This window comes from Sporosarcina sp. QA0331 (genome assembly GCF_055808055.1).
In genome coordinates this window covers 1,553,331-2,476,076 of sequence record NZ_CM147850.1, presented here as the reverse complement: position 1 = coordinate 2,476,076, position 922,746 = coordinate 1,553,331, and the positions used below count along the sequence as shown (strand labels likewise).

963 protein-coding genes, 2 tRNA genes, 2 other RNA genes, 15 pseudogenes, 5 riboswitches and 1 other annotated feature (2 of these 988 running past the window's edge) are annotated in these 922,746 nt (G+C 41.9%); of the genes and pseudogenes, 663 read left to right on the top strand and 319 right to left on the bottom strand.

Annotated features, from left to right (window positions below; all coding sequences use genetic code 11):
• The 18 genes and pseudogenes from AC0L13_RS12420 to AC0L13_RS12335 all read left to right on the top strand — a co-directional run.
• A protein-coding gene (locus AC0L13_RS12420) for a Rossmann-fold NAD(P)-binding domain-containing protein (RefSeq protein ID WP_473640019.1) crosses the window boundary here: on the top strand, window positions 1-471 show its 3' portion. 72 nt of this gene lie to the left of the window's left edge; the window shows 471 of its 543 coding nt (coding positions 73-543); its start codon lies beyond the left edge, outside the window; the stop codon is at window positions 469-471.
• Window positions 472-490: 19 nt separating this feature from the next.
• Entirely contained in the window at window positions 491-1,045 is a 555-nt protein-coding gene (locus AC0L13_RS12415) for a ribonuclease FAU-1 family protein (RefSeq protein ID WP_473640017.1), read from the top strand.
• Window positions 1,046-1,048: 3 nt separating this feature from the next.
• Window positions 1,049-1,417, top strand: coding sequence for a hypothetical protein (locus AC0L13_RS12410; protein ID WP_473640015.1), 369 nt, complete (start codon window positions 1,049-1,051; stop codon window positions 1,415-1,417).
• A 12-nt stretch (window positions 1,418-1,429) separates the two neighbouring features.
• Window positions 1,430-1,912: a tetratricopeptide repeat protein gene (locus tag AC0L13_RS12405; RefSeq protein WP_473640013.1), complete on the top strand. Its 483-nt coding sequence runs from the start codon at window positions 1,430-1,432 to the stop codon at window positions 1,910-1,912.
• A 53-nt stretch (window positions 1,913-1,965) separates the two neighbouring features.
• Window positions 1,966-2,262 (top strand): DUF2087 domain-containing protein, encoded by a 297-nt coding sequence (locus AC0L13_RS12400; RefSeq protein WP_473640011.1) that lies wholly within the window; start codon window positions 1,966-1,968, stop codon window positions 2,260-2,262.
• Window positions 2,249-3,127 carry a hypothetical protein gene (locus tag AC0L13_RS12395; protein WP_473640009.1) on the top strand — a complete coding sequence of 293 codons (879 nt, stop codon included), beginning with the start codon at window positions 2,249-2,251 and terminating at the stop codon, window positions 3,125-3,127. Before AC0L13_RS12400 ends, AC0L13_RS12395 begins: the two co-directional genes overlap by 14 nt.
• 10 nt (window positions 3,128-3,137) lie before the next feature.
• On the top strand, window positions 3,138-4,031 hold the full coding sequence (locus AC0L13_RS12390) for a GNAT family N-acetyltransferase (protein WP_473640007.1): 894 nt from the start codon (window positions 3,138-3,140) through the stop codon (window positions 4,029-4,031).
• Complete coding sequence (locus tag AC0L13_RS12385) at window positions 4,025-4,603, top strand: nucleotidyltransferase family protein (protein WP_473646989.1); 579 nt, start codon at window positions 4,025-4,027, stop codon at window positions 4,601-4,603. The genes AC0L13_RS12390 and AC0L13_RS12385 overlap by 7 nt, the downstream gene beginning before the upstream one ends.
• A 13-nt stretch (window positions 4,604-4,616) precedes the next feature.
• Window positions 4,617-5,747, top strand: a complete 1,131-nt coding sequence (gene dnaN / locus AC0L13_RS12380) for a DNA polymerase III subunit beta (RefSeq protein ID WP_473640005.1) — start codon at window positions 4,617-4,619, stop codon at window positions 5,745-5,747.
• 16 nt (window positions 5,748-5,763) lie between these two features.
• Window positions 5,764-6,240: an NUDIX hydrolase gene (locus tag AC0L13_RS12375; protein ID WP_473640003.1), complete on the top strand. Its 477-nt coding sequence runs from the start codon at window positions 5,764-5,766 to the stop codon at window positions 6,238-6,240.
• A gap of 24 nt (window positions 6,241-6,264) precedes the next feature.
• The gene (locus tag AC0L13_RS12370) at window positions 6,265-6,720 is read left to right on the top strand and encodes an SRPBCC family protein (RefSeq protein WP_473640001.1); all 456 of its coding nucleotides are present in this window, start codon (window positions 6,265-6,267) and stop codon (window positions 6,718-6,720) included.
• A pseudogene (locus AC0L13_RS12365) lies at window positions 6,720-7,166 on the top strand (ASCH domain-containing protein); the annotation flags it as partial. The gene AC0L13_RS12370 and the pseudogene AC0L13_RS12365, both read left to right, overlap by 1 nt.
• A gap of 3 nt (window positions 7,167-7,169) precedes the next feature.
• Window positions 7,170-7,577, top strand: coding sequence for a VOC family protein (locus AC0L13_RS12360; RefSeq protein WP_473646986.1), 408 nt, complete (start codon window positions 7,170-7,172; stop codon window positions 7,575-7,577).
• 5 nt (window positions 7,578-7,582) lie between these two features.
• Window positions 7,583-8,065, top strand: coding sequence for an NUDIX hydrolase (locus AC0L13_RS12355; RefSeq protein ID WP_473639999.1), 483 nt, complete (start codon window positions 7,583-7,585; stop codon window positions 8,063-8,065).
• Window positions 8,043-8,393 carry a cupin domain-containing protein gene (locus AC0L13_RS12350; protein WP_473639996.1) on the top strand — a complete coding sequence of 117 codons (351 nt, stop codon included), beginning with the start codon at window positions 8,043-8,045 and terminating at the stop codon, window positions 8,391-8,393. The genes AC0L13_RS12355 and AC0L13_RS12350 overlap by 23 nt, the downstream gene beginning before the upstream one ends.
• A gap of 49 nt (window positions 8,394-8,442) precedes the next feature.
• A complete protein-coding gene (locus AC0L13_RS12345) occupies window positions 8,443-9,474 on the top strand; it encodes a serine hydrolase domain-containing protein (protein WP_473639994.1) in 1,032 nt (343 codons plus the stop codon).
• Between the two features lie 52 nt (window positions 9,475-9,526).
• Complete coding sequence (locus AC0L13_RS12340; RefSeq protein WP_473639992.1) at window positions 9,527-9,976, top strand: HIT family protein; 450 nt, start codon at window positions 9,527-9,529, stop codon at window positions 9,974-9,976.
• Window positions 9,966-10,763 carry a PP2C family serine/threonine-protein phosphatase gene (locus tag AC0L13_RS12335; RefSeq protein WP_473639989.1) on the top strand — a complete coding sequence of 266 codons (798 nt, stop codon included), beginning with the start codon at window positions 9,966-9,968 and terminating at the stop codon, window positions 10,761-10,763. The genes AC0L13_RS12340 and AC0L13_RS12335 overlap by 11 nt, the downstream gene beginning before the upstream one ends.
• Window positions 10,764-10,830: 67 nt before the next feature.
• Here AC0L13_RS12335 and AC0L13_RS12330 read toward each other — a convergent pair whose 3' ends face one another.
• Both AC0L13_RS12330 and AC0L13_RS12325 read right to left on the bottom strand, forming a co-directional pair.
• Window positions 10,831-11,145 (bottom strand): DMT family transporter, encoded by a 315-nt coding sequence (locus AC0L13_RS12330; protein WP_473639987.1) that lies wholly within the window; start codon window positions 11,143-11,145, stop codon window positions 10,831-10,833.
• A complete protein-coding gene (locus AC0L13_RS12325) occupies window positions 11,145-11,486 on the bottom strand; it encodes a DMT family transporter (RefSeq protein ID WP_473639985.1) in 342 nt (113 codons plus the stop codon). Before AC0L13_RS12325 ends, AC0L13_RS12330 begins: the two co-directional genes overlap by 1 nt.
• Window positions 11,487-11,556: 70 nt before the next feature.
• A riboswitch (guanidine-I (ykkC/yxkD leader) is annotated at window positions 11,557-11,653 on the bottom strand.
• Between the two features lie 377 nt (window positions 11,654-12,030).
• Here AC0L13_RS12325 and AC0L13_RS12320 point away from each other — a divergent pair.
• From AC0L13_RS12320 to AC0L13_RS12305, 4 genes and pseudogenes are all read left to right on the top strand, one after another.
• Window positions 12,031-12,359: pseudogene (locus AC0L13_RS12320) on the top strand (ArsR/SmtB family transcription factor).
• Window positions 12,356-12,754 carry an SRPBCC family protein gene (locus tag AC0L13_RS12315; protein ID WP_473639983.1) on the top strand — a complete coding sequence of 133 codons (399 nt, stop codon included), beginning with the start codon at window positions 12,356-12,358 and terminating at the stop codon, window positions 12,752-12,754. The pseudogene AC0L13_RS12320 and the gene AC0L13_RS12315 overlap by 4 nt, the downstream one beginning before the upstream one ends.
• A 178-nt stretch (window positions 12,755-12,932) precedes the next feature.
• Window positions 12,933-16,103 carry an ATP-binding cassette domain-containing protein gene (locus AC0L13_RS12310; RefSeq protein ID WP_473639980.1) on the top strand — a complete coding sequence of 1,057 codons (3,171 nt, stop codon included), beginning with the start codon at window positions 12,933-12,935 and terminating at the stop codon, window positions 16,101-16,103.
• 119 nt (window positions 16,104-16,222) lie between these two features.
• Window positions 16,223-16,858: a cupin domain-containing protein gene (locus AC0L13_RS12305; protein WP_473639978.1), complete on the top strand. Its 636-nt coding sequence runs from the start codon at window positions 16,223-16,225 to the stop codon at window positions 16,856-16,858.
• A 50-nt stretch (window positions 16,859-16,908) separates the two neighbouring features.
• On the opposite strand, the gene AC0L13_RS12300 is transcribed toward AC0L13_RS12305, so the two are convergent.
• The gene (locus AC0L13_RS12300; RefSeq protein WP_473639976.1) at window positions 16,909-17,076 is read right to left on the bottom strand and encodes a YfhD family protein; all 168 of its coding nucleotides are present in this window, start codon (window positions 17,074-17,076) and stop codon (window positions 16,909-16,911) included.
• Window positions 17,077-17,213: 137 nt separating this feature from the next.
• On the opposite strand from AC0L13_RS12300, the gene AC0L13_RS12295 reads away from it, so the two are divergent.
• The 5 genes from AC0L13_RS12295 (at window position 17,214) to AC0L13_RS12275 (ending at window position 21,586) form a co-directional block, all read left to right on the top strand.
• Window positions 17,214-17,459, top strand: coding sequence for a PepSY domain-containing protein (locus AC0L13_RS12295; protein ID WP_473639974.1), 246 nt, complete (start codon window positions 17,214-17,216; stop codon window positions 17,457-17,459).
• A gap of 91 nt (window positions 17,460-17,550) precedes the next feature.
• Complete coding sequence (locus AC0L13_RS12290) at window positions 17,551-18,345, top strand: VLRF1 family aeRF1-type release factor (RefSeq protein WP_473639972.1); 795 nt, start codon at window positions 17,551-17,553, stop codon at window positions 18,343-18,345.
• Between the two features lie 596 nt (window positions 18,346-18,941).
• On the top strand, window positions 18,942-20,204 hold the full coding sequence (gene ltrA / locus AC0L13_RS12285; protein WP_473639970.1) for a group II intron reverse transcriptase/maturase: 1,263 nt from the start codon (window positions 18,942-18,944) through the stop codon (window positions 20,202-20,204).
• Window positions 20,205-20,338: 134 nt separating this feature from the next.
• Entirely contained in the window at window positions 20,339-21,049 is a 711-nt protein-coding gene (locus AC0L13_RS12280; RefSeq protein WP_473639968.1) for a hypothetical protein, read from the top strand.
• A 135-nt stretch (window positions 21,050-21,184) separates the two neighbouring features.
• On the top strand, window positions 21,185-21,586 hold the full coding sequence (locus AC0L13_RS12275; protein ID WP_473639966.1) for a DUF4870 domain-containing protein: 402 nt from the start codon (window positions 21,185-21,187) through the stop codon (window positions 21,584-21,586).
• Between the two features lie 48 nt (window positions 21,587-21,634).
• Here AC0L13_RS12275 and AC0L13_RS12270 read toward each other — a convergent pair whose 3' ends face one another.
• The gene (locus AC0L13_RS12270) at window positions 21,635-21,892 is read right to left on the bottom strand and encodes a DUF4190 domain-containing protein (RefSeq protein ID WP_473639964.1); all 258 of its coding nucleotides are present in this window, start codon (window positions 21,890-21,892) and stop codon (window positions 21,635-21,637) included.
• A 163-nt stretch (window positions 21,893-22,055) separates the two neighbouring features.
• Between AC0L13_RS12270 and AC0L13_RS12265 the strand changes: the two genes are divergently transcribed.
• Window positions 22,056-23,846 carry a S9 family peptidase gene (locus AC0L13_RS12265; RefSeq protein WP_473639962.1) on the top strand — a complete coding sequence of 597 codons (1,791 nt, stop codon included), beginning with the start codon at window positions 22,056-22,058 and terminating at the stop codon, window positions 23,844-23,846.
• Between the two features lie 238 nt (window positions 23,847-24,084).
• Here AC0L13_RS12265 and AC0L13_RS12260 read toward each other — a convergent pair whose 3' ends face one another.
• The 3 genes from AC0L13_RS12260 to AC0L13_RS12250 all read right to left on the bottom strand — a co-directional run bounded on the left by AC0L13_RS12260 (window position 24,085) and on the right by AC0L13_RS12250 (window position 27,121).
• Window positions 24,085-24,642 (bottom strand): SLOG family protein, encoded by a 558-nt coding sequence (locus AC0L13_RS12260; protein WP_473639959.1) that lies wholly within the window; start codon window positions 24,640-24,642, stop codon window positions 24,085-24,087.
• Window positions 24,639-25,799, bottom strand: coding sequence for an acyl-CoA dehydrogenase family protein (locus AC0L13_RS12255; RefSeq protein ID WP_473639957.1), 1,161 nt, complete (start codon window positions 25,797-25,799; stop codon window positions 24,639-24,641). Before AC0L13_RS12255 ends, AC0L13_RS12260 begins: the two co-directional genes overlap by 4 nt.
• 107 nt (window positions 25,800-25,906) lie before the next feature.
• Window positions 25,907-27,121, bottom strand: a complete 1,215-nt coding sequence (locus AC0L13_RS12250; RefSeq protein WP_473639954.1) for an MFS transporter — start codon at window positions 27,119-27,121, stop codon at window positions 25,907-25,909.
• Window positions 27,122-27,251: 130 nt separating this feature from the next.
• Here AC0L13_RS12250 and AC0L13_RS12245 point away from each other — a divergent pair, with 130 nt between their 5' ends.
• From AC0L13_RS12245 to AC0L13_RS12230, 4 genes are all read left to right on the top strand, one after another.
• Window positions 27,252-28,979 carry an ABC transporter substrate-binding protein gene (locus AC0L13_RS12245; RefSeq protein ID WP_473639952.1) on the top strand — a complete coding sequence of 576 codons (1,728 nt, stop codon included), beginning with the start codon at window positions 27,252-27,254 and terminating at the stop codon, window positions 28,977-28,979.
• An 11-nt stretch (window positions 28,980-28,990) separates the two neighbouring features.
• Complete coding sequence (locus AC0L13_RS12240; RefSeq protein WP_473639950.1) at window positions 28,991-29,218, top strand: hypothetical protein; 228 nt, start codon at window positions 28,991-28,993, stop codon at window positions 29,216-29,218.
• 47 nt (window positions 29,219-29,265) lie between these two features.
• On the top strand, window positions 29,266-29,499 hold the full coding sequence (locus tag AC0L13_RS12235; protein WP_473639948.1) for a GNAT family N-acetyltransferase: 234 nt from the start codon (window positions 29,266-29,268) through the stop codon (window positions 29,497-29,499).
• A 106-nt stretch (window positions 29,500-29,605) separates the two neighbouring features.
• Window positions 29,606-30,019, top strand: a complete 414-nt coding sequence (locus AC0L13_RS12230) for a pyridoxamine 5'-phosphate oxidase family protein (RefSeq protein WP_473639946.1) — start codon at window positions 29,606-29,608, stop codon at window positions 30,017-30,019.
• A gap of 43 nt (window positions 30,020-30,062) precedes the next feature.
• On the opposite strand, the gene AC0L13_RS12225 is transcribed toward AC0L13_RS12230, so the two are convergent.
• Window positions 30,063-30,560, bottom strand: coding sequence for a TspO/MBR family protein (locus AC0L13_RS12225; RefSeq protein ID WP_473639944.1), 498 nt, complete (start codon window positions 30,558-30,560; stop codon window positions 30,063-30,065).
• Between the two features lie 160 nt (window positions 30,561-30,720).
• Here AC0L13_RS12225 and AC0L13_RS12220 point away from each other — a divergent pair, with 160 nt between their 5' ends.
• Window positions 30,721-32,040: a sodium-dependent transporter gene (locus AC0L13_RS12220; protein WP_473639942.1), complete on the top strand. Its 1,320-nt coding sequence runs from the start codon at window positions 30,721-30,723 to the stop codon at window positions 32,038-32,040.
• 125 nt (window positions 32,041-32,165) lie between these two features.
• On the top strand, window positions 32,166-33,971 hold the full coding sequence (locus AC0L13_RS12215) for a S9 family peptidase (protein ID WP_473639940.1): 1,806 nt from the start codon (window positions 32,166-32,168) through the stop codon (window positions 33,969-33,971).
• Window positions 33,972-34,478: 507 nt separating this feature from the next.
• On the opposite strand, the gene AC0L13_RS12210 is transcribed toward AC0L13_RS12215, so the two are convergent.
• Window positions 34,479-34,934: a GNAT family N-acetyltransferase gene (locus tag AC0L13_RS12210; protein WP_473639937.1), complete on the bottom strand. Its 456-nt coding sequence runs from the start codon at window positions 34,932-34,934 to the stop codon at window positions 34,479-34,481.
• A gap of 94 nt (window positions 34,935-35,028) precedes the next feature.
• Between AC0L13_RS12210 and AC0L13_RS12205 the strand changes: the two genes are divergently transcribed.
• The 4 genes from AC0L13_RS12205 (at window position 35,029) to arsC (AC0L13_RS12190) (ending at window position 37,699) form a co-directional block, all read left to right on the top strand.
• A complete protein-coding gene (locus AC0L13_RS12205; RefSeq protein WP_473639934.1) occupies window positions 35,029-35,502 on the top strand; it encodes a GyrI-like domain-containing protein in 474 nt (157 codons plus the stop codon).
• A 94-nt stretch (window positions 35,503-35,596) separates the two neighbouring features.
• Window positions 35,597-35,944 (top strand): ArsR/SmtB family transcription factor, encoded by a 348-nt coding sequence (locus AC0L13_RS12200; protein WP_473639932.1) that lies wholly within the window; start codon window positions 35,597-35,599, stop codon window positions 35,942-35,944.
• A 14-nt stretch (window positions 35,945-35,958) separates the two neighbouring features.
• Window positions 35,959-37,254: an arsenic transporter gene (locus tag AC0L13_RS12195; protein ID WP_473639930.1), complete on the top strand. Its 1,296-nt coding sequence runs from the start codon at window positions 35,959-35,961 to the stop codon at window positions 37,252-37,254.
• Window positions 37,255-37,279: 25 nt separating this feature from the next.
• Window positions 37,280-37,699 carry an arsenate reductase (thioredoxin) gene (gene arsC / locus AC0L13_RS12190; protein ID WP_473639928.1) on the top strand — a complete coding sequence of 140 codons (420 nt, stop codon included), beginning with the start codon at window positions 37,280-37,282 and terminating at the stop codon, window positions 37,697-37,699.
• A gap of 185 nt (window positions 37,700-37,884) precedes the next feature.
• Here arsC (AC0L13_RS12190) and AC0L13_RS12185 read toward each other — a convergent pair whose 3' ends face one another.
• Both AC0L13_RS12185 and AC0L13_RS12180 read right to left on the bottom strand, forming a co-directional pair.
• Entirely contained in the window at window positions 37,885-38,169 is a 285-nt protein-coding gene (locus tag AC0L13_RS12185; protein WP_473639926.1) for a phospholipase, read from the bottom strand.
• 336 nt (window positions 38,170-38,505) lie between these two features.
• On the bottom strand, window positions 38,506-38,622 hold the full coding sequence (locus tag AC0L13_RS12180; RefSeq protein ID WP_440501173.1) for a YjcZ family sporulation protein: 117 nt from the start codon (window positions 38,620-38,622) through the stop codon (window positions 38,506-38,508).
• 621 nt (window positions 38,623-39,243) lie between these two features.
• On the opposite strand from AC0L13_RS12180, the gene qoxA reads away from it, so the two are divergent.
• From qoxA to qoxD, 4 genes are all read left to right on the top strand, one after another.
• On the top strand, window positions 39,244-40,158 hold the full coding sequence (gene qoxA, locus AC0L13_RS12175; RefSeq protein ID WP_473639924.1) for a cytochrome aa3 quinol oxidase subunit II: 915 nt from the start codon (window positions 39,244-39,246) through the stop codon (window positions 40,156-40,158).
• A gap of 69 nt (window positions 40,159-40,227) precedes the next feature.
• Window positions 40,228-42,186, top strand: coding sequence for a cytochrome aa3 quinol oxidase subunit I (gene qoxB / locus AC0L13_RS12170; RefSeq protein WP_473639922.1), 1,959 nt, complete (start codon window positions 40,228-40,230; stop codon window positions 42,184-42,186).
• Window positions 42,173-42,769 carry a cytochrome aa3 quinol oxidase subunit III gene (gene qoxC / locus AC0L13_RS12165; protein WP_473639919.1) on the top strand — a complete coding sequence of 199 codons (597 nt, stop codon included), beginning with the start codon at window positions 42,173-42,175 and terminating at the stop codon, window positions 42,767-42,769. Before qoxB ends, qoxC begins: the two co-directional genes overlap by 14 nt.
• Before the next feature lies 1 nt (window position 42,770).
• Window positions 42,771-43,052, top strand: a complete 282-nt coding sequence (qoxD, locus tag AC0L13_RS12160) for a cytochrome aa3 quinol oxidase subunit IV (protein WP_473639917.1) — start codon at window positions 42,771-42,773, stop codon at window positions 43,050-43,052.
• 169 nt (window positions 43,053-43,221) lie between these two features.
• Here qoxD and AC0L13_RS12155 read toward each other — a convergent pair whose 3' ends face one another.
• Together AC0L13_RS12155 and AC0L13_RS12150 are read right to left on the bottom strand one after the other, a co-directional pair.
• Window positions 43,222-43,455 (bottom strand): hypothetical protein, encoded by a 234-nt coding sequence (locus AC0L13_RS12155; protein WP_473639914.1) that lies wholly within the window; start codon window positions 43,453-43,455, stop codon window positions 43,222-43,224.
• 398 nt (window positions 43,456-43,853) lie between these two features.
• Window positions 43,854-45,914, bottom strand: coding sequence for a catalase (locus AC0L13_RS12150; protein WP_473639912.1), 2,061 nt, complete (start codon window positions 45,912-45,914; stop codon window positions 43,854-43,856).
• 190 nt (window positions 45,915-46,104) lie between these two features.
• Here AC0L13_RS12150 and AC0L13_RS12145 point away from each other — a divergent pair, with 190 nt between their 5' ends.
• Complete coding sequence (locus AC0L13_RS12145; protein ID WP_473639909.1) at window positions 46,105-46,347, top strand: hypothetical protein; 243 nt, start codon at window positions 46,105-46,107, stop codon at window positions 46,345-46,347.
• Window positions 46,348-46,611: 264 nt separating this feature from the next.
• Here the strand turns inward: AC0L13_RS12145 and AC0L13_RS12140 are convergent.
• Window positions 46,612-46,684 (bottom strand) — tRNA-Val (locus tag AC0L13_RS12140).
• 133 nt (window positions 46,685-46,817) lie between these two features.
• Between AC0L13_RS12140 and AC0L13_RS12135 the strand changes: the two genes are divergently transcribed.
• Window positions 46,818-47,663 (top strand): DNA-3-methyladenine glycosylase family protein, encoded by an 846-nt coding sequence (locus AC0L13_RS12135; protein WP_473639907.1) that lies wholly within the window; start codon window positions 46,818-46,820, stop codon window positions 47,661-47,663.
• Between the two features lie 37 nt (window positions 47,664-47,700).
• Here the strand turns inward: AC0L13_RS12135 and AC0L13_RS12130 are convergent, their stop codons facing one another.
• Window positions 47,701-47,859, bottom strand: coding sequence for a hypothetical protein (locus tag AC0L13_RS12130; RefSeq protein ID WP_473639904.1), 159 nt, complete (start codon window positions 47,857-47,859; stop codon window positions 47,701-47,703).
• Window positions 47,860-48,178: 319 nt separating this feature from the next.
• Between AC0L13_RS12130 and AC0L13_RS12125 the strand changes: the two genes are divergently transcribed.
• Complete coding sequence (locus tag AC0L13_RS12125) at window positions 48,179-49,564, top strand: aldehyde dehydrogenase (protein WP_473639902.1); 1,386 nt, start codon at window positions 48,179-48,181, stop codon at window positions 49,562-49,564.
• Window positions 49,565-49,623: 59 nt separating this feature from the next.
• On the opposite strand, the gene AC0L13_RS12120 is transcribed toward AC0L13_RS12125, so the two are convergent.
• Window positions 49,624-51,234, bottom strand: a complete 1,611-nt coding sequence (locus tag AC0L13_RS12120; RefSeq protein WP_473639900.1) for a two-component system sensor histidine kinase NtrB — start codon at window positions 51,232-51,234, stop codon at window positions 49,624-49,626.
• Window positions 51,235-51,332: 98 nt separating this feature from the next.
• Between AC0L13_RS12120 and AC0L13_RS12115 the strand changes: the two genes are divergently transcribed.
• From AC0L13_RS12115 to AC0L13_RS12085, 7 genes are all read left to right on the top strand, one after another.
• Window positions 51,333-52,382 (top strand): M42 family metallopeptidase, encoded by a 1,050-nt coding sequence (locus AC0L13_RS12115; RefSeq protein WP_473639898.1) that lies wholly within the window; start codon window positions 51,333-51,335, stop codon window positions 52,380-52,382.
• 13 nt (window positions 52,383-52,395) lie between these two features.
• The gene (locus AC0L13_RS12110; protein WP_473639896.1) at window positions 52,396-53,886 is read left to right on the top strand and encodes a UDP-N-acetylmuramoyl-L-alanyl-D-glutamate--2,6-diaminopimelate ligase; all 1,491 of its coding nucleotides are present in this window, start codon (window positions 52,396-52,398) and stop codon (window positions 53,884-53,886) included.
• Between the two features lie 137 nt (window positions 53,887-54,023).
• A complete protein-coding gene (locus AC0L13_RS12105) occupies window positions 54,024-55,598 on the top strand; it encodes a peptide chain release factor 3 (RefSeq protein ID WP_473639895.1) in 1,575 nt (524 codons plus the stop codon).
• Between the two features lie 438 nt (window positions 55,599-56,036).
• Window positions 56,037-59,102: an efflux RND transporter permease subunit gene (locus tag AC0L13_RS12100; protein WP_473639893.1), complete on the top strand. Its 3,066-nt coding sequence runs from the start codon at window positions 56,037-56,039 to the stop codon at window positions 59,100-59,102.
• A 125-nt stretch (window positions 59,103-59,227) separates the two neighbouring features.
• Window positions 59,228-60,319: an SDR family oxidoreductase gene (locus AC0L13_RS12095; protein WP_473639891.1), complete on the top strand. Its 1,092-nt coding sequence runs from the start codon at window positions 59,228-59,230 to the stop codon at window positions 60,317-60,319.
• Window positions 60,320-60,560: 241 nt separating this feature from the next.
• Complete coding sequence (locus tag AC0L13_RS12090) at window positions 60,561-61,313, top strand: TerC family protein (protein WP_473639889.1); 753 nt, start codon at window positions 60,561-60,563, stop codon at window positions 61,311-61,313.
• 124 nt (window positions 61,314-61,437) lie between these two features.
• A complete protein-coding gene (locus AC0L13_RS12085) occupies window positions 61,438-62,787 on the top strand; it encodes a TrkH family potassium uptake protein (RefSeq protein WP_473639887.1) in 1,350 nt (449 codons plus the stop codon).
• Window positions 62,788-62,837: 50 nt separating this feature from the next.
• Here AC0L13_RS12085 and AC0L13_RS12080 read toward each other — a convergent pair whose 3' ends face one another.
• Window positions 62,838-64,589, bottom strand: a complete 1,752-nt coding sequence (locus AC0L13_RS12080) for a B12-binding domain-containing radical SAM protein (protein WP_473639885.1) — start codon at window positions 64,587-64,589, stop codon at window positions 62,838-62,840.
• A 205-nt stretch (window positions 64,590-64,794) separates the two neighbouring features.
• On the opposite strand from AC0L13_RS12080, the gene AC0L13_RS12075 reads away from it, so the two are divergent.
• Together AC0L13_RS12075 and AC0L13_RS12070 are read left to right on the top strand one after the other, a co-directional pair.
• The gene (locus AC0L13_RS12075; RefSeq protein WP_473639883.1) at window positions 64,795-66,216 is read left to right on the top strand and encodes an ATP-binding protein; all 1,422 of its coding nucleotides are present in this window, start codon (window positions 64,795-64,797) and stop codon (window positions 66,214-66,216) included.
• A gap of 88 nt (window positions 66,217-66,304) precedes the next feature.
• On the top strand, window positions 66,305-66,745 hold the full coding sequence (locus AC0L13_RS12070; protein ID WP_473639881.1) for a MarR family winged helix-turn-helix transcriptional regulator: 441 nt from the start codon (window positions 66,305-66,307) through the stop codon (window positions 66,743-66,745).
• A gap of 88 nt (window positions 66,746-66,833) precedes the next feature.
• On the opposite strand, the gene AC0L13_RS12065 is transcribed toward AC0L13_RS12070, so the two are convergent.
• Window positions 66,834-67,484 (bottom strand): hypothetical protein, encoded by a 651-nt coding sequence (locus tag AC0L13_RS12065; RefSeq protein ID WP_473639879.1) that lies wholly within the window; start codon window positions 67,482-67,484, stop codon window positions 66,834-66,836.
• Window positions 67,485-67,608: 124 nt separating this feature from the next.
• Window positions 67,609-67,797 carry a YkvS family protein gene (locus AC0L13_RS12060; protein WP_060210187.1) on the bottom strand — a complete coding sequence of 63 codons (189 nt, stop codon included), beginning with the start codon at window positions 67,795-67,797 and terminating at the stop codon, window positions 67,609-67,611.
• 185 nt (window positions 67,798-67,982) lie between these two features.
• Here AC0L13_RS12060 and AC0L13_RS12055 point away from each other — a divergent pair, with 185 nt between their 5' ends.
• The 5 genes from AC0L13_RS12055 to AC0L13_RS12035 all read left to right on the top strand — a co-directional run bounded on the left by AC0L13_RS12055 (window position 67,983) and on the right by AC0L13_RS12035 (window position 72,519).
• A complete protein-coding gene (locus AC0L13_RS12055; protein WP_473639877.1) occupies window positions 67,983-68,192 on the top strand; it encodes an aspartyl-phosphate phosphatase Spo0E family protein in 210 nt (69 codons plus the stop codon).
• On the top strand, window positions 68,179-69,114 hold the full coding sequence (locus AC0L13_RS12050; protein ID WP_473639875.1) for an AAA family ATPase: 936 nt from the start codon (window positions 68,179-68,181) through the stop codon (window positions 69,112-69,114). The genes AC0L13_RS12055 and AC0L13_RS12050 overlap by 14 nt, the downstream gene beginning before the upstream one ends.
• Complete coding sequence (locus AC0L13_RS12045; RefSeq protein ID WP_473639873.1) at window positions 69,114-70,322, top strand: DUF58 domain-containing protein; 1,209 nt, start codon at window positions 69,114-69,116, stop codon at window positions 70,320-70,322. The genes AC0L13_RS12050 and AC0L13_RS12045 overlap by 1 nt, the downstream gene beginning before the upstream one ends.
• Window positions 70,265-71,506 carry a hypothetical protein gene (locus AC0L13_RS12040; protein ID WP_473639871.1) on the top strand — a complete coding sequence of 414 codons (1,242 nt, stop codon included), beginning with the start codon at window positions 70,265-70,267 and terminating at the stop codon, window positions 71,504-71,506. Before AC0L13_RS12045 ends, AC0L13_RS12040 begins: the two co-directional genes overlap by 58 nt.
• A 140-nt stretch (window positions 71,507-71,646) precedes the next feature.
• The gene (locus tag AC0L13_RS12035) at window positions 71,647-72,519 is read left to right on the top strand and encodes an NAD(P)-dependent oxidoreductase (protein WP_473639869.1); all 873 of its coding nucleotides are present in this window, start codon (window positions 71,647-71,649) and stop codon (window positions 72,517-72,519) included.
• 67 nt (window positions 72,520-72,586) lie between these two features.
• Here AC0L13_RS12035 and AC0L13_RS12030 read toward each other — a convergent pair whose 3' ends face one another.
• Window positions 72,587-73,048, bottom strand: coding sequence for a YkyB family protein (locus tag AC0L13_RS12030; RefSeq protein WP_473639867.1), 462 nt, complete (start codon window positions 73,046-73,048; stop codon window positions 72,587-72,589).
• A gap of 221 nt (window positions 73,049-73,269) precedes the next feature.
• On the opposite strand from AC0L13_RS12030, the gene AC0L13_RS12025 reads away from it, so the two are divergent.
• From AC0L13_RS12025 to AC0L13_RS11960, 14 genes are all read left to right on the top strand, one after another.
• Window positions 73,270-74,979, top strand: a complete 1,710-nt coding sequence (locus tag AC0L13_RS12025; protein ID WP_473639865.1) for a putative bifunctional diguanylate cyclase/phosphodiesterase — start codon at window positions 73,270-73,272, stop codon at window positions 74,977-74,979.
• A 129-nt stretch (window positions 74,980-75,108) separates the two neighbouring features.
• Window positions 75,109-75,867: a 2,4-dienoyl-CoA reductase gene (gene fadH / locus AC0L13_RS12020; protein ID WP_473639863.1), complete on the top strand. Its 759-nt coding sequence runs from the start codon at window positions 75,109-75,111 to the stop codon at window positions 75,865-75,867.
• A 279-nt stretch (window positions 75,868-76,146) separates the two neighbouring features.
• Window positions 76,147-76,383 (top strand): hypothetical protein, encoded by a 237-nt coding sequence (locus AC0L13_RS12015; protein WP_473639861.1) that lies wholly within the window; start codon window positions 76,147-76,149, stop codon window positions 76,381-76,383.
• Between the two features lie 441 nt (window positions 76,384-76,824).
• A complete protein-coding gene (cbpB, locus tag AC0L13_RS12010) occupies window positions 76,825-77,262 on the top strand; it encodes a cyclic-di-AMP-binding protein CbpB (RefSeq protein WP_473639859.1) in 438 nt (145 codons plus the stop codon).
• 90 nt (window positions 77,263-77,352) lie between these two features.
• On the top strand, window positions 77,353-78,840 hold the full coding sequence (locus AC0L13_RS12005; protein WP_473639857.1) for an MDR family MFS transporter: 1,488 nt from the start codon (window positions 77,353-77,355) through the stop codon (window positions 78,838-78,840).
• Window positions 78,827-79,717, top strand: a complete 891-nt coding sequence (locus tag AC0L13_RS12000) for a LysR family transcriptional regulator (protein WP_473639855.1) — start codon at window positions 78,827-78,829, stop codon at window positions 79,715-79,717. Before AC0L13_RS12005 ends, AC0L13_RS12000 begins: the two co-directional genes overlap by 14 nt.
• Before the next feature lie 79 nt (window positions 79,718-79,796).
• Entirely contained in the window at window positions 79,797-82,211 is a 2,415-nt protein-coding gene (locus AC0L13_RS11995) for a hypothetical protein (protein ID WP_473639853.1), read from the top strand.
• A complete protein-coding gene (locus AC0L13_RS11990; RefSeq protein WP_473639851.1) occupies window positions 82,208-83,137 on the top strand; it encodes an ABC transporter ATP-binding protein in 930 nt (309 codons plus the stop codon). Before AC0L13_RS11995 ends, AC0L13_RS11990 begins: the two co-directional genes overlap by 4 nt.
• Complete coding sequence (locus AC0L13_RS11985) at window positions 83,134-83,985, top strand: ABC transporter permease (RefSeq protein ID WP_473646984.1); 852 nt, start codon at window positions 83,134-83,136, stop codon at window positions 83,983-83,985. The genes AC0L13_RS11990 and AC0L13_RS11985 overlap by 4 nt, the downstream gene beginning before the upstream one ends.
• A 13-nt stretch (window positions 83,986-83,998) precedes the next feature.
• Window positions 83,999-85,435, top strand: a complete 1,437-nt coding sequence (locus AC0L13_RS11980) for a hypothetical protein (protein ID WP_473639848.1) — start codon at window positions 83,999-84,001, stop codon at window positions 85,433-85,435.
• Between the two features lie 22 nt (window positions 85,436-85,457).
• Window positions 85,458-86,450, top strand: a complete 993-nt coding sequence (locus tag AC0L13_RS11975) for an AAA family ATPase (protein ID WP_473639846.1) — start codon at window positions 85,458-85,460, stop codon at window positions 86,448-86,450.
• Entirely contained in the window at window positions 86,450-87,322 is an 873-nt protein-coding gene (locus tag AC0L13_RS11970; RefSeq protein ID WP_473639844.1) for a DUF58 domain-containing protein, read from the top strand. Before AC0L13_RS11975 ends, AC0L13_RS11970 begins: the two co-directional genes overlap by 1 nt.
• Before the next feature lie 14 nt (window positions 87,323-87,336).
• A complete protein-coding gene (locus AC0L13_RS11965) occupies window positions 87,337-89,103 on the top strand; it encodes a vWA domain-containing protein (RefSeq protein WP_473639842.1) in 1,767 nt (588 codons plus the stop codon).
• The gene (locus AC0L13_RS11960; protein WP_473639840.1) at window positions 89,087-91,684 is read left to right on the top strand and encodes a VWA domain-containing protein; all 2,598 of its coding nucleotides are present in this window, start codon (window positions 89,087-89,089) and stop codon (window positions 91,682-91,684) included. The genes AC0L13_RS11965 and AC0L13_RS11960 overlap by 17 nt, the downstream gene beginning before the upstream one ends.
• A gap of 41 nt (window positions 91,685-91,725) precedes the next feature.
• Here the strand turns inward: AC0L13_RS11960 and AC0L13_RS11955 are convergent, their stop codons facing one another.
• The 7 genes and pseudogenes from AC0L13_RS11955 to AC0L13_RS11925 all read right to left on the bottom strand — a co-directional run bounded on the left by AC0L13_RS11955 (window position 91,726) and on the right by AC0L13_RS11925 (window position 98,978).
• On the bottom strand, window positions 91,726-92,883 hold the full coding sequence (locus AC0L13_RS11955) for an MFS transporter (RefSeq protein ID WP_473646981.1): 1,158 nt from the start codon (window positions 92,881-92,883) through the stop codon (window positions 91,726-91,728).
• 178 nt (window positions 92,884-93,061) lie between these two features.
• Window positions 93,062-94,104: pseudogene (locus AC0L13_RS11950) on the bottom strand (ABC transporter substrate-binding protein).
• Window positions 94,101-94,901 carry an ABC transporter permease gene (locus AC0L13_RS11945; RefSeq protein ID WP_473639838.1) on the bottom strand — a complete coding sequence of 267 codons (801 nt, stop codon included), beginning with the start codon at window positions 94,899-94,901 and terminating at the stop codon, window positions 94,101-94,103. Before AC0L13_RS11945 ends, AC0L13_RS11950 begins: the two are co-directional and overlap by 4 nt.
• Window positions 94,885-95,709 (bottom strand): ABC transporter permease, encoded by an 825-nt coding sequence (locus AC0L13_RS11940; RefSeq protein WP_473639837.1) that lies wholly within the window; start codon window positions 95,707-95,709, stop codon window positions 94,885-94,887. Before AC0L13_RS11940 ends, AC0L13_RS11945 begins: the two co-directional genes overlap by 17 nt.
• A complete protein-coding gene (locus AC0L13_RS11935) occupies window positions 95,699-96,805 on the bottom strand; it encodes an ABC transporter ATP-binding protein (protein ID WP_473639835.1) in 1,107 nt (368 codons plus the stop codon). Before AC0L13_RS11935 ends, AC0L13_RS11940 begins: the two co-directional genes overlap by 11 nt.
• A 16-nt stretch (window positions 96,806-96,821) precedes the next feature.
• The gene (locus AC0L13_RS11930; protein ID WP_473639833.1) at window positions 96,822-97,364 is read right to left on the bottom strand and encodes a helix-turn-helix domain-containing protein; all 543 of its coding nucleotides are present in this window, start codon (window positions 97,362-97,364) and stop codon (window positions 96,822-96,824) included.
• Window positions 97,365-97,517: 153 nt separating this feature from the next.
• Window positions 97,518-98,978, bottom strand: a complete 1,461-nt coding sequence (locus AC0L13_RS11925; protein ID WP_473639831.1) for a hypothetical protein — start codon at window positions 98,976-98,978, stop codon at window positions 97,518-97,520.
• 159 nt (window positions 98,979-99,137) lie between these two features.
• Here AC0L13_RS11925 and AC0L13_RS11920 point away from each other — a divergent pair, with 159 nt between their 5' ends.
• Entirely contained in the window at window positions 99,138-99,587 is a 450-nt protein-coding gene (locus AC0L13_RS11920; protein WP_473639830.1) for a TlpA family protein disulfide reductase, read from the top strand.
• 103 nt (window positions 99,588-99,690) lie between these two features.
• Entirely contained in the window at window positions 99,691-100,350 is a 660-nt protein-coding gene (locus AC0L13_RS11915) for a potassium channel family protein (protein ID WP_440501236.1), read from the top strand.
• Between the two features lie 778 nt (window positions 100,351-101,128).
• On the opposite strand, the gene rnjA is transcribed toward AC0L13_RS11915, so the two are convergent.
• The 3 genes from rnjA to def (AC0L13_RS11900) all read right to left on the bottom strand — a co-directional run bounded on the left by rnjA (window position 101,129) and on the right by def (AC0L13_RS11900) (window position 103,958).
• Window positions 101,129-102,796, bottom strand: a complete 1,668-nt coding sequence (rnjA, locus tag AC0L13_RS11910) for a ribonuclease J1 (protein WP_473639827.1) — start codon at window positions 102,794-102,796, stop codon at window positions 101,129-101,131.
• 5 nt (window positions 102,797-102,801) lie between these two features.
• Entirely contained in the window at window positions 102,802-103,011 is a 210-nt protein-coding gene (locus AC0L13_RS11905; protein ID WP_473639825.1) for a DNA-dependent RNA polymerase subunit epsilon, read from the bottom strand.
• A 389-nt stretch (window positions 103,012-103,400) separates the two neighbouring features.
• Window positions 103,401-103,958 carry a peptide deformylase gene (def, locus tag AC0L13_RS11900; RefSeq protein WP_473639823.1) on the bottom strand — a complete coding sequence of 186 codons (558 nt, stop codon included), beginning with the start codon at window positions 103,956-103,958 and terminating at the stop codon, window positions 103,401-103,403.
• Between the two features lie 135 nt (window positions 103,959-104,093).
• On the opposite strand from def (AC0L13_RS11900), the gene AC0L13_RS11895 reads away from it, so the two are divergent.
• The 8 genes from AC0L13_RS11895 to AC0L13_RS11860 all read left to right on the top strand — a co-directional run bounded on the left by AC0L13_RS11895 (window position 104,094) and on the right by AC0L13_RS11860 (window position 112,155).
• Complete coding sequence (locus tag AC0L13_RS11895; RefSeq protein WP_473639821.1) at window positions 104,094-104,735, top strand: YkyA family protein; 642 nt, start codon at window positions 104,094-104,096, stop codon at window positions 104,733-104,735.
• Window positions 104,736-104,988: 253 nt separating this feature from the next.
• Window positions 104,989-106,104, top strand: a complete 1,116-nt coding sequence (pdhA, locus tag AC0L13_RS11890) for a pyruvate dehydrogenase (acetyl-transferring) E1 component subunit alpha (protein ID WP_473639820.1) — start codon at window positions 104,989-104,991, stop codon at window positions 106,102-106,104.
• 3 nt (window positions 106,105-106,107) lie between these two features.
• Window positions 106,108-107,085: an alpha-ketoacid dehydrogenase subunit beta gene (locus AC0L13_RS11885; protein ID WP_473639818.1), complete on the top strand. Its 978-nt coding sequence runs from the start codon at window positions 106,108-106,110 to the stop codon at window positions 107,083-107,085.
• A gap of 39 nt (window positions 107,086-107,124) precedes the next feature.
• Complete coding sequence (locus tag AC0L13_RS11880) at window positions 107,125-108,468, top strand: dihydrolipoamide acetyltransferase family protein (RefSeq protein ID WP_473639816.1); 1,344 nt, start codon at window positions 107,125-107,127, stop codon at window positions 108,466-108,468.
• Window positions 108,469-108,472: 4 nt separating this feature from the next.
• Window positions 108,473-109,885: a dihydrolipoyl dehydrogenase gene (lpdA, locus tag AC0L13_RS11875; protein ID WP_473639814.1), complete on the top strand. Its 1,413-nt coding sequence runs from the start codon at window positions 108,473-108,475 to the stop codon at window positions 109,883-109,885.
• Between the two features lie 145 nt (window positions 109,886-110,030).
• A complete protein-coding gene (locus AC0L13_RS11870; RefSeq protein WP_473639812.1) occupies window positions 110,031-110,894 on the top strand; it encodes a polysaccharide deacetylase family protein in 864 nt (287 codons plus the stop codon).
• A 13-nt stretch (window positions 110,895-110,907) separates the two neighbouring features.
• The gene (locus AC0L13_RS11865) at window positions 110,908-111,864 is read left to right on the top strand and encodes an NAD(P)H-dependent flavin oxidoreductase (protein WP_473639810.1); all 957 of its coding nucleotides are present in this window, start codon (window positions 110,908-110,910) and stop codon (window positions 111,862-111,864) included.
• 18 nt (window positions 111,865-111,882) lie between these two features.
• On the top strand, window positions 111,883-112,155 hold the full coding sequence (locus tag AC0L13_RS11860; protein WP_473639808.1) for a UPF0223 family protein: 273 nt from the start codon (window positions 111,883-111,885) through the stop codon (window positions 112,153-112,155).
• A gap of 39 nt (window positions 112,156-112,194) precedes the next feature.
• Here AC0L13_RS11860 and AC0L13_RS11855 read toward each other — a convergent pair whose 3' ends face one another.
• Entirely contained in the window at window positions 112,195-112,821 is a 627-nt protein-coding gene (locus AC0L13_RS11855) for a YktB family protein (protein WP_473639806.1), read from the bottom strand.
• 159 nt (window positions 112,822-112,980) lie between these two features.
• Here AC0L13_RS11855 and AC0L13_RS11850 point away from each other — a divergent pair, with 159 nt between their 5' ends.
• Window positions 112,981-113,178 (top strand): hypothetical protein, encoded by a 198-nt coding sequence (locus AC0L13_RS11850; protein ID WP_252503724.1) that lies wholly within the window; start codon window positions 112,981-112,983, stop codon window positions 113,176-113,178.
• 138 nt (window positions 113,179-113,316) lie between these two features.
• Window positions 113,317-114,108, top strand: a complete 792-nt coding sequence (locus AC0L13_RS11845) for an inositol monophosphatase family protein (RefSeq protein ID WP_473639804.1) — start codon at window positions 113,317-113,319, stop codon at window positions 114,106-114,108.
• 41 nt (window positions 114,109-114,149) lie between these two features.
• Here AC0L13_RS11845 and AC0L13_RS11840 read toward each other — a convergent pair whose 3' ends face one another.
• Window positions 114,150-114,335: a YlaF family protein gene (locus AC0L13_RS11840; protein WP_473639802.1), complete on the bottom strand. Its 186-nt coding sequence runs from the start codon at window positions 114,333-114,335 to the stop codon at window positions 114,150-114,152.
• Between the two features lie 96 nt (window positions 114,336-114,431).
• On the opposite strand from AC0L13_RS11840, the gene typA reads away from it, so the two are divergent.
• The 4 genes from typA to AC0L13_RS11820 all read left to right on the top strand — a co-directional run bounded on the left by typA (window position 114,432) and on the right by AC0L13_RS11820 (window position 117,091).
• The gene (typA, locus tag AC0L13_RS11835) at window positions 114,432-116,273 is read left to right on the top strand and encodes a translational GTPase TypA (RefSeq protein WP_473639800.1); all 1,842 of its coding nucleotides are present in this window, start codon (window positions 114,432-114,434) and stop codon (window positions 116,271-116,273) included.
• A 67-nt stretch (window positions 116,274-116,340) separates the two neighbouring features.
• Window positions 116,341-116,673, top strand: coding sequence for a YlaH-like family protein (locus AC0L13_RS11830; protein WP_473639799.1), 333 nt, complete (start codon window positions 116,341-116,343; stop codon window positions 116,671-116,673).
• 16 nt (window positions 116,674-116,689) lie between these two features.
• Window positions 116,690-116,845: a hypothetical protein gene (locus tag AC0L13_RS11825; protein WP_473639797.1), complete on the top strand. Its 156-nt coding sequence runs from the start codon at window positions 116,690-116,692 to the stop codon at window positions 116,843-116,845.
• Window positions 116,846-116,971: 126 nt separating this feature from the next.
• Window positions 116,972-117,091: a CPBP family glutamic-type intramembrane protease gene (locus AC0L13_RS11820; RefSeq protein ID WP_473639795.1), complete on the top strand. Its 120-nt coding sequence runs from the start codon at window positions 116,972-116,974 to the stop codon at window positions 117,089-117,091.
• 121 nt (window positions 117,092-117,212) lie between these two features.
• On the opposite strand, the gene AC0L13_RS11815 is transcribed toward AC0L13_RS11820, so the two are convergent.
• Both AC0L13_RS11815 and AC0L13_RS11810 read right to left on the bottom strand, forming a co-directional pair.
• A complete protein-coding gene (locus AC0L13_RS11815) occupies window positions 117,213-117,416 on the bottom strand; it encodes a YlaI family protein (RefSeq protein WP_473639793.1) in 204 nt (67 codons plus the stop codon).
• Window positions 117,417-117,450: 34 nt separating this feature from the next.
• Complete coding sequence (locus AC0L13_RS11810; RefSeq protein WP_473639791.1) at window positions 117,451-117,951, bottom strand: peptidyl-prolyl cis-trans isomerase; 501 nt, start codon at window positions 117,949-117,951, stop codon at window positions 117,451-117,453.
• 191 nt (window positions 117,952-118,142) lie between these two features.
• Between AC0L13_RS11810 and AC0L13_RS11805 the strand changes: the two genes are divergently transcribed.
• The 3 genes from AC0L13_RS11805 to pyc are packed head-to-tail and all read left to right on the top strand — an operon-like array spanning window position 118,143 to window position 123,112.
• Window positions 118,143-118,424 carry an Fpa/YlaN family protein gene (locus tag AC0L13_RS11805; RefSeq protein ID WP_473639789.1) on the top strand — a complete coding sequence of 94 codons (282 nt, stop codon included), beginning with the start codon at window positions 118,143-118,145 and terminating at the stop codon, window positions 118,422-118,424.
• Between the two features lie 58 nt (window positions 118,425-118,482).
• Window positions 118,483-119,649: an FtsW/RodA/SpoVE family cell cycle protein gene (locus tag AC0L13_RS11800; protein ID WP_473639787.1), complete on the top strand. Its 1,167-nt coding sequence runs from the start codon at window positions 118,483-118,485 to the stop codon at window positions 119,647-119,649.
• Window positions 119,650-119,674: 25 nt separating this feature from the next.
• Window positions 119,675-123,112, top strand: a complete 3,438-nt coding sequence (gene pyc / locus AC0L13_RS11795) for a pyruvate carboxylase (RefSeq protein ID WP_473646979.1) — start codon at window positions 119,675-119,677, stop codon at window positions 123,110-123,112.
• Window positions 123,113-123,160: 48 nt separating this feature from the next.
• Here pyc and AC0L13_RS11790 read toward each other — a convergent pair whose 3' ends face one another.
• Window positions 123,161-124,066 (bottom strand): COX15/CtaA family protein, encoded by a 906-nt coding sequence (locus tag AC0L13_RS11790; protein WP_473639785.1) that lies wholly within the window; start codon window positions 124,064-124,066, stop codon window positions 123,161-123,163.
• A gap of 322 nt (window positions 124,067-124,388) precedes the next feature.
• On the opposite strand from AC0L13_RS11790, the gene cyoE reads away from it, so the two are divergent.
• The 7 genes from cyoE (at window position 124,389) to AC0L13_RS11755 (ending at window position 130,889) form a co-directional block, all read left to right on the top strand.
• Window positions 124,389-125,306, top strand: coding sequence for a heme o synthase (cyoE, locus tag AC0L13_RS11785; protein ID WP_473639784.1), 918 nt, complete (start codon window positions 124,389-124,391; stop codon window positions 125,304-125,306).
• A gap of 99 nt (window positions 125,307-125,405) precedes the next feature.
• Window positions 125,406-126,470, top strand: a complete 1,065-nt coding sequence (coxB, locus tag AC0L13_RS11780; protein ID WP_473639782.1) for a cytochrome c oxidase subunit II — start codon at window positions 125,406-125,408, stop codon at window positions 126,468-126,470.
• 31 nt (window positions 126,471-126,501) lie between these two features.
• Window positions 126,502-128,376, top strand: a complete 1,875-nt coding sequence (locus tag AC0L13_RS11775) for a cytochrome c oxidase subunit I (protein ID WP_473639780.1) — start codon at window positions 126,502-126,504, stop codon at window positions 128,374-128,376.
• Entirely contained in the window at window positions 128,376-129,002 is a 627-nt protein-coding gene (locus AC0L13_RS11770; protein WP_473639778.1) for a cytochrome (ubi)quinol oxidase subunit III, read from the top strand. Before AC0L13_RS11775 ends, AC0L13_RS11770 begins: the two co-directional genes overlap by 1 nt.
• Window position 129,003: 1 nt before the next feature.
• Window positions 129,004-129,351, top strand: coding sequence for a cytochrome C oxidase subunit IV family protein (locus AC0L13_RS11765; RefSeq protein WP_473639776.1), 348 nt, complete (start codon window positions 129,004-129,006; stop codon window positions 129,349-129,351).
• 129 nt (window positions 129,352-129,480) lie between these two features.
• Window positions 129,481-130,398 (top strand): cytochrome c oxidase assembly factor CtaG, encoded by a 918-nt coding sequence (ctaG, locus tag AC0L13_RS11760; RefSeq protein ID WP_473639774.1) that lies wholly within the window; start codon window positions 129,481-129,483, stop codon window positions 130,396-130,398.
• A gap of 29 nt (window positions 130,399-130,427) precedes the next feature.
• Window positions 130,428-130,889: a DUF420 domain-containing protein gene (locus AC0L13_RS11755; RefSeq protein ID WP_473639772.1), complete on the top strand. Its 462-nt coding sequence runs from the start codon at window positions 130,428-130,430 to the stop codon at window positions 130,887-130,889.
• Window positions 130,890-130,936: 47 nt separating this feature from the next.
• On the opposite strand, the gene ytvI is transcribed toward AC0L13_RS11755, so the two are convergent.
• Both ytvI and AC0L13_RS11745 read right to left on the bottom strand, forming a co-directional pair.
• Window positions 130,937-131,995: a sporulation integral membrane protein YtvI gene (gene ytvI / locus AC0L13_RS11750; protein WP_473639770.1), complete on the bottom strand. Its 1,059-nt coding sequence runs from the start codon at window positions 131,993-131,995 to the stop codon at window positions 130,937-130,939.
• A 110-nt stretch (window positions 131,996-132,105) separates the two neighbouring features.
• On the bottom strand, window positions 132,106-132,471 hold the full coding sequence (locus AC0L13_RS11745) for a YugN family protein (protein ID WP_440499622.1): 366 nt from the start codon (window positions 132,469-132,471) through the stop codon (window positions 132,106-132,108).
• A gap of 331 nt (window positions 132,472-132,802) precedes the next feature.
• On the opposite strand from AC0L13_RS11745, the gene AC0L13_RS11740 reads away from it, so the two are divergent.
• A complete protein-coding gene (locus AC0L13_RS11740; protein WP_473639768.1) occupies window positions 132,803-133,888 on the top strand; it encodes a CAP domain-containing protein in 1,086 nt (361 codons plus the stop codon).
• Window position 133,889: 1 nt separating this feature from the next.
• On the opposite strand, the gene AC0L13_RS11735 is transcribed toward AC0L13_RS11740, so the two are convergent.
• Window positions 133,890-134,621 (bottom strand): amino acid kinase family protein, encoded by a 732-nt coding sequence (locus AC0L13_RS11735; RefSeq protein ID WP_473639766.1) that lies wholly within the window; start codon window positions 134,619-134,621, stop codon window positions 133,890-133,892.
• A gap of 208 nt (window positions 134,622-134,829) precedes the next feature.
• Between AC0L13_RS11735 and AC0L13_RS11730 the strand changes: the two genes are divergently transcribed.
• Complete coding sequence (locus tag AC0L13_RS11730; RefSeq protein ID WP_473639764.1) at window positions 134,830-136,149, top strand: Mur ligase family protein; 1,320 nt, start codon at window positions 134,830-134,832, stop codon at window positions 136,147-136,149.
• 69 nt (window positions 136,150-136,218) lie between these two features.
• Window positions 136,219-136,662, top strand: a complete 444-nt coding sequence (locus AC0L13_RS11725; protein WP_473639762.1) for a YlbF/YmcA family competence regulator — start codon at window positions 136,219-136,221, stop codon at window positions 136,660-136,662.
• A 69-nt stretch (window positions 136,663-136,731) separates the two neighbouring features.
• On the opposite strand, the gene AC0L13_RS11720 is transcribed toward AC0L13_RS11725, so the two are convergent.
• The gene (locus AC0L13_RS11720) at window positions 136,732-137,637 is read right to left on the bottom strand and encodes a glycerophosphodiester phosphodiesterase family protein (protein ID WP_473639760.1); all 906 of its coding nucleotides are present in this window, start codon (window positions 137,635-137,637) and stop codon (window positions 136,732-136,734) included.
• Between the two features lie 171 nt (window positions 137,638-137,808).
• Between AC0L13_RS11720 and AC0L13_RS11715 the strand changes: the two genes are divergently transcribed.
• A complete protein-coding gene (locus AC0L13_RS11715) occupies window positions 137,809-138,081 on the top strand; it encodes a YlbG family protein (protein WP_381443215.1) in 273 nt (90 codons plus the stop codon).
• A gap of 11 nt (window positions 138,082-138,092) precedes the next feature.
• On the opposite strand, the gene AC0L13_RS11710 is transcribed toward AC0L13_RS11715, so the two are convergent.
• Complete coding sequence (locus tag AC0L13_RS11710; RefSeq protein ID WP_473639758.1) at window positions 138,093-138,485, bottom strand: DUF7147 family protein; 393 nt, start codon at window positions 138,483-138,485, stop codon at window positions 138,093-138,095.
• 84 nt (window positions 138,486-138,569) lie between these two features.
• Here AC0L13_RS11710 and AC0L13_RS11705 point away from each other — a divergent pair, with 84 nt between their 5' ends.
• Genes AC0L13_RS11705 through coaD form a run of 3 tightly spaced genes read left to right on the top strand, consistent with a single transcriptional unit; the run spans window position 138,570 to window position 141,032 of the window.
• A complete protein-coding gene (locus tag AC0L13_RS11705; protein ID WP_473639756.1) occupies window positions 138,570-139,988 on the top strand; it encodes a hypothetical protein in 1,419 nt (472 codons plus the stop codon).
• Window positions 139,985-140,530 (top strand): 16S rRNA (guanine(966)-N(2))-methyltransferase RsmD, encoded by a 546-nt coding sequence (rsmD, locus tag AC0L13_RS11700; protein WP_473639754.1) that lies wholly within the window; start codon window positions 139,985-139,987, stop codon window positions 140,528-140,530. The genes AC0L13_RS11705 and rsmD overlap by 4 nt, the downstream gene beginning before the upstream one ends.
• A gap of 10 nt (window positions 140,531-140,540) precedes the next feature.
• The gene (gene coaD / locus AC0L13_RS11695) at window positions 140,541-141,032 is read left to right on the top strand and encodes a pantetheine-phosphate adenylyltransferase (protein WP_473639752.1); all 492 of its coding nucleotides are present in this window, start codon (window positions 140,541-140,543) and stop codon (window positions 141,030-141,032) included.
• Between the two features lie 44 nt (window positions 141,033-141,076).
• Here the strand turns inward: coaD and AC0L13_RS11690 are convergent, their stop codons facing one another.
• Window positions 141,077-141,940 carry a hypothetical protein gene (locus AC0L13_RS11690; protein ID WP_473639750.1) on the bottom strand — a complete coding sequence of 288 codons (864 nt, stop codon included), beginning with the start codon at window positions 141,938-141,940 and terminating at the stop codon, window positions 141,077-141,079.
• Window positions 141,941-142,559: 619 nt separating this feature from the next.
• Here AC0L13_RS11690 and AC0L13_RS11685 point away from each other — a divergent pair.
• Entirely contained in the window at window positions 142,560-143,606 is a 1,047-nt protein-coding gene (locus tag AC0L13_RS11685; RefSeq protein ID WP_473639748.1) for a SepM family pheromone-processing serine protease, read from the top strand.
• Here the strand turns inward: AC0L13_RS11685 and AC0L13_RS11680 are convergent.
• Window positions 143,579-144,820, bottom strand: a complete 1,242-nt coding sequence (locus AC0L13_RS11680) for a nucleotidyltransferase (RefSeq protein ID WP_473639746.1) — start codon at window positions 144,818-144,820, stop codon at window positions 143,579-143,581. The two genes, AC0L13_RS11685 and AC0L13_RS11680, sit on opposite strands and share 28 nt — an antisense overlap.
• Window positions 144,821-144,948: 128 nt before the next feature.
• Between AC0L13_RS11680 and AC0L13_RS11675 the strand changes: the two genes are divergently transcribed.
• The 45 genes from AC0L13_RS11675 (at window position 144,949) to AC0L13_RS11455 (ending at window position 192,070) form a co-directional block, all read left to right on the top strand.
• Window positions 144,949-145,482, top strand: a complete 534-nt coding sequence (locus AC0L13_RS11675) for a YceD family protein (protein ID WP_473639744.1) — start codon at window positions 144,949-144,951, stop codon at window positions 145,480-145,482.
• Between the two features lie 28 nt (window positions 145,483-145,510).
• Window positions 145,511-145,684, top strand: coding sequence for a 50S ribosomal protein L32 (gene rpmF, locus AC0L13_RS11670; protein ID WP_252503694.1), 174 nt, complete (start codon window positions 145,511-145,513; stop codon window positions 145,682-145,684).
• A 205-nt stretch (window positions 145,685-145,889) separates the two neighbouring features.
• A complete protein-coding gene (locus tag AC0L13_RS11665; RefSeq protein WP_473639741.1) occupies window positions 145,890-146,648 on the top strand; it encodes an enoyl-CoA hydratase/isomerase family protein in 759 nt (252 codons plus the stop codon).
• Between the two features lie 137 nt (window positions 146,649-146,785).
• On the top strand, window positions 146,786-148,147 hold the full coding sequence (locus AC0L13_RS11660) for an acetyl-CoA carboxylase biotin carboxylase subunit (RefSeq protein ID WP_473639739.1): 1,362 nt from the start codon (window positions 146,786-146,788) through the stop codon (window positions 148,145-148,147).
• Window positions 148,144-148,359: a biotin/lipoyl-binding carrier protein gene (locus tag AC0L13_RS11655; protein ID WP_473639737.1), complete on the top strand. Its 216-nt coding sequence runs from the start codon at window positions 148,144-148,146 to the stop codon at window positions 148,357-148,359. The genes AC0L13_RS11660 and AC0L13_RS11655 overlap by 4 nt, the downstream gene beginning before the upstream one ends.
• Before the next feature lie 67 nt (window positions 148,360-148,426).
• Window positions 148,427-149,968 (top strand): acyl-CoA carboxylase subunit beta, encoded by a 1,542-nt coding sequence (locus AC0L13_RS11650; protein WP_473646977.1) that lies wholly within the window; start codon window positions 148,427-148,429, stop codon window positions 149,966-149,968.
• A 65-nt stretch (window positions 149,969-150,033) separates the two neighbouring features.
• Window positions 150,034-150,924 carry a ketopantoate reductase family protein gene (locus AC0L13_RS11645; RefSeq protein WP_473639735.1) on the top strand — a complete coding sequence of 297 codons (891 nt, stop codon included), beginning with the start codon at window positions 150,034-150,036 and terminating at the stop codon, window positions 150,922-150,924.
• A gap of 5 nt (window positions 150,925-150,929) precedes the next feature.
• The gene (locus AC0L13_RS11640) at window positions 150,930-151,322 is read left to right on the top strand and encodes a DUF3397 domain-containing protein (protein WP_473639733.1); all 393 of its coding nucleotides are present in this window, start codon (window positions 150,930-150,932) and stop codon (window positions 151,320-151,322) included.
• A 94-nt stretch (window positions 151,323-151,416) separates the two neighbouring features.
• The gene (gene bshC / locus AC0L13_RS11635) at window positions 151,417-153,024 is read left to right on the top strand and encodes a bacillithiol biosynthesis cysteine-adding enzyme BshC (RefSeq protein WP_473639731.1); all 1,608 of its coding nucleotides are present in this window, start codon (window positions 151,417-151,419) and stop codon (window positions 153,022-153,024) included.
• A 257-nt stretch (window positions 153,025-153,281) separates the two neighbouring features.
• Window positions 153,282-153,713: a division/cell wall cluster transcriptional repressor MraZ gene (gene mraZ / locus AC0L13_RS11630; RefSeq protein ID WP_060209308.1), complete on the top strand. Its 432-nt coding sequence runs from the start codon at window positions 153,282-153,284 to the stop codon at window positions 153,711-153,713.
• Window positions 153,714-153,749: 36 nt separating this feature from the next.
• The gene (gene rsmH / locus AC0L13_RS11625) at window positions 153,750-154,682 is read left to right on the top strand and encodes a 16S rRNA (cytosine(1402)-N(4))-methyltransferase RsmH (RefSeq protein ID WP_473639728.1); all 933 of its coding nucleotides are present in this window, start codon (window positions 153,750-153,752) and stop codon (window positions 154,680-154,682) included.
• A gap of 16 nt (window positions 154,683-154,698) precedes the next feature.
• Window positions 154,699-155,079 carry a cell division protein FtsL gene (gene ftsL, locus AC0L13_RS11620; RefSeq protein ID WP_473639726.1) on the top strand — a complete coding sequence of 127 codons (381 nt, stop codon included), beginning with the start codon at window positions 154,699-154,701 and terminating at the stop codon, window positions 155,077-155,079.
• A gap of 35 nt (window positions 155,080-155,114) precedes the next feature.
• Complete coding sequence (locus AC0L13_RS11615; protein WP_473639724.1) at window positions 155,115-157,310, top strand: penicillin-binding protein; 2,196 nt, start codon at window positions 155,115-155,117, stop codon at window positions 157,308-157,310.
• Between the two features lie 131 nt (window positions 157,311-157,441).
• Window positions 157,442-159,283, top strand: coding sequence for a penicillin-binding transpeptidase domain-containing protein (locus AC0L13_RS11610; protein WP_473646975.1), 1,842 nt, complete (start codon window positions 157,442-157,444; stop codon window positions 159,281-159,283).
• 103 nt (window positions 159,284-159,386) lie between these two features.
• Entirely contained in the window at window positions 159,387-160,361 is a 975-nt protein-coding gene (gene mraY, locus AC0L13_RS11605) for a phospho-N-acetylmuramoyl-pentapeptide-transferase (protein ID WP_473639722.1), read from the top strand.
• Window positions 160,362-161,711 (top strand): UDP-N-acetylmuramoyl-L-alanine--D-glutamate ligase, encoded by a 1,350-nt coding sequence (gene murD, locus AC0L13_RS11600; RefSeq protein WP_473639720.1) that lies wholly within the window; start codon window positions 160,362-160,364, stop codon window positions 161,709-161,711.
• Window positions 161,712-161,747: 36 nt separating this feature from the next.
• Window positions 161,748-162,839 (top strand): putative lipid II flippase FtsW, encoded by a 1,092-nt coding sequence (ftsW, locus tag AC0L13_RS11595; protein WP_473639718.1) that lies wholly within the window; start codon window positions 161,748-161,750, stop codon window positions 162,837-162,839.
• Window positions 162,840-162,853: 14 nt separating this feature from the next.
• Complete coding sequence (locus AC0L13_RS11590) at window positions 162,854-163,648, top strand: cell division protein FtsQ/DivIB (protein WP_473639715.1); 795 nt, start codon at window positions 162,854-162,856, stop codon at window positions 163,646-163,648.
• Complete coding sequence (locus tag AC0L13_RS11585) at window positions 163,623-164,348, top strand: DUF881 domain-containing protein (RefSeq protein ID WP_473646973.1); 726 nt, start codon at window positions 163,623-163,625, stop codon at window positions 164,346-164,348. The genes AC0L13_RS11590 and AC0L13_RS11585 overlap by 26 nt, the downstream gene beginning before the upstream one ends.
• A 26-nt stretch (window positions 164,349-164,374) precedes the next feature.
• Window positions 164,375-165,094: a DUF881 domain-containing protein gene (locus tag AC0L13_RS11580; RefSeq protein ID WP_473639713.1), complete on the top strand. Its 720-nt coding sequence runs from the start codon at window positions 164,375-164,377 to the stop codon at window positions 165,092-165,094.
• A 2-nt stretch (window positions 165,095-165,096) separates the two neighbouring features.
• The gene (locus tag AC0L13_RS11575) at window positions 165,097-165,468 is read left to right on the top strand and encodes a small basic family protein (RefSeq protein ID WP_473639711.1); all 372 of its coding nucleotides are present in this window, start codon (window positions 165,097-165,099) and stop codon (window positions 165,466-165,468) included.
• Between the two features lie 94 nt (window positions 165,469-165,562).
• Window positions 165,563-166,843, top strand: coding sequence for a cell division protein FtsA (gene ftsA / locus AC0L13_RS11570; RefSeq protein ID WP_473639709.1), 1,281 nt, complete (start codon window positions 165,563-165,565; stop codon window positions 166,841-166,843).
• Between the two features lie 40 nt (window positions 166,844-166,883).
• Window positions 166,884-168,056 carry a cell division protein FtsZ gene (gene ftsZ / locus AC0L13_RS11565; RefSeq protein ID WP_473639707.1) on the top strand — a complete coding sequence of 391 codons (1,173 nt, stop codon included), beginning with the start codon at window positions 166,884-166,886 and terminating at the stop codon, window positions 168,054-168,056.
• A 212-nt stretch (window positions 168,057-168,268) separates the two neighbouring features.
• Entirely contained in the window at window positions 168,269-169,129 is an 861-nt protein-coding gene (locus AC0L13_RS11560; RefSeq protein WP_473639705.1) for a sigma-E processing peptidase SpoIIGA, read from the top strand.
• Window positions 169,113-169,826 (top strand): RNA polymerase sporulation sigma factor SigE, encoded by a 714-nt coding sequence (gene sigE / locus AC0L13_RS11555; RefSeq protein WP_440499588.1) that lies wholly within the window; start codon window positions 169,113-169,115, stop codon window positions 169,824-169,826. The genes AC0L13_RS11560 and sigE overlap by 17 nt, the downstream gene beginning before the upstream one ends.
• A gap of 96 nt (window positions 169,827-169,922) precedes the next feature.
• Window positions 169,923-170,702 (top strand): RNA polymerase sporulation sigma factor SigG, encoded by a 780-nt coding sequence (gene sigG, locus AC0L13_RS11550; protein WP_440499663.1) that lies wholly within the window; start codon window positions 169,923-169,925, stop codon window positions 170,700-170,702.
• A gap of 513 nt (window positions 170,703-171,215) precedes the next feature.
• On the top strand, window positions 171,216-171,458 hold the full coding sequence (locus tag AC0L13_RS11545) for a PRC-barrel domain-containing protein (RefSeq protein WP_473639703.1): 243 nt from the start codon (window positions 171,216-171,218) through the stop codon (window positions 171,456-171,458).
• Between the two features lie 71 nt (window positions 171,459-171,529).
• Entirely contained in the window at window positions 171,530-172,225 is a 696-nt protein-coding gene (locus AC0L13_RS11540; protein ID WP_473639701.1) for a YggS family pyridoxal phosphate-dependent enzyme, read from the top strand.
• Window positions 172,222-172,677 (top strand): cell division protein SepF, encoded by a 456-nt coding sequence (locus AC0L13_RS11535; protein WP_473639699.1) that lies wholly within the window; start codon window positions 172,222-172,224, stop codon window positions 172,675-172,677. The genes AC0L13_RS11540 and AC0L13_RS11535 overlap by 4 nt, the downstream gene beginning before the upstream one ends.
• A 19-nt stretch (window positions 172,678-172,696) precedes the next feature.
• Window positions 172,697-172,993, top strand: a complete 297-nt coding sequence (locus AC0L13_RS11530) for a YggT family protein (RefSeq protein WP_473639697.1) — start codon at window positions 172,697-172,699, stop codon at window positions 172,991-172,993.
• A 56-nt stretch (window positions 172,994-173,049) separates the two neighbouring features.
• Window positions 173,050-173,826 carry a YlmH family RNA-binding protein gene (locus AC0L13_RS11525; RefSeq protein WP_473639695.1) on the top strand — a complete coding sequence of 259 codons (777 nt, stop codon included), beginning with the start codon at window positions 173,050-173,052 and terminating at the stop codon, window positions 173,824-173,826.
• A 94-nt stretch (window positions 173,827-173,920) separates the two neighbouring features.
• Entirely contained in the window at window positions 173,921-174,427 is a 507-nt protein-coding gene (locus tag AC0L13_RS11520) for a DivIVA domain-containing protein (protein ID WP_473639693.1), read from the top strand.
• Between the two features lie 57 nt (window positions 174,428-174,484).
• Window positions 174,485-174,698 (top strand) — a binding site (T-box leader).
• A gap of 41 nt (window positions 174,699-174,739) precedes the next feature.
• Window positions 174,740-177,502 (top strand): isoleucine--tRNA ligase, encoded by a 2,763-nt coding sequence (ileS, locus tag AC0L13_RS11515; RefSeq protein ID WP_473639691.1) that lies wholly within the window; start codon window positions 174,740-174,742, stop codon window positions 177,500-177,502.
• A gap of 139 nt (window positions 177,503-177,641) precedes the next feature.
• Window positions 177,642-178,118, top strand: a complete 477-nt coding sequence (gene lspA / locus AC0L13_RS11510) for a signal peptidase II (RefSeq protein WP_473639689.1) — start codon at window positions 177,642-177,644, stop codon at window positions 178,116-178,118.
• On the top strand, window positions 178,118-179,023 hold the full coding sequence (locus AC0L13_RS11505; protein ID WP_473639687.1) for an RluA family pseudouridine synthase: 906 nt from the start codon (window positions 178,118-178,120) through the stop codon (window positions 179,021-179,023). Before lspA ends, AC0L13_RS11505 begins: the two co-directional genes overlap by 1 nt.
• Window positions 179,024-179,228: 205 nt before the next feature.
• Window positions 179,229-179,771 (top strand): bifunctional pyr operon transcriptional regulator/uracil phosphoribosyltransferase PyrR, encoded by a 543-nt coding sequence (gene pyrR, locus AC0L13_RS11500; protein WP_473639685.1) that lies wholly within the window; start codon window positions 179,229-179,231, stop codon window positions 179,769-179,771.
• 19 nt (window positions 179,772-179,790) lie between these two features.
• A complete protein-coding gene (locus AC0L13_RS11495; protein ID WP_473639683.1) occupies window positions 179,791-181,086 on the top strand; it encodes a uracil-xanthine permease family protein in 1,296 nt (431 codons plus the stop codon).
• A 152-nt stretch (window positions 181,087-181,238) separates the two neighbouring features.
• Entirely contained in the window at window positions 181,239-182,153 is a 915-nt protein-coding gene (locus AC0L13_RS11490; protein ID WP_473639681.1) for an aspartate carbamoyltransferase catalytic subunit, read from the top strand.
• Window positions 182,120-183,418 (top strand): dihydroorotase, encoded by a 1,299-nt coding sequence (locus AC0L13_RS11485; RefSeq protein ID WP_473639679.1) that lies wholly within the window; start codon window positions 182,120-182,122, stop codon window positions 183,416-183,418. The genes AC0L13_RS11490 and AC0L13_RS11485 overlap by 34 nt, the downstream gene beginning before the upstream one ends.
• A gap of 52 nt (window positions 183,419-183,470) precedes the next feature.
• A complete protein-coding gene (gene carB, locus AC0L13_RS11480) occupies window positions 183,471-186,668 on the top strand; it encodes a carbamoyl-phosphate synthase large subunit (RefSeq protein WP_473639676.1) in 3,198 nt (1,065 codons plus the stop codon).
• Window positions 186,665-187,441: a dihydroorotate dehydrogenase electron transfer subunit gene (locus tag AC0L13_RS11475; protein ID WP_473639674.1), complete on the top strand. Its 777-nt coding sequence runs from the start codon at window positions 186,665-186,667 to the stop codon at window positions 187,439-187,441. Before carB ends, AC0L13_RS11475 begins: the two co-directional genes overlap by 4 nt.
• Window positions 187,438-188,352 carry a dihydroorotate dehydrogenase gene (locus tag AC0L13_RS11470; protein ID WP_473639672.1) on the top strand — a complete coding sequence of 305 codons (915 nt, stop codon included), beginning with the start codon at window positions 187,438-187,440 and terminating at the stop codon, window positions 188,350-188,352. The genes AC0L13_RS11475 and AC0L13_RS11470 overlap by 4 nt, the downstream gene beginning before the upstream one ends.
• On the top strand, window positions 188,349-189,068 hold the full coding sequence (gene pyrF / locus AC0L13_RS11465) for an orotidine-5'-phosphate decarboxylase (RefSeq protein WP_473639670.1): 720 nt from the start codon (window positions 188,349-188,351) through the stop codon (window positions 189,066-189,068). Before AC0L13_RS11470 ends, pyrF begins: the two co-directional genes overlap by 4 nt.
• Window positions 189,061-189,687, top strand: a complete 627-nt coding sequence (pyrE, locus tag AC0L13_RS11460) for an orotate phosphoribosyltransferase (protein ID WP_473639668.1) — start codon at window positions 189,061-189,063, stop codon at window positions 189,685-189,687. The genes pyrF and pyrE overlap by 8 nt, the downstream gene beginning before the upstream one ends.
• A 130-nt stretch (window positions 189,688-189,817) precedes the next feature.
• Window positions 189,818-192,070, top strand: coding sequence for an S-layer homology domain-containing protein (locus AC0L13_RS11455; RefSeq protein ID WP_473639666.1), 2,253 nt, complete (start codon window positions 189,818-189,820; stop codon window positions 192,068-192,070).
• Between the two features lie 40 nt (window positions 192,071-192,110).
• On the opposite strand, the gene AC0L13_RS11450 is transcribed toward AC0L13_RS11455, so the two are convergent.
• Entirely contained in the window at window positions 192,111-193,802 is a 1,692-nt protein-coding gene (locus AC0L13_RS11450; protein WP_473639664.1) for an Rqc2 family fibronectin-binding protein, read from the bottom strand.
• 131 nt (window positions 193,803-193,933) lie between these two features.
• Here AC0L13_RS11450 and gmk point away from each other — a divergent pair, with 131 nt between their 5' ends.
• From gmk to spoVM, 13 genes are all read left to right on the top strand, one after another.
• The gene (gmk, locus tag AC0L13_RS11445) at window positions 193,934-194,551 is read left to right on the top strand and encodes a guanylate kinase (protein ID WP_440499567.1); all 618 of its coding nucleotides are present in this window, start codon (window positions 193,934-193,936) and stop codon (window positions 194,549-194,551) included.
• A gap of 3 nt (window positions 194,552-194,554) precedes the next feature.
• Complete coding sequence (gene rpoZ, locus AC0L13_RS11440) at window positions 194,555-194,779, top strand: DNA-directed RNA polymerase subunit omega (protein ID WP_381443280.1); 225 nt, start codon at window positions 194,555-194,557, stop codon at window positions 194,777-194,779.
• A 161-nt stretch (window positions 194,780-194,940) separates the two neighbouring features.
• Window positions 194,941-196,146 carry a bifunctional phosphopantothenoylcysteine decarboxylase/phosphopantothenate--cysteine ligase CoaBC gene (gene coaBC, locus AC0L13_RS11435; protein WP_473646970.1) on the top strand — a complete coding sequence of 402 codons (1,206 nt, stop codon included), beginning with the start codon at window positions 194,941-194,943 and terminating at the stop codon, window positions 196,144-196,146.
• Window positions 196,143-198,554 carry a primosomal protein N' gene (gene priA, locus AC0L13_RS11430; RefSeq protein WP_473639661.1) on the top strand — a complete coding sequence of 804 codons (2,412 nt, stop codon included), beginning with the start codon at window positions 196,143-196,145 and terminating at the stop codon, window positions 198,552-198,554. Before coaBC ends, priA begins: the two co-directional genes overlap by 4 nt.
• Before the next feature lie 33 nt (window positions 198,555-198,587).
• Window positions 198,588-199,085, top strand: coding sequence for a peptide deformylase (def, locus tag AC0L13_RS11425; protein ID WP_473639659.1), 498 nt, complete (start codon window positions 198,588-198,590; stop codon window positions 199,083-199,085).
• The gene (gene fmt, locus AC0L13_RS11420) at window positions 199,082-200,023 is read left to right on the top strand and encodes a methionyl-tRNA formyltransferase (RefSeq protein WP_473639657.1); all 942 of its coding nucleotides are present in this window, start codon (window positions 199,082-199,084) and stop codon (window positions 200,021-200,023) included. Before def (AC0L13_RS11425) ends, fmt begins: the two co-directional genes overlap by 4 nt.
• Window positions 200,020-201,375 carry a 16S rRNA (cytosine(967)-C(5))-methyltransferase RsmB gene (gene rsmB, locus AC0L13_RS11415; protein ID WP_473639655.1) on the top strand — a complete coding sequence of 452 codons (1,356 nt, stop codon included), beginning with the start codon at window positions 200,020-200,022 and terminating at the stop codon, window positions 201,373-201,375. Before fmt ends, rsmB begins: the two co-directional genes overlap by 4 nt.
• A gap of 69 nt (window positions 201,376-201,444) precedes the next feature.
• A complete protein-coding gene (locus AC0L13_RS11410) occupies window positions 201,445-202,206 on the top strand; it encodes a Stp1/IreP family PP2C-type Ser/Thr phosphatase (protein ID WP_473639653.1) in 762 nt (253 codons plus the stop codon).
• Window positions 202,203-204,167 (top strand): Stk1 family PASTA domain-containing Ser/Thr kinase, encoded by a 1,965-nt coding sequence (gene pknB, locus AC0L13_RS11405; RefSeq protein ID WP_473639651.1) that lies wholly within the window; start codon window positions 202,203-202,205, stop codon window positions 204,165-204,167. The genes AC0L13_RS11410 and pknB overlap by 4 nt, the downstream gene beginning before the upstream one ends.
• Window positions 204,168-204,181: 14 nt before the next feature.
• Window positions 204,182-205,069, top strand: a complete 888-nt coding sequence (gene rsgA, locus AC0L13_RS11400; protein ID WP_473639649.1) for a ribosome small subunit-dependent GTPase A — start codon at window positions 204,182-204,184, stop codon at window positions 205,067-205,069.
• Window positions 205,069-205,734 (top strand): ribulose-phosphate 3-epimerase, encoded by a 666-nt coding sequence (gene rpe, locus AC0L13_RS11395; protein ID WP_473639647.1) that lies wholly within the window; start codon window positions 205,069-205,071, stop codon window positions 205,732-205,734. The genes rsgA and rpe overlap by 1 nt, the downstream gene beginning before the upstream one ends.
• A complete protein-coding gene (locus AC0L13_RS11390; RefSeq protein ID WP_473646967.1) occupies window positions 205,734-206,387 on the top strand; it encodes a thiamine diphosphokinase in 654 nt (217 codons plus the stop codon). The genes rpe and AC0L13_RS11390 overlap by 1 nt, the downstream gene beginning before the upstream one ends.
• 13 nt (window positions 206,388-206,400) lie before the next feature.
• The gene (gene spoVM, locus AC0L13_RS11385; RefSeq protein WP_153010010.1) at window positions 206,401-206,550 is read left to right on the top strand and encodes a stage V sporulation protein SpoVM; all 150 of its coding nucleotides are present in this window, start codon (window positions 206,401-206,403) and stop codon (window positions 206,548-206,550) included.
• A gap of 56 nt (window positions 206,551-206,606) precedes the next feature.
• On the opposite strand, the gene rpmB is transcribed toward spoVM, so the two are convergent.
• Window positions 206,607-206,795, bottom strand: coding sequence for a 50S ribosomal protein L28 (gene rpmB / locus AC0L13_RS11380; RefSeq protein ID WP_060209036.1), 189 nt, complete (start codon window positions 206,793-206,795; stop codon window positions 206,607-206,609).
• A gap of 401 nt (window positions 206,796-207,196) precedes the next feature.
• Here rpmB and AC0L13_RS11375 point away from each other — a divergent pair, with 401 nt between their 5' ends.
• The 115 genes from AC0L13_RS11375 (at window position 207,197) to AC0L13_RS10805 (ending at window position 324,724) form a co-directional block, all read left to right on the top strand.
• A complete protein-coding gene (locus AC0L13_RS11375; protein WP_440499557.1) occupies window positions 207,197-207,556 on the top strand; it encodes an Asp23/Gls24 family envelope stress response protein in 360 nt (119 codons plus the stop codon).
• Window positions 207,557-207,577: 21 nt separating this feature from the next.
• Window positions 207,578-209,236, top strand: coding sequence for a DAK2 domain-containing protein (locus AC0L13_RS11370; RefSeq protein WP_473639645.1), 1,659 nt, complete (start codon window positions 207,578-207,580; stop codon window positions 209,234-209,236).
• A 123-nt stretch (window positions 209,237-209,359) separates the two neighbouring features.
• On the top strand, window positions 209,360-210,022 hold the full coding sequence (gene sdaAB / locus AC0L13_RS11365; RefSeq protein WP_381443297.1) for an L-serine ammonia-lyase, iron-sulfur-dependent subunit beta: 663 nt from the start codon (window positions 209,360-209,362) through the stop codon (window positions 210,020-210,022).
• A 15-nt stretch (window positions 210,023-210,037) separates the two neighbouring features.
• Window positions 210,038-210,946 (top strand): L-serine ammonia-lyase, iron-sulfur-dependent, subunit alpha, encoded by a 909-nt coding sequence (sdaAA, locus tag AC0L13_RS11360; protein WP_473639643.1) that lies wholly within the window; start codon window positions 210,038-210,040, stop codon window positions 210,944-210,946.
• Window positions 210,927-212,975, top strand: coding sequence for an ATP-dependent DNA helicase RecG (gene recG / locus AC0L13_RS11355; protein WP_473639641.1), 2,049 nt, complete (start codon window positions 210,927-210,929; stop codon window positions 212,973-212,975). Before sdaAA ends, recG begins: the two co-directional genes overlap by 20 nt.
• Window positions 212,976-212,999: 24 nt before the next feature.
• A complete protein-coding gene (locus tag AC0L13_RS11350) occupies window positions 213,000-213,584 on the top strand; it encodes an NUDIX hydrolase (protein ID WP_473646965.1) in 585 nt (194 codons plus the stop codon).
• A gap of 515 nt (window positions 213,585-214,099) precedes the next feature.
• Window positions 214,100-214,681 (top strand): transcription factor FapR, encoded by a 582-nt coding sequence (gene fapR / locus AC0L13_RS11345; protein WP_473639639.1) that lies wholly within the window; start codon window positions 214,100-214,102, stop codon window positions 214,679-214,681.
• On the top strand, window positions 214,681-215,673 hold the full coding sequence (gene plsX, locus AC0L13_RS11340) for a phosphate acyltransferase PlsX (RefSeq protein ID WP_473639637.1): 993 nt from the start codon (window positions 214,681-214,683) through the stop codon (window positions 215,671-215,673). The genes fapR and plsX overlap by 1 nt, the downstream gene beginning before the upstream one ends.
• Complete coding sequence (gene fabD / locus AC0L13_RS11335; protein ID WP_473639635.1) at window positions 215,670-216,605, top strand: ACP S-malonyltransferase; 936 nt, start codon at window positions 215,670-215,672, stop codon at window positions 216,603-216,605. The genes plsX and fabD overlap by 4 nt, the downstream gene beginning before the upstream one ends.
• Window positions 216,605-217,351, top strand: a complete 747-nt coding sequence (gene fabG, locus AC0L13_RS11330) for a 3-oxoacyl-[acyl-carrier-protein] reductase (RefSeq protein ID WP_473639633.1) — start codon at window positions 216,605-216,607, stop codon at window positions 217,349-217,351. Before fabD ends, fabG begins: the two co-directional genes overlap by 1 nt.
• Before the next feature lie 154 nt (window positions 217,352-217,505).
• Window positions 217,506-217,742 (top strand): acyl carrier protein, encoded by a 237-nt coding sequence (locus AC0L13_RS11325; protein ID WP_060209057.1) that lies wholly within the window; start codon window positions 217,506-217,508, stop codon window positions 217,740-217,742.
• Window positions 217,743-217,913: 171 nt separating this feature from the next.
• Window positions 217,914-218,681, top strand: a complete 768-nt coding sequence (rnc, locus tag AC0L13_RS11320; RefSeq protein WP_473639631.1) for a ribonuclease III — start codon at window positions 217,914-217,916, stop codon at window positions 218,679-218,681.
• Between the two features lie 2 nt (window positions 218,682-218,683).
• A complete protein-coding gene (smc, locus tag AC0L13_RS11315) occupies window positions 218,684-222,241 on the top strand; it encodes a chromosome segregation protein SMC (protein WP_473639629.1) in 3,558 nt (1,185 codons plus the stop codon).
• Between the two features lie 34 nt (window positions 222,242-222,275).
• A complete protein-coding gene (gene ftsY, locus AC0L13_RS11310; protein WP_473639627.1) occupies window positions 222,276-223,265 on the top strand; it encodes a signal recognition particle-docking protein FtsY in 990 nt (329 codons plus the stop codon).
• Between the two features lie 201 nt (window positions 223,266-223,466).
• The gene (locus AC0L13_RS11305; protein ID WP_473639625.1) at window positions 223,467-223,799 is read left to right on the top strand and encodes a putative DNA-binding protein; all 333 of its coding nucleotides are present in this window, start codon (window positions 223,467-223,469) and stop codon (window positions 223,797-223,799) included.
• Between the two features lie 12 nt (window positions 223,800-223,811).
• Window positions 223,812-225,167: a signal recognition particle protein gene (gene ffh / locus AC0L13_RS11300; RefSeq protein ID WP_473639623.1), complete on the top strand. Its 1,356-nt coding sequence runs from the start codon at window positions 223,812-223,814 to the stop codon at window positions 225,165-225,167.
• Between the two features lie 112 nt (window positions 225,168-225,279).
• A complete protein-coding gene (gene rpsP / locus AC0L13_RS11295; protein ID WP_060209070.1) occupies window positions 225,280-225,552 on the top strand; it encodes a 30S ribosomal protein S16 in 273 nt (90 codons plus the stop codon).
• A gap of 15 nt (window positions 225,553-225,567) precedes the next feature.
• A complete protein-coding gene (locus AC0L13_RS11290) occupies window positions 225,568-225,801 on the top strand; it encodes a KH domain-containing protein (RefSeq protein WP_252503628.1) in 234 nt (77 codons plus the stop codon).
• 146 nt (window positions 225,802-225,947) lie between these two features.
• The gene (gene rimM, locus AC0L13_RS11285; protein ID WP_473639620.1) at window positions 225,948-226,463 is read left to right on the top strand and encodes a ribosome maturation factor RimM; all 516 of its coding nucleotides are present in this window, start codon (window positions 225,948-225,950) and stop codon (window positions 226,461-226,463) included.
• Window positions 226,463-227,203, top strand: coding sequence for a tRNA (guanosine(37)-N1)-methyltransferase TrmD (gene trmD, locus AC0L13_RS11280; RefSeq protein ID WP_473646962.1), 741 nt, complete (start codon window positions 226,463-226,465; stop codon window positions 227,201-227,203). Before rimM ends, trmD begins: the two co-directional genes overlap by 1 nt.
• 42 nt (window positions 227,204-227,245) lie before the next feature.
• Window positions 227,246-227,434, top strand: coding sequence for a hypothetical protein (locus tag AC0L13_RS11275; RefSeq protein ID WP_473639618.1), 189 nt, complete (start codon window positions 227,246-227,248; stop codon window positions 227,432-227,434).
• Between the two features lie 142 nt (window positions 227,435-227,576).
• Window positions 227,577-227,921 carry a 50S ribosomal protein L19 gene (gene rplS / locus AC0L13_RS11270; RefSeq protein WP_239429775.1) on the top strand — a complete coding sequence of 115 codons (345 nt, stop codon included), beginning with the start codon at window positions 227,577-227,579 and terminating at the stop codon, window positions 227,919-227,921.
• 329 nt (window positions 227,922-228,250) lie between these two features.
• On the top strand, window positions 228,251-228,808 hold the full coding sequence (lepB, locus tag AC0L13_RS11265) for a signal peptidase I (RefSeq protein ID WP_473639616.1): 558 nt from the start codon (window positions 228,251-228,253) through the stop codon (window positions 228,806-228,808).
• 17 nt (window positions 228,809-228,825) lie between these two features.
• A complete protein-coding gene (gene ylqF / locus AC0L13_RS11260; protein ID WP_473639613.1) occupies window positions 228,826-229,701 on the top strand; it encodes a ribosome biogenesis GTPase YlqF in 876 nt (291 codons plus the stop codon).
• 81 nt (window positions 229,702-229,782) lie between these two features.
• Window positions 229,783-230,553, top strand: a complete 771-nt coding sequence (locus tag AC0L13_RS11255; protein ID WP_473639611.1) for a ribonuclease HII — start codon at window positions 229,783-229,785, stop codon at window positions 230,551-230,553.
• An 8-nt stretch (window positions 230,554-230,561) separates the two neighbouring features.
• Entirely contained in the window at window positions 230,562-232,508 is a 1,947-nt protein-coding gene (locus AC0L13_RS11250) for a hypothetical protein (RefSeq protein WP_473639609.1), read from the top strand.
• A complete protein-coding gene (locus AC0L13_RS11245) occupies window positions 232,505-232,804 on the top strand; it encodes an EscU/YscU/HrcU family type III secretion system export apparatus switch protein (RefSeq protein WP_473639607.1) in 300 nt (99 codons plus the stop codon). Before AC0L13_RS11250 ends, AC0L13_RS11245 begins: the two co-directional genes overlap by 4 nt.
• A gap of 127 nt (window positions 232,805-232,931) precedes the next feature.
• Complete coding sequence (gene sucC / locus AC0L13_RS11240; protein ID WP_440499536.1) at window positions 232,932-234,092, top strand: ADP-forming succinate--CoA ligase subunit beta; 1,161 nt, start codon at window positions 232,932-232,934, stop codon at window positions 234,090-234,092.
• A gap of 18 nt (window positions 234,093-234,110) precedes the next feature.
• Window positions 234,111-235,013: a succinate--CoA ligase subunit alpha gene (gene sucD / locus AC0L13_RS11235; protein ID WP_473639604.1), complete on the top strand. Its 903-nt coding sequence runs from the start codon at window positions 234,111-234,113 to the stop codon at window positions 235,011-235,013.
• 71 nt (window positions 235,014-235,084) lie between these two features.
• Window positions 235,085-235,969 carry a DNA-processing protein DprA gene (dprA, locus tag AC0L13_RS11230; RefSeq protein WP_473639602.1) on the top strand — a complete coding sequence of 295 codons (885 nt, stop codon included), beginning with the start codon at window positions 235,085-235,087 and terminating at the stop codon, window positions 235,967-235,969.
• Between the two features lie 172 nt (window positions 235,970-236,141).
• A complete protein-coding gene (gene topA / locus AC0L13_RS11225) occupies window positions 236,142-238,217 on the top strand; it encodes a type I DNA topoisomerase (protein ID WP_473639600.1) in 2,076 nt (691 codons plus the stop codon).
• Between the two features lie 24 nt (window positions 238,218-238,241).
• A complete protein-coding gene (gene trmFO / locus AC0L13_RS11220) occupies window positions 238,242-239,561 on the top strand; it encodes an FADH(2)-oxidizing methylenetetrahydrofolate--tRNA-(uracil(54)-C(5))-methyltransferase TrmFO (RefSeq protein WP_473639598.1) in 1,320 nt (439 codons plus the stop codon).
• 313 nt (window positions 239,562-239,874) lie between these two features.
• The gene (gene xerC / locus AC0L13_RS11215) at window positions 239,875-240,768 is read left to right on the top strand and encodes a tyrosine recombinase XerC (protein ID WP_473646959.1); all 894 of its coding nucleotides are present in this window, start codon (window positions 239,875-239,877) and stop codon (window positions 240,766-240,768) included.
• Window positions 240,769-240,777: 9 nt separating this feature from the next.
• Window positions 240,778-241,323, top strand: coding sequence for an ATP-dependent protease subunit HslV (gene hslV / locus AC0L13_RS11210; protein ID WP_473646957.1), 546 nt, complete (start codon window positions 240,778-240,780; stop codon window positions 241,321-241,323).
• Window positions 241,320-242,723, top strand: coding sequence for an ATP-dependent protease ATPase subunit HslU (hslU, locus tag AC0L13_RS11205; protein WP_473639596.1), 1,404 nt, complete (start codon window positions 241,320-241,322; stop codon window positions 242,721-242,723). The genes hslV and hslU overlap by 4 nt, the downstream gene beginning before the upstream one ends.
• A gap of 81 nt (window positions 242,724-242,804) precedes the next feature.
• The gene (codY, locus tag AC0L13_RS11200; RefSeq protein ID WP_473639594.1) at window positions 242,805-243,581 is read left to right on the top strand and encodes a GTP-sensing pleiotropic transcriptional regulator CodY; all 777 of its coding nucleotides are present in this window, start codon (window positions 242,805-242,807) and stop codon (window positions 243,579-243,581) included.
• A gap of 299 nt (window positions 243,582-243,880) precedes the next feature.
• Window positions 243,881-244,273 carry a flagellar basal body rod protein FlgB gene (gene flgB, locus AC0L13_RS11195; RefSeq protein ID WP_473639592.1) on the top strand — a complete coding sequence of 131 codons (393 nt, stop codon included), beginning with the start codon at window positions 243,881-243,883 and terminating at the stop codon, window positions 244,271-244,273.
• 2 nt (window positions 244,274-244,275) lie between these two features.
• Window positions 244,276-244,737, top strand: coding sequence for a flagellar basal body rod protein FlgC (gene flgC / locus AC0L13_RS11190; RefSeq protein WP_473639590.1), 462 nt, complete (start codon window positions 244,276-244,278; stop codon window positions 244,735-244,737).
• Between the two features lie 70 nt (window positions 244,738-244,807).
• Window positions 244,808-245,071, top strand: a complete 264-nt coding sequence (gene fliE / locus AC0L13_RS11185) for a flagellar hook-basal body complex protein FliE (protein WP_440499657.1) — start codon at window positions 244,808-244,810, stop codon at window positions 245,069-245,071.
• Window positions 245,072-245,256: 185 nt separating this feature from the next.
• Window positions 245,257-246,852, top strand: a complete 1,596-nt coding sequence (fliF, locus tag AC0L13_RS11180; RefSeq protein WP_473639588.1) for a flagellar basal-body MS-ring/collar protein FliF — start codon at window positions 245,257-245,259, stop codon at window positions 246,850-246,852.
• Window positions 246,853-246,866: 14 nt separating this feature from the next.
• Entirely contained in the window at window positions 246,867-247,880 is a 1,014-nt protein-coding gene (gene fliG, locus AC0L13_RS11175; protein WP_473639586.1) for a flagellar motor switch protein FliG, read from the top strand.
• Window positions 247,864-248,643, top strand: coding sequence for a flagellar assembly protein FliH (gene fliH / locus AC0L13_RS11170; protein ID WP_473639584.1), 780 nt, complete (start codon window positions 247,864-247,866; stop codon window positions 248,641-248,643). The genes fliG and fliH overlap by 17 nt, the downstream gene beginning before the upstream one ends.
• Window positions 248,644-248,645: 2 nt before the next feature.
• Window positions 248,646-249,977: a flagellar protein export ATPase FliI gene (fliI, locus tag AC0L13_RS11165; protein WP_473639582.1), complete on the top strand. Its 1,332-nt coding sequence runs from the start codon at window positions 248,646-248,648 to the stop codon at window positions 249,975-249,977.
• On the top strand, window positions 249,974-250,426 hold the full coding sequence (gene fliJ, locus AC0L13_RS11160; protein ID WP_473639580.1) for a flagellar export protein FliJ: 453 nt from the start codon (window positions 249,974-249,976) through the stop codon (window positions 250,424-250,426). Before fliI ends, fliJ begins: the two co-directional genes overlap by 4 nt.
• Window position 250,427: 1 nt before the next feature.
• A complete protein-coding gene (locus AC0L13_RS11155) occupies window positions 250,428-251,033 on the top strand; it encodes a MotE family protein (protein WP_473639578.1) in 606 nt (201 codons plus the stop codon).
• Window positions 251,034-251,077: 44 nt separating this feature from the next.
• Entirely contained in the window at window positions 251,078-252,358 is a 1,281-nt protein-coding gene (locus AC0L13_RS11150) for a flagellar hook-length control protein FliK (RefSeq protein ID WP_473639576.1), read from the top strand.
• A gap of 3 nt (window positions 252,359-252,361) precedes the next feature.
• Window positions 252,362-253,009, top strand: coding sequence for a flagellar hook assembly protein FlgD (gene flgD, locus AC0L13_RS11145; RefSeq protein WP_473639574.1), 648 nt, complete (start codon window positions 252,362-252,364; stop codon window positions 253,007-253,009).
• Window positions 253,010-253,027: 18 nt separating this feature from the next.
• Window positions 253,028-253,408 (top strand): TIGR02530 family flagellar biosynthesis protein, encoded by a 381-nt coding sequence (locus AC0L13_RS11140; RefSeq protein ID WP_473639573.1) that lies wholly within the window; start codon window positions 253,028-253,030, stop codon window positions 253,406-253,408.
• Window positions 253,409-253,622: 214 nt separating this feature from the next.
• The gene (locus AC0L13_RS11135; protein ID WP_473639571.1) at window positions 253,623-254,801 is read left to right on the top strand and encodes a flagellar hook-basal body complex protein; all 1,179 of its coding nucleotides are present in this window, start codon (window positions 253,623-253,625) and stop codon (window positions 254,799-254,801) included.
• 437 nt (window positions 254,802-255,238) lie between these two features.
• Entirely contained in the window at window positions 255,239-255,460 is a 222-nt protein-coding gene (locus tag AC0L13_RS11130; protein WP_440499656.1) for a flagellar FlbD family protein, read from the top strand.
• The gene (fliL, locus tag AC0L13_RS11125; protein WP_473639569.1) at window positions 255,450-255,875 is read left to right on the top strand and encodes a flagellar basal body-associated protein FliL; all 426 of its coding nucleotides are present in this window, start codon (window positions 255,450-255,452) and stop codon (window positions 255,873-255,875) included. Before AC0L13_RS11130 ends, fliL begins: the two co-directional genes overlap by 11 nt.
• Before the next feature lie 38 nt (window positions 255,876-255,913).
• Entirely contained in the window at window positions 255,914-256,912 is a 999-nt protein-coding gene (fliM, locus tag AC0L13_RS11120; protein WP_473639567.1) for a flagellar motor switch protein FliM, read from the top strand.
• Window positions 256,905-258,131, top strand: a complete 1,227-nt coding sequence (gene fliY, locus AC0L13_RS11115; protein ID WP_473639565.1) for a flagellar motor switch phosphatase FliY — start codon at window positions 256,905-256,907, stop codon at window positions 258,129-258,131. Before fliM ends, fliY begins: the two co-directional genes overlap by 8 nt.
• Window positions 258,132-258,151: 20 nt before the next feature.
• Window positions 258,152-258,514: a response regulator gene (locus AC0L13_RS11110; RefSeq protein WP_473639563.1), complete on the top strand. Its 363-nt coding sequence runs from the start codon at window positions 258,152-258,154 to the stop codon at window positions 258,512-258,514.
• 3 nt (window positions 258,515-258,517) lie between these two features.
• Window positions 258,518-259,207, top strand: a complete 690-nt coding sequence (locus tag AC0L13_RS11105) for a flagellar biosynthetic protein FliO (RefSeq protein ID WP_473639561.1) — start codon at window positions 258,518-258,520, stop codon at window positions 259,205-259,207.
• The gene (gene fliP / locus AC0L13_RS11100; protein WP_473639558.1) at window positions 259,200-259,865 is read left to right on the top strand and encodes a flagellar type III secretion system pore protein FliP; all 666 of its coding nucleotides are present in this window, start codon (window positions 259,200-259,202) and stop codon (window positions 259,863-259,865) included. The genes AC0L13_RS11105 and fliP overlap by 8 nt, the downstream gene beginning before the upstream one ends.
• A 62-nt stretch (window positions 259,866-259,927) precedes the next feature.
• Window positions 259,928-260,197 carry a flagellar biosynthesis protein FliQ gene (gene fliQ / locus AC0L13_RS11095; protein ID WP_473639556.1) on the top strand — a complete coding sequence of 90 codons (270 nt, stop codon included), beginning with the start codon at window positions 259,928-259,930 and terminating at the stop codon, window positions 260,195-260,197.
• Between the two features lie 4 nt (window positions 260,198-260,201).
• Window positions 260,202-260,978 (top strand): flagellar biosynthetic protein FliR, encoded by a 777-nt coding sequence (gene fliR / locus AC0L13_RS11090; RefSeq protein WP_473639554.1) that lies wholly within the window; start codon window positions 260,202-260,204, stop codon window positions 260,976-260,978.
• Between the two features lie 3 nt (window positions 260,979-260,981).
• On the top strand, window positions 260,982-262,061 hold the full coding sequence (gene flhB, locus AC0L13_RS11085; RefSeq protein WP_473639552.1) for a flagellar biosynthesis protein FlhB: 1,080 nt from the start codon (window positions 260,982-260,984) through the stop codon (window positions 262,059-262,061).
• A 26-nt stretch (window positions 262,062-262,087) separates the two neighbouring features.
• Window positions 262,088-264,118 (top strand): flagellar biosynthesis protein FlhA, encoded by a 2,031-nt coding sequence (gene flhA / locus AC0L13_RS11080; RefSeq protein WP_473639550.1) that lies wholly within the window; start codon window positions 262,088-262,090, stop codon window positions 264,116-264,118.
• Window positions 264,118-265,230, top strand: coding sequence for a flagellar biosynthesis protein FlhF (gene flhF, locus AC0L13_RS11075; protein WP_473639548.1), 1,113 nt, complete (start codon window positions 264,118-264,120; stop codon window positions 265,228-265,230). Before flhA ends, flhF begins: the two co-directional genes overlap by 1 nt.
• Window positions 265,223-266,086 (top strand): MinD/ParA family protein, encoded by an 864-nt coding sequence (locus AC0L13_RS11070; protein ID WP_473639546.1) that lies wholly within the window; start codon window positions 265,223-265,225, stop codon window positions 266,084-266,086. The genes flhF and AC0L13_RS11070 overlap by 8 nt, the downstream gene beginning before the upstream one ends.
• Window positions 266,087-266,138: 52 nt before the next feature.
• Window positions 266,139-267,218, top strand: coding sequence for a protein-glutamate methylesterase/protein-glutamine glutaminase (locus tag AC0L13_RS11065; protein WP_473646954.1), 1,080 nt, complete (start codon window positions 266,139-266,141; stop codon window positions 267,216-267,218).
• Window positions 267,219-267,230: 12 nt separating this feature from the next.
• Window positions 267,231-269,279, top strand: coding sequence for a chemotaxis protein CheW (locus tag AC0L13_RS11060; RefSeq protein WP_473639544.1), 2,049 nt, complete (start codon window positions 267,231-267,233; stop codon window positions 269,277-269,279).
• Between the two features lie 16 nt (window positions 269,280-269,295).
• Window positions 269,296-269,766: a chemotaxis protein CheW gene (locus AC0L13_RS11055; RefSeq protein WP_473639542.1), complete on the top strand. Its 471-nt coding sequence runs from the start codon at window positions 269,296-269,298 to the stop codon at window positions 269,764-269,766.
• Window positions 269,756-270,388 carry a chemotaxis protein CheC gene (locus tag AC0L13_RS11050; protein WP_473639540.1) on the top strand — a complete coding sequence of 211 codons (633 nt, stop codon included), beginning with the start codon at window positions 269,756-269,758 and terminating at the stop codon, window positions 270,386-270,388. The genes AC0L13_RS11055 and AC0L13_RS11050 overlap by 11 nt, the downstream gene beginning before the upstream one ends.
• A 2-nt stretch (window positions 270,389-270,390) precedes the next feature.
• Complete coding sequence (locus AC0L13_RS11045; protein WP_473639538.1) at window positions 270,391-270,879, top strand: chemotaxis protein CheD; 489 nt, start codon at window positions 270,391-270,393, stop codon at window positions 270,877-270,879.
• A 132-nt stretch (window positions 270,880-271,011) separates the two neighbouring features.
• Window positions 271,012-271,794, top strand: a complete 783-nt coding sequence (locus AC0L13_RS11040) for a FliA/WhiG family RNA polymerase sigma factor (protein WP_473639536.1) — start codon at window positions 271,012-271,014, stop codon at window positions 271,792-271,794.
• Window positions 271,791-272,093 carry an RNA polymerase subunit sigma gene (locus AC0L13_RS11035; protein ID WP_473639534.1) on the top strand — a complete coding sequence of 101 codons (303 nt, stop codon included), beginning with the start codon at window positions 271,791-271,793 and terminating at the stop codon, window positions 272,091-272,093. The genes AC0L13_RS11040 and AC0L13_RS11035 overlap by 4 nt, the downstream gene beginning before the upstream one ends.
• A gap of 5 nt (window positions 272,094-272,098) precedes the next feature.
• The gene (locus tag AC0L13_RS11030; protein ID WP_473639532.1) at window positions 272,099-272,611 is read left to right on the top strand and encodes a hypothetical protein; all 513 of its coding nucleotides are present in this window, start codon (window positions 272,099-272,101) and stop codon (window positions 272,609-272,611) included.
• 144 nt (window positions 272,612-272,755) lie between these two features.
• On the top strand, window positions 272,756-273,487 hold the full coding sequence (gene rpsB / locus AC0L13_RS11025) for a 30S ribosomal protein S2 (protein ID WP_440499499.1): 732 nt from the start codon (window positions 272,756-272,758) through the stop codon (window positions 273,485-273,487).
• 235 nt (window positions 273,488-273,722) lie between these two features.
• Window positions 273,723-274,607 (top strand): translation elongation factor Ts, encoded by an 885-nt coding sequence (gene tsf / locus AC0L13_RS11020; RefSeq protein ID WP_473639530.1) that lies wholly within the window; start codon window positions 273,723-273,725, stop codon window positions 274,605-274,607.
• 78 nt (window positions 274,608-274,685) lie between these two features.
• The gene (gene pyrH / locus AC0L13_RS11015) at window positions 274,686-275,411 is read left to right on the top strand and encodes a UMP kinase (RefSeq protein WP_440499497.1); all 726 of its coding nucleotides are present in this window, start codon (window positions 274,686-274,688) and stop codon (window positions 275,409-275,411) included.
• Window positions 275,412-275,969, top strand: coding sequence for a ribosome recycling factor (frr, locus tag AC0L13_RS11010; protein ID WP_473639528.1), 558 nt, complete (start codon window positions 275,412-275,414; stop codon window positions 275,967-275,969). It begins immediately after the preceding gene.
• 496 nt (window positions 275,970-276,465) lie between these two features.
• Window positions 276,466-277,260 carry an isoprenyl transferase gene (locus tag AC0L13_RS11005; RefSeq protein WP_473639526.1) on the top strand — a complete coding sequence of 265 codons (795 nt, stop codon included), beginning with the start codon at window positions 276,466-276,468 and terminating at the stop codon, window positions 277,258-277,260.
• Entirely contained in the window at window positions 277,257-278,051 is a 795-nt protein-coding gene (locus tag AC0L13_RS11000) for a phosphatidate cytidylyltransferase (protein ID WP_473639524.1), read from the top strand. Before AC0L13_RS11005 ends, AC0L13_RS11000 begins: the two co-directional genes overlap by 4 nt.
• Window positions 278,052-278,073: 22 nt before the next feature.
• Entirely contained in the window at window positions 278,074-279,222 is a 1,149-nt protein-coding gene (gene dxr, locus AC0L13_RS10995) for a 1-deoxy-D-xylulose-5-phosphate reductoisomerase (protein WP_473639522.1), read from the top strand.
• Between the two features lie 44 nt (window positions 279,223-279,266).
• Entirely contained in the window at window positions 279,267-280,526 is a 1,260-nt protein-coding gene (gene rseP, locus AC0L13_RS10990) for an RIP metalloprotease RseP (RefSeq protein ID WP_473639520.1), read from the top strand.
• 209 nt (window positions 280,527-280,735) lie between these two features.
• Window positions 280,736-282,436, top strand: a complete 1,701-nt coding sequence (locus AC0L13_RS10985) for a proline--tRNA ligase (protein WP_473639518.1) — start codon at window positions 280,736-280,738, stop codon at window positions 282,434-282,436.
• A gap of 74 nt (window positions 282,437-282,510) precedes the next feature.
• On the top strand, window positions 282,511-286,827 hold the full coding sequence (locus AC0L13_RS10980) for a PolC-type DNA polymerase III (protein ID WP_473639516.1): 4,317 nt from the start codon (window positions 282,511-282,513) through the stop codon (window positions 286,825-286,827).
• Between the two features lie 334 nt (window positions 286,828-287,161).
• Window positions 287,162-287,638 carry a ribosome maturation factor RimP gene (rimP, locus tag AC0L13_RS10975; RefSeq protein ID WP_473639514.1) on the top strand — a complete coding sequence of 159 codons (477 nt, stop codon included), beginning with the start codon at window positions 287,162-287,164 and terminating at the stop codon, window positions 287,636-287,638.
• 22 nt (window positions 287,639-287,660) lie between these two features.
• Window positions 287,661-288,881, top strand: coding sequence for a transcription termination factor NusA (gene nusA / locus AC0L13_RS10970; protein WP_473639512.1), 1,221 nt, complete (start codon window positions 287,661-287,663; stop codon window positions 288,879-288,881).
• Between the two features lie 19 nt (window positions 288,882-288,900).
• Window positions 288,901-289,179: an RNase P modulator RnpM gene (gene rnpM / locus AC0L13_RS10965; RefSeq protein ID WP_440499487.1), complete on the top strand. Its 279-nt coding sequence runs from the start codon at window positions 288,901-288,903 to the stop codon at window positions 289,177-289,179.
• Window positions 289,176-289,553, top strand: a complete 378-nt coding sequence (locus AC0L13_RS10960; RefSeq protein ID WP_473639509.1) for a YlxQ family RNA-binding protein — start codon at window positions 289,176-289,178, stop codon at window positions 289,551-289,553. The genes rnpM and AC0L13_RS10960 overlap by 4 nt, the downstream gene beginning before the upstream one ends.
• Window positions 289,501-291,975, top strand: a complete 2,475-nt coding sequence (gene infB, locus AC0L13_RS10955) for a translation initiation factor IF-2 (protein WP_473639507.1) — start codon at window positions 289,501-289,503, stop codon at window positions 291,973-291,975. The genes AC0L13_RS10960 and infB overlap by 53 nt, the downstream gene beginning before the upstream one ends.
• Entirely contained in the window at window positions 291,972-292,250 is a 279-nt protein-coding gene (locus tag AC0L13_RS10950; RefSeq protein WP_473639505.1) for a DUF503 domain-containing protein, read from the top strand. Before infB ends, AC0L13_RS10950 begins: the two co-directional genes overlap by 4 nt.
• Before the next feature lie 22 nt (window positions 292,251-292,272).
• Complete coding sequence (gene rbfA / locus AC0L13_RS10945) at window positions 292,273-292,620, top strand: 30S ribosome-binding factor RbfA (RefSeq protein ID WP_473639503.1); 348 nt, start codon at window positions 292,273-292,275, stop codon at window positions 292,618-292,620.
• A gap of 81 nt (window positions 292,621-292,701) precedes the next feature.
• Window positions 292,702-293,613, top strand: coding sequence for a tRNA pseudouridine(55) synthase TruB (truB, locus tag AC0L13_RS10940; RefSeq protein WP_473639501.1), 912 nt, complete (start codon window positions 292,702-292,704; stop codon window positions 293,611-293,613).
• An 11-nt stretch (window positions 293,614-293,624) separates the two neighbouring features.
• Entirely contained in the window at window positions 293,625-294,572 is a 948-nt protein-coding gene (locus tag AC0L13_RS10935) for a bifunctional riboflavin kinase/FAD synthetase (protein WP_473639499.1), read from the top strand.
• 374 nt (window positions 294,573-294,946) lie between these two features.
• Window positions 294,947-295,216: a 30S ribosomal protein S15 gene (gene rpsO / locus AC0L13_RS10930; RefSeq protein ID WP_440499480.1), complete on the top strand. Its 270-nt coding sequence runs from the start codon at window positions 294,947-294,949 to the stop codon at window positions 295,214-295,216.
• Between the two features lie 155 nt (window positions 295,217-295,371).
• Complete coding sequence (pnp, locus tag AC0L13_RS10925; RefSeq protein ID WP_473639496.1) at window positions 295,372-297,495, top strand: polyribonucleotide nucleotidyltransferase; 2,124 nt, start codon at window positions 295,372-295,374, stop codon at window positions 297,493-297,495.
• An 89-nt stretch (window positions 297,496-297,584) separates the two neighbouring features.
• Window positions 297,585-298,829 carry a M16 family metallopeptidase gene (locus AC0L13_RS10920; protein ID WP_473639494.1) on the top strand — a complete coding sequence of 415 codons (1,245 nt, stop codon included), beginning with the start codon at window positions 297,585-297,587 and terminating at the stop codon, window positions 298,827-298,829.
• A gap of 65 nt (window positions 298,830-298,894) precedes the next feature.
• On the top strand, window positions 298,895-299,170 hold the full coding sequence (locus AC0L13_RS10915; protein ID WP_440499477.1) for a YlmC/YmxH family sporulation protein: 276 nt from the start codon (window positions 298,895-298,897) through the stop codon (window positions 299,168-299,170).
• The gene (locus AC0L13_RS10910) at window positions 299,157-299,936 is read left to right on the top strand and encodes a hypothetical protein (protein ID WP_473639492.1); all 780 of its coding nucleotides are present in this window, start codon (window positions 299,157-299,159) and stop codon (window positions 299,934-299,936) included. The genes AC0L13_RS10915 and AC0L13_RS10910 overlap by 14 nt, the downstream gene beginning before the upstream one ends.
• 12 nt (window positions 299,937-299,948) lie before the next feature.
• Complete coding sequence (locus AC0L13_RS10905; protein ID WP_473639490.1) at window positions 299,949-300,533, top strand: dipicolinate synthase subunit B; 585 nt, start codon at window positions 299,949-299,951, stop codon at window positions 300,531-300,533.
• 177 nt (window positions 300,534-300,710) lie between these two features.
• The gene (locus AC0L13_RS10900) at window positions 300,711-301,739 is read left to right on the top strand and encodes an aspartate-semialdehyde dehydrogenase (protein ID WP_473639488.1); all 1,029 of its coding nucleotides are present in this window, start codon (window positions 300,711-300,713) and stop codon (window positions 301,737-301,739) included.
• Window positions 301,740-301,831: 92 nt separating this feature from the next.
• Complete coding sequence (dapA, locus tag AC0L13_RS10895; protein ID WP_473639486.1) at window positions 301,832-302,725, top strand: 4-hydroxy-tetrahydrodipicolinate synthase; 894 nt, start codon at window positions 301,832-301,834, stop codon at window positions 302,723-302,725.
• 245 nt (window positions 302,726-302,970) lie between these two features.
• A complete protein-coding gene (locus AC0L13_RS10890) occupies window positions 302,971-304,638 on the top strand; it encodes a ribonuclease J (RefSeq protein WP_473639484.1) in 1,668 nt (555 codons plus the stop codon).
• A 105-nt stretch (window positions 304,639-304,743) separates the two neighbouring features.
• Window positions 304,744-307,083, top strand: coding sequence for a DNA translocase FtsK (locus tag AC0L13_RS10885; RefSeq protein WP_473639482.1), 2,340 nt, complete (start codon window positions 304,744-304,746; stop codon window positions 307,081-307,083).
• A gap of 170 nt (window positions 307,084-307,253) precedes the next feature.
• Complete coding sequence (locus tag AC0L13_RS10880) at window positions 307,254-307,982, top strand: GntR family transcriptional regulator (RefSeq protein ID WP_473639480.1); 729 nt, start codon at window positions 307,254-307,256, stop codon at window positions 307,980-307,982.
• A gap of 169 nt (window positions 307,983-308,151) precedes the next feature.
• Window positions 308,152-309,219, top strand: coding sequence for a BMP family lipoprotein (locus AC0L13_RS10875; protein ID WP_473639478.1), 1,068 nt, complete (start codon window positions 308,152-308,154; stop codon window positions 309,217-309,219).
• 159 nt (window positions 309,220-309,378) lie between these two features.
• Window positions 309,379-310,935, top strand: a complete 1,557-nt coding sequence (locus AC0L13_RS10870; protein WP_473639476.1) for an ABC transporter ATP-binding protein — start codon at window positions 309,379-309,381, stop codon at window positions 310,933-310,935.
• Window positions 310,928-311,974, top strand: a complete 1,047-nt coding sequence (locus AC0L13_RS10865; RefSeq protein ID WP_473639474.1) for an ABC transporter permease — start codon at window positions 310,928-310,930, stop codon at window positions 311,972-311,974. Before AC0L13_RS10870 ends, AC0L13_RS10865 begins: the two co-directional genes overlap by 8 nt.
• A gap of 1 nt (window position 311,975) precedes the next feature.
• The gene (locus tag AC0L13_RS10860) at window positions 311,976-312,935 is read left to right on the top strand and encodes an ABC transporter permease (protein ID WP_473639472.1); all 960 of its coding nucleotides are present in this window, start codon (window positions 311,976-311,978) and stop codon (window positions 312,933-312,935) included.
• Between the two features lie 267 nt (window positions 312,936-313,202).
• On the top strand, window positions 313,203-314,468 hold the full coding sequence (gene yfmF, locus AC0L13_RS10855) for an EF-P 5-aminopentanol modification-associated protein YfmF (protein WP_473639470.1): 1,266 nt from the start codon (window positions 313,203-313,205) through the stop codon (window positions 314,466-314,468).
• A gap of 2 nt (window positions 314,469-314,470) precedes the next feature.
• Entirely contained in the window at window positions 314,471-315,769 is a 1,299-nt protein-coding gene (yfmH, locus tag AC0L13_RS10850; protein ID WP_473639468.1) for an EF-P 5-aminopentanol modification-associated protein YfmH, read from the top strand.
• Window positions 315,770-315,771: 2 nt separating this feature from the next.
• Entirely contained in the window at window positions 315,772-316,500 is a 729-nt protein-coding gene (gene ymfI, locus AC0L13_RS10845) for an elongation factor P 5-aminopentanone reductase (RefSeq protein ID WP_473639466.1), read from the top strand.
• Between the two features lie 193 nt (window positions 316,501-316,693).
• Window positions 316,694-317,491: a YmfK family protein gene (locus AC0L13_RS10840; protein WP_473639464.1), complete on the top strand. Its 798-nt coding sequence runs from the start codon at window positions 316,694-316,696 to the stop codon at window positions 317,489-317,491.
• A gap of 17 nt (window positions 317,492-317,508) precedes the next feature.
• Window positions 317,509-318,378 carry a helix-turn-helix domain-containing protein gene (locus AC0L13_RS10835; protein WP_473639462.1) on the top strand — a complete coding sequence of 290 codons (870 nt, stop codon included), beginning with the start codon at window positions 317,509-317,511 and terminating at the stop codon, window positions 318,376-318,378.
• Window positions 318,379-318,432: 54 nt separating this feature from the next.
• A complete protein-coding gene (gene pgsA, locus AC0L13_RS10830; RefSeq protein WP_473639460.1) occupies window positions 318,433-319,011 on the top strand; it encodes a CDP-diacylglycerol--glycerol-3-phosphate 3-phosphatidyltransferase in 579 nt (192 codons plus the stop codon).
• A 12-nt stretch (window positions 319,012-319,023) separates the two neighbouring features.
• Window positions 319,024-320,277 (top strand): competence/damage-inducible protein A, encoded by a 1,254-nt coding sequence (locus tag AC0L13_RS10825; protein WP_473639458.1) that lies wholly within the window; start codon window positions 319,024-319,026, stop codon window positions 320,275-320,277.
• Between the two features lie 174 nt (window positions 320,278-320,451).
• Complete coding sequence (gene recA / locus AC0L13_RS10820) at window positions 320,452-321,513, top strand: recombinase RecA (RefSeq protein WP_473639456.1); 1,062 nt, start codon at window positions 320,452-320,454, stop codon at window positions 321,511-321,513.
• Between the two features lie 400 nt (window positions 321,514-321,913).
• On the top strand, window positions 321,914-323,482 hold the full coding sequence (rny, locus tag AC0L13_RS10815; RefSeq protein ID WP_473639454.1) for a ribonuclease Y: 1,569 nt from the start codon (window positions 321,914-321,916) through the stop codon (window positions 323,480-323,482).
• Window positions 323,483-323,569: 87 nt separating this feature from the next.
• Window positions 323,570-324,367: a TIGR00282 family metallophosphoesterase gene (locus AC0L13_RS10810; protein WP_473639451.1), complete on the top strand. Its 798-nt coding sequence runs from the start codon at window positions 323,570-323,572 to the stop codon at window positions 324,365-324,367.
• A gap of 87 nt (window positions 324,368-324,454) precedes the next feature.
• Entirely contained in the window at window positions 324,455-324,724 is a 270-nt protein-coding gene (locus tag AC0L13_RS10805; RefSeq protein ID WP_153010004.1) for a stage V sporulation protein S, read from the top strand.
• A gap of 79 nt (window positions 324,725-324,803) precedes the next feature.
• Here AC0L13_RS10805 and AC0L13_RS10800 read toward each other — a convergent pair whose 3' ends face one another.
• A complete protein-coding gene (locus tag AC0L13_RS10800) occupies window positions 324,804-325,049 on the bottom strand; it encodes a hypothetical protein (RefSeq protein ID WP_473639449.1) in 246 nt (81 codons plus the stop codon).
• A 169-nt stretch (window positions 325,050-325,218) separates the two neighbouring features.
• Here AC0L13_RS10800 and miaB point away from each other — a divergent pair, with 169 nt between their 5' ends.
• From miaB to hfq, 10 genes are all read left to right on the top strand, one after another.
• Window positions 325,219-326,769, top strand: a complete 1,551-nt coding sequence (gene miaB / locus AC0L13_RS10795) for a tRNA (N6-isopentenyl adenosine(37)-C2)-methylthiotransferase MiaB (protein ID WP_473639447.1) — start codon at window positions 325,219-325,221, stop codon at window positions 326,767-326,769.
• The gene (locus tag AC0L13_RS10790; protein WP_473639445.1) at window positions 326,769-327,203 is read left to right on the top strand and encodes a YlbF/YmcA family competence regulator; all 435 of its coding nucleotides are present in this window, start codon (window positions 326,769-326,771) and stop codon (window positions 327,201-327,203) included. The genes miaB and AC0L13_RS10790 overlap by 1 nt, the downstream gene beginning before the upstream one ends.
• A gap of 115 nt (window positions 327,204-327,318) precedes the next feature.
• On the top strand, window positions 327,319-327,870 hold the full coding sequence (cotE, locus tag AC0L13_RS10785) for an outer spore coat protein CotE (RefSeq protein WP_440499452.1): 552 nt from the start codon (window positions 327,319-327,321) through the stop codon (window positions 327,868-327,870).
• 109 nt (window positions 327,871-327,979) lie between these two features.
• Window positions 327,980-330,547 carry a DNA mismatch repair protein MutS gene (gene mutS, locus AC0L13_RS10780; protein WP_473639443.1) on the top strand — a complete coding sequence of 856 codons (2,568 nt, stop codon included), beginning with the start codon at window positions 327,980-327,982 and terminating at the stop codon, window positions 330,545-330,547.
• A gap of 65 nt (window positions 330,548-330,612) precedes the next feature.
• Window positions 330,613-332,517 (top strand): DNA mismatch repair endonuclease MutL, encoded by a 1,905-nt coding sequence (gene mutL / locus AC0L13_RS10775; protein ID WP_473639440.1) that lies wholly within the window; start codon window positions 330,613-330,615, stop codon window positions 332,515-332,517.
• A gap of 44 nt (window positions 332,518-332,561) precedes the next feature.
• On the top strand, window positions 332,562-334,055 hold the full coding sequence (gene glpK / locus AC0L13_RS10770; protein ID WP_473639438.1) for a glycerol kinase GlpK: 1,494 nt from the start codon (window positions 332,562-332,564) through the stop codon (window positions 334,053-334,055).
• Between the two features lie 14 nt (window positions 334,056-334,069).
• Complete coding sequence (locus AC0L13_RS10765) at window positions 334,070-335,719, top strand: glycerol-3-phosphate dehydrogenase/oxidase (protein WP_473639436.1); 1,650 nt, start codon at window positions 334,070-334,072, stop codon at window positions 335,717-335,719.
• A complete protein-coding gene (locus tag AC0L13_RS10760) occupies window positions 335,716-336,630 on the top strand; it encodes a lysophospholipase (RefSeq protein ID WP_473639434.1) in 915 nt (304 codons plus the stop codon). Before AC0L13_RS10765 ends, AC0L13_RS10760 begins: the two co-directional genes overlap by 4 nt.
• Window positions 336,627-337,577 carry a tRNA (adenosine(37)-N6)-dimethylallyltransferase MiaA gene (gene miaA / locus AC0L13_RS10755; RefSeq protein WP_473639432.1) on the top strand — a complete coding sequence of 317 codons (951 nt, stop codon included), beginning with the start codon at window positions 336,627-336,629 and terminating at the stop codon, window positions 337,575-337,577. The genes AC0L13_RS10760 and miaA overlap by 4 nt, the downstream gene beginning before the upstream one ends.
• A gap of 41 nt (window positions 337,578-337,618) precedes the next feature.
• Window positions 337,619-337,843 carry an RNA chaperone Hfq gene (hfq, locus tag AC0L13_RS10750; protein WP_251694746.1) on the top strand — a complete coding sequence of 75 codons (225 nt, stop codon included), beginning with the start codon at window positions 337,619-337,621 and terminating at the stop codon, window positions 337,841-337,843.
• Between the two features lie 62 nt (window positions 337,844-337,905).
• On the opposite strand, the gene AC0L13_RS10745 is transcribed toward hfq, so the two are convergent.
• On the bottom strand, window positions 337,906-338,502 hold the full coding sequence (locus AC0L13_RS10745) for a trimeric intracellular cation channel family protein (protein ID WP_473639429.1): 597 nt from the start codon (window positions 338,500-338,502) through the stop codon (window positions 337,906-337,908).
• Window positions 338,503-338,640: 138 nt separating this feature from the next.
• Here AC0L13_RS10745 and AC0L13_RS10740 point away from each other — a divergent pair, with 138 nt between their 5' ends.
• Entirely contained in the window at window positions 338,641-339,900 is a 1,260-nt protein-coding gene (locus AC0L13_RS10740; protein WP_473639427.1) for a methionine gamma-lyase family protein, read from the top strand.
• Window positions 339,901-340,110: 210 nt separating this feature from the next.
• Here the strand turns inward: AC0L13_RS10740 and lexA are convergent, their stop codons facing one another.
• Window positions 340,111-340,731, bottom strand: a complete 621-nt coding sequence (lexA, locus tag AC0L13_RS10735; RefSeq protein WP_440499443.1) for a transcriptional repressor LexA — start codon at window positions 340,729-340,731, stop codon at window positions 340,111-340,113.
• A 203-nt stretch (window positions 340,732-340,934) separates the two neighbouring features.
• Here lexA and yneA point away from each other — a divergent pair, with 203 nt between their 5' ends.
• From yneA to AC0L13_RS10635, 20 genes and pseudogenes are all read left to right on the top strand, one after another.
• A complete protein-coding gene (yneA, locus tag AC0L13_RS10730) occupies window positions 340,935-341,252 on the top strand; it encodes a cell division suppressor protein YneA (RefSeq protein WP_473639424.1) in 318 nt (105 codons plus the stop codon).
• Window positions 341,252-341,914, top strand: a complete 663-nt coding sequence (locus AC0L13_RS10725) for a YneB family resolvase-like protein (protein ID WP_473639421.1) — start codon at window positions 341,252-341,254, stop codon at window positions 341,912-341,914. Before yneA ends, AC0L13_RS10725 begins: the two co-directional genes overlap by 1 nt.
• A gap of 324 nt (window positions 341,915-342,238) precedes the next feature.
• Entirely contained in the window at window positions 342,239-342,472 is a 234-nt protein-coding gene (locus AC0L13_RS10720) for a DUF896 domain-containing protein (protein ID WP_440499440.1), read from the top strand.
• Window positions 342,473-342,576: 104 nt separating this feature from the next.
• Window positions 342,577-344,586: a transketolase gene (gene tkt / locus AC0L13_RS10715; protein WP_473639418.1), complete on the top strand. Its 2,010-nt coding sequence runs from the start codon at window positions 342,577-342,579 to the stop codon at window positions 344,584-344,586.
• Window positions 344,587-344,755: 169 nt separating this feature from the next.
• A complete protein-coding gene (sirA, locus tag AC0L13_RS10710; protein WP_473639417.1) occupies window positions 344,756-345,202 on the top strand; it encodes a sporulation inhibitor of replication protein SirA in 447 nt (148 codons plus the stop codon).
• Between the two features lie 121 nt (window positions 345,203-345,323).
• Window positions 345,324-345,560, top strand: a complete 237-nt coding sequence (locus AC0L13_RS10705; protein WP_060208743.1) for a YneF family protein — start codon at window positions 345,324-345,326, stop codon at window positions 345,558-345,560.
• 778 nt (window positions 345,561-346,338) lie between these two features.
• A pseudogene (gene ltrA, locus AC0L13_RS10700) lies at window positions 346,339-347,599 on the top strand (group II intron reverse transcriptase/maturase).
• Window positions 347,600-348,215: 616 nt separating this feature from the next.
• Window positions 348,216-348,845: a kinase gene (locus tag AC0L13_RS10695; RefSeq protein ID WP_473639414.1), complete on the top strand. Its 630-nt coding sequence runs from the start codon at window positions 348,216-348,218 to the stop codon at window positions 348,843-348,845.
• 15 nt (window positions 348,846-348,860) lie between these two features.
• Window positions 348,861-349,097 (top strand): DUF4190 domain-containing protein, encoded by a 237-nt coding sequence (locus tag AC0L13_RS10690; protein ID WP_473639411.1) that lies wholly within the window; start codon window positions 348,861-348,863, stop codon window positions 349,095-349,097.
• A 189-nt stretch (window positions 349,098-349,286) separates the two neighbouring features.
• On the top strand, window positions 349,287-349,781 hold the full coding sequence (locus AC0L13_RS10685; RefSeq protein WP_473639409.1) for a hypothetical protein: 495 nt from the start codon (window positions 349,287-349,289) through the stop codon (window positions 349,779-349,781).
• A gap of 72 nt (window positions 349,782-349,853) precedes the next feature.
• Window positions 349,854-350,510 carry a tetratricopeptide repeat protein gene (locus AC0L13_RS10680; protein WP_473639407.1) on the top strand — a complete coding sequence of 219 codons (657 nt, stop codon included), beginning with the start codon at window positions 349,854-349,856 and terminating at the stop codon, window positions 350,508-350,510.
• Window positions 350,511-351,076: 566 nt separating this feature from the next.
• A complete protein-coding gene (locus tag AC0L13_RS10675) occupies window positions 351,077-351,301 on the top strand; it encodes a hypothetical protein (protein WP_473639405.1) in 225 nt (74 codons plus the stop codon).
• 24 nt (window positions 351,302-351,325) lie between these two features.
• Window positions 351,326-351,667, top strand: coding sequence for a hypothetical protein (locus AC0L13_RS10670; RefSeq protein WP_473639403.1), 342 nt, complete (start codon window positions 351,326-351,328; stop codon window positions 351,665-351,667).
• 597 nt (window positions 351,668-352,264) lie between these two features.
• Window positions 352,265-352,453, top strand: coding sequence for a hypothetical protein (locus AC0L13_RS10665; RefSeq protein WP_473639401.1), 189 nt, complete (start codon window positions 352,265-352,267; stop codon window positions 352,451-352,453).
• Window positions 352,446-352,985, top strand: coding sequence for a GNAT family N-acetyltransferase (locus AC0L13_RS10660; RefSeq protein ID WP_473639399.1), 540 nt, complete (start codon window positions 352,446-352,448; stop codon window positions 352,983-352,985). The genes AC0L13_RS10665 and AC0L13_RS10660 overlap by 8 nt, the downstream gene beginning before the upstream one ends.
• Window positions 352,986-353,305: 320 nt before the next feature.
• Window positions 353,306-354,328, top strand: coding sequence for a serine hydrolase domain-containing protein (locus AC0L13_RS10655; protein ID WP_473639397.1), 1,023 nt, complete (start codon window positions 353,306-353,308; stop codon window positions 354,326-354,328).
• Between the two features lie 781 nt (window positions 354,329-355,109).
• Window positions 355,110-355,586, top strand: a complete 477-nt coding sequence (locus AC0L13_RS10650; RefSeq protein ID WP_473639394.1) for a GNAT family N-acetyltransferase — start codon at window positions 355,110-355,112, stop codon at window positions 355,584-355,586.
• Window positions 355,587-355,902: 316 nt separating this feature from the next.
• Window positions 355,903-356,436, top strand: a complete 534-nt coding sequence (locus tag AC0L13_RS10645) for a hypothetical protein (protein ID WP_473639392.1) — start codon at window positions 355,903-355,905, stop codon at window positions 356,434-356,436.
• A 198-nt stretch (window positions 356,437-356,634) separates the two neighbouring features.
• Window positions 356,635-357,261, top strand: coding sequence for a class I SAM-dependent methyltransferase (locus AC0L13_RS10640; RefSeq protein ID WP_473639389.1), 627 nt, complete (start codon window positions 356,635-356,637; stop codon window positions 357,259-357,261).
• 264 nt (window positions 357,262-357,525) lie between these two features.
• Entirely contained in the window at window positions 357,526-358,062 is a 537-nt protein-coding gene (locus AC0L13_RS10635) for a GNAT family N-acetyltransferase (RefSeq protein ID WP_473639386.1), read from the top strand.
• A gap of 146 nt (window positions 358,063-358,208) precedes the next feature.
• Here AC0L13_RS10635 and AC0L13_RS10630 read toward each other — a convergent pair whose 3' ends face one another.
• On the bottom strand, window positions 358,209-358,397 hold the full coding sequence (locus AC0L13_RS10630; RefSeq protein ID WP_473639384.1) for a hypothetical protein: 189 nt from the start codon (window positions 358,395-358,397) through the stop codon (window positions 358,209-358,211).
• 184 nt (window positions 358,398-358,581) lie between these two features.
• On the opposite strand from AC0L13_RS10630, the gene AC0L13_RS10625 reads away from it, so the two are divergent.
• Window positions 358,582-359,361 (top strand): SDR family oxidoreductase, encoded by a 780-nt coding sequence (locus AC0L13_RS10625; protein WP_473639382.1) that lies wholly within the window; start codon window positions 358,582-358,584, stop codon window positions 359,359-359,361.
• 195 nt (window positions 359,362-359,556) lie between these two features.
• Window positions 359,557-360,414, top strand: coding sequence for a DUF2785 domain-containing protein (locus tag AC0L13_RS10620; protein WP_473639380.1), 858 nt, complete (start codon window positions 359,557-359,559; stop codon window positions 360,412-360,414).
• A 318-nt stretch (window positions 360,415-360,732) separates the two neighbouring features.
• Here AC0L13_RS10620 and AC0L13_RS10615 read toward each other — a convergent pair whose 3' ends face one another.
• Entirely contained in the window at window positions 360,733-361,047 is a 315-nt protein-coding gene (locus tag AC0L13_RS10615; RefSeq protein WP_473639378.1) for a hypothetical protein, read from the bottom strand.
• Between the two features lie 203 nt (window positions 361,048-361,250).
• Here AC0L13_RS10615 and AC0L13_RS10610 point away from each other — a divergent pair, with 203 nt between their 5' ends.
• The gene (locus AC0L13_RS10610) at window positions 361,251-361,529 is read left to right on the top strand and encodes a hypothetical protein (protein WP_473639376.1); all 279 of its coding nucleotides are present in this window, start codon (window positions 361,251-361,253) and stop codon (window positions 361,527-361,529) included.
• Between the two features lie 738 nt (window positions 361,530-362,267).
• On the opposite strand, the gene AC0L13_RS10605 is transcribed toward AC0L13_RS10610, so the two are convergent.
• Window positions 362,268-362,525, bottom strand: coding sequence for a hypothetical protein (locus AC0L13_RS10605; protein WP_473639374.1), 258 nt, complete (start codon window positions 362,523-362,525; stop codon window positions 362,268-362,270).
• A 302-nt stretch (window positions 362,526-362,827) separates the two neighbouring features.
• On the opposite strand from AC0L13_RS10605, the gene AC0L13_RS10600 reads away from it, so the two are divergent.
• From AC0L13_RS10600 to AC0L13_RS10555, 10 genes are all read left to right on the top strand, one after another.
• Window positions 362,828-363,349 (top strand): sigma-70 family RNA polymerase sigma factor, encoded by a 522-nt coding sequence (locus tag AC0L13_RS10600; RefSeq protein ID WP_473639372.1) that lies wholly within the window; start codon window positions 362,828-362,830, stop codon window positions 363,347-363,349.
• Window positions 363,342-364,721: a DUF4179 domain-containing protein gene (locus tag AC0L13_RS10595; protein ID WP_473639370.1), complete on the top strand. Its 1,380-nt coding sequence runs from the start codon at window positions 363,342-363,344 to the stop codon at window positions 364,719-364,721. The genes AC0L13_RS10600 and AC0L13_RS10595 overlap by 8 nt, the downstream gene beginning before the upstream one ends.
• A 199-nt stretch (window positions 364,722-364,920) precedes the next feature.
• Complete coding sequence (locus AC0L13_RS10590; protein WP_473639368.1) at window positions 364,921-365,844, top strand: VOC family protein; 924 nt, start codon at window positions 364,921-364,923, stop codon at window positions 365,842-365,844.
• A 214-nt stretch (window positions 365,845-366,058) separates the two neighbouring features.
• Complete coding sequence (locus AC0L13_RS10585) at window positions 366,059-366,478, top strand: nucleoside 2-deoxyribosyltransferase (protein WP_473639366.1); 420 nt, start codon at window positions 366,059-366,061, stop codon at window positions 366,476-366,478.
• A 138-nt stretch (window positions 366,479-366,616) separates the two neighbouring features.
• Window positions 366,617-368,065 carry a WD40/YVTN/BNR-like repeat-containing protein gene (locus tag AC0L13_RS10580; RefSeq protein ID WP_473639364.1) on the top strand — a complete coding sequence of 483 codons (1,449 nt, stop codon included), beginning with the start codon at window positions 366,617-366,619 and terminating at the stop codon, window positions 368,063-368,065.
• A 108-nt stretch (window positions 368,066-368,173) separates the two neighbouring features.
• A complete protein-coding gene (locus tag AC0L13_RS10575; protein ID WP_473639362.1) occupies window positions 368,174-368,455 on the top strand; it encodes a DUF3888 domain-containing protein in 282 nt (93 codons plus the stop codon).
• 390 nt (window positions 368,456-368,845) lie between these two features.
• Entirely contained in the window at window positions 368,846-369,043 is a 198-nt protein-coding gene (locus AC0L13_RS10570) for a hypothetical protein (RefSeq protein ID WP_473639360.1), read from the top strand.
• A gap of 618 nt (window positions 369,044-369,661) precedes the next feature.
• Entirely contained in the window at window positions 369,662-369,949 is a 288-nt protein-coding gene (locus AC0L13_RS10565) for a hypothetical protein (protein WP_473639358.1), read from the top strand.
• Between the two features lie 1,292 nt (window positions 369,950-371,241).
• On the top strand, window positions 371,242-371,685 hold the full coding sequence (locus AC0L13_RS10560; protein ID WP_473639356.1) for a GNAT family N-acetyltransferase: 444 nt from the start codon (window positions 371,242-371,244) through the stop codon (window positions 371,683-371,685).
• Between the two features lie 155 nt (window positions 371,686-371,840).
• On the top strand, window positions 371,841-372,134 hold the full coding sequence (locus AC0L13_RS10555) for a hypothetical protein (RefSeq protein WP_473639354.1): 294 nt from the start codon (window positions 371,841-371,843) through the stop codon (window positions 372,132-372,134).
• A gap of 681 nt (window positions 372,135-372,815) precedes the next feature.
• Here AC0L13_RS10555 and AC0L13_RS10550 read toward each other — a convergent pair.
• Window positions 372,816-373,653, bottom strand: a pseudogene (locus tag AC0L13_RS10550) (tyrosine-type recombinase/integrase).
• Window positions 373,654-373,780: 127 nt separating this feature from the next.
• On the opposite strand from AC0L13_RS10550, the gene AC0L13_RS10545 reads away from it, so the two are divergent.
• From AC0L13_RS10545 to AC0L13_RS10500, 10 genes are all read left to right on the top strand, one after another.
• Window positions 373,781-374,260: a YjdJ family protein gene (locus tag AC0L13_RS10545; protein WP_473639352.1), complete on the top strand. Its 480-nt coding sequence runs from the start codon at window positions 373,781-373,783 to the stop codon at window positions 374,258-374,260.
• 83 nt (window positions 374,261-374,343) lie between these two features.
• On the top strand, window positions 374,344-374,685 hold the full coding sequence (locus AC0L13_RS10540) for a YobA family protein (RefSeq protein WP_473639350.1): 342 nt from the start codon (window positions 374,344-374,346) through the stop codon (window positions 374,683-374,685).
• A gap of 99 nt (window positions 374,686-374,784) precedes the next feature.
• The gene (locus AC0L13_RS10535) at window positions 374,785-375,180 is read left to right on the top strand and encodes a GNAT family N-acetyltransferase (protein WP_473639348.1); all 396 of its coding nucleotides are present in this window, start codon (window positions 374,785-374,787) and stop codon (window positions 375,178-375,180) included.
• A gap of 166 nt (window positions 375,181-375,346) precedes the next feature.
• Entirely contained in the window at window positions 375,347-375,607 is a 261-nt protein-coding gene (locus tag AC0L13_RS10530) for a hypothetical protein (protein WP_473639346.1), read from the top strand.
• Window positions 375,608-376,106: 499 nt separating this feature from the next.
• A complete protein-coding gene (locus AC0L13_RS10525) occupies window positions 376,107-376,619 on the top strand; it encodes a hypothetical protein (protein WP_473639344.1) in 513 nt (170 codons plus the stop codon).
• Between the two features lie 87 nt (window positions 376,620-376,706).
• On the top strand, window positions 376,707-376,949 hold the full coding sequence (locus AC0L13_RS10520; RefSeq protein WP_473639342.1) for an SDR family oxidoreductase: 243 nt from the start codon (window positions 376,707-376,709) through the stop codon (window positions 376,947-376,949).
• A 171-nt stretch (window positions 376,950-377,120) separates the two neighbouring features.
• A complete protein-coding gene (locus AC0L13_RS10515) occupies window positions 377,121-377,402 on the top strand; it encodes a hypothetical protein (protein ID WP_473639340.1) in 282 nt (93 codons plus the stop codon).
• 391 nt (window positions 377,403-377,793) lie between these two features.
• Window positions 377,794-378,591, top strand: a complete 798-nt coding sequence (locus AC0L13_RS10510; protein WP_473639337.1) for a hypothetical protein — start codon at window positions 377,794-377,796, stop codon at window positions 378,589-378,591.
• Between the two features lie 217 nt (window positions 378,592-378,808).
• On the top strand, window positions 378,809-379,126 hold the full coding sequence (locus AC0L13_RS10505; protein ID WP_473639335.1) for a hypothetical protein: 318 nt from the start codon (window positions 378,809-378,811) through the stop codon (window positions 379,124-379,126).
• 222 nt (window positions 379,127-379,348) lie between these two features.
• Complete coding sequence (locus AC0L13_RS10500; RefSeq protein ID WP_473639333.1) at window positions 379,349-379,774, top strand: hypothetical protein; 426 nt, start codon at window positions 379,349-379,351, stop codon at window positions 379,772-379,774.
• A gap of 150 nt (window positions 379,775-379,924) precedes the next feature.
• On the opposite strand, the gene AC0L13_RS10495 is transcribed toward AC0L13_RS10500, so the two are convergent.
• The 3 genes from AC0L13_RS10495 to AC0L13_RS10485 form a co-directional block, all read right to left on the bottom strand.
• Window positions 379,925-381,541: a thiamine pyrophosphate-binding protein gene (locus AC0L13_RS10495; RefSeq protein WP_473639331.1), complete on the bottom strand. Its 1,617-nt coding sequence runs from the start codon at window positions 381,539-381,541 to the stop codon at window positions 379,925-379,927.
• A gap of 225 nt (window positions 381,542-381,766) precedes the next feature.
• The gene (locus tag AC0L13_RS10490) at window positions 381,767-381,925 is read right to left on the bottom strand and encodes a hypothetical protein (protein ID WP_473639329.1); all 159 of its coding nucleotides are present in this window, start codon (window positions 381,923-381,925) and stop codon (window positions 381,767-381,769) included.
• A 263-nt stretch (window positions 381,926-382,188) separates the two neighbouring features.
• Window positions 382,189-383,436, bottom strand: coding sequence for an MFS transporter (locus AC0L13_RS10485; protein WP_473639327.1), 1,248 nt, complete (start codon window positions 383,434-383,436; stop codon window positions 382,189-382,191).
• 170 nt (window positions 383,437-383,606) lie between these two features.
• Here AC0L13_RS10485 and AC0L13_RS10480 point away from each other — a divergent pair, with 170 nt between their 5' ends.
• The 25 genes from AC0L13_RS10480 to ltrA (AC0L13_RS10360) all read left to right on the top strand — a co-directional run bounded on the left by AC0L13_RS10480 (window position 383,607) and on the right by ltrA (AC0L13_RS10360) (window position 404,258).
• Window positions 383,607-384,824, top strand: a complete 1,218-nt coding sequence (locus tag AC0L13_RS10480) for a helix-turn-helix domain-containing protein (RefSeq protein WP_473639325.1) — start codon at window positions 383,607-383,609, stop codon at window positions 384,822-384,824.
• 94 nt (window positions 384,825-384,918) lie between these two features.
• Window positions 384,919-385,437, top strand: a complete 519-nt coding sequence (locus AC0L13_RS10475) for a YfiT family bacillithiol transferase (RefSeq protein WP_473639322.1) — start codon at window positions 384,919-384,921, stop codon at window positions 385,435-385,437.
• A 195-nt stretch (window positions 385,438-385,632) separates the two neighbouring features.
• Window positions 385,633-386,388 (top strand): hypothetical protein, encoded by a 756-nt coding sequence (locus tag AC0L13_RS10470; RefSeq protein WP_473639320.1) that lies wholly within the window; start codon window positions 385,633-385,635, stop codon window positions 386,386-386,388.
• A 578-nt stretch (window positions 386,389-386,966) separates the two neighbouring features.
• Window positions 386,967-388,103: a DUF1835 domain-containing protein gene (locus AC0L13_RS10465; RefSeq protein WP_473639318.1), complete on the top strand. Its 1,137-nt coding sequence runs from the start codon at window positions 386,967-386,969 to the stop codon at window positions 388,101-388,103.
• A 42-nt stretch (window positions 388,104-388,145) separates the two neighbouring features.
• On the top strand, window positions 388,146-388,493 hold the full coding sequence (locus tag AC0L13_RS10460) for a cell division protein FtsK (RefSeq protein ID WP_473639316.1): 348 nt from the start codon (window positions 388,146-388,148) through the stop codon (window positions 388,491-388,493).
• A 68-nt stretch (window positions 388,494-388,561) separates the two neighbouring features.
• Window positions 388,562-389,299, top strand: a complete 738-nt coding sequence (locus tag AC0L13_RS10455; protein WP_473639314.1) for a hypothetical protein — start codon at window positions 388,562-388,564, stop codon at window positions 389,297-389,299.
• Between the two features lie 132 nt (window positions 389,300-389,431).
• Entirely contained in the window at window positions 389,432-389,854 is a 423-nt protein-coding gene (locus AC0L13_RS10450) for an NUDIX hydrolase (protein WP_473639312.1), read from the top strand.
• 7 nt (window positions 389,855-389,861) lie between these two features.
• Window positions 389,862-390,857: a S66 family peptidase gene (locus AC0L13_RS10445; protein WP_473639310.1), complete on the top strand. Its 996-nt coding sequence runs from the start codon at window positions 389,862-389,864 to the stop codon at window positions 390,855-390,857.
• A gap of 149 nt (window positions 390,858-391,006) precedes the next feature.
• Window positions 391,007-391,684 carry an RNA polymerase sigma factor gene (locus tag AC0L13_RS10440; protein ID WP_473639308.1) on the top strand — a complete coding sequence of 226 codons (678 nt, stop codon included), beginning with the start codon at window positions 391,007-391,009 and terminating at the stop codon, window positions 391,682-391,684.
• Window positions 391,681-392,715, top strand: a complete 1,035-nt coding sequence (locus tag AC0L13_RS10435; RefSeq protein ID WP_473639306.1) for a hypothetical protein — start codon at window positions 391,681-391,683, stop codon at window positions 392,713-392,715. Before AC0L13_RS10440 ends, AC0L13_RS10435 begins: the two co-directional genes overlap by 4 nt.
• Before the next feature lie 227 nt (window positions 392,716-392,942).
• On the top strand, window positions 392,943-393,458 hold the full coding sequence (locus AC0L13_RS10430) for a GNAT family N-acetyltransferase (protein ID WP_473646951.1): 516 nt from the start codon (window positions 392,943-392,945) through the stop codon (window positions 393,456-393,458).
• Between the two features lie 38 nt (window positions 393,459-393,496).
• Window positions 393,497-394,036: a helicase gene (locus AC0L13_RS10425; protein WP_473639304.1), complete on the top strand. Its 540-nt coding sequence runs from the start codon at window positions 393,497-393,499 to the stop codon at window positions 394,034-394,036.
• An 18-nt stretch (window positions 394,037-394,054) separates the two neighbouring features.
• Window positions 394,055-394,519: an NUDIX hydrolase gene (locus tag AC0L13_RS10420; protein ID WP_473639302.1), complete on the top strand. Its 465-nt coding sequence runs from the start codon at window positions 394,055-394,057 to the stop codon at window positions 394,517-394,519.
• Between the two features lie 486 nt (window positions 394,520-395,005).
• Window positions 395,006-395,458 carry a hypothetical protein gene (locus AC0L13_RS10415; protein ID WP_473639300.1) on the top strand — a complete coding sequence of 151 codons (453 nt, stop codon included), beginning with the start codon at window positions 395,006-395,008 and terminating at the stop codon, window positions 395,456-395,458.
• A gap of 287 nt (window positions 395,459-395,745) precedes the next feature.
• Window positions 395,746-396,105 carry a VanZ family protein gene (locus tag AC0L13_RS10410; protein ID WP_473639298.1) on the top strand — a complete coding sequence of 120 codons (360 nt, stop codon included), beginning with the start codon at window positions 395,746-395,748 and terminating at the stop codon, window positions 396,103-396,105.
• A gap of 159 nt (window positions 396,106-396,264) precedes the next feature.
• A complete protein-coding gene (locus AC0L13_RS10405; RefSeq protein WP_473639296.1) occupies window positions 396,265-396,726 on the top strand; it encodes an RDD family protein in 462 nt (153 codons plus the stop codon).
• A 530-nt stretch (window positions 396,727-397,256) separates the two neighbouring features.
• Window positions 397,257-397,565: a hypothetical protein gene (locus AC0L13_RS10400; protein WP_473639294.1), complete on the top strand. Its 309-nt coding sequence runs from the start codon at window positions 397,257-397,259 to the stop codon at window positions 397,563-397,565.
• 109 nt (window positions 397,566-397,674) lie between these two features.
• The gene (locus tag AC0L13_RS10395) at window positions 397,675-397,974 is read left to right on the top strand and encodes a hypothetical protein (RefSeq protein WP_473639292.1); all 300 of its coding nucleotides are present in this window, start codon (window positions 397,675-397,677) and stop codon (window positions 397,972-397,974) included.
• A 132-nt stretch (window positions 397,975-398,106) separates the two neighbouring features.
• Complete coding sequence (locus AC0L13_RS10390; RefSeq protein ID WP_473639289.1) at window positions 398,107-398,583, top strand: site-2 protease family protein; 477 nt, start codon at window positions 398,107-398,109, stop codon at window positions 398,581-398,583.
• A 313-nt stretch (window positions 398,584-398,896) separates the two neighbouring features.
• A complete protein-coding gene (locus AC0L13_RS10385) occupies window positions 398,897-399,376 on the top strand; it encodes a competence protein CoiA (RefSeq protein WP_473646948.1) in 480 nt (159 codons plus the stop codon).
• A gap of 144 nt (window positions 399,377-399,520) precedes the next feature.
• Window positions 399,521-400,231, top strand: a complete 711-nt coding sequence (locus AC0L13_RS10380; protein ID WP_473646768.1) for an SAM domain-containing protein — start codon at window positions 399,521-399,523, stop codon at window positions 400,229-400,231.
• A gap of 224 nt (window positions 400,232-400,455) precedes the next feature.
• Window positions 400,456-401,031, top strand: coding sequence for a histidine phosphatase family protein (locus AC0L13_RS10375; protein WP_473646766.1), 576 nt, complete (start codon window positions 400,456-400,458; stop codon window positions 401,029-401,031).
• A gap of 11 nt (window positions 401,032-401,042) precedes the next feature.
• A complete protein-coding gene (locus AC0L13_RS10370; RefSeq protein ID WP_473646764.1) occupies window positions 401,043-401,444 on the top strand; it encodes an NUDIX hydrolase in 402 nt (133 codons plus the stop codon).
• A 292-nt stretch (window positions 401,445-401,736) separates the two neighbouring features.
• A complete protein-coding gene (locus AC0L13_RS10365) occupies window positions 401,737-402,261 on the top strand; it encodes a GNAT family N-acetyltransferase (protein ID WP_473646762.1) in 525 nt (174 codons plus the stop codon).
• Between the two features lie 734 nt (window positions 402,262-402,995).
• Complete coding sequence (ltrA, locus tag AC0L13_RS10360; RefSeq protein ID WP_473646759.1) at window positions 402,996-404,258, top strand: group II intron reverse transcriptase/maturase; 1,263 nt, start codon at window positions 402,996-402,998, stop codon at window positions 404,256-404,258.
• Window positions 404,259-404,333: 75 nt separating this feature from the next.
• On the opposite strand, the pseudogene AC0L13_RS10355 reads toward ltrA (AC0L13_RS10360), so the two are convergent.
• Window positions 404,334-405,173: pseudogene (locus AC0L13_RS10355) on the bottom strand (tyrosine-type recombinase/integrase).
• 123 nt (window positions 405,174-405,296) lie between these two features.
• Between AC0L13_RS10355 and AC0L13_RS10350 the strand changes: the two are divergent.
• From AC0L13_RS10350 to AC0L13_RS10330, 5 genes are all read left to right on the top strand, one after another.
• Complete coding sequence (locus AC0L13_RS10350; RefSeq protein WP_473646757.1) at window positions 405,297-405,896, top strand: histidine phosphatase family protein; 600 nt, start codon at window positions 405,297-405,299, stop codon at window positions 405,894-405,896.
• An 87-nt stretch (window positions 405,897-405,983) separates the two neighbouring features.
• The gene (locus AC0L13_RS10345; RefSeq protein WP_473646754.1) at window positions 405,984-406,220 is read left to right on the top strand and encodes a hypothetical protein; all 237 of its coding nucleotides are present in this window, start codon (window positions 405,984-405,986) and stop codon (window positions 406,218-406,220) included.
• Window positions 406,221-406,370: 150 nt separating this feature from the next.
• A complete protein-coding gene (locus tag AC0L13_RS10340) occupies window positions 406,371-406,808 on the top strand; it encodes a hypothetical protein (RefSeq protein WP_473646752.1) in 438 nt (145 codons plus the stop codon).
• A gap of 313 nt (window positions 406,809-407,121) precedes the next feature.
• The gene (locus AC0L13_RS10335; RefSeq protein WP_473646749.1) at window positions 407,122-407,439 is read left to right on the top strand and encodes a hypothetical protein; all 318 of its coding nucleotides are present in this window, start codon (window positions 407,122-407,124) and stop codon (window positions 407,437-407,439) included.
• Between the two features lie 157 nt (window positions 407,440-407,596).
• Window positions 407,597-408,130, top strand: coding sequence for a dihydrofolate reductase family protein (locus AC0L13_RS10330; protein ID WP_473646747.1), 534 nt, complete (start codon window positions 407,597-407,599; stop codon window positions 408,128-408,130).
• Window positions 408,131-408,266: 136 nt separating this feature from the next.
• Here AC0L13_RS10330 and AC0L13_RS10325 read toward each other — a convergent pair whose 3' ends face one another.
• The 3 genes from AC0L13_RS10325 to AC0L13_RS10315 form a co-directional block, all read right to left on the bottom strand.
• On the bottom strand, window positions 408,267-408,608 hold the full coding sequence (locus tag AC0L13_RS10325) for a hypothetical protein (RefSeq protein WP_473646744.1): 342 nt from the start codon (window positions 408,606-408,608) through the stop codon (window positions 408,267-408,269).
• Between the two features lie 239 nt (window positions 408,609-408,847).
• Window positions 408,848-409,777 carry an alpha/beta hydrolase gene (locus AC0L13_RS10320; protein ID WP_473646742.1) on the bottom strand — a complete coding sequence of 310 codons (930 nt, stop codon included), beginning with the start codon at window positions 409,775-409,777 and terminating at the stop codon, window positions 408,848-408,850.
• Between the two features lie 15 nt (window positions 409,778-409,792).
• Entirely contained in the window at window positions 409,793-410,695 is a 903-nt protein-coding gene (locus AC0L13_RS10315) for a hydroxymethylglutaryl-CoA lyase (RefSeq protein ID WP_473646740.1), read from the bottom strand.
• Between the two features lie 108 nt (window positions 410,696-410,803).
• On the opposite strand from AC0L13_RS10315, the gene AC0L13_RS10310 reads away from it, so the two are divergent.
• The 4 genes from AC0L13_RS10310 to AC0L13_RS10295 all read left to right on the top strand — a co-directional run bounded on the left by AC0L13_RS10310 (window position 410,804) and on the right by AC0L13_RS10295 (window position 413,262).
• Window positions 410,804-411,988, top strand: a complete 1,185-nt coding sequence (locus AC0L13_RS10310) for an acetyl-CoA C-acetyltransferase (RefSeq protein ID WP_473646737.1) — start codon at window positions 410,804-410,806, stop codon at window positions 411,986-411,988.
• 20 nt (window positions 411,989-412,008) lie between these two features.
• On the top strand, window positions 412,009-412,257 hold the full coding sequence (locus AC0L13_RS10305; RefSeq protein ID WP_473646735.1) for a YqkE family protein: 249 nt from the start codon (window positions 412,009-412,011) through the stop codon (window positions 412,255-412,257).
• 119 nt (window positions 412,258-412,376) lie between these two features.
• Window positions 412,377-412,907 (top strand): YhcN/YlaJ family sporulation lipoprotein, encoded by a 531-nt coding sequence (locus tag AC0L13_RS10300; RefSeq protein ID WP_473646732.1) that lies wholly within the window; start codon window positions 412,377-412,379, stop codon window positions 412,905-412,907.
• Between the two features lie 157 nt (window positions 412,908-413,064).
• Window positions 413,065-413,262: an aspartyl-phosphate phosphatase Spo0E family protein gene (locus tag AC0L13_RS10295; RefSeq protein ID WP_473646730.1), complete on the top strand. Its 198-nt coding sequence runs from the start codon at window positions 413,065-413,067 to the stop codon at window positions 413,260-413,262.
• 36 nt (window positions 413,263-413,298) lie between these two features.
• Here AC0L13_RS10295 and AC0L13_RS10290 read toward each other — a convergent pair whose 3' ends face one another.
• Window positions 413,299-414,396: a branched-chain amino acid aminotransferase gene (locus tag AC0L13_RS10290; protein WP_473646728.1), complete on the bottom strand. Its 1,098-nt coding sequence runs from the start codon at window positions 414,394-414,396 to the stop codon at window positions 413,299-413,301.
• A 200-nt stretch (window positions 414,397-414,596) separates the two neighbouring features.
• On the opposite strand from AC0L13_RS10290, the gene AC0L13_RS10285 reads away from it, so the two are divergent.
• The 4 genes from AC0L13_RS10285 (at window position 414,597) to AC0L13_RS10270 (ending at window position 418,973) form a co-directional block, all read left to right on the top strand.
• A complete protein-coding gene (locus tag AC0L13_RS10285; protein WP_473646726.1) occupies window positions 414,597-415,715 on the top strand; it encodes an NAD(P)/FAD-dependent oxidoreductase in 1,119 nt (372 codons plus the stop codon).
• Window positions 415,716-415,804: 89 nt separating this feature from the next.
• On the top strand, window positions 415,805-416,902 hold the full coding sequence (locus tag AC0L13_RS10280; protein ID WP_473646724.1) for a carbohydrate kinase: 1,098 nt from the start codon (window positions 415,805-415,807) through the stop codon (window positions 416,900-416,902).
• Window positions 416,899-417,807 (top strand): pseudouridine-5'-phosphate glycosidase, encoded by a 909-nt coding sequence (locus AC0L13_RS10275; protein WP_473646722.1) that lies wholly within the window; start codon window positions 416,899-416,901, stop codon window positions 417,805-417,807. Before AC0L13_RS10280 ends, AC0L13_RS10275 begins: the two co-directional genes overlap by 4 nt.
• A 386-nt stretch (window positions 417,808-418,193) precedes the next feature.
• A complete protein-coding gene (locus AC0L13_RS10270) occupies window positions 418,194-418,973 on the top strand; it encodes an exodeoxyribonuclease III (protein WP_473646719.1) in 780 nt (259 codons plus the stop codon).
• Between the two features lie 56 nt (window positions 418,974-419,029).
• On the opposite strand, the gene AC0L13_RS10265 is transcribed toward AC0L13_RS10270, so the two are convergent.
• A complete protein-coding gene (locus AC0L13_RS10265; protein WP_473646716.1) occupies window positions 419,030-419,332 on the bottom strand; it encodes a KGG domain-containing protein in 303 nt (100 codons plus the stop codon).
• A gap of 305 nt (window positions 419,333-419,637) precedes the next feature.
• Window positions 419,638-419,739: riboswitch (purine riboswitch) on the top strand.
• A gap of 148 nt (window positions 419,740-419,887) precedes the next feature.
• On the opposite strand from AC0L13_RS10265, the gene AC0L13_RS10260 reads away from it, so the two are divergent.
• Window positions 419,888-420,475 (top strand): xanthine phosphoribosyltransferase, encoded by a 588-nt coding sequence (locus AC0L13_RS10260; RefSeq protein WP_473646712.1) that lies wholly within the window; start codon window positions 419,888-419,890, stop codon window positions 420,473-420,475.
• Window positions 420,472-421,770 (top strand): nucleobase:cation symporter-2 family protein, encoded by a 1,299-nt coding sequence (locus AC0L13_RS10255; protein ID WP_473646709.1) that lies wholly within the window; start codon window positions 420,472-420,474, stop codon window positions 421,768-421,770. The genes AC0L13_RS10260 and AC0L13_RS10255 overlap by 4 nt, the downstream gene beginning before the upstream one ends.
• A 61-nt stretch (window positions 421,771-421,831) precedes the next feature.
• Here the strand turns inward: AC0L13_RS10255 and AC0L13_RS10250 are convergent, their stop codons facing one another.
• Complete coding sequence (locus AC0L13_RS10250; protein WP_473646706.1) at window positions 421,832-422,071, bottom strand: hypothetical protein; 240 nt, start codon at window positions 422,069-422,071, stop codon at window positions 421,832-421,834.
• Window positions 422,072-422,174: 103 nt separating this feature from the next.
• Complete coding sequence (locus AC0L13_RS10245; RefSeq protein WP_473646703.1) at window positions 422,175-423,077, bottom strand: aldo/keto reductase; 903 nt, start codon at window positions 423,075-423,077, stop codon at window positions 422,175-422,177.
• A 106-nt stretch (window positions 423,078-423,183) separates the two neighbouring features.
• On the opposite strand from AC0L13_RS10245, the gene AC0L13_RS10240 reads away from it, so the two are divergent.
• The 6 genes from AC0L13_RS10240 to AC0L13_RS10215 all read left to right on the top strand — a co-directional run bounded on the left by AC0L13_RS10240 (window position 423,184) and on the right by AC0L13_RS10215 (window position 428,714).
• Entirely contained in the window at window positions 423,184-423,729 is a 546-nt protein-coding gene (locus AC0L13_RS10240; protein ID WP_473646700.1) for an NUDIX hydrolase, read from the top strand.
• Window positions 423,730-424,029: 300 nt separating this feature from the next.
• On the top strand, window positions 424,030-424,542 hold the full coding sequence (locus AC0L13_RS10235; protein WP_473646697.1) for a hypothetical protein: 513 nt from the start codon (window positions 424,030-424,032) through the stop codon (window positions 424,540-424,542).
• 86 nt (window positions 424,543-424,628) lie between these two features.
• Complete coding sequence (gene fur, locus AC0L13_RS10230) at window positions 424,629-425,087, top strand: ferric iron uptake transcriptional regulator (RefSeq protein WP_440499394.1); 459 nt, start codon at window positions 424,629-424,631, stop codon at window positions 425,085-425,087.
• A gap of 174 nt (window positions 425,088-425,261) precedes the next feature.
• A complete protein-coding gene (gene xerD, locus AC0L13_RS10225; RefSeq protein ID WP_473646693.1) occupies window positions 425,262-426,161 on the top strand; it encodes a site-specific tyrosine recombinase XerD in 900 nt (299 codons plus the stop codon).
• Window positions 426,162-426,207: 46 nt separating this feature from the next.
• Entirely contained in the window at window positions 426,208-427,401 is a 1,194-nt protein-coding gene (gene deoB, locus AC0L13_RS10220) for a phosphopentomutase (RefSeq protein WP_473646691.1), read from the top strand.
• A gap of 14 nt (window positions 427,402-427,415) precedes the next feature.
• Window positions 427,416-428,714, top strand: coding sequence for a pyrimidine-nucleoside phosphorylase (locus AC0L13_RS10215; RefSeq protein ID WP_473646946.1), 1,299 nt, complete (start codon window positions 427,416-427,418; stop codon window positions 428,712-428,714).
• Between the two features lie 6 nt (window positions 428,715-428,720).
• On the opposite strand, the gene AC0L13_RS10210 is transcribed toward AC0L13_RS10215, so the two are convergent.
• On the bottom strand, window positions 428,721-429,047 hold the full coding sequence (locus tag AC0L13_RS10210; protein WP_473646687.1) for a hypothetical protein: 327 nt from the start codon (window positions 429,045-429,047) through the stop codon (window positions 428,721-428,723).
• 150 nt (window positions 429,048-429,197) lie between these two features.
• Here AC0L13_RS10210 and AC0L13_RS10205 point away from each other — a divergent pair, with 150 nt between their 5' ends.
• The 6 genes from AC0L13_RS10205 (at window position 429,198) to AC0L13_RS10180 (ending at window position 434,334) form a co-directional block, all read left to right on the top strand.
• On the top strand, window positions 429,198-429,548 hold the full coding sequence (locus AC0L13_RS10205) for an anti-sigma factor antagonist (RefSeq protein ID WP_473646684.1): 351 nt from the start codon (window positions 429,198-429,200) through the stop codon (window positions 429,546-429,548).
• The gene (gene spoIIAB, locus AC0L13_RS10200; protein WP_473646680.1) at window positions 429,538-429,984 is read left to right on the top strand and encodes an anti-sigma F factor; all 447 of its coding nucleotides are present in this window, start codon (window positions 429,538-429,540) and stop codon (window positions 429,982-429,984) included. Before AC0L13_RS10205 ends, spoIIAB begins: the two co-directional genes overlap by 11 nt.
• Before the next feature lie 3 nt (window positions 429,985-429,987).
• A complete protein-coding gene (locus AC0L13_RS10195) occupies window positions 429,988-430,776 on the top strand; it encodes a SigF/SigG family RNA polymerase sporulation sigma factor (protein WP_473646677.1) in 789 nt (262 codons plus the stop codon).
• Between the two features lie 3 nt (window positions 430,777-430,779).
• Entirely contained in the window at window positions 430,780-432,228 is a 1,449-nt protein-coding gene (locus tag AC0L13_RS10190) for a spore germination protein (RefSeq protein ID WP_473646674.1), read from the top strand.
• Window positions 432,229-432,290: 62 nt separating this feature from the next.
• Window positions 432,291-433,619, top strand: coding sequence for a diaminopimelate decarboxylase (lysA, locus tag AC0L13_RS10185; protein WP_473646672.1), 1,329 nt, complete (start codon window positions 432,291-432,293; stop codon window positions 433,617-433,619).
• A gap of 343 nt (window positions 433,620-433,962) precedes the next feature.
• Window positions 433,963-434,334, top strand: coding sequence for a GNAT family N-acetyltransferase (locus AC0L13_RS10180; protein ID WP_473646669.1), 372 nt, complete (start codon window positions 433,963-433,965; stop codon window positions 434,332-434,334).
• Window positions 434,335-434,727: 393 nt separating this feature from the next.
• Here the strand turns inward: AC0L13_RS10180 and AC0L13_RS10175 are convergent, their stop codons facing one another.
• Window positions 434,728-435,273, bottom strand: a complete 546-nt coding sequence (locus AC0L13_RS10175) for a DUF309 domain-containing protein (protein ID WP_473646667.1) — start codon at window positions 435,271-435,273, stop codon at window positions 434,728-434,730.
• Between the two features lie 19 nt (window positions 435,274-435,292).
• Here AC0L13_RS10175 and AC0L13_RS10170 point away from each other — a divergent pair, with 19 nt between their 5' ends.
• From AC0L13_RS10170 to AC0L13_RS10090, 17 genes are all read left to right on the top strand, one after another.
• Complete coding sequence (locus tag AC0L13_RS10170) at window positions 435,293-436,036, top strand: segregation/condensation protein A (RefSeq protein WP_473646665.1); 744 nt, start codon at window positions 435,293-435,295, stop codon at window positions 436,034-436,036.
• A gap of 3 nt (window positions 436,037-436,039) precedes the next feature.
• Window positions 436,040-436,654 carry an SMC-Scp complex subunit ScpB gene (gene scpB, locus AC0L13_RS10165; RefSeq protein WP_473646663.1) on the top strand — a complete coding sequence of 205 codons (615 nt, stop codon included), beginning with the start codon at window positions 436,040-436,042 and terminating at the stop codon, window positions 436,652-436,654.
• On the top strand, window positions 436,651-437,652 hold the full coding sequence (locus AC0L13_RS10160) for a D-alanyl-D-alanine carboxypeptidase family protein (protein WP_473646660.1): 1,002 nt from the start codon (window positions 436,651-436,653) through the stop codon (window positions 437,650-437,652). The genes scpB and AC0L13_RS10160 overlap by 4 nt, the downstream gene beginning before the upstream one ends.
• Window positions 437,653-437,769: 117 nt before the next feature.
• Complete coding sequence (locus AC0L13_RS10155; protein ID WP_473646657.1) at window positions 437,770-438,501, top strand: pseudouridine synthase; 732 nt, start codon at window positions 437,770-437,772, stop codon at window positions 438,499-438,501.
• Window positions 438,502-438,720: 219 nt separating this feature from the next.
• On the top strand, window positions 438,721-439,251 hold the full coding sequence (resA, locus tag AC0L13_RS10150; protein ID WP_440499380.1) for a thiol-disulfide oxidoreductase ResA: 531 nt from the start codon (window positions 438,721-438,723) through the stop codon (window positions 439,249-439,251).
• Window positions 439,252-439,267: 16 nt separating this feature from the next.
• Window positions 439,268-440,920 (top strand): cytochrome c biogenesis protein ResB, encoded by a 1,653-nt coding sequence (gene resB / locus AC0L13_RS10145; RefSeq protein WP_473646655.1) that lies wholly within the window; start codon window positions 439,268-439,270, stop codon window positions 440,918-440,920.
• A 2-nt stretch (window positions 440,921-440,922) separates the two neighbouring features.
• On the top strand, window positions 440,923-442,107 hold the full coding sequence (gene ccsB / locus AC0L13_RS10140) for a c-type cytochrome biogenesis protein CcsB (protein WP_473646652.1): 1,185 nt from the start codon (window positions 440,923-440,925) through the stop codon (window positions 442,105-442,107).
• Window positions 442,108-442,212: 105 nt separating this feature from the next.
• On the top strand, window positions 442,213-442,932 hold the full coding sequence (locus tag AC0L13_RS10135; RefSeq protein ID WP_473646649.1) for a response regulator transcription factor: 720 nt from the start codon (window positions 442,213-442,215) through the stop codon (window positions 442,930-442,932).
• A complete protein-coding gene (locus tag AC0L13_RS10130; RefSeq protein ID WP_473646646.1) occupies window positions 442,925-444,724 on the top strand; it encodes an ATP-binding protein in 1,800 nt (599 codons plus the stop codon). Before AC0L13_RS10135 ends, AC0L13_RS10130 begins: the two co-directional genes overlap by 8 nt.
• An 88-nt stretch (window positions 444,725-444,812) precedes the next feature.
• A complete protein-coding gene (locus AC0L13_RS10125) occupies window positions 444,813-445,340 on the top strand; it encodes an RNA polymerase sigma factor SigX (RefSeq protein WP_473646643.1) in 528 nt (175 codons plus the stop codon).
• Window positions 445,341-446,546 carry a hypothetical protein gene (locus tag AC0L13_RS10120; RefSeq protein ID WP_473646640.1) on the top strand — a complete coding sequence of 402 codons (1,206 nt, stop codon included), beginning with the start codon at window positions 445,341-445,343 and terminating at the stop codon, window positions 446,544-446,546.
• An 80-nt stretch (window positions 446,547-446,626) separates the two neighbouring features.
• A riboswitch (FMN riboswitch) is annotated at window positions 446,627-446,758 on the top strand.
• 396 nt (window positions 446,759-447,154) lie between these two features.
• Window positions 447,155-447,736 carry an ECF transporter S component gene (locus AC0L13_RS10115; protein ID WP_473646637.1) on the top strand — a complete coding sequence of 194 codons (582 nt, stop codon included), beginning with the start codon at window positions 447,155-447,157 and terminating at the stop codon, window positions 447,734-447,736.
• Between the two features lie 194 nt (window positions 447,737-447,930).
• Window positions 447,931-448,998, top strand: coding sequence for a DUF4085 family protein (locus AC0L13_RS10110; protein WP_473646633.1), 1,068 nt, complete (start codon window positions 447,931-447,933; stop codon window positions 448,996-448,998).
• Window positions 448,999-449,035: 37 nt separating this feature from the next.
• Window positions 449,036-449,251: a hypothetical protein gene (locus tag AC0L13_RS10105; protein WP_473646630.1), complete on the top strand. Its 216-nt coding sequence runs from the start codon at window positions 449,036-449,038 to the stop codon at window positions 449,249-449,251.
• A 174-nt stretch (window positions 449,252-449,425) separates the two neighbouring features.
• A complete protein-coding gene (locus AC0L13_RS10100) occupies window positions 449,426-449,863 on the top strand; it encodes a GNAT family N-acetyltransferase (protein WP_473646628.1) in 438 nt (145 codons plus the stop codon).
• Between the two features lie 24 nt (window positions 449,864-449,887).
• On the top strand, window positions 449,888-450,088 hold the full coding sequence (locus AC0L13_RS10095) for a hypothetical protein (protein WP_473646625.1): 201 nt from the start codon (window positions 449,888-449,890) through the stop codon (window positions 450,086-450,088).
• A 92-nt stretch (window positions 450,089-450,180) separates the two neighbouring features.
• Entirely contained in the window at window positions 450,181-450,534 is a 354-nt protein-coding gene (locus tag AC0L13_RS10090; RefSeq protein WP_473646623.1) for a hypothetical protein, read from the top strand.
• A gap of 113 nt (window positions 450,535-450,647) precedes the next feature.
• On the opposite strand, the gene AC0L13_RS10085 is transcribed toward AC0L13_RS10090, so the two are convergent.
• Window positions 450,648-450,905, bottom strand: a complete 258-nt coding sequence (locus AC0L13_RS10085) for a ferredoxin (protein ID WP_060207861.1) — start codon at window positions 450,903-450,905, stop codon at window positions 450,648-450,650.
• 108 nt (window positions 450,906-451,013) lie between these two features.
• On the opposite strand from AC0L13_RS10085, the gene AC0L13_RS10080 reads away from it, so the two are divergent.
• The 40 genes from AC0L13_RS10080 (at window position 451,014) to AC0L13_RS09885 (ending at window position 486,232) form a co-directional block, all read left to right on the top strand.
• Window positions 451,014-452,057: a YpbB family protein gene (locus AC0L13_RS10080; protein ID WP_473646619.1), complete on the top strand. Its 1,044-nt coding sequence runs from the start codon at window positions 451,014-451,016 to the stop codon at window positions 452,055-452,057.
• On the top strand, window positions 452,057-453,493 hold the full coding sequence (locus tag AC0L13_RS10075) for a RecQ family ATP-dependent DNA helicase (protein WP_473646617.1): 1,437 nt from the start codon (window positions 452,057-452,059) through the stop codon (window positions 453,491-453,493). The genes AC0L13_RS10080 and AC0L13_RS10075 overlap by 1 nt, the downstream gene beginning before the upstream one ends.
• Window positions 453,494-453,573: 80 nt before the next feature.
• Complete coding sequence (locus AC0L13_RS10070) at window positions 453,574-454,254, top strand: LysM peptidoglycan-binding domain-containing protein (protein WP_473646614.1); 681 nt, start codon at window positions 453,574-453,576, stop codon at window positions 454,252-454,254.
• A gap of 67 nt (window positions 454,255-454,321) precedes the next feature.
• Window positions 454,322-455,095, top strand: a complete 774-nt coding sequence (locus AC0L13_RS10065) for a metallophosphoesterase (protein WP_473646611.1) — start codon at window positions 454,322-454,324, stop codon at window positions 455,093-455,095.
• Between the two features lie 43 nt (window positions 455,096-455,138).
• On the top strand, window positions 455,139-456,113 hold the full coding sequence (locus tag AC0L13_RS10060) for a YpdA family putative bacillithiol disulfide reductase (RefSeq protein WP_473646609.1): 975 nt from the start codon (window positions 455,139-455,141) through the stop codon (window positions 456,111-456,113).
• 39 nt (window positions 456,114-456,152) lie between these two features.
• On the top strand, window positions 456,153-456,836 hold the full coding sequence (gene prsW, locus AC0L13_RS10055) for a glutamic-type intramembrane protease PrsW (RefSeq protein ID WP_473646607.1): 684 nt from the start codon (window positions 456,153-456,155) through the stop codon (window positions 456,834-456,836).
• Window positions 456,837-456,983: 147 nt separating this feature from the next.
• Window positions 456,984-457,754 (top strand): spore cortex-lytic enzyme, encoded by a 771-nt coding sequence (gene sleB / locus AC0L13_RS10050; protein WP_473646943.1) that lies wholly within the window; start codon window positions 456,984-456,986, stop codon window positions 457,752-457,754.
• Window positions 457,755-457,811: 57 nt separating this feature from the next.
• Window positions 457,812-459,098, top strand: coding sequence for a PepSY1/2 domain-containing protein (locus tag AC0L13_RS10045; RefSeq protein ID WP_473646604.1), 1,287 nt, complete (start codon window positions 457,812-457,814; stop codon window positions 459,096-459,098).
• A gap of 93 nt (window positions 459,099-459,191) precedes the next feature.
• Window positions 459,192-459,830, top strand: a complete 639-nt coding sequence (locus AC0L13_RS10040; RefSeq protein ID WP_473646602.1) for a flagellar brake protein — start codon at window positions 459,192-459,194, stop codon at window positions 459,828-459,830.
• Between the two features lie 257 nt (window positions 459,831-460,087).
• Window positions 460,088-460,768 carry a (d)CMP kinase gene (gene cmk / locus AC0L13_RS10035; protein ID WP_473646599.1) on the top strand — a complete coding sequence of 227 codons (681 nt, stop codon included), beginning with the start codon at window positions 460,088-460,090 and terminating at the stop codon, window positions 460,766-460,768.
• On the top strand, window positions 460,765-461,346 hold the full coding sequence (locus tag AC0L13_RS10030) for a lysophospholipid acyltransferase family protein (protein ID WP_473646596.1): 582 nt from the start codon (window positions 460,765-460,767) through the stop codon (window positions 461,344-461,346). Before cmk ends, AC0L13_RS10030 begins: the two co-directional genes overlap by 4 nt.
• Before the next feature lie 80 nt (window positions 461,347-461,426).
• Window positions 461,427-462,566: a 30S ribosomal protein S1 gene (gene rpsA, locus AC0L13_RS10025; protein WP_473646593.1), complete on the top strand. Its 1,140-nt coding sequence runs from the start codon at window positions 461,427-461,429 to the stop codon at window positions 462,564-462,566.
• A 122-nt stretch (window positions 462,567-462,688) separates the two neighbouring features.
• A complete protein-coding gene (der, locus tag AC0L13_RS10020) occupies window positions 462,689-463,999 on the top strand; it encodes a ribosome biogenesis GTPase Der (protein WP_440499356.1) in 1,311 nt (436 codons plus the stop codon).
• A 14-nt stretch (window positions 464,000-464,013) separates the two neighbouring features.
• Window positions 464,014-465,033: an NAD(P)H-dependent glycerol-3-phosphate dehydrogenase gene (locus AC0L13_RS10015; protein ID WP_473646589.1), complete on the top strand. Its 1,020-nt coding sequence runs from the start codon at window positions 464,014-464,016 to the stop codon at window positions 465,031-465,033.
• A gap of 30 nt (window positions 465,034-465,063) precedes the next feature.
• Entirely contained in the window at window positions 465,064-465,270 is a 207-nt protein-coding gene (locus tag AC0L13_RS10010) for a DUF2768 domain-containing protein (RefSeq protein WP_473646586.1), read from the top strand.
• Complete coding sequence (locus AC0L13_RS10005; RefSeq protein ID WP_473646584.1) at window positions 465,267-465,989, top strand: hypothetical protein; 723 nt, start codon at window positions 465,267-465,269, stop codon at window positions 465,987-465,989. The genes AC0L13_RS10010 and AC0L13_RS10005 overlap by 4 nt, the downstream gene beginning before the upstream one ends.
• A 97-nt stretch (window positions 465,990-466,086) precedes the next feature.
• Entirely contained in the window at window positions 466,087-467,565 is a 1,479-nt protein-coding gene (spoIVA, locus tag AC0L13_RS10000) for a stage IV sporulation protein A (RefSeq protein WP_473646580.1), read from the top strand.
• Window positions 467,566-467,997: 432 nt separating this feature from the next.
• On the top strand, window positions 467,998-468,270 hold the full coding sequence (locus tag AC0L13_RS09995) for an HU family DNA-binding protein (RefSeq protein ID WP_037561579.1): 273 nt from the start codon (window positions 467,998-468,000) through the stop codon (window positions 468,268-468,270).
• Window positions 468,271-468,648: 378 nt separating this feature from the next.
• Entirely contained in the window at window positions 468,649-469,212 is a 564-nt protein-coding gene (gene folE / locus AC0L13_RS09990) for a GTP cyclohydrolase I FolE (RefSeq protein ID WP_473646574.1), read from the top strand.
• A gap of 71 nt (window positions 469,213-469,283) precedes the next feature.
• The gene (gene mtrB, locus AC0L13_RS09985) at window positions 469,284-469,505 is read left to right on the top strand and encodes a trp RNA-binding attenuation protein MtrB (RefSeq protein WP_440499350.1); all 222 of its coding nucleotides are present in this window, start codon (window positions 469,284-469,286) and stop codon (window positions 469,503-469,505) included.
• Between the two features lie 46 nt (window positions 469,506-469,551).
• Window positions 469,552-470,286, top strand: coding sequence for a heptaprenyl diphosphate synthase component 1 (locus tag AC0L13_RS09980; RefSeq protein ID WP_473646572.1), 735 nt, complete (start codon window positions 469,552-469,554; stop codon window positions 470,284-470,286).
• Window positions 470,287-470,304: 18 nt separating this feature from the next.
• Window positions 470,305-471,000: a demethylmenaquinone methyltransferase gene (locus AC0L13_RS09975; protein WP_473646569.1), complete on the top strand. Its 696-nt coding sequence runs from the start codon at window positions 470,305-470,307 to the stop codon at window positions 470,998-471,000.
• Window positions 471,001-471,025: 25 nt separating this feature from the next.
• Window positions 471,026-472,000, top strand: coding sequence for a polyprenyl synthetase family protein (locus AC0L13_RS09970; RefSeq protein ID WP_473646566.1), 975 nt, complete (start codon window positions 471,026-471,028; stop codon window positions 471,998-472,000).
• 88 nt (window positions 472,001-472,088) lie between these two features.
• Window positions 472,089-472,535 carry a nucleoside-diphosphate kinase gene (gene ndk, locus AC0L13_RS09965; RefSeq protein ID WP_440499346.1) on the top strand — a complete coding sequence of 149 codons (447 nt, stop codon included), beginning with the start codon at window positions 472,089-472,091 and terminating at the stop codon, window positions 472,533-472,535.
• Between the two features lie 52 nt (window positions 472,536-472,587).
• Window positions 472,588-472,998, top strand: a complete 411-nt coding sequence (locus AC0L13_RS09960; protein WP_473646560.1) for a hypothetical protein — start codon at window positions 472,588-472,590, stop codon at window positions 472,996-472,998.
• 31 nt (window positions 472,999-473,029) lie between these two features.
• Window positions 473,030-473,800 (top strand): CheR family methyltransferase, encoded by a 771-nt coding sequence (locus tag AC0L13_RS09955; protein WP_473646558.1) that lies wholly within the window; start codon window positions 473,030-473,032, stop codon window positions 473,798-473,800.
• 152 nt (window positions 473,801-473,952) lie between these two features.
• Complete coding sequence (aroC, locus tag AC0L13_RS09950; protein ID WP_473646555.1) at window positions 473,953-475,134, top strand: chorismate synthase; 1,182 nt, start codon at window positions 473,953-473,955, stop codon at window positions 475,132-475,134.
• A gap of 1 nt (window position 475,135) precedes the next feature.
• Window positions 475,136-476,242, top strand: a complete 1,107-nt coding sequence (gene aroB, locus AC0L13_RS09945) for a 3-dehydroquinate synthase (RefSeq protein WP_473646553.1) — start codon at window positions 475,136-475,138, stop codon at window positions 476,240-476,242.
• Window positions 476,239-476,604 carry a chorismate mutase gene (gene aroH / locus AC0L13_RS09940; RefSeq protein ID WP_473646551.1) on the top strand — a complete coding sequence of 122 codons (366 nt, stop codon included), beginning with the start codon at window positions 476,239-476,241 and terminating at the stop codon, window positions 476,602-476,604. The genes aroB and aroH overlap by 4 nt, the downstream gene beginning before the upstream one ends.
• 26 nt (window positions 476,605-476,630) lie before the next feature.
• Window positions 476,631-477,725 (top strand): histidinol-phosphate transaminase, encoded by a 1,095-nt coding sequence (gene hisC / locus AC0L13_RS09935; RefSeq protein WP_473646549.1) that lies wholly within the window; start codon window positions 476,631-476,633, stop codon window positions 477,723-477,725.
• Window positions 477,726-477,727: 2 nt separating this feature from the next.
• Complete coding sequence (locus tag AC0L13_RS09930) at window positions 477,728-478,843, top strand: prephenate dehydrogenase (RefSeq protein ID WP_473646547.1); 1,116 nt, start codon at window positions 477,728-477,730, stop codon at window positions 478,841-478,843.
• A 12-nt stretch (window positions 478,844-478,855) separates the two neighbouring features.
• Window positions 478,856-480,163, top strand: coding sequence for a 3-phosphoshikimate 1-carboxyvinyltransferase (aroA, locus tag AC0L13_RS09925; protein WP_473646545.1), 1,308 nt, complete (start codon window positions 478,856-478,858; stop codon window positions 480,161-480,163).
• A 42-nt stretch (window positions 480,164-480,205) separates the two neighbouring features.
• Complete coding sequence (locus AC0L13_RS09920; protein ID WP_473646542.1) at window positions 480,206-481,468, top strand: tetratricopeptide repeat protein; 1,263 nt, start codon at window positions 480,206-480,208, stop codon at window positions 481,466-481,468.
• 1 nt (window position 481,469) lies between these two features.
• Window positions 481,470-482,021: a ReoY family proteolytic degradation factor gene (locus AC0L13_RS09915; protein ID WP_473646540.1), complete on the top strand. Its 552-nt coding sequence runs from the start codon at window positions 481,470-481,472 to the stop codon at window positions 482,019-482,021.
• A 57-nt stretch (window positions 482,022-482,078) separates the two neighbouring features.
• Entirely contained in the window at window positions 482,079-482,528 is a 450-nt protein-coding gene (locus tag AC0L13_RS09910) for a DUF2487 family protein (protein WP_473646538.1), read from the top strand.
• A gap of 216 nt (window positions 482,529-482,744) precedes the next feature.
• Complete coding sequence (locus AC0L13_RS09905) at window positions 482,745-483,251, top strand: QcrA and Rieske domain-containing protein (RefSeq protein WP_473646941.1); 507 nt, start codon at window positions 482,745-482,747, stop codon at window positions 483,249-483,251.
• A gap of 22 nt (window positions 483,252-483,273) precedes the next feature.
• Entirely contained in the window at window positions 483,274-483,948 is a 675-nt protein-coding gene (gene qcrB / locus AC0L13_RS09900; protein WP_060208191.1) for a menaquinol-cytochrome c reductase cytochrome b subunit, read from the top strand.
• Between the two features lie 55 nt (window positions 483,949-484,003).
• Window positions 484,004-484,774 carry a c-type cytochrome gene (locus AC0L13_RS09895; protein WP_473646536.1) on the top strand — a complete coding sequence of 257 codons (771 nt, stop codon included), beginning with the start codon at window positions 484,004-484,006 and terminating at the stop codon, window positions 484,772-484,774.
• A 109-nt stretch (window positions 484,775-484,883) separates the two neighbouring features.
• Complete coding sequence (lhaT, locus tag AC0L13_RS09890) at window positions 484,884-485,489, top strand: lipoprotein heptaprenylglyceryl N-acetyltransferase LhaT (RefSeq protein WP_473646533.1); 606 nt, start codon at window positions 484,884-484,886, stop codon at window positions 485,487-485,489.
• Window positions 485,490-485,554: 65 nt separating this feature from the next.
• Complete coding sequence (locus AC0L13_RS09885; RefSeq protein WP_473646937.1) at window positions 485,555-486,232, top strand: zinc metallopeptidase; 678 nt, start codon at window positions 485,555-485,557, stop codon at window positions 486,230-486,232.
• Between the two features lie 265 nt (window positions 486,233-486,497).
• Here the strand turns inward: AC0L13_RS09885 and AC0L13_RS09880 are convergent, their stop codons facing one another.
• A complete protein-coding gene (locus tag AC0L13_RS09880; protein WP_473646531.1) occupies window positions 486,498-487,370 on the bottom strand; it encodes a YitT family protein in 873 nt (290 codons plus the stop codon).
• A 104-nt stretch (window positions 487,371-487,474) separates the two neighbouring features.
• On the opposite strand from AC0L13_RS09880, the gene AC0L13_RS09875 reads away from it, so the two are divergent.
• The 15 genes from AC0L13_RS09875 to AC0L13_RS09805 all read left to right on the top strand — a co-directional run bounded on the left by AC0L13_RS09875 (window position 487,475) and on the right by AC0L13_RS09805 (window position 502,041).
• Complete coding sequence (locus AC0L13_RS09875) at window positions 487,475-487,846, top strand: nucleotide pyrophosphohydrolase (protein ID WP_473646529.1); 372 nt, start codon at window positions 487,475-487,477, stop codon at window positions 487,844-487,846.
• A complete protein-coding gene (gene dapB / locus AC0L13_RS09870) occupies window positions 487,846-488,646 on the top strand; it encodes a 4-hydroxy-tetrahydrodipicolinate reductase (RefSeq protein ID WP_473646527.1) in 801 nt (266 codons plus the stop codon). The genes AC0L13_RS09875 and dapB overlap by 1 nt, the downstream gene beginning before the upstream one ends.
• Window positions 488,647-488,670: 24 nt before the next feature.
• Window positions 488,671-489,804, top strand: a complete 1,134-nt coding sequence (gene bshA / locus AC0L13_RS09865; protein WP_473646525.1) for an N-acetyl-alpha-D-glucosaminyl L-malate synthase BshA — start codon at window positions 488,671-488,673, stop codon at window positions 489,802-489,804.
• Entirely contained in the window at window positions 489,801-490,991 is a 1,191-nt protein-coding gene (locus AC0L13_RS09860) for a CCA tRNA nucleotidyltransferase (RefSeq protein WP_473646522.1), read from the top strand. The genes bshA and AC0L13_RS09860 overlap by 4 nt, the downstream gene beginning before the upstream one ends.
• Complete coding sequence (locus tag AC0L13_RS09855) at window positions 490,969-491,952, top strand: biotin--[acetyl-CoA-carboxylase] ligase (protein ID WP_473646519.1); 984 nt, start codon at window positions 490,969-490,971, stop codon at window positions 491,950-491,952. Before AC0L13_RS09860 ends, AC0L13_RS09855 begins: the two co-directional genes overlap by 23 nt.
• A 241-nt stretch (window positions 491,953-492,193) precedes the next feature.
• Entirely contained in the window at window positions 492,194-493,039 is an 846-nt protein-coding gene (gene panB, locus AC0L13_RS09850; protein ID WP_473646518.1) for a 3-methyl-2-oxobutanoate hydroxymethyltransferase, read from the top strand.
• Window positions 493,029-493,928, top strand: coding sequence for a pantoate--beta-alanine ligase (panC, locus tag AC0L13_RS09845; RefSeq protein ID WP_473646516.1), 900 nt, complete (start codon window positions 493,029-493,031; stop codon window positions 493,926-493,928). Before panB ends, panC begins: the two co-directional genes overlap by 11 nt.
• Window positions 493,903-494,283: an aspartate 1-decarboxylase gene (gene panD / locus AC0L13_RS09840; RefSeq protein WP_473646513.1), complete on the top strand. Its 381-nt coding sequence runs from the start codon at window positions 493,903-493,905 to the stop codon at window positions 494,281-494,283. Before panC ends, panD begins: the two co-directional genes overlap by 26 nt.
• A gap of 136 nt (window positions 494,284-494,419) precedes the next feature.
• Entirely contained in the window at window positions 494,420-497,197 is a 2,778-nt protein-coding gene (gene dinG / locus AC0L13_RS09835) for an ATP-dependent DNA helicase DinG (protein WP_473646511.1), read from the top strand.
• A 67-nt stretch (window positions 497,198-497,264) separates the two neighbouring features.
• Window positions 497,265-497,744, top strand: coding sequence for a cell wall elongation regulator TseB-like domain-containing protein (locus tag AC0L13_RS09830; protein WP_473646508.1), 480 nt, complete (start codon window positions 497,265-497,267; stop codon window positions 497,742-497,744).
• 44 nt (window positions 497,745-497,788) lie between these two features.
• Complete coding sequence (locus AC0L13_RS09825; protein WP_473646505.1) at window positions 497,789-498,982, top strand: pyridoxal phosphate-dependent aminotransferase; 1,194 nt, start codon at window positions 497,789-497,791, stop codon at window positions 498,980-498,982.
• Between the two features lie 24 nt (window positions 498,983-499,006).
• Window positions 499,007-500,302 (top strand): asparagine--tRNA ligase, encoded by a 1,296-nt coding sequence (asnS, locus tag AC0L13_RS09820; RefSeq protein WP_473646503.1) that lies wholly within the window; start codon window positions 499,007-499,009, stop codon window positions 500,300-500,302.
• Window positions 500,303-500,335: 33 nt separating this feature from the next.
• The gene (locus AC0L13_RS09815) at window positions 500,336-501,043 is read left to right on the top strand and encodes a DnaD domain protein (protein ID WP_473646500.1); all 708 of its coding nucleotides are present in this window, start codon (window positions 500,336-500,338) and stop codon (window positions 501,041-501,043) included.
• A 10-nt stretch (window positions 501,044-501,053) separates the two neighbouring features.
• Complete coding sequence (nth, locus tag AC0L13_RS09810) at window positions 501,054-501,704, top strand: endonuclease III (RefSeq protein WP_473646497.1); 651 nt, start codon at window positions 501,054-501,056, stop codon at window positions 501,702-501,704.
• Entirely contained in the window at window positions 501,697-502,041 is a 345-nt protein-coding gene (locus AC0L13_RS09805) for a YpoC family protein (RefSeq protein ID WP_473646494.1), read from the top strand. Before nth ends, AC0L13_RS09805 begins: the two co-directional genes overlap by 8 nt.
• A gap of 44 nt (window positions 502,042-502,085) precedes the next feature.
• Here AC0L13_RS09805 and AC0L13_RS09800 read toward each other — a convergent pair whose 3' ends face one another.
• Window positions 502,086-504,776 carry a PBP1A family penicillin-binding protein gene (locus tag AC0L13_RS09800; protein WP_473646492.1) on the bottom strand — a complete coding sequence of 897 codons (2,691 nt, stop codon included), beginning with the start codon at window positions 504,774-504,776 and terminating at the stop codon, window positions 502,086-502,088.
• Between the two features lie 26 nt (window positions 504,777-504,802).
• Window positions 504,803-505,411, bottom strand: a complete 609-nt coding sequence (recU, locus tag AC0L13_RS09795; RefSeq protein WP_473646489.1) for a Holliday junction resolvase RecU — start codon at window positions 505,409-505,411, stop codon at window positions 504,803-504,805.
• Window positions 505,412-505,583: 172 nt separating this feature from the next.
• Between recU and AC0L13_RS09790 the strand changes: the two genes are divergently transcribed.
• Entirely contained in the window at window positions 505,584-505,955 is a 372-nt protein-coding gene (locus AC0L13_RS09790) for a YppE family protein (RefSeq protein WP_473646486.1), read from the top strand.
• Window positions 505,952-508,219, top strand: a complete 2,268-nt coding sequence (locus tag AC0L13_RS09785) for a DEAD/DEAH box helicase (RefSeq protein ID WP_473646484.1) — start codon at window positions 505,952-505,954, stop codon at window positions 508,217-508,219. Before AC0L13_RS09790 ends, AC0L13_RS09785 begins: the two co-directional genes overlap by 4 nt.
• Window positions 508,220-508,242: 23 nt before the next feature.
• On the opposite strand, the gene AC0L13_RS09780 is transcribed toward AC0L13_RS09785, so the two are convergent.
• From AC0L13_RS09780 to AC0L13_RS09760, 5 genes are all read right to left on the bottom strand, one after another.
• On the bottom strand, window positions 508,243-510,075 hold the full coding sequence (locus AC0L13_RS09780) for a recombinase family protein (RefSeq protein ID WP_473646481.1): 1,833 nt from the start codon (window positions 510,073-510,075) through the stop codon (window positions 508,243-508,245).
• A 92-nt stretch (window positions 510,076-510,167) separates the two neighbouring features.
• A complete protein-coding gene (locus AC0L13_RS09775; protein WP_473646478.1) occupies window positions 510,168-510,926 on the bottom strand; it encodes a restriction endonuclease in 759 nt (252 codons plus the stop codon).
• Window positions 510,927-511,240: 314 nt separating this feature from the next.
• Complete coding sequence (locus AC0L13_RS09770; protein WP_473646475.1) at window positions 511,241-512,473, bottom strand: hypothetical protein; 1,233 nt, start codon at window positions 512,471-512,473, stop codon at window positions 511,241-511,243.
• Window positions 512,474-512,525: 52 nt separating this feature from the next.
• A complete protein-coding gene (locus AC0L13_RS09765; RefSeq protein WP_473646473.1) occupies window positions 512,526-513,110 on the bottom strand; it encodes an ImmA/IrrE family metallo-endopeptidase in 585 nt (194 codons plus the stop codon).
• 243 nt (window positions 513,111-513,353) lie between these two features.
• On the bottom strand, window positions 513,354-513,773 hold the full coding sequence (locus tag AC0L13_RS09760; RefSeq protein WP_473646471.1) for a helix-turn-helix domain-containing protein: 420 nt from the start codon (window positions 513,771-513,773) through the stop codon (window positions 513,354-513,356).
• Window positions 513,774-513,925: 152 nt separating this feature from the next.
• Here AC0L13_RS09760 and AC0L13_RS09755 point away from each other — a divergent pair, with 152 nt between their 5' ends.
• Entirely contained in the window at window positions 513,926-514,156 is a 231-nt protein-coding gene (locus AC0L13_RS09755; protein ID WP_473646468.1) for a helix-turn-helix transcriptional regulator, read from the top strand.
• Between the two features lie 12 nt (window positions 514,157-514,168).
• Window positions 514,169-514,372, top strand: a complete 204-nt coding sequence (locus AC0L13_RS09750) for a hypothetical protein (RefSeq protein WP_473646466.1) — start codon at window positions 514,169-514,171, stop codon at window positions 514,370-514,372.
• Here the strand turns inward: AC0L13_RS09750 and AC0L13_RS09745 are convergent.
• Window positions 514,353-514,583: a hypothetical protein gene (locus tag AC0L13_RS09745; protein ID WP_473646462.1), complete on the bottom strand. Its 231-nt coding sequence runs from the start codon at window positions 514,581-514,583 to the stop codon at window positions 514,353-514,355. The two genes, AC0L13_RS09750 and AC0L13_RS09745, sit on opposite strands and share 20 nt — an antisense overlap.
• A gap of 70 nt (window positions 514,584-514,653) precedes the next feature.
• Between AC0L13_RS09745 and AC0L13_RS09740 the strand changes: the two genes are divergently transcribed.
• The 52 genes from AC0L13_RS09740 to AC0L13_RS09485 all read left to right on the top strand — a co-directional run bounded on the left by AC0L13_RS09740 (window position 514,654) and on the right by AC0L13_RS09485 (window position 546,135).
• A complete protein-coding gene (locus AC0L13_RS09740) occupies window positions 514,654-514,842 on the top strand; it encodes a hypothetical protein (RefSeq protein ID WP_473646460.1) in 189 nt (62 codons plus the stop codon).
• A 22-nt stretch (window positions 514,843-514,864) separates the two neighbouring features.
• Window positions 514,865-515,059 (top strand): hypothetical protein, encoded by a 195-nt coding sequence (locus AC0L13_RS09735; RefSeq protein ID WP_473646458.1) that lies wholly within the window; start codon window positions 514,865-514,867, stop codon window positions 515,057-515,059.
• Window positions 515,060-515,175: 116 nt separating this feature from the next.
• Window positions 515,176-515,472, top strand: a complete 297-nt coding sequence (locus AC0L13_RS09730; protein ID WP_473646456.1) for a helix-turn-helix domain-containing protein — start codon at window positions 515,176-515,178, stop codon at window positions 515,470-515,472.
• Between the two features lie 252 nt (window positions 515,473-515,724).
• Entirely contained in the window at window positions 515,725-516,135 is a 411-nt protein-coding gene (locus AC0L13_RS09725) for a hypothetical protein (protein ID WP_473646453.1), read from the top strand.
• A gap of 76 nt (window positions 516,136-516,211) precedes the next feature.
• Window positions 516,212-516,889: an ORF6N domain-containing protein gene (locus AC0L13_RS09720; RefSeq protein WP_473646450.1), complete on the top strand. Its 678-nt coding sequence runs from the start codon at window positions 516,212-516,214 to the stop codon at window positions 516,887-516,889.
• Window positions 516,873-517,028 (top strand): DUF6906 family protein, encoded by a 156-nt coding sequence (locus tag AC0L13_RS09715; RefSeq protein WP_473646447.1) that lies wholly within the window; start codon window positions 516,873-516,875, stop codon window positions 517,026-517,028. The genes AC0L13_RS09720 and AC0L13_RS09715 overlap by 17 nt, the downstream gene beginning before the upstream one ends.
• Before the next feature lie 11 nt (window positions 517,029-517,039).
• Complete coding sequence (locus tag AC0L13_RS09710) at window positions 517,040-517,825, top strand: conserved phage C-terminal domain-containing protein (protein ID WP_473646445.1); 786 nt, start codon at window positions 517,040-517,042, stop codon at window positions 517,823-517,825.
• Window positions 517,822-519,099: a replicative DNA helicase gene (locus tag AC0L13_RS09705; RefSeq protein ID WP_473646442.1), complete on the top strand. Its 1,278-nt coding sequence runs from the start codon at window positions 517,822-517,824 to the stop codon at window positions 519,097-519,099. The genes AC0L13_RS09710 and AC0L13_RS09705 overlap by 4 nt, the downstream gene beginning before the upstream one ends.
• Window positions 519,096-519,572 carry a hypothetical protein gene (locus tag AC0L13_RS09700; protein WP_473646440.1) on the top strand — a complete coding sequence of 159 codons (477 nt, stop codon included), beginning with the start codon at window positions 519,096-519,098 and terminating at the stop codon, window positions 519,570-519,572. The genes AC0L13_RS09705 and AC0L13_RS09700 overlap by 4 nt, the downstream gene beginning before the upstream one ends.
• Complete coding sequence (locus AC0L13_RS09695; protein WP_473646436.1) at window positions 519,569-519,697, top strand: BH0509 family protein; 129 nt, start codon at window positions 519,569-519,571, stop codon at window positions 519,695-519,697. The genes AC0L13_RS09700 and AC0L13_RS09695 overlap by 4 nt, the downstream gene beginning before the upstream one ends.
• Before the next feature lie 22 nt (window positions 519,698-519,719).
• Window positions 519,720-519,860, top strand: coding sequence for a hypothetical protein (locus AC0L13_RS09690; RefSeq protein WP_473646432.1), 141 nt, complete (start codon window positions 519,720-519,722; stop codon window positions 519,858-519,860).
• Window positions 519,861-519,878: 18 nt separating this feature from the next.
• Window positions 519,879-520,283: a replication terminator protein gene (locus AC0L13_RS09685; RefSeq protein ID WP_473646429.1), complete on the top strand. Its 405-nt coding sequence runs from the start codon at window positions 519,879-519,881 to the stop codon at window positions 520,281-520,283.
• A 23-nt stretch (window positions 520,284-520,306) separates the two neighbouring features.
• Window positions 520,307-521,017: a hypothetical protein gene (locus AC0L13_RS09680; protein ID WP_473646427.1), complete on the top strand. Its 711-nt coding sequence runs from the start codon at window positions 520,307-520,309 to the stop codon at window positions 521,015-521,017.
• Between the two features lie 74 nt (window positions 521,018-521,091).
• Window positions 521,092-521,295: a hypothetical protein gene (locus AC0L13_RS09675; protein ID WP_473646425.1), complete on the top strand. Its 204-nt coding sequence runs from the start codon at window positions 521,092-521,094 to the stop codon at window positions 521,293-521,295.
• Between the two features lie 43 nt (window positions 521,296-521,338).
• Window positions 521,339-521,650: a hypothetical protein gene (locus tag AC0L13_RS09670; RefSeq protein WP_473646423.1), complete on the top strand. Its 312-nt coding sequence runs from the start codon at window positions 521,339-521,341 to the stop codon at window positions 521,648-521,650.
• Window positions 521,651-521,836: 186 nt separating this feature from the next.
• The gene (locus tag AC0L13_RS09665) at window positions 521,837-522,031 is read left to right on the top strand and encodes a helix-turn-helix domain-containing protein (protein WP_473646421.1); all 195 of its coding nucleotides are present in this window, start codon (window positions 521,837-521,839) and stop codon (window positions 522,029-522,031) included.
• Window positions 522,032-522,033: 2 nt separating this feature from the next.
• On the top strand, window positions 522,034-522,294 hold the full coding sequence (locus tag AC0L13_RS09660; protein WP_473646418.1) for a hypothetical protein: 261 nt from the start codon (window positions 522,034-522,036) through the stop codon (window positions 522,292-522,294).
• A complete protein-coding gene (locus AC0L13_RS09655; RefSeq protein ID WP_473646415.1) occupies window positions 522,291-522,440 on the top strand; it encodes a hypothetical protein in 150 nt (49 codons plus the stop codon). The genes AC0L13_RS09660 and AC0L13_RS09655 overlap by 4 nt, the downstream gene beginning before the upstream one ends.
• Before the next feature lie 57 nt (window positions 522,441-522,497).
• Window positions 522,498-522,659: a hypothetical protein gene (locus AC0L13_RS09650; protein ID WP_473646413.1), complete on the top strand. Its 162-nt coding sequence runs from the start codon at window positions 522,498-522,500 to the stop codon at window positions 522,657-522,659.
• Window positions 522,660-522,670: 11 nt separating this feature from the next.
• Window positions 522,671-522,967: a hypothetical protein gene (locus AC0L13_RS09645; protein ID WP_473646411.1), complete on the top strand. Its 297-nt coding sequence runs from the start codon at window positions 522,671-522,673 to the stop codon at window positions 522,965-522,967.
• Between the two features lie 82 nt (window positions 522,968-523,049).
• On the top strand, window positions 523,050-523,352 hold the full coding sequence (locus AC0L13_RS09640) for a hypothetical protein (RefSeq protein ID WP_473646409.1): 303 nt from the start codon (window positions 523,050-523,052) through the stop codon (window positions 523,350-523,352).
• 5 nt (window positions 523,353-523,357) lie between these two features.
• A complete protein-coding gene (locus AC0L13_RS09635; protein WP_473646407.1) occupies window positions 523,358-523,549 on the top strand; it encodes a hypothetical protein in 192 nt (63 codons plus the stop codon).
• A 38-nt stretch (window positions 523,550-523,587) separates the two neighbouring features.
• A complete protein-coding gene (locus AC0L13_RS09630; protein WP_473646405.1) occupies window positions 523,588-524,229 on the top strand; it encodes a sigma factor-like helix-turn-helix DNA-binding protein in 642 nt (213 codons plus the stop codon).
• Window positions 524,226-524,795: a tyrosine-type recombinase/integrase gene (locus AC0L13_RS09625; protein ID WP_473646403.1), complete on the top strand. Its 570-nt coding sequence runs from the start codon at window positions 524,226-524,228 to the stop codon at window positions 524,793-524,795. Before AC0L13_RS09630 ends, AC0L13_RS09625 begins: the two co-directional genes overlap by 4 nt.
• 624 nt (window positions 524,796-525,419) lie before the next feature.
• The gene (locus AC0L13_RS09620) at window positions 525,420-525,974 is read left to right on the top strand and encodes a hypothetical protein (RefSeq protein ID WP_473646400.1); all 555 of its coding nucleotides are present in this window, start codon (window positions 525,420-525,422) and stop codon (window positions 525,972-525,974) included.
• Window positions 525,961-527,733, top strand: a complete 1,773-nt coding sequence (locus AC0L13_RS09615) for a phage terminase large subunit family protein (protein ID WP_473646399.1) — start codon at window positions 525,961-525,963, stop codon at window positions 527,731-527,733. Before AC0L13_RS09620 ends, AC0L13_RS09615 begins: the two co-directional genes overlap by 14 nt.
• Window positions 527,730-527,972: a DUF6148 family protein gene (locus AC0L13_RS09610; protein WP_473646396.1), complete on the top strand. Its 243-nt coding sequence runs from the start codon at window positions 527,730-527,732 to the stop codon at window positions 527,970-527,972. Before AC0L13_RS09615 ends, AC0L13_RS09610 begins: the two co-directional genes overlap by 4 nt.
• A gap of 14 nt (window positions 527,973-527,986) precedes the next feature.
• Window positions 527,987-529,156 carry a phage portal protein gene (locus tag AC0L13_RS09605; protein WP_473646393.1) on the top strand — a complete coding sequence of 390 codons (1,170 nt, stop codon included), beginning with the start codon at window positions 527,987-527,989 and terminating at the stop codon, window positions 529,154-529,156.
• Window positions 529,157-529,165: 9 nt separating this feature from the next.
• Window positions 529,166-529,564: a hypothetical protein gene (locus tag AC0L13_RS09600; RefSeq protein WP_473646390.1), complete on the top strand. Its 399-nt coding sequence runs from the start codon at window positions 529,166-529,168 to the stop codon at window positions 529,562-529,564.
• Window positions 529,548-530,672 carry a head maturation protease, ClpP-related gene (locus tag AC0L13_RS09595; protein WP_473646385.1) on the top strand — a complete coding sequence of 375 codons (1,125 nt, stop codon included), beginning with the start codon at window positions 529,548-529,550 and terminating at the stop codon, window positions 530,670-530,672. Before AC0L13_RS09600 ends, AC0L13_RS09595 begins: the two co-directional genes overlap by 17 nt.
• Window positions 530,672-531,037 (top strand): hypothetical protein, encoded by a 366-nt coding sequence (locus AC0L13_RS09590; protein WP_473646382.1) that lies wholly within the window; start codon window positions 530,672-530,674, stop codon window positions 531,035-531,037. The genes AC0L13_RS09595 and AC0L13_RS09590 overlap by 1 nt, the downstream gene beginning before the upstream one ends.
• The gene (locus AC0L13_RS09585; RefSeq protein WP_473646379.1) at window positions 531,034-532,086 is read left to right on the top strand and encodes a major capsid protein; all 1,053 of its coding nucleotides are present in this window, start codon (window positions 531,034-531,036) and stop codon (window positions 532,084-532,086) included. The genes AC0L13_RS09590 and AC0L13_RS09585 overlap by 4 nt, the downstream gene beginning before the upstream one ends.
• 18 nt (window positions 532,087-532,104) lie before the next feature.
• The gene (locus AC0L13_RS09580) at window positions 532,105-532,500 is read left to right on the top strand and encodes a hypothetical protein (RefSeq protein WP_473646377.1); all 396 of its coding nucleotides are present in this window, start codon (window positions 532,105-532,107) and stop codon (window positions 532,498-532,500) included.
• Window positions 532,501-532,505: 5 nt separating this feature from the next.
• A complete protein-coding gene (locus tag AC0L13_RS09575; RefSeq protein ID WP_473646373.1) occupies window positions 532,506-532,823 on the top strand; it encodes a head-tail joining protein in 318 nt (105 codons plus the stop codon).
• Window positions 532,820-533,389 (top strand): phage tail protein, encoded by a 570-nt coding sequence (locus AC0L13_RS09570; RefSeq protein ID WP_473646371.1) that lies wholly within the window; start codon window positions 532,820-532,822, stop codon window positions 533,387-533,389. Before AC0L13_RS09575 ends, AC0L13_RS09570 begins: the two co-directional genes overlap by 4 nt.
• On the top strand, window positions 533,386-533,850 hold the full coding sequence (locus tag AC0L13_RS09565) for a hypothetical protein (RefSeq protein WP_473646368.1): 465 nt from the start codon (window positions 533,386-533,388) through the stop codon (window positions 533,848-533,850). Before AC0L13_RS09570 ends, AC0L13_RS09565 begins: the two co-directional genes overlap by 4 nt.
• Window positions 533,847-534,161 carry a hypothetical protein gene (locus AC0L13_RS09560; protein WP_473646366.1) on the top strand — a complete coding sequence of 105 codons (315 nt, stop codon included), beginning with the start codon at window positions 533,847-533,849 and terminating at the stop codon, window positions 534,159-534,161. Before AC0L13_RS09565 ends, AC0L13_RS09560 begins: the two co-directional genes overlap by 4 nt.
• A complete protein-coding gene (locus AC0L13_RS09555) occupies window positions 534,158-535,603 on the top strand; it encodes a phage tail sheath family protein (protein ID WP_473646363.1) in 1,446 nt (481 codons plus the stop codon). Before AC0L13_RS09560 ends, AC0L13_RS09555 begins: the two co-directional genes overlap by 4 nt.
• A 1-nt stretch (window position 535,604) precedes the next feature.
• Window positions 535,605-536,123: a phage major tail tube protein gene (locus tag AC0L13_RS09550; protein WP_473646361.1), complete on the top strand. Its 519-nt coding sequence runs from the start codon at window positions 535,605-535,607 to the stop codon at window positions 536,121-536,123.
• A gap of 14 nt (window positions 536,124-536,137) precedes the next feature.
• Window positions 536,138-536,434: a phage tail assembly protein gene (locus AC0L13_RS09545; protein ID WP_473646358.1), complete on the top strand. Its 297-nt coding sequence runs from the start codon at window positions 536,138-536,140 to the stop codon at window positions 536,432-536,434.
• Between the two features lie 174 nt (window positions 536,435-536,608).
• A complete protein-coding gene (locus AC0L13_RS09540) occupies window positions 536,609-539,269 on the top strand; it encodes a tape measure protein (protein WP_473646355.1) in 2,661 nt (886 codons plus the stop codon).
• 12 nt (window positions 539,270-539,281) lie between these two features.
• A complete protein-coding gene (locus AC0L13_RS09535) occupies window positions 539,282-539,491 on the top strand; it encodes a tail protein X (protein ID WP_473646352.1) in 210 nt (69 codons plus the stop codon).
• The gene (locus AC0L13_RS09530; protein ID WP_473646349.1) at window positions 539,488-540,510 is read left to right on the top strand and encodes a phage late control D family protein; all 1,023 of its coding nucleotides are present in this window, start codon (window positions 539,488-539,490) and stop codon (window positions 540,508-540,510) included. The genes AC0L13_RS09535 and AC0L13_RS09530 overlap by 4 nt, the downstream gene beginning before the upstream one ends.
• A complete protein-coding gene (locus tag AC0L13_RS09525) occupies window positions 540,511-540,906 on the top strand; it encodes a hypothetical protein (RefSeq protein ID WP_473646346.1) in 396 nt (131 codons plus the stop codon).
• Window positions 540,903-541,301, top strand: coding sequence for a phage tail protein (locus AC0L13_RS09520; protein WP_473646344.1), 399 nt, complete (start codon window positions 540,903-540,905; stop codon window positions 541,299-541,301). Before AC0L13_RS09525 ends, AC0L13_RS09520 begins: the two co-directional genes overlap by 4 nt.
• A 4-nt stretch (window positions 541,302-541,305) precedes the next feature.
• Entirely contained in the window at window positions 541,306-541,617 is a 312-nt protein-coding gene (locus AC0L13_RS09515; protein ID WP_473646340.1) for a GPW/gp25 family protein, read from the top strand.
• The gene (locus AC0L13_RS09510; RefSeq protein WP_473646335.1) at window positions 541,604-542,737 is read left to right on the top strand and encodes a baseplate assembly protein; all 1,134 of its coding nucleotides are present in this window, start codon (window positions 541,604-541,606) and stop codon (window positions 542,735-542,737) included. Before AC0L13_RS09515 ends, AC0L13_RS09510 begins: the two co-directional genes overlap by 14 nt.
• Entirely contained in the window at window positions 542,730-543,377 is a 648-nt protein-coding gene (locus AC0L13_RS09505) for a phage tail protein I (protein WP_473646333.1), read from the top strand. Before AC0L13_RS09510 ends, AC0L13_RS09505 begins: the two co-directional genes overlap by 8 nt.
• Window positions 543,378-543,379: 2 nt before the next feature.
• On the top strand, window positions 543,380-544,051 hold the full coding sequence (locus AC0L13_RS09500) for a phage tail-collar fiber domain-containing protein (protein WP_473646331.1): 672 nt from the start codon (window positions 543,380-543,382) through the stop codon (window positions 544,049-544,051).
• A gap of 334 nt (window positions 544,052-544,385) precedes the next feature.
• On the top strand, window positions 544,386-545,777 hold the full coding sequence (locus tag AC0L13_RS09495) for a hypothetical protein (RefSeq protein WP_473646329.1): 1,392 nt from the start codon (window positions 544,386-544,388) through the stop codon (window positions 545,775-545,777).
• Window positions 545,774-545,983, top strand: coding sequence for a hypothetical protein (locus AC0L13_RS09490; RefSeq protein WP_473646327.1), 210 nt, complete (start codon window positions 545,774-545,776; stop codon window positions 545,981-545,983). The genes AC0L13_RS09495 and AC0L13_RS09490 overlap by 4 nt, the downstream gene beginning before the upstream one ends.
• A complete protein-coding gene (locus tag AC0L13_RS09485) occupies window positions 545,983-546,135 on the top strand; it encodes an XkdX family protein (RefSeq protein ID WP_473646325.1) in 153 nt (50 codons plus the stop codon). Before AC0L13_RS09490 ends, AC0L13_RS09485 begins: the two co-directional genes overlap by 1 nt.
• Before the next feature lie 109 nt (window positions 546,136-546,244).
• Here the strand turns inward: AC0L13_RS09485 and AC0L13_RS09480 are convergent, their stop codons facing one another.
• Window positions 546,245-547,150 carry a hypothetical protein gene (locus AC0L13_RS09480; protein WP_473646323.1) on the bottom strand — a complete coding sequence of 302 codons (906 nt, stop codon included), beginning with the start codon at window positions 547,148-547,150 and terminating at the stop codon, window positions 546,245-546,247.
• A 55-nt stretch (window positions 547,151-547,205) separates the two neighbouring features.
• Here AC0L13_RS09480 and AC0L13_RS09475 point away from each other — a divergent pair, with 55 nt between their 5' ends.
• The 6 genes from AC0L13_RS09475 to AC0L13_RS09450 all read left to right on the top strand — a co-directional run bounded on the left by AC0L13_RS09475 (window position 547,206) and on the right by AC0L13_RS09450 (window position 549,850).
• A complete protein-coding gene (locus tag AC0L13_RS09475; RefSeq protein WP_473646321.1) occupies window positions 547,206-547,355 on the top strand; it encodes a hypothetical protein in 150 nt (49 codons plus the stop codon).
• An 84-nt stretch (window positions 547,356-547,439) separates the two neighbouring features.
• On the top strand, window positions 547,440-547,688 hold the full coding sequence (locus AC0L13_RS09470; protein ID WP_473646317.1) for a hypothetical protein: 249 nt from the start codon (window positions 547,440-547,442) through the stop codon (window positions 547,686-547,688).
• 102 nt (window positions 547,689-547,790) lie between these two features.
• Window positions 547,791-548,348 carry a phage holin family protein gene (locus tag AC0L13_RS09465; protein WP_473646935.1) on the top strand — a complete coding sequence of 186 codons (558 nt, stop codon included), beginning with the start codon at window positions 547,791-547,793 and terminating at the stop codon, window positions 548,346-548,348.
• Complete coding sequence (locus AC0L13_RS09460) at window positions 548,314-548,583, top strand: phage holin (protein WP_473646313.1); 270 nt, start codon at window positions 548,314-548,316, stop codon at window positions 548,581-548,583. The genes AC0L13_RS09465 and AC0L13_RS09460 overlap by 35 nt, the downstream gene beginning before the upstream one ends.
• Window positions 548,580-549,029 (top strand): glycoside hydrolase family 73 protein, encoded by a 450-nt coding sequence (locus AC0L13_RS09455; protein ID WP_473646310.1) that lies wholly within the window; start codon window positions 548,580-548,582, stop codon window positions 549,027-549,029. The genes AC0L13_RS09460 and AC0L13_RS09455 overlap by 4 nt, the downstream gene beginning before the upstream one ends.
• 26 nt (window positions 549,030-549,055) lie before the next feature.
• Window positions 549,056-549,850 carry an N-acetylmuramoyl-L-alanine amidase family protein gene (locus tag AC0L13_RS09450; RefSeq protein ID WP_473646307.1) on the top strand — a complete coding sequence of 265 codons (795 nt, stop codon included), beginning with the start codon at window positions 549,056-549,058 and terminating at the stop codon, window positions 549,848-549,850.
• Window positions 549,851-550,256: 406 nt separating this feature from the next.
• On the opposite strand, the gene AC0L13_RS09445 is transcribed toward AC0L13_RS09450, so the two are convergent.
• On the bottom strand, window positions 550,257-551,195 hold the full coding sequence (locus AC0L13_RS09445) for a hypothetical protein (protein WP_473646303.1): 939 nt from the start codon (window positions 551,193-551,195) through the stop codon (window positions 550,257-550,259).
• A 122-nt stretch (window positions 551,196-551,317) separates the two neighbouring features.
• On the opposite strand from AC0L13_RS09445, the gene AC0L13_RS09440 reads away from it, so the two are divergent.
• The 13 genes and pseudogenes from AC0L13_RS09440 to AC0L13_RS09380 all read left to right on the top strand — a co-directional run bounded on the left by AC0L13_RS09440 (window position 551,318) and on the right by AC0L13_RS09380 (window position 563,979).
• Complete coding sequence (locus tag AC0L13_RS09440; RefSeq protein ID WP_473646300.1) at window positions 551,318-551,539, top strand: transcriptional regulator; 222 nt, start codon at window positions 551,318-551,320, stop codon at window positions 551,537-551,539.
• Complete coding sequence (locus AC0L13_RS09435) at window positions 551,539-551,742, top strand: LexA family protein (RefSeq protein WP_473646298.1); 204 nt, start codon at window positions 551,539-551,541, stop codon at window positions 551,740-551,742. The genes AC0L13_RS09440 and AC0L13_RS09435 overlap by 1 nt, the downstream gene beginning before the upstream one ends.
• Window positions 551,739-552,110, top strand: coding sequence for a YhjD family protein (locus tag AC0L13_RS09430; RefSeq protein WP_473646294.1), 372 nt, complete (start codon window positions 551,739-551,741; stop codon window positions 552,108-552,110). The genes AC0L13_RS09435 and AC0L13_RS09430 overlap by 4 nt, the downstream gene beginning before the upstream one ends.
• On the top strand, window positions 552,111-552,437 hold the full coding sequence (locus tag AC0L13_RS09425; RefSeq protein ID WP_473646291.1) for a YolD-like family protein: 327 nt from the start codon (window positions 552,111-552,113) through the stop codon (window positions 552,435-552,437).
• A 200-nt stretch (window positions 552,438-552,637) separates the two neighbouring features.
• Window positions 552,638-553,114 (top strand): annotated as a pseudogene (locus AC0L13_RS09420) (Zn-binding domain-containing protein); the annotation flags it as partial.
• Window positions 553,104-554,369: a ribonuclease H-like domain-containing protein gene (locus AC0L13_RS09415; protein WP_473646287.1), complete on the top strand. Its 1,266-nt coding sequence runs from the start codon at window positions 553,104-553,106 to the stop codon at window positions 554,367-554,369. The pseudogene AC0L13_RS09420 and the gene AC0L13_RS09415, both read left to right, overlap by 11 nt.
• Window positions 554,370-554,467: 98 nt before the next feature.
• Window positions 554,468-554,764, top strand: coding sequence for a cell division regulator GpsB (gpsB, locus tag AC0L13_RS09410; protein ID WP_473646284.1), 297 nt, complete (start codon window positions 554,468-554,470; stop codon window positions 554,762-554,764).
• Window positions 554,765-554,839: 75 nt separating this feature from the next.
• Window positions 554,840-555,238: RNase P RNA component class B (gene rnpB, locus AC0L13_RS09405), an RNA gene on the top strand.
• A 420-nt stretch (window positions 555,239-555,658) separates the two neighbouring features.
• Window positions 555,659-556,786: a THUMP domain-containing class I SAM-dependent RNA methyltransferase gene (locus AC0L13_RS09400; RefSeq protein WP_473646281.1), complete on the top strand. Its 1,128-nt coding sequence runs from the start codon at window positions 555,659-555,661 to the stop codon at window positions 556,784-556,786.
• 68 nt (window positions 556,787-556,854) lie between these two features.
• On the top strand, window positions 556,855-558,771 hold the full coding sequence (locus AC0L13_RS09395) for an ATP-dependent DNA helicase (RefSeq protein WP_473646278.1): 1,917 nt from the start codon (window positions 556,855-556,857) through the stop codon (window positions 558,769-558,771).
• A 164-nt stretch (window positions 558,772-558,935) separates the two neighbouring features.
• The gene (locus tag AC0L13_RS09390; protein ID WP_473646274.1) at window positions 558,936-562,538 is read left to right on the top strand and encodes a dynamin family protein; all 3,603 of its coding nucleotides are present in this window, start codon (window positions 558,936-558,938) and stop codon (window positions 562,536-562,538) included.
• A 1-nt stretch (window position 562,539) separates the two neighbouring features.
• Window positions 562,540-563,361, top strand: a complete 822-nt coding sequence (locus AC0L13_RS09385; protein ID WP_473646272.1) for a sulfurtransferase — start codon at window positions 562,540-562,542, stop codon at window positions 563,359-563,361.
• 21 nt (window positions 563,362-563,382) lie between these two features.
• Window positions 563,383-563,979, top strand: coding sequence for a metallophosphoesterase family protein (locus tag AC0L13_RS09380; protein WP_473646269.1), 597 nt, complete (start codon window positions 563,383-563,385; stop codon window positions 563,977-563,979).
• A gap of 42 nt (window positions 563,980-564,021) precedes the next feature.
• Here the strand turns inward: AC0L13_RS09380 and AC0L13_RS09375 are convergent, their stop codons facing one another.
• Entirely contained in the window at window positions 564,022-564,420 is a 399-nt protein-coding gene (locus AC0L13_RS09375) for a ribonuclease HI family protein (RefSeq protein ID WP_473646266.1), read from the bottom strand.
• 79 nt (window positions 564,421-564,499) lie between these two features.
• On the opposite strand from AC0L13_RS09375, the gene AC0L13_RS09370 reads away from it, so the two are divergent.
• On the top strand, window positions 564,500-564,688 hold the full coding sequence (locus AC0L13_RS09370; RefSeq protein ID WP_473646264.1) for a zinc-finger domain-containing protein: 189 nt from the start codon (window positions 564,500-564,502) through the stop codon (window positions 564,686-564,688).
• Between the two features lie 51 nt (window positions 564,689-564,739).
• On the opposite strand, the gene AC0L13_RS09365 is transcribed toward AC0L13_RS09370, so the two are convergent.
• Entirely contained in the window at window positions 564,740-564,943 is a 204-nt protein-coding gene (locus tag AC0L13_RS09365; protein ID WP_473646262.1) for a cold-shock protein, read from the bottom strand.
• A 141-nt stretch (window positions 564,944-565,084) separates the two neighbouring features.
• Between AC0L13_RS09365 and AC0L13_RS09360 the strand changes: the two genes are divergently transcribed.
• Together AC0L13_RS09360 and AC0L13_RS09355 are read left to right on the top strand one after the other, a co-directional pair.
• A complete protein-coding gene (locus AC0L13_RS09360) occupies window positions 565,085-565,729 on the top strand; it encodes an HD domain-containing protein (protein WP_473646260.1) in 645 nt (214 codons plus the stop codon).
• A gap of 250 nt (window positions 565,730-565,979) precedes the next feature.
• Window positions 565,980-566,696, top strand: coding sequence for a Type 1 glutamine amidotransferase-like domain-containing protein (locus AC0L13_RS09355; protein WP_473646258.1), 717 nt, complete (start codon window positions 565,980-565,982; stop codon window positions 566,694-566,696).
• Between the two features lie 228 nt (window positions 566,697-566,924).
• On the opposite strand, the gene AC0L13_RS09350 is transcribed toward AC0L13_RS09355, so the two are convergent.
• Window positions 566,925-568,379 carry a PQQ-dependent sugar dehydrogenase gene (locus AC0L13_RS09350; RefSeq protein ID WP_473646255.1) on the bottom strand — a complete coding sequence of 485 codons (1,455 nt, stop codon included), beginning with the start codon at window positions 568,377-568,379 and terminating at the stop codon, window positions 566,925-566,927.
• Between the two features lie 221 nt (window positions 568,380-568,600).
• Entirely contained in the window at window positions 568,601-569,140 is a 540-nt protein-coding gene (locus tag AC0L13_RS09345; protein ID WP_473646252.1) for a 3H domain-containing protein, read from the bottom strand.
• An 89-nt stretch (window positions 569,141-569,229) separates the two neighbouring features.
• Here AC0L13_RS09345 and AC0L13_RS09340 point away from each other — a divergent pair, with 89 nt between their 5' ends.
• The 3 genes from AC0L13_RS09340 (at window position 569,230) to AC0L13_RS09330 (ending at window position 572,480) form a co-directional block, all read left to right on the top strand.
• The gene (locus AC0L13_RS09340) at window positions 569,230-570,315 is read left to right on the top strand and encodes a branched-chain amino acid aminotransferase (protein ID WP_473646250.1); all 1,086 of its coding nucleotides are present in this window, start codon (window positions 569,230-569,232) and stop codon (window positions 570,313-570,315) included.
• Between the two features lie 67 nt (window positions 570,316-570,382).
• A complete protein-coding gene (gene menC / locus AC0L13_RS09335) occupies window positions 570,383-571,504 on the top strand; it encodes an o-succinylbenzoate synthase (protein ID WP_473646247.1) in 1,122 nt (373 codons plus the stop codon).
• A 175-nt stretch (window positions 571,505-571,679) separates the two neighbouring features.
• The gene (locus AC0L13_RS09330) at window positions 571,680-572,480 is read left to right on the top strand and encodes a DUF6612 family protein (RefSeq protein ID WP_473646245.1); all 801 of its coding nucleotides are present in this window, start codon (window positions 571,680-571,682) and stop codon (window positions 572,478-572,480) included.
• Between the two features lie 91 nt (window positions 572,481-572,571).
• Here AC0L13_RS09330 and AC0L13_RS09325 read toward each other — a convergent pair.
• Both AC0L13_RS09325 and AC0L13_RS09320 read right to left on the bottom strand, forming a co-directional pair.
• Window positions 572,572-572,736 (bottom strand): annotated as a pseudogene (locus AC0L13_RS09325) (zinc-binding dehydrogenase); the annotation flags it as partial.
• Window positions 572,737-572,748: 12 nt separating this feature from the next.
• A complete protein-coding gene (locus AC0L13_RS09320) occupies window positions 572,749-573,060 on the bottom strand; it encodes an ArsR/SmtB family transcription factor (RefSeq protein WP_473646243.1) in 312 nt (103 codons plus the stop codon).
• 158 nt (window positions 573,061-573,218) lie between these two features.
• On the opposite strand from AC0L13_RS09320, the gene AC0L13_RS09315 reads away from it, so the two are divergent.
• Together AC0L13_RS09315 and plsY (AC0L13_RS09310) are read left to right on the top strand one after the other, a co-directional pair.
• A complete protein-coding gene (locus AC0L13_RS09315) occupies window positions 573,219-573,929 on the top strand; it encodes an SAM-dependent methyltransferase (RefSeq protein ID WP_473646240.1) in 711 nt (236 codons plus the stop codon).
• Window positions 573,930-574,158: 229 nt separating this feature from the next.
• Window positions 574,159-574,779 carry a glycerol-3-phosphate 1-O-acyltransferase PlsY gene (gene plsY / locus AC0L13_RS09310; protein ID WP_473646238.1) on the top strand — a complete coding sequence of 207 codons (621 nt, stop codon included), beginning with the start codon at window positions 574,159-574,161 and terminating at the stop codon, window positions 574,777-574,779.
• Between the two features lie 576 nt (window positions 574,780-575,355).
• On the opposite strand, the gene AC0L13_RS09305 is transcribed toward plsY (AC0L13_RS09310), so the two are convergent.
• Window positions 575,356-575,727, bottom strand: coding sequence for a hypothetical protein (locus tag AC0L13_RS09305; RefSeq protein ID WP_473646236.1), 372 nt, complete (start codon window positions 575,725-575,727; stop codon window positions 575,356-575,358).
• A 593-nt stretch (window positions 575,728-576,320) separates the two neighbouring features.
• Between AC0L13_RS09305 and AC0L13_RS09300 the strand changes: the two genes are divergently transcribed.
• The 4 genes and pseudogenes from AC0L13_RS09300 to AC0L13_RS09285 all read left to right on the top strand — a co-directional run.
• Window positions 576,321-577,355, top strand: a complete 1,035-nt coding sequence (locus tag AC0L13_RS09300; RefSeq protein WP_473646933.1) for an aminoglycoside phosphotransferase family protein — start codon at window positions 576,321-576,323, stop codon at window positions 577,353-577,355.
• A gap of 289 nt (window positions 577,356-577,644) precedes the next feature.
• Window positions 577,645-577,850, top strand: a pseudogene (locus tag AC0L13_RS09295) (Y-family DNA polymerase); the annotation flags it as partial.
• 319 nt (window positions 577,851-578,169) lie between these two features.
• Window positions 578,170-578,515: pseudogene (locus AC0L13_RS09290) on the top strand (disulfide bond formation protein B).
• A gap of 91 nt (window positions 578,516-578,606) precedes the next feature.
• Window positions 578,607-578,923 (top strand): annotated as a pseudogene (locus tag AC0L13_RS09285) (NAD(P)-binding domain-containing protein); the annotation flags it as partial.
• 59 nt (window positions 578,924-578,982) lie between these two features.
• On the opposite strand, the gene AC0L13_RS09280 reads toward AC0L13_RS09285, so the two are convergent.
• Entirely contained in the window at window positions 578,983-579,822 is an 840-nt protein-coding gene (locus tag AC0L13_RS09280) for a DUF2935 domain-containing protein (protein ID WP_473646234.1), read from the bottom strand.
• A 406-nt stretch (window positions 579,823-580,228) separates the two neighbouring features.
• Between AC0L13_RS09280 and AC0L13_RS09275 the strand changes: the two genes are divergently transcribed.
• The 3 genes and pseudogenes from AC0L13_RS09275 (at window position 580,229) to AC0L13_RS09265 (ending at window position 582,671) form a co-directional block, all read left to right on the top strand.
• On the top strand, window positions 580,229-580,705 hold the full coding sequence (locus AC0L13_RS09275; RefSeq protein ID WP_473646231.1) for a hypothetical protein: 477 nt from the start codon (window positions 580,229-580,231) through the stop codon (window positions 580,703-580,705).
• Window positions 580,706-580,786: 81 nt separating this feature from the next.
• Window positions 580,787-581,056, top strand: coding sequence for a hypothetical protein (locus AC0L13_RS09270; RefSeq protein WP_473646228.1), 270 nt, complete (start codon window positions 580,787-580,789; stop codon window positions 581,054-581,056).
• Between the two features lie 911 nt (window positions 581,057-581,967).
• Window positions 581,968-582,671, top strand: a pseudogene (locus AC0L13_RS09265) (class I SAM-dependent methyltransferase).
• Window positions 582,672-582,792: 121 nt separating this feature from the next.
• Here AC0L13_RS09265 and AC0L13_RS09260 read toward each other — a convergent pair.
• Together AC0L13_RS09260 and AC0L13_RS09255 are read right to left on the bottom strand one after the other, a co-directional pair.
• On the bottom strand, window positions 582,793-584,004 hold the full coding sequence (locus tag AC0L13_RS09260) for an MFS transporter (RefSeq protein WP_473646226.1): 1,212 nt from the start codon (window positions 584,002-584,004) through the stop codon (window positions 582,793-582,795).
• Window positions 584,001-585,047: an ArsR/SmtB family transcription factor gene (locus tag AC0L13_RS09255; protein ID WP_473646223.1), complete on the bottom strand. Its 1,047-nt coding sequence runs from the start codon at window positions 585,045-585,047 to the stop codon at window positions 584,001-584,003. The genes AC0L13_RS09260 and AC0L13_RS09255 overlap by 4 nt, the downstream gene beginning before the upstream one ends.
• A 525-nt stretch (window positions 585,048-585,572) precedes the next feature.
• Between AC0L13_RS09255 and AC0L13_RS09250 the strand changes: the two are divergent.
• The 4 genes and pseudogenes from AC0L13_RS09250 to AC0L13_RS09235 form a co-directional block, all read left to right on the top strand.
• Window positions 585,573-585,779: pseudogene (locus AC0L13_RS09250) on the top strand (Y-family DNA polymerase); the annotation flags it as partial.
• A gap of 312 nt (window positions 585,780-586,091) precedes the next feature.
• Window positions 586,092-586,874: an abortive infection family protein gene (locus tag AC0L13_RS09245; RefSeq protein WP_473646220.1), complete on the top strand. Its 783-nt coding sequence runs from the start codon at window positions 586,092-586,094 to the stop codon at window positions 586,872-586,874.
• Between the two features lie 534 nt (window positions 586,875-587,408).
• Window positions 587,409-589,817 carry an ATP-binding protein gene (locus AC0L13_RS09240; protein ID WP_473646218.1) on the top strand — a complete coding sequence of 803 codons (2,409 nt, stop codon included), beginning with the start codon at window positions 587,409-587,411 and terminating at the stop codon, window positions 589,815-589,817.
• Between the two features lie 20 nt (window positions 589,818-589,837).
• Complete coding sequence (locus AC0L13_RS09235; protein WP_473646215.1) at window positions 589,838-590,803, top strand: TIR domain-containing protein; 966 nt, start codon at window positions 589,838-589,840, stop codon at window positions 590,801-590,803.
• Window positions 590,804-590,919: 116 nt separating this feature from the next.
• On the opposite strand, the gene AC0L13_RS09230 is transcribed toward AC0L13_RS09235, so the two are convergent.
• Window positions 590,920-591,270 carry a helix-turn-helix domain-containing protein gene (locus tag AC0L13_RS09230; RefSeq protein WP_473646210.1) on the bottom strand — a complete coding sequence of 117 codons (351 nt, stop codon included), beginning with the start codon at window positions 591,268-591,270 and terminating at the stop codon, window positions 590,920-590,922.
• Between the two features lie 132 nt (window positions 591,271-591,402).
• Here AC0L13_RS09230 and AC0L13_RS09225 point away from each other — a divergent pair, with 132 nt between their 5' ends.
• Both AC0L13_RS09225 and AC0L13_RS09220 read left to right on the top strand, forming a co-directional pair.
• A complete protein-coding gene (locus tag AC0L13_RS09225) occupies window positions 591,403-592,398 on the top strand; it encodes a DGQHR domain-containing protein (RefSeq protein ID WP_473646207.1) in 996 nt (331 codons plus the stop codon).
• Window positions 592,399-592,618: 220 nt separating this feature from the next.
• Window positions 592,619-592,882: a hypothetical protein gene (locus tag AC0L13_RS09220; protein WP_473646204.1), complete on the top strand. Its 264-nt coding sequence runs from the start codon at window positions 592,619-592,621 to the stop codon at window positions 592,880-592,882.
• A gap of 158 nt (window positions 592,883-593,040) precedes the next feature.
• Here the strand turns inward: AC0L13_RS09220 and AC0L13_RS09215 are convergent, their stop codons facing one another.
• The 4 genes from AC0L13_RS09215 to AC0L13_RS09200 form a co-directional block, all read right to left on the bottom strand.
• Window positions 593,041-594,234: a chromate transporter gene (locus AC0L13_RS09215; RefSeq protein ID WP_473646202.1), complete on the bottom strand. Its 1,194-nt coding sequence runs from the start codon at window positions 594,232-594,234 to the stop codon at window positions 593,041-593,043.
• A gap of 16 nt (window positions 594,235-594,250) precedes the next feature.
• Complete coding sequence (locus tag AC0L13_RS09210; protein ID WP_473646200.1) at window positions 594,251-594,559, bottom strand: PadR family transcriptional regulator; 309 nt, start codon at window positions 594,557-594,559, stop codon at window positions 594,251-594,253.
• 303 nt (window positions 594,560-594,862) lie between these two features.
• Window positions 594,863-595,282, bottom strand: a complete 420-nt coding sequence (locus tag AC0L13_RS09205; RefSeq protein WP_473646198.1) for a universal stress protein — start codon at window positions 595,280-595,282, stop codon at window positions 594,863-594,865.
• A 20-nt stretch (window positions 595,283-595,302) separates the two neighbouring features.
• Window positions 595,303-596,766 (bottom strand): SulP family inorganic anion transporter, encoded by a 1,464-nt coding sequence (locus AC0L13_RS09200; protein WP_473646196.1) that lies wholly within the window; start codon window positions 596,764-596,766, stop codon window positions 595,303-595,305.
• A gap of 182 nt (window positions 596,767-596,948) precedes the next feature.
• Between AC0L13_RS09200 and AC0L13_RS09195 the strand changes: the two genes are divergently transcribed.
• The 9 genes from AC0L13_RS09195 to AC0L13_RS09155 all read left to right on the top strand — a co-directional run bounded on the left by AC0L13_RS09195 (window position 596,949) and on the right by AC0L13_RS09155 (window position 603,716).
• On the top strand, window positions 596,949-597,491 hold the full coding sequence (locus tag AC0L13_RS09195) for a recombinase family protein (protein ID WP_473646193.1): 543 nt from the start codon (window positions 596,949-596,951) through the stop codon (window positions 597,489-597,491).
• A gap of 168 nt (window positions 597,492-597,659) precedes the next feature.
• Window positions 597,660-598,007: an ArsR/SmtB family transcription factor gene (locus AC0L13_RS09190; RefSeq protein ID WP_473646192.1), complete on the top strand. Its 348-nt coding sequence runs from the start codon at window positions 597,660-597,662 to the stop codon at window positions 598,005-598,007.
• 15 nt (window positions 598,008-598,022) lie between these two features.
• Window positions 598,023-599,321 (top strand): arsenic transporter, encoded by a 1,299-nt coding sequence (locus AC0L13_RS09185; protein WP_473646190.1) that lies wholly within the window; start codon window positions 598,023-598,025, stop codon window positions 599,319-599,321.
• A gap of 23 nt (window positions 599,322-599,344) precedes the next feature.
• Window positions 599,345-599,764, top strand: coding sequence for an arsenate reductase (thioredoxin) (gene arsC / locus AC0L13_RS09180; RefSeq protein ID WP_473646188.1), 420 nt, complete (start codon window positions 599,345-599,347; stop codon window positions 599,762-599,764).
• Between the two features lie 88 nt (window positions 599,765-599,852).
• Window positions 599,853-600,212, top strand: coding sequence for an arsenite efflux transporter metallochaperone ArsD (arsD, locus tag AC0L13_RS09175; RefSeq protein ID WP_473646186.1), 360 nt, complete (start codon window positions 599,853-599,855; stop codon window positions 600,210-600,212).
• A gap of 12 nt (window positions 600,213-600,224) precedes the next feature.
• Complete coding sequence (arsA, locus tag AC0L13_RS09170) at window positions 600,225-601,997, top strand: arsenical pump-driving ATPase (protein ID WP_473646184.1); 1,773 nt, start codon at window positions 600,225-600,227, stop codon at window positions 601,995-601,997.
• Between the two features lie 19 nt (window positions 601,998-602,016).
• On the top strand, window positions 602,017-602,982 hold the full coding sequence (gene trxB / locus AC0L13_RS09165) for a thioredoxin-disulfide reductase (RefSeq protein ID WP_473646181.1): 966 nt from the start codon (window positions 602,017-602,019) through the stop codon (window positions 602,980-602,982).
• Window positions 602,979-603,407, top strand: coding sequence for a protein-tyrosine phosphatase family protein (locus tag AC0L13_RS09160; RefSeq protein ID WP_473646178.1), 429 nt, complete (start codon window positions 602,979-602,981; stop codon window positions 603,405-603,407). The genes trxB and AC0L13_RS09160 overlap by 4 nt, the downstream gene beginning before the upstream one ends.
• 30 nt (window positions 603,408-603,437) lie before the next feature.
• Window positions 603,438-603,716 carry an iron-sulfur cluster biosynthesis family protein gene (locus tag AC0L13_RS09155; RefSeq protein WP_473646175.1) on the top strand — a complete coding sequence of 93 codons (279 nt, stop codon included), beginning with the start codon at window positions 603,438-603,440 and terminating at the stop codon, window positions 603,714-603,716.
• 222 nt (window positions 603,717-603,938) lie between these two features.
• On the opposite strand, the gene AC0L13_RS09150 is transcribed toward AC0L13_RS09155, so the two are convergent.
• Window positions 603,939-605,243 carry a Y-family DNA polymerase gene (locus AC0L13_RS09150; RefSeq protein ID WP_473646172.1) on the bottom strand — a complete coding sequence of 435 codons (1,305 nt, stop codon included), beginning with the start codon at window positions 605,241-605,243 and terminating at the stop codon, window positions 603,939-603,941.
• A 16-nt stretch (window positions 605,244-605,259) separates the two neighbouring features.
• Window positions 605,260-605,598 (bottom strand): YolD-like family protein, encoded by a 339-nt coding sequence (locus AC0L13_RS09145; RefSeq protein ID WP_473646168.1) that lies wholly within the window; start codon window positions 605,596-605,598, stop codon window positions 605,260-605,262.
• Between the two features lie 362 nt (window positions 605,599-605,960).
• On the opposite strand from AC0L13_RS09145, the pseudogene AC0L13_RS09140 reads away from it, so the two are divergent.
• Window positions 605,961-606,041, top strand: a pseudogene (locus AC0L13_RS09140) (ArsB/NhaD family transporter); the annotation flags it as partial.
• A 207-nt stretch (window positions 606,042-606,248) separates the two neighbouring features.
• Here the strand turns inward: AC0L13_RS09140 and AC0L13_RS09135 are convergent.
• From AC0L13_RS09135 to AC0L13_RS09120, 4 genes are read right to left on the bottom strand one after another with little or no spacing between them, the layout of a single operon-like run.
• Window positions 606,249-606,995, bottom strand: a complete 747-nt coding sequence (locus AC0L13_RS09135) for a hypothetical protein (RefSeq protein WP_473646166.1) — start codon at window positions 606,993-606,995, stop codon at window positions 606,249-606,251.
• 14 nt (window positions 606,996-607,009) lie between these two features.
• The gene (locus AC0L13_RS09130) at window positions 607,010-608,737 is read right to left on the bottom strand and encodes a hypothetical protein (protein WP_473646164.1); all 1,728 of its coding nucleotides are present in this window, start codon (window positions 608,735-608,737) and stop codon (window positions 607,010-607,012) included.
• A gap of 6 nt (window positions 608,738-608,743) precedes the next feature.
• A complete protein-coding gene (locus AC0L13_RS09125) occupies window positions 608,744-611,716 on the bottom strand; it encodes a hypothetical protein (protein WP_473646162.1) in 2,973 nt (990 codons plus the stop codon).
• Window positions 611,709-613,073, bottom strand: a complete 1,365-nt coding sequence (locus tag AC0L13_RS09120) for a hypothetical protein (RefSeq protein WP_473646159.1) — start codon at window positions 613,071-613,073, stop codon at window positions 611,709-611,711. Before AC0L13_RS09120 ends, AC0L13_RS09125 begins: the two co-directional genes overlap by 8 nt.
• A gap of 198 nt (window positions 613,074-613,271) precedes the next feature.
• On the opposite strand from AC0L13_RS09120, the pseudogene AC0L13_RS09115 reads away from it, so the two are divergent.
• A pseudogene (locus AC0L13_RS09115) lies at window positions 613,272-614,327 on the top strand (DinB/UmuC family translesion DNA polymerase); the annotation flags it as partial.
• A 44-nt stretch (window positions 614,328-614,371) separates the two neighbouring features.
• Here the strand turns inward: AC0L13_RS09115 and AC0L13_RS09110 are convergent.
• Window positions 614,372-615,571, bottom strand: a complete 1,200-nt coding sequence (locus AC0L13_RS09110) for an MFS transporter (protein WP_473646157.1) — start codon at window positions 615,569-615,571, stop codon at window positions 614,372-614,374.
• 413 nt (window positions 615,572-615,984) lie between these two features.
• On the opposite strand from AC0L13_RS09110, the gene AC0L13_RS09105 reads away from it, so the two are divergent.
• The 6 genes from AC0L13_RS09105 (at window position 615,985) to AC0L13_RS09080 (ending at window position 621,874) form a co-directional block, all read left to right on the top strand.
• Entirely contained in the window at window positions 615,985-616,317 is a 333-nt protein-coding gene (locus AC0L13_RS09105; RefSeq protein ID WP_473646154.1) for a YolD-like family protein, read from the top strand.
• A 74-nt stretch (window positions 616,318-616,391) separates the two neighbouring features.
• Complete coding sequence (locus AC0L13_RS09100) at window positions 616,392-618,146, top strand: ABC transporter ATP-binding protein (protein ID WP_473646151.1); 1,755 nt, start codon at window positions 616,392-616,394, stop codon at window positions 618,144-618,146.
• A gap of 5 nt (window positions 618,147-618,151) precedes the next feature.
• Window positions 618,152-619,933, top strand: coding sequence for an ABC transporter ATP-binding protein (locus AC0L13_RS09095; protein ID WP_473646931.1), 1,782 nt, complete (start codon window positions 618,152-618,154; stop codon window positions 619,931-619,933).
• Between the two features lie 315 nt (window positions 619,934-620,248).
• Complete coding sequence (locus AC0L13_RS09090) at window positions 620,249-620,959, top strand: cytochrome c biogenesis CcdA family protein (protein WP_473646149.1); 711 nt, start codon at window positions 620,249-620,251, stop codon at window positions 620,957-620,959.
• Between the two features lie 68 nt (window positions 620,960-621,027).
• Window positions 621,028-621,357, top strand: coding sequence for a thioredoxin family protein (locus AC0L13_RS09085; RefSeq protein ID WP_473646147.1), 330 nt, complete (start codon window positions 621,028-621,030; stop codon window positions 621,355-621,357).
• The gene (locus AC0L13_RS09080; protein WP_473646145.1) at window positions 621,350-621,874 is read left to right on the top strand and encodes a CcdC family protein; all 525 of its coding nucleotides are present in this window, start codon (window positions 621,350-621,352) and stop codon (window positions 621,872-621,874) included. The genes AC0L13_RS09085 and AC0L13_RS09080 overlap by 8 nt, the downstream gene beginning before the upstream one ends.
• Before the next feature lie 216 nt (window positions 621,875-622,090).
• Here the strand turns inward: AC0L13_RS09080 and AC0L13_RS09075 are convergent, their stop codons facing one another.
• The 3 genes from AC0L13_RS09075 to AC0L13_RS09065 all read right to left on the bottom strand — a co-directional run bounded on the left by AC0L13_RS09075 (window position 622,091) and on the right by AC0L13_RS09065 (window position 624,552).
• Window positions 622,091-623,113: a DUF4179 domain-containing protein gene (locus tag AC0L13_RS09075; protein ID WP_473646142.1), complete on the bottom strand. Its 1,023-nt coding sequence runs from the start codon at window positions 623,111-623,113 to the stop codon at window positions 622,091-622,093.
• Window positions 623,110-623,673 (bottom strand): sigma-70 family RNA polymerase sigma factor, encoded by a 564-nt coding sequence (locus AC0L13_RS09070; protein ID WP_473646139.1) that lies wholly within the window; start codon window positions 623,671-623,673, stop codon window positions 623,110-623,112. The genes AC0L13_RS09075 and AC0L13_RS09070 overlap by 4 nt, the downstream gene beginning before the upstream one ends.
• A 453-nt stretch (window positions 623,674-624,126) precedes the next feature.
• Window positions 624,127-624,552 carry a DUF2621 domain-containing protein gene (locus tag AC0L13_RS09065; protein WP_473646137.1) on the bottom strand — a complete coding sequence of 142 codons (426 nt, stop codon included), beginning with the start codon at window positions 624,550-624,552 and terminating at the stop codon, window positions 624,127-624,129.
• A gap of 119 nt (window positions 624,553-624,671) precedes the next feature.
• Between AC0L13_RS09065 and AC0L13_RS09060 the strand changes: the two genes are divergently transcribed.
• From AC0L13_RS09060 to AC0L13_RS09040, 5 genes are all read left to right on the top strand, one after another.
• Window positions 624,672-624,890 (top strand): DUF1659 domain-containing protein, encoded by a 219-nt coding sequence (locus AC0L13_RS09060; RefSeq protein ID WP_473646135.1) that lies wholly within the window; start codon window positions 624,672-624,674, stop codon window positions 624,888-624,890.
• Window positions 624,891-624,910: 20 nt separating this feature from the next.
• Window positions 624,911-625,129 (top strand): DUF2922 domain-containing protein, encoded by a 219-nt coding sequence (locus AC0L13_RS09055; RefSeq protein WP_473646133.1) that lies wholly within the window; start codon window positions 624,911-624,913, stop codon window positions 625,127-625,129.
• A 213-nt stretch (window positions 625,130-625,342) separates the two neighbouring features.
• A complete protein-coding gene (locus tag AC0L13_RS09050; protein WP_440499282.1) occupies window positions 625,343-625,471 on the top strand; it encodes a YvrJ family protein in 129 nt (42 codons plus the stop codon).
• A gap of 110 nt (window positions 625,472-625,581) precedes the next feature.
• Window positions 625,582-626,181: an SCO family protein gene (locus AC0L13_RS09045; RefSeq protein ID WP_473646130.1), complete on the top strand. Its 600-nt coding sequence runs from the start codon at window positions 625,582-625,584 to the stop codon at window positions 626,179-626,181.
• A 26-nt stretch (window positions 626,182-626,207) separates the two neighbouring features.
• The gene (locus tag AC0L13_RS09040) at window positions 626,208-626,867 is read left to right on the top strand and encodes a lytic transglycosylase domain-containing protein (RefSeq protein WP_473646128.1); all 660 of its coding nucleotides are present in this window, start codon (window positions 626,208-626,210) and stop codon (window positions 626,865-626,867) included.
• 51 nt (window positions 626,868-626,918) lie between these two features.
• Here AC0L13_RS09040 and AC0L13_RS09035 read toward each other — a convergent pair whose 3' ends face one another.
• Window positions 626,919-627,173, bottom strand: coding sequence for a GlsB/YeaQ/YmgE family stress response membrane protein (locus AC0L13_RS09035; protein WP_473646126.1), 255 nt, complete (start codon window positions 627,171-627,173; stop codon window positions 626,919-626,921).
• 111 nt (window positions 627,174-627,284) lie between these two features.
• A complete protein-coding gene (locus AC0L13_RS09030; protein ID WP_473646928.1) occupies window positions 627,285-627,830 on the bottom strand; it encodes a cysteine hydrolase family protein in 546 nt (181 codons plus the stop codon).
• A gap of 276 nt (window positions 627,831-628,106) precedes the next feature.
• Here AC0L13_RS09030 and acnA point away from each other — a divergent pair, with 276 nt between their 5' ends.
• From acnA to AC0L13_RS08970, 12 genes are all read left to right on the top strand, one after another.
• On the top strand, window positions 628,107-630,821 hold the full coding sequence (gene acnA, locus AC0L13_RS09025; RefSeq protein WP_473646124.1) for an aconitate hydratase AcnA: 2,715 nt from the start codon (window positions 628,107-628,109) through the stop codon (window positions 630,819-630,821).
• A 175-nt stretch (window positions 630,822-630,996) separates the two neighbouring features.
• Window positions 630,997-633,231: a YcdB/YcdC domain-containing protein gene (locus AC0L13_RS09020; RefSeq protein WP_473646121.1), complete on the top strand. Its 2,235-nt coding sequence runs from the start codon at window positions 630,997-630,999 to the stop codon at window positions 633,229-633,231.
• Window positions 633,232-633,445: 214 nt separating this feature from the next.
• Window positions 633,446-635,674: a PepSY1/2 domain-containing protein gene (locus tag AC0L13_RS09015; protein ID WP_473646119.1), complete on the top strand. Its 2,229-nt coding sequence runs from the start codon at window positions 633,446-633,448 to the stop codon at window positions 635,672-635,674.
• A gap of 587 nt (window positions 635,675-636,261) precedes the next feature.
• Complete coding sequence (gene thrS / locus AC0L13_RS09010) at window positions 636,262-637,458, top strand: threonine--tRNA ligase (protein WP_473646116.1); 1,197 nt, start codon at window positions 636,262-636,264, stop codon at window positions 637,456-637,458.
• Window positions 637,459-637,583: 125 nt separating this feature from the next.
• Window positions 637,584-638,453 carry an alpha/beta fold hydrolase gene (locus AC0L13_RS09005; protein ID WP_473646114.1) on the top strand — a complete coding sequence of 290 codons (870 nt, stop codon included), beginning with the start codon at window positions 637,584-637,586 and terminating at the stop codon, window positions 638,451-638,453.
• Between the two features lie 111 nt (window positions 638,454-638,564).
• Window positions 638,565-638,987 carry a FosM family fosfomycin resistance protein gene (fosM, locus tag AC0L13_RS09000; protein ID WP_473646925.1) on the top strand — a complete coding sequence of 141 codons (423 nt, stop codon included), beginning with the start codon at window positions 638,565-638,567 and terminating at the stop codon, window positions 638,985-638,987.
• A gap of 86 nt (window positions 638,988-639,073) precedes the next feature.
• Window positions 639,074-639,637, top strand: a complete 564-nt coding sequence (locus AC0L13_RS08995; RefSeq protein ID WP_473646112.1) for a DUF2441 domain-containing protein — start codon at window positions 639,074-639,076, stop codon at window positions 639,635-639,637.
• A 222-nt stretch (window positions 639,638-639,859) separates the two neighbouring features.
• Complete coding sequence (locus AC0L13_RS08990; RefSeq protein WP_473646923.1) at window positions 639,860-640,285, top strand: acyl-CoA thioesterase; 426 nt, start codon at window positions 639,860-639,862, stop codon at window positions 640,283-640,285.
• A complete protein-coding gene (locus AC0L13_RS08985; protein WP_473646110.1) occupies window positions 640,285-640,602 on the top strand; it encodes a hypothetical protein in 318 nt (105 codons plus the stop codon). Before AC0L13_RS08990 ends, AC0L13_RS08985 begins: the two co-directional genes overlap by 1 nt.
• 294 nt (window positions 640,603-640,896) lie before the next feature.
• Entirely contained in the window at window positions 640,897-642,117 is a 1,221-nt protein-coding gene (locus tag AC0L13_RS08980) for an ATP-grasp domain-containing protein (protein WP_473646108.1), read from the top strand.
• Between the two features lie 26 nt (window positions 642,118-642,143).
• On the top strand, window positions 642,144-642,551 hold the full coding sequence (locus AC0L13_RS08975; RefSeq protein ID WP_473646105.1) for a CotY/CotZ family spore coat protein: 408 nt from the start codon (window positions 642,144-642,146) through the stop codon (window positions 642,549-642,551).
• A gap of 104 nt (window positions 642,552-642,655) precedes the next feature.
• Window positions 642,656-644,821, top strand: coding sequence for a YheC/YheD family protein (locus AC0L13_RS08970; RefSeq protein WP_473646103.1), 2,166 nt, complete (start codon window positions 642,656-642,658; stop codon window positions 644,819-644,821).
• 39 nt (window positions 644,822-644,860) lie between these two features.
• On the opposite strand, the gene AC0L13_RS08965 is transcribed toward AC0L13_RS08970, so the two are convergent.
• The gene (locus AC0L13_RS08965; protein ID WP_473646101.1) at window positions 644,861-646,078 is read right to left on the bottom strand and encodes an ATP-grasp domain-containing protein; all 1,218 of its coding nucleotides are present in this window, start codon (window positions 646,076-646,078) and stop codon (window positions 644,861-644,863) included.
• Window positions 646,079-646,253: 175 nt separating this feature from the next.
• On the opposite strand from AC0L13_RS08965, the gene AC0L13_RS08960 reads away from it, so the two are divergent.
• From AC0L13_RS08960 to AC0L13_RS08945, 4 genes are all read left to right on the top strand, one after another.
• On the top strand, window positions 646,254-647,669 hold the full coding sequence (locus AC0L13_RS08960; RefSeq protein ID WP_473646100.1) for a Mur ligase family protein: 1,416 nt from the start codon (window positions 646,254-646,256) through the stop codon (window positions 647,667-647,669).
• Window positions 647,670-647,781: 112 nt separating this feature from the next.
• On the top strand, window positions 647,782-648,225 hold the full coding sequence (locus AC0L13_RS08955) for a hypothetical protein (RefSeq protein WP_473646098.1): 444 nt from the start codon (window positions 647,782-647,784) through the stop codon (window positions 648,223-648,225).
• Window positions 648,226-648,295: 70 nt separating this feature from the next.
• The gene (locus AC0L13_RS08950; RefSeq protein ID WP_473646096.1) at window positions 648,296-649,588 is read left to right on the top strand and encodes a YheC/YheD family protein; all 1,293 of its coding nucleotides are present in this window, start codon (window positions 648,296-648,298) and stop codon (window positions 649,586-649,588) included.
• Between the two features lie 29 nt (window positions 649,589-649,617).
• Window positions 649,618-651,000 (top strand): UDP-N-acetylmuramoyl-tripeptide--D-alanyl-D-alanine ligase, encoded by a 1,383-nt coding sequence (locus tag AC0L13_RS08945; RefSeq protein WP_473646093.1) that lies wholly within the window; start codon window positions 649,618-649,620, stop codon window positions 650,998-651,000.
• 51 nt (window positions 651,001-651,051) lie between these two features.
• Here the strand turns inward: AC0L13_RS08945 and AC0L13_RS08940 are convergent, their stop codons facing one another.
• The 3 genes from AC0L13_RS08940 to plsY (AC0L13_RS08930) all read right to left on the bottom strand — a co-directional run bounded on the left by AC0L13_RS08940 (window position 651,052) and on the right by plsY (AC0L13_RS08930) (window position 653,582).
• The gene (locus tag AC0L13_RS08940; RefSeq protein WP_473646091.1) at window positions 651,052-652,446 is read right to left on the bottom strand and encodes a C40 family peptidase; all 1,395 of its coding nucleotides are present in this window, start codon (window positions 652,444-652,446) and stop codon (window positions 651,052-651,054) included.
• Between the two features lie 203 nt (window positions 652,447-652,649).
• The gene (locus AC0L13_RS08935) at window positions 652,650-652,943 is read right to left on the bottom strand and encodes a HesB/YadR/YfhF family protein (protein ID WP_473646088.1); all 294 of its coding nucleotides are present in this window, start codon (window positions 652,941-652,943) and stop codon (window positions 652,650-652,652) included.
• Window positions 652,944-652,979: 36 nt separating this feature from the next.
• Entirely contained in the window at window positions 652,980-653,582 is a 603-nt protein-coding gene (plsY, locus tag AC0L13_RS08930; RefSeq protein ID WP_473646085.1) for a glycerol-3-phosphate 1-O-acyltransferase PlsY, read from the bottom strand.
• 253 nt (window positions 653,583-653,835) lie between these two features.
• Here plsY (AC0L13_RS08930) and parE point away from each other — a divergent pair, with 253 nt between their 5' ends.
• The 3 genes from parE (at window position 653,836) to AC0L13_RS08915 (ending at window position 659,608) form a co-directional block, all read left to right on the top strand.
• Window positions 653,836-655,806 (top strand): DNA topoisomerase IV subunit B, encoded by a 1,971-nt coding sequence (gene parE, locus AC0L13_RS08925; RefSeq protein ID WP_473646083.1) that lies wholly within the window; start codon window positions 653,836-653,838, stop codon window positions 655,804-655,806.
• Window positions 655,803-658,229 (top strand): DNA topoisomerase IV subunit A, encoded by a 2,427-nt coding sequence (gene parC / locus AC0L13_RS08920; protein ID WP_473646080.1) that lies wholly within the window; start codon window positions 655,803-655,805, stop codon window positions 658,227-658,229. The genes parE and parC overlap by 4 nt, the downstream gene beginning before the upstream one ends.
• A 152-nt stretch (window positions 658,230-658,381) precedes the next feature.
• Window positions 658,382-659,608, top strand: coding sequence for an MFS transporter (locus AC0L13_RS08915; protein ID WP_473646077.1), 1,227 nt, complete (start codon window positions 658,382-658,384; stop codon window positions 659,606-659,608).
• Window positions 659,609-659,732: 124 nt separating this feature from the next.
• Here the strand turns inward: AC0L13_RS08915 and AC0L13_RS08910 are convergent, their stop codons facing one another.
• The 3 genes from AC0L13_RS08910 to fni form a co-directional block, all read right to left on the bottom strand.
• Window positions 659,733-660,110: an rRNA methyltransferase gene (locus AC0L13_RS08910; protein WP_473646074.1), complete on the bottom strand. Its 378-nt coding sequence runs from the start codon at window positions 660,108-660,110 to the stop codon at window positions 659,733-659,735.
• A gap of 5 nt (window positions 660,111-660,115) precedes the next feature.
• Window positions 660,116-660,931, bottom strand: coding sequence for an LAGLIDADG family homing endonuclease (locus AC0L13_RS08905; protein WP_473646072.1), 816 nt, complete (start codon window positions 660,929-660,931; stop codon window positions 660,116-660,118).
• A 120-nt stretch (window positions 660,932-661,051) separates the two neighbouring features.
• Window positions 661,052-662,086, bottom strand: coding sequence for a type 2 isopentenyl-diphosphate Delta-isomerase (gene fni, locus AC0L13_RS08900; RefSeq protein WP_473646070.1), 1,035 nt, complete (start codon window positions 662,084-662,086; stop codon window positions 661,052-661,054).
• A 172-nt stretch (window positions 662,087-662,258) separates the two neighbouring features.
• A riboswitch (FMN riboswitch) is annotated at window positions 662,259-662,406 on the top strand.
• 63 nt (window positions 662,407-662,469) lie between these two features.
• On the opposite strand from fni, the gene ribD reads away from it, so the two are divergent.
• The 4 genes from ribD to ribH are packed head-to-tail and all read left to right on the top strand — an operon-like array spanning window position 662,470 to window position 665,899.
• Window positions 662,470-663,555, top strand: coding sequence for a bifunctional diaminohydroxyphosphoribosylaminopyrimidine deaminase/5-amino-6-(5-phosphoribosylamino)uracil reductase RibD (gene ribD / locus AC0L13_RS08895; RefSeq protein WP_473646068.1), 1,086 nt, complete (start codon window positions 662,470-662,472; stop codon window positions 663,553-663,555).
• On the top strand, window positions 663,556-664,206 hold the full coding sequence (gene ribE / locus AC0L13_RS08890; protein WP_473646066.1) for a riboflavin synthase: 651 nt from the start codon (window positions 663,556-663,558) through the stop codon (window positions 664,204-664,206).
• A 12-nt stretch (window positions 664,207-664,218) separates the two neighbouring features.
• Window positions 664,219-665,421, top strand: coding sequence for a bifunctional 3,4-dihydroxy-2-butanone-4-phosphate synthase/GTP cyclohydrolase II (locus tag AC0L13_RS08885; RefSeq protein ID WP_473646064.1), 1,203 nt, complete (start codon window positions 664,219-664,221; stop codon window positions 665,419-665,421).
• A 13-nt stretch (window positions 665,422-665,434) separates the two neighbouring features.
• Window positions 665,435-665,899, top strand: a complete 465-nt coding sequence (ribH, locus tag AC0L13_RS08880; RefSeq protein ID WP_473646062.1) for a 6,7-dimethyl-8-ribityllumazine synthase — start codon at window positions 665,435-665,437, stop codon at window positions 665,897-665,899.
• 47 nt (window positions 665,900-665,946) lie between these two features.
• Here ribH and AC0L13_RS08875 read toward each other — a convergent pair whose 3' ends face one another.
• Together AC0L13_RS08875 and AC0L13_RS08870 are read right to left on the bottom strand one after the other, a co-directional pair.
• A complete protein-coding gene (locus AC0L13_RS08875) occupies window positions 665,947-666,138 on the bottom strand; it encodes a hypothetical protein (RefSeq protein WP_473646060.1) in 192 nt (63 codons plus the stop codon).
• 91 nt (window positions 666,139-666,229) lie between these two features.
• The gene (locus AC0L13_RS08870; RefSeq protein WP_473646058.1) at window positions 666,230-666,940 is read right to left on the bottom strand and encodes a YwaF family protein; all 711 of its coding nucleotides are present in this window, start codon (window positions 666,938-666,940) and stop codon (window positions 666,230-666,232) included.
• Between the two features lie 134 nt (window positions 666,941-667,074).
• On the opposite strand from AC0L13_RS08870, the gene AC0L13_RS08865 reads away from it, so the two are divergent.
• Complete coding sequence (locus AC0L13_RS08865) at window positions 667,075-667,410, top strand: hypothetical protein (RefSeq protein ID WP_473646056.1); 336 nt, start codon at window positions 667,075-667,077, stop codon at window positions 667,408-667,410.
• Window positions 667,411-667,446: 36 nt separating this feature from the next.
• On the opposite strand, the gene AC0L13_RS08860 is transcribed toward AC0L13_RS08865, so the two are convergent.
• From AC0L13_RS08860 to AC0L13_RS08850, 3 genes are read right to left on the bottom strand one after another with little or no spacing between them, the layout of a single operon-like run.
• A complete protein-coding gene (locus AC0L13_RS08860; RefSeq protein WP_473646054.1) occupies window positions 667,447-667,959 on the bottom strand; it encodes a (2Fe-2S)-binding protein in 513 nt (170 codons plus the stop codon).
• Entirely contained in the window at window positions 667,956-668,786 is an 831-nt protein-coding gene (locus AC0L13_RS08855; protein WP_473646051.1) for an FAD binding domain-containing protein, read from the bottom strand. Before AC0L13_RS08855 ends, AC0L13_RS08860 begins: the two co-directional genes overlap by 4 nt.
• Window positions 668,767-671,121: a xanthine dehydrogenase family protein molybdopterin-binding subunit gene (locus tag AC0L13_RS08850; RefSeq protein WP_473646048.1), complete on the bottom strand. Its 2,355-nt coding sequence runs from the start codon at window positions 671,119-671,121 to the stop codon at window positions 668,767-668,769. The genes AC0L13_RS08855 and AC0L13_RS08850 overlap by 20 nt, the downstream gene beginning before the upstream one ends.
• A gap of 148 nt (window positions 671,122-671,269) precedes the next feature.
• Here AC0L13_RS08850 and AC0L13_RS08845 point away from each other — a divergent pair, with 148 nt between their 5' ends.
• A complete protein-coding gene (locus tag AC0L13_RS08845) occupies window positions 671,270-672,280 on the top strand; it encodes an XdhC family protein (protein ID WP_473646045.1) in 1,011 nt (336 codons plus the stop codon).
• Window positions 672,256-672,864: a nucleotidyltransferase family protein gene (locus tag AC0L13_RS08840; RefSeq protein ID WP_473646043.1), complete on the top strand. Its 609-nt coding sequence runs from the start codon at window positions 672,256-672,258 to the stop codon at window positions 672,862-672,864. Before AC0L13_RS08845 ends, AC0L13_RS08840 begins: the two co-directional genes overlap by 25 nt.
• Window positions 672,865-672,909: 45 nt before the next feature.
• Here the strand turns inward: AC0L13_RS08840 and AC0L13_RS08835 are convergent, their stop codons facing one another.
• From AC0L13_RS08835 to modA, 3 genes are read right to left on the bottom strand one after another with little or no spacing between them, the layout of a single operon-like run.
• Window positions 672,910-673,548: an ATP-binding cassette domain-containing protein gene (locus tag AC0L13_RS08835; RefSeq protein ID WP_473646040.1), complete on the bottom strand. Its 639-nt coding sequence runs from the start codon at window positions 673,546-673,548 to the stop codon at window positions 672,910-672,912.
• A gap of 4 nt (window positions 673,549-673,552) precedes the next feature.
• Entirely contained in the window at window positions 673,553-674,248 is a 696-nt protein-coding gene (gene modB / locus AC0L13_RS08830) for a molybdate ABC transporter permease subunit (RefSeq protein ID WP_473646037.1), read from the bottom strand.
• A gap of 16 nt (window positions 674,249-674,264) precedes the next feature.
• Window positions 674,265-675,038 (bottom strand): molybdate ABC transporter substrate-binding protein, encoded by a 774-nt coding sequence (gene modA / locus AC0L13_RS08825; RefSeq protein WP_473646034.1) that lies wholly within the window; start codon window positions 675,036-675,038, stop codon window positions 674,265-674,267.
• Window positions 675,039-675,222: 184 nt separating this feature from the next.
• Between modA and AC0L13_RS08820 the strand changes: the two genes are divergently transcribed.
• Window positions 675,223-676,212: a substrate-binding domain-containing protein gene (locus AC0L13_RS08820; protein ID WP_473646030.1), complete on the top strand. Its 990-nt coding sequence runs from the start codon at window positions 675,223-675,225 to the stop codon at window positions 676,210-676,212.
• 116 nt (window positions 676,213-676,328) lie between these two features.
• Here the strand turns inward: AC0L13_RS08820 and AC0L13_RS08815 are convergent, their stop codons facing one another.
• Entirely contained in the window at window positions 676,329-677,543 is a 1,215-nt protein-coding gene (locus tag AC0L13_RS08815) for an AI-2E family transporter (protein WP_473646027.1), read from the bottom strand.
• Window positions 677,544-677,561: 18 nt separating this feature from the next.
• Entirely contained in the window at window positions 677,562-678,524 is a 963-nt protein-coding gene (locus AC0L13_RS08810) for an LCP family protein (protein ID WP_473646025.1), read from the bottom strand.
• A 175-nt stretch (window positions 678,525-678,699) separates the two neighbouring features.
• Here AC0L13_RS08810 and AC0L13_RS08805 point away from each other — a divergent pair, with 175 nt between their 5' ends.
• Both AC0L13_RS08805 and msrA (AC0L13_RS08800) read left to right on the top strand, forming a co-directional pair.
• Window positions 678,700-678,804 (top strand): YjcZ family sporulation protein, encoded by a 105-nt coding sequence (locus AC0L13_RS08805; protein ID WP_473646022.1) that lies wholly within the window; start codon window positions 678,700-678,702, stop codon window positions 678,802-678,804.
• A 128-nt stretch (window positions 678,805-678,932) separates the two neighbouring features.
• Window positions 678,933-679,463 (top strand): peptide-methionine (S)-S-oxide reductase MsrA, encoded by a 531-nt coding sequence (msrA, locus tag AC0L13_RS08800; protein ID WP_473646019.1) that lies wholly within the window; start codon window positions 678,933-678,935, stop codon window positions 679,461-679,463.
• A gap of 249 nt (window positions 679,464-679,712) precedes the next feature.
• On the opposite strand, the gene AC0L13_RS08795 is transcribed toward msrA (AC0L13_RS08800), so the two are convergent.
• On the bottom strand, window positions 679,713-680,912 hold the full coding sequence (locus AC0L13_RS08795) for an MFS transporter (RefSeq protein WP_473646015.1): 1,200 nt from the start codon (window positions 680,910-680,912) through the stop codon (window positions 679,713-679,715).
• A gap of 507 nt (window positions 680,913-681,419) precedes the next feature.
• On the opposite strand from AC0L13_RS08795, the gene AC0L13_RS08790 reads away from it, so the two are divergent.
• Window positions 681,420-683,027 (top strand): ABC-F family ATP-binding cassette domain-containing protein, encoded by a 1,608-nt coding sequence (locus tag AC0L13_RS08790; RefSeq protein ID WP_473646013.1) that lies wholly within the window; start codon window positions 681,420-681,422, stop codon window positions 683,025-683,027.
• Between the two features lie 125 nt (window positions 683,028-683,152).
• A complete protein-coding gene (locus AC0L13_RS08785) occupies window positions 683,153-683,845 on the top strand; it encodes a hypothetical protein (protein ID WP_473646009.1) in 693 nt (230 codons plus the stop codon).
• 415 nt (window positions 683,846-684,260) lie between these two features.
• On the opposite strand, the gene AC0L13_RS08780 is transcribed toward AC0L13_RS08785, so the two are convergent.
• Window positions 684,261-684,461, bottom strand: a complete 201-nt coding sequence (locus AC0L13_RS08780; protein WP_060210432.1) for a cold-shock protein — start codon at window positions 684,459-684,461, stop codon at window positions 684,261-684,263.
• A 178-nt stretch (window positions 684,462-684,639) separates the two neighbouring features.
• Window positions 684,640-684,960: a DUF1033 family protein gene (locus AC0L13_RS08775; protein WP_473646007.1), complete on the bottom strand. Its 321-nt coding sequence runs from the start codon at window positions 684,958-684,960 to the stop codon at window positions 684,640-684,642.
• Window positions 684,961-685,158: 198 nt separating this feature from the next.
• On the opposite strand from AC0L13_RS08775, the gene AC0L13_RS08770 reads away from it, so the two are divergent.
• Both AC0L13_RS08770 and AC0L13_RS08765 read left to right on the top strand, forming a co-directional pair.
• On the top strand, window positions 685,159-685,821 hold the full coding sequence (locus AC0L13_RS08770; RefSeq protein ID WP_473646005.1) for a 5-bromo-4-chloroindolyl phosphate hydrolysis family protein: 663 nt from the start codon (window positions 685,159-685,161) through the stop codon (window positions 685,819-685,821).
• Window positions 685,808-687,010 carry a toxic anion resistance protein gene (locus AC0L13_RS08765; RefSeq protein WP_473646003.1) on the top strand — a complete coding sequence of 401 codons (1,203 nt, stop codon included), beginning with the start codon at window positions 685,808-685,810 and terminating at the stop codon, window positions 687,008-687,010. Before AC0L13_RS08770 ends, AC0L13_RS08765 begins: the two co-directional genes overlap by 14 nt.
• 43 nt (window positions 687,011-687,053) lie before the next feature.
• On the opposite strand, the gene AC0L13_RS08760 is transcribed toward AC0L13_RS08765, so the two are convergent.
• The 6 genes from AC0L13_RS08760 to AC0L13_RS08735 all read right to left on the bottom strand — a co-directional run bounded on the left by AC0L13_RS08760 (window position 687,054) and on the right by AC0L13_RS08735 (window position 695,535).
• Complete coding sequence (locus AC0L13_RS08760; protein WP_473646000.1) at window positions 687,054-688,946, bottom strand: vWA domain-containing protein; 1,893 nt, start codon at window positions 688,944-688,946, stop codon at window positions 687,054-687,056.
• Window positions 688,947-688,956: 10 nt separating this feature from the next.
• Window positions 688,957-689,820, bottom strand: coding sequence for an AAA family ATPase (locus AC0L13_RS08755; protein ID WP_473645998.1), 864 nt, complete (start codon window positions 689,818-689,820; stop codon window positions 688,957-688,959).
• A 59-nt stretch (window positions 689,821-689,879) separates the two neighbouring features.
• On the bottom strand, window positions 689,880-690,077 hold the full coding sequence (locus AC0L13_RS08750; RefSeq protein WP_473645995.1) for a DUF6501 family protein: 198 nt from the start codon (window positions 690,075-690,077) through the stop codon (window positions 689,880-689,882).
• Between the two features lie 71 nt (window positions 690,078-690,148).
• Window positions 690,149-691,381 carry a 2-oxoglutarate dehydrogenase complex dihydrolipoyllysine-residue succinyltransferase gene (odhB, locus tag AC0L13_RS08745; protein WP_473645993.1) on the bottom strand — a complete coding sequence of 411 codons (1,233 nt, stop codon included), beginning with the start codon at window positions 691,379-691,381 and terminating at the stop codon, window positions 690,149-690,151.
• Window positions 691,382-691,445: 64 nt separating this feature from the next.
• Window positions 691,446-694,259, bottom strand: a complete 2,814-nt coding sequence (locus AC0L13_RS08740; protein ID WP_473645990.1) for a 2-oxoglutarate dehydrogenase E1 component — start codon at window positions 694,257-694,259, stop codon at window positions 691,446-691,448.
• 199 nt (window positions 694,260-694,458) lie between these two features.
• A complete protein-coding gene (locus AC0L13_RS08735) occupies window positions 694,459-695,535 on the bottom strand; it encodes an undecaprenyldiphospho-muramoylpentapeptide beta-N-acetylglucosaminyltransferase (RefSeq protein WP_473645988.1) in 1,077 nt (358 codons plus the stop codon).
• Between the two features lie 117 nt (window positions 695,536-695,652).
• Between AC0L13_RS08735 and AC0L13_RS08730 the strand changes: the two genes are divergently transcribed.
• Complete coding sequence (locus AC0L13_RS08730) at window positions 695,653-696,999, top strand: MATE family efflux transporter (protein ID WP_473645986.1); 1,347 nt, start codon at window positions 695,653-695,655, stop codon at window positions 696,997-696,999.
• A gap of 45 nt (window positions 697,000-697,044) precedes the next feature.
• Here AC0L13_RS08730 and AC0L13_RS08725 read toward each other — a convergent pair whose 3' ends face one another.
• From AC0L13_RS08725 to AC0L13_RS08665, 13 genes are all read right to left on the bottom strand, one after another.
• Entirely contained in the window at window positions 697,045-698,127 is a 1,083-nt protein-coding gene (locus AC0L13_RS08725) for a Ger(x)C family spore germination protein (protein ID WP_473645983.1), read from the bottom strand.
• Entirely contained in the window at window positions 698,124-699,143 is a 1,020-nt protein-coding gene (locus tag AC0L13_RS08720; RefSeq protein ID WP_473645980.1) for a GerAB/ArcD/ProY family transporter, read from the bottom strand. The genes AC0L13_RS08725 and AC0L13_RS08720 overlap by 4 nt, the downstream gene beginning before the upstream one ends.
• The gene (locus tag AC0L13_RS08715; RefSeq protein ID WP_473645977.1) at window positions 699,140-700,576 is read right to left on the bottom strand and encodes a spore germination protein; all 1,437 of its coding nucleotides are present in this window, start codon (window positions 700,574-700,576) and stop codon (window positions 699,140-699,142) included. The genes AC0L13_RS08720 and AC0L13_RS08715 overlap by 4 nt, the downstream gene beginning before the upstream one ends.
• 161 nt (window positions 700,577-700,737) lie before the next feature.
• The gene (locus tag AC0L13_RS08710) at window positions 700,738-701,667 is read right to left on the bottom strand and encodes a CAP domain-containing protein (RefSeq protein ID WP_473645974.1); all 930 of its coding nucleotides are present in this window, start codon (window positions 701,665-701,667) and stop codon (window positions 700,738-700,740) included.
• A 192-nt stretch (window positions 701,668-701,859) separates the two neighbouring features.
• Window positions 701,860-702,759 carry a CobW family GTP-binding protein gene (locus tag AC0L13_RS08705; protein ID WP_473645972.1) on the bottom strand — a complete coding sequence of 300 codons (900 nt, stop codon included), beginning with the start codon at window positions 702,757-702,759 and terminating at the stop codon, window positions 701,860-701,862.
• Between the two features lie 59 nt (window positions 702,760-702,818).
• Complete coding sequence (locus AC0L13_RS08700; RefSeq protein WP_473645969.1) at window positions 702,819-704,318, bottom strand: lmo1851 family serine protease; 1,500 nt, start codon at window positions 704,316-704,318, stop codon at window positions 702,819-702,821.
• A gap of 85 nt (window positions 704,319-704,403) precedes the next feature.
• Window positions 704,404-705,105, bottom strand: coding sequence for a purine-nucleoside phosphorylase (deoD, locus tag AC0L13_RS08695; protein WP_473645965.1), 702 nt, complete (start codon window positions 705,103-705,105; stop codon window positions 704,404-704,406).
• An 81-nt stretch (window positions 705,106-705,186) separates the two neighbouring features.
• Window positions 705,187-705,408, bottom strand: coding sequence for a YozE family protein (locus AC0L13_RS08690; protein WP_473645961.1), 222 nt, complete (start codon window positions 705,406-705,408; stop codon window positions 705,187-705,189).
• Window positions 705,409-705,421: 13 nt separating this feature from the next.
• Complete coding sequence (gene msrB, locus AC0L13_RS08685; RefSeq protein ID WP_473645958.1) at window positions 705,422-705,847, bottom strand: peptide-methionine (R)-S-oxide reductase MsrB; 426 nt, start codon at window positions 705,845-705,847, stop codon at window positions 705,422-705,424.
• Window positions 705,844-706,374 carry a peptide-methionine (S)-S-oxide reductase MsrA gene (msrA, locus tag AC0L13_RS08680; protein ID WP_473645955.1) on the bottom strand — a complete coding sequence of 177 codons (531 nt, stop codon included), beginning with the start codon at window positions 706,372-706,374 and terminating at the stop codon, window positions 705,844-705,846. Before msrA (AC0L13_RS08680) ends, msrB begins: the two co-directional genes overlap by 4 nt.
• Before the next feature lie 47 nt (window positions 706,375-706,421).
• Window positions 706,422-706,997 carry a YpmS family protein gene (locus AC0L13_RS08675; protein WP_473646921.1) on the bottom strand — a complete coding sequence of 192 codons (576 nt, stop codon included), beginning with the start codon at window positions 706,995-706,997 and terminating at the stop codon, window positions 706,422-706,424.
• Window positions 706,998-707,009: 12 nt separating this feature from the next.
• Entirely contained in the window at window positions 707,010-707,822 is an 813-nt protein-coding gene (locus tag AC0L13_RS08670) for a GDSL-type esterase/lipase family protein (protein WP_473645953.1), read from the bottom strand.
• 47 nt (window positions 707,823-707,869) lie between these two features.
• A complete protein-coding gene (locus AC0L13_RS08665) occupies window positions 707,870-708,709 on the bottom strand; it encodes a DegV family protein (RefSeq protein ID WP_473645951.1) in 840 nt (279 codons plus the stop codon).
• 72 nt (window positions 708,710-708,781) lie between these two features.
• Between AC0L13_RS08665 and trhA the strand changes: the two genes are divergently transcribed.
• Window positions 708,782-709,417: a PAQR family membrane homeostasis protein TrhA gene (gene trhA / locus AC0L13_RS08660; RefSeq protein WP_473645948.1), complete on the top strand. Its 636-nt coding sequence runs from the start codon at window positions 708,782-708,784 to the stop codon at window positions 709,415-709,417.
• Window positions 709,418-709,439: 22 nt separating this feature from the next.
• On the opposite strand, the gene AC0L13_RS08655 is transcribed toward trhA, so the two are convergent.
• The 4 genes from AC0L13_RS08655 to AC0L13_RS08640 form a co-directional block, all read right to left on the bottom strand.
• Complete coding sequence (locus tag AC0L13_RS08655) at window positions 709,440-709,928, bottom strand: dihydrofolate reductase (protein WP_473645945.1); 489 nt, start codon at window positions 709,926-709,928, stop codon at window positions 709,440-709,442.
• Between the two features lie 214 nt (window positions 709,929-710,142).
• Window positions 710,143-711,084: a thymidylate synthase gene (locus tag AC0L13_RS08650; protein ID WP_473645943.1), complete on the bottom strand. Its 942-nt coding sequence runs from the start codon at window positions 711,082-711,084 to the stop codon at window positions 710,143-710,145.
• Window positions 711,085-711,896: 812 nt separating this feature from the next.
• Window positions 711,897-712,340, bottom strand: coding sequence for a carboxymuconolactone decarboxylase family protein (locus AC0L13_RS08645; RefSeq protein WP_473645941.1), 444 nt, complete (start codon window positions 712,338-712,340; stop codon window positions 711,897-711,899).
• Window positions 712,341-712,424: 84 nt separating this feature from the next.
• Window positions 712,425-713,063 carry an FMN-dependent NADH-azoreductase gene (locus AC0L13_RS08640; protein WP_473645938.1) on the bottom strand — a complete coding sequence of 213 codons (639 nt, stop codon included), beginning with the start codon at window positions 713,061-713,063 and terminating at the stop codon, window positions 712,425-712,427.
• A gap of 219 nt (window positions 713,064-713,282) precedes the next feature.
• On the opposite strand from AC0L13_RS08640, the gene AC0L13_RS08635 reads away from it, so the two are divergent.
• Window positions 713,283-713,774: an Rrf2 family transcriptional regulator gene (locus tag AC0L13_RS08635; RefSeq protein ID WP_473645934.1), complete on the top strand. Its 492-nt coding sequence runs from the start codon at window positions 713,283-713,285 to the stop codon at window positions 713,772-713,774.
• Window positions 713,775-713,867: 93 nt separating this feature from the next.
• Here AC0L13_RS08635 and AC0L13_RS08630 read toward each other — a convergent pair whose 3' ends face one another.
• The 7 genes from AC0L13_RS08630 to AC0L13_RS08600 form a co-directional block, all read right to left on the bottom strand.
• Window positions 713,868-714,071 carry a hypothetical protein gene (locus AC0L13_RS08630; RefSeq protein WP_473645931.1) on the bottom strand — a complete coding sequence of 68 codons (204 nt, stop codon included), beginning with the start codon at window positions 714,069-714,071 and terminating at the stop codon, window positions 713,868-713,870.
• Window position 714,072: 1 nt separating this feature from the next.
• Window positions 714,073-714,222: a hypothetical protein gene (locus AC0L13_RS08625; RefSeq protein WP_473645929.1), complete on the bottom strand. Its 150-nt coding sequence runs from the start codon at window positions 714,220-714,222 to the stop codon at window positions 714,073-714,075.
• 210 nt (window positions 714,223-714,432) lie between these two features.
• A complete protein-coding gene (locus tag AC0L13_RS08620; RefSeq protein ID WP_473645927.1) occupies window positions 714,433-715,035 on the bottom strand; it encodes a YpjP family protein in 603 nt (200 codons plus the stop codon).
• Between the two features lie 303 nt (window positions 715,036-715,338).
• Window positions 715,339-716,136 (bottom strand): class I SAM-dependent methyltransferase, encoded by a 798-nt coding sequence (locus AC0L13_RS08615; protein WP_473645925.1) that lies wholly within the window; start codon window positions 716,134-716,136, stop codon window positions 715,339-715,341.
• Complete coding sequence (locus AC0L13_RS08610; RefSeq protein WP_473645923.1) at window positions 716,114-716,551, bottom strand: BrxA/BrxB family bacilliredoxin; 438 nt, start codon at window positions 716,549-716,551, stop codon at window positions 716,114-716,116. The genes AC0L13_RS08615 and AC0L13_RS08610 overlap by 23 nt, the downstream gene beginning before the upstream one ends.
• A 206-nt stretch (window positions 716,552-716,757) precedes the next feature.
• Window positions 716,758-717,891: a conserved virulence factor C family protein gene (locus AC0L13_RS08605; protein ID WP_473645921.1), complete on the bottom strand. Its 1,134-nt coding sequence runs from the start codon at window positions 717,889-717,891 to the stop codon at window positions 716,758-716,760.
• 17 nt (window positions 717,892-717,908) lie between these two features.
• Window positions 717,909-719,795, bottom strand: coding sequence for an ABC-F family ATP-binding cassette domain-containing protein (locus AC0L13_RS08600; protein WP_473645918.1), 1,887 nt, complete (start codon window positions 719,793-719,795; stop codon window positions 717,909-717,911).
• 351 nt (window positions 719,796-720,146) lie between these two features.
• On the opposite strand from AC0L13_RS08600, the gene AC0L13_RS08595 reads away from it, so the two are divergent.
• Both AC0L13_RS08595 and AC0L13_RS08590 read left to right on the top strand, forming a co-directional pair.
• Window positions 720,147-721,640: a peptide MFS transporter gene (locus AC0L13_RS08595; protein WP_473645916.1), complete on the top strand. Its 1,494-nt coding sequence runs from the start codon at window positions 720,147-720,149 to the stop codon at window positions 721,638-721,640.
• A gap of 132 nt (window positions 721,641-721,772) precedes the next feature.
• A complete protein-coding gene (locus tag AC0L13_RS08590; protein WP_473645913.1) occupies window positions 721,773-722,789 on the top strand; it encodes a DUF1646 family protein in 1,017 nt (338 codons plus the stop codon).
• A gap of 71 nt (window positions 722,790-722,860) precedes the next feature.
• Here the strand turns inward: AC0L13_RS08590 and AC0L13_RS08585 are convergent, their stop codons facing one another.
• The 3 genes from AC0L13_RS08585 to AC0L13_RS08575 all read right to left on the bottom strand — a co-directional run bounded on the left by AC0L13_RS08585 (window position 722,861) and on the right by AC0L13_RS08575 (window position 727,264).
• Window positions 722,861-723,829, bottom strand: coding sequence for a proline dehydrogenase family protein (locus tag AC0L13_RS08585; protein ID WP_473645911.1), 969 nt, complete (start codon window positions 723,827-723,829; stop codon window positions 722,861-722,863).
• A gap of 116 nt (window positions 723,830-723,945) precedes the next feature.
• Window positions 723,946-725,652 (bottom strand): methyl-accepting chemotaxis protein, encoded by a 1,707-nt coding sequence (locus AC0L13_RS08580; protein WP_473645909.1) that lies wholly within the window; start codon window positions 725,650-725,652, stop codon window positions 723,946-723,948.
• 187 nt (window positions 725,653-725,839) lie between these two features.
• Window positions 725,840-727,264 (bottom strand): amidase, encoded by a 1,425-nt coding sequence (locus tag AC0L13_RS08575; protein WP_473645907.1) that lies wholly within the window; start codon window positions 727,262-727,264, stop codon window positions 725,840-725,842.
• A 361-nt stretch (window positions 727,265-727,625) separates the two neighbouring features.
• Between AC0L13_RS08575 and AC0L13_RS08570 the strand changes: the two genes are divergently transcribed.
• Window positions 727,626-728,525, top strand: coding sequence for a diacylglycerol/lipid kinase family protein (locus AC0L13_RS08570; protein ID WP_473645905.1), 900 nt, complete (start codon window positions 727,626-727,628; stop codon window positions 728,523-728,525).
• 174 nt (window positions 728,526-728,699) lie between these two features.
• Window positions 728,700-729,962, top strand: coding sequence for a threonine ammonia-lyase IlvA (gene ilvA, locus AC0L13_RS08565; protein ID WP_473646919.1), 1,263 nt, complete (start codon window positions 728,700-728,702; stop codon window positions 729,960-729,962).
• Between the two features lie 44 nt (window positions 729,963-730,006).
• On the opposite strand, the gene dacB is transcribed toward ilvA, so the two are convergent.
• Window positions 730,007-731,494 carry a D-alanyl-D-alanine carboxypeptidase/D-alanyl-D-alanine endopeptidase gene (dacB, locus tag AC0L13_RS08560; RefSeq protein ID WP_473645903.1) on the bottom strand — a complete coding sequence of 496 codons (1,488 nt, stop codon included), beginning with the start codon at window positions 731,492-731,494 and terminating at the stop codon, window positions 730,007-730,009.
• A 190-nt stretch (window positions 731,495-731,684) separates the two neighbouring features.
• The gene (locus AC0L13_RS08555) at window positions 731,685-733,103 is read right to left on the bottom strand and encodes an NAD-dependent succinate-semialdehyde dehydrogenase (protein ID WP_473645901.1); all 1,419 of its coding nucleotides are present in this window, start codon (window positions 733,101-733,103) and stop codon (window positions 731,685-731,687) included.
• A gap of 164 nt (window positions 733,104-733,267) precedes the next feature.
• Between AC0L13_RS08555 and selD the strand changes: the two genes are divergently transcribed.
• Entirely contained in the window at window positions 733,268-734,317 is a 1,050-nt protein-coding gene (gene selD, locus AC0L13_RS08550; protein ID WP_473645899.1) for a selenide, water dikinase SelD, read from the top strand.
• A 25-nt stretch (window positions 734,318-734,342) separates the two neighbouring features.
• Window positions 734,343-735,416, top strand: coding sequence for a tRNA 2-selenouridine(34) synthase MnmH (gene mnmH / locus AC0L13_RS08545; RefSeq protein ID WP_473645897.1), 1,074 nt, complete (start codon window positions 734,343-734,345; stop codon window positions 735,414-735,416).
• 19 nt (window positions 735,417-735,435) lie between these two features.
• Here mnmH and AC0L13_RS08540 read toward each other — a convergent pair whose 3' ends face one another.
• Window positions 735,436-736,728, bottom strand: a complete 1,293-nt coding sequence (locus AC0L13_RS08540; RefSeq protein WP_473645895.1) for a purine/pyrimidine permease — start codon at window positions 736,726-736,728, stop codon at window positions 735,436-735,438.
• 58 nt (window positions 736,729-736,786) lie between these two features.
• Entirely contained in the window at window positions 736,787-737,497 is a 711-nt protein-coding gene (locus tag AC0L13_RS08535; RefSeq protein WP_473645893.1) for a DUF421 domain-containing protein, read from the bottom strand.
• Window positions 737,498-737,638: 141 nt separating this feature from the next.
• Between AC0L13_RS08535 and AC0L13_RS08530 the strand changes: the two genes are divergently transcribed.
• Window positions 737,639-738,115 (top strand): general stress protein, encoded by a 477-nt coding sequence (locus AC0L13_RS08530; protein WP_473645891.1) that lies wholly within the window; start codon window positions 737,639-737,641, stop codon window positions 738,113-738,115.
• Between the two features lie 332 nt (window positions 738,116-738,447).
• Here the strand turns inward: AC0L13_RS08530 and AC0L13_RS08525 are convergent, their stop codons facing one another.
• From AC0L13_RS08525 to AC0L13_RS08505, 5 genes are all read right to left on the bottom strand, one after another.
• Window positions 738,448-738,903: a GNAT family N-acetyltransferase gene (locus AC0L13_RS08525; protein ID WP_473645889.1), complete on the bottom strand. Its 456-nt coding sequence runs from the start codon at window positions 738,901-738,903 to the stop codon at window positions 738,448-738,450.
• A 652-nt stretch (window positions 738,904-739,555) separates the two neighbouring features.
• Complete coding sequence (locus AC0L13_RS08520) at window positions 739,556-740,113, bottom strand: DUF420 domain-containing protein (RefSeq protein ID WP_473645887.1); 558 nt, start codon at window positions 740,111-740,113, stop codon at window positions 739,556-739,558.
• A 151-nt stretch (window positions 740,114-740,264) separates the two neighbouring features.
• Window positions 740,265-741,014 (bottom strand): amino acid ABC transporter ATP-binding protein, encoded by a 750-nt coding sequence (locus AC0L13_RS08515; protein ID WP_473645885.1) that lies wholly within the window; start codon window positions 741,012-741,014, stop codon window positions 740,265-740,267.
• A 51-nt stretch (window positions 741,015-741,065) separates the two neighbouring features.
• Entirely contained in the window at window positions 741,066-741,725 is a 660-nt protein-coding gene (locus AC0L13_RS08510; RefSeq protein WP_473645882.1) for an amino acid ABC transporter permease, read from the bottom strand.
• A 64-nt stretch (window positions 741,726-741,789) separates the two neighbouring features.
• Window positions 741,790-742,572 (bottom strand): amino acid ABC transporter substrate-binding protein, encoded by a 783-nt coding sequence (locus AC0L13_RS08505; protein WP_473645880.1) that lies wholly within the window; start codon window positions 742,570-742,572, stop codon window positions 741,790-741,792.
• Between the two features lie 232 nt (window positions 742,573-742,804).
• Between AC0L13_RS08505 and AC0L13_RS08500 the strand changes: the two genes are divergently transcribed.
• On the top strand, window positions 742,805-743,041 hold the full coding sequence (locus AC0L13_RS08500) for a hypothetical protein (protein ID WP_473645878.1): 237 nt from the start codon (window positions 742,805-742,807) through the stop codon (window positions 743,039-743,041).
• Between the two features lie 573 nt (window positions 743,042-743,614).
• On the opposite strand, the gene AC0L13_RS08495 is transcribed toward AC0L13_RS08500, so the two are convergent.
• Entirely contained in the window at window positions 743,615-745,195 is a 1,581-nt protein-coding gene (locus tag AC0L13_RS08495; RefSeq protein WP_473645876.1) for an ATP-binding cassette domain-containing protein, read from the bottom strand.
• A gap of 1,738 nt (window positions 745,196-746,933) precedes the next feature.
• Between AC0L13_RS08495 and AC0L13_RS08490 the strand changes: the two genes are divergently transcribed.
• Complete coding sequence (locus tag AC0L13_RS08490) at window positions 746,934-747,389, top strand: Ltp family lipoprotein (RefSeq protein WP_473646916.1); 456 nt, start codon at window positions 746,934-746,936, stop codon at window positions 747,387-747,389.
• A gap of 258 nt (window positions 747,390-747,647) precedes the next feature.
• Here AC0L13_RS08490 and AC0L13_RS08485 read toward each other — a convergent pair whose 3' ends face one another.
• The 4 genes from AC0L13_RS08485 to AC0L13_RS08470 all read right to left on the bottom strand — a co-directional run bounded on the left by AC0L13_RS08485 (window position 747,648) and on the right by AC0L13_RS08470 (window position 749,303).
• Window positions 747,648-748,082 carry an N-acetylmuramoyl-L-alanine amidase gene (locus tag AC0L13_RS08485; RefSeq protein ID WP_473645874.1) on the bottom strand — a complete coding sequence of 145 codons (435 nt, stop codon included), beginning with the start codon at window positions 748,080-748,082 and terminating at the stop codon, window positions 747,648-747,650.
• A gap of 31 nt (window positions 748,083-748,113) precedes the next feature.
• Window positions 748,114-748,530 (bottom strand): tyrosine-type recombinase/integrase, encoded by a 417-nt coding sequence (locus AC0L13_RS08480; RefSeq protein WP_473645871.1) that lies wholly within the window; start codon window positions 748,528-748,530, stop codon window positions 748,114-748,116.
• A 204-nt stretch (window positions 748,531-748,734) separates the two neighbouring features.
• Window positions 748,735-749,106: a hypothetical protein gene (locus tag AC0L13_RS08475; protein WP_473645869.1), complete on the bottom strand. Its 372-nt coding sequence runs from the start codon at window positions 749,104-749,106 to the stop codon at window positions 748,735-748,737.
• Window positions 749,107-749,230: 124 nt separating this feature from the next.
• Window positions 749,231-749,303: transfer RNA gene (locus tag AC0L13_RS08470), tRNA-Arg, on the bottom strand.
• A 144-nt stretch (window positions 749,304-749,447) separates the two neighbouring features.
• On the opposite strand from AC0L13_RS08470, the gene AC0L13_RS08465 reads away from it, so the two are divergent.
• Window positions 749,448-750,296 carry an MBL fold metallo-hydrolase gene (locus AC0L13_RS08465; RefSeq protein WP_473645867.1) on the top strand — a complete coding sequence of 283 codons (849 nt, stop codon included), beginning with the start codon at window positions 749,448-749,450 and terminating at the stop codon, window positions 750,294-750,296.
• Window positions 750,297-750,398: 102 nt separating this feature from the next.
• Window positions 750,399-750,578 carry a hypothetical protein gene (locus tag AC0L13_RS08460; RefSeq protein WP_473645865.1) on the top strand — a complete coding sequence of 60 codons (180 nt, stop codon included), beginning with the start codon at window positions 750,399-750,401 and terminating at the stop codon, window positions 750,576-750,578.
• A 52-nt stretch (window positions 750,579-750,630) separates the two neighbouring features.
• Here AC0L13_RS08460 and AC0L13_RS08455 read toward each other — a convergent pair whose 3' ends face one another.
• The 3 genes from AC0L13_RS08455 to fdhF form a co-directional block, all read right to left on the bottom strand.
• The gene (locus AC0L13_RS08455) at window positions 750,631-751,272 is read right to left on the bottom strand and encodes a YIP1 family protein (RefSeq protein WP_473645863.1); all 642 of its coding nucleotides are present in this window, start codon (window positions 751,270-751,272) and stop codon (window positions 750,631-750,633) included.
• 92 nt (window positions 751,273-751,364) lie between these two features.
• The gene (locus tag AC0L13_RS08450; protein ID WP_473645861.1) at window positions 751,365-751,844 is read right to left on the bottom strand and encodes a helical membrane plugin domain-containing protein; all 480 of its coding nucleotides are present in this window, start codon (window positions 751,842-751,844) and stop codon (window positions 751,365-751,367) included.
• A 5-nt stretch (window positions 751,845-751,849) separates the two neighbouring features.
• The gene (fdhF, locus tag AC0L13_RS08445; protein ID WP_473645859.1) at window positions 751,850-754,786 is read right to left on the bottom strand and encodes a formate dehydrogenase subunit alpha; all 2,937 of its coding nucleotides are present in this window, start codon (window positions 754,784-754,786) and stop codon (window positions 751,850-751,852) included.
• A 263-nt stretch (window positions 754,787-755,049) separates the two neighbouring features.
• Between fdhF and AC0L13_RS08440 the strand changes: the two genes are divergently transcribed.
• The 3 genes from AC0L13_RS08440 (at window position 755,050) to AC0L13_RS08430 (ending at window position 757,707) form a co-directional block, all read left to right on the top strand.
• Window positions 755,050-755,397, top strand: a complete 348-nt coding sequence (locus tag AC0L13_RS08440) for a Na-translocating system protein MpsC family protein (protein ID WP_473645856.1) — start codon at window positions 755,050-755,052, stop codon at window positions 755,395-755,397.
• A gap of 14 nt (window positions 755,398-755,411) precedes the next feature.
• Window positions 755,412-756,197: a formate dehydrogenase accessory sulfurtransferase FdhD gene (gene fdhD / locus AC0L13_RS08435; protein WP_473645853.1), complete on the top strand. Its 786-nt coding sequence runs from the start codon at window positions 755,412-755,414 to the stop codon at window positions 756,195-756,197.
• Between the two features lie 214 nt (window positions 756,198-756,411).
• A complete protein-coding gene (locus tag AC0L13_RS08430; protein WP_473645851.1) occupies window positions 756,412-757,707 on the top strand; it encodes an L-lactate MFS transporter in 1,296 nt (431 codons plus the stop codon).
• Between the two features lie 59 nt (window positions 757,708-757,766).
• Here AC0L13_RS08430 and AC0L13_RS08425 read toward each other — a convergent pair whose 3' ends face one another.
• From AC0L13_RS08425 to AC0L13_RS08375, 11 genes are all read right to left on the bottom strand, one after another.
• Complete coding sequence (locus tag AC0L13_RS08425) at window positions 757,767-758,324, bottom strand: hypothetical protein (RefSeq protein WP_473645849.1); 558 nt, start codon at window positions 758,322-758,324, stop codon at window positions 757,767-757,769.
• Complete coding sequence (locus AC0L13_RS08420; RefSeq protein WP_473646913.1) at window positions 758,321-758,956, bottom strand: SCO family protein; 636 nt, start codon at window positions 758,954-758,956, stop codon at window positions 758,321-758,323. The genes AC0L13_RS08425 and AC0L13_RS08420 overlap by 4 nt, the downstream gene beginning before the upstream one ends.
• A gap of 57 nt (window positions 758,957-759,013) precedes the next feature.
• The gene (locus AC0L13_RS08415) at window positions 759,014-760,645 is read right to left on the bottom strand and encodes a cbb3-type cytochrome c oxidase subunit I (RefSeq protein WP_473646911.1); all 1,632 of its coding nucleotides are present in this window, start codon (window positions 760,643-760,645) and stop codon (window positions 759,014-759,016) included.
• Between the two features lie 89 nt (window positions 760,646-760,734).
• Entirely contained in the window at window positions 760,735-761,202 is a 468-nt protein-coding gene (locus AC0L13_RS08410; protein ID WP_473645847.1) for a cytochrome c oxidase subunit II, read from the bottom strand.
• Window positions 761,203-761,230: 28 nt separating this feature from the next.
• Window positions 761,231-761,380, bottom strand: coding sequence for a cytochrome c oxidase subunit 2A (locus tag AC0L13_RS08405; RefSeq protein ID WP_473645846.1), 150 nt, complete (start codon window positions 761,378-761,380; stop codon window positions 761,231-761,233).
• A gap of 179 nt (window positions 761,381-761,559) precedes the next feature.
• Window positions 761,560-762,258 carry a Crp/Fnr family transcriptional regulator gene (locus AC0L13_RS08400; protein WP_473645844.1) on the bottom strand — a complete coding sequence of 233 codons (699 nt, stop codon included), beginning with the start codon at window positions 762,256-762,258 and terminating at the stop codon, window positions 761,560-761,562.
• Window positions 762,259-762,398: 140 nt separating this feature from the next.
• Entirely contained in the window at window positions 762,399-763,331 is a 933-nt protein-coding gene (locus AC0L13_RS08395) for an ABC transporter ATP-binding protein (RefSeq protein ID WP_473645842.1), read from the bottom strand.
• Window positions 763,331-764,395 (bottom strand): ABC transporter ATP-binding protein, encoded by a 1,065-nt coding sequence (locus AC0L13_RS08390; RefSeq protein ID WP_473645840.1) that lies wholly within the window; start codon window positions 764,393-764,395, stop codon window positions 763,331-763,333. Before AC0L13_RS08390 ends, AC0L13_RS08395 begins: the two co-directional genes overlap by 1 nt.
• Window positions 764,396-764,411: 16 nt before the next feature.
• Window positions 764,412-765,434, bottom strand: coding sequence for an oligopeptide ABC transporter permease (opp3C, locus tag AC0L13_RS08385; RefSeq protein WP_473645838.1), 1,023 nt, complete (start codon window positions 765,432-765,434; stop codon window positions 764,412-764,414).
• Entirely contained in the window at window positions 765,434-766,366 is a 933-nt protein-coding gene (opp3b, locus tag AC0L13_RS08380; protein WP_473645836.1) for an oligopeptide ABC transporter permease, read from the bottom strand. Before opp3b ends, opp3C begins: the two co-directional genes overlap by 1 nt.
• A gap of 164 nt (window positions 766,367-766,530) precedes the next feature.
• Window positions 766,531-768,249, bottom strand: a complete 1,719-nt coding sequence (locus tag AC0L13_RS08375; protein WP_473645834.1) for a peptide ABC transporter substrate-binding protein — start codon at window positions 768,247-768,249, stop codon at window positions 766,531-766,533.
• Window positions 768,250-768,506: 257 nt separating this feature from the next.
• On the opposite strand from AC0L13_RS08375, the gene AC0L13_RS08370 reads away from it, so the two are divergent.
• From AC0L13_RS08370 to AC0L13_RS08360, 3 genes are all read left to right on the top strand, one after another.
• A complete protein-coding gene (locus AC0L13_RS08370) occupies window positions 768,507-768,851 on the top strand; it encodes a DUF3899 domain-containing protein (RefSeq protein ID WP_473645831.1) in 345 nt (114 codons plus the stop codon).
• 81 nt (window positions 768,852-768,932) lie between these two features.
• Window positions 768,933-769,406, top strand: coding sequence for a DUF948 domain-containing protein (locus tag AC0L13_RS08365; protein WP_473645829.1), 474 nt, complete (start codon window positions 768,933-768,935; stop codon window positions 769,404-769,406).
• 23 nt (window positions 769,407-769,429) lie between these two features.
• Window positions 769,430-769,849 carry a DUF948 domain-containing protein gene (locus AC0L13_RS08360; protein WP_473645827.1) on the top strand — a complete coding sequence of 140 codons (420 nt, stop codon included), beginning with the start codon at window positions 769,430-769,432 and terminating at the stop codon, window positions 769,847-769,849.
• A 60-nt stretch (window positions 769,850-769,909) separates the two neighbouring features.
• On the opposite strand, the gene AC0L13_RS08355 is transcribed toward AC0L13_RS08360, so the two are convergent.
• Genes AC0L13_RS08355 through cax form a run of 3 tightly spaced genes read right to left on the bottom strand, consistent with a single transcriptional unit; the run spans window position 769,910 to window position 771,999 of the window.
• Complete coding sequence (locus tag AC0L13_RS08355) at window positions 769,910-770,455, bottom strand: DUF948 domain-containing protein (RefSeq protein ID WP_473645825.1); 546 nt, start codon at window positions 770,453-770,455, stop codon at window positions 769,910-769,912.
• Window positions 770,456-770,470: 15 nt separating this feature from the next.
• The gene (locus tag AC0L13_RS08350; RefSeq protein ID WP_473645823.1) at window positions 770,471-770,893 is read right to left on the bottom strand and encodes a DUF948 domain-containing protein; all 423 of its coding nucleotides are present in this window, start codon (window positions 770,891-770,893) and stop codon (window positions 770,471-770,473) included.
• 53 nt (window positions 770,894-770,946) lie between these two features.
• Window positions 770,947-771,999 (bottom strand): calcium/proton exchanger, encoded by a 1,053-nt coding sequence (cax, locus tag AC0L13_RS08345; protein ID WP_473645820.1) that lies wholly within the window; start codon window positions 771,997-771,999, stop codon window positions 770,947-770,949.
• Between the two features lie 137 nt (window positions 772,000-772,136).
• On the opposite strand from cax, the gene ssrS reads away from it, so the two are divergent.
• Window positions 772,137-772,328, top strand: a non-coding RNA gene (ssrS, locus tag AC0L13_RS08340) — 6S RNA.
• Window positions 772,329-772,462: 134 nt separating this feature from the next.
• Here ssrS and AC0L13_RS08335 read toward each other — a convergent pair.
• Both AC0L13_RS08335 and AC0L13_RS08330 read right to left on the bottom strand, forming a co-directional pair.
• On the bottom strand, window positions 772,463-772,708 hold the full coding sequence (locus tag AC0L13_RS08335; RefSeq protein ID WP_473645818.1) for a hypothetical protein: 246 nt from the start codon (window positions 772,706-772,708) through the stop codon (window positions 772,463-772,465).
• Window positions 772,709-772,768: 60 nt separating this feature from the next.
• On the bottom strand, window positions 772,769-773,086 hold the full coding sequence (locus tag AC0L13_RS08330; RefSeq protein WP_473645816.1) for a YunC family protein: 318 nt from the start codon (window positions 773,084-773,086) through the stop codon (window positions 772,769-772,771).
• Window positions 773,087-773,210: 124 nt separating this feature from the next.
• Here AC0L13_RS08330 and AC0L13_RS08325 point away from each other — a divergent pair, with 124 nt between their 5' ends.
• The 4 genes from AC0L13_RS08325 to AC0L13_RS08310 all read left to right on the top strand — a co-directional run bounded on the left by AC0L13_RS08325 (window position 773,211) and on the right by AC0L13_RS08310 (window position 775,186).
• Complete coding sequence (locus tag AC0L13_RS08325) at window positions 773,211-774,026, top strand: S1C family serine protease (RefSeq protein ID WP_473645814.1); 816 nt, start codon at window positions 773,211-773,213, stop codon at window positions 774,024-774,026.
• 111 nt (window positions 774,027-774,137) lie between these two features.
• On the top strand, window positions 774,138-774,293 hold the full coding sequence (locus AC0L13_RS08320; protein WP_473645812.1) for a DUF1540 domain-containing protein: 156 nt from the start codon (window positions 774,138-774,140) through the stop codon (window positions 774,291-774,293).
• Window positions 774,294-774,464: 171 nt separating this feature from the next.
• Window positions 774,465-774,908, top strand: a complete 444-nt coding sequence (locus AC0L13_RS08315; RefSeq protein ID WP_473645810.1) for a hypothetical protein — start codon at window positions 774,465-774,467, stop codon at window positions 774,906-774,908.
• A complete protein-coding gene (locus AC0L13_RS08310) occupies window positions 774,896-775,186 on the top strand; it encodes a DUF2653 family protein (protein ID WP_473645808.1) in 291 nt (96 codons plus the stop codon). The genes AC0L13_RS08315 and AC0L13_RS08310 overlap by 13 nt, the downstream gene beginning before the upstream one ends.
• Window positions 775,187-775,256: 70 nt before the next feature.
• Here the strand turns inward: AC0L13_RS08310 and AC0L13_RS08305 are convergent, their stop codons facing one another.
• From AC0L13_RS08305 to AC0L13_RS08290, 4 genes are all read right to left on the bottom strand, one after another.
• Complete coding sequence (locus AC0L13_RS08305) at window positions 775,257-776,069, bottom strand: VanW family protein (RefSeq protein WP_473645806.1); 813 nt, start codon at window positions 776,067-776,069, stop codon at window positions 775,257-775,259.
• 161 nt (window positions 776,070-776,230) lie between these two features.
• Window positions 776,231-776,551 (bottom strand): hypothetical protein, encoded by a 321-nt coding sequence (locus AC0L13_RS08300; protein ID WP_473645804.1) that lies wholly within the window; start codon window positions 776,549-776,551, stop codon window positions 776,231-776,233.
• Window positions 776,552-776,609: 58 nt separating this feature from the next.
• Window positions 776,610-777,410 carry an EcsC family protein gene (locus tag AC0L13_RS08295; protein WP_473645802.1) on the bottom strand — a complete coding sequence of 267 codons (801 nt, stop codon included), beginning with the start codon at window positions 777,408-777,410 and terminating at the stop codon, window positions 776,610-776,612.
• A gap of 54 nt (window positions 777,411-777,464) precedes the next feature.
• Window positions 777,465-778,073, bottom strand: coding sequence for an AarF/UbiB family protein (locus tag AC0L13_RS08290; protein WP_473645800.1), 609 nt, complete (start codon window positions 778,071-778,073; stop codon window positions 777,465-777,467).
• A gap of 478 nt (window positions 778,074-778,551) precedes the next feature.
• Here AC0L13_RS08290 and AC0L13_RS08285 point away from each other — a divergent pair, with 478 nt between their 5' ends.
• Window positions 778,552-779,526: an LCP family protein gene (locus AC0L13_RS08285; RefSeq protein WP_473645797.1), complete on the top strand. Its 975-nt coding sequence runs from the start codon at window positions 778,552-778,554 to the stop codon at window positions 779,524-779,526.
• A gap of 33 nt (window positions 779,527-779,559) precedes the next feature.
• On the opposite strand, the gene AC0L13_RS08280 is transcribed toward AC0L13_RS08285, so the two are convergent.
• Both AC0L13_RS08280 and AC0L13_RS08275 read right to left on the bottom strand, forming a co-directional pair.
• Window positions 779,560-780,429, bottom strand: coding sequence for a YitT family protein (locus AC0L13_RS08280; RefSeq protein ID WP_473645796.1), 870 nt, complete (start codon window positions 780,427-780,429; stop codon window positions 779,560-779,562).
• Window positions 780,430-780,532: 103 nt separating this feature from the next.
• On the bottom strand, window positions 780,533-780,712 hold the full coding sequence (locus AC0L13_RS08275) for a hypothetical protein (RefSeq protein WP_473645794.1): 180 nt from the start codon (window positions 780,710-780,712) through the stop codon (window positions 780,533-780,535).
• 211 nt (window positions 780,713-780,923) lie between these two features.
• Here AC0L13_RS08275 and AC0L13_RS08270 point away from each other — a divergent pair, with 211 nt between their 5' ends.
• On the top strand, window positions 780,924-782,138 hold the full coding sequence (locus tag AC0L13_RS08270) for an MFS transporter (protein ID WP_473645792.1): 1,215 nt from the start codon (window positions 780,924-780,926) through the stop codon (window positions 782,136-782,138).
• 193 nt (window positions 782,139-782,331) lie between these two features.
• Here the strand turns inward: AC0L13_RS08270 and AC0L13_RS08265 are convergent, their stop codons facing one another.
• Window positions 782,332-783,129: a GNAT family N-acetyltransferase gene (locus AC0L13_RS08265; RefSeq protein WP_473645790.1), complete on the bottom strand. Its 798-nt coding sequence runs from the start codon at window positions 783,127-783,129 to the stop codon at window positions 782,332-782,334.
• Between the two features lie 121 nt (window positions 783,130-783,250).
• Between AC0L13_RS08265 and AC0L13_RS08260 the strand changes: the two genes are divergently transcribed.
• On the top strand, window positions 783,251-783,691 hold the full coding sequence (locus AC0L13_RS08260; protein WP_473645788.1) for an OsmC family protein: 441 nt from the start codon (window positions 783,251-783,253) through the stop codon (window positions 783,689-783,691).
• A 53-nt stretch (window positions 783,692-783,744) separates the two neighbouring features.
• Here AC0L13_RS08260 and AC0L13_RS08255 read toward each other — a convergent pair whose 3' ends face one another.
• The 3 genes from AC0L13_RS08255 to AC0L13_RS08245 all read right to left on the bottom strand — a co-directional run bounded on the left by AC0L13_RS08255 (window position 783,745) and on the right by AC0L13_RS08245 (window position 787,930).
• Window positions 783,745-784,257 (bottom strand): DUF2179 domain-containing protein, encoded by a 513-nt coding sequence (locus tag AC0L13_RS08255; RefSeq protein WP_473645786.1) that lies wholly within the window; start codon window positions 784,255-784,257, stop codon window positions 783,745-783,747.
• A 93-nt stretch (window positions 784,258-784,350) separates the two neighbouring features.
• Window positions 784,351-786,399, bottom strand: a complete 2,049-nt coding sequence (locus AC0L13_RS08250; RefSeq protein WP_473645784.1) for a CocE/NonD family hydrolase — start codon at window positions 786,397-786,399, stop codon at window positions 784,351-784,353.
• A gap of 28 nt (window positions 786,400-786,427) precedes the next feature.
• A complete protein-coding gene (locus AC0L13_RS08245; RefSeq protein WP_473645782.1) occupies window positions 786,428-787,930 on the bottom strand; it encodes a BCCT family transporter in 1,503 nt (500 codons plus the stop codon).
• Window positions 787,931-788,210: 280 nt separating this feature from the next.
• Here AC0L13_RS08245 and AC0L13_RS08240 point away from each other — a divergent pair, with 280 nt between their 5' ends.
• Window positions 788,211-788,879 carry a TetR/AcrR family transcriptional regulator gene (locus tag AC0L13_RS08240; RefSeq protein WP_473645780.1) on the top strand — a complete coding sequence of 223 codons (669 nt, stop codon included), beginning with the start codon at window positions 788,211-788,213 and terminating at the stop codon, window positions 788,877-788,879.
• Between the two features lie 34 nt (window positions 788,880-788,913).
• On the opposite strand, the gene AC0L13_RS08235 is transcribed toward AC0L13_RS08240, so the two are convergent.
• Window positions 788,914-789,744, bottom strand: coding sequence for a DUF2785 domain-containing protein (locus tag AC0L13_RS08235; RefSeq protein ID WP_473645778.1), 831 nt, complete (start codon window positions 789,742-789,744; stop codon window positions 788,914-788,916).
• Window positions 789,745-789,766: 22 nt separating this feature from the next.
• A complete protein-coding gene (gene hprK, locus AC0L13_RS08230; RefSeq protein WP_473645777.1) occupies window positions 789,767-790,684 on the bottom strand; it encodes an HPr(Ser) kinase/phosphatase in 918 nt (305 codons plus the stop codon).
• A gap of 187 nt (window positions 790,685-790,871) precedes the next feature.
• Here hprK and AC0L13_RS08225 point away from each other — a divergent pair, with 187 nt between their 5' ends.
• Both AC0L13_RS08225 and AC0L13_RS08220 read left to right on the top strand, forming a co-directional pair.
• Entirely contained in the window at window positions 790,872-791,099 is a 228-nt protein-coding gene (locus AC0L13_RS08225) for a hypothetical protein (protein WP_473645775.1), read from the top strand.
• 173 nt (window positions 791,100-791,272) lie between these two features.
• Complete coding sequence (locus AC0L13_RS08220) at window positions 791,273-791,974, top strand: hypothetical protein (RefSeq protein WP_473645773.1); 702 nt, start codon at window positions 791,273-791,275, stop codon at window positions 791,972-791,974.
• Between the two features lie 194 nt (window positions 791,975-792,168).
• On the opposite strand, the gene AC0L13_RS08215 is transcribed toward AC0L13_RS08220, so the two are convergent.
• The 4 genes from AC0L13_RS08215 to AC0L13_RS08200 are packed head-to-tail and all read right to left on the bottom strand — an operon-like array spanning window position 792,169 to window position 795,260.
• On the bottom strand, window positions 792,169-792,546 hold the full coding sequence (locus AC0L13_RS08215) for a hotdog family protein (protein WP_473645771.1): 378 nt from the start codon (window positions 792,544-792,546) through the stop codon (window positions 792,169-792,171).
• Window positions 792,547-792,566: 20 nt separating this feature from the next.
• Window positions 792,567-793,547 carry an MBL fold metallo-hydrolase gene (locus AC0L13_RS08210; protein WP_473645769.1) on the bottom strand — a complete coding sequence of 327 codons (981 nt, stop codon included), beginning with the start codon at window positions 793,545-793,547 and terminating at the stop codon, window positions 792,567-792,569.
• Between the two features lie 23 nt (window positions 793,548-793,570).
• Complete coding sequence (locus AC0L13_RS08205) at window positions 793,571-794,329, bottom strand: SDR family NAD(P)-dependent oxidoreductase (RefSeq protein ID WP_473645767.1); 759 nt, start codon at window positions 794,327-794,329, stop codon at window positions 793,571-793,573.
• Window positions 794,316-795,260 (bottom strand): MBL fold metallo-hydrolase, encoded by a 945-nt coding sequence (locus AC0L13_RS08200; RefSeq protein WP_473645765.1) that lies wholly within the window; start codon window positions 795,258-795,260, stop codon window positions 794,316-794,318. Before AC0L13_RS08200 ends, AC0L13_RS08205 begins: the two co-directional genes overlap by 14 nt.
• A 175-nt stretch (window positions 795,261-795,435) precedes the next feature.
• Here AC0L13_RS08200 and AC0L13_RS08195 point away from each other — a divergent pair, with 175 nt between their 5' ends.
• The 4 genes from AC0L13_RS08195 (at window position 795,436) to namA (ending at window position 799,155) form a co-directional block, all read left to right on the top strand.
• Entirely contained in the window at window positions 795,436-796,581 is a 1,146-nt protein-coding gene (locus AC0L13_RS08195; RefSeq protein WP_473645763.1) for an SPFH domain-containing protein, read from the top strand.
• A complete protein-coding gene (locus AC0L13_RS08190; protein WP_473645761.1) occupies window positions 796,545-796,991 on the top strand; it encodes a hypothetical protein in 447 nt (148 codons plus the stop codon). The genes AC0L13_RS08195 and AC0L13_RS08190 overlap by 37 nt, the downstream gene beginning before the upstream one ends.
• A gap of 308 nt (window positions 796,992-797,299) precedes the next feature.
• Entirely contained in the window at window positions 797,300-798,109 is an 810-nt protein-coding gene (gene proC / locus AC0L13_RS08185) for a pyrroline-5-carboxylate reductase (protein WP_473645759.1), read from the top strand.
• Window positions 798,110-798,135: 26 nt separating this feature from the next.
• Window positions 798,136-799,155 carry an NADPH dehydrogenase NamA gene (namA, locus tag AC0L13_RS08180; RefSeq protein ID WP_473645757.1) on the top strand — a complete coding sequence of 340 codons (1,020 nt, stop codon included), beginning with the start codon at window positions 798,136-798,138 and terminating at the stop codon, window positions 799,153-799,155.
• A 42-nt stretch (window positions 799,156-799,197) separates the two neighbouring features.
• On the opposite strand, the gene rnz is transcribed toward namA, so the two are convergent.
• The 6 genes from rnz to mce are packed head-to-tail and all read right to left on the bottom strand — an operon-like array spanning window position 799,198 to window position 804,977.
• Complete coding sequence (gene rnz / locus AC0L13_RS08175; RefSeq protein ID WP_473645755.1) at window positions 799,198-800,136, bottom strand: ribonuclease Z; 939 nt, start codon at window positions 800,134-800,136, stop codon at window positions 799,198-799,200.
• 9 nt (window positions 800,137-800,145) lie between these two features.
• The gene (locus AC0L13_RS08170; protein ID WP_473645753.1) at window positions 800,146-801,336 is read right to left on the bottom strand and encodes a DNA polymerase IV; all 1,191 of its coding nucleotides are present in this window, start codon (window positions 801,334-801,336) and stop codon (window positions 800,146-800,148) included.
• A 54-nt stretch (window positions 801,337-801,390) separates the two neighbouring features.
• A complete protein-coding gene (locus AC0L13_RS08165) occupies window positions 801,391-801,864 on the bottom strand; it encodes a chemotaxis protein CheW (protein ID WP_473645751.1) in 474 nt (157 codons plus the stop codon).
• Between the two features lie 3 nt (window positions 801,865-801,867).
• The gene (locus AC0L13_RS08160; RefSeq protein ID WP_473645749.1) at window positions 801,868-802,995 is read right to left on the bottom strand and encodes a M20/M25/M40 family metallo-hydrolase; all 1,128 of its coding nucleotides are present in this window, start codon (window positions 802,993-802,995) and stop codon (window positions 801,868-801,870) included.
• A gap of 28 nt (window positions 802,996-803,023) precedes the next feature.
• Entirely contained in the window at window positions 803,024-804,571 is a 1,548-nt protein-coding gene (locus AC0L13_RS08155; protein WP_473645747.1) for an acyl-CoA carboxylase subunit beta, read from the bottom strand.
• A gap of 1 nt (window position 804,572) precedes the next feature.
• Window positions 804,573-804,977 (bottom strand): methylmalonyl-CoA epimerase, encoded by a 405-nt coding sequence (gene mce, locus AC0L13_RS08150; protein ID WP_473645745.1) that lies wholly within the window; start codon window positions 804,975-804,977, stop codon window positions 804,573-804,575.
• 114 nt (window positions 804,978-805,091) lie between these two features.
• Between mce and prli42 the strand changes: the two genes are divergently transcribed.
• Window positions 805,092-805,187, top strand: coding sequence for a stressosome-associated protein Prli42 (prli42, locus tag AC0L13_RS08145; RefSeq protein ID WP_473645743.1), 96 nt, complete (start codon window positions 805,092-805,094; stop codon window positions 805,185-805,187).
• A gap of 31 nt (window positions 805,188-805,218) precedes the next feature.
• Here the strand turns inward: prli42 and AC0L13_RS08140 are convergent, their stop codons facing one another.
• The 12 genes from AC0L13_RS08140 to AC0L13_RS08085 all read right to left on the bottom strand — a co-directional run bounded on the left by AC0L13_RS08140 (window position 805,219) and on the right by AC0L13_RS08085 (window position 820,945).
• Window positions 805,219-805,659 carry a BrxA/BrxB family bacilliredoxin gene (locus tag AC0L13_RS08140; protein WP_473645741.1) on the bottom strand — a complete coding sequence of 147 codons (441 nt, stop codon included), beginning with the start codon at window positions 805,657-805,659 and terminating at the stop codon, window positions 805,219-805,221.
• Between the two features lie 116 nt (window positions 805,660-805,775).
• Window positions 805,776-806,825, bottom strand: coding sequence for a methylmalonyl Co-A mutase-associated GTPase MeaB (gene meaB, locus AC0L13_RS08135; RefSeq protein WP_473646908.1), 1,050 nt, complete (start codon window positions 806,823-806,825; stop codon window positions 805,776-805,778).
• A 32-nt stretch (window positions 806,826-806,857) separates the two neighbouring features.
• On the bottom strand, window positions 806,858-809,011 hold the full coding sequence (gene scpA, locus AC0L13_RS08130) for a methylmalonyl-CoA mutase (RefSeq protein WP_473645738.1): 2,154 nt from the start codon (window positions 809,009-809,011) through the stop codon (window positions 806,858-806,860).
• Complete coding sequence (locus AC0L13_RS08125; protein ID WP_473645735.1) at window positions 809,008-810,681, bottom strand: methylmalonyl-CoA mutase family protein; 1,674 nt, start codon at window positions 810,679-810,681, stop codon at window positions 809,008-809,010. The genes scpA and AC0L13_RS08125 overlap by 4 nt, the downstream gene beginning before the upstream one ends.
• A gap of 190 nt (window positions 810,682-810,871) precedes the next feature.
• Window positions 810,872-812,182 (bottom strand): dihydrolipoamide acetyltransferase family protein, encoded by a 1,311-nt coding sequence (locus AC0L13_RS08120; protein WP_473645732.1) that lies wholly within the window; start codon window positions 812,180-812,182, stop codon window positions 810,872-810,874.
• 20 nt (window positions 812,183-812,202) lie between these two features.
• Window positions 812,203-813,186: an alpha-ketoacid dehydrogenase subunit beta gene (locus tag AC0L13_RS08115; RefSeq protein WP_473645729.1), complete on the bottom strand. Its 984-nt coding sequence runs from the start codon at window positions 813,184-813,186 to the stop codon at window positions 812,203-812,205.
• Complete coding sequence (locus tag AC0L13_RS08110) at window positions 813,186-814,193, bottom strand: thiamine pyrophosphate-dependent dehydrogenase E1 component subunit alpha (RefSeq protein WP_473645726.1); 1,008 nt, start codon at window positions 814,191-814,193, stop codon at window positions 813,186-813,188. The genes AC0L13_RS08115 and AC0L13_RS08110 overlap by 1 nt, the downstream gene beginning before the upstream one ends.
• 77 nt (window positions 814,194-814,270) lie before the next feature.
• Entirely contained in the window at window positions 814,271-815,698 is a 1,428-nt protein-coding gene (lpdA, locus tag AC0L13_RS08105) for a dihydrolipoyl dehydrogenase (protein ID WP_473645723.1), read from the bottom strand.
• A 30-nt stretch (window positions 815,699-815,728) separates the two neighbouring features.
• Complete coding sequence (buk, locus tag AC0L13_RS08100) at window positions 815,729-816,811, bottom strand: butyrate kinase (protein WP_473645720.1); 1,083 nt, start codon at window positions 816,809-816,811, stop codon at window positions 815,729-815,731.
• A gap of 49 nt (window positions 816,812-816,860) precedes the next feature.
• Window positions 816,861-817,958 carry a branched-chain amino acid dehydrogenase gene (gene bcd, locus AC0L13_RS08095; protein WP_473645718.1) on the bottom strand — a complete coding sequence of 366 codons (1,098 nt, stop codon included), beginning with the start codon at window positions 817,956-817,958 and terminating at the stop codon, window positions 816,861-816,863.
• A 30-nt stretch (window positions 817,959-817,988) separates the two neighbouring features.
• Entirely contained in the window at window positions 817,989-818,897 is a 909-nt protein-coding gene (gene yqiS / locus AC0L13_RS08090) for a phosphate butyryltransferase (RefSeq protein WP_473645716.1), read from the bottom strand.
• 14 nt (window positions 818,898-818,911) lie between these two features.
• Window positions 818,912-820,945: a sigma 54-interacting transcriptional regulator gene (locus AC0L13_RS08085; protein ID WP_473645713.1), complete on the bottom strand. Its 2,034-nt coding sequence runs from the start codon at window positions 820,943-820,945 to the stop codon at window positions 818,912-818,914.
• 126 nt (window positions 820,946-821,071) lie between these two features.
• On the opposite strand from AC0L13_RS08085, the gene AC0L13_RS08080 reads away from it, so the two are divergent.
• The gene (locus AC0L13_RS08080; protein WP_440500512.1) at window positions 821,072-821,302 is read left to right on the top strand and encodes a DUF2627 domain-containing protein; all 231 of its coding nucleotides are present in this window, start codon (window positions 821,072-821,074) and stop codon (window positions 821,300-821,302) included.
• A 50-nt stretch (window positions 821,303-821,352) separates the two neighbouring features.
• Here AC0L13_RS08080 and AC0L13_RS08075 read toward each other — a convergent pair whose 3' ends face one another.
• From AC0L13_RS08075 to AC0L13_RS07950, 26 genes are all read right to left on the bottom strand, one after another.
• Window positions 821,353-822,075 (bottom strand): glycerophosphodiester phosphodiesterase, encoded by a 723-nt coding sequence (locus AC0L13_RS08075; protein ID WP_473645710.1) that lies wholly within the window; start codon window positions 822,073-822,075, stop codon window positions 821,353-821,355.
• Window positions 822,050-823,639 (bottom strand): DUF342 domain-containing protein, encoded by a 1,590-nt coding sequence (locus tag AC0L13_RS08070; RefSeq protein WP_473645708.1) that lies wholly within the window; start codon window positions 823,637-823,639, stop codon window positions 822,050-822,052. The genes AC0L13_RS08075 and AC0L13_RS08070 overlap by 26 nt, the downstream gene beginning before the upstream one ends.
• Before the next feature lie 109 nt (window positions 823,640-823,748).
• Window positions 823,749-824,537: a sporulation transcription factor Spo0A gene (gene spo0A, locus AC0L13_RS08065; protein WP_473645706.1), complete on the bottom strand. Its 789-nt coding sequence runs from the start codon at window positions 824,535-824,537 to the stop codon at window positions 823,749-823,751.
• Between the two features lie 209 nt (window positions 824,538-824,746).
• The gene (locus AC0L13_RS08060) at window positions 824,747-825,718 is read right to left on the bottom strand and encodes a SpoIVB peptidase S55 domain-containing protein (protein WP_473645703.1); all 972 of its coding nucleotides are present in this window, start codon (window positions 825,716-825,718) and stop codon (window positions 824,747-824,749) included.
• A 99-nt stretch (window positions 825,719-825,817) separates the two neighbouring features.
• Window positions 825,818-827,518, bottom strand: a complete 1,701-nt coding sequence (recN, locus tag AC0L13_RS08055) for a DNA repair protein RecN (protein WP_473645700.1) — start codon at window positions 827,516-827,518, stop codon at window positions 825,818-825,820.
• 32 nt (window positions 827,519-827,550) lie between these two features.
• Window positions 827,551-828,000 (bottom strand): transcriptional regulator AhrC/ArgR, encoded by a 450-nt coding sequence (ahrC, locus tag AC0L13_RS08050; protein ID WP_473646905.1) that lies wholly within the window; start codon window positions 827,998-828,000, stop codon window positions 827,551-827,553.
• 42 nt (window positions 828,001-828,042) lie between these two features.
• Window positions 828,043-828,864: a TlyA family RNA methyltransferase gene (locus tag AC0L13_RS08045; protein ID WP_473645698.1), complete on the bottom strand. Its 822-nt coding sequence runs from the start codon at window positions 828,862-828,864 to the stop codon at window positions 828,043-828,045.
• Complete coding sequence (gene dxs, locus AC0L13_RS08040) at window positions 828,861-830,762, bottom strand: 1-deoxy-D-xylulose-5-phosphate synthase (protein ID WP_473645696.1); 1,902 nt, start codon at window positions 830,760-830,762, stop codon at window positions 828,861-828,863. Before dxs ends, AC0L13_RS08045 begins: the two co-directional genes overlap by 4 nt.
• A gap of 128 nt (window positions 830,763-830,890) precedes the next feature.
• A complete protein-coding gene (locus AC0L13_RS08035) occupies window positions 830,891-831,775 on the bottom strand; it encodes a polyprenyl synthetase family protein (RefSeq protein WP_473645694.1) in 885 nt (294 codons plus the stop codon).
• Window positions 831,768-832,010: an exodeoxyribonuclease VII small subunit gene (locus AC0L13_RS08030; RefSeq protein ID WP_473645691.1), complete on the bottom strand. Its 243-nt coding sequence runs from the start codon at window positions 832,008-832,010 to the stop codon at window positions 831,768-831,770. The genes AC0L13_RS08035 and AC0L13_RS08030 overlap by 8 nt, the downstream gene beginning before the upstream one ends.
• Window positions 832,011-833,366 carry an exodeoxyribonuclease VII large subunit gene (gene xseA, locus AC0L13_RS08025; protein ID WP_473645688.1) on the bottom strand — a complete coding sequence of 452 codons (1,356 nt, stop codon included), beginning with the start codon at window positions 833,364-833,366 and terminating at the stop codon, window positions 832,011-832,013.
• Window positions 833,367-833,471: 105 nt separating this feature from the next.
• Entirely contained in the window at window positions 833,472-834,338 is an 867-nt protein-coding gene (gene folD / locus AC0L13_RS08020) for a bifunctional methylenetetrahydrofolate dehydrogenase/methenyltetrahydrofolate cyclohydrolase FolD (RefSeq protein WP_473645686.1), read from the bottom strand.
• Between the two features lie 19 nt (window positions 834,339-834,357).
• Complete coding sequence (nusB, locus tag AC0L13_RS08015) at window positions 834,358-834,738, bottom strand: transcription antitermination factor NusB (RefSeq protein ID WP_473645684.1); 381 nt, start codon at window positions 834,736-834,738, stop codon at window positions 834,358-834,360.
• A gap of 113 nt (window positions 834,739-834,851) precedes the next feature.
• A complete protein-coding gene (locus AC0L13_RS08010; protein WP_440500645.1) occupies window positions 834,852-835,253 on the bottom strand; it encodes an Asp23/Gls24 family envelope stress response protein in 402 nt (133 codons plus the stop codon).
• Between the two features lie 75 nt (window positions 835,254-835,328).
• Window positions 835,329-836,675 carry an acetyl-CoA carboxylase biotin carboxylase subunit gene (gene accC, locus AC0L13_RS08005; RefSeq protein WP_473645681.1) on the bottom strand — a complete coding sequence of 449 codons (1,347 nt, stop codon included), beginning with the start codon at window positions 836,673-836,675 and terminating at the stop codon, window positions 835,329-835,331.
• Window positions 836,676-836,689: 14 nt separating this feature from the next.
• The gene (gene accB, locus AC0L13_RS08000; protein WP_473645678.1) at window positions 836,690-837,208 is read right to left on the bottom strand and encodes an acetyl-CoA carboxylase biotin carboxyl carrier protein; all 519 of its coding nucleotides are present in this window, start codon (window positions 837,206-837,208) and stop codon (window positions 836,690-836,692) included.
• Between the two features lie 143 nt (window positions 837,209-837,351).
• A complete protein-coding gene (locus AC0L13_RS07995) occupies window positions 837,352-837,891 on the bottom strand; it encodes a SpoIIIAH-like family protein (RefSeq protein WP_473645675.1) in 540 nt (179 codons plus the stop codon).
• Window positions 837,878-838,300 (bottom strand): hypothetical protein, encoded by a 423-nt coding sequence (locus AC0L13_RS07990; protein WP_473645672.1) that lies wholly within the window; start codon window positions 838,298-838,300, stop codon window positions 837,878-837,880. The genes AC0L13_RS07995 and AC0L13_RS07990 overlap by 14 nt, the downstream gene beginning before the upstream one ends.
• Window positions 838,301-838,367: 67 nt before the next feature.
• Complete coding sequence (locus AC0L13_RS07985) at window positions 838,368-838,535, bottom strand: hypothetical protein (protein ID WP_473645671.1); 168 nt, start codon at window positions 838,533-838,535, stop codon at window positions 838,368-838,370.
• A gap of 8 nt (window positions 838,536-838,543) precedes the next feature.
• Window positions 838,544-839,443 carry a stage III sporulation protein AE gene (locus AC0L13_RS07980; RefSeq protein WP_473645668.1) on the bottom strand — a complete coding sequence of 300 codons (900 nt, stop codon included), beginning with the start codon at window positions 839,441-839,443 and terminating at the stop codon, window positions 838,544-838,546.
• Between the two features lie 15 nt (window positions 839,444-839,458).
• On the bottom strand, window positions 839,459-839,857 hold the full coding sequence (locus AC0L13_RS07975; protein WP_473645665.1) for a SpoIIIAC/SpoIIIAD family protein: 399 nt from the start codon (window positions 839,855-839,857) through the stop codon (window positions 839,459-839,461).
• Entirely contained in the window at window positions 839,836-840,045 is a 210-nt protein-coding gene (locus tag AC0L13_RS07970; protein ID WP_060209461.1) for a SpoIIIAC/SpoIIIAD family protein, read from the bottom strand. The genes AC0L13_RS07975 and AC0L13_RS07970 overlap by 22 nt, the downstream gene beginning before the upstream one ends.
• A 129-nt stretch (window positions 840,046-840,174) precedes the next feature.
• Entirely contained in the window at window positions 840,175-840,732 is a 558-nt protein-coding gene (efp, locus tag AC0L13_RS07965) for an elongation factor P (protein WP_473645662.1), read from the bottom strand.
• Window positions 840,733-840,754: 22 nt separating this feature from the next.
• A complete protein-coding gene (locus tag AC0L13_RS07960) occupies window positions 840,755-841,813 on the bottom strand; it encodes a M24 family metallopeptidase (protein ID WP_473645660.1) in 1,059 nt (352 codons plus the stop codon).
• Complete coding sequence (gene aroQ / locus AC0L13_RS07955; protein ID WP_473645658.1) at window positions 841,810-842,256, bottom strand: type II 3-dehydroquinate dehydratase; 447 nt, start codon at window positions 842,254-842,256, stop codon at window positions 841,810-841,812. The genes AC0L13_RS07960 and aroQ overlap by 4 nt, the downstream gene beginning before the upstream one ends.
• A gap of 75 nt (window positions 842,257-842,331) precedes the next feature.
• Window positions 842,332-842,748: a hypothetical protein gene (locus AC0L13_RS07950; protein WP_473645656.1), complete on the bottom strand. Its 417-nt coding sequence runs from the start codon at window positions 842,746-842,748 to the stop codon at window positions 842,332-842,334.
• Window positions 842,749-842,918: 170 nt separating this feature from the next.
• Between AC0L13_RS07950 and AC0L13_RS07945 the strand changes: the two genes are divergently transcribed.
• Window positions 842,919-843,902, top strand: a complete 984-nt coding sequence (locus AC0L13_RS07945; RefSeq protein WP_473645654.1) for a DUF1385 domain-containing protein — start codon at window positions 842,919-842,921, stop codon at window positions 843,900-843,902.
• 480 nt (window positions 843,903-844,382) lie between these two features.
• On the opposite strand, the gene AC0L13_RS07940 is transcribed toward AC0L13_RS07945, so the two are convergent.
• Window positions 844,383-846,944, bottom strand: coding sequence for a vitamin B12-dependent ribonucleotide reductase (locus AC0L13_RS07940; RefSeq protein ID WP_473645651.1), 2,562 nt, complete (start codon window positions 846,942-846,944; stop codon window positions 844,383-844,385).
• A 173-nt stretch (window positions 846,945-847,117) separates the two neighbouring features.
• A complete protein-coding gene (locus AC0L13_RS07935; protein WP_473645649.1) occupies window positions 847,118-847,987 on the bottom strand; it encodes a lipoate--protein ligase family protein in 870 nt (289 codons plus the stop codon).
• 133 nt (window positions 847,988-848,120) lie between these two features.
• Here AC0L13_RS07935 and AC0L13_RS07930 point away from each other — a divergent pair, with 133 nt between their 5' ends.
• Together AC0L13_RS07930 and AC0L13_RS07925 are read left to right on the top strand one after the other, a co-directional pair.
• On the top strand, window positions 848,121-848,438 hold the full coding sequence (locus AC0L13_RS07930; protein WP_440500705.1) for a rhodanese-like domain-containing protein: 318 nt from the start codon (window positions 848,121-848,123) through the stop codon (window positions 848,436-848,438).
• 69 nt (window positions 848,439-848,507) lie between these two features.
• Window positions 848,508-849,776 carry an AAA family ATPase gene (locus AC0L13_RS07925; RefSeq protein ID WP_473645646.1) on the top strand — a complete coding sequence of 423 codons (1,269 nt, stop codon included), beginning with the start codon at window positions 848,508-848,510 and terminating at the stop codon, window positions 849,774-849,776.
• A 51-nt stretch (window positions 849,777-849,827) separates the two neighbouring features.
• Here AC0L13_RS07925 and gcvPB read toward each other — a convergent pair whose 3' ends face one another.
• The 11 genes from gcvPB to comGA form a co-directional block, all read right to left on the bottom strand.
• Window positions 849,828-851,306, bottom strand: a complete 1,479-nt coding sequence (gene gcvPB / locus AC0L13_RS07920; protein WP_473645644.1) for an aminomethyl-transferring glycine dehydrogenase subunit GcvPB — start codon at window positions 851,304-851,306, stop codon at window positions 849,828-849,830.
• A complete protein-coding gene (gcvPA, locus tag AC0L13_RS07915; protein ID WP_473645641.1) occupies window positions 851,299-852,645 on the bottom strand; it encodes an aminomethyl-transferring glycine dehydrogenase subunit GcvPA in 1,347 nt (448 codons plus the stop codon). The genes gcvPB and gcvPA overlap by 8 nt, the downstream gene beginning before the upstream one ends.
• A 25-nt stretch (window positions 852,646-852,670) precedes the next feature.
• Complete coding sequence (gene gcvT, locus AC0L13_RS07910; protein WP_473645639.1) at window positions 852,671-853,768, bottom strand: glycine cleavage system aminomethyltransferase GcvT; 1,098 nt, start codon at window positions 853,766-853,768, stop codon at window positions 852,671-852,673.
• A 264-nt stretch (window positions 853,769-854,032) separates the two neighbouring features.
• Window positions 854,033-854,125: riboswitch (glycine riboswitch) on the bottom strand.
• 185 nt (window positions 854,126-854,310) lie between these two features.
• Window positions 854,311-854,823: a shikimate kinase gene (locus AC0L13_RS07905; protein ID WP_473645636.1), complete on the bottom strand. Its 513-nt coding sequence runs from the start codon at window positions 854,821-854,823 to the stop codon at window positions 854,311-854,313.
• Between the two features lie 3 nt (window positions 854,824-854,826).
• On the bottom strand, window positions 854,827-855,006 hold the full coding sequence (locus AC0L13_RS07900; RefSeq protein WP_473645634.1) for a hypothetical protein: 180 nt from the start codon (window positions 855,004-855,006) through the stop codon (window positions 854,827-854,829).
• Complete coding sequence (gene comGF, locus AC0L13_RS07895; RefSeq protein ID WP_473645632.1) at window positions 854,987-855,436, bottom strand: competence type IV pilus minor pilin ComGF; 450 nt, start codon at window positions 855,434-855,436, stop codon at window positions 854,987-854,989. The genes AC0L13_RS07900 and comGF overlap by 20 nt, the downstream gene beginning before the upstream one ends.
• On the bottom strand, window positions 855,421-855,723 hold the full coding sequence (locus AC0L13_RS07890) for a hypothetical protein (RefSeq protein ID WP_473645630.1): 303 nt from the start codon (window positions 855,721-855,723) through the stop codon (window positions 855,421-855,423). Before AC0L13_RS07890 ends, comGF begins: the two co-directional genes overlap by 16 nt.
• On the bottom strand, window positions 855,713-856,156 hold the full coding sequence (gene comGD, locus AC0L13_RS07885) for a competence type IV pilus minor pilin ComGD (protein WP_473645628.1): 444 nt from the start codon (window positions 856,154-856,156) through the stop codon (window positions 855,713-855,715). The genes AC0L13_RS07890 and comGD overlap by 11 nt, the downstream gene beginning before the upstream one ends.
• Window positions 856,143-856,463 (bottom strand): competence type IV pilus major pilin ComGC, encoded by a 321-nt coding sequence (gene comGC / locus AC0L13_RS07880; protein ID WP_473645625.1) that lies wholly within the window; start codon window positions 856,461-856,463, stop codon window positions 856,143-856,145. Before comGC ends, comGD begins: the two co-directional genes overlap by 14 nt.
• Window positions 856,464-856,477: 14 nt before the next feature.
• Window positions 856,478-857,533, bottom strand: coding sequence for a competence type IV pilus assembly protein ComGB (comGB, locus tag AC0L13_RS07875; RefSeq protein WP_473645623.1), 1,056 nt, complete (start codon window positions 857,531-857,533; stop codon window positions 856,478-856,480).
• Window positions 857,526-858,530 (bottom strand): competence type IV pilus ATPase ComGA, encoded by a 1,005-nt coding sequence (gene comGA / locus AC0L13_RS07870; RefSeq protein WP_473645621.1) that lies wholly within the window; start codon window positions 858,528-858,530, stop codon window positions 857,526-857,528. Before comGA ends, comGB begins: the two co-directional genes overlap by 8 nt.
• Window positions 858,531-858,826: 296 nt before the next feature.
• Here comGA and AC0L13_RS07865 point away from each other — a divergent pair, with 296 nt between their 5' ends.
• Window positions 858,827-859,069 carry a DUF2626 family protein gene (locus AC0L13_RS07865; RefSeq protein ID WP_440500681.1) on the top strand — a complete coding sequence of 81 codons (243 nt, stop codon included), beginning with the start codon at window positions 858,827-858,829 and terminating at the stop codon, window positions 859,067-859,069.
• A gap of 42 nt (window positions 859,070-859,111) precedes the next feature.
• On the opposite strand, the gene AC0L13_RS07860 is transcribed toward AC0L13_RS07865, so the two are convergent.
• On the bottom strand, window positions 859,112-859,750 hold the full coding sequence (locus tag AC0L13_RS07860; protein ID WP_473645618.1) for an MBL fold metallo-hydrolase: 639 nt from the start codon (window positions 859,748-859,750) through the stop codon (window positions 859,112-859,114).
• A 160-nt stretch (window positions 859,751-859,910) separates the two neighbouring features.
• On the opposite strand from AC0L13_RS07860, the gene AC0L13_RS07855 reads away from it, so the two are divergent.
• A complete protein-coding gene (locus tag AC0L13_RS07855) occupies window positions 859,911-860,090 on the top strand; it encodes a DUF2759 domain-containing protein (RefSeq protein WP_440500685.1) in 180 nt (59 codons plus the stop codon).
• Window positions 860,091-860,142: 52 nt separating this feature from the next.
• Here AC0L13_RS07855 and AC0L13_RS07850 read toward each other — a convergent pair whose 3' ends face one another.
• The 5 genes from AC0L13_RS07850 to rpmG all read right to left on the bottom strand — a co-directional run bounded on the left by AC0L13_RS07850 (window position 860,143) and on the right by rpmG (window position 864,332).
• The gene (locus AC0L13_RS07850) at window positions 860,143-861,243 is read right to left on the bottom strand and encodes a YqgU-like beta propeller domain-containing protein (protein ID WP_473645616.1); all 1,101 of its coding nucleotides are present in this window, start codon (window positions 861,241-861,243) and stop codon (window positions 860,143-860,145) included.
• Between the two features lie 91 nt (window positions 861,244-861,334).
• Window positions 861,335-863,203 carry an LTA synthase family protein gene (locus tag AC0L13_RS07845; RefSeq protein ID WP_473645614.1) on the bottom strand — a complete coding sequence of 623 codons (1,869 nt, stop codon included), beginning with the start codon at window positions 863,201-863,203 and terminating at the stop codon, window positions 861,335-861,337.
• A 144-nt stretch (window positions 863,204-863,347) separates the two neighbouring features.
• Window positions 863,348-863,542: a YqgQ family protein gene (locus tag AC0L13_RS07840; RefSeq protein WP_473645612.1), complete on the bottom strand. Its 195-nt coding sequence runs from the start codon at window positions 863,540-863,542 to the stop codon at window positions 863,348-863,350.
• Window positions 863,539-864,120 (bottom strand): 5-formyltetrahydrofolate cyclo-ligase, encoded by a 582-nt coding sequence (locus tag AC0L13_RS07835; protein WP_473645610.1) that lies wholly within the window; start codon window positions 864,118-864,120, stop codon window positions 863,539-863,541. The genes AC0L13_RS07840 and AC0L13_RS07835 overlap by 4 nt, the downstream gene beginning before the upstream one ends.
• 62 nt (window positions 864,121-864,182) lie before the next feature.
• The gene (gene rpmG / locus AC0L13_RS07830; protein ID WP_060210366.1) at window positions 864,183-864,332 is read right to left on the bottom strand and encodes a 50S ribosomal protein L33; all 150 of its coding nucleotides are present in this window, start codon (window positions 864,330-864,332) and stop codon (window positions 864,183-864,185) included.
• Window positions 864,333-864,503: 171 nt separating this feature from the next.
• Between rpmG and AC0L13_RS07825 the strand changes: the two genes are divergently transcribed.
• Window positions 864,504-864,860 carry a hypothetical protein gene (locus tag AC0L13_RS07825; RefSeq protein ID WP_473645607.1) on the top strand — a complete coding sequence of 119 codons (357 nt, stop codon included), beginning with the start codon at window positions 864,504-864,506 and terminating at the stop codon, window positions 864,858-864,860.
• A complete protein-coding gene (locus AC0L13_RS07820; RefSeq protein ID WP_473645605.1) occupies window positions 864,857-865,342 on the top strand; it encodes a hypothetical protein in 486 nt (161 codons plus the stop codon). Before AC0L13_RS07825 ends, AC0L13_RS07820 begins: the two co-directional genes overlap by 4 nt.
• A gap of 46 nt (window positions 865,343-865,388) precedes the next feature.
• Here the strand turns inward: AC0L13_RS07820 and AC0L13_RS07815 are convergent, their stop codons facing one another.
• The 4 genes from AC0L13_RS07815 to AC0L13_RS07800 form a co-directional block, all read right to left on the bottom strand.
• Complete coding sequence (locus AC0L13_RS07815) at window positions 865,389-867,605, bottom strand: peptidoglycan D,D-transpeptidase FtsI family protein (RefSeq protein WP_473645603.1); 2,217 nt, start codon at window positions 867,603-867,605, stop codon at window positions 865,389-865,391.
• Window positions 867,606-867,713: 108 nt separating this feature from the next.
• Window positions 867,714-868,313, bottom strand: coding sequence for a superoxide dismutase SodA (sodA, locus tag AC0L13_RS07810; RefSeq protein WP_473645601.1), 600 nt, complete (start codon window positions 868,311-868,313; stop codon window positions 867,714-867,716).
• A gap of 85 nt (window positions 868,314-868,398) precedes the next feature.
• Entirely contained in the window at window positions 868,399-868,884 is a 486-nt protein-coding gene (locus AC0L13_RS07805; RefSeq protein WP_473645599.1) for a DUF456 domain-containing protein, read from the bottom strand.
• A 24-nt stretch (window positions 868,885-868,908) separates the two neighbouring features.
• Window positions 868,909-870,540, bottom strand: a complete 1,632-nt coding sequence (locus AC0L13_RS07800; RefSeq protein ID WP_473645596.1) for a Na/Pi cotransporter family protein — start codon at window positions 870,538-870,540, stop codon at window positions 868,909-868,911.
• 201 nt (window positions 870,541-870,741) lie between these two features.
• Between AC0L13_RS07800 and AC0L13_RS07795 the strand changes: the two genes are divergently transcribed.
• From AC0L13_RS07795 to AC0L13_RS07780, 4 genes are all read left to right on the top strand, one after another.
• Window positions 870,742-871,245 (top strand): DUF1189 family protein, encoded by a 504-nt coding sequence (locus tag AC0L13_RS07795; protein ID WP_473645594.1) that lies wholly within the window; start codon window positions 870,742-870,744, stop codon window positions 871,243-871,245.
• A gap of 45 nt (window positions 871,246-871,290) precedes the next feature.
• On the top strand, window positions 871,291-871,617 hold the full coding sequence (locus AC0L13_RS07790) for a hypothetical protein (RefSeq protein ID WP_473645592.1): 327 nt from the start codon (window positions 871,291-871,293) through the stop codon (window positions 871,615-871,617).
• An 89-nt stretch (window positions 871,618-871,706) separates the two neighbouring features.
• Window positions 871,707-872,831: a flavodoxin-dependent (E)-4-hydroxy-3-methylbut-2-enyl-diphosphate synthase gene (ispG, locus tag AC0L13_RS07785; RefSeq protein ID WP_473645590.1), complete on the top strand. Its 1,125-nt coding sequence runs from the start codon at window positions 871,707-871,709 to the stop codon at window positions 872,829-872,831.
• The gene (locus AC0L13_RS07780; RefSeq protein ID WP_473645588.1) at window positions 872,828-873,412 is read left to right on the top strand and encodes a 5' nucleotidase, NT5C type; all 585 of its coding nucleotides are present in this window, start codon (window positions 872,828-872,830) and stop codon (window positions 873,410-873,412) included. Before ispG ends, AC0L13_RS07780 begins: the two co-directional genes overlap by 4 nt.
• Window positions 873,413-873,444: 32 nt before the next feature.
• Here the strand turns inward: AC0L13_RS07780 and AC0L13_RS07775 are convergent, their stop codons facing one another.
• Genes AC0L13_RS07775 through AC0L13_RS07765 form a run of 3 tightly spaced genes read right to left on the bottom strand, consistent with a single transcriptional unit; the run spans window position 873,445 to window position 875,491 of the window.
• Window positions 873,445-873,861, bottom strand: coding sequence for a Fur family transcriptional regulator (locus tag AC0L13_RS07775; RefSeq protein ID WP_473645586.1), 417 nt, complete (start codon window positions 873,859-873,861; stop codon window positions 873,445-873,447).
• Window positions 873,858-874,724 carry a metal ABC transporter permease gene (locus AC0L13_RS07770; protein WP_473645584.1) on the bottom strand — a complete coding sequence of 289 codons (867 nt, stop codon included), beginning with the start codon at window positions 874,722-874,724 and terminating at the stop codon, window positions 873,858-873,860. Before AC0L13_RS07770 ends, AC0L13_RS07775 begins: the two co-directional genes overlap by 4 nt.
• A 2-nt stretch (window positions 874,725-874,726) precedes the next feature.
• Window positions 874,727-875,491, bottom strand: coding sequence for a metal ABC transporter ATP-binding protein (locus AC0L13_RS07765; RefSeq protein WP_473645582.1), 765 nt, complete (start codon window positions 875,489-875,491; stop codon window positions 874,727-874,729).
• 113 nt (window positions 875,492-875,604) lie between these two features.
• Between AC0L13_RS07765 and AC0L13_RS07760 the strand changes: the two genes are divergently transcribed.
• Window positions 875,605-875,850 carry a hypothetical protein gene (locus AC0L13_RS07760; RefSeq protein WP_473645580.1) on the top strand — a complete coding sequence of 82 codons (246 nt, stop codon included), beginning with the start codon at window positions 875,605-875,607 and terminating at the stop codon, window positions 875,848-875,850.
• A 56-nt stretch (window positions 875,851-875,906) separates the two neighbouring features.
• Here AC0L13_RS07760 and AC0L13_RS07755 read toward each other — a convergent pair whose 3' ends face one another.
• Together AC0L13_RS07755 and AC0L13_RS07750 are read right to left on the bottom strand one after the other, a co-directional pair.
• On the bottom strand, window positions 875,907-876,794 hold the full coding sequence (locus AC0L13_RS07755) for a deoxyribonuclease IV (RefSeq protein WP_473646899.1): 888 nt from the start codon (window positions 876,792-876,794) through the stop codon (window positions 875,907-875,909).
• A gap of 7 nt (window positions 876,795-876,801) precedes the next feature.
• Entirely contained in the window at window positions 876,802-878,103 is a 1,302-nt protein-coding gene (locus AC0L13_RS07750; RefSeq protein WP_473645578.1) for a DEAD/DEAH box helicase, read from the bottom strand.
• 112 nt (window positions 878,104-878,215) lie between these two features.
• Between AC0L13_RS07750 and vrrA the strand changes: the two genes are divergently transcribed.
• Complete coding sequence (gene vrrA / locus AC0L13_RS07745) at window positions 878,216-878,647, top strand: VrrA/YqfQ family protein (protein ID WP_473645576.1); 432 nt, start codon at window positions 878,216-878,218, stop codon at window positions 878,645-878,647.
• Between the two features lie 64 nt (window positions 878,648-878,711).
• Window positions 878,712-879,692, top strand: coding sequence for a 4-hydroxy-3-methylbut-2-enyl diphosphate reductase (locus tag AC0L13_RS07740; RefSeq protein ID WP_440501743.1), 981 nt, complete (start codon window positions 878,712-878,714; stop codon window positions 879,690-879,692).
• A gap of 55 nt (window positions 879,693-879,747) precedes the next feature.
• On the opposite strand, the gene AC0L13_RS07735 is transcribed toward AC0L13_RS07740, so the two are convergent.
• From AC0L13_RS07735 to AC0L13_RS07690, 10 genes are all read right to left on the bottom strand, one after another.
• Complete coding sequence (locus AC0L13_RS07735) at window positions 879,748-880,866, bottom strand: Nif3-like dinuclear metal center hexameric protein (protein ID WP_473645574.1); 1,119 nt, start codon at window positions 880,864-880,866, stop codon at window positions 879,748-879,750.
• On the bottom strand, window positions 880,863-881,561 hold the full coding sequence (locus tag AC0L13_RS07730; protein WP_473645572.1) for a tRNA (adenine(22)-N(1))-methyltransferase: 699 nt from the start codon (window positions 881,559-881,561) through the stop codon (window positions 880,863-880,865). Before AC0L13_RS07730 ends, AC0L13_RS07735 begins: the two co-directional genes overlap by 4 nt.
• Before the next feature lie 108 nt (window positions 881,562-881,669).
• Complete coding sequence (locus tag AC0L13_RS07725; protein ID WP_473645570.1) at window positions 881,670-882,053, bottom strand: c-type cytochrome; 384 nt, start codon at window positions 882,051-882,053, stop codon at window positions 881,670-881,672.
• Window positions 882,054-882,189: 136 nt separating this feature from the next.
• On the bottom strand, window positions 882,190-883,332 hold the full coding sequence (locus AC0L13_RS07720; protein ID WP_473645567.1) for an acyl-CoA dehydrogenase: 1,143 nt from the start codon (window positions 883,330-883,332) through the stop codon (window positions 882,190-882,192).
• Window positions 883,333-883,559: 227 nt separating this feature from the next.
• Window positions 883,560-883,979, bottom strand: coding sequence for a hypothetical protein (locus AC0L13_RS07715; protein WP_473645565.1), 420 nt, complete (start codon window positions 883,977-883,979; stop codon window positions 883,560-883,562).
• Window positions 883,980-884,052: 73 nt separating this feature from the next.
• The gene (gene rpoD, locus AC0L13_RS07710) at window positions 884,053-885,225 is read right to left on the bottom strand and encodes an RNA polymerase sigma factor RpoD (RefSeq protein ID WP_473645563.1); all 1,173 of its coding nucleotides are present in this window, start codon (window positions 885,223-885,225) and stop codon (window positions 884,053-884,055) included.
• Window positions 885,226-885,260: 35 nt separating this feature from the next.
• Window positions 885,261-887,069, bottom strand: a complete 1,809-nt coding sequence (dnaG, locus tag AC0L13_RS07705; RefSeq protein ID WP_473645561.1) for a DNA primase — start codon at window positions 887,067-887,069, stop codon at window positions 885,261-885,263.
• Between the two features lie 190 nt (window positions 887,070-887,259).
• Complete coding sequence (locus tag AC0L13_RS07700) at window positions 887,260-888,075, bottom strand: pyruvate, water dikinase regulatory protein (RefSeq protein WP_473645559.1); 816 nt, start codon at window positions 888,073-888,075, stop codon at window positions 887,260-887,262.
• Between the two features lie 38 nt (window positions 888,076-888,113).
• The gene (locus AC0L13_RS07695) at window positions 888,114-888,743 is read right to left on the bottom strand and encodes a helix-turn-helix transcriptional regulator (RefSeq protein ID WP_473645557.1); all 630 of its coding nucleotides are present in this window, start codon (window positions 888,741-888,743) and stop codon (window positions 888,114-888,116) included.
• Window positions 888,744-888,756: 13 nt separating this feature from the next.
• The gene (locus AC0L13_RS07690) at window positions 888,757-889,029 is read right to left on the bottom strand and encodes a hypothetical protein (RefSeq protein WP_473645555.1); all 273 of its coding nucleotides are present in this window, start codon (window positions 889,027-889,029) and stop codon (window positions 888,757-888,759) included.
• 675 nt (window positions 889,030-889,704) lie between these two features.
• Between AC0L13_RS07690 and AC0L13_RS07685 the strand changes: the two genes are divergently transcribed.
• Window positions 889,705-891,084: a glycine--tRNA ligase gene (locus AC0L13_RS07685; protein WP_473645553.1), complete on the top strand. Its 1,380-nt coding sequence runs from the start codon at window positions 889,705-889,707 to the stop codon at window positions 891,082-891,084.
• A 23-nt stretch (window positions 891,085-891,107) separates the two neighbouring features.
• On the opposite strand, the gene recO is transcribed toward AC0L13_RS07685, so the two are convergent.
• From recO to gpr, 25 genes are all read right to left on the bottom strand, one after another.
• The gene (recO, locus tag AC0L13_RS07680) at window positions 891,108-891,893 is read right to left on the bottom strand and encodes a DNA repair protein RecO (protein ID WP_473645551.1); all 786 of its coding nucleotides are present in this window, start codon (window positions 891,891-891,893) and stop codon (window positions 891,108-891,110) included.
• Window positions 891,894-891,917: 24 nt separating this feature from the next.
• Complete coding sequence (gene era, locus AC0L13_RS07675; RefSeq protein WP_473645549.1) at window positions 891,918-892,832, bottom strand: GTPase Era; 915 nt, start codon at window positions 892,830-892,832, stop codon at window positions 891,918-891,920.
• The gene (locus tag AC0L13_RS07670; RefSeq protein ID WP_473645547.1) at window positions 892,813-893,226 is read right to left on the bottom strand and encodes a cytidine deaminase; all 414 of its coding nucleotides are present in this window, start codon (window positions 893,224-893,226) and stop codon (window positions 892,813-892,815) included. The genes era and AC0L13_RS07670 overlap by 20 nt, the downstream gene beginning before the upstream one ends.
• A gap of 24 nt (window positions 893,227-893,250) precedes the next feature.
• Entirely contained in the window at window positions 893,251-893,598 is a 348-nt protein-coding gene (locus tag AC0L13_RS07665) for a diacylglycerol kinase family protein (RefSeq protein ID WP_473645545.1), read from the bottom strand.
• Window positions 893,599-893,605: 7 nt separating this feature from the next.
• Window positions 893,606-894,076 carry an rRNA maturation RNase YbeY gene (gene ybeY / locus AC0L13_RS07660; protein ID WP_473645542.1) on the bottom strand — a complete coding sequence of 157 codons (471 nt, stop codon included), beginning with the start codon at window positions 894,074-894,076 and terminating at the stop codon, window positions 893,606-893,608.
• A gap of 19 nt (window positions 894,077-894,095) precedes the next feature.
• Window positions 894,096-896,222, bottom strand: coding sequence for an HD family phosphohydrolase (locus AC0L13_RS07655; protein ID WP_473645540.1), 2,127 nt, complete (start codon window positions 896,220-896,222; stop codon window positions 894,096-894,098).
• Window positions 896,223-896,287: 65 nt separating this feature from the next.
• Complete coding sequence (locus tag AC0L13_RS07650; protein WP_473645538.1) at window positions 896,288-897,247, bottom strand: PhoH family protein; 960 nt, start codon at window positions 897,245-897,247, stop codon at window positions 896,288-896,290.
• A gap of 5 nt (window positions 897,248-897,252) precedes the next feature.
• Window positions 897,253-898,341, bottom strand: a complete 1,089-nt coding sequence (locus AC0L13_RS07645; protein ID WP_473645536.1) for a sporulation protein YqfD — start codon at window positions 898,339-898,341, stop codon at window positions 897,253-897,255.
• Window positions 898,331-898,588 (bottom strand): hypothetical protein, encoded by a 258-nt coding sequence (locus AC0L13_RS07640; RefSeq protein WP_473645534.1) that lies wholly within the window; start codon window positions 898,586-898,588, stop codon window positions 898,331-898,333. Before AC0L13_RS07640 ends, AC0L13_RS07645 begins: the two co-directional genes overlap by 11 nt.
• Window positions 898,589-898,635: 47 nt before the next feature.
• Window positions 898,636-899,142, bottom strand: coding sequence for a hypothetical protein (locus AC0L13_RS07635; RefSeq protein WP_473645531.1), 507 nt, complete (start codon window positions 899,140-899,142; stop codon window positions 898,636-898,638).
• Between the two features lie 37 nt (window positions 899,143-899,179).
• Complete coding sequence (floA, locus tag AC0L13_RS07630; RefSeq protein WP_473646895.1) at window positions 899,180-900,166, bottom strand: flotillin-like protein FloA; 987 nt, start codon at window positions 900,164-900,166, stop codon at window positions 899,180-899,182.
• Between the two features lie 23 nt (window positions 900,167-900,189).
• The gene (locus tag AC0L13_RS07625; protein WP_473645529.1) at window positions 900,190-901,521 is read right to left on the bottom strand and encodes an NfeD family protein; all 1,332 of its coding nucleotides are present in this window, start codon (window positions 901,519-901,521) and stop codon (window positions 900,190-900,192) included.
• A gap of 158 nt (window positions 901,522-901,679) precedes the next feature.
• Window positions 901,680-901,853, bottom strand: a complete 174-nt coding sequence (gene rpsU / locus AC0L13_RS07620) for a 30S ribosomal protein S21 (RefSeq protein ID WP_009496905.1) — start codon at window positions 901,851-901,853, stop codon at window positions 901,680-901,682.
• Between the two features lie 152 nt (window positions 901,854-902,005).
• Window positions 902,006-902,713: a deoxyribose-phosphate aldolase gene (gene deoC, locus AC0L13_RS07615; RefSeq protein ID WP_473646892.1), complete on the bottom strand. Its 708-nt coding sequence runs from the start codon at window positions 902,711-902,713 to the stop codon at window positions 902,006-902,008.
• A 74-nt stretch (window positions 902,714-902,787) separates the two neighbouring features.
• Window positions 902,788-904,128, bottom strand: a complete 1,341-nt coding sequence (gene mtaB / locus AC0L13_RS07610) for a tRNA (N(6)-L-threonylcarbamoyladenosine(37)-C(2))-methylthiotransferase MtaB (RefSeq protein WP_473645525.1) — start codon at window positions 904,126-904,128, stop codon at window positions 902,788-902,790.
• 16 nt (window positions 904,129-904,144) lie between these two features.
• Window positions 904,145-904,885: a 16S rRNA (uracil(1498)-N(3))-methyltransferase gene (locus tag AC0L13_RS07605; RefSeq protein ID WP_473645523.1), complete on the bottom strand. Its 741-nt coding sequence runs from the start codon at window positions 904,883-904,885 to the stop codon at window positions 904,145-904,147.
• A gap of 3 nt (window positions 904,886-904,888) precedes the next feature.
• Window positions 904,889-905,833, bottom strand: coding sequence for a 50S ribosomal protein L11 methyltransferase (gene prmA, locus AC0L13_RS07600; protein ID WP_473645521.1), 945 nt, complete (start codon window positions 905,831-905,833; stop codon window positions 904,889-904,891).
• Between the two features lie 15 nt (window positions 905,834-905,848).
• Window positions 905,849-906,979 carry a molecular chaperone DnaJ gene (dnaJ, locus tag AC0L13_RS07595; protein WP_473645519.1) on the bottom strand — a complete coding sequence of 377 codons (1,131 nt, stop codon included), beginning with the start codon at window positions 906,977-906,979 and terminating at the stop codon, window positions 905,849-905,851.
• Window positions 906,980-907,186: 207 nt separating this feature from the next.
• Window positions 907,187-909,025, bottom strand: coding sequence for a molecular chaperone DnaK (gene dnaK / locus AC0L13_RS07590; RefSeq protein WP_473645517.1), 1,839 nt, complete (start codon window positions 909,023-909,025; stop codon window positions 907,187-907,189).
• Between the two features lie 44 nt (window positions 909,026-909,069).
• Window positions 909,070-909,678, bottom strand: coding sequence for a nucleotide exchange factor GrpE (gene grpE, locus AC0L13_RS07585; protein ID WP_473645515.1), 609 nt, complete (start codon window positions 909,676-909,678; stop codon window positions 909,070-909,072).
• A complete protein-coding gene (gene hrcA, locus AC0L13_RS07580; protein WP_473645512.1) occupies window positions 909,675-910,724 on the bottom strand; it encodes a heat-inducible transcriptional repressor HrcA in 1,050 nt (349 codons plus the stop codon). The genes grpE and hrcA overlap by 4 nt, the downstream gene beginning before the upstream one ends.
• A gap of 95 nt (window positions 910,725-910,819) precedes the next feature.
• Window positions 910,820-911,953, bottom strand: coding sequence for a radical SAM family heme chaperone HemW (gene hemW, locus AC0L13_RS07575; RefSeq protein ID WP_473645510.1), 1,134 nt, complete (start codon window positions 911,951-911,953; stop codon window positions 910,820-910,822).
• An 81-nt stretch (window positions 911,954-912,034) separates the two neighbouring features.
• Window positions 912,035-913,858, bottom strand: a complete 1,824-nt coding sequence (lepA, locus tag AC0L13_RS07570; RefSeq protein ID WP_473645508.1) for a translation elongation factor 4 — start codon at window positions 913,856-913,858, stop codon at window positions 912,035-912,037.
• A 203-nt stretch (window positions 913,859-914,061) separates the two neighbouring features.
• Window positions 914,062-914,892 (bottom strand): stage II sporulation protein P, encoded by an 831-nt coding sequence (spoIIP, locus tag AC0L13_RS07565; protein WP_473645506.1) that lies wholly within the window; start codon window positions 914,890-914,892, stop codon window positions 914,062-914,064.
• Between the two features lie 42 nt (window positions 914,893-914,934).
• Window positions 914,935-915,978 (bottom strand): GPR endopeptidase, encoded by a 1,044-nt coding sequence (gene gpr, locus AC0L13_RS07560; RefSeq protein ID WP_473645504.1) that lies wholly within the window; start codon window positions 915,976-915,978, stop codon window positions 914,935-914,937.
• Window positions 915,979-916,144: 166 nt separating this feature from the next.
• Between gpr and rpsT the strand changes: the two genes are divergently transcribed.
• Window positions 916,145-916,396 (top strand): 30S ribosomal protein S20, encoded by a 252-nt coding sequence (gene rpsT, locus AC0L13_RS07555; protein ID WP_473645501.1) that lies wholly within the window; start codon window positions 916,145-916,147, stop codon window positions 916,394-916,396.
• Between the two features lie 254 nt (window positions 916,397-916,650).
• On the opposite strand, the gene holA is transcribed toward rpsT, so the two are convergent.
• Entirely contained in the window at window positions 916,651-917,667 is a 1,017-nt protein-coding gene (gene holA / locus AC0L13_RS07550) for a DNA polymerase III subunit delta (RefSeq protein WP_473645499.1), read from the bottom strand.
• Window positions 917,668-917,826: 159 nt separating this feature from the next.
• Here holA and AC0L13_RS07545 point away from each other — a divergent pair, with 159 nt between their 5' ends.
• Window positions 917,827-917,961, top strand: coding sequence for a YqzM family protein (locus AC0L13_RS07545; protein ID WP_082713522.1), 135 nt, complete (start codon window positions 917,827-917,829; stop codon window positions 917,959-917,961).
• Between the two features lie 58 nt (window positions 917,962-918,019).
• Here AC0L13_RS07545 and AC0L13_RS07540 read toward each other — a convergent pair whose 3' ends face one another.
• The 6 genes from AC0L13_RS07540 to yqeK all read right to left on the bottom strand — a co-directional run.
• Window positions 918,020-920,314, bottom strand: a complete 2,295-nt coding sequence (locus AC0L13_RS07540; RefSeq protein ID WP_473645496.1) for a DNA internalization-related competence protein ComEC/Rec2 — start codon at window positions 920,312-920,314, stop codon at window positions 918,020-918,022.
• Window positions 920,311-920,874, bottom strand: a complete 564-nt coding sequence (locus AC0L13_RS07535; protein ID WP_473645494.1) for a ComE operon protein 2 — start codon at window positions 920,872-920,874, stop codon at window positions 920,311-920,313. The genes AC0L13_RS07540 and AC0L13_RS07535 overlap by 4 nt, the downstream gene beginning before the upstream one ends.
• 24 nt (window positions 920,875-920,898) lie before the next feature.
• Window positions 920,899-921,564 (bottom strand): helix-hairpin-helix domain-containing protein, encoded by a 666-nt coding sequence (locus tag AC0L13_RS07530; RefSeq protein ID WP_473645492.1) that lies wholly within the window; start codon window positions 921,562-921,564, stop codon window positions 920,899-920,901.
• Window positions 921,565-921,631: 67 nt separating this feature from the next.
• A complete protein-coding gene (locus AC0L13_RS07525) occupies window positions 921,632-922,378 on the bottom strand; it encodes a class I SAM-dependent DNA methyltransferase (RefSeq protein WP_473645490.1) in 747 nt (248 codons plus the stop codon).
• The gene (gene rsfS, locus AC0L13_RS07520) at window positions 922,368-922,712 is read right to left on the bottom strand and encodes a ribosome silencing factor (protein WP_473645488.1); all 345 of its coding nucleotides are present in this window, start codon (window positions 922,710-922,712) and stop codon (window positions 922,368-922,370) included. The genes AC0L13_RS07525 and rsfS overlap by 11 nt, the downstream gene beginning before the upstream one ends.
• Before the next feature lie 31 nt (window positions 922,713-922,743).
• A protein-coding gene (gene yqeK, locus AC0L13_RS07515; RefSeq protein WP_473645486.1) for a bis(5'-nucleosyl)-tetraphosphatase (symmetrical) YqeK crosses the window boundary here: on the bottom strand, window positions 922,744-922,746 show its end. The gene runs 558 nt beyond the window's last position; the window shows 3 of its 561 coding nt (coding positions 559-561); its start codon lies beyond the right edge, outside the window; it ends in the stop codon at window positions 922,744-922,746.

Sequence of the window (922,746 nt, the reverse complement as noted above, 5' to 3'; positions counted from 1 at the left end):
GCAAAGGAGGGGAATTCTGTTTCTGTCATCGGGCGAACAGCTGTGAAGTTTGAACGATTGAAAGCAGATAGTCCTCCCAATTCGATTTTTCCAATTCAAGTTGACTATCATTCAGAAGAGCTCTTGACAGAAATTGAGAAGGCTATTGCCGAACGGGGACCAATTGATTTAATCGTAAGCTGGACACCTAATTATCAGGCTCTACAACGGATTTGTGAAATGAACGAACAAGCAACATCGTTCCGCCTTATCCATGTAAAAGGAAGTCGACGATATTTTGAAGATAAAGAGATTATAATCCCTTCAAATTGTAAGTATGAAAAAGTGTTTTTAGGCTTTGTAATGGAAGGAGAAACTTCCAGATGGCTGACAAATGAAGAAATTTCAAATGGTGTCATCCAGCAAATTACGAGTATAGGAGATGAAAGAATCGTCGGCCAACTCATTCCCTATAGTGCAAGGCCGATGTAGAACGGAGAGTGAAGCAGCGATGCTAAAACGCAAATACGGCAGTCGATATGATTGGAAGCGGATAGTAGATAGGGGGTATGCAGAAAAATATATTTCCATACCAAAATTCACAGGATATGTAACCCTGCTTGAAATGAATGATGTAGCTGCGCCTCTTTACATGACATATTTGGGAAGGTCAGTTTGCATCGCGGATAAGGGATATAGCTGGCTGCAGCATTTTCCCGATGGAAAGCATTTTTCTGTGACAACGGTGTTTAATTCAACCGGTCAAATTGTCCAATGGTATATCGATATTTGCAGAGAGAATAGTTATTGTTCAATTAATGGACCATGGATGGATGATTTGTTTATAGATCTGATCGTGCTGCCTAGTGGGGAAATAATAGAGAAAGATATTGACGAAATTGAAGCTGCGCACAGCAGTCAAATCATATCAGATGATGAGTTTGCGCTTGCTTGGACAGAATTTAATCGAATTAAAACGATGGTAGCCGAAAACAACTTTGAGCTTCTTAAAATGTCAAAAGTTCATTTCGAGGAGATTTCTAAAAGCGATGCATTGGAGGGGTGAGCATTGAAACGACTTTTGCTCATAACCACAATTCTATTTCTTAGCCTAGCTGGCTGTTCCAGTATACAAGAAGCCTACAAGGGAAATCCGACACCGAAGGATTTTCTTTCTCATGAAAATGCCGATATTTTTATGTACGAAGGTATTGTTTATTCAAATGTTGAAGTAGACGAATGGGTACTTGAATTGGATTATACAATTGGTGAGCAAATATTGGAGATAAAAAAACAGAAAAAGAATGCTTTTGGATTCCGAAATGGAAATGCAAATAAGCTTCCTATCGGTACTGTTATATATGAGACAAATACTCCAGTCCTTATTACAGTTGTAGATGGTGAGGAAATTCCTTATTTAGCAATGCTTGAAGGATAAGAAAGGGAATGAATGATGGTGAATCTCAACAAAGCCATTTTATTAAGAAGTGAAGGAAAACTTACTGAATCGAATGAAATTCTAAAGGGATTGGCAAAAGATGATTCAGAAAATGCCGAAATCAATTACCAATGTGCATGGAGTTTTGATGTCCTAGGAAAGGAAGCGGAAGCAGTCCCATATTATGAAAAAGCGCTTCAATTAGGGTTAAATGATGAAGATACCGTTGGTGCGATTATTGGACTCGGTAGTACATATCGGACATTGGGAAACTATCAAAAGTCGAAATCTATCTTTGAAAGCGGACTTTGGCGTTTTCCTGAGAACAATGCATTGAAGACGTTCTATACCATGACACTTTATAACTTAGGAGAAAATGTAAAAGCAATGGAAATTCTCCTCACGTGTCTAGTGCAAACTACAAAAGATCCGGACATCATATCATATGAGAGAGCTATTACTTTCTATTCGGACAAGCTGGATAAGACATGGTAGAAGTATGAGGACATTAAGGAATCACCATAGATAAATACAAAGGAATGATAGAGATGCAAGAAAGATTTCAAGTTACTGAAATAGAAAGAGAGAAAGTGTTGAAAAGCTATTTTAGAAATGGCTTGGATGGACAACTTGATACGTTTCCAAGCAAAGACAAAAGGAAGTACATCATTGCCCAAGAAATAATTAAGCGGTTTGAAGTTGGAAAAGTGTATTTGGAAAAAGAAATAAACGAGATCCTTAAAGAGATCCATCCTGATTTTGCGACCATTCGACGTTTTTTCATCGATTATGGCTTCATGAGTCGCAGTGATGATGGAAAGGAGTATTGGATTGAAAATAAGTAAGCTGGATAAAGGCGATCAGAGTGAATTGAACAAACTATATACTTTCATCGAGGAAGTGTTTTTGAAGAATAGTGATTTGAAGGACCGTATGAACAGTAGCATTTCTACCAAACTCCATAAAGGTATTTATTCAGTACAAAAGGACGGCGAAGTACTTGCTGTAGCTTCCATCCATAAATCATCTTGGCATCCATATTGTATATATGTCCAACTTGCTTATAACTTGAATGGAATCGATGAACAAGCTCTTCAAATCCTGATTGCTGAGCTGGAAAACAAATATGATCAACCTTTGTTTTTCCTGCTGGACGACAGGTTTTATCAGTTAATAGAAGTGCTGACGAGAAATCAGTTCAAGATGATTAGAAAAACAGAGATTATACATATCGAGCCAACTTTGCTAAAAGGTGAAACAGTGCAGGATGAACAAGTTCTCACAATCCGAGAAATACGTAATAATGAAGCAAAAATGGATAGTTTTATTCAGCTTTGTAAAAAGACATATACAGAAACACATTCCGATAACCCTGTTGCTAATTTGTCAATCGAGAGTTGGAGGCATGCTGCGATGGATGGTTTGATGGAAGAGCATAGTTATGTTGTTGTGAACGGATTGGAAATTACAGCGTTTTGTCTTATGTATGAGTACGATGAGAATAGTTGGGAATTGGGATGGGTAGGTGTGGATGATATTTCAAAGATTACCGATTTAAATAAGTTAATTCATAAACAAATTGAAGATGCTGTAAAACTCGGCATTTCTCTCATTGAAAAAGAAGTGGATTCCACTTGTCTATATTCGCTCCATATTTGTAAATCCACCAAGAACGAAGTGGCAGAAACATTATATGCTTATGTGAAATGAGGAAAAAAGGATGAATATCGTAATAGAATCACCAAGAAATAATTATAGTTTGGCTGCGTTCCTTGCAAAAATTAATTCAATATCGAGCAGACATATCGGTTATTGCGGAGAATCGAAAGAGGAAATATATCACACGCTTACAAGCGATTTTTCGGACTTAGATTTGGCGAATTGCTTTATGGTCGCTTATGAGAAAGAAGAAATCATAGGTGCCATCGGACTAGATATCGATTTAGAAGATAGAAGCGCGGAAGTATGGGGACCCTTTGTGAGTGAGGAACTTATTCATACAGATCTTATCAATGAACTTTGGGAGAAAGTAACAGCTCTATCGGCCTCGCAAGTGGATCGGTATCACTTTTTCCTCAACCATGAAAACGAGTATGCAAAACAATTCTCCATTTCACATGGGGGGAAATCGACAGGGCGGCATACAGTTCTAGCTGCCAAGAAGCGTGAATGGGAACGAGTCGTTGAGGGAGGAGTAAAGGAATTCAACACTGCTTATAAAGATGGCTTTGAAGAATTGCATGAACTAGCTTTTCCTTCAACTTATTACAGTGCACAAACGATTATTGGACGATTAAGTGAAGAAAATCGATTGTTCATTGCCACAAGTGATGACCAATTGACTGGTTATGTCTATATCGAAGCTGATCCGCAACATGGGGAAGGCTCCATCGAATACATTGCTGTTTCGGATCGATTTCGTAGACAAGGGATTGGCAAAAAGCTGTTAACTTTTGCATTGGACAAATTGTTCGCATATGAGGATATTAAAGAAATTTCTTTATGTGTTGATAACGAAAATGAGAAAGCTATAAGACTTTATCAAGCTGCTGGATTTAAAGTAAAGTATGAATTGATTCATGTAAGAATCGACAAAAAGGCAGTCGTATTATGATTCATAATGAGGAGGATGTCATCCGCTTGGTTTCTGAAGATAAGTGGATGATGGATATCTTACGGAGTGCACAGTCATTGAAATTGCCTGATTGGTGGGTATGCGCGGGTTTCGTGCGATCGAAAATTTGGGATTTGCTCCATGAGTTTAATGAAAGGACACCTTTACCGGATATTGATGTGATTTACTTTGATTCGGCTAAGGTGAATGAAGAAATTGAAAAAAGTTATGAAAATCTACTAAAGCAACATCAGCCTACTATTCCATGGTCGGTAAAAAATCAAGCAAGAATGCATACATTGAACAATGTCCAACGCTATTCTTCTTCAGTTGACGCAATAGCCAAATTTCCCGAGACTGCTACAGCGTTAGGCGTGAAATTGGATGAACAAGGAAAAGTTATCTTGGCTGCCCCTCACGGAATAAAAGATGTGGTCAATTGCCATATAATACCAACCCCTTTCTTTCAAGCAACAGAAGGTCGAATGAATATTTATCACCAACGTGTTTGTGAGAAAAATTGGCAGTCGATATGGAACAAGGTTAAGGTTTTACAAACGGAAGAAATGTAAAGGGAGCATTTTCATGAAATTTACTATAAAGAATTCATTATTTACTGTAACAGTTTCGGAATTGCATAAAATTTGTTCGAATAAAAGTCTTCTTCCGATCCTTTCTGGGATAAAGATCGAAGCAAATAAAGATGGGCTCGTTTTAACTGGCGGCAATTCAGAGATGTTCATTGAAAAGAGAATTCCCATACGAAAAAATGAGGAAACATTCGTTGAGGTTCATGAAACTGGCAGTGTTGTTGTATTGTCAAAGCATTTTATGAATCTCCTAAAGAAATTGCCTGATGACATTGAGATTTCATCCGACAATATGCAGTCAGTCCTTATCAAATCTGGTGATATTGTAACGAGAATGAATGGTTTACAAGCAGCGGATTATCCGCAATTGCCGAAGATTGAAATTCTTCATTCTGTTAATCTCAATTTCACTTCATTAAGAGATGTAATCAAACAAACGATATTTGCTGTTTCCAAAAGTGACGCTAAACCGGTGTTAACAGGTGTGAAGATGGAGTTTGGCAACAATAAACTTATTTGTACCGCAACTGACTCCCACCGGTTATCACAAAAAGAGATAGAAATCAATTTTGCTAAAGCATTTCATTCTATCGTAGCCCCAAGTAAAAGCTTAACAGAACTTCTACAATTGAAAGAATCCAAACTTGCTACAGTACATATTTCGATTGGGCCTAATATGATCGTATTTTCCACAGAGAATACTATCTTGTATTCCGTATTAATTGAAGGGAATTATCCAAATACCCAATCATTAATTCCGACGGGTTTTGTGACGAAAATTACGATGGATACGAAAGAATTAATAGCGGGGATTGACCGGGCTTGCGTTTTCTCCGAGGAATGGAAGCATAATAATGTGCACTTGGCAGTGGTTGACAATAAATTTTTAAAAATCTCGACAAATTCAGTAGGAATCGGAACGATCGAAGAACAACAAAGAATAAGCAACGTGGATGGGGTGTCCTCTATTGACATGACCTTCGACGGTCGATTTTTGCTTGAAGCATTAAAAGGAATATCGGAAGAACAGGTGACGATCGGTTTTTATGGAGAGATGAGACCGGCTGTAATTATGCCAGAAAAAGATACATCATACGTGCAATTGATTTCACCGCTACGAACATAGTACGGGAGGTTTGGACATGGGATATATTGAAGAATTACGGAAATTAGTTGGACATCGACCATTAATATTCGTCGGCTCTGTTGTAGTCGTAGTTGATGAACAGGGGAGGATCTTGTTGCAACAGCGGAAGTTTCCTGAAGGTGCGTGGGGAATTCCAGGCGGGTTGATGGAATTAGGGGAATCTACGGAAGATGTGGCAAGGCGTGAACTATTTGAAGAAACACGGTTGCAAGTGGATGAATTGACATTGATCAACGTATACTCAGGTCCTGAACATTTCATTCGGGCGGCAAATGGTGATGAATTTTATGTCGTAACAACTGCCTATTATGCAGAAAATGCAATCGGAGATTTATTAGTCGATCAGGCTGAGTCGATTACATTTAATTATTTTCATCTCCATGAGTTGCCTGGGAATATCGTTAAAAGTCATAAGGATATATTGGATGAATTCCTTTCGAAGCATTATACGCTTTTAAGTACGGTTAAATAGTATCCGAGAAAAGGGGATTTATGAATGAAGCAGTGGACAAAGGAAATTGAGATTGATGCACCAATTGAACAAGTTTGGAAATATTTAGATGGATCTTTAGAGAACATGCAAAAGATCATGCCCCAAGTCGTCTCAAATGAGCCTGTTACCATTAAAGAAGGAATGGTGGGAAGTATATATTTACAGAAATATAGAGAAGGCAAGCGAGTCATGGAGTATGAGGTTGAAACACTCGACTATTTGAATTCTCCAAATGAAAAAAAGATGAAAGTCGGCTTTACACTCGGTGGTATGTTCGAGATAACAGCTGGTTATGAACTTGTTAATATTGGTGAAGGAAGAACTAAATTTATTTATACAACTACAAACAAACCGCTGAAATGGTTCGTAAAGTTATTTTTACTATTTGCAAATGATAAAGTCGTTGTTGATTTTGTGGAGCGAGTGAAAAGAGTTGCTGAAAATGGGGAGGACAAATAATGAATCAAGCTGCAAAGGAATATTGGAATCAATATTGGGGAGATAAAGAACGTCCTACATTAGTCACTGCGTGGATGTTCGGCGAAGCACAGGACGAGCTAGCGCAGGCTGTTATTGATGGAAGAAAGACGGCGACTTGTTCAGCGCAAATAATATATGAATTGGAAAATGAACCAGTCCCGGTAGTTGACGAGTACAGTATCATCCTAAATAGTTTGGAAGAGCCGGTTGCAATCATTAAAACGGTGGATGTATCTATAATACCGATGAATGAAGTGACGGAAGAGTTTGCTTTGGCGGAAGGTGATGGATCTTATCGGAATTGGAAGGAGATCCATGAACGCTATTTCAAGCGGGAACTAGGGAAAGTTGGATTAGAGTTCAGTGAAGATATACTGCTTGTCTGTGAACGATTTGAATTAGTTGATGTGAAAGATAAGGTGGAGCGAATGAATAATGGATTATTAAGGGTTGGTACTACGTATATTCCTGTGTCCAATGTTAACCTAGCAGCTGAGTGGTATGTTGAAAAATTGGATGCGCAATTGAATTATAAGGACGAAGACAAGGCGATCTTGAATTTGGCCGATCAAAGTTTCTTTCTCGTAAAAGCAAAAGAAAAAGAGACAGCCAACTTTGTAGATGCTTATGGGAATGAGCGCTTTTCACTAACATTTGAAGTCGATGGGGAAGAGTCTTTAAAAATACTTCTTGAAAGTTTAAAGGAACGTGAAGTGCAGGTTGGAGAGATTGAAAACCGGGGACATGCAGGAATCAATTTTGTATTTTCCGATGTAGACGGAAATCGATTTGATGTGTGGAGCGAATTGAGTCCTTCTTATAAAAAGGATAGATAGTAGATATGGGTTATATAAATGAATTGAGAACATTGATTGGTACAAGGCCCATAATTATGGTAGGTGCAAATATAATTGTCGTTGATTCAGAGAATCGAATCCTATTACAACTACGGACTGATAATAACTGCTGGGGGTTACCCGGGGGTTCCATGGAACTCGGTGAATCCTTGGAAGCCGTGGCGAGACGGGAACTCTTTGAGGAAACAAATCTAAAAGCAAACGAACTATCATTTTTTAATGTCTATTCAGGAAAAGAACTTTATTATCGTTATCCACATGGTGATGAAGTATATAACGTTGTAGCTACTTTCATTTGTAGAAGTTATAAGGGTGAATTATTGGTGGAGAAGAATGAAGTTTCATCATTGCAATTCTTTTCGATTGACGATTTACCAAGCAGCATAAGCCCGCCGGAATTGCCGATTATTACTGCATATATTCAAAACCCTAGGGGGACGACAGTTGATAATTATACATTTAAATGAAGTTGCCGGAAAGAACATTAAACAATATGACTCGAACTTCATGATGAGAAAACTAATAATGACAAATGTACCCGCTCATGTCGGAATAATGGACTTGGGAGAAGATGGCCTAGTAGGATATCACGAAGCGACTGTTCCACAAATGCTGATAATAATAGAAGGGGAAGGCTGGGTTCGAGCAGGTGAAGAAGCGAAGGTGATGGTCACAGCAGGCGATATTGTCTTCTGGGAAAAAGGGGAATGGCATGAAACAACAACAAACAGTGGATTGAATGCGATTATAATAGAATCCGAAGGGCTGGACATCAGCTCAATTATAAAGAAATAACAGAAGCTAACAAAATCTAATGTAAATCAACAGGTTTGGAGATTACAAAATGAAAAATAATGTAATGGAACGAATCGAACTAATACAAAACGATATACAGTTTTCGGGCACCGTTTTTGTTAGGGGTAAAGAGGAAATTTATGCGGATGTTAGTTACGGTTATGCAAATCGTGCGGAACAACTAAATAACGTACCGGGAACGCGTTATGGAATCGCTTCAGGCTGCAAACTATTTACGGCAATTGCAATTTGTCAGCTTGTAGGCGAGGGGAAGATATCTTTTAATACAAAGGTGACAGATTATCTTTCATTCGACTTCCCGCATTTTGATGGACACATTACAGTTCATCATTTACTTACTCACACATCCGGTGTACCCGATTACTTTGACGAGGAAGTCATGGATGACTTCGAGGAATTATGGATTGACAATCCTATGTATCATTTACGTCACCTAGAAGATTTCTTGCCGCTATTTCAAAATGGACATATGAAATATAGACCTGGCGAACGTTTCCATTATAATAATGCAGGTTTTATTCTGCTTGGTTTAATTGTTGAAAAAGCTAGCGGGCTTCCTTTTAAAGAGTATGTCCAACAAAGGGTTTTTGAAAAAGCGGGTATGATCGATTCTGGTTATTTTGCACTTGATTCACTACCCGGAAAAACAGCAATTGGCTATATAGACAACGAAGACGGTACATGGAAAACGAATGCGTATTCAATACCCGTCCAGGGCGGGGCTGATGGAGGGGCATTTGTAACCGCAAAGGATATGACAAAACTATGGAACGCTTTACTAAACTATCAATTGTTGTCTAAAGAACTAACTGAACAATTGCTAACTTCTCATGCCAAGGAAGAGGATGGCGATTATTATGGATATGGTGTATGGATTGAGAGGAATGACGACATTGTCATTAAATATCACGTCATGGGATATGACCCAGGCGTCAGTTTCCATTCCGCTTATTATCCAAAGACAGACATCAGTCTCGTCGTCTGTTCTAATAAATCCGTCGGTGCATTCAGTGTAATGAATGGCATTGAAGAGGAATTGAATCTTGTTGAAAGCATGTAATGAGATTGACTAGCAGTAAAATCTGATATTGGTAAGATAGGGGAATGGAGAAATGGATTGTTTTATTTGTAAAAAACATCGGGGAGAAATACAAACAGCTGGCATCACAATTTATGAAGATAATGTTGTTTACGTAGGACATATTGATAACGATGGAGAACCCGTTTATTTAGGGCATCTAATGATTGATCTGAAAAGACATGCGCCTACACTTGGAGATATGAATGAAGAAGAAGCGACCGTCTTTGGACGAATAATGGCACGTGTTAGCAAGGCACTCATGGAAACTGAAGGGGCGGAGCATATTTATTCACTCGTTTCCGGCAATGCAGTGCCACATTTGCATATGCATATCGTGCCACGCTACCCAGGCACTCCTAAACAATATTGGGGACCGATGTCTGTTCATGATTGGTCAGAAGCACCAATAGGGGGAAATAGAGAAATAATCGAGTTGTGTGAGCGGGTGCGTTCGTATATGGAGAAAAACAATGAGCAATAAGTTTTCATGGGTCGGAAGCGAAAAGAATTATGTAGACGAGAAAGATGTTCAATCGATTGGTCGTGTGACAGTTGGACTATTCGGAGGAAATTCTTCCGCTGGACAATATAAAAATGAAGATGGCTGCATAGTTTGGACGGGCGAGGATTGGGAGTTTGCTGCAATTTTAGATGCTCACTACAGTGCCGAAAGTGCCGAACTGATAATCCGAACGCTCGAAGAGCACGAACATGAACTTATTGGACTCATATCCAAGCCCGGATTTCACAGCGTGCAAGAAAAACTTCTTACCATCTTCCAAAGTGACAAATTTCTTGATCAATGCAAGAGGGTCAAAGGAGAGACAGCTTGTCTTTTCTGTATTCGAAAGGAAAACTATCTTTGGTGGTTATCCATTGGAGATTGTGTAGCTTACGTTTTCCACCCCGATTTTATCGCCCTAGGTCAATTTCAGTTAAATCAAAGGCAGTTCTATGAGTGGATTGGGCAAGTGAATACGTTTGAAAAAGCTGTTCCATGCTTCACGTCGGGAGTCCGGGAATTAAGGGAAGGGGTCAATCACATCTTCATGACAACAGATGGCTTGCTTGAATGTCCTGGAGAACCCTTTTCTAATCCGTTAGACATAGTGAAAATATTGGACACCAACCAAGTTGAAGCCGCCTTTTCTTTAATTCTGAATACAATTGAAGAGGGCAACGTAAGAGACAGCACGACTATGATTGGTTGGACGATTGATATTTCGCAACAAGGAAGCATTCCAAGCGATGTTGTTCAAAATAAATAATTTATATAATCAAAGCCTAATTTCTTCAATGTAACTAAGAGATTAGGCTTTGATTAATTATACCTCTCTACGATACAAGTTTCAGACCAATGGCTGCACATAACACCATTGCAATAAATACTACTCGTTTCCAGTCTTTTGATTCCCCGAATAACATCATTCCTAAAATCGCTCCACCAGATGCACCAATTCCTGTCCATATTGCGTAAGCTGTCCCCATCGGAAGTGTTTTCATCGAATAGGCTAGAAAGATGAAACTTGCCCCAAAACCGGCAATTAATAATACTAATGATTGCCAATTTCGATCCTTATGCAATTTATTGATCATAACAACACCAAACATTTCACACAAGCCTGCCAAGATTAATGCAATCCATGCCATTATGATTCATCCCCTTCCTGAACGTTGTCAGTTGTCACTAGTTTCAAGCCAACGACGCCCCCCAATAAAAGTGCAATCAATAGTACTTTTTCTACTTTAAATGGCTCCCCGAAAATTAGAATTTCGGAAAAGACAGTCCCCGCTGTACCGAGACCAACAAAAACAGCGTATACCGTTCCAACGGGGAGCTTCCGTCCTGCCATAATCATTAAATAGAAGCTGACAAAAATCGCAACCGCCGTACCTGCCCAAGTCCAAAAGTCATTAGCATGTTTCAAGCCAATCACCCAAAAAACTTCAAAGAAAGCAGCAATCACTACTTTGATCCATTCATTATTCATTAAAAGACACCTCCGAAAATATTAGTATTGCCAAAAACAAAAAAAGCCTGGGAGACAACTGATAAACAGTTTCTCCCAGGCTTTTATCCTTCCGTGACACAGCTAAGCTGTGAGTTTTCTCTCGGACCAGGCCAACAACTTGTTGCGGAACCCTAGAAAACATTTGTACTTATACAATTCCTTTAGATTATACATAAAATCTTGAAATAGTCAAGGGATTGCAAAGTCTGAGGAAGTACTGGTAACTTATCGGTCATTTTCACATCGTTATCGATCAATTCATAGGAATTATCGGTCAATACAGCAAAGTTATTGGTCAATTCGCCGGAGTTATCGATCAATTTCATAATGTTATCGTCATTTCGCGGCCTTTGACCAATAGTTTTATTGGTATTTTCAACATGATTCAGTCCCAAATTTGCATTTCCCTGACTAAAAGCAGTCAACAATGACATACTTGACATGACACTTAAAGGTGTCGTATTATTAGTTTCAAATAGGACACCTATGAGTGTCGATTTATCAGATCAGGGGGAGAGTGATCTTGAACGAGATAAGACCTACTAGAGATGTCTATGAGGCCGTAGCCGATCCGACCAGGCGGAAACTGCTTCGTTTGTTGGCCGACGTGGAAGAATCGCCCCTAAACGAGCTGACGGTTCATTCGAAATGGGTCGTACTGCAGTTTCAAAACATTTGGCAATCCTGAAAGAGGCGGGACTTGTGACGAGCAAAAAAGTAGGAAGGGAAACACGTTTTCAGTTGAACGCTGCATCATTAAAAGAGATTCAAAATTGGGTGGCTTTCTATAACAAGTTCTGGAATACCCGACTGTCTCGTCTGAATTTACTATTAGAGGAGGAAGAAGAATGAGTTTATCATTAACAATGGATTTTCAGTATAACAAGTCAATCGAGAAAGTGTGGAACGCTTTAACAGATTCGGATATGCTTGAAAAGTGGATTTGGAAGAATGACTTTAAACCGGTCGTAGGCTACAAATTTACTTTCCGCGCGGAACCAAGTGAATGGTGGGATGGCATCGTCAGGGGTGGAGTGTTGGAAGTGAACGAGCCAAATACAATTTCTTATACTTGGGCGAGCGGCGCTGAAGAGCATGTCGTCACTTGGACGTTATCGGAGACGCCGGATGGGAATACCAACCTCCACCTTGAGCAAACAGGAATCCATAGTGAAGATGGATTAAAAGGCGCACAATATGGTTGGACAAATATGTCTCAACAGCTTACAAAAGTGTTGGAGGAATAGTAAGTCCTTCTTTGGTAAAATAAAATGGTCACTACACAGTAATTCAATTATAGGTCGCTTTTCGGAAATAGCGGAAAGCGTCATTTTTTTTTGCGCAGTAAGATTGAGGTAACGAGTTTTGTAATGAATTGTAATTCACCTGGCAATACTAAAGTAAGAGAATGGAGAGGATGCCACAATGAAAGTAAATCAATTAATCGCGAATAATATTAAACGATTGGATGCAGAGCTTCCAGAAGATATGTCATTAGGTATTGCTGGACTTTCCGGATCGGGGAAAACTACTTTCAGCCAAACTATCGGTGAAGAATCGAAAAAGAGGCTCGTTTCCTTATTGCCGAAGGCTGAATACCAATATTTATTCCCAAATATTATGGAAACGAATTTCAGCGCTATCAAAATGGAAGAGATGCCGTTAGTGCTATTCCTTGGAAGATCATCAATTTCCTCTAATCCACGTTCGACAATCGGTACACATACTGGTGTTTTTACGGAAATCCGTGTAAGGCTTGCTGACAAATTTAATCTGTCTCCGGAAGTGTTTTCATTCAATAATGAATTAGGCTGGTGTCCTAAATGTAAAGGGAGAGGCAGTACGAGCAATATTGAATGTAAAACTTGTGGCGGGAAACGATATAGCCCAGAAGTTGAGCAACATACACTTGATTTAATCAATAAATCACATTCTATTTCCGATATTAACAACTTAAGCGTCGAAACAATCCTCTCACTAGCAGAAGAATTACATATTAGCGAAGGGAAACAACTTATCTTAAAAAATATTATAAATATGAACGTCGGTTACTTAACGTTAAATCGGATTATGGGAACATTATCGGGAGGAGAATTAACACGACTTTATTTGGCGGAATTCATGGCTGCGAGTGAAAATACAGTCATTATTATCGATGAAATTTCAGTAGGTCTTGATCGCCAAACTTTGTTGAAGATTCTAGAGCAGATTAAGCAATTGGGTTATAAAAATCAAATTTGGCTTATCGATCATTCCGACACAGTACTGGATACAACGGATAAGCAATTATTCTTCGGACCGGGCAGTGGTAAGTATGGCGGAAAAATAGTCGAAGAATCACCGCGTCCCAAACCTGTTTATCAGCAACGGAATGGGGCAAAGCCAATAGAATTCTATCTTTTTAAAGATCTTTACTGCCGTAATATTCAAATGGCGGAATTTCAGATTCCCAAAAATAGACTTGTAACGGTTACAGGTGAGTCAGGCTGCGGAAAGTCCACTCTCATTAATGAATGTGTAGCTAAAGACTTTTTGAAGCGTTATCCGAAAGATAAGCTGGTTATGGTAGGACAGGATCGAAATCAATCGATAACAAGCCGGTCAACCGTTGCGACGTTTCTTGATATTAAACAGAAACTGAACAAGTATAGTGATGAAATAGATGATATTTTTGAGCGCTCGATTGAAGATATCATTGAGGAACTACCAGAGGGAGAAATCGCCCATAAGCGGTTGAGCTTATTGATCAAACTTGGACTTGGTTATTTGACATTGGAAAGAAAGACACAGACATTGTCCACTGGTGAATTCCAATGCGTCCATTTAGTTTCGGAGCTGTTTGCAAATTCAAGAAAACCACATACGCTTTTTATTTTTGACGAACCTTCAAAAGGTTTATCTCAAAATATATTAAATCAGTTCATCGATAGCCTTAGGATGATTTTGCAAGATGAAACAGTTTCAATCGTAATGATTGAACATAATGAGTACATGATGGAGAGTTCCGATTTCATTATCGATTTCGGTATGCGTAAAAATGAACCTGTTACATATCTAGATGTTGTTAGCCATCATGATTATTATGAGAAAAAGAATATGGAGGATATTAAGATACCCTTACCTATTTCCTCCGCTCTCAAGCAGCAAAACGGCATTAGCTATTTACATGAAAATCATATCGACTACTTTAAAAACGCAGAGAATATTTATAAAGGCGGCATCTTAAAAAGTTTATCCTCAATGGCCCGTTTGATTTATGGTGAATACGAATCCGATAGAATTGCACCAGTCATTGCGATCGATCTTGAAAGACATTTGTATAGCCAATACAGTTTTCTTTACGAAATTGGTGGGTTGATCAACCACATAGTGGCGGCGCATCCGACGAACAAAGATACGAAAAGCTTCGATTTCTATAATAAAGACAATCATTGTCCGTCATGTTCAGGGCGACTTCAAATCGAAATATTTGATAAAGATCTTGTCATTCAAAACAAAGATGTTCCATTCTGGGATGGTTTGCTTCATCCAGACGTGATGGACGTATTGAAGTATTATAAATACGAAAAGTTGAAATTTCTATTTGAAGAAATTAAGAATGATACAGGCCATGACCTGTCAAAAAGCTACAACGAGATGACCGATGAAGAAAAGCATACATTTTGGTATGGATACTTTGAGAAGTCATTTTATGATAAGGAAGGTAAGGCGCGCAGAACGTGGGTAGGTTTCAATACCATTCTTGGCATGTATATGGTCGTATCAAAATCCGGGATTAAAGAGCAAATGAAAGCTTCAAAAGAAATGATTACTTGTCCGATTTGTGAGGGGACTGTATTAAATCATCATAAGCAGCTTACATTTAAAGGCACAGATATTCGCGAAGTCATTAAACTCCCGATTGACGAAGTATTGAAAGTCGTGGGAGACTTGCCTGTGCTAGCCAATCTAAGATTAATTGTAGGCGGCGATATGGTTTTGACTGAGGATGTCTCCTTGCTGCCTCGGGAAACACAAGTCGCACTGAAAATGTTCGAATTGGAGCGGGCAAGCTTTACGGGATATGAGATGGTGCTCCAAAATGCCTTGCCATTTTGGGATACGATCAAAGGAAATATCGACTCGATTAGCAACAACAATCTAGTGACAATCTGTGATTTCCAAAATGTGAATGAGACAAGGGAGGCTATCATCGATAAATATTTCACGAATGGGAAGTATAAAAAACTGACATATGTTTATGAAGCATTTGGTTACAAGAAGTTAATTACCCAAGTGAATAAAATCAGAAAGGCTCATCCATGTCCTTTCTGTAAAGGTAAAAAAGTGATCAATGAAGATAATTTGCATGATGGCGTGTTCAAGCTGACTATTCCATGTGTAAGTTGTCAGGCAACTGGCATCAATGAGGAAGGGTTGAATGAACTTGTTGATGGGATAGAAGTTCAAGCGTGGCTTACAGGCAAGGTGAGTGATGTTGTGGATAAAAGCATATATACAGAAGCTGTTGCTGATATTCTTATTTTCAATCGCATTCGCGAGTTGAATAAACGAGACATGATGGCGGTTTATGAATGCTTAGAGCGAAATAATTAAATCAATAAAAGAAGAATGCCTAAGAAAATTAATTGTAAAGGGCTGAACATGTATGTAAAGGACGTTTGCCAAAACAGTTGCATAAGATAATACGATGAATCTTTGAAGGGAATGAAAAGATGTATTATCATCCTTATGGGCATCCATACCAAAACCCTAATGTTTATTCTATGTATAATTATGGTGGAACACCGAATTATTGGATAAATCCTAATCGGGCAATCCAAGGACATCAATTTGATTCTTACTCCACTGAGCATGCTCAACCTACAAGAATGTTAAGAGATTTTGGACCTGAGCCATTTGTCATTAATATTAACGAAGCAGCCAAACAAAATAATACGTTTCGTACCGCTCTATGGACAGGACCCCATTTACAGACCACTTTAATGAGTCTTGGTGTTGGTGAAGATATCGGTTTAGAAAGGCATCCTGATGTTGATCAATTCATTCGTATTGAACAGGGGCAAGGGATTACTCAGATGGGTAGGACTAAAAATAATTTGAATTTCCAAAGGAATGTGCGTGACGATTCTGCAATCTTCATACCTGCCGGAACATGGCATAACATAAAAAATACAGGTAATATCCCACTAAAACTCTATACCATATATGCCCCGCCTAACCACCCGTTTGGTACAATTCACCGTACTAAGGCGGAGGCAGAGGCAGAGGAACGAAATAGCAGTCATAGCAATCGAAATACCGGCCTTACTGGCCAACTCCAAGAAGACAATTCACCTTATTATTGGTGAAAAAAATGTGAGTGCCCCTACACTAGAATTAATAGTGTAGGGGCATATTATTAAGGCCGTCTTGACTGATTCTTCTTTTTTGCCTTTCGCAGCTCTGCAAATTCTTTTGCGATTTCCTCCTGCATATTGCCGGGTTTGATCTTCTGGTTTTTTGGTGTTTGCGGCAAAGAATTTGTGTTATTTCCGCCTGTTTTATTATTATGGTTATCTCTTCCCAAAAACGATCGCTCCTTTCAATTTGCTATCGTACTTACTATGGCTTTCCGGCGTTGTTTTATGCCGAGTCGGGCACATTTCACGATTCTTTGAATAAGATGAACATGAAGGTTTAAATTGATTTGGGGGCTAAGCGAGAATGAATAACATGAATAATAATTATTGGGAAGGTCATTGGCAAAATCCAAGGTACCGGAGAATTTCAATGGATCAAGCAATTGAAATTGCCTTACAACGTGTGCCGGGAGAAGTTGTTAAGGCTGAACTGGAATTTGATGATGGAACTTTATTGTATGAAATCGAAATCCGTACATCGCAAGGCGTTAAATATGAAGTGAAAGTGGATGCCGTAACCGGTCAGGTTGTGAGAGTGAAATTGGATTAATCCAAATTGACTTATTGCCGAACCTTCCGTTTTAGATTGAAATGGATAGGGTATGCTAAAAAGAAGCATACTATGAGGAGGTTCGGGATATATGACACTTAGTGAAGAACTGAAAAAACTGAAGGAATATGAATGTGATTCCCGCTGTGTGTTGAGTGTGTACTTGAATACGAATCCTGCAGATCCAGAACAACAGAATGGTGCTTGGAGAATCCATTTAAAAAATGGTTTGAAGCGCATCGATGAGTATTTGGAAGCTTCCCATGATGAAAAAGAAATTAAAGCGTATAAGAAACTGAAGGAGAAAGTAACGAAGGAAATCGAAGATCATCAAAACGACTTGAACAAAGGGGTCGTTATTTTTGCGTCTGAAGATCCTGAACTATGGTCTGTCCATTATGTGCAAGTGCAAGTGAAGACGAGTTTCCATTGGGAGGACCATCCGGTAATCGAGGAAATGGAGTATATGTTGAAAGCGTATCCAGAAGCGGGCATCATCTTAACGAGCTTCGGAGAAGTGCGCATTTTGGACACGGCAATGGGCTTTATTAATGACGAGATGAATTATGCATTTGATTCAGGTCTGGAAGTGTGGAAAGAACAACAAAGCGTCCGTTCTTCATTGCAACGCGGCTCAGGTGGAGGCCAAAGTGACGGCCTTGATGATCGTCTAAGGGAAAATCTAGAACGTTTTTATAAAGAATTAGGAATAACTGTCGAAAAGATGAGGAAAGAACGAAACTGGAAGGAATTATACGTAGTCGGCGAAGCGGAACTTGCAAATTCATTTGCCAAAACCCTTCGAACGAAGCCGAATAACTGTATTTATAAGAACTTGAATAATGTCGAATCGAAAAAAGTGCTCCATCAAGTTTTCGAAAAATAAATTCACTTTCAAAACCGTCTCTTTCCAAGGGGCGGTTTTCACATTGTGCGCCCAGCATGGGCGTAGTCTATAGGGTGCAAGTCCCGAACTGTGAAGGCAGAAGTAGCAGTTAGCTTAACGCAAGGGTGTCCATGGTGACATGGAATCTGAAGGAAGCGAGCGGCAAACCTCCGGTCTGAGGAACACGAACTTCATATAAGGCTATGTATGATTGGGTGAGTTTGCAATTCAAAACAAAGCCCTTTCTGCCGAAGGTCATATGTAGTAAATGAAGCAGATAGATGGAGGGAAAGACTACGTTCTTACCTGGGGAGGTCTGATTGGTATGCCAAGTACACTTGGTAACCTACTCAGTGATGGGTAGCTGAACAATCAGAAGTCAGCAGACGCCATAGTACCATTCGAACTCGAGAAGAATGGGAAGGGCTGAACAATTAAGAGAGAACAACATCTTGGCATTCAGCAACCTGCGAAGAACACAGATAACCGATAAGGCATGCTTGAAGGAGGAAGTGGTGAATTCCACGGGGGACTTCGAGATGGTGGAGCAGGACTGGCATAAGAAGAACCGTTGTTCACGGAAAGAGGCGTAACGCATGTTGATGGAGCGAATACTGTCACGTGAAAACCTGCTTTCTGCCCTGAAACGGGTGGAGCGCAATAAAGGAAGCCACGGTGTGGATGAAATGCCCGTACAAAACCTACGGAAGCACATCCTAGAACATTGGGAATCCATGAAAATGGAACTTCTTCAGGGAACCTATGAACCGCAACCTGTCCGCAGGGTCGAAATCCCGAAACCTGACGGGGGTGTGCGTCTATTAGGTATCCCTACCGTGATAGACCGCTTTATCCAACAGGCGATAGCCCAAGTATTAACTTCTCTATATGACCCGACATTCTCAGACCATAGTTATGGATTTCGTCCTAATCGAAGTGCTCACGATGGAGTCAGAAAAGCAAGAGGGTACATACAGGAGGGAAATCGCTGGGTTGTCGATATCGACTTGGAGAAATTCTTTGATAAAGTGAACCATGACAGACTCATGGGGACACTTGCGAAACGAATCAAAGATAAACATCTTCTTAGATTAATCCGTAAATATCTCAAATCGGGCATCATGATAAATGGTATCGTGACAATGAGTGAAGAAGGGACTCCGCAAGGAGGACCTTTGAGTCCACTCCTTTCCAACATCGTCCTTGATGAACTTGATAAGGAATTGGAGAAGAGAGGGCATAAGTTTGTCCGATATGCCGATGACTGCAATATCTACGTGAGAACACAGAAAGCAGGTAATCGGGTCATGAGCTCCATCACTTCATTTATTGAAGGTAAACTTAAGTTGAAAGTGAACCTGAATAAGTCCGCAGTTGACCGGCCATGGAAAAGGAAGTTTCTTGGCTTCAGTTTCACAAGTGGTAAGGAACCGAAGGTTCGCATTGCCAAGGAAAGTGTGAGGCGAATGAAGAACAAAATCCGTGAAATCACTTCAAGAAAGATACCTTATGCGATGGAATACCGGATCGAGAAACTTAATCAATATCTGATGGGATGGTGTGGATATTTCGCACTGGCTGACACGCCAAGTGTGTTTATTAAATTTGACTCGTGGATTAAAAGAAGACTACGAATGTGTATGTGGAAGAACTGGAAGAAACCAAGTACAAAGGTGAGAAAACTCATTGGACTAGGTGTCCCGAGGGGAAAAGCATATGAATGGGGCAATTCACGTAAAAGTTACTGGAGAATATCTAAAAGTCCAATACTACACAGAACCCTTGGGGACTCGTATTGGAGTTCCCAAGGGCTTAAAAGTCTGATATCTCGTTACGAAGACTTGCGTTATCAATCTTAATTGAACCGCCGTATACCGAACGGTACGTACGGTGGTGTGAGAGGTCGGGAGTTAATCACTCCCTCCTACTCGATTTGTACAGATATAAACCTGCCGACATATCATAGAGAAAACGATTGATGGGAGGTTGACTTATGGGATTGTTTTTTAATAAGAAGAACCATACGGATCTTTATAAAGGCAATGAAATTGCTGAAAGAAACCAAGCCATCTATCGGACAGATTCATTGTCGGAGGCAATGAAAGAGCAAAAGAAAGCATTCGATATGATGAATGAAAAATATAGCGATATGGAAAAGCAACTTCAAAGACAGAGAAGAATCCAGTCCGATCGATGGAAAACAACGGGCATGCGCTTTGAAGAAATACTGGATTATCAATCACAGCATCGTCAGTTTGAACAAGAAGCGATTGAAACATTGGAACGTTTAGATAGAAAACATAAAGAGCTGCAAAAAATCCTCGACAATAAGAGAAGGATGAATGAAGAACTTGTTGAACAAATCAACATGCTAAACCAATCGAACAGTGAAATCGCGGAACGGTTAAATAAATTTGATGCCGATCAGGAGAAACTCCTAAGCAAAATGGATGAACAAATCGTAAAGCAGGATCAATTTTCCCTTTCGCTGGAGGAACAGAAGATAACTCAAACTGAAATTGTGGAAAGGATTGAACAGCAAGAAGGATTGTTAGATAAAATGATGAGGCAACTGGATTTCGTGAAATCAGTTGTGTTTGAACGATCGCATTTCATTGCAGATAAAATCGACAGAAGTTACCAGCTCACTACGACGTATATTAGTAATTTGAGAGGTAAGTCCAATCAATCGGATCCGAACTAAATTGACGGCCAGTCTGTTTGCATATTGCAGACGGACTTTTTTGGTATCTTTCTCCCTTTACGTCCTAATAGACTTAAGCAGGCATCATTCTCACAACAATTCAATATACTAGGGAAGAAAGGGGGTTACTGTTAATTGCAAGAAAATGAAAAAGAAAAGCAAGTAACGAATAAAGGGGAGCTAGCAAAGGCTAATGAACCTAAAGCTGATGGAAACAAAACGTCAATCGGATTAACAGAGAACGTTGGAGGGATGTTATGTTATATCTTCATCATCGGTCTTATTTTTCTATTCATGGAAAAAGATAACCGTTTTATCCGTTTCCACGCGCTTCAATCCGTATTCTTAGCTATTGCGTTAATTTTGATTAGCATCGTATTGGGCTTCATTCCAATAATCGGTACAATTGCAAACCTACTCTTAAGCCCGCTTGCTTTTGTACTGATGATTTTTTTGATGTATCAAGCTTATCATAACAACTACTATAAGCTGCCATTCATTGGTGACTTAGTGGAAAGTCAATTGGAAAAGTTATGAAGATAAGCCGCCCCGACTATTACGCCGGGGCGGAATTTTTGTATTTACTTAATAGCCCGAACCTCCCAGAAGAATAATGAATATCCAAAAGAAAAGTTTCATTGCCAATGTGATGACGCCTAAAATGATGCCAGCAATCGCCATTCCTTTTCCGCTTTGAATTTTCTTCCCTGAAACACCGAAGACGATAGCTAAAATCCCCAGTAGATAAGGTAAAAGAGGAATCAGATTCAATACGACTCCTAAAATTCCTAAAACAAGTGAACTGATTGCCATCCCATTTGTTTGTTGCGTTTCATTTTCCATCCATATCACCCCCACTATGACAACGTATGCAAGAGTAAAAGCGAATTTGAATGAAATCACCATCTGTGTAAATATTCTAAGAAACTAGTAAAGTTGGATTCTTTCACGAGAATAGAAATGATATACTGTAATTTGAATAGAAAAGTAGCCTAGGAGGATAAGTATGATACCTTTCGCAAAACCGACTGTGGAGCAATTTTTCCGGACGTATACAATCACGAACTTCGCAGTGAACAATGATGAAACAAAGCTAATTTTCAACTCGAATCTTAACGGCAAGATGAATTTATGGGCGATGGATTTACCTGGTACATCTCCCTACTTATTCGCACATCAAGATGAATCGTGCAATTTCATTAAGTTTGATCCCGATAACCGGTATGTATTGGCAGGTTATGATAATGACGGAGATGAAAATTATCAAATCTATGCCATTCCGTTTGAAGGGGGCTTGCCACAATCATTAATTACAGGCGAATCGGATCAGAAGTATTATTTCAGTCATGTAAGCGATGATGGAAAACGGATTTATTATGTAACGTCTGTCAATAATCCGATGTTTTTGAATTCGCATTTGCACAACTTGGAAACAGGTGTCGATACACTGTTGCATATTGGGGAGAACTCGACGACGGAGCTTGCAGCAGTTTCGGATGATGAAACCGCATTCGTCTACTCCCAGGCCTTTGCTAATACGTACGTCGTCAGCTTCGTAAATATCGGGGAAAAAACATTCCACTTAACGCCGGATCCTAATAAAGTGCATGTCGCCTATGACCCTGTGTTCACTGACACAAACACAATTCATTTCGTAACGGACTATGAGAGTGACCATGCGTATATCGCGAAGTTTGATTTGACGACAAAGACATTTTCAAAAGTGTTGGAAGTGGAAGAGGAAAGTGTCAGTACAATCCAATGGAATAAGGAAACAGGAGACATCCATTTCCTTACGATCAATGGAGTGGCGGATAAATATTATCGTATGAATGTAAACGGGGAAGGGCTGGAAGAATGCTCCTTGCCGGTCGATGTAGTTGATCAATTCTGTGTTGCAAAATCCGGCAATGTGTATATTTTAGGTAGAAGCGCAACGGTTCCTCCTAATATTTATAAATCGGCAGATGGAAATGAGTGGACAAGGCTTACTGAAAATAGGGTGCTCGGTGTCAGTGAGGAAGACATGGTCGAACCGGATGTCGTTTCCTATAAGTCGTCTGACGGATTGGAAATTGAAGCTCTTTTATTCAAAGCGAAAGAAGAAAATGGGAATGGGTACACAATCTTTTGGCCGCATGGCGGTCCACAGTCATCCGAACGGAAAATGTTCCGTTCAATGTTCCAATGCTTCTTGAATAGAGGTTATAATATTTTCGCACCGAACTTCCGCGGGAGCACTGGCTATGGCTCGGAATTTACAAAAATGGTCGAACAAGATTGGGGAGAAGGACCACGCCTCGACTGCTTGGCGGGCATCGAATGGTTATTTGATAATGGCATTTCCGACAGGGATCGACTGTTCCTAGTAGGCGGCAGTTATGGCGGCTATATGGCGTTGCTGTTGCACGGCCGACATGCAGAGTACTTCAAAGCAGTCGTCGACATTTTTGGAGTGTCCGATTTATTCACATTCGTCAATTCTGTTCCACCGCATTGGAAGCCGATTATGGATAGGTGGTTAGGCGACCCAGAGCGGGATAAAGAACGCTTTATCAAAGATTCTCCTGTCACATATCTCGACGGAATGGTGAAGCCGATGCTCGTCATCCAAGGTGCGAAGGATCCACGCGTCGTAAAAGAAGAATCCGACCAAATCGTAGCAAAGTTGAAAGAGCTCGGCCGCGACGTCGAATATCTTGTGTTGGACGATGAAGGGCATGGCTTCTCGAAGAAAGAAAATGAAATTAAAGTATACAGTTTGATGTTGGAGTTTTTGGAGAAGCATCATAAGTAATTAGGAAAGCTGTTCACCAGCAGATGTTAGACTGGCGGACAGCTGTTTTTTGCTGTTTGGTATAATGAATTCTTGTTTATTTTACCAAAGGTCCATTCTTTTCGAGTCAGGGTCCGTTCTTTTGCATTAGGGTTCATTCTTTTCGTGTCAAGGTCCGTTCTTTTCCACAAGAGCTCATTGATGTCGTTCTAGGGTCCATTCTTTTTACGTTAAGCTCATTATTTACACTAGTTCTCGTTCATTCCCAATCCTGTCGTTGCAAATCCTCAGCAACGAGCTGCAAATCGTCCGCTGAAATCGTCAGTACTTCATAATCGCTTGTCTCCGCAAATTTTAACGCCATCTTCTTCATGAATTTTGGAGAGCCTTCATTTTCCTCATCATACACGATCAAAATCCCATCCGAATTCCGTAATAAAAACTTATCACGCTCTATGAATTGCCAAGGGGCTTCATATGGACGTTTCGTTAAACTGACTGTATAATCCGCATGCGCTAATATGAAGTCGTAAGCCTCTTTCTTCGCTTCGTTCCAGTTTTTTTCTTGTTCTTGGAAAGGGGTGATGACGGCGAATTTTAAATCGGGATACATGTCTTGCAGGTCAATGACGGTTTCCCCGGCCCATGTTTCTACTCCCGGCTGTCCGCTGATGATCACCCATTCGAGGCCGATATCGAGTAGGGGAGTCAATCGGTCTTCCAACGCCTTTTTGATAATGCCGATGCCCGGATGCTTATCGTTGAAGATGCCTAATTCATGTGCTTTATAGCCTGTTATGACAAGTCGTTTGATCATTTTTTCATATCCTCGATTGCGGAGAGAGCTATTTTTGAAATGACCATATCATCCATAGGTGGGTTATGCAATCCGGCGCGGACATCCCGGTAATATCGTTGCAGCGGATTGGACAGCTGCAAGCTTTTCGCGCCAACGATGCGCATTGCTTGATCGACAATATGAATGGCGGCATTTGTAACGACATGCTTGGCAGCGCCTAATTCTTGATTCATCGACGCACGCTGTTCCAAATTATCGTAAGCGGCTGCGACACTGTATAGGAAGTGACGGGCTTTCATTAATTCCAAATCGATATGACCGATATGACTTTGCACATTCGGCAATTCGGAAATCGTTCCTTGAATACTGTTCGGACTATATTCGACAGCAAACTTCACTGCGTAATCTCTTGCAGCTTGCGCAATTCCTAAATAACATGCTGGAATATGAAGCAGCCAGCCGTTCAATTTATCCCCTCGGCGACCTTTACAGAACTCTACGAAATCTTCCTCACTTACAATGACATTATCTAATACTAAATCATGACTTTCCGTCCCGCGCATGCCGACCGTATTCCAAGTCTCCTTGATGGATACGCCTTCACTTGATTGATTAACGAGAAAAAATCCGATGCCATCCTGTTCTTCAACCCATGCAGAAACGAGGGAATGCGTTAGGACTGGCGACATTGATGTGAAGTTTTTCTGTCCATTAATGAGCCAATGCCCATCTTTTTTGACAGCAGTTGTTTGCGGCCGGCCGCCGCGCGTTGGGCTGCCTGTTTGAGTTTCACTCGCTGCGCGGTTCACCAACGCGCCGTTCAAAACTAATTTTGCAAACCGATCTAAATTGTTCTTTTCCCACAGTTCATTTGCATAAAGATCGCCGACGACGCCTTGATGCCAGCCGATGGATAATCCAGTTGCCCCATCGTAGGACGCAATCGTCTCCTGCATTAATATCATATCTGTAACGGTGATTCCGTCACCGCCATATTCTTTTGGAAGTGCAAGTGTTGTATAACCCAATTCAACAAGCGATTGGATATTTTCTTTTGGGAATTGAGCAAGGCGGTCTGTCTGTTCCGCCGAGCCCCGTATTTGTTGTTCAAGCTTGCTTAATTTATCCACCCATTCCTTTTGCAAATCAGTTGTGATAAAAAGCTCCTTCGACATATAGACACATCCTTTAGAAAACATTCTTATGTATGTCTATTATACGTTACTAGTTGTTGATTGCATGAAATGAGGTCTGCTCAATTATTTTTCGAGCAGACCTCATTTCATTTAAGTTCTTTAAAAGGATGAAAGAAAAGACGGAGGAAAAGAACTATAAATATGCACATGGAAATGAAAAATAAAATTCGTATTGGAAACCACTCTGCCCATAATCCTGCAATGAATAACCCTAGAGGAAGCGTTAACTTCATTAACATGGATGACGTTCCTGCAACCCTTCCAAGCAGATGATTCGGTGTGAATTCTTGGCGAATCGTAAAGTAAACAATATTGGACAACGTCGTTGAGAATGTCCGAATGGCAAGAGATATTCCGATTGCCCACCAAGTTTGCGCGAACAACAACAAGGCCATGGAAGTAATGTCAAAAACAATCGAATATGTATAAATAACGCCGCGGCCGAAGCGTTTACGAATTCTGCTAATTAGACTTGCTCCGATAAGTCCGCCGATTGCGGAAATCGTAAACATGAAACCGACTTGTCTAGAATCAGCACCAATCTGATCGGTTGCGAAGAAGATAAGTACACCAACGACGAGACTGGAAGCGAAATTACTGAATAGAACTGTGATTGTTGGTGTTAAAAGAATTTTATTGTTAAATAGTTCTACTATTCCTTCTTTCATATCTTGCCAGATTGAATGTGAGTCATCCTCTTGTTTTGCAGTTGAAGGGACATTTAAAAATTGCATAAATATAAACATGATTAATAGACATACAAGGTAAATCGTCAAGGTCGAAGTGTATGAAAATACGGCAATTAGTATCCCGGCAATCCCAGGGCCAATCATTCGAATTAACGTATCGATAAACGACAGCTTAGCATTTGCTGAAGTCAATTGATCCTTTGAAACAATTTGGGGAAGGACAGAATGATTGGCATTCCCGAACGTATACCCTGCGGAAGATAAAACGAAGCCTAGGATATATAAGTGCCACAGCTCAATTTGGTTTGTTAGCAACAACGCGACGATACCACACATGGAAATAACTTGAATAAAACTTGTCCAAACCATCATCGTCTTCCGATTTAACCGATCAACCAACGCCCCTGCAAGCATGCCTAAAAAGATATTCGGGAAAAATTCAATCGCACGCATCATACTCATCGATAATGCCGATCTGCTCAAATCATAAATTAGCAACGGTATTGCAATGCTGTACATTTGCATTCCAAAGCTCGATATCGTGGAGCCTCCCCATAAAAGCAGGAAGTTCCTATTTTTAAATAGTGAAACCTCTGAAGCAATTGCTTTCATTCCCATCCCTCCATTTGTTTTCTTGCATAAAAGAAGTGTAGAATAATAAAAGGTGCATAAAAAGTGTCTATTATTCATTTTGCAGTTCACCTTTAACGACCTGCGGGATGACTTGAAGGAGGGGTGGCATGTGAAGTATTTGGATCACTTACTTGAATTAACAAACCATTTTACGGAAGGAATTGAAGAGGAAACAACAGTCGCATCCCTAGCCGACATATTGAATTGTTCGGAAAGACATGTGAAAACTATAGTCAAAGTGTTGCATAGCGAAGGCGCTATAAACTGGGTAACACAGAGGGGGCGGGGGAAGAAACCGAAATTGACGATCCTATTCACGAAGGATGAAATATTATTGGATCAATCAAAAGAGATGGTGCGGACAGAGCAGTATCAGGATGCCTTTTCATTAGTCGACGCAATGGAAAAACAAGAACAGTTAAAGTTTCAAAAATGGTTTGCAGAAAACTTAGGTCTTACACAGAAATCGGATAGTGAAGTTGAATTGGATATTTTACAGTATCCTTTTTATGAAACGCGTTTAGTCATGGACCCGATGCGGATTGTTTCTCGCCACGACGCGCATATGGTTCGGCAGTTATTTGATCGACTCGTCGAATATGATGCTGTAGCTAACGAGCTGAAACCAAGCATCGCTCATCATTGGGATTCACAAGATGGCAAGCAATGGACATTTTACCTCCATAAAGGAGTTACTTTCCATCATGGCAGAGAACTTACTTCCTCAGATGTGCAGTCAACAGTTCGTAGGCTAATGAACGAAACGGAATTCTTTGGTAATGTTGAAAGAGTAGACGTAATCAATCGGACCATCATTCAATTCACGCTAAAGGAAGTGGACTTTCTATTTCCGCGCAGTTTAGCCGCTTCAAAAGCTTCCATTGTACCGATCGAAAAGGTCATTGATCATCCAAAACAGTTTGCAAGTTTCCCAGTCGGCAGTGGACCTTACCAAGTGACACAGAATGAAGAAAACATGATCCGGTTAGAAGTGAATCCTTCTTATTTTTCAGTTAGACCATGGCTGGACGAAATACATATCATTAAAACACCATCTCATTTTGGCCAAGAAACCAATTATCCATTTTTGTTGAAAGCGCCAGATACTACTTGGAAGCAAGTGAAACGAATGGAGGAAGGGGCGAGTTATATTACCTTTAACTGCTTAAAAGAAGGGATGTTTCAGCAAGAAGCCTTTCGGAAGGATATATATAGAAGGCTCCAACCTGAGCGGATACGGAATGAAGGATTGGATAATGAAGTTGTAGCTACAAGTTTCCTATCCAGTCGCTCTGAAACTGTCAAATTGGATAATAAAAATGGGAGTCTCCGCTATAAAGGACCATCCCTTCAAATTGCCGCACAACAAATTCGTTCGGGAGCTAACCACGAGAGAGCAGCCAAGCATTTGCAAACTCAACTGCATGAAATGGGAATCGAGTCTACAGTCAATATTGTTAATTTTCATCAAATGGGCACGGAGGAAAGCTTGGAGAAGTATGACCTTTTCGTGGGAGGAATAGCATTAGGAGAGGATCGTTTATTGTCTTTGCTTACAGCATTTCATTCAACTGATCTCACTATCTATTCGTGTTTGGATGAAAAGATGAGGAGTTCGGTAGATGAGAAAATCCGGAGAATTAGAAGTGTGGAAGATGAATCTGCCCGATGGGAAATTTACTATGAGATCGAAGAGTTTTTGAAATCAAAGTATGTACTTTTATTTTGCAACCACCGATTTCACACGGTCTACGAACCAAAAGATAATCCGTATGTCAATATTGAACTAGATAGTAACGGAAGGGTGGATTATCGGAAAGTATGGAAAAAAGTTTAGGGGGAAGATGGATGAATATTCGAAAACTAGAGCCACAAGATGCGGAAGCGTATTTTCCAATACGATTAGAAGCTTTGCTAACGAATCCCGAGGCGTTTTCATCGAGTTATGAAGAGGAGAAAAAGCAAAAAGCCGACAAATATAAGGATAGATTTCAAGGGAATAATTCCTTTACATTCGGCGCTTTTGAAGAATCGAAACTGATCGGCGTCATTACGTTATTACAGAGAAAACTGTAAAGCTGAGACACCGTGCAACTATTGTAGCGATGTACGTGACACCCGCTATGCGAGGGAAAGGGATCGCAAAGGCGCTTATGATTGAAGCAATCAATAAAGCAATGAGTTTGGAAGGAATTGAACAGATTCATTTAACTGTCGTCAGCTCAAATTCATCTGCCGTTAGATTGTATTCTTCTTTAGGATTTGAGAAGTACGGAACTGAGAAAAGAGCATTGAAACTCGGCGAAGATTATTTCGACGAGGATTTTATGGTTTTATTCTTGAATGAAATAAATTAAGGCTTTGCAGGAATGCTCACATTTTGTCTTCAGTCGCTCCTTCGATGTTTAGTCTCCATTTAATATAGGAACAGTAAAGGGAGATAATGAATGAGGAGTGATGGAAATGGATGCAAAAGAAACAGCTCGCAAAATCTTGGATGAAAGCTATGTAGGAACGATGGCGACTGTCCAACAGGGTAAGCCCTTCAGTAGGTATATGACATTTTTCACTGAGAATTTCATGCTTTACACCGCAACTTCAAAGACGACGGAAAAAGTGGAAGAACTTGAGAAAAATCCCAATACGCATATTTTGATTGGATATGAGGGTGAAGGTTTTGGGGATGCGTATCTAGAAATTATGGGAACTGTCACTATTTCGGATGAAGAAGGTTTGAAGGAGAAAGTTTGGAATGAACATATGAAGCCGTATTTTACAGGACCTGATGATCCTAACCTTGTCATCCTGAAAGTCAACCCAGATTCCATGCGTCTGATGAACAAAAAGGGGGAAGAACCCCAAAATATTCAATTATGAATGAACAGCCCTTGCCTTTTTCAGGCAAGGGCTTTCTTTACGATTACTTATTCAATTTCCAAGTCGAATAATTGAGGGACAAAGCGAAAGCGACCCATCCTATATAAGGAATCATTAACGATCCAGCCGTCCGGTCAACTTGGAAAAATTCATAGGTCGTCAATGCGATGGCTGCAAGTAAAATGGTCATTTCGACAAGTGCCGTACCTCTTAGTCCCCATCTGAAGTATAAGAAAGACCATAAATAATTGAGCCCTAGTTGCAATTCATAGATGGGAATTGCGCTTGTATTCCCATGCCCATGCTCCCTTTTTTTCTCGACACGATACTTTGCGAGTCCCATTACACCATAAAGGGTTGTCCAAGCAATCGGGAAAGTTGATGGTGGTGGGGAGAAGGAGGGCTTCTCCAGCTTTTTATATTTTTCTTGAGCATTCCGGTTTGCCAACCATCCCGTTATAGATCCACCGATAATCGGTATTAGAATGCCAACAGCTAGCCGTTTCTTATCAATCCGACCGTTTACTTTTAAAAGTTCCATTCTAACTCCTCCTTGTTACACCCATAATTCCCTTTAACAATATCTTGAAACAATAAACAAGCGTAAAGAATGCGCAATAATAAGATAGTATGGATTCCATCCATTCTACGTTATACTAATACAATGTTCATCGGAGAAATTTTGAAAAGTGAGTGATTATATGAAACAGCGTGAGCAATGGACATCGAAAATTGGATTTGTATTGGCTGCTGCCGGAAGTGCAATCGGGCTTGGCGCCATTTGGAAATTTCCTTATATGGCTGGCACGAACGGCGGAAGTGTTTTTTTCTTGCTATTCATCATTTGTACATTGGCAATTGGATTGCCGATTTTGTTAGCTGAATTTGTCATCGGAAGAAGGGGACAGCATGATGCCGTCACTTCTTTGAAGAAACTGGCTCCCGGGAAACCTTGGTTTTTGATCGGATGGATGGGGTTGCTCAGTTCCTTCATCCTTTTATCATTTTATAGCGTCGTCGGGGGATGGATTCTTTCCTATCTAGCAAGGGCAGTATTTTTCCGTCTTAACGTTACTGATTACGCAGGGCTTTTTGATTCAATCATTGCGAATCCAGGAGAAGTGCTTATTGCTCAAGCAGTGTTCATGATTTTGACGATCTGGATCGTTCAAAGTGGAATAAGAGGTGGAATTGAGCTTGCGAGCCGATGGATGATGCCTTTGCTATTCATTTTCTTCATCGTCTTGGCGATACGGTCATTGACGCTTGAAGGAGCGATGGAAGGGGTCCGCTTCCTATTCGTGCCGGATTGGTCATATTTGACAGGTAAGACATTATTGTTAGCACTTGGACAGGCATTCTTTTCGTTAAGCGTCGGAGTCACTGCGATGATGACGTACGCATCTTATTTACCGAAAGAGGAGCGTCTTGGACAATCCGCTTTCAATGTATCGATATTAAATATTTTCATCTCTCTGCTCGCAGGTATCGTTATTTTTCCGGCGGTATTTGCATTAGGGCAATCACCTGCTGAAGGGCCAGGGTTGATTTTTGTCGTCTTGCCTGCCATATTCAATGAAATCCCGTTTGGCGGATTCTTCTTGATTTTATTCTTTATTTTAATGTTGTTCGCGACGTTGACATCTTCTATCTCGATGTTAGAAATTGTCGTCTCGACGGGAATTCAACAGAAGCTGGAACGTAGAAGAAAGGCAGCATGGGTATTTGGAGTGTTGATTTTCATCGTCGGGATTCCAAGTGCTTTATCATTTGGTGTATTATCCGATGTGAAGCTGCCAGGAGGAACTTTTTTCGACTTTGCAGATATCCTCACGAGTCGGTTTGGACTTCCAATAGGGGCGCTGCTCATTTCCATTTTCGCAGGTCTTGTGTTATCTACTGCTGAAACAGATGATGAGTTGCGAATGAATAGTAGATTGAATCATGCTTGGAAGTTTATCGTCCGCTTTATCGCTCCTTTAGCGATCATCGTTATCTTCATTGCATCTTTTATTTCATAAAAACCTTGAAAAGCATTTCTTCATAATGGAGAATGCTTTTTCTTTTAGGGAGAATTTGTTTTAGTAGTCTAAATAGTATAAAATATTTGTGGGGTGTAGTATAAATAGGGAAAAGGGGCTAACAAATGATTAGTGTAAAGAAAAAGTACTCTATCGAACAATTTATCAATTGCGAGAGTCTAGTAGGGGTATCTATATCGCCTGATGATGAAAAAATATTAATTGGCAGCGATCGTTCCGGTGTCTATAACACGTATGCGGTTGCTCGGACAGGAAGCAATATCGAGCAACTGACAGACTCTGCTGACAATTGGAAGATTCCCGGAGGCTATTTCCCGGATGGTCGCAAGTTTCTGTACAGAAGTGACCAAGGCGGGAATGAGATTACACATTTGTATATGCAAACGGAAGATGGGAAGAGTATCGATCTAACACCTGGGAAAGAAGAAAAAGCGGAGTTTCATCGTTGGAGCCGGGATGAAAAGATTTTTTTCTATGAATCCAATAATCGGGATCCGCGTTTCATGGATTTGTATGAAATGAATATCGACACATTGGAGCCGACTATATTATTTAAAAATGAAGATGGTTATTATGTCTCAGCGATTTCCCACGATAAAAAATATATTGCCTTACACAAGCCGAGGACATCGAATGATTCGGATATGTTTATTTACACGGAAGAAAATGGTGTAAAACATTTATCTGATCATGTTGGGGATGTTCAATATCAACCAGTAGCATTTAATTTGGATTCTACTCATTTATATTACTTAACAGATGAAGATCATGAATTTTTATATGTGAAACGGCTTTGTTTATCAACAGGAAACAAAGAGGTTGTTGCGAAAGAAAACTGGGATATTTTAACCGCTCGGTTTTCTCCTAATCATAAATACCTTTACTATTATGTGAATAATGACGGGAAAATCGAAGTGAAAGTGATCGAGTCGGAAACAGGAGTGTATGTTGAAATAGCAGATTTTCCAGAAGGACAAATTAGTGGATTATCCATTTCCAAGAGTGAGCGGTATATGGCGTTTTTAGTAAACCGTTCAACGGCTCCTGCAAATTTGTATGTATATGACTTTGAAACAAAGGAATTAAGTTGCTTAACTGACACACTCAATCCCGAGATTGATGAGAATAACTTAGTTGATGCAAGAGTTATTCATTATCCTTCGTTCGATGGTCTTCAGATTCCTGCGATTTATTACGAGCCACACTTAGAAGAGGGTGAAAAAGCACCTGCACTCATTTGGGTACACGGGGGTCCGGGAGGCCAGTCGACGGTCGATTTCAGTCCTATGATCCAGTATTTAGTGAATCATGGTTACGCAGTGCTCGCCGTGAATAACCGCGGAAGCTCTGGATACGGGAAAACATTTTTCAAGGCAGCCGATTTGAAGCATGGTGAAATTGACTTAGCTGATTGTATTGAAGGGAAAAAGTTTTTAATTGAGACAGGGCGGATTGATGAAAATCGTATAGGCATTATTGGTGGAAGTTACGGCGGCTATATGACGCTTGCTGCTCTCGCATTCCAACCTGGATCGTTTGAAGTGGGGGTAAATATATTCGGAGTGTCCAACTGGGAGCGAACGTTAAAAAGCATTCCACCATGGTGGGAAGCTATGCGTGAACTGTTGTACAAGAAAATCGGCGACCCGTATACACAGACCGATTATATCCGTAGTATTTCACCACTTTTCCATGCAGAAAAAATTAATAAGCCGCTTATCGTCTTACAAGGTGCAAATGACCCGCGAGTGTTGCAAGTCGAGTCCGATGATATTGTTGAAAAAGTGAAAGAGAATGGTGTTCCGGTTGAGTACATCATTTTTGAAGACGAAGGTCATGGCTTCACGAAACGTGAAAACCAAATTAAAGGATATCGAGCGATTCGAGAATTCTTGGATACGTATTTGTAAATGAGATATGTTCCAGTGCGACTAGCACTGAGTCAGAGTGTAGACAAAGTCATTCTTGGACTTTGTCTACACTCTTTTTGCGAAAAGTAGCAATGGGCAGGAATTTTCCCAGCCTGATTGAAAACGCTTGCCAAGGAAGGCAACCTAAGAGCGCCACGTCCAAAAGGTGCCTTAATTTCTGCTAAGAGCGCAGAAATACGGCAAATCGAACCCTTCGCCGTTCGATTGGCACCGGTTGCATGACTCGCATCCTGCGAGCCCGCGCGAAGTCGAGCGAAGACGCGAATAGAACGAAAGTTCATGAGCGGACGAGCGAGTAGGGAAGGCATCCTAAGGACGCCGCGTCCAAAAGGTGCCTTAATTTCTGCAAAGAGCGCAGAAATACGGCAAATCGAACCCTACGCCGTTCGATTGGCAACGGATGCATGACCTACTTCCTGTAGGCCTCAACAACGGATGCGAGCGTTTGTCAACAGGCTGGCTCCAGTGCGACTAGCACTGGAGTTTTTATATGGATGATTTTTCATAGACCGAGGATGGATTCCCGAAAATATCAAAGCACTCATCGATCTTTGACCAGCCATATTTCTCATAATATCCGACATGGTCTGTAGTCAAATATAGCTTCTCAAATCCTTTCCGTTTCGCCTCGGCAACTGCATGATCAAGTAACTGTGATCCAATTGCTTGTCCGCGATATTTAGGATCTACGTACAGACAAGCAAGCCATGGAGACAGGTCTTGCCTGCTTACAAGGTCATTTCGCAAAATCGCATATGTACCAATAATATTAGATTCTTCAACGGCAATATAAAAGGAAGGAACCCCTTCACCGGTCACAGATGAATGTTTCATGCAATCTTCGTAAAACCTATAGTTCGATTCATTACCCCATTGTTTCCAAAATGCTTGGACCGCTTCTTCGAATAGCTCTTTTCTATCGTGTATCGAATAAATTTCCACAATAACACCTCCTGTATATTCTTACTATAAAGGAAGGAGTTTCAAAAACAAATAGAGAATTACATAAGGAAATACATTCAAAGGAGAGATTGGGATGGAAGTAAAAACGGTTGCTACGTTTGCATGTGAAGTTGTAAAAAGGGAATACGAATTGATTGGGCAAAACATAACAGCGAATTTTCCACAATCGTTCCCGGATGCTGCAATGAAAGTTCAAATGGATTTTGAAAAACGGATCGATGAAGTTGTAAGTTGCAAGAATAAACAAGTCTTAATCAGTCCGTATATGTGCAATGATATCATCGCCACTTATTTCGCATGTGTTGAAGTCGAGGGGCTTACAGAAATACCCGAAGGGATGATCGGATTTAAGTTGCCGATGATGGATTATGCAAGAATTAGCTGCTCCAATAAGACGATCGATCAAGGGTATTCCAAATTATTTGCGTGGATGGCTGAGAACGGACATAAACAAAAATGGTATGATAAATCATTTCCAATTGAGATTTTCCATCTTGAAGAGGGAGCAGATGAAGAAGTCGTTGAAATTTTAATACCGATCCATTGATGAGAGAACCGGCTATTTCCTAAGTAGATAGTCGGTTTTTTCTACTTGCGTATATAAGCATATAATTATATGATGCTAAAGGGAGGGATGATAAATGAATACAACAGAGTCGATTGATTTGCAAAAGGTATCACAAATATTAAAGCTTCTTGGAGATAAGACGAGACTTAGGATGATGAAATTGCTTGAATCACATGATTGCTGTGTGTGTGAGTTTGTCGCAATCTTTAAGATGAGTCAGCCGGCAATTAGTCAACACTTGCGCAAACTTAAGGATCTCGGATTAGTGAAAGAGGAACGGAGGGGCCAATGGATTTTTTATTCAATCAATCAGGATCATGAGGATTATCCATTGATTTTAAGTGTCCTTAATCACTTGCCAGATCAAGGAAGTTCCATTGAAGAGTTGGAGGCGCAAGGATTACGTATTTGTTGTGAATAGGGAGGATTTAGATTTTGTATTCAGTCATAACCGCGTCATTGATATTTATCATTACGCTTATTTTTGTCATTTGGCAGCCTAGAAACCTCTCAATTGGGTGGTCGGCATGTGCCGGAGCAGTCACTGCTTTATTATTCGGTGTCGTTGATTTTACGGATGTGCTCGATGTCACGGGCATTGTTTGGAATGCAACACTGGCATTTGTCGCAATCATTATCATCTCTTTAATACTGGATGAAATCGGCTTTTTTGAATGGTCTGCCTTACATATGGCCCGGTTGGCTAAAGGGAGCGGGCTTCGGATGTTCGTTTATGTCAGCCTTCTTGGTGCGATTGTGTCAGCTTTATTTGCAAATGATGGTGCTGCATTGATACTGACACCGATTGTATTGGCGATGGTTCGAAATTTGAAGTTCAGCGAAAAAATGATTTTTCCATTTATCATCGCAAGTGGTTTTATCGCAGATACGACTTCGTTGCCATTAGTTGTAAGCAACTTAGTCAATATTGTTTCCGCCGACTATTTTGGCATTGGGTTTGCAGAATATGCTTCCCGGATGATTGTTCCGAACTTATTTTCATTAATCGCGAGCATTCTTGTTTTATATTTGTTTTTCCGAAAGAGCATTCCTGGATATTATGAAGTGTCCGAGTTAAAAAAACCGAAAGAAGCAATTAAAGACCATAGGATGTTCCGGCTTTCTTGGGGAGTGCTTGGCATCTTGCTTGTTGGGTATTTCTCAAGTGAATTCATCGGGCTCCCAGTATCATTTATCGCTGGAATCGTAGCCATATTCTTTTTAGTCATGGCGAAAAGGAGCCCGGCTGTACAAACGAAACAAGTGTTGAAAGGCGCTCCTTGGGCGATCGTCTTCTTTTCAATTGGAATGTATGTCGTTGTCTATGGATTGAAAAATGCCGGATTGACGAGTGTCTTGGCAAATATCATTCAATTGGCGGCTGACCAAGGCCTCTTTGTGGCTACGATATCAATGGGGTTCATTGCCGCAATATTGTCATCTGTGATGAACAATTTGCCGACAGTTATGATTGACGCACTTGCGATAGCGGAAACGAACACAACAGGGCCGATCCGCGAAGCGCTCATCTATGCAAACGTCATCGGATCCGATCTTGGCCCTAAAATTACACCGATTGGTTCGCTTGCAACGTTGCTATGGTTACATGTCCTTTCACAAAAAGGTGTGAAAATTGGTTGGGGAACGTATTTTAAAGTCGGAATCATTCTGACAATCCCTACGCTTTTCATCACACTTGTTGGATTGTACCTATGGTTATTGATTATCTAATTAGAGAAAAAGGGAAGTGAGTAACTTGGAGAAAAAAATTATTTATTTCCTCTGTACCGGTAACTCATGCCGTAGCCAGATGGCTGAAGGATGGGGGAAAAAGATACTCGGTAAAGAGTGGGACGTCAAAAGTGCTGGAATTGAAGCACATGGAGTAAACCCTAACGCAATAAAAGCAATGAATGAAGTGGGAATCGATATCTCCAATCAAATATCAGAACTTATTGATATGCGTATTATAAATAAAGCCGATTTTATCGTTACACTGTGCGGAGACGCTGCGGATAAATGCCCAGTAACACCATCTCATATAAAACGTGATCACTGGGGCTTCGATGATCCTGCAAAAGCAACAGGGACAGACGAGGAGAAATGGGCTTTCTTTCAACGGGTACGAGATGAAATCGGTCAGAGAATTGAACAATTTAACAACACAGGGCGATGAAATTTCAGAATATTGTCGGTTTCTGTGCGACAAACTGTTCAGTTAATTCACTATAATTTTATAAAGGGTTTAGGGAAAGTTACTTTTAGTCGTATTTCGATTGCATTATATTGAAACTTTATACATCCAATTGAATTGTCATAAATGTTTCTTGCACAGGCACCGGGACAATTTGCAAGGCACAATTAAAACCTACCGCATGTGAACGTCGTTTGAATCTTTATATAGTTGTAGAGAATCCGCGCATGTCTTCCCATTTGTGAGTCTTCATTTAAATAAGGATGGAGACGTTGAAGGAATTCACGGTCGCAATAACAGCGATTGCCGTATTGGCGATAGCAAATATCATGTGCTTTGCATGCCGCATCGACTGCATTCACTGGACCTCCTGGGCCGTTGCAGCCAGGTCCACACCAGTTATATCCGGGAAATAGACAAAAACGCAGCCCTCTATTTTTTCTAAAAGACATAATACTAAACCTCCTTTTCGATTTGTTCTGTCCACTAAATGATTGTCATTATATTTTATTCTCCACTATGCGATAGTTCATAAGCAAGAACCTATGCGATGGGTAACCCTATCTCGCTTTTTTATCGCTGAGGAAATGAAAAAGCAGACCAAGGCATTCCGCCAATGGTCTGGAAGTGTTCTATTGATTGAAGGAAGAAACTTGTTATGGTGTTTGCATATACTATGTTGCTTGAAGGGTATTGGGGTGAGAATAGACGTACATACAACGCAGTTCCTTAGGATAACAATTCAGTTTACCTAAGGAATGCGTATATTTGAAGTCACCGTCGTTAACTTAGTAACCACCGAAACCTCCGCCGTAAAAGACAGAAGCACCTACGATGATTAATAGAATGAACAGAACGACGATTAACGCGAAGCTTGAACTTCCACCATATCCACCTGCACTCATAATTCACACCTCCCTTGTCAATATTAGTACAGTATATGAAGCAGGATTAATATGAATTGGACAAACATCAGGTAGACGATGATCATGATTAGCTCGATAATCGCCTTGTCGTGAAGGTGACTTTTAAGTGGATCTTGATCACAATTCAAACCGATAACAAAAATTGTATAAACAAAGGAAGAATGTGTACCTGAACTAGGTATGTATTCTTCCTTTTTTCATGAAATATTTTAGGTTGGTGAAAAATGTTGAATAACGTTTAATCCCTTTGGTAACGAGTCTTATAAAAAGTTGAAAAGTGATATTCAGATTAATATAAAATGAATAACTTCTTCGTTTTATAACCTTACATCACAACTGAATAATAATTATAAGTTTCTTTACTTTTAAATTAACTTTTGTCAATTACATGGATAAAATGTGTCAGATATATCGCCGTTTAATGAACGATTTGTGACGAACTCGTTCTATTTTGGATGAAGTTTTTGTGAACTGTGCATCTGATAATTGTTTTTAGCATTATATTATATTAAGATAAATCTCTAGTTCGAGGAACTGCTAAATATAATAATTTCACATGCTGTTTCTATTACTAATAGAACAAAAGAAAGGGGTACTTTCATGAAAAGGAAATGGACGTTATTAAGCTTGGTTTTCGGTATTCTAGCAGTGTTGGCTGGCTGTGAACCAGTTATGGTGCTGGATCCGAAAGGGCCCCAAGCTGAAACGACTGCCAATGTCATTTGGATTTCGATTGCAACGATGGCAATCGTTGTAATTGCTGTCTTCGCATTGATGATATATGTCGTAGTTAAATATCGAGCTTCAAAACAGAGCGAGGATTATGAACCGCCGCATATTGAGGGGAACCCGATTGTTGAATCCATCATCGTCGGAATTCCGGTTATCATCATCATTTTCCTATCCATCGTTACAGTCAAATCGAATTATGAAGTAGAGGCGACGCCGAAAGGATATGAAGATCAAAAACCATTGGTCGTCTACGCTTCTTCCTCTGACTGGAAATGGCATTTCAGTTATCCGGAAGAAAATATTGAAACAGTGAACTACTTATATATCCCGACAGATCGGGCATTGGAATTTAGACTTTATTCATATGGTCCAATCACAAGCTTCTGGATTCCGCAGCTCGGCGGACAAAAATATGCGATGTCGGATATGATCACTACTTTACATTTGGCAGCTGAAGTCCCTGGCGAATATATGGGAAGAAATGCGAACTTCAGCGGAAAAGGCTTTGCTGAGAACATCTTCCATGTAGAGGCAATGCCTGCAGAGGAATTCGATAAATGGGTGGAAGAGGTAAAATCGACTGCCGAGCCTCTAACAGAAGAGAAATTTACTGAGTTGCTGGAACCAGGTCATCTAGGGCAAATGACGTTCAGTGGAACGCACTTGGAATTCTTGCCGCCGCCTGAAGGCCACAATCATGGATCTAGCGACACTGAGGAACATGAACATCATTCCGAAGACGACCATGCCAAAATGGAAATGGATCATTCGGAACATCATTAATAGCGCTCGAAAATTTCTAATCTAACTACAAATGTCACGAAATAAATTTCCGAAAGGAGTACAACAAGTATGGATTACTTTGATCGATTTGCCATACCTCATCCGAGTCCTGCAATTTACGCATCTATGGTTGCCATCGGTCTTACCGTAATTGCGATTCTCGTAGGCTTAACATATTTTAAAAAATGGGGTTACTTATGGCGTGAATGGTTGACAACTGTTGACCATAAACGTATCGGTATTATGTATCTCATCGCCGCTTTGCTTATGCTATTCCGCGGCGGGGTTGATGCGTTAATGATGCGGGCACAAACTGCTGTACCCGATAATAAATTGTTGGATGCCCAACATTATAATGAAGTGTTCACGACCCATGGGGTTGTAATGATCATCTTCATGGCGATGCCGTTTATTTATGCATTAATGAACTTCGTTGTGCCACTACAAATCGGGGCGCGCGATGTAGCATTTCCTCGTTTGAATGCACTCAGCTTCTGGCTGTTCTTTATGGGTGCGATGTTATTCAATATTTCATTCGTTATCGGCGGTTCTCCTGACGCAGGTTGGACTTCGTACTTCCCGCTTGCAGGAAATGACTTCAGTCAATCTGTCGGAACTAACTATTATTTGATGTCAATTCAAATTGCCGGTATTGGTACATTGATTTCAGGAATTAACTTCATTACAACAATCTTTAAAATGAGAGCGCCTGGTATGAAATTGATGAAAATGCCTATGTTCACTTGGACAGCGCTTATCACGAATGCGATTGTAGTATTCGCATTCCCAGTCCTCACAGTTACGCTATTGTTAGGAACAATGGACCGTCTATTCGGCACCCATATATTCTCAATGACAAATGGCGGTATGGATATGCTTTGGGCGAACCTGTTCTGGGTTTGGGGTCATCCGGAAGTGTACATCTTGATTCTGCCGGCATTCGGTATTTACAGTGAAATCATTTCAACGTTTTCACAACGTAACCTATACGGCTATAAATCGATGGTCGCTTCAATTGTGATCATTTCATTCTTCTCTTTCTTAGTCTGGACGCACCATTTCTTCACGATGGGGCAAGGGCCTTTAACGAATAGTATCTTCTCCATTACAACAATGGCGATTGCGATTCCAACGGGAATTAAGATCTTCAACTGGCTGTTGACGATGCGGAAAGGGAAAATTAAATTTACAGTTCCGATGCTATATTCAGTAGGATTCATCCCGATCTTCACTATCGGTGGGGTAACCGGGGTTATGCTCGGTATGGCGAGTGCCGATTATCAATATCATAATACGATGTTCTTAGTCGCTCACTTCCATTACACAATCATTCCAGGTGTTGTATTCGCGATGCTTGCCGGTCTTACGTACTGGTGGCCGAAAATGTTCGGTTTCATGTTAAATGAAAAAATCGGTAAATGGGCATTTTGGTTTATCGCAATCAGCTTCAACGTCACATTCTTCCCGATGTTCTTCACGGGCTTGGATGGGCAAGCGCGTCGGATGTACTCTTACTCCGAAGCGACAGGTTTTGGTCCGTTGAACATGCTTTCATTCGTTGGGGCAGTTGGACTTGCAATCGGTTTTGCGTTGATCGTCTATAACGTATATTACAGCACGCGTCACGCATCCCGTAATATCAGTTCAGATCCGTGGAATGCTCGTACACTTGAATGGGCGACACAAACTCCGGTTCAATCTTACAACTTTGCACGTACGCCGGATGTCGATTCCATCGAAGCTTTCTGGGATCATAAGAAACAAGGAAAATCGATATTCAAAGGTGAAATTGAGAAGATTCATATGCCGAATAATAGCGGAATGCCGTTTATTATGAGTTGTATTTTCTTCGTCTGGGGCTTCTCATTCGTATTCAGCATGTGGATTCCAGCGATCATTACGACGATTGCCATCTTTGCATTCATGGCTCACCGGTCATTTGAAAAAGACGACGGTCATTATATTTCCGTCAAAGAAATTGAAGAAACAGAAAAAAATAGCGAGGTGTTAGCAAATGAAAATCGATAACTCGCTTCCACTCGAATATGGTACAGATCAGAATAAGTTGAACATACTAGGTTTCTGGATTTTCCTAGGGGCCGAAGTTATGTTGTTTGCAACACTTTTTGCAACTTATTTCACATTAGAGAATCGGACGGGGAGCGGACCTGCAGGTGCAGAGATATTCGAACTCACGCCGGTGCTCATTGAAACGATATTGCTATTAACAAGTAGCTTTACGATCGGTCTAGGCGTACATGCAATGCGGATCGGTAGAAAAAATGCGATGATCACATTCTTTGCCATCACATTGCTTCTCGGTCTTTCATTCTTAGGCGTGGAAATTTATGAGTTTACACATTATGTCCATGTTGGAGCCGGCCTTCAAGTGAGTGCATTCACTGGCATTCTTTTGACGACATTAGGGACGCACGGTGCCCACGTGACACTAGGACTCTTCTGGGGACTATTCATTATTATGCAAGTGAAAAAACGTGGTTTGACGCCAGAAACGGCTAATAAATCATTCATCTTCTCGCTTTACTGGCATTTCTTAGATGTTGTCTGGATCTTCATCTTCAGCTTCATCTATTTGAAAGGAATGATGTAAAATGAGTGAATTATTCCCGCGTAAACAAGTGATGGGATTTGTCTTTTCATTAGTTCTGACTGCAGCGGCATTGACTGTCTACTTCTTGGATATGTCCTTTGCAGTAGGGATGACGATACTTTTGGCAACTGCATTCATCCAAGCTGGAGTTCAGCTTGTCGGCTTTATGCATGCAGGTGAGTCGGAAGACAAAGTGGCGATCTACGCAAATATCTATTACGGAATTGCTATTGCCCTCGTCACAATCTTCGGTACATTGTTGATTTTGGTTTGGGATATGTAAATGACAAAAGCGAAAGGCGCCTGCTTAGATGCGACAGGCATAAGACAACCCTGCGAAGAGGCGTTTTTTGCCTCGCAGCAGGGTTGGCTTATGACCCGAGCATCTGCGCCCGTAGTCTAGACGAAAAACATAAAAAAGGAGCGCCTCTTTGGGTGCTCCTTTTCTATGTTTATTGAATAACTCGTATTCCTTTATCCACTTTCTCATGCATTTCTTCCGTTGCAACAAAGAAGACCCCCATTAGGAAGATGAAGATGGCTCCCATCACAGTTCCAATCCCGATGCCTGTAATTGCACTGTAATCGCTTACAAAAAATCCGTATAAGAAAATAGAGATTCCAATGGCGAGTACTGTGATGCCGACAACTTTAACTGCATTCAAAATTTTTAATTTGGTTTCCATTACCAACACCCCTTTTCTATATTATTTACCTTGTTCACAAAGTTGTCAAACTTTATTTCAGTGATTATTTTTAAAAGAAAGAATTTGCAAATTTATTGATAGCTTTGGAAGACAGTAATCAACATTAAAAAATGCTATCATCTAAAGGAAAGAAAAGCTATCCGTTTTGGCATTCCTGCTCGTAACGCTACGCTTTTACTCGCAAAATCCGTTCTTCGTTACGGCTTTCGCTAATCCCACAGGAGTCGCCGCTCTCCACGCCAATCAAAGAACCTCTAGTAAAATAATATCGTAAAAACAGCGATCCATTTTCTTTCAGCGAGGAATGAATCGCTGTTTTTGTTGTATAACTAATAAAAAAAGAACGTCTTCAAGGACGTTCCATACTTACATAAATTCTATGTTCTATCCCAAAAACGTTGCTGGGCAATAGCGGTGACAAAGTCTTTTCCAAAATTCGGATTGTTGGCGGAGAAAATGACGCCGGCAAGATTATTTTCATCCGTCGCTTGCATAAACGATGCTCCAGATGAAGCGACACCAATTGGCTTGTAATGTGTGTATGCCACTTGTGTGAAATAAGTGATCTCATAATTGAATTTTGACTGGCTTTTATGATTTCCGCCTACGACGTAGAGAGAGTCAAGCAAGTATGGACTCGTCGTCAGGAAAGTTTTGTCGACTTTGAGTTGTGTGCCATCGTCTCCTGTAACTGTTCCAAGCGTTTCGCTTACAATGACAACGAACGTTCCAGCCTCTTCTAACGCCTTTATTGTATCCATTACTTCGCGACTGTTAAAGTCATTACCGATCAGTACGCCTACTTGTAACGAATAGGCATATTTAGGCGTGCTTGCCTGGCTGAGTGAAGCGTATCTTGTTGAAACTGGGACATTTGTGCCGCTTGGGCGGTTGACGCCAATATTATCTGCGACAATATTAGCCAATTCTTTATCAACATTGACGATCATATCTACATTTTGTTGGCGGACCGATTCGCTTTTTACATTACCAAGCTGATAACTTAGAGCTTCAATCGTATGCTGCTTTTCAACAGGGGTCAAACTGTTCCAAAAGATTCTCGGTTGCGAGAAGAAATCATTGAATGATTCGCTGCGTGCCCGTATGGCGTGCCCATCTATTTTTTTCGGATAAGACACATATCCTCCTTCTTCCGGAGTTGTCGTGTACGGTGTATCATCCGCGAGCGAGTTATGATGATAATTAACTTGATCGACATCGATTCGGTATCTCATAAAGCCTTGTCTCGTATTATTCCTGAACGGACAAAGTGGCCGGTTGATCGGTAAATCTTGAAAATTCGCGCTTCCTAACCGATGATATTGGGCACTTTGATATGCAATCAACCTGCCTTGCAATACAGGGTCATTGGAAAAATCGATTCCTGGAACGACGTTTGCAGGGTTAAATGCAACCTGTTCCAATTCGGCAAATTCATTATCGACATTCCGGTTTAACGTCATCTTTCCGATCAATTGAACAGGGACGACCTCTTCAGGCCAAAACTTTGCAGGGTCTAGCACATCAAAGTCAAACTTGAATTCATCCTCCATCGAAATTAGCTGGACGCCTAGTTCATATTCTGCGTAAGCGCCTCGATCAATCGCCTCTCTCAGATCCCGTCGGTGGAAATCCGGATCGATGCCTCCGATTTTTTGTGCCTCGTCCTGTAGCAGGGAATGAACACCGAGAACAGGTTTCCAAACAAACCTAACAAAGGTCGCTACGCCATGATCATTTACAAACAGATACGTATTGATCGACCAGGATTCCATCATCCGATAACTTCTTAAAATGCCTCTGTCAGACATAATCCACAACACCATGTGGAATGACTCTTGGTTATTCGCGACATAATCCCAAAAGTTGTCATGGGCCCCAGCGGCAGTTGGCATGCCGGTACGCGGCTCAGGTTGGTATGCATGCATGACGTCAGGGAATTTCATTGCATCCTGATTGACTAATACAGGCATGGCAATCGTCGTCAAGTCGTAATTTCCTTCTTCGGTATAAAATTTAACGCCTTTACAACGTAAATCCCTTGCAGTGTCCTTGGATCCTTTACTTCCTTGCACAGTGGAAAAACGGACGAAAATCGGTGTCTTTTTCCCGGCTTCTTGTAAAAAACCAGCTTTTGTATACTGCTTCATTGACTGATAGCATTCGAACTCACCGTGGGCACCGTAACCTCTTGCATGCACTTTTCTTTCCGGAATCGGCTCATGCACAAAATGAGTCATTTTCTCAAAGAAATCAAAATCCTGACGTAGCGAAGGGCCACGTACACCTGCTTTTAGTTGTTCAGAGTCATTTGATATTTTCCTTGATTGATTTGTCGTTAATGGATTTCCTGTATTTTGTATGCGAAATTGTTCTAACTGTTCGTTTTTGCTGTTTCCGTCGATAGGTTTGTTGTTTCTTGAAGCATCTCTATCCAACTCAACACCCACCTTTACGTAATATCAACCAACTATAATATATGCTTATTGCCTAAAGAAGATACAAATCGAGTGGTTGATTTGCCTGAGGGAAGGAAGAATCGAAGTATAGGAAGCTGGATTCGAAGCGTAGTAATTGTAGGATGCTCTCCACTTTTGTAGAATGGTGAAAAGAAGGAGGGAATTAGTTATGATGAATGAGGAAGTTCAAAAACTTTCGGATGTTCTTTTGCAAAGTCTATATGATTATCATTTCGCAAATAACGGCGGAAGTTATAAATTACCGAAAGCATTGTTAGAAGCCGACGAAAACAGCAAGCAGGCAATCGATCACCTTATCGAATCAGGATACGCTACCGATAGCGGGGAAGGTACAGAACACCTCGTTTTGGCAATCACACAGCAGGGCATGGATTATATCAAAAGTAAATAATTGCATGTGTAATGATAGATAGAGGAGCGTCCATATAGGCGCTCTTTTTTGTATTTTGACAGATGTTTGTAGGGCACGTAGTTATTTATATAAATTGATGGAAAACCAAAAATCCAATTAATAATATTGAGCAAAATCGGGGAGTTAGTACTGGGAGGAGAATTACATACAAATAAAAAAACAGCCCCTAGGCATCCGGCCTAATAGGACTGTTTCTGGAGAAGGTTGTTGTTCCGACAACCTTCCTACGGGTTTGGCACCCAATGATTCCGACTGGGCTCGAACCAGCGACCTCTACCCTGTCAAGGTAGCGCTCTCCCAGCTGAGCTACGGAATCGGGAGAAGTGTGTGTTGCTTGCTTACTGCACATTTATTATTATAGCTAGTTTTTCATAGAAGTCAACACTATTTTTAAAAGTTTTTTCTATCCATGGAAAAAAGGTAAGATAGAAAGTAAAGGGGTGATTACCATGGAGAGTCAATTTACGGTTCCGTTCACATATGATTTTGACAGGGCACTTGAACGATTGGCGGGGGATCCAGTGAATGCTGTCGATTTGGAGAAACGAGAAATCCGAATACCGATGGAAGAAGGGAATCTCGTCACTCTCAGTGGCATCGGTACAACAGGTGCACCTAACTTCACACTGAAGAATGCAGTTGATGACAAACAGGTCGAAAAGCTCAAAACCATTTTTCATTTTGACCGCCCGTTGGATGCAATCGCTGACCATTTTGATGGAACTAATTTGGAACAACTTTTTAAAGATCATGCTGGAACTCCGCTCATCCAAAGCTTTTCACTATATGGTACATTAATGAAAAACATCATTCACCAACAGCTGAACTTGGCGTTCTCTCACGTGCTGACTATGCGCTTTGTGGAATCTTTCGGTTCACAGCAGGATGGCGTATGGCGATATCCGAATCCGGAAACGATTGCTGCACTCGAAGTGGACGATTTACGGAAGCTTCAATTTAGCGGAAGGAAAGCGGAGTATGTCATCGGATTGTCGCAGGCAATCGTAGATGGCAAGTTGGATCTTGAAAAGTTTTCAAAGTTGGACGATGAAGAAGTGACGAGGGAAATGGTGGTCCATCGTGGAGTCGGTCCATGGACTGCACAAAACTTCCTCATGTTCGGTCTAGGTCGGCCGAATTTATTTCCGCTTGCGGATATTGGGCTTCAGAATGCCTTAAAGCGTTTATGGAATCTCGATCGCAAACCGACTGTTGATGAAATGCAGGCGAATTTTCCGGTATGGTCTCCCTATTTAAGTTATGCCGCGTTGTATTTATGGCGGAGCATAGAATAACAAAAAAGCTTCCCCATCATTAGGGAAGCTTGGTCAATTAATGTGTATGAGTTTGGTGGGGGTCATGCTCCATCTCATGTTCGTTGTCAAAGTAGAGGAAAGTTTCATTATCCAGGTCCGTGATGCGCTCCTTGTTGAGACCTAATGAAAGATTCCCTTCAAAAATTGTTTCCCACCAAGTTTCTGTCGTTGTCATGTTCATTTCCTCCAGTTCAATCATAATTGGTTTGTGGTTATGTGATATGTCTTTACCCGTGAATGAGAGAGACTAAAACGTACACTACTGAAAAAGAATCGTTAGACCTATTGCTTGCTGACCTAATGCATAAGCCATTTTGCATTGATTTTATTAGTAGAAACAATCAAAAACCAGTAATAAAATCATGTATCAGGTAATCATAGTATATGTTGGCGCTTGTTTCCCCAAACTGCGTAATTGGTCGGAATTTGACGAAAATGAAAATCAGTCCTTTTGCTATATTGACAATTTGGTTTGTTGAAGGAGGAGAATTCCAATGGAGATAACTCGTAAAATCGATTCAACGATCACTTTTCAACGGAATTTTTATAATTCCGGAGCGACGAAAAATGTTGAATTCCGGTTGGATATGCTAGAACGCTTAAAAAAGGCGATCATTCATAAAGAAGAAGAAATATATGAAGCGTTACAAAAGGATTTAGGGAAAAGTCAATTCGAATCATACGTGACAGAAGTGGGATTTGTATTATCGAGCATTTCGTTCATGATGAAGCATTTAGAAGAATGGATGGAGCCGGAACATGTGAAGACGCCAGCACATTTACAACCTGCAAAAAGCTTTATCATTCGGGAGCCATATGGTTCTGTCCTGATTATAGGGCCTTTCAATTATCCATTTCAGTTAATTATGGATCCTTTAGTAGGCGCTATTGCGGCGGGAAACTGTGCAATTGTCAAACCGTCTGAAGCGACTGTACATACCGCAAAAATCATAAAGGACATCTTAACAGAAATCTTTCCGCAAGACTATGTACAAGTCGTTGAAGGTGGAATCGAAGAAACAACTGCTCTGATCCATGCACGATTCGATTATATATTTTTCACAGGAAGCGCCGCAGTCGGTAAGATTGTTATGAAGGCGGCTGCGGAACGACTGACACCGGTCACATTGGAACTTGGCGGAAAAAGCCCTGTCATTGTTGATCAGACCGCGAATCTTAAAAGAGCCGCGGAACGGATTGTGTGGGGGAAATTCGTGAATAATGGACAAACTTGCGTTGCCCCTGACTTTGTACTCGTTCATGATTCAGTAAAGAAAAAACTCCTAACGGAAATCATCGACTGCATCCATGACTTCTACGGGAAAGACAGTGCTGAAAGTGTTGATTACGGCAGGATCGTGAACATGAAGCATTTTGATCGACTCGTTAAAATGATCAGTAAAGAAAAGAAACATATCGTTGTCGGCGGAAAATCGGACCGTGATGATCTATATATTAGCCCAACGATATTAGACGGTGTTTCATGGGATGGACCGGCGATGGAGGAAGAAATTTTTGGACCGGTACTTCCAATTTTGACGTATCAGAATTTAGGTGATGCAATCCATCGTATTAGACAAATGCCGAAACCGCTTGCTGCCTATCTATTCTCGGAAAACAATCAGGCGCAGGATTATTTCTTGGAACATCTTTCATTCGGCGGTGGATGCCTTAATGATACAGTTTCACACGTCGGGAATATCCATCTTCCTTTCGGCGGAGTCGGTGCATCCGGCATGAATGCTTATCATGGGAAGGCAAGCTTTGACCTGTTCACCCATTCAAAATCAATTTTGAAGAAGAGCACAAAGTTGCCAATCCGTCTCGGATATCCGCCATACGGCAATAAACTCACACTCGTGAAATCCCTAATGAAGTAAAAATTAAGAGGCGAAAGGATGCAGACTGCATTTTCCTTCGCCTCTTTGTGTTATTCGCATTATTCAGCTGCTTTAATAAGATTCTTACTTTTATTCAATGAATAAATCGGAAAAGTGACGGTCAATTCAGTGCCGTTTTTTCGGAAGCCTTTAAACTCGATATTGCCGCCATGATCTAGAATGATTTTTTTCGTAATGACGAGTCCCAGTCCAGTAGCCCCATCTTTTGTCGTGAAGAATGGCATGAACAATTGTTTGAACGTCTCCTCATTCATCCCATGACCGTTGTCGATCAATGTAATGGAAATCATATTATTAATAATCGAATTGTAAAATGTAATGTTTCCTCCATTGTTCACAGCTTCTAAAGCGTTTTTCATTAGGTTGATGAATACTTGTTTCAAGCTTTCTTCGTTCCCAAAGACAGTGGTCGGATACTCTGCTAAATAGAGCGAACAATTAATTTGTCGCATTTTCAGTTCCTCTTCAAAAAGGTCGATAACTTCAATAATTTTATTTTCAACGTCTATTTCTTTCCGTTGTTTAATATTAGGCTTCGACAAAATCAAAAATTCACTGGCGATTAAATTGATCCGCTCGATTTCACTTTCCATAATTTCTGTGTAGGCGCGGTACGGATTCTCCGGGTCTTCATTCATCAATTGTACAAAGCCGTTCACCGATGTCATCGGGTTCCGCACTTCATGTGCGACAGTCGCAGCGATTTCTCCAATTGCATTCAGTTTGACCGCCTCAATCTTTAGACGCTCTGCTTGAAGCTTTTCTGTTATGTCACGGGTGATGACGGATAAGGCAATAATGTTCTTTTCTTTATCAAAAATCGGAGCAATGGTCGTTTCTGCATCAAATACAGTTCCATTTTTACGAAGCTCTTTTGTACGGATATTTTTAAAGCTTCTACCTTGCAATAGATGTTTTTTACGCTCGGCGAGGCCTTGATATTCAGATGGAGGTGTCAGTCGAATAGGTTTTCCGATGCATTCCTCTTTTTTCCATCCGTACATTTCTTCGAACGCGGGGTTGACAGCGAGTATTTTTTGATCAAGACTAAACACTGCTATCGCATCTTGTGCATGTTCGAAAAACAAGTCTAAATAACCGTCTTTTGACGAAAGAGTTGCACTCATCACTTCTTTTTCAAAGTGAAGCTTTTTCAACTGTGGGCCGATTTTTACCGTAAAGATGAACAGGAGCAATAAGACGATTGAAAATAGGAAGCTGAAATGGATAACCATATTTGCACTTCTGATTGGATGGAAGTATGGACCTAACACTTGCAGTAAGATGGTCAACTCGACTGTTGTTAGTATAAGCATCGATATATGCAAGTATTTGTCGCTGAAGACGAGAGACATGATGATAGGGAAAAATAAAAAGAATAGATAAGGAAAGTCTGCGTTGACGAACAGCAAAGCAAGAATATAAATATTGCTTCCTAATATAATGAGCCAGCTTATAATCTTTTGATTGAGCTTATCGAAGTAAAGTAGGCCGAAGATACCGAGATTGTATATTACGCCTGCTGTAATCGGCAATATATATGTCGATTCTTCGAATAAGGGCGAAGCAATAAGTTGAACGAAAACGATAAAACTGAATGAAATAATGAGATATTTATTTTTCATTTGAATGGGTTGACCGTTTTCCATTGATGCACCTCGGAAAGTAGTAGTAATATAAGTATCATACATCATTTGTTTTATTTCGGAAACAGAAATTTCAGAAAAACAAACAGGGGGAATAAAAGATGCAACATTTTAACGAGACAAGGACGACTGAATTATTGAAAAGGTTAGTAGAAACGCCGAGCCCATCAGGTTTCACTGCAAAGGTAATGCAAGTCATTATGGAAGAACTGGGGGAAATCGGGGTTCCTTTCAAACAGACGAATAAAGGGGCAGTTATTGCTACTTTAGCTGGTAAAGATGATTCGCGACATCGTCTATTGACCGCACATACGGATACGCTTGGAGCGATGGTAAAAGAAGTAAAAAGAAATGGAAGATTGAAACTTACGATGATCGGGGGGTTTAACTGGAATGCTGTGGAAGGTGAGTATTGCCATATACATACAGCTTCCGGGAAGGAAGTTCGCGGAACGATTTTGATGCACCAGACGACAGTCCATGTATACCGCAATTCGGGGAGTGCAGAGAGGAATGCTGATAATATCGAAGTGCGAATCGATGAAAAGGTGACGAATGCAGCGGAAACGAGGGCGCTTGGCATTGAAGTCGGTGATTTTGTTTCATTCGATCCACGATTCGAAGTGACGCCAACCGGTTTTGTCAAATCAAGACATCTCGATGACAAAGCGAGCACTGCACTTCTTTTGGAATTGATACGCTCATTGAAGGAAAACGGATCGGAACTGCCGCATACAACTCATTTCTACATCTCGAACAATGAAGAGATCGGTTATGGAGGAAACTCTAACATTCCGAACGAAACAGTTGAATATATTGCTGTCGATATGGGGGCAATCGGTGATGGACAATCTTCAGATGAATATACCGTGTCGATTTGCGCGAAAGATTCAAGCGGACCTTACCACTATGCTTTGACGAGGCATTTGACTGGTCTTTGTGAAAAGGGAAGCATCCCATTCAAGTTAGACATTTATCCTTATTATGGATCTGATGCATCCGCAGCAATTCGTGCGGGCTTCGATGTACGGCATGCGTTGTTTGGCCCTGGGATTGAATCGTCTCATGCATTGGAAAGGACTCATGTCGATTCCTTGAAAGCGACCGCACAATTATTGCATGCTTATGTAACATCCGAAATGATGGACTAAAGGAGGCCTGATGATGGAATCAGAGTATTTATTTTCAAGTTTGCCAATTAAGAGAGTGGAAGGGATTTTACCTGACACAGTTACGGACATTGCAGTCGATTCACGAACTGTCAATGCTGGAGGTGTGTTTGTCTGTATAAAAGGATTTACCGTCGATGGACATGCATACGTTTCGAAAGCAATTGACAACGGAGCGAGAGTAATTGTGGCTTCAAGTCCTGTCGAAGTCGATTTGGACAAGGTGGCGGTCGTCTATGTGGAGGATACGTCAAAAGCGGTCTCTTTGCTAGCACCCCGTTTTCTGAAGTACCCTTCAAAACGGATGACAATGATCGGCGTGACAGGGACTAACGGAAAAACGAGCGTCAGCAATATGCTCCATTCGGTTTTACGCCATGCAGGCGAAAAATCTGCTGTGACAGGGACGATTGGTTTCAATTTGGACGGCATTTTATTTGAAACTGAAAATACAACTGCCGATGTACTGACGACCCAGCAAATGATTAAGCAAGCGGCCGACGCCGGATGCTCGACAATGACAATGGAAGTTTCATCGCACGGGCTTGTCGAAGGAAGATTAGCAGGCACCGAATTTGATATTGCGATTTTTACGAACTTATCGCATGACCATTTGGACTTCCATGGAACGATGGAGCATTACGGTCATGCAAAAGGGCTATTATTCGCCCAGCTTGGACAAGATCTGGAGCAGTCGAAATTCGGTATTGTCAATGCGGACGACCCATGGGGAGATCGTATGAAGGAGATGACTTCATTCCCGGTATTTACGTACGGAGTTCACAACCATGCGGATTTTCGTGCAACAGAAGTGAAGCTTACAGTAGATAGCACTTCATTCCACCTAGATTCTCCGGCTGGAAGCTTCGATGTCACGATGGCGCTTATAGGCGAATTCAATGTATATAATGCGCTCGCAGTCATTGCGGCATTATATGCAAAGAGGCTAGAAATGGAAGTAATTCTAGAGGGACTTGCTGTCATTCCTGCCGCAAAAGGCAGAATGGAGAAAGTCGAAACGGAATTGCCATTGACAATCTATGTCGATTACGCCCATTCACCTGACGCGATCGAGAAGGCGATCCAAGCAGTATTGCCTTATAAAGATGCGGAGAGCAAATTGATATTCGTCATCGGAACAGGGGGCAATAGGGATCGGATAAAGCGTCCGATCATGGCGGAGAAAGCGTCAGTCGCCGATTATGTCATTTTGACGACGGACGATCCACGTGATGAACCGTATGAGACGATTTTGTCGGAGCTTGCTGCTGGCATGCAACATGACAAGTACGCGTGCATAGGCGATCGTGAGGAAGCCGTCCGCCACGCTGTATCTGTGGCGGATGCAGGGGATATTATCATCTTTGCCGGAAAAGGCCACGAAGATTATCAAATTATCGGCAGAGAAAAACTACCCCACTCCGACGCCGACATCGCATTAAACGAAGCGGAGAATAAGTTTGGAAGAGGTTTTATAGAGAAATAAAAGAGGATGAAGAGCTGTCAATTTAGGCAGCTCTTTTCCTTTTCGCAAAAGACTTTCCGCAATGGAGAAAAAATTGTTGAAAATGATTTGCAATCTGTCTATGCTTAAAAAAGTGGAAAAGAAGGAGCTCTGACAAAATGCAAAAACCAATACATGAAGAGATCGCATCACGACGCACGTTTGCGATCATTTCCCACCCGGATGCCGGAAAAACGACTATGACGGAAAAATTGCTTTATTTTGGCGGTGCGATTCGTGACGCAGGGACAGTAAAAGGGAAAAAGACAGGCAAATACGCAACATCCGACTGGATGGAAATCGAAAAACAACGTGGAATCTCAGTAACATCCTCGGTGTTGCAATTCGACTATGACGGCAAGCGCGTCAATATTTTGGACACACCAGGCCACGAAGACTTCAGTGAAGACACATATCGTACGCTCATGGCGGTCGATGCCGCGGTCATGATGGTCGATTCAGCCAAAGGTATCGAACCTCAAACGATTAAACTTTTCAAAGTATGCCGGATGAGAGGCATTCCGATTTTTACGTTCATGAACAAAATGGACCGACAAGGAAAAGAGCCGCTTGAATTGATGGAAGAATTGGAAGAAGTCCTAGAGATCGAATCATACGCAATGAATTACCCAATCGGTATGGGAAAAGAATTCATCGGCGTCTACGATCGTTACAACAACCGCATCGAACAAGCGCGTGTCGAAGGGGACAGCCATTTCCTTCCGTTGAATGAAGAGGGAGAGCTGGCGGTTGAACATCCGATGATGGAAACTTCCTATTATCAGCAAGCGCTTGAAGACGTCATGCTTTTAAATGAAGCTGGCAATGAATTCGACGTGGAAAGAGTAGCCAAAGGAGAATTGACACCAGTATTTTTCGGCAGCGCCTTGACGAATTTCGGTGTGCAAACATTTTTGGAGACGTTCCTCCAATTTGCACCATCCCCACAGCCAAGAAAGACGAAAGATGATCAGCTTGTTGATCCGAATTCAGACGAGTTTTCAGGTTTCATTTTCAAAATCCAAGCGAATATGAACCCTGCCCATCGTGATCGGATCGCTTTTGTCAGGATCGTTTCCGGCGGGTTTGAAAGAGGAATGTCGGTCACTGTACCACGGATTTCGAAATCGATTAAGTTATCACAGACGACACAATTTTTGGCGGATGACCGCGAAACGGTAAACGAAGCAGTTGCAGGCGATATTATCGGCTTGTACGATACGGGGAACTACCAAATTGGCGACACCGTTGTCGGTGGAAAGTCGAATTTCCAATTTGAAGCTTTACCGCAGTTCACCCCTGAACTATTTGTGAGGGTTACAGCGAAAAACGTTATGAAATCAAAGCACTTCCATAAAGGAATTCTTCAATTGGTCCAAGAAGGTGCAATCCAATATTACAAAACATTGCATACAGAAGAAGTTTTACTAGGTGCCGTTGGTCAACTTCAATTCGAAGTGTTCGAGCATCGGATGAAAAACGAATATAACGTGGATGTCCACATGGAACATATCGGCAACAAAGTTGCACGCTGGATTGAAAATGAAAGCGACGTAAAAGAGTCTATGACAGGGCAACGTTCAATGCTTGTGAAGGACCGCTATGATAATCTTGTTTTCCTTTTCGAAAACGACTTTGCATTGCGTTGGTTCGGCGATAAATATCCGGACATCCGACTGTACAGCTTATTATAATTAATGAACCTAACCGGAAGACGCAGTCTTTCCGGTTTTTTAGTTGGAGGACGTGTATGAAGCGTTTTTCTGTGGGCCAAAGGTCATGAAATGACAATAAATCCTGGGTAATGATCGATAACTTCTGGGAAATAACCGATAACTCGTTCAGATTGATCGATAAACGTAAGGAAATGATCGATAACTTTCCAAAGACTGTTTATCGTGAAATTGTAGGCTCGCGATTGATGTTAAAAGCATCTTTCAATATGATAGAAGTAATCGTTTGTCCCGCATAACTGGCTGTAAGACCCCGCCTTCAAAAATTGGCGGGGAGTTAATAATTATTAATCGGGGTCAACAGCCAGTAGATGCCCGATTGGTTCAACTAACAATCAGCAGGGTGAGAAGACCCCTACTGATTGAAGTTTCACTTTATCTCACGAAAGGGATGTGCAAATGAAAATCAGTAATTTTTCTATTAAACGACCTGTCTTTACAATTGTGACAATGTTTTTAGTCATCATTCTAGGGGCAGTTTCCTTTTTCAAAATACCGGTAACACTCATTCCTGATTTGAATCCGCCGGTGGCAGTCGTCGTTACCAACTATCCAGGCGCCTCATCCACCGAAGTGAGTGAGAAGCTAACAAAACCACTGGAGGCAAGTCTGTCGACAGCACCTGGCTTGAAATCAATGCAATCGTCTTCACAGGAAGGCGCAAATTTCATCTTGCTCATGTTTGATTGGTCAACAAATATTGATGATGTGCAACTGGATATTATGCAGCGAATCGACCAAGTTCCGGTACCTGAAGGCGCCAATGCCCCGCGGTTCATGAAATTTGACCCGGCCCAATTCCCAATCATCCAGCTGTCGCTTCGAACAACTTCGGAAGAAGTGGATATACGTAATATTGCGGAGCAACTGGAAACAGAGCTGCGTCGGACGAAGGGTGTTGCGAGTGTCACCGTTACAGGTAAGTTGGTGGAAGAAGTCCAAGTCATTTTAGATCAGAAGAAGCTTGAGGATTTTGGACTCATCCAATCGGATGTCGTACAGGGAATCCAAGCGGGCAATGTATCAATGCCAGGGGAACCGATCGAAACGGATGACGGAAAGCAACTGACGACGAGAATCATCAGTACATTGACAACGATAACTGATATAAGAAATGTTGTAGTCGGCGTCAATCCAATGACTGGCGGCAAAGTAAAGGTGTCGGATGTTGCAGACGTTGCAATGCTTGAGGCGAAAGCAACCTCCGAAACGAGGGCGAATGATCAACAGGCTGTCCTAATGTCGGTGCTCCAAGAATCAGGAGCCAATACCGCGACTGTTTCTACTGCATTCAAGGATGCGTTGGATAACCTTCTTGTCCAAGAGGAATACAAAGATGTTGAAGCGGATATTTTGTTCGACCAAGGTGACTATGTGAAGCTCGCTGTTGGAAATATCGGGCAATCGCTATTGCTTGGCGGATTGTTTGCGATGATCGTCTTATTTTTATTCCTTCGTGGAATCAAAAGCCCGATCATTATCGGCATTGCCATCCCTTATTCTGTAATTGTCACGTTTGTGCTCATGTTTTTCGCTGATTTCTCGCTCAACATTATGACGCTCGGCGCGTTGGCATTAGGCATCGGGATGCTTGTTGATAATGCGATTATCGTCATCGAAAACATTGAACGTCATTTGGCGATGGGGAAAAATCGGACAGAAGCAGCGAGGGATGGAGCGAAAGAGATCAGCGGTGCAATTACCGCTTCGACGTTGACGACGCTCGCCGTATTTGTTCCAGTCTTTTTCATTAGCGGGTTAATCGGACAGATATTCACTGAATTCGCATTGACGATTTCGTTTAGTCTTTTTGCGTCACTCGTCGTCGCATTGACTGTTGTGCCGATGATGGCTAGCAAAATGCTTACGAAACCGAGAAAGAATATCGAAGCGAGAAGACGTCGTTCGAAGACGCTGAACAGATTTGAACGGTCTGTGAAATGGTCGCTCAAGAACCGTGCCGTCATTTTATTATTAACGATTGTTCTTCTTGCGGGCAGCGGTTTCGGTTTATTCAAGGTCGGAACTGAATTTCTGCCGGCAACGGATGAGGGATTCTTCAGCATATCCATTAAGATGCCGAATGGGTCATCGATGTCTTCCACAAATGACGTTGTAAAACGGATTGAGTCCACGCTGAAAGAGGAGAAAGAAATCGACGTTTACGTCAGCCTTATCGGAGGGACGCAGCAAAGCATGGCGCAAGGTAGTGCAGAATCAGACCGCGCCGAGATGTACGTCAAGCTTGTGCCTCTCGCGGAGAGGGAACGTTCGGTATTTGAGTTTGTCGACGATGTTCAACCTGATGTGCTCGATCTTGTAGGTGATGATGCTAGCATCGGTTTTGAAATGCAAACTGCAGCCGGGTCAAGCCCGAATACGTTAACCTTCTCATTGAAAGATACGAATGAGGAAAGGTTGAATGAATCGGTAGCTAAACTTGACGATGAGCTGCGGAAATTGGATTCGGCACTTGAAGTTTCGAATAATCTTCAAGATACAGTCGAAGAGATTCATATCGAGGTGAATCGCGAAAAGGCATCCAATCTCGGACTAGCTCCTTATCAAATCGCACAAACGGTCAATTCGATTACACGGGGGCAATTCGCATCTCAATTTGTTGATAAAAAAGAAAATGTCGTTTCGATCATTGTTCAATATGATGAAAGGTACAGAAACAGCATTGATAAATTAAAACAAATCAAGTTGAGGACACAGACAGGCAATTTCGTCGCGCTACGGGATGTTGCAACAATTTCCATAGAGGAAGGCCCGGTTTCTATCCAGCGGGTTGACCAAGCCCATTCTGTCACTTTCGATGTGAAGTATAAATCATCTTTATCATTAGGTGATATGACTGCCGAAGTAAATGAAATAGTGGAGCGAATTGATTTGCCGTCAGAGACGGAAATGTCCTATGGCGGAGATCGGGAACTATTCGAAAATGCGATCAATGACATGCTGATGGCCATCGTTCTTGCGGTCGTCCTTGTCTATATTGTAATGGCTGCTCAGTTCGAGTCATTCAAATATCCATTTGTCATTATGTTCTCTGTACCACTAATGGCTATTGGGGTTGCGTTAGGATTATTTGCAACAAATACGCCAATCAGTGTGACTGCCGTCATTGGCATCCTCGTGCTTGTCGGTATTGTCGTCAATAACGGAATTGTCCTCGTCGATTACATCAACCAACGGAAAGACGCCGGCATGTCATCGTACGACGCCATCATCGCTTCGGTGAGGGATCGTGTACGTCCAATCTTAATGACGGCATTAACGACAATTTTAGGACTGTTGCCGCTTGCGCTCGGCATCGGTGAAGGAACGGAAATGAACCAGCCAATGGGGATCGCTGTAATTGGCGGATTGATCAGTTCCACTTTCCTTACGCTGTATATCGTTCCAATCATTTATAGCTTGTTTGACCGCGAAACGAGAAAACGCGCAGTTGAAACGAAATAATGAAAATGCCTGGAGATGCATTGGTCTCCAGGCGTTTTTTCTTTTTGATTAATTAGAATTGTCTTTAAGCTATCCGTAAACTAGTTTATTATAGTGCTATACTTAATCGGAAGCGAGGGGGATTTATGAGGACTCATTTTTTTACAGGATTTCCGGGTTTTATTGCGACTGAGCTTATCAAGGAATTGATCCGTCGGGATGAAGCAAAAAAGGTATATGTACTCGTCGTGGCACATGAAGTGGAGCATGCAAGTGAAAAAGTTCGTAACATCATGAAAGAGGTTGGCGAAGAGATTCCTGTAGAAATAATTATCGGGGATATTACCCAAACCGATCTTGGATTGACAGAGGGGATACTATCCGAATTACGAGAGATTAGGATGACTGTATGGCATTTGGCTGCAATTTATGATCTTGCTGTGAAGCCGGAGATCGCTTGGAAGGTGAATGTCGAAGGTACACGAAATGTGAATGACTTTATTAAGAATCATCCGTTGATGGATCGATATATGTATTTCAGTACAGCATATGTGGCAGGTTTGAGAGAAGGGTTGCTACTTGAAACCGAACTTATTCGACCCGTAGCATTTAAAAACCATTATGAAGAGACAAAATTCGAAGCGGAACTTTTAGTTGAAGAACTAAAAAATGCAAAGCCGGTTACAATCATTCGGCCGGGGATTGTCCGTGGTCACTCTCTAACAGGGGAAACAATAAAATTTGACGGGCCGTATTTTTTTATGAATATGATTGACCGTTTAAAGTGGATGCCCTTCATACCGTACGTAGGAAAGACACAATCACGCATCAATGTTGTTCCGATCGATTACATTCTCAATGCTTCGGTTTACCTTTCCAGCAAGGCAGAAGCGATTGGAGAAACCGTCCATTTGACTGATCCTTCACCCCATCCGGTAGAAGAAGTTTTCAGGGCAATGACAATTGCTTTAACTGGAAAAAAACCAAAAGGGAGAGTACCTAAAAAGATTGTTGAGATAGCAATGAGACCGTTATATGTACAGCGTAGGATGGGTGTAGAGATTGAAACACTGGATTATTTGAATTGGAATTCCCATTTCGATACATCAGTTGCCGAAAAGCTTTTTGAAAACAGTTCAATCGAATGTGCGGATTTCATTGAATCCATCCCAACTATGGCAAAATTCTTTAAGGAACATAAAGACAATGAAACTTTCCAAATTAAAATCGGTGAATAAATTGTGTCCGGAAATATTTGATGGTATAATCACTAAAGAAGCACTCAACAACTTAATAATTCTTTTGACAGTTGTCAAAGGGGAGTAGCTATAGGGCAACCTATTTCATAGTCGTCAATACATGGCAAGAGCCATCGGTTATGATAGCAGGATTTTTACTACATAAATTTCTGACTTAGCGAGACCTTTGCCTTTTATTAGGTGAGGGTTTTTTTATTTGGAGAAATAAGGAGGAAATAAGTTGGAAGCAATATTGTTGGAATACGCATGGGTACTTGTTGTATTGATTGCACTTGAAGGATTATTGGCAGCAGATAATGCCGTAGTCATGGCAGTCATGGTAAAACATCTACCGAAAGTGCAACAGAAAAAAGCATTGTTCTATGGACTGCTCGGGGCATTTGTTTTCCGTTTTGCTGCGTTGTTCATGATTACGTTTTTAGTAAATATCTGGCAAATACAAGCATTAGGAGCTGCGTATCTATTATTCATATCGATCAAAGCCTTATTGGATAGAGGAAAAGATGGTCATGATGATGTGAAGAAAAAGCGTAGGCAATCCGGCTTTTGGATGACAGTTTTAAAAGTCGAGCTGGCAGATATCGCTTTTGCCCTTGATTCAATGTTAGCTGCAGTCGCATTGGCGGTAACTTTGCCGGAATTGGGAGATTTCCATGTTGGCGGTATTAATGGCGGCCAATTCGTTGTGATGCTACTAGGTGGAATCATCGGTCTCGTCATTATTCGATTTGCTGCTAGACAGTTCGTTGTATTGCTTGAAAAATTCCCTACACTCGAAACAGCTGCATTCCTAATCGTTGGCTGGGTAGGTGTCAAATTGGTAGTACTCACATTGTCACATCCAAAATTACAAATCATCGATGAGGCATTTCCTCATTCGACGCTTTGGAAGTCGATCTTCTGGGTCGTTCTATTAGTCATTGCCGTCGGTGGTTATTTGACAGCTGTTGCGAAAAATCGAAAACAAGCGTAATAAGAATCGACCGGTACATGATAATGGTACCGGTCGAAATTTTTTTTGTTGTTTTCTTTCCTTTTCTTAAGAAGTTCACTAAAATGAAAAGATGATTCCCTCTTTTTAGAAAGGTTCTGATCATATGAAATTCACAAGGGAAAATCTACATCGTTTTACACCTGCTCAAGTTATTGTCTTTTATTATTTTTTGGCGATCGGATTTTCCTTCCTTCTGTTGAATTTACCTGGCGTCTATTTACCTGGCGTCGAAGTCAGCTTTATAGATAGCCTATTCACCGCAGTAAGTGCTGTTAGTGTCACTGGCTTGACTCCGATAAGCATTGGAGGTACCTATTCAGTTTTCGGGTTATGCATGCTTATGCTCGTTCTGCAATTGGGCGGGATTGGCATCATGTCGATCGGAACGTTCTTCTGGTTATTAGTCAAAAAGCGGATCGGCTTGCGTGAACGTCAGCTTATCATGGTCGATCATAACCAATACTCTCTAGCTGGAGTCGTCGAACTCATTAAACAAATTGTACGGATCATCTTTTTGATTGAGATTACAGGCGGAATCATTTTGACGTTGTATATCATGAAGTATTTTGATTCATTTAGTGAAGCATTGTTAAATGGAATGTTCTTATCAGTTTCCGCGACGACGAATGCCGGTTTCGATATTACGGGATCATCTTTACATCCTTATTTCAATGATTACTTCGTACAATCCGTCATCATGATCCTTATTGTGCTTGGCGCAATCGGTTTTCCAGTGCTCATTGAAGTGAAAAGCTTCTTCTCGAAAAAAGTGCCGAATTTCCGTTTTTCTCTGTTCACGAAAATTACGACTGTCACATTTGGGCTATTGCTACTTTGGGGAGCTTTGCTCATTTTCATACTGGAATCATTCAACTCCTTTAAAGGACTCGCATGGCATGAAAAGATTTTCGCTTCTCTTTTCCACTCAGTATCTTCTCGATCCGCTGGATTGACAACTTATGATATTACACAATTTAGCGACGCCACGGATATTTTCATTTCTTCCTTAATGTTCATCGGTGCTTCACCGAGTTCGGTAGGAGGGGGGATACGGACGACGACTTTTGCCATTGCGCTCCTATTCCTTATCAACTTTGCGCGTGGTAACAATGTCATCAACATCTTCAGGCGTGAAATTAAGCTTATTGACGTTTACCGTTCGTACGCAGTCATATTGCTCGCAGCTGTAATGGTCATGACTGCATTGCTTATTTTACTTATTACTGAAAAGGATGTTCCTGTTGTTGCACTTCTGTTTGAAATCACCTCCGCGTTCGGTACGTGCGGTATGTCGCTTGGAATTACATCGGATTTATCGGTGATTGGTAAATTAATAATTATGGTTCTCATGTTCATCGGGCGTGTCGGTCTCATTTCGTTCCTTTATACGTTAGGAGGAAAAACGAATAAAAAACCTTACACTTATCCTAAAGAACGTGTTATCATCGGATGAAAAAAGCATCTTCCCTTTATTTCAATAGGGAGGATGCTTTTTCTTGTTTATCATGCCATGCTTTTCTCGGTTTGCAGAAAATGGAACTGTGGATTTTGTCCTTTACAGAAGAATGTGACGAGGTAGCCGTCTTCTTCGGTTACGTCATGTTCATATGCTTCCATTGGTCGTACTGCGACTGGGGTGATGAATGTATGTTTCCGGATATTTCTCTCGGTGAGACGTGTTGGCGTTGCCATTTTGCTAAGCAACTCTTTATCGTCTAAAATCAACCGCTCAATATCTAGCAATGTTTCCGGCTCAATCTCATCCTTCCACCAAATATGGCGTGGCTGGAATGTGTGATGGGCCAAATAGTCGATTTTCATTAAGCTTCTCACGATATTCATATCCGCTTTTGCATATTCAAGCAAGAACTCTTCAAGTCTTGTGTACAAGTCTTGAAGCTGATGACCGATCCTAGACCAGCCTTTCATTTCCCAAAACGTGCCGAACTGTTGGAAGAAGTCAAAAGGCGTTTCGAATACTTCTGATACTAAATACTCAACTGTCCGCGGCATACGATTGTCATTCCAATACTTTTCAAGTACATCCTCAGTCTGTTTGATCCGTAAAATATCATCAAATGTAAGTACGTTATTAGATAAGATTTCATATGGAGCTTGATCGATATACGTATATCCGTATTGTTCAGCTTGAATGCGCAAACCTGTGCCTCTCAGCAGTTTGAGGAATCCTAATTGCAGCTCTTCAGGACGCATTGCAAACACATCATTGAAAGTATCTCTGAATGAATCATAATCCTCTTCAGGCAGCCCTGCAATCAAATCAAGATGCTGCGCAATCTTCCCGCCTTCTTTCACCATATTGACGGTTCTGGACAGTTTTTCGAAATTTTGTCTCCGTTTCACAAGTTCATTCGTCAAATCGTTTGTCGATTGTACTCCGATTTCAAAGCGGAAAAGGTCGGCAGGTGCATTCTCGTTCAAGAAGTTGATAACTTCTGGACGCATAATATCACCTGTTATCTCAAATTGAAAGACGGTGCCGGGCAAGTGCTCATCGATAAGGAATTGGAACATTTCCATAGCGTAGCTCCGACTAATATTAAATGTCCGGTCGACGAATTTTATCGTCTTCGCTCCGTTTTTCATTAAGTAACGAATGTCGTCCTTAACAGTTTCGCGATTGAAATAGCGTACGCCGACTTCGATGGAAGACAGGCAGAATTGACAGGAAAACGGACAGCCTCTGCTCGTTTCAATATATGTTACCCGATTGCCGAGATGGGGGACATCCTCAGGAAATCTGAAAGGTGATGGAAGCTGACGCAGATCAAGCTTAGGTCCGGGAGCTGTTGACCTCAATTTTCCATCCTCCAAATAGGCGATCCCTTGCACTTCATGTAGACCGATCTTTCCTGAATGATAATCGAGAATTTGTTTAAATGTCCGCTCTCCTTCGCCGATGACAATGAAATCAATTTCCGGAACTTTTTCCAACCATTTGTCAAAGTCGTAGGTCACTTCAGGACCACCAGCAACGATAACCAATTCCGGGTTTGTCTTCTTTAAGATGCGAATTACTTTAATGGACTCCTCAATATTCCATATGTACAAACTAAATCCGACAATACTTGGTTTTTTTTGATAAATATCTGATACAATATTTAGTACTGGGTCTTTAATCGTATATTCTGCCAAAATCGGTTCGTAATCTGGCATTGCATACGATTTCAAATACCGAATAGCGAGATTCGTGTGAATATATTTTGCGTTTAATGTTGTTAGGACTATACTCATATATATGCTCCTCTGTTATAATACTAATTACTAGCAACTCTGATTTGTATTTTAGTCGTTTAATACTATTTTATTACGACTGATAATATGAAATAATCAGAATTGGAGATGCTTTATTCAAATAAAGTTAGGTTGAAAAAATAACGTTTGCATGAATTCTTGTCGTTTCACATACTGTTTGGTAATAGGCACAGGAGGTATCAAATTGAGTGATTTCGATAAAATAAGAAATAGTGTGTCATTTCTAATGGATGACAACTTTCGACCGAGTTTGATTTTGCATGTTAATGGAGACATCTATTCCGAAAATGTACCATTTAAAATGTATTTTGATAAGGGAAAGAAAAAGAATATTAATGAAATCATCGATCCGGCTTCCATGCATGACTGGACAAGATTTTCTAATCGAGCAGGAAAATCTGAACATATGATGATGGAAATCATGCAAATAAATTTCATTGAAAAAGAAAATAGCCCAGTCCAGATGCATTCAATCTATATACCTGAAATAGAAAAGATTATAGCGATGTTCGATGTGCCGGGACTGAAAAAAACCCCAGCCCTTAAAACATATTATAATGCATTTAAACAATCATCTAATTTCATGCTGATCGTAGATCCGCATGGTGAAATCATTGACGTGAATGATATGCATACCGTGTTTATCAATCGGTCGAGGGATGAACTTATCGGTCAAAACATTGAAAAGGTGTTGGCCATTGTCAATCCGGACAACTGTGAACCGCTTCAGACTCAACTTGAAAAGGTTATGGAACAAGGCTGCATTCAATCCATAACAACTTATCAAAGATCACCGGACGATACAAGATATTATCATATTATAACCTACTATGATAGTGATACTAATATGTTTATCGTTCAATTATCGGATGCTACCGAAAAAGAGAACCTTCAAGTTCAGTTAGCTCATTCAGGTTCGTTATCCGCAGTTGGACAAATCGCCGCAAGTATAGCACATGAAATAAGAAACCCAATTACAACGTTGAAGGGCTTTACGCAATTGCTCAAAGTGTCGGCTACTGAGGATTCAATCCGATATATTTCCGTCATCGAGGATGAAATCGAAAGGATGGAATCCATTCTTGGGGAGATGCTAGTCCTTTCAAAGCCGTCGAAAAAAAAGAAATCCGCTTTTTCATTAGAAGTATTGGTTGGAGATATGGTTTCAATACTATCCCCTAAGGCAGTTATGGAAGGAATTGAAGTTATTCAGCAAACAGAGCTGGACGGTACTCCACTTATCTTTGGCGATTCGGATAAAATGAAGCAAGTGCTTTTGAACTTATTTAAAAATGCACTAGAGTCAATGCAGATTGGTGGAAAGCTTTTCATTCATCTTTCAGAGGCCGACGGGAAATTAATTCTCTCCATAACGGATACGGGAAAAGGGATGACGCGCCATCAAGTAAATCAAGTGTTCATGCCGTTTTTTAGCTCGAAACCCGGCGGAACGGGATTAGGACTTCCTTTCGTCTTAAAAACAGTTGAAGATCATGGCGGAACGATTGCAGTAGAAAGTCAAGTCGGTGTAGGCACGAAATTCATAATGACCTTTCCTAAGGTTAAAGAAAGCCCGTTGAAAAGCCAACAGTCCATCGTCTCTTGAGCAATTCGTTTTGACACATTCACCCATTTGTATATATAATAGTGTCGAGTCGAGTCGCTGACAGGAAAATAAAAGGTGGATCCGAACAATGGAAAAAGATACTGAACGCGCTTTGAAATTATTCATCGTTCTTTCAAGAGCAAGCAAGGTTGTTTTGGAAGAGGCGAATAAACTGATAGAATCCTATAAGCTGAACCCTACTGAATTTGCTGTCCTGGAACTTTTATATCATAAAGGAAGACAGCCGATTCAAAAAATCGGTCAAAAAATATTGCTTAGCAGCGGTTCCATGACATATGTAGTAGATAAGCTTGAAAAAAAAGGTCTTATTGAACGTGTGTATTGCACGGAAGATAAAAGGATCACATATATGTCCATCACAACTGCAGGCAAGGATTTGATTGAAGAAATTTTTCCTTCACACGAAAAGAAAATTAATGAATTGATGTCGGTCCTTACGGAATCGGAACAGGAAACAGCAATTGAATTGATGAGGAAATTGGGACTATCTATAAAGAACTTATCATAATTTCATGCATAGAGAACGCCGAACAGGCATAACCTGTTCGGCGTTGTTATTTGTAAACCCACACGTTTTGACTACGGGTGGCAACCGCTTATTGTACCGTCTGTCCCATATTCAAGAAGTCGTCATTGTATTCTTGTTCTGCATTGTCAAACAGAGTAAGTCTTACAATCATGCCTTCTTTTTCAAAAACAATCCCGGTAACAGGGCCTGTTTCCGTATCAACCTTGAACGCTTTAGCATTCTCGATTCCTTTATCCGAAACATCCGTATAAACGTCTGTCAATTCTTCAGGCTCTTCTTCATCATTGCTTGCCGCTTTCAACACTTCTTGCATATTATCCACTAAATAATCATATGTTCCATCTTCGGCAGGTTGCGTTTCAATCCGCATAAAGGCATTTGGATTATCGTCAGCATACAAGCTATCACGTCCAGGCTCTTCGCTTGTCAACGTATAGCCAGGCAAAACTTCCATCGCAAATTGCTGTGCGTCACTTTTAGTCAATACAGCGTCTGCCATATTGTCTGCCGTCTCATTAGCATCTTCGTTATTTGAACCGGCCTCTGTTCCAGTATCAGTTGAAGTGCCGTCTGTCGAGCTGCCGTTTGTCTCATCGACGGCTTGCTCTTCATTTTCCGGAGTAGTTCCTTGTTTAGAATCTGCATTGTCGGTACCACAAGCTGCAAGAAGAAGCGCAGCCGCAAACCCAGTGCATACCATTTTCCAATTAAATTTCATTGAAAACCCTCCTATTCATTAATCACGCTATTACATACCCGATTGGTTCAATTACTACTCAGCGGAATCCCATACTCCACTAAATCGGGTTCAATATATTGGACGAGTAAAGGTCAAAAACGTTTCATTCATCACTGCCATGGATGATTGTATAGCGTTTATGGTTAACGACAGTCTTTTCCTCGAGTTCCAGTTCATCGAAGTTTTCCATATATGTTAAATCGACGATTACGGAGTTCTCATTCACTTTCTCTACAATTCCTTGTAAACCATCTTTAAACTCTATAATATTGCCAACTTCTGCGATCTTCATAATCAAACAGCTCCTTAAACAGATTATCTTTTATAGTTTGCCTGAAAAAGTCTGCTACGTAAAGTGTTTCAGTCTAAAAAAAGCGTTTTCATTTGTCGGAAAATGTCGTAAATTGAATTACTTTTTTTGTATAGAATCATGTATAATTGTAATTTAGGTATATCTACTCTCGGGAGGTATTGCGCATGAATCAGAAATTGGAAGCCAAGATTGAATCGACGCGCAAGGAATTGATCATTGTAGCTGGGCAAAAAGGCATATCTTCAACTGAAACATTAAAAATTAGTCAATTGCTCGATAGCTTGATCAATGAATACAATTCTCGTGAACGGATGCCTGAATATATGGCATGGCTAGATGAAGAGAAAGGAAGGGGTTATTATGGTAACAATTAATGACTTTCGAAATGAATTGAATGGGGCGGTTATTGGTAGAGAGAAAGAATTCGACTTGATGCTCATTGCATTATTGCAACAAGGACATGTATTGCTTGAAAGTGTTCCTGGCTCCGGAAAAACAATGATGGCGAAAAGCTTTGCGAATGCATTCAAAGGTGATTTCAAACGTGTGCAATTTACACCGGATGTGTTGCCGTCAGATGTAACTGGGATTCGCTATTTCAACCCGCAATCGCAGGAATTCATCCTGAAGGCCGGTCCTGTATCGACAAACATATTATTGGCAGATGAAATAAACAGGGCGACTCCGAGGACCCAATCAAGTTTGTTGGAGTCAATGGAGGAGAGGCAAGTGACGATTGATGGGGAAACGATTTCCTTACCGACTCCGTTCATGGTTATCGCGACGCAAAACCCGATTGAGTCACAGCAAGGGACATTCCCATTGCCTGCAGCTCAGTTGGACCGTTTCTTGTTTAAGCTGAATATCGATTATCCTTCGTTTGAAGAAGAGCATGAAATATTGCGGCAATACGGAAAGAACCCTGGACAGATTATTACCGAATCGATCATTGATGCACAAACTGTCGGTAGATGGGCAGCTGAAGCTGCGGAAGTAACGGTACATGCGGATATTGAGAAATATATATTGAAAATTGTCAGAGCGACAAGAGAGCATCCTTTTTTGGAGCTAGGTTTAAGTTCCCGTGCGGCTCTTGCAATTTTACAGGCATCCCGGACGAAAGCTTATATTGAAGGAAGAGATTATGTCACTCCGGATGATGTCAAAAACATTCTCCCTCCGGCAGCATTGCATAGAATGGAACTTTCGACGGAAGGGGTACTGACGAAAACGATCGAAGAAGTGCTGGATGAGATAACGAATTCCATTACAGCGCCACTTGAGGCGACGGTCTAATGAAGTGGATACGTTATGAACATGGCTTTCGATCGATACATCAGGGGATGACAATCACCGCAGTTTTTTTCCTATATGCATTCATGTACTTACAAGTATGGCTTGCCGCTTGTTTTGCTGCGGTTTTTGCGATGCTTGCCTTTCAAAATATCTACTTTTCAAAAGTTGGAAAGGACCTTTCAATCAAATTTCGTGCGAAACAGAAAAGGATTTTGATCGGAGAAGGGGAAGAACTAGTCATGGACTTCCAAAATGGCACTGTTCCGATATGGAATGGAACTCTCACACTATCGCTTGAAGATGCGGTTGCGCCAAGTTCTGACCATAAAAAACATTATAGTGGGATATATGATTTAACTGTTCCCTTTGCAATTGGGAGTAATAAAAAAGTGGAAATTCGAATTCCTCTTGAAGGTAAAAAACGTGGATTGTCGAGAGTGACAAGAGTGATGCTTGAAATTCCTCACCTTTTTGGAGACGGATTTGTCAATATGGAGCTGGATGAACCGATTTATTATCAGAGCTTAGTTTATCCAAGAGTGACTCCATTAGGAAGGGAATTAATCTCTTCACCTTACAAACCGGGGGAAACTGAACAGAAGCACTCATTATTCATGGATGCATTCCAACCGATTGGAACAAGGGATTATATACCGACGGATCGGTTCGACCAAATTCACTGGACGGCAAGTGCGAGAATGCAGAAATTGCAAACGAAAGAATTTCTTCCGGTCAGCTCGCAAAGCGTCGTTCTCATGCTGAATACGATCGAAAAAGACAGAGGATTTTTAGACTTTGAAAAAAAGGTTGAACGACTTGTTTCGTATGCGAATTACTGCATGAAAAATAACATTCCGTACTCCGTCGCTATGAATATTCGAAGTTTCGGTGCGCAACCTTATTTACTGTTGCCAAGCGGATCGGGTAAAGTGCAATTCCAAAAATTGATGGTCATGCTTGCGAAAATTTCGGATAAGCATGCCAAATTACGATTCGAGGACATGCTGCAACATATGGAAAGCTCGGGCCAACTTCCACAAACAGTTGTGTTAATCACTCATGAAAATGACCGGATTAAGGCTCTCGCAAAACAATGGGTGAAACGTTATGAAGTCATATTGGACAATTCCCATGAAAGGAATGAAGGGATTTGGGACAAACAAAATACGAACAAGACCGAAACCGATTTAACCTCTCTGAACGTATAATTGTCGAAATGTTCCTCTTATCCTATTTATTCATTTTCTTTTTAGGGGAAGTTGGAACTGCAATGCCATATATTTGGCTGATCATCTCAATCATCGGGGGACTCATCTCCTATTTCGTATTTTACAATCGCGACTATTCTTTAGGATTCGGTGTTGGTTTGGCGATAGTCATTACGGCACCTTTGCTGCTTATGAACGCGCCATTTATGAATGTTCTCCTTTTCTTCGTCTATATCCTATGGAGAATCCAGTCAAATTTCAACGGCTCGCGAATTCAAGGATGGCCATTTTTAACCGTTAACACGCTTGTATTCGTCGTGATGTATTTTTTGGCACGTCTCCTGTTCGCTATTAGTAGTCCAGAGGAGCTGATGCGACAACAGATATATTTGTATTTGCTTACCTCATTCCTTTACTTTTTCATTCGCATGGTTTCAATTACTGTGAACAGCAGGCAATTGGGCAATTTTCAGGTGAGAGAAGCAGGAAGAATTTTCGGTTATATTGTCGGGCTCGGTAGTCTTATGTTTATTGTTGTATTTTTTGCTCTTGATCCTGTTAGAAGAGCAGTAATAGGTGTATTCAGCTTTCTTTTTGGTGGTATCTTTACAATTTTCGGAAAATCGATGGAGCCCATAATAGATTTTCTCAATAAAGGCGCCGAACGTCTTGAGGAAAAGATTGCAGAAGAAGAAAGTGGATATGTTGATTTTGAAATGAAAGAGGAGTTGAACACGTATGGCAATACTTCCTCTATTTTCGAATACACTACTTTGGCAGTTGCAATTGTCATCTTGGTTATCATCGCCATTATCCTTGTAAGGAAAAAAGGGAAGAAGCGAGAAGTTGATAAAATGGAAAACTACACTTTCTCATTTAAAGGAAAAAAGGAAAAACCTGAAGAGCAACGTCAGTTGTTGTATGATTATTCGTCTGCACGGGATGAAGTAAGGAAGACTTTCGAGCAATTCGAGAAGGAAGCACAAACTTATAATTACAGTCGCATGCACGGGGAAACGGTAAAGGAATGGTTCTCGCGGATGGGCTGGATGCAGAAAGATTTGGTTTTAGCATTATATAATGATGTCCGATATGGCTCTCGAACTCCTTCTGAAGTTGAACATTCTATGTTTATTCAAGAGCTTGAAGAAATTAAAAAAACTTTTTCAAAAAAAGAGGTTTAAGATGTTTTCAAACGGGGGACATTATAATTGAACACAGCAACATTCTCATTTCCCCCTTTTGAGGACAGACCCTATTATAGGATCTGTCCTCCTTTTTTTTGTTGTAAACGCTTATAATGGAGAAAAAGGGAGGGAATATAATGGTGAAAAAGAAAATTGCATTCATTGGAACAGGTGTAATGGGCAGTAGTATCGTTAAACATTTATTGAAAGCTGACTATGAAGTGGCTGTATTCACAAGGACAAAAGAGAAAGCGGCATCTCTCGTAGAACAGGGAGCAAGCTGGGCTGAAACAGCTGGACAAGCAACTGCCAATGCAGACATCGTTTTAACGATGGTTGGTTACCCGTCCGATGTAGAAGATGTCTATTATTCAGAAAATGGGATTATTGCCAATGCACGACAAGGAATGATTTTCATTGATATGACGACGTCAAGTCCGGCTTTGGCAATCAGGATTGCGGCTGATGCTGAAGAGAAGGGGATTTCCTCAATCGATGCTCCTGTTTCAGGTGGGGATGTCGGAGCGCAAAACGGGACACTTTCGATTATGTGCGGCGGAGATGAGCGGATTTTCCAAGAAGTTCTTCCGTTATTGCAAGTGTTCGGAAAACAAATTGTCTACCAAGGCGAAGCTGGTGCCGGCCAACATACAAAAATGTGTAACCAAATTGCTATTGCGACTAATATGATTGGCGTTTGCGAAGCTTTAGCATATGGAAAAGAAGCGGGACTCGATGCTGAAACAGTTCTCGAATCTATTTCCTCTGGCGCTGCAGGATCTTGGTCGCTATCAAATCTGGCTCCTAGAATGATCAAAGGAGATTTTGAACCTGGTTTTTACGTTAAGCATTTCTTAAAGGATATGAATATTGCTTTGGCAGAAGCTGAACATATGAAATTACCTTTACCTGGATTACAATTGGCGAAAGAAATGTATAATGAGCTTGTCGAAGAAGGTTATGGGGATAAAGGAACACAAGTATTATATAAGCAATACAAACGAGCATAACTGAAGATAAACGGACTATCCATCCAATCAGTAATTGATTGGATAAGATAGTCCGTTTTTACTCGTCTTATTTTCCGTCTAAATAGGATGATCTAAAAGATTGCGTGTTGGATACTTTTCGTCGCTTCGGGACAAATGCCTTTTTCTTCGGTATTGTCGGCACTTTTTGTTCACCGACAAAATCGGACAACAAATCTTTAGCTGCATTCAAATTCATTCGCTCTTGTGGATTGCGGAAAGTTTGGTCTTGTATGCCTAAATGAGGAAGGGACGTGAAGTCGCCTTTTTCCGGTAAGGTATGAAAGAGGAAATCGCTGCACTTCACGAGTACAGTGGAGCTTTGCTGGCTAAGCTGAGGATTTTCAACGAAATGCAAGCCGATTTTTTTTGCATCCCCCGACTGTAGAAGCTGCTGGATGGCTTTGTTTTTTAATGTATAAAGCTCACGATTATTCGTTGCTGTCTTCGCATGCCTGTTCACTGTATATATGGCAATGGCAAGTTGTCGTACTTCATCTTCTTTTTTCAATTGATTCCCCTTCTTCTCGTATTGGATTTTCCTTACGTTAATCATACTGGTTCTCAAAACTTTTTCAAAGCAATTCACTCGAAGAAAATCGAAATATTTGCAAACAGCTATTTTTTTGTCGAATTTAAAGGTATACTTGTAAAATAAAGTAGAAAAATCTGTTTCGGCATCTATAAACAAAATTATTGTACATAGGAGCAGCGACATGCATGGAGGCATTCATGGACAATAACAGACTACACGATGAATTGATGATGGAGCGGAAAGTAAGATTGGAATACGAACAGAAGTATATGTCTGTCATAGATCATAATTTGGACCCAATCATTACAATCAATCGGAATGGTAGAATTTCGTATGCGAATATTGCCGTCCATAAAGCTTTCGGTTACCGATTGAAAGAATTGTCAGGTCGTGCTGTTATTGATTTGATCAGCGAAGACAAAATTGTTGAATTCCGAAAATTCCTATCTCGTGCATATCTCGGGGAATCGATTGAAATGGAAGGGATTAAGTTTTTCCATAAGCGTGGGCAATACTTATCCGCCTACATCAAGACGATTCCGGTTACTGTACGAGGAGAGATACAAGAAATCCATTTAATATTAAGAGATACTTCTTTTCATCTAAAAAACAATGAGAAACTATTATTTCTATCCTATCATGACCAATTGACAGGATTATGGAATCGAAGGGCATTGAAGGAACACTTTGAAGCTGACGCTGAGTATGCTTTTCGTAGTGATGCAAAGCTATCGTTAATCCATTTAGATTTGGACCGCTTCAACACAATTAATGATTCGGTTGGGAGAAATGGTGCTGACGAAATCTTGAAAATGGTGGCAGAACGATTAAAGATTGTTTGTCCAAAAGAGGGAAAACTATATCGAAATGGTGGAGATGAATATATCATCTTGCTGCAAAACCAATCGATTGAGAAAACTGAGAAGCTTACACAGAAAATTTTGAGCGACTTTACAAAGCCGTTCTATTTCAAGCATCAGGAGTATTTCATTTCCTCTTCGATCGGTATTTCTGTCTATCCGGATGATGGCAAGACTTTGGAAGAATTACTCCAAAAAGCAGAGCAAGCCGTTCGATTCGTAAAAGAACGCGGTCGTTCCCATTATCGATTTTATCGTGAGGAAATGAATACAGGCTTCACTGATACGGCATTAATGGAAGCTCACTTGCGCAGGGCAATCGAATTCAATGAACTAGAACTTCATTATCAGCCGCAAGTGAATTTAAAAACTGGTGAAATCGATAGTTTTGAGGCGCTATTACGATGGAATAATCGTAAGTTTGGTTTTGTCTCGCCGGCTCAATTCATACCAATAGCAGAGGAATCGGGGCTGATACATTCTATTGGGGATTGGGTGCTGGAAGTAGTATGTACACAGCTAAAGGAATGGCAAAATAAGCAGTTCCGGCCTGTCCGTATTGCGGTGAATATCTCTCCAAAGCAATTCCAAACCGGTGAATTTGCCGAGAAAGCGAAACAAATCATCGAGAATAATGGAATCCAACCGTCCTCTTTTGAAGTTGAAATAACAGAGTCTGCTTTGATGAACATGAAGGACACGCTTTCAACGCTGCAAAAATTGAAGGAAATCGGAGTGACGATTTCCGTCGATGACTTTGGAACGGGTTATTCCTCACTTAGCTATTTAAAACAATATCCGATTGATATTATTAAAATCGATCGCTTGTTCATCAAGGATATTGAGCTTGATGAAAAGAATGAGGCAATCGCCAAGACAATTATCAATCTTGCCCACAGTCTCGGCATGCAAGTTATCGCGGAAGGCGTGGAGAAGGATTTACAAGCGAAGATTTTAAAAGAGGCGGATTGCCATAAGGCGCAAGGCTTTTTATTCAGCAAAGCGATTCCGGCTTCCGAAATCGTGGAAAAGTATTTTACAAAGTAGATGATAAGACTTCCTTTACCTCGGCGAGAGTGCCATGGTGAAAAGGAAGTCTTTTTAGTAGTCGTCTAGCGAAGAAAGATATGATACAATTATGAGTGAATATTCATTCATTAGAAATGGGGGATTGTCATGTTTACAGACAAAGTGATCATTGTAACTGGTGGATCGAGCGGGATGGGGAAATCCATGGCGAAAAAATTTGCCGATGAAGGCGCTCATGTCATTATTACAGGCCGTGATGCTGACCGTTTGGATGCTGCAAGGGAAGAAATCGGGGAACGCTCACACACTTATCAAATGGACGTACGCAATATCGAAAATGTACAAGGCATGGTTGAATTTGCAGACAAAAAGTTCGGCAAAATCGACGGGCTTGTTAACAATGCCGCAGGAAATTTTCTTGTTCATGCAGAAGAACTCTCGCCAAATGGCTGGAAGGCCGTCATTGATATCGTTTTAAATGGAACTTTCTACTGTACAAGTGCAGTAGGTAACTATTGGATCAAAAAAGAACAAAAAGGCGCTATATTGAACATGCTTGCAACATATGCGTGGGATGCGGGTCCGGGTGTCGTTCACTCAGCTGCAGCAAAAGCAGGAGTCATGTCATTGACGCGCACACTTGCTGTCGAATGGGGACGGAAATATGGATTCAGGGTAAATGGTATAGCACCAGGTCCGATCGAGCGTACAGGCGGTGCAGAACGTTTATTCCAATCCGAGGTGGCGGTGAAACGGACGATTAATTCTGTCCCGCTCGGCCGAGTAGGAAGGCCAGAAGAAATCGCAGAACTTGCTGCTTTCATCATGTCAGAAAAAGCCTCCTATATGAACGGCGAAATCGTCACACTGGACGGCGGCCAATGGTTAAATCAATATCCGTTTTAAGTAAATATAATTAAATTGACATTAGATTATTATATACATTCGTTGATTGAAGTGTAAGGCGGCGGCTCCTGCGAAAGCCGTTACGAAGAACGGCTTTTGCAAAGGGCACGCAGAAATTAAGGCAAATCGAACCCTTCGCAGTTCGATTGGCTGAGGAGGCGCCTGCGGAAAGCGCCCACCTGGAACGGAAATCAAAGGTATACATTTGATTCTGAAGTATTTTATTCCCAAACTTGCACATCCTAAATTCAATTCGTGCAAAGGGAGGGTATGATCCATATGGCTATATGGATTTTTCCGTTAGCAATCGTCTTTGTAATCATCGGCATTATCGGATGGAAAGCAGTAAGAAAATGGGACACGATTGCTGCCACATCATTCAGTGAAATGGATGATAGAATACCGGAAGCAGTCGAAGATCATCCGCTTTCCTTGAACCCGATCATCTGGGTCATCGGTGTAGCGGCGCTGTTCATATTGTTTGTCATTTTCTTTTACTGGGCCTCTTCCATATAGGGATAGGTTAGAATGTAGGCAAAGTCGTTTTTGACTTTGTCTACACTCTTTTTAGGCAAGTAGCAATGGGCAGGAAATTCCTCAGCCTGATTGTAAACGCTTGCCAAGGAAGGCAACCTAAGTTCGCCACGTCCTGTGGCGACGGTTGCATGACTCGCTTCCTGCGAGCCCGCGTGAAGTGGAGCGAAGACGCGAATAGAACTAGAGTTCATGAGCGGACGAGCGAATTAGGTAGGCGTCCTAAGGGCGACGCGTCCTGCGGCAACGGATGCATGATCTACTTCCTGTAGGCCCCAACAACGGATGCGAGCGTTTGTCAACAGGCTGGAGGTTTTCTAATGCATCCTTTTACATATTTCGATGGGATGTTCACTACCTCTTATGGTATGATAGGATTGTAGAATTGTTATGACAGCTTATGATCAGAAGGAGAGATTTTCAATGATTTCTGTAAATAACAGGGATTTTCTTCAGGTGCCGATTGCAGATTATCTTATTCCTGCTGAAAAAGTGGCATGTGTGCAAGTCGGCAATAACGCGGAACACGCCCTTCTCGTTCTGACGAAAACCGGTTATTCAGCAATACCTGTCATTGATGTAAAGAACCATCTAAGGGGACTGCTAGGGATTGGAATGATTACAGATTCCATCTTAGGATTGGAACGGATCGAGTATGAAAAGCTAGCGGATTTGAAAGTCGATCACATTATGCAAACTGACATCCCTACTATTAAAACAACAGATAAATTTCAAAAAGGATTAGATTTGCTTATTAATCACACTTTCCTATGTGTCACTGAAGAAGACGGCACATTTGCGGGTATACTGACGAGAAGAGTCATGTTGAAGGAATTCAAAAAATATCTTTACATGAAATGATGTTTAACCCAAGGATTTTTCCTTGAATAGAAGGCTCCAATAGGGGCCTTTTGCTATTTCTCGGCTTTTTTGGTGGAAGGGAGAATACGAATGAAACTACATAAAAAAACGAATCGTCCACTTGTCCTCATATCAGTCATGCTAGCGATGTTTGTCGGAGCAGTTGAAGCGACAATCGTGTCGACGGCAATGCCAGCGATCGCTGGTGAGCTTGGCGGATTTTCAAGGTATAGCTGGATTTTCTCTGCATATTTGCTTATGAGTACGGTTACTGTTCTGATCTATGGCAAGTTGGCAGATCTATACGGGCGAAAACCTATATTTTTTATCGGCTTATCCATTTTCCTATTCGGTTCCATTATTTGCGGATTAGCAACATCGATGGAACAGCTTATTGTCTTTCGTTTGATCCAAGGCTTGGGAGCAGGAGCAGTCATGCCGATAGCAACAACGATTGTTGGGGATATTTATTCCACAGAAGAACGGGCTAAAATCCAAGGATATTTATCGAGCGTCTGGGGCATTTCAGCAGTATCCGGCCCAGTAATCGGCGGGCTCATCGTTCAATATTGGAATTGGAAATATGTGTTTTGGGTCAATGTACCGCTAGGTTTGTTAGCGATGGTCGGAATCTATTTCTTTCTTCAAGAACCGGCATCCGAAAGAAAAGTGGCTATCGATATTAAAGGGGCAGTCTTATTGACGACCTCTTTATCTATAATTCTTTTCTGGCTCGTTGAAGGTGGACAATCCTTTAGTCGATCTTCAGTGGTTAGCCTCCTACTTATTATTTTAGGTATAGCGCTCTTTACGCTATTCATTTGGGTGGAAAAGAAAGCAGAAGATCCTATGATGCCTTTCTCCATTTGGAAAAACCCTGTAATTCTTTATGCCAATCTCGTTTCATTGACAACTGGTGTCATTCTGATCGGTGTCTCCTCTTATTTGCCCACTTACGTGACGGGTGTGATGGAACAGACTGCCATGATTGCCGGGTTTACATTGACAGCGATGTCAATCGGTTGGCCGATCGCTTCTTCTGTTGCAGGGCATTTATTGATCAAATTCGGAACATTTGCCGTGTCGTTTGCTGGAGGCATCTCCTTAGTGTTTGGGTCACTCATGTTCGTTTGGATGACAGGTGAATCGGGTCCGTTATGGGCTGCATTTTCAAGCTTTTTCGTCGGTGTCGGAATGGGATTAACGAGCACATCATTCATTGTAACGATTCAAGGTGCCGTCAGCCGCGAACAACGGGGATCGGCAACTGCCGCAAACATGTTCATGAGAAACTTCGGGAATACAGTGGGGGCTGCCATTTTTGGTGCAGTTTTGAACGGGTCATTACTGTCTTCCTTTCAGGAGCGAAATCTTGATTATGAAGTAAATGATATAAATCTATTATTGACGGAAGAAGCGAGGTCTACATTACCGGTTTCAAAGATGAATATCTTACAACATGCGCTTGATGGTTCTTTGCAATGGGTGTATGTGGCTGTACTTATTTTTGCAGTCATCAGCTTACTGCTCATCTTGCGGATACCGAGAGGAAAGGTGGTTCTTCATGACAACAACTGAATTAGAAATCATTAAAGCATTAGCGGAGGAAGGCAATATGCGCAAGGCGGCTGAAAGGCTTTTTTTATCTCAGCCCGCTTTGTCACAACGCCTTCAAACGATTGAAAAGGAATGGGGAACGATGCTGTTCATCCGTTCTCAAAAAGGGTTGGAGCCAACTCCAGCCGGTGAGCTTGTCATTGCTTTCGCAAAAGAGACAATCTTGAAAAAAGAGGAAACTGCCGAGATGATAGCATCTCTTGCGGATAAAGTACACGGTACACTTAAAATCGCTTGCGCTTCCATCGTTGGACAAACTTGGCTGCCGCAAGTACTGAAGGAATTTGTAAGCATGTACCCGGATGCGAAGATATCATTGATGACAGGTTGGAGTTCGGAAATTGTGAAAGCGCTTTATGAAGGGGAAGCCCACGTCGGAATTGTTCGAGGCCAGGTGGATTGGAAAAGCAGGAAATCTTATCTGTTTAGAGACCGTCTTTATTTAGTAGACCAAGAAATTACATCAATCGATGAATTGATGGGGACCGAGCGGCCGTTTATTCAATTTAAAAGTGATTCCAATTACTATATGGAAATTCAACGATGGTGGCAACGCCATTTTTCACAATATCCAAAGAGGCAAATTACCGTTGACCAGATTGAAACGTGCAAACAACTTGCTTTGAATGGAATTGGATATGCGATATTACCTTCAATCACATTGGCAGGAGACGAGAAGGTGAATAAAATTCCTTTGCTGAATAGCGAGGAGGAATTCGAATTGACAAGGGACACATGGCTAATTGGCTATGATTCCACTTTTGAACTGAAACAAGTGAGCGCTTTTACTGAAGTACTTAACTTGCATGCTGAAAAATTAAGAAAAGAATTGAAGTGACGGGAACTTTCCTAATTTTGCTACGTACTAATTAAGAAAGGTACAGAATATTGGCGATGTCCAATTGGGGGAATCAATTATGTGGAAGAAACAGTGGGGATTACTAATCGCCATGTTTGTATTTTGCTTATTCCTGCCGACAATAGAAGCTTCAGCCGCACCTGAATTGAAAGTAAAGGTGACTGCAGGCTTTGACGGAAAAGCAAAATTCGGAAAAGGAGCGCCAATCATAGTTGAAGTCGAAAATAACGGAACTTCCGCTTTTAGCGGAGACATGGTCATTGATACACAGCAGTCTTATGAGTCTGGTATCGGGGAAGTTTTTCCGCTCGACATCGGAGCGGGCGAAACAAAAACTGTGACGTTCATCAATCCGAAAATGTTCGATTACAATATGTATGGCATGAACAACAAATCTATCTTCTTTTATGAAGGCGGATGGAAAAAAGGCAAGGAGATTGATCATAAGGGGACTCAGCAAATTACTGTCGCCATGTATCACGACGATACAAAAATCATCACCGCATTCACAGACAACATCGATCGATTGTCAGCGTTGAAAGGGTTCCGCCTGACGAATTATCCGAGCACTCAATTGATTGATGCTTCAAAAATCGTTTCGTTGAATTTAGAGGAAGCAGCAGGGTGGGGACCGACGGATATAATCATCATTGACGAATATCCGATTGCCGATATGTCGCCAGCTACGCAGCAAGCATTAGTCAACTGGGTGCGGTCGGGAGGCATTATCGTTTTTGGCGGCTCCGATCATTTGGTGGGAGAGTCGGGTGCATTTGCAGAACATTTGCCGTTGTCATTGGATGGAAAGAAAGTTCTAAGTCCTGAAGTATTAAATGAATGGACGTCTAGGGAAGATTTCGATCAAGAAATTACGATCGCAACTGCTACATTAAATCCTGATTCGAAAGTCATTTTTTCGAAAGATGCGGATATCCTTGCTGCTTCTAAACAGCTTGGCAAAGGGCTCGTTTTGCAAACTGCCTTTTCCGTAGGGGATGAACCATTTTCCAAAATGCATGGAGCACCAGCGGTATGGAAAAATATACTCGATACGGCAACTCAATCGATGATCGCAAACGGCATGATGCCTTATTACAATGACCCTATGGAATCGTTGCGGTGGTCAATCGGAAATTCAAATGAACTTTTCCCTTCTTTTAAAGTATCCGCACCACTTCTATTTGGTGTGATCATATTCTACATCATTATTATCATCCCGGTCTTATATATTATCCTAAAACGAAAAGACAAGCGGGAACATGCATGGTGGATCATTCCTGCCATTTCTGTTGCAGTGTCAATCTTCATATTCGCTTATGGCGCACGTGATCGCATCGGCCAAGCTCAGATTCAGCAAACATCTGTATTTGAAGTTGAACAAGACGGAAGGCTGAACGGGTATTTTGTCGAATCTATTTTGACGAACAAGGCAGGAGACTTTGTCTTTTCAGCACCAAAAGAAACGACAATGTCAACATACACCCCATATTCCATGGGATTATTCGGCCCTTCCTCAATGGGAGGCAATTCTCATAAACGCGCTGTACTTGAGAGAAGTGCAACAGGTTCGAACTTGCATTTACGTGATATCGGCTATTGGGATGTTGCGACAGTCTATGGGCAAACAACTTTAGACGCAATCGGAAATTTCGATATTTCATTGACCGTTAAAGACAAGCAATTGACAGGTGAAATTACAAATAACTTTCCATTCCCAGTGAAAGAACTTGCGATTTGGTCGGGGACGAGTCGAATCAAAGTCGGAGATTTAGGACCTGGAGAAACGTTGAAGGTAAATGAAACGTTAAAGACATCGACTTTAATTCGGAAAAGGTCTTCCAACGCAATGTATATGGGGAATATGCCAACGAATTCGGATGATCTGTTACAAATGAGAAAAGACAGTCTCATAACGTTTTCTGGTGAGTTTATGAGCAACACTTCTATGCCTGCGCTCATCGGTTATGCGGATACAAAGCTCGTGCCAATAGAACTGGAAAAATCAAAAGCTGCAACTGATTCCTTAACGATGCTATCACAGTCGTTCGCACCGAAAGTCGAATTTAGCGGCAGCTTTACTGTAGATCCGGAAATGATGACGATGAGTCTTATCTCTGAAGTAAATAATATACAGGCTCACCAAATTGGGTATGCGGCGAATATGTATTATTTTGACGAGGACACGTATGTCCAAACGTGGCAAGTGCCGGAAGATTTAATGCAAAAAGTATCGGCATGGAAATCGATGGATATTTCAAAAAATCAAAAGCAGCTATACACTTTGCAAATTTGGAATGTCAAAACGCAGAGCTATGATTCACTTGAATCCGAAAGGAAATTGACGTTGGATTCGATCGATGACTATATAACGGAAGATGGAAAAGTGACTTTTAAATTGGAGTTTCTCAATAAACAACATGGCAATGAAGGTCAACCTCCTGAAATCAAGCTGCATGGCGAGGTGAAGAAATGATTGAAATTAAAGGTTTAACGAAGAAGTACGGCCAATTCACAGCACTCGATGATCTGAACTTAACATTGAATGAAGGAACTGTATTCGGGTTTGTCGGTGCAAACGGAGCTGGTAAATCCACGACATTCCTAATTGTTTCGACATTATTGCAGCCTACTTCTGGTGATGTACTCATCGATGGTGTAAGCGTGCGGGAAAAGCCAGCAGAAATCCGGAAACTGATTGGTTATATGCCTGACTTTTTCGGAGTTTATGATCAACTAAAAGCGGATGAATATCTCGATTTTTATGGTGCGAGTTACGGGATTCCAGAAGAGGAAAGAAAGAAACTAATTCCGCAGCTGCTGGAGTTAGTGAACTTGTCTCATAAAAGATATTCATATGTCGACTTATTGTCCCGAGGCATGAAACAAAGGTTATGCTTGGCCAGATGTCTTATTCACGATCCGAAAGTCCTTATATTGGACGAACCGGCATCAGGGTTGGACCCAAGAGCAAGGATTGAGATGCGTGATATTTTAAAGACGTTGAAAGGTATGGGGAAGACGATTTTAATATCTTCGCATATTTTGCCTGAACTGGCTGAGATGTGTGATGAAATCGGAGTTATTGACAATGGCAAATTGATCGCACATGGCTCGGTTGCAGATATCCAAAAGAAGCTGCAAGGTGAAAAGACAATAACAGTCCGTTTAGCGGGGAAAACTGAGGAGGCAATTGCGTTTTTTGAAGAGCAGCCTTTTGTCAATTCGATTGAAATGCTTGAAAACGGAGAAGGGATTTCCTTCGTTTATAGAGGCGAGGAAATGGAGCAGATTGAAATGTTGAAACGGGCAGTCTTGTCTGACTTGCCGATTGTTTCCTTCATGGAACACATTACGAATTTGGAAGACGTCTTTATGGAAATTACGAAAGGAGCCGACTGAAGATGAATTTTAATAATCCGGTTCTTTTTAAAGAGTTGAAGTTGAGATTTAGATCATTTAAAGGGTTCAATGGCATCCTCTTCTTTTTGTTGGCGATGTGCATTTTCGTCTTCGGGTATATTTTCTTGACGGTGAATATGACGGGAACTTCCTATTTCAGACCGAGCCAAAGCTTTGTCCTGTTCGCTTTTCTTTCCTATATCCAACTAGGGCTCGTATTGTTTACAGCCCCTGGTTTGACGGCGGGTTCGATCAGCTCCGAAAGGGAGAAACAGACGTTGCCTATTCTATTGACGACGTCGCAAAGCTCTTTCCAAATCATTTCTGGAAAGATGCTTTCGTCAGTTGCGTTTCTTTTGCTGCTCATAGTAGCGGGGCTTCCTGTGTACAGCTTAGTCTTTTTATTCGGAGGAATATCGCCCGGTGATTTCGTTAAAATATTCCTTTTCTTATTTGTAACATTGCTTGCAATCGGCAGCATCGGCGTCATGTTCTCAACATTAATTCGAAGAACGGTTGTCTCAATGATTGCAACATATGGTACGATGCTTTTCCTTTCGGTAGTAACTGGTTTTCTGTTTATAATTGTCATGCAAGTGAAAGCATTTAACTATATGGGGACTCCGGTAACTTCGCCGTCATATATCGGGCAGTTTTTAGCCTCGATCAATCCGGCGGTGTTATTCGCAACGTTTTTGTCGCCTGAGCTCAACAGATCGATCTCAGACATGACAAATATCGATTTTCCGATCTGGGCTGGATACTTGATTTTTTATGGGGTTTTAACTGCAGTGGCGCTGTTCATCGCTGTTAAAAAACTCCGTGTCAATATGAAACGATTAAAGTGATGAGGTGAGACGGATGGAAGAGAGATCAGCATTACATCGATATGTTGGAAGGGCTCTGAATTCATTGTGCTTCGAGCGATCTGTCCGTATGCTGCAAGCAGGATTTTTCATGACTGCCTTATTATCTTCATTGTTCCTAGCTGCTTCCAGACTGTTCATATTACCTCATTATGAATGGATCACTTTTTGGATTGCGATAACAGCTATCGTTGCAACAATCATCGTGCTGTTCATTAAGAATGTCCGCCGAGAAGAGGCTGTTTGGAAGCTGGATCATTATGTACCGGACAATTTACTTGTGACCGCATTGGATGATCGCGTTCAACATTCGGATTTTGGTCAGGCGATTGTGCGAAGAGCGGAAAAGGCGGTAGACATAGCTTATCCGCAATTCAAGAAACGGGAAAAAAGATATATCAACGGAAAAATGCTTTCAGGTTTTCTTATTTTTCTCGCCGCTTCCGTCCTCTTGCTCATGTTTCCTTCAGAAGCGCAGCAGGAAGCACAAGCTGTCGCTAAGGAAAAGGAAATCATCGAGGAATTGAAAAAGGAAGTGGCCGATTTAGGGAAGAAGGAAAAAAATCCTGAACAGAAAAAAGAATTGGCAGAGCTGGCGGAGAAACTGAAAGAAACTGAAACGACAGATGAAACGTTAAGAGAATTAGTGAAGAAGCAAAAAGAGTTTAAGCTGAAGGAACAGAGATTGACTGAAAAAAAGGAAGGCTCTGAAGAAGGCTTAAGTGAAAAAGAGGAATTGAAGCTTGAAGAACTAAAATCGATTGTTGACCAGCTCGCGCAACAAGCAGGAAAAGCACAAAGCGCATTGAATAAAATAGGCAAAGCCCCATCGCTGCCTGCTTTGGCAAGTGCTGAAACTCCATCCACGGCAAATAGTGGTCAAACAAGTTCCGGTGCAAAGCCTGGCACGGGACAGTCTCAATCTAGCCGCAATGGTGGGAGCCAAGGCGAGGGCCAAAGTGAAGGTCAAGGTGAAGGTCAGGGCGAAGGTCAAGGCGAAGGTCAGGGCCAAGGTCAAGGAGAAGGTCAGGGCCAAGGAGAAGGTCAGGGCCAAGGTCAAGGAGGAGGCGAAGGTCAGGGCGAAGGCCAAGGAGAAGGTCAGGGTCAAGGCCAAGGTCAAGGCCAAGGTCAAGGACAGGGTCAAGGTCAAGGGTCTGGCGCGGGAACAGGGAAAGGTGGACGTGACTTACTTTCCATTCCCTTCGATAGAATAGGTAGTTACAATGACCCTTCTGTTGTAGGCGGTGAGCTAGGTGAAGGGGAATTCGTTGAAGAGAATGAGCGTGATGGCCTTGTTGAACGTGGGACATTGCGGCCTTATCAAGAAGTGGTCGGAAGTTATAAGGACGCCTATTTAAAAGGGTCGGATAAAATGAATCTTCCTGCGAATTTACAACGAGTCCTTTCTGATTACTTTTCATCAATTGAATGACTAATGGATGGGAGATGTACAAATGTCGTTTTCACCTGAACAATTTGAAGAAATGAGCAGTACGCTTGCAGAAGTGAGAGAAGAAATCGGTAAGTTCATTGTAGGTCAACAGGAAGCTGTCGAGTTCTCGTTATATTCTATATTGGCGGAAGGGCATGCATTATTGGAAGGGTTGCCTGGCTTAGGGAAGACAATGCTGATTCGCACAATATCCGAAGTGTTGGATTTGTCTTTTTCTCGAATACAATTCACACCGGATCTCATGCCTGCTGACATTACAGGAACGAGCATTCTAGAACGGAATCCAGATGGAGTTCAACGTTTTGTATTTAAAGAAGGGCCGATATTCAGTCAAATGGTGCTGGCTGATGAGATTAACCGCGCCACTCCGAAAACTCAAAGTGCTTTGCTTGAAGCGATGGGCGAGAAAACCGTAACCGTCCTTGGTGAAACCCGGAAAATGTCCAGACCATTCTTTGTTCTTGCGACACAGAATCCAATTGAAATGGAAGGGACATATCCGTTGCCGGAAGCGCAAATGGACCGGTTCTTATGTAAAATTCTACTTCCTTATCCCGTAAAGGAAGAGTTAAAGGAAATAATGCTACGAACAACCGGACCGAATACTGTTTCTATTAGAAAAGTGATGGACACAGAATCGATTGTTTTGGCTCAGGAAATGGCGAAGACAATTGTCATTGCAGACGAGATGATGGATTACGCCGTCGATCTAGTATCGGCGACACATCACCGAACAGACAGCGAAGACGATTGGAGCCAATATGTCCAATATGGAAGCGGCCCTCGTGGATTACAGTCCATCATTCGATTGGCAAAGGCAAGAGCGTTAATGGCAGGCCGTTTCCACGTATCAATTGCCGATATTAAAACTGTTGCCAAACCAGCTTTAAGGCACCGTATCCTTATTAATTATGAGGGGGAAGCGGAAGGAATTGATGTCGATAAACTTATCGATCGATTATTGGAGGATATCCGCCAAGGAGCGCAAGTGTAATGAGAGAAGAACTTTTCCCTGATCGATTATCCAAACGATTAGGCGGGTTATCCATCATCTCGAGAGCGAGACGGCTAGGTCATCATAAAGGGACGCATCGCTCCAGTAAAACCGGAACTTCATTGGATTTTTCGGATTTCAGAGAATATCACCCGGGCGATGATTTACGTCATATTGACTGGAATGTGTTTGCACGTACCGATAAACCGTTCATCAAGCAGTTTTTGGATGAACAAGAAATGCGGGTACATATACTGCTTGATTCAACAAAATCAATGGGGACGGATGGCAAATGGAATTTTGCGCGTCAACTGGCGATTGGGTTAGGACATATCGCGTTAAAAAGTGGCGACACCGTTTCGTTTTCAACATGGACTGCTGACCAGAATTATTTCTTCCGGAAAAAAGGTGCATTGCACCGGGCAGCATTTTCAAAATACGTTACGCAATTGCAAGAACCAATTTTTGAAGGTGAATTTGCGGATCAACTCATAAAGCATGTTCCGAAGGCGATGACAGTCTTATTCATTATTACAGATGGCTTGGAGCAGATAGACAAATGGGAGCGTCTGTTCAGGAGGTTGCCGGGTGTATGTAAGGATGTACGAATTTTGACGGTTCACTCCCCAATGGAAGAGTTCCCAGAATACGAAGGTGATGTGCGCCTTGTCGATGTGGAAAAGGGATCGGTCGTTGAAGTGTCCATGAGTCAACGGATCGTCAAAGAATATAAAGAAAAGAAATTGAAACATGAAGCTGAATTATCAGCATTGGCGAGAAAATACGGAATCCAACTTTTGCGCACGGAAGTTTCGGAAGGTGCAATGGATTGTTTTACGAAAAAGATGAGACATGCAGGATGGTTGCGTTGAAAGGGGGCGGCTAAGTGGGGTTCGATCAAATCAGTAATGTATGGACGGCAGTTTTCCCGTTGGCCGTCCTTATTTATTATTTCTTTCGGAAGAAGTATATAACGACTACAATCTCTTCCACGTTGTTTTGGGAACAATCAATGCGGGAGACAAAAGTTTCTCCGTACTTGAAAAATTTGCAGCGGAATGCCTTATTTTATTTGCAGATGGCAGCACTGTTGCTATTGTTATTCATCTTGCTTCGCCCATTTTTACCGAAGGAGATTGTTGCGGATGGACATACTGTTATTGTCGTAGATGTTTCCGCAAGCATGTCCGCCAATGACGGAGATATGTCATTATTGGAGAAAAGTAAAACGAAGATGCGTTCGATTGTAGAAGAACGTGCCGGTGAATCGTTCTCTATCATAACGACCGGGAAAGAACCTGCTCTGTTGCTTCGTCAAGAGGCCGATGAGCGGCTTGTTTTAGCTTCGATTGACGGGCTAGAATTGAATTATGAGCATGAGCATATTGGAAGGTCGCTCGAGATAGTGAGATCTATTACATCACAAGCAGGAGCGGATGTTCATATATTTACAGATTTCCTTGATCGGTCTATATTCATGGACAGTGAAAATGGGATTACTTGGACTGTCCATAACAATGAAGTTCCTTTAGACAATATTGCAATTGAAAAATTCGGTGCCATACATACTGTAGATGGTACAGAGGCCATTGTTAAGCTTTCAAATCAAACCTTACTGAAACAATCGGGGAAGGTGATTGTCCATAATGGATTGACGGGCGATAAATTGGCTGAACAGGAGTTTTCGGTTGAAGAAGACGCGGACGCTCTAGTTTCATTCAAGGATTTACCGCTGCTTCCGGCATTCCATGTTCATATGGAAGTGGAAGATGACTATTCCGCAGACAACGAAGCAATTATCGTCATCGGCAGTGAATCATCGGAAGTAATCGTAGACAGTCAATTGCATGAGCTAGTCAAAAAAGCATTTGAGGCGATTGGCCTCAACGTTAGTTCAGGGTCTGTGAATGAAATGACGTCTGCAAGAGACCATGCAATGATCGTGACGAATGAGACTTCCTTTTTGAAGAATGGAACAGAGCCGATTCTGTTGATTGGCAGAAATGATTCAGCGGCAGAGCCAGTTTCGGGTGTAGTGGAATCTATGAATGACGCATTATTCACGATTGCATCAATTGATGATATTTATGTGAGCGCTCTTTATCCACCATTCGAAGGGTTTTCGACTTTAGCCTCTATCGATGGCAAGCCGTTTATCCAGAAATCACCCAGAGGCGATATTATCATCTTGACGGATATTGGCCTGACAGATTGGCCGTTACATCCGTCGTTTCCGTTATTCCTTTGGAGTTCGATGGAAATGTTGCGATCCGGTAGCGATATCGCTGGAACTTTCATGCCGAATGAGAGAAAAGCGATATTGACGGGAAATGGAACGGATGGAATTGAAATTTTCACGATTGGTGATGAGTATGTCGCTACGTATCCAGTAGATGAGAATTTTGTCGCGCCTTCTAAACCTGGAATCTATAAACTAATGGATAGTGGGAAGGAAAGGTATTTTTCCGTCCAGCTTGAACAGGATGAGAAATCAATTTCCTCTGGATCTAGTTATAAACTTGGAGCAGACCTTACTGATGGAACTGAAAAAGAAGAAGGTAAACAAATGATTGGATGGCTATTTCTTTTGCCGCTACTCCTTCTTTTATTGATAGAGTGGGAGGTGCAGAGACGTCGTGGATATTCGAATTGAGAATCCTTTATGGCTCTTGCTGCTCATACCCATAGCGATTTACATGGTGTATGCTTGGAAGTCATCTAACATGCGTTTCGCACGTAAAGAGACGATTCTATATGCCCTTAGGAGCCTTGTGATCCTTTGTATTGTTTTCGCACTTACCGTTCCTTATGTGATGCTGCCGGATGACGAGGAGCAGATTATATTTGTTGTTGATAGGTCCGTTTCTGTAGCGGATGCGAGTCAAACAGCAGAAAAGTGGATAGCGGAAAGTTTGAAGGCGAGAAAAGCGAACCAATCTGTAGGTATATATTCATTCGCCGGAACGTTTCGGACAGATAGTAGATTGACCGATGCTACAATTGAAATGCCGAAGCTGGAACCGATAGATTCGAAAGGTGCAACGAATATTGCCAATGCGATTGACTTGTCTGCAGCAGTGGCAAAAGCCGGTCTCGCAACGAGGATCGTGTTATTGTCCGATGGGCTGGAGACGGAAGGGTCAATAGAAGAACTATTGCCGAAATATGAAAATGGCCATGTCCAAATTGACACGGTCATGTTGCAACGATCGAATGACGCAGATGCTTCCATTTCATTATTTGAGACGCCTAGATCCGCTTATGAAGGAGAAAGGCAATTACTGCGTGTTGAAGTCGAGTCATCCACACAGACAGTGGGCCAGTTGCTGATCAACTTGAACGATGAGGAGATTATTAGTGAACCGGTTTCGCTAGACGAAGGTACGAATCAATTTGCATTTCATCATGAGGCTAGTGGAACAGGTCTTCTGAAGTATGAGGCAAAGCTAATTGTGCCTGATGATGGACTTCTAGAAAATAACCGCATGCTTTCCGTCACGATGCTTGAACAATCTCCTAAAGTGCTTGTCGTCCAGACTGAGCGGAGCCCTTCCGTTATTCCGTCGCTTCTCGACCAAAACGCTATGGAAGTTGATGTAGTGGATGCAGAAAGATTGCCGGAAACAATGTCCGGATATTTAGGATATGGTGCAATTATTTTTGATAACGTACCTGGCCATCTTGTTGGAGAACATAAAATGACGGTCATTGAACAGGCGGTTAAAAGTTTCGGTACTGGGTTCATGATGGTCGGGGGCGATGAGAGCTATGGTTTAGGAGGTTATTTCAAGTCTCCGATCGAGCGATTATTGCCAGTGGAAATGGAAGTGAAAGGGAAGGAGCAGCTCCCGTCCCTTGGTCTTGTCATAACTTTAGACCGTTCTGGCAGTATGTCCGGGTCAAAAATTGTCATTGCGAGGGAAGCGGCAGCAAGAGCAGTCGAGTTGCTTCGGAACGATGATACTTTCGGCTTCACTGCATTTGACCATGAAATTTGGGAAGTCATCCCTGTCGGACCTTTACAAGATAAACAAGACGCAATGGAGCAAATCTTGTCAATACCAGCAGGCGGAGGGACTGATATTTTCCCATCTGTCGCTAAGGCGTATGAGGATTTGGCAGATCTGAAGCTCCAAAGGAAGCATATTATTCTGTTGACAGATGGGCAATCATCCATGCCTCCGGATTATGAAGACGTCATAGCGGAAGGTAAAAATACGAATGTTACGTTATCGACCGTTGCAATCGGTACAGATGCGGACAGCCTGCTGTTGGAGGAATTGGCGGAACTCGGCGGCGGAAGGTTCTACAACGCTTTTGATGAGTCGACGATTCCGGCCATATTGACCCGGGAAACATCGATGCTTACAAGGACGTACATTGAAGATGACCCATTCTATGTCTCATTGGGCAATGTGCCTGAGTGGACATCTATCTTCCAGGAAGGCGTCCCGCAAATGAATGCTTATATTGCAACGACACCGAAAGGAACAGCGACAATCGTGGCAGAAAGCCCTAAGGAAGACCCGGTCATTGCAGAGTGGATGTATGGACTTGGTCGTACAATTGCATTCACATCCGATTCAACGGGGAAATGGTCTGGTGATCTGGCAAGATGGGAGGGCTATTCTAGCTTTTGGAATACAGCTGTTTCACGATTACTGCCGACTTATGAAGATGTCCCGTATCTGATCACCCATGATCGTGGCGGAACGTATACGATTACCGATAGTTCCAGGAAATCGGCATTTTTGGAAATTGCGATTGTTGATGAACAAGGGAATGAAGTGCCATTCCAGTCGGAACCGTTGGCGCCAGGAAAAGTCAGGGTGACATTGGATGCCGACCCTGGTCTTGTCTTCTTCGGTATCGCGGATGATAAGGGTGGCTTGTTTGAAGCGGGTGTTTCGGTACCTTATAGTTTGGAATACAAACCGTCTGAACCAAATGTTGCGCTGCTTGAGAAAATTTCTGAACGGACGGGCGGCGAGCATCTCGAAGATCCTGAGCAAGTTTTCCGTCCGCATCCATATAAAAGTGGAGATCGGAAACCGATTGCAGATTGGCTTATACTTACGGCGATGATTTTGTTTTTCATTGACATTACACTTCGTCGATTCGGCATGTTTTCAAGTTTGCTCGCACGAAAAGAAAAGAATGACCCAAAAGAAGTTACGACAGTCAAACAAGAAGACCATGTCGCTGAATTATTAAAAGCGAAAAAGAAACGTTAGAAAAACCCTTATCTCCTGTTCACGGAGATAAGGGTTTTTGGTTATGTTCTCGTCGAGGCGAGAAGGACTGTATGCTTCCTTGACCATACTGTTGCAATTCCGAAACAGATAAGGAGAATAGCGGTACCTAAGATGTAAGGGAATGTAATATTGATGTCGAAAATGGAGCCAGCAAGCGCTGGGCCGACCATATTCCCTAAACTCATATAAGCATTCATCATTCCGGCAGCATATCCTTGTTCTTCACCTGCAAGCTTTGAAACGAGTGTATTGACCGCAGGACGAAGAAGGGAAGTCGCCGTCGAGAAAATTGTCGCAACGAGGAGGATCGTCCAAAAAATATCAACGAACAGAATGGCGAGCATTGAAATAGCCGCAACGACCAAATTGAACAGAATGACCCGCATCTCCCCGTATTTTCTAAACAAAGGGTTAATGACAAAGGTCTGGACAATAACGCCGACAAACCCGCCGACCGTAATCAACACCGCAATTTGAGAAGGTGTATACCCATACTTATGGTCGACATACAAAGAAATAGTCGATTGGAAATTCGCAAGCCCGAAAGAGAAAACGAACATGACGATCAACATGACAAAATAAGGAGTTGTCGTCGAGCGTTTTAACTGCTTGAAAATATTTTCCGATTTCTGATTGATTTTCTCTAATGAAACGACCGGTGCAACGTTCGGTAAAATGAAAATCGAAAGTAGAGCAGCAAACACGGCAGCTCCAGCAGCAAAGTAAAAAGGAGTGAGCAAGCTGATCTTAGAAAGGAACCCGCCGATTCCTGGACCAATCATGAATCCAAGTGACATGGAAGCCCCTAACAGCCCCATCCCTCTACCTCTGCCTTCGAGCGTTGTGATATCAGCAACAAATGCCATCATAGGAGGCACAATGAATGCCGCTCCCATTCCGGAAAAGAACCGGGAGACAAACAACATCCAAAGTTCTGTAGACATGCTGAACGCAAGCTGTGATAAACCAAAGATGAATAAGCCGAAAATAATGATTTTCTTTCTTCCGTGTCGGTCTGACAAATCCCCAGATATTGGTGAAAAGATGAATTGTGCAAACGAAAAGATTGCAATAAGGAATCCTAGTACTTTTCCAGCCACACCGAATGTCCCTAAGTATTCAGGCATGATCGGGATGATGAGACCGATGCCGGACATTGCGATGAACATATTGAACATTAATATGTATAATGCTGCATTATTCGATTGTTTCGCTGCCAAAGGCAATCCGCCCCTCTATTTTTTTATTGTCGTTGCTACAGTTTACCATAGAAGCAATGTGCTATTTAACAGATAAGCCTCCAAGAATATAAAAACCGTCCTAAACCGAGAAAACGGTTTAAGGACGGCAATTGGTTTACTTCATATCCATCTTGAATTCCAAGAAAAGCTCATTATAAACGCCCAATAATTCAAGTCCTAAGTTTTTATACACTTCCAAATGACTTCTAGTCTCTTCGTCAGGATAAAAACGCTCGTCCTCGACGACTTCTGGATCCATCAAGTCGAGTGCCGTTACATTCGGAGTCGAATAACCAACGTAATCGGCATTTTGCGCCGCCACTTCAGGGTCGAGCATAAAGTTGATAAAAGCATGTGCTCCGTCAATGTTCTTTGCAGTTTTAGGAATGACGAGATTATCGAACCATAAATTCGACCCTTCCTCAGGGACAACATAATCGATGTCTTCATTTTCATACATCATATCTGCCGCCTGGCCGGACCATGTAAGTGAGACTGCCGCTTCATTATTCACCATAAGTTGCGTCACTTCATCCCCGATGACTGCTTTTACGTTAGGGCTTAATGCTTTCAATTTATCCGTAGCTTCACGAAGCTCACCGAGATCGGTGGAATTCAAAGAGTAACCGAATGAGTTCAAAGCCATGCCGACCGTTTCACGTGCACTATCGACAAGGATTACGCGTTGTTTCAAGGAAGGATCCCAAAGATCATCCCAACTCTCAAATGTTTGTCCTTCAAGCAATGTTGGATTGAATGCTATTCCCACAGTACCCCAGAAATAGGGGACTGAGTATTGATTGCCGGGATCGAAAGGCAAATCTAAAAAGTATGGATCGATATGTTTGATATTCGGAACCTTCGAATAATCGATTGGCAACAGTAGATTCTTTTCTGCCATCATTTCCACCATATACTCTGAAGGGGCAAAAAAAAAAACATAATACCTTCATTCGAATCGAACGTTTCGTATATAACTTTAATGCCTGTTTCTTCTTCAAATTGCTTAAGTAGATCAGGGTCGATATATTCGCCCCAGTTATAGACTGTTATGGTTCCTTTTCCGGACTTGCTTCCTTCACTCAACTCGGCGTTAATGAAAAGCAAAATACCAGAAATGGCAAGAATTAAAATGGCAGATTGGATAATGGATTTCATTTTTTCACCCCCGCAAGAGGCGTCTTCGTTTTTCTGCTAAGTGCGTAATAACCAAGCACCAAAGCTACCGTAATAATAAAGATGAGGCCTGATAGGGCATTGATTGTCAAACTGATGCCTGTTCTTGCCATCGAATAGATTTCAACTGATAACGTTGAGAATCCGTTTCCTGTCACGAAGAAGGTAACGGCAAAGTCATCGAGTGAATACGTCAAAGCAAGAAAGAAACCAGCAAAAATCCCTGGCTTTATGAATGGAAGGATGACGCGGGTCATAACGTCCCTCCTTGACGCGCCAAGATCCAAGGCAGCATCTATCAAGGAAGTGTTCATCTCCGCAAGTTTCGGCAATACCATAATGACGACAATCGGAATGCTGAAGGCGATATGTGAAATTAGAACTGAAGCGAATCCGAGCTTTACACCGATCATCGTAAACAATATTAGGAATGATGCTCCGATAATTACATCCGGGCTTACAATTAAAATATTGTTCAAGGAGAGTACTGCATTCCTCATTTTTTTATTGCGCATGAAATAAATCGCTAAAGCACCGATGACACCAATCGTTGTTGCTAATAGAGCAGAAAGCAGTGCGATGATAATCGTATTGAGAACGATGATGATCAAACGCTTGTCTTCAAAAACAGCTGCGTAATGCTCCCACGTAAAATCTTCGAAATTAGACATGCCGCCACCTGAATTGAATGAGTAGAAGATTAAATAGAAAATCGGGGCGTACAAGATAATGAATATAACTGCTAAATACAATTTAGGCAGTTTACCTAGCCTTTTCATTGTCAGCCGCCCCCTTTTCTTTGCCATTCGTGACTAGCATGATAATGAACATAAATACGATGAGGAAGACGGCAATTGTAGAGCCCATTCCCCAGTTTTGCGTCACTAAAAATTGTTGCTCAATAGCTGTTCCGAGTGTGATGACTTTATTTCCAGCTATGAGCCTTGTGATCATGAACAAGGATAACGCTGGAATAAAAACGACTTGGATGCCTGACTTTACTCCATTCGTTGTAAGTGGCCATACGACCCTTCTGAATGTAGTCCAAGAATTTGCGCCAAGATCCCGTGAAGCGTCTATTAACGCTGGATTCAATTTGTCGAGTGCATTGAATATCGGCAAAATCATGAACGGAATGAAAATATACACGGAAACGAATACGAAGCTGAAGTCTGTGAACAGTATTTGTTGCTTTCCAATGCCGACAGTCTCCAAAAATGCATTCAACGGACCGTATAGGCCCATAAGACCAATAAAGGCATACGTTTTAAGCAAAAGGTTGATCCATGAAGGGATGATGATAAGCAACAGCCAAAGCTGCTTATGCTTCGTCTTCGTAATTAAATATGCCGTCGGATATGCGATCAGCAAAGAAAAGAACGTAATGAGGAATGCATACCAAAACGAGCTGATCGTCAATTTAAGATAGACGGATGAAAAGAAATTAGCGTAATTTGTAAGCGTGAAATTGCCTGTCAAGTCGAAAAAAGAATAATAAACGATCAATGCGATCGGAGCCAGGACAAACAATAGGATCCACGCAGTATAGGGGATCGAATAGATTGAACGCAGGCGATTATTCTTCATTGGCGGTCGCCCCATAGGATTCGAGCCGTGCATCATAATCCTCTTCCGATTCGTTCAAACGCATGACATGAATGTCTTCTGGATCAAAATCTAGACCGATCTGCGCTCCGACTTCCGCTTTCTTTGTGGAATGGACGAGCCATTCATTGCCATCCTGATCGTAGGTCGACAGTTCATAATGAACGCCACGGAATAGTTGCGTATCGACCGTCACATTCAATTTTCCTTTATGGACTGTCGTAATTTCCAAATCTTCCGGACGAAGGACGATATCAACTTTTTCATTCGGTTGAAGTCCAGCATCTGCGCAGTCGAATCGTTTTCCTGTGAATTCAACGATATAATCCTCGATCATCCGGCCGGATACAATATTCGATTCACCGATGAAATCGGCGACGAATCGATTGATCGGCTCGTCATAGATATCAAGAGGAGTGCCCGATTGTTGGATGGCGCCCATATTCATGACGAAGATTTCATCGGACATCGCAAGTGCTTCTTCTTGGTCATGTGTGACAAAGACAAATGTCTTACCGAGTCGTTGCTGCAATTCACGTAGCTCATACTGCATCTCTGAACGAAGCTTCAAGTCGAGAGCGGAAAGCGGTTCATCAAGCAAAATGACTTCAGGATCATTGACGATAGCGCGTGCAATTGCAACCCGTTGCCGTTGACCACCGGACATTTCCGTAATTTCCCGATTTTCATAACCTGCCAAATTGACGAATCTCAACGCTTCCTTAACTCTCGAATCAATTTCGTCCTTTTTCACTTTTTTAATCCGTAAACCGAATGCGATATTTTCATATACATTCAAGTGGGGGAAGAGCGCGTAATCTTGAAATACAGTGTTTACTTGGCGTTCATTCGCCGGAACGTCATTGATTTTTTTACCGTTAAAGAAAATCGACCCTTCTGACGGTTCGATAAACCCTGCTATTAATCGCAGGATTGTCGTCTTTCCGCATCCCGAAGGACCTAATAATGTATAAAACTTTCCGCGCTCCATTTCAAATGAGACATTGTCCAATACGGTCGTTTCGTCGCCGTATTTCTTCATGACGTTTTCAAAACGGATAATTGGCTGGTTTGTCATTTTGGTAATTCCCCCTTCATAAATATGATTCTGTCGCTACGAGTAGCAGTTCGCTCGGACCGTCATATGCATTCAAAATCCGATGATTATCGAATGCTTCATAATAGACCGAATCGCCCTTCACAGCAGTGAAAGTCCGTTTCCCGAGTTCGATTTCCACCTTCCCGGAAAGAACGTAGATGAATGTTTCGGCAAGCGATGGCTCAAATTGTTTAAATTCCCCCTCTGTAGCGAATGTGATATGGATCGGCTCCATCTCATTCTCATTTGAGCGGGGGACAAGCCAGCGGATGCTATACTTTAGCTCATCATTGACGTATGTAGTTTGATCGGCAGGAGAGTAGACGACCTTCATATTTTTCTTAGGCTCATCAAAAAATTCCTTCGGTGTTGTCCCAAGCACCTCTAAAAGTGAAAAGAGAGTTTCGATGGATGGGGAGGTGAGTTCCCGCTCCAGCTGTGAAATATAACCTTTGGTCAGATCGGTTCTCTCTCCTAATTCTTCTTGAGTTAGTCCTTTTTTCAATCGAAGACTTTTGATTTTACTGCCGATTTGCATGGTCGACAATTCCTTCCTTACATGATGAAGTTTAGTATTACTGTACTTCCTGTTTACTATAAACCTACCTTATTATACAAAATTACGATTGAAAATCAAGGTGTTTTTAAAAAAAGCCGGAATCCATTTACAGGACTCCGGCGTGTCAGTATTCTATTCATCATAAATGTTAAGTTTCTTTTTGCGCAGCCATTGCATGAAGATTCTTCCGAAAGTGGAAAAAATCAAGTAAGCCGATAAACCGATTCCTGTCACGGCAGTGGCCAGTGAAATCCATTCAAAGAACGTATACGAAGAATATTCCTTCCAGCCGGAAGGAGCTTCCCAATCTTTGATGACGAGATTCATGCCGTAAATGCCGGATATGACAGTGAAAATGGTCAAAATGAATAAAAGTGTATTTACACGGGTCGCTTGACTGTTTTCCTGGCTCTTATACAATTCTTGCAAAGTCGTGTTCACTTCATTAAAAAGTGAATCGATATGAAAGGTCCTTCTGAACAACTCCGATAATTCCTTGCCTTCCGAGCGTGTGCTAATTTCTATGAAATAATACCAAGATGAAAAAATATTGATCAACTTGATAAGTGATTTGACGTAAAACTCATCTTTTTTCCATTCAATTTCGCTGTATTCAAAGGAGAAGCGCAACAGCATGACTTTGTAAAAGTAATGAAGAAGAAAATTATAATAATGCGTGCCCATGAACTGTGATAATTCATTTGTTAATTCATTAGCTGGACGATTTGAAACGACTGAATAGCCGTGATCGGTCGCTATCATATACAAATGGGGCGCCCAACGATCATGCAACGAATCTGACAAAGAACGATGGATATATTCTGGATTCGTTGAAGAAATGAACGGGGCTCCTTCAGGGCTTTTGCCGTTTATATTACCGATTCGGAATAAATGTTCCTCGGAAATCGACTCTTCTGCTTCTGTAATGAGAAAGGATGAAACGAACATCCTTTCATCTTCAAAATAGGGAAGGGATCCAAAATGACCATCCAATTTCTTTTCATGTAAAACGGTCTTCTTCAAGAAAGGGCATAGTTGCTCGAATAAGTAATCTTGAATGGAAATTGTTTGACCGGTTTCAGGCATGACAATCATTGCGCCTTCACTTTCTTTCAGATTTGGCTCTATTGCCCGGAAATGTTGGATAAAATCAAGGACATCGCTTAAATCGGCAGATATATGCTCCATTTCCACCCTCAATGAGAGGAAGGCGATTCCGAAAGGGCAAAAGATAATATCGATGCTTCTCATAAAAAAGTCATATAACTCTTCTCTTAATTGCATCGCATGCTTCTTCTCGATACACGCTGTATATCGATGGAATCCTTTTTGTCTTGGAGAGCTAGGGAAAAGTTTATATTCAATATATGGATAAAAGTATTGTTCAAGTTCCTTGCCTAAAACTTTGATCCCATGACCATATATAGCTCCTTCATCCATCTCAGCCTCATCTATCCGAAAATAGGTGTAACCGCTTGATTCCAAACTTCTGATCGTTTCCGTTTTTTTCTTCTGATCAAAGCTGAATGGAAGCAGGAACGTCATATGAGAGCGGCTCATATTTAATTTTTCTAGATTCTTTTGTATTGGCATTGCATTGCCTTCCTTCGTACGTTTCTCTATTCGTGGCAAGCCACCTAATGTACTGTTCCCTTTATCAAAGTGCCGCTAAACATTCTAGTCCGATTTCAAATTCAGGCGCATAGAATAGGGAATGGTGAAACATCTATTGAAGCGGAGGGGGAAAGCAGTATGAGGTTGCATGAACAGATGCCCGAATTGACTGGGGCAACGGCCTGGTTGAATGGTTATTATGAGAAAGAGGATCTTATCGGCAACAAACCGACACTCATTCATTTTTGGTCAATCAGTTGCCGTCAATGCAAGGAAGCGATGCCATATATGAATCAGTTACGTAGTCGATACAAAGATAAAGTGCATATCATCGCGGTTCATATGCCGCGCCTGGAAGGTGATTTTAACTTGGACGAAATCAAAAAGGTAGCTGCACAGCATAACATGACACAACCAATATTCGTTGACGGCAAGTTAAGATTAACGAATGCGTTCGATAATCAGTTCGTCCCAGCCTATTATGTTTTCGATAAACATGGGAAATTACGCCATTCCCAAACCGAACGAAGTGGTATGCACATGCTGCAAAAACGGATCGACCGTGTATTGAATGAAATGAATAGATAATTTTTCGTTCATGGAGACAACCGATTATTAGGTCGTCTTTTCTTTTTCCTATGATAATGTGATACACTAATTTCATCCATTAATCGGATTGGAGCGGAATTGAATGAAAAAAGAATTTGTCGTCATTGGACTTGGCCGCTTTGGCGGAAGCATCGTCAATGAATTGGTGGAATTAGATGCTGACGTCATGGCAATCGATATTTCACCTGACCGTGTAGAAGAATTTGCACAAATTGCGACGACAGCAGTGGCGGCCGATACAACTGATGAATCTGCACTCCGGTCATTGGGAATCCGGAATTTTGAGCATGTCGTCGTTGCAATCGGAGAGAATATCCAAGCGAGCATTTTAACAACGCTCATTTTAAAAGAAATCGGTGTGAGTCGAATAACAGTTAAAGCGCAAAATGATTATCATGCAAAGGTTTTGAAAAAGATTGGTGCGGATCAAGTCGTGCATCCGGAACGAGATATGGGGAAGAGGATTGCGAACAATTTAGTTTCCAATAATATTTTGGATTACTTGGAGCTGTCTGACGAATATTCGATTGCGGAGATTCGTGCGAATGAGAAGTTGGCCGGATTTACATTGATCGATCTGGATATCCGGGCAAAATATGGTGTCAATATTGTTGCGATCAAACGGGATGCGCAAATTTTGGTTTCCCCACAAGCGATTGAAGAGATCCAGTTGAATGATATATTGATTGTTATCGGTTCAGACTTGGATATTCATAAATTCGAGAAGAAGGCCCTTCATTGATGGTAAGAAGAAGCTTCAAAAGAAAGTGATAACTGTTATTAAGAGTGGAGGATATATAGAGAAAGCTCGAAGAACACAACCTATGTTCAATATATAAATCCCTTGCGATCGGTTCAAATATGAGTCGGTCGTTTTTGTTTTTATAAATATTAGAAAAGTCTGACCAGTTATGATATAGTGGCGGGGAATGTATATTTTTTTCTGAAAGGGTGGTTAGCATTGAAATAATTAAAATTCGAAGTGTTAACAAAAAAGAGCTCTGGATAGTATTAATTATACTGTCAGTCTTACTATCAATGTTTTTACTCACTCACTTTTTATCTATATACCCTGGCGGATACTCTATCGAAAAACAGAGTGGCGAGGCGTTAATTGGAAAAGGCGCAGACATTAAACGTGTCGTATTAAATAATAGTGAGCTGCTGAATGAGCTGAAAATAGCGTCTTTAGAAATGCAAGTAGCACACATTAAAACTCTATGGTATTTAGGTTTATTATTTACAGCAACATGTTTAATAGCGATAGTCAATTTTAAAAGATTAATGTTAAAGAAAGCTATTATTATAACAGCCTCAATATATGTGGTTATGGCTATAATGGTTATCTTCTCGTATGCAAGCACAATATCATCAATTGAGGATTCGATAAATAATCTAATCAAATAATAAGGCTTCAATCAATTCAATCCACCACTGTCTACTCTCACTAAAATGTCGTTTTTGTGTGTAGATGAACAATGCCCTCATGTCAATTGAAGACATGAGGGCATTTTATTGGGTCAGACTTCCATAACTACAGGAAGTACCATCGGTCTGCGTTTAGTTTGATCGTATAAATAAGGTGAAAGGATATCGATGATGTCGCTTTTCAAAGACCCTGCTTCCGCAGGAGAGTTTGCTAGTTTTTTATTTAATTCTTTGGATAATAGATGTTGTGCTTCGCTGATCATCATGCCGGATTCTCTCATATACACAAACCCACGTGAAATGATGTCAGGTCCAGAGACAACTTTGTTGCGTTTCTTATCAACTGTGGCGACAACAATGACCAAACCGTCTTCTGACAGTATTTTGCGGTCGCGTAAAACGACACTACCGATATCACCGATGCCACTTCCATCAATATATACATCTCCTGATGGGAGTTTTCCGGCAAGCCTTGCCGTGTCTTCGGTTAAAGCGAGCACATCACCGTTGCTCATAATGAAGACGTTGTCCGGTTCGACATCACAGCTGATGGCGAGCTCTTTATGCATCGACAACATGCGGTATTCACCGTGGATTGGCATGAAGAATTTCGGTTTGATCAACCTAAGCATCAGCTTCTGTTCTTCTTGTGAACCGTGACCCGATGTATGGATGTTGTTTAATGCGCCATGAATAACTTCTGCTCCGGCCCGGAAAAGTGCATTAATCGTTTTATTGACGCTAAGGGTGTTTCCAGGAATCGGGGAGGACGAGAAGATGACAGTGTCGCCTGGTTGGATTTGCACTTGACGGTGTGTTCCGTTAGCAATCCTAGATAATGCAGCCATCGGTTCGCCTTGGCTTCCCGTACAAAGAATCATCACTTCATTGGCAGGCAATCGGTTAAGCGACTGCGTATCTACAAATAATTCTTTAGGTGCATTGATGTACCCAAGTTCTCGGCCAATCGTAATTGCATTGTCCATACTTCTACCGAACACAGCAATTTTTCGACCATGACGTTCAGCCGCTTCAATAACTTGCTGGAGTCGGTGAATGTTGGAGGCGAATGTTGCAAAGATGATTCTTCCATCAACCTTCCGGAAGATTTCGTTCAAGCTATCGCCGACTTTCCTCTCTGACATCGTAAAGTTTGGTACTTCGGCATTCGTACTGTCTGAGAGGAGGCATAGCACACCGTCACTTCCTAATTTCGCCATCTTGGCAAGGTCAGCTGGTTCTCCGACCGGTGTAAAATCGAATTTGAAGTCACCAGTATGAACGATATTGCCTGATGGCGTTTTCACGACGATTCCGAAAGCGTCGGGAATACTGTGGGTTGTCCGGAAGAAGGAGACGGATGTCTTCCTGAATTTAAATACGTCATCTTCCTTAAACTCAATCATCTTGGTAGTTCGAAGAAGTCCGTGTTCATCAAGCTTATTGCGGAGCAAGCCAAGAGCCAATTTACTGCCGTAGACCGGGATGTTGATCTTTCGCAGCAAATAAGGGATTCCACCGATATGGTCCTCGTGACCGTGCGTGATGAACAGGCCTTTGATTTTTTCGACATTCCGTTCCAAGTAAGTGTAGTCCGGAATAACGTAATCAATTCCGAGTAAGTCGTCCTCAGGGAATTTGATGCCTGCATCGATGAGGATAATTTCGTCTTGGAATTGTACACAGTATGTGTTTTTGCCGATTTCTCCAAGTCCGCCAAGGGCGAAAACGGCTGTTTCATTGTTTTTAATTAGTTTCATGTTGCTTAAACCTGCTCTAGCTCAAAATGAGGTGATGCTTGCTCATATTCGAGGTGGCTGCCTTCGAGCAGTTGGATCAGTTCAATATTGTACTCCCGGCTCTTTAGCTTTTCGCGGACGGTTCTTTCAGAATCGGCTTCAATGTACAGATGTTTTGTGTTTTCACGAATAGGTACTTGTGTAGCGTTTTCTTGGTAATACACTTTGTAAATCATGGTAAGCTCTCCTTTTTACGTTCAATTGAATCTTTCTCTTCATCTTAGCACGTCAGTTATTTAAAATAAACTATGATGGTCTTCTTTCATATAACTTCAAATATAGAATTTGTTATATAAGATAGTCAAATGATAATTGATTTGTCAGGTTTTCCGAAGCTTACCGTTCACTTTTCTGCGGGAGTCGAGCGGTAAGCATGTAAAGTTCACGTCAAAAAAGAAAAGCCCGCCAGTTTTGTTGGCGGGCGTTGTCTATGCGATCGTCTTTTTGCCGAGTATGCCATTGAGCCGTTTTAACAGTTTACGTTTGAGGCGCTTGTACATGGGCATATCACTCCTTAAAGACATTATATAGGAATTCGAAATTTCTGTCAAGTTTAAATTCCTTTTTAGTCTCTTTCAAAAGGAGTGGCGTCAGGGATATTTTTGTATGGAGCTGTAGCATCGATATGGTCGTAGAACATGATGCCATTCAAATGATCAAGCTCATGTTGGAAGGCGATAGCTGGAAGACCTTTAAGTCTCAATTTAAATTCATTGCCATCCGGATCAAATGCTTTCACTGTTATTCTCGCATAGCGAGGAACAAAACCATCAACATCCCGATCAACGGAAAGGCAGCCTTCTCCTGACGTCAAGTAAGTTTTCTCGACTGAGTGGCTTACAATTTTAGGATTGATGGCAACGAAGCTTAGCGGTTTTTTCCCCTCTTCTTCGATGTGCAAGGCGAAAATTCTCTTTGATACATTTACTTGGGGAGCTGCGAGGCCAATGCCTGGACGCAAGCCATACCGTTCGCATACTTCGTCATTCTGGCTATTTATTAGATATTCGAGTAAATCGGTACATAGTTTTTTTTCATCCGCAGCCATTGGGAATGTCACTTCTTCCGCTACTTTACGAAGTGACGGATGGCCTTCGCGAACTATATCTTCCATTAAAATCATTACGTATTCTTCCTTTCGATAATCATGCTGTACTTCTATTATAAGCTAACAGGGAAAAGAGGGTAAAGGTTTTTGTGTATGCTTGAAATGGTTTGTGTATACAGTTATAGTGAAATTCAGATTGGAGGAAATGCTATGAATAAAAAAGTTGTAAGTTTAGTTGCAATCGGCATGTTGGTATTATCCGGCTGCAGTATCGGACAGTCAACCGAAAAGCAACTCTCTGAAACCTTAACAAAAATGAATGAATCTGAAACAGAATATCGTGATACGCAAAGTAAATTGACTGAGCTTGAAAAAACAGAACAAAAGACTTTCACAGAAACGATGGAGCTGACGAAAGAGGATGTCGACAAACTACGTTCGAAAATCGGTGAATTGGAAGGTTTATTAAATGATAGGCTTTCTTTTATAGACAAAGAGGAAACTGCAATGAAAGAAGCGGAAGAATTCGTCAAAGAGCTTGATACCATCGCGGAGGACGCATCCGATAGTGAAGGCGATCAGATTTTGAAACTGAAGGAAGCGGCGATGAAACGGTATGATCTTCATACTTCCTTTATTGATGAATATAGGAAGCTTGCAAGTATCCAAAAAGAATTTTATAGCTTGCTTTCATCCGAAGATGTCGAACTGGAAGACCTGAAACAGAAGGTGGAAGAAGTGAACGAACAAAATACGATCGTCCAAAAGGCTATTTCTGAATTCAATGAAGCGACGAAAGAAGTAAATTCCTTAAAAGAAGATGTATTTTCAAGTTTAGAACAAGAAAAATAAAGGAATTGGGTAAAGTGGAGGCAATTGTGGCTCCGCTTTTTCTTTTTAAAAAAACTATTATAATACAGACTTTATATTGTAGTAGTACAGAAATTAGATTTATCGCAATTCAGAATACGAGGGCGATGCTGAAATGCCAACAATAACAGTGATTGACCTATTTGCTCTCTTTAAGTATACTGATTAGTGAAGTTGATTGTATCACTATTAGAAACAAGAAAAAATAATACAGATATAAAGGAGAGTTGCCGATATGGCTGCAAAACAAGAAAAGCAGTTCGATCCGGTGAAAACGCTTCATTCTATTGAAGATCAGTTTGAAATGTTTCAGATCTTGAATGAAGAAGGCGAGATTGTCAATAAAGACGCGGATCCAAATTTATCTGATGAAGAGTTGACAGAATTAATGACACGGATGGTCTATACAAGAATTTTGGATCAACGGTCAATCTCTTTGAACCGTCAAGGAAGACTTGGATTCTATGCGCCGACTGCTGGTCAGGAAGCATCACAGCTTGCATCCCACTTCGCGCTTGAGAAAGAAGATTTCATTTTGCCGGGTTATCGTGATGTTCCACAACTCCTATTCCACGGTTTACCGTTACATATGGCGTTCTTATGGTCACGAGGGCATTATTTAGGAAGCGCTTTTCCTGAAGGGTTGAACGTGTTATTCCCGCAAATCATCATCGGTGCACAGTATATCCAAGCTGCAGGTGTAGCTCTCGGATTCCAAAAACGTGGAATTAAAGCAGTGGCAATGACGTATACGGGTGACGGCGGTACATCACAAGGTGATTTCTATGAAGGGATCAACTTTGCAGGAGCATATCGTTCGCCTGCGATTTTCGTTGTTCAAAACAACCAATACGCGATCTCAACTCCTCGTGAGTTGCAAACGGCTGCTAAAACTCTTGCGCAAAAAGGTGTAGCTGCTGGAATTCCAAGCATTCTTGTCGATGGAATGGATGCACTTGCTGTATACGTTGCAACACGTGATGCTAGAGAACGTGCTGTTAATGGTGAAGGTCCTACACTTATCGAAACAATGTGCTACCGTTACGGGCCGCATACGATGGCAGGAGATGATCCTACTCGTTACCGTACGTCCGACACAGATAACGAATGGGAAAAACGCGATCCGCTCATCCGATTCCGTAAATACCTTGAAGGTAAAGGTATTTGGAACGAAGAGAAGGAAAATGAAGTAATTGAGCGTGCGAAGGAAGAGATTAAAGAAGCCATCAAGAAGGCAGATGCCGCACCTAAACAAAAAGTGACCGATTTCATGAAAATAATGTACAAGGGCGATATGCCATCCAATTTGCAAGAGCAATTTGAACTGTATACAGAGAAGGAGTCGAAGTAACCGATGGCACAAATGACGATGATTCAAGCGATTACCGATGCAATGCGCACGGAGCTTAAAAATGATGAAAACGTCCTCGTCTTCGGTGAAGACGTTGGAGTGAACGGCGGTGTGTTCCGCGCAACTGAAGGTTTGCAAAAAGAATTTGGTGAAGAACGCGTTTTTGATACGCCTCTTGCAGAATCAGGGATCGGTGGACTTGCTGTCGGATTGACGCTTACAGGCTTCCGTCCTGTTATGGAAATCCAGTTTTTCGGATTCCTCTATGAAGTAATTGACTCTGTCAGCGGCCAGTTGGCACGCCAATCTTACCGTACTGGCGGAAGATATAATGCCCCTGTAACGATCCGTTCTCCATTCGGCGGTGGCGTTGCAACACCTGAGATGCATGCAGACAGCTTTGAAGGTATAGTTGCATCCCAACCAGGTTTAACTGTAGTTATTCCTTCTACACCATATGACGCAAAAGGGCTTTTGATTTCAGCGATCCGCGATGAAAACCCAGTTGTGTTCTTGGAGCATATGAAGCTTTACCGTTCATTCAGACAAGAAGTACCTGAAGAGGAATACACAATTCCACTCGGAAAAGCTGATGTGAAGCGAGAAGGTACAGATCTTTCGATTATTACTTATGGTGCAATGGTCCACGAAAGCTTGAAAGCTGCTGAAGCGCTTGAAAAAGAAGGCTATTCAGTAGAAGTTGTAGATTTGCGTACCGTTCAACCATTGGATATTGAAACGATCATCGGTTCAGTTGAGAAGACAAACCGTGCAATCGTTGTCCAAGAAGCGCAAAAACAAGCAGGAATTGCAGCAAATGTCGTTTCTGAAATTACAGAACGAGCGATCTTGAGCCTTGAAGCACCAGTTTTGCGTGTAACAGCTCCTGACACAGTCTATCCATTTGCCCAAGGTGAAAATGCTTGGCTGCCGGATGCAAACGACATTATTGAAACAGCTAAAAAAGTTTTGACATTCTAATTCAGAGTCTACCTCTGACAATAAGAAAGGGTGAATTTTGTGGCATATGAATTCCGTTTGCCAGATATCGGGGAAGGGATTCACGAAGGTGAAGTCGTAAAGTGGTTTGTTGCCAAAGGCGATAAAGTCAATGAAGATGACACGCTTCTTGAAGTCCAGAACGATAAAGCAGTTGTGGAAATCCCATCACCTGTAACAGGCACAGTTGAAGAAATTCTTGTTGGAGAAGGAACAGTCGCTGTAGTTGGTGACGTTTTGATTCGTTTTGACGCTCCTGGATATGAAAGTGAAAGCGTTGAGGAAGAGGGCAAGGAAGAGACGGAAGCCCAAGTCCAAGCGACTGCTGAAGCGGGCCAGGACATTGAGAAAGAAGAAGTGAAGAAGGACGAGCCTAAGCAGAAACCAGTTGCAGCTTCCACTCAACAGCAAGGCGATGTTTCATCAAAACGCGTTATTGCGATGCCTTCTGTCCGGAAATTTGCACGCGAGCAAGATGTCGATATCCGTCAAGTACAAGGTTCAGGTAAAAATGGTCGTGTCTTGAAGGAAGATATCGAAGCTTTCCTAAGCGGTGGTCAACAACAACCTGCTCAAACGACTGAAGAGACTCAAACGTCGGTTGAAGTAGAATCGCCAAAACAAGAAGCGAAGCCGGCAGCTCCTGTAGCTCTGGAAGGTGACTTCCCTGAAACTCGTGAGAAAATGTCGGGTATTCGAAAAGCGATCGCGAAGGCAATGGTCAATTCCAAGCATACGGCACCTCATGTGACGCTATTGGATGAAATTGACGTATCAGAGCTTGTTGCACATCGTAAGAAATTCAAAGAGATCGCAGCTGAAAAAGATATTAAGCTCACATACCTTCCCTATGTTGTAAAGGCGCTTGTGTCTACACTGCGTGAATTCCCTCAATTGAATACATCTCTAGATGATGAAAAAGAGGAAATCATCCAAAAGCATTATTACAATATCGGTATTGCGGCAGATACAGACCGTGGCCTACTTGTGCCTGTCATCAAGCACGCAGATCGGAAATCGGTATTTGCGATTTCACAAGAGATCACCCAGCTTGCTGAAAAGGCGCGTGATGGAAAATTAAGCCCTGCTGAAATGAAAGGTGCTTCTTGTTCCATTACGAACATCGGCTCTGCAGGCGGACAATGGTTTACACCGATCATCAACCATCCGGAAGTTGCAATTCTCGGAATTGGCCGTATTTCTGAAAAGCCGATAGTAAAAAATGGTGAAATTGTTGCCGCACCTATGTTAGCATTATCATTGGTATTCGATCACCGAGTAATTGATGGGGTTACAGGACAACAGGCTCTGAACCATATTAAGAAATTGCTCGGAAATCCAGAACTTTTATTAATGGAGGCGTAAACAAATGGTAGTAGGAGACTTTCCAATCGAAGTGGATACACTAGTTGTAGGTTCCGGCCCCGGAGGATATGTTGCTGCAATCCGTGCAGCTCAGTTAGGACAAAAAGTTACAATCGTTGAGAAAGAAAATCTAGGCGGTGTTTGTCTTAATGTTGGTTGCATTCCTTCGAAAGCCCTTATTTCTGTAGGGCATCGTTACGCATCCGCAAAGGATTCCGATGATATGGGAATCACAGCAACTGATGTAAAACTAGATTTTTCTAAAGCGCAAGCATTCAAAGACGGCGTTGTCAAAAAATTGACAGGCGGCGTTGAAGGACTTCTAAAAGGGAACAAAGTGGACATTGTCAAAGGCGAAGCATACTTCGTTGATGCAAACACTGCAAAAGTGATGGATGAAACATCCTCCCAGACGTACAAGTTCAAAAATGCGATTATCGCTACAGGTTCACGTCCGGTTGAGATCCCTACATTCAAATTTACAAAACGCGTCATCAATTCCACTGGCGCCCTTAACTTGGAAGAAGTTCCTGGACACTTGGTCGTCATCGGCGGCGGATATATCGGTACTGAACTAGGTTCCGCGTATGCAAACCTCGGTTCTAAAGTAACGATCATCGAAGGGGCAGATGATATTCTTGCCGGATTCGAAAAACAAATGACGCAAATCGTTAAAAAAGGTCTGAAGAAAAAAGGCGTCGAAATCGTCGTGAAAGCATCTGCTAAAGGTGTTGAAGAATCCGATAATGGCGTAGTTGTAACATATGAAGCTAAGGGTGAAGAGCAAAAAATCGAAGCTGACTATGTACTTGTCACTGTTGGACGCCGTCCGAACACTGATGAAATCGGTCTTGAAGAAATGGGCATCAAATTCCTTGAGCGCGGTCTAATCGACGTGGATAAGCAATGTCGCACAAGCATTCCGAACATCTATGCAATCGGTGATATCGTCTCCGGGCCACAACTTGCACACAAAGCTTCCTATGAAGCGAAAGTGGCTGCAGAAGCGATTTCCGGCGAAAAATCCGAAGTGGACTATTTGGCAATCCCAGCAGTTTGCTTCACTGATCCTGAACTTGCAACAGTCGGATTGAATGAGCAACAAGCAAAAGATGAGGGATATGAAGTAGTAGCGGGCAAATTCCCGTTTGCTGCAAATGGCCGCGCGCTTGCGCTTAACGCAACTGATGGATTCGTCAAACTTGTTTCTCGCAAAGAGGACGGACTTCTATTAGGTGCGCAAATCGTAGGTGAAAATGCATCTGACATGATTGCAGAGCTTGGTCTTGCTATCGAAGCTGGAATGACATTGGAAGACATCGCAATGACAATCCACGCTCACCCAACACTCGGTGAAATTTCCATGGAAGCTGCAGAAGTAGCTTTAGGTAAACCGGTTCATATGATTACAAAGTAACTGTAGATTAAAAGAATGCGTCCGAAGGCCGAAGTGCCTTTCGGACGCTTTTCTAATTCCTGTACCCTGTTCGTTTGAAGGTCCCTTCTAAGTCATGGTAGGATGAAAATATTGAATTATACATCTAGATAAAGGAGAGGATTCCATGAAAAAGAGTTTGCTATACATACCGCTTCTTTCTATGTTGCTGCTATTAGCAGCATGCAGCGAGGAAGAAGCAAAGCCGGCAGAAACAGATCAGCAGGAACAATCCACTGAAGTGGAAGAGACTACTGAAGAGGTCGTTTCTGATGAAGAACAACAAGAAATAGATGACGAGGCTGAATCAGCTGAGGAAACTGACGTTGTCGATCAAGCACCTCTTTACGAACTGAATCCGAAAACATACTCCATTGAGCCAATCGGCGATGCGAATCCGAAAGTCGTCCTGTTAACAATCGATGACGCGCCGGATAAAAGAGCTCTAGACATGGCAAAAACGTTAAAGAGCTTAGACGCTCCTGCTATCTTTTTCGTCAATGGCCATTTTATCGATACAGATGAACAGAAAGCAGTTTTGAAAGAAATTCATGACATGGGATTCGTTATCGGAAACCATACGAAAACACATGCGAATTTAAAAACATTAACAGAAGAAGAGCAACGTGAGGAGATTGTTGCAGTGAATGATATCGTTGAAGAGGTTACAGGTGAGCGTCCTGTATTTTTCCGTGCTCCTTTTGGTGTGAATACAGATTTCAGCCGAGCTCTTGCAATCGAGGAAGGCATGCAATTGATGAACTGGTCATACGGCTATGATTTCGAAAAAGAGTATATGACGAAGGAAAAAATTGCTGACATTATGGTGAACACTGAATTGCTCCGCGACGGTTCCAATTTGCTGATGCATGACAGGGATTGGACTGCTGATGCGATGGAGACAATCGTAAATGGTTTAAGGGATAAAGGGTATGAATTTGTCGATCCTAAACTAATAAAAGGTTTGGAGGATCAGGAACAAGGAGAATAAGGGGGAGTTTTTCATGGAATGGAAAACAAGAATTACTGATTTATTGGGTATAGATTATCCGATCATTCAAGGGGGATTGGCCTATCTTGCTTATGCTGACTTAGCTGCAGCGGTTTCAGAGGCAGGTGGGCTAGGTCAAATTACAGCGATGAGTTTGGAGTCCCCAGACGCACTACGCACGGAAATTAGGAAAGTGCGGGAACTAACAAAGAAGCCTTTCGGAGTAAACTTTGCGATTGGCCAGCACGGACGCCCGTACGAGCATATGCTAGATGTCGCAATCGAAGAAAATGTAAAGGTCCTCTCGGTAACAGGTGGAAATCCTTCTCCATTCTTTGATTATATTAAAGACGTGGATGTGAAGAAGCTTGTATTGGTCGCTGCTAAAAGACAAGCGATCAAAGCAGAGTCGCTTGGTGCGGATGCGGTAATGGTCGTCGGGCAGGAAGGGGGCGGCCATTTGGGACGTGATGATATCGGTACTATGGTGTTAGTTCCTCAAGTGGTCGATGCTGTGAAGATTCCTGTTATCGCGTCTGGCGGTATAGGAGACGGACGGGGATGGATGGCTGCACACTCGTTAGGGGCGGAAGGGATTGAAATGGGCACGCGTTTCATCGCGACGAAAGAATGTATCCATGCTTCAATGGAATACAAAACAGCCCTTCTTCAGACAGAGGAGACCGGTACAGTTGTCATTAAGCGTACACTTGGCGCACCGGCAAGAGCACTAGCAGGGAATTGGACGGAAAAGATCTTACGTATGGAAGAGGAAAATGCTGATTATGATAAATTGAAGGACTATATTAGTGGAGCCGCAAATCGTCGGTACATCCACGATGGGGACGAACAAGCTGGTTTTGGATGGGCAGGACAGGTTGCCGGCATGATTGAGGACATCCCGACAGTCGCAGAGCTGATGAATAGGATGGTAAGGCAAGCTGAAGAAATCAGAAGAAAATGGGCATGAAGAAAGGTGCGGGAATCAATGGATTATAATTATCCTTTAAGTCATCATTGGACGACTGAAGAAATTATTGACGTAGTAGCATTTTTTCAAGCGGTAGAGAAAGCGTATGAGACACAAATAGCGAGGGAGAGCTTCATGAATGCATATAAAGCATTCAAGAAAGTCGTTCTGTCCATGTCGGAAGAGAAAACGATTTTCAAGGAGTTTGAAGAAGCGAGCGGCTTTAACAGTTATCGCGTTGTGAAGAAGGCGAAAGAAGGCAGTGACGGAGATATTGTTACTGGATCGTAAAACAGAGAGGGTGCATAATTATGCATCCTCTCTGTTTCATTACTTGCCAATAATGATATCGTAAACTGGGAAAAGCCGATCAATCGTCTCTTCGACCAAGTTGAAGAACTCTTTTTCCGAAAGCTCGGTCGCTTTGTCTCGGGAAATATGTCTGCCAAGGACAAACTCTGCTTTTTTTACAGATGCTAACCGTTCCAAAAAGCTTTCCACACCATCAGTCCCGATTTCATTCACTTTGAAAGCCTCTGGTTTCATATGATCGCCTGATACAACAAAGTCTTCAGGCAATGATGATATCTCCTTCAAGTTATTCGATAGTCTTTCCGCGATTCCCTTTTTGTCAGGGTTTTCATAAATGACAGCCAAAATAATAAAAAGATGAGTCCCCCATAATCCGACTTGGAAATGAGGCAGCGCTTTATACCCGCGCTTTGCAGGTGCAAAAGCAACCCAACTGTCGTTAGGTGGATTTACCGTTCTTCTTGCATGCTTCGCAACATGTGGAAAAAACTCGCTTGTCCCGCGGGAAGACAAATACGTGGAAAGGTGTTCGCCGATCACCTCGAATTTTGGCTGAATCTTCGTTTGAAGAGCGTTCATCCTATGTTCCAATCCTTCAATCGAAAAGACATTAAAATCATCAATTGTCCAAAATATTTGAGTCAATTTAATACCTCCATTTCATAATCCACGTTTATCGTAACAGAAAATGGGGAACAATCTTATACAAGAAGGCTTATAACTAACCAAAGCAACTCAGGCAGCATAAGTTAGAAGTAAGTAAATGGATCGTTGAAGAAAATTACATTCAAAGGGGTGTTAGTAATGAAACAAGTTGTCCATATTATCCGTAAAGCTGAAATCGAAAAGGAATATGTGAAACTTCTGCATCTTGAATTGGATTATGAGCTAGCTACACTGTACGATGCCGTACAAGAGAATGACTCTAAACAAGTCGAGAAAAGCAAATCGAGACTCACTGAAATTCATGGTGAGCTGGAGACTTTCAATGCTTTCGCTTAATCGAAAGACGTTGAACCGAATTAGGCGCCTTCACTGAAACTCTTCAATCCGGGGGGAGACAGTGTAAAGGTGCCTTTTTGTTTGGCTGTATTCGGTATGCTATAATAGTAGAACATGCATGCAGATAGAGGTGTTGACATGAACTGGGGAGCAATTGATCGATATGCAAAATCGTTAATAAAAGAAGCTGGCCATAAAATTAGAATTTCTTTCTTTACTAAGATTGATGTTGATACGAAGGCGGAAGCGAATGATCTCGTTACGAATATCGATCGGGATATTGAACGTTTCTTCATTCGTCGAATTAAGAGTGATTTTCCTGATCACCGAATTTTTGGTGAGGAAGGATTCGGTGATGAAATCGAGTCTTTGGATGGGGTTATTTGGATGCTTGACCCGATTGATGGCACAATGAATTTCATTCACCAGAAAAGGAATTTTGCGATTTCACTCGGTATATACGTTGACGGAATTGGCATGCTCGGATATATATATGATGTCATGAATGATGATTTTTATCACGCAGTTAAAGATGGAGGAGCATATTTCAACGATGAAAGACTCCCGATGCTTGAGAACACACCACTTTCAGAGGCAATCATTGGCGTGAATGCGAGCTGGGTTGCGCCGAACCGAAGAATTGAAAATGGCCCGATAGCAGAAATGGTCCGTAATTGCAGAGGGACCAGATCATATGGCTCAGCGGCAATCGAGCTTGCATACGTGTCTTCCGGCCGTATCGATGCGTACTTATCATTAAGGTTATCCCCGTGGGACATTGCAGGAGGGATGGTCATTGCTCAGGAAGTTGGTGCAGTGACGACGAATCTAAAAGGCGAACAACCACACTTGCTCGGTCAAGATACATTTATCGTCGCTAGGCCGGGTCTACATGATGAGATTTTGAGTAACTATATTAAACTCAAATAAAAAAGGGGCTGCCGACTCGCAGTCCCTTTCATAAGTTAGCATTACAAAACGCCTTGTTCACGCATTTTCTTCTTTGTCTTGAATCCATTGCCCATAACGAAAATAAGAGCGAGGATAGCGATTATGGCAACGGGGATACTACGCATACCGACTGCGATGCCAATACCGCACATTGCAGCGACTGCAGCAAGGGAATATAATACGAAAACCCATTTAATATCCTTCAATATGAAACATCTCCCGAATAAAAATGTTTTTAATACTGTTCTCATGTGCTATAATAACACAGTTAATCATCTGATAAAAGATAACGGAGTGAAAACATGACAAATAATCGTAATGATTTACGAAATATAGCAATCATCGCCCACGTAGACCACGGAAAAACAACGTTAGTCGATCAGCTTTTGAAGCAATCAGGAATTTTCCGTTCGAATGAACATGTTGAAGAACGTGCCATGGACTCGAATGATCTTGAACGTGAACGCGGTATTACAATTCTTGCAAAAAACACAGCAATTGAATACAAAGACACGAAAATCAATATTCTTGATACACCAGGACATGCCGATTTCGGTGGGGAAGTGGAACGGATCCTACGAATGGTCGATGGTGTCGTGTTAGTCGTCGACTCCTTTGAGGGATGTATGCCGCAAACCCGGTTCGTTCTGAAGAAAGCATTGGAAACGAATTTGAAACCGATTGTTGTTGTAAATAAAATTGACCGTGAATTTGCACGTCCCGAAGAAGTAGTCGACGAAGTGCTTGAATTATTCATTGAATTGGATGCAAATGACGAACAGCTCGAATTCCCAGTCGTTTACGCTTCAGGTTTCAATGGAACAGCTAGCCTTTCTCCGGACCCTGCTGAACAGGAAGATACACTTCGTGTGTTGTACGATGCGATTATCGAGCATATTCCTGCTCCAATCGACAACCGAGAAGAACCGTTGCAATTCCAAGTATCTTTACTTGATTATAACGATTATGTCGGCCGTATTGGTATCGGACGCGTGTTTAGAGGGACGATGAAAGTTGGTCAGCAAGTAACAGTCTTAAAGCGGGACGGTTCGACAAAGAACTTCCGTGTAACGAAGATGTATGGTTTCCTTGGATTGAAAAGAATTGAAATCGAAGAAGCGTATGCAGGTGACTTGATCGCTATCTCGGGTATGGAAGACATTGACGTCGGTGAAACAGTTTGTCCGGTTGACCATTTGGAGGCATTGCCGGAACTTCATATTGATGAGCCGACGCTCCAAATGACTTTCCTCGTCAATAACAGTCCTTTTGCTGGGAAAGAAGGCAAGTGGGTAACTGCTAGAAAGATCGAAGAACGACTTGAACAGCAATTGCAGACAGACGTTTCATTACGTGTCGATCCAACTGATTCACCGGATGCATGGGTAGTTTCGGGACGTGGAGAGCTCCATCTTTCTATTTTGATCGAAAATATGCGCCGCGAAGGATACGAACTTCAAGTGTCGAAGCCGGAAGTTATCATCAGAACGATTGATGGTGTACGTTCTGAGCCGGTTGAACGTGTTCAAATCGATATTCCTGAAGAGTATACTGGGGCAATCATCGAATCGATCGGTGAGCGTAAAGGTGAAATGCAAGACATGATCAATAATGGAAATGGACAAGTCCGTTTGATTTTCCTAGTTCCTGCACGTGGTCTAATCGGATATTCAACGGAATTCCTTTCAGCTACGAGAGGATATGGAATTATTAACCATACATTTGACTCCTATAAGCCAGTGGCACAAGGAAGAGTCGGCGGCCGTCGTCATGGCGTTCTCGTTTCGATGGAAACAGGTACTGTTACTGGATATAGTATTATGCAGCTAGAAGACCGAGGAGTCATGTTTGTCGAAGCAGGTACAGAAATTTACGCAGGTATGGTCGTTGGTGAAAACAACCGTGATACAGACTTGACGATCAACTTGACAAAAGTTAAACATGCAACAAACGTCCGTTCTGCGACAAAAGACCAAACAGTGACAACGAAAAAGCCACGTATTCTTTCATTAGAAGAGGCGTTGCAATATGTTGGCGACGACGAATATTGCGAAGTAACACCTCAATCGATTCGTTTGCGTAAGAAGATTCTTGATAAAAACGAACGGGAACGTGCTCAAAAGAAGAAAAAACTTGGCGAGTGATTTATAATAATAAATAGTAGTAAAAAAGAATGCGTACAATCGCTTTGTTTAGAAGGGAATGTGCTACATGAATGGTCCTCTTAAGGATGAAGATACAATTGAAGCGATGTCTCCAGTCGTACGAATGATTTATGAGACGACTTCATCTTCTGTCACAGGAATTTTGTTGTTTGCAGTTGTGTTCATCCTTTCAGCCATTGTTTATAAGTTAGGATTCGCTCGAAAAATCAAGTTTTGGCAAAATATAGTCGTGTATAGCTTCCTCTTTTTAGGCTGTATTATTTTGACGTTTTTCGCCATTTTCCTTCCGATTGTCGAAGGACTTATCGTTGCAGCCCTCATATTGATTATTTATAGGGTCCGCAGGATGAATGAACATAAAGAAAACTCCACCGTTTGACGGTGGAGTTTTCTTTATGTTAACTGTTGATTTCCGTTCCAGGCAGACGCTTTCCGCGGGCACGGCTTCAATCTCCTCGGATGTGCTCCCAACGCTGCGCTTTTGGTCGCAAAAGCCGTTCTTCGTGACGGCTTTTCCTGCGGGCTTTCACCTCGTGCTGTTCCCGCTGTAGTCGCTGCCTTTCACTCCAATCAACCCATACTCATTTAACCCTTCAAGTCTTTCAATAAATTAAAATACAAATAAATCTAATCAAAATGGATTTTTATGTTATCATAGATCGGATTGTTGAGAAGAAATGCTTGTTGCAGGGATTGTTCTTGCTTATATTGCTATAAAAACTAAATCCGCCATTCCTTCAATGGTCACTCATTCCATTTGGAACTTGTACACGAGTAAGTTATTTCTATTTTTATAATCAAGAACAACAGCGGAAAGGGAGCCGTTCTGGCGATTTTCGTTTATTCAACAAAACTATTATAAAAAAGGGGGTTGCTTCAAAGTCTAATTTAAGTGACTTTAAAGCAACCCCTTTTTTATTAAAAATTCTCTTCTGCGGAATGGGAGCTGCGGTGGAAAATGAATTTTCCTGTGGAAATTCTCATGTTGGTTTGCTCCGTAATTCGTTCGCTGCAAGCTTCGCACATATACGTATTGATCGGATGATTCCTCAGCTTCTTTGCAAGCGGGGTATCATCCACAAGTTGTCCGATTTCATCGCAAAGGACGCATTTGACTCTCATGAACTCAACTCCTTACTAAGCATGGCCTTTTGCATCAATCGATGACGATATCGGTGATTTTTCGTAATGGTTGTTCGAGGTTCGAGCCGTCCTTGAATAAAAGATGGGCTGGTCCGTCTTCTGTCAATGGTTTACCGTCTTGGCTGAACTTGAATAGGAAATTCCCTACCTCGGAAACCGGAAATGATTCCTTCGAGCCATCCATTGTCAAAAATGAGATCGTTTTTGCATCTTCAGCTGGTATTGCATTTTTTACGAAATGGTCGAGGGAGATGCCGAATGTACCTGTCACCATTTTTTGTCTGTCAAACTTTTTTTCTGTTTTTAAAGTAGGTGGGAAAGTAGCACCTTCCATGATTTCGCGCGACCAATGCTTGCCCATGCTTCTCTTATATTCTTCATCTTCATCTCTTTCGACATGCTCTTCCGTAAAGAAAGTGTTTAAGTCGACTTTTCGGTCATCAAAGATCCAAACTGTCGGATCGAGAGTGATCGTATGCTTTACATTGCCTTTTATCGTAATGATTGTTTCCAAGTGAATAGCCTCCTACAACCAAAATTGAGCATTTTCATATAGTACATAGTATACCGCTTCCCAAGGAAAGTGGAAAGCCATTGAATTTATCCCTTACGTTCCTAAGGGAAACACTTGCAATTTACCTTCTCGAAAGATACAATTTATTCATAATCACCACGTAAGGATAATAGGTGAATGGGGGCGTCCTCATGGATATTGAAGTACAGGAAACCTATCAGGAAAAAGCGTTGAAACAGCTACAAGCTGATGCGGATAAAATTGCACAACTCATAAAAGTACAGATGGATCATTTGACGATGCCTCAGTGCCCACTTTACGAGGAAGTGTTGGATACACAAATGTATGGCTTGTCCAAGGAAATTGATTTCGCTGTCAGGCTTGGCTTGATTGAACGTGAGAAAGGAAAGGAAATCCTTTCAATTCTTGAAAAAGAGATGAATGTCTTGCATGAGCTATATACAAAAAAATAAACAAAAGACTCAAACTCATCATTGGTTTGAGTTTTTTATTTAAGATGAGGGAAATGTAATGGGAAAATACTTTAAAAAAATGCTGCGGAACTTTGACTATCCGTTATTCACTACATATCTCATACTATGTCTTTTCGGACTTGTCATGATCTATAGTTCGAGTATGGTGTGGGCGGTCAATCGATATGGTTATGAACCTGATTATTTTTATAAGAGACAGCTGTTGAATCTAGCAATAGCTATTCCTGCTTTCCTATTTGCCTCCTTCTTTCCTTTTCAAAACTATAAACGGAAGAAATTGATGATCTTTTCGATTGTTGTCATGTTTATCCTCCTTGTTCTCGTCCATTTCCTCGGCTCCGGCGACCATGTCGGTGCACAGAGTTGGATTAAATTACCTGGCTTCGGCAGCATCCAGCCTTCAGAAGTTGCTAAGCTTGTTATTATCGTTTATTTCGCTAGCGTATTCGCGAAAAAGTATGAAGCGGGGACACTTGATTCCATTAATAAATCAATCGGTCCGCCGGTCATCATTCTTATTTTGGCAATTGGTTCGATCATGATGGAAACGGATATCGGAACGTCTCTCATCATCATTATAGGGGCTTTATCCGTCATTGCAGCGAGCGGAATAAAATTGAGGACATTCACGAAGCTAAGCGGGATTGTCATGCTTGCAATGATTCCGGTTGCTACCATCCTATATTTTGCTTGGGATACAGTCATGACAGATGGTAGGAAAGGACGGATTTTGTCGTTCTTGGACCCATTTGATTATGCACAAGGCTCAGGCTATCAAATTGCAAATGGCTATATAGCGATTGGGTCTGGAGGAATGAAAGGTCTCGGTTTAGGCAACTCCATCCAAAAGATGGGTTATTTGCCAGAACCTCAAACGGATGTCATTATGGCTGTCATTTCGGAAGAAACCGGGATTTTTGGTACGATAATCGTAATCGGCGGCCTAGGATTCATCGTCTTGCGCGCACTTTATATTGCGATGCGCACGAAGGATCCCCAAGCTCGAATGCTCGCAGCGGGAATTGGAAGCGTCATTGGAATCCAAACATTCGTCAATGTCGGAGGTCTGACAGGGCTTATCCCACTTACAGGAGTGCCGTTGCCTTTTATTAGTTATGGCGGAACTTCGATGATTCTGTTATCTTTGTCTTTAGGAATATTGATGAATGTATCAATGTTCGTGAAATATCAAAAAAATAAATAGAGAAGGAAGTGCTTTCATGGTGGAAATGGGTCAGATTAAAAAAATTCTCGTAGCAAACCGTGGTGAGATTGCTATTCGTATTTTTCGTGCGTGCACCGAATTGGAGATACCGACTGTCGGAATTTATTCGGCAGAAGATCGGGGTTCTTTCCACCGTTACAAAGCAGATGAGTCCTATTTAGTCGGAGAAGGGAAAAAGCCGATTGATGCCTACTTGGATATCGAAGGGATCATTAAGATTGCAAAATCATCAGGAGCGAACGCTGTACATCCTGGTTATGGCTTCCTAGCCGAGAATGAAGAGTTTGCTCGTAGGCTTGAAGAAGAAGGCATCATCTTCATCGGTCCGACATCAAAGCATCTCGATATGTTCGGGGACAAAGTAAAGGCGAGAGAGCAAGCTATCAAGGCAGGCATCCCTGTCATCCCTGGAACGGATGGACCAGTTGCTTCAGTATCTGATGTTGCTTCTTTCGGTGAAACATACGGGTATCCGATTATTATTAAAGCTTCCCTAGGCGGTGGCGGCCGGGGCATGCGGATTGTGAATTCCGCAGACGAAGTGCTTGAAGCGTACGAGCGTGCGAGATCAGAAGCGAAATCTGCTTTTGGTTCGGATGAAGTGTATGTAGAAAAGTACATCAATAAGCCAAAACATATTGAAGTTCAAATATTAGGTGATACATACGGCAATGTCGTTCATCTGTATGAGCGCGATTGTTCGATACAACGTCGTCACCAAAAAGTAGTAGAGATTGCTCCGTCTATTTCTTTACCGGAAAAGTTACGTCTTGAAATTTGTGAAGCTGCTGTAAAATTGGCGAAAAATATTTCCTACATTAACGCAGGAACCGTAGAGTTTCTTGTAGCAGACGGAGAATTTTATTTTATCGAAGTAAATCCGCGTATCCAAGTTGAGCATACAATTACCGAAATGGTAACTGGAATCGATATCGTCCATGCACAAATTCATATTGCAAATGGTGGAAATCTCCATGAAGGAGAATCCGCTATTCCAAAGCAAGATGATATTCCGTTATTTGGCTATGCAATTCAATCGCGGGTGACGACGGAGGATCCATTGAATGACTTTATGCCTGATACCGGCAAGTTGATGGTCTATCGGTCAGGGGGAGGGTTCGGCGTCCGTCTAGATGCCGGGAATGGCTTCCAAGGGGCTATCATCACTCCATACTATGATTCTTTGCTCGTCAAAGTATCAACCTGGGGGACTTCCTTTAAGGATGCAGCGGCAAAAATGGACCGGAACCTTCAAGAATTCCGGATTAGAGGAATCAAAACAAATATCCCGTTCCTTGAAAACGTCGTTCGTCATGAAAATTTCCTAACTGGCAATTATGATACAAGCTTCATTGATACGACTCCTGAATTATTCGAGTTCCCTGTAAAGAAAGACCGTGGAACCAAGATCTTGAATTATTTAGGGAATGTCACTGTCAATGGGTTTCCGGGGATAGCGAAACAGACGAAACCGTTATTCAATTCAGTAAGGAAACCTGCTGTGGACCTTCTTGCTCCACCTCCTGCAGGGACGAAGCAGATTTTGGACGAGAGAGGGCCTGAAGGATTGATCCAATGGATAAAGGAGCAGGATGATGTCCTATTGACCGACACGACGTTCAGGGATGCTCATCAGTCATTGCTTGCAACCCGTGTGCGTACATCGGATATTGCAAATATTGCTGCTGAATCTGCTAGGCTTATGCCGAATCTATTCTCATTTGAGATGTGGGGGGGAGCAACATTCGATGTTGCATACCGTTTCCTGAAAGAGGATCCATGGGAAAGACTCACGAAGCTTCGGGAGCAAATTCCAAATGTTTTATTCCAAATGTTGTTCCGTGGTGCGAATGCGGTCGGCTATTCCAATTATCCTGATAATGTCATACGTGAATTTGTCAAAACTTCTGCGGAATCAGGGATTGATGTATTCCGTATATTCGACAGCTTAAACTGGATTAAAGGTATGGAAGTGGCAATCGATGCGACCCGTCAAGCGGGGAAAGTGGCAGAGGCTGCGCTTTGTTATACTGGAGACATATTAGATGATTCCCGCGCCAAATATACTGTTGGGTACTACAAAGAAATGGCAAAGGAGCTTGAAGCTGCAGGAGCTCATATTCTCGCACTGAAGGACATGGCAGGACTCTTGAAGCCGGAAGCTGCTTATCGTCTCATTTCTGAGTTGAAAGAGACTGTTAATATACCGATTCATCTGCATTCACATGATACGAGCGGAAATGGTATCTATATGTACGCGAAAGCGATAGAAGCTGGAGTGGATATTGTAGATACAGCTCTCGGTTCCATGGCTGGTCTGACTTCACAACCTTCAGCAAGCTCATTGTATTATGCGCTGCAATACGGCAAGCGCCAAGTGAAAGCCGATGTTGATGCTCTAGAATCGCTTTCATATTACTGGGAAGATGTAAGGAAATATTATCAAAACTTTGAGAGCGGCATGGTTAGCCCGCATTCTGAAGTGTACGTACATGAGATGCCGGGCGGGCAATACTCAAACTTGCAACAACAAGCCAAAGCTGTCGGACTTGGTGAGAGATGGGATGAAGTGAAGGAGATGTACTCCCGTGTCAATATGCTCTTTGGAGACGTCGTAAAAGTTACTCCTTCTTCCAAGGTTGTGGGTGATATGGCGCTATTCATGGTGCAAAATGACTTGAATGAAGAAACTGTCATTTCACGTGGGCAATCCATCGATTTCCCTGAATCCGTAATCGAATTTTTCGAAGGATATATCGGTCAGCCGTATGGCGGCTTCCCGAAAGAGTTACAGCAGGTTATCTTGAAAGAAAGAACGCCGATCACTGTCCGGCCGGGTGAGCTTTTGGAAGATGTAGATTTTGATGCGCTGCTTCAAAAGACCGAAGAACTTCTCGGACACCCGTCAACGATGAAAGATGCGCTTGCATATGCACTTTATCCGAAAGTGTTCGAAGAATATTCGACAATGAAAAAGGAATTCGGTAATATATCCGTCATTAACACACCGGAGTTTCTATACGGTATGCGGCTAGGCCAGGAAATCGAAGTGGAGATCGAAAGAGGGAAGACGCTTATCGTCAAGCTCGTTTCCATTGGAGAACCTCAAACGGATGGCACACGCATCATTTACTTTGAACTGAACGGCCAACCTAGGGAAGTTATCATTCAAGATATTAATGTGGAATCGGATGTTGCACGCAAACAAAAAGCGGATCCTTCAAATGATTCCCACATTGCAGCGACAATGCCTGGAACTGTATTGCAAGTTGCTGTCTCCAAAGGAGCAAAAGTACGTCGTGGTCAACATCTTCTCATTACAGAAGCAATGAAGATGGAAACAACGATCCAAGCTCCATTCGATGGAGTCGTCAAAGAAATCCACGTCTCCTCAGGCGACGCTATCTCAACAGGCGACCTCCTTCTCGAACTGGAACATTAATAAAAATAAGCACCCTCGTGGAAATCCACGAGGGTGCTTTTGCTATGTCTACTGTCTGCTTCTCGAAACAAGAAGCACCATATAGGTCAATAATCCGAACAGAAGGATTACAAACAATGAATGAGCTAAAGCTAAATAAAGATTCAAACGGGTAAGGATAACAGCTCCACCCGCCAAAACTTGCAGCGATACCAAAATGAATGCGATGATCCATCCCCAGTAAATAACACGTTGATTTTTATAATGGCGGATTGCATGAATGGCTATAATCCCGAGCCAAATGAATATCAATGCAGCAGCAGTCCTATGACTCATCTGCACCCATTCCCAGAAGTTGGCAGGAAGAGAAAAATCCCCGTTCCTACACATCGGCCAATCTGTACAACTCAACTCGGATTCCGTATGACGGACAAGTGCTCCGGTGTATACTACGATGTAAGAATAAATCGTGACACCGATTGTATGGAATCGAAGCGTCTTACCTATTTTTAGTCTATCAGCGTCAAATTTCTGATCGACCTCAAAAATGAGCAATGTGAGAAGTAATACCGATGCAAAGGAAATTAGCGAAATGCCAAAATGAAGTGCAAGAATGAAATCCCCTTGTCCCCAAAGAACTTGGGCTGCTCCAATCAACGCCTGAAGAATGAGGAAAAATATTGCCAAAACGGACAGCAATTTTGTTTCCCTTTTATGTCCGATCGCTTTCCATGACCAAACTGCTAAAACGACGATCAAAATACCGACCGTGCCTGTAACGAGGCGATGAGAAAATTCAATAAGGACTTCCGGTGTGATTTCATCTGGGATCAATTGACCGTTACAACCAGGCCAATGCCTTCCGCAACCCATCCCACTATCTGTTTTCGTAACGAGAGCACCGCCCAAAAGGATTAACAGCATACCGATCGTAGAGGCGACCCCGAACCATTTCAAATACTTATTATATCGCAAACAAGACACCTTCTTTAAGAAATGATGACCATATGAAAAAAGGCCCCGTTTGTTGATGATATCGAAAAAAAGTCGAAAAAACAACGCATATTGGCCGAAATCAGCTTTGCATAAAGCTTTTTCACAAATTGTTCATAAAATAGACCCTTTAACTTCACAAAAGGCATGGGGAAATGATTTACTATAGATAAGGCAGATACATTTATATGACAATATACTTAACATATCGGATGAAATTCGGTTTATATATAGAAATAATTGCCGGATTTCGATATAGTTAAGTATAGCGGTCCTTGCCGACATCCTTGAAAGGAGGGTACATATGTCAAACGGTCGAGCGATTTCTTCATCCGTTGAACCGGATATCGGATCGGCTTCCATATTGAAGGATTTTCTAGCACTTATAAAAATCGGCATAGTGAATTCAAACCTGATTACAACATTTACCGGTCTATTTCTTGCGTTCCAGTTTACAGGCAAAAGTTTCATTAGCAATCTGGATTTGTTACTGTATGGACTTTTCGGTACCGGATTAATCATCGCGGGCTCGGCGGCTTTGAACAATCTAATTGATCGGGATATTGATCCGATCATGTCTAGAACAAAGTCTCGTCCAACGGTTACTGGCAGATTTAAGGCACCGGCTGTCTTGGCACTGGCGTTCACTTTCATTGTCTTAGGCGAAGTGATGTTGTTTGCTGCGTCACCGGCGGCAGGGCTATGGGGACTTGCAGGCGTCTTCAGCTATGTTGTACTCTATTCAATGTGGTCTAAAAGAAAATATGTTAGTAATACTGTTGTAGGCAGCATCTCAGGAGCCATCCCGCCATTAATCGGTTGGGCTGCGGTCGAACCGTCACTTGGTATGGGTGCATGGGCGCTGTTCTTAATCATGTTTGCATGGCAACCGCCGCATTTCTATGCGTTGGCGATGCGTAGGACTGAAGAATACCGGGCAGCCGGCATTCCGATGCTTCCAGTCGTAAAAGGATTTGAAAGGACAAAGAAGTCTATTTTAGGATGGGTTCTGCTTTTATTCCCGTTGCCTTTCCTTCTACCGGAACTCGGAAGCGCTTTTATTGTGCTGGCAACAGCCCTGAATATCGGTTGGCTATATTTGTCGATTAAAGGATTCAAAGCAAAAGAAGATTTGAAATGGGCGACATCCATGTTCATCTTCTCCTTGAATTACATGACAATCCTTTTCGTAGCAATGATCATTTTTTCGATATTCATCTAACTGATGGAATTCTTTCTTTTTGACAGGAATTCATTATAGAGAGGTCAACAGTCCTCATTGAAGAAAATCATTTTTTAGAAAGAGAGGTATTAGTTAGCGATGATGAAAGGACTCAAAAAATGGCGTCTCTTTTCTCTATTGGCTGTACTGACAGTTTTCCTTGCAGGGTGTGGACAAGAAGAAATTTCAACGCTTCTGCCTGCCGGACAAGTCGGTCAAGATCAATTCAACTTGCTATTATTGTCGTCAGGAATAATGTTGCTCGTCATTATCGTTGTAGTAGCAATTTACTTAATCGCGTTAGTACGCTTCAGACGTTCCAAATTAGGTGAAGATCATATTCCTGAACAAGTTGAAGGCAGCCATAAGCTTGAGCTTGTATGGACAATCATTCCAATTCTATTGATCTTGCTGCTAGCTGTCCCTACTGTTTACTACACGTATAAGCTTGGTGATGTATCAGCTATGGGCGCAGTAGATGAAGATGGAAATGCCGAAAACCTAGTCGTTGACGTAACAGCGAAACTATACTGGTGGGAATTCGAATATCCTGACCTTGGTATTGTTACCGCACAGGAATTAGTCGTTCCAATGGATGAAAAGGTTTACTTCAATTTGATTGCAGCTGACGTGAAACACTCCTTCTGGATTCCTGCAGTTGGCGGAAAGCTTGATACGAACGTAGAGAACGTCAACAAATTCTATTTGGTATTCGAGAAAGATTCCAAGAATTTGAAAGACGGAGTATTCTATGGGAAATGTGCCGAGCTTTGCGGTCCGTCGCATGCTTTAATGGACTTCAAAGTGAAAACGATGCCACGTGCTGAATTTGACCAATGGGTAACTGCAATGCAAGCTTCCGCAGAGAATCAAGTCGTTGCAAATCCAGCTGGTGAGGAAGTATTCCAGCAAAGCTGTATCGGATGTCACGCCACTTCAGGTGTTGGGGAATCTGGTGCAGTCGGACCAAACCTAGCAACTTTCGGAGATCGTAACCGTGTTGCAGGATTCATGGACCATACAAAAGAAGATTTGATTGATTGGATCAAGTATCCACAGAAACATAAACCTGGCAATAAGATGCCAGAATTCGCTAATCAACTTTCCGACCAGGAATTGGATGCATTGGCTGAATACTTAATGGGATTATCTGTTGAAAAATAATCTTTTGCGATTTTGAAGAGGAGGTAACAAAGTGAGTTCAGTTGCTCAAAAAAAGGGTTTTGGCGCAACGCTATGGGACTGGCTGACTACAGTCGACCATAAGAAGATCGGAATCCTTTACTTCCTTGGTGGCGGATTCTTCTTCGTACTCGGCGGAATTGAAGCAATGTTAATTCGTTGGCAGCTTCATAAGCCGAACAACGATTTCGTCAGTGCGGGTCTTTTCAATGATTTGATCACGATGCACGGAACGACGATGATTTTCCTGGCTGCCATGCCTTTATTATTTGGATTTATGAACGCTATCATGCCGTTGCAAATTGGTGCACGAGATGTTGCATTCCCATTTGTTAACTCATTAGGGTTCTGGATGTTCTTCTTCGGAGGACTTTTCCTGAACATCTCTTGGTTCTTCGGTCAAGTGCCGGATGCGGGATGGACATCATATGCGTCACTTTCCATTGCTTCGGAAGGTCACGGTATTGACTTCTATGCAATCGGTCTTCAGATTGCTGGGGGCGGTACGTTGATGGCGGGAATCAACTTCCTAGTAACAATCATCAACATGCGTGCGCCTGGGATGACGTATATGCGTATGCCGTTGTTCACATGGACAACATTTGTAGCGTCCGCGATGATTCTATTTGCATTCCCTCCATTAACAGTCGGTCTTTTCTTCTTAACATTTGACCGTATGTTCGGTGGAAACTTCTTTGATCATACGATGGGCGGAAACACGATCATCTGGGAGCATATTTTCTGGATTTTCGGTCACCCTGAAGTATACATTCTGATTTTGCCTGCTTTCGGTATTTTCTCTGAGATCTTCTCGACATTTGCTCGAAAGCGTCTTTTCGGATATCCATCCATGGTCTTTGCGACTGTATTGATTGGATTCCTCGGATTCATGGTTTGGGCTCACCATATGTTTACGGTAGGGCTTGGACCAACTGCGAACGCAATCTTCGCTGTTGCAACAATGGCGATTGCTGTTCCAACAGGGGTTAAAATTTTCAACTGGCTATTGACCATGTGGGGCGGAAGCATCAAGATTACAACGCCAATGCTTTATGCACTCGGTTTCATCCCTTCATTCGTAATGGGTGGGGTGACAGGTGTTATGCAAGGTGCGGCACCGCTTGACTATCAATTGCATGACTCTTACTTCATCGTTGCTCACTTCCACTATGTAATCGTTGGTGGGGTAGTCCTTGCAATTTTGGCAGCAACACATTATTGGTGGCCAAAAATGTTTGGTACGATGCTTAATGAGACGCTTGGTAAAATTACATTCGTATTCTTTTTCATCGGTTTCCATTTGACGTTCCTAATTCAGCACTGGCTTGGATTCTGGGGAATGCCTCGTCGTGTATGGACATTCATGGACGGACAAGGTTGGAATTTGGCAAACTTAATTAGTACGATTGGTGCATTCATGATGGCAATCGGTGTCATTGTACTCGTGTACAACGTCATCGTGACATCTATCAAGAATGTGAAAGTTGCAAATGATCCATGGGGAGACGGCCGTACGCTTGAATGGGCAATCGAATCTCCACCGGTATACTATAATTTCCATGCGACACCACTTGTTCGCGGGCTTGATACTGTTTGGATCGAAAAAATGGAAGGCAATGAGTCAGGATTGACTCCTGCTGAACCGATCAAAGACATTCATATGCCGAATGGATCTATCATTCCATTCCTAATGACACTTGGTCTCTTCATCGCTGGATTCGGAGCTATGTTCCGCACTGAAGAGTCATGGGGTCTGCCAGTCCTAATTTTTGGTCTACTATGGACTTTCGTAGCGATGGCTGCCCGTTCATTGCAGGATGACACTGGATACTATATTAAAAAAGATGAGATTCTCCGTGATATGAAACGTAAAGGGGGTCAAAACTAATGGACTTGAATAAAAAATTCACCCCTGAAACTTGGCCCGATCATCCTGAAAAAGCGACACTTGAAGCGAAAAATAAGTTCGTCGGATTCTGGTTGTTCCTTGGAGGAGAGACAATTCTCTTCGCAACATTGTTCGCAACATATGTTGCACTAAAGAACTCCGGTCCGAGCGGTTTTGGATTCTCGACTCAAGAGCTTTATGAATTGCCACTTGTTTTCGTAATGACAATGTTGCTTTTGACATCTTCATTGACGAGTGTGTTCGCTATGTACCATCTGCGTAACTACAACTTTAAGAAAATGCAGCTTTGGCTAGCCATCACTGCGTTTTTAGGACTCGGTTTCCTTATGCTTGAAGTATATGAGTTCTCGCATTATGTACACTTAGGCTTCACATATAATAACAGTGCTTTCAGTTCTGCGTTCTATACGCTTGTCGGAACTCACGGTTTCCACGTAGCTGTTGGTCTTGTATGGATTACGTTGTTGATTTTCCGTAACGCGAAACGCGGTCTGAATCTTTATAACGCAACGAAGTACTATACTTTTTCACTATATTGGCACTTCATTGACGTTGTTTGGGTATTCATCTTCACTGTAGTCTACTTGATGGGAGTGATAGGTTAAGATGGCAGACATCCAAGTTTACAAACGTACACCTGCTGAGCAGCAGCTTGCACAGAGACGTGCAAAAAAGTCAATGCGTGATCAGGTCATGATGTTTTCGCTAATGATCTTCCTCACACTTGTTTCATTTTCAATGGTTGTTGCTTATCAAGCTGATGTTGCAGGGTTCTCGAAGTACTTCATCATTCCGATGGTCCTGCTGTTCGCAGCAGTTCAAGTCGGTTTGCAACTGTATTATTTCATGCATATGAGTGAAAAAGGGCATGGCATTCCTCAAATGTTCATGTTTACGGGGGCTTTGTTTGGCTTCCTTATTCCTTTGACTTTTGTAACAATCGTTTGGTGGTAATCAATAAAGAAAAGCCTGTGGATTTTCCACAGGCTTTTTTTGACCTAAAGGAAAGTTCATTGTTCGTTCATTGTGTTCGCGCCATGTTCGTTTTATAATAGGGAAAGACATATTAAAGGAGCGATGGCAATGATGCCTTTTAGCATATTTGGGTTTCGAGCATTATGGAGTCCTTATTATTTCTTAACATTAGTATTGATCGTCGTACTTTATTTCCTATTGACTAAAAAATGGAGACATTGGTTTGAAGGGACGGAACCTGTAACGAAAAGGGAAATCGGATACTTTTTAGCTTCGATGGTGCTTTTGTATATCGTTAAAGGGTCACCCGTTGACTTAATCGGACATATATTGTTCTCCGTTCATATGACGCAAATGGCGCTTCTTTTGTTAGGGGTTGCTCCGTTAATGATCATCGGAATTCCAAATTTCATTTGGAAAAAAGTTTTTAGCGTCAAAATCATCGACAAAGTTGTACGGTTGTTTACGAGGCCTATTATTAGCTTATTGATCTTTACACTTGCTTTCTCGCTGTATCACTATCCGATGATTTTAGATTACATTAAATTGAGTGCAGTTTTGCATGCTATCTTTACGATTACGGTGTTTTTAGCAGCCTTAGTTTTATGGTGGCCGGTTGTGAATACGATGGAAGATCATCCACAACTGCACGGCTTGAAGAAAATTGGGTATGTGATTTTAAGTGCTCTCTTAGTAACGCCTGCCTGTGCTTTAATCATCTTTGTAGACGTGCCTGTGTATGAAACTTATAGCAGTGGAGAGGCATGGTTACAGGCTATGGCATTATGTGTACCTGCAGGGACGCTTTCTGGTTTATCCATTTCGGGTCCGGAATTATTTACGAATATGCCTACAGTGTATGACCAGCAACTGGGCGGTATTATTATGAAAATCATTCAAGAATTGATTTATGTAGTAGTGATCGGAAAAATCTTCATCAAGTGGTATCGTGAAGAGCAATTGAATGCTGATGAAATAACACAAAGAGATTTATTGGAACGACAAAAATTTGAAATGAACAGATGATCTATTTCACTGCTGAAGGGGTATTATTTATGAATGTTCCTTTTTTACCAACGTTGAGCACTTTTTTTATTGTACTATCGGCGATTCTTGTCGCAATCGGATGGAAACTAGTGCGGGACCGGAAGATTGAAGCCCATAAGAAGACAATGTTAGGAGCAGCCGTTGCAGCGGTTCTGTTTTTTATCATTTACGCCTCCCGTACGATTTTCATCGGCAACACGGCGTTCGGCGGTCCGGAAAATCTAAAGATCTATTATACAGTCTTTCTTATTTTTCATATTATGCTCTCAACGTCTGGGGCTGTCATGGGCATATTGACAATCAATTGGGGCTTGAAAAATAAGTTGGATAAGCATCGAAGAATAGGACCTATTACGAGCGTTGTCTGGTTCTTTACTGCAATTACAGGTGTGGCTGTTTATTTGTTGCTCTATGTCTTGTGCGAAGGCGGAGAAACGACTTCAATGATAAAGGCCATTTTAGGATATTAATAAAAGAAACCGGCAAAGGAAATGATTCCATGCCGGTTTTTTGATAGTTATATTTTAAAGTTCATCTTAATGATACCAGCTTCGCGTGCTGTATTGAATAGGATGACGATCATCGGTCCGATGAATAAACCGATAAAACCGAATAGCTTTAACCCGATAAACATACCGATAAGCGTCGGAAGAGGGGATAAGCCGATCTGGTTACCCATTACTTTCGGTTCAACAATCCTACGTATGATTAACAGGATTGCAGCCAAGATTGCCAATTTTGTCCCCATGCCGATATCTCCGCTGACGAATTGATACAATGACCAAGGAGCAAGAATGACTATTGAGCCTAAAATTGGAATGATATCGATGATCCAAATGACAATTGACATGATTAGAGCATATTTAGGGGCGATAATCAACAATCCTACAAAAGATGCTGCGAGAATAATCAAGCTTATTAATACTTGAGCTTTCATGAATCCGAAAATTACCGAGTTGAGTTTAACTGTCATATACCGGACTTTTTTCGCAGTATCATCCGTGAAATGCCTGAATACCATCTTTTTCAATTCAGGCAATTCAAGCATGAAAAGGAAAAGAGCGACCATATAAACAAGAAGACTTACGAGGAAGTTCGGGATTTCAGAAGCGAGTGCAACGATTTTGTCGGAATTGATCAATTCCAAAAGTGATTTCCGGAATGACTCCAAAATCTCATTGAAACTGCCTTGTGCCGCTTTTACAACATCATCAGGCAATCCCGATGTGTATACAAGAAGTTTATTCTGAAAATCGATCCATACCCCAGAAAGCTTGTTTAAATAATCGGGAGCTGTTTTTGAGAGTTCGATTAGTCTACCTATCAATGACGTGATTGTATAATAAATGATAATAGCAAGCATTACTAAAATAAAAATGAAAACGGATATGACTGCTATTTGACGCTTCCATTTGAATTTTGTTTCAGTCAATTTGACGAGCGGTTCGAAAAGTAGAGCCGTTAAAAGTGCTAAAATAATCGGAATGGATATAGGAAGAATAAAGATAAAAACTAATATGACGACAATAAGTAAAAAGAGAAGCAAAATATTCCGTTTTGTAAGCAATCGGGACAACAGTCATTCCTCCAAATTGTTAATTGGTTACAGTATAACCAAATTTCAGAGAAAGAATAGGTAAAAAAAACCGAAGAACAATTAGTTCTCCGGCTTTCATGAAAAAATGATTATTTTGTTAGAATAAATGGTTTTAGATCTTCTAAGACGGCTTTGAGTGTTGCTTCGCAATCTTTCACAAGTCCTTCAGGGAAGTGCTCGCCCTCACCATATTCGACGCCATGTGGGTAATAATGCTTTCCGATAACCGGCTTTTTAAGGTGCATGATTGCATCGCGAGTATCAACGTCACCGTCTGGTGTGAAACCGAATACACGCAAATAATAAGTGCCTTCCTTGATTACATACTTCTTATCATATGTAACACGCTCGTAGTCCCATTGTCCAGCACGTACAAGATCATGTTTCAGCATGATTTCGTCAAGTAGTGACAATTCAGCAACAATGCCTTCAATACCTGTATTTTCGATATACATTGTTCAAAGTCCTCCTTCATATTCAACCAGTCGAATGCCTATACTTAATTATCATAGAACAAATTAGTGTTACTTGCAATGACAACATTGTGTCTTGAAACCGACGAATTCGTTAGGTACATCCTTATTTCGGTAGTAAGAGATTATTTAATGCGTGAAGGATGACTTTCACACTTGAAATTCGTTAAAGTTAACTTATACTCAAATTAATACTATTTATCAAGAATTAAAGATTTTCTGTAAGTAATCCTTTTTATGGAAGTAGTTCGGTTTACATGCACTTAAATAAGGCTTCATTGATTACAACTAGATGGAAAGGTGGCGAGAAGACTTGAAAGTATTGTGGAAAATTGCATTATTACTGTTTGTCCTTCTCGCAGTGTTTTATATTATGGGAAGCAGGATTCAGGAAAATGAACCGCTCGAATCGCCGGTCAAACATGGAACGGCAATACCGACTCCTAATAAGGAAGTCGTTGAATTGACATCTGGTCCAAAACGACCAGAAAAAGGGCTTTCCACATTTGTCGGAAAGTCTTCCGAAGCACTGGTCGAGTCAATGGGGGAACCTGACAGAATCGAACCGTCCGCTTACGGTTACGAGTGGTGGGTGTATACTGAAGATACTCAAATGATGGTCGGTGTGGAAGACGGAGCTGTCAATCAGGTGTTCAGTGCTGACAAAGATGCGGATCTGACGCCTATCTCAATCGGTCAGAATATTAGTGAAGTGTTCCGTTTTTCGATTATCGAATCTGAAGTGAATGTGATTTTGGATGATAGTATTTATACATTTACTTTGAATAGCCAGGATTTGAAAGATAGAATCTTGCTTAAATATGAAAACTTGTATGCGCAAGTGTATGTAGATGCTGAAGATGAAGTGATTGAGGGCGTCCGATATATTGACCCGAAAACGCTTGTCATCCATCAACCTTATGATATGGAATTCGCTGGAGAATTAGTAGCGATTCCTCAGCCATCTTCAACAATCCAAATGGAAGTTGACCGATCGATGGAACGGCAAATTCTCGAGCTGACGAATATTTATCGGGAACATCATGATGTAAAGCCGCTTGAAATTGATTATTGGTTATCGTTACTAGCCCAAAACCATAGCAAGGATATGGCGATTGAAAATTATTTTTCACATGAGTCGCCATCAGCAGGCAACTTATCAGAGCGGTTGAAAAGTTTCGGGATTGATCATAAAAAAGCCGGGGAGAATATCGCCGCCAATTACGTGGATGCTATCGAAGCGGTCCATGGCTGGCTGAATTCCCCCGCGCACCGTAGTGTCTTGCTGGATTCGGATGCGACTGATATTGGTACTGGAGCGTATGGAAAGTATTATACACAAGTACTCATAAAATCAGATAAGAAAGAAAACCCAAACTCGAATTTCTTGCGAAAGTGATTCATGGTAAAATCCAAGTCCCTTTCTCACTGGAAGTGATGCCTCTTACATAAAGAGGTATCGCTTTTTTCATTGCGTAAATTGCTGCACGCTTCTGGATGACAGGGCGATCTGTTTCCAAAAGTGGCAGCAATTGATCTATGGTCATATTATCGATTTTTTTGGTGTTTACACCGATTCGCGGGTCATTGCTCATGACTCCTGGGACGTCCTTGAAAAACTCGACATGTGATGCTCTTAGAGCCGCCCCAAGTGCAATGGCTGTCAAATCACTGCCGCCTCTGCCGATTGTCATCACTTGGCCAAATTCGTTGATTCCTTGGAAGCCCGGAACAATGACGCATCCGGATTCTTGTAAACTGTCGACAATCATAGTGGGGTCGATATCACTGATTGTTCCATCACCAAAATCGCCGGATGTCCAGATGCCAGCTTGAATTCCATGTAGAATTCTATTTGGGACTCCAGCCTCTTCCAGTTCTGCAGATAGAACCGCTGATGCAATAAGCTCACCGCATGACGCAGCGAGGTCACTTGCAGCTTTAGCGTGTTTGAATGCATCTGTCAACTTCAATAACTGATCCGTGGAGTATGGATCTTTTCCCCTTCCGATTGCTGAAACGACTACGACGACATTTTGATGGTTTTCCAATCCAGATTTGATGTGTTCAATGCATATTTTTCGTGATTGTTTGTCTTTCATGGCTACTCCGCCAAATTTTTGAACTATCATTCAAGCTCCCAACTTTCTTCGTGTCGTTCCTTCCATTTCCTTCATACGATAAAGTATGGTTCGCTCTCAATATATTCGGTATTCATGAAAATTGTTCGGGAAGGGGAGGGGGCTTCTGTTATTATCTGAGATCTTGAAAGATTGGCCCTGTACGGTTTCGGGAAGTGTAGGCATACCGATTAACGGTATTACGGAGAGGTCTGGAAATGTGAAGGAAGGATATATTTTCGTTGCGAGGAAAGGTTGTCGTGACGATGGTATTTTGCATGTGCAAGAGGCGATTGAACGGGGGGCAATCGCTGTTGTCGTCGATCGAAATGCGGAAGTGGATTTCGAAGCTAGTACAGAAATTACGCTCATTACAGTGCCGGACGGAAGAAAATTCTTATCGCATGCGAGCGCAAAGCTTGCGGGCAATCCTTCTGAATCAATGACAATTATAGCGGTAACTGGAACGAACGGAAAAACGACTGTCACGCATTTCATTGGCCAATTAATGGCGATGCTCGGTGAACGGGCAGCGGTTATTGGCACAACAGGGCTTTTCATGAACGGAAGGAAAGTCGTCATTGATATGCCTGAAATGACTACGTTGCCTGCAGAGTTTCTTCATCCATTACTACGAAAATGTGTAGATGAAGGCATGCAATACATTGTAATGGAAGCCTCTTCTCTTGGACTTTCCACATCTAGATTGGATCATTGCAAAATTGACGTCGGTGTATTTCTGAATATCGGCGTTGATCATTATGAAGAACATGGCAGCAAGGAAGCGTATATTGAGGCGAAAAAGAGGCTGACAACGATGGCGCGGGAACTTGTTGTCAATGCGGATGATAGGCAATGCGTGAAGCTTGTAGATTGTGCAAATAGACCGGTTCACTATTTCAATGAGCTGATGGTTGCTGGAAGGGTAGTGCCATACAACTTATATCCAATCAATTTGCCAGGAAAACATAATCGATTAAACGCACTTGCAGCTGTCGCTGTTATGCAACGACTCGGTTTTGATCAGCATAAGGTTTTGCCGCTTTGCAGTCGGCTTGAACTGCCGGAAGGGAGATTGCAACGTCTGGATGGCGGCGATGTGACAGTCTATATCGATTATGCTCATACACCCGACGCGCTTCAAACAGTGCTAGCTTCTTTAACAGAAGAATCTACAGGTGAATTAATCACAGTTTTCGGTTGCGGTGGCAATCGTGACAAAGGTAAGCGTCCGCAAATGGGAATGGTTGCTGCAACTTATTCTTCTAAAGTGTTTATCACTTCAGATAACCCGAGGAATGAAGAGCCATCTTCCATCATTGAAGAAATACTGATGGGAATTAATTGTGATAGTGAGAAAATCGATGTGGAGCTTGATCGAAGAACGGCGATTCAAAAAGCGGTCTGTTATGCAAAAGATGGGGATGTCGTTTTGATTGCAGGAAAAGGGCATGAGAAAACACAGCAAGTCGGGCAAGAGCTTCTCACATTTTCGGATTATGATGTAGCACAAGCGGCATTACGTGAAAAGAGAAAATAAAACAGGTTAGAATACATGCACAAAGTTCGCTTTTTCTGGTATGATTAGTTGGAATGGAGGGAAAGCCCTATGATGATGACAGATGAATGGATGTCAATCATTGAGCAATCAGAAATACTCTCCGATATGTTGCTCTCTTCCGAAATCATCCAAGAGTACAGAAGAGCGAATCATGCCGTTTATTCCAACAAATTGTTGGCAGAAGCGATCTATGATTTTACAAATATGAAGGAGCGTTACGAAGAAGTGCAACGTTTCGGCAGATACCATCCTGACTATAAGACAGTCATGAAAGATATACGCATACAAAAGAGGGAACTGGATATGAATGAGGATGTCGCTGCTTTGCGCCTTGCGGAAAACGACGTTCAAGGACTGTTGAATGAAATCAGCGCAATCATTGCAAAATCTGTTTCTGATTCCATCAAAGTACCTGCGGGAGATAGTTTCTTTGTAGATTCATCTTGCGGTGGAGGATGCGGCACTGGTGGAAGCTGTTCTTGTTCCGCCTAAGGAAGTTGTTTATGCGTTTCATCAATATACTAAAAACGGTTGCCTGCGATTGAACAGGCAACCGTTTTTTTATGAATTTTGCTGGATTACTTCCATCGCCAGTGCAGGATCATCAGTTATGAAGCCGGCAGCTCCGGCATTCAATAGTTTTTCAAATGATTCTTTGTCATTGACATGATTATAATAAACAGAAATGTTCAAATTGGATAGGAAGCTGATGAAGCTTTCCGTATTCATCGGAAATAAACCCATTTTTTCAGCAATGCAAAACAAATCCGCACGGGGATTGTATAAATGGCCGAATTTACTCGAAAACGACGCATATGCTTTTTTTACTTCGTCATTACCTGCACCGATGGCAACTTTATTTTGAGCATATAGATTAAAACGGTCCGTCTGCTCGTCAAACGCACTCATGACAATAACGCGGTCCTCTGAACCTGTTTCTTCTAAAAGTCGCCATAGTTTTGATGGCATAAGGCTGCCTTCATATGTATCGGGCGAGTCCTTTAAATTAATAGCAATTAGCATATGTGGATAAGCGGCTAACAGTTCTCGTAAACTGACAATATTCTCGCCTTTATCTCGGAAAGGGAAGTTACCTTCCTCATCCTGGAACATATATCCGGAATCCGCTTTTTTCAATTCATCTATCGTATAGTCTGAAATTCTGCCAGAGAAATCGGTCGTCCGGTCTGCAGTTTCGTCGTGGAAAAGGACGATTTCTTCGTCTTTAGTCAAACGGATGTCAACAGCAAATCCATGGACTCCTAGCTCTGCTGACTTTGAAAACGCCGCCAACGTGTGCTCCGGAGCGTATCTCATACCTCCGCGATGCGAAAGAACGACCGGATCCTTGAATTCAAGTGCTTCCTTCTTGGGTCGGGGTTGAGGCTTTGCAACTACTTTGGATGCGGCCCAAGCAGCTACTCCGGCTGCTCCAACCGTAAGAGCCACTTTCGTTTTTCTTCCCATTTTCGTATCCTCCTCAATTATCGATCAATTACGCCTCTGCGTTAATTTACATAGCAAGTTAACATGTCCTTTCCTCATTATAGGGGAAAAAACGGAAGATGTCAGCAATGTTCGGTTGCAGGTCATTTCTCTACTATGGTATTGTATGGGGTAGGAAAAGAGGGGAAAATCATGATTGATCGACAAGGGATTATAGTATATCTCCATCATTTGAAACAGGCCAAATCACTACGTAAATATGGCCACGTCCATTATATTTCCAGAAAAATGAAATACGTCGTCCTTTATTGTGATCAAGTGGACGTTGACGATACAATACGTAAACTTGAACGACTTCCGTCTGTTAAGAAAGTACTGCCATCTTATCGTCCATTTGTCAAAACGGAATATGAAAACGTCAAACCTGATAAGGCAAAGGAATACGATTACAAGATTGGATTATAAAAGTTTCTAATTTATCTCAATGGCGGAACAAGATGATTAAGACGAAGGATTCCTGTTATATACTGATAGAACAGTTTGGAATCAGCGAATTCGGAAGAATGCTTCAGTCCAATGAAAATCGGTTCCTGGCCATTCTGCAAGGATGCTTCTTCAAAGAGGAGCCTTCTTTTGGACTTAGATTCACCGAGTTGTATGATTCCTTCCCTGCATATGTATATTGGCATGAAATTGCTGTCTCGGGCAGGTTGGAATGCAGCTGCCACGGAGATCGCTTGTCCGCTGTTTGTGTTTGAAGAAAAGATGAAGGTTCTATGAAGGCGGTGTTGATTCGTTTTGATTAGTTCCAAAAGCTCATAGATGTCTCCATACCCTTCACCCAATTCGATAAAGTACTGTTGTAACATACATGACACTACCTTTCTCCATTCTATAGTTCATCATAGCATTTTTTACGTGCATTAAACATCCCTTGCAATGAGGTGCAGCAATTGAAGATCATACTCCGCATCGTCGGTCTATTAATTATCATGAATTCTGTTTTACTCTATATGCATTATAGTCAATTGGCAGATGCAAGTGGGTCGTCTGATAAAATATCCCGTTATGTCCAGGAGATTGAAGTGATCAATAGAGCGGACGCTCTTTTTGTAACGCATCATTTTCACAACTTGGATGAGGGGCGCTACGAAATCATTTATCCTGCAGAGAGCAGAAAGCATGCTTGTTTTTTGGAAACTGAATCTTCATGTATAAGAATGAATGAAAATGCCTCGGCAATCGTGGAAGGGGAACAGAGAAGGCAATCCATTTCGTATGAAATTCCGATATCTGGAACGTTAGAAAGCCGAAAGCTTTTTAAGGAACCATTTGCCAAGCTGAGAAATGCGAAACCGGATTCTACGATTTTACATGTAACGGATGAAAGCGGCATTGGTGGAATGTGGATCAGCGGTCTCCCGTTGGTGGGAACTAAAAAAATGGACATGGTCGATTATTCAATGTTCAAAGGGAACGGTACAGTTTCGGATCTTTATTGGCAACGCAAAGCTTATCCGCAAGCATATCGAGGCGATCGTCTTTCGATATTTGCGGATTCAATAGATGCTGATATCGCAGAGCAATTAAATGGCGACTTAAAAGACTTGAATACACGACATATTGCTATTGTAATGGATCCACAAGGAAAATCGCTTCAATCTTCCCAATTTATTATTACCCAGCTGAAGGCGACAGAACTCTCTGACGTAGTTTTGGAAAGAGGAGTCCGCTCGATGTATGCCTTATCAGAGCGAGAGCAACTCGTAGCAAGTTTAGTCACATCAATTTCCATCGATGCGCCAACCGGTACAAAAGAAGCCAAAGCGGTATTTGAAACGTTGAAAAGTTCATTCACGGCAGAACAGTACGAAATGTTGAAGTCCCGTCTAACTGAGAAGTATGGCGAGCATATTGATGCATCTGTACTGGATGAGTTGATTGGAGAAGTTACCGGGTGGAAAACTTCCTTTGTTCAAAAGAACACTGAAGGAAGCTATCCTTTCGTACTTGAGGACACACGAACAGTTTATATGAACGGCGAAGCTCAAGAAGACGTTCAAGTTATTATTATGGACAAGCAGACACTTTACCCGGCGAATAAAGTGTTATCCAGAAACGGCTATGATGTATCTGCAAATGAAAGTTCCATTTATATTGAAAGTGATGATGAGAAATTCAGATTCTCGTTGCGTGATCCTTTCTATGTATTGAATGAAAAGAGATATGAATTACGCGAAAAGCCATATGCTTTCATTGGAAACGAGTATTATTTTGCGGAAGATGCATTAAGGCGAATATTCAATTTGTCCATTCAGAAAAATGAAGATACGATCGTAGTGAAGTCGTTGTTAGGAGGAGAATCAAAATGAGGGTCGTATCCGGATCCAGAAAAGGAACACCGTTAAAATCATTACCTGGCAATTTGACAAGACCTACTTCAGATAAGGTGAAAGAATCGATATTCAATATGATTGGCCCTTATTTTGACGGAGGAATCGCTGTCGAACTGTTTGGCGGCAGCGGTTCACTTTCCATTGAATCATTATCGAGAGGCGTAGACGAAGCTTATATTTTCGAGAAAAATCAAAAGGCATGTTCCATTATTCGTGAAAATGTAGAAAAATGCCGCTTTACTGATCAAGTACATATTGTTAGAAATGATGCGAGGAATGCTATTCGGGCATTGCCAAAAGATATTAAGATCGATTTACTTTTCATCGACCCACCTTATGCTGAAACGAAATTTTATGATTTAGCGGATACGATTGCTCAAGCTGGCATGTTATCCGACGATGCAATCATCGTTTGCGAACACGATAAGCAATTGATGCTTCCAGATGCTTATTGTGATTTTGAAAAGACCAAAAACCCGATCTATGGAAACAGTGCGGTTTCCATTTATATGAAATGAGGTAGCTTCTATGACAAAAAAGAGAATAGCGGTTGTGCCTGGCAGCTTCGATCCTATTACAAACGGTCATCTTGACATTATCGAAAGGGCAGCCAAAATATTTCCTGAAGTGAGAGTCGCTGTCATGAATAATTCGTCTAAAAATCCTTTATTCTCAGTGGAAGAACGGATGGATTTAATACGTGCAGTCACATCGAAATTCCCGAACGTCATCATCGATTCTTCATCAGGTCTTCTAATTGATTATGCACGCAGCGTTGAAGCTTCTGTCATTGTAAGGGGGTTGCGGGCAATTTCTGATTTTGAATATGAAATGCAAATCACTTCTATGAACAGAATGTTGGATGAAAGCATTGAGACATTCTTCGTCATGACGAAAAATCAATATTCATTTTTAAGCTCAAGTATTGTCAAAGAGGTTGCGCGGTATGGTGGAGACATTTCCGGCCTCGTCCCTGCCGTAGTCGAAAAGGCGTTGCGAGAAAAGTACATAGGTTCATAAGGTAGTGGAATGGTTATGACAAGTGTAATTGTCATAACCATTTTTCATAATAAGAAATACAAGATGAGCGGCACGGTAATCACACTCCACAATCTGCTGAGAAAGTACGGGAAAAGGGGCGTATCCACCGTTTTTGCAATGACGAATACTTGCATATGGATGCTAAGGCCGTTCAATGAAATGATTGCAGCGATTAAAAAAGGGAATACTGGGCTTGTGAAAAAGTGGTCAGTCGCTGATTGCACTCCAGATGTCATTTCGAATATAGCAAGAAGCACTGTTTTTGTGATGCCTAGGTCAACTGTGAATGCCTTCGAAAAGGCGGTTGTCAACACGTTGCCGAGGGAGGAGAAGAAAATAACCGTCGTCGCAACAAGAATGATGACAGTTGAACTGTCTTTTATCGACTCCAAAAAAGGCGAACTCGAATGTTTATTTTCCAATTGAAGCTTTGAATTATTAAGTTCTTTGCGTCCCTTCCTCATGATTAACAATGTAAAAAGAAAAAAGAGGATATTTGCAATATGAATGGCTGCTAAAAGCTTCCACCCGGACGCCGTGTCACCGAACAGCTCGGTGCCTACAAACCCTAATATGAACATCGGGCCTGGTGCATGACATGCAGCAAGCAAGTATCCACTTTCCCGCCTGGATAGTTCACCGTTTTTCACCATTTCCGTAACAGTAACAGCTCCGACAGGAAATCCTCCGAATGAACCGAGGATATACGCTTTCAAATATCGTTTCCAACTGCTCTTCGACGGGTTTTCCACAGGCACTTTCAATAGCCATTGCGTCAAAATGATGTACGGAAGCAAATAAGGTAGCAAGGCGTGTACAAATAATTGAGCTCCGGCTTCTGCACCATCATGGGCAATGCCGGGCTGTAAGATGAAGAGGATGATCAATCCCCATATAACGGCGATACTAATCATAGAGTTTGACGTTGCATAGTATCTAAGGTGGTGAACATTCGTGTTCCTCCTTCCGTGAAGAGTGTTGCAAATGATTGTTGTTAATGCTTTATTATGGATATTTTCGATGGTACACTAATTACCAGCTGCCTTTTCAAACAGGAAATACTGTCTGTCTAGGCTACGGGTACTTTTCTTGTGTCTAGCTTCGGGCGCTAGCTTCTCGGGTCATAAGTCAAAGCTGCTGCGTGGCAAAGAGCGCCACTTCGCATCTTCGTCTTATGCCTGTCGAAGCTGAGCAAGCGCCCTCCGCTTTTCTTGTGTCTAGCTTCGGGCGCTAGCTTCTCGGGTCATAAGTCAAAGCTGCTGCGTGGCAAAGAGCGCCACTTCGCATCTTCGTCTTATGCCTGTCGAAGCTGAGCAAGCGCCCTCCGCTTTTCTAGTGTCTAGCTTCGGGCGCTAGCTTCTCGGGTCATAAGTCAAAGCTGCTGCGTGGCAAAGAGCGCCACTTCGCATCTTCGTCTTATGCCTGTCGAAGCTGAGCAAGCGCTCTCCGCTTTTCTTGTTATATATATGTCCCATCTGTACAGGCTATTAATGGAGGTGTGTAGGTATGAAGGCGAAAAGGGTTGGATTGACTGCTGTCGCTGTGCTTTTATTATTGTTTTTATTTGTTTATCCTCTTGAGGCATACATATCGAAACCAGGCGGAGCTTATGATTTGGCGCCGATTGTGGAAGTCGAGGATGGGGATAAGGATGATGTAGGAACCTTCAATCTCATGACCATTTCGATAGGAAAGGCTACTCCTTTTTCCTACATCGCCTCAAAATTTTCTGATCGGATGAAACTGTTGCCGATCAATAAAGTGAGAAGAGAAGGCGAGGATGATAAAGAATATAATATTCGTCAAAAAAAACTTATGTCTGATTCCCAATTCAACGCAATTACCGTAGCATTCAGTAAAGCTGGTATTCCAGTCGATATTACGTATGATGGCGTATTCATCGTATCTGTCCTGCAAGACGGTGCATCTGATGGCAAGCTCGAAGCGGGTGATAAAGTCCGTTATGTCGATGGAGTGCAGTTGAAAGAAGGCGGACAGTTTGCATCGTCCATTTCCGGAAAAGAAAAGGGCGATAAAGTGATCATCACTGTCGAACGGGACTCAAAGATGGTGGATGTAGACATCACATTAAGTGAAATACCGAAATCGAACGGACGAATCGGTTTAGGTGTAGAATTCCAGGAAGACCGTGAACTTTCAACAGATCCGAAAGTGGATATCCATACGGCTGATATTGGTGGACCATCCGCAGGACTAATGTTCACATTGGAAATTATGAATCAGCTGCTGGACGAAGATCTGACGAAAGGGTATAACATCGCTGGAACCGGGGAAATGCTTTCCGATGGAACTGTCGGTAGGATTGGAGGAGCCGATTTCAAAATAATGGCGGCTGACCGAGAAGGTGTTGAAATCTTTTTTGCGCCAAACGATTATTTACCGGATGAAGTTCGCGAAAAGAATCCAGGTATATTGACGAACTATGAGGAAGCGGTAAAAACAGCAGAAAAAATAGGCACGAAAATGAAAATCGTGCCCGTGACTACAATCGACGATGCTCTAGATTACTTGAAAAATTTAGAAGAAAAGTGATCTTCCATAATTGGTGAGGTTACATAATCCAAACCGATTTTCGAATGGGCGCTGCCTTTACCGAGCGCCAGCGCATATATGTCGGATGCGGAAATGTCCATCTCCAACGAAGGATCGGAAAAAGAGGCGACTTTACTTATGAGTGGCAACGCAAGATTCTTTTTCCGACCGCTTAAATAAGAACGACCTTCATTTGTCATTCCGAGTAAGCGCAAATAAGCGGGTTTTTCCATTTCAGACCGCATTTCTTTCGTGAATCCAGTTAGTATATGCGTCAGCATTCGTTGAATCCGAGTCCATGTGTACCGTTTAGATTTGACGGCATCCATGAATGATTGGAATGAATCATGAGATTGTGCTGCTCGAAAGATGAGATTTTCAATGCCTTCTGAAACATCTGCAATAGAGCGAAGCCGGGAAGGGCCATCTCGCAAAATTATATAACGCAAGAATGGGTAAAAGTTCTCCCAATTGCCGAAGTTCTTTCTTTCCGCTTCCCATTCAAGTAGCAGGCTTCTAGTAGCTTGTGGCACGAAATCTGAAACTCCATCAAGTGTATCCGTGCTAAAGAACGATTTGCGGATTCCTGTTGCACTTGCAATTTTTTGGCTATCCAATGTTTCATCATGGTAGCCGGCTCCCATCCGCTTGATCGTAACAGCTTCCATCGATGAGCCAATCGAATGTACGGCTTCCATATAATGAAACCCTAAAATGTTGTTAGGCATGGACAAATCGGCCACAGGAACTTCGGGCTGCCCCTCTTGGATTGTCTTATACGCCTTATTCAACGCCATTGGGTAGCTTAATCCTTCTGCAACTGCATGTTTCACTGCTGATTCGTATTGGTCGGTATGGCGGTCAATTAGCTGTAAGCTGTTTTGAAAAGGCTCGATATTGCCGTCTTCGCTACCGAAACAAAAAGCTTTGCATCCAACCGCATCAAGCAGCTCGACTGCTCCTTGCGCAAACATAGGGGCGTTGGCTGTTGCAAAACGGTAAGGCAGCTCAAATACGATGTCCACGCCGGATGCTAATGCCATCTTCGTCCGCGTCCATTTATCGACAAAAGCGGGTTCGCCCCTTTGCAGGAAATTTCCGCTCATCACTGCGATGATAACGTCAGCATTCGTAGCGTTTCTCGCCTGCTGAGCATGGTAGACATGTCCATTATGCAATGGATTATATTCAACGACGATACCTGTAGCTTTCAATCTGTCCACCCCTTCGGTATAATCTAGTTTACATTATACTTTGATGTGATTTAGGTGACAAGAAAATATCTTGACATCCCTTTTTATCCATTATATAATCAACAGTGTTGTCTTGAGGTGATATAGACGTGAAATGGTCCATTCATCAATTACAGAAATACAGACAAGGAGCAATGCCGCTTGACGAAGCGGTCAACCTTGACTCCGTCAAAAAACGGAATCCGGAAATCCGGGATATTAAGCCTGTTCATGTAACGGGCAGCTGTGTAATCGGTTCGAAAAAACTAACGTGCCATTTCAAACTCGAAGGTGTAATGACATTGCCTTGTTCACGAACTTGGGAAGATGTCGAATATCCATTTTCGGTGGAAACGGACGAACAGTTCAGTTGGGATGAGGCCACACTTGCTGCGGATGATATGATCCACCCGGTTGTCGGCGAAATCATTGATCCGACCCCTATCTTTGAGGAATTAATTCTTCTAGAAGTTCCTATGCAGGTTTTCAGCGAAAAAGCTGAAGAGATGACAGGAGCAGAGGGGAAAGGATGGTCTTACACGACCGACGATGAATACGAAGAGCGGCTCCGTGAAGAAAAGGAAAAGAAAGTTGATCCTCGATTGGCTGGATTAGCAGACTTTTTCAATTCGGACAAGGAATAGGCGATACGATACTAAGGAGGTGCCTCAAATGGCAGTACCAAAAAGAAGAACTTCAAAAACAGCTAAAAGACTTCGTCGTACGCATTTCAAACTACAAGTTCCAGGCATGACAACTTGTGAAAATTGCGGCGAAATGAAACTTGCGCACCGCGTTTGCAAATCTTGCGGTCATTACAAAGGAAAAGACGTAGTAGGCGAATAAGTTCACCTGCTTAAAAACCACCGTGAGGCCATGGCTCCGGTGGTTTTTTATATACAAAGGCGGAGGGTGGCGGTTAACTGCGACAGGCATAAGGTAGAGCTGCGAAACGCCGCTCTTTGCCGTACAGAAGAGCTGACTTATGACTCGAGCAGTTGCCACCCGGAGCTAGACGATACAAAGCATAACTACCTAAGGAGGGGATTTCATGTCATATAAAATTGAAATCAATAATGGAATCGCAACTTTCATGATTGATCGGCCGGAAATGAGGAATGCGATCAATCACGAAGTCATGGTTGGTCTTGAGATGTTTCTATCAAAAGTCGAATCGGATGCTAGCATAGCGTATGCAGTCGTAACAGGTGAAGGTGACCGTGCATTTTGTTCAGGCGGTGACCTATCTGAATTCCATGGATTCCGTACCGCAGACGACGCTTACCCGATGTTGAGCAAGATGGCAGGGCTATTGTACAGATTGGCGACATTGCCTGTACCTGTCATAGCACTCGTGAATGGAGCTGCCGTCGGTGGCGGATGCGAAATTGCCACAGCATGCGATTATAGGCTTGTCTCTTCGAAAGCGAAAGCGGGATTCATCCAAGGCACATTAGCGATCACGAGCGGATGGGGCGGGGCTTCTCAACTATTCGTCAAAATGAACAATCACGATACAGTATTAAAATTATTATCAGAAGCAAAAGTACATACAGCAGAACAATTGCAAACAATCGGTTGGGCGACAGGAATTTACGAAGGAAACGCACAAGATGCTTTAGATGAATTCATTTCCGATATGAAGAAAATACATCCATCCGTTCATAAAGCGTATAAAAAGATAGCAATAGCGGATTGGGAGCAAAAAGGGCTTAAAGGGAGAATGCTCGAAGAATCAGCACAGTGCGCAAAACTATGGGAAAGCGACGCCCACCACGAAGCTGTTGCAAATTTCTTAACTAGAAAATAAACGAAATCCGGAATGTAAGAATATATGCAAGATCAGATTTTCTAAGGAATTCAGACAAATAGTTGAAAACGGTTTCATTCATCGTATAAACTAGTAATGGGGAGAAGTTCAAACAATGCAGCTTGGGGGGTTACTATATGAAGAAAATACTTATTGCGAATCGCGGGGAAATCGCATTAAGGATCATGAAGACATGCAAACGGCTCGGCATAAAGACAGTCGCTGTCCATTCTGAAGCCGATGCGCATATGCCGTTCGTTAAGTATGCGGATGAGGCCTATAGTATCGGACCTGGTCCTGTAGTGCAATCCTATTTGAAAGCGGACGACATTATCGACGTAGCTTTGAATGTCGGGGCGGACGCTATTCATCCTGGCTACGGACTTTTATCCGAAAATGCCTCCTTTGCGCGTAAAGTGAGGGACGCAGGGTTGACATTTATTGGACCGGATGCGGAAACGATCGAATTGATGGGCGATAAAATTGCCTCGAGAATAAAAATGAAAAATGCCAGTGTGCCGGTTGTGCCTGGTACAGATGAAGGAGTCTCCTCAATTGAGGAAGCGATTCAGGCTGCAGGAACGATTGGATATCCGATCATGTTAAAAGCGAGTGCGGGTGGCGGCGGCATTGGAATGGTACGATGTGAAAGTGAGCAAGCGCTCAGTCAACATTTCCAATCTGTTAAAAGCCGAGCAAAAGCGTATTTTGGTGATGATGTCGTTTTTCTTGAAAAGTTCGTCGAAAACGCACGCCATATTGAAGTGCAAATTTTCGGGGATGATAAAGGGAATATCGTCCATCTATTCGAACGTAATTGTTCCGTACAGAGAAGGAATCAGAAAGTGATCGAAGAATCTCCATCACCTTCCTTGAAGGGAGAAGTGGCTGAGCGGCTATATAAGGCTGCTGTCGCCGCGGGGGAAGCGGTCGGGTACCGAAATGCCGGTACTGTAGAATTTATTTTATCGGAAAATGATGAGTTTTATTTTCTCGAAATGAATACCCGTCTTCAAGTGGAGCATCCCGTTACGGAAGAAGTGACCGGATATGATTTAGTGGAGTGGCAGATTGAAGTGGCCAAAGGTAATGAATTGCCGGTAAAGGACCAGCAACAGATCAAAAGCCATGGGCATGCGATTGAATTCCGTATTTATGCGGAGGATTCAGTTACGTTCATGCCTTCTCCAGGGACAATCCGTAAAATGGCTTGGAACGATCTTGCACATGTGCGCATTGACTCGGGTTATGAAGAGGGCGGAAATGTGACACCATTCTATGATCCGATGATAGCGAAAGTGATCGTCCATGCGGAAGGACGTCAAGAAGCAATTAGCGAAGCAGTCGATTTTTTTAACTCTTTCACGATTGAAGGAGTTAAATCAAATATTCCACTCTTTAAAAGTTTCATAGAGTCAGGAGAATTTAAGGAAGGCAATTATAATACGAATGTACTGACAGAATGGTTGAAAACCGAAAAGGAGGAAGTAGAAAAATGACACAGATAAAAGCGGCAATGGCAGGTACGGTATTTACAGTGAATGTAACTGAAGGAGAAGAAGTGCAAGCAGGTCAAGTGGTCATCGTTCTGGAGTCGATGAAGATGGAGATTCCTGTCGAGACGGAAGTTTCTGGCAAAGTGACATCCATTAATGTCCAAGTTGGAGATTTTGTAAACGAAGAGGATGTCTTGGCGGTAATTGAGGGATAAAAACTGCATTGATAAAGAAGCGGACTGATGGGTGAAGGGATACGGAGGGGGTATAGCAATGACGAATATGACAGAACAGACTAGTTATAATGAAAAGCTGAAAGAGAGAATTGAGAAGGTGCTCTCTGGAGGACATCCAAAATATCACGAAAAATTAAAAGAACAGGGTAAACTGTTTGTACGTGATCGTCTCAAGCTGCTATTCGACGATGGCAAGTATATGGAGGATGGTCGATTCGCAAATTGTGAAGCTAATGATTTACCGGCGGACGGCGTTGTTACTGCAATGGGCAAAGTAAATGGGCAGACTGTTTGCGTTATGGCAAATGACTCGACAGTGAAAGCTGGTTCTTGGGGATCGAGAACTGTTGAGAAAATTATTCGCATCCAAGAAATTGCCGAGAAGAACAGGGTGCCGATGTTGTACCTTGTCGATTCTGCAGGTGCGCGTATTACAGATCAGCTTGAAATGTTTCCGAACCGTCGGGGTGCGGGAAGGATATTCCATAATCAAGTGAGATTGTCGGGATTCATCCCGCAAATCTGTCTATTATTCGGACCTTCAGCTGCCGGAGGGGCTTATATTCCTGCGTTTTGCGATATCGTCATCATGGTGGAAGGCAATGCGTCCATGTATTTGGGGTCTCCTCGGATGGCGGAAAAAGTGATCGGCGAAAAAGTGTCGCTGGAAGAGATGGGCGGCGCTAGAATGCATTGCACTGTGAGTGGATGCGGCGATGTGCTCGTTGAAAGCGAAGAACAAGCAATCAGTGAAGCGCGACGCTATCTCAATTATTTTCCGGCTAACTACACTGAGAAACCTTTCATGAAAGAGGCAATTGCAGCTAAGGCGGGCAGGTCTTTGGAAGAGATTATTCCTGAAAACCAAAATGCACCGTTCGATATGTATGAAGCGATTGATGCTTTGATTGATGAAGACAGTTTCTTTGATATAAAAAAATTATTCGCTCCGGAACTTATTACAGGACTCGCTCGGATTGAAGGGCAGCCAGTGGGAATTATCGCAAATCAGCCAAAAGTGAAGGGAGGCGTCCTTTTCGTCGATTCGGCGGATAAGGCGGCCAAATTCATTAACTTATGCGATGCATTTTCAATCCCGCTACTGTTTTTGGCGGATGTCCCGGGCTTCATGATCGGCACAAAAGTGGAGCGTGATGGTATTATCCGGCATGGTGCAAAATTGATTATGGCGATGAGCTCGGCAACTGTTCCCAAAATTTCTGTCGTCGTCCGGAAGGCTTATGGTGCTGGACTTTATGCAATGGCAGGACCTGCTTTCGAGCCCGATGTATGTATCGCATTGCCGACTGCACAAATTGCGGTGATGGGGCCGGAAGCAGCGGTCAATGCAGTCTATTCAAATAAAATCGAAGCGATCGAGGATCCGAAAGAGAAGATTGCTTTCGTCCAAGCGAAGCACAAAGAATATAAAGAGGAAATCGACATTTATAAAATGGCTTCTGAGCTGATCATCGACGAAATTGTCGCACCTTCGAACTTGAGAAGCGTACTTGCCGACCGTTTCCGCTTTTATTCAACAAAAGAACTTCCATTACCACCTAAAAAACATCCTGTCTATCCTGTATAATCGAATATAGAGAAAAATAAAGGGCGCCTTTCCGGAGGTCGCCCTTTTAAAAAAGGGGGATATGGATGGAGGTTGTTATCGCAGGTGCCGGTTCTATTGGATTGCTCATAGGCTCTTATTTAATAGAGTCGGGGGCAAAGGTCGTGTTTTATGTAAGACGCGAAGAACAGGCGGCTATTATTAAAGAGCAAGGAATTAGGCGGATCAATAGCAACGGTTCAGAAGCGGTGTTGAACGCAGACGCAGAAACAGATATTGAAAAATTACCAGGAAATGCCCCGTGGATCGTCGCGACGAAGTATGGTGGAGTCGCATCGATTGTCGATGCCATTCTTAAAAGAAATATAAAGAGTCCAGTCATGTTCGTTCAAAATGGATATGGACATTTCCATTTTGTAAGCGAAACTTCAATGCCCAACGTTTTTTTTGCGACAGTTGAACATGGTGCAGGACGTTTGGATGATCGCACCGTCTCACATAACGGTGTAGGTGCTATAAAGATTGCTCCTTACAGAGGCGATGGGACAAGTTTTGATTTCATGAAGTATGCTAATTCATCTTTGTTTCCAATAGAATTTACGAATGACGCGCATCAAATAGTTTTGCGAAAAGTATTGATAAATTGCATGATCAATCCCTTAACAGCTATTTTGCAAGTAAGGAACGGCGAATTAGTAGAGAATAGGTACGCTAAAACACTCTTTGATCAGTTATATGAGGAAATCAATGCCGCTTTTCCTGATATGCAATGGGATTTATCGAAAGCTGCTGTTGAAGAGGTTTGTTCTAGAACCGCAACAAATAGATCGTCCATGTTGATAGATCGAATGAACGGGAATCCGATGGAGATCGAGTCGGTTGTTTCGTCTGTCATTCAAATGGGTGAGAGGCGTGGGGCGCGATTGGAGTTATTGCAAACTCTCGAAAAAATGCTGCTTGCGATAGATAGGAGATGATCGGCATGATAAATGGCTTCCTGTCTATACTTACAGGCATCATAGTTTTATTTCCATTTCTCATAACGATACTATTCCTAGTCGGGATGAGGAAAATGGGCAAAGCGCCTGCCGCAGTTATCGGGAAGGCGGCAGACTTTACAACCCCTTTTTTATTTTTATCGGTTTATATCACTTCTATTACAATTTTTGGTAAAGATACTGGTTTTTATATAACAGCTATCGCCATTTTGATCGCGATTCTCATTACGGTTGTTGAAAGGCTGAAGGAAAAAGAGTTCCAAATAACTCGTGTCATGCAGAAAACATGGAGATTGTACTTTCTCATTTTGTCCTGTGTCTATATCGTACTTCTCATTATCGGCCTTAGCTTTAAAATATCGGAATATGTAAAATGACGTAAATTCAATACATTTGGTAAGCGTATATTTTTCATTCCGATGATTGAGAATGATATACTCTGTTCATATAAGTAAAAAAGGGGCATCAATGATGGAAATCAAGTCAATGACATTGAATAATGGAAATAATGTAATGCAAGCTTACAATCATGACGAACAATTCATACATAATTTTTTTGATTATAGAAATGAAAGCAGTTCCTATCCTGAAAGGTTGAAGGAATTATCCGAACGGCCGTTTCTTAGGAAAGAACTTTCTTCGGTAATCCGTTCCTTCATGGAGCCAATTGGTATTTCAAAAAAAGCATCGATGCATCTTGAAGAACTTACTGGAGATGGAGTTGTCGTTATCGGCGGACAGCAAGCCGGTATCATGACTGGACCGCTCTATTCCGTTCACAAAGCGATTACAGTCATTCTACTTGCTAAGGAAAAAAGGAAAGAGCTCGGAGTTCCTGTCATCCCTGTGTTTTGGGTCGCAGGGGAAGATCATGACTTGAATGAAATCAATCATGTCTATACAGAATCCTCCCAAGGAACGACAAAGCATAAGTACCCTGAGAAATTTATCCTGAAATTAATGGCGTCTGATGCACCATATAGTCGCGAAGAAATGACTGCATTTGTAGAAGGCGTATTTCGCCAATTCGGTGAAACGGCACATACCCGGGAATTGCTGGAGGAAGTGTTGGCGGCAGTCGAAGCAGAAGAAACATTCACTGGTTTTTTCGTTCGATTAATGAATGGACTTTTCCAAGAGCAAGGGCTCCTCTTCATCGATTCGGCGTACAAGCCGTTGCGTGAAATCGAAAAAAGCCATTTTGAAAAAATTATTTCGGAATCCGATGAAATTGCCCGATTGGTCGTCGAAAAGGAAGAGCAATTTTCCGGCTTAGGATTCGGAAAGCCTATCGAAGCCGAAAAGGAAGCGGCGCATCTGTTTTATGTACATGAAACTGGACGAGTCCTTCTATCCAGGAAGGATGGGCATTTTGTGAATGATAGCACAGGCATCCGCTTCACTCGAGAAGAGATGCTGAATATCGCTGTTGAAAAGCCTTGGCTGTTAAGCAATAATGTCGCCACACGCCCTCTCATGCAGGACCTTGTGTTTCCGGTGCTTGCATTCGTCGGAGGACCTGGCGAAATTGCATACTGGGCTTTATTGAAAGACGCTTTTCATCTTTTCGGAATACGGATGCCAATCATCGTTCCCCGGGTATCGATGACGTTGGTTTCCAAACGGGCAAAGCAGGCTATGGAGTCTGTTTCATTGACGCTGGAAGATGTACTTTCCGGAAAAGTTCCAGAAGTCCGGGAGAAATTCATTGTTTCGTTGCAAAATGAACAATTTGAAAAGCTGCTTGAGGAGACGGAAATGCTGTTGAAAGGGAAATATGAAGAGCTCAGAGAAAGTTCAAGCACGGCAATGTGTCAGTTGCTTGAGAAAAATTTGAAGTTCCATGAAAAGCAGTTGGATTATTTAAGGAAGAAGGCCGAGGAGGAGTTGTTGATTCAACACGAAACGGCCCTTCGCAAATATAGCATCCTTGAAAACGAGCTATTGCCGGAAGGCTCGCTGCAAGAACGTATTTTCACTCCTTACTTTTTCATGAATCACTATGGGCCAGAATTAGTTCAAGACTTGCTTCGCCAGCCGATTACAATGGATGGAACCCATCAAATCATTTATTTGTAAATAATGAAAAACGCCGATGCAGACATTTGTTGTCTGCATTTGGCGTTTTTTGTTTGTTTAAGACAGGGAATGCTATACGTTTTTTGAGTAATTATGAGATGTTTAGCGGGTTTATGCATTTATGTAATCTTAGCGTGAATTTTATCGATATCTCAATGAAACAAGTACTATATACACATTTTACTATGAAAATAGATTTTGAGTGGAGGAATGTGGAGGGATGTGGTACATTAAAAACATATAGTGGGGTGAAGAGTATGTTCATGGGCGAATATCAGCACACTGTAGATGCAAAAGGCCGTTTGATAGTCCCTTCGAAATTCAGGGAATATCTGATGGATGGTTTTGTGCTGACTCGTGGATTGGATAACTGCCTCTTCGGTTACCCTATGGAGGAATGGAAACGGCTAGAGGAAAAATTGAAGGCGCTGCCAGTTACGAAGAAGGATGCCCGCGCATTTGCCCGATTCTTTTTCTCAGGTGCCACTGAAGTTGAAATTGACAAGCAGGGCCGTGTCAATATTCCATCCTCATTACTGGATTACGCAAAAGTTGAAAAAGATTGTGTCGTTATCGGTGTTTCAAGCCGCATAGAAATTTGGTCAAAATCGTCTTGGGATTCTTATTACGACGAGTCGGAGCAATCATTCAATGAAATCGCGGAGAATATTATTGATTTTGACTTCTAACATGAAAACTTAAAAAATGGAAAGTAGGCGGTTTCAATGTTCGATCACACAACAGTATTACTTCACGAAGCCGTCGATGGGCTCAACATTAAACCGGATGGCATTTACGTCGATTGCACGCTTGGCGGTGCAGGGCATAGCTTGGAAATTGTGAAGAAGCTTTCTGCAGGTGGCAGACTGATCTGCTTCGATCAAGATACGACAGCTATAGACGCTGCGGAAGTGAAGTTGAAGGATTATTTGGAGCAAGTTACATTTATCCATTCGAATTTCAGGAATTTGAAATACGAATTGGAGAAGATTGATGTGCATTCCGTGGATGGCATTCTATATGATTTAGGCGTTTCCTCGCCCCAGCTTGACACTCCAGAACGTGGATTCAGTTACAATCATGATGCTTTGCTTGATATGCGCATGAACACTGAGGCAGATTTGACTGCATACGAAGTAGTAAATGAATGGTCTTATGAAGACTTGGTTCGCATCTTTTTCAGATATGGGGAAGAGAAGTTCTCCAAAAGCATTGCCCGAAAAATCGAAGAGGCACGGAAAAGTGCGCCAATCAAGACAACAGGCGAACTCGTCGAATTGATCAAAGAAGGAATCCCTGCAGCAGCACGCAGAACTGGTGGACATCCAGCGAAGAGGGTTTTCCAAGCAATCAGAATAGCTGTGAACGACGAGCTTGGAGCAGCGGAAGATTCATTGACAGATGCATTGACGGTTATGAATCCGGGTGGACGCATTAGTGTTATCACTTTCCATTCACTTGAAGACAGACTGTGTAAGACGATTTTCAAAGAAGCGTCATCCATGCCGGAACTGCCGCCTAATTTGCCGATTGTTCCAGAAGGTATGGAGCCCGATTTTAAATTAGTCACAAGGAAGCCGATCCTTCCAAGCGAGGAAGAAATCGAAGTGAATAAAAGATCCAGATCTGCAAAATTGCGGGTCATAGAGAAAAAATAAAGGGGGAACTTGTTAAATGGCATTGGAACAGAGAAGCTTTCAAATGAATACAATACACGAAGTACATGCACCTCAACAACCTAAGACACATGAGACCCAACAGCCTGCGAGGCGTTCACGAAAACTATTCTCGACAGGGGAAAAATTCCTGTTCGTGCTGTTCGCGGCAGTTCTCGTTATTCTTTCTACAATGGTTTTGCATACACAAGCTCAAATTAATGATACAAACAAGGAAGTACAAGAAATCAACAAAGAAATTGTAGAAACTACAAAACAAAATACAGAGTTGTCCATACAAGTGAGCGAAAAATCTACATATGAAGTAATTTGGAATAAAGCGAAGGAGCTCGGCTTGAATCTTAACGAGAAAAACGTAAAGGTCGTGCCTGGACGATGAAAAAGAAGTTTCGATTTCAATGGGGAGCCTTTCTGATGTTCGTAGTTTTCGGAGGGCTCTTTTTTCTTTTGTTTGGGCGATTGTTGAGCATTCAAATTACGGGACAGGCTGAAGGAAGGCAAATGGCTGCTATGGCTGAAGCGAAATATGCTAGGGAGTCCATCCTTAAAGCCGAGAGAGGCAAAATAATTGATCGCAATGGTGAGTTGATCGCTTCAGATACATTGAGTTATCGATTGATCGCAATTTTGAATGAAAAAGCGACTGAAAAAGGTGCAAAAGAGCCAAGGCACGTAACTGATTTTGATAAGGCAGCGGATTTGTTGAGCAAGTTCATCCCGATGGAGAAAGAAAAGATGATTCAAATCAGAGACTCTGCGGTGAAAAACAATTCAGATGTATACCAAATCGAGTTCGGAAAAGCGGGGCGTGATATTAGTCATGAAACAATGCTAGCCATTAAAGAAGCTGCGGAAAAAGAAGGTGTTACGGGTCTGCAATTTATCGAAGATAAAAAACGTTTTTATCCGAATGGAGATTTCGCATCTTATTTGATTGGGTTTGCAATGCGAGAGGAAGATGAAAATGGAAAAGTTTCCACAGTCGGTAAAATGGGGCTCGAAAAGACATATAACAAAGCATTAACCGGAACAGATGGTAAAGTGGATTATAAAACCGATATATGGGGATATCTCTTACCAAAATCGGAAGAGGAAATTGTTGCAGCAAAAGATGGAATGACGATTCAATTGACGATTGATAAGACGATCCAGAACTTTGTGGAAGATGCAATGAATCAAGTCAATGAGAAATATTCTCCGAAAAAAATGTTAGTCATCGTAACCAATCCAAAAACTGGAGAAATATATGCGATGAGTCAAAGGCCGTCGTTCCATCCTGCAACTCGTGAAGGATTGACAGAAAACTGGTTGAATGAAGCAGTTCAAAACACGATCGAGCCGGGTTCTACGATGAAGATGTTTACATTAGCCGCGGCAATCGAGGAAAAGAAATGGTTTCCTTTTGATGAATATCAGTCCGGGCAATATACGATTTATGATAAAACCATTCGTGACGTTAAAAGAGGGGGCTGGGGAAGAATCACTTTCTTAGAAGGATTCCAAAGATCATCTAACGTATCGATGGCCTATTTGTTGGAAAGGATGGGCGACCGAACTTTCATCGAATATTTACGGGGATTCGGCTTTGGGGAAAAGGTCGGAATCGATTTGCCGAATGAAGTTCCGGGGATTATTTTGGATGTCAACCCGAGTGAGAGATTAACAACTTCATATGGACAAGGATCTACTGTAACACCTATCCAAATGATTCAAGCGGCGAATGCAATTGCGAATGACGGCAAGATGATGAAGCCGTATGTCATTGATAAGATTGTTGATCCGAACACTGGTGAAGTCGTAGAGAATCATAAGGCTGAAGAGAAGGAATCCCCTATATCAGCGGAAACTGCAAAGCAGGTCCGGGAGGTGTTAGCTTCTACAGTTACTTCTGAGGCTGGTACAGGGCGGAAATTTGCGCTTTCTGGATATTCCGTCGGTGGAAAGACGGGGACTGCTGAAATTTCGGAAGGCGGAGGCTATCTATCCGGTGACGGCAATTATCTCTATTCGTTCCTCGGAATGGCTCCGATTGACGATCCACAATTATTAACGTATGTAATCGTCCAACAGCCAAAACTTGAACTAGGTCAATATGGATCGGATCCGGTCGCTGAACTGTTTACATCCATAATGGAAAGCAGCTTGAAATACATGAATATACTTCCTGAGAATAGTCAAATATCATCGACAAAGTCACTTTCAGACCATATCGGAGAAGATGCAGCATCATCGATGGCTGCTCTTGAACAACAAGGATTTTCACCAGTATTGATCGGTGAAGGCGGCAAGGTGAAAAGTCAATATCCTGAAAAAGGTACAAAATTGAGCGAAGGCTCTATAGTCCTGCTAGAAACTGAAGGGAATACGGCTCTTCCAAATTTTTCCGGGTGGTCGAAAAAAATGGCTCTATCATTTAAAATGTTATCTGGGCTAGATATCCGGTTGAATGGCGATGGATTTGTGACCGAGCAAAGTCTTTCAGCGGGAGCTGTCATTAGTAAAAATGATCCTGTTGTTCTCCAATTGAAATCACCGGAAGATCAGCATACTCCTATAGAACAGGATGATGCGGGTGAAGATGAAGAAGTGGAAGAGATAATTGGTGGATGATGTATAGCTGTCCCCGCCCTTTCATAGGTTGATAGAAAAACGAAAGGTGTGGGGCTCTGCGTAAATATGCTGATTTGCAATCAAAGAAGCGATTGCGGGCGGTTTTCATCATTTTTCTCATTTCCATTTCCATGGTTATAGCAAAGCTCTTCCACGTTCAAATCATTAAACATGAATGGTTGAAAGCGCGTGCGGAAGAGAACTGGGATCGGGAAATCCCTTTTGGCGCAATCAGGGGGGAAATCCAAGATCGAAACGGTCAGCTGATCGTTGGAAACCAACTTGCTCCGACGCTATATTTTATGCCTTCTCAAAACAAGGAACCAGAAAAGGCAGCAGCACTGCTAGCGGATATATTGCAAGTCGACAAGGAAGTATTGCTGGAAAAAATGACAAAGAAAACTTATATGAACAAGTTGGCGCCTGAAGGCAAAAACATCACCCAGGAACAGGCGACGGAAATTTCTAAGTTACAAATCGATGGTTTGTATACAGGAGTGGATTTCGTCAGGAATTACCCGTATGGTGAAATGCTTTCGAGGCTGATCGGGTTTACGGGGTTCGATGGAACAGGCCTTGCGGGCATTGAATATGCGTACGATGAGATTTTGCAAGGCACAGGAGATAAAATTCGCCTTTATACAGATGCGAAAGCAATACCGTTGCCGCATGTCGATGATGGTTTCCAAACAGGTAAGAATGGAGCTACTCTAGGACTGACAATTGATATTGATATGCAGAAAGTTATGGAACGGGAACTTATTCAGGCGATGGAAAAATATGATGCGACACAGGCAATCGGAATCATTATGAATCCGAAAACAGGTGAAATTCTTTCGTTGGTTTCAATGCCGACTTTCCATCCTGCGGAATATCAAGATACAGATCAGGCGATCTATAACCGGAACTTGCCGGTATGGATGACGTTTGAGCCGGGATCGACTTTCAAGATCGTTACACTAGCTGCCGGCCTTGAGGAGAAGGTGATCGATCTTCATAATGATTATTTTAATGACCCTGGATACACGATGGTCGCCAACGCCAGACTGCGTTGCTGGAAGCGGGAAGGTCATGGTCACCAGTCATTTTTGGAAGTTGTAGAAAACTCCTGCAACCCAGGATTCATCGAAATCGGCCAGCGTTTAGGCGGTGAAAAGCTTGATCAATATATACGGGATTTTGGCTTTGGCGAAACGACAGGCTCTGGTATAGCCGGTGAAGCGAAAGGGATTCTCTTCTCAAAAGATTCATTCGGCCCAGTTGAACAAGCAACGACCGCCTTTGGCCAAGGGATTTCTGTAACGCCGATTCAACAAGTGCAGGCTGTCGCAGCTGCTATAAATGGCGGATATTTATACCGCCCGTATATTGTAAAGGAAATTAAGAATGATAAGGGAGAGACGTTGCAAACGTTTGAACCTGAAATGAAACGCCGCGTCATTAGCGAGGAAACTTCCGCCCAAGTAAGAGAGGCGTTGGAATCTGTTGTCGCGAATGGCTCCGGCCGAGGGGCTTTCAACGATGGCCTCCGCGTCGGCGGTAAAACGGGGACTGCACAGAAAGTCGTGAACGGTACTTATAGCGACGGCGATTATATCGTTTCATTCATGGGGTTTGCTCCAGCAGACGATCCCGAATTACTTGTCTATGTCGCGGTTGATAGCCCGAAAAACTCGATTCAATTCGGCGGGGTCATCGCGGCGCCGATTGTTGGCAGGATTATCGAAGAAATCGCGCCGATTGCCGGCATTGAAAAGAGAGAAGGGCAAATTGAGAAAGAATATAGATGGGGAGACCCTCTTACACATCGAGTTCCTGATTTGACGGGCATGACGAAAGGAATGGTTTCCCGTCAATTACACACGTATCGTATAGAGTGGCATGGTGAAGGCGACGTCATCAAATACCAAATGCCAGTCCCTGACTCATTAATGTCGGTGGACGATATCATCCACGTTTATACGGAAGAGTAGAAAAGCGGAAGGCGCTAGAAATTAAGGAATCTAGCGCCAGAAGCTGGACAAAACAAAATAAGGTAAACAACTACAGTTTCAAAACAGGTAAGGAGAACATACTATGACACTCGTCAATACAATTACGGTTATTGCCGTAGCATTTGTTATAACAGCAATTATCGGGACCGCTATCATTCCGTTGCTCAGAAGGCTAAAATTCGGTCAGAGCATCCGGGAGGAAGGTCCTGAAGCCCATAAAAAGAAAGCGGGCACGCCTACAATGGGCGGCCTTATTTTCCTGGGCTCCATTATCATTACGATGATTGTCCTTTCATACATATATGAAGACGTACTGACTACACAATCCATTGTATTGATGATTGTGCTTGCCGGCTTCGGTGTGATCGGATTTTTTGACGATTTCATCATAGTCGTCATGAAACGGAATTTAGGATTGACTTCCATCCAAAAACTCATTGGTCAAATCATTATTGCGGTTATCGCGTTTTTCTTATTGAAGATGGGTCCATTTGAAACGACGGTTGCAATTCCTTTCACGAATTTCACAGTAGATCTCGGCATTTTCTATGTCGCTTTCCTCATTTTTTGGCTCGTCGGTTTCTCGAATGCAGTCAACTTGTCGGATGGTCTCGATGGGCTTGTTGCAGGTACATCGACAATTGCTTTTGCCGCATTCGGTGTGCTTGGACTTGTATATGAGCAATACGACATCGCCACTTTCGCATTTGTAGTAGCTGGGGCGATGCTTGGCTTTTTATTATTTAATATGAAGCCTGCTAAAGTATTTATGGGAGATACGGGTTCTTTAGCGCTAGGCGGTACGATTGCAATGCTTTCGATCCTTGTGAAACAGGAACTTCTCCTCGTTGTTATAGGGATTGTATATGTAATCGAAACATTATCGGTCATGATTCAAGTGACAAGCTTTAAGTTAACCGGAAAACGGGTATTTAGAATGAGCCCGATTCATCATCACTTTGAATTGTCCGGCTGGTCAGAGTGGAAAATCGTTATCGTTTTTTGGGGAGTGGCGCTGTTGGCTGCCATGATTCCCATACTGTGGGAGGTGATGTAAATGGGAAAGCGAAATGAGTTGGAGGGCAAGAAATTTCTTGTGCTCGGTCTTGCCAAAAGCGGCTATGCGGCGGCAGACCTTCTCCATTCGCTTGGAGCTGATGTAGTCGTCAATGATTCGTCACCAGAAACCGGCAGCAAAGAAGTAACAGCTTTGCGGGAAAAAGGGATCGTAGTCATTTGCGGCGGCCATCCGGAAAATATTTTGGATGGAGGCTTCGATACGATTGTTAAAAACCCTGGCATCCCATACCATAACCCGGTTCTCAAACAAGCGGTGCAAAAAGGGATTCCGATCTGGACTGAAATCGAGCTATCTTATTTAATTAGTGAGGCCCCGATCATCGCCATCACCGGCTCTAACGGTAAGACGACAACGACTACACTTCTTTATCACATATTGAATATTGGTGGTAAAAAGCCGTTAATCGCAGGAAATATAGGAACTGTTGCATGCACAGTCGCACAAAATGCAAAACCTGATGAAGTGATTGTCATGGAAGTATCCTCTTTCCAATTGGCAGGGACGGAAAGTTTCCGTCCAAAGATCGCCGTATGGACAAATTTATATGACGCGCATCTTGATTACCACGGAACGTCTGAAGAATATGCATTGGCCAAATCAAAAGTGACAGATAATCAGACAGAAGAAGATTACTTTATTTATAATGCTGATCAACATGAAATGCTGCCATATATCGAACGATCAGCTGCCAAGAAAATCCCTTTTTCATTGCAAGGGAAAAAAGTGGAAGGGATTTCCGCAGACGATGAGATGATCTACTGGCAAGGGGAACCGTTTGTGAAAAGATCGATCATCAAATTGCTCGGTCAGCATAATTTGGAAAATATTTTGGCTGCTACAGCTTCGGCAATTCTTATGGATTGCGACAAAGAAACGATAGAAAATGTTTTAAGTTCATTCACAGGAGTTCGTCATCGCATGCAGTTTGTCAAAGAATTGAAAGGTAGGACGTTCTACAATGATTCGAAGGCGACAAACACTTTGGCGACTAAAAGCGCTCTTTCTTCTTTCCAATCACCTGTCGTACTAATAGCAGGCGGATTGGATAGAGGACACTCATTCGAGGAATTACGTCCTTATATGGGACGGGTGAAGGCTGTCCTCGCACTCGGAGAAACTGCTGAAAGGCTTGTCGATTTCGCTTCTTCATGTGGTGTCCCGCTTGCGGTGAAAGTGGGGACGATGGAGGAAGCGGTACAGGAAGCCTATTCGGTCTCCATTGAAGGGGATCAAATCTTACTGTCACCGGCTTGTGCAAGTTGGGATCAATATCCGAATTTTGAAGAACGTGGCGATGCATTTATTGAAGCGGTAATGAAACTTTAAGTCTTTCATTCACTCCTTTACCAATAAGACGGAAGGATGCGTTCACTGGATCAAAAATTAAAAGCTGCCTTCGTTATTTCGGCAGTGTCATTGTCGTTAATCGGATTGGTTTTTGTACATTCGGCAGGCTCTTACTGGGGGCAGGTCCATTATGCGGATTCATCCCCATTTATCGTGAAGCAAGGAATTTACATGGCTGTTTCAATATTTGTTGCATTTATGTTGATGAAAGGGCGGTGGACTTCCAGTGAGTCATTTTGGACTGTCTTTTATTACATAACAATCTTATTGTTAGTTGCCGTAATGATTCCAGGCATAGGTGCAGTAAGGAACGGGTCACAGAGTTGGATAGCCCTTGGTCCTTTTAGCATTCAGCCTGCAGAGTTCGTAAAAGTAGCGCTCATTGGTAAGCTTGCTTTTAACATGAAGCAATCCGCTGGGAGGAGCCCCTTTAGGCTTAGCCATTTTGTATTAATTTTATTGCCGGCAGCTTTGATTATGCTTCAGCCAGATTTGGGCTCAGCTGTTATTATGATCGTTTCAGCATTTGTCATTTTGTTTTTGGCGGGGTATCCGCTATCGTTCTTCGGTATACTTGGCTTCACAGGGATTGGGGCATTTATTGCTCTCATCGCGGCCGCTCCTTATCGGTTGGAACGGATAAAATCGTATATCGATCCTTGGAATGATCCGCTTGGAGCTGGCTTTCAAGGGATTCAGTCTTTATTCGCGATTGCGCCTGGCGGGTTGTTCGGCCACGGCTATGGCAATAGCAGGCAAAAATATCTTTATTTGCCGGAACCGCAAAATGACTTCATATTTTCGATCATTGCCGAAGAGACAGGTTTCATTGGGGCGACTTTCATTTTAGTCCTCTTTTCTGTTCTTCTTCTGTCCGCATTCGGAATTGCTATTCGGACACATGATTATAAATCATTTTTAATGACGGCAGGGATGGCTTCAATGATTATCTTTCAAACATTCCTGAATGTCGGTGTTGTCTCTGGTTTATTGCCGGTAACAGGAGTTACATTGCCGTTCATTAGTTATGGAGGTTCATCGTTGCTTACAACTTGGATGGCAGCGGGGACGATTTTGCATTTTGCTTTTTATAGAGAACGAAGTTGAGGGGAGGGCAGCACATGGATAAAGTGATAGACATCGAAGAACGAATTCCATCCATGAGGGAAAAACGGAGAAGGAAGACGAATAAAAAATTTTTATTCATCATTGCCATATTCTGTATCGCCCTCCTTGTACTTTTGTATTTCCAATCTCCTCTTAGCAAAGTTGGTGAAGTAAGAATTCATGGGGCTGCGCTTCATGATGACCAATTTTACTATGAAAAAAGTGGTGTTTTAGAAGGAACTTCATATTGGGGATTTACAACGAAAGAAGTGGAAGAAGAACTTTTGAAGCTCGATGGCGTCAGTAATGTTGCTGTTACGAGAAAATGGTTAAGAGATATCGACATAAAGGTAAGTGAATGGAGTACGGTCGCTTACATGGAGAGCGGGGGAGAATATGGATTATTGCTCGAAAACGGTGCTGTTTTTCCAGGAGACAGCAATTATCCCAATGTCCCGATTTTAAATCATGTGGACAACCCTGACCTTCGGAAAAAACTGACAAAACAATTGTTAAAAATGGATAAAAATGTTCTCCAATTGATTTCCGAAATCATCTATACTGGGACAGAGGAGAATCCGGATACGATTGTTGCTTATATGGATGATGGTTATGAAGTTCATGCGATTCTCCAAACCTTTGCGGAGAAGATGGAATATTACCCGGATATCATATCCCAGCTAGGTGATATGGAAAAAGGAATTGTCAATATGGAAGTGGGTATATTCTTCACGCCTTTTAGCGAAGTTTATGGAAAAGATAGCGTGGAGGAAGGGGAAGGTGATGAAGTTGGCGAAGAAAATGAGTGAGGACTACAAAAATAGAGGAAGATACATTTTATACTCTTTTGTTTTTCTCATCCTCGGTTTCATCTTCGCATTCTCTTATCGGACATTAGGGAAGGATAATGGAGAATCTGCTCAATCTCCTGCGCTTCAACAGGAAGAACAATATAGGGAAGAATTGATTGTTCAAAAAGAGAGAAATAAAGAGCTCGCTGATGAAATTCAGGCAAAACAAGATGAAATCCGAGATTTTGAAAAATCCTTTTCGGAGAATGAAGACAATCATACCGTGCTAGTCGAGGAGGCAAAAGATCTTCGATTGCTTTTAGGGGTTATTCCGGCTACAGGACCTGGAGTACGTGTCACATTGAAGGATGGCGATTACGATCCAGTAGAACAAAACCCTAATGAATATATCGTTCATGAAAGCCATGTGCTGCGAGTTGTAAATGAATTGAAGATTTCCGGTGCGCAAGGAATTGCGATAAATGGGCAGCGCATTTCTTCAAATTCAAATATAAAATGTACAGGCCCCGTCATTACAATCGACGGAAGAACACTTCCCGCTCCGTTTGTCATCGAGGCGGTAGGCGATACAGAGGTCTTATCAGCATCATTGAATTTAGGCGGTGGAGTGATCGATGGATTAGTGCATGACAATATAGTCGTCACTTTAGAGCAGTTGAAAGAAATAAAGCTTCCCGCATTAAGGGACGAGGCATGAGTGATCATTAAGAGGGAGGGTGTTCGTTGAAGAAAGCTATCAATTGGAAATTCACAATTGTCCTCCTGCTAATCGGATTTATGATTGCTGTCCAATACAATACGTTGGAACATCCTAAGGAACGTGATACGAGGGATATTTGGGCAATTCGCCAAGAGCTCGCTGAAGAGAAAAAACTCCATTCAGAGCTATTATCTGAAATTCGCGATATAGATAGAACGATCGCATCATACAGAACGTTAAGCGAATCGAGTACAGGACAAGCCTTAAAGGAAACAGTGGACAAGCTGCATAGGCAAGCTGGAACGACAGATATTACAGGTCCTGGCTTTACGATCGAAGTTCGCCCTTCGGTGGAAAGCATGGCGTATGGAATACCAATCACGAGTATTTCATCAGATTTACTGACCCGTTTCGTCAATGAAGTAAATCGGTTTAAAGGCATTCACATGGAGATTGACGGAAAACGTTATACGATGATGAGCTCGATTCGTGTCATCAATGGAGCGACCTCCGTAAACGGACTGAACGTCTCGACTCCCCCTTTTACGATAAAAATTGTTTCACCTACCATGTCAGATAGCGAGAAGCTTTATAATTATTTGTTAGCATCGTCCATTCATGACGATTTTTATATCGATAATCTAGTGCTAGAAATAAACCAGCCGGAAAAGGAAGTGACGATCCGGGCATATCCCGACAAATTTAAAAATCTTTACTTACAAGAACTTCCGAAAGGGGAATGACAATGTGGTTGCCACTGCTAGGTTTAATACTTGGGGTTTCGCTGGGATTGTTATCGGACATACAAATCCCACAAATTTACAGCGACTATTTGTCCATCGCCGTGTTAGCTGCATTGGATACACTTTTCGGGGGAATTCGGGCGCACCTGCAACAAATATATGATGATAAAGTGTTTATTTCCGGCTTCTTCTTCAATATAGTTCTTGCGGCTGGGTTAGCATTTTTAGGAGTGCACCTTGGAGTAGATTTATATTTGGCAGCCGTATTCGCATTCGGAGTAAGGTTATTCCAAAATATTGCTGTGATTAGAAGGATTTTACTAACGAAATGGTCAGATCGAAGTAAAGTTTCTGAAACGAAAGTTCAGGAATGAAGGGAATTGATTATCGGATGGAGAAAATATTTAGACAATACGACTCTAATACAATAGAATGTAAGATAAGGACTGTAATGGGAGGTGCCGAAATTTGAGTCAATCTACAATATATGTATCACTGGATATAGGATCTTCGTCAGTCAAAGTACTGATCGGCGAAGTGGATGGCGGATCCCTCCACGTAATCGGAGTTGGTAACGTTCAATCTGCAGGCATACGAAAAGGGACGATTATCGACATTGATGCGACTGTCCAATCCATCCGTAAAGCGGTGGAACAGGCTGAACGGATGACAGGCATGCAAATACGAGATGTCATTTTAGGCATCCCAGCCAATGGTGTGCTTTTACAAGACGTCAAAGGCGTTGTAGCCGTCAATTCGGAGAATAGAGAAATTACCGATGATGACCTAGACCGGGTTATGAAATCTGCACAAGTTATGTCGGTTCCACCTGAACGGGAAATCGTCAACATTATACCGAAACAATTTATCGTGGATGATTATGATGAAATAAAAGATCCGCGTGGAATGATCGGCGTCCGATTAGAAATGGACGGAACACTTATAACGACTTCCAAAACGTTAGTGCACAATATTTTACGATGCGTCGAACGAGCGGGCCTCGTAATACGGGAAATTTATTTGCAACCTCTCGCAGCGGGAACATTTGCACTGACGGATGATGAAATGAATCATGGAACTGCATTTATCGATATCGGTGGAGGTTCAACGACAATTTCCATTTTTGGTGATAATCGCTTCATTTCAACTGCTGTCATTCCGGTAGGCGGAGACCATATAACAAAAGACTTGTCGATTATACTGAAGACACCTACAGAACAGGCAAGAAAAATTAAACATCAATATGGACATGCTTTTTACGATGATGCATCGGATGATGAGCTTTTTGAAGTCCCTGTCATCGGTGCCGATTCGAAAGATCAATATAGTCAAAGATACATATCGGAAATTATAGGTGTCCGATTGGAAGAATTATTCGACTTGGTTCTTGAAGAGCTGTACCGTATGGGTATCCATGATTTGCCGGGTGGCGTCGTTTTAACAGGTGGCACGACGAAGCTCGATGGGATTTTACAACTTGCAAGACATGTATTGAGAACGAGGGTCCGAATCCATACACCAGAATATATCGGTGTGCGTGAACCGATGTATTCGACTGCTGTGGGTCTTATCCGTTATGCTAGTATGGAAGATAGCTATTTTGGGATTGCCGCTGAATCTCAATCAGTAGCTACTAGTGAGATGGACTATCCAGCTCCTAGTAAAAAGAAGGTAGCTGTCCAGTCAAAAGAGAAAAAGACAAGCTTTATGAGCAAAACTAAGAAATTTTTCGATGGATTTTTTGAGTGACTGTCTAAATATGGTCATATAGGGATTAGGAGGAGAGAGCATGCTGGATTTTGAAACGAATGTCGATGCACTCGCAGTCATTAAAGTGATTGGAGTCGGTGGCGGAGGAAATAACGCGGTTAACCGCATGATTGAACATGGTGTGCAAGGCGTGGAATTCATCGCGGTGAATACGGATGCGCAAGCACTTAAATTATCTGAAGCTGAAGTGAAATTACAAATCGGAGCTAAATTGACTCGCGGACTTGGTGCAGGTGCAAATCCTGACGTCGGAAAAAAAGCGGCTGAAGAAAGCCGTGAACAAATAGAAGAAGCACTCCGCGGTGCAGATATGGTTTTCGTAACTGCCGGAATGGGCGGCGGAACAGGTACAGGTGCTGCGCCTGTCATCGCACAAGTGGCAAAAGACCTTGGAGCGTTGACAGTAGGTGTTGTCACGCGTCCATTTACGTTCGAAGGACGGAAACGTCAGACACAAGCAATCGGTGGAATTGCAGCAATGAAAGAATCGGTCGATACGCTGATCGTCATTCCAAATGATAAGTTGTTGGAAATTGTCGACAAAAACACGCCGATGCTTGAAGCGTTCCGTGAAGCAGACAATGTATTGCGCCAAGGGGTTCAAGGTATTTCAGACTTAATCGCTGTTCCTGGACTTATTAACCTTGACTTTGCCGACGTGAAAACAATCATGTCCAATAAAGGATCTGCATTGATGGGTATCGGTATGTCTACAGGTGAGAACCGGGCTGCAGAAGCTGCGAAGAAAGCTATCTCGAGCCCGCTGTTGGAAACATCAATTGACGGAGCAAAAGGTGTCTTGATGAATATTACGGGCGGTTCCAATTTGAGCTTGTTTGAAGTTCAAGAAGCAGCAGATATCGTAGCTTCCGCTTCCGATGAAGACGTCAATATGATTTTCGGTTCTGTCATTAACGATGACTTGAAAGATGAAATCCTCGTTACAGTCATTGCAACAGGATTCAGTGAAGAACAGTTGAATCAACCGAAGCCTTCAAGGAATCCTGGGTTTGGTGCTACGCGTCAACGTGAATCTCAATCGCAATCCACGCAGCAGCCGTCTTATACTCGTCGAGAAGAGCCTCAGCAACAATTCCAACAACCTGAGCCGACTCGACAACAACAGCAAAGCCACCAGCAAGATGATGCATTGGATATTCCGACATTCTTGCGCAATCGCCAAAGAAGATAAAAAATGAAATTGAAGGAAACTCTCCGGCCGTCCAATTGGACAAGCCGGAGAGTTTTTTATGTTGATAACCGGTTGAATATAACAAAACTAATGCAACACAAACTCCTGCCCACTTCCGCTATTCATGTCGAATATTTACTTTATTTTTTCCTTCGTTCCGACAAACATTGCATTCACGTAGTGTTATCCTTACGTACAAGGAGGGCGGGCAAATGTATGGGGAACTCATTGTTGCTATTAACATGGTATTCAACTATGCAATTTTGTCCTTTGCCAACCGGATGGTCAAGGCACAAGCTACAAGGCTCCGATTATTGCTAGCTTCATTTGTCGGAGCTTTGCCGGTTACGTTTTTCCCCGATTCCCGTCTCGCCATCTTCATTGCCTTTGGTGTAATGATTGTCTGTGCATTCGGGTTATCAATAGCCTCACTAGGAAGCCCCGCTTTCATCGTATTGATCGGTGCGCTTTTTGCCGGAGGGGCGCTAACGGTCATCACAGAAAAGTTTTTGTTTTCGGATGCCAAATTCTCAGTCTTTGTCAGTGCACTACTTGCTTATATTATCCTCTATTTTTTAAAGACTAAGTGGCTCGATGTAAGAACAGCTCGCCAATTGTCCTCCTATTCAGTAGCAACGGTTTTATCCATTTGGAATGAAACAGTTTCCATCCCGAGTTTTATCGATACAGGTAACCGCTGTACCGAGCCGCTAACTGGTGAACCTGTACATTTCGTTTCATTTAAATATGTGGAGCGCTTTATTCCTGAAGAGTTGAAAGGACCGTTAGTTTCATGGAATGCAGAAAACATGCCGCAACTTTCAACATTCCCAAAGCGCTACCAAAAAAGTTTGCGACTCATCCGGCTGCAAACAGTCCAAGGGGCTTCGTGGGCTGTAGGTTTTAAATTCGACCAATGGGTCATCGGGGAAGGAAGTGAGCTGCCAGCAGGTTATATCGTCTTTACAAAGCAAGATAACCGTTATCCGGAAGGTGCAGGTGCTATTTTGCATGTCTCGGCATTGGAATCCATTATGAATGAAAGGGGAGCTAATCATGTTGCAGGGACTTAAAAAATGGTTATCGATCGTCAAAAGCTTCTTCACTAGAAAAAAAAGCGGAACTTATTATATCGGTGGACATGAATCACTGCCTAAGCCGTTGTCCAGGGAGGAAGAAGCAATTGCAATCAGGGCTTTCATGGAAGGCGACATGGATGCCAGGGATACGCTCATTGAAAAGAATCTAAGGCTCGTCGTTTATATTGCCCGTCGTTTTGATAATACGAATACGCATATTGAAGATTTGATCAGCATTGGAACTATCGGACTTATAAAGGCGATCGAAACATTTAAAAGCGATCGCAATATTAAATTAGCGACATATGCTTCAAGATGCATTGAAAATGAAATCCTTATGCATTTGAGGAAAACGAACCGAACCCGCTCAGAAATTTCTTTCGACGAACCGTTAAATTCTGATGCGGATGGGAATGAGCTGTTGCTTTCTGATATTTTAGGTACGGATGAACATATTATTATTGATGATGTTGAAAAAAAATTAGAAAGACAACATATGATTGAAGCGATCAGCACGTTGGATGAACGGGAGAAATATATAATGGAATGCCGCTTCGGACTCACAGGCCGTCTTGAAATGACACAGAAGGAAGTCGCAGAATTGCTCGGTATTTCACAGTCTTATATTTCACGTCTTGAAAAGAAAATAATCTCCGAACTGCGTGACAGATTAAACCATCCTATCGCTTGATGGTTGAAATTGGAGAATTGGATTTCGCATATTCCGCAAGTGTGAGGACAAACTATTTTGTACAGTCATCTACAGAATGCGGAGGAAAAGCGAATGATGCGTACAAGAGTTGAAATCTGTGGTATCGATACGTCCAATTTGCCATTACTGACGAATGAAGTGATGAAAGAAACGTTTATCCGGCTTCAAAATGGTGACGAATCGGCAAGGGAAGAGCTCGTAATAGGAAATTTGCGGTTAGTATTAAGTCTTGTCCAAAGGTTTGCTTATAGGGGGGAGCAGGCAGACGACCTTTTTCAAGTTGGCTGCATTGGTTTATTGAAGTCCATCGATAATTTTGATTTGAAACATAATGTCCGATTTTCAACATATGCCGTCCCAATGATCATTGGTGAAATCAAAAGACATTTGAGAGACCATCATGCTATTAGGGTATCCAGATCGCTTCGGGATATAGCTTACAAAGCAATCAGAGCAAAGGAACAATTTGTTAACGAGCATCAAAAAGAACCTAAAATCTCTGATCTTGCAGAAGCGACGGGCATTCCAGAAGATGATATTTTATTCGCGTTAGATGCAATACAAGATCCAATGTCCCTTCATGAACCGATGAACGGCGACGGCGGCGATCCTGTTTATATTATGGATCAATTGCAGGATAAAAAGGTGTCTGAAGAGCGTTGGTTGACGTATGTGTCGGTAAAGGAGACAGTTTCGGGCATGACGGAAAGACAGCAGCTGATTCTTTCTAAACGTTTCTATTTAGGCCAGACCCAAACTGAAATTGCAAAAGAACTAGGCATTTCACAAGCCCAAATTTCAAGATTAGAGAAAAATGCAATTCAAATAATTCGAGATGGCATGGAGAATAAATAGTTGACTTAAAAACGCAATGCTCCCGCATTGCGTTTTTTTAGGTTGTTGAGCATAAGCTGTAGAAAGATACTTTCTTAAAAGCTGGCTGTTGCTTTCCGTGGGCGTTGCCTTAGACTCCTCGTCGTTACGCTCCGCTTCACTCCTGTGGGGTCTTCGACTAACACTATTCCCACAGGAGTCTCGCGCTTGCACTCCAAGCAACAGCTACAGGGTAATAGAAAGCTCTTTATAAAAAGAATATTATTATGAATGCTCTGTTAAAATTAAGTAAAAAGGATGTAATTTGTTGATCGTAGCGTAAGGCGGCGACTTTAGCGAAAGCCGTTTCGAAGAACGGCTTTTGCGAGTAAAAGCGTAGCGTTACGAGCAGGGGGCGGATGCCTTAATTTCTGCAAAGTGCACAGAAATACGGCCAATCGGGCTCTTCGTTGTCCGATTGGCTCACCGCCCGCCCGCGGAAAGCGCCCGACTGAAGCGGAGATCAACTTTTGTTATTAAAAAGGAGGGAATGGCTTGCGTTTTTCGGATTTGCAGAAGAAAGAAGTGATTGAAGTGAAAAGGGGTTCTTTTTTAGGATTTGTACAGGACGCGACAATCGATATGAAAAACGGTAAAATTGACGTTCTTCAAATTGGCGGAGCAGAAAGGTCTCTATTTTTAGAATCAAAGATGAAGGATTTGAAGCAAATCAAGTATGATGATGTCCTCACCATCGGAAAAGACATCGTTTTAGTAGGCAAAAAGGTTGATAAATAAAGACTAATCATTGATATGTGTCCTTCCAATTGATACAATAAAGCAAAGTAAGCAGAAAAGTAGTGATTTCAATGGACACACTTCAACAACGTATGCAAAAAATAGAAGTAGAAATTCAAGCAGCATGTGATCGTTCAAATCGGAAACGTCAAGATGTAACGATCATTGCAGTGACAAAACAAGTATCGACCAACAGAGCCAAAGAAGTTATCGAACTCGGAATTACGGATCTCGGAGAAAACCGGCCGGAGGGACTGCTTGCAAAGCAGGAAGACATCCAATCAGAAAAACTAAACTGGCATTTCATCGGAAATGTACAAAGTAGAAAAGTGAAAGACATTATCGAGCAAGTTGATTTCCTTCATTCATTGGATCGTCTTAGTCTCGCAAAAGAAATTCAAAAACGCGCGACATCACCGGTCGATTGCTTCGTACAAGTGAATGTATCAGGGGAAGAATCTAAATCTGGGATAAATCCGGAGGAATTGGAGGATTTCATCCTTCAATTGGCCAATTATGATAAAATCCGAGTTGTAGGTTTAATGACCATGGCTCCATTCACTGAGGACGAAGAATGGATTCGAAAAATATTCCGTTCATTGCGCAGCCTTCGTGATCAAATCGCAGCAAAAAAAGTAGAACACGCGCCGTGCACACTATTATCAATGGGAATGTCGAATGACTATATAATCGCAATCGAAGAAGGCGCAACTCACGTTAGAATCGGAACTGCATTAGTCGGAACGGAGAGCGAGGGAGACGAATGAGCATAAAAAGACGATTTGAAAAATGGTTCTATCTTGATGAAGAAGAGGAATTCCAACAAGAGCAGCAGCCTGTCCGGGAGCAACAGCCTGTACAAGAACAGCAGCCGAGAAGAGTGGTTTCACGGAAACCGCAAGTGGCGGAGACACAGCAGCAACAGCCGGGAACTGTCGTCAGCTTACAAAGCATCCAGAAATCTTCAAAAGTTGTTCTTTTTGAACCGCGTGTCTATGCGGAAGCGCAGGACATTTCGGAGCATTTAAAGAATAAAAGAGCCGTTGTAGTCAATTTGCAAAGGATTGAGCGTGATCAAGGGATCCGCATCGTCGATTTCCTAAGCGGCACCGTCTATGCACTTGGCGGAGATATTCAACGGATTGGCACAGATATTTTCCTTTGCGTGCCGGAGAATGTGGAAGTGGCAGGAACCATTTCGGATTTTTTTGAAAGATAGAATTAGATGAGGTGTACAGATGGGATTAATAGATATAATTAACTTGATTTTTTCGCTCATTATAAGAGCAATAGATATATACTTAATACTCCTCATTATTTACATTTTAATGTCATGGGTACCTTCTACAAGGGAAACGAAGTTCGGCATCCTTTTAGGGAAAATTACCGAACCTTATTTAGGGTTTTTCCGTAAGTTCATCCCACCCCTTGGAATGATCGATATTTCACCGATCGTAGCTATCTTTGTATTGAACTACTTGATTTCTAGAGGTGTATATGAAGTTTATCGATTGATCATTACCTCACTCATGTGAGGTTTTTTCTATAAGGGACCCTTATATGAAAAGGGTTCTGTAAGGAGTCGTTAACAATGGATTCGATCATACAACATTTTAGAAAAGACGAGCAGCCTTTCATTGAAACAGTAATTGGTTGGACGCGTGAAGTCGAGGACACATATTCTCCGAAACTCACCGGCTTTCTTGACCCGAGACAAATTTTCATTTTAGAATCCATCGTCAGGAGTTCAGGTTTCCAATTCGGAGTCCATGGCGCATTCCTTGAGCCGGAACGACAACGGGCATTAATTTACCCGGATTATTATGAGCCGGAAGTTGAGGATTTCCAAGTTTCTGTTTTTGCAGTTAGATATCCTGCGAAATTTATGACACTGGAGCACCGGGATATTTTAGGTTCTCTCATGGCGCTTGGCATTGACCGTTCGAAATTTGGAGACATCCGCTTGGAAGGAGATGTCGCCCAATTCTCCGCTGCAGAGGAAATGAAAGATTATCTCATCGCCAATCTGACGTCTATCGGCAAATCGAAAGTCCGTGTTGAAGAACTCGATTCCACTGATGAACTGATTGTATCGGCAGAAACGTGGAAGGAAGAGCTCCATACTATTAGCTCACTGCGTCTTGACACGCTTGTCGCTTCATTAGTGAATTGTCCGCGACAAAAAGCTGTTGCGCTCATTCAAAATGATAAAGTGAAAGTGAATCATGTCGTCCGAGACCAGCAAGCGTTCGAAGTGAACGAATCAGATATTCTTTCAATCAGGGGATCTGGCCGTTTCAAAATCATGTCGATAGAAGGAAGGACCCGGAAAGACAAAATACGGTTGTTGATTGGTAGGTTAGAATGATTTTTCAGACAACCGACTTAAAAACTGCTGTCTTATCTGTTGATGGTATGTATAATAGGGGATAGAAGATTTACTCGAAAGGGAGGAACAGAAGATGGCATTGTCACCACTCGATATACATAACAAAGAATTCAGCCGCGGCTTCCGGGGTTATGATGAAGATGAAGTAAATGAGTTTCTAGAGCAGATCATGAAGGATTATGAAAACGTGCTGGAAGAGAACAAAGCATTGAAGAACAGTTTGAAGGAGACAAAAGACAAAGTTTCCCATTTCAATTCTATCGAAGAGACTTTGCAGAAATCGATTTTGATCGCCCAAGAAGCAGCTGAAGATGTAAGGCGGAATTCGATCCAGGAATCGAAACTGATCGTGAAAGAAGCGGAGAAGAATGCTGACCGTATTGTGAATGAAGCATTGTCGCGTGCTCGGAAGATTGCGATGGACATCGAAGACTTGAAAAAACAATCGAAAGTGTTCAGAAACCGATTCCGCATGCTAATTGAAGCCCAACTCGATATGATTAAAACGGACGATTGGGAAAAACTTCTTGAATATGAGCCGGATACGGAACTCCTGGAATCTGCAGCGGATGTAGAATGATTCGAAAGCTTGACATTTTGTCAACTTCAAACATATAATAATGACCATATAAGCAGGAAACAGGCGTTGAAAGAGAGAGTACTTTTCGAAATTCATGCAAAGCGAGCCGGGGGCGGTGGGAGCCCGGTCTGAATCGGAAACGAAAATCACTCCAGAGCCGGATTGACGAAAATCAATCCCGGATGCACCCCGTTATGGTGTTCTGAGAGGTAGTGTGATTTTTTACACTGCAACTAGGGTGGTAACGCGAGAACAATTCCTCGTCCCTTTATTAGGGACGGGGAATTTTTTATTTTTAAAGGAGGAAACATTATGGATTACAAAGACACATTGCTCATGCCGAAAACAGAATTTCCGATGCGTGGCAACTTGCCGAACAAAGAACCCGATATGCAAGCGAAATGGGAAGAAATGAACATCTATGAAAAAGTACAAAAACGTACAGAAGGACGCCCTTTCTTCGTTCTTCACGACGGACCTCCATATGCGAACGGCGACCTTCACATGGGCCACGCTCTTAACAAAGTGCTGAAAGATATGATCGTCCGCCATAAATCGATGACAGGCTTCCACGCACCTTATGTACCAGGCTGGGATACGCACGGTCTACCGATCGAGCAAGCTCTCGTCAACAAAGGTGTCAATCGAAAAGAGCTTACCGTCGCCGAATTCCGGAAAATGTGTGAGGAATATGCATATAGCCAAATCGATAGCCAACGTTCGCAATTTAAACGGATTGGCGTACGCGGCAATTGGGAAAATCCGTACATCACATTGAAACCTGAATTTGAAGCGAGACAAATTCAAGTGTTCGGTGAAATGGCCAAGAAAGGCTATATCTACAAAGGTCTGAAACCTGTTTACTGGTCACCTTCAAGTGAATCAGCGCTAGCTGAAGCGGAAATCGAATACAAAGATAAAAAATCGCCATCCATCTACGTTGCATTCCCGGTCAAAGATGGTCTCGGTGTTGTTGACGAGGATGTACGAATTGTTATCTGGACGACGACGCCTTGGACGATTCCTGCGAACCTCGGGATTTCGGTACATCCCGAATTCACTTACGTTATCGTCAATGTGGAAGGAAACAAGTTCCTCTTGGCAAAAGATCTCGTTGAGTTTGTTGCGAAAGAGATCGGTTGGGAAACATATGAAGTTGTTAAAGAACTAAAAGGTTCGGATCTGGATAGAGTAATTGCAAAGCACCCACTTTATGACCGCGATTCTCTTGTTATGCTAGGAGAGCATGTAACAGCGGAAGCTGGTACAGGATGCGTTCATACAGCACCTGGACATGGTGAAGACGACTTCTACGTTTCGAAACAATATGGAATCGATGCTTTGTCTCCGATCAATGACCGTGGTGTTATGACAGAGGAAGCTCCAGGCTTTGAAGGACTCTTTTATGAAGATGCAAATAAAGAAGTGACGAAACAATTGGATGAAGAAGGGGCTCTCTTGAAGCTTTCATTCATCACCCACTCGTATCCACATGACTGGCGTACAAAAAAACCTGTCATTTTCCGCGCGACAGCTCAATGGTTCGCTTCCATTGAATCATTCCGCGGTGAATTGCTTGAAGCGATTCGCAATACAAAATTCACTCCATCATGGGGTGAGACACGATTGTTCAATATGGTTCGCGACCGCGGTGACTGGTGTATTTCACGTCAACGTGTATGGGGTGTTCCGATTCCGGTGTTTTATGCTGAAAACGGCGAAGCGATCCTTACAGATGATACAATCGCACATGTTGCGGAATTGTTCCGTAAACACGGCTCAAATATTTGGTTTGAACGGGAAGCAAAAGAGTTGCTTCCAGAAGGCTTTACTCATGAAGGCAGCCCGAACGGCCAATTTACAAAAGAAACGGATATTATGGACGTTTGGTTTGATTCCGGCTCAACACATCAAGGTGTGTTAGTTGAAAGAGACGATCTAGTCTACCCAGCAGATTTGTATTTGGAAGGCTCAGACCAATACCGTGGTTGGTTTAACTCGTCCTTGACGACAAGTGTTGCCATCAATGGTATTGCACCATATAAAGGGCTATTAAGCCACGGCTTCACGTTGGATGGTGAAGGGCGTAAAATGAGTAAGTCGCTAGGCAACGTCATCGTGCCGTCGAAAGTGATGAATCAGCTAGGTGCTGATATCCTTCGTCTATGGGTATCATCCGTCGATTATACGGCAGATGTGCGTGTATCTGATTCCAACTTCAAGCAAGTGTCGGAAGTATATCGTAAGATCCGAAATACTTTACGCTTCTTGCACGGTAACGTAGCGGATTTCAATCCTGCTGCCGACCGTGTTGCGTTCGAAGATATGCGTCCGATCGACCAATACGTTTATGTGAAGTTGCAAGATTTAATCAAAGATGTGCTTGAGGCTTATGAGAAGTATGAGTTTGCTGGCGTATATCACGCAGTGAACAACTTCTGTACAGGTGAATTGAGCTCCTTCTACCTAGATATTGCGAAAGATGTCGTTTATATCGAAGGCGTCGATCATCCACACCGCCGTGCGATGCAGACTGTTATGTACGATTCACTTCTTGCCCTGTTGAAGTTATTGACACCAGTCATCCCTCATACGACGGATGAATTATGGGCTTACCTTGAGCATGTCGAAGAGGAGAGCGTCCAGTTGACAGATATGCCTCAAGCGGAAGATCTTGGAGAGGCTGCTAATGCACTTCGTGAGCGTTTCAGCCGTTTGATGCTCGTTCGTGACGATGTATTGAAGGCGCTTGAAGAAGCTCGGAATGCTAAAGTAATCGGTAAATCGCTTGAGGCGAAAGTGACTGTCGCATTGCCTGAAAAGATGGCTGGCATTTTGGCAGCAGACGATATCGATTATGCTCAATTCTTCATCGTTTCCAAGTTCGAGGAAAGTGAAGAAGGCAAATTGGGCTCTGAGGCGTTACAGCTCGATAATGCTACTGTCCTCGTTGAAAAAGCGGATGGTGAAAAATGTGATCGCTGCTGGACGATTTCTGAAACCGTCGGTAACGATGCAGATCATCCAACACTCTGCTCACGTTGCGCGGATGTAGTGAAAAAATATTATTCATAAGCATTTTGGTAAAGGCTGTTTGCAACTGTGGCTGAGTCCCGGTTGCAACAGTCTTTTCTTTTTAGATGCACGCCGATTTCATGATTGATATCATTTTGTGGTAAAATGGAGCAGAAACTGTCGGACGGGGGTTTTTGGATTGGTACTATATTATGGATTGGCTATCGTTTTAATTTTGCTTGATCAACTGACAAAATGGCTTGTTGTACAAAACATGAATCTTGGGGAACGAATCCCAATCGCCGAACCTTATTTGGCACTCCTCTCGCATCGGAATAAAGGGGCGGCATGGGGCATGCTGGAAGGGCAAATGTGGCTGTTTTATATCGTTACGTTACTAGTTGTAGGCGGCATCATTTACTTTTTCCATAAGGAAGCGAAAGGCAGCAAGCTTTTAAGTATCAGCCTTATGTTTTTATTAGGCGGAGCACTCGGAAACTTCATCGATCGGGTAATTCGGAAAGAAGTGGTCGATTTTGTGGATGTCCTGATTCCGATCATTAATTATGAATTCCCTATCTTCAACGTAGCAGATGCTGCTTTGACTGTAGGAGTCGTCCTCATGATCCTTCATGTTTTTGTGGATGAAAAAAAGAATAAGAAAAAGGTGGCATAATGGAACCATTTGAAATAGTAATTACAGAAGAGCATGGAAGTGGCAGAATCGATAAAGTTCTGTCGGATGCCAATGCTGATTGGTCCCGTACTCAAATCCAGCAATGGGTGAAAGACGGAGCAGTTCTCGTAAATGAAGGAACTGTAAAATCGAATTATAAAGTAAAAGTTGGGGACGTCATCCAAGTGATGGTGCCTGAACTTGAGGAGCTTGACATCGTAGCAGAAGATTTAGACTTGGATATCGTCTATGAGGATGTCGATGTCCTTGTAGTGAATAAACCTCGCGGAATGGTAGTCCATCCGGCGCCTGGACATGCGACAGGCACTCTTGTAAATGGCTTGATGCATCAAGTGAAGGACCTTTCAGGTATTAATGGCATCATGCGTCCCGGAATTGTTCATCGAATTGACAAAGACACATCAGGTTTGCTAATGGTTGCGAAAAATGATCAGGCACATGTATCACTCGTCGATCAACTCGTCGAGAAATCGGTGACGCGCGTTTATACAGCGCTTGTTCACGGCCATATCCCTCATGATCAAGGGACGATTGACGCACCGATCGGCAGAGATTCGAAAGATCGGCAAAGTATGACCGTTATTGATAAAGGGAAGCACGCCGTTACGCACTTCAAAGTGTTAGATCGATTTGGTGATTTTACGTTAGTGGAATGCCGTCTTGAAACAGGCAGGACACACCAAATTCGAGTGCATATGAAATATATCGGCTATCCGCTTGCGGGAGATCCGAAATATGGACCGAAGAAGACAATAGACTTCAACGGTCAAGCATTGCATGCCGGCACAATCGGCTTCAAGCACCCGCGAACTGGAGAATATTTGGAGTTCACACAACCATTGCCGGAAGACTTCGAAGAATTATTGAAAAAATTGCGTTCATAAAATCGTTGACAAAGCGAAAGTGGACAACTATACTAAACTAAGAAATTGAATAGCGACACCTTTAAAGTCAGTCCAGAGAGGCTGGGAAGGTTGCACGGAAGTACAGTGGGATAGCTGCGCGCTAATCTCCAGTACGTTTTTTCTGCACGTATACCCCCTGCCATCTAGGCAGGGGGTTTTCTAATTTTACTAAGGAGGAATAATCATGACAGAAAAAGCAATCATTCTTGACGAACAGGCAATTTCCCGTGCGGTGACAAGAATCGCGTACGAGATTATTGAAAAGAATAAAGGAATCGATGAATGCATCCTTGTCGGCATTAAAACAAGAGGTGCCGTACTTGCGAAACGACTTGCGGATAGAATTAAGCAAATTGAAGGAAAACCGATACTGACTGGTGAGTTGGATATTACTTTATACAGAGATGATCTTCAATTGAAACATGAAAATAAGGAACCTCTCGTCCAACAAGTCGACATCCAACACGATGTGTCGGAAAAGAAAGTGATCCTCGTCGATGATGTCCTTTATACAGGTAGAACGGTGAGAGCGGCGATGGATGCAGTTATCGATCTTGGAAGACCCGCTGCAATCCAGCTTGCTGTCCTCGTTGACCGTGGACACCGCGAATTGCCTATACGGCCAGATTTTATCGGAAAAAACATCCCGACATCAAGTGAAGAGCGCGTAGTCGTCAATGTCATGGAAGAAGATGGTTCGGACGGCGTAGCAATCTACTCAAAATAAAACCGGAGACAGGTGAGAAATGATGAATGACAACAAAGTGTTAGACGTACTCGATAAGCCGGCTCCGGGAAGATGGCTCGCCCTCAGTTTGCAGCATATGTTTGCAATGTTTGGATCGACTATCCTTGTGCCGCAATTGGTCGGTTTAAGCCCGGCAATCGCTTTACTCACAAGCGGACTTGCGACGATCATTTTTATCCTTGTCACGCGATTCAAAGTTCCCGCCTACTTAGGTTCATCGTTCGCTTTCATTGCGCCGATTCAAGTGGCGACTAGCACAGGCGGCATCGGAAGCGCGATGATCGGCAGCATGTTTGTCGCCCTTGTATATGCGCTCGTATCGTTGTTGATCTGGACGACGGGTTCCGGTTGGATTATGAAATTTCTTCCGCCAGTCGTAGTCGGACCAGTCATCATGGTTATCGGATTAGCGCTGGCACCGACGGCAGTGAGTATGGCAAGTACGATTCAAGTGGATGGCGAGGCGCAATACAATCTACTTCATTTCTCTGCCGCAATTGTCACATTGGCAGCAGCGATCATCTGCCTCATGTTCTTTAGAGGGGTTATCAGTTTGATGCCTGTCCTGATCGGAATAATCGTCGGTTACATATATTCTGCGGCAATCGGAATATTGGATTTCACAAAAGTGCACGAAGCTGACTGGTTTGAAGTTCCGGAATTCTTGATTCCTGGATTAGATTATGAGTTTGTCGTTACACCGGCGTTGTTAGCAATCATGGTTCCGATATCAATCGTTACGATTTCGGAGCATATCGGTCACCAGCTCGTTCTCGGCCGTGTTGTCAATAAAGATTTCATTAGAGACCCTGGTTTGAACAGGTCATTGTTAGGAGACGGGCTTGGAACACTACTTAGTGGATTCATCGGAGGCCCACCGAAAACGACTTACGGCGAAAACATCGGAGTCATGGCGATTACACGTGTCTATAGCGTCTATGTCATTATCGGTGCAGCGGTATTCGCAATATTGTTCTCCTTCATCGGGAAACTGATGGCGATTATTGCAACGATCCCTCAAGCGGTGCTTGGCGGAATATCGATATTGCTGTTTGGAATCATCGCTTCATCCGGATTAAGGATGCTCGTCGATCACAAAGTAGATTTTGGACAGCAACGGAATCTCGTTATCGCTTCAGTCATTCTCGTCATTGGGATCGGCGGTGCTTCCATCCATATTAGTGAAACGTTCCAAGTTGGAGGAATGGCGCTCGCTGCAATCGTCGGTGTACTACTGAATCTCATCTTGCCGGGTAGGTCGAATAATAGCTTGGCAGATAGTCCAATTGAATAGGAAGACCTTTTAACATTGTACTGAGAGACAAGGAAAGGTTCAGTTGACGGACAGTCATTCAAAAATGGATGACGGTTGTTCAGTCATGCCCAACTGGCCTTTCCATGAAGTGGAAAGGCTATTTTTTATCCAATCGAAAGGGGATTTTCAAAATGAAAAACCTATTATCAATGAAGGACCTAACAATCGACGAAATTTCAGCAATCTTGGATCGCGCCGCAATGTTAAAAAGGTACGGAATCCGTGCATTACCTCAAAAATATATGGTCAGTAATCTGTTCTTTGAGCCGAGCACGCGAACAAAAATGAGTTTTGAAGTGGCGGAAAAGAAATTGGGTCTTGAAACGATTCCATTTGAAGCAGGTTCTTCAAGTGCGGTAAAGGGGGAGACGTTGTACGACACGCTTCGCACGCTTGAAGAAATCGGGTTGGATGCAGTCGTCATCAGACATCCTGAAGAGCGCTACTATGAGGATCTCGTCGGAAAAATGAAAATGGCAATCATCAACGGCGGAGATGGCTCAGGACAACACCCAACACAATCCTTGCTTGACTTGTTCACGATAAAAGAAACGCTCGGCGGTTTCAAAGGACTCAATGTGCTCATCGCCGGTGACATTTCCCATAGTAGAGTTGCAAAGTCGAATGCGGATGCTCTTACAAAGCTTGGTGCAAATGTGAAATTCTTATGCCCTCCAGAGTGGGCAGGAGATTTTGCATACGTGAGTAACTGGGATGAAGTGATCTACACAAGCGATGTCGTCATGCTTCTAAGGGTCCAGCATGAAAGACATGATGGCAAAATGAGATTTACAAAGGAAGAATACCACGAAAAATATGGATTGACAGTTGAACGGGAAAGGGAAATGAAGCCCGGATCGATTATCATGCATCCTGCCCCGGTAAACCGAGATGTTGAAATAGCCGGAAGCCTTGTCGAATGCAATCGATCCATGATTTACAAGCAAGTTGAAAATGGTGTATATATACGCGCGGCCATATTAGAAACGATTTTACAAAAGGAGGAATTGGCATGGGAAAGATCATCAAGAGTGCATATGTTTTGAATGATGAAGGTGAAAAGGTTTTAGTAGATGTTCGAATTGATGGGGATCGGATAACTGAAATTGGTACTGATTTGAATGTTGGAAATTCTGAAGTCATAGACGGGGATGGCCTGCTGTTGGCGCCTGGCTTCATCGATGTTCATGTCCATTTGCGCGAACCTGGCGGCGAGCATAAGGAAACGATCGAAACGGGTACACTTGCCGCTGCGAAAGGCGGTTACACGACAATTTGTGCAATGCCGAATACAAGACCAGTGCCTGATACGAAGGAAAACTTGTCGCATGTTAATAAATTGATTGCCGAAAACGCTCATATCCGTGTTCTTCCATACGCATCTATCACAATTAGGGAAGCGGGGAAAGAACGGACGAATTTGAAAGAACTGAAGGAGAACGGAGCTTTCGCATTTACAGATGACGGCGTCGGAATCCAACAGGCTGGAATGATGTACGAGGCAATGCAAGATGCTGCAGAAATCGGAATGCCGATCGTCGCCCATTGTGAAGATAATACGTTGATCTACGGCGGAGCGATGCATGAAGGAAAACGGAACAAGGAGCTTGGACTTCCGGGCATTCCGTCCATCGCCGAATCGGTTCATATCGCTCGTGATATCCTACTTGCTGAAGCTGCCGGCGCACATTATCATGTTTGCCACGTAAGCACGAAAGAGTCGGTCAGAGTCATTCGTGACGCAAAGAAAGCCGGAGTTCATGTGACCGCAGAAGTGAGTCCTCATCATCTTCTGCTTTCGGAAAATGACATTCCTAGCGATGATGCTGATTGGAAGATGAATCCGCCTTTACGCGGGTTGGAGGATCTACACGCACTGCGTGAAGGCTTGCTCGATGGCACATTGGATTTTATTGCGACCGATCATGCTCCACACACGGCGGAAGAAAAGAATGCAGGATTCCAAAAAGCACCTTTCGGAATAACAGGTTTGGAAACGGCATTCCCACTTCTTTATACACACTTCGTGAAAGAAGGAAAATGGACATTGAAGCAATTGATCGATTGGATGGCTCAAAAGCCTGCTGACGTCTTCGGATTGCCTTATGGAAAGATTGAGGTTGGGGCACATGCAGATCTTGTCCTTATTGACTTGAATAAAGAACAGACAATCGACCGGAACACGTTTGTATCAAAAGGAAAAAACACACCTTTCGACGGTTGGACGTGTGTCGGCTGGCCAGTAAAAACAATCTTCGGTGGGAACGTCGTCTGGCAAGACAATTCTGCAGTAGTGGATCGTACGCTTTAATTTGAAAGCTTCGCCGTTTAACTAAAAGCTAGCAACCGAAAGGGGAAATATGATGCCTAAACGCCAAGATATTGAAACAATCCTAGTGATCGGATCCGGTCCGATTGTCATCGGGCAAGCTGCAGAATTTGATTATGCTGGAACACAAGCATGCCTAGCATTGAAGGAAGAGGGATACCGTGTCATTCTTATCAACTCGAATCCCGCAACAATCATGACCGATACGGAAATAGCAGACAAAGTATACATCGAGCCGCTGACGCTCGATTTCGTCAGCCGAATTATACGTAAAGAACGACCGGATGCCCTTCTACCAACTTTGGGCGGCCAAACTGGATTGAATATGGCGATTGAACTTCAACAATCAGGCATCTTGGATGAATTAGGAATCGAAATTCTTGGGACGAAACTCGATGCGATCCATAAAGCGGAAGACCGCGATCTGTTTCGCTCCTTAATGAAGGAATTAGGGGAGCCGGTCCCGGATAGTGCTATTATCCACAATGTAGAGGAAGCACTAGCATTTGTCGAACAAATCGGCTACCCGGTCATCGTCCGTCCTGCCTTTACGCTTGGCGGCACTGGAGGCGGCATTTGCAATAACGATCAAGATCTTAAGGAAATTGTAACGAGCGGTTTAAAGTATAGTCCAGCTACGCAATGTCTTCTAGAAAGATCGATTGCTGGCTTGAAAGAAATCGAATACGAAGTAATGCGCGATTCTGTTGACAATGTTATCGTTGTCTGCGGCATGGAGAATGTCGATGCAGTTGGCATCCATACGGGTGATTCCATAGTTACAGCGCCTTGCCAAACGTTGACGGAACGTGAAAACGAAATGCTTCAAGATGTTTCATTGAAAATCATCCGAGCTTTGCAAATCGAAGGCGGATGCAATGTCCAGCTTGCATTGGACTCACAAAGCTCCAACTACTACATTATCGAAGTGAATCCGCGGGTAAGCCGCTCATCTGCATTAGCATCGAAAGCGACGGGCTGCCCTATAGCAAAATTGGCGGCTAAAATCGCAGTCGGTCTTACGCTCGATGAAATGATAAATCCTGTAACGGGTACAACGTATGCAACCTTCGAACCGACCATTGATTATATCGTCACGAAAATTCCCCGATGGCCTTTCGATAAATTCGAATCCGCAAAACGGAATCTCGGGACCCAAATGAAAGCGACCGGCGAAGTGATGGCGATTGGCAAAACGTTTGAGGAATCGATCTTAAAAGCGGTACGCTCCCTTGAAACCGGTCGATTTGATTTGACTTTAAAGAATGCGGAAAATCTGACGGACGAATGGATTGAAAAACGGATCCGGAATGCGGGAGACGAGAGGTTATTTTTCATCGGAGAAGCATTGCGAAGAGGTACTTCGGTTGAGACATTGAAAGAATGGAGTCACATCGATCTGTTTTTCCTGCATAAATTCGAAAAAATTGTCCAGTTCGAGAAAGAGATAGAAGCGAATCCTTTCAATGCAGAGACGTTGCGCGATGCGAAACAAATGGGCTTTTCAGATGTGACGATTGCCCGTCTTTGGAACGTCCATGAAACGTCCATCTATAATTGTAGGAAAGCATATGGAATCATTCCAGCTTACAGGAAAGTGGACATAGAAGCAGCTGAGATTGAATCCGAAACTCCTTACTTCTATGGGACTTATGGAGATGTAAATGAAACATGTAAAACCGAAAAGAAAAGTGTCGTCGTCCTGGGGTCAGGGCCGATTCGGATTGGGCAAGGCGTGGAATTCGACTATGCGACAGTCCATTCTATATGGGCGATTCAGCAAGCAGGTTTCGAAGCGATTGTCATCAACAATAACCCTGAAACAGTGTCTACAGATTACTCAGTTTCAGATAAGTTATATTTTGAGCCGCTCACACTCGAAGACGTCATGCAGATCATCGATTTGGAGCAGCCTGAAGGCGTCATCGTCCAATTTGGTGGCCAGACAGCGATTAATTTGGCAGAAGGGCTTGAAAAACGTGGTGTGAAAATAGTAGGCACATCTCTTGAAAATATCGATCGAGCGGAAAACAGGGATCAATTCGAACGTGCCCTCCGTGAATTAGGAATCCCGCAACCGCTTGGGAAAACTGCAGTATCCACTACTGAAGCAGCAGCCATCGCGAATGAGATTGGCTATCCAGTTCTCGTCAGGCCATCGTATGTATTAGGTGGACGTGCGATGGAAATAATCTATGAAGAAATAGAGCTTCTTCAATATATGGATCATGCAGTCGAAGCAAGCTCGGAACATCCTGTACTGATTGACCGCTATTTGACGGGGACGGAAATTGAAGTGGACGCCATTTGTGACGGCAATACTGTTTTGATTCCAGGAATTATGGAGCATATCGAACGAGCGGGCGTCCATTCCGGTGATTCGATTGCAGTTTACCCTCCTCAGAGTCTATCGGCGACAATGATGGAAACGATTGTGAATTACACGGAACGATTGGCACTCGGCTTGAACATTAAAGGTCTGCTCAATATCCAATTCGTCATTTCGGATGGCCAAGTGTATGTTATCGAAGTGAATCCGCGTTCTAGCAGAACTGTCCCGTTCCTAAGCAAGATAACGAATATTCCGATGGCTAATATCGCAACAAAGGCAATTTTAGGCCAATCCATAGTGGATCAAGGGTATAAAGGTGGCCTTGCGCCTTTTTCTACAGGCGTCTATGTAAAAGTCCCGGTGTTCTCATTTGCGAAGCTGAGAAGGGTCGATACTACACTCGGACCAGAAATGAAATCGACAGGCGAGGTCATGGGCAAAGATGTTACAGTCGAAAAAGCATTATTTAAAGGGCTAATTGCTGCGGGAATTCAATGTAAAGAGTACGGAGCCGTTCTTATGACCGTAGCCGATAAAGACAAAAATGAGATTGCCGAACTTGCAAAACGGTTTGCGCAAATCGGCTACGACATCCTAGCGACCGAAGGAACGGCGAAAGCATTGAAGAAGGCCGGTTTAGAAGTAAAGACTGCCAGTAAGATCGACTCAGCCGGAACGACATTGATCGATGTCATTCAAAAAGGCGAGGTGCAACTTGTCATTAATACATTGACGAAAGGGAAACGTCCAGAGCGTGACGGATTCCGAATCAGACGCGAAGCAGTGGAAAACGGTATCCCGTGCTTAACGTCAATCGATACAGCTAATGCAATGCTACGTGTTGTCGAATCAATGATATTCCAAACAGAAAATATGCCAAAACAGCAGGTGATCGTATGATAACTCAAGACAGGATGAACGTGACAGGGCAACGGAAAATTGCTGACAATATTTTTGAAATGAAACTCTCAGGCAAGCTGGTAGGGGAAATTGCTTCCCCTGGCCAGTTTGTCCATATTCGTGTGTCTGACTCGTTCGAACCATTATTAAGAAGACCGATTTCCATCGCTTCAATTGACAATGAAGCAAACGAAATGACAGTCATTTATCGAGCAGAAGGGCGCGGTACTACATTGCTTTCGTTGAAAAAAGAAGGAGATGAATTAGACGTGCTCGGCCCATTAGGCAACGGTTTTCCAGTAGAAGAAACGTCGCCTGGCGAAACTGCAATACTCATTGGCGGGGGAATCGGGGTTCCACCTCTATATGAATTATCGAAGCAACTGACCGCCAAAGGAGTTACATGCATTCATGTACTAGGTTTCCAAACAGCAGACGTGTCGTTTTATGAAGAGGAGTTCATGCAATTGGGTGAAACGTATATTGCAACTGTAGATGGATCAAAAGGGACGCCAGGGTTTGTGACAAATGTAATGGAAACGATCGGAGATAATTTTGCGACTTACTACAGCTGCGGTCCGATGCCGATGTTGAATGCAGTTCAAACAGCTTATAGTGATAAAAAAGGCTTTCTTTCATTCGAACAGCGGATGGGTTGTGGAATTGGGGCCTGCTTCGCATGTGTTTGCAAGACGACTGAGAAAGCAGATCAAGAATACGTAAAAGTTTGTTCGGATGGACCAGTATTTCCAGCAGGGGTGGTGTCGATATGAATAGATTGGCAGTGGAATTACCTGGATTGCAATTGAAAAACCCAATTATGCCGGCATCCGGCTGTTTCGGATTCGGCAAGGAATATGGGAATTTGTATGACTTGTCACTGTTAGGAGCCGTTATGATCAAAGCAACCACTTTGGAGACTCGCTTCGGTAACCCAACTCCGCGCGTTGCAGAAACAGCGTCAGGCATGTTGAATGCAATCGGTTTGCAAAATCCTGGCTTACAAAGCGTCATGGAAAATGAACTTCCGTGGCTGGAACAATTCGATGTTCCGATCATTGCAAACGTAGCAGGAACAGAAACAGCTGATTATGTAGAAGTAGCAAAAACAATTTCGACTGCTCCGAATGTAAAGGCACTAGAATTAAACATTTCATGCCCAAACGTGAAATGCGGAGGCATCACATTCGGCACAGATCCGCAACAAGCGCACGATCTGACTGCAGCTGTAAAAGAAGCTTCAGAAGTTCCGGTATATGTAAAGCTGTCACCTAATGTTACGGATATAAAAGAAATTGCAAAAGCGGTCGAAGCTGGCGGTGCAGATGGAATTACGATGATCAATACGCTAGTCGGCATGAGACTTGATCAAAAGACGGGGCGTCCGATCATTGCAAACATAACAGGTGGTTTGTCAGGTCCTGCTGTTAAGCCTGTTGCGATCAAAATGGTGTATGAAGTAAGCCAAGTCGTACATATCCCGATCATCGGCATGGGTGGAGTCGCCGAAACGGCAGATGTCATCGATTTTCTTTCTGCTGGCGCAAGCGCGGTAGCTGTCGGGACAGCGAATTTCGTAGACCCGTTCATTTGTCCGAAAATCATTGAGGAACTTCCGGCAAAATTTGATGAGCTCGGCGTCGAACATATTTCTGAACTAGTAGGAAGGAGCCACCGGTTATGAAAACATCCCCGATCATTGCGTTAGACTTTGATTCATCACAAAAGGTTTTCGATTTTCTACAACCATTCGAAAGTGATATTAATGTGAAAGTCGGCATGCAGCTTTATTACAAAGAAGGTCCTGCAATCATTTCTCAATTGAAAGAGCACGGATTCGATATATTCCTTGACTTGAAGTTGCATGATATCCCGAACACAGTCATGTCTGCGATGGAAGTGCTGGCGAGTTTAGGAGTAGACTTAGTGAACGTACATGCAGCTGGTGGGAAGACAATGATGGAGGCTGCAATGGAAGGGCTTGATAAAGGGACACCTTCAGGAATGAAGCGTCCTTCTATTGTCGGTGTGACTCAATTGACGTCTACTGACGAACGGCAAGTGAGGGAAGAACAGCTTATACAAAGTTCTCTTCAAGAATCAGTCCTTCATTACGCAAAGCTTGTGAATGATGCTGGATTGGATGGCGTCGTTTGTTCAGTACAAGAGGCTGCAATTATTTCAGAAGTATACGGACCGGATTTCCTGAAAGTAACCCCTGGCATCCGTCTTCCTGAAAGCGGAACGCACGATCAAAAAAGAATCGCAACACCGGAGGAAGCAAGGCAAGAAGGGTCGACTCATATCGTAGTCGGCAGAGCGATCACAGGCGCATTGGATCCACGCGCAGCATATGAACAAATTAATGCAAGATGGAGAGGAGTAGAGCGGATTGGGTAAAAAGGAAATCGCAGAAATTCTATTGAATGTTGGGGCAGTGGAACTGAGTCCTGAGGATCCATTTACATGGGCATCGGGCATAAAGTCGCCGATCTATTGTGATAACCGGTTGACGATGTCTGATCCTGTCGGGCGCAAACAAATTGCGGAAGGACTCGCGGAGTTAATTAAAACATTTTATCCTGAAACGACGTTGATTGCGGGAACGGCAACAGCCGGCATTCCACATGCGGCATGGGTCGCAGATATTCTTGGCTTGCCGATGGTTTATATCCGTTCAAAAGCAAAGGGGCATGGTCGAAGCCGTCAAGTCGAAGGGAAAGTAATGCCTGAGGATAAAGCGATCATCATTGAAGACTTGATTTCCACAGGGGGGAGCAGTCTGAATGCTGTCGAGGCGCTGCAATCTGAAGGGATCGAAGTTGCAGGGGTTGTCTCCATTTTTACATATGAGCTCGAAAGCGCGGATAAAGCTTTCGCTGAAGCGGATTTAACTTATAAGAGTTTGACGGATTTTGGAGCGCTTACTGAGATGGCGAAGGAAAGCGGAGCAATTACAGCAGAGTCAATGGACGGCTTACTGGAGTGGCATACGAAATTGAAAGCGGGCCTTTTATAAAATCATATGAATACAATAAAACGTTATGCGAAGTGTAAACGCCGCATAACGTTTTGTCTTTGTTCTGCAATATAATTCTAATATGGTAAACTATGTATGAATCATAATTCAATTGGAGGAAGATAATGATATGAATAGGGCATTTGCATATGCTGCTCCAATCGTGATGGCAATATCTATTGCATTATCTCCAACCGCTTTTGCTGCAAACGACAATCATCAAACGATTGAAGAGAAGATAGAACCGAAATTCACAGACATCACTAGCGATTATTGGGCGAAAAATGAAATTATGCGGCTCGTTGACAAGGGTTGGATGGAAGGCTATCGCGATTTGCAATTCAGACCCGCCACTCCCATTACAGCTGGAGATGCTGCTCAAGCATTTTACAAAGCAATGGACCTGCCAATGACTACCATCGAATCCTCTTATGACGATATCGATGATCAAGACATTCAATTGAAAGATGCTGTACATGCAACAGTCGCATCAGGCATTTTACACGCCCGATCTCATTCAACATTTGGGGTAGACGATCCTTTGACGGTGGAACAATTGGCAGCTGCGCTTACAAAAGCATTTGATGTTGAAGTGACGAAAGAAGATATTATGAAAATGAATCCAGCCCGTATGGATTTCTTACGTCCTGCAAGGTTGAGCAAGCTGCCAACACCCGCGCAAGAGTTCGTACAAGATAAATTGCCGGTCGATCGTGCAACTTTTTCGGTTATCTTGTACAAATCTTTAGAGGAAAAGGGTTCCATTGCCAACCAAAAGGATTATGTATTATTCGAATCGATCGCTTCAGAATCGTATAAACCAGTCCAATCATCAGTCGAATTAATGAAAGTATCTTTTGATGAACATCCGATTTACCTCAGATCGACTGAGACCATCCATTTTGACAATCATGAACGGATCGACTATGGATTTTCGCGCGACAATATTTACACCTATTCGGTAGGGGAACAAGGCGCGTCAATTGAGTTGACGGTTCGTTCATTTGACAACGGGGATTATTTCCTGTTCTCAAAACTCGAAAATCCTTCGGCAGAACCGGTTCATGTAGATGTGCTGCAAAAGGAAAACTTTGTTGCCTCCTATGAGCTTTATCGTTTTGATAAAAATGAAATTAAAAGAAACACCGAAGACTTCTTCAATGCAGACATGACCTCCTATCCGACAGGAGTTCTTCGATTTATGAACGAAGACGGAACCGTTCAGGAAAGGATGGTCGGCCAATCGTATCGGTCACAACAATTGTCGATGGAGTACGCACATGGAGGCCATAGCCAAATGCGCGAGCTGCTGAAGGAAGAGGAAGCTCTTTCGTTTACAAAGGTCGGCTCTACTTTCATGTCCGTCCATGCACTTCAATCGACTGGTAAGGATATTGTCGATCAATGGTATTTGAATTCCCAAAACCTCTTGTTTGAAAATGATCAACACCGTGAGGATTGGATGTTGGAGAGCGCTCAATATTACAAGAAGCGGAACAGCTGGTACACGGCAATTGGTCCGTTCAGCAAAATGGTGACAACGACAGAGCCATTGCCTGAAAACGGACAAGGCTACGGCAGGAATCTTTTATTATTAAAAGAAGACCGGGCGATGACGTTGTACCATCAACAGCAAGACCGTTACTTTGAAAACTTGATATTCAACTCATTCGTGAATCTGAAAAACTTTCGTGGAGAAAAGCCTTATTGGGAGACCGAAGTGACAAGCACCTATTTGAAGGATTTATACGGAATTACGGCTCCATTCATCGATACGCGATTCAACGAACAGATCGCCTTATTCTATTACCGAAGCGGTAATGAATTCGGTATTGAAGAATCGAAAGAACCGCTGCGTAATTATGCAGATCTATTGGTTTCTCGTAAAGACGAAGGGCATATTATCCCGATTGCAAAAGATGCGTTTTATGTCTCTGATTACTTCCCGCTTATTCAGGATGTGCAGACGCATTCTTCTATGAATCATGTACTCGGCGGAATGAATATATTGCTTATGGCTTATAACGAATTCGGCGATGAGAAGTATTTAAAAACGGCAACGTCCATTCAAAAGGCGATTGCCATTCAAAAAGATGAGTGGATCCGAGACAATCGAGACATTTGGTACCGCATCGCGCCTGACATGAGCTTCAAAGGAGACGATTATAAGCATCTCACTTTAGAGGATCTAATCAACTCCTATCAACTTTGGTCCACAATCGATACAACCTATCTACCAGTGCTCGAAGAAATGATCGAATCAAAAGCGGCATATTTATCCGATGAACAACTAGGGTATACAACAAAAATTAAAAAAGGCCTAGAAGAAATCGGTCTTCTTCAATACTTGCCTGAAGGGGAAGAGCGGACCGATGCATTGTAAATAGGATTGCCATCTTGATTTGCGATGGCAATCCCTTTTATTACTTCCTCAACTTCCTAACGACATCCTCATCAGGTGTCACAAACAATGTTTTCTGTTCAAAATAAATTACAAATCCGGGTTTCGCACCATTCGGCTTTTTTACATGGCGGATTTCCGTAAAATCTACTGGTACAGATGATGAACCCCTCGCTTTACTGAAATAAGCCGACAGAATCGCCGCTTCCTCTATTGTCTGCTCATCCGGATTCGTATCATGAATAACGACATGCGATCCAGGAATATCCTTCGTATGCAGCCATACATGATCCCTTGCCGCAATCTTAAACGTTAAATAATCATTCTGCTTATTATTCTTCCCGACAGAAATTGGAATGCCTGAAGATGAAACATACGACTCAGGTGATGGCTTTTTAGGCTTCTGTTTTTTCTTGCCTCGTCTTGCCCGCATTAACCCCAACTCCGCCAATTCCTCACGAATTTCATCGATATCTTCCGGAGACGCTTGCATAACTTGCTGTTTGATCATCTCAAAATAATCGATGTCTTCTTTCGCCTTCTCCAACTGTTCAGCAATCATAATCAAGGCATTTTTCGCCTTCGTATAGCGGGAATAATAACGTTGTGCATTTTCAATCGGATTCTTCCTCGGATCAAGTGGAATCGTCACAGTCGTTCCTTCCTCATAATAATTGTCAACGACTGCTTCCTTATCCCCTTTATTGAGCGCATAAATATTTGCGGTCAGCAGTTCACCGTATAACTGGAACGTATCGAGTTTTTCTGCCGCTTTTTGCTCTTTGCTCAACTTGTCCATTTTTAATTTCAATTTTGCAATTTCATTATCGAGCCAGCGCTCCAAGTCCGCAGCTTGAGATTTTACCCGCTCCCGTTCTGCCCTTGCGAAATACACCTTATCGAGCAGTTCTCCAAGAGTTTCAAACGTCGCGACCACTTTGTCCGCATAGGTTAGCGTTGTCGCTGAAAAAATAGTTTTCGTCCCGACCTCGGCAATTGCTGGTGTTTGAGTTCCACCTTTAAATGAAGAAAGGAAATTTTGATAGATGTCATATGCGTCCTCTTCTGAAGTTCCTTTCAACCGATGCAGAAGCTCTTCTCCGTGGATCGGGGAGAATCCTGAAAGTTTGCCGACGACCTGTTTGGCATTCTCCCATTCTGGCAATAATGCTAGGAATTCCTTTTCATCCAACTCAAATGGATCCAATTTCTCTTGAGGTGGTGCAGGAATATACGGCTGCCCGGGTAAAACCGTCCGATAACTGTTTACGGAAGGGGGCAAATGCTTCATGCTGTCGATAATCATATTGCGCTCCGGGTCAATCAGCAGCAAATTACTATGCCTTCCCATAATTTCTACGATCAATCGGCGATAGATATCATCACCGATTTCATTTTTAGCCCGAATATCGAACTCAATGATCCGATCATTCCCCGATTGCTTGATGGACTCGATCATCCCGCCTTCAAGATGCTTTCGCAATACCATGCAAAACATCGGGGGCTCAGCTGGATTTGCAATCGTTTCATCAGTCAATTGCACGCGGGAATATGATGGGTGAGCAGAAATAAGAAGCTTATAATTGCTTCTTCCCGCCCTTACAATCAAAACTACTTCCTGCGTGTTCGGCTGATGTATTTTTGAAATTCTGCCGTCTTTTATTTGTTGCAGCTCTTGGGTAATCGCTGCGGTGAATAAACCATCAAATGCCATAATAATTCCTCTTTCAAACGTTTTGTTCCATTTTAGCACTCTCTGGGTGCGATATGTTATAATATGAGAACATTGTTTGCTATGATGAATGGAACAATAGATGCTTGAGAATACATAAGAAGAGGGATTGCATGTATAAACAACGTGGACTATTGATTGTCCTGTCCGGACCATCCGGGGTCGGAAAAGGAACAGTCAGAAAAGAGCTTTTTCAACAACCTGACACGAACTACGAATATTCGATATCGATGACGACAAGAAGCCCTCGCGAGGGAGAACAAGACGGTGTCGATTATTTCTTCAAGTCGCGAAATGAGTTTGAGCAATTAATTAAAGAAGGAAAATTATTGGAGTACGCCGAGTATGTAGGCAATTATTACGGCACCCCTCTAGATTATGTGAATGAAACACTTGATGCTGGAAGGGACGTATTTCTTGAAATTGAGGTTGTCGGCGCGGCACAAGTTCGTAAGTTAGTTCCTGACGGGTTATTCATTTTCCTTGCCCCTCCGAGTTTGTCGGACCTTGAAGATCGTTTGGTCGGTAGAGGAACGGAGAAGGCTGATGTCATTGCAAGCAGAGTGTTGAAAGCGCGTGATGAGCTCGAAATGATGAACTTGTATGACTATGTAGTTGAAAATGATGAAGTTTCAAAGGCTTGCGATCGTATCAATGCCATCGTGACGGCAGAACATTGCCGCCGGGAACGTGTAGAAAAAAGATATTTACTTATGTTGGAAGGGGAATAAATTATGTTATATCCATCTGTTGACTCTTTAAAGGGCAAAATCGATTCAAAATACACTTTAGTAACACTTGCTGCTATGCGTGCACGTGAAATGCAGGAAAGCAAGAATTTGCTGCTTCACTCCTACAAGTCACATAAAAACGTAGGGAAAGCTTTGGAAGAAGTTGCAGCTGGCGCATTGTCAAAACAAGTGCAAGATGCTTCGATCGTATATGAAGACGAAGTATGATGAGCATTCGTTAAGTAGAAGTATTTGAATAGGTTTGCATACTCCCTTAGAAACAGATTTTCTTTGGGAGTTTGTCATTTTTGAAAACATTTTCCTGCAAGTCCATTATCATCTGGCATTGGACAAACTTTACATATAGCGTATTTACGGAAAGGGTGGGACTGTTGTTGAATAAAAAAATACTTGTCTGTGTAACTGGCGGAATAGCCGTCTATAAAGCAGTTGCACTAGTAAGCAAACTAGCGCAAGCTGGCGCAGAAGTGAAAGTAATGATGACTGCCTCGGCAATGGAATTCGTAACGCCGCTTTCTTTTCAGGCGATGTCACGAAATGATGTATATTTCGATACATTTGACGAAAAAGATTCGAGTGTCATCGCCCATATTGATCTCGCCGACTGGGCTGACCTCGTCATCGTTGCGCCTGCAACTGCAAATGTCATTGGCAAGCTTGCGAACGGCATTGCGGATAATATGGTCACCACAACGCTTCTTGCTACGACGGCGGAAGTTTGGATTGCCCCAGCAATGAATGTACATATGTACGAGAATAAATCGGTAATCCGGAACATCGAGCAGCTTTATGAGGATGGCTACCGCTTCATAGAACCTTCAGAAGGCTTTTTAGCTTGCGGCTATGTCGGTAAAGGGAGACTGGAAGAGCCTGAAAAGATCGTTCAACTTATTGAGGAAAGATTTTCTAAGCCTGAAAATCTTCCATTGACTGGGAAGAAGGTCATCGTCACTGCGGGTCCTACACGAGAAAGAATAGATCCCGTACGTTATATTTCCAACTTTTCAAGCGGTAAGATGGGTTATGCAATCGCGGAAGCCGCAGTCGCATTAGGAGCGGAAACAATATTGATTTCCGGTCCGGTTGAAATGCAAAAGCCGACTGGCGTCCAGCTTATCAACGTGGAAAGTGCCGCTCAGATGCTTGATGCTGTAATCAGTACATTCGATGATGCAGATCTAGTCATTAAGTCAGCAGCAGTTGCGGATTACAGACCGAAAGAGCAGCACACACAAAAGATGAAGAAAAAGGATGGAGATTCATCAATTGAGCTAGAGCGCACGACCGATATTTTAAAAACTCTTGGTGAAATGAAAAAAGAGCAGATCCTAGTCGGGTTTGCAGCGGAGACAAATGATGCAATCGACTATGGCATGCAAAAGCTTTCTAACAAAAATTTGGACTATATCATTGTCAATGACGTAACTGATCCTGGTGGCGGCTTCGGCAACGATACGAATGTTGTTACGTTATTATCAAGAAAGGGGAAAACATATCCTTTCGAAGCAATGCATAAAAAGGAATTAGCCAAAGAGCTGCTCCGGACGATTTTAGAATTGGAGAGTGACAAATGATAGCTGAAGTCATTGTCGATGTGTCGGCTTATCCAATCGACCGTCCCTTTGATTACGCTGTGCCTGGCCACCTGGAAACAGTGATTGAATGCGGCTCTCGTGTTAAAGTCCCTTTCGGATCGAGAAAAGTGATTGGCTATGTCACTTCTTTGAAAGCTGAAAGTGATATCGAAGGGAAAAAATTAAAAAAGATTGATGAACTAATCGATTTGGACCCAATTCTTTCTTCAGAGCTGTTAAGTTTGGCAAAAAAAATGGCTAAAGAGACGCTATCCTATGAAATTGATGCGCTGCAAGTGATGTTGCCTGCAGCGATGCGAGCGAAATACGAGAAATTCATCAATATTGAAAAACCTGATGAAATAGACGATGCACAATTTTTAATGTTTTTGAATGGGCGTACTCGTATTCCATTGAAGCAAATTACCGATTCCGCAATTTTGAAAGTAGTCAAGGATTATTCGGAAAAAGGGATAGTTACAGTCGATACGGCAATTAGCCAACAGACGAAAGTGAAAAAAGTACGAATGATTCAAATCGGCGATTTTGCAACGTTAACGGAAATCCTCGGAAAAATCCATCCGAATGCTAAGAAACAAGTGGAATTGATCAGGTGGATGATAGATCATGCAGGGGAGACGATGGAGGCTGCAAACCTGCTGAATGATTCAGGCATTCAAAATCCGGTTCTCAAAGCAATTATAGAAAAAGGCGGGGCTGCGGAAGCATACGTTGAAACGTATCGTGAACCCGATGCTCCGAAGCTTTTAGATACACCAATCCCACTTCAGCTAACGATGGAACAGCAAATAGCTCTCGACAAAGTGAAAACAGCAGCGGATTCCGGAAAAGCAGAAACATTCCTGTTGCATGGCATAACGGGAAGCGGAAAAACAGAAGTCTACCTACAAGCAATCAAACATGTTCTGGATCAAGGGAAAGAAGCGATCGTGCTCGTTCCTGAAATTTCATTGACCCCGCAAATGACCGCCCGTTTCCAGGAACGGTTCGGCAGACTAGTGGCAGTCATGCATAGTGGTTTGTCAGCAGGAGAAAAATATGACGAATGGCGAAAGATTCATCGGCGTGAAGTGAAGGTCGTCGTTGGAGCAAGGTCCGCTATATTTGCACCATTTGAAAATATAGGGATCATTATCCTCGATGAAGAGCATGAATCGACGTATAAACAGGAGGATACTCCGCGTTATCATGCTAGGGATGTTGCGATTTGGCGATCAGAGTATTACGGCTGTCCTGTCATTCTCGGAAGCGCCACCCCTTCGCTCGAATCATATGCCAGGGCCTCGAAGGGCGTCTATACACTATTAGAGCTATCAATGAGGGCGAAAAGCCAATCTTTGCCGACTGTCACGGTAGTTGACATGAGGGATGAGTTGAAGGAAGGAAATCGGTCGATGTTTTCCGTTCAATTGGCAGAAGCAATCCGTCTTCGTGTGGAGAAGCAAGAGCAGACAGTCCTTTTCCTGAATAAAAGAGGCTTCTCATCATTTGTGTTGTGCAGAGATTGCGGAACAGTCGTCCAATGTCCAAATTGTGATATTTCATTAACGTATCACCGAGCAAATGAAAGCTTGAAATGTCATTATTGCGGTCATGAGGAGTCGGTGCCCCTCGTTTGTCCAGAATGTGAAAGTGAACATATCCGATTTTTTGGGACAGGCACGCAAAAGGCGGAAGAAGAAATATCAAAATTATTCCCTGAAGCACGAGTGCTCCGGATGGATGTGGATACAACGCGACAAAAAGGCGCGCATGAACGCATTCTGCGTCAATTTAGCGAAGGGAAGGCAGATATTCTCCTTGGCACGCAGATGATTGCAAAAGGGCTTGATTTCCCTAACATTACGTTAGTCGGGGTGTTAGCTGCAGATACTACATTGCATTTAGCGGATTTTCGGGCGGCAGAAAAGACATTCCAGCTAATGACGCAAGTAAGTGGACGAGCAGGCAGGCATGATTTGGCGGGTGAAGTATTCATTCAGACGTACTCGCCCGACCATTATGCAATCGAACTTTCAAAAAGCCAGCATTACGAAACATTTTACAACTTGGAGATGGCTGCACGTAAACAATATGGGTATCCTCCTTTCTTCTATATAACACTCGTACAGTTTTCGCATGAGGATTTATTGAAAGTCGCCGATTTTGCGGAAAAAGGGACACGGTATTTGAAAAATTCATTGTCACCAGAGACTGTCATCATAGGTCCGGCGGCGGCAGCGATTAGTCGTGTGAACAATAGATATCGTTACCAATGTTTGATAAAATACAAAAAAGAACCGAAGCTGATTGAAACGCTTCAGCAATTAATCAGAATGTATCGGACGAACTGGATGAAGGAAGGTCTGCTCATGACAGTGGACATGGACCCGACTTCAATTTTCTAACCGATATGAACTAGTTGGAAAAGAGGAATTGAATTGGCAATACTTGAAATCGTAAAAAGCCCTTCAACGCTATTGACACAGCGTTGCAAGGAAGTAGAAAAGTTTGATGAGAAATTGGCTAAGCTGCTTGATGATATGTACGACACAATGATTGATGCGGATGGTGTAGGGCTTGCAGCTCCTCAAGTCGGAGAGCTACTCCGAGTCGCCATTGTTGATATGGGGGAAGGGGACGAAGTGATCGAAATGATCAATCCCGTCGCCACAGCAATTGGAGGATCGGTTGTGGAGATCGAAGGTTGTTTAAGCTTCCCTGGTCTTTACGGAGAGGTTGAACGACCGTTTTACGTGAAGGTCGAAGCACAGGAACGAGACGGATCTTTGTACGAATTGGAAGCGGAAGACTATGAAGCACGTGCCATCCTGCATGAAATCGATCATTTGGATGGAATTCTATTTGATTCGAAAATAACAAGGATTGTAGACCCGGAGGAATTTGAACAGGTTGATGAGGAGGATGAAGAGCAATGACAAAAATCGTATTCATGGGAACTCCTGACTTTTCAGTTCCTGTTTTGACAATGCTCCATGAGGAAGGATATGACATCATTGCCGTCGTCACTCAGCCTGATCGGCCTGTCGGAAGGAAGCGGGTACTAACACCTCCGCCAGTCAAGGAAGAGGCACTCCGGCTCGGTCTGTCAGTATTACAGCCTGAAAAACTGAGATCATCCGAGGAACTTGCGTCACTCATCCAAATGAAGCCTGATTTGATCGTCACAGCGGCATACGGGCAAATCTTGCCGAAAGACTTGCTCGAAGTTCCTCGTCTCGGATGCATCAATGTCCATGCTTCATTGTTGCCGAAATACCGGGGGGGCGCACCAATCCACCAAGCGGTCATCGATGGTGAAGCGGAAACAGGCGTCACGATCATGTACATGGTGGAAAAGCTCGACGCGGGAGATATCATTTCACAAACGAAGGTACCGATTCTTGAAGATGATAATACTGGCATCCTTTTCGAAAAATTATCTGTTGCCGGCACGGAGTTATTGAAAGAGACATTGCCTTCTATCATAGATGGTACGAATGAACGGATTCCTCAGGACGAGAAATATGTTTCATTCGCAGGCAATATAACACGTGAACAAGAAAAGATCGACTGGTCTAAAGACGGTAATGATATTTTCAATCAAATCCGCGGATTATACCCTTGGCCGGGAGCCTATTCTGTTTTCCAAGGGGAAAACGTGAAAATTTGGAAAGCGGAAAAGACAGAAGTCACTTCTACAGCAGCGCCTGGAACAATAATAAAATTACTAAAAGATAAATTAATCATTAAAACAGGCGATGATACTTCCGTCGCCATTACTGAATTACAACCTGCTGGAAAAAAGAGGCTATCTGCTGAAGAGTTCTTGAATGGCGTAGGCGCCAAATGGAATGAAGGGGACCGATTCGAATGACAAACGCCAAAAAAAGGATTTGGAATGGCAATGTCCGTGATGCTGCATTATCAATATTAATGGAGATCAATCAGAATCAAGCCTACAGCAATCTGCTGCTAAACCGGACGATTAAAAAATACGACATAGATTCAAAGGACAGAGGTTTACTGACTGAATTGACGTATGGGACTTTGCAACACCGATTGACATTGGATTATTACTTGGAGCCTTTCGTAAAAGGTAAATTGGATCCGTGGGTTAGAGAATTGCTACGATTATCCATTTATCAAATTGTTTACTTAACGAAAATCCCCCCACATGCTGTCGTCCATGAAGCTGTAGAAATAGCGAAAAGAAGAGGTCATAAAGGGATTGCCTCAACTGTGAACGGCATTTTGCGTTCCGTGCTGCGAAAAGGTGTCCGTCCAATTGATGATATCGAGGACGATATTGAAAGAATGTCCGTTGAAACTAGTCATCCTGCTTGGTTGATCGAACGTTGGGTAAAGCAATTCGGCAAGGAAGAAGCGTTGGCGATGGCTCACGAAAACAATCATCCCGCCCGAATGACAGCAAGGGTCAATTCATTGAAATCGACAGTCGATGAAGTGATGACAGCTTTGGCGCAGGAAGGGATTGAAGCATCAATAGGCGAGGTCATTCCGGGGAGCATCCAAACGTCTAGCGGAAGCTTAGCGAACACGAAAGCATTTGCCGAAGGTTCTTTGACGATCCAAGATGAAAGCTCCATGCTGCCTGTACTTGCACTCGACGTTAAGCCAGATATGAAAGTATTGGATATGTGTGCCGCTCCGGGTGGAAAGACGACTTTTATAGCCGAGAAGATGGACGATAAAGGCGAAATTTATGCGCATGATTTACACGAGCATAAACTTGCGCTCATTGAATCGAATGCAAAACGCCTCGGTATTCAATCTATAACGACGAAGAGCGGAGATAGCAGAGAGTTGGAGTCCGTTTACGGCCCCGCCTCCTTCGACAGAATCCTTGTTGATGCACCTTGCAGCGGTCTTGGTGTCATCCGGCGCAAGCCTGAAATTAAATACAATAAAACGGAACAGGATTTAGCGAGCTTAACTGAAATTCAGGAGCAACTGCTAGATACAGCTTATCGTTTAATTAAAGATGACGGCATTATCGTGTATAGTACATGTACAATCGAGTACGATGAAAATGAAGGGATGGTCCGTAGATTCCTGGAAAAACATTCGGATGTGGAAATGGCTCCGCTCGATGCACTTGCCAATAATGATTCATTAACAGTCAAAGATCATATGCTGCAAGTGTTGCCGCAGCATTTTGGGAGCGACGGGTTTTTTGTAGCTGCATTCCGTAAAAGCAAAGACTAAAGTTCTGTCGATGACATATAGCAATAGATAAGGGGAAATTGATAATCGTTTATTGAAAAGGGGGGACGAGTGTTGCGATTCGAAGTAGTGACAGATATCGGAAAGAAACGGACGGTAAATGAGGACAGCGCGGCGGTCTTTGCAATTCAGGATGGACCGACTCTCGCAGTTGTCGCGGATGGTATGGGCGGTCATCGTGGCGGAGACTATGCAAGCTCGACAGCGGTCAAGATACTTGGTGAACAGTTCTTGAAAGTCGAGGATTCAGCAAGTATGGACGAGGAAGACTGGAAAGAATGGCTTCTCGAAACTGTATTGCATGTAAACCGTACATTATATGATATTGCTGAAAACGACACGGAATATAAGGGAATGGGAACTACATTAGATGCAGTCCTCATTTACGGGAGTAAAGGGCTTGTAACGCATGTTGGAGATAGCCGTGTTTATATGATAAAGCGAAATGAAATTATTCAAATTACGAAGGACCATTCTTTCGTAAATATCTTGCTCGATTCCGGCGAAATTACTGAAGAGGAAGCAGCGACACATCCTCAAAGAAATTGGATCATGAGAGCTGTCGGTTCCGAAAAATCAATCATGCCTGATTTTTATCAAATCCAAATGGACGAACAGTCATATTTATTAATATGTACGGACGGCCTCAGTAATAAAGTCGACAATGAACGGATTCTTGACATTGTCACTTCAAATGGGGAATTGCATGATAAGGCGGTTAAACTGGTTGAATTGGCCAATGAATTGGGCGGAGAAGATAATATTTCCGTCATTTTGGCGAGTCTATCGACTTCGGAGGTGAGCCGACAATGATAGGTAAACGAATCGGCGGCCGGTACGAAGTGCTAAGAGGTATCGGAGAAGGCGGCATGTCGAAAGTCTATTTAGCACATGACATCATCTTAGACCGTGACGTTGCCATTAAAGTGCTGAACTATGATTTCGCAAATGAGCAGGACTTGAAAAAGAGATTCCAGCGAGAAGCTTTATCTGCCACGAGCTTGACTCATCCACATATCGTCAATATATTTGACGTCGGTGAGGACGAAGAGCTTCATTATTTGGTAATGGAATACATCGAAGGGCAGACGCTAAAGAAATATATCCAAACGAATGGTCCGTTGCCAGTCGAGCAAGCGGTTAAAATTATGAGGCAGCTCGTTTCGGCGATTGCTAATGCTCATCATAATGGAATCGTCCATCGAGATATTAAACCGCAAAATATTTTAATGGACGCAGAAGGTAATGTGAAAATTACCGATTTTGGAATTGCGATGGCTTTAAGTGCTACAGCGCATACGAAAACGAATTCTGTTATCGGCACGGTCCATTATTTATCCCCCGAGCAAGCTAGGGGCGGCATGGCGACGAAAAAGTCCGATATATATTCATTAGGAATCGTCTTCTATGAATTGTTGACAGGTGAATTGCCATTTTCTGCAGAGACTGCGGTTGCAATTGCTTTGAAACATTTGCAGGAGGAAACACCTTCAGTAAGACTGGCGTATCCTAATATTCCGCAAAGTGTCGAAAATGTCATTTTGAAAGCTACAGCGAAAGATGCTACATACAGATACCAGTCTGCTGATGAAATGTATGATGATTTGCTCACTGTTTTATCGCCCGAAAGGCGGCATGAAGATAAATTTACGATCCCGCTTGATGATGACCGTACTCGCATCATTCCGGCGATTACCGATACGTCAAATTTTGACGATTCAGATGCGACAAAAATTATCGAGCCAGTTGTTCCCGAGCCAGTCCCGCAACAGAAGAAGAAAAGGAAAAAATGGCCGCTATTCGTTGGTTTAACGGCATTGCTAGTAGCCATTGCAGCCCTTTTAATTATTCTTTGGCCGACTTTATTCGGTCCTAAAACAGCCTTGATTCCGGAAGTTGTCGGTTTAGAGGAAGCAGAAGCGGCTTCGTTGTTAGAAGAGAATGGGTTTGTAGTTGAAGAGAAAGTAGAAGATTATTCGGATGAATACCCGCCCGGACAAGTTTATAGGATAAATCCGGAGGAAGGGAAAAAACATGAGATTGGATCGTCGGTAACGATTTACGTCAGTCTCGGCAAGGAAACGACGGAACTGACTGACTACGTCGGCAGAGATTATGAGGATATTGTGACATTCCTAGAAGGTCGTGGGTTCAAAATTGCTGAACCGGAATGGGTTCATAACGATGCACCGAAAGGGCAAATCTTGAAACAGACGCCAGAACCTGGAGAAGATGTCGTCCCTGAAGATACCGAAATTGTCTTTACGGTCAGTTTGGGGAAAGAAATGAAGACTCTTGCAGATCTGTCCAATTATACAGAGAATGAATTAAAGGATTATGCCGATAAGTCAGGCTTCAATATTCGGATCATAAAAAGGGAAGAATCCGATGCGGTTAAGGAAGGCCATGTCATTTCACAAGATATACCTGCAAACACTGAGCTTGAAATAGGGGCTAGAGTGGATGTCGTCATTTCAAAAGGCAAGGAGAAGAAGCCAATAAAATATTTCAAGAACGTTGTTGATATTCCATATAAACATTCGAACAATGATGAAGAAGATGATGAATCATCTGATCCAGAGCCGCAAACGATCAGTGTCTATATCCAAGATAGTAAATATTCGATGGCGGAACCAGTTGTTGAATTTACGATAACGGAAGATACGCAAAGAGAGATTATTGTCGCATTGGAAGAAGGCCAACGTGGCCAATTCCAAGTCCGTAGAGGTTCAGAAATCATTGCAGAAAAAACAATCAATTATGATGACGAATAAGAAAGAGGGATTGGATGCCGGAAGGACAAATTAGAAAAGCGATCAGCGGTTTTTATTATGTGAAAGATGAGAACGGGGAACTTGTCCAGTGCAAGGGTCGTGGGGTTTTTAAAATTAGGGGCATTTCGCCTCTTGTCGGCGATTTTGTCACGATTGTCCGTGATGGTGATAATGATGCGACAATCACTGAAGTACATGAAAGGAAAAATGAACTAGTCAGACCGCCAATCGCCAATATTGACCAGGCGTTACTAGTGTTTTCAATCGTGGAACCGGATTTCAGTCTTCACCTATTAGATCGTTTTCTTGTCGTTATCGAATCAGTCGGCGTCAAGCCTGTCATCTGTCTGACAAAGAAAGATGTGGCTAATGAAAAGGAGCTGCAACAAGCCGAATCCGCAACTGCATACTATAAAGGAATCGGATACGATGTGATTGAAACTTTTATCGGGGACACGTCCCTTTTCCCTCTGCTTCATCCGTTTTTGAAAGGGAAGACGACCGTTCTTGCCGGTCAATCGGGTGTCGGGAAATCGACATTACTGAATACGTTGATTCCCGATCTTTCTTTGAAGACCGGCGAGATTTCGGAAGCGCTTGGCAGAGGACGGCATACAACCCGCCATGTAGAGCTTTTGGAAGTGGCGGAAGGCCTTGTCGCCGATACACCGGGTTTTAGCTCGCTCGACTTCGATCATATCGAGAAAGAGGAGTTACGAGATTATTTCATTGAAATGGAAAACGTGGCGTATGAATGTAAGTTCAGAGGGTGTTTGCATCTGAAGGAGCCAGGATGTGCCGTAAAAGAAAAAGTGGAGACGGGAGAAATACTGCAGTCCCGCTATACGAATTATTTACAATTTCTACAAGAGATTACTGACCGAAAGCCGAGGTATAACTAATGATTAAAATAGCACCGTCCATATTAGCTGCGAACTTTTCAAAGTTGGCAGATGAAGTGAAGGAAGTGGAACAAGCCGGAGCGGAATTGATTCATATCGACGTCATGGATGGCCATTTCGTTCCAAATATTACAATGGGACCGATCGTTGTGGAGGCGTTGCGTCCGGTAACGGATCTTCCGTTGGATGTTCATCTCATGATTGAGAATCCCGATGCATATATTGAACAGTTCGCGAAAGCGGGAGCGGATTATATTACTGTCCATGTGGAAGCGTGCCGACATTTGCATCGCACAATTCAGTTAATCCGATCTTTTGGAGTGAAGCCGGGGGTTGTGCTCAATCCGCATACGCCGGTTGAACATATCTTCCATATCCTTGAAGATGTCGACATGGTTTTATTCATGACGGTCAATCCAGGATTCGGGGGACAGAAGTTCATCCATTCCGTACTTCCGAAAGTGAAACAATTATCCGATCTGATTAAGGAAAAAGGACTGTCCATTGAAATTGAAATCGATGGAGGTGTCAATGAGGAGACAATCATTCCTTGCGTAGAGGCAGGTGCCACGGTATTAGTCGCTGGATCAGCCATTTACAACGAGGAAGACCGAACGGAAGCATTGCAGCGGATTAAAGCGGCAGGGGAAAGCGTGTTGAATTGATGAAAAGGATCATCATTTGTGCCGGTGGGCCAGTCGAAGAATTGCCTGACTTAGCTGCTTACGAGTCGGATGAATCGATTTTTATCGGTGTGGATCGCGGGGCAATTCACTTATTGGAAAGAGGAATTGTCCCTGCTGAGGCAGTTGGAGATTTTGATTCTGTGAGTGAAACAGAGTTTAGAAGAATTAAAGAATCAGTGGAGCGGGTCGATTCATTCCAATCTGAAAAAGACGAAACGGATACGGAGTTGGCTATTGCTCGCGCTATTGCCTATCATCCGAAGGAAGTGATTTTGACCGGAGTCACGGGCGGAAGATTGGATCATTTCGAATCGGCATTGCATTTATTGTACCGGATGCAAAGTGAATATAAAGACATATTATTTCTCATCCGAAATGCTACAAATGAGCTTTCCTTGTTTTACCCGGGCGTCCATCGAATTAAAAGAAATGCACAGCTTCCTTATATATCATTTTTCCCTTTCGGCAGCACTGTAGAGGGTTTGACGTTGACCGGATTCAAATATGAAACGGTAAATGCAATGATGTCGATAGGCATGACAAAATTTACGAGCAATGAACCAATTTCAGAAGTTTGTACTATCTCATTCAGGCAAGGCATATGCTTAATGGTAAGAAGTTCAGATTCCTGAAAGGAGAAGGGAATTGCGAGTCTATACATTTACAATGCCGAAGTTTCTAAGTAGCTTTGTTCGCAAATGCATGGTAGTCTTCCAAAAAGAAGATAAGGCGAAAACCCAAGCTACTGCAAGCCAACGAAACAGAAAACGGAAAAAAGAAAAAACGTCAGGCTGAACTAATCGGCCTGGCGTTTTATTTCTTTGTCTTATAGTCGGAAAGTGAGTATGAAATTATACTCTTTGTACTTTACCTGATTTAAGTGCTCTTGCAGATACCCAAACACGCTTTGGTTTACCGTTAACAAGAATACGGACTTTTTGAAGATTAGCTCCCCAAGTACGTCTGTTAGCGTTCATTGCGTGTGAACGAGCATTTCCAGTACGAGCTTTGCGTCCAGTAATAACACATTCTTTAGCCATTTTTATGACCTCCTCGCTAATAATGATTAAGCGATTCACTATCTAATTCGCATACCATAATACTTTATCACAGGAAATAATGGCTTGCAACCTTTTTTCACGATGCTTTCAAGTGAAACTCCTTTACACATTTCATTTTTCGCTATATAGCCATCTCCCTGCGTTTTTTGCATCGTCTAGCTCCTGGCGCTAGCTGCTTGGGCCATAAGTCAAAGCTGCTGTGGGGCAAAGATCATTGCTCCCAACGCTTCGCTTTTGCTCGCAAAAGCCGTTCTACGTAACGGCTTTGCCTGTCGCATCTAGAAGCGCCCTTCACTTTTGTTTGGCTGTTGTTCTTTTATAATGATTGCGTGTATAGTACAATGAGGGTAGTTATAAAGGATGCAGGAGGGGAAGCTTTCATGTCAATCGAGTTGAAAAACGATTATGGTACGATAGATATTACGAATGACGTCATTGCCCAAGTGGTGGGAGAGGCGGCAATCGAATGCTACGGAATTGTCGGCATGGCTTCGCGTCATCAGATCCGAGATGGACTAACGGATATCCTCGGAAAAGAGAATTATGCAAAAGGAGTCATTGTTAGGAATATCGGAGACGAGACGCATATTGATATGTATGTCATCGTCGGATATGGGACAAAAATCTCCGAGGTCGCATACCAAGTGCAATCCAAAGTGATCTATACATTGAAAAAGACTTTATCGTTAACAGTGGATTCAGTGAATATATTTGTTCAAGGAGTTCGGGTGACGAACTGATAGAAGGAGGAAAACATTTCAATGAATTTTATTGATGGTGTGAAATTTGCCGACATGGTGAAGATGGGTGCTCATCACCTTCATCTGAATGCAGACTATGTCGATTCACTAAATGTGTTTCCCGTGCCTGACGGGGATACAGGAACAAATATGAATTTATCCATGACTTCTGGTGCCAAGGAGACTGAAGCGAATGTGTCTGCGCATTTGGGCAAGACCGCCCAAGCTTTGTCAAAAGGGCTATTGATGGGTGCACGAGGGAATTCAGGTGTTATCTTATCACAATTGTTCCGCGGTTTCGGGAAAGCTGTGGAAGAGGAAGAAAAGCTGGATAGCGTGAAGTTCGCCAACGCATTGGAATATGGAGTGCAAACTGCGTACAAAGCTGTCATGAAGCCTGTAGAAGGAACAATCCTCACGGTTGCTAAAGATGCAGCGAACAAAGGTGTAGAAGTAGCGAAATCTACAGATGACATCATTAAAGTGATGGAAGCTGTTGTTGAAGAGTCGAAAGCATCATTGAAAAGAACTCCAGATCTTCTTCCTGTGTTGAAAGAAGTCGGTGTCGTCGATAGTGGTGGACAGGGCCTTGTCTATGTATATGAAGGCTTTTTGGCATGTCTGAAAGGCGAAGAGCTTCCTGAACGGACGAACATGGACGTAATGGATGATTTAGTCAACGCTGAGCATCATCGTGGAATTCAAGGGTTCATGGACACTGCGGATATTGTATACGGTTACTGTACGGAATTCATGGTGAAATTTGAGGATGAAAAAGTGAAGAATCATCCTTTTGACGAAGGTGAATTCCGGCAAGATCTGAGCGAATTTGGAGATTCATTGCTCGTCATTTCAGACGAGGAAATCGCGAAAGTACATATCCACACCGAGGAGCCAGGAAATGCATTGAACTATGCACAAACATACGGTTCTCTCATCAATATTAAAATCGAGAACATGCGTCAGCAGCATATCGATATCGTTGGAGAAAGCCATTCAACTAAAAAAGCGGAAACGGTTTCACATCCTTATGCAATCGTGACCGTTGCAATGGGTTCAGGAGTTGCCGACTTGTTAAAGAGCATCGGCGCATCTGCTGTCATTGAAGGCGGACAGACAATGAATCCATCGACCGAAGATATTGTAAAAGCGATTAAAGATGTCGGCGCTGAGCGAGTCATCATTTTACCTAACAATAAAAATATCATCATGGCAGCGAAACAAGCGGCAGAAGTGATCGGTATCGAAGCGGCGGTCGTCGAAACGAAATCCGTTCCGGAAGGATTGGCGGCAATTCTCGCATTCAATCCAGAAGCTGGAGTCGTGGAGAATGAACAAGCGATGTCAAAAGCGGCTGCAGGCGTGAAAACCGGCCAAGTCACTTATTCGATAAGGGATACATCCATTGACGGCATCGATATTAAAAAAGATGACTTTATGGGGCTTGCAGGTAGTAAAATCGTAATCTCAAATCCATCTTTGGATGAGGTGATGAAGACGTTGCTCGAATCACTCATTGATGAAGAAGACGAAATTGTAACGATTATCTATGGCGAGGACGTAACAGAGCAAGAAGCTGCTGAAATTGCAGAATACGTGGAATCGACTTACGATCATACGGAAGTTGAATTGTATAACGGAAAACAACCGCTTTATCCATATATTCTTTCCGTGGAATGACACGAAAAATGACGGTACCTTTCTACATAGAGGGTGCCGTTTTTCTATTTTGTCTTTATACGTAACTTACTGTAAAATGATAGTAAGCGTTTGCTTCTTTTTTTATGAATGGGGGTAGTTTGTATGAAGTATAGATCGGTTTTTGAAATTATCGGTCCTGTAATGATTGGACCATCATCGTCACATACCGCGGGAGCTGCCCGAATTGGCAGAGTTGCCCGGGATTTATTTGGCCGCCAGCCTGAGTGGGCAAGAATCCATCTTTATGGTTCGTTTGCAGAAACGTATAAAGGCCATGGCACGGATGTTGCGATTATCGGGGGATTATTGGATTATGACACGTTTGATGAAAGAATAAAAACGGCTTTTGAGGATGCTGCAGCTGTCGGCATGACGTTTGAGTTCATTCCGGAAGAGGAAGAAGCTGATCATCCGAATACAGCAAAAATTGTTATTGGCGATAGTCAGGGAGAAATGGAGCTTGTAGGCATTTCAATTGGTGGCGGAACGATGGAAGTTACCGAATTAAATGGTTTCCCGCTTCGTCTTTCGGGCCATTTCCCGGCGCTTCTCGTCGTACATGATGATCGCGCTGGTGTCATCGCAAATGTTTCCAACGCCATCGCTTCGCAAGGCATGAACATTGCCCATATGGAAGTTGGTAGGAAAGAAAAAGGGAAAATGGCACTTATGGTTATCGAAGTCGACCAGATGTTTGATGAAACGCTCATAAATGAATTGAAGTCTTTGCCGAATGTCACGCAAGTTTCGACATTGGCGAATTGAGGAGGGAAATAAAAAATGGAAGTTCTATTCGGCACGGTGAAGGAACTAGTTGCTCTCGCAGAAGAGCAAAATAAACCGATTTCAGAAATTATGATCGAACAAGAAATGCTCATTACAAAACGGTCTCGTGAAGAGATCGTCGCTCAAATGGAAAATAATCTTACTGTCATGGAGAGTGCAGTTGAACAAGGATTGCAAGGCGTGAAATCGACTTCCGGCTTGACTGGTGGGGATGCTGTTCTACTCCAAAATTATATTAAGACCGGCAAATCGCTGTCAGGCGATCTCCTATTAGATGCTGTTAGCAAAGCGGTTGCGACAAACGAAGTGAACGCGGCAATGGGGATGATTTGTGCCACTCCTACAGCAGGAGCAGCAGGAATCGTGCCTGGAACACTTTTCGCAGTTAAAGAGAAATTGAATCCGACTCGCGAACAGATGGTGAATTACTTATTCACTTCTGGTGCATTTGGATTTGTCGTGGCGAATAATGCATCGATTTCAGGGGCTGCAGGAGGATGCCAGGCAGAAACGGGATCGGCTGCTTCAATGGCTGCTGCCGCTATTGTAGAAATGGCGGGAGGGACGCCTCAACAAAGCGCAGAGGCTTTTTCAATCGTTATGAAAAACATGCTTGGCCTCGTCTGCGATCCAGTAGCGGGCCTTGTGGAAGTGCCGTGTGTGAAACGGAATGCGATGGGAGCTGCGAAAGCTCTTGTGGGAGCGGATATGGCTTTGGCAGGAGTTGTCAGCAGGATTCCTACGGATGAAGTGATTGAAGCGATGCATAGAATCGGACAGTCAATGCCTTCCGCACTCAGGGAAACCGCAAAAGGGGGCTTAGCGGCCACGCCTACCGGAAAGGCGCTGGAAGCCCAGATCTTCGGAAAGGACAGAGCGGCACGTGACACTGTCAATTCTTGATCCAGTCACAACACTGAAAGGTGTAGGTAAGGCATCTGCTGAACAATTTCAAAAATTGGGGATTGAAACGATTGAGGAATTGATCAATACTTTTCCATACCGCCATGAAGATTTTAGACTAAAGAATTTGGCTGAAACGCCGCATAATGAACGGGTTACGATTGAAGGAAGGGTCGAAAGTGAGCCTTCCGTTCTTTTTTTAGGAAGGAATAAATCCCGTCTTCAAATTCGGTTGCTTGCGGGCAACCATCTCGTCAAAGCAGTTTTCTTCAATCAACATTACTTGAAGGATCGTCTTTCAATCGGGATGATTGTGACGGTGACCGGTAAATGGGATCGCGGCAGGCAAGTAATCAATGTCAGCAATTTTAGTGAAGGACCGAAAACGGATCATGCAGACTTTGAGCCTGTATACAGCTTGAAAAACGTCATGTATTTAAAGACATTCCGAAAATATATGAGACAGGCACTAGATTTGTATAGCGGAGAAATGGAAGAAGTACTTCCGCTTTCATTGCGGGAAACTTATATGCTGCCGTCCATTGGAGAAGCACTTGAAATGGTTCATTTTCCAAAGTCGCCTAATGATGTAAAACAGGCGCGCAGACGTTTCGTATATGAGGAATTGTTGAAATTTCAGCTGAAGATGGTCGGAATGAAAAAAATCCGGAAAGAGAATGAAAAAGGAACTCCGATTCACTATGATCTTGAACGGTTAAAGGAGTTTATTGCTTCCTTGCCTTTTGAACTTACAAATGCGCAGAAAAAAGTTGTGAATGAACTTTGTGCGGAATTGAAAAGTCCGACGAGGATGAACCGTCTTTTACAAGGCGATGTAGGCTCCGGGAAGACGGTCGTAGCAGCGATCGCTCTATTTGCCGCAATAACAGGAGGATTTCAAGGAGCGCTTATGGCGCCAACGGAAATTCTTGCAGAGCAGCATGCAAATTCCTTATCATCATGGCTTGAACCGTTCGGCGTGAAAGTTGCTTTTCTTTCAGGATCCACGAAGGGCAAGGCGAGAAGGATCATTATCGAAAAATTGCAGAGCGGGGAAATCGATTTGCTGATCGGAACGCACGCATTGATTCAACCGGATGTCAGTTTTTCTAATTTGGGTCTTGTAATTACCGATGAACAGCACCGGTTCGGTGTTGAACAACGGCGTGTGCTAAGGGAAAAAGGGCTAAATCCTGACGTGCTTTTCATGACGGCGACTCCGATACCACGTACGTTGGCAATCACTGCATTTGGGGAAATGGATGTTTCCATCCTTGATGAAATGCCGGCTGGACGAAAAAAAGTCGAGACGTATTGGTTGAAAGAAGAATCTTTATTGCCAGTGCTGCGGAAAATGGAGAAGGAGTTGCAGGCGGGACGGCAATCGTACGTCATTTGTCCATTGATCGAGGAGTCGGATAAGCTCGATGTGCAAAATGCGGTCGACGTCCACTCCCAGCTCACCCACCATTTCGTCGGTCGGTATACGGTTGGCCTTATGCACGGAAGACTTCATCCCGATGAGAAAGACGCGATCATGAGGGACTTTAGTGAAGGGAAAATCGATTGCCTCGTTTCGACGACGGTCGTCGAAGTTGGTGTGAACGTTCCAAATGCGACATTTATGCTCATTTATGACGCCACCCGTTTTGGACTCGCCCAACTCCATCAGTTACGGGGAAGGGTCGGCAGGGGAGCGGACCAATCCTATTGTGTCCTTCTTGCAGATCCGAAAAACGAGGAAGGCAAGGAACGTATGCAGTCGATGACAGAGACGAATGACGGCTTCGTCTTAGCGGAAAAGGACCTTGAGCTCAGAGGCGCAGGTGACTTCTTCGGCAAGAAACAAAGTGGAATGCCTGAATTCAAAATGGCCGACCTCGTGCATGACTACCGTGCATTGGAAACGGCACGTCAAGATGCTGAGAAGATGCTGGCATCCGACAGCTTCTGGACCTCTCCGGAATATAAGTTCCTAAGAGAAGACTTGGAACAATCCGGCGCACTTTCACAGGAACGGATGGATTAAGATTCTTGTTGAATAAGGAGATTAATTATGTTGTTTCCAAATAATATTCGAACTTCTGGTGCCTATGTTTTATATAAGGGTCTCTTTGTATTTCAAGTTGGTCCAACTAAAGGTGGCGACAAACTTGGAGTGGTCAGATTGGGAGGGCATCGAGAAGGTAAAGAAACGGCATTAGATACAGCAAAACGCGAGATTTTTGAAGAAGCTCAGATAAAAATCACTGCTTTTAATCCCGACAAAACATTCTACATCAGTGAGTGGAATGAGGAGCCCATGAAGGTAACTATCAATGATCCGGTATCACCGATTTTAATTAAAGGCAACGAGGAAACTTCTTATTCGATCATGTATCTTGCTAATACATTTGCGATGCCGACACCATCTTCTGAATCAAAAGGATTATTATTGCTTTCTCCAGAGAACGTACAACTTATTTGTAGAAATAAAATAACATTAAGTGAATATCAAAAGATGGATGGAATTTGTATTTTAAAATCAGAGATAGATACTAATTTAATGTTACAACCGTTTCCGCAATTACTCTTTCTTTCACGATTACTAGATGAGGAAAATGATCTAATGGAACAATATATGAATACTTCCTTTTAAAACTAACTGAGAGTTACGTGCAGAAAATTACAGTCGTTATCTAGATTTCAACAATGGGGCGCAATTGCTGAATAAGCAGTTGCGCTCAGCTTTTTACTTTAACAACCATGAAAAAAGATTGTGCAAAGAAATCTTTTTGTTTCCACATACTATTTCGTCAGATTGTAAAACCTTTATTTAGATGTCCTCAAGAAAAACCTTCAGAAAAGGCGACACTCCTGCGGGAAAAGCGCCAGGCGAAGACCCCGCAACGAAGTGAAGTGGAGTGAGGAGGCTGAGGCGTCACCTGCGGAAAGGGAGCCGTTCTGACGATTTTCGGTTTTAGGTTGATTCTCGATTATATCTTTTGTACTTTTCATCTGATTAATGATGAAATATGGTCTTTGAGAGTCTGATAATCGATATTTCAGAACAAAAAAACCAATCAAGGTGATCAATGTTTTGTAGAAATCAATGATGAACTATGATAATATACTGGTATTAGTACCAAGTGCTAATCCGGAAGGGTGAAACGAGTGAGAGTGCCAAAAAGGGAGAGGCAGCGCCAGCTTGAAATGAGCCTCGAACAAAATCCTTTTCTGACAGACGAAGAGTTAGCGAAACAATTTAAAGTAAGCGTTCAGACGATTCGGTTAGACCGATTGGAATGTGGTATCCCGGAATTACGTGAGCGATTGAAAACCGTAGCTGCACGAACGATGGATGCAGAGGTGAAGTCCCTTCAGTCCGATGAAGTGATCGGCGAAATCGTTGATATCGAGTTGGACAAGAGGGCAATTTCCTTATTCGACGTCACTGACGACCATGTCTTTCGAAGAAGTGGAATAGCTCGTGGCCATCATTTATTTGCGCAAGCGAACTCTTTGGCCGTTGCAGTTCTCGATGATGATCTTGCTTTGACAGTCACATCAACGCTCAATTTTTTGAAGCCTGTTAGATCAGGTGATCGCGTCATTGCACGCGCTACTGTGGATAAAGGGCGCTCAAATGAGAAGAGGACCTTTGTCGATGTCGTTTCTACAGTCGAAAACGAGACTGTTTTCACAGGTGAATTCCAGATGTACCAGACTACGAACCACAGTAGGAGGGAATTATAATGATCATTGCTTTAGATGGGATGGGCGGAGATAACGCACCGGGTGAAATCATTGCAGGTGCTCTTCTAAGTCTAGCGGAATTTGAAGATATACATATACATATTTATGGAAATGAAGAAAAGATGGCTCAGTATTTGAAAGAGCATCCACGTTTAAAAGTGATCCATTGTACAGAGAAAATCGAAGCGGAAGATGAGCCGGTTCGTGCAATCAGACGAAAAAAAGATGCCTCAATGGTCAGAATGGCGCAAGCTGTAAAAGACGGCACTGCAGATGCGTGTGTCTCTGCTGGGAATACGGGTGCCCTAATGGCAGCTGGTCTTTTCATCGTCGGACGCATTGAAGGCATCGATCGCCCGGCATTATCGCCAACGTTGCCGACGATTGACGGCCAAGGCTTCGTTTTCTTGGATGTCGGGGCAAATTCAGACGCAAAGCCTGCTCATTTGCAGCAATATGCGATCATGGGCAGCATCTATGCAGAAAAAGTTCGTGGAATTCAAAAACCACGCGTCGGTCTATTGAATATCGGAACTGAAGAAGGCAAAGGAAATGAACTGACGAAAGCAGCATACGATCTTCTTTCGGAAGCCCCAATCCATTTTGTCGGCAATGTCGAATCAAGGGATATTTTGAGTGGGCCGGCAGATGTTATAGTAACTGACGGATTTACAGGAAATATGGTATTGAAAACGATTGAAGGAACAGCTCTCGGATTCTTTTCGATGCTGAAAGAAGTATATGGAGCATCATTGAAGTCGAAGCTGTCTGCGGCAATGGTGAAAGATGGCCTCAGAGGTTTGAAAAAGAAAATGGACTACACGGAGTATGGCGGAGCAGGATTGTTCGGTTTAAATTCTCCAGTTATAAAAGCACACGGCTCCTCGAATGCCAATGCGATATTAAACGCAATTAGACAAGCGAGGACTATGGTCGAATTCGATGTGTGCGGAACAATTAGAAGGACAGTTGGAAAGGTGGAAGCGGAATGACGAAAGTAGCGTTTATATTCCCGGGGCAAGGTTCGCAATCAGTAGGAATGGGAGCGGAGCTTTTCAATAGTGGGGGTAATTTCCTTGAACGAGCAGATGAAGTTTTGCAGTTTGGCTTAAGCCGCTTAATTACAGAAGGTCCCCAAGAGGAGTTGACATTGACGTATAATGCACAGCCTGCCCTATTGACAGTCGGCGCAATGATCGCTTCAAAGCTTGCGGAAGCAGGCATTACACCTGACTATACGGCAGGTCACAGTCTTGGTGAATATACTGCACTTGTCGCTTCGGGAGTACTGTCATTCGAAGATGGCGTGTCGGTCGTTCATAAACGCGGCCTCTTCATGAATGATGCAGTTCCTGCGGGAGAGGGTGCAATGGCAGCCATTCTTGGATTGGATGGCGAAAAGCTTCAAGAAGTGACGGATTCAATAACGGCAGAAGGAAATCCTGTCCAACCAGCAAACTTGAATTGCCCAGGGCAAATTGTCATTTCTGGCACGAAAGCAGGCGTCGAAAAAGCTTGCGTGGAACTTAAAGAAGCTGGAGCGAAAAGAGCGATTCCTCTCGATGTGAGCGGACCTTTCCATTCATCCCTCATGAAGCCTGCAGCAGAACGTCTGAAAAAAGCTTTGGGTGAAGTGGAAATGAAAGATGCCTCCATTCCTGTCGTAGCAAATGTAAATGCAGAAACAGTTTCCGATCGCGAGGAGATCAAACAGTTGCTTGTCGAACAATTATACTCTCCGGTCCGTTGGGAAGATTCTGTCCGTGAGTTGATCAACCTTGGAGTCACACATTTCATCGAATGTGGTCCTGGAAAAGTTCTCAGTGGACTTGTAAAGAAAATCGATAGATCAGTTACTGTGTTGCCTGTCTTCGACGAAGAGACATTACAAGCAGTCATCGATGCAGCGAAAGGGTGGGAATGATGGGTAGATTTGATGGGAAAACGGCGATCGTTACAGGCGCTTCAAGAGGAATCGGTCGCGAGATTGCGATTCTGCTAGGTAAAGAAGGCGCCCGTGTAGCGGTCAATTACAGTGGCAGTCAAGAAAAAGCTGAAGAAGTCGTTGGATTGATCAAACAATCCGGTGGAGACGCATTTGCCATTCAAGCAAACGTTTCAGATGCTGAGCAAGTGAAACAAATGATCGACGAGACATTGAAAACATTCGGTTCGATTGATATGCTCGTAAATAATGCGGGAATCACACGTGATAATTTATTAATGCGCATGAAGGAAGACGAATGGGATGATGTCATCAACATCAATTTGAAAGGTGTCTTCCTCTGTACAAAAGCTGTGACACGCCAAATGATGAAACAGCGTACCGGTAAGATTGTCAACCTTGCATCGATCGTAGGTGTCATCGGTAATCCGGGACAAGCAAATTACGTCGCTGCAAAAGCCGGCGTGATCGGCTTGACCAAGACGACAGCAAGAGAGCTTGCATCAAGGAATATTACCGTAAACGCAGTCGCTCCAGGTTTCATTACAACCGATATGACTGACGCTCTTCCAGAAGACGTAAAAGAACAAATGCTAGCGACGATTCCTTTAGGAAAACTAGGATCAGCAGAAGACGTAGCAGGCGCAGTAGCATTCCTATTATCGAATGATGCAAACTATATTACCGGCCAGACTATAAACGTCGATGGTGGAATGGTGATGTAAGTTTTCCGCATTTCTAGTGTCCAGCTTCGGGCGCTAGCCTCTCGAGTCGCTTCGGTCTTGAAGTAAAAAGGCAAAAAGCGCCTTTTGTTCAAGTCCTCCAGCGCTTGTCGAGGCTAAGCAAGCGCCCTACGCATTTCATTGAGAGGAGGTGACTATGTTGTCAGTACTTGAACGTGTAACGAAAGTGGTTGTCGACCGTCTTGGTGTCGATGAGAGCGAAGTGAAACCTGAAGCTTCTTTCAAAGACGATCTCGGCGCAGACTCTTTGGATGTCGTTGAGCTAGTTATGGAATTAGAAGATGAATTCGATATGGAAATTTCCGATGACGATGCTGAAAAGATCGGAACTGTCGGTGATGCAGTAAAATATATCGAAGAAAAAGTTAACTAATTTTAGTTGTATTCCGAAAAACGGGCGCGTAATTATATGACGTATTTCCCTTGAGATGCTTTCAACCTTTCTTTTGATACGAAAGGAATGAAAGTATCTCTTTTCGGTTTTGCATGTATGGCACGAACAATGTAAAATTAAATGGACTATGAACTGAAAGGCAGAATCTTAATGACAAATAAACGGAATGTAAAAAGTAAATATCCTACAGTCCCTCTTCCAAGCGAGGTGCGTAAAAAATTCGAAGATCTACAACAGCGTCTCGACATCCAATTTAAAGACGTATCCCTTCTTTACAATGCATTCACTCATTCGTCCTATGTCAATGAGCACCGCAGAAAAAACTTCACGGATAACGAAAGGCTCGAATTCCTCGGAGATGCCGTACTGGAGCTCGGTGTGTCACGTTTCCTTTATGCGACTGAACCAAATATGAGTGAAGGTGAGTTGACAAAATTACGGGCTGCCATTGTTTGTGAACCTTCCCTCGTCAAGTTTTCGAATGAACTCCATTTTGGTGATTTCATTTTACTCGGCAAAGGTGAAGAGCAGACTGGCGGCAGATTACGGCCCGCGTTGCTTGCGGACGTATTTGAAGCATATATTGGCGCTTTGTTTTTGGATCAAGGGATGGAGCCAGTCACCCAATTCCTTGAAAAGGTTGTATTCCCGAAAATCGGGGACGGTGCTTTTTCGCATGTGATGGATTATAAAAGCCGCTTGCAGGAAATCGTCCAACAGACGAACAGCGGTAGCTTGAACTATGAAATTGTCGAAGAGAAAGGTCCTGCGCATGCGAAAAAGTTTGTCACTGTCGTTAGATTGGAAAATCGTGAACTAGGGACCGGAATCGGTAGGTCTAAAAAAGAAGCCGAGCAGGAAGCGGCCCGTCAAGCCATTCAAGTATTAAAAGGTAATGAGGCCGAAGGAGAGAACTGATTGTGTTTCTGAAGAGAGTTGAAATTGTTGGGTTCAAATCATTCGCCGAACGGATAGGTATCGATTTCGTTCCAGGTGTTACAGCCATTGTAGGTCCGAATGGTAGTGGAAAGAGCAATATAACCGATGCAATCCGTTGGGTTCTCGGTGAACAATCGGCCAAATCCCTTCGGGGTGCAAAGATGGAAGATGTCATTTTTGCAGGAAGTGATTCTCGGAAGCCGCTTAATTATGCGGAAGTGACGCTCATTCTCGATAATTCGAATGGCCTATTCCCGCTTGATTACACAGAAATCAGCGTGAGTCGCCGAGTCTTCCGTTCAGGAGAAAGCAATTATTTATTGAATGGACAACAATGTCGATTGAAAGATATTAATGATGTTTTCATGGATTCCGGGTTAGGGAAAGAAGCGTTTTCAATCATTTCCCAAGGACGGGTAGACGAGATACTCAACAGCCGGCCGGAAGATAGACGAAGTATATTTGATGAGGCAGCAGGCGTGTTGAAATATAAAACACGCAAAAGGAAAGCAGAACATAAGCTTTTCGAAACAGAAGACAATTTAGATCGTGTTCTTGATATTCTCAAGGAATTGGATACAAGAATCGGCCCTCTTGAAAAGAATGCCGAAGCGGCCGAAAAACATCAGTTGCTTGCCGCGGAAATTAGAGAAGCCGATGTCCGCCTTCTAAATTACGATGGAGCGAAATTGCGTGAAGAAATAATTGCGAAAACGAGCCTGATCGAGGAAAAGCGAGCGGAGCGCGATCGATTGGTTGCGGAAATATCAAAGGCTGAACAAGAGTCCAATGCGCATAAGCTGCATTTGACCCAAGCTGACCGAAATATTGAAACGCTTCAAAAGCAATTAGTGGAAATCAGTGCTGAGTCCGAAAAATGGGAAGGACGCCGTCTTTTATCACTTGAAAAGCAGAAAAATTCTGAGCAGCAATTGAAGCGGATTCGACAAGAATTAGCCGAAGCTAAAAAAAATAAAGAAGACCTTGTTGTCAAATTGGCTGCTGCAAAAGAGAAATTGGCCATGACAGGATCAGAATTGGAAAAGATTAATTCGGAGATAAACGAAATTGCTCAAATCCTGAAAAGGTCGGCAAAAGAGACCGAAAAAGAAATCGATGAGTTGAAGTCAACCTATATCGAAATGCTGAACGAAGAAGCGACAATTCGGAATGATTTAAAGCATATCGAGGAACGGATGCAAGGTGAAAAAACTTCTTCTGTCCGAATTTCAGAACAAACTTCCGTATTGAAAAGCAGACTTCAAGAGATGAAGGCAAAAAGGTCTATCCAATCGGTTGAGCTCTCCTCTTTGCAAGAGAAGAAGGAGAAAGCAGAGGCTGCGTTCAAGCGGTCTGAAACGCTTTATCGCGAAGCTGAAGAGGAATTGACAATCCAGCAGCAATTCATGCAAAATGCGATGAACAAGCAGTCTGAAATGCAAGGAAGGCTGCGTGTGCTTCAAAGTTTGGAAGCTGATTTTTCAGGCTTCTATTCAGGTGTCAAAGCTGTCCTGATAGCGGCTAAGGAAGGAAGACTGCGCGGCGTAGATGGAGCAGTTGCAGAGCTGATCACAGTTGGAGATTCCCATATAAAAGCGATTGAAACTGCTTTGGGCGGCGCGATGCAGCATATCGTCACGTCGACGGAGGCGGAGGCACGGAATGCGATCGGTTATTTAAAACAGAAAAACGCTGGTCGTGCGACATTTTTGCCGCGTGATGTCATAAAGTCTAGGAAACTTCCAATTGCATCCCTACGTATTGTAGAGCAGCATCCCGAATTCGTCGGGACAGCTGATCAGCTTGTGCAGACAGACGAAGTGTTTTCCGTCATCGCGGAAAACTTACTCGGAATGACAATTGTTGCTAAAACATTGGCTGGAGCTTCCGCTATCGCCAAATTGCTAGGATATAAATTCCGGATTGTCACACTAGACGGAGATGTCGTGAATGCCGGTGGTTCCCTCACTGGCGGAGGAGCGAAAGGGCAGTCGACCGTATTTTCACGAAAAGCGGAATTGGAGACGCTAAGCACACAACTTTCAAAAATGACCGCCTCGATTAAAACGGCTACTAGCAAAATCGGCAATTCGAAAATGTCTGTCGCGCAGCATATGCATGATACGGAGAGGTATCGGCAACTGCGGGATGCAACTCGACAAGAAATGATTGCGATAGAATCCGTCATTCGGGAACTAGATATGGAAATCAGAACAATCGAGTCGGAAATCTCGTTAGCCGAAAAAGGAATTGAAGGCTCGGAAAGCGTTGGGGCAGAACTCCAAAATAGGAAAAAGGAATTGCTCGAACGGCATGAATACATCAAGTCATCTTTGGACTCCACGCAGAAGGAAGTTGAAACACTCGAGCGTTTGGCTGCGGATCGGCGGAATGAAGAAACAGCCTTGATGACTAAAAATAGCGAGCTCCGGGAGCAGGCTGCCATCCTTCGTGAACAGAAAGGACATCAACAGTCTACGATTACAGAGATGGAGCACTCGCTAAGCCAATTGGAACATAAAATGGCCAATTTGGAATCCGACCAAGAATTATACGCCGAGCGAGAATTAGGTATCGATCTCACACCAGAAGAAATAGCTGCACAAATAGATCGATCGACGAGAGAGAAGTCGACGATCGAGCAATCATTATCTGAAGAACGGGACAATAGGAATCAACTAGCCACTGTACTCGAAAAGCAGGAAGACCTTTTAAAACGTCTACGTCTCGAGGAAGGGAAGGCGGTCTCTTCGTTAAATGAAATAAATGTTGCAGCTTCACGTCTGGAAGTGAAATATGAATCCATCACAAATCGCTTATTGGACGATTATGGCCTTTATCCTGATTTTGATTCAGAAAGTGATTTTGATGTGGACGTCACACGTAAACGTGTCGAGGAATTAAAAAGCGAAATCGAGTCTCTCGGTTCAGTAAATCCTAGTGCGATACAAGAATTCAAAGAAGTGTCGGAGCGTCACGCATTTTTGACAGAGCAACGAAACGACCTGCTAGAAGCGAAAAACACATTGAATGAAGCGATGTCAGAAATGGACCGTGAAATGGAAATGCGATTCGGTACGACGTTCAATGCAGTACGGAATCGATTCCATTCTGTTTTCAAGGAAATGTTCGGTGGCGGGGATGCAGATCTGATTCTTACTCAGCCTGACAACTTATTGGAAACGGGAGTTGAAATCGTCGCAAGGCCGCCTGGTAAAAAGTTGCAGAATTTGAGTCTGTTATCAGGTGGTGAAAGAGCGCTCACTGCGATTACTTTGCTGTTCTCAATTATTGAAGTGCGTCCTGTTCCATTCTGCATTTTGGATGAAGTTGAAGCTGCGCTCGACGAAGCGAATGTCATCCGGTACAGTAAGTACTTGAAGAAGTTCTCGGATAATACCCAATTCATCGTCATCACCCATCGAAAAGGGACGATGGAAGGGGCCGATGTCCTGTATGGAATTACGATGCAGGAGTCAGGAGTCTCGAAATTGATTTCGGTCAAGCTTTCCGAAGTTCCTGCTGAAGTGTTAGGGTAAGTATTGACAGAAACGATAAAAGGAGAGAATCGGATTGGCTTTTTTTAAGAAACTGAAAGAGAAAATCACAGGCACAAATGAAACGGTTACAGAAAAATTTAAAGAAGGTCTGTCGAAAACTCGAAATTCATTCACCTCAAAGGTGAACGACCTTGTAGCACGTTTCCGTGAAGTGGATGAGGAGTTTTTCGAAGAGCTTGAGGAACTGTTATTACAGGCGGATGTTGGCGTTGAAACGGTTATGGAACTCGTCGATCAATTACGTTGGGAAGTTCAACGGAAAAATATAAAAAATACTGAAGGCATCCAATCAGTCATCTCTGAAAAGCTTGTGGAAATCTATAAAGATGGCGAAGAGCTCGACACCGACTTGAATATGCAAGATGACTTGACTGTCATTCTCATGGTAGGCGTCAACGGTGTAGGAAAAACAACGACCATTGGGAAGCTTGCAGCGCGCCTGAAAGATGAAGGAAAGACTGTCATGCTTGCGGCTGGGGATACATTCCGGGCAGGAGCGATTGATCAGCTAGTCGTCTGGGGCGAGCGCGTTGGTGTTGAAGTGATTAGACAATCGGAAGGATCTGACCCTGCAGCTGTTATGTACGACGCCATTCGTGCAGCAAAAAGCCGTAAAGTGGACGTATTGATTTGTGATACTGCCGGCAGATTGCAAAACAAAGTGAACTTGATGAATGAACTCGAGAAAGTTCACCGAGTAATTGGCAAGGAAATCGAAGGAGCGCCACACGAGGTCCTTCTCGCACTTGATGCGACGACTGGGCAAAATGCATTGATTCAGGCCCAAACGTTCAAAGAGGCGACGAACGTGACCGGAATCGTCCTCACGAAGCTTGACGGGACGGCGAAAGGCGGTATTGTATTAGCGATTCGCAATAAACTTAATATCCCGGTCAAATTTGTCGGTCTTGGCGAGGGCATGGACGATTTGCAGCCGTTTGATCCGGAAAAATATGTATACGGACTCTTCGCAGACGGACTGGAAAAAGAAGCGGAAGAATAACTTTTCCATCTTTACAGTCGAGCCTAGGAAGGCAACTGCTCGGGTCGCTTCGGTCAGGAGATAAAGGCAAAAAGCGCCTTTATTTCCCGACCTCCACCGCCTGTCGCAGTTAAACGCCTTCCTCTGCATCCTATTTATCAAGTAAATATACTTGACAGTTCAATTCCCGCATACTAAGATTAGCAGAGGGGGCGAAGCGAAATGCTTGAAAAAACGACTCGCGTCAACTTCCTCTATGATTTCTATCAGACACTGTTGACCGAAAAACAAAGGGTTTACATGCAACTCTACTATCTCGACGACCTATCTCTCGGCGAGATCGCCGAAGAATACGGAGTGTCGAGGCAAGCTGTCTATGACAATGTCAGAAGAACGGAAGCTATGCTGGAAGATTATGAAGAAAAACTGAAGCTGTTCTCCAAATTCCGAAAGCGGATGGAGATTATCGATAAGCTGGAAGAGCTTGTGCTCGGAGATGATGAAGCATCCAATGAAGTTCGTGTTTTATTGAACTCATTGAAAGATCATGAATAGGGGGTTCTATGCATGGCATTTGAAGGTTTGGCCCAGCGCCTGCAAGGGACGCTTCAAAAAATAAAGGGCAAAGGTAAAATCAGTGAGGCCGACGTCAAGGAAATGATGCGTGAAGTGCGATTTGCACTTATTGAAGCCGACGTCAACTTGAAAGTCGTAAAAGAATTCATTAAGACGGTCAGTGAACGTGCTGTCGGTCAAGACGTCATGAAGAGTCTGACACCCGGCCAGCAAGTCGTAAAAATCGTTAAGGACGAATTGACGAACTTAATGGGCGGAGAGCAAAACCCGATCCAATTTGCAAGGAAAGCCCCAACGGTTATTATGATGGTTGGTTTGCAAGGGGCGGGGAAAACGACGACAACTGGGAAGCTCGCGACAGTCCTTCGTAAGCGCCATAATAAGAAGCCGCTCCTTGTGGCGGCGGACGTTTATCGTCCAGCAGCGATCCAGCAATTGGAAACGCTCGGTAAACAATTGACGTTGCCCGTCTTTTCATTAGGGACGGATGTCTCCCCGGTTGAAATTGCGCGCCAAGCGCTAGCAGAAGCCGAAAAGGAACATCATGACGTCGTCATCATCGATACGGCGGGACGTTTGCATGTCGATGAAAACCTTATGCAGGAATTGAAGGATATCCGTGAACTGAGCAAACCCGACGAAGTATTCCTCGTCGTTGATGCGATGACAGGGCAGGATGCTGTCAATGTAGCAAAATCATTTGACGAAGCAATCGGCATCACGGGAGTCGTCTTGACTAAACTAGACGGAGATACACGTGGCGGTGCTGCATTATCCATTCGTTCCGTTACGCAAAAGCCGATTAAATTCGTCGGTATGGGTGAAAAGATGGACGCTTTGGAACCGTTCCATCCTGAGCGGATGGCCTCCCGTATTTTAGGGATGGGCGACGTCATGTCTTTGATCGAAAAGGCGCAGGAGAGTGTCGATGAAGAGAAGGCGAAGGAGCTTGAACAAAAATTCCGGACGCAAACATTTACGCTCGACGACTTTTTGGATCAGCTCCAGCAAGTGAAAAAGATGGGTCCTCTTGATGAAATATTGAAGATGATGCCTGGGATGAATAAAATCAAAGGGCTTGAAAATGCCCAAGTTGATGAAAGCCAGATGGGACGCGTAGAAGCAGTCATCCGTTCGATGACAATTGCAGAACGTACAACACCTGAAATCATTAATGCGAACAGACGCAAGCGGATTGCAAAAGGTTCGGGAACATCCATTCAAGAAGTAAACCGTCTATTGAAGCAATTCGAAGATATGAAGAAAATGGTCAAACAAATGACCAACATGCAGCAAAAGGGTAAAAAGAAAATGAAAATGCCCGGTTTCGACTCTTTATTCAGATGAAAACGGGGAATTCTAGCGGAATTTTAGGGTGTTAAGAAAAAACACTTTACAAACATGAAAAACCTTGATAATATACTATCTTGTGTGAAACTATTCGGAGGTGCAAGAAAAAATGTCAGTAAAAATTCGTCTTAAACGTATGGGAGCAAAGAAAACTCCTTTCTATCGTATTGTTGTAGCAGATTCACGTTCACCACGTGATGGTCGTCAAATCGAAACAGTAGGTACTTACAACCCACTTACAAAACCTGCTGAAGTGAAAATCGACGAAGAATTGGCTCTTAAATGGCTTCAAAACGGTGCTAAACCTTCTGATACAGTTCGTAACCTGTTCTCAGAACAAGGCATCATGGAGAAATTCCACAACGCTAAATACGGTAAATAATCAGGAGGGGTGGACATGAAGCAGCTGATTGAAACGATTGTCAAACCTTTGGTCGATCATCCCGGAGATGTGCAGGTCGACAAAGATGAGCAACATCATCGTGTCACTTACAAACTTTCCGTAAATCCCGAAGATATGGGGAAAGTGATCGGAAAGCAAGGGCGTGTCGCAAAAGCGATACGAACTATTGTTTATTCAGCAGCGGGAAGTCGCCACGGTAAGAAAGTTTACCTTGATATTGTTGATTGACATTCGTCATGAACAACAGGTTTCCGAGAGCAGACTCAACGTTTGCTAAAGAACCTATCACAAAAAAGGAGGGAGCTCATGTTCCTTCCTTTTTTGTCTACTTATGGAATGCATCCAAGTCCCGAATGAAAAGGAAGGTGTATTGTATGCAATGGTTTAATGTTGGAAAAATTGTCAACACACATGGAATACACGGTGAAGTTCGTGTTATTTCACGCACCGATTTCCCTGATGAAAGATACGCAGTCGGAAGTGAACTCACTTTATTCATGCCGAATGAAAAAAAGCCGATTAAATTAATCGTGGCAAGTCATCGACGCCATAAGAACTTCGACCTTCTAACATTTGAAGGGCATATCAATATCAATGATGTCGAAAAGTACAGGGACGGCATACTGAAGGTTTCTGAGAAGCAGCTCGGCGATTTGGAAGAGGGCGAGTTCTACTATCATGAAATCATCGGCTGCACTGTCATTACAGATACGGGCGAGGAAATTGGAGAAGTGACGGAAATAATCGAAACAGGGGCCAATGATGTTTGGACTGTGACGCCGAAAAACGGAAAACCTCATTATATCCCTTATATCGACGATGTCGTCAAAGAAATCGATATCGAGACGAAGCAAATTATCATCGAGCCGATGGAAGGGCTTCTTTCATGATGAAGATTGATGTCCTTTCGCTGTTTCCTGAAATGTTCGAAGGAGTCCTCCACTCTTCCATTATGAAAAAGGCGCAGGAAAATGAAGCCGTCACATTCAAAGTGACCGATTTCAGAGACTTCTCCGGCAACAAGCACCATAAAGTGGACGACTACCCATATGGAGGCGGTGCGGGGATGGTTTTGAAACCCGAGCCGCTCTTTGCGGCAGTCGAATCACTCGCCCTTGAAGAATCAAAGAAGCCACGTGTCATCCTCATGTGTCCTCAAGGCGCTAGATTCAACCAACAAAAGGCCGAGGAGCTGTCCAAGGAAGAACATCTCGTTTTCCTTTGCGGCCATTATGAAGGCTATGACGAGCGTATACGCGAGCATCTTGTCACAGACGAAATATCGCTCGGAGACTTCGTACTGACAGGCGGGGAGATCGCATCCATGGCAATCATCGACAGCGTCGTCAGACTACTGCCGAATGTATTAGGAAACACGGATTCCCCTGTCCATGATTCATTCTCGACAGGACTCCTCGAACATCCCCAATACACAAGACCAGCTGATTTCAGAGGCATGAAAGTTCCCGACATCCTATTATCAGGAAACCACGCCGAAATCGAAAAATGGCGCCAAGAACAATCACTAAAACGCACATTCGAACGCAGGAAAGATCTTTTGGCTGACGCCCCATTAACAGATCATCAACAAAAAGTATTGAAACATCTTCTCGAAGAAAATGACAAATAATTTTCTAGGATCTTTAAGTAAGTTGATTATTGGGAAGTTCCGTTGATTGAAGTGGAAGGCGGCGACTCCTGCGAGCGCCGTTACGTAGAACGGCGTTTGCGACCAAAAGTGGAGCGTTGGGAGCAGGATGAAGCTGCCTTAATTTCTGCAAAAAGCGCAGAAATACGGCAAATCGAACTCGTCGTGGTTCGATTGGCTCACCGTCCGCCCCCGGAAAGCGACCGCCTGTAGCGAAAATCAACTTTTAGGGCTTGCATCAGCTAGCCCTTTATGATAACATCTACTATGTGCTTCTATGGGAAGTACATACTGACTGGTGTTCCGCTGCAAAGGCAAAAAGTGCAAGAGCATCTGTGGATAAGGAGAGAAAAACATGCAAAACATTATTGCAGAAGTAACAAAAGACCAACTTCGTACAGACCATCCTGATTTCCGTCCTGGGGACACTGTCCGCTTGCACGTGAAAATCGTTGAGGGCACGCGCGAGCGTATCCAATTGTTCGAAGGTGTCGTTATCAAGCGTCGTGGTGGCGGAATCAGTGAAACATTCACAGTCCGTAAAATCTCCAACGGTGTAGGTGTTGAACGTACATTCCCTGTACACACACCGAAAATCGCTAAACTTGAAGTTACTCGTCGCGGTAAAGTACGTCGTGCGAAATTGTACTACCTTCGCAGCCTTCGCGGAAAAGCTGCACGTATCAAAGAAATTCGATAAAATTCAAACAGCGGGGATTGCATCTCCGCTGTTTCCTATTAAACAGAAGGAGACCAGAAAAATTGGTCTCCTTTCTTTTTGCCTCTAGCTCCGTGCGCTGAAAAACGATGCCTTAATTTCTGCAAAAACCGCAGAAATACGGCAAATCGAACCCTTCGCTGTTCGATTGCCTCGGGTCATAAGTCAGCTCTGCTACACGGCAAATTGCGCCGTTTCGCAGATCCGCCTTATGCCTGTCGACTCTTTTCGGGCGCACTGCGCTTTTGTTCTTTGCCTCTAGAAAGAATAGACTGTACAATAAGGATAGTGACTTGGCAGGAGGCTTTGTGATGAATGAAGAGAAGAAAAAAAATGAAACTTGGGAATGGATCAAAGCGTTATTAATTGCGTTTGGATTGGCGGCAATTATCCGGATCTTCCTATTCACACCGATTGTTGTAGACGGTATTTCGATGATGCCGACTCTTGAACACGGTGACAAAATGATCGTCAACAAAATCGGCTACACACTCGGCAAACCCGACCGTTTTGACATCGTCGTATTCCATGCACCTGAGAAGAAAGATTACATCAAAAGGGTCATCGGCCTTCCAGGGGATAAAGTGGAATATAAAGATGATGTTCTCTACATTAACGATCAACCTTATGACGAACCATACCTTGATCAATATAAAGCCGAAGTAACAGAAGGCACCCTAACCGAAGATTTCACACTGGAAGAGAAAATCGGTGTGCAGACAGTCCCAGAAGGCCATGTCTTCGTAATGGGCGACAACCGCCGAAAAAGTAAAGATTCCAGACACATCGGAGCAGTACCGATTGATGAAATTATTGGAAGCACAAAATTCATTTTCTGGCCGATCAGTGACTTCGGCATGGTGGACTGAAAGAAAGGATGAAATCAATGACCATTCAATGGTTTCCCGGCCATATGGCCAAAGCAAGACGTGAAGTGACGGAGCAATTGAAGCTTGTTGACATCGTATTCGAATTGATTGATGCTCGATTGCCTCTCTCTTCAAGAAACCCGATGATCGATGAAGTCATCCAGCAAAAACCGCGATTGCTCATCTTGAATAAAATGGACCTTGCAGACGAGAAAGAAACGGAACGTTGGATCAAGCACTTCGATTCGAAAGGAATCCGTGCCGTTGCCATTAATTCCTTCGAAGGTAAAGGACTGCAAACCGTGACGAAAGCGGCGAAGGAAATACTTGCCCCGAAAATCGAGCGTTTGAAGAAGAGAGGCATACGGCCAGGAGCGATTCGCGCCATGATTGTCGGAATCCCTAATGTCGGGAAGTCGACTTTGATCAACCGCTTGGCAAAGAAAAATATCGCGAAGACAGGCAACAAGCCGGGCGTCACAAAAGCACAGCAATGGATCAAATTCGAAAAGGAACTTGAATTGCTCGACACTCCCGGAATCCTTTGGCCAAAATTTGAAGACCAGGCTGTCGGTTATAAGCTTGCGCTCACAGGCGCAATCAAGGATACGATCGTCAATATGGAAAGTTTGGCGGTTTACGGGCTCCGCTTTTTAGAGGAACATTACCCCGACCGACTCGAGCAACGATACGGAATCGCGACCGTAGGCGACAATATCCAAAAGGTATTCGACGTGATCGGCGAGTCCCGAAAAGCATATACACAAGGCGGCGAAATCGATTACGACAAAGTGGCTGAGTTGATTATCCAAGACATCCGCAATGAGTTGCTTGGCAAACTGACTTTCGATTTTACGTCTGATTTAGTACAGGTCGATGACGTCACGGAATAAACCCGTGACTTATCGACCTTTTCTTATTGAGACAATCACAATCCGGATTTTTATCCGATATATAAATAGAAGGTGAAGAAAATGAAGACGATTAAAGAAATTTCCGAAATACTGAAACAAACCACAGACCCAGAGCCATGGATGAAAGAATTGGAAGGCGACTACCGCGCAGGCGTTAAAACCGAATTGAAAAAATGGTATCGCAATTACGAGAAAAAACAACTGTTGGAAGAAATGCTGCAAGAAAAAATCAATTTTGATGCTACATATAAAACAGCCGAAGACACACTCGTTGCAGGTGTTGATGAGGCTGGCAGAGGTCCACTCGCAGGACCGGTCGTATGTGCTACCGTTATATTGCCAAATGAAGCTCCGCAACTGCTAGGCCTTAATGATTCAAAAAAGTTATCAGTCCAAGAAAGAAATCGATTAGCTTCTATTATTAAAGACATCGCGATCAGTTATTCAATACATATTCAATCAGCAGAAAGAATCGATCAAATAAACATCTATGCAGCTACTCGAGAATCAATGGAAATAGCTGTAACGAATCTACACATTCAACCGGATATCGTCTTGGTGGACGCCATGAAACTACAACTGAGCTGCAAGACAGTATCGATCATTAAAGGGGATGCTCAAAGTCTTGCCATAGCGGCCGCTTCCATTCTTGCAAAGACAACGAGAGATCAATTGATGGACGAACTGCATGTAGAATTCCCGATATACAATTTTAAGAAAAACGTAGGATACGGCACGGAGGAGCATGTGGAGGCGCTGCACTTGCATGGACCGTGCAAACACCATAGAAAGACGTTTGAACCTGTTAAATCGATTTTGGAAGGAAGGTGAGCTCCAAGATGAATTATCCATCGATTCCCCGTTTGAGCAGCAAGTCCATATCTGTATCACAACAGCCTTTAACAATGCGGGAAGGCCAAATGTTTCATGGGCAAATTAAACAACTTTATCCGGGCCAGATGGCGGAGGTGCAAATCGGTGGACAAAAATTGATGGCAAGACTGGAAGTGCCTATGAAAGCGGGCGACGCTTATTATTTTCAAGTGAAATCAGTCACTCCTGAACTGCAAATCAAAGTTATTTCAGGGCCTTTACAAGCAACTGAAGGACAAGCGAGGCAATTGTCGAACTTGATGGATTCGATGCAACTCCCAAAATCTCCTGAGATGCAAAGCGTATTAAATCATTTTTTGAATCAAAAGCTTCCCATTTCCAAAGAAGTCTTGCTGGAAGCGGTCAGGCTCTTGAAAACAGTTCAACCATCTATTTATAACGAAGCGCTCAACTCCATTCAGAAATTAGTCGAATTGAAATTACCACTTACTGAAGTCAATTTACAGTCACTACTAGGAGTAGAGATTAAAGAAGGGCTCCACAATAACTTGAATTCATTAAGGAATGCGTTGCGCGAAGATACAGGAATACAAACGCAGTTGAAAGAAACAATCCTTTCGACGTTAGGAGCAGGAGGCAAGGTGATAGCTTCTGCCACGGAAAGAGCGTTGTTAAGTGCTGCGATGCTGCAAGTGTTAAACGAAACTGCTCCTCGGGAAGAACGATTCCAAGTTTTGCAGATGCTGAAGAGCTCAGGGATTATGCCTCCGAGTGCAACGCTTGCCAATTTACAGTCAATACTCCATTCAGATTTGATTGACAGTACCGTAATTCTGCCGAAGATGGAATCGGGAAGCCAGGCCATGGAGTCGCGCGCTATCAGCTCGTCGAATCCGACCCAAATAACGACTTCCACATTATTGGAAAATTGGAAATCTGTCTTACGAGCAGACTCTTCCGGTACCTCTGCAGGTGGGGGAGTCGAGTTAAGCCGACTGAAAGATTTGCTCAAAAACGAATCTGTCCTGCAACAGCCAAATAGGCTTCAGCTGACAGCTCTTTTAGAAGAATTGGAAAGCAATCCTTCTATCGATATTAGAAACTCACTAATCGGTGAGCAGATCAGTAAGATGATGGTCCGCATGGTAATGGAACAAAACCAAGCTATGCCGTTTCGTTCTGATACGACAACCGGTTTTGCAAAACTATTGAACTCAGAAACCGTTGATGTCAAGCTTCCGGAGCTGTTTCGGGCAATGGAGCAATCGCCTTTGCCGATAGTGAAGGAATTGATTCGGAATGCTCAAGTCGCAGTCGAGCTTGCGATTGACGGCAAAGTGATGAAAGAGTCGATGCAAACCATTTTTAAATCACTCGGACTTAATTATGAAGCGGAGTTGCTTCATCGAAATACGGACATCAGCAAGATCATGGAAACGCTGAAACCTCAATTGGTCGCACTGTTGCATGACAGCTCAGTATCTCCTGCATTGCGTGAAGCGGCGGAGATGGTAATTATGAGAATGAACGGCACGCTCATACATTCCGGTGACTCAGGCGTGAGCCAGCAAATTATTATGCAGCTGCCCCTTGAGTTCCTCGGCAAACGGATCGATGCAACGCTCCAATGGAATGGAAGGAAAAAGGACGATGGTAAAATCGATTCGGATTTTGCAAGAATACTTTTTTATTTGGAATTGGAATCGATCCATAAGACAGTCGTCGATATGCAAGTTCAAAATCGAGTCGTCACTCTAACCGTTTTCAATGAAACAGCTCAATTAAGGGATATCGGTCATCTCTTGCAGGAAAAATTACGTATGGGACTCGAATCGGTCGACTATCGATTGTCTGGAGTCACCTTTAAAAATTTTGAGGAAGAAGGAAAAAGAGAGTCAAAAAGGCGGAATGAAATGATTTCAGATCAAGGTGGGGTTGACTTCCGGATATGACAGAACAAAAACATACTCGTAAAGAAGCAGTCGCGTTGTCCTATAATCCGAATGCCGGCGATGCTCCGAAAGTTGTCGCAAAAGGAAAAGGCAAAATTGCGGAAAACATTTTGAGCAAGGCGCAAGAGCATGACGTTCCGATACAAGAGGATCCAACACTGGTCGAATTGCTAGGGCAGCTTGAAGTGAATGAAACGATTCCTGAGCAATTGTATCAGGCAGTGGCGGAAGTGTTTGCATACATCTATCAAGTGGATAGGGAGCATGGATCTCGGAAGAATAATAGGGTGGAATGACGAAAGGTATCAAAAAATATCAAAAAATGCTTATATGCCTACAACAATTGTGGACATTATTTTACATCTTTACTACAATGGATACGGCAGTAAATTATGAGCTACAAGTTCGAATGGAGGATGTAAGATGAATATCCATGAATATCAAGGAAAGCAGCTGCTCAGAGATTATGGCGTTGCTGTTTCAAACGGTCGGGTAGCATTCTCACCCGATGAAGCTGTAAAAGCGGCAAAAGAACTCGGTACGGACGTTATCGTCGTCAAAGCGCAAATCCATGCAGGTGGACGTGGTAAAGCGGGCGGTGTTAAAATCGCTAAAAATCTTGACGAGGTGCGCGAGTATGCAAAAGAGCTTCTTGGCAAAACCCTTGTAACCCATCAAACAGGCCCTGAAGGAAAAGAAGTGAAACGACTTCTCGTCGAAGAAGGATCCGATATCAAAAAAGAATATTATTTAGGTCTTGTCGTTGACCGCGCTACAGATCGCGTTACTTTAATGGGATCTGAAGAAGGCGGAATGGATATCGAGGAAGTCGCTGAAAAGACACCTGAAAAAATCTTCAAAGAAGTTATCGATCCAGTCGTCGGCTTAACAGGCTTCCAAGCGCGCCGTATGGCATTCAACATGAACATCCCTACACATCTTGTGAATAAAGCTGCAAAATTCATGCTAGGACTCTACCAAGTGTTTGTAGAAAAAGACGCATCAATCGTTGAAATCAATCCACTTGTCGTCACAGGTGATGACAATGTCCTGGCATTGGATGCAAAATTCAACTTTGATGATAATGCATTATATCGTCATAAAGATATCGTGGAATTACGCGATTTCGACGAAGAAGATCCAAAAGAAATCGAAGCTTCCAAATACGACCTTAGCTACATATCCCTTGATGGCAACATCGGCTGCATGGTAAACGGTGCAGGTCTTGCAATGGCTACGATGGATACAATCAATTACTACGGCGGTTCACCGGCTAACTTCCTTGACGTTGGGGGCGGCGCTACTGCTGAAAAAGTTACAGAAGCATTCAAAATCATTCTCTCTGACGATGCCGTCAAAGGAATTTTCGTCAATATTTTCGGCGGTATCATGAAGTGTGACGTAATCGCGGAAGGTGTAATTGCTGCTGCAAAAGAAGTAGGCCTTGAAGTGCCTCTCGTTGTCCGTTTGGAAGGTACAAATGTTGACAAAGGTAAAGCACTATTGAACGAATCAGGGTTAAATATCATCGCTGCTGACACGATGGCAGACGGTGCACAAAAGATTGTTGAACTCGTAGGCTAAGAAAGGCAGGGACAAACGATGGCAATTTATATTAATAAAGACACTAAAGTGATTGTTCAAGGTATTACAGGCTCAACAGCGCTTTTCCATACGAAGCAAATGCTTGAGTATGGTACGAAAATCGTCGGCGGTGTTACACCGGGCAAAGGCGGCACAGAAGTTGAAGGAGTACCTGTATTCAACACAGTTGAAGAAGCTGTAAAAGCAACAGGTGCAAATGTATCAGTCATTTACGTTCCAGCTCCATTTGCGGCGGATGCAATCATGGAAGCTGTAGACGCTGATTTGGATATGACAATCTGTATTACAGAACATATTCCGGTCATAGACATGATTAAAGTGAAACGCTACATGGAAGGTAAGAAAACACGTCTTGTCGGACCGAACTGCCCAGGTGTCATTACATCTGATGAGTGTAAAATCGGCATCATGCCTGGATATATCCATACAAAAGGCCATGTAGGCGTTGTATCGCGTTCAGGAACATTGACATACGAGGCTGTTCACCAGCTTTCGCAAGCGGGTATCGGTCAAACGACTGCCGTTGGTATCGGTGGAGACCCTGTAAACGGAACAAACTTCATCGACGTACTAAAAGAATTCAACGAAGATCCTGAAACTTATGCGGTCGTCATGATCGGCGAAATCGGCGGTACAGCTGAAGAAGAAGCGGCTGAATGGGTGAAAGCCAACATGAACAAACCTGTTGTCGGCTTCATCGGCGGTCAAACTGCACCTCCAGGAAAACGTATGGGCCACGCTGGCGCAATCATTTCCGGCGGTAAAGGTACAGCGGCAGAAAAAATCAAAGCGATGAATGCTGCAGGCATCGAAGTAGCTGACACGCCTTCTGTTATCGGCGAAACGCTTATCAAAGTCCTTAAAGATAAAGGGCTTTACGAAAAATGTAAAACTCATTAATCAACTGTACGGCATGCAGGTAAAACTGCATGCTGTTCTTTTACATATTCACGAATTGGAGGAGAAATCATGTGAAACTGTCTGATGTAGACCGAAGGCTGCTCGCTTTGCATTATGTTTATCCAGTTCCGTTTAATAAAACTGCAGAAATTTTGAAGATGGACCCCGATCTTCATAACCTGTTCAAATTTCGAGCAGATGATTTGGCAAGGCTGCTACAAATCCCCAAACAGAAAGCAGTCCAGCTGAATGAACAGCTGAAAAGGCACGAACAAACCCCTTTTACTCTTCTTTATCATCGAGAGAAAATCATCCCTATTCCAATTACGAACGCTGCCTATCCGAAACCGTTGAAATGGCTTATAGACCCTCCTACCGTCCTCTACGTGAAAGGCGATCCAACGATATTGGACACAACTTGTAAAGTCGCAATCATAGGTTCTCGAAAAGCGACCGACTATACAAAGAATGCGCTTTCATTCATCGTTCCGCCGCTAGTCGATCGGGGCGCTGTAATCGTTTCTGGCCTTGCAAAAGGGGCGGATACGATGGCTCACGAGTCCACTATCCACTTTGGCGGAAAAACGATTGCGGTCCTTGGCCATGGCCTATTCCATTTGTATCCGTATGAAAACAAAAAGCTTGCAGAGAAACTAGCTGACCACCACTTATTGCTGACGGAATATCCTCCTTATATGAGACCTGCCAGATGGACATTTCCAATGAGAAATCGGATTATCAGCGGTTTGTCCGAATCGGTTATCATTACAGAATCGGAAGAAAAGAGTGGTACGATGAGCACTGTGGATCATGCACTTGAGCATGGAAAGACTATTTATGCAGTTCCTGGCCCCATTACATCGTCTTTATCGCTAGGGCCGAATAAATTGATTGAACAAGGAGCAAAACCTATTTGGAACGGCTTTCAGGCGCTTGAAAACCACTCTATTCACTGACGGTAAAAACATGCCTTTTATTGAAAAGGTTGATTTTAAATCAAATCTGTTATACATTTTGCAACAGATATCCTTTTACATCCGAATACACCGTGAAGAGGATTGGGCAAGAACAAATAGATAGCCCTACGGAAATGTAAAAAGGGAACCTCTATGAGGAGGAACATGATAAATGGCAGATTACTTAGTAATTGTAGAATCGCCAGCCAAGGCGAAAACAATTGAGCGTTATTTAGGAAAAAAGTATAAGGTACGTGCTTCCATCGGGCATTTGCGGGATTTGCCGCGAAGTCAGATGGGTGTAGATACCGAAAATAATTATGAACCGAAATACATTACGATACGCGGAAAAGGACCGATACTCCAAGAATTGAAAAAAGATGCCAAAAAAGCGAAGAAAATTTTCCTCGCGGCTGACCCCGACAGAGAAGGGGAAGCAATTGCGTGGCATTTGGCACACCAATTAGGCATCGATATCGATTCGGATTGCCGCGTCGTTTTCAACGAAATCACAAAGGATGCTATCAAGGAATCTTTCAAACACCCGAGGCCGATCGATATGAACCGGGTAGACGCTCAACAGGCTAGAAGGATACTGGATAGACTTGTAGGCTACAATATTAGTCCGATTCTTTGGAAGAAAGTGAAGAAAGGATTGTCTGCCGGGCGTGTACAATCAGTCGCACTCCGCTTGATCATCGATCGGGAGAATGAAATCAAAGCTTTCGTACCTGAAGAGTATTGGAGCATTTCGGGACGATTCACCAAAGACGGCAAAACATTTGAAGCATCATTTTACGGTGATGCATCGAAGAAAATGAAGCTTGAAAATAAACAGCAAGTTGATGAAGTTCTATCCAAAATGTCAGGCGATGAATTTGAAATCGTCAACGTTGTCAAAAAGGAAAGGAAGAGAAATCCTGCCCCTCCATTCACAACATCTTCCTTGCAACAAGAAGCAGCTAGGAAATTGAATTTCAGAGCACGGAAAACAATGATGCTTGCCCAACAGCTTTATGAAGGAATCAACATCGGAAAAGAAGGCATTGTCGGTCTTATCACGTATATGAGAACGGATTCTACACGGATTTCTGAAGGTGCCAAAGGAGAAGCTGTCTCCTTCATCGAAACGATGTACGGCAAGGAGTTCGTTGCTACATCGAAAGCGAAGGCTAAGGAATCAGCTAATACACAAGACGCGCATGAAGCAGTTAGACCGACATCAGTCATGAGGCCTCCTGAAGCGATGAAAGCGTTCTTATCGCGAGATCAGCACAGACTCTATAAATTGATATGGGAGCGATTTGTTGCAAGTCAGATGGCTTCTGCTGTGCTAGATACGGTCACTGCAGATCTTATGAATGGCGATGTCAAATTCAGGGCAACCGGTTCGGAAGTAAAATTCCCTGGTTTTATGAAAGTCTATATCGAAGGAGAAGACGATCAGGTAGAGGAAAAGGATCGCATTCTGCCTCCGCTTGAGAAAGGGGAGCGCGTGAAAGGAAGCGAAATCGATCCGAAGCAGCATTTCACGCAGCCGCCACCAAGATATTCAGAAGCTCGACTTGTTAAAACATTGGAGGAGCTTGGAATCGGCCGACCGTCAACTTATGCACCTACACTCGACACGATTCAAAAACGAGGGTATGTTACATTAGACGCTAAACGATTCGTTCCGACAGAGCTTGGAGAAATTGTCCATCAAGCGGTTAACCAATACTTCCCAGACATCATTAATATCGAGTTCACTGCAGATATGGAGAAGAATCTTGATGATGTTGAAGATGGAGAGGTTGAATGGAAGCAGGTCATCGATGAATTTTATAAAGAATTCGAGAAGCACGTCAAAGTTGCTGATGAAGAAATGGAAAAGATCGAGATCAAGGACGAGCCCGCCGGTGAAGATTGCGAGAATTGCGGATCGCCAATGGTGTTCAAAATGGGCCGGTACGGAAAATTCATGGCTTGCTCGAACTTCCCCGACTGTAGAAATACAAAAGCGATTATCAAGCCGATAGGAGTCGCTTGTCCATCATGTAAAGAGGGGCAGGTCGTCGAGAGGAAGAGCAAGACGAAAAGGATTTTCTACGGCTGTGATAGGTACCCTGAGTGTGAATATGTATCATGGGATAAACCAATAGCAAGGCCTTGCCCGAAATGTCAAAGTACATTAGTTGAAAAAAGGCTGAAAAAAGGTGTGCAAATTCAATGTACGGAATGTGACTACAAAGAGGATGCGCAAGAATAAGAAGATTGAAAAGAGGATGGCTGAATGACACCAATCGTAAATGTCATCGGAGCAGGACTTGCCGGGAGTGAGGCGGCTTGGCAAATCGCCTCCCGGGGAGTTCAAGTCCGTTTATATGAAATGAGACCTGTAAAGCAGACGCCAGCCCATCATACTGATAAATTTGCGGAACTAGTCTGCAGTAATTCATTGAGAGCGAACAATTTGACGAACGCGGTAGGGATCATCAAAGAAGAAATGCGCAGGCTCAATTCCCTCATCATCAATGCAGCGGATGCATGTGCGGTTCCTGCTGGAGGAGCACTTGCGGTCGATCGTCATGAATTTGCAGGAAATGTGACAGATAAAATTAAAAACCATCCGTTAATTGAAGTCATCAATGAAGAAGTGACGGTATTGGATGAAATGATGGAGGGGATCACAGTCATTGCGACAGGTCCTTTAACTTCCCCTACATTGGCGGAGCGCATTCGGGAATTGACGGGAGAGGAATATCTCTATTTCTATGACGCCGCCGCTCCGATTGTCGAAAAAGACTCCATCGATATGGAGAAAGTATATTTAAAGTCGCGATACGATAAAGGCGAAGCCGCCTATTTGAACTGTCCAATGAACGAAGAGGAGTTTAATCGATTCCATGAAGCGCTACTCAATGCAGAAGTCGCTCCTTTAAAGGAATTTGAGAAAGAAGTGTATTTCGAAGCTTGCATGCCTGTCGAAGTGATGGCTCGACGGGGAGAGAAAACACTCTTATTCGGTCCGATGAAACCGGTCGGCCTGGAAGACCCGAAGACGGGGAAACGCCCGAAAGCAGTCGTTCAATTGCGTCAAGACGATGCTGCAGGAACTTTGTATAACATTGTTGGGTTCCAGACGCATATGAAATGGGGAGCGCAAAGAGAGGTGCTTCAACTTATTCCGGGTCTGGAAAACGTTGAGATTGTCAGGTATGGAGTTATGCACCGGAATACGTTCATTAATTCCCCTCGCGTCCTAAATTCTACTTACCAACTGAGGTTGAACAGCAAAATCTTCTTTGCGGGCCAGATGACGGGCGTGGAAGGATATGTCGAATCAGCTGGCTCCGGTTTGATTGCCGGAATTAATGCTGCAAACTTGGCGTTGGATAAAGAACCGATCCAATTCCCGAAAGAGACCGCGTTAGGAAGCATGGCCAGATATATAACGGAGGCCGATCCAACAAACTTCCAACCAATGAATATCAACTTTGGATTATTCCCTGATTTAGGCGAGCACATCAAGTCGAAAGTCGAACGCGCAGAGAAACATGCTGAACGTGCATTCAAAGCACTTGAGCAGTTTCAACCTTCCTTACAAGTGTAAACTGAAGGCTGCACATGACGGATACTATTCCGCATGTGCGGCTTTTTAATGTGATGCTCCTAAAAATTGAACAAACTGTGTCTGAAAAAATAGCAGATGTCTGACATCCTAAGACGATTAAGTTGCCGTAACAATATACTTTACGTTATAGTGAATCGTGGATGACTTTTGAATTTCCGAATTAGTCCTCCTATTCGATTAATGGCAGTTTCTAGCGGGTTCAAAAAAAGAAAAAATAACCACTATTCAAACATGTTCCAATTTTGCTATAATTGACAGAGTGATTCATATGGGGGTGAAGCACTTGCGACGAATTGGTCCAGAGACTGTTCTTGACGAATACATATCTTACATACGACTGGAAAAGAACTATTCATCTTGGACGGTTTCGGAATACAGCAATGATATTCAAGAGTTTTTCACTTTTTTATCCCAAGAAGGAATTGCTGATCTGAATGATGTCGAGTATCCTGAAGCAAGATTGTATATAACAACGCTGTACGATAAAGGTTTAGCTAGGAAGACAATCTCAAGAAAGATTTCATCGATTCGTTCGTTTTATAAGTTTGGCAATGCTCGATTCGGGATAAATGATAATGCATTCCGATTATTGCATCATCCAAAGAAGGAAGAGCGGCTTCCGGCTTTTTTTTATGAAAAGGAATTGGCGTCGCTCTTTGAAGCATGCAATGGAGAAGATCTGAAATCATTGCGAAACAGCGCTCTTCTTGAACTGCTGTACGCCACTGGAATCCGGGTAAGTGAGCTGACATCCATTGAATTGGGTGATATCGATAACTCTCTCGGTATCGTCAAGGTGATGGGGAAAGGCAGGAAAGAGCGCTACGTCCCATTCGGAAGCTTCGCTCAGGATGCACTTGAATCCTATATGGAAAAATGTCGTCCTGTATTAATGAAGAAGAAAAGTCATCAATCACTGTTTGTCAATTTACGTGGTGATCCGATAACGGACAGGGGTGTCCGTCATGTGCTAAGTGCGATGATGGAAGAAGCGGCTATTAACGGAAAGATTTATCCGCATATGATCCGCCATTCCTTTGCAACACATCTGTTGTCGAATGGAGCAGACATTAGAACAGTACAAGAATTGCTTGGCCATAGTCATTTATCTTCGACACAGGTGTATACACATGTCACTAAAGAGCATTTACGGAAAACGTATATGAAAACACATCCGCGAGCTTAGGAGGATGAACTGATGGAATTTCATTCTACAACGATTTTCGCCGTCCGACACAAAGGTGTCTGTGCGATGTCGGGTGATGGACAAGTGACGATGGGAGAATCCGTTGTCATGAAACATACCGCTAAAAAAGTGAGAAGACTATTTGGCGGTAAAATAATTGCTGGATTTGCGGGATCGGTTGCCGATGCTTTTACGCTGTTCGAACTATTCGAAGGCAAGCTCGGTGAATTCAATGGAAATTTGGAACGCGCCGCTGTAGAGCTAGCTAAAGAGTGGCGGGGCGACCGTATTCTAAGAAAGTTGGAGGCAATGTTGCTTGTCGCCGACAAAGATCGGCTTCTGCTCGTATCGGGAACCGGTGAAGTAATCGAACCTGATGACGGCGTACTTGCGATCGGATCTGGTGGCAACTATGCATTAGCGGCAGGACGCGCACTGAAAAAATATAGCGGCGACACACTTACCGCCGAGCAGATTGCCAAGGCTGCCCTTGAAACCGCAGCTGAAATATGTGTCTACACAAATGACCGGATTATTGTGGAGGTACTCGAATGAATAAAAAACAGGAATTGACCCCTCGCGAACTCACTGCTTACCTGGATCGATATATTGTAGGGCAGGATGCTGCAAAACGGGCAGTTTCCGTTGCAATCAGGAACAGGTATAGAAGAAGCCTTTTGACAGATGATGAAAAGAGAGAGATCATCCCTAAAAACATTCTAATGATTGGACCGACAGGCGTAGGGAAGACTGAAATAGCAAGAAGGATTGCAAGACTTGTCAACGCCCCTTTCGTAAAAGTCGAAGCGACGAAGTTCACTGAAGTCGGATATGTAGGCCGAGATGTCGAATCGATGGTTAGAGATTTGACAGAAGCGGCGGTCCGAATCGTCCGGGACGAAATGCGCGAATCTGTCAAGGGCCAAGCGGAGAAGCTTGCAGAAGAGCGGCTTGTCGAATTGCTCGTTCCTGAGAAAAAACGCAAAGCCAATATGCAAAATCCTTTTGAAATGCTTTTTGGGCAAAAGACTGAAGAGGACGATAAAAATCCTGAAGAAGCGAATGATCTTAGCCGAAAAAGGTCAGAAATCGCCCGTCGTTTAGCAGCAGGTGAACTGGAAGAAGAGTCAATCACGGTGGAAGTTTCTTCTCAACAACCATCGATGTTTGATGCCCTGCAAGGTTCGGGAATGGAACAAATGGGCGCAAGTATGCAGGATGCGTTATCTTCGCTCGTGCCGAAAAAGATGACGAAACGCAAAATGAAGGTGAAAGATGCAAGGAAGGTCCTTCAAGCTGAAGAAGCGGATAAGCTGATCGATCATGATGAAATCGCAAGAAAATCCGTTGAATTGACTGAGCAATCCGGCATCATCTTCATCGATGAAATGGATAAAATTGCGAGTCGGAGCAATGGAAGCGGGTCATCTGCAGACGTTTCAAGGGAAGGGGTCCAAAGGGACATACTGCCAATCGTTGAAGGTTCAACGGTTACAACGAAATATGGCCCTGTGAAAACTGATTTCATCCTATTCATCGCGGCAGGCGCATTTCACATGTCGAAGCCGTCGGATATCATTCCGGAGCTTCAAGGACGCTTTCCGATCCGAGTGGAGCTTGAAAAGCTCTCGAAAGAGGATTTCGTCCGGATTTTGAAAGAGCCCGACTTTTCGTTGATTAAGCAATATGAAAAATTGTTAGCAACGGAAAATGTCGAAATCGAGTTCTCAGAAGAGGCGATCGAAAGAGTTGCTGAAATTGCATTCGATGTGAATGATAATACCGAAAATATCGGCGCAAGAAGATTGCATACGATATTGGAGAAATTGCTTGAAGAATTATCGTATCAAGCTGCTGAGATTGGACCGTCATCGATTAAAATTACAGTTGCATATGTCGATGAAAAGTTGAAAAATATCGTTAAAAATAAAGATTTGTCACATTTTATATTATAATGAGGGCGTTTTAGTTTATTTAACGATTGAAAAGCTTTAGAATATTCTTAAATACAAAAGGAACTTTAGGAGGAAATATTTATGTCTTTATTAGCAAAAACAAGAAAAATTAATGCAATGTTACAAGAAACAGCAGGAAAGCCAGTTAACTTCAAAGAAATGGCTGAAAAACTCAGCTTGGTTATCGAATGTAATGCTTTCATCGTTAGCAGAAAAGGAAAATTGCTCGGCCTTGAAATCCATCAGCAAATAGAGAATGAACGTATGAAGAAAATGTTCCAAGATCGTAAATTCCCTGAAGAGTACACGCAAAAACTTTTCGAAGTGAATGAGACATCATCCAATATCGATGTATACAGCGATTATACTGTGTTTCCTGAAGAGGAACGTGAACTGTTCAAAGAAGGTTTGACGACTGTCGTTCCAATCATCGGTGGTGGAGAGCGTCTTGGGACTCTTGTACTTGCTCGCCTGAAAGAAAAATTCACTGAAGATGATCTAATCCTTGCTGAGTATGGCGCAACAGTTGTTGGCATGGAAATTCTTCGTGAAAAAGCTGAGGAAATCGAAGTGGAAGCGCGTAGCAAAGCAGTAGTACAAATGGCTATCAACTCATTATCCTACAGTGAACACGAAGCGATTGAGCATATCTTTAAAGAGCTTGATGGCAATGAGGGCCTTCTTGTCGCTTCCAAAATTGCAGACCGCGTAGGGATTACTCGTTCCGTTATCGTCAATGCTTTGCGTAAGCTGGAAAGTGCTGGCGTAATTGAATCCCGTTCACTTGGTATGAAAGGCACATACATTAAAGTATTGAACAGCAAATTCCTAGAAGAACTTGAAAACCAAAAGAATTAATTGTCTAAACACTTCGGCTATAAATCAGCCGAAGTGTTATTTTTATGGGAAGGAATGAGTACTCGGTCTACTGGTGAATAATACTAAATTGCTATATTGTGAAATTAGTCCTAAGAACTATAAAGACAACGATTTGACATAGATAAAAGGGTTGTTTTGAACTAATTCTATTTTAATTAATATGATGGACAAAGTTCGCCAAAATCCGATACAATAAGATATGTGTTTTCATTGAAAGTTTTATAGAAATGATTATCTTCCTAATAGAATCTATTAAACATTTGAGGTGAAATATAGTTATGAACATTTATGGTTCAACGATTTCGCTACTTGAGAAGGGTTTGGATTTTTCTTCTGCAAAGGGGAAAGTTATTTCGCAAAATATAGCAAATATCGACACACCAAATTACAAGGCGAAACATGTCAATTTCAAGGAAATGATGCATGAAGCCCAAAGTAAGCCTATCAATGCGTATCGGACGAATGAACTGCATTTCGATTTTGCTTCCAAAGCTTCTCAACCGGGTATAGCCAAATATGCCAATTTTCGATATAGGCAAGATGGCAATGGTGTGGATATGGATAAGGAGCAGGCAGATCTTGCAGCAAATCAGATTTATTATAATGCTTTGGTCGACCGTCTCAGCAGTAAATTCAACTCTCTACAAAACGTCATAAAAGGAGGCCGATAATCATGTCTATTTTCCATAGCCTTAATACTTCAGCCTCGGCACTAACAGCCCAGCGACTAAGAATGGACGTCATTTCCTCCAATATGGCTAATATCGAAACAACTCGTGGGAAGATGGTAGATGGTGAGTGGCAGCCATATCGTCGGAAGACTGTCAGCTTACAGCCAGCAGAAGGACGTTTTTCATCTATGCTTCAAGCAGCGATGAGAAGTCGAGATAAAGGGGCGGCGGGTTACGGAGTAACAGTCTCTCGCATCCAGGAAGATGTTGAAACTCCGTTCAAGCTAGTCTTTGATCCAACCCATCCAGATGCAAATGAGGAAGGATATGTCCAAATGCCGAATGTGGATCCGTTACGAGAAATGATCGACCTTATGTCGGCGACTAGGTCCTATGAAGCGAATGTCACAGTGCTGAACGCCAACAAAGCGATGCTTATGAAGGCCCTTGAAATAGGGAAATGATGAACTGGAAGGGGATTGATGACTGATGCCGATACAATCCATACAAGGTGCAGGGAATCCAGCAGGATTGATGAAAATCAATCAAGGTATTCAACCAACGCCATTTGAATCGCAGAAAAGCTTCGGAACATTTTTGAAAGATGCCATCCAAGAAGTGAACGTCAAGCAGATCGAATCGGATACAATGACCCAAAAACTTATTTTAGGCGAAAATGTAGATTTGCATAACGTCATGATTACCGCGCAAAAAGCGTCAATCGCTTTGAATGCAACGATGGAAGTAAGAAATAAGGTCATCGAAGCATATCAAGAGATTATTAGAATGCCAGTTTAAAAGCGAAGGCGACCGTTTTAGCCCCTACAAGCAGGGCAATGATGTGCTCGCAACGCTTCACTTTTGCTCGCAAACGCCGTTCTTCGTAACGGCAGAGCGAAGATGTGCTCGTAACGCTTCGCTTTTACTCGCAAACGCCGTTCTTCGTAACGGCGTTGACTATGTAAGCAGACCGGGGGATCAGAATGAAAGAAAGATTGACGAAAATTGGGACTGACTTGAGGCAGTTCTGGTCGAGTCGCACAAAACGACAAAAAACAACATATATCGGGTCCGCGGCTGCTGTCATTATTTTTGCTGCATTTTTAACGTATTTCCTGTCGAGGACGGAATTTGTCCCTCTATACAGTGACGTTTCGCGTGCAGAAATAGGACGTATCAAGGAAGAATTGGATGTGCAAGGCGTACCTAGCCAAATTGCGCCAGGTGGCACGTCTATCCTCGTTCCGAAAGAACGAGTTGATGATCTCCTTGTCACCCTTGCAGCGGAAGGGTACCCGAATACGGGAACAATCGATTATTCGTTCTTCTCTCAGAACGCTGGTTTTGGTACGACAGATAATGAATTCAATATGATTAAACTTGCTTCAATGCAAACCGAATTGGCGAATTTGATCAAAGGCATTCAAGGCGTGCAGGACGCGAATGTAATGATAACATTGCCGACGCAAAGTGTCTTTTTAAATGAAACTGTCCAAAGTGCAAGCGCGGCAATCATGTTGAAGACAGAACCTGGACATCAGTTTACAGAATCTCAAATAACGGCCTTATATAATTTAGTATCAAAAAGTTTACCGAATTTATCTACAGACGATATCGTTATTATGAACCAGTACTCCGAATACTTCGATTTGAAATCGCCTGGTCAGTCAATTGGCACTAATATTGTCGACCAAATGGATTTAAAGAAGACGATTGAACGCGACTTGCAGAGAAAAGTTCAAATGATGCTAGGCACAATGGTTGGTCAAGACAAAGTCATCGTCTCCGTTACAACAGATATCGACTTTAAACAGGAAAACAGACAAGAGAATTTAGTTGAACGTGTGGATGAAGACCTTGATAGCTTAGCGATCAGCGTGCAACGGATAACAGAATCATTTTCCGGTAACGGCGCTGCCGCGGGAGGCGTGCCGGCAGGAGAAGACCCAACCGATAACGTGACAAACTACGTGGAAGGCAACAACGCTAACGGAGATTACGAGCGGTTGGAAGAGACGATTAATAATGAAGTGAACCGAATCCGGAAAGACATTGTAGAAAGTCCTTATAAAATTCGTGACATAGGTATTCAAGTCATGGTGGAACCGCCGGACGTAAATGATATCGCTTCATTGACACCGGGTGTGGAAGAGGATATTCGAACAATATTGGAAACGATTATTAGCACTTCCATCGATAAAAGTTATGTGCCTGTAGATGTCACGGACGAGTATTGGGAAGACAAAATTGCAATTTCAACACAAATTTTCAATGGGAAGATGGCTACAGTTCCTCAAACGGCAGCTAGCGTAATCCCGTGGTGGGTATATGCGATAGGCGCAGCATTACTCGTTGTCATTGCAATATTGGTCGTTGCATACTTCCGTAAACGTAAACAAGAAAGAGAAATGGAAGAAGCTATTATACTCGAGGAACAACGTGAAGCATTGCATGTAGAAGACATCAATGTTGAGCATGAGACGGAAGCGACCCTTCGCAAAAAGCAACTTGAAAAGATGGCGAAGGATCAGCCTGAAGAGTTTGCCAAGTTGTTAAGAACGTGGATAGCCGAGGATTGACGGAGGGATGAAATGTGGTAAAGAAAGATAAAGGAATGACTGGAAAGCAGAAAGCGGCACTCCTGCTCATATCGCTCGGCCCGGAAGTTTCGGCAGCTGTCTATAAGCATTTGACCGAAGAGGAGATTGAGCGCCTAACTCTTGAAATATCCGGTGTGAAGAAAGTTGACTCCTCTGTAAAGGAAGAAATTATTGAGGAGTTTCATAACATTGCACTTGCGCAAGATTATATTTCGCAAGGGGGAATCGGCTACGCAAAAACTGTTTTGGAAAAAGCGTTAGGAAAAGAGCACGCCCAGGCAATCATCAATCGATTGACATCTTCCTTACAGGTTAGGCCGTTCGACTTTGCAAGAAGGGCAGAGCCGAGTCAAATACTTAATTTCATCCAAAATGAGCATCCTCAAACAATCGCTCTGATCCTATCCTATTTGGAAGCGGAGCAGGCGGGAATGATCTTATCGTCACTACCACAAGAAATGCAGGCGGATATTGCTAGAAGGATAGCGACGATGGATTCAACTTCTCCTGAAGTCATCAGTGAAATTGAGGCAGTACTGGAAAGGAAGCTATCTTCTACAGTCACCCAAGATTTCACGGAGACAGGTGGAGTCGATGCGGTTGTCCAAGTGTTGAATGGAGTCGACAGAGCTACCGAAAAAACCATTTTGGACGCACTCGAAATTCAGGACCCAGAACTTGCAGAGGAAATCCGAAAAAGGATGTTTGTTTTCGAGGATATCGTCACTTTGGACAATCGTTCCATTCAGCGAATTGTGCGTGAGTGTGAAAATGAAGACCTCATTTTGTCGATGAAAGTGTCCAGTGAAGAAGTGAGAGAAATCCTCTTTAAAAACATGTCACAACGGATGGCTGAATCATTCCAGGAAGAAATGGAAGTCATGGGACCAGTGCGTTTGAGAGACGTCGAAGAGGCGCAAGCACGAATTGTTTCCATAATTCGTAGATTGGAAGATTCAGGCGAGATCATCATAGCCCGTGGTGGAGGGGATGACATCATTGTCTAACATTTTTCGTTCTTCCCGCACGATTTCTGAAGAAGGCAACGTAAAGGAAATCGCAATCAGAAACTTAAATATGCCGTCATTTGACGGGAAAGAGGAAGAGTTTTCAAAAGAGGTCCTTTTCGCGGAGCGCGATCGGATGCTGAAAGACGCGCGACGGCAGATCGAGGTTGAAAAGGCGGATGTTGAGCATTTACGGCAAATGGCACAAGAGGATATTAACGCCATGCATGCTGCATGGGAGCAGGAAAAGACGGAATTACAACAACGTGCTTATGAAGAAGGTTTCCAGGTCGGATACGAAGAAGGTCGAAATAAGGCAATATCCGATATGAGTGAATCTATTAAAATTGCCAATGAAGTCACTGCCCATTCAAAGGAAAATGCTGAGAAATACTTGGAATCACAGGAAAGAATCATTTTGGAAATTGCAATGAAGACCGCGGAACGGATTCTCGGAGAGACGCTTGAAGAGGATGAAGAAGTTTTCCTTTCAATCGTGAAGAGAGGATTAAAGGAAGCGAGAGAGATGAAAGAGATCAAATTATACGTATCCGTTTCACATTTTGAACTCGTTTCATCAAACCGTGCTGAACTGGCAGCTATTTTCCCTCCTGATATTCCGTTCCTCATCTTTGTAAATGATGATTTTGATAATAATGATTGCATTATCGAGACGAACCAAGGCCGGATAGTTGTCAGTGTGGATGAACAATTGAATGAGCTTAAAGAACAGCTCGTTGAAATGTTGGAAAGTGGTGACTGACGATGAAAAAAGCGAAACAACTGCTGGAAATCATTCCTAAAATGAATTCCTTTCCGAAATTCGGACGTGTCGTCCGGGTAGTCGGACTCATGATTGAATCACAAGGGCCCGAAAGCTCTGTCGGAGATGTGTGCCATATTCACCTAAATAATGGCGGCAAAGAGGATGCTGTCATTTTGGCGGAAGTCGTCGGATTTAGAGAAGAAATCGTCATTTTAATGCCTTATTCGAATATCACTGATATTTCAAGTGGATGTCTTGTTGAATGTACAGGGAAGCCGCTTGAAGTGAAGGTCGGAATGAATCTTATCGGAAAAGTGCTTGATTCGATGGGGAATCCTATCGACGAGAGTCCACTTCCGAAAGGCTTATCTACAGTAAGGACAGAACAAAATCCTCCTAATGTAATGACGAGAAAGCCGATCAGTGAAAAACTGGCAGTAGGTGTCAAAGCAATCGATGGGATGTTGACGGTCGGAAATGGTCAAAGGGTAGGAATTTTCGCAGGTTCTGGTGTCGGTAAAAGTACTTTGCTTGGAATGATTGCAAGAAATACGACGGCTGATTTGAACGTCATTGGTTTAATTGGAGAACGTGGTCGTGAGGTCCGCGAATTTATTGAGCGGGATTTAGGACCGGAAGGGTTAAGCAAGACGATTGTTGTTGCCGCAACATCAGACCAGCCAGCGCTTATGAGGATAAAAGGTGCATTTACAGCTACGGCTATCGCAGAATATTTTCGCGATAAAGGGATGAATGTCATGCTTATGATGGATTCCGTCACCCGTGTAGCGATGGCGCAAAGGGAAATAGGACTAGCTGTCGGAGAACCTCCAGCAACGAGGGGATACACACCGTCCGTGTTCTCGATTTTACCGAAGTTACTAGAGCGGACAGGGACGAATGATGTCGGCGCAATTACAGCGTTCTACACAGTCCTCGTTGACGGCGATGATATGAATGAACCGATCGCTGATGCGGTGCGAGGCATACTTGACGGCCATATCGTACTGGATCGTACTCTCGCGAACAAAGGGCAATACCCCGCGATTAATGTTTTGAAAAGCGTAAGCCGACTAATGAATCATATCGCCAGCCCAGAACATATTAAAGCTGCCGAAAAGCTTCGTGAACTGTATTACACATATGACAAGTCGGAAGACCTTATCAATATCGGCGCGTATAAGCGGGGCACTTCGAGGGAAATTGATGAAGCGATCGAATACGAACCGCATATTACGAACTATTTGAAGCAGAGCTATAAAGAGAATGTGAGAATGGAAGAATCAATCGAAGAATTGATATCACTTGCTCCAGGAGGTGGCACATCATGAAGCCTTATGAATACCGTTTTGAAAAAGTGCTCACATACCGGGAACAGGAAAAAACAGAAACTGAAGTTGAATTCAAGAAAGCAGTCGACTCCTTCGAAACGGTCGCAACAGAACTATATGATCTGTTGAAACGGAAAGAAGATGTCATTGCCGATCATCAAGAGAAAATGAAAAACGGCTTTTCCATTAACGAAATCCATAACTATGCCCGATTTATAGACAGTCTCGATAAAAGGATTGAAGTGTTGCAGCAATCAGTCATTAAAGCGCGTTCCAAAATGAATTGGTTCGAAGAGAAGTTGCTCGAAAAGACAATTGAAGTGAAGAAGTTCGAAAAAATGAAGGAAAAAGATAAAGAACATTATCGTACTGAAATGGAACAGGCAGAAGCTAGCTTGTTGGATGAATTATCAACATTAAAGTTCCATAGAAGAGAAACAGGGTGGTAACTTGGCGAGGAATTCAAAACTGAACACTGATGAGAAAATCGTTGAAAAGAAGAAAAGTACCCGCCTCTTCCAAGAAGTGCTGCTTTGGACGCTCATTCCGCTGCTCTTCACGACAATGGTGTTATTGATCATCGCATATGTCGCTGATGTGAATGTTTTTGACAAAGCGAAAGAGTGGACGAAGTCTCTACCATTCAATAATGAGAAGCAAGTCTATGACGAAAATGTCGATGATTTGGTCATAGAAGAACGCGTCGTCGAATTGCAAGCGGAAATCCAGGAGAAGGAAGCGCAATTATTTAAACTCCAAGAAGACTTAGCTAAATCGGATGATGAGAAACAGGCTCTTCTCGACGAGCAAAAAAGCTTATTAGCTCAAATTGAAGTATTAAAAATGGAAAAAGACGATTATAAGCGGGACATGAAGGAAATCATTTCTACCTTCGAAAAGATGTCTGCAAAATCCGCAGCGCCTGTCATTACAAAAATGAGCGACGCAGAAGCAATTGAAATACTTTCAAGCCTAAAACCTGAAGTTCTCGCACCGATATTAGAAAAGATGTCACCAGAAGACGCCGCAAAATATACGAGTCTCATGACAAAATAAGTAGAGGCAAAGGTGGCTATCTGTGAGGGGAGGTGAAAGAAAGAGTGAACATTGGAGCATTGCAGTCGATGATCGGTATGAATCAACTTGCAGTAAACAATGTAAACAATGTGCAAAAGGGCGATCCTGCAACGACAAAGTTTGGCGCAATAATTGCCAGCATTTCAACGAACGCTGCAGAAACGGAGCCTGCTAGTACTGGAGAAATTCCAATCGAATTAATTCCAAATCTTTTCAATGCGACAACAGTTGAAGAGTTGGAGATTGCTATTCAAGCAATTCCGGAAAGTGAAAATATCGAGTTGCCTACTAGTGTTGAAGCAATGGAGATCACCGGAAGCGTGGAAGATCTCGCGAAAATGTTGTCAATCAATCCAGAGGAATTGCTCGAAAAGTTAAAACACATGATGGAGCAAGCTGGATTGACAAAGACCGAAACAGATGAATTGGCCGTAGCTACTGATATATGGACTGTATTGAGCATGATTGATGGCGTGGGCAGCCGTTTTTTTAATGACCTAAATGGAGCTCTCCAAAAGCCGGCTACAAGAAATGAAGCTATCGAACTGTTGGTATTTTTAAAGACAGTAGATTTGATTGCACCCAAAAAAGATATGGTTGTATCTTTGGAACAGAAAGTCGACAGTTTCCACCATATGCTAACCGGAGCTGCTGGACAATTTGAACAGCGGATTGTAGCGATGACGAAGCAGGAGCAATTGCCGTTCATCCAACAAAAAACGGACTTCAGAATCGTTCTTGAAACGAACTCGTCAAATTCAACGAATGCTGAAGGTAATGGTTATAAACAACCTGATACTCCATCTCATACGACTGTTGCACATGGAATTACCACATCAGTCAAAGTCGAAGTGCCGATACAACAGACGGAATCGAATCAAATGAATCGAAGCGAATCATTCATGAAAGAAATGCAGGCATTAATGAAACGATCCAATTTCGGGCAAGTTGGCGGAACAAACCGGATGCTTATTAAGCTATATCCTGAACATCTTGGTCAAGTCCGTATCGAACTGCTTGAAACGAACGGGATCATGACAGCGAGAATACTAGCCTCAACCGCATTTGCAAAAGGATTGCTCGACAGTCAGTTGCACCAACTAAAACACGCATTTAACCAACAAAATTTGCAAATTGACCGCATTGACATTGCGCAAACGATCCAAGAATCGACTAGAAATGAACGTGAACAATCGTTCAATGAGCAATTCAAGCGCGAGCAGCAAACGAGCAATAAGAGACAGAACAATAAGTCTGATGAAGATCAATCATTTGAAGAATATATGATTGAACTGGAGGTGTAGAGAATGGTAGAAGGACAAAAACCGATTACTGAATCAATGTACCTTATTAATAAACAACGGGATCAACGGAAAACAGGTCCAGATACGATGGGCAAGGACGCTTTCATGAAAATCCTCATTGCACAACTGCAAAACCAGGATCCGACGAACCCGATGAAAGACAACGAATTCATCGCGCAGATGGCTCAGTTTTCATCTTTGGAACAAACGATGAACTTGGCGAGCGCATTTGAAAAGTTTGCAGAAGCACAAAACCAATCCCAACTAATCCAATACAACCAATTCGTCGGAAAGAACGTCCGCTGGCACGAACTGACCGATAAAAAAGACGAAGCTGGCAAGCCGATTGTAAATGAAGGAACAGGAGTTATCCAATCCGCGAAATTCGTAGATGGGTCTGTTGTCTTTACAATGGCAGATGGAAAGGAACTGACACCAGGCAATATTTCAGAAGTGCTAGCAGGCTCAGGAAATACGAATAGTCTAGTAGAAGCCAGTTTGTTGATAGGCAAAACAGTTGGATATATGGATGGAGAAGTGGAAAAGTCCGGAACGGTCGTATCAGTTTCCAATAAAGAAGGAAAGCTTCAATATATTTTGGAAGACGGCAGCCGTTTGGACGGGGATTCATTTACGTCCATCAGTCAATAAAAGAAGAGGAGCGAGTGTATGGAAAAGTTGAACATCCACCACGTTCCATCGCAGCCGCTTATCCGCCATGGACAACCGTTGAAAGCACCGCAACAGCCAAAACAATCGTTTCTTGAACAGCTGAACAAAGCAATACAGCCGCAAGAATTGAAAATAAGCAAACACGCAAACGACAGGCTGAAAGAGCGGAACATTCATATTACAGAAACTGAATGGGCACACATCACAGACAAGGTGAATGAAGCAAAAGTGAAGGGAATCAAAGAATCACTTGTACTGATGGATCAAGCAGCACTAATCATCAGCGCAAAAAATTCCACCGTCATTACAGCGATGGATCGCAAGGAAGCGAAAGATCAATTATTTACAAACATCGACGGCACAATCGTACTCAGCTAACTCCGGCAGGACCTCAGAAAGAGGATGCCGACGTACTGCCGACTGACAGAGGCAGTTACAAATTTTATACAGCGAAAAACCGTCGCTGTATAAAATATTGGCCTCCGGCGGATGTCACAGATTTTTAATTGAATTTATCGAGCAAGCTCGATAAAAATCTGGACGCAATTCCGCCGAGGCATTATTGATTAACTATCCGAGAGGGGAAAAATAAATGTTACGATCAATGTACTCAGGAATCTCAGGACTAAAAAACTTCCAAACGAAATTGGACGTTATTGGTAATAATATTGCGAATGTGAATACGTATGGGTTTAAAAAAGGACGTACGATTTTTAAAGATCTCGTTTCTCAAACTACAGCAGGCGCTTCCGCACCAAGTGATAATCGTGGGGGAGTAAACGCAAGACAAATTGGGCTCGGTTCACAAATTGCTGCAATAGATACACTACACAGTCAAGGTTCGAGTCAGTTTACAGGAAATACTCTAGACTTAGCCATTACTGGGGATGGTTTTTTCCAAGTGATAGACGGCGGAGAAGTTTCTTATACGAGAGCTGGAAACTTCTATATGGATAAAAATGGAGATTTAGTTGATGGTGACGGTAGATATTTACAAGGAGCAGATGGAAAAATTACCATACCAATTACTGCGTCCTCTATGTCAATTGGTCAAGATGGCACAGTGTATTTTGTGGATTTACCTGAAGGAGCTGAAGCTGCAATAGCAGCTGCGGAGGTCATATTTAGACCAATTGAAAAGACATTTAAAGAAGCGGAAGAAGCTTTAAATAAAGCTAAGGACGAAGTTAAGTCTGCTAATGCTGATATTAAAGCAGCAGAAAAAGCCTTAGCTAAAGCAGAAGCTGATTTGGAAAGAGCAAACAATCTTCCCGCTGGAGCAGCAGGAAAACAAGAAGCGATAAATGCGGCTACTGCAGCTAAAACGGCAGCTGAGTCTGCAAAAACAACAGCTGAGGCTGCCAAGACAACAGCTGAGGCTGCTGAAACAGCTGCTACAGGACCGTATAATACAGCAAAAGGAGCATATGATCCAGCCAAAACAACTTTTGATAAAGTCATGTCGGATAATAAAGCAATCCTTCAAGAAGCTGGGAAAATTGAAATGACTAAATTCTCGAATCCTGGTGGACTTGAAAAGGTAGGCGGAAACCTGTACCGTGCATCTGCAAACTCTGGTGATGTAGAAACTGGTTTTGCACTCGATCAAGGTTTCGGTGCAATCGAATCCGGCTTCCTCGAAATGTCAAATGTCGACTTGTCCGAGGAATTCACCGAAATGATCGTAGCACAACGTGGTTTCCAAGCAAACACACGTATTATCACAACATCAGATGAAATTCTTCAAGAACTTGTCAATTTGAAGCGATAAGGATAGAAGTCTTTCACTATATAATTAAACTAACAATAGGATTGAAGCGTAGCGTTGCGAGCAGAATTTGAAGGATGCCTTAATTTCTGCAAAAAACGCAGAAATTAAGGCAAATCGAACTCTTCGTGGTTCGATTGGCTCAACGCTCGCCCCCCGGAAAGCGTCCACCTGTAGCGAAAGCCGTGACGAAGAACGGCTTTTGCGACCAAAAGCGAAGCGTTGGGAGCACTGGCCCTACCGAAAATTCGCTTAGAAAATAATTTTATGCGTTTCTGAACGTATTTATGCTTCACTACAAGCATTTATGAGCTTTTCAAAAGATTTATGCGTGTCTATTGCGTGTTATGCGTAATTCAACGAATTTATGCGTCATTAAACAACTTTATGCGTTTTTAGCAAAGGAGGGTCGGGCCGGCCCTGTGCCCGGCCCCTTACATATGATCAAAGTTACACGCCTTAACGGCAAAGCGTTCATGTTGAACGCACTATACATAGAAACAGTCGAATCGTTTCCCGATACGACCATCACATTGACGACTGGCACCAAATACATCGTCCTGGACCCGATCGACGAAGTCAATCGCCGCATTACTGAATTTTATCAGTCGGTCCAATTATTATCGAATCCGCATATCCGGGGTGAAGAAGATGAAAAATAAAGCATTAACAATCGCACTAATTATAGTAGTTACCTTGACACTCGTCGGGATAATCGGCTTAATCCTCACCTTGCAATTAAAAGGGGATTCGGTAGAAAAAGAACCAACAATCGATGAAATCCTTGAAGCGTCTGTGGACGTGCCGGAAATCATGACAAACTTATCTGGCAAACAATTTATCCGAATTTCATTGAAAATCCAAACAACAGATAAAAAAGCCGCAGCTGAACTAACGAAGCGGGATTTTCAAGTTCAAAACATCGTCATCCAAGAGCTTTCTGAAATGACTTCCAAAGACTTTGAAGGAAAAGCAGGGAAGCAGGCATTTGAGGATTCCATCAAATCGCAACTGAATCCTCTCATGCAAGAGGGTGAAATCGAAAAAGTGTACATCGTTTCTTACATTATTCAATAAGAAAATGATGGACATATACTATGCCGGGAGGTGGCCTTATGCCGGGAGATATTTTATCCCAAAATGAAATTGATGCCTTGTTATCGGCATTATCGACAGGTGAAATGTCGGCGGAAGAGATGAAGAAGGAAGAAGAGACCCGGAAGGTCAAAGTATATGATTTCAAGCGTGCCCTCCGCTTCTCAAAAGATCAAATCCGTAGTTTGACACGAATCCATGAAAACTTTGCCAGATTATTGACGACTTATTTTTCCGCACAATTGCGGACGTATATTCAACTAAATGTCGCTTCGGTCGATCAGATCCCATTTGAGGAATTCATTAGATCCATTCCAAATATGACATTACTTAATATTTTCGAAGTTCCGCCACTTGAAGGGAATATCATCATGGAAGTCAACCCGAATGTAGCCTATTCCATGCTTGACCGATTGATGGGCGGCGTTGGGGAAGGCCCTGGAAAAGTGGATAATATGACCGAAATTGAAACGAAGATATTGACCAACCTTTTCGAACGGTCCTTCGACAATTTACGTGAAGCTTGGGCAGGCATCATAGAAATGGATCCGTTCCTTTCCGAAATGGAAGTGAATCCACAGTTCCTTCAAATGATTTCACCGAATGAAACCGTTGTTGTCATTTCGTTCAATATTGTCATCGGAGAGTCGAGCGGTATGATTAATATATGTATTCCGCACGTCGTCCTCGAACCAATCGTTCCGAATTTATCGGTCCGCTATTGGATGCAGTCGAATAAGAAAGAACCGACGACTGAACAAAGTATCATTTTGGAAAAACGATTGAAACAAGCAACTTTGCCTATTGCTACTGAATTAGGGAAAGGTTCTATGTCGGTTGAGGACTTCTTGTATCTTCAAGTCGGAGATGTCATTTCTCTTGACCGGAAAATCGATGATCCTTTACTTGTTAAAGTGGGAGACATACCAAAATTCACTGCACAACCTGGTCATCTTCGAAGTAGGATGGCTGTACAAATAATCGATATATTGAACGGAGGGGATGAAGATGATGAGTGATAATGTACTTTCTCAAGAAGAAATCGAAGCGTTGCTGCGTGGAGAACCAATCCGTGCGGAAGAAACGGCAACATCGTCCTCTGAACATCAGGATTTTGATAACCAATTAAGTGAAATGGAGAAAGATGCATTAGGAGAAGTTGGAAATATATCCTTCGGCAGCTCCGCGACAGCACTCTCCTCATTGCTTGGACAAAAAGTTGAAATTACCACTCCCGCAATTTCTGTAGTAGATCGGAGTATGTTAGAGACGGAATTCATCCACCCTTATGTGGCTGTCCAAGTGGAATATACGGAAGGGTTAAACGGTACGAATCTGCTCGTCATTAAACAAAGTGACGCTGCAATCATCGCTGATCTCATGCTTGGCGGAGACGGAATGGCGCCAAATGAAGAACTGAATGAAATACATTTGAGTGCTGTACAGGAAGCGATGAACCAAATGATGGGTTCGGCTGCTACGTCGATGTCTACCGTCTTCAATAAGAAAGTCGATATTTCCCCTCCATCGATCGACTTGATGAATATGCAAAAAGCGGAAGGCACTGAAAAAATTCCAAAAGATGAAATGATGATCAAAGTCTCTTTCGAGTTGAAAGTAGGGGAATTGATCGATTCAAATATTATGCAGCTGTTTCCGCTCCAATTCGGTAAAAATCTTGTAGCATCGCTCATGGGAATGGGTGCGGAGGAAGAGGCCGCAGTAACGATTGAGGCACCGTCGAGACCTGCTCCAACAATCGAGCAGCAACCGAAGAGACAAGAATTTCCTCAAGAGGATTATTCCGCATTTCCGGGGCAAAGTGCAGCGCAAACGAGCGAACAGCCTTACTATGAACAACCTTATTACGAGCAGCCTGCCCAGCAACAGATGCCCCAAAGGCAGCAGCAACCACCTGTCCACGTACAGCAAGCTCGTTTTGCAAGCTTTGATGCACCATCGCTCAATCAAGGTGAAACAAATAACTTGAATATGTTATTGGATATCCCATTGCAAGTTACTGTAGAACTTGGGAGGACAAAGCGATCAGTTAAAGAAATCCTTGAAATGTCTAGTGGTTCCATCATAGAATTGGATAAGCTGGCAGGAGAACCAGTTGATATTTTAGTGAATAACCGCCATATCGCTAAGGGGGAAGTCGTCGTTATCGATGAGAACTTCGGAGTGCGAATAACGGATATTCTAAGTCAAACAGAACGATTAAATAATTTACGATAGAACTTCGGGAGGTTATGAGAATGGGTAAACGTATTTTAATAGTGGATGATGCGGCTTTCATGCGTATGATGATCAAAGATATTTTGACAAAGAACAATTTTGAAGTGGTCGGTGAGGCTGCAGACGGTGCACAAGCCGTTGAAAAGTATTTGGAATTGAAGCCCGATCTAGTAACGATGGATATTACAATGCCTGAAATGGACGGTATTGCAGCATTGAAAGCCATTAAAGAAAAGGACCCATCAGCGACTATCATTATGTGTTCGGCAATGGGGCAGCAAGCGATGGTAATTGATGCAATTCAAGCCGGAGCAAAAGATTTCATCGTCAAGCCGTTCCAAGCTGACCGTGTTGTTGAAGCGATTCAAAAAGCAATAGGTTAAACAATGAATTTATCATTAAATCTTAGACGATTATTACCACTGCTTCTAGTACTCTTCTTTGCTATATTGCCAGAGGTTGTACATGCTGAAACGGATGAGAATAAGTCGGTATCTGATTGGATGGAACAAGACAAAAATGATGACCAAGAGGTAAAGAAAGTAAATGAGGAAGATTCCCCAGCTGCCGACCGCTCGCAAGACGGGGCAGCTGTCGGCTTGTCAGGGTGGGATTACTTCAAGACGTTTTTCGCATTGCTATTTGTTATCGGTCTTCTATTCGCTCTTTTGAAGTTTATTAACCGGAAAAACCGAATGTTTGACCAGCATCGATTAATGAAAAATGTCGGCGGTCTTTCATTAGGACAACAGAAATCCATTCAATTAGTAGTCATCGGGGATTCCTATTACCTTATTGGCGTAGGTGACGAAGTTAGACTTTTGAAAGAGATTACCGATCCGGAAGAGATACGCGCGTTGGAAAGTTATTTTGATGAAGACGAGCTTCAATCTCCGCCAGGCTTCGTAAACAAATTGCTGGCGGCGCTTCCGATAAATAAGGGTAATTCATCGGTTGAAAGCGATCAACCCGCTGATTTCAAAAAAATGTTCACTTCCCGACTTGATGAATTGAAAGCGGAGAGGAAAAAACATTTGAACCGATTGGCAGAAAAGGAGAGCAGAAAAGATGAATGATTTCGTCCAGTTTTTTTCGGACAGTGACCCGTCTAATGTATCGACATCCATCAAAATGCTTCTTCTGCTCACAGTTCTTTCGCTTGCACCGGCAATTCTCATTTTAATGACTTCATTTGCACGGATTGTCATTGTATTATCGTTTGTCAGGACAGCACTGGCGACTCAGCAAATGCCGCCAAACCAAGTAATTGTCGGACTCGCTTTGTTTTTGACATTCTTTATCATGGCTCCGACTTTTCAAGAGGTGAATGAAACAGCTTTAACTCCGTTATTTGCTGAAGAGATTACACTTGAAGAAGCATATGAAAATGCAAGCATGCCGTTCAAGGAGTTCATGAGTAAACATACAAGGCAGAAGGATTTGGAGTTGTTTTTACGATACAATCAGGCGGAGCGTCCCGAAACATTGGAAGATATCCCATTGACGATGTTAGTGCCGGCATTCGCATTAAGTGAAATAAAGACCGCATTCCAAATGGGCTTCATGATCTTCATACCGTTTCTTGTTATTGATATGATCGTTGCAAGTGTCCTTATGTCCATGGGGATGATGATGTTGCCGCCGGTTATGATTTCATTGCCATTTAAGATTTTGTTATTTGTCCTTGTCGATGGATGGTATCTTATCGTCAAGTCTTTATTACAAAGTTTTTAGCGCTGCTCACAATCACTTCCATTTTGGCAAATCGGCATTTTACAGTTTAGGAGTGGTAATGAATGACAGGCGAATTAATTATAGCGATAGCTGAGCGGGCGGTGTGGGTAATTCTTTTTACTTCCGGGCCTCTGTTAATTGTCGCTTTGGTTTCCGGTTTGATCGTCAGTATATTCCAAGCGACGACCCAGATTCAGGAACAGACATTGGCATTTGTGCCAAAAATCATTGCCGTCCTAGTAGCTCTCGTCTTCTTTGGACCTTGGATGTTGGCAAGGGTCACAGCATATGCGACTGATATTTTCGATAATCTAGTCCGGTATATCGGGTGATGGAATGGAAGAACTGATTCCTTCTTTAGCCGCATACTTGCTCATTTTAACAAGAGTGACTGCATTCATCGTAACGGTCCCTTTGTTTTCCTATCGGGCGATTCCGACGACGCAAAGAATCATCTTTGCAGCATTATTATCTTGGATGATGGTGTATACGATTGACGCCCCCAGTCTCGAAATCGATGGTACATACATACTGCTTGTTATCAAGGAGGCAACGACTGGGCTTTTCATTGGTGTTATCGCCTTTATCGTCATGTCCGCAATCCAAATTGCAGGCGGCTTTATCGATTTCCAAATGGGCTTTGCTATCGCCAACGTTATCGACCCTCAAACCGGCGCGCAATCGCCGTTGCTCGGTCAATTTTTCAATGTACTCGCCATGCTGCTATTGCTGACATTGAATGGTCATCATATGCTCCTTGATGGTATTTTTTATAGTTATCGATTTGTGCCGATTGATATGCTATGGCCGGCTTTCGGTGATGAACGGCTAATTGAATTTGTCATAAGAACATTCGCGACGACGTTTGCCATTGCTTTTCAAATGTCGGTGCCAATCGTAGCGACACTTTTTCTTGTCGACTTGGCGTTAGGAATTACAGCAAGGACAGTTCCTCAACTGAATATTTTCGTAGTCGGCTTTCCTATTAAAATTGGTGTCAGTTTTCTTGTTCTTGTGACGATGTTCACGGTAATGATAGCGATGATGCGAAAATTATTTGAAGTGATGATGTCGGCAATGAGGGATTTGATGATTATCTTAGGAGGTGGCTGATGAATGATTCGTTTGGACTTACAGTTCTTTGCGGGTGAAAAGACAGAAAAGGCCACTCCGAAGAAACGACAAGATTCCCGTAAGAAAGGACAGGTATTAAAGAGCCAGGATGTAACAACCGCAGTTGTCCTTCTCTTCGTATTCCTGTTCCTTTTTTTCGCTGCCGGCTTCATGCGTGACCGATTCTTCGTTTTCTTTACTCATTCATTCACAGAATCCATTTCAATAAAGTCATTGGATATCGAACAAACTATGATTCTTTATATAGATATGATTGTCCAAATGGCGTACATTCTTTTGTCGATTATGGCGGTTGCTGTCATTGCCGGCATCGCAGGAAATTTAATGCAATTCGGATTGCTTTTTACTGCTGAACCTATGAAATTCGATTTGAAGAAAATTGATCCGATTAAAGGTTTGAAAAGGATATTTTCCATAAGAGCTCTCGTTGAATTGTTAAAATCATTGTTGAAAATATCGTTCATCGGTTCAGTAACGACATTCCTACTAATGACAAACATCGAAAAAGTGTTAGGTCTTGCGTTCAAGACACCGCACGACACATTGGTCACAGTCGGTCAATTGGTTACTTTAATGGGCATTATCGCCTCTTTTGTCCTTTTATTTATTTCGGTGTTGGATTATTTTTACCAAAAATTTGATTATGAGAAGAACTTGCGGATGTCTAAACAGGATATTAAGGATGAATATAAAAACACAGAAGGCGATCCGATCATTAAGTCGCGCATCAAACAGCGGCAAAGGGAAATGGCGATGCGAAGGATGATGCAGGAAGTGCCTCAAGCAGATGTGGTCATCACGAATCCGACCCATTTTGCTATCGCTTTGAAATATGATGACGAAAAAATGGATGCGCCTGTCGTTATTGCAAAGGGAGCTGACTTCGTCGCACAAAAGATCAAGTTGATTGCGAAAGAGCATAATATTGTCATGGTCGAAAACCGGCCACTTGCTAGGGCAATGTACGATGATGTGGAAATCGGAGATCGGATACCAGACCAGTTTTTCAAGGCGGTTGCTGAAGTGTTGGCTTATGTTTATCGCATTCAACGAAAGATTTAAGTACATTATGAGAAAGTGGGGATGACATGCAATTTAAAGATATCGGAGTGTTAGCAGCAGTCATTATGATTGTCGCCATGCTCGTCATCCCATTACCGCCTTGGCTTCTAAGCTTTTTAATTATCATTAATATCACGCTTGCATTATTGGTCCTTATGACATCGATGAATATGCAGGAAGCATTGCAATTTTCGATATTTCCATCTTTGCTTTTGTTATTGACGTTATTCCGATTGGGCTTGAACGTCTCGACAACGCGTGCAATTCTTTCAGAAGGAGATGCAGGTGGCGTTGTTGACACTTTTGGTACGTTTGTTACCGGAGGAAATATTGTCGTCGGTCTGGTCGTCTTTGTCATTTTGATTATCATCCAATTCATCGTCATTACGAAAGGGTCAGAAAGGGTTTCGGAAGTAGCAGCCCGCTTTACGCTTGATGCGATGCCTGGTAAGCAGATGAGTATCGATGCCGATTTGAACGCAGGGATGATTTCAGAGGCAGAAGCAAGGAGCCGCCGAGAAAAGGTAAGTAATGAAGCCGATTTCTATGGTGCGATGGATGGGGCGACTAAATTTGTAAAGGGTGATGCCATCGCTGGGATCATCATCGTTATTATTAACTTGCTCGTAGGGATGATTATTGGCGTGGCGCAAATGGGTCTACCATTTGCCGAGGCGGCAACGACATTTTCTAAATTGACCGTCGGGGATGGGATTGTTTCACAAATTCCGGCTTTGCTCATTTCGACAGCTACAGGTATCGTCGTAACGCGTGCTGCATCCGAAGGAAATCTCGGTTCAGATATTACAAGACAGCTTTTAGGACAACCTAAGCTGCTCTATGTAACGGCAGCAACGGTCTTACTGCTAGGGCTATTTACGCCGATCAATGACATCTTGACGATTCCGATTGCTGCATTTTTAGCTATAGGGGCGTTCTTCATGTCAAGACAACCGGAAGAAGATCCGGAAGAACTGCTGGAAATGGAAGAAGAGGTTGAAACGGAAGGGATGAAGAGTCCTGAAAATGTTGTCAATCTATTGAATGTCGATCCGATCGAGTTTGAATTTGGTTATGGACTCATTCCTTTAGTCGATGCACAGCAAGGTGGGGATTTGCTTGATAGAGTCGTCATGATTCGAAGGCAGCTCGCTCTTGAATTAGGTCTTGTCATACCAGTCGTACGGATACGGGATAATATTCAATTGCAACCAAATGAGTATCGTATCAAGATTAAGGGAAATGAGTTGGCAAGAGGCGAACTACTCCTGGATCATTATCTTGCGATGAGTCCGGGCGGCGATGATTCGATTGTCGGAATCGATACAATCGAGCCTTCGTTCGGTCTTCCTGCAAAATGGATTACGGAAGATGTAAAGGAAGATGCGGAAATTATGGGATATACAGTCGTTGATCCACCAAGCGTTGTTTCGACCCATCTCACAGAAGTCATTCGGGCGAATGCCGCAGATCTGATTGGACGACAAGAAACGAAACAGCTTGTCGATCATGTCCGTGAGACATATCCGATCTTAGTGGATGAACTGACACCGACACCTCTTTCTATCGGTGAAATCCAAAAAGTGTTGGCGAAATTGCTGAATGAAAGTGTCTCTATCCGGAATTTGCCGATCATTTTTGAAACATTGGCCGACTACTCGAAGTACACATCCGATATTGATTTGCTGACGGAGTATGTACGCCAATCGCTTGCAAGACAAATTACTGCGCAATATTCGTCCGGAGTCGATGCATTAAAAGTATTGACCGTTTCAGGGAAAGTCGAAAAATTGATAGCGGATCATATCCAGCAGACCGAGCAAGGGAATTATTTGTCGATTGACCCTTCACATTCCCAAGAAATATTAGAGTCAATCGCTAGAGAAGTCGAAAGAGTCGCTTTGATGGACCAATCGCCTGTCATTCTGTGCTCGCCAGCTATCCGAATGTATTTAAGGCAAATAACGGAGCGATATTTCCCGCAAATCCCTGTTTTATCTTACAATGAGCTCGAAGCTTCAATTGAAGTCCAAAGTGTCGGGGTGGTGGATATCTGATGAAAATGAAAAAATATACAGCCGACACAATGGTGGAGGCAATGAAGAAAGTGAGAGCTGATTTTGGGGATGATGCAATCATTCTTAGCTCGAATGTTATCACTTCCAAAGGATTCCTCGGTTTTTTCCAAAAAAAATCGGTTGAAGTCGTAGCCGGTTTCGATGAGCCGGCCATAATACCGACAGAGCCTGCATTCATTACGAAACAGGCATCCATATCTGTGGAGTCAAAGAATGATGAGGAAATTAAGAATGAAATGAATGAAATGAAAAGGCTGCTTCAAGAAATGAAGCAGTCCGTTTCTTTCTCCAATTTCCCGGACGAACTGAAGCCGTTGCTTACCTATTTAGAGAATCAGGACTTGTCAAAAAAACTCGTCTTCCAGGTCGGCAATGAAATCTTTGGACAGATGAAGGAGAAAAAGAAGGATTTCTCAAAAGAAGAGCAATTGCAAATTGCTAAGGCCGTCTTGGCGAAAGAATTCTCGGAATTGCCTTTCGGCGGAATTACATTTTCTAAGAGATTCATCAACGTGCTCGGTCCGACCGGTGTCGGGAAGACGACAACGATCGCTAAAATCGCTGCAAGAGCGCTATTGGAACATAAAAAGAAAATCGGCTTCATTACGACTGATACATATCGGATAGCTGCAATTGAACAATTACGTACATATGCGAATCTATTGCAAGCTCCCGTTGAAATTGCCTATAACAGCAAAGATTTTGAAGATGCGATCATGAAGATGAAAGATCTGGATCTAATTTTCATTGATACGGCCGGCCGAAATTATAAAGAAATGAAGTATGTAGACGATTTAAAGCGACTGATCGACTTTTCACTAGATATGGAATCTTTCCTTGTGTTATCTGTCACTTCGAAGGAAGAAGATATGAAGACAATCATCGATAGGTTTACTTCTTTTCCAGTCGAAAAATTCATTTTTACAAAAGTGGATGAAACGGGATCGATCGGTCCTATGTTCAATTTGATGAAACAATACGAGATTGGAACCGCTTATTACACAGATGGACAGGAAGTTCCGGAAGATATAGTTGAAGCGGATGTAGACAAAATGCTCAACTTGTTATTGGCAGGTGCTAAACATGCGTGACCAAGCGGAAGCACTTCGGTTGAAAATGTTGCAGGCTCAAGGCAGCTTGGCCAAATCCATTGCAATTGTCAGTGGAAAAGGGGGAGTGGGCAAGTCGAATTTTACGACGAATTTCGCCCACTCCTTACGTGTAAAAGGAAAAAAAGTTATCGTTGTCGATATGGACATCGGAATGGGCAACATCCATATTTTACTTGGAGTCGCACCAAAATATAGCTTGAAAGATTACTTGACCGGTCAACAATCTCTCGAAAATATTATTAATACAGACGAGCTTGGCCTTACATTCATTTCAGGAGGCTCAGGGTTGGACTCTGTGCTTGATTGGTCGGAGAATATGTTCGATAGACTGCTCGCAGCATTTGAGCAGTTGCAGAAGGAGTACGATTTCATCCTTTTCGATATGGGGGCAGGAGCAACGCAACGTTCCATTGAATTGATCATTGCAGTTGATGAAGTAATCGTCATTTCAACGACTGAGCCTACATCTATTACTGATGCTTACTCCATGATGAAGTTCATCTGCTTAAAGGATCCGGAAAAGAAATTCAGCATCGTCAGCAACCGGGTGACTAAACACGATGACGGCAATGACGCAGTAACCCGTTTACAATATGCAATGCGAAAATTCCTTGATAAAGAAACGTCGATATTAGGATTTTTACCGGAAGACGCCGCTGTCCATAAAGCGGTAGTCGCGCAAAAACCATTTTTACTACTATTTCCGAACGCTCTAATTTCAAAAAGAATGACTGCAATCGCAGATGAATTTGTTATTGTAGATCGAAACAAAGAAAAGGACGATACCGGGTTCCTTAAAAAGTTGAAAGGGATTTTCTTGAAAGGGCGTGAATGAATTGGGATTCGGCACTGTGAAAAAAGTGCTTGTAGTTGATGATTCCGCGTTTATGCGAAAACTAATTTCAGAAATGCTTTCGAAACATCCGCTGCTTGAAGTCGTTGGTATAGCGCGCAATGGGAAAGATGCTGTTGAGAAGGTTGTTGAGCTTCGTCCAGACGTCGTTACGCTGGATATCGAGATGCCGCTCATGAATGGGCTTGAAGCTTTGAAACAAATCATGAAAAGGCAACCGACTCCGGTCGTCATGCTTTCAAGCACAACCGAAATTGGTGCAGAAAACACAATGAATGCAATGGAGTATGGAGCAGTTGATTTTGTAGCTAAACCAGGAGGAGCCATTTCACTCAATTTACATGATGTTGAACAGGAAATCGTTACGAAAGTTGTAGCTGCAACGAAAGTCAAAATCTCAACTCTTGTAAAACAACCGATAGAACGAGCAGTGGAGCGAGTACAATTAGTACAAAGAGATATTCCTAACAAAGAGACAACCATTCGGCCTATCTCGTCATTAACTACATTGCAAGATAAAAAGATTTCCAAAGTGCTAGAGACTTTTGTTATAATAGGTACATCGACAGGGGGACCTCGGGCATTGCAAGAAGTGCTTACACGGTTGCCATCTGATCTAAATGCCCCAATTCTGATCGTCCAACATATGCCGCCAGGTTTTACGAAGTCATTAGCCCAAAGATTGGATGGCTTAAGTGAAATACGGGTGAAGGAAGCCGAGGATGGAGAACCTCTCTTGAAAGGCGTCGCCTATATCGCTCCTGGCGGAAAGCATTTGAAATTCGAAAAATGCCCGACAGGTTATTGTGTCCGGCTTGATGATATGGAATCGCCGAGAATGGGCCACCGCCCATCCGTCGACGTCCTGCTTGAGTCAGCTGCTTCCATCCGAGAATTGCAGTATGTAACTGCTATCATGACGGGAATGGGGCATGACGGCAGGGAAGGCATGCAACAACTAAAAACCGCTTGTAAAACGATTACGATAGCGGAATCTGAAAAGACGTCCGTTGTATACGGCATGCCTAAAGCGATCAAAGAAGCCGGTTTGGCCGACCAGGTCGTTGATGTACAATACATTGCAGAAGCAATTACGGAAATCTTACATTCTTGAGGGGGCGTCATTATGGATACGAATCAATACCTTGAAATGTTTCTCGAGGAAAGCAAAGAGCATCTTCAAGCGTGCAATGAGCATTTATTAGAATTGGAAAAAAACCCAGAGGACTTGGCGATTGTCAATGAAGTATTCCGATCCGCCCATACATTAAAAGGGATGTCAGCCACGATGGGTTATGAAGATATTGCCGACTTGACACATAAGATGGAAAATGTGTTAGACGCTATCCGAAACTCGAAAATTAGTGTGACTACAGAAATACTAGACATCGTCTTCCAAGCTGTTGATTATTTGGAAGAAATGGTGATGGATATTGAAGCTGGCGGGACCGGTAAAAAGGATGTACAGGAGCTCGTTTCCGCGTTAAATAACATCGAAGCAGGACAACCACCTATCGCTGCTCCGAAAATGGAGACAGCTGCTTCTGTAGAGGCAGTTGAACCGCAAAAGGCACAAGAAGCACCAAAGCTTCAATATGATGATTATGAATTGACGGTAATTGGTCAATCACAAGAACAAGGCTTCCATGCATTTGAAATATCGGTCACACTTCGGGAAGATTGCTTGCTTAAAGCTGCGAGAGTTTTCATGGTTTTCGAGATTCTAGAGAAATCAGGAGAAATCGTCAAAACTAAACCTTCCGTTGAACAGTTGGAAAACGAGGATTTCGATGAAACGTTTACAGTAGTCCTCATTACAAATGAAGATGCGAGCTCACTCGAAGCGAAAGTGATGAAAGTGTCTGAAGTGGATCATGTTGAAATCCGTCCTATTACTGACACATCTCATCCAAAGAGCGATTTGCCTGATGTGATTGAAGTCGTACCTGAAGTAGTAGTCCCGAAAGATAGCGGGAAGAGCGACGCATCTGCTAAAAAAGGTCGCCGTGCAACGAATGCACATAGTGCGAACAAGACAATTCGCGTCAATATCGACCGGTTGGACATACTTATGAACCTTTTTGAAGAATTGGTTATCGATAGGGGACGCTTGCAATCAATCGCAAGTGAATTACATAATCCCGATTTGAACGAAACCGTCGAACGGATGACTCGCGTATCTGGTGATCTTCAAAACATCATCCTGAATATGCGTATGATTCCTGTAGAAACAGTATTCAACCGCTTCCCGAAAATGGTTCGTCAACTTGCACGTGATCTCAATAAAAAGATAAACCTTGAAATCATCGGTGCGGAAACTGAGTTGGATCGGACAGTAATCGATGAAATAGGAGATCCTCTCGTACATTTGATCAGAAATGCATTGGATCATGGCATCGAGAGTCCGGAAGAGCGTCTAGCTAAAGGAAAGCCAGAAGAAGGCACAGTCACTTTAAGAGCTTATCATTCCGGCAATCATGTATTTATAGAGCTTGAAGACGATGGTGCAGGCATCAACAAGGATAGGGTCTTGCAGAAGGCGCTTGAAAGAGGCGTCGTCACGGAAGAGGCGGCTGCCACTCTGACTGATCGACAGATTTCAGAGCTCATTTTATCATCCGGATTTTCTACAGCTGAAAAAATCACGGATGTATCCGGTCGCGGAGTTGGTCTGGATGTCGTGAAAAGCACTATAGAATCACTTGGCGGCTATATTACAATTGATTCTAAGGAAGGGCAAGGCTCCCTTTTCCAAGTTCAATTGCCGTTGACGTTATCGATTATTTCGGTGATGCTCGTTAATTTGGATAAAGATATTTATGCAATCCCGCTATCATCGATCATTGAAACAGCTATCATTCAAACTTCCGATATTTTGAATGCTCATAACCAAAAAGTGATTGATTTCAGAGGAAGCATCGTTCCGCTCGTCAATTTGAAAGATATTTTCGAGATGAGAGACGGGTCGGAAATGGAGGAATACCAATCGGTCGTCATCGTTCGTAAAGGCGATAAGATGGCTGGTCTCGTTGTAGATTCCTTCATAGGACAACAAGAAATCGTATTGAAATCGCTTGGCAATTATCTTCAAAGTGTCTTTGCCATATCTGGCGCTACAATTTTAGGGAACGGCCAAGTTGCGCTTATCGTGGATTGCAATGCATTGATCAAATAGGCGGGAGGGGAAAAGCATGGCTGAAACAATTGAAAGCAGTAAAGAAATGAAAGTGATCGTGTTCCAGTTAATGGATAAAGAATATGCCGTTGGTGTAGATGTTGTCGAGTCGATTGAAAAACTCATCTCGATTACGAGAGTTCCGAAAACACCTTCATATATAAAGGGCGTTATTAACTTAAGAGGAGTTGTCACTCCGATTGTCGATTTGCGAGAACGCTTCGGCATTGAAGTGAAAACTTTAGATGACAGCAGCAGAATCATCATCGTTTCATTGGAGGAGTTTGAGGTGGGACTCATCGTAGATGCAGCGAATGATGTAATTGATATTCCGGTTGATTCCATCGAACCGCAGCCCGAAGTCGTTGGTTCCATCGAATCCGAATTCATTTCGGGAGTTGCCAAAGTAGAGAAACGACTATTAGTCATGTTGAATTTAGAAAAAGTGCTGCAGCCTGTGAAACGGGTGACGACAGATGAAATCTGATCACCAGATTACCGATATGCATCTTGACGTGCTAAAGGAAATTGGAAATATCGGAGCAGCTCATGCCGCAACTTCCTTATCACAATTGCTTGGTAGGAAAATTGATATGCTCGTTCCGAAAGTGTCACTCGTTTCCTTCGATGAAATGTTTGATCTGGCAGGGGGCGCTGAGCGGATTGTGGCAGGCATTTACTTAAGAATCCAAGGAGACTTATCCGGGAGCATGTTCTTTGTCTTGCCGATCGATTCTGCGAACGAGTTCATCCGCAGATTAATCGGCGACGAGACGTTCAACTTCCATGCAGTACCAATTCCAGAAATGGGCATTTCGGCAATGCAGGAGCTTGGCAATATTTTATCTGGATCCTATTTGTCCGCCTTATCGGATTTTACAGGATTGAAAGTCCATCCAACAGTTCCATCATTGAGTGTTGATATGGTCGGGGCCATTGTCAGTTTTGGACTTATAGAAGTATCGCATTTTAGCGATGAGGTCATCGTTATCGATACGCGCATCGAAGAGGAAGGCGATAACGGACATTCGAGTGTGGACGGGCATTTCTTTTTGCTTCCTGATCCGGAATCTTATATAACGATTTTCCGATCGTTAGGTGTACTGTAATCATGTTGAAAACAGTAGTGAGAGTCGGAATCGCCGATATGAATATCGTTCATGCGCCGGACACAATCCGGACGTCCGGTTTAGGGTCATGCGTAGGTGTTGTACTTTATGACGAATCAAAGAAGATTGCCGGACTCCTGCATGTTATGCTTCCCGATTCGAGTCTTGGAAGATCGCATAGTATAAATGTAGCTAAATTTGCGGATACCGGTATTTATTCATTAATGGAAATGCTGAAGTCGGAAGGGGTTCGCCCTTTATCCTTAAAAGCAAAAATTGCTGGAGGCGCCCAAATGTTTCAATTTGGCTCCAGCGATTCCATCCGCATCGGTCCGCGTAATGTCGAAGCTGTCAAAAAAGAGCTCGTCCGACTGTCTATTCCAATAGTTGCGGAAGACACGGGCGGTTCGAGCGGCAGGACAATCGAATTCGATCCGTCGACGAGCGCATTAAGCATCCGGACAGTCAATTTCGGAACGAAGGAAATTTGAAGCAGTATCAATAGGCATAAACGTAGCAGAGCGACTGAACGGTTCAGTCGCTATTTTTTGTCGAAATTTGCTATAATAGAAATTATATAATTTCTCGTTTTGACGGAAACATCATGGAAGGTGAGGGATTCGATGTCCAAAGAGGATCTGACGGGAGAAGATGCATGTTGGAAACTATGGTTAACTGATCGGGATCCCGATGCCGGCGATAGACTTGTCCGGAAGTATACTCCTCTCGTCAATTACCATGTGCAACGAATCAGCTCGGGCTTGCCGCGGAATGTATCAAGGGATGAGATTATGAGTCTGGGACTACAAGGTCTATTCGACGCATTAACGAAATTCGATCCGGGCAGGGATTTGAAATTTGACACGTACGCTTCCTTTAGGATCCGCGGATCAATCATAGATGGTTTGCGTAAGGAAGACTGGCTTCCCCGATCCTCCCGAGAAAGGTCGAAAAAGCTTGAGGAAGAAATCGGCAAGTTGGAGCAGAAATTACTGCGTCATGCAACTCCCGAAGAGATTGCTGAACATCTTGGCGTTACCGTAGAGGAAGTATATCAGACAGTGCATGAACACTATTTTTCGAATGTACTTTCTATGGACGAGCGTATGAATGATGACGAAGAGGAAGGGCAGAAAACATTTGTCCTTAAGGACGATCACGAGCGCACTCCTGAACAGCAAATCGTCATGGGAGAGCTCGTCGGTGATTTAGCATCGAAAATTAAAGAATTGAATCATAATGAACAATTGGTAATAAATTTGTTTTACACAGAAGAGATGACATTGACTGAGATTGGGGAAATCTTGAATTTATCAACTTCTAGAATTTCTCAGATCCATTCAAAAGCGCTATTCAAATTGCGAAAATTATTGTTGCCGGAAATTGTTGATGGAGGGATTTTATGAGCCTGAAAGGAATCGAACTCCAAATTGCCATCCCTAAAACGTTTGAAGCAGGGAGAATGCAGGAACAGAAACAACAGCAAACGCAGCTCAACCAAGATCAGGCACAGCTCCAAAACGAAAAAGAGACATTAAAAAACCGGGAAAGTGTCCGGCACTCCGAGAAATACGCCAAAACAGATAAAGATTCAAAAGGCAAAAACGAAGACAGAAATCAAAAAGAAAAAGAACATCAACATAAGGAAGAGGAAAAGAAGACAGTACACCCTTACAAAGGGTCGATTGTCGACTTTACAGGATGATGGACATGCAAACGGTATTTTTATTATTTTTATTCATTTTACAAGTGATCGGTTTTTATTTCATTGCATTGCTATACATGAAAGTTTCGAAATTCAATAATTTAGAGAAGAAGCAGCAGAAGCTGATGGTGGAGATGGATGATGCGATCGGCGCCTACTTATCTGAATTGAAAGAGGAAAACGAACGGCTTATTGCTATCATTGAAAAACGGCAAGAAAATGACAAACGAAATGAAAATGCGCATGAAGGCCGTCGACAAGAGCCTGAACAGCAAGCGGAAAGAAAGGAATTCACCGTCGTCACGCCAAGTTATCCCATGAAAGCGGCGATGAAATCATACCAGACGTCACCGACAGTAAAAGATAGCAAATTATCCAAGCAAACACCCAAAGTGCAAGAAATGGATAGTCGAACGCTCGCCATTCAGATGTATGATGAGGGGAAGCCAATCGAAGAAATCGCAAAAAAGCTCGGAAAAGGGAAAACCGAAGTGGAATTGCTGCTGAAATTCAGATGAAGTGAGTTGCAATCCGATTATCAGTATGGTATATTATCAAATGGTGTTACTACACACGTATGTGGATGATCGGAAAAGGTGCCGAAAGGTCATTCCGTCGCATGAAACATACGGAGGAATATAACCAAATTGGAGGAAAAACAAATGTCAGTAATCTCAATGAAACAACTGCTTGAAGCAGGTGTACATTTCGGACACCAAACTCGTCGTTGGAACCCGAAAATGAAAAAGTATATTTTCGTTGAACGTAACGGAATCTACATCATCGATCTTCAAAAGACGGTGAAAAAACTAGAAGAAGCTTATGACTTCATGCGTCAAGTTGGTGCGGAAGGCGGAAAAGTACTATTTGTTGGTACTAAGAAGCAAGCACAAGATGCAATCAAAGAAGAAGCTGAGCGTGCAGGAATGTACTACATCAACCAACGTTGGCTTGGTGGTACACTTACAAACTTCGGTACGATCCAAAAACGTGTTGCACGTATGAAAAAGATCGAAACGATGGAAGAGGACGGTACATTTGCTGTACTTCCTAAAAAAGAAGTTTCTGAACTTAGAAAAGAGCACGAACGTCTTGTGAAATTCCTTGGCGGTATCCGTGATATGAAATCATTGCCTGACGTCATCTTCGTTGTTGACCCTCGTAAAGAGCGCATCGCTGTGGCAGAAGCAATCAAATTGAACATTCCACTCGTCGGTATTGTTGACACGAACTGTGATCCGGACGAAATCGACTATGTCATTCCTGCGAATGACGATGCAATCCGTGCGGTTCGTCTACTTACTAGCAAAATGGCAGATGCATTGATCGAATCAAGACAAGGCGCTGATGAAGAAGTGTCTGAAGAAGCGACTGAAACGGCAGCTGCAGAGTAATAGTAGTAATAAAAAAGACGATAAGCGGCCAACCCCCTTATCGTCTTTTTTACAGATTAGGTTTTGTTAGATTTCAATGTTGATATTAGCACGCTTCGTTGATTGAAGCGAAAGCCGTAACGTAGAACGGCTTTTGCGAGTAAAAGCAAAGCGTTACGAGCAGAATCAAATCAACAATATTGATGAACAACTCCAACATTGTCGTCTCAAATCACTCATACAGGAGGAACTAACAATGGCAATTACAGCACAAATGGTAAAAGAACTGCGTGAAAAAACTGGCGCAGGTATGATGGACTGCAAAAAAGCACTTACTGAAGTAAATGGTGACATGGATGCAGCAGTAGACTTCCTTCGTGAAAAAGGTCTATCAAGCGCAGCTAAAAAAGCTGACCGCATCGCTGCAGAAGGTACAACTGACATCATCGTCAACGGTAACGACGCTGTCATCTTCGAAGTAAACGCTGAAACAGACTTCGTTGCGAAAAACGAAGCGTTCCAAGCTCTTGTAAAAGAACTTGGTGAACACCTTCTTGCAACTAAACCAGCAACAATCGAAGAAGCAACTGAATCGAAAATGGAAAACGGCCTTACTGTCGCTGACCACATTTCCAATGCAGTTTCTAAAATCGGTGAGAAAATCACTCTTCGCCGCTTTGAAATCAAAACAAAAACGGACAACGATGCATTCGGTCCTTACCTTCACATGGGCGGCCGCATTGCGGTATTGACAATCCTAGAAGGTTCTACAGACTCCGATGCAGCTAAAGATGTAGCAATGCACATCGCAGCTATGAACCCACAATACATTTCTCGTGATGAAGTGTCTGAGGAAGAAGTAGAGCGCGAGCGCAAAGTTCTTACTGAGCAAGCGTTGAACGAAGGCAAGCCTGAAAATATCGTTGCAAAAATGGTTGAAGGCCGTCTTGGAAAATACTTCGAAGATATTTGTGTACTTGACCAAGCATTCGTTAAAAACTCTGATCAAAAAGTACGCGATTTCGTTAAATCTACAGGTGGAACTTTGAAAGAATTCGTTCGTTTCGCAGTAGGCGAAGGAATCGAAAAACGCGAAGACAACTTTGCTGACGAAGTCATGAGCCAAGTAAAAGGTAACTGATTAGATATAAAGATCAATTAGGGGACACAACTTTGTGTTCCCTATTTTTCGAGAAAACACAGTAGACGGAGGGTACATATGGGCGTCCCAAAATATAAAAGAATTGTCTTGAAGCTTAGCGGCGAGGCGCTTGCGGGTGATAAAGGCTACGGTCTTTCACCGGCAATCATTAAAACTGTTGCTGAACAAGTGAAAGAAGTTGTCGACCTTGGAGTAGAAGTTGCGGTCGTAGTTGGTGGAGGAAACATTTGGCGAGGGAAAGTCGGAAGTGAGATGGGCATGGACAGAACAACTGCCGATTATATGGGTATGCTCGCCACAGTCATGAATTCATTAGCTCTTCAGGACGCTCTTGAAAAATTAGACGTTGAAACACGTGTATCGTCATCGATCGATATGCGGCAAGTAGCGGAGCCGTATATTCGCAGAAAAGCGATTCGTCATTTGGAGAAAAAGCGAGTCGTCATCTTTGCTGCTGGAACAGGAAATCCTTATTTCTCAACTGATACGACTGCTGCGCTTAGAGCTGCAGAAATCGAAGCAGACGTCATTTTAATGGCGAAAAATAATGTGGACGGAGTCTATTCAGCAGATCCGTTAAAAGATGAGAATGCAGTGAAATATACGGAATTGACTTACTTGGAAGTGATCAGCCAAGGACTTGAAGTCATGGATTCCACTGCTTCAACCCTATGTATGGACAATGATATCCCTCTCGTAGTATTCTCAATTATGGATAATGGAAATATTAAAAAGGCCGTGCTCGGTGAACCAATCGGTACGGTTGTGAGGAGGAATGGGTAAATGCCGAAAGCGATAATGGACCAAACGAAAGATAGAATGGATAAAGCGATCGGGTCTTTCACAAGACAACTCGCGTCCATTCGTGCAGGACGAGCGAACGCTTCATTGCTTGATCGGATTACAGTACTTTATTACGGAGCTCCGACGCCGCTCAACCAAATGGCAGGTATTTCTGTGCCAGAAGCGAGACTGATGGTCATCCAACCATATGATAAAACGACTTTAGGTGATATTGAAAAAACGATATTGAAATCGGATATCGGTATCACTCCTTCCAATGATGGATCGGTCATCCGTTTGGCAGTCCCCGCATTAACGGAAGAACGCCGTAAGGAATTGGTGAAAGAAGTCAAAAAAGAAGCGGAAGACTCCAAAGTGGCAATTCGCAACATTCGTCGGGATGCAAATGACGAGTTGAAAAAGCTTGAAAAGAATGGGGACATCACTGAGGATGAATTACGCCGTGAAGGTGATGACATCCAAAAATTGACTGATTCCTATATCGTTAAAATTGATGAGATTGCCAAAGACAAAGAAAACGAAATTTTGGAGATCTGATCAAAGAACTTTCTATACATTGGGGCGTCCTACTTTCAGGACGTCTTTTTTTCTGACCGTATATCATCCGTTTTACCGAATGATAAATATTTCACCATACGGCAAGCATAATCTAAAAGGACAGTATTTGTTTTCTATTAATAGATGAAAGAAATGTTTAGTGAGGATTGGAGCAAAAGCGTAGCGTTACGAGCACAGGATAGGATGCCTTAATTTCTGCAAAGGATGCAGGAATACGGCAAATCGAACCCTTCGTTGTTGATTGGCTCACGGACCGTCCGCGGAAAGCGTCCGCCTGTAGCGAAAGCCGTGACGAAGAACGGTTTTTTGCGACCAAAAGCGATAGCGTTAGGAGCACCGGTCCCTGACGGAAATACAGCAATCAGGTTCAAAGGTTAATTAACCTATATTTAGCTGTATTAAATGAAATTTATCGGCTGATTTGATACGATAGACTAGGTACTTGCTCAAAAAGCAGGCGAGTGGAGGAAACGGAATGCTAGATAAACTGTTACGGAAAAAAACTGTAGAGAATGGACCGTCAATTTCCGACAGGCTAATGAAAGTCAAAAGTAGAACAATCCCTTCACACGTCGCCATCATCATGGATGGGAACGGCAGATGGGCAAGACGACGCAGTTTACCTCGGATTGCCGGACATCATGAAGGAATGAAAACTGTTCGGAAAATCACCAGGATTGCAAATGACATAGGCATCAAAGTCTTGACATTGTACGCTTTTTCAACAGAAAACTGGAAACGGCCCAAAATGGAAATTGACTTTCTCATGAAACTGCCGGGAGAGTTCCTGACAACATACTTACCCGAATTGATCGAGCAAAACGTCAGGGTAGAAATGATCGGCAACTTCGATGCACTGCCGCCACATACGAAAGAAGCAATAGTTAAAGCGATAGAGGCCACTTCAAATAATGATGGACTCATTCTAAATTTCGCGATGAACTATGGCAGTCGCCTCGAAATGGCGAAAGCAGTAAAAGAAATTGCACAATTAGCCGTCGACAACGAAATAGCAATTGAAGAGATTGACGAATCATTAATCGAGTCACACCTTATGACATCTCACTTGCCCGAACCGGATTTACTCATCCGTACGAGCGGCGAAGTGCGATTGTCGAATTTCATGCTTTGGCAGCTAGCTTATTCGGAATTTTCCTTTACAGAGGTTCTCTGGCCGGACTTCGATGAATCATGCATGTTAAGTGCAATCGAAGAATTCCAAATGCGCAACCGAAGATTTGGAAGTGTGGAAGGGGATAAAGGAAATTGAAACAGAGAATTATAACAGCGCTCGTCGCATTGGCCATTTTTTTTCCACTTGTGATTATTGGCGGACTTCCATTTACAATCGCGATTTATATTATCGCTTCAGTCGGCTTATATGAATTGCTGCGCATGAAGGATATACGTATTTTTTCTTTCGAGGGCATTCTCGTCTGGATTGCACTTGCGATTTTATTAATACCTTCAAAGTGGACTGTGGAATTTCAACAGTGGATTGGCTATACGAAAATCGAAATAATGTTTGCACTTATTCTTATTTTATTGATCTATACTGTCATTTCAAAAAACAAGTTCACTTTTGACCATGCGGCTTTCACGGCATTCAGTGCATTATACGTCGGCATCGGATTTTTCTATTTAATAGAGACTCGTTTTTATGGATTCGAGTACGTATTCTATGCACTTTTAGTCATTTGGACAACAGATTCAGGTGCATACTTTGTTGGGAGAAAGATTGGCAAACGGAAGTTATGGCCGGAAATTTCCCCGAATAAGACAGTAGAAGGATTTGTCGGCGGAATCGTATGTGCCGTCTTGTTTGCATGTGTGTTCCAAATCTTTTATCCAATCGCAAACACCTATTTGACGCTGATTATTATAACAATTATCGCCTCGGTTGTCGGACAGTTGGGGGATTTAGTCGAGTCAGCATTAAAGAGGCATTTTGGAGTGAAGGATTCCGGGAATATTATGCCGGGACATGGAGGAATTCTAGATCGTTTCGATAGTCTCCTTTTCGTGTTGCCGCTCATTCATTTTTTACACCTAGTCGGTTAATGGAAAGGAAGTTAAACATATTATGACGAAAAAAATAAGTCTTCTCGGTGCGACGGGATCGATCGGGATACAGACTCTCGATATAATTCAATCAAACAAAGAGCAATTTAAACTCGTATCTTTTTCTGCTGGGATGAATATTGGTAAAGTGAGGGAAATTACAGCGCAATTCCGTCCGGAACTTGTATCTGTCATGCATAAAGAGGACGCAGAATCATTGCAATCAGAATTTCCGGAAACACGATTTGTATATGGAAAAGAAGGTCTCATTGAAGTTGCGGCACAGACGCGCGCGGACATGCTCGTCAATGCTGTGATTGGAAGCGTCGGACTAGAGCCTACTATGAGAGCTATCCAAGAAGGCATCACAATTGCCATCGCGAACAAAGAGACACTTGTAGCAGCTGGTGATATCGTCATGGAAGAAGCGAAAAAACGGAATGTCACACTTCTACCTGTCGATAGTGAACACTCGGCACTCTTTCAGTCATTAAACGGTGAAAATCCGAAACGAGTTTCCCGTCTGATTTTGACGGCATCAGGCGGTAGTTTCAGGAATTTGACGAGAGACCAATTGCAAAGCGTAACCGTAGAGCAGGCATTAGCTCATCCGAATTGGTCCATGGGCAATAAATTGACGATCGATTCCGCAACTATGATGAATAAAGGACTTGAAGTGATTGAGGCGCATCATTTATTCAACATGCCGTACAACAAGATCGATTGCTTATTGCACAAGGAAAGCATCATCCACTCCATGGTTGAATTTGAAGATACGAGTGTCATGGCGCAACTTGGTTCACCTGATATGCGGGTACCGATCCAATATGCAATGACGTATCCGGATCGTATTCCGATGCAAAATGCAAAACCGCTCCGTCTAGAGGAAATAAGCACACTTCACTTTGAAAAGATGGATTTCGAAAGGTTCAAAGCACTTGCTCTCGCTTATGAGGCAGGTAAGGAAGGCGGCACAATGCCGACAGTAATGAACGCTGCAAATGAAGTGGCGGTCCAATTGTTCATGCAAGGAAAGATTCCTTTCCTTCAAATCGAGGAGATTGTGGAACGGATGATGGACAATCATCAGTCGATTTCCGCTCCGAATTTGGAAGCGATATTGGAAACCGATTCAATTACACGTAAAATGGTGTATGATATGGTGAAATGAGTAGTTCATAATCCGGCCGATTGGGCCAGTTAAGGTGGTTTTTTATGGAAACCGTTATTGCGTTTATTATCATATTTGGTTCTCTTGTCTTTTTTCATGAGTTAGGGCATTTCCTCTTCGCAAAAAAGGCTGGAATTATGGTGCGCGAATTCGCAATCGGCATGGGGCCAAAAATATTTGCATATAGGAAAAAAGAGACTCTTTATACACTCCGTATTCTTCCGATAGGCGGGTATGTGAGAATGGCAGGCGATGATATCGACACAGTCGAATTGCAACCTGGTTATCGCGTTGGAGTCATTTTGAACGATGATGATAAAATCGAAAAAATCTATTTGAATCGCGATGTATCAAATCCGAACGTTCTGTTTTTAGAAACGGAAACTGCTGATTTAAGCAAAGAACTTTTCATCGAAGGTTATGATGAAGATGGAAATCTAATGAAATACGAGGTTTCCCGCAATGCAGTCATCTATGAAAAGGGGCAGGAAACGCTAATTGCTCCATATGATCGCCAATTTGATTCAAAACCATTGGGAAGTCGGGCAATGGCTATTTTTGCAGGACCCCTCTTCAATTTCATTCTTGCTTTCTTCATCTTTTTAGCGATCGGCCTTTTGCATGGAATTCCTACAAATGAGCCGATTATTAAGGAAGTAATCGATGATAGCCCTGCTTACGCTGCTGGAATGCAAGCAGGTGACTATGTTAAGGAAGTGGACGGCAAGCCAATCGTAAGCTGGCAAGAATTCACTGAGACAATCCAGAAAAACCCTGGTGAAAATCTTCAATTGAAGGTCGAGAGAGCAGGAGAATTAGTGACGTTAGCCGTCGTTCCTGAAACATTGGTTGACGCTGGACAGAAATTTGGACAAATCGGTGTTATGTACGAAAGTCCATTAGAAAAAAATGCATTAAAAGCATTTGCCTTTGGAGCGGAGCAGACATTTAGCTGGATGAAAAGAATTTTCGAGCTGCTAGGTATGCTCGTTACCGGTAAGTTTACAATTGACGCATTAAGCGGTCCTGTCGGCATTTATAAAGCGACCGAGACAGTTGCACAATGGGGTGTGTTCTCCCTCATGAACTGGGCTGCCGTATTGAGCATCAACTTAGGGATCATGAACCTTTTACCTTTACCTGCATTGGATGGTGGTAGACTGCTCTTCTTCCTATTTGAAGGAGTACGCGGCAAACCGATCGACAAGCAAAAAGAAGGCATGGTCCACTTCGTAGGCATCATGTTGCTAATGGTCCTAATGCTCGTCGTCACCTGGAATGACATACAAAAATTCTTCTTCTAAAATCATCACAAATATGATGTAAGGAGAACAATTTATTCGTTCCATTGGTCTTCAGTTGATTGGAGTGGAAGGCGGCGACTCCATCGAAAGCCGTTACGAAGAACGGCTTTTGCGAGCAAAAGTGAAGCGTTGCGAGCAGTAAAGCGTCCGCCTGGAACGGAAAGCAACTGTTTATTAATATTTAATAGAAATTCGAGGTGAAAGCTTTCATGAAACAATCACGGACATTCATCCCGACAATGCGTGAAATACCAACGGATGCCGATATCATCTCTCACCAACTTCTGCTAAGAGCAGGATATATCCGCCAACATATGAGCGGCGTCTATTCCTTCCTTCCATTAGCGAAAAAAGTGATTCGTAAAATTGAGAACATCATCAGAGAAGAGATGGACGCAATAGACGCTGTTGAAATGTTCATGCCGACATTGCAGTCATCCGATCTTTGGGAAGAGACAGGCAGATGGAATACGTACGGCTCCGAACTCTTCAGGATTAACGATCGCCACGATCGCCAAATGGCTCTTGGCCCTACTCATGAAGAAGTCGTTACATCGCTCGTCAGAGATGAAATAAAATCCTATAAGAAACTGCCGCTGACGGTCTATCAAATCCAAACGAAGTTCAGAGATGAGAAGCGGCCAAGATTCGGACTGCTTCGCGGCAGGGAATTTATCATGAAAGACGCTTATTCATTTCATTCAACAAACGATAGTTTGGAAGAAAAATACAATGAAATGATGCAAGCATACTCGAATATCTTCTCGAGACTCGGCTTGGATTACCGTGCTGTCATTGCTGATGGCGGAACAATCGGAGGCAAAGGTACTCATGAATTCATGGCCTTGTCCGATATTGGGGAAGATACGATCGCTTATAGTGATTCTTCCCCATATGCAGCCAATATCGAAATGGCTGAAGTCAATGTAGAATATGAAACGCCTAAAGAAACATTGAAAGAGATTATGAAAGTCGATACGCCAGGACAGAAGACAATATCGGAAGTAGCGAATTTCTTAAACGTTGAACCTTCAAAAGTAATCAAGACGCTTATTTTCAAAGCGGATGATAAACTGATTGTCGTTCTATCACGAGGCGATCATGATATCAACGAGATTAAGTTGAAAAATGCTATACACGCTAATGATATTAGTCTTGCCACAGAAATAGAGATTGAAGAAATGCTTGCATGCAAAGCAGGTTCGATTGGTCCTGTCAAATTGCCACTTGATTTGAAAGTCTACGCAGACTATGCTGTTGAAAAGGTCGTAAACGGCGTTTGCGGCGCAAATGAAGACGGCTATCACTTAGTGAACGTGAATCCGGAACGTGATTTTGCAATCGATCGTTTTTTGGACTTGCGATTCATCAAAGAAGGAGATCCGTCGCCTGATGGAAATGGAACGATTCGGTTTGCCAAAGGGATTGAACTCGGCCATATCTTTAAATTGGGAACAGTTTATAGTGAGCCGATGAAAGCGACATACCTCGATGAAAACGGCAAAGCTCAACCGTACCTTATGGGTTGCTATGGCATTGGAGTTTCTCGGATCTTGTCTGCTCTTGCAGAGCAATACAATGATGCGAATGGGTTAAAATTGCCGAAGCAGCTGTCTCCCTATGACATACATCTTGTGACTATCAATATGAAGGATGAGGCGCAAGTAAAATTGTCGGAGGAGCTTTATCATTTATTGAAATCGTACCGGTATGACATTTTACATGATGACCGTGACGAAAGAGCGGGTGTGAAATTCACGGATGCCGATCTTATTGGATTGCCAGTTCGACTTACAATTGGCAAGAAAGCGCAAGAAGGTATCGTTGAAGTGAAATTTAGAGAGACTGGCGAAACGGTTGAATGGCAAAAAGAAGAAGTGACTGAAAAGCTGCAAGCCTTTTTTAGTTAAAAAATAAGTGGTAAGGAGGGGAGGCCGAAATCGGCACTTCCCTTCTTTTCACTGTACGAAACGGGGGTATACATATGGATGCGAAAGTTAATTTGCTCACGTTGTTGCAACAGATTGGATTGACGGATGATCAAACGGTCTCCTATTTTGAGCAAGGAACATTGGAACGAGTAGATATTCATCGCAAATCGAGAATTTGGCAATTCAATGTTGAGCTTGAAAAGACGTTGCCTGTTGCCGTCTATCAGTTATTCCAACAAAGAATGCGGGAAGCCTTTACGTCCATAGCAACGGTACGCCTTCAAATTAAAGTACGGGCGACAGAAGGTAATCCCGAGTTGATCGTCGGCTATTGGCCACATGTAATTGAAGAAATGAGGGATATGTCACCTCCAATCCGCGAAAGGCTCATTAGTCAACAGCCTGTACTCGTTGGTGAGAAGATGACATTGACTTGTGCGAATGACTTTGAACGGCAAACAATGAAAAATAAGTATGGGCCACTTATCGCCGGAGTATATGAAACTTTCGGCTTTCCTTCGATGGCTGTTGAATTCACGATTAATGAAGGTGCAGAAGACAACGAGGCGGAAATACTAGCATTTATGGCACAGAAAAAAGCTGAAGAAGAAGAGTACGCGAAAAACGCCTTAGCCAACCTTCAGAAAATGGAAGCAATGAAGAAGGAGAACGGAGATGTCGGCAACAGACCATTTGTCTTAGGTGTTCCAATTAAACCTGATGAACCGATCGTCGGTATCCAAACGATTCAAGATGAGGAAAGACGCATTACGATTGAAGGCTACGTGTTCGATACAGAAGTAAGGGAATTGAGAAGCGGTCGTTCATTACTGACAATGAAAGTTACCGATTATACCGATTCCATTTTAGTAAAAATGTTCTCTAGGGATAACGAAGATGCGGAGCTCATGAAAACATTGAAAAAAGGCGCATGGGTCCGTGCTCGAGGCAGCATACAGAACGACACATTTGTGCGGGATCTTATCATGATGGCTCAAGATATTATGGAAATCACTCCAATTATCCGGAAAGACAATGCTCCTGAAGATCGCAAACGGATTGAATTGCATGCCCATACGATGATGAGCCAGATGGATGCAGTGACATCAGCATCGGCATTAGTCGCACAAGCGGCAAAATGGGGACATCCGGCGATTGCAATTACCGATCATGCAAACGTCCAGTCATTTCCTGAAGCATATGCAGCAGGCAAAAAGAACGGCATAAAAGTATTATTCGGCTTAGAGGCAAACTTGGTAGATGATGGGGTGCCGATCGTATATGACGAGCAGCATCGACACCTTGAAGATGATACATTTGTCGTATTTGACGTAGAGACGACCGGCTTGTCTGCTGTCTACGACACAATTATAGAGTTGGCTGCGGTCAAAGTAGTGAATGGTGAGATTAAAGAGAGGTTTGAAAGGTTTGCGAACCCACATCACCCTCTGTCTTCGACAACGACCGAACTGACAGGCATTACGGATGATATGGTGAAGGACGCACCTGAAGTGTCGGAAGTGATAAAAGACTTCAAGGAATTTATTGGTGATGCAATCCTTGTCGCGCATAACGCATCATTCGATATGGGCTTCTTTTACGAAGCAAGCAAGAAGGCGGGGCTGCACGATAAAAGCTATCCGGTCATCGATACGCTCGAGTTGGCACGTTTCTTATATCCGGAAATGCGGAATCACCGATTAAATACGTTAGCCAAGAAGTTCGATATTGAACTGACACAGCATCACCGCGCGATTTACGATACAGAAGCAACGGCATATTTATTCATTCGTCTTATGAAAGATGCGGCAACGGAAAAAGGAATCGAATACTTGGACGATTTCAATAAGAATATCGGGGAAGGGGATGCTTATAAAAGGTCTAGGCCATCCCACTGCACATTGCTTGCAACGGATGATGAAGGCTTGAAAAACCTTTTCAAACTCGTCTCCATTTCCCATATGGAATACTTTTATAGAGTCCCGCGTATTCCGCGCTCTTTATTGATGAAGTATCGAAAAGGGCTTCTCGTCGGCTCGGGATGTGACAAAGGGGAAGTCTTTGAAGGTTTAATGCAGAAGTCGATGGAAGAGGTCGAGGAAATTGCAGGATTTTACGATTACCTTGAACTTCATCCGAAACCTGCCTACTCCCATCTAATTGAACTGGAATTGGTCAGGGATGAATGGAATTTGGAAGATATTATGCGGAAGATGATCAAGCTCGGGAAAAAAGTCGGGCTTCCTGTCTGTGCAACAGGGAATGTCCACTATATCGACGAGACAGACGCCATGTATCGTCAAGTGCTTGTCCGTTCTCAAGGCGGCGCTAACCCTATGAATCGTCATTCCTTGCCTGAAGTTCATTTCCGGACGACTGACGATATGCTCGAGCACTTCTCGTTTTTAGGCGAAGAAGTTGCTGAACAAATTGTCATCGACAATCCGCAGGCGATTGCGGACCGTGTCGGAGATGTGAAAGTAATTAAAGATGATCTGTATACGCCTACGATTGTCGGAGCGGATGATGAAGTTAGGGATCTCACTTATTCAATGGCACGCAGCATTTACGGTGAACAGCTTCCTGAAATAATTGAAGCGCGGATCGAGAAGGAATTGAAATCGATCATCGACAATGGCTTTGCCGTCATTTATCTCATTTCACATAAGCTCGTAAAGAAATCATTGGATGACGGTTATCTTGTCGGTTCCCGTGGATCAGTCGGCTCTTCCCTCGTCGCAACGATGATGGAAATTACGGAAGTAAACCCGATGCCTCCGCATTATGTATGTCCATCATGCAAGACGTCCGAGTTCTTTGACGACGGTTCAGTCGGCTCCGGTTTTGACTTGCCGGACAAGGCGTGTCCGTCTTGCGGGACGATGTTCAAAAAAGATGGACAGGATATACCATTCGAAACCTTCCTCGGATTCAATGGAGATAAAGTTCCGGATATCGATTTGAACTTCAGTGGAGAGTACCAAGCACATGCACATAACTACACGAAAGAGCTTTTCGGAGAGGACTTTGTGTATCGTGCGGGAACGATTGGCACAGTTGCCGAAAAGACTGCGTACGGCTATGTCCGCGGATATATGAATGATAATAACCTTCATTTGCGCGGTGCGGAAATTGACAGACTCGTCCAAGGTTGTACGGGCGTCAAGAGGAATACCGGGCAGCATCCAGGCGGAATCATCGTTGTCCCGGACAATATGGAGATATTTGATTTTACACCGATTCAATTCCCGGCAGATGATACAGCCTCAAGCTGGCGGACGACGCATTTTGACTTCCATTCAATTGATAATAACCTTTTGAAGCTGGACATACTGGGTCACGATGATCCGACGATGATCAAAATGCTCGAAGACCTTTCGGGGATCGACCCGAAAACGATTCCGCCGGATGACGATGGAGTTATGGCGCTGTTTAGCGGGACTTCGTCATTAGGTGTCACGGAAGAACAGATCGATTGCAAGACGGGAACTTTAGGTGTGCCTGAATTCGGTACTCGTTTCGTACGGCAAATGCTTGAGGAAACGAAGCCATCGACATTTTCAGAGCTCATCCAAATTTCCGGCCTTTCCCACGGGACGGACGTCTGGCTTGGAAATGCCCAAGAGCTCATCCAAAATAAAATCTGTCAATTATCCGATGTAATCGGCTGCCGTGATGATATTATGGTTTACTTGATATACCAAGGGCTTGAGCCGTCGATGGCCTTTAAAATAATGGAATCGGTCCGGAAGGGGAAAGGTTTGACGCCTGAATTCGAAGAAGAGATGAAGGCGAATGATGTACCTGGCTGGTATATTGATTCATGTAAAAAGATCAAATATATGTTCCCGAAGGCGCACGCCGCCGCTTATGTTCTTATGGCTCTACGGATCGCTTATTTCAAGGTGCACCATCCGATCATGTATTATGCAGCCTATTTCACTGTCCGTGCGACCGATTATGATCTTGCGACAATGACGAAAGGCAATGCTTCCATCCGTGCGAAAATCAAAGAGATTAACGACAAAGGTTTAGAAGCATCACCTAAAGAGAAAAACTTGCTTACAGTACTTGAGATTTCATTGGAAATGGTTGAGCGGGGCTTTACATTCGCGAAGCCAGATCTATACAAATCCTCTGCATCCGAATTCATTATCGATGGCAATCAATTGATACCGCCGTTCGATGCCATTCCTTCCCTAGGGACAAACGTCGCCAAAGCGATCGTCGAAGCCCGTCAGGATGGTATCTTCTTATCGAAAGAAGATTTGCAACAGCGGGGAAGAGTCTCGAAAACGGTCATTGAATATATGGATTCGTTAGGCTGCTTGGAAGGCATGCCAGATTCAAACCAACTTTCTCTTTTCTAATCGATGTGTCAATTGGAAACAGCAATCATTTGGCGTCGTCTGGACTCCGTGCGCCAGGAGCTCGGGTCATAAGTCAAAGCTAAAGCCGTCACGAAGAACGGCTTTTGCGAGTAAAAGCGTAGCGTTACGAGCAGCGCAGCATCTTCGCCTTATGCCTGTCGCCCCTTGGCAAGCGCCCTCCGCTTTTGCACATCATTTGCAATGATGCCCAGTAGATGGTATAATTGGTGCAACTTTTGCTATATGTCTTGCGAAAAAAGAGTGGGATTTCCCGCTCTTTTCTGTTGTTCAATTCGAATAAGACAAGTTTGAATCAAATTTCGGGAGGGTTATGATGAGTAAAATTACGGAAGAAGTTGAAAAGCTCGTCAATCCGATAGTGAATGACCTTGAGTTGGAATTGGTTGATATCGAGTTTGTGAAAGAAGGAAGAGACTGGTTTTTACGGGTTTATGTCGATACGCCGGAAGGGAATATCGATATCGAACAATGTGCACTAGTGAGCGAGAGGCTTAGTGAAGAACTGGATCGCACAGATCCGATTTCTCAGAACTATTTCCTAGAAGTATCCTCGCCCGGCGCAGAACGTCCACTGAAAAAAGAAGAGGATTTCAAAAAAGCGATCGGTCAATATGTTTTCATTAAAACGTATGAACCGATCAATGGCATGAAAGAGTTCGAAGGATACTTGCTATCTTACGGTCCGGATGCAGCAGAAGTTGAAATTCGCATTAAGACTCGGAAATTGCAAGTCGCCATCGAAAAGGAAAAAATTGCATTTGCACGATTGGCGATCAATTTTTCCGCATAATTGAATATAGGAGTGATTAATTATGAGTAGTGATCTACTCGATGCATTGACAGCCCTTGAAAAGCAGAAAGGAATTTCGAGGGATGTAATTGTGGAAGCGATTGAAGCGGCACTTGTTACCGCATATAAAAGAAACTTTAACCAGGCACAAAACGTGCGTGTCGATTTGAATTTGGAAAAAGGGACGATGAAAGTATATTCACGTAAAGATGTCGTTGAAGAAGTGGAAGATGAAAGACTTCAAATCGCTCTTGAAGACGCAGAAGCTATCAACCCCGCTTATGAAATCGGAGATATTGTCGAAGAAGAAGTGACTCCACGTGATTTCGGCCGGATCGCAGCGCAAACTGCGAAGCAAGTCGTTACGCAACGTGTACGTGAAGCTGAACGCGGTCTTATCTATGACGAATATGTTGATAGGGAAGATGATATCGTCAATGGAATTGTTGAGCGCCTTGACGCAAGAAATCTTTATGTAGGGCTTGGAAAAGTGGAGGCAGTGCTGCCTGCAAGCGAACAGATCACTACAGAGTCATATCAGCCTCATGACCGTATCAAAGTGTATATTACTAAAGTAGAGCGTACTTCAAGAGGGCCTCAAGTATTTGTCTCCCGTACGCATCCTGGTCTTTTACGCCGTTTGTTTGAAATGGAAGTGCCGGAAATATACGACGGCACAGTCGAAATCAAATCAATCGCACGTGAGGCAGGAGATCGTTCGAAAATCTCAGTCCATACAAATAATGAAGAAGTGGATCCTGTCGGTTCCTGTGTAGGTTCCCGCGGAGCGCGTGTTCAATCAATTTCAAATGAATTGAACGGTGAAAAAGTTGATATCGTAGAATGGTCCGAGGATCCTGTCATCTTTGTGGCGAATGCATTGAGCCCTTCCAAAGTATTGGACGTTCAAGTGAACGAAGAGGACAGATCGACAACTGTCGTAGTGCCGGATTACCAATTATCATTGGCAATCGGGAAACGCGGACAGAATGCCCGATTGGCAGCTAAATTGACAGGGTGGAAAATTGACATCAAAAGTGAAACGGATGCGCGTGAGTTAGGCATCTATCCTCCTACTACCGATCATTCGGTTGAAGAACGACTATTTGAGAATGATGTATATGCCGTTACCGAAAATGGAAACGATGAATATAATGAAGATCCGTATTTCGATGACGAACCAGAAGAAGAATCCGATTTGGAAACGATCGATCTATATTCTGAAACAAACGAAGACAATTGAGTTGAAAGGATGACTGCCCATGACAAGCAAAAAGAAAATCCCTTTGCGAAAATGTGCGGCGACAGGCGAGATGTTACCAAAGAAAGAAATGATTCGCATTGTCCGCACAAAGGAAGGTGAAGTTTCAGTCGATTTGACAGGCAAAAAATCAGGACGTGGTACATATGTATCGAAAACTGAAGAAGCTGTTGAAGCAGCAAAACGCAATCGATCGATTGAAAGCCAGCTTGGGACATCGGTGCCTGCAGAAGTCTATGAGGATCTACTGCATGCAATCCGTCGTGAGGCATTGAAATGAATCATCCTACGGAAATCTTCCAATTGTTAGGGATGGCTGCAAGAGCCCGGAAGCTTATCACTGGCGAGGAACTAGTCGTCAAAGAAGTACGTTCGGGTAATGCACGCTTAGTCATCGTTTCTGAAGATGCCTCAAAAAACACGAATAAAAAAGTGAATGACAAATGTAATTTTTACAACGTTGAGAAGCATGTATTCGGGAGCCGGGAAGCTCTCGGCCATGCAATCGGAAAAGAGTCGCGGGTCGTACTCGCGTTAACGGATGCCGGCTTTGCCAAAAAAGCGTCCGGGCTCCTCAACGAATATAACCGGGGGTGGGCTAATGACGAAGATACGTGTACACGAATACGCGAAACGAGTGAATCGGACGAGTAAAGAAGTCATCGAAGAGCTTGGAAAAATGAATGTGAATGTAACGAACCATATGTCAATGCTTGATAATGATGCGACAACAAAATTGGATCAACGTTTTGGAAAAGGTGGTTCAAACCAGTCCGACAAGTCTCGAAACGGACAAAATGATCGGAAACCAGCTTCAAATTCTGCACGTCCTACAGGAAATGCACAAGACAATAAAAAACAGGGCAATCGTCCAGCACAAGGCGGCCAACGTCAAGGACAAGGCGGCAACCGTCCAGCACAAGGCGGCCAACGTCAAGGGCAAGGAGCGCAAGGCGGTAACCGTCCAGCACAAGGCGGCCAGCGTCAAGGGCAAGGAGCGCAAGGCGGCAATCGTCCAGCACAAGGCGGACAACGTCAAGGGCAAGGTGCACAAGGTGGCAATCGTCCAGCTCAAGGCGGACAGCGTCAAGGACAAGGCAGCGCGCAAGGCGGCAACCGTCCAGCACAAGGCGGACAACGTCAAGGGCAAGGTACACAAGGCGGCAACCGTCCAGCTCAAGGTGGTCAACGTCAAGGACAAGGCGCACAAGGGGGCAACCGCCCAGCAGGACGTGGTGGAAGACCACCTGCTCGCGGCATTAACCAAGGACGTAGAAGACATCGTCCGGCACCGATGCCGAAGGTGGAAAAGCCATTGCCGGAGAAAATCACTTTCTATGAATCGTTGACTGTTGGTGAACTTGCGAACAAATTAGGCAGGGAACCGTCTGAAATCATCAAAAAACTATTCATGCTTGGCGTTATGGCAACAATCAACCAAGAGCTCGATAAAGATGCGATTGAGTTGATCTGTGCGGAATATGAAGTCGAAGTGGAAGAGGAAATCCGCATCGATGTAACGGATCTAGAAATTTATTTCGAAGAATCTGAAGAAGCGGAAGGTGAACTGACTGAACGTCCGCCTGTCGTAACAATCATGGGGCACGTTGACCACGGTAAAACGACTTTGCTCGATTCGATCCGCGATACGAAAGTGACGCAAGGAGAAGCGGGTGGAATCACGCAGCATATTGGTGCTTATCAGATTGAAGCGGAAGGCAAGAAAATCACATTCCTGGACACTCCTGGACACGCAGCATTTACAACAATGCGGGCGCGAGGAGCGAAAGTTACTGATATTACAATTCTTGTCGTCGCAGCAGATGATGGCGTCATGCCACAAACGATTGAAGCGATCAACCATGCGAAAGCCGCTGAAGTTCCAATCATCGTTGCTGTGAATAAAATGGATAAACCTACCGCAAATCCAGATCGTGTTATGCAGGAATTGACAGAGCATGGTCTTTTGTCAGAAGCTTGGGGCGGAGATACGATTTTCGTACCGATTTCTGCATTAAAAGGTGAAGGAATCGATCAGTTGCTCGAAATGGTATTGCTCGTAGCGGAAGTAGCAGAGTTAAAGGCGAGCAAAAATATCCGCGCTAGAGGTACTGTCATTGAAGCTCAATTGGACCGTGGCCGCGGTTCAGTAGCAACTCTTCTTGTACAGGATGGAACTTTACATGTAGGTGACCCGATCGTCGTCGGAAACACATTCGGTAAAGTGCGCGCGATGATCAACGACCTTGGACGCCGAGTGAAGGATGCAGGTCCATCCACACCGGTTGAAATTACAGGTTTGAGCGATGTACCGCAGGCTGGAGACCGCTTTGTCGTCTTTGAAGATGAGAAGACAGCTCGTCAAATCGGTGAATCGAGAGCAGGCGATGCATTACAGGAACAACGTGGTGAGAAAACACGTGTAACGCTTGACAACCTATTCGATCAAATGAAACAAGGGGAAATGAAGGAATTGAACCTTATCGTCAAAGCTGACGTTCAAGGTACAGTTGAAGCGATGGCAGCTTCCCTTATGAAAATCGAAGTGGAAGGCGTTAACGTTCGAATCATCCATACAGGAGCAGGTGCGATTAACGAATCGGATATCTCCTTAGCTGCAGCATCAAATGCAATTGTCATCGGATTTAACGTGCGTCCAGATGTCAATGCTAAACGTGCGGCCGAAGAAGAAGGCGTTGATATTCGATTGCACCGCGTCATCTATAAGGTAATCGAGGAAATCGAATCGGCGATGAAAGGATTGCTGGATCCTGAATACGAGGAAAAAGTGATCGGTCAAGCTGAAGTCCGTGAAACGTTCAAAGTATCGAAAATCGGTACTATTGCGGGAAGCTATGTAACGGAAGGCAAGATTACCCGTGACGCAGGCGTGCGTGTCCTGCGTGATAACATTGTCATCTTTGAAGGTGAACTTGATACATTGAAGAGGTTCAAGGACGACGTTAAGGAAGTCGCAAGAGGATATGAATGTGGAATTACAGTTAAAAACTTCAATGATATTAAAGAAGGCGACATTTTTGAAGCCTTCGTAATGGAGGAAGTTAAACGGACATGATTGTCTATGCTGAATGTACATTCTTCATACCTGACGTCCATTCGTTAAAAGGTAAACGATCTATTCTGAAAAGAATGATGGATCGTGTGAAAAATGAATTCAACGTTTCCATTTCTGAAATCGATCATCAAGACTTATGGCAAAGAACTACGATTGCTATCGTTTCGGTTGCATCGTCAAAAGATGCTGCCGAAGGGGAGACAAGAAGGGCCATCCGTTTCTTGGAATCGAATCCGGAATGGGAAATGACAGAAATGCTACTTGACTACTATTGAAACGGAATCGGGGTGACCATCCATGTCTATGCGTGCGAATCGTGTCGCTGAACAGATGAAAAAGGAACTTGGCGGAATCATTGGCCAAAAATTGAAAGACCCTCGCATCGGCTTTGTCACAGTGACGGACGTCGAAGTAACGGGCGATCTTCAACAGGCAACCATATTCATTTCAGTGTTAGGAAATGATTCGGAAAAAGAGGCAACTCTTGCCGGCTTGACAAAGGCGAAAGGGTTTATCCGCACGGAAATCGGGCAGCGGATCAGACTTAGGAAGACACCGGAAATTGAGTTTGCTTTTGATGATTCTGTCGAATACGGAAATCGTATCGAATCGCTGCTTCGTGAAGTGAAAAGCGAAGAAGAATGAACTACTGGAGGAAGTCGGTGTCCGAATGGACTTTCCGACTTCCTCCGTTTTGTATAAGTACGTTAAATAAGGAGGATATACATGGATGGGATTCTTCCTTTATGGAAACAAAAAGGGATGACTTCGCATGACTGCGTATTCAAGCTTAGGAAAATTTTGGGTATGAAAAAAGTGGGGCATACAGGGACGCTCGACCCAAACGTGGAAGGCGTTCTTCCAATATGTCTTGGACAAGCGACTAAGGTCGCCGAGTACGTAACGGATGCTGGCAAAGAGTATATAGCCACAGTTTCGATTGCCGCATCAACTGAAACGGAAGATGCCGAAGGGGCTATTGTTGCATCGGATGATTCATATAAAACAATTAAACGTGAAGAGCTTCTTGATGCACTTGAGCAGCTCACCGGTGAGATTGTTCAAATTCCACCGATGTATTCAGCGGTGAAAGTGAATGGAAAAAGGCTGTATGAATACGCTAGAAAAGGGATAGAGGTTGAAAGGCCGAAAAGGATCGTACATATATATAAAATCGAATTGCTTGATGACAGAGAGTTGTTCGAAGGGGAAGAAATTCGGTTCAAGATACGAATTGCGTGCGGAAAGGGTACATATATCCGAACGTTATCCGTGCAAATCGGAGAAAAACTTGGATTCCCTGCCCATATGGCAACCTTAGTCCGTACGGTTTCCGGAAATTTCCGCCAAAATGATTGCTTGACGCTTGATGAAGTGGAAGAACAAAGAAAGCAGAATACTATTCAACAATATATTCGACCACTTGAAGATGCGCTTGCCGATTTTGAATTTGTAGAAATTGATGATAATCTGTATGGTAAGATAATGAACGGGCAAGTGCTGCCTCAACACCCTTCACTCGTAGGAAGGGAGAAAATCGTTTTTACGAAAGCAAAAAAAGCGATTGCGATTTATTGCAACCATCCGACAAAAGAAGGATTGATGAAACCTGACAAGATGTTTCCATTCAATCAGTAGGGGAGAATTTTATGGAAATTTACCATTTGCAATATCCATCTAAGACAACGATCGATGATAAAGGTCCTTTTTCACTTGCTATCGGTTTTTTCGACGGACTTCATAAAGGACATCAAACAGTTATCAACGAAGCAAAAGCAAAAGCAACTGAACTTGGAATCCGTTCCGCTGTCATGACGTTCGACCCGCATCCATCGCATCTGTTTGGAAAAGGGAAGAATAAGGTTGGCTATATTACAAAATATCCGGAAAAATCACGTCTACTAGAAGAATTGGGAATTGATGCCCTTTTCATTGTTACATTCGATTGGAACCTCGCCTCCCTTTCGCCTGAGCAATTTATCGATATTTTTATTAAGCAGTTAGGTATCAAGCATGTGACCGCCGGCTTCGATTTCACATTCGGTTCAAAAGGTGCTGGCACGATGGAGAAGATGGCAGCGTTATCCAACGGTGCTTATGGGACGACAGTCATCGAAAAGGTGACGGATTCCGATGAGAAAATATCATCGACCCGCATCCGGAAGCTTCTTTCTGAAGGTGATGTTGAGAAGACCGCTTCATTGCTAGGTAGACCATTCAGAACGATTGGTACGGTCATAGACGGCGAGAAGAGAGGCAGGCTGCTCGGATTTCCAACTGCAAATATCTCAATCGACGAAGAAACAATTTTACCTGCGAACGGTGTTTACGCAGTCAATTTTTCCGTCGACGGACAATCGTATAAAGGCGTCTGCAATGTAGGCGTGAAGCCTACCTTCCACGATCCTAATACAATGAAACCAAGCGTAGAAGTCCATGTGCTCGATTTCAATTCCGACCTATACGGAAAAGAAGCGGGGGTCGATTGGATTGCTCGGATTCGTGCTGAACAAAAATTCAATTCGATAGATGAACTTATCGAACAAATAAGCAAGGACAAAGAAACCGCTAGACAATTGTTAAGCAAGTTGAATTAATAATCTGTTAAACGCAATTCCAGCTACTTGGAGTGCAAGGCGGTGACTCCAGTGAACGCCGTTACGAAGAACGGCGTATGCGAGTAAAAGCGAAGCGTTGCGAGCAGGAATGGTAGACCGGATGCCTTAATTTCTGCAAAAAGCGCAGAAATACGGCCAATCGAACTCTTCGTGGTTCGATTGGCTTAAACCATGCCAGCGGAAAGCGAGCGCCGGACGGAAAGCAGCGGTTCAAATGTCGACTTCTTTCTTGCATCCACAATCCGCACATGTTATGATAAATCAGTGCTAGCGCACAAACCTTTCCTTGGCAGAACGAATCACCAACGTTTGCTCGGGATTTGGGGATATTCAATTATTAGGAGGTGAAAAGGATGGCTATTACACAAGAACGTAAACATGAATTGATCAACGAATACAAAACTCATGAAAACGATACTGGATCTGCTGAAGTACAGATCGCTATCCTTACTGAAGAGATCAACAACTTGAACAACCATTTACGTACACACAAGAAAGATCACCATTCTCGTCGTGGTCTTTATAAAATGGTCGGTACTCGCCGTAGACTTCTTAAATACCTACGCGAAACTGATGTTCAACGTTACCGTGATCTTATTGCCAAACTCGGCCTTCGCCGTTAATAAGATGTATACGAAAAAGCGGGCCTTGCCCGCTTTTTTTTATTGAATGATTAATCTTATGTTATTTTTCGCATATGTCCTTCTTTTTTGATACACTACTATTTAATACATACTACGTATGATGTCCATGCTTGAAATTAGAGAGGGGTACCATAATGACAAAACAAAAAAAAGTTTATTCATTTGAGTGGGCTGGGAGACCGTTAACGATTGAAACGGGTCAGCTCGCGAAACAAGCAAATGGTGCTGTGCTCGTACGCTACGGAGATACAAGCGTGCTATCTACAGCGACTGCTTCGAAAAATCCGAAAGCGCTTGACTTCTTCCCATTGACCGTCAATTATGAAGAAAGATTATACGCAGTAGGGAAAATTCCCGGCGGATTCATTAAACGTGAAGGACGCCCATCGGAGAAGGCCGTTTTAACTAGCCGCCTCATCGACCGTCCGATCCGTCCATTGTTCGCGGATGGCTTCCGAAATGATGTACAAGTCATTTCACTCGTCATGTCCGTCGATCAGAACTGCTCATCCGAAATGGCAGCAATGCTCGGTTCTTCCCTAGCATTGTCAATTTCCGATATCCCATTTGAAGGACCGATTGCAGGAGTGCAAATCGGACGCATCAATGGGGAATTCATCGTGAATCCGACACCTGAACAATTAGAAATAAGTGAACTTGACTTAGTCGTCGCTGGAACAAAAGATGCCATCAATATGGTTGAAGCCGGCGCGAAGGAAGTTGCAGAGGATGTCATACTTGAAGCAATCATGTTCGGTCATGAGCAGATCATTCAACTGATTGAATTCCAAGAGAAGATCATTGCTGAAGTCGGCAAAGAGAAAATGGAAATTACATTGTTCGAACTTGACGAAGCATTGCTTGCAGAAGTGAAAGCGAAATGTGAATCCGATTTAATCAATGCTATCCAGACAGAAGAGAAGCACGCACGCGAAGAAGCGATCACAGCGGTGAAAAATGAAGTTATGGAACAATATGCAGCCGATGAAGCGGATGAAGAAACAATGAAGCAAGTGAAAAGCATTTTGGACCAACTCGTAAAAGAGGAAGTTCGCCGCCTGATCACTGACGAAAAAGTCCGCCCGGATGGCCGTGGTTTGGATGAAATCCGTCCACTTTCTTCTGAAGTCGGCATTTTGCAGCGCACACATGGTTCTGGCTTGTTCACACGTGGACAAACTCAGGCGCTAAGTGTTTGTACGCTTGGAGCGCTCGGTGAAGTGCAAATCATTGACGGACTTGGACTGGAAGAGTCGAAGAGATTCATGCATCACTATAACTTCCCGAACTTCAGCGTAGGGGAAACAGGTCCTATCCGTGGACCGGGCCGTCGTGAAATCGGTCACGGTGCCCTCGGTGAGCGTGCACTTGAAGCGATCATTCCAGATGAGAAAGAGTTCCCATACACAATCCGTCTCGTAGCGGAAGTATTGGAGTCGAATGGATCGTCATCCCAAGCGTCAATCTGTGCCTCTACAATGGCTATGATGGATGCAGGAATTCCGATCAAAGCACCAGTTGCGGGAATCGCGATGGGGCTTGTGAAGAAAGGGGACAACTATTCCGTTCTTTCCGATATCCAAGGGATGGAAGACCATCTTGGCGATATGGACTTCAAAGTGGCTGGAACAGAAAAAGGGATTACAGCTCTTCAAATGGACATTAAAATTGAAGGACTATCCCGTCAAATACTAGAAGAATCTTTAGCTCAAGCGAAAATCGGTCGGATGCATATCCTCGGTCATATGATGGCAACTATTTCCACGCCTCGTGAAGAGCTTTCACAATATGCGCCTAAGATTATTATGATCCGCATTAATCCAGACAAGATCCGCGACGTCATCGGACCTGGCGGAAAAGTAATCAATAAAATCATCGAAGAAACAAATGTTAAAATCGATACAGAACAAGATGGCACAATCTACATTTCTTCGCCTAATTCGGATATGAACGAAAAAGCGAAAACGATGATTGAAAACATTGTTCGTGAAGCGAAAGTCGGAGAATATTATTTAGGTAAAGTGAAACGAATTGAAAAATTCGGCGCATTCCTAGAAATCTTCCCTGGCAAAGACGGACTTCTTCATATTTCCGAAATTCAAGAAGAACGTACGAAAGCGGTTGAGGATGTATTGAAAATGGGCGATGAACTTCTTGTGAAGGTAATCGAAATTGACAATCAAGGCCGTGTGAATCTTTCCCGTAAAGTCGTTTTGAAAGAAGAAAAAGAAGCGGCCGAAAAAGGGAAAAACGAATAATCAATATGCATATGATAATGGAAAGCCCCTCTTTACGATGGTGTGAAGACGGAGGCTTTTTGTTATTTTCATTAGCGGGGGGAAAAGAATTGCTACAAAAACAGATATGTCAAAATGGTGTTAGAATCATTCATGAAAAGATGCCATACGTCCGGTCTTTGGCAATCGGCCTATTCGTAAAGGCCGGCTCCAACGATGAGACAGAAGAGGAATGGGGACTCTCCCATTTCATTGAACATATGCTTTTTAAAGGGACAACGACGCGTAGTGCAAAAATGATTGCAGAGCAATTTGACCGGATGGGCGGAGATATTAACGCATACACGTCCAAAGAAATGACTTGCTTTTATACGACCGTGCTTGACCATCATGCGGAAGAGGCACTGACGATCATGGCCGACATGTTGTTTAATTCCCGTTTTGATGAAAACGATATTCAAAAAGAAAAGTCCGTCATATTGGATGAAATTGCGTCCGTGGAAGATACGCCTGATGATGATGTAGATGAACGACTTTGGTCTGTCATGTATCCTGAGCATCCGATTGGAAGATCTATAGGCGGCGTTAAAGATACGATTCATTCCTTTAATAAGGAAATGATCGAGCGGTACATGTCGAGGCATTATTCAGCTGAAAACGTCGTCATATCGATTGCAGGAAATTACGATGATCAATTGATTACATTCATTGAGACTCTTTTCAATTCGTTCACCAAGAAAGGTTCAACAGAAGCAAGTGAAGGCTTACTTCCTGTATTCCATAATGGCAAGACAACGAAATATAAAGATATTGAACAGGCGCATATTTGCATTGGTTATCCAGGTCTTTCAATAACTGACGACCGGCTGCATGATTTAATTCTGTTAGATAGTATTATCGGCGGGACGATGTCTTCCCGGATGTTCCAAAAGATTCGGGAGGAGAAGGGGCTTGCCTATTCTGTGTTCTCGTATTATTCATCATACATGTCGACAGGTTCATTCGTCATTTACGGTGGAACCGGACCTGAACATTTGGAAGAGATGGTCTCGACGATGGATCAGCTAATTGATGAAATCGTGGCGGATGGCGTTACGGAGAAGGAGTTGCTCAATGCGAAGCAGCAATTGAAAGGCAGTTTCTTGCTAGGTCTTGAAAGTTCGGAATCCAGAATGCATCGTAACGGAAAGAATGAATTGATCCTTTCCGAGCATAAGACGATTGACGAAGTAGTCGGACTGATCGACAAAGTGCAACTGGAGGATGTGAATAAAATTGCACGTGAGACGTTTGCAAAAGAACGAGCGATTTCCATTATCGCTCCAAAAAAAGCGATGAAAAAGATCCGAATATAGAAATGTGCAGCTTTGCCCTCTCTGAATCATATGATAAACGAGGACATTTAAAAGGGGGCAATACTATGCTGCTATCCGAAATGGCTCAAAAAGAGCTAATCCAAGTGGAAGAAGGAATCCGTTATGGATTTCTTGCAGATACCGATTTGATTTTCAACCGAAAAACTGGAGCGATCATCGGCTTTGAAGTGAAAAAGAAATTTGGAAGGTTTCCATTCCGTAACAAAGAACAGGAAACGACAGAATTCATACCTTGGAGTGAAATTGTGTTGATTGGTGAGCATCGCATCCTATTTGGAAAAACGCATAGCTTGGGGGAATTTGACCTTGACGACAATTGACGGAAATTGGCTGTTCATCGGAACTGATCGTAGATTATCGGAATGCAGTCGAATTATGAAGCAACATGGCTTCAACGTTCTCCATTATGATGGAAATGTTTATTCGGAACAGTTATCTGACATTCTTGACGAATTCTCCCCAGAGCATATTGTTTTTCCGATTTTACAAATGGAAGGCACTATCCCTGTGGGGAAAATTAATAAAGATACGATACTTTACCCAGGCGTCGCCTCTCAGGATTGGCTGGCGCCTTTCCATGAAGCTGACATTTCAATCCAGCCATATTTGAAAGAAGTTGAATTCGTCTGGGAAAATGCCGTGTTAACCGCGGAAGGATTTTTGATCGAATACTATTCTTCGGCAAAACGAAGAATTTCAGGTGAGCATTTTTATATTGCGGGTTTTGGCAAAGTCGGCAAAGCGACAGCCGCTGTTTTATCGTCGCTAGGAGCCTCTGTAACGATTTTAGCACGTTCTAGGGAACAACTAGGGGAAGCAGCCGCAAACGGTTATAAAACAATGCTGTTGCCAACTGAAACGGTAAATTTAACAGGAATCCTCGTGAACACGATACCTGCGAAATGGCTTCAAGTTGGAGTCGATTCCACACTGCGCATTTATGATTTAGCATCCGCGCCCGGTTGCCTAAGGGACAATGCCCCTGATGAATACTATACAATACACCTCGGATTGCCGGGAAAACACTTTCCGGCAGATGCGGCAATGGCTTTGTCAGAAGCGTTGCTGAGGATGAATAGTAGATGAAAGGGGAATAAGATGCTACAAGGGAAACGAATTGGCCTTGGTATTACGGCATCCCATTGTACGTATGACCAAATATTACCGGTCATTAGCGATTTACAGGACAACGGGGCGACTGTTGTTCCCATCATTACACATTCCGTGTTAACTGCTGCGACGAGATTCGGTACAGGCGAGGAATGGATCAGCAGAATCGAAGAAGCGACAGGAGAGAAGGTCGTCTCAACGATTGTAGGAGCTGAGCCGTTCGGTCCCAGCAATCCGCTTGATTGCATGATCATCGCACCGATGACCGGCAATTCCATTAGCAAATTCGCCAACGCGGCCACTGACTCTCCAGTTTTAATGGCGGCAAAGGCAACTTTGCGGAACGGCAGCCCGGTTTTGCTCGGTATTTCGACAAATGATGCTCTGGGTTTGAATGGTCCGAACATCATGAAGCTGTTGAATATGAAAAATGTGTTTTTCATCCCGTTCGGCCAGGATGATCCTTTCAAGAAACCGAACTCCTTGATCTCCGATTTTACTTTGATGGTTCCTGCGGCAGCAGCTGCTCTTGAACACAGACAACTCCAACCACTTTTAATTATTCATAAATAAAATTAAAAATACAAAGCAGAAAATTTCTAGATATGATATAATTTCTCCAATGAACTCTTACAGGACGTAGGGTGAGGTTTTTATTCTTGCATAATTGAGCTATTGTTCCGTTGCATTAATAAACAAATATATGTATATATATCCGATGGTCCTTAAAACGAAAGGGAGATTGAAATGATGAATGATAATCTTAATGTTGCAATTGTAGGTGCTACTGGAGCAGTAGGAACGAAAATTCTTGAAAAGCTTATGGAACGAAAATTCCCCGCAACATCGATAAAATTGCTAGCTTCAAAACGTTCTGCAGGTGTCGAAATTTCTGCAGGCGGTCAAACGTTTATCGTGGAAGAAACTGTGCCTGAGTCTTTTGAAGGCGTCGATATTGCTTTTTTCAGTGCAGGAGGTTCTATTTCTCAAAAGTTTGCACACGAAGCGGTGAAACGGGGTGCAGTCGTCATAGATAATACGAGTGCGTTCAGAATGGATGAAGGTACGCCGTTAGTCGTTCCTGAAGTAAATCCGCACACATTGCAAGACCACTCAGGAATTATCGCGAATCCGAACTGTTCTACAATCCAAATGGTTGCTGCACTTCAACCGATCAAAGAAAAATTCGGCATCAACCGTATTATCGTTTCGACATATCAAGCGGTATCGGGAGCGGGTGCTGAAGCGATAGATGAACTTGCTCAGCAAAGTACACAATTCGCAGAACGTGCAACTATTAAAGCGGAATTGCTGCCGAGCGCTTCTGCTGAACGCCATTATCCGATTGCTTTCAATGCTATTCCGCAAATCGATGTTTTCGATGAATCGGGGTACACTTTAGAGGAATTGAAAATGATGAATGAAACGAAAAAAATATTCGGCGATCAGCAAATGGCGGTCACTGCCACTTGTGTACGTCTTCCTGTCGTAACAGGGCACTCTGAATCGGTATATATCGAGTTAAACGATGAAAACGTAACTGTTGCCGATATCCGTTCCGCCATGGAAGGTGCACCGGGTGTTGTCGTCCAAGATGACCCATCTACACAATTGTATCCGATGCCGTTATTTGCGGAAGGGAAAAATGAAGTATTCGTCGGCCGTATTAGGAAGGATCCAAAACATCCGGCTGGATTCCATATGTGGATCGTTTCAGATAACTTATTGAAGGGTGCAGCTTTGAATTCGGTTCAAATTGCAGAGGAATTAATTAAATAATTTTTTTGAAACGATTGTTCCGTCCCGTCACGTAGTAAAGGAAACCCGGAGCAATCGTTTCAACATAATAGCGATGAAAAGGAATGGTCAGAATGGAACTTGGGCAAATTGGCACAGCGATGGTCACTCCTTTTTCACATACTGGAGACATCGATTTTGACTTGACGGAAAAGTTGATCGAGCATTTGATCGCAACTGGGACGGATTCCTTAATTGTTTGTGGAACTACGGGGGAATCACCCACGTTGAATCATCAAGAAAAATCGGATATTTTCAGATACGCAATTGAAATCGTCAATAAGAGGATTCCTGTCATTGCAGGAACAGGAACCTTCAATACAGCAGAAACAGTCAAACTGACAAAGCAAGCGGATGAGCTAGGTGCAGACGGAATCATGTTAGTGACTCCTTATTACAACAAACCTGACCAAAAAGGGATTGTTGCTCACTTTACCCATATTGCAAGCATTACGGATTTGCCGATACTCCTCTATAATATCCCTGGCAGATCCGCGGTCAATATGGAAGCTGAAACCGTAATTGAATTATCGAAGATTAAAAATATCCGGGCAGTGAAAGAAGCGAGCGGAAGTCTCGATCAAATGTCCGATATTATTTCAGGAACTGATAATGGATTTAAAGTATATAGCGGAGATGACTCGTTGACATTGCCGTTATTATCAATCGGCGGATATGGAGTCATTTCAGTAGCTTCCCATATCGTCGGGGCTGAAATGCAGCAAATGATCAACGCATTCAAATCAGGTGATACGACAAAGTCAGCGAAAATGCATAGGACGTTACTTCCATTATTCCAAGCGGTCTTTTCCGCTCCAAATCCTGTCCCGGTCAAGTATGCACTTGCCAAGATGGGAGTAGATACCGGAGGAGTGCGTCTTCCGTTACTAGCAGGTTTCAAAGAAGGCGCCGATGCCTTCGATAAAGTATGGAATAATTTCAAAAAAAATGAGTATGTATTTCAATAAAACAAAGCCGGTAGCAGTCACCGGCTTTTTTTGTTTGTGTAGTAAGGGCATTCTCACGTATAATGAAACTTAGTCGTTGTGGACGGGTATTCAACAAATAAACAACAACATATATCATTTGAAAATTTGACAGTTGGATTTCAATTAAATAACGATAGACGATTTTAAAAATGCCAGATAACAATACATAGACGGTTCATGATCCAACACCAGTCTTTTTCAAACATAGTATAGGAGGAAACAATGTGGCAAAAACGAAAAATGAAGTAATAAAAGTAATCCCGCTAGGAGGGGTCGGGGAAATCGGAAAGGCGATGTATGTCATTGAAATCGATGATGAACTTTTCATCGTCGATGCGGGACTCATGTTCCCGGAAGGTGAAATGCTCGGCATTGACATCGTCATTCCAGATTTGACATACATCGAAGAAAATAAAGAGCGGGTAAAAGGGATTTTCTTGACGCATGGACACGAAGACGCAATCGGATCCATCGCCTATCTTCTACAGAAGGTGCAAGCTCCTGTGTACGGTTCCAAACTGACACTTGCCCTTGCGAAAGAGCATTTGAAAGATATGCCCGCACCAGCAGGGGTGAAGTTTTTTGAAGTGACAAATAAAAGCCGGATGAATTTCAAGCAGACATATGTGACGTTCTTCCATACGACACATAGCATTCCCGATTCTCTAGGAATCGTTTTCCATACGAGTGAAGGTGCGATTGTCCATACAGGCGAATTCAAATTCGACCAATCTGCAAAAGGGAAATATCGTCCGGACATCGCAAAAATGGCTGGCTTAGGCGAAGAAGGCGTCTTCATTCTTATGTCAGATTCAAATGAAGCCGAACGTCCTGGCTATACGACTTCCGAGTCGGTCATAGAGGATCGTTTGTCCAACACTTTCCATAGCGTCGAAGGGCGCATTCTCGTTGCTTTGTATGCATCCAATTTCATCCGAATTCAGCAAGTATTCGATAAAGCGCTTGAAACGGGTAAAAAGGTCGCGGTCGTCGGAAAGAGCCTCGAAAGTTATTTTGAAGTAGGTATGCGGTTAGGGTATTTGCAAATTGACGAAGATACGGTCATCTCCGTAAAAGACATCGGAAAATATCCTGATGACCAAATCGTCATCATCGTTACGGGCAATCAAGGCGAGCCGCTTGAAGCGCTCGAAAAAATCGTCCGCAAATTTCATAAAGACATCAAAATCAAAGAGACGGATACTGTTCTTATTACATTCACGCCATCTCCTAGCATGGAAGTGTCCATGTATCAAATGGCGAATGAATTATCAAAAGCGGGAGCTCACGTCATCACTGCTTCGAAAAATGTCCATGTATCCGGCCATGGCAGCCAAGAAGACTTGAAACTGATGTTAAACTTGATGCAGCCTAAGTATTTCATCCCTATCCAAGGGGAATATAAAATGCTAATTGCCCATTCAAAGCTTGCGCAACAGCTCGGCTTGCAAAAATCGCAAATTTTCATCGCTGACAAAGGTGATATCGTCGAATATAAAAATGACAAGATGAGAATGAGCGGCCGTGTACAAGCCGGGAATATCCTCATTGACGGTATCGGAGTCGGCGATGTTGGCAATATCGTACTGCGCGACAGAAAACTCTTGTCGCAAGATGGTATTTTCACTGTCGTCATTACATTAAGTCGTAGACAGAAAAGGATCGCTGCTGGCCCTGAAATCGTCTCACGCGGATTCGTCTATGTGAGGGAATCTGAAGAGCTCCTAGATGAATCAAAGAACCTTGTACGGAAGATAGTGGAAAAGTATGTGAATAAAGATACATTCGAATGGACAAACATAAAGCAAGAGATCCGTGATACATTGAGCTCTTATTTATTCCAACAAACGAAAAGAAGACCGATGATTATTCCAATCATTATGGAATACTGAGCAAGGTCTAAAACGGAATCTGAACAAAACAACGACAGAACTTGAGAAAAGGATTTCCATGCCGTCCGCACGGCGGGAAATCCTTTTTGTAAAAGGAGGAGTTTCATGTCAAAAAAATCAAAGAAAAAGAAAAAGAATACGTCCAAAAAGAATAATGACGGCCTCCATCCATTAGTATACGAAGTTGCCGGTTTAACGATGATCGGCTTCGCTATCATCATTATTTTTGAGTTTGGCCTTGTCGGGAGAGGTCTCTCCTCTTTTGCAAGACTACTATTTGGGAACTGGCATGGAGCTGTTCCACTTCTATTGATCGTACAGGCGCTTCTGTTTATGGTGAAACGGAAGACGGTAGGTTGGAAAAACCGCATTGTCGGCGGCAGCTTATTCATACTGGCAAGCTTGCTATTATTTAGCCATATCTATTTGTTCAAAGAGCTGTACGAGAGCAAAGTGCTCATGTCCAATTCGGCTTTTCAAGAGACGTGGAAAGTCCTTATTACGAATGATGGTATCGCATCTAGAAGTGGAGCTCTTGGGGGAGGATTGGCTGGTGCGCTGCTTTTTGCGCTCTTCCATTCTTTATTCGATTCAGCAGGAGCAACAGTAGCAGGGGTTCTTCTCTTATTAATCGGTATCGTACTTCTCACCGGAAAGGCACTCGTCCCTTATATAGCGGAGCTTTATCCGAAGATGCTTTCTTCTTTGAAATCGAAAACGGAACGAAAAGAAAAAAGGACTCCTAAAAAAGGGAGTCAGCCTGCCATTTCGAGAACTAGCCGTTCCAAGAAGTCGCTGCCTAATGAGGACAAGCCGGATAACGGCATCGTTGCCACGGTCGAGGAACAGGATGAAATCGTATCAAAACCGATCATTTCCGCTTTCAATGAACGGATTGAACCGACACCGTCCAGCGATGAACATGCCGCTGTCATTGAGAAAAAAGTGGAGACATCGCCTGCAAATGAACCGGATGACGGAGATGTTCCGACTTATTCGGGCGTATCCGGCGAAGAGGAAAATGTTTCATATATTTTACCGCCGCCCTCATTGCTTCGGCAAACGCCATCCAATGATCAATCGGCAGAGTATGATTCCATCCATGCAAATGCACAGAAACTTGAAAAGACATTCTTAAGCTTCGGTGTAAAAGCGAAAGTTACGCAAGTCCATTTAGGTCCTGCTGTGACGAAATATGAAGTGCTGCCAGATACAGGTGTGAAAGTGAGCAGAATTGTAAGCTTATCCGACGATATTGCGCTTGCTTTAGCGGCGAGCGATATAAGAATTGAAGCACCGATTCCCGGAAAGTCGGCAGTCGGCATTGAAGTGCCGAACAAAGCAGTTGCAATCGTCAGCTTGCGGGAAGTAATTGATTCCAAGGAAAATAATCGGCCTGACTCGAAATTGAGCATTGTACTCGGTAGAGATGTCACAGGACAAGCGATGATGGCTGAGTTGAATAAAATGCCGCATGTCCTCGTTGCGGGGTCGACGGGAAGCGGTAAAAGTGTTTGCATCAACGGAATTATTATTAGTATTTTGATGCGTGCTAAACCGCATGAAGTGAAAATGATGATGATCGACCCGAAAATGGTTGAATTGAATGTCTATAACGGTGTTCCGCATTTATTAGCACCGGTTGTCACTGATCCGCGGAAAGCATCCCAGGCGTTGAAAAAAGTAGTATCCGAAATGGAAAGAAGATACGAGCTGTTTTCTCATACGGGAACTCGGAATATTGAAGGGTATAACGAGCATATTGAACAATGGAATGAAGAAAATGACGAAAAGCATCCTCGTATGCCTTATATCGTCGTTATCGTCGATGAACTTGCAGATTTGATGATGGTCGCTTCAAGTGATGTAGAAGACTCCATCACACGTCTTGCCCAAATGGCACGGGCTGCTGGCATCCATTTGATCATTGCAACGCAACGTCCAAGTGTAGACGTTATTACAGGCATCATTAAAGCGAATATCCCTTCTCGAATCGCATTTGCAGTTTCTTCCGCGGTTGATTCGAGGACAATTTTGGACGGGGGAGGCGCCGAAAAACTGCTTGGTCGCGGGGATATGCTGTTTCTGCCGGCAGGTGCATCCAAACCGGTCAGGGTCCAAGGTGCTTTCGTTTCCGATCAAGAAGTCGAGGCTGTCGTCGATTTCGTAATTGAGCAGCAAAAAGCGCAATACCAGGAAGAGATGATACCGACAGAAGTAGAAGAAGTGCAGCCGCATGAAGAGACGGATGAATTGTATGATGAGGCCGTCCAACTTGTCATCGAAATGCAGACCGCATCCGTATCAATGCTGCAACGGCGTTTCCGGATCGGCTATTCAAGGGCTGCAAGAATTGTTGATCAAATGGAAATGCGAGGCGTCGTAGGTCCTCCGGAGGGCAGCAAGCCGAGACAAGTCCTGATATCCGCTGTTAATTATGAGTAACAAACTTGAAAAACATGACAAAAGCAGGACATTTCGAAAGAATTTATGATAGTTTCATTTTTTTTTGAAAAACAGATGTTTATTTTGGAGTATGAAAATGATATAGTATGGATGATTAGGAAATGAGGTAACACATCTGAGGTCTAACCTCATCGGGAGGGGGGATTTAAATGGTGGTGAAAACAGATCAAAGGCACCTATATGTGCAAGTGATTGAGCGATTGAAGGAAGATATCGATTCCGGTGTTTTCAAAGAGAACGAAAAGTTTCCATCCGAATTTGAACTTGCCAGAAAGCTAGGCGTCAGCAGGGCTACGCTTCGTGAAGCATTGCGGGTCCTTGAAGAGGAAAAAGTAATCGTCCGTAAACACGGTGTTGGCACTTTCGTAAATCCGCGGCCATTATTTTCATCCGGAATTGAGCAGCTTTCAAGCGTCTCCTCCATGATTTGTGATGCCGGAATGGTTCCTGGCACGATCTTTATGGAAGTGCAGGAAAGTCTTCCGAATGATGAAATGATTGGGAAGTTTGAATGTGACGCAAATGATAATCTAGTAACAATTAAAAGAGTTAGGACTGCGGACGGAGAGCCTGTAGTTTATTGCGTCGATCATGTGCTTGCCAAAGATCTTGAAGGTGGATCGGATGTTTTGTTGAACGAATCCATTTTCGATCTGATAGAGAAATCGGGCCGCATCAGAATCGTCCAGGCAGTGGCGAACATCGAACCTGTCGGGTACGACGATGAAGCGTCATCCATATTAAGATGTGGAGTTGACATTCCTTTACTCGTGCTGCTTCAGCATCATTATAGCGAGAAAGGCGAAATGGTCCTGTACTCTAAAAACTATTTCAGAGCTGATAAGTTCAGCTTCCATGTTGTCCGAAAAAGGGTATAAGGCACATATTCTTGAAGCAGTCGGCAAGCAATGTTGAAATGACAGGCAATAAGTGTAATGCGATAAATGCCTGTCATTTTGCCTGTCAGCTGTTTGCTTTTTGAGTGTGCATTTAAGACGTTCATACGTCATATTTAATACCAAAATAAAAAACAGGGAGGTCCAATCGGTGAGCAAACGTAAATACGGTCTTGCATTATCATTGGTTCTAGCAGCAGGTACATTACTTGGTGCTTGTGGTACGGAGAAAGACAACAAAGGTTCTTCATCTACTTCAGGTGGAAACAACGAATCAGATTTTTCACTAGCGATGGTTACGGATGTCGGCGGTGTTGACGACAAATCATTTAACCAGTCCGCTTGGGAAGGAATCCAAGAATTCGGTAAAAACAACAACATGAGCGAAGGGGACGGCGGTTACGCATACCTTCAATCGAAAGGTGAAGCGGATTATACGTCCAATTTGAATGCGCTTACCCGTCGTGATTTCGATTTAGTTTTCGGTGTAGGATTCTTGATGGAAGAAGCGATCAATACAATCGCTGAACAACAGCCAGAAACGAATTACGCAATTATCGATGGTGTCGTCGATCAGCCGAACGTAGCAAGCATCCTGTTCAAAGAGCAAGAAGGTGCATACCTTGCTGGTGTTGCAGCTGCATTGATGACAAAATCCGATAAAATCGGTTTTGTTGGTGGTATGGAAATCCCGGTTATCGAACGCTTTGAAGCTGGATTTGTTGCAGGTGTTGCGGCTGTAAAACCAGATATCAAAGTTGACGTAAAATACACTGGTGCATTTGATAAAGCTGAACTTGGTAAAGCTGAAGCAGGCCGTATGTATTCTTCAGGCGTAGACATTATCTTCCACGCAGCTGGCGGTACAGGAAACGGTGTCTTCACGGAAGCGAAAGAGCGTAAAGCAGCTGACAAAGACGCATACGTATGGGTAATCGGCGTTGACTCCGACCAATACGATGAAGGACAAGTCGGTGATGACAACATTACAATGACTTCAATGCTTAAACGCGTAGATGTAGCAGTACAAGACATTGGGGCACTTGCTAAGGAAGGCAAATTCCCTGGTGGTGAAACAAAAGTTTATGGTCTTCATGATGACGGTGTAAAACTAGCAGATTCTCGTGGTGCGATTCCTGATGATATTATGAAGCAAGTCGATGAATATGCTAAAAAGATCGCTGATGGTGAGATCGAAGTTCCTGAGTTTGCAGAATAATAATTACAATGACAATGGCCGGTTCATTCCGGCCTTTGTTGTGAGAAAAGCCGTAATAAAATGATAGAGTAAAAGGTTTTTTATACAAAAGAACCTTTTATTGTGTTCATTTTATTATCCAATCACAAAGAGAAACTATTATACAAGGAAGTGAATCCATTGGAGCATGTCATTGAGATGTTGAACATTACGAAGCAATTCGGTAATTTCCGAGCGAATGACAACATCACCTTGCAGTTGAGGAAAGGGGAAATCCATGCGCTTCTAGGGGAGAATGGAGCTGGAAAAACAACATTGATGAATGTGTTGTTCGGACTCTATCAACCTGAAGAGGGCGAGATACGCGTCAACGGAAAGAAGGTCAATGTTACGAATCCGAATGTCGCAAACGATCTTGGAATTGGAATGGTTCACCAACATTTCATGCTAGTCGAGAACTTGACAGTCACTGAAAATATCATTTTGGGGAATGAACCGAAAAAGATGGGCGTCGTTAATATTAAAGACGCAGCTAAAAAGGTTGCCGAGATTTCAAATACGTATGGATTGAATGTCGACCCTTATGCAAAAATCGAAGACATTTCGGTCGGAATGCAACAGCGTGTAGAAATATTAAAAACGCTTTATCGTGGTGCAAATATACTAATCTTTGACGAACCGACAGCTTCCTTGACTCCTCAGGAAATACAAGAGTTAATCGGAATTATGAAGAAGCTCATCACTGAAGGTAAATCAATCATCCTCATTACTCATAAATTGCAAGAAATAATGGACGTATCCGATCGTGTAACCGTCATCCGGAAAGGCCAAGGGATTGGAACGGTTGTCACTTCCGAAACGAACCCTGAAGAACTTGCTACATTGATGGTTGGGAGACAAGTTACATTCAAGACGGAAAAAGGTCCTGCTAATCCGAAGGAAGAAGTTTTGAATATCGAAAATCTTGTCGTCGTCGATTATAGGGGCGTCGAAAAAGTGAAAGGTTTGAATCTTTCAATCCGAAAAGGCGAGATTGTCGGTTTGGCTGGAATTGATGGAAATGGGCAGTCCGAATTGATTGAAGCGATTGCGGGCTTGCGAAAAGTGAAAAGCGGAAAAATCACGATTAATTCAAAAGATATTACAGGATTGAAACCGAGAAAAATTACGGAAGCGGGATTGGGGCATATTCCGCAAGACCGTCACAAACACGGCCTCGTCCTTGACTTCTCAGTCGGCTACAATGCATCATTGCAAGAGTATTATCATGAGCCGTATTCGAAGAACGGTATTATGCAATATGATGCCATTTCAAAAAAGGCAAAGAAAATCATTGAAGAATATGACGTCAGAACTCAAGGCGAACACGAACCTTCTCGCGCTTTATCCGGAGGGAATCAGCAAAAGCTAATTATCGGACGTGAAGTTTCACGTGATCCCGATCTGCTCATTGCTGCTTTGCCAACTAGGGGTCTAGATGTCGGGGCGATTGAATTCATCCATAAAAGACTCATAGAACAGCGCGATAAAGGAAAAGCGGTTTTCCTCATTTCCTTTGAACTCGATGAAGTTATGAATGTGTCGGATCGCATTGCGGTCATTCACGATGGGCAGATCGTCGATACGGTCATTCCATCAGAAACGGACGAACAGGAACTCGGACTATTAATGGCAGGACATTCAAAGGACGAGAAAGAGCAGCAAGTTATGAAAGAAGGTGTGGATCGAGATGTCTAATAGAGTAATCAAAATTTTAGTGCCAGCCATTTCGATCATCCTTGGATTACTCGTCGGAGCTATTGTCATGCTTTTCAGCGGCTATGATCCTATAGCTGGTTATATAGCATTATGGAATGGTATTTTCGGAGATAGCTACGCAATCGGTGAAACGATCCGGCAAATTAGCCCGTATATCCTTGCGGGTCTAGCAGTCGCTTTCGCCTTCCGTACCGGACTTTTCAACATCGGTGTTGAAGGGCAGCTCATGGTCGGATGGTTTGCCGCGGCGTACGTCGGCTCGGCGTTCACATTGCCGATGTATATCCATTTGCCTTTAGCACTTTTAGCGGCGGCAGCTGCCGGGGCATTATGGGGCTTGATTCCTGGGATTTTGAAAGCGACGTTACGTGTTCATGAAGTTATTGTTACGATCATGATGAACTATGTCGCACTTCATGTCGTTAACGCATTGATCAAAACGGTATCCGGCGGAAGCTATAAGACGGAAAGGATACAGCCGACCGCTTCCTTGCGTTCGGAATTCCTTTCAAATTTAACTGACTATTCCACTCTTCACTACGGAATATTTGTCGCTCTTGCTATGGTTGTCGTTATGTGGTTCATCCTTGAAAAGACGAAAACCGGTTTCGAATTGAAATCAGTAGGTTTCAACGAGAACGCTTCCCAATATGCAGGGATGAATGTTAAGAAAAACATTATTTTATCCATGGTGATCTCAGGTGCTTTTGCAGGTCTAGGAGGAGCTATGGAAGGTCTTGGGACTTTTGGAAGTATGACGAACCAAGGTGGATTCACTGGCATCGGATTTGACGGGATCGCCGTTGCATTGCTCGGTGCAAACGCTCCACTTGGCATCATCTTTGGAGCATCATTGTTCGGGTCGTTGAAATACGGAGCGAATAATATGCCGAATGCGGCAGGAATTCCGCTTGAAATCGTTTCAATCGTCATTGCACTCATCATATTCTTTGTTGCCTGCGGATATATCATCCGGGTGGGACTGCAACGGTTGAATAAGAAAAAGGAGGCGAAATGACATGAGCTTTTTAGAAGCACTTTATTTTATCGTGCCGACTTCGATCGCTTATGCAGCCCCTCTCATCCTAACTGCTATCGGCGGCGTTTTCTCTGAACGTTCCGGTGTCGTCAATATCGGACTCGAAGGCCTCATGGTCATGGGTGCGTTCGTAGGGATTGTCTTCAACTTGGCTTATGCAGATGTCTTCGGTGGATGGACGCCGTGGATAGCTTTATTAGTTGCCATGCTTGTTTCCGCGATATTTTCGGTTATGCATGCTGTAGCCTCGGTTTCATTCCGAGCAGACCAAGTCGTTTCCGGGGTCGCAATCAATATGCTAGGTATCGCGATTGCCTTGTTTTCCGTTAAAATGATGTTCGGAAAAGGACAGACGGATTTCATTCAAAAGAAAATCCCGAGAGTCAATATTCCAATTTTGCAAGACATCCCTGTAATTGGACCGATGTTTTTCAAATCGGTATATGGAACTTCCGTTTTGGCGATACTCATTGCGATAATTGCATGGTTCGTCATTTATAAGACGCCATTCGGCCTTCGTCTCCGTTCAGTTGGGGAGCATCCTATGGCTGCGGACACGATGGGGATCAATGTTGCGAAAGTCCGTTACACAGCCGTTATTTTGTCCGGCGGTCTAGCTGGTATCGGTGGTGCTATCTATTCTCAAACAATGACTGGAGATTTCGGTCATGCGACGATCAACGGCCAAGGATTCATGGCGTTGGCGGCAATGATTTTCGGTAAATGGCATCCGATCGGTGCAATGGGAGCGGCCCTTTTCTTCGGGTTTGCTCAAGCGCTTGCAATCAGTGCCGGTTCTATCAGCTTCATCGAAAATGTGCCGACAGTTTATTTCTATATCTTGCCTTATGTTTTGACGATCCTTGCTTTGGCAGGGTTTATCGGAAAGGCGAATGCTCCGAAAGCGAACGGTGTACCTTACATCAAAGGGAGCAGATAATCGATTTTTATCCGCCTGGATTCCTATTAATTGGAGTCCAGGCGTTTTTATTCGTTAGCGTCTAGCTCCAGGCGCCAGAAGCTCGGGTCATAAGTCAAAGTTGCTGTGTGGAAAGAGCGCCACTTCGCATCTTTGCCTTATGCCTGTCGCTTCTAAGCAGGCGCCCTCCGCTTTTGTTTTAAAAAGCGTTTATTTTGCCTTGTTGATATGATGAAATGTATATTGTAGAAGGGTATTCGTATAATAAAGAAAAAACGAGGTGTTCGTATGTTTACAAAGGTCGAGCTTCAAAAAGGAGTTAATTTATATATCCGCAAGACGGAACAATTTAAAACGATAACAATGTCTATCAAATGGTTGGCTGAGCTAGATGAAAAACAAGCAGCATACCGGGCAGTTTTATCAAATGTACTTCAAGATTCGAACGCTGATTATCCAAAACAAAGTGATTTGCGGAAAGCGTTGGATGAATTGTATGGAACCGTCTTCTATATGGATGCAGGCAAGCGCGGCAGCTCACACATCTTATCGCTGAATATGGAATGTGTAAACGATGAATACCTCTCAACGACAGGCGTATTTGATGAAGCGTTGAAAATGGTCAACACGATCATTTTCAAGCCAAACTTCAAAGATGGAACTTTTGATGAATCGATCGTCAGCCGGGAAAAACGGACGGTGATCGAAAGAATCCGATCTATTTATGATGACAAAACTAGATATGCCCATAAGCGCATGCTAGAGCTGATGCGTCCAAATGATCCTGCTTCTATGTCGTCAAGCGGAACGGAAGAGGATGTTGAAAGCATAACGAGTGCAACGCTCCTTGATACATACAAGAGAATGTTGGATGAAGATGAAATCGACATTTATGTCGTTGGCGATGTCCAAGAAGATGAGCTCGTTGAGAAAATAAAATCAATGTTCGATTTTACTGCAAGAGAAATGACGAAAAAACAATATGAACAAAAAGAGACTGAAAACAATGAAGCCCGCCAAGTTTTTGAAAGACATGACATGAAGCAAGGGAAGCTGCAAGTCGGATATAGCACTCCGGTTTCGTTCTTCCATCCAGATTATCCTAAAATGCAAGTGGCAAACGGCGTGTTAGGTGGATTTGCACATAGTAAATTGTTCATGAATGTACGGGAAAAAGAAAGTATGGCATACACGGTCAACAGTGCATACGCGGCTTATTACGGGATTGTGTATGTAATGGCAGGGATTGATGCGGAACTTGAGGAGAAGGCTGTCAAATTGATCGGTGAGCAGATTGACGAAATGCAAAAAGGAAACGTATCGGACTTGGAGCTTGACCAGACAGTTGCCTTGTTGTCGAACAGTATCCGCAGTGCATTCGACTCTGCAAGAGGTCAAATCGAAGTGTATGATCAGTATAAACAGTTGGATGAGGATTTCACAGCCGATAAATGGATTGCCAAATGGGAGGCGGTCTCCATCGAAGACGTAAAACAGATGGCATCACAAATCCACCTTGAACTCATCTATTTATTGTCGGGAAGAGAGGCGTAATGATGGAAAAGATCACGTTTGATAATTTACAAGAGACATTATTCCACGAAAGGCTCGACAATGGCTTGAATGTCTATATTTTGCCTAAACGCGGATTTTCAAAGACATATGTGACATTTACGACGAAATATGGCTCAATTGACAGGACGTTCATTCCAAGAGGCAAGAAGGATTTTGTAACTGTGCCAGACGGAATAGCGCATTTCCTTGAGCATAAAATGTTTGATAAGAAGGAAGGGGATGTGTTCCAGAAATTTGGCGTCCTAGGCGCATCCGCGAATGCATTCACTTCGTTTACACGTACATCGTACTTATTCTCTACGACCAACAACTTATATGAAAACACGAAAGTTCTACTCGATTTCGTGCAAGAGCCTTATTTCACTGAAGAAAAAGTCGAGAAAGAAAAAGGCATCATCGCACAGGAAATTACGATGTATGATGATAATCCGGATTGGCGCAATTATTTCGGGACAATCCAAAGCTTATATAAAGAATATCCGATCAACATCGATATCGCGGGTACGGTTGATACGATACAAGAAATTACAGCCGAGCATCTATATGAATGTTATGAAACGTTTTACCACCCTTCGAACATGACGGTTTTCGTCATTGGGGCAGTGGACCCGGAAGAGATGATGGATTTTATCCGTAAAGATCAAAGCAGCAAGGAATTTACGGAACCGGAAGAAATTACGAGGAAGTATCCTGAAGAACCGAATGAGGCGAGCAGGAAGAAAACAGTGCTTGAAATGGATGTCCTTCGTCCTAAATTCAATTACGGCATGAAGTGCAATCATACAATGATGGAAGGCGAAGAAATGCTGCGCCAAGATTTGGCGATCAATCTTCTTCTCGATATTTTGTTCGGCCGGACATCCGAATTTTACACGAAAGCATATAAAGATCATTTGATCGATGAAACGTATCATTATGATTTCATATTCGAGAAGGGATTCGGATTTGCTATGGTCGAATCAGATACCGATAATCCAGCAGAGTTAGAAGCAGCCGTTCGAGGTACATTGAAATCGCTAGCGGAAAATTGGACGATTACCGAAGAAGATTTGAATCGTGCGAGAAAACGGAGAATCGGTCAATTCATGCGCTCATTGAACTCGATCGAATTCATTTCGAATCAGTTTACTCAATATAATTTCAATGGCATGAATTTATTCGATGTCGTGCCGACCCTTGAACAAGTTAAGCTAGAACATTTGCAGGATGCATTTAAGACGATTTCCAACGAAGAAAGCCATACTGTCATGACGATTGTTCCCGGCTCAAAAGAAGGCTGAAAATGAAGAGGTATGCTGTCGTTCTTGGCTCATCCGGAGGCATAGGGGAAGCGGTCAGCCGCAAACTCGCGGCAGATGGATGGTCCTTGTATCTTCATTACAATAGAAACAAAAGTCGCGCATCGGAATTGAGAAGAGCGTTGATTGAAAAACATCCAGATGGGGACTTCCGAATCGTCCATTCGGATTTTTCGGAACTGGACGGAGCACAAAAGCTGGCAGAGCAAGTCGGGCATGTTCAAGTAGTTGTCGTCGCCCTAGGTCAGTCGATGTTAAAATTATTGACTGACACGAATAGCAATGATATGGATGCATTATGGCGAGTGCACATGCAAAACCCTGCATTGTTCATAAGTCTTGTGTCGCCGCAATTGCGCAGCCATCCAGTTTCGTACATCCTATTTATCGGCTCGATATGGGGCAATACCGGCGCCGCAGGAGAAGTGATGTATTCCGCCGTCAAAGGAGCCCAGCATGCATTTGTCAAAGCATATGCAAAAGAGGCGGCATATACCGGGACAAGAGTAAATGCCATTGCGCCTGGTTGGATTGAGACGGAAATGAATGAAGAGTTGTCGGAAGAGGATAAACAGCTCGTCATTGATCAAATTCCTTTGCAGTCAACCGGCCAACCTGAGCAAGTGGCAGATCTTGCAAGCTTCCTCGTAAGCGGAAAGGCAGATTATATGACTGGCGAGATTTTGAAGCTGAATGGTGGTTGGTATATATAGCTGTTGGTATATATAATAGGGGAAGGTAATTATCCCCTTTTCTTTTTTCCTTTTCTTCGCACCTCGAATCCGCTATTATAGAACTAAGTTGCGTCTTTTGCGTCCTATAAATAGAAGCGCTCCAAATAAGAGCCGGACAGTCACTTCCAGCTTTATGTGTTCATAATGAAAAAGGGTCGAAAGGGTGTGTCGAATGGGTGAATGGTATGTCGAATACGAGATACAAGTGAATCGGCCGGGTTTGCTCGGAGATATTGCTTCATTATTGGGGATGCTGCGCGTCAACATCGTAACGATTAACGGTGTGGACGGAGGACATCGCGGCATGCTTGTCAGGACGGAAAATGACGATCAAATCAAACGTTTCGAATTAATTGCATCCACGATGGAAACCATTCAGGTAAAGAAGATTCGTGAACCGAAACTGCGCGATATTTTAGCAGTGAGGCATGGACGATATATCCAACGGGATATCGATGATCGGAAGACATTCAGATTTATTCGAAGTGAATTGGGAGTCCTCGTAGATTTCATGGCAGAGCTGTTCAAACAGGAAGGCCATAAATTGATCGGAATACGAGGGATGCCTAGGGTCGGCAAAACGGAATCTGTCGTCGCTGCAAGTGTGTGTGCGAATAAGAAATGGATTTTCCTTTCTTCAACAATGATCAAACAGACCGTGCGGAATAATTTGGCGGGAGATGAATTCTCAAAGGATAATATATTTATCCTCGACGGAATCGTCACGCGTAAATCCGGAGATGAAAGACATATGCAGCTTGTCCGTGAAATGATGAGTATGCCTTCCATCAAAGTGGTCGAGCATCCGGACATGTTCGTTCAGCATTCTGAATATGACATGGAGGATTTTGATTATATTATCGAATTACGGACAGATCCTGACCAAGAAATTACATATGAAATGATGGAGAAAAACCATATGATGTCCGATGTCGGACCGATGGGCGGATTTGGTACGTTCAACTTTTAAACAGGCAGGTGATAAAATTGACCGGATTAGGTGATCGTCTTAAAGAGGCGAGAACAGCTAAGGGATATTCACTGGATGATTTGCAATCGATAACTAAAATTCAAAAACGGTACCTTTCCGGTATTGAAAATGAAGATTACAGCATGATGCCCGGCGCTTTCTATGTGCGTGCATTCATTAAACAGTATTCGGAAGCTGTCGGTTTGGATTCCGATGAAATGTTATCTTTGTACAAAGAATCTGCAATGCATGAAAAACTCGAAGAAGAGAATGCTCAAATTACCCCTCCTATGACGAGGAGCCGAGGTATAAAAGGCAACAGCCGTCTGAATGAAGTAATCCCCAAAATTATCGTGGCATTATTTATTGTTGTCATTATTGTTGTTATATGGACATTCTTCCAAAAAGGTGCATCCAAAGATACCGGACTCGATGTAGAATCGGAACAACCAATTACAATGGACAGTAATCAGCCACCGGCAGGCAATGTGGACGATGGTGTGTCGGAAGACAAGCCCGACGAGGAAGCGGCGACTGAGCCGGATCCTGAGCCTGAAGAAGAGGTGAAGGAGCAAACTCTTACGTATGTAAATACGAGCGGAGAAGATTCCACATACACTTTGACGGATGCCGAAGAATTCAAGCTGAAGATCGATACGTTCGGAGATACGTGGATTGGCGTACAGAATGAAAACAAAGAAGAACTTACGCCAGGTGCGAGAGTTATGAAAGACGGCGAAACGATTGAGTTGGATGTTTCGGATGTTCAATTTGTTCGAATTCGTGTTGCTGTCACTCCATATACGGACATTTATGTAAATGGAGAGAAACTCGAATATGTATCAGATAGATCTACGCAAAATATTTTTATAGAATATGAGAAATGAAAAAATAGTCATCTACAAAGATGACTTTTTTCATTCGGAAGGATAGTGAGACTATTGAATTTACCAAATAAGATTACGGTATCCCGCATTTTACTCATTCCTATATTCATCATTTTCATGGTTGTCGATTTTGGAATGGGATCGTTTGCTTTCGGTGGCACCACTCTCTCTGTGGAGCATCTGATTGGTGCTTTGCTGTTCATTATCGCGGCAGCGACAGATTGGTTCGACGGCCATTTGGCGAGAAAACATAATCTTGTTACGAACATGGGGAAGTTTTTGGATCCTCTTGCTGATAAACTTCTCGTTTCGGCTGCATTGATCATTCTAGTTGAATTGGGATCGGCAGCTTCGTGGATTGTTATCATCATTATTAGCAGAGAATTTGCTGTCACTGGATTGAGGCTTATTCTTGCAGGCGGCGGCGAAGTAGTTGCCGCAAATCAATTAGGAAAAATCAAGACAGCGACACAGCTCGTTGCAATCGCCTTCTTATTGCTGAATAACATTTTCTTTGAAGCGATTAATTTCCCATTCGGTACTATCATGCTATATATTGCTTTATTCTTTACGATTTGGTCAGGAGCGGATTATTTTTACAAAAACCGACGGGTATTACTCGACTCCATGTAAGGGGATGGCATATTGAAAGCGGAAATCATTGCAGTAGGATCTGAGCTTCTATTAGGTCAAATTACAAATACGAATGCGGCCTTCATTTCGGCGCGTCTTGCTGAAGCCGGCATCGATGTGTATTACCATACAGTCGTAGGGGACAATCCTAACAGGTTGGATGAAGCGATAACAATTGCGCAAAATCGCGCCGACCTCATCATTTTTTCTGGGGGATTGGGACCTACGAAAGATGATTTGACGAAAGAAACGATTGCCAAGAAACTTGGCGTTATACTAGAAAGCGATCATGATGCATTAGTATCTATTGAAGCGTATTTTAAACGGACAGGCAGGACGATGACTGACAATAATAAAAAGCAGGCTCTCGTACTAAGCGGTTCGACTGTCTTGGCAAACTATCATGGGATGGCGCCCGGCATGGCCATCAAAAAGAATGGGAAATGCTATATTTTATTGCCTGGCCCGCCACATGAAATGCAGCCAATGTTTGAAAAAGAAGCGATTCCTTATTTATTGGGAACTTCCGGCAATAAGGAAGTCATTGTTTCCCGAGTATTGAAAATTTACGGTATCGGCGAAGCCGAGCTTGAATATCGTGTCCAATCGATTTTGGATAGTCAGACAAATCCGACCGTAGCCCCTCTGGCATCACCCGATTCGGTCATTTTACGATTGACTGCAAAAGCGGAATCGGTTGAGGCGGCTTATAAGTTGATTACGCCAGTAGAATCTGAAATTCGTTCAATAGTCGGCCAATTCATCTATGGTATAGATGAGGATACATTGTCATCGAAGGCAGCTGAGCTTCTGTTAAGGAACGGGCTTACGATCGCTGCTGCGGAAAGCTTGACGGCTGGCCTATTCATGGCTGAATTGGCAGACGAACCAGGAATCAGCTCATCCTTAATAGGCGGAGTTGTCGTCTATGATGAGAAAGCGAAGAAAGAGCAACTGGATATTCCGGGTTCATTGCTTGATGAGTTTGGCGTTGTCAGTTCAGAATGCGCTGCTGCGCTAGCCCGGAGTGTGAAACGAAAATTCAGTTCTGATATAGGCATTGGATTGACTGGTGCTGCCGGACCCGATCCGCATGACGGGAAGCCAGTCGGGACAGTATGGATCGGAATTGCTTACAAAGATGACGAAGTGAAAACGTATAAACTAGATCTTTCAGGTTCCAGAAATGCTAATCGGAAACGTGCAGCTCGATTCGCACTCTATTACGTAATAAAAGAATTGAAAAGTCGTTTACCCGAAAATTAATTTTTGACTCCTATTCTCATTTAAAATTGATTTTTCCCCCTCATTCTCATTTAAAAATAGATTTTGATAAAATAAATCGAATAAGCGTTCGTTTTTTGTTTGAGTATTTCTCATAAAAGGAGTATAGTAGAGATAGGAAGAAAAGAATAACGCCTTTTAAGGGAGGAATCGTTTTTGAGCGATCGTAAAGCAGCTTTGGACCAAGCTTTGAAACAAATTGAGAAACAATTCGGGAAAGGGTCCGTCATGAAATTGGGGGAAAAAACCGACCGGGAGATTGCAACGTCTTCTACCGGCTCGCTTGCTCTAGATGCAGCATTAGGGGTTGGCGGTTATCCAAGAGGACGGGTCATTGAAATTTATGGACCTGAGAGCTCCGGTAAAACAACGGTAGCATTGCATGCAATTGCAGAAGTGCAAGCATCAGGCGGACAAGCCGCATTTATCGATGCTGAACATGCGCTAGATCCAGTTTATGCACAGAAACTGGGCGTCAATATTGACGAATTACTATTATCACAGCCGGATACGGGCGAACAAGCCCTTGAAATCGCTGAAGCACTCGTTAGAAGTGGAGCGATCGATATCGTTGTCGTCGACTCCGTTGCAGCGTTAGTGCCGAAAGCGGAAATCGAAGGGGAAATGGGAGACTCGCACGTTGGTTTGCAAGCGCGCCTCATGTCCCAAGCACTTCGTAAACTATCCGGTGCTATTAATAAATCGAAGACGATTGCAGTCTTTATCAACCAAATCCGTGAAAAAGTCGGCGTCATGTTCGGGAACCCTGAAGTGACACCTGGTGGACGTGCATTGAAATTCTATTCATCCGTCCGCTTGGAAGTACGCCGTGGCGAAGCAATCAAGCAAGGAAACGACATCATGGGTAACAAAACACGTATCCGCGTCGTGAAAAACAAAGTTGCTCCTCCGTTCCGTACTGCTGAAGTAGATATCATGTACGGAGAAGGGATTTCCAGAGAAGGTGAAATCGTCGACCTCGGCGCTGAATTGGAAGTTGTCCAAAAGAGCGGTGCATGGTACTCCTATGAAGGAGAACGTCTCGGCCAAGGACGTGAAAACGCCAAGCAATTCCTTAAAGAAAATCCGGATATCCGCGCTGAAATCGCAAACAAAATCCGCGACTCTTACGGAATGGCTGCAGCCAACTACGTCATTGCAGGCCACGACGAAGACGACGAAGATGAACTGGATCTATTTGTTGAAGAGGAAAAATAATTTGTTGATCTATTCAGGCGAAGGAAACCCCTTCGCCTGTTTTTTTGAGGACATTTAGAAAGTCTCAGAAAAGGCGACACTCCTGTGGGATCAGCGCGTTGACCGAAGACCCCGAAGGAGCTAAGTATGAGCGACGAGGAGACTGAGACGACGCCCGCGGAAAGGGAGCCGTTCTGGTGATTTCGTTAATTCAGCGAATTCCCTGTGGCTTCACTTGATAAAGAAACAATAGAAGCTAGATAAAAGGCCATGAAGCTTTACAATCCTTGACATGTCAATTTTTCATAGATACAATTAGAATTGTATAATTTCACACCAATGAAATCATTATGGCAGTATGTTGAATGTTAATATACGAGCCGACTGAAAACGAAAAGAATAGCAGGAGGAGGTGACCTGGATGCCAGATGGAATCATCGGAAACATCATCTCCGCTTTGCTCGGTCTGTTCGTCGGTGCAGTTGTTATCTATTTAGTTATCAAAAAGGTGAATGATTCAAGAGTGACGGGTGCCAAAAACTCTGCAGAACAAATCGTCGAAGATGCGAAACGTGAAGCGGAGGCTATGAAAAAAGAGGCACTGTTAGAAGCGAAAGATGAAAATCACAAACTGAGAATTGAAGCGGAATCAGAAGTCCGTGAACGAAGAGCGGAACTGCAAAAGCAGGAAAACCGCCTTTTACAACGGGAAGAAAATCTTGACCGCAAGGATGATGCTCTCAATAAAAGAGAAGCAGGACTGGAACGCAAAGATGACGCGCTTTCCAGTAGACAACAGCATATTGAACAAATGGAACGCAAGGCGGAAGATCTTGTTGCCATGCAACAGACGGAACTTGAAAGAATCTCGGCCCTTACACGGGATGAAGCGAAACGAATCATCTTGGATGACGTCGAGAAAGAGCTTTCTACAGATATCGCCGTAATGACGAAAGAATCGGAACAACGTGCAAAAGAAGAATCCGAAAAGAAAGCGCGCGAAATCCTTTCCCTTGCATTGCAACGTTTCGCAGCAGATCATGTTGCAGAAACAACCGTATCTGTCGTAAACTTGCCGAACGATGAAATGAAAGGCCGGATCATCGGAAGGGAAGGTCGTAATATCAGGACATTGGAAACATTGACTGGTATCGATCTAATCATCGACGATACTCCAGAAGCGGTCATTCTATCAGGCTTCGATCCTGTACGTCGTGAAACTGCTCGTCTTGCACTTGAAAAACTTGTACAAGATGGCAGAATACACCCGGCACGTATTGAAGAAATGGTAGATAAGGCGCGCAGGGAAGTGGATGAATTAATCCGTGAAAGAGGAGAACAGACTACATTTGACGTAGGAGTTCATAACTTGCATCCGGATCTGATCAAAATCCTTGGAAGATTGCATTTCCGTACAAGCTATGGCCAAAACGTCCTGAAGCACTCCGTTGAAGTTGCTTATCTAGCTGGACTGTTGGCAGCCGAGGTTGGCGAGGATGTCACCCTTGCAAGACGCGCAGGTCTTCTCCACGATATCGGTAAGGCGATTGACCACGAAGTCGAAGGAAGCCACGTTCAAATCGGGGTAGAGCTTGCTACGAAGTACAAAGAGCACCCTGTTGTCATCAACAGTATCGCCTCCCATCATGGTGATGAAGAAGCGACTTCTGTCATCGCAGTATTGGTTGCTGCAGCAGATGCATTATCAGCAGCAAGACCAGGTGCACGAAGTGAAACTTTGGAAAACTACATTCGCAGGTTGCAAAAACTTGAAGAAATTTCGGAATCATACGAAGGCGTGGAAAAATCATTCGCCATCCAAGCGGGCCGCGAAGTCCGAATCATTGTTCGACCAGACCAGATTGATGACATTACTGCGCATCGACTGGCTAGAGATATTCGAAAACGGATCGAGGAAGAACTCGATTATCCGGGTCACATCAAAGTGACGGTCATTCGTGAAACGCGTGCAGTCGAATATGCAAAATGATAAAATGACTCCTGTCCAACCATGGTTCAGGAGTCATTTTCTTATCGTTACAATTGAAGTTCGTATTAGTAGAAAGAGGTTACAGTCATGAAGGTAATTTTTATTGGAGATATTGTAGGATCAATCGGCAGAGAGATGGTGTTCGACCACATCGCACGATTGAAAAGAAAATATAAGGCGGATGTCGTCATTGCCAACGGCGAAAATGCAGCTTCGGGCAGAGGAATTACAAAAGCGATTTTTGACGATCTTCTCCGTTCGGGTGTCGATGTCGTGACGATGGGTAATCATACGTGGGATCAAAAGGAAATATATGATTTCATAGATGATACCGACTACTTAATCCGTCCTGCAAATTTTTCAGACGAGGCTCCGGGAAAAGGTATGACGACAATCACCAAAAATGGTGTGACATTATCGGTTATTAATTTGCATGGCCGAACATTCCTTCCTCCGCATGGCGATCCGTTTGAAAAGGCGGAAGAATTGATTGCAGAGGCAAGCGAAATTTCTCCACTTATCTTCGTCGACTTCCATGCAGAGGCGACAAGTGAGAAAATTGCTATGGGGTGGCATCTGGACGGAAAAGCATCTGTTGTCGTTGGGACGCATACACATGTTCAAACGGCAGATGACCGCATTTTGCCAGGTGGCACAGCCTATTTAACAGACGCAGGAATGACAGGCCCCTATGACGAAATATTAGGGATGAAAAAAGAGGATGTCATCTATCGATTCCGTACGAATTTGCCGACCCGCTTTGAAGTTCCGAAACGAGGCCGCGCCCAATTGAATGGGCTGTTTGTCGAGTTGAACGACCAAACAGGCAAAGCAGTCGCGATTGAACGTATTTTGATCAATGAGGATCACCGATTCGAAGCATGAAGTGAGTCTATTCATCTCCTTCTTTTCATAAGATGACGTATGGATAAATACATTCCATAGACATCGTGAAAACAAGGAGGAAACATGGTGAGTCCATTGAAGGTATCATCCCGCTCTAATCCAAATTCCGTCGCAGGAGCACTCGTAGCGGTAATCAGGGATCAAGGGTATGCGGAAATGCAGGCGGTCGGTGCCGGCGCATTGAACCAGGCCATTAAAGCAGTCGCAATCGCACGCGGCTTCGTCGCCCCAAGCGGAAGCGACCTCGTTTGCGCCCCGGCATTTACCGATATTGAAATTAATGGTGAGGGACGAACAGCGTTAAAGCTGTTAGTGGAAAAAAGAAAAAGAAGTTAAAAACGTATTTGACAATAGCAATAAAATCGAAGGGGGCTATCCAGAAAGTCAGTGAAAACTGATTTTCTGCGATAGCCCCTTATTGTTGCAGCGATAAATAAGATCTAATGTTCAAAGCAGGTGACTGCGCGTCCAAAGCAAGCCACCTCGCGTCCAAAGCAGGAGGTTGCACGTCCAAAGCAAGTCGCCACGCGTCCAAAGCAAGTGGTTGCACGTCCAAAGCAAGCCGCCTCGCGTCCAAAGCAAGTGGTTGCACGTCCAAAGCAAGCCGCCTCGCGTCCAAAGCAAGTGGTTGCACGTCCAAAGCGAGCCGTCCCGCGTCCAAAGTAGTCCGCCCCACGCCCAAAGAAGCCGCCAGTTGTCACACAGTTGCCTAAAACTCCTGAATTCTAGATGTGAAAAAAATCACACTACTTCAAAGTGGTAAGAAGTTCATGTATAATGGAATCGAATCTGTTCAATTCCCGCAAGGTTTGAAGAAAGGGGCTGTTTAAATGAATGAAGAACAACGCCTGGAAGCCGGGCTTGTCAAACCGGATACAGTGAAAACTGCGTCTGCAACGGAAAAGGACTATAGTAAATATTTTGAAACAGTCTATACACCCCCATCCTTAAAGGATGCGAAAAAGCGCGGTAAAGAAGAAATTGCCTATCACGACGATTTCCAAATTGATGAGCGCTTTATTGGCATGGGTGCTGGACGTAAATTTTATATCCGTACATATGGTTGTCAAATGAACGAGCATGATACAGAGGTAATGGCGGGCATCTTCACCGGTTTAGGATACGAAGCGACAAACACGGTGGACGATGCAGATGTCATTCTATTGAATACGTGCGCAATTCGAGAAAACGCTGAAAACAAGGTGTTCGGTGAATTGGGACATTTGAAGCCGTTAAAGCTTGAAAAACCTGATCTGCTCATAGGTGTTTGTGGCTGCATGTCACAGGAAGAGTCGGTCGTTAATAAAATCCTGAAAACATATGATCAAGTCGATATGATTTTCGGAACGCATAACATTCATAGATTGCCGAATATCCTTCATGAGGCATATATGTCCAAAGAAATGGTCGTCGAAGTTTGGTCTAAAGAAGGGGATATCATTGAAAACCTTCCAAAAGTCCGACATGGAAATATTAAAGCATGGGTCAACATCATGTATGGCTGCGACAAGTTCTGCACGTATTGCATCGTGCCTTACACTCGTGGAAAAGAGCGCAGTCGACGCCCACATGACATTATCCAAGAAGTTAGGCAACTAGCCGCTCATGGATATAAAGAGATCATGCTGCTCGGCCAAAACGTCAATGCTTATGGAAAAGATTTCGATGATATTGAATATCGCCTAGGGGATTTAATGGATGACCTTCGTCAAATTGATATTCCACGCATCCGTTTTACAACGAGCCATCCAAGGGATTTCGACGATCATCTCATTGAAGTGCTAGCAAAAGGCGGAAACTTGCTCGATCATATCCATTTACCTGTCCAATCAGGTTCGAGCGATATTTTAAAAATTATGGCGCGAAAATATTCCAGAGAACAGTTCTTGGAGCTTGTCGGTAAAATTAAAGCTGCCATTCCAAACGTCACGTTGACAACGGATATTATTGTCGGCTTCCCGAATGAAACGGACGAGCAATTTGAAGAAACACTTTCTTTATATAAGGAAGTCGGTTTCGAAATGGCTTATACGTATATTTATTCTCCACGTGAAGGGACGCCAGCTGCCAAGATGGTGGACAATATTCCGATGGAAGTGAAAAAAGAACGTCTTCAACGTCTGAATAAGCTCGTTAATGATATGTCCGCAGAAGCGATGAAGCCTTACAAAGGAAAAGTCGTAAAAGTGCTTGTAGAGGGAGAAAGTAAAAGGAATCCCGAAGTGCTTGCCGGTTATACAGAGAAGAATAAACTCGTTAATTTCAAAGCGCCGCGTTCGGTGATCGGCAAAATTGTCGATGTAAAAATTACAGAGGCCAAAACATGGTCGCTCGACGGAGAATTTATCGGTATCGTAAAAGAGGAAAAGGTGATGTCATAATGGAAAAGTTTTATACTAAAGAAGAGATCATTGCAAAAGCACGCGAAATTGCACATATGATTGCCAATACGGAGCAAGTTGAATTCTTCAAACGTGCTGAAGAACAAATTAATGATAACCAAAAAATCCGTGAAAAGATTGCGAGCTTGAAGTCTTTGCAAACACAAGCTGTCAATTTTCAAATGTATGAAAAAGAAAGAGCCCTCCAAATTATTGAAGGAAAAATCGAGAAGATCCAATCTGAGATTGACGATGTTCCGATTGTACAGGAATTCAAACAATCGCAGCTCGACGTGAACGAACTGCTTCAGTTGGTCTCAAATACGATTTCCAACAGTGTTACTGACGAGATCATTGAATCGACTGGCGGCGATGTTCGACGCGGAGAAACTGGATCATACGTTAGAAATACGAAACATAAGCCGTTATCATAATCTAGACCGGTGAGGATAATTTCCTCATCGGTTTTTTCACTTTCTGGGCTTCTGGTGCATAGGATAAATAGACGTCAACGAAGGAGGAAACGAACTGAAGAATCTACGGCAAATTGTGACGAAGGCAGTCATTGCTAAAGGGAAACTAAGGACGGAATCGAATGTCTCTCTGAAGCCGCCGAATAATCCATCGAGCATTCTGGGCTGTTGGGTGATCAACCACACGCATCAAGCAAAAAAAGTGGGACGATACATTGAAGTGACAGGGAAATTTGATGTGAATGTCTGGTATTCGCATCACGATCACTCAAAGACTTCCGTCTATTCGGAATCGGTGCCGTATAAGGATAAGATACGGCTCCATTATCGGGATGAGCCGGTGTCCGGTCAGGAAGAAATTATCGTCAACGTCGTCCAGCATCCAAACTGCACCGAAGCGCTCATCTCGGAATGCGGTGAAAAATTCATTATTAAAGTGGAAAGAGAATTGGTAGCGGAAGTTGTTGGGGAAACAAAAGTATGTATCACTGTTCATCCGCATCAATTTGAAGAGGAATGGTCATTCAATGATGAATCGTCTTCCCATCAAGAACATGACCATGATCATCACAAAGCAGATGAAGAGAAGCGTCATGACGATAGAGGAAAGGATTCACGTCCATTTTAAGCCGGATAAGCTTCCGGCTTTTTTTAAATTCCGGATTTTCCGCTTTGTACCTGTGAGGCTTCATGTTTTGATATAATAAAGAAAACGACAGATATAGCGAGGTTCTGGAATGACTACATATACACCCATGATTCAACAATATTTACAAGTGAAATCCGAATATGAAGATGCATTTCTATTTTTTCGTTTAGGAGATTTCTACGAGATGTTTTTCAACGATGCAATTGAAGCATCCAATATTCTAGAAATCACATTGACGAGTAGGGACGGAGGAAGTACTGACAAAATCCCGATGTGCGGAGTGCCTTTTCATTCAGCCGAAGGGTATATCGAGACGTTGGTCCAAAAAGGCCATAAAGTGGCAATCTGTGAACAGACGGAGGATCCACGGGCGGCAAAAGGGATTGTGAAACGTGAAGTCGTCAAAGTAGTAACACCCGGTACAATCATTGAAGGAAAATCTTTAGATGCAAATGCAAATCATTTCATAGGCTCTGCTGATCAGTTGGATGAACGACGTTATGCCTTGGCGTATGTCGATCTAGCAACGGGCGAAGGAAAGGCTGAAATTATTTCCGGTGATGAACGGACATTGATCGGCGAGATCGAAGCGCTCGGAATGAAGGAGATTGTCGTCCGGGAACAATTGCATATTTCATTAAATGAATGGATGGCGAAAAGGGATATCGTCCTTTCAATGGAAAATGGGGAAGACACTCACTCTAAAACTGCTCAGCCGCATATTCCGGCAGAATTGAATGAGGCATGTGATATTTTAGTTTCTTATTTGAAACGCACTCAAAAAACATCTTTGGATCACTTACGTCCTTTTGAATATATCCAAAAATCCGGAAAGCTGTCCATCGATGCCAATTCAATGCGTAATCTCGAGCTCGTCCAATCTATCCGAAGCGGAAGCAAAGAAGGAACGCTTTTCTGGCTGCTAGATGAGACATCGACAGCGATGGGTGCAAGGAAATTGAGGATTTGGATCCATCAGCCTCTTGCGGACAGGAATGCGATAGAGGACAGGCTAACGATTGTCTCCGATTTGATTGAAGATTATTTTCTTCGTGATGAATTAAAAACGGCCCTGAAGGAAGTTTATGACCTTGAACGGTTATCGGGAAGGATTTCCATGGGAAGCGCAAGTGGTAGAGATCTTGCTCAGCTTCGAAATTCCCTTCGACGGGTGCCGCATTTGAAAAATGCTCTACAGCAATCTGGTCACGAACGGCTCCAACGATATTCTGAACAAATCGATCCGTGTTCAGAAGCGCTCGAACTTTTGGAAGCTTCTATCGCAGAAAATCCACCGCTTTCTGTCAAGGAAGGCGGTATCATCAAAGATGGTTATCACGAAAAGCTGGACCAGTATAGAGATGCTTCGAGAAACGGCAAGGAATGGCTAGCAGGGCTTGAACGCGAGGAACGGGAACGTACGGGTATTAAAAACTTGAAAATCGGCTACAACCGCATTTTCGGCTATTTTATCGAGATTACAAAATCCAATATCCATCTGGCGGATTTGAGCCGATATGAGCGCAAACAGACGCTTGCCAATGCGGAGCGCTATATCACTTCCGAGCTGAAGGAAAAGGAAGACCTAATTCTGAACGCCGAAGCGGAAGGCCAAGAGCTGGAATATACTCTATTTTGCACTGTGCGAGATGAAATGAAAAAATATATCCGCAAAGTGCAAAAATTAGCTAGCGTCCTTTCCGAGTTGGACGTGCTATTATCATTCGCTGAAGTGTCCGAGAAGCAAAGATTCGTCAAACCGCAATTCCATGACGGACGGGAATTGGAAATTAAAAACGGAAGACATCCCGTCGTCGAGAAGATGATGGATCATTCATTATACGTGCCGAATAGTTGCAAACTGACTGAGGACGCAAACATGCTGCTTATTACGGGTCCGAACATGTCGGGTAAAAGTACATTTATGCGTCAAGTGGCATTGACCGTCATCATGGCTCAAATCGGCTGCTATGTGCCTTGTGAATCCGCAACTCTGCCTGTGACAGATCAAATATTTACGAGAATCGGAGCAGCAGATGACCTGGCATCCGGTCAAAGTACGTTCATGATGGAAATGATGGAATCAAAATATGCAATTGCAAATGCCACTAGCAATAGCTTGCTCCTTTTCGATGAAATTGGCAGGGGAACGTCGACATACGACGGAATGTCGCTTGCCCAGGCGATGATGGAATTCATCCATAATGAAATCGGTGCTAACACATTGTTTTCAACGCATTATCATGAGCTGACGAAGCTTGATATTGAGCTAGAAAGGCTTGCGAATGTACATGTGGCTGCTATGGAGCAGGAAGGAAGAGTCGTCTTTCTCCATAAAGTGATGGCGGGTCCGGCGGATAAAAGCTATGGTATCCATGTTGCGCAGCTAGCAGGACTTCCGGATACAATCGTCGTCCGTGCTACGGAGCTGCTTGATGCTTTTGAAAATGCAGAACAGGCGGCTGCCGCGATTTCGGCATCCGAGCAATTAACATTCTTTGATTTGCAAGAAGAACCTGACCCGGTGTCGGAAGTGGACAAGTCCGTTTTAGAGCAGATGAAACAGACAGACCTATTGAACTTGACGCCGATGCAGGCGATGAACTTGATCCTTGATTGGCAAAAACAATTAAGTACGGCTACGAAAGCGGACTGATGATTTACGACCAGCTTGCCAATTGCTATTTATTTTCATAACCAAAAGACATAAGGAGGGATCCAATGGATATCATTTCAGTAATGGATGATTCATTATCGAATAAAATCGCTGCAGGGGAAGTCGTCGAGCGACCAGCTTCGATTGTGAAGGAATTGGTCGAGAACTCGATTGACGCGGATAGCACTTCGATTGAAATTGCGCTTGAAGAAGCAGGGCTTACATCCATTCGGGTGACCGATAACGGAAAAGGGATGTCACGTCACGATGCTGTCCTTGCGTTTGAGCGCCACGCAACGAGCAAAATATCGAATGAACATGATCTGTTCCGGATCAGAACTCTTGGATTCAGAGGGGAGGCGCTTGCCAGTATCGCTTCCGTATCCAAGGTCAGCCTCTTCACGTCTGATGGTGAAACGGAAGGAACGGAAGTGCAGCTTGACGGCGGCATCGTTCTGAAAGAATCCAATGCAGCATTCAGAAAAGGGACCGATATGACAGTATCGCAACTATTCTATAACACGCCGGCTAGGTTGAAATATATGAAAACAATTCAAACCGAGCTGGGGCATACGATTGATCTCGTCAACCGTCTTGCGCTAAGCCATCCCCATATCTCTTTCAAGCTATCCCATCATAGCCAGACGATTCTACATACGTCAGGCAGCGGAGATCGGCGGAAAGTCCTTACAGATATATACGGTATGGCCGTCGCGAAGAAAATGGTTCCATTCAAAGGGGAAAACTCTGATTTTAAAGTGGATGGCTACGTCACATTGCCTGAAATGACAAGGGCATCCAAAAACTATATGACTCTCATCGTCAACGGAAGATGGGTGAAGAGCTACGCAGCGAATCAGGCCGTGCTCGATGGATTGCACACCTATTTGCCGATCGGACGCTTCCCGATTGCAGTCATCAACGTTGAAACAGATCCGTTTTTAACAGATGTCAACGTGCACCCGTCCAAACAGCATATTCGCCTTAGTAAAGAGGGTGAACTGTTTGCCCTTATCAAATCATCAGTTCGCGAAGCGGTGAAAAGAACTATTATCGTTCCGGATGCTGTGAAACGAGAGCCTGTCAAAAGAATGCCCTCTGAGCAGGTGACGATGTGGAATGAATTCCAGCCGGCGAATGTTCGGAAGGAAACGACAGTTGAACGAGAGGAATTGGAAACAAAACAGGTAGTGGCTCAGTTTGAGAAGGAAAATTCCAAACCGGAAGTGGATCTGTTCGAAAAGAAGCCGGTCCAAACTGTTTACGAACCTATCGTCAAGCCTGAATCAGTTCAAGTAGACCTACCAGAAAAAGTGATGGAAGAACAAGAGGTATTAGATAATCACGAAGAAACTGTTCCTGAAACAAATGAAGTGAAGGAAAAAAGATTCCCTTCACTCGTCCCAGTCGGCCAAGTCCACGGCACGTACATCGTCGCTCAAAATGAAGACGGATTTTACATGATCGACCAGCATGCTGCCCAAGAGCGCATCAAATATGAATTTTTCAGAGATAAATTGAGTAAAGTGGAACTGGATGAAAGACAAATGCTGTTAATGCCGCTCATCTTCCACTATTCAGGCGATGAAATGGTGAAAATAGAAGAGAATCGGGAAGCGTTGAATGAAGTAGGCGTCTTTCTGGAAGAGTTCGGCCCTTCATCTTATACAGTTAAGGAATATCCGGCGTGGTTTCCGGCAGGAGAAGCGTCGTCGCTTATCGAAGAATTAATAGAGCAAGTGCTAACGAACCGGAAGACCGATATCGGCAAACTACGTGAAGAGACTGCAATTATGATGAGCTGCAAACGGTCTATCAAAGCAAATCATCATCTATCGATCGCAGATATGGAAAGATTGCTGAATGATTTGTCGCTTGCGGAAAATCCGTATACATGCCCTCACGGACGGCCAGTCTTAGTTCATTTTTCAACTTATGAAATTGAAAAGATGTTTAAGAGGGTAATGTAAATAAATGAGTAGAATCTTATATTGAACGAGGAGGAGGAAAGAGGATGGGTGAGTTCATATTAACGATCGACCAAGGCACGACCAGTACGAGGGCGATCTTGTTTAATCGAAAAGGCGAGATCGTTCATACGGCACAGCGGGAATTTAAGCAGATTTTTCCAAAGCCTGGCTGGGTCGAACACAATGCGAGTGAAATATGGGGTTCTGTCTTATCCGTTATCGCTTCGGTGCTGACTGAAAGCGGACATCAGCCAAAAGATATTGACGGGATTGGCATTACAAATCAACGAGAGACTTCAGTTATATGGGATAAAAAGACTGGACAACCTGTCTACAACGCGATTGTTTGGCAATCAAGACAATCACAGCCAATCATCGATGAATTGCGGAAAGCCGGCAAAGAAGAAAGCGTCCGTCAAAAGACTGGTTTGCAACTCGATCCTTATTTCTCAGGTTCGAAAGTTAAATGGATTCTCGATGAGGTAGAAGGCGTTCGGGAACGGGCAGATAAAGGGGATCTGCTTTTTGGAACGATCGATTCGTTTTTAATTTGGAAACTTTCGAATGGAGCCGTCCATGTCACAGACTATTCCAACGCGTCAAGGACGATGCTTTTCAATATCCACGAGCTTCAGTGGGATAAAGATCTATGCGAAATGTTGGATGTCCCGATGAATATGTTGCCTGAGGTGAGAATGTCCTCTGAAATCTATGCCAATACCGACCCGTCCGTTTTCTTCGGGGCTTCCATCCCGATTGCCGGTGCGGCAGGAGATCAGCAATGTGCATTGTTCGGGCAAACTTGTTTCCATAGAGGCATGGCGAAAAATACGTATGGCACTGGTTGCTTCATGTTGTTGAATACGGGCGAACAGCCGATGATTTCCGAAAATGGACTTTTGACAACGATTGCATGGGGTCTGGACGGCAAGATTACATATGCATTAGAAGGAAGTGTGTTCGTCGCAGGCTCCGCGATCCAATGGCTTAGAGATGGGCTGCGTATGATCAATAAAGCGTCGGATTCGGAAATGTACGCGAAGCGAATTGCATCCACGGATGGTGTGTACGTAGTGCCGGCATTCGTCGGTCTAGGTACCCCGTATTGGGATTCAGATACGAGAGGCGCTGTATTCGGATTAACGCGCGGAACGGAAAAAGAGCATTTTATCCGTGCAACAGTCGAATCACTTGCCTACCAAACAAAAGACGTGCTTTTGACGATGGAGAAAGATGCAGGCATCGACATCGATATTTTGCGAGTTGACGGAGGGGCTGTCGCCAATACATTCCTTATGCAGTTCCAAAGCGATTTGCTCCAGATCGAAGTGGAGCAATCGGCTTATTTGGAGACGACGGCACTCGGGGCTGCTTATCTTGCAGGACTGGCAACAGGCTTTTTCGAATCTTGCGAGTCAGTGGAAGCATTATGGACGAAGGAAAAGACGTATTCACCAAAGATGGACGTGGAAGAGCGGGACGCATTATACAACGGATGGAAAAAGGCAGTTGAAGCGGCACGGGCTTTTAAATCTTGACTGGAGGAGAGCGAATGATGTTATCATCGATCACAAGACCGAAAGTGAAACAGTTCATGCGCGACTATCAGTTTGACTTGCTCGTTATTGGCGGGGGTATCACCGGCGCAGGCATAGCATTGGATGCGGTTACGAGAGGGTTATCCGTCGCTTTGATTGACATGCAAGATTTTGCTGCAGGTACTTCGAGCCGATCGACAAAACTTATCCATGGCGGCTTGCGGTATTTGAAGCAGATGGAGTTGAAGATTGTTTCAGAAACCGGAAGGGAAAGAGATATCGTCTATCGAAATGCTCTTCATGTGACGGAGCCGGAGCGCATGCTTCTCCCTTTCCACAAAGGCGGCTCATTTGGGAAGCTGACGACATCCGCGGGCCTCTTCGTCTATGATAAATTGGCAGGCGTCAAAAAAGAGGAGCGCCGTGAAATGCTATCCGCAGAAGAAACGCTTGCTATGGAGCCGTTATTGAAGGAAGTCGGCCTGCTTGGCGGCGGACATTACGTGGAATACCGGACGGACGATGCGCGACTCACTATTGAAGTTATGAAAAAAGCTGCTCAAAAAGGAGCGCTCTGCTTGAATTACATGAAGGCAGAGCAATTTAACTATGACGACGGAAAAGTAAAAGGCGTCTTTGCTCGTGACACGCTCACAGGAGAAGAGATTGATATCAGTGCCTCTGTCGTCGTCAATGCGACAGGTCCTTGGGTAGACGAAATACGTTCCAAAGATGAATTGTCCAACGACAAACGATTACGATTGACGAAAGGAATCCATATTGTCATTGACCAGTCGATTTTTCCTTTACGTCAAGCGATCTATTTTGATTCACCGGACGAACGGATGATTTTTGCCATTCCAAGAGGCAATAAAACATATATAGGCACGACAGACACATTTTTTGATGGCGATCGATCCAATCCGATAGCGAGTGAGGAGGACATTTCATACTTACTGGATGCAATCCATTACATGTTCCCAACCGTCAAAGTCGAGCGGAAAGACGTTGAATCGACTTGGGCAGGTGTACGGCCGCTCATCTACGAGGAAGGGAAAGATGCATCCGAAATTTCGAGGAAAGATGAAATTTGGGAAGCGGGAAGTGGATTGATCACAATTGCAGGAGGCAAATTGACCGGATATCGTAAAATGGCCGAAACCGTCGTAGACCATGTTGTGAACCGTATACCGACAACGTCATTCGGTCCGTGCATTACAGAACATCTTCCGTTGTCTGGTGGAGACTTCGAAAGTGAAGAGCAGTTCGCCGTTTTCACTGATAGTAAATCGAATGAAGCGGAATTATACGGACTTTCGAAGCAAGAAGGAAAGATGCTCGCTTCCTTGTATGGCACGAATGTCGACCAAGTCTTTAATTATGTCAGTGCCGTTTCCACAGAGAACACCATTTTGCCGACGATATGGAAAGCGGAAATCCTTTATGCAATTCATTATGAGATGGCAATGACGCCCTCCGATTTTTTCATAAGAAGGAAGGGAGACTTATTCTTCAACATTTCGTATGTCAAGCTGTATAAAGAGGCGGCAACCGATTATATGGGAGCCATCCTTTCTTATACAAAAGAAACGCGAGAGCGCTATCTCAACCAGTTGGAAGAACATATAAAAGAGGCCGAGGGAAAGGTTGGTGAGCGTGTTTGAATGAACAAACGTTGTCGATGTCAGATCGTGTTTCCATCCATACGGTTTGCGCGCAGCCCGATGAGAAACCTATCGCTCACATCCATATTTTGCATGGAATGGCCGAGCATATAGGCCGCTACGAACAGTTCATCACATATCTCGCAAACGAAGGCTTCTCCGTATCCGGACATGATCATCGAGGGCATGGCCGGACAGGCTCTTTCAACGGGAAATTGGGACATTTCGGCGATTCGGTCGGCTTTGATCGGATCGTTGAAGATGCGCATGAAATCATCGACTTTTACAAGGCTAAATTCAAAACACCTCGAGTGATACTGTTCGGCCATAGCATGGGCTCATTCGTAGCTAGAAGATATGCCCAGAAATTCGGCAGTGACCTTGATAAGCTTATTTGTTCTGGTACAGCAGGCGATCCGGGTGTAAGCAGGGTCGGTGGACAAGCACTCGCATATTTGAAAGGCAAAGCAACGACATTCGACGAGCCGGACTATTTTATTAATAAATTAGTGTTCGGCGGTTTTAATAAAACAGTCGCCGAGCAAAAAACACCATTCGATTGGTTATCAACAGATAAAGAAACCGTAGAGAAATATATTAATGATCCATTATGTGGATTCGTGCCGACTACCCGTTTTTTCATCGATCTGTTCGAAGGTCTAGAGAAAATAAATGACCAAAATAACATCCGACAAATCCCTAACGGTTTGCCGATCCTTCTTCTTTCTGGATTGGATGATCCCGTTGGCGATAAAGGAAAAGGCGTCTGGCAGGCTGCAAGGCAATTTACCAACGTCGGCATCGAGAATGTAACGGTCATGTTATACGAAGGCGGACGCCACGAAATGTTGAATGAAGTGAATCGGGAACAAGTATTTAAGTTCATAAAGGATTGGATAAAAAAAGAATGAAACAATCAAATAAAGTCATCGCAATTGTCGGACCGACTGCATCAGGTAAAACGGCATTAAGCATTGAGCTGGCCAAAAGGCTTGATGGAGAAATTATAAACGGCGATGCGATGCAAGTATATAAAGATTTAAATATCGGTACTGCGAAAATCACCGAAGATGAAAAAGAAGGGATTCCACATCATCTGTTCGACATTAAGGAACCGACAGATTCATTTTCCGTAGCGGAATACCAGTCGGCTGTTAGAAATTGCATCGAAGAAATCCAAAGTCGCGACAAACAACCGATCATCGTCGGAGGGACGGGCTTATATATCCAGTCGGTCCTATTCGATTTCAGATTTACCGACGAGGCAGGCGATGAAAAGATCAGAGCCGAGCTGGAAGAAGAACTGAAAACGGAAGGCGGGGCCGAACGTCTATACAACCGTCTTCAGAAACAGGACCCTGCTAGTGCGGAAAAAATTCATCCAAACAACCATCGACGTTTAATACGGGCGCTTGAAATAATTGAAGTGACCGGTAAAACGAAAATCGAGCACGAACAAGGGGCAGGTGCAGCGCCTAAATACGACCACCTCATTGTCGGTTTAGACTTGGACCGGGAAGTGCTCTATGAGAGGATCAATCGAAGAGTAGATCTCATGATGGAGGAGGGCTTGCTTGAAGAGGCTAAAGGTTTGTGGGAAAACGGCATCCGCGATGTCCAGTCGGTTCAAGCAATCGGATATAAGGAACTGTATCAGCATTTTGAAGGCTTCCTCACATTGGAAGAAGCGATCGACTTAATCAAAAAACATACTCGCCATTATGCGAAACGTCAAATGACGTATTTCAGAAACAAAGTGGAAATTTCCTGGTTCGATGCAAATTCGGACAAGGGAAAAAATATAGATGGAATTTTATCGATTTTGAAGGGTTTTGAAGAGGCGGAATCGAATAAGTAAAAAGGCAAGAGAAATATAGAAGCAATTGGAGGCTGGGGTGTATGTCACAAGGCAATATGCAAGAAACTTTTTTGAACTCATTACGGAAAAATAACACGTTCGTCACTGTATTTCTATTGAATGGTTTTCAGTTGAAAGGTCTTATCAAATCTTATGATAATTACACCGTTCTTTTGGAATCGGATGGCAAGCAGCAATTAATTTACAAGCACGCAATTTCAACATATGTTCCTGCAAAACCAGTCGTGTTAAAAGACGAAGAATAACAAGCATATGTCCCAATGAAGGAACAGGTTCAACTTGCCTGTTCCTTTTTCTAATGACAATATTACTTCTCGCCTCGAGGCAATTCCCACTGAAAACGATAGGAAAGAATCCGTAACGCCGCAACAACGACGAGCAGTGCGTATAATGCCCAATCGTAATTATGAAGTCCAATACCGACAAAAAATCCTGCTCCCGCCGCCCATACCGCATAGATGTCTTTCTTAAAGATAAGGGGGCGTCTGCCTGCTAGCAGATCTCTGATCACACCTCCGCCTGCGCCGGTCAAAACGGCAGCAACCATGACTGCATAAAGTGACATATTCATATTGACGGCTAGCATGGCCCCTTGAATTGCAAAGGCGGCGAGTCCGATGGCGTCAAAATAAGTGCCCCATCGATTCCAATGTCTGATTATAGATTTTGAAAAAAAGAAAATGAATGTAATTAAAATGGAAGCGACGACGAAAAGGAAGTTCTGGTTCCATAATACAGTAGCCGGAATACCGAGGAGAACGTTCCGGACAGCCCCTCCACCGAACGCCGTTACCATCCCTAATATATAAACACCGAAAATATCATATTTTTCTTCCTGTGCAACTAATGCTCCGGAAATGGCGAAAGCAGCCGTACCGATAAAACTGAAAACTTCCCAAGCCAATCACGTTCCTCCTCACTTCAAACAAAACAATTGTATATCAAAATATGGACTCCGCCAACACCAATCGTTTTTCATTGACCTATTCCATGAGACTGATAAGATATTATAGTGACTATTAGTAGGAATGAGGAAATTGAAATGATGATACATGAATTTACTTCCGAAATCGAAACGAAGGCGGAAGAAACTGAACAAACACTTGCCCCTTATTTTAAAGAAGTCGAAAAGACAGCTTTCTTCAATCAAAGGAAAGTACTAGCAGCATTCCGAAAAAATATGGTGAGTGATTTTCATCTAACCGGGTCGACAGGGTATGGGTATGATGATAGCGGCAGGGATGTGCTTGAACAAGTATATGCAGACACATTTGGCGCGGAAGCATGTCTCGTCCGCAATCAGATCATCTCAGGGACACACGCAATTTCTCTAAGCTTGTTCGGCGTATTAAGACCAGGCGATGAACTTCTCTATATAACAGGAAAACCATACGACACGTTGGAATCAATCGTATCCGGCAATGGCGAGGACACTGGATCGCTCATTGATTACGGAATTACATACAAGCACGTCGATTTGAAAGAAGACGGCTCCGTTGATTTCGAAGAAGTGAAGAAAAATATCCATAGTAAGACGAAAATGGTCGCTATACAACGTTCGAAAGGGTATTCGGACCGTCCTTCTTTCCTTGTTGATGAAATCGGTGAAATGGTACAATTCGTCAAATCGGTCAACCCTGATATTATCGTATTTGTCGATAATTGCTATGGCGAATTCGTTGAAACAAAAGAGCCGGTAGAAGTAGGGGCCGATCTGATGGCGGGATCGCTTATCAAAAATCCAGGAGGGGGCCTTGCAAGAACCGGCGGATACATTGCCGGACGTGCCGACCTAGTAAAAAAATGCGCTTATCGTATGACGTCGCCTGGAATCGGTGCAGAGGCGGGTGCATCACTTGATACGCTGCTGGAAATGTATCAAGGCTTCTTCCTTGCTCCTCACGTCGTCAGCCAAGCAGTGAAAGGCGCTCTCTTTACAGCTGGATTCCTCGATAGCTTTGGATTCGATACGACACCACATTATTCGGCTAAGCGAACAGATTTAATACAGTCCGTAAATTTCGGCAACGCTGAGCAGATGATCGCTTTCTGTCGGACGATTCAAGAAAACTCGCCAATCAATGCGCATTACGCCCCTGAACCGTCGTACATGCCGGGCTATTCCGATGACGTCATTATGGCTGCAGGAACGTTCATCCAAGGTTCCAGCATCGAGCTCACAGCAGATGGCCCGATCCGTCCGCCATACACGGCTTATGTACAAGGCGGTTTGACGTACGAACATGTGAAAGCGGCAGTTATGTCTTCTACAGATCAGTTATTAAAAGATAAGATGATTTGAGGTAGTTAATGAAATAGATAAGGCTGTCCGGACAGGTTACGTATAATCAACCATCTGGATAGCCTTGTTTTATTTGTATTCGCGATCATAACAATCATCAAGCGCTCAAAAATCCCGATAAGTGCTCATAAAACACCACATCAATAGAAAAAGACTGCCACAGAAAGTCGATCAATCGACTTTCGGGACAGTCCTTTTCTATTTACTTCATTAATGAATCTGGCGATAAACGCCGACGACTTTACCGAGAATGGAAACTGAATTGACGATGATAGGTTCCATCGATTCATTTTCCGGCTGCAAACGGAAATAATCCTTTTCTTTGAAGAAACGTTTCACCGTCGCCTCATCTTCTTCAGTCATCGCGACTACAATTTCTCCATTATTAGCCGTATGCGTCTGTTTTACGACGACATAATCCCCATTTAATATTCCAGCTTCTATCATACTATCTCCTACTATCTCCAGCATGAACAGTTTATCATCAGACGTGCCATATGTATCCGGCAACGGGAAATACTCTTCAATGTTCTCAATTGCAGTAATCGGCAATCCAGCGGTAACTTTTCCGACTAACGGAACATGCACAACGCCAGATTTAAGCGCAGTCAAACCTTCCGGATCTAGTATCTCGATTGCTCTTGGTTTTGTCGGGTCTCTGCGGATATAACCTTTACTTTCTAATCTAGCTAGATGTCCATGCACGGTTGAACTTGAAGCTAGTCCGACAGCCTCTCCAATTTCACGAACGGAAGGCGGATATCCTTTTAGTTTCACTTCATCTTTAATAAACGTTAGGATATCCTGCTGTCTCTTTGAAATTTTTTTCATTTTTCCACCCCTCCAATTAATAGAATCAATAATTAGCAAATGTGCGAACAAACGTCCGCATCCGCAATTGTTTCTTACAAAGAGTATAACAGGTGTTCGGGCAATTGGCAAACAAAGGTTCGAAAGTTTTGTTGACTTCTAAAAATACGTGTCCTATAATGGGAACAAGTATTCCGAACAAACATTCTTGGAGGGGTTTTTTTATGGCTTTCATTCAAAAATATGGCTTTATCCTTTTGATTCTACTTCTTTGCACTGCTTTTACAATTGCAGGCGTCATGAAAGAAACGAAGTCTGCTTCAGATTCGTTTATTGAAATTACAATATCGGAGGGCGATACTCTTTGGGGGTTAGCTAGAAATTATTCTGAACAAGATCACCCGAAAAAATGGATTGCAAAAGTAATGGAAATAAACGATATGGAATCCACGACGATCAAAACAGGAGAAACATTGAAATTACCGCAATTGGATCCGCTCTTGCAAGACACGATGATGACTGAATTGGCAGGAGAAGAATAATGGGAGATAAAATGAAGACATGCGTCATTTATTGCCGTGTCAGCACGGAAAAAGATTCACAAGAAGTCTCACTAGCGAGACAAGAAGAGGAACTGAACCGGCTTGCAGACGAACTAAGTTTGAAGGTTGTACATATATTTAAGGAAAAGCATAGCGGCTACGATATGGAACGGGAAGGGCTGCTAGACTTATTAGATTGCATACGCGATGAAAAGATAGATGCAATTCTAATCCAAGACGAAACTAGACTTGGCAGAGGAAACGCTAGAGTCGCTATCTTGCATTTGCTTGCAAAGACAAACACCGAAGTCATTACGAACCACGATAACGGTGCATTGAAGCTAAACGAGATGGACACAATGTTACTTGAAATATTGGCGATAGTCGAAGAATATCAACGGAAATTACATAATGCCAAGATTCGCAGAGGCATGAAACGTGCTGTCCGCGACGGATACAGGCCAGAACGAAATTTGAAAAATAAAGGCAATCTGGAAGGGCGCGAACGGAAAGAAGTCCCCCTCAGCGAAATCGTCTCATTACGGCAAAAAGGCCTTACCTTCGAAGAAATAGCAGGCGTATTAAGAGGCCTCGGCCATAACGTAAGCAAAGCAACGGTCCACCGTCGATATAAAGAATATGAACAAGAGCAGGAAGGCTGATTTGTTGCACTTCCTGCTCTTTTTGTATACCTTCAAAGTATAGTTTTAATAAGTTCCACTTATATTGTTTATTGGTTCTGTTATTAAGTATCTATAAGGATTGAAACGGAAGGTGGCGACTCCAGCGAACGCTGTCACGAAGAACGGCGTTTGCGAGTAAAAGCAAAGCGCAGCGTTACGAGCAGGGTGTGCTAGGCTGCCTTAATTTCTGCAAAAGCGCAGAAATAAGGCAAATCGAACTCTTCGTGGTTCGATTGGAAAGCGTCCACCTGAAGTGGAAATCCTGTTAACAATTTAATGTTGGAAAATTACTGGAGGAATTCGATGTTATCAAAAGATAAAATTAAACGTATCAACGAACTATCAAAAAAGTCGAAAACAATCGGCCTATCAATCGAAGAAGCAAAAGAACAAACACAACTGCGCAAAGAATACCTAGAAACATTCCGCTCATCCATGCGTGACACAATCGAAAACGTCAAAGTAATCGACCCCGAAGGCAATGACGTCACACCCGACAAAGTAAAAGACGCGCGCAATAAGAAGTTCCTCAACTGAACATCCGGACATAGAATGGATTGTATTTCATCTATGAATTGACTACACTATAGATGGTATAACAATTGCAACTACAAGATAATGCATGGGAAAGGATGTTCTGAATGACCGAAAAGATTGACCAACTAGCTATAAACACAATACGAACGCTATCCATCGATGCGATCGAAAAGGCGAATTCCGGCCACCCGGGATTGCCGATGGGCGCTGCTCCGATGGCTTACACATTATGGACGAAGCATATGCATCATAACCCTTCGAATCCTGAATGGTTCAACCGCGACCGATTTGTCCTCTCAGCAGGTCACGGCTCGATGCTGTTATATAGCTTACTCCACTTAAGCGGATACGGCTTGCCAATGGAGGAATTGAAAAACTTCCGCCAATGGGGATCAAAAACACCTGGTCATCCTGAATACGGCCACACAGTAGGTGTTGAAGCGACAACAGGACCGCTTGGTCAAGGTATCGGTATGGCGGTCGGTATGGCAATGGCTGAAAAGCATTTGGCAGCAACTTATAACCGTCCTGGTTTCGACGTCGTCGACCACCATACATTCGCTCTTTGCGGCGACGGTGACCTTATGGAAGGCGTGGCGGCAGAAGCAATTTCCCTTGCTGGCCATTTGCAACTAGAAAAATTGATCGTCCTTTATGACAGCAACGACATCTCCTTGGATGGGGATTTAGATATGTCATTCACGGAGAATATCCGGAAACGTTTCGAATCGTACGGCTGGAACTATATCCGTGTGGAAGACGGCAATAATATTGGCCTTATTTCAAAAGCGATTGAAGAGGCGAAAGGCAATTCAGGCGGCCCGACAATCATCGAAGTGAAGACGGTCATAGGATACGGTGCGCCGAATAAATCCGGAAAAGCCGACGTCCATGGAGCTCCTCTTGGAGAAGACGAGATGAAGTTGACGAAGGAATACTACAAATGGACATACGAAGAAGATTTCTGTGTTCCTGAAGGCGTCTATGAGACCTTCAAAGAGGCGACTGATGAGTTAGGCGTTAAGAAGGAACAGCAGTGGAATGAGCTGTTTGATCAATATGCAAACGAACATGCCGATTTGGCAAATCAATTGAAAGCTGCCATCAAAGGTGAAATGCCTGAAGGACTTCAGGAAGCGCTTCCGACTTATGAAGCTGGTTCATCCCATGCAACTCGATCAGCTTCAGGAGACGCAATCAATGCCATTGCTAAAGTATTGCCTTCCTTCTTCGGTGGAAGTGCAGACCTTGCTGGGTCGAACAAGACGACGATCAAAGGTGCAGGGGACTTCCTCCCAGGCGATTTCTCAGGCCGCAATATTTGGTTCGGCGTGCGTGAATTTGCGATGGGTACTGCTTTGAACGGTATGGCGCTCCACGGCGGTTTACACGTGTTTGGCGGAACATTTTTCGTGTTCAGCGACTATGTAAGACCTGCAATCCGACTATCCGCTCTTATGGGTATGCCAGTCACTTATGTGTTTACACATGACAGCGTAGCAGTTGGCGAAGATGGTCCGACGCATGAGCCGATCGAACATTTGTCATCTCTTCGTTCAATGCCAGGATTGACAGTCATCCGCCCAGCAGATGGCAATGAAACTTCAGCTGCATGGAATATTGCGGTTTCGTCGAAAAACAGGCCGACAGTTCTAGTGTTATCCCGTCAAAACTTGGGAGTATTGCCGAAATCGGCCGAACTTGCAATGGATGGCGTGAAACGTGGTGCTTATGTGATTTCACCTTCCGAAAAGGAAGTGGCGGACGGTATCTTAATCGCTACAGGTTCAGAAGTGAATCTTGCTGTTGCAGCACAAACAAAATTGCAAGCAGAAGGAATCGATGTTGCAGTCGTTTCAATGCCTTCATGGGATTTGTTCGAGCAACAGGATGCGCAATATAAAGAAACTGTACTGCCGAAAGCAGTGAAAAAACGTCTATCTATTGAAATGGGTGCATCTTTAGGCTGGCATAAATATGTTGGCGATGAAGGTGGAGTCATAGCAATCGACACGTTTGGCGCAAGTGCTCCAGGGGAAAAGGTTATTGCGGAGTATGGCTTCACTGAAGAGAATGTAGTTCGTGAAATGAAAGAAATCCTAGGTCGCAACTAATTATTGCCGCTTCGAAAAGTCATAAGACTACTATTTCGAAGCGGCATTTTTTAATATCATTTAGACTCATTATTAAAAACCTTTCGACAACATTAGTGTCTTTCTTTACCGTGTTTTGACAAACTTTTTACTTTAGTTGGGATAGACTATGTAAAAGGAGGGAACAGTCGTGAGAACTTATGATATTTATAAAGTTAAGAAAAGATACCAATCATTTATTCTAGGCAGAGAAGGCCTTCTCTATGATTTGCTAAAGGATCATGCTCAGGAAGAACCTTTGCAGGAAGTTAAGTATTTATGTGATGAAATCGAAGAATCCGCGATTGACCAAGCAATCCTCAGCAATTTGGGAAAAAGCTTTACGACAATCGAAAGTGATGATGGGGAATATAAATTGTCTCATCCTATGAAAGGCTCGATCCATATTTCGCTGTCGCCGTATTCTCTTCAAGCGTATTGCGATGGCTCACGCATGCTCGATCTAGACTTGTTCGTTGCATTATCCGGGGCGGATGATCGTTTTTTCGCCGTGATGGACGAGTATGGCGAGTGGGGCTGGCTGAAGCCTATTAAACAAGAAACTGAGCTCGGGAACAATCGAACATTCTTATTTTAGGAGTCGATTCGACATTATATATAATTATTTACTCCCAGTCATTGCTATCCTCTGTCCCTTTGTTGTATAATCCATCATGGTAGAGTATTCTCGAATCACGGTAGTGAAGGAGGTAAAGCGGATGAGCACGATTTGGGTAATCCTCATTGCCGTCGTCGCGTTAATCGCAGGTGTGGCCCTCGGATTTTTCATTGCACGTCAATATATGATGAAATATTTGAAGGAAAACCCGCCGATCAATGAACAAATGTTACGAATGATGATGATGCAAATGGGACAAAAACCTTCACAGAAGAAAATTAATCAAATGATGGCGCAAATGAACAAAGTAAGTGACAATGCAGGCAAGAAAAAATAAGCTAACTTATTTTCGTTCTATAAAAGTTATTTTCATTTGATTTTTCTGTACAAGCTAACTAAACCTTGATGTAATCGACAAAAACCACTTTTTACTGATCAGATCAGGAAAGTGGTTTTTTATGTAATGAAATATCATTATCAAACAAATGATACAAAAATTAATGATTTGCATCGAAGTATATAATTTAGCCAAAGGGGGATGTGCAAATCACATCTCCCTTTATATTGTGCGCCCAGCATGGGCGTAGTCTATAGGGTGCAAGTCCCGAACTGTGAAGGCAGAAGTAGCAGTTAGCTTAACGCAAGGGTGTCCATGGTGACATGGAATCTGAAGGAAGCGAGCGGCAAACCTCCGGTCTGAGGAACACGAACTTCATATAAGGCTATGTATGATTGGGTGAGTTTGCAATTCAAAACAAAGCCCTTTCTGCCGAAGGTCATATGTAGTAAATGAAGCAGATAGATGGAGGGAAAGACTACGTTCTTACCTGGGGAGGTCTGATTGGTATGCCAAGTACACTTGGTAACCTACTCAGTGATGGGTAGCTGAACAATCAGAAGTCGCAGACGCCATAGTACCATTCGAACTCGAGAAGAATGGGAAGGGCTGAACAATTAAGAGAGAACAACATCTTGGCATTCAGCAACCTGCGAAGAACACAGATAACCGATAAGGCATGCTTGAAGGAGGAAGTGGTGAATTCCACGGGGACTTCGAGATGGTGGAGCAGGACTGGCATAAGAAGAACCGTTGTTCACGGAAAGAGGCGTAACGCATGTTGATGGAGCGAATACTGTCACGTGAAAACCTGCTTTCTGCCCTGAAACGGGTGGAGCGCAATAAAGGAAGCCACGGTGTGGATGAAATGCCCGTACAAAACCTACGGAAGCACATCCTAGAACATTGGGAATCCATGAAAATGGAACTTCTTCAGGGAACCTATGAACCGCAACCTGTCCGCAGGGTCGAAATCCCGAAACCTGACGGGGGTGTGCGTCTATTAGGTATCCCTACCGTGATAGACCGCTTTATCCAACAGGCGATAGCCCAAGTATTAACTTCTCTATATGACCCGACATTCTCAGACCATAGTTGGATTTCGTCCTAATCGAAGTGCTCACGATGGAGTCAGAAAAGCAAGAGGGTACATACAGGAGGGAAATCGCTGGGTTGTCGATATCGACTTGGAGAAATTCTTTGATAAAGTGAACCATGACAGACTCATGGGGACACTTGCGAAACGAATCAAAGATAAACATCTTCTTAGATTAATCCGTAAATATCTCAAATCGGGCATCATGATAAATGGTATCGTGACAATGAGTGAAGAAGGGACTCCGCAAGGAGGACCTTTGAGTCCACTCCTTTCCAACATCGTCCTTGATGAACTTGATAAGGAATTGGAGAAGAGAGGGCATAAGTTTGTCCGATATGCCGATGACTGCAATATCTACGTGAGAACACAGAAAGCAGGTAATCGGGTCATGAGCTCCATCACTTCATTTATTGAAGGTAAACTTAAGTTGAAAGTGAACCTGAATAAGTCCGCAGTTGACCGGCCATGGAAAAGGAAGTTTCTTGGCTTCAGTTTCACAAGTGGTAAGGAACCGAAGGTTCGCATTGCCAAGGAAAGTGTGAGGCGAATGAAGAACAAAATCCGTGAAATCACTTCAAGAAAGATACCTTATGCGATGGAATACCGGATCGAGAAACTTAATCAATATCTGATGGGATGGTGTGGATATTTCGCACTGGCTGACACGCCAAGTGTGTTTATTAAATTTGACTCGTGGATTAAAAGAAGACTACGAATGTGTATGTGGAAGAACTGGAAGAAACCAAGTACAAAGGTGAGAAAACTCATTGGACTAGGTGTCCCGAGGGGAAAAGCATATGAATGGGGCAATTCACGTAAAAGTTACTGGAGAATATCTAAAAGTCCGATACTACACAGAACCCTTGGGGACTCGTATTGGAGTTCCCAAGGGCTTAAAAGTCTGATATCTCGTTACGAAGACTTGCGTTATCAATCTTAATTGAACCGCCGTATACCGAACGGTACGTACGGTGGTGTGAGAGGTCGGGAGTTAATCACTCCCTCCTACTCGATTTACTGCCCCTCTTCGGACTTCTTACAATCCCTATTCTTCTACAATCCCTACTTTTCATCGATTTAGAAATTCTATTGTTAACGACAGCTTCATGGAAGGGATCTCCAAACTAACGATTACAATTGTTGAAATATTTTGCTACAATACACGTCAAGGGAATTAATTGGCAGAAGAACGCGTGTTCAATGGAAAGAATATATTTGCTTGTATCGAGCACGATTACTGAACAAAATAAGGAGGTATTCCAGTGAGTAAAGACAAAGAGAACTCAAGACCGAAATGGGTAATTTTTGTATTTGGTATACTAATCGGTTTTGTCATTTTCGAATTGATTAGGTACTTCACAATCTAATTGTATTTATCTGCGTATTTTTAGTTAGAAAGAGGGGTTTTATGAATAACTTTATGTATACGTTATATGCTTTAATACTAGGCATTGTGTCTATTTTTACAGGTGAAATTGTAACCTTTATAATGCTCGGGTTTATTTTAATCGCACTTATTAATATCAATACAACTCTTAAAAAGGTCATTACGAACAATGATGAATAGAAAAGTTAAAGAAACCGCTGAAACATTATATTCTCAGTTTACAAATCGCTCTACTAAAAATCGCCCCCTAATAGTCGGGATAGATGGTCTAGGAGGGGCAGGCAAAACTAGTTTCATTGAAGAGCTGAGCCTAGAATTAAAGAGTCTTAACAGTAAAATCAGCATGTTTCACCTAGATGATCACATTGTTGAAAAGAATAAACGTTATCAAACGGGTCACGAAGAATGGTACGAATACTATTACCTGCAGTGGGATATCGAGGGTTTAATAACGAATTTACTACAACCTTTGCATACTTGCGACGATATAAATTTGCCATTTTATCATAAAACTACTGACTTAATTTCAACTAAACACGTTGATGTGCAAAAGGACAGTATCGTACTAATTGAAGGCATATTTCTACAAAGAAAAGAATGGAAATGCTATTTTGATTTTGTTATTTTCCTGAATTGTCCTTTTGATTTAAGACAAGAAAGGGTATTACGTCGTGATTCTTACCTAGGGGATTACCAAGCGAGATTGAAGAAATACACAGAAAGATACTGGTTAGGAGAACAACACTACATGGAGACAGTCAACCCTTTCACCACTGCGGATCTAGTATTGAACTTTTAAGAGGAGAAAGTGAATATGAAGGAAGGTATTAACGGAAAAGGACTCGTATCAATTGTACTAGGGGTACTAGCATATGTAACGCCGTTAATTGGATTTGTTCTAGGGATTATTGGACTTTTTCTATCCATAGTAGCGATAAAAGAGATCATTGTAACAAAAGTGAGTGGCTCTGGTATAGCGACAATTGGTTTAATTATTTGCATTGTAGGCATTGTACATCAAATACTTTCAATTATTGAGTTATTTAGTTAAGTTCCTGTCCGATATATTTATATAAAAGAGGGATTTCAAAAAAATAGTAGTAGTGCAAAATGCAGCTAAAGGGCGCGATTCTGGGGAAAGAATTTGTGTCGGTTCAGCAATCAGGCTAGATTGTTAATAAATCTGTGGTACTATACTACGAATACAAAGTCTAATGTAATAGGGAGGGGGAGCAACCTTTTGAATCATAAAATCATATATCCAATATTGATATTCATTATTACCATATTAGCGGCCCTTGTCATGTATTTGGATCACAAAGATATCCAAAAAGACTTTTATTACTTAAGACTCTCAGGAGAAAGCACACACTGGAAGCTAACTGATTATCAGATAGAAATAGATCCGGAAAACACATTTTCAGGCAATGGGACCTTATATTTCAAATTGGATAACGCTGATCATACTACCCAGTATTATAACTTGAGTATGCAGGCTATCATAAATAACGAAGAAACATCATTACACGGTCAAATAGTATCAGGACCAGAATATTTTCAAAACGGAGTTAAGATAGGGAGTATTGAAGGTCCATCTCCTATCACAAAAAGTGGAAATCCCATAACTCTCAAGGATATAGATGAAATATACGCGGTGATTCAATGGGATGAAACAGGTAGTGGAAATACCCAAGAAGAGACCATCCAATTATATTGTAAAGAAGTAAAAGAATAAGCAAGCGCAATTGTAGAATGAATGCCGTAATTAAACGGGCCATGATTGGAAATGAAATTGGAGGGGGTATCGTTGGAAACAATCAAAGATATGTTGACTCGTGCATTTGAATTATTCGACAATGGGAAGCTTTTTGAAGCAGAAAGAATATATAATGAATGCTTAAATACAGTTGAAAAATCTTCATCGGAGTACAGGACCGTTTTACATGGACTGGGCTTTGTTAAAGCTCATCAGAAAGAATTTAATAATGCGCGGAAAATCTACAATGAACTCATACAAATTGCTCAGCACAACATAGATACCGAGGATGAACACATTGCAATACATCAATTAGGTATGGTTGAACGAATGGCTGGTAACTACAAAATAGCCCAAGAACTATTTGAGGAAGAATTAAGATTATTGGAAAGCAGTAAACCTGATTTTTTAGTAGGCTATGCAGCAAATTATTATGAGCAAGGATTAGTCATGTTAAAACGAAATATAACGGAAAAGGCTGAAGAACTCATGCTGAAGTCCCTTCACTACTCAAGGCAATCTGGAGATCCAATTTGCTTAGGCTGTTCTTTACGAGGATTAGGTGAAATTTCTAAAGCCAATCATAAAAATGGAGAAGCACTGTCTTACTTACTAGAGTCTGTAAAAGTATTTGAAGCAGTTAATGATGAGACTGCGGTTAATCAGATAAAATTGTTAATAAAACAAATTTTACTGACCCTCAAATGAGTCCGATTTTCTTAAGGCAATGCGGTAATTTAAATAGAGATGTAGAAAGGATGATTTAGATACAAAATACATTACGTGTTGGAATTACTCTACAAGTATTATTCTTTGTTTTATTCTTCGGAGCTATTTTACCAAGAATGGAAAACGTATTTGGTGCAATTGTTTGTTTTTTCTTATGTTTATCTAGTTTATTCATTGGCCTTATTTCGTTAAAACAGCAATTCAAACCCTATTTATCAAAGACTGTTATAGCTATTGCGATTCTAATTTTGGCATTTACTTTTTATGCTTATTTCACAACAGAAGCTGGGATTCCACCATTGATACTGCGATAAATATTATATCTAAACGTTTGAGTTACTTGAAGATCATTCAGCTGCTTAGATGGTTTTTTTCTTATTCAGCTTTTAAACTAACGCTTCAGGAAAGTTGAAGGATTGAATAAATAATTGGAGTAATTAGGGAGATTAAATGGAGAACATATTACAAATGAGGACAGAAGCTTCGTAAATGAAATATACCAATCTTTTAAAATATGGTGGATCAGCACTGCTGGGCGTTTTGCAGTGGAAAGATCTATTGATGTGCATCTTGAAAAAATTTATACAGAATTAGCGAATTTACTTATGGAAAAAAAGATTAAACCTCGAAAGAGATTAAACATGAGCTTAATTTATAATGAATGTTTATTAGTTGATTTAGAACCCTCTTCTTATTTTGATGTTCTTTCTTTAGAGGATTGTATTAAGAATAAAACGGGGCAGTTTAGTTCAAGAAGAGCATCTATCTAGATAAAATAATTGAGGAGGATGTCAATGGATCCTCTACTTGAGGAGTTTTTAGCAGCTCGTGAGTTTGAAACAGATATGATAACTCAGTCATATTTAGTAGGAACTATCTTAATCGTGAGGTTCATTTTAATTGTAATACTAAAATACAAAAAAGAAATACAAGAGATAGTGGTCATAGTCAGTGACCTACTAATATTAATAGTTATTTTCAATTTTATTTTTAAACAGCGAGAATATATATTGGACAATTTTGGTTACAAGGTACATATTGTTTGGTTGCTTATGCTATTGACGCTGGTAATTAATGTAAAAAATATTTATACGTTTATTAAATCTAAACGTACAAAAGAAAAGCAAGAACTATAATGTTTATGATTTTACCGGACAAGAAAACTTGACGTTTGGAGAAATGACAATTAGTTCTTGAACTAACGGGGCAGTTTAGTTGAAGATCGATGTTTAACTTGTGTTCAACAATCGGGCCATTTCGTTGAATACTAACAGGCGAGAAATAAAACGAGTGCAATTGTTAAATTAGGCGGCAACCTTTCTGCTAACGGGTCAGGATACTTGAATAACAAAGGGCGAATAATAGAATAAAAAAGATTTGATTATTGGAGTTGAAATGTGTGTGCCTCTTAAAGTTTTTTGTTTATCAAGTCATTTTTACTATTATTGTTATAGCAATCTCAAGTTAGTTTTTTAATATCTTTTTATAATTCCTTAAATGACGTTAAAGCCTGCCTATGCAGGCACTTCGGCATTTTGTGTTATGGGAGATGTTCTTAAATGCTCTTAGAAATTTTTATATTTTTGTCTTGAAAGGTAGTAAAAAAGTAGTAAATTCGTTTTGTACTACCAAGCAAGATACATTTTATATCAAGCAGCGAGCTGCTGTTCTTGTTGCTTTCTTTTTTCCAATCGTTCCATTTCTGCACTTGCAGAATCGAATGTTGCGTGTGCGTGGAACGCTGTCCGGCAGCCGCCCCATCGCCTAGCGTTCCGCATGGCATCGGGCGGGCAGCAGCCGGACAGGACGCGCCGCCTGTCGGCGCTGCGCTTCGCTTCGCCCTTGCCCTTGGGGACGGGAACGGCGTTACGGGCAGATGCAGCGAATTTATATTTTCGGAAGTAGGGAAGAAAAATGATTGAATTAAGAAAAATTACCCACGATAATTTTGAGGCAGTGTTGAAGTTAAGCATAACAGACGAGCAGAAAGGAAATGTGGATTCCAGCATATATTGTTTGGCTAAAGCCTATGTAAAGATACTCAACGACGAAAAACCTCCTATGATCTTCGCTATATGCAACAATGATGAAGTCATAGGATATGTCGATATTGGATTTTACAAACTGGCGGAAAGTTCAATTTTACATGAAAAATATGGAGATAAATCTACTTATGGACTTAATCGCTTTATGATTGATAAAAAGCATCAAGGCAAAGGATTTGGCAAACAAGCAATGATGAAAGTTATTGATTACATGAAGTCGTTTCCACAAGGAAAAGCCGATGCAGTTTCTATATCATATTGGATGGTAAACGAAGCCGCCCGGAAGTTGTATGCGTCTGTCGGTTTCGTTGAAACAGGAGCGATATGGGACGGACAAACAGGGGGTAATTGGAATGCAGAAAGAAAAGATATAGAGTATGCAGAAGTAGGTGCCAGACTCGGATTATAAAGCTAACAATTTGAATAGTGCATCGTACAGTATAAGACCAACTATGCGAAGTCAATAGCAAAAATGCAAAAGGAAAGCACAACATTTGCCGTGCAAAAAAGTGCACGCTTCCGCGAACCGTAATGTAGAGCAGTTTACTTCAATAACAATCTTCAGCAATCGGGAGCGATTGTTGAATAAGCGCCTCTTTCTTCTTCAAATAACGGGTGCTTTACTTGAAGATCTTTGAGCAGCTCTTGGGCTCAATCTTGTTGAACTAACGGGGCAGGTTAGTTGAATAACAAGAGAATCTTATATCTTATGAAAGGGTGAATTAGGGTATGATTAAAACTTTAAAGAAGGATGTTTTTAAAGATCTCACCACATATACTGAAAAAATTAGAAGAGATATGAAAGCATCGGGTACTGCTCTGGTTATTATGAAAGACAATAAAATAGTACACGAATGGTATTCGGGTGAGTATCATTTTGAGCAAGGGGCAAAAAAGATAAATTATGATTCAAGATTCAATGTTTATTCGGTTAGAGTTACTTACGTTGGACTCGCAATTGCAATAGCTATAAATGAAGGTTTATTAAGCTTGGATGATAGTTTAAGTAAATATTTAAATGAATATAATAAAGAAACTCTTGGAGAGACAACGATTAGACATTTATTAACAAGGTGTACTGGTCTAAAGTTTGAAAATAGTAAAGTTTATCGTGCTTTTAATTTAGGAACAGATATTGAGGGAAAGAAACCAGAAATATTGGCAAAAATCTTATACAAAGCTACTGGCAAAACAGTAAACGACATCCTCTTAAATAAAGTATTTAAACCTTTACACTGGACAAACACTGGGTGGGTTACTGAAGGAAACAACAATTTAGTTTGTGATATAGATTCATCGAAGAGTTACCCTACATTGAGAATAGGTTCAAATATAGGTGATGAAAGAAATCTATATGTAAGTGCCAGAGAATTAGCATATTGGGGAAATTTACATTTAAACAAAGGGGTATTTGAAGGTAAATTAATACTCCCACAAGAGATATTTGAACTAACTACTTCTGTTCAAAGCCCTAATTCTTTTCCCAATCAACTTCCGAAGTTCGGGTTTTTATGGTGGGTTAAGGATGGAGATGTATCTGTTACTTACAATGAATTAGGTTCAGAATTACCAGATGGTTCTTATCAAATCCTTGGAGCATCCGGATGTTCCTGTACTGTTATTCCCGAATATAATGCTGTGGCTGTTAGAATGTCCAATAGTTTAAATGCATCCGAGAACTTAGGTTCCGATTATATTAAAGATATACAAATGTTTGGAAACTTGGTAATTTCAAGTCTGAAAAATTCATAGTGGAGGGTTTCTGGGTTCTAATAAGAATCCATTCATTAGTAGATTCCATATTCCACTAACGGGTGCTTTACTTGAAGATCGTTGAGCTGCTGGGGTGATTAATTCTTATTGAACTAACGGGGCAGGTTAGTTTAAGAGCGTTGTATAACTTGTGTTCAACAATCTGGTTCGATTGTTGAACAATGAATGGGGGGGTATGATGCAATTTATCAAGAAATACGGCTTTTTAATACTAACAATGATTTTCATGTTAATAGGTTTTCTGACATTAAAGTTTAGTGTGGATTTTGGCTCAAGGGCAGCAAGTGCTTATTTTAGATCTAAGGGGACGTATGGCACAAATTTGGCGGAATTTAATGCAATCCAGTCCAAATATATAATATCGCACATGATTATAGGTGGAATTTTATTTTCGCTAGGAACGATATTTCTTTTTTTCTCCGTATATAAACTTTCTAAAAAAAATAGCTAGGATGTTCAACAATCGGATGCTAATGTTCTTCTTCAACTAACGGGTGCACTAAGACGGCTCAATGTTCTTACTGAACTAACGGTGCAGTTTAGTGAAGAGAGCTGTTTAACTTGTGTTCGGCTATCGGGCCATGTAATGGAATAATTTACGTTAGCAAATGAGGGAATTTGATATAATGGTTTAAGCAAAAGCGTTGGTTTGTTATCTAATCACGCAGCATTGATTACGCAAATCGCTTGTCTTATAAGACAGGAACTAACTGGTCTTCTCAGTAACCAGTAATTTAGATAATGAAGGGAGAAACCCCGCATGATTGAGCTTAGAAAAATTACGTTGGAAAACCGCCGTGCCATATTTAACCTGGAAGTTTCAGATGAACAACGCCGCTTCGTTGCGTCCAATCTGTCAAGCATGGCTTCGTGTTATGTGCTTGCAACCAATGGGGGACATCCATTTCCGTTTGCCATTTACGCGGATGAGCAGCCGGTAGGTTTTGTTATGCTGACTTATGGAATCACCGGATACGAACTCCCGTCAATCGCAGATGACAGCTATTGTATCTTGCGACTGATGATTGACAAGCAATATCAGAATCGGGGCTACGGTCGGGAAACCATAAAAAAAATCTTGGAATTTATTCGCACCTTTCCGGCCGGGCCTGCACGTTACTGTTGGATCCCATATGGGACCGATAACTTCGCCGCCAAAAAGCTTTATGAAAGCTTCGGCTTCCGTGACAATGGCGAAATCTGCGACAACGAGCCAATAACCGTATTGCGACTCTGATTTACTGTCATCAAATGAAAGGGGAACCGTTAAATTTATTAATTTCTGTGTCCCAAGGATTGAACTAACGGACGAGTCTGTAATATCGATAAAGCATAGGGAATGGAAACCGATCTTCCATAAAAGGTCGCGATTGTTAAATAATCGTCTCTTTTTCGTATTCAACTAAAGGGTGCTTTAGTTAAAAAGCTTTAAGCTACTTAGGCGGCTCTCTTTCTTGTTCAACTAACGGAAGTATAGCTTAACAAACAATGTCAATTCGATAATTTTAATGAAACTGGGAATACTACACCTAAAATACAGTGAGGTGATAGAAATGACCAGATCTCTTTCACTTTTAGTAATGGCATTTTGTTTGTTGTCTTTCTTGAGCAATTATGCAACTGCAAGTGATAAACCCAGTCCTTATGAAGAAATTTTTCCTCAAGGAGGTTACAAAACTGTGGAAGCTGCATTGAACGATTTTGAACAACATTTCCAACAAAAACTTAAGCTTCCGCTTAGAGTACCTCCAATAAGCTTTACCCATCATTTTGGTAGGTTTAATGATTTGGATGGCGACATTAATGACTCATTTGAAGTTACGTTTATAAATGATCAACTACCTGAAAATCATTATAAAATTAATGTTCGACCGCTAAAGAATCATATTCCTATAAGAAAGAAATATGTAGTGAAAACCTTTACATTAAAAAATGGCAGTGTAGCTACGTATATGACTACTTTAGGGTTTAATGTGCTTGTTTTCGAAAGAGATGAGTGGCAGTATATGCTTAGTATTGATAAAAGAGTATCAGATAAAGTTACTCCTGAAACCTTATTAGATATAGCCAATTCAATTGATTATTGAATCAGAATCTATATGAGAATTGATGCAGTCTTTTGGTAGGTGTGTTAAAATTATGACAATACTATTGGAAGGTGTGATTTTAATGAAAAATACTATGACAATGAATAAAGAAAAACAATTTAACGGAGATTATTGCGAGTAATTCATTATAGGAATTAATGAATGCTCGTAAATTACGAAGATACTGGAGGAGCATTCATGTTAAGTAAGCAAGGGTTTGATTTGTGGGCTGATCACTATGATGAAACAGTCCAGTTAAGCGAGGAAAATAATCGATATCCTTTTGCAGGATATAAGAAAATATTAAATGTTATTTTTAATGAAGCGATGCAGACAAAGAATTCCGAAGTCTTAGATATTGGTTTCGGAACAGGAGTATTAACAAAAAAATTGTATGCAGAGGGACACCAAATTGATGGTATAGATTTTTCATCAAAAATGATTGGCATTGCACAATCTGAAATGCCAAATGCCAATCTAATTGAATGGGATATCTCGAAAGGAATACCTTCCGGGATACTTGGCAAAAAATATGATTCCATCATCAGTACTTATGCTTTACACCACTTATCAGACGAGGGAAAAATAGATTTCATAGCTCATTTAATACCTTTACTCAAGAAAGATGGCAAAATACTCATAGGCGACATTGCTTTTGAAACACGAGAAAAACTCAATGAATGTCGCCAGGAAAGCATTAAATACTGGGATGACGATGAGTTTTATTTTGTATATGATGAATTTATTTCAGCATTGAAAAATAAGTATAATTGCGAATTTTATCCAATCTCTCATTGTGGTGGGGTATTTATTATTTCAGGGTAAAGTATAGTTTATGGGAGTGGCAAGCTTGACGTTGTCACTCTCATTTTTTTACTTTAATGCCAATTAAGTCGTTCTCAGTTTTAATCATCTGTATAAAAATTCATTTTTATTGGTTATCCGTAGTATCTGTCGCGTTGTGCTTTCTAGTAGATGGATGCGCTCAAGAATAAAATAATATCAACAATGACGACATTATTGAATCTAACACAGTAACAAACCCTAAAATACACACTTGATTAATTAATTGAAAGAGGTGTAGTTTCTATGCTTTTCAGTGGAGAGAGAGTTCGATTGAGAAAAATGGCAATTGAAGACGCTGCTATTTATCATAAATGGAGAAATGACATAGAGGTCATGCAATTTACCAGTTTATCTTTAGATGTTTTTAACTATGCGGATACTGAAAACTTTGTCAAAATTATAACCAGTTCTCAGAATTCAAAGGCTTATATAATTGAGGAAATTAGTACTGATAAGCCAATTGGTGTGACGTCACTTATTAACATTGATTATGGAAACCGTAACGCCGAATGTATAATTGATATCGGCGAGAAAGATTATTGGAGTAAAGGTTTTGGACGAGAGGCTTTTCAACTATTATTGGATTTTGCTTTCAATGAGTTAAATTTACATAAAGTGTATTTAAGGGTTTTTTCCTATAATGAGCGAGCAATAAAATTATATCAAAAACTTGGTTTCAATGAAGAAGGAAAGTTAAAGGAGCAATTTTATCGAAATGGGTCTTGGCATGATATTGTTTTGATGGGGTTATTAAAAAGAAATTATAATAAACACAATTGAAAACTCCATAATCAAGCATGGTTGTGGAATAAGGCCCTACGCCAATTCAGAAATCGGGGCGTTTTGGTTCATCAATTTACATAAAAACGACAAAATCGAACTCGACAAGTTTCTATTCGAGGTCGATCTTATTTATTCTACTTCTTTTAAAATATTAATCGCTGATTCATTTCATTAACTTTTTTTTCCAAGGTTAATGAATTTTGCTTTTCAATTTTCAACTTTTCTTCGACGCGTTTTTCGGATCTCTTTAAGTATTTGAAAAGAGCATAAATTAGTATAGCTGAAATTAATAAAAATAAAATTAAATTAACAAGTGCTAATAGATTAATCATCTTAATGAAACCTCCTTGTGAACAATGTGGAATTAGAACTTGATGGGATGACGTATGAAATAACACTAAAATGATTGAGATTTCGTAAAAAGCGAAATGAATGCTGTTCAATTAAAGGGCTTGATTGCTGATCTAAAATGTTCAACAAAAGGGCACATTGCAGAGCAGTTGTAAGGGGGATAATATGGGGATTTTAAAGGGAAAAATAGCAATTGTGACTGGAGCAAGTCGTTCTCAAGGTATTGGCTCTGCAATTTGTTTAAGGCTTGCAGAAGCGGGGGCCGATATCTTTTTTACACATTGGAGCAATTATGATGAAAATGAAGGTGTTGGAGTAGAAGAAGGTTATCCTACAGTTTTATGTAATAAGATAAAGAACTTGGGAGTACGTTGCCATCATATGGAGATTGATCTGTCTAAGCCAAATGCACCAACAATTATTTTGAATCGTGCTGAAGAAACTCTTGGCGCTGCAAGCGTTTTAATAAATAATGCAACCTATGAAAAATCAGCTGATTTCCGTACCTTAACTGCGGAAGATCTCGATAGACATTATCAGATAAACAACAGTGGACCGATTTTACTAAGCACAGAATTTGCTAAAAGGTTTGAAAGAACCTTCCCAGGAAAAAGTGGTGGAAGAATCATTAACCTCGTATCAAAAGGACCGGATCCGAACAATTTAGCCTATATTGCAACGAAAGGTACGATCATTGCACTAACTGAACCACTTTCAGTTGGACTTGCTCCTATTGGTATTACCGTAAATTCAGTTGACCCAGGACCGACTGATTCGGGTTGGATGGATAAAGCAACAAAAGAGTCTTTATCAAGACTTTTTCCTACAGGAAATGTTGGAAAGCCAGATGATGCTGCAAGGTTAGTAAAATTTTTAGCGAGTGATGAATCTGCATGGATTACTGGTCAAGTTATCAAATCCGAAGGTGGATTTGTAGGCAGATAGAATGCGGCATAAGGTCGTGATCACCTTATATACTATTGTAGTGAATCCATGGGATGGAAATGTAGTAACCAAGCTATTGATATGAATAAGGTTATAACTCAATCGGAGAAACCGGCCAAATTGTAAAATGCTTGAAAAATAAAATGATGTGATTGTGGTAGAATACAGTTTAACTAACAGGCAGGAGAATTAATTATGAATAAAATAGAAGGTACTGGGAGTATTATATTAAAATCAGAACTGAAAAGTTTAGATGAAACGTTGCAACATAGCAATTTAGACATTCTTATTGAAAACATGTTGGAGAATATAGGGTCAATCGACTCGGAACTTAGAGATACACTCATTTATAATTCATTTGGAAAACTAATAATCGAAGACTACTTAACAATAAAACAAATGAATTATATCCTTGAGGTTTGTCTTAGAAACTTATATCTGAATATTGGTCATAATGAAGATGACTCGGTATTTAGGCGCTCTTTTTCCGCTTTAGTTATTGTCCTCATTTTAAAGAAAGATAAGGAGAAGCGGTTCCTGTCGGATGATACTTTGGAACAAGTGATTACTAAAAGTATTGACTATTTAAAACTTGAAAAAGATATACGTGGCAATGTGACTGGAAAAGGATGGGCTCATAGTATAGCACACGGTGCAGATTTATTAACTGAAGCCATAAGACATCCACATTTTAATATCACGCTTGTTACAGATTGTCTTGAAACAATCAAACTCTGTTTATTTAAAGATAGCACAAGAGAATTACCTTATGTAGATGATGAAGAAGAAAGACTTGTTTGCGCAGTAGAAGCACTTCAGGAAAAAGGAGTAAGCGATGGTGACATTGATAAATGGGTATTATCGATTTCTGATGAATTAAATGAACTTTTAGAAAAAGAAGGATATAGTTTAAACTTCTTTTGGAAAAAATCCAATGTAATAAAATTTTTACGCGGTTATTATTTCAGATTGCTGTACAAAAACGATGGTTTGAAATTACGAGATAGTATAGTAAAGACTTTAGAGCAATGGCATAAACGTTTCTACACATAAATGGGTTTTTCAAATGGCATGATGGCATCACTGTTCAATTATTTTTGATCTAATAGAGTTGATTGAAAATGAAAAGAATAATAAATGAATCAGGGCATGCTTATGTGTCAAACAAGAAAAGCAAAGAAGAGCGGAATCGTGGCTCTTTTTTGCTTTTCCTTATTGAGCTGGAACTCAGAAATAAAAATTCAAGGAGTCATCAGTAGTTGAAGAGCAAACAATATAGAACTTTTAATACATCAAAAGAAACACGCTATGTCTGAGCGTGTTTCTCTCTGTTAACCTAACCCGTTAGATGGACGAGACAATCTTGTTATATCAGTACGCCAACTCAACTTCTAAATCCATTTCAATTTCACTCATAGAAAAGAAGGTAGTCAGTCTTCTTGTAATAGATTCAACCAACGCCTCCGCCATTTCATCTGGAATCGGCTTTTGATAAATCATCGTGAATCCGATAAAGCAATCTTCGATCGGATTAAAGGCCGTCCCACCTTCGCCTTCCCCTTTGCTAACGACTTCCACAAAGCCTGCAAGGACCATTGTGTTCAGAATACCCGTATGCAGAATGTTTTTCTCCCGTTCATTTAATCCTGTACGGTCTTGAATTTTGATGTGAATACCTTGTTTCAATTCTCCAACTCCCTTTTGTTCAACTCTTCACAAGTTTACAATATCTTTTCTGGAAAGTACATTATTTTTCCAATTTTTCATAACTATAGTAATACTGCTGCTCAAATTTTTGACTCAATTCTCGTAATTCAAAAGGTAGTTTGTGAATACAAAGCAAAGTGATTTCGGAATAATCATTATATGTTAAAATGAAATAGAAGCGGGTGGAAGAATGTGAGCAAAAACAAAAAACTATTTTTATTGCTTCATTAGCAGGGAGTGTGCTTTTGATAGTTTGCTTGATTGTTAGATATTTTAGAATAAATCTTGTTCATGAGGAGTTATTTTCTTTCAGAACAGTAACGGAAAGTGATAAAAAGGATCTTGAAGAGTTACAATTCAAGATTCAGCAAGCAGGCATAGGAATGAATATGACGATCAACCATGAGTGGAAATCCTTTATCAATAAGTCTGAAAAACTGCTGAATCTGTTACAAGATTAGTAATAACTTAGTTATTGTTAAGCTAAAGGTTGAAGAAGTATTAGAATTGTAAAGAACGAGAGGAGAAACGATAAAGCAAACGGAGCCACTTTTTTTCGAATGAATGTGGAGCTGAATTGATATACATCGAGATGAGGGAGAAATTCATGATAATATATCTACAAGTTTTCTTGTTGTTTGTGTTTTCGGTAGTAATGAGTGCTGCTATTGGTTTTGTAATTTACTTAGCAGGTGACAAAATTTCACTTTCCAACGTGATCAAACACGCATTAGGAGTAGGGGCATCGGTACTCACAGGTTATGTCATTACAGAAATGTTGATTTTCTCCGGAATTTGGTATTATTACGTGGCCACTATATTGTTAGGGGTACTGCTTTATGTTTTGTTCGTTGTAACACTAAGTAAACATTTCAGATAGTGATACATCAGCTACGGAGCGTGATTGTCGAATAAGAGGTGTGAAAATATGGACAAATAGAGCATTGCCAATACCACAAAAGAGCAGGGAGAAAAATTTGTTACTGATGCTGAAGCGATTAATTTGTTGGGAGCTGAACCTTTAACAAAGGAAAATCGAGATGTATTGCAGACTTACATAGATGGCGAAAATGAACTCAATGAACTAAGAAAAATACTCATCGATAAATATAAGAGATGAGAGATTTTTTCTGGAAAAATGTATCAAAGTTTTCATCAATCGGGCACAAATCTTTAATCAAGGATTAGCGCTCGTTACTTTAGTCTCCAACATTTTTTAAGTCTGAAAGGGCGGTAATAAGACTAGCTAAAATAACGAAAACGAGCATGCCTAAACTAATTACACCGATACCCATTCCTAACCAAGAACCAACAATAATTGCTGTTATAAAAACAACGAAAAAAGCAAAAAGGCTAATCTGTAATGATCGTTTATTGGTTTGTTTAAATGCTTTAGAAGTGTTGAAAACTAATAAATTTGCTAAGAAGCCCACGCCTATAGGAATGAATATATCCATTTTTACCCCCCTTGTTAACTTCACAATGCACTGTGCGACATTATACTCTCCCTTAGCCTATAACCCCTTGTTCCCTTCTTCATTTTCTATTATTCCAGGATTATCTTCAAGGAAACCATTCCACCCACCAATTGTAGTAAAATACCCATTTGATAACCACGCATCTTATGTATCTGTGTAGCTATTGTATACTCACAATATAGTGAGCAAAAGTTTCGAGTTGGAAATATCTTATAATTTCTAAAAACTTTTTTCTGAGTTGTAGGTCTAATAGATAGAGACAAAGTAAAAGAGGTGACGTTTTGAGTGAGGAAATACTAGTTAAGAAAGCAATTAAAGGCGACCAAGAAGCATTTCTTGCATTATTGCATTTATATGAAGAAGCATTATATCGAACAGCTATCTCCTATTTAAAAAATGAAGGAGATGCACTGGAGGCCATCCAAGAGGTGACCTATAGAGCTTATCGAAGTATAAAAACGGTGAAGCAGCCAGCTTATTTTAAAACTTGGCTGATCCGAATCATGATGAATTATTGTCAAGATGCCCTCAAGAAAAGCAGGAGAGAAGTGTTGGAGGAAACACTACTAGTGAAACATGGAATTATCGAAGACTTCACATTTTTGGAAGTCGAAGAGGCACTTTTAAATTTATCGGATTATGAGAGAGAGTTATTGCACTTGAAGTATTTCGAAGATGTAAAAATAAAAGAGATCGCCGTTATGTGGAATACCCCTGAAGGAACGATTAAAACACGTTTACATAAGGCATTGCGTGCTCTTAGGGCAGTATTTGAAGAGAAGGGGGAGGTTAAACGTGTTTGAGGAGGAAAAAAGGAAATTGGAGCAGAGAAGGAAATCCGTTGAACAAATTCAAGTATCAAAGGAAAAGCTGCATTCTGCCGTACAAACTGGATTCGAGAAAGCCAAAAAGGAACAGTTGTTAAAAAGATCGAAATTAATGAAACGAAGTTCATGGTCAATAGTAATAGCGGCAATCCTTCTCGTCTCTTTTATCACAAGTATCTCTGTATCGCCTGTATTCGCCAACAAGGTCGCATCTATACCGGGGATGGAACACATTGTTGGTCTAATACATCAAGATAGGGGATTAACCGCTGCAGTTGAAAATGACTTCTATCAACCTTTGAATCTCTCTCAAGAAAAGAACGGTATTACTGTAACCCTCGATGGGGTAATTGCTGACAAAAAGGGTATAGTTATTTTTTACTCAGTCCGAACAGAAGATATGGACGTAAGCTCGCTCGAACTAACATACCAAAGGCTAAGGTCAAAAATGAATTTTCTATATAGTCATGAGTTTATGACTTCCACCTTTCCTTTAACTCCAAATTCAGACGAAAAAGTTTTCAGCGGCTCTGAATATATTGAGAAAGTATTACATGATAAAGACTTATCTTGGGCGATAGGATTAAAGAATGGAGAAAAAATAGAGCATTTCAATATTCCTTTCGCGTATGAAAAGACGGAAGTTGACAGTAAGAATTTTGTTGTGGATAAAGAAATTGAAATTGAAGGTCAACGTTTTAAAGTGAAAGAATTAATAGTAGATCCAATACGCACAGTTGTTCAGATAGAGGAAAATCCTAATAATACAAAGAAACTTCTTGCTCGTCCGTTTGATGAGTTAGAATTGGTGGACGAAAAGGGTAGAAAATGGTCTGCTCTCCCCGGAAACGCATATAAACCAATACCGAAAAGTAATATATGGGTTGTCCCATTAAAAGAAAGCTTTTACTTTTATGATCCCCAAAAGTTATCATTATCGTTTGGGAAAGTATCAGCGATGGACAAAGAGGAAGCCCATATTCTAATTGACACGGAATCCGAAAAATTTATAGGTCAACCTTCTCAATCGATATTTTCAAATTTACAGGTAAAGGATAATATTGTCAGTATGACAGTAAAAATCGGTCAAGATTACGATACGAATATGGTTAGGTTTATAAAATTTATTGATGCTAATGAAAAAGAATTTTATATACACTACGGTGGACGTACACCTCTCTATTCTAACTATGTAAAGGGTTCAAGTATGACCTCGCCTGGAGAAGTGAATATAGAATTTGAACTACCGAACAAAGTGCTTTCTAATTTTGCAAGTCCAATTCGGTTGGAACTTGATTTTTACCCATCTTGGATAGAAGAGGACGTGGAAGTAGATATCAAACCGTGAAAAAATTCACGGAACCATAACCATACACCTTCCTCATGTTGAGGAGGGTGTATTTTTACTGAGTGAATTATTAGAAAATAATTAATGCGTTCATGATATAATAAACTTAAAGAATATATAAGAGAATGGACGGAGGGGATTTGTTAGCTGAGCAGATGAAGATTCATATGGTGCAAATCCTATACAGGGAGGAATATCAATGACAAAACTGATTCAAAACATCATCCCACATTTATGGTATGACAAGGAGGCGAATGAAGCAGCAGAGTTTTATGTTTCCATTTTCCCGGATTCAAGGATTACGAATATAACGGAACTCCATAATACACCATCCGGCGATGCCAAGTTAGTCTCTTTTGATTTATGGGGACGGAAATTCATGGCCATCAATGCTGGGCCGTATTTCAAATTCAATCCGTCATTGTCCTTCATAGTGAATTTTGATCCTTCACGCGAAAAAGACGCGAGTGAAAAAATAATTGAGGTTTGGAATAAATTGTCCGAAGGCGGAACAGTATTAATGCCGCTCGATAAGTATCCGTTCAGTGAGAAGTATGGCTGGATTCAAGATAAGTATGGTTTATCATGGCAGCTCATCCTTACGAACCCTGAAGGTGAAGAGCGACCAACAATAATGCCTTCGCTACTGTTTGTCGGTGATAAATGCTGCAAAGCGGAAGAAGCGATGATGTTTTATTTATCCGTATTCAAGAACTCAAAGCAAGGCCTGATTGCCCGCTACTCCCAAGGTATGGAACCAAATAAAGAAGGGACAATCATGTTTTCTGAGTTCATGCTTGAAAATGAGTGGTTTGTTGCTATGGATAACGCGGAAGACCATAAATTTAGCTTCAACGAGGCAATCTCATTTATGGTCAATTGCGACACGCAAGATGAAATTGATTATTACTGGAATAAGCTGTCCGCTGTTCCTGAATCCGAGCAATGCGGCTGGGTGAAAGATAAGTATGGGGTGTCTTGGCAAATAGTGCCGCGCGAGATGGAAGAAATGATGAGAATGAGCAACAGTACACTAGAGCAAATTGAACGTGTCAGTCAAGCGACTCTCAAAATGAAAAAACTTGATCTTGCGGAATTACGAAAAGCGTACAAGGGATTATGAAAATTCAGTGTGCCTATATAAAGCAAAGCCATAATTGAAGAACAATAATTTTAGCATCCTCTAAGGGTGCTTTTTTTGTACCCATATCAGCGGAGTAGGTAGTAACCATCGTTGTTCGTGTTTGAAATGTCGATGCTTTTTGAATACTATTAGCAAGGTGGATGAAGATTCATCCGATACAATCAACTAACAAACAAAAAGGAGATTGACGAAAATGAAAAGAGTTTATTTAGCGAGTCCGTTTTTTAACGATCAGGAGATTGAATACCTTGAGCAGGTCGAGAAAATTTTAGATGAGAAGGGATTGAAAGTTTTCTCACCGTTTAGACACTCGGCAGCTTCAGAGATAGGTTCACGTCAATGGTCCATTGAAACATTTATGGATGATATAAAACATATTAAGTGGGCCGAAATTGTTGTTGGTATTTATCATGGCAACTATTCAGACAGTGGAACGGCGTGGGAACTTGGCTACGCCTATGCAACTGATAAGCCCGTTATTTCAATCCATGTTGGAACAAACAGTAATTTGATGGTGCATGAAGGTTCACATGCAAATATTACATTAGAGGAGCTAAAAGAATACGACTTTGACCAACTTCCGAGCTCATTCTATACGGGTGAAATGCTGTAATTGTGAATGCGAAAAAACCACTTTCAATTGATGTGAATAATCAGGAAAGTGGTTTTTTATATTGATACGAAGGATATTAGCGACTATTTTCCCCATCCTATAAAAACACAATATTTGGGATGAAGGGATGGTGGAATTTTGAATTTCTATAAAAAGACTTCTTTCCTGTTACTGATTTTTTTGGTTCTTGTAAATGTGAAGGGTAATGAAGGAATCGCTGCAAATGGTGAAGTTACGTTAAAAGAAATGATTGACATTGGATTACAGAGAGCAAAAGAATGGAATGTAAACGCTACTCTTACAGGAGCTAACAGTGTGGATGAAACGATGGGAGGATCCAGAGGAGAAACAGGAAAACGATTCAAATGGTTTGTAACTTTTATGGTTCCGGATACTGATGATCATTTAATCATTGGTATCTCTGAAATGAAAATAACTGTGTTTGAACCAATTAAGCAATCTCCTAATCCGACAATATCTTACGGTGAGATAAATTTGGATAGCCCTGATGCTCTTCAAATAGCAAAAGACAAATACAAATTAAAACAAGGAAAAGATTGGGCGACCGGATATCATTTTACATTAGATAGTATCGATGGTCAGCCCATTTTAACAGTGGTTGGTAATGATAATGAACAACGTTTTACCCGGATTTCGATTAATGCTAAAAATGGAGATATGGTCGGTGCCATTCATAAAGTACCATACGGGGGAGGATTGCTATCCCAACGTAATGGCAACAATCTTGTGTCCAAAAAAGGGATGGCGATTACGGGAGTGGTTGCTGGAAACAACAAGTTAGTCGTATGGGGTGACAAAAAGCCAACACAATTTAGTACAACCAAGAAACCATTTATTGAAATGAGTGATGACAATGGAGAAACATGGAAAGGTCTGAAAGCTAAGCGGTATGTAACACATGCTTGGTTTGATAGGAATGATCGGTTATATGCAGCAACGGAAAAGGAGTTATGGACGGATATTACCTCAAAAAGTAAAGGTTCGAAAATCCTTTCATTAGATCAGGGGATTGAGCAAGTAGATTATTCAAGTAATAACCATATAGCTGTGCTATCAAATGGAACTATTTATTATACAACGAATCAAGGAGAGAGTTGGAAAGAGACTCTTGTTCCTAAACCATTTTATGTAATTCAAATATCGGATAACGGTGATTTGATAGGACTCACCGAAGAAAGAAAGATCTTGCAAAAGACAAAGGATACGTGGAGTGAGATTCCCCTCCCGGATCTTAATGAAGCACCTTATGATATGAAGGTGATTCATAATAGGCTCTTCATCACAACAAAGAGTGGAATTTGGTCCCGAAACTTAAAAGAGGAAACGTGGAGTGAAATTCCAGCTGACGAAATGGTCGTTAAATTTATTAAAAAAGGTGAAAAACTATTCGGATACGGCCAGGGTGACGCAATTTATTCCATCGACACAAACGATGAAAGAAAACCTGAAAAAGTATTTGATGCGGTTGACCGTATCGTTTATGACATTGATTTCATGGGGGATACGTTATGGATTGCAACCGTACCAAATTATTCATGGGAAGAAATGAAGGTGCCAAATGAATAAAACAATACTACGCAAAACCATTCTTACTTTTCTTATCTTGAATTTTGGTGCAACAACAGAGCGAAGGTAAATACTGAAGTAATACCCCAAAAACAATTTCCAAGTTTAATGGAAAGAGCGTTTCTGAGGAGTCTTGGTGGAACAATCCTGGAGATAATGGAAAACCACGGTGATCCTCAGTTATTCCAAAACGAGAGAATAGAAAAAATAACTACGGGAAACGGTCAATACGACGTCACGTTAAGAGTGATCGGTTTCAAAGGCGCACATAGCCCGCCATATAAGTTAATACGTATGACTATTCGTATTCCCGATGACAAAGGGAATGCCGAATATAGAGTTATATCGTATTCTCATCGCCATATTACGGATAAAGAATTTGAGGGTTAACTAAATTTGCTAGGTATGACTAATGAAAAAGGAGGGAGATATAAATTTATTGGTTCGGTTGATGGAGAGAAAACAGTAAAAAAAACAGAATTCAGGGACACAATTCACATATGAATTGGTGTCCTTATTTTTGTTGCTGCATCAACATTTAGATGCTTTATATTAATGGATTGGTACCACAATAAGAACAGAATTAGCAACAGTGCATAAATTTATGTGCCTTTGTTAATTCCATTGTTAAACTACTTGCTAAATGGATATTGGATGGAAAAATATAGATGGGAGATGAGAAATCTATGCTAAAATAAATTAAAGATTGTGAATTGCTGTTATTCAACAAATGTGGCGCTTTAGTTGAATGATGGTAAACAAGTGTAAAGGAGTGGGAAAATGGATAATGTTTTTCTTGCCTTTCTATCTATAGGATGGCTTTTAATGCCTATCTTGTGCGTTATATTTTGTTTGAATTTGGTTTCTATATTGAAAAAGGTAAAACACGAAGAAAAAACTACAGTCAATACTTTTTGGCTTACATTAACGTTTACTCTTATTATGTGGATCATTGCAAATATGGGAGCTTTCCAATGATAGTATCAGCAGGCAATTAATTAAGCGAACGGTGAAGGAATAAAGCGTCTTTCTTATTAAACTAACGAAGCTGATTAGTTCAATAAGGTGTTACTGGAAAGATGTAAAAAAGGAGTTTATTGGAGGTGCTTTTCTAATGTGGTGGTTGATATTTGCTTTATTGGGAGTTTCTATTTTGCTATCCTCTAGCATTGTTACAGACTCAAAACTAAGGGAGCTTGAAAAAAGGATATCAGAGTTGGAGAAAAGTCAAAAAGAGTAAAACGGTAAATATCCATTCTTGATAATCATCAATGACTCTAGCTGCTAACACCTCTTACTACTGGTTGCAAATAACCGATTGCCATTCCCTTTAATACTTCCGTGATAATTATGGTGCCAGGTCAGGTTCGAAAAATGAAAATTAGAATCTGGTGTAGCTCACAATATCGGGTTCTAATTTCTATCGTACATGCAAATTGTGGATCCATTCAATAGTCATTTTCTGTTGCAAGTCTGACGCCGGGCTACTAACACGGCTCAATGTTCTTCTTGAACTAACGGCGGTTAGTTGAACCATGCTAAGCGACTACAATGGAAATAATAGAAGTTAAGAAACTTGGAAATGAGGTGGATTCAATGGAGAATGTTAAATGGATAAATGGAAGCCATCCAGAGGATAACCGTATTTTTGATTCGGAGTTTGAAGTTAAAGAATGGACAGAAGCATTATATCCAGATTTTGTTGCCTTTTTAAGTAATAAAAAAAATGTAGGATATGCAACTCCTGATGAAAAGGTAATTAAATATTTACAATCTCTTTTCCCTCAATGGGCTGTTTATAACGATGTGCAAATCGATGTCTGTACTGGAAAAACAGAAATAAATGGTCAAATTATCTATAAAATTTGGACAGTGAAATTATAGTTTTTTTTTATATAAGTATTTTACAGTTGGTAATGCTTAATTCGCTAGCGAGACGATAAGGCTGTAAATCGATTAAAGGATATAGTTCTTTTTGTTGAATACTTTAACTAACGCAGCAGGTTAGCTCAATAAGAATTAACTCAGCGTAAAGTTGCGAAATTGGAAGAGGGAGGAATGAAATGAATTTATACATTGAACATTATGTTACTTTCTTACTCTTAATTTCATTCGGATTTTTTTACCTTATTACCTCTTTGTTGACAGGATCAAATGAGCCGTATAGAGATTTACTAATAACTATTGCTGTCGTTCACTTTGTTATGTCCAAACTTATTACTATAAAAAAGAGTGAAGAGAAACAAGATAAGTAGCTTATTGAAATAACAGTAGCTTTGTCATAACAAGGTTGTCAATATTATTGGGGATTGCGTTGAATAAGTTGATATATTTCAGCTGTTGAGCAAGAGAGGGACCTACTTCAAGTCTGGGGAAAGGAGATGGGTTAAACTGTACAATGATTTTTACACTGATTTCAATTCAGCTGTTGTTTCTTTGTTTTTTTGGTGGATTGTTTTGCTTTTATTTCAAAGAATAGCTTTCCGTTTAAACAATAGTTGGAAGAAAGATATCACTGTTACATTTCTTCAAAGCATATTTATCATGATTTTACTTCCTATACTAGCCAATTTCTTTGGATCCAGATAAATGTGTTATTGCGTTAACACCGGCTGCTTTACTTATAAAGGCCGATGAGTTTCTTATAACGGGTTCGGAACAGGGGAAGAATACATTAAATAGCATACCGATTGGGGACGCAATTCGCATATGAATTGGCGTCCTTGTTTTTGTTGTTGTATCAACGTTATGGCTTGAAATTTGGGTGACTCGTATAGTCATTAGCATGGTGATTCACAACACCGCATAGTTTTATGCTGTGGTGAATTGCAGTGCTAATTGTGATGCTAATAAGCATGTTGGTTGGGGGGCGGAAAGTAATTTTTGAAATAACTGAAGACATTGAAGGTAACAAATGATTATGTGATAAAATAGAGATTTAAGAATTCGGCTTGTTTAACAAACGGAGCCATTATGTGGCATAGAGCTATAATAATAAAGTGGTGCAATGCGTCTATTTGAATGATTATTATCAAGGAGAACTGATTCAAAATCAATTGGAGTATTAAGTTCTTGGATTTCCAGGTTGTAATAAGAGTTATTTGCTAATTCCGCTTTTCCAAAGTTGAATTATTTACATTAAACAGTCATAACTATGTTTGGAAGGTGATATTGCTATGCTAGAGTTAAGAAAAATTAATGGGGACAATTTTGAAGAATGTTTAAACTTGCATACTGATACCAATGTGGACTTTGTAGATTCTGTAGCGTGGTCATTAGCCGAAGCGTGGGTAGAATATGATGATTCACGCCTTTTTGCAATTTATGCCGATAATGTGATGGTGGGTTTTGTTTCAATGTATATTGGCGAAAATAACCCCCAAATCATAAATTTTATGATAGATAGCCGTTTTCAAAAAAGAGGCTATGGATCAGCAGCGGCAAAGCTTTGTATTGAATATTTGTGTAAAGAATTTAATGCAAGAAGGATTTCCTTACCAGTTAATTTAGAAAATAAAACCGCACTAAAATTTTGGAGTAGCTTAGGCTTTGAGCGATCAGACAATATAGAAAATGGTTATCTTTATATGCGGATGTACATACCAGAAAAAGATGTCTGAGCATATGAAAATTGAACCCATTTCCATAATCGCCCGCGATTGTCGAATAAATCACTACAATGGACTATGGCAAGGAAAAAAGCACAAATACATGGGACGACATCTGATTAAAGAATTCAAGAATTACACGGAATGACACGCTATGAATGGGATGAATGGTATATAAAACACGTAAATCTACAACACCTTTTGATTTTATTAAAGATCGCTACGATACTGTTACCGAGGATGATATAAAGCTTGTTATGGATTTGCAGTTATTGGGATTAAAAGATGGCGTAATAAATGTATTACTTGATTATGTTGCAATTTTTAGTAGAATCGGAATGGTTCACGCGTTGGTAAGAGAAATAGGTATAAATTGGCACGAGGAAAATATAGTAACTGTTGAAAAGGCTATTGCCTTTGTTAGAGAAGAACATATGAAGTACAAAGAGTCATCAGAATAGTAGCTACTAGTAGGGTGTCCTTACTTGAAAAGCCTTCTACAACTAACGAGGCAGTTTAGTTGAACAATGATAAACAACTTCAAAGGAGTGAGAATATGATCATTTTTGCATTTATAGGATTTTATTTAATGCCTATCTTGTGCGTTATATTTTGTTTGAATTTGGTTTCTATATTGAAAAAGGTAAAACACGAAGAAAAAACTACGGCTAATACTTTTTGGCTTACAATATCGTTTACTCTTATTATGTGGAGCATTGCAATGCTACCAGCAATAGGCACTACTTAAGCTAACGGGTGCTTTACTTCAAGACCGTTGAACTGCTTAGATGGCTCTTTATCTTGTTCAACTAACGAAGCAGGTTAGTTGAAGAGTGTTGTATAACTTGTGTTCAATAATCGGGGTATTTTCAATAGAAATTAAATGAGATTGTGGGGAGGGATTGCATCATGGGTTTTATCTTAATATTTTTAAGTATATGGGTTTGTAGCTTTGCGATAGTTAGGATTTTCAGTCGCTTTTCCAAAACATACTGGAAGAATGATTTAGTAATTTCTTTTGCACAGTCCTTAATTATTACAATAATTTTGGTTATTATTATGTAGTTATCTTGGTGTTCAATTAAACTAACGGGTGCTTTAGTCAAATAGAGCCATCTCTGCTAAGACGTGGCTCCTTACATTTAAAAGTACTTCTGATAATACTCTTTCCTTAACCTTCCGCTTAATTGAGCGTAGATCCTCGTTGTTTCACTTTTCTCATGTCCCAAAAGACTTTGTATGACTTCAATAGGAGCTCCATTATTCAATAAATGAGTTGCATAGCTGTGTCTAAGTTGGTGTGAATGAATCTCTTTGTTGATTTCGGCCCAATTTGAAATTCGCTTGATGATGTATCGCATTTGGGCGACACTCATTTTATGTGGCTGCCTTGCTGTCACAAAGATGGCAGGATTATTGTCATTTCTGCTGTCAAGATATCGTTTAAGCCATATGTCACAACGTGTATTGAAATAAACTTCCCTTTTCTTATCTCCTTTTCCTCTAAGATCGCGGATTGATTTGTCCAATTAATATTGTTCTTTTCTAATGCCACTATTTCTCCAATTCGACAACCTGTAGAAAACATGAATTCGAAAATCGCTTTTTCTATTGGGGTATGACAGGATTCACGAAGGTGTTCAATCTCTCGTTCGGTTTAATCCTTGGGTATCCGCTTACCGACTTTGGGCTCTTTAATCTTGGAATTTGGATTCTTACTCAGGTAGCCTTCTTCATGAGACCAACGAAAAAAGATTTTAGAAAACGGATACGATGTGCAAGGCTGGCTGGTTTTAAATGCTTACCCGAGACGGCAAGATATTCCTTCAGTTGATTCGTATCCAGCAATTCCATCTCTACACCCTTAAAATAATCGATTAGTAGCGTAGACTGTAACTGATAGGCCATCAACGTTTGTGGTGAAAAACCTTCTATCCGTTTATCAGCTTCATATGAAGACCATGCTTTTGAAAGTAACAATTCCATTCCCCCTAAGAGAGTAATATTAAAGGGATTATTGCCAACTTAATAGAAGTATAGTCATATGGAGTACTTTCACTAACGGGGCAGGTTAGTACAATTAAAAAATATATTTGAGGTGACGAAATTGTCTTTTAAGATTATTATCCAATTTGGTTTGGCTTCAATGCTTTTAATACTATCTACTGGAGCTACTTGGTATGAAGGCAGCGCAATATTAGAGAAACCTTGGGAATGGAAACATTCTGCAATCTTTTCTCAAATGGTGAATGGACAAGTAGAAAACCTGAATGACATTTTACCAATTGATTATTTTGTATATGCAGCAAAATTTGCACCTACGTTTCCTTTATTTATGTTACTAAGTGCAACGTATCATATGTTCCTTATAGGATATATTTTACTCAAACGTAAGGGTAGGACATTTTCATATTTCCTATCTGGTGTTGGAGTAGTGTTTTTGATATTAAGTGGTTTCGTATCAAAATCTCCAACTACTGGTTTGAAGATTTTTTTCGTTAGTTTTCTGCTGATAGGAATATTAGCAGTAGCTATTGCTTTGCTTAGATTCTTTAATAAAAAGACTGGACTTACTTCTTCTTCTTGAACTAACGGGGCAGGTTAGTTGAATAACTAAAAATGAGACTCTAACTAGAAATTAACGACTAATTATGAAAAGGAGTGTTAGGGTTGAAAAAGATTTTTACTTTATTGATCGTATTTTGTTTTGCTTTAGTCGGGTGTTCTGAAATAAGTAAAACAACTAAAACAGAACAAATAGAAGGTTATATTATCAAGGTTGAAGAAAACGGAATATTGGTTGCGGACGATATTACATCAGACAAATACGAAGCAATTAAAGATAAATCAATTTCAGAATTGACCGAAGAAGGAATTTCGCTCGTTTATTTTAGTAATGATGATATAAGCAACTTACGGGTAGGTAACAAGGTAGAAATATGGTTTGATGGTAATATTGCAGCATCCTATCCTGGTCAAGCTGGAGCAATAAAAATTGAAGTAATAGAATAGGGATTTCTTCTTCAACTAACGGGGCAGTTTAGTTCAACAAAGAACAGAACTTGTTCATATAGAAATTAGCATTGTTGGTGAGTAAAGGAGGGGAATAATATGAACTATAAAGTTATTATAAACACTCCAATATCTAATAACGAAGTACCAGAATTAAGAGAGCATGTTGGTTGGAGTAGACGGGATGAAGATTACCCAACATTGTTCGAACGCTGTAATTTCTGGGCTGGGGTTAGAGATGAAAATAATAAACTGATTGCCTTTGGGTATCTTTGTGGAATGGGTTTAGAACATGGATATATGGAAGATATAATTGTTCATCCTCAGTATCAAGGACGGGGTATTGGAGTTGAGTTGGTAAAGGAATTATTGCGAGAGTCTAAACGATTTGGATTAAGAATTGTAACGGTCTCATACGAGAAAAACAAAAATAACTTTTATAAAGCATGTGGCTTTACACCTGGTTCAGGAGGAATATGGCAATCATCGAAATAAAAACTCTTACTCAACTAACGGGTGCATTACTTCAAGATCGTTGAACTGCTTAGATGGCTCTTTTTCTTGTTCATCTAGCGGAGCAGTTTAGTTTAAGAAGGAATTTGTAACAATCATTCACCGTATTCCGTCCAATTTTCTATATGAAGATAAGGGGGCAATAAATTTGAGGCTTTCAAGTGTCCTGTTTTTGGTACTTGTCTTATTGACTGGCTGTAATAGTTACGCTGAAGAAGTTACAAGGACAGGAATAATAACTGAAATTGAGAAAAACCGCATTTATATTGATGGTGATCCACTTAACGTCAAGGACACTTCCAACCTTAAAGTTGAACAGAAAGTCAAAGTTACTTTTATTGACACTACACCAGCTGAGGACTGGGACCCTAATGACTTTAAGGTTAAAGAGATAGAAATTATTGAGTAATGTCTTATGGAACTAACGGGTACTTTACTTGAAGATCGGAGCTGCTAAGCTAAGACGGCTCTTTTTTTGTTCAACTAACGGTACAGGTTAGTTGAAGAATTCGAATCTATTCATGCTGATATACGTATATAGTCCGAGGGGAAATATATTTGAAAAATAATAAGTTAAGAATCGCATGGATTATTCCCAATGTATTTTGTTACCTGATGCTATTTGGATTATCCATTTGGATAGTGGCTAACCGCGAAGGGTTACAAGAAATTAATAGATTATCAATTTACGTTATATTTATGCTTTTACTTTTCTTAGTATCGGTTTTCGGAAGTTACCGAATTTGGACATGGATAAAAGAAGGTAAAATATAAAGAGTACTTATTAAGCTAACGGGTACCTTAGTTGAAGAACGATGTAAAAACTTATATTCAACAATCGGGCCATTTAATGAAACAAGGACGATATGTTAGTAACCGTACTAATACATTGATAAGGATGATTTTAATTGCTCGGAATAAAAGATTATAACCCAAAAGTTTATACTAACCCATCCGGTATATTAAAAGACCATAAACTTCAGCTTGAAAGGCTAAAAGGGAAACATATACAAGAAATTTGGGTTGCTTGGGAACAAGCTAGCGATGAATGGTTCAGGGATTGTCCAGTTATTATTCGTTTTGAAGAGTGTCAAATAGAGTTATGTGCCTTTAAGTGGGATGAATACTTTATTACATTTGATAAGATCTCTGTTTCACAAGATATAGAATGGTATGGAACGGATTTACCGATTAAATGGGAAAAGAACAAAATAAACGGGCTGGATTTTGTGATTAATAAACGCATAGATGATATTGAAATTATTGAAAGATGTGAAGGGAAAAGCACCGAGTTTTGTTTTTTAGATGGCATAGGATTTCAATTAAATGATGGTTATTTTGCCGTCTGTAATGGATTGGATGAGAATTTAATAATCACTGACAGAAAAGAAGGACCGAATTATAAGAGGATAAATATTTGAGGAACAACTCTTTAGCCCTCGAGCGCTCCATGGGCTGACCCGTTCGGTGGCGGTGACCATGGTCATGAAGGCATACGCTGCAATGCAGTGGCGCCCAGCTGGATTGATACCGATTTAAACCTCGATTTCATCGAAAGCATAGCTGATGGAGAGACCTTCCAACGCGACATCGCTCGCATCCACCCTGTAGGCCGTACTGGCTCACCTGAAGAAGTGGCGGCGCTCGTGGCTTTTCTCGCATCCGAAGAGGCTGGGTTTATCACTGGGCAGGTCTATACAGTGGATGGTGCCAGGATGGCCAAGTTGAGCCTCCCTGACAATGAAAATTGACTACTTAGTGAAGGATAGTGATTATTTAGTTCATTATCAAAATAAGACAAAGGAATATCGGGCGGATTTCTTAAAAAGAATTTGCGTTGATCAACAATCAACAAACGGAGCAGTGAAGGGAGTAAGGATTGTTTAACTAACGATCGAGACTGGAGAGAGCAGGTGGTTTAATTGTTTAAGGCAGCAGTATATTTGGTACACGGATTGCTATTCATATTAGTAAATCTCATTGGTATTGGCCCAGCATTTAGCATTGCTGCACCAGACCCAGATCAAACTTACGGGGTTTGGATATCAATGATTGTGATTTTTAATATTCTTGTCTTGGTATCTGCTGTTGTACAGTTAAGGATAAAAAAAGTTTGGGTGTTTTTAATATCCTCAATAGGCTTGGTTGCTCTTTTTATTTTGACTTTACAATATATATATCCTTATGTTTTGGATTTATTTTAGAATGAACAAGCTGCATCAACTAACAAGATAAACGATTTAATGGAATAGCATTTTGCATCGAGACCTCGGATTTGAGGTCTTTTCTTATGCATTTCTTAACATTTCAACTGTTGTGTTGTATAACTGGATTTTTGGAATGCAGAAATAATCGGTTGTTCTACATTTTTTTAACTGATAAATTTTTACTGTGTCTAACGAACAGTACTAGTAAAGATAGTTATTCAGATATGTAATGACTGCACTTTGAAAAGGTACCATCCAAACCTTTAAGCGTTCATGGAATGTTGTTGACGAGTTGTATATGTATTTATGACTATTTTAAAAGAATTTCGATTTAGAGTATCCTTTTTGATCCCTCCCTTCTATATAGAGGGCAAAGGGGGAATTGTAAATGACACACTATCTGAAAGAATACGCACGATTTAACACGATTGAGGAAATGGACGCTGCAGCTGAACAACATGTGATGACCCACTGGGACGAATTAACGAAATCAGATCGCCAAGTGCTCGACGTCATTCGTCGATACTCTGTAAAGTATGGGGCTGCTCATTTGAAACATGGAACGATCGAAGAAGCGATAGGGAAATCCAACATAACGGTAAGACGCGCAATCCGAAAACTCGTCAACTTAGGTATTATTGAGAAAGTACACTACATTCGACCAGTCATGAGCGGGCTAGGTGCCAATATTTATATCATTTTACCTTTCGATGACCAGGGGAAAATGAACGGTCGGGACGATGACGAAAAACCGCATGAGGAAGTGGGAAACGAGCAACTTCCAGCAGACGAAGCTCCTCTTTTTAAATCTCTATTAAAATCTAAAGATCTTAACTTCACGTCTCCTACGGAATCGCCAAAGTTATCCACAAGTCTATTTAGCCGGATGAAAAACTTGCTTACCATGACAATCGGAGACACAAAACTGGCTCGTGAATTCTATGGAATTCATAGAGCCGTATCGGAACGCATGTTGAACTACGAAATATACAAAGACGATCGTCATGTATTCGAGGATCTTGCATATCGTGCTTTGATGATCACTGTCATGGCCACAAAGAAGAAGGCAATACGTAATTTGCCGGGGTATTATAAGGGAGTGCTGGACAAGTTGGTTGATGAGACGTATTTCAAAGATATCTTCATGCTGTTTGATAAGCCGGTGGAAGGGTTTTATTGTCCTTAACCCTTGGTAGTTGGGATGCCAAATGGTTTTTATTTCATTGGGAATCAAGCCGATTGTAATAAGAATCTGTTTGATTTCATTGCATGGCGGTTTCATTATGTTGTGGCCAATGAAAGGTATAACGCAACTTTTCTTGAAATTAAACGTATTCCAGTATGAGTGCTGAGCAAAGGAAAATAGTATAAAAAATTAGTTGGTTGTATTAGGGGGTAGAGTATTGACTATTTTACCGTATTTTATTGGACCTGTGATTGCCGTTCTGATCGTTAGTACGATAATGTCGGCAGTCTATAAGAATAAAGAAAAAAAGGATAAAGGCTTTGTACTAAACTATCATAGATTAACGTATAGAAGGAGACTAATACGTGCTGTCTGGGGAGGTCCAATCGTTGCCCTGCTATATTTCGCTTTGTATAGGTTGAGTGATTTAACGTCAAATGAATATAAAATTATTGGGGTTATTTTCTTATCCTCTGTCTTGCTAGACATTGGCTACAACTATGTAAAATGGAAGAAGAATGAGAAGAAAAGATAGCTTGTTTCGAAATTACTTTGCCGGTGTTAATGGATTGAAAATAACGGTGAACATTAATGATTCGAAAAGAAAATTGATGAGCTAAATAATAGGTTAACGGAGCAAACTAAAATTATCGGGCGGAATTCTTGAAAAAGAATTTGCGCGAGTTCAACAAACGGGTTATTTAACATGGATAATGATGGAGTGTTATTTAATCTAGAGAAGTCGGGGGGGAATCCTATGAATGTAAAAGTTAGTCTTATTATATTGGCCATACTAGCAATCCTATTTGGCAGTACTACATTTGTATTTTATAATAAAACGTCTGTTTATGAAGCAGGAATGGATAATGGTATTCAAGATATGCTAAGAGATAGTGCACTCTTCTTTGAAAAGGAAGAGTACGACGAGGATTATGTGGAGCCGTTATATACGCTTTTTGGATATGCGGAAATGCAGTATAGCTATATGCAAATGACGACAGATTCTGAGATTTACACAGTAGCACGCATTTTGAAGAAATTTGTTGATCCTGTATTATATGCACAATTATCAACTGAACAAAAATCGAAAATTGCACACTTTTTACGTCAACTGGCTAATGATGAATTAGCCGATTTCGAAAAAGAATTATTACCATTTTTGAATGGGTTGATGTTGGAGTAGTCTGTAAAATAGCTTCCCATGGCCAGAATTCAAGCTAATTAATAACTTCAAGCGGGTAGAGGGAATAGAACAAACAAAAAACACCTTTGTATAACAAAGTCACATTCGATGTGTCCATTGATTATACAAAGGCGTGAAGTGCAACAAACTTTAGTTGGTTTCCGGAAAGAATGCTTGGGATGTCTGGATGTCCACGAGTGCGGGTCCATTTGTTTTTAGGGCTGAGTCTAGTGTGGATTCAAGCTCCTGATCTGTTATGACAGGGAATCCATTCCATCCGCAAGCTTCAGCGATTTTGATGAAATCAGGGTTTGTAAGATCAACTCCCACTTCTTTTTTGTCCATGACGTTGATCTTGTCCCTTTCCATTTGAAGGGAGCCGTTATTCAATACAATGACGGTTATGTCAAGTCCATAGCGAGTCGCAGTCGTCAAATCTGCTAGCGTCATTTGAAGGCCGCCATCGCCAACGATCGCAACAACTTGTTTTTCCGGTTTTTCAAGCTTTGCCGCCATTGCTGCGGGAAGACCGAAGCCCATCGTCCGCCAGTATCCGGAGAATACTGTTTTTTGCTGTTTTTGCCTGAAATTGCGATTCAACCAGACCGTGCCGTCGCCTGTATCGACTGCAAGAATTGCATCTGCATCGACTGTTCTTTCAAGGGCCCGCATAATACGGGAAGGGTGCACGGGAGACCCCGTAGTATTGCCTTCCTGCTCATTTTGCTCGGCCCATTTCTGTTTAGCTTCCCGACAGCGGTTTACCCAGTCTTCAGCCCGGGTAAATCCTTGCAGGCTCTCCCTTAACAGCGGAAGAACTTCTTCTGTTGATCCTGTGATGCCAAGCTTCACGGGGATGCTCTTTTCAATTTTGTCGAAATGGGTGTCTATCTGGATAATTTGTGCGTTAGATGGGACATACCCTTCCGGCCACCATGCCGTACCTGCAAGAAGGACAACATCAGCTTCTTTCAAGATATCGGCGGCAAACGGATTGCCACCTTCGCCAATCCCTTGCAGCAGGAGAGGGGAAGTTTCATCTAACAAACCTTTACCCCCTAAACTAGTTAAGATGCCAGCCCCCCATACTTCAGCAAGTTTCTCAACCTCATCTGACGCAGCGGACGCTCCAGAGCCTGCAAGAATCATCGGGCGCTGTGCTGTTTTCATCATTGCTGTTGCCTTGCTCAAGCTGTCCGTTGTGAAAGAAGAAAAGCCCTCTATCTGTTCAGGCAAAGCTCGCGGCACTGCAGAAGTCGATTCCATGAAAAGATCCTTTGGGATGGACAAATGAGTGACAACCCGCTGATCAAGTGATTTGCGCGCTGCCCTATGCAGAAGATCGACAGTTGCATCCTGATTGGCAAGAGTAGCGGAAAACGATGCGAATGGTTTCATTAGCTCTTGCTGATCCACATATTGCGGAAATTCTGTTCCGATTTTATCCGTCGGTGCTTGGCCAGTGATTGCGAGGACGGGTGCTTTGTCTGCATATGCGTCTCCCAACCCGTTAATCAAGTTGGCCGCCCCAGGACCCATTGTTGCCGTACATACTGCAAGCCGACCTGTCAGCTTCGCTTCTGCAGAAGCCATGAAAGCAGCCGTAGATTCATGTTTAACTGCGATGAATTGAATTTGGTCTTGTTTTGCAAGTGCGTCAATTAGCCCGATAATCGCATCACCGACTACTCCGTAAATCCGTTTTACACCGAATAACGACAGTTGATCGAGTACCAATTCTGCAACTGTCCGTTCACTTTTTTTCATGTCATAAAGCCTCCTCGATAGTTCTTATCTTTCCTGCTAGCCGTGTAGCAGGAAAGTCCACTCTTATAATTCTTCCTCTAATAAGCAGTAGATAAACTTTAGGGGAGACGATCAAGAAAAGGACCTATTCAGGTCCTTTAGGTTTGCCATATCATTTTTAAGTTAACGCACGTTCCTTAATACGTGTTTTTTTGTGGAATCCCACCGTATCCATAATTGAAGACATCAACGAATGCTATTATTTGTTTTACCATTCTCCCCCTTTTTATTTGTTATCTTTTTGATGACATAAGTAGCAAGCTCACCCATTAGCCAAATTGCAATTACACTTCCTACCAACATGCCTATAAAAGCTAAAACTTGTTCTGGTGATCTAAAAAACATAAATACCAACCCCTTTTTTTCTTAGTTTCTTCTCTCCCTCACATTACGTAAAACATATTTATTGGAATGTTTTTCAATTAAGCTGTACCGTTAGTAGGTCAATAACACCCCTAAACTTGATACGTTCTTAATGAATGAAAAGTTTCATAATTGATAATAAACAACTTTTTATTATCTTTTTGCTTTGGAACTACCATCACTTCTGCGCTTCACAATATAGAGGAATTGAAACCAACTCAAGGTTTGCCTGTTGCGACAAAATGTTATCGAGTATACTCCATTGCACTTTTTGCTACAATGAATGGTTTTAAGGTAATGAATACCGCAACCAAGATGATGATTGAGGAGAATAAGTTTACCGGAAAGTAGATGCCTTTTTCGTATAAAGCTCCATAAAAGATTGTTCCCAGTGGCATGAGGACCATCCCTATTGTGCCGTTTATTGAAAACACTCTTCCTTTATACTCGTCGGGGATCGTCTTTTGCATGTAGGATGACATTGGAATCGAAATGAATTGAAACACAAGGGCCATCGATAAACCAATTAATCCAATGAAAGCCATCGATATGATTGGCTTCATTTCAACATATACTGGCAATGTAAAGGATAGCAAGAACACAGCAACGACGATGAAAGCATATTTCACGACATATAGAGGGTTCGTGATTTTCTTTTTTGACAATATAAAACTTCCTACTAACGTACCTACGGCAAATATGGTACCTACGATGCCGACCTGTGGAGGGGTGAAATTCAACTCCTTAATCATTATGGTTTCCGGTAGAACCCCAAAACTTGCAGCCCCAACGGCGTTAATAATCATCGAAAGCAGCAATAACTGTTTTAACACATCTGATTTCAAAATAAATTGATAGCCCAGAACAATTTTGTTCGAGAAATGCTCCAACCAATTTTGCAAACCTCGCCTTTCGCTAACAGTCTCAAATTTTTGTTCTTCAAATTCAAGGAGAATGTTCGATAGAAAAGAAATCAGTTGCATACTAAAGAATACAAGAATCATTGATTGAAGTGTTAAGAAGCCATAAATGATACCCGCGAAAATCGGTCCTAAAAGCATGATGGTTGTTTTGTACATTGAGATTTTACCAAGTGTCTTTTGGATATTTTCTTTATCAAACAATTGCGTCAAGCTGGCTTCGAAAGCATTGAAAATAACCGGTGTAATAATGGAACGAACTGCCGTAATAAAGAAAAGTGCATAGATGTTAAAGCCGAAAAAGGCAATATACAGAGAGAGAAGAAGCAACGTCGATGCTGAGAGTGCTTCAAAGGAAAGAATAATTTTCTTTCTGTTCATGCTGTCTACTATTACTCCGGATATTGGCAATGCAATAATAGCACCAATGCTCATAATTGCTGCATTGATTGAAAAATAAAGCGCAGAGCCGGTTTCCTGTAAAATAAAATACGAGATTGCAAATGTATACACAGAGCCACCTAACGCAACAACAATTGTGCTAAAGATATAAACGAAATAGTTTTTCCCCATGAAGATCCCCCTTTGTAAATAATTAAGTTCCTTTCATACCTTCTTTTAGTCCGAAATTCGCCTCCATTGAAAGTTAAATGTAATTTAACAAAAGAATAGCATGCTCTCTCTTTCATTGCAACAGAAAGTTAAGTATAATTTAACTATAGTGGAGAAGAGGGGTGTTCAGTTTGAGTACATTAGGTGAACGAATTAGAGCCATACGTAAACAACGGAAGATGACTTTGGATGCTTTGGCGGGAGATCAGATGACGAAGGCAATGATGAGCTATATCGAAAACAATAAAGCAAACCCATCAATGGAAAGCCTTTCGTATATTGCGGAGCGTCTAGGTGTCAAGGTGTCTGAGTTAATGGAAGAGATAAATCCGCAAGAAGTGCGGGAAGTATTAAAGGCAGTTGAGAAGATTTACACAGAGGAAAAGAAGGACAAAAACAAGCGGATTATTGATGTTGTCAGGCCATACATAGAAAGTTTGGACCAAGGGTATGAGGCTGCAAGATTGTTGGAGTTGTATGGGCGTGCTCTATATTATGAAAAGATGGATGACTGGAAAGAAATTACAGATAAAGCTACTGCCCTTTATGATCAACTCAACCTAACAAGTCGTCTTGCTGCAATTGGTATTTTCAAGTCGACCGTGAAGTTTACCAAGCGTGAGTATGATGCTTCCCTTGAAATCCTTTTGGAGGAACGTTCTAAAATTGAAAAGCGGAATGGGCTTATTGAGCCCCTTATCCGTCTCGATTTCGATTATTGGGCATCACTACTTCACTTTGCAGTTGGAAATTCCGAAGAGGCTGTCCGGATTATGAACGAAGGGATAACGTTTTCCAAGGAACAGCAGATCTTCTACCGCATCGCTCACTTGTACCAGTTGGCGATTGTGAATGCAATGATGAATAAGGATGTAAGCTCGATACGGTATTATGAGAATAAAATTCTGCACTATGGAGAATTTTCTGATGATCGGGATGCTATCCCCTTTATTCATTTTGTAAAAATCCACTACTTAACTTCTTATGAAAAGGAATATCGGGAAGCGTTAGAGCTTATTAAAAAGCATCATGATGAATATGGCTTCGACGAATCGAATACTTCTTATTCCTTTATGGAGGAAAAAGGAAAGGCACTTTATGGTCTAGGAAGATATGAAGAAGCGCTGGCGTGTTTCGATCAGGTGAAGATTCCACACTACGCGCACCATCCATTCGACTTGTCCATCCTGTACGAGAAGGATGCTTATGCAGCCCTTTGTCATATGGCTCTAGGAAATGAAAGAGAAGCCAGGCGTTTGATTGAAATAGCGGTGAAGAATATCTCGGCCATGCCGAGCAGTTCTTATAAGGATTTTATTATGGAGACATTTCACACGATATCTGTTTAAAAATTAAATGAATTATTCGAAAAATATAATTGTTTTCTGGTATAATAGCTTTGAGAGTACTATATAAAATCAATAGAGAAAAGGGGAATTGAAAATGGACGTTACATTTCCGATTGGAGAATTACAAGTGCCAGAAAAAACAACACTCGCAAATGTTCAAGAATGGCTTAAAGACATCGAAACGTACACGACTCGCTTACGACAAGTCGTTGACTCATTAACAGATGAAGAATTAAGCAAAACCTATCGGGATGGTGCGTGGACCGTCCTCCAACTTGTCCATCATATTGCAGATTCTCAGTTGAACATGTACCAACGTTTGAAGCTGGCATTGACAGATGAAAACCCAACAGTTCCTGCTTTTGATCAAGATAAGTGGGCGGTTCAGCCTGATACACATCTTCCCGTGGAAAGCTCAATCAAAATGCTGGAAGGCATCAATGAGCGCATCATATTTTTAGGAAACAATATTACTGAAGAGCAATTAAATCGTACTTTTACACATGAGGAAAACGGAGCAATTACCGTAGCTACAAAGCTCGCAAAATTGGCATGGCATGAAAATCATCATTTGGAACATATAATGATTGCTTTAAAAACGGACACAAAATAAGATTGGTGTTTCTTTGAATAATGAACACAAGTATTATGATACACCTTCCTAGTGAGTAGGGGGGTGTATTTTTTGTTTGACTTGGATGAATAGTACGAAATTACATGCTGCCTTCATGATATAATTGACTCAGTAAGTACTAATTTTTGTTAAGGGATATTTTTAGTAATAATCTTTTGTTGGGGTTGAGCATATTTGAAAAAGCATTTAATGATGAATAGCTTGTTAGAGAAGTTGATCGGCGCCAGCTTCTCAATATCCATATTTTTTATCAGCATGTTCGTGGGGAGTGGCTTTAATTTATTTCAATTTCACCATACGGTGACAGAACCGGCATTATGGATCGTGTTTTTTGGTTATGGTATCGTTAGTTCTCTTATTATTGATGTTATCGGGAAAATCTTGCCTTCTTTTTCTTTGGCTAAACAGATAGTGTTTTATATATTGTTTGGCTACATTATTTTTCTAGTTTTTATGCCTATCGAATTTGCATTAATGGCCGGAACGATTGGCGCTTTGTTCTCTCTCCTTTTTTTACTTGGGAAAGAAAAGTTAAAACCTTCGAAATGGTATAGCTGGATGGTATTTGCTGTTCCACTTGTTTGTTTAGGGATGATTCCTTTTGATCATACAAGTAAGGCCGGTTGGCATGAGGTGGTAGGAGATTCATCTGTAGAGGTAGAATACGAGTATTTTAATGGCGAGCATTTGATTCCCATTCATGGAGCGCAAGGTGAAAAGATTTACTTTGTCGTCGAGCATCTATTTAGTACTGGCGATAGCTATGGCATATCTGTTTATGATCAGGGTGGAGATTTTGTAGGGATGAGTGAAGAAAGTAATGACGTATACAGTATGGAATTTGAAGAGGATTCAACAAAATATATTGTTATAGAAGCGATTGATGGAAAAGAAGGTGGATTTCAGGTGAAATGGTGGGATGAGGAGTGAGCAGCCTGGTGAATTCGCCTTAATTCAAAACAAAAGGTAGGTGAAAATGGTTGAGAAAGATTTTTTATCCTGTAATTTATGTAGGCGAATGGATACTATTTTTTTCTGTTCTCCTCTTCTTTTTTTTATTCAATCTGATGAATCTCTTTAACCTAATTTATATAGATATGAGTTGGGAAGAGCCAATCACTTTTACTTCGAGCTATATGAAGTCATTGCTACTAGTAATAGGAGCAGGAATTGTCATCTACCTTTTTGTAAGGCGTTTAACTAGTAATAAAGTTTATAACATGCTGATGCAAATCCTTTGGGGAGTTCTATTCGGGCTAAACACATTGTCTTCAATATTTTGGTTGTTCATTAGTTTTGCGAGTAAAATGTCCGTAAATGAACAAGTTTTACGACTAACTACTTCTTTGATTTGTATAGCGCTGACAACACAAATCATTTTACTTTTTAGTAAACAGATGAAGAGGAATTCATTTAAAATTTTTCCTGGTACTTTTTCTGAATGAAAACATAGCATATAATTACTACTAATTCTTGGAATCCAGAGCGTTAATCGAAAGTAAAGGGAGTTGATCAAAATAAAAACGAAAGTTAATTATCCATTTGTTTATTTTCTTATAGAACCCAATGGAGTTTTGGTTTATCAAATCAAAACACAAAATTATGTAACTGTTTTAGATGTAAATGAAAATGGGGACTGGCAAACGTTTGAAGTGGAACATGAAGAGGCTTTTGAAGCTTTTAATCACGAAACGGGCAATCTTCTCGAAGGACAAGGATTTGTGATGAATCAAAACGATCTGAACCAAATAGTAGAAATCATAAATGAATATATTCAAAAGCACCGACAATCTTATTCACGTAGCCCGATCGATGAGGGTGAAGTTATGCCTGTACATATTGTTTCTTCAGAATCTGCAGCTGGCTCCTTTCGAGTTGGGCTAGATAGGCCAAAGATTGTTATTGGTTTTCCCGATTCCTTTTCGATTGGTCCATTGTATAACTTACATGAAGAAACGGGGCAAACGATTCGCAATGAATGGATATATGAACATATTAATTATGAACAAGATGATTATATATATGAAAATAAATTTTCCAATACAGTGCAGGAGATAGACGATATTCCTAATCAATATCCTATCTACATTTGGTATGCCAATAATGTCGATGAACAAATCGCTCTTCGGTTTCTTCTTTTTTTACTGCGCGATAAGACAAATGATATTTTTCTCTTGAACTCAACTGAACTCTATGAACAATACATCATGCCCCGGGGTGAAAATAGAAAAATACCATATACAAGTCAAATCGAATCAAACGATTTACGTATCCTTTTTGAAAAGAGAAGGAAGGACGTGCCTCTATCCGAGCAGTTAAGAAGTCAGCTACTAGAAGAGTGGCTGTTCTTGGCGCAAACGAAAGAAGACCTTCGTATATGGGAGAAGGACGAAATAAAGGGTGTCAATGAAGATTACTTCGATTCCCTGATCATAGATACCTTGGAAATGCTGCATCGCAAGCAGGAGAAAAAGGATTTCATCAAGGCGGGAATGGTGATTGGAGAAGTCTTATCAGGGACAAAAGAATTGATGAATGTTTTCTTCCTAGAATATAGAATACGGCATTTAGTATATAGTGGACTTCTTGAACTTAAAGGAATCCCCAAATCAATGAGACATTATAGTATTAAACTGCGGTGCTGAATCTAATACATGCTGGAATAATTAACAGGATAGGTGCTTTACATGAGTGCATTTAAAAGGTTCATTGAATTCCTAAATAGACTAAAAGAGTTTGATAGTTGGGGAGATAAATATGAAGGTATGACTGACAAAGAAAAAGAATATATGGACAAAGTTCCATCACAAAATCCCTACGGACTTATTGGATTGATTCTTGGTGGGATTGCCTTTACTTTCGGACCAAAATACGGAATTATCCCTGTAGTTACACTAACTTTTTGCGTAGTGACACTATTTACATTTGACAAAGAAAAAGAAGACAATCCTTGGCCATTTTACTTGGGTATAGCGCTTTCCGTGATAGGCCTGGGTATGTTTATAATCGGAGAGGCACACGATCTTATTCTCTAACTTAAGAGGAATGAATTACTACAAACGCGCAATTAATTGGAGTAAGCGTTTTTAGGAGGGAGTCAGCCATGTTAATGAAAAAATCATTGAAAATAGTATGTTCAATTATTTTTATCGGTTCTCTCTTGGTCGGTTGTACAGCCAATCAAACGAACTTAAAAAAGACAAAAAGCGACGGTTTAACATTTAGTGAGTACTTTCGTGCATACGATAGGCTGGATGAAAGACGAAACAGTAAATTTTATAAACCGCTTTCGATGGATGAAGTGCAGTCGACGTCCTTGCCTGATGAAGTGAAAAAAGTTATACATTCAGTCGATTTGAAAGATCTGTCTTTTAAAGTTGATGAGGAGAATGTCTATTTCGTCACTTCGAAAAGTGAAGAAGGAAAAGATATTAACCAAGTCCAAGTCAGTTATCTTGGCAAAAACGAGTATGGCAGCATAGAACGGTTTTTTATCATTTCCGCAACCGAAAGTGATCGAAATCCACTGGAGGCTCATGACATTTCAGATGAAGTGGATTTGGTTGGAAACAAATTAAAGAAAGAACACTTGACGGATAACTTCCCGATCTACCAGCAGGTCCTCACAACAAATAGCGCCTTGCTGTATAGGTATTATCAATATGATGAAGAAGATAACAAAATAACAATCGTCGGTACTACTGCAAATGAGTTTTACACTTATTATAATGGTTACATTTATCATGTCGGCTATTTGATAGACAGGGAAAAGAATGATGAAGAAATGCAAGAGAAGATGCTACAACTTACACGGGAATATATTTTGGGGAATTCGCGATAGTAAAGGTGAGTTAATTATACAAAAAGGTTATTTCTAAAGCGAAAAGTGTAACATTTCTCCAAAAGTAATCGGCAGAGTATTAAAATGGATGTATTTCTAAACATGAAAAAAGGATACTGGGGGAAAAGGCTTATGAAAAGCTGGACAGGTTCAGCGGGTATTTGCATTAATGAACAAATGGAAGTCTTAATGGTTAAAAGTTACGATTCGGAGCAATGGGCAATACCTTCAGGTGGAATTGAAGAGGGGGAGACCCCAGAAGAATGTTGCGTCAGGGAAGTTAAAGAAGAAACAGGTTATGATGTGAAACTCATTAAACAGCTCATGGTTAAAGAAACTATCATCCAAGGAATTCAAGTAAAAACTTATTATTATAGGGTAGACAAAATCGGCGAATGCAGTGGAGTGAACGATCCCGACAACCTCATTGCTGAAGCTGCATGGAAGTCGATCACGGACTTAAAAAAATTGAAACACGCCTATCCTGAGGATTTAGAACTTTTGCTAGAGCAATTAGACAGCAGCCAACATCGAATCGATATTAATATGAGGTGAACACATTATGAGGCGATTGAAAAAAGGAGATGCAATTGGCATATTTACTCCGTCTTCTCCTGAAACGGTTATGTCAAAAATGCGCTTTGAACGGGCAAAAACTTTTTTGGAAGAAAAGGGATTTGAGATTATCGAGGGTAAATTGACTGGACAAATGGATGGATATCGTTCGGGAACACCGAAGGAGCGCGCTGAAGAATTGAACGAATTGCTACGAAATCCAAATATCCAGATGATCATGTCCACGATCGGTGGGACAAACTCAAACAGCATGCTACCGTATATTGATTATGAAGCATTTAAGCAAAACCCTAAATTGGTAGTAGGCTATTCAGATGCAACAGCGATCTTACTTGCATTGTATGCAAAAACAGGAATTACAACATATTATGGACCTGCATTAATTCCTTCTTTCGGTGAATATGAACCGTTAGTTAATGATACATATCGATATTTTGAACATTATTTTATGGACAATAATGACCTCCCATACGAAATTCCGATGCCGCCATACTGGTCTGACGAGCCGGTAAATTGGTTGGAAAAGACAACGGAGAAAAAACTGTATAAAAATGACTGGATCACTGGCCATTGTGGGGTTGCTGAAGGTAGACTGATGGGCGGCAATGTGAATGCAATGTATGGATTTATCGGTTCACCATATTTTCCTGAAATTAAGAAAGGCGACATCTTATTATTGGAGGATTGTATGAAAACCGCTTCCGTAGTAGAAAAAAACTTTGCGATGTTAAAAGTACACGGCGTTTTCGATAAAGTGGCGGGCATTATTTTAGGGAAGCATGAGCAATATGATGACTTGGGCACGGGCAAACAGCCGCTGGATTTATTGCTAGAACAGTTGGATGGGCAGGAAATTCCGATTATGGCTGAATTCGACACATGTCACACTCATCCGATGCACCCACTGGCGATTGGGAAGACAGTGAAGATAGATGCCGACAGAAAAAAAGTGTTTTGTACGGAACACTGGATAGGGGAATGAAAATATAAAAAAATATACGGGAAAGTAATTAAACCAACATTCTACATTAAGCAAACCAGTTCTTTGATAGATGCAGTACTTGAATGATTGTCCATTCTATGAAATAGAATAACTAACAGGGCGTTGATCCAAAAGGATTAACGTCTTTTTTGTCGAACGTATTAGTAGAGCTTGAAGTCAATTCAACACCTTTACATATTATTTTCCGATTATTGCATCCTAAACAGCCTCACCGTCGCCTAAAAGGTAGCAACGAAAAAGGGGGGTTCCTCATAGAACATAAAAAACTAATGATACGGATTCAAAACGGTGATGACGAAGCTTTTGCACAACTAGTCAACCCCTTGATTGAAAAAGGGTACAGGACTAGTTTTAGTATTCTTAAGTCGAAAGAGCAGGCAGAAGAGGTTGTCCAAAACGCGTTGATCGAAGCATACCGTAATATTATGAATGGAAAGGATATTAAATATTTCAATACATGGTTTTATAAACTGGTATCCAACCGCTCAATTGATGCTTGGAGAAAGAATAATCGCCGGAAGGAATCACCGCTAGATAACGATGTGGTGGCTGACAATCATGGCGTGATGGAAAACATAGTACAAGAGGAAACTGAAAATGAGATTAAAAAAGGTATACTATCACTTGATAACAATGACTACCGGAACGTTCTCATCCTCTACTATTACCAAGAGCAAGCAATCCAGGAGATAGCAGATTTACTGGAACTAAAAGTTTCGACGGTGAAATCACATCTTCGCAGAGCAAGGATTGCTCTGAAAAAAAGGTTGATTGAAAATCAGTTTATAGGGGTGAATTCACAATGAAGATCGATGAGTCGTTAAAGAAAGAAATTGAAGAAGAGATGGAAAAAATCCAAGCTCCATCTTCATTGTATGAATTTGCTAAAAACATTAAAGATGAGTCGAAAAACAGAATGGAAACTGAAAAACCTAAAAGGAAAAAAGGTTGGAGGGTATTTCATTTTGTAGCTGCAGCGCTTATCAGTCTAAGCATACTGACGGGTTCCGCATTCCTTAATCCAACTATGGCGGAAGTTTTATCTAAAATCCCGTATATAGGACAAGTATTCCATAAACCGATACAAGAAGTAATTATGGAAGTGTTGGTGCAAGAAGGAGTAAAACCGGTTAGCATCGGCATGGGCATGTGGCAAGGGAAGCCACACTTCGACATAGAGCTGAATGGAACAGAAGAATACGTTAGTCAAGAAGAAGATAACGTTTTACGTCTTGTAACCGAAACGCTGAAAAAAAGAGGGTACGATAACTACGAGTTAAAGGTCTCTGCTAAGTATGAGGCATCTCCCGTTATGAAAGAGATAAATAAACAAAGGGAGGATCTAGCAGAAAAGTTAATGAGGGACTTGCAAGTCGAAGGCTACCCAATTATGAATGTTAATGCATATAGTCCTGTAGTCAAAGTGTATATCCCTATTACTGATGAAGATAAGCAAGTGGAAATTTACAGGGCTGCAATTGAACTTTTAAAAGCAAAGGGTACACCGAAACAGGTACAGATTATACCTCGAGATATTTCGGAAGAAGAAATTAAGAGTCAGTGGGCGCCCGCCATGCGAAGCATCGGAGACGAGTTTCTCCTGAAAAAAGAGTATCAGCTAGCTGATATTAGATATTCCTTTAAGGCTGAAAAAGTAAATATTACGGTCAAGACGAACATGATATTATCGGATCCAGAGACTAAAGAGACGGTCACCAAAATCCGAAATGGAATAACAGAGTTCCTAGAAAGCGATGAAGTTAAAAAAGAGATAGAGAATCAGCCATATGAGATAATTATACAAGACAAGAATGGCAAGTTAGTAAATGATAAATGAAAATGAATTGATGCAAAATAATACACCTTTCTTAGGGAGGGTGTATTTATTTTTGACTTGGACGAATAGTTCGAAAACAAATCATGCCAGCATGTTATAATTGATTTAATTGCTAGAAATCTACAGACAGCACAGGCAGAATAGTAAATAAAGAAGTTGAGACTTTTGGAGTGATAGAATTGTTAAAGGTTACATTGGTACCACATAATAAAATTTATGCAAAATCAATGTCGTCACTTTCATCAGCACACCAAGTAAAAGACGCATTAGGACTTACCGATGAACAAACTACTTTAGAAGGAACACTTGATTTTATTGAGTTTATTTTGAAGCAAGAGAGAATAGGAAAGCAATACTCGAGAGTGATTCTTGACGAAAATGAAAATGCAATTGGGGTCATAACGCTAAAAGACATTAATAACACCAATAGTACTTGTCATATTGGTACTTGGATAGGTCATCCATATTGGGGAAAAGGTTATAATGCATTAGCCAAAGCAGAAATATTGTATATTGCCTTTGAAGTATTGAATTTAGAATATGTATTTGCAGGAGCAAAATTATCAAATATTCGTTCGCAAAAGGCTCAAGAAAACCTTTCATATATTAGGATTAATGTACAGTCAGAGTTTCCAGAGGAACATAGGAAATTGGAAGCGCAAGTAAAATCATCGGTTATTTTGAATGTAATAGAGAAGGAAATGTTTTTGAAATGGTATTCAGAAAACAGACAAAGTATTTGAATAAGGACTTTGCCTGAAATTATTCGAGGAGAAGATAAATGTACATCAACAATAAGGACATTTACCCCAGCAGCCACACCACTACAAGAATAGTCGAGGTAGGGGGGCTTACCAAACCACAGCTTATCGATAAAATGCAGCAGGAAAATATCTTGCTGAATGAACTTGGTAAAAAACTATTCGCTGCTGATATTTTTACGACTTCTATAGATCCGTATGTATTGAAAACGGTTGAGCTTTCGGTACATGATCTAGGATTGCCAGCTGGAGGGACGATAACTGAGATTTACAGGAGGGCGGATCAACTTGGTTTGGAATTATGTCCATTGGAACTCGGTCCTTTTTTGAGACTTGGCTATCTGGATCAACCCGAAGGCTTCTTAGATAGTCAACAGCAAAACCAAGCTCCAAACGGATCTATTACTGTGGCATCAAAAATATTGACTGAGGATGATAACTTTCCCAAAGGTTTTTATTTAAGAAGGATCAATGGCGTACTTTGGCTTCGTGGATATGTGTGTGACAATCAGCACGTTTGGTATCCTAGTGATTTCTTTATTTTTGTTAAGCAAGATTGAGATATTAGGAGGGATTGCATGAATTACATTCAAGATATGAGAAAGCTAATTGGTCACGAACCCCTCTTCACAGTTGGCTGTGGAGTAATTATAGAAAAAGAAGGTTGTATATTATTGCAGCATCGGACTGATGAAGATAATTGGTGTATTCCTGGCGGCGTAATGGAGATCGGAGAAACGTTTGAGCAGACAGCTAAGAGAGAAACTTACGAGGAAACGGGATTGGACGTTGGTGAGTTGAAGTTATTCGGAATGTATTCAGGAGAGAGCTGTTTTGTTCAATATCCAAATAACGACCAAGTATACAGTGTGCAAATCATCTTTACTACGTCTACATACAGCGGTGAACTGAAGCAGCAAGGAATCGAAAGTAAAGAGCATCGATTTTTCAAGAGAGAAGATTTACCCGAAAACTTAAACCCACGCCAAGAACAATTTATTCATCATTGGGCTGAAAATGAAACTTTGCCAGTAATTAGTTAATCTGTAATTGGGCTTAATCCTAGATTGGCTACTGTTTTTTATTGAATCATCGACCTAGATTATTTGCTGTCATAGTACCGAAAAAAGGGTGTTCCTAAATATCTTTTCCTATATTAGAAATAGTGATACATCAGTAGGTTGCATGTATGAGTTTCCAAAACTAAGTAATACATTTTGGAGAGGCGATGTATTTACCGAAGATGACCTTGAAGCAGATTGATTAAAAGAACTTCATCCCGAAATTCAAGAAGACACTAAGAAGTCCCTCAACTTTGAAACTGTGAAATTTCATAAAGACTTAATATAAACCCATTTTATTTTTTAACCATTAGTAGCGAAAGTTTGCCACCGTCAATTCCGAATGCTTTAGTTGAAGATAGTTGGCCTGCTCTAATGGCTCTTTTTATATACAACTAAGAGGCAGGTTAGTTCATGAAAAGCAGTGAAAATTTTTCGTTCGCCTTATAAGAGGGGAGAGGGACAGCTATGAAAAAGTATGTGTTATTCATGTTATTATTGTCGTCTTTTGTTTTACTGTTATCGGCTTGCGCCCAAAGTGAAGAAGAAAAAATACAAGTTTACTTAAAGGATAAAAGTGAGAATTTCTATGACTTTTTAGTTGTTGATATTACAGATGGGGAACTTAACATTGAAGTTAAGATGCTTGCCAATTCTGATAAGTGGAGTAATGATGATGCGGAATTTGATGTACGCGTTGAAACTAAAGCAACATTGGAAGCTGTAAAGAAATATTCAAAAGAACATTTAGATGTAGTAAAGGAAGTAAATCTTTACTTTGTTAATAGAGAATCAAATAAAACAGTTGCAGAAATAAACACAAATAATGATACTATATTGAAAACTAATTGGAAAGAAGTGAGCAACCTAGAACTTCCACTAATTGTGGATAGTTACAAATATCATGGTGTATTAAACTAGTTCTTCAACTGTCATTGAACTGCTTAGACAGCTCTTATATGTGTTGCTATAACTAACGAGTCTTTTAACTAGGAAATAATCAATGAGCAAATCTGCTATCTGGCGATGTCCTCCTGTAGTTTGGATTTTTATGCTTTTTACAATTATGAGGTGTATATGTTGAACAAAAATTATTGGAAAACTATCTTTGTTGTATACATATTATTGGTAATTAATTTTATAGTGATTAAGTTTAACGGAAATGTAAGACATGTAATCAATACCAAATCAATACCATACAATCCAATATGGATCGTAGAACTAACGGAGAATCTGGTGCAAACTTAGTTCCCTTTAAAACAATTGAAACTTACCTTAGTAATTTGAGTTTCGACGTCGCCTTTGTAAATATCATAGGTAATATCATCCCCTTTATTCCGATGGGATTTCTAATCCCGATGGTTTTCCAATCACAGAGAAAATTATTTATTACAATGTTCATTTGCTTATTAATGATAGTCAGCATAGAGGGCATTCAGTTCTTTGCATATTTAGGGTCATTCGATATAGATGTTATTATATTAAATATGATCAGTTGTTTTTTAGGTTTCTTATTATTTAAGGCGTACAAGGGTGTCTACAAAAGCATGCTCCTGAGTATAAGGTAAGGTGATAGGGGTAGACAGACCACTTCAGTAGGAATCAGCAGAAGCAAGGGAATCCTATTGAAGGATAATAGGGTGCAAGAAATTATTCAATTAAAAAGTGATCTCTGATCTTTGCCCTGCGATTCACAATACGTATGTGGATAAGGCTGCTTTTAAGGGGTGAATGGTATTTATAAGGTAAAGGAAAAGAACCATCATGCCGCAGGATTTTGGATTCGTTTAGTAGCTGACTTTCTAGATTTTATGATTGTATCAGTGCCAATAACCTTGCTTTATTATTTTATCGTTGATGGGGAATTTTCAACTGATTGGTCAAGAAATACAATACCCAATATAATTTATACATTCTATCTAATAATCACACCATTAATATGGAGAGGTTATGCGGTTGGGAAACGAATCTGTTACATAAACATTCAAAGATTTGATGGTCAGAAACTTAATATCCGAACAATGATTTTACGTGAATTGATTGGAAAAGTAGTATTGATTTATATTACATTTGGCATCTCAACAATAATTAATATTTTCATGATTAGTTTACGAAAAGATAAGCGTGCAATCCATGATTTAATTGCAGGTACGTTCGTAAATAGAGAAAGCCCATATCGTCATTTTTGAAATTCAACTGAAATGCAACAGGTACTTCACTTGATGCTCTTTGAGAGCATAGCCGTTTATTTCTTGTTGTTCAACTAGAGTGTGTTATTTAACTTGTGTCCAACGACTGATACCAGATTGTAGAGATTAGAATGGAGGGGATGGCTTGTTCTTCTATGGGTCTATTATAGTTATGATTATATATCTATTAATTTTTAGTTTTATAATCTATTTTTTAATCAGCGTAATGCAATTCATGAGACGGAAAAACGATCATGATCGAATGCTTATTCAAAAAATTGATGAACTCACACAAAAAATAGATGATCTGAATAATAATTAAGGTTGTCATATGAATTTTTCTTGTTAAAAAAAGGGGTAGTTAAACCGCCTACATGCAAATCTATTCGACGTTGATTGGAAAAAGAGGTGTTTTGAAAATGACGTTGTGTATTCTTTGGTAATCTCCTTTTAATTAGTTTGGCAGCTTGTTCATCAGCCAAACAAACTGTTGTTGCGGATGAGGTGATCTTCTATGGCGAGGGAGATTATTGGAATGTCCAGTATTTTTTAATCCTAAATTGTATGATGAAAAGAAAGTAAATTGGGTTGAAATCGAATTGAAAGATTTAGAACTAGTAGTGGAAGATTTGTATGATATTGACATTGAGTTTGAAAGTAGCGAGCGGCTAATTGCAGGGAATATGGGAGGTATGAAAACAAAAATTGATGGAAACGTTATTTCATTTTTAATTGGTACTGTTAATACTGAAACTTATAAAGAGGATCAATATAAAGTTACAATAAAATTTAGAGATAAACAAGATGTTATAAGATTACAGTTATTAGAAGATCGTTGAGCTGCTTAGAGGGCTCTTTTTTCTTATTCAACTAACGGGGCAGGTTAGTTGAATAATGTTATATTTAAACCATTCCAATATGAGGCGTTGAGAAAAATGAAAAAGTTCTTTGTCAAAAGATGAGATAAAAGATATTTTTGGAGAGTATTCTTTAGCAGGCGAAGGCGAACTCGAAGGCAATGAAGTTTGGCTATATGACAGTGTTAAAGGTGATTTTGATTACGATAGAAGCCTTCAAAGCGTAGCTTTTGATGAGTTAAGAAATGAAAACGTAAATTACCAGTTATATATAAATTTTGTAGATGATAAAACTATGATGTATTTGTACATTTATAAAGGTGAAGATGGGCAACTACGAAATTTCCAAGTAAATCCTGACGGAACAACTCAGGAGATTGAGACTAACTAATTCAACGGGTGCTTTACTTCAAGAAGGAGTAAAGCTTTTTTCTTATTGAATTGAATCAGCAGTTTACTTGAAGAAGGGATTTTCTGATAACAGTGGAATATAAATTGGGGTAATAAAGTTAGGGGTGTGCATGTGGAATTTATAGAAAATTTAATTTTATCTTTACTCTTATATCCTTTTCTTGCTTTTATCCACGAACTTGGACACGGATTTTTTGTGAAATTATTTCGAGGAGAAATAATTCGGATCGGATTTGGCACTGGGGAAAATATATTCAAAATCAAAAAGTTTCATATTGGATCACAATTGAAATGGCATGGTTATATCCAATTCATTTTTCCCGAAAAACTCAGTACGAATAAAGAATTATGTGTTACATTGGGAGGAGTTCTTTTCAATTTTATTACAGGTTTAGTAATTTGGGCAATAGTCTCTTATTATGATATTGCCTCAACTTTATTAGGTCTTTCTATAACAATTTCATTTATGATGGTAATCATTAATTTATTGCCACTAACATTTTCCGACGGGACTGTGTCTGATGGAACACAAATATTAACATTACTGAAAGAGAAACGAACTGAAAAGACTTCCATAAAAAAAGATTAATCGTATAGTTTACTCTTATTATGTGCAGCATCGAAGTGATAGAGCAGGTGGTTATTAAGCTAACGGGTGCTTACTTCAAGATGGAGTAAAGCCTTTTTTCTTATTGAACTAACGGAGCAGTTTAGTTGAAGAAGAAGGTTTTTTTGCGATTGAGTTGAAGGTTAATATATGTAAATTATTGCACAAGAGGGGTACCTTACTTCAAGAAAAAAGGTGATTACTTGTTACGATGTATAACCATTAATAAAGATACGATTATAGCTTCTAGTTGTAATAAAGTGGCTGTAAAGAAGTTATCTGATGAAAAAAATTTATCTGCCCTAATTGTAAAAGTATGGTGATATTTAAATCAGGAAAAGTAAAGAGACCACATTTCGCTCATTACCAGTCCGAATGTGTAATCACGAACTATGAACCAGAAACAGTTTCCCATTTAAAAGGAAAACAAGTCTTATATGAATGGTTAAAAAAGAAATTTCCAACGGCGGATGTAGAATATGAGGTATATATCCCCGAAACAAACCAAATAGCTGATATATTTGTGGAACATTCAGACGGTGAAATGGAAGGTCTTAGATGGGCATTTGAGTTTCAGCATAGTCCCCTTAATTCTGCAGACTGGGAAACAAGGCATCAACTGTATAAATCGGCGGGTATACAGGATTTTTGGGTTTTGGACAAGGCGAAGTATATGAAATTCTCTAAGGCAAAAGATATCACGGAAGCCCGAATTAGAAACGAATTAGAAAAAATCATATATAGTAGAACAGGACTATGCTATTTTTGGATTTAGAGTCTCTTGAACTGGCTATTGATTTTTATTTCACTACGTCGTGGCATACTACGATTGTTAGAGGTGTCAAGCGTCAGAATGAATATACTTATCATAGCCCTATTCATCATTCAACGCATATAGATCAGGTTAGATTTAGACTGAATGATGAATTTAAGCATGGTGTCTTGGTTTATTCTGAAATCGAAAGCCAAATGGAAGAAAGATTATCATGGGTTCTTGGCACGCTTAGGGGAAAGAGCAAAGATAGCAGAACGTGAATTACAGGAGAGGGCTAAAGAAAAGAGGCTGTTCGCTAAGAGAAAATATGGGAAAGAGCCGATGGAGGTTTTTTGGCGTTTCATGAAGTCAAACAGAGATGAGTTGACGGACGATCTGCGGAATTTACCCGTAGAGGAATTCTTTGCGAAGTATGAGCCTTTTTTTGAAAAACTTCAGTTGGACATCGAGGAATATAGGGCATTGAAAGATAGTGAGGATTTGGTGAAAAGGTTAATTGAAAGCCTAATAAATGAGTCAGATCTTTTCTCACTGAGGTTTCTGAGTAAGCAAGGGAGCCGTTCTTTAGAAGAATATTTAATGTCCATCCATCGTGAGAAAATTGAGGTGGTCTCCTATGTCTACGACAAGTATATAAGAGATCTGGAAAAGATCTCCAGTATGAACTTCAGAGCAATTAAAAGGAAATTAGATAAAATCAGCCCCCTTATTACGCCGTGGGAAAGTAAACCAACAGCAATTGATTATGCTATTAGGTATGCGCGCATTGAAACAAGAGAGGCGGCGGATGAACATATGAAACAAGTAAAGGAGCGAATTATTGACTTCAATCCTTTTGCCGATATTGAAGATTAGATATAATTTAATCCATTCTAACGAATCCCTTACAATCAACGGCTTTTTAAACTTAATAGCTTTTAACTTAAGTGTAGGTAACAAGGTAGAAATATGGTTTGAGGTAATATGGAAGAATCCTATCTTGGTCAAGCTGGAGCAATAAAAATTGAGTAAAAGAATAGGATTTCTTATTCAACTAACGAAGCAGGTTAGTTTGAGAAAACTGAATTGGTGGTGATGGGATGGATTTAATAATGATTCGACACGGTCAAGGGGAGCATACATTGGATTTGCCCAGGAGCCTACAGCATAGCGATCCTTCATTAACTTCTTTAGGTATTGAACAAGCAAGAAAATTAAAAGCTCATTTTCATTTAATTGAAGAGGATGTCATTTTTATTAGCCCAATTAGAAGAACTTTGGAAACAGCGGCCATTTTTAGTGAAGCTGTTAACTGTCGTAAGATTGTAAGCCTATTAGTATCGCCACGAATGTTTCCTATTCTCCCTTACAAAGAGACGTTGCCTTGTGATAAAATCCTTGCCTTAGAAAGAATCAAAAATGAATATCCAACCTTTGAGTTGGATCTGGTATCTCCTGCGGAATTGTGGAGCATTGGCATTAATACTATGGCTGAACAAACGTTTAAAAATTTAGCACGTAGTTTTATTTGGAAATGTAGAAAACTAAATAAAGATAGGGTGTACATCATTTCCCACGATGGGACGATAACCTCATATCGTCAATTAATTACTGGCCAAGTCTTATCTCGAAAGGATTTCCCAAGCGAAACAGGTTGGTTTCAGCTTAGTTTGTAGGGGGTGTTTCTATGAATAGATTTACTATTACATCAGGGGCGGTAGTTCTTGATGAATATAAGAGAATTTTATTAAAAAAAGATCCTTTTCGGGGTTGGGAGTTACCGGGTGGGATTGTAGAAGAAAATGAAAATATAAGGAATGCAGTAATTAGAGAGGTTAAAGAAGAAACCGGAATAAACATTGATATTATTGAATTTCGTGGAGTCTCGCAAGAGTTGAAAAGAAATATATGTAATATGTGGTGGTTAGGTACACCTATCAACGGAAGTTTACAAACAAGTAAAGAAAGTTTAGAGGTCGGTTTTTTTAGCATTGAAGAAGCATTAAAACTGATAAGATATGATGACTTTAAAGAGGAACTATTAATATGTTTAGATAAAGATAATCATCCATTTTTTATTACATTATAAGTATTTATTATTAAACTAACGGGTGCTTTACTTGAAGATCGTTGAGTTGCTTGTAGGCTCATTTCTTGTTGAACTAACGGAGCAGATTAGTTGAATAAGGAAATATTCTCAATAAAGAGGTCTTTGATTTTCTAAGTCGAATTACTGTAAGAGGTTATGGATTTAACTAAACCAACTAAGGGGAAAGTAAGTCGGAACAAGGATTAGAAATACAAGGGAAAAAGAGTTAGCATTGGTGAATATTTTTTGGCCATGTGTGGATGTGTCTTGTCTTTGGAGAGGAGATAAAAAGATGATTGAATTACGAAAAATAAACGGGGATAACATAGATGAAGTAATATCGCTTGATGTTGAAGAAAACCAGAAAGAATTTATATTAAAAACTACTAACCTTAGATGCTTCGCAGACGCTCATATGTTGAACACAGATGGTATACCAGCTTCTCCATTAGCTATTTATGCGAATGATACGATGGTTGGATTTTTGATGTATATTTATGATACGACGGACCATGAATCATTTCAAAATGAAGTATTTTACGGGAAGAAGACCTATTTCATTTGGCATTTTATGATTGATAAGAGTTACCAAGGAAAAGGATATGGCAAACTAGCCTTTGAAAAAATGTTGGCGGATATTGAAACTATGCCTTACGGGGAAGCAGAAAATGTAGACCTCTTTTATCATAAAAGTAATGTCAAAGCTAAAGAATTATATGCTTCATTTGGTTTTGTAGAAACAGGCATCATTCAGAATAATTCGGTGCATGCGATTAAAAATATAGATGGTAAAATAACAGAATCCTTAGTAGGATAGGATTTCTCGGAAAGAAATGTAAGCCATCAACCTCTTGACCTATAATAAACGCAAATATCCAGAAGAAAAACCGATTTTGTTAACTCTGTATTAGCCAAAAAATTGAATATTATATAGTGCTTGTTCAACTAACGGGGTGCTTTAGTCAAGTAGAGCCATGTCTTATAAGACATGGCTCCTTACATGTGCGCCCAGCATGGGCGTAGTCTATAGGGTGCAAGTCCCGAGCTGTGAAGGTAGAAGTAACAGTTAGCTTAACGCAAGGGTGTCCGTGGTGACATGGAATCTGAAGGAAGCGAGCGGCAAACCTCCGGTCTGAGGGACACGAACTTCATATAAGGCTATGTGTGATTGGATGAGTTTGCATGACAAAACAAAATCCATTCTACCGAAGGTCACATGTAGTAAATGAAGCAGATAGGTGGAGGGAAAGACTATGTCCTTACCTGGGGAGGTCTGACTGATAAGCCAAGTACACTTGGTAACCTATCCAGCGATGGGTAGCTGAACAGTCAGAAGTCAGCAGAAGCCATAGTACCATTCGAACTCGAGAAGAATGGGAAGGGCTGAACAATTAAGAGAGAACAACATCTTGGCATTCAGCAACCTGTGAAGAACACAGATAACCGATAAGGCATGCTTGAAGGAGGAAGTGGTGAATCCCACAGGGGACTTCGAGATGGTGGAGCAGGACTGGCATAATGAGAACCGTTGTTCACGGAAAGAGGCGTAACATGTTGATGGAACGAATACTGTCACGCGAAAATCTGCTCTCTGCCTTGAAACGGGTGGAGCGCAATAAAGGGAGCCATGGTGTGGATGAAATGCCCGTACAAAACCTACGAAGGCACATCCTGGAACATTGGGAATCCATGAAAATGGAACTCCTTCAGGGAACCTATGAACAGCAACCCGTCCGCAGGGTCGAAATCCCGAAACCTGACGGTGGCGTGCGACTATTAGGTATCCCTACCGTGACAGTTCGCTTCATACAACAGGCTATTGCCCAAGTTTTAACTCTTATATATGACCCAACATTCTCGGAACACAGCTATGGGTTTCGACCAAGTCGAAGCGCCCATGATGCAGTTAGAGAAGCGAAAGGCTATATACAAGAAGGATACCGATGGGTTGTCGATATCGACTTGGAGAAGTTCTTCGACAAGGTTAACCATGATAGACTCATGGGGACACTTTCGAAACGAATCAATGACAAACGTCTACTTAAATTAATCCGTAAATATCTAAAATCGGGCATCATGATAAATGGTATCGTGATAAACAACGAAGAAGGCACTCCCCAAGGAGGACCATTGAGTCCTCTCCTGTCCAACATCGTTCTCGACGAACTGGATAAGGAATTAGAGAAGAGGGGTCACAAATTTGTCAGGTACGCCGATGACTGTAATATCTATGTGAAAACAAAGAAAGCGGGAAATCGGGTCATGGAGTCAATTACCTCTTTTATTGAGGGTAAACTTAAGTTGAAAGTGAACCTGAATAAATCTGCGGTCGACCGCCCATGGAAAAGGAAATTTCTCGGATTCAGCTTTACGTTCCATAAAGAACCAAAGGTTCGGATTGCGAATGAAAGCATGAAAAAGATGAAAAGCAAAATCCGTGAATTAGCTTCAAGGAGAGAGCCTTATCCGATGGATTATCGAATCGAGAAGCTTAACCAATACCTCATGGGATGGTGTGGATACTTTGCCTTGGCAGATACGCCAAGCAAATTCAGGGATTTTGATTCGTGGATTAGAAGAAGACTAAGAATATGTGTATGGAAGGACTGGAAGCAACCAAGAACTAGAGTGAGAAAACTCATAGGACTGGGTATCCCTAGAGGAAAGGCTTATGAATGGGGAAACTCGCGCAAAGGGTACTGGAGAATCTCCGGCAGTCCAATACTACATAAAACCCTTGGGAACTCCTACTGGAGTTCCCAAGGGCTCAAAAGTCTGTTATCTCGTTACGAAACTTTGCGTCACCAATCTTAATTGAACCGCCGTATACCGAACGGTACGTACGGTGGTGTGTGAGGACGGGGAGTTAATCACTCCCTCCTACTCGATTTAAAAGTACTTCTGATAATACTCTTTCTTTAGCCTTCCGCCTAATTGAGCGTAGAACCTTGTGGTTTCAATTTTCTCATGCCCCAAAAGACTTTGTATGACTTCAATAGGAGCTCCATTATTCAATAAAAGAGTTGCATAGCTGTGTCTAAGTTGGTGTGGATGAATCTCTTTGTTGATTTCGGCACGATTTGAAATTCTTTTGATGATGTATCACATTTGGGCAACACTCATTTTATGTGGCTGCCTTGCTGTTACAAAGATGGCTGGATTATTGTCATTCCGGCTTTCAAGATATCGTTTAAGCCATATGTCGCAACGTGTATTGAAATAAACTTCCCTTTCCTTATCTCCTTTTCCTCTAACGATCACGGATTGGTTTGTCCAATTAATATTGTTCTTTTTTAACGCAACTACCTCTCCAATTCGACAACCGTTAGAAAACATGAATTCGAAAATCGCTTTTTCTATTGGGGTATGACAGGATTCACGAAGGTGTTCAATCTCTCGTTCGGTTAAATGCTTGGGTATCCGCTTACCGACTTTGGGCTCTTTAATCTTGGAAGTTGGATTCTTACTCAGGTAGCCTTCTTCATGAGACCTACGAAAAAAAGATTTCAGAAAGCGGATACGATGTGCAAGGCTGGCTGGTTATAAATGCTTACCCGAGACGGCAAGATATGCCTTCAGTCGATTCGTATCCAGCAATTCCATCTCTACATCCTTAAAATAATCGATTAGTAGCGTAGACTGTAACTGATAGGCCTTCAACGTTTGTGGTGAAAAACCTTCTATCCGTTTATCAGCTTCGAATGAAGACCATGCTTTTGAAAGTAACAATTCCATTCCCCCTAAGAGAGTAATATTAAAGGGATTATAGCCAACTTAATAGAAGTATAGTCATATGGAGTATTTTCACTAACGGGCAGGTTAGTTGAGGAAAACTGAATAGGTGGTGATGGGATGGATTTGATACTGATTCGACATGGTCAAGGGGAGCATACATTGGATTTGCCCAGGAGCCTACAGTATAGTGATCCTTCATTAACTTCTGTAGGTATTGAACAAGCAAGAAAATTAAAAGCTCAATTCCCTTTAATTGAAGAGGATGTCATTTTCATTAGCCCAGTTAGAAGAAATCTGGAAACCGCAGCCATCTTTAGTGAAAATGTAAATTGTCGTGAGATTGTAAGCCCATTAGTTTCTCCACGAATGTTTCCTATTCTCCTTTACAAAAAGACGTTACCTTGTGATAAAATCCTTGCTTTAGAGAAAATCAAAAATGAATTTCCAACCTTTGAATTGGATCTGGAATGTCCGGCGGAATTGTGGAGCAATGGTATAAATACTATGGCTGAACAAACTTTTGAAGATTTAGCAGGTAGTTTTATTTTGAAATGTAGACAACTAAATAAAGATAGGGTCTACGTCATTTCCCACGATGGTACGATTACTTCGTATCGTCAAGTAATTACTGGGCAACTCTTATCTCGAGAGGATTTCCCAAGCGAAACAGGTTGGTTTCAACTTAGCTGTTATTGTTTAACTAAATGGGCAGTTTAGTACAATAAGAAAATAATTATTATTCAGTATTAAAAATGGAAATATATGTCGGTATAAATATATATTAATAAAAGGGGGAAATAATCAGTGCGAAAAAATGTAAAATTACTATATTGTATATTGGGAAGTGCTGTACTTGCCTCATTGAATAATCCTATGCTCGGTTACGCTAAACTTGGAATATTCAAGGGTGGTTATGGTGGAAATATACTTGGAGAGTTTTTAGTTTTTATCGCTGATATACTGTCTTTAGCTGGGTTTATACTATTAATAATATTTTCTTCTATATTAATATTCAATAACATAAAAATTAAGGATAACTAAATAAACTTTCGCTTGAATATTCAACTAACGGGGTGCTTTTCTTGATGATCGTTGAACTGCTGGGGGCTCAATTCTTATTGAGCTAACGCAACAGAATAGTTCAACAAGGTTAAGGGTTATTAAGTTTGGGAGTAGTGGGAGGAAAACTGTATGAAAACAAGAGCGATTTTAGGGATAGCATTGACTCTGACGCTAATAGGATGTTCCAATACTACCAAGACTGCATCGGAACTTCCAGCCACTTCAACAATTCTATACCACCCAGAACAAGATAAACCATACACCAAGGAAGACGCAATCGTGGCATTCAAGAAGGACAAGGAATTTAGCAAATATGCAATAGCCGATTATGTATTGGTGAAAGATGATAAACTACCAATGTTAAAGGCGGTCATTTCCTTTCACGACCATGAAGCGAACACATATGCCAATCTTGCTTTCGTTTACGGAGATACGATTCTGCGCGTGGGTTTTGCAACGAATGAAGTAGAGGGTGTAAAAACTTACGAAATTGCGAATGATAGTCAAATAACTTATGTCGGGGAGGGTGCCGTAACAACATCAATTCGTAAAATAAAAAACGAATGAAGTAATCGACTAAAAAATTACCTTCTCACATGATAAGGCAATATCAACAACGAATTTTAAGGTTGTAGCGGAGAAACCAACTAAATAAGTGGAATGAGCTTAAACGGGTGTTTTAGTGAAAATTCGGTTGTCTCTTTCACTAAAGCTTTTTTGTTTGAAATAAAAGCAACCTATCGCTAAATATGAAATGGAGTAGACTAAATTAACGAGTAATAATAACTTTTTTGAACGAAATGAAGAAATCCTGCGTTTAGTTTAACAACAATTTGAAACTTTAGTACGTAATATGCATCTACTCTTTCAAGGGGATGACTTGAAAACTAAAATTACAAAAAGTTATGTATTATTGATTTGTTTATTTTTTGCTGGCTGTTCTGATGGTTATCAAGAAAGTTTTACATTCACAGGAACAGTAGAGAAAATTCTTGTTGAAGAAGAAATGTTAGTTATTAAAGAATATGGCGGAGTTAATGAAGGTGGAAAAGATGGTAATATATATGAAATACCTGTTGATGATGTAGAGAAATATAACATTGGGCAGAACATTGAAATAACTGTCTTTTCTAATACTACTGCTGATATTTGGGATTTAGACAATTTGAAGTTCGATATAAAAACAGTCGAAAGATAAACTTCTTTTCAACTAACCGGTGCTTTTTTGAAGATCGCTGAGCTGTTCGGGGGCTCAATTCTTATTGGACTAACGCGGCAGGTTAGTTAAAGAGTAGAAAAACATTTCAGTCCTGAATAAAAATAGGCATCCTGATTGTGCGTCTAAGGAGGATAATATGAGTGAAAAACGAAAATTGGTATTGTATATTGCAATGAGTTTAGATGGGTATATAGCTACTGAAGACGAATCTTTAGAATGGCTATTTAATGTTGAAGGTGAAGGAGATAACGGATATTCAGAGTTTTATGAAACAGTAGATACAATTTTAATGGGAAATAGAACATATGAGTGGATAATGAGACATGAAACAGGAGAATTCCCCTACAAAAATAAAGATTGTTATGTATTTACAAGAACTTCAATTGAAGATACCGAAGACGTCAAATTTATTAATGATGATGTAGTCAGTATTACTAATAAATTGAGTAATCAAGAGGGAAGGAACATTTGGATTGTTGGCGGGGGAGAGTTGTTGCAATACTTCATGAAAGAAAAATTGGTTGATGAAATTATTTTAACAGTAGCCCCAGCTATAATCGGAATGGGAATTCCGCTATTTAAAACAGGAGATTATCAATTAGATCTTACGCTGCTAGGAACCAGGAACTTCAATCAATTCGTGGAATTACGTTATAGTGTTAAAAAATAATAATAATATGTTAACTAAACTAATCGGGTAATTACAGTTATGGACTAACTAAAGACTTGAATATTGATTTGGTTGGTAGAATAAAAAAGATGCCGATGACCAAATAGAGGAAGTGGATTTGGTCATTGGCACCTATTTATCTTGCTTGTTGCAACCGAAGGACATCGGCTTTTGTTTCTAGCAACTCATTTGAGAGAATCGTTACTTTGGCATCTACTTTTCGTATTTTTTCACTGAGATTTTCCTCAACCGAATCAATGCGTTCCATTACTTCTTCGTGATTCGAGTTGACCGTTTCGCTCAAATCATTCAGTTTGTTTATATTCGATTCGACAGTCGATTGTAATTCTTTTAGTTCGTTAGTATTCGATTCAACAAGTAATCGCATCTCTTTCAGTTCATTCTGGTTCTCTTTGACAAGTGATGACATTTCTTTAATTGCTTGTAAAATTACGTCTTGATTGATGGATCCGCTCATTTGTTTCACCTCTTCCGCAAATAATATAGTGCATCAATTATATCATGTTTCGACAAAGGTTTCATCGTAATGTAAATAATTGGAGGTGTGAGTATGGGAAGTCATACAGCTAGTGCACCGACAAAAATGAATGGCACTAATACGACATCTGGATGCCTAAACTAAAGGATGGGTGCTCTTCATTAACTTGAAAAGAAGACCCTCTTTCTGAAATCACAGAAATAGAAGGTCTTGTTTTTTCACGAAGGAGCAAATCCATAATGATGTAAGAAGTGCAACACTTCCATTTCATATTCCTCCGGGTTCTCATTGAACGACTTTGCATGGGCACCCTTATCGAATAGCTTCAACATCTTCTTGTCTTCCTTCAGCTCATACAATTCCTTCGTCATCTGGGGCAAAATGAAATCATCTTCCATGCTATGAATGAACAGCATCGGTTTTTTGATATTCCCGATGGCCTCCCTCGGTGATATAAGACCTGTCGTATAACCATCCCTAACTTTCAGGAATAGATTGGCTGCACGCAAAGTCATCGAAGAGCGAAGAGGTGTATTCGTCCGTAAAATATGAAGGATTTGCTCGGTAAAATCAGAGAAAGGGCAATCGACGATGTAAAAATCAGCTTCGTCTTCAAACTCTCCCGCGTATAAGATCGTTGTCGCCGCTCCCATCGATTCACCATGGATGCCAAGCAATGCGCGGCCGCCAATCCGGTCGCGTACAGCGGAGACCAACGCATTCAAGTCGATCTTTTCGTAAAAGCCGAAGCTCGTCGTCTTTCCGCCAGAATCGCCATGCCGCCGATGATCATAAATGACAGAGTTAAATCCAAGTCGCTCGAATAATCGTGCATACTTGATCGAGTTGATCTTATTTTCCGTGACGCCATGGCAAATGATCATCGTTCTTGTCGTTTCAAGTGGTTGCAAGAAAACGGCACGCAATGGATAGCCATTTGGGGTATCGACCCAAAAATCCTCTTTTCGCACCGTTTCATACCAATGTTCATCGAATCGCTTTGCGATGATTTCACGCTTTACGATCAAATCATGGTCTTTCAACTTCATAAACATTAACCGATTCGCCGCATAAAAACCGAGAATTGTAAGAATGGCGGTATATATGCTTCCAATAATGCCTGTAATGTATAGGAAGCGCCGTTTCAATCAACTTCAACTCCTTCAACAGCTGCGATTTTTGTACAATTTGTACATTCCTGTTTCAATAGGATGCGAAACATGAGGAGCTATCATTCCAACCGCTGCACAAATCTTTTCCACATCGATGCCTGTTTTAATTCCTAACGAATCAAGCATGTGCACGACATCTTCTGTCGCTACATTACCAGTTGCGCCGGGGGCAAAAGGACATCCTCCTAGGCCGCCTGCAGACGTATCGAAACGATCAACGCCTGCCTGCATTGCCGCGAAAATGTTGGCGATTGCCATTTTGCGTGTATCGTGGAAGTGGGCTGTCAATAACACTTCAGGGAATTGCTCTTTTAACAGCTTGAACAGCTCATAGCTTTCAACGGGATTTGCCATCCCGATCGTATCGGCTACGCTTAACTCATCTACTCCCATTGAAACAAATCGCCTGCATAGATTACTAACTTCCTCTTTCTCTATCTTCCCTTCAAACGGACAATAAAACGCGGTTGAAATGCAAGCCCTTACGAAGATGCTTTCGCTTTTCAATTTTGCGATGACAGGTTCAAGCGCGTCCATGCTTTCAGCAGTCGTCCGATTGATATTGTTTTTATTAAAACTATTGCTGACGCCGACAAAGACGGCGATGCTTTCCGCGCCTGCTTCGATAGCGAGATCTGCCCCTTTTTCATTCGGCGCTAATACGAATTGACGTCCAATTTTCTCTGTTTTTTCTACGATGTTTTTGGCATCCGCCATTTGCGGCACCCATTTTGGTGAAACGAATGAAGTAAGCTCCATTTCCGTAATGCCTGCCCCTTGTAATAAATGGATGAATTCCAATTTTTCTTTCTCATCCACGTGTTTTTTTTCATTTTGAAGACCATCCCTTGGTCCTACCTCGATAATTGTGACGTTCTTTGGTAAAATGAACATATCATCCCTCCTGTATTTATTGTACTGAAGGGGTGGGATAAAGGGAAACGCAGAATGCAGAAATCTACGTATTTATGAAAATGCAAATAAGGGATAGGGGGAAACGACATGTCAAATGAAGTAGTGATCGTAAGTGCAGTACGTACGGCAATCGGATCTTTTTTGGGGTCATTGAAAGATGTGTCTGCATCGGAGCTTGGCGGAATCGTTATCAAGGAAGCACTTTCGCGGTCTGGCGTGAAAGCGGAAGATGTGGATGAAGTAATCATGGGGAATGTACTGCAAGCAGGGCTAGGTCAAAATCCGGCTCGACAAGCGGCTATAAAAGCTGGATTGTCCGAGACAGTTCCAGCGATGACGATTAATAAAGTATGCGGATCCGGTTTGAAGGCGGTTCACTTGGCGCGACAAGCGATCATTGCAGGGGATGCGGATATCGTTGTTGCAGGTGGTATGGAAAATATGAGCCAGGCACCATTTTTGCTTAAAAATGCAAGGGAAGGCTTCAAAATGGGCGATCAGAAAGTCGTCGACAGTATGATTTCTGATGGGCTTTGGTGTGCTTTCAATGATTACCATATGGGCATTACAGCAGAGAATCTTTGCGACCGCTATTCAATTACACGAGAAGAGCAGGACGCATTTTCTGCAGCGTCCCAAGAGAAGGCGGCATCTGCGATTGAAAAAGGAATATTCAAAGACGAAATTGTCCCGGTTGAAATTCCTCAACGTAAAGGTGATCCTCTCGTGTTTGACACGGATGAGTATGTAAAAGCAGGAACAACGAGCGATAAACTGGGTAAATTGCGTCCTGCGTTCAAGAAAGATGGCAGTGTAACTGCAGGAAACGCTTCAGGCATTAACGACGGAGCGGCTGCTTTCGTCATTATGTCGCGAGCAAAGGCGGATGAGCTTGGCATTGAACCGTTAGCAATATTGACGGCAAACGCAAATGCTGGTGTCGATCCTGCTGTCATGGGAATCGGACCAGTCCAAGCAGTGAAAAACGTCCTTGCGAAATCAGGAATGGAACTTGCGGATATTGATCTGATTGAAGCGAACGAAGCATTCGCGGCACAATCCCTCGCAGTCGACCGTGAGTTTAACTTTGATAAAGAGAAATTGAATGTCAACGGAGGAGCGATCGCTTTAGGTCACCCAATCGGTGCGAGCGGTGCGAGGATCCTTGTCACTTTATTGCATGAAATGAAGCGACGCGATGCGAAAACTGGCCTTGCCACATTATGTATTGGCGGCGGACAAGGCGTGGCGACGATCGTTCAACTTCCTTGATATGAAAGAAGGTGGATGGAATGGCAAAGAAAAAATCGAGAACAGCAACTCCTGTAAAACAGGAAAATGATAAAGCGACACTGTCTGAAGCGCTTGACAATGATGTTTTATTAAAACTGAAAGCTGCCAAAAAAGAAATGACAGCAAAAATCGAAGCTGAAGAAGAAGAGCGCCAAGAAAAGCTCCGTCGTGAACGAATAGAACGCGAAAAGAACAAGAGCTTCGCAGAATTGCTCGATGAATATGGCGACAGCGGCACGAAATATTGAAACTTTAACCGGATGGAATTTTTCATCCGGTTTTATTATGCATAAAAAACGAAACAAGTCGAATAGAAGAGGAAATGTTACACATCCTATCGATATCATAAAACAAGGAGTGAACATCAATGAAAAGATTAGCGATTTTTCCGCTTGCGTTGTTGCTCATACTTTCTTTAGTAGGCTGTGCGAACAATAACGACACAAACAATGAGAATGGAAACGGAACGATCGATCAAAACAATACATCTAATAATACAACAACCGGCGAATCAGCTAGCAGGACAAATGATGTCACCAACAATGAACAAATGAACGATAATGGACAGTCGAAAGTGGAAGTGGCGGATGACGCAGCCGATAAAATTGCTGCTTTGGATGAGGTAGACAGTGCCAACGTTCTTGTGACAAATAATAATGCTTATGTTGGAGTTGTATTGAATGAAGGCATTGAAGAAAATGATGAATTGAAAAATAAAATAGCGGATGAAGTACGAAGTGCTCATTCTGAGTTCAACAATGTCTATGTATCGTTCAATCCAGATGTTGCCAACCGGTTCACGGAGTATGGCAATCAAATCCGTTCCGGAGAACCTGTTGAAGGATTTTTTGATGAATTTATGACAAGTCTTGATCGTATGTTCCCTGAAGCGAAATAGTAAAAAAAATATGTAAATTAAAAATTTGGTGTTTACGTATGAAGGGGAAGGGGTATATATTCATATCTCTTCCTTTCAATTGTGACGGATTTATGACAAATGTTTTATTTTGCAAATTACACACACAATTCGACATTTTTTTCAAACGGTCTACATTATGATAGGCAAGGGTAAAAAATTTGACGGAGGATATGCGATGCGATTGATTGGTAGACAACTTTTATCTTTTAAGATCCATATGAAAAGATCAAAGATGGTCAAGATAGCAAAGGACCGGGGGTTTACTCATCCGGCAGTAGTAGCGTGCAGCCAAGAATTAGATTCTTTATTGAATCGTTACCAAAATATAGCGTGAAAAAAGACATACCGAGCGGCGGTATGTCTTTTCTAATTAAGCTAATTTCGCTAGTTCACTCTTCATTTCAACGACCCAATTGAAAGGATCTACTTCTTTCCCGTTTTGGATGTTGCTAAGTGTGTCGAATAATTGTGTGGCCAAAGGCCCTGTTTCGCAATTATTGACAACCATTTTATAGCCATCCCAATTTAATTCACCGACTGGAGAAATAACAGCTGCCGTGCCGGTTCCAAAAACTTCTTCAAGTTTTCCTTCATCATAGGCTGACCTTATTTCATCCATCGAAATTTTCCGTTCAGATACGGGGATATCCCAATGACGCAGCAGTTGTAGAATCGATTTTCTCGTAATTCCTTCCAAAATGCTTCCGTTAATGGCAGGTGTAATCACTTCGCCGTCTATTTTGAAGAAAATATTCATGCTTCCTACTTCTTCGACATATTTCCGTTCGACGCCGTCCAACCAGAGCACTTGCGAATAGCCTCGTTGATCTGCAACTTCCTGCGCTTTTAAGCCTGCTGCATAATTGCCTGCGGTCTTTGCACCGCCCGTACCGCCTTTAACAGCTCGCACAAATTCATTTTCGACAAGAATTTTGACTGGATGGATACCTTCTTTATAATAGGAACCAACCGGCGAGAGGATAATGAAAAATTGATATTTTTTAGCGGGAGCGACACCTAGAAATGCTTCATTTGCAATGACGAATGGTCTTATGTACAAAGAGGTGCCTTCCAAAGTAGGAATCCAGTCTTTTTCAATATGGATGAGCTGCGTCAAAGCATGCAAAGCTGTTTCTTCATCAATGCGAGGCATGCAAAGCCGGTCCAATGAATGGTTCATCCTTTTCATATTTTCCTCAGGGCGGAATAAACGCACAGTACCATCTTCAGCCGACCGATAAGCTTTCATTCCTTCAAAAACAGTTTGCCCGTAGTGGAATACAATTGAAGCAGGGTCCAAAGAGACTGGCGCATAAGGGACAATTCGATGGCTATGCCAACCTTTTCCTTCGTCGTAATCTGCGACAAACATATGATCCGTGAAGCTTCTGCCAAACATGAGATTCTCGGGATTCGGTTTCTCTTTTTTCGAATCGCTTAGTTTAATCTGGATGGGTACTCTTGTCATTTCCGATCAATCTCCTTGTTAAATAGTCAAAAAGACCATGTAATATTGAATAAAATAATTATACTGCTTTTTTAGAAAAATGGAAGAGTTAAGTTGTTTCATTATTATTACGATTTTGAAATCGCTTACAATATGGCTATGTTTGTATGTATGATTTTTCGCTTGTACAATAGACCAAAAACGAAGAAAAGGTGTTTGACATGGAACAGATCATTATTATTGGAGCTGGAGTACTTGGCGCATCAGCTGCTTACCATATGGCGAAACAAGGGGCGGAAGTAATCGTTGTCGATCGGAAGGATAAAGGGCAAGCAACCGATGCTGCAGCGGGAATTATTTGTCCTTGGATTTCCCAGCGACGGAACAAGGCTTGGTATGCTTTGGCAAAAGGAGGAGCATCCTATTATCCGGAATTGATTCGACAATTAGAAGAAGACGGTGAGACTGACACAGGTTATCGGAAAGTCGGAGCGATCAGCTTGCAGCGTGATGTGGACAAGCTTGAAAAGATGGAAGCTCGCGCTTTAGAAAGAAGGAAAGAAGCTCCGGAAATTGGACGAGTGTGTTTGCTTACTGAAGAAGAAACTTCAAATCTTTTTCCGCTGTTAGCCGAAGGTTTTTCATCAGTCCATGTAGAAGGTGCGGCAAGAGTAGATGGAAGAGCGTTGAGAAACGCTTTGCTCAATGCAGCTGAAAAACATGGGGCGACAATTATGCATGGTTCCGCATCGCTTGTTATCGAAGAGGGTGAACTTTTAGGAATCCGTGTTGGTGAGGAATCGATTCAAGCATCGAAAGTGATTATCGCCGCTGGTGCATGGGCACCGGAATTATTAGAGCCGCTCGGTTTGAATGTCCAAGTGACCGGACAAAAAGCGCAGATCGTCCACTTGCATATGGATGGACATAGTACAGAAAAGTGGCCTGTTGTCATGCCTCCGACAGACCAATATATTCTGCCTTCCGATAATGGGAAGGTCGTCATAGGAGCGACACATGAAGATGAGGCGGGCTTTACGCTGTACCCTACAGCCGGGGGAATCTATGAAGTGCTGGATAAAGCATTGAATATCGCGCCAGGTTTGGAGAAAGCCGAATTTCAAGAAATACGAATTGGCTTTCGTCCATTCACGCCAGGATTTCTGCCTGTTATCGGAGAAGTGCCGGGACATCCTAAGTTGCTTTTCGCAAACGGGTTAGGTGCTTCGGGGTTAACTGTCGGTCCATATCTCGGTAAACAATTGGCTAGTATGGCTCTTGGGTTAGAAGTCGACATTGACCTAACTTTATATGAAGTGAAAAAAACGATTAGTTTGTAAAAAAAGATTGTTTTAAAGGATATATTTTTCTGTTGCAATCGGCAAAACAAAAGTTTACAATTAAAACAAATGTTTAAAGGGTGATGGAATTGAATGAAAAGGAAAGGGCTGTTCTTGAATTAATTCGAGCCAACCCTTATTTATCACAACAGGAAATGGCTGATGCCCTGCGGATTTCCCGACCCTCCTTGGCAAATATCATTTCCGGTTTGATTAAACAAGGAAAGATTCAAGGACGGGCATACATCCTTCCTGAGGAAAAGGAAATCATCTGTATTGGCGGAGCCAACATAGACCGGAAATTCCATCTGAATGAACAAACCCAACTTGGAACTTCCAATCCGGCTTCGATGTCCGTTTCTGTCGGAGGCGTTGCCCGGAATATAGGGGAAAACTTAGGTCGCCTCGATCATAATGTCCGTCTATTGACGGTTGCAGGCAATGATAGTGATTGGGATGTGATCGTCAGGGAATCCTCATCGTTTATGGATGTTTCGGACGTTGGCCAATTGATCGGAAAATCGACTGGTTCTTACTCGGCTGTTTTGGATCCGACGGGTGAACTCGTGATCGCGTTAGCGAATATGGAGATTTATGATTTCTTGACGCCAGTCTATTTAGAGGAAAAGTCGAGGATCATTTCAAACGCATCTATGATTATCATCGATTTGAACTGCCCGAAGGAGTCTGTCGATTATATTAAAAACTTGGCAAACCAAAAAGGGAACCCACTCGTTATCATTCCTGTTTCCTCTCCGAAAATGAACAGGATGCCGAGTGATCTAAAAGGCGTTACATGGTTCATCTGCAATCGCGATGAAGCGGAAACATATACAGGCCTGACAATCGACAATGATGAGGACTGGAAGAAAGCTGTTCAAAAATTGCTTGCATTCGGTGCGGAAAATGTCGTCGTTACTGCCGGGTCAAAAGGGATCATGGCAGCAACTGCTGGCGGGGAAGCGATCCGTTTCACAGCAATTCAGAATGTGCATGTCGAGGACGTTACAGGAGCAGGGGATGCATTTGTATCCGGATTGCTTCATGGCCATTTGATTGGCGAGCCATTTGAAGAGAATATCCGCATGGGATTATTGAATGCAGCAAAAACGTTGGAATGCTCTTTTACGGTTAGACCAGAATTAACACGAGATCTTCTTAAAAAAGAATTGGAGGAATTACAATGAAACAATATCTAACGTATTCACAAGAAGTACAAGAAGCAATGGCGGCAGGAAAACCAGTAGTCGCTTTAGAATCAACAATCATTTCTCACGGTATGCCTTACCCGCAAAACGTGCAAACTGCTCGTGAAGTAGAGCAAATCATCCGTGATAACGGCGCAGTTCCTGCAACAATCGCCATCATTGATGGAAAGATCAAAATCGGCCTTTCAGACGATGAGCTTGAAATGTTCGGCAATAGCCAAGGAGTTGCAAAAGCGTCAAGACGTGATCTCGCGTATTTAGTTGCAACGAAACAATTAGGGGCTACAACAGTTGCCACGACAATGATTGCTGCATCACTTGCGGGCATTAAAATCTTCGTTACTGGCGGAATCGGCGGTGTCCACCGTGGTGCTGAAACGACAATGGATATTTCTGCTGACTTGGAAGAGCTTGCACAAACGGATGTTGCTGTCATTTGTGCGGGTGCGAAATCTATCCTCGACCTTGGCTTAACGCTCGAATACTTAGAGACAAACGGTGTACCTGTCGTTGGTTACGGCACGGATGTTCTTCCAGCATTCTTTACACGTGAAAGTGATTTCGGACTTAATATCCGAGTGGACAACCCAGAGACAGTCGCTGACCTTCTTCGTGTGAAATGGGATCTTGGCTTAAAAGGCGGCGCGGTCATTGCAAATCCAATTCCGGAAGCTGACGCAATGGACAAGTCTTTCATCGACGGAATCATTAATGAAGCACTTAAAGAAGCAGAAGAGCAAAACATTGCAGGAAAAGACGTTACACCGTTCATGCTGGGCAAAGTGAAAGACCTTACAGAAGGACGCAGCTTAGATGCAAATATTGCTTTAGTGAAAAACAATGCAGTCGTTGGTGCAAAAATCGCTGTTGCATTGAACGCATAATAATAGAAGTTCGAAGGGAGCTGTCCGGGAAGTCATCCGGACAGCTTTTTTTATTGAAATGCAACCCCCGTGTCAGTGCTACGTCCAAAGTAAGCCTTCACGCGTCCATAGCAGGCTGTTCCACGTCCAAAGTGAACTGCCCCGCGTCCAAAGTGAACTGCCCCGCGTCCAAAGCAAGCTGAATCACGTCCAAAGCGAGACGTTACACGTCCAACGAGAGTTGTTCCACGTCCAAAGTGAACTGTCCGCGTCCAAAGCAAGCTGAGTCACGTCAAAAGCGAGCCATGTCCACACCTAAAACACGCCGTCCCCCGGCTATTATTCTTTGAAGATACTCCCTTTTCTAGTACAATGAAAAGTATTGTTTTGATGAAGGAGTTTTTAGCATGAAATTAATCTCTTGGAATGTGAATGGGTTAAGGGCGTGTGTCCGAAAAGGGTTTCTGGACTATTTCAAAGAACAGGATGCGGATATTTTCTGCATTCAAGAAACAAAATTGCAAAGCGGGCAAATCGAGCTTGAGCTTGAAGGGTACCATCAATATTGGAACTATGCGCTGAAAAAAGGCTATTCAGGAACAGCCGTCTTCACGAAAGAAGAGCCGATTGCTGTAACATATGGAGTTGGCGAATTGGCAACTGAAGAGGAAGGCCGGATTTTAACGCTAGAATTTCCTCAATTTTATTTGGTCAATGTATATGCGCCGAATGCGCAAAGGGACTTGGCTCGCCTTCCTTTCCGCTTGGAGTGGGAAAGAAAAATGAGAGAATACTTGAGCCGATTGAAAAGCAAAAAATCTGTAATCTTCTGTGGAGATCTCAATGTTGCCCATCAAGATATTGATATACGTAACTACAAATCGAATATAGGGAATTCAGGATTTACGGTTGAGGAGAGAGGAGAATTTACAGCATTATTAAATGAAGGATACATTGACACATTCCGTCATTTGCATCCAGACAAAGAAGGGGCGTACACTTGGTGGTCTTACATGAGAGACGTCAGGGCGAGAAATATTGGTTGGCGGATCGACTATTTCCTCATATCGGATTGTCTATTGCCTTCTTTGAAAACAGCTGATATTCATGCGAGTACGATGGGAAGTGACCATTGCCCAATCGTTTTAGAGATGGATCTCACAAAAAAAACAGCTGGAGAAGGTTGATGAAAAACCTGCTCCAGCTGCTTTATTCATATTGTTAACAGGGGACTAGTCACCTATTAACGGTTGTTATTGTTGTTGTCATTTTGTTGAGCGCGGGCTTCTCCGCCTTTGCGACCGATTTCTTCGTAGAAATCTCTGTCATGATTTTTCGCAGTAGCTTCTCCGCCTTTGCGACCGATTTCCTCGTAGAAATCCCTATCATGATTTTGTGCAGTAGCTTCTCCGCCTTTGCGACCGATTTCTTCGTAGAAATCTCTGTCATGATTTCTTGCAGTAGCTTCTCCGCCTTTACGGCCTGCTTCCTCTAAAGACATTTTCCCGCGATTGTTGTTGTTGTTGTTGTTGTTGTTTCTAGCCATAATAAATATCTCTCCTTTATCGTTGATATATTTGTAGTGGCCTACAGTCCATCTATAGCCAGATTGACGGAATGATAAACTGGATGATAGGGGAATTAATATAAGTGAAACATTATTAATTTAAATGAGATAATGGTTATAAATAAGTAATGGGAAAGGTCAGTTTTATTACTTGAATTACCAGATAAATCAATTTGTAAGCGCCATCTTCCTTTGACCCCTTAAAAAGCATTTTCTGTTCATCAATTTAACATATTTAAATGAAAAGAATTCGTTGAAAACTAGCCTATGCGTGATATAATAAAACCCTAAATAACACATCCACTCATATAATCGCAGGGATATGGCCTGCAAGTTTCTACCGCTCCACCGTAAATGGATCGACTATGAGAAGCAAAGTAGAAAAGGTACATGCGTTCCTGCATGACGCTTTTTTATTCATTCGGCGATTAATAACCCCGAATGACCTTGCTCCACTCATGACATGAATGGATGCACGGTCATTTGGGTTTTTTTACATCCAATTGATCGTGAATAAAAAGGAGGAACATCAGGTTGAAGCAGTTACAGGAGAAAATCATGCAGGATGGTAAAGTGTTATCCGATCAAGTATTAAAAGTGGATTCGTTTTTGAATCATCAAATCGACCCTCCGCTTATGAAGGCGATCGGAGAGGAATTCGCGGAACGGTTCAAAGAGGGCGGGGTAACAAAAGTGCTTTCCATCGAATCATCCGGAATTGCACCTGCGATGATGACCGGCTTAGTATTGGGTGTACCTGCGATTTTTGCTCGTAAACGCAAATCGTTGACGATGAGTGATCATTTATATACAGCTGACGTTCATTCATTCACGAAAAATGAAACGAATGAAATATCCGTCTCTAAAGATTTCTTGAAAAAAGGGGACAAGGTTTTAATTCTAGATGATTTTCTTGCGAATGGACAAGCAGTGCTAGGACTACTTAATATCGTTGAGCAGGCGGAAGCGGAGCTTGTAGGTGTAGGGATTGTCATTGAAAAAGGCTTCCAGCCCGGAGGAGCAATGATTCGGGAAAAAGGAATCCGTGTTGAATCATTGGCGATTCTTCAATCACTTGCAAACGGAAAAGTTGAATTCAAGGAAGAAGGTACATCACTATGAAATCGGTCGTTTTAGGATTTCAGCATTTGCTCGCTATGTACGCAGGCGCGATTCTCGTCCCCCTAATTGTAGGGCAAGCAATCGGCTTAACTTCCACTCAGCTGACGTATCTCGTGTCGATTGATATTTTGATGTGCGGGGTTGCAACGATTCTACAAATCATGAGCAACCGATTTTTTGGAATCGGGTTGCCGGTCGTTTTAGGATGTACGTTCACAGCGGTAGGACCGATGATTTCCATTGGGGATAAATACGGTATATCTGCAATTTACGGCGCAGTTATCGCATCTGGATTGATCATCGTCCTTATTAGTGCGTTTTTCGGGAAGTTAATCAAATTCTTCCCACCGGTCGTAACAGGTTCTGTAGTCACGATAATTGGGATCACTTTAATTCCTGTCGCTTTGAATAATATGGGCGGGGGAATGGGCGCGCCGGATTTCGGATCAACTACAAACATTCTTTTGTCGTTTGGAACACTTCTATGCATCATCCTCTTATACAGATTTACAACAGGTTTCCTTCGATCGATTTCGATTTTGCTTGGGATGGCAGCAGGCACGGTAGCAGCGATGATGATGGGTGTCGTGGATTTCAGTGCTGTTAATGAAGCTTCTGCTTTCCATATGGTAATGCCTTTCTATCTTGGCACACCGACGTTCCATCTCTATCCGATCCTGACAATGACATTGGTCGCGATGGTTTCATTAGTGGAATCAACTGGCGTGTACTTTGCATTAGGTGATATTACGGAGAAGGATATTAAAGAAAAAGATTTGGAAAAAGGGTATCGTTCTGAGGGATTGGCTTCGTTGATCGGCGGAATCTTCAACGCATTCCCATACACGACATTCTCTCAAAATGTCGGTTTAGTGCAAATGTCAGGCGTTAAATCACGCAAAGTCATTTTAATTACAGCCATCATGCTCGTATCATTGGGCTTCATGCCGAAAATCGCAGCAATGGCAACAGTCATTCCGACTTCTGTGCTAGGCGGCGCGATGGTAGCGATGTTCGGCATGGTTATTTCACAAGGGATCAAAATGTTAAGTAAGGTTGTGGCTGAATCGCAGGAAAATGCGATGATCATCGCTTGTTCAGTAGGTCTCGGCCTTGGCGTATCTGTCGTTCCTGATATTTTCGCAAACCTTCCTGAAAACTTCCAAATGTTAACAAGCAACGGTATCGTAGCTGGCAGCTTGACGGCAATTTCATTAAACATCATGTTTAATATGCTTCCTTCGAAAAAGCGCAAGAAAGCAGCACAGGTACAGTTAACAGAGCAAAAAGTATGATGATTAATAGAACAAAGAAAAACGAGACTCTTGTTTAAATGAGAGTCTCGTTTTCTTTCGTTTATTGGCTATCGTCAGTATCCGTGTCAGTACCGGTATCCGTGTCCATATCAGCATCGGTACCATCATCTACATCAAGATCCACATCATTATCTGTGCCGTCATCTACATCGGCAGGTGGATTATTGACATCTACGTCCGTATCATCTTCGCCGTCTGCACATGCTGCGAGCAGTCCTACCGATAGGAACGTCGCTGCTCCAAGCTTTAACCATTTCTTGTCTTCTGTGAGTAGTTTCATTGAAATCTCCTCCAAGGTGTAATCTTTAATTGTTGCCTATTTGTTAGATACCCTTGAAAGAGTTTCCTAATCATTACAGATTTATTGCAAAAACATTACAGACTTACGATCGATGTTGTTCGTACTGATGTGCTTTTGTCAATTGTGTAACGGAGGATAGTTCGGATTGGTCCACTTCCTTTTCGTACGCAACAATCGAATCAAGAAGCTGATCCTTTGAGCTAGCGCCGATCAATGCCGAAGCGATCGCATCTTCCTTCAAGTTGAATGCTAGTGCGAGTGCATGCACATCTTTGGCAGATTCATGCAACTTGTCGACTGTACTTTTCAGCACTTCAGAATCATAGGCGACGAAGCCGTCCATCTTCCTGACCCGGGTGAGGCCTTCATCCGTCAATAATCCTTTTGCTAATGTCCCGCGCGTGATGACGGATGCTCCCGCTTCACGGATCATCGGGAACCATTCTTCTGGCCGTCGATCTAAAAGGCTATATTGCATCATGACGGAAATGGCAGAGCTATTCGTTAAAAATCGTTTGATGACATTCGGTCGTATCGACGAAATACCGTACTGCCGGATGACTCCTTCCTTTTTCAACGCTTCAAACGCCTCGATCGTTTCGGACGCATCATCTTCCATCGTCCCGCCATGCAATTGATAAAGGTCGATGTAGTCAGTGCCGAGACGTCTCAGACTGTCCTTAACAGCTTCCATTATATAAGCTTTCGAAGCATCCCAATGCCAACCGTCTTCGCCAGGTGATCGTCGGTTACCGACCTTCGTCGCAAGAATGATTTTATCCCGTCGGCTTTTCATTACATCGCCGACCAAAGATTCATTTTTACCGCCAGCATATAAATCTGCTGTATCAAAGAAATTGATGCCTGCTTCTAATGCTGCGTCGACAATATTTTTCACTTCTTCCAAGTCATCGGGGAATGACATGCACCCGAGTCCTAGTTCGGATACATATATGCCGCTATTACCAAGCTCTCTCTTTTTCAATGGCGCACCTCCGCAATTGTTTTCATCTACTTTAAATAAACTGTACAATGTAGAAGTTGATAGGGAAAGTTTGATGCTTGAGTGAATGATAAGGAGTGTTGTCGAAATGAATCGTTTTGAGGAAAAAACAGTTTCATCTGATTTATTGTTTGAAGGGAAAATTATTTCCCTTCGTGTCGACGAAGTCGAATTGCCAGATGGGAATAGAGCGAAGAGGGAACTTATCGATCATCCCGGTGCTGTCGCTATTATCCCAATTACAGATGATGGAAAGATAATTCTTGTTGAGCAATATCGAAAGGCATTGAACCGATCCATCATTGAAATTCCTGCCGGCAAGATTGAACCTGGTGAGGATATTGAGGTCACTGCTCTCCGTGAATTGGAAGAGGAGACGGGCTACGGAGCAAATCAATTTGAATATCTACAATCATTCGCAACGTCACCAGGATTTGCAAATGAAATCATTCATATATTTGTAGCGCAAGGACTATATAAAATAGACAAGCCTGCAGTTGGGGATGAAGACGAATTCATCGAGCTGTTCGAATGTACAATCGAAGAAGCAGAAGAGATGGTGTTGGATCAACGGATTTATGACGCGAAAACAGCTTTTGCCATCCTCTATGCGAAAAAACTATTAAATAAATGAGCGATTATAAAGATAACAAATAATTTATATCAAGTAGCTCCAGTTGATGGAGTGGAAGGCGGCGACTCCGGCGAACGCCGATAAAAAAAACGGCGTTTGCTAGCATCAGTGAAACGCTGCGATCAGATTGAGGCTGCCTTAATTTCTGCAAAGGACGCAGAAATACGGTGAATCGAACCCTTTGTTGTTCGATTGGAAAGCGTCCGCCTGAAACGCAAAGCAACTGTTTGTACACATTTAATTCATCATATATAGGAACGGACAAGCATACGTTATAGTAACGATGCGGAGGTGAAGCCTATGGTCCGTTCCTTAACTTTTATCCATCTATTTATCGTACTAGCCGTCGGATATATCGGCGGGGCATTGTTGTTCAGGGAAATTCCGATAGCTGCATCCGAAAAATGGATCGGCTTTTTCGATTCGAGAGTCATTTCAACTGCCGATGGGTCTATATGGAGAACCTTTCTAACATTGCTGTTATTTTTTGTCGTGACATTCCTTCTATCTATTAATAGCAAAACAAGACACGCGATATTGTTTTTCGGCGCAGTCAAATGTGTTTTGTTCGGATTGTCATCGTCCTTTCTCCTTTATTCGGGAATGAAAATTTGGCAATATGCAATTTGGTGGTTCCCGTTCCAGTTCATTTCCTGCTTACTATTTCTCATCTATTGTGTCGTATTAAGTCCGCCTTATTTCAATAGAGTATCGAGGAAAGCTAGGAATCTGCAAGCCATACCCGTATTAGCTGGATTGTCTCTATTCATTTTTTTATTGGAGATTACGATATTCCATTTTCTCATTCGCTGACCGGATTGGAAGTCTACTATTTCCTTTCTGTTGTCACATAGAACGCCTCTTTGGTATAATGGTTTCAGTGTTGAGGGGGGCGTCATATGGAGAGCCGGATTGAACGGATTAAAAAGCAATTGCACGGGGCCAGCTATAAGTTGACGCCTCAGCGGGAAGCTACGGTCTTGGTCCTTCTTGAGAATGAAGAAGATCATTTAAGTGCTGAAGACGTTTTTTTACTTGTTAAAGAGAAAGCTCCAGAAATCGGCCTTGCCACTGTCTATCGGACATTGGAATTGCTGACGGAGCTGAAAATTGTCGATAAGATCAACTTTGGTGACGGAGTCTCCCGATATGATTTACGTCAAGAAGGAGCATCACGTTTTCACCATCATCTCATTTGTATTGAATGCGGAAAAGTTGCTGAAATACAGGAGGACCTTTTGGGCGACGTCGAGAAAATTGTCGAAAGCCGATATGGATTCAGTGTGAAGGATCATTGGTTGACCTTCCATGGAATTTGCGAGAGCTGCAAATCCGCGGGTAATGATAGTAAAAAGTGAAATGGGGATGGCGCGATGCTGTCCCTTTTTGTTTTCTCATCTAGACTTCGGGCGCCAAAGGCTCGGGTCATAAGTCAAAGTTGCTATGTGGCAAAAATCGCCACGCCGCATCTTCGTCTTATGCCTGTCGCCTCTAGGCAGGCGCCATACGCTTTTGTTATTGGGGGCTAGCTCATGAAAGATAGTAAATTTGCATTGGAAGATTATATCCACTTTCTGAAAGTGGAACGGCAGCTGTCGCAAAACACGGTTGCTTCTTATAAGAGAGACCTTTCCGATTATATTCAACAGCTCGAGAAGACGGGGGTTGAATCCATAGATGATATCGATCGTTCCGCAATTCTACAATATTTACATCGATTAAAAGAGCAAGGGAAGTCGTCAAGGACGGTCGCAAGGCATATCTCCTCAATACGTTCATTCCACCAGTTCCTTTTACGGGAGAAAGTGACGACTCAAGATCCGACCGTTCATTTGGAAATGCCGAAGCTTGAACAAAAGCTGCCATCTGTCCTTTCCGTAAACGAAGTGGACAAATTGATATCCATGCCCCAAAGCAGCAAGCCGCAAGGGAAAAGGGATATAGCATTGCTTGAACTGCTATATGGGACCGGAATGCGTGTCAGTGAGCTCATCGGACTAAATGTAGACGATATCCATATTTCGATGGGGTTTGTTCGTGTGTTCGGTAAAGGCGGCAAAGAAAGGATTGTCCCGCTTGGCGGAGGTGCAATGAAAGCGTGCTCAATATACATACGGGATGCTCGCCCGACCTTCATTGCAAAAAAGCCAGGGACTGACGCGCTTTTCGTCAATATGAGAGGGACTCGCTTGACTCGGCAAGGCTGTTGGAAAATAATTAAAGGATATGCTTTGGAAGCGGGTATACAAAAAGTGCTGACCCCTCATATTTTGCGCCATTCTTTTGCGACCCACCTCATCGAAAATGGGGCGGATATTCGTGCAGTCCAAGAAATGCTCGGCCATGCTGATATTTCAACTACGCAAATCTACACGCATGTGAGCAAATCAAGGTTGAAAGATGTTTATGTGAAATTCCACCCTCGTGCTTGAAAACATGGAGGACATTTTGGAAAGTATGAATTTTGGAGGTATGGTTATGGAAGAAACGAAATTTAAGCGCGTACATTTGATCGTTCTTGACTCTGTCGGAATCGGCGAATCACCTGACGCCCATTTATTTGGTGACCAAGGAGCGGATACGCTCGGCCACATCGGTGAACAGATGGGCGGCTTAAAGATGCCGAATATGGGACGACTTGGCTTGTCGAATATTAAGGAAATCAAAGGTATCGAAGTAGAAACAACTCCTCAAGGCTTGTATGGAATGATGCAAGAAGCTTCCGTCGGTAAAGATACGATGACAGGTCATTGGGAATTAATGGGCTTAAATATTGATAAACCATTCAAAGTCTACCCTGATGGATTCCCTAAAGAACTTATCGATGAGCTGGAAAAACGGACGGGAAGAAAAGTGATCGGCAATAAACCGGCGAGCGGAACTGGCATCATTGATGAGCTAGGCGAGGAGCATATGGAAACAGGTGCCATCATCGTCTATACGTCCGCGGATCCTGTCTTGCAAATTGCGGCGCATGAAGGAATTATTCCGATTGAAGAGCAATATCGTATTTGTGAAATCGCTCGCGAACTAACGTTGAAGCCTGAATTCCTTGTTGGCCGTGTCATCGCTAGACCGTTTGTCGGAGAGCCTGGCAACTTTACCCGTACGACTAACCGACACGACTATGCATTGAAGCCTTTTGGCAGAACAGTCATGAATGAACTGAAGGACGCTGGAAAATCGGTTGTTGCGGTCGGTAAAATTTCCGACATTTTCAATGGAGAAGGTGTGACGGAAGCTGTACGGACGGTTAGCAATATGGATGGCGTTGACAAATTGATCGAGGTCATGAATAACGATTTCACTGGTATGAGCTTCACAAACCTAGTTGATTTTGATGCGCTATACGGACACCGAAGAGATCCAATCGGCTACGGAAATGCATTGCAAGATTTTGATGCTCGCATACCGGAAATCCTTAATTCATTGAAACAAGATGATTTGCTTATTATTACAGCGGATCATGGAAACGACCCTGTGCATAGCGGTACTGACCATACGAGAGAATATGTCCCTCTACTTATTTACTCACCGTTATTCAGAGCTGGAGGGGAATTGCCGTTGCGGAAAACATTTTCAGATGTTGGAGCGACGATTGCGGATAACTTCAATGTGAAGTCACCAGAGTTCGGGGAAAGCTTTTTAAGTTCATTAATTGAAAAGGTGTGATGATTGTGTTCAGGATGGTTGATATTATAGAGAGAAAAAGAGACGGGGAAGTGCTTTCCAAGGAAGAAATAACGTTTTTCATCAATGGATATACGGACGGCTCTATTCCTGACTATCAGGCGAGCGCCCTATTGATGGCAATTTACTTTAAAGGTATGACAGCTGAGGAGCAAGGTCATTTGACGATGGCGATGGTGGAATCTGGCGATCAGATCGATCTGTCGGCTATTGAAGGGCTTAAAGTCGATAAGCATTCGACTGGAGGCGTTGGTGATACGACAACGTTAATACTGGCTCCTCTCGTTGCAGCGTGTGGCGTTCCAGTCGCCAAAATGAGCGGCCGCGGACTTGGTCATACTGGCGGTACTCTTGATAAGCTGGAAGCGATTGAAGGCTTCCATATCGAGCTTACAGAAGAGCAATTCGTCAACCAAGTAAACGATTTGAAAGTTGCGGTCATCGGCCAAAGCGGCAATTTGACTCCTGCTGATAAAAACCTATATTCCTTACGGGACGTAACGGCAACTGTCAGCAGCATCCCGCTCATTGCAAGCTCCATCATGAGCAAGAAAATTGCAGCAGGTGCAGATGCAATCGTCTTGGACGTGAAAACAGGCGACGGCGCATTTATGAAAACGTTGGAAGATGCTGAAGCGTTAGCACATTCCATGGTTGCAATCGGGCGCCAAGTCGGTAGAAACACCATGGCAGTCATCTCAGACATGAGCCAACCGCTTGGCTATGCAATCGGAAACGCGCTCGAAGTAAAAGAGGCAATTGAGACGCTACAAGGCCAAGGCCCTGAAGACTTAACGGAGCTTTGCCTCGTTCTAGGTAGCAAAATGATTGTAGCTGGAGAAAAAGCGGAAACGGTTGAAGAAGCACGCGCTATGCTAGAAGCAGTCATCAAAGACGGTTCAGCATTGAAACTGTTCGCGCAATTGATCGAAGCACAAGGTGGAGACGCTAAAATTGTAAACGATCCATCACTGCTTCCAACAGCGAAATTCCAAATCGAAGTCCCTGCTTTAACTTCAGGAACGATCTCCAAAATGGAAGCAGATGAAATTGGAGTGGCAGCAATGCTTCTAGGAGCTGGAAGAGCAACAAAAGAAGACGAAATCGACTTAGCGGTCGGCATCGTCCTAAAGAAAAAAATCGGCGATAAAGTAACTGCCGGCGAACCAGTTGCAATCATCCATTCCAACCGTGAAGACGTCGCAAAATCAATCGACTTAATCCAAAAACACATCCACATTTCAGACCAAGAACAACAAAAACCAGCCTTGATCCATGAAATGATTACAGGTTGATATCAATTAACATGTGACTGCCATAGAAAGTCGAAAAATCGACTTTCTATGGCAGTCTTTTTCTATGTAGGATTGGCCCGCGTCCAAAGCAAGCCTTCGCACGTCCAAAGCAGCCCTCCTGCGTCCAAAGCAAGCCTCTGCGCGTCCAAAGCAAGCCTCTGCGCGTCCAAAGCAAGCCTCTGCGCGTCCAAAGCAAGCCTCCGCACGTCCAAAGCGGGCCTTCCCACGTCCAAAGCAAGCCTTCGCGCGTCCAAAGCGAGCCTTCGCACGTCCAAAGTAAGCCTTCCCGCTCCCAAAGAGATCTCCGTATTGGTATCTATTTATTCCTAACATGTGTAAACCGTCCTAAAAATGGATAGACTTTTTCAGGTAGAATGCTTTGTCGAAACATAGGAAAAATACAAAGTTAATGACTAGTTATGTCAGGTGAAAGGGTTTTCCCTGCCCGATGTTGAATGGTTCCGCAAGAAGGAGGGATTCAGCATGGCTGAAATTAATCAAATTGATGGCATTGTGGTCGTAACATTGGCAGGGGAGTTGGACAATCTTGAAGCAAACAGGATCCGTTCCACGATCTCTTCTTCCATCTTCACAGGAAAAGTGAAAGGGATCGTCTGGGATTTGAGCCGCCTCGGATTCATGGATAGCGCAGGCATCGGGCTCATACTTGGCAGGATGAGAGACTTGGCACCATTCAACGGCGAAACACTCATCTTGAATCCATCCCCAACAATGGAGAAAATCTTCAATTTTTCCGGCTTAGGTTCCAACATCAGACACGGCTCGGTCGACAGTGTACTTGGCGAAATCGGAGGGGTCTTACATGAGAAATGAAATGACATTATCATTCGTTGCAATTGAAGAAAATGAAGCGCTAGCGAGGATGGCGATGACGTGTTTTATAACACCGTTGGATCCTACCCTTGAAGAAATCTCGGAATTCAAGACGATCGTATCTGAAGCAGTCACAAACGCCATTATCCACGGCTATGAAAGCGATGGGACAAGCATGGTGACTATCCATGCCGTAATGGATGAAAACAAAGTGACGATGACAGTTGAAGACAAGGGCGGCGGAATCTTTGACGTGCAGCAGGCGATGGAGCCGATGTTCACGACAAAACCGCTCATGGAGCGATCAGGTATGGGATTTACGATTATGGAAAGCTTTTCGGACAATCTCTCAGTGGAATCATCCATTGGAAATGGAACAATAGTAAGGTTCGAGAAAACGTTTTCTCCGGTCACGGAAGCAAGCAGAATGAGGTGACCGATGGATACATCAGTTGAACGGCAAGATGCCCTATTGTCACAGGAAAAAATGAGACTGCTCATTCAGCAATCCCAGGAAGGAGACAAAGATGCAAGAAGAATGATGGTCGAAGGGAATACAAGGCTCGTCTGGTCCATTGTTCAACGGTTTGCGTCGAGAGGAGCCGACTTGGAGGATCTGTTTCAGATCGGCTGCATCGGCCTCATGAAATCGATTGATAAATTCGATTTGTCATATGATGTGAAGTTCTCAACCTACGCCGTACCAATGATAGTAGGGGAAATTCAACGCTTCCTGCGAGATGACGGCATGGTTAAAGTGAGCAGATCGATTCGTGAATTGAGTTTCAAAATCCGGCACGCGACGGATGACTATATTAAAAACCACGGAAGATCGCCGTCCGTATCTGAAATCGCCGAAGTGTTAGATGTCTCGATCGATGAAGTCATTCTTGCATCAGATGCATTACGTGATCCAGCATCCCTGCATGAACAACTGTACGAAAACGAAGGGGATAGTTTGACGCTGATGGATCAGTTGAGAGATGACCGTTCAGAAAGGTTCTTCGATCACATACCGCTGCGGGATGTTGTATCCAAGCTGAATAAACGAGATCAGACGATCATTTATATGCGGTATTATTTGGACTACACACAGAGTGACATTGCTGAACGTATTGGCATTTCGCAAGTGCAAGTATCCCGTTTGGAAAAGAAGATATTGGCCCAGTTGAAAAATTGGATGAGCGCACAACCAGAGGAAAGTGACAGTAAAGTGAGGACGGAATAATACATGGCTAATTTATTCACATCTTTGAAAGACGGAGAAGAATGGTTCCATAGTAAATTCGGGGTGAATGAAACGTTCGATGCCACGGTGAAAACTGTGCATTTATGGGGAATGCCTGCATTATTGCTTTACATTAACGGACTCGTTGATGGAGGAATTTTGACGACACTGTTAACGGAAATGCAAGAAGGGGTACAACCTGAAGACGAGAACAGAGATGATCCCGAATGGTTCCTTACGTATTTTCCTTATTATGCTTTGTCGGATGTCGATGAGAAGGAGAAGTTGCTTAATAACATATTAAGCGGTCAGGTAGGCTTCATACTCCCCGATGGTTATTCATTCATCGGGGATATTCGAAGCTATCCAGGGAGGTCCCCTGAGGAGCCAGACACCGAAAAAGTCATTCGAGGTTCAAGGGATGGCTTTACCGAAAATATCATTACGAATACAGCTCTTGTTAGAAGGCGACTGAAGACAGAGGATCTTCGTTTTGAAATGCATCAGACAACTGTAAACGGCAAGACAGATGTCGCTATAACGTTTATGAAAGGAGCGGCTAGCGAGGAACATCTTTCCTATATCCGTGAAAGGCTTGATGATATCAAGCATGATGGCCTTACAATGACGGACAAATCATTAGAGGAATTCCTTTTCAAGCAACGTTTTCATCCGATGCCTTTCGTCCGTTTCACAGAACGTCCCGATATTTGTGCCGCCCATCTCTTGGAAGGTCATATTGCAATCATTGTCGATACGTCTCCGTCTGTAATTTTAGTTCCAGCAACGATATTCCACCATTTGCAACACGCAGAGGAATATCGCCAAGCGCCATTCATCGGGACTTTTGTCCGTTGGATTCGTCTTTTGGGAGCGTCGCTCAGTCTGTTATTGCTTCCATTTTGGTATTTGCTTTCGACTTATCAGCAATACTTGCCAATTTCACTAAGTTATATAGGTCCGAATGATCCGGGATCAGTTCCTCTTCTCGTCCAGTTATTAATAGCTGATCTCGGGATAGAAGTTCTACGGATGGCCGCCATTCATACACCTTCTCCGATGACGACGGCAATGGGACTTGTTGCTGCAATTGTAATCGGCCAAGTGGCGATTGATGTAGGTCTTTTCACAGGAGAAGTCATATTATACGTCGCGGTAAGCGCCATTTTCACTTTTGCCATACCATCGTTTGAGTTGAGCATTACAACGAAAGTGTTCAGGATTTTTATTCTGATATTGACGGGACTCCTCGGGGCACCTGGTTTCTTCTTAGGGATCGCTTTCCTCTTTTATTATTTGGCATCCCTCAAACCGATGGGCATTCCTTATTTATGGCCGGCTGTACCCTTCTTCCCGGATGCCATGAAGCGTGTATTGATCCGCTATCCAATGACGATTGATGCACCGAGACCCTTCATAACGAAAGCGCCAGAGCGGAATAGGCTTTCGTAGAGGATTGATTACATGCTTCCAGTTATGATAAAGTTTTAACAACATGACTTGGAGGAATGAATATGCATCTATATGGAACTCAATCGGTGAATAATTTAGGCCACTTGACGATAGGCGGAGTAGATACTGTAGATTTGGCTCATATGTATGGAACGCCTTTGCTTGTTTATGATATTGCTCTTTTCAAAGAACGTGCTACTGCCTTCAAGGAAACATTTGCAAAGGCGGGGATAAAAGCACAAGTAGCATATGCAAGCAAAGCTTTTTCTTCCATAGCCATTTATGAAATTGCAAAACATATGGATCTCTCATTGGATGTTGTATCCGGCGGGGAACTATATACGGCGGCAGCTGCTGACTTCCCTCGAGAAAAGATTCATTTTCACGGGAATAACAAAAGTTATACTGAATTGCAATTTGCATTCGATGAAAAAATCGGTTGCATCGTAGTAGATAATTTTTTGGAAATAGAAATGCTAAAAGAAATTTCCGAATCACGCAAGGAGAAGATGAACGTACTATTGCGTGTCACTCCGGGTGTTCATGCGTCAACCCATGACTATATTACAACGGGGCAAGAGGATTCGAAATTCGGTTTCGATTTGAAGAATGGTCAGACGGACGATGCGTTTTTGAAGCTTTATAACCATCCTTACATTAATATGCTCGGCATGCACTGTCATATCGGCTCCCAGATTTTTGAAACGGACGCATTCCGATTCGCTGCGGAAGCACTCATGGAAAAAATGATCGAATGGCGTGAGAAATTCAAATTTGTTTGTACGGTACTCAACTTAGGTGGCGGGTTTGGCATCCGTTATACAGAAGAGGATACTCCGCTACATCCTTCCGCTTACGTTGAGGAAATGGAAGACGTCGTGCTTTCGATGACGCGTAAGCATAATTACCCATTGCCGGAGATTTGGATTGAACCGGGCAGATCATTAGTCGGGGACGCCGGTACAACATTATACACTGTGGGAAGCAGTAAGGAAGTTCCGGGTGTAAGGACTTATATAGCTGTCGATGGCGGGATGTCTGACAATATCCGTCCAGCCTTGTATGAGGCGAAATATACAGCGGCGACGGCAAACAGAATGTTGGATCCTCACGCGGATAAAGTGACAATAGCGGGTAAATGTTGTGAATCTGGAGATAAATTGATCGAAGATGCGTATATTGCAGAACCTGTTGATGGAGATATCATTGCAGTTTTCTGTACAGGCGCATACACATACTCAATGGCTAGCAATTATAATCGCCTCCCTAAACCAGCAATCGTATTTTGTGAAAACGGTCACCACCAATTAGTTGTTCGCAGGGAAACATATGAAGACGTCATTAGGCTAGACATCCCTTTGCAGAGGACTGAACAGGAAGTTTCATCATGAAAAAACGGAATATAATTCTTTTCCTGTTCATACTTCTAGCTGCAATCATTTGGGGAGGAGTCTACTGGTACTTTATTGCCCCTTTTGCCGGCCCGAATAAATGAACTTTCTCTATCATTGAAAAAGCCTTGGCTATCATGTACCATAATGAGAAACTTCACTCACTGGGATTCTATCACCCTCCGCAGAGTATTAGTTGAATCAAATCGGGCATTTACAGGCAGTTGATCTTTCAGACCTAGTGGGAGTCGTACTGCTCATGAATGCAAGATAATTGTAATTCGGTGGCAATCCTTTTTTATCGGGATGACAGCTAAGGATTTTTTGAAAAGAAGGGATTTCAATGATGCTTTTACGATATAAGAAGGCGTATGAGAAAATCGCAATGGGCTTGCTTTCTTATATGCCCGGAGAAAAGTCTGTTAAAAAATTGCAGGAAACGATTCAACAGTACGAAAATGATGAAGACTGGCAGTTATTTCTTTTGAAAAAAGACGAAGATTTTATCGGCCTCGCCGGCATCATGTTGGACGAAGATTCATACACGGTTATGCACCTTTCTGTGAATCCATCGTTTCGTGGAGAAGGAATCGGTAGCAAGATAATCGAAAAACTCGGTGATCTATTTCCCGACTTGGAATGTAAGAGTAATGAGTATACGGAATCGTTCATGAAGAAATGCCGTCAAAAGGAAGAGCAACAAGAATCTGAATAGAAAAGAGTGTAGACAAAGTTAATTTTCGACTTTGTCTACACTCTTTTTGAGGAAGCTATGATGAATAGGGATTTCCTCAGCCTGATTGAAAACGCTTGCCAAGGGAGGCAACCTGAGATCGCCACGTCCTGAAGGTGCCTTAATTTCTGCTAAGAGCGCAGAAATACGGCAAATCGAACCCTTCGCCGTTCGATTGGCAACGGTTGCATGACTCGCTTCCTGCGAGCCCGCGCGAAGTCGAGCGAAGACGCGAATAGAACTAAAGTTCATGAGCGGACGAGCGGATATAGAAGGCATCCTAAAGGCGCCGCGTCTTGCGGCAACGGATGCATGACCTACTTCCTGTAGGCCTCAACAACTGATGCGAGCGTTTGTCAACAGGCTGGGCGCAGATCATTGTGGTCTGCGCCTTTTCTTTTCGCGTTCTGCAAGAATATCGGAACGATCCCGCAGCATATGTTTATGAATGACAGCATCACTGCCCGCTGGGAGAAGTTCCATTGTGGCGGCCGTCTCATTGACAGAGTGTTGAAGGACTTCTGATGTGAGAAGGATAAGGAACGGAGAGAATGATTCACCGTTTTGTAATTCGCCGATGCATCTTTCTATATCCTGTACAAGCTGTCGATAATCGATATCTTCCGTATAACGCGAGTCAATCTTACGAAAGTCGAGCATTCTGTTTTTCGCTTTTACGAGCGTACGGTACGCTCCTTCCACATTGCCTCTTCTCCAATGATAAAGACCGGTTGATAAAAGGATAAATGCAGTAAGCGGATGACCTTTCGAATATCCCGGTATAGATTTCCAATACTCTTCAAGCACTTCATGACACTCGAAGTAGTCTTGATTCCTATTGAAATAAACAATAAAATTTAAGAATAACGGATGATGATACGGATGCATGAAATCATTCCTTTCTGTATAAGATGCAAACATACGTAATGGAGGAGTCCTATTGACTTACAAAGTTAAATTAGAGGCGTTTGAAGGGCCTCTTGATCTATTATTACATTTAATCAACCGACTTGAAATCGATATCTATGATATTCCGATGGCGGAACTGACACATCAGTACATAGAGCATCTACACACGATGCGTGTTTTAGAATTGGACGAACTTAGTGAATACTTAGTATTGGCAGCCACCTTAATAGAAATAAAAAGTAAAATGCTACTGCCTGTCCATGAAGGCGAAGTATTGGATGAGGACAACGAATATCATCTAGAAGAAGACCCGCGGGATGAATTGGTTGCCCGATTGATCGAATATAAGAAATACAAAGAAGCTGCACATTCATTAAAAGAATCAGCAGATGACCGTGCAGAACATTTTACAAAACTGCCAGCAGACCTATCGGAATATGGTGAAGTAGCCGTATCAATGACTGAAGAAAAGATGAACGTCTTCGACTTGATCGGCGCCTTCCAAAAAATGCTTGAACGAAAGAAATTACGTGCTCCGTTAACCGCCAATATTGCAAAGTCTGAGCTTTCGGTAAGTGAAAAAATGGATAAAATCATGACATCTCTTGAAAGAAGGGGCGGCAGTTGTGATTTCGAAAGCTTATTCGAAAAAGAGGATATTGAAGATTTAGTTGTGACATTTCTGTCATTGTTGGAATTAATGAAACGGCTTGACATTATAGTTAAACAAGAAAGCAATTTCGGTAAAATGATGGTCATGGTCGGAGGGGAGTAAATTATGGAATCAATTAATGAACGACTTACCGGAATGTTGGAAAGCTTTTTATTCATCGCAGGTGATGACGGCTTGACATTGAGTCAAATCGCTACATTGCTTCAAGTTGAGACGGATGCTGCAGCAGCGATCGCTGAAGGACTACGTGTAAATTATGAAGACAGGCCTGACTCAGGTATCACTTTGAGACTGTACGGTGGGCATTACCGACTTGTGACGAAAGCTGAGTTCGCGGATGACATTCTCCGTATGCTGGAAAATCCGGCTCGCAACTCAATTACACAAGCCTCCATGGAAGTATTGGCAATTATCGCGTACAAGCAGCCCGTTACCCGGGTCGAAATCGATGATTTGCGCGGTGTGAAGTCCGATGGTCCGATCCAGACGCTCGTTGCGAAAGGATTTATTATGGAAAAAGGACGTATGGAAGCAAGCGGCAGGCCGATACTTTACGGGACGACTGATTTGTTTTTGGATAGATTCGGATTGGAATCAATTGAAATGCTTCCCCCATTGGTTGAAGGCGATGAAGAAGAGTCATTCGGGGATACAGATCTATTCATGACGAAATTCCAAGAAGCATTCGAAATGACGGAAGAAGGAGGAAACAATGATTGAGGCAGGCGATAGCCATTGTTCTGTTCCTATCGGTATTATTGACTGCAGTTCCAAAAGAAGCAGCAGTAGGCGGAAGTGCCTGGGCGGTCATAGACGCGGAGACAGGGCGACTATTGGATGGGTCCAATGAAAATCTCCAATTGCCGATTGCAAGCTTGACAAAAATTTGGACTGCATTGACGTTTATTGAAAGCGGGACTGCGGGTGGTGAAATTGTCATTTCTCCCGAAGCTGCTTCCGCTGAAGGCTCTTCCATATATTTAGAGCAAGGTACTAAAATGGATTCCGATGCATTGTTGTATGGCCTCATGCTGCGATCCGGAAATGACGCTGCATATGCGCTCGCGGAACATGCAGGAGGTTCGGTTGAAGGGTTTGTCGACTTGATGAATAAGAAAGCCGAATTGCATGGCTTGGAGAGGACAACTTTTACCAACCCATCAGGGCTTCATAATGATGAGCATCTGTCAACGGCTTATGAGACGGCATTAATGCTTTATTTCGCAATGAAAAATGAGAAATTCGAAAAAATCGCTTCTGCGGAAAACTTCGTCTATCGTAAAGGGGATGAAGTAAGAAGCTGGCGGAATAAACATCGCTTAATCCATACGAATGACAATGTCAAAGCCGGAAAAACAGGTTTTACGAAAGCTGCAGGAAGGACACTTGCCACCTATTTTGAAAAAGACGATAAAAAACTTATTATCGTTACGTTGAACAATGGGAACGACTGGAATACGCATGAACAGTTGGCGAATGAGATGTTCCGCAAGTATGAGAATGTTACGGTTGCGAAAAAAGGCAAATACCGCATCCTTCCCGGGGTCAAAGGTGAATTAAAAAGGCCGATCGTATTGCTTTTGAATGAAGACGAAGTGGAAAGGGTCTCCCATGTCGTCTATATACCGAGGAAGAATGACCGAAAAGTGAAGGGGACTTGGACGGTATCGCTTGATAATGAATTGCTGATTACAGCAGAAATTGATATTGATAAGTAACTTATCCTTGATCTGAACATGAAACAATTAGGGAAGACTGACTGAATATAGGTCGGTCTTCTTTTCATTTGCAAGGAAATATGACATAATTTTTTGAGGTAGAAGGAAGGTGACGAATTGGAAAGATTACAAAAAGTATTGGCACAAGCGGGCGTAGCGTCGCGTAGAAAAGCAGAAACACTGATCGTCGAGGGGAAAGTGAAAGTAAACGGAAAAGTTGTAACAGAATTAGGGACAAAGGTGACACGTGCAGACCGAGTGGAAGTCGAAGGCGTGGAGCTTGTCAAAGAGCAATTCGTTTATTATTTGCTATATAAACCTAGAGGTTATATTTCAACTGTCAGCGATGAAAAAGGCAGAAAGACGGTGTTAGATCTTCTTCCAATGGTAGAGGAAAGAATTTTTCCTGTAGGCAGGCTCGATTTTGACACGTCCGGAATCATCATCATGACGAATGATGGAGATTTCTCATATCTCATGACCCATCCGAAATTCGGTATTCAGAAAAAGTATGTTGCGAAAGTGAAAGGAATACCTGGTAGAGACGCGTTGAAAAAATTGGAACGCGGCATAGAGCTTGAGGATGGTATGACAGCGCCTGCCCGAGTTAAAATGCAGTCGTTTGATAAAAAAACTGGCACCGCAATTGTTGAAATTACAATTCATGAAGGTCGCAATCGTCAAGTTCGTAGAATGTTCGACGCCATTGGCTGCCCGGTCCAAAAACTGAGACGGGAGTCGTTCGCAATGTTGACGACCCACGGATTGAACGCAGGAGAAGCGCGTGAATTGACGACCCACGAAGTGAAACAGCTGCGAGTTCTAGCTGAAACAGGAAAGATTGGATAACGAACCCGTCTAGACTCCGGGTGGCAATCGCTCGGGTCATAAGCCAAAGCTGCTTTGTGGCAAAAAGCGCCACTCCGCATCTTCGTCTTATGCCTGTCGCAATTAACCGCCACCCTGCGCTTTTGAAAAGTTCACAAACCTATCACGACTTCACAAATTCTTCACTACTTGTTTTGCTATAATTAATATCGGAATCTTATTACGTTAGGGGGCTATCAATTGTCCAAGGCGAATAAAAAGCGATCGCGCCTCATTTTCAGAGGGGTAGTTTTACTTTTGCTTGCATCAGCCATTCTATTTTCCATTTTCTCTAAAGACAAAGTCAAAGTCCTGGCAGTCGGTGACAAAGCCCCGGATTTTGAACTCGTCGATCTTGAAGGGAACAAGCATCGGTTATCCGATTACGCAGGAGAAGGCGTTTTTCTAAACTTTTGGGGAACGTGGTGCCCTCCTTGCAAACGGGAAATGCCTTACATTGAAGATCAATACAATGCCTTCAAGGAAAAAGGTGTCCATGTATTGTCAGTGAATATCGCCGAGTCCGATTTGAAAGTGGATACATTCCGTGATCAATACGGTCTTACGTTTCCGATCGTTATCGACAAAAAGAAAGATGTAAAGGAACTGTACAATATCGTTCCTCTACCGACGACATTTTTGATCGATAAAGAAGGGCGGATTACGAAGGTTATCACGACAGAAATGACTGAGGATGAAATCATTTCGTACATGGAAAGCATTCAACCTTGATAAGGAGTTCGAACAGATGAGTAAAATCAAATGTCAATGCGGTCATGACAACCCATTCGGAACGGTACTTTGTGAAAAATGCGGCCGACCATTGACCGAGGAAGCAAAAAAAAGTGAAGTTGTCGATATGCGTTACGAAGGATCTGCCCGTAGATCTCAGACGTATAAACGATCGATCATCGATAAGATTTGGAATTTCTTCTCGAGTGTTAAAATTGGTGTAAGTATTATTATCGCGGTGCTTGCCACTTCCGCGATCGGTACGCTTTTCCCGCAGAAATTTTACGTTCCTGTGAATCAGGATTCGCCAGCGGAATTATTAGCATATTATGAACGTCTGTACGGAATTGTAGGAACTCTCTATTTCAAATTAGGCTTCTATGATATGTATAATAGCTGGTGGTTTAAAATACTGATTGGCATGCTCGGAACGTCCATCATCATTGCGAGTGTCGATAGGGTGATTCCGCTCTATAAATCATTGAAGAAGCAGCGGACGAAACGACATACTTCATTCATGAAGCGTCAACGGATTTACGGTACAGGTCCCTCTAAGGATGCAGATGCATCACTTGCAAAAGCGGAAGAGCAACTGAAGAAAATGAAATACAACGTAAAAATGGAAGATGGAGCAATCTTAGCTGAAAAGAATCGTTTTTCGCGTTGGGGTCCTTATGTTAACCATACCGGCTTGATCATTTTCTTATTCGGTGTCCTATTGCGCGGCATTCCAGGATTCTACGTCGATCAAACGATGTGGATTCGGGAAGGTGAATTACGCTCGATTCCTGGTGCTCCTGACTATTATTTAGAGAGTAAGGATTTCAGCATTGAGACGTATTCAAAGGAAGAAGCCGATGAAGTTTTCGGTAAGGCGATCGATCGTGTCGGCACGATTGTGAAATCCTATCAGACGGATGTCTCGTTATACAAAAAGAAAGAAGACAGTTTGCCGGGATCAACAGACCTAGAGCATGTCAAAGACTATCCGATCATCGTCAACAAGCCATTGAAATTCGATGGATACAACATTTTCCAAATGGATTATCGATTGGACGAGTTGAAATCGATGACGATGCAGTTGATCGAAAAGAAAACAGGGAAGTCATTTGGGCAATTCACAATCGATTTGGATGACCCTGAAGGAGTATATGAACTGAATGATGGGGCAAGGGTCGATTTAATCGGGTATTATGCGGATTATGACGGTGTTGAAAATGGCGAGCCTGTTTCCAAATCACCAATTCCGAACAACCCGGCTTTCATCTTCAACATGATTACTCCTGAAAAACCAAAAGGGGAAAAGAGCTTTGTTGCCATTAGACAAACGCTTGAAACACAAGAAAATGCGTATCAAGTAAAGTTTGTCAGCGCAGAAACTCGGGATATTTCCGGTTTGACGATTCGTAAGGATAAAACATTGTATGTCCTTCTATTAGGCGGAATCATTTTCATGATTGGGGTAATCCAAGGTTCTTATTGGAACCATAGACGGATTTGGATCCAGAAAGGTGAAGGCGATGAGATGTTAATCGCTGCCCATACGAATAAGAACTGGTACTCTTTGAAAAAGGAATTGGATACGGTCAAAGATTATGCAGATCTGCCGGGTTATGAAGACAGATTGGACAAAGAATCGTCATCTGAGGAAGAGGAAGGAGAAAAATAATTATGGGATTAGCATCGTTAAGCGCTAACCTGCTATTCGTTTCTTTCATTGCTTATTTAGTTGCCACGCTTTTCTTCGGTGGAGCAGTGAAAGGCGCGAAATCGGAAGCGTCCTATAGAAACCATAGATGGGGCAGGATCGGCATCATAATTACGATCATTGGTTTCATCACGCATCTCGGGTATTTCATTACGAGATGGATGGCTTCTGGTCACGCTCCGGTCAGTAATATGTTCGAATTTACGACTGCGTTCGGCATGATGCTCGTAGGGGCATTCATCCTGCTGTTTTTCTTGTATCGGACGCCTTCATTAGGGTTGTTCGCGTTGCCGATTGCAATTATTATAATCGGATATGCAAGCATGTTCCCTCGGGACATTACACCGCTCATACCGGCGCTGCAAAGCCACTGGCTGACAATCCACGTCATCACTGCCGCGCTTGGTGAATCAATTCTTGCAATTAGTGCGGTTGCGGGCCTCATATACTTAGTGAAGAATGTCGATATGACAAAACCGTCGAGACAGCGATTTTGGATAGAGGCCGTCATGTTCACTCTCGTTTTAGTCCTTGGGTTTGTCATCTCTTCGACAACATTCAAGCTGACAGGATATGAAGCGCATTTTACGTATATCGATAAAAACGAGGCACCTGCGAAAATCGAGTACAATTACCCGCCATTATTCGGTATGAACGAGTATGAAGCGCAAACGCCTGGAGCGATGAAGCCGTGGGCTGAGATGCCGGCGATCGTCAATGCGAAAACATTGACTACATTCGTTTGGTCGGTCGTGACAGGAACGATTCTTTATATCATTTTACGACTTATTTTCCGCAGACCGCTCGCTTCCTTATTCCAACCATTTGCGAAGAAAGCGAATTCACAGCTCATGGATGAAATCGGCTACCGTTCCGTTTTGATCGGCTTCCCGGTCTTCACACTTGGAGCTCTAATCTTTGCGATGATTTGGGCGCATGAAGCTTGGTCCAGGTTCTGGGGTTGGGACCCGAAAGAGGTTTGGGCCCTAATTACATGGTTGTTTTATGCGGCATTCCTCCATCTCCGTCTTTCAAAAGGATGGGAAGGAGAGAAATCTGCCTGGCTTGCGGTTATAGGATTTGTCATCATCATGTTCAATCTAATCGCCGTGAATCTCATCATAGCAGGCCTGCATTCATACGCGTAATCCGATTTAGGACTGCACAAAGCCGTAAAGGTGCTGTGCAGTTTCTTTTTTTATATGCTACTTGTACAATAAGAACAGAAGTGTAGTTGAAAGGGGACTTGGATGATGGAAGAGACTGTTAGGTTATTAGTGGTGGATGATGAGGACCGGATCCGCCGTCTTCTCACTATGTATTTATCCCGTGAAGGCTTCGAAATTGATGAGGCAATAGATGGAGCCGAGGCGATTGAAAAAGCGCTTGCGAATCATTATGACTGTATTTTGCTGGATTTAATGATGCCTGAAAAAGACGGTTTAGAAGTATTGCAGGAACTTCGAGATGAAAAGAAAATGACACCTGTCATCTTCTTGACTGCGAAGGGCGAGGAATCGGATCGAGTGACAGGTTTTGAAACGGGTGCAGATGATTATATCGTCAAGCCGTTCAGTCCGCGTGAAGTTGTATTGCGCGTGAAGGCGATTTTGAGAAGATCGGTCACTTTCCCAGATTCAACAGCTGCGAACAGTTCAAAGGATCTCGTCGTCTTCCCGCAATTGACGATCGATCATGACGCACACCGTGTAACGGCCGAAGGGAAAGAAGTGAACTTGACGCCGAAGGAATACGAATTGCTTTATTTCCTTGCAAAATCGCCAGACAAGGTGTTCGATCGTGAGCAATTATTGAAAGAAGTATGGCACTATGAGTTTTTCGGGGATTTACGGACTGTCGATACACATGTAAAACGGTTACGCGAGAAGCTGAGCCGTGTATCGGAAAGTGCTGCTAAAATGATTGTTACAGTTTGGGGCGTCGGCTATAAGTTCGAGGTTCCGAATGAATAGAATATGGCATTCAATCGTCGGGAAGCTATGGGCAACCATATTGCTTCTCGTTTCCTTTGTCCTTTTTATCGTCACTGTCCTCCTCCTTGAATTCCTAGACAATTTCCATACGAATCAGGCAGAGGATTCGTTGCGCAGAGAAGCGACGACAATTGGAAAAATTGTTGTAGACCATGAAAACGAATCTGCGATGCGAATTATTATCCAGGACATATTGGATAACGAGACGAATGCGATGATCATTGATTCAGAAAAAGAAGTCCATTATTCATTTCATAAAGGATTGAATCAAGAAAAGATCGAGAAAAAAATCTTATCGGAACCGAGATTTTTCTCGGATATTGAAATCAATAAAAAAGTAGTAAAAGAAATGATTCTCCCATCTCTTGGAGATGAAAACGTCATGGAACAATTTCTTGTTCTCGTGTATCCATATGATGAAGTCGATGGTACAATCCACTCGATTGTCATGTACCAAAGCCTTGATGCCGTACATCGTACGACGAAAAGGACGACGAATATCGTTTTCCTATCAGCTTTCATCGCTTTCATTTTAACGACTATTTTCGCTTTCTTCCTTTCCACGAAAATTACTTCTCCGTTGCGCGGGATGAAGCAAGCGGCCTTTGAATTGTCAAAAGGAAACTTCGAAACGCGTCTCCCAGTCATGCAAAATGATGAAATCGGCCAGTTGGCGACTGCATTCAACCAGATGGGCAGACAGTTGAAATACCAAATGGAATTGATCAAGCAGGAAAAGGAACAATTATCGAGCATTCTTACATCGATGACAGATGCAGTCATCACATTCAATCGGGACTATTCGATTCTTTTAAGCAACCCTCAGGCAGAACGATTATTGCAGAAATGGTATTTTGCCAATGGTGCCGATGATAAAGTGCTGCCAAAGGAAATTTTTCATATGCTTGAACACGCCATTACATTTGCAGAGGAAGTCGAGGATGAGCTTGAGATCGGCGGCCAATTTTACGGCATCTCGATAAGCCCCCTCTATAGTGAAAATAGCATTCGCGGTGCAGTAGCCGTGTTGCGGGATATGACTGATCAGCATAAACTTGATAAGCTAAGATCTGATTTCATAGCAAACGTTTCCCATGAATTGAGGACGCCAATTTCCTTATTGCAAGGGTATAGCGAAGCGATCATTGATGATGTAATGACGAGTGAAGAGGAACGAAATGAAATGGTGCAGATCATCCACGATGAATCGAAACGGATGAGCCGTCTCGTAACAGATCTGCTCGACCTCGCAAGAATGGAATCGGGTCATATGCGATTATACAAATTGAATTTCCCTCTCATTCCTTTCTTGGATAGGGTTCAAAATAAATTTATGCAAATCGCCCGCGATTCAAATGTGATGCTTACATTAGATTTTGACGATAAAGACAAGGATATTGCCCTCTTCGCTGATGACTTCCGATTAGAACAAGTGTTTACAAACTTGATTGATAATGCAATCCGTCATACGCCAGATGGAGGAAAAGTGACAGTTGATGTCGAAAGAAAAGGGGATATGGTTGAAATATCCGTCGCTGATACGGGGAGCGGGATACCGAAGGAGGATCTTCCGTTTATTTTCGAACGTTTTTATAAAGCTGACAAAGCACGGACGAGAGGCAAAGGCGGAACGGGTCTAGGATTGGCAATCGCAAAAAATATCGTTGACTCGCATGAAGGACGGATTACTGCGGAGCTAGCTGAAACGTCAGGCACAATCTTCAAATGCATATTGCCAATCGGTCCTAAAGATTCAAATGACGAAGAGTAAGCGGCGGAGAAAACGTCTGAAGGAAATGTAAATGGGGATGAAACTTTTCATCTTGAATTACGACTAATGTATTGAACGGGGGGATTTTGTGGATGACTCCGTTTTCCACAGGCTATACGAGCAATTTCATCAGGATGTCTTCAATTTCCTCATCTATTTAACAGGAGATCGACATTCGTCCGAAGATCTTATGCATGAAGTGTATGTCAGAGTGTTGAAAGCCTATGCTGGTTTTGAAGGGAAGAGCTCGGAAAAGACATGGCTCTTTTCCATCGCGAAAAATGTCGCCATTGACCACTTCAGAAAGAAGAATGTACGGCAAAAACATCAATTCGATAAATTTGACTGGGAGCAAAGCGAGTTGCCTTCTTCAGGCAATACTCCTGAAGAAATTGCATCGTTGAATGAAGAGATGAGACAGCTGCTTCGGATTTTGGATACGTGTACAGGCGACCAAAAGATGGTGATCGTTTTGCGTTATTTTCAAGAGCTCTCTATAGCGGAAACCGCCGACACTCTCGGTTGGACCGAAGGAAAAGTGAAAACGACACAGCACCGAGCAATTAAAGCATTGCAAAAGAAATTGAATGCTCTTTCGGCAGAGGAGGGAAGATGAATGACAAACAATCAATGGGATGACGACAAACTGGAAAACCTTCTTCATTCCATGCCGAAAATTGAAGATAACCGATCCAAAGAACAAATTTTGGAGCGGCTTAAACAAGACGAGCGCTTGAAAAAACCGCGCCGGATGAATCCGAAGAAATGGATGCCTGTTTTCGTGGCGGCAGCTGCGTTGCTTCTTTTCAGTTTAATTGTCCCTTCGATGCTTAACCTTAACAAGAATGATAGGGCAATGGAGGATTCGAATGCTCCTCGTGCTTTTAAAGCCGAACGGGCGATTGACTCCTCAACTGAAAATGAAGCAACGGAGGAATCTGCAGATACCTTTAATGCTTCTGAAGAAACGGAGTCAGCAGCGATGACATCCGCAAATGTTGAAAGCCATGTCGTACTTGCAGACGAGTTTTTTGATGTAACCCCTTTTCAAATTGGATTAGTGGAATCTGCAAATGTAGTTCCTATCACATTTTTGATACCTGAGTCACAGATCCGTTCTGATTTCCCTGATGGAAATCCGTCAAGCATTGAGCTGTATAATAAATATGCCGCTGAATTTCCGGAAGAGGAACTAGGTTTTGACGACTATCATCCGTATAAAGGCAAGTTATACGTGGAAAATGGTATACTCTATCATCAAATCCCTGCCGACCATACGTATGATCTGTCATCTGCTACAGTAGATTTTTATTTCAATTCCATGAAAGAAACATTTCCTGAATTTGAAAAAATGCAGCTTGTCGATGAAAAAGGAAATCCGACTTCTTTTGAAAGTGTTGGAAAATCCAATGCTGCCGAGTTGAAAAATCCATTTCCTTATTATCGTTATACTATGCCTTCCGGTAAGGTATATTTAGCTCCATATGAGCCCGTTGGGACTGTTAACACAGTGGAAGAAGGGCTCCTCGAAATGAAAGAAGTAAATGGGGATATTGTACAATCACTGATTCCCGACAATGTAGATTATGATGTACGTATGGACGATGAAATAGCTGTTATTACGTTCAAAGAGCAATTAGACATCACTGCTTTTGAACAAAATATTATGAATCAGATGATAGAAGGATTCATGCTGACGGCAAAAGGATTTGGCAAGCAAGTCCGTCTCAAGAATGTAACCGCAGAAAGCTTTGGCAAGTATGATCTGACAAAGACATTGCCGATGCCGATCGGCAGCAATCCAACATGGTTTACTCCATAATACGTAAGCAAGCGTTTTGTAAACAGAAGAGTTTACAAAACGCTTTTTTCTAGTTACAATAGAGTTGTAATATAATATTGATTCATCTTCGGGGCAGGGTGTAATTCCCGACCGGCGGAAATGGAAGTTCAACTTCCTAGCCCGCGAGCGTAACAGCTGATTCCGGTGAGATTCCGGAGCCGACAGTATAGTCTGGATGGGAGAAGGTGAAGGTGCAGCCGTCTTTTTGTGTTGTCTACAAAAAGGGTGCTTATTTAAGTATGGGAACGGATAAAGAATATCTTTATACCTAACCCTTATTTAAGAATGCCTTTTAAACTCTCCCTGAAGCTTATTTGCTTTAGGGATTTTTATTTATCTAATGCGTAGGCGGCCGGCCTAGATGCGACAGGCATAAGGCAGACATGCGAACAGCGCTTTTTGCTGTACAGCATGGTTGACTTATGACCCAGAGCAAATCGAACTGCGAAGGGTTCGTTTTGCCGTATTTCTGCGATTTATGCAGAAATTAAGGCATCAGTTCGGCCGCCGAAGCTGGATGTGGACAACAAAAAAACGGTCAGACCTTTCCTCTTTTGAAGTGAATCGCAAAAGGAGAGAGGGTTAACATGAACAACAAGAAATTACGCAGGATGATTCTCATCGCAATCCTGGGAAGCATTTCAACGGTATTGATGCAGTTGAATTTCCCGCTGCCTGCATTGCCTGCCTTCTTGAAAGTCGATTTCAGTGAAATTCCAGCTGTATTGGCGATCATGACGATGGGTCCTGTAGCAGGAATCGCAGTAGAATTGCTTAAAAATGTATTGCATTGGTTTTTATCGGGTAGTCCGACAGGTGTACCGGTAGGAGAGCTTGCCAACTTTGTAACTGGTGTCCTTTTCATTATGCCAATCTATTTGATCTTTAAGAAGGTTCAAAATACAAAAGGCCTGACAGCTGGTTTGATCACCGGAACGGTTATTATGGCTGTCGGAATGAGCGCATTGAATTATTTTGTGTTCTTGCCAATGTACACGTACTTTTTGAATATGCCTGCTTATACAGGAGAGGCAATGTTCAATGTAATCGTACTAGGGATCCTTCCTTTCAATTTGATAAAAGGCATCATGCTGATGGTTATTTCGTTGCTGCTGTATAAGAGCATGAGCAAATGGATCGACCAACAAAACCGTCAGTTGACGATGTAATGACTATAGATTTCGCGAGTATGTGAACAGATAATTGTTCACATACTCTTTTTTTATTGGAAACTTGTGAATTTTATCTATAAAGGTACCTAATCTTTTCGAAGAGAAGGTGTTATACTTATTGTACAAATTTGAATAATTATAACGGCTAAATAGAGGTGGATAGTAAATTTTATCTAAAAAGGGGTGAAACAATGTTTTTCTTAACACGTGAACGACAGGAAGTATTTGATGCAGCACATACATATCCGTTTAAGGAAGAGATCGATGGTGAATTTGAGAAACATTTATATGAAAATTTAGTACAGTACATAGTTGTCTTACCACAAAAATTTCAATCTCAAATTATTGAACGAACATTATTTCGAAATGATACGTCAATGGATGAATTTAAAGAATGGTGCACAGAGACTGTTGAGCAATTCACGATTAGTAGCAAAGCTAATTATGAAAAGCGTGATTCAATTGTTGAACACTTTCATCCATCTGCACAAACCGTTTTTTCTCAGTCATTTCATGACGGTAAAATTATTAATGCTGAGCAACAAGGAAATGAATTTATGCTTCTATTGGATATGAGAGGCGGGTTTACAGTCGAGTCAATTGTGCAGTTAGTTTTTCATGATGTACAAACAGAGGGCAAGCTTGAAGGCTACTATGTATATGACGAGCTAATAGAAATTGAGGACGGATTTGGATTACGGGTTTTGTCTAGCTTTGGCAGCCCCTATAGCGAATGGACAATTTATTTCAAAGAAGTCACAGCAAATTACTTATACCGTCCTGCAGTTTATATTGAACCGGGAGAAATCGCTGCATGGGATGATTACGTTTCTGCGCTCAATCAAGACGACAAATATTATATTATAAAAGACATGCGCTTTATAGAGATTGATTTGGATAGTCTCTCGCAAACGAAGAATGGTATTTTCGCTGGAGAGATTTTCGTAGGTGAGAATTTTAATGAGGCAAGAGAGCGAATTTACTGTGCAACTTATGAAGATCCTTATGCACATTTGAGTGAGCCGATTCCGACTGATGAATTGATGTTTGCTATGTTTGATTCCGACCAAAATATTCGAGTACGTGCCTTCAATACGATTTTTGAGCTAGGAGAAGATGTAGCACATATCGTTAATATGGCGCTTCGTAAAGCGAATGTAAGTCCAGATGAAGATATGTATTTTGACATTCTAGCAAGTCATTTCGATCAACTTGGTTGTATAGAGGATGATGTAAAACTGAAATGGCTTATGAAATAAGAAGAGAGATGTTAAATAAAACAAAGAGGTGTGACTGATGAGCGATCGATTTGAATTACGTTTTAAAAACAAGGTAGTTAGAATGTGGTTGCTTCTTATGATACCGACTGTAATTGTACAAATAGTTCTCATACAGTTTACTGCACTACCAAGAGAAATTCCTGCACTAATTCCTGTCATTCCGTTGACAATCTTTTTTGTATGGCTTTATCTGCATAAAAGGAAGCAAAAGAAAGAGCATTTTGTTGTCTAATTGTTTATCTTCAACAAATCGGATTGGTACTGGCACAAGTGAAGCATAAAATTAGTAATTTCTCATCGTTTCCAAATACGCAATATGCTTATTCTGTTAACGGAGCACATATTGAATAAGTAGGTGCGCCTTTTGGTGCGTCAGCTTTGATGTTTAGAGCGGAAGGTGAAAGTAATGACAATAGAAATTAGAGCAATCCAACAAACAGATCTCATAGATGTAGTCGAGTTGATGCGTGAATTAGGTTATCCCACAACACTCGAAGAATTATCGAAGCGGTTTGAGTTGCTTCAAAATCATATAGATTATGAAGCGTTGGTAGCTGTTCAAAACAATCAAGTTATAGGTTTTGCAGGGTTATGTAAGGCACTTGCATTTGAGTTTACAGGTATATATGTGCGTATTATTGCGTTTGTAGTAAGTTCCAAACAACGTCAGCATGGGATTGGAACAAAGCTATTAAAAGCATGTGAAGAATGGGCAATCCAACAAGGCGCAGTAGCTATAACTTTAAATAGTGGCAATCGAGAAGAGCGTCAAGCGGCACATCATTTTTACTCTAGTAATGGCTATGTAGGGAAAAGTACAGGATTTTCAAAAAAGTTAATTTGAGATCAAGTCGTAGGGGGAGCAATAATGTTCACTGATTTTTATGGTGATTTCAATTCAGTAGTTGTTGCTTTGTTGTGTTGGTGGATAGCTTTGCTATTTTTTCAAAGGGTTGCGTATCGTCATCCTAAAAATAGTAGTTGGAAGAAAGATATTGTTTTTACTTTTTTCCAAAGCATATTTGTCATAATCGCACTTCCTATCTTTGCCTATTTCATTGGACCTTAATAGATATGTCATTGCATTAACAGACTCAATTTTCACTCCATAGCAACTTACTTAAATAGAAAGAGACAATTATGTACTTTGGGGGAATTCAAATGAAAAAGCCAGTAATAGTAATCCTAACCATGTTAATAGAAATGGGGTTGTTGTGGGCTATATCCATATTGATTAACTGGAATCTTATGGAGTTTCTTTTCTTAGGGAGTTTATTACTATTTGCTATACCATGGTTGTTTCTATATTTTAATAATCAAAACCAAAACGTATATAACGCAAGTGTAAAAGGAACGGGGCAGGATGCGGGAGGAGTTAAACTGTTCCGATTTCGTTTTTCACCAATCATTCTAGGTTTAGTTTTGTTTATGGTCTTAAGTTTTTGTTTGACTGTTTTCTATTACTTCGAATATTTTATCGAACTAACATTGTTTATACATGTAACAAAGGGGTGAAATTGGCGAAAAGCGTCCGCCTGTAATGGAAATCAACGATTGGTAGATTTGGTATACAACAAAAAGAGGCTGTCCGGATTACATATCTCCGGCAGCCTCTTTGATTGCTTGACTCAGTCTTCATATTTTAATGGATCGCCATCGAACGGTGCGTCCGCGACTTTAATCGAATCAGTCGGGCAACCGTCAAATGCGTCTTCCATATCTTCCAATAGTTCTTCTGGAACTTCTGTAACGCCCGTGTTATCATCAAGAATAACGTAGGCAATCCCCTCATCGTCATAATCGTAGATGTCAGGTGCAGCAGCGCCGCAAGCTCCACATGCAATACATGTGTCCTGGTCAACGATGGTGTATTTTTTGCAAGTCATTGACGTTCTCTCCTCTTTTCTCCGCACTATCTGATTAGTTCCCTTATCATTCTAAAGCTGTTTTCATTTGTTTTCAACAAAAAAACATACTTTTCAGGGGGGCATGTCATGAATTTGTCAATAATTCTACTATTTATCATAAGCAAAATGAATGGACAACGGACTTTGAATGCCGGACTCCATTTGCTTCGCGGAAAGAAATCCGGGCAAACTTTGCAAGATGTTGACTATTTCAACGTCAAACATTTATTTGGCATCTTGCCAAAATTAGACGAAGCAACCTATTTGGAAGTTGCTTATGAATTAAAGGACAAGGGATTCATTGTCCAAGTTGAAAAGTTTATTCGTATCACAGAGGCAGGGGAAAAGGCCTTAGAGGGGATGCCCGAATTACATTTCAGCGGATGGGATTATAGAGGACGCGAAATGATCTTTTTCAGCAGACTTTCGTTGCTTGTCCAAACCTTATCGTATATGCGTGAAGGGGACACGTCATTCATACCGATTCAAAAAGATCGGGAGATTCAGCTTTTCGTTAAGAGGCTCTTAGAAAGACAACCAATTACCGATCCTAATTTTGCTAAATACATAGGCAATGAATTAAAAGAAGCTTTTATGAGAAGTGGTATGACAAATATACAAAAATATATATTCGCATGCCGGTTGACTGGAAGATTAGAAACTGCGAAGACGTGGGAACAATTGTCGAACGACCTAGATAAGCCCACTGATACACTTCGTCTGCTATTCATCGAAAGCTTACATAGACTTTTATGCGCACTTGAACATTCGGATGATTTTCCGTTTCTTAAACAAATTGCATACGATATCAAAGTGCAAACGTATTTAACTGATTCCGCTTTGCAAACGAAAAGGCTTTTTGAACAAGGGTATTCCATGGAAAGCATCGCGTCCATACGAAAATTGAAAATGAGCACGATCGAAGACCATATTATCGAAATAGCGATGGATGATAAAAATTTCCCCCTAACACATTTCGTTTCGGAGGAACAAATCCGTGCGGTTGTTTCAAAATCCGAAGAAATGGGGACGAAACGACTAAAACTATTGAAAAATGAATTTGAAACACTTTCCTATTTTAAGATCCGTCTCATTTTGACAGCTAGTAACGAAGGGATGGTGGATGAATAATGGATTTGAAGAAGATTTTACAAGATCGATTCGGATATGAAAACTTCCGCCCAGGAGAAGAAGAAGTGATTCGTCACGTATTGACTAAGAAGGACACGATCGCCATTTTGCCGACGGGGATGGGAAAATCTCTTTGCTATCAGTTGCCAGGGGCTATTATGGAAGGCGCTGTTCTCATTATCTCTCCGCTCGTCTCATTAATGGAAGACCAGGCGATGCGGATGCGCCAAAATGGTGAAAAACGTGTAATCGCATTGAATTCATTTCTGCATTATCCTGAACGGCAAAGAATTATCGCGCAACTTCAAAACTATAAATTTATCTTTATTTCCCCTGAGATGCTTTCCCAAGAATCATTTGGACGACAATTGAACCGGTTACAAATTTCGTTAGTTGTCGTCGATGAAGCGCACTGTATTTCCCAATGGGGATTCGATTTTCGTCCGGATTATTTACGCATAGGAGACTTCTTAAACGAAATGGGGAGTCCTCCGATATTGGCTTTGACTGCTACGGCGGATGAAAAGGTGTTGAACGATATTCAGCATTACCTTCGAATGAAGAATCCATATGTAGTACGTCATTCATTGGATCGTCCGAACATTTCCTATTCAATTCGCGAAGTGTACTCAACTGTTGAAAAAACTGCTTGGATTAAAGAAAGGGTAATGCAGACGGCAGGACCGGGGATTATTTACGCTTCATCTAGAAAACGCGCCGATGAATTGGCTATCGAACTTCAGCTGGAAGGTGTAGCTGTACAATCCTATCATGCTGGGAAGGAACAAGATGACCGTGCTATCATCCAAGATCAGTTTCTCAATGGCAATCTTGAATGGATATGTGCAACGAATGCATTTGGAATGGGGGTCCATAAAGACGATATCCGGCAAGTGATCCATGACCACCTTCCACCCACAGTTGCCGCATATATGCAAGAAGTCGGGAGAGCGGGGAGGGATGGCCATCCGGCTGCCGCAACGTTGCTTTACATGCCCACTGACGAGTATACGACAAGTTTCATCATCCAATCAGACATGCCTAGTGAAGACGAAATCCGCCATTACTACAAGTTGATGTCAGAAGGTCACCCTTCCGACAAAGCAGCCGAGTTAGCTAGTTTGACAGAGACAGGAAAGCGGGTAATTGATTATTATTCGGAGCGCTATTCGATGGATGAAATACTTTTACGATTTAAGGGGCTTTCAAATGAAAAGAACGTACAACTTCAGCAAATGATCCACGTAGTCAAAAGCGGAGAATGCATCCGGCAAGCCGCTCTGTTGTATTTTGGGGAAATATGTCGGAGTAAACCTGACGAATGCTGTTCGAATTGCGGTCTCAGTCCAGTTGATTGGCTTACGGAAAAAGTAATAAGGAAGAGTACTAAAGAGAGAGTCAGTTGGGATGAAAGAATTACGATTCTACTTGGATAACAGGTCTGATGCCCGTTTACTTTTACGACAATATTCGTCATAATATAAAGAAGAGCACCATTGAATAGGAGAATATGTCGATGAAAAATAATGATTACAAAGTTGAATTTGAAGAGCATCGCAGAGAGATCGGGCTTGATCGCGATGAAGATGCGATTTTGCCGTCACGAGCAGAACGGCATGGCAGACGCCGTAAGGGGAAGACAGCTTCCAGTCATACGACTATCAATGTAATCCTAGGCATTTTTACATTCATTCCGATCATAATTTTTGTTTATGTCATTTATAATTTCTACTTTGGATCAGATAGCGGATCCGCCAAGGTCGATAGTTCAGAATATCCTGTAGAGTACGGAACGAATGAATCGTCTGGAAATAGCGAGAGTCCCGGCTCGATTGTTATGGATTCTGAAAAAGAAAAAGAGGATGAGCAACAGTCTAAAGGGGATACTAACAAAGGAACTGCGGAAGAGTCGAAAAATGAATCCAATAAAAAGCCTGTAACTGTTACTCCGCCCGCCGTTGAGAAAAAGGAACCTCCGAAAGTGACAGAGACTCCAAAAGCGGAAGAAAAACCAAGTTCCCAAAACAAGACAGAAACGAATACACAGAGTAGAACGCATATTGTAGCAGCCAATGAAACACTTTATCGAATTTCCGTGAATTATTACGGCTCCGACGCCGGAATCGATAAGATTAAAAAAGCGAACGGACTTTCATCCAATGATATAATGGCAGGGCAAAAGTTAATTATTCCCTGAATGACTCCAAAGAAATGGAAGAAAAGGCAAAGTCGGTTCTTTGCCTTTTTCTTATGGCAGGTGCAAAATGAAAATTGTGTTAACTAGTTTAGCGAGCGTTTTTGGGATATTCGTAAGTATTCTTGCATATATGTTCTTTTATGCAAACCGTAAAAATGTCATCCACCATTCTTTTTCTGTTCGAAAAAATAGCGGGGAAGGCAACGAGTTGTCCGTTTTTTTTATTTCGGATATTCACAGACGACGGATCGATAGACAACTGTTGAAAAATATTCAATCACATGGATTGATTGATATTGTAATAATAGGCGGAGATCTTGCAGAAGGCGGAGTTCCGCTTTCGACGATTGACCGCAATGTAGAAAGACTTTCAGAGATTGCTCCATTATATTTCATTTGGGGGAACAATGATCGAGAAGTCGGTGAACATGCAATTCGGGATATTATCAAAAAGCACGGCGGTACGATATTGGATAATTCGAATGCAAAAATTGAAAGTCACCAGCATTGGGGAATATGTGGAACAGATGATCCTTCGAGTGGAAATGTTGATGTCGAGGCGGCTCTTAAAGGCGCTGAAAATTATTCTTATGTAATTGTCGCCACACATACTCCATCACTCTTCCGGAAAGTGGAGAAGATTTGTAAGCCTGAATTAATGGTTGCAGGTCATATGCACGGTGGGCAGATTAGACTTGGCAATATTGCGCTGCACCCATTAGGGCAGTTTACCGAAGCCGATGGAAAGGCGAGACTAATAAGTAATGGATATGGCACTTCTATTGTCCCACTCCGTTTGGGGGCGGCTCCGGAAAGTCATATCATAACGATAAAATATTAAATGACGAGGCAAGCAGCGTTTGATTGTAAGGAGAATGATGAAATTGATTTACAAAGATGCAATTGTGATTGGCGGCGGGCCATGTGGATTATCCGCCGCTATCGAATTGAAAAATATAGGTTTAGATGTATTAATAATTGAAAAAGGAAATATCGTCAATTCAATTTACCGCTATCCGACACATCAGACATTTTTTAGCTCAAGCATCAAGTTGTCTATCGGGGATATTCCTTTTATTACAGCGAAGGAAAAGCCGAAAAGGAATGATGCACTTGTCTATTATCGAAAAGTCGCCGAACTGAAGGAGCTTCCGATTAATAGCTTTGAAAAGGTCGGAACTGTAGAGAAAATGAATGGACATTTTACGGTGAAAACTGATCTGGCTAGCTACAAATCGAAGTTTGTCATCGTAGCAACAGGCTACTATGATAACCCGAACTCGTTAGGCGTTCCAGGAGATTCGTTGCCGAATGTGTTCCACTACTTCAAGGAAGCTCATCCTTTCTTCGGTAGGAAAGTCGTTGTCATCGGCGGCAAGAACTCTGCAGTAGATGCTGCCATCGAATTAGCAAAAGCAGGTGCATCCGTAACCGTTATTTATAGAGGGGCTGAATACTCCCCTAGCGTTAAACCGTGGATTCTGCCTGGATTTGACAGTATGGTCAGAAGCGGTGAGATCGATATGCATTTCAATTCGCAAGTCGTAGAAATTACTTCTAATTCCGTTACTTTCGAAAAAGATGGAGTTCGCACAACAATCGATAACGACTATGTATTCGCGATGGTCGGTTATCATCCAGACCATAGTTTTCTGAAAGGGATGGGCATTACGATAGACGACGAGAGCGGCAGGCCATTCTTTGACGAAGAGACGATGGAATCGAATGTGGAAGGGCTGTATATTGCGGGTGTCATTGCTGCAGGCAATAACTCCAATGAGATTTTCATAGAGAATGGACGCTGGCATGGTAATTTGATTGCCAAACATATTCAACTGACTTCCAATTCTCAAAAATAACGGATTGCGATCGCATCGCAGGGAAGGGGGCGTGAGGGTTTGATTATATTGCTTACTGTAGCGATTGCGCCGGGTTTGGCGTTATTCAGCTATTTTTACTTGCGAAAACAGATTGCAAAAGAACCTTCACGCACATTATTTCATACGTTCATTTATGGAGCGATGATGACCTTTCCGATCATGTTCATACAGCACGTCTTTGAAGAAGAAAACATCATTCCGAATGATTTCTTTCGTAATGCAATCTTTACAAGTTGGATTGAAGAGTTTTTCAAATGGCTTATCTTATTAATTGCGATTTTCAAGCATGTTGAGTTCGAAGATGCATACGATGGCATCCTTTATGGCGCAAGCGTGTCCCTCGGATTTGCAACAGTGGAAAATATACTGTACTTATTCATCTTCGGTTTAGACACTGCGTTTATAAGAGCACTTCTACCCGTGTCAAGCCATGCACTTTTCGGAGTTGTTATGGGGTATTACTTAGGAAGGGCGAAGTTTACGACGATATCCAATCGGAAAGGCATGCTGTTCTTCGCCTTTTTTGCGCCATTCATTCTCCATTTTATATACAATGGCATTTTAGGTGTGAGTGACTTGTCATTATATTTAATAATCCCATTTATGTTCTACTTATGGTGGTTCGGATTGACTCGTGTTAAACGCGCTCATACATTTGCGATGCAGCAATTCAGGAACAAAGCCCAAATAGGTATGAAATGAATTTCATATGAAAAGAATAATTGCAGTACTGTTTTTATGAAGATCTGGCGGATATGCTGGATCTTTTTTTTATGCCCTCAAGATAATAAAAAGAATTTGTTTGGACAAACTGAGAGAAAGGAGGGCATGAAATTGAAGAAATTAGTAATACGATTAGTGGCTATAGTGTTATTGCTAGGAACAGCATATGCAACTTCCCCAGTTACTATCGATGCATTCAGTGCGCGCGATCTTGCTAGAGGGGCAACAGGGGATGATGTTATCGAACTGCAGGCGAGACTTCAATACATCGGATTTTATAACGGGAAAATCGATGGGAAATTCGGTTATGGAACCTATTGGGCTTTGCGTAATTTCCAAGAGAAATACGGTTTGCCGATAGATGGCATTGCTGGCTCGCAAACGAAAAAGAAATTGACTGCAGCTTCCTCATACGATGAAAAATTTGTAATGGATAACTTGAAGCAAGGAAATCAGTTCACCCACTATGGAGGAACTGCGCTATCCGCCCAGGTGAAGAAAGGGGGAGGTGCAAACGAGAACGTCCATCTACCTTCCAAATATACTGAGCAGGACTTAAAGCTATTGGCGAATGCCGTATATGGGGAAGCGAGGGGAGAACCGTATGAAGGGCAAGTGGCTGTTGCGGCAGTCATCTTGAATCGGGTGGAGCATCCTGATTTCCCAGATACGGTCAGTGGCGTCATCTTCCAACCTTTAGCTTTCACTGCGGTGGCTGATGGGCAGATTTGGCTGGAGCCGAATGAGCGGGCGAAGGAAGCGGTTCTAGATGCACTGAATGGCTGGGATCCTTCTGAAAACGCCATTTATTATTTTAACCCGGTCACTGCGACGAGTAAGTGGATTTGGTCGAGACCACAAATTAAAAAGATCGGCATGCATATCTTCTGCTATTGATGTTATGTGAAAGGTGGATTGAAAATGGCTCTGTAAGGAAGGGCTGTTATATTAACTATGAAAAAAATGATATTTGTGCTTGCCTATGCATTAGTCGTCGTTTCCGTCTTCGCTTTTACGGAAGCGAAAGAAAATCAAAAGTTAGCCATCGTATTGTCCAACCAATATGCAAACCAAATGGCGGAAGCTTCGGAAAAACTGGATGAACTTGATTCCGCAGTGAAACAAACGCTTCTATTCAATAATTCAGAGGGGTCGACAAAGGCGAGGGAAAATATTTGGAGACTCTCTTCCGATATTAAGAGCTCTGTCGCATCGCTCCCTTTAGATTCGAGTTTTTCGACATCGTGGATGAACTATCTAGGGAGAGTCGGTAATTATGCAAAAGAGGCAGATCGACTATCGGACCCAGATGAGTACTATAACGTAATGTCACAAGCTTCAAAAAATCTAGGAGTAATGCAAGATGAATGGAGAGTAGCAACGACGGGCCTTATTGACGGCCAATATACGATGCAAGAATGGACGAATCGATTGAATTCAGAAAAAACAGATTCCAATTGGTCAGATATGGGTGCTTCCGTTAAACAATATTCAGAAGCCGACTTCCCGCTCACAGCTAGTGAGTCGGATGCTATGAAAAAGAAGGAATTGAAAAATATTGATGAGGCGAAAGTAACGCAAGCGGAAGCAGTAGAGCGTTTCAAGATTTTGTTTCCGCAAGTATCCAATGATGTGATTGGCGTGGAAAAGAGTAAACCGGGTTCGCCGTATCCGTTCTTTCATATACGATTCTCTGATGGAGAATCCATCGGCTATATCGATATTACCGAAAAAGGCGGTCATGTTCTTTCTTATCTTTCAGAAAGGCCATTTGGCAAGAATGCCCTTCCGTTTGAAGATATTAAACAGAACGCGGCAGAATTTCTAAAGGCTGCAGGTTATAAAGACCTCGTCTATGAAGAATCGCGAGAGAACAACACATCATGGCATTTTGTATTTGTAAGGAAAGATCCGTTCTACGATGCAAAAGTCTTTTCAGACGTCATCCATGTGAAGCTCGCAAAGGACACGGGAGATATTATCGGCTTGAACGCCGCAGAATACATCCGGAAAGAGAAATTGCATAGACAGTCAATCAAGAAAATTGACTGGAATGAATTCTTCCATAAAGATGTGCAAATCGTGCAAGATGAACTCGCTTATGTGGAAAACGAAAGGCTGGAACAAAGACTGGCTCATTATTTAAAGGTCACTCGTGATGAACACGGTCATACTGGAACATACAATGTTATCGTCGATACGGAAACTTCCGAAGTGATCAAAACGGAAAAGCTTGAATGATCGAAGATAGTTCAAATGGTCTGAAATTCGATATTGGAATTTATGCCTACTCATGACATAATAGATATATCTATTAAAGGTAGGTGTAATCCAATGCGGCTTTCAATTGGCACGACTTTAACAATCGATAAGGATTTCACCGAACGCGGTGACAAGTTTAAAAGTAAAGTTGTCGATTTTGGTGACGGCTTTGTCATGATCGATTACCCGGCCCACATTGAAACGGGCAAAACCGCATTCTTCATGGATGGGACTCAGTTACTAGTCTCCTTCGTTGAGAATAAAATGTCATATGCATTCCGTGCCGAAGTGACAGGTAGGGTGAATAAAGGTATTCCGATGTTGAAATTGACCTATCCGGGTGATGATCAATTAATCAAAATACAAAGACGCGAATTTGTCAGAGTGGAAACTGCTATTGATGTCGCTGTCGATTTTGGAGGCTTCTTTCAACAATTTGTAGCGGAAGATATAAGCGCTGGCGGCGTCGCACTCAATATCGGTCAAGCGGATTCCTTCGAAGAGACTGAAACTGTGGAGTTGACAATTGTGTTGCCCTTTGTCAATGATGATATAAAGTACATTCGAACTGAAGCGAAAGCTGTGCGAATTTGGGAAAAGGATGACAGGCGGATTGCCTCCATGCAATTTTCCAAAATCGATACGACGGATCGGCAGAATATCATCCGTTTCTGCTTTGAGAGACAACTGCAGGCAAGAAATGCAAAGTAAAGGATTACTTAGGGGAAAGACCTGTTAGTTCAGGACTTTTCCCTTTTCTGATAGAAAGCGAAAGGTGGCGTTTAGGTGCGACAGGCATAAGGGGAAGATGTGGAGTGGCGAACCATTCTCGTAACGCAGCGCTTTTACTCGCAAAAGCCGTTCTTCGTGACGGCTTTCAAATCAGCTTAAACTTATGACCCGAGCACCTGCCACCTGAAGCTGGATTATGATACAATGTTTTCGAATTGAATTCGGGGGTAGATGATATGTTAAAAGGTTTTATCATTGCAATTGACGGACCTGCAGCAGCAGGTAAAAGTACGATTGCAAAAAAGATTGCACAAAAATTACGTTACACCTATATCGATACAGGTGCAATGTATCGCGCTTTGACGCATAAAGCAATCCAGTCTGGCATAAATATGGATAGTGACCACGATCTAGCGGAGTTGCTCGAGGATACTGAAATTCTCTTAATTCCCGACAATACTGGAGGCCAAGCTGTATTGATCGACGGAGTCGATTGTTCTGACGAAATTAGATCACAAGAAGTGACTGCTTCCGTTTCCCAAGTGGCTGCACACTCGACAGTCCGGAAATTAATGGTGGATAAGCAGAGGGACCTTGCAAAAGGTACAAGTGTCGTCATGGACGGTCGTGATATTGGAACAGCAGTTTTACCCGATGCTGACTTGAAAATCTTCATGACTGCTTCAGTCGATGAGAGAGCGGAACGACGTTTTCAAGAAAATGAAAAGCGTGGAATCCATTCTTCGCTAAGCCGTCTGAAAGAAGAAATCGAACAGCGCGACCGTGCTGATAGTGAACGGGAAGTGTCTCCTTTGAAGAAAGCGGACGATGCAATCCTGGTTGATACAACGTCGTTGTCCATCGAAGAAGTCGCCGACAAAGTGATAGAGCTCGCGGAAATGAGGATGGAACGATGAATCTATATCCATTTGGAAAATCTCTCGTAAGCACGATATTCTATCCCCTCTACAGGATTAAAGTAATAGGCAAAGAGAATTTCCCTACAGAAGGTGGGATCCTTCTTTGCACGAACCATATAGATAATTTCGATCCACCTGTTGTCGGTATTACTTGCCCGAGAACTGTCCATTTCATGGCGAAGGAAGAACTTTTCAAAGTTCCCATCTTGAAAACCATTCTTCCGCAAGTAAACGCATTTCCCGTAAAACGAGGGATGAGTGACAGGGAAGCTTTCAGGACCGCTTTGAAATTATTGCGTGGCGGTGAAGTTGTCGGCATGTTTCCGGAAGGGACAAGAAGCAAGACTGGAGAACTTGGAAAGGGGCTTGCAGGTGCGGGCTTCTTTGCGTTAAAAGGTGATGCAGACGTAATGCCTTGTGCAATCATTGGGCCGTATAAACCATTCCGTAAGTTGAAGGTAGTCTACGGCAAGCCGATAGAGATGGCTCCTTACCGCGAAAGGAAGGCATCTGCGGAAGAAGTGACAGAAGTGATCATGAACGAAATCCGCAACCTTTTGGAACAACATAAATAAATTGATAAGGGTAATTTTTTGTTTTTATGCATCGATTCGAATAATATAGAGATAGGATTCATTATGGAGGAGGACTACATATGACTGAAGAAATGAATTTAGATGAATTGAACGGATATAAAGAAGGTGACCGAGTCACTGGAAAAGTGACAAAAATCGAAGACAAATCCGTTTTAGTCGAAATTACTGGAGCGCCTTTTGATGGTGTCATCCCCATCAGTGAACTATCGAGTCTACACATTGAAAAGGCATCTGACGCAGTACAAGTTGGTGATGAACTTGAATTGATCATCACGAAAGTGGAAGATGAAAATTACGTCCTTTCCAAACGGAAAGTCGATGCAGAAAATGCATGGGATTCCCTTGAAGAAAAATTCAATAATCAAGAAACTATCGAAACAGAAGTGAAGGATGTTGTAAAAGGCGGCCTCGTCGTCGACCTTGGCGTCCGCGGTTTTATTCCAGCATCACTTGTTGAAGATCATTTCGTTGAATCATTCGAAGATTATAAAGGTCGTACAATGGAATTTAAAATCGTAGAGATGGACAAGGAAAAAAATCGTCTTATCCTTTCTCATCGCGCTGTCCTACAAGAGGAAAAGGCGAACAAGAAAGAAGAAGTGCTTGAAGAACTGAAAGAAGGCCAAGTGCTTGAAGGAACAGTTCAGCGCATCGCTTCTTTCGGAGCTTTCGTCGATATCGGCGGAGTCGATGGCTTGGTTCATATTTCACAGCTATCCCATGAGCACGTCGAAAAGGTGTCCGATGTCTTGAAAGAAGGCGAAAAGGTAAAAGTGAAAGTCCTTTCGGTCGATCGTGATTCGGAACGGATTTCATTATCTATCAAAGAAACATTGCCTGGACCGTGGGAAAACATTGAAGAGAGAGCGCCGAAAGGGTCAGTATTCGAAGGCATAGTGAAACGTCTCGTTTCCTATGGCGCATTCGTTGAAGTATTCCCTGGAGTGGAAGGTCTCGTCCACATTTCTCGAATTTCTCATCAGCATATCGGAACGCCGCATGAAGTATTGCAGGAAGGCCAAAAAGTTGATGTGAAAGTTGTCGATGTGAACGCGGAAGAAAAACGTCTTTCCCTCAGCATCAAAGATCTTCTCGAGAAGGAAGAAACTGAGTCATACGGTGATTATGAAATGAAAGAAGAAACAGGTTTCTCTTTGAGCGATGTCATCGGAGATCAGTTGAAAAAGTTCACTGAATAATTTTTGTCAAATTATCGAACAAACGAATGAAACACAACTGTATGGGTGATGGTGCTTACATAGGCATCATCATCTTTTTTGTGTATAATACACAAGAGATATACTGGAAGGGTGTTTTAATTATGAATAAACCAACCGTAGCGATCGTTGGAAGGCCGAATGTAGGAAAGTCTACAATCTTCAACCGTATCGTTGGAGAACGAATTTCGATTGTAGAGGACGTGGCCGGCGTAACGAGGGACCGGATATATAGTTCGGCAGATTGGCTCTCACATGATTTTAATTTGATTGATACTGGCGGCATTGATATCGGAGACGAGCCATTCCTGGAACAGATCAGGCTTCAGGCGGAAATTGCGATTGACGAAGCGGATGTCATCATCTTTTTGACGAATGGACGAGAAGGTGTGACGGATGCAGATGAGCATGTCGCTAAAATTCTTTACAAAACGAAGAAACCAATCGTGTTAGCGGTGAATAAAATCGATAATCCGGATATGCGTGATATGATCTATGATTTTTACTCACTCGGTTTTGGCGATCCCTATCCAATTTCAGGCTCACACGGAATCGGCCTTGGCGATTTGCTGGATGCTGTTGCTGCAAGTTTCCCGGAACCGGGTGAAGAAATCGAAGAGGATGATGTCATCCGTTTTTCATTGATCGGTAGACCGAACGTAGGGAAATCATCCCTCGTTAACGCGCTGCTCGGAGAAGACAGGGTTATCGTAAGCGACGTTGCCGGAACGACTACGGATGCAATCGATACTTCTTATGAGTTTGAAGGTCAGAAGTATAAAATTATCGATACTGCAGGTATGCGGAAAAAAGGAAAAGTGTATGAGAATACGGAGAAATACAGCGTATTGCGGGCGTTAAAAGCAATCGACCGTTCTGATGTCGTCTTGATTGTCATTAACGGTGAAGAAGGGATCCGCGAACAAGATAAGCGTATTGCTGGTTATGCAGAGGAAGCCGGGAAAGGCATTATGTTTGTTGTGAATAAATGGGATGCTATCGAGAAAGACGATAAAACGATGAATCGTTTCACGGAAGATATTCGCAAAAACTTCTTATTCCTTGATTACGCGCCAATTGCCTACGTGTCAGCAAAAACGAAGCAGCGTGTAACAACTTTGTTCGATCAAATTAAAATGATCAGTGAAAACCATGCAATGCGCATCCAATCGAGTGTTCTGAATGAAGTAATCGAAGATGCCGTCGCACGCAATCCAGCCCCTTCGGATAAAGGTCGCAGGCTGCGTATTTATTATGCAACGCAAGTGGCGATCAAACCACCGGTCTTCATTGTATTTGTCAATGAACCGGAATTGATGCATTTTTCTTATGAACGATTTTTACAAAATCGTCTAAGGGAATCATTCGGGTTTGAAGGAACGCCAATCCGGCTTATTACACGAGCAAGAAGTTAAATGAGGTGAAGATATTGGAAAGAGTGTCAGTAATCGGGGCAGGCAGCTGGGGGACCGCAATCGCGTTTGTCCTTGCAGAAAATGGCCATGATTGCCTGCTATGGACGAGAAGGGCTGAACAAGCCGCTGAAATCAATGAGCAGCATACGAATGCTTCGTATTTGCCAGGCATTACATTGCCAGCTAATTTGAAAGCAATCTCGGACTTGGAAGCGGCAGTCAATCATTCCGATATGATCGTCATTGCAGTTCCGACGAAAGCGATTCGGGACCTATGTGCAGATATTGAAAAGATTGTCAGTAATCCAAAGTTGATCGTCCATGTTTCTAAAGGAATTGAGCCGGATTCATTGAAACGAATCTCCGAAGTGATTGAAGAGGAAATCTCCTCGGACAATCGACAGGCGATCGTCGCGCTTTCAGGACCGAGCCATGCCGAAGAGGTCGTCCTTCGCCATCCGACGACAATTACGGCTGCCTCCTTCGATAGTGAAGCAGCAAAACGTGTACAAGACCTATTCATGAATCAATATTTCCGGGTTTATACGAACGATGATCTGATTGGTGTTGAAATAGGGGCTGCATTGAAGAATGTCATCGCCCTTGCTGCAGGAATCTCAGATGGCATCGGCTATGGGGATAATGCCAAAGCAGCACTTATTACGCGTGGGTTGGCAGAGATCACAAGACTCGGCATGAAGATGGGAGCGAATCCGCTAACGTTTTCGGGTTTGACCGGTCTTGGAGACTTAATCGTAACTTGCACAAGCGTCCATTCGCGGAATTGGAAGGCCGGCAATCTATTGGGTCAAGGGAAGTCATTGGATGAAGTGATTTCCGGTATGGGAATGGTCATTGAAGGGGTCCGTACAACAAAAGCCGCCCATCAACTTTCCGAGCGATACGATGTGTCGATGCCGTTGACCGAAGCTTTGTATTCCATCCTTTTCGATAATGTACCTCCAAAGGAAGCTGTCGATCAGCTCATGAGCAGGATGAAGAAACAGGAAATCGAAGATATATTTTTCAAATAATGTGTTCCGAGACATGAAAGGATGATTCGTTTGTCCTCATTAGATAAAATGTGGCTGTCGTTTTACGCAATGGGTTTCATGGCAATTTCCATGGGACTCATTTATTTGAGCAGACATAAGCTATCAAATAGATTATTAAAATTCCTATTTGCCCTTATCGCTTATTCTTTATTGATATTCTCATTTTTTGCAATGGTATACCTTGTATTCAGCGGGCCGACTGGGGGAGCAAGATGAAAATGATTCGAAAAAAATACACTTTGTTTTTCTTAGTAACAGCCATTTCACTTGTACTTTCGGGATGTTTGTACCCGGAAGATGAAAAAGCAGCACAAGAAAATCCATATGAAGAACAAATTGAAGCCGTTCAAAAAGCAGTCAATTCATATAAGGAAAACACCGGTGGACTTCTTCCAATCAAGACGAGGGAAAATGAAACTGACATGTACATAAAGTACCCGATCGAATTTTCCAAGATCGTTCCGGCATACACTGAAAAAATCCCCTCCAACGCCTATGAAACTGGAGGCATTTATCAATATGTCCTAATGGATGTCGAGGAAAACCCTACTGTTAAACTTGTCGACTTGAGAATAGCCGAACGCATACGTGATTTGAATCTAAGAAGACATATTAATGGAAAGCTCCCATTCAAAGACCCTGTAGGGGAAAACGTGTATGAAATCGATTTTGAAGCGATGGGATTCAAGGAGCCTTTGAAAGTTGAAAGCCCCTATTCAGACGCTTTGCTTCCGATTGTTGTAGGTGGGGACGGACATTTTTATGTTGATTATTCCATCGACTTGAACAGGCTTTTACAAGAGCAAAAACCGGATGTGGATGAAGGAGAGGATATCCGTTATCTCCTAGCTGATTCGAATCCGATTTTGCCGGCTTATTCCTTGCCTTACACAGTAAATGAAAAAAACGAACCGATTTTTATGAAGAAGAAATAATAAACATCATAGGGAAATCAAAACGTTTCATGCATTTTTAGCATGAAACGTTTTTCGTTTACATAAACTAATATGCGCGAAAAAAGGAGGGCTAAGTATGAAAGAGGAGTTATATGAAAATCTGGCTAGGAGAACGGACGGGGATATTTATATAGGTGTGGTCGGCCCTGTTCGTGTTGGTAAATCGACTTTCGTGAAAAGAGTGATGGAGGAGGTCGTCATACCGAATATGACGGATGCAGGTGATAGGGCAAGAGCACAGGATGAATTGCCACAAAGCTCGCCAGGTCCGATCATCATGACGTCTGAGCCGAAATTCGTTCCAGCACAAGGCACCCAAGTTTCGATCGGGGAGGGGGAGCTATCTTTCCAAGTTAGGCTTGCGGACTGCGTAGGTTATGTGATCGATGGAGTGAAAGGATATGAGGATGAGGATGGTCCAAAATATGTTCATACTCCTTGGCATAATGAACCGATACCTTTTGAGGAAGCGGCACGCATCGGAACGGACAAAGTGATTCGAGACCATTCCACGATTGGTATCTTAGTAACGACGGATGGGACAGTGAACAATATTCCAAGAGCGGCTGCGGAGGTGGCTGAAGAGGAAATCGTCGGAAAGCTGAAGGAAATCGGCAAACCGTTTGTCATTGTCTTGAACTCCAAAATGCCTGCTCATGAAAAGACAGCTGCCCTGAAGGAACAGCTGCATGAAAAACATGGAGTACCCGTCATAGCAATCAGTGCCGACCAACTGAATGCTCAAGAAATTCAACTGATCCTAAAGGAAGCTCTTTATGAATTCCCGATTACGGACATCGAAGTACAAAAGCCGGATTGGATGGATGTACTGGGGTCCGATCATGAATTGAATTCAGCGATTGACAATGTCATCAATGAAGGATTCCTCGTTGCATCGAAAATCCGGAAAGTACAAGAGCTTGCCGAGCGGTTGAAAGACGAAAAATACGTCAGACATGCAGAAGTCGTCGATGTAGACGCGGGGAAAGGGAAAGCGACCGTCAATATCGAGATGGATGAACAGGCATTCCGTGAAGTTTGCGAGAACATCATGCAACAAGAATTGAAAACGAAAAAAGATTGGCTCATGTTTGTCAAAGACGCTGTAAAAGCGAAAAAATCATATGATATGTATTCGGAAGCGATCGAAACCGCCAAGAAGAGCGGTTATGGAGTCGCATTGCCGACAATCGATGATTTCCAGCCGTCGCCACCGGAACTCATCAAGCAAGAGAATTTCTATGGTGTCCGCATGAAGGCATCGGCCCCATCCCTTCATATTATCCGCATTGACATGGACGCAGAATTCTCGCCGTTGATCGGCTCTGAATTCCATAGTCACCACTTGTTGAAGGAATTGAAGAACGCTTATCTGCATGATAGAGATGCCCTTTGGCAAACACAGCTCTTCGGCACGCCATTGCATGAAGTGATGAAAGAGAGCATCCGATTCAAAACGTCTTCAGTTCCGCCAAATGCAAGGAAAAGACTTAGAGAAACGATTGAGCAAATGGTCAATGACGGCAATAAGGGCATGATCACATTTATCGTTTAAGATAGATGTTTTGCGGGAGTATGTTTGTCGACCTCTTTAAGGAGGGGTAAAGCCTGATATGTCAAGCAAAATACTACGTTTTTTCAGAAAAAGATCCGTTTTTGACGGGTCTTTTATTTTTTTCCTAAAATAAACCGAAAAACCCCCAGAAACGTTGATAATATTGTTGCACCGCGGTTTTGAGTGTGTTACTCTTTGTACAGTAAAGAAAAGCGGAGAGCGCCTGCCTAGAGGCGACAGGCATAAGGAGAAGGTGCGGAGTGGCGAATTTTGCCACAGAGCAGCTTTGACTTAAGACCCCGAGCCAATCGAACTGCGAAGTGTTCGATTTGCCTTAATTTCTGCGGTTTTTGCAGAAATTAAGGCATCCTGTTGGCGCCCATAGCTGGACATTAAAAAGCTGACATCATCCTTTGAGAGGAGGTGAATGGTGTGAACAAAACAGAATTGATCAACTCAGTTGCCGAAGCGGCAGGTCTGACGAAAAAAGACGCTACTAAAGCGGTTGAAGCTGTATTCGATACAATCCAATCGACACTTGCTAATGGTGATAAAGTACAATTGATCGGATTCGGTAACTTCGAAGTACGTGAGCGTGCTGCTCGTAAAGGGCGCAACCCACAATCTGGTGAAGAAATCGAAATCGCAGCAAGCAAAGTTCCTGCGTTCAAAGCAGGTAAAGCGCTTAAAGATGCTGTTAAGTAATCTTTAAGTTTACATAGGAGCCCCTCCGCTATGTCTCATTGACATAAATGTGGACGGGCTCCTTTTATGTAACCATAATAGTATACTTGAGCCGCACAAAAGGATAACCTAAAGCACAGGCAGTTGCTTTCCTTTCCATCTCTCGCTTCCGGGGACGTTGCCTTAATTCTGCTCGCAACGCTGCGCTTGTGCTCGCAAACGTCGTTCTTGTGCTCGCAACGCTGCGCTTTTGCTCGCAAACGTCGTTCTTGTGCTCGCAACGCTGCGCTTTTGCTCGCAAACGCCGTTCTTCGTAACGGCGCTTGCTGTACGTATCCGTGTGAGTATGCTACTATCTTTGAAGGAATAGGATTAGATTGCGATAAGGAGGAAGTCTGTATGACTGAAGTGGATCTCGGTAAAATAGAAAAAGCCGTTTCGATGATCCTAGAAGCAATAGGAGAAGACACCGAACGGGAAGGATTGCTCGACACCCCGAAACGTGTCGCGAAAATGTATGCAGAAGTTTTTGAAGGACTACATAAAGATCCAAAACAATATTTTGAAACGGTATTCCACGAGAACCATGATGAAGTGGTCCTAGTGAAAGACATCCCGTTTCATTCGATGTGCGAACATCACCTTGTCCCATTCTACGGACATGCCCATATCGCATACATACCACGTAACGGAGTCGTTGCAGGGCTCAGCAAATTAGCTAGAGCTGTTGAAACGACTGCGAAACGTCCACAACTTCAGGAAAGAATTACATCTACCGTTGCTAACGCGATGATGGACATGCTAAATCCAATAGGGGTCTATGTCATTATCGAAGCGGAACATATGTGCATGACGATGAGAGGCATTAAGAAACCTGGAGCCAAAACAGTAACAACAGTCGCTCGTGGGATTTATGAGCATGACGATGTGAAAAGAGCAGAAATTCTGTCTCTTCTGAAGTGATCTGATGCCTTTGCGGATCAATTCATTTCTATGATATGATGGGATGTATATGGATGACAGGAGATGAAAACATGTCACAACCTGATTTTATCATGATCAAAGCACAAGAAGACGGAGTGAACGTCATCGGGCTGACTAGAGGCAATGATACGAAATTCCATCACACCGAAAAATTGGATCGTGGGGAAGTGATGATTGCCCAATTCACTGAGCATACATCCGCCATGAAAATTCGCGGAAAAGCCGAAATCCACTCGGCGCATGGTATTGTCTACAGCGAAGGGAAAGAATAGTCATACTGGACCACTATTCACTAGGTCTTTGAATGGAGAACCGAAGATGGACAGACAAACTATCAATCGATATATTCAAAATTATATAAGCGAAGTCGAATGTTCCATACAAGAGCCTGTTGTGAATCGGGATCTTGGGAAGATGCCACTTGACGAAGCGAAGGCGTTCTTCCTCCTTTTACCGTTTTTGAATGATGAGGAATGGACCTCCGAGCTGAATATATCTGCGATTGCAGTAGGCGCTGTACACGCGGCCTTCGACATGCATGACAGAGTGGACATCTTGGACGCCACTTCAAGAGAACAGCAGCTAATGGTCCTTTCAGGGGATCATTTTAGCGGCATTCATTATCGTTTATTATCATCGCTTCCAGATTTTACTTTCATTACATCATTGTCGAAAATGATCGGATACATTAACGAGACGAAAACGAATCTGTTAATGGAAGAAACCGATGGAATCGAAATGCTAATCGACTCGAGGATTTGCATAGAATCTGGATGTATCGTTGAATTCCATAGAACATATGGTTTTTCAAGATATTCAAAAATTACGGAAACAGCATTGGGGCTCATTTGGTTTTTCAGAAAGTTGAAAAAAGATCCTGCGATCGATCAAGCCTCTACTGGAAATAGGATCAAAAAGGCTGATATGGAATATGCTATTTCTGAATTATCAACGAGGTTGCAAAAACAGCTTGCGGAAGCTGAGTTTTTGAACCCGTTTTTAAGGCAGGAAATCCATAGGTTTGCGGCTCCGCTTTTAGGCAAGCCTATTTAGAGAAAGAAGGGAAGACTTATGGGGACATCCAAGGAAGAGAAAGTCCATCACGTCTTTGAGAAGATTGCTGTTGATTATGATAAGATGAATTCTGTCATCAGCTTCAACCAACATAAAAAATGGCGAAATGATATTATGATTCGAATGAATGTGCAAAAAGGATCGAGTGCTTTGGATGTTTGCTGTGGCACTGCGGACTGGACAATTGCGTTAGCCGAAGCTGTCGGGCCGGAAGGGAAAGTTACCGGACTTGATTTCAGTGAAAGCATGCTTGCATCCGGAAGACCTAAAGTCGCTACATATCCTATGGTCGACCTTATCCAAGGGAATGCGATGGAATTGCCTTTTCCTGATAACAGTTTCGATTATGTGACGATCGGATTCGGACTGCGCAACGTCCCTGACTATGGACAAGTTCTAAAGGAAATGAACCGCGTACTGAAGCCCGGTGGAATGGCAGCTTGTTTGGAAACATCACAAACTGAAATTCCGGTATATCGTCAATTATTCCGTTTTTATTTTAAATACATTATGCCTTTCTTTGGAAAGCTCTTTGCCAAAAGCTATAAAGAGTATTCTTGGCTTCAAGAATCGGCAGATGATTTCCCAGGAACGAAGCAGCTTGCTCAAATGTTCGTAGATGCAGGTTTTCGGGAAGTATCTTATAAGAAATATAGCGGTGGAGCTGCAGCAGGGCACATCGCGTTCAAATAATTGCAAGTAGGGGAAGGTAATCGTCTTGGAGAAATTGAAGTTAATGTCGTTATACGCAGATTTCCGAAAAGATCTGTCATTCATCGAAAAGGAACTTGAAAGATCCGTCGACTCCTCTTCCCCGGTCATTCGACAAGCTTCCCTCCTGCTATTAAGGGCAGGTGGAAAAAGGATCCGCCCTATATTTGTCATACTTTCATCCAAGTTCGGTGAATATTCAATGGAAAATGTGGCGAAAGTAGCAGTATCCTTGGAATTGATCCATATGGCATCGTTAGTTCATGACGACGTCATCGATAATTCGGATTTTCGTAGAGGCTTTGAAACGGTGAAGGCTAGATGGAATAACCGGATTGCTATGTATACCGGCGACTATATCTTTTCGCGTGCACTCGTTTCCATCGGAGAGATTGAAAAATCTGCGGTTCACCAACTACTTGCTAAAACGATGTTGGAGATTTGTAAAGGTGAAATTATTCAATTTGAATACCAACAAAAAACAGATCAGACTTTCCGTGACTATTTGCGGCGCATTAAAAGAAAAACAGCATTATTGCTCTCTTCCAGCTGTGAATTAGGAGCCCTCGTCTCCAACGCTAGTCCTGACGTTGTGGGCAAGCTGAAAAGGTTCGGCTATTTTGCGGGAATGGCTTTCCAAATCGTAGACGATATTTTGGACATTACGTCGACAGATGAAAAGCTTGGAAAACCTGCTGGCAGCGACTTGTTAAATGGGCATTTGACTTTGCCGACATTATACATAAAAGATGAACCAGAATTCCAGCCGTTTTTGCACCGTTCTTTTGACGGAACGTTAACGGAAGATGATCGTGTCAAAATGCTTGCTTATATCCGCCAATCCGGCGCTATAGAAAAATCACAGCAAGTGAGTGATATGTATTTGAGGAAAGCGATCGCGGAAGTGGAATCTTTGCCGGATAACGACGCGAAGAAAGCACTATTGCAAATAGCGGACTTCCTCGGAAAAAGAAAGTTCTGAGCATAAGGATACTAGTTGAAAGATTGTGATCCGAGTGGTACGATCAGTAAGGATAAAATTCCATACATATGTGAAGGAGTGTTTATAAATGGAAAGAACATTTTTAATGGTTAAACCTGATGGCGTTCAACGTAACTTGATCGGTGAAATCGTAAGCCGTTTTGAAAGCAAAGGATACACATTGGTCGGCGGTAAATTGATGCAAATCAGCCAAGAACTTGCTGAGCAACATTATGGCGAACATAAAGAGCGCCCGTTCTTTGGGGAGCTTGTAGATTTCATCACTTCTGGACCAGTTTTCGCAATGGTTTGGGAAGGTGAAAACGTTATTTCAACAGCACGTTTGATGATGGGTGCGACGAATCCTAAGGAGTCTGCTCCTGGAACAATCCGCGGCGATTTCGCTGTAACTGTCGGCAAAAACATCATCCACGGTTCAGATTCACCAGAATCTGCAGTTCGTGAAATCAATCTTTTCTTCAAAGAAGAAGAGCTTGTCAGCTATGACAAATCAATCGTAAGCTGGATCAACTAATCCATATCCACAAACAGCCTCGCAGTCAAATGCGGGGCTGTTTTTTTATTAAATGAAAATATCAGCAATGTATTTTGCGCTCAAGAATATGGTGCTGCGCTCAAGAATACGGTTTTACGCTCAAGAATGTGGTTTCGCGCTCAAGAATACGGATCTGCGCTCAAGAATATGGTTTCGTGCTCAAGAATGTGGTTTCGCGCTCAAGAATACGGGTCTGCGCTCAAGAATACGGATCTGCGCTCAAGAATATGGTTTCGCGCTCAAGAATGTGGATCTGCGCCCAAGAATACGGTTTTACGCTCAAGAATACGATTCCGCGCTCAAGAAAACAGTTTTGAAAGCAAGCATCGGCCTTGCCGGAAATCCTGTTATCTGGACAATAACTTGTATCTCCCTAAGTATCTTTGTCCAAAAGAGGACACATTGGGGAATTGTCACATTTGTTACCTTCTTTCCGGTATAATAGGTGAAAAAGAGTATCAGGGGGATTATGCATGTCAGACTACATCGATTTCATATCGAAAATAAAGAAAAAGACTGGAATCGACTTATCATTATATAAAGAAGCACAAATGAAAAGAAGGCTCACGTCCCTCTATGAGAAAAGGGGATTCCGCAACTTTTCGGACTATTATTCCGCAATACATAACGACAACACACTGCTCGATGAATTCCTCGATCGGATGACAATCAATGTTTCCGAATTTTACCGGAACGCACAACGTTGGGACGTTCTTGATAAGAAAATCTTCCCTATGCTGCTTGCCGATAACAAAAAGCTGAAAATATGGAGTGCTGCCTGCTCAACAGGCGAAGAACCATATTCACTTTCCATGGTATTGTCTTCTCACGTTCCCCTAAGGGATATCTCGATTTTAGCGACAGATCTAGATGCAGGCGTATTGGAGCGTGCGAAAGTCGGGCTGTATCAAGAACGATCATTGAAGGAAGTTCCAAAACCTATCTTGGATAAATACTTCGTTAATGAAGGACATCACTACCAAGTGAAAGATGAAATTAAAAAGACAGTCCAATTCAAACAGCAAAACCTGTTAGGGGATCCGTATGGTTCTGGATTCGACCTGATCGTCTGCAGGAATGTTATGATTTACTTTACGGAAGAGGCGAAGGATCAGATCTACTCCGATTTTTCAAAAGCGCTAAAGCCAGGTGGAATTCTTTTCGTCGGAAGCACCGAGCAGATTTTCAATCCATCGAAATACGGATTTGAATCAGAAGAGACATTCTTTTACAGGAAACTTTGAGAAAACGTTTTCATATCGTATTTATCTTTAAATCCGGAAAATATCCGGATTTTTTCATTAATACCTATAGTCAAAATTGTTTTAGTTTGATAAAGTGCTATGAAACGGATGTTTAATCCATCCTTAAGAAGAGAGATAAAGGAGGAAATGGAATGAGGTTTTTTACAGCTGGCGAGTCACACGGTCCACAATTGACAGCCATTATTGAAGGATTACCCGCTCAAATGCCATTGACGGCAGAAATGATCAACAACGAATTGAAAAGACGTCAAGGCGGCCATGGACGTGGTCGTCGGATGCAAATAGAAAAAGATCAGGTGCTAATTACTTCCGGTGTTAGGCATGGGAAGACGATTGGATCGCCTGTGACATTGACGGTCGTTAATGACGATTGGAAACATTGGACGAACATTATGGGAGTCGAGCCATTGGCGGACGATGTAAATCCCGAGGATATAAAAAGACAAATTACAAGACCGCGGCCAGGTCATGCGGACCTTGTGGGTGGTATGAAATATGGACATCGCGATTTGCGAAATGTCCTTGAAAGATCCTCCGCAAGGGAGACGACGATGCGTGTAGCAATAGGCGCTGTAGCGAAACAGTTCCTTCGTCAGTTAAACATCAACACGGTTGCACATGTGACGGAAATTGGCGGTATAACAACTGATCCTGAAACGTATTCCGGATTGTCGATGGATGAGCTGCGAACAATCATAGAAAACGATCCTGTCTATTGCGCGGATAAAGAGGCGTCTGCACGGATGGTTGCAGCGATTGATGATATTAAAGGACGCGGAGATACGCTTGGAGGGGTCGTAGAGGTCGTTGTAGAAGGCTGTCCGCCAGGAATCGGCAGCTACGTCCAGTTTGACCGCAAAATGGATGGGAAGCTTGCTGGAGCCATGATGAGCATTAATGCTTTCAAAGGTGTAGAGTTCGGATTAGGCTTTAAAATGGCACAAAAACCAGGCAGCGAAGTACATGATGAGATTGCGTGGTCGGAGGAACTCGGCTACTATCGTAAATCGAATCGCCTCGGTGGACTTGAAGGCGGTATGACGACAGGAATGCCGATTGTCGTCCGGGGTGTCATGAAACCGATCCCTACATTGTACAAGCCTCTTGAGAGCGTGGATATCGATACGAAGGAGCCTTTCGTAGCGACAATCGAGAGGTCGGATCCTTGTGCTGTGCCGGCTGCGTCCGTTGTTGCGGAGCATGTCATTGCAACAGAAGTGGCGAAAGCGATTATGGATGAATTCCGATCCGATACGATGGATGGCTTGAAGGACGAGATCGAGCGCTACCGACAATATGTAAAGGAGTTCTAATATGGGGAAACTGACCGTTCAATTGCCTGACGCGCAATATGATGTTCGTATTGGAGAGCATGTGTATGACTTGTTATCGACAGATTATCTCGACTTGCTGGAAAGTGCAGATCGAGTGGGCGTCATCGCTGATGAACAAGCAGCCAACCTTCACTTGCCAGTTCTTCTCGATGCCCTACAAAAAGCTGGAGTTGAACCTTTTATAAAGATAGTCCCTCAAGGGGAAAGTTGTAAAACGCAGGAAGTATATTTCGAATGCCAATCCTATTTAGTAAGAGAGAATTTCACCCGGAATTCCATCCTTATCGCATTTGGGGGAGGGGCATGTGGAGATTTGACAGGATTTGTTGCCGCTACATTCATGCGGGGAATCAGATTTATTCAATGTCCGACGACTATCCTTGCACACGACAGTGCAGTGGGAGGCAAGACCGCCATCAATCTTCCGGAAGGGAAAAACATGGTCGGTTCCTTCCATCAGCCGTCAGCAGTCTTATTCAATACTAAACTGTTGCGAACATTGCCGCCTCGTGAAATTCGCTCGGGTATGGCGGAATTGATCAAGCATGCATTCATTTCCGATGAGAAATGGTCTGAAATGCTGCTGGAAGAAGAGAATTTTACAAAACCAGCAGAAGAATGGTTATCGGAAGAATTGTTAAAAGGGATCAAAGTGAAGGCGGAGATCGTTGCTACAGATGAATTTGAACATTCCACAAGAAAGTTTTTGAATTTCGGCCATACATTCGGCCACGCTGTGGAAGCAGTATGCGGCTTCGGTGGTCTGAGTCACGGGGAGTGTGTTGTGATCGGCATGGCGTACAGCTTCATTCTTAGTGAACACCATGGAAAGATTGACCCGTCATTTACAAATCGCTACATTCAATTTGCAAAAAAGAATGGATATTCATTCGAACCAGTTTTGGAGCATACATTTGGCAGTTTCCTTGTCTTCATGGAAAAAGATAAAAAAGCTGCATTCGGCGAAATGAATTTCGTCATGTTGGAAGAGCTGGGCACACCGTTTGTAATGAAAGTTTCAGCCGAAGAATGTGAACAGGCTTTTCTTGAATTGCAGAAAAGAATCAGAATGGGGGAGCAGTCATGACAGTAAGAGGTGTAAGGGGGGCGACTACCGTTGTCTCAGATCAAACTGACTTAGTACTTGATGCAACGAGAACTTTAGTAATGGAAATGGCAAAAGAAAATGCCGTAGCACCTGAAGAAATCGTTTCGGTCATCATTTCAACGACACGAGATATTGAATCAGCTTTTCCTGCCAAAGCAGTCAGGACGATTGATGGATGGAAATACGTACCGGTCATGTGCACGCATGAAATGGACGTGCCCGGCTCATTGCCGTTATGTATCCGAATTCTCATGCATGTCAATTCTGAAACGAGCCAAAAGGATATTAAACATATTTATCAAAACGAAGCAGTGAAGCTACGACCTGATTTGCAAAACTAAAAGACATTCAGACCGGAGGAATACATATGCAGTGGAAAACAGTTCTTAACACTATGAAGCCTTATAAACCTGGCAGATCGATCGAAGAAGTGAAAAAAGCTTATGGATTGGATAATGTCGTAAAATTAGCTTCGAATGAAAATCCGTACGGCTGTGCATCTACTGTAACCGAGTTTTTAGGCAGCACGTCAATGCCGTTTGAAATATATCCGGATGGGCACGGGACAACTCTCCGTGCAAAACTGGCAGAAAAGCATAGTGTGGACGAATCATCAATCCTCTTCGGAAATGGATCTGACGAAATCATTTCGATCATTTCGCGTGCGTTGCTCGCTGAACAAATCCATACGATCATGCCGACTCCGTCGTTTCCTCAATACGTTCATAATGCTAAAATTGAAGGGGCAGATATTACAGAAATCCCTTTAAAGAACGGTTATCATGATTTGAATGATTTCGCTAACGCGATAAATGAACGGACTGCCATCATTTGGGTATGCAATCCTAACAATCCTACCGGAAGTCTTATTCCAAGCGATGAATTGGAACGTTTTTTAAAACGAGTCCCTGAAAATATCCTTGTCGTCCTAGACGAAGCTTATTTTGAATATGTGACCGATCCGAATCATGTCGACTCCATTACATTATTGGATCGTTTTCCTAACATCCTCGTATTGCGCACATTTTCAAAAGCGTATGGTCTCGCGTCTTTCAGAATAGGGTATGCAGTTGGCTCATCTGATATTATTACCGAGTTGAACAAAGTACGAAACCCTTTCAATAACAATACACTTGCAGTGGCTGTTGCAAGCAAGGCTTTGGAAGACGATGCATTCATCGAAAAATGCCGGACGTTTAATGAAAAAGAGAGAGTGCGCTTCAAGAAATTTGCTGATGAAAAAGGAATCCACATGTTTGATTCCGAAACGAACTTCGTCTTACTACAAGTACCGAACGATGCCGATGAAGCTTCGGAATTCCTATTGCAGCATGGCTTTATCGTTAGAAGCGGCAATGCACTTGGTACTCCTGGATATGTCAGAATTACAATCGGGACTGAATCACAAAATACTGGGTTGCTTGACGCATTTACTCTCTTATTACAAGAAAAAGGTAGATAAAAATGACTGATAATGTAGCAATTATAGGCTTGGGTCTCATAGGGGGCTCGCTGGCGCTAGCATTGAAACGTGGCGGCCGTAATATACAAATAACAGGCTTTGACCGTTCATATGCAACTGCAGACGAAGCTTACCGCCGAGGTATCGTTGACAGAATCGCACCTTCCGCAAAAGCGGCATGCGAAAAAGCGGATTTCATTATTTTTGCAACTCCCGTGAATACGACAATCGCATTGATGGAAGAAGCTTCGGAATGGACATTCAAAGAAAATGTCATCATTTCCGATACGGGCAGTACGAAAAATCCAATCATGCAGGCTGCCGAAAGACTTCAAAACAGAGGTTTGACATTCATCGGCGGACATCCGATGGCAGGATCCCATAAAAGCGGCATCGCGGCAGCTAAAGGGCATCTTTTCGAAAATGCATATTATGTGTTAACACCTTCCGAACGTGAAAGCTCTGAACAAATAGATAGGCTGACTGATCTGTTGGCTCCTTCAAAAGGCAAAATCGTCGTCTTAGATGCAGCTGAACATGATCGAATGACTGCGATTGTAAGTCATTTTCCTCATATCATCGCTTCTTCACTTGTTGGAAGACTGGCTGATCAGGAAAAAGAACAGCCTTTCGTGAAAAATCTCGCGGCTGGCGGTTTCCGTGATTTGACGCGTATCGCTTCCGCAGATCCGACAATGTGGCGGGACATTACGATTCAAAATCGTGAAGAATTGCTTGGGCAATTGGATGGTTGGCTGGAGGAAATGCAGTCGATCCGTTCGATGATCGTGGAAAATGATCCCGATCGGATATACAATTTCTTTTCCGACGCTAAGGAATTCAGGGACCACTTGCCTTCCACTTTCAAGGGAGCTGTGCAAGGCGCCTTGTATATGACGTTCGATTTACATATCGACATCCCAGATCATCCTGGTATTATTTCTGAAATAACGAAAATCCTTGCTGATGAACAAATAAGCATAACGAACATACGAATTGTGGAGACACGGACGGATGTTTACGGAATTCTCGTCATCAGTTTCCAAACGGCTGACGATCGAATGGCTGCAAGGACCGTTCTTGCAAAAACAACGGATTATAGTATGCATATTCTCTAAGGGGGCTTCTTCATGGTTGAAACGAAGACAGTGGAATACAACAAGCCTTTAGTAAAAGGTTCAATTAAAGTGCCTGGTGACAAATCTATATCCCATCGTGCTATTATGTTAGGGTCGATAGCGAAAGGTCGTACGGCAATAAAAGGTTTCCTTGATGGGGAAGATTGTTTGCGGACGATCGAGATTTTTAAGCGATTGGGCGTCTCGATCGAACGAAATGGAACAGATGTTGTAGTAGACAGCCCTGGGATTGGAAATTGGACAACTCCGACGGAAGAGCTATATGCTGGGAATTCAGGGACGACTGCAAGATTGATGCTCGGAATCTTATCTGGTTCTCCGGTCACATCCACATTGACCGGGGATGAATCTTTGTCGAAGCGACCGATGAAAAGGGTGACTACCCCATTGCAAACGATGGGTGCCTCCATCACTGGCACAGAGGGTGGAGATTTCCTTCCGCTGACAATTGAAAGCTCTAAGCTAGAAGGAATCGACTACAATATGCCTGTGGCAAGCGCACAAGTGAAATCTGCGATTCTGTTTGCAGGATTGAGTGCAGAAGGAGAAACGATTGTCAGGGAAACTGCCGTTTCAAGAGATCATACAGAGCGGATGCTCAAGCAGTTTGGGGCAGAGCTTTTTCAAGATGGGGAGACTGTAAGCATCAAAGGTGGTCAGACTTTAACAGGTACAGACGTCACCGTTCCCGGAGATATATCCTCCGCAGCCTTTTTCATGGCGGCAGCAGCGATGATCGAAGGAAGCGAAGTAGATTTCTTGGATGTCGGGCTAAATCCGACAAGAACAGGGATTATTGATGTATTGCGTCAAATGGGAGCTAAAGTGGATATACTTGAACAAAACGGTGAAATGGGCGAACCTTATGGGGTAGTGAAAGTTGCTCACGACCGTTTGGAAGGAATAGAGATAAGCGGGGATATCATACCGACGCTGATCGATGAATTGCCGATCATCGCATTGCTGGCCACTCAAGCGACAGGAACAACCGTCATAAAGGATGCCGCAGAGCTACGCGTCAAGGAAACAGACCGCATTGCCGCCGTTACTGACGAACTGACGAAACTAGGTGCCAACGTTAAAGCAACAGACGACGGGATGATCATCGAAGGGCCAACAGCATTATCAGGAGGAGAACTGAAATCGTATGGGGATCACAGAATAGGAATGATGGCCGCGATCGCCTCATTGGCATCAGATGGACCCATTCATATTGAAGACCCTTCTTGCATTGCGATTTCCTATCCGAACTTTTTTGATCATTTGTCGCAAATCGTCTTTGCGCGCAATGAAGAATAATTTTCCTAGTGTATACAACTTGAAGGATCAGGTGAAAATATGATGCAGTTACATGATTTTGAAAAAGCGGTACACGATGGAGATATAGGGCGAGTAAATGACTTGATTGATCGTGTGGAAAAGCCCGGAGACTTCGATTTACTATATGAAGCTGCGGCTTTATTAGTTGATTACGGATATGTCGGCCAAGCCGACCATATTTACGAAACATTGATCTCCTATATGCCTGACGAACCGCAATTGAAGATTGACCGGGCAAATACATTGATGGAACTGGGCGATGAAGATGAAGCGCTGCTGTTGCTTTCAGAAGTAACGCCCGACCAAGAGGAATATGTACAAGCGCTATTAGCTCTTGCCGATTACTACCAGATGATCGGGATGGCAGAAGCAGCTCTTGGAAAGGTAAAAGAGGCTCTCTCTCGTTCACCACACGTACCGGTCATCCGATTTGCTTACGCTGAACTTCTTCTCGATTCGGGGAGATATCTCGAGGCCGCGAAGCTATACTCTGAACTTTATGATGAAGGTCATAATGAAATCGCAGGTATATCGATTCCGCTCCGGCTCGCTGAAACATATAGCGCAGGCGCGGCTTATGAGGAAGCGCTCCCTTATTACGAAAAGATTCTGGCAGATGAGCAACTTCCCGACACGTTGTTCGGAGCTGCATACGCCTACTATCAGAGCAATCAGCCGGATAGGTCGATAAATTTGCTTGAAGATGTAATCGTAATGGACCCCGATTATTTCTCTGCATACATGCTCGCTGGCCAAGCGCATTCCCAATTGGGAGATGACGAAAAGGCATATGAATTATTCGAACAAGGTATCAAGCGTGATGAATTTGACAAGGAACTTCGGCTCTCAGCGGGTAAATCAGCATTGAAGCTAGGATTGCCTCTTGAAGCGGAAGAACATTTACAGCATGCCATTGCGCTGGATCCCGAATATATCGATGCCATCGTTACACTTGCTTCTCTTTATAATGAAAGGGGAGAGGATGGGGAACTGCTGAAACTTCTAACTGATATGAATGAAGAACAAATGGATATTCCACTGTTATCTGCATTCAAAGCTTATGCTCTTGAAAGAGAGGAACAATATGCACATGCATACGTATCTTACAGTAAGGCATATGCTGGAATGAAGGATGATCCATCATTTTTGGATCGATACGCAAGATTTCTTTTGGATGAAGGAAAAAGGGATGAAGCTATCGAAGTAGTTAAGACGCTAGCAAGCTTTACACAACATGAGGAATGGACCGCTTTTCTTGAAACGTTGAATGACGAGGAGGTGTGATATGACAGCCATGATTCCTGTCGCTGCCAAAAAAGACTTCGTGCGGTGGTTTTTAAAGCGCTATAAATTGAAGCGCCGGGAATGTGTGTGGATTTTGAATTATCTATTGAGCCATGAGCAACTTCTTCAAAACGTCCACTTTACGGATGAAGCACATTACTGTCCGCGGGCGATGGTTATTTCAACAATAAATTCGGAAAGCATCCCTTTCCGTTTTTACAAAGGCAATCTAATGACTGCTGATGCGGAAAAATCATTTCATGATTTGCGTCTCCATCCGGAGGAAAAAATGTATATCCAATTGAATTTCCCGAACAGCCATGCATGTCCGGAATATGCAAGCGTGCGGGAGGAAAACCCGTTCCTTCCGGCAGAACTCCAAGTGAGTGCTCGGGATCGGAAAATTGCCGAGCAGCTTCTAGAGGAAAGTGTAGCCTCATTATCCATGGATCTGCTTATGAAAAGAGTCGATGAGGCACTCGACGCCAATGACCGGGAACGGTTCCTCATCTTGTCGGCAATGCTGAACGATATGAAGATTACAAAAGACTAATGACTCCGTCTTCCAGATGGAGTCATTTGCATGAATATTTTTAGGGGGCTGGTTATAGTGAATTGGACAGGCAAGGATATGGATACATATTTGCTTCAAAGAGAATATATTGATACGTTGGTGATTCCGCTTGTAAAAGTTGAAACGAAGATGGATAATATGAAGACAAGCGCTTCTTCGACAGAATTCGTCATGCATCTCGCGTCTTTGATTGAAACGCAATTCAAAGGGAGGATGATGTTTGCACCGCCTTTTGCCTACACTTCAGCAACGGATAAACAGCAAATGGCCGAAACAACATTGCAGGAATTTTCCGATACAACATTCAAGCACGTTTTCTTCTTGACGACCGATCATACTTGGACGTCGATGGATCTGCCTGGACAAGTTATTTGGATGCCTTCCATCCCGCTGGAAAACATGGACGCCTCTTTGCGTCAATCAATTCTGGAAGATCAGCTGCGTCAGTCATTGCCAATATTCACCGAGCAATGGTCGAAGCAATAAGAGATTCATTGTTAGTCGTCTTTCCTACTCCGCTTATTTATTTTCGAGTGGTTATGTATGGAACATGTGTAAAATTCATGAATTGTTCACAATCTGTTCATACAGCTTAAAGCATGATTGAATTTACACTAATATTGATATATCATAGATATGTCCTAGTTTTACAATTAGCAAAAGTATGTCCGTTGGACTGATTTTGGAGTAAGAGGAGGGAAACTGATGAGCAGCAAAGTGTCTAGACGCCAATTCCTAAGCTATACATTAATGGGTGTCGGTGGATTCATGGCTTCAGCAATGTTGATGCCGATGGTCCGCTTTGCGGTCGATCCAGTATTGCAACCAAAAGGTGAAGGTGAATTCATTCCGACTCCGCAAAAAGCGGATGATTTAACTGAAACGCCTGTACGTGTTGACTTTACTATTAAAGATCGTAAAGATGCATGGTACAAATCCGATGTATCGAACACCGCTTGGGTCTACAAAGAAGGCGATACGATCATCGCACTTTCTCCTGTCTGTAAGCACCTTGGATGCACGGTGAACTGGGAAGGCGACGAAAAGCATAAGAATGAATTCTTCTGCCCTTGCCATAATGGACGTTACGAGAAAAACGGTAAAAACATACCAGGAACTCCACCACTCGGACCGCTTGATGAGTTTACGGTCGAAGTCGTGGATGGCTATGTACATCTTGGAAAAACGGTTCCAAACACATTAGTTTAATATGTAAGGGGGTACGACCGAAGTGCTGAATAAAATTTATGATTGGGTTGACGAACGGTTGGATATCACCCCGATTTGGCGTGATATCGCTGACCACGAAGTACCTGAGCACGTGAACCCTGCACATCATTTTTCTGCATTCATTTATTGTTTCGGAGGTTTGACGTTTTTCGTAACGGTCATCCAGATTCTTTCAGGTATGTTCCTTACAATGTATTACACCCCGGATATTGAAAATGCATGGAAATCCGTTTACTATCTTCAAAACGAAGTTGCATTCGGTGAGATTGTGCGTGGGATGCACCACTGGGGAGCATCGCTAGTTATCGTAATGATGTTCTTGCATACATTGCGTGTATTCTTTACAGGCTCATATAAAAAGCCTCGTGAATTGAACTGGATCGTCGGAGTATTAATCTTTGTTACGATGCTAGGTCTTGGCTTCACAGGTTACTTATTGCCATGGGATATGAAAGCGTTGTTCGCAACTAAAGTGGGTATTGAAATTGCTGCATCGGTGCCATTCATCGGTGAACAAATTAAAATCCTTCTGGCGGGCGACTCCACTATTCTTGGAGCTCAAACATTGACACGATTCTTTGCGATTCATGTATTTTTCCTACCTGCTGCTTTGCTTGGGTTGCTTGCGGCACACTTTATCATGATCAGAAGACAAGGTATTTCCGGTCCGCTATAAGATTAACATCCAACAAGATGTTGATCGTCTGAAATTAGAATAAGGAGGGGACAAAATGCAACGCGGAAAAGGTATGAAATTTGTTGGTGACTCACGCATCAAAGCAGAAGGCAAGATGCCGAATGTCCCTAAAGATTACTCGGAATATCCGGGTAAAACAGAAGCTTTCTGGCCGAACTTCCTCTTGAAAGAGTGGATGATCGGTGCCATCTTCTTAATCGGATATTTAATCCTGACAGTTGCCCATCCGTCTCCGCTTGAGCGTCAAGCAGATCCTACGGATACAACATACATACCGGTTCCTGACTGGTATTTCCTATCCATGTACCAATTGCTAAAATATGAGTTCGCATCCGGGCCGTACAACGTAATCGGAGCGATCATCATGCCTGGCTTGGCTATCGGAGCTTTAATGCTTGTTCCTTTCATGGATACATCGAAAGAGCGTCGTCCATTCAAACGCCCTCTTCCGACTGCTTTCATGCTCCTTTCTTTCGCAGCACTTTTCTATTTGACATGGGAATCTGTCGTGAACCATGACTGGGAAAAAGCGAAAGCACAAGGTGCAATTGTTGAAGAAGTCCAATTCGATCCAGAATCTGAAGGATATCAGATTTACGCAGGATCTTCATGTATCGGCTGTCATGGTGACGCTTTCCAAGGTGGTCTAGGACCAGCATTGATAAACACTGGACATACACCAGAAGAGATTGTCGACATCGCACATGATGGTATTGGTACAATGCCACCAGGGCAATGGACAGGTTCAGAAGAAGATTTGCAGGTCCTTGCAGAATTCCTTGCAGGCTTGAAAACTGAGGAGTAATACCAACAGGAAAAAAGAGTCAGGCGACTGACTCTTTTTTTTTACAAATTATTATACATAAACGGTTAATAAGCTGCTGAATGACATACTTCTTTTTGAGGAGATGGCGATGATTTCTATTTACAATCGTATTTGGTTGATATTATCACATAAATCATTTCTATGGTTTTTATTATTCGTCAACATAATTGGCACGGTATACGGCTATGATTGGTATATGTGGCAATTGGAGTTGACGGAACCGAAATTTTGGATTTTTGTTCCGGACAGTCCGACGGCAAGTCTCTTTTTTTCACTTGCTATTATCGGTTGGCTGATCGGCAAGAATTTCAAGCTGATTGAAGCACTTGCTCTTATCACTCTTGTCAAATATGGATTATGGGCGGTTGTCATGAACCTGCTCACGATGAAAGAAATTGGCTCTTTGGATCCTGTCGGGTGGATGCTCATCGGCTCCCATTTCGCAATGGCGGTACAGGCAGTTCTCTATAGTCCTTTTTATAAATTTAAGTTTACACATATCGTAATTGCGGGAATATGGACATTGCATAACGACGTGATTGATTATGTATTCGGCCAAATGCCGATCTATCATGATTTGATGAAGCATATGCAAGAAATCGGTTACTTTACATTCTGGCTCTCCATCGCTTGTATTACCTTGGCATATGCCCTATGGAAAATAAGGAAGAATCGGGAAGCAGCTATAGTATAATAGTAAAAAGTTGCGGTTCAATCGTGCTCATTATAAAATAAGAGTAGACATAAAAGGGAGGGGAAATAGGATTGTCTTTTATCGTTTATTTGGTTATCATCATGTTGCTTCCGTTGTATACCCAATTCAAAGTGAAAAGTACGTATAACAAATACGCACGAATTCGTTCGACATCAGGTATGACAGGTGCACAAGTGGCACGTCTCATCCTCGATCGCAACGGTTTACAAGACGTTAAAGTCGTTGAAAGCAAAGGTTTTTTGAGTGACCATTATAACCCGTTAACTAAAACGGTAGCATTGTCATCTCAAAACTATCATGAAGCTTCAGTTGCTGGTACTGCTGTCGCGGCACACGAAGTCGGACACGCCATTCAAGACGCAGAAGCATATGCATTCTTGCGATTCCGCCATCGATTGGCTCCAGTAGCGAATATCACATCGAATGCTTCATGGATATTCATTATTATTGGGATACTTGCATCTAGCATGAATTACATGCTTGGAATAGGGATTGCGTTAATGGCAGTGGGTGTTTTATTCCAAATCGTTACATTGCCTGTAGAGTTTAATGCATCGACGCGTGCAATGAATCAAATTGTTGAGCTAGGCATCATTCGGAATGAAGAAGAACCTCATGCGAAGAAAGTATTGAGCGCTGCTGCAATGACATATGTCGCTGCTACAGCAGTTGCCGTAATGGAACTTGTTCGACTTTTGTTGATTTTTACGAACAGAGATTAAAACAAAAACCCGACCGCAAATGGTCGGGTTTTACTATTTTATAGTTTAAAATTAGGAGTGACCCTGAGGATTGCAGCTAAAGGCGGCGAAGGGCAAAGATATGCTCTCAACGCTTCGCTTTTGTTCGCAAAAGCCGTTCTGCGTTACGGCTTTTCCTGGGGGATAAGCGGGACAGGTGAGACCCCGAAACGAAGCGAAGCGAAGTGAGGAGGCTGACCGCCCGCCCCCGGAAAGCGTCCGCCTGAAGCGGAAATCCGGTTCCCAATTAATGATCCAACGGTTGTTTCTGATCATCGAGTGTGAAACCTTCTCCTAACACATCATGTACATCCGAAACCGACACAAATGCATGAGGATCAATCGAATTGACAATATTTTTCAAACGCATCATCTCATTTTTACCGACGACGCAATATAATATTTCACGGTCCGATTTCGTGAAATGGCCATATCCCCTAAAAACAGTAACGCCTCTTTCCATTTCCAACGTAATTTTCGAAGCAATCTCGTCTTGAGCTTCTGATATGATAAAAGTGCCCTTAGCGGCATATGCACCTTCTTGAACGAAGTCGATAACACGAGCACCGACGAACAGTGCGACAAGCGTATACATCATAGACCGATGATCCAAGTAGACCGCCCATGAAAGCAAAATTACGAACGCGTCAAACATAAACATTGTCTTTCCCATGCTCCAGCCTATGTACTTATGCGCCAAACGTGCGATAATATCTACACCGCCTGTTGTTCCGCCATACCTGAAAATGATGCCGAGCCCAATACCAATGAAAACACCTGCAAAGAGGGCTACAAGGAACATGTCCCCTTCCAAATGAATGTTGAACTGGTATTTCATAAAGACTTTCAAGAAGACGGATACAGCGACGGTGCCGATAATCGTGTAGATGAAAACCTTTCTTCCTAAAAGCTTCCAACCGATGATGAACATCGGAATGTTTAGCACTAAGTTCATAATGGCGGGATCCCAGTTGAAGGCAAATAAGAGGATAAGCGTAATACCGGTAAATCCGCCTTCCGCTAGTTCGTGCTGAATATTAAAATGTACAAGGCCAAAACTGAATATTGCAGCTCCGAGGATAATGAAAAAAACATTTTTGAATTTTATTCCGTGAAGCAAATGATAACCACCTTTCTTGGGGCGTCTACACTTCAGATGCCCTGCGCGTTGGAGCGCCATTAATATTATCGATGATTACTGATTTTTTGACAACAGTCCTATGAATGAATACGATAACAAATGAAGGAGACGGAAGCAAATTGGAACAAGCTAAAACGATGAAAAACTTGCAAGATGAAGTTCATACGTACATATCGGGCTTTGAGGAAGGGTATTTCCCTCCAATGGAGATGCTCGCCCGCCTTACGGAAGAGCTTGGTGAACTTTCGAGGGAAGTCCAGCATGTATATGGTGTGAAAAAGAAAAAGGATAGTGAAGAAATCAAATCGCTAGCAGAGGAGACCGGTGATTTATTGTTTGTTCTCATCTGTTTCGCGAATTCACAAGGAATCAGTCTAGAGGATGCATTGATGGGGGTCTTGAATAAATTCAAAGATCGCGACGCAGACCGCTGGACGAAAAAGGAGGAAATTTGATGAAAATAAAAGTAGCCATTGCAGGGGCCCGTGGAAGAATGGGGTCTACAGCGATAGAAGCGATAGAAGCGGCAAATGACGCAGAAGTAGTAGCTGCGCTTGATTATAAATATGACGGTTTGCATTTACATAATGGTGCCATAAATGAAGAGAAACAGGGTATTCCCGTATATACATCGTTTTCAAAGCTTTGCGAAGATCACCAACCGGCAGTGCTGTTGGATGTAACCGATCCGGATGCCGTCTTCAATAATGTGAAAGCTGCTTTGTCACTTGGCGTCCATCCGGTCGTTGGAACTTCCGGTTTATCGAAGCAGGAGCTGGATTCCATTTTCGAATTGGTGGAATCGACTCATGTCGGTGGAATCATTGCTCCTAACTTCTCCATTGGAGCCGTTCTCATGATGAAGTTTGCGGCTCAGGCAGCCCGCTATTTGGGGGATGTAGAGATTCTCGAAATGCATCATGACCGTAAACTGGATGCACCTTCAGGAACTGCCGTTAAAACCGCAGAAATGATTAAGGAAAATAGACCAGCGCACATCCAAGGGCACCCAGAAGAGCAAGTCCATTTGGAAGGGGCAAGGGGAGCTGATGTGGAAGGAATGAAAATCCATAGCGTCCGTTTGCCAGGTCTGCTTGCCCATCAGCAAGTCCTCCTTGGTGGAGAAGGGGAGTTATTGACGATTCGTCATGATTCATTTGACAGGAAAAGCTTTATGCCGGGGATTATGATGGCGATCCGAGAAGTGATCGATCGAAAAGATCTCGTATATGGCTTAGAAAATATAATCGATTAACGTTGTGCGGAAGAGGTGCAGTATATGAAAAAATTGAAAGTCGGTATAATTTGTTATCCCACGCTCGGGGGATCCGGGGTTGTCGCGACAGAACTTGGTTTGAAAATGGCGGAAAGGGGACATGAGATGCATTTTATCACGTCAAGTCGTCCTTTCCGTATTCCCGACGGCCACCCCAATGTTTACTTCCACGAAGTAAAGATTGACGGTTATGCCGTTTTCAAGTACCCACCGTACGATATTGCCTTAGCAAATCGCATTGCTCGCGTGATCGAAGAGGAAGAGCTGGATCTATTGCATGTCCATTACGCCGTGCCTCATGCCATCTCTGCAGCTCTCGCAAAGGATATGGCGAATTCAAATATTGGTGTGATCACGACATTGCATGGGACGGATGTAACGATACTTGGCCATGATCCCGGTTTGAAAAACACTGTCCGTTATGGAATCGAAAAATCGGATTTGACGACAGCCGTTTCCGAATCACTCCGACAAGATACGCTTTCGTTAATTGAGCCTAATAAAGAAATACTGACAATCTATAATTTTATCGATGAAGAGAAATATAAGCCAGTCGATCCAGGTTCATTAAAAAGCAAATTAGGTATCAAAGAAAATGAAAAGGTGATTATCCATATTTCGAACTTCAGAAGTGTAAAAAGAATTTCGGATATAATTGACAGCTTTAAGCTTATCCATAAAGAAATTGATTCTAAATTAGTATTGGTAGGCACAGGTCCTGAAAAGATTGAGATGATGGAGAAGGCGAAAAGCGAAGGGCTTGAAAGTAATATCATCTTCACAGGAAAACGGGATGACCTTCCGGAACTTTTGGCAATTAGCGATGTCATGTTCCTATTATCGGAGAAAGAGGCGTTCGGGCTTGTTCTTCTGGAAGGCTTTGCATGCGGCGTACCGGCTATTGCAACTGACATCGGCGGCATTCCCGAAGTGATTGAGGACGGCAAAAACGGATTCCTCGTTGAACTGGGAGATGTGAAGTCAGCAGCCGAAAAAGCGAAGATGCTTCTTGAAGACCCGATCATGCATAAGGAATTTCGGGAAAATGCATTACGGACAGTAGATGATAAATTTAATTCTGCCTCGATCGTTCTCCAATATGAAGAACTATACTACAGAGTGGCGGGTTTGAAATGACTTCGCAATTTGGAACAGCGCCAAGCCGAAAAGTCATTCGCCAATTGGAGGAAGCTGGTTATGAGGCGGTGTTTGTAGGTGGTTCAGTCCGGGACCATTTACTTGGTAAAGAAGCTTCGGATATCGATATCGCGACGTCTGCCACACCAGAAGAAGTAAAGCTTGTGTTCTCTCATACGATTGACGTCGGAATCGCCCATGGGACAGTAATGGTTTTGATGGATGGCGAACCGATCGAAGTTACGACGTACCGTACGGAAAGTACATATTCAGACCATAGGAGACCTGACGAAGTGGAGTTCGTCAGGTCATTGAAAGATGATTTGCAGCGCAGGGATTTTACGATGAATGCAATTGCGTTGACGCTAACTGGTGAATTGATCGACCCGTTCGGGGGAACGAGAGATCTTAAAAATCGCAAAATCCGGGCAGTCGGAAACGCTGCAGACAGATTCCATGAGGATGCGTTGCGTATGATCCGTGCAATCCGTTTTTCGTCTGTTTTAGATTTTGAAATCGAGAAAGGGACGTTGCTAGCCATTCAAGAAAACGCCGCCAGCATAAAGCATATTTCTGTAGAGCGGATCAAAGTTGAAATGGATAAGTTATGGAAAGGTGTTAATCCGGCAAAAGCGATTGCGACGATAGAGGATACCCGCCTATCAGAGCATTTGCCGCTATTTCCAAACGATGTCCAACGTTTAATCGCTTGTGCTCCTTTTGAAACAGCGAAACAAGGTTGGGCGGCATTGATGCTTGCAGGGAATTTTCCAGTCATGAATCTTGCAAAGGCATATAAGCTTTCCAATCGTGAGAAAGCTTTTCTGTCGGATGTTCTGACTGCATTCAAGAGGAGACAGTCCAATCGATTCATGATAGAAGATTATTATCGATTTCACATTGAAGTGCTGGTCTCCGCAGAAAAAGTATGGGAATCCTTTCATCCGACTGAACAAAGAATTCCTGTCGAGGAAATGATACGAATGCAAGATAAATTGCCGATTCGTTCAAAGGAAGACTTACAAGTTGATGGGAAGGACTTAATGACGTGGACAAGTCAAAGAGGCGGTAGATGGGTCGGCGAATGGATGGATAAAATCGAATCTATGGTATTGCATAGCCGCTGCCCAAATGATGCTGAAAAGATAAAGGAATGGTTTCTCAATGAATATGAACGTCAAGGATGAATTGCTAAAAAGACTTTTTGAAGCTCAAGGTACTCCAATTTCGGGGCAGGAGTTTGCAGATGAATTTGGTCTTTCGCGAACAGCAATTTGGAAATATATAAAAGAATTTGAAGAGGAAGGCTATGAAATCGCTTCAATTAAGAAAAAGGGGTATGTGCTCATCTCTTCGCCAGACCGTGTGAACACCGCAAATATTCAAAAGTATTTACAGACTAAAAATTATGGCAAGGTCATCGATTATTATGAAAGCTGCGAGTCGACTCAAAATATTGCACACGATGCTGCACAAGCGGGAGCAACTGATGGAACTCTTGTCGTATCGGAAGAACAGACAGCCGGCAAGGGGAGACTGTCACGTCCATGGAATTCAACAGCCAAAAAAGGAATTTGGATGAGTTTGATTGTTCGACCGTCCTTAATCCCTCAACAGGCGCCGCAAATGACACTCGTTGCGGCTGTTGCTGTCGTCCGGGCGATTGAAAATGTCACTGGTGTGGAAGCGATGATCAAATGGCCAAACGATATTTTAATCAATGGCAAGAAGATGACTGGCATACTGACTGAACTTCAATCAGAACCGGATCGAGTGAAGGCAATCGTTCTCGGAATTGGCATGAATGTCAATCATGACGAAGAAGATTTTCCGGTGGAGTTGAAAGAGATAGCTACTTCACTGAAGATAGAAAGTGGAATGGAAATCGATCGTGCGAAACTTATTGCTGAAATTCTCGGTTTTCTCGAAGTGTATACGGGAATATATGAAAAACACGGCTTTGGACCGATTAAACTACTTTGGGAAAGTTATTCGAACACAGCAGGCAAACGGATTCGCGCAGTCATGCTACATGAGACGATCGAAGGCACCGCTTTGGGTATTTCAGAGGACGGACTTTTGGAGCTTCAGCTCGATGATGGGACCGTGAAAGGCATTTATTCAGCTGATATAGTTATCAAAGATTGAACTATACAAAACTTCCTTGATTTGCTATAGTAATGGCGAAGGGCAGTATCAATCGGAATTGCACCTTCAAGGACGTATGATTGACAGTAAAAACCTAATAAGTTCTGCCTTGATCTTGTAAAAGACAGGGACGGAGGAAACCAAAAATCGTAATTACACAATCCTTCTGCCCGTTTTAGGTCGGAAGGATTTTTAATTTTCGGTTTTCTCCATTTTGACAAACAAAAGGGAGAGGATACGGATGAAAAGTAGTACGGATTTCACGAAAATGAAACGCCTTGGGGAAAAAATCGCCATGTTGACTGCGTATGACCATCCAACTGCGCAATTAGCTGAGGAGGCAGGAATTGATGTCCTTCTCGTAGGAGACTCGCTCGGAATGGTTGTATTGGGTTATGACTCGACAGCGGCTGTTACAGTCGAAGACATGATTCATCATGGAAAAGCGGTAAGACGTGGTGCAAAGGAGACATTCGTCGTCGTCGACATGCCATTCGCTTCGTATCACGGTTCCGCAGATAGGACGTTGGAAGCTGCGGTCCGCATCTTTCAGGAGACAGGTGCGAACGCGTTGAAGTTGGAAGGCGGAGGTAGGGTGATCGACACGATACGCCTATTGACGGAAACAGGAATTCCAGTCGTCGCCCATCTAGGACTGCTTCCTCAGTCGGCTGCTGTTGCAGGGGGATATAAAGTACAAGGAAAGACTGCGGAAGCTGCTGAACAACTTATCCACGATGCAATCGCTTGTGAAGCTGCGGGTGCATGCATGATCGTTCTGGAATGTATTCCATATCAGTTGTCGGAACAAGTTTCGAAAGCCGTCTCCATCCCTACGATCGGGATAGGGGCAGGAGCCGAGACGGACGGCCAAGTGCTCGTTTTCCATGATACGGTCAAATATGGAAACCACCACATCCCTAAATTTGTTGAAGCGTACGCCAATATCGGAGCAGATATCCGAAATGGTTTGCAAAAGTATGCCTCAGCCGTCAAGTCAGGTGAATTTCCAACTGCAGCACACCGCTTTGCAATGAAGGAAGATGAATTGGTTGCATTATACGGAGGAATGACTGATGTACGTTGAAAGTACCGACATCCAAGTGATTGAAACAATCGAAGAACTCCAAAAGAAACTGAACCGAAATGAAAGAAACCATACAACTGTCGGTTTCGTCCCTACTATGGGATTTTTGCATGAAGGACATCTATCTCTCGTCAAGGCTGCAAAGGAGCAAAACGACATCGTCGTCATGAGTATTTTTGTCAATCCGGCACAGTTCGGACCAGGCGAGGATTTTGAATCCTATCCACGTGATCGTGAAAGGGATATCCGTCTTGCAAGCGAAGCTGGCGTCGATATTGTTTTCGTCCCTTCAGTCGAAGAAATGTATCCTATGGATGGCGGCATCCGCATATTGCCGGGAATGCAGGCGAGTGAGCTTTGCGGTGCTGCAAGGCCAGGACATTTCGATGGGGTGCTCAAAGTTGTATTGAAGCTGTTCAATATCGTTGATCCGGATCGTTCCTATTTTGGCATGAAAGATGCTCAGCAACTAGCCATTATCGAAACGTTTGTGCGTGACTTCAATTTACGGACAGCTATCGTTCGAGTTCCGATTGTAAGAGAAGAAGACGGGTTGGCAAAAAGCTCTCGCAATGTGAATTTAACAGTGGCAGAGCGTGCAGAAGCCCCTATCATCTATCGAGCATTGCAAATTGGAGCACAGATGTTTACTGAGGGAGCCGACCCGAAGGCTATTGAACAGGAAGTTTCGGATTGGATTGTCTGCAATAGTTCCGGGAAGATTGATTATGTCAGCTTGCTTGCATATCCTCAGTTGAAACCGGTGACAGAAGGTACACAGGAAGTTATTTTAGCATGCGCAGTGAGATTTTCGACAACAAGGTTAATAGATAATATTATTATGTCAACAAAGGATGGTACTTATGTTTCGAATGATGATGAACAGTAAATTGCATCGCGCCACGGTGACAGAAGCGAATTTGAATTATGTAGGAAGCGTAACGATCGATAGCGACTTGCTGGACGCTGCAGGCATGCTTCCGAATGAAAAGGTCCACATCGTTAATAACAATAACGGCGCGCGTTTTGAAACGTATATCATAGCAGGCGAACGTGGCAGTGGAGTTGTTTGCGTCAATGGCGCTGCAGCGAGACTCGTTCAACAAGGTGATATTGTCATTATCATTTCTTATGCGTACGTTTCAGAAGAAGAAGCTCGTACACATCAACCGACAGTGCTCCTTATGGATGACAAGAATCGTATTAAAGAAGTAATCACGGAAGCGCCTGGTATTATCGCTTAATTGATTACAACGCTGATGAAGGAGGAAATTTCCTTCGTCAGCATTTTTTTATTGCTAAGAACACCTAATCGAGCAAACGAGCACCGGAATATGATACAATCTGCTTTAGTATTCAATACAGGAAGTTGATGATTGAATGGATAACAGTACATATGCAGTCGTTGACTTGGAAACGACTGGACATTCTCCTGCAAAGGGAGACCGGATTATACAAATCGCGATTGTTTTCATTGAAAACGGAACAATCACGAATACGTATGCCCGATTTGTCAATCCAGAACGTGAAATACCCGCGTTCATCCAACAATTGACCGCAATTACGGATGAAGAAGTTCGGACTGCTCCGACATTCGAAAAAATTGCGCAAGAAGTTTCCGATATGCTACAAGGAACGGTATTTGTCGCGCATAATACCGATTTCGATCTGTCGTTTTTGCAAAGTGAATTTAAGCGTTGCAAAGTATCTGGATGGTCCGGTAAGAAAATCGATACTGTCGAGTTATCCAAAATTCTTTTCCCGTCCTCCTCTAGCTATCGTCTTCAAGACTTGGCAGAGGATCTAGATATTGAGCTGCCAGCTGCACATAGAGCGGATGACGATGCGGAAGCGACAGCGAATTTGCTGCTGACGGCATTATCCAAACTTCGGACATTGCCCGAAGAAACGTTGAACTTATTGCATAGACGTTCCTTCTCATTGCGTTCGGATATTTCGACACTCATCTATGAAGCGTTGAAGCATGTCCGAACATCCACAAACAGTCGTAAGCTCCCTTTATTTAGAGGAATTCCATACCGCAAATTGGAAAGGATCGGAGGAACGATCGCAGCCCGTTCCACATACCCGATGAATGAAAAGGAAAAAATCGACCTTTTAAAGAAAGGTTATCCTTCTTTCGAATATCGGAAGTCTCAATTGGCTTTCATGGATGCAATTTGGGAAACGTTGAATTCACATGCTGAAGTTATAGCTGAAGTCCCGACAGGAGTAGGAAAAACAGTTGGTTATTTGCTGCCTGCAACTATCCATTCGTTTCAAACAGGTAAACCGGTAGTCATTAGCACGTTTACCAATCACCTCGTCGATAAGATATTGGAAGACGAAGTGGAGCGTATTCGAACAATGCTTGGCATCGATTGCACCGCTACAGTCTTGAAAGGGAGAGAGCAATATATTTCGCTCGGCAAGTTCGAGGAGTTATTGAGGATTACAGACGAATCGTATGATGAGACGTTTTCCATCATGCAAATCCTTGTCTGGCTGACAGATACGGAAACCGGCGATTTGAATGAATTGAATGTATCTGGCGGTGGCCAATTATTTGTTGATAGAATCCGCAAGCGGAATAATCGGCTGAAGGACGATGAGAAAGCGGCAGATTACCACCAGCGGATGATGGATGCTTGTCGCCATTCCAATCTCATTATTACGAATCACTCGATGCTCCTGTCGGATTCCAACCGTGAACAAAAGATATTTCATAACTTTTCGGGCTTGATCATCGATGAAGCGCATCAATTCATTCATACCGCAGCGAATTCTAATGAGACAGTGCTATCCTATATGAATTGGAAGTATGTCATGGGACAGCTAGGCTCTGATGCAGATGGCCAGCTTCTTCATCATTTGATGAACCTTCATAGGAAATATAGCAACTATGGAAATCAAATATTCGGGAAGCTTTCGGCTTCTTATGAGCAATTTTCCAATGTATTTGATGAAGTTGCTTCTCTAATGTCATCCCACAAGCCGCAATCTGGCGGCGGCCAGCAAGGGAATCGAGTGATTTTCAGTCTTGAAGAAATAGCCGGAAACAAACCACTCTTTTCGCAAATGGCTGTAAAAATGAATGAGTATATACAGAATGTACAAACGATTAGTTTGCGATTGGAAACATATAGAGAAAAAATGTCGAAGAAAGAACAGGCGTTTTTATCCGAATGGAATTATTGGTTGCGAGAATTGAAAATCAAAGCTGGTGAATGGGTTGAAATATTTTTGGATGACGAAACAGATAATTTTACTGTTTGGATTGAAAAAGATAAACGGAGCTTACCAGGCAGCTTGAATGTTGTGAAAAGTCCCGTCGATGGGTCAGTAATTACGAAGGAATTCATTACAGGCCTAAAAGCTGAAAAAATTGGGATCGTTTGGACATCAGCTACGATGACGATCAATCAAGATGAGCGATTTGTTCCAAGGCAGCTAGGAATAGAAGATCATGTGCCTGTTTTGACATTTGATGCTCCAGATCATTTCTATGACAACGCTGGGATATTTATCGTTGAAGATATGCCGTCCATCCAACATGTTTCACAAAGCGACTATATTGAGGCTGTAGCGGATGCTGTAGTCCAAACTGTAATTGCGACTGGCGGCAGGCTATTCGTTTTATTCACTTCACAAGACATGTTGCGCAAAACATATGAATTGATTTTAGAAAGTGAATTATTGAATGACTATGCTCTTATCGCACAAGGAGTCAGTTCGGGCAGCCGTATGAAACTTTTAAAGTCATTCCGCCAGTTCGGTAAATCGATCCTGTTTGGAACGAACAGTTTCTGGGAAGGCGTTGATGTTCCCGGAGAGGCATTGTCCGCTGTCATTATTGTCAGACTGCCTTTTTCATCGCCGGATGAAGTCGTTTTCAAAGCGAGGGCTGCAAAGCTTGCCGCGAACGGTTCAAATCCTTTTACTGATTTGTCTCTTCCAGAAGCGATTTTAAGGTTCCGCCAAGGGTTCGGCCGGTTAATACGGTCATCTGGAGATAGGGGCTTTTTCATCATTTTGGATAGGCGTATTGAAATAAAATCATACGGGAAGCGTTTTTTGGCTGCACTGCCTTCCGTTCCTGTTCAGAAAGTGTCACTAGAACATATGGTGAATGAGCTCGAAGATTGTTATAATAAATAGGAATCCAGTAGATAACAGGATGCGATTGCATTCCAATTGGCAGTTTTGTGTATAGGAAGTGAGACTAATGATGAATTGGATCAAATTCATCGCAGCTTTCCTTTTGGCATTATCACTTGTCATCATTGTCATCGTTTTTTATAATGCCAACAAACCTTTTTCGACCGCCCAACAAGATGCGGAAACGGCTGCTTTGAAAAATGGCGCTTTGCAATCTGTTGAGCATTCCGAAATTTACAATGGTACCGTATCGATGGTAACGGTGTTTGGCAAAGATGACGAAGGCAATGAGAAAGCGGTATTCATTGAAGGGAAAACAGGAGAAATCATCGATGAAGTGGCGATGAAAGACGGAATTGAAGCGCAAGCAGCGATCAAAACGGTCAAAGCAGAACTGCAAGTGGAGAAAATCCTTCATGTGACCCTCGGCTTGGAAGAAGGCCATCCTGTATGGGAAGTCGCATTTAAAGGTGACAATGGAAAATTGAATTATGTGTATGTCTTTTTTGAGAACGGTGAATGGTGGAAACGGATTTTAAATCTATAGAGGCATTCATTCAAGAGATGAAGGGACAAAAGGGAGCGATTCTGTTGACAAAGAAATTAGCGGCTAGAGTGAATACATTATCACCATCAACAACCCTTGCCATTACGGCGAAAGCGAAAGAAATGAAAGAGTCGGGTATCGACGTTATCGGCTTAGGAGCAGGCGAGCCTGATTACAATACGCCGGAAAATATTTTGGAAGCAGCCTATCAATCGATGAAAGAAGGCAAGACAAAATATACGCCTTCTGGCGGGCTTCCAGCATTGAAGGATGCTGTCATTGCCAAATTGAAGGCGGATCAGCAGTTAGATTACACAAGGCAGGAAATTATGATTGGTATCGGCGCGAAGCATGTTTTATACACACTCTTCCAAGTCATACTAGACCCTAGCGATGAAGTGATCATTCCCACACCATATTGGGTAAGCTATCCTGAGCAAGTGAAGCTGGCTGAAGGCGTTCCTGTATTTATCGAAGGCACTTCCGATGCCCAATTCAAAGTGACGGCTGAACAAATCAGTGGTGCCATCACATCTAAAACGAAAGCAGTCATTATCAATTCTCCAGGGAATCCGACTGGAATGATCTATTCTCGTGAAGAACTTCAACAAATTGCAGAAGTTTGTCGAGAAAAGGACATTTGGATCATTTCGGATGAAATCTATGAAAAATTGATTTATGGTGGAGAGAAGCATGTTTCAATTGCCCAGCTTTCGGAAGATGCGAAAAATCGGACGTTCATTATAAATGGAGTGTCCAAATCACATTCAATGACTGGTTGGAGAATCGGTTATATCGCAGGCGATGCCAATGTCGTCAGCGCTATGACGAATTTGGCGAGCCATTCGACATCCAATCCGACAACGACGTCACAATACGGTGCGATTGAAGCATATAACGGCCCTCAGAATGCAGTGGAAACTATGAGGGAGGATTTTGAGTCGAGACTAGAGCGTATTTATCCACAGCTTGCAGCAATTCCCGGCTTTACAGTCGTCAAACCTCAAGGTGCATTCTATTTGCTGCCGGAAGTTTCGGAAGCGATGAAGAAAACCGGCTTTACAAATGTGGATGATTTTGCATCTGCATTATTAACTGAAGCAAAAGTGGCGGTCATTCCGGGGTCCGGATTCGGTTCACCTGAAACGATTCGCTTGTCTTATGCGACATCGATCGATCTACTTGAGGAAGCGGTTAAACGCATCCGTTCATTTGTAGAAGCAAACTGGAAAGAATAATAGTTCATACTCACGGAGGTACTTATGAAAACAATTATGATTCACGAAATGCCTGATCACGTTGGTGAAACTGTCCGGATCGGAGCATGGCTAGCAAATAAAAGATCAAGCGGCAAAATCGCTTTCCTTCAACTTCGCGACGGTTCAGGCTTTGTGCAAGGCGTTGTCGTCAAGGAAGTTGTAGGGGAGGATATTTTCGCAAAAGCGAAATCACTTCATCAAGAATCCTCCCTTTATGTGACAGCAGAAGTGACGGAAGATGAACGTTCTTCATTCGGAGTTGAATTGCAAGTTAAAGACATCGAAATCATTCATGAAGCAGTCGATTATCCAATTACGCCGAAGGAACACGGAACTGAGTTCTTGATGGATAACCGTCATTTATGGCTACGCTCTCGTAAACAGCATGCCATCATGAAAATTCGAAACGAAATCATCCGCTCTACATTTGAATTTTTCCATATGAACGGTTTTGTGAAAATAGATCCTCCTATTTTGACAGGCTCTTCACCTGAGGGAACTACGGAACTATTCCATACAAAATATTTCGATGAAGATGCATATTTGTCACAATCAGGTCAACTTTATCTAGAAGCTGCAGCGATGGCATTAGGGAAGGTATTTTCATTCGGACCGACTTTCCGTGCAGAGAAATCGAAAACACGCCGTCATTTGATTGAATTCTGGATGATTGAACCAGAAATGGCATTCGTGAAACATGAGGAAAGCTTGGAAATCCAAGAGCAATATGTTTCGCATATCGTCCAATCTGTATTGCAAAACTGCCCATTGGAACTCGAGCGACTTGGCAGGGATGTTTCGAAACTAGAAAAAATCCAAGCTCCATTCCCACGCATTTCTTATGATGATGCAATTAAGTTCCTTCAAGAAAAAGGCTTTGACGACATTGAATGGGGCGATGACTTCGGTGCACCGCATGAAACTGCGATTGCCGAAAACTTTGATATGCCTGTCTTCATTACAAATTATCCTAAGGATATTAAATCATTCTATATGCAGCCGCATCCGGATCGCGATGATGTCGTTCTTTGCGCTGATTTGATCGCTCCGGAAGGGTATGGGGAAATCATCGGCGGTTCAGAACGTATTTATGACTATGAATTAATGAAGCAACGCATCAAAGAGCATAATTTGGATGAGTCTGCTTATGAATGGTATTTAGAATTAAGTAAATACGGCGCAGTTCCACATTCCGGCTTCGGGCTTGGATTGGAACGGACGGTGGCATGGATTTCCGGTGTCGAACACGTTCGGGAAACAATTCCGTTCCCACGTCTGTTGAACCGTCTATATCCGTAATAGAAGTAAGAAATAAATAGTGAGGTGTTCGCCATGCAAGATGAAGAACGGCTCCGTATTTGGATTGAGCAGGGAAATGTAACTATTTCCCAGCTCTTTTTTCAGCACTATAAAGCGTTGGATATAAAAGATGTCGATGCCGTGCTCTTGTTGCATATGTATGCATATCAAGCAGATGGTTCACAATTTCCTACGCCATCTGATCTGGCAGCGCGTATGCATTTAACAGAAAACGAAGTGTCGGCAATCCTTCAACGTTTCATGCAGCGTGGATTATTGGAAATCAAGCAAGGTCAGGATGAAAACGGAGTCCTTTACGAACAGTTCTCGATGCAGCCATTATGGAACAGATTAGTGAGTATTGTGCTAGCTGAAAAGAACGTAAAGGAAGAAAAGAAGGACAAGGAAGAAGAAGGCGAAATCTTCACGTTGTTCGAGCAGGAGTTCGGCAGACTTTTATCTCCAATGGAATGCGAAACGATTACAATGTGGCTGGATGAAGATGGACATGCCGTCCAGATCATCAAAGCAGCATTGAAAGAGGCGGTTCTTGCCCAAAAGCTCAGTTTGCGCTATATTGACCGAATACTGTTCGAATGGAAGAAGAAAAGAGTAAGAACGTTGAATGACGTGGAAAAGCAATCTAGGACGTTCAGGACATCAATGATACGTCCAGTTCAAAATCAGGAAGCTGTCGTAAAAAAGGTTCCTTTTTATAATTGGCTGGAGGAACGGGAATAGGTGATTGTCTATGTTGACGAAGAAACAATGGGAAGTCTGTCTAGAAGAATTCGGGAAAATGTTTCCCGATGCTCATTGTGAGCTGGTGCACGAAAACGCTTTTGAGCTGCTCGTTGCCACATTACTCTCCGCTCAATGTACAGACGTGCTCGTAAACAGGGTAACTGCGGATTTGTTCAAAAAATATAAAACGCCTGAAGATTACTTGGCCGTTGATATTGAAGAACTCCAAAATGATATTCGTTCCATCGGCCTGTATCGAAATAAGGCGAAAAATATTCAAGCGCTGAGCGCTCTTTTAATCGAAGAATTTGATGGGGAAGTGCCAGCGGATAGGGATTTACTAACGACTTTTCCAGGCGTCGGAAGAAAAACAGCAAATGTCGTCGTTTCGAATGCGTTTGGCATTCCGGCAATGGCAGTCGACACACATGTTGAGCGGGTTGCCAAACGTCTTGGCATGAATCGTTGGAAAGACACACCACTTATGGTGGAAGAAAAAATCATGCGCTGGACGCCTATAGAAAAATGGACAGATACCCACCATCAAATCATTTTTTTCGGAAGATATCATTGCAAAGCCCAAAATCCGAATTGCAATGAATGTCCTCTTCTTCCTTTATGCAGGGAAGGGAAGAAACGGATGAAAGGCATTGCATAATTCCGAAATGGATAAGAAGGAACTGCTTTATTCTTTTTGGAACAATTGGTTGGACATGAAAGCAAGCATCGAGGATGCATATAAGCAAAAGGATCATGAAGCTGCCAACATGATGGAAAAGGCCATTGAAAATTATTCGGCAATGATCGAGTCATTTTTACTTGTCGAACCTTCTGTTACTGGCGATAAAAAATCGTCAATTGAACCATTGAATGGGGCAGAGCGTCTAGCATTCATACGAGGAAAAATATCAGGGTATTATGCATATGTTCAGTTGGATGCACTTTATACCGAGGCGATGAAAAAAGCAGTGAGTCAAATAGCGAAGAATAAATAAAGCCGGAAGGGAATTTTAACCCCTTCCGGCTTTTTACATATTACTTATCTGTTCCCGCCATCATTGGAACCGTCGTTGGAGCCGTCATCTCCTCCGGATCCCGGATCGGTTGTATCATCTCCCGAACTTCCGGAATTATCCCCAGTCGAATTATCGGCGTCTCCATTGTTTCCATTGTTTCCATCGTTTCCGTTGTTGTTTCCGTTGTTCCCACTGCCGTTATTGCCATTGTTGTTGTTGTTTCCATTGTTCCAATTGCCGTTGTTACCGTTATTCCAGTTATCATTGTCGTTATCATTTTCACCGTTATTTTCTTCGTTACTTCCGTCATCCATCCAAGAGTCATCATCATTTTGCCCCTCGATTAATAGGGAAGTGGAAGCTGCGCTACTTTCAATGTCTCCCGAGAACGCTGTCACGTAGAATACGTACGTACGACCCATTTCAGCTCCGGAGAACATCAACCCATGCTCAGAAGTTGTCTGCACGGTCTGCGGTTCGCCGCCGTCCACTGCGACGGAAACGTTGAATTGAATAGGTTCCGGAAGCACAAATGCATCTGGATCTTCATACGACCAATTTAGCGATATTGAGTTCGTCTCTGCATCATATTCTGCCGATAAACCGCTTGGAGCTTCTAGTTCAGTAATCACTTCTTCATCCATTTCGGTTGGAACCGTTCCTCTAACGAATAATTCAGTGCTCTTTAACGCATCAGGCGTCGAATTGCTCGCAAGGATTGCCGGATTGGATCCTTTCACGATGACAGCTTCTTCAACTGAGCTCGGCTTTTTGAAATGCGGCGTATTCTTTCCGGCTACAAGATCGGTCATTACCGTCCTGAATAGGATTTGCGGTACATACCGACCTTTATCATATGTTGTAATCGGGGTTTTAAAATCTTTATATCCGCCCCATACAGAAATGGTATATTCCGTCGTATAGCCAGTGAACCAGCTATCTGGAACATCCGTACTCTTCATTCCTTTTTCTTGCATCGTTTTTGAATCATAGTTTGTTGTACCAGTCTTACCAGCCATATCCAGCCCTGATACACCGGCCGTCTTACCAGTTCCGTAAGAGATGACATCACGTAACATATCAGTCACCATATAAGCCGTTGAATCTTTCATGACCGTCTTAGGATCCGGTGCCAAGTTCCGCTCGGAGCCATCGCGGAAAGTGATTTTTTTGACGGCGTGAGGTTTCGTATAAATACCACCGTTGCCGAACGGAGCATAAGCGCCTGCCATTTGAATTGTGGAAAATTCAGCATCTCCTCCGCCGATAGCAAGTGTGGAAGTCATATCACCATACTCTAGCCCAAGCTTGCCTGCAAATTCGCGAGCCCGTTTTGTTCCAACTTCTTCAAACACTTTGACGGCTGGAATATTTCTCGAGCGGTACAAAGCTTCTCTTGCAGTAATCGGTCCCAAGTATTTCCCGTCTACGTTCCGGATTGATATGTCAGTGCCCTTGTATTTATAAGGTTCGTCAACTACGATATGCGCAGTTGACCAGCTTTCATTTTCAATGATAGGACCGTAAGACAGGATCGGTTTGATGACCGAACCGGGCTGTCTGAGGTTATCTCCGGAAGCGAAGTTCAAATTCCGTCCAGTGAAATTCCTCCCGCCTCCGATTGCGACAATTTCCCCTGTTTTTGTATCGAGCACTGTCATTCCTGCTTGCATTTCCTCTGATTCATAAATGGATGCATTGTTAATCGCCTTTTCAACAGATTGCTGCGCCGATGGATCAAGGGCAGTCTGAATAGTTACGCCTTCCGCCAGGAGATCCATCATGCCTTCCGCTTCCAATTCATCCAATACGATGTCGACATACGCAAGGTACTTCGAATCCTTGTTTTGTTGACGTTGATCTTCTGGAAGAAGTGTCTCAGTTACAGGGATGGCTTTCGCTTTCTCCATCTCTTCTTTCGTTATTTTTTCATGTTTGTACATTAGGCTAAGGACTGTATTCCGACGTTTTTCAGCCCTCTCCGGATTTTTAAACGGATTGTAGCCGTTAGGAGATTGAGGCATTCCTGCCAACAGGGCCATTTCATGCAATTCAAGCTCATCTAGATCTTTGCCGTAAAATTCTTTAGCAGCAGTTCCGATTCCATAAATATTGCCTGACATGAGAATTTTATTGAAATACATTTCAAAAATTTGTTCTTTGTCATATTCTCTTTCTAATTTAAAGGCAAGCCACGCTTCTTGTGCTTTACGCTTCAATGTCTTTTCATCTGATAGGAAAGAGTTCTTAATGACTTGCTGTGTCAGCGTGGACGCTCCTTGAGAACCGAAGCCGCTTTTGAAGTTAGCAAGAACAGCGCCACCAAGTCTCCAGAAGTCCATACCATGGTGTTTGTAGAAGCGGACGTCCTCGGTTGCGAGAACAGCGGCTTCCATTTCTTCAGGGATTTTATCATAAGGGACGAATTCCCGATTTTCCGCCCCGAATTTCATGAAGACATTACCGTTTCGGTCAGCTATATGGGAGGTGAGCGGATCTTTCAATAAGCTTTCATCGAGGTCGGGCGCACTGCTTGCATAGAAAGCAAAAAGTCCCGCTCCGCCGATCAATATTGCAACACCAAGTGCAACTATCCCAAGAAAGACTTTTTTAATGATATTGCCGCCGTTCTTCTTCTTTTTATTCTTCCCGCGCTTTTTCTCCGCCTCCAACTGCTGGCGTCGGGCTGCTCTAGATTTTGTTTGATCACTCATAAATTTTCCTGCCTTTCAATTGTTTCTTATTCAGGTCTTTGCAAAATTGTGTCCAAGGCGGCCAAATAATCAAGCCGTGGATTGAAACCTGCTTTTATTTCTATGGATATCTCTTCCATTTCGTTAAGTGTAATAGATTTTCTTCCTCCTGCTATCATTCTTTCCCATTTTTTTTCGAAGTACTCGTAGGGGACGATGAAATAGCGATCAAGAACGGCAAATTTCACTAATAGAAACGCGATTCCATCTTGCTCAGTCACTTTTTTCATATGCTCGACCTGATGCTCATGAATATTTTGCAACGGAAACGAAGTTGTATTTTTCGTCTCCTTTGCTTCAAAGTCAATATATTTCCCATTCCAAACGCCATTATAGTCGGTTGTGGAAGGAGATCTGAAATATGCTTCGGTTATGACGGCTGCGCTTCTGGCAGGATATTTTACGTGTACGATTTGGATAGGGACCGGCTTCTTGTGGATGACCGCTTTATTGTTGGCCAAATAATACTCATTCGTTTCGTTCAACTCATCCTCTAATGATTTTCCTCGATTACTGAACGATAGATTTTTTTTATTCACTCGGGCAGAGCGTTGTGCCGGAACATATTTTTTTCCGTTCGGATATCGAATTGTCATTCCTACCACCTCGCATAACTATCATACCATAATGATTGGACGGATTATCGCTTTAAAAGTTGCGCGAAATTAATGTTCAGCCCATATTAAAGAATGCACGTTCGTTGAAGTTTGGTGTCTGGGTGCAGTTTTTGATAGACTATAGGAAAGACTTCGGAAAGGAAGAAATAACTTGTTAACCTTACTAGAGAAAACGGAACGGCTCCTTTCTGTATGTGAAGAGTGCTTGAATAGACTTCCCGCTATGCGAGAAGAGGATCGGGAGCCCGATTTTTTTACAGAAGTGAAACCTTATGCAGATATTAATCATAGATTGCTTGACGAATGGACCGAGGAAATTAGGATGTTAATTCGGAATGAAAGGCCGAAATACATTCATCTTCATCAGATCGAATCATTGAACGAATCGATGAAGCAATTCATTGTACAATCTTTTTACCCGAAAACAGGAAAGAAACGTTTTATCCTTTCCATCAATTCTGCGACATACACATTGAGAACAGTTTTAGATGAATTGCGATCTAAAGGAGGGGAGCAAGGATGAAGAAGACAAGCGTCCGAGAAACGGTTGATCTCTTCTTATCCGACCCTGAATTATCCTCCAATGTTCGCCATTATGAAAAGATTGAAGGGAAATCTGCCGAATATGCATCATTTCCGGAACGGCTTCATCCATCCATCGTGAAGGCGCTGGCAGACAAAGGGATTGAACGCTTATACAGTCATCAACGAGAGGCGTTCGATCATGCGACGTCGGGAAATTCAATAACAGCTGTGACGCCGACTGCTTCCGGGAAATCATTATGCTATCATCTGCCCGTCCTGCAAAGTATTTTGGAGGACGATTCATCCCGTGCGCTTTATTTATTTCCAACAAAAGCGCTCGCACAAGACCAGTTGGCGGATTTGCATGAGTTGATTGAAGCGAGCGGGGAGACGATCCTCAGCTACACGTATGATGGAGATACGGCACCAGGGTTAAGAACGAAAGTTCGTAAATCGGGACATATCGTTTTGACGAATCCAGATATGCTGCACTCGGGCATATTGCCTCACCATACAAAATGGGTTTCCCTCTTCGAAAACTTGAAGTATATCATTATAGATGAATTGCATACGTATAAAGGGGTGTTCGGGAGCCACGTTGCCCATGTGATAAGAAGACTGAAGCGCATTTGCAATTATTATGGATGCAATCCGACTTTCATCTGCACATCAGCGACGATTGCCAATCCGAAAGAGCTTGCTGAGACGTTGACGAACTCACCGATGCATCTCATATCGAAAAACGGCGCTCCTTCAGGCGTCAAGCATTTCATATTTTACAATCCACCCATTGTCCATAAAACGTTCGGTATCCGGCGAAGCGCAATCCTCGAAGTAAGAGACATTGCGTCGTTTTTGTACAGGGAAGGGGTCCAAACGATCATCTTTGCGAAGAGCAGAGTGCGCGTTGAAATGCTTGTTACGTATATGAAGGAATTGACGAAGAAAAAACTGTTCGATCAGACAATCATGGGCTACCGAGGCGGCTATTTGCCATCGGAACGACGAAAAATTGAAAAAAGGCTGCGCGACGGGGAGATTAAAACTGTCGTGAGCACGAATGCGCTTGAACTCGGCATCGATATCGGCCAACTGCAAGCTTGTATCATGACCGGCTATCCGGGAAACATCGCGAGTGCCTACCAACAGGCTGGAAGAGCGGGAAGAAGGCAAGATGACGCTTTGATCATCTATGTCGCACAATCGATAGCGCTTGACCAATACATTATTCAGCATCCTGAATACTTGTTAGGCCAAACACCGGAAGAAGCGAGAATTCATCCTGATAATATGCTTATCCTCATGGATCATCTGAAATGTGCATCATTTGAGTTGCCGTTCACGATGACAGAAACATACGGAGAATTCGAAGTCCAAGAGCTGCTCGCCTTTTTTGAGGCCGAAGGGGTGCTCGTTAAAACATCCGATAAATGGCATTGGATGACAGACAGATTCCCGGCAAGCGAAATCAGTCTACGTTCGGCGTCCCAAGAAAATGTCGTCATCATCGACAAAACGATTCCTAAAGGAACTGTCGTCATAGGGGAAATGGACCGTTACAGTGCAATGACGTTGCTTCACGAAGAGGCGATCTATATCCATCAAGGCAAACAATACCAAGTCGAAATGCTAGATTGGGAGGAAAAAAAGGCATACGTAACGGAAGTCGATGTCGATTATTATACGGACGCCAATTTGGCTGTGGAATTAAAAGTGATCAGCGAAGATGAAAGCAGCCATATTGGGGAAGCGGAAGTAGCGTACGGAGATATTGCTGTTTTGGCGATCCCAACGATTTTCAAAAAGATAAAGCTCCATGATAAACGTGACAATATTGGTTCGGGTCCAATAAACCTGCCAGCCGAAGAACTGCATACGAATGCAACTTGGCTTGCGTTCAACTTGCCGGATGGGTGGAAAGAATCCGACCTAACTGACGCGATGACAGGGGCAGCATATGCCATCAGGTCATTAATTCCTCTCATGATCAGATGTGATAGGAGTGACATCCACGTTATCCCCCAAGTGAAAGCCGTTCATACAGGAAAACCGACAATCTTCATCCACGATAGTTATCCGGGAGGCATTGGATTAAGTGAGAAGCTGTATGAAAGTTGGAGGGAGTTGCTGAGCCTAGCAGCTAAACATGTAGAAAATTGTTTCTGTGAATTTGGTTGCCCGATTTGTATAGGTGCACAAGAAGCAGGTATTGAAACAGCCAAGAAACACGTTAGTGCATTGCTGCACGAATTGGCAAAATAATAAGAGGGATTGAAGCTTTGATGTTATGGCTTCAATCCCTCTTCCTCAATTAGCTTATAAATCATTTTACGATTGATACCCGTCTTCTTTTCCAATTGCCTACCGCTGATATCAGGATCCTTTCTCAATTCATCCTTTAGCAGGGTTACATGTTGTTGTCTGACGGCAAGGGACTGCTTGTTAGGGGCTAAGTGCTTGAATGGTCCAAAACGCTCCTGGTCCCATTTAAGCGTGAATGGTTGGCTCCCGATAATGCGCCCAAGCGCTTCGAGTGACAATCCTTTTTGTTCGTTCAGAATTTGTTGTGCTTGGATGTAACGGACTTTTGCTTGCTCCAATACTTGCCGTTCAGTCACTTCCTCCATCGTTTCAATAGGGATGTTGACATCAATTGTGACTTGCTGGGGCAATAGGGCATGGAGTGTAAATATATTATTTTCAGCATCCAATGTAGCAGTAGGGAAGAGACTACCAATGAGTCGTTGCTGATCAGCTGGTTCGAGCAACTCCTCAAATCGACTGGCAATGCTAAAAAACTCTGCGACTGTATCATAATTCAATTTCTCATTTTGAATCAATTCGCGTTTACGGTTTCTTTCTTTTAAGTCAGTTTCAATACGTTTCGATTGTTCTTCTAACATCCGATACCGTTCATCCAGTTTTTCTTTTGGCCACTTGTCGTCCAAATACAAATCCAACAGCTTATCCATTTTGGAACGAACATCAGCATCCAATTTTTGCAGCCTTTTTACGTCTGCATCAATACGAACTAGTTCAGTCTCATCAAAATCTGAATCAATATACTCAGAGATTTTGTTCGTATCGGTTAAGATATCTTTAACTGCCTTGGAGATCTGTTGCTTCACACGCTTGTCGTTGATTACCGGTTTGACGCTACATTTGCTATATGTTATTTCATTAGTATGAGTTAACAGGAAAATGCCGTATTTCTTTGTTTTATCTCTGTTGTATGCATATTGCCTTTTAACACTTATTTCCTTTTGACAGGAAGCGCACATGATTATCACATCTCGCAGAAAGTGATGATCTGCCGGTTTGCGTCGGTATCTTTTCTTTAAGACATTTTGAATGCGAGCATACATGAGTTCAGATCGTAGGGGAGGGTAGACACCGGGAACAGTAATTGTCTCGCCGTTGCTGAAGGTCTTCTGTAGAATGCCGTGATAGGCAGGGTTCTTCAACTTACCTAACACCTGTTGGTTCGTCCACATTTTCCCCTCGGCTGTCTTGCTGATCTTGTTAAGCTCCTTTGCGATTGCTTTAGCACCAAGTCCCTTTTCGATATAAAGGGAATCGATGAAAGGGATGATCCAAGATCGCTCCTCGTTAACAGCGATTTCTTCCGTCTCCTTGTTGTAGAGATATTCCTCTGGCTGCTTACCCCATACTTTGCCTTCTCGAGTCTTTTGGCGTTTACCACGCATCATTTTACGCAACAAGTCTCGTCTTGATCGCTGGGCCAACAAGTTTTTCAAATCAGAAATAAACTCATCATCCTCGTTTGAGAGGTCGACGATGTTGCCAGGCTCTGCAATCTTTACCCGATTGTCTCGTAGAACGCCTTTTAGATATTCCCACTTGATTGTGTCTAGACGTGATAATCGATCCTGTTCAATACATAGCACTACGTCGATTTTTCCATCTTCAACATAATCAAGCATGGCCTCCAATCCGTCTTTGTCCAATTTCGTTCCACTATCGACATCTTTAAAAATATCGACAATATTCCAGTTTTGAGATTGGGCGTATCTAGTTAATTCAATTGTTTGAGCTTTAAGACTGTATCGGTCCTCTTGAAGTTTAGTAGAGACACGAATATAAATAGCCACTCTCATTGCTAACATCCTCCCTAAATTTCACACGTAGGAATGTATGTTCTTTTTGTGTTATAAAATAAACCTTACTAAATTAGTAAGGTAAATAAAATCTATTTTTCTTCTAAGTCACCGTACTTGGTAATAAGTGCTTTTTTATATTCCGAGTAATCTTCAGAACTGATAATTTCTAAATGATGTAATTGAAATAAGGACCTATGCAAGCGTTCCTGATATGGTAAATAGCAATCCTCATCAGTATTGTCATCGAATACTTCATCGACAATACATTGATATTTTTGTTTTATCATTGTAAAGAAATTATTAGTTGTAAGTGTTTTTAATTCATTTAGTGTGAAGCCAATAATGATTTTATTGCCGGATAATGCCAATTTTCTTCTTTTCCCTTCGGCATTGACCCATCGACTGTTTCTGCCTTTACTAAAAGACTTTATTGATGAGAAGATGCCCAATTTTGACCTTTTTGATCTCAGTAGTTCATTTAGATCGGCAACTTCTCTAACAGATATAGAATCTTTATGATTTTTTGATTCTCCAACTAGAGTTAATCCAACATTTTCGTGAATGAATGTTGGAGTTACTCCATCAATAAATCTAATAATATGGTCTATTTGATTATCGCCTTTTCTCTCATTGCTAATCACATCAACAAATGTAAATCTCTGATAGATATAAGTCATAAGCTCTTCTAAACTATCGCCTTTTTCTTTTTTTGATCCAGTATCAATAAATTTTTCCACTGTATCAATTAGCTTTAGAAACATTTCTTTCTCATCATCTAAAATCGGACTCCAAATTTTGTTGTCAGGAGAATTATCGATAAACTGATTGTACTTTATTGCATCACTCATGAGCCTCACCTTTAATTAAACCCTTTGTTATAAAGAAAACATCAATGTCATTTGTATTTAGTTCAGAACCACACTCTAAACAGAACTTTTTATTATCTTTGATGAATTTAAGCATTTTTTCATTATCATTGAACTCAAATTTGTGTATCATATCATAATCTTCATTTCGACATTTTAGTATGAACTGGGTATTGATTACATGTCGATGAGACATGGTAGTTAGAATTTTTATAACGTCTACCATAGGGAGATTAGATTGCAGCGATAAATATGAAGGAGAAACTGTACTGCCAGGATTAATTTGGCATAAAAGATCATTTATTTTCTGTAGCTTTATTGCTGGGATTTTCAGATTCAATTCTTTGCTTATATTTATTAAGCTCAAGTAATACATTATCAACTATCTCCTTTTCAGTTGCCCCAATACTTAATCTTTTTAGCGCAAAGAATTGATCTGATTTGGAAATTTTATATGGGACTTTTTTCTTTTCGCTATGGAAATTAAGACCGATAGCGGATATATTGGCATTTTCTATCATTTTCTTTAAAATTTCTCGTGAATCAGCAAAGTTAAAATCTTGGCCTCCGTTATGGGCGCTAAATTGAGTTAATCCCCTGTCAACAACTTGAAGGAATATACTAAATGTCGTTTTTCGGGGGATAGGTCCATAGCCAAATATCAATTCATTCTCCATTATTTCAGTGACTTTCTTTTTAACCCGATGTCTGGCTAAATCATTGTTAATTTTCGCATCAAATTCAAGTATATTTTTTATAACCGATTCTAACCGATCCGCTACAAAGGAATCCAGTTTCTTAGTTATTAGCGGATTATTATGATCGAAATATTCCTCATTGATTTCATTTAGGACTTTAACTATCCAATCCTGTTGTAAGTATTCCATTTTACGTACATGTGTACCAAAATGGTTTAATACTTGTTCTGCTATTTTTTCAATTTCATTTCGTTTAACTAGATGTCCATTAATAGAATAAGTTTTTGGATAGGGAGGAATAGAAATTACCAATTGTTCTAAATCAAAGTCTAACCATATGTACGAAAAAAAGACATCTTTTTCGAAGACAGGTTCGTTATCATCTTCATTGTTCTTCATTATAACTGAAGGACAGATAAAAGAGAATAACAACTGATTTTGGCTGGTTATTTCCATAATATCTATAAGTTCAAACGAATTGATATTTAAAGGATTTATATCAAATATGAATTTTAGTTGTTTTTCTAATTCAGCTATCTTCTTCTTTGTTCTAATATCTTTTAACAAATTAAAATTCTTTGGTTCATACACGAAAATAGAATTAGCTGTGTGAAGAAATAGCTGCGAAGCCCATCTCCTAAAGTAATTAAAATTGATTTCATCTGACATTAATCCATGCACAACATTATTTCTATATTCATCATTATTTTTTCCAGGTTTTAATGTCGAATAATCCTCTTTAATCATATCTAGTTGAGGGCCATTCGCCTTTGCAAGATACAAAAGCAAATTATCAATTTGCTCATCAGTTAAATCCATATATTTTTTCACTTATCTCACTCCATAACTATTAATCAGGATTGTATTTTATGATAGATAACAATTAATAAATCCACTCCAACGTTCCCAACTTCCCACGCAATGCAGTGAAGCCATCTACCTTATGATTGAATATTAACTCTAATCGATAATGCGCGAAATTTTCAGTCACCATGAAGTAGTCTGCAATGTCGCTGATCGTCACAGCTTCGTCTTCTGCAAAGTCATAGACTTTATCGATAAACCGTTGTGGCATCAACAAGTAGGCAGCCATCCTTTTCGCTTGCTGCTCATTCTTAGCCAATACGTATTCATCCACACACAGTTGAGGGGAGTGGTGTGCATACAGATGACAGAACTCTTCGGCGACAAGTAGTTTCCTTTCCACGTGGGGCAGGTGCTCTTGAAGGTAGATTGTTCCTCGACGAGCTTTCTCCTTGGGCACAGAGTAGGCCTTCAATCCCTCGATATCCTCAAATTCCAGACCGTGGCTTTCAAGAAATGGCTTGTCCAACGGCAGCACTTTGATTCCATACCTCCAGCAAATTTGAAAGATGTCAATGTCATCCGGGTATATATAGTTAAAATGGGAAAGGACCTTCTCGGCTCGTTCCTCCCAGTAGTCTGTTTGTATTTGTCTTAGTTGCATGTTGTCACAGCCTTGATAGTTCTGGGTGTTTTATAAATGAAGTGTTATTTTTGTCTCATGAACTCCACTTAGTGAAATACGACTAGATTCATGGTAAAAATAAACGCGGCATCTGCACCGCGAATATTGTTTATTATTACTTATAAGCTGAAAACCCCGTGGCTTCAATCTTTGCAGTAGCTGAAAAACCAAAAATCACATACCTTTTTTACTTTGTATATTATTACTCAAAGGCAAAAAAATTTAATCTTCCAAATCTCCAAATCCGTCACCATAATCTTCTTCATCATCTTCCAACAACATCTGCTTCATCTTATATAGCTTAATCAGTTGCTTCACTTTCTTCTCCGGATCCGACGCCAAATCATGAAACATGATTGGGTGTTTTTTAAGTTCGTTGAATAAACGATACTCGTCTTCAGTTAAACTAATTTCCTGGCCGGCCACTATTGCTTTTAAATCAGTGGAACCTAGTAGGTAATCAATTGATACATTAAATATTTCAGCAAGCTTCTGAGTAGCTTCATGGTCTGGTTCTCTTTTGGATTTTTCACTTTCATAGTAACCATAAGCTTGTCTTGTAATTCCTAGTTTGTCAGCTACTTCTTGTTGAGTAAGCTTTGCTTCAAGTCTCAGTTTTTTCAATCGGTCTTGAAAGCTCATTTTTTATCCCCTTCTATTTAACAATTATCAATATTATACAGCAACAAAGAGTTGCCGAAATCAAATGCAACGAAATATTGCATTAATATGTTGACAGAAACAAAACGTTACGTATAATAAGAATTAGATAGCAACAAAACGTTGCTAAGGAGGTGCTTGAATTGAGAGAATGGCTAGCAACACCAAGAAAGAAAAAGAACCTATCTCACCAAGATGTTGCCGATGCAGCCAATATAAAAAGACAATACTACGGTATGATTGAGAACGGCGAGAGAACGCCAAGTGTGCCAGTAGCAAAATGTATTGGGGAGGTCCTGGATGTTGATTGGACGCTTTTTTTTGAAAACAAAGGCAACAAAACGTTGCATTCTGAAGTCGGATAGGAGGTGAGACGGATGGAAGACGTTAGGAAGGAAGCCACCGCAGATACGGCGGCTAAAAACATGCAACTTGAAAAGAGAATCGAGGAGGTATCTCTGAAATATATCGATTTTCTTGAAAAGGCAATTTCTACTGAAGAAGTAGTCAACACAGATCTACTTCATACGCTGAATGACTGTATCAGGGTTTTACATCACATCAAAAAGATGAATTGTTGATCGTTTCCCATTCACTAAGATCAATTGGCCCGTCGTAATCAAGAGAATCCCATTCGTAGCAACCGGTCACTTGCATGTAAACATCATCTGCTGCAGCAACAGCATTTATGTAGTGGCCAAAAACAATACCATTAATCGATAAAGCAAATCTATTAACGCTACGGTCATAGTAAATCAACATTTTACCTATAGGGCTGTCATAACTAAACATTTCATCACCCCCTTCCTATGAAAATCGTACCACATTCATAGAGGGGGAGGATAGAAGGGAGGGGAAGCCTGTGATTCAAAGAGAATTACTTGAAATGAACGCATATTTGCCTGTCAAATTAGCGGAATTAGCTAAGTCAGAACCAGAGACAGCACTGGAGCTTTTGAAGGCATGGGGGGATGGGACAAAAACATTGCGTGTGTTATGGAAAGAAGTTACCGACGCACTGGCTCCATATGAGGTCCGTATCAGCTCATAAAAAATTATAGGTGGTGAGAAAAATGCTTGCAAAAGACAAAGAAGAAAGACGACAGCTAGTTGCAAGAATGAACGCAGAAATGAAAGCAATTACCAACAGTCCATCCACAGATGTTGAAAAATTCCGTATTGGACTGCTGGCGAAGCTAGGAGGGGAGTTAAAGATCATAAACGACAGGATCCGTAGAAAACCATATCAAGTTGGAAGGGTTTCGTAACGTGGTCGTGTAGGAGTGAGTCATCTATCTTCTACTAACTATTTTACCAGTCTTAGATAAAAATACTGTTCATTGTTTGAACATGTTCAGAATTTGAACATTTAGGGGGGATAAGCGTGAATGTTGGACAACTCTTGCGGTCAACGCGCAAAACCGCTGGCTTAACACAAGAGGAAATGTCCCCGTTAGTCAATATATCGAGAAGCACCATTTCAAAAGTCGAACGCAACGAAATGACACTGTCGACGGAGGACTTTATCCGATGGCTCCAAGTCATACAGATAAGAATGACTAATACAACGGCGTTAGAAGTTGGCTTGGCATTTATCAATGGAGTCGATATCTATTTACTAGCAGAGATGCTGACAAAAGCAGTTGGAGGATTTATCAGTTTTTACCTTGGAGGGATATGAATGGAAAAACGCAATAAAAAAAGCCGAATGACATTGGCCTGTCATCCAGCTAAGAAATATCTCGTTACAGCAATCTTAACACAAAATAATGATAAAACCAACTGAATTAGGGACGGAACCGGATTCCGTCCAGAAGTCCAGGAGTGAACGAATTCATCGCCAAATCCCATTTCCCCTTTCGTTCATCACCCCACGGCATCCTGGGCTTCTGGATGGGATTCCATCAATAAAAAATCAAAGGAGAGAATTATTATGGAGCAAATCAATGAATTGGTCGAATTGGCACAACAAATCGATGCTGTTATGGATGACACTAAGTCGGAAGTTTTTTCTCTAAACATTAGCATCACAGGCAGAACAGCATTTCTTGTAACCCCAGAATACATGCTCAAAAACTTTGACAACATGGATGTTACTAAGACAGGTGAAACAGACGTGGATCGCGCAGTGTTTAAACTCGAAACAGAGATCGAGGGAGTAATTTTCAAATGCAGTATTTACCGAGATGAACTTCATCTGTTGAACGGACGTATTCCGGATGAATGGCTAAATGAGGTTGAGAATCAGAAACCAAAAGAAACTCACCGAATTACAGCCTTCCGTCAAAATGACGTCACCCTATTCGGACAAGAAAAAAGCCCACTCGCACTGGCATGCGAATGAGCAGACAATAAAACAAATGTTCTCCTCTGATTATCCGTGATCAGAGGAGAAAAGTCAAGGGGAAGGAGATTCCATTATGCAAGCACTTCAAGTGATCGAGCACAACGATATGCGCGTACTAACTACGAAACAACTTTCCTCGGCCTTTGATTCCAGTGACAAGATTGTTATGCGTAACTTTCAGCGCAATCAAGAACGCTATGAAATAGGAAAACATTACTATGCTTTGACTGGCGAGGATTTGAAGCAATTTAAGGCATCCCGTCAAAATGACGTCAGCCTTAAATACGTTTCCAATCTGTATCTATGGACGGAACTCGGGGCATGGATGCACGCTAAGTCGCTTAATACAGAAAAAGCTTGGCAAGCCTATCAACTGCTCATAGACACCTATTACAAATTATCTCAACGGCAAGCTTTATCAGAGGCATGCGACAATATGACGCCTGCCACCACACACGAACAAATCTACCAAATTGAAAGTAGGTTGATGGAGTTGGAAAAGCAGTTCAAAGAAGTTGTAACGCTCCATTCGGGCGAACAGAAACGGCTTCGCAACGCTGTAAGCGACCGGATTTATCAGCTAACTCGAAACGAATCAGGCGCACGTCCGGTATTGTTCAACGCGATCTATTCGGAAATCCGCGAGAAGTACGAAGTTGACTCATATCGGGATATCAAACAGTACCAATTGCAAGAGGCTCTTCAGTTTGTTTCTACGTGGGGAGGTGAAGCGATTGAAACGAGGGCGTAAATCATCGGTCGCCGAATCCAATTACATCAAATCATTTAGGCTCAATCCGGCGAATTGGTTGATCAGCCAAAAGATGACGGAAAAATGGCTGATCGTACATCGTGAGACTGCATCAACAAAAGTCATACCAGCACCATAGGAGGGTCTTGAATGAATCTATTAATCAATGAGCCTCCCCTGCAAGTTTTGCCTTCTTTGGCTATGCAAGTAGGGCTTAACGAGGCGATATTGCTACAGCAATTGCATTTCCGCTCACTTATATCAAACAACATCAGAGATGGTCATAAATGGATTTATAAGACCTATGAGGAGTGGAAAGACGAAGAGTTTCCCTTTTGGTCAGTAGACACTATTAAAAGAGCTATTCGGAAGTTAGAAAAAGAGGGTTACGTCATTTCGACGTCAGCCTATAACAAGATGAAAATGGACAAAACAAAATGGTATCGAATTAATTATTCCAAGTGTTACCTACCGACAGGGCAAAATGCACCGTCGATGGAGGCAAAATGCACTGTTGGAGAAGGGCAAAGTGCTCCGTGTGATGAGGGCAAAATGCCCCTACCAATAACCAAAGAGATTAAGAGTTCTAAGAAAAGTATTGTCGAGAACGATCTCGACGTTGTCTCTCAGGTCATTGATTACCTAAACCGGAAAACCGGAAAGGCGTTTAAGGCAACATCGAAAGCAACAGCGAAATTCATCATTGCTCGACTAAACGAAGGGTACGTCCTTGACGATTTCAAGAACGTTATTGACGTCAAAACAAAACAATGGCTGAACGATCAGCAGTTTAATAACTACCTGCGACCGTCCACCTTGTTTAATCCTACTAATTTTGAAAACTATCTTAACGAAGCACCAGCAGCTAAACCGATTCCGAAATCGACAACATATCAACCACCCGTGCTGGACTTTGAGAAAGGGGAATTCAATTGAGCGGTATTGAACTTGCAGAAAAAAGCTTGCTAGGAACCATGCTGAAAGAAAATTACCTCATTACGGAAAGTGGTATTCAAGAGATTTTCTTTGACTCGCATATACACAGAAACATTTACTCAGGCATGAAAACGTTAGCTTCTCAGAACCGTCCGGTCGATTACATAACGATCATGACGACAGGGGAACCGACTGAATTCGGAGGGGCGAATTATTTAGCAGATCTACAAAGCTTTGCAAGTCCGGTTAAGTTCGACGAGTATCGAGAAATTGTCGTGAATGCCTGGAAAGAGAGGGAAAAAGGAAGGCTGCTTCAACAGGCACAAACTGAAAATTGGTCCATTCCTGATATTCAAAAGGCTATTGACGAACTACATTCGGAAAACACTCAGGACGTTAATACATCAATCAAAGACGACCTGGTAGCACTTTACGAAATGCCTTTCCAACCAATCTCGGTAGAAGTAGGGGTACCAGCAGGCCTTAAGGATTTGGACAGGCTGCTAAACGGCTTCCAACCTACTGAAATGACAATTATCGCTGCTCGTCCGTCGATGGGGAAAACTGATACGTTAAATCATTTGGCACTTAGTGCAGGATGGTCCGGGTTCTTGCCAATCATTTTTTCACTAGAGATGAACCGAAAAATGATGGTGACAAGATTGATTGCTTCATCAGCCGGTTACAACCGTCTGAAAATGCGGAATCCGTACAAATACTTCGATCAAAACCAGAAGAGAGGTTGGATGACATCCATCGGGGTTTTAGGGGATGCCGACATCCATATCGATGACCGAAGTGCTCTTAGCGTAGGACAAATTAAAGCGCAAGCACGGAAAATTATCCATGCAAATCAGAACAAGCGACCAATCATATTTATCGATTATCTGCAGCTAATTAGACCGGATAACCCCCGTGATAACACGACACAGCAAGTCGGACAAATCAGTTATGACTTAAAGTCGATGGCAAAAGAGTTAAATTGTCCGGTCGTTTGCCTTTCTCAACTCAATCGGGGTGTAGAAAGTCGTCAAGACAAACGACCTTTGCTATCCGATTTGAGGGATTCAGGGAATATCGAGCAAGACGCTGATGTAGTCGGCTTTCTTTATCGCGATGACTACTATGACAAAGAATCCGAAAATGCAAACATGCTCGAAATCATCATAGCAAAGCATCGTAATGGTCCGACGGGAACTGTCACAGTCGCATATGTGAAGGAAACCGGAAAGCTTTTCGATATTGTTTGGGGAGAAAGAGCTGGTCAGGCATGAGTGTAACTGTCAAAGAGATTTTCGACTTCGCGATTGAAACAGATTCGAGTTTAATAGCCCACACCATTTATTGGGCGCTTAGCAACAACCTTATCGATCTTCTCGATGATGACAGTAAGTTACATTCTTTAGACCTGGACAAGCAGGCTATAGATGCTCTTGTGAGAAAAAACACACTCGGCATCGGAAGGGGCAAATTGTTTGTTATACAAACATCGGAATCTGGGTGGTTTGCCTTTTACTTAGCTGAAAACTCTCTTGCAGCATATAGTCTTCACTCCGATCTATTTCGTGAGCAAGGTGGGAAAATCACGCAGTCAGATCGCCTAATGATCCCAACCATGTTATTAGCAGATACGGGGGAAGAATTGAGTCTTTATGAATATAGGAAAAGAGTTGTCCATTACCCGGCATATATCGGACATGCGAAAGCCGGCGAACACGTTTTATATCGAATGGGGGTGAGTGCATGAGCGACGAAGAACGCGAGAAGCTTATCGCTGCAATCAATCTCAAGACTAAATATCCAGAGTCCTATTTCGATAGCTTAACAGACAAGGAGCTTATCGATCTTTACGAATACCACACGTTGAAATGATAAATCGAAAGGGCGAGATTACGTGAAAGCACGTGAGAAATATTTGATTCAGCTATTGAAGAAAATGAATGTGCACAGCAGCTCGGATAATAAGCCACTTGAACAATTAGACTATGAAACTTTGAAATACATGCTCGCAGCGAAAATAGCTGCAACACAATAAACGGAGGAGTGAAATCATATGAAAAAAATTATTGACCTTAACAGCTTTGCAGACGGAGGTGCATCAGAAAAACTTAACACCGAACTGCAAAAAGTTCTCCAAAACATTGCTGATCCTAATACAGATCCTAAAAAGGTTCGAAAAGTGACGATGGTCCTTACGATAAAGCCAAACGACAAACGAAACCTTGCTGATGTATCTGTAGAAGTAAAGTCGACAATAGCACCGTCTCAACCAATTGGAACTTCACTACTCATCGATATGGACACTGACGGCAAAGCGACTGGCGCTGAATTGAAAAGTGGAATCCCTGGTCAAATGTATGTAGATGACGAAGGGGTAGTGCGGGACGACAAAGGGCAAAAAGCCGAAGAAACAGAAAAAACGAAAGCTACCGACAGCAAAGTCGTTAACTTTAAATAAAAAACAGAAAGAGGTAGAAGAAAATGTTAAAAGAGTTTGTTGAGTATTTGTTAGGTTTGAAGAGACCGGAAACAGTGGAGGCGCTTGGCAATACATATTCAACGCGCAGCCTTCACCGTCTGAACGTTGAACATGGCGTGAACACAATTGAAATTCAAAGTCTATCCGGGTTGGTGGATTACATCCGTTCCAACTTTGATCATGAGCGTCCAGTAATGATTCATGTCGAATCCCCGACAAGGGTTAATGTCTTTGATGCTTTGAATGACGTAAATGATCGCCGAACCTACATTAGCGCAAAGGCTTTACTCCCGCAAATTACGTTTGAAAGGTATATATCTCGCGAAAAGTTCAACGTCATGCTGCAAGCTTGTTTTGTTCCTAATGATGACAGAGAACGAGTCCTGAAAGTTATCAGCTCGGTTGTCGAGGAAAATTCTGTTACTCAAAACGATGATGGAATTACGCAAAAAGTAGTTGCCAAAACAGGCGTTGCGACACTCGGTAATGAGACAGTTCCGAATCCTGTAGAACTAAAACCCTTCCGAACATTTGTCGAAGTCACACAACCGGAATCAGAATTTATCCTTCGACTACGCGAAGGGGCAGAAGTGGGGCTGTTTGAAGCAGACGGGGGTGCATGGGAATTAAATGCGATGCACAGCATCAAGGAATACTTTTCCAAGCACCTTGCAGATCTGATGGAATTGAAGAAAGTTATGATTGTTGCTTAAAAGAGAGGGGGATTATGTCCCCCTTTTAATTCAATAAACGTTAGATGCACTTGGAAACCAAAGGAGGAAATACCTTGCCTGAGAAGAATGATGCTATGAAAAACTTGCAATTCCAGATGGAGCTTGACAATTTGCGTCGGGCTGTTCCCTACGTTATCGAAAACGCTAAGCTCAATGCGAAAATCCTAAAAGCTAGATACGACAGCTTACTCCACGAAGGCTTTACAGAAGCTCAGGCCTTAGAAATCGTAGTTCATAAGCGAATGGCAGATTTGTGATTTCACAGTAGACACATAATGTTGAGTAAAGGGAGAGATGGATATGAGTTCTGAAAATGAAAAAATCACGGTTAGATACAAGACTAAAAGAGGGTATTGTCGCTGTTGTGATAGGGAGTTAGATGATCCCGTCGTGAGTGAGGTTAGAGAATTCGACTTTTACATCGACAGCTTAAAGGAAGATAACGACTGGAAGCTGTTTGATGAGGAAGAAGAATTGCCTGATGTTGTTGACGAGTACGTTTACAACACAGTTAATTTTTTTGCAGTCAGTCATGAAGACGAGATAGATTTCCTCGATGGTGAAGTAGATAAAATACTGCAATACATTAAATCTAACCTGTTGACGAATTAATCAACAGTACGACCAAACTGTGAAGGATTGATGATTTGATATTTAAGTACTTATTTTCAGAACATGAGAAAAGAAGAATCAAAAGGGCTACAACTGTTTTGTTTTACCGACTTCCGACAACAAAAATCATCATTAGAATTTTAAATCGCTTTACAGACAAGAAAGCGAAAGGGGAATAGATTAACTTTGAAAACTAGCGAGTTGCATAAGTACCTACGTAACATTCGGATAAAAAACAACGAGCTACTTAAAAATATGGCCGACAAATTAGGGTTGCGACCATCGGAGTTGTCTGCCATTGAACACCAAAGAAAAATAATGCCAGAAGGGTTTATTGAAAAGATACATCAACTTTACGGACAAAACGCGAAGGAGGACTGATTTTGAATCAATTATCCTTTGACGATTTACTGGATGAGAAAAAAGAGTTGATCCTTTGTCAGTTGAGTTCGGGTTTTCATTGGCTCCGGATCACCAGCGGGCACACTCCAACAGATTTTAAGGAAAGAGTTCATTTTTCTCTGCAAGGATTCGATTATCTTTATGAAGATACACATGGAAAAGATGAAATACTAAGTCATTTTGACGGTACTGTAAAAACAATAACTTGGGAAGAAGTCAACGAAAGGGGAGAAGAGCAATGAATACGGTGTGGGTTTATATTCAGTCCGAACCGGGATTGTACACAGTGGGTTTCTACAAACCGGACGGAAAGTGGGAGCCGGAAAGCGATCATGCTAACCGAGAGGATGCAGCTGCACGTGTAAATTACTTAAACGGTATGAAATAAAAAAAGACAGGATTCCTCCTGCCTGCATACATACATCATACCATAGGAGGGGTCCGGATGGTTAGAAAAACTGAAAAGGAAAAGGATGTTGTCTTCATTGAAGTAAACGGAGTGCGCACGCCGATTAGCGCAAAGGAATTCGGGGAGGATTCACTTGTTTGGAAAGATTGGAAGGTGCTTGATGTTGTTCGAAGTGAACGAGTAAGAATTAAAAGATAGGGGGTATTTTGATGAATATAGCGGAAAAATTGAATCTGGAACGGCTGGACAAAATTGTGGAACATGCAATAGAATTTGCAGAAAAGTATGAACCGGAATTAAGAGAGTCAGCAAGGGAAGGGTACACAGGCCTAGATATAAGTCTTGAAGGACGAGATGATGCACACATTCTTCGATCACGTGAATTTCAAGAGAATGTTGAGTTATTACTGGACGGATGCAAGGTGACATTGCAAAAAAACGAATATAAAAACCTCTTATTTGGCAATACCTATTACAAATACAAACTTAATATCGCTTGGAATTAGTCCTTACCGAAGAACGGACGGACATCAAAATGGCTTAACGGCTGTTTTGGTGTCCTTTTTTAATTGAAAAGGAGTGAATGAATTGGAAAATCAAAGAATTTATGAATTGGCTGTTGAATTTTCCGAGCGTTCCGCGATGTCATTAGAAGATTGTGCATTTATGATCCAGAACATAGTAGCGGTTTGTGAAAATATTGCGGACGCCTTCAAAAAAATCAGAGATGAAATGAGTCGAATTTGGAGCGCTGTCAAGGAAACATTGGGATTATTTGAAGAAAACGAAGCTATGCACGGATGGTATATAGATTGGGATACACGAAAGAAAAGCCAAGTGATAAATAATCGGCCGTCATTTGCGGTTAGAAAGATTATTTCGGTGTGGTGAGTAAATTGAGAACGATACAAAGTGAATTGCTGAAAAAGGGATTAGCGAATGACAATGCTCATAAAAAGAAAACTGTCAAAAAAGACATTTCCGTCAAGCGTGATGAGAATTTGTCGAATGATGATCTGCGCATGCTGATGGGTGAATTCAGGCCGAAATTTTCAAGAGGACGAGGAGGGGCGTTCAGGCAACGCTAACAAACTTGATCATTATAAAAATTAGCGAGGTGAGAAACGTGAAATTATTGCTCGACGAGTATAAGAGAACGGCAAAACAGACCAGGAAGATGAAAGAACTTTTAGATGATGCTGCCGGACATTGCGAGGCTAAAATAGAAGAAGCTATAAAAGAATTTAGTTTGATTAAGAAAGTGCAAGACGAAACTATGGACGCTAGAGCTGACGAGCTGGAAGAAAGGTATAACGGACTTCGAACGAAAGAAAGGGAATTGAAAATTGAGCGGGAGATCGTGAACAGCATGGTTTCCAGTCTTTCATATAGCATCCATTGCATTCGATATAATGCCGAACCACCTGCGATAAGGGGAATTGAAAGACGCGCTTACTATGAGAGGGAGATCCCCTTCGAAAATCAATGGATTCAAAGAAGGAAAGATGATGAATCCTCAGCATTAAGCTTTGTAACCGATAACGTTAAAACCGAAGAAGAAGAGTACGAGCAAGAAATCCGTCGTGAACTCGTGAGGGAAATTAAAAAATGTCTAACACCTCGCCAAATCGAAGTCATGGAATTAGTAGGTATGGATTTTACTCCACGTGAAATAGCAGAGATGTTAGGCATCTCTAAACGGGCTGTCAATTATACGATTGAGACTGCAAGAAAAACAGTGAAGGATGAAGGGTGGAGAATGGTATGACTGTTGTAGAGCCAATCAGAGAAGATGAAGACGTGGCTGCATTTGCAAATCATTTGAAGCAACAGAATGAGAGAGATTATGTGATGTTCATGATTGGCGTTTATACTGGATTGCGCATTTCAGATATTCTTCCTTTGCGTGTGTTGGATGTAGAAGGAGCGCACTTGGTTTTGTTCGAACAGAAGACCGAAAAAATGAAACGAATCATTCTTCATCCTCAACTAAAAAAAATATTGAAAGATTATACTATGGGAATGAAGCGTACTGAGTTGTTATTTCCATCAAGAAAAACCGGAAGAAATGGAAAGCGAAAGCCGATAGGTCGACAACGCGCATATGAAATATTAAAGGAAGCAGCTGACGCCTTGGAGTTTGAAGGAAGGGTCGGCACACACACAATGAGAAAGACCTTCGGTTTCAGATATTACCAACAGTACAAAGACGTCGCTGAACTTCAGGAAATCTTTAATCATAAAAAGCAAATCGAAACGCTTAGATACATAGGCGTAATGTCTGAGAGGATAGAACAAAATATTCAAGGGTTGGATCGAATTCCTGGTATCTGAGTTTCCGAAAATGGAAATGTCGATTTTAGGTTTTCTAAATTTCAAAACTGAGAGTTCTAATCGTCAATAACTAATATGGGAGAATTTTAAAGTGAAAATAGAAATATCGCCTTTCAGTTTTCCGATTTACAACCAGATCAATTAACGAACACTACGCTCACAAATGACGCGTAGTGTTTTTTTATTGAACAAAACAAGCATGGAGCCGTTATTGAATAGCGTTCGATCAGCAGTCTTTCATTCGAACGCGACATAAAAGTAGAAGAAAACATATTCAGAAATAAAGAAAAAGAAAAACCTTGTAATATCAATGGTTTGCAACCCCTAAGTGAATAAGACATTTCATAGGAAACGTCACGTTCGAGGGTGATTGCTTCCCACTTGCCCGCTAAGGGTGAAGAGAGCGATACAAGAGGACATAGCACAATGTATGACAAACCCAGTAGCCACAAGGGTTGAACGGCTATCGAAATGAATTGTCTGAATTGTAGGTTCTTTGGACACAATTTAATCCTTACGGGTGCTATCGAGCCCGGAAATCGTCCAGTTAGTATTTTGAAAAGGTCGTTTCGTTTTCGGTTGGTTGGTGAGTAAAATACGGTTGCCGGAAAGGAGGGCGAAGCCATGAGTAGCAAGGGTTTGAAAGAAAAAAACTACCTCGTTACAACCGAAGAAATTTGCGAAATCATGGGTTTGAGCGCCCGTCGAATTCAGCAGCTAGTAGATGAAAAAGCAATCGTCCGAGTGGCGCATGGAAGATATGATCTTGTGGCAAGCGTTCGAAGCTACAACGATTACATAAAAAATAAGCTCATTGAAGACGATCCTGACTTGGATAAATTGAGAGAAGAGACGCTTTGGATTCGAGCACGACGGATGAAGTCGGAAGCTGAGTACAAAATTATGTCAGGAGAGTTACATCGTTCAAATGACGTTGAAGAAGTCATGAACAAAATGATGGAGGTCTTCCGTTCTCAACTTCTTTCTTTCCCTACGCGTGCGGCTCCGAAAGTATTAGGGGAAACAGACGTGAATGTGATTCGAGAAATGCTTACCAGTGATATCAAAGAGGTCATGCAGGTGTTATCTGATTACGATCCAAGCATTTTCTATGATCAAAGTGATGACAAGATTTACGTTGAAAGCCCTGAGGAGGCTGGCATCGTTGATCGAAAGTAAAACGATTGATTTATTTAAGCGTATTGCCCATCACGGTTTGACTCCTCCATCTGATCTTACTGTTTCCGAATGGGCAGATTTGCACCGTCGATTGTCAAGAGAGTCTTCGGCCGAGGCAGGGCAGTGGCGAACTTCACGAACGCCATATTTGAAAGAGATTATGGATGCTGTAAATGATCCTTACGTTGAAGATATTGTCATCATGGCATCAGCCCAGGTCGGTAAATCCGAAATTCTGTTGAATACGCTTGGTTATTTTATCGATTATGATCCGTCTCCTATACTTTTTATCCAACCTACGGAAGCAAAAGCAAAGGATTTTTCGAAAGAACGTGTAGCACCGATGATTCGGGATACTCCTCGACTTCGGGAACGTGTTGGAAATACGAAATCAAGAGATTCTTCTAATACAATCTTGTATAAATCGTTCCCAGGCGGTTTTATCGCTCTTGGTGGCGCTAATGCTCCTGCGGGATTAGCTGCTCGTCCTATCCGAGTTATTCTTGCGGATGAGATTGACCGATTTCCGGTGTCAGCAGGAGAAGAAGGAGATCCTTTGGATTTGGCAGAAAAACGGACGACGGCATTTTACAATCGTAAAAAGATGAAAGTTTCAACCCCGACTGTAAAAGGGGCATCTCGGATCGAAAAAGAATTCGAGTTGAGTACGAAAGAATTTTACAATCTACCATGTCCTCGATGCGAAGCATTGCAGCCCTTACGCTGGTCTCAAATAGACTTTGAAACTGAATCGCATCGATGCGTTGAGTGCGGTTACTTAAGTGGAGAATTCGAATGGAAAAAGCAAGAGGGGAAATGGATTGCGACGGCCAAATCCAAAATGCGCGGGTTTCACCTTAATGAATTGCTCAGTCCTTTCAGACGTTGGGGTGAAATCATACGCGATTTCAAGACAGCTAAGAAAAAGGGAACCGAGGCTCTTAAAGTTTTCACAAACACGGCTCTTGGAGAAACGTGGGAGGAAGAAGGACAGGAACTCGAAGAGGAAGTGCTATTCAACAGACGTGAAGATTACACTGCTCGTGTTCCAGACGGCGTAAAAATTCTTACTGCTGCAGTTGACGTGCAAGACGATCGTTTCGAAATCGAGGTCGTTGGATGGGGACAAGGCCGTGAAAGTTGGGGTATCGAATACCACATTCTGCGCGGTGATCTGAATGAGGACCGTATATGGGATGAATTGGATAAGTACCTACAAAAGACTTGGCAAAAAGCGGACGGTCGGGAATTCGGTATTGCTTGTACTCTGATAGACAGTGGGGGACACTTCACCCAGGAGGTTTATCGTTTCGTTCTTCCTCGCGAGGCTAGAAGGGTCTACGCCATAAAAGGGGCATCCACTCGAAAAGGTGAATACACGCCATTGATAGCAGGAACAAGCAGGCCAAAACCGTTAAAAGCGCTTTTAGTCACGCTTGGAGTAAACGAAGGAAAAAGCAAGGTCATGTCCAGTCTTCAAGTTGAGGATTTTGGCCCGAATTATTGTCATTATCCAAAAGGGTATGGTTATGAATTGGAATACTTCAAAACGCTAACCTCTGAACGGTTAGAAACTCGTTATGAAAGAGGGATCCCTTATCAAGTTTGGGTGCAGACAAGAGCGCGAAATGAAGGATTCGACTTACGTGTCTACAACACGGCAGCCATCGAAATCTTGAATCCAAACTTCGATAAAGAGTATCAGATGGTCGGGACTCAGGCATCTGGAAGGAAGCGGAGAAGGAGGAGACGGCAATGAGGGAGCCATTGATTGATTCTAAAACGGCTAGAAAACATTTCAATGCGTGGTTAGAAGCGGAAATGAAAGTGTCTCAAGGGCAAAGCTATACAATTGGTAGCAGGACATTGACGAGAGCGCACATTTCGGAAGTTCGCAAAACGCTTGATTATTGGCGGCGAAAGGTACAGGAAGCAGAAATGATCGAAGCCGGAAAAAGTGTTTCGCGGGTGAGGCGTTTCATTCCACGGGACCTTTAAATGAGGTGTGATTTATGAATCTATTAGACAAAGTTGTCAATTATATCAGCCCCTCGAAAGGGCTACAAAGAATGGCACATCGAAAAACAGCTAAAGTATTGAATGGTTATAGCTCGCACGGTGCAAGTGGCGATAAAAATAGCACACGCGGTTGGATCGTGAATGCTGGTTCTGCTATTGAAGATATCGAAGCAAATGCAAAGACTTTGAGAGAACGCTCTCGGGATTTATACATGTCAGGTGGAATTGCGACGGGGGCTATCAAAACTTTAAATACGAACGTAGTCGGATCAGGCTTGAAATTAAATCCCCAAATTGACTATGAATTCTTAGGGATGTCGATTGAAGAAGCTCATGAATGGAAACGAAACGTAAAGCGGGAGTTCGATTTGTGGGCGGACAGCATCAATTGCGACGCTACCCGAGTAAATAACTTTTATGAACTGCAGCAGTTGTCTTTTTTGTCACAGCTAATGTCGGGTGATGCCTTTGTATTACTTCCTACTAAAAAAAGAATTGGAACGCCATATGAACTTTGCATACAGCTAATTGAAGCGGATCGAGTGTGTACTCCTTCAAACACTAAAAAAGAAAATATCATAAATGGCGTTGAGGTAGATAGCTATGGCGAAGTCGTTGCATTCCATTTCGCAAAAAAGCACCCTCGCTCGCTGGATTTTTTGTTTAACAACGAGTGGAACAGGGTTGAAAGGTTCGGCAGAAGGACAGGTCGACCTAATGTTTTGCACCTTATGGAAATGGAGCGGCCGGAACAAAGGCGAGGCATTCCATTTCTTACGCCTGTAATTGAGCAGCTTAAACAACTGACCCGATACACGGATGCTGAATTAATGGCAGCGGTCATTAATGGGATGTATGCCATCTTTATTGAACAGGGTATTGAAGCTACACCTACTTCCGATTTTGGGGGCATTAGTTCACATGATCAGGATAACATTTCAGACGACTATGACAATGATATTCAAATCGGAAATGGCGCGGTTAACTTTCTAAACCCTGGCGAAAAAGTGTCTGAGACGAAAGTAGGTAGACCAAATACTGCGTTCGATGGGTTTGTTAAATCAATTTGCAGACAGATTGGCTCAGCTTTGGAAATTCCGTATGAGGTTTTGTTGAAACATTTTACAGCATCCTACTCTGCATCAAGAGCAGCCCTATTGTAAGCGTGGAAAATGTATCGAAAAAAACGCGACGGACTTGCCACTGATTTTTGTCAACCCATTTTTGAAGAGTGGCTGGCGGAGGCCGTGGCGAAAGGAAGAGTTCGCGCACCAGGCTTTTTTTCTGATCCATCTATACGTAAGGCATACAGTCGAGCGGAATGGAACGGTCCATCGATGGGTCAATTGAATCCAGTGCAAGAGGTTAAGGCGTCCGTGCTGAAAGTCGAAAACGGATTTTCAACGCGTGAAAAAGAAACCGTTGAGCTTTCAGGCGGCAGTTATGATTCAAATCATCGCACATTGGTGGCTGAGGAAGCAGCACGTCGGAGGGACGGTCTAGGAACAGTTAACACATCAACTCAGGCTGATGTTGAAGGAGGTGAAATAGACAATGAAAATCAGGATTAACGGTCCCATTGTAGATGATTCCGAAATCTGGATTTATGAATGGTATGGCATTGAAGCTACGAGCCCCAAAAAAGTAATAAGGCAAATCGAAAGAGCAGAGCAATCAAGCAATGATGACATTGAAGTGCTAATCAACAGTTATGGTGGTTCAGTTTTTGCTGCATCTGAAATTTATACGGCATTGAAGTCTTATAAAGGTAAGGTGATCACTCAAGCTGTAGGGATTGCTGCAAGTTCGGCATCGTTCTTAATGATGGCGGGAGATGAAATACTGATTTCCCCTACCGGTCAAGTTATGATCCATAACGCGTCAATGGTCGAACAAGGCGATTACAGAACAATGGACAAAGCAAGCGACATCCTAAAAGGTGTCAACCAGTCTATCGTCAGCGCTTATCAGTTGAAGACTGGGAAAAGTGAGTATGAGCTACTGCAACTAATGGAAGAAGAAACATGGATGACAGCTAAACGAGCAGTGGAACTTGGTTTCGCTGACAAGGTGATGTTTGAAGACGAGGCAGCCAATTTGGGTATTGTGGCGAACCATGACGGCGGCATACTCCCCAGAGAAGTGATCAATCGCATGAAAGAAATGGTTGCCAGTGGAACAATCGATTTGAATTCAGGTTCGCAAGAAGGGAGCGTTGAAAATACTCCTGTCAGTCAAACCACGAACCTATCTAATCAAATAGATCCCCAGCTAACACCTGCGGCACATACTAATTCACAAGGAGATGAAGAAGAAATGGATTTAGAAAAAATCAAAAACGACTTTCCCGACTTATATGAAACTATCAAGAATGAAGGCTACCAAGAAGGCGTAAAAGCGGAAAATAATCGTATCAAGGAAATTGAAGATCTTGCCTACCCAGGCATCGAAGATCTGGTAAACAAAGCAAAATTCGAAAATAATTCAACAAGTGAACAACTTGCAGTGCAGATTGTTAAAGCGGAAAAGGCTATTGGAGCGGACTTCATCGCAAATCGAAATGATGATGCGCAAGAAGCTGGAGGTATCCCTGCTGCTAAAGCAGATTTAGACGATCCGAAAGACAAAAGCAATGAAAAAGTCAGCGCTCTCGTAGCGGCGATGGGAGGAGCTAAGTAATGGTTGAAAATCTATTTAGAACTGTCGGCAAGAGTCAAACTGATAATTTAATCGCGGATATATCATTCCCTTTACAGACCGGATCTGCAGTAATCAGAGCAGAAGCCGGTCTTTTGTTGCGTGGAACTGTTCTTGGTAAAGGGGCAGATGGAAAATTTGAAAAGGCGTCAGCTGAAATCGAAGGAGATCGCATCTTAGCTGACACCGTATTAGTTGGTGAATCCGATATGACGGTAGTGACATATCTTTCAGGTGCATTTGCTAAGTCCTCATTGATTTGTGAAAACGATATTGAAGAGCACCGTGAAGCATTGCGTACAAAGGGCATTTATATCAAGGCGACAGTAGGAGGAGGACGAGCATGAATACAGTGGACTTATTGACAACTCATGAAATGCTGCAAGCGATTGAAACGGTAGGACGTCCGAAAACGTTCTTAAAAGACACATTTTTCCCGAAAGAGAAAACGTTTGTCACGGAAAGTGTACTTTTTGATGTGAAAAAAGGACGCCGACGAATGGCACCAGTCGTTGCTCCTCGCGTCGGTGGCATCACGGTTGGACGAGAAGGATTCGAAACTAAAGAAATAAAAGCGCCTCGCGTCGCTCCTCAACGACCAATGACAATTGACGACTTGATGAATCGTGGTTTCGGAGAGCAGTTAAACAGTAGAAAAACCCCGGCGCAACGACAAGTGGAGTTGACTGCGGATGACTTGCAGGACCTGAATGACTATATCGCTCGGCGCGAAGAATGGATGGCTGCCCAAACTTTGTTCGAAGGCAAAGTCATCCTTAAAGGCCGCGTAAGTGATTCTGATGACCGTGTCATTGAACAAGTTGTGGATTACGGCTTTACTAACAAAGTCATCCTTTCCGGAACGTCGATGTGGAGTGAAGACGCATCGAATATAGTTACACAAGTGCGCGCGTGGAGGTTACGAGTTACAAAAGCCACCGGTGTTGCACCGGATACTCTTCTCCTTGGTGAAGATGCGGTGACGGCTTATCTAAATAACAAAAATCTGCAAAAGCTAATGGACAACCGTCGAATGAACATGGCTGAAGTGAACCCAAGGATTCAGGATGATGCCGTTACATTCCTCGGGAAACTTCCAGGATTGGGTATTGAAATTTACTCCTATGATGAATGGTATTTGGATGATGAAGGGGAAGAAAGACCATATATTCCGGCAGGTGCAGCGTTACTCGTTAAAGCTGGAAGCGGAGCGTTTGCGTATGGCGCAGTCACACAAATGGACGAATCCACAAGACGCTTAACGACGACTGAAGGTCGCGCCGTTCCGAAACGATGGACTGACGTGGAAAACGACACTACGATGCTCCGTTTGACATCTCGCCCAGTACCTATGCCTACAGACGTAGATGGTTGGCTTGTAGCGCAAGTAGTTTAATAAAAAGGAGGAATTAAAATGCCATTAAAGGTATTGACCCACTTAGAGCACGATGGAGTCCGGTATGAATCCGGATCCATCATTCCAGATAAAACAATTGCGAAGAAGGACTTAAAACGACTTGTTCAGCTGCAGGTGGTGGAATCGACAAATGAACAAGTTCTTATTGAAGAACCGGAAATCGAAAACGATCCACCTAAAGATGTTGGTGATTTGCAAGGCGCGGAAGATCTAATGACGGATGAAGAAGTCTATCAAGAAATTGACGAAGGTTTTGGATATCCTGAGTTAAAGCGCGAAGCAGAAGAGCTTGGATTAGAATTTGCGGGGAACATTAGCAAAAAAGATTTGATCCAACTTATCATCGATAAAGAACAAGATGACCATTTCCTTGATCTCTTAGAAAATCGGTAACGATAATGGATTTTAAAGACATCCTTCAAGATGATTTAAAAACGTTTCTCAATTTCGATGAATTTGGCGAGCCAGCCATTATTGAGGATGAATCCGTCATAGTTGTCTTGGATGCCGATAAAATGACAGAGCGACAATTGGCAAAAGGGTTGGAAGGGGAGCTTCATAATGAGGAGCTCCTTTTTTATGTGGAGAAATCGCAGTTGTCATTTTACCCCCGTCCAGATAACACAGTTGTCATCGATGGTGTTAAATGGCGAATAACAAATGTCCAAGAAGATATTGGGCTCTTTACTATCACTGTGGAGGCGAATAGTGGATGAGGGTTGTTGTAGAAATAGATCAAGCGACCGTCCGTTATGTGCAATTGCGTCTTGGTGAATTTGAAAAGAAGGCCCCGAATGCAATTTCAAATGCTCTAAATCGCGGTATGTCTAATATCAATACGAATGTGAGAAAAGAAATTCGAAGGGATTATCACATTAAGGCAGGAGATATCAACGCCACATTGTCCAAAATTCGGGCGAATAGAGGATCGCTTAGCTCGGGCGTTGTATCGAAAGGCAGCTTGATCGGGCTCGACAAATTCAAAGTATCACCTAGAACGATAAATCCGAATAGAAAGACCCCTTTGACTGTAGCTGTAAAAAAGAGCGGTGGCAATAAAGTGCCAGGTGCGTTCATGGCCGATATTAGCGGACCTAAGCTATTTATGAGAGTTAAGAAATCAAGGCTTCCGATTCGTCGTTTATTCGGCCCCTCAGTGCCCCAGATGCTCGGTCGTGAAGACATTCGTGAAAAGATTGAACAGGATGGCCGGGACACTTTCGAAGGTCGCTTGCAGCATGAAATCGGTCGCATTTTGGACAAGGGGAGGAGTAAACGATGATTCCGTTGTTTTTGCAGACTGCTTTAAAAGAAAAAATCGAATCGGTTCTTGATGGTAGATTGCTATCGTCGCAAGAAGAGAAGCTGAAAAAAATTCCGGTATTTGAGCAACATCTGCCAAGGAAAGCAAAGTCCACTTCTCGTATTCCAACAGACACAAATTACCCATGCGTCATTGTCTATCTGGATGAGTGGGAAAGCGGGCAGGCGAAAATACTCTTTATCGTTGCTACCCATGACGAAAGTGACGACAACCAAGGATATAAAGATGCTGTCAATATTGCGGAGAGTGTCAATCAGGAACTTGTAAGAATTCCTATGATCGATGAGCGTTTTGAATTGCAGGATACCCCTAAATGGCATTATAGCGACCAAGAAAACTACCCATTTTACTTTGCATGGGGAGAAACGTATTGGACTATTCCACGCGTTGAGCGTGATGATGTGGAGGCAATGATATGAAAATGAATGAAAAAGTTTCAAAAGAAATGGTCGAAAAGGCTCTGACGGGACAAACAGTTCCAGTAGAGCCTTTGGTGTATTGCGGACCGTCTTTTCCAGCGGGCTCCTTGCCACAGTATGCTGTTTTTAAAAACGGCATCCCAGAACAGGCCAAGGAAGCTGAAAAGGATTGTCCTGCGCTGATGCATTTATTTAAGCCGGTTTCCAAATTGGCAGAAACCCGTGTAAACCTTGGTAAAGTTGGTTCCAGAGACTTTCAGTTGTATCAAACAGTAGTAAGTTATTTTCAAGAAAGGGGGAATAGGCTGTGAGCTATAACCATGGTATTAGGATACAAGAAAACGCAACATCCATTATCCCTCCAATCCAATCAGATGCAGGTGTCCAGGTTATTGTCGGCACGGCCCCTGTCAATTTGACCGAGGATCCTACTTCAGCGGTAAACAAACCAGTGATTATTTACAACTGGAAAGAAGCAGTAGAGAAAGTGGGTTATGACGACGATTGGGATAAATTCACCCTTTGTCAATCAATGGATGCATCCTTCCGTGTTTTCAATATTGCGCCCATCATTTTGATTAACGTGTTGGATCCATCTAGACACTTTACGGAAGTACCCGATGCTCCTGTGTCGATTGTGAACAGTGAAGCCCTCATAAAAGAAAAAGGAATTTTGCTTAAAACGATCACCGTAAAATCGGCTTCTGAGGATCTTGTATTTGGTAGTGACTACCTTACAGGTTTTGATCGTGACGGCTACGTTGTAATTACCATGTTGAGAGAGGCTCTTTCTAATGGATCTATCACAGTTTCTTACAAGAAAATAGACCCATCAAAGGTGACGGACAACGACATTATCGGGGGGTACGATGTTAGCAATGGAACGTATGAAGGCTTGGAAGTCATCAACCAGGTATATCCAAGGTTAAACATTGTTCCAGGATTGATCTTGGCTCCGGGATGGTCGCATAAGCCAGTTATTGGAGCGGTGATTGATGCAAAAACACGTTCTATCAATTCAAGCTTCAATGCCCATAATGTCCTGGACATTGATAGCAGCGAAGTGAAAAACTATCAAGACGCACCTGCGTGGAAGAGCGAAAACAGCTACACAAGCAAAGATTCTACCGTATGCTTCCCGAAAGCTAAAATCGGTGATAAAACATACTGGCTGAGTGCTTTAGCTGCAGCGTTGATGGCTTTTACTGATGCTCAAAACGACGATGTACCTTTTGTGTCGCCATCGAACAAGCGTCTTCCAATCACTGGCACGGTTTTGGCAGACGGAACAAGCCTCTATCTAGATCAACCCCAAGGGAACTTCCTAAACGGTTCAGGTATTGTGACGGCCATTAACATCAACGGCTGGAGATTATGGGGGAATAATACGGCTGCATATCCAAGCACGTCAGACGTGAAGGACCGTTTCATTCCGATTCGACGTATGTTTAATTGGTGGGGAAACACATTTATCCAAACGTATTTTGAAAAAGTTGATAACCCAACGAATACAAGATTGATTGAATCCGTTGTTGATAGTGAGAATATAAGGGCAAATGGATTTAAAGCAAGGGGACAAATAGCTGGCGCTGTCATGGAATTTCGTAAAGAAGATAATCCCGACATCGATCTTCTCAACGGCAGAATACAATTCTTTCAAAGGGTAGCGTTCTTTACTCCTGCTGAAGATATCGTGAACGTCTTGGAATTCGACCCAACAATCTTAACAAACGCACTATTTGGAGGTGAGTAATTTGGCAGGTACTATTCCGGAAAAAGTCGTAAACTTTAACGTCTACAATGATGCCGATAAGTTAGTAGGGGTATCAAATGAAATTACTCTTCCCGACTTTGAAGCAATGACAGAAACAGTGTCAGGCGCTGGAATTGCGGGGGAATATGAATCAACAACCCCTGGTCATTTCAGTTCTCAAACAATCGAAGTATCTTTCAGGACGATTAGCGATTCGTCATTTCAATTCTTGAAAAATCGTGGACAAACTTTAGTTTTGCGTGCTGCTCAACAAAGTTATGACGTTACGGGAGGAAAGACAAGTATTCGCCCGTTGAAAATTACAATCCGAGGAATTCCCAAATCGTTAAGTCTCGGAAAAGTTGGCGTTGGTACGCCAACAGACACAGCAGCAACTCTAGAAATTCTATATATCAAAATTGAAGAAAACGGCAGGACGTTGCTTGAGTTGGATAAATTGAACACGATTTATATCGTCGATGGAGACGACCTACTTGAAGATGTCCGGAATGCCATTTAACAGGAGGAATTCAGATGCCAGAATCTAATGAGTATTTAATCCAATTTAAAAAGCCGTATCCATTTGAAGGGAACGAGCATACAGAAGTCGATCTATCAAATTTAGAAAACCTTATAACAAGTGATTTAATCCAAGCAGATGGTCAGTTCGGCGAATCCGGACAATTCGCAGTCATGAATGAAATGACAACAGGTTATGCCTGTATCATCGCGGCCAAGGCGACCGGAAAGCCAGTCGAATTCTTCCAGCGGCTTCCGGCAGTGGAAGGTCTAAAAGTGAAGCGTGTCGTTATGGGTTTCTTCAACGGGTAGGCATAATTAAGCGAGAGAAAAACAAATATCTCAAACAAATAGACGGACGTACACTGCGAAAAGTGTGCGTCCGTCTTTCTGTGTCTACCTACACGGGCATCGACTATTTTGAAAAGTTGATGCCGAAAGATTTGCGAATGGTCATTGACGAGATCGCGGAGGTGAACAAATCGCATGAATCAAAAAAGCTATGAAATAGCGTTTCGACTTGGCGCTAAAATGGACTCTTCCCTTCGAACTGCTTTTGCTAGCGCTAATAAAAACTTATCACAGCTAAACAGAAACTCCGGATCCGTTACAAAATCAACAAGTACTTTAACTCGCACAATGGGGTCTCTGACTGGGGCAGTAGGAAGTGTCACACCAGCATTCGGGAATATGATTAAAAACGTGTCAGGCGGCATCACTTCCGGTCTTATTGCACCTTTTCGCAGTGCGATTGGTATGGTGCAGCAATATGCAGGAGCGCTCGGCCTTTTAAGTGGTGGAGCGTTGGCTGCATCGGGTATGAACCGTCTTTCTGCCATCGAAAACGCACAGACATCACTGACAGTTATGATGGGTGATGCAAAGACAGCCAAGAAGTTTCTGGATGAAGTGCTGGCTTTTGCAAAAACGACGCCATTTGCTTTTCCTGACTTGGCTGAGACATCAAGGAACTTGATCGCATTCGGAATGGACGCTGAAAAAGTCGTACCAACGATGAAAGCAATTGGAGATGCAGCAGCTGCATCTGGTAAAGGTTCTGAAGGATTGAGACAGATTGCAGGAGCATTTGGAGCAATTCAAGTGTCTGGAACGCTGAGTCTTGGTGAAATCAATCGGTTAATGGATGCCGGAATACCAGCATTAAAAATAATGGCCAATCAGACGGGAACGTCAGTTGATAAATTAAAGAAACAAATATCCAAAGGGATGTTCGAGTCCGCAGAATCCATTGATATGCTTGTAAAAGGCATGCAAGAGGGTACAAAGGGCGTAGCTGGCGAAACTGCTGCAATGTCCGGAATCATGGAGAAAACGAAAAAGAACTGGACTGGATCCGTGGACAGTTTGAAATCTTCCATATCCTCTACGATGGCAAAAATCATGGAACCGGCAAAACCTCACATTCAAGCTGCTATGGCTTGGTTTGGAAAAACGTTTTCAAAGTTACCTCCTGTTGTTTTTAACATAGTGGACAAGGTCAAACCAGCATTTTCAGGAATTGTAAAAGTGGCACAAACAACTGGAAAAGCTATTAGCGGGATATTCAATATCTTCAAAGGTGGCGCCGGCACTGTCAAAGGGATTTTGTCATTCCGAAGCATGGGACTTTCTAAAGAACAGACTGATACTGTCGTCAAATTGATTCAAACAGTTAAACAAAACTTCAAGTTAGCTTTTACCCAAATCGCAGAATATGCTCCCATCGTATTTTCGGCAATTCGAGACGTTTTTTCAAAAATAGGTCCTGTCGTTTCGAAAGCTGCAGACGGTTTTAAGGCATACAGCGACAAGGTACGAGAAATAGCGGCGCTGGTTGCTTCTTACATGAAAGCTGGTTTAGGAGCGGTTGTCGGCGTTGTGAAGGACGTAGTTGGTCGAATAGCTGCATTTTGGAATGAAAATGGAACGGAAATCATTCAGGCTGTAAAGAATGTCGCCAAAGTGATAGGTAACATTTTTAAGGTTTTAGCTCCTGTTGTACTATTTGTGATCAACACGATCTGGAATAACGTGAAGGGTGTAATCCGAGGTGGACTGAATGTCATCTTGGGGCTCGTAAAAGTTTTCTCCTCGCTCTTTACGGGAAACTGGAAAGGACTTTGGGATGGCGTGAAGCAGCTCTTAGGAGGAGCACTTGAATTTCTCTGGAATTTGTGGAATCTCTTGATAATGGGGCGACTTGTCAAAGGCGTTGCCACTGTCGTTAAGTCCATAATAGGTTTCTTTAAAGGATTAGGTCCCAAATTGGCAACGAATGTCCAGTATTATTACCACTTATTCATGGACAAGTTCTATCAAATCGGGGTAGGTATACTTCGTACAATTGCTAGTTCAATCGGTAAAATAATCGGAGTTGCACGAAATGCAATAACCAATTTTATAACTATATTTCAAACGGCAAGGGCATTCGGAGTTAATATTTTCATGTCGATCGTTTCGGCAGTGAGAAATTTATTTTCCAATGTTTTTGGTTATATAAGTAACATTATTTCAACTATCGTAAGCGGGACTGTCAGTAGAATAAGCGGTTTTATAACATCTGTAAAGGGTTTTATATTAAATTTACAGACCAACATTTATTCTATTTTTATGAACTTGCAAACCGTCATGGCGACACCTTTCAATTACCTGAGAACGATTGTTCAAAATGTTGTAAGTGGGGCGACTGGATTAGTGAAGGGATTATTTGATGGAGTCACTTCTGCAGGTCGTGGGGCAATTAATGCTCTAGTTACGGCGGCAAATGGAATGATTGGCGGCATCAATAAAATCAATTTCAAAGTGCCAGATTGGGTACCTAAACTTGGTGGTCAAACACTTGGTTTTAACCTACCGAAAATCCCGATGCTTGCAAAGGGTGGCATTACGACAGGTCCTACTCTTGCAATGATCGGTGAGGGTGCGGAGCAGGAAGTTGTACTTCCTTTGTCTAGATTAGAAGCTTTACTAAATCCGCAAAAGGGCAAAGGTGATTCCAGCAATCAATATGTATACAGTCCTTCTTATCACTTCCATGGTGACACGTCTAAGGAAGATGTCGAAAAGGTAGATAATAAAAGTAGACGAGATTTCAATCAATGGATCCGTGAAAAAGAGGAAGATGATGATAGATTATTGTTCGCGTAAAGGAGTGGTTTCATGACATATTCAACTGTTCAAGGAGATACATGGGATATTGTATCTAAAAAAGTGTATGGCACTGAGTTTCGTACGGATGTGTTGATGAAGGCCAACCCTGACGTCGCGAACGTAATCGTATTTTCCTCTGGTATACAATTGATAGTGCCAGAAATAGACGATATAGAACAATTTGACAGCCTACCACCTTGGAAGAGGGTGCTGAATTGAAGGCAAGAAGAGCATATATTGCATTGGAATATAACGATGTCGACATTACAGAAGATCTTGGCAAGGATCTTCTGTCTTTTACCTATACCGATAATGCAGGTGGAAGCGCTGATGATGTGGCCGTAGAAATATCTGACGTCAAAAGAAAGTGGATTGATAAGTGGGTTTTTCAAAAAGGTGACACTTTCGTCGCAAGTATTGTGACTGTCAATTGGAGAAAAGATGGTGAGAAAAAGAAGTTGCCTTGCGGCTTCTTTGTCGTAGATGAACCGGAATACCGCGGTCGTCCATCTGTCATTAGCTTAAAGGGAATTTCCATTCCAAAGAATCGGAATTTCATGGATTTGAAACGAAGTAAGTCGTGGAAGGGGATCACCCTAAAAGCGATGGGAGAAGACATCGCCAAGCGGTATGGACTTCAACTTTTTTATGATAGCAAAGATAATCCGATTTTCAAGGATCGACAACAGAAGGATGAAGAAGACTCTGCATTTTTGCAGAAAGCCTGTGAGGATGAGGGTTTCTCCTTAAAAGTAACCGACAAAAAATTGATCATTTTCAAGGAATCCGAATATGAGCAAAAGAAGCCGGTTGCAACTTTCCACGAGAGCGACAGCACGGTTCTCAACTATTCATTCAAATCGACTGAAACTAACACTGCTTACGCAGGTGTCCAGTTAAAATACTTCAACGGGAAGAAAAAGAAAAGTATCGAATATCTTTTTGCTCCAAAAAAAATCAATAAAAATGAAGATCGTATATATAAAATCAATAAGCGCGTTGCAAACATCGACGAAGCGCAAAGGCTAGCAAAAGCAACATTGCGCAAGCTGAATCGAAAAGAAATGAAAGCAACTCTTGAACTCGTTGGAGATACAAGGATATTGGCGTCATCCACGATTGAGCTGGAGGGCTTCGGCAGTTTCAGCGGGAGATACTATGTCGAAAAAGCAACACATTCTTTGTCGGGTTACAAAACTACCTTGGAACTGCACAAGGTGCTAACAGGGGGTTATTAAATGGATTTAAACGATGTGATTCGTATAGGCATTATCGATGGAGTTGATGTACACGAGGGAACAGTTCGAGCAACTTTTCCTGACCGTGATGACGACGTATCAACTGACATAGCGTTAATGTGTTCGGAGCAAAACTTCCCCAAAGTAGGGGATAGTGCGCTCTTTTTATTTTTGCCGAACGGGACGGAACAAGGTTTTTGTCTTGGCCGGTATTTTCATGATGGAAACACTCCTCCCGTACCGGATCCAGATGTATATGTAAAACAATTAGACGACGATCTATCCATTCAGTACAACTACCGTTCAAAGGAGTTGACGATTGAAAATGCAAAGAGTGTGGTTATTCGTGGCGACTTGTATGTTGGTGGTGTCATTACGAGCGGTGAATCGTCATGATTGGTTACTTCGGAAAAATAAAATTCATTACAAATGATAAACGGATTTTGACTTTTACAGACTTTAAAAGGGATTCTTCTGCTCGTTTTGAGAACCACAGCGTCATTGGAAGAAAACCTTTAAAGGAGTTTTTAGGACCGGAACTCGACACGATAACATTTACTATCCAGTTATCTGCAGCTCATGGAGTCAATCCGAGAGTTGAAGCTGAAAAATGGCTTAGAATCAATCGAGCTGGGCTTGCATATCCCCTCGTAATTGGCACGAGAGCACTTGGTTTAGATAAATGGACGGTTAATAGTGTCTCACAGGCATGGGGAGTCGTATTTAATCGCGGCGAGTTGTATAGCTGTAACGTGGATATTACGCTCGAAGAGTATATCGAGGAGTTGTAATAAAATGTTGAATCTAACTAGTGTGCAGATTACCATCGCTGACGGTTCGACTGATGTCGATGTAATTGAGGTGTTGGACAATGTAAACGTCATTTTGACGACACCCGAAGGAAGTGTCCCTTTTGACAGATCGTTTGGAATGTCCGTTGAGTTGCTTGACATGCCAATGAATGAGGCAAAAAGTATGTATGTCGTTGAATCAGTAACAAAGGTAAGGAAGTACGAGCCCCGTGCAGTTGTTGATCATGTAGATTTTAGCGGAAATGAAGAAGGCGAGATTATCCCGAGGGTGGTGTTACGAATTGAAACTGAGTGACTTGCCGGATTTTGACTTTGTTGAAATTAATCCGAAACAAATTATCAATGAAATTGTAGAAGATTATCAGAGAGCGTATTTTGAGGATACTGGCAAGGTTAAAAAACTTTATCCAGGAGACAAAATACGCATCTTTTTATATACCCAGGCATTAAGGGAAATTCAGTTGAGGCAGAAGATCAACGATGCGGCTAAACAAAACTTTGTCAAATTTGCAAGGGATGAAAAGCTAGATCATTTGGGCGCAAAAGTTAAAACATATCGTGAAGAGGATAAGCCTGCAAGGACACGTATGAAAGTTACTGCGTCATTGAGTTCCCCTGTTGCTCGTATTATTCCGGCAGGTCAAAGATTCATGCCTGCTGACGGCACCTATTTCCGGACGGAGATTGACCATGTGTTGGCTCCTGGAGAAACGGAAATCATCGTTCCGGCTGTGTGCGAAGTGCCAGGGTCTGCTGGTAATGGGTACGCGCCTGGTCAAATCAATAGCATGGTCGAGCAACAGCCATTTTTAATTTCAGCTGTTAATATCGACACTTCGCAGGGTGGATTAGACCGAGAAGATGATGATAGTTTCCGGGAACGAGTTCATATGGCTCCAGAAGGATTTAGCGTGGCCGGACCCGAAGCGGCGTATATCTATCACGCTTTAGCATACAGCTCGTTGATTAGTGACATTAAAGTACACAGCGAGAAAGGGACAGGAGTAGTCAATCTAATAGTATTGCTTGAAGATGGTGAATTACCCACTCAGGCATTTTTAGATGGCCTGTACAATTATTTTTCGAAAGATATTCGCCCACTAACCGATTTTGTTAACCCTCAAGCTCCGTCGATTGTTGAATATGACGTTGATGTCACTTATTACATTCCAAATACGGTATTGGATCCTTCTATGATTCAAGAGGAAATCGAAGTTGCTTTCAATGAATTTCTACTTTGGCAAAAATCAAAGATAGGAAGAGACATCAATCCATCGGAGCTTGTTTTCAAACTACGAAAAGCTGGGGCTAAGCGTGTCGACGTCACATTACCCGTTGATACAGTTATTACCAATACTCAGATTGCAAGAGAAGGAACCGTGAACCTTGTATTTGGAGGGATGGAAGATGATTAATCTTTCAAACTCTGAACTGTATCAACTCATTCCAATTAATTTGTGTGATGACGAGGATATTAAAGCAGCTGCAAAAGCGGTCGATAGATCAACACGATCAGTCTATTCGCAAGCAGACAAACTGGATTTTCATAGTAATAGAAACATCAAGGATATAAAAGTTTTGGATGCACTTGCTGTTGATTTACATGTAGATTTTTATGATAAAAGTCTTTCTCCTGAATTGAAACGAGAAATCATCGACAGTTCAATGTTGTTGCATATGATTAAAGGTACGGCAGGCGCTGTCGAGAAAGCAATGGCAAATGCGGGTTTGAATGGTCTTGTCTCGGAATGGTTTGAATACGGAGGCAACCCTTTCTTCTTCCGTATCGAAGTAAACGGATCCTTCAAGGGAGAAGAGGATTTAATTAGAATTGTAGATATTGTAAACTCCACAAAAAATAGACGATCTACATTAGAAGAAATACTTATCAAACGCTCCTTAGAATCCAATCTATTTTTCGGAGGCATCATCTCAACCCGAAACAAAATCCAAATACGTCCAGCGGCATTTATAATGCCATCCATCCAGCAGACCAAATATTATGCTGGATTTATTTCTATGCGTACAAGAACAATTATCAAATCGGAGGTGTGACAATGGCAGAGTTTACAGGCATGGTCCTGACCAAGAAAGGTCGTGACCTACAGGCGAAGGCTGAAAGTGGAGTCGTCCTCAATTTCACGAAAGTAGCGATTGGAGATGGCAATCACGGAGAGCAAAACCTTGAGGATATTGAGTACTTGCTTAATCCGATTCGAGACTTATGGATAACTGGTATTCAAGTCGAATCAGGGCAATGTAAGGTCCACTCGGCTATTACAAATGAAGGTCTAGCTGAAGGGTTTTACGTTCGGGAAATCGGCTTATATGCTCATGATCCGGACTTAGGGGAAATCCTTTTTGCAATAGCGTTAGCGAAAGAAGCGGACTTTCTCCCTGCTGACGGCGGTACCACGGTAATTAATAGTGAATTTGAGATTATTGTCATTGTAGCGAATGCGGCTAATATTACAGCAAACATTTCCAATGCCGGCTATGTGTCCCGTGAGGAATTCAATGAATTCGTCCTTAGATTTAATGTGACGAGCGATAGGGCAAATAAAAACTCAGAGGATATTTCTAAAATCGGGTTGCGGTTAACGAACTTGGAACAGTCCTACTCAAACAATTTCACATCGAATCAATTTACAGAGGATCTAAACACGTTGGCAGATGTGGTTGTTACTCGAGGAGTTTACGACAGTGTGAATAAAAGGTTGGTGGTATAAGATGGTGAAGTATTATTACGATAAATATAATACAAAAGAAGAATACCCTACCGACCCAGCTTTATGGCCTTGGAAAAAAAACAAAGACTACAGTGGTCAGACCTATACAGAAGGTAGAACGGGAGTAACCATAGACAATTATTACCCAAACTGGGCGCAATTTGTGCTTACTGGTTCAACAGTTCGAATGGATTATCACAGTCCGATTGGGTTTACAATTTACGACTTTGCCAGTGGGCAAGGTATAAGCAGGTTTAGAAAGACCGGTAATACCTACGATGATATGTACGGTGCTAGGTACCTATTTACCGAACATATAATTACGGATAGTGATATGAAAAAAGTCAAGGTTAGGGGATCACTCGTTACTTCGAACCTAGTGGCCGAAAATGGAACCTATCCAGTGGATGGGGTACACACAGATGGTTACTGGTATGTTCGAAGAGCGATTGCCAACACAGCGCCAACAATGCCGGGTGCATTTACGCAGCCTACCGGACAACTTACTGGCGGCAGTAACATTACTGTAACTTGGGGGACTTCTACTGACGCGGATGGTAATGCAATCACCTATTATCCGGAATATCGCTATTACAAAAACGGGGTTGCGCAGGCTTGGACTACATTAGTGAACAATAGTACAAGCCGAACAAGAATCCTCACCTTAACTACAGATAAAACAATAGACAAAATTGAGTTCCGTGTTAGAGCGCATGATGGAACGGAATATTCAGCGTACAGACCATCGAGCATTTTTACAATCGTGCATAACACAATCCCAACCCTAACGTTAAAAACAGCAAATAATTTAACCTTATCAGAAGCAGTAGGGCAAAATGAAATCCTAGTTGATGGCAGCGCACTAGATATTGATTCGAACAATACCGTTACCGTTAAAGCCCAATTCAATAATGGGACTATCAGAAATCTAACTTCTTCTATTTCAAATGGCACCACGTCAATTCCGTTTTCTAAGCTGTTTACCTACAAAGACAAGCAAATATTCGATGGCGACACGCCACTAACTGTTGAATTAGCTGAAAACGTTGACCACACATTAAAAGTCTGGGCTGAGGATGAACAAGGTGGCATTTCAACCATTGCAGAACGCAAATTCAGAGTCATCCACAATCGACCACCTGTTATTTCTGATAACGACCGTGACCTTGGCACATTGATTGAAACTCCTTCTGTCACTTATCAAGTAAACGACTTGGAAGGACAAGCAATCACAGTCACCGAAAAAGTAAATGGGCAAGTGATTCGAACATTCGAAGCTCAGCCAAACACCGATTACACGTTAGAAATCCCAATCGAAATGTGGATTCCATTACAGCTTCAGCATCACTCGTTAACCATCGAAGCAGCTGACTCTATCGGAGCTAAAACAATCCGGACTTTCACGTTTACAAGAAATGAAGATATGATTCTGTTGGAATTGAAAAATCCATTTGTCACGGATATTGCGGCATCTCGTATCTTAGTCACACCAGATGTATACGTACCGATTGGCTCAACAATTAAGATTGAGGCTTGTAATAATGCTTTCGACTCTGAACCAACGTGGGAAGATATTACAGGCATGGCCATGAATAAGCGGGGTTATACATTTACAAACACTGAGAAAACAGCGGAAGAATGGGGAATCAACATCCGGTTCACGCTTGAAAAAGGCACGGCGAGTCAGCAAGTACGACTAGAAGGATTTGGAGGTGCGTTCGATTGAAAATCGTAAACGAAAAACCTCTTAGTAAGATTAAAGAAGAGAGGGAAAACCAAGAGTTCATACCCGTTTCACTGGATGCATTGGGAATAGAACTAGCTCAAGAAAAAATCAAGAACGTGCAAAAAGACTTATTGATTAACAGTCTCGGCCAACAAGTAGCGTTGCTTAAAATTGATATCCTTCAACTTAAAGGAGGTGCTTCATAATGGCCTTCTGGCAACTTGCTTTTAATCAAAAATGGGTGACAGTTGATCAATTAAGATTAGTTGTGAAAACTGATTCAAATCCATTCGGGGAAATTTCTTCTATGCAATTCAAACAAATTACTGGAAAAGACTTCGAAGCACCTGCTGAGTAGGTGTATTTATTATGACTTAAATGCGACCAAACAAGCAGCAAGCATGTATATAAATTTTAAGCATAAAATAAAGCAAAATCCCATTCGAAATGTGATTTTGCTTCATTGTTTATTTTTCTGTACTAGACCCGATCTGTTTGATTGTCGACTCAATTTGATCTAATTTATCGAATTCTGGGAAACTCATGGTATATTCCTGTTCGGCTAAGTAAGACGGATGAATTTGTGTTCCTTCGTTTATTAGCCCGGCCAAAGTCTTTACTGAGTACTTCATACCTTCTAAGTACTCCGGGTTGTATTCAATGCCTTCTTGATTTAATAAGTTTTTTGTTTCAGCTTCAACAAGTACATCAATACTCTTGGATAGCCCTCTTTGGAGGTCCTCTAAAGTATCGTTTTTAATTTCAAGGGTTCTTGCTTGTTGCTCCAATATTTTAAATTGATAAGTTTGGTTTCGAACAACAGCTGCAGTACGGGTCAAAGCACCAACGAATTTAAGTGCCAGGGCACCACCTATAAATAGTTCTACCCAAAGTGATCCTGAGTCGAAGTTTTGTATTGTGATTTTGCCTTTGATCGTATCGTTAACTATAGCTTGTTCAAGGGATGTATTCAATTTAGAAAAGAATTTACTTAGTTGTTCTAAAGTCTTGTAGTCAGGTAACTTAACGCTAATTGAATACTCTTGTTGGTCTGGTATAGCTTGATCAAAGGCTTCTAAGGTTGCAGTACATTTGTCCTTTATAATATTTATCAAGTTAGCGAAACGGTTAAAAGAATTGCTGTCCACCTTTATCCGATCACTAATCGACTTATCATAATAAATATTTTCAAGTTGTGATAAGGCATTTACCTCATTCTCAAGAAAGTCTAGTTCCTTTAATTTATTTACAGCGTTAACGGTTTTTTGAAATCCAATAAGTTCTACCAGATCATAATTCGGGTTTTTTTTGCTTTCGAATTCAAGATCGTCAATGTTGTCGATTATTAATTGTTTCATGTCTCTTAATCTCATTTTTCTCACCCCCCCTCACCGGGATAATAGTATCATAAAATTTAGGAGGTATGTCATGGAAAATGAAAAAACAGAGTTTATAGTAAATGGAAATGTGATGTATATAAAAAAAGAGAATCAGACATTTGAAATTAGATTTAACACAAATGATGAGCTAAGTTGTTTCTTATTAAGAATACTATTGAAAAAAGAACTGATTAGCTGATTCCAAGGTTACGGACCCTCATGTGTCGTAAGAAGGGTTTTGCTTTCCCCTTGTCGAAGTGTGGGGTGGGGAGGAGAGATTTTTATGACAGAAAAAATGGATAACGTAAAGAATCGATATGAGCATGAAATATTAGAAATTAAAAACAGACTATCATATTTGGAAAAGGGTTTTATTACAGAACTAACTCGTGTTAATATGCATGGTAGCCTTACGCATAATATACAACAGTTACGTAAGGAGTTGAATGAACTATTTTCAAAGGTTGTAAATGAATCTGATTCTGTAATTGATGTATTTGATGAATTATTCGAAGAGATAATCGATAAATAAGATAAACAAGAGCGTTCCAATTCGGATCGTTCTTTTTATTTTCCTACAGAGAAAGGGAAGGGGGTACTTGAATGCGGAAGGGAGAGAGTACCGGTGACGCGTATGGAAGTTACGGGAATTAAAAGCATTGGAGCGCTCGTTATCAGCTTTTTGATTTACTTGATTGATGTGGTGAATGAAGCTGTCGTCGTGCTCGTCTTTTTCATGTTGTTAGATGTCATCACCGGCTTATTACGCTCGTGGGTGACAAAGTCATGGGATAGTACAATCGGCTTTTCCGGTATCGTTAAAAAGGTCGGTATATTTATCATGATTGGAATGGCTGCATCTATCGAATTTATGATAATGTCTGTTGGACAGGACCCTAAAGGACTGATGCTTTTAGGCGTCACGTCTTTTTTCATCGTAAATGAGGGGATCTCTATCCTCGAAAATTGCGCTCAAATTGGACTGCCTATTCCGGCGGTCCTTTTTAATGCTCTTGAAAAAATGCATAGGGATCCATCGGGCAAGGAGCAGCGACTTGTCCGGCATCCTATGTTGGACCGTATTGATAAGAAGGAACTGCTGAAGGAAAACGAGGCCTTGCTCCATCAACTACAGAAGAAAAAGGAGGAAACGACAGATGAAAATCAATTGGAAAGTAAGAATCAAGAATAAGGTGTTCTGGCTGGCCATGGTGCCGGCTTTTTTGTTGGTTGTTCAAATTGTCGCAGGATGGTTTGGCTATGTACTGGCTGCAGACCTAATTGGGGTGGAAGCAACCAACTTTATTAATGCAGTCTTTGCGTTGCTTGTCATCCTTGGGGTTGTAGTCGACCCAACTGTTTCAGGCATGTCTGATAGTAAACAAGCACTGCGCTACCACGAGCCGAAAAAGGAAAGTAAGCGATGAGTTTTATAGAAAGGTTGGCACCGTTTGCAATCAAACATGGCATTGCAAACGGCGTCCTTCCAAGTTTGATTTTGTCGCAGGGAATTCTTGAATCCGACTCAGGAAAATCTGAACTCGCTCGAAATGCCAACAACCTATTCGGCATCAAGAAAGGCTCTGGATGGACTGGCCCCGTGTATAAGAAACTTACAGCCGAACAAGATTCCGACGGCACTGTATATCACGTCTATGCCGATTTTCGTAAGTACCCATCCTACGAGGGCTGTGTCATCGACTTGGTTCATAAATACACTCACGGAACTGGCTGGGAGACTTTCAACCGTTATGCAGCAGTCCTCAATCAGACGGACTATAAAAAGGAAACTGTTGCGCTTCAAGTGGCTGGTTATGCAACGGATATAAGTACGCCCAAAAGCTCAATGAGCGTATCGAACAACACAACCTAACGAAATACTACAAGGAGGTAATCAATGTGGTAAAGATTTATATCGACCCTGGACATGGGGGAACGGATCCGGGAGCAGTCGGAAATGGCCTGAAAGAAAAAGATTTGACCTTGGCCATCTCAAAACGTATCGAATCAACGTTGAAGGACTATGAAGGTGTCCAGGTCAAATTGAGCCGTACCACTGATCAAACTCTTTCACTTAAACAACGAACGGATATGGCAAACAGTTGGGACGCTGACTTCTTGATGTCAGTGCATATCAACGCAGGCGGTGGAAAAGGCTACGAAGATTTTGTTTTCGACGGAAAGGTCAGCAACAAAACACTCGAATACCAATCAGTGATCCACTCAGAAATCACAAAAATGATTCCAGAGTTTTTTAAACGCGGCAAGAAACGAAAGAACTTGCACATGGTCCGCGAGTCGCATATGCCATCAATCCTTACCGAATCAGGATTTATTGATAACCTTGCCGACTCCAAACTATTAAAGAGTGCTGAATTTCTTGATAGAGTTGCCCTTGGACACGCTAATGGTATTGCAAAAGCGTTTGGTTTGAAGAAAAAGGCCGTTGCATCAACAACACCAACAAAGGAGGACGACGACTTGAAGTTTACTAGCGGTACGTTAAAAAATGAATTTAAAACGTTTCTTGGCAGCAAAGCGCAACGAGAAATAGCGGTTAAAGAAGCTGTAGAACAAGGTTACAACGAAAAGTGGATTAAGGATCTTGCAGAAGGTAAAGCGGCAGATGGAGATATAGTAGCACTGGGATTAGGTGCTTTGGTTCGTGCAAACAAACAATCCTTGCCTAAATAATCAGTTAATGGTAGTATGAATATATTCCATTTTAAATCCCCTTTTTTAAAGGGTTCACTACAAACTTTGCCCTGTCCATTGTGATAAGGGCGCTTTTTCATTTGTATGTTGAAATATCTAAATAGACTTGCAAAAAAAATAATTAGTCCTATAATATAAGTGTCTGCTACTCCTTTACTAGACAGTGCAGACGGCATAGTTAGAAGCGCCCTTTTCTTTAATCGGATTAGGGCGCTTTTTTTATTTATAGAAACAATCTTAATTAACCTAAAGTGAGGTGTTGAAGTTTTTCTTGAAAAAAGGCAAACTATTAACATTGTACATGGTCGATTGAATTTATGATTACCAATACTTATAAAAAAATAAGCGTCCTGTCCATTTGGATGTGGGTGCTTTTTTGCTATTATCATTGCCTCATCACAAATTCAATACATGAATCACATAAACCATCTGAAGTAATTAAGGTTCCGCACCTTAAACAACTTGTGATATCTCCAATTCCAAAAATCTCCGAGCAGTTGAAACAAACGATGCTTTTTCCGTCATCAAACAAATCATCACTGCTACAATGAGGGCATTGTCCAATAGAGTCAATGATATCGTAAGTGTCGAAATCAACACGTATAGGGGTATACTTGTCAAAAAACAATTCGAAAGCAAGTTCTTCTAAACAAAAGTGACAATTTGTTTTTCGATCTTCAGAATTTATTTCTAATGCATGCTGATTACATAAGGGACAGTTTAAAACCAAAGCTTTAGTCTTTAACGTTCCTTGAATAAATAAATTTCTTTTTCGTATGTACTCATCGAATTTTAAGGAATAATCCTGCATCATTTCGAAAATCGGTTCATATTTTTGCTCAGTGATAGAAAATATATTATAACTACTATCCGATTTTTGTAAAACCTTAATTAAATCAATTAAGTAGCTAAGAAATTCAGCTATTCTTGATTTCACCTCGTGGAAATTCAACTCATTATAAAAATGTTCGATTTTATTCCTTTCTCTTTGCATCCATCTTAGGTTATCTAATAGTTTAGTGCTAATGTTGATTTCAGAGAGTTTTTCAAGTCTATTTACAAGACTATAGAAATCCACGCTTTTTAATTTTCCGGTAAATAAATCTTCTTTTTTAGCTTCATCTACATTCTGATAAATTAATGACCAGTGTTCCTGAAAAAGAATATCTTTCAAAAATAATAATGCGCCCGAGTAAATATGCATGACTGCATACTTATATTCCTTTTCATCATCCTCTACGATGTAACTTAATCCTTTCTCAATAAAATCAAACGCATTACTTTGAAGGCCTTCACTCACAATATCTATATCGTTAGTAATCATATATAAACACTCCTAATCTACGATAAGTTTATCTTACTTCTGTTAGTAAAAATATTCCATCATTATCTTTCTTTACATACGAACGTTCATTCTCTATAATGAATGAAAAGGAGGGAACAAGTGTGCGTAAAACATTGGAGAAGTCGGTAAGATATGGTGAAATTTTGGATATGATGTATGTAGCAAATGACGGATCCATCACTAAGAGACGGATTAAAGTGCTGCAGGTGGGCGAGGTGTCATTCAGGGCATATTGCTACCTTAGAGAATCCAAACGTACTTTCACGATTGAGAATGTCTTAGCACTTGTTCCCATTGCTCAAAAAGTGAGGATGATCATCTAATGACAAAACGTAGACAACACATTTACAATTTTATCGCTACTTATATAGAAGAAAATAGATACTCTCCATCCATGCGTGAAATTACTGAAGGGGTAGGACTACAATCGGTATCCACAGTAAAAGGGCACTTGGATCGCATGCAGCGTGACGGCTATTTGAAATATGAACCAACAAAACCACGAACAATCAAGTTGATCAAATGAGCAGGCCATTACCGACAGCAAATGATTTGGAGCATTATGAAAATCTGATTTACCTTCCGATGCTGCTCACTGTTTTGTCGCGCGATCGGGAGAGGTTGAGTGGCGTGAAATTACCGAAACCGTACTATAGCTTGATTGATAATGCGATTAAAGAAATACAAAAGGATTTACAAAAGACCCATGAATATGCTCGAAAGAACAAAATGAAGCTTATTCAAGGAAAAACAGACGATACGTTTACAGGATACATTTTTATGTATAAGGGTTACGAAGATCCGAGGACATACCTAAATGTCCGGCTTCGTAACCGGACCGAGGAATTGATTGAGCTGTATTTTGCAAAAGTCATTTTATTGGAGCGTGGTTAGATGATAAGAGACCGTGGAAGTATCAAATGGACAGCGATGATGCTGCCGGAGCATATAGCCCAACTAAGGGAGTGGCAAGCGGAAGACGAGCTGGATCCGGAACCTAGCCTGACGGAAGATTATTTACCTTTGCTGCAAGAGGAATTGGAAATCGCTTATAAAAGTCAAGGTGAGGCAATCATAAACACATGGCGTAATGGTACAAAATCTACATACATCGGTAAAATAACAGAGCTTGACCCTATACGTAATCTGATTTCCATCGATGGGCCTTATGGTGCTGATAATATTCCTGTTATCGATATTGTCAAAGTACGGAGTATTTAAAAAGAGGGGACATTTGTCTCCTCTTTTTCATATTTTCTGAGTTTGATCAATAAGCTTAGAGGAGCTATTTCCCCGTTTCGAAACGAAAAAAGTTTTTAAACCACTCCCTCTCCCGAAAATCTGTTAATATGTTACGATATCCATAAAAGAACGAAATGAGGGTGGGGACAATCGCACTTTCACATACATTAATAGAAAACTTTATTAAGATACGTTTCGATACGCATGATAATATCGGTTCAGGCCCGATTTCACTGCCCGCCGAGGAACTTCATACTTCATCCACTTGGTATTCATTCGACGCTCCGGATGGGTGGAAGGAATCCGAATTGACGGACGCGCTCACAGGCGCCGCTTACGCAATCCAATCATTCATTCCATTATTCGTCCGCTGTGACAGGACGGATATCCACGTTGTCCCACAAGTGAAGGCGATCCATACGGGCAAGCCGACGATTTTCATATATGATAGCTATCCGGGAGGAATCGGATTAAGCGAGAAGATTTATGGCCGGTGGGATGAATTATTGCAAAAGGCGGCAGAGCATGTACGCGGTTGCCTTTGCGAAAACGGTTGTCCGGTCTGTATAGGAGCGCAAGAAGAAGGAATCCGGATGAAGAGAGACGTCATTTCTCTTCTGCATTCTCTCATTAGGGGGAAGACCGATGTCGTATGAAGCTAAAATGATGGCAATGAAGAAGCTACTGAAAAAAAAAGCTCCTCAAGCTGAGGAAACAACCCCAGTTCCGAAACGTGAAACCCCTCCGTCTCCTTCTTACGAGAAAAGATGGCTTTCGGCTGGATTGACGAAAGAGGAGAACGAATACGGCGTGGTATATAAACGAACGGTTGTCTATAAACCGGATCATCGGCATGGGAAATATTCGCTTTCTGGATTATTGGGCACAGTGGAAAGATGGCGTGAATCAGAGGAAATTCATCCTCTTGCGCCTGACTTTACACGACCTCTCGTCTTTTTCGATACGGAGACGACCGGCTTAAAAGGTGCCGGCACACTCATATTTCTAATGGGGTTCATTGAATATACGGAAGAGGCGTTTACTTTAACGCAATATGTGTTGCCAGGGCCGGATCATGAAGCCGCATTCCTTTATGCTACAAATCTATGGAAAACTCCGATGTCGATCGTCATGTATAACGGAAAAAGCTTTGATATGCCACAAGTGCAAACGAGATGGACGATGAATCGAAATGTACTGCCACAGTTGCTAAAGCATACTGAAATTGATTTGCTGCACGGATCGAAACGGATCTGGAAAAATGAAATGGATACTTTCAAATTGACTGCAGTCGAGGAGGAGCAGCTCGGTTTCTTCCGTGAAGGCGATATTCCCGGACATATGGCGCCGATCATCTATCAGGATGCAGTTAAAAATGGCCGTGCCGAAATATTGATGAAAGTCCTTTTGCATAATGAATGGGATATCCTATCCCTCGTCACCTTGTATATCCGTTCAACTGATCTTCTTTTGCAAGGCGATGCGCTATCATCCGCGAATGCGCAAACGAATATCGGGAAATGGTATACAGACTTGAAATCGTTTAGCCGCAGCAAAGATGTCCTAATGGATGTCATCGCGGAATATGGTTTGGAAGAGCCTAGAGCGCATTTTCATATCGGATTCCTCCTTAAAAAGGAAGGGCGGCATTCAGAAGCGATCGAATCATTTGAAATTGCCGCAGTTGGATTGGCGGGGAGAGAAAAAATCATTGCCTTTGAGGAATTGACGAAGTTGTGTGAGCATAAATTGAAGGAGCCGGAAAAGGCACTCCATTACACAAAGGAAGCGATACGTCATTTGTGGCAAGACCCGGACATAACGGATCGATTCAAAGTCCGGATGGGAAATGAATTCAATCACCGGGAAATAAGATTGAGGAAGAAGCTATTTCCCGGGGAAGCGCACTAACCGACAAAATCTTGCGTGCCAACCGAAATAGAAAGACAAAGTTGTACAAAATATGCTATACTTGCGACATGTAAACATAGATGGAAGGGCGTCATTTCATGGAAATAAAACTTGATTCTAAGACGATTCTTGAGAAAGAGTTTAAAACGGGTTTACGCGGATATAATCAAGAAGACGTAGATCTTTTCCTGGATCAGGTTATTCAGGATTATGAAGCTTTCAAAAAAACAATTTCGGAATTGCGAATGGAAAACGAGAAGCTGAAAGATGAGCTATCATCAGCAGCGAAACGTCCGGTTGCAACGAATGCCAATACAACGAACTTCGATCTGTTAAAACGGATTTCCAATTTGGAGAAGCATGTATTCGGCAGCAAGTTGTACGACCACGAATAATCTGGACGATCTACAGTACAAAGAAATCCGTTGATTTTTGTCGAGAATTGCAGTATACTATTGTAACCATAGTGTGAATTCAGGTAATCGCTGCAACGTCAGGTTGTAGAGGAAAGTCCATGCTCGCACGGTTCTGAGATGACCGTAGTGTCCGTGCTCGGCGAAAAAATAAGCCGGGGCAGTGCGCAATGCGCATTGACGGCGGGGATAAATCCTAAGTGTGCTTCTGCACATATGGATGAGATCCCCTGAAAAGTGCCACAGTGACGTAGCTGATCCGGAAACGGGTCAGATGGAACGCGGTAAACCCCACGAGCGAGAAACCCAAATTATGGTAGGGGCACTCTTCTGAAGGAATTGAACTGATGAAGGGACAGACACCTTCTTTAGATGGGTCTGTAGATAGATGATTACCACCCTAAGTACGAGGCGCAAGCCGTTTGAGTACACGGGAACAAAACATGGCTTATCGAATTTACGATGGTTCCACATAACAATCAATGCTCTCCTTATTCGTTTGGAGAGCATTTCTACGTTATTAGGAAATTAATTAACATTAATCATACATACTAAATAGAAGTATGCAGACAGTTCCTTTATGACTTGTAAGGAATATGTAATAAGGATTCTGTCTAGGATTGAAGCGAAAGGCGGCGACTCCTGTGAAAGCCGTAACGAAGACAGCTTTTGCGCGCAATGTTTTCCTGCGACCCTTAGGGAGCAAAAGCGAAGCGTTGGGAGCGGGATGCCTTAATTTCTGCAAAATACGCAGAAAAACGGCAAATCGAACCCTTCGCCGTTCGATTGGCTCACCGCTCGCCCACGGAAAGCGTCCGCCTGTAGCGAAAATCCGGGTTGTTACCCGCGTACTTATAGAATTGGAGTTGGAAATGCATGGCAAACTATAAATTGGTCGCCACATCTGCTATGGGGCTTGAATCGATCGTTGCGGATGAAGTGAAAGACCTCGGTTTCGAGACGAAAACCGACAACGGAAAAATCTACTTTGAAGGCGATGAATATGCAATCGCCAAAACAAACATGTGGCTCCGTGTCGCGGACCGCGTCCGGATCATCGTCGGTGAATTCACCGCCACCACATTCGATGAACTTTTCGAACAAACGAAATCCCTTCCATGGGAACAATACTTGCCAGTCGACGCAAAATTCCCTGTCGCAGGGAAATCAGTAAAATCGACTTTGTACAGCACACCTGACTGTCAGGCAATCGTCAAGAAGGCAATTGTAGAACGGATGAAATCCGCCTACAACCGGATCGGCTTTTTAGACGAAACAGGCCCATTGTTCAAGCTCGAAGTATCCATCTTAAAAGATAAAGTAACCCTTACAATCGATTCGAGCGGTGCCGGTTTGCATAAGCGAGGCTATCGTGTCGGGCAAGGTGATGCGCCGCTCAAAGAAACGATGGCAGCTGCACTCGTCAAATTGACACGATGGAATCCCGATCGACCGTTTGTTGATCCGTTTTGTGGTTCTGGCACAATTGCCATCGAAGCGGCAATGATCGGTCAACAAATCGCACCGGGCTATAACCGTGATTTCAGCAGTGAGGAATGGCCTTGGATCGATCAGGCGATCTGGGACCGCGTCAGGGAAGAAGCGGAAGACATCGCGAAATATGATCAGCCACTTGACATTACAGGTTTTGACGTCGATCCTAAGATGATCAAGATTGCTCAGCAAAACGCAGTTGAAGCAGGCTTTATGGATTTGATTAAATTTGAGCAGCGTGATGTCAAAGATTTGACTGTCGAAGGTTTGAACGGCGTGCTCGTCGGCAATCCTCCTTATGGAGAGCGTTTAGGTGAAATTGAAGAGGCTGAGGAACTTACTCGTGTCATCGGTCATATAATGGATAGGTATCCGTCATGGTCCGTTTACATGCTTTCCTCGCTCGAAAACTTTGAAGCGATGTACGGGAAAAAAGCGACGAAGAAACGAAAGCTGTTCAATGGTTTTATTAGAACAGATTTTTATCAATATTGGGGTCAACGAAAATAAATGATCAGATTAAACGGAAGAGGCCTGCCTCTTCCGTTTCCATGTGCGAAAAAGAAAGGGGAGCGCAAATGAAAAGGAAAATGCCATTTTCATTAACAAAAGAAAAATCATTCTATGAATCCTTGAATGACTGGATTGGCGATACATTATATGACGATTTGACCGAAAAGGGATTCGAATGCAGAGACGAACAAATCTATATGGCATTTCAAATTGAACAAGCGCTGAAAGAGAAAAAAGTCCTTCTTGCGGAGGCAGGCGTCGGGACAGGGAAGACGATTGCCTATCTTTTGCCGGCTATCGCATATGCAAGATATACGGGGAAGCCAGCCCTCATTTCCTGTGCGGATGAAACGTTAATCGACCAGCTCGTAAAAGAGGAAGGCGATATCCGCAAAATTAGTGATGCATTGCAAATCGATATTGACGTCCGTCTTGCAAAAGCGCGAGATCAATATTTATGCTTGAAGCGATTGGACGAAGCGGTTGACGCTTCGATGGATGACTATGCGGAAACCGTGCATAGCGGTTTACCAGATTTCGTTAACGGCAATTTGTCGTTGCAATCTATTTTCCCTTACGGAGAACGGTCAGACTATCCTCATTTGAACGATGAGCAATGGAAAACGATGAATTTCCATCCTGTTCAACAATGCGCTGCCTGTGATATTCGAAACCGATGCGGACAGACGATCCATCGGAATCATTATCGGGAAGCGGCAGATTTGATCATTTGCTCACATGATTTCTATATGGAACATATTTGGACGAAGGAATCGAGAAAGCGACAAGGTCAAATGCCATTGCTTCCTGACGTATCGATGATCGTTTTCGACGAAGGCCATCTACTCGAATATTCCGCCCAACGCGCCCTCACGTATGAAGTTCAAAATCATACACTCCTCAACTTGATGGAGCGTGTCATGGTTGACGGGGTACGGGAAGAGACATTGCAATTGATGGAACGGTTAATCGACGTCCATGAAGATTTTTTCCGACTTTTGCGATCCGCAACGAAAGAGAGCGGGGATGAAAGGAAAGCGATCCGAAAAAACGGGGAAATCCTTTCTGTCGGAAGGGAAGCAATCTCCATTTCAACCGCTTTGCTGGAAGAGTTCGTGTTTGAAGGCGAATTATTTATCATTCCGGAATATGATTTGAAAATGGTCGAGGAATATTTGGAGCAATATATATACTCGATGGAATTATTCATATCCGAAAATGACGCTGTCGACTGGCTGCAAGAAAGCGAAGACGGAATGACACTCACGATTATGCCGCGACTTGTCACGGATATTTTAAAAGAAAAGCTGTTTTCATCCAATATACCGATCGTCTTTTCGTCAGCCACACTTTCGGTCGAACAGGATTTTTCATATATATTGGATAGTCTCGGGATTGATGATTTCCTTTCATTTTCAGTGGAATCTCCTTTTGAATATGAAGAGATGATGGAAGTCATTGCCGCTGATGTTGATAAGGGAGAAAAGCCGAAATACGTGCTTGATTTGCTGAAGGATGATGAGCAAACATTGTTGCTGTTCAAATCGGAACAGTCGATGAAAAGATTCCAGGCCGAGTTGGATGAAGAGCAAAGAAAAGAAATCGCTTTTGAAGGGGAACGGGAATTATCCTCAATCATTCGTGATTTCCAGCAGAAAGAAGTTTCTGTCCTTTGTTCCTATCACTTATGGGAAGGTCTTGATATCCCTCAAGACGCACTTACTCGGGTCATCATCTATGATCTGCCGTTCCCTCCACATGATCCTTTATTCGATGCGCGCAGAAAGCATGCGGATAATTCGTTTGAAGAAGTGGATTTGCCATTCATGCTTCTCCGTCTACGGCAAGGAGCTGGACGTCTCATTCGGACATCGGAAGATTCCGGAACTGTGCATGTCTTAATGGAAGGTGAAGAACAAGAAATGAAAGATAGGATTGCCGGAATTTTTCCGGTGGATATCCAGACTTTCGTTAAGAAATGAGTTATAAAAGCTGTCTTTCTAACCGAGGAAACTCGTTTAAAGACAGCTTTTCCTATTCATGGATTAACAGGATCGTATACGCAAACTTCGAATTTTCAATCAAAGTCGTTCAGTTAAGAAAAATGGTATAGTAGATAGAGAATTGTTAGGAAGGATCGAATATTATGTTTGATAATGAATTATTAGTACGAACAGCTATTTACGGTCATTTATTTAACAAGAATCATGATGAGGAACGTGTAAGGAAAGCAGCTTCATTAGCAAAGAAATTAATGGATGAGGAGTTTGTCATCGGATTTGCCGGCCATTTCTCCGCAGGGAAATCCTCTATGATTAACGCATTGACTGGCGAGGATTTTTTGCCGACGAGTCCAATTCCGACTAGCGCCAATATCGTCAAAGTGAAGAAAACCGATGAAGAGTTTGCCATCATCCATCGGACGGATGGCTCGCTCGTAAAATACAAAGGCCACGGCTTCTTTGATGCGATTAAGTCTTTCAGTAAAGACGGTGCGGAAATTTCTCTTATCGAAATCGGACATCCTGGATCCAAACTACCGGAAGAGATAACGGTCATGGATACGCCAGGGGTTGACTCGACTGATGATGCACATCGCTTGTCGACGGAATCGGCACTTCATTTAGCCGATCTCGTTTTTTACACGATGGACTACAATCACGTCCAATCGGAACTGAACTTCAAATTCACGAAAGAATTATTGCGTTATAATACCAATGTTTATCTGATTATTAACCAAATTGACAAGCATCGGGAAAGTGAACTGCCTTTTGAGGACTTCAAGAAGTCTGTTGAAGATTCCTTTAAACTATGGGGAGTTGAGCCGAAAGGAATTTATTATACTTCTTTGAAATCCAATGACCTACCGTTCAATGATTTTGAAAAAGTGAAAGGCATTGTCGAAGGTTCAATTGTAAATTGGAAAGAACATTTCTTGGATAACGCAGAACAATCATTGTTGAAATTAAAAGAAGAACATATGGATTTCCTGGAAAGTGAGAAAGCGGAGTGCAAATCGGCGTATGTGGAAATCGTTACAGACGATGAGTGGAATGAATACGAAGAGCTCTCTACAGAATTGAGCGAGTTAAAGAAGCGAGCGTCCCTTCTTTCGGGTGATGAGTTTTACGCTACATTTGAAAGGGAACGAAATGAATTGCTACGCAATGCATCGATCAGTCCTTTTGAAACGCGTGAGCTTTTGAAAGAATACTTGGAGTCGAAGTCCCAGAGATTCAAGGTAGGTTTATTATTTGGGGCGAAAAAGACCGCGGAGGAAAAGGCAAGAAGAAAAGAATCCTTATCTTCCAACTTGTCAAAACTAATACATACACAAATCGAAGTCCATTTGAAAGCGCTGATGAAAAAAACGCTCAAAGATGCTGGGCTCATGAACGATGAGCGGTCGATTGAAATTGACGAAATGAATATGTCGGTTCCATTCGAGGAAATTGACGCACAATTGAACGTTTCGGATGTCGTAACGGGTGAAACCGTATTGAATATGGCAGAGCAAATGAAAACAGCTATCCAACAAGTATTCCGCAAACTGACGGACGATTGGAAACAAGAAATGTCGACGATTGCCGCTTCAGCAGGAAATGAACAATCAGGACCGCTTCTTCAAACGATTCAAACGCTTGAACAAAAGCTGGCAGCCATTGCGCAGGTGAATGAAATTGATCATAAAAAATCAGAATTCACCTCTACTCTCGCCACTCCAACTGCAAGTGTGAAAACGTCCGGCGAAATATTGCTGCGCCTGTGGGAAAAGAAATCCGAAATTGAAACAGTGGAACTCGATGGACTGGAAACGGCTGCAGATGAGATGGTTGCCGAAGTTGTTGAACAAGTCCAGGAAACCGACATTGAAACGCATACGAAAGGTCCTGATGCAAATAGCGTCATCGATCAAGCGCTTCATATTGCGGAATCGGTAATGAATATCCCTGGTTTTTCGGAGACGGCCGATTATTTGCGGAACAAAGCAGACCGTCTTTCCCATCAGGAATTCACTGTCGCCTTATTCGGTGCATTCAGTGCCGGGAAATCATCCTTCTCTAATGCGTTGATCGGCGATCGCGTATTACCGGTTTCTCCTAACCCGACGACAGCTGCCATCAATCGAATTAGACCGCTGTCAGCCGGGAAAGAAGATCGAACAGCAGACGTGCATTTGAAAACAGTCGATCAGATGACTGGCGATGTTGCATTTTCATTCGATGCGCTCGGCATGCCGGTTTCAACTTTGGAAGAAGCGTTCCAAAAAGCGGGAGATGTCCTAGGGAAAGAGCTGGAAGAGGAAAGCCTTCATATCCATAAAACATTCATACGTGCATTCGAGACGGGCTACCCAGTTTATAAGGAGAGTCTCGGAACAGTCATGAATGTCGATCAAACCGAATTTACACGATTTGTGGCCGAAGAGGAACGCAGTTGTTTCGTTGATTCCATCGATTTGTATATCGATTGTCCGTTGACGAGGCAAGGCATTACCCTCGTCGATACGCCGGGGGCCGACTCAATCAATGCTCGGCATACCGATGTTGCATTCGAATATATAAGGAATGCAGATGCGATTCTTTTCATTACTTATTATAATCACGCCTTCGCGCGAGCGGACCGTGAATTTTTGATCCAACTCGGCCGTGTGAAAGACGCTTTTGAATTGGATAAAATGTTCTTTATCGTTAATGCTATCGATTTGGCAAACAATGCGGAAGAAGCGGAAACAGTTCTTTCATTCGTCGAACAGGAATTGGCTGCTTTCGGCATCCGTCATCCACGAGTCCATGGCATTTCTAGCTTGCAGGCGTTGGAAGCTAAGCTTGATGGTCGTCACGATAGCTCCATGGAAGCTTTTGAACAGCACTTCAGCCATTTCTTAAAGAATGATTTGAAAGGGCTCGCCGTTCAAGCGTTGGAAGAAGAGGTAACGAAAACGGTCAATCGACTTGCGATTTTGATTGAACGGACCGAATTGAACAGGTCACGCAAGGCCGAACGCTTGGTAGAACTTGATCGCTTTGAACAGGAAGTTCGCGCTCGCTATGCAAACGGTTTTGCAGAAGTGATTCGCAAAGCTTCCAACAACGAATTGAATGAATTGGTTTATTATATATTACAACGGGTGTTCCTTCGTTTTGGAGACTTCTTCAAGGAAGGCTATAGCCCTTCAACGTTTGCCAATCATTCGGCTGACAGAGCGTTAACTTTGGCGCTCGCTGAAACCGTCCAGATGGTAGGCTTCGATTTGACGCAAGAGTTGAAAGTGACCAATTTACGTATGCTAAATTTCATGAATAAATTATTGAAAGAGCGGGAGCGTTCCGAAATGCGGTTCCTTGCTGATAAGGATAGCTCCATTTCACCTTCTCCATACGAAGCGGAAGACGCTGAAATGCTATCGTTCACTGCACCTTTTGAAAATCCGGCAGTATATAAAGATGTCAACCGTTCATTCAAAAACCAGAAATCGTTTTTCGAAAAAGGTGATCGTCTCATTTTGAAAAATAAGCTGGAAGAACGGTTAAAACAAGACGCGTCGCTCTATTTAGGCAAAGAAAAAGAACGTATCGAATCTTGGTCTGAACAGTGGGTCGAAGCGGAGGCGGAAGGACTGCGTCTTCATTTATTGAAGCAAAGTATTCAGCAGATCGAATCCGAACGATCCCTTTTGCAAGATATGGATCAATTGGAAGAATGGCGAGCAATTCATAAGAAAATCCAACTGAAGGAGCTGGGTTGAAATGAGTGAAGTATTCAAATCGGTCAAAGACGTGGATGGTCAAACTATAAAATGGATAGATGCCCGTTTTTCGTTGCAGGACGTTAAAGCAGGGAGAAAAAATTACGAAAAAGGGCATATTAATGGAGCGCTGTACTGGGATCTCGAGGATGATCTTTCTGATATGTCGAAGAAAACAGGACGGCATCCATTGCCTGATAAAGAAACGTTAACGGCATTATTCCGGAAAAGCGGTCTCAAGCTCCATGATCGGATACTCATCTATGACGACGGAGGCAGCCCTTTTGCGGCAAGAGCTTGGTGGATACTGCAGTATGGAGGTTTTAAAAATTCCTTCATCTCATTGGAAGGCTATGAGGAGCTAGTGGCAAACGGCATCCCAACTTCCAACGAGGAGGAAGTCACAGAACAATCCAATGTGGAGCCTGTCTGGGATGAAACGATTTTTGCACCTCGTGAATTCGTCGAAAAGACGGTAGAAGGGAAAACTGGAAATGTGTTGCTCGATGCGCGTTCGGCTGAACGGTATCGCGGGGAAGTTGAGCCGATCGACAGAATCGCAGGACATATTCCGGGGGCTCGTAATTTCGACTGGGAACAGTTGAAAAAAGATGGCTCCTTCAATTTACATGACGAAGTTGAAAAGCAACTCACACAAGTTGTGAAGCATGATGACGAAGTCGTCGTCTATTGCGGCAGTGGTGTAACGGCTGCTCCGTTATTTGCGATGCTGAAACAAAACGGATTTGAGAACGTCAAACTATACGTCGGAAGTTATAGCGACTGGATTTCAAGGGAAACCATCGAAGTGGAAAAAGGGTGACCCGAAGGTAGAGGTGTAAATATGAAATATGCGATTATAGGGGATATTCATTCCTCCAAAGGAGATTTGGAGGACGTCCTCTCCCATATTAAAGAACAGGCGCCCGAGGCTGTACTAATCGGAACCGGGGATCTGTTCGAATGTATAATCAGCAAGCGTTATGTGAACGGTCGCACGTATAGCAAGCTTGAAGAAGTCATGCTTATACCTGATGATTTTGTTGAGTTGTTGAACTTCCCATCAGTAAAAGGGAACCAAGAAGAACGTATTTTGCTCATTACGGAAACGGATGATTCATTATACGGAATTCTTTCGGCTATGCCCGAAAAAATTGAACTTGGTGCAGCTGAAGTGATCCATGGCCATCAATGGCAGTGGGGTGGGGAACCGTGGTCGTTATTAGAAGCGGATGTGTCGAAAAACGTGACGTTCTACGGTCATAGTCACCATTCAGGCTTACGACGTAACGGGAGCGGGGAAGTGGCCGTCGAATTCGATCATCCATACGATGTGAAAGACGGCCAGACGCTTGTCAATGTCGGTGCTGTCGTGTTCGATAAAGAATGGGTGCTGTATGACGATGAGTTGGACACTGTAACATTTATGAAAGCGAAGTAAAGTAGGGAGCGTTTGCTATCGTGCAAATGCTTCCTCTCCTTTTTACTTGTCTTCATCTTGTTTATGAATCGCTTCTCGGGCAAGTGCGTCCGCAGCGCGATTTTCACTGTCCGGTATCCATTTAATGAAGAAGAAATCAAACGTTTTTGCAATGGATAAGATTTTGTTCAGATAATCCTTATGTACTTCGTTTTTTACGAATTCATTCTCCACAGCCGAGACGACTACTTTTGAATCGGAACGAGCCGAAACAATTCCGGTCGTCAGTTTTGCAGCTTCCTCCATTCCGCGGAGAAGGGCTATGAATTCAGCTGTATGGTTGTTCGTCGGCTCAATTGGTTCGGAGAATTTGACGATATTCCCTTCACCTTTAATGAAAATTCCGATGCCGCTTTTGCCAGGATTTCCGGCACTTGCGCCATCCACGTATAACTCGATCATATTCCATCTCTCCTTATCATTGTTGCAACCGGCAAAAAAGAATATTAAAATGAATGAATGACCTGACTGGGAGGTTGCTATGGATAAATTATCAGTCATGAATGAAATTAATGAAGTGCTTGATACGTATTGTGAAGGATGTTTTGTCAAAAGGCAACAAGTGAAGGACATTGGGAAAACCGGTGCACATCAATTTTGCATTCGAACTTGTACAATTGGGGAGCAGCTTCAATTTTTAGGAAATGAAATGAATAAATTGACAAAATAATATCCCGCCGGATTTTCTAGGCGGGATATTGCATGTTTAATCATTCATTATTCATGTTATAGTCAAGACATTTGCCGCTTGGGGTCCGCGGTTACCTTCTACGATTTCGAAGGATACGGTTTGGCCTTCATCCAATGTCTTGAATCCTTCTGACATAATGCCAGTATAGTGGACAAACACATCTTCGCCGTTATCGGTTTCAATGAAGCCATATCCTTTTTCGTTGCTGAACCATTTTACTTTACCTTGGTACATGTTTATTCCTCCCTCGGCATTTCAATGTCTTCCCCATTATTAACATGGATGCATTAACTATACATGAATCGACAATTTACGTCAATAACATGCCTAAATTTTCTGCGAATTGATTCTAAAAATATGAAAAGGGTGGATGCTATGGAAACGATAATATGTAATATAACGGAGCGAGTGACCGATATTTATAGACAGTTTGATGCGAGCCATGACTATGATCACATTTTACGGGTTATGAAAAATGCGGAAGAGATTGCGCAGACGATGCCTGACGCGGATATGACAGTCATTAAGCTTGCAGTCCTGCTGCATGACATCGATGATCCGAAATATAAAGAGGTCGGCAACGTGTCTGCTTCAGAGCTGCTTCGTTCAGCCGAAGTAGACGACGAGTTGGCAATGAAGGTTTTGGATACGATCAAGAGTGTTTCTTTCAATGGTGGCAATGAAGAGGAAGTCGTATCGATTGAAGGGGCAATTGTAAGGGATGCGGATCGTCTTGACGCAATCGGTGCAATCGGCATCGCCAGAACTTTCGCTTTCGGCGGGGCGAAAGGTAGGAAATTATATGACGCGGATGAAATTGCGAGAACTAAAATGTCCGAAGATGAATACCGTTCCAGACAAACAGCTTCTGTCACGCATTTTTATGAAAAACTACTTTTATTGAAAGATTTGATGGTGACTGCAGAAGGGAAGCGTCTTGCGGAGGAGCGCCATGATTTCATGATCGCTTTTTTGGAACAGCTGAAATTGGAAACCGGGATTGTTGGAAACGGCAAATAAGCTGCCATAACTGCTTTATGGAATACTGTACTTTTGAAAAAGTAAACGCACCCTATTGAAGAGAAAAAGTCCCCTTGGAGGTCTATATAGTTTGAAGCTAATGGGAATGCATAGGTTCCGAGTCGTCTGAATTGTGAAATGCTGTTTTCAAACTAAATGTCCGCTGTGAAAATACGAGTTGATTTAACGAGAAGGATAATAACCACCCTTTGTAGAATTTATGAAGTAGAAAATGGAGAGGAAGGAAGAAATGAGACAGATTATTGCAATGGGTGGCGGAGGTTTTTCTATGGAACCAGAAAACCTTATACTTGATAAATACATTTTAGGCCAAGCTAAAAAAGATTTACCGAAAGTGTGTTTTATTCCAACCGCTAGTGGAGATCAAACAAATTATATTGAGAGATTTTATAATGCGTTTAAGACTCTACCATGCCAACCTTCTCACTTATCTTTATTTGAGCCGGAATTTTCGGATTTGGAAAAGTATGTTCTTGAGCAAGATATAATCTTTGTTGGAGGCGGCAATACCAGAAACATGCTTGTTTTGTGGAAAGAATTGGGTTTAGATACCATATTGAAGAAAGCGTATAATAAAGGGATAATACTTTCTGGACTAAGTGCAGGTTCAATTTGTTGGTTTGAAGAAGGATTAACTGACCCATTAAACGCATCATTATATAAGTTAGATTGTTTAGGCTACTTGAAGGGCAGTAATTGCCCTCATTATGATGGTGAGAATAAAAGAAAGCCGTCATATCATCAATTAATATTAGAAGGAAAAATAAAAGAGGGTTATGCTGTCGATGACGGTGCTGCTCTTCACTTTATAGATGAAACACTATATACTTCAGTAAGTTCAAGACCAAAAGCCAAGGCATACTATGTTAAACGTGGAGATAGAGAAATAATAGAAAACGATATTAATACAGTTTACTTAGGAGAATTCTTAGAGAGTACTTATTAAACTGAAGGGTGCTTTAGTAAAATAGTAAATTCATTTGAAAAAGGGGCTGTTCCAGTTTGTCAGTTTTCATCAACTTACGGAACAACCCCGTCTATATCATGCACACGATACTATATCCGTCATTATGGAATGCCTACTTTCTAGATACAAGGACCGACAGTATGTTAATTATAGATACTGTCGGTCCCATTTCATTTATTATGTTCATCGATTATTGTAGTTGCGTAATTATGGAGTAATTTCAAAAATAGTACCTTTGTTAAAATCTGTCACATTCATTGAGCCATAAACTCCTAAATAAAGTCTGGTTTGATCCAGATTCGTTCCTAAACTAACATAATAAGCTGATTGAGACCCGAAATTGTAATCGGTTTGAATAATATTAAAATCATTTAGTTTACCATCTGTTCTTACCCTAGTATAAGCTAAAACCCCTCTACCTGGAGATTGAGATCCCTCATCCCGGGCAATATCGGTAAACAGAACGCTTCCCGTTAAATCCGGGATTCCATTCCCCATATAGGCTTGCACTCCTGTAAGTGCAGTTCCTCCAAACTTGTCTGGTCGGGGATCTTGATGAAAATAACTTGTTAACGGCTGAAGACGCTTCGATGAGGTTTTTACTGCTTCATCGTAATAGGCCATTGTTTTCTCATCTAGTGTGGGATTTGCAGAGCAGCTCCTTATTATCGAAGTAGGAAAAGTACCTTCCCAGCCACGCCAGCCTAAGTTAATGAATCCATCTTGGTCAAGTTGAGACTTCAGTAAAGAAGCTTGAATGAGCTGAGTAACCGGTATCGGTTTATATTGAACGAACGAAAAAATCGACTCTACCAAATCCTGTCCGACATTTCCTACATACTTGACAAACTGATTATAAAACCGCTGAAATGAAATGCCAGGTATATTTCGAACCCCTTTGGCAATGACCGTAAGTGTTTCCTGAATAGTTGCGGGGAGTTCATTAAAACGTGTAACGACGGGCGGATTTTCAATAAATGTATTCCTATCTACATCAATTTCGATTATTTTACCGGCTATCTCCATATCGTTCTGACTTAGATTAAATGGATCATAACCTGATCCGCCATCACCGGTTGTTAAAACAAGTCTTCCTGTTTCAGGTGAAAAATTCAAGCTATTAACACCGTTATGATTAAAAAATGGTCTTCTTAAATTGAGCAATGTCCGTCGTTTTTGAGATTGACCGCCCGATTGTAAAACCCATTCTTCAACTGTATCGATATGATCATATTGCGTTTCTCTATTTAGCCACTTTAAGTTTAAGGTGCTGGGATCACACGGATTAGGCTTAAAAAATTCTGGAAGAGCATTTTGAGCTGGTTTTGCAGCTTCTGAAGGAGGAAGAGCGCCCGGACCTTGTGTTCCAGCTACTGAATAATGAAGGTAAAACAGACCGTTAAAATAAAAACCAGGATGAAACGCTAGACCTAGCAATCCTCGTTCATCATATCCACCATTAGAAATACCTAGTTTTATGATTCGCGGGCGAATATCTAAAAAAGTTCTTACCTCTCCGTTTCCTATGTAAAAGATTTCTCCTATCTGGGTTGCAATAAATAATCTTTCAACTGAGTCACCTGGAAGTACCGCTGTTTTCAATACAGTAGGTAAATTTATGTTGTTTACAATGGGGCGTAATCCGACCTTAATTTTTCCCAACTAACTTTACACTCCTTCATATTGTTTCTTTTTTAAGAATATGATTTGAAATTCTCTAATAGTACCGAATTGGGTCGGTTGAGATAAGGATGAGGATACTTTAGAAAGCCATAGAATTAACGACAAAAAAACATCATCTTGTGAAAGATGATGTAGGTACGATAAACCTTGCTGTATAAAGGTTTTGAGTCATATGAACTTTTCTTCCGAATTAAAATTCATCATTCGACAAGGATACCCGCTTTTTTTAATGCGATTTCAGCATTGTCAATTTGATATTGTTCATCGGCTACAACCGTATGGAGATGGATCCCTCCCTCGGCTAGATTGGAAAGGTATACCGCATTCGCCTCATGTATCCGCCTCATGAATTCCTTCACTTCCAAACGATTCGCGACCATGATGGAGGCGCTCAAGTCTCCGTATACTGGGTGCTCGATTTTCACATCTTTCACAGTCAGTCCGTGGTCGACGAGGATGTTTAACTCTTCCTCCGTTTGCTCAGGTGTATGATGGCAGACGAGCACTTTCTCGATTTTCTCCGGTCCTACTGATGCATGCACATAGATGTATCCTTGACTCGTCGCAAGGATCGGTTCCTTTTTCGCTTTTAATAAAGTAATATCTCCAACGATGACTTGGCGGCTGACACTTGTCAGTTCTCCAAGCTCTTTGCCCGTCAATGGGTTTTCGGATTTCTGCAATGTTTCCAAGATTAATTTCCGGCGTTCTTCTCCGGGCATTTTTTCAGTTCCAGTCAATGTCATCACTCCATTTCAATCATTTTAACATATCTGTCTTCACAGTTTCGTGTATAATGAAAAAATACATAACAAAAGGGGGATTTACGATGACGAATGTAGTCAATGTTGAAAAGACCTTACAACCGAAACCGAAGCCGGCTTTCGATCAGCTTTCGTTCGGCACAGTTTTTACGGATCATATGTTTACGATGGATTATACGGAAGAGCTAGGATGGCATGATCCGAAAGTTGTTCCATATGAACCAATCATGCTTGATCCTGCGGCAATGGTATTCCACTACGGCCAAACAGTGTTCGAAGGGTTGAAGGCATATGTAACGGATGATGAGGAAGTTCTTCTTTTCAGACCCGAAGAGAATATGAAAAGATTGAATCGTTCGAATGAAAGACTATGCATCCCCGCGTTCGACGAAGAACTCGCTCTTTCTGGCCTTCGGAAACTGATCCAAGTCGATAAAGATTGGATTCCAAATATCGAGGGGACATCCCTTTACATCCGGCCTTTCATTTTCGCGACACAGCCGTATCTAGGTGTTGCCCCGTCCAAAACGTACCGCTTCATGATCATTCTTTCACCGGTTGGCGCTTATTACAAAGAAGGCATCAACCCTGTGAAAATTGCGGTCGAATCTGAATTCGTCCGTGCTGTAACGGGGGGGACAGGCAGTGCGAAAACGGCAGGCAACTATGCAGGTGCTATGAAAGCGCAGGAAGTGGCGGAAGTGAAAGGCTACTCACAAGTGCTTTGGCTTGATGGGAAAGAACACCGATACATCGAGGAAGTCGGTGCTATGAACGTCTTCTTCAAATTGAACGGAGAAGTTGTCACGCCCGAACTCAATGGAAGCATTTTAGAGGGGATTACACGGAAATCCGTCATTGAATTACTGCAGCATTGGGACATCCCTATTACCGAACGGAAGATTTCCATGGAGGAGCTTTACGAAGCTCATCAGTCGGGAATCTTAGAGGAAGCGTTCGGCACGGGAACGGCAGCGGTTATCTCTCCGATCGGGGAGCTGTATTGGAATGAAAAGAAAATCACTATCAATAACGGAGAAATTGGTGAATTGGCACAAAGGGTCTATGACACGATGACAGGCATCCAGACGGGAAGAACGGAAGACCCGTTCGGCTGGCGGATGACAGTGGATGTTGAAACAGTAAAGTAACTAGTACATGCATCCTGTCGCAACGGCAGGGTGTTTTTTACGTATTTATCAGGGAGGTGAATCAATTTTGCGAATTACAGAAGTGACGATCCGTAAAATGAAAATGAGGATGAAAGAGCCTTTTTCAACAAGTTTTGGGACGATGCAAGATAAGCATTTTTTGCTGTTGGAAGCTCGGGATGAAATAGGGAACACTGGCTGGGGAGAATCGGTCGCATTTGATGCCCCGTGGTATACCGAGGAGACTGTGGAAACGAGCTTGCATATGCTTCGCGATTTTCTTATCCCCCTGCTGCTTGGTAAGGACATTAGTCATCCCGATGACGTCGGCAGTCTCTTTGCACCGATTCGCGGGAATAATATGGCGAAGGCCTCCATTGAGGGCGCCGTTTGGGATCTGTATGCAAAACGGAAAGGGATTTCATTGGCTGAAGCGTTGGGCGGTCAACGTGAGCGAATTGAAGTCGGCATCAGCATCGGAATTCAAAATGATCTAGCGGGTTTGATCGATAAAGTGCAGAGGAAATTGGAGGAAGGCTATAAGCGGATTAAAGTGAAAATCAAGCCGGGAGCTGATGTTGACATCCTCCGAGGATTAAGGGCTGCTTTTCCGGATGTGCCGCTTATGGCGGATGCTAATTCGGCCTATACATTAGATCATATCGATTTATTGAAGCAACTGGACGACTTCGGCTTGCTGATGATCGAGCAGCCGCTCGCACATGATGACATCGTCGATCACGCCATATTGCAAAAACAATTGAAGACGCCGATCTGCCTTGATGAAAGCATCCATTCATTCGAAGATGCACGGAAAGCGGTCGAGCTCGGAAGCACAAAAGTCATCAATGTAAAAATAGGAAGAGTAGGTGGCTTATCTGAAGCGAAGCGAATCCATAATTACTGCATGGGGAAAGGTGTTCCCGTCTGGTGTGGCGGTATGCTGGAAGCAGGAATTGGTCGCGCCCATAATATCGCGTTGACGTCACTTCCGAACTTCATTCTTCCAGGTGACACCGCAGGGTCATCCCATTATTGGGAAAAGGATATAATTGAGCCTGAAGTGATGGTGGAAGATGGATATATCACTGTTCCGACTTCTCCCGGAATCGGTTTTTCACCCGATTTCCGTACGATCGAGGAATTTACGACAGACATTTGGATTTTTAAAGATGAACGAATGGAATGACGATTATAAACGGGAACTCTATCGGGATAAATGAGAAATTCATGGACAAGAACGAGAACTCTTTCGGTGTTTGCGATAAATGCAACTTCTCTAGCGGAATATCCGTCCAATGGATTGATGAAGTGTGCTTATTCCGGTAAAATGAACTTAGGTTTTGTAGAGAGGAAGTTTACATGTGAAAAAAATAGTTAGTGCCCTTGCGATTGGTTCGCTCGTTTTTCTTTTGGCTGCTTGCACCAATTCAGGAGGAGCTCAAAAGAAAATGACAGCCGGAGATTTATTGGACAAATCCCAACAAGCGATGGACACATCATTAAAAGCTGTCCGTTCTCATATTGTATATGATGATTATGCGGTGACCGTCTATGACGGAGATATCGAAAATCCTGAAAAAGCTGGCGCAAAATTCGATATGACGATTGATGCTTTCCTTGATCCGATGAAAGTACGCCAGAAATCAATTATTTCCCCGCGAGGCGTGAGAAGCTGGAAGCAAGATTTATACCAAGTGGGCGACCGGACGTTTGCAAAGCCTGAAAAGGAAAACGACTGGGAAGAGCTGCCATCCGGATCAATCGAAGAATTGTTCGGGACGCTGACTGCCGAATCGCATCCAATGCTTGACCTGTCCAAATTCAAAGAATTCGAGGACGAGTTTGTACTCGAACCGATTGAGTATGGATATGCATTGAAATTGTCTTTGGACCGCAACGATTACAAGCGGATTAAAGAACTTTTCCCAGATATCGGACCATCTGAGGATGGCTTCAACATCGTTGACAAAATTGAATTGGTCATTACTTTCAATAAAAAAACTTCTTACGTGACGAGTTTCAAATGGTCTTCCGATATGAGGAATTACAAAGATGGGAACTCCTATCGATCCCGCCAAAAGCTGAACGCCACATACAGCTATTTCAATGATATTGAAGACTTCAAGCTGCCGAAGGAAGTCAGTGAGCTAACAGCAGAATAAAATGAAGAACCAAGTATACCCCAGGAGTTACGTTTAACTTCTGGGGTGTTTTATTATAGCTGTTGGGTATCTTTTTCACTCCGTTTGACAGCTATTTGATTTTTACTATTACTTTCCCTTTCGCCCTACCAGACTCTACATAATCCATCGCTTTTTGAGCATCTTCAAAAGGAAACACTTTATCAATTATCGGTTTGATTTTACCGGCCTCAATAAAGTTCGCAATCATACGTAATTGCTCTCCACTTGGCTTCATCATTCCAGCATTTCAATAAAAGTCCTGCATGTACTTATCAATATTCAGCACAAGCTTTCTTAATATACCTAATTCTGTACGTACGTTAATGTAGTAGTAGTTTTTTGTCCCTTGTTTGCGCATTAAAATTACACCGGCTTCTCGTAAAATCTTCAGATGATGGGACACGGCAGGGCGTGAAAGATGAGTTTGTTCCGTGATTTCACCCACACGCAATCCTGTTTGACAATCCTTCCCCAGTAGTATCAACAAGATTGATTGTCGTGTTGCATCACCGATTGCCAATAATACTTTTTGACAATTAACGAAATCCTCTTTGATCATATTTAGTTGGTCCTGAAGCAGTTGAATTTTGATGCAATTACAAAAACAGTGACACCAATTCAATATTACATCTTTAGCTAATAATAAAAGTAAAAAAGGTTAATATAACCAAATATATAGTATAATTTGAATATGATCTTTTGAAGGGGTGAGTTTAGGTGGGGAAAGTTGAACAACCAAGCACTAAGTTAGATTTAGAGCGAATTATTTTTATCGGAAGGACATATGAAGAGTATTTGGACATGTTCTTACTTTCAGAGGAAGAACTACATGGAAAGAAAATACTTGATTGTCCAGCGGGGGCTTGTTCATTTACTGCTGTTGGCAACAAATTAGATTTAGATATAACAGCTTGCGACATTGCGTATTATCATTCGAGTGAAGATTTGAAAAATAAAGGACTACAAGATATTAAACACGCGATGGAGCAAATGCAAAAAGCCGAAAAAAATTATAAATGGAGTTATTTTGATAGCATAGTAGAGCTTAGGGATAATCGATTAAATGCTTTGCACGATTGTACCAACGATATGAGAGAATTTAACGAAAGATACATTCCCGTTGCCTTACCTTCGTTGCCATTTAAGAATGCGGAATTTGATGTAACTCTATCGGCACATTTTTTATTTATGTATGCAGATAGATTAGATTATCAATTTCACATCGAAACACTTAATGAGTTATTGAGGGTTTCAAAAGAGGAAATTCGTATTTTTCCTTTAGTTGATTTAGAGGGAAACAGATACGAGCATTTAGATAAAATTATTGATTATCTGGCTACTATCGGCTGTTCAGTTGAAGAAGTGAAAGTACCATATGAATTTCAGCTAAATGCTAACTCGATGTTGAAAATAAAAAAAGGTAAGTAAGATAGGAAGAACATGGTAACGTTGATGCTTTTTAGAATTCTTTTATTGAATTAAAAGGAAGGTTCAACTAACGACTGATAAAGATATTGATACTATTGAAGAATGTGGATCACTGGGAACGCAGCGGATTTGATCCAGTTTCTTAAGATATATAGTCAATACTTCCGTTAACGCGCGCAGTTGTCATATAACGATTTGTCGTAAAAGTACTAGTGGGAGGAGAGTAAAGATGGATATTTTTAAGATTTTTGTTGCCTTAGTTTTTGGTTACCTTCTAGGTAGTCTTAATACAGCAGTGATTGTAGGAAAAATATACGGCATGGACATAAGAAGCCACGGAAGCAAAAGTGCCGGGCTTACCAATACTCTAAGGACACTTGGGAAATCTGCTGCGGTATTTGTTCTTTTAGGAGATATATTAAAAGGGATAATTGCCTGTTTTATCGGCTTGCTTCTTGGCGTTTACTTTTATTCTGGAGGGGCGGTGGATTCCGTAAGCCTTTTAGTGGCAGGCGCAGGAGCGGTTATAGGGCATAACTGGCCGGTATATTTTAGGTTCAAAGGGGGAAAAGGAGCACTAACAGCAGTGGCTGTACTGTTTATGATTGACTGGGTTATGGGCCTTTTATGCCTTGGTTTTTTTGTAATAATAATTATTTTAACCAAGTATGTTTCTTTAGGCACCATATTAGCTACTATGCTTATTGCTGCTATTTCATTTATTCCTGTTTTTGGACATACCTTATATGTTAATATTTTTGTATGCCTAATGGCTCTTATGGTTATTTTTAGACATAGAGAAAATATACAAAGGCTGCTTTCAGGAACAGAAAACAAACTTACTTTTTGATCTGTCTACAGCGTTTAGCATCTCACATGTTCCTCAAAAGGGCACGAGATTGTTGAAGATCATAAGCCTAATTCCTCGCTCAAGACACGGAGGGGTTAGGCTTTTTGGGTCTTCATCGGTAATGGAATCTTTGTGAACGTCCATCCTACATGCGCGTTCAATGATTATTTCCATTGTAATTATCCATTCCAGGACAAATAGAATTAGAGGCTGATGCAAAAAACAGAGTAGGATTAACCTCCCATGAATGCCTCCCATAAGTAAGCGTAATTCTGTCATGCACCGTGGTCGCTGGAGTCAGACTAACGGATGGGTTCTATGGCACCATAGTTGATCGACCTTCCTCTTCCAGCTGTAATATCCAATACCCGTTCTGCACACATTTTCATCCTCTGTGGTGAAAGTGCTGATTTTGCACTACATGGATGGCTAACAGATGCTTTACTTGAAAATTGTTGAGCTGCTTGACGGCTCTTTTTTCTTGTTCAAGTAAAGGGGATGTTAGTTGAGAAGTACAAAATAAAAAGACCTTATGTGGTCTTTTTTAAAAGTTTTAGTAACGTATCAATTTCTGTTTTAACGGTAAAAAAAATGAGGCTTATTTTCATCATCAAATATGAGTAAATAAGGATTTTCATCTTCGGGAATAATAATGATAACTTCATCAATCGTAGTATTCACCCATTTATTCTCTAATCGAAGAGATGGCGTTAAAGGGATTTTAACTATATAACCTTTGTCTGGAATAGGGTTGAACTTTTTAACAATAGTATCAATTTCTTCAATAACTTTTTTAGTCTCTACATATATTTTTGGGTTTATTGGAATTGTTATTATCTTACTTTCTCGAAGATCAAGAAATTCAATATTTGATGTGCTTTGCGCGCTTACTATCAATAGATTAAATAGGAAAAGTATTGGTATTGACGTAAATAATATCTTACGCATCACATTTATCACCTCAGGTTTAGCCTTACCAAAGATTATTTTGTCATACATGCTTATTAAACTACAGATGTTTTACTCGAAGATTGTTGGGCTTCTTGAGCTAAGTGGCCAAAAGAATTTACCTATAATCAAAATTTTCTATTGATTTCTTACAAATGGTTATGGCACACTATAGAAGTGAAATTATTTTTCAACTTTTTCCTTCGAAAGGGGATGTTTTTAATGACTGCTTATATGGTATTGGTGGTTTCAACTTAACCGAATTTCAGGCATAGTATATTCCAATCTTTGATTATAGCTTGGAATGAGAGCAATCGGGTAGATCACCCGTGTTTTTTTGCTGTGCCGTAAACAGTAACCTTTCGTGAATACTGCTGTTAGCGGGATGCGATGAAGGTCGTATTCTTTTTTGATTATAAGCCGATTTTTGGCTTTTCTCCGCGAAACAGCAGCTTCTTCAGAGGCTGCTTGTTCGCGGTATTTTTATGCCCAAAAACAACTATAATTTTTAGGAAAGGATTGGTTCAATCATTGATTTGAAACAATATGGCTATATCGAAGCCGGACAAGGGGAAAAAGGGAGGATGCAAGAAATGAACAACCATGATGAAATGATTGTAAAGCCTGAAATACTGACGCTTGTTTTGAGTAAAATGCTCGACAATACGATAATCCGCGCAAATTATCAACTTGAAGAGTTGCAAGGCGGGACAGTAGGAGTTGTTCGGCTTGTAACAGGCATGGCTGAAACTTCTGATGGTAAATATCTGCCGTATAAGCTGGTTTGGAAAACACAGAAAAAATTTGAGCGTTATGGTGATCCGGATTCATGGCGTAGAGAATACGATCTCTATGCATCTGATTTCAAGACGGTTTTCTTCGATTCGTTCCGTTGGCCAGAGTGTTATCACGCTGAAATAAATGGCGATGAGATTCAACTGTGGATGGAATATATTGATGGTGTGTCAGGCTTACATCTGACCTCGGAAATGTATGAACGTATAGCCGAGGAATTGGGGCGATTTCAAGGCAAGTTGTACACTGAACGACCAAACGCATTGCAAAATTTGCCCAATTTAAGCAAGATTGAGTTTATGAAAAACTACTATCAGCGATATCGGTCATGGGATGTTTTGTATGATTACATACGCTCCGATGACTGCGAAATTCCGAAGCACTTGTGTAACATGCTCATAGACATAGATAACAATGCAGAAGAAGTATTCAGTCGGATCGAAAAGCTACCAATAGTGCTTTGCCATAGAGATTTTTGGGTGGCAAACATATTCTATTCGGACAATAAAGTAATACTTATCGATTGGGATACTGCCGGATGGGGGTACATGGGCGAAGATATCGCGAGTTTAATAACGGATGAAGCGGACGTCAGTCATATGACTGAATACTACCAAAAATGCATCCCGGCGTATTACAGAGGTTTTTCGGAATATGCGGATGTGTCTCATATCTCCAATCATTATATCTACGAACTAATCCTTGTCATGTTCGGATACAGGCTTGTGGAGTGGTATAAATTCGCTGAGTCGGCCGAAGATAAGACATTGCATCTTAACACCTTGCAAAAAATCCATGAGATGAGAGATATGGAGATAAATATAATGCTTTAATTGAATAAGACAATACCACGAAATGGGACTTCCAAGTAATCTGAAGTCCCATTTCATCGTAAATCAACATAAAACTTTAACAGAGTTTAATAAAAAGGATTCAAAAAAATTGCCCAGTTCTCCTGTATGAGATGAATGCCTTTTCATTTGTTAGAACATAAGTCTAATAGACTATGCGTTGGCAGATCGCTTCCCATTTTTCCCAATTAGCAATAAGGACCATTGAATAAGAACGTTAGTTCTGGGTTCACTATATAATACAGAATAGACGTTCTTGGAGAGGTGCGCTATGTATGAAAATTTTCCAGACAGGAAAATCGTATGCATTGATATGCGGAGTTTTTACGAAAGTTGTGCAGCTGTAATGGAAGGGCTCGATGTCATGATACGCCGATCGCCATCATCGGCAATAAAGAATGGAAAGGAGGAATTGTCCTAGCGGCTTCTCCCGCATTGAAGAAGGAATTTGGCGTACAGACCGGAATGCGTTTTTATGTTGATAGATTTTTTAAGCTTAATTAACAGTTTCTATGTTTTTAAAAGGTTATCTTAATTTTCCTCGAGTCTAAGAAATACTTAAAGCAGGGAATTAGTTTTATTAAAATCGATGAACAATTAGTGCGAGAAGCTGGTGTTTCAATGATTCCGACCATTGTCATAAACGGGAAAGTGTTGGAGATTCCTTCGATTATGAAGCCATTAAGGCGATAATAGAACAAGAAATAAAGGATGAAAACTGACGGGGAATACAGGAAGTCAATCCAAGCAGCAAGGATTTCAATTATATATTGCATGGGGTGTCTCATTAGTTGCTATGTTCGGAAGCCTGTATTTCAGTGAAATCTAAGGATATATTCCATGTGAATTATGTTGGTATCAGCGTATTCTTATGTACCCCCTTACTTTGATATTGGGGATTGGGACTTTCCAGAATGACATTTTTGTTAAAAAGTTCGTGCTTCCGTTATCAATAATTGGTGGATCCATTTCGTTCATGCACTATTTAGAGCAGAAAATACCCGGCTTTGGAGGTATCAAGCCATGCGTGAGTGGTGTGCCTTGTTGGATTTGTGACGATTCCATTTTTGGCGTTATTGGAATTTGTAATTATTTTCCGAATTATGATATTTATTAAACTAAAGAATTCAAAAAAGCAATAAATTATTATGGAAGCCAAAGAGATCAACTCAGCATAGTTGTCATTCCTTTGGCTTCTTTGTTTGTGAAAATATAATTAATGGGGGAGAAAGCATGCTGCATCAGCACATTGTTATTGGCGCAGGTCAAGCTGGACTGGCGATGGGATATTATTTAAAACAAAGCGATGAACGCTTCATAATTTTAGATAAAGGGATAGAGTTGGGGGCAGTATGGAAAAATAGATATGACTCCTTACAATTGTTTACACCTAGGAAGTATAGTTCATTGCCTGGTCTTGTACTGGACTGAAAACAACAGGGGTTCCTTCAAAAGATGAAATTGCAAATTATTTGAAACGCTATGCAGAAACGTTTGCTTTGCCAATAGCATTAGATACAGAGGTTTTATCCGTAACAAAAAATGAAGAAGGTTCTTGTGTAGAAACAACAAAAAAGTCTCTTCGCTAAATGCTAGAGAGCTTTATTAATTAAGTAGTTGCACCTTTAAGATGTACTTCAAACATGTCAATAATCGTTAGGAAATGATCCGCTTCACGGAAAACATGATCTGCTAATAAAGGGTGGATAATACTCTTGATTTTACACTCTTCGATTAAATCTCTGGCAGTTTTCTTGAAATCGCGAAGAGAGACGACTGACACGCGATTTTGATCCAGGAACTGATCCAACATTGGAACTGTTTGGGAGTATGGTCTCATTCCGTCTAAATCCCTTGCTTGGAATAGTAACTCATCAAAATCATTGCTGAAATTCCTTGCCATATCGACAAGCTTTCTTTCCGAAGGATCGAGCAAATGACCGATAAACTTTGCATGATCGGCCATAATTCGTAAAAAAAACACATTTTCTTTAATGATTGCATCGGCGAGCGGTTTTAATTTGCCCTCATTCAATTCAATGAGGCGTTTCCTGAAATAATTGGCTTCTCGGCTTATATGGTCAACCAAAAGTGGGAAATTGTTTCCGCCGGGCAACTGGCAAGTAAGTATCAAACCTAACACTTTCCGTTTAAAAGCATAAATATTCGTCGCAGCCATCTGAACTTCCGAATTGAACCTTCGGATGGTCATCGGGTCTGTTTGATTCGTAAAAGCATGAGATTGTTGTTCAATCCGTTCAAATAGTTGATAAAAATGATTTGCTTCAGCAATCAGCTGTGTATCTTCTGCCCTAAATCCTAACCTAAGAAACAACGAATGCTCTTTCATGATCCTAGACCAAAACTGTATTTCCTCTAAAGAACTTTCCACAAATTCAGTAGGTGATATAGTAGGAGTACCGTTTTGAAACTCATCATCCCAATACATTCGTATCTCCCCCCTGTATGCATACATACTGAATCAATCTATTCAATGTCAGGTTGTCCGTATTCCTATTAAAGACTTAAAAAATTGAATCAAAAATATATGGACGTTTCACAATAAAGGAGCTTTATTAAAAGTAACATATGGTTTGTATCATTTTTATAGGAGGGAGGTAATCTTGAGTGATTATCGGAAAAGAAGTGATAACAACTAACGGGCGGTTAGTTAAAGAAGGTTTTTTTGCGATCGTGTTGAATAAGTTAATATATGTAAATTATTGTGCGGAAGGGGTGCTTTTCTAATATACTGGAATGGCACTTTTTTTCTTGAACTAACGAGGCAGTTTAGTTTAATAAATAATATTGGCAGTTTAGCGGGAATAAACATATAAAGATGGAGGGATATGTTTATGTTCAACAAAAAGATAATTTTAATCTGCGCAGTATTTTTAGCATTAGTAATTGCGGGCTGTAATGACGAAGAGCCAATAAAAGAAGAAGTTATTCAACACAATTGGAATGAAAGTCCTCTTTTTAAATCAGGAAGTTACACAATGATCGGGGAAGAAGGACATTTGGGTTTTATTTACGATGATAGCGAAGTAGTTAGATTTTATCCAGACAAAGTACAAAAGTATATGTGGCACTTTTGGGGAAATGAAGATGAGTTAATTGGTGATTTTAAGGTTTTAGGAACTCACGAAAACAGTGATGAGGAAATAACAGTTGTACCAACAATAGGGAATTCTTTTCCTAGCCCTAATAATGGTGCAGATCAACATTTCCCAACAAATATGATGCTCCCTAAAAGTGGAATGTGGAAGTTAGATGCTTATATTGGAGATAAAATATTTGGAAGTGTTTATGTAAAAGTTCATAAGAAATAAATCGCTTATTCAACTAACGGGGCAGTTTAGTTGAACAGGGGAAATCTAAATCGCTTGGAGATAGAGATTGGGGGCGAAAGAATGAAAAGGACAGTAATTGGTGGTTTTATAATGATAGGGGGATTAATTACTACACTAACTATAATTTTGGTGGCAATGACGTATATTCCCAGCATGACTAGTTGGTCTGGTTCAAAGTTATGGTATGCGATTTTTGGGGGAAAGCAATATGGGAATGAAGTTGTTCAAAGTTTATTCCTAGGTTTCCCATTTGTTGTAGGATTGTTGTTTACGATTTTGGGACTAGTAATTCTAGTAATGGAGTATTTTGATAAGTCTTTTTTAAAGTGAGTTTTTTACTAACGGGTGCTTTACTTGAAGAATATTGAGCTACTAATACGACCCAATGTTCTTATTGAACTATAGCGGCAGTTTAGTTGAATAAGCAGTGTATTTAAGGTTCAATTTGAATTAGTTAAAGCTATGGAGTAATCCAACAGAAGGGTGTGTGAAATGTTTGTTCTTGAATCGTAGAGGTTGATTTTTAGACAGTATTAGGATGAGAATGTTACTCCTCTGCATACCGACACAGAAACAATGAAGTTTTATCCTGTTCCTTTAAGTATTCAGCAAACGGAAGCCTGGATAAAATTTAGGTATAGATGCTGCAATACGATATATAAAGATTGGGAAGTCTTGATTGTGGAGATAAATAAGCCGTATTCCTCGTTAAAAGAAGGGGAATTCGGCCTTTTTTTCTAAGTTCTTAAAAATAATATCTCATTGGCATACTAGTTAAAAAGATGACAAAAGTGCCATGACGCTTCTTATTGGTGTAATAAATAACTAGCAGGTCAGAGAAATAAGCACCCTAAAAAAGACAAAGTAGTTTGAACTTTCCTAATCCAGGTGGTGAACAAATTAATAATTAGTAGTTTAACAATGATTAATCACTGCCTTCGTAACAACTTTGTAACATTCGTAACAATTAAATTGAAAAACAAACAGAAAGCATCGATTTTAAGGACTTTCACGAGCGTTGAGTCATATTCTGAGGGAGAATAATACCTATGCACGTAAGATGAGTCAACGACGAAATTAGGTAATCCTAAACATGTCAAATAGATTAAATACCAATGAGTATTGCACTCAATTCCTCTTGTTTTTAATATGTAATTAATCTAAATGAAATAAATTCTCCGCAAATTATAAGTACAATTATATATGAATATATGGCCTAAACTTGGGAAGAGGGGATAGTTATGAAAGAAACAATAATTGCTACGAAGATTTATTGGCAATGTTAGATGCTTTATTACGTGAACCAACTAATTTTTGGGATGATTTCTATTCTAATCGTGAAAAAGGCATACCTTTTTTCGCCAATAAACCCGACGAAAATTTAGTTGGTTATTTCGAGAACATGCTTATAGGAACTTCAGGAAAAGCTCTTGAACTCGGTTGTGGACCAGGTAGGAATGCAATTTACTTTGCCGAAAAAGGATATGCTGTTGACGCAGTCGATTTATCGGAACAATCACTTCAATGGGCAATTGAACGAGCGAAAGAAAGGAATTTAAAGGTAAACTTTATCCAGAAAAATATTTTTGATCTTCAAATTGAAGAAGGAGCATACGATGTTGTCTATGACTCAGGATGTTTTCATCATATCGCTCCTCACCGCAGAATGAGTTACATAAATTTGGTGCGAAAAGCATTAAAACCGGGTGGTTACTTTGCAATCACTTGTTTTGTCCAAGGGGGTGAATTAGGGGGAGCAGACATTACTGATTGGGAAGTTTACAGATTACGAAGTCTTCAGGGGGGCTTAGGCTTTACTGAAGATCGATTAAGGACCATCTTTAAAGACTTTGAAGAAATAGAAATACGAAAAATGAAAGAAATAGAGCAAACAAATGAATTGTTTGGTGTTTCCGCATTATGGACTGCTCTATTTAGAAAGTAATGATTTCTAAGCGGGCGTGTTTGTTAAACAAAAATAGGGATAACACATATTACTCATAAAATATTCGTTATCCCTTTTTGTTTTCAAAAAGTTTAGGCTGATGATATTTATTCTCTCATATCTAACGTTTATCCGAGATTAACGTTTTCTTGATTTGGAGGGAAGCGATTAAGTAATACACCCCCGGCAAAATAATGATGGAACCGATTCCGATATAAATATGCCGAATATTTAATGTTAAGAAAGGCAAAGAAGCGAACAGAATTCCTAATGGCATGGAGCCACGTAGGAACAGAAAACGAACGGTGCTTAACTGTGCCAGCCGATCCCTTGGAGCTTCCCGCTGGAAAATGGCTGCACTTTGGGCGTTGAAAAGGGGAAACAGGATACCCCCCATCAGTTCACATAACCACGCTAAAGTGACCGAGTGGACAAAGTACAACAGCACAAAGGAAAAGCCGCCACCAATCAAACCAAGGTACATCGTTTGGGGGCTTTTCGGAAGCTTGGTCAGAAGAAGCATCCCCATAACATAACCGATAGGAAATGCCCCCTTGAAGATGCCATACTCCCATCTCTCGCCCCCCAATTCTCCCTGGATGAAGGGAATACTCAAGACTAGCGTTGCCCCCACCGCAAATTGGACGGTAGAAGACAGGAATGTTAAACGCAGGAGTTGAGGATAACTAAAGAAATTCCTGTATCCCTCTTTCATTTCAGACCACCAAAACTTTTTGGTCCAAGTTGCCACCTTTTTCGTCCTGGAATGTGGAATTCGGGACAGTGCTAGGAAACTGACGAAGAACAGGATTGCCGAAATACCGTATATCCAGTGCATGGGCAGTAACAACAACAAGAGCGAAGTGACACCCGGTGCAAGAAAGCTCATTAGCCGCAGGGTTCCATCCAACAATCCGTTGGCATCGGCCAATTCATCTTCTGTACAGACTTCCGGTAGCAAAGAAAACGAAAGGCTGGAAAAAATGGGTTGAAGCAGTCCTAAGATGCATTGCAGAATAACCAAGCCGATGATGGGACCTGTCTCCGTTCCAATCCAAAAACCGACTAATGGCAGTAGATAGGCACCCGCTCGTATCAGTTGGATATTTTTGAGCATTTTTTCTTTGATGACATGATTAAGAAAAGGCGAACTGACACCTTGCAGCACCAATGAAGGAATAAAATAAACGAGCCACAGGATGCCCATCCACTCCCGTGAACCTGTCAGTTCATATAATAGCAACCCATTGACAATAGCGCCGGCAGCACCACCGAATTCGGAGACAATCTCACCAACCCATAAGGATCTGAAGGACTTGGAATACTTCTTCATAATTCTGTTCCCAGGTATCGCGTCAATTGGCTGGAGAAATCTTCAAGCTTTCTGAAGTTGATGGAATAGATCCCTCTTTCCACACTGATGAATTTGGCAGCTTTCAATAATGCCAGTTGATGATGAAGCGTTGTTTTCGATATGTTGAATTGGCCACTTAACTCTTGCAAGGACAAAGGTCTCTTCTGAAGTTGAAACAGCAGTTTTAGGCGAAGTTCGTCCCCTAATGCCTTATGGCCACGAATCAGTTCATTTGAAGGAACTCCCGGTTCGAGCAGATACTCTTCTTTGACAGGATAAAAGAAGAGCTTGACATCAGAAGTACGAATGGTGAGCACCCAAGGCCTATAGGAAACCTGCGGGATGAGTTTAACCGACCAAATGGATGGCTCTGGCAGGTATTCAACGCCGCCCGTCACACGTTCGATTTCAGATACGGGATTCTTCATATCCAGTTGACGATACTGTTTCTGTTCAAAGGCAAGTGCCTGTAGCCATTTCTCCCAATCATCCTTTTTCGACATCCAACTTTCCCACTCTATTAATACACAAGTAATCAAGTCACATATTTCATGTTTGGATCGATGATGAAGCTGGCGAATATATCCCCCTAAATAGTCATGTCCCTCAAAGAGGCTGGCGTATTTTTCCCATACTTCCGTTTGTTCTGGATTACAGGCAGCTTCTATTTTTAATGGCTCAGACAGTCGATCATGATAGGGGAGGAGCCATTCATAAAAATCCGCCGTTGAAGAAGCATTGGTTAGCAAATTCGAAAAATCTTGAATGGAAACGGCGGAAAATTGATTTTGCAGTAAAATCATGCCATACCAAAGATTAGTTTCTTCAATCTCTTTTAATAGCTTGACCAGTGAAGAAGGCATCGCGTTTTCGTCTGTCTTCCATTCTTCATCCATTTCAAACGTGTGCCTCATCTGTTCATGTGTATAGCCAGCAATCCCCATTATCAATTCCCAGACTAGCGACTGTTCCACTTTTAGGGTTATGGTTTCTGCGTGTGACACTGAATTTATTATTTTCAAAAGGGTTCCTCCTAAAGCTCCAATTTTATATCATTCTATATTATTGGAAACAACAATTCAATAAATATCGAATTACTTCTGTTAAGAAGTAAGGAAGGCATCTCAACGGGAAATATCGGTAAGAAGGCCAACGAAATCTCCATCGGCTCAACAATGAGGATGCGTATTATAAACTAATATTTTTTTGCTTAATTCTTTAGTCAACAATGGACGATTTGATAATTAGTGTAATTGTTGATAGATTGTCTTTCGAGTCACGATATGAATGCGAAGATACAACTCATTAGCTGGACCGAGCTGGACTTATATATCAAAAGAGCATCTCAATAGAGGTGCTTTTTCTATACCTAAAAATTATAGGGCGGATATTAGTGGATGTTTTTTCTCTGTAAAATGTAAGGCTAAAAGACTATGTCATCACAGTCCACTTTCCATTTTTCCCAATTGGCATTAAGAACCATTGAATATGAACGTTTGTTCCGGGTATACTATATAGAACAGATGTTCTTTTCGGGAGGGATATGCATGTACGAAGATTTGCCAGACCGGAAAATCGTATGCCTGGATATGCGAAGCTTCTATGCCAGTTGTGCGGCTGCAATTGAAGGACTCGATGTCATGGATACGCCGATTGCTATCATCGGCAATAAAGAAAGGAAAGGAGGCATCGTCCTGGCGGCATCTCCCGCATTGAAGAAGGAATTCGGTGTGCAGACTGGAATGCGGCTTTATGTTGATGTTTTTTTTGAGCTTAATTAAAATTTCCAGGCATATAAAAGGTTATCTTAATTTTCCTCAATTATTAGAATGACTAAAAGCGGGATATTAGTTTAAGTGTTTTTAAATATATCAATTTTCAAGAGTATAGTATTTCAAATACTTACTTATATGTTAGAATTAACTCAACAGATTTATCATAAATGGAATTGAATTAGAAGTAGTCGTTCTTGAAACGGGCTTGATTGTTGAATGAAATAATAATTCAATTACTGCCCCATACCGACTGGTGTACTAAATAGTGTCACATTTTTAGGGGGTGTTCATTTGAATAATATTTTCGGGTTTTTACAAGAACCTGATTTAGAGGACTTTGAAAGTGACTTTGATAAGGCGGAGTACCTGCAGAGGTTATTAATTAACCAAAGTACTAACGATGGACCAGCATCTGACGACCATTATAAGAAACTCAGAAGGTACTTCATGGAAAATAGTAATACTAAACAGCATTTACCCAACTATGTAATTACCCACAGAGATCTTTCTCAGTTTTGGCAGTTTATAAAGCATAAGTTCCCTACCTATGCTGAAAGAAGAGGATTTATAAGGGATGGTTTTAATAAGCTTCTAGAATACCTCGAAGACCATGAAGATGTTCCCTTAAAGGTATCAGTTGATGACAGATTGCGAGTATTTAATTCTGAATACGTTATTAAATATTGGAACACAGCTATAGAGAGAAAAGACAATGATCCAGAGGGTGCTATAACTATATCTAGAACACTAGTGGAAGGTGTTCTAAAGCATATATTAGATGAAAGAAAGATAAAATACTGCAAAAATGCTGATTTACATGAAATATATAAGTTGGTTGCCAATGAACTAAATTTAGCCCCTGAACAACATGATTCAAAACTCTTTAAACAAATTTTAGGTGGATGTTCTTCAATAGTTAGTGGTTTAGGTACTTTGAGAAATAGACACGGCGATGCTCACGGAAAAGGAAAATTACAATACTATAGGCCTTCTACCCGTCATGCGGAATTAGCAGTTAATTTAGCTGGTTCTATGTCTTTATTTTTGATACAAACTCATCAAGAAAATAGATAAAATGTTTATTCTATTATAGGGGGCAATTCTGGAAGAAGGATTTGCACCCGCTAAATAATTCGACGCTAATCTGAAATAAGGATCAGCGTCGTTTCTTAAATAAAAGGCTTTTTGGATTGATCTCATAATGCATTCACCCTTGTGAGAACAGGCGCATACAGATGAATCTTCTGTAATTGAAGTGGAGGAACAGGCCCAAGTCTAGCAGAATAAACGCCAATTTATCTTCCATACGTTTATCTTACGATCGGATAAAACTGTACGAGTTTAGACAGTGTGAGCTTTTAAGTAACTTCTTTTCTATGATAACGAGGAATTTACAGTCTAGTACTTGACGTTAGATAGATAACGAAATGTTGGGATATTTGCTCATCCCGTGTGGAGCGGGGGAAAAACAGGAGATTACTTCAAACACTTTCCTATTGCTGACGATTGGGGAAAATCATGGGTGAGAAACGTTTAAACCTTATTCAAAAGCCTCCACATATATTACATACTGATTCAGATAAATATACATAGAAGGAAGGTCATCTTTTGACAAAAGATAAGTATTTCGAAATTGCACTAAATTCAAGCACAAGTAAAATATATAATGAATTAAAAAATATAAAAGAATCTTCCGAGGCAAAGAAAAACGAAATTCGACGTAGATGGATATGGGAATTAATTCAAAACGCTTCTGATTGTACCCCTAGAGACAGGACGATTAACATATCTTTGGGAATTACGGATGATAGAATTTCCTTCAGTCATGATGGAACGCCTTTTTCATATGAAAATCTACTGTCTTTAATAACTCAGGTTTCTACAAAACAACAATCTGAAGACAGTTTGACAGGAAAATTCGGCACGGGATTTATGTCTACTTTCTTATTATCGGCGATTGTGGAAATTGAAGGGACTTTTATTCGTGAAAATGGTACCTGGACTGATATGAATTTTACCATTGACCGTACAGAAGATGAGTATCCCGATATTAGAAGAAAAACAGAAGAAATGTTAAGTGAGTTGGAACTTTTAAATAACAGTACTAAGGAAGCTGCAGAGAAAATAAATAAAACAAAATTCATTTACAATCTTAGCGGAACCCCTGAATCAAAGGCAGCGGTAAAACAAGGTGCAGAGGATTTACAAACAACATTACCTTATCTTTTAGCATTTAACAAAAACATTGATTCCATAAATTTAAATGGTGAGACTTATGTAAGAGGAGACACCATTCCGTTACCGACTCAGCCGAGCGTCAATCTTTTCACGTTAAAAACTGGGAATTCAGATATAGATAACAAGCATTTATTCTTTTCAACACAAAATAACGTAACTATCGCTTGCCCTGTGAAATATGATTCTGAGAATGGCTTCTTTTCTTTTCTTACTATTTCTGAGAACATGCCAAAGTTATTTTGCAATTTCCCATTAATCGGAAGTGAGGAATACGCCTTTCCTATCATTGTTAATTCTGATCTTTTTGATGTTGAAATAGATCGCGATGCAATTAGAGATGGTAACGCGTATAACAAAAAGATTATCGAAGTAGCGGTTTCTTTATATAAAGACTTAATAGACTTTTGCACTGAACATGTTAATACTCGAAACGAATTCAATATATGCTTCCTGAAAAATCGTCAATATTCGGGTCTGCAAAAGTATTGTTATGATGAAATAAAGCGATATATAGAGAAGAAACCCCTTATTCCGATAAACAACCCTTCTTATGATTACGAAAGAATGTCTTATTTAGACGATTCAGGACATTTTCAAATCTATCTGCCAAAAGCCAAAAAGCATGATAATGATATTTCATTTTGGAAATTATTCACTGATAGAAGAAACTTTAATGTACCTACAATAGAAACCTTCTTAGGTTGGAGAAAGATTTTTAGTGACAACTTCCATTTAAAGAATTTTAATTCAATGTTCGAAGAATTTAATCTTAATGAATTTTATGGATATGCAAATGACGTAAAAAAGACATATGACTGGTTAAATGATTTTTATTCATTATGGATTGATGATGAAGGTGTGGAACAAGTAGTTAATTCTGCATTTGTTCCCGCTCAGGATAAAGTGTTTTATTCTTTTAATAATGTCTTTTACGATTCAAATATCAACGACGAATTAAAAAGCATTTTATTTGAGTTAGATCCCTCTTATAAAAGAAAGCTTTTGGACCGTAATATTTCTGCATTTAATTCTTATTATCAAATTAAACCTTCAAAGCAAAAGAATACAGAGTCTTGTGCTACGAAAATCGAAATTAAAGTGACTGATATTCTTTCAGAAGAGACCATTAATCAAGCAGAGCGAAAGGTACAAGCCACTTTTAATAAACTGACTGACTTCTTTTTACAGGAACCTGATATATCTGAAAAACTCTTCCCTAGGATTTTCTCTAAAAGAATGATGTTATCTTCACCTGAAGAAACTTTAAGAAGAATGAAAATTGCCGAAAAGGTTGAGAGAAATGGGATAGATATAGAAGGTTTAGATGAGCTCTTAAAAAACCAACAACAAATCAAAAACATACTAGCAAACCCTCACTTAAATACCGAAGAAATAAGGGAATTATTAACCCATGTTGTAACATCGACGCCGGAAATGCGTAAGTATTTTGAATCATTATTAACAAGAAGCGTTTCGAATGTATATAATTATTTAAAAGATTTACCAAAGTATACTCTTCCATCAACCTTAGAAGAATGGAAAAGTCATCAATATACAGAAACGATATTCCCTATAAAAAAAGATGGTAAAGATCTCACAGTTGTCATTCGTCCAACTGATGGCGACCAAATTATTTTTTATGGTGAAGGAGAATTAGAAGTTCTTGATAGCACGGAGTATGAGTTGTGGACAGATAACGGGACTGAGCAAAAGATCATAACATTGGGTGATCTTCTCAAAACAACTGGTATCACAAGGATTCCTCTTAGAAAATTATAAAAGTAAGGGGTGCGACAATATTGAGAACAAAAGACGAAATTATAAAAGCTATAAGGAATAGCGATAGAAATAACAAGGTATATATTCACCCAGCTTTAACTCCTGAAAAAGCAGCAAAATACATTTCTGCTTTTTCAAATCAAAGCGGTGGGGATATTGTTTTGGGTATACATGATGATGGCCGAACGCTGAGGGTTAAAAATTATTCAGTCCCCTTCCAAGTAGAAAACGCAGTAAAACTTTTAAATATTAATGTAAACTGTATATGTGAACCTTTTCAATTTGAAGGCAAGAAACTTTTTTATATTTCCATTGATAAATCAATGGATTTAGTTAAAGCCAATGATATTCCTTTTATTATTAACCCGAATGGGGAGTTGGTAGAAATGAAAGTAAAAACCGTATTTCTTTCTTATTGTCATGCTGATACAGACCTTGCAAATATTGTTGAGAAAAGTTTAAATAAGCATGATGATATTAGCGTAAGTAGGGACATAAATATAACTCAATACAGAGACGATTTGGATGAATTCATGAAAACAATTAGAAATCATGATTTCGTTGTTTCAATTGTAACTAGCAAATATTTAAAATCCTTAAACTGTATGTATGAAATTACAGAGTTGATGAAGGACCCTAATTATAATGACAAGTTATTATTCATTATCATTGATAAAGATGACGCTAAATTTTACAAGGAACAGAATATATATGCTAATTTTGAAGCCGGTATTTATGATTTTAGTAAGCGTTTATCATACATCACGTACTGGAACAATAAAGGGGAAGAAATGGAGAAGAGCCTTAAAAGTGCCGAACTTCCTTCCGAAATGATTGCCGAATTTGCACTTGAAAAGAGAAAATTGGTATCTATAATCCCCTCGACAAGTAGTTTCATGAGCTTATTGCAAAATAAAATAGGCAGGACATTTAAAGATTTTATGAAAAATGATTTTAAAGAAATTATAGATGTAATTAAAGATTGATTATCTTTTAGGTCATTTTCTACATAAATAGTTGCTAGTACTTCTTCTAAACGTCCAATTATGAATATGTAATCTAAATAAGAAAAAATCCTTTCTCGATATTGAGAAGGGATTTTTTATTTGCTATAGGTACTGAATATGTTTGTAATAATGTTTAGAATCATGCGGATTTCTTCTCCGCTCTTATTCTCTATTAAATTATTTAGCAATATGATTAATTCCTCTTTTTCAAGGTGATTCTGATTAAATTCTACGTTTTCAAAACGGAAAAATTGGGTTGGGGAAACTTCCAGCCCCGAAATTATCCGTTCTAAAGATTGCAAAGTAATATTCCGATCTCCTCTTTCTACACCAGCTAAATAGGATGTTTGAAGCCCGCATTTTTCAGATAGTTCATCTTGGGTCATGTTTTTGGACTTTCTTATTTGCTTTATATTAAGGCCCACCAACTTCACTAATGTCTCCATAAATTCACCTCACCATAAGGTTAGGTGAGGATTACCAAGTATTACAGATATGTATAGTATAACTTTGGTGTTATAATGAACTTATAAGTTCATTTTTATATTATTTTCGAATTAAATTTAAGGAGCATTACTATGAACACAAATTTACCTTCAAATATTGCAATAGAAAATGTCCTTCAATCTAAAATGCGAGGACGAGTAACGTATCAAGGGTTCGTTTCATCTCAAAATGCGATAAATTTCTCTTATTCCAAACTTTATAATGATCCCTCGGGAAAAGGCTATCAACGTCCTATAGATAAACGTCGAAGCAAAGATTTTGCAAAATATCTATCACAAGGAGAAGATGCTCTCTATACTCCTATCCTATTGAATGCTTGCGGAAACTGGGAATTTTATGCATATGACAAACAAAGACCTAATTTTGGGAGGCTAATTTGTAAAAAGAAAGCTACTTTAATGGATGGACAGCATCGATTAAGTGGGATAAGAGAGTATATTACCGAAACAGATAGTTCTTTAAATGTCCCCTTTCTAGCGTTTCATTATCTTGATGAAGACGAAGAAATAAAATTATTCGATGTAATTAATACAAAAGCCAAAGGCATTGGTACGTCACTAAGTCGTTATCTTAATAGGGATAATGACGAAATCAGTTGGGTAGCAACAAACTTAATTCTAAAGCCTGAAAGCCCGTTTTTCAGTAAAGGTACTTTAATAGGGAAAAGAACAAAAGAGAAAAACATTACATTACAAAACGTTTATAATATTGTGAAGCTGTTGACTAAGAAATCCGATTTAGAAAAGCTTTCAAAAGAAAAAAAATTAAACTTAGCTCTCTTTTACTTCAACTTGATAAAAGACCTGTTCCCTGACGAATGGGACGATAATAAATTATTTAGAATGACCCATGTAACATGTCTGAATGCATTAGCTATAGCGGGTAATACAATTATTAACAATAATTATCTAGTGAAATCTCAGCAGCCGGACTCCGTTAAAATAGCTAATCTAATTATAAAATTAAAAGATATCGATTGGACAAGCAATGGTGATCTAAAATATCTTAAAGGTGTAGCCGGCTCCAAAATGTTAGCAAGCGACATATTAAATTGTATTAAAGGCTAAATTGAAATTCTGTCAAAAAGTATATCCCGTGTAGCATTCTCGCAAACGTCAGTAAAAGAGGGTGATTCACACAGGAACTTCTTTTTGCTCCTTACATTCCCTGAACATGTTGCGGAGTACTTGGTGTTTGACGTCGAAAAGTAAGGAATAAAGTCACGGGTAAATAGAAGGACTTTCTTTACAATCTGTAGAATGTATTACAGGAGGGAGGGGGGCTTTGATGTACAGTTTTGATTCAATTAAACTAATACCACGGGATAAGGGCGAAATAACATTTGACGTCTCTGGCACTTATAAATTAGAAGGATTGGGTCTTGATATTTCTTTTCCACGGGAGAAAGATATATCTATGGAATTTGCAAAGCATCGTAAGACACTTGAGAAAGTAGTATTTGATTACAAAGGTTATCAAACGGAGTTCGAAATTGAGAAGATGGCTCTCGTGGTAGGAGGAGTGCCTTCAGCACTCTTATTGTTGAAATAGCCTACTTAAAAAGAACGTCCATGCGACGTTCTTTTTGTTATCACTTTTTAACTTGGAAATTCTTAACGATTAAATAGGCAATTTAAAAAAGTATCTATTGCGTCATGGATTAATCCTATATTTGCATTTAAAATGACGCTATGCGCTGTAATTAAGAATTACAAGAATGTTAATAGTGTACCCCCAAGAGCTCCAGAAGCCACGATAATCCAAGGTGGAAGCTTCCAGAAGACGAGCATACTAAACAAAATTGCAGCTAACGCAAAATCGATAGGCGATAAGATTGAGCTCATCCAAATTGGATTATAAAATGCAGAAATCAGTATGCCTACAACTGCTGCATTCACTCCCATGATCGCCCCTTTAATTTTAGGATTGTTTCGTAAACCGTCCCAAAAAGGCAATGCGCCGAGAATCAGAAGGAATGCAGGTAAAAATACTGCAAACGTTGCAATCAGACCACCTTGCCACCCATTCATAACAGCTCCTAGATAGGCAGCAAAAGTAAATAGAGGCCCCGGAACTGCTTGTGTAGCACCATATCCAGCTAGAAATGCTTCTTCGCTGATCCATCCCCTCGGAACAAGTTCCTGTTCTAATAAAGGCAAGACGACATGGCCTCCGCCGAAAACTAAAGATCCTGATCTATAAAAACTATCGAACATAGCCACCCAGTAGGAACCAGTTACTTCCCTTATCATCGGTAGAAGAAACAGTAAACCGAAAAACAATAGTAGACATATCGCTGAAACTCTTTTTGAAATCGGAAATTGTGAAATTGCTTCTACATTTGCATCATGTTGTTTATACAGAAGAAACCCGATAAGTGCAGCTATCAATATGACGCCTACTTGCGTAAAAGCGGTTTGTAAAAGCAACGTACTCACTAGTGCAAATAAAGCGATCGCTTTTCTTTTAAGATCAGGAGTCAAGTTTTTTGCCATGCCTAGAATGGCGTGGGCAACTACAACGACTGCCACAATTTTTAACCCGTGAATCCATCCGGCATTACCTATATCAAATCCCTCAAGCAGCAAGGCAAAGAGAATAAGCGCAACAACAGAAGGAAGTGTAAACCCTATAAAAGATATAATTCCGCCTAGTACTCCTGCTCGCATAACACCAATTCCAATCCCTACTTGGCTACTCGCTGGACCGGGTAAAAATTGGGACAAAGCAACTAAATCAGCATAGCTTTTTTCATCCATCCATTTTCTTCTTCGAACATATTCTTCATGAAAGTATCCCAAATGAGCGGTCGGTCCACCAAACGATGTCAACCCAAGTCGTGTCGAAACGAAAAGAATCTCCAATAGCCTTTTAAATCCCATTTTAGAGTTATTTTGATTCATAATTAGCTCCTTTTAGTTAATCTTTGATCTCCTTGAATAGTTCATATGCTTTTTTTCTGGCTTCGATAAGGACAAGATTACCTTTATCAGTTGTTGTGTAGTACTTTCGAATTTTCCCTTCCACATTTCTATCTTCTCTTACTAGAAGTCCATCAGACTCCATTGAATGTAGGATGGGATATAGCGTCCCTGAACTAATGTTGTATCCGTGTTCCTTCAACTCCTCTAACATCCATACACCGAAAATAGGATGTTCTTTGGCATGGTGTAAAATGTGGATATGAATAAAGCCGAGAAAAAGTTTACGTAATACTTTATCTTCCAAACTGTCACCACCTCTCTAAATATCAAATAACGATATCGATTATCGATATTGATGAGTAACAACGAAAATATAACATGTATACAAAAACGCTTCAAGCTAAAATGAACAAATTTACTTATTCTTAACATAAAGCTGTCGGCATTTAGTTCAAGAAGGAAGAGAGGGAAGAAGGAAAAATAAAAAACACCTTTAAGTTAGGTGTTTTTAACGTTAAGCTAATTTGCAAGATGCAATACACTGTCCAAAATACTCAAACAGTATATTGCATTGATATTGTTTATTGTTAGAAGAAAGCTTCTATTGTTACTTCACGACAAGGACCGGGCAATCAACCCTTTTGACGACTTTATGACTCACGCTGCCCAATACCATTTCTTGCAGACTGTTTAGCCCACGACTTCCTATAACCACCATTTCCAGTTTTTCTTTATTTGCGTAATCAATAATAGTCGGTCCTGGGTCTCCATGTAAAATTTTTATTTCGTAAGTTATATTGCTAGACTTTAACTGTTCTTCAGCAGGAGAGAGCCTCTGACGACGAGAATAATCCAATGCCTCTTTTCCTTGAGAATGAAGGATTTCATTTTTTGATTTTGAAAAATCCGCAACATATACGACTTCGATTTTACATTCCGGACATAAAGAAGCAATCTTCACTGCTTCTTCGGTTGCGCGCATAGAATTCTCGGATCCATCTACCGCTAATAAAATTCTTCTGTACATTTTTTCGCCTCCATATTTATTTAGTGTGATGCTGATTTCGGACTTGCATTATTATATACAGCTAGTTTATCGAGGATTTTTTTACTTGATGAATCTAAACCTACGATGGTGACATTGTTATTTTTTTCACGATATTTAATAACAACTTTATCTACTGCGCCTACTGCTGAATCATCCCAAATATGTGCATTTGTAAAGTCGATTATTATATGTTTATTCTCAACCGTAAAATCAAATGACTGAATAAAATCTTCAACGGATGCGAAAAACAGCTGACCTTCTACTTCAAACATGATGTTTTCATTTTCATGTTTGCCGAGTACTTTCAGTTTTGATATTTTAGCGACAAAGAATATTGCGCTCAAAATAACACCTGCAAAAACACCTTTTGATAAGTCGTGTGTGGCGACAACAATCCCAACCGTTGCTAGCATAACAACAGCATCTGTTTTCGGAGCTTTTCTAATATAAGTGAATGATGACCAATCAAACGTACCGATTGATACCATGATCATAATTCCTACTAGAACAGGCATAGGGATTTGAACGACAAGATCCCCTAGCACAATGATTAAAAAGATCAAGAATAAACCAGCAATCAAGGTGGATAATCTGCCACGTCCCCCTGATTTCACGTTTATGACAGATTGACCAATCATTGCACAGCCGGCCATTCCTCCAAAGAAACCTGTAACGATATTGGCGATACCTTGTCCTCTTGATTCTTTGTTTTTATCGCTATCTGTATCTGTCATGTCATCTACAATGGAAGCTGTTAGTAATGACTCTAATAAGCCAACTATCGCTAAAGCGAATGAAAATGGGAATACAATTGCTATTGTTTCAAGCGTAAAAGGGACATTTGGAATGAAAAATTCTGGTAATGTCTTTGTGATCGCTCCAAGATCACCGACAGTCCGCAAGTCAAAGTTCGCATAAAGGGCAACCGCAGTCAATGCGATAATTGCAATTAACGGTGCGGGGACGACTTTAATGAATCGAGGAAGTATATAGACGATCGCCAAAGTAACTGCAACAAAAATGTATGTCAAGTTAGATATCCCGATAAAATGGGGTACTTGAGCCATGAAGATTAGTATGGCTAGTGCATTTACAAAACCGATCATGACAGCTCTCGGTATGAATTTCATGACCTTGGCCACTTTAAAAATGCCAAACAAAACTTGGATGATTCCAGTTAAAACTGTTGCCGCTAATAAGTAGTCAAGTCCATGTTCTTTTACCAAAGGTACCATTAGTAATGCCATTGCACCGGTTGCAGCTGAAATCATACCAGGCCGTCCACCGACAAAGGCGATGATAACGGCTATGCAGAAAGAAGCATACAACCCTACCATAGGATCGACTCCAGCAATAATGGAGAATGCAATTGCTTCAGGAATCAATGCTAAAGCAACAACAATTCCAGCAAGAATATCCCCTCTTACATTTGAAAACCATTCTTTTCTTATTTTTTCTACCACTTTGTTTTACACCTCATCTATATATAAATTTTTTTGGCTTTTAACTCTCATAAAAGCCGTGGCCGTTTTGAATAAAATTAGTTTATCACCTTTCGTCCCAAAAAGGAACCTTTTCGGAACGAAAAAATAGAGTGTAGTATGCTATGATAAAGTAAACTTCTTTAATTTTAGGGGTGTTTGAAATGTTAATTGGTTATGTGAGACCTAATGATGATGATCAAACTTGTGACATACAAATTACGAAGTTAAGGAAGTTCAATTGCGAAAAAATAATTGCAGAGGAACATTCTTCGGCAAAGAAAAGAACGCAGCTAATAAACATGATTGATGAACTTAGATCAGGTGACAAAATAATTATTGAAAGACTTTACTCACTTGCGGATTCGACACGGCATTTAGTGGAGCTATTGCAAGTGATCGAAGAAAAAGGTGCTTGTATACAATCAATTAAAGAGGGAATTGATACGAGTAATGAAAGTGGTTATCAATTTAGCCGTATTGCAAAGCATCTTGTCGAATTTCAAAGCGATGTAATTAGCGAAAGAACCAAAAAGGGTTTACGTAATGCAGAGAAAAAAGGCGTTAGTACGGGACGTCCAAGAAAACCCGATGAAAATGTACAGCGAGCAATTATCATGTATGAAAGTAAAAAATTCAGTTTAGCTGAAATTAGAGCAGAAACAGGAATAAGCAAAACAACTTTATATAGGTATTTGGAGAGTTAAGAGATCAACGTACGGAAAATTGATTTCATAACTCACTGTGTAATCGAAAGGGCCGTCACAAAGCGGTCCTTTGTCTTTTGAGGAGAAGTAAATTTAATTAGTAATCATTTACACTTGCGCATATAAGCATATGATTATATAATGATTGCGGAAAGGTGGAGATCGCATATGAATACGGAAGTAACGATTGATATGCAGCGAGCATCACAACTTTTAAAGTTGCTTGGAGATCAAACTCGTTTGACGATGATGAAATTACTCCAGTCACATGAATGTTGTGTATGTGAATTTGTCGAGATTTTTAAAATGAGTCAGCCTGCAATTAGCCAACATTTGCGGAAACTAAGGGATATTGAGTTAGTTAAAGAAGAACGCAGAGGACAATGGGTTTTCTTTTCGATAAATGAAAGTCATGAAGATTATCCGTTTATTCAAAGCATACTTGAGCATCTTCCGGAGCAGAATGATTCGATCGCTGAGCTAGAAGCACAAGGACTTCGTGTTTGTTGTCAATAAGGAGGAGAAGGTACGTTGGGTTCAGTTATTATCGCGTCATTGATTTTTATCATCACACTTATATTTGTTATTTGGCAGCCTAGAAATTTATCGATCGGATGGTCTGCCTGCATTGGTGCAATCATTGCTTTGATAGTAGGGGTAGTTGATTTTAATGATGTTATTGATGTAACGGGAATTGTTTGGAATGCTACCCTTGCTTTCGTCGCCATCATTATCATCTCATTAATCCTAGACGAGATTGGTTTCTTCGAGTGGGCTGCGTTACATATGGCGAGATTAGCCAAAGGTAGCGGTATTCGCATGTTTGTCTATGTAAGTGTTCTTGGGGCGATCGTTGCTGCCTTGTTCGCAAACGATGGGGCTGCACTTATTTTAACTCCAATCGTGCTTGCAATGGTACGAAATTTGAATTTCAGTGAAAAGATGATTTTTCCTTTCATCATTGCCAGTGGTTTTATTGCTGATACGACTTCGTTGCCATTAGTTGTGAGTAACTTGGTCAATATTGTTTCAGCTGACTTTTTCGGCATCGGATTTGTCGAATATGCATCCCGGATGATAGTTCCCAATTTATTTGCTTTACTTGCGAGTATTTTAGTGCTGTTTTTATTCTTCCGTAAGGATATCCCGAAAGACTATAAAGTATCTGATTTAAAAGAACCGAAGGATGCCGTAAAAGATGGTAAGATGTTTAGGCTTTCCTGGGTCGTACTAGGTATTCTGCTTATCGGGTATTTTACAAGTGGCATTACGGGGCTTCCTGTTTCAATAGTTGCTGGAGTCATGGCTATATTCTTTATGATTATGGGACAAAGAAGCCCGGCTGTTCACACGAAACAAGTACTGAAAGGAGCACCATGGTCCATCGTATTCTTTTCAGTTGGAATGTACGTGGTCGTTTATGGATTGCGGAATGTTGGTCTGACAAGCGTGCTTGGTGATCTCATCCAATTGGCAGCAGATCAAGGATTGTTTATTGGTACGATTTCCATGGGCTTTATTGCTGCGATATTGTCGTCGATCATGAATAATATGCCAACTGTAATGATCAATGCCCTAGCCATTGCGGATACGAATACTACAGGGACGATTCGCGAAGCTTTGATTTATGCAAATGTCATCGGTTCAGATTTAGGTCCGAAAATTACACCAATTGGTTCATTGGCCACTTTATTGTGGCTGCATGTCTTATCACAAAAAGGCGTGAAAATATCTTGGGGTACTTATTTTAAAACCGGTATTATCTTAACAGTACCTACACTTTTAATTACACTAATAGGCCTGTATTTATGGCTATCGATCATACACTAAAACACTTAAAAGGGGATATTATTATGACGAAAAAAACACTTTATTTCTTATGTACAGGTAACTCATGTCGTAGCCAAATGGCTGAGGGATGGGGCAAAAAGTATCTTGGTGAAGAATGGCAAGTACTCAGTGCCGGAATTGAAGCACACGGAGTCAATCCAAATGCTATTAAAGCGATGAATGAGGCTGGCGTCGACATTTCAAATCAAACTTCGGATATTATTGATCCGCAAGTCCTGAATGATGCAGATTTCGTCGTTACACTTTGTGGAGATGCTGCTGATAAGTGTCCTATGACACCACCACATGTAAAACGTGCTCATTGGGGATTTGATGACCCTGCTAAAGCAGAAGGTACGGATGAAGAAAAATGGGCGTTCTTCCAGCGTGTACGAGATGAAATTGGCGCTAGGATTGAACACTTCGCTAAAACTGGTGAATAAATAAAAAAAGCCGTGGATTCACATCACGGCTATCCTTTCAATAAATATATAAGGATATTATTATATAGTGATAAAGGAGTTGTTGATATTGAAAAAGGTAGAAATATTTGATCCTGCAATGTGTTGTTCAACTGGTGTCTGTGGACCAGGTGTAGATCCAGAATTAACACGTGTCGCTTCGGCTGTTTATTCACTTGAACAAAAGAAACTCGATATTACACGCTATAATCTTGCGAATGATCCAGGTGTATTCGTAGACAATGAAGTAGTTAATAAGGTGCTTCTTGAAAAAGGACCAGAATCTCTCCCTTTGATCCTTGTGAATAATGAAATTGTAAAAGTGGGTGCTTATCCGACAAACGAAGAGTTGGCTGAGTGGCTTGATGTAAAGGCTGCTGAACTTCAGGAAAAACCACGTGTACGTGTTTCACTTAAGCTTGATAAATGAGGAGAGATAGCCATGTATCCAGTGTTTAATCCTAACCAAATCGCGCTAACTCCATTTTTGTTTTTTACCGGAAAAGGTGGCGTTGGTAAAACATCTACGGCATGTGCGACAGCAGTTTTTCTTGCCGATCAAGGGAAAAAAGTACTATTAGTAAGTACTGATCCCGCTTCAAATTTACAAGATGTTCTCGATATGGAATTATCGAATGAACCAGTTGCTATTCCAAGTGTAAATAATTTGTTCGCTTGCAATATTGACCCCGAAGCTTCAGCGAGAAGATATCGTGAACAAGTTGTCGGACCTTACCGAGGTAAATTGCCAGATGCTGTTCTTGCAACGATGGAAGAGCAGTTATCCGGTGCTTGCACGGTTGAAATTGCTGCATTTGATGAGTTTTCTCATCTGTTATCCGATGAGGATGTGCTAAATCAATATGATCACGTATTGTTTGACACTGCGCCGACCGGGCACACATTGCGTCTTTTACAATTACCAACTGCGTGGAGCGGATTTTTGGAAGAAAGTACACACGGTGCTTCTTGTTTGGGGCCGCTGTCAGGTCTTGGTGAGAAAAAAGAGTTGTATGCGAATGCTGTCGAGTCTCTTTCTAATCCAGAAAAAACGACTCTAATTTTGGTGTCTCGCCCAGATGTCTCATCATTAGTGGAGGCGAATCGAGCTTCTTCAGAGCTGAAAGATATTGGCATTCAAAATCAGATACTTATCATAAATGGGTTACTTCAAACACATCGTTCCGATGATGAGGTGTCTAAATCATTTTATAATCGACAACGCCTTGCTTTGAAAGAGACGCCTGATGCATTAAAACAGGTTGTGACCTTCTCCCTTCCATTTGTTTCGTATTCACTAACCGGAGTTGACAACCTTCGGCACTTATTTAGTTCTTACACGATTACTGTATTTGAAGACGATAGCCTCAGCACTGATTCGATTCAACTTCCAGGCCTAAACAAAGTAATTGATGATTTTTCTTCGAAAAACATCCGTGTGATCTTCACAATGGGTAAAGGTGGGGTTGGAAAAACATCGATTGCATCAGCAATTGCGGTTGGTCTATCTGAGAAAGGTCAACGTGTTCATTTAACTACAACAGACCCTGCGGCACATCTCGCGTATACGTTTGAAGGAAGCGTTCTTAGAGATAATCTGACAATTAGCAGCATTAACCCAGAAACTGAAGTAAAAAAATATAAACAGGAAGTGCTCTCGACTGCAGGAGAAGGGTTGGATGAAGAAGGGTTTGCGTATTTGAAGGAAGACCTCGAATCGCCATGTACGGAAGAAATTGCTTTGTTCAGAGCCTTTGCTGAAGTGGTGGAGAAGTCCGAAAATGAAATCGTTGTGATTGATACGGCACCTACCGGCCACACATTGTTGTTGCTTGATTCCACGGAAGCGTATCACAAAGAAATGAGCCGATCGACTGGCGACATACCAAAAAGTGTGAGGAAGCTTCTTCCACGTTTGCGAAATCCGGAAGAAACCGGCGTGGTCATTGTGTCATTGGCCGAAGCAACACCGGTATTAGAAGCATCAAGATTGCAAGAAGATCTCAAGCGTGCTCAGATTGATCCGAAGTGGTGGGTAATTAACCAAAGTTTGTACGCAACGGATACTACAGACCCTATTCTGAAAGGGCGCGGGGTTTCTGAAAAACGATGGATTAAAAAAGTGAATGAGGAATTCGCGCCGCAGTGTGCGGTAATCCCATGGTTGCAAGAAGAAAAAATTGGCTATGAAAAATTGAAAGAATTCATCCTATAACAATTCGGAGGTACAGAGCATGCATAAGGTAGTAATCCTAGGTACTGGGCCTGCTGGTTTAACAGCAGCAATTTATTTAGCAAGAGCCAATATGAATCCTATAGTAATCGAAGGCGACCAACCAGGAGGACAATTAACACTTACAACAGAAGTAGAAAACTTCCCAGGTTTTATAGATGGAATTATGGGACCGGACCTTATGGATAACATGAGGAAACAAGCAGAGCGCTTTGGAGCTGAATTTAAAAGAGGATGGGTAACGGATGTGGATTTATCCCAGAAACCTTTCAAACTCAATGTTAATGGTTTAGGGGAAATCCTAACAGAATCACTTATCGTTTCAACGGGTGCATCCGCAAAACTCCTTCAAATACCAGGTGAAAAAGAAAATATTGGTTCAGGGGTTAGCACTTGTGCAACCTGCGATGGATTTTTCTATCGAGGCAAAAAGGTCATAATTGTAGGAGGTGGAGATTCCGCGATGGAAGAAGCGAATTTCCTTACTAAATTTGCCTCTGAGGTTGTGTTAGTTCATCGTCGTGACGAATTGCGTGCTTCAAAAATTATGCAAGACAGAGCTAAACAAAATCCGAAAATAGCTTGGGGTTTAAATAAAACTCCTCTTGAAGTAATTGGGGACGGTCTGAAAGTAACTGGCCTGAAAGTGAAAAATAATGAAACTGGTGAAGAAGAGATGATTTCGGCAGATGGTATTTTTGTCGCAATTGGACATACACCAAACACGGCTTTTCTAAAAGGAAAAATTAAAACAGATGATGTTGGTTATATTCAAGTGAAGCCTGGCACTACAGAAACAAACATACCAGGCGTCTACGCGTGTGGCGACGTCCAAGATAATAAATATCGCCAAGCAATCACAGCCGCCGGTACAGGGTGTATGGCCGCACTAGATGCAGAAAGATACTTAGATGGTTCTGTAAGTAATGATTGGAGTCTAACATTGAGCGAGGTGAAAGAAGAATGACGATAATAAATTATCATGAATTAATTAAAGATGGTATTTTTATTGGCGGGGCAGATGATGTATTGGATATTGTGAAGAATGAAAATGTTGATGTAATCGTAGATTTACGTGCAGAATCCGCGAATACTTCATCTGACAGCAGTCGGATTCATAGCCCTATTGCAGATGATGCTGATCAGCAGGATGAATCTGTGAAAGAAGCTATCAATTTGGTCGTCAATGCTTACAATGACGGTAAGAGAGTCTTCTTCCATTGCGGAGGGGGAAGTAATCGAACAGGGACTGTGGCGATCGGAACACTTATAGCCCTTGGCAAAGCGGATACAATTGCTGAAGCAGAGGAAATAGCGAAAACGATTCGCCCTAAAATCGATGTGAAATCTGAAATGAAAGACTCATTAAAAAGAATATTCACAGATGCTTAATAAACGGATGGAAAAGAAGGAGAGAAAATAATGAACATTACAAACGAAGCCAAGCAGTATATTCAATCGCTTTTGGAAGAACAGCAAGCCAAAGGACTCCGTATTTATGCTATTGAGGGATGCTGTGGAGCACAAATTGGTTTATCTCTAGATCCACCTGAGGAATCGGATACTTTATCTTCGATCAATGATATCCAAGTTGCCATTTCCACCCTAGCTTCAGGGCTTCTGAGCGATGTAACATTGGATTTTGAAACTGATGGTAATCAATCGGGGCTAGTAATGATTGGTGCACCGAATAATTGTTAAAACAAAATGAGTCCACTTCACCTGTGGGCTCTTTATTATTCTTGATGAAGCAAAAGCTGTTATAGATGCTACAGGAACATGGGGCCAATAAACAATAATGATCTAATATAGGTAAGCGTCAAACAATGCCGTCTGAGTTGTAGTAGGCAATGTTTGACGTTTGCCTATGTGAATGGCTGTTTACTGTATCATGAGAAATTTATTAACAGCGCAAGCATCGTATTATGAATGCTCATCAGCTTGGTGTCCTCCCACTAATCTTGATCTTTCCACGGTAGTACCGGCAGGAGTGAGAGAGCATGCGCGTACAAGAGATGCAGAACCATGCTTTTGTCGAATTGCATCCATGACAAAACCTAATTTATGCTTACGAAAACCATTAGGATCAAATAGTGACATTTGAAAGGTATCTGTACCTTTAGAAAGATTTGTTAGACGAACACTTATATACCTAACTGGATAGTTTTCAATAAAACGTTGATAAATTGTTAAAGCTATATTATACATTTTCATGGTTTCATTGAATGGCGTCTGCACAGTCATTGAGCGATTGAACCCCTCAACGGCAACATCACGGCTATAGTTTACAGTGATAGATACCGTTTTTCCTACAAACTTGTGTAATCGAACTTGTCGCATGGTCTCTTCGCAAAGTTCTAAAAGAATTGTCTTAGCTTCCAAAATGGAATAATCTCTTAAAAGTGTTTGACCGCGACCATACCCCTTTGTTTTGGAGGGTTTACCCATGTTAGGGTTAACGGAGTTATAAGGAATAAACAATCCATTAAAGACGCTAGTATCTATACCCCAGGAATGTAAAAACCACTCACGACCTAGGACGCCAAAGCGTTTCTCCAATTTTTCAACAGGGTAATGAGCTAATTCATATATGCTTTTAATTCCCAGTCTGGCCAGGTTTTCTTTTGTTCGATTTCCAATGCCCCACACATCAGCCAGATTCTCGATTGTCCATAGTTTATTCGGTACATCGGAATATCGGATTTCCGCTATACCAGAGGGCTCTTTCTTCGCATAAATGTCTAGGGCTAATTTAGCTAAAAAAGGATTGTCGCCTAGACCCCAAGCAGAGGGAAGGCCGAAGCAGTTAAAAATAGCCTGTTTTATTTCAGATATAGCTTCATGAGGGGTGTATAGAGAAGAACAACTAGTGAGGTCGATAAATTGTTCGTCAATTGAATAAACAAATATATCATCAATTGGTACATATTGATTAAGCAGTCGTGTGATATTAACTGACACATCGATATATAATTGCATATTTGGGGAAACTACATATTTACGAAATTCTTCAGGGATATCATACAGACGGCTCCCTGTTTTAATACCCATTTCTTTAAACTTCTTGGTTGCAGCGAGGATGACGGAACCGTTACGTTGTGTATTACCGGCAACGGCTAAAAAATCGGTTAAGGGATCTAAGTTTCTTTTGACACACTCAATTGAAGCATAAAAACTTTTCATATCAACGATAGCAATGTCTCGAGCGGGAAATTGTGAGTAGTCCATATTAATTTCCTCCCAACTATTCTTTAACGATTTCAATGATTTTGTGGAAAGCTATAAAGTGGTTTATGTTTTGAAAATCTCTTATACGATATTGTTTACCAATCATATCGATAAAATTGATATATCCTTTAAGTTTTATGAGCCCACCATCTTCAAAAAATGTGAAGTGAAGTGGAGTATTAAATTCCACGGCTTCTAGTACAAGGGTATCCAGTTCAGATAATTCTTGTTCGTCTAAGATGGGCTTTTGAACTCTATAGACCTCTTGGTAAAAGTCCTTTAACTTTTTTATATGCTCAGGCAATAGCATGGCACTTTGCCATTTTATTACCCCTCTATCTCGAATAGGCTCCATAATAACCACCCTTTCTTTGTCCTTCTATAATATGCGAACCCACGTTCTGTAGTCAAGAGAAACTGAATGTGTAAAAAATGGGAACGTTTGATAGATGAGTCGGGAGAAGGGAAGCAGCTTCGTTCCTCTGATTAGGATTAGGAAATTAATGTACCAACGTGGTCATCCTTTTTAGCACTGTATAATCAAAATGCCATCTGTTTTTTTAGAATCTATATCTTGTTGTAAGGCTCCAGATAGAGGTACAAGCAGCTCCCGCTGCTATTAAGGTGTTTAATACCGTTTGAGTAAATAGGGGGTTAAAATAGTGGTTACAGCCTTATTATCAACAATAGAATTTTAATCGGGCACGTGTCCCCGTTATCTGGCAGCCAAAAGGTTTAAAAATTGGTTGGAGTGCATGTGGTAGGGCTATCTTAGCTTTATTACTCGGAGGAGTTAGTATTTGATGAATGTAACTGAAGTTATTGGAATTACCCGGGAAGAGACATTTTCTTGTGTTCGTGACGAAATTGGTGAGCGAATTCAGTTTAAAGGCTACAGGGAAATAAGAAGCATCCTGAATAAACAAAATACAAGGAAACCTCAATATAAAAGCAGTAGTGCAGACCAATCCTTTGGTTTGCACTACTGCTTTTATATTCACAGTTTTATTTTCTTAGTTGTTTCCAGTTTGCTAATATAATATTGTCTTTTTTATTCTTATCATTTTCTATGTTATTGTTGTTCTCCGGAATATTATTTAATATCGATTCTGGTTCAATAAATGAACGGAGATCGTCTAAACCATCAAAAGCATCCCTATTTTCCGACGCGGATATTTGGTTTTTCAAGCCATATAAGTCTCTGTATTTTGCTACACCACTATGATGTGCCATTTCCAAGGTCATTCTTTGGTATTTTTTAATCACTTCCTGGAGTTCAGTCACTTCTTGCTTTAATGACTTGATTTGCTCTTCTAATACATTGGTCCGAGATAGTAAGTCGTTGTTATTAGTGAGTGAATCATGTAGAAGATTCTCACAAGGCAAAAGATGTTCTAACAATTTTGGTTTACTATGAATATACTTTTCCACAATGTCAGAGAAGTTGGGTATTTCATAGTTAACACCGGCACTGGTGTCAGATTCAACTTTAATAGTCAGTGGTTCATTTGCTAATTCAATAAAATTCCTTCCCCACTTTGCCCAAACATCTTTATTATATATTATAGGAAAATCATCTGGTGCCTTTTGGTTCATTTCTTCTGAAAATCTTACTAGCTGTGCAATTTTAATGATACCAGAAGGATTTTTTTCTCTGAAGAGATATACCAGTTTCTGTAGTCTTGTTTGCTCCTCTGGGTTATCATATTTTCGTTTGCGACCAGCGCCTTTCGGATTGCTATTTTGGCTCAAAAACTTCACCTTTTCTAATCAAATATTTTGGAGATAAGCATGGCGTAATCATGTATCTCCCCATTTATTAACTTTGATTCTCGGGCTAAATCCTCTTGCTCCATAGGATTTGTCCTCAAAGTTTTATAGTCTGCTTTTATATCTTGATAAATCCTCATAAGCGTTTCGGCTCGTATTTTTAGTTTTTTTTCAAATTCATCCTTTAGTTCAATGATTTCTTTGAAATTATTTTCTATCTCCTCACGAGGTATCCAACTTTTTGAACATAATATACAAATTCTCGATTCACATCTTTTAAGTTTGTCTGTACAATATCCGATTTCAACTTCTTCTTTGTACTCAAACATTTGTTCAGGCGCCAAGGATCTATTTATTATATCTTTTATTGCAAGAGCAGAGCTGAAGTTATCAGCACCAGGGTTATTGGTTAATCGATTTACTAAGATAGCTTCGTATGCTTTGGAGTCTACAAAGAATTCTATATGCTTTTGGTAATGGTATTGAGATTCTAAATGTTGATGCCCAGCCATTCTTGCAATTGTCAATGGATTAAACCCTTGCATCATCATGCTACAAATCGCAAAGTGCCTTGTATCATTCGGTTGTATTTGAATTATTTGTTTTTCAGTAATAAATTCATCGTTCTTTTCATCAACGATCGACCTTTTCGTTAAGTTTCCACTTGTTATCCTATTTGATTTTTTTATAGGCTCGAGTCCGTATATATCATTAAGAATCTCCGAATAAAAGGCATCAATTAGGTTTTCCAACATATAAGATACAAAGAAATTTGGATTATATATTCTTTCCCTTACGAATGATGGAAACTGAATCATAGTTTTGCGATAAACAGCAGCAGAAATCAGAGTTTTAGTTTCACCGAAAGGTTCGGAGATAGTAATATACCGTTTAATAAGTGTATAGATTTCTTCGGAAATCGGTAATGTATCAGGCACTTCGAGAGTCTTTGTTGTGGCTCTTTGCTTTTGCCTAGGCAAGGTTAAAAAGTATTTATTACTTTTAACAGTTAGACAGTTTCTTTTGATAGAACAAAATTCAGACGTTCTCATTGGTAAGACTGAAGTTAACTTCCACCATAATAAAATCGGTAAGAACTTCAATTCTGTTTTTGTGTCCCATATTTTAGCGTAGGAAGTAAGAACAAAACTAAATTTAATCACGTCTTTATACGGGGGAAGGTCTCTTGGAACAGACGAGAGAAAATACTTTGGTGACAATAAGCGCAATTCGCTTGAAAGTATTTCTATATTAGAGTCTGTGGGTCTACTGCCGTATACGTAGTCTAAGAAATTTAATCCCAGTACTAAAATAGGGTATCGTATTGATGAATGTAATTCATTTAAGCGATACTCAATTTCATCAATATCAACAAATGATAAATAATTTGTTATGGTTAAAAATCCCTTAATGTGACGTAAATACTTTTCCGCAGAGGTGGGTTTTATTGTAAGTAGATAATTTAAGATCCAACATTTAACCATATCTTTAAATTCGTTTTCATGAATATCGTTAAAGTAAAAATATTTATGTACATTAACTTTTTTGTTATCTATTAGAATCCAGTGATCGTCATTAAATTCACCTTTTACAAAAACCTTATTAAGTGTTAAGTCCGTTATAATATCTTGCGCAATTTCAATTGATTGCTCCTTAAGAAATTCATCGTTTGAATACTCAGTGATAAAATTTAATTCGGATTCTCTGTCTAAAGCTTGCGACAAGTTAAGTCACTCCTCAATTAAAGTTAACTGCTGCATAAATGCGGGTTCACCCTCAGTATAAAAGCTGAATACATAATCTTCACCGAATTTTTCAATCGCCTTTATCAGAAGGTGCTGAATTTTAAGTATTGTATTTTGCTCTCTCTGTTTAACACCGTTTTTATTAGTGTTTTTATATCTTTGGATACTATCTTCAAACTCGTTGAAAATCGCAGTTAATGCATACACATTATGCACGGCAAAAGGGCATTGGTTACAACTGTATTGATTAGAAAGTCTATGGCATTCAGGATAAATCAAACATTGTATGTCTGGATATTTAGCAGGCATATGACCCAAATACATTTTACGAATATGCTCTAATGCTTCATCTGGCGTTAAAGAAAGAATTTTATCCATAAAATTTTGTTCTTCCTGATTCATTGCTTTAGATAAGAAATTGAAAATGTTCTCAACTTCAAAGGGTTCAAAATAACGTTTGATACGAGAAATTTCAAATGTTCTTTCTTGTAATGAACTTTCACGAACTCCTGTGAGAAGTTCTACCAATTGATCATATAAAAAGCCAAACTCTCCTCGGGAAAATAGGTGAAGGGCAATTTCATTTCCACCGTCACCTATGTATTCCTTTGTTACATCTGTTTTATGATTACGAAATTTCATAAGGAGTTCAAAAGCAGAGTTTCCTTTTCCTTTTTTCTCTTGAATAGAATAAAAAAGATGTTCCATTAAAGAACGGTTGGCGATTAAAGGAGAGAATTTGATATGTTTTAGTTTTTCGTTTTTTCCGAAAAAGTAGTTGAAATGACTTGCACGAATATTATTTTGTTTTTTCTTTTCATTTGTAAAATCTATCAATGTAAAACTATTTGATTTACGTCTATGAAATTCAGTTATGCATAGAGCGGTTACCAGAGGTATAACTAAATCAAGATTACATGTGAAGTCCCTAGGCATACCGTTTTTCGCAGTAACTAGCTTATAGCTTCTAATTATATTTATTATTTTTTGAGCCTGTGGTGTTGTGATTTCATGATATTTAAACCATTCTATGTTCGGAACGCCAATAGTTTCAGGTTGAATTGGGGGAATACGAAAAACATCGCTGGGTCTCCAAGCGTTAGTTAATAGAATCAACGTGAATAACCATAAATTTGAATAACGTTTATCAACGATAGCTTGATTAACATGAATATCTAAGTTGCTAGAATACTGATAAATCTCAATCCAATCCTCAAAACTAATTTTCATTTTGTCTTCGTTATTTTTCTTTCTTAGAGGATAATGTAGATTCTTAAGAGAGTATCGACATAGCCTTTCTTTTTCTATATACATTAGTATGTTCCATAAACATATTCTTTGATTTATTGAAGGGCATTTTTCAATAAATAGGTGTATTTCAGTATTATTAAAGAGAAAAAGTTCTTTTTGAAGTTTATAGTTAATCAAGTATTCAATCGATAGTAAATAGTCACGTTTATATTTGTTTAAAGTATCAGGGAGTGCGGTTCTAGCGGCTAGGGATTGCTCCGCGAAAGAAATCAAAAGCCTAGTTGTATCTTTAAGGTATTCTGGTAACTTCCTTAAAACTAAAAAGGATTTTATGTAATCAGAAGTGTCGAGGTGTAATTGTTCAAAAACAAGTGAAGAGAGTTCTTTGTCCTTTATAAATCGATTTGCTTCTTGTTTGTCATATAGGTATCTACCTTTTATGCTGGTGAAAAACTTCATGTATATTGGTATTTCAGTGGAGGTAATAGGGATTTTTTTAAAGGGCATCTTTCGCAAATTTAATTCCTTAAGCAATTCTTCTCTTGTAAAATACCTTTTTCTTAAATCCGCAATTTTTCCTAAATAATCACCAACTTCTTTTTTTGATATTTTCCAATAATCATGATTTTCGTCAGGCTCAAAAAAATCAATAAAAAGATTTTTGTATTCATTTTTTTGCAATAACTTGAACAAAGTACCTTCCATTCTAGAAGAAACACGTTCGATTCCCTTTAATGTATAGTAACCATTTTCACTGTAAGGTGTTCTTACAGATGAAGAGCGAGAATCATTAATTACGTCTAAATCATAGGGTGCCATAAAATCTATTGCCTTATCTTTTGATATATAAGTTTTGTAATTAATAAGAAGTTTGTCCTCAGTTGAAAATATAGTACGTAGATAGCCCGGTGAGAGATCTAACTTGTACGCTATATCATCTAACTCAAGATAATCGTTCTTCAATTTATCTAAAAGTGAATGTACGGATTCTTTTGTTATCCAAGATTTGTTATTTCTGTTATTTTTATATATTTTTCCGAATTCTGTTTTAACAAATTTTAGAAGTCCACTTTCGACTAAACTCATTATTGAACTCGAACTGCTCTCAGAGTATCCAAATATTTCTTTGACATCGTTGAGAGAATAATGATTTTCAAAAAAGGCATTTTCCTCTATCATAATTTTATCTAATTCCTTAATAGAAAAAAACAAACCACGTTCTTTAAAGCCTGGCGGGGCTTCTACAGGTGTTAATTTATTGATCTTAGTGTAATATTTTATTCTTTCAAAACCTAACCCATATCTTTTGTTCGCTTCTTTCGTAGAAATGTGGGTTGAAAATATCGCCTTTTTATTCTCTAAGGCTTGTTTAAAATCAAGAGCGGAATCTTTAGTTATAAAAACATATTTTCCTTTAATAGGGGACAAAACCTTTTTGATATTAAGGAGAATATATTCATCGGGATAATGCAATTCAATATTAAGAAGTCCCGTATATCTTGGAATACCGACTACCTTTACAAATTCACTAATATCATAACAATTGTCATATATTTCTCTTTCAAAATTTAAGTATTTGATTATCTTATCTTTATTGTAAGGTTTCCCATTATATTTAATGAGATTTATTTCTACTAATCGACTAATTTTATCTGGGCTAAAACCAGTTAACTCTACAACTTCTTTTTTCAACAGTTCCTTAGTCAAAATTTCTAGCATCCTTTCTTAAAACTGTATTCATTAAACTATCGTTGTACTGTTGTGCTATACCTATGATCAATTCTTCATCAAAGCTGTCGCAAGCTTCGATCCTCTCTTTATACATTGCTTGTAAACCCTCTTGTATTTCTTCTCGAATAGCTTCTTTACTCATGTACACTAGTGCAGATTCAAGGCTTTTATCTCCTCGAAGAATAGCTAGTTCAGCAGGACTTTTAACTATCTTCGCCATAGTATTAGTGTAAATACGTCGACCAATATGTGTTCCCCAAGAGTTGGATGATAATAAAGGGTAATAAGAAGGCATTTTATTTTTAACTACTTTTAAAAATTCACGCTTTACCTTATTAAACCTCTCGTCATATGTATCACCACTCATTGGATCACCGTCGTTATCGATAAATAATGCATTGTAGTTGTTGATGTATTGTAGATTTTTCAGCCTTTTTTTAAAACTTTTTAATAATGGGACTGAGATACTGGGGAGGACTTGAATTGGTTGTACCGGAAAAAGTCTTGTATCTCTTTTAACTGAGCAGGATGAGATATCGTTTAACCTTTCCCATAAGTAAGGTTTGTATCCTATTCTTACGGATAAACCGTGTTCTCCATTTGGTCCGTATTCACGAAGGTCGCTACGTAAGACATTAACTACTTCACCTCTTCGTAAACCACCGAAAAACTGGAGGTAAATACCGAAAGAAATTTCTGGAGCTACAAGTTCCGCAATTTCCAAAAACAAAGTAATTAGTCTGGAGTGGGGGAAATGCTCAAGTTTCAATTCATTTCTAGTAATATTTTTTGCCGGAAGTGAGAATCCGTTTCCAATAAAGATGGAGCCAACTGTTACTTGATTGTTTTTAGCTTTGTATGTATTTTCATTAATAATTTCTGCTAATTGCCCTTGAATGATTTTTTTATCATTCAAAAACTTAAAGAAATATTTTAGATACATATCCGCGTGCTCTAAGGTCCCCCTTGATCTGTATACCCCTTGTTCTCTTTTCCGACTTATGTACTTAGTGGTTTTCAAATGATTTAAGAAATCAACACCATGTGAAAGGGTAAGCTTCTTTAAAGAATCTATTTGATAGACATGATAGTTATCAATTATTAACCAATTTAAGAACTGTACAATAACGTCTGAAGCCCTCTTTTGAGAATTGTAATTGTGATCTGTTTTTCCATATCGTTGTTTAATAAAGTTAGTTGCGGGATGAACTCTAAAGAATTTAGTATTGGTGTCTTCGACGACAATCGTTGCATATTCAACACGATAATTATGTCCAATATCAACATTCGCTTTTTTGACGCTAAATTTTATCCCTTTGTTTTTTAGTTCCACATTATCACAACCTTTATTTAATTAAGAATGTACATTCTATTATAAACTATACGAGAATAAATAACGCTAAAAAGCATATTAATCTCCGTAATTGAAATACGGAGATTAATTAATATCATAAGTAAGGTATTAATAAATCACTCTCTATTCGGGTTTAATTAATGAACCCCTGATTGTTAGAGAATACACCCACATAAGCGACTTTATGAAATCCCCGATGACCCATCCATCCGGCTAATCGAGCCCAAAATGCAATTTTACATCGATGTTTCAATGGAAATCGCCAAATATTTGAACCACTATGTGCCGAAAGAGGCAATCCATGTGTATTCTGTCGATGAAAGCTTTATTGACTTAGGTGGAACCGAGCGGCTTTGGGGCGACCCTGAAAAAACCGTCAAGAGAATCCAAGATGAGCTTGTCAGCCAATACCAGCTCCGATCCGCCTGCGGAATGGGGCCGAATATGCTGATGGCAAAGCTCGCCCTTGACTTGGATGCGAAAAAAACCGGCTTTGCCCGTTGGACGTATGAGGACGTTCCGAAAAGACTCTGGCCAGTCGCGCCGCTCAGCCGGATGTGGGGAATCGGCAGCCGGCTTGAAAAAACGTTGAACAATATGGGGATCTTCTCAGTAGGTGATTTAGCCCGTACGCCTCTCGAACGGCTTGAAACAAAATTCGGCGTTATGGGCAACCAATTGTATCATCATGCGCATGGCATCGACTTATCCGATCTCGGAGCCCCGCTCGTCGAAGGACAAATCAGCTATGGAAAGGGCCAGATTTTGTATCGTGATTACACGAAACGGGAAGACATCCTCGCCGTCATTCTTGAAATGTGCGAAGACGTCGCATTGCGGGCGAGAGAAGCGGGAAAGGCAGGTCGCACAGTCCATCTGTCAATCGGCTATTCAAAGAATTCACTTGGAGGAGGATTCGGCCGTTCCCGTTCAATGTATGAAGCGACAAACGATACGATGGCCATCTACCGACTTTGCATGAAGCTCCTCGACGAATTCCACGATGGTCGCCCTGTACGGCGCATCGCCATTAGTCTGGCGAATCTTGAAAACGAATATGCCATGCAGCTTAGCTTTTTCGATGAGCATAAATGGCGTAATCGACAGCTTGGCGCAGCGATGGATTCATTACGCAAAAAATACGGCTCCACAGCTGTATTGCGAGCGGTTTCCTACACAGACGCAGGAACCGCCGTCCACCGCTCCCAACTCATCGGCGGGCATTACAAATGAAATAGACCGTCCCGCTTGCATAGAAGCCGGACGGTCAGCCTTTCTTATTCTTTTGCAGATAAATGTCGGCGTTGATAATACAAATGGATGGATGCAACCAATAGTAATCCTGCCGAGAGCAAATACGTCATCCGTACATCCCATAGTTCAGCCAACAGACCGAAAACTAAAGAACCAATCGCAAATAGAAGGGAAACAATCGTGCTTTGCGCCGCGTAAATTTTAGGAAGTACTTCGGACGTTGCATTTTTCTGCAACAAAGTCTCCGTCGCGATCCCTTTCACCTGTTGGAAAATGCCGCTGAAACAGACGATAACAAGTGACAACCAACCTATCTGCGTGAAACCGAAAAGAAAGGTGACGATGCAAATGCTGAAAGAGGAAATTAGCAAAATCGGCCTCAATCTTTTCTCGGCTGAAGCAGCGAAACGGGAAAAAAGAATCCCGCCAAGCAGCATACCTACAAAGAATGCCGTATTGATATAGCCCCACCAAGCCTCTGACTGTCCAAGAACTTCGGTAACAAAAACATAGAGGATGGAAGCGATCCATACAACGTTGGCAATCGCTTCAAACGCTATAAGAATATGAAGGCTTCTATAAAGGGGATGCCTCCATATGAGCTTCCAGCCTTCTGTCAACTCATCGAAACGCCGGACGGAAGATTCCTTTCTCGTGAAGCCGGTAGCATCGACTATATTTATCAAAAGGATTGTAGCTGCTACATAACATCCAAACGTAAGCACGATAACAAGCTGCCCGCCTAAAAAAGCAACAAGCAAACCGCCAAGCGCCCAACCACCTAAATTGACCGTCTCATACACGATAAAAAAAAAGCTGTTCGCTTTCACGAGCTCATGCGAAGGAACGAGACGTGGCAGCATAGCCTGGCTCGCTGGCGCAGCCCAACCATCCAAAAATGCTATGACTAGCACGAATGCCAAAAGAACCGGTACAGCAGGCACAAGTAAAAAGGTGATAATTGACAGCACACCCAACGCAATAGTCTTAAAAGTTTGCGAATACACGAGCAATTGTTTCAACGGATAACGATTGATCAGCAAAGGTGAAAACAATCCACTAACAAAACGGCCGACCATATTGATAAAAGGCACTAAAGCTAATATAAATGGCGATTCAGTAAGGCTATATAAAACCGAAATTAGCCCGACAATATAAAAAATATCTCCTGCATTCGCCAATGCCTGGCTAATCCATAAAAACCGGAAAGACCTACTTTTCATTCTCACTACCCCTTTTATAATCATTTTGATTCTGATTACTACAGGGCAGGTTTTACACTCGTCTAACTCCTCCTTATCGTAAAGAAACCATCCTTTTGAAGCATATAAAGCAAGTTAAGAAAATAAAATCGAAAAGCTCAAGGTAGGGAGTGAGAATGAAATAAAGCCATTATAGATTCTCATCATTGTTGGGTTGTTTTATCCATTATAGCGGCTTATAGATTGACTTCCAACGGTTTATGTAATTGAACCTTCAAATAAATTGTACGATCAGAGGATTGAAGCGAAAGGCGGCGACTCCTGGGGGATGCGCGGGTCAGGTGAGACCCCGCAACGAAGCGAAGCAAAGTGAGGAGGCTCACCGCCCGCCTGAAGCGGAAATCCGGTTATTGAATATTTAAGGAGATGATCTGATGATCCGTGACCGAGGACGCATCAAATGGACGGCGATGATGCTGCCCGAACATGTCGAGCAGCTGCGCGAATGGCAAAAGGAAGACGAACTGCAAATAAGGCAACAGCCCGACGAACAGCAACTCGAACAATGGAACTATCAAATCCATGAAGCCGCAGAAAGGAATTTACAAATTTCCATACACTATTGGGACCATGAAAAAGTAACAGAAGGAAAAGGACATATCCAAAAAATCAATACACTGGATGGAACGCTGCGCCTCGTTTCCGACAACGGCGAGGCACATTGGATCCCATTTGTCCATATAAAAAGTATTTCAGAAACCGAATAATTTAAGTTTCGTACCTTTTCTATTGTTCAGACTTTTGATAGACTATTCAAGGATAGAGAAAAAGGGGGATTAGTGTGAAAGTTTTACTACAGCTTGGCTGGTTTTTCAAACAACGGAAGAAACAATATGGACTCGGTGTCGCAGCGCTCGTGTTCGTTTCCTTATTGCAATTGCTTCCTCCGAAAATCATCGGCTTGATCGTCGATGATATTACGGAAGCCGCATTGACAGCTTCCGAGCTGACGAAGTGGCTCATCATCCTGGCGATTGCTGGAGTGTTAATGTATCTGTCTCGCTATTATTGGCGCGTCATGATCTTTGGCTCCGCGGTGCTATTATCGCGAACGATGCGAGAGAAATTATTCAATCATTTTACGAGAATGTCACCTTCTTTTTATCAAAAGAGACGGGTCGGGGACTTGATGGCCCATGCGACAAATGACATCAACGCCGTTCAACAGACGGCAGGAATGGGGATTTTGACACTTGTCGACTCCATTTCCACTGGTGGTTTTGTTATTTTGACGATGGCGTTGACCATTAACTGGAAACTGACGATCATTGCACTTATTCCGTTCCCGTTCATGATATTCCTGACAAGTTATTATGGAAGATTGCTGCGCAAGCGTTTCCGCTTTGCACAAGAGGCGTTCTCCAATCTGAACGATAAGACGCAGGAAAGCATTTCCGGTATTAAAGTAATCAAAACGTTTGGACAGCAAAAGGAAGATATTGAAGATTTCACGGATCTATCGACGGATGTCGTCGCTAAAAATATGAGAGTGGCGAAAGTGGATGCACTTTTCGATCCGACAATCACAGGCATCTTTGCGGTATCCTATATTCTATCTTTCTATTTCGGAACAAAATTTATCATTGCAGGAGATATGTCCATCGGTGACATGGTAGCGTTCAGTACATACCTTGGGCTTCTCGTATGGCCAATGCTCGCTTTCGGGTTCCTGTTCAATATCGTGGAACGCGGAAATGCTTCATATAGCCGTATTACAGAACTATTATCTATCGCTCCAGATATTAAAGACGTCACAGGGGCTATTGATCGCCGACCGGAAGGAGACCTTCACTTTGATATCGAGGAATTCAAATTCCCGGACGACGAAAGCCCGGCGCTCCGCGATGTTCACTTCACTTTGAAACGAGGAGAGACGCTCGGCATTGTCGGGAAGACCGGCTCCGGGAAAACGGCAATTTTGAAATTATTGCTGAGAGAATTTGAAGGATATAAAGGAAGCATCATCTATGGCGGACATCCGATCAACCAATATAAGCAGCAGCGTTTACGTGAATCGATTGGTTACGTGCCGCAAGATCATTTCCTATTCTCTACGACGATTGCAGAAAATATTGCATTTACCAATCCGAAATTGGATCGGGAGAAAATTTATGAAGCGGCAAGGCTTGCCCACATCCACGACGATATTACAGGATTTGCTGAAGGCTATGAAACTGTCGTAGGTGAACGCGGCGTTTCCCTATCCGGAGGCCAAAAGCAACGTGTATCTATTGCGCGTGCGCTTATCATGCAACCTGAATTGCTTATTTTGGATGATTCACTATCCGCAGTCGATGCGAAAACCGAGGAAGCAATCCTTGAGTCGCTAAAACGGACACGGACAGGTGAAACGACAGTTATTACATCTCACCGATTAAGTGCCATCCAACATGCGCATAAAATAATCGTCATGCATGAAGGAACGATTGTTGAAGCGGGTACCCATGAAGAGTTACTTGCATTGAACGGAAGATATAAGGAAATGTATGACTTGCAGCAATTGGAAGTGCTTGTCGAGCAAGGAGGGGAAGAATAATGCAGATGGAAAAACAGCCTAAATTGACGGCAAAGGACCAATGGATCGTCTTCAAGCGGTTGATGCGCTATGCAATTCCACATAAGGTAAGCATCTCGGTCGCATTGTTCTTCCTTATATTAACGATTACGGGAAGCATTGTCGGGCCGCTCATCATCCAATCATTCATCGATGATTATTTGACGCCGCTCAACTTCCCGAAAAACGAAGTATTGACGCTTGCGCTCGTCTATATCGGTTTGCAGATTTTCATTGTCGTTGTGTCATATTTTCAATTGCTCCGTTTTCAGGACATTGCCTTGAAGATCATACAACAAATGAGGATTGATGTATTCACGAAAGTGCAGGGGCTTGGCATGCGTTATTTTGACAGGACACCGGCAGGAAGCATTGTGTCACGTGTGACGAATGATACGGAATCAATCAAGGAAATGTTCGTCAGCGTCGTCGTCACTTTCCTGCAAGCGATCTTCGTCATTATCGGTGTTTACATCGCTCTCTTTTCACTTGATGTGAAATTATCATTTGTATCAATGATTCTGTTGCCGTTATTTATGGCGATCATCATAGTCTATCGTCGTTACAGTGCGGATTTCTATCAGGACATTCGCGAACGATTGAGTCAATTGAATGCTAAAATCGCCGAGTCATTATCAGGCATGGGCATGATTCAAGCATTCCGGCAAGAAGAACGGTTGGCAAGTGAGTTTGATGATATTAACGAAGGCCATTATCGTGCAGGAATGCGGAATATTAAATTCGATAGTATTCTTCTAGGGCCGTTCATCGACTTGCTTTATGCTTTCGCTATCGTTTTCGTTCTCGGTTATTTCGGATTCATGTCACTCGATAGTGCAGTAGAAGTAGGGATCATCTATGCATTCACGACGCTGATCGGTCGTTTATTCCAGCCGGTCCAACAAGTAATGCAGCGGATGTCTATTTTCCAGCAGGCGCTCGTTTCGGCATCTCGAGTATTCAAATTGATGGATGATCCGGATATGGAACCTACCCAACAGGAAACAAAGCATAAGGAAATCCAAGACGGAACGATTGAATTCCGAAATGTGACGTTTTCTTACGATGGCAAGAACGATGTACTGAAAAACATCTCTTTCACAGCTAATGCCGGCGAAACTGTTGCGTTAGTCGGTCATACAGGAAGCGGGAAGAGCTCCATCATCAACTTGCTTATGAGGTTCTATGAATATGGGCAAGGAGAAATCCTCATTGATGGAGTTTCTTTAAAAGACTTGCCAAAGGCTGAACTGCGGAAGAAGATCGGGCTTGTCCTTCAGGATCCATTCTTGTTCTACGGGGATATTGAAAGTAATATCCGTCTGCATAATAAGGAAATGACTTCCGAGGAAGTCCGAGCTGCAGCTGAATTTGTTCAAGCGAATGAATTCATTGAAAAACTGCCGGATAAATATTCGCAAAAGGTGACAGAGCGAGGGTCGACGTTCTCGAGCGGACAGCGTCAATTGGTCGCATTTGCGCGGACAATTGCGACGAACCCCAAAATCCTCGTATTAGATGAAGCGACTGCGAATATCGATACGGAAACGGAAGTCGCCATCCAGGCAAGCTTGGAAAAAATGCGTAAAGGCCGTACGACAATTGCGATCGCCCATCGATTGAGCACAATCCAGGATGCGGAGCTCATTCTCGTCCTCCATCAAGGCGAAATCGTCGAACGCGGAACGCACCAGCAACTTCTATCACAAAAAGGACTCTATTACATGATGTATCAATTACAAAATGGTCTCGTAGAAGATGCTATGTAACATACCGGTTCGCCAACGCATTCATTGCGAAGGCGAATCGGTTTTTTCTTTGTCTAGTTACGAGGAGCAGCTGCTCGGGGCGCTTCAATCTTGAAGCAAAAGGCAAAAAGCGCCTTTTGTTCAAGCTCTCCGACGTACAGGACGTACTAGTGCCGACGTTGCCGCAGGACGCGGCGGTTTTAGTCGGCCACCACCTGTCGCAGCTAACCGCTTCTCTTCGCGTTTCTTTGTTCATTAATTGTTCACAGTCAAAATGAGCGAATTTCGGCTTCGGATTTGGTACGATGGGAGAAGAAAAATGAAGGGGAGAGAATGATGGGAACTGATTTGAATATATTTCTAGCATTTGGCGCAGGTTTCCTCAGTTTCATTTCGCCTTGCGTCCTGCCATTGTATCCGGCATTCATATCTTATATTACCGGCATGTCGATCGAAGAGCTGAAATCGGATTCAAAACGTATGAATCGGAATGGTATGCTCCATACGCTGTTCTTTTTACTCGGATTCTCGGTCGTCTTTGTCTTTTTAGGATTCAGTACATCATTTGTCGGCAATTTTTTCGTACAGTACAAAGATATTCTTAGGCAGATCGGTGCTATTTTCATCGTATTGTTTGGATTAATGGTCATCGGGTTGTTTACACCGAAGTTTTTAATGAAAGAGCATCGTTTGCAATTCAAAAATCGTCCAGCTGGCTATTTAGGGACGGCTTTGATCGGACTTGCTTTTTCAGCAGGATGGCAGCCATGCATGGGGCCGATCATTGGAGCGATCATCGGATTAGCAGCGGCAAACCCGGGTTCCAGCATGCTGTATATGATGATGTATGTGCTCGGGTTCGCGATTCCATTTTTCGTCTTGTCGTTTTTCATTACACGACTCGGCTGGATTCGCAGAAACAGTAATCTTATTATGAAAATCGGCGGTTATATTATGATTGCCTTTGGACTATTACTGTTCTTTGACGGCATCGTTTTCCTAACAAGCTTACTTAGCCCGATATTTGGAGATTTCCAAGGATTTTAAGATTCATTCCAAAGCCTCCGAGCATTTTGCTTGGAGGCATAATTGATTGTGAAACGGAGGAACTGCCGGTGAAAGAAATCAATTCTTTTGACCAATGGCTAACTATATCAGCAAGCGAGCCAAAGCTTCTATTGTTTGTAAAAACGGATCATTGCTCTGTTTGTGAAGGGCTTTATCCGCAAGTGGCCGAGCTCGAAGAAAAATATCCATTTCCATTTTATAAAGTCAATGCGGCACAACTCCCTGAAGTAGCTGGACAACTTTCGTTATTCACCGCTCCTGTCGTTTTGCTGTTCCATCAAGGAAAGGAAATGACCAGGTTTGCCAGGTTCGTTCAGATGGAGCAACTGAAACATCGGATGGATGAGTTGGTGGAGTGGGGGGAGGATTATGCTTAAACTTCAGGAGTTCGTTGATTTCATTTTTAATGAAATCCCCTCCATTTACTTGATTGTCGGTTCGACTTTGTTATTCCTCTTTATGGGGACGATGGCGTTCATCGTGCGGACAAAAGCCGCAAAAAGACCAATTTCACCGAAACGAATCATTTTGCCGCCGCTGTTCATGTCGACAGGGGCGCTCATGTTTTTATTTGAAGAGTTCAGGGTGCCATTCCCTCAAGTGATTGAATCGGTCTTTGTAGGACTGCTATTTTCGATTGTATTGATTAAAACGACGAATTTTGAAGAAAAGGACGAAAAGCTCTATGTCAAGAAGTCCAAAGCTTTTATTATCATCCTTTTCAGTTTGCTCATCATACGTTTTATTGCAAAATTGATTTTAAGCAGCTCTATCGATGTCGGTGAGCTTGGCGGCATGTTCTGGATATTGGCATTCGGCATGATTGTCCCATGGCGTATCGGAATGCTAGTTAAGTATTTAAAACTAAAGAAATCTATGGAAAAAGCCTCCTAATTCGATAGGAGGCTTTAGCCTTTTTTATTTAAAAAGAGAGTAATACTAAAAAAGTTGATTTCCGCTACGGGGCGAACGCTTTCCGCGGGCACGGTTTCAATCCTGCTCGCAAAAGCTGTTCTTCGTGACGGCTTTCGCCGGAGTCGTAGCCCTTCGCTTCAATCAACAGTGTCTCCTATAAAATGATTAAGGTGATGACGGCAGAGAATTTCAGTCTTACTTTTTCAATTCAATGACAATGGGTTCAAGTTTGATTTCAGTATGACCTTGACCAGACATAAGACTTGCGATTTGAATAGGCTGAATGATGAGTTTACTGGCTTCCTCTTTAATCGTACCAAAGGCGCTTGTTCCTTTAAACGTCTTGTAGTCATCAGTTGTCTTTCCACCGCCACCAGTCCCATTCATATACACATTACCGAGGTCATCTGTTACACGGAAAACAGGTGAAACACTTGACCATTCTTTAAGTAGTTCATTCGATACCACTTGTTCATAGCTAATCACAGTGGATACATCAGTGAACTCAACGGATTGGAGTGTGAAGCTCACATCTTCTTGCTGCACCGTTTCATTTACCAATTGCAAATCGCCTCCTAAACGATTCAGTGAAAAAGCAAAAGACCAATCTCCCTTTACTTCTAAATCAGTTGAAGGATTATAAAAGGCTTCTGGTTTCCAGGTGACTTCGATTGTTTCTGGGTGCTGAATATTTTTGAAATTTGGAGTGAAAGTTGATAACCCCACATAGCGATTCTCACTGATCTTCGAAATTCTAAATGCACCGCCACTACCGCCTGCATCACGGACATAAAACCAGTTCGGTGAACGTACATCCATGCGTCCGTCAAAATTATAATCAGTTTCAATTGCGAAAGAGACTGTAACATTTGTGCCGTCATAAACGGCATTGTCAATCATGACCGTAATACCATTACTTGTTTGTACAAGACCGATCTCATTCGAAAATTCCTCAAAATCTTTGTAGTGTTGCTCTTCGTCATTAAAAAAATAAATGACATTATCCATAAACGGAATTTGTGATGCAAGAGACGGAAATGCAAAACCTGTTGCTGTACTTGCTCCAACAATGATAACAGCTGTAACGGCAATGTTACGCCAAATCGGTGCTTTTTTGCGTTTTTTTAGTACATGTTGTTTGACGCGTGCCTTTTCGATGTCTGTTACGTCTAGTAATTCAAGTTGATCGAAATCCATATGTATCCATTCTTTCATCATACAAATAGCTCCTTTAACTTAGTATTTGTGGCTAATGTTTTCTTTCCACGATACAAACGATTATCGACCGCAGCTTTAGATAGACCTAGGTTGTCAGCAATTTCAATATTTGAAAGCTCCAAATAATATTTCATCATAAAAATATCACGGTCGACTTCATTTAATTGACTAATCGCAAATAATAATTCGTTTTTTTCTTCACGTTTCAAGACAGATAAGTCAGTTTGTAAAGAACTTGCTTTCTGTTCAAGTGGTGCATCTGATTGTTCATGTGCTTTTTGTTTTTTAGCCTGCCGATAACGATCTATTGCTTTGTACTTCGTAATCATGCCAATCCATTTTTTAAAGTCTTGTGTATCACCTTGAAACTGATGAGCATTTTGCCAAATAGTTAGAAAAACATCATTGATACATTCATCGATATCTGATTGCTTCATATTGTGTAGTATTTTCGTGGCAATCGTTTTTACTAGTGGCATATAAGCATCAATAATATACTCGAGTGCATCTTCTTTTTGTTTTTTTAATCTAGTGACAAAGTTTGTTGATGAACTTTTCATTTATTTCGCTCCTTATGTGATTGAAAAAGCTTTTTCATAAAGTACAACGAACAGCTTAATAGTTTATTCTCAAAAAAACATTTATTATTTTCTTATATAAAGAATTTCAGACAATGGATAGAGAAAAAGAATTGTATTGTAGGGGATACAATTGATTGAAGCGGAAGGCGGCGACTCCTGCGAACGCCGTCACGAAGGACGGCGTTTGCGAGCACAAGCACAGCGTTGCGAGCAATGTTTTCTGTGACCTTAAGGGAGCAGGATGCCTTAATTTCTGCCAAATACGCAGAAATTAAGGCAAATCGAACCCTCCGCTGTCCGATTGGCTCAGCGCTCGCCCGCGGAAAGCGTCCCCTTGAAGCGAAAATCAACGGTTTCTAATGGAGTAAATATCAAAAGGTGCCACCACAGAAATTCAGTGATAACTGAATTTTAGGGTAGCACCTTTTTGGATCAATCAAATAAATGCTCATAAGGTGTAATATCGATTTCCATCGAGTCCAATTTTCTTCGTAAAAATTTATGATCGCGTTTTGGGGTAGCGACGATGTAGCCACGGATAATATGATCAAAGCCTATCGTCTTAGCACGATCCTCCAATGCAATCTGGCCGATTTTCGCACCGATCTTCTGTTTCGCGACATCGCGGAATAATTCCGGAACGGGGCTGACGAGTTCATTCAATAGATCTTTCGCTTCCTCATTCCAGAGATGAAGGGATTCATTCACATAATGTTCTTCCCAGTCAAGCGTCGATTTGCCGTCTGCCTTCGGAAACACTTTCAGGAATTTGCGGAACATGAAAAAGCCCCCGATTCCGAAAAGTACGATCAGGACGACACACCAAAAAATGATGAACCATATAAACAAGTCTTGCAACTGTCTTCACCTCTTCCATTCTACTCCCCATTATAAGAGCTTTTTCAAAAAAGTACACGGACAAAGTATCCTTTTTCACTTCCACGGTCTATATAACGTGTGAAAGGAGGGGAAAGCAAATGGCGACAATCGAATTCAGGCATGCAGTCGGAAAAGTGTTTTTCGACGGCGGTATGACAGAAGATGGGAAAATGATCCGCAAATCAAAAACCTATCGCAATCTGGCAGAAGGGGCTACAGCAGAAAATCTGTATAACGCTCTTTCACAATTGGCACAACTGTCCGAATTTCCGTTTATAGGAGCGGAGAAAGTGGAAACAGCAGACATTATGAACTAATGAAAAAGGGGGAATGAGAAATGGCAACAACATTACAATTGAACTTTCTAACAGCTGCAGGGAAGCAGACGTCAATCACTGTAGATGAGCCAAAGAGCGGATTGACGCCTTCCGAGGTGGAGGCTGCCATGCAGCAAATCATCAGTTCGGGTGTATTTGAAGTAGATGGCTCTCTGCTTGAATCAGTGAAAGGCGCCCGAATCATCGAGCGTACTGTCACCGAACTTGTAAAGGCATAATCGTATTTGGCTCCCAGTCCCGCGCTGGGAGCCTTTTGAATTCAGTAATCCATCTACATGCGTTCTACGCTTTATCAATCTAGCTACGGCGCCAGAGTCTCGGGGGCATAAGTCAAAGTTGCTGTGTGGCAAAAACCGCCACTTCGCATCTTTACCTTATGCCCATCGCCTCTAGGCAGGCGCCCTACGCTTTATGAGAGAGGAGGTTTCAAAATGGAACAATGGCTGGAACTTATACAGCAGATCGGATTTCCGATATTTGTATCATTCTATCTGTTGCACCGGCTTGAAACGAAACTAGAAGCGATCCACAGTGCACTCGTTTCATTAAATGTGAAGTGAACTTCACTGAAACGTCAATGTTTTGACAAGAAGGATTGGCCCGTACGGTTGTTTGATAAGCACCTATCCACTATGATAAAGTAAGTATTGAAAAGTGGAGGAGTCTATATATGCGCAAAAAAATCTTTTTATCATCCATCATGATGCTTATGCTATTATTGAGCGCATGTTCAATGGGCGGATTCAAAGCTGATCACAAGTATAAGATTGATCCGTTTGAGTTCACGAATCAGCATCATGAACAAGTATCTCTCGACGATTTGAAGGGAACTGTCTGGATTGCCCAGTTTGTCTTCACGAACTGTGAAACCGTTTGTCTGCCGATGATGGCTAATATGGCAGATCTTCAGCAGATGCTGCAGGACGAAGGCGTCGAAGATTATAAGATCGTTTCATTCAGTGTAGACCCAAAAATCGATACGCCAGAAACATTGCAAGAGTACTTGGATACATTCGATCCTGTCGATCAAAGCAAATGGGAAATGTTGACCGGCTATAGCCAGGAAACGATTGAAAACTTGGCAATTGGTTCTTTCAAGACATTCGTCAGTAAAACGCCAGGAGTGGATCAAGTCACTCACGGTACTGCATTCAGTTTGATCAATAAAGAGGGAGTGTCAGTGAAGACGTATAACGGCGCAGAAGATGTGCCATACGAAGATATTGTAAAAGATATGAAAGCGCTCATTAAAGAAGAGCCTAAATCGTAACAATTTGAACGGAAAAGGGTGGTGCAGTGAAGAAGAAGAAAAAGGGGTTATCCATTAAAACGAAGATTTTCATGATCGTTTTGCTCATCCCCGTCGCTGTAACCACCTTCACCCTATCGGCAATCATTTGGACAGGCATCCAAAACCCCGAACTCATAAAGAAATCGGCAAGCACTTTGCTGGAATACCAAGATCGTCACACTGCTTTAGTTATTCCAGAGGAGTATATTCCGATCTATAAAGCGGCGGCGGAGGAATATAGTGTTCCTTGGACACTTCTCGCTGCCCATCATCGAATAGAAACCCGGTTTTCAACGATGGATCCATTGTTATCTCCTGCGGGTGCTGAAGGGCATATGCAGTTCATGCCCTGCACATTTGTAGGCTGGGGATATCCAGGGTGCGAAGGTCTTGGAAAAGGGAATATACCTGACAAGGACAAAACAGATCCTGCTGTCATTCAAAAGTATGGCGGGTATGGAGTTGACGCGAACGGCGATGGGATTGCCGATCCTTTTGATATTGAAGATGCTATCTTCAGCGCAGCTAATTATTTATCCAAAAGCGGGGCTGCCGATGGTGAAATTGAAAAGGCGATATTCCATTACAATCATAGCGACAAGTATGTAGAAGACGTATTATGGTTCTTCAATGAATTTGAAACCCAAAGACTTCAGAACGAATAAAAAGAGCGTCAAGAGATTTTCTCTTGACGCTCTTTTTTACACTTTTTTCGCTTAAGTTGCCTTACGCATTGATTTCATGATCAAGCTCACAATAAATACGAGGATGATCGCGCCGAGCAATGCAGGAAGGATATAGAAGTCCGAAACTCTAGGACCCCAGTCTCCGAGCAACATTCCACCGACCCACGCGCCGATAATACCTGCAATGATATTGCCGATGATTCCGCCTGGAATGTCCTTTCCTAAAATAAGGCCCGCGAGCCAACCGATAATTCCACCGATAATTAGAAACCAAATAAAGCTCATTTGCTCCATCTCCTTTTTAGTGATTCATAATTGCTTATGTAGTATTTGAATATCCGTTTATTCCATACATTAAACATCTATCGCAATTGAATCACCAAAAAAGGGGAATCGTTACCGGATGACTGTAGCTCCCAAAGTCTTCTCAAAATGACGCAGTGCCCATTCATGGCCTGCCGGATCAAAGCTTGCCACACCTTTTTTATGGATGACGATAGCAAAGCCACGATTATAGGCGTCGACAGCTGTGTGAAGAATGCATATATCTGTACAAACACCTACAAGATGCAATTCGGTTATGCCACGTGCACGTAGCTGTAATTCAAGATCCGTTCCTGCAAATGCACTAAAACGCGTTTTATCCATCCAAATGATTTGATCTTTATTCGTTTCGTACAAAGTGTGCAACGCACCATATGGAGCCCGTCCTACAGTACCTTTAATATTGTGGGGAGGAAACAGCTTCGTTTCAGGATGGTATGGATCATTTTCTTCGTGAAGATCGACAGGCATTATGACGAGATTCCCTTCTTTCAAAAATTCCTTCGTCAAGTCGACAATATACGTTTCCAAGTCGATGCCGGGTTGACCGCACGTCAATGCGCCATCCTCCGCAACGAAATCATATGTGTAATCAATTACTAACAACGCCTTTTTCAACAATCCCACTCCCTTTAACTCATTTTCCATTCCATCATGCCACATATAGAGAAAAAATTCAGTAGAATTCTATCAGATGAATCCAAAACTTTGCATGAATGAGTTTTTCAGAATATACTTTACGGTGAGCTGCTTTTCTATGCCTTCATACATATGGTCATCATGTTTTCTTATGAAAGACTATAATTTTTATGTATTTTACTTATCAACGCACCTGTACTATGATGGAGTAGAGAAACGCTTACACACAACCCTTTCAATAAAGGAGGAATTACAATGGCAAAAAGCAATTTGCACAATAGCCGCCAATCATTCGAATTGAATGGCAAGACGTATAACTACTATCGTCTAAAAGCCCTCGAAGAAGCCGGTATTGCAAATATTTCCAAACTACCATACTCAGTAAAAGTGCTACTTGAATCCGTCCTGCGCCAACATGACGGTTATGTGATCAAAGATGACCACGTTGAAAACTTGGCAAAATGGGGCAAGGATGCAGATAAGGACGCTGAAGTTCCTTTCAAACCTTCCCGCGTTATCCTGCAAGACTTCACTGGAGTTCCAGTTGTCGTTGACCTTGCGTCTCTTCGGTCAGCTATGGCTGAAATGGGCGGAGACCCGAACAAAATCAATCCGGAAATCCCGGTTGACCTCGTCATCGATCACTCGGTACAAGTTGACCGATATGGTTCTGAGGATGCGCTTCGCTTGAATATGGAACTTGAATTCGAACGTAACGCTGAGCGTTATCAATTCCTAAGCTGGGCACAAAAAGCGTACGATAACTATCGTGCTGTTCCTCCAGCAACTGGTATCGTTCACCAAGTTAACCTTGAGTACCTTGCAAGCGTTGTACACGCAATCGAAAACGAAGACGGCACATACGAAACATACCCAGATACACTTGTCGGAACAGACTCCCATACAACAATGATCAACGGTATCGGTGTTCTTGGATGGGGTGTTGGTGGTATTGAAGCAGAAGCAGGTATGCTTGGTCAACCTTCATACTTCCCAATTCCAGAAGTAATCGGTGTTAAACTTGTTGGCGAACTTCCAAACGGTACAACTGCAACTGACCTTGCGTTGAAAGTGACACAAACACTTCGTGCACATGGCGTTGTTGGTAAATTCGTCGAGTTCTTCGGACCTGGCGTATCGAAATTACCACTTGCAGACCGTGCGACAATTGCGAACATGGCTCCTGAATATGGTGCAACTTGCGGTTTCTTCCCAGTTGACGAAGAATCCCTTGACTATATGCGCCTAACTGGCCGTGAAGAAGAACATATCCAAGTCGTTAAGAAATATCTTGAAGAAAACGATATGTTCTTCACACCAAATAACGAAGAGCCTACTTACACAGAAGTGATCGAAATCGATCTTTCTAAAATTGAAGCGAATCTTGCTGGTCCGAAACGTCCACAAGATATGATTCCGCTAACAGAACTACAACGTTCTTTCAAAGATTCTGTTGTAGCTCCTGAAGGGAACCAAGGCTTCGGATTGACTCCGAAAGAATTCGAAAAGCAAGGTACTGTCGAGTTCGCTGACGGTCGTACTGTCGGCATGAAAACAGGAGACCTTGCAATCGCAGCGATTACTTCTTGTACAAACACATCGAACCCTTACGTTATGTTAGGTGCTGGACTTGTTGCGAAGAAAGCTGTCGAAAAAGGACTTACACCTCCCGCATACGTGAAAACATCACTTGCACCAGGTTCGAAAGTCGTTACTGGCTATTTGGAAGACTCCGGTCTCTCAAAATACTTGGATCAAATCGGATTCAACACAGTCGGTTACGGTTGTACAACATGTATCGGAAACTCCGGTCCGCTTCTTCCTGAAATCGAAAAAACGATTACAGAAAACGACCTATTAGTTTCTTCGGTACTTTCCGGTAACCGTAACTTCGAAGGACGTATCCATCCGCTCGTAAAAGCGAACTACTTGGCTTCACCGCCACTTGTTGTCGCTTACGCGCTAGCTGGAACAGTCGATATCGACTTCGAAAAAGATCCAATCGGCAAGGCGAAAGACGGTACAGATGTATACTTCAAAGACATCTGGCCATCTTCGGAAGAAGTGAAGGAAGTCGTAAAATCGACGGTTACTCCTGAACTATTCCGTAAAGAATATGCTCGCGTATTCACAGAGAACGAAGCTTGGAATGCAATCGAGACAACTGACGATTCTTTATATGATTTCGATGAGAACTCGACATACATCCAAAATCCTCCGTTCTTCGAAGGTCTCTCAAAAGAGCCTGCTGATATCGAAACGCTATCCGAACTCCGTGTTATCGGTAAATTCGGCGATTCAATTACAACGGACCATATTTCTCCTGCAGGTGCTATCGGCAAAGATACACCAGCTGGTAAATACTTGCGCGAACGCGGCGTTGAGCCACGTTACTTCAACTCATACGGTTCCCGCCGTGGTAACCATGAGGTAATGATGCGCGGTACATTCGCGAATATCCGTATCCGTAACCAAATTGCAAAAGGTACAGAAGGCGGATTCACAACATACTGGCCAACAAAAGAAATCTGCCCGATCTACGACGCAGCAATGCGTTATCAGGAAGATGGAACTGGCCTAGCAATCCTTGCAGGCAAAGACTACGGTATGGGCTCTTCACGTGACTGGGCTGCAAAAGGTACTTCATTACTCGGTATCAAAACAGTTATCGCTGAAAGCTATGAGCGTATCCACCGTTCAAACCTTGTCATGATGGGTGTTCTTCCACTTCAATTCTTGAATGGGGAAAGCGCTGAAACACTTGGCCTAACAGGCGAAGAGGAAATCAGTGTAAATATCGCGGAAGGCGTAAAACCACGCGATATCCTGAAAGTGACAGCAACCGCAAAAGACGGCTCTGTTAAAGAGTTCGACGTATTAGCTCGTTTCGACTCAGAAGTTGAAATCGACTACTACCGTCACGGCGGAATCCTACAAATGGTTCTTCGTGATAAAATGAAAAATAACTAATAAATACAACAAGGGCGTCCGAGTAAATCGGGCGCCTTTTCTATATGTTTTATTTACATAAGCAAGGCTTTCTAAAAGTCATGTACCTTTGTCTCGGTATTTTCTTCATCGGACAATCATACAATCTAGCGATTGCTTAAAAACATACTAAGAAATGTAACTTAGGAGGATTATTTTGGCAAATGTAAAAAAACTAGGTATGATTGTTACTTCTACTGTCTTGTCTTTTGGCATGTTTTCATCGATTGCAAATGCTTCACCTACAGAGCAAGGACAACCAGAAAAAGTACGGATCCAAGTTGCTTCCACTGACAATGTCATCACGAAAGAACAATTGGTCAAAAAGTTTAGAGAGATGTTCCCGAACCAGTTTGATTTCTTAAAGACTAGTGATTTTCAAATGAACAGTTCACATATTTATCCTGAGGACGAAACGGTGCGGCATGACCTATATTTCACCAAAATGATTGATGGAAAACGAGTGTACGGACATATTGGATTTGTTGGTGAGGACTTGGACATTGAATACTTTTCCTATCAACCTCCTAACGTAAAAGATGCTTTGTTCCCTGCAAAAGTATCTAAAGAAGAAGCAAAGAAAATTGCAGAAGATTTTATGAAAAAATTTCTTGATGGAAAAGACTATCAGTTAGAAGCAGACACATACAATTATTATCCGCAGCAAATCTTAACAGAGCCGATCCGCTATTCCTTTACATTCTCACGAACAAAAAATCAGGTTTCCATCGCTGACCAAAGAATGGATGTGTCCGTATTAGGAAATGGGGAAGTCGTCAGCTTTTACAAGATGTTTCCACAATCTACAGCTGGCACTTTTGCTGATGGTACACAATTAAAAGATAAGAATGAAATGGTAAAGCAAGTGAAAGCAAATCTATCTGTAGATTTGAATTATCAAATTAACTATGATTATCAAACAGGTGATCGTAGTGCAGAGCTCATCTATCGACCAACAGCAAAACTACAAGGTGTTGAAGCGGCAACAGGGAAATGGATGACTGCAGAGGGTTATACAACAGATCTTCCAGGAAAAACAAAAATTGAAGCAATTACAGAGAAACCTCTTCCGGCAAAACAAGACGGGATTACGGTAGAAGAAGCAAAGAAAATCGCTGAACAATTTCTTGCCATTGATTCGGATAAAGTAAAGTTAAAAATCGAGTCGATCCATGAAATGGAGAATTACAACGGGCAAGAAGTCATTTATGTCCAATATATGTATCAACATGCGACAGGCGGTTCAGGATCAGGCATAGAGATTAATAAAAAGACAGGGGAAGTTCTTAGCTACTACAACATGAAAGATCATCTACTTACCGAAGTTGGGGAAGATCCTAAAAAAGATAACGCCCTTTCCAAGCAGGAAGCGCTCACGCAAGCTGTGAAGTATGTAAAAGAATGGATTCCATCCTATCTTCACATGTATGCAATGCCTGTCGATGAACCATATTTTGACGAAAGATTAGGCACGTATCAATTTGCCTTCCCAAGAATTATGAATGGAATTATCGTTACGGGCGATCAGATTCATGTCGGGATTGCGGGTGACGGATCTTTGAATAGCCTAAATGTCAATTATCAAGAGATGGAAAATTGGCCATCAAGCGACAATGTCATTTCCGTGCAAGAGGCAAAAAAGATTTTAGAAGAGGCACTTACTCTAAAACTCACGTATATGAAACATGCTAAAAATGAAAAGGAAAATCACTATGACCTCGTATATTTACCTGTTTTCAACAATGACCCATTTAGTTATGTAAATGCCAATACCGGGGAATGGAATAACTTATTTAATGGCAAAGATTCAATAACCGTGACACATCCTTCGGCGGAAGAGGAGCTCAATTATCTTATTAACGCCAAAGTGCTGGAAGTGAAAGATGTGAAAACCTTTAACGGCGATGCTTCCATTTCAAGAGGGGAAGCATTGAAAGTGCTCATGAAATCACTCACCTATTTCTATCACGGCAGTTATTATTACGGTCAGGAAAACACGAATCAAACGTTTGAAAATATCGACCCGAAACATCCGTTATATCAGGAAATTGAACGTGCTGTTGAAACTGGAATCATCAAAGCGGATAGTAAGAACTTTGATGTCGATGCACCAATTACAAGAGAAGAACTTTCGGTTTGGATGATCCGCGTAATGGGGCTTGAGAAAGCTGCAAAAGATAGCAGCATCTTTACGCTAGGCTTTGAGGATGCCGATAAGGTGAAGTCTTCGAATGCAGGTTATGTTGCGATGGCCAGCTCAATGGGCTTACTACAAGCAGAGCAAAACCGGTTCTACCCTGATCGCGAAGTGACATACGCAGAGTTGGCGGTGTCGACGATCCGCCTAGCGCATGCAATTGCTGAGAGCGGAAGAGGTCTTCAGTATTATTAACTGACAAACGATAGTAGATGTTTTACGGCCGCATTCACCCCTTTAGTGGGAAGGATGCGGCTTTTTCATGTCTTACTAAAATATACAAAATTTTACTTTACTTAATAGTATCAAACGTATATAATATACATAATTATTAAACAATTTATATATTTTGTCATTCTAAAAGAGATATATAAATTAAAAATAGAGAAATGAGCTTAGGAGGGGTATTTTGGCAAAGTTTAAGAAAGTAGGTATGATTTTATCTTCATCTGTTTTGTCATTTGGTATGTTTTCATCAATTGCGGATGCTTCAACTACAGAGGATGGACAACCAGAAAAAGTACGGATTCAAGTCGCTTCCACAGATATTGCAATCTCCAAAGATGAGTTGATCGAAAAGTTCAGGAAAATATTCCCGAACCAATTTGACTTTTTAACGAATAGTGATTTTCATGTGAGAAGTGCGCATATTTATCCGGATGATGAGACGGTAAGGCATGGCCTAGTTTTTACAAAGACTATTAGCGGGAAGCAAATTTACGGTAATATAGGTTTTGTTGGAGAAGAACTGGAAATCGAGAATTTTTCCTACCAACCGCCTAATGTCACAGATGCTTTGTTCCCTCCAAAAGTTTCAAAAGAGGAAGCAAAGAAAATAGCGGAAGATTTTATGAAGGAATTTCTAGACGGAAAAGACTATCAACTAGAAACGAACACTTTTAACTACTATCCTCAACAGATTTTAACTGAGCCGATTCGTTACTCATTTACTTTTGCGCGTACAGAAAACCAAGTCTCCATTGCGGACCAAAGAATGGAAGTATCGGTTCTAGGGAACGGTGAAATCGTTGGTTTTTACAAGTCCCGACAGTCTACATCATCCAGCTATGAAGACGCCACAAAAATAAAAGATAAGGATGAATTGATAAAGAAAATAAAAGAAAATCTATCTGTTGATTTGAATTATCAAGTTAACTATGATTACCAAACGGGTGACCGCACTGTCGAGCTCGTCTACCGTCCAACAGCAAAATTGCAAGGCATCGAAGCAGCAACAGGGAAGTGGATGACTGCAAACGGTTACACATCGGACTTTCCTGGAGAAACAAAAATTGAAAAGGTTACTGCAAATCCACTCCCAGCAAAACAGGACGGAATAACAGCGGAAGAAGCGAAGAAGATTGCCGAACAATTTTTGGCGATTGATTCTGATAAAATAAAATTAAATATTGAATCCATTCAGGAAATAGAGAACTATAATGGAATGCCAGTTATTTCTGTACAATATATGTATCAGTATAGAACTGGCGGAAGTGGATCGAGTATAGAAATAAATAAAAACACAGGCGAAATTATCAACTACCACAATATGAAGGATCACCTGTTATCGGATTTCGGAGAGGATTCTAATAAAGAGAACAATCTTTCCCAACAGGAAGCACTCAGCCAAGCTGTGAAATTTCTAAAAGAATGGGTCCCTTCCTATCTGCATAACTATGCAATGCCTGTAGGAGAACCTTATGTTGACGAACGACTAGGTTCGTATCAGTTCACATTCCCAAGAATCGAAAATGGCATTATCGTCAATGGCGATCAGATCAGTGTAGGAATAGCGGCTGACGGTTCTTTAAATAGCCTGAATGTTGGTTATCAAGATATAGAAAACTGGCCATCGAGCGATAACGTGATTTCCACAGAAGAAGTAAAAACAATTTTTGAAGAGGCACTTGACCTTAATCTTACGTATATGAAGCATTCTAAAAATGAAAAGGAAAATCATTATGATCTCGTCTATGTACCTGTATTTAACGAGGAACCATATAGTTATGTGAATGCGCATACAGGGGAATGGAATAACTTGTTTAATGGCAAAGATTCAATAACCGTTTCACATCCTTGGGCGGAAGAGGAGCTCAATTATCTTATTAACGCCAGAGTATTGGATGTAAAAGAAGGGAAGAGCTTTAATCCTGATGCTGCCATTTCAAAAGGGGAAGCGTTGAAAGTTATAATGAGCTCACTTACCTATTTCTATCGTGGCGGTCATTACTACGGTCAGGAAAACACGAACCAGACATTTGAGAATATAGACTCTAAACACCCGTTATATCAGGAAATCGAGCGTGCGGTTGAATTGGGCATTCTCAAAGCGGATAGTCAGAACTTTGATGTCGATTCGCCGATCACAAGAGAAGAACTTTCGGTATGGATGATCCGTGTACTAGGTTTAGAGCAGGCAGCAAAGGATAGCAGCATCTATAAGGTTGATTTTGAAGATGCCGATAAGGTGCAATCTCCGAACATTGGTTATGTAGCAATGGCAAACTCGATCGGCTTAGTAAAAGCGGAGCAAAACCAATTTAATCCTAATCGTGAAGTGACATATGCGGAGTTGGCGGTGTCAACGATCCGACTAGCGCATGCATTTGCTGAAAGCGGGAGAGCTCTGCGTTATTAAGTAATGGCTATTGACATTAATAAAAACGTCACATATAATACAATACAATTAATTATCAATAAACAAGCGTTGAGAAGGACATGAATCATTTTGGAAGCTTTGCCAGAGAACAGGACCATGGCTGGAAGTCCTGTAGCGGAAAAGATGTTTTACCACCTTCAAGCTATCATGGAGGACTGCTTAGCAGAAAACTATGATCGGGAGACCGTTATCATTTGAAGCGTCATGCTTTTTAAGTATGGCGAAATCAGGGTGGCACCACGACCGCATTCGTCCCTTTATTGGGGAAGAATGCGGTCTTTTTTAATTTTATACGAAGCGTTGAGAAGGACATGAATCATTTCGGAAGCTTTACCAGAGAACAGGACCATGGCTGAAAGTTCTGTAGCGGAAAAATGATTTACCACCTTTAAGCTATCGTAGGGGATTGCACTTGGCAGGAAACTATGATCGGGAGACCGTTATCAATTGAGCGCCACGTTTTTTTAAACATGGCGGAATCAGGGTGGTACCACGACCGCATTCGTCCCTTTACTAGGGAGGAATGCGGTTTTTTATTTTATATACACAACATAGGAGGAATAACAATGTCAGTACAAATGGATATCGAAAAAAGGAATCATCGTAAATTAGGCCAGGAGCTTGAATTGTTCATGTCGTCAGAGGAAGCGCCAGGTATGCCGTTTTATTTGCCGAAAGGAATGATTGTACGAAATGAGTTGGAACAGTTCTGGAAACGGAAGCATCAGGAGGCGGGGTATGAGGAGATTAAGACTCCGATTATGATGAAGCAGGAGTTATGGGAGCAATCCGGACATTGGGATCACTATCATGAAAATATGTACTTTTCCGATGTGGATGAACAGCAATATGCATTGAAACCGATGAATTGTCCAGGGGCGATGCTCATATTCAACCATAAACGGAGAAGTTACCGGGAATTGCCAATCCGTTATGCGGAATTAGGTTTAGTGCATCGTCATGAATTATCCGGCTCATTGAATGGACTATTGCGTGTTCGTGCATTTACACAAGATGATGCGCATCTATTCGTTCGGAAAGATCAAATTGAGCGGGAAGTGGATCATGTATTGGATTTGATTGACGATATTTATTCGGAATTCGGTTTCAGTTATGAAGTTGAATTATCGACAAGGCCGGAAAATTATATGGGATCCGTCGATTTGTGGAATGAAGCGGAACAGTCGTTGGAAGAGGTGTTGAAACAAAGAGGAATGGCCTATCGCATTAATGAAGGGGACGGCGCTTTTTATGGTCCGAAAATTGATTTTCACATTTTGGATTCGCTAGGACGGAGCTGGCAATGCGGCACAGTTCAACTGGACTTCCAAATGCCTGAGAAGTTCAATTGCCGATACATTAATGAAGAGAATGAGCTTGAGTTTCCGATAATTATCCATCGTGCTATTTTCGGCTCAGTTGAGAGATTCCTTGCCATTCTCGTTGAGCATTATGCGGGAGAATTTCCGTTGTGGCTTGCACCTGAACAAGTAAGGATCATTCCGATCGCCGATAAGCATGTATCTTATGCTGAAGAATTGAGGAAAGAGCTTGCGGCAAAGGGATATCGTGTGAAAGTGGATGACCGTGCTGAAAAGATGGGGTTGAAAATTAGAGAATCAGAGAAGCAGAAAGTTCCTTATATGATGATCGTTGGTGATCAGGAGGTTGAAAAACAAATGGTTTCCGTCCGGAAACGGAAAGAAGGGGATATTGGGCAATTGAAGGTAGAGGAAGTGTTCAATGTGCTGAAAAAGAATTGATGTGTTGACTTTACAAAACAAGGGCTAGGCAAATGAACAGCTTAGTCCTTTCTATGTTTCATTTCAAAATCGATAGAGTTATAATTAACTATAGTTGGAAAATATCGAATTATGGGGGCTTGGATATGTGGGTACAACGTTTGATTGACACAGCGCGAGGGACTTTTGAAGTTTTTGAAAAAGGGGAAGGCGAGCCATTAGCCGTCACTCATCTATACAGTGAATACGATGAACGGGGAAATGCGTTCGCGAACCCGTTTACGGATCATTATCATGTCTATCTCATCAACTTGCGTGGAGCGGGAAAATCGGAAGGTGCGCAATCAGATGAGCAATATAGCATGAAGGAATCCGTATTGGATTTGGAAGCGATACGGGAAGCGCTCCAATTGCCGAAATGGGGATTTGCAGGACATTCGACCGGGGGCATGTTGGCTCTTGTGTATGCTGTCATGAGAGAAGAATCTTTAACGAAAATCATCGCTGGCGGTGCTGCAGCAAGCGTAGAGTATAGTGCGGATCCAGGCAGTATGTATTGCAGAGAAAATCCGAACTTCGAACGCATCATTGAAATAATGGATCGACTCGATACACCAGACGTAGCATTGGAGGAAAGACGAGCTTTAGGCCGTGAATGGAATTTGATGTCTTTTCATTCGGAGGAGAAAATGGATTCCGCTTTTCAGAAGCCGAATAGCGGCAAGACGGTCGGGGACCGATTGACGTATTTCAGAAAAGTGGATTGCAAGACGTATGATGTCAGGGAAGACTTAAAGCAAATTGACTTGCCGGCTTTTATATACGCAGGTAAATACGATGCCCAATGCCCGCATAAATTCGGTGTTGAAATAGCAGAGTGCCTTCCTAACGCTCAATTCACCTCGTTTTTACATAGCAACCATTATCCGTTTTTTGAGGAAGAGGAAGAATTCAGTGCGTTTGTTGGAAGTACATTGAAAACAATTGAAGAAGTGATATCACCTGGCCAGCTATAATTAAAAGTGTCATACATAATGGCTGATATACAAAAGATATACTACAAAAATTTATGAATTAACTTCTTCAGGAGGCAAGTAATGCAAAACCATTTATTCCGGGGGGAAATGATGTTTGTAAAAGGACTAAATCATATATTGTTTTCAGTTTCCGACTTGGAACAGTCGATAAAATTTTACCATGATGTTTTTGAGGCTAAGTTGTTGGTTAAAGGGAAAAGCACTGCATATTTTGATTTGAGCGGTATTTGGTTAGCTCTTAATTTGGAAGAAGATATTCCCCGTAGTGAAATTAGTCAATCATATACACACGTTGCTTTTTCAATTGAAGAAGCAGATTTTGATATTATATATAACCGGTTAGAAAGATTAGATGTAACTATTTTAAGCGGTCGTCCAAGAGATAAAAGGGATAAGAAGTCGATTTATTTTACCGATCCTGATGGACATAAGTTTGAATTTCATACTGGTACTTTACAAGACAGATTAAACTATTATAAAAAAGATAAACCGCATATGGAATTTTATGATTGAAATTTTAATAGCTTAATTAGGGTAATGGGAGGCGTATTAAGATAGAAAATAAAATAGTTGCATACCATATCGTCACAAATAAGAAGATGGAACTTGGGCAGATCATTCATTTTAACGACTGTCAACACAACACATTGTATCGCTTCTTTTTTGAAAAAGAACTAGTGAATTCCCAAGGAAAGGACGCTTTACAGATCTTACAAGGTCACTATACAAGTGATGGCTTACATTTGGATAAGGCAGATGCCGAAGTGGTTAGCAGATATATGGGCCAAACGATCAGAGCCGTTAGAGAAGTAATAACAGAAATGGTGAGATTACAAGAGTATCCCCATTATCCTTCCAGATTATCGTGCTTATACGCTGCCAAAACATACGAAGACGCATTAAAATGGAAAGAATTGTTCGACTCCTATAATCGAAACGTTTTACAGATTGTTAAATTGCGAGTGCAAGGAAGTTGCTTTGAAGGGGATGCCAACCTTCTACCAAAAGAAGATGGTGTGCCTTTCGCCAAAAAAATTGCCCAAGCGAAAGATTATTGGAAGGGCAATGTAAAAAACGAACTTCCTGAGCTATTGATTAATGGTGCAATTGAAGTTGTAGAGATCATTGATGATTTTTCACAAGAAATTGAAATAAAAATTTAATCCACTTTATTAGTTGATTGAAGTGCAAAGCGGCGACTCCGACGGGAACGGCGTTTGCGAGCACAAGCGTAGCGTTGCGAGCAGGATATTGTAGGCTACTGCCCGCGGAAAGCGTCCGCTTGGAACGGAAATCAACGTTTCTTAACTCAATCAATAAGTTACACAAACAGCAATATTCCTTCCTCTTTTGTATAATTGACAACAGAGGTGATGAAAGTGTCAATGTTTGTCAGTGAAAAAGAAGTAGAAATCCGGTATGCGGAGACGGACCAGATGGGCGTCGTCTATCATGCCAATTACTTAGTATGGATGGAAATTGGCCGAACGAGCCTTATTCAAGATCTAGGCTTTACATACGCTGGTCTCGAGGCCGAAGGATATCTTTCCCCTGTTATTGATTTATCCATTCAATATAAGGCGGCCATGAGATACGGGCAGAAAGCAACCGTTCGGACGTGGGTAGAGTCCCATGGGAAACTACGGACTGTGTACGGCTACGCAATCCTTCATGAGGATGGGACCGTTGCCGCAACCGCCACTTCCGAACATATTTTAGTGAAAAAGGACAGTTTTAGACCGGTTTCATTGCGAAAAATCGATCCTGAATGGGATGCCAAGTATATGGAAATCTGCCGGGTGACGGACTGATGGCGTTCGGTATTAATCGCGCCGAATTGAAAGCGTGGAAAGAAGCGGTCCAAGCTGGAGAAATCGCTTTTCTCACCCACTACTGGCTCGATGATCGTTTCCCGGGCTGTAAAACGGTAACGAAGGCGGGTTGCACAGATCTTGCTAAATTAATCGAATGGGGAAAGAGATACGGGTTAAAGCCTGAATGGATCGACCATCGTGAAGATTATCCTCATTTCGATCTTTTCGGCAAAACAGAGTTGCAAGCATTGCTGGATGCTGGTTTGATGGAGCAAGTGAATCGATTCAATTTATTGGATAAGCATGAGGGATAGCCCTTCATGCTTCAGAGTGTAGACAAAGTCGTTTTTTGACTTTGTCTACACTCTATTTTTATGGGATTAGCTATAAATTAGGATTCCCTCAGCCTGATTGAAAACGCTTGTCAGCCTAGGCGCGAAGTCGAGCGAAGACGCGAATAGAACTAAAGTTCATGAGCGGACGAGCGAAACGAGCAACAACGGATGCGAGCGTTTGTCAACAGGCTGAGGCATGAGGGATAGCCCTTCATGCTTATTTTATTTGCCTAAAGCATTATTGTACATTCGCATACAATTGAAAGAAGAGGATTGTCTTCATGGAAGGATGAAATAATGGGGGCAATTGTGTTTATCGGAACATCTGCAACAGGATCGAGCATGGACGCATTAGCAGCTGCGAGTCGGTTAGGATATGCAGCGATTTTGATGACGAATCGAAAATCATTTTTGCGAAGACAGCTTGAAGACATTCAAATCATTTATATGGAATCATTGGAGGAAGGAATGGTTCGGAAGCGAATTGGCCAAATCATACAATCAGGTCACGACATTAAAGCAATTATCAGTTTTGTCGATCCGTATGTATCCATGGCTGCGAAACTTTCCAATGAATTTTGTGGTTCCGTCATTTCCTACGGCGCATTGAAGTTAATGGAAGATAAAATGACGACTCGTCTTGCATTGCAAAACAATCGGGCGTCATGTCAGTTTGAAATAATCACTACAGAAACAGCTACACGATGCATAATGAAATACCCTTTCATTATGAAAAATCCGTTTTCTAACGGATCAAAAGATGTCTATTTCATTGAAAATGAAAAGAGTTATGAACTTGCAGTAAAGAGACTGACAAATCGACTACCCGGAAAGCAGCTTCTTGTTGAAGAATTCATAGAAGGTCCCCAATATATTATCGAAGTCGTCGTCGTAGAGGCTACTCCGATTATCGTTGCCATCATTCAGCAGGAAATCAGTCAGGATTACACATTCATTGTCACAGCGTACGATGTTGTTACAACGATGGATGAAGTAGATTATAGGAGTTTATGGAAGACAGTCAATGGTATTGTCTTAGAAATCGGCCTTCATCACGGGGCGTGCCATTTTGAGATGCGCCTTTCTCAAGATGGCTGGAAACTGATAGAACTGAATCCCCGAATTTCAGGCGGTGCGATGAACCGTATGATTGAGGAGGCTTTTCGTATAAATCTAGTTCAAGAAACGATCCAACTCTATGTTGGCGAAGAGCCGAATTTAATAAGAAGGAAACAGATGTCAGTCCATACCACTTATATAACGGTCCATAGCACAGGGTATCTATTGGAGATAGATGGAGTCGAACATGCTGCTTTATGTCCTGGAGTTGTAGACGTCCAAGTGAAACCGCCGATCGGTTCAATCATGATGCCGCCATTATCAATGGGAAATCGATACGGATATGTGATGGCCGTCGGCGAATCAACGGATGTGGCAAAGGAACGAGCAGAACACGCGGTCAAGTTAATCAAATTCTATGTGGAACCGTTATAAAAAAGATAAAAAAAGGAGGGGTTCAGTTGAAACGGTGCAACTTATGCGAAGAAATGAAAGATTTATTGAAAGAGCAACAATCGCTTGCGGAATTCGGCAAAGGATTTCGTTTCATTCATATGACCGATTCGAAGGACACGATCCCCTTCATGCTGCAAACGAAGCAATCCACCTCTTTCACCGCAATTACGAATGGAAACATTACTCCTTATTTTAGATTGGAAAAAATTGATGAAGAAACTTGCATTGCGCAATTATCTTTACTTCAACCTGTCGATTTGAAAGGTCAGCCCCCTCTTACTGACCAGCATCTTTATGCGTTTAAAAAAACTTCCGATTTCATCTTCGTAAAACTTTGCGGCTTTAGAGAAATCATCCCGTTATCTCATGAACTTGTTGGCCGTCCATTGCCGATTATCGAGTCAAAGGCATAGGAAAGGAAAACTAAATATACCGCTTGTAAACTCTTGTCCTTATCACTTCAGATGCGCATGAATGTACTAGAGAGAACCGTCAATAAGAGTAAAGGGGGATTTTAATGACGATTATAGGCATGCTGCATCATCGGAAGGATCCGGAAACGGTCATGAAAGCTTATGCTTTTGCAGCGGTAGCTCAAGCGGAAGGAGCGACATTTTACTATTTCTCGCCCGGAGAAGTGAACTTTTTGAATCGTACGATCAAAGGACAAGTGTATGAAAAAGGTGAATGGAAATCGAAAGTCATGCCATTTCCGAATGTCATCTACAATGCAGGGAGTCCAGAGAAATTATCGAAGTCGAGAGAGATCATCGATAAATTGAGAAGAGAAATACCTTTTACGACATATTCAATCGGCAATAAATGGAGCGTCAGCCGTCGATTGAAGGAAGCAAAGGATTTTGCTAGCTATTTAATACCTACTGAAGTCGTGAAGAATGCGGATCATTTTTTCAAATTTATATCGGCCTTTGAAAAAGTAGTATTCAAACCGATCGATGGACGGAAAGGAAAAGGGATTTTTTTTATTGTGCAAGAAGAAGGACGTTTCACTGTTAAAGGAGAAGGGACGAACAGGACGTACGGAAAATCACAATTAAATGGATTCATCAAACAGAAATTATCGAAAGAGACATTCATCGTCCAACCGTATATTCAATCGGTGACGAAGACAGGGCAAGTTTTCGACTTCAGGCTGCATGTTCAAAAAGATGGCAATGGCGAATGGGTCATTACGACAATTTATCCACGGATCGCACCTCAAGGTTCCATCATTGCTAACATCAATAGTGGCGGTTACACGAACTATTTAGATCCTTTTTTGGAGCATGAATTTAAGAACGAGGCATTCAACATCCGAAAGAAACTGGAGTTCTTTTCATTATCTTTAGCAAAACATTTGGATGAATTGCAAATGGAGAAATTCGGTGAAATGATCGATGAAATCGGAGTCGACGTCGGAATGGATGAACAACGGAAGCTATGGATCTATGAAGTGAACTGGCGTCCGGGCTGTCCACCGGCATTTTACTTGGAGTTGGACGTTGTCAAAAACACAATTAAGTATGCTATGTATTTGGCTAAAAACCAAAAAGCCATCCAGCTGAAAATCAAGGAAGTAAAGCGGAAAAAATCTGCCAAATCTATAGAGACGCCAATCATCGCCATTACCGGAAGCGCGGGCAAAACAACGACGAAAGCATTCCTATCATCCATCCTATCAAAGAAATGGAATGTCTTTGAATCGAAAGATTATTGGAATACGACGGAACATACGAAAAAGCATGCCGCTGAGATCAACTCCTCCCATCAGGCAGTTGTCTTGGAATATGGCATGGCCTATCCGGGTGTTATTACCGAGCATTGTCGGATCATCCAGCCAAATATGTCGATAGTGACGAATGTAGGATTGGCGCATGTCGGAAACTTCAACGGTGATCCAAGGGGAGTTGCAAAAGCAAAGTCTGAATTGATTCATGGGATGGATCAATATGGAGTGCTTTGCCTAAATCGTGACAACGACAATTCACGATTTTTGGAAACACAGAATTTCAAAGGAAAGACAATTACGATCGGCATTCAGAAGCAAGCGGATTACCGTGCATATGATGTCCAATACACGGACCAGGGCATGGGCTTTAAATTGAAGCTCCACAATGAAGAAGTCGAGCTATTCATCCCGATATTCGGAGAGCATCATGTGTATAACGCATTATCCGCAATTGCAATAGCGGACCAATTAGGATTTTCACCAATGGAAATTAAAACAGGTCTCATTTTCAAAAAACCACCACGCCGATTAACAATCTACAATTGCAAGGACAACATTACCATGATTGACGACACCGTCCACTCCCATCCGGAAGGAGTGCGAGCAGCAATCGACGTCCTTGTCAATCTTGCGAAGCATAGAAAGATCGCCATCATCGGACAAATGAGGGAACTCGGTGATATACGTGAAAAGGAATATCGGAAACTAGGAGATTATATTAAGCAGCAGGGGATCGATGTGTTAATCACATATGGTTTCCGTACGGAGGAAATCGGTGCCCAAGCTTTAAAAAGAGGAATGGCTGCAGATAAGATCCATCATTTCACCGATCGGGAGAAGCTGCATGCCTTGCTGTCAAAACTCATTCAGAAAGATGACACCATCCTTATTAAAGGCGCTAGTAAAACAAATATGTTTGAAACCGTCAAATTCATCGACCAAAACTATAGTTGAACGAAAGAAAGGACTCCGTTTTTGTAGGAGTCCTTTCTTCTATTGTTGTAAGTGGAATTTTATTTGTTCTGCAGCCTTTTTCGCCAATACTTTTGCAGTTTCCATCGTTCCACCCTTGGCAATTACGTATGCGTACCGGTGACCCATTGACAGTGGCGGCATGAGTTGTGTCCCTTTTTTCGGCTTCACATACACTTCCACGACGCCAGGAGAATTTCTCGCCTTTTTCTTACCGGTCACTTTTTCCAAAATCCCTTTTTGGTCGATAATGACATATTGGGTGAATACGAAATATCGATGCTTCTGGACTAAGGAAGGTTTTTCACCTAAATATAATTTTAACGTTTCTTCGACTAAGTCAAAACCAAAAGCAGCTTTCAGCATATTATTCATCGCTCCACCTGAAATCCTTGGATTGATTTCTATAAGACGCCATCCGTTTTCCGTCAAACGCATTTCAACATGCAGTGCTCCATTTCGAATGTCGAATTTCTCGACGATGGATTCGAGCACTTTCATAATGCTATCGTTTAAGTGCTTCGGCACAATTGCAAACACACCATACCCAGTTACGATAAAACGCTTACCGTACGTGATTTCCTGTTGGACGACACCTGCAATATGAATTTTCTTTTCATGGACAATTGCTTCTACTAGATACTGATCTCCTTCGATGAATTCCTCGATAATAATCGATTCCAACGGATCCTTTTCTTTCAATTTTCGAATGTGACGCTTCAGCTGCTCCAAATCGGAAGCTTGTAAAACATCCTTCGACCCCGTTGATGACGCCGATTTTACTATTAAGGGGAAATCAGGCAAAGTTTCTAATAATGCTGGGTCCAACATCGCTTTTGGGGATATTGTTAAATGTTTTGGGGAAAAGGGCAGCTCGTTTAATGAAGCCCTTGTCCCTGCTTTGTTTTCCATAATGTCTACGGCTTTCGAAGATGTACCGTTCGGACAGAACTCCTCACATAGTTTCAATGCACGGCCGACGTTCGAATCGACAAAACTGGCAATCGTCATTATTTCATTTCCTTTAGTTTTTAATGATCGGATCTCTTTTTGCATCGCAGCCAGATTAGTCGTATCGACGAATATCATTTCATGGACGTCTACATATTCATTTCGTTGCTTGATTTGCTTCTCATTATTTGTGAATAGCACTGTATAATAGCCGAGCCGTTCGGCAGCCCTGATCGCTTCTCTACTCGAACCCGATTTATTTGCACCGATAAAGATGATCGTTTTCAACAAGTCCACTCCTTCATATAAGACAACTCTATATAGGTTATGACCGAATAGTTTATGTACATGGTTATACATCTATAGGTCAGTAACTATCGACGATTTCTTATACGCAGGTTTTTCGTACAGGCTCTTCAAAAGGAAGGGCATACGATAGAAAAGGGGGAAGGGAGTGAACTAAATGAAACCTCTAACGACAGGATATATCCGCAAAATCATTTGTGGTAAATTGATCCATGGAAAAGATGATCTGCTTATACAACACGGTGCTTACCGATTAAAACAAGTAAGGCATACCCATACGATATTATTTTTGAAAAGAAATATTGTTAAGTGGGAAAGGCTGCAACCTTTTTATCCGATAGCAATCGTGACGGACCGGGAAATGGAAGTAAGCGGACGAACCGAGGATGTAACAATCATTAAAGTTGAAAATCTAGAAGAATCCTATTGGAAGTTCATCAACAACTACCGAGCGTCTATCAATATTCCTGTCATCGCCGTAACAGGAACATCCGGGAAAACGACGACAAAGGAAATGATTCGGCATCTATTATCTTTTAGTCGCAAAGTTGCACATACGAACAGTACAAATAATTCACGGACCGCACATTTGTCATATTTGCTCGGGATGGATGACACAACAGAAGCAGCTGTGTTTGAAACGGCGGTCGGCGCACCGGGCGATATTACAAATGCAGCAGCCTATTTGAAACCGACAATCGGGATTATCACGAACATCGGCGAGCATCACCTTAATTACTGCAAAACATTAGAAGGTTATATCGCTGCGAAAGGGGAAATGTGCAATGCTCTTCAACCAGGTGGGACTCTCATTATTAATGCGGATGATCGAAACACGAAGAATTTGGATTTAAAAAGCTTCAATGGAAAGATCATAACAATCGGCATTCATTCGAAATGCGATTTCAAAGCAAGCGAAGTCTGCTTTTCATCCGAAGGCATGTATATGACGCTCGAACATCAGCAAAAGAAATACAGAATGCTCGTGCCGGGTCTCGGTGAACACCAGATTTACAATGCACTAGCGGCCATTGCATCAGCCCACCAAATAGGCATGGGGCTTGCCGAAATTGCAGTCCGATTCAGGACTTTTCAGACGCTCAATAAACAATTGCAGCTAGTGGATGGGATAAATGGGGCAATAATCATCGATGACACATGGAGCATTACTACGACTTCATTGCAGGCGGCATTGAAAGTGTTGCAGGCGATAGAACCCTCTAAAAAGAAAATTGCAGTCATTGGAACAATAACCGACCTCGGCTCTTGGGGATATGCGATTCATGAAAAAGCTGGCGAAATAATCGCAGAAAGCAAAATCGATATGCTCCTTACGATCGGAAAGCATGCAAAAATAATGGCGGATACTGTTTCTAAAAAGGGCGTCGCAATTGAAGTCCATTCATTCAATAATCATATTCTTGCGTATGAATTATTAAAAAAAGTTGCAGCAGAGGATTCAATTGTGCTCGTTAAAGGTGACATGTTCAGTGAAGCGATCAAAAAGCTCTCCACCCTATTAAGAAAAAAGAATATACGGGCAGATAGGAAAATTGATAGGCAATCAACTTGAATCGATCGATCCGAAAATATTTTAACTACCCGATTTGGGACAAACACCAAGCCGCCTCCTTTCATTTATCAATATAGTAGAAGTAGTTCAAATAGAAAGGGGGGATAACATTATGGGTATGGAATGTCCGTGTGGTGTAATAGTCAATGCGGTGTCAAGAAGGAATAATGTTCGCTTCAATGGACAAATGGGGACCGTCAAAGGGGACTTGACGTACATGGCGAACGTATGTGCAACGAGACTGGAATCGTCGACATTGTCCTTAGAGTTCGTTGACACAGAAACAATGGGTGGTGTGAATAGCTTCACGTTTGAGGCAAATTCAATCACTTCCGTAGATTGCAATAGACAAGGTCAAAACTGTGAAGTGACCGTCACCGGAACGGGACTTATCAACGGTGTTCAGTTTCCATTTACAGCGGAATTCAGAGACCAAGTCGCCTCGGCGAACGTAGACATCGTACAAAGTTTTGTCATAACTGGTTTCTTCAATCAAAATGGTGCAGCACCGGTTGCACAAGGTTCGATTATGGCGCTCGGCTGCAATGATGATTGATCATTCATGGACTCCCGATCTCGGTCGGGGGTTCCAGCTCTTTCGGATAAACGTTAAAGGAGGGTAGTCTGTGAAGGGGATACGGGGTCGTTATGGTCAACACGAAGTGTTGGAATCAGATTCTAACTTATCAATGCATTTGTTGGAAACAAAGCTGTTATCAGAAGAGGCGTTTTACAGTTTTCTCGCAACACACAATTGTTTCATTATCAAACCGATTGTAGGGGCGCAGGAAGTCCTCATTTCAGTAACTGATGCGATTGAATTGAAAACAGGAGATCAAATTTTACGTTTTAGTAACAAAGAGGAAATATACGATTATTTACGCAAGCAAGTTTGCATAAGAAAATATTACATTATTCAAGCTGTGCCGATGAATCCTTCCACACTCTGCCTATGCCGTATCACCCTTCACAGAAAATCCCCTGAAGCCGTCTGGAAAATCGTCCATAATACTTCTGTAAATGAAAACTGCGTTTCTGAACATCTATTTTTTAAATGGAAGTTGAATACTTTCTTACTAAATACAGCAAAACTATTAGGCACAGCTTATCCAAGCTGTCAAACGATCATCGTAGATATTGCTAAATACGGAGCCGAACAGTTTTGGCTTACCGATACAGTTTTACATGAACGCAATAGCAAATGGAGTCAATACCACTCACTTCATCAAAAAAAGTCATTACGACCATTCTTGCCAGCTACTGAATTATGCACAAAACAGACATTGCTTGTCTACTTGAACACCTACCCAGAGGTGATCATCAAGCCATGCGTAGGGCAACAAGGAAGAGGAATCGTAAAAATATCGATGACAGGAGATATGACTTTCGAGGTGCATGAGAAACAAAACAAAACATTCAAAGATGATTTTGACCAACTATACAAATATATATATGAACTGTATCTTTCAAAAAAAGATTATATTGTTCAACAACGTATTTCTCTTTCAGAAATCAATGGAAATCCATTTGATGTGCGGGTTATCACTCAATTCGATGAAGGAAAATGGATTGTTACAGGGACGGTTGTGAAAGTGGCGGCGAAAGATTATTTTGTTTCAAACCGGGCCAGTAATTTGCTTACATTGGAAAACGCATTATTCAAAGCGGAAAGTGATATTTCAATTGATCGATGTGCTAAACGGATTGAAACAGTTTGTAAAAAGGCGTCAAAAAGACTTTGGAGAAACAATGGAGGACTTTCGATTATCGGATTTGACATTGGAATCGATGGCAAAGGGGCGGTATGGGTGATTGAAGGGAATTATGCTCCATCTCTATCTATGTTTTACATGTTTGGCAACAATGAAATCCACGAAAAAGTTTCTTACTATATAAGGAAACATAAAAAGAGTGACTGATTGAAATTCGATGGAAGGGAGGAAATGCAATGAAGCCGATAGCTGTCAACGACATTAGGAAAGTACTCGGAGGAAAAATCATTACCGGACCGGTAAATTGGAAAGTGGAAGATGCCATCTATTATAAGCGCCATGATCATCTGAGACGAAATTCCCTTCTTTTTGCAAGCAAGGGGGATGCTATTAATTGGGTAGCGATCGATAAAAAAGGCCCTTCCCTTGTCATCACGGATAAGTCCTCAATTGATGTGAAAGACGTGTTGCCAAATACGACAGTCATGCAAGTGACGAGCCTAGTGCAAAGCTATTGGAAGTTCATCGATTACTATCGGAATCTGTTTCAAATACCGGTTGTAACGATAACGGGAACTTGTGGGAAAACGACTACAAAAGATATGATCAAACATATGCTCTCTGGCATGTGGAATGTGCATGCATCGCTCAGCAGCAAAAACGAACCGAGACGTTCATTTCCATATTTAATGGGAATTGATGAACATACGAAAGCTGCCGTTTTCGAACATGGCCTCGGCAATTCAGGAAATATAAAACACCAATGCATGATTTATCAACCGACGATTGGAATCATTACGAACATCGGTGTACATCATTTGGACGGGTGTGGAAATCTGGAAGGGTATATAAGGGCCAAAGGGGAAATCATCGAGGGCATTAGGGATGGTGGCACACTCATATTAAATGCAGATGACCAGAACAGTAAAAAGTTGAGGATCCACGGCTTCCGAGGAAAAATAATCTACTTTGGCACCGATGAAAAATCTGATTTCAAAGCTTCCCGAATCGCATATGGGGATGGCGGGATGGACTTCATTCTCCATACGAATCACAAAGAATATAACGCTTTTGTTCCAGGCTACGGAGAGCACCAAGTTAGCAATGCACTTGCAGCGTTCGCTGCGGTTCATGAAATGGGAATGGATTTGAAAATTGCGATTCAACGGCTGAGAACATATAAAAACATGGGTAGGCATTTGGAATTCTCGAAAGGGAAGAACGGCAGCACCGTTATTGATGATACATGGACGAATAATCCGACATCAGTGGAAGCTGCACTCAAGGTGATTGATTCGATCGGGAAAGGGAAAAAGGTCATCCTTATATTAGGCGATATTAATAGGCTTGGAAATTTCGAAAAGAAATATCATCGAGAAATCGGGAGCTTAGTTGCCGAACGGAACATCCATACACTCATTACAATCGGTAAAAAGGCAGAAGAAATCGCTAGGCAAGCGATACGGGACGGTAGTACAGCAAATATAAGGATTTTCGATAAAGTGGAGAAAATCGGAAATCGATTGGATCATTTATTCGATGACGAAACTCTTGTGCTGATCAAAGGGCCAATGTCCAGCCGTGGCATGATTGAATTTGCAAAGTCATTGAAACGATAAATGAAAAAGAAGCATCTAACGACATAGCGTTATGATGCTTCTTTTCTTATATTAATTAAGGACGCGGCGCGCTTTCACAAAGTTCTGCGTTGCCCATTTGGAAGAAAGGCTTTGTTGTACTACTTTGCCAGAAGTGGAAAGGCTTATAAATTGATTGCCACCAATATAAATGCCCGTCTGGTTTACTTTTGTTCTTTTATTATCCAAAGAGAAGAAAAGAAGATCTCCTTTTTGAAGATTGGATTTCGAAACAGCTTTTCCAGCTTGCGCTTGCTGACTTGCCAACTTGCTTTTCAAATCGATTCCTTGCTTTTTATATACATAATACGTGAAACCCGCACCTGTAAATGTCAATGTGCTTTCATTGTATCCATATCCGAATTTCGTTTTGTTCGTCAAGCTGTTTGCGAAATTGACAACCTTGTCTGCCGCTGATGTTGAAGTCGTGCTTGACGGTTTAGACACAGTTGGAGTTGTCGTTGACGGTTTAGATACGGAAGGAGTAGTTGACGTATTGTTCGTGAACACTCTTTTCGCAGTAATGTAATGATCTTTGTAATAATCTACAAGCATTACTCGCGTAATCACACCACCTGAATTCGGGAGGACAAGACGATGATCACCTGCATAAATAGCGACAAGGCTAGGAGTAGTTGACCCTTTCACGCTATTGAAGAAGACAAGATCACCTTTCTTCAAGTTAGAACGGGAAACAGTTGTCCCTTTGCTTTGAAGATCTTTTAAGCTTGAAGCATTCAATGTGACTCCGTTGTTTTTGTATACATAGTTAACGAAACCGGTGCTCGTAAACTTCTTAGTGCTTTCATTGTTCACGGATCCGATCGTTGCTTTATCTTTCAAATCATAGGCGAGGCTGACAATTTTGTCGCCTTTCGTTGCCGGATTTGATGACATCAAACTAGGGAGCACACGGCGTGCACCGATATAGTTTTCTGTATAATATGGTTTGCTGTTCAAATCGGAAATGATGATGTTTTGTTTAGGATCTGCCATGTGGATGACTTTGTTATCACCGATATACATAGCGACGTGATCTGGAATCTTCGATGCCTTACTACTAAAGAAGAGAAGATCCCCTTTTTGCCATTGCCCTTTTGCAACCGCGGTGCCTTGCTGCATCATGAAGTCTTCATTGTATGTCGCAAGATCTACGCCATTTTTCTCGAAGATATACATAAGGAAAGTGGCGCAAGAAAACTTATACGGATATGTAGGCTTGTATACCGCCGTACTATATGTCGATTTTCCGATCAAGCTCTTTGCCGTTTGAATCAATTGCTCTGCTTTTGCTGCAACAGCCTGTTGCGATGTTTGAGATGTTATCGTGGCGGCAGAGACTGTTTGTGATTGATCGTACGAAGGAATGGCCAGGGAGCTGACACTGACACAAGTGATTAATGCTGCTGAAAGAAGTTTACGTTTCATGTTTTGCCTCCTGAGATTAGTGATGTCTTACCTGAGACTGATAGTAGCATGGAATATGAGGATGGTTGGGAGGGAATATTTGCCTGAGGAAAAGTCGGTTTGCGAGACTGCAAGCCAGTAGAAGACTTATCGGACTTCTTTACAAATAGATTACAGCGTAAAAATGGGAAATTACGGAACGAAAAAAGCGTGTGGCAGAGCCATCACGCTTTTTTATACGTATAAACAAGTTCATTCAATTTGGGATTGACGTCTACATGGAGGTCATGTTCATCGAAAAACCAGTAATCCCTATTTTCAATATAAAAATGTACACCGGCCATCTCCGTTTCGACCGCCAATTCGTCAGGCTGCTCTTTCATGACGCCGAGCGAAAACCCATCATGCAATGGACTAGATCCGCCATATCGGGCAAAAAATTTAATATAATCGCCGGTTTCAGCTTCCATCTCTTCCGTAAACCATTTCAGTGCATCATCCGATAAAACGATTTTCATTTTGTATCCCGCCTTTCGGTTTCTGCTTCCATTGTATTATAACCATTTCACTTTTGGCTCAGTTCCTGCTTTGATCCTAGCAATATTCGCCCTATGCCGATAGAAAATGAAAACACCCATCAGCCCGACGATGATCATCAGATAAATATCTCCTGTCCATACATAGTAGGCAATGCAGTAAATGAATCCAACTACTGCCACGATCATAGACGATAGGGATACCATCTTCGTGATTTTTAAAGCAAGGAGGAACGTCAGCAGTACGATAATAAAAATAGGCCAGTTATAGCCGAGCAACACACCACCCGAAGTGGCAACCGCTTTACCCCCTTTGAACTTCGCAAAGATAGGGAACATATGGCCGATCACTGCGCATACACCAAGTAGAAGTGGATGGATTTCTGCCGAACTGAAGTAAGGCAAAAGGGGAAGTAGCACGGCAGCTGTCCCTTTTAAAATGTCGAGGATGGTGACGATCAAACCTGCTGTCTTTCCTAAAACCCTGAAAGTGTTCGTGGCACCAAGATTTCCGCTTCCATGCTGCCGTACATCGGTTCCATAGAACAGTTTACCGACCCATAATGCAGATGGGATTGATCCGAGTAAATAAGCGATTAGTATAAGAATGATAATTTCCATGGCGCTCCCCTTTATTAAAATGAGTATATATGTGTTTTTAGTTTAGCAGAACAGATGAATACCGACAATGGAATGTGTCAAGTAATGTAATAAGCATATTGTCTAGATTTTCCTCATCTCATTGCATTCAGGAGGTTTCTTCTATACAATTAATTGAGCGAGCTTCCTGAAACGTTGATTTGACAAGCTTTACAGGAAGCGATACGATAGTATATAAAGAAAAAGAGAACATTCGTTTGATGGGGGTTGCGATTTGACGAAGAAAGAAGAAATTTACACATATGATGATGATTCGATTCAAGTGCTGGAAGGCCTTGATGCTGTAAGGAAACGCCCAGGAATGTATATCGGTTCCACGGATTCCAGGGGGCTTCATCATCTTGTCTATGAAATCGTCGATAACGCAGTTGACGAAGCACTTGCTGGATATGGTTCTGAAATTGACGTTACGATACACAAAGACGGCAGTATCGGTGTTCGCGACTATGGACGCGGAATGCCGACGGGAATGCATAAGACGGGAAAACCAACAGTAGAAGTCATTTTGACCGTCCTTCACGCTGGCGGAAAGTTTGGGCAGGGAGGTTACAAGACGAGTGGCGGCCTGCATGGCGTAGGCGCATCAGTCGTCAATGCCCTTTCCGAGTGGCTTGAAGTGACGATTTTTCGTGATGGAAAGAAATTCAGGCAACGATTCGAAAATGGCGGGAAACCGGTTACTACATTAGAAGAAATCGGAACGACACGGGAAAAAGGGACATTGATCCATTTCAAGCCGGACCCAGCGATTTTCTCAACGATCAAATATCAATATGAGTTGTTGTCAGAACGTTTACGGGAGTCTGCATTCCTTTTGAAAGGTTTGAAAATCGACCTAAAAGAAGAAGGCACTGAAAAGCATGATGTTTTTCATTACGAAACCGGCATCGAAGCATTCATCTCCTATTTGAATGAAGAGAAAGATACGCTACATGATGTTGCATATCTCGAAGGGGTAGCCGAAGGAATTGAAGTGGAATTTGCATTTCAATTCAGCGATGGCTATTCTGAGACGATCCTTTCATTCGTCAATAATGTGCGAACGAAAGATGGCGGAACACATGAAACCGGCGCGAAGACCGCAATGACACGGGTATTCAATGAATATGCGAGGAAAACCGGCATATTGAAGGAAAAAGATAAAAATCTAGATGGTTCAGATATCCGGGAAGGTATATCTGCGATTATTTCTGTCCGAATTCCTGAAGAGATCCTTCAATTCGAAGGACAGACGAAGGGGAAATTGGGAACGAGTGAAGCAAGGACGGCAGCGGATGCAATTATCTCCCAGCAGTTGCTCTATTTCTTAGAAGAGAATGCCGAGCTAAGCGGAAATCTGATCCGAAAAGCGATTCGTGCCCAACAGGCTAGGGAAGCTGCGCGCAAGGCTCGTGAAGATGCGCGTACCGGGAAGAAACGCCGCCGGTCGGAAACGCTTCTTACTGGGAAACTGACGCCTGCTCAATCGAGGAACGCTTCAAAAAATGAGCTTTATCTAGTCGAAGGGGATTCTGCCGGCGGTTCAGCTAAACAGGGCCGAGACAGAACTTTCCAAGCGATTTTGCCACTCCGCGGTAAAGTAATTAATACTGAAAAAGCTAAATTAGAAGATATTATGAAAAACGAAGAGATCAATACGATCATCCATGCGATTGGCGGAGGAGTCGGCGCTGATTTTCAGATTGATGATATCGCTTACGATAAAGTAATCATCATGACCGATGCCGATACCGACGGAGCGCATATCCAAGTGCTTCTTCTTACGTTCTTCTATCGCTATATGAAGCCGCTAATCGAAGCAGGGAAAGTATTCATCGCACTTCCTCCGCTCTATAAAGTCTCAAAAGGGACAGGCAAAAAGGAACAAGTCGAGTATGCATGGACGGAAGCCGATCTTGACGATGCAATCAAAAAAATCGGCCGTGGCTATATGCTCCAGCGTTATAAAGGTCTCGGTGAAATGAATGCCGATCAATTATGGGATACGACGATGAATCCTGAAACCCGTACACTTATCCGCGTCACAATAGAGGATGGTGCACAATCAGAAAGACGTGTCACCACACTCATGGGAGACAAGGTCGAGCCTCGTAGGAAATGGATTGAAACGAACGTCGATTTCGGTACCGAGGACCATAATATTTTGGAAAATGAATTTTTGCATGTTGAGGGGGATTTTGAATGACTTCAACTGAGCGATTCCAGGACTTGCCTTTAGAAGAAGTGATAGGCGACCGTTTTGGACGTTATAGTAAATACATCATTCAGGACAGGGCGCTTCCAGACGCTAGAGACGGATTGAAGCCAGTTCAAAGAAGGATTCTTTACGCGATGTTCCATGAAGGGAACACTCACGATAAAACATTTAGAAAAGCCGCGAAAACAGTCGGGAATGTAATCGGCAACTACCATCCGCATGGTGATACTTCTGTATACGATGCGATGGTGCGGATGAGTCAAGAATGGAAGCTGCGCCATCTGATGATTGAAATGCACGGGAACAACGGTTCGGTGGACGGAGATCCGGCAGCTGCCATGCGGTATACGGAAGCAAGACTTTCGGCGATTGCAGCGGAAATGCTGCGTGATATAGGTAAAAATACGGTAGAGTTCATCCCAAACTTCGATGATACGGAGCCGGAACCGACCGTATTGCCTTCTCGTTTCCCGAACTTGCTCGTCAACGGGTCAACAGGAATTTCTGCGGGATATGCGACTGATATTCCGCCGCATGCTTTACACGAGGTCATTGATGCGGTACTCATGAGAATGGATAATTCGGATGTATCTGTGGAGGAATTGATGACGGTCTTAAAAGGACCAGATTTTCCTACTGGCGCAATCATCCAAGGAACGGATGGGATCAAGACGGCCTATGAAACAGGAAGAGGCCGATTTGTCATCCGTGCCAAATCGGAAATCGAATCGTTGAAAGCAGGCAAATCGCAAATTGTCATTACTGAAATACCATACGACGTCAACAAAGCAAATTTGGTGAAGAAAATCGATGAACTCCGATTGGACCGAAAGCTCGATGGTATTGCAGACGTACGTGATGAATCCGACCGTACAGGGCTTCGAATTGTAGTCGAATTGAAGAAGGATATGGATGGCAATGCCATTTTACAATATTTATTGAAAAATACTGATCTTCAAGTGACGTATAATTTCAATATGGTAGCAATCTCTAATAGAAGGCCGACTCTTATGTCTTTGCCAATGCTATTGGATGCTTATATCGACCATCAAAAGGATGTCGTTACGAGAAGATCCGAGTATGATATCCAGAAGGCGAAAGACCGGTTGCATATCGTAGAAGGTCTCATGAAAGCTCTATCTATCCTGGATGAAGTGATCAAGACGATTAGAGCATCGAAAGACAAACGCGATGCAAAAAATAATATTATATCGAAATTCGGATTTACAGAAGTGCAAGCGGAAGCGATTGTATCTCTCCAATTGTACAGATTGACGAATACGGATATTACCGAACTCAAAAAAGAGGACGCGGAGCTTAGAAAGTTGATTGAGCAGCTTGACGCCATTCTGAAAAGTGATAAAAAACTTTCAGCAGTCATCAAGAAGGAATTACTTGAAATCCGCAAACAGTTCTCCGAGCAAAGAAGATCTGTCATTGAAGAGAAGATCGAAAACATCAAAGTGGATCTTGATATCCTCGTTCCGAGCGAAGAAGTCGTCGTATCGGTTACAAAAGATGGTTACGTGAAAAGGACGAGCATACGTTCGTACAGTGCTTCAAACGGCACCGGACAAGAGATGAAGGAGTCCGATTACAGTCTGCTAGAAACTGTCATGAATACGCAGCATCACCTTCTATTGTTCACATCACAAGGCAATTACTTGTATCAGCCCGTGCATGAACTGCCTGATATCCGTTGGCGTGATCTTGGTCAGCATATATCAAGCATCATCTCATTGGAACCGAATGAGGAAATCATCTCAGCAATCGGTATCGAAAACTTCGATGACCAAACACTCGTTCTTACCGCTGCAGATAACGGAAACGTCAAAGTATCGAAGCTGTCGGACTTCCAAGTACAACGTTATTCTAGAACGTTTAAAGCGATGAACTTGAAAAAAGGGGATCGGCTTGTCGATGTACAGCTCGTATCGGGTGATGAAGATATCATCCTATTCAGCGAGCAGGCGTATGGATTGCGTTTCTCACTTACGGAATTGTCGGTTACAGGTGTACGGACAGCAGGTGTAAAAGGCATCAATTTAAAAACGAATGATAAGCTTGCATCTATGCTTGTTGTGCGCGACGAAGCGGAATCCGTTTTGATTGCCACTCAGCGCGGCTCCGTCAAGCGGATGGCATTGAAAGAACTTGAGGTCGCAGCAAGGGCACAGCGTGGTGTAATAGTATTGAAAGAGTTAAAAACGAATCCGCATCGGATTGTCGGCAGTCAATTAGTCAAACCAAGCGAAACCGCCGTTCTTTTGACGACTAAAGATGCTAAAATCGTAGTCGAGGCAGGATCGTTAAGGCTTGTCGATCGCTATTCGAATGGCAGCTCACTTGTGGATGAAAGCAAACACGGAAAAGTCATCACAATCTATAAAGAGGCTGAAACGAAGGAATAATGAAAAGCGTCTACTAGCAGAATTAAATCTGCAGTAGGCGTTTTTTCTTGGTCAATATATAGGTAAAGATTACCGTGACAATTCTACGATTTTACCGTATAATAATTCGATAGTCGAAATAAATAACAAAAAATGAATAATGGGGAATGAGTATGTGGAAAAACCGTAATGTTTGGATCATTTTATCAGGGGAAATGATTGCCGGACTCGGGTTATGGACTGGAATCATCGGAAACTTGGAATTTTTACAAGAGAAGATTCCATCAGATTTTGTGAAAGCACTCATATTATCAATCGGTTTATTGGCAGGTATCATTGCAGGTCCAACAGCTGGACGAATTATTGACCAATCGAGGAAAAAGACTGTATTGATTGTAGCAGGACTTGGAAGGCTTGTCAGCGTTGTATTCATGTTACTCGCTATCGGAACAGGTTCTGTCTGGTGGATGGTAGCATTCATCATTTCAATTCAATTGTCGGCAACTTTCTATTTTCCAGCATTGCAGTCGGCAATACCGCTTGTCGTAAAGGATGACGATCTATTGACGATGAATGGATTGCATATGAATGTTGCAACGGTTGCTCGGGTCGTAGGTACGGCCCTTGCAGGTGTCATGCTCGTTTACTGGTCATTGGCTTCGTTGTATTGGGTATCGATGATTGCCTATGTAGCGCTGTTAGGCTTCACATTGATGCTCAAAATCGATGAAGGGGAGGGGAGTGCAGGCTCCCGGAGAAAAGACGGTGAAAAAGGTGGATTCATGGAAGTTTTTCCAGTCTTAAAAGCGTATCCTGCTGTTGGCATGACGCTAATTATGACGATGATTCCATTATTATTTCTCGGTTCATTCAATCTGATCGTCATCAATATAAGTGAAATACAAGACTCTTCGTCGATTAAAGGATTAATTTATACGGCTGAAGGAATTGCCTTCATGGTCGGTTCCTTTGCAGTAAAATTCATTACTCGTAAATGGAAGACGACGGTTATTTTATTTTTCTTTGCGTCAATGGTAGCAATTGCTGAATTCATGCTATATTTTGCAGCTAACATCGTTTTGACATTGAGCGCATTTGCTGTACTAGGTTTTGCATTAGGATGTTTTTTCCCGACAGCAATGGTCATTTTTCAGAAACAAATGCCAAAAGCATACCATGGACGATTTTTCTCGTTCCGCAATATGTTAGAAAGGGTCATGTTCCAATTCGTATTGTTGAGCGCTGGGGCATTTTTGGATATTGTCGGATTACAAGTGATGGTTATTATTTTCGGTCTAATTAGTCTCAGCATGACGTTGTTATTTTTTATTCAAATGAAACGAAGAAATATCGTATTGGAACAACCGAAAACAGAACCTGCAGCAGAAATCATTTTATGATTCGCTGCAGGTTTTATTTATGATCAAAAAATCGGTTTCGTCTCACTGTTACGAGTATACTTTAATGTGATATTTAACTTCCACTAATATATATTATGGCCACGGCACTAAGTGAAGTATTCGATCATACCTCTATTCTATACCTATGACCTTTATTTTTACTATTTTCTACATCAATGAATTGTGCGCTATATTCGATTACATCGTTGATATAAAGTTTGTTTTCCTTTGCCAACTCTTTTATTTCTTCGAAAAGCTCTTTATCGTAAGTTGTTTTATAATGTTCACGGTCCTTCGGTCGTTGTTTTTTATCAAATAAGATCCCATCTTTACTTGATAATAAGTTGATAAAACCGCTTTCCAATAAATAATTGATATGCGTGTCATGACTTTTCGCTAAATCGGTTAATTCGTTTATCAATGCTTTACTTATCGTAGTTCTGAATTCAATCCGAGTTGTATCAATAGTTTGTTGTAATTTACCGTTAACTAATTTCCACATTTGTTTCACTCCAATTCTAAAATGGCTTGTTCAAATTCAGCTGTGTATTGATGTTTAATCATTCTTAATTTTTTGTTCTTGTTATACAGATCACCAGCTCCATCATAAATGATATCAGCTAGTTTAGGAAGGTCTTGTTTTCCTTTTACCCAGACCCGGTAAATGGTTTTCTTAGATTGTGTAACCTCTGAAGTTATTTCCGTTCGCAAATTCCATTTTTGAAATACAGTAAAAAGTCCACCTGCAAACAATTCACTCGCTGTAGTTATATTCATAACATATCCTCGATTTTGCACCCAACCATCTCCGTCTATAACACCTCTTATAAATGCAGGCATGAACTGATCTGGCACGTCAGGAAAAGGTACATTATGTGATTTATTCGGTGTTACACCAAGTTGCTCTAGATCCTCCTTAATCTTTTTTGAATTTATCATCAACATCGGTGTTGTTCTCGTACCGGTTGGTTGTGCAATCGTCGAATTCGCATCCATTAGTTTTGCTACTTTCATCAATAAAGTCTCATCTTTTTGTGCTAAGTATACAGAGTGAACTTTGCTATTTACATGGCCATCCGTAATAAATAATCCCAATACCCAAGCCATCTCATGAGACCATGTTTTGAAGAAATCCTCATTCACTTTATGAATACGCCGACGTCCTACAGGACGCAATTCGACTCCATGCTTAATCAATACATTTCGAATTCCACGATCCGACAACCCGATAACGGTGCAAAGTTTTTCATACGGCAACCCGCTTTTATACAGTTCAATGATTTTTTCGTCTGTCATGCCCGGATTACGCGCCACTTCTCCCATTCCTCCTTTTATGCTGCCTTTACCTATTATACAAACTTATGTTCCTACTTTCAACTAATTGACTGAATGTTGTTTTAACTAAAAAAGACCACTCGTCTTTACAAGTGGCCACTCAACTACTCATCTTTTCACATATTGCACTCTGTCAGTCGCTTGAAGTTCATCCAATGTAGATGCGCCAACGCCAAACATAGCCATGCGCAGCTCTAATTCTTTCGTTTCCATAACTCTCATGACATCTTCTGGAGTTTGTGTCGCTTCTTTCAAGATTGATCTCCCGAAACCGACAATATTAGCACCTAATGCTATTGTTTTTGCAGCGTCCAGGCCAGTCGACATACCGCCACTTGCAACAATCGACTGTCTGCCGATCTTTTCACGAACAGAAACGACACAATCCACTGTCGGTGTGCCCCATACGCTAAACGTTTCTGCTGCAGTCTGTTTAACAGGGTCGGTCGAACGGTATTTTTCCACTTGGCTCCATGATGTTCCACCTGCGCCCGCTACGTCGATGAAAGACACACCGACGTCACACAGCTTTTTAGCTGTCGCTCCATCGATTCCCCAGCCGACTTCCTTTACACCTACCGGAACTTCCAATTCTTTTGTCAGCGCTTCGATTTTCACTAATAAATCCTTGAAATTCAAATCTCCATTCGGTTGAATAACTTCCTGAAGACTGTTTAAGTGAAGCACCAATGCATTAGCATCCGTCATTTCAATAATTTGCCGGCATTGATCAATGCCAAATCCGTAATTCAATTGAACTGCGCCTAAATTGGCGATAATCGGAACGGACGGCGCGTATTGTCTCACTTGGAATGAAGCCCTATGTTCCTCGCTCTCAATTAATGCCCGCATGGATCCTAAAGCTAAAATCCACCCTTTTTCTTCAGCGGCAAGCGCCAAATTACGGTTGATCGTTTCAGCGAAAGCAGCTCCGCCAGTCATGGAACTGATCATGAACGGTGTCGGTCTTACTTGTTCAGTAAATGTACTTTCAATGGAAATTTCATTAAAGTCAATTTCAGGTAAAGCGTTATGAGTGAAATGAACCCTTTCCAGTCCTGTCGTAATATGGTTTCCTGTCACTTTTTCGTTGAGTGTGATTTCAATATGCTCTGCTTTCCGTTGATGGATAGAACCAGTCATTTGCAACATCCCTCTTCCCTAGCACGAAGATGTCCATGAAGCTTCCATCCTCGTTGAACGCCTTTTCTTTACATTTCATTATAGGTTACCTACCTTGTAATTTCAGCTATTAGGATTAAATTATTTGGCAACTAATTTCGAAGTATGTTAAGTTTAAATCGGTCAAATCAAAACGACGCTTCGGGGCAAGGTGAAATTCCTTACCGGCGGTGATCAAGCGCAATGCTTGTCAGTCCGTGACCCGTTCTTCCCTACGGAAGACGGTGGAGCTGGTGTAAATCCGGCACCGACAGTGAAAGTCTGGATGGGAGAAGCTGCTCGAGTTTGATGACCATGCCCAAATTATATATCCGCCCTTTCAAATATTAGAAAGGGGGAATTCGATGAACCACGCCGATTATATGAAGTTAGCTTTAGATCTTGCGAAGCTTGCAGACGGTCAAACGTCACCGAATCCAATCGTCGGTGCTGTTTGTGTTAAAAACGGCCAGATTTTAGGGACAGGTGCGCATATGGAAGCTGGAACACCTCATGCTGAAGTACATGCCCTCCGTATGGCCGGTTCAAATGCAGTCAATGCAGATCTTTATGTCACTTTAGAACCTTGTGCACATGTCGGAAAGACGCCTGCTTGCACAGAGACAATCATTGCAAGCGGCATTCGCCGTGTTTTCATTGCGTCCACAGATCCGAATCCTTCCGTAAATGGAAAAGGGATTGGGCTTCTTCGGAATGCCGGAATTGAAGTGATCACTGATTTATGTAAAGAAGAGGCGGATTTTAGCAACCGGGCATTTTTTCATTTTATTCAACACAAAAAACCCTACGTCACTTTAAAGGCAGCCGCCACTCTCGATGGCCGCCTTGCAACGCAAAATGGGAACAGCAAATGGATCACGTCTGAAAGTTCGAGACTAGATGTCCATACCCTCCGCCATACCCATGATGCAATTTTAGTAGGTGTTAACACAATTCTTCATGATAACCCTTTCCTCACCACCCGCTTGCCCCATGGTGGAAAGAACCCAACACGTATTATTTTAGATAGGCATCTACGGACGCCTGAAACCGCAAATGTCATTCAGGATCAAGCTGCGGAGACGATTATTTTTACACTTGAATCGAATCGTTCGCATACTTTTACCGATTTCCCATTTGTTCATGTCGAGACGATACCGGAACATATCGATTTTTTGGATGAAGTTCTTATGCGACTTGCTGAACGAGGTATCATGATGCTGTTAGTGGAAGGCGGAAGCCAAGTCCATTCCAGTTTCATTCATTCAAGTCTTGCGAATGAGCTGTATTTGTATATGGCTCCGAAATTGGTTGGTAACGGCCCTTCCCTTTTCATGGATCAGAGCCGAATAACGATTTCGGAATCGGAACCGCTCCGTATCGTTGACGTGAAGCAAATCGGAGAAGATATCCGTCTTCATGCACTTTTTCAGAATGGAGGTGCAAGCTGATTGTTTACAGGTATTGTTGAAGAAGTTGGAACCTTACATGCGATAAAGAAAGGTTCGTCATCGTTGCAATTAATAATTACATGTGGCCATGTGCTCTCTGACGTAAAAAAGGGAGATAGTATTTCCGTCAATGGTGTTTGTTTAACCGTCTCGAATTTTTCAACAACACAATTTGCAGCGGACGTAATGCCCGAGACTTTCAAGGCAACAACACTTTTCACGTTGAAGTCCGGAAATCATGTGAATTTGGAACGTGCGATGGCAGCGAACGGCCGTTTTGGTGGCCATTTTGTTACAGGTCACATTGATTGCATAGGTGAAATTATTGCAGTCAGACCTGTCGAAAACGCAATCTATATGGATATTCAAATCGATCCTGCGTTTCAATCACATCTTGTTCCGAAAGGTTCTATAACGGTAGATGGGACTTCTTTGACTGTTTTCGATATCTCAGAACAAGGGTTTACAATATCCCTCATACCGGTCACGCAAGCTGATTCCGTACTTGGACATAAGCGCGTCGGCGATTATGTCAATGTGGAATGCGATATCCTTGCGAAATATTTGGAGCGGATCGTCTCTAGGAAAGAAACTGAACCGCCGGGCGGGTTGACAATGGAAGCACTTGCCAAAAGCGGATTTTTGGAATAAGAGGTGTAAAAGATGTTTAGTACGGTTGAACAAGCAATAGATGAATTAAAAAAAGGCAAAGCGATTATCGTCGTTGATGACGAAAGCCGTGAAAACGAAGGCGATTTTGTAGCACTCGCTGACTTTGCTACCCCTGCTATGATTAATTTCATGGCTACTGAAGGTCGGGGCTTAATCTGTGTACCGATTGAGCAACAGCTGGCAGACCATCTTGGACTGGCTCCTATGGCAACTACGAATACCGATGTCCATGGAACAGCTTTCACAGTAAGCATTGATCATGCGTCTAGCCATACTGGGATTTCCGCATTTGAACGGTCGGAAACGATATTGAAAATGCTCCATTCCGACTCGCCCCCTTCTGATTTCAGAAGACCTGGTCATATCTTCCCGTTAGTCGCGAAAGCAAACGGCGTATTGGAGCGGCCGGGGCATACGGAAGCTGCGGTTGACCTCGCACGTCTTGCCGGTGCGTCTAGAGCGGGCGTCATTTGCGAAATTATGAACGCTGATGGAACGATGGCGCGTGTAGACGATCTTATGGAAATTGCCAGAAAGCATGAACTTGTCATTTTGACGATCGAGCAGTTGATTGCATACCGTAAGCGAAATGAAAAACTCGTTGAAAGGGTTGTCGATGTTCACTTGCCTACTAAATATGGCGATTTCACAGCAATTACCTATATAGAAAAGCTGACAGGCCGTGAACATATCGCTTTTGTGAAAGGTCAAATGAATGAAACCGAGGCGACAGTTGCCCCTCTCGTCAGAATTCATTCAGAATGCCTGACGGGTGATGTATTCGGTTCCTGCCGATGCGATTGCGGTCCCCAGCTGCATGCGGCACTTGCCCAAATTGAAGAGGCTGGGAAAGGAATACTAGTTTATATGCGTCAGGAAGGCCGTGGAATTGGCCTGGTCAATAAAATGAAAGCATATAAGCTGCAAGAACAAGGATTTGACACAGTCGAGGCGAATGCCCGCTTAGGTTTCGAAGACGACTTACGGGAATATTTCATAAGCGCACAAATCCTAAACGATCTCGGTTGCAGCCGAATTCAACTGTTGACGAACAATCCGCGAAAAATCGAAGGACTTTCAGAACATGGGATAACGATCGAAAATCGAATTCCTATCGAATTGCCTGTCGTAGATGGCAACCGGTTCTATATGGAGACGAAAAAGACGAAATTAGGACATCTATTGCATAACTGAGGAGGAAAAACTAATGACTTTGACATATGAAGGGCATTTAATCGGAACAGGACTTAAAATTGGGATCGTCGTATCTCGCTTTAATGAATTTATTACAGGAAAGCTTCTTGGTGGAGCGGAAGATGCTTTGCGCCGCCACGGAGTAGAAACAGATAACATTGAAATCGCTTGGGTACCTGGGGCTTTTGAAATCCCGCTCATCGCGAAACGGATGGCAGCTTCAAAGAAATATGATGCGGTCATCACATTAGGCACCGTCATAAGAGGGTCTACTCCCCACTTCGATTACGTATGCAATGAAGTGGCTAAAGGAGTCGCCTCACTTAATATGACAGAAGAAGTGCCTGTCATTTTTGGCGTATTGACGACCGATTCAATCGAGCAAGCTGTTGAACGTGCTGGTACGAAAGCTGGCAATAAAGGATGGGACGCAGGAGTATCAGCCATCGAGATGGCGAACCTCATCAAGCAGTTTTAAATGGAAAAAGCAAGTCCCCCGATTTTGTTGGGACTTGCTTTTTTTAATCAGACACCCATTTTCCGACTCGATTGTGTGACTTTCTTTGCCTGTTGGCTTTTCATTTTTGGTGTTTGTTGAATTGGATTTCCTTTGGTCTTTGTCGACTGTGTCTTATTCTTCTTTGCCTCAAGCTGCTGTTTTACTGCGTCTTTCAAGCTGATTTTCGCTTTTTCCCCTGTTTGCTTGTTCGATTCCATATTCGTCAACTCCCTTCAGATGCTATCGGTTAGTAAATTTTAGCATTCCCGGTCAATAGTGTCCATATAGAAAATAAACAGAATGATAAAACTACCTTACTATCTTTCTCCCCTTTTTTCGCAAAGACAGCCAAATGACTGTAAATAGTATGAATGCTACCGCTTCCAGCGATAATATATACCAAGGGTAAGGACCGAGAAAATCAAGTAGGCTGCCACCCTGAGGTTTCATCCGAAGAAACATATAGTTCCCGTCAAACAGCCAGTTTACAGTTAAAATTATCGGTAACATCGCATTGATGATCAACATCGTTTTCAATACGCCTTTAAACGTAGGTTCATATCCTCTTACCCAAACAAAATAAAGGCCCGTCAAAATGATACCGGCGTGTGTATAGAAAAAATGGAAAAAGCGGAAATGCGGAAAATTCATGTCGAGAACAGGCGTTGCTAGTGCTTGTAGGGCACCAGCAATTCCGGCAAAAATGACGAAATCGATTAAATGCCGATTCCCTGTCAAAAGAAGGATGATCGAGACAAACAAAGAGATGCTGCATAATTCGAGTGGAAGTGCATCATCTAATCCCCATTTTCCCGTCGTAATGAGCCAAATATGATAACCAATATCCATTGCTAATAATGATAATGCAAAAAATCGCTCTGGCGTCTTCAATCTAGCAACATTCTCTTGTAACTTCCTTCGTTGCCAGTACAGCGTGAAAACAAGCAATGCAATTACAATTAGAACCGACAGATGCACTGCAGAAAACATAATAAACTGTTGATCCATTCCTCCACCCAAAGCCATCCCCCATTCACGTTCCGCATTTACCCTACATTATAGCATCGCTTGCTTCTAGTAAGAAGAATGGTTTGTTTAACCTCGTTCCTATACAGACATACTATGATCAACCAGAACGAAAGGGGAATAAAAGGATGGTACAACAAAATACTGAGCAATCGTCACATCAACAGATGATAGAGCAACAATTCCAAACGGAGAAAAAGCAAATCCTCCAGAAACTGAACAAAGCATCTCAGACGATACAACAGATGAGTACTTTGTTCGATTCACAGTCGGTTCAGCAAGCACAACAGCAGCTCCAGCAAGTCTCGCAGCTGTTGAATCAGTTGCAAGGACAAGCGGCGACTCAATCGCCCTCCACCGTCCAACAACAGCTCGAACAAGTTCGTAAACAAATCGACCAAGCCGCCCAAACTTTGCAGTTAATTGAAACGTTGAACGTTGGCAATAAAAGCTTTAAAAAATAGAACAGAACCCTTGGCTAGCAATCCAAGGGTTCTTTTTTACTGCCCGCGATTTTCTATCTGATTGGAATCTACCAACTTGTTTGCAGCAATGAAGGAATTGATCGCATCTTTTATTTCCTGATAACCGGTGCACCTGCAAAGGTTTGACTGTAGCCATTCTTCAACCCGCTCATCATCAGCATCGGGATGTTCTGTAACTAATGCATGCCCATTGACGATAAAGCCAGGTGTACAATATCCGCATTGGATTGCCCAATTGTCAACAAACGCCTTTCTCACCGGTGAATGTGTCAAACCTTCTATTGTCGTAATTCCACTGTTCAATGTTTCAATCGTCAATACGAGGCATGAATGCATAGGCTTACCGTCAACCAATACTGAACATGCTCCGCAATCCCCATTTCCGCAAGCTTGCTTTGCGCCTGTCAAACCTAGCTGTTCGCGCAATGTACAAAGCAATGTATCAGCAGACCTTATCATAACGTCAGTGGAAGATCCGTTGACTAGCAAAGGAACTACCGTATATTTACTCGTATTCGAGCTGATCATCCGTTCCCCTCCCAAGCAGCATTCATTTCTGTTAACAGTTTCCCGAAGATAAAACGACGGAAGTCTTTTGAAGCAATAAAATCATCTGTAATGTTTGTTGGCAGCTTGGCAATCGCCTTCTCAACTCTTTGTTCATCGCTAATTGTCGCATCGTTCAAAACGCCTTCAACTACTGCCGACCGGAACGGGTGTTCATGTAAGCCACTGAAGGCAATTCGAATACGGTTATCTTTCCGCAATGCGGCCAAACTGACAATCGGATAACCGACATTCGATGATCGAGTCCGTTTCAAATGGACGAATGGCAACTTAAGATTCGAGGAAGACACTTTTATTTGCGTCAAAAACTGACCGTCCACCAATTCCACAGCAGCGAGTTTGTCTACCGACATGACGCCCATCCCTTTAGGACCGTTGATGACGGCTAGAGCATCCGTTACGAGAAAAGGCAAAATCCCTTCCCTGTATCCGAGTTTGCTCATGAGATTTCCACCGATTGTAATTTTATTTCTTGACGTATGATCGGCGATCGTACGCACCGTTTTTTGCAACAACGGAAATAAATTTGATTCCACCAATCGGTTCAATGTCACAGCGGCTCCAATGACAAGCTCTTCTCCTTGCATTTCAAGCACATTGCACTCCGGAATCCCTTTCAGGTCGATGACTGTATCAACAGTCAATTTTCCGCCCCGAGCAAAAGTGATCACTTCAGTTCCCCCAGAGAAATAAACGACTTTCTTACCTAATTTCCATTCACTTGCATAGACTTTCAATGCCTCTTCCACTGATTCAGGTTTAAAATAATTAAAATTGAACGGAATCATTAGTTGCACTCCTCGTACGCCAAATGAGTTCGGCTGTCAATGGCAATTCAGTCAGTTCTACTTTTGTTGCCAATGAAAGGCTATTGGCCAATGCCGCAGCAGCTCCGATCACTCCGTATTCGCCGATCCCTCTTGCGCCGTATGGTCCATCTTCCGCAGGCGTTTCAATGAATTCTACAATATATTCGCTAGGTTGCTCACCGAATCTCATTAACTGATACGTCCGCAAATCAGGATTTTGGATAACGCCTTGATCGTTGAATTCGAATGATTCTCCGCTTGCGATGCTAAGCCCAAGGAAAATCCCTCCTCGCATCTGTTGAGTCGCGGTCATCGGATTAATGATCGTGCCGCCATCCATCACTGTTACAGCCTTCACGATTTTATACGTGTATTTACTTTCATCCCATTCAATTTCAACCGCTTGTGCCCCGACAGACCACCATGGACCCGGATCGCCAAAGCCCGTATCTTTATCCATCGGAGTCAAATGCCGTTGCACATGAACGCCAACTCCAATAATTTGTCCGCCGACAGTATGGCCGTTCGGATATTTATAGCCAAGTGCAATGGTTTCGATATTAATGCCGAAGTCCGGTTTTGCTTTTACGTAAACCCGGCCATTTCCAACGTCCAAATCTTCTTCGGAACATTGCAAAGCGACGGCTCCAACTCTCTTTAATTGCCGAATGGCATCGTCTGCCGCCGCCAACACGGCATTTCCTGCTAAAAACGTCGTGCTGCTTGCAACGGTTCGCCATTGGTGCGGAGTGTATTGCGTATTCACTTCCATCGTGACGTGAATATCAGAAACTTTCATTTTTAATCGTTCTGCCGCAAGTTGCGCCAAAATCGTCTTCGTTCCTTGTCCAAGTTCAACAGCCGCACAGCTTAAGTTCACCGTGCCGTCCGCTTCAAACTTCAACAGTGCACCAGCTTGCGCGTTTGTCGATGTCGTAGATGTCTTCCAGAACAACGCCACCCCTTTCGCTCGAACTACCCCGTTTTCAACTACCGGCCGCTTTCCATCCCAGCCGATCAGTTCCTTCGCCCGCGTCATGCATTTCGCTACGTCTCCGATATTGTTGGCATTCAGGACGGACTGCGTCGGTGTCGTATGACCTGGTTTGATGACATTCAGCAATCTGAATTCAATGGGATCCATTTTCAATTTTTCGGCAAATCGATCCATCGTCCGTTCGATTGCGAAAGTCAGTTCAGGATGACCGTAACCTCTGAACGAAGTGGCATACGGGTGATTCGTGTACATGCAATAAGAATCGCACCAGACGTTCGGAATGTGATAAGGACCCGTACAGTCAAGAGCGGCCGCGCGTGTTATGCCCGCAGCTTGATCGGAATAAGCACCGGCTTCGATTAAAAAAGTGTATTGCCCTGCAATGAGCTTCCCTTCTTCATTCACGCCAAGTTTGACCATCGCATTAAACCCGATATGGCAAGGAGCTGTCATCATATCCTCTTCTCGTTCGAACTGCAGCTTGACTAGTTTTCCACCTAGCGCACTGGATGCCAAGTATGCAAGAGGCTCCAGCTGCACTGCTCCCTTTCCACCGAAAGCTCCTCCGAGCATCGGAATATGAACGATGATTTTGCCGACATCTATATTAAAGAACTGGTTGAAGATCTTTTTGATCGTAAAAGGTGATTGACTCGTAGAGTGGACGATGACTCGTCCATCCGGATTAATTTCAACAGTAGCGGTTCTCGTCTCCATCGCCGCGTGGTCTGACAAATTGAAGGAATATGTAGCGGAAAATGTATCTTTGCATGTCGCCCAAGCTTTTCCGAATTCCCCTTTTCTAATTTTTATATGGCTTGCAATATTCGTCCCGGGTACAGGATAGACATTATCGATGATCTTCGTATACTGGCCTGATTGTTCGTGAATCAACGGAGAATCATTTTGAAATGCCTGTTCGACTGAATTGACGATTGGGAGCGGCTCATACTCGACAATTATTTTGCCCGCCGCCTGCTTTGCCTGGTACGGATGGTCAGCGACGACGACAGCGATGGGTTCTCCGTAATAACGAACTTTCTCGAAGGCGATCGGCGGTCGATCGGCGAGTATCGGACCTATCGGAAAAGGATATGTCTCACCCGTGATGATGGCCTGTACGCCCGGGACTTTCCACGCCTCGCTCGTATCGATCGATTTGATGCGTGCATGTGCTTCTGTGCTTGTCGCTACCTTGGCATGCAACATCCCTTTGGAAAATGTATCGGCTAAGTATTTCGCATCTCCGGTGGATTTCTCGATCGTGTCGATACGTTGCTCCGCAAATCCGACTGTCGTTCGATTTCCAAATTGCAAGATCTCGTCCTCCCTTCCTTTTCAACCTATTTTATCCAAACTGTTAAATAGGTTAGCCACTTCGCCCGGCTTTTATAAGGACATTCGAATAAATAGACCGCCAGTTGATGACACTGAGCCTATTGAATGCAATATAGAGGTGATGAAAATGGGAACGATTCCACAATTAATCGGAAAATATGTTGAATCCGGGCAGGCGGCAGTCCTTGCGACGGTCATCCATGTAGAAGGATCTGCTTACAGGAAGGAAGGCGCATGGATGTTCATTCTCGAGGACGGCAGTAGAATCGGTTTGCTTAGCGGCGGATGTCTTGAGTATGATCTGCATTGTCGGGCGAAGGAGATGTTCCATACGGGGGACGTAAAAATTTGTGAATTTGATTTGCGTGCAGAGGATGATTTGGGTTGGGGACGCGGTGCTGGATGCAACGGCATTGTAACAGTTATGCTGCGTGACGTCGATGCTCGGTTCAAAGAGTCTCTTCAATTCTTATATGAACAACTTCAACAAGGGCAACCCGTACAGTTCCTGCAGTCTTTGGAAAATGGATTTAATTACTGTTTCGCAAGCAAAACCGAGAAAAACGGACCTTTGAAGAAGAAAATTCAGATTGTTGACAAACAACCTTTTCAGTATTCAGCTGGCCGTAAATGGCTTCAAGACGAGCCTATCTATCAACAATGGATTTGGCCGGCACCTTCTGTTTACTTATTCGGCGCAGGCGCCGATGCTCGACCGTTTGCCAAATTAGCTTCTTCTGTCGGATACGCCGTACATATATGCGATTGGCGTGAAGCGCTTTGTACAAATGAACATTTTCCAACCGCAACTTCTTTCCAGATTGGGCCGATAAATGAAATAGTAAGCCGTCTAATGTTCAATGAGCTTGATTTAGTCGTCATCATGACGCACGATTTCCAAGCCGATCAAGAAATCCTTCATGCTATACAAAACGAGTCGTTATTATATGTCGGTTTATTAGGCTCAAAAAACAGAACAGAGCGTTTGCTAGGACATTCGATTCCTGATTGGCTTCATTCTCCCATTGGCCTGCCGATCGGTGCAGATGGGCCTGAAGAGATTGCGGTCAGCGTCATTGCAGAAATGATTGCCGTCCGGAAAGGAAAAGCGATATGTCCATCATTGGCATCTATTTAGCTGCCGGAAAGAGTCGGCGAATGGGCACGAATAAATTATCGCTTGCGGTTGGAAAAATGGCGTTAGGCAGCTTGGCGCTCGACACCGCAATACAATCTTCATTAGATAGCATCTGTATCGTCGTCAATAAAAATGATGATTTGACCTGGATTTCTGAACGGTTGAAGTCGCATGAAAAGTGCAAAGTCGTCATCTGTACGGATGCAGACGCAGGACAGTCCGCTTCTCTTCGTTGCGGCATTGAGTATGCAATGGAAGCCGGCGCTTCAGCAATCGTCGTCCTCTTGGCGGATCAGCCGTTTATTACAATTCGGATGATCGATGAAATCGTTGCGTGTTTGAAAGAGCATCCGAATAGTAAATATATCGCCACTGCTCATGAAGGAACGATGAAACCCCCAATTCTCTTTACTCGAGACCTTTTCCCTGTCCTTTTGGAAGTTCATGGCGATCAAGGCGCAAGGGAGATATTACGCGGAGCGTCAGTTGTTGCAGGAAAACAGTTGCCGTGCCATGATCCGAGGCTCGTATTCGATGTAGATGATGCAGAAGATTACGCTGTTTTGCTTTCTCAATTGGAATAAAACAAAATGCCCTGTGGTCATTAGAGAGTTACAGGGCATTTTGCATTATTTTTCATCAATAATTTTTCCACGGTCGAGAAATAAAATTCGGTCCCCAAGTTTCTCGGCTTCCTCTACATCATGTGTCACGATGATGAACGGGATTTTCCACATATCATGCAAGCGGATCAGTTCGTCTTGGCATTCAGTTCGCGTTTGTTTATCCAAAGCGGATAGCGGCTCATCCAGTAAAAGAATAGATGGCTCTGTCGCCAAAGCACGGGCAAGAGCTGCGCGCTGCTTTTCTCCGCCGGATATTTGATGAGGATACTTGGACAAAAGATGCTGAATGCCAAGGACTTGCATTAGTTGATCGAAAACAAATGTATGCTCCTCATCTTTCCGTTTCATACCGTAGCGAATGTTTCGCCCGATCGTCATATGCGGAAACAAAGCATAGTCTTGGAAAAGCACCCCTACATTCCGTGCCTGGACTGACATGCTTTCCTTTTTCCCTCGAAAAAATGATTTGTCCCCCAATTTGATTGATCCTTCGTCAGGCTGCGTCAATCCTGCAATCGTATTCAAAATAGTTGTTTTCCCAGAACCGGATGGCCCGAAAAGAACGAGGATTTCATCGTCAACTGTAAAATCGACTTTCAAGTCATAATGGGATAACCGTTTTTCGATGCTCACTTCCAGCATTCAATCACCTGTTTCGATTTTGATCTGTAAAACGTCTCATGTTCCGGCGGCTCCACCAATTCAGCCATGTGATTGTGCTAAAACCTAATGCAACAATGATCACAACCCACAACGTAGCTTTCTCCATCTGACCTGCTTCGACCGCAAAGTAGATGGCCATCGGAATGGTATCGGTCTTCCCAGGTATGTATCCTGCAAGCATAAGAGTAGCTCCGAATTCCCCAAGCCCCCTTGCAAATGAGAGGACGAGGCCAGCAAGAAGGCCTGGCCAAGCGAGAGGAAAGGCCACTGTCCAAAACACCCGCCATTCTGATGCCCCTAACGTCCGGGCTGCATTTTCAAGACGATTGTCCAAACTGTCAAATGCAGCCGCGGCACTTTGGTACATTAATGGAAACGAAACGACGATCGATGCGATTACAGCACCTATCCAAGTAAAAACAATTTGGACGTCGAACCATTCCAACAACCATTTGCCAATCCAGCCATGCTTGCCGAATAGGATAAGAAGGGCAAAGCCGACTACGGTAGGCGGCAGAACGAGCGGAAGCATGAAGGCAGACTCAATAACTGTTTTACCGAAAAAATGCTTTCTAGCAAATAGCCTTGCGAAAAAGACGCCCATTATGAAGACGACAACTGTCGAAATGGCAGCGACTTTTAAAGATAGCAGTAAAGGCGAAAAATCAATATCTGTCACGTTTCCCCCTCATTCCTTACTTGAATCCATATTTCTGAAGAATTTGTTTTCCTTCATCTCCTGTTAGAAAATCAAGAAACTCCTGTGCTTGTTCAGGATGCTTTGAATCTTTTACGACAGCTCCCGGGTATACGATCGGAGTATGCCAAGCCGGATCGGCTTCCGCCACTACGACCACTTTATCCGACACAAAAGCGTCTGTCGAGTACACAATTCCATATTCCGCATTTCCCAATTCCACATGTGTCAGTACTTGACGCACGTCCGATCCCATAACAAGTTTATTTTGTAAAGGCGTCCACAATTGCAGGTGCTCCAGAACTTCCTTTGTATAGCGCCCTACTGGAACAGTTTCCGGTTCACCGATGGAAAGATGATCGAACGCATCGTCGCCAAGCTGTTCGAATGATGTCAATGGATTCTCAGTCGACTTATTCGCTACTAATACAATAGAGTTTTTGGTGAAATCCATGACGGATGACTCGTTGACCAATTCTTTATCAGATAGCCTTTCCATATCTCTTTGACTTGCTGATAAAAAAATGTCGGATGGGGCACCTTGTTCGATTTGTGTTGCAAGTTTACCTGAACTGCCCAAATTCAACGTGATTTCCACATCGTCATGTTCGCTTTCATACACCTGCTTCAATTCATTCAATGCATCTGTTAAACTCGCTGCTGCAGAAATTGATAGCTTAGTTTTTTCTGCACCTTCATTCCCTTTAGAACTGCAACCGAAAGGAATGGCCATGATCACAAAAAGAAGTAAACATTTAACTAAATTGTTCATCTTTTACCCCCCTTTATTTTCTTACTATTACCTATCTTTATATATAACATAATATAACTAAATATATCTAGTTATATCTAAACACAACTAAATATAATTCAATATTCTTAGTCATATCTGAATAGATTGCTTTTTTAGTTGCTATAAGGGAAAATAGAAGTAGCAATGCGACAGGAGGTTACTTATGACTAACCATCAAGCAGCTTCATATACGACCGAAGAAATCGCTGATCTGCTGAAAGTCTCCAAATTGACCGTTTATGATCTTATTAAAAAAGGTGAGCTTCGTGCATACCGGGTCGGTAGGCAAATGCGGATTGATGCGGAGGATCTTGAAGCTTATAAAGAGAAATCAAAAAGTGGCGGAGTAATTGAAAAAGAAGACAATGAATCCGTGCCAAAGTCGGAACCTTTGATCCAACCAACCGAACCCGCCCCTCCTCCCCTACGATTCCAGCCATCCCCTACTCGGCAGCTGATAATTAGCGGACAAGATATTACCTTAGATCTACTCGCAAATGCAATTGGGAGGTCCGGCGCGGTTACCAGTCCTCTACGTTCGTATACCGGCAGCCTGAATAGCTTGATAGCAATGTACAAAGGAGAAGCCGACATCGTTAGTACCCATCTTTTCGATGGAGACACAGGGACTTATAATCTTCCATACATCCAAAAGATACTAACGGGACGTCAATACGTTGTCATCAATTTATTATCACGGTCTGCTGGCCTGTTTGTACAAAAGAACAATCCGAAAAATATTCGGACGTGGAGAGATTTCAGTAACCAAAACATAAAAATGGTCAACAGAGAAATTGGATCGGGAGCAAGAGTGCTGCTCGATGAGAAATTACGCTTAGAAGGCATCACCCCTCATACAATCGACGGTTATCATATGGAGGAAATGAATCATATTGCCGTCGCAAGTAAAGTAGCATCCGGAATTGCGGATGTCGGCGTAGGCATTGAAAAAGCTGCGACATTGGTAGGAGTAGATTTCATTCCCCTCGTCCACGAGCAATATGATCTCGTTATGTTCAAAACGCTTGAAAATGAATTTGTCAGAAACACGATTCTATCCATCCTCCGCTCACAAGATTTCCAACGTGAAATCGGGGCGCTCGGCGGATATGACCTTTCACTGACCGGCAGCATTATATATGAAACAGAATAGGAAAAGGCACCCCAATGTACGTTGGGGTGCCTCCTTCTATTCGTTGTTCTCCTTCTCTTTATACTAGTTTACATAATATTATTATCGAGCAAAAAGTGAACGTCCAAGATTGGACGTCACTCCTTAGATCGAACTACATCTTCATAATGCATTTCAGAATCCGGCTCATAATTGTTATATCTTATCTTTAGCAGTTTAAACAAATGCGTGAATACCACTTTCAGTAAAGCGTATCCTGGTATTCCTAAGACTACTCCAGCAACACCAAATAGAGAGCCTGCAGTCAACAAAACAAAAATAATCGTTATCGGGTGGATTCTTAATGATTTCCCCATGATTTGCGGAGATATGAATTTCCCGTCCACTAATTGAACGATTGTCCACACTGCAGCCAGTTTCACGAGCATGAACGGCGAAGTGACGATGGCAATAATAACTGCGGGCGTAATTGCGATAAGAGGGCCTAAATACGGGACAACGCTCGTAATCATAGCTAACGCCCCTAATAGTGGCGCATAATCCATGCCTATGATGTAAAATCCGATAGTGACCATAATTCCAATACTAATAGCTACAAGAATTTGCCCTTGGATATAAGCCCCGATCTGATGATCAGCATCTTTCAGAATAGAATCGGCATCATCCCGAAGGCGTGGCGGCAGCATTTTTTTGATCATCTGAGGAAGCTTTTCGCCATCCTTCAATAGATAAAATAGGATGAATGGAACCGTGACGATTGCGAGTATGAATCCTGTCAATGCTGATATGAAAGATGTTATGCCTGAAGCGATTCCGCCAACAGTGTCTGTAAATATTTTACCAATATTCCCTAAGCCATTATCCAATATACTGTTAATATTAATATTCATTTCCTTATAATACGTTTCAAATATTGAATTCCGTAAAAATGTATCAACATTAATAAGCATTTGTGTGAAATATGTAGGAAACTCTTCAATCAGATTCGCAAATTGATTCTTCAAAAAAGGATATATAAGAAATACGATTAAAGTGATTAAGCCGATGAGACCGACGAATATTATGAAGATCCCCCATATCCTCGGGATTCTTAAACGTTCCAATATCCGAAGAATAGGCCTCAATAGATAATACGCAATCGTCGCCAATATAATCGGCAGCACGACAGTTGAAAAGAATACTTTAATAGGGTAAAAAATGAATGCAACTTTGCTAAATACTAAAATGATCAAGCCGATTAACAGAACGGAAAGGAGTACGAACATTGTTGCTCGTCCTCCAAGAAAACGGATAATCCGCGGTGTTCCATCATTCATTTCTTTATTTTGCTCCGACGATTTTATGTTATCCATTGACTCCCCCACTTCCCATCACTCAAGTTCCATATCAAGAAAAGCTGCAAGCGTCTCTTTATTCTTCTCAATGTCAAGTTCGATTACCGATCCTGCATGTGAATAAGAGTTGAAACGATATGTGCCTTCGACAGGAATCGTCATTGTTTCAAGGTCCGCTTTTCCGTTCATGATAAGCGTGAATGCTTTTGAAATTTCATCCTTCGTCGTTAAGTCCGTCGCAATGAAGCCCGATAAAGCACCGGACAATTTCGGTACATGAAGAAGCATTCCTGGTCTTAGCGCCTCTTCTTTCAAAGCTGAAATGACCTCTTGCTGCCTTGCAACCCTACCGAAGTCCCCTTCAGCATCAGCACGGAACCGCGCATATCCAAGTAGTTCTTTACCATTCAACTGTTGTTCGCCTGGCATGAGAGTGACGCCAATCTTTTCGGACATCTCTTTTTGAACGTTGATCGTTATACCATCTGGAAAGGCAATATCGATGATCGACTCAAAATTATCAAAATCTACAATGGCGTAATGGTGAATAGGGATTCCGAACATGCCGGTAATCGTATCCTTGACAGTCTGTACTCCGTTTAAGTAATAAGCGGTATTAAGTTTATATGATTTATATCCAGGAATATCTGCGTATATATCCCGCATGAACGAAACAAGGCGGATCGCCCCTTCTTGTTTATTCCACGAAAGGACCATCATTGTGTCAGTGCGGGACCTTCCGCTTCCATCATCGTCAACACCTAATAGCAAATAATTTTCGACTGATGGGTTTTGAGGATCGATAATATCTCCGGAAAACGGACCGGGATCGATGACATTCCCATTAGCCAATGACTTTCCTTCGTTATATTGAAAGTATGAATACAATCCCGCCACGATGAAGCCAAGAAAGAGAATCGTGAAAAAAACTCTGCCGATCCGTAATTTCCTTCTCCTTCTTCTTCTAGGCACCGGGCCTTCGTACTGGTCTTCGTTCAAGTTTAATTCCTCCATATTGTAAAGTCACCTATAGGACGATTGTTGAATGTCATTGGTTGCGTATGTATATCGATAGTATACCATGGTTGACCTCAATAATATGCTTCAATTATTGGTCGATTCCCCACGCATTCATCGACAAAGAGCATAGTCTATATTGAAGGTGGTGGTATAAATGGGACGTGAATACGGAGGCGGAAGCGGATACGGTTCTTCCTTTGTTTTGATAGTTGTGCTTTTCATCCTGTTGATCATTGTCGGGGCAAGCTTCGTCTACTAAGCGATAAAACAATAAGCACAACCACTCATTGGCACTTCGGGGAAAGGGTGACTACGGGCAAGGTCGTAGGCAGCCTTTCTTTCGTGTGCTACAATTTAAGTGATGAATCGGAGAGGAGTTTATAAATAATGACGAGTGAAGTAGTTGAAAAAGCGACTTTTGCCGGCGGATGCTTTTGGTGCATGGTAAAGCCATTCAAGGAATGGGACGGCATTATTGATATCGTTTCGGGCTATATGGGTGGACATGTTGAAAATCCAACGTATGAGGACGTGAAAAAAGGAGATTCGGGACATTTGGAAGTCGTCGAAATCACATACGATCCTTCTGTCTTTACATATGAAAAACTGCTAGAACTATATTGGCCGCAAATCGATCCGACAGATGCAGGCGGACAATTCCACGACCGCGGGCATTCGTACACGACTGCCATCTTTTATTATAATGAAGAGCAAAAGAACGCGGCTGAACATTCAAAAGAGATGCTCGCGAATAGCGGCAGGTTTACGAAGCCGATCGTAACAGATATCCGACCAGCAGAGACGTTTTACCGCGCTGAAGAATACCACCAAGACTACTACAAAAAAGAAGAAGCCCACTATGAAGAAGACCGCGCCAAATCAGGCCGCGACGAATTCATAAATGAGCATTGGAAATAAGTCAATTAAAGAAATCGGCTTTGGAGGATTCCATGGCCGGTTTATATTTTAAATTTCGCTTTAGAAAATCGTCAGAAAAGGCGAGACTCCTGCGAAAGCCGTCACGAAGGACGGCTTTTGCGAGCAATGTCTTCTGCGACCTTAAGGGAGCAAAAGCGTAGCGTTGGGAGCACCGGATAGGCGACGCCCGCGGAAAGCGAGCCGTTCTGGCGATTTTCGTTATTGAAGGACACCCTGAATTGCTATACTCTATTGTCCTTTCGATTCCCGCTCTCCAATCATGAACGTTAATATTATCATAGCAACAAACAACCCCATGAATATCATCAATGTATAATGATGATCGCCAGTCCAGTCGTAAATCAACGCAATCAATAACGGTAAAAACCCGGCAATTAGATAGCCGCCGGTCTGCATCATAGCTGTCCAAGCATTCGTATCATCCGGCGTTTCCGTCGCGTCCAATGGAAACAATAATGCAATCGGGAATAAGCCGGCAAGCGGAATCGCCATGAGAACAGCGCTGACCCACATTAGTGTGCTTCCTCCAGTCCAAAGCAAACCAAATGCAATTAATCCCATCGTTAAAAATAGAAGCAGCCAGAACTTCCTTTTCGGAAAACGTTCATACACAATCGGAAATATTAGATTCAATACGATCTGAAGCGTCATCATTAAAGATAACAGCATACTTGCTTGAACGAGAGACATACCCGCATCCGTCACAACTGGTACAATCCACGTGATGATGCAAAAGAAACTCGACGCCTGCAAACCGAAAAAGATCAGATACAGCCAAGCTTTCTTCTTGCGCCAAGGAGACACTGCATCGGCTTTCCTTATTTCAGTCTTGTCACTTCCCTCTTGCTGAACATTCATATCGCCTTTCACTGAAATCTTCCAAAGGAATATGCCTGCAATCGTTAAAACAGCCCAAATGCCGAGTGCAAACGGGTAAGAACCTGTTGATTCGAAAAATATTGCAGTCAGACCTGCACCTAATGACGAACCGACCCCCATCCCAAATGAATAAACACCGATGACACTTGTTGACCGTTCAGGAAAACTTTGTTTAATCATTGCGGAAAGTAGTGGTCCCATGACAGCTATTGCAATTCCTATAAAAATTGCAGAGATAAGTAAAGATATGTAGTTCGAATAAAACCCTCGAAGCATCGTCATGAAGCCGATAATAATGAGCATGAGATACATGGAACGAGTCAACCCTATCGTACGATTCAAAAAGGGCGATAAAGATGCAAAGAGACCCATGCAAAAGACTGGCAATGCCGTCAATAAGCTCACTTGTGCATTCGTCAATGATAAGTCATCTCTTATAATATCAAGCATCGGTCCAATTGATGTTATAGCCGGTCTCATATTGACCGACACGGCAAAAATAGTAATGATGAGTAAAATGGCGTTATGTTTTGAAATACGTTGTGACATCAATAATCTCCTTTATCAGACTTGGGAACTTGTGTTCTTTCCTATTTTCTACTATACTAATCTTGAAAGGAAAGATTTGTATGAAACTTCTTCATTGGGAATATACACGCAAGTACCAAGTAAAATGTATATTTGATGAATTCCCCCACACCGTTTTCCTTTTTCGGAAAGTGAAGGACTATTATTTGTTGTTTTCGATGTCCGGATTGGATAAGCATGCTGTTCCGACCAAAAAAGATTACGTACGGATGGAATATTTACTGAATAAAGAATTATGCTTATTGGACGCCTACCGGCAACGGAGTGTTTTCAAATGTTGATCCCCTAAGATGGGGATTTTTTTGTGGAATCGAAGCGAAGATTGAATAGAAAAAATCGCTGGTGCAAAACTTCCAATACAATCATACACGAGACGAGTCGAAAAAGTGCTTAAAACGAATCGAACCCATACCACTCAGGAAAGAATCCATGTTATAATAGGAGCATTGTGAATTTAGGAGGATTTTTATGATAGCAGTCAGTAATGTAAGTCTTCAATTCGGTGACCGTAAACTGTTTGAAGATGTGAATATACAGTTCAACCCTGGTCATTGTTATGGATTGATCGGTGCAAATGGAGCTGGTAAATCGACGTTCCTTAAAATTTTGTCCGGCGAACTGGAACCTCAAACAGGCAACGTCATCATGAACAAAGATGAGCGTTTAGCAGTCCTGAAGCAAAACCACTTTGAGTACGAAGAAAACGAAGTGCTCGACACGGTCATTAGAGGGCATCAACGTCTATATGACATTATGACCGAGAAAAATGCAATTTATATGAAAGAGGATTTCTCTGACGAAGATGGTATGCGCGCAGCGGAACTCGAAGGTGAGTTCGCTGAGTTGAATGGCTGGGAAGCTGAATCGGAAGCTGCCATCCTTCTTCAAGGACTAGGCATTCCAGAAAGCCTTCACCATGTGAAAATGTCTGAGCTGAGCGGTTCGGAAAAAGTGAAAGTGCTCCTTGCACAAGCATTATTCGGAAAGCCGGATGTCTTATTACTGGATGAGCCGACGAACCACTTGGACTTGAAAGCAATTCAATGGCTAGAAGAATTCCTTATCGATTTTGAGAATACAGTCATCGTCGTTTCGCATGACCGTCACTTCTTGAATAAGGTATGTACTCAAATTGCCGACCTCGACTTTTCAAAAATTCAGCTTTACCCAGGAAACTATGATTTCTGGTATGAGTCCAGCCAATTAGCGTTAAAAATGGCTCAAGACCAAAACAAGAAAAAAGAAGAAAAGATTAAAGAATTGCAAGCTTTCGTCGCTCGCTTTAGTGCGAATGCTTCTAAATCGAAACAAGCGACTTCCCGTAAAAAAGCGCTTGAAAAAATCGAATTGGATGATATCAAGCCATCTTCCCGCAGATATCCATTCGTCAATTTCCAAATTGGCCGCGAAATCGGAAATGATGTGCTTGCTGTTAAAGATTTGTCTAAAACACAAGATGGCAAAGTGATGTTAAAAGACGTCACGTTCACGATGAATAAAGAAGATAAAATCATACTTTTAGGGAATCCGCTAGCTAAAACGGCATTGTTGGAAATCCTTGCAGAAGAGGCTCAACCGGACTCCGGAACATTCAAATGGGGCGTAACGACAACACGTTCTTACTTCCCCCTTGATAACAGCGAGTACTTCGAAGGATCGGAATCCTCATTAGTGGAATGGCTTCGCCAATATTCACCTGAAGATCAAACCGAAACTTTTTTACGTGGCTTCCTTGGCCGTATGCTCTTCTCCGGCGAAGAAGTTAAAAAGAAACCATCCGTTTTATCCGGTGGAGAAAAAGTTCGTTGCATGCTTTCCAAAATGATGTTGACGAATGCCAATGTCCTTTTGCTTGATGAACCGATGAACCACTTGGACTTGGAATCGATTCAAGCGCTGAACAATGGATTGATCGCTTTCAAAGGAGCTATGATTTTCACTTCTCATGACCAGCAGTTCATCCAAACAGTTGCAAATCGAATTATTGAAATTCGCGAAGATGGTACGATTTTCGATAAAATGATGCAGTATGACGAATATTTGGAATGGAAAGAGCAACAAGCTGTTTCCAACTAATACTAAACCGTTTTCCTTTCATGGAAAGCGGTTTTTTCGTTTTGTAATTGCAATATCGGTTATGGAAATGTATAAGGATATTCATGATGTAATCGGTAATACTACTGAAAAGGAGTGTGAAGTAGATGAGAAGGAAATCCATATTCGTTCATGTTTTGTTTAGCGCATTAATCTTTTCAGGTTGCACAAACAACACGACGAGCTTGAACAATTCAGGAAATAGCGATGAATCATCAAATCCGAACGGACAAAAAGAGCAAACCGAAGAGCCGAACGGACAAACGAACGAGAACGATCAATCATTACTCGACTACTTCCTTCCCGCTGGATCGAAAGCGCAATTTAAAGGGGAAGGAAATGAATTTGCGGAGTTGGACATAGATTTTGCCCACCCGTATGAGGATTATGTAATTGTGCATGAAAATAATGGCGGGGCTTTGATTAGGCGTATTTACAAGATTGAGAAAGACCAAATTACGAAAATGGAAGAAAAAGCGGTTGATTTGAATGAGGACTTCCCTTCCCAGCAAGAGATCGAAGCAATGGAGCCGATAGGAGTTTACTTAAAAAAGCCGTTTGAAGTCGGAACGACATTCGACGGATGGGAAATCGTCGAAACGGATGTAACCGTTGAAACGCCTTATGAGACATTCGACCATGCATTCGTCATAGAAGAAAAAGGCGACGACTTCGTTAACCGTAAATATTTTGTGGAAGGCTACGGTGAAGTAAAACGGGAGTCAATTATGCAAACGGTTGATGAAGATGAAGATTTCATCGTTACGTCAACATTGGAGTCTGTCACCAAACCTGAGTAGTTTATCGTCTAGCTCCGGGCGCTAATGACTGCCTTCATTTCTGCGGAATTCGCAGAAATACGGCAAATCGAACCCTTCGCCGTTCGATTTGCTCGGGTCATAAGTCTAAGATGTTGCGTGGCAAAAACCATTGCTCCCAACGCTTCGCTTTTGCTCCCTTAAGGTCGCAGAAGACATTGCTCGCAAAAGCCGTTCTACGTAACGGCTTTGCCTGTCGCATTTTTGCAAGCGCCCTCCGCTTTTGTATCGTCTAGCTTCGGCAGCCAGATACTCGGGATCATAAGTCAAAGATGTTGCGTGGCAAAGACCGCCACTTCACATCTTCGCCTTATGCCTGTCGTATCTATTCAGGCCGCCTCCGCTTTTGTGTAGTAAAAAAGAGGCACCGGTTAAGGCGCCTCTTTTATCTGACGAATTATAATTTAACTACGTTAGCAGCTTGAAGACCACGGTTGCCTTCTACAACTTCGAACTCAACTTGTTGACCTTCGTCCAAAGTTTTAAATCCGTCTCCCTGGATTGCGGAGAAGTGTACGAATACATCGTCTTCCCCTTCAACTTCGATAAATCCGAAGCCTTTTTCAGAGTTGAACCATTTTACAGTACCTTGTTTCATCTGTGACTACCTCCAAATAATTGTACTTTACTAATACATGAACAAAAAAATTCACATATTACAAAAAGCACCGACAACGCCGATCACCTTTTGTAATACGTGAATACGTTTGCTTCGGTATATCGTTTTATATTACTGCTACTATACCATACCCAATGTATTTGTCAATATAACAATATCAAATATTCGAATTATTTATCGATGTAACGGAAGTTGGTTTACCGTCCGCCAAGAAAATGATCCCATGGAACATTTGCAAATCTTCGTCACAGCCCTCGCAAAATATACGTTCACTATCTGTCCAATAAGCAAAAAAGCAATCTTTCCTCTCTTCTTGGTACTTATATTTTGCCCCGAATTTCTTTTTTAAATCAAATAAATACTCCAAAGCCTCGTTAGCGGTTTCAAAGGCTTGTCTCGACTGGATCATTTTCTCCCAGTCTTCGAACATCCACCACGGCTCGTAGTCTGCTTTCATATAGACAACTTCATAATTCATATTTCGTTCCCCCTATCCGAAAGGCCATGAGTGGATTCATTTTAACAAATTCAGAGAAACTATCCAAGTAAATGAATTCATACATTCATTAGAATGTATTTCGCTCGCAAATCAGGTATAATTGAACTAAAGGGATGAAACTTTTGGTCATTTCAAACGTAATAAAGAGTAAAGAAAATATAAGGAGGCCTGTAGACGATGCAAGAAGTTAAACAGTTTTTCCAAAGGCATTTAATAGCAGCGCCAATCAGCTTCGGTTCTTGGTTAGCGATGATACTTGCTGCAGGCATGAATCCATTCGCTGCAACAGGCCTGATGATTGCAATATACTTAGGCGGCAACTTCACGATTAAACAAATACAGCTTTCGTCGAATGTCAAAGAGCTCGGTATGTCCAGATCGGAATATAAACATATTAAAACTCAAATTACCGAGGCAAAATCAAAAATTAAGCAATTGAATGGTTTATACGGTCAAGTCCGCTCTGTCCAAGCATTCAAACAAGTATACGAGATGAATAACTTGGCAAAAAGGATTCTTACCATAGTACGCAAAAACCCTAAAAAGTTCTATCATGTTGAAAGATTTTTCTATTCCCATCTGGATTCAGCAGTCGAATTGACTTCCAAATATGCGATGCTAGTTAATCAACCATTGAAAGATCAAGAAATTAGAGTTGCCCTCCAACATACAAGGGAAACATTAACTGAAGTGAACAAACAATTGGAGCAGGATTTAAGAGGCGCATTGGCAACTGATATTGAACAGCTTCAGCTCGAGCTGGATTACGTGGATGTAACGATGAAAAAGAATAGACCGTTGCTTGAGATGAAAGGAGAAATGCATAATGACGGAAAATAATATGACAAATTCAGAGGTGACAACAATGGATGACCTTTTGGACAATCCATTTAACATGAATGAACCTCTTTTGCCGAAAGAAATGCAGACGGAGCAAACAAAAGGCCAAGTCGCTGTGAAATTATTGGATCGTCTATCGCCTGAGGAGCAGGAAAAGGCGAAGCAGCTGGCCGAGCAGATTCCTGTAGGCAATTATGAAGCAATTATCACATACGGTACAAATGCACAAAATCAATTATCAAGTTTCTCCCATAAAATGTTGGACCATGTACAGAGCAAAGATATCGGCCCTGTCGGAGATGTATTAAGCGATTTAATGAGCAAGCTATCGGAAATTGATCCTGAAGACTTGACCGAGAAGAAAAAGTCTGGACTTAGCCGTCTTTTCGGCAAAGCTAAAAGATCTATCCAGGAAATGATGACAAAATACCAAAAGCTAAGCACGCAGATCGATCGCATCGGTGTTCAATTGGAACATTCCAAACGCGGCTTGCTTGAAGATGTTCAAATGCTTGATAGTCTTTACGAACAGAACAAGACTTACTTCCAGGCTCTGAATGTCTATATCGCGGCTGCAGAGCTAAAACGAGATGAAATTGCGAACGTCATTATTCCCGAAATGCAAAGGAAAGCGGAACTTTCGAATGACCAAATGGCATTCCAAGAAGTGAATGATATGGGACAATTTCTTGATCGGTTGGAAAAAAGACTCTACGATCTTCAGCTTTCTAGACAGATTACAATTCAAAGCGCTCCGCAAATCCGAATGATTCAGCAGACGAATCAGACGCTCGCTGAGAAAATCCAATCTTCTATCATGACATCGATCCCGTTATGGAAGAACCAAATCGCTATCGCTTTGACACTAAATAGACAACGTAAAGCCGTCGAATCACAACGTCTTGTCACAAAAACGACGAATGACCTTCTATTGAAGAACTCTGAAATGCTAAAAGTGAACTCGATTGAAACAGCGAAGGAAAACGAACGTGGCATTGTCGAAATCGACACATTGAAGAAAACACAAGAGAACTTAATCCAAACAATCGAAGAAACGCTTGTCATCCAAGCGGACGGACGCGCGAAACGAAAAGCGGCTGAAGTGGAAATCGCCCGTATGGAAGAGGAATTGAAACAACGCCTCCTTGCCGTACATGAAAAAACACAAACGCCAAATCGTCCGTTATAATATGAAACAAAAAAACCGCCTTAGAAGGGCGGTTTTTTTACTCTTATCCAACTACAATCGCAAGCAGTTTTCTCAATATCCTTAACGTTTGATCCGTGAAATGTTCAACGGATTGTGACGATGCAGATTTATTGCCGAACATCATCGAAAACAACGCCCGCTGATCATCCGTCGGCTCTTCTGATGCTAAAAACAAATGTATAACAGAAACACCTTTTTTCTCAGCTTCTAACACAGATTCCCTCGTATCTAAAATGCCGTTCCGATCATAACCGAAAGCTGACGGTTCACCATCTGAAAAAACGAGAAGAAACTTATGCTTCTCCGGTCTAACTAATAACCTTCTCGTCATCCATCTGATCGCAAAGCCATCCCGATTGTCTTCATTTGTCTCAAATGAAAGAATCGTGAGGCCATCATCTCTCTTCTGATCTTCAAATGTATGCATCATTCCAAATACATTCGGCTGAACATCTTTCGACGCATAATTTGCATCTTCATAGTAGGATGATATTTCATGTTGAACGGATAGCTCCCGTAGGACATCGTGAAAAAGCAAAACCGCTTTCTTCGTCTCATCCAGCTTATCCATCATGGACGCAGAACCATCTACAAGCAAACCGAAAACAGCATCAAGCTTATCTGAAGGAATATTTTTCTGATAAAAAGGACGAGGACGTTCATCTACGAGCAATGTCGTCAGTTTCGTAGAAAGCCTTCCCTTCATCAACCGGCTCCGTCTCGCATCCTCTTTCAATTCAATTCGTTTTTTCATTTCCTCAACAAATGAACGGACAAGCGGCTTTTGCTCCTCACGCCATTTTGTTAATCGCGACAGATTTGTAGCATCGACCGTAGCTTCAACCGTCAGCTCTTCGTAAACGACGTTCACATGCTCTTTCCCGAAGTCATGTCCTGCTGTTTTACGCTTTGCTTTCTTGCCGGTTTTGTCACGCTCTTCATCTGACCATTTATCGCTTTTATTCCCCTCAGATTGGCCAGTTCCTGTCTCTTGAATTTCAGCATCTTCATTGCCTTCTGTTGTGTTGTCACCGTCTCCCCTGCCAGCTCTGCCATGCTCCAACTCGTATTCAAGATGAACTCCTGACTCGCTTTCACTTTCCCGATGCCAAGTACGGAAGATTTCCTCAATCGTTTCCTTCGGCTCCTCTTCCCCTTGCTCAGCATCAGTCATCCCTTCATGATAATGAAATACAGCAGTTGTTTCTGAAATGGAGTCTCCGACAGCATAATACTGATGAACAAGGTCATTTTCTATCGTCTCTTCTACCATGAAAACAATACGTTCTGCAAGAGCAGCCATATCGGATGTTGTTTTCGCATCTGTAGCATACGACGCAATCGTCATTATTTGACTGATCGGTAAATTCCAGTCGATATCAGATTCTGTTAACAGCCCTTCATGTAATGCAAGGAACAGCTGATTCAGCAATGCATCAGCTATAAACGCCTTCTGATAATTGGAATGGAGGCGATCTCGATGAAATCCTAGCAATAACTGTCTTCTAACAGAAAACGCCTTAGAAGTGCCCGGTCTTTCCTTTTCAACAACGTCCATTAATCTAAATTCTTCTAACAAAAGTAGCAACTCTTCAGCAAACTTACGTAATGGGTGGCTATTATACTTATTCCTGAATCGGATCCAATCTGGAACCGAAAAATGCTTCCAAAAACCTGCTGTCAGTAAATACACATCTGACAACCGACCCGCATGCGTCATTTCATCAGAACGATGTCTCCAATAGACACTTATCGAGACTACGCCTTCCTTCGGTTGGAATTCGAACAGTTTGCGTTCCGTCAATTCCAGAAATTCCGCGTCGGCAAGCGCCCTCCCCAACCGTTCATATAGCAACAGCTTATTGGCATCAATTGTTTCATCATTGAATTGTATGAACCGATTTAATTTAACCATCTAATCAGCCTCACTTCACCCACGTTTCCACTAATTCCATGACGAGTTCTCTTTCCATCCTGTCTTCCAATTTTTCAGCAATCGCGTACTGGATAGCACGTCTCACCGGTATATGTTCCGCGAGCGCAATTGCATCCAACAAACTTCTTACAGATGCTGCTTCTTCCGCTAATAGACCGCTCATTACTTGCTTTTTTAAATCTTCATTAATATTCAAAATCGTATCAACTAATGCAATATCGACTTTTGGGAACAGAGTTTTAATAATTTCCCGTAATTGTTCGCCGGACAAATAAGGAATCGAGAAGGAGATGAAACGGTTTTTCAATGCTTCATTCATTGGCGATGTCCCGACATATCCTTCATTGATTGCCGCAATGACTGTAAAATCAGGATGCGCATGAATAACTTCACCTGTAAAAGGGTTTGTCAACATTCGCCTATGATCGAGCACGCTATGCAATATCGGAAGTGTTTCCGGCTTAGCCATATTAATTTCATCGATATAAAGGATATGGCCATCCTTCATTGCACGTACAACAGGCCCTTCCACAAACTCGATGATGGACTGTCCATCACGTGCATTAATGGTCTTGAACCCTAAAAGTGATTCTGCATCCAAGTCGACTGAGCAGTTTACACTATGCATCGGCTGATTAAAAAAATGTGAAATACTTTGTGCAAGTTTTGTCTTCCCGGAACCAGAAGGCCCTTTCAGAAGGACGGGTTTCTTCAATACAACTCCGATTAAAATATCTTCCCACAGATTGGGGACAGGAGAAATATAGCCCCCCTCTTGAATTAAAGCAGTCTCTTGCTTATCATAGCCTCTTGCATGACGGTTCGATCTTTCATTTGCAATAAAAGAATTCATAGATCGTTCACTCTCCTAAAAAATGCCCAATGCCTAAATAAATGGCAAAGGGCAAATTATCATTCGAAATACGTTTTATAAAAGCCGCCGACTTTACCGGTATTATCAACGATGAATATGAATTCGTCTGTTTCATTTTTTACTTCATATTCTTTGCCCGGTGTTAAACAATCGGTTACAACATATTTTTCTGCATTCGCATGCGTACAAACGACTTTCCGAAGCGTCGGTGCGGACGTCCAATCTTTGAAAGACATGTAAATCACCATCCAATTGCTAGTATTTGAAAAAGCCCGAGAATCTCGGGCTTTTTTCAGTTATTACGAAATTAAGAACCTAACAGTAGATCTTCTGGGTTTTCAATCAATTCTTTGACCATTTTCAAGAAGCCGACTGAATCTTTTCCATCGATGACACGGTGGTCATAAGATAATGCGATATACATCATCGGACGGATTTCTACTTTATCGCCGACAGCGACAGGACGTTTTTGGATTGTGTGCATTCCTAGTATACCCACTTGAGTGCCGTTTAAGATCGGTGTGGAGAACAATGATCCGAATACACCACCGTTAGTGATAGTGAAGGAACCGCCAGACATATCTGCAATCGTCAATTTATTGTCTCTTGCCTTTCCAGCAAGCTCTCCGATTGTAGATTCAATTTCAGCAAAGTTCTTGCGATCTGCATCACGTACGATTGGAACAACCAATCCACCTTCAGTCGATACTGCGATACCGATGTCATAATAGTGCTTCAAGATGATGTCATCACCATCAATTTCCGAGTTGACATATGGGTATTTTTTAAGAGCTGCGACAACTGCTTTTGTAAAGAATGACATGAAACCAAGACGCACATCATTTTTATCGTAGAATTCATCTTTTTTACGTGAACGAAGTTCCATTACTGCAGTCATATCGATTTCATTGAACGTTGTTAGCATTGCAGTTGATTGTCTTACTTCCAACAGGCGTTTCGCGATCGTTTGACGACGACGAGTCATTCTTTCGCGCGTTTCCCGGCCATCTTCTACAGGTGCAGTCGCTTTAGCTGGAGCTGCAGGCGCTGCAGGAGCTTTTGGAGACGAGCCATGAGCAGCTACGTCTTGAGCACGAACGCGGCCCATTGGATCTACTGGTGAAACAGCTGCAAGGTCGATTCCTTTTTCACGAGCAAGTTTTCTAGCAGCAGGGCTTGCGATTGTACGGTCGGAAGATGTTTGTTCAGTTGTTTCCGCAGCAACTGGTTGTTGCGGTGCAGGAGCTGCTGGAGCCTCTTCAGCTTTAGGAGCGGGGGCTGCTGGTTGAGCAGCTGGTGCTCCAGAACCTTCTCCGACTACTGCAATAACTTGCCCAACTTCAACTGTGTCACCTTCTGCAGCAAGCAGCTCTTGAATGACTCCTGCTTCTTCAGAAATGACTTCCACGTTTACTTTATCCGTTTCCAATTCTACGATAAACTCGCCTTTGTCAACACTTTCACCAGGTTGTTTCAACCATTTTGCAATCGTTCCTTCAGTAATCGATTCTGCTAGTTCAGGTACTTTGATCTCAGCCACAATAAATTCCTCCTCTGTTCTACCGTTTCAACGGTGGTAACAAAAATCTTTTATTAATGTGCAATCACTTTTTCAAAGCTTCTTCGATGATGCGCTGTTGCTCTACTTTGTGCGCTTCCCCATTACCTTCGGATGGGCTTGCACGGTGAATACGTCCTACATAAGAAACTGATTTTTTATCACCTGCGATTTCCTGCATGTATTCTAACGCAAATGACCAAGATCCCATGTTTTTAGGTTCTTCTTGTACCCAAACAAGCTCCTTCGCTTTCGGATACCGTGCTACGATTTCTGCAATTTTATCGGACGGGAATGGATATAGCTGTTCCACGCGCACGATATGCAAGTGGTCGAATCCTTCTCCATCCTTCACCTTTTCTGCTAAATCAATAGCCATTTTTCCGCTAGCGAATAGGATCTTTTTCACTTTGTCCGGATTCTGTCCTGTTCCAGGCTGTTCAAGAACCGTTTGGAAATGACCGTCTGCTAGATCGCTAACATCGGCACCGACGAGCGGATGACGAAGTAGAGACTTCGGAGACACGATGACAAGTGGACGTTCCACTTCAGTTCCGAGCATCATCGCCTGTCTGCGCAAGACGTGGAAATAGTTTGCTGCGCTTGAAATGTTCGCAACCGTCCAGTTGTTTTCCGCGCTTAGCTGTAAATATCTTTCGAGTCGAGCGCTGGAGTGTTCCGGTCCTTGGCCTTCATAAGCATGTGGAAGCAAAATGACCATGCCGGACTGTTGGCCCCATTTAGAATGGCTTGCAGAAATGAATTGGTCGAACATGACTTGTGCCATATTTGCAAAGTCTCCATATTGAGCTTCCCAAATTGATAGCGCTTGGTCTTTTTCCAAGTTATAACCGAATTCATAACCGACGACAGCAAACTCTGTCAATGGGCTGTTATAAGCGACAAACGATGCATTAGAATCGCTAATATGATGAAGCGGTACAAATTCTTCCCCTGTCTTTTCATCATGAAGCACAAGATGACGATGAGCAAAAGTACCTCTTTGTACGTCCTGTCCTGTAATACGAATCGGCTTACCGTCTTGGAGGATAGAACCGAATGCCAATTGCTCAGCATGTGCCCAATCCACTTTTCCTTTGCCTTTGAACGGCTCTTCACGACGCTTCAAAATACGATCCAACTTGCTGAACACAGTAAAGTCTTCCGGGTAAGAAAGAAGCTCTTCGTTCATCCGCTGCAATCTCTCTTGGTCTACACCTGTTTTGAGATCTCTCGGATAACCCGCCATCACAACTTCAGGCGTCGCATTGGACCTTTCTTTTGCCTCTGAAGAATTTTCTTTCACTCTGTCGTATGCGGCTTGCATCATCGCAAAGACGTCTGTATCCAATTTATCGACATCTTCTTCTTTCAGGATGTTCGCATCTACAAGCTGTAAACCGTAAATTTGACGTGCGGTTGGATGTTTATGGATTAGGTGATACATCATCGGATTCGTCACGAGCGGCTCATCCATCTCGTTATGTCCGTATCGGCGATAGCCTATCAAATCTATTAAGATATCTTTGCCGAATTTTTGACGATATTCAAATGAAAATGCAGCTGCTGCGATGACATCTTCCGGGCTGTCTGCATTAACATGCAATACAGGTACTTCGAAGCCTTTTGCTGGATCCGATGAATAATGAGTCGATCTTGAATCGTAAAATTCTGTTGTAAAACCGATCGTATTATTGGCGATTATGTGGATTGAACCGCCTGTTTTATATCCGCGGACGCGGCTATAGTTAAACGTTTCAGGAACGATCCCTTGACCAGGGAATGCGGCATCCCCATGGATCATAATTGCATAGGCCGCTTTCATGTCTTGCTCAGGCTGGCCTTCATGGTCTGTCGTCTCCTGCGCTGCACGGGTCTGACCCGCTACGACTGGATTAACAACTTCCAAATGGGAAGGGTTATAAGCTAAGAAACGTTCAGTTCCTGATGGTGCTTTATAAAGAGCCCCCATATGATATTTCACATCACCGAACCAGCCATGCGTCGTTTTAAGCGATCCATCTTCTGGGAGGAATGGCGCAGAAGGAACGCCGGCAAATTCAGCAAACATCATTTCATAAGGTTTATTCAAAATATGGGTCAATACATTTAAACGGCCACGGTGTGCCATACCGATCAATACCTTTTTAACTTTGTCGGCTTCAGAACGGCGCACTAGCTCGTCGATAAGAACGACTAAGGAGTCAAGACCTTCTATAGAGAAGCGTTTTGCCCCGACAAATGTACGATGAATGAATTTTTCAAAGCCTTCAACTTTAGTGAGTCTTTCAAGTAATGCCTTTTTATCTTCTTCGGAAAGCTGTACGGAGATTTCGCCGTTTTCAATTTTAGATTGAATCCAAGCACGCTCTTCTTCATCGATAACGTGAGAGAATTCATAAGCGATTTTCCCTGTGTACAATGATTTTAGATAATTCACCGCATCCAATCCATTTTCTACATTGGCTGGCGGATTTTTCAGGAATAAGGAGGCCGGCATCGATTGCAAATCATTTTCGGATAATCCATAATACGAAAGTTCCAAACGAGTTGCATCTTTTGGCCGATCGTTCAACGGATATATATCCGAGGCGAGATGCCCGTATGCGCGGATAGCGTCAACTAACGTGTAAGCAGCCAATACTTTTCCAAAATCGCCTGCTGGCACAGCTGACAATGCTACAGTTTGTTCGGCTCCATCAATCGTAGGTGCGCCATAGCTTTTGAACATTTCAGCAAGCTCTGGATCTACTGATTCGGGTGACACTTTGAACTGATCATACATTTCCATTACATACCCAAGGTTCGGACCTGAAAATACCGAATAAGGGGAACGTTGGGTACCAACATTGTTCGACATGTAAAATGACCTCCACATTTTGCCTAATGGCCTGTTGTGTTACTTTTTTTATCCGTATCCATATTACCACGCAAATAATAGAACGGAAAGGGATTAGTTCTATTTTATTGACATTTATGCATTTAACAAAAATAGACTCCTTGTTACTTAGTTTACAACTCTCCATCTTTCCCTTTAGGTAACATAACGTCTAGTCCAGCTAATTTTTGTATGATAGTATCAATTCCGCCATCTCTTCAGGAGATTTTGTGTTTGAGACTTTTTTCATATTGGAAGCTAATTTTTCACTATCATCAATGAGAGTTCCAAAAAGTTCCGGCATTGAGAATTCGTCCAGCTCCTCCTCTTGAATTACGTTGGCGATGCCGAGAGACTTGAATAATGAGGCATTCAGCAACTGATCTCCCCTGCTTTGTGAAGCCGATAACGGAATGAGGAGCATCGGCTTTATAATAGACAGCAATTCAAATATTGCATTCGATCCTGCCCTGGATACTGCATAATCGGATGCCGCCAATAAGTGGGGCAACCCATCTGTTACATATTCAAACTGTGTGTAGCCTTTCGTACGTTCTAATGACTCATCGATATTGCCTTTACCACAAAGGTGGATAATCTCATACTTTTCCAATATGACTTCCAAATTCTTTCGAACTGCTTCGTTAAGAACAGCTGATCCTTGGCTGCCCCCCATAACGATGAATACAGGCTTCTCCCCTGTCAGACCTGCTATGCGCAGCCCTTCTTTTCGGTCGCCTTGAAATATTTCCGGTCTTATGACAGCTCCCGTACAGGTCGCTTTCCCTGCTGGCACATAGTCAAGCGTTTGCTCAAAGACCGTGAAAATATGTTTTGAAAACGGTAGTGCAAGTTTGTTCGCTAGCCCCGGAGTAACGTCCGATTCATGGACGACGACTGGGATTTTCGCAAGCTTTGCCGCCAATACTACCGGCACAGAAACGAATCCACCCTTTGAAAAGATGATTTCCGGTTTCACTTTGCGTAATATCGAATATGCTTGTAGAACTCCAGCTCCAACGCGAAACGGATCGGAAAAGTTTTTCATCGAAAAATAACGTCTTAGCTTACCGCTTTGGATGGCATGATATATCACTTCTCGGTGGCCATCTTTTATCAATTCTCTTTCAATTCCGTCATGGGAACCGATATAATGGATTTCATATCCTTTTTCATTAAATACGGGAATCAATGCTTCATTCACCGACACATGACCTGCAGTGCCGCCCCCGGTTAGTAATACGACAGGCCGTTTCATGGCCATTCACCTCATCTATTCTCAAAAATATGAATTCACCTTGTTTGAACTCAATAGTCATTATAGCAAACGAACCATGGTACAATGGGTGTAATTTTGTATTAAAGGGTGATTTACTTGCAAACCACTGTTCCATTTAAGAAAAAACCGTTCAAACTAGCCAAAATTGTTATACCGATTCTCATTACTCAAGTTGCTTTGTATATGATTACCTTCTTCGACATTCTTATGACTGGGCGATATGATACATACCATCTTGCAGGTGTAACGATCGGTTCTTCGTTTTGGGTACCTGTTTATACCGGTCTAGCCGGCATCTTGATGGGGCTTACCCCCATTATCGCCCAGCTAATAGGCGCACGGAAGAAAGACGAGGTAAAATTCTCTGTTCAGCAAGGTCTCTATGTGTCAATCGCCCTTGCAGCCATCGTTTTTTTAATCATTCGGTATGGAGTTTCACCTATCCTTGAATCGATGCCGCTCGAAGAGGAAGTTAGGATTGTTGCAGCCGACTATTTGGAAGCTATGAGCTTAGGGTTATTCCCGCTTTTCGCATACACTGTATTACGCTGTTTCTTCGATGCACTCGGCGCGACTCGCGTCTCCATGGCGATAATTCTTTTATCAGCACCGCTCACTATTTTTACAAACTATCTACTTATTTACGGAAACTGGGGCTTTCCCGAATTAGGTGGTGTCGGAGCGGGTTATGCAGCTGCGATCACGTATTGGCTCATTTTTTTCGTCGCTTATGGTATCGCTTGGAAACACAAATCGTTCAGCCATTATCAATTGTTTAATAAATGGGGAAAGCTTTCATTTATAAGGTGGAAAGAGATTTTGTTCATCGGCGTACCGATCGGGATTGCCATTTTTGTTGAAACGAGCATTTTCTCCGCAGTTACATTGATGATGAGCAACTATTCGACCACGGTTATTTCGGCGCATCAGGTTGCCCTGAATTTCTCATCCCTACTCTATATGATTCCATTAAGCATTTCGATGGGTGCAACAATTCTAGTAGGACAAGCAGTCGGCGGAGATAAGTTCCGTGATGCAAAACAATATAGTTTTCTCGCTGTCGGCCTTGCCATTGCTTTCAGTACCATAGCTATCACTATCCTTCTTATATTCCGCGAGCAAATCGCCTCTCTCTATTCGACGGACGTGCAAATTATCGGATTGGCGGCTCAGTTTCTTATCTATGCAGCGCTCTTCCAATTATCGGATGCGGTTCAAGCACCAGTCCAAGGTGCGTTGCGAGGATATAAAGATGTCAATATGACGTTTGTTATGGCGATCGTGTCGTATTGGGTTCTTGGTTTGCCCGTCGGTTTCCTTATGGCGAAGTTCACCGATTTGGGTCCGTTCGGTTACTGGGTCGGTCTAATTGCAGGACTGACAATAGGAGCTATCACGTTGACATTCCGTCTGTTCCATATACAAAAAAAGAAATTCAGTTGATAACGAAACCCGCGATGCATAACAGCTCGCGGGTTTTCTTCGAATTCAATTCAATATGCCGGTTCGCGTAATTTCCGTCTCGACTTTTACATTAATATCGAGTTCTGAAAATGTATCTTGCCATTTTCCTTTATTCCAAATATGAGGATGGAACGCGCGGACAGGTCTGCCGAAACCGATAGGATCACTTTTCGCTTCCTGTAATTTCTTAACCACTTCATTAAAATCTTTCGTCAGCTTTTTTGAAAGAAAATCCTCCAGTTCATTTCTTGTTTTTTCTTTATCTAGATGATTATAAGCAAATTCATTAACACTGAGTTTCATTTTATACTTTGCATCGATCTTATTATCTTCTATGTCCCATTTTTTGCTGTACCTTACTAGTCCCACAGTAATTGGATACTTTTTATCTTCTTTTTCCCACTCGTATGTGAACATCGTATAATTCCCTGGCTTCTTTTTAAGAATTTGAACGATCGTCGACTCTTTAGCGTCCAAGGTGTGACCCGAAAAAACTTTATCACTGAACAAAGCAACTCCTGCCACTTCAGGTATGCCAGTCGTTTCGGACATTTTCATGTACGGCAATTGTAGATCAATTCCTTCGTCCAGCAGCATTCGGGCAGCCAACTGTATATCCTCATCTGGAATAACAGAATTGAACACAGCAGTTTTCAAACTCTCGTCGTAGTAATCAGGGAGCATTTTACCCATATATTCCGTCTTTTCCATATAAGGTGCCAGATCCCCTTCCACGACAACAAATCGACTGCTTAACCGGGTCCGAGGCATCCTATATGCAATATCGAACGTCTCCAAGAGATTCGTCTTCACAGCTTCTTCAGTGAGCAGTACAGCCAATACTTGTGAAGGGTCAAGTGCTTCACTCGTCTTCCGATTTGCATCAAGCCGCGCCTCCTCAATGGAAACGCCAGTGCCTTCAACAGTCTCAAAGCTGATGCTATCAGGATTGGCAACGACAGCGTGTACGAAGTATCCTTTCCATTTTCCAGGCTCTCCATCATAGCCGATCACCGGAACGATCGTAATATCCTTGTATAGGCGTTCGTCCCAACATCCTGCCAGCAATACAGAACAGGCAATGATAATAAGCGTTATTTTCTTCATTTCCGCTTCCTCCGATTCATAAAGATGACAATGACCGGAATAAGTAGGCCAAAAACAAGATACACATAAATGATAGTATCATTCAGTTTATCAATAGCTTCTTTAGACAAAAAAAGTAAAGGCAACAACACAAGAAGTACGTGCCAAATGATTGTATCCCTTTTGTGATGCTCGTTTGAATGAAGCCGGTGTACATACAAAGCGGCAAAGGAGATGATTGTTACTGTGACAACAGTCCATATCGTCCAAATGTATAAGAAAAACAAATCGAGCCGCTCAGCAAAAGTCACCTCCTGGGCTTTCAATAGAAATAATAGCGGTTCAGGAATCTTTTCCAATCCGGGAAGCGTGAAATATAAAAGCATTATAACGACGGAGAAAAAAAAGAATGCGAACCACACAAGTTGGTAGAAAAACAATGGGCGACCTTTTATTTTCTCTGTAATATCAACATGCTTTCTGAAAAACAAAAACAATTCAATGCCTATAAAAGCAATTTGTGCTTTGAGAAACCCTTTAACCCATTCCGCACCAGTCGATTCCCCAATCGGAAAAAGATTAGTCCACACTAAGTCTTTCCAAGCGAACTGTAGGAAAACTAAAAATAGAAAGATCAGCGGAATCAGCATGACTGACAAATTGATTACTGTTTCCGCCCTGCTCAAATTTGCATATAGGGATACACTCACCAGCACTGCGATAACAATAATTTGTGGTGTTTCTGGGAACCCCCATACCGCCATTGTATAATCGACATAGGCAAGATAAACGACCGTCACAAAAAGCCAGTACCCTTTGTACAACCAAGCGACAAACGGACCTATCTTGAAATGCTTATAATTTTGTTCATAAAAGAGCAACATCATATAGTGGATTATTCCTGCAACGAGAAAAATAAGCCATGCATCCCTTCCAGCTGCACTGATAAAAGGAGCTGGGAAGGAGAAGAATGACGATCCTGACTGGATAACAAAAAGAAGAAGAAAAAACTGACTTCTTGATAAATTGAAGTTCAATTTCTTCCCCCCTTCTTCAGCTTGCTCCCGCCGTGTGTAAATGTTTGTTGTTGCTTATGATTTCTATAAAAGGGAGTTCTAAAAAAAACTTTTCGGAAACGTGTAAGTTCAAAGGGCACGACCGGTGACAAATAGGGTTGGTTCAGCGAAGACCGATTCATCATATGGATAAATAGAATAATTGTCCCAATCGCAATACCGAAAAACCCAAAAAAAGTGGCAGCAATCATAAATGGAAATCGGATGATCCGTACGGTTGTATTCATTTCAACGCTTGGTACGACAAAGCTTGAGATCGCTGTCATTGCCACAACGACTACCATCAAATTCGATACAAGTCCCGCATTAACGATCGCATCTCCAATTACTAATCCTCCAACTATCCCGATTGTAGGACCAATCGGTGCCGGTAACCGTATTGTCGCTTCACGTATGATCTCTATGAAAAGCTCCACAATCAGCGCTTCAATTATTGGACGGTACGGGATAAATTCCACAGCTATTTTCACTTTTCTACTTAGTTCAAACGGTAAGATTTCCGAATGGAAACCGACTACTGCAATATAAAATGCGGGTAAAAAAACGGCGATCAGAAAACTGAATATCCTTAGCATACGAAAGAAAGAACCGACGATTACCCTCCCATTAAAATCATCTGGTGTCTCATAAAATGAAAAAAATGTTACAGGTGCAATTAGAGCAGTAGGAGTGTGGTCAGTGAAGATGACAATTTTACCTTCTAACAAATTCGCCACGGTACGATCGGGTCTTTCCGTATTTAAAAACTGTGGGAAAGGAGACCAAACCGAATCCTCTAAAAAATCCTCGATTTGTCCGATACTATATACTTTAGATCTATCAATATTTTCAAGACGTGTTTTTACTTCCTTTACGACATCTTTATCAGCGATTGACTCGATATACACATAAGTAACTTTCGTATTCGTGTCTTTTCCTAACCGTACATCCTTCACAACTAAATCTCGGATGATTAGATGCTTTCGGATAAGTGAAATGTTTTTGTCGATGTTTTCCACGAAAGCTTCATGAGCACCACGTATGACTAGTTCATTGTTCGGCTCGGTCGTGGCACGCACTTCAAAGGAAGGTATTGTAATTGTCATTAGTAGATTTGTTGCTGGGAAATAAATTGCAACAAATCCATTCGTCACACTATCGACCAATTTCGGTATTGAAAATGCTTCTACACTCGAGGTTGCCGTTCCTGCCCAATTTGGAAGATCAGCAATGGATCGAAGACGAAGAATTTCAATCTGCTTGTTCACTTCGCTGCTTTCCGTCATTGTACTGAAAAAGCAGAGTATCGCAACCCCATCTTTCCAAGAGATTTTCCGCACGATGAGATCCGCGGAATCATGGAAAAGGTTTTGTATATCTATGATCAAACTGTCATTCGACTTCGCTTCATCCATGACATTCACCTCTTGGAAAAGTATGCACATTGCAAAAATGTTTTAAACGCTTTTTCGAAAGGTTCATCAGTTGGAGATACTTGCATTTCACCAGATTACCAATTAAAAAAGACACCCTTTGTACCTATTCAGTACAAAAGGTGTCTCTTCAATGAAATTAATTATTTTTGAATAAACTGTTGTGTCCAATAGTTCCCATTCGCATCATAACCGATGCCGATATGAGTGAATTCCGGAGTCAAGATGTTTTGTCTATGACCTGGGGATTCCATCCAAGCTTTCACAACTTCTTCGGCAGAGCGTTGTCCCATAGCAATGTTTTCAGCTGCTGCACGGTACGAGATGCCATTCGCTTTCATTTGGTCGAATGGTGAACCATAAGTTGGGCTCGTATGTGAAAAATAGTTTTTCGTAGCCATGTCCGTTGATTTTTGACGAGCAGAATTCATCAAATTCTTGTCGATTTGTAATGGTTGCAATCCTGCTTTTTGTCTTTCGGCATTTGTTAAATTAAGCACCGCTTGTTCAATAGCCGAGATATTTTCATTTTTCACAGTATTCTCAGCTGGCTTCGCTTGTTCTGCTGGTTTTGCCTGTTCTACTGGTTTAGTTTGTTCCACTGGCTTCGCTTGCTCCACTGGCTTAGCTTGCTCCACTGGCTTCGCTTGTTCTACTGGCTTCGCTTGTTCTACTGGCTTAGCTTGTTCTACCGGCTTAGCTTGTTCTACTGGTTTAGCTTGTTCTACCGGCTTAGCTTGTTCCACTGGTTTAGCTTGTTCTACCGGCTTAGCTTGTTCTACTGGTTTAGCTTGTTCTACTGGTTTAGCTTCGACCGGTTTTGCAGCTTTTTGATTAGCAAACTCTATGTTAGTACCAAAATATTTTTCTAGTTCATTTACATACTTGTTAACGAATTGGTTCATTTCCTCAGAATTATAGGAAGAAAATTTCCCTTCATAAACGTAGTATTGTACATTGTGCACCGCTTTTTGGATTTCCAAATCATTATTTTGGTAAGAAGCTTCAGCACTGTTGTTGTTCGACAATAAAAGCGCCGAACCGAGCAAGATGACAGACATCGATTTTTTCATCTTATAACTCCTCCCTTCGCAAACTATCATAACGTATGGGAGAAGATGAGAATCGGAATGAAATACCAACCAACCCAATGATTTTCTTAACACGATGACAAAGGTGATTTCAAAAAGATAGAATTGGATTGTTTTGGGCAATTCAACTATTATTTCATATGATACGGGGTTGACAATAAGCTGATTGGCTGTCTACTTAACATATTCTATTTGACTGATTCCTTCTCCGATGATTACAAGTCTCGGATCCATTTTCACATACTCAGGAAGCCAATTGACCATTCCATAAGCATATTGGAAAAGGAAAGGATTTGATACCCCTTTAACAGGTACATAACCTTTCATTCGATACACTGTGTCCGGCAATGATTTTACCCATTCCTCAAATTCATCCTTATCGACAGGTTTATCAAATGTAATTAATTTAGACTCCAAAGGAAGATTCCGTCCAGAAATAATCGCTTCCCGTGATGGGCTTGTAACATTATTGAGCATTTTTTCGATATAAGAAAAATCGATATGAGCATTCCGAGTTTGAATAATAGAAGCTGTATTATTAAAATTCGAAAGCTCCATCGATACTGTCGCCAACTCGGACTCTGACAATAAATCGATTTTATTCACCAATAAAATATGGGCATGTCTAATTTGTTCCATGAACAGCGAACGTATTTGAGGGGACATTTTATCCCTTTCTAACCACCGTTTAGCGTCTGCTACGGTTACAATTCCTTTAATCTTCAACTGATCGGCAAATAAAGGTGAATACACGGCGTCCAACGCTTCTACGGGATGAGCTGCACCCGTTGTTTCTATTAAAATGATATCGATATTCTCGTTCTCTTCGAGCAATCCTTGCAACTGTGCTTCTGTTTTTTCTGAACCTGTGCAGCAAATGCACCCATTCAATAGTTCTTTCAACGGAATGTCTTTTTCCTTGCCTACTGTATCCGAATCGATAGAAATGGAGCCAAACTCGTTCATAAGAATTGCCGGCTTTCTCCCTTGTTCTTTCAATTGGGAGACAAGATTCAATAATAGCGACGTTTTCCCGCTGCCTAAAAAACCGCTTAATAAATATACATCAATCATAAGTAACCCTCATTTGTATATGAAAAACGCCCAATCGCGGACGAATGGACGCTTTCCAATCATTTTTTAACCTGTTCCAATAAAACTTCTTTCGCTTTGAGCAACTGTGGATCGTCTTCATGGATTTTATTTCTTAGTTCTTTCATTAATCCATACGTCGTATCACCGACAAGAATGCCATCCTCTTTTAAGGACAATGCCTTCTGAAGCTCTACAACAGCTGTCTCTGTCGTTTGATCATACAATCCATCAATTTCACCTGGTTCATAACCGAGAGCACTTAACATCTCCTCTGCGGTTTTGATTGCAGGTGATACCATTCCCTCTTTCATTTCCAATGACGGATCAAGGAATGGAAGCATGGCGTATGAAGGATACGGTACTTCGATGTCTGGTTCGATCCCTTTTTCATGTATCCAATTTCCGTCTGGCGTCAACCATTTGGCTGTTGTCAGCTTCAAATTGGAGCCATCCGGTAAGTCCTTAGGTGTTTGTACCGTCCCTTTCCCATATGTCTTAATACCGATGAGCGGAACGTTTGCAGATTCTTTTAATGCCCCTGCCAAAATTTCAGAAGCGGATGCGCTTCCATCATCGATAATGAGAGTGACAGGAACTGTTACTTTTCTTCCGTCAGATGCAACATACACTTCAGGATTGCTTCCTTTACCTTCATATTGGAATAGGTTTTTATCCTTTTCAACGAAGAGGTCTGAAATATCGATAGCCGTATTCAACATGCCGCCAGGATTTTGACGGACGTCCATGATAAGACCTTCCATGCCCTGTTCTTCCATTTCATCCAAGGCAGCCAATAGCTCTTCGTACGTATGCTCAGAAAAGCTTGTAATATGGATATGTGCAATGTTGTTATCGAGCATTTCTGCATACACCGTTTCGATTGGAATGACGTCTCTTTCGATTTTTACGTCAAATGGCTCTCCCGCTTCGCCTCGGCGTACTGAAAGAGTGACCGTCGTCCCTTTTTTGCCGCGGATAAGAAGGACAGCTTCTGAAGAAGACATTCCTTGGATGCTCTTGCCGTCTACGGCGATGATCAAATCATTCGGCAGTAGGCCAGCACGTTCTGCAGGTGAATTCTTTATCGGTGAAACAACATTGATATACCCATTCAATTCCTGGATTTCTGCACCGATCCCTTCAAAGCTTGAAGAGATGCTTTCATTTAATTGACGAGCTTCCTTTTCATTCAAATAATCCGAAAAAGGGTCGCCGAGTGCTTCGATCATTCCGTTGATGGCACCATCGATCACTACTGATTCGTCAATATCGTTATAATACGTTTTCTTCATTTCATCGTAAGCTTCATATAGCTTTTTGAATTCCTTGCGCTCAGCTGAGGTGTTTTGAGGACTGACCACTTCTACGACCTTATCCTCTCCAGTTGTCAACGCAAAAAAGGTCACCGCCGCCGTCGCAAGAACGAGGCCGAATATGAGCATGACTAACGAGAACGGTTTCATTCGTATATAACGTTTCGCCGGCGGTTCATAGCTTGTTTCAGCTTCTTGGCCGCCGTTTTTCTCTTTTTCGTCCATCCCATTCCCCACTTTCTTTCCCGATATACCGGTTTATTCAAAAAAAGACCGCCGTTGATGCAGCGAGCGGTCCTCCGATGCACTATTATTGAATTGCAGCATCAAGTGCGACGACGATCATGTCATTGAATGTCGTTTGGCGTTCTTCGGCAGTAGTCACTTCTCCAGTTAAAATGTGGTCACTTACCGTCAATACTGATAGTGCCTGTCTTCCGAATTTTGCAGCTAATGTGTAAAGAGCTGCCGTTTCCATTTCAACAGCTAATACTCCGTATTGCGCAAGCTTTTCATGCTCTGCATGCTCATTGTAGAAGAAGTCTTCTGTGAAAACGTTACCCACTTTCAAATGAAGTCCTTTTTCCAAACCAGCATTATAAGCTTTTAGCAATAAATCGAAATCTGCTGTTGGTGCATAGTCGACGCCATTGAAAAACGTACGGTTGATCGGTGAATTCGTAGTAGCACTTTGAGCAATAATGACGTCACGAACTTTTACGTCTTTTTGAATTGCCCCGCAAGTACCTACACGGATTAATTTCTGTACATCGTATTCTTGCATTAGCTCATTGATGTAAATGGAGATGGATGGAACGCCCATGCCTGTTCCTTGAACAGAGATGCGTTTCCCTTTATACGTTCCTGTGTATCCGAACATATTTCTCACTTCGTTATACTGCGTTACATCTTCCAAAAATGTTTCTGCGATATATTTTGCACGCAGCGGGTCTCCTGGTAGAAGGATCGTGTCTGCGATATCGCCTTTTTTCGCATTAATATGTATGCTCAAATTTATCCGCCTCACTTTCAAATTTCTTTTCTAATCATACAGTTATTCCACAGTTTATGCAATGGAGATGGTGCTTCAAACCTATTGGAAACGGTCTTTGTACATTTCAAATAATTCATCAAATACTACACTCGGCATTTCGGGATCCGCTTTCTCCTCCAAATAGCGTGACAGCGGGTCGAAGCCTTTTTCATCTTTCGGGAAACTATGATCATTGAACATTGCCTCCGCGAATGTAGATTTTGGATCACCTTTCTTCCCCCCACGGAAAGATAAGACAAATTGATAAAAAGAACGATCCATCTTTTACCTCCTATCAGGCTTCAAACAAATAGGAATACTTGCCATAGCCTTCTTCTTCGAGTTTGTCTGCCGGGATGAAGCGCAATGCTGCGGAATTTATGCAATAGCGAAGTCCAGCCGGCCCTGGACCATCTGGAAACACATGTCCCAAATGGGAGTCAGCTGTTTTGCTGCGCACTTCCGTCCTGCGCATGCCATGGCTTGCATCAAAATGTTCTGTCACTTCTTCACTTTCGATCGGCTTCGTGAAGCTTGGCCATCCGCATCCTGCATCGTATTTGTCTTTGGAGCTGAATAACGGCTTCCCTGAGACGATATCGACATAGATCCCCTCTTCATAATGACCGTCAAATTCATTGTTGAATGGCGGTTCTGTTCCATTTTGCTGTGTTACATAGAATTGCATATCGTTCAACTTATTTCGAAGATCTTCTTTCATGCTTTGTCACCCCAGTTTTCATATTTGAATCGCTCGCGTCCCGACCCGACCGAATACCGTTCGTAATGTGCAGGGTTTTTCATGTAATAATTTTGATGCCCTTCTTCTGCAGGATAAAACGGTTTGGCAGGTAGTATGTCTGTTTGGATTGGTTTATCGAATTTTCCCGAAGTATCAAGCTCTTGTTTTGATTTTAGAGCGAGTTGCTGCTGTTCCGGAGAATGGGTGAAAATCGCAGTTTGATACGATTCACCACGATCGAAGAATTGTCCTCCGGCGTCCGTCGGATCAATCTGTCTCCAAAAAATAGTGAGCAGTTCATCATACGAAATAACATCATCATCGAAAGTGATTTGAACGGCTTCACGATGTCCAGTCGTATTCGTACAAACGAGCTCATACGATGGATTTTCGACATCTCCTCCTGTATAACCAGAGACAACGGATAACACACCCTCATATCGATCGAAAGGTTTCACCATGCACCAAAAACATCCTCCGGCAAATGTCGCTTTTTGAATTGCCAAAAATACCCCTCCTCATTTAGAATGCACAGGGCGCCCGAAGCTGGACTTTAATCAGTTGGTATTGTCACTTCCAGCTCAATATTATCATTCACAAGATCGACTGATTTAGCCCTCACTTGTAAATCGCCTGCAATTTCAAGCTCCGATAAGTGGATGAATATCTCTTCCTCTTTCGGTCTTACAATCATCCATGGCGGCAACTTCACCGAGTCTCGTAATACACTTAACACTGTTGACGGCGGAAGTTCCAATTCGCCAATCTCCATAGAAGTCTGTTTCAGCATTAAGTTTCCATCCTCCAGAACAACCGGATCAAAATGCATCATGAGTGGAAATGTAATTCCGAATGCTGTCAATTCTGAATTAAGCCTGACGTCATCATTTATCTGCATCGTAACAGGAAGCTTTTCTCCCTTCATCGCTTTCCGGATGTAATTATTCGCAAGCGCCTCCAAATCATTCCGAGTCGCTTTGACACTCAGCACGCTGCCATTCGGCGTGTATTGACTGGCTGGAGGAAGCGGGTCCGAATCCCCCGGACTTTCAAGAAAAATCACTAGCGCAATAATAGCGGATGCTATTAGTCCGGCAAGGACGAAAAATGCTATTTTCCAAATATTCACCAACGGTCACCTCTACATATCCAATTTTCCATCCGATAATTCCGTCAAACCGCATTGATCGATTTTTTCAATAAAGCGATTTGCCATCGATTCATATCCTTTCGCATTTGGATGAAAAAAATCGGAGTGGTATACCATGTTTTCATTACTTATAAACAAGTCGACGACAGGGACAAAACATGCCTTTCCGTCCATGATCGTCTGAATTTCAATCGCTTCATTCCAATCATCGATGACCGTTTCGAATTCATTCGCTTCATGAGTAACGATTGACAACGGATTGTATAATCCCGAGACGACTATGACGGCATCCCCATTCAATCCGCGTATCATCTTAAATATCTCATCAAGCCGATTTTCAAACTTACCTAACTCGGCATAAAAAGGCTTAGCGGTCAAATTAAAAAGATTTGCTTTCACAACTTTCATTATGTCATTCCCGCCGATTGTCATATAGATGACATCTGCCTTTTTGATCTCTTCCTGGATATCCTTTTTTTCCAATTGATCGATTAATTGATCGCTTCGCCTTCCTCTTTTGGCCAAGTTTTTAGATTCAATCTCTTCGACGCCTTTCCAATCATTCATCGCTAATGCAACGCGTCCGAAATACCCATCCCTCTTATATTCATCTCCCACCCCTTGGGTCAGTGAATCCCCAAGACCGATGACAGTGACCTTTTCAGGAACGAAATAATCCGGGACATTAAAATCCGAAAATGCAACGCCCTCTCTTTCAGAGAAAGCAGAGGTATTTGAAACGTCTATCTCCTGACACCCGGTTAAAACGAATGAGAAGACGATGATTAGGAAAATTCTTCTCATAAACACAGTTCCCCTTTTATTTGTTATTGAACCGTCCAATTCTACAATCAGTCCGTATAATACATGAAACCGATTGCTCCTTCACCTGTATGCGTACTAATAATTGGCGAAGTGAAGGAGAATTTAACATCTTTCAAACCGGATTCCTCTATTAATTGTAGTAGCGGTTCAGCCATTGCCATACCATTTGCGTGCGATATTCCGATTGAACGGATAATTTTGCCGGCAGTCTCTTCCTTGAAAGCCTTGAATAAGTGTGAAACGACTTGTTTATGGCTCCGCGCTTTGGCAACCGGTGTGTAAACTCCTTCTTGCAAAGTTGCAATCGGTTTGATATTCAATAAAGAACCGATCAATGCCTTCCCTTTACCAATGCGGCCGCCTTTCACAAGGTTATCTAACATATCTACGACAACGAATAATGTTGTGTTTTTGCGTACGTCAGCCAATCGACTTGTTATCTCATCCACATTTTTCCCGCCTTTAGCCATTTTGGCAGCTTCTACAACTTGGAACGTCAACGCATGGGAAATAAACATAGAATCAATGACAGTCACTTTCGAGTCCGTCATTTCAGCTGCGGCTTCAGCTGATTTTACAGTGCCGCTCATTCCGCCGGTCATATGGATGGAAATGATTTCGCTTCCGTCTTCACCGAGACGATCATATAATTCTTTGAAAACGCCTGCAGCAGGCTGTGAGCTTTTCGGGAGCTCATTGCTACCTTTCATCTTTTCGATGAATGATTCTGGTTGAATATCGATTCCATCCGTATACGTATTGCCGTCAATATGGATTGTTAGCGGAACAACATGAATATCATATTGATCAGTATAGTTTTCGATTAAATCCGCTGTGGAATCTGTAACGATATGAATTTTTTTCAAAAATAGCACTTCCTTTATAATATTGGCGGCGGTTAATGTATGTTAGAATTGTAAATGCAAGGAGGTTTGCGTATGTCCGAAGCATTTGATTATAAAAATTCACGAGAGGAACTTTGGAATGCCATCACACACGGCATTGGATTTGCATTAAGCATTCCAGCGCTTGTCTTCCTCATCATCGAGGGAACTAATCATGGCAGTGCAACCGCAGTCGTCAGCTTCACCATTTTTGGAGCTTCGATGGTTCTTTTATTCCTAATGAGCACGCTTTTACATAGCATGCCAGCAAAACTAAAAAAATTGTTTTCCGTTTTTGATCATTCGGCTATCTATGTCCTTATCGCAGGGACATATACACCATTTTTATTAGTGACGATAAAAGGAGCCCTCGGCTGGTCACTTTTTGGCGTCATCTGGGGGCTAGCCATCCTCGGGATACTTTTCAAAGTGTTTTTCATCCATAAATATGAAGCTGTTTCACTAGTCTTCTATATTGTAATGGGATGGCTGATCATTTCCGCCATCAAACCGTTATACACCAATTTGCCGATCGAAGGCTTCGCATTATTAGTGATCGGCGGAATCCTATACACGTTCGGCTCGATTTTCTATGCATGGAGAAAGATCCCTTTCAACCACGCAATTTGGCATATTTTCGTCATTGCCGGCAGTGCATCTATGTTTTTCAGCGTCCTCCTTTATGTGTGAGGACGCTTTTTCGTTTTCCTTGTCAGGCATTCGAAACCCTATCGAATACTAAATAAGAATAAGGGACGCCATCTTCTGTATAATGATCTTCCGATTCAGATGTAAGCTTCCAGCTCTCATCATGTTCGGGGAAAAACGTGTCCCCCTCATATTCTTTCCGAATGATCGTTATGTAAAGACGATTAGCAATATCCATTGACAAATTGAATATTTCGGAACCGCCAATGATTACAACTTCATCGGAATACTCTTTCCCTCGTTCAATCGCCTGTTGCAGATCATGGAACACTTCTACTCCTGCAGCTTCATAATCTTCGTTTCGTGTAACTACTATATTCAATCGACCCGGCAAAGGGCGACCGATTGATTCGAATGTTTTTCTACCCATGATTATAGCTTTACCCATCGTTACTTTTTTAAAATATTTCAGCTCTTCCGGGATATGCCATGGCATTTTATTATCGATTCCGATCACTCGGTTCAAGTCATATGCTACAAGTAAAGAAATCAAAAGATCACCCTCTTTTCATTTTAAAAAGCTTCATACAGTTGCTTTCCGTTCCAGGCGGACGCTTTCCGCGGGCATGGCTTCAATCTCCTCGTCGCTTCGCGCCTGCGGGGCTTTCAGCTCATGCTTTTCCCGCAGGAGTCGCCGCCTTGCACTTCAATCAACTAGAACAAATCATTTTTTCATCTATGGACTTCAGTTTCCTTACTCTTTTTCTTTATACAGCAATCGGTGCTTTTATTTTCGGATACGGGTCATAACCTTCAACTGTAATATCCTCGTAGGTTAATTCAAAAATGGATTTTCCGTCGGTATTCATTTTCAATGTAGGTAATTGTTTCGGTGTTCTTGATAATTGTTCCTTCACTTGCTCTACGTGATTCAAATAAATATGTGCATCCCCTAGCGTATGGACAAATTCGCCAACTTCTAAATTGCATTCATGTGCAATTAAATGGACAAGCAATGCGTAAGAAGCAATATTGAAAGGAACTCCAAGGAAAACATCAGCACTTCTTTGGTAAAGTTGGCACGATAACTTACCGTCCGCTACATAAAATTGAAACAATGCGTGGCATGGTGGCAAAGCCATATCATTCACTTCGGATGGATTCCAGGCTGTGACAATATGTCTACGGGAATCTGGATTCCGTTTAAGACCTTCAATCAACTGTTCAATTTGATCGATGACGCCGTCTCCTGAACTCCACGATCTCCACTGTTTGCCGTAGATCGGCCCTAGATCACCGTATTTCGCAGCAAACTCGTCATCTTCTACTATGCGCTTCTTATATATTGCCATTTCCTCTTTATATGTACGTTCAAACTCTTCATCTTGAAGACTGCGACGACCGAAATCCGTCATGTCCGGCCCATCATATTCGTCACTTTTCACCCAACGTTCAAAGCCCCATTCATCCCATATCGGATTGCGGTCATTGATCAATGTCCGGAGCGAAGTGTCTCCCTTTAGAAACCATAATAATTCCGAAGTGATCAATCGAAATGCCGTTTTCTTTGTCGTCATCAATGGGAATCCTTCTTGGAGATCGTATCTCATTTGATACCCAAAAACGCTTATTGTTCCAGTCCCAGTTCTATCTTCTTTAACAGTTCCATGTTCAAGAATATGGGAGCATAAATCCAAATATTGTTTCATGATCGAATCCTCCTTGTGCTTACTTGTCAGTATAGCAAAAACTGAAAGCAATTTCGCCTAGCGGTCATCGCATATTCATTATTATTGTGTACTAGCCAGTTAAAACATGGAATTTCAGCATCCATAAAAGTGAAAAAAAGCCGCCGAAACGGTTTTGTCTTATGACAACCATTTCGGCGGCGTGTTTTTCGATCAAAATTTGATGCTGTTTTTAATATCAGAAATTTTAATATCTTACAACAGCTATACATCAAGATTGCATTGGACATCTCGAAAATCCATTTTTCGTATTTAAGTATATCTTAGAGTATTGATTTGGGGTACAGGTTAAATTGATCGCTTATTTAAGAATCATAAGGTGTTTTTTAGAAAGAGGAGGCATAAGCCTCTCTTTATTGAATTTCTTTATTTAATGTAATTTAGGCTGACAACCGGAGCCAGCTGACATGAAATCAAGTGAGGTCATTTGCGGAATTTTATCATGAAAGTCCTGTACTTTTTTGTAGGTTGGATTTCGATTGTGTTCGTTTTGATCTTCAAGTTGTCGATTTCTTGCTCTGTTTCACTTGTTGCTATTTTGACCTCGGAAATGTCAGATTGTAACCGATCGAATTTTTCACAAAGCTGCGTCAAGTTTGTCTTGATTTCACATTATCCAGCCCTATATCCGTCATTACCTTTACGTATTCACTTTCTAGCACAATTAGATTCACCCCTTTTTAGCAAAAGAAAAAGAACGCCCCATGATTTGGACGTCCTACAAAATTAATACTATTTCTCTTCATACTTACTGATTTGCATTGTGGGATTTATTATTTTTCAGTTGCTGTATTACCCATTGCAATAGAAATTCTATTCCAACTGTTGATTTGATTGATAAGTAGAACAAGGTCTACATATTGTCTTTCATCATAATGTTCAAGTACTCGTTGATAAAGCTCATCTGGCACACGTTTTGTCGGGATTAAAGTGACGTACTCTGTCAACTCAAGAGCTACTTTTTCCTCATCTGAATAAAATGTACACTCTCTCCAAGCACTAATACAATATAAACGTTGTTCCGTTTCTCCCATTTTTCTAGCATCTGCCGTATGCATATTAATACAATATGCACAACCATTTATTTGAGAAGCACGAATTTTTATAAGTTCACGAAGTTTACGATCTATTCCAGTAGTTTTCGTATACTTTTCCATTTCCATCATAATTTTAATTGCTTCTGGTGCTACATTGTAATAATCAATTCGTTGCTTCATTTTTAATTACCCCCTTGAAAAAGTTAGTTAACTCTGTATTTTAATACTTTTCCCTTTAATCAAATGGTCTCTGTTTTTTCTACTTTAGAATGACTGTGAGTTAATATAACCTACTAACTCTTTTTCAGCTGATTTTATTATTTCTTCCTTGTCGTTAGTAAAAATGTCTAGGCCTTGAGCACGTATTAATTTCATTTGGTTAATTCCCATCATGTGCAGTACACCACGCATATATTGTGGTGCAATATCTAAATTTACATACCGGTAATTCGTTTCATATTCACTTCCACTCGTGAGGATAAATGTGACCTTGGTAGTTTCGTCTGACATTAATCCAACTGAACCAGTTTCAGTGTATTTGAATGTTTCTCTTGCTGTTAGAATATTATCAAGATAGTCCTTAAACTTTGAAGGGACATTCCAATTATGCAATGGCATATAAATATAAATATAGTCTGCTGACTTCCATTGTTTAATTAATTTATACTGTGCTTCATGATTTTTTAATTGTTCAGCAGACATTTCTTTAGGATTAGTAAAATTTAAAGAGTCAGCGGTAAGTTGCGGAATTAAATTATTTGGATTGTAAACATTTAATACTTCGATTGTTCCATGACCATTTAATTTTTCTTGTAAAGTTTTTAATCCAACATCCGCTAAACGGTTTGCTGCTCTTTTATGATTGTTGTAATCAGGATGAGCCATTAACTGTAAAATATTCATTGTTCCACCTCTATTAGTTTGATTAATTTTATAGTCCTCTTTAATAGGCTTTAATTAAGGACTAAGTTAATCAACGATTAATATTGTCTATAATATACACTGCAATTATTTTTGTCAATTGAAGAAATTTACCAAAGAGAGATGTCATTTATTTGACTAGTACTCCAAATCCTCCTAAGATACAATTGATATCCCTTAATCAAAAGTAGGTGAAGTTACATGCAATATAGTGTCGGAGTAGAATATGCTTTACATTGTCTAGTTTATTTAATTGATATTCCTTCAAAGGAAAGTATTGGGATAAAGGAGTTAGCAGAATTCCAAGGACTTTCTGAGACATTTCTTTCAAAAGTCTTCGGTAAATTATCAAAGGCAGGTATTGTTAGTTCAGTTCCTGGAGTAAAGGGTGGTTATAAACTTGCTAAATCTCCAGAAGATATTTCCTTTTGGGATGTAGTTGAAGCAGTTGAAGGACCTAAGCCTATTTTTCAATGTAAAAATATTAAAGATAATGGCTATTTGTATCGAGAAGGCTGCTGTTCAGCTCCCTCTTTTTGTACTATCAATTTAGTTATGCTCTCTGCGGAAGAAAAAATGCGTGATGATTTACGAAGTAAAAAACTTTCATGGCTAAATGAAGAACTTAGTCGTGTCTTACCTAAACAAATACGTGAAGATACACGGAAATTTTTTTCTAAGAGCAACATATAAACAAGTCTCTCTAAATTCCTTATTAAGGAATTTAGAGAGACTTGTTTTCGTTCAAGAAATATTCTTTCGATTAATAGCGAATTACATCACTCCTCAACTAACCGTTAGCTGAATAAGAAAGATGAACAGTAGGGTCCGATTATGCAGCTTCGTTTCGATGTCGTCACCGATTTCAGTGAATTTCTTGACGACTTCATCTCGTAGATTCGAAAGATTTGGCACGTCTTTGTATTGATAAACACCGCCTATGACCGCTGTAAACCACGTTTTTACTACGATACTCTTTTCATTAAACATATTATTCAACCTCCACATTTGTATTATTGTCCAAAATGCCAGTAACAACGTCGTGCAAATAAAAAAGAGCCGGAACATCTTGTAATGTCACCGACCCTTGATTGATTTTACGTACCCATGCTTGTACTACTATTGAGTTTTCATTAAACATTATTCACGCCTCCTTGCATCGCAATCGCCATCGTAAGTTCCAGAATAGCAGCATCTAAATCGCTACGTCGAGAAAGATTTGATGACTAGCAGTTTAATATGAGCTGACAAAAGAGGCTTTAGTGTCCTGAAGATATCCTCTTACCGGTAATCCTTATGGATGTTTATGCAATAAAAAACGCCCGTCTTTTTGACGAGCGTTCCAATATTTTCAGGACAACCATTTCGGCGGTGTGTTTTTCGACCAATAAATATCTCCAAGTGAATGATGGACAGTAAATCCGTCCTCGGCAGTATGGTAATGGAAGTTATAGAAATAACCGTCCAACGGCCTTTTTTCCGTTCTTACATGAAATCGAATCAAATCTTTATCATTCTCTGCGTCGGATACGTGAAACATTTTCTCTGCGTAGTCACCGGAAGGGTATTCAGTAATGGAGAGCATTCTATTCTCAAGTCCTCCAGTAGAAGCTACTGTATCTTGAATAACTTCTTCAATTTTCGGGAAAATAGTGCTATCAAACTCATTTTGAATGACTGGTCCTATTCTCGATCCGAATTTCAAGTATGCCAATTCCTTGGCGGGATTCAAAAGAGAATCCTCAATCGATAAGGACGGTTCAAATGATTCACGTTCAAAAATGGAATCCTCTAACCCTAATTGTAAATCATGTTTGGAGGTCGTTGGAAGGTTAGCTTCCCTCGTATCATCTTTCGGCTGTAGGTTCGTCCATATTTCATGGTTCGGCGAAATGACGCCAAGTGTAAGTACCGCAACGAGTGCAATGAAAATATTCTGTAAATATTTCTTCATTAGGCCACCTGCTTTTTATGTAGTTAATATTTTTATTGTAATAGTTTGCTATATTGTTTATTCGTTAATTGTCGTTGTCTTTCCTAATATTACGAAAAGGGCTTGAAAAGGTTTCATATTTCCTAAATTCATTGTACAATAAAACTGAACTTAATTGTGAGGTTTTATGAAGGAGGTTTTATAAATGAACGTAGAATTACTTATGGGAATTGGTTTACTCGTACTCGTCCTTTATTTAAGCTCATTAAATTTTACAAACTGATACAAAAAGTCGTCCACCCCGCTACGGAATGGACGACTTTTTCATTTCGACAAGAACCCAAAATGGAATTTAGTGTTTGGTCTAACTTTTCGTTGCATGGCAAATTGGGTGAAAACTTCCGAATCAAATCGATCTTTCACGACAACGCGTCTTTTGCATACTCGGAACGCTTCCTCGATCCACTTTTCTGTCAAGGAAGTATGTACACCTGCTTGACGAAGAGGTTTGAAATTCGATGATTCTTCGATCGGTGCTTGAAACATCGGATCAATGTATACAACATCCCAAGAGTTATCCGGTTGATTCGCCAGAAACTCAATCGCTTCCGATGGAATGACTTCAATTTTCTGCATGGATGTTTCCAATGCCTCAAAATTGGCTGGAAACTGTTGAAGGCCTGTTTTCACTAAAAAAGCTACAGTAGGATCCGCTTCTACACCTACACACTTCCCTTCTTCACCTATTATATAGGAAGCAACAATGCTATCCGATGCCAAGCCGAGTGTACAGTCAAGGAATGTATCACCTTTTGTTAACGCACTAGCCTCAACGAGTGGATCTGTTTCACCCTTTAAAATACGCTTTAAACGAAAAGCTCCTGAATTCGGATGAAAAAATAACGGTTGCTCCATTCCTATCCGGTACAGTTCATAACGTTCTTTACCTGCTACAAGGACATCGGCTGAATATTCACGTTGCATAAGTGAAACTGAACGCTTCTTCCTTTCCACAATCGGAAAACCGAGTTCCCTGCTAGCAATCGCAGCCAATTCATGAGTGATTGGATCAGGTCTACCTGCAGTTGTGATGATTGTCTTATTTTGCACAAACTTGTTCAAGAACGCCGCTCAGATGATCTTTGATTTGTTCCATTTCAAAATTCTCGATCTGTTCTCTTGGAATGAAATAGGCAAGTGAACCATCTTTCCAAACAGCGATGGAAGGAGAGCTAGGAGGGACTTCAGGGAAATAGCTTCTCATTGTTTCTGTCGCTTCTTTATCTTGTCCAGCAAACACTGTAAATAGATGATCTGGTTTGTATTCAGATGAATTCAATGCTTCTCTGACCGCTGGACGAGCAAGTCCTGCTGCACAGCCGCAAACCGAATTGATGACAACTAAAGCCGTGCCATCCACGGATTTCATCGTTTCCTCCACCTCTTCAGCTGTTGTCAGCTCTGTGAAACCTGAGTGAACAAGTTCTTCTCTCATCGGCTTAACGATACTTTTCATATACTCATCATATGCATTCATATTCCTTTCCCCTTTCACAATTCAATACTATCGGTATCATTCTACAATGAATGCTTTGTAATTTCATGCTTTTGATATGAGTTTTTAATATAAGTTAACATAATATTATTATTTAAAATATATATTTTGTGTATTACTAAGAAAAACAAAACATCAGCAAATGCAAGGAAACACATTTTGCTGATGTTTATTATCATTCCATTCATTTATTCACGAGAACTGCTGTGGATTTCCGTCATCTGCTTCCAAATAGAACCTTTTGCTTCTTCTCCTTCAGTGATTCTCGCAATAGCCATTCGGACTTGCAGCTTCACTTCAAATTCAGGATCATTTTCGGCTTCGTGTAAAGCATCCAAAGCGTTTTCTGTCCCTGATTCATACAAGAACATGGCAGCGCGCCATCTAACAAGCTTGTTCTTATCTTTCAATGCCTCTATAGCAGCTTTCTCAAAGCCCGCAAAGCCTAAATCGCTCATGCAGTCGCCTGCAGTTCGGCGTACCGCCCAACTTTTATCCTTCAATGCTTTTTCTACATACGGAATAACAGACTCATCTTCAATCATGCCGAGGTAAACCGTAGCAAGGCGGCGAATGGACATTTTTTCATCTTCCAGCGCACGATCAAGCAATGGAAGATCGGAAACGTCTGGATCTGGCATTTGATCAATCAATTGGAATCGTTTTTCCCATTCTTCCACATTGAAATCTTCCAGAGTGACTTTACGCTTTCGTTCTTCTACATTGCTTTTTCCCTGTTCTGATCGGTTTATAATTTCTTCTAAACGCTCATCCGGATATGCGGCTTCGACTTCCAGCACGACAGTTTCGCCAATTTCTTGCTTCTCTCCATATCGAATGCCATAATCTGCCCATTTACGAAGGAGGATATAGTTTTCCACTTCTGTACTATGCACTTTTTCCATTGCTTCACGAAAACGGTCGCTTAACGCAAATCGCACTTCAGAGTTACTATCGAAAACTTTCACTTGAAGAGGAATGTCTTTATACGTTTGAACATGCACATACACTTCTCCGTAATGATCATCCGGTGTTTGTTCGGCATCTCGGCTTACTTCCACTGACTCTTCGTTGAAAATAGCTTGCACTTCAGTAAGTATATCCTCCCAAGCAATATTTCCGATACGTTCAACCGCCATGAAATCCATCACATGATAGATTCCTTTAACACCTTTAATAGAAAGCATTTTCGATACAGGATGCGGTGCACTTGCTGCATCCTCTTTTTTATAGTTATGGCTGACACCCATTGGAAGCTCTTTGTCCAAAATAATCTTCATCGAGTTTGGACTTGGCGTCGGTTCTATCGTTACAATTTTCATTTCGAACACTCCTCACTTTATGATTCGGATATTTCTTGTAAATATGTCCACCGTTCTATTAAACGCTCGTATTCGGCATTCAGTTCATCCAGATCCTTTGTCAATTCACGCAAACGATCATAGTCCGATCCGAATTCAATCATTTCTGCTTCTGTCGATTCGATTTTCGCCTCTATATCCTCAATGTCCTGCTCAATTGTTTCCCATTCCTTTTTCTCTGAATACGTCATTCGCTTTTTAGCAACGATGGGCTCGGACGGCTGTTGAACTGGGACGTCTTTTTTAGAAGTGACTTCATCTGTTTTATCAGATTCCGCTTCAAGATATTCGGAATACAGGCCGTATAGCACATCAATATTTCCAGAGCCATCCAACACCCATAGCTTCGTAGATGTCCTATCAAGGAAAAAGCGGTCATGCGAGATCGTCATCACGACACCTGGAAACGAATCAATAAACGATTCAAGCACTGATAAAGTTTCGATATCAAGGTCGTTCGTCGGTTCATCAAGCAACAATACATTCGGCTGTTCCATGAGCAACTTTAACAAGTAAAGCCGTTTTCTTTCACCACCGGACAACTTTCCGATCGGGGTTCCGTGAGAAGAAGAAGGAAACAGAAAACGTTCGAGCATTTGTGTAGCAGAAATTCTGACACCCGCTCCATCTTCAATATCATTCGACGTTTCCCGAATGTATTCGATAATTCGTTTGTTTTCGTCCATATGCGGTAGACGCTGATGGAAATGCGCTATTTTCACGGTAGATCCCATCTCGATTGAGCCACTGTCAGGTTCAAGATCATTCGCAAACAGTTTCATAAGCGTCGTTTTTCCTGCACCGTTCGGACCAACGATTGCTATTCGATCCCCCGATTGTAAAATGCAACTGAAACGATCAATGATTTTTTTATGATTGAAAGCCTTTGAAACATCATGCGCCTCAATGACTTTCTTGCCTAGACGGGATGTTTTTAATGACACATCCATGTCAACAGCAGGGCCTTCTTTTTTCAGATTCTCTTGAAGCTCTTCGAAGCGGCCGATCCGAGCCTTCTGCTTCGTCGATCTCGCTTTTGCCCCGCGTCTGATCCATTTTAACTCAGTTCGGTACCTATTTCGCATCTTAGCGTCTGTCGCTTCCGCCATCTCTTCCCTGATCGCCTTCGACTCCAAATAATCGGCGAAATTTCCGGTATGTGCGTAAAGTGTACGATTAGCCAATTCATAAATATGGGTAGATACCGCGTCAAGGAAATAGCGGTCATGTGTAATGAACATGACAGCCCCTTGCTCACTCTTCAAGTATTCCTGCAACCAAGTGATTGACTGTACATCAAGGTGGTTGGTAGGCTCATCCAAAAGTAGAAGATCAGCAGGTTCGATAATCACTTTCGCCAAGGCGACACGTTTTTGTTGCCCTCCGGAAAGCTCGCCCATTTTTTTATCGAAAGTGTCAATCCCAAGCTTCGTCAAAACCATCCTCGCTTTTGTGTTCAAATCCCAAGCTGATCGTGCGTCCATCTCATTTTGCAATCGTGAAAAACGTTCTTGATTTTCTGCAGATGAGGAATCAGCAGAGAGTGCTGCAAGTGCATATTCATATTCCAAATTCAATTTGATTATCGGTGCATCTGACATGAATACCGTTTCCATTACAGTTTTGGCCGGATCTACTATTGGGGTTTGAGGTAAATAGGAAATACTGTATTTATTTGGATTTTCCTTACTGATAGAATCTGCATCCTCTACTCCGGCAATGATGGAAAGAAGCGTCGACTTGCCGGTTCCATTAATTCCAATTAAGCCTACTTTTTCCCCATTTACAATCGTGAACGATATATCACGAAACAGCGTTTTCTCCCCAACGCTTTTTGTTAAATTTTCCACAATCAATTGGCTCATTACAACACATCCATTTCTACTAACTACATATCTTCATGATAGCTCATATTCAATCGTTTTTGAACGGTGACGAATCGTTTACTATCAAAATTCGGGGGAAAATGAGTATGTATCAAACTTAAATGCTTTTCCCTTAAGTATCAGCTCCATGTCAAGGGGCATGATAATGATGTCACGAGAATAAAGACCTGTATTAATATTTTGACATAAATATTATTTATAAAATATGGATTACTACTGAAAACATTCCAATATCGCTATAAATCCAAATTTCAATTAAGACATTTTTATTTTGACAATATAATTAATTTGTCTATATAATAGTGAAATAATAAAGGAGGCAACATTTCAATGTCACAATTATCTAAAAAGCAAATTGTTGAAAGCGTTCCCCAAACAGGGTTCTTCGGCCATCCAAAAGGTCTTTTCACATTGTTCTTTACAGAATTTTGGGAGCGTTTCTCATATTACGGGATGAGAGCAATTCTTGTCTTTTACATGTACTATGAAGTGTCCAAAGGTGGACTTGGGATTAGTGAGACGACGGCGTTGTCCATCATGTCCATATACGGTGCCTTGGTCTATATGTCTGGAATTATCGGAGGATGGCTTGCTGACCGAGTATTCGGAACTTCCAAGGCAGTATTCTACGGTGGGATATTGATCATGTTGGGACACATCGTCCTTGCATTGCCTGGAGGAGCAACAGCACTTTTCATCTCTATGGGATTAATTGTTCTAGGAACGGGTCTATTGAAACCGAACGTTTCAAACATCGTCGGCGATATGTATGATATGGACGATATTCGCCGTGACTCAGGCTTCAGTGTATTCTACATGGGAATAAATATGGGAGGTTTCCTAGCTCCTTTAATTGTAGGTACTCTGGGAATGAAGTATAACTTCCACCTCGGATTCGGACTTGCTGCGATCGGTATGTTCATCGGACTAGTCCTGTTCGTCTTAACTAAGAAGAAGAATTTAGGACTTGCTGGAACTCAAATTCCAAATCCAATGACACCAACAGAACGCAAACGTTTCTTCTTGATTGTATTGGCTTCTATAATTGTTTTAGCGATTCTTGTTGTCATCTCGATTCCAAGAGGATGGCTCACATTTAATTCATTTATCGCCCTTGTAGGTATTCTTGGGTTCTTAATACCATTTTCTTATTTCATACTCATGTATAGAAGCAGCAAAACGACCCCTGATGAAAAATCAAGGATTCTCGCATACATCCCAATATTTTTAGCTGCTGTCATGTTTTGGTCCATTGCCGAACAAAGCTCAACCATTTTGGCGTTATATGCAGATAAACGAACAAATTTGGATGCATTCGGATTCCACATTTCTCCAGCGTGGTTCCAATCGCTAAATCCATTATTTATCATTACATTGGCACCAGTTTTCGCCTGGTTATGGATTAAAATGGGTAAACGTCAACCGACGATCCCTCAAAAATTTTCGTTCGGACTTCTTTTTGCAGGGCTTTCATTCATAGTCATTTTGTTGCCTGCCTATTTCGGTGGAGCTGGCACACTTGTAAACCCACTTTGGCTTGTTCTAAGTATTTTCATTGCAGTATTAGGTGAACTTTGCCTTTCTCCTGTAGGATTATCAGCAACGACAAAGTTGGCACCAGCAGCGTTTTCCGCACAGACAATGAGCTTATGGTTCCTGTCAAATGCTGCAGCGCAAGCGTTGAATGCCCAGCTTGTGAAATTTTACTCTGCAGAAACTGAAATGATGTATTTCGGCATCATCGGTGGTGTGGCAATCGTTCTAAGTTTGATCTTATTCGCCATTTCTCCTTTCATCCTTAAATTTATGAAGGGTGTACATTAATTTATATTTCTTTTAAAAAGCAATGCCGTTGACGGTATTGCTTTTTATCTTTCAAAGGTTGTTCTCGAATAAATTCGTAAATGATATGATAAAGTAGAAAGTAAATTCAATTTGTGGAAAAGGGGAAATATTATGATTGTGGGATTGTCCATTATTTTAGTTTTAGTGTTATTCCTACCTTTCACAATCTCGTTCGTCGAGCGCAACTTGGAAGTATTCCTCTTCATCATGGGAATAGCAGCAGTCGTAGTAAGCGGAGTTTTGGATAAGAGCTTGGTGTTAAAAGCGTTGGAAGATCCAATACATATAACGATTGCAGTTATAGTGGCAGGTCTAATTTTTAAATGGCTGCAAAAGCCTTTTGAAAGAGGAATTAAAGGCGTAAGCCGGATTCTTCCTTTTAGACTCTTTCTAGCACTAGTGATTATTATTCTTGGAATCATATCAAGCGTCATCACCGCTATCATCGCTGCCCTCGTTTTAGTTGCCATCGTCAGTGTTTTAGAACTTGATCGCAATTCGGAAGTTCGTTTTGTCATCCTCGCCTGTTATTCAATTGGTATGGGTGCTGTGTTGACGCCGATCGGCGAACCACTTTCAACTATTGCAACAAGTAAGCTAAATGAGGATTTCTTTTATCTTTTAAAACTCATTGGTCCAGATGTAATCCCCGGAGTCATCGCATTCGGCGTATTGGCTATATTTTTGATCAACCCTTCGAAAAAGACCAGGGGTTTGAAGGCGACCCAAGGAAAAGAATCGATGTTGGATATACTTATCCGCGGTTTTAAAGTCTACCTATTTGTTATGGCGTTGACTTTATTAGGCGCAGGATTTGAACCGTTCATTAAAAGATTCTTGCTAGACCTAAACCCGTATACCCTCTATTGGATCAATATGATATCGGCTGTTCTGGATAATGCAACTCTCGCAGCAGCAGAAATTAGCAGCGAGATGGACGAGCCTACTATTAAAGCGATTTTGCTAGGGCTTCTGATTAGTGGTGGGATGCTTATTCCAGGAAATATCCCGAACATCATCGCTGCTGGAAAATTAAATATTAAGAGCGTCGAGTGGGCAAGATTCGGAGTGCCTATCGGATTGATAACAATGATAGTCTACTTTATCGTGATTGTTATTTTCGGGTAAATAAGAGGTGGAAAAACGAATCGTTTTTCCACCTCTTTTGGTTTAGGGACTTATTCGTAGTCCCTTTTTTATTATTTCTTTTTCGTCAGACGTCCGAGCAGGAATGCGCCAGCCGCTAAACCAATCATCGTATTCGTCTTTTTCGTAAACACTTGTTTCACGACAAGATTCATATTTTGTGGTCTTTCCGCAAGACGCCGCATGAAATAGCCGTACCAGTCTTGTCCAAACGGAACGTACGTACAGAAGTTGTATCCTTCTTTTGCGAGTTCCAATTGCATTTCTTTCCTGAAACCGTATAACATTTGGAATTCAAACTTATCGTTTGAAATATTATTGTCTTTGACGAATTGTTTAACATGATTGATGACATTATGGTCATGCGTTGCGATTGACGTAAATTTACCGTTCAATAAATGCCATTCAATCAATTTAATATAGTTTTTGTCGATGTCTTGTTTATCTTGGTAAGCATATTCGGCAGGCTCTTTATAAGCTCCCTTGACGATTCTGAGACGGTAATTCTTATACTTATGCAAGTCTTCTTCCGCCCGGAAAAAATAAGCTTGAATGACAGTACCGACATTGTCGTATTGTGTCGACAGCTCGTCCAACAAGTTGAATGAAGGTTGGAGACGTGCATAGTCTTCCATGTCAAAATTGACAAAAAGACCGTATTTATTTGCCGCAGCGACGATTTCCTCTATGTTTTCTTTACAGAAATCATAGTCGATATCTAAACCTAGTTGAGATGGCTTCAATGAAATATGCGCATCCACTTCATTCTCATGAATAGCTTCAATAACTTCGAGAATCTGTTCTTTCGCGGCGAGTGCTTCCTCTTTTTCATAGACGAATTCGCCTAAATTGTCTACAGTACAAGAAATGCCGTGTTTGTTCAGTTCTTTGATGCTCTCAATTGTTTCGGTAATATTTGTTCCCGCCACAACGTTTTGAGCGCCTAATTTCAAACCGTATTTTTTCGCCGCACTATTCAAAAATTGATTTTGGGATAGGCCGATAAAGAAATCTTTTAACATTTCCATTTCTCCTCGATAAAAAATTATTTACATCAAGCATTATAACATAGCATACACAATTGACCATCAAATTAAGCAAAAAGGAAATTTTCGAGTCTTCCCGTTTAACTGGATGATTATAATCTGAACTGCCCTACCATATTTTCAAGCTCTTTAGCCATGTCATTTGTCTGCAGCGAACGTTGGGACACTTCGCTGATTGAAGCGGTTGTTTCCTCCGTTGCAGCAGAAATATTATTCGTTTTATTCTCAATTTCTTGCATTGATATTGTTAATTCAGTGATCAAATCCACGACTGAAGCCGACTTCTCAGCTTCGTTACTCATTAATTCGGAAATTTGATTGATTTCCTGAACTGTATTTGAGACTGCTGCAGCAATATTGCTTAGCGATTCCGAAGTGAGTTGTGCAGTACGGCTTCCCGTCTCGACTACTTTCGTACTTTCCAATGCTGATGTTTCGACTTGTCCGATTATAGTTGTAATATCCGTGACGATGTTTTCAACTTGCTGCACTTCCAGATTGGATTGTTCAGCCAGCTTTCTAACTTCTTCTGCTACTACAGCAAACCCTCTTCCATGTTCACCAGCCCTCGCAGCCTCTATAGAAGCGTTCAACGCCAATAAATTCGTCTGCGCAGCAATTCCTGAAATTGAATTCGTTATTTCTTGTATTTTACTCGTTGACTTGATGAGTTCCTGGATTGTAGAGCCGACATCAGTTGAAGACTGCCTAATTTTATTCATGTCCTGGCTAATATCGTTTGCAAGCTGTTGCCCATCTTGCGCAATTCTCATCGTCGATTGGGAATTGGCAGCTACCTCATCTGCACGCACTTTCGAGTTTTGCAAGTCGGCTGCAAGTGAGCTAAGGATGGAAGATGCATTTTCTGTATTAGTAGTTCCTTCCGTGACACTCACCGCTACATCGTTCATATTGTCAGCAACCATTTCAATTGCCCCGTTCATTTCACCTAAAGCCGAAGCAGTTGTTGAAGAATTCTCCATTAACTTATGGGAAGTATCCTTCATCGTTCCGATCATATTACGCAAATTTGCCGTCATCGTATTCAATGTGTTAGCAAGATTCCCAACTTCATCCCTGGAACTCACATTTACATTTTCGATATTCAAATTGCCGTCCGCAATCTCTTTCGCATGGCCAATCAATTGAGAAATCGGCTTCGTTTTACGACGAAGAAGCATGATCGTAATGAATGCAGCAATCAGTACTGGAATGATGCTAATAAGTATGCCATCACGAACAACTTCCCATGTCCGATCTGCTACGATGCTCGCATCAAAATCAATTACGCTAATTGCGATAATCTCTTTAGACTGGTCGTGATCTTTGAAGATTGGTGCATACCCGGACAATCTTTTCATGCCAGCAAAATTATACGGTTCAGAATAAGTTGGATGTTTCATTTCCAATAGCATGGAAATCGCTTCTTCATCCAATGGGATTTGATCTCCCGCTTCGATACCTTTACTAGCTAAATTATCATCAATTGCGATAAGTTTGCCATTTAAATCAACGACGTATTGTGTTTCAAATATGTCTTTATGTAAAACTGTCCAATTCAATTCTTTGCCCACTTTTTCAATCGTCGCTTTATCACCTGCCAATGCATTTTCAATGTCATTAGGCTGCAGTAAACCTGTCGTTATGTTTGCACAACCATATGCCTCTATGCCTGCTGCCTCGTAAAGCTTATCGTATGCTGTCTTATAAGTGGCGACAGATGTGATGGCAAGCATCGCGACAAGAATGCCGACTATTATAGTGCCTAATTGGAAAGTTAGGCTATTTCTTTTATTCATCATTTCTCTTCCTTCCTGTTACTAATCTATCACCCGGTGATAGAACTAACTATCTAAATGATACATGATTTTCGTATGATTTCATATTCAATTTCTTTATCTTTTTTCATTTAATTAGTAATCAATAAAAAAAGATGAAGGAAAATGGACTGCATTCCTTCATCTACTTACTCTTATTAATATGGCTTTATTCCACCCTTGAGTATCCTCCAAATTGTTCTTCAAGAATGGAACCGAGTGAAAAGATGGCATCCTCGTTGCCGTTTTTGCTAATGATTTGTAGTCCAATTGGCATCCCATCATTATCTCTTCCTACTGGTACTGTCAACGCAGGGAGCCCCCATGTGTTTGCGTAGGCGACAAACGGCATATATTTCAGGAATGTTTTATTAATAGAAAAAATCTCCTTATATACAATGCCATGAGGAGGGGCTGCAGTATGATAAACCGGCATGACGATTAATCGTTTTGCTAAGTAATCTTCTAAAAATTGGTTTCCCTCTTCTAATAGATTTGATATTTCATCTATCCTTTTTGCCGATGGCTTGAACAATGAAGCCCCGATTAACGCCCATGATAAATAGCGATGAATATTTGAGGTTCCATTCATCTTTTCTTTTAAATACGCAGTTAGCGGACTGCCCTTCCCATTTCCGAAGGCTACCTTCCGGGTGGATTCTCCTCCATCGATCGACATGATTTCTTGCCAAAGAAGAGCTGATACTTTGAGGTTAGGCAAAGATTCCCTCTCCGTCTTATAACTATCCTTCAAGGAAAGATAGACGTTGTTTAACAATTTTACCGATTCATCGGAAATTGGAAACTCGGTGGTACGAAATACATTTATCGAAAAACCAGCGAGGTTCTGTTCTTCGATTTGGTGGTCAGCAATGATGGAATACAACAGCTTCGTATCCCTTACTGTTTTCGTTATCGGTCCGATGCCAAGCATCCTTTGCTGCCATAGATCTTCCACAAACGGAAAGCTTCCAACTTGGGACACTTGCCCTTTTCCTGATTTAAATCCGATAACACCATTGAAATGGCTTGGAAACCGGATTGACCCTCCTATGTCTGAGCCAATTCCGGCTGCTGCCGCGCCAAGAGCAATCGCCGCCCCTTCCCCGCCGCTTGAACCACCGGCTGTCCGATTTAAGTTCCATGGATTATTTGTTCTGCCATACAATTTATTATCCGTCTCTTGGCAAAAACATAATTCAGGTGTGTTAGTCTTACCTAGTATAATTGCCCCTTCAGCTTTCAACTTCTTGACAATGTGCGCGTCTTCTTCTTGTACGGATCCTTTTCTTGCAAGCAATCCGCCTGTCGTTTGCATTCCGGCTACATCAAATGATTCTTTCATGCTCATTGGAACACCAAATAATGCCCCTTTCGCTTCTCCGTTAGATAACGCCTCGTCAGCCTGTGCCGCCTCCTCCATAGCAGCGGAAAAACGCTCTTCCACTAAAAAATTGACGGATGGATTTTTTTCTTTCATTCGTTCAATAAAAATAGAAATAACTTCTGAAACGGTTATTTCCCTATTCAATATCATTTTTCGAATATGTGTAACATCTGCATCTAAGGTGACATCCACCTTCTCCATTAACATTTCCCCACTCCCGTCCTCTCCATATTAAAACTATTCAATATATTCATTATAATGATAGATTCTTATTAAGACAAATGAAGAAAGCTTCTTTCCCCGCCAGGAAAGAAGCCTAAACAAATCATATAAGATTTACGAAGATAATTATGAGTATGATGAGGCATGATACCGCTAAAGCGACCCATTGACCGGTGTCGGGCTTATCTGGCCTACTATCCCATTTTTGCATGACAATCTCTCCTTTTCTTCGCAACTCATCACTAAGGATTTCCTGGCTTTCAGCATTTTAAAACAGACTATTCATAATTCAATTATTTACTCAATTGAATTATGCTAAACTAGTACAGAGAAATGGGGGCGTCAGATGTATGTATTTATAATTAATCCCGCGTCTGGTAAAGGCGAGGCACTTGCAATTTGGCACGAAATCGAATCGTTATTAATCGCTAGGAAAGTATCCTTCGAAACGCATATATGCATCACTGCCGAATTGACACGCACGTATATGAATGAAAAAATCGCTTCACAATCAATTTGTGCTTTCATCGTAATCGGCGGCGATGGGACAGTAAGTTCCGTCCTTCAACAATTAGTCAATACGAATATTCCACTTGCTATCCTCCCTGCCGGATCAGGAAACGATATCGCTAGAAATTGTGCTTTTATTGAAAAACCAGATCATTTTGTCGAGAAGTTGATCATCTGTGAAACAAAAGCGATGGATCTACTATATGTGAATGGATTGTACGGAATAACAGTCGTCGGTGTTGGAATGGATGCGAAGATCGGAATGAGAGCTGATCGCTCCATTTATAAAAAATGGCTTAATCGATTCAATCTTGGTTCTTTTTCTTATACGATCGCCGCAATTATTGAACTGATGACTTTCAAGCCATTTCGTGGCAGCCTCTTCGTCGATGGAAGCCTAGCTCTCCAAACTAATTTATGGCTAGTTGCAAACGGTAATATGAAGATGTATGGAGGTGGTTTACTAATTTGTCCTTATGCGGATCCTCAAGACGGACTAATAGATATGACTATCTTGCATGATGCAAAACGGTGGAAAGTCTTATCCAAGCTTTTTCCTAAACTTTTAAAAGGCAAGCCTATCTTTGCGAAGGAAGTCACCTATTTGAAAGGAAAGGATATTAAGATTGAAGGAGAACATAAATTGCCTTATATCGTTGATGGAGAAATATTTTACTCTACTGAAATTTGCCTTTCCATTCAGCCAAGAGCTTTGAAACTTGTTGTCACTTCTTAAAATTTGATATTCCTATAAAGAAAACGCTTACATATTTTATTGAATTATTTGCCTAGAGAAATTCATTCAAATTAATCGGCAATTATGAACAATCTTATGTTCTTCTTCGGTGTTTCATGTTAATATAATAAAATATTCATTTAAGTTACCGGAGGGAACGAGCATATGACAAAGATGGCTAAAAGTGAAACGAAGACAGTACAGGTAGAAGATATTCTAATCGCCAATCAATTGCTAAAGGATGTAGTAATCCATACACCTTTGCAAAAAAATGAGAGGCTGTCCGAAAAATACGGATGTAATGTCTATATTAAGCGGGAAGATTTACAATACGTACGCTCGTTCAAATTACGCGGTGCCTATTATAAAATCAAGCGGATTGAATCAGAAGCCCGCGAAAATGGGATTGTTTGTGTAAGTGCCGGCAATCATGCACAAGGTGTCGCTTATGCATGTGCTCAATTGAAAATAAACGGCAAAATCTTCATGCCACAAACAACGCCAAAACAGAAAGTCAATCAGGTGAAAATGTTCGGCAAGGATTTTGTTGAAATTATCCTCGTCGGTGATACGTTCGATGATTCATCTGCCCATGCAGTGAATAGCGCGGAACAGGAAGATCGCATTTTTATCCATCCATTCGATGACAGGGATATTATTGCAGGGCAAGGGACAGTTGCTGTTGAAGTAATGAACGATATCGAAGAACCGATCGACTTCGTTTTTGCAAGCATCGGCGGTGGCGGTCTCATGTCGGGAATTAGCACATATATTAAAAACCTTTCCCCTATTACAAAGATGATCGGAGTCGAACCAGAAGGGGCCAGCAGTATGAAAGCTGCTGTCCGAAATGGGGCTGTTACAGCTTTGGATAGTATCGATAAATTCGTCGATGGTGCAGCCGTTAAATGTGTAGGCAACCAAACATATGAAATCTGCCGGAAATATGTCGACGACATTTTAAGTGTACCTGAAGGGAAAGTTTGCACTGCTATTTTGGATTTATATAACGAGCATGCTATCATCGCTGAACCGGCAGGGGCTTTGCCAATTGCCGCACTGGATTTCTATAAAGATCAGATCAAAGGGAAATCGGTTGTTTGCATTATTAGCGGAGGAAATAACGATATTGGACGGATGCAGGAAATTAAGGAGAAATCCTTATTATATGAAGGTTTGCTCTACTATTTCATCATCAATTTCCCTCAACGCGCAGGCGCGTTGCGTCAGTTTCTCGACTCTGTGTTAGGCCCGGATGATGATATTACAACTTTTGAATATACGAAAAAGCATAATAAGGAAAATGGACCTGGCCTTGTCGGCATTGAATTGAAAAGAAAAGAAGATTATGCCGGTCTACTGCTCCGTATGGAACAGAATGGCTTCCCCTTCACGGAAGTGAATAAAGATAGTACGTTATTTGAACTCCTTATTTAATTACAAGGAAAACCCACAAACGGCAATATCGCCGTTTGTGGGTTTTAGTTATTCGGTGTGGTAGCAATGACGGTCGCGATTCTATCGATTGCAGGGAGTGCATTCTTTCTTTGCCCTTGTGTAAGGACGCTAAAAATCAACGTTTCCCCGCTTTTTGTTTCAACATAACCCGCCAATGAATTCACTTGGTTTAAACTACCTGTCTTTGCAATGACTTTCCCTTTTACAGAAGCACTCGTCAGCCTATTTTTTAACGTACCGCCTACGAAACGGTCATTCATTCCTGAAATAGGTATAGCTTGTACGAAACTTCTGTACCACGGTGCTTGCCGTGCAATAAATAGCAATTCTGTCAGTTGCGCAGATGTTACTTTGTTTTTATGAGACATGCCGGACGCATCTTCAAAACTCCATTCAGCTGTATGTAAACCGACGGATTGTCCAAATTCTCGCATTACACGAAGACCCGCATTCCAGCTTCCTTCTCCATAAACCTGTTTACCCATCGTCTTTGCCAATATTTCTGCATGTGTGTTATTACTTAACTTCATGAATGGCTTCATCAAATTCTTCAATGGCATCGACTGTCTCGAAGTAAGGACCTTGGCATTCTGCGGGGTGCTTCTTCTTGTCACTTTGGAAGATTTGGTGAATGTGATTCCTTTTGTTGTTAACGACTTTTTAAATACATCAAGTGTATAAGCTGTCGGATTAGAGATTGTAACCCATTCTTTTTTTCCAGCACTTCCAACTGGTACATTTCCTGTAATGACAATATTATTCGTTCCATATTGTCGCTTGATCGACAATGTGTTTTTATAGCCCTTCGGAACCGTCTTACTTTTGTTAATGATTGTAACGATTCCTGTGTCAGGAGTTAGTGTGACTTTGGCTTTATACCCTTTCTTAGTCGGACTAGCGTTGACAATGACAGTTCCAGCATCATAATCGGTGTTTGGTGATAATGTTAAGCCGGAAATTTGAGCGGCATAGTAAAAGGTTTCATCACTTTTATCAATTCCAGGTGAAAGACGGACCGAATCGAACCAACTGTCATCTCCGACAAGATCACCATTAACTTTCTTTACTCCGAGTTTTGCCAGTGTTGCAGCAAATTGATCCAAATCCTTTTTCAAAAGAGTCGGATCCCCTTCACCACGCAAATAGAGATTGCCGCTCAATACCCCTTTGGATATAGAGCCGTCCGTAAGCAAATCCGTCTTGAATCGGTATTCTTCTCCGAGCATTTCCAATGCTGCCGCTGACGTGAGCAGCTTCAATGTGGAAGCTGGCGTCAATTTGTTATCCGCATTGGCCTCGTAAATTATTTCTCCCGTGGACGCCTTTCGCACAGTGACACTGCTGACAACAGATTTCATTGAATCTCCCGATAAGACAGCATTGATATTTCTTTCCAACTTATCATGCGAAGCTGAAGCTTGTGCCTCCTTTTGCCAAGGAGCAACTGTGAACACGGTAGCAAACGACATGAAAACAGCCATGAAAATCATAGCGGTTCTTTTGAACAACAAATCATTTCCCCCTTCTTCTTTGATGTCGTTTTCAGTCTACCATTTTATTCTAAGCAAATAAATAGATTTCGAGATAATAAGTATTTTATTAATAACATCTATGTAACTATAGAATTTTCTATTATTGATAAACTCAAAATACAAATGACAAAAAAAGACACCCATTGTAAATGGATGCCTATCCTTAACATTATAAACCTACTGAGATATATTTTATTTCAATATACTCATCCAAACCGTGGTGTCCGCCTTCCCTGCCGAGTCCGCTTTGTTTGAATCCGCCGAAAGGCGCTTGCGGAGTTGATGGGAGACCATCATTCAAGCCGACGATTCCGTATTCCAATCGCTCGCTCATCCGAATGCCTGTTGAAATATTCTCTGTAAATACATAAGCAGCCAATCCATAAATCGAATCATTCGCTCTTCTAATCACTTCTTCCTCAGAAGAGAAAGTTATAATCGGTGCAACTGGACCGAACGTTTCTTCCTGCATACATACCATATCATCTTTGACACTACGTAAAACGGTCGGTTCGTAGAATAAACCGTCCTTCCTAGAACCACCAACGGCTATTTCTGCACCTTTCGCTTGAGCATCATCGACATGTCGTTGTACTTTTTGGATTGCGTCTTCATCAATAAGAGGGCCAATTGTTACACCTTCTTCCTTGCCGTTTCCTACTTTCAAAAGTTTGATCCTCTCAACTAACTTTTGTGAAAAGGCTTCCTCGATTGCTTCATGTACATAAATCCGATTGGCACATACGCATGTTTGCCCGGCGTTCCTGAACTTGGCGGCTATAATTCCATCCACGGCTTTGTCAAGATTACAGTCCTCCATGACGATTGCCGGTGCATGCCCACCCAATTCCAAAGAGATTTTCTTCACTGTATCTGCCGCGCCGCGCATTAGTAGCTTCCCGACTTCGGTGGAACCGGTAAATGTCAGCTTGCGTACCCGTGTATCTTGCAGCCAAACATCCCCAATTGAACTTGCATCACCTGTAACGACATTTACGACGCCAGCAGGAATACCTGCTTCCAGTGCCAATTCAGCCAACCGTATCGCGGTTATCGGAGTCTGTTCCGCTGGCTTGATGACGACCGTGCAGCCTGCAGCCAATGCAGGGGCGACTTTTCTCGTAATCATCGCTGCCGGAAAATTCCACGGTGTAATCACTGCGGTTACACCAACTGGCTGTTTATGGACGAAGATGCGTTTTCCTGTATTACTTGCAGGAATCATTTCACCATAGATGCGCTTTGCTTCTTCCGCGTACCAAGAAATGAAGCCGTTTGCGTATGTGATTTCTCCTTTTGCCTCAGCTATTGGCTTCCCTTGCTCCTCCGTCATTGTCCGAGCCAGATCATCCGTATGTCTTTCAATCAGTTCATGCCATTTTACTAGGTAGGAACTTCTTTCATAAGCGGATAGCATTGACCATTGCTGAAACGCATTGTTTGCAGCTTCAACTGCCTGTCCAGCTTCCTCTGCACCTCCATCCGGAACCGTTGCGATCAGTTCTCCAGTTGCAGGATTCATGACATCAATTGTACCAAGAGCTTTTCCGACTTTTTTTCCGTCAATGATCATCGAAAATGCATTCATCTCATAACCTCCTCCTATTTCTATATACAAATGTATCATTAATTTTTCATGAATTCCTTCCCAGCGGGTTGCATAGTGAGAAATTGTTTCGAATCGTCTTACAATGTACGTTTGTATCTATTGTGCTAAACTATTTATAAAAAAGATGAAAGGCGGTAAAGAGGATGGAAACATCGAATCAAGTCAAATTGACTTCACTAACAACAAAAGGAGGATGCGGCTGTAAAATTGGACCCGCAGACTTAGTACAAGTTCTTCAATCCCTTCCCCCTGCCGTCTCCGATCCAAATCTTCTCGTCGGCCTCGATACGAGTGATGATGCCGGCGTTTATAAATTGACGGACGATATCGCGATCGTCCAAACACTTGACTTTTTCACTCCGATTGTCGATGATCCATATGATTTCGGACAAATTGCAACAACGAATGCTATTAGCGATGTCTACGCAATGGGCGGAACTCCGATCACTGCTCTAAATATCGTGGCATTCCCCATTTCAAAATTGGACAAAAGCATTCTTACCGAAATTTTGAGAGGTGCTGGAGACAAGTTAAAAGAGGCTGGTGTCACTCTTGTCGGTGGACATTCCATTGACGATCAGGAACCTAAATTCGGCTTAGCGGTGACAGGCACTGTCCATCCCGAAAAAGTTTGTACAAACGCCGGTGCAGAAGCAGGAGACAAGTTAGTGCTGACGAAGCCGATCGGCGTCGGTATATATACTACTTCTTTAAAACACGGTGCCCTTTCTAATGAAGAAATTGAGCAAGTGACTTCAATAATGACGACTTTGAACAAGACTGCGTCAGAAGTGATGTCTAACTATGAAGTTCATGCAGCTACAGATGTCACTGGATTCGGCTTGCTTGGGCATGCGACTGAAATGGCAAAGGCAAGCCGTAAAGGCATTCGGATTTTTGCAGAGCAAGTTCCAATTCTTCCTCGCACAAAAGAACTTGCAGAAGCAGGAAGGATACCAGGTGGAACCAAAAGCAATTATGCCCACGTTGCTGATACGGTTATCTATTCTGAAAACATTGATCAATTGGACCGTTATATTTTGTGTGATGCAGTCACTTCGGGAGGTCTGCTTATTTCAGTTTCAGCAAACGATGCAGACCAATTAATTGACGAGATGAATAAAAAGGGCGTCCATGCAGCCATCATAGGAGAAGTAACTTCCGAGCATTCAGGAAATATCCATGTTTACTGACTCTTATAATAGAAGGTGATAGAAATTGATTCGTGATATAAGTTTACAAGAGCTATTTTTATCGGTTGCAAAAGAGCCGCATACAATTATTGATGTCCGTTCTCCATCTGAGTATAGGGAGGCGACAATACCAGGAAGTATCAATATCCCTGTCTTTACCGACGAAGAACGAGCAGAAATTGGAACCCTTTACAAACAGGTCAGCAAAGAGGATGCTAATGAACGGGGTCTGGAAATTTTCTCAGCGAAACTACCCTCTTTCATACAGCAATTCAAGAAGATAGAAACACCTATGACAGTATTTTGCTGGCGTGGCGGCATGAGAAGCAAAACAGCAGCAACCGTCCTTGGTTTAATGGGCATCCAGGCAAATCGGTTAAGCGGTGGAATCCGGACATATCGCCAATGGGTTGTGAAAGAATTAGAAAAAGAAGTTTTTCCACCCAGCTTTATTGTTTTGAATGGATATACCGGATCGGGCAAAACTGTTCTTTTGAATCGGCTAGCATGCAATGGTTATCCTGTTATCAATCTCGAACAGCTCGCCGGACATCGTGGCTCCATTTTCGGCCAAATCGGACGTGAACCAAACAACCAAAAGAAATTCGATTCTTTGCTGATCCATGAACTTCAAAAAACGAAAGACGAACCTCTCGTCTATATTGAAGGAGAAAGCAAACGAATCGGAAAAGTGCTGATCCCCTCTTTCCTGTTAGACAAAAAGAAAAATGGAATCCATGTTTTCATCCATCTCCCAATAAAGGAACGGGTTAAAAACATTTTGGCTGATTATAATCCATGGGATGCTGGAGATAAATTCATTAAGGCATTTAATTTAATTAAACGGCGCATCCATGTCCCGGTCGCAAAAGAAATAGAAGAAAAATTGAACGAAGGACAATTTGAGGGAGCAGTTACTTTATTGCTTGAAAATTACTACGATCCTAGATATGAGTATTCGACGACAAAACATCCACAAGAAAACGACTTTGTCATCTATGCAGACTCTGTTGATGATGCTTATGAACAATTATTGAAGTTGGACTTTACTTTCGAGAAAATGAAATCAAAAAAGGCTGCCAATCACTTACTCAAGTGATTGACAGCCTTTCCCTTTACTATTCTACTTTGCGCCGTTCATTCCATATATAGAATTGTTCAATTATAATGGCAATAATTGTACCTGTAATTAGGCCATTCGATAAAACAGCTGCAAATGCATTCGGCAGATCTGACATGCTTTCCTGCGGAATGAACATGATACCTACACCAATCATTAAACCAACAGCTGACACTTTATAGGCACGGTCTTTCTTCGGCTCGGCAGCAAGCTCATGGAAGGCCATCTCTACCATTTTCGTAAAGATTGCAAACGTGACGGCATATGCAACCGGTGCCGGTAAAACAGCAAAAACTGACATGATCGATGGAATGAGCGTAATTAGGATAACGATAATACTGCCCGTAATAAACGGTGTTAGCGACGCCATCCTTGTTGCGCCAACAAACCCTGCTGCGCCTGAAATTGGAACAGGTCCGATTGCTGAAAAAACTCCTGCGAATAAATGATTAATGCCTGAAGCAATGGAGCCTTGTTTCATCCGATCAGGCGGTGTGATGGAAAAAGATTGTTTCAGCAAGCTTTCCATAACCCGGATTGACGCCATCATATTCGCAATCAATAATAGAGTAATAAAACTAGCAGTAATGAACATGCCGCTATCCCAAACCGGTTTCCCAAATACGAATAGATCGGGAAGACGAATAAATTGTTCACCTTCAAGTGTTACACGACTCGCCTTTCCGATGAGCAAAAAGAGAATCCAACCGAATCCGATTGACAATAGAACGGAATATCTCGAAACCCAGGACACTTTATGATTCATCGTTATGAATGTCATAATGACAACCGCTAAACTTCCGAGGAATATAAGTCCGTCTATCTTATCACCTGTACTTTCAACACCAACCATTCCTTTTAGGAAAGTACCACTTAATTGCAAAATGAGCAGCATCAAATATGTAAATGTAACTGATGGTGTGAAAAGACCTTTCATTTTAGAAATCATTCCACTCATAGCCAATAAGATGAACAGGAGGCCGCTGACGAGCATTCCGCTTTGTAGAGCTTGCAAGGCATCCCCGCCTGTAGGATATACGATGCCTACCATCCCTGCGTAGATGACAAAAATCCCCCACCATAATCCTGCCGGTCCTTCATTGATGGGCAAACGATGCCCGATAAAAGCTTGGACGAGACATGCAATGCCGAGAACAAACATCGTACGTTGAATGAAAAGCGCAGTTTCAGCAGCCTCCATTCCAAAAACATGGGCGATTGCAATAGGAGCCGCAATAGAGGATGCGATTAAAAAAACCGCCCATTGCAACCCTCCGACAACTATTTTCATAAGTGCACCTCTCACCCGAATTCCATTCGGATACAGTTTTGAAAAATAACAACGCCGATCAGCTCGGCTGATGTCCATTCAATTCTATAGTATCAGCAAATCCTTTAATGAAGAAACCATCAGTCTCCGACCATTCGCAATAAAGTATTTCCTTCGCTTGGTTATACCCTTTTTCGCGAATCCCTTCCTGCAACCATTGATCAGACTTTCCAATAGCATTCAGTACTTCCGTCTTCACTTCCCCTTCATCAATGAGCAATACACTTGGCTCCTCTTCCTTTTTTTCAATATCCAAATCATCCAATACAACAGATTTATATTTAGCGAAGGAGTTAATAGATATTTGGCCTCCGGGTTCGATATACATATCACGCACTTCTCTTAACGAAAAAATTCCTTGCTGACGGAGCATTGTCCGGACTTGTTCCATTTCCAATTGATTTTTCTTAAACGCTTTCTGATTGATCTTTCCGTCTGCAATCAATTGGTCTGGCTCTCCTTTTAGAAGAATTCGCAACGGATTAAAGATAGACACCAATTTTTCGATAACGAATATGGATAGTGCCCATACAGCCATGGAAAAAAGGAACATCCATATCGTCGTTTTATTATCATATAAAGTTTCTTCTAGAATTCCACCGAACATTATTAAATAAATGATGTCATACGGCGTCATCTCGGCCAAATGCTTTTTCCCTAACAGCCGGATGACGACCATGAAAGTGATCAACCCGATAACGAGCTTCATTCCATTTATTAAATAATCCATTTTTATTCCTCCTCTTCATTAGTTAGTTAAATACCCGTTATCGTCGTTTTAAATCTAATGCAATGTTTTAAATAGAATCGATTGGGTATTTTCTAGAATAGCAATCACCTAGAATAAAAAATTATTAGGAGGCGTTTTGAAATGGTACAAAGACACGTAGTAGGTTATTATGACACTGAATCAGAAGCTGTTGCTGCAATTGAGGAATTGAAAAGACAGGGATACAGTTCCAATGATATTTCCATCATTAGTAAAGATAGAGATCGTGTAGATAACATCGAAGAACAAACTGGAACCCATGCTGCAGATGGCGCGGCAACAGGAGCTGCAACAGGTGGTTTGCTTGGCGGTCTTGGCGGTGTGTTGGCGGGAATCGGAGCGCTAGCGATTCCAGGAGTCGGCCCGATCATTGCAGCAGGACCAATCGTAGCAGGGATTACCGGAGCAGCCGCAGGAGCAGGAGTCGGAGGACTCGCTGGCGCTTTGATCGGTATGGGTATTCCTGAAGACGAAGCGAATCGCTATAATGATTACTTTAATGAAGGCAAAATTCTTGTATTAGTAGATGGCGATTACACAAACACACGCATGGACTATCCTGATCGCCCGCTTATCTAAGTAGGCAATCAAACGATAGAATTATATATGACTGTAGACAAACACATTGGTGTTTGTCTACAGTTTTTTTCTATTAAAATCAAGAAAAGCCAAGATATGTTGATTTCCGCTGTGAGTGGACACTCTCCGCTCCAATCAAAGTTATTCCTATTAAATAAATGAGATATTGGATATGATGAGGAACACGAACAATTGAAAATCAAATCGATTTCCAACTACTTTTTTGTCTAAAGTCTAATTTCTTTTTAGACTCTATTAATATTTCTCTTAAGTTAAAGCTACTCGTTAATAAAAAAAAAAGGACCTTCATATGGGCCTTTCTTATCTGAATATCACTTGGTTATATATTTTATAACTGCCATTTCCTTACCGAACCTATTACCATTATCAATAAATCCCAAACTTGAGTAAAGGTTATGCGCTTCCAAATTTTCAGGATGATATCCTACAACAATTTTTTTCACATTCGGTAATTTAGCCATCTCTGCAATCATTAATTTAGTCGCAGTTTTACCAATACCCTTGCCCTGGAATTCTTTATCCACCATTATTCTATATACCCAGTAACCATCGAGCTCTTCTTGAACAGAGTTGAACATTAAAAAGCCAACTACTTTCTCTTCAGCATATATAGCATATGTCTTTAATGTATACTCGAACTTTGACTGAGCGATTGATATAGCATTGGGTTCAATGAATTGCTTTTGTTTTGTGGATACTTCTAATTCACAACAGTCATACCAATTTTCTGCATTTAATTCTACGATTTTCACATTTTCTGTACTCATAATTTTCCCCTTTCAAATTTGGGGAAACACTAAAAATTACTATTTAGACGTTATCCCCTTGTAGTCATTAAAAACTCTTTTGTTTGTCATATTGAACCCCTCCTATAACAACTATTGCCTATGATTGTTTTTTGACTTAATAATCATACTATACTTTCTATTAACTTGTAAGCCCTCAATCAAACAAAGCATATTTTTGAAAAACATCATAAGGCATTAAAATAGCACAGGTGGCGAAAAACGAATCTTTATGCCACCTGTGCTCGTGTTTTCACGACATGAATAGATTTCTGTAAGTATGTATAAAGGATGATTTTCTGATGTCTTCAGATTGCACATAAAAATCATCCTTTCTATGATGGGGTTTGGTCACTTCCATTTTACTAGATCGGACAATATATATATATTTATAACATGTGTTTACAAGTTGCTTGAAGTGAAACGCGCCGACTCCTGGAGAATCAGCGGGACAGATGAGACCCCGCAGTGAAGCGTAGCGACCGAGGAGGCTCACCGCCCGCCCCCCGGAAAGCGTGCGCCTGGAACAGAAAGCAACGTTTCAAGGATATCTCCATTTTATTTTTCTACAGAAAAAGGGGCTACCACAGAAAGTCAGTTTTCACCGAATTTCTATGGTAGCCCCTTATTTATTTTAGTAATAGGGAGAAATCAATATGTAGACAAGAACACCTGTAAAGCTTACGTATAGCCAAATCGGCATCGTCCAGCGCACTATTTTGCGATGACGTTCATGCTCCCTGTTCCATGCCCTTGCAACACTTGTTAAAGCAAGCGGAACGATTGCCGCCGCGAGAATTATATGGGTGATGAGGACAAAATAATAGATTCCAGCTAAAATGCCGCTGCCGCCATATGGAGTGGACGGGGACAAATAGTGAAAAGCTACATAGGTAACAAGGAATAAAGCAGTTGTGCAAAATGCGGCATAGATGAATTTCCGATGGACAATTACATTCTTCTTTTTAATAGCAATGAGTGCCGCGACTAAGAAAAAGAACGTAAAAGTATTGAAAATCGCATTCATCAATGGAAGGATCGTAACATCAAACGCATTAAAATCCTCCACGCCTTGTCTACCCGACAACAAACCAATAATACCAATTAAAACGACCGATAAAATGATAATCGCCGGCCGATAATTTCTTTTCTTAAAAGGCTTCCCTCCTATTGAATCTGCGGTTTGATTCATTCAAACATCTCCTTATACAGTACATACTTAACCGTAGTGTACCATATTTTACTCCTCCCTTACGCCAGTTCACATTGTTGTCAAAATGAAAAGCAGCCGGGTCTAGTTTCCCGACTGCATTGTTGCAATTCTTGCTTCTTTTAACTACAGATCACTTGAATATTGTTCGGTGTAAAAACGCCTTTGTCCGTTCCATTTGTGGATTGCTCAATAAATCTACGGGACTTCCTGATTCTACAATCTCGCCTCTATCCATGAAAATCGCTTTGTTTGCTACATCCTTTGCAAATTCCATTTCATGTGTAACAACAATCATTGTCATATCTTCTTCAGCAAGATCTTTCATGACACGAAGCACCTCTCCCGTCAATTCCGGATCAAGGGCAGATGTAGGTTCATCAAACAAGAGAATTTCAGGTTTTCTCATTAAGGCTCTAGCAATAGCCACCCTCTGTTTTTGACCACCAGAGAGCTTGGAAGGCAAAACATCGGCTTTGTCGGAAAGACCGACTTTCGCTAATAACTCCATACTCAATTCACGGTTTTGTTTAGCACTTCCTTGCTTAAGAAGCTTTGGAGCAAGCTCAAGATTTTCAACTACAGTTAGATGCGGGAACAAATTGAAATGCTGAAAAACCATTCCCATATTGGATGTAATCTGTTTCACTTGTTGAGGCTTTGAATAGATTCCATCCTTTACAATATAGTTTCCGTTGACCGATACACTTCCACCGTCCAACTCCTCTAAATGAACCAAACTTCTAAGCATCGTGCTTTTCCCTGATCCAGATGGTCCGATAACGGCGATTACATCATTTTTATTCACTTCAAAACTAATCTGCTTAAGTACTTCAAGTGGACCGAATGATTTTTTTATATTTGTCACTTCTAGAATTGCCATGCATTACACTCCTCTTTATCAATCCAGCATAATCCTCATACTGTATAAAAGTTAATCGAACCGTAGCCGTCTTTCCAACCATTTGAAGAACATTGTCAAACATAACGTAATGAGAAGATATATGACGCCTGCCAACAAGAATGGAGTTATTGTAAAGTCACGGTTGACTGCTGTTTGCGCGAAATGCAATAGCTCAGGTACTGCCACTGCGTAAAGTAGAGCTGTATCCTTCACTAGCGTGACCGACTCATTTGCAACCGAAGGTAATGCAATGCGGAACATTTGTGGAAGAACAACTTTTCTCATCGTCTGCCATCGATTCAATCCAAGCACTTGTGCAGCCTCATATTGGCCTTTGTCAATAGCGAGCAGACCGCCACGGAAAATTTCTGCGAAATATGCTGCATAATTCAAGATGAATCCTAAACAAGCTGCCACAAACCGATCAAGCACTAAATATTCTCCAATAACCGGGATAAGCGGTAGACCGAAAACAATGAATAAGAGCTGCAATAAGAGTGGCGTTCCCCTCATCAAATAAATATAAGCATTCGCCAAATATGCTAACGGTTTAATAGAGCTTCTCGCAATAAGGGTTAAAAGGAAGCCGAGCGGGATGGATACTATAATGGCCACGATAAATAGAATAATCGTTGCTTGAGCCCCTTCCAACATCGGTTTCAAAATGGATAAGAAATAATCGATTGACATATGATAACTCCTTCTAAAAAAGCAAAACAGGTTTTCTCAACGAAAACCCGGCATGCTCGTTTCATTATTTAAGTACTTTATCTTCCCCGAACCATTTCGTAGAGATTTTTGCCGCACTGCCGTCTTCATTCATTTTATCTAATGCGTCTTGTAACTTTCCAAGCAACTCATCATTGCCCTTTTTAACACCGACTCCATATTCCTCAGGCGCTAAAGACTCGTCCAACACTTTAAAAGCGCCCTCTTCTTTGGACATATAATAGTCGATGACAACTTCGTCAATGACAACTGCGTCGACACGGCCTGATTTCAAGTCTGATAGCGCAAGGACATTGTCCGCATACTCCGAAATCGATTTGATATCAGATTGAATCGGGTTATCGCTTAAAGCGTCCGCAGCCGAAGAAAGTGCTTGCAACCCAATTTTTTTACCAGATAAATCATTAAGTTTGGCGATATCGGAATCAGCTAATGTTGCTACTACTTGTGCATTTTTCAAGTACGGCTTAGTAAAAAGAACTTTGCCTTTTCGTTCATCCGTTATCGTATACCCATTCCAAATCAAATCGATTCGTCCACTGCTCAATTCTGTTTCTTTCGTTTTCCAGTCGATTGGTTGAAATTTCGCTTCCATCCCCATATGCTCCGCTGCAGCCTTCGCATATTCAATATCGAATCCAGTGAGTTCGTTGTTTTCATCACGGAAACCCATTGGAGCAAATTTATCGTCCACACCGATGACGAGAACGTCCTTCCCTTCCGAGCTTTCTGTTTTTGAACTGCTGCAACCTGTCACGACAAGCAATGCAACTATTGAAATGATCATTAATGTCATATATTTTTTCATAGTTATCTCTCCTTTTCATAGTCTCGCTTTAACACTTTAGTCTGTTAACGTATTGATAATATACCATGATTCCTCCATAATGAAAACCCCTTTATAAATTTACGGAATCTTCGTTCTCAAAAAATTTCACTTAGTATATGATTGGCAGACGTTTTGATTCTGTTGAAAAAGGCAATTGAAGAATATAGCACTACGTAAAGCATACGCAAGAATCATAAAGGAGGATGTTGACATGGAAAAAGAATATAAAAATGATTTCGTGGAAAATAGCAAGAAAACTGAAGCGCTACAACAGCAAGCTGCAGGAATGAAGGACAATGTTGACTCGGACAAAGAGCCAAATGGAATGGATCCTGAAACAATTTTTGAAAAAGGCTACTCATTTCAGGAAACCCCGAACGAAGCTCGAACACAGAGGATGAATCGACTTGGGGACGAACCGAATAGCATCAATCCCGAAAAAAAATGACTCAAACTAAAAAAAGAGGCTGCCCGAATCAATCAGTTTCACCTGACATTCGGACAGCCCTAGCTAAGTAAATATCACGTCCTGCTATTCTAATATACTCGTAGGGAAATATTGATAGGTTTATCTTTTCATCAATCATATGTAGTTTTGATTAATTAACGTGTAGGGCTAGCACTATCGGTAGCTAGAATCAATTTTGGAAATTACGGCAAGGATTCTGATCATATAAAAATTTCGTATTCCCCCTTATACTTATACTTATACTTACTACACACAAGCAGATGTTCTTTAGCCAAACAAATAAAAAAGAACCTCGCATGAGATGCTTTTAACTTACAATTGAATTGTTGGCAGAAATTTATTATTAGAGGGCATGTCAAGAAGTAGCCAGTGGAGCTCGTCGTTGTAATGTCATTAGTAGACCATCAGCTTATTCAAACTACTGGCAATTTCCATATCGAGAATAAAAACAAAGGCGCTCCATCCAAAACGGACAGAGCTCCATTTAAGTCATCTTGCTAAATCAACTATTATTTTTTCAAATAATGGTCATTGGGATTGCAATAATCAATATTAATTTAATTTTAATTTCTTATTAAAACGACTACTGATCTCTTTACTTAATCTATGCTCAATATTAATTACAGTGCCCGGATAATTTATTATTAATTTATTTAAGTTATCTGCACTTTCCCCATCTAGTCCTGACAATGCTTCATCGACAACGAGAATTTCTTTTCCGTATAACAACGCTCTTGCAACTTCTAATCGTTTCAGCTCACCACCTGAAAGTTGACGATCATTACTACCTAATCGAGTGTTTAATCCTTCTTCATTTGCAAGGTGATTTAATCCTACATCATTTAAAGCTTTAAATAATTTTTTATCAGCAATTTCATTACCAAGAGTCAAATTGTATTTTAATGTATTAGTAAAGACAAATGGTTGTTGTTCAACAACCGCGAACGATTCAGTTAAATTATCTTTTAATTCCTTGCCGTATTTAATAATTCCAGAGAGTAAATTTTGTTCATTCATAAGCGTCTTTAGAAGAGTGGATTTGCCTGAACCCGAAGCCCCTTCTATCAGAATCCGATCTCCAGCTTTCACTTGGAAGTTTACATTTTCTAAAATAGGCTTGTAGTTCTCATAACCGATGCTAACACCCTCTAGGGAAATTAAATATTCATTTCTATCTGTTACTAGTGGGAGTTTTGGTGGAAGATGTTGTGGTTTTTCATCCAACACTTTTCTGAGTAAGGGTTCTGATGCAGTCATTGCGTTATAAAAATTCGCCAATGAAATCAGAGGCGAAACCACTCGATCTGCTGCCATATATATTGTTATTAACATACCGATAGATATTTCGCCTTGTATTACCGACCATGTACCATACGATAATGACCCTATCGCAGAAATTACATATAGAACACTGACATAGAATGAAGACACAGATTGTCTAAATTTCATTGAAAAGTATTTGTTTTGTTCTTTTATTAATGCCGAAAACAATTGATTGAATATAAAATCAATGGCTCGGTATCGTTTAACTAGTCTTCTCGCATTTAATCCATCTTCAAGTTGTTCAATATAACTGTGGTTTGCTTCTTGCCAACTTTCAGTTCCTTTTTTAAGCCATTTAGATGTAAATTTAGGAACAATCGTAGGAAGGGTTCCTAATAGAACAAAAATCAACCCAACTTTCCAGTTAATAAAGAGTAAAAATACAAAAGTAATAACACCTTGTAAAATACTATAGATAAAGCTCATAGAATTATCTACGAAATCTTTTTCGATTTGTTTAATATCGGAAGTGATCGTTGATATATATTTACTTGGTAAAACCTTGGAATTACCTGGATCATATGATTTCTTAAACATTTTGTCTTTAAGATCAATATTGATGGCACTTCTTAACTTACCAAAAAAATAAGAATTTGATATTTGAGCGACAAGTAATGCCATCCACAATACAAACCATAAAGTTAGCAACAATGGCACACGACCGTACTCTTGTTCCGTTAATACGTTAGTAAATTTACCTAAGAAATACGGGAAAACGATTCCATCGAATGATAAAATAATTAAACAAATAAAACTCATAAAAGCAAGCTTCCACTTCCCCTGAAATAAATGCATAATCAACTTGAACATTATTAACTCCCCATTTCACATATCCATATTACAAAATAGGCAAATAGCTGAAGCTTCTTGCCAATTACTTTATTTAGCGACGGGCATCTTTCTAAAGCTTGGTAGACACCCCCTGTGTCCAACTAAAAATTATTGCCGCAACAGGGTGGCGCTTCATCGACAAACCAATTTCCCTCTTCATCCACAAGTCGTTTCAGCGACTCTTTCCAAGAAATGGGGCAATTGAAACTAGGCCTTAACATTCTCCAATATCCAGCAATGAATCGCCTCGCTATCACTTCGACACAGTCTGGTGACTTACATTCAATCGATCCACCATCGTGTGTCCATCCCTATCCTTCCTCAGCTTTGAAATATAAATTCCGACATTGCTTGTATCTAACATATTAACTACCTCCCCAATAAGTTTCAGCGTGAATTGTTATCTTCAGCGTAGCATTTTGTTTCCTAGGTGCCTATCAACTATTGGTAGAATGAGGAATTCTACTAGCGGTAGAATGTGCCAATTAAAATTTAGATATATCTTCGTATATTCGGGTTATAACTTTTCACATTGGAATCTACCCAAGGCAATCCTAATCCAGATTCATTTAATTGAAATGAATTGATTGCTATGATTTCCGAGAAATTTGATATAAGCACTTATTACTTTGACGAGGCAAACAATTTAGGGGAAAGTATCGGATTTTTTTAAATGAGAATCAAAGCCGTCAACAGATTTGACAGGATTTTGGTCATGAACCAGGACACATTCTTATCCATGAAGGTCATCAGCAATCCATGGTGGAATCCATTCGAATCTACTAGGAATGGTAAGTAGAGCAATTTGCTTATCATTTTTGCATACCAACATTCATGTTGAATGAAATGGTAATGCAATCGATGAGGATTTTATAAGGGTAGATTTTACCCGCAACGCAGTCATTACTGATAATGATGAAACATTCAGGCCAGCTGATAAGCATTTGAGCTATAAGGATAGCCAGCTCCTGATGCCTAAGTTTACAAGCGTCTTCATAGAGGTATAAGATACTATTTGATATACTACTTGGACTGACTTCAGGAATGCAATTCGGAGAAAATGAGGACATGGCAACTACGTTGAATATGTAAAATTTGTGTAAAATGATTTCATTTCCTATCGTTTCTGAACATATTCTCAAAAAACAAATAATGACCATAAACGCTGTAATATCAATGTTTATGGTCATTCCTATTGCTTCTTGTCATGTTCAGTTTACATCTAAAAACGTCCCAGGCAGACGTGTGTAAAGCCTTATATATCAATAGTTAGATTAGTGTTTGTATACCTTTTGTATACCATTATTTTAAATGTACACTTATCTAATCTTACACCTATCGCAAATCCATGAAAGTTGCTTCCACTATATAATTCAATAATTCAGGATACTATATAGCCAACCTCATCCAAATGTACTATGATATTCATAGTACATAAGGGAGGGGTTATTTAATGGGAGTTTTGTTTGCTTTTTTAGCGTTTTTTGCATTTGCAGCTGTTTTTGTATTTGGTATCTTGGCAATCGTATTTTTTATACGGAAAGAGAAATCAAAAGGTAAGAAACAATTGTTGTTCGCCGGTGGGTCGTTCGCTGTCTTTTTAATATCGTTTATCGCATTCGCTGTAACTTTAAGCGGCGAGGAAACTGAAAAGAAAATAGAGGTTTCAAGTGACGAGAAGCCAATCGTTAAGACCGAGGAAAAGAAAGAACCGGAGATGTCTGAAGAGGAAAAGACTGAACAAAAGAAGGCAGAAGAAAACGCTGCAGCTGATGCGAAAGCCAAAGAAGAAGCTGAAGCCATAGCGAAGGCTGAAGCAGAAGCCAAGGCGAAAGCTGAAGCAGAAGCGAAAGCTAAAGAGGAAAGTATCCCGAGGGAACATAAAGCAGCGTTAAAGAAAGCAGAAACATATGCGGAAATGATGCATATGTCGAAAGCAGGAATCTATGACCAGTTGACTTCTGAATATGGGGAGAACTTCCCGAAAGAAGCCGCCCAATATGCGATAGATAACATTGTATGGGATTGGAAAGAAAATGCATTGAAAAAAGCAGAAACATATGCGGAAATGATGAGCATGTCAGATTCGGCTATTTACGAACAATTAATTTCCGAGTACGGTGAAAAATTTACTAAAGAGGAAGCACAATACGCAGTAGATAATCTAAATTAATTGCAAACCAATAATATAACTATAACGACTGCCCCAGCGGTCGTTTTTATAAGAGGAGGCATAAGCCCCTCTTTTTTACATACTCCGTACTTTGACAATATCGCCAACCATGATATTGTCCTTACCGAATGGTCCCTCGACCGATATACTCTGCTGTGCAGGATCCAGTCGCGTGATTTTGCCTATATATGTATATCAAGCCACGATGGGTGTGCCCCAGCTTTAACAGCTGCATTGACAATGATTTTACGACGAGTCTTACTGTCGAGTGTCAATTCGGTTTCGGCTTTTAGGGACGGGCTGGAAAATTGCACTTCTTCTTCCCTGTGCTGAAACGCCTGCTTTTCTCTTCAAAACAAATGCCTTCGCAATGCCGTTTACGTGACCTAATGCAACTCTATCCAATAACTCATCATTTTTTAATAGCTTCGAGTCGTCAAGACTATCAATAAATCCTGATTCTGTAAGAATTGATGGCATACGCGACTCGCGGACCATGTGCAAGTTCTTTTGTTTCTTGCCCCGATTAAAAAAATCTGGAATCATTTTTGTGATTTCTGAGTGGATAACCGCTTGGAAATCTATTGTTTTGTCACTAACCTTTCCATTGAAAATAAAATCTTCATAACCCGTTCCGCCACCTGCATTGATATGAACAGACAGCAAGTAGTCAGCGCCCCAACTGTTTGCCATATCCGTCCGCTGCTTTAGTGAAAGAGTTTGGTCACTTGTACGGCACAATGTCTGCTACTTCATCCGCGTCAAGATGCAAGTAGCGCGTAGTCACGCCAAAGTCCGAATGACCGTGCGCTTTGCTGATGAGTGCTAAATCGCCTTTAGAACGTTTGTATATGTCCTTTGCGAAGCCTCTGCGCAGCAAGGCGTGCGGGTTGATATTCTGTATGCCGTACGTCCGTTTATAGTAGGTCATTCGCTTTGAAATTGCGTTGGATTTCAGCGTTTTAGAATTGTAAATACTGTTGCCCTGCTGCGTAATAAATGCATAATTATTAACTACGCCTTTCTCTTCGCGGATGATCCGATTCTGCTCGAATAGCACCTCGAATAATTTTTGTAAACGACCATCAAAAGGCAGTAAAATAACTTTGCGATTCTTTAATAGCGCGCCTTCAATGCACAATAGTCAATTTTCGAGGTCTACATGGCGTTCTTCTAGCGAGGATAACGTAGCAAGCCTTATGCCCGTTTGATAAGACGTTAAAATTGCCGCAGCATCCCTTAACTCAATGAAACGCGACAAGTCTAGTAGTCTTAAGATATTAAAGACGTCTTCTTCTGTCGCGCCTTCCTTTACTTCTTCATCTACACGAATCTGTATATTTTTTCAAAACATTTCCGCTAACCAACCGTTGTTAAAACACTTGCCAAGAAATGCGCTAAAGCATTTTAATCGAACGCGCTTAGTCGCAGGCTTAACTTTCATTGCGCCGAGCCAATCGTAGATCGAATCAGCATCGACAGCGTGAAGATACTCAATTTCAGTCTTCTTTATAAAATCCATTACGTGCAACTCGTAGTCGTGTATTGTTCGTTCTCTTAGACCACTTGCGCGCATTTGACGGATGATAATTTCGAGCGCCTTCTCGATGGATAACGCGGCCATCGGATTTATTGCGGGCGGACTATCGATTGTTTGACCGTCAAATATTCCGGGTAATTCCGTATTAACCACAAAACCTTTTCTCGGTTTTGTCAACGCAAAAAACCTCCTAACAAAAGTAGTTAGAAGGCGTACATAATTCGCAGTTTGACCGCTCATAGACCGCTCTAAAACTTCGGTTAGAAGGTTTATATCACGCGGTTTAGACCGCTTTTTTGAACGTCCCAGGCAGGAATCGAACCTGCGACCCACAGCTTAGGAGGCTGTTGCTCTATCCCCTGAGCTACTGAGACAAATTTGAGTACCTTTCTATTATAAAGAGATGAATTGGTAAGAGCAACAGTTTTGCTGCTCTTTTTTAGGATAAGCAGTATGACAACGAAAATTACACACATAGTAAGATGTAGAAAAACACATAAATAGTAGGAGGTATATGAATGGAACGAAGTTCTTCAACCGATAGATTTCAACCTATGACCTCTGTTACGAGCGGACAAGGAATTGAAGTGGCTCCCGACTTATATTGTTATACGGTTCAAATTGTCAATGTCGTATTTTTCGGTTTTGCCGGCGAAGGAAATGATTGGGTACTCATCGACGCAGGGATGCCAAAGTCAGGTGAAAAGATAAAAGAAGAAGCCGAAAAAAGATTTGGTAAAGACAATCCGCCAAAAGCGATCATTTTGACGCATGGGCACTTCGACCATGTAGGTGGACTGATTGATTTATTGGAAGTTTGGGATGTGCCGGTATATGCGCATACGTTAGAGCTTCCTTATATTACTGGACAAAAAGATTACCCCGAACCTGACACGACTGTCGAGGGAGGAATGGTTGCCAAATTATCGTTCATGTTTCCTCATGAAAGTATAGATATCGGTTCAAAAGCGCATGCACTGCCAGACGATCATACAGTGCCATTCATGCCAGGTTGGAAATGGATTCATACACCAGGACATTCCGTTGGCCATATTTCAATGTTCCGCAATGACGATCACGCCATGATTGTTGGTGATGCATTCGTAACAGTCATCCAAGATGAGTTGTATAAAGTGTTTACTCAGGAAAAAGAAATAGGTGGTCCTCCACGCTATTTGACACCTGATTGGGATGCGGCTGAACAGTCAGTCGGAATACTAGCGGCATTGCGACCGAAAATTGCTATTACCGGTCATGGAGTCCCTGTTGAAGGGCAATGGATAGATGAAAACTTAGATAAGCTAGTGTCAAATTTCGAATCGATCGCTGTTCCCGATTACGGGAAATTCGTAGATGATTCAAAATAAAATTAACTTCATTAGACTTACCCCTGTCTTTCTTTCATCGCTGTCATATTGTCATGTCTAACGGGCAAGCTAAGAAATAATGATACGGAGGAGGTATAATCTATGGACAGGGTTGAACGAAACATTACAAAACGAAATGAAATTGAGCTGCGGAACAGAAAGTTTGCGAAACGGTTCCATGAATTCGCCACTCTAGGTGATTATAAGGAAGCGATGGTCAAATCATACAGGAAGACGGAGCAAGAGCAACGGGATGACGATGAGTCAATAAACCCACATTAAATAAGGACGTCTCAAAGCCATAAATGCCTTTGAGACGTCCTTTCTACTATTATTAAAACAAAGCTGGTGTCGATAATGCAATGATAATGACTAAAAAGACTACAAGAATGATAATCGGCAAAAGTACAACCAATACAGCTTTCCAAATAGAATACTGATGAACTTCTGCAAAAGCGGCAATGAGGACTACCAACGACCAGATTCCTCCAACAAAGTTTACAAGTAAAGAGACGATCATCCAAATAAATTGTCCAACTGAGAAATCATAGTCACTAATAAAATTGCCTTGACCCAAAATGAGCAGATCCAGTATCCAAATAAATCCGATTATCACAATAATGATATTAGAAACCGTGAACGCCTTTCGTGATTCCTCAAATGTTCCCGAGCCGCCAAACAAAAGTGATAAAGCATGGTAAATTCCCGATACTAAATAAAGAGCAATTACTCCTATAATCGGTCCGACAATCAGTGAAATTAAGAGAATGGCCGCAAAATTCCAGGTCTCCCCTAAATCGTTGTTCACGGCTTGATCTAGGAAGTGTATTATTCCCGTAATTGCCGCAATGCCAAGAACAAAACTGCCTGTTTTGTAATCCTTGACATATTGAACAGTTTTCCTCGGATGAAGCCATACGGAAGTCCATGGGTTGCCTTGTCGTCCTTCATGCACTTCAATTTCATTATTTTGCAAAGAAGTCTCACTCCCTATTATTCTTTTTCTTCCACTCTTCATACTTACGTATGATGAGTGGATTTGTTTCAAGAATAATTGAGAATTGGCATTTACTTATCTAGCCCTTTCCCCATACCCTTCAGAAAATCTAAACCATACTTCACTGCGCGATTGATATGAGGGTCGTTAAGTGCCGTCATAACCTGAAAAATTGACACTTTATCTCCATTTCCTTTATACAGTTCAGCCTCTTCAATTCCTTTTGATATGCTGTCCTTCATACTTTCCGTAACTTCCGGATTTATCGATGTCAATAGACCTGCCGCGTTCATAATATTATTGATGAGATTCGTCATCGGTTCTCGTGAAGCTTGCGTTACAGCGATTCCTGCAATCTCATCTTTTGCCTTTACCATTGCAGTCATAGCATCCAGTACACCCGCATTGTCCAATTCAGCTGTAATTTCTATGATTTTCTGCAATGATTGCTGCTGTTCTGTAATGAGGGATTGCAGTTCATCCATTTTCTGTTGCTGCAATTCCGCAGGCGTTAGTTCTTTTATTTTAATTGAAGTAATTGGCGCTGCCATTGGGCTCACCCTTTCTCCACTTGATCTGTCAGATGCTCGTAACCTGGTCTAGCCCACTTCCGTTCGACTTCTACACCATCTTGTGGATGTCGTTTCTTATTCCGATGGTTGCTTGCCGGCAAAGGATTGTCTCCCTCTTTCCGCAAAATTTCCATCCGGACTTTAGCTTGTTTGAATGCAGGTGTATTTGTCCTTTGATCCACCGCGGTACCTGTCAAAAAGTTGATGGCCGATTCTTTTTCTACCGAGTTCATCGGAAGGAATAATTCATTCCCTTTCACTCTATCGGTAACTAGAGCCGGCAAACGAACAGCTCCGTGCGGTGAGACGAGCCTAACTAATGAACCGCTGAGCACGCCTCTTTCTTTTGCAAGCTCAGGCGATACTTCCACGAATATTTCTGGTACTTTCGATTGGATACCCGCAGATTTATTCGTCAAGTTTCCTTCATGGAAATGTTCAAGCATCCTGCCGTTGTTAATGTGCAAATCGAATTCGTCATCATAGACGACAGGTTCTACCCAATCGGATAAGGCGAATCTTGCTTTTCCATCAGGGAAATTGAAACCATCGACGTATAGCAACGGCGTGCTTTCCCCTTCCAGACTGCCCCAGAAAAAGCTATCCCAGTTTTCCATATTGCTATAATCAGCTTGTCTGAACAATGGAGAAAGACTCGCCATTTCAGCGAAGATTTCGCTAGGATGTTCAAAATTCCAATCCGCTCCTAAACGAGTCGCAATTTCTTGGATGATTTTCCAATCCGCCTTTGCATCCCCTAATTCCGGCAATGCTTTATACAAACGCTGAACTCTTCTTTCCGTATTCGTGAAAGTTCCATCCTTTTCTAAGGAAGGCACTGCCGGTAAGATAACATCTGCGTATCTTGCAGTCCTCGAGAAAAAGATATCTTGGACGACTAGGAAATCGAGTTTCGATAATACGTCATGTACGTGATTCGCATTGGAATCGACGAGCGCCATATCTTCTCCGACGATATACATCGCTTTCATGATTCCTTCATCGACTGCATGGAGCATTTGAATATTATCGAGTCCCGGCTTATTGCCTATTTCTACACCATATGCATGTTCGAATTTTTCACGTGCAAGATTATCCGTCACATGCTGATATCCTGGAAGCCAGCCCGGAAGCGTCCCCATATCACAAGCACCTTGCACATTATTATGGCCGCGAAGCGGGTATGCACCAGCGCCTGGTCTCCGGTAGTTCCCAGTTGCCAGAAGTAAGTTTGAAATGGCCGCTGACGTATCGGAACCTCCTGTATTTTGCGTTACGCCCATCCCCCATAAAATACATGTTCCATCTGCATCACGGATCATTTCAGCAGTACGAATAAGATAATCTTTCGGAACACCGGTTACATGCTCTGCGAAATCGAGAGTGTATTTCTTCAATACATCCTTAAATTCTTCAAAATGACGTACATTTTCTTTAATGAAATTTGAATCATGCCAACCTTGGTCAATCATGTATTTCGTAACTGCCATAAGCCATACTTGGTCAGTCCCTTGCTTCGGGCTAATGAATATGTCTGATCGATCGGCCATTTCATGTTTACGCAAATCGGCGACGATCAGCTTTTGTCCATGCAGCTTATGTGCACGCTTCACACGTGTTGCAAGTACCGGGTGACCTTCAGCAGGATTTGCGCCGATGATAATGACGAGCCCAGCTTTTGCAATATCTTTGATCGTCCCGGCATCTCCTCCCATGCCGACTGTACGGAACAAACCGTCAGTCGCTGGAGACTGGCAATAGCGGGAACAGTTGTCGACGTTATTCGTCTTGAACATTTGCCTCGCAAGCTTTTGCATCAAATAGTTTTCTTCATTTGTTATTTTTGAAGAAGAAATGAAACCGATACTGTCTTCACCATGTTTCCGATGGATAGTTCCCAATTGTTCTGCTACTAAATCCAACGCTTCCTTCCATGTTGCCGCCACAAAAGAATCGCCTTTCCGGATGAGTGGAGTTGTCAGCCTTTCTTCGCTATTGACGAAATCCCAGCCGAACTTACCTTTCACACAAGTCGAAATCGCATTGACCGGCGCATCTGAAACAGGCTGTATTTTAAGTATTTTACGGTCTTTCGTCCACACTTCGAACGAACATCCGACACCACAGAAAGTACAAACAGTCTTAGTCTTTTTCGTCCTTGTGTCGCGCATGGCAGCTTCCGCATCTGAGATGGCCATAATTCCGCTGTAGCCAGGTTCGACATTTTTCACCAAATCGATCATCGGTGTCAATATCTCTTCCTTCATTCCCGTCATGAAGCCAGCTTCACCAAGCATCGACTTCTCCATCAACGCATTACACGGACAGACTGTGACACAGTGTCCGCAGCCTACACAGGAAGAATCATTGATTTTGGCCCCGCCATCCCAAAGGACAATTGGACGATCCCTCTCCCAATCGATACTGAGAGTTTCATTCACTTGCAGATTTTGACATGCTTCCACACACTGTCCGCAAGCGATGCATTGGTTAGGATCGTATCGGTAAAACGGATGTGTAAAGTCGACGCTGTCTTGTGTACATTTCGGTTCATAAGGATATTTCTGTTCTTCGATTCCCATCATATCGACAGTGTTATGAATTTTGCAGTTGCCGTTGTTGTTATCACAAACTGTGCAATACAATAAATGGTTTTCAAGAATTCGATCCATCGCTTCAGTTTGCGCTTCTTTGGCACGTGGAGAAGATAATTGGATATCCATGCCTGGTTCTAATTTAGTTGAACACGCGCGAACAAGCAGTCCGTTCATTTCGACAATACATGTATCACATGTTTCGATCGGGTCCACTTCTGGAAAATAACAAATTTGTGGATGCTCGATTTTCTGTTCATTGACCACTTGTAATATCGTCATGCCTTCTTTGAACGGATACGCCTTTCCATTAATCTTAATTGACATGAAAATGCCTCCTTTGAAATAAAAAACCACCATAGACAAATACACCTGCTATTGAGGTGTGCTTGTCTATGGTGGAATAGTCTAATAGCAGAGCTTGCTAAATAACCAATCCAAATGTAAAGTAATGAATTGATAATACCGGTGCAATGCCATACCCCGATACCATACTAACTAGTATTATAGAGTAGAAGAATACACTATTCAATAGCTTTTGAGAATTATTGCAAGGCAATTCATATTGTTTCAAAAAGGGGCGCTTAGAAATGTCTAAAAAGATACACGATTTCAACGACATTATAAGAAAGTTGAGGAAAGATCTGTTCGGAAAAGGTCCGGAGAGAATTACAACCATTTTCGTTGATAATATGGCAATCTCTACGTTGTATGGAAACTTGACACCCACTGAAAAGTTCATAGCGGGCACACGGGAAGGAAAAGAAATGGTCCATTCCGCCAGGACAAAAATGATACAAGAAGTGTATGAGGAATCACCTCCAGATGGTCTTGAAGAGGTTGTTGGGGCAAAATTTATCCATCTTTTTTCAGACATCAAATTAGAGGATGATATTGCAGTTTCTGTATTTTTGTTTGATAGAATCATCGAACAGTGAAAGGAGAAAAAAATATGAACCGAATTCAACGTCGGTCTATTTTACGATATGCCAATGGTAATTTCGAACAAAAATATGATGAGGTCGCAACCGAGTACCCTATTACAGTTAAATTGAATGGTAAAGAACTATTGACGATCGTGTGTACACCTGAGTATATCGAGGATATGGTTGTCGGATTTCTTGCTTCTGAAAGAATCATTATTAGCTACGAGGATATACAGGAAATACGGTTGGAAGAAGACTTGGGTATCGTCCATATTCAAACAAGCCGGACATTCCCTTTTTTCGAACAACTACAAAACAAAAGGTATATTACTTCGTGCTGCGGCATGAGCAGACAAGGATTTGTATTCGCCAATGATGCACTTACCGCAAAACGTATGCTAGAGAGAAACGTACTGTTATCACCTCAAGATTGTTTTGCACTTATGGAAAAAATGGATAAGAAAGCCGATCTATTTCAACAAACAGGCGGGGTCCATATTGCTGCACTCTGTGATTCGCAAGATTTCATGCTAACGAGAATGGATATTGGACGTCATAATGCGCTTGATAAGATTTATGGATATTGTTTGAGAAACGATATTCCTGTCAAAGACAAGGTAATTGTCTTTAGCGGTAGAATATCTTCCGAAATTTTGTTGAAGGTTGCAAAAATCGGCTGTGAAGTTGTTCTTTCAAAATCAGCGCCGACTGAGCTGGCTATAAATCTTGCTGAAGAGTTAGGTATAACTGCTGTTGGATTCATTAGAGGCGAATCATTCAATGTCTATACACATCCGGAAAGAATAAAATAACGACTTTTCTCTGTTTTTCGACTAAATTAACTTTTTAGTGACAAACCCAAATAATGGTGGTACTATGTCGGAAATGTGACAAAAATATGTCTCTTGATTTTTTATTATTCTAATAGAATGTAATTTTTTTCATTTTATTAAGGGTTTTCTTTATAAAAAGATGGAGATATATTTAATTGGCATATTACTTTATCATTAAAGGGAGATGTGAAAAATGAAAGGGAAATCGAAGAAGACGAAGAACAGATGGTTGATTGCCGCTTCTGCTGTCGGGATTCATATTTCAATCGGTTCCGTGTATGCTTGGAGTAACTTTACAAACCCCCTCATCGACCAATTCGGATGGTCGACTAGCCAAGTTCAATTGACGTTTAGTATCGCAATTTTATTTCTTGGCCTGTCTGCTGCATTTCTTGGTCATTTCGTTGAAAAGCATGGACCTCAGAAAGCTGGAATACTTGCAGCGACTTGCTTCGGTGTGGGTGTAATGGGAGCCGGTTTTGCCGTGAGCATGTCTTCGCTTACGCTATTGTACGTTTTTTATGGGGTATTAGGTGGAATTGGATTGGGTGTAGGCTATATCGCTCCCGTTTCCACACTAGTGAAATGGTTTCCCGATCGACGTGGGCTGGCAACTGGAATGGCCATTATGGGGTTTGGCTTTGCAGCTGCGATCAGCAGTCCAATAATGGAAGCGCTTATTAATTCGGTTGGCTTACAAAACACTTTTTATATACTGGGAGCGTCTTATTTATTAATAATGATTGTCTCTTCTCTTTATCTCGAAAAACCTGAGGAAGGTTGGGCACCAGCAGGTTATGTTAAAAAACTAGAATCTGGAAAAATCGAAGCAAAAGTTGACTTAGCGCAATTGACAGCGAACGAAGCTGTCAAAACTAAACGCTTCTACTATCTATGGATGATGCTGTTCCTAAATGTCACTTGTGGAATCGCCATTTTGTCTGCGGCAAAACCTCTTGCTATAGAAAGTATCGGCATGACAACAGTACAAGCTGCTGCACTCGTCGGTGTTCTTGGTCTCTTTAATGGAGCTGGAAGGCTTGGATGGGCATCTATTTCCGACTATATCGGCCGAAGACATACGTATACAGCGTTTTTCGTTATCCAATTGGTCCTTTTTGCCCTTCTTCCATTTACAACAAACGCTATTCTATTCCAAGTGATGCTCGCCATCATTTATACTTGCTATGGCGGCGGTTTCTCATGTATACCGGCGTATATCGGCGATATTTTTGGAACAAAACAACTCGGGGCAATTCATGGATATATTTTAACTGCTTGGGCGGCTGCAGGCATTGCTGGACCTATGTTTGCGGCATGGATGAAAGACACGACGGGAAGCTATGAAAGCAGCTTGCTGTTTTTCTCCGGTCTCTTTGCGATCGCTTTAGTAATCTCGATCTTAATCCAAGTTGATATCAAAAAAGTAAGAGCTGAACAGCATAAATCAAAAAATTCAAATGTAGTACAAACTGCTAAGAGCGTTTAATATTTTTATAATATGCAACCCCTACTCCTTGATGTAAGGAATAGGGGTTGTGCTTCCTTTTAAACCGCTTCATACTTATTCGTAAAAGCAAGATAGAGCAAGTAGATCGTGAAGCAGATAGCCATCGTCATATAGCCCCACCCAAGAGCGAGCTGATCGATGAGCAAGTAGTTATTGCATAGTTGAATAGGTGCTTTTATATAAAGAAAACCCATTATATAAAACAATAGAGTAAAAGTGACCAAAATAACTTTTTTTCCGGCCGGACCGATTTTTTTCCAACTATCACGTAATGGAATACCAGCAAGAAACGGCAAACTGATGAATTTGAATATCTCCACAGTCATAATTGTCAATGCATCATCCATCGTTAACGGAATCATCCAATACACCATGATAAGTGTAAATAGTAAAATACCTGGTATCCCATCCCCATTCCATTTAGCAAAGAACGTAGGAAACTTACGTCTGAAAAAAACGGCCATTAAAAAGCCGGAAAATATAAGAAGCGGCATTTGCATATGCATGTGCATGATCATTATTGATTCGAGCACATCTGCAACGACTGGAATTGCAAGGAAGATGAACAATGCCGCTCCATATACTGCCTGTTTCATGACCTCCCCTCCCTACCGCCCAGTACTTCCATGAGCTTTTCTGCAGCCTCATCCACATTTGTATAATCCATAACTTCTTCTAATTTTCCTTCGCCATCTACAAGGTAGAATGCCGAATTATGTGTGAAATTTCCGTAATCATCTGGAATGACGATGACGCCGAACTCTTTCAATAGCCCTTCCAATTGCTGCTCGTTCGGAATTCTCGCCATTCGCCATGTCTCGCCATCACTATTGAACATATTTTTATAAATGTCTAAAGTGGCGGGATCATCTCTTGAAGGATCAAAACTGATACTAAGAAAGTCGATATCCTTACCAATGTATTTCAGTGGAATCTTCTCATACAACTCGGACATATTCATCTCGAGATCAATGCAAACAGTTGTGCAAGATGAGTAGAAAAAAGTTATAAGAATATAATTTCCTTTGAATTCATCTATCGAATATACCCGTCCCTCACTATCCTCCATCTTGACATCGGGAAATTCAGGTTTGTCTTTCAGCAATTGATTCACACGGGCTTTTTCGGCAGTAAATGCTGTGAATCCATCAGTTCCGATAAAAATGATAAGTAATCCGACTAGCACTACTACCGCACTAGCCAATTTCGTATATCGAGTTGACATGATACCCACTCCTCAATTGTTTTCAAGAAAGGGTGGCCACTCAACGGGACCGCCCTTTTATCACCATGTTATGAATGGAGGTGATCCCGGCGGAGCATTGACGATCAGATCGACTAATGGTACGACATAACCCATGGAAACGACTACTAACATGACAACAATCCATAATCCCCACCGATCCGTCCACATCGGAGTTGCCTCTTCGGGCGTCTCCGTCTCGGCGACTGGAAATTGCGTCTCTCCTCTTGGAGCAAAGAACATCATATGGAATACAGCGAATACTTGGATGAGTACACCGATAATTAGGAACGTCCCTCCTACAGCGAGGAAAAGCAAGTACGGATCCCAACCGAGTGCTGTTGCATTATCCCCATATGTCGTATAGGATGTTCTTCTAGGAGATCCAAGCAATCCGACCCAGTGCATGGCAACGGACATGGACAACATACCGACAGTCCAGATGATTGTTTGCATAATGCCGATTTTATTCATCATTGGCGTCAATACCCGATTAGATATATAAGGGATCAACCAATAGCTAATGCCGAAAAATGTCAGAATTACAGACGTGCCGACTGTCAAATGAAAATGGCCGACTACCCATAACGTATTGTGCACGACTTGATTCAATTGGTTAGTTGTTTGTGCAATCCCTCCAGCCCCTGCCGGAATGAATGCAATCATCGCGATCATTGGAGCGAGGAACCTGACATCTCCCCAAGGCAATTTCTTCAGCCAACCGAATAACCCTTTTCCTCCTAATTTACGACCGGTTTTTTCAAAGACATAAAACATTGCGAAAGCTGTCATCAAAGAAGGAAAACCGATAGCAAGGCTCATGAACAGATGAAGAAATTTAAGAGTTTGCGTCATGCCAGGATCGACAATTTGATGGTGGAATCCTCCTGGTATATTTGAGATTACTAACAAGATGACGACTACCCTTGTCAATGTATCGCTAAATCTACGTCCTCCGATGATTTTCGGAACGACTACATACCATGCGGATACAGCTGTCAAATACCATATGTTCACTAATGTATGGCCGAACGACCAGAATAGCGTCCGGCTAAGCATTACGTTGATCGTAGCTTTCCAACCGAATGACCATGCAATCAACGTCAACACCTCAATTGTGACACCGATACTCCCGAAAAACAGTAGAACGAATACACCTGTTGCGAAGAACGCGAAAATCGGAATATGCTTGCCTGGATTCTGTTTACGCCATTTTGCTACGCTTATGAAAGCTCCGAAAGCGCACATCCATACTCCGATGACGATAAGTGCTAGACCAATATAAAAATATGGTGACGCTGCCATCGGCGGATAAAATGTATACAGGACGGACGCTTTATTCATAAGTATTGGAATAACTGCTACGACAAGACCAATCACTTTCAACCAAAAGCCGGTCCATGCCATTTTTCTCACTTTCGACGATAAACCGCCTATTGTGTGAGACAAGCTAGCATAGAAATACCCGATCGTAAAGAAAGCTGTTAATACAAGTACGAGCAATACACCATGAGCGGTTAAAACTTGATAGTAATTGAACCAGTGCGGCAGCTGCATGAGGCCGGCTCTTTCCAAACCTTGCAGCAACCCTAATGCACCACCGATAAGCAAAGCGATAAAGGCAACGATCATATATGATTTTGTCAATTTGGCATCTTCCGGCCCGATCCCCATCACTTTATTTGATGTATCCTTGAAGGCCGTTTTTAATTTCTTTTCTTTTTGACGAACGTTAACTGCCGTATTCAAGATACTTCCCTCCTTTATTTCACCGTAATTGTCGTGCTCATATGCTGATGCCCTGCGCCGCAATACTCATTGCATAACACGAGATATTCCCCAGGTTTATCGAATGTTTGCGTCGCTTTTTGGATATGACCTGGCATAACCATCGCGTTCAAGTTTGTGTTAGCAACTTGGAAACCGTGCACAACATCCTTCGATGTCATAATGAAAGTGACTGTTGAACCAGCCGGAATTTCAATATTCCCCGGATTGAAGTTGAAGACTTCCAAAGTCATGACTACTTCATATTCATTGTCGTCGGTCTTATAAACGCCCGGCTTATCAAACGGAGCAGTTTCATCCACCTTTTGCGGGTCAATTGTCTCTTTATGGCTCGGTGGCCCCATCCCGAAAGCAAAAGTTTGATAGCCCGTAATAAGCATGAAAATGACAAGCATCCCACCGCTCAATAGTAACCAGATCTCTTCATAGCGATTCATTTTCATCTTTCTTCCTCCTAATCTCTATCGTGTATTAGTAGCGGTACATATAAATGGCGAATAGCAATACCCACATCACCAGGATGACAAGTCCCACGATACCGACAGAAGCCATTGTCCCTTTCACGGTATTTTCATCTTCTTGTTCCTGCTTATTTTTAATCGGTGCTTCATGCAAATTCATTTCGAATCACCTCCATAGCTTTATTGTTGTTTTTATAATAGTTGATAACGGTTCTCATCAATGTGATGTACATCACATTAACGAGATCAAAAGTGGCAAACCTATGACATTGAATCCACCAAAAAAGCCATTTTGCAACTACATGATCGTAGTTTGCAAAATGGCTATCAATTAATGATTCAAGTGAAATTGAGCAATTCATCTTTCAGCATTTCTGGACGTATCAAATATTCCCCTTCTTCCAATCGCACCGCATCGTCTTTGCGCAGCTGTGAAATCATCCGGTTGACTGACTCTCTCGAAGTGCCGATCATATTGGCTAGATCTGCATTTTTAAAGCGGGTATTCAACTTCACCCAGCCTTCCTTCCCGATGACAGCAGATCCATGTGTTTCACAAAGCCTAAGCAATAACAACAAAATCCGTTCATTCGCACTGCGCAATGCAAGCTCCTCTAACCTTTGCTGCAAATTGACGATTTGATCGCCAAGCATCCTGAAAAGCTTAATCGACAAAGAAGGATTCGACATAAGGACCTGTTCGAAATCTTTGATTGCAATCGAAAAGACTTCACTATCCTCAATCGCTTGTGCATGGGCTGGGTAGTGACCTTGACGGAAGAAACCGACATGTGGAAACAAGTCCCCGTGCTGTTTAAAATGCAAGACTTGTTCTTTGCCCGCTTGGTCGTTCCTAAATATTTTAATCTTCCCTGCCGTCGCAATAAATACATGGGTGATCGGATCACCTTGCAAAAATAAAATAGTTCTATCGGTAAGCTTACGCCGATTCATAATTGAAAGAAAAGGCTTCAATTCTTGGTCAGATAAGTCTTTAAAAAACATTGCATTTTTCAGAAGTTCAATTTCCGAGTCCATTTTATCTCTCCTTCGAATGAAACATAACTGTCCAAATAAATTAGCTGCTTATATTGTAACATTCTATCGCAAGAAATCGGCTCAGAAACAGAAAACCGCCATGACATCGTAATGATTGACGTCATGGCGGTAGAACTTCATTAGTTGACTTGTGATTTCATTTCTTTGAACTCTTTATCAGAACAGAGAACGAAATGACCTGGATTCACTTCACGGAATTCCACTTTTTCATCTGGACCGTAATTATGTTTTTTCGGATCATACGCTTGTCTTACGCGTGTCCGTTCATAAATCGGATCTGGAAGTGGAATTGCAGATAATAATGATTTTGTATAAGGATGAAGAGGATTTTTGTATAATTCATCCGCAGGAGCCATCTCAACGAGTTTCCCAAAGTACATTACGCCGATCCGGTCTGAAATGTATTTTACCATAGATAAGTCATGCGCAATGAATAAATACGTTAATCCTTTTTCCTTTTGCAACTCTTTCAAGAGGTTGACAACTTGCGCTTGAATCGATACGTCTAGTGCAGAAATCGGTTCGTCAGCGATAATGAATTCAGGATTGACGGCTAGCGCACGGGCAATCCCGATCCGTTGCCGCTGTCCTCCCGAGAATTCATGCGGATAACGCTCCGCATGCTCTTTATTCAAACCGACTGTTTCTAGCAACTCGATAACTTTCTGTTTCCGCTCTTTCGGATTTTTAACAAGTCCATGAACATCCAATCCTTCAGCGATGATGTCAAGGACTTTCATCCGTGGATTTAACGATGCGTATGGATCTTGGAAAATCATCTGCATCTTCTGATTCAAATCCTTCATTTCTGATTTCGATTTATTCGCATGCACACTGACTCCGTCGTAAAGGACTTCGCCGTCAGTTGCGTCATAAAGTCGAATGATTGTCCTGCCAGTTGTCGATTTACCGCAACCGGATTCACCGACTAGCCCGAATGTCTCTCCGCGATAAATATCAAAGCTGATACCGTCAATTGCCCGGACTTCGGATGACTTCCCTACATTGAAATATTGTTTCAAGTTTTTCACTTCAAGCAATTTTTCAGCCATCATGCATCCCCTCCAGTCGCTTGCTCATAATATCTGCTCCCACGGAATGTCTTCATCCGCTCAATGATTGTCTTAGGAGGATCCACTTGTGGTGCATTTGGATGCAACAGCCAAGTTGCAGCATAATGTGTATCACTCACTTTGAAGAACGGAGGCGGTTGTTCCATATCAATCTTCAAAGCATATTCACTTCTTAGCGCGAATGCATCCCCAACAGGCGGATCCAATAGATCAGGCGGTGTACCTGGAATTGCATATAGCTTTTCCTCCGTCAAATCCATAGACGGCATCGAGCTAAGAAGCCCCCATGTATATGGATGTTGCGGGTTATAGAAGATTTCATCTACCGTACCCACTTCCACAATCCGCCCGCCATACATAACAGCAACCCGATCAGCGACATTTGCCACGACACCTAAATCATGTGTAATGAAGATGATCGACGTATCGACCTTTTTCTGGATATCCTTCATCAATTCAAGGATTTGTGCCTGTATTGTTACATCAAGGGCAGTCGTTGGTTCATCGGCAATCAAAACTTTCGGATTACAAGCGAGCGCTATTGCAATTACGATCCTTTGTCTTTGCCCGCCGGAAAATTGGTGAGGATACATTTTAAAACGGTTTTCCGCATTCGGTATCCCAACCATATTCAATAATTCGATGCCGACTTCTCTTGCTTTTGCCTTGCTTACTTTTTGGTGCTTCAAAATCGGCTCCATCAATTGCTTACCGATTGTCATCGTCGGATTCAATGATGTCATTGGATCTTGGAAGATCATTGAAATTTCTTTCCCTCTAATTTTTTGCATTTGTTTATCGGAAAGTTTTGTCAAGTCATTTCCATTAAAAAGAATTTCACCATTTTTAAATTCAGAGCTAGATTCTGGCAATAAGCGCATAATGGATTTTGTCGTCACCGATTTACCAGACCCCGACTCACCAACAATTGCCAGCGTTTCCCCTTTATTCAAATCAAAACTAACTCCTCGGATCGCTTTCACTTCACCGGCAAAAGTGTGGAAGGAAAGCTCCAAGTCTTTTACTTGCAATATTTTTTCCATCTTGGCTTTCCTCCAATCAATCTTTCATTTTCGGATCGAATGCATCGCGCAGTCCATCGCCGATCAAGTTAAATGCAATCATCAAGACACTGATGATCACGGCCGGGAACAATAGGAAATACGGCTGATGCTCCATCACTTTGAAGCCGTCGTTGATCAATGTACCTAATGAAGCGGCAGGCGGTTGCAGCCCAAGTCCGATAAAGCTTAAGAACGCTTCAAAGAAAATAGCAGTCGGGATGGTAAACATCGTATTAATGATGATGATCCCCAAGATATTCGGCAATAAATGTTTGCCGATGATTCGAGCGTCACTCGCCCCGAGCGTCCGTGAAGCAAGTACGAATTCCTGCCCTTTATATTTCAAGATTTGAGCACGTACAATACGGGACATCCCAATCCATCCAGTAAGGGAGATCGCAATGATAATGGCGGTTAGACCCGGCTCCATTATCAAGAGCATAAGGATTACGATAATAAGCGTCGGAATACCGATCAAAATTTCGACAATCCGTTGCATGATATCATCGACACGGCCGCCGAAGTATCCCGATATACCTCCGTAAAGAACACCGATGACCACATCGATTGCCGCAGCAACAAATGCAATCAATAAGGAAATTTGAGTACCTTCCCAAACACGGGTAAACAAGTCACGGCCAAGTCCATCCGTTCCAAACCAGTAATACTCATCCACTTTTTTAATTTCATAGAGGTTTACAGTTTCCCCACCTAATTTGCCCATTCCGTCAAATATCCCTAATTTTTCAATTCCAGGAATTTTTGGTGGCAAGTTAGCGTGACGCAAAATTTGCTCATCTCCATCATGGCCATTTAGATGCGGCCCTATTAAAGCCATAATGATGAACAATACAAGAATGACCATGCTGACAATCGCCGCTTTGTTTTTACGCAGTCGAAGCCATGCATCTTGCCAAAAATTTAAGCTCGGTTTAGTAATACGTTCAGCACTGCTGCTATCAATTGAAATTCGCTCGAATTTTTCCGGCGGCAATTGTTGAAGTTCTTCTTTTCGCATTAACCTTTACCTCCAGACAAACGGATTCGCGGATCAATGATTCCGTATAGAAGGTCTACAATGAAGATGATGAAAATCAACAATGCAGAGAAGAAAAGTGTCGTACCCATAATCGTCGCAAAGTCATTTGTCATGATGGAAGATACGAACTGCTCCCCGATTCCTGGAATCGCAAAGATCTGTTCTACAACAAGGGAACCCGTCACTATCCCCGCTGCTACTGGTCCTAATACTGTAACGAGAGGGATGAGCGCATTTCGTAATGCGTGTTTGAATGCGATTTCAAAACCGCTGGCACCCTTCGCTTTTGCTAATGTAATATAGTCGGAACTCAACACTTCAATCATTTCGGTACGTATAAAACGTGCCGACAAGGCAAGCGGCCCCATCGCCAATGCGATTGAAGGAAGAATACTCGATTTCCATCCGTCGTTCCAAAGACCAACCGGAAGTAAATGCCATTGGGAAGCAACCCAATATTGCAACAATGCAGCGAATACGAAGGAAGGAATCGAAACTCCTAATATCGCAAAAAATGTACTTCCATAATCCCATATCGTATTCTGCTTCAAGGCCGCGAGCATCCCTAGCAGAATTCCTACGATTGTACCGAATACCATCGCTTGTGCCCCTAATATGAATGAAGGTTTCACCCTTGACGCCAATAGGTCATTAACACTTTTACCTTTAAATACGAAAGATGTCCCCAAGTCCCCTTTGGCTAAGTTTTTCATATAGATTGCGTACTGCACCGGTTTCGGTTTATCGATGCCATATTTCTTTTCTACTATTGCCCGTTGCGTTTCGTTCAATTTGTTATAAGACGCGATCGGTGAACCTGGCAGCGTCTGCATTAAGAAAAACGTTGCAGTCGCAATCAGGAACATCGTAAGGAACATGTAAACGAGCCGTTTTCCAATATACTTAACCACGTTGCACCTCCAAAGTACGTGAGTTTGATTTATGTCAAATTGAATAATCAATTTCTTTTCAAAATGAAAACACTTACAAACTTTCACTTTTTTCCCTTTTAGTAAAAAGAGAGTATATGGAGCTTCCGCCATATACTCTCAGATCATTAAACTGCGTTGCTTACTTACTCTTTACCAGAGATATAAGCCCATTTGTAGCTGTAATCAGCTCCGAATGGATGAACTCCAAGTCCTTTGAAGTACGGTTTTTCTAGTTGAATCAAACCACGTTGGTAGATCGGTGCGATCGCAGCTTCATCCTCAAGAAGGATTTTTTCCGCTTTCGCAAACGCTTCATAACGTGCTGCTGGATCTAATGCAAGCTCGCCTTTTGTAGCTTCGATCAATTCATCATACTCTTTGTTCGAGAATGACATCAAGTTGTTAGTGCCATCTGTAACGAACAAATCCAAGAATGAAATCGGGTCTTGGAAGTCAGGACCCCATCCTGAAACTTGGATGTCATAGTCTTGGTTTCCATCAAGCTCCAAACGTACTGCGAAAGGTACTTCTTTCAACTTGATTGTCAAACCTTCAAGGTTAGTTTCAAGTTGAGCTTTGAAATACTCGTCCATTTTCTTGGAAAGTTCAGTGTCTCCGCCTAGGATTTCAAGTTCCAATTCAGTTACACCTAGCTCTTCCAATCCTTTTGCCCAGTATTCTTTAGCTTCTTCCGCATCGTACACAAGGTGCTCTCCGCTAATGTCACGGAAGTCAGTTCCGCTTTCATCATATGCGAAATCTTTTGGTACTAGGAAGTTTGCAGGTACAGAACCATTCGCAAGAACTACATCAGCCAAGTCTTCTTTTTGGAAAGACTTCGCAATTGCTTTACGGATATTTACGTTTGCAAGTGGAGTTTTTTCTCCACCGCGTTCTTGGTTAAACTTGAAATAGAAAACAGATGTTTCTGGTTGAAGAACCGCTTCTTCATGATTACCATATTGAAGAGCCAAGTCTCCAGATACTCCAGCACGGTCTTTCTTGCCGTCGTTGTAAAGCTTAACTGCAGTTGCAGAATCTTTAACAACGTCTACATTGATTGTTTCAAGTTTTACATTTTCAGCATCCCAATAATGTTCGTTTTTCTTGTAAACCCAGCTATCTCCAGTTCCATCCCACTCAGTAAGAACGAATGGACCGTTGTAAAGTAGGTTGTCAGAGTTCGTAGCGTATGCATCACCTTTAGATGTAACAAACTCTTCTTTTTGTGGGTAGAATGTTCCGAATGACATTAGTGATAGGAAGTAAGGTACTGGGCGTTCCAATGTTACGACCAATGTTTTGTCGTCCTCGGCAACTACGCCAAGTTCTGACTTGTCCATTTTCTCTTCACTAATTGCTGTTGCGTTTTTGATAACTCCAGACATCATGAACGGACCATAAGGCGATCCAGTTGCAGGATCGATTGCACGTTGCCATGCAAACACGAAATCGTGTGCTGTAACAGGTGTTCCATCAGACCATTTTGCATCACGAAGTTTGAATGTGTAAGTAAGACCATCTTCACTTACTTCCGCTTCCTCTGCTGCCATTGCTGGTTCAGCAACGTTTTCAAGGTTCAAGCGGTACAACCCTTCGTTTACGTTGTTCAATACGTTAAATCCTACTGCATCTTCCACGATCGCGGAGTCAACAGATGGAATTGCTGCAGATTCGATCAAGTTCAAAACTTGTTCTGCATCCGGCTCGCCGGCTTCTTCTGTTTGTTCTGTTGCTTTGTCATCTTCTTTATTAGGAGCAGCAGTTTTATCTTCGTCCTTGTCCTTGCTTCCGCAAGCTGCAAGCACGACGCTAAGTACTAATGAAAGAGCGACAAGCAAAAGCCATTTGTTTGTTTTCAAAGCATTGACCTCCTTTTGTAATTGTCTGAAGAATTATCACTTTTTATTATACATTCAAAATATCTTAAGTCAAAGAGTTTTTTTATGTTTTTTTCTGAAACAACATAATTATAAAAGAAATAAAAGTCTAAATACTTCGCATATATATGCACCAAACCTTATAGATATTGTCTTCTAGCCAAATTGCATTCTTTCGTCAAATGAGATATTATACATAAATAATCAATAATATAAACAATAAAAGAAGAGGTTAGAATATGAAGAAAATTGCATTGAATATTATTGTAAACCAATTATTAATTTTGGTATTTGTTTTAATTTTCTACAAGAAACTGACAATTCTAGACTATATTAACGTTTCTTTCTATATAGGAGGAGCATATCTCTTTATTGGAATCCTTGTTTTGATCTTGCAATCTGGATTTTTCGATTTCTTTTCTTCCAGTTTTAAAAAGGTCTTCTCCCGCAATCATGGCCAAGATGAAATAAACAACATGCGGGCACCTTCGGAAATCGTAACAATGAAAGCTTCTTTCTTTTTCAGATCGGGACTTCCAATCATTTTATTCATGCTCGTCGCTTTATTCCTATACTCTTCCTAATTTGTACGGTGTTTATATGAAGGGAAAGAGTGGTACCAATTAGGTAAGTGAAAAAGTATTTGGAATGGAGCTGATAGCGGAATGGAGATTCTTCTATATATAAGCGCAATCATAGCAGCTATATCCTTATTACTGATTGCCATCTTTGTCTTAGTTGCATTGCGGAGTGCGAAAAAGTCGATGAAGGAAGTATCTGAAACAATTAGCAGGATGGAAAACAAATTAAGTGGCATCACTACAAAATCTGATCTGCTAATGGAAAGGACGAATCGAATAGCATCCGATGTAGAAAGCAAAGTGCAACGTTTGGAAAGTGTTGCACAATCCGTTCGACATATCGGACAATCGACGGAAAATCTTAATCGTTCCTTCCAGTCGATTTCTCAGCAAATCGCTGCACCCGATCCAAAATACCGTGACTTAATGGAAAAGCTGACGACGTTAACGGAAGCAGCTTCCCGAATCTATTTCAAATTCAATGTAGAAAAGCGGAAACATGATCCATTCGTTCAGCAAGAGATGAAGCAGCTCCCTTCTCCAACGAAGGTGAAGTAAACTGACATACGGAGGTGATTCATTTGGATTGGCTAGGAATTGGCGTTCTAATTATCGGAATCGCATTTGCGGTTCTAACCTTTTTACTAATAAAACCATTACGGAAACTGACCGATGCATTGGACGATGTAAAACAGACTACCGATCGCCTTCCTAAAGTGGTCGATGACTTATCAAAACAAACAACTGATATAATGCAATTGAGCAGTACAACGATTTCAAACGTCAATGAACAAGTGAAAGAGGTTAGCCCATACTTCCATATCATCGGGGATACTGGTGAAGTTACTCGAAAATTTACGCTTGCAGCGCTTGACAAAACAAACTCCTTAAAAACACAAACGAATGGCGCTTCCAATTTTACAAAACGCGAAAAGTATGAAGGCATCTACGGCATTCTTGCATTCATCTTCTTTCTATCTGAAAGGAAAAATCGTAAATAAAGTATCCGGCTCTAAAAACAACTATAAAAAAGCGATGGAGGAATGTTCCTCCATCGTTTTTTATTCATTGCTAATATATTTACCTTCTCTTGCAGCCTCTTTTGCTTCCTCTTTCATCCTGTCGATATCAAAAGCTCGTTGTTCCCCTGAAACATATAATGAAGAAGGTCGTTTCAAATCCCCATCCTTCTTTTCCTTATTACTACGAATTGCATAAAATGCGAGTGCTGCCGATCCATATAAACCGCCAAGCCTTTTATTACGTGTTTCTTCATCGATCGAATCCGTCTTCTTTTTGACAGATACAGCAATGTCGTTGACAGATGAAGTCAGTTTTCTCGTCGACTCACCGATATCTCCGACGATATGGAAGAGAGGCGTAAGTGTTCCAAGCTTTTCATTTACATCAGCTAATGTATCATTTGAATTCTGTATTATTTGACCAGTTTCATTCAATACATCGTCTAATTGGTCCGGCAACTGTTCAACAGTCCGACTTACCCCATCCAATATCGAAGCAGTATTATTGAGCACCCTTGCCAAGTATATAGAAAGAATGAGAAATGCTATACCTATTAGTAAAACACCAATTCCAGTCATACTCATTACCTTCTCCCCTTTCTATAATGTGGAAAACTTTTGTCCACGCTTCCATGATTTTACTAACCCTTTTACAAACTCCGCACTTTGTATAATGCGAATGAAAGGTTTTGTCCCTGTCGTATTTCCAGTGTCTGCATACCCTTTAGTCAATTCATCCAATTCTTCACTCATGACATGAACAGCATCTCCTAATTTTTCGGTAGACAAAAACACACTATCAAGTGCATTCAATTTGGCTTCCATGTCAGATACCGTTCCGTCAGTGTTATCTAACGTACCTTCTAGCGCTTCAATTGTTCCATCCAATTTGGACTCCATATTTCTTGCCGCCGATTGAACCGCTTCCATGCTTGTCGATGCACGTAGGAGCAGTTTTGATAAAGCGACTGAAAAAATAGCGAAAGAAAGCGCAATTATGAAAACTCCAATATGAACTAACATCGAGTCATCCCTCCCTGTCCTTCTATACCACATATTGTGAGAAGGTAAGCATTCTACAATAGATAGAAACCGATTCCAATTATAATATAAGCAGCTAACAGCGTTAGTCCTTCGAACCAATTCGATTCCCCATCGTTTGAAAGATTAATGACAAGGAATGTTGCAGTAATCATTGCAACAAGTTCGGGTATAGTGAAGACGAGCGACATTGTTTCCGGCATCATAAGCGATAACAGCACAAGTATGGGAGCTACGAACATTGCGACTTGCAACGTTGATCCGACCGCAATTTCCACAGCTACGTCCATCCTGTTTTTCATCGCCATCGTTATAGCTGAAAAGTGTTCTGCTGCATTCCCGACGATCGCTACGATGATGACACCTATAAACAACTCTGTCCAGCCGAATTTCTCACCAAGCGTCTCAAATGTATGTACGAGCTGTTCAGAGACATAAGCAACTGCAATTGTCGAAAGCAGCAAAATGATGATCGACTTCATCTTTGACCACTCGGGGGTCTCCTCTTCTTGCTTATTCGTATCAGAAGACGCGAAAACGCCTCGGTGAGTGACAAGCTTGAAAAACAAGCCTGCAAGATATAGTGCGATTAAAATAATGGAAATACCGACGCTTAACGTGATCGTATCGGCTTGATCCATCTTTTGCGTAAAGATTTCCGGTATAACAAACGCAACGATGACTGCAAAAATCAAAAGGCCTGAATTATAGCGTGCATCATGTAAACTGAACTTTTGTGTTTTGTATTTGACGCCACCCGCGAAAAATGACACGCCGAGTACGAGCAATAAATTTCCTAAAACCGATCCGGTCAAGGAAGCAAGCACAATGCCAATCAGACCAGCCTTTAAAGTAAAAAACGAAATGATCAGCTCTACAGCATTACCGAATGTCGCATTCAGCAAACCACCAATCCTTGGTCCGCTAACAATCGCTAGGCTTTCTGTAGCTCTGCCAATAAAACCTGATAATGCAATGATACTGGCACAACTAATGATGAATATTGGAATATCCGGCCAATCCATTACAGAACCTACAATGATTAGCGGTACTCCGATGAAAACAAGCAATGTAAATATTCGATTCACCGCAATCACTTCCCTTCAACAGAATTTCTCTATATCTTTCCCTGTAACTGATTGAAACAAACAGGATCCATTCCGAGGAAAATGAAGCTGGAATATATTTTCATTGAAAATTCTCGAGCAAAAGTGTACTATATATACATAAGCTGCATTGTTCGTATACACATTAAGTTTTAACCTTTAAGCTGTAAAAGGGAGTTTTATATTGAGACCGGAATGGTATGCCTGATTCATTGAACCAGGACGGACAGGATTGTCTCTGCGGACACCCACTTTGAGGAGTGGTGGTTTAAAACTTTCATGATTAACGATACGGCAAAGGCGGCTTTTAATTTTATGATTATGACAACCACCATCTCTTCGAGATGGTGGTTTTTTACTTTTTCAAAAATCCAGACAAACGGATAATTTTCCTGACTGAGGACATCATACATAATGTAAGTGGAGATTTCACTTAACAAAAAAATTAAAAGGAGATGTCATACAAATGAGGGACAACCGACAAAATCGGGATAACAACAACAACAACGACAACAACAGACAAAACGAGAGGAATCAAAACAACAGAAACAACAACACTGAATTTGCCGATGATTTCTTCGGGCAAAACAATCAAGACAACAACAGAAATAATAACAACAACAATAACAACAATAACAACAATAACAACAACCGAAACAACCGCAATAACCGAAACGACAACCGTTAACAATAAACAAACGACCTGTATCGCTAATATGCGCGATACGGGTCGTTTTATAATAGTACTTTTTTAAATTGACTGCTGATTCACCATCTTTAATAACGCTTCTTCCCCAACCATTCCAACATGAATGCCTAATGTTTCCGCTTCCAGTGTAACCGATTCAAGTGGTGCTTGCAGCAACTGTTCAATCGTCTTTACCCCGACAGCCCTGCCAGCTATTATTTGTCGGTCTGCCAATACATTATTCAGCAACCCCACATCTAAAGCGCCGCACATTATATATCCTTTGTCATTTGAAACCGTCAATAAGGTCGTTTTCGGTAAACGGACAGTTACGGCTGTAAACGGATATCCTCCGATCATGATAGGTGTCAATGTTACCAAAATGCTCCCCCCTTCCTCTCTATACATATGGACTTTCATTCATAATTGTGCTCCTATATGTCCGTCCCGATTCTACTGCTATAATAGTAGTAATCGATTTAACGACTAGAGGACGTGATGCAAAATGAAAGAGGAAAAGAGTGAAGAATTTATTCATGCAACGGATGATTGGAACTTTGAGGACTTAAGCGAAGAAGAAATGCATGAAGTAGTACTGGAAGCGCAACGGGAAGCTTTATTGCAACAAAAGGAAGGTAACACAGGGAAGAAAAAAATGCCGAAATGGTTCATTTGGCTTTTGTCTATCACATTATTCTTCAGTACATTCGCAGGGCTCTTTCAAGTTTTCTCGATTCCAGCTATCGATTTTCTACTGACATCTGCCTCATTGTCGAGACAAGATAATATTGCAGCATACAAAAAATCCGTTGTCGTCGTCGTAACGGAAGATGGAAAAGGTACTGGTTACTCGATTTCAAGTGATGGAACCATCCTGACTAACTATCATGTAGTAGATGAAAACAAATTGATTTCGATCGTTTTCCCGGATAACGACCGCTATGATGCAACCATTAAAGAAGTATTTCCGACTATCGATATGGCAGTACTTGAAATTGAGGGTGACAACCTTCCTTTTCTTACGGTTGATTATTCAAGTACAATGACAAAGAACGATCCGATTACATTTATCGGAAATCCACTTAGCTTCAAAGGGATTGCCAATGAAGGATCCATTTTGGCGCCCATTAAACTTTCAGGTTGGACTGACGAAGTAATGATGATTCAAGCCCCTGTCTACAGAGGTAATAGCGGCAGTCCTGTATTTAATGAAGATGGAAAAGTCATCGGAACCATATTCGCTACTCTTGACCATCAGGAACACGGCAAAATCGGTTTATTCATTCCTATCTCTCTATTGAATGATTATGAAAAACAATGATTTGTTGGACCTTCATCCCTCCTTTTTTGTCATTTTATCACTTCCTTTACTCAAATTCAGGAGCATCATCTGAAGAATTTGTGGGAACAATACAGCTACGGAGGTGATACGATGACACAGCGAATATTATGTGAAGTGAACAACTGCACGTACTGGGGAGACGGCAATAAGTGTAACGCCGATGTCATTTACGTCGTAAGCCAAACTGGCGATCAGGCAGTTGATAGTGAAGACACGGATTGTAAAACATTTAAACCTGAAGATTGATTCACCGTTGAAGAACGGAAAAATGCATGGTCAAAAGTGGCCTGCATTTTTCTTTATTATTGAATTAGTTTATGGCTCTTAATACTTCCGATTATTTATTTGACACCGATATGTTATATACTATACTTATATAATTGCAGAGATGTGATTTTACTAATTGGAGGTTATGAAATGAAGAAAATTTTATCAGCGTTGATTGCTCTATCGATTGTCATGTCACCAATCGGAAGCCTAGTACTGAATGATCATGCGACAACAGTTGAAGCGAAAGGATATAAATCCGGCAAGAAAAGCTTTAACCCAAGTCAAAACAACTTTACAAAACCGAAAGCAGATAAGAAACAGGAAGAAAACACTTCATTTAATAAATCTTCCAACACCACTTCAACAAAAGGCGGTTTCTTCTCGGGCGGCCTCATGCGCGGCTTATTTGTAGGCGGGATTGCAGGTCTTCTATTTGGAAGTCTCTTCGCCAATATGGGTATGTTAGGTTCAGTGTTAGGCTTTCTCATTAATATGTTGGCGATCATTTTCATTATTAGTATGATCCGCAGAATTTTTTCACTTCTGAAAGCAAAAAAAGAGAAAGAGAATGCTAATCCATGGCAGAATTAATCATGTCTGAACAAGATATTGTAAATGCGATCTGTATTGATCAATCTCAAAAGCATAAAATATCGCCTGAAGAAATCGAAGTAGAGCTTATTTACGATGATGACGAAGGTTTTTCCGCAGAACTGGAGTTTCACGGTCAACAAAATGTCATTGGTTCATTTGACATGATTCAAGCGATCCGATATTGGATTAAAGAAGTTTTGAACAAAGATCCTTATGCCGCGGGAATTAAGTTATTATTGGATCGAGAAGAAGGCATAATAGCTGAGATACAATAACATAAGCATTCCTTCACAACAATAAGCCAGGTGGGTAGTCACTGTTACCCGCCCTGCTTTTTCTGTAGACTCACTTTGCGTTCACCATTTGCCTTTCCATCACTTCATATTTTACTTCGGAGTTGTTTTTTATTAGCAGTTCTTCTTTTTCATAGGCTCCTGTTCGTTTATTAACAGTCCGCCTCCAAATTTCATTCTGTCTAAAGGTCTTCCCTTCTTTCTTATAAAATTGATGTTCCCTTTCCTCAATATGAAAACTTTTTTCAACTTCTTCATTCGAAAAAATTGCGCCTTTCAAATGACGGTCTGTTACCCATACGCGAATTTGAAAAGCATATTCTGTCGTATTTTTAAAACGAAAGTCAACATAATTATAAAAGACGCTTGCACCACTCCCGAAAGGAAGGATTCTCCCCTCGTCCGGAAAGGGGTCAAAGCTGTGATGATGTCTTTCAATAACAGTTAATGGCGTATGCATCACCATCCAATAAAGGAGATTTGCAAGTTGACAAATGCCCCCTCCCACACCTGTTTTTACTTCTCCTCTTGAAAGCTGCATTCCTTCAATATATCCTTTTTTTCTTGTAGCCCTACCTACTAACCCCCAAAATGAAAAGACTTCACCTGGTTGAATGATAATCCCGTCTATCTGTCTTGCTGCTATCGTCAGATTTACGATTTTATTTTCCTGGAGAATCGGATCGCTATCCCCTAAACGTCTACGCAATAGCGACTGATGTTTTTTACATGTGAATAGAAAATTCGTTTCAGATTTCCGCTGAGCAAATCGTTTTCTGTTTTTCATATTTTTTATAAAACGAAAAAATCTCTTTTGCTCAATTCGAGCATAATAAAAAAACGGGTGAATCTCAGATAACCTCATTTTTTTCTCCCCTTGTTCGAAACATACACACTCCTTTACTTTATTCATTATTGCAATCGTTCTTCCCTTCTTGATACAGAAATATTTTTGTCGTTTTTTTGAATAATAAAACACACGAAAATATTCATATCGTGTGTTTGCATTGTAGCCATATTATTCTTTTATCGCACCAAATCGTTCATATATTCTACTGATACTATTTCCTTCTCGAAAAATGAATACATATCATTCAACTGTACATTTATTTCTTCCAAATCAGCTGCTTCATTAAACAGATATTCATAATAGATTGATTGCTGATCCGTTTGGATGACAATCCGCAACATTTGAAGGGGTTGTCTGCCAGCTGTATCTTCATCAGATAATATAGGCTCCTCTAAATTATGATTTGCCTGATTCACATATATTTTCCCTTTAACATTTTTATCTTTCATTGTCATTGCAAAATTCTTCAGTTCATTCAAATCAGCTGTATACTTCAAGAGAATGCCTCCTTTATTTCCTTACTCCCTCTTCCATTCCCTTTCCGTCACATTCTATTCATAGTTCGGTTTGCTTTAATCTCTCTACGATCCTTCTTTTTCGATAAAGCATTTTTCCTGCCTCAGCTATATCATTCACTGCTGACCGGTTGATGAATGCACCAAATACGAGACCTGCAACTGGAATCATTTGAAATATCTTTTTCCAGCCGATTTGATCCCTATAGGAGAATACGACTTCACGCCAACCTTGCAGTTCTGACATCACTTCCCGCTTTGAAGTATCATTAGAAGCATCAAATTGAGACAACTGAGCAAGAATGGCTTGTTTTCCCACAATATCAGAGGAAACGAATTGGAGACATTGCACTACAAATAATCGTTCTTCTTTCTCATTCGGATTATAGCCATAACAAATTGCGATGTCTTGCAATGTCTTTAATTGCAAACTTAGCAACAGTGGAATGTCGATCGTCAATGTAAACACTCCACCAATCCCGGTACTAGCTCCCTGAACTGTTGCAATTCTTTTTCTATTATTCGTTATTTTTTCGACAGCATCATCCATCGTTGAAATTGGGAGTTCTTTTACACTTTCTAACGTTTGCACATCCATATGAGGATAATAATTTGTGATATTGGAAACTGAGCTTAAATAACGTCCGCCAGATTGGATATATTGGCCAAGCTCATCCAGTAGAATGCCGATTTTATTCTGAATGAAATCAGGCGTCCATTTATCGATCAGTTTAAACGGCAAACGACCTAGTTTTTCCAAAAACCATAAATCACTTTGGTCTTTCTCCCAATCCTCCACTGTTTTCAGTTCGTTTAATAGCCATTCTTTTGAATCAGTCATTCTTGTTTTCCCCACTTTCTTAGTATTTTGTTAGTTATAAAAATTCTTCAATGGTCACGTCCTATATGAGGGGATCCAATCTTTTTTATATAGCCATGCAATCATATTTAAAATGGAGACAGGTATTTTTTTAGGAAAAAAACGTTTACAGTAAAACTGTCTGTACGCCCTCTTCAAGTTTTCCCATTGATGGCAATCTTTCATTTGTCTAAAACGCGCAACATCAATCAACTTGATTTTCCCATTGTTAGTAATAAAAATATTACGTAAGTGAATATCTGAAGGGTTGAGTCCCCTAGCAATCGCCAATGATAATGCATGATCAATTTCTGTAATATGAGTGGACGTTATAACCTCCTTTTTAATCATACAGTCAAAAAGTGTGAGACCTTCAATATAGTCCATGACGACATAATTTACCCCTGAAGCATGGACAGTAGGATAATAAACAATCCCTTGAAGTTTTTTATATATTTCCGCTTCCTCTACGGCAAAGTGGGTGAAAGCAGGAAAAAACACTTTTATTGCTGTCATCGTCGATTTTATTCTAAACACGAATGCGCTTCTTCCTGTCCCAACATGTATTAATGTATCATCATAGGCTAACAAACGATTTTTATTATTTATCCTGACAGTTCTAGCAAGTTCTTCATAAATATCCAAAAATTCTACCTCCATAATAAAGAAAAATAAAAAACGATATAACCAATTACTGGTTATATCGCCTCAAAAAAAGACCTCACCAAATAATCGGTAAGGTCTCGCAAACAACTGTTGTTGTCAACAAAGCCGGGGATCTTGGAAGAGCCCGTATTGACGACTTTGCTGTATAGCTACTCCCCTTAGTGGAAGTTGAATATAATTTTCTAGTTTCAGTATAAATATAATCATGTTTGTAGTCAATTCATGTGATTTTCATAAGTAAAGGTAATAATGCTTTGAAAGGAATACAAGCAGCCAACCAAGGGTAATTAAATAGAAATGAAGAAATTGGAATTAATATTTTGTATGAAATGAAAACTTTTTCCCTCGTCCATCGTCTATATGTAGTGGAAATATCCCTTGCCCATAAGAACATTAGGTGATATGATACGCGTGCTAAACAATCTCGTCATAGATTTTAAAATTAGGTGGTGATCATTTGAACAGGATAGATATGAGAAAGAAGAAAAAGAGAAAAAAATTCGGTTTTATAATCGGTATTGTCTTAGTCTTGCTCGGATTAGGGACTTATTACTGGGTTGATCAATATAATCAAGGTTTATCACTTTCAGAAGAAGGTACGTTGAAAGAACAAAATAAAGATTTCGGTATTTTTGATGGACCAGAACCACAATTCGGTGAAATCAATATAATGCTGCTTGGCTCAGATGCACGGAAAGATGAAGATGGTCGTTCAGATACATTAATGATAGCGAATTACAACCAAGATACTGAAAAGGTGAAGCTAATATCGATCATGCGTGATACGTATGTCGAGATTCCTGGATACGGCATGCAGAAAATGAATTCTGCATATAGTCTTGGCGGTCCTGAGCTCGTGCGCCAGACAATCAAAGAAAATTTCGGTTTGGATGTACATTATTATGCAATGGTGGATTTCAATGGCTTCCCTAAAATTGCAGATATTATCGCACCGGATGGCATTGAAGTCGATATTCCCTATACGATGTCACATGGTATTTACATGACGCTTCATCCAGGCGTACAAAGATTGAAAGGCGAGCAGCTTCTTGGTTATGTCCGTTTCCGCCATGATAGCAAAAATGACTTCGGTCGGGTTGCACGTCAACAAGAAGTTCTCTCAAAATTGAAGGATGAAGCTGTTGGCGTACACAGTCTCATGAATTTGCCTAAGTTATTAGGAGCAGCCGACGCTTATATTGATACGAATCTGGATAAAATGACGATGCTTTCCATTGGCAAAGGAATTTTGAATAATAAATCCGAAAAAATCGATACCCTGCGCATCCCTGTAGACAACTCTTTTACAGATCTTGATGTTAGAGCGGGTAGAGTCCTTGATATTGATTTCGATAAAAATATTGAGGAATTGAATAAATTTCTGGATGGTACGACAGAAATCGTCGATACTAAAGAAAGCAGCGTAAACTAAAAACAAGGTATCCCTTTTCGGGGATACCTTGTTTTACGTTGTTTTTCGTTCCGGGTGCTCGCCTTCACGTCTAAAGAAGCCAAAAATCCCAACGGTCTGGACGATATTTGTGAAAGCTTGTGGATCGACTTCGTTTATGATTTTCTCTAAGTCATACAATTCATACCTTGTGATAACCAAATACAGCATGTTTTTATCTTCTTTTGAATAAGCGCCTTTCGCTGGCACAATCGTAATACCACGTACCATCTTCTGATGGATTGCCTGTTGAAGCTCTTCAGCCTTATGGGTAATGATCATTGCCGTTACCTTTTCATGGCGTGTATGAATCATGTCGATGACAGATGTTGTCACATATAATGCTACCATCGTATAAAGAGCGTTCTCCGGCTCATATAATATCCCAGCTAACACTATAATGATACCATTCAGCAATAAGAAATAAGTTCCGATTGGTTTATCCTGCAGACGCGACAATACCATTGCGACAATATCCATTCCACCCGTAGAAGCACCGAGCTTTAACGAGATGCCGACACCGACGCCGGCAATCACTCCGCCAAAAACGGCATTAAGGATAATATCGCTGGAAAGTGATAGAACCGGTAATATCTCCAGGAATATCGTAGTAAAAACAACCGAGATAATACTATAAATCGTAAATCCTCTTCCTACTTTAAACCAACCCAAAATGAATACTGGAATATTAAATAGGAATAGTAAAATACCTGTGCTAACCGAGATGCCCAATTGATCGAACAAAATGCTTGAAACTAACTGTGCAGCCCCAGAGAATCCGCTCGCATAGACATTAGCGTTAATCAGGAAAAAGTTCAAGGAAATCGCCATTAGCAAAGACCCGAAAATTACAACGATAATACGTTTTGCTTCAATAAAAAACATAAGTACCTCCTCAATACAGTTCACGATAGATACTTGATTATACTTCATTCCTAGAAAAAATTCCTTCTTTGACCGTTAAAAAAACACCAGTGAATTCTGGTGTTCAGGAGCTAATCCTATGTTTATTAAATTCAAAATAAAAATACGATGTAATTCCAAACAATAAGATCAGTGAAATGAGTCCAACCACAGTTCCTTGCATGTCAAATCCTTTAAAAAAGGATATCAAAGAAATGCTTCCGACAGAACCTGCTAATAATGCCAACATAATAACCCGCAGCATGAACACTCCACCTTTTCATTGATTAAAATCGTTCTCAAATACATTTTACCCGAGTTGAGAAGGATTATCAATAAACAGATGAAATGTATTTATAATGGTCCATATTCTTATAAAAATTTTTCAATTTAAAAAAAGAGTCTTGTATTTCGTGTAACGAAGTATATAATTCAGTTTAGCAGGTTGTTCAAATGAATAGAAAAGTGGAGAGACTATGCGCACCTATAATGAGAAGATCAGCATTTACCACGGGATGGCTTCGACTATCGCAGTAAATTTTTCAAACAACTTTTTCCCGATTTTCGCGATTACGATGTTAAGTGCGACCAATTACCAAGTCGGCCTCATCAGCTCGCTGCCGCCTTTAATGGCGTTGATCATGACAATACCAGCCGCGATCTTAATCAATCGCGCACATACACAAAAGAAGCTAGTTGCCATGTCAGTCCTATTGGCACGACTTATGTTTCTACTGATTATCGGCATCATTTACGTCCCTTCCCCGACGACGCATGCTTGGATTTTCTTAATCGTCATCGCAATTATGAGTTTACCAAATACCGTTGCCAATATAGGATGGCAGACTTTCATTAGCAGTCTTGTTGAGGAATCAAACCGGGGTGCCTTTTTCAGCGACAGGAACAGGCTGTTGACAATTGTTGGATTGATTTCAACATTGGTGATCGGAATTGTAATGAAAGATGCATCATCCAATGTAACAGCCTATCAATTATTGTTTGCGGTCGCTTTTTGCTTTGGGATGCTAGAAGTATTTTTATTGTTGAAGCATGAGGAAGAGCCTGTAAAGACGGACAGCTTATTAATAAAGAAGAAAATGATGGATTGGTCAATTTTCAAGCATCAAAATTATGTTTCCTTCCTAGTAGCGGCACTTTTTTTCAATTTCGCCTGGCAGATGGCGTGGGGCATCTTTAATATTTATCATGTCAGATTTGTCGGAGTGACAATATTCTGGGTTAGTATGTTCTCTGTCGGAAGCATGTTAGCGCAGTTCTTGTCCTTCCCTCTTTGGAAAAAGTGGGCGGAAAAAAGATCGAACACGTTAGTGTTCGTATGGGCTGCAATCGGTATGGCCACAACGCCTTTCCTAACAGTCTTATCTACGAATGTGTATTACATCGCTTTAGTTCAGACGTCTTCAGGATTTTTCCTTGCAGGTGTCGTGTTGTTATTGTTCAACTTGCTTTTGGAACAGTCCCCCGATCCTGTTAGAACGTATTGCATAACAACTTATAATGTATTGTTATCAATTGTTGCGTTCGTAGCTCCTCAAATCGGCATTTGGCTCTTAGAACAATGGGGTGTGGAAACAGCTATGTATATTAATTCGATATTGCGATTTTTAAGTGCTGGATTATTTTTTATTGTTTATGTCAAGTTTACAAGGAAATCTACTATAACTTTATAATTGATGACTTATATACATTATCAAATAGCTATTGCTTTCCTTTTGGGCGTCCGCTTTCCGCGGGCATGGCTTGAGTCTCCTCCTCCGCTTCGCTACGTCCGGGGTCTCAAGGCTCATGCTATTCCCGCAGGAGTCGGACACCTTCATTACAAGCAATAGAAACCATAAATACCAACAACATCCGTCTTTTATCTCATTTGATGACAACATGATTCATAATAAGTTCCGGAGATTGGCAGCCGTAGGAGTAGGCAAGGCAGAGGAATCCGTACTTTTCTAGTATCGGTCGGCTCATAGCGCTTGCGTCGACGGTAAGGAATCGATATCCTTTTTCGATTGCTTTCGCAGCCCGAATGGATAAAAGAGACGTATAAAACCCTTTGCCCCGATAATCAGGTAATGTCGAGCCGCCCCACAAACTTGCGAATGAAGATTTTTTTTCAAAGTATAGCCATGCTGCACTGACCAGTTGATCATTATCATATACCCCATACAAATATAAAGATTCCGGGTCATTCTGCTTGTCTCTCCATAACCTGTCCCCTAACTCTTCATGCGATTCTTCCCAAATGGTATCAATAAGAGATATTATCTCCCGGATACCTTTCTCATCAACGATTTCCTTTAGATAAGGCTGTTCATCCTTTTGGAGAAATGGATGGTTATCGTTAATATCCATAACCATTAAAGCTTCCCGAGGTTCTATAGTGAAGCCTTGCTTTTCAAGAAGATCTTTCAGATGATCCGGTTTATCATAACTATACACTTTCCATTCAAACCCCACACCAAGTCGGTTGAAATAGTTCAGCTCTTCCTGAATGACATGACTTGCATTCACTTCATTCAAAGTGGAGTGAATGATGAATCCCCTCTCGTCATGCAACGATATATGTCGGACTACATGTTCCGTTTCCTCACGTCGAAAGCCTGCTGATTGCATATTCTTTCGAAGCTCTGTATCGAAAAGTAATAATAAATCCTGTTTATCCAAAATGCCCCCACCAATCTACTAGTTGATTTAACTTCTGTCCATACTTTACCATTTGGACATTCATTTTGGAAAGTGGTCAAGCATGGTAATATAATGAATATGGTAGAAAGGGGTTTTGATAATGGCAGAACATCATTTTCATCTTAAAGCGGATTGGCCGGGATTACGTAATGATGTCGGAACGATTGAAACATTAAACTTGAAGACTGACGTATCTATCCCAAAGGAAATGGACGGGCCCGGAATCGGGACAAATCCAGATGAGATGCTGCTCGGTGCAGCTGCAACATGTTATATCATTACGCTTGCGGCTATGCTGGAAAGAAGCGGAGTGGAAAAAGAAAGCCTGACGATGGAGTCTGTCGGAGTAGTTGACTATACGAACGGAATAGTTACGTACAAAAAAATTATACATAAACCTGAAGTAATCTTGGCTGAAGGTATGGCTGAGAAGCGTAATATTGTAGAGAAACTAGTTTTGAAAGCGGAAGCTTCATGCATGATCAGCAGGGCGTTGCAAGGAAATGTAGAGGTTACAGTCGAGCCAAACATAATCTTATGACAACAGAAAAAAGTCTCTTTGTCTGATTTTCGGACAAGAGACTTTTTTCTATTTCATCTTAAATGCTTCACTAAAAAACCACCATTGAACGTTGTTGGTTCGTAAGAGATGATGAATGCTTTAGGCGTAATATCCAAAATGGTACTACGAAGCTTTTGTTCATCTTTTCGCTTGGCGAGTACTTTCATAACGAGGCGTTTGCCATCCTTGCCATCTGCAAACCAAGATGTCACGCCATAATTTTTTTCCCGCAATTGCCTGCAAATATCCATGTCTGTGTCATTGACAACAACTTCGAAAACAGTATATCCAAGTGCCAATTTCTTCTCGATCCGGCTTCCAACGTATACCCCGAGCCCCCAACCAAAACAATAAGCTGCGATATTAATTGGATTGTCAAGATTGTCCAGCACCAATGTCAACCCCATTAAATAGATGAACACTTCCGCCATTGATACGGCAGAGGCGATGACACGAAGTCCTTTGAATGTAAATAGGACACGCAAAGTGAATAATGACACATACGCCAAGTTAATGGCGATGATGGTAAAAATCATGGATAGCATACGTTTCCCCTACTCTATCATTTATAATGACCTGCAAAAAAACATAGGACGGAAAGAGACAGTTATTCGTCTCCTTCCAAACCTATGTATGTTTTATACAAACTCCCTAGGAATTTTCGTTTCCCATTTACGATTGAAGACTTCTTCATCCCCTTCAAATGCAACCAAATGGTTCATCAAATAGAAGTATTGTTCGTCAGCCGTCATGACGCTGCTTGTTTCAAGGTTCGTCTGCCATTTATCCTTGCCAACAGACAATGTCCAATCGCATTGTACTTTCGCAGTTAGCGGCTCGCCTTCTTCCACAGTGTAAATATTGCGATTCGTACTGCCGTATTCGATTCCATTGCTATGCAGCTTTCTCGCTCCTTCATCAGAAAAATCATCAAGTGTCCATACATTCGATATGACATCATGTGAAATGACGCGTGTCCTTTCCGCTTCCCGCAAAATATCCTTTTCCAATACTGGGGCCGCCTCAGGATGCTGGAATGGTTGAAGTTCCGAATCAATCGTTTTCGGCTCCCTCACAGGCAATGAAAGGAATGTCTTCTCTGAAGGATTGACTGTCAAAGTCGTTTCTTCAGGAGATGGCCAAGCATGCGGCCAATACGTAGGTGATATTGCCAATTGCCAGCGATGCCCTTTTTCCAGCTTGTGACCGATTGCATTCATATCGACTGTGACACAATATTTTTCCCCGGGCACTAGATACTCGGGAAACTCATTGCTGTTCCGATGTGTAAGGTTCAACAATCCCCACGTTACACGAGTGGATGAACCGTCGGGCGCTACATCATTCAATCTTACTGATAGTAAAGCATTCGGTTTGTCAGATGAAAGTTCAACTGTGAATGAAGGATGTCCTAAAATTTGAACTGGTTCATCTACCGGTTCCGAATCAAACACGACGGCATAGCCGTTTTCATTTCTTTGATCTCCCGGCAAATCACCTGGTTGACCGAACGGACAAAAGACGCCTGCATGAAGACCGTGCTGTTGAACGCTTTCCACCTTGATTTCTTTTACATCAGCAATTTCTGCATTCAATTTTGATTGATCTAGATAGTATCGTTTATTTATGAGATCTGCAGGCGGCCATTGCTCTTCCGCCACCCAATGGCCTGGCCTGATGAAATAATTGGTTTGGGGCGGGACACTATCTTGAATCCAAGCCCGCAGCATCGGTTCTTCCATAATGCCTGTATCTTCACCTTTCAACCAATGATCCCACCAACGCAAGCATTCCTGAAGGAAACCGATTTGTGGACCTGGAACCGCCATTTCTGGATATTCATGCGCCCAAGGACCGATCAATCCTTTGCGAGGTCCTTTCAAACCTTTCAATAGCCGCGGAATGGCGTTCGTATAGCCATCCGCCCATCCGCCAACTGCATAGACCGGTATATCAATATCTTCATAGTTTTCACATACAGAACCATGCTTCCAATAATCGTCTCGTCGTTGGTGTCTAACCCATTCTTCAACAAATGGAGGCGTCTTTTCCAACCGTTCAAGCCAATTGTCACGCCATGCTTCTCCGACCACTTCCGGATCGGCGGGGCGCGCATTATATGCAAGCATTGTTGAAGCCCACCAAAGCATATCGGAGGCAAGCATCGCTCCACCTTTATAATGAACATCATCCGCATAACGGTCATCTGTTGAACAGAGTGTGATGATTGCTTTTAAAGATGGATGTCGCCTTGCAGCCACTTGTAGACCATTGAAACCTCCCCACGACTTACCGATCATACCGATGCCACCAGTAAACCATGGTTGTTCGGAAATCCAAGTGAGCACTTCCAATGCATCATCCTGTTCCTGCTTCAAATATTCATCATACAAAATCCCTTCAGAATCGCCGGAACCTCTTATATCTACACGGATGCTCGCATATCCGTGGCCCGCAAAATATGGATGACGGAGCGAATCCCTCAGGGCAGTGAAATCATTTTTCCGATACGGTATATATTCAAGTATTGCTGGTACAGGACTTTGATCAGCATCTTCCGGCAGCCAAATTTTTGCGGAAAGTCGAGTACCATCCGACATAGGAATCCAAATATTGTTCATTTCCTTAATTTTTCTTGGAAACTCTGTCCTAACATTTCGGTTTGATTCACGTACGTTGAAAACCATTATGATAACCTCCTATTAATTGTCCTACTTACGCTTTTGGAAAGTCCTGCTTTATCCATCTCAATAGAGAGACGACAAGCAGAAGATAAAAGATATAGATTGGTACTGAAACGACGACTGCTGACGTTTGAATGACCCGCAACCCGCCGATCAAAAGCAATGAAATTGATATCGTTGCCAGTATAGCTCCCCATACCATCCGGTGCCATCTTGCAGGCTCTTGCCCATCACCCAACTCCTTCGTCGCAGTAGCCGAAAGAATATACGTAGCTGAGTCCATTGATGTCGAAAGGAAAATAACCGCCAGTATGACGAAGAATGGTAATACAATGGAGCTTAATGGCAATGATTTCAATATGGCAACAATTGAAGCAGGTCCACCGCTTTCCGCTAAAATATCCTTCACAGGAAGTAAATCTTGCAATTGCAAATTCATCGTATAACCGCCGAATACCATAAAGTAAATCCAACCACCGATAGAACCCCATAAAAGCATATGAATGATCAATTGACGGATTGTTCTACCCTTTGAAATTCTAGCAACGAAGAGGCCCATGAAAGGAGCTGTCGCCGCAAACCATGCCCAGTAAAACACTGTCCAGCCTTGCGGAAATCCACTTTTGCCAATAGGATCTGTATAAAAGCTCATCATGGCAAAATTTTGGATCATCATGCCAAAACTGTTTGTGAAATATGTCAAAATAAATAAAGTAGGACCGGCAAGAAAAACAAAGATTGCAAGTGCTAAAGCAAGATAGACATTAATGTCGCTCAATCTGCGGATCCCTTTATGGAGACCTAAGTAAGCACTCGCAGAGTATACGACTGTAATACAAATGACAATGATAGCATCCAGTGTAACGGTTTGTTCAATTCCTAAAATACTACCTACAACCGCAGATACCATTGGGACTCCTAAACCGAGCGATGTCCCTAACCCCCCTACCAAACTCCAAATGACTAGAATATCGATCAATTTACCTAGCCAGCCATCTGCATACTTCCCGAGGGCCCCACTAAGAGCGACGCTCATCTTCAAAGAAGGACGTTTTTTAATGAAATAAGAATAGGCGATGACTACAGTTGGGAATGCATATAATGACCATGCTGAAATTCCCCAATGGAATAAGCCATAAGTCAATGCCCATTCAGCAGCCTCTTTACTTTCCGGTTCGCTCCCGAACGGAGGACCTGTGTAATAAAAAACCGGCTCAAGCATCGACCAATACATAATGCTTGTACCCATGCCAGCCGTGAATAGCATCGTCCCCCAACTGAATGTAGAAAACTCAGGCTTGCCTTCGCCGAGTTTAATTTTTCCATAGCGGCTGAATACGAGCCAAATTAAAATGATGAATAATCCAATTGTCAAAAACTGAAAAGCCCAATCCATTTTATATGTGATTTCAGACATCAAATTGTCTAAATACGGCTCCGCGGTAGAACGATTCATAACTAACAAAACAGTTGCCGCTATAATGACAGCTATTGACGCCCAAAAAATAAATGGATCAATCCGAACTTTTTTCATTTCCCCCACCCCTTTTTTATTTTTCTAGCAGTACGGGTAAGTTACCCGCAATTTGATAACGCTTTCAATAAATCTACGAAATGTATTAACCTAGCCTACCTTTCAATACATTTTGAAGATTGATTGAATTTAAAATCATAATCAGATATAATATACTAATCATGATTATTTTATTAATATCGATTATTCTATCACAAGAAAATTGATAGAACAATCATAAATAGCAAATTATTATAATGTAAATCTTGTATAATTGAAATACGGAAGGGCAGTGAGTAGATTGAGCAATAAAACAATTCAAATGAGCAGAATGTGGAAATACTTTATAGAAGCAACAGTGGAAATTATCGAAGAAGAAGGCATCAATCAAGTAACTATTAGAAAAGTGGCGGACCGCGCGGGATATAATAGTGCAACAATCTACAATTATTTCAAGGAAGTTTCCCATTTGATTTTCTTTGCTTCTATGAAGCTATTGAAAAATTATATTGAGGAAGTCACTGTAAAAATGGATGCAGGAAAAACATATTTGGAAAAATATATGCTCGCATGGGAATGCTTCTGTAGTCATTCCTTCAGGCAGCCTTCCATTTTCCATGCGGTTTTCATCATGGATCTCGGTGATCACCCAGAAAAAATGATTGAACGGTATTACGAGATGTACCCATCCGATTTAATAAACATTCCAGAAGAGTTGAAACCGATCTTATTTGAGAGAAGCATGACAAAACGGGGAAAGTCGCTTTTGGAGATGGCTTCAAAAGAAGGAAAGATCGATGAATCCCAAGTGGACTCGCTGAATGAAATGACTAATCTTTTATGGCAAGGTATGATGACGAATATATTAAATAACAGATTGGATTATAGTTTGGAAGAAGCAGAACAAAAAACATTGAAATATATTGGTCAAATGGTGGAAAATGCATTGACAAATATGAGTCATAGTTAAAAACCGATGGACGGATCCATCGGTTTTTTGAAATTTATACAGTTTGCCATTTCTGAATGAAAAAAGAAGCCGTACTTTGCAACTTTGGATAACGTTTGGACTTTTTCAATGCGAAATACAAAGTTTTCATGAAATGTAGTGAATTCGTACGTCCATAGTAAAACGATTGGGAGTACCGATCTTCAGGTGTTTTCCGATCCAATTTGTCAAAGACTTGCTCGACCCACTCAACTAAAATGTCTTCCGGATAATCGATGTTCGGTAATGATAGGATGATTGCGACTAAACGTTCATCCTCGTCATCGCTATAGACACCACCTTTCCAAAAGCAAGATGTTACGCCTTCCAAAATAACAGGAATCAATCTTTTCTCTGCTAAAGGATGACTTGCGATAACTGCCGCAAGATCCGCACCGTGGGCAATGCTATGGGCCCACCCTTTGTCCTTCACATACCCACGAGTATCTTGTTCATGTGAAAGATAGGTTGCGCATTTCTCCATCGCTTCACTTCGCAATTTCGGATCTATGAAAGGATGTTCTTTATCCAACCAAAATAGTCCAGTGAGCCAAAGAGTTGAGAAGGAGCGGATAAACACATCGTCCGAGCCTAGTTCACCGATTGACACAAATAAATATTGATCTGTAATTAATTCTTTAAGGGCATGGATCAATTGATTTGTTTCCAAGTGTTGTCCCGAAATCAGTTTGACAAAAAGTCTATAAATCAGTTCATCTCGCAACTCGCCATCCGGGGACCCTAGATTGGCTAGCATGTTAGAAAAAAGCTCCTCACCATGCATTTCCATATAGTTTCGACACTGCAAATCATCCATTTCCAATACCATCTTCATTTGCTGTTTCATGAGAGACCTCTTTTCCGTGGCTTTATTCATCAAATTCGGATTCTAGTCGCTTCTTGAACTCTTCAGCTGCACTATACCCTTGCTGTTGTAAATACCAGTTGTTTGCTGCCGCTTCAATCAATCCCGCTACGTCTCTACCCGGCTGCAACTGAATTTGAATATGTGGGACCGGAACGTCCATATATGTCTTGAATTTCGCATCGAGCTCCAATTCATTATTCAATGCATTGTCTTGCCATTCGGTCAGTTCAATATCGAGCGCAATCCGGCTTTCTTCCTGAAAAGCAGCTCGTCCATATAATCTGACAACGTTGAGCAACCCAATGCTTCGAAGTGCCAGAAATTCCTTATTCTTTTCATCGTGAGTTCCGAGAAGCGTTTGTGGACTTAGTTTTTTCAACACTACAATATCATCTGCAATCAATCGATGCCCTCTGCCAATCAGCGTATGCGCCGTTTCACTCTTCCCCACTCCCGACTTGCCACGGAGCAGAATTCCGATTCCTGCAACATTCACACATACTCCATGGACAGCAATTTCTGGAGCCATTTCTTTCGTTACGTATGCATCCAGCTTCGCGCTCATTTCGCTTGTCGAGTCAGGCGTCCGTAAAACAGGAATATGCTCTTCCGTGCAATATTGCAGCAACCCAAGCGGCTCTGCCTGATTGGATGTAATGATGATGCATGGCGGATCATACTGAACAATATTAGCAATTCGCATCTTGCATTCATCATCTGATAACGTATGTAAGTAATTGATTTCATTCTTTCCGAGGATTTGGATATGCTCAGTCGCAATGAAATCGAATTTATCCATGAATTCCAATCCTGGTCTTCTGACTTTCGTCTTTTTCAAACTTTTATCTAACATATGGTGTCCAACAAGGACTTCCAAAGAAAATCGTTTAACGATGTTTTCAATAGTTACAGTCTTCATTACGATACTCACCTCTTATTCCGTATGGATGCGGTCAATTATTTCATTTCGTATTAGTATAACATGTTACGCTGGATATATATTCATGAAGACCAGAAAGAAAAAATAGAAAACTTCTAATAAAATGTTTAACCATTCTGAAAGAAGGGTATTCGTAAAGTACAAGGCAGAACGAAAGTGGAGACGATTGAATGAAAGTCAAATCCGCGAAGATTTGCACAGCCTTGGCGGAAAATTTGCTTTACTGGCAAGTGGAACACTCGTCCGGGGAAAAGGATTTTACTCCGGCCACTTAAGTACGGTAAGAGGTAGGTTTTTTGTGGAAGTGCAACTTGAAGCTGACACCCCATACAGCCGATCACAAAAAGGGCTAAACTTTTTAAAGTTAGGGGTCAGTTCGATCAACCTGCACTGACGGGCGTTTATAGTTTGTCAGGAAGAACAGTTTGAAGCAGGTGAACAAACAATCAAATTTTCCGGTGCGGAAAGAAGAGCATGGTCCTATATTGGGATCATGCTCTTTCCATTTGTACATATATGTAACATTATCCATGTGTGACCCGTCTATTTCGAAAAGGAGATGACAATATGAGGAAACTTCTGCTACTATTATCTGGCATATTCATCATAGCAGGCTGTTCGAATGGGCAGTCTTTGCAAGGTATTGGGAAGTCACAACAATCACAATCGGTAATTGATTGGGTAGATATCATCCGATGGAATGACACGGATTATGTTAATAATTATGAAGTCAATCAGCTGAAAGAGGAATGGCCTACAGGTACCGAACTTAGTGAAGTAAAATTTAAAATGGATGGACATGCAGGCGCCAATTATCAAATGAAAAACGGTGACGCTGCCTACTTGGATATAGGTACAAAACTTTATGAAATGAAAGGCTATGATCCGGCATACAGAATAGTGGCCAACGGAAAAGTGTACGAGGTTTTTCAACCAGAGAACGCTGAAACTATCGGTGATTTTTTGGATATTGACGGTAAAGTCAAAAGAATTATCTTGCAAAGTTCATATGATTTATCGATTGTCGGTGAATTCTCACAGCAACGAATAGATGAATTTGTGGATGAGCTGCTTGCCCTCCCCTATGATCCGGCTGTACTTGATGACAGAGGTTCGGGTCCGCACGTATTTTTCGGTATAGAGTTAGAAGACGGGACAATGACAAGAACCGTTTATTATCCGGAAAGTAAAGTTATCAATTATGGTGCTGTAGCATCGGATCGCTTAGCGGAAATATTTGAAGAAGAGACCGCGGATTACGAATATTAACAGTTAAGGAGCTTCCCATAAAGTCGTCTGGACAGCTCCTTTATGGTAGAAAAAAGAGCGCATTCAAAGTGTGTCGTCTTGCGGGACGAAAACGAGAATTTATTGTTGATGAACGAGAACTCCGAGCGCGTAAATGGGAACATTTTCGCTCAAAGTAAGCCGCCTTCGCTCCATTCTTTCAGGACACTCATTAATTAAAAAATCACGCCTCCGAAATTGCCTGTCAAAACTTGTTTCTCATTCTGATTCGTGCAGATAAAAGATGCCTGAATAGCCGTCCGATTATTATCTTGTTTTTCGTAAACATCAATCGTCACTTCACAATTAATAGTATCCCCCGTAAAAACCGGTCTCAGAAATTCGAAATTCATAGTCCGAGCAAGCACATTTTGCTCTCCACCAATTTTCGTCGGCAATGTCGCGGTCAACAAACCTTGTATAACAAGCCTTCCCTGTTCATCTGGTATCACATGGTGGGTCCCTTCATCCCATGAGATTTTCGTAAACAATTCCACATCTTCCGCAGTAAAAGTCCGTTCAAATGAAATGACATCTCCAACTTGTAATGTCAATTTAATTCCTCCTCTTTTAATTATTGCAGGAGCAACGCCTTCCAATCTTTCGGTTTAACATACATATTGATCCACTTCTTTTCAGGCGCATTATACGGGGCTGAAGCAATTAAACGTTCATCATTCCAAGCTGCTGCCCCGGAACGAATCATTTCATCTAGCAGGATTTGAATAAATTCTTCAGGAGAAACTTGGAATGAGTACCTAGCAAAATCCTGGAACCAACCACATGATAATAGATAGGTGCCAATTTCATCTCTCCTCAAACCGTCTTTCATTATTAACGTAAATGAAAAAATTCTTTTGCACGCATGCCATGATACTTTTTCAGGCGAACTGAGCCACTTTTCAAGTCGTTTTCTTGCTGTATCTATGGAATCTTGCGGATTTTCGATTTGAGGTCCATGCCCTGAATACGCCTTTTGAATTGGCAGAGATGATAACCGATCTAAACTTTCTATTGATCGTTGGATGGATGACACACCTTCCCGAAATAAATTCAACCACCCAATATCATTTCCGTGGAATAGATCACCGGAAATCAAAACTTGTTCCTTTGGATCATATAAAGAAATATGCCCTAATGTATGACCCGGTGTGTGCAACACTTTTAGTGTTCTATCCCCCGTTTGAATCTCTTCGTCATCTACTAGTTTTCTATCCACGCGATAAGGCTCTACAGGCTGATCCAACCATTCTGCACTACAAGCTTCAAGGTCACAGGAATTAATTAACCCGGCATCCCATGTATGGGCAGCAATTGAAGTACCATAGTTTTTTTGAAAGTGATAATTCCCGCCTACATGGTCACTATGATAATGCGTATTTACAATCAAATGTAGATCTTCTGGTGAAACACCAGCTTGTGTAATGAATTGTTCCGTCTCCTTTGTATCACTCCCAAATCCGGTATCTATTAGGATTGGTAGCTCGTCTTTAATTAAAATCATATTTGCACTTGGAAATTTTCTTTCAAAGAAAATAATATTAGAGTGTTTCAATTATTATTTTTCCTCCTTCAGAATTATTTCTTCATGAAATACTTGTGTCCAACTTTTTCAACTAGGTTTGGAGCAATCGCGTACAATTTGCTCGAAAGACCCATAATACCGGGCAGGTTGATTTCGCGAACTGGTTTTTCGATTGTTTGGACGACCGCATCTGCAACGGTGCCAACTTGCAGCAAATGTCTGCCAACTGACGAACGGTAGCTTCCCGTTTTGTCAGCGATGTCTATGAATGGCGTATCAATCGGACCTGGGTGGATGACGGAAACATGAATACCGTACGAAGCAACTTCCAAACGAAGCGCATTTGTATAACCGATCAACGCATGCTTAGTTGCTGCATATACAGAAGCTTTTGGCGTCGCTACTTTTCCAGCTTGGGAACCAATATAAATGAGATGCCCTTCCTGCTGGTCCATCATTTGCGGAAGGATACGTTTCGTCAGTTCGATTGGTGCTATAACATTTGTATCCATCATTGAACGGATTTCATCATCAGACAAAAGATGTGCAGCTTCGAAATAGCCCACTCCAGCCGAAAAAACGACAATATCTATTGGACCAATTTGTTCCAACAGACTTTCCATCTCATCCTTGTTTGTCACATCCGCAGGAATGGCAATGGCCCCCTCGTTTTGCAATTCCCAAAGTTTGTCCGGAGCTCTGCCAGTTGCAAAAACGGTGTATCTTTCAGTATCAGACAATAGCCGCATAGCTGTTGCATAACCGACACCGCTCGTCGCTCCTGTTACTAAAACTGTCTTACGTTTGTTCATAATACAAAATACCGCCTTCAGAAACATTTTCTCGTACAAGCTCTTTTGCAACTAAATAATCGGTTTGCCCGATCGTTTCAGATAAAGTAAGGCCAAGTTCTTTTTCATAGACGGTTGGGAACAGTTGCTGTGTCAGCTCATAGATCGTCTTGCTTCCTTCGGTCAGCATCGCTAGCACTTTCATTGCCCGTTCATGCTGCTTCTGAAGTCTTGATTCGATGAGGGTATGAACATTTCGAACTTCATTTCCATGACCGCCATAAACAATATCAATCGGCAGATCTAATAGCCGTGATAGTGAAGCATTGTATTGCAACAACGACTTTGGCCGCTCTTCATGGCGGTCAGCAGGAGGTTCAATTAAAGGATTGGACGATACTTTTTCAAGTACAAGGTCGCCTCCAATCATCTCCCCTGTCTTTTCATTAAATAATGCAATATGGCTTTGCGCATGTCCAAGCGTTTCCATAACTGTCCAGCCCGGATGTCCGTCCCACTCGTCACCTTCCCCGATTGTCCTATCGAGTGTCCGGTCTCCCATCAATCGTATTGGCCGTTTCATTTTTTCTACCCAATTAAAATAGTGTTCCGGTACACCTTCCTCTTTCAAGCATTGCAAATAAAAACGATCATGGTATTCCATAAATGCCTGATCCCTTTTCAACCAAAGATCATTGTACGAATGACCAATCACTTCCGCTTTGTCGAAGGCATCCATCCATCCTGCATGATCGGGATGATGATGCGTTAAAATGACTTGCTCTATATCATTGAATGTATATCCGATTTCCTTTAGGCCACGTTTCAACGCTTCGTATGCTTCCGTTGTTTTGGGTCCTGCGTCAACTATGGATAAGGCATCTCCTTTTACAACGAATGCATTGACGTCGCCGACAGCGAAAGGCGTCGGGATTTCGATTTTATGTATCATATAAGTAAACTCCTTCGAATTTCATTAGATTTAGCATTTATGAATGGTTATTCAGTCCATTGTACATCTTTTCTAATGTTCCGTCACCCTTGAAAAATCCACATTCTTGAAACCTTTAATCGTGTCATCCGTAGTATGCTATAATGACGATAACTTTTTTACTAGGGGGATCGATATGGGGATTTTCAATTTTTTCAAAAGCCAATTTATCGAAGTTATAGAATGGACAGACCAAAGTTCCAATACAATGGTGTATCGTTTTCCGGTACAAAACCATGAGATCAAAATGGGTGCCAGTTTGATCGTACGTGAATCGCAAGTTGCGGTATTCGTAAATGAAGGTGAAATCGCGGATGTATTCACTCCTGGCCACCATGTGCTGTATACACAAAACATGCCTATTTTGACAAAACTGAAGTCCTGGAAAACTGGATTCAACTCCCCTTTTAAAGCGGAAGTCTATTTTGTGAATACAAAACAGTTCATTGATCAAAAATGGGGTACATCCAATCCGATCATGATGCGCGATGCTGATTTCGGGATGGTCCGTTTACGCGGTTATGGTATTTATTCTTATAAAGTGTCTGATGCTACCGTTTTCTTGAGGGAGCTGTTTGGAACGAATAGCTCGTATGATACGAGCAGTATTGAAAACCATTTGAAGAGGATGATTCTTTCCGGATTGACAGATCTCTTTGCCGAATCGCAAATCCCGGCGCTTGACCTTGCGATGCATTATGACGAGCTGAGCACGCAAGGAAGAGAGAAGATGAAAGAGCGTTTTGCTGAATTCGGTTTTGACATCACATCACTCTATATTGAAAACTTGTCCCTTCCAAAAGAAGTCGAACAGGCAATGGATAAGCGGACGACGATGGGTGTTCTCGGGAATATGAATACGTATACACAATTCCAGGCGGCGGAAGCGATTCGCGATGTAGCTAAAAATGATAGCAGCGGAATGGCCGCAACAGGTGCCAGCATAGGTGTCGGAGCTGCAATCGGGAATGCGATGGCGGGCGCGTTCACTTCAAATCAGCAACAGCCAGCACCTCCGACTGAACCGGCAAAAATGGCATGTCCGCACTGCCAAGCACAAATTCGTGCTACAGCTAAGTTTTGCCCGGAATGTGGTAAATCCGTTCAAGAGAAGAAAGTTCCTTGTATTAATTGCCAAACGGATATAAAAGAAGGTTCAAACTTCTGCGGGGAATGTGGCGCTAAACAAGTGACAGAGAAAAAATGTGCGGCATGCGGAGTGATTAATAGCCCGACTGCGACGTATTGGTCAAAGCATCCCGCAATGTCGCCTCCGGACTGATCGATAAAGTCGAGCCTTTCCAGCTTAGTGGGTTACTTGACTACAAAACGGAATATTTATCGGGCTTCCTTGCAGAACGTTATTCGATACCGTTAAAAGAAGGCTGGTTGTCCGCCCGTACTATTATCGATCAAAGAATTCGAAATGGAATTCTTCGCAAGGAAACTGGCGATGAAGTGAGAATTGTGAAAGTGGATACATCATATGATGGTATTACGTTCAAACATATTTTGCTGCCACTTTGGATTTCTTCATTCAACTTTAATAATAAAGTATATCGCTTCCTTGTGAATGGTCAAACAGGTAAAGTAAGCGGAAAAGCCCCCATCAGCATTTGGAAATTGACGTTCACTGTTTTATTGACAGTGCTGGTCGCCGGTATAGTATTTATGTTTCAAGATATGATGTAACAGTTGACATTTATCTGACACCATGGAATAATCACTATAATTTACAATAATCTAGCGTTGACGAAGACGAGTAGAGGCAGTGAAGGAAACAGGAAGTGCGGTCACCGACTGAGAGCCGCAATCCCTCTCCTGCCACGAACCTACTTCTGAGCTGTCATGGAAACATGGCCGTCCCTTTCACGTTACGAAAGCTTGTAAGTTGTGCCGAATTGATTCGGCAAATTTAGGTGGTACCGCGGAAACATGCGTTTTCGTCCTGATTTTATCGGGACGGAAGCGCTTTTTCTTATATGAAAGGATGGATGAGTATGGGAAAGATCGTTTTTGTAGGAGCCGGTTCTATGGCAGAAGCAATTATCGCTGGTATACTTACGAATGAAGTCGTGCATGCGCAAGATGTATATGTGATGAATAAATCGGATGATGAGAGGCTTTCCTACATGCAACGTACATATGGGGTTTCAGTCGTCTGTCACGAACGGAATGCGTTACGTGAAGCGCAACTCATTGTATTAGCGACAAAACCTAAAGATATCGAACAAGCGATGCAAGACATTGCAGATTATGTGAATGGTGAAACAGCTGTGTTGTCAGTTATCGCTGGCATATCGATCAAAACGATTGAGAATGGTCTTGGAAATCGTCCTATCGCTCGCTCCATGCCAAATACTTCTGCTACTATCGGAAAGTCTGCAAGCGGAGTTTCGATGAATGCTAAAGTAAATCCACATATGCGAAAGCGTATTTTGAATTTATTATCATCAATCGGTGTTGTGAAAGAAGTCGAAGAAGATGAGTTGCACACAGTGACGGCTTTATCAGGCAGCGGACCTGCCTATGTCTATTATATGGTTGAGGCATTGGAAGAAGCTGCAATCGCAAATGGGTTATCCAATGAAGTGGCACGCGATCTGATCATCCAGACTTTCGAAGGTGCTGCCGCTATGTTAAGGCAAACCGGTGAAGAGCCGGAACTGTTAAGACGGAACGTGACAAGTCCAGGCGGCACGACAGAAGCTGGCTTGAAGACACTTGAAAACCGATCATTCAAAGAAACGATTCAGGAATGCATCAATAGCGCAGAGAGACGGTCCCGAGAACTTGGGGCTTTGTCTTGATTAATACGTAAGAGGAGGTCATTGAAATGGCAAAGCTATTTACACCGTTTACAATTCGTGGAGTAGAATTTAAAAATAGGATTGTTATGGCGCCGATGTGCATGTATTCAAGCCATAACTTGGATGGGAAAGTCGAGGATTGGCATAAGATCCACTATGCTACTCGTGCTGTCGGCCAAGTCGGATTGATTATTGTGGAGGCGACAGCCGTATTGCCGGAGGGCCGGATTTCAGAAAGTGATCTTGGTATTTGGAGCGATGATCATGTGGAAGGTCTATCTGAAATCGTCCGCCTTATGAAACAGCATGGAGCGAAAACGGGCATTCAGATTGCCCATGCCGGTAGAAAATCTACAGTCGAAGGAGATATTTACGCGCCAAGCGCCATCCGTTTCAATGAACAGTACAAAACTCCAGTTGAAATGTCACTTGCGGAAATCCAGGAAACAGTTAATGCTTTCAAAGATGCTGCTGTCCGTGCGAAAAAGGCAGGCTTTGATGTGATCGAACTGCATGCTGCCCACGGCTATTTAATTAATGAATTCCTTTCTCCGTTATCAAATAAAAGAAAGGATGATTATGGCGGTCCTTCCGAAAATCGTTATCGCATATTGCGTGAAATTATCGACGCTGTCCGTTCGGTTTGGGATGGTCCGTTATTCGTTCGGATATCGGCTGAGGATTATGTGGATGGCGGAATGTCGACTTCCCAATACATTGAAATGGTAAATTGGATGAAATCTCAAGATATCGATTTGATCGACGTAAGTTCTGGTGCTGTCGTACCCGCAAAGATCGATGCGTACCCTGGCTATCAAGTGCCGTTTGCTGATCAAATTAAAAAGGAAACAGGCGTAGCGACTGGCGCAGTTGGATTAATTACGACGGGATTGCAGGCAGAAGAAATTTTAAAGAATGGCCGTGCTGATGTCGTACTGTTAGCTCGTGAATTGCTCCGTAATCCATATTGGGCCTATTCTGCAGCAAAGGAATTGCGTATTGAAATCGACCCGCCTAAGCAATATGATCGTGGATGGATTTTTTGAAATAAGGAAAGCTGCCGCTTGTCGACAAAGACTGCGGCAGCTTTATTTTTTTATCAACTGTTCGTTTTTCCATTCAAAATGACTAAAGTCTTCTGCGATATGGACGTTTGGGAAAATAGCGCTACCTTGCTCCTGTAGGTTGGCGATATCCGCTTGTAAAAAACGTGCGCTAATATGATTTGCAATAAGCTCCTTCGCATCCGCCTCTTTCGCAGTACGAGCCGCGTCGCCTATCGTAGAATGGCCATACTCGCTTGCAAGCTCTCCCGTTTCGTTATCAAATGTTGCTTCATGGATTAAAATGTCTGCCTTGTCAGCCAATTTGACGGCTGTGGAACAGTATTTCGTATCTCCCAATACAGCAACCGTAAATCCTTTTTGTGCATCGCCAGTGACGTCTTTGCTGTAAACGATGCGTCCATCGGCTAGCTCGACGTCTTCCCCATCTTTCAATTTTTTCAATAAGGGACCTTTTGGCACTCCCAATTCAAATGCTTTATCAACGAGTAGTTTTCCCGGCAATGGCTTCTGTTCGATTCTAAAGCCGAAACATTGAATGACGTGCTCAAGTTCTAACGTCGACACTTTGAACTGATCATCTTCGAATACGACACCTTCATCAATCTCCTCGATCTTCAACGGATAAGTCAAATGGGTTTTCGTAAGACGAAGCGAAGTCATGATCCATTCCTTTATGCCGACAGGACCATAAATAATCAATTCATCTTCTCCGCCTAAAAACGAACGTGATCCTAGGAAGCCAGGCAATCCGAAAATATGGTCGCCGTGCAGATGCGTAATGAAAATCTTATTTATTTTTCGAGGTTTAATAGAAGTTTTCAGCAATTGATGCTGCGTCGCCTCGCCGCAATCAAACATCCAATAACCACCTTGCTCCGCAGATAGGTTGACGATCAAGGATGAAGTGTTGCGTTGCTTGGACGGCATGCCAGCGCCGGTCCCTAAGAAAAATAATTCCATGACGATCGCCTACCTTTCTTTGAACCCTCGTTTTACGGCATTTGGTCCAAATTTCTTCTCCAGTTCTGTTACGAGCTCATCCATTTTAGCTTCTTTTGCATATTTCTCGAAGTTTTCGAATGACAATTGTTCATTCAATTCATTTATCGGAATGACATTTGATACCGTAATTCCTAATAACCTGATTGCATCCCCATTCCAATGACGTTTGAAAAGATCTTCTGCTTCTTTGTACAAATCTCCCGCTTTGAAGATCGGATTGATGACTGTTCGACTTCTTGTATGGTTTCTCCAATCCGACGTCCGGATTTGAATCATAATAACAGTTCCTGCAAGCTGCCTCCTGTCCAAACGTTGAGCGACTTTCACTGATAGCTGCTTGAATACTTCGAGGCATGCAGTAAGTTCCGTCTCGTCAATCGGCAATGTCATTGAGCTTCCAACACTTTTCCTTTCCTCTGCAGAATCAGGATCTACTGGCCTGTGGTCGATGCCGTTCGCCCTTTTACGAAGTCGAACTCCATTTTTTCCTAATTTGCTTTTGATCAATAATTCGTCGGTTTTTGCTAAGTCTCCGATTGTTTTAATACCGATTTCATTCAAACGTTTTTCTGTGCTCTTTCCGATGCCGTGCATTTCTATGACGGGAAGCGGCCATAAAACGTCTGGCACTTGTCTCTTACGTAAAATCGTTATCCCCATCGGCTTTTTCATGTCGGAGGCAGTCTTCGCCAAAAACTTGTTCGGAGCAATCCCAATGGAACATGGAAGATCCAATTCATTCAAAATCCGCAGCTGCATCTGCTCAGCAATTTGCTTGGCATTCGTCAACCCACCGATATTCGTAATATCGATATATGCTTCATCAATGGAAACTGGTTCAACGAGTTCGGTGTAGGACCTTAAAATCGAAAAAACAGCGTTTGAAGCTAGCCGATATTTTTCATGATCAGGCGGTACGATGACTAGATTCGGGCAAATTCTTTTTGCCTCGCCGACTGACATTGTCGTGTAAATGCCAAGTGCTCTCGCCTCATATGAACAAGTGACGAGGATGCCCCGTCGCTCTTTAGGATTTCCAGCAACAGCCATCGGTATCCCTTTCAATTTTGGATTATGAGCTTGTTCAACGGAGGCGAAAAAGCTGTTCATGTCAAGATGAAGTATGACTTTCGCCATTGAATTCGGGACAATTGTCATTAACCTCACCTCCATTGGTAAATTCAAAAAAACCGGATGGATGCAACCATCCGGTTATTCTTGCATACGTTGTGTTTTCACATATTCACCAATCTCATCCATCCCGGACAATGTCCTTGAAAGAATTTCAGCATCGACAACTGTGATCATCCGCTCTTCCAAATTGGCGACTGTTTTGAAATATGGTGTTCTTGAATAGGCCATCAAGCCAGATGAAGTCAATTTGCTTTCCGGAATATCTAAAATCTCTTTTGCGTCAAGAACTAACAATCCAATAAAAAGATTTTCGGTTTGTACAACAACAATTCTTGCATTCGGATCATCCTTCGCCGTATTACCGTACAAGATTTGTTGAAAGTCAAGGATTGGAACTAATTCACCTCTGATTTTCATCAAACCAAGCATATATTCAGGCAGATGAGGAATCGGATTTACCCATTCCAACTTTTCGATCGAGACAACCGTCTCGACGGGCAAAGCGTATTCCTCTTGGCCGCATTCTATAATTACCGCTTTCATGTTGCTCATTGTTTAAGCCCCCTTGGTTGCCGCTACCCGAACAATTTCAATCAACAATTCAGTGAGCTTATTCAATTCTTCGACAGGCATCCGTTCATTTTTTGTATGGATTTCTTCATAACCGACCGACAATGTCACAGTAGGAACTCCGGCTCCATTAAAGACGTTTCCGTCGCTTCCGCCACCGCTCGTCATTAGTTCAGGCTCCCTGCCAATATTTCGGATTGCTTCGATTGCCGTTTGCACAACTTCAGTATCTTCTTCGAAGCTAAATCCTGGATACATAAGCTTCACTTCCGTCTCCGCCTTACCTCCTATAGCAGCTGCCGTTTTTTCAAACGTTTCCACCATATGAGCTGTCTGCTTATCAAGCTTTTTGGAATTAATAGAACGTGCTTCTGCAATAATACGGACTTCATCACAGACGATATTCGTTGCTTGTCCACCTTCAAAACGACCGATATTTGCTGTCGTCTCCGAATCCACGCGTCCTAGTGTCATAGCAGCGATCGACTTAGCAGCAATATTGATAGCTGAAACTCCCTTTTCAGGTGCGACTCCAGCATGGGCTGTCTTGCCATGGATTGTCGTCCAAAGTTTAGCCTGGTAAGGTGCAGCAGTTACAATTCCACCGACTTTTCCATCACTATCGACGGCATATCCATATTTCGCTGTCAGAAGAGACGGATCCATCGCTTTTGCCCCGACAAGCCCACTCTCTTCACCTGCAGTAATAATGAATTGGATATCTCCATGGGGCTTTCCTTCTTCTTTCAACACTTTTGCCATTTCAAATAAAGCAGCAATTCCTGCCTTATCATCAGCACCCAAGATTGTCGTGCCGTCAGAGTAAATATATCCGTCTTCACGCAATTCCGGTTTAATGCCTTTCCCTGGAACGACCGTATCCATATGGCATGTGAAGTAAATCGGATCTGCGACTTCTACATTGCCTTTCAACGTTGCAATTAAATTTCCCGCTCCGTGTCCCGTCATCTTTTTTGAATCATCTTCCACGACCGTGAATCCGAGATTCTCCATTTTTTCCTTTAATACTTCTACAATTCCTTCTTCATGTTTCGTTTCTGAATCAATTTGAACAAGCTCAAAAAATTCATCCAATAGCCGCTGTGCGTTCACGATACATCTCTCCTTCGTTTTCGTTCCATTACAATGGAATATTACCATGTTTCTTTCTTGGTCTCGTCTCTTGCTTATTTCTCATCATTTCAAGCGCTTGCAAAAGTTTTATGCGCGTCTCTCTAGGATCAATTACGTCGTCTACCATCCCATGGGAAGCAGCTACATAAGGATTTGCAAATTTCGCCCGGTATTCTTCGATTTTTTCTTCTCTTGTCGTTTCCGGATTATCACTATTCGCAATTTCCCTTGCAAAAATAATGTTTGCTGCGCCTTCCGCCCCCATAACAGCAATTTCTGCATTCGGCCATGCGTAGACTACGTCCGCTCCGATTGCTTTTGAGTTCAATGCGACATAAGCCCCACCGAATGCTTTTCGTAAGATGACAGTAATTTTAGGAACTGTCGCTTCCGAGTAAGCATAAAGGATTTTTGCACCGTGGCGGATGATGCCCCCATGCTCCTGTTTTACTCCTGGGAAGAAGCCTGTAACGTCCTCGAATGTAATAAGTGGTATATTGAATGAATCACAAGTTCTGATGAAGCGGGCAATCTTGTCCGACGAATTAATATCCAATCCTCCTGCCATCACTTTCGGCTGGTTGCAAATTAATCCGACTGATTCACCTTTCATGCGGGCAAAACCGACAACCGCATTTTTCGCAAATTCCGCCTGCACTTCGAGAAATGAATTTTCGTCTACGACTTGCTCGATGACTTTTCGGACATCGTAAGGTCGAATCGTTTCGAACGGGACCGCATCGGCTAGATCGTTTCGGTAGTCATCCTCTGGTGTCGTCTCACGCACAGGTGATTTTTCATCATTGTTTTGCGGTAGGTAGGAAAGCAGGTTCCTCACTTGTTCCAATACTGTTTCTTCATTTTTCCCTCGGAAGTGGGCATTCCCGCTAATGGAATTATGTACTTTCGATCCACCTAAATCTTCGGAAGAAATTTTTTCACCTGTCACCGTTTCAATTACTTTCGGTCCAGTGATGAACATTTGACTCGTTTCATCCGTCATAAATACAAAGTCTGTGATAGCAGGGGAATAAACAGCTCCGCCCGCACACGGACCTAATATAACCGAGATTTGTGGAATGACCCCTGAATAGATTGCATTACGATAGAAAATCTCGCCATACCCGTCAAGCGAAACGACACCTTCTTGGATACGGGCGCCGCCTGAATCGTTCAACCCGATGAAAGGAGCTCCATTCTTTGCAGCCAAATCCATGACGTTTGCAATTTTCATAGCGTGCATTTCTCCAAGTGCTCCACCGAAAACAGTGAAATCCTGTGAGAAAAGATAAACGGGGCGTCCATCGATTTTTCCATACCCAGTTACAACCCCGTCGCCTGGTCCCATTTGTTTATCCATGCCAAAATCACGCGTTCTATGTATGACAAAAGGATTTAACTCAACAAACGTTCCTTCATCGAGCAATAGATTGATCCGTTCCCGGGCTGTCAGTTTACCTTTTTCATGCTGTTTCGCAATCCGTTCGTCGCCGCCGCCAAGTTCGATTTCACGTTTTCTATCATATAATTCATTAATTTTATCATAAATGTCCATTCTACTTTTCCCCTTTGTCACATAATTCGTACAGTACCCCAAAAGACGATTTCGGATGCATGAAAGCCACTTCCGCACCGCCCGCTCCTAACTTGGGCTCCTCTTGCAGCAGTTGAACGCCCTTCTCCTTCAACTCCTCCATTCGCGATCGAATATCAGTTACACCGAAAGCGATATGATGAATTCCTTCCCCGCGCTTTTCAAGGAATTTCGCAACCGCTCCTTCTTCACCAATCGGCTCAAGCAGTTCGATTTTACAATTTCCTGCATCGATGAATGCCACTTTCACTTTTTGACTTTCAACCTCTTCAATCCGAAGCAGTTTCAACCCTAATGTTTTTATGTAATATGGCAGTGCATTGTTCAAATCTTTAACGGCAATTCCGATATGATCCACTTTATTCATTTGAACGCCCCCCTTCAATCCATTGTAACGTTTTCTAATTAAATCCGCTACATCTTGAGAATTTTATGGAATCTGTTAAAATGGAAGTATCTATAACGTGAGGAGATTTGCCGGATGAGCAATAAAAAAGTGCAGAAAGTTGTTGTCTATTTAATGATTGCGGCTATGGTCGCTTCAACTGTTCTTCTTGGTTTGAGCGTACTATTATAAGAACAAAAAAACAGTCCATGGGGACTGTTTTTTATATTTCTTCACAGAACTCTTCAAATTGGCTTTGCAAGTTTGTGACAACGGACATCGGATCATGGCCTTCAATTTCATAGCGTCCGATTTCTGCAACAAGTTTACCGTCCTTTAATAATGCGAAGGATGGAGATGAAGGTAGATGGTCTTCACCAAAAATCATGCGAGCATATGCAGTTGCTTCCTTGTCTTGCCCTGCAAACACAGTGACGAGGTGATCAGGTCGTTTATCATAATGAACCGCGTGTGCAGCAGCAGGGCGTGCAATTCCACCTGCGCAGCCACAAACAGAGTTAACCATGACAAGCGTTGTCCCTGACCGTTTGAGTGCCGCTTCCACTTCTTCAGGCGTTGTTAGTTGTTCGTAGCCGCTTGCTTCCATTTCAGAACGTGCTTGCTTCGTAATATCTTCCATATAAAAATTAAAATCCATAGTCATTGTAAATTGGCCCCTTTCAAAATATATTTTCATCATATCAGTTGGTTGTTATACTTGCAAAAAAGTGAATTTTGAAGCTTACATAGAGTGCCGAGTTTAACATGCAACATATAATGTCAATCCATTGGAAGAATAGCGTCCACAGCACTAGCAACTGTCATTTCGCCTGTCAGCAATTGTTTTTCCAGATCGGCAACAAGCTCTTTTTTCCCTTGCTGTGAAAAGAAACTATCAATCAACCGATCCCTGATCATCGAATGAAACCATTCTTTCGTCTGAGACTGTCTTCTTTCATGCCAAACGCCGCTTGCCTCCATTTTGTCATGAAATGTTTGTATCGTTTCCCACACAGTTTCAAAACCTGTGCGTTCCATTGATGAGACAGGCAATGCAGTCGTCGTCCAGCCAGGAGTCGCTGGTTGAAGAAAATGAAGAATTTGTCGGTATTCCCTTACCGTCTTTTTGGCCAGTTTTAAATTATCCCCATCAGCCTTATGGACAATCATGCAATCTGCCAATTCCATAATCCCTTTTTTCATACCTTGCAGCTCATCACCTGCACCAGTCAATACGAGCAGTATGAAGAAATCGACCATTCCTCTTACAACAGTTTCACTTTGACCAACACCGACCGTTTCAATGAGAATGATGTCGTATCCCGTAGCTTCGCATAGCAGCATCGTTTCACGTGTCTTTTTATGGACGCCTCCAAGTGTTCCTGAAGATGGTGAGGGTCGAATGAAAGCGTTCGGATGCTTTGCGAGCGCCTCCATTCTAGTTTTATCGCCTAATATACTCCCACCAGTCACCGTTGAACTCGGGTCAATGGCGAGGACGGCCACTTTATGGCCAGCCTCTGCCAATAGAAGACCAAACGTTTCGATGAATGTGCTCTTTCCCGCTCCAGGAACACCGGTAATGCCGATACGGATACTTTCTCCTGTATTCGGCAGCAGTTTACGCAACAACTTCTGCCCTGCCTTTTGGTCATGTTCCGCCCGACTTTCCAATAAGGTGATCGCTTTGGAAAGATGAAGCCTCGATCCTTTGCGTATTTCTTCATATAATAAATCGATTTCGATTTTCTTTTCTTTTTTTATAAATCGTTTGCGTTTTGAGGAAACGATGCCATCATGCCTTGACTCAATGCCATCCATTACGTGCATTGCACTGTCATCTTGTAAATGTTCTTTCTTGCTCACTCCGTCACTTCCTCGTAACCGAGAGCACGGTAAATGTTTTCGATCACTTTTTGTGCAGCAACAGGTATGACTGTTCCCGGTCCGAAAATGGCTGTCGCACCGTTTTCTCTTAGGAATTCGTAATCCTGGGCAGGAATTACCCCTCCGACGACGATTAAGATGTCCTCCCTTCCGATTTTCGAAAGTTCATCGCGCAATGCTGGCACTAGAGTTTTATGTCCGGCAGCAAGTGAACTAACTCCAATGACATGGACATCGTTTTCCGCCGCCTGCAAAGCAGTTTCCTGAGGAGTCTGGAATAAAGGACCGATATCGACATCAAACCCTAAGTCTGCAAATGATGATGCAATGACTTTCGCACCGCGGTCATGACCGTCTTGCCCCATTTTCGCTATGAGAATACGAGGACGACGACCTTCATTTTCTAAAAACTCGTCTGTCATCTCTTTCACTTCATCGATTTCTTCCATATTTGAGAAATTCGAACTGTAGACGCCACTTACGGAACGTATGACCGCTTTATGTCTCCCGGATACTTTTTCAATTGCATCGGATATCTCTCCGATTGTCGCCCGAGTCCGAGCCGCATTTACCGATAACGCCAAGAGATTTCCGTTTCCGTTGCGCGCTGCCTCGGTTATAGCTTCCAAAGCTGTCTTGACTTCCGCTTCATCTCGTTTTTCTTTCATTTGTCGGATACGGTCAATCTGTTTTTGACGTACGACTGTATTATCGATTTCCAATATATCGATAGGCTCTTCTTGTTCAAGTCGATATTTATTCACACCGACAATCGTTTCGGTGCGAGAATCGATTTTTGCTTGACGTTTAGCAGCGGCTTCTTCGATCTTCATTTTAGGCAAGCCGGTTTCAATTGCTTTTGCCATTCCTCCAAGGTCCTCGATCTCTTCAATCAGTTCCCATGCTTTTTCCATCAGATCAGCAGTCAGCCTTTCGACATAATAGGAGCCGCCCCACGGATCAATCGTCTTCGTCATATTCGTTTCTTCCTGAAGGAACAACTGAGTGTTCCTTGCAATCCGTGCTGAGAAATCGGTCGGCAACGCAATCGCTTCATCGAGCGCATTTGTATGCAATGATTGGGTATGACCCATAGCGGCTGCGTTCGCTTCCACTAATGTCCGTGTAACATTGTTAAAAGGATCCTGTTCCGTCAAACTCCATCCCGACGTTTGAGAATGCGTACGCAATGCAAGGGATTTAGGATTGGACGGATTGAAAGACTGCATCATTTGTGCCCAAATTTTACGTGCCGCCCGCATTTTCGCGATTTCCATGAAATAGTTCATGCCGATTGCCCAAAAGAATGAAAGACGCGGTGCAAATGAATCGATGTCGATGCCAGCTTTCAATCCGGTGCGCACGTATTCAAGCCCATTTGCCAATGTATAAGCAAGCTCGATATCCGCGGTCGCTCCTGCTTCTTGCATATGGTAACCGGAAATAGAAATTGAATTGAACTTCGGCATGTTTTTGGATGTGTATTCAAAAATGTCAGCAATAATCCGCATCGACATTTCAGGTGGAAAGATGTACGTGTTTCTCACCATATACTCTTTTAATATGTCATTTTGAATCGTACCCGCCAGCTTTTCAGGCGTTACACCTTGCTCTTCCGCCGCCACGATGTAAAACGCCATTACTGGCAGCACAGCTCCATTCATCGTCATCGAGACGGACATTTGGTCAAGCGGGATGCCGTCAAAAAGGATTTTCATGTCCTCGACTGAATCGATTGCCACTCCGGCTTTTCCTACATCACCTGTCACACGAGGATGATCTGAATCATAGCCACGGTGTGTCGCCAAATCAAAAGCAACTGACAGTCCTTTTTGCCCCATCGCCAAGTTCCTTCTATAAAATGCATTACTTTCTTCGGCAGTTGAAAAACCGGCATATTGGCGAACGGTCCACGGCCGAGCAACATACATCGTCGGGTATGGTCCTCTCGTATTTGGAGCAATACCCGGCATGTCTTCCAAATGATCAATGCCTTCTATATCATAACTCTTGTACATTGACTTAATGGAAATGCCTTCATTCGTAAGGAAAGGCGTTTCATTTCCGGTAGAATTTACAGAGATGTTTATTTTACTTATATCAACTTTGTTGAAATCGGGTTTATTCATTTCTGAAGACCTCCCTGCCACGAAACAAACACTTTTTGTAATTTCTCAATTTTATTCTGACCATTGTAGATCATTCCGTTAAGACCTCTTTGTTTCCAATTATTCAATGTTTCATCATCGATTTTCCCTGCTGCATCAAGCAAAATGCCTGTCGGCAGCTTTTCTAGTAGAGGTTCCATAATATTTTCTATCATTTCGTCAGTACCGCAAACAATTGCATAATCCGGTTTTTCATTATTTAACCATTCAACAGCCTCATTGGCACTTTCGAATAGAGGGCTCCAACTGCTTTTAATTCCTCCCGACGATAAGAACCCTGTTACGAAATCAGCACGTGGCTTGAAGTCTTTCAATTTGCCAAATACGAGTATTGCAGTTTTTGGTTGATTTTCTCTAAATGAAAGACGGAGTTTCTCGAATGGTTCGGCCAAGCGCGATACCGGTTTAACGCCATTCCATGTATCAAAGTTTGTCGATGTAAGTTCAGCATATACATTCGTGCCTATAAGAGCCTTTTTTCCCGTTGCAGTTTCTGATTGAAGCTTCGAAAACTGTTCCTTCAGGCGGCCACTTTTAAGGAAATTCTCAATACCGCCTTTACTCTCAATATCCAAAAATAAATTCCAAGACTTTTCAACAAGTTCTTCCGTCAGTTTTTCAATAAAATATGAGCCGCCAGCAGGATCAAGAACTTTTTCCACATGTGTTTCTTCTTTTAAAACAAGCTGCATATTTCTGCTATACCGAATTGAACTTGCATTCGGACCGGTCAATATATTATGAGGATGCGCTTGGATAATGTCTGCTCCACCTAGGATCGCGGCGAATGTCTCATTTCCTGCACGCAACATGTTAACGTACGGATCCAGCTTTGAGAAAGAGCGCAAAGTCGTTACGGCCATCACTGGTACAAATGGCGGTTCATCGACATTATAAGCTTTGGCAAATGCCTGCCATAATACACGAAAAGCTCTTAGTTTAGCGATTTCCATGAAAAAATGTGTGTCAATCGGAAAACGGACGAAGAAATTGTTGGCGAACGCTTGAAAGCTTTCATAGCTTATTGATAGTCGAGAAGCTTCTGACATTACGATGGCAAGCTCAGTCACTGCATCTGCGCCTTCATGATGCGCATTCCATACATCAGCCCCGGTTGTCCGAATGCCTTTATAACCGACAGGAATAATCCAATCACTCACTTGGATGATTCCTGTAACTGTTTCCCTCAGTTCATGATGGACAAAATCAAAAGCCCTTAAAATCGGGTCGTCATTACGAACGTTGAAAAGAAAAACTGGATATTTAGCTATTAATGACGATAAGTGCAAGAGCTGATCATCATCCCAGTCAAAAGGATGTATGCCATCATAAACAATTGCTTCATTCCCTTTTTCAAGCGAACCCTCCAATTGTTCCAAGAATTCAACACCGCTGGCAGCGAGCGTCTGCTGTGCAATGATCCAACCGGCATTACGCTTCATCGATTGGACTACAGATGAGCTGTCGAGCTCTGTTTTTTCAAAATAGAGCGGCCGGAGCTCTATGCCTTCCAATGTCGCTGTCGTCAATTTCTCATACGGCTTTCCTTTTAAAGAATTGATCGCAAGTTCTTTCCATTGCTCGAAATCTGTTTTTTCAAAGGTCGTTTTTTTCATATTATCAACAGTCACTAAGGTTACCCCTTTCGCTGAGCTTGATCGAGTCTTTCTGTAAATATGTAAAATGTATTAAATTATTCATCAACTACTTATAGTTTACCTGACTAGCTATTTCTTTGAAAGCGCAAACAGGATAAAGATTGATTGCTTGAAAAATATAGAGAAAAAGCCGCCCCTCACAGAGAGACAGCTTTGCTCTTTATTAATAGACAGAAGTGTTATCTGCTGAAATGTTTTCAAGGATTTCTTTGACACGTGCAAGGAAACGGCCAGCCACTAATCCATCGAGCACACGGTGATCGAGTGAGAGACAGAGATTAACCATATCGCGTACCGCAATCATTCCACCGTTCATGACGACAGGACGCTTCACGATTGATTCGACCTGCAGAATTGCCGCTTGTGGGTAATTAATAATGCCCATCGATTGGATCGAGCCGAATGAACCTGTATTGTTAACAGTAAATGTACCACCTTGCATTTCATCTGACTTCAATTTGCCGGAACGGACCTTCGACGCGAGCTCATTAATGTCGCGACCGATTCCTTTGATCGTTTTTTCATCAGCATGTTTAATTACAGGTACATATAGAGCATCCTCTGTTGCAACTGCGATGGAGATGTTAATGTCTTTCTTCTGAATGATCTTATCTCCTGCCCACATGGAATTCATCATCGGGAATTCTTTCAAGGCTTGGGAAACTGCTTTCACGAAGAAGGCGAAATATGTCAAATTGAAGCCTTCTTTCTTCTTGAAATCGTTTTTCAATGAATCACGGTACTGAACAAGATTCGTTACGTCCACTTCAATCATCGTCCACGCATGCGGCGCTTCATGTTTGGAGCGGAGCATATTCGTCGCGATTGCACGGCGTACACCTGTAATCGGTATTTCGATATCACCTACAGCAGTTGGCACTGGTGATGGTTCTGCCGGCTTAGTCGAGGATACACTTTGTGCAGATGCTGCCGGTTGTTGTTCCACCTCTTTCGGTGTCTGTTCGATTTGCACCGATTTGGCGGTCGGAATTTCTCCGCTATCAATAATTCTTTGGATATCTTTCCGTGTGATGCGTCCTTCTTTACCTGAACCTTGGACAAGTGAAAGATCAATATTGTTCTCTTGAGCCATTTTCATGACCGCTGGTGAAAAACGAGCTGCTCCAGCTTCACTTTTGATCGGTGCAGCTGGTTTTTGGGAGCCAGCAGCAGGCATTTCGTTTGCCGGTTCTTCTTTCGCAGGGACTGCTTCAACTGGAGCTTCTGAACCGCCTTCTGTTTCGATCGTACAAACGACAATTCCAACTTCTACAGTTTCTCCTTCTTGGACGATGATTTCCTTAATTGTTCCAGTGAAGGAGGAAGGAATTTCAGCAGTTACTTTGTCCGTGTTCACTTCAGCCAAAGGATCGTATTTATTCACAACATCTCCAGGCTTTACTAACCACTTTTCAATAGTGCCTTCTGTAACACTTTCTCCAAGCTTCGGCATTTCAATTTTTTCGATTGTCATAACATGTACCTCCTTTCCAATTAAAATTCTGCGAGCTCTCGTGCTGCTTTTTCAACTTTATCCGGATTGACCATGAAAAACTTTTCCATTGTCGGTGCATAAGGCATCGCCGGTATATTAGGCCCTGCAAGTCGTTTAATCGGTGCATCTAGATCGAATAGGCAGTTTTCAGCAATGATTGCAGACACTTCGCTCATAATGCTGCCTTCCAAGTTATCTTCAGTGACAAGCAATACTTTTCCTGTTTTAGAAGCAGCTTCAATGATTGCTTCTTTATCCAACGGGTAGACTGTTCGCAAGTCTAGAATATGCGTAGAGATTCCATCTTCAGCCATTCTTTCGGCAGCCTGTAAAGCGAAGTGGACACATAGCCCGTATGTGATGATTGTTATATCTTCACCTTCACGCTTCACATCAGCTTTTCCGATTGGAAGTACGTATTCTTCCTCAGGAACTTCACCTTTGATTAAGCGATAAGCTCGTTTATGCTCGAAAAAGAGGACCGGATCATCATCTCTAATCGCTGCTTTCAGCAAACCTTTCGCGTCATAAGGAGTCGAAGGGATGACGATTTTTAATCCTGGTGTACTTGCGAACATCGACTCAACCGATTGGGAATGATATAAAGCACCGTGGATCCCACCGCCGAACGGAGCACGGATTACAATTGGACAAGACCAATCGTTATTGGATCGATAACGGATCTTTGCCGCTTCGGACACGATTTGGTTTACGGCAGGCATAATGAAATCGGCGAACTGCATTTCAGCGATTGGACGCATACCATACATCGCAGCACCAATCCCTACGCCAGCAATTGCTGATTCTGCTAGCGGCGTATCGAGCGCACGGTATTCACCGAATTGATCGTAGAGGCCGGTCGTCGCTTTAAAAACGCCGCCTTTCCTTCCAACGTCTTCTCCAAGAACGAATACGTTTTCGTCCCTTTCCATCTCTTCTTTCATGGCAAGGGTAATTGCATCAATATACGAAATGACGGCCATTATTCGTTCCCCCCTTCTTCTTTATAAACATGGCGAAGCGCATACTCCGGTTCTGCATAAGGTGCTTTTTCCGCATAGTCTGTCGCTTCATTGACGATTGCCATTATGCGTTCTTCTAACTCTTTTTCGTATGCTTCATCGATGACGCCTGTTTCTCGTAAATAAGCTGCAAACTTAGGAATCGGATCAAGTTTCCGCTCGTTTTCAAGCTCTTCTGCATCCCGATATAGTCGATGATCGTCATCTGAAGAATGGGCCGTCAATCGATAACAAACAGTTTCTACGAGGCTCGGACCTTCGCCATTGCGTGCCCGATCGGCCGCTTCCTTAACAACGCGGTACACTTCTAAAGGATCTGTTCCGTCGACTGTTACACCAGGCATTCCATATCCGATGGCACGGTCCGAAACATTTTCACAAGCAAGTTGTTTTTCAACAGGCACTGAAATTGCATATTTATTGTTTTCAACCATGATGACTGTCGGCAATTTATGGACGCCTGCAAAGTTCATCCCTTCATGGAAATCACCTTGGTTGGATGAACCTTCTCCTAATGTTACGAATGTGATGAAATCCTCTTTTTTCATTTTCGCTGCAAGCGCAACGCCTACTGCGTGCGGAAGCTGCGTCGTAACAGGTGAAGACCCCGTCAAAATGCGATTTTTTCGCTGACCGAAGTGACCGGGCATTTGACGACCGCCCGAGTTCGGATCTTCTGCTTTCGCAAAAGCCGAAAGCATCAGTTCTTTCGGTGTCATCCCGAAGTGAAGGACAACGCCCATATCACGGTAATACGGCGCAATCCAATCCTTTTCTTTATCGAGTGCATATGCAGCTCCCGCTTGAGCCGCTTCCTGCCCTTGACATGAAATGACAAACGGAATTTTACCTGCGCGATTCAAAAGCCACATACGCTCATCTAATCGTCTTGCCATAACCATCGTTTCATAAATTTCCAATACGTCCTCATTCGTCAATCCCAATTCTTCATGACGTGTTTTAACCATGTTAAAACCCCCTTCTTAATCCAATTCAAATGATCGGTGCTTGAAATTACACAGATAGCCGTTTCCGGCAATTTGTATTACATATGAATTGCAATGCCATCCACTGCAAGGGATGCTTCACCGATCACTTCGGACAGTGACGGATGTGGATGGATTGTTGAAGCCACTTCCCACGGGGTTGCATCGAGAACCATTGCCAAGCCAGCTTCTGAAATCAAATCCGTCACATGCCCGCCTATCATATGGACACCTACTATATCGTCCGTTTTTTTATCGGCAATAATTTTCACAAAACCGTCGGCATTCCCATTTACAAGCGCCTTGCCGATTGCAGCAAATGGAAACTTGCCAACTTTAACATCAAAGCCTTTTTCTTTAGCTTGCACTTCAGTAAGACCGACGCTCGCTGCTTCAGGACTTGAATAAATGCATCTAGAAATGTTCGTATAATTGATCGGTTCAGTCGTATGTCCCGCGATATGCTCCACGGCAGCGATGCCTTCATGAGAAGCTACATGTGCTAACTGAAGTCCACCGATTACATCTCCGATTGCGTAAATATGGCTTTCCTTCGTTTGGAAAGTCGGCTTCGTCTTAATAAAGCCGTTTTCAATTTGAATTTCGGTATTTTCAATGCCGATTCCTTCGACATTCGCTTGTCTTCCTACTGAAACGAGCATTTTCTCCGCTGTAAATTCCTTCATTTCTCCAGAAACTTCTGCAGAAATCGTTACAGACACTTCAGTTTTCGTTAGGGTGTCTGCTGCAACTGTTGCTCCTGTTACGAAAGTTATTCCCTTTTTCGCCAACAGTTTTTTCATTTCCTTCGAAATGTCCTCGTCTTCTGTCGGTATGATTCGATCTGCGTATTCGATTACCGTGACATCCACACCGAAATCATTCAACATCGAAGCCCACTCGATTCCTATGACGCCTCCGCCAACAATAAGCATTGATTTCGGAAGTTCCGTCATTTTAAGAGCACCGTCCGAGGAAAGAACTTGTTGTTCATCTATTTCCAATCCAGGTAAAGTGCGGGGTCTGGAACCAGTTGCGATAATGAGGTTTTTCAGAACGAGCATTTCATTTTCTTCTCCGTTGTTCATTTCAACAGAAATCGTTCCAGGCATTGGGGAAAAGATCGATGGACCTAACATGCGGCCGTGGCCTTCATACACGTCGATTTTTCCTTTTTTCATAAGTCCGATGACACCTTTATGCAACTGTTGAACGATTTCGTCCTTCCTAGTCTGAACCCGTGCGAAATTCAATGTGGTCTCTTTCGTATCGACACCAAAGTGAGAAGCTTCGTTCTTTGCCATTTGATATACTTCTGCACTTTTCAATAATGCCTTGCTCGGTATACATCCTTTATGTAAGCATGTTCCGCCGAGCGCATCCTTTTCCACAAGCGCTGTTTTAAGTCCTAATTGTGCAGCGCGAATTGCGGCAACATATCCACCGGTGCCTCCGCCTAATATCACTACATCGTATTCGTTTGCCATTAGTAATCAAGGCCTCCATTTAGCTATCCATCAAGCAGGATAGTTTTTAGCTTGCTCTTCACCATTCATCACCCGTAGAGCACCTTCTGCAAGAGCTTGCAATTCATCTTCTCCGGGATAGGTGATTACCTCGGAAATCCATCCGACTCGGTTTGCGATCATGTCTACGTATTCCTTGCCGTATGCGAGGCCACCGGTCAAAAGAATCGCGTCGACTTTGCCTTCAAGCACAGTTGCAGCGCTTCCGATCTCTTTTGCGACTTGATAAGCCATTGCTTCATATAATAATGCCGCTTTCTCGTCTCCCGCCGCTATCCTCTTTTCGACCGTAACAGCATCATTCGTCCCTAAATAACCGACGAGACCGCCTTGACCGACAAGTTTTTCCATAATTTCTTTTCTGAAATAAGTTCCTGAATAACATAGATCGACTAATTCGCCGATTGGAACCGTTCCTGCCCGTTCAGGGCTGAACGGTCCGTCACCATGCAAACCGTTGTTGACGTCAATTACTTTTCCGTAACAGTGTGCCCCAACTGTTATACCGCCTCCCATATGGGTGACAATCAATCGGAGCTCATCATAACTTTTGCCTACCTGCTTCGCATATCTTCTCGCAACCGCCTTTTGGTTGAGCGCATGAAAAATCGATTTTCTGCTAATTGGGGCAAACCCTGAAATACGGGCAATCGGCTGCATTTCATCGACAACTACCGGGTCGACGATGAATGCAGGGATTTTGACTTCAGCGGCAATTTCATTTGCAAGGATGCCACCAAGATTGGAAGCATGTTGACCGGAAAAACCTTTTTTCAAGTCATTGAGCATGGCTTTATTGACCATATATGTACCGCCAGAAATCGGTCGGAGCAATCCGCCTCTTCCACAGACGGCATCCAGGTCTGTTAATTGGATGCCGCCAACTTCCAATGAAGAGAGGATGGCATCTTTTCGAAAATTGTATTGATCGATGACAGATGTGAACTGTGCAAGCTTTTCCGCTTGATGTCTCAATGTGTTTTCAAAAACAAGTTGATCATTATCGTACACACCGATTTTCGTTGATGTGGATCCAGGATTAATAACTAGGATCCGAAAGCTCTTCCTTTGCACCGCCATCCCTCCTATCGGTCGGTACTTTCCTAAAACACAAAATAAATTTTTATTTCCTTCTTGATAGGACGCTTTTTTCATTTTGAAGGAACTGGCCGCGTGATTTGGCAACCCGTGCGATTCGTTCCTCTGCTAGCCGGTCCGCTGCAACGTATGAAGGGATGTTGTCACGCTTAGAGATCGCGAAAATCTTTTCAATCGTATCGTAAATGCCCGCAACCCGTTTCAATGCGCGTTCCCGGTTATAACCTGCAAGCTCATCAGCTACATTGATGACTCCACCTGAATTGATAACGTAATCTGGTGCGTAAACGATGCCCATTTCGTGAATAATGTCCCCGTGTTCTGGATTTTTCAATTGATTATTCGCTGAACCAGCGATAACTTTCACTTTCAATTGAGGAATCGTTTCATCATTGATGATGGCGCCTAATGCGCAAGGGGCAAATATGTCAGCATCTTGCGAGTAGATTTCGTCCGTCTCAACAGCTGTTGCGCCGAATGCTTCAACCGCACGTTGAACCGCTTCCTTATTAATATCAGTAACAATCAGCTTTGCGCCTTCTTCATGCAAGTATTCACATAAAGTGTATGCAACGTTGCCGACTCCTTGTACGGCAACCGTTTTGCCTTCAAGAGAATCGCTTCCAAAAGCTTCTTTAGCTGCTGCTTTCATCCCTTTATAAACACCGAATGCTGTCACTGGAGATGGGTTTCCAGAAGAACCGAACTCTGCGGAAACACCTGTTACATAATCAGTTTCCAAATGGATCAGATCCATATCCTCTTCAGTTGTACCCACGTCTTCTGCCGTAATATATCTTCCGTTCAATCCTTCGATGAAACGACCGAACGCACGGAACATTTCATCGTTTTTGTCTGTTTTAGGATTTCCGATAATGACTGTCTTGCCTCCGCCTAAGTTCAGTCCTGCGGCTGCGTTTTTATATGTCATTCCTTTTGCTAGTCGAAGAGCGTCTTCGATCGCTTCTTCTTCACTTGCATACGTCCACATTCGTGTTCCGCCGAGCGCAGGTCCAAGAGTTGTGTCGTGGATTGCGATGATTGCTTTCAATCCTGACGTCTTATCTTGACAGATGACCAATTGTTCATAATCGTGAGTTTCCATATATTTAAAAATTTCCATAAAGCAGTTCCTCCTCCGGATTGTCCGTTATTAGTTTTTAGATGACTGAATAGCTAATGCTAATGAATAAAGCTTTGTTCCAGCGCTATCCGATCTTGATGTTAACACGATCGGAGCTCTGGCGCCTTGAATGATTCCGCCGACTTTCGCCTTTGCGAAATACATAAGTGATTTATATAATATATTTCCTGCCTCAATCGAAGGCACGACGAGAATATCAGCACGGCCCGCCGTTTCGCTCGTTATCCCTTTATGTCTTGCAGATTCAATCGATACCGCATTGTCCAAGGCGAGCGGTCCGTCAATGATGCAATCCTTTATTTGCCCTCTTTGATTCATGACAACGAGTGATGCAGCATCAGTTGTCGGTGTCATCACCGGATTGATCGTCTCAATTGCTGCAAGTGGAGCAACAATTGGTAGTTCCACCCCACATGCTCTTGCGGTTGCCACCGAGTTCCTAATGATTTGAGCTTTTTCCTCCAAATTAGGGGAGATATTCATGCCTGCATCTGTTACGAAAAGCAACCGATCATATCCTTCTACTTCGAATGCCGCTACATGGGAAAGGACTTTTCCTGAGCGTAGACCGTAATCTCCGTTCAATACAGCTTTCAATATGACTGCTGTCGGCAAGTTGCCTTTCATCAGCACTTGTGCTTCCCCGCTTGAGACAGCGCGAACAGATTTCTCTGCCGCCTCTTTCTTGCTATTAGCATGGATAATCGTAACATAAGGATGTCCATCCAATTCAGGGAAACGATCTTTAATTGTCAGATGCAAACGTTCTTCATCGTCAAATAGAAGAAAAGATGCGATTCCTTTCATAATTGCCATTTCTACAGCTTCCAGCACTTCCGTATCTGCAGCGCAAGCAACAGAGACGACCCTTGTACCGGAAGTAGCTGTTCTTTCTACTAAGACATCCAGTGTTGACATATCAGAAGCCTCCTTTAAATCAGTTTGTATTTCTCCAGTTTGTAATATAGGGAGCGCAGTGAAATGCCAAGTCGATTTGCTGTCAATGATTTGTTTCCATCGTGTTCATCCAAAGCTTTTTTCAATACGGTTCGTTCGTAATCATCCATGACTGTAGCCAGTGTACTTATTTCAGGAAGGACATCTTCGCCAGTCTTCACTTCATTCGTGAAAAGAGACCTTCGAATGTCCTCTTCCCCGATTGACGCTGATCCATGCTTCATATAAATCATTGCACGGCTTAACACATTTTCTAGTTCGCGCACATTCCCAGGCCATTCATAATTCTGAAGCCGCTCCATCGCTTCGTCGGATATTCTTTCCACATTCATGCCAAACTCCTGATTCAGCTTTTTCAAAAGATGAATGGCCACTTCGGGGATATCCGTTTTCCTCGTACGCAGTGATGGAATTTGGATCGATAAACGATTCAGCATATAATACAATTCCATATTGAATGTACCATCATGGATTGCCTTCTCTAGGTTTTTAGATGTGGCCACTATAATTCGCGCTGTTGTTAAAGAGTGTTGACCGTCCATCCGAGCCAATGCATGTTGCAAATAATCGAGAAGCCGAGATTGGACGGATAATGGCAAATCAGTCACTTCATCCAAGAAGAGAGTTCCACTTCCAACTTCTTCCAACAATCCGATCCTTATTAACGAACTCGTGTCCTGTATACCCGTGTCCCCGAATATTTCCTTTTCCATTACAGCTGGGTCGATTGCACTGCAGTTCAATCGGATGAACTTGTTTGACTTCCTATTACTTCCGCTATGGATTGCGTTTGCAAACAGTTCTTTCCCGGACCCCGCTTCGCCGCGTAAAATGACCGGGACATCCGATTTCGAGGCAATCCTTGCCTGATCGATTGCAAGACTGATATCTGATGAGCTCCCGTGGATATCATCAAATGTACAAGTCGACTCCAATTTCCTAATTGTTTGCCTTGCCCAATCAAGCTCTTTCATAAGACTGCGCATCTCCGTAATATCATGGATAACGCCAATGCTGCCTTTCACTTGCTTATTGACAACAATTGGAGCAACATTTACAATGACATCCCGGTTATCTTCCCCAATCCGCATATTGACTCCTCGGACTGGTTTTTTCGTCTTCAATACTTTCATATGAATACTTTCGCCCTCATTAATATCGACTGTAGCCGGTTTCCCGATCACCTCATCTTCTGATAGGCCTGTTATGCGGGTGTACGCGGGATTGACAAGTATACCATTCCCCTTTTCATCTACAACTGAAATTGCGTCATCACTTGAATGGATGATCGCTTCTAACATCGTCTTAACTGATTTCAAATCGGTAATTTCTTCTGCAAGTTTGACAACTTCCGACACATCCTTGAATACTGCAAACGCGCCGAATGTTTTCCCATCTGCGGAAATGAGCGGATAACGTGAACTTACAATTTTTACTCCGTTCGGCAGAATCAACTCGTCGTTCACTTCAGGCATCCCTGATGTAAGGACTCTAACCAATTTGCTGTCTGGTATGATTTCAAAAATCGATTTGCCGATTGCATCGAAATCAGAAACTTCCAACATCGTGCAAGCGCTTTCATTAATAAAATCAATATTGCCCTCGCGATCAATCCCAATCATGCCTTCATCAATTGAATTGAAAATGAGTTGTTGCCTATCCATTTCCGTTTGAATCTTCCGGATGATTTGATCATTTTCATTCAAGAGGCCTACGAGTAGATTCGCGACTGAACCAGGAATCAATAACGTATGCATTTGAATGTTTTTCACCAACTCATCAAAAACCGCTTTAACCCCAGTTACATCAAAAACTATATGGACTTCATCTGTCAAGAACCGCTTCCAATCGGAACCATGTGAGATTCCTAGTTTCTTGGCGATTGCAAGTCCTGGTGCCTGTTCATCAATATCGACAATTGCCGACACATTCATGAAATTCGAGTTCAATAGCAGGTTCAGTATTTTCTTTCCTCCGGATCCTGCTCCAACAATGAGTACATTTTGCAAGGATATTCAATCTCCTTTTAGCACCATGCAATCTTTTGCAAATCTATATTCATCATACACGATTGTACCGTCCTTGACAATAATTGTTGAGCGGGTAAAATTAATTTTAGTAAGGAGATTGATATTATGGCACGTATGGCGGCATTTATCGTTCTTTTGATTCCAATACTTATCACTGCGGGTGGCATTAAGCTTATGCGTGATTCTCTATTCGGGATCCAATTCAGTCCATTCCCTTTCATCTGGCTCCAATTTACAGTCGGCTTTCTCATGTTCGGCGCAGGCCTTGCATTCTTTGCAGGTTTCCTTCTACGCCGCGATCGCCGGAAGGGACGGGTACAAGAGCGCTTCAAGTAATAGTTCAGTAAAATAAAAAGACATCGGCTGATACTTGCCGATGTCCTTTTTCATTTAAACCTTCCAGGGAAATCTGTAATCCAGCCGTTGATGTAAAAAGGTGGTTGAGCAGCGATTATTTCCTTTCCGGTCATGCCATAGACTCGTAATTTCTTTCCGCTTGCGATTAAAGCGCTACTATATGGTTCTTTCAACAATCGTTTATGAAAATTGAACCCATCCACATAATAGTAGTTCTCCAATTGATTCCAATCTGTCGTTTTTCTTTTGACGAGCAAAGCCGTTTCGATAGTAGTCCCCATATCTTTCACTTTTTTTAGTATTTCGGGATCGAATGACGAAATATGGACGTTATCCAACATGATGGCCATGTCGATAATTCCCCTCAAATATTCTGGCCTTTCGGAAACAGTCTCCTTTAACTCGATGTTTAAAGCTAAATGGTTCAATTCGCAAAATGTAACAGCTTCCCTTAAGGTTGGTATACGATGCCCAATGAAGCGCCTAAACAATTTTCTACCGACTTTCACGCCTGCTAGCTCACTTGAATGAATGGAAGAAACCCTTTTTCGAATTCCCGCAATCCTATAAAGATCAACATCATGAACAACTACAGGAACCCCATCCGCCGTCAATTGTACATCAAGTTCTATGCCATCCGTCTTTTGCCTTACTGCTTCTTTAAATGCACTCATCGTATTTTCAAAACAGATGCCGGACGCACCTCTATGAGCGAATACGATCGGCTTACACATTAAGGACGTTGTCGACAACTTCAAATACACCTCTCGTCGGTTTATTAAGTAAGCTCGATTTTTGGCCGATTTGGATAATGACACCTGGATAAGCTTCCTTCGCAACTTCAATTCGTGGTGGTACTGCTGTTTTTATTTTATAGAGTCCCGTCTGAATTTCCCGATCAAGTTCAAACATTTTATCCCTACTTGCTTTCAGTGTCATTTTCAGTTTTTCGTATGCCTCCGCTTGATCTCCTTGTAATTGTTTAGACTGCTCGCCTCCAATTACTGTTAATTGGCTTTCGATATGCTGAGATGTTTTTTGCAGCTCTTTCAATTCCAAAGCCATTTGTTGAATCTCTTGATAAATTAAATCTTTATCAATCCCTTTTGCGTTTAAATGGGTAGTCCTTTCATGGGCATTGCCCGCAAATCCGCATTCAATCTTGAAAAGAGCTTCAATACGGCCTCCAATTATTTTCCCTCTGTTTTTATCAACGATTACCGTTTCCCCAACTACATCAGAACCCAATATATATAACCCGACATTAATGTTCTTCGCAAAAATCTTGCAATTATTTGCATGTTTGATGAATATATCTCCACTTGCCTCTATGAGGGATATATCTCCTCCAAAAACGCCACCTTTAATATAAAGATCTCCTTCCGACGAACAGATCTCCTTGGCATTCGTCACGCCTTCGTTCCCTTCAATGGATATATCTCCAGTTGCATTTACAGAGTATCCCGCCATCACCGTTCCATATACGGTTACAGCACCGTCAAACGTAATGGATCCCGTTTCAAGGCCGACGTCTCCATTGATAATCAAATGTTTTCCAACGCTCACGTAATCATCGATGAACTCAAGCGCGCCACCGAAAAGGGCACGAAGAACGACTTTCTCTTGCTCCTCAACTTCAACAACGGATTTCCGGTCATACCGAAGCTTAGCGTCACTTCCTCGAATCGCATCAACCGTGTCTCCAAATATGTCCTTTCCAGGTTTCCCGTCAGCAGGCGGTATTTTCTCGCCCAACCAGTCGCCTTCTTCAACATGCGTAACAAAATTCATTTCATAGTAATCCGCCAAGCCGTCTTCACGTATGACCGGCCTCTTTTCCGGCTTCTCTATATATGTAAGTTGTGCATCTGCGCCTTTCTCCGGCTCCCGTCCGACCGCAGCCAAGATGGCAGTTCCTGGGAAAAAGTCATCTTCGTTCAGGTCGATAATTCCAAAAACGATGCCGTTTTCCTCCAATGATTTTCTTATGAGGTGAAGCAGTTGGTGCTTCTCCGATTGAAATTCGGTTATTGTCATATTAATGATGACTTCTGCTTTCATCTTGTCAGATGATACGATGACTTCGATAAGAGGTAAATAATATCCGATTTTATGTCCATTCCCAACTTCCGTCAAAGCTTTTCTCAATGCAGGAAAAGAGCTGATTTTGACTCTTGGGTTTTGATTGATAATCATGTCAAACGATTTTAATGGAAAACCGGTTTTATTCAAATCGATTAATACATCTTCACCTGTTACATATAAACTAAAAAAATCATTTTGCACTAACAATTCAACACCCCATTTACTATTCAACTCATCCTTTCCATTATAAAGTTAAAACAATATTTCCACAATGTAATGTTAAAAAAGAGACACCGCGAAAATCACGGTGTCGGATAAGGAAATTATTCAATGATACCAATTAACTTGCTACATGCTCTAAACGTATTTTATCTGCAATCATTGCAATGAATTCACTGTTGGTAGGCTTGCTTTTCAAATGATGGACTGTATAGCCGAATGTTTTTGAAATGACGTCGTAATTCCCCCGGTTCCACGCAACTTCAATCGCATGCCGAATTGCACGCTCGACACGGGATGGGGTAGTTTTATACTTCTCTGCAATATCCGGATAAAGAACTTTTGTAACTGAACCGAGCAAATCGACGTCGGTGTAGACCATTTGGATAGCCTCTCTAAGGAAGGCATAGCCTTTAATATGAGCTGGAACGCCGATTTCTTTTATAATTGACGTAATGGTTGTGTCCAGCACTCTTTGTGATATCGTGGAATCCGCTTCCACCGACTTTTGAACGACCGGTTTGGACTGTTTTTGCGTACCCGATATTTGGAAGATTTGCGAGACCAACCTGTCAAATTCAAAAGGTTTCAACATAAAATAGGAAGCCCCCAAGCCACCTGCCTGTGCCATGACGTCCTCTTGCCCGAATGCTGTTAACATAATGATGTGCATATCAGCTAATGCTGAATCCTTTTTTATTGTATCCAACACTGCAATTCCGTCCAAATGCGGCATAATAATGTCCAATAGAAGTAAATCAGGCTTGTTCTCTTGTAACATGGATAGACAGACCTTGCCATTATGCGCTGTCCAAATCACTTCTAAATCTGGATGCTGATCGAAATATGCATTCATCGTGTTCACTAGTTCTTTATTGTCGTCCGCAATTGCTATCCTTACTTTCCCCATCCCGTTTCCCCCTACTCATTATTCATCCATTACATTACTCCCATGAATATATTATTCGCATGAAATTGAACTGCTGTAAAGGAAAAATTCGACAAATATTTGAACATTCCTTTCCTTTTTTGAAAAATGAAACTTACGCATTACGGTTTCGTCATTATTCGACGAAATTCAATGAAAAAAGCCGATCCAGATTCGGATCGACTTCTTTTTCACCGTCTTCGTTCCCCGTCACGCATCGTGACTAAAAATAAGCCGGCACCTTTTTTTGGTTCATCAACAAACATATGAGTGACTGCCCCAACAAATTTTCCATTTTGGATGACTGGACTTCCACTCATACCTTGTAAAATTCCTCCGGTTTCTTCCAGCAATTTTGCATCGGTTAAAATGAAATGGAACTGCTCCTCCTCAACGTCAGTGATTCGGATGGAGAATTTTTCGACTTCCGTCCCTTTTACCGTAGTAAAAATTTCCGCTGCCCCCGCTTGTAGTTCTGCGGGTTGCATAATTTCGAGTGGATCAGCTAACACTTCCTTATGAGCATCGTTCCACGTGCCGAATATTCCGTAAATTCCATTGGTTTGGATTGTGCCTAAATACTCATCATCATCAACAATGGAGGAGATTTTGTAACCCGGAGTACCTGGTGTACTTTTCTTGATTTGTTCAATTTCAGAAAGGTAAATTGCGCCATTTTTAAAAGGCGGTGGAGATTTCAAGGAGCTGTCAACGATTTGATGGCCAAGGGCTCCATAAGTGCCTCGATTCGGATCGACATATGTCAAAGTCCCAGTTCCTTCTGTTCGATCTTTTAGGAACGGGAGGAGACGATTTACGGCTTCTTTTTCCGCCATCACTTCAACAGACTCGCCTTTTCGACTGATATTCATGCGGATTTTCCCTTTATTCACTTTCGCCATGACTTGTTCGAAATCGCTGAGACTGATGATGTCTGTCCCATTTAGACGGATGATGGAGTCGCCCGCCTTTAACCATTGCTCATTGTTGATCAATACATCATTTGTGACAAAAATGCCCGACAAATCCATTTGAATACCAATTGAATGTCCCATCGGAATTACCCGTTCACTCGACGAAGCGGAAATATCATTTTGGAACGGCAGGAAAAGCAATAGCGTGGCAAACGAAGCGGATAACATCAGTCGTTTACTCCATCCCATGTTTCACCTCCTCGTCTGAAAGATACTATTGGTATGTCCGTTCAGGTGAATCTTATGAAAGGTTAAATCATGAAAAAAACGCATACATTACGTATGCGCCTAAATGCGAAAAGTTGTTTTCCGTTCGTCTGCCATTGTTAAAAGTTCTTCTGCATGTTGGAGTGTAAGCGGAGTAATTTCTGCACCTGACAACATTCTTGATAATTCCTTCGTTCTTTCCAAATCGGTAATTTCCGCAACGGACGTCGTTGTCCGGTTCATTTTCACATCTTTCCGAATATGTAAATGATGATCGGCCATTGCTGCGACTTGAGGTAAATGTGAAATGCAAAGTACTTGGGAATGAGTGGCAATCATTGCGATTTTGTCTGCAATTGCTTGTGCAACCCGACCACTTACACCCGTATCAACTTCATCAAAAATAATCGATGTAATCCCTTGATGTTTAGAAAAAATTGTTTTCAACGCCAGCATAATTCTGGATAACTCTCCACCAGATGCAATTTTAACAAGCGGTTTCAATGGTTCCCCAAGGTTTGTTGAAATGAGGAACACCACTTCATCAAAACCATTGCTGTCATAACCAAGAGAAGCTTTTCGATTGATGGAAACTTTGAATGTCGATTTCTCCATATGCAGCTCTTTCAATTGATGCATAATTGCATCTTCCAACCGTACAGCTGACTCTTGTCGGATAATCGATAACTCATTCGCTTCCACTTCCAAATCTTTTTCCAGCTGTGCAAGCTTTTCCTGTTCTTGGCCAAGCCGTTCGTCTCGGTTGAGCAGCTGATCAAGCTCGTCTGAAATTTTTTCTCGATAAATAAGGATATCTTCTATCGTCGCACCATATTTCCGCTTTAATGATTGAAGCATTGCAAGCCGATCTTCAACTACAGGCAATCTAGTCGGATCGTACTCCATTCTGTCGATAATACTTTTCAATTCGTGTGTAGTGTCTTGAAGAGAGTAAAAGCATGTTGAAATGATTTCCGAATGGGGTGCAAGATCCTTGTCGATTGAGGCAGCGTCTTCCAGATCACTCATTGCAGAGCCCACCCAATCCAAAGCATGATTGTCACCACTGATAGACTCATAGGCAGTATTCAAACGTTCAAAAATCCTGTTGAAATGTTGAAGTTTCAACTTTTCTTCTTCAAGTTCTTCCTCTTCTCCGATAACAAGTTCTGCAGTATCGATTTCATTCAACTGAAACGAATAAAGATCAATTCGCTGCGCCACTTGCTGTTCGTTTTCATTTGCTGTTTCTAGCCTACGCTTCAATTTAGAGTACTGATTATAAACTTCCAAATAATTGCGATGCGCTTCGGCCAAGTTTGATCCAGCAAATTGATCAAGAAGATGAATATGCCGCTTCTCATGCATCAGCTCTTGGTTGTCATGCTGACCATGAATATCTATTAATTGGGAACCTATTTCCCTTAAACTCGCAATTGTCACTAGTTTACCATTTACACGGCAAGTCGTTTTGCCATTTGCATTCAAATCGCGTCTTAGAATAATACTGCCATCCTCGTAATCAATACCGAATTCAGAGAGCTTCTCGAAGACAGGATGATGCTCGTCGTCTATCGTGAACATCCCTTCCAATTCAGCTTTTTTTGCGCCATGGCGAATGAATTCCTGTGAACCCCGAGCACCAGCAAGGAGCTGAACCGCATCAATGATTATGGACTTGCCGGCACCTGTTTCCCCAGTAAGAACAGTCAATCCTCCGTCAAAAGACACTTCGAGATGCTCTATTATGGCAAAGTTATGAATGGAAATTTCACTTAACATTCAATATGCACCTCCTTCATTGAACGATCAGCTCAAATAAGTGCTAACAGCCTCGATTTCACATCGACTGTTAACGACTCATCCCTGCAAATAATCATGCATGTATCGTCACCGCAAATTGTTCCGAGCATTTCATCCCATCCCAAATTATCAATAAGAGAGCCGACTGCATGAGCATTTCCTGGCAGTGTCTTTAAAATGATGAAATGGCTCGCACTATCAATACTGATAAATGCGTCAGTCATCATTCGACGAAGCTTCTCTTCCGTATTAAATTTATGGACTGGCGGCAGGCTATATTTATAACGACCATCAGACAATGGGACTTTGATGAGATGCAATTCTTTAATGTCGCGGGAAACTGTCGCTTGAGTTACGTCAACTCCGGCGCTTTTCAATTTATCGACAAGCTGGTCTTGAGTTTCAACTTCCTCATTAGTAATAATATCTCGGATACGAAGATGCCGTTGCCCTTTATTCAAAACAATCACTCCCATGCTTATATTCACACCTTTCTTTAGATATCAACTCAACGCTTCATGCGCTTCAGAGACCAATGCCTTGAAAGCTGTATCATCGTATGGATTGACAGGCTCTTCTTCCGAGTGCAAATGGAACAGAAACTCAATATTCCCTTCTCCCCCTGTCACAGGAGAATAAGAAATGCCTCGTAATGAAAAACCATTCTCCTTGGATGATTCCGCAATTTTATGCAGAATCTCCAAGTGAACAGATTTCTCCTTTACGATCCCTTTTTTCCCTACTTTGTCTTTACCGGCCTCAAATTGTGGTTTAACTAGCGCCACGACATCTCCACCGTCTGCAATTATTCGCTTCAGTGGCGGTAATATTAAAGAAAGTGATATGAAGGAGACGTCAATCGTTGCTACTTGCGGCGTCCCTTTCGTGAATTGTTCAGGCATCGCATGTCTGAAATTAGTTTTCTCCATGACGGTAACCCGTTCATCACTTCGAATTTTCCATGCAAGCTGGTTTGTTCCGACATCGAGTGCATAACAATGTTCTGCTCCGTTTTGCAATGCACAATCCGTAAATCCTCCCGTAGAGGAGCCAATATCTAAAACGATTTTATCTGTAACAGAAATGTCGAAAACGTCAAGAGCTTTTTCGAGTTTTAAGCCGCCCCGACTCACGTATTTCAACGCTGAACCTTTAACGGTAAGCGGAGCGTCTATTTTAATCTTTTCACCCGGCTTATCCAATCTTGTTTCAGCAGAAAACACGATTCCCGCCATTATGGAACGCTTCGCCTGTTCCCTTGTCTCCACTAGTCCTCGTTGGACAAGAAGAACATCGACGCGTTCTTTAGATTGACCATTCGTCATACAATTTCCCTTTCTGCCGGTGTGAAACCTTTGACCGCCAACTCCATCGTCCGTACTACATTTTCTGCAGTCAAATCGATTTCTTCAAACAATTTATCGACACTTCCATGTTCAATGAATTCATCCGGAATGCCGATGCGGCTGATAGAAACATTCGAAGAGACATCATGAGCGTATTCAATGACAGCGCTGCCGAAACCGCCTGCTAATGCAGCTTCTTCAACAGTAACTATCGGTTTGCCTGTTCTGAATAGCTGATTAAGCATTTCTGTATCTAACGGCTTAATGAATCTTGCGTTGACGACTTTTACATGAATCCCCTTTTTAGTAAGAGATTCAGCAGCTTCTAAAGCCATCGGTATAGTCGTTCCGAATGTCAAAATCGAACCGTCCGCACCTTCACGCAAAACTTCCCATGTGCCGATAGGAATTGTTTTCAGCTTCTCATCCATCACTACGCCGAGACCATTTCCTCGAGGGAATCTCATTGCAATAGGACCGTCATTATATTCCAACGCAGTCTTCACCATATGTTGTCCTTCATTTTCATCTTTTGGCATCATAATAACGAGGTTCGGCATATGGCGTAAATATGAAATATCGTACACACCATGATGAGTTTCACCATCTGCCCCTACAAGCCCAGCACGATCGATGCCGATAAATACATTCAATTTCTGCCTTGCAATATCATGAAGCATTTGGTCATATGCACGCTGTAGGAATGTCGAATAGATTGCTAAAAACGGTTTCATTCCTTGAGTCGCCAAACCTGCTGCCATAGTAGTAGCATGCTGCTCAGCAATTCCTACATCAAAGAAACGTTCCGGAAATTCTGCTGCAAAGGATTCCAGTTTTGAGCCGACAGGCATAGCAGGTGTAATGGCTGCAATTCGCTTGTCTTCCCTTGCGATTTTCCTGACAGTTTCAGCAACTAATCCGCTCCATGACGGAGCAGTCGTAGGCGATTTCAAGAAGTCACCTGTCTCTATCTTATAAGGGCCTGTTCCATGCCAAGTTCCAATTTTATCATTTTCCGCTGGCGTGTAACCTTTTCCTTTTTTCGTCAAGACGTGAAGAAGTACAGGTCCTTCCACCTTCTTGGCATATTGAAGATTCCGTTCCAAATCATTGAAATCGTGGCCATCAATCGGTCCTAAATACGTAAACCCAAGCTCTTCAAAAAACACGCCCGAAACGAGTAGATATTTCAAGCTATCTTTCACTCGTTCAGCTGCCGCTGCCACTTTCCCACCGACTGCTGGGATTTTTTTCAGTATATATTCCAATTCGTCTTTTACGCTATTGTATTTTCCGGCAGTCCTTAACTTGCCTAGAATATCATGAAGCGCACCAACGTTTGGAGCAATCGACATTTCATTGTCGTTTAGGATGACAATCATATTCGTTTTCAAGTGACCGATATGGTTCAATGCCTCCAAAGCCATACCACCCGTCAATGCACCATCGCCAATGATAGGAATGACATGGTTCGAATCGCCTTGCATATCTCTTGCTGCAGCCATTCCTAAAGCGGCAGAAAGGGACGTCGAGCTATGCCCTGTCTCCCATACATCATGCTCACTTTCAGACATTTTCGGGAAGCCGCTTAGTCCCTTATATTGGCGGAGAGTGCCGAATTTGCCTGCTCTCCCTGTCAATATTTTATGCACATACGCTTGATGTCCGACATCCCAAATGATTTTATCTTTTGGGCTGTCGAACAGTTTATGCAACGCCATAGTCAATTCGACGACACCTAAGTTAGGGCCGATATGACCGCCTGTCACAGACAAGTTTTCAATTAAAAACTTCCGGATTTCTTTTGCCAATTCCGTCATTTGCACTTTATCAAGTGTCTTTAGAAAAGACGGATTTGTAATTTTAGTGAGATCCACTACTATCACACACCTTCATAATTTATTGCCACGTCGTCAAAGTAATATTTTTATTATAACAAGAAGGTTCTACAATAGGAACTATTGGACCATAATCCGGATAACCGGTTTTTCATACCAAAGAAATGTCATGTATTTCTTTGGACGATATAATCAGCAAAAAGTTTTAACATTGAGGTTTCCTTCTTTAAAAAAGCTAAGCTTTCGATTGCGTCGAGGTGATATTTGTCTAGCTGTTGCTGTGCACCGTCAAGTCCTAAAAGGGAAGGGTATGTTGATTTGTCACTAGCTGCATCGCTATTCGCCGTCTTGCCGAGCTGCTCGGTCGTTGACGTAACATCCAAAATATCGTCCTTGATCTGGAAAGCCAGTCCGATGTTTCTCGCATAATTGCGAAGCTGTGTCATTTCTTCTTCACTAGCATCACAAAGAATACCGCCCGCCTCTATACAGAATGATAATAAAGCGCCTGTCTTATGCACGTGTACTTCTTCGAGCTCTTCCAAAGACAAGGAAGCCGTTTCCCCTTCCATATCCAGGATTTGGCCGCCAACCATGCCATTAGCGCCAGAAGAATCTGCCAGCAGAGCAATTAATTTAATGATTTGTTCTGGTCTCGCGTTTTCCAAGGAAGCTAATATGCCGAATGCTCTTGTCTGTAACGCATCTCCAGCAAGAACAGCCGTCGCTTCCCCATACACTCTATGATTCGTCGGTTTGCCCCTTCTAAAATCATCATCGTCCATGCATGGAAGATCATCGTGGATGAGAGAGTATGTATGGATGAGCTCGGCTGCACATGCAACTTTAAGTGCGTCACCAAAAGTCTGTTGGAAATCGGCAAGAACTGCTAGGACGAGAAGAGGACGGATTCTTTTACCGCCTGCATTTACCGAGTAAAGCATCGATTCCTTTAAAGACCGAGGAGCTTTTTCACTGTCGATTAAACGATTCATTTCTGCATCAATTAATGGTGCATTTTCAGAAATGAACATCTCTAAACGCTTATCCATTCGAATCCCGTCCTTTCGAAGGGTCGAACGGGGTCGACTCGCCGTTATTGTCTATAATTGAAATGAGCTGTTTTTCCGCATCCTGCAATTTGCCATGACAATAAGCGGAAAGCTCCATTCCTTCCTTGTATAACGTGATGGCGTCCTCCAATGGAACATCACCAGATTCTAGTTTTTGAACAATGCCTTCCAACTTCGACATCGCTTCTTCAAATCGAAGTGTTTCCTTGCTCATTTAGTTTTCCTCCTCATCCTTCATCGTGATTGACTTTATTTCCGTTTCCACAGTTCCGTCCTGCAAACGGACTTGCAGTGTTTCTCCGACTTCGAGGCCGGAAACGGAATTAGTGACCGTTCCTTCTTTATAAACGATCGCAAATCCTCGGTCCATAACCTCTAGTGGATTTAGCGCTTTTAGCATCCTGATCGCTGAAGTAAATTGATCCGCTTTGTTCCGCAAATCATTTTGTATTGCCCTTGTCATTCTTTCAGTCAATAACGAAAGGTTGCGATCTTCCTCTTTTATCCGCTGCAGCGGGGAATAAAATGCTAACATCCTATTCAACCGGTCATGGTCAACTTTCCTTTTAGCAGTCAGTTCATTCCTGCTTCTTAGAAGTCGGTCATCCAACCCGCTCAACTTCTCTGTAAATGGACGATAAAGCCTTTCTGGGAATTGCAGTGGATAGGACTGCTGATATGTTGTCAGCCGTTTTCGTTCATGTTTAATTTGATTGGAAAAAGAAATGTAAATTGAGCGCTTTCGCTCCAAGATTCTTTCGAATAATTCTTCCCTTGAAGGCACCGCCAGTTCTGCGGCGGCAGTCGGTGTTGGCGCTCTCATATCAGCTACAAAGTCCGCGATTGTCGTATCCGTCTCGTGGCCGACAGCACTGATAATTGGAATTCGGCACGAAAAGATCGCCCGAGCTACCGTCTCTTCGTTAAATGCCCATAGGTCTTCGATCGATCCACCGCCTCGTCCCATGATCAACACATCAATCGATCCGTGAGATTCAGCTAGCTCCAATGCTCGTACGATGGAAGGTGCGGCTTGTGGACCTTGTACAATTGCAGGAAACAGGCATATTTCAGCTAATGGATATCGTCGTTGCAGCGTGGAACAAATGTCTCTGATTGCAGCTCCGGACTGGGCAGTAATAACGCCGATCTTCCTTGGCAATGCTGGCAATCTTTGCTTCCAACGCTCATCGAAAAGACCTTCCTTCGCCAACGTCTTTTTCAATTGTTCATAAGCTAAATATAATGCTCCCACACCATCTGGTTGCATTGATTGGACATAAAGCTGATATTGGCCGCTTGATTCGTAAACATTCACATCTCCAGTGATAAGAACATTCATGCCCTCTTCCGGTTTGAATTTCAAGGATCCTGCAGCGGTACGGAACATAGCAGACTGTATTCTGCTTTTATCATCCTTCAGCGTAAAATAAATATGCCCGCTCGGATGAATTTTCACATTGGAAAGTTCACCTTTCACAAATACATTTCTCAAGTATGGGTCAGCTTCAAATTTACGTTTTATGTATTTTGTCAACGAATGTACAGAAAGATACGCATTCTCACTCAATAACTTCACCCCCGGAGTTTTCGACGTATAGAAACGCTGTCTTTCCTTTGAAAAACAGCGCCGCTCTTCATTTATGGAAGTTTAGGTAAGGAGCGCTTACCCTTCTTAATTATCTTTTCCTGATGTGCATGTTGCTTCTGCACTTTGCAATGTATTCTTTAGCAGCATCGTAATTGTCATTGGACCGACGCCGCCCGGAACCGGCGTAATGGCGGAAGCGACTTCCTTCGCTTTCTCGAAATCGACATCACCGCATAATTTACCATTTTCGTCCCGATTCATACCGACGTCAATGACGACTGCTCCTTCTTTAATATGTTCGTCCGTTATGAATTTCGCCTGGCCGATTGCAGCAATTAGTATATCTGCCTGTTTCGTGAATGATAGAAGGTCCTTCGTTTTTGAATGGCAATATGTCACTGTAGCATCTTTTTGCAACAGTAATTGGCCCATCGGTTTCCCTACGATATTGCTTCTCCCGATGATGACAGCATGTTTTCCGGCGATGTCAATGTTGGAACGTTTCAGCATTTCCATAATTCCGTGCGGGGTGCAAGGAAGGAATGTCTCTTGTCCAATCATCATTTTGCCAACGCTTTGAGGGTGGAATCCATCTACATCCTTACTAGGATCGATTGCTTGAATGACTAGATCTTCATTGATATGCTTCGGCAAAGGCAGTTGGACTAAAATACCATGAATCGACTTCTCGTTATTCAATCGATCTACATGAGACAATAATTCCTCTTCAGTCACTGTCGCAGGCAATCTGATCAACTCTGATTTCATCCCTACTTCAACAGTGGACTTTTCCTTATTCTTCACATATGTCTGGGAGGCAGGATCTTCCCCTACGAGGATGACTGCAAGACCTGGTTTACAGCCAGAAGCTTCGAGAATACCTACCCCTTCTTTAATTTCTTCTCTAAGTTCTTTGCCGATTGCAATGCCATCTATCAATTTTGCGGACATCCGATTTCCCTCCATCGATTTATTTTTCTTCGAATTTGGATAGGACGCCGTTAACGAAACGGCCCGATTTTTCATCTCCAAATTGCTTACATAGCTCAACAGCTTCGTTCAATATAACTTTATGCGGCACATCTTCATGGTGCAGCAGTTCATAGACTGCCAATCTTAGGATTGTCCTTTCAATTTTCGGCAATCTGTCAAGCGACCAGTTTTCAAGTTTGCTTGCAAGCACCTCGTCCACTTCGTCTCGGTGTTCAGTCGTTCCTTTGACAAGTGATTCATAGAAAGGATCAATTGGCCGTTCCATTATATAAGTTATAGCTTCCTCGATCGACATATCCGTGTTATCCAATTGAAAAAGCGTTTGAACCGCCTTTTCGCGTGCTTCTCTTCGTTTCATTCTTTTGTCTCCTCCACTACTGTGTCTCTTGGGATTTATCATAGCATATTCAGTTGACGAAGATATAGCAGGACAAGTTGAAAAGCACCATCCAATGGACGATGCTTTTCAGATCATTCTGTTTCGGCGGGCGTATCGAAATCAATGCCGGTTATATGGACGTTCACTTCTTCTGTCTCAAGCGAAGTCATATTGTATACTGCGTGACGGATTTGTCTTTGAATCTCCGTCGCTACAGTGGGTATCGAGTGGCCATATTGGACGACACAATACACATCGATTACGAGTTTATCGCCGGTCCAATCAGTTTTGACACCTTTTCCGTGGAACACTTTGCCGAACTTCTCCGCAACACCAGTTGCGAAATTGCCTTTGGTTGTTGCAACACCATCAACTTCGTTCGTTGCAATACCAATGATGACTTCAAGTACTTCAGGAGCTAGTTGAACGCGTCCCAAAACCTCGTCTCCTTTTGAGCTCTTTCCTGCGAATGAAGGATTTGCCTTTTCAGCCATGCCACTTCTCCTCCCTCTCATATGCATTTCATACTCCGTCTTACTTCTGACCAACTTTACATTCCGTGCAGCAAATTATTTCATAACTGTATATTTCTCAAGGAACTTCGTATCGAAATCTCCTGATTTGAAAACTTCATGATCCATCAAATTCAGATGGAAAGGAATCGTTGTATCGACGCCTTCAATGATAAATTCGTCGAGTGCGCGCTTCATTCTAGCGACCGCTTCTTCACGAGTGTCTGCGTGAACGATTAATTTCGCCACCATTGAATCATAGAACGGCGGAATCGTATACCCTGTATACATTGCAGAATCGACCCTTACTCCAAAACCGCCCGGCGGCATGTACATTGTCACATTCCCTGGCGAAGGCATAAAGTTTTTCGCCGGATTTTCTGCATTGATACGGCATTCAATTGACCATCCGTTAATTTTAATATCTTTTTGACGGTAAGCAAGCTTTTCACCAGCAGCCACTTTCAACTGCTGTTGGATAAGATCGATTCCAGTAATCATCTCAGTTACTGGATGTTCCACTTGTATACGTGTGTTCATTTCCATGAAGTAGAATTTTTGGTTGATATGATCAAAAATGAACTCGACAGTCCCAGCACCTCTGTAGTTGACAGCCTCTGCTGCTTTGACAGCTGCTTCACCCATTTTCTCACGAAGTTTCGGAGTGAGGGCAGGTGATGGAGCTTCCTCGACTAGTTTTTGCATCCTTCTTTGAATGGAACAATCACGTTCTCCCAAATGGATCGTATTGCCATGCTTATCTGCAAGGACTTGCACTTCGACGTGACGGAACTCTTCAATGAATTTTTCAAGATACACACCAGGATTGCCGAATGCTGCGGCTGCTTCCTTCTGTGTAATCTTAATGCCTTTAACGAGTTCTTCTTCATTTCTCGCCACTCTTATTCCTTTACCGCCACCACCGGCTGTCGCTTTAATGATGACTGGGAATCCGATTTCATTTGCTACTTTTAAAGCTTCGACCTCGTCAGCGACGATACCTTCAGAACCCGGAACAATTGGGACGCCAGCCTGTTTCATCGTTTCCCTTGCTACGTCTTTAGTTCCCATTTTTGAAATGGCGTCAGCAGTCGGACCGATGAACTCAATATTCACTTCTTCACATAGTTCCGCAAAGCTTGCGTTTTCAGCGAGGAACCCATATCCCGGATGAATGCCATCACACCCTGTCAGCTTGGCAATGCTAATGATATTGGAAAAATTCAAGTAGCTATCTTTCGAAAGTTTCGGCCCAATGCAATACGCTTCATCAGCAAGCTCGACATGTAGAGCCTCGCGATCTGCTTCCGAATAGACCGCGACTGTTTGAATATCCATTTCTCTGCATGCACGGATGATTCTGACCGCGATTTCACCACGGTTTGCAATTAATACTTTTTTCATCTTTGTATTCCCCCTCAATTCTGTTTAACAAGGAAGAGAGGCTGTCCATATTCGACCAATTGACCGTCTTCCACTAGGATCTCCACGATTTCTCCAGAAACTTCCGCTTCGATTTCATTGAAGAGCTTCATCGCTTCAACTATGCAAACGATGGAATCTGATTTGACCGTGTCGCCTTTTTTAACGTAAGGATCCGCATCAGGGGATGATGATTTGTAGAACGTGCCGACCATCGGGGATGTTATTTTGTGCAATGATGGGTCGTTAACAGCGGCTGAAGAATCTGTTGCAGGCTCATTGCTTTCTTGTTTTGCAGGTGCTTGCACTGGCTGTTCATTCTTCGGTTCTTGTACAGCAGGCGCAGCTTGCTGAACTGGTTCTTCTTTCCGTTGTTCCACTTGTGCGGATGGTTGTTGAGTGTTCATTCCTTTTTCCAGTTTTATCTTTGTTCCTTCTGACTCGAATGTGAATTTTTCAATAGATGATTGATCAATTAATTTAATGATTTCACGGATTTCTTGAATTTTCAACATGACAATTCTCCTGACTCATATTTATTTACGTACCTCCTCCCTATTTTAGACGTTTTTCATGCATATTGAAACAGTTATACTGTATTTGCTTTGAATTAGGGCAAAATAAAAAGAAAAAGACCCATTTAGGGCCTCATATAACCTTATTCCATAAAGTCGACTTGGACGGTACGTGCATCTTCCCAACTCGTCAATACGTATTGTGTAATTTCTGCTGCCATTTTCGTGGAATGTCCTCCATCTTCTGCAATTACAGAGACATTTACTTTTCCGCCATCTTTACGTACGAATGCTTCCGGATAGCCAAGTGCTTTTAATTGAGTTTCCATTAATTCTTCAGCAGATGTACGTTTCGTAAGTTCTGCCATTTCATCGTATGCTGCACTTTTTTCTTCAGCAGTTGTATCGGGAGATTGCACTTTAGATAATAATTGATCCTTCAAGCTGCTTCTTTCATTTAACACTTGCATTCTCATCTCTTCGAATAGCATCGAGTCGGCATAGACTGTTTTTGTTTCTCCTTCTGTTTCTCCTGGAGTTGAAACGGTCACTGCATCGTTATCTCCGAAAATTGCCATCCCATCTAAATCCATTGGTTTTTCATTCTTTAAATAATAGATGGAGATGACCGCTACTAGACTTAGTAGAGTTAAGAACCAGACTGTTCGTTTATTCGCTTTCAACATATATCCCCCTTTTCATTTCTTCGACGACTATCTTATGTTCAGGCAATTGAAGTACTGTCGACAAGATTCGAATCAATTCGTATTTCGTTTTAGGATTGTCCGCCCCTTCTGCAACGACTAAAACTCCTTGAAGCGGATTCTTTTTTACTGCTGAGGATCCGGAGCCCGAAAAATAACCGGATAATGGGCTTGGCTCTTCTTTTTGATCGTAATGGAAGTGGATGAATACTTCCCCAATCCCTTCTATCTTCATCAATGCTTGTTCAAGTTGAGCTTCTTCCCGGCTCTCCTCCCCTTTCCCTTTTTCCCCTCCCATCGAACCAATCGTCGAATTGATGAAAATGATGAAGATCGCAAGCAGCGTTCCGATGAAGAGCATATGAGTTTTTCGTTTTGATTTTTGCATATGATCACCATTTCATCCCTTCAATGCGGATATGGTTCGTGTTATCTATGTTGCATATTATGCTTGTTCAGAAGAGGCTATGACCAAAAATTCTCGTGATAGAATGAATGATCCAAATTCCCATCGCCATTTTGACAAGCGGTAGAAATTCGTCCTCTTTCTCCTCAGGTAGAAATAATAATAAAATCGATGACAGTACCGTGATGAATAATACTCCTGTCAAAAACTCCTGCATACGACTCCTCATTTCACCGCGGTTATCAATTTGACAAGGATGACAGTAAACAAAGCGGTATAGATGAATGCGAAAGCGACGAGAAAGGATACTGCGCAAAGGACGAATAACGTCTTGCCGATATCATCAAGGACGCCTGTTATATCCTCGTTCGCAAACGGCTCGATGAGCGCAGCTGTCCAGCGGTATAGAAAGCCGGTCAACAGTGTCTTTAACGTTGGCAATAAGGCGACCGACCAAATGGTGATAATGAGCCACGCACCGATAAAAACGCTTGCACCAGATGAATATCTCCCGATTGCTCCTAAACTATCCGTCATAAAAGAACCGACGAGTGGGATATTCTGACTGATCAACTTCTTAATTGGTTCACTCGTTACACCTGTCAAAGCCCAGGAAATCGTTCCTCCCGCCGTAATGAATATGGAGTACGCCGCGACAACAGCTGAAACTAGGCCGATGAGGGAACCTCGCAGCAAGTCCGCTATCTTCGTAAATGGAATAGCGGGATGAAATCTTGAAACTATGTCAAACAGCATTGCTGCAGACAACATGGGAATAAGAATCTTGTCCGATAAAATTACTGCTCCATTGGCGAATAACAGCATTGCCGGCTGGAAATTCAGCATGCTGAATGAGCCTCCGGAAGCCAAAATACTTGCGGTCAACAACGGATAAATAGAAATGAACATCGTTGCAACCGTCTGTGTAATCGACCGGATCATTTGCAGATGTTCATATGCCGGGTATAGGACGACCGTTAACACGATGAAAAACAGAAAGGTTCTCGTCCATTTGCTGAATGAAGGAAAAAGGAAATCAAGTACCAACGCCATGAAAGTTGAGATGATGACAATGATGAAGCTGGATAGGACGGTTCCGAGTACAGATTCGATTAAAGGTATCATGGATTCTTCATCCGATCATTTAATGATAAATTTGGAGAGCGTGTCGAGCAACATTGATAACTGCGGGAGCCAGAGTGTCAGAATAGCGATTTTAATGGCTATATGTGCAATGGATGCAACGGATTCATAGCCGGCTTCGGCAACATGCTTCGATATTAATTCGGAGAAATAAAACAAAAAAACGCTTCCTATCAAAAGCTTGGCATAAGATCCTGGCAACGGTTCGAACAATTGCAAGAAGGTTTTTCCGAAAGGTAAGATGATCGTCACTCCGACATATGACAGAAAGAAGAAGAAGATGGCTGCGTATATGATCGGCTGCAAGCTCTTGGAAGCGAAAGACACAATTAACAGAAGGAGGTAAATGACGACCAGTTGAAAAAGCGTAACCATTAGAATGCTAAGGACAGCCACTGAAAGAACTCTGCAATTTCCGAAAAGAAGATTCTAAGGAAACGGAGCATTTCGGCGGCTATATAAATATAAGCTACAAAGAATAGGAAAAAAGAGAACTCCTTCTTACCGGTCTGTTCGAAAAAGACGTGAAGAAAACCGATGACCAATCCAATACCGGCGATGCGCAATAAATCATTCAATTCCAATTCGGGGTCCCCCTTCATGAACAACTTATGAAAGATTGTCGGGGAATATGATGGAGTTTCTGAGGGAAAATGGATTTAGGCAACAAAAAAACACCCCGTCCCCTCAAAGGAGTCGGAGTGCCCATTTTTTTATGCTCTTGAAACGTATTCGCCTTCTTCTGTGTTGATGATCAATTTATCACCAACGTTTACGAAGAATGGTACTTGAACGACTAGACCAGTTTCGAGTGTAGCCGGCTTCGACCCACCGCTTGCAGTGTCGCCTTTAATGCCCGGTTCAGTTTCAGTAACTTCAAGAGTAACAGTTGCTGGAAGTTCCACGCCGAGAATTTCGTCTTTGAATGAGATGATATGGATTTCCATATTTTCTCTCAAGTAGTTCAATTCCTCTTCGATTTGCGCTGAAGGCAACTCGATTTGCTCGTACGATTCATTGTCCATGAAGACATGGTCGTCACCGTTTGCATACAAGTATTGCATACGACGGTTGTCAATTTGTGCCTTTTCAACTTTCTCGCCTGCGCGGAATGTCTTTTCATTCACATTGCCCGTACGCAAATTACGTAGTTTTGAACGGACGAATGCAGCACCTTTTCCTGGCTTGACGTGTTGGAAATCAATGATGCGCCAAATGTCCCCTTCAAATTCAATTGTAAGCCCTGTTTTAAATTCGTTTACAGAAATCATGCTTTTTCCTCCATTGTCTTCGTTATAGGATGATAAGTTCTTTTGGTGAATGCGTTAAACGGACATTGCCGTCTTCTGTGATTATTATATCATCCTCAATACGGACGCCACCGATTCCAGGTAAATAAATGCCCGGTTCAACAGTGACAATCATGTTTGGCACAAGTACCGTTTCAGAACGGAATGATAATGCCGGACCTTCGTGCACTTCCAAGCCAATGCCGTGACCAGTTGAATGTCCGAATGCGTCCCCATAACCTTTTGACTTGATGTAGTCTCTGGCAATCGCATCTGCTTCTATTCCTGTCATACCCGATTTGATCTTTTCCAAAGCCAATTCTTGCGCTGCAAGAGTTACTTCGTAAATTTCCTTCATTTTTTCGGAAGGTTGACCAACTGCAACAGTCCGAGTAATGTCTGAAATATATCCATTATAAAGTGCTCCAAAATCCAAAGTGACGAGCTCGCCGGATTGAATTACTTTATCTGAGGCAACACCATGTGGCAATGCTCCGCGCTCGCCTGAAGCTACAATCGTATCGAAAGAAGATGAAGTTGCCCCTTGTTTTCTCATGAACATTTCAAGTTCGTTTGATACTTCAAGCTCAGTGACACCTGGTTTGATGAAAGTGCAAATATGAGCAAATGCATCATCTGCGATTTTTGCCGCTTGTTTAAGGATTTCAATTTCATCGGCGGTCTTTACCATACGAAGTTTTTCTACGATGCCGGATACCGCTTTCAGTTCCGCATCCACTTTGTCATTATATAATTCGTACGTGCCAAATGAAACATTATCTTTTTCGAAGCCCAATGTTTTAATTTTCATCTGCTCCACTTGGTTAGCAACTTCTTCGATGATCGTTTTTTCATGCTTGACGATGCGGAATCCTTGCACTTGCTCAGCCGCCTGTTCCGTATACCGGAAATCGGTGATGAACACTGCATCCTCAGCGGAAACGACTGCAACACCTGCACTTCCTGTAAATCCGGTCACATACCTTCTGTTATATGGATTCGTCACCAAGAGTGCATCTAAACCGTTTTCTTTCAATGCTTCCCGTAAATTTGCCAGTTTCATAGCTTTACCCCTTTTCTTCGGAGAAGGAAAGCTTGGAGTGCCAGCTCATAACCGCTAGTGCCGAAGCCGGACATCTGTCCTAGGCACACCGGCGCGAGCATCGAAGTATGTCTGAACGGCTCCCGACTATGTATATTCGAAATATGGACTTCGATGACCGGAACATCGACAGAAGCGATTGCATCCCTCAATGCCACGCTCGTATGTGTATAAGCACCGGGATTGAAAATGATTCCATCACATCTAGCATCAGCAGCTTCGTGGATTTTATCGATCAATGCACCTTCTACATTTGATTGATAAAATGAAATATCAACGAGGTGTTCTTTCGCAATGGATTGCAAATTGTTTTCGATATCCAACAAAGTTTCCGCACCATAGATCCCAGGTTCCCTTTTTCCAAGCCGATTCAAATTCGGTCCATTCAGAACGAGCAGTCTCACAGCTACACCATTCCCCTCACCATTTTCTTCCCCATTTTATCATATCGTTCCAGTGGCGCAACCTATTTATAGTTGTCAACCGAAAGTTTTCTTCATATATACAGCAGTGCCAGTAATGAACCTGCTGACAATTGCAATGGTTGAAAGAAATGGAATAGATAGCTTCTTAAGACCTTCCGTAAGACTTTGCGGTGTATAAATGATCCATTCAATGGCAACAGCCGCAATAATACTTATAGAAATGGCTGTTATAGCCGGTGGAATTTTTGAAGTGGCCCTGGAAAACGCATAGAAAATTCCAAAAGCAAGTAATAGGAAAATGAATAGCAATGCCCATTTCCATCCTTCATTTGAAGACCCGAATAATAACCACTTTTTACCCCAGCCGACAGGCGACCATTTAATGAAATTGAAAAAATGCAAGAATTTCAAAGCTCCCGTTGTGAATAAAGCCGCGAAGACCGTCGTCCATATCATAGTTTTAGTGAACATCTCGACTCCTCCTTACGATGAGTGTCGGAAATTAGGCTCTTTTTTAAACCTTTATGGTGGAGTCATCAACCATTTTTTTGTACAATAGTAAGATAAGTTATTTGTTATAATGTAAATTCAGTAAATCAAAATAAGTTATTCAATTGATAAGAGAAGGTGTTGGTTAACCCATGTCTAAAAAACAGCAACCGCCAGCATACGGTGGGCAAGCGCTCATTGAAGGAGTTATGTTCGGCAGTCGAAATCATACAGTGACAGCTATACGGCGAAAAGATGATTCCCTCGATTATTTCTATGTGCCTAAAGAGCAAAAGCCGCTCTCCATGAAATTGAAAAAGATTCCTTTTGTACGAGGGATTGTTGCATTGATTGAATCTGCAGGCATCGGTTCAAGACATTTGACGTTTGCGAATGAACGTTATGATGTAATGCCCGGAGAAGAAGTAGAAGAGAACGGAGAAGAAACTTCTAAGCTTGCGATGGTCATCGGCGTTGCCGCGGTCGGCGTACTTTCCTTTTTGTTCGGTAAATTCGCTTTTACCCTCGTTCCGGTCTTTTTAGCGCAAATGCTTGATTTCATTGCCCCTGGAAAGACGGCCCAAATATTGCTGGAAAGTTTTTTCAAATTGGCCTTACTGTTGTTGTACATTTCCCTTATCTCCATGACACCGTTGATCAAACGGGTTTTCAAATATCATGGGGCTGAACATAAGGTAATCAACGCTTATGAAAACGGACTCCCACTTACCGTTGAGAATGTTCAAGCACAGTCCCGCCTGCATTATAGATGCGGAAGCAGCTTCTTGCTCTTTACAGTGATTGTCGGGATGTTCATCTACTTTTTAGTTCCGGCCGATCCTTTTTGGCTACGGATTGTCAACCGGATTCTATTAATACCCGTTGTAATTGGTGTTTCTTTTGAAGTATTGCAGTTTACGAACAGCCTTCGCAACATTCCAGTTTTGAAGTATCTAGGATATCCGGGATTATGGTTGCAATTGTTAACGACGAAAGAGCCAGAAGATAATCAGGTCGAAGTTGCGATTGCCTCTTTCAATAAGCTGCTTGAAATTGAAGAACAAGGAATTGAAAATGTTGATATTTTGAAGTCGACAGACACAAAAGTACAAGATTCAACAGTTCCTGCAAATTAATAAAAGGAAGTGCCCTGAATAGTTAGGGCACTTCCTTTTTTTATTGGCTCTATTAAAGATTTTTACTAAATACATGGGCAGTTGATTTACGTTCCAGCCAAACGCTTTCCTGGGGGCGTGCGGTGAGCCTCCTCGATCCGCTTCGCTCCCCTGCGGGGTCTCACGTGTCACGCTGTTCCCCAAGGAGTCGCCGGCTTCCACTCCAATCAATTAACAGGATGCTTATAATTTCAATGATAATCGTGTTCGTTTGCAGTAGTTTATATTTCCTGCTTTTTGGTTTTTAAAATCTGCAACCAACCAAAGCCTACTGGCCCGCTTTCGAAATTAGAACGAATTCACTACCCTTTTTATTGGACCAAATATCTCAAACGATTGTTTTAAGTATCATAAGAAGATAGAAAAAAACAGGCGAAGAAAAACAATTGTTTTTCTTCGCCTGTTTTATTTTATTGACTTATAGAACAGGCCATTATTTAATTATAAACCACATTTCAATTGCGCATTACAGTTCGTGCATGTGTTGCATCCGCCCATTTCTTCCACAGTCCCTTGTCTACATACAGGGCATGTGTCGCCGACTTCAGAACCGATTGTAACGTTGGTCGAACGCAAGTCTTGAATCGTATTAACGAGTACTACTTTTCGTTGTTCAACTGTCTCTTCTACATAATTAGAGTCCATTTCGTTCTCTTCGGCTTTCAGCGTGAGCACTTGTGAGTCACGGCTACCGTCAACATACACAGTGCCGCCTTTCGCTCCGCCTTTATAAAGACGCTCGTAGACGCTTTCTACCTGCTCTACTGTATAGCCACGTGGAGCATTGACCGTCTTGGAGATCGAGCTGTCGATCCAGCGCTGAATGATGCATTGTACGTCTGCATGCGCTTCTGGCGCTAAGCTCATCGATGAAATGAACCATTCTGGCAAATTGTCAGAATCAGCTTCAGGATTACGTTGTAAGTATTCCTCTACGATGCCCGCTTTGACTTCGATGAATTTCCCAAGACGTCCGCTGCGGTAATAAGTAAAGGAAAAGTATGGTTCCAATCCAGTGGAAACTCCTACCATTGTTCCAGTAGATCCCGTCGGAGCAACAGTTAGTAGATGAGAATTTCTAATACCGTGTTCCAAAATAGCTTCACGGATATCTTCCGGCATTTTTTTCATGTAGCCTGTGTTAATATACGCCTCCCGAAGCGCTTTCGTTTCTTCCTCGGTATTTCCGATAAGGAATGGGAAGCTTCCCTTCTCTTTTGCGAGCTCGATTGATTCGCGGTAAGCAGTTGTCGCAATCGCTTCGAATACTTTGTCGACAAGTTCGTTGCCTTCTTCTGAGCCGTATTCTTTTTCACAATAGATCAGGAGATCGGCAAGACCCATGACGCCAAGTCCTACACGGCGTTCTCCGAGGGCTTGTACTTTATTTTCCTCAAGGAAATAAGGTGTCGCATCGATGACATTGTCCTGCATGCGGACGCCGACACGAACTGTTTCTTTCAATTTTTCGTAGTTCACTGTTTTTGTTTCTTTATCCGCAAACTCAGCAAGGTTTACAGCAGCAAGGTTACAAACCGAATATGGTGCTAATGGTTGTTCACCACACGGGTTTGTCGCTACGACTTGCTGGCCGTATGCTTTGGCGTTCGTTTCGCTATTCGCATTGTCGATAAAGAAAATGCCTGGCTCTGCGGAGTAAGTTGCACAAATATTAATGAGATCCCATAGTGCACGAGCTTTGATCGTCCGGTAAACTCGAACCTCATAACCTAGACGCTCCCATTCGCGCACATCACCAACTTTATGCCACTCTTCATTATAAGCCGCCATTTCTTCAGGTGAGTATTTTTCAACTGCCGGGAAACGGAGCTCATAATCGGCGTCTTGCTCGACAGCTTTCATGAAGTCATCTGTCAAAGTGACGGAAATGTTCGCGCCTGTAAGGAACTCTGGATTGTGTACAGAATATGTTCCTCCGTCACGTAGTTTCGTCTCTGCGTCTTTCAATATCGCTTCGTTGAAACCACCCATGCCCGGTATTGTGCGATAGTTGAGGATTCCTTGGTACATCGCTTCCTCTTGCGCAGTAAGTGGTTTGAATTTCAGTTTTTCATTTGCAAGCTTCTTGATCATTTCGTCTTCTGTATGTTCAAGAAGATAACGTAGAATCCTTGGATTCTGCATTTTCGAAATGATGAACTCGCAAATGTCAGGATGCCAGTCCGCCAGCATGATCATCTGGGCTCCGCGTCTCGAACCGCCTTGCTCGACAAGATGAGTCAATTTCGCTATATCATCAAGCCATGATACCGAACCGGACGATTTTCCGTTGACGCCTCTCGCAAGTGTGTTTCGCGGTCGTAATGTTGATCCGTTCGTTCCAACTCCACCGCCGCGGCTCATAATTTCCATGACTTGTTTTCGATGATCCGAAATCCCTTCCCGAGAATCCGGGACAAACGGCATTACGTAACAATTGAAAAATGTCACTTCTGTTTCGGAACCTGCACCATATAAAACCCGGCCTGCCGGGATAAAATTCAAATTAGATAATTGATTGTAGAAACGGCTGAATGACTCCTCGCGTTTCTCTTCTGTCTCTTCTACAAGGGCAAGACCGGTCGCATTCCTTTTGGCAATCTGCTCATAAAACACTTCAAGCGGTTTTTCAATCACTTCAAGCGGCCTTGTAACGACCCCATTTTCCTGCTCTTCAGGATTATCGATTGAAGTACGGTATTCCGGTTCGATCCAAACATCCGCTTTCCCATTCTTACTATCAAGAGATTGAATGAATCCTAGCCCGCGAGCCGGGAACTTTGGATCCTCCTTAACCGTTAGGACAACAAAGTCCCCAACCTTCAAAGTTTTCTTTTCAGTATCCTTAAATGAATAGCGATCGATCATGACAAGGCGAGAAACTCCGTTATGAACGATTTTCATATCTTCCGTAATCGGGTGCACTTGTGGAAATTTCGCAATATCCGCATTCAATTGATGCTTGTCCAATTTCGGCGTTTGCCCTTTTGAAACTATGACCATCCTTGCATCCTCCCTCTGTAATCGTTATAACCAAACACAACATGTTGTATTATGTACATTACCTAATCTACTATATCTTGAAACATCATTCAAGAACATAGATTTTTACATATTTACCCAAACGGCTTTACTAACATGATTTTCATTGAAAAATAGAACAAAAGGTCCATAAGTTACTTTCTAAAGGTCCAGTCTTTATTCGCATATTTTTTCTCTTCAATCTCTTTTACAAAAAGTTGTTGTTCTTCCGTTAGTTCCATTGGCTTAAGAACGATATCCAAAGCTGTTTCGAACCCTTCGGCGAATGCTTTGACGCATTCTTCCATAGAAATGTCCCGTTCTGTCAACCGATCAATAGCAACTGCTTTTTCAGGCAAACTTTTACGCATACGCTCTCTGCTTTCTTCAGAATCGAACTTGAACAAAGATACCAACTTATCTTCATCCAAACTTAACAGAATAGCTCCATGCTGCAAAATGACACCTTTTTGCCGGGTTTGAGCACTGCCAGCAACCTTTTTACCTTCAACAACAAGTTCATACCAGCTTGGCGCATCGAAACAAACAGCGCTTTTCGGCCTTCTCAAATTATCATTCTGTTCCTTCGTCGCCGGCAAAGAAAATTCTGCATGCAACCCAAGGTTTCGGAAGCCTTCTAATAGTCCTCCGGAAATGACCCGATAAGCTTCTGTTACAGTTTCCGGCATTCCAGGGTATTCTTCTGTTACGATAACGCTATATGTAAGTTCATGTTCGTGCAGGACGCCTCTTCCACCAGTCGGGCGGCGTACGAATCCGAGTCCGTTCTTCTCGACAGCATCCAAATCGATTTCTTTTTCAACACGTTGAAAATAGCCGATCGATAATGTTGCCGGCTCCCATTCATAAAAACGCAGCACTGGACCAATTTCTCCCCTGCTATGCCATTCCAACAACGCTTCATCTAGCGCCATATTATATGATGGTGAGCATTTTCCTGAATTAAGAAAACTCCAAACTGTCTTCTCCAAATCATTTACCCCCTTACCTGCAATGCATATCATTTTATCATTCCCATTGAACAAGTGCTACTCATTCTTTATAATGGAACTATAGAAAGAAAGGGGAAAATCGGTTGTGGATTATATTATTCTTGGAGCGGTAATACTCGCGATCATTTTGTATTTTGTTATAACGATGTTTCGTGTCAAAAAAGCTGTTACAAATTTAACACAAGAGCAATTTATCGAAGGTTATAGAAAAGTGCAGTTGATTGATGTGCGTGAACCGAAAGAATTTGAAGCGGGTCACATATTAGGCGCTCGTAACATTCCATACTCACAATTCCGTCAACGTTTTAAAGAAATCCGTCCGGACAAGCCAGTCTATCTTTACGATCAAAATGGAGGCAAGAGCTCCCGAGCAGCTTTATTTTTGAAAAAACGGGACTATACTCAATTGTACCAACTGCAAGGCGGATTCCGTACGTGGACAGGAAAAGTGAAAAGTAAATAACGATAAGCTCAAGTTTAAGTTCTTCCATTGGAGGAACTTTTTCTATATCATCTTGAATAGGAGCCATATATGGATAAACCAACTTTATTACCAGTAGATGAAATATTTAACAATGCTCATTCTAATTATGAAAATTACGCTTTCGTCATCCGGAAAATCATTGATACATTAAATAATCGAAATGAACAGCATTGGAAAATCATCCAAGCCGAAGAACTTATTTCGCACGCGGCATCTGTTATTGATGAATTAATGAAAAAAGGAAAATTACAATTCGAATCACTCGGTTATCTTTATGGCACACGGCCATCCGGGAAAGTGGAGAAGACGGAATCAGATCGATTGTTTGAATTGCGCGTTTCCGAAACTATCGAAAATCAGCTGTTCTATTTTCCGGAATACGATATCGCCTTTACACAAATGGTCTATTACGTTGATAGCGGTTCAACTTGGCCGGAACACCATATTTTCTCCCCCTCATCTGAAAAAGTGCTTCACTTCATAGAGTCTGTGAACCACTTGCAGCGGGAACAGATGAAACAGACGATCACTTATTTGGTCGATACTGAGAGTGGTGTAACTAAAAAGAGTTTCGAACATGAATATACAGTCGACAGAGACGATGTTTTTCTCGAAGATACGATAAAAAAAGATATTTATCGTTCTGTTGATGAGTTTTTCAATAACGATGGAACCTTTTACAAAGAATATGGGCTTCCTTATAAGCGCGGGATTTTATTGCATGGTGCCCCAGGAAATGGAAAAACAACTCTCGTTCGTTCCATCACCGGTACCACGACAGCTCCTGTGATTTACTGGCAAATTACAGAACATACGGGCAGCTATTCTGTTGAAGAAGTATTTAGCACAGTCGCGAGAATGGCCCCAGCTATCCTTGTCATCGAAGATATCGACTCGATGCCTGAGCATACACGCAGCACATTTTTGAATACGTTAGACGGTGCACGAGTACGAGATGGTCTTTTCATCATCGGGACGACCAATTACCCTGAGCGGATTGATCCGGCGCTAATCAATCGAGCTGGACGTTTTGACAGCACTTATGAAATACCTTCTCCAAACTTGGAAATGAGGAGAGCTTATTTAAAACAACTTGATATTAAGAAGCTTTTCAATGATGACCAACTCGATGAAATGGCCGTCAAAACAAAGGGATTGTCCATTTCTCAATTAAACGAATTATATATGTCAGTGGCGATGGGATATCATTACGACGGTAAAATTGTCTATGAGCGTAGAATCGAAGAGCTTCAGAAACAACATCGCCGGTCGACAAAAGGTGACTGGGAACAAAATGGTTCCATCGGTTTTTCATAATTAACCTAAAAAAGGAGAGCCCCAATCCGGGACTCTCCTTCATTTATATTATTACGCCTCCACAAGATCTTCCTCTTTAGTATATCGAAGTACCGGTTGGCGTGCTGCTTTTGTCTCATCAAGACGATTGATGACCGTCGTATGAGGCGCTTCTTGTACGATTTCCGGATTCTCTTCAGCTTCTTTCGCGATCTGAATCATTTTATCGATGAAGGAATCAAGCGTCTCCTTCGATTCCGTCTCCGTCGGCTCAATCATGATCGCCTCTTCAACGTTCAGAGGGAAATAGATCGTTGGCGGATGGAAGCCGAAGTCAAGCAGTCGTTTCGCCATATCCAATGTCCGTACGCCCAATTTTTTCTGGCGACGGCCCGATAATACGAACTCATGCTTACAGTGTTGCTTGTAAGGCAGGTCGAAATAAGGCTCCAGTTTGCGCATCATATAGTTTGCATTTAATACCGCATTCTCCGTGACAGCTTTCAAGCCATCCGGACCCATGGATCGGATATATGTGTACGCACGTAAATAGATGCCAAAGTTGCCATAGAACGGCTTGACGCGCCCGATTGATTGAGGAACGTCATATTCGAATGTATAACGATCATCCTCTTTGACAAGGACCGGCTTCGGCAAGAATGGAGCCAATTCCTTCGTAACGCCAACAGGACCTGAGCCTGGACCGCCGCCGCCATGAGGACCAGTGAACGTCTTATGCAAGTTCAAGTGGACCGCATCGAAGCCCATGTCTCCTGGTCGTGCTTTTGCCATGACGGCATTCAAGTTTGCACCATCATAATACAATTTTCCGCCTACACCGTGTACAATCTCAGCCATTTCAAGAATTTCTTCTTCAAAGAGACCTAACGTATTCGGATTCGTAAGCATGAGGGCAGCTGTATCCGATCCGACCTTCGATTTCAAATCATCGATATCGACAAGGCCAAATTCATTTGATTTAACAGTAACTGTATCAAAGCCAGCTACCGTGGCGGATGCAGGGTTTGTACCATGCGCCGAATCCGGGACAAGTACCTTCGTACGGTGAGATTCCCCGTTTGCTTCATGGAACGCACGAATCATCATTAGTGCCGTCCATTCTCCATGTGCACCTGCAGCTGGTTGGAGCGTCACTTCATCCATTCCAGTAATTTCGGACAGATGTTCTTGAAGATCATACATGATTTCCATTGCGCCTTGGACAGTTGATTCATCTTGCAACGGATGGATGTTCGCAAACCCTGGGAATCTTGCAACTGCTTCATTGATTTTTGGATTATACTTCATCGTACATGATCCAAGTGGGTAGAAGCCGGTGTCAACACCGTGGTTTCGATTGGATAGAGCTGTATAATGACGCATAATATCAAGCTCGGAAACTTCGGGAAGCTCAGGTGATTCCTCTCTGAGAAGACCTTCCGGCAAATGGCTTGAAAGATCGATTTCAGGAACATCGAGCTCAGGCAAGCTATAGCCGATCCGGCCTGCTTTTGTAATTTCAAAAATGAGCGGTTGGTTATCTTTATGCATGAAGGGCCTCCATTTCCTGCACAAGTGCATCGATTTCTTCTTTCGTACGCTGTTCAGTAACGGCAATCAATGCATGGTTGGACAGCTCAGGATACGTCAATTCAAGATCATATCCGCCGATGATTCCTTTATCAAGAAGCTTCGCATTCACTTCTTTGACCGGCTTCTTAAGAGCCACAACTATTTCATTGAAATGCACTCCGCCATATTTCACTTCGAACCCAGCTTTTTCGAATGCACTTTTCGCATAAGCGGTTTTCGCGATATTTTGGTATGCAATTTCCTTTGTGCCAACTTTTCCTAGTGCAGTCATCGCAACTGAAGCTGCAAGAGCATTTAGTGCCTGATTCGAACAAATATTAGATGTCGCTTTATCGCGTCGGATGTGCTGCTCACGTGCTTGAAGTGTCAGTACGTATCCGCGCCTGCCTTCGCCGTCAGTAGTTTCCCCTACCAATCTGCCCGGCATTTTTCTCATCAACTTTTTCGTAGTTGCAAAGTATCCGCAATGCGGTCCGCCGAACTGTTCCGATATACCGAACGGTTGTGCATCTCCAACTGTGATATCCGCACCCAATTTGCCCGGTGGCGTCAATATACCTAGCGCAAGCGGATTCGCTGAAACGACTAGCAAGCCGCCTTTATCATGTGTGATTTCTCCGATTTTTTGGATGTCTTCCACTTGACCGAAAAAGTTCGGGTATTGGACAAGAACTGCTGCAGTATTATCATCGAGCAACTCCTCGAGCGAAGCCACATCCGTCACACCATTTTTCTGAGGGATTGTGACAACGTCAATAAATTGACCTGCTGCATAGGACGCCACTACGTCTCGCGCTTCCGGATGGACCGCTTCGGAAACGAGGATTTTCGTGCGACGTGTATGACCTGCTGCCATAGTCCCTGCCTCCGCTAGTGCAGTACCACCGTCGTACATGGATGAGTTGGCAATGTCCATGCCCGTCAATTCGCAGATCATTGTTTGGAATTCGAAAATCGCTTGCAATTCCCCTTGCGAAATTTCTGGTTGGTAAGGTGTATAGGCTGTATAGAATTCAGAACGCGAAATGACATGATCAACGATGATCGGTTTGTAATGATCATACACACCCGCTCCAAGGAAAGATGCATATGTACGCGCATCCGCGTTTTTCGCTGCAAGTTGTGCAAGCTCCTTCGTCAATGCAGACTCCGATTTCGCTGGTTTAATATTCAATTCACCTTTAAAACGGACTTTTTCGGGAATATCTTCAAATAGTTCATCAACCGTCGCAATTCCGATCGCCGATAGCATTTCTTCACGATCTGTTTCCGTCATAGGGATATAACGATGCTTCATGTCAACATGTCTCCTCTTCATTCATTTATCGTTTATAGAAAGGTGTTGCAATCAGTACTGCTTTCAATCGTTTCCCGCGAATCTCCACTTCCACATTAGTTCCTTCTGCCGTATGTTCAGTTGCAAGAAGTGCGAACCCGATATTCTTTTTTAACGTAGGAGATTGCGTTCCAGTAGTGACTTCACCAATTTCTTCTTCACCAATGAACACTTTATAACCAGTCCGCGGAATTCCTTTATCAATCATTTCAAGACCGACAAGCTTCCTTGAAACGCCGTTCTCCTTTTGTGCAGCAAGTACTTCTTTCCCTACGAAATCCGCTTCTTTATTCAGCTTCACCACGAATCCCAGCCTTGCTTCAAGCGGCGAGATATCTTTCGACAACTCCTGGCCGTAGAGCGGTAATCCAGCTTCAAAACGAAGAGTATCACGAGCCCCTAAACCTGCTGGCACAACTCCTTCCTCTTCTCCGGCTTCCAAAATAGCTGGCCAAAGAGCGACGATTGACTGCGGCGATCCGTAAATCTCGAAACCATCTTCCCCGGTATATCCTGTACGGGAAACGAGGACCTGATGGCCTGCAATATCGACATTATCTTTGAAACGGAAAAATTTGATTTCATCCAATGGCTCGGACGTCAATTTTTGCAATACCTCTTGTGCTTTCGGGCCTTGCAATGCAAGTAAACCAAATTCGTCTGAACGATCCTCGATGTTGACATCTCCGCTTGCATGCTGTCTCATCCATTCAACATCCTTTTTAATGTTGGAGGCGTTGACAACTAGCAGATAATCATTCTCTTTTCTTTTGTAGATGAGCAGGTCATCTACCGTGCCGCCATTCTCATAGCACATTGCGGTATATTGCGCTTGACCATCCTTCAATTTAGAAACATCATTTGTAACTAATCCTTGCAGGAAAGAAAGTGCATCTTCACCTGAAACAAAAACCTCACCCATATGCGATACATCAAATAGGCCTGCTTTCGTTCTGACAGCTTCATGTTCAGCTTTAATGCTTGAAAACTGAACAGGCAATTCCCAACCTCCGAAATCAATCGTCTTTCCACCGTACTGTTGATAACTATCAAAGAGTGCGGTACGTTTCAAAGTTTCCGTCAAAGCCATATCCCCCTTGAAATGAATGATAAAGTGAAACTTCAATCAGTGGCGATTTTCCGCTGATTGTTAGTTGAACCAATCGGGCATTTACTGGCTGTTTTCTACCGCTTATTTTTTTAAAAGGGGTGTCTTACAGCCAGTTAATGCGGGATAAAAAAAGACAGAAGTCCCCTTGAATAAGAGAACCTCTGTCCGTGTACCTGAAAGTTTGACCTTGCGGCTTTCCTCTTTGGTGGCCGACAAATCCGGCACTCTCCAGAGACGCGTCATGAATGAGTCTTTTTGCCTGAGAGATTCATAACTTTCGTTACTTGCTCCTTCGGCGACGCCTAATGCGTGCTCTCCCCATCCAATCATCCGCCATATGCAATTAAAAATAAAATGATTAAAATTCGGACAAATAACTGCCCTTTCGCCTTATATCTTAACATTTCACTTTTGCAAGCGCAATCCTTTTTCAAGTATTATTCATTTTACGAACGATAACTTCTTACGAATAGTATATCGTTCGTATTTAAATCATCAGATATTTCAGGACTGTGTCATCCTTTTTTCAATCTCGTAATCTGGGAAGCAATATACTGTGTAATCTCACTTAATGTCCTGTTTGTGGTTTCGACTTTAAAGTGGGCACATTGCAAATAAAGGGGCTTCCTATTATGAAATAGCCTCTCCAATTCATGTCTAGAGGAACGCTGAACAATCGGTCTGTTTATGTCAGTCGATATCCTACGCCAAATATCACGGAATGTGGAATTTAAATAAAAGACAAGACCTGTCCTTTTCATAATCTTCCTGTTCTCCTCCCTCATCGCAACACCACCGCCGGTTGCAATGATACAAAACTCGTCATGGAAGTTGCGCAAGAACTCCGTTTCCATTTCCCTGAACCCTTCCTCGCCATATGTTTCGAAAATTTGAGGGATTGTCATGCCTGTCTGATTGGAAATTTCAGTATCCATATCGTAAAAAGGCAAATCCAACAGCGTCCCGAGCCGCTTGCCAATTGCGCTTTTTCCGCTTCCCATGAAACCGACCAAGTATACTTTTTTCATATTTTACCCGCCTTGCCTCATCAACTTTGTTGTTTCTTTCTCATAATGGAATTCGATTGAATCGAATGTTCTGTATAGATTAGTATGCCATGAAACGATAGTAAAGAGAAAGAGGCTGACGAGAAATAGTAAAATTAACGAAGCGGCTAAAATGGTTCCTTTTTCATTCCTGACGAATCCCAATTGCAAATCTCCTTTCCCTCTTACTTCCATCAAGCATTGTCACTTCAACGTTAAGTTCGTGTCCGTCCTGGGTAAAAACCACACTTGCAACATTTGTGAATAAAGGAATATGACCTGCGGAATTCGTCTTTTTACGAATGACATAATTATTTTGACCAACTTCAATTTTCCCTCTTTCGTTCGTGAACGAAATAGACCTATCTCCCATTAGAACTTTAAAATCTTCAACATTAACTAGCAATGCTTGCAAATCGATTGCAAACATTTCCCATTCGGTCGTGTAATAGTCTTGCAACTGACGCTCTATCGGAGTTTTCCAATAAAAGAACAGGACAACAAACTGCAGAAAGATTCCCATGATCACTAATTGAAACAAGGCTTCTAGAAAAGAATAACCCATCTCATTACGTTTTTTCAGATACCTATGCATTTTTCGTATTCCCGTTCAATGAATTGATAACTTACACAGATTCCTTCACCCTCAACCGACCATCGGTATATAGTTTTATCTATTTGATTTTCCCCCGCCATCAGACCGTATCCCTGATGGAGTATGGAACCGTGGTAAGCGGATTCTGCAGCATGCATGCCCAATTTCTTCATTTCTAAACGCGTAGACATATGTGAATAAAGCGGCAACAGCGTTCCGAAAATGACTGTCAGTATGACGAGGGATAAAATCGACTCCGGCCAAGAATACCCTTTTTCATTCTTCATAGACGAGCACCCTCCCATACTGTAATTGCAATGTTAATCGCTTGTCCCCTGTCGAAGTTCGAAGAATGATCGTCCCAGGATTGATAATATGCCCGTTCGGATGAAATTCTACCGTACTGATTCTATTGCCGCCACTTACCCAATGCATATCTCCAGGAAAATCAATGGTGGAATATGTCACCGAACTAGGTGCATATAAACTATAGGTTTTCCCAGAATTACGAAACTTGATTGCCGTATACGTTTCGTTTGCGATGGCATATGCTTGTGCATGATGAATTGTCGCGATAAATGTATACAAAGCTTCTTCTTCGCTCTGTTTTGTAATCCAACGATCCCCAATAGGTAGGATGACAGCTGTGAGAACGCCGACGATACTTAACACTAGAAGCATTTCGAGAAAAGTGAACCCGTTTTCATTAGTCGACTTCATTTTCGCTGAGTGCTCTCACAATTCCATTTTCAATTGAAATATCAGTGCCATCCGGACATTTTGCACCTTCTGGCAAATAGTCTTCGGCCGTCAACATTTCAATTGTTGGAACGATATGATGCTCCATCTTATATGCCTCTACCTGACCTTGTGCCATTTTCACAAATGCCTGGCACCCCTTTTCATCTATTGACTTTGAATGCTTTGTCACGTTCGGAATAGCAATAATCACCAAAACAGATATAATCAGTAAAACAATCATCATTTCAATCAATGTGAACCCATCTTCTTCCTTAACCACTTTCAATGCCTTCCTCCTCCTCATAAATTATCAAACATGCTGTAAACCGGCAGCAACAAAGCTAAATAAGCTGCCAAAATGCAGATGGACAAAATTACAAACAAGATAGGCTGTAGCAACGCAAGCCACTTTCCTAATTCCTCTTCAATCATCTCATGAAGGTTTTCTCCGAACAGAAGAAGTTCCTTTGCCAGATGTCCTGTGTCAGACCCATGCTTCGCATAAGCGCTTAACTCCTCGCGAAGGCCAACCGTCAATTGAATGGCCATTTCGAAACTTTCACCGTATATGACATGTCTTTTAATCGACAAAGCGACTTCACTTAGGATCGGATTCACTTTTTGCTCCACCAATACTTGAAGGGCGTCTTGAATAGCTAGTCCCGACTGAAGAAGACTGCCAATTTCACTTGCAAAGTCACGAGTGATCAATTTCGTAAATAATGATTTAATAACAGGAATAGTCATGAGGAAACGGATTCTTCTATCCGACGGCAATCTACGGTAAATGAAAATACCAATTGCCGCTGTTACGATAAATAAAACTCCGCTTCCAATCAATACATCAGGAATTCTCGAAACGAGTAAAGGAAGCAGAGAAACGATACTGTCTGCCGCCTCGTTCCTCGTCACTACCATTGCTTGTAAGTTAGGTAGGAAATAGCTTTTAAAAACTAATAGAAATATAGCTAAGAACGAAAAAAGAACGAAAGGATAGAGTAAGAGATTTCGCAGCTTCCTTTTTCTTTCTTCCGATTTCTTCATTCTATCTGCCATTCCCATTAATGCATCCGCCAATCTTCCATTCACTTCCGCGATGATGACAGGCAACAAGATACTTGAAGAAAACCCAAGTCTCCTAAGAATATCCGATACTCCAAGACCCGCTTTAAAATCCATTTCTATCTGTTCTAGCAGTTCATTGAAATGCTTAGAATGGTGTGGCATTAGAAGTACCAAACCATCATGGAATGTGTAGCCTTCTTGCATAAGAACCGAAAGTCTACTTAAAAATGCAGGACGATTATCAATACTATACGCCGATCGAATAAAAACCGATTTTCTCTCTTTATCCATTGGAAGTCTCTTTTTTCAAACTGTATTTTTTCACGACTGCATCGATTGTCATTTCTTTTGGCACAGTTACACGTTTTTCCGAAACGATCCCATTTGCCATCGCATCTAATAAATCGCCTTGGACAATTTCAAATACCGCTCCAACGTCGCCATCTTTTTTCCGGATGAGACGCTGGGCAGATATGCATACGATTGTTTGCCTCAGTTCTTCTGGACTGATTCCAAAATCCATCATTCTATAAAAACATCCCTCTGGATCTTTTGAATGGACGGTCGACAAAACTAAATGTCCTGTCAACGCTGCCGCCACTGCGGTCCTTGCAGTTTCGGCATCTCTTATCTCACCGATCATAATGACGTCAGGGGAATGTCTTAAAATTGCTTTCAACCCTGCTGCATATGTCATGCCGGATCGTTCATTCACTTGTATTTGCAGAAGATGCGAATGATTGTTTTCGACAGGATCTTCAAGAGTGATCACATGCCTTTGATGATTGACGCAATGTGCGGTAAGGGAATAAATAGTCGTCGTTTTTCCACTTCCAGTTGGACCGGTCAGCAGAATTAATCCTTGCTGTTCTTCAGCAGCACGCCGGAGCTGTTTTTCCCAGACGGGATCGATACAGAGCTCATCAAGAGGGACAATTTGGTCATGCCTTTGAATACGGATGACAAGACTTTCTTTCATTTGGATAGAGGGAATAGTTGAAACGCGGAACGAATAGTTTTCATTTTGCATTTTTTTATGAAATGAACCGCTTTGTGGTTTTCGTTTATCACTAATATCTAACGAGGAGAGAAATTTGAAAAAGGAGATCATACGGGCGGCTAACTGTGGGGGAAATGTGCCGGACCGTTCCAGTCTTGAATTCTTTTTAAAAGAAATGTCATAACGATCGTGCATTGGAACGAAGTGGATGTCTGTCGCCTCATTGGCAATCGCTCGCTCCAAAAGGTCAAAACACTTTTTCTCAACGATATTGTCACGATTTTCCATTGAACACCCCTCTTTCACGGTGAAAGACCGCTTTTCACCTTAAAACGAGTATACGTTGAACAAATCGAAAAAGGAATACTTCTAGGTGAATTCAAATTTCAAGCGCCGGTTTCGCTTCAAATTTGAATTTTAAACAGCCTTTTCGGTCCAAAAGTAAATTTTGCGAAGTACAAATATGTTTGATCAACATGTATTTGTCACAATGTCAACTTGATAGGAGTTTACTTTTCGAGTTGCTATCCATTATAATGAATAAGAGATCATTGTATTGTTTTACGTTAAGGAGGGACGCACTTATGGATAACATGTTCAAGCTATGCGGTTTTTGGACTGGCATTTTCGCTGTAATGTTTTTCGTCGGTGACATGATGACAGCTTCCGTTATCATGATCGCGAGCACTATTTTCTTCCTGTTGCTTGGATATTTGAATCTTACAGAGCGTATGTATATGTACATGTTTGGAGCTTACCTTATGATTTTCATGGTAGGATTCAGCTATTATGCGACATTCATTCACGTACCAGGTGCAGGTCACTAATCGTCCAAAAGAAAAAACAGCCAATGCGGCTGTTTTTTCTTCTTAAGAGAAGCCATTTAAAAACGGATTCATATCTTTTTCTTCTCCAGGAGTTGTCGAAGGGCCGTGGCCAGGATAGACGACGAATTCATCATCCAAAGTTAATAATTTCTCATGAATCGATTGAAGCAACGTCTTCGTATCTCCCCCTGGAAGATCCGTCCTCCCTATACTTTCCCTAAAAAGCGTATCCCCTACAATAGCTACTTCCGCATCGTTGAATATGAATGATACACTTCCTGGAGAATGACCCGGTGTATGGCGAACTTCCAATTGGAATGACCCAATTTGTAATTCGCCTTCCTGAAGAAAATGATCCGCAGCTTCATTTTTCACAAGAGGCAAACCTGGATATCTAGAAGAACCGTTCAAGTCGGGATTCTTAAGCCACTCCTGTTCCGTTTCGTGAATATAAACAGGGATGCCAAAATGATTTCTTACTTGGTCAACCGCACCAATATGATCGAAATGAGCGTGCGTCAAAAAAATTGCAAGCGGTTTGACATTCAATTTTTCGATTTCTGTTATTACACGGTCTCCTTCTTCTCCCGGATCGATTACTAAACACTCCCCTTTATCATTGAGAAGTAAATAGCAATTTGTTTGAACTGGACCTAGTGGATATGTACGTATTTCTAACATTTTTCACACCTCCTACTTTTGATAGTAATGAACTTACAACCGGATTTCAAACAATCGTCACTTATAAACCTCGACAAAATGTTGAGCAAACAGTACAATAGAAGAGGAATATTGCTAAATCGGCATTCATTTTTTCTCTATTGAAAGGAGTGTCTTCCACATGAACATCTTAATGGTTATTTTCGGACTCGTTGCAATCTTCGCTGTTATCGGTACTGTACAAGCTTTCAAAGAGCGTAATGTGCTGAGCATTTTGTTCAATCTTGGAGCTGCCGTTATATTCGGCGGTTTTACAATCGCGACGATTGTCTTCCAAGGATACCCACCTACTCTTCACTGATTAGTATTTGTTTTGAAAAACATCCCTTGCATTGAATTGCAGGGGATGTTTTTTAGTTATCAAATTCAATCCACTTAAACGTTTCCTTCACTTTCACGTCAATGAGCTCTTCCGATGTATATCCATTTAAACAATATTGCCCGGAAGGAGAACATTTTAACGGCCCCTCGTCCAACCCTTCTACTAGTAGTTCGGGACTTCCTTTATCAAACCGATACAAATTAAACCTTGCACCTAATTCATCCAGTTGGCCGCTCTTATCTGCCCCTTTTACAATCAGTCGATTCTCATCAAGCCATTCAATTGCTGGGACTACCCACTCCGAGTAATTGCTGACCGCCGGCAACGTCCATCCCGAAATTACCTCACCGTCTAAGTTTCTGATCGTATATGTAAAAACATCCGGGTCAATGGTTTGTACAACGCCGATAGCGTCATCAAACACATCAAAATAAATCACATTTCCAATGCCAGTCGTCTCAACTTCCTCTGTATCCAACTGAAACATCTGTATATCCCCACCATCGAGCGGATGGTCTTCGAACAACATGCTCAAAATTTTATTATCATTGGCCCACCTTGGAAACGGATCATCTAATTCAACGACGGAAAGACTATCATCACTTCCATCAAAAGTAAAAAGATCAAAGGACCAATCTTCATGGAAAGCAGTGAATAATATTTTCTCTGGATTTTCACGATTCCATTCGATCGATAGCTCCGTCGAATCGATTTCCACCTGATGCTCCACCGTCCCATTCATTCCAACGATTTTAATGACTGCGGAGTTTGGATGATCGCTCGTATGTACTAATAAATAATCACGGGAAGGGTGGACAAGGACATCAATAATGAATGACGCATCCTCATATACCAGCCCAGTTTCTCCCGTTTCGATGTCAAAATAATTCACTTTATATACACCGTTATTTTTCACAACGTATAGAATTTGAGTATCAGTAAGCCAATCTGCTATGAAATGAAAGCTGGAAGGATCCGCTTCAAAAACATGGGGAGTTGGCGACTCAACTGGCTCTTCGACAACATCTGAAGGTTCTTCCAAATTAGGTTCCTCTGCTGGTGGTTCGCTTTTCTTCGAACACCCAGACAAGATGATAATGAACACCAAAAGCCAACCTATTATTCTTTTCATCACGCAATCCCCTCCTTCCATCTTTCTTTCAAAAAAATTCTGCACGGTAAACGAACCCGTGCAGAACTTAGTCGTTTTCGCCAAAATAGGCTTATTCCTCTTCTTTATCTGTAAACCTTAGCAAGTCTCCATTGATAATCAAATCGGAGTAGCCAAGTTCCGTTGTAGCGCGGTCTATATACGGCTCACACGCTTGAGCATCGGTTGCTTCTCCAGTTTCGATATCATAGCAAACTTCATGAGCGTAAATATAGTCTTCGGTAACTAAGCGTCCGTCTCTAAAAATAACAAACGGTTCGTGATCCGGAGAGAATATGTCCGCACCCATTTGCATGTCTTCTTTCGTACTGATGCCTAGTAAATGCAAGACAGTTGGTCTAATATCCAATTGGCCGGAAAGCTCGTCAATCGTTTCTCCTTTTCCGTAACCTGGAATGTGAATGAACATCGGCACTTTTTGTAATTCGACATTATCCAAAGGAGTGATTTCTTTATCCAAATACATGCTCATCGCCTTATTATGATTTTCCGAAATACCATAGTGGTCTCCGTACATGACAATTATAGAATTGTCATATAAACCGCTTTTCTTCAAGTCTTCGAAGAAGATTTTAATGGCTTCATCCATATAGCGGGCTGTTTGGAAGTACTTATTCAATGTTTTCGAATTGGAATCATATGGCGGAATGATCATATCTTCTTCATCCAAATCAAATGGATGGTGGTTCGTCAATGTGATCATTCTTGTTGAAAACGGTTGAGGCATAGTTTTCATTAATTCCACGGACTGCTCAAAAAACGGAATATCTTTCATTCCCCAGTTGACCGCTTGCCCTTCTCCGATCTCATAACTTTCAACATCATAAAATTTCTCGATACCTAGAGCTTGATACATAATATCCCGGTTCCAGAAGCTTTTGTTGTTGGCGTGCATGACACTCGTGAAGTATCCATTCTCGCCTAGTCTTTCCGACATGGAGTTGAATGTATTTCCACTGTTTGTGAAAAAGACAGCCCCGCCATTTCGACCGTATAGTGAGTTTTCCATAATGAATTCCGAGTCAGAAGTTTTCCCTAACCCAGTTTGATGATAGAAGTTATCGAAATAAAATGTATCTGGATCATTTGTCAATTCATTGAGGAATGGCGTAATTTCATGGCCGTTCATCTCATTGTTGATAACGAAGTTTTGCAAGGATTCCAAAGATACGAAGATTACGTTGCGTCCCTCCGCAACTCCGAACATTTTGGGATCTGGTTCTGCATAATTCGCATTAATATAGTTGGCTACCTCGGTAAGTTCACTGCCATCGGCAAGCGCACGTTGCGCATGCGTTTTCGATTGGATGAACAAGTCATAAATATGATAATTGTATGTCCCGATATTTTTCACGAGCAATTCCCTGTCAAAGCTTCGTGTGAGCAGCTGCGGACGCTGTGCTTCGGATAATCCTAAATTGACCATCAGCACCGTTGCAGCTACTACAAAATATAGCTTACGGCCAATGCTTCGTTGGCTTACAGAGCTTTCCGCTGCAGGGATGAATTTAATAGCTAATGCAATGATAATGACGTCGGCGAAGAATAAAATATCCCATGGACGGATGTTCGCACCGATGGAAGATGACAAATCGCCAAAATTACTTGTTTGGAATAATACCGGCAACGTGATGAAATCACTAAAAAATCGATAGAATACCGCGTTGCTGAACATAATAATCGATGTTATTAAACTGATTGAAAATATATAGATGTTACGACGTTTCGTACTCTTCATGAATAAGGCCATACCGTATATGAATAATAGAAAACTGAGTGGGTTCATGAACAGAATGAATTCCTGCATCATATTATCGATCTTCATATTAAAGCTAGTGATATAGCCTATATACGTTGTTAGCCATGTTGCGATAATTGCAATGACGAGTACGGAATGCTTGGGCCAAGTTACTCTTTTCATTCTTTATCTTCCTTTCATAAGTGAAACCTCAAATGTAAATGCACCCTATCACCTGTACATGCACTACTTAATAGACGGATGAGAGATAAAAAAGTTTCATTTTCCGCAAAAAAATTGTGAAAAGGTTATGAGTTGAGTATACCTCTAATCAGCCCTTTTGCCCAACTCACTTTTTAATATAAGTAGAGCTGGCAAGTAATCTTCTTGCATTATTAAGCCATTTTCGTATAGCTCTTTCACTTCAGACATCATCATTTCGATATCTGTTTTTTGGTTCCCTGTATATATAAAAATGCCGAAACGTTTAAGAAGTTGCAGGACATCAAAGAAATCCCTCATTTGGCATCACGTATTTCCCGACATTGTATGACTCTTTTCTCAGTAATAATCTTATTGACTGGAATATCATGTTCTTCAATAGGTACTTCTTTTGAAGTCTGGATGTCTAAAGCCAAAGATACCCGATTTCCATCGTAGTTAGTCAAATAGCGATCATAATATCCTCCACCAAAACCGATTCTGAACCCTTCTTCGGAAAATACGACACCAGGTACAATTTGAAGGTCGATTTGGCGTTTGTCAACGGAAATCGTCCGTTCGACAGCCGGTTCCTTTAAATCCATATAAACCGTTTCAAGATCATCGAATGAATTGATGAGCCTAAAATCCATTTCCCTCGTATCGGGTATGCATTTTGGCACAGCGATACGTTTCCCTGCATTCCATGCAGATTCAATTAACGCAATCGTATCCACTTCGGGGAAGCGTGATATTGTAACTCCTATCGTCTGGGCAGACGTGTACTCATCACACGCATAAAGCCGTTCTAAAATTGCTGCAGACAGACTTGCATGTTCAGAATGATTCATATCTTTCATGATTGTTATCATCTGTTTTCGTTTGGACAATTTACTCATTCAAGTATTCCCCCATTCTGAAATAAAAAACCAAAACCCGTGAAGAGTTTTGGCATGAGCGATTATTTCGTTTCACGGTGCAAAGTTTGTTTCTTTTCACGTGAGCAATATTTTTTCATTTCAAGACGTTCCGGATTGTTACGCTTGTTTTTCTTTGTAATATAATTACGCTCTCCACATTCTGTGCAAGCAAGTGTAATATTTACGCGCATTGTTGTCCCTCCCACTCATTGGCAAAATAAATTAATATGAGCATGATTTATACGACTTTTCAATTGTATCATATCACACGGGTATGTAAAGAAGAAAGTTTCAAATTACATTCAGAAGATGCATATGATACTATGGGAACAAAGTAATCTATTCCCGGAGGTTGTACCATATTGGATATTGAATTAATTTTACTATGCATAGGTATTATTTGCATCATCCTTTCATTCTTCATCGGAAATTCAAAACGTAAAAATGAAGAGGAGATTGAAAACATTTCAATCAGCCTTCATCAGGAAACGAATCAATTGAAAAAACGTTTGAAAGCAATTGAAGAGGAATTGATGATCAGTGTTGGACCGATCGCAAACGAACAGCGTCGGAAATCGAAGCCGGTACACGAAATCATCATCAATCAAATCCTCTCCTTAAAAGCGCAAGGTTATTCAATTCCGGAAATAGCGAAACGCTCTTCCCTATCTGACGAGGAAGTCGTCGACGTACTGAAGTCCCGGGGGGTAACCTTATGATAAAGGATGTTCTAAGGAGTGCGGGAATAGGCTGCATCATTGCAGTAGGAATCCTCTATTTCACATACACCGACCACGAACAAACTGATTCCGAACAGTACAAAATCCAGTTGGACGAGCTGCAAGCCGAGTTAGATAAGGTGAAACAAGAATTAGCTGTCGCCCAAACATTATCTTCCCCTAAAACAGAAGATGCTGACAGCCAAGACTCGAATGCCAGTAAGGAAAAGCCAGAATCAAATCCTAATAGCGAAACAACTTCGAAGCAGATTACTAAAGTAATCTTGACGATTGAAGCCGGGTCGACATCGAAATCTGTAGCTGACAACCTTGAGCAGGCCGGGATTATCGGCAGCGCCAAGGAACTGGAACAATACCTGATTGACAATAGCTTGGCAGGCCGTATTCAAATCGGCGTGCATGAAGTTGACACAACGATGGATCTTGATACAATTGCCCGCATTATTACAAATACGAAATAAATAAAAAAAGCTGCCCTACGCAAACTTTGCGTTGTGGCAGCTTTTCTCATTTCTCTTTCATTTCCTTCTCTTTTTCTTTCTCTTTCTCTTTCTCTTTTTCAAATCGGCGGTCTATTTTTTGATCTGTTGTTTCTTGATCATTAGTCTTTGCCCGCTCTTCCTTCAAATCAAAATAAGTATCTAGAGCCGTTCGGACAATCTCCGTCATAGCCGTGCTTTGAGTGCGGTAATTGCCTCGATCCGTCGAAGCATATGGAATGACAACAGCATATGCTACTTCCGGGTTTTCTGCGGGTGCAAATCCGACATGTGTCAAGTTAACAGAAGCCATCCCATATTTACTGCGGTCATCCCCATAATAGTAGGATTGGGCAGTACCGGTTTTCCCGGCAGCCGTATAGGAAGCTCCGCTCATTAGACTCTTTGGGGCTGTTCCATGAGGGCCGTAATACGTATAATGCATACCCTTTTTAACTTGTTCAATCTCTTTTTCCGTATTATTGATCCGATTGAGCACTTTCACTTCCGTTTCCTGCAATAAAGCGCCAAACGTTTCTCCATCTATCGAAGGTTCTCTAATTTCCTTCAACACTTTCGGTGCAACTCTGTATCCACCGTTGGCAACCGTCGAGACGTACTGAGCAAGTTGCAACGGAGTATACGTATCGAATTGTCCAATTGCAAAGTCAAGCAGTTTACCGGAACGCGTATCCGTTCCTGTGACACCTGTATATTCTCCAGGCAAATCGATTCCCGTTTTCACCCCTAAGCCGAATGAGGCATACGCGTTGCGCAGTCTATCAAAACCGGCGATATCAATTGGAAGGGCCTTATAAGGTCTGTATACTCCATTTCCTAACGAAATGGCGATTTTAAACATATAAACGTTAGAAGACCTGCCGAGCGCTGTTATATCGTCAACAGCTACCCGACCGTTCTGATTGAACAGGGATCTTTTAGGTAAACCGGCAATATTCATCGGTTCGTCGATTTTTACTTCACCGACCGAAAGAACCCCTTCGCTATAACCTGCCAAAACTGTTGCCACTTTGACAGTGGAACCGACTTCATAGGCGGATGTAAACGTGCCGTAAGCATAGTCGCGAACTTCCCATTTGCCAGAATCCTCATCTTTTACTACTCGTTTACCTACCAATGAAAGCAACTCTCCGTTATTCGGATCCATCATGACAAGGAAGGCCCTGTCCAATAATCCAGATCGAGAGTCTTTCTTCATCTCAAGAAGCTTCTCTGAAAGAAGTTCCTCCATTGATTCCTGCAACTCACTATCCATTGATAGTACAAGGTCCCTGCCCGGCTCCCCTTCTCTGACTGTCTTCGTTTCAATGACGCGGCCAGTCCGATCCTTCACGTTTTTCACGATTGTTTTCTGTCCTCTTAACAGTTCTTCATAATACTGTTCGAAATAGCTCCGACCAATTCGGTCATTCCTTGAATAATCCCTTGCTAAATAATAATCGAGATGGCTTCGCGGAATCCCTTCGACAGAACTTGTCATCGTCCCAAGAATCGTACTGTCCGAGAATTTCACACGCTCCCAGTCCGTCGTCGTATTGACCCCTTCAAAATCACTCAACCGTTCCGAGACGGCTGCGAACTCCTCTTCGGTAACATTTCCACTTTTAATGATCTGCGGAGAGTAAGCATAGCCTGACATCATTTCCCGATAGATGGCCAACACTTCAAGTTCGTGATCCGTGAAGGAATTTAGCTCTTCATCCGTAATCCGTTCACGTGTCAAACGAGTCACTTCGCGTTGAATATCCTGTTTGGATAAAGTGCCGCTCTCGTTAATGTTCTCCAATTCCTTTTTGCTAACTTTTGCTTCGGCTTCATCGGGATTCAATAATATCCAGAAATCGCGCTTATCCCCTATCGTCACCCTTTTCGTATCCTGGTGAATCAATTCTGAAAGTTCTTCTGCAATTTCCAACATTTCCTGTGAAGTCGTGGAAGTAGTTTTCGTATACGTTATGGCGTTCATAGGTTTATTATCGACAAGGACCTTACCAGTTCGATCATAGATCCTGCCCCGAGGAACACTCGTATTGACTGCAATTTCCTCTTTCTTCTCCAATTCTCTCGTATACTCTTCGCCTTTGACGATCTGCAAGTACCCAAGCCGGAAAATGAGCAAGGAAAACAGGATGAAAATTGAAAAGAATAATAGGTTCATCCTGAAGGCGATATGTTTCCGTTGACGGATTTTTGCTTGGTCCACTTTGCGCATCGGCTTTTTCATATGTATTCCCCTTACGTTATTAGTACAGATTGAATTATAGCATTCTAAACATAAAAAGCATATATCCTGACGAACAGGATATATGCTTGGTTGCATTTCTCTGGATTATTAACCGAAGTTTTTAGCGACTTCATCCCAGTTTACTACGTTCCAGAAAGCAGAAACGTAATCAGGACGTCTGTTTTGGTAGTTCAAATAGTATGCATGCTCCCAAACGTCAAGTCCAAGAATAGGAGTTTTTCCTTCCATCAATGGAGAATCTTGGTTAGGAGTCGACATGATTTCAAGTTCGCCGTTATTGGAAACAAGCCAAGCCCAGCCTGAACCGAAACGAGTTGCAGCTGCTTTCGCAAACTCTTCTTTGAATGCATCAAAGCTGCCAAACTTCTTGTCGATAGCTTCTGCAAGTTCTCCAGTTGGGTTTCCGCCACCGTTTGGTGAAAGAATATTCCAGAAGAATGTGTGGTTTGCATGACCGCCGCCGTTATTACGGACAGCCGTACGGATGTTTTCAGGAACCGCATCCAGATTGGAAATAAGCTCTTCAACAGATTTGGATGCCAAATCTTCGTGCCCTTCCAATGCATTATTCACGTTAGTCACATAAGTATTGTGATGTTTCGTGTGATGGATGTTCATCGTTTCTTTGTCGATGTGTGGCTCGAGTGCATCGTATGCGTATGGTAGTTCTGGTAATTTATAAGCCATTTGTCCATTCCTCCTCATTTGATTCATAATTTATCCTACACAATAAACATTATCAAAATTTGGGAGGCCATTCAATTGAAATGAACTACGTCGTAACATAGAGTATGAAAATTCCAATCATAAGTAACATGACCGCACCTTTAGCAGCGATGGAAGTGAAGAAACCGACAATTGAACCGACACCCGTTTTCAATGATTGTTTCACACCGGTCCGTGTCACTAGCAGTTCTGACAGGAATGCACCTAAGAATGGTCCGATTAGGATTCCTGCTACCGGAATCACGAAAGGACCAATTAGCAGTCCAATCGTGCTTCCCCACATACCAGCCTTTGAACCTCCGAATTTCTTGACACCAACAATGTTTGCAAGTGTATCCGCACCGAACAGTAAAATGACGAACAACACTTGGATTACCCAAAATAACCAAGTCATCTCTTCAAAGGAAGCTATCCATCCATACAACAAGAATCCGCCGATTATGAAAAACACGGAAGGAATGATCGGATAAAACAAGCCGATGAAGGCGATGATGAACATGACAATAGCCGCAATCCATCCTGCTATTTCCATTGACTTCCCTCCTTGATCCCTATATTATACCCGTTTGCCTAAAATGGCTTCTGCAATATTTACAGCATGATCACCGATTCGTTCAAGATTGGAAACGATATCGACAAAGACCATTCCTGATTGTGCAGAACAATGCCCTTCATTCAAACGAACAATATGGTTTTTCCTAAATTTACGTTCCATCTTATCTATTAAAGCCTCTTGCTCAGCAACTTCTTTCGCTAACCCGACGTCATTCATATCAAGTGAGCGCACCGCTTTTTGAACGGTAGCAATTGTCAACGTGAACATTTCTGTTAAATCTTTCATAGCATCCTCAGTCAATTTCACACGGTTCACTTCACGGAAATCGATCAATTCGATAATATTTTCAAAGTGATCTCCAATCCGTTCGATATCTCGTACCGTATCCATCAGCATGACGTGTCTTGCAGATTCGATCGGAGAAATATTAACCGCAGAAATATCCACAAGGTAATCAGTTATTTTACGGTCTAAATTATTGATAGCATCTTCTATTTGGTAGGCCGTTTCAGCATGACGCTTGTTGCTTGTCTTCAAATACTCATATGTTTCTTCCATTCCTTGTACTGCGAAATCACCCATCCTGATAATTTCTTCCTTCGCTTGTCCAATGGCGACGGAAGGAGATTGATTGATGAAATTCGGATCCAAGTGCTTCGGTCTGTACTCGATTGTAACATCCTTGCCTGGAATTATTTTCGTCACGAGCAACGCCCAAGCACCAATCAGAGGGAACTGTATAACAGTATTCGCAACGTTGAAAGTGCCATGCGCAAAAGCAATTTGCATTTTACTTTCCAACGCCAGAAGCCCGGAAATCCATTCGACATAAAGCGTGAAAGGATACAGGAGAATCAAGAAAACGACTGTTCCAACTACATTGAAGAGAACATGTGCCGCCGCTGCTCTTCTTGCTGCCACAGATGCGCCTATCGACGCAAGAACTGCTGTGATCGTTGTTCCGATGTTATCCCCAAAAAGAATCGGTAATGCGGCTTGAAGCGAGACAAGGTTCTCCGCATACAGCCCTTGCAAAATCCCAACAGTTGCACTTGAGCTTTGGACGATAAGTGTGAAGACTGTTCCTGCAACAACCCCAAGTATAGGATGTTCAGCCATTGAAACTGTAAAGTCAGAGAATGCAGAAAGCGACCTAAGCGGCTTCATCCCTTCACTCATTAGCTCAAGACCGAGGAATAGGCCCCCAAATCCAAATACAACTTCACCAAAGTTCTTAATAGTATTCTTTTTGAAGAAGAAAATTAGAATTGCACCAAGCGCCATAATCGGCAATGCGTACGCGCCGACATCAAGACCTATAATGAAAGCTGTAATCGTCGTTCCAATGTTTGCACCCATAATAACGCCGATTGCCTGGCGAAGGGTCATGAAGCCTGCACTTACCAAACCGACGGTAATAACAGTTGTACCCGAGCTCGACTGTATGAGTACGGTCACGATAATTCCGACGAGGACACCCATGAACGGGTTTGTCGTAAATCTATCCAAAATACTCCTAAGCCTATCCCCTGCAGCTTTTTGTAAGCCATCACCCATATACTTTATGGCGAATAGGAAGATTCCAAGACCCCCTACAAATTGAAAGAGCACTTCCTGCCAATTTATTTCCATTACTCAGCATACCTCCATCATACATTATCTTTAAGCATTCCCATTATGTTAACTATGTTAACGAATTGTAAATAGAAGTGGGCAAATCTTTACATTCCCTTAACAATCCAGCGGAAAAAAGTCATACTTCTGTCGAATTTGATATCCCCACTTCCCACTTGCATACATGGTAGACTATCTGTAAGTAAAGGAGGTCCAACTTTGAAGTTCCATCAGATATTTTTGGCTGCATTCCATGAGCCGAAAAAACTTGCAGCATTCCGGCTACTTCCGATCGGACGTGTAATCCGTTATGCTTTCTTTTTTATATTGCTAATGACACTCATTTCATTTACTCGCTTCACTATTGGCGATACCGAATTGTTTGAAGCTTCTCCTGAACTGACCGAGTATAGTGAAACGATCGGCGGGCTTATTTATCCGATGGCCTTCATCTTTCAATTTGTCATTGCGACATTTTACGTATTTGTGCGGATCAGCTTATTTGCGGCTATCGGTATATGGATCGGCAAGTTAATAAAGAGGCGTATAGAATACCGCTTTATTTGGAGGACTGCCGCCATAGCTATCACCGTTCCATTGCTGCTGACGATTTCTCTAGATTTCTTGCCAGCTTGGGAAACTTTCGGCATACTTTTCTCGTCCTTAATCCATATTGGCTACATAATTGCCGCTCTCAAGTATTATCCAAAAGTACCCAGATGAATACTTTCCAAATTCCCGCATATTGTGTGGGAAGGGGGAATGTTCATGCGTACTTTATTCGTAGCCGTAATTTTATTTCTTACCTTTCATATTATCCGAATCGACTTGGGGGACGGGACAATCCCTCTAGCATCGTTTTTTGGGGATGAACAGCCTTGTGAAGAAACGAAAATGGAAAGCTTACATGTTACAACAATCCTAGGTGACACGATCGAATCTCTTTTTGCGATGTACCCAGATCCGGAATCCACTTTTGTAGAAAGATTATCAGCTTTTTATTCCCTGAATCCCCATCTTCGAAACCAGGAGCTAATTGGCGGTCTTTCCGTTCAACTCCCCCTTTCGAAAACGAGCCAGGATAATTGCAATTAATGATGTTTTAAGCGGTGTCCCTTGTTTTTTCATCCGATTGATTGCTAAAATAGATATTAGTTATGAGTTTGTAAGGAGAGAATATACCCATGAGTGAAATAATACACAGATCCAAAACACGTCCTGTACGGGTAGGCAATTTGACAATCGGCGGCAGCGACGAACTATTCATCCAAAGTATGACAACAACTAAAACACATGATGTAGAGGCAACGGTGGCAGAGATTTTACGTCTGGAAGAAGCCGGCTGTCAAATCGTCCGTGTTGCATGTCCGGACGAACGTGCCGCATATTCTATCGGAGCTATTAAAGAACGGATCAATATCCCGCTCGTTGTCGATATCCATTTCGATTATAAGCTTGCATTGATCGCAATCGAGCAAGGTGCAGATAAAATCCGGATCAACCCGGGCAATATTGGCCGTCAGGAAAAAGTGGAAGCAGTCGTCAGAGCGGCGAAAGAAAAAGGCATTCCGATTCGAATCGGTGTAAACGCTGGTTCACTTGAAAAACACATCTTGAAAAAATATGGTTATCCGACTGCAGATGGCATGGTTGAAAGTGCCTTGCATCATATTAAAATATTGGAAGACCTTGATTTTCACGATATTATCGTTTCATTGAAAGCGTCAGATGTGAACCTGGCAGTAGAAGCGTACAAGAAAGCTGCTGCTGCATTCGATTATCCATTGCACCTCGGGATTACAGAGTCTGGAACATTGTTCGCTGGATCCATCAAAAGTGCGGCGGGCCTTGGTACATTGCTTTCAGCAGGTATCGGGAATACGCTGCGTGTTTCATTGAGCGCAGATCCTGTACAGGAAATAAAAGTGGCACGTGAACTATTGAAAATATTTGGTCTTTCTTCAAATGCCGCCACGCTAATCTCTTGTCCGACTTGCGGACGTATTGAGATTGACTTGATTTCCATTGCGAATGAAGTAGAGGAATATATTTCTACAATTAAAGCGCCGTTGAAAGTAGCAGTATTAGGTTGTGCCGTTAACGGCCCTGGAGAAGCACGTGAAGCGGATATCGGTATTGCAGGTGCCCGTGGAGAAGGATTACTCTTCATGAAAGGGAAAACCGTCCGTAAAGTGCCTGAGGAAACAATGGTGGAAGAACTGAAAATGGAGATCGACAAGCTTGCTGAAGAGTACTTTGAAAAGAAACGCCAAGAAGAGCTGCTTCTTCAAAGCGGGGCCTCTGAATGAGGAAAATCCGTTTCGGCATTGATATCGATGGGACAGTCACATGTCCCACCTCTCTTCTTCCACATATCAATGCACAATTTGGATGCAATCTGATTCTAGACGATATTAAAGAATATGATTTGACGAAAGCTTTTCCTGTTGACGAGAAAGAGTTTTATGACTGGTACCGTCAAGCGGAAGTGACAATTTACGAATCGTCACCAGCACAGGAATATGCGAAAATGATCTTGTCCGAATGGCGGGAGCATTATGAGCTTTATTATATTTCCGCCCGGGGCGAAAACGTGACGGATTGTACGCTTGATTGGTTTGAACGTGAGGAAATCCCTTATGACCATATCGAGCTGATCGGCAGCCATCATAAGATCGAGACGGCGAGAAAGTTCAATGTCGACGCGTTTTTTGAAGACAAGCATGATAACGCAGTCGCGATTCATGAGGAATTGAATATTCCTGTCCTTCTCTTTGATACACCATATAACCGCGAACCCATTCCGGAAGGTGTTATACGTGTGACAAGTTGGCAAGAAGCCGACCAATGGATCAAAAAGCTGTTTCCCATTCAAGAAAAAGTGAACTAAAAAAGGAGTAGGGTTCAATCCCCTACTCCTTTTTATTGTTCCACACAAATCGGACATTTGCCGTAGATTTCGAATTTATGGCCTTCTACTTCATAGCCTTGCAAATTCACCGTAATCGATTCCATTGGGCAATGTGCTATGTTCCGCGTTTTGCCGCATGCTGTGCAAATAAAATGGTGATGATGGACGCCATGATCGCATTGCATCCTAAAATGCCTCTCTCCATTCAATTCAGTCTCTTCCAAAATACCAAGCTCCGAAAAAGTCGTCAAATTGCGATAGATCGTATCAAAGCTAATGCCAGGATTATCAGAAGCCATGAACTTCCTTACTTCCAACGCTGTCAAATACCTGTCATTCTCAGAAAAGAATTCTAAAATCGTCTCGCGATTTTTTGTCCTTTTGAACTGATGTTCTTGCAAAATGCGCCATGCTTCATCGAGTGTCATGCGAATTCCCCCTTCCTTTTCCGGGTAGACTGTTTGCCTTTCACTTTATTCCAACCTAACACAAGTAATAAAATGATGATAGACGTAATGACAATCGTCCCTCCCGGAGCAATATCCAGATGAAATGCTGCAAACAGCCCTACAATGACCGACAGCTCACCAATGACGATGGAGTAAATAAGCGCCCCCTTGAAACTTTTAGCAAGCTGTATGGCAGCTGCAACCGGTATCGTCATCAACGATGAAACGAGCAAGATGCCGACAATCCTCATTGATGCTCCAATAACAAGTGCGACGATAATCATGAAGACCATTTGAATGATCTTTCCGTTGACGCCAGATACTTTTGCGTATTCCTTGTCGAATGACAAAGCGAACATTTCTTTATAGAAAAATCGAATAAACGCTAGAACGACGATGGTGATTATGATGATAATCCATAAATCCTGCCGGCTTACAGCTGAAACGGAGCCGAATAAGTAACCGACAAGGTCAGAGCCGAATCCTTTCGCCAACGAGATAAAAATCGCTCCGAAGCCAATGCCGGTGGAAAGGATGATAGGGATTGCCAGCTCCTCGAAATGCTTATATGCACCCCTCAGCCTTTCAATCAATAATGATCCCCCTACCGCACTGACCATCCCTAAATATACCGGATTCAAAGCGGAAAAAAGAAGGACTGACTGACTTAAAAAAAGGCTTCCCGCTATTCCGGCCAATGCGACGTGGCTCAATGCATCAGCGATAAGCGCCAACCTTCTTACAACGATGAATAGCCCAAGCAACGGAGCGATGACTCCGATAATTAGTCCAGATAAAAATGCATTTTGAAGAAATTCATATGTGAGTAAAGCACTAATCACGGTCAAACCTCCCTTTGTTCTTGATGGACGCGCCGTACAGGGTGACCGTACCATAACGATATGTCTACATCATTCATCTTTTTGTATTCCGATTGCACTCCATGGAAATGGATAGATCTATTGAGACATGCGACATGTGTCGCAAGCTCAGTTACAAGATCGATTTCATGGGTAACGAGCAGGATTGCAATCCCATGTTCACGGTTCAATTCATTCAGCATAGAATAGAACGAAGCTACGTTTTTCTGATCGATTCCGACAGTCGGTTCATCCATAATCAGCAAATCCGGTTCACCTACTAATGCACGAGCGATGAAGACACGTTGCTGCTGGCCGCCTGATAACTCACCAATATTTTGGTAAGCGAATTGGTCCATTTTCACGATGCGCAAAGCTTCCAATGCTTTTTGCTCATCGTGCTTTGAAAAACTTTTAAATAAACCAACCTTTCGCGTTAGACCGCTTTTCACGACTTCAAGAACTGTCGCTGGAAATCCCGAATTGAATGAATTCGACTTTTGGGAGACATATCCAATACGCTCCCTCTGCCTGAAGGAATCAACGTTTTGGCCAAATAGCTTTACTGTCCCCTGATCCGCCTTCAATAATCCTAAAATAATATTGATCAGAGTGGATTTTCCGGAACCGTTCGGCCCGATGAGCGCCCAGAACTCCCCTTCTTTTACTTCCAATGATATATCTTCGAGAACGGTAGACTGTTCATACCGAAAACTGACATCGATACATTCAATTATTGTATTTGTCATATAGTAAAATCCCTTTCTGTTGAAAAAATGTAAACAGGAACGATTACGATTACTAGTAGAAGTATATAGGAAGATTCGGCCGGACACAACTAATTAAGAAGGAATGGTGCAATTTGGATTATATGCAAATATTGAATGAAATAAAAAGGAAGAGTGATGAAGAAGCCAAATTATTGGCCGATGCATATGGCATCAATTTATCAGTAAAAGAAATTAGAGCGTTGCGTCCTTTGCTTGATGAAATTTCATTCCACTGGATTTTTACCGGCATTCCGGAAAGCTTCATCGCAAAAGTGAAGCGTGCTGTCGGGGATAAAAAGGGAGAAGAGTTATTCCGACAATATTTGGATATGATTTAAAAAGACATAAAAGCAACCCGCCATTGGAATGACCAATTAGCGGGTTTTCATCATTTTCATACTAATAAAAGCTCACGTTGGTTTGCTTGGAATGTTTTCGATTTCAACATTTCAATTTCATATTGATATGGAGCTTTTTTGTTTTTTGCATCATTGCCTACGAAAGGCGTTTCAAGAATTTTAGGAATTGACATAAACTCCGGATGATGAACGATGTAACTGAGCGCGTCGAAGCCGATATGTCCATGCCCGATATTCTCATGACGGTCCTTCATTGCACCACGTTCGTTTTTACTGTCATTGACGTGGATGACTGATATTCTGTCTTTCCCGATAATGTTATCGAATTCTTGCAACACGCCATCGAAATCATTAACGATGTCATAGCCTGCATCATGTACGTGACAAGTATCAAAACATACTGATAGGCGTTCATTGTTGTGAACACCGTCAATGATTTTTGCAATTTCATCAAAGTTTCTTCCACATTCGCTGCCCTTTCCTGCCATCGTTTCAAGCGCAATGCGGACTGTTGAATCTTCAGCAAGAACTTCATTCAATCCTTCAATGATTTTAGCAATTCCTTGATCGGCTCCTGCGCCGACGTGCGCACCAGGGTGCAGAACGATCTGATCCGCCCCAAGAGCCGCTGTTCTTTGAATCTCCTGCTGTAGAAAGTCAACGCCTAATCTGAACGTCTCAGGCTTAGTCGTGTTACCGATATTAATGATATATGGAGCGTGGACAACGATATTCGATAGGCCATTCTCTTTCATATGCAATAATCCCGCTTCGATATTCAATTCTTCAATCGGTTTTCTTCGCGTATTTTGCGGAGCTCCCGTATAAATCATGAATGTTGTAGCGCCGTAGCCCAACGCCTCTTCACTAGAACCTAGCAGCATCTTTTTGCCGCTCATCGAAACATGTGAACCTAATAGCAATGGTTGATCATTTTTCATTTCTTCGTTTCAATCTCCTTTCCCTCTTCTTGAATTTCTCTATATCCTTAGCCATTTTCTTTTTATATCCAGGCTTGACCTTCGACGGTTTACGTACATATGAAGCTGCTTTACGATCAAGTTCATCCACTTCTTTGACACGCTTCTTCCGCGCATGGCGTTCCTTGACTTCAATCCACTCGCCTTTTTTTACATCTTCATGGATGAATGGAATGCCCATCTTTTCAATTTGAACAATTTTGTCGTCCTCCGAAGGTTCATACATTGTGATGGCGATACCTTCTAGGCCTGCCCGGGCTGTTCTTCCTACCCGGTGGATAAAGAACTCTAAGTCATCAGGCAATTCATAGTTGACGACGTGACTCACCCCAGGGATGTCAATCCCACGGGCTGCAAGATCAGTTGCGACGATATATTGATATTCGAGATCCCTGATCTGTTTCATCATCCTTGTACGTTCGCGTGGGGATAAATCACCGTGGATTCTGCCCGCCTTTATGCCATGTTCTGCTAAGTAATCAGCGACCTCATCGGCATTTTGCTTCGTGTTCGTAAAGACGATCGCTAAGTATGGATTAATAGCTTCCAAAACATGCAATAGCTTTTTCTTACGGTCCATGCTCCGGACAGGTACTAGTGAATATTTCATGCCTTCTGTTAAAGGCTTTTTATTCCCGATCTGTACGTGAACAGGGCTTTCCATATACTTAGACAGGAATGGCTTCAGCTTTTCAGGAATTGTTGCTGAAAAAACATACATTTCCAAGTCCGTCGGCATTTTAGAAGCAAATTTATCGATATCCTCGATGAATCCCATGTCAAATGCCAAATCGGCTTCATCGATTACCAGAATAGTTGCTGTATGAATTGCTAAAGCTCCTTCATCTGCAAGGTCACGAATTCTGCCAGGCGTTCCCACAATGATGTGTGGATTCGATTTTAACTTGTCGATGGAGCGTTGCTTGTCAGTTCCTCCAATTAAAAGCGAGCTTCGGATACTTGTTTTTTCTGTCATTTTATTCAATTCTTCATATAGCTGCAATGCGAGTTCTCTCGTCGGCGCGGTGATGACCGCTTGCAATTCTTCCTTCTCCTCGTCCAGACGTTCTAGAATCGGAATAAGGAAGCTGTGCGACTTACCTGTACCTGTATGTGCTTGTCCGATCGCATTGGACCCTTTGAGGATTAAAGGGATCATTTCTTTTTGTATCGGTGTAGGGTGTTCAAACCCCAATCGGGCAATTGCCTCCCTAAGGAAAGGTTTGAATTGATAATCAGTGAATTTAGACATTCGTATGCCTCCTAACGTATTCCTATTGTAGCATGATTCCGTTCCGCAGTATGCGATTTTGGCATAGTATAGATTGTGAAAGTTCACAATGACCAAATGAAAGGGGTTATCCATGAGGTACGAATCCTTCTATCCATTCGCTCGTGCGCAAAATTCGCCGTTTGCAATGAGGCAGCCTTTCCGCGGCCCACAGCAACAGCAGAACTTCTCCCAAATACCGAGACAACCTTTTCAAGGGTCTCCGATGGGAAATCCGTTCGGCTCGTCCGCACCGGCTCCGTTTCAAAATACATCCAAGATGGAAATGTACATGCAAACAGCGAACCGGTTTTTAAATACCGCACAACAATACGCGCCACTAGTCCAGCAAATTGCTCCCATGTTCCAGAACTTACCTGCGATGTGGAGATTATATAAAGGCTTCCAGTCGCTTCCTTCTGCGGGAGGAGCAGCGGGAGCAGCCTCCAACGCCGCATCCGCCGGCGCACCAAGTCCGCAACCCGGCGCTTCTAATCCACGGATCTTTCAGCCTCCCAAATTATAATTTTGAAACGTGTGCCTGACTCCGCTATAATGGATACAGATCCCTTTAGAGGAGTGTGGAGTGAATGAAAGTCAAAAAGATTTCCCCGCGCGGCTATTGTTACGGGGTTGTCGATGCAATGGTAATCGCGAGAAATGCAGCACTCGACAAAACTTTGCCGAGACCTATTTATATATTAGGCATGATTGTTCATAATAAACATGTCACAGATGCATTTGAGGAAGATGGCATCATCACGTTGGATGGTGAAAACAGGTTGGAAATCCTCGAAAAAGTGGAAACGGGTACTGTTATTTTCACTGCGCACGGCGTGTCACCGGAAGTTCGAGAATTGGCTAAACGCAAAGGGCTCGTTTCTATTGATGCAACTTGCCCCGATGTTACGGTCACTCACGATCTGATCACAGAAAAGACTGCAGAAGGCTACGATATCATTTATATCGGAAAGAAACATCATCCTGAGCCAGAAGGAGCGATTGGCGTCGCGCCCCATGCCGTCCATCTGATCGAGACGCTTGACGATGTCGATAGCCTTTTACTCGATAATGAAAAGCTGCTTGTAACGAATCAGACGACGATGAGTCAATGGGACGTTGCTCATATTATGGATGCGTTGAAAGAGAAATTCCCTCACATTGAAGTGCACAAGGAAATCTGCCTTGCCACACAAGTGAGACAAGAAGCTGTAGCGGAGCAGGCAGGAGAAGCGGATTTGTTAATCGTTGTCGGAGATCCTAAAAGTAATAACTCCAACCGTTTGACACAAGTATCTGTGGAAATTGCCAATACGCCTTCGTACAGAATTTCAGATGTTTCCGAGATTAATATCGATTGGCTGGAAGGCATCGAAACGGTCGCAGTCACAGCTGGAGCATCAACGCCAACGTTAATTGTCCGCGAAGTGATTGCTTTCTTGGAAAGCTTCGACCCGGAAGATCCGTCGACTCATGTACCTGAACGGAAGTTTAAATTGGAGCGGATCTTGCCAAAAATCAAAAATCCAGAACCGGTCAAGCGCATCGAACCTTATGCAATAACAGAATAACAGAATAAACGGGCTGTTCCGTCGTCGTACATCGACATGGAACAGCCTTTTTTTGTTATACAAATCGGAATGGTTCCGTATCGATTTCTGATTTGATAAAAGAAACTTCGTAGCCTTTTTCCGTGCATGCCTGTTCCATATGGCGGGCCACTCCTTCAATCATCACTTTTTCTACATGATGACCTGGATCTACGATGGCTAGGTCCATCAGTTCCGCCTCCTGTGCACTATGAAAATCCATATCTCCAGTAACGAATACATCTGCACCTTTTCGTTTTGCGGATCTTATATATTTACTGCCGCTGCCGCCAAGTACGGCAACCTTTCGGACAAGTTTTGACGCGTCGCCTACAATTCTGACTGCAGGGACGTCTAGAGCTCCTTTGACGAATTGGGCAAACTCTTTAAGCTCCATAGCCTCTTGCAATGTGCCTACCCTTCCGAGCCCAAATTCTTCAGTCCTCTGATCTAACACAAAAAAGTCATAAGCAGGCTCTTCATATGGATGTGCCGACAACATCGCTTTCAGCACTTTCGATCGAAGCGGCCCTGGAAGAACAACTTCGATACGCTCTTCAGTTACCTCTTCCATTTTCCCGATTTCTCCAATGAACGGATCTGCACCTGCTGACGGGGTGAAACGTCCAGTTCCTGTGGACGAAAAGCTGCATCCGGCATAATCTCCGATTGCTCCTGCTCCTGAACGCGCCAACTCTCCCCGTAATTCATCCGCATGCTCGACTGGGCAAAAGACAGCCAATTTGTAAAGCGGATCAGAAATGGTCGGTTCCATCACATCTATGTTTTCAAGTTTTAAACGGGAAGCGAGCAAATCATTCACTCCACCAGGAGCAACATCTAGATTCGTATGTGCAGCATAAACAGAAATATCATGCTTAATGCATTTTTCAACAAGCCTCCCTTGCGGCGTGTCTGTCCAAATATGTTTCATCGGACGAAATATGGGAGGATGATGCGCAATGATCAAATTGGCTCCTTTTTCAATCGCTTCATCTACAACAGCTTCGTTGACATCTAATGTGATGAGCACCTTTTCGACTTGACGATTCAACTGACCGAGATGCAACCCGACCGGATCCCAATCTTCCGCATATCGTTTTGGCGACCATTGTTCAAAAAGGGTAATTATTTCATATCCATTCGCTTTTTTCAATGCTTCAAAACCCCTCCGATTAAGTCGATATTCTTCTGTAATTGTTTCTTTCTTTCTTCGATTTCATTCGTATCACCCGCATTGTCTAAAGCTGCGAGAATTCTTTTCCATTCATCTGATTCCTGTTTCCATTTTTCGATGAAAACCTGTGATTTTTGTTTGAGCAGAATTGGGCCAACGACCATTTCCAACTCGTCATATTCCGCTTGTCCTTTTTCAAGGACGACAATTTCGTAAATTTTATTATCTTCCTTCAAAATCTGCTCGTCGATAATTTTCCATCCGTTTTGCACGGCCCACTCGCGAATTGACAATGAATGAATATTTGGTTGTGTGATGATTCGTTTAACGTTTTGCAGTTTATCTTTCCCGCTTTTTAATATAGTTGCGATTAAAGGTCCGCCCATTCCTGCGATGGAAACTGTATCCACTCCATCAAATTCTTGAATAGCTTCCAATCCATTCGCTAGACGGACAGTGATTGCATCTGAAAGACCTTTCTTGCGGACATTTCTCACCGCTGATTCATACGGCCCTTTCACTACCTCCCCTGCAATGGCTTTAGAGATTTTTCCAGCCTTCACTAAATTGCAAGGCAAATATGCATGATCGCTTCCAATGTCCGCTAGAATGGCCCCTTGTCCGACAAACGATGCGACCGCTTCTAGCCTTTTTGATAATTTTTCGGAATTCAATAGATCCCCGCCTTTCTAATACTCACTATTGTAAGGGAATATCACTATCTTTGCCAGAATTCAAAAAGCCATCGGAGGCTGTAAAACGCCACCGATGGCTTCCCGTACTTATTTAAGTGATAAAATATACTCTGCCAATTGATCGATTTGTTCGTCTGAGATTTGGCTACCGAATGGAGGCATTCCGCCACTTGTACCGTTTTTAATGATGTCATGAACTTCATCTTGAGATAATGAAAGACCAACAAGCGATGGCGCCATTCCACCACCAGCCAGATCACCACCGTGACAGCCGATACATTTCCCTTGAGCAAAGCCTTCAGGATCAAAATCCTCGGATGCTGCCCCTTCAGTTGTTTCTTCAGTTTTTCCTTCTTCATCCGCTCCAGCGATTTCTTTTTTCTGCTCGATACCGTATAAGGACATGAAGAAAATAAGTCCTAATCCTAGCGCGAAAATCAGGATATAAGGCACTACAGGATTGTTTTTCATCGAATTACCCTCCTTCACCAGGAATTATTCTGTAAAAATATACAGTGCACAACTAATATTGTACTGTATCCAGATGAAAACTGAAAGAGTTATCCATATACATTTAACGTTTTGTGACAATTTGGACATAATTTTCTTAGTGACAGCCAATTTGTCTTGCAATAACCATGCGCTGCACTTCTGACGTACCTTCTCCGATTTCGAGCAATTTCGCATCTCTCATATAGCGTTCAACTTCATATTCCTTCATATAGCCGTATCCTCCGTGAATTTGAATTGCTTGATCCGCAACTTCCATCGCAATTTCGGAGGCATACAGTTTGCACATGGCGGCTTCTTTCGTGAACGGTCGTCCTTGGTCTTTCAACCATGCCGCCTTATAAACCATAGTTCTTGCTAATTCAATTTTCATTGCCATATCGGCCAATTTAAATTGAGTAATCTGGAATTCAGATAAGGTTTTCCCAAACTGCTTCCGTTCTTTCGAATACTTTAACGCCCTATCAAAAGCAGCTTGTGCAATACCTACAGCCATTGCTCCTATTCCGATTCTGCCACCGTCCAACGTGACTAGAAATTGCCGGAAGCCTTCACCGCGCTTCCCAAGAAGGTTTTCTTTAGGAACTCTCACATTATCGAGTACGAGTTCAGTAGTGTTCGACGCATGTAAACCCATCTTTTCATAGTTGTCGATAATCGTGAACCCTTCTGCATTTGTCGGTACGATAATAGCGCTTATTTCTTTCTTGTCATTCTTGTTTCCCGTTATTGCTGTAAGCGCTAAATGTTTTGCGTGGCTTGCATTCGTAATATATACTTTCGATCCATTAATAACAAAATCATTGCCATCTTCTAACGCGGTTGTCTGCGTCCCCCCGGCGTCAGATCCCGCATTCGGTTCGGTGAGCCCAAATGCACCAAATGATTCCCCTGTACAGATTGGCGTTAAATATTTCTGTTTTTGCTCTTCCGTTCCGAATAGATAAAGCGGTGCACCTCCTAAAGAAATATGTGCGGAGTATGTAATACCGGTGGAAGCACACCCACGGCTCAGCTCTTCCGTAACGATTGCAAAGCTGATCGTATCCGCTCCGGCTCCCCCATACTCCTCAGGGAATGGCAATCCCATCATTCCCATTTCAGATAGCTGTTTGAATATCTCGATTGGAAATTCCTTTGTGCGATCCCGTTCAATTGCTCCCGGTGCAACGACTTCATCGGAAAATTCCCTTATCATCTTCCTGATCATCTGTTGCTCATCTGTCAAATCGAAATTCATTTTATTCATCCCCTTTGTTGTGAACGCTTACATTTCAATTATACCGAAATGATCGGCATTATCACAATCATTCTTTCGAAGGATGCTAGATAAGGTGAAACTTCAATCAGTGTTCTTTCATCCTCACTGATTGTTAGTTGAACCAATCGGGCATTTACTGGCTGTTAATTCCCTCTTAGTATCTTTTGATTCCTTGATAATTCTTATATGGGGGATTTTACAGCCAGTTAATGCGGGATTACCGACTTCATAATGAAGACGACGATCAAAACCAACCCTGCAGCTCCTGAAATTGTAAAATATAGTTGCTTTAGTAGTCTTCCAGCTAATAGCCACAATAAACAGTTCACGATTAAAAGACCGACTAACAGCATATTCTGTCCTTCGAAATAGAGCGTCCATAGCTTTAAAGAGATACCGAGCACAGCGAATGCAAAGAGTATGTATAACGATTGGATGAGGATTGCGCGTGCCTTCTTCTTCATTTTCTTTTTTGACAGAATAGCTTCCGTTGCACTGATTTCCTCGTCGTGATCCCCTTGTGTATATAGCGTAATGAGAAAATCGCAGTAATGCTCAGGCAGCAATTTATTTTGTTTCCAGTAATTGATTTCAGCCATAATGATCTTTTTCCGCTGATCATTCATCATATTTCGCCCCTAATCATCATTCAGATACAAAGTTAAAACGCACCGGCATGTTTTATGCCGATGCGGATGATCATTCTAAAAAGTCCTTTAATCTTTTGCTACGGGATGGGTGTCTTAGTTTTCGAAGTGCTTTCGCCTCAATTTGACGAATTCGCTCACGTGTAACTCCGAAGACTTTCCCGACTTCCTCCAACGTTCTCGTTCTACCGTCATCCAAACCGAAACGCAATCGCAATACGTTTTCTTCACGGTCTGTCAGCGTGTCCAAAACATCTTCCAATTGTTCTTTTAGTAATTCATAGGCAGCATGGTCTGATGGCGACTGTGCTTCCGAATCTTCGATGAAATCCCCTAAGTGTGAGTCGTCCTCTTCCCCGATTGGTGTCTCAAGGGAGACCGGCTCTTGAGCGATTTTTAGAATTTCACGCACTTTTTCTGCTGTCAGATCCATTTCTTCGCCGATCTCCTCTGGGGATGGTTCACGACCGAGATCTTGAAGTAATTGACGCTGTACTCGAATCAGTTTATTAATCGTCTCGACCATATGCACCGGGATTCGGATTGTACGCGCCTGATCCGCTATCGCCCTTGTAATTGCTTGACGGATCCACCATGTTGCATACGTACTGAATTTGAATCCTTTTGTATGATCGAACTTTTCAACCGCTTTAATAAGACCCATATTTCCTTCCTGAATCAAGTCAAGGAAGAGCATACCGCGTCCGACATATCTCTTTGCAATACTTACAACTAGCCGTAAATTGGCTTCTGCTAACTTCTTCTTAGCATTTTCACCTTTTTCAACAATCTCAAGAAGGGCAGGATCCGGCTTTTTCATTTCAGTAAGCTTTTCTTCTGCTTCCACGCCTTCTTTTATGGCAATGGCCAATTTCACTTCTTCATCTCCGGTCAATAAGTCGACTCGGCCGATTTCTTTCAAATACATACGTACAGGGTCATTGATTTTCACACCTGGTGGAACGCTTAGGTCATTCAAGTCAAATTGTTCTTCATCCTTTGCGTTCGTTTCCTCTTCATCCTTACGTTCCATTTCAATGCCTGCGGCTTCGATTTGGTCAAGGAACTCTTCAAACTGCTCAGGCTCCATTTCAAAGACGGATAATTTCTCCGTCACTTCTTCTAGAGTTAATTCTCCCGCTTTTTTCCCAGCTTCCAATAAACCTGCTTTTGCTTCATCTAATGTCATTTCGTGCTCCATTTCTCCTGATTGCTCATTAGTCATAATACCCGTTCCTCCTTAATTCACCGGAATACGGCCTACATTGCCGATAATGATTTCCGGAGCTGTATAATTTCCCTGGCCAGCTCCAGTGCCCGGGTATGATTGTTAATCTTTTCTGCTTCTTTCGATTCATGAATCATCTCATCGATGCGTCGAATAATTCGATGCTTATTAAGATGATGAATGCAATCCTTTATTTCCTGTTCAGCAAATTCGGGGTCTCTTTCAAGCATTGCGGCTTCCATGACAACTTTGCGAAGCTCCCGATCCTCCAAAGACTCCGCGAATCTATGGAAATCGGGCATGCCGTGCTTTTCATAAAACCCGGCTAGCTTTATGAAAATCGCAGCATATTCTTCTCGAAAGAATAGTTCCGGATTGTCGTCCCGAATTCTGTCGAATAAATTTCCATCGTTAAGCAAATGGCATAACAAAAGCCTTTCAGCCCGTTCGATGCTTGTCATCCTCCGGTTGGACACTGTTATCGGTATCGCTTGTCCTTCCGGTTGCGCAGCCTTTTCCTGACTAGCCAACTTACCGACCTTTTTCAGCAATTGTTCATTGAGAGCGTTTGGGGAAACTCCCGTTTCAGCTGACAATTGCCTGATCATCAAATCTCGTTCAACCGGTGATACTCTGGGGGCTAGCTCTTCTAGCACTTCATGGATATATTGCAACACATCGTTTTCATGCGATAAATTTTTAGACCTTTTATAATAAGCCATAATAAATGACATATACGAATGTGGATTGCCAATAACTTTTTCAGCGAACGATTCGGCACCGAATTTAGAAATATATTCATCGGGGTCCATTTTTCCCGGCAATAAGGCGATTTTTGAATCCATTCCTTTTTGATTGGAAAGGACAGCAAATCGTTTCGCTGCATCCCATCCTGCATTATCGCCATCACAGCAAATAATCAGCTGATTGGCAATTCGCTTCATTTTGGTCAGATGGGTGTCAGACAAGGATGTACCCATTACAGCTACACTATTCATAATACCCGCTCTTTCGGCGGCAATTGTGTCCATAAAACCTTCGAACAGTATTACTTTACCCGTTTTACGAACATTAAGACGTGCGTTGTGAAAATTATAGAGCAATCGGCTCTTCTCAAAAATTGGCGTTTCTGGGCTGTTCAAGTATTTTACTTCCTCTTTTGAATCGGATATTGTTCTTCCTGAGAAAGCAACTACGTTTCCATTATCGTCATGTAACGGGAACATAATACGTCCCCGGAACCTATCGAAATACCCAGTTCCATCATTTTTCATAATACAAAGTCCTGCAAGCTCCATCTCCTTCATATCAAACTTCTTACGAATTAACAATTGGGTAAGTACTTCCCGATCATCAAGCGACCACCCTATACCATACTTTTCGATATGTTCACGGGAAAACCCTCTTTGCTCCAAATAATGTAATGCTTTTTCACCCTCCACCGTATTCAGTAATAAATGACTATAAAAGTTGGCCGCAAGCGTGTGTGCATCTATCATATGCTGGAATTCATTCGATCTTCCACCTTTGGAAGATTCGCTATAGGAAACGTCCAATTCGACGCCCGCTCGTTCGGCTAGCTTGGAGATAGCTTCTGTAAAAGGACTATTTTCGATATCCATGACAAAGGTGATGGCGTTGCCGCCAGCGCCGCAACCGAAGCAGTGAAATATTTGCTTTTCTTCTGAAACGGAAAAAGAAGGTGTACTTTCACCATGGAAAGGACAAAGTCCAAACCAATTCCTGCCTCGCTTCGTCAATTGGACATATTCACCGACAAGATCGACGATATCCGTTTTGGAACGGATCTCTTCGATTGTCTCTTCTGGAATTTTAGTCATCCTATCACCATTCTCTTCTCACATATTGAATTCGAGACAGTTTTCATAAATCCTGCTTATTCGACAAAATAAAATCATAATCCTTCACTTTTCTTATAATATGATAATAGTATTGCGACAATATACTATTGTACACAATCCGCAAAAGAAGAACCAACCATTTTTACTTGGTGGTCCTTCTTTTTGTATATTATGAATTACGATTGGCAACTTCGCTTAAAATTAGGTTGGCAGTTTCTTCTACTGCTCTATTCGATACATCGATCACAGTACAACCGATTTTCGAAACAACCTTCTCAAAATGCTGCAATTCCTGTTGGATACGTTCGATTCTCGCATAATTTGCATCATCCTTCAAGCCGAGCGCTATTAATCTTTCTTTTCTAATTGAATTAAGGACGCTTGGAGAAATGACTAAGCCGAAACATTTCTTAGGGTCAATCTTATATAATTCCTCCGGAGGATCGACTTCTGGAACGAGCGGAACATTTGCCACTTTATACCGACGATGTGCAAGATACTGGGACAACGGCGTCTTTGATGTACGAGAGACTCCTACTAATACAATGTCTGCTTTTAGTACGCCTCTTGGATCACGACCGTCATCATATTTCACCGCAAATTCGATTGCTTCAATTTTTTTGAAGTAATCATCATCCAGCTGCCGAACAAGCCCCGGCTCCTCAAATGGCTTTTCATCTAAGGATGCGCCGATCTCCTTGACAATGGGACCTAGCAGGTCAATGCATTGCAAGCCATTGTTCTCGCATTCCTCTTTTAATTTCCTTCGCATACTGCTCTTTACGAGCGTATATATAATTATTGCTTTTTGCTGTTTTGCCAAATATGCGATTTCACGCAGTTGTGATTCATCCTCGACATGGGAAAAACGTTTTGTCGAAACTGTTTCGAGATCCTGTCTGAATTGGCTCGCCGCTGCCTTGGCAACTAAATCCGCTGTCTCGCCGACAGAATCGGAAACGATGAACAATGTCAACTTTCTCATTGTATCACTCCTCTTTCATTTTGCTCAGAAGGCAACGCTTATAATTCATGATCTTCAGCTAGCGAAAGAAATGCACGGGTAATATTCGTCTTTGTAATTCTACCAACCACGTCCAAACCTTCCTCTTTTATTGTAACGACAGGAAGTGAATCTATTTGTTGGTCGATCATTTTCTTTGCCGCTTGAATGAGTGAATCCTGTTTCTTGCAATATGTAATATTCGGCATCCTTGTCATGATGACATGCACCGGTATTTTATCCAGCTCGCTGTTGCCTAGACTAGTTCGCAACAGATCCTTGCGGGATAGAACTCCAGTGAGACAGGATGATTTATCTACGACAAAGAGTGTTCCAACATCATCTAGGAACATTTGGCAAATAGCATCATAGACTGTTACATTTTCATTGACAACAACAGGAATGGATTGGAAATCACCGACCTTCATTCCGATCATTCCGTCTGCAACTGATTGGACAGGTTTTTTCCCTGAATAAAAATAGCCGACACGCGGCCTTGCATCCAAAAAGCCTGCCATTGTCAGGATTGCCAAGTCGGGTCTTATCGTCGCTCTAGCGAGACTTAACCTTTCTGCAATCTGTTCACCAGTGATAGGACCATCCATTTTGACAATTTCAAGGATTTCAGTCTGGCGCTTATTCAATTCCATATGAATCACCGCCCTAATCGTTCGATAATATATCTTGCTTAGTATAGCATTTTACATCCATAATTCCTAACCCGATGGCTTCGTTTCCGCCATACACCATTGATTTCCGTTCCGATTGGACGCTTTCAGCGGGCACGGCTTCTGCCAATCGAACAGCGAAGGGTTCGATTTGCCGTATTTCTGCGTTTTTTGCAGAAATTAAGGCAGCCTGCAATATTCTGATCGCAACGCTAGGCTTGTGCTCGCAACCGCCGTTCTTCGTGACGGCGTTCGCTGGAGTCGCCAATCTCCACTCCAATCAATTAGAATGTTTCATATGTACGCAGAAAAAAACAAATGATAGTTAGTCAATGATACAACCACGCACCAAAAATATCCAATACATTAAGTGGAGTTTCAAATTCGAGATCTTATTCTATTGTTATTCCATTAATCGATTATCTCCGTCAAGTGAACCCGTTTAAAATGTTTTCTGTTGATTGGAGTGCAGAGCGAAAGCCGTAACGAAGAACGGCTTTTGCGAGTAAAAGCGTAGCGTTACGAGCACCGTTTTAAAAGGCACTGCCTTAATTTTTACGAAAACCATGTAAAAATACGGCAAAGCTCATCCTGCGTGATTCGCTTCGCTCGGAACGGAAATCAACATGGCTTGGATATCATTTTAATAAAGAACAACATATGATAAATAAACTGGTAGTAGCGATATGGATTGCAGAGATTGCGGAAGCGTGCTACACTAATACTGAATTCAATAGGCGGAGAAAGGTCTATAAGTAATGCCACCTTGAGCGAACGGGGAGAGTGGAAGCCCGTACTGGCATGAAACGGCAGCCTGGAGCCAGCATTTCGTAAAGAGGGTTGCTTTCGCAGCCAATCGAGGTGGAACCGCGGGTCATCATGCACTCGTCCTCGGACTTCATGTCCGGGGATGGGTGCTTATTTTAATTGGAGGGATATTCACATGTATTCAATGGATCAAATTGTCAATTTATCGAAGCAAAGAGGCTTTGTATTTCCTGGATCGGAAATATACGGCGGCTTGGCAAACACTTGGGATTACGGTCCCCTCGGCATCGCGCTGAAAAACAACATAAAAAAAGCTTGGTGGCAGAAATTTGTGCAAGAGTCGCCATATAACGAAGGACTCGATGCTGCCATCCTCATGAATCCGAAAGTATGGGCAGCTTCCGGCCACATCGGGAACTTCAATGACCCGATGATCGACTGTAAGAAATGTAAAACTCGCCATCGTGCAGATAAGCTGATTGAAGATGCATTGGACGAGAAAGGTATTGAGCTTGTCGTAGATGGTATGCCGTTCGAAAAGATGGAAGAACTTATTCAAGAACATAATATTGTTTGTCCGGATTGTGGTGCTATGGACTACACTGGTATCCGCCAATTCAATCTAATGTTTAAAACTACACAAGGCGTTACAGATTCTTCTGCAAATGAAATCTTTTTACGTCCAGAAACAGCTCAAGGGATTTTCGTAAACTTTAAAAATGTTCAACGGTCTATGCGTAAAAAGATGCCTTTCGGCATTGCGCAAATCGGTAAGAGTTTCCGGAATGAAATCACACCAGGAAACTTCACGTTCCGTACCCGTGAATTCGAACAAATGGAATTGGAATTCTTCTGCAAGCCTGGCGAAGATATGAAATGGTATGAGTATTGGAGAGACTTCTCCGAAAAATGGCTATTAGACCTCGGTTTGACAGTCGAAAATATTCGATTGCGCGAGCATAATGCTGAAGAACTTTCGCATTACTCGAAAGGAACAGTGGATATTGAATATAAATTCCCATTTGGGTGGGGAGAGCTATGGGGGATTGCGAACCGAACTGATTTCGATTTGTCCCGCCATATGGAGCATTCGGGTGAAGATTTCCATTATCAAGATCCTGTAACGAATGAGAAATATATTCCGTATTGCATCGAACCTTCTGTCGGCGCTGATCGAGTGACACTCGCATTCCTTTGCGATGCATTCGACGAAGAAGAGCTTGAAGGAGACGACAAACGTACAGTGATGCGTTTCCACCCTGCCCTAGCTCCTATTAAAGCAGCTGTCCTTCCATTATCCAAAAAGCTTTCGGAAGGTGCAGAAGAAGTATATGCTGAGCTGCGTAAGCATTTCGCTACACAGTATGATGACTCTCAGTCTATCGGAAGACGTTACCGTAGACAAGATGAAATCGGAACCCCGTTCTGCATCACATACGATTTTGATTCGGAGGAAGATCGCCAAGTTACAGTAAGACACCGCGACTCCATGGAACAAGTTCGTATGCCAATCGCGGATGTTGTAGATTATATTGCGAAGCATCTCGTATTTTAAGTGTAAAAAACCGGAGGAAAAGGTCATTCACCTTTTTCCTCCGGTTTTTCTTTTTGTGGCAACAGCTCAGGAGTACGTTCCAATTGATCTAAGAATGAACGTGACTTCAATCGAACTCCCACTTGTTCGTCATAAATTGTCCGTACAATTTTTTTCATGAACTGTTTGGTCGGTTTTTTCAAATTCAATGAACCGACCTGCTCGATGGGCACTGTATAAAAAGTGCGGATCAACCTGAGTTGCGTCGGAGTGATCCTGACTAAATAAGGATCGATCTGAAAGCAACGATGGCAAAGGAATCCAATCTCCTGAAATGAGAATGCGAACTCGCCCTCAGTCGCTCCGCAATTCGCGCATTGATGAAGGACAGGATGGACGCCAGCGACGGGCAGCATCTTCCACTCGACGAACAAAGCAATCGCTTCAGGATCGTATTGCTCATTGATCGCATGCAAGGCTTCGTACAGCAACCCGAATACATTTGGTCCATTTCCATGATCCTCTGTCAATCGGTCGATTAGCTCGACTATGTAGCTAGCATAAGCGGTCGCTTCAAGATCCTCTCTGATATGTCGCATTGAATCGATCGGCTCGCCCTGTTCAAGCGTCCCCATTCCCCGCCCGGACCTAAGAAGATAATATCCGTACGTGAACGTTTGCGTCACAGCAGCTAAACGGCTAGCCGGTTTTTTCGCCCCCCTCGCCATCGCGGTCATTTTCCCCGCCTCGCGTGTATAGAGAGTGACGATTTTGTTCGATTCGCCGTATGGAATGCTTTTAAGGATGATCCCTTCCCATTTGTTCAGCAAGGACATCCCTCCTCAATTGAAAAATCAATACTCGTCTTCGCGGAATCCAAATTCTCGTAATTGACCGGGTTTATTGCGCCAATCCTTCTGCACTTTTACCCAAAGCTCTAAAAATACTTTTGAACCTAAAAGCATTTCGATATCATGTCTTGCCTTCGTTCCAATCTCTTTCAAAAGGGCACCTTTTTTACCGATGACAATCCCTTTTTGGGAATCCCGATCAACGATAATTGTAGCAGCCACATCGATAAGTCCGCGGCTATCATCCCTATCTATCTTTTCAATGACAACAGCAACTGAATGAGGGATTTCCTCGCGTGTTAAATGTAAAACTTTTTCACGAATAAATTCAGAGATGATGAAGCGCTCCGGGTGATCGGTCACTTGGTCGTCCGGATAATACTTCGGTCCCTCGGGCAAATAGTTTGTCAATGTTTCCATTAACCTTTCGACATTATTGCCGTTCAATGCAGATAGAGGTACGATTTCCGCAAAATCATATTCCTCTGTATACGAAGTGATCGTCGTCAAAAGATCGTCAGGATGGACGAGATCGATTTTGTTAATTACTAGGAATACAGGAGTTTCCGTGTTTTGCAATAAATCGATGATGAACCTATCTCCTCCACCAATCGGCTCGTTAGCATTCACCATGAACATGATAACATCGACTTCCTTTAATGTATTACGCGCCGACTTCACCATGAAATCTCCGAGCTTATGCTTTGGCTTATGGATTCCTGGAGTATCAATGAAAATTAATTGGGAACTGTCCGTCGTAACAACGCCTTGCACTTTGTTTCTCGTCGTCTGTGGTTTATCGCTCATGATTGCAATCTTTTGACCAACAACTCGATTCAGAAATGTGGATTTCCCGACATTCGGCCTGCCAATGATCGATATGAAACCTGATTTGAATTTATTGCTTTCCTTCTGCATAATCCAGATCCTCCTTGGAGAAAGCACCTGGTAGCAATTCCCCTACGGTCGTCTCTTTCACGACTCCGTTTAAATTCGTCAAATAGACGGGCATGTCGGAATTGCAGAATTCAGCGATTACTTGTCTGCATGCGCCGCATGGTGAAATTGGGCCTTCTGTATCGCCAGTTACCGCCAAAGCTTTGAAGTCCATGATGCCTTCTGAAATAGCTTTGAAAAAAGCTGTCCTTTCTGCGCAATTTGTCATGCTGTAGCCTGAATTCTCAATATTGCAGCCATGTATTACTTGTCCGTCAGCTGTCAACAAAGCCGCCCCTACTTGAAACTTCGAATAAGGTACATATGCTTTTTCACGTGCCTTTTTTGCTTCTTCTATCAATAGCATTTTATCCATAATTACACCTCTACATAAGTTTATTTACAACCATTTCGGAATGAATATGATCATTCCAATGATTGCAGAGAAAAGTGCGAAAACCAAAACCGCCCCAGCAGCTACGTCCTTCGCCTGTTCCGCCAGGGGATGAATCTCATTTGTAATAAGATCCACAGTTCGCTCAATCGCAGTATTTATCATCTCTAAAGCAGTCATGCCACCGAATAGAATAAAAATGATGCACCATTCTGTCGCAGTGAGACCTGTTAAAATACCTGCAATCGATACGACAACTATAGCAAATGCATGAAATCTTAAATTACGTTCATTCAAAATGCCATGTCGTATTCCTTTTAGCGCATAATGGAAAGACTTGAGGAAAGGATGCATCCCCTTCCTACCTTTCTAAGCCGAAAGATGTCAGGATTTCCTTTTGCCTTCCGAACATCTTCTTTTCGTCTTCTTCCGTCATATGGTCATATCCAAGAAGATGCAGGAATCCATGCAAGGCAAGGAAGCCGATTTCGCGCCTTTCATCATGCCCGTATTCAGCAGCTTGTCTTGACGCTGTCTCGACTGATATTAGAATGTCACCGAGGACGATCGGCATGTCCTCTTCTTGGATAACAGCGACTTCCCCTTCTGTCATTTCCTCAAGCGCAAATGAAATGACATCGGTCGCCTTATCTTTTCCTCTGTATTCAGCATTTATTTTTCGAATCTCTTCATCCGTCATGAAAGTCACCGACACTTCAGGTTGGCCGGAAAGCCCTTCCATACCAGCTGCATGATTCAATACATTCGCCACAAGTTGTGTAATGTCTTCGGTCACTTTTTCCGTTTCATCATTAAAATAAATATCTAGCATTGTTTCGCCTTCCTTCTGATCAGTCCGGATATTCAATCCGGCTATGGAAAATGCCGTTTAACGTTTCACAAATAACATTTTCGATCGTTTTTAATTCCTTCATCGATAAATCACATTCATCGAATTGTCCGTCATTCAATTTTGAGGCGATTATCGATTTGACTAATTTTGCTATTTTTTCCGGTGTTGGCTCCTTTAAAGAACGTACTGCCGCTTCGACACTATCCGCAATTGAAATGATGGCGATTTCCTTCGTCTGCGGCTTCGGTCCTGGATAGCGAAAATCATCCTCTACTACATCCTGTCCCAATTCCTTCGCCTTTACAAAGAAAAACTTCAAAAAGCTTGTTCCATGATGCTGCCTTGCAATATTGATGATTTCGATCGGCATTTTATGCTTAGCAAGCAGGTCTGCACCGTCATTTGCATGGGCAATAATAATATCACGGCTTTTTTCTGGTGGCAATTCATCATGTGGATTAACGATGCCATGTTGATTCTCGATGAAAAACCCCGGTCGTATCGTCTTCCCGATATCATGATAATAACTACCGACTCTTGCCAGCAATCCATCGGCCCCAACCGATTCACATGCGGCGTCTGCCAAGTTGGCGACCATCACACTATGATGATATGTACCTGGTGTTTCGGTAAGTACTTTTTTCAAAAGAGGGTGATTCGGGTTTGATAATTCGATCAGCCTCATATCCGAAAGCAACCCGAAAGCAGATTCGAAAAAAGGCATTAAACCGATCGTCAAAGCTCCAGACAATATTCCTGAAGCTGTTGCGGCTATCAAGTAAAATACCAACTCAGACAGCTCATACGTAGACTGGGTCATCAATAAATAGAAACCTATGAACAGAATATTAGACGCCGCCACGACAAGGCTCGTCCGTAAAATATTCGATCTTCGCCCGTTATTTCCTAAAACATAGATGCTTATGACTCCACTGAACAAAATATAGAGGGCAATCTCCATTTGCATGATTGCAGCGAATCCTTCCTGAAGCATAATGCCAGCGGTAGCGGCAGTAATAATCGTCAACATGAAAGCTAACCGTTCATTCGTTAGCAGCTTCACAAGAAGAGGTGCCAGTGCCGTCGGAAATAGGAATGCAATCTGCACATCAAACTCTTTATCAATTAAACTGATAAGCTTCATCATAATTACGAGAATGAAGAAGACGGAATAGACGATCAGTAATGATTTCTTTTTCTTATTATTGTCTTCCCGCCATGTTGTGAAATGCATAAAAACAATTGCGGACACAAAAACAACATACAGTATAAGCCCTGCCATCGGCTTCGTAGATGACTGGTTTGTCAATAGGCCTGTCAATTCCAACTGTCTGTATATTTCCGAATCGATGAATTGGCCTTCTCGAACGATGACTTGACCTTGCAAAATCCTAGTAGGCTCAACTGCATTTTTTTCCTCTTCAATTCGTTTGTCTGTCAATTCTTTGTTGATTGTTTCCGTTTCAACAACAAGCGATCTTCCTAATGTGATGAGTGTCTGTAATTCTGCGGGAGGAATCGCTTCGGACAAACGGAGCTTCCTTTCCACTTCGTAGCGGACCGTAGACAAATCACCACTTCGGATAGGCTTGGACAATTCTTCCGTAATAATGCTTGATATTTCATTTTGCATTTTGCGTAAGACGGATACATCTCTTGTTAACAAGCTTGAAATGGCATCATCAGTTAAACGAAGGCCGGGCTCCTCTTCTTCCAGTTTTAAAAACTTCTCCCTAATATCTTTAATTTGTTCGGAACGTGTTTTCACTTTTTTATCTGGATTTCCGGTGTCAGGAACATTCTGTTGCTTCTCATCTATGATGAAATCGAATAAGTTTATGGCAATGGCGGCCCTGTTCTTCGCGATATCTTCCGAAAACTGATAAAACGGTGTTACTTCCGATTCGATTCTTTTCTTTTCCTGCTCCGTCTTGACAGTATCTTCAACCGTTTTCAAAGAACGGATTGTCTTTGGAGAGATTTTGAATTCATGAAGCTCATACGTTTCTTGCTTTACATTTCCATACATCAGGGAAAATAATGCGATAGCTGCTAATCCTATGACGAACATTGATAAATATTTGAATTTCAAGGACTTGAAAAGTTTAATGATGGGTGTGAACACAAACAATTCCCCCTATCTCTCTTTATCTTTTCGTTCGTTGTTGAAATGATGAAAGAGCAGTCATTTTAAGATGACTGCTCACTTTCATACGCCTCGATGATTTTTGCGACGATTGGATGTCGTACGACGTCACCTTGCTCCAAATATTGAAAATGAATTTCAGGTACTTTTTTCAAGATCGATTCAGAAGCATTAAGTCCCGATTCAACGCCACGAGGTAAATCGATTTGTGTCTTGTCGCCTGTTATGACCATTTTGGAGCCAAAGCCAAGTCGAGTCAAAAACATTTTCATTTGCGCTTTTGTCGTGTTCTGCGCCTCATCGAGGATGACGAAAGCATCATCAAGCGTACGGCCTCTCATATACGCCAAAGGCGCGATTTCAATCGCTCCCCGCTCGATGAGCCTTTCTGTATGTTCGGCCCCTAGAACGTCATGCAGAGCATCATAAAGAGGACGTAAATAAGGATCGACCTTCTCTTTCAAATCTCCAGGAAGAAATCCTAGGCTTTCACCAGCTTCTACTGCCGGTCTTGTCAAAATAATTCGCTTTACAGATCCGGTCTTCATTGCCTGCACAGCTAGAACGACTGCGAGGTACGTCTTACCGGTACCTGCTGGCCCGATACAGAATACTAAGTCATTTTTCCGTATTGCGTGAATGTACTCCCGTTGGCCGATCGTCTTCGCACGGATTGCCTTCCCTTTTGCCGTCCGAGCAATTTCTTCATCATATAACTCGGCAAAATATTCAATCGTGCCATTTTTCACCATTTCGATTGCTGTAGAAATATCGCGTAAATTGATGTTGATCCCTTTACGGATCACTTTTAACAATTGCTCTAGTAGATACTTCCCGGCAACGATATCTTGTTCTTCCCCGGCAAGTGAAATCGTATCTCCGCGGGTAAGGATGGAAATATTCATGGATTCTTCAATCAATTTCATATTTTGATCGGATATGCCGAGAAGCATGACGGCCTCATTCGGTTCCTCGATATGAAGTTGAATCAGTTGTTCGCTCAATAGTTTCAGTCTCCTTGGGATAACGGTCTTTTTATCGCTATATTCTCATTCATTAAAAACAATATAGTCCCCTCAACTGTATCATTTCCGAACGTCAAGTGTAAAATGTTTTCATCTTTTATGATGAGATCGGTTTGTGTTTCTGTCATGATTTTATATTTTAGTAACGGAATGATTACATCTTCCTCCATGCCTTCCGTCAACTCAAATTGATCAAACCTGTCTTCGCGGTGCCTTTCTGTTCTAATAAAAGATCGAAAGACTGGCATTTCACCCTTTTTCCATACAATAGGAGATTGCCAATGGATGATGACATTTTCCTCCCCAAGCAGATGATAATCAACGGTTTTCGGAATTTTAAAAGAGTATTCTGTCCAAAAATCAGCATATACAGATCCTTCCGCACCGACCACTGCACGCTTATTCCCTTGCTCCAATATCCCCGTAGCAAGCAAATCACCTTTTTTAACCGTTTGATGCACTCGAGCAACCCTTTCGCCCCTGCTCAACTGAAAACCTGTTATGACACCTCCTGTACGCGCAACGAGATCAGAAGGAGGTCCCACTTTTTCGACTTTGTCATTCAATTTCGGGGAGAGCATAGGTATAACCGTCAATGTACTTCCTGACCGCTTGAATCGAACCCAAGAGAGCGACGGATCCTCCAACATGAGCGCTCTTCGGATTTCCCCTTCATCCGGAATCAAGGAAAGCGGACGATACATCGATATCGATATGTCCTCCAACTTGTTGCTGATCCTCTCTGATACTTCTGGCACGTCCGTTTCAATTTCGATTTTCCAAAGGAATAATGAGGCAACGAGCGGGATAAGGCAAGCAATGAGAAAACGGAAGGATGTGAAAAGCCTTTTTTCAACCGCCCCATCATCTGCTGGTTTGATTGAAACTTTCATTTTATACCGTCGTCTATGTTTCCTAATGAATTGAATACCTTTTTTATCGGTACGGAATCGTATCCCTTTCCCGGACTCCATAATTCCGGAAACCTTCACACCGGATGTAGCAAGAAATGTCAAAAATCTGGAAGGGTCAGTTTTTCCAATAAGAATGACGTTAAACCGTTTATGAATCATAGGCGCCCTGTCCATCTTTCATTTCTTTAATTGTCACGGATGTTAATGTTTCAAATGAGAATACAGCCATCTCCTCCGATAGCGTTTCGACGATTAGCTCCTCCCCCGCAGCTTCGATAACATGGTCACCGCAACGAATCGTTGCATAATCCGGCCCAAGTTTCATTAAAGAATAAGGGCCTGTAATTTTGACCGAAACAAATTCTTCAATCGTTACAGTTGAGTTCATTTTAAATAATTTTTTCAAGATAAAACCCCCTATCCAAGCCTATGATTTGGATAGGGGGTCAATGATTATTGTTTTGACTTGGGAGGCCCTAAAATTTCAGAGAAAATAATGCCTTTGATCAAGTCCTGTTCATTTGTCGGGATCATCTCATTCTGTTTGACCATCTCTTTTGTAATGAGAGTGCCTTGATGAGCCGATAATCGACCACGATGCGGTTCCCGTTTCGATGTCCTGTCGTGTTTCTTTTCCGTGTATACCGGAACTTCTTTTACGCTTCCCCTGCTTTCAACTTCTCTTGCCTTGGAAGGCGATGAAATGACCGGGGCGGGTTGGCGTTCAGATGACTGCCTGCTAGGAGGTTCATCGATTTCCGTTTGAAATTCACGTTGAATTTCTTTATACATCTCTCGGGACATTTCCTTCAACTTCCGCAACGGATCCGGTTGTTCAGAAGAGCCTTGCGATGCAGGTGGCCGTTTAGGTTGTGCCTTCTTCTCGGGCTCATTAGACTTCTTCCCTTTAAAAAACATGCTGATAAGTCCCATGGCGATTGCTATAATTAACGTCTCCATCTGTGCATCCCCTTTCCGGGAATTTTCAGCTCAAACGTCACTCTTTAGTTGTGTCAGGTTTTTGCTGTTCCCCACCGATTTTACTAATGGAATCACGCATACCTGTGTCCGCTTGGATATTTTTATAGTTCATATAATCCATAATGCCGATATTGCCTGTCCGGAGAGCTTCTGCCATTGCAAGAGGTACTTCCGCCTCCGCACCGACCACTTTCGCACGCATCTCTTGGACTTTCGCTTTCATTTCCTGTTCATTCGCGACAGCCATTGCACGGCGTTCTTCCGCTTTCGCTTGCGCGATATTCTTATCAGCCATCGCTTGTTCAGTTTGAAGCTCAGCACCGATGTTTTTACCGATGTCAACGTCCGCGATATCAATGGATAAGATTTCGAAAGCTGTTCCAGAGTCAAGACCTTTCGCTAACACCGTCTGAGAGATCAAATCTGGATTTTCCAACACTTTAGCATGGTCAACAGAAGAACCGATTGTCGAAACGATACCTTCCCCGACACGCGCAACTACCGTTTCTTCACCTGCACCACCGACAAGTCGGTCGATGTTTGCACGAACAGTAATTCGCGCTTTCGCCTTCACTTCGATACCGTTCATTGCTACACCAGCAATGAATGGTGTTTCGATAACTTTAGGATTTACGGACATTTGAACCGCTTCAAGAACGTCACGACCTGCCAAGTCAATCGCTGCCGCACGTTCAAATGACAATTCGATATTTGCACGATGCGCGGCAATCAATGCATTGACGACCCGGTCGACGTTACCGCCAGCCAAGTAGTGGCTCTCAAGCTGGTTAATCGCAACATTTAAACCTGCTTTATGTGCCTTGATGAGCGGATTGACGACCCTGCTCGGAATAACCCGGCGAAGACGCATACCGATCAACGTGAAAATGCTTACCCGTACACCCGCCGCTAGTGCGGAAATCCATAGTGTTACAGGTACAAGCGTGAAAAACACCGACAAAATAATGATTGCTCCGATAATGATTGCAATAGTTACAATCATACTTCCTCCAATTGCTATATCCATTATTCAATTTCCTCCTTTTCTACGAATTCCCGAACAACGATCCGGGATCCTTCAACCTTCACAATGATAACATGTTTTCCTCTATCGATATAGCTTCCTTGTGAAACGACATCGATTCGCTCGCCTTCCATATCGATTGTTCCGGATGGACGGAGAGGCGTAATTGTCACAGCTTTTTTGCCGAGAAGCTCGACCCGATTTACATTCGATACATAACCGCTTTCTGTATCTGTCGAATCCATCAGAATGACTTTATTCAGCAAGTGCAATTTCCTTCTAAAGAATTTCATAATGATCACCATCCCGCTGACGGCTACAGCAATCGCGATCAGGACAGAATACGCCATGAACACCGGATTGGCACCCGCCAAAATGATACTTACCACGATAGCGATTGCCCCAAGGAGGCCTGCTATCCCACCCGCCAAGAAAAATTCAAGCACAATGAGCACAATGCCGATTATGAACAGAATGAGTGTTTCATATCCGGCTAGACCCGCAATAAGATGTCCGAAAAAGAATAGAAGCAATGCTGAAAGCGCCATCGTTCCCGGAACGCCGAAGCCTGGTGAGTACAGCTCCACAACGAGACCTAAGCCCGCAATTGATAGAAGGATTGGAACGACGATTGGATGTGTAACAAAACGAGCAATTCCTTCAGTGAAGGTTACTTTTGTCTTCACGATTTCAGCATTTTCCAACTCGTTCACTTTCAAAAGTTCTTGGAAAGACGAAACGGTACCTTCACTATATTCGACTTCGAACGCCTCATTTGCTGTTAGTGTCAGTAGTTCTCCAACTCCAGCCTGAAATTGAGGTAAATCTGCAGAATCATCGGCCATCGCAACCGCATACTGAGGATCACGGCCGGATGATTCTGCTGCGCTCTGCATTTCTTTCACCCAAAAGCTATGCGTCTTGTTTTCCACGGCATTTCCAGCACCGTCAACTGCTTGAGCTGCACCGATTTTGCCGTTCGGAGACATGTAGATCTTGTCAGCATGTAGGGCGATGTATGCTCCAGCGGAGAGTGCTTTGTAATTGATATAAGCAATGATATCAGTTTCGGTCTCATCCATTAATTTCCCTATTTCTCCTGCTGCGTCGATAAAGCCTCCATTTGTATTGATTTCAAGGATAATTGCTTTCGCCCCAGCTTCTTCTGCTTCCTTGAAGGAACGCTTCAAATAGGCGTGAAGGCCCTTTTCCACTTCCTGGTTTAATTTCACGTGGTATACTTTTTCGGAAGCTGCATCCGTTTGCGCAAAAGGTATTGAAATCGCGGATAAGAATAAAATGAACAGGAGAAACGTCCCTATCATTTTACGCATTCGTTCAATCACCCCTTTCTTTATGTCCATTATACCTTCTTTACGTATGGACTTGTTAAAAAGTTTCAGTCAAAACAATACAAAAACCGGAAAATCCAATAGGATCTTCCGGTTTCATTCATAACATACTTATTTTTGTTAGTTAATATGGACAGATATTAGAATTTACGCTTACGAGCAGCCTCAGACTTCTTTTTACGTTTGACACTTGGCTTCTCATAGAACTCACGCTTTCTTACCTCTTGTATTGTACCACTTTTTGATACAGTACGTTTGAAGCGGCGAAGAGCATCTTCAAGCGATTCATTTTTGCGAACGACAGTTTTCGTCATATCTCTTGTCCCTCCCTCCGAGCACACTTCGAAACAAGGTTTTACTCCTTGTACTAAAAAATTATAACGCACTATCCGTGAGTGGTCAATAAAAAACTTTCAAAATATCTTTGCGAAATAGGAAAATTTTCTGTTTCACGGCAGATGGCCTATCAGTATGCAGAATTGCCCTCTAATCCTTGCATGATTTGCACGCCTGAACTTGCACCGATTCTTGTAGCGCCTGCTTCAATCATCTTTTTCATATCATCAAAGCTGCGAACCCCTCCGGATGCTTTTACACCCATTTCAGGACCGACGACCGCCCGCATTAGCTTCACATCTTCTTCAGTAGCTCCTCCAGTAGAGAAACCAGTTGATGTTTTGACAAAATCAGCACCAACAGCTCGTGAAAGTTCGCAAGCTTTTCTTTTCTCCTGTTCAGTGAGCAATGAAGTTTCAATGATCACTTTCACAATCGCTTTGCCTTTTGCCGATTCGACAACAGCAGCAATGTCATTTTTAACGAGTTCATCATCGCCGCTTCGAAGCGCACCGATATTAATGACCATGTCGATTTCCCCAGCACCATTTTCAATCGCATCTTTCGTTTCAAATGCTTTTACTTCACTTGTAGAAGCGCCTAAAGGGAAACCGATAACTGTACACACTTTTACAGATGTTCCTTTCAATACTTCTGCTGCCGTTTTGACCCATGCCGGGTTCACACATACAGATGCAAATGAATATGTTTTCGCTTCTTCGCAAAGTTGAATGATCTCCTCTTTTGTCACATCCGCTTTCAGTAATGTATGGTCGATGTATGCTGCGTATTGTTGATTCAAAATAATTCCTCCTCCAGTTGTACGTACCTCTTTCATCATAGCAAAGAAAGACATTTTTCGCATTAAAAAACAGTTCACCCAACAATGGATGAACCGTTTTCTAAATTTACTTACGCAAGGGCTTCTTCCTCTTCAATAACACGGACGAATTGGCCCTCGTTATAAGGATATCCAGCCTTCGTTATTTTTACTTTGACGATTTTGCCGACCATCGACTCATCTGCCTGGAAGACGATTTTCAAATAGTTGTCTGTATAACCTTCATACAAACCACTTTCCGGATCAAGCTTATATTTCTCTTCCGGAATCACTTCAAGCACTTCGTCTTCAAATTCAGCAGCATATTGTTTTGCCAATTGGTCATTCAACTCAAGCAGACGATGCACCCGTTCATTCTTAACTTCTTCATCGATCTGATCATCCATACGCGCAGCCGGAGTTCCCGTCCGTTTTGAATAAGGGAAGACATGCAACTCAGAAAAACGATGATCTCTAATGAAATTATACGTTTCCATGAATTCTTCTTCCGTCTCACCCGGAAAACCAACGATAACATCAGATGTGATTGCAAGATGTGGCAAAGCTTCGCGTAAACGATCTAGACGTTCCGCAAAAAATTCCATCGTATATTTCCTTCTCATCCGTTTGAGGACCGTGTTGGATCCAGATTGAATTGGAATATGCAAATGCCTTACGATTTTAGTTGACTCGCGCAGCACACCAATCACTTCGTCAGTCAATTGGCTAGCTTCAATGGAACTGATCCGGAGTCGCTTCAATCCTTTTACTTTGGTTTCAAGATCTCGCAATAGACGGGCTAGATTATAATCCTTCAAATCCTCTCCATATCCGCCTGTATGGATTCCTGTAAGAACGATTTCAAGATAGCCTGCATCGACGAGCTGCTGAGCTTGACGGATAACTTCTTCAGGATCTCTAGAGCGCATAAGTCCACGCGCCCACGGAATAATACAAAATGTGCAGAAGTTATTGCAGCCTTCCTGTATTTTTAAAGAAGCTCTTGTACGATCTGTGAACGCGGGTACATCGAGTTCTTCATATACCCGATTCTTCATAATGTTCCGGACCGCATTGATCGGCTGGCGTTCTACTTTGTATTCATCTATTAGACCAAGCAATTTCGTACGGTCCTGTGTACCGACGACAATATCGACTCCCGGGATTGCCATAATTTCAGCCGGGGAAGTCTGTGCATAACAACCAGTCACACAAATAACCGCATCCGGATTTTGCCGAATAGCTCTCCGAATGACTTGACGACTTTTCTTATCGCCGGTATTCGTGACCGTACATGTATTAATTACGTAAACGTCTGCGTTTTTCTCGAAATCGGAGCGGTCGTAACCGGCATCCTTGAAAAGCTGCCAGATCGCTTCCGTTTCATAATGGTTCACTTTGCAGCCTAATGTATGAAATGCAACAGAAGACACTAGCTGCTCACCTCTTTCATTCAAATTCGTATGACATGGCGGACAAAAAATAAAGCGGAGCGGTTTCTGTCCTAAGTATGCGCGGTCCTAACGAAACCGATAGGAAGTCCGCATTGCGCATTTCCTCAGCTTCTTTTCTAGACAATCCGCCTTCAGGACCGAAAACAACGAGCACCGTTTGTTTATGATACACGTTTTTCAACCTATCTGCAATCTTGTTCGGATCAGTGCCTTTTGCATCTTCTTCATCTGCAAAAAATCGGATATCATAATTTCGGGACTCCTGAAGCAACTGCTTGAAGGACATCGGGGACAAGACATCCGGGATAATCGTCCGATGACATTGTTCCGCCGCTTCCTTCGCAATCTTTTGGAGCCTCTCTACCTTTTTACTTCCTTTTTTCGCATCCCATTTGACGATGGATCGCTCCGCTTCAAACGGGATGATTGACCTCATTCCAAGCTCGGTTCCTTTTTGGACGATAAGATCCAATTTATCACCTTTCGGTAAGCCGCATGCAATTGTCACATTCACTTGCATCTCATTCGAAGGCAACTGGGCATCCTTCTTTTTTACAGCTACACCATCATTAAGGATATCGGAAATTTCAGAAATGAAGGCCTCACCTTTATCGACTGCGATGATGCAATCACCAGCTTCCATCCTCATCACCTTGACGATGTGCTTGCCGTCATCGCCTGAAATATAGGCATTTCCATCGTTATCAAATGATGTCTCTAAGAAATAGCGTTGCAAACTTCACACACCCCTTTTGGATGCGACGATTGCCACCCACTCTTCCATTAAGACGGATTCAATAATTTCAAAACCTTTGCTTTGGAGATCTTCCTTCACTAGGTCACGTTTTTGAGCGATGATTCCTGATACGATGAATAACCCGTCTTCTGGCAGAATCGAATAAGCATCTTCAGAAAACGTCATAATCACTTCTGCCAAGATATTCGCAACGATGATGGATGCCGGCTCTTTAATGGAATCCAGCAAGTTGCCATGTGTTACGTCAACGACATTTTCCACCTTGTTTAAAGCGATATTTTCTTTCGCCGCCTGCACAGCAACTTCGTCCAAATCTAAAGCTTGCACTTTGGATGCGCCAAGAAGTGCCGCCCCGATCGACAACACGCCCGATCCTGTTCCGACATCAATGACAGAGTCGCCTTGCTTTACGTATTTCTCCAACGCTTGGAGACACATGACTGTCGTTGGATGCGTCCCTGTGCCGAAGGCCATGCCCGGATCAAGTTCAATGATTAACTCATCAGAATCGACTGGCTCGTATGTTTCCCACGTAGGAACGATCGTGAATCTTCCAGAGATTTTGACCGGATGGTAATATTTTTTCCAAGCCGTTGCCCAATCCTCTTCATCGACCTCGTTCGTCTGCACTTGATTGAGTCCGACATCCAATCCGTACTCTGCCAGTTCGTTGACGGATTCACTGATTTCCTTTACCGTCTCAATCAAAAAGCTATTGACTGGCAAATAAGCTTTTACAATGACCCCTTCCATAGGGAAGTCTTCTTTTTTCAGTTCGTAAATTTCGCCGAAACGATCTTCATGAATTCGATCGGGCTCTTCGGAATCTTCAATGATAACTCCGCTCGCGCCCGCTTCATGTAAAATATTGGCAACTGCTTCTGTCGCCTCATGTGACGTATGGATGGAGATTTCGGACCATTTCAACTACGTTCATCCCTTTCAATCGCCTTTTATTGTTCTTTTGATTTTATCAAAAAGTGAGCTCGAATACTCATCCGGCGAGTTGCCTTCAATCGAAGCGAATTCACGGAGAAGCTCTTTCTGTTTTTCTGTCATTTTTTTAGGTGTAATGGCTTTGACGATGACGTGTTGATCACCAACTCCATGACCATGAACATTTTTAACACCTTTTCCACGCAGGCGGAAATTTGTTCCCGTTTGCGTTCCTGCTGGTATTTTCAGTTTTACGTTCCCAGACACGGTCGGTACTTCGATTTCATCACCTAACGCCAATTGCGGGAATGTAAGTGGCAATTCCAAGTAAATATCATCGCCTTCACGAACAAAACGGTCATGATCTTTCACTCTAAAGACGATATACAAGTCTCCAGCCGGACCGCCGTTGATGCCGGCTTCACCTTGACCTGACACGCGCAACTGTTGGCCATCATCGACACCTGCAGGAATTGTTACTTTGATCTTTTTACGTTTCGTTACACGGCCTGAACCATGGCAAGTTCCGCATTTTTCAGGAATGATTTTTCCTGTCCCTTGGCAATGCGGACATGTCCGACGATTCACCATTTGCCCAAGCGGAGTGTTTTGAGTGACTGAAATTTGACCAGATCCACCACAATGAGAACATGTATTGACCGGAGTGCCTTTTTTTGCCCCCGTTCCGTCGCACGTATCACAAGTTTCCTCTCTCGGCAACTCGATTTCGGTCTCTTTTCCGAATACAGCTTCCATAAAATCGATTGTCATGGAATACTGGAGGTCATCACCTTTTCTTGGCGCATTTGGGTCCCGTCTTCTCGAACCCCCTCCGAAGAAAGTGCTGAAAATGTCTTCGAAACCGAATCCGTCAGCAGAACCGCCACTAAAGCCGCCAAATCCACCAAAGCCTTGGTTTGGATCGGCATGGCCGAATTGGTCATAATTCGCACGTTTATTTTCATCGCTTAATGTTTCAAATGCTTCTGTTACTTCCTTGAATTTCTCTTCTGCACCCGCTTCTTTATTCAAATCGGGATGATATTGTTTTGACAATTTCCGATAGGCTTTTCTAATTTCCTCTTTACTCGCCGTTTTCGATACGCCGAGCACTTCGTAATAATCACGCTTACTCATTATTCCACTCTCCCATGAATCTTTGACATTCGCAGTTCACGAACCATTTTCAAGCTTATAACCGTTCTAGTTAAAAGTTACGACTCATTGTAACACGCTCAGAAAAAAGAGACAAAACTACTGTTGGCAAGAATACAATTGCTCAACAAAAGAAAAAGCCAAAGCCGGAATATCGGACTTTGACTTTTCCGTCAATCGTTCGTTCAATTAGTTTTTCTTGTCATCGTCCACTTCTTCGAAGTCAGCATCGACAACACCATCATCTTTCGGTTGATCGCCAGCTTCAGCTGAACCGCCTTGTGCTTGGGCTTCCGCAGCAGCTTGCTCATACAATTTAACCGACAATTGTTGGACAAGTTCTTCCAACGATTGTTTTTTCGTACGCATTTCGTCTAAGTTTCCAGCTTCGACTGCCTTTTTCAATTCCTCTTTAGCTTCTTCGACTTTTTTCACTTCGTCTTCAGAAACTTTGCCTTCAAGGTCTTTCAATGTCTTTTCAGCCATGAATACGAGCTGATCTGCATCATTTTTCAAATCTGCTTCCTCTTTGCGGCGCTTATCCTCTTCCGCATTCGCTTCAGCATCTTTTACCATGCGATCGATTTCATCGTCGGAAAGACCAGAGCTTGATTGAATCGTTATGTTTTGCTCTTTTTGAGTTCCAAGGTCTTTCGCTTTAACAGTAACAATACCGTTTTTATCGATATCAAATGTCACTTCGATTTGCGGAATTCCTCGTGGAGCCGGTGGGATATCCGTTAATTGGAAACGGCCAAGTGTTTTATTGTCCGCAGCCATTGGACGCTCACCTTGCAACACATGGATATCAACAGCAGGCTGGTTGTCTGCAGCAGTTGAGAAAACTTGGGACTTGCTCGTAGGGATTGTTGTATTTCTCTCAATCAATTTCGTAAATACGCTGCCCATTGTTTCGATACCAAGAGAAAGTGGAGTTACGTCAAGCAAGACAACATCTTTCACGTCTCCGCGTAGGATGGAGCCTTGAACAGCCGCACCCATAGCAACTACTTCGTCAGGGTTTACACCTTTGAAAGGTTCTTTGCCAGTTTCTTTCTTAATCGCTTCCTGTACGGCAGGAATACGAGTAGATCCTCCAACTAGGATGACGCGATCGATTTCGGATGCAGATAAGTCCGCGTCTTTCATCGCCTGACGAGTCGGCACCATGGAACGCTCAACTAGATGTGCTGTCAATTCGTCGAATTTAGCACGAGTCAATGAAATTTCAAGGTGAAGCGGTCCTGCTTCTCCCGCAGTGATGAACGGTAATGAAATTTGAGTTGACGTTACACCTGAAAGATCTTTCTTCGCTTTTTCAGCAGCGTCTTTCAAGCGTTGCATCGCCATTTTGTCTTTCGAAAGGTCGATACCATTTTCTTTACGGAATTCTTGCACTAAGTAATCGATGATGACATCGTCGAAGTCGTCTCCGCCCAATTTGTTGTCCCCTGCTGTTGCACGGACTTGGAAGACTCCATCGCCGAGCTCAAGGATCGATACGTCGAATGTACCGCCTCCAAGGTCATAAACAAGGATTGTTTCATCTTCATCGGTCTTATCTAGACCGTAAGCTAGAGCTGCTGCTGTCGGCTCGTTGATGATCCTTTCGACTTCAAGTCCTGCAATAGTACCGGCATCCTTCGTAGCTTGACGCTGTGCATCGTTGAAATAAGCCGGAACGGTGATGACTGCTTTCGTCACTTTTTCACCTAAGTATTCTTCCGCATAACCTTTCATGTATTGAAGGATCATTGCAGATACTTCTTGCGGAGTGTATTCCTTATCTTCAACTTTTACTTTATAGTCGGATCCCATATGTCTTTTCACTGACATGATCGTGTTTGGATTAGTAATGGATTGGCGCTTTGCCACTTCACCGACTTGGCGTTCTCCGTTTTTGAATGCAACTACGGATGGAGTTGTGCGGTTGCCTTCCGGGTTTGGAATGACTTTCGCCTCTCCGCCTTCATATACTGCTACTACTGAGTTTGTTGTCCCCAAGTCGATTCCAATAATTTTGCTCATTTAAATTCCTCCTAAATAATGCATCTTCAACTAATCTACAATCATCATTCGTTTACTTTGACCATGGTAGGACGAAGCACACGATCTTTCAACATATACCCTTTTTGGAGCTCTTCAAGCACGATGCCTGATGACTTTTCGGCATCACTGCCCGTCATGACAGCCTGGTGGAAATTCGGATCAAACTCCTTGTCTATTGCCTCTATTTCGACAAGGCCTTCCCCTTTAAGCGCATCAATAAGATTGCGATAAATCATTTCCATACCTGTCATGATCGATTGTGCTTCTTCCACTTTTACTTCGACAGCAAGAGCACGCTCGAAGTTGTCCAAGACAGGCAAAATAGACGTTAACAAGCTTTGCGCTTTGTATTTGACAAGCGCTTCCTGATCTAGTGCATTCCTTCTTTTGACATTTTCAAAGTCTGCAAGGACGCGTAGCAGCTTGTTTTCCTGATCCTGTAATTGGGATTCCAACTCGCTAATTTTCTGATCCTTTTCATCTACTTCTTCAGCGACTTCTTCTATATCGCCGGCTTCGTCAACCGTTGCTTGTTGCTCAGCAGCAATGTCCTCTGCCGTTACTGTATCCAACTCATCAGTAGCAGTTGACTGTTGTACGTCTTTTTCCACTTCTTCCTTTTTATCTGTCACTGATCTTTCCTCCTATCCAATCCAATGGTCATATTCAATAATGCTTGGGATAAGTTTTCACTTAGGATGTCAAGCATCGTAATGACCCTGCCGTAGTCCATTCGTTTCGGTCCAATAATAGCAATTGAACCAGCCATCGTATCGCCTGCCGAGTAATTGGCAGTAATCACACTGCAATCTTCCATTGCATTATGTTTGTTTTCCGAACCGATACGAACATGTATGCCTTTTAAATCATCTTGAAAAAATGTCATCGCAGGCACGCCATTTTCCATCAACTCGAAGAACATTTTCATTTTTTGGAGATCGTTGAATTCCGGCTGCTTCATCATATTCATTTTACCGCCGAAATACAGGCGTTCTTCTGGCTTGATTGTCATCGCCCTTTGGAAGGAGGTAAACAATTCTCCAGCATGATGCACATGCTGTTCGAAAACAGTTCTCGTCTCCAGGGCAAGCTTGTTCTGCAGAGCGCTCAATGGCGTCCCGACAAGCCTTTCATTTAAAATATTGACCATCTTTTCAATATCCGATGCGAGCATGCCTTGCGGAACATCGAAGACCCTGTTCTCCACATGTCCGTTGTCGGTCACAATGATGGCGACCGCTTTCGTGTCATCCAATGGAACGATGGAAAACCGTTTCACTGAATGCATGGACATATCTGGCCCTAACAATATTGACGTATAATTCGTCAATTCGGATATGATTTTTGCGGAATTCCGTATGAGTTCTTCCGTTTCCGTAACCCGACTTTGAAAAATGGAACGTAATTGCATACTGTCTTCCAATGTCAGCTTTTCGGGTGTCAATAAATGATCGACATAGAAACGGTATCCTTTCTCGGATGGGACTCTACCTGAGGAAGTATGGGTCTTTTCTAAATAACCCAATTCCTCTAAGTCGGCCATATCATTCCGAATGGTTGCAGGACTAAACGGAGCTTCCGGTTTTTTAGATAACTGCCTTGATCCGACAGGTTGGGCGGATTCGATGAAATCGTTAACCGTCAGTTGCAAAATAAGCAATTGTCTGTTTGTCAACATAATCATCACTCCTGTTAGCACTCTTTAAGGATGAGTGCTAATACTACTCATAATTTAACAAATCGTATTGTCAGTGTCAACGAATTAACCCTCGATCATTTGAGAAATTGCTGGAATACTTCGTTCCCTCGAAATACGCCTTTCCTTGTCAATTTTATACTACCCTCAGATTCATAAATCAGTCCTTTTCCGGACAGCTCCTCAAGAACATCGCCATACACATCTGTCAATGATTTCCCGAATCTTGATTTGAATAAATGAAGGGAGACACCTTCCATTTTTCGTAGCCCTAAAAACATTTCCTCTTCCATCGTTTCTGTCAACGTCACTTCATGCTCTTCCATTATAGGACGCAATCCGCTTTCCATAGATTCCATATATTTTTTGAGCGGACCGTAATTTGCATACCTTTGTCCTTTCAAATATCCATGAGCTCCTGCGCCGATTCCTGCATACTCGTCATTATCCCAATAAATAAGATTATGTATCGATTCATTCCCAGGAATCGCAAAATTGCTAATTTCATATTGCCGTTTGCCCTCTTTATCCATGCTATCAATTAACATGGAAAACATCTCTGCCTCTATATCCTCGCCTGGCAAAGGCAACTTCCCTTTATTCATCAAATTATAAAATACTGTTTTCGGCTCGACGATAAGCGAGTATCCGGAATAATGAGGCAGTTCCAATGCTAGTGCTTTATCGAGAGTATCTTCCCATTGGCGGATAGTCTGCTCTGGCAAACCATAGATGAGATCAATGCTTATGTTTTCAAAACCGATTTCACGCGCATCACGGATGACTCGTTTCGGAGTGTCCGCACCATGCGTCCTCCCGATCCTTTTTAAAAGCTGCTCATCAAAAGACTGTACGCCGATGCTGAGCCGTTCGACGCCTCCATTTTTTAAGACAACCAGTTTTCCACGAGTTAATTCATCAGGATTTGCTTCCGTAGAAAATTCCTGCAGTGATTGTACATCGACATGTTGATGAATAATTTCAAGCAATCGATCCAGCTGCTTTTCAGATAACGAAGTCGGTGTTCCTCCTCCAAGAAAGACCGTCTCCAGCCCTTCGAACGAGTGGCCTTCCTTCGCCATGATTGAAAGCTCGGTTCCGATCGATTCGATATACTCATCTACAGGTTGATTTTTAAAGAAAACTTTATTGAAATCACAGTAATGGCAAATCTGGTGGCAGAAAGGAATATGAATATACATGCCTCGCATTTGTTGTGTCCCCTTTCTTTTCGGCAATGCCGGTCGTGCAAAAAGGAGCCCAATTTTGGACTCCTTTTAATTTTTTCACTATCAGTCTTCGTCCATTTTGAGAACTGCCATGAACGCTTCTTGAGGGACTTCGACGGAACCGACTTGCTTCATCCGCTTTTTCCCTTCCTTTTGCTTCTCTAGCAATTTTCGTTTACGGGAGATATCTCCGCCGTAACATTTAGCAAGAACGTTTTTACCGATCGATTTGATTGTCGAACGGGCTACGATTTTTTGACCGATTGCAGCTTGGACAGGCACTTCGAACTGCTGACGCGGGATAAGCGTCTTCAGTTTTTCAACGATTGCTTTGCCACGCTCATAGCCAAAGTCGCGATGGACGATAAAGCTTAGTGCGTCGACTTGCTCACCGTTCAACAGGATGTCCATTTTAACAAGCTTCGATGTTTTATAGCCAATCAATTCATAGTCAAGCGACGCATAACCTTTCGTGCCCGATTTCAATTGATCGAAAAAGTCATATACGATTTCAGCAAGCGGCAATTCATAGATGATATTAACACGAGTTGAGTCCAAGTAATCCATCGTCTTGAAATTACCTCGTTTTTGCTGACAAAGTTCCATGACTGAACCGACGTATTCATTCGGCACCATAATCGATGCTTTCACATACGGCTCTTCAACGTGATCGATCTTTTGTGCATCCGGCATCATGGATGGGTTGTCTACTTTCAATTCTTTTCCATCTGTTGTGACGACATTATATACAACACTTGGGGCAGTTGTGATCAAGTCAATCTTGAATTCCCGTTCGATCCGCTCCTGAATGATCTCCATATGGAGGAGTCCGAGGAATCCGCATCGGTATCCGAAGCCTAACGCTTGAGATGTCTCTGCTTCATATTCTAATGCTGAGTCATTCAGCTCCAGTTTTTCGAGCGCTTCACGTAAATCAACATATTTGGACGAATCAATCGGATACAATCCACAGAACACCATCGGATTTAGTCTCCGATAACCAGGCAACGGTTCACTCGCAGGATTTTTCGCGTTTGTAATCGTATCCCCGACCCGTGTATCCCCGACATTTTTAATGGCGGCGGAAAGGAATCCTACATCGCCTACCGACAATTCATCCCGCAAGGAAATCTTCGGAGTGAACACTCCTGTTTCGATGACTTCAAATTCTTTTCCTGTCGCCATCATACGAATCTTATCTCCAGGCTTGACTGTTCCTTCTACAATTCTAATGTTGACGATGACGCCTTTGTATTGATCATAATGCGAGTCGAAGATCAATGCCTTTAATGGCGCTTCCGGATCTCCAATTGGAGCAGGCACTTTCTCGACAATCTGCTCGAGAATTTCTTCAATTCCGATGCCAGCTTTCGCGGATGCATGGACTGCCTCGGAAGCATCAAGACCAATAACATCTTCTATTTCCTGCTTCACTTTATCAGGATCTGCTGCAGGTAAGTCGATTTTATTAATGACAGGTAAAATTTCCAGATCATTGTCCAATGCCAAATAAACATTCGCCAATGTTTGCGCTTCAATTCCTTGAGCCGCATCAACAACGAGGATGGCCCCTTCACATGCTGCGAGGCTTCGTGACACTTCGTACGTAAAGTCGACGTGACCTGGCGTATCGATTAAGTGAAAAGTATACTCTTCGCCATTTTTCGCCGTGTATGATAACTGCACTGCGTTTAATTTAATTGTGATTCCACGTTCGCGCTCTAAATCCATTGAATCCAGTGTCTGTGATTTCATTTCTCGAGAGCTCACTGTTTCTGTCTTTTCCAATATTCGATCGGCCAACGTCGATTTCCCGTGATCGATATGGGCAATGATCGAGAAGTTTCTAATATTTTTTTGACGTGCCAATCTTTCTTCATTATTCATCTGTCAGTTCACTCCTATATAAGCTATTTGCATTATAGCAAATAACTGATAAACATGTTACATTTTCTTATTCCCGAAAATCAAATAATGAAAGCATTCATTTGACTTATCAAGTCTAACAGATGACGGCGCTTTGATAAAGATTGGTCTTTGCATATCTAAAAAGGCTTCATGGATGTTATCCACAAAGCCTTTGACTTTATTCATTTCTCCATTGAGTCACTCTCGTTGAACATTTCCACAATCGCTTCTGAAATGACTGCTAATGTCCTGTTCAGCTCGTCTTCGGTGTTTCCGATCCCGCCAAGTTCTAATAATACAAGGTTCGGGTGAAGATCTTGGTTATACTTTCCATCCACACCTGCCCCACCTTTAGGTATGACGTCTCTCGTAATACCCGGTATCCTCTTTTCCATTTCTGCTTTCAATCTATTCGTAATCGCTTCATTTTTCTTGTAAGAAGGATTATCCAAACCGAGTACAAAAGCGACTTTCGCGTAACGTTTCTCTTCATGAACGATTGTCGTCTTATCGGGACCAACTGAATCCCGATGGATATCAATAATTAAATCATACTCATTTTCAGAAAGCTGCTTTTTTACAAACGGCCTTATATCCTTATAGGCGCGTGCATATGGTACTTCCTTTTTTAGCGTTTCTGCTTCCATACCATTGATTTCAAGTAGGCTTTTAAGTTTATCACTCATCTTTACGACGTTTTCGACCTGATGGTTTACAGCAATTTTCCCATCCACCGCTTTGGTGATCGGCTTGTATGCTTCGGTGGAGTGTGTGTTATAAAGCAATACTTTACCGAGCCTCGGTTTTTCTTCGACATCTACTTCGACTTCGCTTTCAACTTCAGGGACTGGCTCATCTACTGCCACTACATTTGATGCATAGACGATGAGGGCATTTTCCTTAATTATTTTGGAGTTTGAGATTTTTGATTCCTCCGGTATGAATTGGATGAGTACCGGGAAAAGGAAAAGAACGAATACGATTGCAGTCCATATTTGCAGATTTTTCTTCATGCGACATCCCCCCGTCTTCAACTATATGCGCGGGGGGAAGGGTCAATGACTTGTTTTGATATCCTCAATCCATTCACTTATGGAATCAGTTAATACTTCTGAATACAGTGCCGCCCAGGAGTCAATTTCTTTTGGGGAAATGAATGTATTCAAATCGTGATTCGATAATACTTCTTCAAATAATTGAACCCTTTCTTCGTGCGGCCACGATGTCCAATCTCCGAAAATCGGAATTAGTTTCGTCCGATCCGCATCCTTGTTTGGGGTATGCAACCAATTTCCGACTGATAGCCTGGAGGATGGATGACTCTCTTCCTCTATTTTGGAAGCGATGTAACTGAAAAGAGTATTGATAGCATCTGCAATCAACACTGGACCGTCAACGACAGTCGGGATGCCAATTGCGATGACTGGGATGCCCAATGTCTCCTTTGATAACTCTTTACGGCTATTTCCTACACCTGAGCCGGGATGAATTCCAGTGTCAGTCATCTGGATTGTTTTACACAGTCTTGAACTATCACGGGCAGCAAGCGCGTCAATAACAATCAATACGTCAGGTTGGATTTCATTCACTAACGCTTTAACAAAATCGGCCGTCTCGAGTCCTGTCTGAATTGTCACCCCTGGTGCGTAGACGAACAGTTCGCTACCTTCGTCCGAATAATATAAAGGAACGATTTCTTTCAATCGATCCATTGTTAACGGGCCGACAGCGTCTGGAGTTACTTCTCGATTTCCTAAACCGACCATAAGGATTTTTCCTGTTTGTAGATTCTTTATTCCCGCGGTCAGTTCAGTCAGTTTCGATTTGAGTATATTCGCCATCTCTTGTAGCCCTTCACGATCCGTATGCGTTAACGTAGGGTTCGTCAAGGTTAAATAGGTACCCATTTTCTTGCCGATTTTCTTCTCGCCTTCAGCATTGATTTTGACTGACGTCAAGATAACCCTTCCTTGTCTGCGTTCGTCAAATTGTATGCCTTCGGAATCCTTTAATTTCTGCTTTTCTTTTTCCGTCCGATGGCGAACCATTTCCTCGTTTTCCACGAGCAGGTCGGTACGGTAAAAATCGTATTTATCCATTGTCATCACCTCAACATGCAGTTTGCTCGTTGTGTCAAGGAAATATTCTTTGCATATTTTTATTGCGTTAAAGCTAGGTTTTTGCTAAAATGTTAATGTTGTAAAGAGATATCCGAATACTATTATGGAAACACTCTTGCCTTACCTGAAATTGGAGGTGAATGGAATGCCAAACATCAAAGGTGCAATTAAGCGCGTAAAACAAAGTGCTGCTGCGAATGAGCAGAACTCACAAATTAAAGCTGCAATGCGTACTGCTGTACGTAAAGCTGACACTGCGCTCATCAATAAAGAAGAGAACGCTTCTGAACTTTTGAAAGACGCAGTCAAAAAATTGGACACAGCTGCTCGTAAAGGTCTTATCCACAAAAATACAGCTGCTCGTCAAAAAGCACGTCTTACAAAAAAAGCTCAATAAGTAAAAAAGGCTGTCACTTGTGTCGTTAACTCGACAAAGAGGACAGCCTTTTCTATTTATAAAAATGCTATAAACCCGGATTTCCGCTTCAGACGGACGCTTTCCGCGGGCACGGCTTCAATCTCCTCGTCACTGCGTTCCTGTGGGGCTTTCAGCTCGCGCTGTTCCCGCTGGAGTCGCCACCTTCCGCTCCAATCCTCGTAAGAATTCTGCTAACCTATACTTTAAAGTACCACCCACCATAACAATTGTATTTATACCCTCAGTGGCTCCATAAAGAAGATTTCTAGAACTCTTTCCCTTTTACCGCTTGTTGACTTTAATTGGTGATCGATATGTGCTAGCTTTTGCAAAATGAGAAGGAGCCTTTCCATTTGGGGGATGCTTCTATTTTCCATGATTAGCTTCACACGATATGGATGGACGTTTAAAGTTTTTGCGATTTGTTGTTGCTGGTATCCCTTTTTCACTAATGATTTAACGTGAATCATCAGGCGTATTTGTCCCGCGATGAGAGATGTCAGCATGATCGGTTCTTCCCCATTTCGAAGTAGATCATGATAAATCGATATCGTCCTTTTCACATTGCCGGTCATATATGCGTCCGTCAGGCGGAAGACGTCCATTTCAGGCAGGCGGGGGACAAGCATTTCGACGATTTCTTTCGTTACGTCGCCATTGCCATTCATATACATGCCGATTTTGTTAATTTCATTCGATAGTGTCAAAAGGCTGTCGCCTGCCATATCGACGAGGACTTGTGCATTTTCCGGGCTGATTTTAATGCCGTTCGTACCCGCTTCGTTTTGAATCCACGTCGTCAAATCACGGCCTGTCAGTGGCATCGCTTCTACGACGACCGCTTTTTGCTGCATCACCTTTACGATCTTTTTCCGACCGTCCAGTTTTTCGTAAGGCGCCAAAAAGAGGACAGTCGCTGTTGGCGAAGGATTGTCTAGCCAAGTTTCAAGCAATGTAATATTATGTACAACTTTCTCTTTTGCTTTATCAGCCGCCTTCAAAAACGATGCATTATTCGCGATGATCAATTTCCTATCTTCTAAAAAAGGTAGTGTATCTGCCTCTTCAAGAACTGCTTCTATTGGTGTTTCTTCTAAATCGAAGCGGATGACCGAACTTTCATCGATATCCGGCATTGCCTTTGTAATTCTTTTAATTGTCGTGTCAATTAGATGCTGTTCGACGCCTGTCAATAAATAAACAGGTTCGACTTCCCCTTCTCCTATACTCTTCCATATAGCGTTGACCATCTGAATCCCTCCAGTCACTCACATTGTTCCATTATACATTACCGATTCACGACTATGAACAATTTGTGTCGTTTGTCATAAACTCGGCATAAAAGATCGTTTGATATAGATTTTTTATCCGGTATCATCTATACTATAAAGGAATTAGGAGGTGTAGCAATGAATGAGTTCGAACATGACGTACAGTCTAAACGCAATGATTTAATTGACTCTGGTGTCGGTTTCATTGTAGCTTTCGTTGCTTTTTCTGCAATTTTCGTTATTGCTACAATTATAGACTTCGTCGCGCACTAATAGCACTCCTGAAAGGCGGCTTGTTCATTTCGGTAACGAAATGGACAAGGCCGCCTTTTCATTTTTCTCTTGTCAAAATGGAATAGCTGCCATCTCTTTTCACGGAAATCGTTATGGAGCCATGATCTGCTGTAGCCATCGTCGGAACTTGATATTTTTCAAATGTCTCCACAACTGCTGCGTGCGGATGGCCATACCGGTTATCCTTGCCGTAAGAGAAAATCGACAGTACCGGTTGTAGAGCTCGGATAAATTCATCGGAACTGGAAGTATAGCTTCCATGATGACCTACTTTCAGGATCAATTCTCCCCAATCCAAGTTCCCATATTTTCTAATAAGCTTCTCCTCCCCTTCGATCTCTAAATCCCCAGTAAAAAGAAACGACGGCCCTTTTGTCGTCATGAAAAGTACGAGGGAGCTATCATTCCCTTTGTAAGCACCACCAGAAGGCGCTATATAGAACAAGTCGACGGATTTAACCGACCAAGCTGCTCCTTCCGTCATCGCCAATATCGGTATCCTCTTTTCTCCAGCTAAACGGAGCACATCTACCATCGTCTTATCTTTTTCACTGCCCGGTGAAATATGGATTTCCTTGACTCGTACCTCCTCAAGCACTTCATCCGCACCTTCCATATGGTCACTGTCAGCATGAGAAATAATCAATTTATCAATTGTCGTAATGCCCCTTCCTTTCAAGTATGGGACAACGATACTTCTGCCAACTTCAAATACTTTTTCCGGAGTGCGCCAATTCGGTTCTCCAAAATTCACTGCTCCTCCTGTATCGATGACAAATACTCCTCTCCGATGGGGTAGTTCGATGACGATTGAGTCGCCTTGCCCTACGTCAAGATACGTCACCCTTATCTCTGATTCAGTATAGGGGATGAGGTGGATGAGAATCGCAGGAACTAAGATGAACGGCATAGCTCGAAATGCATTTACTCCCCTTTCAAGTGCAATGAGAAACCGGAATGTACCACCTACAGCTAATGCGGACGTAAGAATTCCCGGTCGGCCTGGCCCCCATATTTGGTACGGGATTGAAGCTAGAAATACAGTAAGAGTCTCGACCCAGCCTCTTAGCGGTTCATAGAATAAAAAAAATGCATGTGCAATTGGAGGCATTATATAAGACAACAAAAGTAAAATGATATTCATCGGCAGAATAACAAAAGAATAAAGAGGAACATAGAACAGATTCACAAAGAAAGACGACAGAGACAACTCATAAAAGTGATATAAAAGAACCGGATACAACGCCAATTGAGTAATGATCGTCACGAGAAATGACACCATTATTGCGGATGCAGGGCGTGATAGAATCTTTGTTGAGTAAATTAATGAGAATGCCGCCAAATAAGAAAGTTGAAAACCAGGCTGGAATACGACGAACGGCTGCCAAAGTATAAAGCCGATTGCACTCAAAGAAAGTGCATCATCCATCCTCATCTTGAATCGTCCTGTCGCGGTCAACAGGATTAGAATCGTCACGGACACAGCCCGCCAAACCGATGGTGCACCGCCAGCCATAACTGCATATAGCGGCAATAGAACAATCAGCAAATTATCAATCGTTTCAATCCTGATCGATAATCTGATTAGTAGATTACGAAATAAAAACGTCAACAGTCCGACATGGAGGCCAGATATGGCGAAAAGATGAGTTATTCCGAGCATCCTGTACCTAGAAGCCACCTCTTCGTCCATTCCACTCCGATCTCCGATTAGTAAAGCTTCCGCTTCCACTACAAGGGATTCTGGAAAAGTTTCCCTAATGTGATACTTCACGTTCCATCTATGCTCAGATAATATTTTCTGTAAACCGGTATTTAGTTCATATCCTTTCAATCTATCGGATTCAAACATGCCTACTGCACCATACATGTTCAAATAACGCTCCATGTTAAATGAATATTCATGTGCGGAGCGCGGAAGTTCCTGAAAGGAACCTTCCAATGTAAAACGATATGAAGGGATATGCAAGTTTTGGAATTGCAATTTTTGTGCTTCATTTTCAAATTTCAGCAATGCGTAAACGACATCACCAGAGTCAGTTTTTGCAAAGCCTTTCATTTTGCCACCGTCGATTTTAACTTGATCTGTCCAAGTAAGATTGAGGATTGTTGGCTGTCCGCCTTCATTAATTTCAGGTACTTGCATGGAAATGAAAAAATAGGAGAGTAATGACGCCACCAATGCAAGAATAGGAGTGATGGCTTCTTTTCTACAAAGAAAAATGGGGATAAGTAAAAGGTTGAGGAGTAAAACTTGAACCGGGCCGTATGCTGCAAAAGCGGATACGGCGACCGGAATACAAATATAAATAAAACGGACTTCACTGATCACTTGCCGAATAGGTCATCCATCCTTCTTTTGAATGGAACAAGTTCTTCAGCGGGCGCGCCTAATGATTCCATTTCTGCAAGCAAGTCATTAATAAGCTCTAGCTTCCCTTCCTTCGAGAAATCGACTTCCCTCTCATCAAAAGGGATATGCCTAATTTCGACTCCGGATTGTTTGAAAAGCTCTATTGCGTACTCGTCGTTTTTATAATCTGATGCGTAATTGACGGTCTTAATTCCTGATTGGATGATCGCTTTTGAACATTGCAAGCATGGGAAATGTGTAACGTACAACGACGCCCCTTCAACAGGACTACCGTATTTCGCACATTGGAGTAAAGCGTTCATCTCCGCATGAATAGTTCGCACGCAATGATTTCCGACAACATAGCATCCATGATCGATGCAATGGTCTCCGCCTGAAATGGAACCGTTATAGCCCCCGGCAATAATCCTGTTGTCTCTGACGATTGTCGCTCCGACTGTCAGCCTTGTACATGTGCTTCTTACCGCTAACAAATGGCATTGCGCCATGAAAAACTGATCCCATGTAATACGCTCCATATGTATGCCTCCAAACAGTATCAATTATTTTGCTGTAATGAAAGACTCAAGATTTTCAAATGTCTTTTGCCCGATTCCCGATACTTCCATTATCGATTCCGGTGAAGCGAACGGACCATGCTCGTCCCGATATTGAATAATAGCAGCCGCTTTGGCTGGTCCAATTCCCGGAATCGTCATGAGTTGCTGAGCATCCGCAGTATTAATATTCACTTTTCCATCATCCTCCGCCTCATCACCCAGCATTGGATGGGACAGTATAGAGGCATCAGAAAAGTCAACTTCTTCACCTTGTCTCGGAATATAAATAAAAAATTCATCGGGAAGCTTCATAGCGTGGTTGAGCATTCGGGAGTCTGCCTCTGCCAAATAGCCGCCCGCAGCATGAATTGCATCGATGAGACGATCGCCCTCGTTTAGTGAATAGACACCCGGATATTTCACGGCGCCTTGAATATCCACCATAATCATGGACGGAGCCGCCTCAACAATTTCAATCGACTGCTCATGTTCTTCGTCTTGCTCTTGTAAAACATCAATAATTGGGGTTTGTCCGCTTGCGGCTGTCTGTTTACTGCCGGCCTGTCCTCGGGGAAAGAACAGAATTGCGGAAAGTACAGCGATTGCTGCGATAGGGGTGATGATCTTACGCCATTTTCCGGATACGATCGATAGAAACAGCTTTCCCACCCTTTCTATGAGGCATCCATATGGAGTCATATCCCACTATATATGATTACTACCAAAAATGAAAGTTTCATTTACGCGCTTGATAAAATATTCTTTCACTTTCTTCGTGCGGAGGCTCGTCCTCCCAGTCAGCAAAGATGCGTTCTAGCGTAAAGCCAGCTTCCCGTAATAAATCCACGTATTCATACACGTGAAAAGTCCGTTGTTGGTGCTTTTCATCGAAACGACGATAAAAACCGCTTTCTTCTCTGACAAAGAAGCTTAGTTCCGATAGGACCGAATGATCCGCATCGCCTTCCTCTGTATGCCAAATGTACGCAATACGGTCGTTGTCGAACGTGAAAGGCCCTTCCATGAAAATGACATCGGTCTTGAAAGTGGAATGCACGTCGAAAATGAGCACTCCACCGCTTTTCAAGACCGAATAGATTCCTTTGAAGGTTGATAGGACACTTTCACGGTCAGGCAAATAGTTAAGGGAATCAATTGCAATAACAGCAGCGTCATATTGCTCCGCCCCATCAATTTCTTGCATAGGCTTTTCCTGAAAATCGATTGTCAATGAAAGATCATTTGCACGTTTTTCCGCTATATTAAGCATGTCTCGAGAAAGATCAATTCCCGTAACAATCGCTCCCGCTTTCGATAGTTTCACTGAAAGCAGCCCTGTCCCACAACCGACATCGATGATTTTCTTTCCTTTTACCCCGTCCGCTGCAATGGAAATCAAATCTACATAAGCATCGTAAGGGATATCGGTCATTAATTCATCATAGACGAGGGCGAAATCTGTATAAGCTTCTTTATTGCCCATTATCCATGTTCAGTGATGGAGCGTCTCCCCATAACTTCTCCAAGTTATAATAACCACGCTCATCCTTATGGAATACATGAACGACTACATCTCCCAAATCGACGAGAACCCATCTTCCATTTTCAAGGCCTTCTACTCTTTTCACTTCAAATTCGTTTTCTGAAGCTTTATCGGCTACTTCCCTCGCAATCGCTTGCACTTGGCGCTCTGAGTTCGCATGGCAAATAATGAATTGATCTGCGATGAGTGAGATCCCTTCCATATTTAATACGACAATGTCTTGCCCTTTCTTATCGTCTACTGCATTATAGGCTGTTTCAAGTAAAGTTGGCATATTTTCACGTTTCCTTTCATAGTTGGCTGTTTCA

Bases quoted from the DNA above. Each gene is read 5' to 3' on its own strand.
- AC0L13_RS12415 (WP_473640017.1), top strand. From the start codon at position 491: ATGCTAAAACGCAAATACGGCAGTCGATATGATTGGAAGCGGATAGTA.
- AC0L13_RS12405 (WP_473640013.1), top strand. From the start codon at position 1,430: ATGATGGTGAATCTCAACAAAGCCATTTTATTAAGAAGTGAAGGAAAA.
- AC0L13_RS12400 (WP_473640011.1), top strand. From the start codon at position 1,966: ATGCAAGAAAGATTTCAAGTTACTGAAATAGAAAGAGAGAAAGTGTTG.
- AC0L13_RS12390 (WP_473640007.1), top strand. From the start codon at position 3,138: ATGAATATCGTAATAGAATCACCAAGAAATAATTATAGTTTGGCTGCG.
- dnaN (WP_473640005.1), top strand. From the start codon at position 4,617: ATGAAATTTACTATAAAGAATTCATTATTTACTGTAACAGTTTCGGAA.
- AC0L13_RS12375 (WP_473640003.1), top strand. From the start codon at position 5,764: ATGGGATATATTGAAGAATTACGGAAATTAGTTGGACATCGACCATTA.
- AC0L13_RS12370 (WP_473640001.1), top strand. From the start codon at position 6,265: ATGAAGCAGTGGACAAAGGAAATTGAGATTGATGCACCAATTGAACAA.
- AC0L13_RS12360 (WP_473646986.1), top strand. From the start codon at position 7,170: ATGAATAATGGATTATTAAGGGTTGGTACTACGTATATTCCTGTGTCC.
- AC0L13_RS12355 (WP_473639999.1), top strand. From the start codon at position 7,583: ATGGGTTATATAAATGAATTGAGAACATTGATTGGTACAAGGCCCATA.
- AC0L13_RS12345 (WP_473639994.1), top strand. From the start codon at position 8,443: ATGAAAAATAATGTAATGGAACGAATCGAACTAATACAAAACGATATA.
- AC0L13_RS12340 (WP_473639992.1), top strand. From the start codon at position 9,527: ATGGATTGTTTTATTTGTAAAAAACATCGGGGAGAAATACAAACAGCT.
- AC0L13_RS12335 (WP_473639989.1), top strand. From the start codon at position 9,966: ATGAGCAATAAGTTTTCATGGGTCGGAAGCGAAAAGAATTATGTAGAC.
- AC0L13_RS12330 (WP_473639987.1), bottom strand. From the start codon at position 11,145: ATGGCATGGATTGCATTAATCTTGGCAGGCTTGTGTGAAATGTTTGGT.
- AC0L13_RS12325 (WP_473639985.1), bottom strand. From the start codon at position 11,486: ATGAATAATGAATGGATCAAAGTAGTGATTGCTGCTTTCTTTGAAGTT.
- AC0L13_RS12315 (WP_473639983.1), top strand. From the start codon at position 12,356: ATGAGTTTATCATTAACAATGGATTTTCAGTATAACAAGTCAATCGAG.
- AC0L13_RS12310 (WP_473639980.1), top strand. From the start codon at position 12,933: ATGAAAGTAAATCAATTAATCGCGAATAATATTAAACGATTGGATGCA.
- AC0L13_RS12305 (WP_473639978.1), top strand. From the start codon at position 16,223: ATGTATTATCATCCTTATGGGCATCCATACCAAAACCCTAATGTTTAT.
- AC0L13_RS12295 (WP_473639974.1), top strand. From the start codon at position 17,214: ATGAATAACATGAATAATAATTATTGGGAAGGTCATTGGCAAAATCCA.
- AC0L13_RS12290 (WP_473639972.1), top strand. From the start codon at position 17,551: ATGACACTTAGTGAAGAACTGAAAAAACTGAAGGAATATGAATGTGAT.
- ltrA (WP_473639970.1), top strand. From the start codon at position 18,942: ATGTTGATGGAGCGAATACTGTCACGTGAAAACCTGCTTTCTGCCCTG.
- AC0L13_RS12280 (WP_473639968.1), top strand. From the start codon at position 20,339: ATGGGATTGTTTTTTAATAAGAAGAACCATACGGATCTTTATAAAGGC.
- AC0L13_RS12270 (WP_473639964.1), bottom strand. From the start codon at position 21,892: ATGGAAAATGAAACGCAACAAACAAATGGGATGGCAATCAGTTCACTT.
- AC0L13_RS12265 (WP_473639962.1), top strand. From the start codon at position 22,056: ATGATACCTTTCGCAAAACCGACTGTGGAGCAATTTTTCCGGACGTAT.
- AC0L13_RS12260 (WP_473639959.1), bottom strand. From the start codon at position 24,642: ATGATCAAACGACTTGTCATAACAGGCTATAAAGCACATGAATTAGGC.
- AC0L13_RS12255 (WP_473639957.1), bottom strand. From the start codon at position 25,799: ATGTCGAAGGAGCTTTTTATCACAACTGATTTGCAAAAGGAATGGGTG.
- AC0L13_RS12250 (WP_473639954.1), bottom strand. From the start codon at position 27,121: ATGAAAGCAATTGCTTCAGAGGTTTCACTATTTAAAAATAGGAACTTC.
- AC0L13_RS12240 (WP_473639950.1), top strand. From the start codon at position 28,991: ATGAATATTCGAAAACTAGAGCCACAAGATGCGGAAGCGTATTTTCCA.
- AC0L13_RS12235 (WP_473639948.1), top strand. From the start codon at position 29,266: ATGCGAGGGAAAGGGATCGCAAAGGCGCTTATGATTGAAGCAATCAAT.
- AC0L13_RS12230 (WP_473639946.1), top strand. From the start codon at position 29,606: ATGGATGCAAAAGAAACAGCTCGCAAAATCTTGGATGAAAGCTATGTA.
- AC0L13_RS12225 (WP_473639944.1), bottom strand. From the start codon at position 30,560: ATGGAACTTTTAAAAGTAAACGGTCGGATTGATAAGAAACGGCTAGCT.
- AC0L13_RS12220 (WP_473639942.1), top strand. From the start codon at position 30,721: ATGAAACAGCGTGAGCAATGGACATCGAAAATTGGATTTGTATTGGCT.
- AC0L13_RS12215 (WP_473639940.1), top strand. From the start codon at position 32,166: ATGATTAGTGTAAAGAAAAAGTACTCTATCGAACAATTTATCAATTGC.
- AC0L13_RS12205 (WP_473639934.1), top strand. From the start codon at position 35,029: ATGGAAGTAAAAACGGTTGCTACGTTTGCATGTGAAGTTGTAAAAAGG.
- AC0L13_RS12200 (WP_473639932.1), top strand. From the start codon at position 35,597: ATGAATACAACAGAGTCGATTGATTTGCAAAAGGTATCACAAATATTA.
- AC0L13_RS12185 (WP_473639926.1), bottom strand. From the start codon at position 38,169: ATGTCTTTTAGAAAAAATAGAGGGCTGCGTTTTTGTCTATTTCCCGGA.
- AC0L13_RS12180 (WP_440501173.1), bottom strand. From the start codon at position 38,622: ATGAGTGCAGGTGGATATGGTGGAAGTTCAAGCTTCGCGTTAATCGTC.
- qoxA (WP_473639924.1), top strand. From the start codon at position 39,244: ATGAAAAGGAAATGGACGTTATTAAGCTTGGTTTTCGGTATTCTAGCA.
- qoxB (WP_473639922.1), top strand. From the start codon at position 40,228: ATGGATTACTTTGATCGATTTGCCATACCTCATCCGAGTCCTGCAATT.
- qoxC (WP_473639919.1), top strand. From the start codon at position 42,173: ATGAAAATCGATAACTCGCTTCCACTCGAATATGGTACAGATCAGAAT.
- qoxD (WP_473639917.1), top strand. From the start codon at position 42,771: ATGAGTGAATTATTCCCGCGTAAACAAGTGATGGGATTTGTCTTTTCA.
- AC0L13_RS12155 (WP_473639914.1), bottom strand. From the start codon at position 43,455: ATGGAAACCAAATTAAAAATTTTGAATGCAGTTAAAGTTGTCGGCATC.
- AC0L13_RS12145 (WP_473639909.1), top strand. From the start codon at position 46,105: ATGATGAATGAGGAAGTTCAAAAACTTTCGGATGTTCTTTTGCAAAGT.
- AC0L13_RS12135 (WP_473639907.1), top strand. From the start codon at position 46,818: ATGGAGAGTCAATTTACGGTTCCGTTCACATATGATTTTGACAGGGCA.
- AC0L13_RS12130 (WP_473639904.1), bottom strand. From the start codon at position 47,859: ATGACAACGACAGAAACTTGGTGGGAAACAATTTTTGAAGGGAATCTT.
- AC0L13_RS12125 (WP_473639902.1), top strand. From the start codon at position 48,179: ATGGAGATAACTCGTAAAATCGATTCAACGATCACTTTTCAACGGAAT.
- AC0L13_RS12120 (WP_473639900.1), bottom strand. From the start codon at position 51,234: ATGGAAAACGGTCAACCCATTCAAATGAAAAATAAATATCTCATTATT.
- AC0L13_RS12115 (WP_473639898.1), top strand. From the start codon at position 51,333: ATGCAACATTTTAACGAGACAAGGACGACTGAATTATTGAAAAGGTTA.
- AC0L13_RS12110 (WP_473639896.1), top strand. From the start codon at position 52,396: ATGGAATCAGAGTATTTATTTTCAAGTTTGCCAATTAAGAGAGTGGAA.
- AC0L13_RS12105 (WP_473639895.1), top strand. From the start codon at position 54,024: ATGCAAAAACCAATACATGAAGAGATCGCATCACGACGCACGTTTGCG.
- AC0L13_RS12100 (WP_473639893.1), top strand. From the start codon at position 56,037: ATGAAAATCAGTAATTTTTCTATTAAACGACCTGTCTTTACAATTGTG.
- AC0L13_RS12095 (WP_473639891.1), top strand. From the start codon at position 59,228: ATGAGGACTCATTTTTTTACAGGATTTCCGGGTTTTATTGCGACTGAG.
- AC0L13_RS12085 (WP_473639887.1), top strand. From the start codon at position 61,438: ATGAAATTCACAAGGGAAAATCTACATCGTTTTACACCTGCTCAAGTT.
- AC0L13_RS12080 (WP_473639885.1), bottom strand. From the start codon at position 64,589: ATGAGTATAGTCCTAACAACATTAAACGCAAAATATATTCACACGAAT.
- AC0L13_RS12070 (WP_473639881.1), top strand. From the start codon at position 66,305: ATGGAAAAAGATACTGAACGCGCTTTGAAATTATTCATCGTTCTTTCA.
- AC0L13_RS12065 (WP_473639879.1), bottom strand. From the start codon at position 67,484: ATGAAATTTAATTGGAAAATGGTATGCACTGGGTTTGCGGCTGCGCTT.
- AC0L13_RS12060 (WP_060210187.1), bottom strand. From the start codon at position 67,797: ATGAAGATCGCAGAAGTTGGCAATATTATAGAGTTTAAAGATGGTTTA.
- AC0L13_RS12055 (WP_473639877.1), top strand. From the start codon at position 67,983: ATGAATCAGAAATTGGAAGCCAAGATTGAATCGACGCGCAAGGAATTG.
- AC0L13_RS12050 (WP_473639875.1), top strand. From the start codon at position 68,179: ATGGTAACAATTAATGACTTTCGAAATGAATTGAATGGGGCGGTTATT.
- AC0L13_RS12045 (WP_473639873.1), top strand. From the start codon at position 69,114: ATGAAGTGGATACGTTATGAACATGGCTTTCGATCGATACATCAGGGG.
- AC0L13_RS12035 (WP_473639869.1), top strand. From the start codon at position 71,647: ATGGTGAAAAAGAAAATTGCATTCATTGGAACAGGTGTAATGGGCAGT.
- AC0L13_RS12025 (WP_473639865.1), top strand. From the start codon at position 73,270: ATGGACAATAACAGACTACACGATGAATTGATGATGGAGCGGAAAGTA.
- fadH (WP_473639863.1), top strand. From the start codon at position 75,109: ATGTTTACAGACAAAGTGATCATTGTAACTGGTGGATCGAGCGGGATG.
- AC0L13_RS12015 (WP_473639861.1), top strand. From the start codon at position 76,147: ATGGCTATATGGATTTTTCCGTTAGCAATCGTCTTTGTAATCATCGGC.
- cbpB (WP_473639859.1), top strand. From the start codon at position 76,825: ATGATTTCTGTAAATAACAGGGATTTTCTTCAGGTGCCGATTGCAGAT.
- AC0L13_RS12005 (WP_473639857.1), top strand. From the start codon at position 77,353: ATGAAACTACATAAAAAAACGAATCGTCCACTTGTCCTCATATCAGTC.
- AC0L13_RS12000 (WP_473639855.1), top strand. From the start codon at position 78,827: ATGACAACAACTGAATTAGAAATCATTAAAGCATTAGCGGAGGAAGGC.
- AC0L13_RS11995 (WP_473639853.1), top strand. From the start codon at position 79,797: ATGTGGAAGAAACAGTGGGGATTACTAATCGCCATGTTTGTATTTTGC.
- AC0L13_RS11990 (WP_473639851.1), top strand. From the start codon at position 82,208: ATGATTGAAATTAAAGGTTTAACGAAGAAGTACGGCCAATTCACAGCA.
- AC0L13_RS11980 (WP_473639848.1), top strand. From the start codon at position 83,999: ATGGAAGAGAGATCAGCATTACATCGATATGTTGGAAGGGCTCTGAAT.
- AC0L13_RS11975 (WP_473639846.1), top strand. From the start codon at position 85,458: ATGTCGTTTTCACCTGAACAATTTGAAGAAATGAGCAGTACGCTTGCA.
- AC0L13_RS11970 (WP_473639844.1), top strand. From the start codon at position 86,450: ATGAGAGAAGAACTTTTCCCTGATCGATTATCCAAACGATTAGGCGGG.
- AC0L13_RS11955 (WP_473646981.1), bottom strand. From the start codon at position 92,883: ATGTTCAATATGTTCATCGCAATGTCCGGCATCGGTCTCATCATCCCG.
- AC0L13_RS11945 (WP_473639838.1), bottom strand. From the start codon at position 94,901: ATGAAAAGGCTAGGTAAACTGCCTAAATTGTATTTAGCAGTTATATTC.
- AC0L13_RS11940 (WP_473639837.1), bottom strand. From the start codon at position 95,709: ATGAAGAATAATCGCCTGCGTTCAATCTATTCGATCCCCTATACTGCG.
- AC0L13_RS11935 (WP_473639835.1), bottom strand. From the start codon at position 96,805: ATGACAAACCAGCCAATTATCCGTTTTGAAAACGTCATGAAGAAATAC.
- AC0L13_RS11930 (WP_473639833.1), bottom strand. From the start codon at position 97,364: ATGCAAATCGGCAGTAAAATCAAAAGTCTTCGATTGAAAAAAGGACTA.
- AC0L13_RS11925 (WP_473639831.1), bottom strand. From the start codon at position 98,978: ATGCCAATACAAAAGAATCTAGAAAAATTAAATATGAGCCGCTCTCAT.
- AC0L13_RS11920 (WP_473639830.1), top strand. From the start codon at position 99,138: ATGAGGTTGCATGAACAGATGCCCGAATTGACTGGGGCAACGGCCTGG.
- AC0L13_RS11915 (WP_440501236.1), top strand. From the start codon at position 99,691: ATGAAAAAAGAATTTGTCGTCATTGGACTTGGCCGCTTTGGCGGAAGC.
- rnjA (WP_473639827.1), bottom strand. From the start codon at position 102,796: ATGAAACTAATTAAAAACAATGAAACAGCCGTTTTCGCCCTTGGCGGA.
- AC0L13_RS11905 (WP_473639825.1), bottom strand. From the start codon at position 103,011: ATGATTTACAAAGTGTATTACCAAGAAAACGCTACACAAGTACCTATT.
- def (WP_473639823.1), bottom strand. From the start codon at position 103,958: ATGATTTTAATGGAAGATATAGTTCGCGAAGGCCATCCGTCACTTCGT.
- AC0L13_RS11895 (WP_473639821.1), top strand. From the start codon at position 104,094: ATGAATAAAAAAGTTGTAAGTTTAGTTGCAATCGGCATGTTGGTATTA.
- pdhA (WP_473639820.1), top strand. From the start codon at position 104,989: ATGGCTGCAAAACAAGAAAAGCAGTTCGATCCGGTGAAAACGCTTCAT.
- AC0L13_RS11885 (WP_473639818.1), top strand. From the start codon at position 106,108: ATGGCACAAATGACGATGATTCAAGCGATTACCGATGCAATGCGCACG.
- lpdA (WP_473639814.1), top strand. From the start codon at position 108,473: ATGGTAGTAGGAGACTTTCCAATCGAAGTGGATACACTAGTTGTAGGT.
- AC0L13_RS11870 (WP_473639812.1), top strand. From the start codon at position 110,031: ATGAAAAAGAGTTTGCTATACATACCGCTTCTTTCTATGTTGCTGCTA.
- AC0L13_RS11865 (WP_473639810.1), top strand. From the start codon at position 110,908: ATGGAATGGAAAACAAGAATTACTGATTTATTGGGTATAGATTATCCG.
- AC0L13_RS11860 (WP_473639808.1), top strand. From the start codon at position 111,883: ATGGATTATAATTATCCTTTAAGTCATCATTGGACGACTGAAGAAATT.
- AC0L13_RS11850 (WP_252503724.1), top strand. From the start codon at position 112,981: ATGAAACAAGTTGTCCATATTATCCGTAAAGCTGAAATCGAAAAGGAA.
- AC0L13_RS11845 (WP_473639804.1), top strand. From the start codon at position 113,317: ATGAACTGGGGAGCAATTGATCGATATGCAAAATCGTTAATAAAAGAA.
- typA (WP_473639800.1), top strand. From the start codon at position 114,432: ATGACAAATAATCGTAATGATTTACGAAATATAGCAATCATCGCCCAC.
- AC0L13_RS11830 (WP_473639799.1), top strand. From the start codon at position 116,341: ATGAATGGTCCTCTTAAGGATGAAGATACAATTGAAGCGATGTCTCCA.
- AC0L13_RS11825 (WP_473639797.1), top strand. From the start codon at position 116,690: ATGTTAACTGTTGATTTCCGTTCCAGGCAGACGCTTTCCGCGGGCACG.
- AC0L13_RS11820 (WP_473639795.1), top strand. From the start codon at position 116,972: ATGCTTGTTGCAGGGATTGTTCTTGCTTATATTGCTATAAAAACTAAA.
- AC0L13_RS11815 (WP_473639793.1), bottom strand. From the start codon at position 117,416: ATGAGAGTCAAATGCGTCCTTTGCGATGAAATCGGACAACTTGTGGAT.
- AC0L13_RS11805 (WP_473639789.1), top strand. From the start codon at position 118,143: ATGGATATTGAAGTACAGGAAACCTATCAGGAAAAAGCGTTGAAACAG.
- AC0L13_RS11800 (WP_473639787.1), top strand. From the start codon at position 118,483: ATGGGAAAATACTTTAAAAAAATGCTGCGGAACTTTGACTATCCGTTA.
- pyc (WP_473646979.1), top strand. From the start codon at position 119,675: ATGGGTCAGATTAAAAAAATTCTCGTAGCAAACCGTGGTGAGATTGCT.
- cyoE (WP_473639784.1), top strand. From the start codon at position 124,389: ATGTCAAACGGTCGAGCGATTTCTTCATCCGTTGAACCGGATATCGGA.
- coxB (WP_473639782.1), top strand. From the start codon at position 125,406: ATGATGAAAGGACTCAAAAAATGGCGTCTCTTTTCTCTATTGGCTGTA.
- AC0L13_RS11770 (WP_473639778.1), top strand. From the start codon at position 128,376: ATGGACTTGAATAAAAAATTCACCCCTGAAACTTGGCCCGATCATCCT.
- AC0L13_RS11765 (WP_473639776.1), top strand. From the start codon at position 129,004: ATGGCAGACATCCAAGTTTACAAACGTACACCTGCTGAGCAGCAGCTT.
- ctaG (WP_473639774.1), top strand. From the start codon at position 129,481: ATGATGCCTTTTAGCATATTTGGGTTTCGAGCATTATGGAGTCCTTAT.
- AC0L13_RS11755 (WP_473639772.1), top strand. From the start codon at position 130,428: ATGAATGTTCCTTTTTTACCAACGTTGAGCACTTTTTTTATTGTACTA.
- AC0L13_RS11745 (WP_440499622.1), bottom strand. From the start codon at position 132,471: ATGTATATCGAAAATACAGGTATTGAAGGCATTGTTGCTGAATTGTCA.
- AC0L13_RS11735 (WP_473639766.1), bottom strand. From the start codon at position 134,621: ATGATAGTTCAAAAATTTGGCGGAGTAGCCATGAAAGACAAACAATCA.
- AC0L13_RS11725 (WP_473639762.1), top strand. From the start codon at position 136,219: ATGATGATGACAGATGAATGGATGTCAATCATTGAGCAATCAGAAATA.
- AC0L13_RS11720 (WP_473639760.1), bottom strand. From the start codon at position 137,637: ATGGGAAGAAAAACGAAAGTGGCTCTTACGGTTGGAGCAGCCGGAGTA.
- AC0L13_RS11715 (WP_381443215.1), top strand. From the start codon at position 137,809: ATGATTGATCGACAAGGGATTATAGTATATCTCCATCATTTGAAACAG.
- AC0L13_RS11710 (WP_473639758.1), bottom strand. From the start codon at position 138,485: ATGTTACAACAGTACTTTATCGAATTGGGTGAAGGGTATGGAGACATC.
- rsmD (WP_473639754.1), top strand. From the start codon at position 139,985: ATGAGGGTCGTATCCGGATCCAGAAAAGGAACACCGTTAAAATCATTA.
- coaD (WP_473639752.1), top strand. From the start codon at position 140,541: ATGACAAAAAAGAGAATAGCGGTTGTGCCTGGCAGCTTCGATCCTATT.
- AC0L13_RS11685 (WP_473639748.1), top strand. From the start codon at position 142,560: ATGAAGGCGAAAAGGGTTGGATTGACTGCTGTCGCTGTGCTTTTATTA.
- rpmF (WP_252503694.1), top strand. From the start codon at position 145,511: ATGGCAGTACCAAAAAGAAGAACTTCAAAAACAGCTAAAAGACTTCGT.
- AC0L13_RS11665 (WP_473639741.1), top strand. From the start codon at position 145,890: ATGTCATATAAAATTGAAATCAATAATGGAATCGCAACTTTCATGATT.
- AC0L13_RS11660 (WP_473639739.1), top strand. From the start codon at position 146,786: ATGAAGAAAATACTTATTGCGAATCGCGGGGAAATCGCATTAAGGATC.
- AC0L13_RS11655 (WP_473639737.1), top strand. From the start codon at position 148,144: ATGACACAGATAAAAGCGGCAATGGCAGGTACGGTATTTACAGTGAAT.
- AC0L13_RS11650 (WP_473646977.1), top strand. From the start codon at position 148,427: ATGACAGAACAGACTAGTTATAATGAAAAGCTGAAAGAGAGAATTGAG.
- AC0L13_RS11645 (WP_473639735.1), top strand. From the start codon at position 150,034: ATGGAGGTTGTTATCGCAGGTGCCGGTTCTATTGGATTGCTCATAGGC.
- AC0L13_RS11640 (WP_473639733.1), top strand. From the start codon at position 150,930: ATGATAAATGGCTTCCTGTCTATACTTACAGGCATCATAGTTTTATTT.
- bshC (WP_473639731.1), top strand. From the start codon at position 151,417: ATGGAAATCAAGTCAATGACATTGAATAATGGAAATAATGTAATGCAA.
- mraZ (WP_060209308.1), top strand. From the start codon at position 153,282: ATGTTCATGGGCGAATATCAGCACACTGTAGATGCAAAAGGCCGTTTG.
- rsmH (WP_473639728.1), top strand. From the start codon at position 153,750: ATGTTCGATCACACAACAGTATTACTTCACGAAGCCGTCGATGGGCTC.
- ftsL (WP_473639726.1), top strand. From the start codon at position 154,699: ATGGCATTGGAACAGAGAAGCTTTCAAATGAATACAATACACGAAGTA.
- AC0L13_RS11615 (WP_473639724.1), top strand. From the start codon at position 155,115: ATGTTCGTAGTTTTCGGAGGGCTCTTTTTTCTTTTGTTTGGGCGATTG.
- AC0L13_RS11610 (WP_473646975.1), top strand. From the start codon at position 157,442: ATGGTTATAGCAAAGCTCTTCCACGTTCAAATCATTAAACATGAATGG.
- mraY (WP_473639722.1), top strand. From the start codon at position 159,387: ATGACACTCGTCAATACAATTACGGTTATTGCCGTAGCATTTGTTATA.
- murD (WP_473639720.1), top strand. From the start codon at position 160,362: ATGGGAAAGCGAAATGAGTTGGAGGGCAAGAAATTTCTTGTGCTCGGT.
- ftsW (WP_473639718.1), top strand. From the start codon at position 161,748: ATGCGTTCACTGGATCAAAAATTAAAAGCTGCCTTCGTTATTTCGGCA.
- AC0L13_RS11590 (WP_473639715.1), top strand. From the start codon at position 162,854: ATGGATAAAGTGATAGACATCGAAGAACGAATTCCATCCATGAGGGAA.
- AC0L13_RS11585 (WP_473646973.1), top strand. From the start codon at position 163,623: ATGAAGTTGGCGAAGAAAATGAGTGAGGACTACAAAAATAGAGGAAGA.
- AC0L13_RS11575 (WP_473639711.1), top strand. From the start codon at position 165,097: ATGTGGTTGCCACTGCTAGGTTTAATACTTGGGGTTTCGCTGGGATTG.
- ftsZ (WP_473639707.1), top strand. From the start codon at position 166,884: ATGCTGGATTTTGAAACGAATGTCGATGCACTCGCAGTCATTAAAGTG.
- AC0L13_RS11560 (WP_473639705.1), top strand. From the start codon at position 168,269: ATGTATGGGGAACTCATTGTTGCTATTAACATGGTATTCAACTATGCA.
- sigE (WP_440499588.1), top strand. From the start codon at position 169,113: ATGTTGCAGGGACTTAAAAAATGGTTATCGATCGTCAAAAGCTTCTTC.
- sigG (WP_440499663.1), top strand. From the start codon at position 169,923: ATGCGTACAAGAGTTGAAATCTGTGGTATCGATACGTCCAATTTGCCA.
- AC0L13_RS11540 (WP_473639701.1), top strand. From the start codon at position 171,530: ATGGACACACTTCAACAACGTATGCAAAAAATAGAAGTAGAAATTCAA.
- AC0L13_RS11535 (WP_473639699.1), top strand. From the start codon at position 172,222: ATGAGCATAAAAAGACGATTTGAAAAATGGTTCTATCTTGATGAAGAA.
- AC0L13_RS11530 (WP_473639697.1), top strand. From the start codon at position 172,697: ATGGGATTAATAGATATAATTAACTTGATTTTTTCGCTCATTATAAGA.
- AC0L13_RS11525 (WP_473639695.1), top strand. From the start codon at position 173,050: ATGGATTCGATCATACAACATTTTAGAAAAGACGAGCAGCCTTTCATT.
- AC0L13_RS11520 (WP_473639693.1), top strand. From the start codon at position 173,921: ATGGCATTGTCACCACTCGATATACATAACAAAGAATTCAGCCGCGGC.
- ileS (WP_473639691.1), top strand. From the start codon at position 174,740: ATGGATTACAAAGACACATTGCTCATGCCGAAAACAGAATTTCCGATG.
- AC0L13_RS11505 (WP_473639687.1), top strand. From the start codon at position 178,118: ATGGAACCATTTGAAATAGTAATTACAGAAGAGCATGGAAGTGGCAGA.
- pyrR (WP_473639685.1), top strand. From the start codon at position 179,229: ATGACAGAAAAAGCAATCATTCTTGACGAACAGGCAATTTCCCGTGCG.
- AC0L13_RS11495 (WP_473639683.1), top strand. From the start codon at position 179,791: ATGATGAATGACAACAAAGTGTTAGACGTACTCGATAAGCCGGCTCCG.
- AC0L13_RS11490 (WP_473639681.1), top strand. From the start codon at position 181,239: ATGAAAAACCTATTATCAATGAAGGACCTAACAATCGACGAAATTTCA.
- AC0L13_RS11485 (WP_473639679.1), top strand. From the start codon at position 182,120: ATGGGAAAGATCATCAAGAGTGCATATGTTTTGAATGATGAAGGTGAA.
- carB (WP_473639676.1), top strand. From the start codon at position 183,471: ATGCCTAAACGCCAAGATATTGAAACAATCCTAGTGATCGGATCCGGT.
- AC0L13_RS11475 (WP_473639674.1), top strand. From the start codon at position 186,665: ATGATAACTCAAGACAGGATGAACGTGACAGGGCAACGGAAAATTGCT.
- AC0L13_RS11470 (WP_473639672.1), top strand. From the start codon at position 187,438: ATGAATAGATTGGCAGTGGAATTACCTGGATTGCAATTGAAAAACCCA.
- pyrF (WP_473639670.1), top strand. From the start codon at position 188,349: ATGAAAACATCCCCGATCATTGCGTTAGACTTTGATTCATCACAAAAG.
- AC0L13_RS11455 (WP_473639666.1), top strand. From the start codon at position 189,818: ATGAATAGGGCATTTGCATATGCTGCTCCAATCGTGATGGCAATATCT.
- AC0L13_RS11450 (WP_473639664.1), bottom strand. From the start codon at position 193,802: ATGGCATTTGATGGTTTATTCACCGCAGCGATTACCCAAGAGCTGCAA.
- gmk (WP_440499567.1), top strand. From the start codon at position 193,934: ATGTATAAACAACGTGGACTATTGATTGTCCTGTCCGGACCATCCGGG.
- rpoZ (WP_381443280.1), top strand. From the start codon at position 194,555: ATGTTATATCCATCTGTTGACTCTTTAAAGGGCAAAATCGATTCAAAA.
- priA (WP_473639661.1), top strand. From the start codon at position 196,143: ATGATAGCTGAAGTCATTGTCGATGTGTCGGCTTATCCAATCGACCGT.
- fmt (WP_473639657.1), top strand. From the start codon at position 199,082: ATGACAAAAATCGTATTCATGGGAACTCCTGACTTTTCAGTTCCTGTT.
- rsmB (WP_473639655.1), top strand. From the start codon at position 200,020: ATGACAAACGCCAAAAAAAGGATTTGGAATGGCAATGTCCGTGATGCT.
- pknB (WP_473639651.1), top strand. From the start codon at position 202,203: ATGATAGGTAAACGAATCGGCGGCCGGTACGAAGTGCTAAGAGGTATC.
- rsgA (WP_473639649.1), top strand. From the start codon at position 204,182: ATGCCGGAAGGACAAATTAGAAAAGCGATCAGCGGTTTTTATTATGTG.
- rpe (WP_473639647.1), top strand. From the start codon at position 205,069: ATGATTAAAATAGCACCGTCCATATTAGCTGCGAACTTTTCAAAGTTG.
- AC0L13_RS11390 (WP_473646967.1), top strand. From the start codon at position 205,734: ATGAAAAGGATCATCATTTGTGCCGGTGGGCCAGTCGAAGAATTGCCT.
- rpmB (WP_060209036.1), bottom strand. From the start codon at position 206,795: ATGGCTAAAGAATGTGTTATTACTGGACGCAAAGCTCGTACTGGAAAT.
- AC0L13_RS11375 (WP_440499557.1), top strand. From the start codon at position 207,197: ATGTCAATCGAGTTGAAAAACGATTATGGTACGATAGATATTACGAAT.
- AC0L13_RS11370 (WP_473639645.1), top strand. From the start codon at position 207,578: ATGAATTTTATTGATGGTGTGAAATTTGCCGACATGGTGAAGATGGGT.
- sdaAB (WP_381443297.1), top strand. From the start codon at position 209,360: ATGAAGTATAGATCGGTTTTTGAAATTATCGGTCCTGTAATGATTGGA.
- sdaAA (WP_473639643.1), top strand. From the start codon at position 210,038: ATGGAAGTTCTATTCGGCACGGTGAAGGAACTAGTTGCTCTCGCAGAA.
- plsX (WP_473639637.1), top strand. From the start codon at position 214,681: ATGATCATTGCTTTAGATGGGATGGGCGGAGATAACGCACCGGGTGAA.
- fabD (WP_473639635.1), top strand. From the start codon at position 215,670: ATGACGAAAGTAGCGTTTATATTCCCGGGGCAAGGTTCGCAATCAGTA.
- fabG (WP_473639633.1), top strand. From the start codon at position 216,605: ATGGGTAGATTTGATGGGAAAACGGCGATCGTTACAGGCGCTTCAAGA.
- AC0L13_RS11325 (WP_060209057.1), top strand. From the start codon at position 217,506: ATGTTGTCAGTACTTGAACGTGTAACGAAAGTGGTTGTCGACCGTCTT.
- rnc (WP_473639631.1), top strand. From the start codon at position 217,914: ATGACAAATAAACGGAATGTAAAAAGTAAATATCCTACAGTCCCTCTT.
- AC0L13_RS11305 (WP_473639625.1), top strand. From the start codon at position 223,467: ATGCTTGAAAAAACGACTCGCGTCAACTTCCTCTATGATTTCTATCAG.
- ffh (WP_473639623.1), top strand. From the start codon at position 223,812: ATGGCATTTGAAGGTTTGGCCCAGCGCCTGCAAGGGACGCTTCAAAAA.
- rpsP (WP_060209070.1), top strand. From the start codon at position 225,280: ATGTCAGTAAAAATTCGTCTTAAACGTATGGGAGCAAAGAAAACTCCT.
- AC0L13_RS11290 (WP_252503628.1), top strand. From the start codon at position 225,568: ATGAAGCAGCTGATTGAAACGATTGTCAAACCTTTGGTCGATCATCCC.
- rimM (WP_473639620.1), top strand. From the start codon at position 225,948: ATGCAATGGTTTAATGTTGGAAAAATTGTCAACACACATGGAATACAC.
- trmD (WP_473646962.1), top strand. From the start codon at position 226,463: ATGAAGATTGATGTCCTTTCGCTGTTTCCTGAAATGTTCGAAGGAGTC.
- rplS (WP_239429775.1), top strand. From the start codon at position 227,577: ATGCAAAACATTATTGCAGAAGTAACAAAAGACCAACTTCGTACAGAC.
- lepB (WP_473639616.1), top strand. From the start codon at position 228,251: ATGAATGAAGAGAAGAAAAAAAATGAAACTTGGGAATGGATCAAAGCG.
- ylqF (WP_473639613.1), top strand. From the start codon at position 228,826: ATGACCATTCAATGGTTTCCCGGCCATATGGCCAAAGCAAGACGTGAA.
- AC0L13_RS11255 (WP_473639611.1), top strand. From the start codon at position 229,783: ATGAAGACGATTAAAGAAATTTCCGAAATACTGAAACAAACCACAGAC.
- AC0L13_RS11250 (WP_473639609.1), top strand. From the start codon at position 230,562: ATGAATTATCCATCGATTCCCCGTTTGAGCAGCAAGTCCATATCTGTA.
- AC0L13_RS11245 (WP_473639607.1), top strand. From the start codon at position 232,505: ATGACAGAACAAAAACATACTCGTAAAGAAGCAGTCGCGTTGTCCTAT.
- sucC (WP_440499536.1), top strand. From the start codon at position 232,932: ATGAATATCCATGAATATCAAGGAAAGCAGCTGCTCAGAGATTATGGC.
- sucD (WP_473639604.1), top strand. From the start codon at position 234,111: ATGGCAATTTATATTAATAAAGACACTAAAGTGATTGTTCAAGGTATT.
- topA (WP_473639600.1), top strand. From the start codon at position 236,142: ATGGCAGATTACTTAGTAATTGTAGAATCGCCAGCCAAGGCGAAAACA.
- trmFO (WP_473639598.1), top strand. From the start codon at position 238,242: ATGACACCAATCGTAAATGTCATCGGAGCAGGACTTGCCGGGAGTGAG.
- hslU (WP_473639596.1), top strand. From the start codon at position 241,320: ATGAATAAAAAACAGGAATTGACCCCTCGCGAACTCACTGCTTACCTG.
- codY (WP_473639594.1), top strand. From the start codon at position 242,805: ATGTCTTTATTAGCAAAAACAAGAAAAATTAATGCAATGTTACAAGAA.
- flgB (WP_473639592.1), top strand. From the start codon at position 243,881: ATGAACATTTATGGTTCAACGATTTCGCTACTTGAGAAGGGTTTGGAT.
- flgC (WP_473639590.1), top strand. From the start codon at position 244,276: ATGTCTATTTTCCATAGCCTTAATACTTCAGCCTCGGCACTAACAGCC.
- fliE (WP_440499657.1), top strand. From the start codon at position 244,808: ATGAAAATCAATCAAGGTATTCAACCAACGCCATTTGAATCGCAGAAA.
- fliF (WP_473639588.1), top strand. From the start codon at position 245,257: ATGAAAGAAAGATTGACGAAAATTGGGACTGACTTGAGGCAGTTCTGG.
- fliH (WP_473639584.1), top strand. From the start codon at position 247,864: ATGACATCATTGTCTAACATTTTTCGTTCTTCCCGCACGATTTCTGAA.
- fliI (WP_473639582.1), top strand. From the start codon at position 248,646: ATGAAAAAAGCGAAACAACTGCTGGAAATCATTCCTAAAATGAATTCC.
- fliJ (WP_473639580.1), top strand. From the start codon at position 249,974: ATGAAGCCTTATGAATACCGTTTTGAAAAAGTGCTCACATACCGGGAA.
- flgD (WP_473639574.1), top strand. From the start codon at position 252,362: ATGGTAGAAGGACAAAAACCGATTACTGAATCAATGTACCTTATTAAT.
- AC0L13_RS11140 (WP_473639573.1), top strand. From the start codon at position 253,028: ATGGAAAAGTTGAACATCCACCACGTTCCATCGCAGCCGCTTATCCGC.
- AC0L13_RS11135 (WP_473639571.1), top strand. From the start codon at position 253,623: ATGTTACGATCAATGTACTCAGGAATCTCAGGACTAAAAAACTTCCAA.
- AC0L13_RS11130 (WP_440499656.1), top strand. From the start codon at position 255,239: ATGATCAAAGTTACACGCCTTAACGGCAAAGCGTTCATGTTGAACGCA.
- fliL (WP_473639569.1), top strand. From the start codon at position 255,450: ATGAAAAATAAAGCATTAACAATCGCACTAATTATAGTAGTTACCTTG.
- fliM (WP_473639567.1), top strand. From the start codon at position 255,914: ATGCCGGGAGATATTTTATCCCAAAATGAAATTGATGCCTTGTTATCG.
- fliY (WP_473639565.1), top strand. From the start codon at position 256,905: ATGAGTGATAATGTACTTTCTCAAGAAGAAATCGAAGCGTTGCTGCGT.
- AC0L13_RS11110 (WP_473639563.1), top strand. From the start codon at position 258,152: ATGGGTAAACGTATTTTAATAGTGGATGATGCGGCTTTCATGCGTATG.
- AC0L13_RS11105 (WP_473639561.1), top strand. From the start codon at position 258,518: ATGAATTTATCATTAAATCTTAGACGATTATTACCACTGCTTCTAGTA.
- fliP (WP_473639558.1), top strand. From the start codon at position 259,200: ATGAATGATTTCGTCCAGTTTTTTTCGGACAGTGACCCGTCTAATGTA.
- fliQ (WP_473639556.1), top strand. From the start codon at position 259,928: ATGACAGGCGAATTAATTATAGCGATAGCTGAGCGGGCGGTGTGGGTA.
- fliR (WP_473639554.1), top strand. From the start codon at position 260,202: ATGGAAGAACTGATTCCTTCTTTAGCCGCATACTTGCTCATTTTAACA.
- flhB (WP_473639552.1), top strand. From the start codon at position 260,982: ATGATTCGTTTGGACTTACAGTTCTTTGCGGGTGAAAAGACAGAAAAG.
- flhA (WP_473639550.1), top strand. From the start codon at position 262,088: ATGCAATTTAAAGATATCGGAGTGTTAGCAGCAGTCATTATGATTGTC.
- flhF (WP_473639548.1), top strand. From the start codon at position 264,118: ATGAAAATGAAAAAATATACAGCCGACACAATGGTGGAGGCAATGAAG.
- AC0L13_RS11070 (WP_473639546.1), top strand. From the start codon at position 265,223: ATGCGTGACCAAGCGGAAGCACTTCGGTTGAAAATGTTGCAGGCTCAA.
- AC0L13_RS11065 (WP_473646954.1), top strand. From the start codon at position 266,139: ATGCGAAAACTAATTTCAGAAATGCTTTCGAAACATCCGCTGCTTGAA.
- AC0L13_RS11060 (WP_473639544.1), top strand. From the start codon at position 267,231: ATGGATACGAATCAATACCTTGAAATGTTTCTCGAGGAAAGCAAAGAG.
- AC0L13_RS11055 (WP_473639542.1), top strand. From the start codon at position 269,296: ATGGCTGAAACAATTGAAAGCAGTAAAGAAATGAAAGTGATCGTGTTC.
- AC0L13_RS11050 (WP_473639540.1), top strand. From the start codon at position 269,756: ATGAAATCTGATCACCAGATTACCGATATGCATCTTGACGTGCTAAAG.
- AC0L13_RS11045 (WP_473639538.1), top strand. From the start codon at position 270,391: ATGTTGAAAACAGTAGTGAGAGTCGGAATCGCCGATATGAATATCGTT.
- AC0L13_RS11040 (WP_473639536.1), top strand. From the start codon at position 271,012: ATGTCCAAAGAGGATCTGACGGGAGAAGATGCATGTTGGAAACTATGG.
- AC0L13_RS11035 (WP_473639534.1), top strand. From the start codon at position 271,791: ATGAGCCTGAAAGGAATCGAACTCCAAATTGCCATCCCTAAAACGTTT.
- AC0L13_RS11030 (WP_473639532.1), top strand. From the start codon at position 272,099: ATGCAAACGGTATTTTTATTATTTTTATTCATTTTACAAGTGATCGGT.
- rpsB (WP_440499499.1), top strand. From the start codon at position 272,756: ATGTCAGTAATCTCAATGAAACAACTGCTTGAAGCAGGTGTACATTTC.
- tsf (WP_473639530.1), top strand. From the start codon at position 273,723: ATGGCAATTACAGCACAAATGGTAAAAGAACTGCGTGAAAAAACTGGC.
- pyrH (WP_440499497.1), top strand. From the start codon at position 274,686: ATGGGCGTCCCAAAATATAAAAGAATTGTCTTGAAGCTTAGCGGCGAG.
- frr (WP_473639528.1), top strand. From the start codon at position 275,412: ATGCCGAAAGCGATAATGGACCAAACGAAAGATAGAATGGATAAAGCG.
- AC0L13_RS11005 (WP_473639526.1), top strand. From the start codon at position 276,466: ATGCTAGATAAACTGTTACGGAAAAAAACTGTAGAGAATGGACCGTCA.
- dxr (WP_473639522.1), top strand. From the start codon at position 278,074: ATGACGAAAAAAATAAGTCTTCTCGGTGCGACGGGATCGATCGGGATA.
- rseP (WP_473639520.1), top strand. From the start codon at position 279,267: ATGGAAACCGTTATTGCGTTTATTATCATATTTGGTTCTCTTGTCTTT.
- AC0L13_RS10985 (WP_473639518.1), top strand. From the start codon at position 280,736: ATGAAACAATCACGGACATTCATCCCGACAATGCGTGAAATACCAACG.
- AC0L13_RS10980 (WP_473639516.1), top strand. From the start codon at position 282,511: ATGGATGCGAAAGTTAATTTGCTCACGTTGTTGCAACAGATTGGATTG.
- rimP (WP_473639514.1), top strand. From the start codon at position 287,162: ATGAGTAAAATTACGGAAGAAGTTGAAAAGCTCGTCAATCCGATAGTG.
- nusA (WP_473639512.1), top strand. From the start codon at position 287,661: ATGAGTAGTGATCTACTCGATGCATTGACAGCCCTTGAAAAGCAGAAA.
- rnpM (WP_440499487.1), top strand. From the start codon at position 288,901: ATGACAAGCAAAAAGAAAATCCCTTTGCGAAAATGTGCGGCGACAGGC.
- AC0L13_RS10960 (WP_473639509.1), top strand. From the start codon at position 289,176: ATGAATCATCCTACGGAAATCTTCCAATTGTTAGGGATGGCTGCAAGA.
- infB (WP_473639507.1), top strand. From the start codon at position 289,501: ATGACGAAGATACGTGTACACGAATACGCGAAACGAGTGAATCGGACG.
- AC0L13_RS10950 (WP_473639505.1), top strand. From the start codon at position 291,972: ATGATTGTCTATGCTGAATGTACATTCTTCATACCTGACGTCCATTCG.
- rbfA (WP_473639503.1), top strand. From the start codon at position 292,273: ATGTCTATGCGTGCGAATCGTGTCGCTGAACAGATGAAAAAGGAACTT.
- truB (WP_473639501.1), top strand. From the start codon at position 292,702: ATGGATGGGATTCTTCCTTTATGGAAACAAAAAGGGATGACTTCGCAT.
- AC0L13_RS10935 (WP_473639499.1), top strand. From the start codon at position 293,625: ATGGAAATTTACCATTTGCAATATCCATCTAAGACAACGATCGATGAT.
- rpsO (WP_440499480.1), top strand. From the start codon at position 294,947: ATGGCTATTACACAAGAACGTAAACATGAATTGATCAACGAATACAAA.
- pnp (WP_473639496.1), top strand. From the start codon at position 295,372: ATGACAAAACAAAAAAAAGTTTATTCATTTGAGTGGGCTGGGAGACCG.
- AC0L13_RS10915 (WP_440499477.1), top strand. From the start codon at position 298,895: ATGCTGCTATCCGAAATGGCTCAAAAAGAGCTAATCCAAGTGGAAGAA.
- AC0L13_RS10905 (WP_473639490.1), top strand. From the start codon at position 299,949: ATGCTACAAGGGAAACGAATTGGCCTTGGTATTACGGCATCCCATTGT.
- AC0L13_RS10900 (WP_473639488.1), top strand. From the start codon at position 300,711: ATGAATGATAATCTTAATGTTGCAATTGTAGGTGCTACTGGAGCAGTA.
- dapA (WP_473639486.1), top strand. From the start codon at position 301,832: ATGGAACTTGGGCAAATTGGCACAGCGATGGTCACTCCTTTTTCACAT.
- AC0L13_RS10885 (WP_473639482.1), top strand. From the start codon at position 304,744: ATGTCAAAAAAATCAAAGAAAAAGAAAAAGAATACGTCCAAAAAGAAT.
- AC0L13_RS10880 (WP_473639480.1), top strand. From the start codon at position 307,254: ATGGTGGTGAAAACAGATCAAAGGCACCTATATGTGCAAGTGATTGAG.
- AC0L13_RS10865 (WP_473639474.1), top strand. From the start codon at position 310,928: ATGTCTAATAGAGTAATCAAAATTTTAGTGCCAGCCATTTCGATCATC.
- AC0L13_RS10860 (WP_473639472.1), top strand. From the start codon at position 311,976: ATGAGCTTTTTAGAAGCACTTTATTTTATCGTGCCGACTTCGATCGCT.
- yfmF (WP_473639470.1), top strand. From the start codon at position 313,203: ATGTTTACAAAGGTCGAGCTTCAAAAAGGAGTTAATTTATATATCCGC.
- yfmH (WP_473639468.1), top strand. From the start codon at position 314,471: ATGGAAAAGATCACGTTTGATAATTTACAAGAGACATTATTCCACGAA.
- ymfI (WP_473639466.1), top strand. From the start codon at position 315,772: ATGAAGAGGTATGCTGTCGTTCTTGGCTCATCCGGAGGCATAGGGGAA.
- AC0L13_RS10840 (WP_473639464.1), top strand. From the start codon at position 316,694: ATGGGTGAATGGTATGTCGAATACGAGATACAAGTGAATCGGCCGGGT.
- rny (WP_473639454.1), top strand. From the start codon at position 321,914: ATGCCAGATGGAATCATCGGAAACATCATCTCCGCTTTGCTCGGTCTG.
- AC0L13_RS10810 (WP_473639451.1), top strand. From the start codon at position 323,570: ATGAAGGTAATTTTTATTGGAGATATTGTAGGATCAATCGGCAGAGAG.
- miaB (WP_473639447.1), top strand. From the start codon at position 325,219: ATGAATGAAGAACAACGCCTGGAAGCCGGGCTTGTCAAACCGGATACA.
- AC0L13_RS10790 (WP_473639445.1), top strand. From the start codon at position 326,769: ATGGAAAAGTTTTATACTAAAGAAGAGATCATTGCAAAAGCACGCGAA.
- mutS (WP_473639443.1), top strand. From the start codon at position 327,980: ATGACTACATATACACCCATGATTCAACAATATTTACAAGTGAAATCC.
- mutL (WP_473639440.1), top strand. From the start codon at position 330,613: ATGGATATCATTTCAGTAATGGATGATTCATTATCGAATAAAATCGCT.
- glpK (WP_473639438.1), top strand. From the start codon at position 332,562: ATGGGTGAGTTCATATTAACGATCGACCAAGGCACGACCAGTACGAGG.
- AC0L13_RS10765 (WP_473639436.1), top strand. From the start codon at position 334,070: ATGATGTTATCATCGATCACAAGACCGAAAGTGAAACAGTTCATGCGC.
- miaA (WP_473639432.1), top strand. From the start codon at position 336,627: ATGAAACAATCAAATAAAGTCATCGCAATTGTCGGACCGACTGCATCA.
- hfq (WP_251694746.1), top strand. From the start codon at position 337,619: ATGTCACAAGGCAATATGCAAGAAACTTTTTTGAACTCATTACGGAAA.
- AC0L13_RS10740 (WP_473639427.1), top strand. From the start codon at position 338,641: ATGATGATACATGAATTTACTTCCGAAATCGAAACGAAGGCGGAAGAA.
- lexA (WP_440499443.1), bottom strand. From the start codon at position 340,731: ATGAAAAAAATTTCAAAGAGACAGCAGGATATCCTAACGTTTATTAAA.
- yneA (WP_473639424.1), top strand. From the start codon at position 340,935: ATGGCTTTCATTCAAAAATATGGCTTTATCCTTTTGATTCTACTTCTT.
- AC0L13_RS10725 (WP_473639421.1), top strand. From the start codon at position 341,252: ATGGGAGATAAAATGAAGACATGCGTCATTTATTGCCGTGTCAGCACG.
- AC0L13_RS10720 (WP_440499440.1), top strand. From the start codon at position 342,239: ATGTTATCAAAAGATAAAATTAAACGTATCAACGAACTATCAAAAAAG.
- tkt (WP_473639418.1), top strand. From the start codon at position 342,577: ATGACCGAAAAGATTGACCAACTAGCTATAAACACAATACGAACGCTA.
- AC0L13_RS10705 (WP_060208743.1), top strand. From the start codon at position 345,324: ATGAGCACGATTTGGGTAATCCTCATTGCCGTCGTCGCGTTAATCGCA.
- AC0L13_RS10695 (WP_473639414.1), top strand. From the start codon at position 348,216: ATGATGAATAGAAAAGTTAAAGAAACCGCTGAAACATTATATTCTCAG.
- AC0L13_RS10690 (WP_473639411.1), top strand. From the start codon at position 348,861: ATGAAGGAAGGTATTAACGGAAAAGGACTCGTATCAATTGTACTAGGG.
- AC0L13_RS10670 (WP_473639403.1), top strand. From the start codon at position 351,326: ATGGATCCTCTACTTGAGGAGTTTTTAGCAGCTCGTGAGTTTGAAACA.
- AC0L13_RS10660 (WP_473639399.1), top strand. From the start codon at position 352,446: ATGATTGAATTAAGAAAAATTACCCACGATAATTTTGAGGCAGTGTTG.
- AC0L13_RS10655 (WP_473639397.1), top strand. From the start codon at position 353,306: ATGATTAAAACTTTAAAGAAGGATGTTTTTAAAGATCTCACCACATAT.
- AC0L13_RS10650 (WP_473639394.1), top strand. From the start codon at position 355,110: ATGATTGAGCTTAGAAAAATTACGTTGGAAAACCGCCGTGCCATATTT.
- AC0L13_RS10645 (WP_473639392.1), top strand. From the start codon at position 355,903: ATGACCAGATCTCTTTCACTTTTAGTAATGGCATTTTGTTTGTTGTCT.
- AC0L13_RS10640 (WP_473639389.1), top strand. From the start codon at position 356,635: ATGTTAAGTAAGCAAGGGTTTGATTTGTGGGCTGATCACTATGATGAA.
- AC0L13_RS10635 (WP_473639386.1), top strand. From the start codon at position 357,526: ATGCTTTTCAGTGGAGAGAGAGTTCGATTGAGAAAAATGGCAATTGAA.
- AC0L13_RS10630 (WP_473639384.1), bottom strand. From the start codon at position 358,397: ATGATTAATCTATTAGCACTTGTTAATTTAATTTTATTTTTATTAATT.
- AC0L13_RS10625 (WP_473639382.1), top strand. From the start codon at position 358,582: ATGGGGATTTTAAAGGGAAAAATAGCAATTGTGACTGGAGCAAGTCGT.
- AC0L13_RS10620 (WP_473639380.1), top strand. From the start codon at position 359,557: ATGAATAAAATAGAAGGTACTGGGAGTATTATATTAAAATCAGAACTG.
- AC0L13_RS10605 (WP_473639374.1), bottom strand. From the start codon at position 362,525: ATGGATATATTCATTCCTATAGGCGTGGGCTTCTTAGCAAATTTATTA.
- AC0L13_RS10590 (WP_473639368.1), top strand. From the start codon at position 364,921: ATGACAAAACTGATTCAAAACATCATCCCACATTTATGGTATGACAAG.
- AC0L13_RS10585 (WP_473639366.1), top strand. From the start codon at position 366,059: ATGAAAAGAGTTTATTTAGCGAGTCCGTTTTTTAACGATCAGGAGATT.
- AC0L13_RS10575 (WP_473639362.1), top strand. From the start codon at position 368,174: ATGGAAAGAGCGTTTCTGAGGAGTCTTGGTGGAACAATCCTGGAGATA.
- AC0L13_RS10570 (WP_473639360.1), top strand. From the start codon at position 368,846: ATGGATAATGTTTTTCTTGCCTTTCTATCTATAGGATGGCTTTTAATG.
- AC0L13_RS10565 (WP_473639358.1), top strand. From the start codon at position 369,662: ATGGAGAATGTTAAATGGATAAATGGAAGCCATCCAGAGGATAACCGT.
- AC0L13_RS10560 (WP_473639356.1), top strand. From the start codon at position 371,242: ATGCTAGAGTTAAGAAAAATTAATGGGGACAATTTTGAAGAATGTTTA.
- AC0L13_RS10555 (WP_473639354.1), top strand. From the start codon at position 371,841: ATGGTATATAAAACACGTAAATCTACAACACCTTTTGATTTTATTAAA.
- AC0L13_RS10535 (WP_473639348.1), top strand. From the start codon at position 374,785: ATGAACTATAAAGTTATTATAAACACTCCAATATCTAATAACGAAGTA.
- AC0L13_RS10510 (WP_473639337.1), top strand. From the start codon at position 377,794: ATGACACACTATCTGAAAGAATACGCACGATTTAACACGATTGAGGAA.
- AC0L13_RS10500 (WP_473639333.1), top strand. From the start codon at position 379,349: ATGAATGTAAAAGTTAGTCTTATTATATTGGCCATACTAGCAATCCTA.
- AC0L13_RS10495 (WP_473639331.1), bottom strand. From the start codon at position 381,541: ATGAAAAAAAGTGAACGGACAGTTGCAGAATTGGTACTCGATCAACTG.
- AC0L13_RS10490 (WP_473639329.1), bottom strand. From the start codon at position 381,925: ATGTTTTTTAGATCACCAGAACAAGTTTTAGCTTTTATAGGCATGTTG.
- AC0L13_RS10485 (WP_473639327.1), bottom strand. From the start codon at position 383,436: ATGGGGAAAAACTATTTCGTTTATATCTTTAGCACAATTGTTGTTGCG.
- AC0L13_RS10475 (WP_473639322.1), top strand. From the start codon at position 384,919: ATGGACGTTACATTTCCGATTGGAGAATTACAAGTGCCAGAAAAAACA.
- AC0L13_RS10460 (WP_473639316.1), top strand. From the start codon at position 388,146: ATGAGTGCATTTAAAAGGTTCATTGAATTCCTAAATAGACTAAAAGAG.
- AC0L13_RS10455 (WP_473639314.1), top strand. From the start codon at position 388,562: ATGTTAATGAAAAAATCATTGAAAATAGTATGTTCAATTATTTTTATC.
- AC0L13_RS10450 (WP_473639312.1), top strand. From the start codon at position 389,432: ATGAAAAGCTGGACAGGTTCAGCGGGTATTTGCATTAATGAACAAATG.
- AC0L13_RS10445 (WP_473639310.1), top strand. From the start codon at position 389,862: ATGAGGCGATTGAAAAAAGGAGATGCAATTGGCATATTTACTCCGTCT.
- AC0L13_RS10435 (WP_473639306.1), top strand. From the start codon at position 391,681: ATGAAGATCGATGAGTCGTTAAAGAAAGAAATTGAAGAAGAGATGGAA.
- AC0L13_RS10430 (WP_473646951.1), top strand. From the start codon at position 392,943: ATGTCGTCACTTTCATCAGCACACCAAGTAAAAGACGCATTAGGACTT.
- AC0L13_RS10425 (WP_473639304.1), top strand. From the start codon at position 393,497: ATGTACATCAACAATAAGGACATTTACCCCAGCAGCCACACCACTACA.
- AC0L13_RS10420 (WP_473639302.1), top strand. From the start codon at position 394,055: ATGAATTACATTCAAGATATGAGAAAGCTAATTGGTCACGAACCCCTC.
- AC0L13_RS10415 (WP_473639300.1), top strand. From the start codon at position 395,006: ATGAAAAAGTATGTGTTATTCATGTTATTATTGTCGTCTTTTGTTTTA.
- AC0L13_RS10410 (WP_473639298.1), top strand. From the start codon at position 395,746: ATGGATCGTAGAACTAACGGAGAATCTGGTGCAAACTTAGTTCCCTTT.
- AC0L13_RS10380 (WP_473646768.1), top strand. From the start codon at position 399,521: ATGATGAATTTAAGCATGGTGTCTTGGTTTATTCTGAAATCGAAAGCC.
- AC0L13_RS10375 (WP_473646766.1), top strand. From the start codon at position 400,456: ATGGATTTAATAATGATTCGACACGGTCAAGGGGAGCATACATTGGAT.
- AC0L13_RS10370 (WP_473646764.1), top strand. From the start codon at position 401,043: ATGAATAGATTTACTATTACATCAGGGGCGGTAGTTCTTGATGAATAT.
- AC0L13_RS10365 (WP_473646762.1), top strand. From the start codon at position 401,737: ATGATTGAATTACGAAAAATAAACGGGGATAACATAGATGAAGTAATA.
- ltrA (WP_473646759.1), top strand. From the start codon at position 402,996: ATGTTGATGGAACGAATACTGTCACGCGAAAATCTGCTCTCTGCCTTG.
- AC0L13_RS10350 (WP_473646757.1), top strand. From the start codon at position 405,297: ATGGATTTGATACTGATTCGACATGGTCAAGGGGAGCATACATTGGAT.
- AC0L13_RS10340 (WP_473646752.1), top strand. From the start codon at position 406,371: ATGAAAACAAGAGCGATTTTAGGGATAGCATTGACTCTGACGCTAATA.
- AC0L13_RS10330 (WP_473646747.1), top strand. From the start codon at position 407,597: ATGAGTGAAAAACGAAAATTGGTATTGTATATTGCAATGAGTTTAGAT.
- AC0L13_RS10325 (WP_473646744.1), bottom strand. From the start codon at position 408,608: ATGAGCGGATCCATCAATCAAGACGTAATTTTACAAGCAATTAAAGAA.
- AC0L13_RS10315 (WP_473646740.1), bottom strand. From the start codon at position 410,695: ATGTTCATTTTACCAAAGAACGTCACAATTATCGAGGTAGGACCAAGG.
- AC0L13_RS10310 (WP_473646737.1), top strand. From the start codon at position 410,804: ATGTCAAATGAAGTAGTGATCGTAAGTGCAGTACGTACGGCAATCGGA.
- AC0L13_RS10305 (WP_473646735.1), top strand. From the start codon at position 412,009: ATGGCAAAGAAAAAATCGAGAACAGCAACTCCTGTAAAACAGGAAAAT.
- AC0L13_RS10300 (WP_473646732.1), top strand. From the start codon at position 412,377: ATGAAAAGATTAGCGATTTTTCCGCTTGCGTTGTTGCTCATACTTTCT.
- AC0L13_RS10295 (WP_473646730.1), top strand. From the start codon at position 413,065: ATGATAGGCAAGGGTAAAAAATTTGACGGAGGATATGCGATGCGATTG.
- AC0L13_RS10290 (WP_473646728.1), bottom strand. From the start codon at position 414,396: ATGACAAGAGTACCCATCCAGATTAAACTAAGCGATTCGAAAAAAGAG.
- AC0L13_RS10285 (WP_473646726.1), top strand. From the start codon at position 414,597: ATGGAACAGATCATTATTATTGGAGCTGGAGTACTTGGCGCATCAGCT.
- AC0L13_RS10275 (WP_473646722.1), top strand. From the start codon at position 416,899: ATGAAACAATATCTAACGTATTCACAAGAAGTACAAGAAGCAATGGCG.
- AC0L13_RS10270 (WP_473646719.1), top strand. From the start codon at position 418,194: ATGAAATTAATCTCTTGGAATGTGAATGGGTTAAGGGCGTGTGTCCGA.
- AC0L13_RS10265 (WP_473646716.1), bottom strand. From the start codon at position 419,332: ATGGCTAGAAACAACAACAACAACAACAACAACAATCGCGGGAAAATG.
- AC0L13_RS10255 (WP_473646709.1), top strand. From the start codon at position 420,472: ATGAAATCGGTCGTTTTAGGATTTCAGCATTTGCTCGCTATGTACGCA.
- AC0L13_RS10250 (WP_473646706.1), bottom strand. From the start codon at position 422,071: ATGAAACTACTCACAGAAGACAAGAAATGGTTAAAGCTTGGAGCAGCG.
- AC0L13_RS10240 (WP_473646700.1), top strand. From the start codon at position 423,184: ATGAATCGTTTTGAGGAAAAAACAGTTTCATCTGATTTATTGTTTGAA.
- AC0L13_RS10235 (WP_473646697.1), top strand. From the start codon at position 424,030: ATGGTCCGTTCCTTAACTTTTATCCATCTATTTATCGTACTAGCCGTC.
- fur (WP_440499394.1), top strand. From the start codon at position 424,629: ATGGAGAGCCGGATTGAACGGATTAAAAAGCAATTGCACGGGGCCAGC.
- xerD (WP_473646693.1), top strand. From the start codon at position 425,262: ATGAAAGATAGTAAATTTGCATTGGAAGATTATATCCACTTTCTGAAA.
- deoB (WP_473646691.1), top strand. From the start codon at position 426,208: ATGGAAGAAACGAAATTTAAGCGCGTACATTTGATCGTTCTTGACTCT.
- AC0L13_RS10215 (WP_473646946.1), top strand. From the start codon at position 427,416: ATGGTTGATATTATAGAGAGAAAAAGAGACGGGGAAGTGCTTTCCAAG.
- AC0L13_RS10210 (WP_473646687.1), bottom strand. From the start codon at position 429,047: ATGTTAGGAATAAATAGATACCAATACGGAGATCTCTTTGGGAGCGGG.
- AC0L13_RS10205 (WP_473646684.1), top strand. From the start codon at position 429,198: ATGGCTGAAATTAATCAAATTGATGGCATTGTGGTCGTAACATTGGCA.
- spoIIAB (WP_473646680.1), top strand. From the start codon at position 429,538: ATGAGAAATGAAATGACATTATCATTCGTTGCAATTGAAGAAAATGAA.
- AC0L13_RS10195 (WP_473646677.1), top strand. From the start codon at position 429,988: ATGGATACATCAGTTGAACGGCAAGATGCCCTATTGTCACAGGAAAAA.
- AC0L13_RS10190 (WP_473646674.1), top strand. From the start codon at position 430,780: ATGGCTAATTTATTCACATCTTTGAAAGACGGAGAAGAATGGTTCCAT.
- lysA (WP_473646672.1), top strand. From the start codon at position 432,291: ATGCATCTATATGGAACTCAATCGGTGAATAATTTAGGCCACTTGACG.
- AC0L13_RS10180 (WP_473646669.1), top strand. From the start codon at position 433,963: ATGATGCTTTTACGATATAAGAAGGCGTATGAGAAAATCGCAATGGGC.
- AC0L13_RS10175 (WP_473646667.1), bottom strand. From the start codon at position 435,273: ATGTTTGCATCTTATACAGAAAGGAATGATTTCATGCATCCGTATCAT.
- scpB (WP_473646663.1), top strand. From the start codon at position 436,040: ATGGAATCAATTAATGAACGACTTACCGGAATGTTGGAAAGCTTTTTA.
- resB (WP_473646655.1), top strand. From the start codon at position 439,268: ATGAGTAAAATCAAATGTCAATGCGGTCATGACAACCCATTCGGAACG.
- ccsB (WP_473646652.1), top strand. From the start codon at position 440,923: ATGGGATTAGCATCGTTAAGCGCTAACCTGCTATTCGTTTCTTTCATT.
- AC0L13_RS10135 (WP_473646649.1), top strand. From the start codon at position 442,213: ATGGAAGAGACTGTTAGGTTATTAGTGGTGGATGATGAGGACCGGATC.
- AC0L13_RS10130 (WP_473646646.1), top strand. From the start codon at position 442,925: ATGAATAGAATATGGCATTCAATCGTCGGGAAGCTATGGGCAACCATA.
- AC0L13_RS10120 (WP_473646640.1), top strand. From the start codon at position 445,341: ATGACAAACAATCAATGGGATGACGACAAACTGGAAAACCTTCTTCAT.
- AC0L13_RS10115 (WP_473646637.1), top strand. From the start codon at position 447,155: ATGAACAACAAGAAATTACGCAGGATGATTCTCATCGCAATCCTGGGA.
- AC0L13_RS10110 (WP_473646633.1), top strand. From the start codon at position 447,931: ATGTTTTTCTTAACACGTGAACGACAGGAAGTATTTGATGCAGCACAT.
- AC0L13_RS10105 (WP_473646630.1), top strand. From the start codon at position 449,036: ATGAGCGATCGATTTGAATTACGTTTTAAAAACAAGGTAGTTAGAATG.
- AC0L13_RS10100 (WP_473646628.1), top strand. From the start codon at position 449,426: ATGACAATAGAAATTAGAGCAATCCAACAAACAGATCTCATAGATGTA.
- AC0L13_RS10095 (WP_473646625.1), top strand. From the start codon at position 449,888: ATGTTCACTGATTTTTATGGTGATTTCAATTCAGTAGTTGTTGCTTTG.
- AC0L13_RS10090 (WP_473646623.1), top strand. From the start codon at position 450,181: ATGAAAAAGCCAGTAATAGTAATCCTAACCATGTTAATAGAAATGGGG.
- AC0L13_RS10085 (WP_060207861.1), bottom strand. From the start codon at position 450,905: ATGACTTGCAAAAAATACACCATCGTTGACCAGGACACATGTATTGCA.
- AC0L13_RS10080 (WP_473646619.1), top strand. From the start codon at position 451,014: ATGAATTTGTCAATAATTCTACTATTTATCATAAGCAAAATGAATGGA.
- AC0L13_RS10075 (WP_473646617.1), top strand. From the start codon at position 452,057: ATGGATTTGAAGAAGATTTTACAAGATCGATTCGGATATGAAAACTTC.
- AC0L13_RS10070 (WP_473646614.1), top strand. From the start codon at position 453,574: ATGAAAAATAATGATTACAAAGTTGAATTTGAAGAGCATCGCAGAGAG.
- AC0L13_RS10065 (WP_473646611.1), top strand. From the start codon at position 454,322: ATGAAAATTGTGTTAACTAGTTTAGCGAGCGTTTTTGGGATATTCGTA.
- AC0L13_RS10045 (WP_473646604.1), top strand. From the start codon at position 457,812: ATGAAAAAAATGATATTTGTGCTTGCCTATGCATTAGTCGTCGTTTCC.
- AC0L13_RS10040 (WP_473646602.1), top strand. From the start codon at position 459,192: ATGCGGCTTTCAATTGGCACGACTTTAACAATCGATAAGGATTTCACC.
- cmk (WP_473646599.1), top strand. From the start codon at position 460,088: ATGTTAAAAGGTTTTATCATTGCAATTGACGGACCTGCAGCAGCAGGT.
- AC0L13_RS10030 (WP_473646596.1), top strand. From the start codon at position 460,765: ATGAATCTATATCCATTTGGAAAATCTCTCGTAAGCACGATATTCTAT.
- rpsA (WP_473646593.1), top strand. From the start codon at position 461,427: ATGACTGAAGAAATGAATTTAGATGAATTGAACGGATATAAAGAAGGT.
- der (WP_440499356.1), top strand. From the start codon at position 462,689: ATGAATAAACCAACCGTAGCGATCGTTGGAAGGCCGAATGTAGGAAAG.
- AC0L13_RS10005 (WP_473646584.1), top strand. From the start codon at position 465,267: ATGAAAATGATTCGAAAAAAATACACTTTGTTTTTCTTAGTAACAGCC.
- spoIVA (WP_473646580.1), top strand. From the start codon at position 466,087: ATGAAAGAGGAGTTATATGAAAATCTGGCTAGGAGAACGGACGGGGAT.
- folE (WP_473646574.1), top strand. From the start codon at position 468,649: ATGACTGAAGTGGATCTCGGTAAAATAGAAAAAGCCGTTTCGATGATC.
- mtrB (WP_440499350.1), top strand. From the start codon at position 469,284: ATGTCACAACCTGATTTTATCATGATCAAAGCACAAGAAGACGGAGTG.
- AC0L13_RS09980 (WP_473646572.1), top strand. From the start codon at position 469,552: ATGGACAGACAAACTATCAATCGATATATTCAAAATTATATAAGCGAA.
- AC0L13_RS09975 (WP_473646569.1), top strand. From the start codon at position 470,305: ATGGGGACATCCAAGGAAGAGAAAGTCCATCACGTCTTTGAGAAGATT.
- ndk (WP_440499346.1), top strand. From the start codon at position 472,089: ATGGAAAGAACATTTTTAATGGTTAAACCTGATGGCGTTCAACGTAAC.
- AC0L13_RS09960 (WP_473646560.1), top strand. From the start codon at position 472,588: ATGAAAATATCAGCAATGTATTTTGCGCTCAAGAATATGGTGCTGCGC.
- AC0L13_RS09955 (WP_473646558.1), top strand. From the start codon at position 473,030: ATGTCAGACTACATCGATTTCATATCGAAAATAAAGAAAAAGACTGGA.
- aroC (WP_473646555.1), top strand. From the start codon at position 473,953: ATGAGGTTTTTTACAGCTGGCGAGTCACACGGTCCACAATTGACAGCC.
- aroB (WP_473646553.1), top strand. From the start codon at position 475,136: ATGGGGAAACTGACCGTTCAATTGCCTGACGCGCAATATGATGTTCGT.
- aroH (WP_473646551.1), top strand. From the start codon at position 476,239: ATGACAGTAAGAGGTGTAAGGGGGGCGACTACCGTTGTCTCAGATCAA.
- hisC (WP_473646549.1), top strand. From the start codon at position 476,631: ATGCAGTGGAAAACAGTTCTTAACACTATGAAGCCTTATAAACCTGGC.
- AC0L13_RS09930 (WP_473646547.1), top strand. From the start codon at position 477,728: ATGACTGATAATGTAGCAATTATAGGCTTGGGTCTCATAGGGGGCTCG.
- aroA (WP_473646545.1), top strand. From the start codon at position 478,856: ATGGTTGAAACGAAGACAGTGGAATACAACAAGCCTTTAGTAAAAGGT.
- AC0L13_RS09920 (WP_473646542.1), top strand. From the start codon at position 480,206: ATGCAGTTACATGATTTTGAAAAAGCGGTACACGATGGAGATATAGGG.
- AC0L13_RS09915 (WP_473646540.1), top strand. From the start codon at position 481,470: ATGACAGCCATGATTCCTGTCGCTGCCAAAAAAGACTTCGTGCGGTGG.
- AC0L13_RS09895 (WP_473646536.1), top strand. From the start codon at position 484,004: ATGCAACGCGGAAAAGGTATGAAATTTGTTGGTGACTCACGCATCAAA.
- lhaT (WP_473646533.1), top strand. From the start codon at position 484,884: ATGATTTCTATTTACAATCGTATTTGGTTGATATTATCACATAAATCA.
- AC0L13_RS09875 (WP_473646529.1), top strand. From the start codon at position 487,475: ATGAATACGATAACAAATGAAGGAGACGGAAGCAAATTGGAACAAGCT.
- dapB (WP_473646527.1), top strand. From the start codon at position 487,846: ATGAAAATAAAAGTAGCCATTGCAGGGGCCCGTGGAAGAATGGGGTCT.
- bshA (WP_473646525.1), top strand. From the start codon at position 488,671: ATGAAAAAATTGAAAGTCGGTATAATTTGTTATCCCACGCTCGGGGGA.
- AC0L13_RS09860 (WP_473646522.1), top strand. From the start codon at position 489,801: ATGACTTCGCAATTTGGAACAGCGCCAAGCCGAAAAGTCATTCGCCAA.
- AC0L13_RS09855 (WP_473646519.1), top strand. From the start codon at position 490,969: ATGAATATGAACGTCAAGGATGAATTGCTAAAAAGACTTTTTGAAGCT.
- panB (WP_473646518.1), top strand. From the start codon at position 492,194: ATGAAAAGTAGTACGGATTTCACGAAAATGAAACGCCTTGGGGAAAAA.
- panC (WP_473646516.1), top strand. From the start codon at position 493,029: ATGTACGTTGAAAGTACCGACATCCAAGTGATTGAAACAATCGAAGAA.
- panD (WP_473646513.1), top strand. From the start codon at position 493,903: ATGTTTCGAATGATGATGAACAGTAAATTGCATCGCGCCACGGTGACA.
- dinG (WP_473646511.1), top strand. From the start codon at position 494,420: ATGGATAACAGTACATATGCAGTCGTTGACTTGGAAACGACTGGACAT.
- AC0L13_RS09830 (WP_473646508.1), top strand. From the start codon at position 497,265: ATGATGAATTGGATCAAATTCATCGCAGCTTTCCTTTTGGCATTATCA.
- asnS (WP_473646503.1), top strand. From the start codon at position 499,007: ATGAAAACAATTATGATTCACGAAATGCCTGATCACGTTGGTGAAACT.
- AC0L13_RS09815 (WP_473646500.1), top strand. From the start codon at position 500,336: ATGCAAGATGAAGAACGGCTCCGTATTTGGATTGAGCAGGGAAATGTA.
- nth (WP_473646497.1), top strand. From the start codon at position 501,054: ATGTTGACGAAGAAACAATGGGAAGTCTGTCTAGAAGAATTCGGGAAA.
- AC0L13_RS09800 (WP_473646492.1), bottom strand. From the start codon at position 504,776: ATGAGTGATCAAACAAAATCTAGAGCAGCCCGACGCCAGCAGTTGGAG.
- recU (WP_473646489.1), bottom strand. From the start codon at position 505,411: ATGACAATTCGATATCCGAACGGAAAAAAATATGTTCCGGCACAACGC.
- AC0L13_RS09785 (WP_473646484.1), top strand. From the start codon at position 505,952: ATGAAGAAGACAAGCGTCCGAGAAACGGTTGATCTCTTCTTATCCGAC.
- AC0L13_RS09780 (WP_473646481.1), bottom strand. From the start codon at position 510,075: ATGAGAGTGGCTATTTATATTCGTGTCTCTACTAAACTTCAAGAGGAC.
- AC0L13_RS09775 (WP_473646478.1), bottom strand. From the start codon at position 510,926: ATGAGTGATGCAATAAAGTACAATCAGTTTATCGATAATTCTCCTGAC.
- AC0L13_RS09765 (WP_473646473.1), bottom strand. From the start codon at position 513,110: ATGCAACTAAGACAAATACAAACAGACTACTGGGAGGAACGAGCCGAG.
- AC0L13_RS09760 (WP_473646471.1), bottom strand. From the start codon at position 513,773: ATGAGCTTTCAAGACCGATTGAAAAAACTGAGACTTGAAGCAAAGCTT.
- AC0L13_RS09750 (WP_473646466.1), top strand. From the start codon at position 514,169: ATGGAAGACGTTAGGAAGGAAGCCACCGCAGATACGGCGGCTAAAAAC.
- AC0L13_RS09745 (WP_473646462.1), bottom strand. From the start codon at position 514,583: ATGTTTAGTTATGACAGCCCTATAGGTAAAATGTTGATTTACTATGAC.
- AC0L13_RS09735 (WP_473646458.1), top strand. From the start codon at position 514,865: ATGCTTGCAAAAGACAAAGAAGAAAGACGACAGCTAGTTGCAAGAATG.
- AC0L13_RS09725 (WP_473646453.1), top strand. From the start codon at position 515,725: ATGGAGCAAATCAATGAATTGGTCGAATTGGCACAACAAATCGATGCT.
- AC0L13_RS09720 (WP_473646450.1), top strand. From the start codon at position 516,212: ATGCAAGCACTTCAAGTGATCGAGCACAACGATATGCGCGTACTAACT.
- AC0L13_RS09710 (WP_473646445.1), top strand. From the start codon at position 517,040: ATGAATCTATTAATCAATGAGCCTCCCCTGCAAGTTTTGCCTTCTTTG.
- AC0L13_RS09700 (WP_473646440.1), top strand. From the start codon at position 519,096: ATGAGTGTAACTGTCAAAGAGATTTTCGACTTCGCGATTGAAACAGAT.
- AC0L13_RS09695 (WP_473646436.1), top strand. From the start codon at position 519,569: ATGAGCGACGAAGAACGCGAGAAGCTTATCGCTGCAATCAATCTCAAG.
- AC0L13_RS09685 (WP_473646429.1), top strand. From the start codon at position 519,879: ATGAAAAAAATTATTGACCTTAACAGCTTTGCAGACGGAGGTGCATCA.
- AC0L13_RS09680 (WP_473646427.1), top strand. From the start codon at position 520,307: ATGTTAAAAGAGTTTGTTGAGTATTTGTTAGGTTTGAAGAGACCGGAA.
- AC0L13_RS09670 (WP_473646423.1), top strand. From the start codon at position 521,339: ATGAGTTCTGAAAATGAAAAAATCACGGTTAGATACAAGACTAAAAGA.
- AC0L13_RS09655 (WP_473646415.1), top strand. From the start codon at position 522,291: ATGAATACGGTGTGGGTTTATATTCAGTCCGAACCGGGATTGTACACA.
- AC0L13_RS09650 (WP_473646413.1), top strand. From the start codon at position 522,498: ATGGTTAGAAAAACTGAAAAGGAAAAGGATGTTGTCTTCATTGAAGTA.
- AC0L13_RS09645 (WP_473646411.1), top strand. From the start codon at position 522,671: ATGAATATAGCGGAAAAATTGAATCTGGAACGGCTGGACAAAATTGTG.
- AC0L13_RS09625 (WP_473646403.1), top strand. From the start codon at position 524,226: ATGACTGTTGTAGAGCCAATCAGAGAAGATGAAGACGTGGCTGCATTT.
- AC0L13_RS09620 (WP_473646400.1), top strand. From the start codon at position 525,420: ATGAGTAGCAAGGGTTTGAAAGAAAAAAACTACCTCGTTACAACCGAA.
- AC0L13_RS09610 (WP_473646396.1), top strand. From the start codon at position 527,730: ATGAGGGAGCCATTGATTGATTCTAAAACGGCTAGAAAACATTTCAAT.
- AC0L13_RS09605 (WP_473646393.1), top strand. From the start codon at position 527,987: ATGAATCTATTAGACAAAGTTGTCAATTATATCAGCCCCTCGAAAGGG.
- AC0L13_RS09600 (WP_473646390.1), top strand. From the start codon at position 529,166: ATGTATCGAAAAAAACGCGACGGACTTGCCACTGATTTTTGTCAACCC.
- AC0L13_RS09595 (WP_473646385.1), top strand. From the start codon at position 529,548: ATGAAAATCAGGATTAACGGTCCCATTGTAGATGATTCCGAAATCTGG.
- AC0L13_RS09590 (WP_473646382.1), top strand. From the start codon at position 530,672: ATGGTTGAAAATCTATTTAGAACTGTCGGCAAGAGTCAAACTGATAAT.
- AC0L13_RS09585 (WP_473646379.1), top strand. From the start codon at position 531,034: ATGAATACAGTGGACTTATTGACAACTCATGAAATGCTGCAAGCGATT.
- AC0L13_RS09580 (WP_473646377.1), top strand. From the start codon at position 532,105: ATGCCATTAAAGGTATTGACCCACTTAGAGCACGATGGAGTCCGGTAT.
- AC0L13_RS09575 (WP_473646373.1), top strand. From the start codon at position 532,506: ATGGATTTTAAAGACATCCTTCAAGATGATTTAAAAACGTTTCTCAAT.
- AC0L13_RS09570 (WP_473646371.1), top strand. From the start codon at position 532,820: ATGAGGGTTGTTGTAGAAATAGATCAAGCGACCGTCCGTTATGTGCAA.
- AC0L13_RS09565 (WP_473646368.1), top strand. From the start codon at position 533,386: ATGATTCCGTTGTTTTTGCAGACTGCTTTAAAAGAAAAAATCGAATCG.
- AC0L13_RS09560 (WP_473646366.1), top strand. From the start codon at position 533,847: ATGAAAATGAATGAAAAAGTTTCAAAAGAAATGGTCGAAAAGGCTCTG.
- AC0L13_RS09545 (WP_473646358.1), top strand. From the start codon at position 536,138: ATGCCAGAATCTAATGAGTATTTAATCCAATTTAAAAAGCCGTATCCA.
- AC0L13_RS09540 (WP_473646355.1), top strand. From the start codon at position 536,609: ATGAATCAAAAAAGCTATGAAATAGCGTTTCGACTTGGCGCTAAAATG.
- AC0L13_RS09535 (WP_473646352.1), top strand. From the start codon at position 539,282: ATGACATATTCAACTGTTCAAGGAGATACATGGGATATTGTATCTAAA.
- AC0L13_RS09525 (WP_473646346.1), top strand. From the start codon at position 540,511: ATGGATTTAAACGATGTGATTCGTATAGGCATTATCGATGGAGTTGAT.
- AC0L13_RS09520 (WP_473646344.1), top strand. From the start codon at position 540,903: ATGATTGGTTACTTCGGAAAAATAAAATTCATTACAAATGATAAACGG.
- AC0L13_RS09515 (WP_473646340.1), top strand. From the start codon at position 541,306: ATGTTGAATCTAACTAGTGTGCAGATTACCATCGCTGACGGTTCGACT.
- AC0L13_RS09505 (WP_473646333.1), top strand. From the start codon at position 542,730: ATGATTAATCTTTCAAACTCTGAACTGTATCAACTCATTCCAATTAAT.
- AC0L13_RS09500 (WP_473646331.1), top strand. From the start codon at position 543,380: ATGGCAGAGTTTACAGGCATGGTCCTGACCAAGAAAGGTCGTGACCTA.
- AC0L13_RS09495 (WP_473646329.1), top strand. From the start codon at position 544,386: ATGAAAAAAGTCAAGGTTAGGGGATCACTCGTTACTTCGAACCTAGTG.
- AC0L13_RS09485 (WP_473646325.1), top strand. From the start codon at position 545,983: ATGGCCTTCTGGCAACTTGCTTTTAATCAAAAATGGGTGACAGTTGAT.
- AC0L13_RS09480 (WP_473646323.1), bottom strand. From the start codon at position 547,150: ATGAGATTAAGAGACATGAAACAATTAATAATCGACAACATTGACGAT.
- AC0L13_RS09475 (WP_473646321.1), top strand. From the start codon at position 547,206: ATGGAAAATGAAAAAACAGAGTTTATAGTAAATGGAAATGTGATGTAT.
- AC0L13_RS09470 (WP_473646317.1), top strand. From the start codon at position 547,440: ATGACAGAAAAAATGGATAACGTAAAGAATCGATATGAGCATGAAATA.
- AC0L13_RS09465 (WP_473646935.1), top strand. From the start codon at position 547,791: ATGGAAGTTACGGGAATTAAAAGCATTGGAGCGCTCGTTATCAGCTTT.
- AC0L13_RS09460 (WP_473646313.1), top strand. From the start codon at position 548,314: ATGAAAATCAATTGGAAAGTAAGAATCAAGAATAAGGTGTTCTGGCTG.
- AC0L13_RS09455 (WP_473646310.1), top strand. From the start codon at position 548,580: ATGAGTTTTATAGAAAGGTTGGCACCGTTTGCAATCAAACATGGCATT.
- AC0L13_RS09445 (WP_473646303.1), bottom strand. From the start codon at position 551,195: ATGATTACTAACGATATAGATATTGTGAGTGAAGGCCTTCAAAGTAAT.
- AC0L13_RS09435 (WP_473646298.1), top strand. From the start codon at position 551,539: ATGACAAAACGTAGACAACACATTTACAATTTTATCGCTACTTATATA.
- AC0L13_RS09430 (WP_473646294.1), top strand. From the start codon at position 551,739: ATGAGCAGGCCATTACCGACAGCAAATGATTTGGAGCATTATGAAAAT.
- AC0L13_RS09425 (WP_473646291.1), top strand. From the start codon at position 552,111: ATGATAAGAGACCGTGGAAGTATCAAATGGACAGCGATGATGCTGCCG.
- AC0L13_RS09415 (WP_473646287.1), top strand. From the start codon at position 553,104: ATGTCGTATGAAGCTAAAATGATGGCAATGAAGAAGCTACTGAAAAAA.
- gpsB (WP_473646284.1), top strand. From the start codon at position 554,468: ATGGAAATAAAACTTGATTCTAAGACGATTCTTGAGAAAGAGTTTAAA.
- AC0L13_RS09400 (WP_473646281.1), top strand. From the start codon at position 555,659: ATGGCAAACTATAAATTGGTCGCCACATCTGCTATGGGGCTTGAATCG.
- AC0L13_RS09395 (WP_473646278.1), top strand. From the start codon at position 556,855: ATGAAAAGGAAAATGCCATTTTCATTAACAAAAGAAAAATCATTCTAT.
- AC0L13_RS09390 (WP_473646274.1), top strand. From the start codon at position 558,936: ATGTTTGATAATGAATTATTAGTACGAACAGCTATTTACGGTCATTTA.
- AC0L13_RS09385 (WP_473646272.1), top strand. From the start codon at position 562,540: ATGAGTGAAGTATTCAAATCGGTCAAAGACGTGGATGGTCAAACTATA.
- AC0L13_RS09380 (WP_473646269.1), top strand. From the start codon at position 563,383: ATGAAATATGCGATTATAGGGGATATTCATTCCTCCAAAGGAGATTTG.
- AC0L13_RS09375 (WP_473646266.1), bottom strand. From the start codon at position 564,420: ATGATCGAGTTATACGTGGATGGCGCAAGTGCCGGAAATCCTGGCAAA.
- AC0L13_RS09370 (WP_473646264.1), top strand. From the start codon at position 564,500: ATGGATAAATTATCAGTCATGAATGAAATTAATGAAGTGCTTGATACG.
- AC0L13_RS09365 (WP_473646262.1), bottom strand. From the start codon at position 564,943: ATGTACCAAGGTAAAGTAAAATGGTTCAGCAACGAAAAAGGATATGGC.
- AC0L13_RS09360 (WP_473646260.1), top strand. From the start codon at position 565,085: ATGGAAACGATAATATGTAATATAACGGAGCGAGTGACCGATATTTAT.
- AC0L13_RS09355 (WP_473646258.1), top strand. From the start codon at position 565,980: ATGAGACAGATTATTGCAATGGGTGGCGGAGGTTTTTCTATGGAACCA.
- AC0L13_RS09340 (WP_473646250.1), top strand. From the start codon at position 569,230: ATGACGAATGTAGTCAATGTTGAAAAGACCTTACAACCGAAACCGAAG.
- AC0L13_RS09320 (WP_473646243.1), bottom strand. From the start codon at position 573,060: ATGATCAAAGAGGATTTCGTTAATTGTCAAAAAGTATTATTGGCAATC.
- plsY (WP_473646238.1), top strand. From the start codon at position 574,159: ATGGATATTTTTAAGATTTTTGTTGCCTTAGTTTTTGGTTACCTTCTA.
- AC0L13_RS09305 (WP_473646236.1), bottom strand. From the start codon at position 575,727: ATGCGTAAGATATTATTTACGTCAATACCAATACTTTTCCTATTTAAT.
- AC0L13_RS09300 (WP_473646933.1), top strand. From the start codon at position 576,321: ATGAACAACCATGATGAAATGATTGTAAAGCCTGAAATACTGACGCTT.
- AC0L13_RS09280 (WP_473646234.1), bottom strand. From the start codon at position 579,822: ATGTATTGGGATGATGAGTTTCAAAACGGTACTCCTACTATATCACCT.
- AC0L13_RS09275 (WP_473646231.1), top strand. From the start codon at position 580,229: ATGTTCAACAAAAAGATAATTTTAATCTGCGCAGTATTTTTAGCATTA.
- AC0L13_RS09270 (WP_473646228.1), top strand. From the start codon at position 580,787: ATGAAAAGGACAGTAATTGGTGGTTTTATAATGATAGGGGGATTAATT.
- AC0L13_RS09260 (WP_473646226.1), bottom strand. From the start codon at position 584,004: ATGAAGAAGTATTCCAAGTCCTTCAGATCCTTATGGGTTGGTGAGATT.
- AC0L13_RS09230 (WP_473646210.1), bottom strand. From the start codon at position 591,270: ATGGAGACATTAGTGAAGTTGGTGGGCCTTAATATAAAGCAAATAAGA.
- AC0L13_RS09225 (WP_473646207.1), top strand. From the start codon at position 591,403: ATGAACACAAATTTACCTTCAAATATTGCAATAGAAAATGTCCTTCAA.
- AC0L13_RS09220 (WP_473646204.1), top strand. From the start codon at position 592,619: ATGTACAGTTTTGATTCAATTAAACTAATACCACGGGATAAGGGCGAA.
- AC0L13_RS09215 (WP_473646202.1), bottom strand. From the start codon at position 594,234: ATGAATCAAAATAACTCTAAAATGGGATTTAAAAGGCTATTGGAGATT.
- AC0L13_RS09205 (WP_473646198.1), bottom strand. From the start codon at position 595,282: ATGTACAGAAGAATTTTATTAGCGGTAGATGGATCCGAGAATTCTATG.
- AC0L13_RS09195 (WP_473646193.1), top strand. From the start codon at position 596,949: ATGTTAATTGGTTATGTGAGACCTAATGATGATGATCAAACTTGTGAC.
- AC0L13_RS09190 (WP_473646192.1), top strand. From the start codon at position 597,660: ATGAATACGGAAGTAACGATTGATATGCAGCGAGCATCACAACTTTTA.
- arsC (WP_473646188.1), top strand. From the start codon at position 599,345: ATGACGAAAAAAACACTTTATTTCTTATGTACAGGTAACTCATGTCGT.
- arsA (WP_473646184.1), top strand. From the start codon at position 600,225: ATGTATCCAGTGTTTAATCCTAACCAAATCGCGCTAACTCCATTTTTG.
- trxB (WP_473646181.1), top strand. From the start codon at position 602,017: ATGCATAAGGTAGTAATCCTAGGTACTGGGCCTGCTGGTTTAACAGCA.
- AC0L13_RS09160 (WP_473646178.1), top strand. From the start codon at position 602,979: ATGACGATAATAAATTATCATGAATTAATTAAAGATGGTATTTTTATT.
- AC0L13_RS09155 (WP_473646175.1), top strand. From the start codon at position 603,438: ATGAACATTACAAACGAAGCCAAGCAGTATATTCAATCGCTTTTGGAA.
- AC0L13_RS09150 (WP_473646172.1), bottom strand. From the start codon at position 605,243: ATGGACTACTCACAATTTCCCGCTCGAGACATTGCTATCGTTGATATG.
- AC0L13_RS09145 (WP_473646168.1), bottom strand. From the start codon at position 605,598: ATGGAGCCTATTCGAGATAGAGGGGTAATAAAATGGCAAAGTGCCATG.
- AC0L13_RS09110 (WP_473646157.1), bottom strand. From the start codon at position 615,571: ATGAAAAGTAGGTCTTTCCGGTTTTTATGGATTAGCCAGGCATTGGCG.
- AC0L13_RS09105 (WP_473646154.1), top strand. From the start codon at position 615,985: ATGATCCGTGACCGAGGACGCATCAAATGGACGGCGATGATGCTGCCC.
- AC0L13_RS09095 (WP_473646931.1), top strand. From the start codon at position 618,152: ATGGAAAAACAGCCTAAATTGACGGCAAAGGACCAATGGATCGTCTTC.
- AC0L13_RS09090 (WP_473646149.1), top strand. From the start codon at position 620,249: ATGGGAACTGATTTGAATATATTTCTAGCATTTGGCGCAGGTTTCCTC.
- AC0L13_RS09080 (WP_473646145.1), top strand. From the start codon at position 621,350: ATGCTTAAACTTCAGGAGTTCGTTGATTTCATTTTTAATGAAATCCCC.
- AC0L13_RS09075 (WP_473646142.1), bottom strand. From the start codon at position 623,113: ATGATGAAAGAATGGATACATATGGATTTCGATCAACTTGAATTACTA.
- AC0L13_RS09070 (WP_473646139.1), bottom strand. From the start codon at position 623,673: ATGAAAAGTTCATCAACAAACTTTGTCACTAGATTAAAAAAACAAAAA.
- AC0L13_RS09060 (WP_473646135.1), top strand. From the start codon at position 624,672: ATGGCGACAATCGAATTCAGGCATGCAGTCGGAAAAGTGTTTTTCGAC.
- AC0L13_RS09055 (WP_473646133.1), top strand. From the start codon at position 624,911: ATGGCAACAACATTACAATTGAACTTTCTAACAGCTGCAGGGAAGCAG.
- AC0L13_RS09050 (WP_440499282.1), top strand. From the start codon at position 625,343: ATGGAACAATGGCTGGAACTTATACAGCAGATCGGATTTCCGATATTT.
- AC0L13_RS09045 (WP_473646130.1), top strand. From the start codon at position 625,582: ATGCGCAAAAAAATCTTTTTATCATCCATCATGATGCTTATGCTATTA.
- AC0L13_RS09035 (WP_473646126.1), bottom strand. From the start codon at position 627,173: ATGAGCTTTATTTGGTTTCTAATTATCGGTGGAATTATCGGTTGGCTC.
- acnA (WP_473646124.1), top strand. From the start codon at position 628,107: ATGGCAAAAAGCAATTTGCACAATAGCCGCCAATCATTCGAATTGAAT.
- thrS (WP_473646116.1), top strand. From the start codon at position 636,262: ATGTCAGTACAAATGGATATCGAAAAAAGGAATCATCGTAAATTAGGC.
- AC0L13_RS09005 (WP_473646114.1), top strand. From the start codon at position 637,584: ATGTGGGTACAACGTTTGATTGACACAGCGCGAGGGACTTTTGAAGTT.
- fosM (WP_473646925.1), top strand. From the start codon at position 638,565: ATGTTTGTAAAAGGACTAAATCATATATTGTTTTCAGTTTCCGACTTG.
- AC0L13_RS08995 (WP_473646112.1), top strand. From the start codon at position 639,074: ATGGAACTTGGGCAGATCATTCATTTTAACGACTGTCAACACAACACA.
- AC0L13_RS08990 (WP_473646923.1), top strand. From the start codon at position 639,860: ATGTTTGTCAGTGAAAAAGAAGTAGAAATCCGGTATGCGGAGACGGAC.
- AC0L13_RS08985 (WP_473646110.1), top strand. From the start codon at position 640,285: ATGGCGTTCGGTATTAATCGCGCCGAATTGAAAGCGTGGAAAGAAGCG.
- AC0L13_RS08970 (WP_473646103.1), top strand. From the start codon at position 642,656: ATGACGATTATAGGCATGCTGCATCATCGGAAGGATCCGGAAACGGTC.
- AC0L13_RS08960 (WP_473646100.1), top strand. From the start codon at position 646,254: ATGAAACCTCTAACGACAGGATATATCCGCAAAATCATTTGTGGTAAA.
- AC0L13_RS08955 (WP_473646098.1), top strand. From the start codon at position 647,782: ATGGGTATGGAATGTCCGTGTGGTGTAATAGTCAATGCGGTGTCAAGA.
- AC0L13_RS08945 (WP_473646093.1), top strand. From the start codon at position 649,618: ATGAAGCCGATAGCTGTCAACGACATTAGGAAAGTACTCGGAGGAAAA.
- AC0L13_RS08940 (WP_473646091.1), bottom strand. From the start codon at position 652,446: ATGAAACGTAAACTTCTTTCAGCAGCATTAATCACTTGTGTCAGTGTC.
- AC0L13_RS08935 (WP_473646088.1), bottom strand. From the start codon at position 652,943: ATGAAAATCGTTTTATCGGATGATGCACTGAAATGGTTTACGGAAGAG.
- plsY (WP_473646085.1), bottom strand. From the start codon at position 653,582: ATGGAAATTATCATTCTTATACTAATCGCTTATTTACTCGGATCAATC.
- parC (WP_473646080.1), top strand. From the start codon at position 655,803: ATGACTTCAACTGAGCGATTCCAGGACTTGCCTTTAGAAGAAGTGATA.
- AC0L13_RS08915 (WP_473646077.1), top strand. From the start codon at position 658,382: ATGTGGAAAAACCGTAATGTTTGGATCATTTTATCAGGGGAAATGATT.
- AC0L13_RS08910 (WP_473646074.1), bottom strand. From the start codon at position 660,110: ATGTGGAAATTAGTTAACGGTAAATTACAACAAACTATTGATACAACT.
- AC0L13_RS08905 (WP_473646072.1), bottom strand. From the start codon at position 660,931: ATGGGAGAAGTGGCGCGTAATCCGGGCATGACAGACGAAAAAATCATT.
- fni (WP_473646070.1), bottom strand. From the start codon at position 662,086: ATGACTGGTTCTATCCATCAACGGAAAGCAGAGCATATTGAAATCACA.
- ribD (WP_473646068.1), top strand. From the start codon at position 662,470: ATGAACCACGCCGATTATATGAAGTTAGCTTTAGATCTTGCGAAGCTT.
- AC0L13_RS08885 (WP_473646064.1), top strand. From the start codon at position 664,219: ATGTTTAGTACGGTTGAACAAGCAATAGATGAATTAAAAAAAGGCAAA.
- ribH (WP_473646062.1), top strand. From the start codon at position 665,435: ATGACTTTGACATATGAAGGGCATTTAATCGGAACAGGACTTAAAATT.
- AC0L13_RS08875 (WP_473646060.1), bottom strand. From the start codon at position 666,138: ATGGAATCGAACAAGCAAACAGGGGAAAAAGCGAAAATCAGCTTGAAA.
- AC0L13_RS08865 (WP_473646056.1), top strand. From the start codon at position 667,075: ATGGTACAACAAAATACTGAGCAATCGTCACATCAACAGATGATAGAG.
- AC0L13_RS08860 (WP_473646054.1), bottom strand. From the start codon at position 667,959: ATGATCAGCTCGAATACGAGTAAATATACGGTAGTTCCTTTGCTAGTC.
- AC0L13_RS08855 (WP_473646051.1), bottom strand. From the start codon at position 668,786: ATGATTCCGTTCAATTTTAATTATTTTAAACCTGAATCAGTGGAAGAG.
- AC0L13_RS08845 (WP_473646045.1), top strand. From the start codon at position 671,270: ATGGGAACGATTCCACAATTAATCGGAAAATATGTTGAATCCGGGCAG.
- AC0L13_RS08840 (WP_473646043.1), top strand. From the start codon at position 672,256: ATGTCCATCATTGGCATCTATTTAGCTGCCGGAAAGAGTCGGCGAATG.
- AC0L13_RS08835 (WP_473646040.1), bottom strand. From the start codon at position 673,548: ATGCTGGAAGTGAGCATCGAAAAACGGTTATCCCATTATGACTTGAAA.
- modA (WP_473646034.1), bottom strand. From the start codon at position 675,038: ATGAACAATTTAGTTAAATGTTTACTTCTTTTTGTGATCATGGCCATT.
- AC0L13_RS08820 (WP_473646030.1), top strand. From the start codon at position 675,223: ATGACTAACCATCAAGCAGCTTCATATACGACCGAAGAAATCGCTGAT.
- AC0L13_RS08815 (WP_473646027.1), bottom strand. From the start codon at position 677,543: ATGGATAACATAAAATCGTCGGAGCAAAATAAAGAAATGAATGATGGA.
- AC0L13_RS08805 (WP_473646022.1), top strand. From the start codon at position 678,700: ATGGGACGTGAATACGGAGGCGGAAGCGGATACGGTTCTTCCTTTGTT.
- msrA (WP_473646019.1), top strand. From the start codon at position 678,933: ATGACGAGTGAAGTAGTTGAAAAAGCGACTTTTGCCGGCGGATGCTTT.
- AC0L13_RS08795 (WP_473646015.1), bottom strand. From the start codon at position 680,912: ATGTCACAACGTATTTCAAAACATAACGCCATTTTACTCATCATTACT.
- AC0L13_RS08790 (WP_473646013.1), top strand. From the start codon at position 681,420: ATGATAGCAGTCAGTAATGTAAGTCTTCAATTCGGTGACCGTAAACTG.
- AC0L13_RS08785 (WP_473646009.1), top strand. From the start codon at position 683,153: ATGAGAAGGAAATCCATATTCGTTCATGTTTTGTTTAGCGCATTAATC.
- AC0L13_RS08780 (WP_060210432.1), bottom strand. From the start codon at position 684,461: ATGAAACAAGGTACTGTAAAATGGTTCAACTCTGAAAAAGGCTTCGGA.
- AC0L13_RS08775 (WP_473646007.1), bottom strand. From the start codon at position 684,960: ATGAATTATGAAGTTGTCTATATGAAAGCAGACTACGAGCCGTGGTGG.
- AC0L13_RS08770 (WP_473646005.1), top strand. From the start codon at position 685,159: ATGCAAGAAGTTAAACAGTTTTTCCAAAGGCATTTAATAGCAGCGCCA.
- AC0L13_RS08765 (WP_473646003.1), top strand. From the start codon at position 685,808: ATGACGGAAAATAATATGACAAATTCAGAGGTGACAACAATGGATGAC.
- AC0L13_RS08760 (WP_473646000.1), bottom strand. From the start codon at position 688,946: ATGGTTAAATTAAATCGGTTCATACAATTCAATGATGAAACAATTGAT.
- AC0L13_RS08755 (WP_473645998.1), bottom strand. From the start codon at position 689,820: ATGAATTCTTTTATTGCAAATGAAAGATCGAACCGTCATGCAAGAGGC.
- AC0L13_RS08750 (WP_473645995.1), bottom strand. From the start codon at position 690,077: ATGTCTTTCAAAGATTGGACGTCCGCACCGACGCTTCGGAAAGTCGTT.
- AC0L13_RS08740 (WP_473645990.1), bottom strand. From the start codon at position 694,259: ATGTCGAACAATGTTGGTACCCAACGTTCCCCTTATTCGGTATTTTCA.
- AC0L13_RS08735 (WP_473645988.1), bottom strand. From the start codon at position 695,535: ATGAAACGGCCTGTCGTATTACTAACCGGGGGCGGCACTGCAGGTCAT.
- AC0L13_RS08725 (WP_473645983.1), bottom strand. From the start codon at position 698,127: ATGAAGAAAATAACGCTTATTATCATTGCCTGTTCTGTATTGCTGGCA.
- AC0L13_RS08715 (WP_473645977.1), bottom strand. From the start codon at position 700,576: ATGGATGAAGCGAAGTCGAATGACAGTTTGATCATAGATATACAAAAC.
- AC0L13_RS08710 (WP_473645974.1), bottom strand. From the start codon at position 701,667: ATGAAAAAATCGATGTCTGTCATCTTGCTCGGTTCGGCGCTTTTATTG.
- AC0L13_RS08705 (WP_473645972.1), bottom strand. From the start codon at position 702,759: ATGATTGATGTATATTTATTAAGCGGTTTTTTAGGCAGCGGGAAAACG.
- AC0L13_RS08700 (WP_473645969.1), bottom strand. From the start codon at position 704,318: ATGGACGAAAAAGAGAAAAACGGCGGCCAAGAAGCTGAAACAAGCTAT.
- AC0L13_RS08690 (WP_473645961.1), bottom strand. From the start codon at position 705,408: ATGGATCGTTCTTTTTATCAATTTGTCTTATCTTTCCGTGGGGGGAAG.
- msrB (WP_473645958.1), bottom strand. From the start codon at position 705,847: ATGAAAGAAGATCTTCGAAATAAGTTGAACGATATGCAATTCTATGTA.
- AC0L13_RS08670 (WP_473645953.1), bottom strand. From the start codon at position 707,822: ATGAGAAGAATTTTCCTAATCATCGTCTTCTCATTCGTTTTAACCGGG.
- trhA (WP_473645948.1), top strand. From the start codon at position 708,782: ATGTCCGAAGCATTTGATTATAAAAATTCACGAGAGGAACTTTGGAAT.
- AC0L13_RS08650 (WP_473645943.1), bottom strand. From the start codon at position 711,084: ATGAAACAATATTTGGATTTATGCTCCCATATTCTTGAACATGGAACT.
- AC0L13_RS08645 (WP_473645941.1), bottom strand. From the start codon at position 712,340: ATGAAGCAACGAATTGATTATTACAATGTAGCACCAGAAGCAATTAAA.
- AC0L13_RS08640 (WP_473645938.1), bottom strand. From the start codon at position 713,063: ATGAATATTTTACAGTTAATGGCTCATCCTGATTACAACAATCATAAA.
- AC0L13_RS08635 (WP_473645934.1), top strand. From the start codon at position 713,283: ATGCAATATAGTGTCGGAGTAGAATATGCTTTACATTGTCTAGTTTAT.
- AC0L13_RS08630 (WP_473645931.1), bottom strand. From the start codon at position 714,071: ATGTTTAATGAAAAGAGTATCGTAGTAAAAACGTGGTTTACAGCGGTC.
- AC0L13_RS08625 (WP_473645929.1), bottom strand. From the start codon at position 714,222: ATGTTTAATGAAAACTCAATAGTAGTACAAGCATGGGTACGTAAAATC.
- AC0L13_RS08620 (WP_473645927.1), bottom strand. From the start codon at position 715,035: ATGAAGAAATATTTACAGAATATTTTCATTGCACTCGTTGCGGTACTT.
- AC0L13_RS08610 (WP_473645923.1), bottom strand. From the start codon at position 716,551: ATGAATGCATATGATGAGTATATGAAAAGTATCGTTAAGCCGATGAGA.
- AC0L13_RS08605 (WP_473645921.1), bottom strand. From the start codon at position 717,891: ATGAAAATTGTAACGATAGAACCGACGCCAAGTCCAAACTCGATGAAG.
- AC0L13_RS08600 (WP_473645918.1), bottom strand. From the start codon at position 719,795: ATGAGCCAATTGATTGTGGAAAATTTAACAAAAAGCGTTGGGGAGAAA.
- AC0L13_RS08595 (WP_473645916.1), top strand. From the start codon at position 720,147: ATGTCACAATTATCTAAAAAGCAAATTGTTGAAAGCGTTCCCCAAACA.
- AC0L13_RS08590 (WP_473645913.1), top strand. From the start codon at position 721,773: ATGATTGTGGGATTGTCCATTATTTTAGTTTTAGTGTTATTCCTACCT.
- AC0L13_RS08585 (WP_473645911.1), bottom strand. From the start codon at position 723,829: ATGTTAAAAGATTTCTTTATCGGCCTATCCCAAAATCAATTTTTGAAT.
- AC0L13_RS08580 (WP_473645909.1), bottom strand. From the start codon at position 725,652: ATGAATAAAAGAAATAGCCTAACTTTCCAATTAGGCACTATAATAGTC.
- AC0L13_RS08575 (WP_473645907.1), bottom strand. From the start codon at position 727,264: ATGTTAATGGAGAAGGTGGATGTCACCTTAGATGCAGATGTTACACAT.
- AC0L13_RS08570 (WP_473645905.1), top strand. From the start codon at position 727,626: ATGTATGTATTTATAATTAATCCCGCGTCTGGTAAAGGCGAGGCACTT.
- ilvA (WP_473646919.1), top strand. From the start codon at position 728,700: ATGGCTAAAAGTGAAACGAAGACAGTACAGGTAGAAGATATTCTAATC.
- AC0L13_RS08555 (WP_473645901.1), bottom strand. From the start codon at position 733,103: ATGAATGCATTTTCGATGATCATTGACGGAAAAAAAGTCGGAAAAGCT.
- selD (WP_473645899.1), top strand. From the start codon at position 733,268: ATGGAAACATCGAATCAAGTCAAATTGACTTCACTAACAACAAAAGGA.
- AC0L13_RS08540 (WP_473645895.1), bottom strand. From the start codon at position 736,728: ATGAAAATAGTTGTCGGAGGGTTGCAATGGGCGGTTTTTTTAATCGCA.
- AC0L13_RS08535 (WP_473645893.1), bottom strand. From the start codon at position 737,497: ATGGATTATTTAATAAATGGAATGAAGCTCGTTATCGGGTTGATCACT.
- AC0L13_RS08530 (WP_473645891.1), top strand. From the start codon at position 737,639: ATGGTACAAAGACACGTAGTAGGTTATTATGACACTGAATCAGAAGCT.
- AC0L13_RS08525 (WP_473645889.1), bottom strand. From the start codon at position 738,903: ATGAGTACAGAAAATGTGAAAATCGTAGAATTAAATGCAGAAAATTGG.
- AC0L13_RS08520 (WP_473645887.1), bottom strand. From the start codon at position 740,113: ATGAATCAAACCGCAGATTCAATAGGAGGGAAGCCTTTTAAGAAAAGA.
- AC0L13_RS08515 (WP_473645885.1), bottom strand. From the start codon at position 741,014: ATGGCAATTCTAGAAGTGACAAATATAAAAAAATCATTCGGTCCACTT.
- AC0L13_RS08510 (WP_473645882.1), bottom strand. From the start codon at position 741,725: ATGTCAATCGATTATTTCTTATCCATTTTGAAACCGATGTTGGAAGGG.
- AC0L13_RS08505 (WP_473645880.1), bottom strand. From the start codon at position 742,572: ATGAAAAAATATATGACATTAATGATCATTTCAATAGTTGCATTGCTT.
- AC0L13_RS08500 (WP_473645878.1), top strand. From the start codon at position 742,805: ATGGAAAAAGAATATAAAAATGATTTCGTGGAAAATAGCAAGAAAACT.
- AC0L13_RS08495 (WP_473645876.1), bottom strand. From the start codon at position 745,195: ATGTTCAAGTTGATTATGCATTTATTTCAGGGGAAGTGGAAGCTTGCT.
- AC0L13_RS08490 (WP_473646916.1), top strand. From the start codon at position 746,934: ATGTCTGAAGAGGAAAAGACTGAACAAAAGAAGGCAGAAGAAAACGCT.
- AC0L13_RS08485 (WP_473645874.1), bottom strand. From the start codon at position 748,082: ATGGCAAACAGTTGGGGCGCTGACTACTTGCTGTCTGTTCATATCAAT.
- AC0L13_RS08465 (WP_473645867.1), top strand. From the start codon at position 749,448: ATGGAACGAAGTTCTTCAACCGATAGATTTCAACCTATGACCTCTGTT.
- AC0L13_RS08460 (WP_473645865.1), top strand. From the start codon at position 750,399: ATGGACAGGGTTGAACGAAACATTACAAAACGAAATGAAATTGAGCTG.
- AC0L13_RS08450 (WP_473645861.1), bottom strand. From the start codon at position 751,844: ATGGCAGCGCCAATTACTTCAATTAAAATAAAAGAACTAACGCCTGCG.
- fdhF (WP_473645859.1), bottom strand. From the start codon at position 754,786: ATGTCAATTAAGATTAATGGAAAGGCGTATCCGTTCAAAGAAGGCATG.
- AC0L13_RS08440 (WP_473645856.1), top strand. From the start codon at position 755,050: ATGTCTAAAAAGATACACGATTTCAACGACATTATAAGAAAGTTGAGG.
- fdhD (WP_473645853.1), top strand. From the start codon at position 755,412: ATGAACCGAATTCAACGTCGGTCTATTTTACGATATGCCAATGGTAAT.
- AC0L13_RS08430 (WP_473645851.1), top strand. From the start codon at position 756,412: ATGAAAGGGAAATCGAAGAAGACGAAGAACAGATGGTTGATTGCCGCT.
- AC0L13_RS08425 (WP_473645849.1), bottom strand. From the start codon at position 758,324: ATGAAACAGGCAGTATATGGAGCGGCATTGTTCATCTTCCTTGCAATT.
- AC0L13_RS08415 (WP_473646911.1), bottom strand. From the start codon at position 760,645: ATGGGGATCGGGCCGGAAGATGCCAAATTGACAAAATCATATATGATC.
- AC0L13_RS08410 (WP_473645847.1), bottom strand. From the start codon at position 761,202: ATGAAAATGAATCGCTATGAAGAGATCTGGTTACTATTGAGCGGTGGG.
- AC0L13_RS08405 (WP_473645846.1), bottom strand. From the start codon at position 761,380: ATGAATTTGCATGAAGCACCGATTAAAAATAAGCAGGAACAAGAAGAT.
- AC0L13_RS08400 (WP_473645844.1), bottom strand. From the start codon at position 762,258: ATGGACTCGGAAATTGAACTTCTGAAAAATGCAATGTTTTTTAAAGAC.
- AC0L13_RS08395 (WP_473645842.1), bottom strand. From the start codon at position 763,331: ATGGCTGAAAAATTGCTTGAAGTGAAAAACTTGAAACAATATTTCAAT.
- AC0L13_RS08390 (WP_473645840.1), bottom strand. From the start codon at position 764,395: ATGGAAAAAATATTGCAAGTAAAAGACTTGGAGCTTTCCTTCCACACT.
- opp3C (WP_473645838.1), bottom strand. From the start codon at position 765,434: ATGCGAAAAGAAGAACTTCAACAATTGCCGCCGGAAAAATTCGAGCGA.
- AC0L13_RS08370 (WP_473645831.1), top strand. From the start codon at position 768,507: ATGAAGAAAATTGCATTGAATATTATTGTAAACCAATTATTAATTTTG.
- AC0L13_RS08365 (WP_473645829.1), top strand. From the start codon at position 768,933: ATGGAGATTCTTCTATATATAAGCGCAATCATAGCAGCTATATCCTTA.
- AC0L13_RS08355 (WP_473645825.1), bottom strand. From the start codon at position 770,455: ATGAGTATGACTGGAATTGGTGTTTTACTAATAGGTATAGCATTTCTC.
- AC0L13_RS08350 (WP_473645823.1), bottom strand. From the start codon at position 770,893: ATGTTAGTTCATATTGGAGTTTTCATAATTGCGCTTTCTTTCGCTATT.
- AC0L13_RS08325 (WP_473645814.1), top strand. From the start codon at position 773,211: ATGAAAGAGGAAAAGAGTGAAGAATTTATTCATGCAACGGATGATTGG.
- AC0L13_RS08320 (WP_473645812.1), top strand. From the start codon at position 774,138: ATGACACAGCGAATATTATGTGAAGTGAACAACTGCACGTACTGGGGA.
- AC0L13_RS08315 (WP_473645810.1), top strand. From the start codon at position 774,465: ATGAAGAAAATTTTATCAGCGTTGATTGCTCTATCGATTGTCATGTCA.
- AC0L13_RS08310 (WP_473645808.1), top strand. From the start codon at position 774,896: ATGGCAGAATTAATCATGTCTGAACAAGATATTGTAAATGCGATCTGT.
- AC0L13_RS08305 (WP_473645806.1), bottom strand. From the start codon at position 776,069: ATGAGGTTATCTGAGATTCACCCGTTTTTTTATTATGCTCGAATTGAG.
- AC0L13_RS08295 (WP_473645802.1), bottom strand. From the start codon at position 777,410: ATGACTGATTCAAAAGAATGGCTATTAAACGAACTGAAAACAGTGGAG.
- AC0L13_RS08280 (WP_473645796.1), bottom strand. From the start codon at position 780,429: ATGTTTTTTATTGAAGCAAAACGTATTATCGTTGTAATTTTCGGGTCT.
- AC0L13_RS08275 (WP_473645794.1), bottom strand. From the start codon at position 780,712: ATGCTGCGGGTTATTATGTTGGCATTATTAGCAGGTTCTGTCGGAAGC.
- AC0L13_RS08270 (WP_473645792.1), top strand. From the start codon at position 780,924: ATGCGCACCTATAATGAGAAGATCAGCATTTACCACGGGATGGCTTCG.
- AC0L13_RS08260 (WP_473645788.1), top strand. From the start codon at position 783,251: ATGGCAGAACATCATTTTCATCTTAAAGCGGATTGGCCGGGATTACGT.
- AC0L13_RS08255 (WP_473645786.1), bottom strand. From the start codon at position 784,257: ATGCTATCCATGATTTTTACCATCATCGCCATTAACTTGGCGTATGTG.
- AC0L13_RS08250 (WP_473645784.1), bottom strand. From the start codon at position 786,399: ATGGTTTTCAACGTACGTGAATCAAACCGAAATGTTAGGACAGAGTTT.
- AC0L13_RS08245 (WP_473645782.1), bottom strand. From the start codon at position 787,930: ATGAAAAAAGTTCGGATTGATCCATTTATTTTTTGGGCGTCAATAGCT.
- AC0L13_RS08235 (WP_473645778.1), bottom strand. From the start codon at position 789,744: ATGAAACAGCAAATGAAGATGGTATTGGAAATGGATGATTTGCAGTGT.
- hprK (WP_473645777.1), bottom strand. From the start codon at position 790,684: ATGAAGACTGTAACTATTGAAAACATCGTTAAACGATTTTCTTTGGAA.
- AC0L13_RS08220 (WP_473645773.1), top strand. From the start codon at position 791,273: ATGAGGAAACTTCTGCTACTATTATCTGGCATATTCATCATAGCAGGC.
- AC0L13_RS08205 (WP_473645767.1), bottom strand. From the start codon at position 794,329: ATGAACAAACGTAAGACAGTTTTAGTAACAGGAGCGACGAGCGGTGTC.
- AC0L13_RS08200 (WP_473645765.1), bottom strand. From the start codon at position 795,260: ATGATACATAAAATCGAAATCCCGACGCCTTTCGCTGTCGGCGACGTC.
- AC0L13_RS08195 (WP_473645763.1), top strand. From the start codon at position 795,436: ATGGGGATTTTCAATTTTTTCAAAAGCCAATTTATCGAAGTTATAGAA.
- proC (WP_473645759.1), top strand. From the start codon at position 797,300: ATGGGAAAGATCGTTTTTGTAGGAGCCGGTTCTATGGCAGAAGCAATT.
- namA (WP_473645757.1), top strand. From the start codon at position 798,136: ATGGCAAAGCTATTTACACCGTTTACAATTCGTGGAGTAGAATTTAAA.
- rnz (WP_473645755.1), bottom strand. From the start codon at position 800,136: ATGGAATTATTTTTCTTAGGGACCGGCGCTGGCATGCCGTCCAAGCAA.
- AC0L13_RS08170 (WP_473645753.1), bottom strand. From the start codon at position 801,336: ATGACAATTGTCCCGAATTCAATGGCGAAAGTCATACTTCATCTTGAC.
- AC0L13_RS08165 (WP_473645751.1), bottom strand. From the start codon at position 801,864: ATGAGCAACATGAAAGCGGTAATTATAGAATGCGGCCAAGAGGAATAC.
- AC0L13_RS08155 (WP_473645747.1), bottom strand. From the start codon at position 804,571: ATGGACATTTATGATAAAATTAATGAATTATATGATAGAAAACGTGAA.
- mce (WP_473645745.1), bottom strand. From the start codon at position 804,977: ATGAATAAAGTGGATCATATCGGAATTGCCGTTAAAGATTTGAACAAT.
- prli42 (WP_473645743.1), top strand. From the start codon at position 805,092: ATGAGCAATAAAAAAGTGCAGAAAGTTGTTGTCTATTTAATGATTGCG.
- AC0L13_RS08140 (WP_473645741.1), bottom strand. From the start codon at position 805,659: ATGACTATGGATTTTAATTTTTATATGGAAGATATTACGAAGCAAGCA.
- meaB (WP_473646908.1), bottom strand. From the start codon at position 806,825: ATGCACGTAATGGATGGCATTGAGTCAAGGCATGATGGCATCGTTTCC.
- scpA (WP_473645738.1), bottom strand. From the start codon at position 809,011: ATGAATAAACCCGATTTCAACAAAGTTGATATAAGTAAAATAAACATC.
- AC0L13_RS08120 (WP_473645732.1), bottom strand. From the start codon at position 812,182: ATGACAATCGAAAAAATTGAAATGCCGAAGCTTGGAGAAAGTGTTACA.
- AC0L13_RS08115 (WP_473645729.1), bottom strand. From the start codon at position 813,186: ATGGCCGTCATTTCGTATATTGATGCAATTACCCTTGCCATGAAAGAA.
- AC0L13_RS08110 (WP_473645726.1), bottom strand. From the start codon at position 814,193: ATGGTTAAAACACGTCATGAAGAATTGGGATTGACGAATGAGGACGTA.
- lpdA (WP_473645723.1), bottom strand. From the start codon at position 815,698: ATGGCAAACGAATACGATGTAGTGATATTAGGCGGAGGCACCGGTGGA.
- bcd (WP_473645718.1), bottom strand. From the start codon at position 817,958: ATGGAAATTTTTAAATATATGGAAACTCACGATTATGAACAATTGGTC.
- yqiS (WP_473645716.1), bottom strand. From the start codon at position 818,897: ATGTCAACACTGGATGTCTTAGTAGAAAGAACAGCTACTTCCGGTACA.
- AC0L13_RS08080 (WP_440500512.1), top strand. From the start codon at position 821,072: ATGGCACGTATGGCGGCATTTATCGTTCTTTTGATTCCAATACTTATC.
- spo0A (WP_473645706.1), bottom strand. From the start codon at position 824,537: ATGGGGAAAGTAAGGATAGCAATTGCGGACGACAATAAAGAACTAGTG.
- AC0L13_RS08060 (WP_473645703.1), bottom strand. From the start codon at position 825,718: ATGGGATGGAGTAAACGACTGATGTTATCCGCTTCGTTTGCCACGCTA.
- recN (WP_473645700.1), bottom strand. From the start codon at position 827,518: ATGTTAAGTGAAATTTCCATTCATAACTTTGCCATAATAGAGCATCTC.
- AC0L13_RS08045 (WP_473645698.1), bottom strand. From the start codon at position 828,864: ATGACGAATGGTCAATCTAAAGAACGCGTCGATGTTCTTCTTGTCCAA.
- AC0L13_RS08035 (WP_473645694.1), bottom strand. From the start codon at position 831,775: ATGGATAAGCGTTTAGAGATGTTCATTTCTGAAAATGCACCATTAATT.
- AC0L13_RS08030 (WP_473645691.1), bottom strand. From the start codon at position 832,010: ATGAGCAAGGAAACACTTCGATTTGAAGAAGCGATGTCGAAGTTGGAA.
- folD (WP_473645686.1), bottom strand. From the start codon at position 834,338: ATGTCCGCAAAATTGATAGATGGCATTGCAATCGGCAAAGAACTTAGA.
- nusB (WP_473645684.1), bottom strand. From the start codon at position 834,738: ATGAAACGAAGAGAAGCACGCGAAAAGGCGGTTCAAACGCTTTTTCAA.
- AC0L13_RS08010 (WP_440500645.1), bottom strand. From the start codon at position 835,253: ATGGCTGAAAAGGCAAATCCTTCATTCGCAGGAAAGAGCTCAAAAGGA.
- accC (WP_473645681.1), bottom strand. From the start codon at position 836,675: ATGAAAAAAGTATTAATTGCAAACCGTGGTGAAATCGCGGTCAGAATC.
- accB (WP_473645678.1), bottom strand. From the start codon at position 837,208: ATGTTGAAAATTCAAGAAATCCGTGAAATCATTAAATTAATTGATCAA.
- AC0L13_RS07990 (WP_473645672.1), bottom strand. From the start codon at position 838,300: ATGCAAAAATCAAAACGAAAAACTCATATGCTCTTCATCGGAACGCTG.
- AC0L13_RS07985 (WP_473645671.1), bottom strand. From the start codon at position 838,535: ATGCAGGAGTTTTTGACAGGAGTATTATTCATCACGGTACTGTCATCG.
- AC0L13_RS07980 (WP_473645668.1), bottom strand. From the start codon at position 839,443: ATGATACCTTTAATCGAATCTGTACTCGGAACCGTCCTATCCAGCTTC.
- efp (WP_473645662.1), bottom strand. From the start codon at position 840,732: ATGATTTCTGTAAACGAATTTAAAACAGGGCTTACAATTGAATTTGAA.
- AC0L13_RS07960 (WP_473645660.1), bottom strand. From the start codon at position 841,813: ATGAAACTGGCAAATTTACGGGAAGCATTGAAAGAAAACGGTTTAGAT.
- AC0L13_RS07950 (WP_473645656.1), bottom strand. From the start codon at position 842,748: ATGTTCACTAAAACTATGATATGGACGACGGTCTTCGCGGCTTTATTC.
- AC0L13_RS07945 (WP_473645654.1), top strand. From the start codon at position 842,919: ATGTCTAAAAAACAGCAACCGCCAGCATACGGTGGGCAAGCGCTCATT.
- AC0L13_RS07940 (WP_473645651.1), bottom strand. From the start codon at position 846,944: ATGGTCATAGTTTCAAAAGGGCAAACGCCGAAATTGGACAAGCATCAA.
- AC0L13_RS07935 (WP_473645649.1), bottom strand. From the start codon at position 847,987: ATGATATGCATTGCAGGTAAGGGGGTAAATGATTTGGAGAAGACAGTT.
- AC0L13_RS07930 (WP_440500705.1), top strand. From the start codon at position 848,121: ATGTTTCGTGTCAAAAAAGCTGTTACAAATTTAACACAAGAGCAATTT.
- AC0L13_RS07925 (WP_473645646.1), top strand. From the start codon at position 848,508: ATGGATAAACCAACTTTATTACCAGTAGATGAAATATTTAACAATGCT.
- gcvPB (WP_473645644.1), bottom strand. From the start codon at position 851,306: ATGCATAAAGATAACCAACCGCTCATTTTTGAAATTACAAAAGCAGGC.
- gcvPA (WP_473645641.1), bottom strand. From the start codon at position 852,645: ATGAAGCATCGTTATATCCCTATGACGGAAACAGATCGTGAAGAAATG.
- AC0L13_RS07905 (WP_473645636.1), bottom strand. From the start codon at position 854,823: ATGAAAAAAGTATACTTGGTCGGTTTCATGGGAAGCGGAAAAAGCGCA.
- comGF (WP_473645632.1), bottom strand. From the start codon at position 855,436: ATGCATAGGTATCTGAAAAAACGTAATGAGATGGGTTATTCTTTTCTA.
- AC0L13_RS07890 (WP_473645630.1), bottom strand. From the start codon at position 855,723: ATGAAGAATGAAAAAGGGTATTCTTGGCCGGAGTCGATTTTATCCCTC.
- comGD (WP_473645628.1), bottom strand. From the start codon at position 856,156: ATGAAGTCGACTAATGAAAACGGGTTCACTTTTCTCGAAATGCTTCTA.
- comGB (WP_473645623.1), bottom strand. From the start codon at position 857,533: ATGGATAAAGAGAGAAAATCGGTTTTTATTCGATCGGCGTATAGTATT.
- comGA (WP_473645621.1), bottom strand. From the start codon at position 858,530: ATGGAAAATCGTGACAATATCGTTGAGAAAAAGTGTTTTGACCTTTTG.
- AC0L13_RS07865 (WP_440500681.1), top strand. From the start codon at position 858,827: ATGGATAACATGTTCAAGCTATGCGGTTTTTGGACTGGCATTTTCGCT.
- AC0L13_RS07860 (WP_473645618.1), bottom strand. From the start codon at position 859,750: ATGTTAGAAATACGTACATATCCACTAGGTCCAGTTCAAACAAATTGC.
- AC0L13_RS07855 (WP_440500685.1), top strand. From the start codon at position 859,911: ATGAACATCTTAATGGTTATTTTCGGACTCGTTGCAATCTTCGCTGTT.
- AC0L13_RS07850 (WP_473645616.1), bottom strand. From the start codon at position 861,243: ATGAAAAGAATAATAGGTTGGCTTTTGGTGTTCATTATCATCTTGTCT.
- AC0L13_RS07845 (WP_473645614.1), bottom strand. From the start codon at position 863,203: ATGAAAAGAGTAACTTGGCCCAAGCATTCCGTACTCGTCATTGCAATT.
- AC0L13_RS07840 (WP_473645612.1), bottom strand. From the start codon at position 863,542: ATGAGGGATTTCTTTGATGTCCTGCAACTTCTTAAACGTTTCGGCATT.
- AC0L13_RS07835 (WP_473645610.1), bottom strand. From the start codon at position 864,120: ATGAGTAAATTGTCCAAACGAAAACAGATGATAACAATCATGAAAGAT.
- rpmG (WP_060210366.1), bottom strand. From the start codon at position 864,332: ATGCGCGTAAATATTACACTTGCTTGCACAGAATGTGGAGAGCGTAAT.
- AC0L13_RS07820 (WP_473645605.1), top strand. From the start codon at position 864,857: ATGATAAAGGATGTTCTAAGGAGTGCGGGAATAGGCTGCATCATTGCA.
- AC0L13_RS07815 (WP_473645603.1), bottom strand. From the start codon at position 867,605: ATGAAAAAGCCGATGCGCAAAGTGGACCAAGCAAAAATCCGTCAACGG.
- sodA (WP_473645601.1), bottom strand. From the start codon at position 868,313: ATGGCTTATAAATTACCAGAACTACCATACGCATACGATGCACTCGAG.
- AC0L13_RS07805 (WP_473645599.1), bottom strand. From the start codon at position 868,884: ATGGAAATAGCAGGATGGATTGCGGCTATTGTCATGTTCATCATCGCC.
- AC0L13_RS07800 (WP_473645596.1), bottom strand. From the start codon at position 870,540: ATGGAAATAAATTGGCAGGAAGTGCTCTTTCAATTTGTAGGGGGTCTT.
- AC0L13_RS07790 (WP_473645592.1), top strand. From the start codon at position 871,291: ATGCGTACTTTATTCGTAGCCGTAATTTTATTTCTTACCTTTCATATT.
- ispG (WP_473645590.1), top strand. From the start codon at position 871,707: ATGAGTGAAATAATACACAGATCCAAAACACGTCCTGTACGGGTAGGC.
- AC0L13_RS07780 (WP_473645588.1), top strand. From the start codon at position 872,828: ATGAGGAAAATCCGTTTCGGCATTGATATCGATGGGACAGTCACATGT.
- AC0L13_RS07775 (WP_473645586.1), bottom strand. From the start codon at position 873,861: ATGACACTCGATGAAGCATGGCGCATTTTGCAAGAACATCAGTTCAAA.
- AC0L13_RS07765 (WP_473645582.1), bottom strand. From the start codon at position 875,491: ATGACAAATACAATAATTGAATGTATCGATGTCAGTTTTCGGTATGAA.
- AC0L13_RS07750 (WP_473645578.1), bottom strand. From the start codon at position 878,103: ATGTCTAAATTCACTGATTATCAATTCAAACCTTTCCTTAGGGAGGCA.
- vrrA (WP_473645576.1), top strand. From the start codon at position 878,216: ATGAGGTACGAATCCTTCTATCCATTCGCTCGTGCGCAAAATTCGCCG.
- AC0L13_RS07740 (WP_440501743.1), top strand. From the start codon at position 878,712: ATGAAAGTCAAAAAGATTTCCCCGCGCGGCTATTGTTACGGGGTTGTC.
- AC0L13_RS07725 (WP_473645570.1), bottom strand. From the start codon at position 882,053: ATGAAAAACAATCCTGTAGTGCCTTATATCCTGATTTTCGCGCTAGGA.
- AC0L13_RS07720 (WP_473645567.1), bottom strand. From the start codon at position 883,332: ATGAATTTCGATTTGACAGATGAGCAACAGATGATCAGGAAGATGATA.
- AC0L13_RS07715 (WP_473645565.1), bottom strand. From the start codon at position 883,979: ATGAATGATCAGCGGAAAAAGATCATTATGGCTGAAATCAATTACTGG.
- rpoD (WP_473645563.1), bottom strand. From the start codon at position 885,225: ATGACTAATGAGCAATCAGGAGAAATGGAGCACGAAATGACATTAGAT.
- dnaG (WP_473645561.1), bottom strand. From the start codon at position 887,069: ATGACTAAAATTCCAGAAGAGACAATCGAAGAGATCCGTTCCAAAACG.
- AC0L13_RS07700 (WP_473645559.1), bottom strand. From the start codon at position 888,075: ATGAGAAAGTTGACATTGTTCATCGTTTCCGATTCTGTCGGCGAGACA.
- AC0L13_RS07695 (WP_473645557.1), bottom strand. From the start codon at position 888,743: ATGGAATTGAATAAGCGCCAGACTGAAATCCTTGAAATTGTCAAAATG.
- AC0L13_RS07685 (WP_473645553.1), top strand. From the start codon at position 889,705: ATGTATTCAATGGATCAAATTGTCAATTTATCGAAGCAAAGAGGCTTT.
- era (WP_473645549.1), bottom strand. From the start codon at position 892,832: ATGCAGAAGGAAAGCAATAAATTCAAATCAGGTTTCATATCGATCATT.
- AC0L13_RS07670 (WP_473645547.1), bottom strand. From the start codon at position 893,226: ATGGATAAAATGCTATTGATAGAAGAAGCAAAAAAGGCACGTGAAAAA.
- AC0L13_RS07665 (WP_473645545.1), bottom strand. From the start codon at position 893,598: ATGCATCCTTTCCTCAAGTCTTTCCATTATGCGCTAAAAGGAATACGA.
- ybeY (WP_473645542.1), bottom strand. From the start codon at position 894,076: ATGCTAGATATTTATTTTAATGATGAAACGGAAAAAGTGACCGAAGAC.
- AC0L13_RS07645 (WP_473645536.1), bottom strand. From the start codon at position 898,341: ATGATTCATAAACGGTTTAACGTCATTCTTATTGGAAAAACTGACCCT.
- AC0L13_RS07635 (WP_473645531.1), bottom strand. From the start codon at position 899,142: ATGGAGACGTTAATTATAGCAATCGCCATGGGACTTATCAGCATGTTT.
- floA (WP_473646895.1), bottom strand. From the start codon at position 900,166: ATGATTGTAACTATTGCAATCATTATCGGAGCAATCATTATTTTGTCG.
- AC0L13_RS07625 (WP_473645529.1), bottom strand. From the start codon at position 901,521: ATGCGTAAAATGATAGGGACGTTTCTCCTGTTCATTTTATTCTTATCC.
- rpsU (WP_009496905.1), bottom strand. From the start codon at position 901,853: ATGACGAAAACTGTCGTTCGCAAAAATGAATCGCTTGAAGATGCTCTT.
- deoC (WP_473646892.1), bottom strand. From the start codon at position 902,713: ATGAAAGAGGTACGTACAACTGGAGGAGGAATTATTTTGAATCAACAA.
- dnaJ (WP_473645519.1), bottom strand. From the start codon at position 906,979: ATGAGTAAGCGTGATTATTACGAAGTGCTCGGCGTATCGAAAACGGCG.
- dnaK (WP_473645517.1), bottom strand. From the start codon at position 909,025: ATGAGCAAAATTATTGGAATCGACTTGGGGACAACAAACTCAGTAGTA.
- hrcA (WP_473645512.1), bottom strand. From the start codon at position 910,724: ATGTTGACAAACAGACAATTGCTTATTTTGCAACTGACGGTTAACGAT.
- hemW (WP_473645510.1), bottom strand. From the start codon at position 911,953: ATGCGAGGCATGTATATTCATATTCCTTTCTGCCACCAGATTTGCCAT.
- lepA (WP_473645508.1), bottom strand. From the start codon at position 913,858: ATGAATAATGAAGAAAGATTGGCACGTCAAAAAAATATTAGAAACTTC.
- spoIIP (WP_473645506.1), bottom strand. From the start codon at position 914,892: ATGAAGAAAAATCTGCAAATATGGACTGCAATCGTATTCGTTCTTTTC.
- gpr (WP_473645504.1), bottom strand. From the start codon at position 915,978: ATGGATAAATACGATTTTTACCGTACCGACCTGCTCGTGGAAAACGAG.
- rpsT (WP_473645501.1), top strand. From the start codon at position 916,145: ATGCCAAACATCAAAGGTGCAATTAAGCGCGTAAAACAAAGTGCTGCT.
- holA (WP_473645499.1), bottom strand. From the start codon at position 917,667: ATGGTCAACGCTATATGGAAGAGTATAGGAGAAGGGGAAGTCGAACCT.
- AC0L13_RS07545 (WP_082713522.1), top strand. From the start codon at position 917,827: ATGAATGAGTTCGAACATGACGTACAGTCTAAACGCAATGATTTAATT.
- AC0L13_RS07535 (WP_473645494.1), bottom strand. From the start codon at position 920,874: ATGGAGCGTATTACATGGGATCAGTTTTTCATGGCGCAATGCCATTTG.
- AC0L13_RS07525 (WP_473645490.1), bottom strand. From the start codon at position 922,378: ATGGGCAATAAAGAAGCTTATACAGATTTCGCCCTCGTCTATGATGAA.
- rsfS (WP_473645488.1), bottom strand. From the start codon at position 922,712: ATGCCAACTTTACTTGAAACAGCCTATAATGCAGTAGACGATAAGAAA.